This window comes from Pseudomonas sp. MPB03, assembly GCF_046605385.1.
Lineage (GTDB): Bacteria > Pseudomonadota > Gammaproteobacteria > Pseudomonadales > Pseudomonadaceae > Aquipseudomonas > Aquipseudomonas zanjanensis.
Genome location: NZ_CP176770.1, coordinates 2,067,841 through 2,971,217, shown reverse-complemented (window position 1 = coordinate 2,971,217; position 903,377 = coordinate 2,067,841). Strand labels below are relative to the sequence as shown.

Annotated in this window: 828 protein-coding genes, 4 tRNA genes, 1 other RNA gene and 14 pseudogenes (2 of these 847 only partly in view); 404 read left to right on the top strand and 443 right to left on the bottom strand. The window is 60.2% G+C overall.

Going from position 1 to position 903,377, the window contains the following annotated elements; translation table 11 throughout:
- The 4 genes from ACLH0I_RS13370 to ACLH0I_RS13355 form a co-directional block, all read right to left on the bottom strand.
- Nucleotides 1-1,042, bottom strand: the start of a protein-coding gene (locus ACLH0I_RS13370; protein WP_411387319.1) for an SDR family NAD(P)-dependent oxidoreductase. The gene continues 4,334 nt to the left of window position 1, outside the view; the window shows 1,042 of its 5,376 coding nt (coding positions 1-1,042); the start codon lies at nt 1,040-1,042; its stop codon lies off the left edge, out of view.
- Between the two features lie 42 nt (nt 1,043-1,084).
- Nucleotides 1,085-4,117 (bottom strand): AMP-binding protein, encoded by a 3,033-nt coding sequence (locus ACLH0I_RS13365; protein ID WP_411387318.1) that lies wholly within the window; start codon nt 4,115-4,117, stop codon nt 1,085-1,087.
- Between the two features lie 140 nt (nt 4,118-4,257).
- Nucleotides 4,258-5,118: a DMT family transporter gene (locus ACLH0I_RS13360; RefSeq protein ID WP_250961350.1), complete on the bottom strand. Its 861-nt coding sequence runs from the start codon at nt 5,116-5,118 to the stop codon at nt 4,258-4,260.
- 21 nt (nt 5,119-5,139) lie between these two features.
- Entirely contained in the window at nt 5,140-5,454 is a 315-nt protein-coding gene (locus tag ACLH0I_RS13355; RefSeq protein ID WP_250961351.1) for an ArsR/SmtB family transcription factor, read from the bottom strand.
- Between the two features lie 623 nt (nt 5,455-6,077).
- Here ACLH0I_RS13355 and ACLH0I_RS13350 point away from each other — a divergent pair.
- Nucleotides 6,078-6,608 (top strand): AidA/PixA family protein, encoded by a 531-nt coding sequence (locus ACLH0I_RS13350; RefSeq protein ID WP_250961352.1) that lies wholly within the window; start codon nt 6,078-6,080, stop codon nt 6,606-6,608.
- Nucleotides 6,609-6,696: 88 nt separating this feature from the next.
- Here ACLH0I_RS13350 and ACLH0I_RS13345 read toward each other — a convergent pair whose 3' ends face one another.
- The 5 genes from ACLH0I_RS13345 to ACLH0I_RS13325 form a co-directional block, all read right to left on the bottom strand.
- Nucleotides 6,697-6,918 (bottom strand): formate dehydrogenase subunit delta, encoded by a 222-nt coding sequence (locus ACLH0I_RS13345; RefSeq protein WP_186704808.1) that lies wholly within the window; start codon nt 6,916-6,918, stop codon nt 6,697-6,699.
- Complete coding sequence (gene fdhF, locus ACLH0I_RS13340; RefSeq protein WP_411387317.1) at nt 6,915-9,791, bottom strand: formate dehydrogenase subunit alpha; 2,877 nt, start codon at nt 9,789-9,791, stop codon at nt 6,915-6,917. Before fdhF ends, ACLH0I_RS13345 begins: the two co-directional genes overlap by 4 nt.
- Nucleotides 9,788-11,347 (bottom strand): formate dehydrogenase beta subunit, encoded by a 1,560-nt coding sequence (locus ACLH0I_RS13335; RefSeq protein WP_411387316.1) that lies wholly within the window; start codon nt 11,345-11,347, stop codon nt 9,788-9,790. The genes fdhF and ACLH0I_RS13335 overlap by 4 nt, the downstream gene beginning before the upstream one ends.
- The gene (locus ACLH0I_RS13330) at nt 11,341-11,823 is read right to left on the bottom strand and encodes a formate dehydrogenase subunit gamma (protein ID WP_092441683.1); all 483 of its coding nucleotides are present in this window, start codon (nt 11,821-11,823) and stop codon (nt 11,341-11,343) included. The genes ACLH0I_RS13335 and ACLH0I_RS13330 overlap by 7 nt, the downstream gene beginning before the upstream one ends.
- 1,182 nt (nt 11,824-13,005) lie before the next feature.
- On the bottom strand, nt 13,006-13,902 hold the full coding sequence (locus ACLH0I_RS13325; protein WP_411387315.1) for a LysR family transcriptional regulator: 897 nt from the start codon (nt 13,900-13,902) through the stop codon (nt 13,006-13,008).
- Between the two features lie 89 nt (nt 13,903-13,991).
- Here ACLH0I_RS13325 and ACLH0I_RS13320 point away from each other — a divergent pair, with 89 nt between their 5' ends.
- Both ACLH0I_RS13320 and ACLH0I_RS13315 read left to right on the top strand, forming a co-directional pair.
- Nucleotides 13,992-14,474 carry a cyclophilin-like fold protein gene (locus ACLH0I_RS13320; protein ID WP_411387314.1) on the top strand — a complete coding sequence of 161 codons (483 nt, stop codon included), beginning with the start codon at nt 13,992-13,994 and terminating at the stop codon, nt 14,472-14,474.
- Nucleotides 14,475-14,498: 24 nt separating this feature from the next.
- Complete coding sequence (locus ACLH0I_RS13315; RefSeq protein ID WP_411387313.1) at nt 14,499-15,527, top strand: alpha/beta hydrolase; 1,029 nt, start codon at nt 14,499-14,501, stop codon at nt 15,525-15,527.
- A gap of 29 nt (nt 15,528-15,556) precedes the next feature.
- Here the strand turns inward: ACLH0I_RS13315 and ACLH0I_RS13310 are convergent, their stop codons facing one another.
- Nucleotides 15,557-16,291: a helix-turn-helix domain-containing protein gene (locus ACLH0I_RS13310; RefSeq protein WP_411387312.1), complete on the bottom strand. Its 735-nt coding sequence runs from the start codon at nt 16,289-16,291 to the stop codon at nt 15,557-15,559.
- 164 nt (nt 16,292-16,455) lie between these two features.
- Between ACLH0I_RS13310 and ACLH0I_RS13305 the strand changes: the two genes are divergently transcribed.
- The 3 genes from ACLH0I_RS13305 (at nt 16,456) to ACLH0I_RS13295 (ending at nt 18,827) form a co-directional block, all read left to right on the top strand.
- Entirely contained in the window at nt 16,456-17,022 is a 567-nt protein-coding gene (locus tag ACLH0I_RS13305) for a YebB family permuted papain-like enzyme (RefSeq protein WP_411387311.1), read from the top strand.
- Nucleotides 17,019-18,485, top strand: coding sequence for an FAD-binding oxidoreductase (locus ACLH0I_RS13300; RefSeq protein WP_411387310.1), 1,467 nt, complete (start codon nt 17,019-17,021; stop codon nt 18,483-18,485). Before ACLH0I_RS13305 ends, ACLH0I_RS13300 begins: the two co-directional genes overlap by 4 nt.
- A 180-nt stretch (nt 18,486-18,665) precedes the next feature.
- Entirely contained in the window at nt 18,666-18,827 is a 162-nt protein-coding gene (locus tag ACLH0I_RS13295; protein WP_250961364.1) for a DUF2986 domain-containing protein, read from the top strand.
- Nucleotides 18,828-18,833: 6 nt separating this feature from the next.
- Here the strand turns inward: ACLH0I_RS13295 and ACLH0I_RS13290 are convergent, their stop codons facing one another.
- Nucleotides 18,834-19,505, bottom strand: a complete 672-nt coding sequence (locus tag ACLH0I_RS13290; RefSeq protein ID WP_250961365.1) for a DUF998 domain-containing protein — start codon at nt 19,503-19,505, stop codon at nt 18,834-18,836.
- A gap of 221 nt (nt 19,506-19,726) precedes the next feature.
- On the opposite strand from ACLH0I_RS13290, the gene ACLH0I_RS13285 reads away from it, so the two are divergent.
- From ACLH0I_RS13285 to ACLH0I_RS13275, 3 genes are all read left to right on the top strand, one after another.
- Nucleotides 19,727-20,020 carry a hypothetical protein gene (locus tag ACLH0I_RS13285; protein WP_250961366.1) on the top strand — a complete coding sequence of 98 codons (294 nt, stop codon included), beginning with the start codon at nt 19,727-19,729 and terminating at the stop codon, nt 20,018-20,020.
- 43 nt (nt 20,021-20,063) lie between these two features.
- On the top strand, nt 20,064-20,630 hold the full coding sequence (locus ACLH0I_RS13280; RefSeq protein ID WP_411387309.1) for a hypothetical protein: 567 nt from the start codon (nt 20,064-20,066) through the stop codon (nt 20,628-20,630).
- Nucleotides 20,631-20,728: 98 nt separating this feature from the next.
- A complete protein-coding gene (locus tag ACLH0I_RS13275) occupies nt 20,729-22,495 on the top strand; it encodes a S8/S53 family peptidase (protein WP_411387308.1) in 1,767 nt (588 codons plus the stop codon).
- A gap of 9 nt (nt 22,496-22,504) precedes the next feature.
- Here ACLH0I_RS13275 and ACLH0I_RS13270 read toward each other — a convergent pair whose 3' ends face one another.
- From ACLH0I_RS13270 to ACLH0I_RS13245, 6 genes and pseudogenes are all read right to left on the bottom strand, one after another.
- Nucleotides 22,505-23,041, bottom strand: coding sequence for a dihydrofolate reductase family protein (locus tag ACLH0I_RS13270; protein WP_250961369.1), 537 nt, complete (start codon nt 23,039-23,041; stop codon nt 22,505-22,507).
- Nucleotides 23,042-23,184: 143 nt separating this feature from the next.
- Complete coding sequence (locus ACLH0I_RS13265; protein ID WP_411387307.1) at nt 23,185-25,575, bottom strand: TonB-dependent siderophore receptor; 2,391 nt, start codon at nt 25,573-25,575, stop codon at nt 23,185-23,187.
- A gap of 118 nt (nt 25,576-25,693) precedes the next feature.
- Entirely contained in the window at nt 25,694-26,674 is a 981-nt protein-coding gene (locus ACLH0I_RS13260) for a FecR domain-containing protein (protein ID WP_411387306.1), read from the bottom strand.
- On the bottom strand, nt 26,661-27,176 hold the full coding sequence (locus ACLH0I_RS13255) for a sigma-70 family RNA polymerase sigma factor (RefSeq protein ID WP_250961509.1): 516 nt from the start codon (nt 27,174-27,176) through the stop codon (nt 26,661-26,663). The genes ACLH0I_RS13260 and ACLH0I_RS13255 overlap by 14 nt, the downstream gene beginning before the upstream one ends.
- 77 nt (nt 27,177-27,253) lie before the next feature.
- Nucleotides 27,254-27,418, bottom strand: a pseudogene (locus ACLH0I_RS13250) (2,4-dienoyl-CoA reductase); the annotation flags it as partial.
- Between the two features lie 146 nt (nt 27,419-27,564).
- Complete coding sequence (locus tag ACLH0I_RS13245; RefSeq protein WP_411387305.1) at nt 27,565-28,599, bottom strand: aldo/keto reductase; 1,035 nt, start codon at nt 28,597-28,599, stop codon at nt 27,565-27,567.
- 226 nt (nt 28,600-28,825) lie between these two features.
- On the opposite strand from ACLH0I_RS13245, the gene ACLH0I_RS13240 reads away from it, so the two are divergent.
- Nucleotides 28,826-29,623: an alpha/beta fold hydrolase gene (locus tag ACLH0I_RS13240; protein WP_411387304.1), complete on the top strand. Its 798-nt coding sequence runs from the start codon at nt 28,826-28,828 to the stop codon at nt 29,621-29,623.
- Between the two features lie 93 nt (nt 29,624-29,716).
- On the opposite strand, the gene tssI is transcribed toward ACLH0I_RS13240, so the two are convergent.
- Nucleotides 29,717-31,027 (bottom strand): type VI secretion system tip protein TssI/VgrG, encoded by a 1,311-nt coding sequence (gene tssI, locus ACLH0I_RS13235; protein ID WP_411387303.1) that lies wholly within the window; start codon nt 31,025-31,027, stop codon nt 29,717-29,719.
- Between the two features lie 88 nt (nt 31,028-31,115).
- Nucleotides 31,116-32,219: a polyamine ABC transporter substrate-binding protein gene (locus ACLH0I_RS13230; protein ID WP_411387302.1), complete on the bottom strand. Its 1,104-nt coding sequence runs from the start codon at nt 32,217-32,219 to the stop codon at nt 31,116-31,118.
- A 137-nt stretch (nt 32,220-32,356) separates the two neighbouring features.
- Between ACLH0I_RS13230 and ACLH0I_RS13225 the strand changes: the two genes are divergently transcribed.
- Nucleotides 32,357-33,148 carry a helix-turn-helix transcriptional regulator gene (locus tag ACLH0I_RS13225; protein WP_186728678.1) on the top strand — a complete coding sequence of 264 codons (792 nt, stop codon included), beginning with the start codon at nt 32,357-32,359 and terminating at the stop codon, nt 33,146-33,148.
- 18 nt (nt 33,149-33,166) lie between these two features.
- Here the strand turns inward: ACLH0I_RS13225 and argC are convergent, their stop codons facing one another.
- Nucleotides 33,167-34,096, bottom strand: coding sequence for an N-acetyl-gamma-glutamyl-phosphate reductase (argC, locus tag ACLH0I_RS13220; RefSeq protein ID WP_411387301.1), 930 nt, complete (start codon nt 34,094-34,096; stop codon nt 33,167-33,169).
- Between the two features lie 113 nt (nt 34,097-34,209).
- Here argC and ACLH0I_RS13215 point away from each other — a divergent pair, with 113 nt between their 5' ends.
- Together ACLH0I_RS13215 and ACLH0I_RS13210 are read left to right on the top strand one after the other, a co-directional pair.
- Nucleotides 34,210-35,094 carry a LysR family transcriptional regulator gene (locus tag ACLH0I_RS13215; protein WP_411387300.1) on the top strand — a complete coding sequence of 295 codons (885 nt, stop codon included), beginning with the start codon at nt 34,210-34,212 and terminating at the stop codon, nt 35,092-35,094.
- 115 nt (nt 35,095-35,209) lie between these two features.
- Complete coding sequence (locus ACLH0I_RS13210; RefSeq protein ID WP_411387299.1) at nt 35,210-36,169, top strand: hypothetical protein; 960 nt, start codon at nt 35,210-35,212, stop codon at nt 36,167-36,169.
- Between the two features lie 6 nt (nt 36,170-36,175).
- Here the strand turns inward: ACLH0I_RS13210 and ACLH0I_RS13205 are convergent, their stop codons facing one another.
- The 3 genes from ACLH0I_RS13205 to ACLH0I_RS13195 all read right to left on the bottom strand — a co-directional run bounded on the left by ACLH0I_RS13205 (nt 36,176) and on the right by ACLH0I_RS13195 (nt 37,883).
- Nucleotides 36,176-36,502, bottom strand: a complete 327-nt coding sequence (locus ACLH0I_RS13205; protein WP_411387298.1) for an antibiotic biosynthesis monooxygenase family protein — start codon at nt 36,500-36,502, stop codon at nt 36,176-36,178.
- Between the two features lie 41 nt (nt 36,503-36,543).
- The gene (locus ACLH0I_RS13200) at nt 36,544-37,518 is read right to left on the bottom strand and encodes a zinc-dependent alcohol dehydrogenase family protein (RefSeq protein WP_411387297.1); all 975 of its coding nucleotides are present in this window, start codon (nt 37,516-37,518) and stop codon (nt 36,544-36,546) included.
- A gap of 62 nt (nt 37,519-37,580) precedes the next feature.
- A complete protein-coding gene (locus ACLH0I_RS13195; protein ID WP_186704782.1) occupies nt 37,581-37,883 on the bottom strand; it encodes an ArsR/SmtB family transcription factor in 303 nt (100 codons plus the stop codon).
- Nucleotides 37,884-38,053: 170 nt separating this feature from the next.
- Here ACLH0I_RS13195 and ACLH0I_RS13190 point away from each other — a divergent pair, with 170 nt between their 5' ends.
- From ACLH0I_RS13190 to ACLH0I_RS13180, 3 genes are all read left to right on the top strand, one after another.
- Entirely contained in the window at nt 38,054-39,913 is a 1,860-nt protein-coding gene (locus ACLH0I_RS13190) for an ABC transporter ATP-binding protein (RefSeq protein ID WP_411387296.1), read from the top strand.
- A 301-nt stretch (nt 39,914-40,214) separates the two neighbouring features.
- Nucleotides 40,215-40,802 (top strand): DUF805 domain-containing protein, encoded by a 588-nt coding sequence (locus tag ACLH0I_RS13185; RefSeq protein WP_411387295.1) that lies wholly within the window; start codon nt 40,215-40,217, stop codon nt 40,800-40,802.
- A 380-nt stretch (nt 40,803-41,182) separates the two neighbouring features.
- Nucleotides 41,183-41,845, top strand: coding sequence for a hypothetical protein (locus ACLH0I_RS13180; protein WP_411387294.1), 663 nt, complete (start codon nt 41,183-41,185; stop codon nt 41,843-41,845).
- 161 nt (nt 41,846-42,006) lie between these two features.
- On the opposite strand, the gene ACLH0I_RS13175 is transcribed toward ACLH0I_RS13180, so the two are convergent.
- From ACLH0I_RS13175 to ACLH0I_RS13160, 4 genes are all read right to left on the bottom strand, one after another.
- On the bottom strand, nt 42,007-42,393 hold the full coding sequence (locus tag ACLH0I_RS13175) for a hypothetical protein (protein WP_411387293.1): 387 nt from the start codon (nt 42,391-42,393) through the stop codon (nt 42,007-42,009).
- 188 nt (nt 42,394-42,581) lie between these two features.
- Nucleotides 42,582-42,923 (bottom strand): DUF6124 family protein, encoded by a 342-nt coding sequence (locus ACLH0I_RS13170; protein ID WP_411387292.1) that lies wholly within the window; start codon nt 42,921-42,923, stop codon nt 42,582-42,584.
- Between the two features lie 448 nt (nt 42,924-43,371).
- The gene (locus tag ACLH0I_RS13165) at nt 43,372-43,890 is read right to left on the bottom strand and encodes a hypothetical protein (RefSeq protein ID WP_186704772.1); all 519 of its coding nucleotides are present in this window, start codon (nt 43,888-43,890) and stop codon (nt 43,372-43,374) included.
- A 340-nt stretch (nt 43,891-44,230) separates the two neighbouring features.
- Complete coding sequence (locus ACLH0I_RS13160; RefSeq protein WP_411387291.1) at nt 44,231-45,742, bottom strand: FAD-dependent oxidoreductase; 1,512 nt, start codon at nt 45,740-45,742, stop codon at nt 44,231-44,233.
- A gap of 50 nt (nt 45,743-45,792) precedes the next feature.
- Here ACLH0I_RS13160 and ACLH0I_RS13155 point away from each other — a divergent pair, with 50 nt between their 5' ends.
- Nucleotides 45,793-46,287, top strand: a complete 495-nt coding sequence (locus ACLH0I_RS13155; protein WP_411387290.1) for a MarR family winged helix-turn-helix transcriptional regulator — start codon at nt 45,793-45,795, stop codon at nt 46,285-46,287.
- A 66-nt stretch (nt 46,288-46,353) separates the two neighbouring features.
- Here ACLH0I_RS13155 and ACLH0I_RS13150 read toward each other — a convergent pair whose 3' ends face one another.
- The 4 genes from ACLH0I_RS13150 to ACLH0I_RS13135 form a co-directional block, all read right to left on the bottom strand.
- Nucleotides 46,354-46,797, bottom strand: coding sequence for an HIT family protein (locus ACLH0I_RS13150; RefSeq protein ID WP_250961399.1), 444 nt, complete (start codon nt 46,795-46,797; stop codon nt 46,354-46,356).
- Between the two features lie 265 nt (nt 46,798-47,062).
- The gene (locus ACLH0I_RS13145; RefSeq protein ID WP_250961400.1) at nt 47,063-47,464 is read right to left on the bottom strand and encodes a response regulator; all 402 of its coding nucleotides are present in this window, start codon (nt 47,462-47,464) and stop codon (nt 47,063-47,065) included.
- Entirely contained in the window at nt 47,461-49,644 is a 2,184-nt protein-coding gene (locus ACLH0I_RS13140) for a PAS domain S-box protein (protein ID WP_411387289.1), read from the bottom strand. The genes ACLH0I_RS13145 and ACLH0I_RS13140 overlap by 4 nt, the downstream gene beginning before the upstream one ends.
- A gap of 150 nt (nt 49,645-49,794) precedes the next feature.
- A complete protein-coding gene (locus tag ACLH0I_RS13135; RefSeq protein WP_250961402.1) occupies nt 49,795-50,469 on the bottom strand; it encodes a phosphoribosyltransferase in 675 nt (224 codons plus the stop codon).
- 386 nt (nt 50,470-50,855) lie between these two features.
- Between ACLH0I_RS13135 and ACLH0I_RS13130 the strand changes: the two genes are divergently transcribed.
- Nucleotides 50,856-52,562: an amidase gene (locus ACLH0I_RS13130; protein ID WP_411387288.1), complete on the top strand. Its 1,707-nt coding sequence runs from the start codon at nt 50,856-50,858 to the stop codon at nt 52,560-52,562.
- Between the two features lie 147 nt (nt 52,563-52,709).
- Here ACLH0I_RS13130 and ACLH0I_RS13125 read toward each other — a convergent pair whose 3' ends face one another.
- Nucleotides 52,710-53,564: a LysR family transcriptional regulator gene (locus tag ACLH0I_RS13125; protein ID WP_411387287.1), complete on the bottom strand. Its 855-nt coding sequence runs from the start codon at nt 53,562-53,564 to the stop codon at nt 52,710-52,712.
- A 74-nt stretch (nt 53,565-53,638) separates the two neighbouring features.
- Between ACLH0I_RS13125 and ACLH0I_RS13120 the strand changes: the two genes are divergently transcribed.
- A complete protein-coding gene (locus ACLH0I_RS13120; protein WP_411387286.1) occupies nt 53,639-54,583 on the top strand; it encodes a DMT family transporter in 945 nt (314 codons plus the stop codon).
- A gap of 63 nt (nt 54,584-54,646) precedes the next feature.
- Complete coding sequence (locus ACLH0I_RS13115; protein ID WP_411387285.1) at nt 54,647-55,528, top strand: GyrI-like domain-containing protein; 882 nt, start codon at nt 54,647-54,649, stop codon at nt 55,526-55,528.
- A 320-nt stretch (nt 55,529-55,848) separates the two neighbouring features.
- Here the strand turns inward: ACLH0I_RS13115 and ACLH0I_RS13110 are convergent, their stop codons facing one another.
- The 12 genes from ACLH0I_RS13110 to ACLH0I_RS13055 all read right to left on the bottom strand — a co-directional run bounded on the left by ACLH0I_RS13110 (nt 55,849) and on the right by ACLH0I_RS13055 (nt 68,136).
- Complete coding sequence (locus ACLH0I_RS13110; RefSeq protein WP_411387284.1) at nt 55,849-56,241, bottom strand: hypothetical protein; 393 nt, start codon at nt 56,239-56,241, stop codon at nt 55,849-55,851.
- A gap of 10 nt (nt 56,242-56,251) precedes the next feature.
- Nucleotides 56,252-57,484 (bottom strand): SfnB family sulfur acquisition oxidoreductase, encoded by a 1,233-nt coding sequence (locus ACLH0I_RS13105; RefSeq protein WP_411387283.1) that lies wholly within the window; start codon nt 57,482-57,484, stop codon nt 56,252-56,254.
- A 171-nt stretch (nt 57,485-57,655) separates the two neighbouring features.
- On the bottom strand, nt 57,656-58,432 hold the full coding sequence (locus tag ACLH0I_RS13100) for an ABC transporter ATP-binding protein (RefSeq protein ID WP_250961410.1): 777 nt from the start codon (nt 58,430-58,432) through the stop codon (nt 57,656-57,658).
- Nucleotides 58,433-58,485: 53 nt separating this feature from the next.
- Complete coding sequence (locus ACLH0I_RS13095; protein ID WP_411387282.1) at nt 58,486-59,823, bottom strand: ABC transporter substrate-binding protein; 1,338 nt, start codon at nt 59,821-59,823, stop codon at nt 58,486-58,488.
- Nucleotides 59,824-59,926: 103 nt separating this feature from the next.
- Nucleotides 59,927-60,991 (bottom strand): branched-chain amino acid ABC transporter permease, encoded by a 1,065-nt coding sequence (locus tag ACLH0I_RS13090; protein ID WP_411387281.1) that lies wholly within the window; start codon nt 60,989-60,991, stop codon nt 59,927-59,929.
- 4 nt (nt 60,992-60,995) lie between these two features.
- Complete coding sequence (locus ACLH0I_RS13085) at nt 60,996-61,877, bottom strand: branched-chain amino acid ABC transporter permease (RefSeq protein ID WP_411387280.1); 882 nt, start codon at nt 61,875-61,877, stop codon at nt 60,996-60,998.
- Nucleotides 61,874-62,644: an ABC transporter ATP-binding protein gene (locus ACLH0I_RS13080; RefSeq protein WP_411387279.1), complete on the bottom strand. Its 771-nt coding sequence runs from the start codon at nt 62,642-62,644 to the stop codon at nt 61,874-61,876. Before ACLH0I_RS13080 ends, ACLH0I_RS13085 begins: the two co-directional genes overlap by 4 nt.
- Complete coding sequence (locus ACLH0I_RS13075) at nt 62,641-63,603, bottom strand: AMP-binding protein (RefSeq protein WP_411387278.1); 963 nt, start codon at nt 63,601-63,603, stop codon at nt 62,641-62,643. The genes ACLH0I_RS13080 and ACLH0I_RS13075 overlap by 4 nt, the downstream gene beginning before the upstream one ends.
- A 4-nt stretch (nt 63,604-63,607) precedes the next feature.
- Entirely contained in the window at nt 63,608-65,026 is a 1,419-nt protein-coding gene (locus ACLH0I_RS13070) for an LLM class flavin-dependent oxidoreductase (protein ID WP_411387277.1), read from the bottom strand.
- A 216-nt stretch (nt 65,027-65,242) separates the two neighbouring features.
- Nucleotides 65,243-66,031, bottom strand: coding sequence for a creatininase (locus ACLH0I_RS13065; RefSeq protein ID WP_411387276.1), 789 nt, complete (start codon nt 66,029-66,031; stop codon nt 65,243-65,245).
- Between the two features lie 84 nt (nt 66,032-66,115).
- Nucleotides 66,116-66,667, bottom strand: a complete 552-nt coding sequence (locus tag ACLH0I_RS13060) for a VOC family protein (RefSeq protein WP_250961418.1) — start codon at nt 66,665-66,667, stop codon at nt 66,116-66,118.
- Nucleotides 66,668-66,705: 38 nt separating this feature from the next.
- A complete protein-coding gene (locus ACLH0I_RS13055) occupies nt 66,706-68,136 on the bottom strand; it encodes a purine-cytosine permease family protein (RefSeq protein WP_250961419.1) in 1,431 nt (476 codons plus the stop codon).
- Nucleotides 68,137-68,468: 332 nt separating this feature from the next.
- On the opposite strand from ACLH0I_RS13055, the gene ACLH0I_RS13050 reads away from it, so the two are divergent.
- Together ACLH0I_RS13050 and ACLH0I_RS13045 are read left to right on the top strand one after the other, a co-directional pair.
- Complete coding sequence (locus tag ACLH0I_RS13050) at nt 68,469-69,137, top strand: FMN-dependent NADH-azoreductase (protein ID WP_250961420.1); 669 nt, start codon at nt 68,469-68,471, stop codon at nt 69,135-69,137.
- A gap of 38 nt (nt 69,138-69,175) precedes the next feature.
- Complete coding sequence (locus ACLH0I_RS13045; RefSeq protein WP_250961421.1) at nt 69,176-70,576, top strand: amidase family protein; 1,401 nt, start codon at nt 69,176-69,178, stop codon at nt 70,574-70,576.
- Here ACLH0I_RS13045 and ACLH0I_RS13040 read toward each other — a convergent pair.
- Together ACLH0I_RS13040 and ACLH0I_RS13035 are read right to left on the bottom strand one after the other, a co-directional pair.
- A complete protein-coding gene (locus ACLH0I_RS13040) occupies nt 70,521-71,462 on the bottom strand; it encodes a LysR substrate-binding domain-containing protein (protein ID WP_250961422.1) in 942 nt (313 codons plus the stop codon). The two genes, ACLH0I_RS13045 and ACLH0I_RS13040, sit on opposite strands and share 56 nt — an antisense overlap.
- Before the next feature lie 43 nt (nt 71,463-71,505).
- The gene (locus tag ACLH0I_RS13035; protein ID WP_411387275.1) at nt 71,506-72,120 is read right to left on the bottom strand and encodes a DUF1989 domain-containing protein; all 615 of its coding nucleotides are present in this window, start codon (nt 72,118-72,120) and stop codon (nt 71,506-71,508) included.
- Between the two features lie 127 nt (nt 72,121-72,247).
- On the opposite strand from ACLH0I_RS13035, the gene ACLH0I_RS13030 reads away from it, so the two are divergent.
- Nucleotides 72,248-73,117 (top strand): LysR substrate-binding domain-containing protein, encoded by an 870-nt coding sequence (locus ACLH0I_RS13030; protein WP_411387274.1) that lies wholly within the window; start codon nt 72,248-72,250, stop codon nt 73,115-73,117.
- On the opposite strand, the gene ACLH0I_RS13025 is transcribed toward ACLH0I_RS13030, so the two are convergent.
- Both ACLH0I_RS13025 and ACLH0I_RS13020 read right to left on the bottom strand, forming a co-directional pair.
- The gene (locus ACLH0I_RS13025; RefSeq protein ID WP_411387273.1) at nt 73,114-74,184 is read right to left on the bottom strand and encodes a M28 family peptidase; all 1,071 of its coding nucleotides are present in this window, start codon (nt 74,182-74,184) and stop codon (nt 73,114-73,116) included. The two genes, ACLH0I_RS13030 and ACLH0I_RS13025, sit on opposite strands and share 4 nt — an antisense overlap.
- Before the next feature lie 97 nt (nt 74,185-74,281).
- Nucleotides 74,282-76,282, bottom strand: coding sequence for a sigma-54 interaction domain-containing protein (locus ACLH0I_RS13020; RefSeq protein ID WP_411387272.1), 2,001 nt, complete (start codon nt 76,280-76,282; stop codon nt 74,282-74,284).
- A 184-nt stretch (nt 76,283-76,466) separates the two neighbouring features.
- Here ACLH0I_RS13020 and ACLH0I_RS13015 point away from each other — a divergent pair, with 184 nt between their 5' ends.
- The 4 genes from ACLH0I_RS13015 to ACLH0I_RS13000 all read left to right on the top strand — a co-directional run bounded on the left by ACLH0I_RS13015 (nt 76,467) and on the right by ACLH0I_RS13000 (nt 80,738).
- Nucleotides 76,467-77,489, top strand: coding sequence for a Gfo/Idh/MocA family oxidoreductase (locus ACLH0I_RS13015; RefSeq protein WP_411387271.1), 1,023 nt, complete (start codon nt 76,467-76,469; stop codon nt 77,487-77,489).
- The gene (locus ACLH0I_RS13010) at nt 77,486-78,277 is read left to right on the top strand and encodes a TIM barrel protein (protein WP_250961428.1); all 792 of its coding nucleotides are present in this window, start codon (nt 77,486-77,488) and stop codon (nt 78,275-78,277) included. Before ACLH0I_RS13015 ends, ACLH0I_RS13010 begins: the two co-directional genes overlap by 4 nt.
- An 81-nt stretch (nt 78,278-78,358) precedes the next feature.
- Nucleotides 78,359-79,285, top strand: coding sequence for a sugar ABC transporter substrate-binding protein (locus tag ACLH0I_RS13005; RefSeq protein ID WP_411387270.1), 927 nt, complete (start codon nt 78,359-78,361; stop codon nt 79,283-79,285).
- Between the two features lie 235 nt (nt 79,286-79,520).
- Nucleotides 79,521-80,738 (top strand): multidrug effflux MFS transporter, encoded by a 1,218-nt coding sequence (locus ACLH0I_RS13000; RefSeq protein ID WP_411387269.1) that lies wholly within the window; start codon nt 79,521-79,523, stop codon nt 80,736-80,738.
- A gap of 28 nt (nt 80,739-80,766) precedes the next feature.
- Here the strand turns inward: ACLH0I_RS13000 and ACLH0I_RS12995 are convergent, their stop codons facing one another.
- Nucleotides 80,767-81,972 (bottom strand): DSD1 family PLP-dependent enzyme, encoded by a 1,206-nt coding sequence (locus ACLH0I_RS12995; protein ID WP_411387497.1) that lies wholly within the window; start codon nt 81,970-81,972, stop codon nt 80,767-80,769.
- Between the two features lie 396 nt (nt 81,973-82,368).
- Here ACLH0I_RS12995 and ACLH0I_RS12990 point away from each other — a divergent pair, with 396 nt between their 5' ends.
- The gene (locus ACLH0I_RS12990) at nt 82,369-82,857 is read left to right on the top strand and encodes a hypothetical protein (protein WP_411387268.1); all 489 of its coding nucleotides are present in this window, start codon (nt 82,369-82,371) and stop codon (nt 82,855-82,857) included.
- A 142-nt stretch (nt 82,858-82,999) separates the two neighbouring features.
- On the opposite strand, the gene ACLH0I_RS12985 is transcribed toward ACLH0I_RS12990, so the two are convergent.
- From ACLH0I_RS12985 to ACLH0I_RS12955, 7 genes are all read right to left on the bottom strand, one after another.
- Nucleotides 83,000-84,268: a lipase family protein gene (locus ACLH0I_RS12985; RefSeq protein WP_411387267.1), complete on the bottom strand. Its 1,269-nt coding sequence runs from the start codon at nt 84,266-84,268 to the stop codon at nt 83,000-83,002.
- Nucleotides 84,265-85,248, bottom strand: a complete 984-nt coding sequence (locus ACLH0I_RS12980; protein ID WP_250961433.1) for an alpha/beta hydrolase fold domain-containing protein — start codon at nt 85,246-85,248, stop codon at nt 84,265-84,267. Before ACLH0I_RS12980 ends, ACLH0I_RS12985 begins: the two co-directional genes overlap by 4 nt.
- Nucleotides 85,245-85,571, bottom strand: a complete 327-nt coding sequence (locus tag ACLH0I_RS12975) for a DUF4387 family protein (RefSeq protein ID WP_411387266.1) — start codon at nt 85,569-85,571, stop codon at nt 85,245-85,247. The genes ACLH0I_RS12980 and ACLH0I_RS12975 overlap by 4 nt, the downstream gene beginning before the upstream one ends.
- A gap of 1 nt (nt 85,572) precedes the next feature.
- On the bottom strand, nt 85,573-86,940 hold the full coding sequence (locus ACLH0I_RS12970; protein WP_250961435.1) for an acyclic terpene utilization AtuA family protein: 1,368 nt from the start codon (nt 86,938-86,940) through the stop codon (nt 85,573-85,575).
- Nucleotides 86,937-87,965 carry a phosphoglycerate dehydrogenase gene (locus ACLH0I_RS12965; protein WP_411387265.1) on the bottom strand — a complete coding sequence of 343 codons (1,029 nt, stop codon included), beginning with the start codon at nt 87,963-87,965 and terminating at the stop codon, nt 86,937-86,939. The genes ACLH0I_RS12970 and ACLH0I_RS12965 overlap by 4 nt, the downstream gene beginning before the upstream one ends.
- Nucleotides 87,966-87,993: 28 nt before the next feature.
- Nucleotides 87,994-89,391 (bottom strand): OprD family outer membrane porin, encoded by a 1,398-nt coding sequence (locus tag ACLH0I_RS12960; protein ID WP_411387264.1) that lies wholly within the window; start codon nt 89,389-89,391, stop codon nt 87,994-87,996.
- An 84-nt stretch (nt 89,392-89,475) separates the two neighbouring features.
- A complete protein-coding gene (locus ACLH0I_RS12955) occupies nt 89,476-90,765 on the bottom strand; it encodes a CitMHS family transporter (RefSeq protein WP_250961512.1) in 1,290 nt (429 codons plus the stop codon).
- A 261-nt stretch (nt 90,766-91,026) separates the two neighbouring features.
- Here ACLH0I_RS12955 and ACLH0I_RS12950 point away from each other — a divergent pair, with 261 nt between their 5' ends.
- Nucleotides 91,027-92,232: a citrate synthase gene (locus ACLH0I_RS12950; protein WP_250961438.1), complete on the top strand. Its 1,206-nt coding sequence runs from the start codon at nt 91,027-91,029 to the stop codon at nt 92,230-92,232.
- Nucleotides 92,233-92,282: 50 nt separating this feature from the next.
- Here ACLH0I_RS12950 and ACLH0I_RS12945 read toward each other — a convergent pair whose 3' ends face one another.
- From ACLH0I_RS12945 to ACLH0I_RS12935, 3 genes are all read right to left on the bottom strand, one after another.
- The gene (locus tag ACLH0I_RS12945) at nt 92,283-93,656 is read right to left on the bottom strand and encodes an MmgE/PrpD family protein (protein ID WP_411387263.1); all 1,374 of its coding nucleotides are present in this window, start codon (nt 93,654-93,656) and stop codon (nt 92,283-92,285) included.
- Between the two features lie 78 nt (nt 93,657-93,734).
- Nucleotides 93,735-94,043: a DUF4387 domain-containing protein gene (locus ACLH0I_RS12940; protein WP_250961440.1), complete on the bottom strand. Its 309-nt coding sequence runs from the start codon at nt 94,041-94,043 to the stop codon at nt 93,735-93,737.
- Nucleotides 94,040-95,455 (bottom strand): acyclic terpene utilization AtuA family protein, encoded by a 1,416-nt coding sequence (locus ACLH0I_RS12935; protein ID WP_411387262.1) that lies wholly within the window; start codon nt 95,453-95,455, stop codon nt 94,040-94,042. Before ACLH0I_RS12935 ends, ACLH0I_RS12940 begins: the two co-directional genes overlap by 4 nt.
- Nucleotides 95,456-95,746: 291 nt before the next feature.
- Here ACLH0I_RS12935 and ACLH0I_RS12930 point away from each other — a divergent pair, with 291 nt between their 5' ends.
- Nucleotides 95,747-96,673 (top strand): LysR substrate-binding domain-containing protein, encoded by a 927-nt coding sequence (locus ACLH0I_RS12930; protein WP_250961442.1) that lies wholly within the window; start codon nt 95,747-95,749, stop codon nt 96,671-96,673.
- A 36-nt stretch (nt 96,674-96,709) separates the two neighbouring features.
- On the opposite strand, the gene leuD is transcribed toward ACLH0I_RS12930, so the two are convergent.
- From leuD to ACLH0I_RS12905, 5 genes are all read right to left on the bottom strand, one after another.
- On the bottom strand, nt 96,710-97,318 hold the full coding sequence (gene leuD / locus ACLH0I_RS12925; protein WP_122568353.1) for a 3-isopropylmalate dehydratase small subunit: 609 nt from the start codon (nt 97,316-97,318) through the stop codon (nt 96,710-96,712).
- A 3-nt stretch (nt 97,319-97,321) separates the two neighbouring features.
- Nucleotides 97,322-98,743 carry a 3-isopropylmalate dehydratase large subunit gene (gene leuC, locus ACLH0I_RS12920; RefSeq protein WP_122568352.1) on the bottom strand — a complete coding sequence of 474 codons (1,422 nt, stop codon included), beginning with the start codon at nt 98,741-98,743 and terminating at the stop codon, nt 97,322-97,324.
- A gap of 158 nt (nt 98,744-98,901) precedes the next feature.
- Nucleotides 98,902-100,218 carry a hypothetical protein gene (locus ACLH0I_RS12915; RefSeq protein ID WP_354336563.1) on the bottom strand — a complete coding sequence of 439 codons (1,317 nt, stop codon included), beginning with the start codon at nt 100,216-100,218 and terminating at the stop codon, nt 98,902-98,904.
- A 78-nt stretch (nt 100,219-100,296) separates the two neighbouring features.
- Nucleotides 100,297-101,598 carry an NAD(P)/FAD-dependent oxidoreductase gene (locus ACLH0I_RS12910; RefSeq protein ID WP_411387261.1) on the bottom strand — a complete coding sequence of 434 codons (1,302 nt, stop codon included), beginning with the start codon at nt 101,596-101,598 and terminating at the stop codon, nt 100,297-100,299.
- Nucleotides 101,599-101,646: 48 nt separating this feature from the next.
- Nucleotides 101,647-103,086: an APC family permease gene (locus tag ACLH0I_RS12905; RefSeq protein ID WP_240998518.1), complete on the bottom strand. Its 1,440-nt coding sequence runs from the start codon at nt 103,084-103,086 to the stop codon at nt 101,647-101,649.
- Nucleotides 103,087-103,312: 226 nt separating this feature from the next.
- On the opposite strand from ACLH0I_RS12905, the gene feaR reads away from it, so the two are divergent.
- Both feaR and ACLH0I_RS12895 read left to right on the top strand, forming a co-directional pair.
- Entirely contained in the window at nt 103,313-104,278 is a 966-nt protein-coding gene (gene feaR, locus ACLH0I_RS12900; RefSeq protein WP_122568349.1) for a transcriptional regulator FeaR, read from the top strand.
- A gap of 125 nt (nt 104,279-104,403) precedes the next feature.
- Nucleotides 104,404-105,216, top strand: coding sequence for a molybdenum cofactor biosynthesis F family protein (locus tag ACLH0I_RS12895; RefSeq protein WP_122568348.1), 813 nt, complete (start codon nt 104,404-104,406; stop codon nt 105,214-105,216).
- Nucleotides 105,217-105,380: 164 nt separating this feature from the next.
- Here the strand turns inward: ACLH0I_RS12895 and ACLH0I_RS12890 are convergent, their stop codons facing one another.
- Complete coding sequence (locus ACLH0I_RS12890) at nt 105,381-108,443, bottom strand: FAD-binding and (Fe-S)-binding domain-containing protein (protein WP_411387260.1); 3,063 nt, start codon at nt 108,441-108,443, stop codon at nt 105,381-105,383.
- 157 nt (nt 108,444-108,600) lie between these two features.
- Between ACLH0I_RS12890 and ACLH0I_RS12885 the strand changes: the two genes are divergently transcribed.
- Both ACLH0I_RS12885 and ACLH0I_RS12880 read left to right on the top strand, forming a co-directional pair.
- A complete protein-coding gene (locus tag ACLH0I_RS12885; protein WP_411387259.1) occupies nt 108,601-109,503 on the top strand; it encodes a LysR substrate-binding domain-containing protein in 903 nt (300 codons plus the stop codon).
- Nucleotides 109,504-109,884: 381 nt separating this feature from the next.
- Nucleotides 109,885-110,127, top strand: a complete 243-nt coding sequence (locus ACLH0I_RS12880; protein ID WP_411387258.1) for a hypothetical protein — start codon at nt 109,885-109,887, stop codon at nt 110,125-110,127.
- A 30-nt stretch (nt 110,128-110,157) separates the two neighbouring features.
- On the opposite strand, the gene ACLH0I_RS12875 is transcribed toward ACLH0I_RS12880, so the two are convergent.
- The 4 genes from ACLH0I_RS12875 to ACLH0I_RS12860 form a co-directional block, all read right to left on the bottom strand.
- The gene (locus tag ACLH0I_RS12875) at nt 110,158-111,897 is read right to left on the bottom strand and encodes an OPT family oligopeptide transporter (RefSeq protein ID WP_411387257.1); all 1,740 of its coding nucleotides are present in this window, start codon (nt 111,895-111,897) and stop codon (nt 110,158-110,160) included.
- Nucleotides 111,898-112,314: 417 nt separating this feature from the next.
- Entirely contained in the window at nt 112,315-112,722 is a 408-nt protein-coding gene (locus tag ACLH0I_RS12870) for a VOC family protein (RefSeq protein ID WP_250961452.1), read from the bottom strand.
- A gap of 23 nt (nt 112,723-112,745) precedes the next feature.
- On the bottom strand, nt 112,746-113,171 hold the full coding sequence (locus ACLH0I_RS12865; RefSeq protein WP_411387256.1) for a YciI family protein: 426 nt from the start codon (nt 113,169-113,171) through the stop codon (nt 112,746-112,748).
- 129 nt (nt 113,172-113,300) lie between these two features.
- On the bottom strand, nt 113,301-114,320 hold the full coding sequence (locus ACLH0I_RS12860; RefSeq protein WP_250961513.1) for a substrate-binding domain-containing protein: 1,020 nt from the start codon (nt 114,318-114,320) through the stop codon (nt 113,301-113,303).
- Nucleotides 114,321-114,627: 307 nt separating this feature from the next.
- On the opposite strand from ACLH0I_RS12860, the gene ACLH0I_RS12855 reads away from it, so the two are divergent.
- Nucleotides 114,628-115,524, top strand: coding sequence for a LysR substrate-binding domain-containing protein (locus ACLH0I_RS12855; RefSeq protein WP_250961454.1), 897 nt, complete (start codon nt 114,628-114,630; stop codon nt 115,522-115,524).
- Here ACLH0I_RS12855 and ACLH0I_RS12850 read toward each other — a convergent pair.
- Nucleotides 115,518-116,426, bottom strand: a complete 909-nt coding sequence (locus ACLH0I_RS12850) for an MBL fold metallo-hydrolase (protein WP_411387255.1) — start codon at nt 116,424-116,426, stop codon at nt 115,518-115,520. The genes ACLH0I_RS12855 and ACLH0I_RS12850 overlap by 7 nt on opposite strands.
- Before the next feature lie 258 nt (nt 116,427-116,684).
- On the opposite strand from ACLH0I_RS12850, the gene ACLH0I_RS12845 reads away from it, so the two are divergent.
- The 3 genes from ACLH0I_RS12845 to ACLH0I_RS12835 all read left to right on the top strand — a co-directional run bounded on the left by ACLH0I_RS12845 (nt 116,685) and on the right by ACLH0I_RS12835 (nt 119,068).
- Nucleotides 116,685-117,077, top strand: coding sequence for an ester cyclase (locus ACLH0I_RS12845; RefSeq protein WP_250961456.1), 393 nt, complete (start codon nt 116,685-116,687; stop codon nt 117,075-117,077).
- 174 nt (nt 117,078-117,251) lie between these two features.
- Complete coding sequence (locus ACLH0I_RS12840) at nt 117,252-118,502, top strand: MFS transporter (protein WP_411387254.1); 1,251 nt, start codon at nt 117,252-117,254, stop codon at nt 118,500-118,502.
- Between the two features lie 149 nt (nt 118,503-118,651).
- Nucleotides 118,652-119,068, top strand: coding sequence for an ACT domain-containing protein (locus tag ACLH0I_RS12835; RefSeq protein ID WP_250961458.1), 417 nt, complete (start codon nt 118,652-118,654; stop codon nt 119,066-119,068).
- Nucleotides 119,069-119,084: 16 nt separating this feature from the next.
- On the opposite strand, the gene glcC is transcribed toward ACLH0I_RS12835, so the two are convergent.
- Nucleotides 119,085-119,852 carry a transcriptional regulator GlcC gene (gene glcC, locus ACLH0I_RS12830; protein ID WP_250961459.1) on the bottom strand — a complete coding sequence of 256 codons (768 nt, stop codon included), beginning with the start codon at nt 119,850-119,852 and terminating at the stop codon, nt 119,085-119,087.
- Between the two features lie 232 nt (nt 119,853-120,084).
- Here glcC and glcD point away from each other — a divergent pair, with 232 nt between their 5' ends.
- From glcD to glcF, 3 genes are read left to right on the top strand one after another with little or no spacing between them, the layout of a single operon-like run.
- Nucleotides 120,085-121,584: a glycolate oxidase subunit GlcD gene (glcD, locus tag ACLH0I_RS12825; RefSeq protein ID WP_411387253.1), complete on the top strand. Its 1,500-nt coding sequence runs from the start codon at nt 120,085-120,087 to the stop codon at nt 121,582-121,584.
- The gene (gene glcE / locus ACLH0I_RS12820) at nt 121,584-122,648 is read left to right on the top strand and encodes a glycolate oxidase subunit GlcE (protein ID WP_411387252.1); all 1,065 of its coding nucleotides are present in this window, start codon (nt 121,584-121,586) and stop codon (nt 122,646-122,648) included. Before glcD ends, glcE begins: the two co-directional genes overlap by 1 nt.
- A gap of 3 nt (nt 122,649-122,651) precedes the next feature.
- A complete protein-coding gene (gene glcF / locus ACLH0I_RS12815) occupies nt 122,652-123,869 on the top strand; it encodes a glycolate oxidase subunit GlcF (protein WP_411387251.1) in 1,218 nt (405 codons plus the stop codon).
- Between the two features lie 20 nt (nt 123,870-123,889).
- Here glcF and arsJ read toward each other — a convergent pair whose 3' ends face one another.
- The 4 genes from arsJ to ACLH0I_RS12795 form a co-directional block, all read right to left on the bottom strand.
- Entirely contained in the window at nt 123,890-125,110 is a 1,221-nt protein-coding gene (arsJ, locus tag ACLH0I_RS12810; RefSeq protein ID WP_250961463.1) for an organoarsenical effux MFS transporter ArsJ, read from the bottom strand.
- Between the two features lie 9 nt (nt 125,111-125,119).
- Nucleotides 125,120-126,124 carry an ArsJ-associated glyceraldehyde-3-phosphate dehydrogenase gene (locus tag ACLH0I_RS12805; RefSeq protein ID WP_411387250.1) on the bottom strand — a complete coding sequence of 335 codons (1,005 nt, stop codon included), beginning with the start codon at nt 126,122-126,124 and terminating at the stop codon, nt 125,120-125,122.
- Between the two features lie 370 nt (nt 126,125-126,494).
- Nucleotides 126,495-127,124, bottom strand: coding sequence for a LysE family translocator (locus ACLH0I_RS12800; protein WP_411387249.1), 630 nt, complete (start codon nt 127,122-127,124; stop codon nt 126,495-126,497).
- 85 nt (nt 127,125-127,209) lie between these two features.
- Nucleotides 127,210-128,376, bottom strand: a complete 1,167-nt coding sequence (locus ACLH0I_RS12795) for an MFS transporter (protein ID WP_207962718.1) — start codon at nt 128,374-128,376, stop codon at nt 127,210-127,212.
- Between the two features lie 95 nt (nt 128,377-128,471).
- On the opposite strand from ACLH0I_RS12795, the gene ACLH0I_RS12790 reads away from it, so the two are divergent.
- Nucleotides 128,472-129,365 (top strand): LysR family transcriptional regulator, encoded by an 894-nt coding sequence (locus ACLH0I_RS12790; protein WP_186706239.1) that lies wholly within the window; start codon nt 128,472-128,474, stop codon nt 129,363-129,365.
- Nucleotides 129,366-129,377: 12 nt separating this feature from the next.
- Here ACLH0I_RS12790 and ACLH0I_RS12785 read toward each other — a convergent pair whose 3' ends face one another.
- The gene (locus ACLH0I_RS12785) at nt 129,378-129,767 is read right to left on the bottom strand and encodes a MerR family transcriptional regulator (RefSeq protein ID WP_411387248.1); all 390 of its coding nucleotides are present in this window, start codon (nt 129,765-129,767) and stop codon (nt 129,378-129,380) included.
- 43 nt (nt 129,768-129,810) lie between these two features.
- Nucleotides 129,811-130,281, bottom strand: a complete 471-nt coding sequence (locus ACLH0I_RS12780; protein ID WP_250961468.1) for a carboxymuconolactone decarboxylase family protein — start codon at nt 130,279-130,281, stop codon at nt 129,811-129,813.
- Nucleotides 130,282-130,483: 202 nt separating this feature from the next.
- Here ACLH0I_RS12780 and ACLH0I_RS12775 point away from each other — a divergent pair, with 202 nt between their 5' ends.
- From ACLH0I_RS12775 to ACLH0I_RS12765, 3 genes are all read left to right on the top strand, one after another.
- Nucleotides 130,484-131,008, top strand: a complete 525-nt coding sequence (locus tag ACLH0I_RS12775; RefSeq protein WP_411387247.1) for a transporter suffix domain-containing protein — start codon at nt 130,484-130,486, stop codon at nt 131,006-131,008.
- Nucleotides 131,009-131,081: 73 nt separating this feature from the next.
- Nucleotides 131,082-132,212: an HlyD family secretion protein gene (locus tag ACLH0I_RS12770; protein WP_411387246.1), complete on the top strand. Its 1,131-nt coding sequence runs from the start codon at nt 131,082-131,084 to the stop codon at nt 132,210-132,212.
- Nucleotides 132,202-133,257, top strand: a complete 1,056-nt coding sequence (locus tag ACLH0I_RS12765) for a DUF2955 domain-containing protein (protein ID WP_411387245.1) — start codon at nt 132,202-132,204, stop codon at nt 133,255-133,257. The genes ACLH0I_RS12770 and ACLH0I_RS12765 overlap by 11 nt, the downstream gene beginning before the upstream one ends.
- Nucleotides 133,258-133,262: 5 nt before the next feature.
- On the opposite strand, the pseudogene ACLH0I_RS12760 reads toward ACLH0I_RS12765, so the two are convergent.
- The 5 genes and pseudogenes from ACLH0I_RS12760 to ACLH0I_RS12740 all read right to left on the bottom strand — a co-directional run.
- Nucleotides 133,263-133,655, bottom strand: a pseudogene (locus tag ACLH0I_RS12760) (ATP-binding protein); the annotation flags it as partial.
- Between the two features lie 519 nt (nt 133,656-134,174).
- Nucleotides 134,175-134,510 (bottom strand): annotated as a pseudogene (locus tag ACLH0I_RS12755) (response regulator transcription factor); the annotation flags it as partial.
- Nucleotides 134,511-134,723: 213 nt separating this feature from the next.
- Nucleotides 134,724-135,773, bottom strand: a pseudogene (locus ACLH0I_RS12750) (sensor histidine kinase); the annotation flags it as partial.
- 1,289 nt (nt 135,774-137,062) lie between these two features.
- Nucleotides 137,063-138,160 carry an ABC transporter substrate-binding protein gene (locus tag ACLH0I_RS12745; protein WP_411387244.1) on the bottom strand — a complete coding sequence of 366 codons (1,098 nt, stop codon included), beginning with the start codon at nt 138,158-138,160 and terminating at the stop codon, nt 137,063-137,065.
- Nucleotides 138,161-138,439: 279 nt separating this feature from the next.
- Nucleotides 138,440-139,339, bottom strand: coding sequence for a fatty acid desaturase family protein (locus tag ACLH0I_RS12740; RefSeq protein WP_411387243.1), 900 nt, complete (start codon nt 139,337-139,339; stop codon nt 138,440-138,442).
- A gap of 143 nt (nt 139,340-139,482) precedes the next feature.
- Here ACLH0I_RS12740 and ACLH0I_RS12735 point away from each other — a divergent pair, with 143 nt between their 5' ends.
- Nucleotides 139,483-140,505, top strand: coding sequence for an AraC family transcriptional regulator (locus ACLH0I_RS12735; RefSeq protein ID WP_411387242.1), 1,023 nt, complete (start codon nt 139,483-139,485; stop codon nt 140,503-140,505).
- 68 nt (nt 140,506-140,573) lie between these two features.
- Here the strand turns inward: ACLH0I_RS12735 and ACLH0I_RS12730 are convergent, their stop codons facing one another.
- Together ACLH0I_RS12730 and ACLH0I_RS12725 are read right to left on the bottom strand one after the other, a co-directional pair.
- Complete coding sequence (locus ACLH0I_RS12730) at nt 140,574-141,845, bottom strand: OmpP1/FadL family transporter (RefSeq protein WP_411387241.1); 1,272 nt, start codon at nt 141,843-141,845, stop codon at nt 140,574-140,576.
- Between the two features lie 594 nt (nt 141,846-142,439).
- Complete coding sequence (locus ACLH0I_RS12725) at nt 142,440-143,690, bottom strand: MFS transporter (RefSeq protein WP_411387240.1); 1,251 nt, start codon at nt 143,688-143,690, stop codon at nt 142,440-142,442.
- Between the two features lie 102 nt (nt 143,691-143,792).
- Here ACLH0I_RS12725 and ACLH0I_RS12720 point away from each other — a divergent pair, with 102 nt between their 5' ends.
- Nucleotides 143,793-144,773, top strand: coding sequence for a cupin domain-containing protein (locus tag ACLH0I_RS12720; protein ID WP_411387239.1), 981 nt, complete (start codon nt 143,793-143,795; stop codon nt 144,771-144,773).
- 172 nt (nt 144,774-144,945) lie between these two features.
- A complete protein-coding gene (locus tag ACLH0I_RS12715; protein ID WP_250961478.1) occupies nt 144,946-145,350 on the top strand; it encodes a hypothetical protein in 405 nt (134 codons plus the stop codon).
- An 88-nt stretch (nt 145,351-145,438) separates the two neighbouring features.
- Here the strand turns inward: ACLH0I_RS12715 and ACLH0I_RS12710 are convergent, their stop codons facing one another.
- Nucleotides 145,439-146,215: an EAL domain-containing protein gene (locus ACLH0I_RS12710; protein WP_250961479.1), complete on the bottom strand. Its 777-nt coding sequence runs from the start codon at nt 146,213-146,215 to the stop codon at nt 145,439-145,441.
- Nucleotides 146,216-146,534: 319 nt separating this feature from the next.
- Between ACLH0I_RS12710 and ACLH0I_RS12705 the strand changes: the two are divergent.
- The 3 genes and pseudogenes from ACLH0I_RS12705 to ACLH0I_RS12695 form a co-directional block, all read left to right on the top strand.
- Nucleotides 146,535-146,724 (top strand): annotated as a pseudogene (locus ACLH0I_RS12705) (EamA family transporter); the annotation flags it as partial.
- A 98-nt stretch (nt 146,725-146,822) separates the two neighbouring features.
- Nucleotides 146,823-146,939 (top strand): annotated as a pseudogene (locus ACLH0I_RS12700) (IS3 family transposase); the annotation flags it as partial.
- 238 nt (nt 146,940-147,177) lie between these two features.
- Entirely contained in the window at nt 147,178-147,900 is a 723-nt protein-coding gene (locus ACLH0I_RS12695; RefSeq protein ID WP_250961480.1) for a hypothetical protein, read from the top strand.
- Between the two features lie 235 nt (nt 147,901-148,135).
- Here ACLH0I_RS12695 and ACLH0I_RS12690 read toward each other — a convergent pair whose 3' ends face one another.
- Genes ACLH0I_RS12690 through ACLH0I_RS12680 form a run of 3 tightly spaced genes read right to left on the bottom strand, consistent with a single transcriptional unit; the run spans nt 148,136 to nt 150,373 of the window.
- Entirely contained in the window at nt 148,136-148,798 is a 663-nt protein-coding gene (locus tag ACLH0I_RS12690) for an HAD family hydrolase (RefSeq protein ID WP_250961481.1), read from the bottom strand.
- A gap of 24 nt (nt 148,799-148,822) precedes the next feature.
- A complete protein-coding gene (locus ACLH0I_RS12685) occupies nt 148,823-149,194 on the bottom strand; it encodes a RidA family protein (RefSeq protein WP_250961482.1) in 372 nt (123 codons plus the stop codon).
- Between the two features lie 48 nt (nt 149,195-149,242).
- Nucleotides 149,243-150,373 carry an alanine racemase gene (locus tag ACLH0I_RS12680; protein WP_250961483.1) on the bottom strand — a complete coding sequence of 377 codons (1,131 nt, stop codon included), beginning with the start codon at nt 150,371-150,373 and terminating at the stop codon, nt 149,243-149,245.
- A gap of 87 nt (nt 150,374-150,460) precedes the next feature.
- Between ACLH0I_RS12680 and ACLH0I_RS12675 the strand changes: the two genes are divergently transcribed.
- Nucleotides 150,461-151,366 (top strand): LysR family transcriptional regulator, encoded by a 906-nt coding sequence (locus ACLH0I_RS12675; protein WP_411387238.1) that lies wholly within the window; start codon nt 150,461-150,463, stop codon nt 151,364-151,366.
- Nucleotides 151,367-151,579: 213 nt separating this feature from the next.
- Here ACLH0I_RS12675 and ACLH0I_RS12670 read toward each other — a convergent pair whose 3' ends face one another.
- The 4 genes from ACLH0I_RS12670 to ACLH0I_RS12655 are packed head-to-tail and all read right to left on the bottom strand — an operon-like array spanning nt 151,580 to nt 156,629.
- Nucleotides 151,580-153,988: a hypothetical protein gene (locus ACLH0I_RS12670; RefSeq protein WP_411387237.1), complete on the bottom strand. Its 2,409-nt coding sequence runs from the start codon at nt 153,986-153,988 to the stop codon at nt 151,580-151,582.
- Between the two features lie 52 nt (nt 153,989-154,040).
- Nucleotides 154,041-154,790, bottom strand: a complete 750-nt coding sequence (locus ACLH0I_RS12665) for an ABC transporter permease (RefSeq protein WP_411387236.1) — start codon at nt 154,788-154,790, stop codon at nt 154,041-154,043.
- A gap of 7 nt (nt 154,791-154,797) precedes the next feature.
- A complete protein-coding gene (locus ACLH0I_RS12660) occupies nt 154,798-155,799 on the bottom strand; it encodes an ABC transporter substrate-binding protein (protein ID WP_411387235.1) in 1,002 nt (333 codons plus the stop codon).
- The gene (locus ACLH0I_RS12655; RefSeq protein WP_411387234.1) at nt 155,796-156,629 is read right to left on the bottom strand and encodes an ABC transporter ATP-binding protein; all 834 of its coding nucleotides are present in this window, start codon (nt 156,627-156,629) and stop codon (nt 155,796-155,798) included. Before ACLH0I_RS12655 ends, ACLH0I_RS12660 begins: the two co-directional genes overlap by 4 nt.
- 134 nt (nt 156,630-156,763) lie before the next feature.
- Here ACLH0I_RS12655 and ACLH0I_RS12650 point away from each other — a divergent pair, with 134 nt between their 5' ends.
- Nucleotides 156,764-157,507 (top strand): GntR family transcriptional regulator, encoded by a 744-nt coding sequence (locus tag ACLH0I_RS12650; RefSeq protein ID WP_411387233.1) that lies wholly within the window; start codon nt 156,764-156,766, stop codon nt 157,505-157,507.
- Between the two features lie 447 nt (nt 157,508-157,954).
- Here ACLH0I_RS12650 and ACLH0I_RS12645 read toward each other — a convergent pair whose 3' ends face one another.
- The 5 genes from ACLH0I_RS12645 to peaA all read right to left on the bottom strand — a co-directional run bounded on the left by ACLH0I_RS12645 (nt 157,955) and on the right by peaA (nt 164,289).
- On the bottom strand, nt 157,955-159,643 hold the full coding sequence (locus tag ACLH0I_RS12645; RefSeq protein WP_068934536.1) for an AMP-binding protein: 1,689 nt from the start codon (nt 159,641-159,643) through the stop codon (nt 157,955-157,957).
- Between the two features lie 84 nt (nt 159,644-159,727).
- Entirely contained in the window at nt 159,728-160,846 is a 1,119-nt protein-coding gene (gene peaD, locus ACLH0I_RS12640) for a quinohemoprotein amine dehydrogenase subunit beta (protein ID WP_068934534.1), read from the bottom strand.
- Between the two features lie 24 nt (nt 160,847-160,870).
- Nucleotides 160,871-161,194: a quinohemoprotein amine dehydrogenase subunit gamma gene (gene qhpC, locus ACLH0I_RS12635; protein WP_033061173.1), complete on the bottom strand. Its 324-nt coding sequence runs from the start codon at nt 161,192-161,194 to the stop codon at nt 160,871-160,873.
- Nucleotide 161,195: 1 nt separating this feature from the next.
- Nucleotides 161,196-162,626 carry a quinohemoprotein amine dehydrogenase maturation protein gene (peaB, locus tag ACLH0I_RS12630; RefSeq protein ID WP_068934532.1) on the bottom strand — a complete coding sequence of 477 codons (1,431 nt, stop codon included), beginning with the start codon at nt 162,624-162,626 and terminating at the stop codon, nt 161,196-161,198.
- An 82-nt stretch (nt 162,627-162,708) separates the two neighbouring features.
- Entirely contained in the window at nt 162,709-164,289 is a 1,581-nt protein-coding gene (peaA, locus tag ACLH0I_RS12625; protein WP_068934530.1) for a quinohemoprotein amine dehydrogenase subunit alpha, read from the bottom strand.
- Between the two features lie 477 nt (nt 164,290-164,766).
- Between peaA and ACLH0I_RS12620 the strand changes: the two genes are divergently transcribed.
- Nucleotides 164,767-166,257, top strand: coding sequence for an aldehyde dehydrogenase family protein (locus tag ACLH0I_RS12620; protein ID WP_265533871.1), 1,491 nt, complete (start codon nt 164,767-164,769; stop codon nt 166,255-166,257).
- Nucleotides 166,258-166,374: 117 nt separating this feature from the next.
- Here the strand turns inward: ACLH0I_RS12620 and ACLH0I_RS12615 are convergent, their stop codons facing one another.
- From ACLH0I_RS12615 to ACLH0I_RS12595, 5 genes and pseudogenes are all read right to left on the bottom strand, one after another.
- On the bottom strand, nt 166,375-167,670 hold the full coding sequence (locus tag ACLH0I_RS12615; protein WP_122568231.1) for an FAD-dependent monooxygenase: 1,296 nt from the start codon (nt 167,668-167,670) through the stop codon (nt 166,375-166,377).
- On the bottom strand, nt 167,667-168,344 hold the full coding sequence (locus ACLH0I_RS12610) for a S8 family serine peptidase (RefSeq protein WP_122568230.1): 678 nt from the start codon (nt 168,342-168,344) through the stop codon (nt 167,667-167,669). Before ACLH0I_RS12610 ends, ACLH0I_RS12615 begins: the two co-directional genes overlap by 4 nt.
- Entirely contained in the window at nt 168,334-170,052 is a 1,719-nt protein-coding gene (locus ACLH0I_RS12605; protein WP_122568229.1) for an ABC transporter ATP-binding protein, read from the bottom strand. Before ACLH0I_RS12605 ends, ACLH0I_RS12610 begins: the two co-directional genes overlap by 11 nt.
- Nucleotides 170,052-171,956 (bottom strand): sigma-54-dependent Fis family transcriptional regulator, encoded by a 1,905-nt coding sequence (locus ACLH0I_RS12600; protein WP_411387496.1) that lies wholly within the window; start codon nt 171,954-171,956, stop codon nt 170,052-170,054. Before ACLH0I_RS12600 ends, ACLH0I_RS12605 begins: the two co-directional genes overlap by 1 nt.
- Nucleotides 171,957-172,322: 366 nt before the next feature.
- Nucleotides 172,323-172,676: pseudogene (locus ACLH0I_RS12595) on the bottom strand (cyclase family protein); the annotation flags it as partial.
- A 194-nt stretch (nt 172,677-172,870) separates the two neighbouring features.
- On the opposite strand from ACLH0I_RS12595, the gene ACLH0I_RS12590 reads away from it, so the two are divergent.
- Together ACLH0I_RS12590 and ACLH0I_RS12585 are read left to right on the top strand one after the other, a co-directional pair.
- Nucleotides 172,871-173,161, top strand: coding sequence for a type II toxin-antitoxin system ParD family antitoxin (locus ACLH0I_RS12590; RefSeq protein WP_122568228.1), 291 nt, complete (start codon nt 172,871-172,873; stop codon nt 173,159-173,161).
- Between the two features lie 2 nt (nt 173,162-173,163).
- Nucleotides 173,164-173,520, top strand: a complete 357-nt coding sequence (locus ACLH0I_RS12585) for a type II toxin-antitoxin system RelE/ParE family toxin (protein WP_068934520.1) — start codon at nt 173,164-173,166, stop codon at nt 173,518-173,520.
- A gap of 272 nt (nt 173,521-173,792) precedes the next feature.
- Here the strand turns inward: ACLH0I_RS12585 and ACLH0I_RS12580 are convergent, their stop codons facing one another.
- From ACLH0I_RS12580 to ACLH0I_RS12560, 5 genes are all read right to left on the bottom strand, one after another.
- Nucleotides 173,793-174,866 carry a polyamine ABC transporter substrate-binding protein gene (locus ACLH0I_RS12580; RefSeq protein WP_109755298.1) on the bottom strand — a complete coding sequence of 358 codons (1,074 nt, stop codon included), beginning with the start codon at nt 174,864-174,866 and terminating at the stop codon, nt 173,793-173,795.
- Between the two features lie 44 nt (nt 174,867-174,910).
- Nucleotides 174,911-175,252: a cupin domain-containing protein gene (locus ACLH0I_RS12575; RefSeq protein WP_039011379.1), complete on the bottom strand. Its 342-nt coding sequence runs from the start codon at nt 175,250-175,252 to the stop codon at nt 174,911-174,913.
- The gene (locus tag ACLH0I_RS12570) at nt 175,249-176,673 is read right to left on the bottom strand and encodes an NAD(P)/FAD-dependent oxidoreductase (RefSeq protein ID WP_043042110.1); all 1,425 of its coding nucleotides are present in this window, start codon (nt 176,671-176,673) and stop codon (nt 175,249-175,251) included. The genes ACLH0I_RS12575 and ACLH0I_RS12570 overlap by 4 nt, the downstream gene beginning before the upstream one ends.
- 57 nt (nt 176,674-176,730) lie before the next feature.
- Nucleotides 176,731-177,531: a helix-turn-helix domain-containing protein gene (locus tag ACLH0I_RS12565; protein ID WP_043042109.1), complete on the bottom strand. Its 801-nt coding sequence runs from the start codon at nt 177,529-177,531 to the stop codon at nt 176,731-176,733.
- Nucleotides 177,532-177,635: 104 nt separating this feature from the next.
- A complete protein-coding gene (locus ACLH0I_RS12560) occupies nt 177,636-178,451 on the bottom strand; it encodes a DMT family transporter (RefSeq protein WP_411387232.1) in 816 nt (271 codons plus the stop codon).
- Between ACLH0I_RS12560 and ACLH0I_RS12555 the strand changes: the two genes are divergently transcribed.
- From ACLH0I_RS12555 to ACLH0I_RS12530, 6 genes are all read left to right on the top strand, one after another.
- A complete protein-coding gene (locus tag ACLH0I_RS12555; protein WP_411387231.1) occupies nt 178,450-178,650 on the top strand; it encodes a hypothetical protein in 201 nt (66 codons plus the stop codon). The two genes, ACLH0I_RS12560 and ACLH0I_RS12555, sit on opposite strands and share 2 nt — an antisense overlap.
- Before the next feature lie 71 nt (nt 178,651-178,721).
- On the top strand, nt 178,722-179,339 hold the full coding sequence (locus ACLH0I_RS12550; protein ID WP_054069184.1) for a TetR/AcrR family transcriptional regulator: 618 nt from the start codon (nt 178,722-178,724) through the stop codon (nt 179,337-179,339).
- 186 nt (nt 179,340-179,525) lie between these two features.
- On the top strand, nt 179,526-180,833 hold the full coding sequence (gene soxC, locus ACLH0I_RS12545; protein ID WP_411387230.1) for a sulfite dehydrogenase: 1,308 nt from the start codon (nt 179,526-179,528) through the stop codon (nt 180,831-180,833).
- On the top strand, nt 180,820-181,395 hold the full coding sequence (locus ACLH0I_RS12540) for a c-type cytochrome (protein WP_411387229.1): 576 nt from the start codon (nt 180,820-180,822) through the stop codon (nt 181,393-181,395). The genes soxC and ACLH0I_RS12540 overlap by 14 nt, the downstream gene beginning before the upstream one ends.
- A 61-nt stretch (nt 181,396-181,456) precedes the next feature.
- On the top strand, nt 181,457-181,846 hold the full coding sequence (locus tag ACLH0I_RS12535) for a DUF2946 family protein (RefSeq protein ID WP_258632716.1): 390 nt from the start codon (nt 181,457-181,459) through the stop codon (nt 181,844-181,846).
- Nucleotides 181,847-181,918: 72 nt separating this feature from the next.
- Nucleotides 181,919-184,069 carry a TonB-dependent receptor gene (locus ACLH0I_RS12530; protein ID WP_411387228.1) on the top strand — a complete coding sequence of 717 codons (2,151 nt, stop codon included), beginning with the start codon at nt 181,919-181,921 and terminating at the stop codon, nt 184,067-184,069.
- 210 nt (nt 184,070-184,279) lie between these two features.
- On the opposite strand, the gene ACLH0I_RS12525 is transcribed toward ACLH0I_RS12530, so the two are convergent.
- The 4 genes and pseudogenes from ACLH0I_RS12525 to ACLH0I_RS12510 all read right to left on the bottom strand — a co-directional run bounded on the left by ACLH0I_RS12525 (nt 184,280) and on the right by ACLH0I_RS12510 (nt 188,000).
- On the bottom strand, nt 184,280-185,047 hold the full coding sequence (locus ACLH0I_RS12525) for a methyl-accepting chemotaxis protein (protein WP_411387495.1): 768 nt from the start codon (nt 185,045-185,047) through the stop codon (nt 184,280-184,282).
- Nucleotides 185,048-185,143: 96 nt separating this feature from the next.
- Nucleotides 185,144-186,157 (bottom strand): annotated as a pseudogene (locus ACLH0I_RS12520) (cache domain-containing protein); the annotation flags it as partial.
- 247 nt (nt 186,158-186,404) lie between these two features.
- On the bottom strand, nt 186,405-187,640 hold the full coding sequence (locus tag ACLH0I_RS12515; RefSeq protein ID WP_411387227.1) for an NAD(P)/FAD-dependent oxidoreductase: 1,236 nt from the start codon (nt 187,638-187,640) through the stop codon (nt 186,405-186,407).
- 12 nt (nt 187,641-187,652) lie between these two features.
- Nucleotides 187,653-188,000, bottom strand: coding sequence for a RidA family protein (locus ACLH0I_RS12510; protein ID WP_411387226.1), 348 nt, complete (start codon nt 187,998-188,000; stop codon nt 187,653-187,655).
- 462 nt (nt 188,001-188,462) lie between these two features.
- Here ACLH0I_RS12510 and ACLH0I_RS12505 point away from each other — a divergent pair, with 462 nt between their 5' ends.
- The 9 genes from ACLH0I_RS12505 to hutH all read left to right on the top strand — a co-directional run bounded on the left by ACLH0I_RS12505 (nt 188,463) and on the right by hutH (nt 197,547).
- A complete protein-coding gene (locus tag ACLH0I_RS12505; RefSeq protein WP_411387225.1) occupies nt 188,463-188,669 on the top strand; it encodes a hypothetical protein in 207 nt (68 codons plus the stop codon).
- Nucleotides 188,666-189,802 carry an aminotransferase class I/II-fold pyridoxal phosphate-dependent enzyme gene (locus ACLH0I_RS12500; protein ID WP_411387224.1) on the top strand — a complete coding sequence of 379 codons (1,137 nt, stop codon included), beginning with the start codon at nt 188,666-188,668 and terminating at the stop codon, nt 189,800-189,802. The genes ACLH0I_RS12505 and ACLH0I_RS12500 overlap by 4 nt, the downstream gene beginning before the upstream one ends.
- Complete coding sequence (gene hutC / locus ACLH0I_RS12495; RefSeq protein WP_025214428.1) at nt 189,802-190,539, top strand: histidine utilization repressor; 738 nt, start codon at nt 189,802-189,804, stop codon at nt 190,537-190,539. Before ACLH0I_RS12500 ends, hutC begins: the two co-directional genes overlap by 1 nt.
- A gap of 369 nt (nt 190,540-190,908) precedes the next feature.
- The gene (locus ACLH0I_RS12490) at nt 190,909-191,691 is read left to right on the top strand and encodes a transporter substrate-binding domain-containing protein (protein ID WP_025214429.1); all 783 of its coding nucleotides are present in this window, start codon (nt 190,909-190,911) and stop codon (nt 191,689-191,691) included.
- Between the two features lie 55 nt (nt 191,692-191,746).
- A complete protein-coding gene (locus ACLH0I_RS12485; RefSeq protein WP_025214430.1) occupies nt 191,747-192,466 on the top strand; it encodes an ABC transporter permease in 720 nt (239 codons plus the stop codon).
- Nucleotides 192,463-193,173, top strand: a complete 711-nt coding sequence (locus ACLH0I_RS12480; protein ID WP_030141828.1) for an ABC transporter permease — start codon at nt 192,463-192,465, stop codon at nt 193,171-193,173. Before ACLH0I_RS12485 ends, ACLH0I_RS12480 begins: the two co-directional genes overlap by 4 nt.
- A gap of 16 nt (nt 193,174-193,189) precedes the next feature.
- Nucleotides 193,190-193,954 carry an ABC transporter ATP-binding protein gene (locus tag ACLH0I_RS12475; protein ID WP_411387223.1) on the top strand — a complete coding sequence of 255 codons (765 nt, stop codon included), beginning with the start codon at nt 193,190-193,192 and terminating at the stop codon, nt 193,952-193,954.
- A 372-nt stretch (nt 193,955-194,326) separates the two neighbouring features.
- A complete protein-coding gene (gene hutU, locus ACLH0I_RS12470; protein WP_172436063.1) occupies nt 194,327-196,018 on the top strand; it encodes a urocanate hydratase in 1,692 nt (563 codons plus the stop codon).
- Nucleotides 196,015-197,547, top strand: coding sequence for a histidine ammonia-lyase (gene hutH, locus ACLH0I_RS12465; RefSeq protein ID WP_095962580.1), 1,533 nt, complete (start codon nt 196,015-196,017; stop codon nt 197,545-197,547). Before hutU ends, hutH begins: the two co-directional genes overlap by 4 nt.
- 99 nt (nt 197,548-197,646) lie before the next feature.
- On the opposite strand, the gene ACLH0I_RS12460 is transcribed toward hutH, so the two are convergent.
- The 3 genes from ACLH0I_RS12460 to ACLH0I_RS12450 all read right to left on the bottom strand — a co-directional run bounded on the left by ACLH0I_RS12460 (nt 197,647) and on the right by ACLH0I_RS12450 (nt 200,812).
- Nucleotides 197,647-198,573, bottom strand: a complete 927-nt coding sequence (locus ACLH0I_RS12460) for an AEC family transporter (RefSeq protein ID WP_095962579.1) — start codon at nt 198,571-198,573, stop codon at nt 197,647-197,649.
- Nucleotides 198,574-198,756: 183 nt separating this feature from the next.
- Nucleotides 198,757-199,641, bottom strand: a complete 885-nt coding sequence (locus tag ACLH0I_RS12455; RefSeq protein WP_095962578.1) for a LysR family transcriptional regulator — start codon at nt 199,639-199,641, stop codon at nt 198,757-198,759.
- A 160-nt stretch (nt 199,642-199,801) separates the two neighbouring features.
- The gene (locus tag ACLH0I_RS12450) at nt 199,802-200,812 is read right to left on the bottom strand and encodes a GlxA family transcriptional regulator (protein WP_095962577.1); all 1,011 of its coding nucleotides are present in this window, start codon (nt 200,810-200,812) and stop codon (nt 199,802-199,804) included.
- 237 nt (nt 200,813-201,049) lie between these two features.
- On the opposite strand from ACLH0I_RS12450, the gene ACLH0I_RS12445 reads away from it, so the two are divergent.
- Together ACLH0I_RS12445 and ACLH0I_RS12440 are read left to right on the top strand one after the other, a co-directional pair.
- Nucleotides 201,050-201,940, top strand: a complete 891-nt coding sequence (locus ACLH0I_RS12445) for an MBL fold metallo-hydrolase (RefSeq protein WP_095962609.1) — start codon at nt 201,050-201,052, stop codon at nt 201,938-201,940.
- 312 nt (nt 201,941-202,252) lie between these two features.
- A complete protein-coding gene (locus tag ACLH0I_RS12440; protein ID WP_043042093.1) occupies nt 202,253-203,536 on the top strand; it encodes an O-acetylhomoserine aminocarboxypropyltransferase/cysteine synthase family protein in 1,284 nt (427 codons plus the stop codon).
- A gap of 364 nt (nt 203,537-203,900) precedes the next feature.
- Here ACLH0I_RS12440 and ACLH0I_RS12435 read toward each other — a convergent pair.
- The 6 genes from ACLH0I_RS12435 to ACLH0I_RS12410 form a co-directional block, all read right to left on the bottom strand.
- A tRNA-Gly gene (locus ACLH0I_RS12435) sits at nt 203,901-203,976 on the bottom strand.
- A gap of 63 nt (nt 203,977-204,039) precedes the next feature.
- The gene (pgsA, locus tag ACLH0I_RS12430) at nt 204,040-204,600 is read right to left on the bottom strand and encodes a CDP-diacylglycerol--glycerol-3-phosphate 3-phosphatidyltransferase (RefSeq protein ID WP_018608070.1); all 561 of its coding nucleotides are present in this window, start codon (nt 204,598-204,600) and stop codon (nt 204,040-204,042) included.
- A gap of 32 nt (nt 204,601-204,632) precedes the next feature.
- Nucleotides 204,633-206,456, bottom strand: coding sequence for an excinuclease ABC subunit UvrC (gene uvrC, locus ACLH0I_RS12425; RefSeq protein ID WP_411387222.1), 1,824 nt, complete (start codon nt 206,454-206,456; stop codon nt 204,633-204,635).
- A 2-nt stretch (nt 206,457-206,458) separates the two neighbouring features.
- Nucleotides 206,459-207,100 carry a UvrY/SirA/GacA family response regulator transcription factor gene (gene uvrY, locus ACLH0I_RS12420; RefSeq protein WP_003200277.1) on the bottom strand — a complete coding sequence of 214 codons (642 nt, stop codon included), beginning with the start codon at nt 207,098-207,100 and terminating at the stop codon, nt 206,459-206,461.
- Nucleotides 207,101-207,227: 127 nt separating this feature from the next.
- Complete coding sequence (locus ACLH0I_RS12415; RefSeq protein WP_411387221.1) at nt 207,228-207,662, bottom strand: GNAT family N-acetyltransferase; 435 nt, start codon at nt 207,660-207,662, stop codon at nt 207,228-207,230.
- 10 nt (nt 207,663-207,672) lie between these two features.
- Nucleotides 207,673-208,431 carry a carbon-nitrogen hydrolase family protein gene (locus ACLH0I_RS12410; RefSeq protein ID WP_411387220.1) on the bottom strand — a complete coding sequence of 253 codons (759 nt, stop codon included), beginning with the start codon at nt 208,429-208,431 and terminating at the stop codon, nt 207,673-207,675.
- Nucleotides 208,432-209,046: 615 nt separating this feature from the next.
- On the opposite strand from ACLH0I_RS12410, the gene ACLH0I_RS12405 reads away from it, so the two are divergent.
- Nucleotides 209,047-210,120 carry a 3-deoxy-7-phosphoheptulonate synthase gene (locus tag ACLH0I_RS12405; protein ID WP_411387219.1) on the top strand — a complete coding sequence of 358 codons (1,074 nt, stop codon included), beginning with the start codon at nt 209,047-209,049 and terminating at the stop codon, nt 210,118-210,120.
- A 209-nt stretch (nt 210,121-210,329) separates the two neighbouring features.
- On the opposite strand, the gene hcnC is transcribed toward ACLH0I_RS12405, so the two are convergent.
- Genes hcnC through hcnA form a run of 3 tightly spaced genes read right to left on the bottom strand, consistent with a single transcriptional unit; the run spans nt 210,330 to nt 213,311 of the window.
- Complete coding sequence (hcnC, locus tag ACLH0I_RS12400; protein WP_250961655.1) at nt 210,330-211,589, bottom strand: cyanide-forming glycine dehydrogenase subunit HcnC; 1,260 nt, start codon at nt 211,587-211,589, stop codon at nt 210,330-210,332.
- Nucleotides 211,582-212,991: a cyanide-forming glycine dehydrogenase subunit HcnB gene (gene hcnB, locus ACLH0I_RS12395; protein ID WP_411387218.1), complete on the bottom strand. Its 1,410-nt coding sequence runs from the start codon at nt 212,989-212,991 to the stop codon at nt 211,582-211,584. Before hcnB ends, hcnC begins: the two co-directional genes overlap by 8 nt.
- The gene (gene hcnA / locus ACLH0I_RS12390) at nt 212,988-213,311 is read right to left on the bottom strand and encodes a cyanide-forming glycine dehydrogenase subunit HcnA (RefSeq protein ID WP_411387494.1); all 324 of its coding nucleotides are present in this window, start codon (nt 213,309-213,311) and stop codon (nt 212,988-212,990) included. The genes hcnB and hcnA overlap by 4 nt, the downstream gene beginning before the upstream one ends.
- Before the next feature lie 276 nt (nt 213,312-213,587).
- On the opposite strand from hcnA, the gene ACLH0I_RS12385 reads away from it, so the two are divergent.
- Entirely contained in the window at nt 213,588-214,271 is a 684-nt protein-coding gene (locus ACLH0I_RS12385; RefSeq protein ID WP_053122824.1) for a response regulator transcription factor, read from the top strand.
- Entirely contained in the window at nt 214,249-215,634 is a 1,386-nt protein-coding gene (locus tag ACLH0I_RS12380) for a sensor histidine kinase (RefSeq protein WP_207966875.1), read from the top strand. Before ACLH0I_RS12385 ends, ACLH0I_RS12380 begins: the two co-directional genes overlap by 23 nt.
- Before the next feature lie 181 nt (nt 215,635-215,815).
- Here ACLH0I_RS12380 and ACLH0I_RS12375 read toward each other — a convergent pair whose 3' ends face one another.
- The 4 genes from ACLH0I_RS12375 to ACLH0I_RS12360 form a co-directional block, all read right to left on the bottom strand.
- Entirely contained in the window at nt 215,816-216,061 is a 246-nt protein-coding gene (locus tag ACLH0I_RS12375; RefSeq protein ID WP_053185383.1) for a DUF1652 domain-containing protein, read from the bottom strand.
- A 240-nt stretch (nt 216,062-216,301) separates the two neighbouring features.
- Nucleotides 216,302-217,786: a helix-turn-helix transcriptional regulator gene (locus ACLH0I_RS12370; protein WP_411387217.1), complete on the bottom strand. Its 1,485-nt coding sequence runs from the start codon at nt 217,784-217,786 to the stop codon at nt 216,302-216,304.
- A gap of 85 nt (nt 217,787-217,871) precedes the next feature.
- The gene (locus ACLH0I_RS12365) at nt 217,872-219,155 is read right to left on the bottom strand and encodes a Zn-dependent hydrolase (protein ID WP_411387216.1); all 1,284 of its coding nucleotides are present in this window, start codon (nt 219,153-219,155) and stop codon (nt 217,872-217,874) included.
- 150 nt (nt 219,156-219,305) lie between these two features.
- Nucleotides 219,306-220,790: an NCS1 family nucleobase:cation symporter-1 gene (locus tag ACLH0I_RS12360; protein WP_411387215.1), complete on the bottom strand. Its 1,485-nt coding sequence runs from the start codon at nt 220,788-220,790 to the stop codon at nt 219,306-219,308.
- Between the two features lie 607 nt (nt 220,791-221,397).
- On the opposite strand from ACLH0I_RS12360, the gene hydA reads away from it, so the two are divergent.
- The 3 genes from hydA to preA all read left to right on the top strand — a co-directional run bounded on the left by hydA (nt 221,398) and on the right by preA (nt 225,661).
- Entirely contained in the window at nt 221,398-222,837 is a 1,440-nt protein-coding gene (gene hydA, locus ACLH0I_RS12355) for a dihydropyrimidinase (protein ID WP_411387214.1), read from the top strand.
- 181 nt (nt 222,838-223,018) lie between these two features.
- Complete coding sequence (locus ACLH0I_RS12350; RefSeq protein ID WP_411387213.1) at nt 223,019-224,386, top strand: NAD(P)-dependent oxidoreductase; 1,368 nt, start codon at nt 223,019-223,021, stop codon at nt 224,384-224,386.
- Entirely contained in the window at nt 224,387-225,661 is a 1,275-nt protein-coding gene (preA, locus tag ACLH0I_RS12345; RefSeq protein ID WP_411387212.1) for an NAD-dependent dihydropyrimidine dehydrogenase subunit PreA, read from the top strand.
- Nucleotides 225,662-225,804: 143 nt separating this feature from the next.
- Here the strand turns inward: preA and ACLH0I_RS12340 are convergent, their stop codons facing one another.
- Nucleotides 225,805-226,425, bottom strand: a complete 621-nt coding sequence (locus tag ACLH0I_RS12340) for a TetR/AcrR family transcriptional regulator (protein WP_186706163.1) — start codon at nt 226,423-226,425, stop codon at nt 225,805-225,807.
- Nucleotides 226,426-226,655: 230 nt separating this feature from the next.
- On the bottom strand, nt 226,656-227,000 hold the full coding sequence (locus ACLH0I_RS12335; protein ID WP_411387211.1) for a DUF6124 family protein: 345 nt from the start codon (nt 226,998-227,000) through the stop codon (nt 226,656-226,658).
- A gap of 907 nt (nt 227,001-227,907) precedes the next feature.
- Here ACLH0I_RS12335 and ACLH0I_RS12330 point away from each other — a divergent pair.
- The 7 genes from ACLH0I_RS12330 to ACLH0I_RS12300 all read left to right on the top strand — a co-directional run bounded on the left by ACLH0I_RS12330 (nt 227,908) and on the right by ACLH0I_RS12300 (nt 235,000).
- Nucleotides 227,908-229,095 (top strand): OprD family porin, encoded by a 1,188-nt coding sequence (locus tag ACLH0I_RS12330; RefSeq protein WP_411387493.1) that lies wholly within the window; start codon nt 227,908-227,910, stop codon nt 229,093-229,095.
- A gap of 170 nt (nt 229,096-229,265) precedes the next feature.
- Nucleotides 229,266-230,087 (top strand): NAD-dependent epimerase/dehydratase family protein, encoded by an 822-nt coding sequence (locus tag ACLH0I_RS12325; RefSeq protein ID WP_411387210.1) that lies wholly within the window; start codon nt 229,266-229,268, stop codon nt 230,085-230,087.
- Between the two features lie 43 nt (nt 230,088-230,130).
- Complete coding sequence (locus tag ACLH0I_RS12320) at nt 230,131-231,036, top strand: SMP-30/gluconolactonase/LRE family protein (protein WP_411387209.1); 906 nt, start codon at nt 230,131-230,133, stop codon at nt 231,034-231,036.
- A gap of 56 nt (nt 231,037-231,092) precedes the next feature.
- Nucleotides 231,093-232,061, top strand: coding sequence for a TRAP transporter substrate-binding protein (locus tag ACLH0I_RS12315; RefSeq protein WP_411387208.1), 969 nt, complete (start codon nt 231,093-231,095; stop codon nt 232,059-232,061).
- Nucleotides 232,062-232,137: 76 nt separating this feature from the next.
- Nucleotides 232,138-232,665 carry a TRAP transporter small permease gene (locus tag ACLH0I_RS12310; protein WP_186640446.1) on the top strand — a complete coding sequence of 176 codons (528 nt, stop codon included), beginning with the start codon at nt 232,138-232,140 and terminating at the stop codon, nt 232,663-232,665.
- Nucleotides 232,665-233,945 carry a TRAP transporter large permease gene (locus ACLH0I_RS12305; protein ID WP_411387207.1) on the top strand — a complete coding sequence of 427 codons (1,281 nt, stop codon included), beginning with the start codon at nt 232,665-232,667 and terminating at the stop codon, nt 233,943-233,945. The genes ACLH0I_RS12310 and ACLH0I_RS12305 overlap by 1 nt, the downstream gene beginning before the upstream one ends.
- Nucleotides 233,946-234,130: 185 nt before the next feature.
- Entirely contained in the window at nt 234,131-235,000 is an 870-nt protein-coding gene (locus ACLH0I_RS12300; protein WP_411387206.1) for an aldose 1-epimerase, read from the top strand.
- A 176-nt stretch (nt 235,001-235,176) separates the two neighbouring features.
- On the opposite strand, the gene ACLH0I_RS12295 is transcribed toward ACLH0I_RS12300, so the two are convergent.
- Nucleotides 235,177-235,977, bottom strand: a complete 801-nt coding sequence (locus ACLH0I_RS12295; RefSeq protein WP_411387205.1) for a sulfite exporter TauE/SafE family protein — start codon at nt 235,975-235,977, stop codon at nt 235,177-235,179.
- Between the two features lie 138 nt (nt 235,978-236,115).
- On the opposite strand from ACLH0I_RS12295, the gene ACLH0I_RS12290 reads away from it, so the two are divergent.
- A complete protein-coding gene (locus tag ACLH0I_RS12290; RefSeq protein WP_411387204.1) occupies nt 236,116-236,979 on the top strand; it encodes an MBL fold metallo-hydrolase in 864 nt (287 codons plus the stop codon).
- Between the two features lie 257 nt (nt 236,980-237,236).
- On the opposite strand, the gene bkdR is transcribed toward ACLH0I_RS12290, so the two are convergent.
- Nucleotides 237,237-237,725 carry a Bkd operon transcriptional regulator BkdR gene (gene bkdR, locus ACLH0I_RS12285; RefSeq protein ID WP_003202929.1) on the bottom strand — a complete coding sequence of 163 codons (489 nt, stop codon included), beginning with the start codon at nt 237,723-237,725 and terminating at the stop codon, nt 237,237-237,239.
- A gap of 194 nt (nt 237,726-237,919) precedes the next feature.
- Between bkdR and ACLH0I_RS12280 the strand changes: the two genes are divergently transcribed.
- From ACLH0I_RS12280 to ACLH0I_RS12260, 5 genes are all read left to right on the top strand, one after another.
- Nucleotides 237,920-239,155: a 3-methyl-2-oxobutanoate dehydrogenase (2-methylpropanoyl-transferring) subunit alpha gene (locus tag ACLH0I_RS12280; protein ID WP_030141238.1), complete on the top strand. Its 1,236-nt coding sequence runs from the start codon at nt 237,920-237,922 to the stop codon at nt 239,153-239,155.
- A 1-nt stretch (nt 239,156) separates the two neighbouring features.
- Nucleotides 239,157-240,215 (top strand): alpha-ketoacid dehydrogenase subunit beta, encoded by a 1,059-nt coding sequence (locus ACLH0I_RS12275; protein WP_030141237.1) that lies wholly within the window; start codon nt 239,157-239,159, stop codon nt 240,213-240,215.
- Nucleotides 240,216-241,484 (top strand): dihydrolipoamide acetyltransferase family protein, encoded by a 1,269-nt coding sequence (locus tag ACLH0I_RS12270; RefSeq protein WP_411387203.1) that lies wholly within the window; start codon nt 240,216-240,218, stop codon nt 241,482-241,484.
- A 3-nt stretch (nt 241,485-241,487) separates the two neighbouring features.
- Nucleotides 241,488-242,870: a dihydrolipoyl dehydrogenase gene (lpdA, locus tag ACLH0I_RS12265; protein ID WP_411387202.1), complete on the top strand. Its 1,383-nt coding sequence runs from the start codon at nt 241,488-241,490 to the stop codon at nt 242,868-242,870.
- Between the two features lie 281 nt (nt 242,871-243,151).
- On the top strand, nt 243,152-244,171 hold the full coding sequence (locus ACLH0I_RS12260; protein ID WP_186706271.1) for a branched-chain amino acid aminotransferase: 1,020 nt from the start codon (nt 243,152-243,154) through the stop codon (nt 244,169-244,171).
- Nucleotides 244,172-244,373: 202 nt separating this feature from the next.
- Here the strand turns inward: ACLH0I_RS12260 and ACLH0I_RS12255 are convergent, their stop codons facing one another.
- The gene (locus ACLH0I_RS12255) at nt 244,374-245,303 is read right to left on the bottom strand and encodes a DMT family transporter (RefSeq protein ID WP_411387201.1); all 930 of its coding nucleotides are present in this window, start codon (nt 245,301-245,303) and stop codon (nt 244,374-244,376) included.
- Nucleotides 245,304-245,416: 113 nt separating this feature from the next.
- Here ACLH0I_RS12255 and ACLH0I_RS12250 point away from each other — a divergent pair, with 113 nt between their 5' ends.
- Entirely contained in the window at nt 245,417-246,211 is a 795-nt protein-coding gene (locus ACLH0I_RS12250) for a helix-turn-helix domain-containing protein (protein ID WP_411387200.1), read from the top strand.
- A 211-nt stretch (nt 246,212-246,422) separates the two neighbouring features.
- On the opposite strand, the gene ACLH0I_RS12245 is transcribed toward ACLH0I_RS12250, so the two are convergent.
- The gene (locus ACLH0I_RS12245) at nt 246,423-247,178 is read right to left on the bottom strand and encodes an ArsR/SmtB family transcription factor (RefSeq protein ID WP_411387199.1); all 756 of its coding nucleotides are present in this window, start codon (nt 247,176-247,178) and stop codon (nt 246,423-246,425) included.
- Nucleotides 247,179-247,260: 82 nt separating this feature from the next.
- Here ACLH0I_RS12245 and ACLH0I_RS12240 point away from each other — a divergent pair, with 82 nt between their 5' ends.
- Nucleotides 247,261-248,382, top strand: coding sequence for a cytochrome P450 (locus ACLH0I_RS12240; RefSeq protein WP_411387198.1), 1,122 nt, complete (start codon nt 247,261-247,263; stop codon nt 248,380-248,382).
- Between the two features lie 15 nt (nt 248,383-248,397).
- Here ACLH0I_RS12240 and ACLH0I_RS12235 read toward each other — a convergent pair whose 3' ends face one another.
- Nucleotides 248,398-248,739 carry an FKBP-type peptidyl-prolyl cis-trans isomerase gene (locus tag ACLH0I_RS12235; RefSeq protein ID WP_092254046.1) on the bottom strand — a complete coding sequence of 114 codons (342 nt, stop codon included), beginning with the start codon at nt 248,737-248,739 and terminating at the stop codon, nt 248,398-248,400.
- A 144-nt stretch (nt 248,740-248,883) separates the two neighbouring features.
- Between ACLH0I_RS12235 and ACLH0I_RS12230 the strand changes: the two genes are divergently transcribed.
- The gene (locus ACLH0I_RS12230) at nt 248,884-249,945 is read left to right on the top strand and encodes a M4 family metallopeptidase (RefSeq protein ID WP_411387197.1); all 1,062 of its coding nucleotides are present in this window, start codon (nt 248,884-248,886) and stop codon (nt 249,943-249,945) included.
- Nucleotides 249,945-250,268: a protealysin inhibitor emfourin gene (locus ACLH0I_RS12225; RefSeq protein WP_411387196.1), complete on the top strand. Its 324-nt coding sequence runs from the start codon at nt 249,945-249,947 to the stop codon at nt 250,266-250,268. Before ACLH0I_RS12230 ends, ACLH0I_RS12225 begins: the two co-directional genes overlap by 1 nt.
- Here ACLH0I_RS12225 and ACLH0I_RS12220 read toward each other — a convergent pair.
- Nucleotides 250,265-250,573 carry an RcnB family protein gene (locus ACLH0I_RS12220; RefSeq protein WP_411387195.1) on the bottom strand — a complete coding sequence of 103 codons (309 nt, stop codon included), beginning with the start codon at nt 250,571-250,573 and terminating at the stop codon, nt 250,265-250,267. The genes ACLH0I_RS12225 and ACLH0I_RS12220 overlap by 4 nt on opposite strands.
- A gap of 282 nt (nt 250,574-250,855) precedes the next feature.
- Between ACLH0I_RS12220 and ACLH0I_RS12215 the strand changes: the two genes are divergently transcribed.
- On the top strand, nt 250,856-251,956 hold the full coding sequence (locus tag ACLH0I_RS12215) for a DNA alkylation repair protein (RefSeq protein ID WP_411387194.1): 1,101 nt from the start codon (nt 250,856-250,858) through the stop codon (nt 251,954-251,956).
- 7 nt (nt 251,957-251,963) lie between these two features.
- Here the strand turns inward: ACLH0I_RS12215 and ACLH0I_RS12210 are convergent, their stop codons facing one another.
- Complete coding sequence (locus ACLH0I_RS12210) at nt 251,964-254,042, bottom strand: putative bifunctional diguanylate cyclase/phosphodiesterase (protein WP_411387193.1); 2,079 nt, start codon at nt 254,040-254,042, stop codon at nt 251,964-251,966.
- A 602-nt stretch (nt 254,043-254,644) separates the two neighbouring features.
- Here ACLH0I_RS12210 and ACLH0I_RS12205 point away from each other — a divergent pair.
- The gene (locus ACLH0I_RS12205) at nt 254,645-255,286 is read left to right on the top strand and encodes a DUF1345 domain-containing protein (protein ID WP_250965748.1); all 642 of its coding nucleotides are present in this window, start codon (nt 254,645-254,647) and stop codon (nt 255,284-255,286) included.
- Between the two features lie 86 nt (nt 255,287-255,372).
- On the opposite strand, the gene ACLH0I_RS12200 is transcribed toward ACLH0I_RS12205, so the two are convergent.
- The 4 genes from ACLH0I_RS12200 to ACLH0I_RS12185 all read right to left on the bottom strand — a co-directional run bounded on the left by ACLH0I_RS12200 (nt 255,373) and on the right by ACLH0I_RS12185 (nt 260,169).
- On the bottom strand, nt 255,373-256,674 hold the full coding sequence (locus ACLH0I_RS12200) for an ATP-binding protein (protein ID WP_411387192.1): 1,302 nt from the start codon (nt 256,672-256,674) through the stop codon (nt 255,373-255,375).
- Between the two features lie 4 nt (nt 256,675-256,678).
- Entirely contained in the window at nt 256,679-257,380 is a 702-nt protein-coding gene (locus ACLH0I_RS12195) for a response regulator transcription factor (RefSeq protein ID WP_122566285.1), read from the bottom strand.
- A 218-nt stretch (nt 257,381-257,598) separates the two neighbouring features.
- Nucleotides 257,599-258,783, bottom strand: coding sequence for a pyridoxal phosphate-dependent aminotransferase (locus ACLH0I_RS12190; RefSeq protein WP_411387191.1), 1,185 nt, complete (start codon nt 258,781-258,783; stop codon nt 257,599-257,601).
- Nucleotides 258,784-259,032: 249 nt separating this feature from the next.
- On the bottom strand, nt 259,033-260,169 hold the full coding sequence (locus tag ACLH0I_RS12185) for a glycerate kinase (RefSeq protein WP_411387190.1): 1,137 nt from the start codon (nt 260,167-260,169) through the stop codon (nt 259,033-259,035).
- Nucleotides 260,170-260,562: 393 nt separating this feature from the next.
- On the opposite strand from ACLH0I_RS12185, the gene ACLH0I_RS12180 reads away from it, so the two are divergent.
- Together ACLH0I_RS12180 and rarD are read left to right on the top strand one after the other, a co-directional pair.
- Nucleotides 260,563-261,576, top strand: coding sequence for an aldo/keto reductase (locus ACLH0I_RS12180; RefSeq protein WP_250966024.1), 1,014 nt, complete (start codon nt 260,563-260,565; stop codon nt 261,574-261,576).
- Between the two features lie 154 nt (nt 261,577-261,730).
- Nucleotides 261,731-262,615, top strand: coding sequence for an EamA family transporter RarD (gene rarD, locus ACLH0I_RS12175; RefSeq protein WP_250965554.1), 885 nt, complete (start codon nt 261,731-261,733; stop codon nt 262,613-262,615).
- A 186-nt stretch (nt 262,616-262,801) separates the two neighbouring features.
- Here the strand turns inward: rarD and hppD are convergent, their stop codons facing one another.
- Together hppD and ACLH0I_RS12165 are read right to left on the bottom strand one after the other, a co-directional pair.
- Nucleotides 262,802-263,878: a 4-hydroxyphenylpyruvate dioxygenase gene (gene hppD / locus ACLH0I_RS12170; RefSeq protein ID WP_250965553.1), complete on the bottom strand. Its 1,077-nt coding sequence runs from the start codon at nt 263,876-263,878 to the stop codon at nt 262,802-262,804.
- Between the two features lie 250 nt (nt 263,879-264,128).
- The gene (locus ACLH0I_RS12165; RefSeq protein ID WP_411387189.1) at nt 264,129-265,073 is read right to left on the bottom strand and encodes a DMT family transporter; all 945 of its coding nucleotides are present in this window, start codon (nt 265,071-265,073) and stop codon (nt 264,129-264,131) included.
- 279 nt (nt 265,074-265,352) lie between these two features.
- Here ACLH0I_RS12165 and ACLH0I_RS12160 point away from each other — a divergent pair, with 279 nt between their 5' ends.
- The 3 genes and pseudogenes from ACLH0I_RS12160 (at nt 265,353) to ACLH0I_RS12150 (ending at nt 267,084) form a co-directional block, all read left to right on the top strand.
- Nucleotides 265,353-266,216 (top strand): LysR family transcriptional regulator, encoded by an 864-nt coding sequence (locus tag ACLH0I_RS12160; RefSeq protein WP_411387188.1) that lies wholly within the window; start codon nt 265,353-265,355, stop codon nt 266,214-266,216.
- Between the two features lie 42 nt (nt 266,217-266,258).
- A pseudogene (locus ACLH0I_RS12155) lies at nt 266,259-266,495 on the top strand (EAL domain-containing protein); the annotation flags it as partial.
- A 223-nt stretch (nt 266,496-266,718) separates the two neighbouring features.
- Nucleotides 266,719-267,084 (top strand): histone-like nucleoid-structuring protein, MvaT/MvaU family, encoded by a 366-nt coding sequence (locus ACLH0I_RS12150; protein ID WP_072411532.1) that lies wholly within the window; start codon nt 266,719-266,721, stop codon nt 267,082-267,084.
- Between the two features lie 100 nt (nt 267,085-267,184).
- On the opposite strand, the gene ACLH0I_RS12145 is transcribed toward ACLH0I_RS12150, so the two are convergent.
- Complete coding sequence (locus ACLH0I_RS12145) at nt 267,185-267,712, bottom strand: DUF4946 domain-containing protein (RefSeq protein ID WP_411387187.1); 528 nt, start codon at nt 267,710-267,712, stop codon at nt 267,185-267,187.
- A gap of 194 nt (nt 267,713-267,906) precedes the next feature.
- On the opposite strand from ACLH0I_RS12145, the gene gloA reads away from it, so the two are divergent.
- Nucleotides 267,907-268,428, top strand: coding sequence for a lactoylglutathione lyase (gene gloA, locus ACLH0I_RS12140; protein ID WP_186709321.1), 522 nt, complete (start codon nt 267,907-267,909; stop codon nt 268,426-268,428).
- Between the two features lie 417 nt (nt 268,429-268,845).
- Here gloA and ahpF read toward each other — a convergent pair whose 3' ends face one another.
- The 4 genes from ahpF to galU form a co-directional block, all read right to left on the bottom strand.
- Nucleotides 268,846-270,408 (bottom strand): alkyl hydroperoxide reductase subunit F, encoded by a 1,563-nt coding sequence (ahpF, locus tag ACLH0I_RS12135; protein WP_411387186.1) that lies wholly within the window; start codon nt 270,406-270,408, stop codon nt 268,846-268,848.
- A 125-nt stretch (nt 270,409-270,533) separates the two neighbouring features.
- The gene (gene ahpC, locus ACLH0I_RS12130; protein WP_053122943.1) at nt 270,534-271,097 is read right to left on the bottom strand and encodes an alkyl hydroperoxide reductase subunit C; all 564 of its coding nucleotides are present in this window, start codon (nt 271,095-271,097) and stop codon (nt 270,534-270,536) included.
- Nucleotides 271,098-271,380: 283 nt separating this feature from the next.
- Nucleotides 271,381-272,736, bottom strand: coding sequence for a glutathione-disulfide reductase (gorA, locus tag ACLH0I_RS12125; RefSeq protein ID WP_411387185.1), 1,356 nt, complete (start codon nt 272,734-272,736; stop codon nt 271,381-271,383).
- 357 nt (nt 272,737-273,093) lie between these two features.
- A complete protein-coding gene (galU, locus tag ACLH0I_RS12120) occupies nt 273,094-273,933 on the bottom strand; it encodes a UTP--glucose-1-phosphate uridylyltransferase GalU (RefSeq protein WP_003182953.1) in 840 nt (279 codons plus the stop codon).
- 234 nt (nt 273,934-274,167) lie between these two features.
- On the opposite strand from galU, the gene ACLH0I_RS12115 reads away from it, so the two are divergent.
- Both ACLH0I_RS12115 and ACLH0I_RS12110 read left to right on the top strand, forming a co-directional pair.
- The gene (locus tag ACLH0I_RS12115) at nt 274,168-274,380 is read left to right on the top strand and encodes a hypothetical protein (RefSeq protein WP_060741669.1); all 213 of its coding nucleotides are present in this window, start codon (nt 274,168-274,170) and stop codon (nt 274,378-274,380) included.
- Nucleotides 274,381-274,509: 129 nt separating this feature from the next.
- Nucleotides 274,510-274,791, top strand: coding sequence for a hypothetical protein (locus ACLH0I_RS12110; protein WP_186709309.1), 282 nt, complete (start codon nt 274,510-274,512; stop codon nt 274,789-274,791).
- A gap of 13 nt (nt 274,792-274,804) precedes the next feature.
- On the opposite strand, the gene ACLH0I_RS12105 is transcribed toward ACLH0I_RS12110, so the two are convergent.
- Entirely contained in the window at nt 274,805-275,035 is a 231-nt protein-coding gene (locus tag ACLH0I_RS12105) for a hypothetical protein (RefSeq protein ID WP_186709307.1), read from the bottom strand.
- A gap of 110 nt (nt 275,036-275,145) precedes the next feature.
- Nucleotides 275,146-275,496: a hypothetical protein gene (locus ACLH0I_RS12100; protein WP_053122953.1), complete on the bottom strand. Its 351-nt coding sequence runs from the start codon at nt 275,494-275,496 to the stop codon at nt 275,146-275,148.
- A 202-nt stretch (nt 275,497-275,698) separates the two neighbouring features.
- On the opposite strand from ACLH0I_RS12100, the gene ACLH0I_RS12095 reads away from it, so the two are divergent.
- The 5 genes from ACLH0I_RS12095 to ada all read left to right on the top strand — a co-directional run bounded on the left by ACLH0I_RS12095 (nt 275,699) and on the right by ada (nt 279,039).
- On the top strand, nt 275,699-276,001 hold the full coding sequence (locus ACLH0I_RS12095; RefSeq protein WP_003182962.1) for a DUF1883 domain-containing protein: 303 nt from the start codon (nt 275,699-275,701) through the stop codon (nt 275,999-276,001).
- A 28-nt stretch (nt 276,002-276,029) separates the two neighbouring features.
- Nucleotides 276,030-276,200, top strand: coding sequence for a hypothetical protein (locus ACLH0I_RS12090; RefSeq protein WP_250965542.1), 171 nt, complete (start codon nt 276,030-276,032; stop codon nt 276,198-276,200).
- Between the two features lie 292 nt (nt 276,201-276,492).
- The gene (locus ACLH0I_RS12085; RefSeq protein ID WP_411387184.1) at nt 276,493-277,212 is read left to right on the top strand and encodes a 2OG-Fe(II) oxygenase; all 720 of its coding nucleotides are present in this window, start codon (nt 276,493-276,495) and stop codon (nt 277,210-277,212) included.
- Entirely contained in the window at nt 277,199-277,879 is a 681-nt protein-coding gene (alkB, locus tag ACLH0I_RS12080; protein WP_250965540.1) for a DNA oxidative demethylase AlkB, read from the top strand. The genes ACLH0I_RS12085 and alkB overlap by 14 nt, the downstream gene beginning before the upstream one ends.
- 86 nt (nt 277,880-277,965) lie before the next feature.
- A complete protein-coding gene (ada, locus tag ACLH0I_RS12075) occupies nt 277,966-279,039 on the top strand; it encodes a bifunctional DNA-binding transcriptional regulator/O6-methylguanine-DNA methyltransferase Ada (protein WP_411387183.1) in 1,074 nt (357 codons plus the stop codon).
- Here ada and ACLH0I_RS12070 read toward each other — a convergent pair.
- A complete protein-coding gene (locus ACLH0I_RS12070) occupies nt 279,003-279,491 on the bottom strand; it encodes a GyrI-like domain-containing protein (protein ID WP_411387182.1) in 489 nt (162 codons plus the stop codon). The genes ada and ACLH0I_RS12070 overlap by 37 nt on opposite strands.
- A 149-nt stretch (nt 279,492-279,640) precedes the next feature.
- Here ACLH0I_RS12070 and ACLH0I_RS12065 point away from each other — a divergent pair, with 149 nt between their 5' ends.
- The 8 genes from ACLH0I_RS12065 (at nt 279,641) to ACLH0I_RS12030 (ending at nt 286,345) form a co-directional block, all read left to right on the top strand.
- Complete coding sequence (locus ACLH0I_RS12065; protein ID WP_411387181.1) at nt 279,641-280,711, top strand: NAD(P)H-dependent flavin oxidoreductase; 1,071 nt, start codon at nt 279,641-279,643, stop codon at nt 280,709-280,711.
- Nucleotides 280,712-281,190: 479 nt separating this feature from the next.
- Entirely contained in the window at nt 281,191-281,943 is a 753-nt protein-coding gene (modA, locus tag ACLH0I_RS12060; RefSeq protein ID WP_411387180.1) for a molybdate ABC transporter substrate-binding protein, read from the top strand.
- Entirely contained in the window at nt 281,944-282,624 is a 681-nt protein-coding gene (modB, locus tag ACLH0I_RS12055; protein ID WP_186729699.1) for a molybdate ABC transporter permease subunit, read from the top strand. It abuts the gene before it with no gap.
- A 3-nt stretch (nt 282,625-282,627) separates the two neighbouring features.
- Nucleotides 282,628-283,707 carry a molybdenum ABC transporter ATP-binding protein gene (gene modC, locus ACLH0I_RS12050; RefSeq protein ID WP_411387179.1) on the top strand — a complete coding sequence of 360 codons (1,080 nt, stop codon included), beginning with the start codon at nt 282,628-282,630 and terminating at the stop codon, nt 283,705-283,707.
- 206 nt (nt 283,708-283,913) lie between these two features.
- Nucleotides 283,914-284,969: a DNA topoisomerase IB gene (locus ACLH0I_RS12045; protein ID WP_411387178.1), complete on the top strand. Its 1,056-nt coding sequence runs from the start codon at nt 283,914-283,916 to the stop codon at nt 284,967-284,969.
- A gap of 118 nt (nt 284,970-285,087) precedes the next feature.
- Nucleotides 285,088-285,651 carry an ATP-dependent Clp protease proteolytic subunit gene (locus ACLH0I_RS12040; protein ID WP_250965899.1) on the top strand — a complete coding sequence of 188 codons (564 nt, stop codon included), beginning with the start codon at nt 285,088-285,090 and terminating at the stop codon, nt 285,649-285,651.
- A 223-nt stretch (nt 285,652-285,874) separates the two neighbouring features.
- Nucleotides 285,875-286,054: a general stress protein gene (locus ACLH0I_RS12035; protein ID WP_082343568.1), complete on the top strand. Its 180-nt coding sequence runs from the start codon at nt 285,875-285,877 to the stop codon at nt 286,052-286,054.
- 63 nt (nt 286,055-286,117) lie between these two features.
- On the top strand, nt 286,118-286,345 hold the full coding sequence (locus ACLH0I_RS12030; RefSeq protein WP_250965900.1) for a hypothetical protein: 228 nt from the start codon (nt 286,118-286,120) through the stop codon (nt 286,343-286,345).
- Nucleotides 286,346-286,547: 202 nt separating this feature from the next.
- Here ACLH0I_RS12030 and ACLH0I_RS12025 read toward each other — a convergent pair whose 3' ends face one another.
- Together ACLH0I_RS12025 and ACLH0I_RS12020 are read right to left on the bottom strand one after the other, a co-directional pair.
- Nucleotides 286,548-287,303, bottom strand: coding sequence for an OBAP family protein (locus ACLH0I_RS12025; RefSeq protein WP_411387177.1), 756 nt, complete (start codon nt 287,301-287,303; stop codon nt 286,548-286,550).
- A 106-nt stretch (nt 287,304-287,409) separates the two neighbouring features.
- Nucleotides 287,410-287,943, bottom strand: coding sequence for a DUF3087 family protein (locus tag ACLH0I_RS12020; protein ID WP_411387176.1), 534 nt, complete (start codon nt 287,941-287,943; stop codon nt 287,410-287,412).
- 217 nt (nt 287,944-288,160) lie between these two features.
- Here ACLH0I_RS12020 and ppnN point away from each other — a divergent pair, with 217 nt between their 5' ends.
- A complete protein-coding gene (gene ppnN / locus ACLH0I_RS12015; protein WP_053122984.1) occupies nt 288,161-289,534 on the top strand; it encodes a nucleotide 5'-monophosphate nucleosidase PpnN in 1,374 nt (457 codons plus the stop codon).
- A 264-nt stretch (nt 289,535-289,798) separates the two neighbouring features.
- On the opposite strand, the gene ACLH0I_RS12010 is transcribed toward ppnN, so the two are convergent.
- Both ACLH0I_RS12010 and ACLH0I_RS12005 read right to left on the bottom strand, forming a co-directional pair.
- Nucleotides 289,799-290,458: an HAD family hydrolase gene (locus ACLH0I_RS12010; protein WP_411387175.1), complete on the bottom strand. Its 660-nt coding sequence runs from the start codon at nt 290,456-290,458 to the stop codon at nt 289,799-289,801.
- A 171-nt stretch (nt 290,459-290,629) separates the two neighbouring features.
- Nucleotides 290,630-291,976 carry an MATE family efflux transporter gene (locus tag ACLH0I_RS12005; protein WP_411387174.1) on the bottom strand — a complete coding sequence of 449 codons (1,347 nt, stop codon included), beginning with the start codon at nt 291,974-291,976 and terminating at the stop codon, nt 290,630-290,632.
- Between the two features lie 809 nt (nt 291,977-292,785).
- Here ACLH0I_RS12005 and ACLH0I_RS12000 point away from each other — a divergent pair.
- From ACLH0I_RS12000 to ACLH0I_RS11960, 9 genes and pseudogenes are all read left to right on the top strand, one after another.
- Nucleotides 292,786-293,727: pseudogene (locus ACLH0I_RS12000) on the top strand (methyl-accepting chemotaxis protein); the annotation flags it as partial.
- 11 nt (nt 293,728-293,738) lie between these two features.
- Complete coding sequence (locus ACLH0I_RS11995; protein WP_186709275.1) at nt 293,739-294,107, top strand: response regulator; 369 nt, start codon at nt 293,739-293,741, stop codon at nt 294,105-294,107.
- 15 nt (nt 294,108-294,122) lie between these two features.
- The gene (locus tag ACLH0I_RS11990; RefSeq protein ID WP_186709274.1) at nt 294,123-294,407 is read left to right on the top strand and encodes a lipid asymmetry maintenance protein MlaB; all 285 of its coding nucleotides are present in this window, start codon (nt 294,123-294,125) and stop codon (nt 294,405-294,407) included.
- Between the two features lie 36 nt (nt 294,408-294,443).
- Entirely contained in the window at nt 294,444-296,546 is a 2,103-nt protein-coding gene (locus ACLH0I_RS11985) for a chemotaxis protein CheA (RefSeq protein WP_411387173.1), read from the top strand.
- Between the two features lie 34 nt (nt 296,547-296,580).
- Nucleotides 296,581-298,239: a methyl-accepting chemotaxis protein gene (locus ACLH0I_RS11980; protein WP_411387172.1), complete on the top strand. Its 1,659-nt coding sequence runs from the start codon at nt 296,581-296,583 to the stop codon at nt 298,237-298,239.
- A gap of 39 nt (nt 298,240-298,278) precedes the next feature.
- Nucleotides 298,279-298,815 carry a chemotaxis protein CheW gene (locus ACLH0I_RS11975; RefSeq protein WP_186709271.1) on the top strand — a complete coding sequence of 179 codons (537 nt, stop codon included), beginning with the start codon at nt 298,279-298,281 and terminating at the stop codon, nt 298,813-298,815.
- Nucleotides 298,812-299,648, top strand: a complete 837-nt coding sequence (locus tag ACLH0I_RS11970; protein ID WP_411387171.1) for a CheR family methyltransferase — start codon at nt 298,812-298,814, stop codon at nt 299,646-299,648. The genes ACLH0I_RS11975 and ACLH0I_RS11970 overlap by 4 nt, the downstream gene beginning before the upstream one ends.
- A complete protein-coding gene (cheD, locus tag ACLH0I_RS11965) occupies nt 299,645-300,142 on the top strand; it encodes a chemoreceptor glutamine deamidase CheD (RefSeq protein WP_250964943.1) in 498 nt (165 codons plus the stop codon). Before ACLH0I_RS11970 ends, cheD begins: the two co-directional genes overlap by 4 nt.
- Nucleotides 300,143-300,144: 2 nt before the next feature.
- The gene (locus ACLH0I_RS11960) at nt 300,145-301,218 is read left to right on the top strand and encodes a protein-glutamate methylesterase/protein-glutamine glutaminase (protein ID WP_411387170.1); all 1,074 of its coding nucleotides are present in this window, start codon (nt 300,145-300,147) and stop codon (nt 301,216-301,218) included.
- A 12-nt stretch (nt 301,219-301,230) separates the two neighbouring features.
- On the opposite strand, the gene ACLH0I_RS11955 is transcribed toward ACLH0I_RS11960, so the two are convergent.
- Nucleotides 301,231-302,358, bottom strand: a complete 1,128-nt coding sequence (locus ACLH0I_RS11955; RefSeq protein WP_411387169.1) for a mechanosensitive ion channel family protein — start codon at nt 302,356-302,358, stop codon at nt 301,231-301,233.
- A 109-nt stretch (nt 302,359-302,467) separates the two neighbouring features.
- Here ACLH0I_RS11955 and ACLH0I_RS11950 point away from each other — a divergent pair, with 109 nt between their 5' ends.
- Nucleotides 302,468-302,662, top strand: coding sequence for a hypothetical protein (locus ACLH0I_RS11950; RefSeq protein WP_186709262.1), 195 nt, complete (start codon nt 302,468-302,470; stop codon nt 302,660-302,662).
- A 247-nt stretch (nt 302,663-302,909) separates the two neighbouring features.
- Nucleotides 302,910-303,452: a hypothetical protein gene (locus tag ACLH0I_RS11945; RefSeq protein ID WP_186729690.1), complete on the top strand. Its 543-nt coding sequence runs from the start codon at nt 302,910-302,912 to the stop codon at nt 303,450-303,452.
- A 295-nt stretch (nt 303,453-303,747) separates the two neighbouring features.
- Here ACLH0I_RS11945 and ACLH0I_RS11940 read toward each other — a convergent pair whose 3' ends face one another.
- Nucleotides 303,748-304,665, bottom strand: a complete 918-nt coding sequence (locus ACLH0I_RS11940; protein WP_411387168.1) for a DMT family transporter — start codon at nt 304,663-304,665, stop codon at nt 303,748-303,750.
- A 102-nt stretch (nt 304,666-304,767) separates the two neighbouring features.
- On the opposite strand from ACLH0I_RS11940, the gene ACLH0I_RS11935 reads away from it, so the two are divergent.
- Nucleotides 304,768-305,634 carry a LysR family transcriptional regulator gene (locus tag ACLH0I_RS11935; RefSeq protein ID WP_411387167.1) on the top strand — a complete coding sequence of 289 codons (867 nt, stop codon included), beginning with the start codon at nt 304,768-304,770 and terminating at the stop codon, nt 305,632-305,634.
- A 105-nt stretch (nt 305,635-305,739) separates the two neighbouring features.
- Nucleotides 305,740-306,261: an HIT family protein gene (locus ACLH0I_RS11930; RefSeq protein WP_411387166.1), complete on the top strand. Its 522-nt coding sequence runs from the start codon at nt 305,740-305,742 to the stop codon at nt 306,259-306,261.
- On the opposite strand, the gene ACLH0I_RS11925 is transcribed toward ACLH0I_RS11930, so the two are convergent.
- Nucleotides 306,215-306,886, bottom strand: a complete 672-nt coding sequence (locus tag ACLH0I_RS11925; protein WP_411387165.1) for a DUF2268 domain-containing putative Zn-dependent protease — start codon at nt 306,884-306,886, stop codon at nt 306,215-306,217. The genes ACLH0I_RS11930 and ACLH0I_RS11925 overlap by 47 nt on opposite strands.
- Before the next feature lie 288 nt (nt 306,887-307,174).
- On the opposite strand from ACLH0I_RS11925, the gene ACLH0I_RS11920 reads away from it, so the two are divergent.
- From ACLH0I_RS11920 to ACLH0I_RS11910, 3 genes are all read left to right on the top strand, one after another.
- A complete protein-coding gene (locus ACLH0I_RS11920) occupies nt 307,175-307,447 on the top strand; it encodes a hypothetical protein (RefSeq protein ID WP_018601122.1) in 273 nt (90 codons plus the stop codon).
- A 435-nt stretch (nt 307,448-307,882) separates the two neighbouring features.
- The gene (locus ACLH0I_RS11915; protein ID WP_411387164.1) at nt 307,883-308,317 is read left to right on the top strand and encodes a hypothetical protein; all 435 of its coding nucleotides are present in this window, start codon (nt 307,883-307,885) and stop codon (nt 308,315-308,317) included.
- Nucleotides 308,318-308,395: 78 nt separating this feature from the next.
- Nucleotides 308,396-308,578, top strand: coding sequence for a hypothetical protein (locus ACLH0I_RS11910; RefSeq protein ID WP_186709347.1), 183 nt, complete (start codon nt 308,396-308,398; stop codon nt 308,576-308,578).
- Nucleotides 308,579-308,807: 229 nt separating this feature from the next.
- Here the strand turns inward: ACLH0I_RS11910 and ACLH0I_RS11905 are convergent, their stop codons facing one another.
- Nucleotides 308,808-309,599: an NAD(P)H-dependent oxidoreductase gene (locus ACLH0I_RS11905; RefSeq protein ID WP_411387163.1), complete on the bottom strand. Its 792-nt coding sequence runs from the start codon at nt 309,597-309,599 to the stop codon at nt 308,808-308,810.
- Nucleotides 309,600-309,683: 84 nt separating this feature from the next.
- On the opposite strand from ACLH0I_RS11905, the gene ACLH0I_RS11900 reads away from it, so the two are divergent.
- On the top strand, nt 309,684-310,601 hold the full coding sequence (locus ACLH0I_RS11900; RefSeq protein ID WP_411387162.1) for a LysR family transcriptional regulator: 918 nt from the start codon (nt 309,684-309,686) through the stop codon (nt 310,599-310,601).
- Between the two features lie 39 nt (nt 310,602-310,640).
- On the opposite strand, the pseudogene ACLH0I_RS11895 reads toward ACLH0I_RS11900, so the two are convergent.
- Nucleotides 310,641-310,769 (bottom strand): annotated as a pseudogene (locus ACLH0I_RS11895) (LysR family transcriptional regulator); the annotation flags it as partial.
- Nucleotides 310,770-310,855: 86 nt separating this feature from the next.
- On the opposite strand from ACLH0I_RS11895, the gene ACLH0I_RS11890 reads away from it, so the two are divergent.
- Together ACLH0I_RS11890 and ACLH0I_RS11885 are read left to right on the top strand one after the other, a co-directional pair.
- Entirely contained in the window at nt 310,856-311,128 is a 273-nt protein-coding gene (locus ACLH0I_RS11890; protein WP_411387161.1) for a hypothetical protein, read from the top strand.
- Nucleotides 311,129-311,529: 401 nt separating this feature from the next.
- Nucleotides 311,530-311,712 carry a hypothetical protein gene (locus ACLH0I_RS11885; protein WP_411387492.1) on the top strand — a complete coding sequence of 61 codons (183 nt, stop codon included), beginning with the start codon at nt 311,530-311,532 and terminating at the stop codon, nt 311,710-311,712.
- 94 nt (nt 311,713-311,806) lie between these two features.
- Here the strand turns inward: ACLH0I_RS11885 and ACLH0I_RS11880 are convergent, their stop codons facing one another.
- The 5 genes from ACLH0I_RS11880 to ACLH0I_RS11860 form a co-directional block, all read right to left on the bottom strand.
- On the bottom strand, nt 311,807-313,795 hold the full coding sequence (locus ACLH0I_RS11880) for a M10 family metallopeptidase C-terminal domain-containing protein (protein WP_411387160.1): 1,989 nt from the start codon (nt 313,793-313,795) through the stop codon (nt 311,807-311,809).
- Between the two features lie 96 nt (nt 313,796-313,891).
- Nucleotides 313,892-314,941, bottom strand: a complete 1,050-nt coding sequence (locus ACLH0I_RS11875) for a nucleoside hydrolase (RefSeq protein ID WP_411387159.1) — start codon at nt 314,939-314,941, stop codon at nt 313,892-313,894.
- A gap of 203 nt (nt 314,942-315,144) precedes the next feature.
- Nucleotides 315,145-316,230 carry a Rieske 2Fe-2S domain-containing protein gene (locus ACLH0I_RS11870; protein WP_411387158.1) on the bottom strand — a complete coding sequence of 362 codons (1,086 nt, stop codon included), beginning with the start codon at nt 316,228-316,230 and terminating at the stop codon, nt 315,145-315,147.
- Nucleotides 316,215-317,816 (bottom strand): GH3 auxin-responsive promoter family protein, encoded by a 1,602-nt coding sequence (locus ACLH0I_RS11865; RefSeq protein WP_411387157.1) that lies wholly within the window; start codon nt 317,814-317,816, stop codon nt 316,215-316,217. The genes ACLH0I_RS11870 and ACLH0I_RS11865 overlap by 16 nt, the downstream gene beginning before the upstream one ends.
- Nucleotides 317,816-318,745, bottom strand: a complete 930-nt coding sequence (locus ACLH0I_RS11860; protein WP_411387156.1) for a fatty acid desaturase family protein — start codon at nt 318,743-318,745, stop codon at nt 317,816-317,818. Before ACLH0I_RS11860 ends, ACLH0I_RS11865 begins: the two co-directional genes overlap by 1 nt.
- 41 nt (nt 318,746-318,786) lie before the next feature.
- On the opposite strand from ACLH0I_RS11860, the gene ACLH0I_RS11855 reads away from it, so the two are divergent.
- Both ACLH0I_RS11855 and ACLH0I_RS11850 read left to right on the top strand, forming a co-directional pair.
- Nucleotides 318,787-319,713 (top strand): metal-dependent hydrolase, encoded by a 927-nt coding sequence (locus ACLH0I_RS11855; RefSeq protein WP_411387155.1) that lies wholly within the window; start codon nt 318,787-318,789, stop codon nt 319,711-319,713.
- A gap of 164 nt (nt 319,714-319,877) precedes the next feature.
- Entirely contained in the window at nt 319,878-320,636 is a 759-nt protein-coding gene (locus ACLH0I_RS11850) for a hypothetical protein (RefSeq protein WP_411387154.1), read from the top strand.
- Here the strand turns inward: ACLH0I_RS11850 and ACLH0I_RS11845 are convergent.
- Nucleotides 320,624-321,739 (bottom strand): hypothetical protein, encoded by a 1,116-nt coding sequence (locus ACLH0I_RS11845; protein WP_411387153.1) that lies wholly within the window; start codon nt 321,737-321,739, stop codon nt 320,624-320,626. The genes ACLH0I_RS11850 and ACLH0I_RS11845 overlap by 13 nt on opposite strands.
- Nucleotides 321,733-322,458, bottom strand: a complete 726-nt coding sequence (locus ACLH0I_RS11840) for a hypothetical protein (protein ID WP_411387152.1) — start codon at nt 322,456-322,458, stop codon at nt 321,733-321,735. Before ACLH0I_RS11840 ends, ACLH0I_RS11845 begins: the two co-directional genes overlap by 7 nt.
- Nucleotides 322,459-322,565: 107 nt before the next feature.
- Between ACLH0I_RS11840 and ACLH0I_RS11835 the strand changes: the two genes are divergently transcribed.
- Nucleotides 322,566-324,026, top strand: a complete 1,461-nt coding sequence (locus ACLH0I_RS11835; RefSeq protein ID WP_250964458.1) for a fatty acid desaturase — start codon at nt 322,566-322,568, stop codon at nt 324,024-324,026.
- A gap of 230 nt (nt 324,027-324,256) precedes the next feature.
- A complete protein-coding gene (locus ACLH0I_RS11830; RefSeq protein ID WP_411387151.1) occupies nt 324,257-325,567 on the top strand; it encodes a hypothetical protein in 1,311 nt (436 codons plus the stop codon).
- Between the two features lie 387 nt (nt 325,568-325,954).
- Here the strand turns inward: ACLH0I_RS11830 and ACLH0I_RS11825 are convergent, their stop codons facing one another.
- On the bottom strand, nt 325,955-326,701 hold the full coding sequence (locus ACLH0I_RS11825) for a substrate-binding periplasmic protein (protein ID WP_411387150.1): 747 nt from the start codon (nt 326,699-326,701) through the stop codon (nt 325,955-325,957).
- Between the two features lie 216 nt (nt 326,702-326,917).
- Here ACLH0I_RS11825 and ACLH0I_RS11820 point away from each other — a divergent pair, with 216 nt between their 5' ends.
- The 3 genes from ACLH0I_RS11820 to ACLH0I_RS11810 all read left to right on the top strand — a co-directional run bounded on the left by ACLH0I_RS11820 (nt 326,918) and on the right by ACLH0I_RS11810 (nt 329,305).
- Nucleotides 326,918-327,718, top strand: coding sequence for a hypothetical protein (locus ACLH0I_RS11820; RefSeq protein WP_411387149.1), 801 nt, complete (start codon nt 326,918-326,920; stop codon nt 327,716-327,718).
- Between the two features lie 78 nt (nt 327,719-327,796).
- Complete coding sequence (locus tag ACLH0I_RS11815; RefSeq protein ID WP_411387148.1) at nt 327,797-328,027, top strand: hypothetical protein; 231 nt, start codon at nt 327,797-327,799, stop codon at nt 328,025-328,027.
- A gap of 324 nt (nt 328,028-328,351) precedes the next feature.
- Nucleotides 328,352-329,305 (top strand): alpha/beta fold hydrolase, encoded by a 954-nt coding sequence (locus ACLH0I_RS11810; protein WP_411387147.1) that lies wholly within the window; start codon nt 328,352-328,354, stop codon nt 329,303-329,305.
- 193 nt (nt 329,306-329,498) lie between these two features.
- Here the strand turns inward: ACLH0I_RS11810 and ACLH0I_RS11805 are convergent, their stop codons facing one another.
- Together ACLH0I_RS11805 and ACLH0I_RS11800 are read right to left on the bottom strand one after the other, a co-directional pair.
- Entirely contained in the window at nt 329,499-329,891 is a 393-nt protein-coding gene (locus ACLH0I_RS11805) for a GFA family protein (protein ID WP_411387146.1), read from the bottom strand.
- 33 nt (nt 329,892-329,924) lie between these two features.
- Nucleotides 329,925-330,851, bottom strand: a complete 927-nt coding sequence (locus ACLH0I_RS11800; protein ID WP_411387145.1) for a LysR substrate-binding domain-containing protein — start codon at nt 330,849-330,851, stop codon at nt 329,925-329,927.
- 129 nt (nt 330,852-330,980) lie between these two features.
- Between ACLH0I_RS11800 and ACLH0I_RS11795 the strand changes: the two genes are divergently transcribed.
- Nucleotides 330,981-331,382 (top strand): RidA family protein, encoded by a 402-nt coding sequence (locus ACLH0I_RS11795; protein WP_207961599.1) that lies wholly within the window; start codon nt 330,981-330,983, stop codon nt 331,380-331,382.
- 217 nt (nt 331,383-331,599) lie between these two features.
- Here the strand turns inward: ACLH0I_RS11795 and ACLH0I_RS11790 are convergent, their stop codons facing one another.
- The 4 genes from ACLH0I_RS11790 to ACLH0I_RS11775 form a co-directional block, all read right to left on the bottom strand.
- Nucleotides 331,600-332,079, bottom strand: coding sequence for a VOC family protein (locus tag ACLH0I_RS11790; protein WP_411387144.1), 480 nt, complete (start codon nt 332,077-332,079; stop codon nt 331,600-331,602).
- Nucleotides 332,080-332,148: 69 nt separating this feature from the next.
- Entirely contained in the window at nt 332,149-333,450 is a 1,302-nt protein-coding gene (locus ACLH0I_RS11785) for an Nramp family divalent metal transporter (RefSeq protein WP_411387143.1), read from the bottom strand.
- Nucleotides 333,451-333,601: 151 nt separating this feature from the next.
- The gene (locus ACLH0I_RS11780) at nt 333,602-333,838 is read right to left on the bottom strand and encodes a hypothetical protein (RefSeq protein WP_186710719.1); all 237 of its coding nucleotides are present in this window, start codon (nt 333,836-333,838) and stop codon (nt 333,602-333,604) included.
- The gene (locus tag ACLH0I_RS11775) at nt 333,831-334,619 is read right to left on the bottom strand and encodes a VacJ family lipoprotein (RefSeq protein ID WP_411387142.1); all 789 of its coding nucleotides are present in this window, start codon (nt 334,617-334,619) and stop codon (nt 333,831-333,833) included. The genes ACLH0I_RS11780 and ACLH0I_RS11775 overlap by 8 nt, the downstream gene beginning before the upstream one ends.
- A gap of 79 nt (nt 334,620-334,698) precedes the next feature.
- On the opposite strand from ACLH0I_RS11775, the gene ACLH0I_RS11770 reads away from it, so the two are divergent.
- The 5 genes from ACLH0I_RS11770 to kefC all read left to right on the top strand — a co-directional run bounded on the left by ACLH0I_RS11770 (nt 334,699) and on the right by kefC (nt 339,564).
- The gene (locus tag ACLH0I_RS11770; RefSeq protein ID WP_411387141.1) at nt 334,699-334,917 is read left to right on the top strand and encodes a hypothetical protein; all 219 of its coding nucleotides are present in this window, start codon (nt 334,699-334,701) and stop codon (nt 334,915-334,917) included.
- A gap of 41 nt (nt 334,918-334,958) precedes the next feature.
- Entirely contained in the window at nt 334,959-335,669 is a 711-nt protein-coding gene (locus tag ACLH0I_RS11765; protein ID WP_186729669.1) for a response regulator, read from the top strand.
- On the top strand, nt 335,666-337,012 hold the full coding sequence (locus tag ACLH0I_RS11760) for an ATP-binding protein (protein ID WP_411387140.1): 1,347 nt from the start codon (nt 335,666-335,668) through the stop codon (nt 337,010-337,012). Before ACLH0I_RS11765 ends, ACLH0I_RS11760 begins: the two co-directional genes overlap by 4 nt.
- Nucleotides 337,013-337,214: 202 nt before the next feature.
- Nucleotides 337,215-337,736, top strand: coding sequence for a glutathione-regulated potassium-efflux system oxidoreductase KefF (gene kefF, locus ACLH0I_RS11755; RefSeq protein WP_411387139.1), 522 nt, complete (start codon nt 337,215-337,217; stop codon nt 337,734-337,736).
- A gap of 1 nt (nt 337,737) precedes the next feature.
- Nucleotides 337,738-339,564 carry a glutathione-regulated potassium-efflux system protein KefC gene (gene kefC, locus ACLH0I_RS11750; RefSeq protein WP_411387138.1) on the top strand — a complete coding sequence of 609 codons (1,827 nt, stop codon included), beginning with the start codon at nt 337,738-337,740 and terminating at the stop codon, nt 339,562-339,564.
- Nucleotides 339,565-339,570: 6 nt separating this feature from the next.
- Here kefC and ACLH0I_RS11745 read toward each other — a convergent pair whose 3' ends face one another.
- On the bottom strand, nt 339,571-340,539 hold the full coding sequence (locus tag ACLH0I_RS11745) for a GlxA family transcriptional regulator (RefSeq protein ID WP_411387137.1): 969 nt from the start codon (nt 340,537-340,539) through the stop codon (nt 339,571-339,573).
- 91 nt (nt 340,540-340,630) lie between these two features.
- On the opposite strand from ACLH0I_RS11745, the gene ACLH0I_RS11740 reads away from it, so the two are divergent.
- A complete protein-coding gene (locus tag ACLH0I_RS11740) occupies nt 340,631-341,413 on the top strand; it encodes an MBL fold metallo-hydrolase (protein WP_411387136.1) in 783 nt (260 codons plus the stop codon).
- Here ACLH0I_RS11740 and ACLH0I_RS11735 read toward each other — a convergent pair.
- Nucleotides 341,410-342,270 (bottom strand): aldo/keto reductase family oxidoreductase, encoded by an 861-nt coding sequence (locus tag ACLH0I_RS11735; protein ID WP_411387135.1) that lies wholly within the window; start codon nt 342,268-342,270, stop codon nt 341,410-341,412. The two genes, ACLH0I_RS11740 and ACLH0I_RS11735, sit on opposite strands and share 4 nt — an antisense overlap.
- Nucleotides 342,271-342,370: 100 nt before the next feature.
- Between ACLH0I_RS11735 and ACLH0I_RS11730 the strand changes: the two genes are divergently transcribed.
- The 6 genes from ACLH0I_RS11730 (at nt 342,371) to ACLH0I_RS11705 (ending at nt 348,822) form a co-directional block, all read left to right on the top strand.
- Nucleotides 342,371-343,324 carry a LysR family transcriptional regulator gene (locus tag ACLH0I_RS11730; RefSeq protein ID WP_411387134.1) on the top strand — a complete coding sequence of 318 codons (954 nt, stop codon included), beginning with the start codon at nt 342,371-342,373 and terminating at the stop codon, nt 343,322-343,324.
- A 549-nt stretch (nt 343,325-343,873) separates the two neighbouring features.
- The gene (locus ACLH0I_RS11725; RefSeq protein ID WP_411387133.1) at nt 343,874-344,557 is read left to right on the top strand and encodes an SOS response-associated peptidase family protein; all 684 of its coding nucleotides are present in this window, start codon (nt 343,874-343,876) and stop codon (nt 344,555-344,557) included.
- A 17-nt stretch (nt 344,558-344,574) separates the two neighbouring features.
- Nucleotides 344,575-345,456 (top strand): NmrA family NAD(P)-binding protein, encoded by an 882-nt coding sequence (locus ACLH0I_RS11720; protein ID WP_411387132.1) that lies wholly within the window; start codon nt 344,575-344,577, stop codon nt 345,454-345,456.
- Nucleotides 345,457-345,529: 73 nt separating this feature from the next.
- Nucleotides 345,530-345,910 (top strand): RidA family protein, encoded by a 381-nt coding sequence (locus ACLH0I_RS11715; protein ID WP_186729661.1) that lies wholly within the window; start codon nt 345,530-345,532, stop codon nt 345,908-345,910.
- Between the two features lie 537 nt (nt 345,911-346,447).
- On the top strand, nt 346,448-346,783 hold the full coding sequence (locus ACLH0I_RS11710) for a DUF6124 family protein (protein ID WP_250964480.1): 336 nt from the start codon (nt 346,448-346,450) through the stop codon (nt 346,781-346,783).
- Between the two features lie 275 nt (nt 346,784-347,058).
- On the top strand, nt 347,059-348,822 hold the full coding sequence (locus tag ACLH0I_RS11705) for an L-lactate permease (protein WP_411387131.1): 1,764 nt from the start codon (nt 347,059-347,061) through the stop codon (nt 348,820-348,822).
- Between the two features lie 149 nt (nt 348,823-348,971).
- Here ACLH0I_RS11705 and ACLH0I_RS11700 read toward each other — a convergent pair whose 3' ends face one another.
- Complete coding sequence (locus ACLH0I_RS11700; RefSeq protein ID WP_411387130.1) at nt 348,972-349,307, bottom strand: hypothetical protein; 336 nt, start codon at nt 349,305-349,307, stop codon at nt 348,972-348,974.
- A gap of 246 nt (nt 349,308-349,553) precedes the next feature.
- Here ACLH0I_RS11700 and ACLH0I_RS11695 point away from each other — a divergent pair, with 246 nt between their 5' ends.
- Entirely contained in the window at nt 349,554-350,210 is a 657-nt protein-coding gene (locus ACLH0I_RS11695; protein ID WP_411387129.1) for a polysaccharide lyase family 7 protein, read from the top strand.
- 18 nt (nt 350,211-350,228) lie between these two features.
- Here the strand turns inward: ACLH0I_RS11695 and ACLH0I_RS11690 are convergent, their stop codons facing one another.
- The 3 genes from ACLH0I_RS11690 to ACLH0I_RS11680 all read right to left on the bottom strand — a co-directional run bounded on the left by ACLH0I_RS11690 (nt 350,229) and on the right by ACLH0I_RS11680 (nt 353,945).
- The gene (locus ACLH0I_RS11690) at nt 350,229-351,461 is read right to left on the bottom strand and encodes a nucleoside permease (RefSeq protein ID WP_250962964.1); all 1,233 of its coding nucleotides are present in this window, start codon (nt 351,459-351,461) and stop codon (nt 350,229-350,231) included.
- A gap of 232 nt (nt 351,462-351,693) precedes the next feature.
- Nucleotides 351,694-352,806 (bottom strand): sugar phosphate isomerase/epimerase family protein, encoded by a 1,113-nt coding sequence (locus ACLH0I_RS11685; protein WP_411387128.1) that lies wholly within the window; start codon nt 352,804-352,806, stop codon nt 351,694-351,696.
- Nucleotides 352,770-353,945: a Gfo/Idh/MocA family protein gene (locus tag ACLH0I_RS11680; protein WP_411387127.1), complete on the bottom strand. Its 1,176-nt coding sequence runs from the start codon at nt 353,943-353,945 to the stop codon at nt 352,770-352,772. Before ACLH0I_RS11680 ends, ACLH0I_RS11685 begins: the two co-directional genes overlap by 37 nt.
- A 166-nt stretch (nt 353,946-354,111) precedes the next feature.
- Between ACLH0I_RS11680 and ACLH0I_RS11675 the strand changes: the two genes are divergently transcribed.
- The 4 genes from ACLH0I_RS11675 (at nt 354,112) to ACLH0I_RS11660 (ending at nt 358,838) form a co-directional block, all read left to right on the top strand.
- Nucleotides 354,112-355,110, top strand: coding sequence for a LacI family DNA-binding transcriptional regulator (locus ACLH0I_RS11675; RefSeq protein ID WP_411387126.1), 999 nt, complete (start codon nt 354,112-354,114; stop codon nt 355,108-355,110).
- A 285-nt stretch (nt 355,111-355,395) separates the two neighbouring features.
- Nucleotides 355,396-356,349, top strand: a complete 954-nt coding sequence (locus ACLH0I_RS11670) for a TAXI family TRAP transporter solute-binding subunit (protein WP_411387125.1) — start codon at nt 355,396-355,398, stop codon at nt 356,347-356,349.
- Nucleotides 356,350-356,427: 78 nt separating this feature from the next.
- Nucleotides 356,428-358,455 carry a TRAP transporter permease gene (locus tag ACLH0I_RS11665; protein ID WP_411387124.1) on the top strand — a complete coding sequence of 676 codons (2,028 nt, stop codon included), beginning with the start codon at nt 356,428-356,430 and terminating at the stop codon, nt 358,453-358,455.
- Nucleotides 358,452-358,838, top strand: coding sequence for a DUF1850 domain-containing protein (locus ACLH0I_RS11660; protein WP_411387123.1), 387 nt, complete (start codon nt 358,452-358,454; stop codon nt 358,836-358,838). The genes ACLH0I_RS11665 and ACLH0I_RS11660 overlap by 4 nt, the downstream gene beginning before the upstream one ends.
- Nucleotides 358,839-359,077: 239 nt before the next feature.
- Here ACLH0I_RS11660 and ACLH0I_RS11655 read toward each other — a convergent pair whose 3' ends face one another.
- Both ACLH0I_RS11655 and ACLH0I_RS11650 read right to left on the bottom strand, forming a co-directional pair.
- Nucleotides 359,078-360,169, bottom strand: a complete 1,092-nt coding sequence (locus tag ACLH0I_RS11655; RefSeq protein ID WP_411387122.1) for an SMP-30/gluconolactonase/LRE family protein — start codon at nt 360,167-360,169, stop codon at nt 359,078-359,080.
- A 95-nt stretch (nt 360,170-360,264) separates the two neighbouring features.
- Nucleotides 360,265-361,395 (bottom strand): sensor histidine kinase, encoded by a 1,131-nt coding sequence (locus tag ACLH0I_RS11650; RefSeq protein ID WP_411387121.1) that lies wholly within the window; start codon nt 361,393-361,395, stop codon nt 360,265-360,267.
- Between the two features lie 589 nt (nt 361,396-361,984).
- On the opposite strand from ACLH0I_RS11650, the gene ACLH0I_RS11645 reads away from it, so the two are divergent.
- On the top strand, nt 361,985-362,950 hold the full coding sequence (locus ACLH0I_RS11645) for an EamA family transporter (protein ID WP_411387120.1): 966 nt from the start codon (nt 361,985-361,987) through the stop codon (nt 362,948-362,950).
- A 338-nt stretch (nt 362,951-363,288) separates the two neighbouring features.
- On the opposite strand, the gene ACLH0I_RS11640 is transcribed toward ACLH0I_RS11645, so the two are convergent.
- From ACLH0I_RS11640 to ACLH0I_RS11610, 7 genes are all read right to left on the bottom strand, one after another.
- The gene (locus ACLH0I_RS11640) at nt 363,289-363,651 is read right to left on the bottom strand and encodes a Mor transcription activator family protein (protein ID WP_411387119.1); all 363 of its coding nucleotides are present in this window, start codon (nt 363,649-363,651) and stop codon (nt 363,289-363,291) included.
- 31 nt (nt 363,652-363,682) lie between these two features.
- Nucleotides 363,683-364,003 (bottom strand): hypothetical protein, encoded by a 321-nt coding sequence (locus tag ACLH0I_RS11635; protein ID WP_411387118.1) that lies wholly within the window; start codon nt 364,001-364,003, stop codon nt 363,683-363,685.
- A 1-nt stretch (nt 364,004) separates the two neighbouring features.
- Nucleotides 364,005-365,186: an ExeA family protein gene (locus ACLH0I_RS11630; protein WP_411387117.1), complete on the bottom strand. Its 1,182-nt coding sequence runs from the start codon at nt 365,184-365,186 to the stop codon at nt 364,005-364,007.
- Nucleotides 365,186-366,940, bottom strand: coding sequence for an integrase (locus ACLH0I_RS11625; protein ID WP_411387116.1), 1,755 nt, complete (start codon nt 366,938-366,940; stop codon nt 365,186-365,188). The genes ACLH0I_RS11630 and ACLH0I_RS11625 overlap by 1 nt, the downstream gene beginning before the upstream one ends.
- A gap of 3 nt (nt 366,941-366,943) precedes the next feature.
- Nucleotides 366,944-367,870 carry a hypothetical protein gene (locus ACLH0I_RS11620; protein WP_411387115.1) on the bottom strand — a complete coding sequence of 309 codons (927 nt, stop codon included), beginning with the start codon at nt 367,868-367,870 and terminating at the stop codon, nt 366,944-366,946.
- 10 nt (nt 367,871-367,880) lie between these two features.
- A complete protein-coding gene (locus tag ACLH0I_RS11615) occupies nt 367,881-368,183 on the bottom strand; it encodes a helix-turn-helix domain-containing protein (protein ID WP_186642575.1) in 303 nt (100 codons plus the stop codon).
- A gap of 217 nt (nt 368,184-368,400) precedes the next feature.
- A complete protein-coding gene (locus tag ACLH0I_RS11610; protein ID WP_204126644.1) occupies nt 368,401-368,637 on the bottom strand; it encodes a DNA-binding protein in 237 nt (78 codons plus the stop codon).
- A gap of 98 nt (nt 368,638-368,735) precedes the next feature.
- On the opposite strand from ACLH0I_RS11610, the gene ACLH0I_RS11605 reads away from it, so the two are divergent.
- The 5 genes from ACLH0I_RS11605 to ACLH0I_RS11585 all read left to right on the top strand — a co-directional run bounded on the left by ACLH0I_RS11605 (nt 368,736) and on the right by ACLH0I_RS11585 (nt 371,340).
- Nucleotides 368,736-369,179 carry a helix-turn-helix domain-containing protein gene (locus ACLH0I_RS11605; protein ID WP_411387114.1) on the top strand — a complete coding sequence of 148 codons (444 nt, stop codon included), beginning with the start codon at nt 368,736-368,738 and terminating at the stop codon, nt 369,177-369,179.
- Between the two features lie 16 nt (nt 369,180-369,195).
- Nucleotides 369,196-369,681 (top strand): hypothetical protein, encoded by a 486-nt coding sequence (locus ACLH0I_RS11600; protein ID WP_411387113.1) that lies wholly within the window; start codon nt 369,196-369,198, stop codon nt 369,679-369,681.
- Nucleotides 369,682-369,758: 77 nt separating this feature from the next.
- Nucleotides 369,759-370,358, top strand: coding sequence for a hypothetical protein (locus tag ACLH0I_RS11595; RefSeq protein ID WP_411387112.1), 600 nt, complete (start codon nt 369,759-369,761; stop codon nt 370,356-370,358).
- 194 nt (nt 370,359-370,552) lie between these two features.
- Nucleotides 370,553-370,900, top strand: coding sequence for a hypothetical protein (locus ACLH0I_RS11590; protein WP_411387111.1), 348 nt, complete (start codon nt 370,553-370,555; stop codon nt 370,898-370,900).
- Between the two features lie 53 nt (nt 370,901-370,953).
- Nucleotides 370,954-371,340, top strand: coding sequence for a Rap1a/Tai family immunity protein (locus ACLH0I_RS11585; protein WP_411387110.1), 387 nt, complete (start codon nt 370,954-370,956; stop codon nt 371,338-371,340).
- A 72-nt stretch (nt 371,341-371,412) separates the two neighbouring features.
- Here ACLH0I_RS11585 and ACLH0I_RS11580 read toward each other — a convergent pair whose 3' ends face one another.
- Nucleotides 371,413-372,015: a hypothetical protein gene (locus ACLH0I_RS11580; protein WP_411387109.1), complete on the bottom strand. Its 603-nt coding sequence runs from the start codon at nt 372,013-372,015 to the stop codon at nt 371,413-371,415.
- A gap of 236 nt (nt 372,016-372,251) precedes the next feature.
- On the opposite strand from ACLH0I_RS11580, the gene ACLH0I_RS11575 reads away from it, so the two are divergent.
- The 10 genes from ACLH0I_RS11575 (at nt 372,252) to ACLH0I_RS11530 (ending at nt 379,352) form a co-directional block, all read left to right on the top strand.
- Entirely contained in the window at nt 372,252-372,752 is a 501-nt protein-coding gene (locus ACLH0I_RS11575; RefSeq protein WP_411387108.1) for a structural protein, read from the top strand.
- Nucleotides 372,749-372,961: a hypothetical protein gene (locus ACLH0I_RS11570; protein WP_411387107.1), complete on the top strand. Its 213-nt coding sequence runs from the start codon at nt 372,749-372,751 to the stop codon at nt 372,959-372,961. The genes ACLH0I_RS11575 and ACLH0I_RS11570 overlap by 4 nt, the downstream gene beginning before the upstream one ends.
- Nucleotides 372,962-373,267 (top strand): DUF2730 domain-containing protein, encoded by a 306-nt coding sequence (locus ACLH0I_RS11565; RefSeq protein ID WP_305490573.1) that lies wholly within the window; start codon nt 372,962-372,964, stop codon nt 373,265-373,267.
- The gene (locus tag ACLH0I_RS11560; protein ID WP_043042212.1) at nt 373,264-373,557 is read left to right on the top strand and encodes a hypothetical protein; all 294 of its coding nucleotides are present in this window, start codon (nt 373,264-373,266) and stop codon (nt 373,555-373,557) included. Before ACLH0I_RS11565 ends, ACLH0I_RS11560 begins: the two co-directional genes overlap by 4 nt.
- Before the next feature lie 2 nt (nt 373,558-373,559).
- The gene (locus tag ACLH0I_RS11555) at nt 373,560-374,111 is read left to right on the top strand and encodes a phage protein Gp27 family protein (protein WP_043042211.1); all 552 of its coding nucleotides are present in this window, start codon (nt 373,560-373,562) and stop codon (nt 374,109-374,111) included.
- A complete protein-coding gene (locus ACLH0I_RS11550) occupies nt 374,108-375,712 on the top strand; it encodes a hypothetical protein (protein ID WP_411387106.1) in 1,605 nt (534 codons plus the stop codon). The genes ACLH0I_RS11555 and ACLH0I_RS11550 overlap by 4 nt, the downstream gene beginning before the upstream one ends.
- Nucleotides 375,709-377,091 (top strand): DUF935 domain-containing protein, encoded by a 1,383-nt coding sequence (locus ACLH0I_RS11545; RefSeq protein ID WP_411387105.1) that lies wholly within the window; start codon nt 375,709-375,711, stop codon nt 377,089-377,091. Before ACLH0I_RS11550 ends, ACLH0I_RS11545 begins: the two co-directional genes overlap by 4 nt.
- A gap of 1 nt (nt 377,092) precedes the next feature.
- Complete coding sequence (locus tag ACLH0I_RS11540) at nt 377,093-377,893, top strand: phage minor head protein (protein WP_411387104.1); 801 nt, start codon at nt 377,093-377,095, stop codon at nt 377,891-377,893.
- 108 nt (nt 377,894-378,001) lie between these two features.
- Nucleotides 378,002-378,478 (top strand): phage virion morphogenesis protein, encoded by a 477-nt coding sequence (locus ACLH0I_RS11535; protein ID WP_411387103.1) that lies wholly within the window; start codon nt 378,002-378,004, stop codon nt 378,476-378,478.
- Between the two features lie 121 nt (nt 378,479-378,599).
- Nucleotides 378,600-379,352 carry a hypothetical protein gene (locus ACLH0I_RS11530; RefSeq protein ID WP_411387102.1) on the top strand — a complete coding sequence of 251 codons (753 nt, stop codon included), beginning with the start codon at nt 378,600-378,602 and terminating at the stop codon, nt 379,350-379,352.
- 200 nt (nt 379,353-379,552) lie between these two features.
- Here the strand turns inward: ACLH0I_RS11530 and ACLH0I_RS11525 are convergent, their stop codons facing one another.
- Nucleotides 379,553-380,668 (bottom strand): hypothetical protein, encoded by a 1,116-nt coding sequence (locus ACLH0I_RS11525; protein WP_411387101.1) that lies wholly within the window; start codon nt 380,666-380,668, stop codon nt 379,553-379,555.
- An 855-nt stretch (nt 380,669-381,523) separates the two neighbouring features.
- Here ACLH0I_RS11525 and ACLH0I_RS11520 point away from each other — a divergent pair.
- From ACLH0I_RS11520 to ACLH0I_RS11510, 3 genes are all read left to right on the top strand, one after another.
- A complete protein-coding gene (locus tag ACLH0I_RS11520; protein WP_411387100.1) occupies nt 381,524-381,880 on the top strand; it encodes a helix-turn-helix transcriptional regulator in 357 nt (118 codons plus the stop codon).
- Nucleotides 381,852-382,916 (top strand): reverse transcriptase family protein, encoded by a 1,065-nt coding sequence (locus ACLH0I_RS11515; RefSeq protein WP_411387099.1) that lies wholly within the window; start codon nt 381,852-381,854, stop codon nt 382,914-382,916. Before ACLH0I_RS11520 ends, ACLH0I_RS11515 begins: the two co-directional genes overlap by 29 nt.
- Before the next feature lie 234 nt (nt 382,917-383,150).
- Nucleotides 383,151-384,158 (top strand): hypothetical protein, encoded by a 1,008-nt coding sequence (locus tag ACLH0I_RS11510; protein WP_411387098.1) that lies wholly within the window; start codon nt 383,151-383,153, stop codon nt 384,156-384,158.
- A gap of 59 nt (nt 384,159-384,217) precedes the next feature.
- On the opposite strand, the gene ACLH0I_RS11505 is transcribed toward ACLH0I_RS11510, so the two are convergent.
- Nucleotides 384,218-386,560 (bottom strand): P-loop NTPase fold protein, encoded by a 2,343-nt coding sequence (locus tag ACLH0I_RS11505; RefSeq protein WP_411387097.1) that lies wholly within the window; start codon nt 386,558-386,560, stop codon nt 384,218-384,220.
- Between the two features lie 563 nt (nt 386,561-387,123).
- Here ACLH0I_RS11505 and ACLH0I_RS11500 point away from each other — a divergent pair.
- The 9 genes from ACLH0I_RS11500 to ACLH0I_RS11460 all read left to right on the top strand — a co-directional run bounded on the left by ACLH0I_RS11500 (nt 387,124) and on the right by ACLH0I_RS11460 (nt 393,213).
- Nucleotides 387,124-387,948: a phage protease gene (locus ACLH0I_RS11500; RefSeq protein ID WP_411387096.1), complete on the top strand. Its 825-nt coding sequence runs from the start codon at nt 387,124-387,126 to the stop codon at nt 387,946-387,948.
- 8 nt (nt 387,949-387,956) lie between these two features.
- Nucleotides 387,957-388,325, top strand: a complete 369-nt coding sequence (locus ACLH0I_RS11495) for a head decoration protein (RefSeq protein ID WP_411387095.1) — start codon at nt 387,957-387,959, stop codon at nt 388,323-388,325.
- 12 nt (nt 388,326-388,337) lie between these two features.
- Nucleotides 388,338-389,318 carry a major capsid protein gene (locus tag ACLH0I_RS11490; RefSeq protein WP_411387094.1) on the top strand — a complete coding sequence of 327 codons (981 nt, stop codon included), beginning with the start codon at nt 388,338-388,340 and terminating at the stop codon, nt 389,316-389,318.
- A 3-nt stretch (nt 389,319-389,321) separates the two neighbouring features.
- Nucleotides 389,322-389,753 carry a gp436 family protein gene (locus tag ACLH0I_RS11485; RefSeq protein WP_411387093.1) on the top strand — a complete coding sequence of 144 codons (432 nt, stop codon included), beginning with the start codon at nt 389,322-389,324 and terminating at the stop codon, nt 389,751-389,753.
- Complete coding sequence (locus ACLH0I_RS11480) at nt 389,753-390,235, top strand: Gp37 family protein (protein ID WP_411387092.1); 483 nt, start codon at nt 389,753-389,755, stop codon at nt 390,233-390,235. The genes ACLH0I_RS11485 and ACLH0I_RS11480 overlap by 1 nt, the downstream gene beginning before the upstream one ends.
- The gene (locus ACLH0I_RS11475) at nt 390,232-390,474 is read left to right on the top strand and encodes a hypothetical protein (protein ID WP_411387091.1); all 243 of its coding nucleotides are present in this window, start codon (nt 390,232-390,234) and stop codon (nt 390,472-390,474) included. Before ACLH0I_RS11480 ends, ACLH0I_RS11475 begins: the two co-directional genes overlap by 4 nt.
- Nucleotides 390,475-390,477: 3 nt before the next feature.
- Nucleotides 390,478-391,899 (top strand): phage tail sheath subtilisin-like domain-containing protein, encoded by a 1,422-nt coding sequence (locus tag ACLH0I_RS11470; RefSeq protein WP_411387090.1) that lies wholly within the window; start codon nt 390,478-390,480, stop codon nt 391,897-391,899.
- Nucleotides 391,900-392,424: a phage major tail tube protein gene (locus ACLH0I_RS11465; protein WP_411387089.1), complete on the top strand. Its 525-nt coding sequence runs from the start codon at nt 391,900-391,902 to the stop codon at nt 392,422-392,424.
- A gap of 96 nt (nt 392,425-392,520) precedes the next feature.
- Nucleotides 392,521-393,213, top strand: a complete 693-nt coding sequence (locus ACLH0I_RS11460; RefSeq protein WP_411387088.1) for a hypothetical protein — start codon at nt 392,521-392,523, stop codon at nt 393,211-393,213.
- 532 nt (nt 393,214-393,745) lie between these two features.
- Here the strand turns inward: ACLH0I_RS11460 and ACLH0I_RS11455 are convergent.
- The 3 genes from ACLH0I_RS11455 to ACLH0I_RS11445 form a co-directional block, all read right to left on the bottom strand.
- A complete protein-coding gene (locus ACLH0I_RS11455; protein ID WP_411387087.1) occupies nt 393,746-393,913 on the bottom strand; it encodes a hypothetical protein in 168 nt (55 codons plus the stop codon).
- 479 nt (nt 393,914-394,392) lie between these two features.
- On the bottom strand, nt 394,393-394,977 hold the full coding sequence (locus tag ACLH0I_RS11450) for a hypothetical protein (RefSeq protein ID WP_411387086.1): 585 nt from the start codon (nt 394,975-394,977) through the stop codon (nt 394,393-394,395).
- A gap of 58 nt (nt 394,978-395,035) precedes the next feature.
- Nucleotides 395,036-395,542 carry a hypothetical protein gene (locus tag ACLH0I_RS11445; RefSeq protein WP_411387085.1) on the bottom strand — a complete coding sequence of 169 codons (507 nt, stop codon included), beginning with the start codon at nt 395,540-395,542 and terminating at the stop codon, nt 395,036-395,038.
- A gap of 1,089 nt (nt 395,543-396,631) precedes the next feature.
- On the opposite strand from ACLH0I_RS11445, the gene ACLH0I_RS11440 reads away from it, so the two are divergent.
- Nucleotides 396,632-396,997, top strand: coding sequence for a DUF6124 family protein (locus ACLH0I_RS11440; protein WP_411387084.1), 366 nt, complete (start codon nt 396,632-396,634; stop codon nt 396,995-396,997).
- Nucleotides 396,998-397,057: 60 nt separating this feature from the next.
- Here ACLH0I_RS11440 and ACLH0I_RS11435 read toward each other — a convergent pair whose 3' ends face one another.
- Nucleotides 397,058-397,264, bottom strand: coding sequence for a hypothetical protein (locus ACLH0I_RS11435; RefSeq protein WP_411387083.1), 207 nt, complete (start codon nt 397,262-397,264; stop codon nt 397,058-397,060).
- Nucleotides 397,265-397,325: 61 nt separating this feature from the next.
- Nucleotides 397,326-397,619 (bottom strand): hypothetical protein, encoded by a 294-nt coding sequence (locus tag ACLH0I_RS11430; RefSeq protein WP_411387082.1) that lies wholly within the window; start codon nt 397,617-397,619, stop codon nt 397,326-397,328.
- Nucleotides 397,620-397,778: 159 nt separating this feature from the next.
- Between ACLH0I_RS11430 and ACLH0I_RS11425 the strand changes: the two genes are divergently transcribed.
- From ACLH0I_RS11425 to ACLH0I_RS11400, 6 genes are all read left to right on the top strand, one after another.
- Nucleotides 397,779-398,093: a phage tail assembly protein gene (locus ACLH0I_RS11425; protein ID WP_363807249.1), complete on the top strand. Its 315-nt coding sequence runs from the start codon at nt 397,779-397,781 to the stop codon at nt 398,091-398,093.
- Nucleotides 398,094-398,434: 341 nt separating this feature from the next.
- The gene (locus tag ACLH0I_RS11420) at nt 398,435-400,951 is read left to right on the top strand and encodes a phage tail tape measure protein (protein ID WP_411387081.1); all 2,517 of its coding nucleotides are present in this window, start codon (nt 398,435-398,437) and stop codon (nt 400,949-400,951) included.
- A complete protein-coding gene (locus ACLH0I_RS11415) occupies nt 400,951-401,832 on the top strand; it encodes a phage tail protein (protein ID WP_411387080.1) in 882 nt (293 codons plus the stop codon). Before ACLH0I_RS11420 ends, ACLH0I_RS11415 begins: the two co-directional genes overlap by 1 nt.
- Nucleotides 401,832-402,038 carry a tail protein X gene (locus tag ACLH0I_RS11410; RefSeq protein WP_030132023.1) on the top strand — a complete coding sequence of 69 codons (207 nt, stop codon included), beginning with the start codon at nt 401,832-401,834 and terminating at the stop codon, nt 402,036-402,038. Before ACLH0I_RS11415 ends, ACLH0I_RS11410 begins: the two co-directional genes overlap by 1 nt.
- Nucleotides 402,026-403,078, top strand: coding sequence for a phage late control D family protein (locus tag ACLH0I_RS11405; RefSeq protein ID WP_411387079.1), 1,053 nt, complete (start codon nt 402,026-402,028; stop codon nt 403,076-403,078). The genes ACLH0I_RS11410 and ACLH0I_RS11405 overlap by 13 nt, the downstream gene beginning before the upstream one ends.
- On the top strand, nt 403,075-403,608 hold the full coding sequence (locus tag ACLH0I_RS11400) for a phage baseplate assembly protein V (RefSeq protein WP_411387078.1): 534 nt from the start codon (nt 403,075-403,077) through the stop codon (nt 403,606-403,608). Before ACLH0I_RS11405 ends, ACLH0I_RS11400 begins: the two co-directional genes overlap by 4 nt.
- On the opposite strand, the gene ACLH0I_RS11395 is transcribed toward ACLH0I_RS11400, so the two are convergent.
- Nucleotides 403,605-404,507, bottom strand: a complete 903-nt coding sequence (locus tag ACLH0I_RS11395; RefSeq protein ID WP_411387077.1) for a hypothetical protein — start codon at nt 404,505-404,507, stop codon at nt 403,605-403,607. The genes ACLH0I_RS11400 and ACLH0I_RS11395 overlap by 4 nt on opposite strands.
- Before the next feature lie 52 nt (nt 404,508-404,559).
- On the bottom strand, nt 404,560-404,889 hold the full coding sequence (locus ACLH0I_RS11390; protein WP_411387076.1) for a hypothetical protein: 330 nt from the start codon (nt 404,887-404,889) through the stop codon (nt 404,560-404,562).
- A 214-nt stretch (nt 404,890-405,103) separates the two neighbouring features.
- Between ACLH0I_RS11390 and ACLH0I_RS11385 the strand changes: the two genes are divergently transcribed.
- The 8 genes from ACLH0I_RS11385 (at nt 405,104) to ACLH0I_RS11350 (ending at nt 410,718) form a co-directional block, all read left to right on the top strand.
- The gene (locus ACLH0I_RS11385) at nt 405,104-405,481 is read left to right on the top strand and encodes a GPW/gp25 family protein (RefSeq protein ID WP_411387075.1); all 378 of its coding nucleotides are present in this window, start codon (nt 405,104-405,106) and stop codon (nt 405,479-405,481) included.
- Entirely contained in the window at nt 405,465-406,586 is a 1,122-nt protein-coding gene (locus tag ACLH0I_RS11380; RefSeq protein ID WP_411387074.1) for a baseplate J/gp47 family protein, read from the top strand. The genes ACLH0I_RS11385 and ACLH0I_RS11380 overlap by 17 nt, the downstream gene beginning before the upstream one ends.
- Nucleotides 406,579-407,124, top strand: coding sequence for a phage tail protein I (locus tag ACLH0I_RS11375; protein ID WP_411387073.1), 546 nt, complete (start codon nt 406,579-406,581; stop codon nt 407,122-407,124). Before ACLH0I_RS11380 ends, ACLH0I_RS11375 begins: the two co-directional genes overlap by 8 nt.
- Nucleotides 407,124-408,068: a glycine-rich domain-containing protein gene (locus ACLH0I_RS11370; RefSeq protein ID WP_411387072.1), complete on the top strand. Its 945-nt coding sequence runs from the start codon at nt 407,124-407,126 to the stop codon at nt 408,066-408,068. Before ACLH0I_RS11375 ends, ACLH0I_RS11370 begins: the two co-directional genes overlap by 1 nt.
- Nucleotides 408,069-408,073: 5 nt before the next feature.
- Complete coding sequence (locus ACLH0I_RS11365; protein WP_411387071.1) at nt 408,074-408,571, top strand: DUF4376 domain-containing protein; 498 nt, start codon at nt 408,074-408,076, stop codon at nt 408,569-408,571.
- A 2-nt stretch (nt 408,572-408,573) separates the two neighbouring features.
- Nucleotides 408,574-408,774 carry a Com family DNA-binding transcriptional regulator gene (locus tag ACLH0I_RS11360; protein WP_411387070.1) on the top strand — a complete coding sequence of 67 codons (201 nt, stop codon included), beginning with the start codon at nt 408,574-408,576 and terminating at the stop codon, nt 408,772-408,774.
- Nucleotides 408,735-409,586 (top strand): DNA cytosine methyltransferase, encoded by an 852-nt coding sequence (locus tag ACLH0I_RS11355; RefSeq protein ID WP_411387069.1) that lies wholly within the window; start codon nt 408,735-408,737, stop codon nt 409,584-409,586. Before ACLH0I_RS11360 ends, ACLH0I_RS11355 begins: the two co-directional genes overlap by 40 nt.
- A 271-nt stretch (nt 409,587-409,857) precedes the next feature.
- A complete protein-coding gene (locus ACLH0I_RS11350) occupies nt 409,858-410,718 on the top strand; it encodes a CAP domain-containing protein (protein ID WP_411387068.1) in 861 nt (286 codons plus the stop codon).
- A 153-nt stretch (nt 410,719-410,871) separates the two neighbouring features.
- Here ACLH0I_RS11350 and ACLH0I_RS11345 read toward each other — a convergent pair whose 3' ends face one another.
- The 4 genes from ACLH0I_RS11345 to ggt all read right to left on the bottom strand — a co-directional run bounded on the left by ACLH0I_RS11345 (nt 410,872) and on the right by ggt (nt 415,283).
- Nucleotides 410,872-411,504, bottom strand: a complete 633-nt coding sequence (locus tag ACLH0I_RS11345; RefSeq protein ID WP_250962972.1) for a DUF5074 domain-containing protein — start codon at nt 411,502-411,504, stop codon at nt 410,872-410,874.
- A gap of 34 nt (nt 411,505-411,538) precedes the next feature.
- Nucleotides 411,539-412,759, bottom strand: a complete 1,221-nt coding sequence (locus ACLH0I_RS11340) for a helix-turn-helix domain-containing protein (protein WP_411387067.1) — start codon at nt 412,757-412,759, stop codon at nt 411,539-411,541.
- A 226-nt stretch (nt 412,760-412,985) separates the two neighbouring features.
- Nucleotides 412,986-413,519 carry a cysteine hydrolase family protein gene (locus ACLH0I_RS11335; RefSeq protein WP_250962974.1) on the bottom strand — a complete coding sequence of 178 codons (534 nt, stop codon included), beginning with the start codon at nt 413,517-413,519 and terminating at the stop codon, nt 412,986-412,988.
- A gap of 36 nt (nt 413,520-413,555) precedes the next feature.
- Nucleotides 413,556-415,283: a gamma-glutamyltransferase gene (gene ggt, locus ACLH0I_RS11330; protein WP_411387066.1), complete on the bottom strand. Its 1,728-nt coding sequence runs from the start codon at nt 415,281-415,283 to the stop codon at nt 413,556-413,558.
- 163 nt (nt 415,284-415,446) lie between these two features.
- On the opposite strand from ggt, the gene ACLH0I_RS11325 reads away from it, so the two are divergent.
- Entirely contained in the window at nt 415,447-415,878 is a 432-nt protein-coding gene (locus ACLH0I_RS11325) for a GNAT family N-acetyltransferase (protein WP_411387065.1), read from the top strand.
- A 209-nt stretch (nt 415,879-416,087) separates the two neighbouring features.
- Here ACLH0I_RS11325 and ACLH0I_RS11320 read toward each other — a convergent pair whose 3' ends face one another.
- Nucleotides 416,088-416,438, bottom strand: coding sequence for a hypothetical protein (locus tag ACLH0I_RS11320; protein WP_053123142.1), 351 nt, complete (start codon nt 416,436-416,438; stop codon nt 416,088-416,090).
- Nucleotides 416,439-416,573: 135 nt separating this feature from the next.
- Here ACLH0I_RS11320 and ACLH0I_RS11315 point away from each other — a divergent pair, with 135 nt between their 5' ends.
- From ACLH0I_RS11315 to ACLH0I_RS11285, 7 genes are all read left to right on the top strand, one after another.
- Nucleotides 416,574-416,909 carry a DUF6388 family protein gene (locus tag ACLH0I_RS11315; protein WP_411387064.1) on the top strand — a complete coding sequence of 112 codons (336 nt, stop codon included), beginning with the start codon at nt 416,574-416,576 and terminating at the stop codon, nt 416,907-416,909.
- 231 nt (nt 416,910-417,140) lie between these two features.
- On the top strand, nt 417,141-417,533 hold the full coding sequence (gene tusD / locus ACLH0I_RS11310; RefSeq protein WP_053123601.1) for a sulfurtransferase complex subunit TusD: 393 nt from the start codon (nt 417,141-417,143) through the stop codon (nt 417,531-417,533).
- On the top strand, nt 417,533-417,895 hold the full coding sequence (gene tusC, locus ACLH0I_RS11305) for a sulfurtransferase complex subunit TusC (protein WP_250962978.1): 363 nt from the start codon (nt 417,533-417,535) through the stop codon (nt 417,893-417,895). The genes tusD and tusC overlap by 1 nt, the downstream gene beginning before the upstream one ends.
- Nucleotides 417,895-418,188: a sulfurtransferase complex subunit TusB gene (gene tusB, locus ACLH0I_RS11300; RefSeq protein WP_250962979.1), complete on the top strand. Its 294-nt coding sequence runs from the start codon at nt 417,895-417,897 to the stop codon at nt 418,186-418,188. The genes tusC and tusB overlap by 1 nt, the downstream gene beginning before the upstream one ends.
- Nucleotides 418,185-418,520: a TusE/DsrC/DsvC family sulfur relay protein gene (locus tag ACLH0I_RS11295; RefSeq protein ID WP_250962980.1), complete on the top strand. Its 336-nt coding sequence runs from the start codon at nt 418,185-418,187 to the stop codon at nt 418,518-418,520. Before tusB ends, ACLH0I_RS11295 begins: the two co-directional genes overlap by 4 nt.
- Nucleotides 418,517-419,518 carry a glycosyl transferase family protein gene (locus ACLH0I_RS11290; protein WP_411387063.1) on the top strand — a complete coding sequence of 334 codons (1,002 nt, stop codon included), beginning with the start codon at nt 418,517-418,519 and terminating at the stop codon, nt 419,516-419,518. Before ACLH0I_RS11295 ends, ACLH0I_RS11290 begins: the two co-directional genes overlap by 4 nt.
- An 88-nt stretch (nt 419,519-419,606) precedes the next feature.
- Nucleotides 419,607-420,611, top strand: a complete 1,005-nt coding sequence (locus tag ACLH0I_RS11285) for a glutathione S-transferase family protein (protein ID WP_411387062.1) — start codon at nt 419,607-419,609, stop codon at nt 420,609-420,611.
- 138 nt (nt 420,612-420,749) lie between these two features.
- Here the strand turns inward: ACLH0I_RS11285 and cysG are convergent, their stop codons facing one another.
- From cysG to ACLH0I_RS11255, 6 genes are all read right to left on the bottom strand, one after another.
- A complete protein-coding gene (gene cysG, locus ACLH0I_RS11280; protein ID WP_411387061.1) occupies nt 420,750-422,144 on the bottom strand; it encodes a siroheme synthase CysG in 1,395 nt (464 codons plus the stop codon).
- Nucleotides 422,145-423,425, bottom strand: coding sequence for a serine--tRNA ligase (gene serS / locus ACLH0I_RS11275; RefSeq protein WP_053185694.1), 1,281 nt, complete (start codon nt 423,423-423,425; stop codon nt 422,145-422,147).
- 15 nt (nt 423,426-423,440) lie between these two features.
- Nucleotides 423,441-423,815 (bottom strand): fluoride efflux transporter CrcB, encoded by a 375-nt coding sequence (crcB, locus tag ACLH0I_RS11270; RefSeq protein WP_018608522.1) that lies wholly within the window; start codon nt 423,813-423,815, stop codon nt 423,441-423,443.
- On the bottom strand, nt 423,812-425,137 hold the full coding sequence (locus tag ACLH0I_RS11265) for a replication-associated recombination protein A (RefSeq protein ID WP_186710181.1): 1,326 nt from the start codon (nt 425,135-425,137) through the stop codon (nt 423,812-423,814). The genes crcB and ACLH0I_RS11265 overlap by 4 nt, the downstream gene beginning before the upstream one ends.
- A 150-nt stretch (nt 425,138-425,287) precedes the next feature.
- Nucleotides 425,288-425,911 (bottom strand): outer membrane lipoprotein chaperone LolA, encoded by a 624-nt coding sequence (gene lolA, locus ACLH0I_RS11260; RefSeq protein WP_411387060.1) that lies wholly within the window; start codon nt 425,909-425,911, stop codon nt 425,288-425,290.
- A gap of 58 nt (nt 425,912-425,969) precedes the next feature.
- Nucleotides 425,970-428,375: a DNA translocase FtsK gene (locus tag ACLH0I_RS11255; protein WP_411387059.1), complete on the bottom strand. Its 2,406-nt coding sequence runs from the start codon at nt 428,373-428,375 to the stop codon at nt 425,970-425,972.
- A 319-nt stretch (nt 428,376-428,694) separates the two neighbouring features.
- Here ACLH0I_RS11255 and trxB point away from each other — a divergent pair, with 319 nt between their 5' ends.
- From trxB to infA, 4 genes are all read left to right on the top strand, one after another.
- The gene (trxB, locus tag ACLH0I_RS11250) at nt 428,695-429,654 is read left to right on the top strand and encodes a thioredoxin-disulfide reductase (protein ID WP_411387058.1); all 960 of its coding nucleotides are present in this window, start codon (nt 428,695-428,697) and stop codon (nt 429,652-429,654) included.
- Nucleotides 429,655-429,731: 77 nt separating this feature from the next.
- Nucleotides 429,732-430,412, top strand: a complete 681-nt coding sequence (aat, locus tag ACLH0I_RS11245) for a leucyl/phenylalanyl-tRNA--protein transferase (protein ID WP_250962987.1) — start codon at nt 429,732-429,734, stop codon at nt 430,410-430,412.
- A gap of 57 nt (nt 430,413-430,469) precedes the next feature.
- Complete coding sequence (locus ACLH0I_RS11240; RefSeq protein ID WP_186710162.1) at nt 430,470-431,177, top strand: arginyltransferase; 708 nt, start codon at nt 430,470-430,472, stop codon at nt 431,175-431,177.
- Nucleotides 431,178-431,299: 122 nt separating this feature from the next.
- A complete protein-coding gene (gene infA / locus ACLH0I_RS11235) occupies nt 431,300-431,518 on the top strand; it encodes a translation initiation factor IF-1 (RefSeq protein WP_002553999.1) in 219 nt (72 codons plus the stop codon).
- Between the two features lie 285 nt (nt 431,519-431,803).
- Here the strand turns inward: infA and clpA are convergent, their stop codons facing one another.
- Nucleotides 431,804-434,074, bottom strand: a complete 2,271-nt coding sequence (clpA, locus tag ACLH0I_RS11230; RefSeq protein WP_024616766.1) for an ATP-dependent Clp protease ATP-binding subunit ClpA — start codon at nt 434,072-434,074, stop codon at nt 431,804-431,806.
- A 29-nt stretch (nt 434,075-434,103) separates the two neighbouring features.
- Entirely contained in the window at nt 434,104-434,466 is a 363-nt protein-coding gene (gene clpS / locus ACLH0I_RS11225; RefSeq protein ID WP_003180089.1) for an ATP-dependent Clp protease adapter ClpS, read from the bottom strand.
- Between the two features lie 227 nt (nt 434,467-434,693).
- Between clpS and cspD the strand changes: the two genes are divergently transcribed.
- Nucleotides 434,694-434,960 carry a cold shock domain-containing protein CspD gene (gene cspD / locus ACLH0I_RS11220; protein WP_250962989.1) on the top strand — a complete coding sequence of 89 codons (267 nt, stop codon included), beginning with the start codon at nt 434,694-434,696 and terminating at the stop codon, nt 434,958-434,960.
- Nucleotides 434,961-435,040: 80 nt separating this feature from the next.
- Here the strand turns inward: cspD and icd are convergent, their stop codons facing one another.
- Nucleotides 435,041-436,297, bottom strand: coding sequence for an NADP-dependent isocitrate dehydrogenase (icd, locus tag ACLH0I_RS11215; RefSeq protein ID WP_250962990.1), 1,257 nt, complete (start codon nt 436,295-436,297; stop codon nt 435,041-435,043).
- 482 nt (nt 436,298-436,779) lie between these two features.
- Here icd and ACLH0I_RS11210 point away from each other — a divergent pair, with 482 nt between their 5' ends.
- From ACLH0I_RS11210 to ACLH0I_RS11095, 24 genes are all read left to right on the top strand, one after another.
- Nucleotides 436,780-439,005 carry an NADP-dependent isocitrate dehydrogenase gene (locus ACLH0I_RS11210; RefSeq protein WP_411387057.1) on the top strand — a complete coding sequence of 742 codons (2,226 nt, stop codon included), beginning with the start codon at nt 436,780-436,782 and terminating at the stop codon, nt 439,003-439,005.
- Nucleotides 439,006-439,685: 680 nt separating this feature from the next.
- Nucleotides 439,686-440,132 (top strand): NUDIX hydrolase, encoded by a 447-nt coding sequence (locus ACLH0I_RS11205; protein WP_411387056.1) that lies wholly within the window; start codon nt 439,686-439,688, stop codon nt 440,130-440,132.
- A gap of 59 nt (nt 440,133-440,191) precedes the next feature.
- Nucleotides 440,192-441,316, top strand: a complete 1,125-nt coding sequence (gene mnmA / locus ACLH0I_RS11200) for a tRNA 2-thiouridine(34) synthase MnmA (RefSeq protein WP_186709770.1) — start codon at nt 440,192-440,194, stop codon at nt 441,314-441,316.
- Nucleotides 441,313-441,936 carry a high frequency lysogenization protein HflD gene (hflD, locus tag ACLH0I_RS11195; RefSeq protein WP_053123192.1) on the top strand — a complete coding sequence of 208 codons (624 nt, stop codon included), beginning with the start codon at nt 441,313-441,315 and terminating at the stop codon, nt 441,934-441,936. The genes mnmA and hflD overlap by 4 nt, the downstream gene beginning before the upstream one ends.
- Before the next feature lie 254 nt (nt 441,937-442,190).
- Nucleotides 442,191-443,561 carry an adenylosuccinate lyase gene (gene purB / locus ACLH0I_RS11190; RefSeq protein ID WP_411387055.1) on the top strand — a complete coding sequence of 457 codons (1,371 nt, stop codon included), beginning with the start codon at nt 442,191-442,193 and terminating at the stop codon, nt 443,559-443,561.
- Between the two features lie 84 nt (nt 443,562-443,645).
- Nucleotides 443,646-444,812 carry a cupin domain-containing protein gene (locus ACLH0I_RS11185; RefSeq protein ID WP_122568505.1) on the top strand — a complete coding sequence of 389 codons (1,167 nt, stop codon included), beginning with the start codon at nt 443,646-443,648 and terminating at the stop codon, nt 444,810-444,812.
- A complete protein-coding gene (locus ACLH0I_RS11180) occupies nt 444,805-445,230 on the top strand; it encodes a GNAT family N-acetyltransferase (RefSeq protein ID WP_186709768.1) in 426 nt (141 codons plus the stop codon). The genes ACLH0I_RS11185 and ACLH0I_RS11180 overlap by 8 nt, the downstream gene beginning before the upstream one ends.
- Nucleotides 445,231-445,467: 237 nt before the next feature.
- Nucleotides 445,468-446,229, top strand: coding sequence for a secretin N-terminal domain-containing protein (locus tag ACLH0I_RS11175; RefSeq protein WP_186709767.1), 762 nt, complete (start codon nt 445,468-445,470; stop codon nt 446,227-446,229).
- Nucleotides 446,230-446,686: 457 nt separating this feature from the next.
- The gene (gene aceA / locus ACLH0I_RS11170) at nt 446,687-448,012 is read left to right on the top strand and encodes an isocitrate lyase (RefSeq protein WP_014337679.1); all 1,326 of its coding nucleotides are present in this window, start codon (nt 446,687-446,689) and stop codon (nt 448,010-448,012) included.
- A gap of 629 nt (nt 448,013-448,641) precedes the next feature.
- Nucleotides 448,642-449,055 carry an NADH-quinone oxidoreductase subunit A gene (locus tag ACLH0I_RS11165; RefSeq protein ID WP_003203367.1) on the top strand — a complete coding sequence of 138 codons (414 nt, stop codon included), beginning with the start codon at nt 448,642-448,644 and terminating at the stop codon, nt 449,053-449,055.
- A 10-nt stretch (nt 449,056-449,065) separates the two neighbouring features.
- The gene (locus ACLH0I_RS11160; RefSeq protein ID WP_030141322.1) at nt 449,066-449,740 is read left to right on the top strand and encodes a NuoB/complex I 20 kDa subunit family protein; all 675 of its coding nucleotides are present in this window, start codon (nt 449,066-449,068) and stop codon (nt 449,738-449,740) included.
- 72 nt (nt 449,741-449,812) lie between these two features.
- Nucleotides 449,813-451,597, top strand: a complete 1,785-nt coding sequence (nuoC, locus tag ACLH0I_RS11155; RefSeq protein WP_207961474.1) for an NADH-quinone oxidoreductase subunit C/D — start codon at nt 449,813-449,815, stop codon at nt 451,595-451,597.
- Nucleotides 451,598-451,599: 2 nt separating this feature from the next.
- Nucleotides 451,600-452,097 carry an NADH-quinone oxidoreductase subunit NuoE gene (gene nuoE, locus ACLH0I_RS11150; protein ID WP_186709765.1) on the top strand — a complete coding sequence of 166 codons (498 nt, stop codon included), beginning with the start codon at nt 451,600-451,602 and terminating at the stop codon, nt 452,095-452,097.
- Nucleotides 452,094-453,452, top strand: a complete 1,359-nt coding sequence (nuoF, locus tag ACLH0I_RS11145) for an NADH-quinone oxidoreductase subunit NuoF (RefSeq protein ID WP_053123209.1) — start codon at nt 452,094-452,096, stop codon at nt 453,450-453,452. The genes nuoE and nuoF overlap by 4 nt, the downstream gene beginning before the upstream one ends.
- Before the next feature lie 140 nt (nt 453,453-453,592).
- On the top strand, nt 453,593-456,307 hold the full coding sequence (nuoG, locus tag ACLH0I_RS11140; RefSeq protein WP_411387054.1) for an NADH-quinone oxidoreductase subunit NuoG: 2,715 nt from the start codon (nt 453,593-453,595) through the stop codon (nt 456,305-456,307).
- Nucleotides 456,304-457,311, top strand: coding sequence for an NADH-quinone oxidoreductase subunit NuoH (nuoH, locus tag ACLH0I_RS11135; RefSeq protein ID WP_053123213.1), 1,008 nt, complete (start codon nt 456,304-456,306; stop codon nt 457,309-457,311). Before nuoG ends, nuoH begins: the two co-directional genes overlap by 4 nt.
- A gap of 11 nt (nt 457,312-457,322) precedes the next feature.
- On the top strand, nt 457,323-457,871 hold the full coding sequence (nuoI, locus tag ACLH0I_RS11130; protein ID WP_411387053.1) for an NADH-quinone oxidoreductase subunit NuoI: 549 nt from the start codon (nt 457,323-457,325) through the stop codon (nt 457,869-457,871).
- Nucleotides 457,872-457,880: 9 nt separating this feature from the next.
- Nucleotides 457,881-458,381: an NADH-quinone oxidoreductase subunit J gene (gene nuoJ, locus ACLH0I_RS11125; RefSeq protein ID WP_186709763.1), complete on the top strand. Its 501-nt coding sequence runs from the start codon at nt 457,881-457,883 to the stop codon at nt 458,379-458,381.
- Nucleotides 458,382-458,385: 4 nt separating this feature from the next.
- Entirely contained in the window at nt 458,386-458,694 is a 309-nt protein-coding gene (gene nuoK / locus ACLH0I_RS11120; protein ID WP_003180046.1) for an NADH-quinone oxidoreductase subunit NuoK, read from the top strand.
- Nucleotides 458,691-460,544 (top strand): NADH-quinone oxidoreductase subunit L, encoded by a 1,854-nt coding sequence (nuoL, locus tag ACLH0I_RS11115; protein ID WP_186709762.1) that lies wholly within the window; start codon nt 458,691-458,693, stop codon nt 460,542-460,544. Before nuoK ends, nuoL begins: the two co-directional genes overlap by 4 nt.
- Before the next feature lie 39 nt (nt 460,545-460,583).
- Nucleotides 460,584-462,116, top strand: coding sequence for an NADH-quinone oxidoreductase subunit M (gene nuoM / locus ACLH0I_RS11110; RefSeq protein ID WP_411387052.1), 1,533 nt, complete (start codon nt 460,584-460,586; stop codon nt 462,114-462,116).
- Between the two features lie 7 nt (nt 462,117-462,123).
- A complete protein-coding gene (gene nuoN, locus ACLH0I_RS11105; RefSeq protein ID WP_003203388.1) occupies nt 462,124-463,587 on the top strand; it encodes an NADH-quinone oxidoreductase subunit NuoN in 1,464 nt (487 codons plus the stop codon).
- Nucleotides 463,588-463,945: 358 nt separating this feature from the next.
- On the top strand, nt 463,946-464,200 hold the full coding sequence (locus ACLH0I_RS11100) for a CopG family ribbon-helix-helix protein (protein WP_411387051.1): 255 nt from the start codon (nt 463,946-463,948) through the stop codon (nt 464,198-464,200).
- A 290-nt stretch (nt 464,201-464,490) separates the two neighbouring features.
- Nucleotides 464,491-464,967 carry a hemerythrin domain-containing protein gene (locus tag ACLH0I_RS11095; protein WP_053123224.1) on the top strand — a complete coding sequence of 159 codons (477 nt, stop codon included), beginning with the start codon at nt 464,491-464,493 and terminating at the stop codon, nt 464,965-464,967.
- 54 nt (nt 464,968-465,021) lie between these two features.
- Here ACLH0I_RS11095 and ACLH0I_RS11090 read toward each other — a convergent pair whose 3' ends face one another.
- The 7 genes from ACLH0I_RS11090 to ACLH0I_RS11060 all read right to left on the bottom strand — a co-directional run bounded on the left by ACLH0I_RS11090 (nt 465,022) and on the right by ACLH0I_RS11060 (nt 471,822).
- Entirely contained in the window at nt 465,022-465,900 is an 879-nt protein-coding gene (locus ACLH0I_RS11090; RefSeq protein ID WP_411387050.1) for a LysR family transcriptional regulator, read from the bottom strand.
- Between the two features lie 250 nt (nt 465,901-466,150).
- Nucleotides 466,151-466,780, bottom strand: a complete 630-nt coding sequence (gene ycaC, locus ACLH0I_RS11085) for an isochorismate family cysteine hydrolase YcaC (RefSeq protein ID WP_014337664.1) — start codon at nt 466,778-466,780, stop codon at nt 466,151-466,153.
- A 148-nt stretch (nt 466,781-466,928) separates the two neighbouring features.
- Entirely contained in the window at nt 466,929-468,767 is a 1,839-nt protein-coding gene (locus tag ACLH0I_RS11080) for an amidohydrolase (RefSeq protein WP_411387491.1), read from the bottom strand.
- Nucleotides 468,768-468,885: 118 nt separating this feature from the next.
- A complete protein-coding gene (locus tag ACLH0I_RS11075; RefSeq protein ID WP_411387049.1) occupies nt 468,886-469,524 on the bottom strand; it encodes an antibiotic biosynthesis monooxygenase in 639 nt (212 codons plus the stop codon).
- Nucleotides 469,517-469,930, bottom strand: coding sequence for a DoxX family protein (locus tag ACLH0I_RS11070; RefSeq protein WP_411387048.1), 414 nt, complete (start codon nt 469,928-469,930; stop codon nt 469,517-469,519). Before ACLH0I_RS11070 ends, ACLH0I_RS11075 begins: the two co-directional genes overlap by 8 nt.
- Nucleotides 469,927-470,868, bottom strand: coding sequence for a LysR family transcriptional regulator (locus tag ACLH0I_RS11065; protein WP_207961447.1), 942 nt, complete (start codon nt 470,866-470,868; stop codon nt 469,927-469,929). The genes ACLH0I_RS11070 and ACLH0I_RS11065 overlap by 4 nt, the downstream gene beginning before the upstream one ends.
- Before the next feature lie 132 nt (nt 470,869-471,000).
- Nucleotides 471,001-471,822 (bottom strand): alpha/beta fold hydrolase, encoded by an 822-nt coding sequence (locus ACLH0I_RS11060; RefSeq protein WP_411387047.1) that lies wholly within the window; start codon nt 471,820-471,822, stop codon nt 471,001-471,003.
- Nucleotides 471,823-472,179: 357 nt separating this feature from the next.
- Between ACLH0I_RS11060 and ACLH0I_RS11055 the strand changes: the two genes are divergently transcribed.
- Nucleotides 472,180-474,984, top strand: a complete 2,805-nt coding sequence (locus tag ACLH0I_RS11055; RefSeq protein WP_411387046.1) for an ATP-binding protein — start codon at nt 472,180-472,182, stop codon at nt 474,982-474,984.
- On the opposite strand, the gene ACLH0I_RS11050 is transcribed toward ACLH0I_RS11055, so the two are convergent.
- Both ACLH0I_RS11050 and ACLH0I_RS11045 read right to left on the bottom strand, forming a co-directional pair.
- Nucleotides 474,931-476,409 carry an ATP-binding protein gene (locus tag ACLH0I_RS11050; protein ID WP_411387045.1) on the bottom strand — a complete coding sequence of 493 codons (1,479 nt, stop codon included), beginning with the start codon at nt 476,407-476,409 and terminating at the stop codon, nt 474,931-474,933. The genes ACLH0I_RS11055 and ACLH0I_RS11050 overlap by 54 nt on opposite strands.
- Nucleotides 476,410-476,593: 184 nt before the next feature.
- Entirely contained in the window at nt 476,594-477,544 is a 951-nt protein-coding gene (locus tag ACLH0I_RS11045; protein ID WP_411387044.1) for a GlxA family transcriptional regulator, read from the bottom strand.
- A 322-nt stretch (nt 477,545-477,866) separates the two neighbouring features.
- On the opposite strand from ACLH0I_RS11045, the gene ACLH0I_RS11040 reads away from it, so the two are divergent.
- Both ACLH0I_RS11040 and ACLH0I_RS11035 read left to right on the top strand, forming a co-directional pair.
- Nucleotides 477,867-478,589 (top strand): pirin family protein, encoded by a 723-nt coding sequence (locus ACLH0I_RS11040; RefSeq protein ID WP_250963011.1) that lies wholly within the window; start codon nt 477,867-477,869, stop codon nt 478,587-478,589.
- 424 nt (nt 478,590-479,013) lie between these two features.
- Nucleotides 479,014-479,427 (top strand): hypothetical protein, encoded by a 414-nt coding sequence (locus ACLH0I_RS11035; protein ID WP_411387043.1) that lies wholly within the window; start codon nt 479,014-479,016, stop codon nt 479,425-479,427.
- A gap of 117 nt (nt 479,428-479,544) precedes the next feature.
- On the opposite strand, the gene ACLH0I_RS11030 is transcribed toward ACLH0I_RS11035, so the two are convergent.
- The gene (locus ACLH0I_RS11030; protein ID WP_186709725.1) at nt 479,545-480,588 is read right to left on the bottom strand and encodes a GlxA family transcriptional regulator; all 1,044 of its coding nucleotides are present in this window, start codon (nt 480,586-480,588) and stop codon (nt 479,545-479,547) included.
- A 289-nt stretch (nt 480,589-480,877) separates the two neighbouring features.
- Between ACLH0I_RS11030 and ACLH0I_RS11025 the strand changes: the two are divergent.
- Together ACLH0I_RS11025 and ACLH0I_RS11020 are read left to right on the top strand one after the other, a co-directional pair.
- Nucleotides 480,878-481,960, top strand: a pseudogene (locus ACLH0I_RS11025) (cache domain-containing protein); the annotation flags it as partial.
- A 6-nt stretch (nt 481,961-481,966) separates the two neighbouring features.
- Entirely contained in the window at nt 481,967-482,821 is an 855-nt protein-coding gene (locus ACLH0I_RS11020; protein WP_411387490.1) for a methyl-accepting chemotaxis protein, read from the top strand.
- Nucleotides 482,822-483,524: 703 nt separating this feature from the next.
- On the opposite strand, the gene ACLH0I_RS11015 is transcribed toward ACLH0I_RS11020, so the two are convergent.
- The 4 genes from ACLH0I_RS11015 to ACLH0I_RS11000 form a co-directional block, all read right to left on the bottom strand.
- Nucleotides 483,525-484,412, bottom strand: coding sequence for a DMT family transporter (locus ACLH0I_RS11015; RefSeq protein WP_411387042.1), 888 nt, complete (start codon nt 484,410-484,412; stop codon nt 483,525-483,527).
- Nucleotides 484,413-484,509: 97 nt separating this feature from the next.
- A complete protein-coding gene (locus tag ACLH0I_RS11010) occupies nt 484,510-485,403 on the bottom strand; it encodes a dihydrodipicolinate synthase family protein (protein ID WP_411387041.1) in 894 nt (297 codons plus the stop codon).
- Nucleotides 485,404-485,502: 99 nt separating this feature from the next.
- Nucleotides 485,503-486,738 carry an aromatic ring-hydroxylating oxygenase subunit alpha gene (locus tag ACLH0I_RS11005; protein WP_411387040.1) on the bottom strand — a complete coding sequence of 412 codons (1,236 nt, stop codon included), beginning with the start codon at nt 486,736-486,738 and terminating at the stop codon, nt 485,503-485,505.
- A gap of 275 nt (nt 486,739-487,013) precedes the next feature.
- Nucleotides 487,014-487,982 (bottom strand): LysR family transcriptional regulator, encoded by a 969-nt coding sequence (locus tag ACLH0I_RS11000; protein ID WP_250963962.1) that lies wholly within the window; start codon nt 487,980-487,982, stop codon nt 487,014-487,016.
- Nucleotides 487,983-488,315: 333 nt separating this feature from the next.
- Here ACLH0I_RS11000 and proV point away from each other — a divergent pair, with 333 nt between their 5' ends.
- The 8 genes from proV (at nt 488,316) to ACLH0I_RS10960 (ending at nt 498,247) form a co-directional block, all read left to right on the top strand.
- Nucleotides 488,316-489,476 (top strand): glycine betaine/L-proline ABC transporter ATP-binding protein ProV, encoded by a 1,161-nt coding sequence (proV, locus tag ACLH0I_RS10995; protein ID WP_411387039.1) that lies wholly within the window; start codon nt 488,316-488,318, stop codon nt 489,474-489,476.
- Nucleotides 489,477-489,570: 94 nt separating this feature from the next.
- Nucleotides 489,571-490,524: a glycine betaine/L-proline ABC transporter permease ProW gene (proW, locus tag ACLH0I_RS10990; RefSeq protein ID WP_250963964.1), complete on the top strand. Its 954-nt coding sequence runs from the start codon at nt 489,571-489,573 to the stop codon at nt 490,522-490,524.
- A gap of 54 nt (nt 490,525-490,578) precedes the next feature.
- A complete protein-coding gene (proX, locus tag ACLH0I_RS10985) occupies nt 490,579-491,607 on the top strand; it encodes a glycine betaine/L-proline ABC transporter substrate-binding protein ProX (RefSeq protein WP_411387038.1) in 1,029 nt (342 codons plus the stop codon).
- A gap of 316 nt (nt 491,608-491,923) precedes the next feature.
- Complete coding sequence (locus ACLH0I_RS10980; RefSeq protein ID WP_411387037.1) at nt 491,924-493,243, top strand: NAD(P)/FAD-dependent oxidoreductase; 1,320 nt, start codon at nt 491,924-491,926, stop codon at nt 493,241-493,243.
- Nucleotides 493,244-493,374: 131 nt separating this feature from the next.
- Entirely contained in the window at nt 493,375-494,277 is a 903-nt protein-coding gene (locus ACLH0I_RS10975; protein ID WP_250963967.1) for a dihydrodipicolinate synthase family protein, read from the top strand.
- Between the two features lies 1 nt (nt 494,278).
- Entirely contained in the window at nt 494,279-495,769 is a 1,491-nt protein-coding gene (locus ACLH0I_RS10970; RefSeq protein WP_411387036.1) for an aldehyde dehydrogenase, read from the top strand.
- A 164-nt stretch (nt 495,770-495,933) separates the two neighbouring features.
- A complete protein-coding gene (gene dddP / locus ACLH0I_RS10965; protein ID WP_411387035.1) occupies nt 495,934-497,280 on the top strand; it encodes a dimethylsulfonioproprionate lyase DddP in 1,347 nt (448 codons plus the stop codon).
- A 10-nt stretch (nt 497,281-497,290) separates the two neighbouring features.
- The gene (locus tag ACLH0I_RS10960; protein ID WP_411387034.1) at nt 497,291-498,247 is read left to right on the top strand and encodes a GlxA family transcriptional regulator; all 957 of its coding nucleotides are present in this window, start codon (nt 497,291-497,293) and stop codon (nt 498,245-498,247) included.
- A gap of 48 nt (nt 498,248-498,295) precedes the next feature.
- Here ACLH0I_RS10960 and ACLH0I_RS10955 read toward each other — a convergent pair whose 3' ends face one another.
- Nucleotides 498,296-498,796 carry an Lrp/AsnC family transcriptional regulator gene (locus ACLH0I_RS10955; protein WP_250963971.1) on the bottom strand — a complete coding sequence of 167 codons (501 nt, stop codon included), beginning with the start codon at nt 498,794-498,796 and terminating at the stop codon, nt 498,296-498,298.
- A gap of 119 nt (nt 498,797-498,915) precedes the next feature.
- On the opposite strand from ACLH0I_RS10955, the gene ACLH0I_RS10950 reads away from it, so the two are divergent.
- From ACLH0I_RS10950 to ACLH0I_RS10940, 3 genes and pseudogenes are all read left to right on the top strand, one after another.
- Nucleotides 498,916-499,950: a histone deacetylase family protein gene (locus tag ACLH0I_RS10950; RefSeq protein ID WP_411387033.1), complete on the top strand. Its 1,035-nt coding sequence runs from the start codon at nt 498,916-498,918 to the stop codon at nt 499,948-499,950.
- Nucleotides 499,951-499,999: 49 nt separating this feature from the next.
- Nucleotides 500,000-501,051: pseudogene (locus ACLH0I_RS10945) on the top strand (ornithine cyclodeaminase).
- Nucleotides 501,052-501,203: 152 nt separating this feature from the next.
- Complete coding sequence (locus ACLH0I_RS10940) at nt 501,204-502,619, top strand: amino acid permease (protein ID WP_411387032.1); 1,416 nt, start codon at nt 501,204-501,206, stop codon at nt 502,617-502,619.
- A 16-nt stretch (nt 502,620-502,635) separates the two neighbouring features.
- Here the strand turns inward: ACLH0I_RS10940 and ACLH0I_RS10935 are convergent, their stop codons facing one another.
- The 7 genes from ACLH0I_RS10935 to ACLH0I_RS10905 all read right to left on the bottom strand — a co-directional run bounded on the left by ACLH0I_RS10935 (nt 502,636) and on the right by ACLH0I_RS10905 (nt 508,868).
- Nucleotides 502,636-503,625 (bottom strand): isopenicillin N synthase family dioxygenase, encoded by a 990-nt coding sequence (locus ACLH0I_RS10935; RefSeq protein ID WP_411387031.1) that lies wholly within the window; start codon nt 503,623-503,625, stop codon nt 502,636-502,638.
- 268 nt (nt 503,626-503,893) lie between these two features.
- Nucleotides 503,894-504,142 carry a transcriptional regulator gene (locus ACLH0I_RS10930; protein ID WP_250963975.1) on the bottom strand — a complete coding sequence of 83 codons (249 nt, stop codon included), beginning with the start codon at nt 504,140-504,142 and terminating at the stop codon, nt 503,894-503,896.
- A 51-nt stretch (nt 504,143-504,193) separates the two neighbouring features.
- Nucleotides 504,194-504,811: a dimethylsulfonioproprionate lyase family protein gene (locus tag ACLH0I_RS10925; RefSeq protein WP_411387030.1), complete on the bottom strand. Its 618-nt coding sequence runs from the start codon at nt 504,809-504,811 to the stop codon at nt 504,194-504,196.
- A 42-nt stretch (nt 504,812-504,853) separates the two neighbouring features.
- A complete protein-coding gene (locus ACLH0I_RS10920) occupies nt 504,854-505,852 on the bottom strand; it encodes an Ldh family oxidoreductase (RefSeq protein ID WP_411387029.1) in 999 nt (332 codons plus the stop codon).
- An 84-nt stretch (nt 505,853-505,936) separates the two neighbouring features.
- Nucleotides 505,937-506,836, bottom strand: coding sequence for a glycine betaine ABC transporter substrate-binding protein (locus ACLH0I_RS10915; RefSeq protein WP_411387028.1), 900 nt, complete (start codon nt 506,834-506,836; stop codon nt 505,937-505,939).
- A 347-nt stretch (nt 506,837-507,183) separates the two neighbouring features.
- The gene (locus tag ACLH0I_RS10910) at nt 507,184-508,119 is read right to left on the bottom strand and encodes an electron transfer flavoprotein subunit alpha/FixB family protein (protein WP_411387027.1); all 936 of its coding nucleotides are present in this window, start codon (nt 508,117-508,119) and stop codon (nt 507,184-507,186) included.
- A complete protein-coding gene (locus ACLH0I_RS10905; RefSeq protein WP_411387026.1) occupies nt 508,119-508,868 on the bottom strand; it encodes an electron transfer flavoprotein subunit beta/FixA family protein in 750 nt (249 codons plus the stop codon). Before ACLH0I_RS10905 ends, ACLH0I_RS10910 begins: the two co-directional genes overlap by 1 nt.
- Before the next feature lie 211 nt (nt 508,869-509,079).
- Between ACLH0I_RS10905 and ACLH0I_RS10900 the strand changes: the two genes are divergently transcribed.
- The 3 genes from ACLH0I_RS10900 to ACLH0I_RS10890 all read left to right on the top strand — a co-directional run bounded on the left by ACLH0I_RS10900 (nt 509,080) and on the right by ACLH0I_RS10890 (nt 512,987).
- Entirely contained in the window at nt 509,080-511,116 is a 2,037-nt protein-coding gene (locus ACLH0I_RS10900; protein WP_411387025.1) for an FAD-dependent oxidoreductase, read from the top strand.
- Between the two features lie 320 nt (nt 511,117-511,436).
- Nucleotides 511,437-512,561 (top strand): S-(hydroxymethyl)glutathione dehydrogenase/class III alcohol dehydrogenase, encoded by a 1,125-nt coding sequence (locus ACLH0I_RS10895; protein ID WP_411387024.1) that lies wholly within the window; start codon nt 511,437-511,439, stop codon nt 512,559-512,561.
- Nucleotides 512,562-512,603: 42 nt separating this feature from the next.
- Nucleotides 512,604-512,987 carry a VOC family protein gene (locus ACLH0I_RS10890; RefSeq protein WP_186708349.1) on the top strand — a complete coding sequence of 128 codons (384 nt, stop codon included), beginning with the start codon at nt 512,604-512,606 and terminating at the stop codon, nt 512,985-512,987.
- Between the two features lie 203 nt (nt 512,988-513,190).
- Here ACLH0I_RS10890 and ACLH0I_RS10885 read toward each other — a convergent pair whose 3' ends face one another.
- From ACLH0I_RS10885 to tig, 12 genes are all read right to left on the bottom strand, one after another.
- Nucleotides 513,191-513,460 (bottom strand): hypothetical protein, encoded by a 270-nt coding sequence (locus ACLH0I_RS10885; RefSeq protein ID WP_411387023.1) that lies wholly within the window; start codon nt 513,458-513,460, stop codon nt 513,191-513,193.
- 96 nt (nt 513,461-513,556) lie between these two features.
- Entirely contained in the window at nt 513,557-515,668 is a 2,112-nt protein-coding gene (locus ACLH0I_RS10880; RefSeq protein WP_411387022.1) for an ATP-binding protein, read from the bottom strand.
- Nucleotides 515,669-515,941: 273 nt separating this feature from the next.
- Nucleotides 515,942-519,019, bottom strand: coding sequence for an error-prone DNA polymerase (locus tag ACLH0I_RS10875; protein ID WP_411387021.1), 3,078 nt, complete (start codon nt 519,017-519,019; stop codon nt 515,942-515,944).
- A complete protein-coding gene (locus tag ACLH0I_RS10870) occupies nt 519,016-520,437 on the bottom strand; it encodes a Y-family DNA polymerase (RefSeq protein WP_411387020.1) in 1,422 nt (473 codons plus the stop codon). Before ACLH0I_RS10870 ends, ACLH0I_RS10875 begins: the two co-directional genes overlap by 4 nt.
- A 7-nt stretch (nt 520,438-520,444) precedes the next feature.
- Nucleotides 520,445-521,077: a translesion DNA synthesis-associated protein ImuA gene (gene imuA, locus ACLH0I_RS10865; protein WP_250963988.1), complete on the bottom strand. Its 633-nt coding sequence runs from the start codon at nt 521,075-521,077 to the stop codon at nt 520,445-520,447.
- Nucleotides 521,077-521,694 carry a transcriptional repressor LexA gene (gene lexA / locus ACLH0I_RS10860; protein ID WP_250963989.1) on the bottom strand — a complete coding sequence of 206 codons (618 nt, stop codon included), beginning with the start codon at nt 521,692-521,694 and terminating at the stop codon, nt 521,077-521,079. Before lexA (ACLH0I_RS10860) ends, imuA begins: the two co-directional genes overlap by 1 nt.
- A gap of 678 nt (nt 521,695-522,372) precedes the next feature.
- Nucleotides 522,373-524,244 (bottom strand): SurA N-terminal domain-containing protein, encoded by a 1,872-nt coding sequence (locus ACLH0I_RS10855; RefSeq protein WP_186708334.1) that lies wholly within the window; start codon nt 524,242-524,244, stop codon nt 522,373-522,375.
- Between the two features lie 224 nt (nt 524,245-524,468).
- The gene (locus ACLH0I_RS10850) at nt 524,469-524,741 is read right to left on the bottom strand and encodes an HU family DNA-binding protein (RefSeq protein WP_002552737.1); all 273 of its coding nucleotides are present in this window, start codon (nt 524,739-524,741) and stop codon (nt 524,469-524,471) included.
- A gap of 149 nt (nt 524,742-524,890) precedes the next feature.
- Nucleotides 524,891-527,287: an endopeptidase La gene (lon, locus tag ACLH0I_RS10845; RefSeq protein WP_014339302.1), complete on the bottom strand. Its 2,397-nt coding sequence runs from the start codon at nt 527,285-527,287 to the stop codon at nt 524,891-524,893.
- Between the two features lie 161 nt (nt 527,288-527,448).
- Nucleotides 527,449-528,732 (bottom strand): ATP-dependent Clp protease ATP-binding subunit ClpX, encoded by a 1,284-nt coding sequence (clpX, locus tag ACLH0I_RS10840; RefSeq protein ID WP_063322129.1) that lies wholly within the window; start codon nt 528,730-528,732, stop codon nt 527,449-527,451.
- 112 nt (nt 528,733-528,844) lie between these two features.
- Nucleotides 528,845-529,480 (bottom strand): ATP-dependent Clp endopeptidase proteolytic subunit ClpP, encoded by a 636-nt coding sequence (gene clpP / locus ACLH0I_RS10835; protein ID WP_186609760.1) that lies wholly within the window; start codon nt 529,478-529,480, stop codon nt 528,845-528,847.
- 93 nt (nt 529,481-529,573) lie between these two features.
- Nucleotides 529,574-530,884 carry a trigger factor gene (gene tig, locus ACLH0I_RS10830; protein ID WP_122568033.1) on the bottom strand — a complete coding sequence of 437 codons (1,311 nt, stop codon included), beginning with the start codon at nt 530,882-530,884 and terminating at the stop codon, nt 529,574-529,576.
- Nucleotides 530,885-531,148: 264 nt separating this feature from the next.
- Between tig and ACLH0I_RS10825 the strand changes: the two genes are divergently transcribed.
- Nucleotides 531,149-531,298: a hypothetical protein gene (locus tag ACLH0I_RS10825; protein WP_411387019.1), complete on the top strand. Its 150-nt coding sequence runs from the start codon at nt 531,149-531,151 to the stop codon at nt 531,296-531,298.
- Between the two features lie 9 nt (nt 531,299-531,307).
- On the opposite strand, the gene ACLH0I_RS10820 is transcribed toward ACLH0I_RS10825, so the two are convergent.
- From ACLH0I_RS10820 to ACLH0I_RS10810, 3 genes are all read right to left on the bottom strand, one after another.
- A tRNA-Leu gene (locus ACLH0I_RS10820) sits at nt 531,308-531,392 on the bottom strand.
- 58 nt (nt 531,393-531,450) lie between these two features.
- Nucleotides 531,451-531,526, bottom strand: a tRNA-His gene (locus tag ACLH0I_RS10815).
- A gap of 41 nt (nt 531,527-531,567) precedes the next feature.
- Nucleotides 531,568-531,644 (bottom strand) — tRNA-Arg (locus ACLH0I_RS10810).
- 281 nt (nt 531,645-531,925) lie between these two features.
- On the opposite strand from ACLH0I_RS10810, the gene folD reads away from it, so the two are divergent.
- Both folD and pbpG read left to right on the top strand, forming a co-directional pair.
- Nucleotides 531,926-532,780 carry a bifunctional methylenetetrahydrofolate dehydrogenase/methenyltetrahydrofolate cyclohydrolase FolD gene (folD, locus tag ACLH0I_RS10805; protein ID WP_053120836.1) on the top strand — a complete coding sequence of 285 codons (855 nt, stop codon included), beginning with the start codon at nt 531,926-531,928 and terminating at the stop codon, nt 532,778-532,780.
- 340 nt (nt 532,781-533,120) lie between these two features.
- On the top strand, nt 533,121-534,059 hold the full coding sequence (gene pbpG, locus ACLH0I_RS10800; protein ID WP_411387489.1) for a D-alanyl-D-alanine endopeptidase: 939 nt from the start codon (nt 533,121-533,123) through the stop codon (nt 534,057-534,059).
- 374 nt (nt 534,060-534,433) lie between these two features.
- On the opposite strand, the gene ACLH0I_RS10795 is transcribed toward pbpG, so the two are convergent.
- Nucleotides 534,434-534,628, bottom strand: coding sequence for a DUF6021 family protein (locus ACLH0I_RS10795; protein WP_186708331.1), 195 nt, complete (start codon nt 534,626-534,628; stop codon nt 534,434-534,436).
- A 101-nt stretch (nt 534,629-534,729) separates the two neighbouring features.
- The gene (locus ACLH0I_RS10790; RefSeq protein WP_411387018.1) at nt 534,730-535,407 is read right to left on the bottom strand and encodes a peptidase C39 family protein; all 678 of its coding nucleotides are present in this window, start codon (nt 535,405-535,407) and stop codon (nt 534,730-534,732) included.
- 224 nt (nt 535,408-535,631) lie between these two features.
- On the opposite strand from ACLH0I_RS10790, the gene ACLH0I_RS10785 reads away from it, so the two are divergent.
- On the top strand, nt 535,632-535,796 hold the full coding sequence (locus ACLH0I_RS10785; RefSeq protein ID WP_411387017.1) for a hypothetical protein: 165 nt from the start codon (nt 535,632-535,634) through the stop codon (nt 535,794-535,796).
- A gap of 87 nt (nt 535,797-535,883) precedes the next feature.
- Here the strand turns inward: ACLH0I_RS10785 and ACLH0I_RS10780 are convergent, their stop codons facing one another.
- Both ACLH0I_RS10780 and ACLH0I_RS10775 read right to left on the bottom strand, forming a co-directional pair.
- Complete coding sequence (locus tag ACLH0I_RS10780; RefSeq protein ID WP_053120828.1) at nt 535,884-536,633, bottom strand: TerC family protein; 750 nt, start codon at nt 536,631-536,633, stop codon at nt 535,884-535,886.
- 26 nt (nt 536,634-536,659) lie between these two features.
- On the bottom strand, nt 536,660-536,911 hold the full coding sequence (locus tag ACLH0I_RS10775; protein WP_024619156.1) for a hypothetical protein: 252 nt from the start codon (nt 536,909-536,911) through the stop codon (nt 536,660-536,662).
- 138 nt (nt 536,912-537,049) lie between these two features.
- Between ACLH0I_RS10775 and nhaR the strand changes: the two genes are divergently transcribed.
- Nucleotides 537,050-537,946 (top strand): transcriptional activator NhaR, encoded by an 897-nt coding sequence (gene nhaR, locus ACLH0I_RS10770; protein ID WP_092472701.1) that lies wholly within the window; start codon nt 537,050-537,052, stop codon nt 537,944-537,946.
- Here nhaR and ACLH0I_RS10765 read toward each other — a convergent pair.
- Complete coding sequence (locus ACLH0I_RS10765) at nt 537,943-539,103, bottom strand: MFS transporter (protein WP_186708323.1); 1,161 nt, start codon at nt 539,101-539,103, stop codon at nt 537,943-537,945. The genes nhaR and ACLH0I_RS10765 overlap by 4 nt on opposite strands.
- 282 nt (nt 539,104-539,385) lie before the next feature.
- Between ACLH0I_RS10765 and sstT the strand changes: the two genes are divergently transcribed.
- A complete protein-coding gene (gene sstT, locus ACLH0I_RS10760) occupies nt 539,386-540,618 on the top strand; it encodes a serine/threonine transporter SstT (RefSeq protein ID WP_411387016.1) in 1,233 nt (410 codons plus the stop codon).
- A 222-nt stretch (nt 540,619-540,840) separates the two neighbouring features.
- Here sstT and ACLH0I_RS10755 read toward each other — a convergent pair whose 3' ends face one another.
- Nucleotides 540,841-541,350, bottom strand: coding sequence for a DUF1993 family protein (locus ACLH0I_RS10755; RefSeq protein WP_186708319.1), 510 nt, complete (start codon nt 541,348-541,350; stop codon nt 540,841-540,843).
- Nucleotides 541,351-541,480: 130 nt separating this feature from the next.
- Here ACLH0I_RS10755 and ACLH0I_RS10750 point away from each other — a divergent pair, with 130 nt between their 5' ends.
- Nucleotides 541,481-542,128, top strand: a complete 648-nt coding sequence (locus tag ACLH0I_RS10750; protein WP_411387015.1) for a YceH family protein — start codon at nt 541,481-541,483, stop codon at nt 542,126-542,128.
- Between the two features lie 6 nt (nt 542,129-542,134).
- On the opposite strand, the gene ACLH0I_RS10745 is transcribed toward ACLH0I_RS10750, so the two are convergent.
- Complete coding sequence (locus tag ACLH0I_RS10745) at nt 542,135-542,956, bottom strand: shikimate 5-dehydrogenase (protein ID WP_411387014.1); 822 nt, start codon at nt 542,954-542,956, stop codon at nt 542,135-542,137.
- 256 nt (nt 542,957-543,212) lie between these two features.
- Here ACLH0I_RS10745 and ACLH0I_RS10740 point away from each other — a divergent pair, with 256 nt between their 5' ends.
- Nucleotides 543,213-543,563, top strand: coding sequence for a hypothetical protein (locus ACLH0I_RS10740; protein WP_063322141.1), 351 nt, complete (start codon nt 543,213-543,215; stop codon nt 543,561-543,563).
- A 110-nt stretch (nt 543,564-543,673) separates the two neighbouring features.
- Here the strand turns inward: ACLH0I_RS10740 and ACLH0I_RS10735 are convergent, their stop codons facing one another.
- The 5 genes from ACLH0I_RS10735 to ACLH0I_RS10715 all read right to left on the bottom strand — a co-directional run bounded on the left by ACLH0I_RS10735 (nt 543,674) and on the right by ACLH0I_RS10715 (nt 551,461).
- Complete coding sequence (locus tag ACLH0I_RS10735; RefSeq protein ID WP_411387013.1) at nt 543,674-545,194, bottom strand: nucleobase:cation symporter-2 family protein; 1,521 nt, start codon at nt 545,192-545,194, stop codon at nt 543,674-543,676.
- 123 nt (nt 545,195-545,317) lie between these two features.
- Nucleotides 545,318-546,142, bottom strand: coding sequence for an arylamine N-acetyltransferase family protein (locus ACLH0I_RS10730; protein WP_250965650.1), 825 nt, complete (start codon nt 546,140-546,142; stop codon nt 545,318-545,320).
- A gap of 101 nt (nt 546,143-546,243) precedes the next feature.
- Nucleotides 546,244-547,038 carry an exodeoxyribonuclease III gene (xth, locus tag ACLH0I_RS10725; RefSeq protein WP_411387012.1) on the bottom strand — a complete coding sequence of 265 codons (795 nt, stop codon included), beginning with the start codon at nt 547,036-547,038 and terminating at the stop codon, nt 546,244-546,246.
- Between the two features lie 70 nt (nt 547,039-547,108).
- Nucleotides 547,109-549,685: an EAL domain-containing protein gene (locus ACLH0I_RS10720; RefSeq protein WP_411387011.1), complete on the bottom strand. Its 2,577-nt coding sequence runs from the start codon at nt 549,683-549,685 to the stop codon at nt 547,109-547,111.
- A 204-nt stretch (nt 549,686-549,889) separates the two neighbouring features.
- On the bottom strand, nt 549,890-551,461 hold the full coding sequence (locus ACLH0I_RS10715; protein ID WP_411387010.1) for a sensor domain-containing diguanylate cyclase: 1,572 nt from the start codon (nt 551,459-551,461) through the stop codon (nt 549,890-549,892).
- A 277-nt stretch (nt 551,462-551,738) separates the two neighbouring features.
- Between ACLH0I_RS10715 and chrA the strand changes: the two genes are divergently transcribed.
- A complete protein-coding gene (gene chrA, locus ACLH0I_RS10710; RefSeq protein ID WP_411387009.1) occupies nt 551,739-553,097 on the top strand; it encodes a chromate efflux transporter in 1,359 nt (452 codons plus the stop codon).
- Here chrA and arsN2 read toward each other — a convergent pair.
- Entirely contained in the window at nt 553,094-553,525 is a 432-nt protein-coding gene (gene arsN2, locus ACLH0I_RS10705) for an arsenic resistance N-acetyltransferase ArsN2 (RefSeq protein ID WP_250965655.1), read from the bottom strand. The genes chrA and arsN2 overlap by 4 nt on opposite strands.
- Nucleotides 553,526-553,813: 288 nt before the next feature.
- Here arsN2 and ACLH0I_RS10700 point away from each other — a divergent pair, with 288 nt between their 5' ends.
- Complete coding sequence (locus tag ACLH0I_RS10700; protein WP_411387008.1) at nt 553,814-554,302, top strand: hypothetical protein; 489 nt, start codon at nt 553,814-553,816, stop codon at nt 554,300-554,302.
- 139 nt (nt 554,303-554,441) lie between these two features.
- The gene (locus ACLH0I_RS10695; protein ID WP_411387007.1) at nt 554,442-554,600 is read left to right on the top strand and encodes a hypothetical protein; all 159 of its coding nucleotides are present in this window, start codon (nt 554,442-554,444) and stop codon (nt 554,598-554,600) included.
- A gap of 131 nt (nt 554,601-554,731) precedes the next feature.
- On the opposite strand, the gene ACLH0I_RS10690 is transcribed toward ACLH0I_RS10695, so the two are convergent.
- The gene (locus ACLH0I_RS10690) at nt 554,732-555,949 is read right to left on the bottom strand and encodes an MFS transporter (RefSeq protein WP_411387006.1); all 1,218 of its coding nucleotides are present in this window, start codon (nt 555,947-555,949) and stop codon (nt 554,732-554,734) included.
- A 309-nt stretch (nt 555,950-556,258) separates the two neighbouring features.
- Here ACLH0I_RS10690 and ACLH0I_RS10685 point away from each other — a divergent pair, with 309 nt between their 5' ends.
- On the top strand, nt 556,259-557,176 hold the full coding sequence (locus ACLH0I_RS10685) for an AraC family transcriptional regulator (protein WP_411387005.1): 918 nt from the start codon (nt 556,259-556,261) through the stop codon (nt 557,174-557,176).
- 146 nt (nt 557,177-557,322) lie between these two features.
- Here the strand turns inward: ACLH0I_RS10685 and ACLH0I_RS10680 are convergent, their stop codons facing one another.
- Entirely contained in the window at nt 557,323-558,834 is a 1,512-nt protein-coding gene (locus ACLH0I_RS10680; RefSeq protein WP_411387004.1) for an amino acid racemase, read from the bottom strand.
- Between the two features lie 10 nt (nt 558,835-558,844).
- Entirely contained in the window at nt 558,845-560,140 is a 1,296-nt protein-coding gene (locus ACLH0I_RS10675) for a dicarboxylate/amino acid:cation symporter (RefSeq protein WP_411387003.1), read from the bottom strand.
- A 182-nt stretch (nt 560,141-560,322) separates the two neighbouring features.
- Between ACLH0I_RS10675 and ACLH0I_RS10670 the strand changes: the two genes are divergently transcribed.
- On the top strand, nt 560,323-561,270 hold the full coding sequence (locus ACLH0I_RS10670; protein ID WP_411387002.1) for a LysR substrate-binding domain-containing protein: 948 nt from the start codon (nt 560,323-560,325) through the stop codon (nt 561,268-561,270).
- Nucleotides 561,271-561,590: 320 nt separating this feature from the next.
- Here ACLH0I_RS10670 and ACLH0I_RS10665 read toward each other — a convergent pair whose 3' ends face one another.
- Entirely contained in the window at nt 561,591-561,866 is a 276-nt protein-coding gene (locus tag ACLH0I_RS10665; protein ID WP_250965768.1) for a hypothetical protein, read from the bottom strand.
- Nucleotides 561,867-562,540: 674 nt separating this feature from the next.
- Here ACLH0I_RS10665 and ACLH0I_RS10660 point away from each other — a divergent pair.
- Together ACLH0I_RS10660 and ACLH0I_RS10655 are read left to right on the top strand one after the other, a co-directional pair.
- Nucleotides 562,541-562,819: a BrnT family toxin gene (locus tag ACLH0I_RS10660; protein WP_411387001.1), complete on the top strand. Its 279-nt coding sequence runs from the start codon at nt 562,541-562,543 to the stop codon at nt 562,817-562,819.
- Nucleotides 562,820-562,824: 5 nt separating this feature from the next.
- On the top strand, nt 562,825-563,187 hold the full coding sequence (locus ACLH0I_RS10655; RefSeq protein ID WP_250965770.1) for a BrnA antitoxin family protein: 363 nt from the start codon (nt 562,825-562,827) through the stop codon (nt 563,185-563,187).
- A gap of 16 nt (nt 563,188-563,203) precedes the next feature.
- Here the strand turns inward: ACLH0I_RS10655 and ACLH0I_RS10650 are convergent, their stop codons facing one another.
- Together ACLH0I_RS10650 and ACLH0I_RS10645 are read right to left on the bottom strand one after the other, a co-directional pair.
- Complete coding sequence (locus ACLH0I_RS10650; RefSeq protein WP_411387000.1) at nt 563,204-564,082, bottom strand: TIGR03915 family putative DNA repair protein; 879 nt, start codon at nt 564,080-564,082, stop codon at nt 563,204-563,206.
- On the bottom strand, nt 564,073-565,293 hold the full coding sequence (locus ACLH0I_RS10645) for a putative DNA modification/repair radical SAM protein (protein WP_411386999.1): 1,221 nt from the start codon (nt 565,291-565,293) through the stop codon (nt 564,073-564,075). Before ACLH0I_RS10645 ends, ACLH0I_RS10650 begins: the two co-directional genes overlap by 10 nt.
- 141 nt (nt 565,294-565,434) lie before the next feature.
- On the opposite strand from ACLH0I_RS10645, the gene ACLH0I_RS10640 reads away from it, so the two are divergent.
- Together ACLH0I_RS10640 and ACLH0I_RS10635 are read left to right on the top strand one after the other, a co-directional pair.
- Nucleotides 565,435-565,605 carry a YhfG family protein gene (locus ACLH0I_RS10640; RefSeq protein WP_250965773.1) on the top strand — a complete coding sequence of 57 codons (171 nt, stop codon included), beginning with the start codon at nt 565,435-565,437 and terminating at the stop codon, nt 565,603-565,605.
- Nucleotides 565,605-566,204, top strand: a complete 600-nt coding sequence (locus ACLH0I_RS10635) for a putative adenosine monophosphate-protein transferase Fic (protein WP_411386998.1) — start codon at nt 565,605-565,607, stop codon at nt 566,202-566,204. Before ACLH0I_RS10640 ends, ACLH0I_RS10635 begins: the two co-directional genes overlap by 1 nt.
- A 318-nt stretch (nt 566,205-566,522) precedes the next feature.
- Here the strand turns inward: ACLH0I_RS10635 and ACLH0I_RS10630 are convergent, their stop codons facing one another.
- Nucleotides 566,523-566,834: a hypothetical protein gene (locus ACLH0I_RS10630; protein WP_250965774.1), complete on the bottom strand. Its 312-nt coding sequence runs from the start codon at nt 566,832-566,834 to the stop codon at nt 566,523-566,525.
- Between the two features lie 432 nt (nt 566,835-567,266).
- Here ACLH0I_RS10630 and ACLH0I_RS10625 point away from each other — a divergent pair, with 432 nt between their 5' ends.
- On the top strand, nt 567,267-567,707 hold the full coding sequence (locus tag ACLH0I_RS10625; RefSeq protein ID WP_250965775.1) for a hypothetical protein: 441 nt from the start codon (nt 567,267-567,269) through the stop codon (nt 567,705-567,707).
- A gap of 252 nt (nt 567,708-567,959) precedes the next feature.
- Here the strand turns inward: ACLH0I_RS10625 and ACLH0I_RS10620 are convergent, their stop codons facing one another.
- Nucleotides 567,960-568,268: a BrnA antitoxin family protein gene (locus ACLH0I_RS10620; RefSeq protein ID WP_250965776.1), complete on the bottom strand. Its 309-nt coding sequence runs from the start codon at nt 568,266-568,268 to the stop codon at nt 567,960-567,962.
- A gap of 479 nt (nt 568,269-568,747) precedes the next feature.
- On the opposite strand from ACLH0I_RS10620, the gene ACLH0I_RS10615 reads away from it, so the two are divergent.
- The 3 genes from ACLH0I_RS10615 (at nt 568,748) to ACLH0I_RS10605 (ending at nt 571,504) form a co-directional block, all read left to right on the top strand.
- Nucleotides 568,748-568,960, top strand: coding sequence for a hypothetical protein (locus ACLH0I_RS10615; protein WP_411386997.1), 213 nt, complete (start codon nt 568,748-568,750; stop codon nt 568,958-568,960).
- A 687-nt stretch (nt 568,961-569,647) separates the two neighbouring features.
- Nucleotides 569,648-570,553 carry a DUF6236 family protein gene (locus ACLH0I_RS10610; protein WP_411386996.1) on the top strand — a complete coding sequence of 302 codons (906 nt, stop codon included), beginning with the start codon at nt 569,648-569,650 and terminating at the stop codon, nt 570,551-570,553.
- A 72-nt stretch (nt 570,554-570,625) separates the two neighbouring features.
- Nucleotides 570,626-571,504 carry a hypothetical protein gene (locus ACLH0I_RS10605; protein WP_411386995.1) on the top strand — a complete coding sequence of 293 codons (879 nt, stop codon included), beginning with the start codon at nt 570,626-570,628 and terminating at the stop codon, nt 571,502-571,504.
- 48 nt (nt 571,505-571,552) lie between these two features.
- Here the strand turns inward: ACLH0I_RS10605 and umuC are convergent, their stop codons facing one another.
- Nucleotides 571,553-572,830: a translesion error-prone DNA polymerase V subunit UmuC gene (umuC, locus tag ACLH0I_RS10600; protein ID WP_411386994.1), complete on the bottom strand. Its 1,278-nt coding sequence runs from the start codon at nt 572,828-572,830 to the stop codon at nt 571,553-571,555.
- The gene (locus tag ACLH0I_RS10595) at nt 572,823-573,248 is read right to left on the bottom strand and encodes a LexA family protein (protein ID WP_411386993.1); all 426 of its coding nucleotides are present in this window, start codon (nt 573,246-573,248) and stop codon (nt 572,823-572,825) included. The genes umuC and ACLH0I_RS10595 overlap by 8 nt, the downstream gene beginning before the upstream one ends.
- A 99-nt stretch (nt 573,249-573,347) precedes the next feature.
- Between ACLH0I_RS10595 and ACLH0I_RS10590 the strand changes: the two genes are divergently transcribed.
- Entirely contained in the window at nt 573,348-574,049 is a 702-nt protein-coding gene (locus tag ACLH0I_RS10590; RefSeq protein WP_411386992.1) for an SOS response-associated peptidase family protein, read from the top strand.
- Here the strand turns inward: ACLH0I_RS10590 and ACLH0I_RS10585 are convergent.
- The 34 genes from ACLH0I_RS10585 to ACLH0I_RS10420 form a co-directional block, all read right to left on the bottom strand.
- Nucleotides 574,046-574,237, bottom strand: a complete 192-nt coding sequence (locus ACLH0I_RS10585) for a hypothetical protein (protein WP_411386991.1) — start codon at nt 574,235-574,237, stop codon at nt 574,046-574,048. The two genes, ACLH0I_RS10590 and ACLH0I_RS10585, sit on opposite strands and share 4 nt — an antisense overlap.
- 83 nt (nt 574,238-574,320) lie before the next feature.
- Nucleotides 574,321-575,115, bottom strand: coding sequence for a DNA adenine methylase (locus tag ACLH0I_RS10580; RefSeq protein WP_014339627.1), 795 nt, complete (start codon nt 575,113-575,115; stop codon nt 574,321-574,323).
- 149 nt (nt 575,116-575,264) lie between these two features.
- Entirely contained in the window at nt 575,265-575,807 is a 543-nt protein-coding gene (locus ACLH0I_RS10575; protein WP_411386990.1) for a lysis system i-spanin subunit Rz, read from the bottom strand.
- Nucleotides 575,789-576,352, bottom strand: coding sequence for a glycoside hydrolase family 19 protein (locus ACLH0I_RS10570; protein ID WP_411386989.1), 564 nt, complete (start codon nt 576,350-576,352; stop codon nt 575,789-575,791). The genes ACLH0I_RS10575 and ACLH0I_RS10570 overlap by 19 nt, the downstream gene beginning before the upstream one ends.
- A 67-nt stretch (nt 576,353-576,419) precedes the next feature.
- On the bottom strand, nt 576,420-577,466 hold the full coding sequence (locus ACLH0I_RS10565) for a phage late control D family protein (protein ID WP_411386988.1): 1,047 nt from the start codon (nt 577,464-577,466) through the stop codon (nt 576,420-576,422).
- Between the two features lie 63 nt (nt 577,467-577,529).
- Nucleotides 577,530-577,736 (bottom strand): tail protein X, encoded by a 207-nt coding sequence (locus tag ACLH0I_RS10560; protein WP_053124044.1) that lies wholly within the window; start codon nt 577,734-577,736, stop codon nt 577,530-577,532.
- Entirely contained in the window at nt 577,711-578,556 is an 846-nt protein-coding gene (locus tag ACLH0I_RS10555) for a phage tail protein (protein WP_411386987.1), read from the bottom strand. The genes ACLH0I_RS10560 and ACLH0I_RS10555 overlap by 26 nt, the downstream gene beginning before the upstream one ends.
- Nucleotides 578,557-578,565: 9 nt before the next feature.
- Entirely contained in the window at nt 578,566-581,199 is a 2,634-nt protein-coding gene (locus ACLH0I_RS10550) for a phage tail tape measure protein (RefSeq protein WP_411386986.1), read from the bottom strand.
- A gap of 99 nt (nt 581,200-581,298) precedes the next feature.
- Nucleotides 581,299-581,625: a phage tail assembly protein gene (locus ACLH0I_RS10545; protein ID WP_411386985.1), complete on the bottom strand. Its 327-nt coding sequence runs from the start codon at nt 581,623-581,625 to the stop codon at nt 581,299-581,301.
- A gap of 72 nt (nt 581,626-581,697) precedes the next feature.
- Nucleotides 581,698-582,207 carry a phage major tail tube protein gene (locus tag ACLH0I_RS10540; protein ID WP_411386984.1) on the bottom strand — a complete coding sequence of 170 codons (510 nt, stop codon included), beginning with the start codon at nt 582,205-582,207 and terminating at the stop codon, nt 581,698-581,700.
- A gap of 12 nt (nt 582,208-582,219) precedes the next feature.
- Nucleotides 582,220-583,383: a phage tail sheath subtilisin-like domain-containing protein gene (locus tag ACLH0I_RS10535; protein ID WP_411386983.1), complete on the bottom strand. Its 1,164-nt coding sequence runs from the start codon at nt 583,381-583,383 to the stop codon at nt 582,220-582,222.
- An 87-nt stretch (nt 583,384-583,470) separates the two neighbouring features.
- Nucleotides 583,471-583,872, bottom strand: a complete 402-nt coding sequence (locus ACLH0I_RS10530) for a phage tail assembly chaperone (protein WP_411386982.1) — start codon at nt 583,870-583,872, stop codon at nt 583,471-583,473.
- A 5-nt stretch (nt 583,873-583,877) separates the two neighbouring features.
- Complete coding sequence (locus tag ACLH0I_RS10525; RefSeq protein ID WP_411386981.1) at nt 583,878-586,061, bottom strand: phage tail protein; 2,184 nt, start codon at nt 586,059-586,061, stop codon at nt 583,878-583,880.
- Complete coding sequence (locus ACLH0I_RS10520; protein ID WP_411387488.1) at nt 586,058-586,663, bottom strand: phage tail protein I; 606 nt, start codon at nt 586,661-586,663, stop codon at nt 586,058-586,060. Before ACLH0I_RS10520 ends, ACLH0I_RS10525 begins: the two co-directional genes overlap by 4 nt.
- On the bottom strand, nt 586,663-587,544 hold the full coding sequence (locus tag ACLH0I_RS10515; RefSeq protein WP_411386980.1) for a baseplate J/gp47 family protein: 882 nt from the start codon (nt 587,542-587,544) through the stop codon (nt 586,663-586,665). Before ACLH0I_RS10515 ends, ACLH0I_RS10520 begins: the two co-directional genes overlap by 1 nt.
- The gene (locus ACLH0I_RS10510) at nt 587,541-587,867 is read right to left on the bottom strand and encodes a GPW/gp25 family protein (protein ID WP_411386979.1); all 327 of its coding nucleotides are present in this window, start codon (nt 587,865-587,867) and stop codon (nt 587,541-587,543) included. Before ACLH0I_RS10510 ends, ACLH0I_RS10515 begins: the two co-directional genes overlap by 4 nt.
- A 4-nt stretch (nt 587,868-587,871) precedes the next feature.
- A complete protein-coding gene (locus ACLH0I_RS10505; RefSeq protein ID WP_343470299.1) occupies nt 587,872-588,120 on the bottom strand; it encodes a hypothetical protein in 249 nt (82 codons plus the stop codon).
- A gap of 59 nt (nt 588,121-588,179) precedes the next feature.
- The gene (locus ACLH0I_RS10500) at nt 588,180-588,743 is read right to left on the bottom strand and encodes a phage baseplate assembly protein V (RefSeq protein ID WP_411386978.1); all 564 of its coding nucleotides are present in this window, start codon (nt 588,741-588,743) and stop codon (nt 588,180-588,182) included.
- Nucleotides 588,740-589,264, bottom strand: a complete 525-nt coding sequence (locus tag ACLH0I_RS10495) for a hypothetical protein (protein WP_411386977.1) — start codon at nt 589,262-589,264, stop codon at nt 588,740-588,742. The genes ACLH0I_RS10500 and ACLH0I_RS10495 overlap by 4 nt, the downstream gene beginning before the upstream one ends.
- The gene (locus ACLH0I_RS10490) at nt 589,257-589,919 is read right to left on the bottom strand and encodes a hypothetical protein (protein WP_411386976.1); all 663 of its coding nucleotides are present in this window, start codon (nt 589,917-589,919) and stop codon (nt 589,257-589,259) included. The genes ACLH0I_RS10495 and ACLH0I_RS10490 overlap by 8 nt, the downstream gene beginning before the upstream one ends.
- Complete coding sequence (locus ACLH0I_RS10485) at nt 589,916-590,230, bottom strand: hypothetical protein (protein WP_411386975.1); 315 nt, start codon at nt 590,228-590,230, stop codon at nt 589,916-589,918. The genes ACLH0I_RS10490 and ACLH0I_RS10485 overlap by 4 nt, the downstream gene beginning before the upstream one ends.
- A 2-nt stretch (nt 590,231-590,232) precedes the next feature.
- Complete coding sequence (locus tag ACLH0I_RS10480) at nt 590,233-591,228, bottom strand: major capsid protein (protein ID WP_411386974.1); 996 nt, start codon at nt 591,226-591,228, stop codon at nt 590,233-590,235.
- A 63-nt stretch (nt 591,229-591,291) separates the two neighbouring features.
- On the bottom strand, nt 591,292-591,639 hold the full coding sequence (locus ACLH0I_RS10475; protein WP_411386973.1) for a head decoration protein: 348 nt from the start codon (nt 591,637-591,639) through the stop codon (nt 591,292-591,294).
- A gap of 2 nt (nt 591,640-591,641) precedes the next feature.
- On the bottom strand, nt 591,642-592,778 hold the full coding sequence (locus ACLH0I_RS10470) for a head maturation protease, ClpP-related (RefSeq protein ID WP_411386972.1): 1,137 nt from the start codon (nt 592,776-592,778) through the stop codon (nt 591,642-591,644).
- Nucleotides 592,775-594,256 carry a phage portal protein gene (locus tag ACLH0I_RS10465; RefSeq protein WP_411386971.1) on the bottom strand — a complete coding sequence of 494 codons (1,482 nt, stop codon included), beginning with the start codon at nt 594,254-594,256 and terminating at the stop codon, nt 592,775-592,777. Before ACLH0I_RS10465 ends, ACLH0I_RS10470 begins: the two co-directional genes overlap by 4 nt.
- Entirely contained in the window at nt 594,256-594,462 is a 207-nt protein-coding gene (locus tag ACLH0I_RS10460; RefSeq protein WP_411386970.1) for a phage head-tail joining protein, read from the bottom strand. The genes ACLH0I_RS10465 and ACLH0I_RS10460 overlap by 1 nt, the downstream gene beginning before the upstream one ends.
- 1 nt (nt 594,463) lies before the next feature.
- Complete coding sequence (locus ACLH0I_RS10455) at nt 594,464-596,476, bottom strand: phage terminase large subunit family protein (RefSeq protein WP_411386969.1); 2,013 nt, start codon at nt 596,474-596,476, stop codon at nt 594,464-594,466.
- Nucleotides 596,477-596,480: 4 nt separating this feature from the next.
- Nucleotides 596,481-597,083, bottom strand: coding sequence for a hypothetical protein (locus tag ACLH0I_RS10450; RefSeq protein WP_014339653.1), 603 nt, complete (start codon nt 597,081-597,083; stop codon nt 596,481-596,483).
- A gap of 147 nt (nt 597,084-597,230) precedes the next feature.
- Nucleotides 597,231-597,575, bottom strand: a complete 345-nt coding sequence (locus ACLH0I_RS10445; protein ID WP_411386968.1) for a phage holin family protein — start codon at nt 597,573-597,575, stop codon at nt 597,231-597,233.
- A 512-nt stretch (nt 597,576-598,087) separates the two neighbouring features.
- A complete protein-coding gene (locus ACLH0I_RS10440) occupies nt 598,088-598,447 on the bottom strand; it encodes a hypothetical protein (protein WP_181289210.1) in 360 nt (119 codons plus the stop codon).
- Complete coding sequence (locus ACLH0I_RS10435) at nt 598,440-600,659, bottom strand: VapE domain-containing protein (protein WP_411386967.1); 2,220 nt, start codon at nt 600,657-600,659, stop codon at nt 598,440-598,442. The genes ACLH0I_RS10440 and ACLH0I_RS10435 overlap by 8 nt, the downstream gene beginning before the upstream one ends.
- Nucleotides 600,649-600,876, bottom strand: a complete 228-nt coding sequence (locus ACLH0I_RS10430; protein WP_014339657.1) for a TraR/DksA family transcriptional regulator — start codon at nt 600,874-600,876, stop codon at nt 600,649-600,651. The genes ACLH0I_RS10435 and ACLH0I_RS10430 overlap by 11 nt, the downstream gene beginning before the upstream one ends.
- On the bottom strand, nt 600,869-601,387 hold the full coding sequence (locus ACLH0I_RS10425; protein WP_014339658.1) for a phage regulatory CII family protein: 519 nt from the start codon (nt 601,385-601,387) through the stop codon (nt 600,869-600,871). Before ACLH0I_RS10425 ends, ACLH0I_RS10430 begins: the two co-directional genes overlap by 8 nt.
- A 332-nt stretch (nt 601,388-601,719) precedes the next feature.
- On the bottom strand, nt 601,720-601,980 hold the full coding sequence (locus ACLH0I_RS10420; protein WP_411386966.1) for a hypothetical protein: 261 nt from the start codon (nt 601,978-601,980) through the stop codon (nt 601,720-601,722).
- A 79-nt stretch (nt 601,981-602,059) separates the two neighbouring features.
- Here ACLH0I_RS10420 and ACLH0I_RS10415 point away from each other — a divergent pair, with 79 nt between their 5' ends.
- Nucleotides 602,060-602,791, top strand: a complete 732-nt coding sequence (locus ACLH0I_RS10415) for a S24 family peptidase (protein ID WP_411386965.1) — start codon at nt 602,060-602,062, stop codon at nt 602,789-602,791.
- Between the two features lie 14 nt (nt 602,792-602,805).
- Here the strand turns inward: ACLH0I_RS10415 and ACLH0I_RS10410 are convergent, their stop codons facing one another.
- Nucleotides 602,806-603,798 (bottom strand): hypothetical protein, encoded by a 993-nt coding sequence (locus ACLH0I_RS10410; protein ID WP_411386964.1) that lies wholly within the window; start codon nt 603,796-603,798, stop codon nt 602,806-602,808.
- 164 nt (nt 603,799-603,962) lie between these two features.
- Between ACLH0I_RS10410 and ACLH0I_RS10405 the strand changes: the two genes are divergently transcribed.
- The 9 genes from ACLH0I_RS10405 (at nt 603,963) to ACLH0I_RS10365 (ending at nt 608,973) form a co-directional block, all read left to right on the top strand.
- Nucleotides 603,963-604,139: a hypothetical protein gene (locus ACLH0I_RS10405; protein WP_411386963.1), complete on the top strand. Its 177-nt coding sequence runs from the start codon at nt 603,963-603,965 to the stop codon at nt 604,137-604,139.
- Nucleotides 604,136-604,720: a hypothetical protein gene (locus ACLH0I_RS10400; protein WP_411386962.1), complete on the top strand. Its 585-nt coding sequence runs from the start codon at nt 604,136-604,138 to the stop codon at nt 604,718-604,720. Before ACLH0I_RS10405 ends, ACLH0I_RS10400 begins: the two co-directional genes overlap by 4 nt.
- A 10-nt stretch (nt 604,721-604,730) precedes the next feature.
- Nucleotides 604,731-605,015 (top strand): phage antirepressor KilAC domain-containing protein, encoded by a 285-nt coding sequence (locus ACLH0I_RS10395; RefSeq protein WP_411386961.1) that lies wholly within the window; start codon nt 604,731-604,733, stop codon nt 605,013-605,015.
- Between the two features lie 158 nt (nt 605,016-605,173).
- Nucleotides 605,174-605,503, top strand: coding sequence for a pyocin activator PrtN family protein (locus ACLH0I_RS10390; RefSeq protein WP_047227242.1), 330 nt, complete (start codon nt 605,174-605,176; stop codon nt 605,501-605,503).
- 43 nt (nt 605,504-605,546) lie between these two features.
- Nucleotides 605,547-605,963 (top strand): hypothetical protein, encoded by a 417-nt coding sequence (locus ACLH0I_RS10385; RefSeq protein ID WP_181289199.1) that lies wholly within the window; start codon nt 605,547-605,549, stop codon nt 605,961-605,963.
- Nucleotides 605,960-606,181, top strand: coding sequence for a hypothetical protein (locus ACLH0I_RS10380; RefSeq protein WP_411386960.1), 222 nt, complete (start codon nt 605,960-605,962; stop codon nt 606,179-606,181). The genes ACLH0I_RS10385 and ACLH0I_RS10380 overlap by 4 nt, the downstream gene beginning before the upstream one ends.
- Nucleotides 606,178-606,720, top strand: coding sequence for a phosphohydrolase (locus ACLH0I_RS10375; protein WP_411386959.1), 543 nt, complete (start codon nt 606,178-606,180; stop codon nt 606,718-606,720). Before ACLH0I_RS10380 ends, ACLH0I_RS10375 begins: the two co-directional genes overlap by 4 nt.
- A gap of 244 nt (nt 606,721-606,964) precedes the next feature.
- Nucleotides 606,965-608,707 (top strand): DNA cytosine methyltransferase, encoded by a 1,743-nt coding sequence (locus ACLH0I_RS10370; protein WP_411386958.1) that lies wholly within the window; start codon nt 606,965-606,967, stop codon nt 608,705-608,707.
- Nucleotides 608,704-608,973 carry a pyocin activator PrtN family protein gene (locus ACLH0I_RS10365; protein WP_411386957.1) on the top strand — a complete coding sequence of 90 codons (270 nt, stop codon included), beginning with the start codon at nt 608,704-608,706 and terminating at the stop codon, nt 608,971-608,973. Before ACLH0I_RS10370 ends, ACLH0I_RS10365 begins: the two co-directional genes overlap by 4 nt.
- Before the next feature lie 94 nt (nt 608,974-609,067).
- On the opposite strand, the gene ACLH0I_RS10360 is transcribed toward ACLH0I_RS10365, so the two are convergent.
- Entirely contained in the window at nt 609,068-609,343 is a 276-nt protein-coding gene (locus ACLH0I_RS10360; protein WP_411386956.1) for a DUF3892 domain-containing protein, read from the bottom strand.
- An 86-nt stretch (nt 609,344-609,429) separates the two neighbouring features.
- The gene (locus tag ACLH0I_RS10355) at nt 609,430-610,521 is read right to left on the bottom strand and encodes a site-specific integrase (protein WP_411386955.1); all 1,092 of its coding nucleotides are present in this window, start codon (nt 610,519-610,521) and stop codon (nt 609,430-609,432) included.
- Between the two features lie 102 nt (nt 610,522-610,623).
- Here ACLH0I_RS10355 and dusA point away from each other — a divergent pair, with 102 nt between their 5' ends.
- The 4 genes from dusA (at nt 610,624) to tal (ending at nt 616,636) form a co-directional block, all read left to right on the top strand.
- A complete protein-coding gene (gene dusA, locus ACLH0I_RS10350; protein WP_411386954.1) occupies nt 610,624-611,643 on the top strand; it encodes a tRNA dihydrouridine(20/20a) synthase DusA in 1,020 nt (339 codons plus the stop codon).
- A 162-nt stretch (nt 611,644-611,805) separates the two neighbouring features.
- Nucleotides 611,806-613,542, top strand: coding sequence for a DEAD/DEAH box helicase (locus ACLH0I_RS10345; RefSeq protein ID WP_411386953.1), 1,737 nt, complete (start codon nt 611,806-611,808; stop codon nt 613,540-613,542).
- Nucleotides 613,539-615,527 (top strand): UvrD-helicase domain-containing protein, encoded by a 1,989-nt coding sequence (locus tag ACLH0I_RS10340; RefSeq protein ID WP_411386952.1) that lies wholly within the window; start codon nt 613,539-613,541, stop codon nt 615,525-615,527. The genes ACLH0I_RS10345 and ACLH0I_RS10340 overlap by 4 nt, the downstream gene beginning before the upstream one ends.
- Nucleotides 615,528-615,709: 182 nt before the next feature.
- Complete coding sequence (gene tal, locus ACLH0I_RS10335; RefSeq protein WP_186705210.1) at nt 615,710-616,636, top strand: transaldolase; 927 nt, start codon at nt 615,710-615,712, stop codon at nt 616,634-616,636.
- A gap of 218 nt (nt 616,637-616,854) precedes the next feature.
- Here the strand turns inward: tal and rssC are convergent, their stop codons facing one another.
- The 3 genes from rssC to ACLH0I_RS10320 all read right to left on the bottom strand — a co-directional run bounded on the left by rssC (nt 616,855) and on the right by ACLH0I_RS10320 (nt 619,543).
- A complete protein-coding gene (gene rssC, locus ACLH0I_RS10330) occupies nt 616,855-617,337 on the bottom strand; it encodes an anti-sigma factor antagonist RssC (RefSeq protein WP_025212773.1) in 483 nt (160 codons plus the stop codon).
- Nucleotides 617,337-618,518, bottom strand: a complete 1,182-nt coding sequence (rssB, locus tag ACLH0I_RS10325; protein WP_053120765.1) for a two-component system response regulator RssB — start codon at nt 618,516-618,518, stop codon at nt 617,337-617,339. Before rssB ends, rssC begins: the two co-directional genes overlap by 1 nt.
- A 335-nt stretch (nt 618,519-618,853) precedes the next feature.
- The gene (locus ACLH0I_RS10320) at nt 618,854-619,543 is read right to left on the bottom strand and encodes a VacJ family lipoprotein (protein WP_411386951.1); all 690 of its coding nucleotides are present in this window, start codon (nt 619,541-619,543) and stop codon (nt 618,854-618,856) included.
- A gap of 202 nt (nt 619,544-619,745) precedes the next feature.
- Here ACLH0I_RS10320 and ACLH0I_RS10315 point away from each other — a divergent pair, with 202 nt between their 5' ends.
- Nucleotides 619,746-620,366 (top strand): HAD family phosphatase, encoded by a 621-nt coding sequence (locus ACLH0I_RS10315; protein ID WP_411386950.1) that lies wholly within the window; start codon nt 619,746-619,748, stop codon nt 620,364-620,366.
- 108 nt (nt 620,367-620,474) lie between these two features.
- Nucleotides 620,475-620,741: a DUF4404 family protein gene (locus ACLH0I_RS10310; protein ID WP_250965531.1), complete on the top strand. Its 267-nt coding sequence runs from the start codon at nt 620,475-620,477 to the stop codon at nt 620,739-620,741.
- 215 nt (nt 620,742-620,956) lie between these two features.
- Here ACLH0I_RS10310 and queF read toward each other — a convergent pair whose 3' ends face one another.
- Together queF and ACLH0I_RS10300 are read right to left on the bottom strand one after the other, a co-directional pair.
- The gene (gene queF, locus ACLH0I_RS10305; RefSeq protein WP_411386949.1) at nt 620,957-621,787 is read right to left on the bottom strand and encodes an NADPH-dependent 7-cyano-7-deazaguanine reductase QueF; all 831 of its coding nucleotides are present in this window, start codon (nt 621,785-621,787) and stop codon (nt 620,957-620,959) included.
- A 61-nt stretch (nt 621,788-621,848) separates the two neighbouring features.
- Nucleotides 621,849-622,370, bottom strand: a complete 522-nt coding sequence (locus tag ACLH0I_RS10300) for a plastocyanin/azurin family copper-binding protein (RefSeq protein WP_250965529.1) — start codon at nt 622,368-622,370, stop codon at nt 621,849-621,851.
- A gap of 151 nt (nt 622,371-622,521) precedes the next feature.
- Between ACLH0I_RS10300 and ACLH0I_RS10295 the strand changes: the two genes are divergently transcribed.
- Entirely contained in the window at nt 622,522-623,202 is a 681-nt protein-coding gene (locus ACLH0I_RS10295; RefSeq protein ID WP_250965528.1) for a heavy metal response regulator transcription factor, read from the top strand.
- Nucleotides 623,199-624,551 carry a heavy metal sensor histidine kinase gene (locus ACLH0I_RS10290; RefSeq protein WP_411386948.1) on the top strand — a complete coding sequence of 451 codons (1,353 nt, stop codon included), beginning with the start codon at nt 623,199-623,201 and terminating at the stop codon, nt 624,549-624,551. The genes ACLH0I_RS10295 and ACLH0I_RS10290 overlap by 4 nt, the downstream gene beginning before the upstream one ends.
- 201 nt (nt 624,552-624,752) lie before the next feature.
- On the opposite strand, the gene ACLH0I_RS10285 is transcribed toward ACLH0I_RS10290, so the two are convergent.
- The 3 genes from ACLH0I_RS10285 to ACLH0I_RS10275 all read right to left on the bottom strand — a co-directional run bounded on the left by ACLH0I_RS10285 (nt 624,753) and on the right by ACLH0I_RS10275 (nt 628,002).
- The gene (locus tag ACLH0I_RS10285; protein WP_186705218.1) at nt 624,753-625,997 is read right to left on the bottom strand and encodes a lipoprotein-releasing ABC transporter permease subunit; all 1,245 of its coding nucleotides are present in this window, start codon (nt 625,995-625,997) and stop codon (nt 624,753-624,755) included.
- Between the two features lie 63 nt (nt 625,998-626,060).
- A complete protein-coding gene (gene lolD, locus ACLH0I_RS10280) occupies nt 626,061-626,744 on the bottom strand; it encodes a lipoprotein-releasing ABC transporter ATP-binding protein LolD (protein ID WP_162843734.1) in 684 nt (227 codons plus the stop codon).
- A 7-nt stretch (nt 626,745-626,751) separates the two neighbouring features.
- A complete protein-coding gene (locus tag ACLH0I_RS10275; RefSeq protein ID WP_207961301.1) occupies nt 626,752-628,002 on the bottom strand; it encodes a lipoprotein-releasing ABC transporter permease subunit in 1,251 nt (416 codons plus the stop codon).
- A gap of 94 nt (nt 628,003-628,096) precedes the next feature.
- Between ACLH0I_RS10275 and ACLH0I_RS10270 the strand changes: the two genes are divergently transcribed.
- Both ACLH0I_RS10270 and ACLH0I_RS10265 read left to right on the top strand, forming a co-directional pair.
- Complete coding sequence (locus ACLH0I_RS10270; protein WP_207961299.1) at nt 628,097-628,693, top strand: PilZ domain-containing protein; 597 nt, start codon at nt 628,097-628,099, stop codon at nt 628,691-628,693.
- Nucleotides 628,690-629,412 carry a glycerophosphodiester phosphodiesterase gene (locus tag ACLH0I_RS10265; RefSeq protein ID WP_053120741.1) on the top strand — a complete coding sequence of 241 codons (723 nt, stop codon included), beginning with the start codon at nt 628,690-628,692 and terminating at the stop codon, nt 629,410-629,412. The genes ACLH0I_RS10270 and ACLH0I_RS10265 overlap by 4 nt, the downstream gene beginning before the upstream one ends.
- Before the next feature lie 42 nt (nt 629,413-629,454).
- On the opposite strand, the gene sthA is transcribed toward ACLH0I_RS10265, so the two are convergent.
- Together sthA and ACLH0I_RS10255 are read right to left on the bottom strand one after the other, a co-directional pair.
- Nucleotides 629,455-630,849: a Si-specific NAD(P)(+) transhydrogenase gene (gene sthA, locus ACLH0I_RS10260; RefSeq protein ID WP_003183399.1), complete on the bottom strand. Its 1,395-nt coding sequence runs from the start codon at nt 630,847-630,849 to the stop codon at nt 629,455-629,457.
- Between the two features lie 348 nt (nt 630,850-631,197).
- The gene (locus tag ACLH0I_RS10255; RefSeq protein ID WP_411386947.1) at nt 631,198-632,247 is read right to left on the bottom strand and encodes an FAD:protein FMN transferase; all 1,050 of its coding nucleotides are present in this window, start codon (nt 632,245-632,247) and stop codon (nt 631,198-631,200) included.
- Nucleotides 632,248-632,419: 172 nt separating this feature from the next.
- On the opposite strand from ACLH0I_RS10255, the gene ACLH0I_RS10250 reads away from it, so the two are divergent.
- Nucleotides 632,420-633,718 carry an MFS transporter gene (locus ACLH0I_RS10250; protein WP_250962703.1) on the top strand — a complete coding sequence of 433 codons (1,299 nt, stop codon included), beginning with the start codon at nt 632,420-632,422 and terminating at the stop codon, nt 633,716-633,718.
- A gap of 183 nt (nt 633,719-633,901) precedes the next feature.
- Here ACLH0I_RS10250 and ACLH0I_RS10245 read toward each other — a convergent pair whose 3' ends face one another.
- Complete coding sequence (locus ACLH0I_RS10245; protein ID WP_411386946.1) at nt 633,902-635,365, bottom strand: glyceraldehyde-3-phosphate dehydrogenase; 1,464 nt, start codon at nt 635,363-635,365, stop codon at nt 633,902-633,904.
- Between the two features lie 168 nt (nt 635,366-635,533).
- Here ACLH0I_RS10245 and mfd point away from each other — a divergent pair, with 168 nt between their 5' ends.
- Genes mfd through ACLH0I_RS10230 form a run of 3 tightly spaced genes read left to right on the top strand, consistent with a single transcriptional unit; the run spans nt 635,534 to nt 642,265 of the window.
- Nucleotides 635,534-638,983 carry a transcription-repair coupling factor gene (gene mfd, locus ACLH0I_RS10240; RefSeq protein WP_072407814.1) on the top strand — a complete coding sequence of 1,150 codons (3,450 nt, stop codon included), beginning with the start codon at nt 635,534-635,536 and terminating at the stop codon, nt 638,981-638,983.
- Between the two features lie 10 nt (nt 638,984-638,993).
- Nucleotides 638,994-639,560 (top strand): CsiV family protein, encoded by a 567-nt coding sequence (locus ACLH0I_RS10235; protein ID WP_186705225.1) that lies wholly within the window; start codon nt 638,994-638,996, stop codon nt 639,558-639,560.
- An 11-nt stretch (nt 639,561-639,571) separates the two neighbouring features.
- Nucleotides 639,572-642,265, top strand: a complete 2,694-nt coding sequence (locus tag ACLH0I_RS10230; RefSeq protein ID WP_411386945.1) for a DEAD/DEAH box helicase — start codon at nt 639,572-639,574, stop codon at nt 642,263-642,265.
- 180 nt (nt 642,266-642,445) lie between these two features.
- Here ACLH0I_RS10230 and nagZ read toward each other — a convergent pair whose 3' ends face one another.
- Together nagZ and ACLH0I_RS10220 are read right to left on the bottom strand one after the other, a co-directional pair.
- Nucleotides 642,446-643,441, bottom strand: a complete 996-nt coding sequence (nagZ, locus tag ACLH0I_RS10225; RefSeq protein WP_411387487.1) for a beta-N-acetylhexosaminidase — start codon at nt 643,439-643,441, stop codon at nt 642,446-642,448.
- Between the two features lie 184 nt (nt 643,442-643,625).
- On the bottom strand, nt 643,626-644,333 hold the full coding sequence (locus tag ACLH0I_RS10220; RefSeq protein ID WP_013692622.1) for a TetR/AcrR family transcriptional regulator: 708 nt from the start codon (nt 644,331-644,333) through the stop codon (nt 643,626-643,628).
- Nucleotides 644,334-644,575: 242 nt separating this feature from the next.
- Here ACLH0I_RS10220 and lexA (ACLH0I_RS10215) point away from each other — a divergent pair, with 242 nt between their 5' ends.
- Together lexA (ACLH0I_RS10215) and sulA are read left to right on the top strand one after the other, a co-directional pair.
- On the top strand, nt 644,576-645,184 hold the full coding sequence (gene lexA, locus ACLH0I_RS10215; RefSeq protein WP_003199651.1) for a transcriptional repressor LexA: 609 nt from the start codon (nt 644,576-644,578) through the stop codon (nt 645,182-645,184).
- 10 nt (nt 645,185-645,194) lie between these two features.
- Entirely contained in the window at nt 645,195-645,668 is a 474-nt protein-coding gene (gene sulA / locus ACLH0I_RS10210; RefSeq protein ID WP_003199648.1) for an SOS-induced cell division inhibitor SulA, read from the top strand.
- 70 nt (nt 645,669-645,738) lie between these two features.
- Here the strand turns inward: sulA and ACLH0I_RS10205 are convergent, their stop codons facing one another.
- From ACLH0I_RS10205 to ACLH0I_RS10175, 7 genes are all read right to left on the bottom strand, one after another.
- Nucleotides 645,739-645,972, bottom strand: a complete 234-nt coding sequence (locus tag ACLH0I_RS10205; RefSeq protein ID WP_250962697.1) for a hypothetical protein — start codon at nt 645,970-645,972, stop codon at nt 645,739-645,741.
- Between the two features lie 106 nt (nt 645,973-646,078).
- Nucleotides 646,079-646,603, bottom strand: coding sequence for a DUF6586 family protein (locus ACLH0I_RS10200; protein ID WP_186705229.1), 525 nt, complete (start codon nt 646,601-646,603; stop codon nt 646,079-646,081).
- A gap of 214 nt (nt 646,604-646,817) precedes the next feature.
- Complete coding sequence (topA, locus tag ACLH0I_RS10195; protein WP_411386944.1) at nt 646,818-649,430, bottom strand: type I DNA topoisomerase; 2,613 nt, start codon at nt 649,428-649,430, stop codon at nt 646,818-646,820.
- A 115-nt stretch (nt 649,431-649,545) separates the two neighbouring features.
- On the bottom strand, nt 649,546-649,782 hold the full coding sequence (locus tag ACLH0I_RS10190; protein WP_003199644.1) for a DUF1653 domain-containing protein: 237 nt from the start codon (nt 649,780-649,782) through the stop codon (nt 649,546-649,548).
- Nucleotides 649,783-649,890: 108 nt separating this feature from the next.
- Entirely contained in the window at nt 649,891-651,066 is a 1,176-nt protein-coding gene (gene fadA / locus ACLH0I_RS10185) for an acetyl-CoA C-acyltransferase FadA (RefSeq protein WP_053120718.1), read from the bottom strand.
- Nucleotides 651,067-651,097: 31 nt separating this feature from the next.
- Entirely contained in the window at nt 651,098-653,245 is a 2,148-nt protein-coding gene (fadB, locus tag ACLH0I_RS10180) for a fatty acid oxidation complex subunit alpha FadB (RefSeq protein ID WP_411386943.1), read from the bottom strand.
- 612 nt (nt 653,246-653,857) lie between these two features.
- Complete coding sequence (locus ACLH0I_RS10175; protein WP_411386942.1) at nt 653,858-654,295, bottom strand: hypothetical protein; 438 nt, start codon at nt 654,293-654,295, stop codon at nt 653,858-653,860.
- A gap of 101 nt (nt 654,296-654,396) precedes the next feature.
- Here ACLH0I_RS10175 and ACLH0I_RS10170 point away from each other — a divergent pair, with 101 nt between their 5' ends.
- A complete protein-coding gene (locus ACLH0I_RS10170) occupies nt 654,397-654,837 on the top strand; it encodes a universal stress protein (RefSeq protein WP_060738415.1) in 441 nt (146 codons plus the stop codon).
- A gap of 105 nt (nt 654,838-654,942) precedes the next feature.
- Here ACLH0I_RS10170 and ACLH0I_RS10165 read toward each other — a convergent pair whose 3' ends face one another.
- On the bottom strand, nt 654,943-656,859 hold the full coding sequence (locus ACLH0I_RS10165) for an ATP-binding cassette domain-containing protein (protein ID WP_186705233.1): 1,917 nt from the start codon (nt 656,857-656,859) through the stop codon (nt 654,943-654,945).
- A gap of 213 nt (nt 656,860-657,072) precedes the next feature.
- Here ACLH0I_RS10165 and ACLH0I_RS10160 point away from each other — a divergent pair, with 213 nt between their 5' ends.
- Nucleotides 657,073-659,001, top strand: coding sequence for a transglycosylase SLT domain-containing protein (locus ACLH0I_RS10160; protein ID WP_411386941.1), 1,929 nt, complete (start codon nt 657,073-657,075; stop codon nt 658,999-659,001).
- A gap of 207 nt (nt 659,002-659,208) precedes the next feature.
- On the opposite strand, the gene ACLH0I_RS10155 is transcribed toward ACLH0I_RS10160, so the two are convergent.
- Entirely contained in the window at nt 659,209-660,975 is a 1,767-nt protein-coding gene (locus ACLH0I_RS10155; RefSeq protein ID WP_411386940.1) for an ABC transporter transmembrane domain-containing protein, read from the bottom strand.
- A 257-nt stretch (nt 660,976-661,232) separates the two neighbouring features.
- On the opposite strand from ACLH0I_RS10155, the gene ACLH0I_RS10150 reads away from it, so the two are divergent.
- Nucleotides 661,233-661,412: a PA1571 family protein gene (locus tag ACLH0I_RS10150; RefSeq protein WP_186705236.1), complete on the top strand. Its 180-nt coding sequence runs from the start codon at nt 661,233-661,235 to the stop codon at nt 661,410-661,412.
- Nucleotides 661,413-661,672: 260 nt separating this feature from the next.
- Here the strand turns inward: ACLH0I_RS10150 and pdxB are convergent, their stop codons facing one another.
- Entirely contained in the window at nt 661,673-662,815 is a 1,143-nt protein-coding gene (gene pdxB, locus ACLH0I_RS10145; protein WP_411386939.1) for a 4-phosphoerythronate dehydrogenase PdxB, read from the bottom strand.
- A gap of 360 nt (nt 662,816-663,175) precedes the next feature.
- Here pdxB and ACLH0I_RS10140 point away from each other — a divergent pair, with 360 nt between their 5' ends.
- Complete coding sequence (locus ACLH0I_RS10140) at nt 663,176-664,579, top strand: MATE family efflux transporter (RefSeq protein ID WP_411386938.1); 1,404 nt, start codon at nt 663,176-663,178, stop codon at nt 664,577-664,579.
- On the opposite strand, the gene tusA is transcribed toward ACLH0I_RS10140, so the two are convergent.
- Complete coding sequence (gene tusA, locus ACLH0I_RS10135; RefSeq protein ID WP_250962690.1) at nt 664,576-664,827, bottom strand: sulfurtransferase TusA; 252 nt, start codon at nt 664,825-664,827, stop codon at nt 664,576-664,578. The two genes, ACLH0I_RS10140 and tusA, sit on opposite strands and share 4 nt — an antisense overlap.
- A 188-nt stretch (nt 664,828-665,015) precedes the next feature.
- Nucleotides 665,016-666,089, bottom strand: coding sequence for a 23S rRNA (cytidine(2498)-2'-O)-methyltransferase RlmM (rlmM, locus tag ACLH0I_RS10130; protein WP_186728209.1), 1,074 nt, complete (start codon nt 666,087-666,089; stop codon nt 665,016-665,018).
- A gap of 172 nt (nt 666,090-666,261) precedes the next feature.
- Here rlmM and acnA point away from each other — a divergent pair, with 172 nt between their 5' ends.
- From acnA to ACLH0I_RS10115, 3 genes are all read left to right on the top strand, one after another.
- Nucleotides 666,262-669,003 (top strand): aconitate hydratase AcnA, encoded by a 2,742-nt coding sequence (acnA, locus tag ACLH0I_RS10125; RefSeq protein ID WP_411386937.1) that lies wholly within the window; start codon nt 666,262-666,264, stop codon nt 669,001-669,003.
- A 345-nt stretch (nt 669,004-669,348) separates the two neighbouring features.
- On the top strand, nt 669,349-670,137 hold the full coding sequence (locus ACLH0I_RS10120) for a CPBP family intramembrane glutamic endopeptidase (RefSeq protein WP_250962688.1): 789 nt from the start codon (nt 669,349-669,351) through the stop codon (nt 670,135-670,137).
- Nucleotides 670,138-670,214: 77 nt separating this feature from the next.
- Nucleotides 670,215-671,780: a methyl-accepting chemotaxis protein gene (locus ACLH0I_RS10115; protein ID WP_411386936.1), complete on the top strand. Its 1,566-nt coding sequence runs from the start codon at nt 670,215-670,217 to the stop codon at nt 671,778-671,780.
- Nucleotides 671,781-671,941: 161 nt separating this feature from the next.
- On the opposite strand, the gene ACLH0I_RS10110 is transcribed toward ACLH0I_RS10115, so the two are convergent.
- Nucleotides 671,942-672,634 (bottom strand): alpha/beta family hydrolase, encoded by a 693-nt coding sequence (locus ACLH0I_RS10110; RefSeq protein ID WP_411386935.1) that lies wholly within the window; start codon nt 672,632-672,634, stop codon nt 671,942-671,944.
- 96 nt (nt 672,635-672,730) lie between these two features.
- Between ACLH0I_RS10110 and ccoN (ACLH0I_RS10105) the strand changes: the two genes are divergently transcribed.
- The 18 genes from ccoN (ACLH0I_RS10105) to ACLH0I_RS10020 all read left to right on the top strand — a co-directional run bounded on the left by ccoN (ACLH0I_RS10105) (nt 672,731) and on the right by ACLH0I_RS10020 (nt 689,405).
- Nucleotides 672,731-674,155, top strand: a complete 1,425-nt coding sequence (gene ccoN / locus ACLH0I_RS10105; RefSeq protein WP_411386934.1) for a cytochrome-c oxidase, cbb3-type subunit I — start codon at nt 672,731-672,733, stop codon at nt 674,153-674,155.
- A 10-nt stretch (nt 674,156-674,165) separates the two neighbouring features.
- Nucleotides 674,166-674,774 (top strand): cytochrome-c oxidase, cbb3-type subunit II, encoded by a 609-nt coding sequence (gene ccoO, locus ACLH0I_RS10100; RefSeq protein ID WP_411386933.1) that lies wholly within the window; start codon nt 674,166-674,168, stop codon nt 674,772-674,774.
- A gap of 5 nt (nt 674,775-674,779) precedes the next feature.
- Entirely contained in the window at nt 674,780-674,980 is a 201-nt protein-coding gene (locus ACLH0I_RS10095; protein ID WP_186705243.1) for a cbb3-type cytochrome oxidase subunit 3, read from the top strand.
- Nucleotides 674,977-675,930 carry a cytochrome-c oxidase, cbb3-type subunit III gene (ccoP, locus tag ACLH0I_RS10090; RefSeq protein WP_411386932.1) on the top strand — a complete coding sequence of 318 codons (954 nt, stop codon included), beginning with the start codon at nt 674,977-674,979 and terminating at the stop codon, nt 675,928-675,930. The genes ACLH0I_RS10095 and ccoP (ACLH0I_RS10090) overlap by 4 nt, the downstream gene beginning before the upstream one ends.
- Nucleotides 675,931-676,411: 481 nt before the next feature.
- Nucleotides 676,412-677,854, top strand: a complete 1,443-nt coding sequence (ccoN, locus tag ACLH0I_RS10085; RefSeq protein ID WP_053120682.1) for a cytochrome-c oxidase, cbb3-type subunit I — start codon at nt 676,412-676,414, stop codon at nt 677,852-677,854.
- The gene (ccoO, locus tag ACLH0I_RS10080; RefSeq protein WP_072407855.1) at nt 677,854-678,462 is read left to right on the top strand and encodes a cytochrome-c oxidase, cbb3-type subunit II; all 609 of its coding nucleotides are present in this window, start codon (nt 677,854-677,856) and stop codon (nt 678,460-678,462) included. Before ccoN (ACLH0I_RS10085) ends, ccoO (ACLH0I_RS10080) begins: the two co-directional genes overlap by 1 nt.
- A 5-nt stretch (nt 678,463-678,467) precedes the next feature.
- Nucleotides 678,468-678,653 carry a CcoQ/FixQ family Cbb3-type cytochrome c oxidase assembly chaperone gene (locus ACLH0I_RS10075; RefSeq protein ID WP_003183474.1) on the top strand — a complete coding sequence of 62 codons (186 nt, stop codon included), beginning with the start codon at nt 678,468-678,470 and terminating at the stop codon, nt 678,651-678,653.
- Nucleotides 678,650-679,633: a cytochrome-c oxidase, cbb3-type subunit III gene (gene ccoP, locus ACLH0I_RS10070; protein ID WP_186705245.1), complete on the top strand. Its 984-nt coding sequence runs from the start codon at nt 678,650-678,652 to the stop codon at nt 679,631-679,633. Before ACLH0I_RS10075 ends, ccoP (ACLH0I_RS10070) begins: the two co-directional genes overlap by 4 nt.
- Before the next feature lie 152 nt (nt 679,634-679,785).
- The gene (locus tag ACLH0I_RS10065) at nt 679,786-680,040 is read left to right on the top strand and encodes a type II toxin-antitoxin system Phd/YefM family antitoxin (RefSeq protein WP_250962680.1); all 255 of its coding nucleotides are present in this window, start codon (nt 679,786-679,788) and stop codon (nt 680,038-680,040) included.
- On the top strand, nt 680,041-680,463 hold the full coding sequence (locus ACLH0I_RS10060) for a type II toxin-antitoxin system VapC family toxin (RefSeq protein ID WP_411386931.1): 423 nt from the start codon (nt 680,041-680,043) through the stop codon (nt 680,461-680,463).
- A 301-nt stretch (nt 680,464-680,764) separates the two neighbouring features.
- Nucleotides 680,765-682,180: a cytochrome c oxidase accessory protein CcoG gene (ccoG, locus tag ACLH0I_RS10055; protein WP_411386930.1), complete on the top strand. Its 1,416-nt coding sequence runs from the start codon at nt 680,765-680,767 to the stop codon at nt 682,178-682,180.
- Between the two features lie 11 nt (nt 682,181-682,191).
- Nucleotides 682,192-682,731 (top strand): FixH family protein, encoded by a 540-nt coding sequence (locus ACLH0I_RS10050; protein WP_411386929.1) that lies wholly within the window; start codon nt 682,192-682,194, stop codon nt 682,729-682,731.
- A gap of 196 nt (nt 682,732-682,927) precedes the next feature.
- Entirely contained in the window at nt 682,928-685,378 is a 2,451-nt protein-coding gene (locus tag ACLH0I_RS10045; protein ID WP_411386928.1) for a heavy metal translocating P-type ATPase, read from the top strand.
- 24 nt (nt 685,379-685,402) lie between these two features.
- Entirely contained in the window at nt 685,403-685,621 is a 219-nt protein-coding gene (gene ccoS, locus ACLH0I_RS10040; protein ID WP_003183505.1) for a cbb3-type cytochrome oxidase assembly protein CcoS, read from the top strand.
- Nucleotides 685,614-686,297: a sulfite exporter TauE/SafE family protein gene (locus ACLH0I_RS10035; RefSeq protein ID WP_250962674.1), complete on the top strand. Its 684-nt coding sequence runs from the start codon at nt 685,614-685,616 to the stop codon at nt 686,295-686,297. The genes ccoS and ACLH0I_RS10035 overlap by 8 nt, the downstream gene beginning before the upstream one ends.
- Nucleotides 686,298-686,568: 271 nt before the next feature.
- Nucleotides 686,569-687,951 (top strand): oxygen-independent coproporphyrinogen III oxidase, encoded by a 1,383-nt coding sequence (hemN, locus tag ACLH0I_RS10030; protein WP_411386927.1) that lies wholly within the window; start codon nt 686,569-686,571, stop codon nt 687,949-687,951.
- A 94-nt stretch (nt 687,952-688,045) separates the two neighbouring features.
- A complete protein-coding gene (gene fnr / locus ACLH0I_RS10025; RefSeq protein ID WP_053120659.1) occupies nt 688,046-688,780 on the top strand; it encodes a fumarate/nitrate reduction transcriptional regulator Fnr in 735 nt (244 codons plus the stop codon).
- 76 nt (nt 688,781-688,856) lie between these two features.
- Entirely contained in the window at nt 688,857-689,405 is a 549-nt protein-coding gene (locus ACLH0I_RS10020) for an adenine phosphoribosyltransferase (RefSeq protein ID WP_003183509.1), read from the top strand.
- Between the two features lie 127 nt (nt 689,406-689,532).
- Here the strand turns inward: ACLH0I_RS10020 and recR are convergent, their stop codons facing one another.
- The 4 genes from recR to dnaX form a co-directional block, all read right to left on the bottom strand.
- Nucleotides 689,533-690,135: a recombination mediator RecR gene (gene recR / locus ACLH0I_RS10015; protein WP_003183510.1), complete on the bottom strand. Its 603-nt coding sequence runs from the start codon at nt 690,133-690,135 to the stop codon at nt 689,533-689,535.
- Between the two features lie 66 nt (nt 690,136-690,201).
- Nucleotides 690,202-691,230: an NADP-dependent oxidoreductase gene (locus ACLH0I_RS10010; RefSeq protein WP_411386926.1), complete on the bottom strand. Its 1,029-nt coding sequence runs from the start codon at nt 691,228-691,230 to the stop codon at nt 690,202-690,204.
- 287 nt (nt 691,231-691,517) lie between these two features.
- Nucleotides 691,518-691,856 carry a YbaB/EbfC family nucleoid-associated protein gene (locus ACLH0I_RS10005; RefSeq protein ID WP_003183512.1) on the bottom strand — a complete coding sequence of 113 codons (339 nt, stop codon included), beginning with the start codon at nt 691,854-691,856 and terminating at the stop codon, nt 691,518-691,520.
- 64 nt (nt 691,857-691,920) lie between these two features.
- Nucleotides 691,921-693,996 carry a DNA polymerase III subunit gamma/tau gene (dnaX, locus tag ACLH0I_RS10000; RefSeq protein ID WP_250962669.1) on the bottom strand — a complete coding sequence of 692 codons (2,076 nt, stop codon included), beginning with the start codon at nt 693,994-693,996 and terminating at the stop codon, nt 691,921-691,923.
- A gap of 132 nt (nt 693,997-694,128) precedes the next feature.
- Between dnaX and ACLH0I_RS09995 the strand changes: the two genes are divergently transcribed.
- Entirely contained in the window at nt 694,129-694,899 is a 771-nt protein-coding gene (locus tag ACLH0I_RS09995; protein WP_250962668.1) for a substrate-binding periplasmic protein, read from the top strand.
- On the opposite strand, the gene ACLH0I_RS09990 is transcribed toward ACLH0I_RS09995, so the two are convergent.
- Complete coding sequence (locus ACLH0I_RS09990; RefSeq protein WP_411386925.1) at nt 694,845-696,593, bottom strand: putative bifunctional diguanylate cyclase/phosphodiesterase; 1,749 nt, start codon at nt 696,591-696,593, stop codon at nt 694,845-694,847. The genes ACLH0I_RS09995 and ACLH0I_RS09990 overlap by 55 nt on opposite strands.
- Nucleotides 696,594-696,930: 337 nt before the next feature.
- Between ACLH0I_RS09990 and ACLH0I_RS09985 the strand changes: the two genes are divergently transcribed.
- On the top strand, nt 696,931-697,245 hold the full coding sequence (locus tag ACLH0I_RS09985; protein WP_186705257.1) for a helix-turn-helix domain-containing protein: 315 nt from the start codon (nt 696,931-696,933) through the stop codon (nt 697,243-697,245).
- A 184-nt stretch (nt 697,246-697,429) separates the two neighbouring features.
- On the opposite strand, the gene ffs is transcribed toward ACLH0I_RS09985, so the two are convergent.
- The 6 genes from ffs to ACLH0I_RS09955 all read right to left on the bottom strand — a co-directional run bounded on the left by ffs (nt 697,430) and on the right by ACLH0I_RS09955 (nt 707,069).
- Nucleotides 697,430-697,526, bottom strand: an RNA gene (gene ffs / locus ACLH0I_RS09980) — signal recognition particle sRNA small type.
- Nucleotides 697,527-697,876: 350 nt separating this feature from the next.
- On the bottom strand, nt 697,877-699,037 hold the full coding sequence (locus ACLH0I_RS09975) for a putative zinc-binding metallopeptidase (protein WP_411386924.1): 1,161 nt from the start codon (nt 699,035-699,037) through the stop codon (nt 697,877-697,879).
- 267 nt (nt 699,038-699,304) lie between these two features.
- Nucleotides 699,305-701,662 carry an NAD-dependent DNA ligase LigA gene (gene ligA / locus ACLH0I_RS09970; protein WP_411386923.1) on the bottom strand — a complete coding sequence of 786 codons (2,358 nt, stop codon included), beginning with the start codon at nt 701,660-701,662 and terminating at the stop codon, nt 699,305-699,307.
- 153 nt (nt 701,663-701,815) lie between these two features.
- Nucleotides 701,816-702,661, bottom strand: a complete 846-nt coding sequence (gene zipA, locus ACLH0I_RS09965; protein WP_411386922.1) for a cell division protein ZipA — start codon at nt 702,659-702,661, stop codon at nt 701,816-701,818.
- A 258-nt stretch (nt 702,662-702,919) separates the two neighbouring features.
- Nucleotides 702,920-706,408 carry a chromosome segregation protein SMC gene (gene smc / locus ACLH0I_RS09960; protein WP_411386921.1) on the bottom strand — a complete coding sequence of 1,163 codons (3,489 nt, stop codon included), beginning with the start codon at nt 706,406-706,408 and terminating at the stop codon, nt 702,920-702,922.
- A gap of 1 nt (nt 706,409) precedes the next feature.
- Complete coding sequence (locus ACLH0I_RS09955) at nt 706,410-707,069, bottom strand: GntR family transcriptional regulator (protein WP_186705262.1); 660 nt, start codon at nt 707,067-707,069, stop codon at nt 706,410-706,412.
- A gap of 382 nt (nt 707,070-707,451) precedes the next feature.
- On the opposite strand from ACLH0I_RS09955, the gene xdhA reads away from it, so the two are divergent.
- The 4 genes from xdhA to guaD all read left to right on the top strand — a co-directional run bounded on the left by xdhA (nt 707,452) and on the right by guaD (nt 713,584).
- Nucleotides 707,452-708,906 (top strand): xanthine dehydrogenase small subunit, encoded by a 1,455-nt coding sequence (gene xdhA, locus ACLH0I_RS09950; RefSeq protein WP_411386920.1) that lies wholly within the window; start codon nt 707,452-707,454, stop codon nt 708,904-708,906.
- Nucleotides 708,899-711,298, top strand: a complete 2,400-nt coding sequence (gene xdhB, locus ACLH0I_RS09945) for a xanthine dehydrogenase molybdopterin binding subunit (RefSeq protein WP_411386919.1) — start codon at nt 708,899-708,901, stop codon at nt 711,296-711,298. Before xdhA ends, xdhB begins: the two co-directional genes overlap by 8 nt.
- A gap of 124 nt (nt 711,299-711,422) precedes the next feature.
- Nucleotides 711,423-712,259 carry a xanthine dehydrogenase accessory protein XdhC gene (gene xdhC, locus ACLH0I_RS09940; RefSeq protein ID WP_411386918.1) on the top strand — a complete coding sequence of 279 codons (837 nt, stop codon included), beginning with the start codon at nt 711,423-711,425 and terminating at the stop codon, nt 712,257-712,259.
- Between the two features lie 20 nt (nt 712,260-712,279).
- The gene (guaD, locus tag ACLH0I_RS09935; RefSeq protein ID WP_411386917.1) at nt 712,280-713,584 is read left to right on the top strand and encodes a guanine deaminase; all 1,305 of its coding nucleotides are present in this window, start codon (nt 712,280-712,282) and stop codon (nt 713,582-713,584) included.
- Nucleotides 713,585-713,707: 123 nt separating this feature from the next.
- On the opposite strand, the gene ACLH0I_RS09930 is transcribed toward guaD, so the two are convergent.
- Nucleotides 713,708-714,472, bottom strand: coding sequence for a GntR family transcriptional regulator (locus ACLH0I_RS09930; RefSeq protein WP_186705267.1), 765 nt, complete (start codon nt 714,470-714,472; stop codon nt 713,708-713,710).
- A gap of 368 nt (nt 714,473-714,840) precedes the next feature.
- On the opposite strand from ACLH0I_RS09930, the gene ACLH0I_RS09925 reads away from it, so the two are divergent.
- Nucleotides 714,841-716,031, top strand: coding sequence for a benzoate/H(+) symporter BenE family transporter (locus ACLH0I_RS09925; RefSeq protein ID WP_411386916.1), 1,191 nt, complete (start codon nt 714,841-714,843; stop codon nt 716,029-716,031).
- A 158-nt stretch (nt 716,032-716,189) separates the two neighbouring features.
- Here the strand turns inward: ACLH0I_RS09925 and ACLH0I_RS09920 are convergent, their stop codons facing one another.
- The gene (locus ACLH0I_RS09920) at nt 716,190-716,534 is read right to left on the bottom strand and encodes a YggL family protein (RefSeq protein ID WP_411386915.1); all 345 of its coding nucleotides are present in this window, start codon (nt 716,532-716,534) and stop codon (nt 716,190-716,192) included.
- Between the two features lie 233 nt (nt 716,535-716,767).
- On the opposite strand from ACLH0I_RS09920, the gene dacB reads away from it, so the two are divergent.
- Nucleotides 716,768-718,234: a D-alanyl-D-alanine carboxypeptidase/D-alanyl-D-alanine-endopeptidase gene (dacB, locus tag ACLH0I_RS09915; protein ID WP_411386914.1), complete on the top strand. Its 1,467-nt coding sequence runs from the start codon at nt 716,768-716,770 to the stop codon at nt 718,232-718,234.
- A gap of 260 nt (nt 718,235-718,494) precedes the next feature.
- On the opposite strand, the gene ACLH0I_RS09910 is transcribed toward dacB, so the two are convergent.
- Together ACLH0I_RS09910 and rlmKL are read right to left on the bottom strand one after the other, a co-directional pair.
- Nucleotides 718,495-720,879 (bottom strand): diguanylate cyclase, encoded by a 2,385-nt coding sequence (locus ACLH0I_RS09910; RefSeq protein ID WP_411386913.1) that lies wholly within the window; start codon nt 720,877-720,879, stop codon nt 718,495-718,497.
- 141 nt (nt 720,880-721,020) lie between these two features.
- Nucleotides 721,021-723,291, bottom strand: a complete 2,271-nt coding sequence (gene rlmKL, locus ACLH0I_RS09905) for a bifunctional 23S rRNA (guanine(2069)-N(7))-methyltransferase RlmK/23S rRNA (guanine(2445)-N(2))-methyltransferase RlmL (protein WP_411386912.1) — start codon at nt 723,289-723,291, stop codon at nt 721,021-721,023.
- Between the two features lie 532 nt (nt 723,292-723,823).
- Between rlmKL and rmf the strand changes: the two genes are divergently transcribed.
- A complete protein-coding gene (rmf, locus tag ACLH0I_RS09900) occupies nt 723,824-724,039 on the top strand; it encodes a ribosome modulation factor (RefSeq protein ID WP_003223300.1) in 216 nt (71 codons plus the stop codon).
- Between the two features lie 362 nt (nt 724,040-724,401).
- On the opposite strand, the gene ACLH0I_RS09895 is transcribed toward rmf, so the two are convergent.
- Nucleotides 724,402-725,421 carry a quinone-dependent dihydroorotate dehydrogenase gene (locus ACLH0I_RS09895; protein WP_411386911.1) on the bottom strand — a complete coding sequence of 340 codons (1,020 nt, stop codon included), beginning with the start codon at nt 725,419-725,421 and terminating at the stop codon, nt 724,402-724,404.
- Between the two features lie 232 nt (nt 725,422-725,653).
- On the opposite strand from ACLH0I_RS09895, the gene ACLH0I_RS09890 reads away from it, so the two are divergent.
- From ACLH0I_RS09890 to cobA, 8 genes are all read left to right on the top strand, one after another.
- A complete protein-coding gene (locus ACLH0I_RS09890; RefSeq protein WP_411386910.1) occupies nt 725,654-726,865 on the top strand; it encodes a CmpA/NrtA family ABC transporter substrate-binding protein in 1,212 nt (403 codons plus the stop codon).
- 14 nt (nt 726,866-726,879) lie between these two features.
- Complete coding sequence (locus ACLH0I_RS09885; RefSeq protein ID WP_003199539.1) at nt 726,880-727,455, top strand: ANTAR domain-containing response regulator; 576 nt, start codon at nt 726,880-726,882, stop codon at nt 727,453-727,455.
- A 467-nt stretch (nt 727,456-727,922) separates the two neighbouring features.
- The gene (locus tag ACLH0I_RS09880; protein ID WP_053120618.1) at nt 727,923-729,134 is read left to right on the top strand and encodes a nitrate/nitrite transporter; all 1,212 of its coding nucleotides are present in this window, start codon (nt 727,923-727,925) and stop codon (nt 729,132-729,134) included.
- Between the two features lie 9 nt (nt 729,135-729,143).
- Nucleotides 729,144-730,814 carry a protein kinase domain-containing protein gene (locus tag ACLH0I_RS09875; RefSeq protein WP_411386909.1) on the top strand — a complete coding sequence of 557 codons (1,671 nt, stop codon included), beginning with the start codon at nt 729,144-729,146 and terminating at the stop codon, nt 730,812-730,814.
- Nucleotides 730,815-731,235: 421 nt separating this feature from the next.
- Nucleotides 731,236-733,689: a nitrite reductase large subunit NirB gene (gene nirB / locus ACLH0I_RS09870; RefSeq protein WP_186728155.1), complete on the top strand. Its 2,454-nt coding sequence runs from the start codon at nt 731,236-731,238 to the stop codon at nt 733,687-733,689.
- Nucleotides 733,686-734,003, top strand: a complete 318-nt coding sequence (gene nirD / locus ACLH0I_RS09865) for a nitrite reductase small subunit NirD (RefSeq protein WP_411386908.1) — start codon at nt 733,686-733,688, stop codon at nt 734,001-734,003. Before nirB ends, nirD begins: the two co-directional genes overlap by 4 nt.
- Entirely contained in the window at nt 734,003-736,720 is a 2,718-nt protein-coding gene (locus ACLH0I_RS09860) for a molybdopterin-dependent oxidoreductase (RefSeq protein ID WP_411386907.1), read from the top strand. Before nirD ends, ACLH0I_RS09860 begins: the two co-directional genes overlap by 1 nt.
- Nucleotides 736,721-736,730: 10 nt before the next feature.
- Nucleotides 736,731-737,486, top strand: a complete 756-nt coding sequence (gene cobA / locus ACLH0I_RS09855) for a uroporphyrinogen-III C-methyltransferase (protein WP_250965641.1) — start codon at nt 736,731-736,733, stop codon at nt 737,484-737,486.
- Between the two features lie 565 nt (nt 737,487-738,051).
- On the opposite strand, the gene ACLH0I_RS09850 is transcribed toward cobA, so the two are convergent.
- From ACLH0I_RS09850 to ppsA, 8 genes are all read right to left on the bottom strand, one after another.
- Nucleotides 738,052-739,086, bottom strand: a complete 1,035-nt coding sequence (locus ACLH0I_RS09850; RefSeq protein WP_250965642.1) for an OmpA family protein — start codon at nt 739,084-739,086, stop codon at nt 738,052-738,054.
- Between the two features lie 107 nt (nt 739,087-739,193).
- Entirely contained in the window at nt 739,194-739,784 is a 591-nt protein-coding gene (gene sigX / locus ACLH0I_RS09845) for an RNA polymerase sigma factor SigX (protein WP_003183614.1), read from the bottom strand.
- Nucleotides 739,785-739,875: 91 nt separating this feature from the next.
- Nucleotides 739,876-740,700 (bottom strand): mechanosensitive ion channel family protein, encoded by an 825-nt coding sequence (locus tag ACLH0I_RS09840; protein ID WP_003199523.1) that lies wholly within the window; start codon nt 740,698-740,700, stop codon nt 739,876-739,878.
- A 2-nt stretch (nt 740,701-740,702) separates the two neighbouring features.
- Nucleotides 740,703-740,948, bottom strand: coding sequence for a hypothetical protein (locus ACLH0I_RS09835; protein ID WP_014337331.1), 246 nt, complete (start codon nt 740,946-740,948; stop codon nt 740,703-740,705).
- 63 nt (nt 740,949-741,011) lie between these two features.
- The gene (locus tag ACLH0I_RS09830) at nt 741,012-742,007 is read right to left on the bottom strand and encodes a zinc transporter ZntB (RefSeq protein WP_207965836.1); all 996 of its coding nucleotides are present in this window, start codon (nt 742,005-742,007) and stop codon (nt 741,012-741,014) included.
- A 25-nt stretch (nt 742,008-742,032) separates the two neighbouring features.
- The gene (rraA, locus tag ACLH0I_RS09825) at nt 742,033-742,524 is read right to left on the bottom strand and encodes a ribonuclease E activity regulator RraA (RefSeq protein ID WP_207965835.1); all 492 of its coding nucleotides are present in this window, start codon (nt 742,522-742,524) and stop codon (nt 742,033-742,035) included.
- Nucleotides 742,525-742,650: 126 nt separating this feature from the next.
- Complete coding sequence (locus ACLH0I_RS09820; RefSeq protein ID WP_250965644.1) at nt 742,651-743,640, bottom strand: alpha/beta fold hydrolase; 990 nt, start codon at nt 743,638-743,640, stop codon at nt 742,651-742,653.
- A gap of 220 nt (nt 743,641-743,860) precedes the next feature.
- Nucleotides 743,861-746,236: a phosphoenolpyruvate synthase gene (ppsA, locus tag ACLH0I_RS09815; RefSeq protein ID WP_186705308.1), complete on the bottom strand. Its 2,376-nt coding sequence runs from the start codon at nt 746,234-746,236 to the stop codon at nt 743,861-743,863.
- 184 nt (nt 746,237-746,420) lie between these two features.
- On the opposite strand from ppsA, the gene ACLH0I_RS09810 reads away from it, so the two are divergent.
- Nucleotides 746,421-747,239, top strand: coding sequence for a pyruvate, water dikinase regulatory protein (locus tag ACLH0I_RS09810; protein WP_003199510.1), 819 nt, complete (start codon nt 746,421-746,423; stop codon nt 747,237-747,239).
- A gap of 161 nt (nt 747,240-747,400) precedes the next feature.
- Here the strand turns inward: ACLH0I_RS09810 and ACLH0I_RS09805 are convergent, their stop codons facing one another.
- Nucleotides 747,401-748,246, bottom strand: a complete 846-nt coding sequence (locus ACLH0I_RS09805) for a type 1 glutamine amidotransferase domain-containing protein (RefSeq protein WP_411386906.1) — start codon at nt 748,244-748,246, stop codon at nt 747,401-747,403.
- Between the two features lie 103 nt (nt 748,247-748,349).
- Here ACLH0I_RS09805 and ACLH0I_RS09800 point away from each other — a divergent pair, with 103 nt between their 5' ends.
- A complete protein-coding gene (locus ACLH0I_RS09800) occupies nt 748,350-749,246 on the top strand; it encodes a LysR family transcriptional regulator (RefSeq protein ID WP_411386905.1) in 897 nt (298 codons plus the stop codon).
- 189 nt (nt 749,247-749,435) lie between these two features.
- Here the strand turns inward: ACLH0I_RS09800 and ACLH0I_RS09795 are convergent, their stop codons facing one another.
- The 5 genes from ACLH0I_RS09795 to ACLH0I_RS09775 all read right to left on the bottom strand — a co-directional run bounded on the left by ACLH0I_RS09795 (nt 749,436) and on the right by ACLH0I_RS09775 (nt 754,153).
- Entirely contained in the window at nt 749,436-749,663 is a 228-nt protein-coding gene (locus ACLH0I_RS09795) for an MbtH family protein (protein ID WP_063322270.1), read from the bottom strand.
- 84 nt (nt 749,664-749,747) lie between these two features.
- Nucleotides 749,748-751,160: an aspartate aminotransferase family protein gene (locus ACLH0I_RS09790; RefSeq protein WP_186705311.1), complete on the bottom strand. Its 1,413-nt coding sequence runs from the start codon at nt 751,158-751,160 to the stop codon at nt 749,748-749,750.
- A gap of 96 nt (nt 751,161-751,256) precedes the next feature.
- Nucleotides 751,257-751,778, bottom strand: coding sequence for a GNAT family N-acetyltransferase (locus ACLH0I_RS09785; protein WP_250962323.1), 522 nt, complete (start codon nt 751,776-751,778; stop codon nt 751,257-751,259).
- Nucleotides 751,779-752,141: 363 nt separating this feature from the next.
- On the bottom strand, nt 752,142-753,476 hold the full coding sequence (locus tag ACLH0I_RS09780; protein ID WP_250962324.1) for an ATP-binding protein: 1,335 nt from the start codon (nt 753,474-753,476) through the stop codon (nt 752,142-752,144).
- Entirely contained in the window at nt 753,473-754,153 is a 681-nt protein-coding gene (locus ACLH0I_RS09775) for a response regulator (protein ID WP_411386904.1), read from the bottom strand. The genes ACLH0I_RS09780 and ACLH0I_RS09775 overlap by 4 nt, the downstream gene beginning before the upstream one ends.
- 176 nt (nt 754,154-754,329) lie before the next feature.
- Here ACLH0I_RS09775 and dsbD point away from each other — a divergent pair, with 176 nt between their 5' ends.
- From dsbD to dsbG, 3 genes are read left to right on the top strand one after another with little or no spacing between them, the layout of a single operon-like run.
- Complete coding sequence (gene dsbD, locus ACLH0I_RS09770) at nt 754,330-756,057, top strand: protein-disulfide reductase DsbD (RefSeq protein ID WP_411386903.1); 1,728 nt, start codon at nt 754,330-754,332, stop codon at nt 756,055-756,057.
- Entirely contained in the window at nt 756,057-756,926 is an 870-nt protein-coding gene (locus ACLH0I_RS09765; RefSeq protein ID WP_411386902.1) for a TlpA family protein disulfide reductase, read from the top strand. Before dsbD ends, ACLH0I_RS09765 begins: the two co-directional genes overlap by 1 nt.
- On the top strand, nt 756,902-757,669 hold the full coding sequence (dsbG, locus tag ACLH0I_RS09760; RefSeq protein ID WP_411386901.1) for a thiol:disulfide interchange protein DsbG: 768 nt from the start codon (nt 756,902-756,904) through the stop codon (nt 757,667-757,669). Before ACLH0I_RS09765 ends, dsbG begins: the two co-directional genes overlap by 25 nt.
- A gap of 170 nt (nt 757,670-757,839) precedes the next feature.
- Here the strand turns inward: dsbG and ACLH0I_RS09755 are convergent, their stop codons facing one another.
- Both ACLH0I_RS09755 and ACLH0I_RS09750 read right to left on the bottom strand, forming a co-directional pair.
- The gene (locus ACLH0I_RS09755; protein WP_411386900.1) at nt 757,840-758,646 is read right to left on the bottom strand and encodes an alpha/beta fold hydrolase; all 807 of its coding nucleotides are present in this window, start codon (nt 758,644-758,646) and stop codon (nt 757,840-757,842) included.
- 198 nt (nt 758,647-758,844) lie between these two features.
- The gene (locus ACLH0I_RS09750; protein ID WP_411386899.1) at nt 758,845-771,849 is read right to left on the bottom strand and encodes a non-ribosomal peptide synthetase; all 13,005 of its coding nucleotides are present in this window, start codon (nt 771,847-771,849) and stop codon (nt 758,845-758,847) included.
- Nucleotides 771,850-772,130: 281 nt separating this feature from the next.
- Between ACLH0I_RS09750 and ACLH0I_RS09745 the strand changes: the two genes are divergently transcribed.
- Nucleotides 772,131-772,679, top strand: coding sequence for an RNA polymerase factor sigma-70 (locus ACLH0I_RS09745; protein WP_092327046.1), 549 nt, complete (start codon nt 772,131-772,133; stop codon nt 772,677-772,679).
- A gap of 110 nt (nt 772,680-772,789) precedes the next feature.
- Here the strand turns inward: ACLH0I_RS09745 and ACLH0I_RS09740 are convergent, their stop codons facing one another.
- From ACLH0I_RS09740 to ACLH0I_RS09730, 3 genes are all read right to left on the bottom strand, one after another.
- Complete coding sequence (locus ACLH0I_RS09740) at nt 772,790-773,803, bottom strand: GNAT family N-acetyltransferase (RefSeq protein ID WP_250962331.1); 1,014 nt, start codon at nt 773,801-773,803, stop codon at nt 772,790-772,792.
- Between the two features lie 70 nt (nt 773,804-773,873).
- Nucleotides 773,874-774,650 carry a substrate-binding periplasmic protein gene (locus tag ACLH0I_RS09735; RefSeq protein WP_250962384.1) on the bottom strand — a complete coding sequence of 259 codons (777 nt, stop codon included), beginning with the start codon at nt 774,648-774,650 and terminating at the stop codon, nt 773,874-773,876.
- A 114-nt stretch (nt 774,651-774,764) separates the two neighbouring features.
- The gene (locus tag ACLH0I_RS09730) at nt 774,765-775,391 is read right to left on the bottom strand and encodes a TetR/AcrR family transcriptional regulator (RefSeq protein WP_250962332.1); all 627 of its coding nucleotides are present in this window, start codon (nt 775,389-775,391) and stop codon (nt 774,765-774,767) included.
- A gap of 180 nt (nt 775,392-775,571) precedes the next feature.
- Between ACLH0I_RS09730 and ACLH0I_RS09725 the strand changes: the two genes are divergently transcribed.
- The 6 genes from ACLH0I_RS09725 to ACLH0I_RS09700 all read left to right on the top strand — a co-directional run bounded on the left by ACLH0I_RS09725 (nt 775,572) and on the right by ACLH0I_RS09700 (nt 783,426).
- The gene (locus ACLH0I_RS09725; RefSeq protein ID WP_411386898.1) at nt 775,572-777,362 is read left to right on the top strand and encodes an acyclic terpene utilization AtuA family protein; all 1,791 of its coding nucleotides are present in this window, start codon (nt 775,572-775,574) and stop codon (nt 777,360-777,362) included.
- 177 nt (nt 777,363-777,539) lie between these two features.
- On the top strand, nt 777,540-779,156 hold the full coding sequence (gene atuC / locus ACLH0I_RS09720; RefSeq protein WP_411386897.1) for a geranyl-CoA carboxylase subunit beta: 1,617 nt from the start codon (nt 777,540-777,542) through the stop codon (nt 779,154-779,156).
- Between the two features lie 26 nt (nt 779,157-779,182).
- Entirely contained in the window at nt 779,183-780,340 is a 1,158-nt protein-coding gene (gene atuD, locus ACLH0I_RS09715; protein WP_411386896.1) for a citronellyl-CoA dehydrogenase, read from the top strand.
- Nucleotides 780,341-780,472: 132 nt separating this feature from the next.
- Nucleotides 780,473-782,443 (top strand): acetyl/propionyl/methylcrotonyl-CoA carboxylase subunit alpha, encoded by a 1,971-nt coding sequence (locus ACLH0I_RS09710; RefSeq protein WP_411386895.1) that lies wholly within the window; start codon nt 780,473-780,475, stop codon nt 782,441-782,443.
- 62 nt (nt 782,444-782,505) lie between these two features.
- Nucleotides 782,506-783,048, top strand: a complete 543-nt coding sequence (locus tag ACLH0I_RS09705; RefSeq protein ID WP_411386894.1) for an exonuclease domain-containing protein — start codon at nt 782,506-782,508, stop codon at nt 783,046-783,048.
- 93 nt (nt 783,049-783,141) lie between these two features.
- Nucleotides 783,142-783,426 (top strand): pyrimidine/purine nucleoside phosphorylase, encoded by a 285-nt coding sequence (locus ACLH0I_RS09700; protein WP_014337306.1) that lies wholly within the window; start codon nt 783,142-783,144, stop codon nt 783,424-783,426.
- A 231-nt stretch (nt 783,427-783,657) separates the two neighbouring features.
- Here ACLH0I_RS09700 and ACLH0I_RS09695 read toward each other — a convergent pair whose 3' ends face one another.
- Nucleotides 783,658-784,467: an MOSC domain-containing protein gene (locus ACLH0I_RS09695; RefSeq protein WP_250962338.1), complete on the bottom strand. Its 810-nt coding sequence runs from the start codon at nt 784,465-784,467 to the stop codon at nt 783,658-783,660.
- A 71-nt stretch (nt 784,468-784,538) separates the two neighbouring features.
- The gene (locus ACLH0I_RS09690) at nt 784,539-785,462 is read right to left on the bottom strand and encodes a chemotaxis protein CheV (RefSeq protein WP_053120553.1); all 924 of its coding nucleotides are present in this window, start codon (nt 785,460-785,462) and stop codon (nt 784,539-784,541) included.
- Nucleotides 785,463-785,941: 479 nt separating this feature from the next.
- Here ACLH0I_RS09690 and ACLH0I_RS09685 point away from each other — a divergent pair, with 479 nt between their 5' ends.
- The 3 genes from ACLH0I_RS09685 to ACLH0I_RS09675 all read left to right on the top strand — a co-directional run bounded on the left by ACLH0I_RS09685 (nt 785,942) and on the right by ACLH0I_RS09675 (nt 788,179).
- Nucleotides 785,942-786,409 (top strand): hypothetical protein, encoded by a 468-nt coding sequence (locus tag ACLH0I_RS09685; RefSeq protein ID WP_250962339.1) that lies wholly within the window; start codon nt 785,942-785,944, stop codon nt 786,407-786,409.
- A gap of 220 nt (nt 786,410-786,629) precedes the next feature.
- A complete protein-coding gene (locus ACLH0I_RS09680) occupies nt 786,630-787,523 on the top strand; it encodes a sensor histidine kinase (RefSeq protein WP_411387486.1) in 894 nt (297 codons plus the stop codon).
- Entirely contained in the window at nt 787,520-788,179 is a 660-nt protein-coding gene (locus ACLH0I_RS09675) for a response regulator transcription factor (RefSeq protein WP_250962340.1), read from the top strand. Before ACLH0I_RS09680 ends, ACLH0I_RS09675 begins: the two co-directional genes overlap by 4 nt.
- Here ACLH0I_RS09675 and yegS read toward each other — a convergent pair.
- Nucleotides 788,163-789,080, bottom strand: a complete 918-nt coding sequence (gene yegS / locus ACLH0I_RS09670; protein ID WP_411386893.1) for a lipid kinase YegS — start codon at nt 789,078-789,080, stop codon at nt 788,163-788,165. The two genes, ACLH0I_RS09675 and yegS, sit on opposite strands and share 17 nt — an antisense overlap.
- A 315-nt stretch (nt 789,081-789,395) precedes the next feature.
- On the opposite strand from yegS, the gene ACLH0I_RS09665 reads away from it, so the two are divergent.
- A complete protein-coding gene (locus ACLH0I_RS09665; protein ID WP_250962342.1) occupies nt 789,396-789,704 on the top strand; it encodes a hypothetical protein in 309 nt (102 codons plus the stop codon).
- A 59-nt stretch (nt 789,705-789,763) separates the two neighbouring features.
- Here ACLH0I_RS09665 and glp read toward each other — a convergent pair whose 3' ends face one another.
- Nucleotides 789,764-790,951, bottom strand: coding sequence for a gephyrin-like molybdotransferase Glp (gene glp, locus ACLH0I_RS09660; RefSeq protein ID WP_411387485.1), 1,188 nt, complete (start codon nt 790,949-790,951; stop codon nt 789,764-789,766).
- 22 nt (nt 790,952-790,973) lie between these two features.
- A complete protein-coding gene (moaB, locus tag ACLH0I_RS09655) occupies nt 790,974-791,513 on the bottom strand; it encodes a molybdenum cofactor biosynthesis protein B (protein ID WP_250962343.1) in 540 nt (179 codons plus the stop codon).
- 78 nt (nt 791,514-791,591) lie between these two features.
- Between moaB and mobA the strand changes: the two genes are divergently transcribed.
- Complete coding sequence (gene mobA / locus ACLH0I_RS09650) at nt 791,592-792,194, top strand: molybdenum cofactor guanylyltransferase MobA (protein WP_411386892.1); 603 nt, start codon at nt 791,592-791,594, stop codon at nt 792,192-792,194.
- Nucleotides 792,195-792,269: 75 nt separating this feature from the next.
- Nucleotides 792,270-792,491, top strand: coding sequence for a YgdI/YgdR family lipoprotein (locus ACLH0I_RS09645; protein WP_003199454.1), 222 nt, complete (start codon nt 792,270-792,272; stop codon nt 792,489-792,491).
- 386 nt (nt 792,492-792,877) lie between these two features.
- Here the strand turns inward: ACLH0I_RS09645 and ACLH0I_RS09640 are convergent, their stop codons facing one another.
- From ACLH0I_RS09640 to ACLH0I_RS09630, 3 genes are all read right to left on the bottom strand, one after another.
- Nucleotides 792,878-793,768 (bottom strand): pseudouridine synthase, encoded by an 891-nt coding sequence (locus ACLH0I_RS09640; RefSeq protein ID WP_411386891.1) that lies wholly within the window; start codon nt 793,766-793,768, stop codon nt 792,878-792,880.
- Between the two features lie 71 nt (nt 793,769-793,839).
- Complete coding sequence (locus ACLH0I_RS09635; RefSeq protein WP_186705334.1) at nt 793,840-794,160, bottom strand: transcriptional regulator; 321 nt, start codon at nt 794,158-794,160, stop codon at nt 793,840-793,842.
- 91 nt (nt 794,161-794,251) lie between these two features.
- Entirely contained in the window at nt 794,252-794,488 is a 237-nt protein-coding gene (locus ACLH0I_RS09630; RefSeq protein WP_250962347.1) for a glutaredoxin family protein, read from the bottom strand.
- 188 nt (nt 794,489-794,676) lie between these two features.
- Here ACLH0I_RS09630 and ACLH0I_RS09625 point away from each other — a divergent pair, with 188 nt between their 5' ends.
- On the top strand, nt 794,677-796,389 hold the full coding sequence (locus ACLH0I_RS09625; protein WP_411386890.1) for a cation:proton antiporter: 1,713 nt from the start codon (nt 794,677-794,679) through the stop codon (nt 796,387-796,389).
- A gap of 12 nt (nt 796,390-796,401) precedes the next feature.
- On the opposite strand, the gene ACLH0I_RS09620 is transcribed toward ACLH0I_RS09625, so the two are convergent.
- Entirely contained in the window at nt 796,402-797,610 is a 1,209-nt protein-coding gene (locus ACLH0I_RS09620) for an ammonium transporter (RefSeq protein ID WP_411386889.1), read from the bottom strand.
- Nucleotides 797,611-797,940: 330 nt separating this feature from the next.
- Between ACLH0I_RS09620 and ACLH0I_RS09615 the strand changes: the two genes are divergently transcribed.
- The 7 genes from ACLH0I_RS09615 (at nt 797,941) to ACLH0I_RS09585 (ending at nt 808,269) form a co-directional block, all read left to right on the top strand.
- The gene (locus ACLH0I_RS09615; RefSeq protein ID WP_092166820.1) at nt 797,941-798,255 is read left to right on the top strand and encodes a YqjD family protein; all 315 of its coding nucleotides are present in this window, start codon (nt 797,941-797,943) and stop codon (nt 798,253-798,255) included.
- Nucleotides 798,256-798,257: 2 nt separating this feature from the next.
- Nucleotides 798,258-798,647 (top strand): phage holin family protein, encoded by a 390-nt coding sequence (locus ACLH0I_RS09610; RefSeq protein ID WP_411386888.1) that lies wholly within the window; start codon nt 798,258-798,260, stop codon nt 798,645-798,647.
- A complete protein-coding gene (locus tag ACLH0I_RS09605) occupies nt 798,644-798,979 on the top strand; it encodes a hypothetical protein (RefSeq protein ID WP_053120523.1) in 336 nt (111 codons plus the stop codon). The genes ACLH0I_RS09610 and ACLH0I_RS09605 overlap by 4 nt, the downstream gene beginning before the upstream one ends.
- Before the next feature lie 179 nt (nt 798,980-799,158).
- The gene (locus ACLH0I_RS09600) at nt 799,159-800,487 is read left to right on the top strand and encodes a deoxyguanosinetriphosphate triphosphohydrolase (RefSeq protein ID WP_186705338.1); all 1,329 of its coding nucleotides are present in this window, start codon (nt 799,159-799,161) and stop codon (nt 800,485-800,487) included.
- 460 nt (nt 800,488-800,947) lie between these two features.
- The gene (locus tag ACLH0I_RS09595; protein ID WP_186705339.1) at nt 800,948-801,574 is read left to right on the top strand and encodes a response regulator transcription factor; all 627 of its coding nucleotides are present in this window, start codon (nt 800,948-800,950) and stop codon (nt 801,572-801,574) included.
- An 8-nt stretch (nt 801,575-801,582) separates the two neighbouring features.
- Nucleotides 801,583-805,203, top strand: coding sequence for a transporter substrate-binding domain-containing protein (locus ACLH0I_RS09590; protein WP_411386887.1), 3,621 nt, complete (start codon nt 801,583-801,585; stop codon nt 805,201-805,203).
- 117 nt (nt 805,204-805,320) lie between these two features.
- Nucleotides 805,321-808,269, top strand: coding sequence for an HD domain-containing phosphohydrolase (locus ACLH0I_RS09585; RefSeq protein WP_411386886.1), 2,949 nt, complete (start codon nt 805,321-805,323; stop codon nt 808,267-808,269).
- Nucleotides 808,270-808,394: 125 nt separating this feature from the next.
- Here ACLH0I_RS09585 and ACLH0I_RS09580 read toward each other — a convergent pair whose 3' ends face one another.
- Together ACLH0I_RS09580 and ACLH0I_RS09575 are read right to left on the bottom strand one after the other, a co-directional pair.
- A complete protein-coding gene (locus ACLH0I_RS09580; protein WP_411386885.1) occupies nt 808,395-808,877 on the bottom strand; it encodes a GAF domain-containing protein in 483 nt (160 codons plus the stop codon).
- Nucleotides 808,874-809,764 carry an ATP-binding protein gene (locus ACLH0I_RS09575; RefSeq protein WP_250962356.1) on the bottom strand — a complete coding sequence of 297 codons (891 nt, stop codon included), beginning with the start codon at nt 809,762-809,764 and terminating at the stop codon, nt 808,874-808,876. The genes ACLH0I_RS09580 and ACLH0I_RS09575 overlap by 4 nt, the downstream gene beginning before the upstream one ends.
- A gap of 163 nt (nt 809,765-809,927) precedes the next feature.
- Between ACLH0I_RS09575 and ACLH0I_RS09570 the strand changes: the two genes are divergently transcribed.
- Nucleotides 809,928-812,249: a response regulator gene (locus ACLH0I_RS09570; protein WP_411386884.1), complete on the top strand. Its 2,322-nt coding sequence runs from the start codon at nt 809,928-809,930 to the stop codon at nt 812,247-812,249.
- Here ACLH0I_RS09570 and ACLH0I_RS09565 read toward each other — a convergent pair.
- From ACLH0I_RS09565 to msrB, 3 genes are all read right to left on the bottom strand, one after another.
- On the bottom strand, nt 812,233-812,694 hold the full coding sequence (locus ACLH0I_RS09565; RefSeq protein ID WP_072408019.1) for a MarR family winged helix-turn-helix transcriptional regulator: 462 nt from the start codon (nt 812,692-812,694) through the stop codon (nt 812,233-812,235). The two genes, ACLH0I_RS09570 and ACLH0I_RS09565, sit on opposite strands and share 17 nt — an antisense overlap.
- Entirely contained in the window at nt 812,691-813,176 is a 486-nt protein-coding gene (locus ACLH0I_RS09560; RefSeq protein WP_003199416.1) for a glutathione peroxidase, read from the bottom strand. The genes ACLH0I_RS09565 and ACLH0I_RS09560 overlap by 4 nt, the downstream gene beginning before the upstream one ends.
- 257 nt (nt 813,177-813,433) lie before the next feature.
- Nucleotides 813,434-813,826 (bottom strand): peptide-methionine (R)-S-oxide reductase MsrB, encoded by a 393-nt coding sequence (gene msrB / locus ACLH0I_RS09555; RefSeq protein WP_250962357.1) that lies wholly within the window; start codon nt 813,824-813,826, stop codon nt 813,434-813,436.
- 220 nt (nt 813,827-814,046) lie between these two features.
- Between msrB and ACLH0I_RS09550 the strand changes: the two genes are divergently transcribed.
- Together ACLH0I_RS09550 and htpX are read left to right on the top strand one after the other, a co-directional pair.
- Nucleotides 814,047-815,258 (top strand): pyridoxal phosphate-dependent aminotransferase, encoded by a 1,212-nt coding sequence (locus ACLH0I_RS09550; protein WP_018603142.1) that lies wholly within the window; start codon nt 814,047-814,049, stop codon nt 815,256-815,258.
- Between the two features lie 303 nt (nt 815,259-815,561).
- Nucleotides 815,562-816,449, top strand: coding sequence for a protease HtpX (gene htpX, locus ACLH0I_RS09545; RefSeq protein WP_186705346.1), 888 nt, complete (start codon nt 815,562-815,564; stop codon nt 816,447-816,449).
- A gap of 248 nt (nt 816,450-816,697) precedes the next feature.
- On the opposite strand, the gene ACLH0I_RS09540 is transcribed toward htpX, so the two are convergent.
- Nucleotides 816,698-817,351, bottom strand: a complete 654-nt coding sequence (locus ACLH0I_RS09540; protein WP_411386883.1) for a thiopurine S-methyltransferase — start codon at nt 817,349-817,351, stop codon at nt 816,698-816,700.
- A 102-nt stretch (nt 817,352-817,453) separates the two neighbouring features.
- Here ACLH0I_RS09540 and ACLH0I_RS09535 point away from each other — a divergent pair, with 102 nt between their 5' ends.
- Nucleotides 817,454-818,221, top strand: coding sequence for a DODA-type extradiol aromatic ring-opening family dioxygenase (locus ACLH0I_RS09535; protein ID WP_411386882.1), 768 nt, complete (start codon nt 817,454-817,456; stop codon nt 818,219-818,221).
- Nucleotides 818,222-818,416: 195 nt separating this feature from the next.
- On the opposite strand, the gene ACLH0I_RS09530 is transcribed toward ACLH0I_RS09535, so the two are convergent.
- The gene (locus ACLH0I_RS09530) at nt 818,417-820,090 is read right to left on the bottom strand and encodes a DEAD/DEAH box helicase (RefSeq protein WP_014337279.1); all 1,674 of its coding nucleotides are present in this window, start codon (nt 820,088-820,090) and stop codon (nt 818,417-818,419) included.
- A 486-nt stretch (nt 820,091-820,576) separates the two neighbouring features.
- Nucleotides 820,577-821,332 (bottom strand): spermidine synthase, encoded by a 756-nt coding sequence (locus ACLH0I_RS09525; protein WP_186705349.1) that lies wholly within the window; start codon nt 821,330-821,332, stop codon nt 820,577-820,579.
- A 140-nt stretch (nt 821,333-821,472) separates the two neighbouring features.
- Here ACLH0I_RS09525 and ACLH0I_RS09520 point away from each other — a divergent pair, with 140 nt between their 5' ends.
- On the top strand, nt 821,473-822,819 hold the full coding sequence (locus tag ACLH0I_RS09520) for a class II 3-deoxy-7-phosphoheptulonate synthase (protein ID WP_053183144.1): 1,347 nt from the start codon (nt 821,473-821,475) through the stop codon (nt 822,817-822,819).
- A 127-nt stretch (nt 822,820-822,946) separates the two neighbouring features.
- Here ACLH0I_RS09520 and ACLH0I_RS09515 read toward each other — a convergent pair whose 3' ends face one another.
- Nucleotides 822,947-824,176, bottom strand: a complete 1,230-nt coding sequence (locus ACLH0I_RS09515; RefSeq protein ID WP_411386881.1) for a winged helix-turn-helix domain-containing protein — start codon at nt 824,174-824,176, stop codon at nt 822,947-822,949.
- 64 nt (nt 824,177-824,240) lie between these two features.
- Nucleotides 824,241-824,459: a DUF1127 domain-containing protein gene (locus ACLH0I_RS09510; protein ID WP_039588913.1), complete on the bottom strand. Its 219-nt coding sequence runs from the start codon at nt 824,457-824,459 to the stop codon at nt 824,241-824,243.
- Nucleotides 824,460-824,556: 97 nt separating this feature from the next.
- Between ACLH0I_RS09510 and ACLH0I_RS09505 the strand changes: the two genes are divergently transcribed.
- The gene (locus tag ACLH0I_RS09505) at nt 824,557-825,411 is read left to right on the top strand and encodes a LysR substrate-binding domain-containing protein (RefSeq protein ID WP_027912697.1); all 855 of its coding nucleotides are present in this window, start codon (nt 824,557-824,559) and stop codon (nt 825,409-825,411) included.
- Here the strand turns inward: ACLH0I_RS09505 and ACLH0I_RS09500 are convergent.
- Complete coding sequence (locus tag ACLH0I_RS09500) at nt 825,401-826,177, bottom strand: sulfite exporter TauE/SafE family protein (RefSeq protein ID WP_411386880.1); 777 nt, start codon at nt 826,175-826,177, stop codon at nt 825,401-825,403. The genes ACLH0I_RS09505 and ACLH0I_RS09500 overlap by 11 nt on opposite strands.
- A 119-nt stretch (nt 826,178-826,296) precedes the next feature.
- Here ACLH0I_RS09500 and ACLH0I_RS09495 point away from each other — a divergent pair, with 119 nt between their 5' ends.
- The 3 genes from ACLH0I_RS09495 to ACLH0I_RS09485 all read left to right on the top strand — a co-directional run bounded on the left by ACLH0I_RS09495 (nt 826,297) and on the right by ACLH0I_RS09485 (nt 828,746).
- Nucleotides 826,297-826,758: a MarR family winged helix-turn-helix transcriptional regulator gene (locus tag ACLH0I_RS09495; protein ID WP_053120491.1), complete on the top strand. Its 462-nt coding sequence runs from the start codon at nt 826,297-826,299 to the stop codon at nt 826,756-826,758.
- 518 nt (nt 826,759-827,276) lie between these two features.
- On the top strand, nt 827,277-827,696 hold the full coding sequence (locus tag ACLH0I_RS09490; protein WP_186728124.1) for an organic hydroperoxide resistance protein: 420 nt from the start codon (nt 827,277-827,279) through the stop codon (nt 827,694-827,696).
- A gap of 36 nt (nt 827,697-827,732) precedes the next feature.
- Nucleotides 827,733-828,746, top strand: a complete 1,014-nt coding sequence (locus tag ACLH0I_RS09485) for an alpha/beta hydrolase (RefSeq protein ID WP_250962364.1) — start codon at nt 827,733-827,735, stop codon at nt 828,744-828,746.
- 242 nt (nt 828,747-828,988) lie between these two features.
- Here ACLH0I_RS09485 and ACLH0I_RS09480 read toward each other — a convergent pair whose 3' ends face one another.
- Entirely contained in the window at nt 828,989-829,558 is a 570-nt protein-coding gene (locus tag ACLH0I_RS09480; protein WP_003199385.1) for an elongation factor P, read from the bottom strand.
- Nucleotides 829,559-829,606: 48 nt separating this feature from the next.
- Entirely contained in the window at nt 829,607-830,740 is a 1,134-nt protein-coding gene (gene earP / locus ACLH0I_RS09475; RefSeq protein WP_411386879.1) for an elongation factor P maturation arginine rhamnosyltransferase EarP, read from the bottom strand.
- 121 nt (nt 830,741-830,861) lie between these two features.
- Between earP and ACLH0I_RS09470 the strand changes: the two genes are divergently transcribed.
- Together ACLH0I_RS09470 and ACLH0I_RS09465 are read left to right on the top strand one after the other, a co-directional pair.
- On the top strand, nt 830,862-831,248 hold the full coding sequence (locus ACLH0I_RS09470; RefSeq protein ID WP_411386878.1) for a hypothetical protein: 387 nt from the start codon (nt 830,862-830,864) through the stop codon (nt 831,246-831,248).
- A 1-nt stretch (nt 831,249) separates the two neighbouring features.
- Entirely contained in the window at nt 831,250-831,732 is a 483-nt protein-coding gene (locus ACLH0I_RS09465; protein WP_250962367.1) for a GreA/GreB family elongation factor, read from the top strand.
- A gap of 7 nt (nt 831,733-831,739) precedes the next feature.
- Here ACLH0I_RS09465 and cysB read toward each other — a convergent pair whose 3' ends face one another.
- The 4 genes from cysB to ACLH0I_RS09445 all read right to left on the bottom strand — a co-directional run bounded on the left by cysB (nt 831,740) and on the right by ACLH0I_RS09445 (nt 835,302).
- Nucleotides 831,740-832,714 carry an HTH-type transcriptional regulator CysB gene (cysB, locus tag ACLH0I_RS09460; RefSeq protein WP_003199376.1) on the bottom strand — a complete coding sequence of 325 codons (975 nt, stop codon included), beginning with the start codon at nt 832,712-832,714 and terminating at the stop codon, nt 831,740-831,742.
- Between the two features lie 110 nt (nt 832,715-832,824).
- Nucleotides 832,825-833,325, bottom strand: coding sequence for a universal stress protein (locus ACLH0I_RS09455; RefSeq protein WP_250962368.1), 501 nt, complete (start codon nt 833,323-833,325; stop codon nt 832,825-832,827).
- Between the two features lie 96 nt (nt 833,326-833,421).
- Nucleotides 833,422-834,327 carry a 5'-nucleotidase gene (locus ACLH0I_RS09450; RefSeq protein WP_250962369.1) on the bottom strand — a complete coding sequence of 302 codons (906 nt, stop codon included), beginning with the start codon at nt 834,325-834,327 and terminating at the stop codon, nt 833,422-833,424.
- Between the two features lie 21 nt (nt 834,328-834,348).
- Nucleotides 834,349-835,302 (bottom strand): putative 2-dehydropantoate 2-reductase, encoded by a 954-nt coding sequence (locus ACLH0I_RS09445; protein WP_250962370.1) that lies wholly within the window; start codon nt 835,300-835,302, stop codon nt 834,349-834,351.
- 240 nt (nt 835,303-835,542) lie between these two features.
- Between ACLH0I_RS09445 and ACLH0I_RS09440 the strand changes: the two genes are divergently transcribed.
- Complete coding sequence (locus ACLH0I_RS09440) at nt 835,543-836,619, top strand: 3-deoxy-7-phosphoheptulonate synthase (protein WP_003199364.1); 1,077 nt, start codon at nt 835,543-835,545, stop codon at nt 836,617-836,619.
- 148 nt (nt 836,620-836,767) lie between these two features.
- Here ACLH0I_RS09440 and ACLH0I_RS09435 read toward each other — a convergent pair whose 3' ends face one another.
- On the bottom strand, nt 836,768-837,049 hold the full coding sequence (locus tag ACLH0I_RS09435) for a GNAT family N-acetyltransferase (RefSeq protein WP_186705362.1): 282 nt from the start codon (nt 837,047-837,049) through the stop codon (nt 836,768-836,770).
- 634 nt (nt 837,050-837,683) lie between these two features.
- Here ACLH0I_RS09435 and oprI point away from each other — a divergent pair.
- A complete protein-coding gene (gene oprI, locus ACLH0I_RS09430; protein WP_003183784.1) occupies nt 837,684-837,935 on the top strand; it encodes an outer membrane lipoprotei OprI in 252 nt (83 codons plus the stop codon).
- Nucleotides 837,936-838,075: 140 nt separating this feature from the next.
- Here the strand turns inward: oprI and ACLH0I_RS09425 are convergent, their stop codons facing one another.
- The 3 genes from ACLH0I_RS09425 to ACLH0I_RS09415 all read right to left on the bottom strand — a co-directional run bounded on the left by ACLH0I_RS09425 (nt 838,076) and on the right by ACLH0I_RS09415 (nt 840,234).
- Nucleotides 838,076-839,047, bottom strand: a complete 972-nt coding sequence (locus tag ACLH0I_RS09425; protein ID WP_186705363.1) for a L,D-transpeptidase family protein — start codon at nt 839,045-839,047, stop codon at nt 838,076-838,078.
- A 231-nt stretch (nt 839,048-839,278) separates the two neighbouring features.
- Nucleotides 839,279-839,572, bottom strand: coding sequence for a hypothetical protein (locus ACLH0I_RS09420; RefSeq protein ID WP_003199347.1), 294 nt, complete (start codon nt 839,570-839,572; stop codon nt 839,279-839,281).
- A 56-nt stretch (nt 839,573-839,628) separates the two neighbouring features.
- Entirely contained in the window at nt 839,629-840,234 is a 606-nt protein-coding gene (locus ACLH0I_RS09415; RefSeq protein WP_411386877.1) for an arylesterase, read from the bottom strand.
- A gap of 10 nt (nt 840,235-840,244) precedes the next feature.
- Here ACLH0I_RS09415 and ACLH0I_RS09410 point away from each other — a divergent pair, with 10 nt between their 5' ends.
- Genes ACLH0I_RS09410 through greB form a run of 3 tightly spaced genes read left to right on the top strand, consistent with a single transcriptional unit; the run spans nt 840,245 to nt 843,964 of the window.
- Entirely contained in the window at nt 840,245-840,928 is a 684-nt protein-coding gene (locus ACLH0I_RS09410; protein WP_060738553.1) for an ABC transporter ATP-binding protein, read from the top strand.
- On the top strand, nt 840,928-843,432 hold the full coding sequence (locus tag ACLH0I_RS09405; protein ID WP_411386876.1) for an ABC transporter permease: 2,505 nt from the start codon (nt 840,928-840,930) through the stop codon (nt 843,430-843,432). The genes ACLH0I_RS09410 and ACLH0I_RS09405 overlap by 1 nt, the downstream gene beginning before the upstream one ends.
- 34 nt (nt 843,433-843,466) lie before the next feature.
- A complete protein-coding gene (gene greB / locus ACLH0I_RS09400; protein ID WP_003199337.1) occupies nt 843,467-843,964 on the top strand; it encodes a transcription elongation factor GreB in 498 nt (165 codons plus the stop codon).
- A gap of 8 nt (nt 843,965-843,972) precedes the next feature.
- On the opposite strand, the gene ACLH0I_RS09395 is transcribed toward greB, so the two are convergent.
- Entirely contained in the window at nt 843,973-844,281 is a 309-nt protein-coding gene (locus tag ACLH0I_RS09395) for a hypothetical protein (protein ID WP_053120460.1), read from the bottom strand.
- 497 nt (nt 844,282-844,778) lie between these two features.
- Here ACLH0I_RS09395 and ACLH0I_RS09390 point away from each other — a divergent pair, with 497 nt between their 5' ends.
- A complete protein-coding gene (locus ACLH0I_RS09390) occupies nt 844,779-844,976 on the top strand; it encodes a hypothetical protein (RefSeq protein WP_411386875.1) in 198 nt (65 codons plus the stop codon).
- Nucleotides 844,977-845,234: 258 nt separating this feature from the next.
- On the opposite strand, the gene ACLH0I_RS09385 is transcribed toward ACLH0I_RS09390, so the two are convergent.
- Together ACLH0I_RS09385 and ACLH0I_RS09380 are read right to left on the bottom strand one after the other, a co-directional pair.
- Nucleotides 845,235-845,669 carry a DoxX family protein gene (locus ACLH0I_RS09385; protein WP_250962377.1) on the bottom strand — a complete coding sequence of 145 codons (435 nt, stop codon included), beginning with the start codon at nt 845,667-845,669 and terminating at the stop codon, nt 845,235-845,237.
- Between the two features lie 100 nt (nt 845,670-845,769).
- Nucleotides 845,770-847,191, bottom strand: coding sequence for a transglycosylase SLT domain-containing protein (locus ACLH0I_RS09380; RefSeq protein ID WP_411386874.1), 1,422 nt, complete (start codon nt 847,189-847,191; stop codon nt 845,770-845,772).
- A 235-nt stretch (nt 847,192-847,426) separates the two neighbouring features.
- Between ACLH0I_RS09380 and ACLH0I_RS09375 the strand changes: the two genes are divergently transcribed.
- The 3 genes from ACLH0I_RS09375 (at nt 847,427) to ACLH0I_RS09365 (ending at nt 850,675) form a co-directional block, all read left to right on the top strand.
- Complete coding sequence (locus tag ACLH0I_RS09375; protein WP_411386873.1) at nt 847,427-848,233, top strand: TatD family hydrolase; 807 nt, start codon at nt 847,427-847,429, stop codon at nt 848,231-848,233.
- A gap of 247 nt (nt 848,234-848,480) precedes the next feature.
- On the top strand, nt 848,481-849,962 hold the full coding sequence (locus tag ACLH0I_RS09370) for a methyl-accepting chemotaxis protein (protein WP_411386872.1): 1,482 nt from the start codon (nt 848,481-848,483) through the stop codon (nt 849,960-849,962).
- A 338-nt stretch (nt 849,963-850,300) separates the two neighbouring features.
- Nucleotides 850,301-850,675 (top strand): terminase, encoded by a 375-nt coding sequence (locus tag ACLH0I_RS09365; RefSeq protein WP_411386871.1) that lies wholly within the window; start codon nt 850,301-850,303, stop codon nt 850,673-850,675.
- 12 nt (nt 850,676-850,687) lie between these two features.
- On the opposite strand, the gene ACLH0I_RS09360 is transcribed toward ACLH0I_RS09365, so the two are convergent.
- From ACLH0I_RS09360 to ACLH0I_RS09350, 3 genes are all read right to left on the bottom strand, one after another.
- Nucleotides 850,688-851,485, bottom strand: a complete 798-nt coding sequence (locus ACLH0I_RS09360; protein WP_411386870.1) for an acyl-CoA thioesterase — start codon at nt 851,483-851,485, stop codon at nt 850,688-850,690.
- 249 nt (nt 851,486-851,734) lie between these two features.
- Nucleotides 851,735-852,496, bottom strand: coding sequence for a CHAD domain-containing protein (locus ACLH0I_RS09355; RefSeq protein WP_250962382.1), 762 nt, complete (start codon nt 852,494-852,496; stop codon nt 851,735-851,737).
- A 93-nt stretch (nt 852,497-852,589) separates the two neighbouring features.
- On the bottom strand, nt 852,590-852,880 hold the full coding sequence (locus ACLH0I_RS09350) for a hypothetical protein (RefSeq protein ID WP_014337256.1): 291 nt from the start codon (nt 852,878-852,880) through the stop codon (nt 852,590-852,592).
- Between the two features lie 208 nt (nt 852,881-853,088).
- Here ACLH0I_RS09350 and ACLH0I_RS09345 point away from each other — a divergent pair, with 208 nt between their 5' ends.
- Complete coding sequence (locus ACLH0I_RS09345; RefSeq protein ID WP_411386869.1) at nt 853,089-854,126, top strand: patatin-like phospholipase family protein; 1,038 nt, start codon at nt 853,089-853,091, stop codon at nt 854,124-854,126.
- A gap of 122 nt (nt 854,127-854,248) precedes the next feature.
- Here the strand turns inward: ACLH0I_RS09345 and ACLH0I_RS09340 are convergent, their stop codons facing one another.
- The 6 genes from ACLH0I_RS09340 to kdpF form a co-directional block, all read right to left on the bottom strand.
- Nucleotides 854,249-854,947, bottom strand: a complete 699-nt coding sequence (locus ACLH0I_RS09340) for a response regulator (RefSeq protein ID WP_411386868.1) — start codon at nt 854,945-854,947, stop codon at nt 854,249-854,251.
- Between the two features lie 78 nt (nt 854,948-855,025).
- Nucleotides 855,026-857,677: a DUF4118 domain-containing protein gene (locus ACLH0I_RS09335; protein WP_411386867.1), complete on the bottom strand. Its 2,652-nt coding sequence runs from the start codon at nt 857,675-857,677 to the stop codon at nt 855,026-855,028.
- 133 nt (nt 857,678-857,810) lie between these two features.
- Nucleotides 857,811-858,356: a potassium-transporting ATPase subunit KdpC gene (kdpC, locus tag ACLH0I_RS09330; protein WP_250963489.1), complete on the bottom strand. Its 546-nt coding sequence runs from the start codon at nt 858,354-858,356 to the stop codon at nt 857,811-857,813.
- A gap of 113 nt (nt 858,357-858,469) precedes the next feature.
- Complete coding sequence (gene kdpB / locus ACLH0I_RS09325) at nt 858,470-860,524, bottom strand: potassium-transporting ATPase subunit KdpB (RefSeq protein WP_411386866.1); 2,055 nt, start codon at nt 860,522-860,524, stop codon at nt 858,470-858,472.
- A 10-nt stretch (nt 860,525-860,534) separates the two neighbouring features.
- Nucleotides 860,535-862,229 carry a potassium-transporting ATPase subunit KdpA gene (gene kdpA, locus ACLH0I_RS09320; protein WP_411386865.1) on the bottom strand — a complete coding sequence of 565 codons (1,695 nt, stop codon included), beginning with the start codon at nt 862,227-862,229 and terminating at the stop codon, nt 860,535-860,537.
- Nucleotides 862,230-862,237: 8 nt separating this feature from the next.
- Entirely contained in the window at nt 862,238-862,327 is a 90-nt protein-coding gene (gene kdpF / locus ACLH0I_RS09315; RefSeq protein WP_003218754.1) for a K(+)-transporting ATPase subunit F, read from the bottom strand.
- 394 nt (nt 862,328-862,721) lie between these two features.
- On the opposite strand from kdpF, the gene eat reads away from it, so the two are divergent.
- Both eat and ACLH0I_RS09305 read left to right on the top strand, forming a co-directional pair.
- Nucleotides 862,722-864,086, top strand: a complete 1,365-nt coding sequence (eat, locus tag ACLH0I_RS09310) for an ethanolamine permease (RefSeq protein WP_186704738.1) — start codon at nt 862,722-862,724, stop codon at nt 864,084-864,086.
- A 120-nt stretch (nt 864,087-864,206) separates the two neighbouring features.
- Complete coding sequence (locus tag ACLH0I_RS09305) at nt 864,207-864,374, top strand: DUF2897 family protein (protein ID WP_003183831.1); 168 nt, start codon at nt 864,207-864,209, stop codon at nt 864,372-864,374.
- Between the two features lie 182 nt (nt 864,375-864,556).
- On the opposite strand, the gene ACLH0I_RS09300 is transcribed toward ACLH0I_RS09305, so the two are convergent.
- From ACLH0I_RS09300 to ACLH0I_RS09285, 4 genes and pseudogenes are all read right to left on the bottom strand, one after another.
- Nucleotides 864,557-865,408: an urea carboxylase-associated family protein gene (locus ACLH0I_RS09300; protein ID WP_411386864.1), complete on the bottom strand. Its 852-nt coding sequence runs from the start codon at nt 865,406-865,408 to the stop codon at nt 864,557-864,559.
- A 15-nt stretch (nt 865,409-865,423) separates the two neighbouring features.
- Nucleotides 865,424-865,662 (bottom strand): annotated as a pseudogene (locus tag ACLH0I_RS09295) (GntR family transcriptional regulator); the annotation flags it as partial.
- Between the two features lie 528 nt (nt 865,663-866,190).
- Nucleotides 866,191-867,450: a hypothetical protein gene (locus ACLH0I_RS09290; protein ID WP_411386863.1), complete on the bottom strand. Its 1,260-nt coding sequence runs from the start codon at nt 867,448-867,450 to the stop codon at nt 866,191-866,193.
- A 618-nt stretch (nt 867,451-868,068) separates the two neighbouring features.
- Nucleotides 868,069-868,404 carry a ComEA family DNA-binding protein gene (locus tag ACLH0I_RS09285; RefSeq protein WP_411386862.1) on the bottom strand — a complete coding sequence of 112 codons (336 nt, stop codon included), beginning with the start codon at nt 868,402-868,404 and terminating at the stop codon, nt 868,069-868,071.
- 212 nt (nt 868,405-868,616) lie between these two features.
- On the opposite strand from ACLH0I_RS09285, the gene ACLH0I_RS09280 reads away from it, so the two are divergent.
- On the top strand, nt 868,617-869,756 hold the full coding sequence (locus tag ACLH0I_RS09280) for an acyltransferase family protein (RefSeq protein ID WP_411386861.1): 1,140 nt from the start codon (nt 868,617-868,619) through the stop codon (nt 869,754-869,756).
- An 82-nt stretch (nt 869,757-869,838) separates the two neighbouring features.
- Here the strand turns inward: ACLH0I_RS09280 and ACLH0I_RS09275 are convergent, their stop codons facing one another.
- The 27 genes from ACLH0I_RS09275 to mtnA form a co-directional block, all read right to left on the bottom strand.
- Nucleotides 869,839-871,833, bottom strand: coding sequence for a polysaccharide biosynthesis protein (locus ACLH0I_RS09275; RefSeq protein ID WP_411387484.1), 1,995 nt, complete (start codon nt 871,831-871,833; stop codon nt 869,839-869,841).
- Between the two features lie 113 nt (nt 871,834-871,946).
- Nucleotides 871,947-872,963, bottom strand: coding sequence for an MraY family glycosyltransferase (locus ACLH0I_RS09270; protein ID WP_411387483.1), 1,017 nt, complete (start codon nt 872,961-872,963; stop codon nt 871,947-871,949).
- A gap of 4 nt (nt 872,964-872,967) precedes the next feature.
- A complete protein-coding gene (locus ACLH0I_RS09265; RefSeq protein WP_411386860.1) occupies nt 872,968-873,924 on the bottom strand; it encodes an NAD-dependent epimerase/dehydratase family protein in 957 nt (318 codons plus the stop codon).
- Between the two features lie 14 nt (nt 873,925-873,938).
- Nucleotides 873,939-875,159: a glycosyltransferase family 4 protein gene (locus ACLH0I_RS09260; RefSeq protein ID WP_411386859.1), complete on the bottom strand. Its 1,221-nt coding sequence runs from the start codon at nt 875,157-875,159 to the stop codon at nt 873,939-873,941.
- A 9-nt stretch (nt 875,160-875,168) separates the two neighbouring features.
- Nucleotides 875,169-876,284, bottom strand: coding sequence for a glycosyltransferase family 4 protein (locus ACLH0I_RS09255; RefSeq protein WP_411386858.1), 1,116 nt, complete (start codon nt 876,282-876,284; stop codon nt 875,169-875,171).
- Between the two features lie 17 nt (nt 876,285-876,301).
- Nucleotides 876,302-877,435, bottom strand: coding sequence for an N-acetyl sugar amidotransferase (locus tag ACLH0I_RS09250; protein ID WP_411387482.1), 1,134 nt, complete (start codon nt 877,433-877,435; stop codon nt 876,302-876,304).
- A gap of 101 nt (nt 877,436-877,536) precedes the next feature.
- The gene (locus tag ACLH0I_RS09245) at nt 877,537-878,298 is read right to left on the bottom strand and encodes an AglZ/HisF2 family acetamidino modification protein (protein WP_411386857.1); all 762 of its coding nucleotides are present in this window, start codon (nt 878,296-878,298) and stop codon (nt 877,537-877,539) included.
- A complete protein-coding gene (gene hisH, locus ACLH0I_RS09240; RefSeq protein ID WP_411386856.1) occupies nt 878,298-878,906 on the bottom strand; it encodes an imidazole glycerol phosphate synthase subunit HisH in 609 nt (202 codons plus the stop codon). The genes ACLH0I_RS09245 and hisH overlap by 1 nt, the downstream gene beginning before the upstream one ends.
- Nucleotides 878,903-880,138 carry an oligosaccharide flippase family protein gene (locus ACLH0I_RS09235; RefSeq protein WP_411386855.1) on the bottom strand — a complete coding sequence of 412 codons (1,236 nt, stop codon included), beginning with the start codon at nt 880,136-880,138 and terminating at the stop codon, nt 878,903-878,905. Before ACLH0I_RS09235 ends, hisH begins: the two co-directional genes overlap by 4 nt.
- Complete coding sequence (locus tag ACLH0I_RS09230; RefSeq protein ID WP_411386854.1) at nt 880,135-881,451, bottom strand: hypothetical protein; 1,317 nt, start codon at nt 881,449-881,451, stop codon at nt 880,135-880,137. The genes ACLH0I_RS09235 and ACLH0I_RS09230 overlap by 4 nt, the downstream gene beginning before the upstream one ends.
- A gap of 3 nt (nt 881,452-881,454) precedes the next feature.
- Nucleotides 881,455-882,537, bottom strand: coding sequence for a DegT/DnrJ/EryC1/StrS family aminotransferase (locus ACLH0I_RS09225; protein ID WP_411386853.1), 1,083 nt, complete (start codon nt 882,535-882,537; stop codon nt 881,455-881,457).
- A 2-nt stretch (nt 882,538-882,539) separates the two neighbouring features.
- Nucleotides 882,540-883,115 carry a UDP-2-acetamido-3-amino-2,3-dideoxy-D-glucuronate N-acetyltransferase gene (gene wbpD, locus ACLH0I_RS09220; RefSeq protein WP_411386852.1) on the bottom strand — a complete coding sequence of 192 codons (576 nt, stop codon included), beginning with the start codon at nt 883,113-883,115 and terminating at the stop codon, nt 882,540-882,542.
- A complete protein-coding gene (locus tag ACLH0I_RS09215) occupies nt 883,112-884,962 on the bottom strand; it encodes an acyltransferase family protein (RefSeq protein WP_411387481.1) in 1,851 nt (616 codons plus the stop codon). The genes wbpD and ACLH0I_RS09215 overlap by 4 nt, the downstream gene beginning before the upstream one ends.
- A 110-nt stretch (nt 884,963-885,072) precedes the next feature.
- Nucleotides 885,073-886,023, bottom strand: a complete 951-nt coding sequence (wbpB, locus tag ACLH0I_RS09210) for a UDP-N-acetyl-2-amino-2-deoxy-D-glucuronate oxidase (RefSeq protein ID WP_411386851.1) — start codon at nt 886,021-886,023, stop codon at nt 885,073-885,075.
- A gap of 17 nt (nt 886,024-886,040) precedes the next feature.
- On the bottom strand, nt 886,041-887,354 hold the full coding sequence (gene wbpA / locus ACLH0I_RS09205; protein ID WP_411386850.1) for a UDP-N-acetyl-D-glucosamine 6-dehydrogenase: 1,314 nt from the start codon (nt 887,352-887,354) through the stop codon (nt 886,041-886,043).
- Nucleotides 887,355-888,040: 686 nt separating this feature from the next.
- On the bottom strand, nt 888,041-889,096 hold the full coding sequence (locus tag ACLH0I_RS09200; RefSeq protein WP_411386849.1) for an LPS O-antigen chain length determinant protein WzzB: 1,056 nt from the start codon (nt 889,094-889,096) through the stop codon (nt 888,041-888,043).
- 176 nt (nt 889,097-889,272) lie between these two features.
- Nucleotides 889,273-889,497, bottom strand: a complete 225-nt coding sequence (locus tag ACLH0I_RS09195) for a LapA family protein (RefSeq protein WP_411386848.1) — start codon at nt 889,495-889,497, stop codon at nt 889,273-889,275.
- Nucleotides 889,498-889,523: 26 nt separating this feature from the next.
- On the bottom strand, nt 889,524-889,820 hold the full coding sequence (gene ihfB / locus ACLH0I_RS09190; protein ID WP_003199243.1) for an integration host factor subunit beta: 297 nt from the start codon (nt 889,818-889,820) through the stop codon (nt 889,524-889,526).
- 143 nt (nt 889,821-889,963) lie between these two features.
- A complete protein-coding gene (locus ACLH0I_RS09185) occupies nt 889,964-890,242 on the bottom strand; it encodes a hypothetical protein (RefSeq protein WP_411386847.1) in 279 nt (92 codons plus the stop codon).
- A gap of 268 nt (nt 890,243-890,510) precedes the next feature.
- Nucleotides 890,511-892,199: a 30S ribosomal protein S1 gene (gene rpsA / locus ACLH0I_RS09180; RefSeq protein ID WP_186704721.1), complete on the bottom strand. Its 1,689-nt coding sequence runs from the start codon at nt 892,197-892,199 to the stop codon at nt 890,511-890,513.
- 119 nt (nt 892,200-892,318) lie between these two features.
- Nucleotides 892,319-893,008, bottom strand: coding sequence for a (d)CMP kinase (gene cmk / locus ACLH0I_RS09175; RefSeq protein WP_003183882.1), 690 nt, complete (start codon nt 893,006-893,008; stop codon nt 892,319-892,321).
- Complete coding sequence (locus ACLH0I_RS09170) at nt 893,005-895,200, bottom strand: bifunctional prephenate dehydrogenase/3-phosphoshikimate 1-carboxyvinyltransferase (protein ID WP_411387480.1); 2,196 nt, start codon at nt 895,198-895,200, stop codon at nt 893,005-893,007. Before ACLH0I_RS09170 ends, cmk begins: the two co-directional genes overlap by 4 nt.
- A 40-nt stretch (nt 895,201-895,240) precedes the next feature.
- A complete protein-coding gene (gene hisC / locus ACLH0I_RS09165) occupies nt 895,241-896,353 on the bottom strand; it encodes a histidinol-phosphate transaminase (protein WP_411386846.1) in 1,113 nt (370 codons plus the stop codon).
- 13 nt (nt 896,354-896,366) lie between these two features.
- Nucleotides 896,367-897,461, bottom strand: a complete 1,095-nt coding sequence (pheA, locus tag ACLH0I_RS09160; protein WP_003199233.1) for a prephenate dehydratase — start codon at nt 897,459-897,461, stop codon at nt 896,367-896,369.
- The gene (gene serC / locus ACLH0I_RS09155; RefSeq protein ID WP_186704718.1) at nt 897,461-898,546 is read right to left on the bottom strand and encodes a 3-phosphoserine/phosphohydroxythreonine transaminase; all 1,086 of its coding nucleotides are present in this window, start codon (nt 898,544-898,546) and stop codon (nt 897,461-897,463) included. The genes pheA and serC overlap by 1 nt, the downstream gene beginning before the upstream one ends.
- A 279-nt stretch (nt 898,547-898,825) precedes the next feature.
- Complete coding sequence (gyrA, locus tag ACLH0I_RS09150; protein WP_250963512.1) at nt 898,826-901,489, bottom strand: DNA gyrase subunit A; 2,664 nt, start codon at nt 901,487-901,489, stop codon at nt 898,826-898,828.
- Nucleotides 901,490-901,918: 429 nt separating this feature from the next.
- On the bottom strand, nt 901,919-902,995 hold the full coding sequence (mtnA, locus tag ACLH0I_RS09145; RefSeq protein WP_411386845.1) for an S-methyl-5-thioribose-1-phosphate isomerase: 1,077 nt from the start codon (nt 902,993-902,995) through the stop codon (nt 901,919-901,921).
- A 106-nt stretch (nt 902,996-903,101) separates the two neighbouring features.
- On the opposite strand from mtnA, the gene ACLH0I_RS09140 reads away from it, so the two are divergent.
- Nucleotides 903,102-903,377, top strand: the start of a protein-coding gene (locus tag ACLH0I_RS09140; protein ID WP_411386844.1) for a TRZ/ATZ family hydrolase. The gene runs 1,056 nt beyond the window's last position; the window shows 276 of its 1,332 coding nt (coding positions 1-276); its start codon is at nt 903,102-903,104; the stop codon falls past the right edge of the window.

Below are 903,377 nucleotides of genomic sequence, written 5' to 3'. Positions count from 1 at the left end.
CCTGGGCGCCGTGCTGTGCAAACACATCCATCAGCGCTTTGAACTCTATCGGATCGCCTAATGGGGTACCTGTACCATGGGCCTCAACAAAGCCGAGAGTCGCGGCGCTCACCTCCGCATTCTCAAGTGCCCGTTCAATGACTTGGGCTTGCCCTTGGGAACTGGGGGCGGCAAAGCTGACTTTATTGGAACCGTCATTATTGATGGCCGATCCCTTGATAACAGCCTGAATGGGATCACCCGCCTCCAGTGCATCGCTAAGCCTCTTGAGGGTGACCAGTGCCGCGCCACTTCCAAAGACCGTGCCCCGCGCGGCGGAATCGAATGCCCGACAGTGCCCATCTGGCGACTGGATCATCCCCTCTTGGTAGACATAACCCTGGGCATGGGGCACCAGGACGGTCACGCCCCCGGCCAATGCAACGTCGCACTCGCCCAGGAGCAGGCTCTGGCACGCCATATGAATCGAGACCAACGAGGTCGAGCACGCCGTCTGGATGTTCAGGCCGGGGCCCCGCAACCCCAATTTATAAGCGATCCGCGTCGACAGATAATCCTTATCGTTCCCCAGCAGATTCATGAAACCGGCGCTGCTGTCCAGAAAGCCGGTTTCGCTGATGTCCTCCTCCCCCATGACATTGGTGTGAAGGTAATCGTTGTTGCCTGCACCTGCGAACACGCCAATGTTCAAGGCCTCACGGTCCTTGCTGAATCCCGCAGCATCCAACGCCTCCCAGGCACACTCGAGTAACAGTCGATGCTGGGGGTCGGTAATCGCTGCCTCGCGTGCTGACATGTCGAAAAATCCAGCGTCGAACCGGTCGACATTGTTCAGACGGGCCGCCATGGCAACGTAGTCTTCCCGGTTAACCCGTTCAGCCGGCACCCCCGCTTCCAGCAAGGCGCCCAGAGAAATAGCCTCGATGGACTCGTGGCCCGATGTCAGGTTTTCCCAGAATTGCTCGATAGAGTCGGCACCCGGGAATCGGCAAGCCATGGAAATAACGGCAATCTCATTTCCGTGATATCTGATGTCGCTCATCCTGTTCTCTCCGAAATTGAGGGTGACTTAGCCATGCGGCGCCTATAGCTGCTTCTGGCGTTTACGAGCTGCTGATTTAATGGCAGCGCTCCTGCGGCTATTACTGGAAGGAGTCACCAATTTCACGGGCGAGGCGTCATCCAATCCCAGCTTTCTGCTGATCAAGCGCGTTTGCGCGTCGATGCTGTTTTCTTCAAAAAGCTCGGTGACTTGAAGGTTCAAGCCAAAGGCATCGTTCAATGTCCTGGTCAGGTTTACGATGAGCAGAGAGGAGCCTCCCTGGGCAAAAAAACTCCGCCTGGGATGTACCGCAGGGGTCATCAGGATGTCGGTCCATATGCGCGTCAGGCGCTGTTTTACCGACAACGGTTGATCGTCTGCTGGCGGTGGCCCGGGTTGGACGTGAGGCGCCAGCCGCTCAAGCGCCGCGACATCCAGCTTTCCGTTGAACGTGAGGGGGAAACGTTCCAGGAAAACAAAATGGGCGGGGATCATGTATGAGGGAACATGGGTTCGCAGGGAATCCTTGAGTTTCTCGATAACGTCTTGCCGGATGGCGAGATCGTCGCCCCCCTTTGCAAAGACTGGCTCGACCGGCGCACTACCCACCGTGGGGCGAGGCTCAAAAAGGGGATCCCGGCTGTCAGGTGGCCCCACGAATACGTCCATCGTCCCCGCGGGAAGACTATCGCTCCAACGTACCCTGGCTTGACGATGCCGGTTAAAGGCCCAGCGGCGAATGTATTCGGGGTCGCAAGCTTCGTCTGGGATGATTGAGGGCGCGTTTCTGGAAAGCTGGACGTCCAAGCTGATCCTGGCGTTTGGAACACCTGTGAGCACAAACGCCGAAGGGGCGGATGCCAACCATTGACTCAGGTCCTGCTCGTATAGACGCTCCTGTTGATACGCATAGCGTGGGACCGGTTCCAGGGTCGTTCGGTCATCGGAGTCGAGCCTTATGATGACGTCGTAACGATAACGCGTCATTTCATCGCTGCCTTGCCCTGCTCGCAACTCGGTCTCTACGTTGACGATTCGCTCAAGCGTGTAGGCCACTTGCTTGATCTGCAAAGGATCGAGCCACAACTCCCCTTCTCCGATCACGGGAAGCGCACGCTGCAACTTTTTGCGGGTACGACTCGCGGCAGCGGACAAGATATGTTTCAACGATGCGTAGGGAACATCGCCGATCACAATCACGCCGCCTGCTTTGCACAACGCGGATGCTTTCTGAAGCACATCGACGAGGTAATCAATGCCTGGGAAGTACTGGATGACGGAATTCAGAAGCACGACGTCGAAAGGTGCCTCACCCAGCGTATCAAGTTCATGGGCCGCCATTCTTACCAGCGCAAATGAGGCTGTACTGTTATCGGCTGCCTCCAGCCGTCGTCGCGCTGACTCAATCGCCGCTTCAGAAGCATCGCAACCCACATAACGCCGGACACCTCTTTCCAACAGCACGGCGCCAGTCATCCCGATACCACAACCTACATCCAGTACTGAATGGTCTGAGAAAGCCAGGACACGAGAAGCTGTCGCCTGCACCCATTCACGCAAATCGCTGTCCGGGATCGGCTCGCCGGAGAAACTTGAGGTGTAGCCACTTTCGGCGCTGGCGATCTCATTTTTCTGCGCCGTCAGATAAGCCGCCTCCCACACGTCGAGCCACACCCCGGCATCCGCATCGCGCTGCTGCCCCAACGCTTTGTTATCCAGCACGACATAGGCGGCCAGCCTGTGGTCATCCTGAGTGTGTTCCACAAGCGTGACGACCGCCTGGCTGACGAGGTCGCACCTATGGAGGGCGGATTCGACCTCGCCCGGCTCGATGCGGTAACCGTTCAACTTCAGTTGTCGGTCTTTACGTCCAATGAAAACCAAGGAGTTATCGGGCTGCCGTCGAACCCGATCGCCGGTGTAGTAAGCCACTGAGGTACTGCTCGTTGCTTCAGTTGTCTTGAATTTCTCCAGCGTCAGATCGTCCCGATTGAAATAACCGGCACTGACCCCAGGCCCCTCGATCACCAGTTCGAACTCTAAAGGGTCATCTGAGGGACACAACTGAAAATGAGTACCCGGCAATGGCTGGCCTATGGGGACACTTGTGGAAGAACCGGTAAAGTCGTTGGCCTGTAATCTGTGACAGAAAGACCAAATCGTCGTTTCTGTCGGCCCATAAAGGTTCCATGCCGCCCGTGCCGACTGAAAAATTTTCTTGCCCAGCTCGACGGGCAATGTTTCACCGCCACACAACGCTCCGACGGCGCAGGTGCGGGGCCACCCCGCTGCTATCAGCAGTCTCCAGGTAGCTGGGGTGGCTTGAAGCAGCGCACGGTCACATTGGTCGAGTAATTTCGCGATCGCCTGTCCGTCCCTGGCCTGTTGCTCGCTGGCCAGGTACAGCGTTCCGCCTTGAGCCAAGGGCAGGAAAAATTCCAGGATGGAAATATCAAAGCCGTAGGTCGTCGTGGAAACCAGCGCGCCCCATGCCGAAAAATTGATCACCTCATTAATCGCAGATAAAAAATAGGCAAGATTTTCCCGACGGACCATCACCCCCTTGGGAAGACCCGTCGAGCCTGAAGTGAACAACATGTAGGCAAGCGAAACATCGTCGATAGCGGGTTCAAGGGGGAATATCGAATCGCTCCAATCGACGTCCTCGATATCTAAAAAAGCGCCCACCGGCCATCGTGAAAGATCAACGGGTTGGGATTTGATTACGGCATCGAGGTTGGCGAGCGTGGCGATAAGCTCATTACGCTGTAATGGCGAGTCAGGAGGGAGAGGAACAAAGATGGCCCCTATCGACAGGACCGCGGTCAGCGCGACGATCAGGTCAGGTTCCCGGGGCAGGTAGATCCCAATCTTGCTCCCCAATCCAAAGCCTTCGCGGACAAGGTGCTTGGCGAGCGCCTTTCTTCGGCTTGACAGTTCAGCGTAGGTCATCGGCTGCCCACGAGACATGATCGCGATTTTCTCGGGGTACTGATTCGCCCATGTATCGATTCTAGCGACAAGGTCCAGTGAAACGGATGAGTATTTGACGGGGTTTATTGGCGGCTGCATCATTCCAAGAACTCCTTCTACCGTGATCGGTACATAGAACTTAAATGGGTCATGCGCGCAGTACTAAATGACCAGTTGATGCATTTAGCACAACAGTAATAGTCACCCCTTAAAGCGAAGAGTGCCAACTGGACAAATATCGATTACTTGTAACTTAATAAAAACACGCCAACAAGAACAGTGCCAATCCCAACCTTCTGCACCACCGTTGTTATCTCCCTGTAAATCGCGATAGCTAACAACACAGTCACACCGGAGTACACCGAACTGATGGGCGTCACCAGCGATAGATCCCCCATCTTGGAAGCGAATATATAAAACACCCAGCCCGCATTGACCAACAATGAGTGCGCAAAGAAAATCCATCCGCGCCGCTGAGTCACGTCCCCTTTTTCCAGCTTGCCATTCCTGATCAATGCCAACGAAGTAAAAAGAACAGCCTGGGTTAATGCCGAGTAAAAGAAGGCATTCGTGACATCAAGTGTTTTTGCGGAAAAACCAAGTATAAAAAAGGCCACGCCAAAACCGGCCATGGCCAAGATAGCCTGAAGGAAGCCTTGCGAGCCGCCACGCAGTGATCGGAAGATATTGCCGGAGGTCATGACAATACCAACGAAAATAATAGATACGGCAATCCAGGCAGCCGGGGCCAACCTTTCTTGTAGGAAAACGATAGAAAAAAGGATAGTGACCAAGCTATAGGTAGAAGCAATCGGAGAAACCAAGGACAGGTTTCCGACTTCACACCCTCGCATGTAGAAATAATACCCTGATACGTAGGCGGCAGAGCTGCAGGTGATGATCAACACGGCATGGGTGTCGAACCTGAGCTGGCCTGAAATGATCAAATAGCCCCCCAGGAGAGAGGCCACCACAAAGGTAAATAGATTGCGAACCAGCATTGTTTTTGCGGTACCTAACTGGCGAATCATCAGGCTTTGAATAAAGTCTGAAATCCCCCAGCACAACATGACCATCAGCCCGCCAAAAACTCCGCTATCCATGCCGAATAAACTCCATCTCCATCAGACTTGCTGTGTTAACCAAGCCTTGTATTCATCGATTGCTGTTTCATCTCTCGAGTAAAATGCCCATTTGCCAATTTTGTTCACGCGCAAAAAGCCTGCTTGCTTCAATAGATCCAAGTGCCTGCTCACCGTTGGCTGACTCATGCCGAGCTTTTCAGTTATCAGTGTTACGCACACACCGATCAACGCGGGATCACCCGTCACTTGATGAGAGAAGTGCGCGCGGGGCTCCTTAAGCCATTGAAGGATTAGGATTCGAGGTTCACCCGCAAACGCTTTGGATTGTTCTATGTATTTATCGTGTGGATTCATCCTATCCTCATATAGCTAAATGTCAATGCGTTTTTTGGGATTGATTTGAATCATTCGCAATCACCTTATAACTTTAATTCGAGAATTTTCGTTATCACCTGCGGCCGCTGTTATATCGTCCAGCTTATGACGACTTGTCTCACATTCTGCACACCGGGACAGTGTGTCGCTTTTTCGAGTGTTACAAAAGGCATACAGAGATGAATGAGGAAGATCGTGGTGATTCATCAGCAAAGTGCCATCATGCCCTGCAGGCGCTTTAACGCCAAGGAGTGATGAGGTTGTGACGCTTGGATAGTCTGCATGAGCGGTGGGTTATGAACACTTCCCTTGCCACTGCCCTGTTCGTCGGTGAGATCGGAAGCAATCGCCAACAACATCCGTGCGCCTTTGGCTACTGATTCCCTCAGTGAACCGCTCTAATGAGTGATCGACCACGCCAGAGGTAAATCAATGCCTTGGTTGTGTTGCGCTTCGTTCTGCTTCGCCAGCGCCAAGAATTCGAAATTTGACACTACAAAGCCATCACCTATCGTTCCTCTCGAGACCGCACCCAAGGACCGGGTGGCCCGGACGCCTTTGCAGGCGCGGTCGTCACTGTCATTACCTCAAGGAGCAACAACATGTCTGGAGCGACCCAAACCATTGATGTGCTCGTCAACGTCGATGCCGATTACCTGCTAGCCCACCCCAACGACGTAGGCGGTGCGATTGCCATGCTGGTAACCCGCAGCGCCGTCGACAGCCATGCCAACATCACCAGTGGCGAAGGCGAAGGCGGTAACGAGTTGTGGTTCGACGTAAAACCCGGCGACATCATTCGCTGGCGCGCAACCACGCTGTCGCGCAACTTCGACCGCATCGCATTGATCAAAAACGTCGTGATCGGCGACCCTCATCAGGGCGGTGATTACAAGGGCACCATCTCGACCCCGCAAACTTTCAATATCCCCGGCATTCCAGTGCCCTATCTGGACAATGGCGCCCCCGGAGGCATCGCCAAGACCGATGTGACTTATACCGTCTGGCAGTCCACTGCACTGAGCCCGGGAAAGCTCTGGTACCAGATCGTCTTCGTTCTGCTGGACCGTAACCTGAACCAGATCGGCCCGAACAACACCTGGGATCCCTACATCACCGTCAATAATCAATAACTGAAATGCACACAGCCCCGGTCGGTTCCCTTCGTCGTTAACGAGGGCGCCGGCCGGGGCTGTGTGCAGGTTCTACAGCATTTCCTTACTAAGCCGCTTCTGCAAACTCCATCAATGCCGCCAATACCAACGGGTGCAGGACAGCGTCGGGATGTTTCGTTTGCCAGGCCATCAAGTCGCGGCACATGGTCGGCGTCCAGAAGCTCTTGATGTGCTGGTATACACCACGCACCGCCACCGCGTGGTCCGGCTCACTGGCAAAATACTGACCGATCTGGTTGGCCATCTTGATCAGGCTTTCAGAGCTCATCGACGCACCTCCGCTTTCTCGGCATGACGACGTTCCCTCAGCAGGCGCCCTTGTTCATCACTGAACGCCTGGTAACGCTTCTGCCATTCCGAAGGCTGGCTGACCCGCACGATCTCCACCGCCGTGACCTTGTATTCCGGGCAATTGGTGGCCCAGTCGGAGTTGTCGGTGGTGATCACGTTGGCGCCCGATTCCGGGAAGTGGAACGTGGTGTAGACCACGCCCGGTGCCACGCGCTCGGTCACCCTCGCGCGCAGTACCGTTTGCCCGGCACGGCTGCCGATGCCGACCCAGTCTTCGTCGACGATCCCGCGGTTCTCGGCATCGGTTGGATGGATTTCCAGACGGTCCTCCTCGTGCCAGGCGACGTTTTCGGTGCGCCGGGTCTGGGCGCCGACGTTGTATTGGCTGAGGATGCGGCCGGTGGTCAGCAGCAGCGGATAACGGTTGTTGACCTTCTCCTCGGTGGGCACGTAGCCGGTGAGCATGAAGCGGCCCTTGCCGCGCACGAACTGCTCGATGTGCATGGTCGGCGTGCCGTCCGGCGCGGCATCGTTGCACGGCCATTGCAGGCTGCCGTGTCGCTCCAGTTCGGCGTAGCTGACGCGGGAGAACGTCGGCGTCAGGCGGGCGATTTCATCCATGATTTCCGAAGGGTGGTTGTAGTGCATCTTGTAGCCCAGGGCGTCGGCCAGGGCGATGGTGGCTTCCCAGTCGGCCTTGCCGGCCAATGGGTCCATCACCTTGCGAACACGGGAGATGCGGCGTTCGGCGTTGGTAAAGGTGCCGTCCTTCTCGAGGAACGAGCTGCCCGGCAGGAACACGTGGGCGAACTTGGCCGTCTCGTTGAGGAAGATGTCCTGGACGATCACGCATTCCAACGCGGACAGCGCGGCCGTCACATGCTGGGTGTTGGGGTCGCTCTGGGCGATGTCTTCACCTTGGCAATAAAGCGCCTTGAAGGTGCCGTCCAGCGCCGCCTCGAACATGTTCGGGATACGCAGGCCCGGGTCGGGTTGCAAGGTCACGTTCCAGGCTTGCTCGAACTCGGCGCGCACCGCGTCGTTGGAGATGTGCCGATAGCCGGGCAGTTCGTGAGGGAACGAACCCATGTCGCAGGAGCCCTGGACGTTGTTCTGCCCACGCAGCGGGTTCACCCCGACACCTTCGCGACCGATGTTGCCGGTGGCCATGGCCAGGTTGGCAATGCCCATGACCGAGGTACTGCCCTGGCTATGCTCGGTAACGCCGAGGCCGTAATAGATGGCCGCGTTGCCGCCAGTGGCGTAGAGCCGTGCGGCGGCGCGGATCTGCTCGGCAGGCACGCCACACACCGGGCCCAGGACCTCGGGCGAGTTTTCCGGCAGGCTGACGAAATCGCGCCAGCGGGCGAAGTCCGTCGCCTCGCAGCGAGCCTCGACAAAAGGCTGGTCTATCAAGCCTTCAGTGGCAATCACATGGGCCAGCGCGTTGAGCATCGCCACGTTGGTACCCGGACGCAGTTGCAAGTGCAGCTCGGCGCGGGCGTGGGGCGAATCCACCAGGTCGATGCGCCGTGGGTCGATGACGATCAGTCGTGCGCCCTGGCGCAAGCGGCGCTTGAGCTGGGAGCCGAACACCGGGTGCGCATCGGTGGGGTTGGCGCCCATCACCATGATCACGTCGGCCTTCATCACCGAGTCGAAGTTCTGCGTGCCGGCGGACTCGCCCAGGGTCTGCTTGAGGCCGTAACCGGTAGGCGAATGGCAGACACGGGCACAGGTGTCGACGTTGTTGTTGCCGAACGCAGTGCGCACCAGTTTCTGCACCAGGTAGGTTTCTTCGTTGGTGCAGCGGCTGGAGGTGATGCCGCCGATGGAATCGCGCCCGTACTTGAGCTGGATCCGGCGCAGTTCGCTGGCGGCGTAAGTGACCGCCTCGTCCCAGCTGACTTCCTGCCATGGGTCGTTGATGTGCTTGCGGATCATCGGTTTGGTGATGCGATCCGGGTGCGTGGCGTAGCCCCACGCGAAGCGGCCCTTGACGCAGGAATGGCCGTGGTTGGCCTGGCCGTTCTTGTCCGGGACCATGCGCACCAGTTGTTCGCCTTTCATCTCGGCGCGGAACGAACAGCCTACGCCGCAATAGGCGCAGGTGGTAATGACGCTGCGCTCCGGCTGGCCAATCTCCACGACGCTCTTGTCGATCAGGGTCGCCGTCGGACACGCCTGCACGCAGGCGCCACAGGACACGCATTCGGAATCGAGGAAATTGTCACCGCCGGCCGCTTCCACCCGGGAGTCGAAACCGCGCCCGGTGATCGTCAGGGCGAAGGTGCCCTGGATTTCCTCACAGGCGCGTACGCAGCGGCTGCAGACGATGCACTTGCTCGGGTCGTAGTCGAAATACGGGTTGGAAACATCCTTGGCCTCGGCCAAGTGGTTGGCGCCTTCGTAGCCGTAGCGCACTTCGCGCAGGCCCACCTGCCCCGCCACGGTCTGCAACTCGCAGTTGCCATTGGCCGAACAGGTCAGGCAATCCAGCGGGTGGTCGGAAATGTACAACTCCATCACGTTGCGCCGCAGTGTGGCGAGCTTGGAGGTTTGCGTGCGCACCACCATGCCCTCCGTTACCGGCGTGGTGCAGGACGCGGGATAGCCGCGCATGCCGTCGATTTCCACCAGGCACATGCGGCAGGAGCCGAAGGCTTCCAGGCTGTCGGTGGCGCAGAGCTTGGGAATGGTGGTGCCGAGCATGGCTGCGGCGCGCATGACCGAGGTGCCGGCGGCGACGCTGATTTCGCGTCCGTCGATGGTCAGGCTGACCTGCACGTCGCTGTCACGCGCCGGGGTGCCCAGGTCGATATCGGTGCTGGGATCGAAAATGGTGATCATTGGTCAGCCTCCGTGGTCGCCAGACCGAAGTCGGCGGGGAAATGCTTGAGGGCGCTGGCGACAGGGTAGGACGTCATCCCACCGAGGGCACAGAGCGAACCGTATTGCAGGGTGTCGCACAGGTCCTGCAACAGCAGGGCCTGTTCCTGGCGGTCACCGACTTCGGTGCTGGCGATCAAGCGGTCCACCACTTCCACCCCACGGGTGGAGCCGATCCGGCACGGCGTGCACTTGCCGCAGGATTCCTCGGCGCAGAACTGCAAGGCGAACCGGGCCATCTGGGCCATGTCCAGGCTGTCGTCGGCGACCACCACACCACCGTGGCCGAGCATCGCGCCCATGGCGGCGAAGGCTTCGTAGTCCAGCGGCGTATCGAATTGCGAAGGCGGCACCCAGGCGCCCAACGGCCCGCCCACTTGCGCGGCCTTCAGCGGACGACCGCTGGCGGTACCGCCGCCATAACCTTCCACCAACTCCCGCAGGCTCAGGCCGAAAGCCCGCTCCACCAAGCCGCCATGACGGACGTTGCCGGCCAGTTGGAACGGCATCGTGCCCAGGGAACGGCCCATGCCGAAGTCGCGATAGAACTGCGCGCCTTTCTCCAGGATGATCGGCACCGAGGTCAGGGTCAGTACGTTATGCACCAGCGTCGGCAAGCCGAACAGACCTTGCAGCGCCGGCAGCGGCGGCTTGGCGCGCACCGTGCCGCGCTTGCCTTCGAGGGATTCCAGCAGCGCGGTTTCCTCGCCACAGATATAGGCGCCGGCGCCGACCCGCACTTCCAGCTCGAAGGCGCGACCGCTGCCGCTCACGTTCGCGCCCAGGTAACCGGCCTCGCGAGCGATGTGCAGCGCGTCGTTCAGCGTACTGACGGCGTCCGGGTATTCCGAACGCACATAGATGTAGCCCATGGTCGCGCTCACGGCGATGCCGGCGATGATCATGCCTTCGATCAGCAGGAAGGGGTCGCCTTCCATCAGCATGCGGTCGGCGAACGTACCGGAGTCGCCTTCGTCGGCATTGCAGACCACGTACTTCTGCGGCCCCTGCGCATCGCGCACGGTGCGCCACTTGATGCCCGCCGGGAACGCCGCGCCGCCGCGACCGCGCAGGCCGGAATCCAGCACGCTGGCGACCACCTCGGCGCCATCCATCTGGATCGCCCGGGCCAGGCCGAGAAATCCGCCTTGGGCACGATAGTCATCGAGGGACAAGGGCTGGGTGATGCCAGCACGGGCAAACAACAGGCGCTGCTGGCTTTTCAGATAAGGAATGTTCTCCACCAGTCCCAGGGCAGCGGGATGGCTGCCCGGATCATGGGCAAGCGCATCGAGCAGGGCCGGCACGTCTTGGGCCGTGACCGGGCCAAAACCCAAGCGCCCTTCAGGCGTTTCCAACTCAACCAGCGGCTCCAACCAATAGAGGCCACGGGAACTGGTCCGCAACACCTGCAACGGCAACTGTCGACGTTCAGCCTCAACGGTCAACGCAGCCGCGACCTTGTCCGCGCCCACCGCACGGGCCACCGAATCGCGGGGGATACAGAGCGTCAGCATGCGCCCTCCTCCCTGCAGTCATTCACCAACTGACGCAGGCGCTCGGGCGTGATCCGCGCATGCAACTCCCCGTCCAGTTCCAGGGCCGGCGAGCAGACGCAGGCGCCCAGGCAGTAGACCGGCCGCAGGCTGATACTGCCGTCGGCGCTGGTGCCGTGATCGTCCAGCGCCAGTTGCTCGCGCAACTGCGCAGCCAGGGCTTCGGCGCCCATGCTCTTGCAGGACTCGGCCCGGCACAGGCGCAGGGTATGGCGCGCCGGCGGCGTGGTGCGGAAATCGTGGTAGAAACTGATGACCCCGCGCACTTCAGCCAGGCTGAGGTTCAGGGCGTGGGCGATCTCCGGGACGGCGCTGTCGGGGACATACCCGCAGCCTGCCTGGATGGCATGGAGAATGGGCAGCAAGGCACCGGGGGTGTCCTTTTCGCGCGCAAGCACGCTGTGGATCAAAGGCAGGTGAAGCGTCTCATCGGGCATAAACGTACCTCGGCATCTCGAACGACACCGCCGCATAGCGGCAGCCGTCCGGAGTCTTGGCTGCGGCGTCCGGCCCACGTCACGGTAGCGTGGCACATCCGATCGCCATTCTCGCTCTCCGGCCAGGTGTCTTTGGCGCACCTGGTCCGGGGCATCCTCACAGCTTGCCACTCCCGGGGGTTGGCGATTGCACATGGACGACGAAACGTGTTCTAAAAGCGACTTGAGTAGACGAACGATGTCGCCCAGGCCTCATGAGTCCGATTGTAGACACCGAATCAATGGAGGTGACTCTACCGGAGCGCAAAGGTAAAACTATATAGCGAGTATCACGATGCCGCCGATTATCAAGGTATACGGCATGGAGACAATATAGAGATAGCGATCAACATCTGACTAAGGATGTGAAGGTGGGAATCCATAGCAAACCATCGCCGCCGTCACGTCAGATAATAGGCATAAGGAAGTTATCAAAAGGATATGCAATATCAATAGCGCACAAGAGCACTGATTTGTCCTGACATCGGCGACACGAATCTCGCCTACTCAATCAGTGCTCTCCCCCCAACCTTTACCAGGCGCCACTGAAGCCTGAAGTCAAATACCGCCCCCCTTAACAGGCGCCGACCTTTAATATGCCATTGCAATTGCTTAATTTGGACACGTCCTCGGGGGAGAATCTGACTGTTTGGTTCGTGTTGTTTCCTTCCACACGGTACTGTCCTGAATTGGCGCCTGGCGCTAGGTGAGTCCCTATCCCAGCACAACGTTTTTTCAAAGTACACATATTCGTCTGTGGATCGTAAGTTGTCCAATCCAGTCCGCTGCAGCTAGCTCTCGCTGACGACTCGTTCCACGCAGCCTCGCAAGCCGGATCATGACCTGCAGCCTGCGCATGACTATATTGCAATGAAAAAATAACAAACAACGCAATGCACGATTTAGAAATATTCATTTTCTTGCCCCTCCACATATTTTTCGATAGCGAATAGGTTATTAACCACCCTGTCGCCGAGTTGGTATTAAGGTAGAAATCTCGATACGACTTAAATAATGCCCTAACAACAAGATCAACGAACCTGTAAAATCTGACAGTTCTTTAGATTTTTTTGTTTCCAAACACGTTTCACATAATCGTAAAAAACATGCGTGCTCGTGTTTGCCCTGAAAGAACTCATCAGGTCAAAAATCGGCATTGCGCAGCGCATTGGCTACTAGGGTAAACGCAGGCGAAGGCTGCCGTCGGCTAGGATAGTACAAATAGTAGCCTGGAAACGGCGGGCACCAGTCCTCCAGGACGCGAACCAGTCGGCCCGCCTGGAGATGCGGCTCGAATTCCTCTTCGGGCAAGTACGCAACTCCCAATCCCGCCAATGCGGCCTCGACGATGTGAGTCGAGGTGTTGAAGATGAGCTGCCCAGCTACCCGAACGTTGGCCTGCTTGCCGCGCCGCTCGAAATCCCAGACGTAAAGCCCGCCTGAGGTCGGCATGCGCTGGTTGATACAACGATGGCCGAGCAGATCGCGGGGACTTTTGGGGACGGTGCGAGTGGCAAAGTATCCAGGCGACGCCACTGCAGCCATTCGCAATGCAGGGCCTATCGGCACTGCCACCATGTCCTTGTCGATGGTGTCGCCCAAGCGTACCCCCGCATCGAAACGGTCCGCGACGATGTCACGAAATCCGTAGCTGACGTCAAATTCCACGTTGATGTCCGGGTAGTCGTGCAGCAACCCGGTCAGTTTCGGCAGCAAGGTGGTACGCAAGACATGGTCGCCGCACGTAATGCGGACAATCCCGGCGGGCTTGTCGCGCATTTCCGTGAGCATCGCCAGTTCGGCTTCGATCTCATCGAAACGATTTCCGATGGCGTTCAGCAGGCGTTCGCCCGCGACGGTCGGCGAAACGCTGCGGGTGGTCCGCGTAAGCAAGCGGATTTGCAGGCGTGCTTCCAGGCCAGTGATCGACTGGCTCAGCGCCGACTGGGTGACGCCCAATGCGCCGGCAGCCCGGGTGAAGCTGCCCTCCCTCGCCACCGTGACGAAAGACAGCAGATCGTTGAGATTTCTTTTGACCATGGCGAAAGCACTTTTGGCGGATTGATTAGCCTTGCTTATAGCCTCGTTAAGCATTCATTAGCTAGTCGTACCGCTGCCCACCGGTCACCATGAACCCCATGAACAAGAACCGATGGACAACCGCGATGAGGTCAACCCGGCGTTTCTTGCTGCTGGTGATGCTTGTGCTTGGCAGCTACTCAACGATCAACGGTGCCGCGTCGGCATCTTCCACAACGGAGAAAACGGCTATGTGGATGACCGTCGGTGAACAACGCTTCACCATCACCTTGACCGACAGCGCTGCCGCCCAGGCGCTTGTCGGGTTATTGCCGCTGACGCTGGAGATGAGCGACCTCAATCGCAACGAGAAATACGCCACTCTCCCCCAAACGCTACCTGCCAAAGCGAGCAGGCCGGGAACGATCCGCAACGGCGACGTGATGCTGTACGACACGGACACCCTGGTCGTTTTCTACAAGGACTTCGATTCAGCCTACGCATACACGCGCCTAGGCCATATCAACGACACCTCAAGTCTCGCCCAAGCCCTGGGCCCGGGATCAGTGCAAGTGACGTTTACCCACGATTGATAACCCGCATCGACAGGTCCATCCATGAAAAAAATGCTCGTCTTATTAACGCTTTTCGTCACGTCTCTTTCAGCCATAGGAGCCGACATGTCCAACGGCGCAAATAACTTTTATACCAGCGATGACGTGACCGTCCAGAAGGTCAACTTCAAGAACCAATATCAAATGAACGTGGCAGGGAACCTGTTTATTCCGAAAAAACTCAATGGCAAGACCAGAAGCCCGGCGATTGTCGTCGGCCACCCGATGGGTGCGGTCAAGGAGCAGAGCGCCAACCTCTATGCCACGAAAATGGCGGAAAAAGGCTTCGTGACCCTTTCCCTAGACTTGTCGTTCTGGGGCGAAAGCGAGGGGCGGCCGCGTAATGCCGTCTCGCCAGATATCTATGCCGAGGACTTCAGCGCCGCGGTGGACTTTCTCAGCGCCCAGCCTTTCGTCGACAAGGAGCGGATTGGCGCGATCGGCATCTGTGGCAGTGGCAGCTTCGTGATCAGCGCAGCCAAGATCGACCCGCGCATGAAAGCCATCGCTACGGTGAGCATGTACGACATGGGTGGCGTCAATCGCAACGGGTTGAAGCATTCCCAAACGCTCGAACAGCGCCGGGCGATCATCGCCCAAGCCACCCAGCAGCGTAACGTCGAGTTTGCCGGCGGTGAAACGCTCTACACCAGCGGTACGGTGCACCAGTTGGACGCCAACACTCATCCCATCCAACGTGAATTCTATGACTTCTACCGCACCCCCCGCGGCGAGGTCACGCCATCCGGCTCGTCGAAAGACCTGACCACGCACCCGACGCTGACCAGCAATATCAAGTTCATGAACTTCTACCCGCTCAATGACATCGAGACCATTTCACCGCATCCGATGTTGTTCATCGCAGGGGCCGATGCGCACTCCCGGGAATTCAGCGAGCAAGCGTATAAGCTCGCCGGTCAGCCCAAGGAACTGGTCATCATTCCCGGAGCTGGCCATGTCGATCTTTATGATCGGGTCGACCTCATTCCGTTCGATAAGCTGACAACCTTCTTCCAGAGCAATCTGAAGTAATATCTGGCCCAGTCGAGAGACCTATCGATCTACCCCCGCTTAAGCTTCCTGAACGCCTGCGGCTCCCAAACTCGCATCGCCAGCAACAGCGCAGTCCCACGTTTTTCGGACAGCGGCGCGCTCAACGATTCGTTGTGAAGCGCCGCCAGTTTGCTGCGCAACTTGTGGATGTCGACTTGCAACTGGGCGTAAGCAGACTTCGTCAACATGCCATGGGAAAAGTGCAGGGTTTCATCGGGGACGTCGAATCGGCTCGCCATGAAATCCGGCAAACCCTGCCGCAGGAAGAACCCTCGGATAGGACCGTCCGGCAGCCAATCGAAATCCCGCGCGACCAGCAACCTGATGCGATTTCCCGGTTTCAGGTCCGCCAGGCCCATCCGTTCCAACACCAACAAATGCTTGATGCACTCGGCTTTTGACACGCAGTAGGCGGACACGATGTCTTCCAGCGACCAGTGATTCAGCGCACACACCGCCACCAGCAACAGCTTTTCGTTTGAGACCAGTTGCGCTTCCTGTTCCCGTGTCAGCATTTGCAGAGGTGGGGTCGACCGCTCTGCCTCTTGAAGCAATTCCGCCATCGTCAGGCCCAGCAACTCACAAAACTGTGCGAGGCGTTCGACCGTCAAGCGACCACTGGCCAGCAGACGCTTTACGCTGGGCTCCGACAGGTCGAGCGCTAGAGCAACATCGCGATAGGTCATGCCAGCGGCCTTGAGATGCTGTTTCAAAGTGGCGATGAGTTGGGCAATCTGGGTCATAAGTATTGATATCCGATACTGTTGGTATCAGCTTAGCGAATTACCCACGAATAAGTTGCGAATTCCGCCACCCTCTCCCCATGCTTGAAACTTAAAAAAGCCGAGAGGTCAGCATGTTCAGCAAAAACGCAGCACACAATTCTCCAACATCAGGCGCGCCCTCCATGGACGACCTGCAGATTGGCGATATGGTGTTCATCCGGGTCACCGCGCGGCCCTTCCTGGAGGTCGCCAACGCGACGAATTCGTGGACGAATCATGTGGGCGTGGTGGTCGACAACCGCGGCGATGAACCGGTGATTGCGGAAAGCACGTTTCCGTTTTCGCGCACCACCTCGCTCAGCCGATTTCTCAAGCGCTCCGAGCATGAATGCTGCACAGTGGCGAGGCTCACGCGACCTCTCACCGACACGCAACGCGCGGCACTTCAGAACGCCGCGGATCATCGGCTGGGTACGCTCTATGACACGGGCTTCAATATAAGCTCGCGGCGCCAGTTCTGCTCTCGTTTCGTTCGTGAGGTCATCGATGAAGCAACTAATGTTCAGCTCGGTGAAGTGGAGACGTTCGCGACCTTGCTGCAAGATAATGCCAATCCGAACCTGGCGTTCTGGCGGCTGTGGTATTTCGGCCGAATTCCTTGGCAACGTCGTACCGTCACACCGGCCAGTCTGCTTCGAAGTCCGGACGTGCGGGTCATTTTCGATTCCCAACTGAGTGACACCGCATGACCAACGATGTGCAAGCGCTTCCCCCTTCAAGATCGTTGCCCTGCCTCACCCGGCGCAGCGTGCTTCAGGCTGGCACGGCCGGGATTGCCTTCGGCGTGCTGTCCCCCTGGTCGTGCTGGGCAGCCTCTTCGGGCGTCCTGGTTAACGACGTGACACTGCTCAACCCAGTCTGGGTGAATCGTCTGCTGGCGCCGCGCACCACCGATGAGATCCGCCAGGCGCTTGCCCAGTGGACAGGCCCTGTAAGCATCGGGGGTGGCCGCTATAGCATGGGCGGACAGATTGCCAGCGAAGACAGCCTGCACCTCGATATGCGTCAGTTCAATCAGGTCATCCACTATTCGCCTGAGAACAAGGTCATACGCGTGCAATCAGGGATGCGCTGGCGCGACCTCCAGACCGTCATCGACCCGGACGATCTGTCGGTGAAGATCATGCAGAGCTATGCCAACTTCACCGTCGGCGGTGCGCTGTCAGTCAATGCTCATGGGCGTTACGTCGGCGCCGGGCCGATGAGCAACTCGGTACGCGCCCTGCAACTGGTGCTCGCCGACGGTTCCGTCATGGAAGCGTCCCGCACCGTGAATACCGATCTGTTTCACGCGGCCATCGGTGGTTATGGCGCGCTGGGGGTCATTACCGAGATCGAACTGGACCTGGCAACAAACGTCACGATGGAACGCCAGGTCCACCACATGCCGATTGCCGATTACCCCCAGTTCTTCAATGACCAGATCCGCGGAAACGACCAGGCGATCCTGCACAATGCCGATCTGGCGCCGCCCCACTTTGACCAAGCCACCGCCATCACCTGGAGCACCACGAAAAAAGCACTGACCGTCGAGGAACGGCTGGTCGCACCGGGGCAATCGTACACGCTCGATCAGACCATCATGTGGGGCGTGGCCAGACTCCCCGGCGGCCCGTTGATTCGCAAGGATGTGGTCGATCCATTGCGCTACCTCAGCCACCCGGTGGTACGCCGCAACTACGAGGCCAGCAGGGACGTCGCCGCCCTCGGACCGATTGCTACCCGAAACAGCACCTACGCCTTGCAGGAATATTTCGTACCGGTAGCTCACCTCAACGCGTTTGTAATGAAGATGGCCGATCTACTGAAGGCCCATGACGTCGATGCCGTGAACATCTCCATCCGCCACGCGCCACCCGCACCTGACTCGTGTCTGCCCTGGGCCCGGGAGGAAGTCTTTTCATTCGTGCTTTATTACTGGCAATACGTTGGCGTGGCCGACCGCGAAAAGGTCGGCGTATGGACGCGCGAACTGATCGAACTTGCGCTGGCGTTTGGGGGCACCTATTACCTGCCTTATCAGCTGCATGCGACGCGACAACAGTTCGCAAGTGCCTATCCCGGCGCGCAACGGCTGTTCGCACTCAAGGCGCGGTTCGATCCGCAGAAGCGATTCCGGAACAAGCTTTGGGATAAGTATTACGTGGGATAGCGCGGACGACGGGGCCAGTCCACTGAAAATGCGCACCGCGGAAACGGCAATCCGCTTGGAGATCCCGGATGACTCGATCATTGTCGAGCGTCGCGTGAAGCCCGTTGCCAACGTCAGGAAAAATCCTGAGAAAACGCAAAGCTGATACCATCCAAACATCGACACGCCGAGCAGAACAACATGAATCGCCGCAAGAAAATAAACCAGTTGTTAAAGGCTAACGCCAAGAAAGCCAGTGCCAAGTTGGCGCCCAAAAACAAAAATCAATACATCAGCAAAGCCGACCGATTGAAATTGGAGGCTGAAGCCAGTGACGCCCCCATTATTTCCTCGGAAGGCTGAGCCACGTCATTGCCCCCTGAAGCCCTGCGCCCGAACCGCCGCGCCTCGCGGCTTATCTCTGGCATCCTGTAGGGCAACGATGGCCAACGACGCAACCCAGACCACCGAAACCCCGTAGTTGAGCCGCTGGTACAGGCCAAACAAGTGCCCGTCGGCCATTGCCGTCGCCATCAGCATCACCGTTACGATGGCGAGGATTACGCAGATCGCAGAGAACATGGCGAACCTGGACGATAAAAGCAACGACTTGCCAAGGAACGCCCACAGCGCCCCTGCCAGGGTAAGCGAGATGAACATCACCAGCCCCGCAAGGTTGTGGCTCTGTTGCGAGATCGACGGTTCAATCGGCGCACAACCTTGGTCACAGGAAAAATAGCCGGCCGCGAAACTTGCCAAGCCATGGACGAAAATCAGTGCGGCACTCAGCAAGGCCATCCGCGATGCCTTGAACCGTCTCGCCACGCCTGTTGCGAAAAGCACGAACATCACACCCAGCGGAAAGTTGTTCACCCAGGCAGAGAAGCCGTGGGTTGGCGCTCCAACGGCGCCTAGTTGGCTCATGGCTTGATCCAGATGGCTGTAGCCTGGATAGCTTTGCGCAGTCAGTGCGACACCCAAAAGCAGCCAGAACGGAATCAGTATTCCGAAGCCTAGCAAAGCACGATCGATGGTTTTCATGAGATGACATTCCTTGTCGTTGTGATGTGATGTGATGTGATGTGAAATATTGCATTGATCCAAGCGTCCAACCGCTCAATCAAGAACCGGGTGCAGGAAACTGCGAAGGGTCAATAACGTACCGGACATGGCAAGTGATTGCAGGCTCAATCCTTTGAATTCTGGAGAAAACGGATTCTACACAGAATACGCAGTCAATCATTAATCGGGATCGAAACACCATGGATGAACGCCAAACAATCATCAAGAACAAGATCCGCACCATGGTGATCGGTGGCGAATCTGACGAGATCACCTATCGATCAGAGTGGCTCGGTTACCTGCCCTTCCCGGTTTCTCATTGGATTGAACACCAGGGCGAAAGCTTTTCCAGCGACTTACCGTTTGATTGGACCCTCGAAGATCTGGTGAGCCTTGAGCGAATGGGCTTCTTGGAAACACTAGAAGCCTACGAAAACCCGGAGGACCCTTTTGATCGGGATATCCGGTATCGCGTTCATGTGGGATACGTATAACAGTAGACTGGAGAAGATCGACAACCCAAGGAACGGAAAGAAAATGGGCATTCTTGATCGCTTGTTCGGCGGCCGCTTTACCCTGCCGCCACCAGAGGAAACGACTCTCAGCGACGCGGCGATCATGCGGGAGCTGCATCCTTATCGCGCCGAACTGAAGGCGTTTACCCAAGCCCTACTGGCCCGTATACCAGACGCCGAAGGTGCCAGGCTGGTCAGGCGCGTGCTGCGCATTTACGGTTCGGGCCAGGAACCGGCCACCGCGCTGGTGGAAGGCTTGCTGGATGCAGACAGAGGCCAGAAGCTCGAACACTTGGCGTTGCTAGGCGTCGACTGGAAAGGCTTTGATGGTTTCGAGTATCTGGTGCCCTATCTGGTCAGCGCCAGCGGGGTAAAAGAAACTTACCCCTACCGCTATGAGGGCACGCTGCCGATGTCGGAGACGCTGGCCAATTTCGACCGATGGCTCGTGGCATTCGACAAACGCTACCTGCACCTTGACGCTGGTGGCGACGAATATGTCGGGTTCATTGCCGATGTCGACCAGGTCGAAGCCATGATCGAACTCGCACGGCAAGCAGGTGTTGCAGTGCGCCTCGAGAGCTTTTGAACCGGAATGGGTATTCGCTGAATCTCGTTATCCCGCTGAACGAAGCACGCCGCATCACAGTCGGAGCAACAAGACCCTCGGCAAAGAAGCCTGGCCCTATGTTCCTACGATTCACTGCTCTCGCTGCACTGTTCACCTTGGCTGCCGGCACGGCGACCGCTGCCCCGGAACCGCTGCGCCTGGAGAGCCTGAAACGTTGCGGCGACCTGCTGCAGAGCCAGCACCAGGACTGGTGCCTGACAGCGCGCGGGCTGGGTGATGCAACGCCGCAACTGAAGTTGGGAGCAAAGGCGATACCCGCAGACGCGTTCCAGCGTGAAGGGAACCACCTGCGCGTGCGCCTGGACGCCGCCGATTACCAAAGCGGCCCGCTCTGGCTGGAAGACGGCTCACGCACCAGCAATGCCGCCTGGCTGACCTTGCGCAACAGTCACGTGCTGGCCGCCGGGCCGGACGCAGTGGCGAAGAACATGGACGGCCTGACCACCTATGTCGACCTGGTCAGCGTGCTGATCGAGGAAGACCGCGATGGCCGCCAGGAAGCCGAGCGCCTGGCCCACAAGTACGGCGCGAAGGTGGTCGGCAGCATCGCGCCGCTGAACCTGTATCAACTTCGCTTGCCCGCCAAGGACCTGGTGCAGCGCGATGCACTGGTGCTGCGCCTGGGCAGCGAGACCAGCGTGGATGCCGTGGTGATCGAGGAGTCCTCCGCCGAAGAAACCGAGCAGGCCCCAGCCCATCCTGAAGAAACGAAGAAACCCGCCCTGGACTCCGACGAATGGGCCGCGAATCGCTTTCTCGACGCGGTGAACTATTACCAACGGCGAATCCCCGGGCGTCAGCCACCCATCCAGCCGCAACCGGTGCGCATTGGCCTGATCGAGCGGGATGTGGACTTCGACACGACGGATTTCGCGGACGACCTCGGCGCCTGCTCGCCGCCGCGCACTTGCGTCTACGCCCGCGATGCAGACAAACCGGACAACCACGGCACGACCGTCGCCGGCATCCTCGCCGCACGTTGGGATGACAGCGGCAACACCGGTTTTCTCCGTGGGCTGGACAAGGCCAGCGGTGGCTTCGAGATCATTGTCGAACGTAACTCCGATGCCGGCATCACCGCCAACATCGCCGCCTCGGTCAACCTCGTGGAAGACGGCGTGCGCGTGCTCAATTGGAGCTGGGGCATCCACCGCGTCGGCGCCAAAGACATCAAGGGCGATGATGTCGATTCGCTGCTGCGCTCGGGCCTCGCCATGGGCGGTTACGAAGAACTGCTGGAAGAGTTTTTCCTTTGGTTGCGCAAGGCGCATCCCGACGTGATCGTGGTGAACTCCGCCGGCAATGGTTCTTCCTTCTCGGGCAGCGACGAATATCGCCTGCCCTCCTCCTTCATCACAGAGCAATTGCTCGTGGTCGGCGGACACCAGCGCAGCGAGCACGCTGGCGTTGCCGTCGACGACCCGGCCTATGCGGTCAAGCGCAGCTCCTCGAACATCGACATGCGCGTCGACATCACCGCCGCCGCTTGCGCCCACGCCTCGACGACCAGCGCCGGCCAAGACAGCGCCGTGCATTGCGGCACGTCCTACGCCACGCCCATGGTCGCGGGCTTGCTGGCGGCGATGCTGTCCATCAACCCGCAACTGCAACCCGAGCAATTGCGCATGCTATTACGCCGCAGCGCCATGACCATCGGCGAAAACCACGACTTCGAACAGATGGACGGCGAAGACCTCACCGCGCCCATCCTGCCGTCGGAACGCCGCTACCAACTCAACGACAAGGACGTCGGCCGCTCGGCACGGCTGGACATGCAAAAGGCCCTGGATTTGGCGGCGCAAAGCCGTGATCGTGTGCGTTGAACCGACGAGTCATGGGGCCAATCGGTAAGTGGATTGCACCAAGCCCGACGCAAAGCTGCGGCTGGATACGAGTTTCAAATCCACATCCTGCCCAAGCCCGCCAAACAACGGCCGCCCCGAGCCAATCAACACCGGAACGGTGGTAATCACCATATCGGTCACCAAGCCCTCGCGCAGGAACGACTGCACCACCCGCCCGCCATCCACATAGACGCGCTGCACGCCTTGGCTTGCCAGCTCCGTCATCAACGTCTTGGGTGCCAGGTTGGAGAAACGCAGCTTATTCTTCAACGCCTCGGGCACCGGCGAATCGGCCAACTGTTTGGACAGCACCACCACGGGCCGGTCGTAGAACCAGGTGTCGAAGGTCCGTACCTTTTCATAGCTCCCGCGCCCCATCACGATGACATCCTTGTCGGTGATGAAGTCTTGATAGCCGTGGTCCTCGGATGGGTCGTCGCGTTGCAAGAGCCAGTCGATGTCACCGTCGGGCCGAGAAATGAAACCATCCAGGCTGGTGGCGATGAAGACGTGAGCGGTAGGCATTTGAGGCTCCTTTGTTGTGGTGTGTGTCTGATACGCCGCACTTGGCAGGTTTTGGGGCCGCTTCGCGGCCCAGCGGGAGCAAGCTCCCTCGCCACGGGTTTGTCGATTGCCTTAAGTGAACAGCATTGGGCTTACACGCCTGCCTACCAGTTGTAACTGACTTTGGCGGTAATCTCGCGCCCCGGGTTGTAGAAGTTCGCTGTGCCGGAACCGACCACGTGCTGCTCATCCAGCAGGTTGCTGACGTTCACCGCAAGGTCGGTGCCCTTGGCGATCTCGTAGTTGAAGGCGGCGTCGAACAGCGTGGTGCCATCGCTTTTGCCGGAGTTGGCTGCATCGAAGTAATAAGAGCCGACGTAGCGCGCCCCCAAGCCAACGCTGACATCCGTGCCGGGCACGTCGTAATAACTCCAGAGCGAAGCGGAATGCTTGGGTGCCGTGGAGAACTCGTTACCCTTCAGGGAGCTGCCGTCGTACAACGAACCGCGCAGTACCTCGGACTCCATATAGGAGTAGCCACCAATCAGGCTGAGGTTCTGCGTCACCTGCGCCTTGGCCTCCAGGTCGAGGCCACGGGCCCGCGATTCGCCCACCGTCTGTTGCTCAATGATGCCGCTCGGCAGCACCACGGCGATGGTGACGTTTTCCTGGGTCAGGTCATAAACGGCTGCGGAGAACAGTGCGTCCATCCCCATCGGCGCATACTTCACGCCCACTTCGTACTGCGTGCCCGTCTGCGGTGTTACGCCAACCTGAGGCGGCGAGACGGATTCCACCATGCTCACATAGGTGGACACCTCATCGTTGACCATATAGGTCAACGCACCTCGGTAGGAGGTTTCGGAGAAGTTGTCTTTCTCCGTGGATATCAAGCCTTTGCTGGTAAGGTCCATCGAGTCGTTGCGCATACCCGCGGTGACGATGAAACGCTCGTAGAACGATAGGTTCTGCTGAAGAAACACAGCCTTGGTGGTCGCGTCTCGCTTGTTGACGGCATACGGCGTGATTGAGCGTGGAACGCCAGTAAACACGGGATTTGCAATGTCAATCGGGGTGGTCAGGGCGTAGACCGAGCTTTCCTTGGTGGTCGAATCGAGATACTCCACGCCCACCAGGCTGCTGCTGTCGATGTTCTCGAAGCGGGCATCGTATTGCAGCATCAGATTGCCGTTGAACTGGTCGGCCTCACTGTCCGTTCCAAACAGATACCGGTCAACGGTAGTACCGACACGTGCGGCGCTGTCGCTGAGGTAAACGTAGCCAAAATCATCGGTCAATTTGCTGTAGCGCAGATTGCTGCGCAGTACAAAGCCGTTGTCGAAGTCATGGGTGACGTTACCGCTGAGGCTGGTGCGCTCGACATCGTGGAAGTTGTAGCTGGGCTCACCATAGAACTTGCTGCGGTCGTATTCCTTGTCCAGCGGATAGCCGCCACTGTTGGGCGAACTTTCAGTTTTCAGATAGTCCAGAATCACGGTGGCTGACGTGTAATCCGTGGGTGCCCAGGTGAGGCCACCCATCACCAACCGGTTGTCGTCCTGTGAGTGATCGTACTCGCGGTCGCTGTTCTGGCCTTTGGCAGTAAAGCGGCCAGCCAAGGTTTTCTCGTCGTTCAGCGCATCCCCCACATCGATGCCTGTCTCGACATGGTCAAACGACCCGTAGGTCACATAGCCTTGGCCAAACTGCTCGAAGCGCGGTTGTTTGGTCACGAAGTTCACCGAGCCACCCGGGTCCGCGGGGCCAAACAGCGTGGAGTTGGCGCCACGCAAAATCTCGATGCGCTCATAGGCGAATGGATCTTCGCGTACGCCGCGCATCGAACTCAGGGTCAAGCCGTCACGGTAGGTGGTGGCCTGGAAGCCCCGGATCTGGAAATAGTCGTTGCGGTCATCCGTACCATAGAAGTCACTGACCACGCCCGGCGTGTATTGCAGCGCCTCTTCCGTGGTGCTGACGCTGCGTTGCTCCATTTCCTTGTTGGTCACCACCGACACCGATGCCGGTGTATTGAGAATGCTGGTTGCCACCTTGCCGCCAACCCAGAGCTCCTGGGCGACCACCGAGTTGGCGTCGTCGTCGGCACTGACCCTGACCTTGGCGTTGATGATGAGGGGTGCAAGGCGGTAGTCCTCGACGTCCGTTGCGCCGAGCTCCAGCGGGCCGGCGGGCTTTGGTCGAGGGGACAGTAGATAGGCATTCGGGCCTTGCTGTTCGATTTGCAATTCGCTCCCCTGCAGCAACGATGACAGCGCTGTCGATGTATCGAGCGTGCCATTCACGCCAGCAGTGGTGCGGTTCACGACACTCGACGCGTCGAAGGAAAGACTGATGCCAGCCTCCCGCGCAAAACGGTCAAGCGCCGGCGCCAGTGGGCCGGCAGCGATGTTCCACTGCTTGACTTGATTGCTGTGGTCAGCGTTCGAGGTTTGCGCCAGCGATGGCAATGCGTAGCTGCTCACGATCAAACCCAAAATCGCACCGTGCAAGGCACGATTTAATGGACGGCGCTGTGAAACCGGGGACGAACTCATTTTCTCGCTCCAAGAAAGGACATCGGCAGACTGGCCTGTATTCCGGCCTTCCTTAGAGGTCGAACGAGAATGAGAAAGCACCTCATTCTTTTTCAGGTAGCGCAAAGTTCCGATGGGCTCAGGTGGCAGCGGTCACGGTCACCCAATAGCGGGTCCGATAATCAATGTGCAAGCGCAGTGATTGCGCGATCAATGCCAGGACCTGATCGTTGTCGGCGAGCTGGAAGGTGCCGGAAACGCGACGATCCGCGATCTCTTCGGCGCAGCGCAGTACCCCGGGGCGATAACGCGACAGCTCCACGATGAAATCATTGAGGCGCATATTGCTTGCACTGATCACCCCGTCACCCCAGCTCCATAGATCAAGGCCATTGCCTTTGAACGTTCGGGCGCCACTTGATGTGAACAGCAACTGATTGCCTGCCTGGACGCTACGGCTCGCAGGCGTTTGACTGGAGCCAGGGAAAACCGTGACTGATCCTTCCTGAGCCGCGACCAGAGTGCCATCGCCAAGCTCGCGTGCCAGAAAGCGGGAACTCTGGGCGCGCATGATTCCGTCACGGGATTGCACCCAGAACGGTCTCGCTCGAGGCGAGTGTTGATCCGCACCGACATTCACGATGATTTCACCCCGTCGCAGGATGATCAGGCGTCGCTGGGCGTCGAAATCGCTGTCGACGGCACTATCACTATTGAGCTGGATAAGGCTGCCATCATCGAGTTGGAAGCGTCGTTGCTCGCCGGTGTTGCTGTGTTGCTGCGCAAGCATCGCAGGTACGGGTGTGTAGTCCCGACCGAGCCAGGCTGCCGTGCTGACAGTCGCCAATAGGCCCAGTAGCTTCAGGCTTTCGCGCCGCCGCATCCCATCATGGGTGCCATTAAGGGTTTGTCGCGCCAGTTGAGCGGGCACGCCGGCGAATTCATCCCCAAGCGTTTCCACACGCTGCCACGCCAACACATGCTCCGGGCGCTGCCGGAGCCAGTGCTCAAAAGTGCGCTGTGTCTGTTCATCGGCTTGATTGAAGCGAAGGCGCACCAGCCATTGGATCGCCTGCTCGACAATGGCCGGATCCAGCGCCTGCGGCTCACGACTCGACATAACGCAAGCGATAGCAGTGTTGCAGGGCCGTGGCCAGGTCGCGTTCCACCGTCGCGCGGGAAACACCCTGCTTTTCGGCTATTTGCGCGCACGTCAGACCGTCGAGTCGGGCCAATAAAAATGCCTGGCGAACTCTCGGTTTGAGCATACCGAGCATGCGGTCTATGCGCTCGAGCGCATCAAGAATCATCAGCCGGCTTTCTTCCGAGGGCACCTCGTGTTGAGGTAGCAACGCGATGCTTTCCAAGTAGGCACGTTCGAGTTCGCGACGACGATACTGATCAATCATCAGTCCGCGGGCGATACTACTCAAATAGGCGCGGGGTTCGCGCAAGGGGCTGGACTGACGGGACTTGAGCAGGCGTACGAAGGTGTCCTGCGCCAAATCTGCTGCGTTATCGCGACATCCAATGCGTCGGATTAGCCAGCCGTATAACCACGAGTGATGGGTTCGATAGAGCAGCCCTAGATCTGCAGTACCTAGTGTTTCATCGCTGCGCATCGGAATCCCGGCAAGTACATGATTGATAATTAATCGCATTCTACTCAGGCGATAGGCCTTAGGCAAATACGTGGCGCTCAGTGTCCGCTTCTGGGCGAACGCTTCTCCACCCAACCTCGATACTGGCGGGTGCGAAATGCCAGGGCGAGCTGTTGCAGGATCAGCGCGCGCAACGGCGACACGCTCGGGTCGGGCTTTTTAGCCCGACTCAGTTTGTGCAATTGAAACTTCACGACCGCCACGGCCCCCCAATCAACTGTGGGAGCGAGCTTGCTCGCGATGGCGTCGGTACATTCAACATTGATGCAAGCGGCCCCACCGCGATCGCGACCCAGCATGCCCCTCTACCGGTTTGCGGGCAAATGGGCGGACTGCCTGGAAACCCGATTCATCGCACAACCCGGTTCATTGCATCAATGAGGTCTGCCTTGCCGCCAGCAAGCGAAGGCGCTGAAGCAGCCACCTTATCGTGTGGGAACCCAAGGGGCATGGCGCTGGCAGCGTCCAGCTGTGCCAGTTGATCCGCCGTCAGCTGAACTTCGACTGACGCCAGGTTATCGGCCATCTGCTCCGGCGTGCGTGGACCGATGATCGGGAGTGTTCCCTTGGCCAGCACCCAGGCGATTGCGATCTGGCCCGGCGTGTGGCCGGTCTCTTCGGCGATCGCTAACACCGCATCCACCGTCGAGGTCTTGCGCTCGCTGTCCTCATCGTGGATCACCGCCCCCAAACCCTGCGCACGACCGGTTTCCCCTTTGCGGTATTTACCGGTCAGCAAACCACCGCCGAGCGGTGACCATCCGACGGCTCCCAGATTGAAGGCAGCGGCCATCGGCAGGAGTTCGCGTTCAGCCGAGCGCTCCACCAGGCTGTGCTCCAATTGCACCGCCGATATCGCCGACCAACCACGAAGCTCCGCCAGGGTGGCGGCCGTTGCCACGCGCCAAGCCGGGAAGTTCGACAGTCCGCTATAGAGCACTTTGCCAGAGCGGATCAGGTCATCCAGCCCCCGCACAATTTCGTCGATAGGCGTTACGCCATCAGGCATGTGCACCCACAAAAGATCAATGTGATCCGTCTTGAGGCGCTTGAGGCTGGCCTCCACCGAGCTGCGCATGGCTTTGCGGCTGTTGCCGGAGCGCAGGACGCCGGCACCGGGTGAATCACCCAGCGAGAACTTGGTCGCCAGAACCACTTCATCACGCTCGGTCGCCATGAAATCGCCGAGCATGGATTCCGATTGGCCAAATTGATATTGATCGGCCGTATCGATGAAATTGCCCCCTGCTTCCCGGTAACCGTCGTAGATTCTACGGGCCTCGTCCAAGTCGGCCCCGTAGCCCCAGCCTTTACCAAAGTTGCCAGTGCCCAGCGCGAGGGAAGAGACCCGCAAGCCGGTATTGCCGAAAATGCGATAGCGCATGACGGACTCCTTCAGGGCAAGAGGCTTCGGCGACCTGCGCTGGGTTGAGAGTGAATGAGTGCGCATGGAGTCTAGACGGGTTATTGCGGGCTTGCTGTGATGGATTGGCTCGCCTATTGAACCTGACTCAAGAGATTGATAGGGTTGCCTCTCTTTCAAAACGCCCTCCCGGTTCGCCGGGAGGGCGTTTTCGTTTTGGTTCCCCCAACCACAAAGGAACCATGAAATGAAAGCCCCCGTTGAAATCAGTTTCGGAGCTGACGCCACCTTAGGGTATGTGCGGTACGGCAATGGCCCCATTCACGTACTGGTCATGCATGACTGGCTGGGCGACCACTCCAGCTACGATGCCGTCATGCCCTGTCTTGACGGTCGCGCGTTTACCTATGTTTTCGTTGATGTGCGTGGCTACGGACAATCCATTGAATTGGCGGGCGAATTTACGGTAGAGGAGATTTCCTCCGATTGCCTCATGCTCGCCGACCAGCTCGGTTGGACGCGCTTCCACGTAGTCGGCCATTCAATGACCGGGATGATCACGCAACGTATCGCTGCGGATGCCCCGTCTCGCGTCGCAAGCGCGATAGCAGTGTGCCCCGTTTCTGCCGCTGGCAATCGGTTGGGCCCAGAAGCGCTGGCGTTCTTTGCCAGCACGGCAGAAGACGACGAGGCCCTTCGGCGGCTGTTCAAATTCGTGACTGGAGGTCTCTCCGATGGGTGGGTTGATCTCAAGGTCCAACAAAGCCGCGACACAGTCTCACCTGCCTGCCGGGCGAGGTACCTCGAAATGATGGTCACGGCAAATTTCGTCGATGACATTCGAGGCCTTGAAACACCGTATTTGATTATTGTCGGTGACAAGGACCCCGGACTTGATGCCGCGGCTATGGCCAGAACCTTTCTGGCGTGGCATCCGAACGCAGAACTGCATGTTATCTCGAACTGCGGTCATTACCCGATGCAGGAGTGCCCGCCTTATTTCGCAACTGTTATCGAGGGTTTCCTGAAACGCCACACCGGTTGACCTGAATGGCGTAAATCAGGCTGCGTGCGGACATCATCGGGCCCCTGGCCTGGATTGTCCGCAACGGCTCAAGACATAGTTTTTTGGATGTCCTTAACGACAACACAAACAACCGCTGATCACCGGCTGATCAGGATCATTCTCAAGAAATGCAACCACGACTTCCATGCCCGTCCGGGGCGGCCCCATCTCACAACGCCAATCGGACGCCCTCTTCAGCCAACAACGACTTTTGTCGTCAAATCGATCTTCACGATCCCAGGGGAACTCGACCTTGATCCTTGCGAAGCGCCGATCACCCTGGATTTCTTCGTCCTCCAGGGCAATGACTACAGCGGTCTGGTTGCGTAGTACCTGCGGTTTCTTGTGAGCCAACGGCGGACGATAGGACACATTCCATGGAAGCACGATAAAGCGGTTGCGGTAACCCTGATGGAAGTCATCTTCGTTTCCCGTGTTGCCACTGGCGACGTGCTCACTCATTACCTGTGGTTGCCGGCCTTCGTGGACGACCTGGGTCAGTAGCCATGAGGTGTTCCACTCCTGGCGCGGATGGCCTGAGATGTCCAGTACTTGGCCGCTGACTAACCGAGTCTGGTCACTCTGCCCTTCGGCTTGTCGATAAGCCGCGTGGCGGCGTTCCATGGTCCGAAGACGTATCTGCTTGCCGTGCTCATGACCGGTGAAACGCTCCAGCCTGTCATCTGTTTCAATGTCCAACGGTTGTTGCGAGATACGACGGGTGAGCTGTCCCAGACGCAGGTTGATGCGCTTGATCAGTGGCTCGTTGGCCACCCTGTCGCGCGCTTGTCCATAAGCAGTGGGCTGTCCAATCCTGGGGAAAACCGCCTGATCGTCACCAAAGACCAGCACATGGCCTTGAGCACTGTGTTGGAAGTGAAAGTGAATACCCTCTTCTTCACACAAGCGCTGAACAAAGTGCAAGTCCGTTTCGTTGTACTGAGTACAGTATTCACGCTCTGGGTAGGTCGCCCCCAGATGAAACCGATAAGCGTCGCCCACCACACCGTGCTCTTCCAATATCAAGGCCACGATTTTCGGTACCGAGAACTGTTGATAGATCCGCCGGTTGATGCGGTGACGCAAGTAGGACAACTGCGGGACGAGTGCCAGGCTGTAGCGCATCAAGTGCTGACCATGGGCGCTTTGAACGATGTGATAGACCCGTCCATGAATGCCGTTGCCCTTCGCGTCCAAGGCCAGGAAAGCCTCTCGATCGAAGAGGCTTTCAAGCGCCAGGTCAGACCGTTCGCTGACAAAATCCACGCTGAACAGGTAAGGCCTGCTGAGCGCCTCTTCTCCCGTGAACGCGAGCACTTGAAAGTCATGGGCAAAACCGTCGATGGCCAAACTGAAGTGCGTTTGATTGGCTGGGTTGAACATCCGCTGTTCTCTTTTTAAACCTGCTGCTCATCCGACGCCCGCCTATAACCAAGGCACGCAACGAGCAACAGGCGACAATCAAGTCAGGTCACACACCACTCTTCACTTTGGTCCATATCCGCGTGCGGATTCGCTCCAGTTTCAATGGCAGAGGCTCAAGGGGAATAAGTGTCGCGACCGTCTTTTTGTCTGGATAGATCCAAGGATTGTCTCGCAACTTCTGCTCGACAAACTCAGCGGCATCTTTGTTTGCGTTAGGGTACAGCGTGTGATTTGAGGTCTTGGCGATAATTTCTGGTCGCAACATGTAATTGATGAACGCCATGCCTTCCTTGGGATGGGGCGCATCTTTCAGCAGCACCAGATTCTCCGACCAGGACAACGCGCCTTCGCGAGGAAGACTGTAGGAAATCTTGCGTCCGGTGTTAGCCTTTTCGTTGATGGCCTGTGCCGCCAGGGCACCATTGGCCCACCCCACAACAGCACAGATATTGCCGTCTGCCAGGTCGGCGTCGATTCTGGACGAATCGAAATAAAGGACGTAGGGGCGGATTTTCAACAGCAAGGCTTGGGCTTTCTGGTAATCATCCGGGTTCTTGCTGTTGCTAGGGAGTCCAAGGTAATTCAAGGCAATCGAGATGATCTCACTGGGAGAGTCGAGCATTGCCACTCCACACGACTGGAGCTTGCTGATGTTTTCTTCTTTGAAGATCAGATCCCAGCTATTGACCGGCGCATCATTGCCCAATGCCGCTTTGACTTTGTCCACGTCATAACCAATGCCAGTGGTGCCCCACAAATAAGGCACGGCGTAGCGGTTACCTGGATCATTGACTGCGAGCTGAGCGAGGATGTCAGGGTCAATATGTGAAAAGTTACTCAACTGATCACGATCCAGAGGCTGAAGGACGCCCGCTTGGATCAGGCCTGGCAACACGTTGGAGGTCGCCACCACCACGTCATACCCGGTGCGCCCGGCCATGACCTTGCTCTGCATGATCTCAGCGCTGTCGAACGCATCCATGTGCATTCGCGTGCCAGTTTCCTGCTCAAACTCCTTTGGCGTCTCCGGCGCCAGCAACCCGAACCAGTTATAGAGATACATTCCGGGCTCTGCAGCCGCCACGGATGTGCTTATCCCGACACAGAGAAGCGAGGCCGAAAAAAGGGTTCGCAAATGTGACTTTCTCATGCAACATCCTTGTCAAGACGACATGCCCTCATGGCTATCGTAAACCTGGCAGCGAATATACCGGCTGCCACCGAATAGTAAATACCTACGAATACTTACCTTAGACCTGCAACGCCCTAACCCTAAAGGGGTAGAAAATGCCGTTTGACCTTCATAGCCTGGCCTGGCATCGATCGATTGGGAAGCTGATCATGCAGCTGAACCGTCCAGAGTTCTGGAGTTCACTGGTTCGCACATTAAATGAATACGTGCAGATCGATAATTGGGTGGTATTGATTTTCAGCAACCAACAGGTACAGGTCGTCAGTCTTCCCGAAGTGGCCGATGCGGAAGAAGTTGACGCATTCATTCATCGCTACGTGAAAGGTCTTTATTTGCTGGATCCGTTTTATATAGCTAATCGGGAAAACCCACAGAGCGGTTTCTTCCACTTACTGGATATTGCACCGGAATACTTTCTTGAAACCGAGTATTACCACAAGTATTTCGCCCAATACATTTCCATGGACGAAGCACAATACAATGTCCAGCTCGACCCCGACAGAACGTTGTGCCTATCTATTGGCAGCAAAGCCCGTTTCAGCCAAGAACAAATAACCTTGCTCGACATTATCAAACCGTGGGTGACCGCATTGATGCATCAGCGCATGGGGTTTGAAATTGACGTGGAGAAAACGCTGGCTGAGCCACCTCTATGGCCAGAAACGGTCAACCAGCTGGGCACGCAGATAACAGCACGTGAAAGTGATGTCCTCCGTTTACTACTCAGCGGCTTCTCCAACAAAGAAATAGCCGGAAAGCTATCCCTCTCGGCGGAAACCATAAAGGTGCACCGCCGCAACATTTACGCAAAACTGAATATCAAGTCCCAATCCGAGCTGTTTGCTCGATTTTTCATGCCAAGACAGAACGTTCCCGCCACGCATTGAAGTCAGGCATCACACCGATCATGTGCCTGCAAGCATCAAATCCAGATTCTGCACCGCCGCGCCAGCGGCGCCCTTCCCCAGATTGTCAAATACCGCAGCCAGCAAAACCTGCCCGGTCTCATCGTTCTCGAACACCGACAATCGCACATCATCGGTCCCGTTAAGCGCCTGAGGATCAAGGGTGGTCAGTGCTTTGGCTTCCTGCATCGACATCACATGCACATGGCGCGCATCGGCGTAGTGCTGCATCAGACACGTATGCAACTGCACCCCACTCACCCCTGGCGCCAACAATCGGGGCTGCACAGGTAGGGTCAGCACGATCCCCTGCCGAAAGGAGCCGTAGGCCGGCACAAACATCGGCCGTTCCGTCAGACCGCTTTGCTGCTGAATTTCCGGAATATGCTTGTGTGCCAACCCCAGCCCATAGACCTGAAACGCAGACGCCTGGGCTGCGCCCGCGCCCTCATGCTCCTCCACACCGGCTCGTCCTTTTCCGGAATAACCCGACACCGCATGAATGTTCATCGGGTAATCCCTGGGCACCAATCCAGCCTCCAGCAATGGCCGCAGCAGCCCGATCGCCCCCGTTGGATAGCAACCGGGATTGCTGACCCGCCGGGCGGCGGCGATGCGCTGGGTCTGCTGCTGGCTCATTTCCGCAAAACCATAGGTCCAGTCTGGATGGGTACGGTGCGCCGAACTCGCATCGATCACCCGAACAGCGGGGTTTTCGATGGACGCTACTGCGTCGCGCGCGGCCTGGTCGGGCAAGCAGAGAATCGCGATGTCGCAGTGGTTAATGGCCTCGGCGCGACGTTGCGGATCCTTGCGATGTTCGGCGCTCAGCGTGAGCAGCCGCAGATCGCTCCGGTCGCGCAGACGTTGATGGATCTGCAACCCGGTGGTGCCTTGGTCGCCATCGATGAATACAAGGGGACTTGCCATGGCATGCTCTCGAACATTGGAATCAGGGGGTGCAATGTTCAGCCAGGCGCTAAGATAGGAAAAGTTGAATTTATAAACGATGAAATTCAGTTTTTCTGAACAAGGTGCACTTTATGCGGGAAATCAGCCTGGACCGCCTGCGCACGCTGGTGGCGATTGCCGACATGGGGTCGTTCGCCGAAGCGGCCCGTGCGCTGCACTTGGCGCCCCCCACTGTCAGCCTGCATATCGCCGACCTTGAGGCGCGGGTGGGCGGCAAGCTGTTGTCGCGCACCCGGGGGCGCGTTCAGCCATCGGCGATAGGGAACACCCTGGTGGAACGCGCGCGGCGCCTGTTGGCGGATGCGGAACAAGCGCTCGAGGACGTGGAGCGCCAGGTACAGGGGTTGGCCGGGCGTGTGCGGCTCGGCGCCTCCACCGGGGCCATCGCACAGTTGCTGCCGAACGCTTTGGAGATATTGAACCAACGCCACCCCGCGATCGATGTGCAGGTGGCGGTGCTCACTTCCCAGGAAACCTTGAAGAGGCTTGCCGGGGGCTCCTTGGAGATCGGTCTGGTCGCGCTGCCGCAGCCGCCGGTAAAGGGCTTGCGGATCGAGCCGTGGCGACGGGATCCGGTCATGGCCTTCTTGCCGGCTCGCTGGGAATGCCCGGAGGTTGTGACCCCCGACTGGCTGTCCGCGCAACCGCTGATTTTGAATGACACCACCACTCGCCTTTCGCGCTTGACGTCGGAGTGGTTCGCCAGTGATGGACGGCAGCCTGCGCCGCGCATTCAACTGAACTACAACGATGCTATCAAGAGCCTGGTGGCGGCAGGATATGGTGCGACGCTGTTGCCCCATGAAGCCTCCACGCCATTGCCCGACCCGCGGATCGTCATGCGGCCATTGAAGCCCTTGTTGTGGCGTCAACTGGGGATTGCCCACCGCAGTCGAGATATCGAACGGCCTACGCAACATGTGCTCGATGTGTTGTGGGAGTTGAGTGCGGAGTGATTATGTCTGGGCATGAGGTATTCTGCGCGGTGTTAAACACGATCCAGGCCTGCGGCGTGCCAATGCTTGTCACGACCCTTTGATCGATCTGAAGGCGACGCACCAGGAGTTCTGCATGTTGATTGGACATCGATTCGAGCGCACCGCGCAGGATGATCTGCACATCCACTCGCGTAACCTCGTACAAAGCGCATTCGTGCTGCTGGCAGGCGCGCTTGCCTTCATTGCGCCGGTAGTGTTCGCCGTGTTTGTGGTCGCTGACGGAGGCCCCCCTCAGACCGACGTCGATCCACTGTTCTCATTGCTGATTGTGCTGGGACTGCTGCTGATCCCTGCCCTCGGCCTCCTCTTGATGGTGTACACCGGCGTCCGCGAGACCTTGCTGTTATCGCGACGCGAGGGTGAAGGCAAGCGCCGCACCCGAAACTTTTTTGGACGCCGCGAGCGTGTGCATTCGGTCTTCAGAATCGACACGCCCAAATGCCTCGAACTTCGCCGCCGCCAAGAGGCCGAGCCCGCCTACACCCAATTGTGGCTGGTGATGCGCGATGGCACCGAGCACCGCCTGACCACCGACAACGTTCCGGTGGTGCCGGGGAGTAAACCCACCGACGTGTGGCTGCGTGAGCTGGCCGACTATCTGAACGTGGCAGTGCCTACTGAAGTGGTCGTGGGTTCGACGGTGGCTGTGAAGCCAGCCTACAGACCTGCTCCAGCCCCAACCAGCGGCAAGGCGGTGAGGGACGCCAGGCAGCGCAGAACCCAGGAACTCACGCCCTCCCACGAGCCTACCGAAAAACTCGGCACACCCGCACGCGCCCTGCTCCTTCTACTGGGTGTTTTCCTCGCCGTCCTGGAGCTGAGTCACGTCATCACCTTGGTCCCTGCGCTATTTAGCGGGCGACTGCGCGTCGGCGGCGGTCGAACCGGCATGACAACCTTCTACTGGGCCGAACAACCGCTGACCTTTTCATTCCACATGCTGGTGGGCATGGCGGAGGTGTTGATCCTCGGATTCATCGCCTGGGGTTGTCTGCGCACGGCGATCCAGGGCCGGATGCGTTCCAATCCCTGAGGGCGGTCAATTCGGCCACTGCTCGGTCAGAAACGGTGAACAGGAAGCGGCCCCCTCGATGTGGTAGACCCTCGGCTCCTCCGAAAAATATTCCTCTAAGCCCATCATGAACATCCGATGGTCTTCACTCGCTTCGAAACCCGGCGTGTGATCCTCAAGTGACTGCCATCGCACGATCAGGTTGAATTGCTCGGGGGTCTCGATCCCTTGTGCCAGCAAGTGACCGCCGTAACCCTTTGCCCGGGTGAGCAAAGGAGCGACCTCGGCAAATGCACGCCTGAACGTTTCAATGCGTTCTTTGTGAACAGGGAGCAGAGCGATCTCATAAATCATGGTATTCCTCGAAAATGGCTTGAACGGTTAAACGTACGCAATTACGGGATCAGCGAAGGCTCGACCGCTATCGCGATTTTTCCTTGAACACCGTTGTTGGGGCTCTCCAGCCGGGCATGGGCCAGCCCAATGTCGGCAAGCGAATAGACGGCGCCAACGTGTGGCCGCAGCTGACCTCGCGCGACCAATGCGCTCAAGTCATCGAGCTTGCCGCGATTCTGCCTGGTGAAAACGAAGTGGTAACTCGCATTCTTGCCCCAGGCCTGGACAAGGTTTTGTGGCTGCGCAATGTCCACGATCGAGACAACGCGGCCAAGCTGTGCCAGCGCGTCGGGGCTGCGCGACAAGGTATTGCCGCCGATGGTGTCGAACACCACATCCACTCCGCGACCACCCGTTTCCCCCATGATGGCGTCGACGTAGTCCTCCTTTTCATAGTCGATGACCACATCGGCTCCCAGGCTTCGCACGAACCCGGCGTTTGCCTCACGCACGGTCGTGAACACCCTTGCCCCCATGGCTTTTGCCACCTGGATCGCCACATGCCCGACGCCCCCCGCGCCGCCGTGGATCAGAATGCTTTCTCCCACTCTGAGCGCCGCACGCACGATCAATGCTTCCCACACCGTCCCGCCAACCAGGCTCAGGCTTGCCGCCTCGAGATGGCTCAGCGAGGCTGGCTTCTTCCCGATGATGCTTTCGGCGGCAACGTGGTACTCGGCATAGCTGCCTGGCCCGTCAAATATTTGCGGGGTGTACCAGACTTCGTCCCCTGGAGCGAAGGTGGTCACTCCCGGCCCTACCTCTTCGACAACGCCCGATACATCGTGTCCGGTAATGGCCGGCAGTTGCACCAAGTCGGGATAGTCGCCGCGACGAACCTGGTAATCCAACGGATTGATGGAGGTTGCGTGCACTCGGACCAAGACTTGTCCGGCGTGCGGTACGGGCTTGGCCACCTCGCGCAGCTCGAACGATCCCGAGCCGCCGAATGATTTAAGTACCATTGCTTTCATCGTAATTCCTCACATCTATAAAAAGGAATATCGAGATATCTCGATATATTACGGTAAAAAAACTACAATTCTTTCCCTATGACCTCGGCAAGCGCGCTGATGGTTGCTTCATTGCGCTTGTAGTAGGTCCACTGACCGATACGCCGGACTTCGACCAAGCCCACTCGTTGCAGCGTTGCAAGGTAACCAGACACCGTTGACTGCGACAGTCCGATACCTTCTTGAATACTGCTGACGCAGACGCCCACCGTGAGAACGTCACCTTCATCCTGCGGAGGGAAGTTCTTTGCGGGATCCTTCAAGCCTTTCAAGATTTGCAGGCGTGTAGGGTTCGAGAGCGCTTTGAATATTTCGATCAATTCCATGCCCCCGAGAATATCGAGATTTTTCGATATGTCAATACGCTGTTTAGCCCCCTCCCTGCCCCCAACATCCTGGGCGACATGCCAAGAGAGCCATACCCACCACTTCACATAACCCTCAAAGCAGTCTTTAAATGGCAGAATCTCCGTCATTGATCGTTTCGGAGACCACCATGCTTCGCGTATTTGAACAAAGACTCGACCCCTTCCCACCCGACGAAGTCCCCCCGCCACCCAACGGCCTGGCTCGGTTCCTTTGGGCCTGCACCCGGGGCGCCCGCGGTTACATCCTGGCGTTTGCGCTGCTCAGCGCCGGCGTGTCGATCTACGAAGCCTGGCTGTTTTCGTTCCTCGGCCAAGTGGTGGATCTGCTCTCGACCTGGCAAGCCGGGGGTGACGCGGCAGCGCAGGAAAGTCGCGTGCTGTGGGGCATGGGTATCGTCATGGTGGCGAGCGTCGGGCTGGTGGCGCTGCGTACGATGGTGCAGCACCAGATATTGGCGATCAATCTGCCGTTGCGGCTGCGTTGGGACTTCCACCGCCTGATGCTGCGGCAAAGCCTTTCGTTTTTTTCCGATGAGTTTTCCGGCCGGGTCACCACCAAGGTGATGCAGACGGCCCTGGCCGTGCGCGACGTGCTGTTCACCCTGATCGAAATCGCCCCGGGAATCGGCGTGTATTTCATCGCGATCATCGCCTTGGCCGGCGGCTTCGCCCTGAAACTGATGCTGCCGTTCGTGGCCTGGATCGTGCTGTTCGGGCTGGCCATGCTCTACTTCGTGCCCCGCTTGGGCAAAGTCGGACAGGAACAGGCCAATGCCCGCTCGTCGATGACCGGACGGATCTCGGACGCCTACACCAACATCACCACCGTGAAGCTGTTCTCCCATTCCAACCGCGAAGCGCACTTCGCGCGCGCGGCCATGGAGGATTTCAAGCAGACCGGCTTTCGCCAGATGCGCCTGGTCAGTCAGTTCGAAATCGTCAACCAAGCGCTGGTGGTGGGGCTGATCATGGCCGCAGGCGGCTATGCGCTTTGGTTGTGGCACCAGGGCGACGTCGGCGCCGGCGCGGTGGCGGCGATCACCGCCATGGCGTTGCGCATCAATGGCATGTCGCACTGGATCATGTGGCAAATGACCTCGCTGTTCGAGAGCATCGGCACCGTGCAGGATGGCATGGCAACCCTGACCCGCGGCCCCAAGGTGCAGGACACGCCGGACGCGGGGGTGCTGGTGACCTCCGGCGGCGCGGTCACCTTCGACAACGTGAGTTTCAACTACAACGGTGAACGCCAAGTGCTCGATGGCCTGAGCCTGGACATCCGCCCGGGCGAGAAAATTGGCCTGGTGGGCCGCTCCGGCGCCGGCAAATCCACGCTCATCAACTTGCTGCTGCGCTTTTATGATGTCGACAGCGGGCAGATCCGCATCGACGGGCAAGACATATCCCGCGTGACGCAAGACAGCCTGCGCAGCGCCATCGGCATGGTCACCCAGGATACGTCCCTGCTGCACCGCTCCATTCGTGACAACATCGCCTACGGCCGACCCGATGCAACTGACGCACAAATCCGCCGCGCGGCGGCCAATGCCCAGGCCGATGAGTTCATCAGCCAACTGAGCGACCGCCAAGGTCACTCCGGCTACGACACCTTGGTGGGCGAGCGCGGCATCAAGCTGTCGGGCGGCCAGCGCCAGCGCATCGCGATTGCCCGAGTGATGCTCAAGAACGCGCCAATCCTGCTCCTTGACGAGGCGACCAGTGCGCTGGATTCGGAAGTCGAAGTGGCCATCCAGGAAAGCCTCGATGAAATGATGCAGGGGAAAACGGTCATCGCCATTGCTCATCGGCTGTCGACGATTGCGGCGATGGATCGGCTGATTGTCATGGATGACGGGCGGATCATTGAACAGGGTACCCACGCACAATTGCTCGCCAAGAACGGCATCTATGCGCGGCTGTGGCACCATCAGAGTGGTGGGTTTCTGGGTGAGGATCGGTGGGTGACGGAGGCGATGGATCAGGTCTAAGCGTGAAGGGCCTGGGGGGATCTGCAGGTGGGTGCTTTGGGTCGTCAGCTGTCCTTCACAACGGGCAGCTTTCGGCCCAGAAGCCGTCGTTCAGAGTAGGAACATGACCCGCCTTCTTACTAGCGGCTGCATAAGGTGCACTGCGCGCACCCTGCGACAGACCCACACATGCTGTGGTGCATACAGCCCCCCTTACACGATAGCGTCTTTTCTCTTGAGTTTGATGCCGGCCTTCGATTAGATATGAGGCGTAAACGTTGTGACGTGAATAGCACCATCATACATAAGGGAATAGCACTAAATGGCCCGGATAGAACCCGTTTTCGGCAGCATCAGCAGCGAAATCGAAAACCCATACCAACCGGGCGACGCCCAACTGATTGACGACGAGGTTGTCACGTTTTCAAACCCCAAGATTTTGGATTTTTCCGGGCGTATTTCTCTGGCGCGCTTCTGGCTGATTCATGTGCCCTTGGTGCTGGTTCTTCCGTGCATTTTGCTGACGTTCTTTATGGTGGGGTTGCGCCATCAACTGGTGGTTTTGCTGATAGTCGGTGTCACCGTTGTCGTTCCTGCCATCCTGCTCAACGTGTCTCTACTGGTACGCAGGGCACGTGATCTAGGCTGGAGTCCGATGATATGGGGAATTCTCAGCGTAGTCCCTGTTATCGGCTTTGTGATAACGCTTCCGCTCTTCATGCTTCCGGGGCGTAAAGCGATTAATAAATACGGCCCGCCCAATCCACCTCTTTCGACGTCGGTAAAACTACTTACCGCGCTGTTGGTGGTGCTGGTGCTTGTAACTTCAACCGTGCTAGTTGTGTATTTTCCCCAATACCACCCACAGGCACTCTACGAGTGGTTCTTTAATTCATTGGTTCAGGCATAACGTTAGCGTACGCGAAGTCCATGCTTCGCCTCATTGCGCGGCGCCAAGTGCTCAGGTGCCTTTGTAGAGAGCGCTGCGCGCACCACGCGATAGCCCTGCGTACGCCGCGGTGATGTCCATTGGGAAAAGAGAACAGATTTATTTCTCTGCTCTAAACGTCCGTTCTTGGCCGATTGCAGCCCCTCACGACAGGCAGCTATCGGCCAGAAGCGGTCAGTGGATTTAGGGTGCTTGCGCCTCTAGCTGTAGCTTTGTAGGATCCTGCGAGCGCCCGACAATAGCGGTTCACATGAACAGCAGGTCAAGCCTGGAAATCGAGGGCGTTGCTTTAAAATCCAGACTTCGATTGCGGTGCTATCAGATATGGAGATTCTCCTATTTTGAATTATGGACAAGCTGTTGCAGTCGTCGAAGCCTTTCAAGATCTTGCACACAGAATTGACATTGAATTTCCAGAACGCCTCGCAGCACTCATGCGAATAGCGCATACCCCCCCTTCAAAGGCTGCACTGAGTAGCCTTGTAGATTTTCACTGGCTCGATGCAGAAGAAGCAGAACGAGAAATCAATGAGTGGCTTAACCCTGATGACCAGCAAGGTCGAACCTTTCTTCCCTTTGCGGCTACAGGCGGCGGTGAGCCTTACTGCCTGGTTCGATTGGAAAACGGGACTTCGGGGATTGCTCAGGTACTTCATTTTGCTCAGCCATCTCCACTTGCCCATGCAGATATCTCATCGTTCGTGACTAGGGAATACGTACGCGTCGCTACGGACTTATCTTGGCTACCGCCTCGAATGGACTTCAATATCGCACTGAAAAGTGAAGTGGCATTGATCGAAACGGCTTTACTACCCGCAGACTATGCGCTTCTTGAGACCTTGTTTAGTCGACAGTGTGTCGCTATGAATTACCAGGCTGGCCCTCAAGGCATCTCGAAAATTGTCAAAGCCTTCATCTCTCAAGAAGAAGAGGAATCGTTAGCCGCCCGACTACGCCATCCGAACCCAACCGAGTTCGAAGCTCTTCGTGCTTGGATGCGCTAAATGTGTTTCCACTAGGAACCGAGCCATTGCCGGCCAACACTCACCACTTGCCAATATCCGCTTTGGGTTGTTGCCCGTCCCAATAGACAGCAATCGACCAAAAGCATCGTTCGATCCACTACCTTCCAGCCGAAAAGCGAAAACCTCTCGATCTGTGAAAGCTAGTCTCTAAGGGTACGCATTATTTCCTCGACCACCGGCTTCGTGTATTTCTCACTGGGATCAGTTTCCGGTGGGTCGTTACTGCGGAACCATTCACCTTGATCGAATGCCTGGTAAAGCGAGAAAGCGGGCTGAGGCATGTCGTTAGTCATACCTACTTCAACCACAGCATTTATGATCCCGTTCATTACGCCGTTGCAAAAATCATAGAGCAGAGATCCTTGTAGATAGCCTTCCGCAACCGCGACGGACAGCTCGTTCAGCACATCATGCGGTGCAACGGCGAACCTTTCGCAAATGGGGACAAGATCACTCAGCGTTAAACCGTCTGCTTCCGCTTTCACCGACAGTTCCTTAAGTTCGATCTTCGGTATGGCCATGATCATGAGCTTCTTCCGGCTAGGTGCAATAGCGCTTACAGAGTGGCCGCGCTGCCACACGTCAGCTCCATGCTGCAATACGGATTCATGGTCGGTCAACTTCAGCTACAGGCAATGTCCGCTGCGGGTCGGAAGCTGCCCTTCGCTTCCGACCCGATCCATCTTGGGAAAATGGAATCTATTCCATCGAACGCTTACCTAGGGTCGATGACATCCAGCGCCCGGTTTGCCAATAGCAGACCTAGTTCAATCAACTGTTGCAGCCCCAGTGCAACATGCCGTCGAGAATCCTTCAGGTCAAACGCCAAATCGTTGGCCATGGCATTGGCAGAGGCTAACGTTTCGCTGAGGTTGGCCAACAGGCTTTCAGCATCGACGCCCTCCACGACGGTGAATAGCTGGTCCGGAGGTGGCTTCTTGTCAGGCTGGGCGGGTTTGGGGTTCAGATAGGAATCGATGACACGTTCGGCGTTGGCGTCGGCCGCGATGTCCAGGTGCAGCGGTGGAACGGGTGGGTCTGGGATGAGTTTGTCCATATGGACCTCCTAACGTCAGTCGGATCCGCCACTGTTCGCGACTAAACGAAGTGGGGTGGCGGCTGTGCGCAGGTTAGTCGACCGGGACGTTAGGAAACCGGCGCACCCGAAAGTGCCCTGCGCACAGCCACCATAAAATCAGCGAGAAAAACGTAGCCTGACTTCAAGGAGACCTTGCGCCTAACGAGATACCGAGCGACTAAACCCGACCGCTGAATTGGCAGCGGTGGACAAAGACTAGGCACCGAATTCAGCAGGCGCAAGGGACTGGAATTTTCTAGGAAATGTCCTGCAAGTCAATGGGCAATATTCGCTCCGTCGATTCCTACAAACTCGTTTTACCGTTCTACCACCGAAACAGGTTGCAACGTTTGTCCAGCTCTAACGCCCCTTCCAGAGAGGTCACAACGCCTATCGCAATCGCATAAATCCGATCAGGCGTACCGCTTTACTTGATCTCAACCAATCGCACGGCCTGTGACCCGTCCAGGGACAGGTGAATCACGGCGGCTCGGCTTGGGAAATTCGGCGCATCCTCGTCGGTATTCTCCATCACGGGAATGTCGATCAGGGTCTGTTCACCCGTCGGGTCGCTGACCAACTTGGCATCGAGGTTGTCGATGGCCCGCCAGCTGTCGCCACCGATGCGCATCACGTCCAACAGGCTGTAGTGCGGCACGCCCTCTTCGTTCTCTTCGGGCGTGAAGGCGGCCAGGTATTGGCTGTAGTTGTTGCCCATGCCGAAACCCTCGATGGTGAAAACCGCAAGGGTGACCTGGCTGTCCTCGCCGGTGTCCAGGGTCTGCACCAGCGTCGCTTCGGGATAGCCGGTGGCGTAGCTGTCCTTGATGAGCGCGACCAGGCGGCCAATCTGTTCTTCCAGGGCTTTGGGAACGGGTTTCGATTCAGCGGCGTGAGTCAGAGTGCAGGTGAACAACAAGGCAACGGCCAGCAGGCGCAATTTCATGAAAGTGAATGTCCGGGGGTGTCGGGAGGTCAGCGTGCAATGGTAGCGGTTGGCAAGGGATTGGGTAGGAATTGTTGATGGGGTTTGTGCTGGGGTGCACAACCTTATTCGTGAAAGCGGTGGGTCTGTGTGCACTGTTATTGGATGTACTGTCGCCATCGCGAGCAAGCTCGCTCCCACACTTGGACCCGGGACAGCCGCCATTTTCCATCAACCCGACATCCCCTGTGGGAGCGAGCCTGCTCGCGATGGCGGTGGGCCTGCGTGCATCGATGCTGAATGTATCGCTGCGCGCCTGCCCGAACGGCCATTGATTAACGCGGCGTGCCGTAGCCCTTGATCAACCCTCCAACTCTGCGGCGTCCAGCCCTACCCGTGCGAGGTAGTCTTCCAGCGCCTCCCCCGCTCCGGCTGATACGAAGGCACTGATGTACCCGTCGGGACGGACGAGAACCCAATCGCCCATCGCAGGTTGGTAAGCGTCACGAAAATGTCCTTGGTCATCCTGGATATCACCGCCTGGGCCGATGACATGGATGTGCAGCCCGGGGCGAGGTGCTACGGCATCGCGTTCCGCGCCATAACCGAGCAGTGTCCAGTGCGCCCCCCGGAACAGGTCGAACAGCCGTTGCAGTTTACCGGCCGCCCCGCGCATCGGTGCATCCGGCGCACGATCGCCTGCCAATGGGCCGCTGGTACGGTTGGATCGTTCAAGGGCGAGCGTGGATTCGCGATAGCCGATGTCGAGTTGGTGCACTTCGCGCCCACGGCGCATGTCGCCGCGCTGGTGCGCGTCCAGCAGCTTGGTGGCAAGGCCCAGCATCGTCGCAGCGACCGGGCGGCGTTCTTGCTCGTAGCTGTCGAGCAGTGCCGCCGGCGCGCCGTTGATGACCGCCGCCAGTTTCCAACCCAGGTTGTAGGCATCCTGCACGCTGGTATTGAGACCCTGGCCACCCGTGGGTGGGTGGATGTGTGCGGCATCGCCGATGAGAAACGTTCGACCGACGCGGTAATGATCGGTCAACCGCGCGTTCATAGTGTAGGCCGATGCCCAGGACACCGAATGGATATGGATATCATCGCGCCCCGTGCGCTGTGCTACCAGGTCCATCAATGTTTGCGCATCCAGGTCAATGTCCGCGTCGGGGGCTATCGGCGCCTGGATCTGGAAGAGCTGGGTCCCGGCCAACGGGCACAGGAATATCTGGTGCTGCATGTCGCCGTCGCCAAAACGATGCCAGCGGTCCCGCGACAGGCCCGTAGCCGAGACATCGGCCACAATGGCGCGAATGCCCAGCGTCTTGCCTGGGAAGCCGATACCCAGCGCATGCCGGATAAAACTGCGGCCGCCATCGGCCCCGACAAGCCAGCGCACCCGGAGCGTTTCTTCGCCGGCCTTACCGACCAACTGAACGCTGACGCCCTCGGCATCCTGCTCGAACCCCACCAGTTCGCAACCAAACTCCGGCCGATGGCCCAGTTCAAGCAGGCGTTCGCGCATGACCTGTTCCGTCAGCCATTGCGGCACCATCAACGGCGATTGATGAGGTTCCGCTGGCGTGGGCTCGTTTTGCTCGATGCTGACAGCGTCGGTGAAACTGCCATCGTCGCGATATCGACGTTCAGTCGGGTAGACTCCACCCACTGCGACGATTCGGTCGAGGATCCCCATGTCCTCGAATATTTCCTGGGTCCTGGGCTGTATGCCCTTGCCGCGCGAGCCGTTGAACGGCTGGCCTGCCTTTTCGATCAGGCGAAAGGGAACTCCCCTTCTCGCCAACTCGATAGCCATCGCCAGACCGGCCGCGCCCGCGCCGCAAATCAATACCTGGATTTCGAATTGCTCTTTCATGACGACCCCACATATGTGCAGAACGCACATATTTAGACGGAGCCGGAACAGTGTCAATCGAAAATGTGCATAACGCACATATTAATGCCCAATTGCGCGAGCTTCACGGTGCCTTGATGGAAATTGTCGGGGTGATGAACCGACCTCAGCGGGACGAAGCCATGGTTCGGGCGGCCGGAATATCCCTGGATCGCGCCCTGTTTCCGTTGCTGGTCTCGGTGGAGCGGCTTGGCCCTATCGGCGTTGGTGAACTGGCCGATCGCGTCGGGCGCGACTACACCACGGTCAGTCGGCAGGTGACGAAACTCGAAAGCCTGGAGTTGATCGCTCGGGAAAATACCGCCGACCGTCGGGTACGCAAGTCGGTCATTACCGCAAAAGGCAAGGCGATGACCGATCGCATCGACGAGGCACGTGCGCGGATCGGGCGAGCCATTTTCGCCACGTGGGACGAAGCAGATGTAGAGAACCTGGTACGGCTCATGTGCAAGTTTGCCAACGACATCAAGGATGACACGCTGACCGGTGCGCAGGAGCAGGCGTGACGCAGGATGATCGCCCGTTCTGATGCGTGGGGCACGCCCTGTGCCCCGAGAGGATTTTTCCCAGCGTCAGGCCTCTGAGCCGATCCGCGCAACCAAGCGAGCCTGGAGTTTTTCCAGTTCCTCGGGATCGGCCTTGCCCCGGCCATGCACACCCGCGTCTTCACCTTCCCAGCGAGGGATGATGTGCATGTGAATGTGGTAGACCGTCTGCCCGGCCACCGCGCCGTTGAACTGCGCGATCTGGACGCCGTCCGGCTGCAGCTCGTCCACGATGATCCGCGTCAGGCGCTGCACGGCCGACATCATAGCGCCCAGGACTGTGGGCTCGACTTCGAGGATGTTGCGCGCCTGGGAATTCTTGGGGATGACCAGGACATGGCCGCGCGATTGCGGAAAGAGATCCAGGAAGGCCAGCACATCGGCGTCTTCGTAAATCTTGTAGCACGGCGCATCGCCGCGAAGGATCAGCGCAAAGATGTTCTTTGGATCGTAATGACCGTGGAGACTCATGTTCACTCCTTGAATGGTTAGGGCGGTGGGTTGCCGGTAAGAGATTTAGCACAGTCCGAAGACAACGTCTCCCTTGTAGAGGCCTGTTTGAAAGCCAAGGGTTGGGCTTGCTGGCGATGGCGGTGTGAGTCAGTTGGTGATGATTTTGCCTGTGCCATCGCCATCGCGAGCAAGCTCGCTCCCACAGGGGATTTCTGGTTTGATTCAGATCGTGGGCACACCCTAAATCCATTGTGGGAGCGAGCTTGCTCGCGATAGCGGTGGATCAGTTGGCATCAGTGCTGGATGTTACTCCGCCTGCGCGGGCCTCCTTCAACGTTACGGCCATTTTCTGCTGCAATTCATTTTGCGAAAACGGCTTGTGCAACACCGGGCATCCGGCGTATTCGGCCGGCAGCCCGCTCGCGCCGTAGCCGGTGCTGAACAGGAAGGGAATGTGCCGACCGCGAAGAATCTCGGCCACCGGGAACACGCGCTCGCCAGCCAGATTGACGTCCAGGATCGCCAGGTCAACCTGCACCGAGCGGGCGATTTCACAGGCCTTGGCGAGCCGGGCGACGGACGCCACGACCTCGCATTCGAATTCCTCAAGCATCTCTTCGATCAATAGGGCAATGGCGCCTTCGTCCTCGACGACCAGCACCCTGTTTCCAGCCAATGGGGTCATGCCCCAGCCACCCCAATCAGGAACGAAAAGCGACAGCAAACGCCCTGTGGAGCAAAGGTGAGCTCAAAGGTGCCACCCAAGTCGCGCTCAATGCAACGCTTCATCAGGCGCGAACCCAGCCCTTCCCGTTCCGGCGGGGCTACCGCTGGCCCTCCTCGCTCTTGCCAGTCAAGGGTCAACAGCGTTCCGTCCCCTTGGGCTTGCAGCTGCCAGGTGACGGCGAGCGTGCCCGTCTCGACCGACATGGCCCCGTATTTAAGCGCGTTGATCGCCAATTCATTGAGGGTCATCGTCAGGTTGAGCGCCACGCGGGTGCCGACGTCCACGGCAGCCCCCTTGATCACCACACGGCCAGGCTCATGCCCGAAGACCGGCAGCAGCACTTCATGGGCCAGGGTGTCGAGCGGCGTCTGGCCCCAATGCCGTTTGGTCAAGAGATCGTGTGCTCGCGACAAGGCCAACAGCCTCGCCTCGAAACGCCGGTAGCCGTCCTTCGCATCCTCGGCATTGCGCGCGGTCTGGGCCGCCAGGGATTGCACCGTGGCCAGGGTGTTCTTGACCCGGTGATTGAGCTCATCGATCAATGTCTTCTGCCGGTTTTCCGCCTGCTTTCGCTCGGAAATGTCCACCAGCATGTTGATGGCGCCCACCAGGTTTCCATCGGCATCATGCAGAGGCGTGGGAAACGGTGTGAACGGTACACGGCTGCCATCCGGCCGCTCCGCAACCGCCTCGACGCCGCGTATCGGCCGGTTTTCCTTCAGCGCCACCGCCATCGGGCATTGATCGTGGGGCAGCGCGGTTCCGTCGGTATTGAACAGCTTCCAAGTCACGCACCACATCTCGCCCAACTGCGGCGTACGCCCCGACAACTCGATAGCGGCGCGGTTGAAGAACGTGATCCGCCCCTCGGCGTCGGTGGTGTACACCGCGGCCGGCAACGCTTCGAGGAGATTGCGCATGTGCCGTTCGCTTTCGCGGACCTGGTTTTCCATGCGCCGCGCCAGCGTGACGTCCTGCAGCACCCGCACGCCATACCGAAACGTCCCGTTGGCGTCCCTCACCGACGAGCTGTGGATGTCGAGGTAAACCACCTCGCCATCGGGCTTCACCGCGCGCTTGCGCAGCACGTAGTTATCCAGTTCACCGGCCACCTGGCGGGCGTACAACCCGGCATCCTGCGCGATGCAGTCCGGGTGGGTGTAGTCCAGGAAGGTCATCGCCAGGAGTTCGTCCCGCGAGCGGCCCAGCATGTTGCACAGGGCATCGTTCACCCGGAGCAAGCGGCCGTCGATGCCGGCCTCGGCAATGCCAATGGTGGCCGCTTCGTAGGTCGCCGAAAGCCGGTCATCGCTGTCCTGGCGCGCCGCCTCGGCGGCATGGACGCTGCTCCTGTCGATAGTGAAGCAGCGGGTGTTGAAGAGTTTTCCGTTCTCGAACCGGCCGTTCGAGGTGATCGTGACATGCTTGATCGAGCCGTCCTTGGCCCTCAGGCGCGCCGGATAGCTCTCCAGGCGATCGCCACTGCCCAGCTTGGTGAGAATGTCGCCAATAACCGGCTCGTCGACATGAAATTCGGTGATGTGGCGGCCGATGTATTCTTGTGCCGGATAGCCCAGCAGTGCCAGCTCCGCCTTGTTGGCGCGCAGGATGATGCCCTCGCCACTGACGATATGCAGGCCTACCGCGCTGTTCTCGAAAAAGTCTTCCAGGTCGGCACTCTTGCGCCGAAGCTCTTCGGCCATGGCGTGGTGCGCCGAAACGTCCTGGAAGCAATTGATCACCCCTTGAATGACGCCCCGCCGGTCCCTGAGGGCGCGGATGTTCATAAGCGCCACGAATCGCGAGCCATCCGGACGTTGGATGATCACTTCCTGATTGCGCGGCGCAATGCCGGTATCGAGCGCCGAGGCCGTCGGACTGTGCTCGAATGCCAGCGGCGTTCCGTCGGCCAGGAACAATCGATGGGCGCCGCAGAAGCGGTCGCCGTTCTCTCCAAGCGCCGGCGCCCTTCCCCACAGCTCGGCCGCCTCGCTGTTATACCGCACGAGCCACCCCTGGCGATCGCAGAGGTACACCGCACCGGGAATGGCATCCAGCGCATTCGTCCCCATCGCGATCAGGCTTTCGTATTCGCTTGGCGTACAGGCTTCCAAGGGGAGCTCTTCAATGTTCGACATCAGTCATCCTCAAACCCCCTGGCTGCAACGCTCAGGGTCTCAATGGATTCTAGATCGCTATTGAGCGCGCGAGTTCAGGAAACTCTTCAAGGACATCGGCGCCTGTGCCGTACGTCAGCCATGGCATTAATCGACAAGCTCCCGCAGCGGTTATGAACGAGGCCTGCTCCAGGCCCTGTCCAATAGCGCGACCACTGTTTCGTCCGGGGTCTGGCTGAAGTCTTCATACCAATCGCCGACCGAGCGCATCCACTCGGGCATCAACGGACACACAAACTCATCGACCTCACTGCGCAAGGCTTCGGCGGTTTCGACCGGTGCCACTGGAACGGCAACCACGATGGCAAGAGGGTCTTGCAGGCGTACCGCATGGACCGCCGCCATCATTGACGCACCGGTGGCCAAGCCATCATCCACCAGCAGGACCACCTGCTGTTTCAGGTCGACAGGTGGACGGCTGCCGCGATAAAGCGCTTCACGACGCGCCAGTTCCTGCCTTTCCCGCTGCAGCACCGCATCGAAGGCAGCCTGGTCGACGTGATGGGCACACAACGCATCGTCGTTGCGAATCTGGATGGCGCCGCTGGCAATCGCGCCCATCGCCACTTCCGGATGAGACGGCACACCCAGCTTGCGCACCAGCATCAGGTCGAGGGGCAACCCCAGGGCGTCGGCCACCGCCCAGGCGACGGGCACGCCACCCCGGGGCAACGCCAGGACGATCGCATTGCTCCGTCCACGGTACTGGGCCAAGGGTTCTATCAAGCGATGGCCGGCCGCGGCTCGATCGGCATAAGGCGGCGATGCAAAAGACAGGGGATTCATGGTCGGGTCTCCTTGCAAAAACAGACACGTCGTCCGCACAGTCACCCTGTCAGGATACCCGGCACAGGGTGTCCAGCAACGGCTGAGTGATCCAAACTGCCTGCGTCGTCACGCCAATCGACGGACGTGACCGCATCGTCGGCGCCAGCGACTTGGGAATCGCGAGTCATCACGCCTGCCGAAGCCGTTTCTTAACGAGGTCTGACGGAGGAGAAATTTTGGCACGACCGAGAAGAATCCCGTCAAACATGGGCTGCCCTTGTTCGATCTTCCGTAGTACAGTAATCAAAACCCGATAAATATCCACCTTGAGATGACCTGAAGTGCCAGGCCCCAACGTCAATGGACCGCACACCCCGTCATCCTTCTGCCGCGGCGGTAACTGCATGATCGACATCACCGAAGTTTCCATTGCCCAACTGCGCGCCGCGCTGGAATCGGGCCAGACCACGGCGGTAGCGCTTGTCCAGGCCTACCTCGCCAGGATCGATGCCTACGACGGCCCCGACACGCCCACCGCCCTCAACGCGGTGGTGGTGCGCAACCCGGATGCGCTGAAGGAAGCGCAGGCCTCCGATGCCCGCCGGGCCAACGGCCAGACCCTCGGTCCACTCGACGGCATTCCCTATACGGCCAAGGACAGTTATCTGGTCAAGGGCCTCACCGCCGCGTCCGGCAGCCCGGCGTTCAAGGACCTGGTGGCTTATCGCGATGCGTTCACCATCGAACGGCTGCGCGCCGCCGGGGCTATCTGCCTGGGCAAGACCAACATGCCGCCCATGGCCAACGGCGGGATGCAGCGCGGGGTGTATGGCCGGGCGGAAAGCCCGTACAACGGCGACTACCTCACCGCGCCTTTTGCCTCCGGCTCCTCGAACGGTGCGGGCACCGCAACTGCCGCCAGTTTCGCGGCATTCGGCCTGGCTGAAGAAACCTGGTCGAGCGGGCGCGGCCCGGCGTCGAACAACGGCCTGTGCGCCTACACGCCGTCCCGTGGGGTGATTTCGGTGCGGGGCAACTGGCCGTTGACACCGACCATGGACGTCGTCGTGCCCTTCGCCAGGACCATGGCCGACCTGCTCGAAGTGCTGGACGTGGTGGTCGCCGAGGACCCGGACACCCGTGGCGACCTGTGGCGCCTGCAACCCTGGGTGCCGATTCCGAGCGTCGACTCGGTTCGTCCCGCCTCGTATCCGAGCCTTGCCAGCAAACCCGGGGCGCTGGCCGGCGTTCGGTTCGGCGTGCCACGGATGTACATCAACGCCGACCCTGAAGCCGGCACGGCCGAGGCCCCCGGCATCGGCGGCCCGACGGGACAGCGCATCATCACTCGCGCCTCGGTGATCGACCTTTGGGAACAAGCCCGCAAGGCCCTGGAGGCCTGTGGCGCCGAAGTGGTCGAGGTGGATTTCCCACTGGTGTCCAATTGCGAGGGCGATCGTCCCGGCGCGCCGACGGTGTTCACCCGTGGCCTGGTTTCCAAGGAATTCCTGCACCATGAATTGTGGGACTTGTCGGCCTGGGCATTCGATGATTTCCTGCGGGCCAACGGTGATCCACAGTTGAATCGCCTGGCCGACGTCGACGGACCGAAGATCTTCCCCCACGACCCGGGCACCCTGCCCAACCGCGAGGACGACCTGGCCGCCGGCATGGATGAGTACGTGAAGATGGCCCAACGCGGCATCACGCCTTGGGACCAGATCCCGACACTGCCCGACGGGTTGCGGGGGCTCGAAGAAACACGCCGGATCGACCTGGAAGACTGGATGGAACGGCTGGGCCTGGACGCGGTGATCTTCCCGACCGTCGCCGATGTCGGGCCGGCGGACGCAGATATCAATCCGGCCTCTGCCGATATCGCCTGGAGCAATGGGGTCTGGGTCGCCAACGGCAACCTCGCCATCCGTCACCTGGGCGTGCCCACGGTCACCGTGCCGATGGGCGTCATGGCCGACATCGGCATGCCCGTCGGGCTGACATTTGCCGGGCGCGCCTATGATGATTCGAAACTGTTGCGACTGGCATCGGCGTTCGAGTCGATCGGCTCCAAGCGCCTGGTCCCGCCTCGGACCCCGCCGCTGTCGGCTTGAGCCGGTCATTGGGGTTGCTGCGAAGCCCAGCGGGAGCAAGCTCCCTCGCCACAAAAGCAGCGCTCGACTTCATTTTTGAGTACGGGCGCAACACCGTGGCGAGGGAGCTTGCTCCCGCTGGACTGCGCAGCAGTCCCCGGACCGGTTCTACAGCCGGAAATACTGCTGCATGGCACGGGCAAGCAGGTTCACGGCTTCATCATCCTGTGAGGCCTGGCCTCGCATGAACACCACCTCATGCTCCTCGATCACCGGCAGGCCTTCAAGGATCCGCATCGCATCCGTCACCCGCCCACGGTCGATCAGGCTGATCGCCAACCCGGCCTCCACGCAGGCCTTGACGGCCTGGTTGGAGGGGCTTTCCAGGACGATGCGCGTCCTGCGCCCGCCTTGCCTGAGGGTTTCCACCATCGCTTGCCGATAAGGGCATTGCGCCGCATGCACCGCCAGCGGCAACGGCTCCAGCGAGGCCGCCGTCCCGTGGACTGGCCCGACCCAGACCGGCGTGGTGGACACTAGCGCTTGCGTTTCTGCGTTCGCTTGGCCCTTCGGCTGGGTAACCACCGCTGCCTGGAGCTTGCCACGCTGCACCTGGTCACGCAGCGCGTAACTTGGCGCGGTCTTGAGTTCCAGCACGACGTTGGGCCACGCGGTGGCGAAGGTCGGGAGGATGTCGCGGATGACATGGTCGGCATATTCATCCGGCACCCCCAAGGTGATGCGTCCCGCCAAACGGGTGCCATGCAGGTCGGCCAGCACCCGGTCGTGAGTATTGAGCAGCTCCGTCGTCGCCACGAGCAAACGCTTGCCCAACGCGGTGAGGGATACCGATTGATTGTCCCGGTTGAGCAACCGCCCGCCCGCCACCGCTTCCAGCCGCTGAATATGCACGCTAACCGCCGCCGGGCTTTTGTGCAGATGCTCCGCCGCCCCACTGAACTTCCCGATCCGCGCCACCGCATGAAAAGTCCGTATCAAATCGATATCGAGTATGGCCGTCATGATTCAATCTTCGTGAATAACTGATGCATTTCATTTTGATTTATTAGATTAGCCGGGTTCCGTAGCCTGTGGTCATGAACCCGAATAAATCGATGACCTGCACGTCCCGGCCTCGGCCCGCCTGGCATTGGCTGATCCCACTGCCCTTGCTCGAAGCGGCTTTGCTGGTGTCGTGGAGCTCCGGCTTTATTGGCGCGCGCTTTTCCATCGACTACGCGCCGGCACTGCTGGTGGTGTTCTGGCGATGCGTCGTGGTCACGCTCGTCCTGCTGCCCTTCGTCGCCGGGCAACTACGCCGAACCTCACCCGTCGCGCTGTTGAAAAACGCCGGCATCGGCCTCTTGGCGATGGCGGGCTACCTGGGTGGTATCACCCAAGGCATTGCCCTGGGTGTACCGGCGGGCTTGGCCGCGCTGGTCGCCGACCTGCTGCCACTGGGCCTGGCGCTGCTGGCCGCCGGCGTACTCCGGCAACGGCTGCCCTGGCAAGTCTGGGCAGGCCTGCTCATCGGCCTGGTCGGCGTCATGCTGGTGACCCAGGGCGCATTGGCGTGGGGCAACGCACCCTTGTGGGCCTATGGCCTGCCGCTGCTTGGCATGCTCTCGCTCGCCGTCGCGACCCTGTGGCAGAAATACCTGCCCGCCGAACAATCGCTGGGCCTGCTGCCCAACCTGTGGCTGCAGTGTTGCGTGTCGGGCCTGGCCTTCGCCCTGGTAGAGGGCGTCCATGGCAGCCTGGCCCCGCTACCCAGCACCGGCTTTGCACTGAGCGTCTTGTGGACAGCGGGCATTTCGACATTGGGCGGTTACGGGCTCTACTGGCTGTGCCTGCGCCGCACGACCGCCACCCGCGTCGCCAGCGTCCTGTACCTCAGCCCGCCCATTACCATGCTCTGGGCCTGGGCGATGTTCAACGAACCACTTTCCTGGCAGATGGCGGTGGGGATGGCCGTGTCCGGGGTCGGCATCTGGCTGGTCGTGGGTACCGAAGCGCGGCAGGCGGTTTCGAGCTCAAGATAGCAAGATCGGTCGAGCGCATCGGGCTGGTTGGCCTCATGCTGGTGTCCTCTACAGGGAAAGACCATGACCGACACACAAAAGCGCTACCGATCCCGGATGCAGAAAGTGCTCGATTACATCGATCTGCATCTGGATGACTGCCTGGACCTGGATACGTTGAGCGGCGTCGCGGCCTTTTCGAAATACCATTTCCACCGGCAGTTCATGGCGACGTTCAATCTGCCTCTGAATCGCTATGTCCAGCTCGCTCGCCTCAAACGTGCCTCCTACAAACTGGCGTTTCGCGAACATGAAACGATTACAGAGATTGCCATGGGTGCCGGTTACGGTGCGCCTGATGCCTTTGCCCGTGCCTTTCGACAGCGCGTGGGGCAACAACCCTCGAATTTCCGCAAATCGCCCGACTGGCAGCACTGGGGCATTACTTTCACGCCATTGCACAACGCGAGGAACCGTTTCATGCCCACGACTTATCAGCCCAGCGATGTACAGATCCGTAGCGTTCCCGCGACCCCCGTCGCCATCATGGAACACCGAGGCGATCCCGCGATGATCGGCACGACGATCCAACGCTTCATTGCCTGGCGGCGCAGTGTCGGCCTGATCCCACCGATCAGTCCGACGTTCAATGTCTTCCACACCGACCCGCGCGCGACTGCACCGCAAAACTATCGATTGGATCTATGCGCAGGGACGGACCAACCCATCACGCCAAACGGCGAAGCGATCAAGGCCGGCAGTATCCCTGCCGGGCGTTGTGCCGTGCTGCGGGTCGAAGGTGGTGCCGATAACCTTGAGCCTGCCGCACTGTACCTGTACAGGGATTGGCTGCCGGCCAGCGGTGAGGAACCGGGAGATTTCCCGCTCTATTGTCAGCGCATTACGTTCTTTCCGGACGTTGCCGAGAACGAAGCCGTAACCGAGCTCTTTCTGCCGCTCAGGTGATCATAGTCCCACGTCTACAACGAGACGAGCCTGGTGGTCATTCGCCAGTCCCACCTTGATGTCGACAACCCGAAGCCCCCCTTACTGAATACATCTGTGGCGAGGGAGCTTGCTCCCGCTGGGGTGCGAAGCGCCCCCCGGCGCCTGTTGGCCCAAGCAATCTGGCACCCTCGATGGCCGCATGGGGCTGCTACGCAGCCCAGCGGGAGCAAGCTCCCTCGCCACAATGACTCATCCACAATGGCTCGTACCTTAAGCCTCAAGTCCCAAGTCCCAAGCCTCAAGCGAACAGCATTGCCTCCGCCGCCGAACATAGACCTTCACCCAGCCAACCCAATACCTTGCCCATCGGCCAACGCAGCGCCGTTGAGGTAATGGTCGCCAAGCAGCCGACGCTGGGTCAGCAGGGCCGGTTCGGGGCTGTCCGGCAAGGGCCGCGGCAGGCTGCGACCAGCCAGTTCGAAGTAGGCATGGCCGGCCAGGCGCGCGGCCTCGGCGGCGGCCAGGCGAAAGGCGATGGCGGCCGACTGGGACTCGTCGGCGTATTCCAGCAAGGCATCGGCAGCGTCGATGCGGATACGCAAATCGCCGACCGCGGCAATCACCAGGGCTTCATGCCGAGCGCTCTGGGCACGCAGAAAGTCGAGCAGCGCCGCCTCGACATGACGGGCATGGGCCAGGTCGCTACGGCCTTGGGAATGTAAGTTGGACATGGGCAATACCTCAGTTCCAGGAATGACGTTGCGGCTTGATGCCGTTGAGCAGTTGATTGCCGACCAAGTGATATTTCCAGCGCACCGGATCGTGCAGGGTGTGGGTCCGCGCATTGCGCCAGAACCGGTCCAGCCCCTGGCTGGCCGAGACGCTGCGGGTGCCGCCCAACTCCAACAGACGGCTGGATGCCTCCAGGGCAATCTCGGTGGACAGCACCTTGGCCTGGCCGACGATCACCGAGGCTTCTGCCACTCGTTCCTCGCTGGGTTCGGCGACAGCCCGGTCGACTGCGTGCGCCGCGCGCCGCAGAATCGCCTCGGCCGCTTGCAGGCGCCAGGCCAACTCACCGATCAGCGCCTGGCCAAGCGGGTCCTGCCAACCGTGTTGCAGCCCGCTGTCCACCCATGGACGCGCCTGGCGCGCGACGCGCAGGGTTTCGGCGAAGGCGCCACGGGCAATGCCAGTGTCCACCGCAGCCTGGATGATTTGCGAAATCGGGCCGTCGGAGGTGGGTTGCTCATAGGCTTTCCAGGCCGGCACCACGTCGTTCGCCGGCACCCGCACGCCGTCGATACGCACCTGGCCACTGGCGGTGATGCGCTGGCCGAAACCGTCCCAACTGTCGATCACCGTCAGGCCCGCCGCATCCCGTGGGACGAGGGCGATATGGACGTGCCCTTCCTCATCCACGCCGGCAACCGGCACGATGTGGGCGAACAACGCACCGGTGCAGTAGGCCTTCTCGCCGTCGAGTACCGCGGTGTCGCCGTCGAAGCGGATCTGCGTCTGGAAAGTGGTGACGTACTGGCTGCGCGCTTCGGAAAAGGCATTGCCGAAACGATAGCCCTGCAACACCTTGGCGTAGTAACGGCGCTTCTGCTCCTCGCTGCCGGTCAGGCTGAGGTTGCTGAGCACGCCGAAATGGTTCTGCGGCAGTTGGCCGAGAGACGGATCGGCCGCGGAAATGATCGCGATCACTTCGCTGAGGGTGGCATAGGACACTTCGGCGCCACCGTATGCCTTTGGCACGCGGATCGCCCACAGCCCACTGGCGCCAAAGCGCTCCAGCTCCTCCCAAGGCAGCCGCCGCTCGCGGTCGCGCAAGGCCGCCTCCCGGGCGAAATCCAGGGCCAGGCGATGCGCCACTTCAATGGCCTCGGCATCGCTGCGGATGATGTGGGCCGGACTGCGCGGCGCCGGATGGGCCTGCCCAGGCAGATCGAAAGACGGTGAGTCGGTCATGTGCTACTCCATGCATAACGGGTTCATCCAGCGCTAAAGCACAGCCCGTACCAACCTTAAAAACTCTTTACATTCAATGAGTTGATAAATAACCCGGATACACCTGAAAGCCCCGGGAACGACAAACTGTCGAGGGACTGTTGCCCCGCGAACAGTTGCGTCGCATCGTCCTCAGCGAGCCTTGCCACCCAGGTAGAAATGCTGGAGGTCTTCCCGGGCCGCCAGCTCCGTAGCATCGCCCTCGCCCACCACCCGGCCGTTCTCCAGGATGTAGGCGTAGTTGGCATGGCGCAGGGCGACATTGATGTTCTGCTCGGCCACCAGAAAGCTCATGCCCTCTTGGGCATTGAGCTGCGCGACGATGGCGAAAATCTCTTCGACTAGGATCGGCGCCAACCCCATCGAGGGCTCGTCGAGCAGCACCAGTCGAGGCTGGGTCATCAATGCGCGGCCGATGGCAAGCATCTGCTGCTCGCCGCCCGAGGTCAGCCCGGCCTGGGTCTTGCGCTTGGTCTTCAGCCGCGGGAACCAGGCGTAGATGCGCTCCAGATCCTGTTCCAATTCACGGCGCGTCGGCTTGCGCAGGAAGCCGCCGCTGCGCAAGTTGTCCTCGACCGTCAAATGGGCGAACACATGCCGCCCTTCCAGCACATGGACGATGCCCTGGCGCGCCAGCAGATTGGCCGCAACGCCGGCGGTGTCCTGTCCCTGAAAGACAATTCGTCCACGGCTGACCTGCGCCCGATCAGCCTGGACCAGCCCGGAAATGGCCTTGAGCGTGGTGCTCTTGCCCGCCCCGTTGGCGCCGAGCAGGGCGACGATATCGCCTTGGCCGACCCGCAGGGAAACCCCGGCCACGGCGAGGATCGCGCCGTCGTAGATTACTTCGATGTCTTGCACCGCCAGCAACTCGCTGTTTTCGGTGCCGGCAAGGGCCGCAAAGGTCATGGTTTCTTCTCCCTCGGGCGCAGTCGCGCCCGGTTGTGTGTCGCTGTAAATGGCTACTGCGCCGCGCAATCGCGGGCGGTCACGCCTTTCTCTTTTGCGTACTCGGCGGCCTTGGCATCGATCAATGGGCGCAACGTGGCGCGGTCGGCCTGGACCCAGTCGGTGATCAGGTTCCACTGCTGGCCGTCCCATTGCTGCACCTTGGCCGCCCCACCGCCTTCGTGGTCGCTGCAGGACAGGCGCAGCGGCTGCATCAATCCAAGAAAACCGATTTCCTTGAGGCGCGCATCGTTGAGGTCGAGGTGCTCCAGGCCCCAGCGACCTTCCTCACCGTTGAGCGGACGATTGCCGAAATGCTGCTGCGCGGTGCGGATCGCTTCGACGGCGATGGCGGCATTCACCAGGCCGGAGTTGTAGTAGACGCTGCCAAAACTCTTCGGATCCTTGAGGTCGCTCTTGCCGGTGTCGAGGATGTGCTGGCGAATGCGCTGGTGGATCTCGAAGTCGGCGCCGCCCGGATAGGGGGTCAACGCCAGGTACCCCTTGCCCGCCTCGCCGGCCGGCAACACGTCTTCGTTGGAACTGGCCCAGATGTCGCCGACGATGCGCTCCACCGGGTAGCCAAAACGCGCCGCGGTCTTGATCGCCACCGGCGTGGACACGCCCCAGGTCCGCAGGAACACCCAGTCCGGCTGGAGTTGCCGCACCTGGCGCCACTGCCCGGCCTGTTCGTTACCCGGGTCGGCCACCGCGATCTGGATATTCTCGAAGCCGTACTTCTGCGCCAGCAACGCCAGCGGCCCCTGGGTCTCCCGGCCATAGGCGGAGTCGTGGTAGACGGTGGCGATTTTCTTGCCCTTGAGCTTGTCCAGCCCGCCCTCGCGCTCGGCCACGTAGTTGATGAACGCCGAGGCCTCGCTGTAGAAGGTCAGCATGGCCGGGAAGTTGTAGGGAAACACCCGGCCATCGGTGGCTTCGGTACGGCCATAACCGAGGGTGATCAAGGGAATCTTGTCGGCTTCGGCCTTGTCCGCGAGGGCATAGGCGGCCGGCGCGCCATTGGGTTGATAGACCGCCACCGGCGCGCCATCGAGACCATTCTTGAAGCGCTCGTAGCATTCGATGCCCTTCTCCGCCGTCCATTCGGTCTCGCATTCCTGCCAGACCAGCTTGACGCCATTGATCCCACCTTCCACGTCATTGATGTAGCGCAGGTAGTCGATCATTCCGGCCCACACCGGAATACCGCTGGAGGCATAGGCGCCGACCCGATAGGTAGCCAAGGGGAAGAACTGCTCGTTGGTCGCCGCTTGGGCACCCGGTATCAGCGCCGCACAGGCGCCAAGCACCAGGCCGATGGCGGCGAGACGACGTTTGAAGGTTGCATGCATGATGGTTTTCTCGGTTTGAATGCCTGGCCGCGTCATGACGGCCGGCGGTTGGAAACCTCCTTTCCCTGGGTCGGGTCAAGGTTCATTGGGGGTGGGTCGGCGCTCAGAACCGCAGCGGCCAGACCCTGATGCGCTCGCGCAGGTCGTCGAACAGGCGTGCCAGCCCTTCCGGCTCCTTGATCAGGAACCAGATGATCAAGCCACCGAAGAGCACCTTCTGCAGGTTCTGCAGTTGCCCGGCGTCGACGTTGCCGTTGAACAGCCATTGCCCGGCATGGCTGAGCAGGATCGGCACAAGGCTGATGAAGGCAGCACCGATGAAACTGCCGGCGATGCTGCCCATGCCGCCGATAATGATGATGAACAAAATCTGGAACGAGCGATTGATATCGAAGCTCCCGGCGCTGGCCGTCCCCAGGTAGGCGAACGCCCAGAGCGCGCCGGCGATGCCCAGGTAGAAAGAACTGACGGCGAAGGCCATGCGCTTGTCGCGCTCGACGGCAATCCCAATCACCGCCGCCGCGGTGTCCATGTCGCGGATCGCCATCCAGTTGCGGCCGACCTGGCTACGCACCAGGTTGACCGCCACCCAGGTCAACAACACCACGCAACTGAGGGTCAGCAGGTAGCGACCGACCGGGGTGCCCAAGTGATGGCCGAACAGCTCCAGGCGTGGCGCGCTGATGGTGCCGGACGAGGCGTAGTTGTAGAACCAGGGGAACTTGGCGAACACCCACTCCAGGAAGAACTGCGCGGCCAGCGTGGTAACCATCAGGTAGAAACCCTTGATCCGCGAACTGGGGATGCCGAACAGCAGCCCGACCAACCCGGCGATCACCCCGCCGCCGAGCAGCGCCAGTGGCAACGGCAGGCCCGGCACGCGCAGCAACAGGCCGTAGGTGGCGAACGCGCCCACCGCCATGAAGCCGGCGGCGCCGACCGATGTCTGGCCGGTGTAGCCGGTCAGCAGGTTCAGCCCCAGGCCGGCCAACGACAACACCAGGAAAGGAATCAGGATCGCGTTGAGCCAGTAGTCGTTGCCCAGCCACGGCAGCCCGACAAAAGCCACCAGCAGCAACAGCAGCAGCCCCGGTCGCCAGCGGCGGCGCACCAGGGTCAGGGGCGCTTCGTCGAAGCTGGCCGTCAGGCGCGGAACAGTAGCAGTCATGGCGTCATACCCGTTCAATGATCCGGTCGCCGAACAGGCCGGACGGACGGATGTAGAGGAAGATCAAGGCAAGGAAATAGGCGAACCAGGGCGTGATGCCGCCACCAATCAGCGGGCCGATGTACGCCTCGGCGAGGTTCTCGGCGGCGCCGACGATCAGGCCGCCGACGATGGCCCCGCCAATCGAGGTGAAACCTCCGATGATCAGCACCGGCAGTGCCTTGAGCACCACCAGCGAGAGTGAGAACTGCACGCCCTGGCGCGCGCCCCAGAGCAGCCCGGCGACCAGCCCGACCACCCCGGCCACGGCCCAGACGATCTGCCAGATGCGGTTGAGGTTGATGCCCAGCGACAGCGCCGCCCGGGTATCGTCGGCCACGGCGCGCAGGGCCACACCGATGCGAGTCTTGTTGAACAGCAAGGCCAGCACCGCCACCGTCAGCGCCGACACCCCGGCGGCGATCAGGTCGAACTGGCTGATCATGATCTCGCCGACGAACAGCGGGACGTCCTCGATGCCCAGGTCCAGCGCCCGCACCTGGGCGCCCATCAGTCCTTGGGCCAGGCCCTCGATGATGAACGACAGGCCGAGGGTGGCCATGAACAGGGTAATCTGCGAGCGGTTGACCAACGGCCGCAACACCAGGCGCTCGATCAGCAGCGCGCCAACGATCATCACCAACACCGTCAGGAGCAGCGCCAGGGCAAAGGACAGGCCCTGCTCGCGCAAGCTGACGAAGGTCAGCGCGGCGAACAACAGCATGGCGCCCTGGGCAAAATTGAACACGCCGCTGGCCTTGTAGATCAGCACGAAACCGATGGCCACCAACGAATACAAGGTGCCGGCCAGCAACCCGCCGATCAGGGTTTCCAAAAAGAAATTCATGGGCGAGGCGTCCCCAGGTAGGCAGCGATCACATCGGGATTGGCCTGGACCTCGGCCGGCGAGCCGTCGCCGACCTTGCGGCCGTAGTCCAGCACCACCACATGGCTGGACAAGCCCATGACCACTTGGATGTCGTGCTCGATGAGAATCACCGTGGTGCCAAGATCACGATTGATATCGGCGATGAAGCGGCTCATGTCCTGCTTCTCCTCGGCGTTCATGCCGGCCATCGGCTCGTCGAGCAACAGCAGGGTCGGCTGCGCGATCAATGCCCGGCCCAGCTCCACGCGTTTCTGCAGGCCGTAGGCCAGGCTGCCCACGGCGACGTCGCGCCAGGCCTGTAACTCAAGGAACTCCAGCACCTGTTCGGCACGCTCGGCGAAAGCCCGGGCTTCGCGCCGGGCACGTGGCAAACCCAGGGCCTGTTCGAGAAAAAACGTCCGCTGGAAACGCGACAGACCGGTGAGCAGGTTATCCACCACGCTCATTTTCTTGAACAACGCATTGTTCTGGAACGTCCGGCCAATACCGAGCCGGGCCGCCTTCAACGGATGCGGGCGGCGCAACGGTTCGGCGGCGAAGAACAACTGGCCGGCGTCGGCCCTGTAGACCCCGTTGAGGATGTTCAGCAGCGAACTCTTGCCCGCGCCGTTCGGCCCGATCAGCGCGCAGATCTCGCCAAGCTTGACGCTGAACGAAAGGTCGGAAATCGCTTTCACACCCCGGAACGACAGCGACACGTTACGCACCTCCAGCAGCGCACTCATGCCGCTCGCTCCAGGTACTGCTGCAACCGCGCCGAACCTTGCCGCACGGGGTCCGCGTGTGCGCTCGGCACCTCGATCCGACGCAGCCGCCGGAAGCCGAGCAGGTGCCGTACCCGCGCCTTGAGCCAGCGGCGCAGGCCACGTCGCGGATCATCCAGGGTCCATTCGCACAGGCGTCGTCGCCAACTGCCTGCCAGCGGCAGGCGCGCTTCGATTTCCGCCGCCAGCGATTCGACTCGCGTAGCGGACAACAGCAAGGCGGTTGGGGCGATCTCGCGGCGATCGCGGCTGGCTGACTCGCGGGTTTCCGGAAACGCCAAGCCTTCGCCGCCCTCCAGCCAGCGGCTGAACACGTGGGCCAGGCCATCGCGCCATTCGGTGCCTTCATCGACCCACACCACCGGGTCTCCGGCGACCTGGCCCCAGCCCTGGCGCTGAGCTGTGGGTGCCTCGGTGACAAACAGCACCGACAGCGACCGCACCTGCCACAGGCCGCGACTGGCCGCATTGGCCTGGGCCGAATACAGCTGCAGTGGCCACGCCTCGTCCAAGCCGCACTGCAACCAGTGCGACACGTTTTCGCGGCGCTGGACAAAGGCGAACGCGGGACGGGCCAGGCGCAGCTGACGCTGTAGATCCTCACCACGGCTGTCGCGGTCGATCACCACGCTGTGCCCACCCAATTGGCGCGCGGCCAATGCCAGGATCAGCAGGCTGGGCTCGAACTCACCGCTCAGCGCCAGTCGCGCGCCCGGCGCAAAGCCCTGCTGGCGCAAGCCATCGCAGACACGCTCGACCTCGCGCTGCACATCGATCCAACGCCAGGCCTTCCAGATGCCGAGGCGTCGATGGCGCAGGGCGATCTGCGTCGGTCGTTCCCTGGCCCAGCGGTGCAAGGCTGCCAGAGCACTGTCGGTCACGCTGTCGGGCAGCGACGAATTGAGCTCGTAGACACTCATCGGCTTACTCCTCGCCAACCAAGGCCGGCTCAGGGAGGCGGGAGCGCCGGGCCAGGCGATTCAAGTCCCGATAGCCTGCGCCCGGGTGGTTGGCGGGCAGCCGCGGGCCATCGCCGAACAGCTTGTCCCGCAGGGTGCCGGGACGATATTGGGTCTTGTACGCACCGCGCTGTTGCAACTCGGGCACCAGCAGCTCAACCACATCGCGGAAGGTTTCATGGGCCAGGGCGTAGGCCAGGTTGAAGCCGTCCACATCGGTGTCCTCGACCCACGCCTGCAGCTCGTCGGCCACGGTTTGCGCACTGCCAACAATCAATGGGCCGAAGCCGCCAATGCCGACCCAATCGGCCAACTCCTGGACGGTCCACTGCTTGTCCGGGTCGGCGCTGGAAAAGGTTTCCACGGCCGATTGGATAGCGTTGGTATGGATGTGCTTGAGCACCTGGTCGGGTCGGTACTGACCGAAGTCGATGCCGGTCCAGCCGGAGATCAGCGCCAGCGCGCCCTCGTAGCTGCTGTAGGATTTCAGTTCGCGCCATTTGGCCTGCGCCTTGGTGTCGGTCTCATCGACGATCACCGTCTGCAGGTTGAAGATCAGCACCTTGCGCGGATCGCGCCCGGCCTCGGCAGCGCGCTGGCGTATATCGGCCACGGTCTTCTTCAGGATCACCTTGGACGGCGCCGCAACGAACACACATTCGGCATGCCCGGCGGCGAAGTCCTTGCCACGACTCGACGCCCCCGCTTGATAGAGCACCGGCGTGCGCTGCGGCGACGGTTCGCAGAGGTGGATGCCCGGCACCTGGAAGTGCTTGCCCTGGTGACGGATCTCGTGGACCTTGCTCGGGTCGCTGAAAACGCCGCGCTCACGGGCGCGTAGCACCGCACCCTCCTCCCAACTGCCTTCGAACAACTTGTAGAGCACCTCCAGGTATTCGTCGGCGTAGTCATAGCGCGCATCGTGATCGCTGAGTGCCGCCTGCCCGAGGTTCCGCGCCCCGCTGTCGAGATAAGAGGTGACGATGTTCCAACCGATGCGCCCCTTGGTCAGGTGATCCAGCGTGGACAGGCGGCGGGCGAAGGGGTAAGGGTGCTCGAAGGTCAGCGAGGCCGTGAGGCCGAAGCCCAAGTGTTCGGTCACCAGGGCCATCGGCGTGATCAATGCCAGCGGATCGTTGACCGGCACCTGGGTCGCTTGACGGATGGCAGCATCGCCATTGCCACCGAGCACATCGTAGATGCCGATCACATCGGCAATGAAAATACCGTCGAACTTGCCACGCTCCAGCAGCTTGGCCAGGTCGGTCCAATAATCCAGGTCCTTGTACTGCCAGGCGCGGTCCTTGGGATGCCTCCAGAGACCGGGCGACTGGTGACCGACACAGTTCATCTCGAAAGCATTGAAACGAATTTCACGGGGCATGGGGACTCCTGCTCGATAGGCTCGGCACCCTTTCCCGGTGCCTCTCACTGCTCTATCAACACGATTCGTGCCAAGTGATAATTCGTTTATTTACAGGTAGTTAGACTCTCATTCATTCGATGGAAATGCCTGTACGGGGACAGCGTTGTTGATCAACTGTCCGCTGGCGGACAGTGACAGGCGGGAGAACACGTCCACCAAGGTCCGATCAACGCACTAAGCGATCCGGAGACTGGACACCGTGAGCCCGAACTCTGACTGGACCGCCTGGGCAATACCGCTGGTGACGTCGGTCACCAATAGCTTTCCCTTGTCGGCACTGGAACCCAGCGCAGAGGACAGAACACCACTCGCAGGCACCCATTCGATTCGCGTGGGGTACATATCGTAGACCGGGAATTCGGCCGGTCCATGGTCAGGAATCTTGTCCAGGGCAACCATCTCTGGGTAGTAATGCAGCATCATCGAGGTTTCGATGACCGCCGCATGTTCCAAGGCGATTCCCGGAAATCCATTCACAAAGATCTTGTCGAGTGTCTGCGGGTTGACGAACTCCCAGTGCTCCAGGCGCATGACTTCCAGCCCGCTGTCCGGACCGATGTCGCGCATTGCCAGCTCTATGCCCTCGGTCACGAACCACTGGTTTTCATAGTGACCGATCACCAGCACCAGCCGCTTCACACCGTGGCGATGAAACTCACGGATGGCATCCCGAACCATGGCGACCAGGGTTGCACCGTCCACGCTGGTTGTGCCGCAGAAGTGCTGCCCGCCGCCACACTTGGGCTGGGATTTGTAGCCATAGGACAACGTCGGCGCAACGATGCCGCCGATTGCCTTGGCCACGTCTTCGCTGATGGCGCTGGCCAGCAGGGCATCGGTTCCCAGCGGCAAGTGAGGCCCATGCTGCTCCGTTGCGCCGATGGGCAGGAACACCACGGCACCTGATTGCACCCGATGCTCATAATCGACCCAACTGATGTTATCCATCCGAACATTGTTCATGAAGTTGTCCTCCTGAGGTCATTTCAAAGTGGCGAGCACCTCGGCGCATGACAGCCATCAACGCCGAGGTGATGCCCCATGGGCTTATGCGCGCGGCGGGTACCACGACTCTGGCTCCGGATAATCCCAATCGGAAGGAAATGCATAGGTTTCAAACACGGTGGTGGTGTCGGCCTCGGTGCCAAAGAACGCGAAATGATTCACGCCCATCCAGGAACCTGACTGCACGCATTTGAAGCCACGTCGCTCCAGTTCAGCGATGCGGTCTTCAAACGGGATGTTGTTGCAGTCATACGCGACGTGTTGGATGCCTTCGCCATGCTTGTCCAGGAAATCAGCGAAGATCGTCGGCCCGGAAACAGGCTCCATCAATTCCCAGACCATGTTTCCGGATTGCGCAAAGCAGACTTTCAGTACAAAATCGGCCGGCTCACCGCGGTAAGTCTGGTTCTGGGTGTTTTCCGGGCTGAAGGTATAGACGCGCCACGGGCCGATCCCCAGCTTGAGCAAGCCATCCATGGTGCGCTTATGGTCACGCGTCACGATCGCGATTTCCACGACATTGCCCAGGAACGCATCGATCTCGGCACCGCCGCTCAACGCCGCCAATATATTGGTTTGTTCAAGATGAGACATTTGCACAACCTCGCTTAATGAATAACAACATGGGTTTTTTACTTAGCCATGGCCGACGAGTGAATAACCTCGACCTGCCGGGATCGGTGCAACACATAATAAATACCGCCACCGACGGCAAACCCCGCCAACCAAGACAGATCAATACCGCCCAATGCCATTGCAAGAGGACCTTGTAGTGATTTAATGGTGCCGACTTGGAATAACCAGGCCGCCAGTACGCCAGCGGCAAGTGCAAACAAGCCTTTCCAGTTCACGTCCGTGCAGGCACTTTCCAAGTGATGACAATAAAGCGATTGAAGATCGAGCTGACCACGGCGAATCAGGAAAAAATCAACCAGCGTGATACCCGCCCACGGACTGATCCATACCACGAAGAAGACCATCAGGTTCTCGAAGGTATGCACGAACTCACCTGATTGCAGGAACAGATAGAGGATGCACAGCGCGACCACGCCCGAGACGGTTGAAACAACCCAGCGTGGCACTCGCAGATCCAACGATAACGTTGCCAGTGCCGCCGAATAGATGACCACGATGTTAGTGGCCACCGGACCATGTAGCAGCACCAGAAGTACCGGCAACGCCATGGTGCCGAACACCGCGATGATCAGTTGGGCCGGGTCCGAGCCTGCGCCCGCGGAAGCAATGGCAGCGCCAAGAAAGGCCAACCATACGGTAGGCAGGAACATGCCGAGGAATGTCGAGCGAAATACCTGGCCATCGGAGAGTTTGCGCTGGGTGAAGCGGGTGTAATCCGAGGCGTACACCAGCCAGGAGATGCCCCAGCCGATCCCGATCGCCGTCATCAGGCTGCTCATGGCCGACAGTTTGCCAATGCCCTCGACGGTCGAGGCCTGCCACTGGATATCCACCTCAGTGAAGGCGAGCCCGGTCATCACCACCATGATCAGCAGGATCACCGGCATGGTGTAGCGCTCGAAGCATTTGATGGCATTGAAGCCCCAGGCTGCGATACCCACCTGGATGACCATGACGCCCAAGGCGATACCGTACTTGAGCTCCATGCCCCCGCTGATGCCGATCTTTTCCAAGGCCGCCATCGCCAAGTCCAAGACTATCCATGTGTTGGTAGCGACCCAGCCCATCGGCATCAATATCTGCATGAAGGTTGGCAAGTAGGCACCGCGTCGGCCGAAGGCCAGCCGGGAAAGCACCATTTGCGGCACTCCCGTGCGGTGGCCCATGATGCAGATGGCACCGAACAGGGCGGCACCCAACAGGTTGCCGACGATAATCACCAGCAGGGTTTCAATCAGGCTCAAGCCCAGTTGGATACCGATTGCCCCCAGCACCCAATTGATCGGCGCCACATTCGCCCCGGCCCAGATCCAGAACTGGTCCAGCGGTGTGGAAGTACGATGGCTATCGGGCACCGGCTCAATACCCAGCGCATCGTAGTTGGCCTCGTTCGTTAAGTTTCTTTCAGATTCGCGACGCATTGACATTATTATTTTCCTCGCTGACCGGCGACCACGTGAATCGCCCCGAGCCATTAAAGCGAGGTCTGTATTTTTATGTAATTGACGATAACTAAACGACCCTTTAGAAAAATTGCCGGATTAAATTTTTTTCAAGCGTGTCATTCATCCGGGCATGAAATACCCGTTCAATGTCAAAAAAAGGGAAACATTTCAATTCACCCGACAAATAACAATCGCTCGTTGAGTTTTATTTGATCCCCTTCAAAGAAATATCAATAGCCGAAGCAGCGAGGGTCATGGCCAACTTGTTGCAGTCGCTGAAGTCATCCCACTTCAGGATTAACAGGAATCACGAAATGACCACCCTTCTTCATATTGATGCCAGTGCACGCTCCGACCGCTCCCTAAGCCGTAAACTGTCCCAGGCGTTTGTCGAAGCCTGGATCGAACATGATGGCAAGGCGCAAATCATCGCCCGTGACGTTGGGCACAACCCTCCTCCCTTCGTGACCGAAGCCTGGATCGCCGCAGTTTTTACGCCCGAAGAACACATGACGCCAGAAAAGCGCGAGGAAATTCGCCTCTCGGATGAACTGATCGACGAAATCGACCGGGCCGACATCATCGTGATCGGTACGCCGATGTACAACTACGGGATGCCGGCCGCTCTCAAGTCCTGGTTCGACAAAGTGATTCGTATCGGCAAGACTTTCACATTCGACCTCGACCGGGGCGACTACCCGTTGGAACCCATCATGAGCGGCAAGAAGCTGGTCATTTTGTCTTCCCGGGGTGAGTTTGGATTTGGTCCTGGTGGCGTTCGTGAGGCCATGAACCATCTGGACACGCACATTCAAACCTGTGCGCATTACTTGGGCGTGGATGAAACCCATGTCATCTCTATCGATTACCAGGAATTTGGCGACGCTCGCCATGAAGCCTCCATCGCGAACGCGTTCGATGCCGTTCCGGTCCTGGCCAGGCAAATGGTCGAGGCACGGCAAAGCCAGCTGTCTCCGGCTTGATGCCACGTATCGCCGCCAACACCAACGATGGGACAATCATGATCACGATGCTGCAAATTGCCGAGCGCTTGAGACTGGGCCATGCCACGCCGGATGAATTGATCGAGTCTGCATTGACCTCGGCCAATAACTCGAAGCACATATTCATTTCCACACTGGAACAACGCGCCATCAATGACGCTGGTGCATCAACCCAACGGTGGCAGAACGGGACTCAGTTGAGCGCCTTTGACGGTATCCCTTATGCGGTCAAGGACCTGCTGGACGTCGCGGGCAGTCGGACGACCGCCGGCTCCTTTACTCGTGTCAACGCGCCCATGGCGACCAAGGATGCAGCCGTCATCGCAGCCCTCACGGCGCAGGGGATGATCCCGATGGGTAAAACCAATCTCTCCGAGTTCGCCTATTCCGGCCTGGGCCTGAATCCTCATTTTGGAACGCCGGTTTCCGATCCCGCGACCGACGACAGCCGAGTTCCTGGTGGGTCTTCGTCCGGCTCGGCGATTGCGGTTCAACAGGGCATCGTCAGCTGCGCCATCGGCACTGACACCGCAGGCTCGATTCGCATTCCAGCGGCGTTCAATGGCTTGGTTGGCTACAAGGCTTCCACGGGCCGCTACTGCATGGAGGGTGTGCACCCGCTTGCCGTCACGCTGGATAGCTTGGGTTCTTTTGCCCATACCGTGGCCGATTGTGCGACGTTCGATGCGCTGATGCGAGGTTGCGCAAGCGTGGCCCTCCGGGCTGCCAACCTTGCAGATCTGCGCTTTGTGGTCGATGACGGCGTGATGATTGATCCAGCGCTGCAGCCTGCGGTACAGCACAACCTTGTCTCAATGATGGAACGGCTTCGTGAGGCCGGTGCGCGGGTTGAGTATCGAACGATAGCCGCAGTCGCCCATACCCGTGAACTGATTACCCGCTCGGGCTGGTTGGGGGCGATAGAAGCCTGGCGCCTTCTCGGCCCGATCGTGGAAGGTCCACAAGGTGTGCGAATGGACAGGCGCGTGCAGGCTCGCTTGCGCTCGGCCAAGGACATCGACTCTGCCACCGAAGCCAGGATCCGACATCTGCGCATGGAGTTGATGGCTGCAATCGAAAACGAACTCGACGGTGCCATCCTGGTGATGCCGACGGTCAAGCATGTCGCACCGCCGAGGGCGCCATTGGAGGATGACGATGTGCTTTTTGCCGCCGTGAACCTTGAGACCCTGTCACTCACCATGATTGGAAGTCTGCTGGATATGCCGGGCGTGGCAATCCCATCTGGGAGGGACAGTTCCGGGTTTGCCACCTCGACCCTGTTTTCGACAACCCGGGATCACGACGATCACCTACTCAGCGTAGCCCTGGCGGTGGAATCGAGCTTATCCGCCTCAGGTTTCAGGACGTCAGCGCCATTTGACGCCCCGCCATCTCATCAAGCGTATGTTCCCTGAACGATGTTGCCTCGCCCAAAAGCCATTCCCTGAATAACGAAAGGCTATGGCGAGGATTGCAATGACTATCTTCTACCAAGTGGTACGTAAACCCGGCCAAGGCCGGGCCCGCCACCTGTCGAATCCGACCAGAGCGAAGCTCATCGCCAATCAATACATTGCTGCACAGCAAGGGGCCTAATCCGCACTCCATTGCATGCAGCGCAAGCGTTTCCTCGCTGTACCAGGAGGTGCGCAGGTCCCGGGAGGCACCGTGTTCGGCCCGGGCCAGCCAGGCTGACCAAGAGGGAGCTTCGAGAGCCTGGTTCTTCCATTTGAACGCCAGCAGCGGTCGATTATGAAAGTCGTCGATCGTTGCCGTGCGCTCGACTGGGCAGATGCTTTTATCCGCGACGGCGATGTACCGATCCTCGAACAGCACTGGGCCTCGCACACCGGCCTCGACTGGACCATATCGAATCGCCAGGTCAATAGTCTCGGAACGCAAATCCACCAGTTTCTCCGAGGCGTGGATCGACACCAGGATGTTCGGATAGATCTCGTTGAACTTCGCCAGGCGCGGCATGAGCCATCGTTCCGCGAATGCGCGCGTGGTGGACACCTGGATCGCATCGCCCTCCTTTGCCCCATTTATCAGGGCAAAGGCCTGGGCAATCTGGTCGAAGCCGTCCCGCAACAGCGGATAGATGGCTTTGCCCACGGGCGTGAGGGTCACCGTCCGCCCCCGCTCAAGGAGCTTTTGCCCCAACCCGTCCTCCAATTGCCGGACTTGATGACTGACCGCGGCGACTGTCACGGAGAGCTCGTTCGCTGCCACGGAAAAACTCTGGTGGCGTGCAACCGCTTCGAACGCTCGCACCGAATTCAGAGGGGGTATCTTGCGCATGATGGTCTCCTGGCAACCTGGACGGGTATTGCGTGCAGCGGATTCAGAGGATGCAATAGTGAACGTCCCGGGGCTCCATTCCATTTACGGCAGTAATGTCCTGGGGACAAGCAGAGAGCACCACAATTGCATCCATTTCCGCCGTAAGGCACACATACTGCCCAGGCTCACTGACCGGCGCGGCGAACTCGATGCGCCCGTCCCGATGAACCGGCACGTTCATGAACAGGTTCAAGGGACTCGGGGTTTCGGTCGCCACCAGGCCAAGGGCATCCAGGGCCAGGAAGAGGTTTTCATTGCAGCTGTCGTGATGACCAACGACACCCAACTGTACGTAACGCGTCGGATCGCAGGCGGCCACCAGCGTGTCATGCACGCCGGGTGTGGTGTCTTGCGCAAGCGTGAGGATTTTCCGGCGTTTGTTGGTCACGAGACTGTCACCCTTGCACGGGTTCAGCTTCAACCAAAAAGGCCGACTGTGCTCCATCGACATGACTTCGCAGAGATCATCCGGGTTGAACGCCCAGGTGTCGACGACCTGCTTGCCATGGGTGTTGATGAGCTTGAGGGTTTGCCCCCGTTGCAACCGGAGCGCAACACCCCGCCGGGCAGGCAAGCGGACCAGCTCTGTGCTGGGAAGGGTATCTACTGCATTCATGTTCTTGTTTTCCTCGCAAGACAAAGGCCGACGGCCGAGTACCTGCCATCAAGGAAAACACAGCGCAAAACCGCAAACCAATAATATAAAGTGGCCTCGGTATAAGTTGAATTTATAGGGTAGGCCCATGCGAATCCGGCAGCTAGAGTGCTTCAGGACCTTGATGATCCACGGCACGATGACCCGTGCCGCAGAGCTTTTGAACATTTCCCAGCCGGCCATCAGCAGCACCATCGCCAATCTGGAGCATGAGACCGGCCTGAAACTGTTCGTGCGCAAAGGCGGTCGCTTGCAACCCACACCTGAAGCCCGATTATTTTTCGTCGAGGCTGAGCGTGCGCTGGAAGCGGTGGAAAAAACCCATCGCATCGCCAAGGAAATCAGAACAGGAAAACGCGGCCACCTGGCAGTCGCGGCCTATGCCAGCATCTCGATCCATCTGCTGCCACGATTGATGGCCGAGTTCGCGAAAGAGCGCCCAGGGCTGGAACTCAAGATCATCACCCGCAACTCCCAGTCGGTCCGGGAACTGATGACAACGCAGCAATTCGACCTGGCCATCGCCGAATTGCCGCTCGATTACCCGACTTCCAACATGGAGGTAATTTCGTATGAATGCCAATGCATGATGCCGATTGGTCACCCTCTCGCAGCGTTGGACGTGATTACCCCGGCAGACCTGGATGGCGTACCGTTCGTTTCGCTGTTCAAGGGCGATCCTACCTATCAGCAGTTGGCCATGGCTTTTTCGGCTTATGGATCATCTTGGAACGTGGTGGCCGAGACAGAGTTTTTCTCGACAGCCTGCGAACTGGTCGGCGCCGGCCTGGGGGTGGGGATCGTCGATCCGGTGGTCAGCCGGTCCTTCACTCGCCATCTTGTCCTGAAGCCCTTCTCACCAGCGATCAGATACGAAATTGCGCTATTGCTTCCCACACAGGAGGAGCCATCACAGTTGGCGCGAGCATTCATCCACTACCTTAAAGAACACCTTTAAGAGTGCGTCGTACTCATCCCCGAAGGGTCAAGCAGGTACTCAGTGAGTGTCGCCGCACAGGCAACGATGCCTTCATGGAGCACCATTTCAAAGCCATGGGTATTTTCCGTTGGAATGGCGATGCACCCCGCTCGCGCGGCCACTCCCGCACTCATGATCGCACTCGCATCGGAGGCGAAATCGACCAGGAGCGCAACTTGTGGGTGATAGCCCGAGCGCTGTGCAGCCTTGACCAGGGCATCCACGACAGAGCGGGTGTAATAACCCTTTTGATCCCCCGTGTTGATAATCGGGTCTGCCGATAACACCGTTCCGTACTCCTCCAGGACCGGGCCTACCTCGACCGCGATGGTGGTGTCACCCGGCACGCGGGCAGCGGCATAAAGCGCACCGGCGTTGGACTCTTCCTCAAGTGTCGTGCAGACGAACCAGACGTCTTGCTTGAGCGCGTGCCTTTTGTTTTTCAGCTGTTGCGCGGTGGTGATCACGGCCGCCAAGGGCGCCCGGTCATCGAGGAAGTGGGCGGCGACCGTGTCTTTCACCTGGAATGGCCGGCGCCAGTGCCGGCTGAGCACCACGCGCACGCCGGGCCGGATACCGGCGGCGGTCAGCTCATCCTGGGAACAGCGGGTGATGACATGGACATCGCTCCACTGCACCGCCCCTGACAGCACATCCCGCCCCTGGGCGGAGCCGCCGGTGTTGTGCATGGAACCATAAGACAGTACGCCGGGCAGGCATTGGTTATCGCCGAGTATGTCGACCGGACAAACGCCAAAACAGATGGGCTGGGCACCGCCCAGCGCCACGACTTCCAAGTTACCGTCGGGCCTTGTTTTCTTCACGATCATGGCAATTTCATCGAGGTGCGCCATGACCCTGATGGGCTGTGCTTGCGAAGACTCATCCGACGCCTTGATCAGTCCCCGGATGTTGCCGGCCTCGTCGACAACGACCTCATCGCAGTGCTTGCCCAGTTCCCTGAGACATATTTCCCGGACTTCATCTTCCTGCCCGCCGGGGCCGCGGGCCAGAAGCAATTCTTCGAGCAAAGACTGAATACTCATTGGAGGCATCAGACAGGTTCCCGTCACGACCGTTGAACAGCGTAGACCCCACCCGCTTCCCGTCCGTTCAAATCGGTATTCCCTCGGTCATGACAGGTCAATCCAGCCCCGAACGGAACGTTTCGATCTTGAGTCCGAATCGATTCATCTTGTTGTACAAACCACCGCGCGACACGTTCAACCGTTGGGCAGCCAGGCGGATGTTTCCGCGCGTCTCCTTGAGGGCGGCAATGATCGCGTTCATTTCATGGGTGCCCAGGTCCGGCGCCGTCCGCGGTTCTGGCACACTTGCCCAGATCGAGGGTCGCCCGCGCTGCCTGATTTCCAACGCAAGGTCACTCGGCTGGATCAGTTCGGTCATTGCCAGGTTCGTCGCCCGTTCAATGACGTTTTCCAGCTCACGGACATTGCCCGGCCAGTGATAGGCACCCAGCAAATCCAGCGCCGCTGGCGAAACGTCCTGCATCGTCTTGCGCAGCGACCGGGCACAACGCGCGAGAAAATGCCGCGCCAGCAACGGCACATCCTCGCGACGCATCCGCAATGGCGGCACCGTCAGGTTCAGCACGTTGAGCCGGTAGTAAAGGTCCTCGCGAAAAGCCCCCTCGGCCACCGCCTGGCTCAGGTTGCGGTGGGTGGCAGCGATGATGCGCACGTTGACCCGCAGCGATTTTTTCGCACCCACCCGTGTCACCTCACCCTCCTGCAGGACACGCAGCAAGCTGACCTGCGCATCGAAGGACATGTCACCGATTTCGTCGAGGAAGATCGTCCCACCGTCGGCCAGTTCGAACTTGCCGGCCGACCCACCGCGAGCCGACCCGGTGAAAGCGCCTTCGACATGACCGAACAGCTCGCTTTGCACCAGGTCTCGCGGAATCGCGCCGCAATTGACCGCCACGAAAGGCCCGCCACGACGATCGCTGGCGTTATGGATGGCCTGGGCGAACAGCTCCTTGCCCGTGCCGCTCTCGCCGAGGATCAGCGTGGTCGAATCACTGCGACTGGCAATCCGCGCCAAGTGCATTGCATCCTGGATCGCCTGCGAGCGGCCCAGGATGGTTTCAAAGGTGTAGCTGGCCTGGGTGCCGATGATCCGCCGGGTGATTTCCCGGATGCGTCGGTTCTCGCGCAACGAAACGATCCGCCCGCCTTGCGCCAGCGGGCAGACCGACACCAGGCAAGCCAGATGGCTGCGATCGTGCAGTTCAAAGGTGCAGTCCAAGTCACGCACCCCGTCACCGCCCCCGAGCAGGACCGCATCGGTCAATTCGCTCTGCCCCAGGCTCTGGAACGGACTGCCGAGCAGGTCATGGCCGACGCGAAACAACTGTCGGGCGTAATGGTTGAGCGCCTTGATGCAACCGCGCTCATCCAATACCACCAAGCCCTCGTTGAGCACCTCAAGCACGGTCTGTTGTTCTTCCAGCAAGGCCTGCAGGGTCATCTGCCTGGAGACAGCCTCGGCCGCGGCCTGGACGGTGCCCAGCGTATGAAAGTGAAACCAGCCTGGCTCGGCCGTCAAGGTCAACATGCCCAGGGTCCGGCCCTGGCCATCGCGAATAGGCGCGGCGGCGCAATGCATGCGGCGCTGGCGCAGGCCAAGCCCGAAATTCTCCTCGGCCAGCACATACACCAAGCGGTCTTCGACGATTGCCAGCCCGGTGCAATTGGTGCCCTGCACCGACTCCAGCAGTCGACTGCCGATGGGGGTGAGGTCCAGGCCGCAGAAATACAACGTGGTGCCTTCGGCATCGGTCAGGTTGATATGGCCCCTGGGGTTATAGGCGAGCAAACCGCGCATGACTTGCGCCGCCGCCGCGATCAGTTCCCGGTTGGCAGCCAGTGTCGCGGTCAGGTCGGCGGGCGCGACAAAACGGTACGCGCCGTCTTCCGGATCGAGGCCGGCACTGACGCTGCGCAACCAGGATTCCCAGATCACCCGGCGGATCCCGACTGGGCGCTCGGCCTGCCCTTGCCAGCACGCTCGCCAGGCCTCCTCCAGCGCCGTGCCCGGCCCGTCGTTCAACGACGCTGGGCCAAGCGTGGTGAGGTAATCGCGGTCTTCGTCGCTCAATGCTAGGGGTTGCTGATCCATGGTTCGGCCACATGTTCATATTTTCGACATGTCAGTATAGACATGTCATCGACATGAACATTGATTCAAATAAAAACCATTAAATATCAATAAGTTAACTATTGGCACAGCACTTGCTCCCTGCATGAACAGACGAGGACATTCTTGCCGCCGAGTCGTAAAAACAATAAAGGGAGTCATATTCATGAGCACATCCAAGACCCTCCGCCTGGGCCTCATCGGTGCCGGCCGCATGGGCAGTTTCCACGGTCTGACCGCCGCCCGGCACATCCCTGGCGCGTGCCTCGCCGCCATCGCCGACCCTACCCCCGGCCAAGCCGCACGCCTGGCGGCAGAACTGGACGTGCAGAAGGTCTATACCGATCCACAGCAGTTGCTGGATGACCCGGACATCGACGCCGTGCTGATTGCCGCGCCGGCGCGCAGCCATGCCGAGCTGGTGATCAGCGCGGCCCGGGCCGGCAAAAGCGTGTTCTGTGAAAAACCGATGGCCATCACCCTGGACGAAGCGGATCGCGCCATCGCCGCCGCTGCCGATGCACAAGTGACGCTACAAGTCGGCTTCAACCGACGCTTTGCCAAAAGCTTTCGCACCGCTCATCTGGATGTGATGGCCGGCCGGATCGGTACGCCGCAACTGCTGCGCTCACTGACCCGAGACCCGGCCCTGAACAACCCGGCCGCGTCGCCGCAATGGGTGATCTTCCTCGAAACCCTGATCCATGATTTCGATACCCTGCGCTACCTGAACCCGGGCGCCGAGGCGGTTGAAGTCTTTGTGATGGCCGATGCCCTGATCGCCCCCGCCTACAAGGACAAAGGTTTTCTCGACACCGCGGTGGTCACGATCCGCTTCGACAATGGCGCCATCGCCACCGCCGAGGCCAATTTCCAAGCCGTGTATGGCTACGATGTCCGCGGCGAAGTGTTCGGCAGCGCCGGCATGCTGACCATGGGCAACGTCAACGATTCCGACTTGCTGCGGTACCTGGCCAATGGTGTGCAGGCCGACACCCAGCGCATGGACACCGACTTGCTGCGTGATGCCTACGTGGCCGAACTCAATCACTTCGCCAGTTGTGTGCGCAGCGGCGAAAAACCCCTGGCCAGCGGTGAAGATGCCCGGGCAGCACTGGCCATTGCCCGCGCCTGTATCGAGTCCTTCCAACAGGGCAAGACGGTGCGCGTGCAAGGAGCGCTGTCATGAGTTTCATCCCATTCAAACTGGCGATCAGCGCCGAGATGGTCTTCCTCGACCTGCCTTTTACCGAACGGGTCAGACGCATCCACGCGCTGGGCTTCAGCGTCGAGATATGGAACTGGGCGACCAAGGACATCCAGGCCCTCGTGGCGACGGGCGCGGACTTCACCTCTATGACCGGCTACCTGTCGGGCAACCTGACTGACCCCGACGATATCCGACAGTTGCTCGACAGCGCCCAGGAATCCCTGGCCGTCGCCGCTCAATTGGGTTGCCCAAGCCTGAACCTGCACGGCACCGGCCTGGGCGATCAGGGCTTGCCGGTCAAACCCGTGGCCCAGACCACCGGCCGCATGTGGTTGAGCGCCTGCAAGACGCTGGAAAAAATCGCTCGCCTGGGGGAAGACGCGGGCCGGGTGTTCCTGCTGGAAAACCTCAACACCGAGGTCGACCACCCGGGCACGCCTTTCGCCCGCGCAGACGACACCCTGGCGCTGATCGAGGCCGTGGGCAGCCCGCACTTGAAAATGAACCTGGACCTCTATCATGCCCAGATCGGCGAAGGAAACCTGATCGAACTGATCCAGCGCGCCGGCAGCGCCATCGGCGAAATCCAAGTGGCCGACGTCCCGGGGCGCAGGGAGCCCGGCACCGGTGAAATCCACTACCCCGCGATTGCCAGGGCCTTGTTCGGCATGGGATACAGCGGTGTCGTCGGCCTGGAAGGCTGGGCCAGCAGTGACAGCGAGGTCGCGCTCGAGCGTTTCAGGCAGGCCTTCACGCTTGATGGATAAAGCCCCGACGCACTCAACATGTGCGGCAGATTTTCAGTTCTTGGTGACGTTTCAACCCATAACAACAAAAGGATAACCATCATGCGTCGTTGCACACTGCTTTTCGCCACCCTGCTGTTGCTGTTCAGCCAATGGGCCGCCGCCGACTATCGCATCGGCGTCAGCATCGCCAGGGTCGACGACAACTTCATGACCTACGTACGTAACGGCCTGGACGAGGCCGCGAAAAAGGAAAACGTGCAAATCCAGTTCGAAGACGCCCAGGGCGATGTGGTGCGCCAACTCAACCAGGTCCAGGGGTTCATCAACCAGCAAGTGGACGCGGTCATTGTCCTGCCGGTGGACACCTCCGCCACCGCCAACATCACCCGCGCCGCGGTCGATGCGAAGACGCCGCTGGTCTACGTCAACCGTCACCCGGACGAGCGCACCTTGCCCAAAGGCGTCGTCACCGTGGCCTCCAATGACATCGAGGCCGGACAACTGCAAATGCGCTACCTGGCCGAAAAACTCGGCGGCAAGGGCAACCTGGCGATCATCATGGGCGACCTGGCGCAAAACGCTACCCACGACCGCACCGAAGGCGTCAAACAGGTGCTCAAGGATTATCCCGGGATCAAGATCGTCGAGCAGCAAAGTGCCGAGTGGCAGCGCAACAAAGGGATGGATTTGACCAGCAACTGGTTATTGGCCGGGAGTCGTTTCGATGCCATCGTCGCCAACAACGATGAAATGGCCATCGGTGCAGCGATGGCCTTGCAGCAGGCAGGCAAAACCAAGGGCGAGGTTGCGATTGTTGGCATCGACGGCTTGCCGGACGGCCTGGCGGCAATCAAGCGCGGGATGTTGGTCGCCTCGATATTCCAGGACCCCAAGGCCCAGGCGACCAGCGCGGTACAGGCAGCCCTCAAGATGATCAAGGGCGAGCCAGTGGAAACGGACGTCTGGGTGCCCTTCCAGTTGATCAAGCCTGAGCAGTTGGCAGTGTTCGAGCAACATTACAAATAACCTGCGACTTGATACATCGCCATGACGCTGGCAAGGGGGGCAACACACTGCCCCTCATCAGCCCCACCTGCGCATTCCCGATATTTAGCTTGACGATTGAGATGACGATCATCATATTTGAAAAATATTACGATCATCATGTGGATATCAACTCGACGGCGGCTTCGCGAACTGAAGTCGGAGCGTTGGGCATCAGCGTTTTGTCCACGTCAATCACATGCGCAGGAAATGACGTATGCAAGCCCGAACTTCATTGGCGATTGCCGGTACGCAACACACCTCCAGCCAACCGTTGACCGGCAGAATCGTCGCGCTGCTCGCCGGCCTGGCGGCGATCAGCATGCTCTCCACCAACATCATCCTTCCGGCGTTCGCGGCGATCGGTGAAGACCTGGGCGTGACCGCTCGCGAGCTCGGCCTGACGCTGTCCAGCTTCTTCATCACCTTCGCCTTGGGCCAACTGGTGGTCGGGCCACTGGCCGACCGCTACGGACGCCAGAAGCTGGTCCTGGGCGGGCTGTCGGTGTTCGTTGTCGGCACCGTCATCGCCGGCTTTGCCAGCACCCTCGACGTCCTGATCGCCGGACGCGTCGTGCAAGCACTGGGCGTGTGCGCAGCCTCGGTATTGTCGCGGGCCATTGCCCGGGATCTGTTCGAAGGCGAGACGCTCGCCCGCGCCCTGTCGCTGACAATGATCGCCACGGCCGCGGCACCGGGCTTTTCGCCGCTGGCCGGCAGTGTCCTGGCCGTCACGCTCGGCTGGCGTGCCATCTTCATCCTGGTGGGACTGGCCGCTGTTGCACTGGCGTTTTTCTACGTGCGCGACCTGGGGGAAACCCATCCCGCCGATCGCCGCGCACCCCACTCGGCCAGGAGCGTGGTACTCGCCTATTGCCGACTGGCAGTGGATAAGCGCTTCATCCTCCCGGCCCTGTCCATGGGCCTGCTGCTGAGCGGCCTGTTCGCCTCGTTCGCGGCGGCGCCCGCCATCCTGATGCAAGGCCTCGGCCTGACGTCGGTGCAGACCGGTTTGTACTTCGCCTCGACGGTCTTTGTGGTGTTCGCCGCCGGCATGGCGGCGCCGCGCCTGGCCCATCGTCTTGGCGCCCGGATCGTCACGCTGCTGGGCATAACCTGCGCCATGATGGGAGGCGGCCTGCTTCTGGTCGGTCCGACCGAGCCCGGGCTGTGGTGGTATGCCCTTTCGATGGTCACGTTCCTTTGGGGCATGGGCCTGGCCAATCCACTGGGCACGGCCATTACCATGGGCCCTTTCGGCAAGGAAGCCGGGATGGCCTCCGCCCTGCTGGGGTTTCTTTCCATGGGGGCGGCTGCGCTGGCCACCTGGCTGGCCTCGGTCTTGAGCTTCGCGCCGATGACCACGCTGGGTGGGATTCAGGCGACGGCCTGCCTGGTCGCGCTGGTGTTGTTTCTGCTGCGAGGCAAGATTTGATCACGGCCAAACACGTCACAAGCAACGATCAATACACGGGCCAGGTTTCGACAATCTTCCCCCCGCGCACGGCCAGCAAATCGCCAAATTGCAGCAGCACGGATTCGGTCTGGGTTGGCCTTAAAAATACCTGGTCTTCGACATTCAGCCCTACCGTCGGCGAGCCGTTGACCATTTCCTGGTTGGAACTGCGACCGTAGAGCTCGTTACTTTGCAGCCCTGGGGGAGACTCGAACTCGGCCATCCAGTTGCCGCCGTAGATGAAGAATGTCCCGCGCTGATTCGGGTCCCACCAGGAGAACAATCGGGACTTGCCATCCAGGGCGGGGAAATTCACCGGGCCGGTGCTCTTCAACACGGGCGTTGCGATAAAGGCCGCCGGCACATGCTCGGCCAGGGATGGCAGGTCGTAGTGGGTCGGCTTGAGGAACGCCGTTCCCACCGAGACTTCGCTGCTCAAGCGTTCCTGTTCATGCATGCGGTAGCTGGGGCTGCCGGCGGTATTGAGCGTGAGCCCATCATGCCAAAGCGCCGGGAAATGCTCCCGCACGTACTTCACATGACCGTTGTAAATGACCATCACCTGGTCGAACAAGGCCTGGGACGAACCGAGGACCCGGGGCACGCCCATGCCGACAAACGGGTCATACCCCATGAAGCCTGCAAATTCGAGATGCTGCCCATGGGTGCTGATCAGCGTCAGCATCTCGCCGAGCACTGCTTGATCAGACACGCCGCCGCGGTGCAGGCCGACATCCAGCTCGATATTGACCCGCATCCGAATGCCCAGGCCCTGGGCCAATGCCCGGTAATCCATCAGCCGCTGCGGAGTGTCGAGCAGCCATTGCAATTGCCTGGCAGGGTCGAAGGCGCCTTTGTGGGTTTGATAGAACAACTCGGCCGAGCGTACCGGCAGGGGCTTGCCGAGCAAGATGTCAGACTCGGGAAAGGTCAGCGCATCGCGGTTGAGGAACGGCTGGTGAAACGACATCAGCCGCCGGGTATCGGTGCGTTTGGCGATATACGCCAGCAGCCCCGGTGACGGCAGGGATTTTTCCACCAGACGCAAGTGTTTACCGGCACGTTTGACCGATTGCATGACCACATTGATGTTGTGATCGAGCAGGTCGAGGTCAATCAGCATCACGGGCCGCATCGGCCCATGGGTCTTCAACTCCTGATTCAACGCGCGGAAGTAATCGTTGTAGGGACCGCCCCGGTCGCCCGGCCGCAACAGCGCCCCCGCCCCTGCCATCAAGGCCCCCACTCCCGCGGTACCGAGCATAAAGGTTCTACGGTTCATCAGCCCCCCTCCACGTGCGCAATCAGGTGCACGTTACGGCAGCGCTGCGCCATCGTTGAGGTTATGCGGGGCCAGAAAGGGGGCTTTAGCGGCCATGCTTTGCCGATGCCCAAAAGCGGTGCCCTCCTTGGAGAGCGGCAACGACTGGCGCGACGCGTTTATGAGCCCCCGAGCTTTTTCCAAAGATACCCTGATGGCATATTCACCTGCGCAATGGCAAGCTTGCGACCGCAGCCCAGCCGCCAATGCCGCCGTTCATGGCTGATGCCCGTTGCCACTCACCTCGGGTACCCATCGACTTTTATTCAACTGAGCAAGGATGTCCTCATGAAAATTTCTCTTGGTCTCGTCGCCCTGGCCGGGTGCCTGTCCACCGCCCCTGCCTTGGCTGCCACCCCGAGCCACAGCGACCTGTTCAAGGCCCTGGCACAGTGCCAGGCCAGTGCGCAGCAGATCAGCGAATTCAACGGCCTGGTGGACGCCGAGCAAGTGTCACTCGCCAAGGATGAAGCCCATACCCCGTGGGGCGGTGGCGCCTGGCAGGCCACTGCGGCGCTGTCAGTGCACGGCGTGTCGTCGACCACCTTGGTGATGACCGACCGTTTCAGCTTCTTCCTCCAGGCCAAGAGCAGCAGCCCGAAGGCCGATGCAGAAAAACTCGCCAGCGCCCTGAAACTGGAAAAGACCCTGGATACCGACGGCTACGTGGACTACCAGCGCAACCTCGACAACGGCGCGACCCTGCGGGTGGTCTCCACCGAAAACAAGGACAGCGACCTTTATGTGGGTTGCACCTATCAGCAGGACGCTTCCTGAGACCAAGCGGCCTCGACAAAGCCTTCCCTGTCGTAACCCGGATCTAATGTGGGAGCGAGCCTGCTCGCGATGAGGCCTTCCCCGCTGGCTTCATTGCCTGACCCAACGCCATCGCGAGCAGGCTCGCTCCCACAGGGGGATCTCAGTCGTCGTTAAACGACGCTGCTGCATCCCTTTCACCCGGCGGACCGGGCCTTTGCAGTGTGGAACAGTTCGAGCCATGGCCCGGTCCGTCGAGTTGGGCCTCGACGAAGGCAAATGCATCGTCCAATGAACCATGCAGCACCCCGTCATGCCCCAGGCCTTCATACGTCCGCCAGGTGACCGGGTTGCCAGCGGCACACAACGCCGCGGCGACCGCATACTGGCGCACGGGCGTGATCGTTTGATCAGCCAGGCCGGTGGCGATGAATAACGGGAACCCAATCGATGCCTGTGGCATGTCGGTCGAGGGGATGCGCACCGCCTTCAACGCCTCGGGGGAAATGGTCAGAAGCTCGGCAAACGAATCGATCTGCAACGCTTTGGATTTGCGGGCAATGTCGCGGCTGCAGCCCTCCCGGGCAACACTTAGCAGTTCAAGGCCTTTGGTCGTCAGGATGTCCTCTACCCGTGGCCCGTCCTCGCGCAAGCCGCCGGACGCCAATGCCAGGAACAGCGTATTGGACTGGCGCGGCGGCAACGCAATGGGACCATGGGGAAATGTGCTGTTCGGGGCCGTGACTACTGCGCCGCGGATAGCCAACTCCGGCGCATAACCACCGGCCAGGATCGCCGCGCCCAACGCCGCCCCTCCTCCCTGGGATTGCCCGGCCAGAACCATGCGATTGGCAATCAGGCCAGGCCTGATGGAACGCGCAGCGCGAATCGCATCCAGGACAGAGCGTCCCTCGGCCTGCCAGAACGTATAGGGATGCGGCCCTGGCCCTCCCAGGCCTTGGTAATCGGTGGCGACCACCGCGAACCCGCGCGCCAGCCAACGATTGATATACGCCCCATCACGCTCGCGCCATCCAGCCCAGGACGGTGCGCAGGCGTCGGCAATCCCCAGCGTTCCGTGGGCCCAGGCCAGCAACGGCCAGCCTTGCGGCGGTGGCTGCCCAGCCGGCAAGTACAACGCCCCGCTGACCGGAACGAGTCCGGAGTGCCAGCGCTCGTCGGTGGAGCTGTAGAGCAGGCGCAACACCTGCCCGGCGGCGGGCATCTGCGGCGGCACCGCCAGCGTCTCGCTTCGCAGCAGCACACCGGGCAGCGCGGGCATTGCTTCAGGCCAGCGATAAAACGCCGACAGCTCCCTGTCTCCCGCGTCAGGACCGACGGGGAGCGTGCCTGCCGCCGAGGCGTTGGCCGTCATGACGCTGAATATCCCGAGGCAGATCCGCGCAAAATTCGCGATACGGAACAGGTTCATGGGAAGTTCGCCTGAGCGCAAAGTGCCCTGCGCAAAGCGCTGCCCTGCGCACCGATCACATTGCGCACGACCGGCGCCACCTCATTGAATCGGACAAACCCGTGGGTCATGTTCGCAAGCACTTGCAGGTGTGTCGCCACGCCTGCGCGTTCCAACCGATCCGCCAGCTCCCGGTTTTCATCCAGCAACGGGTCCAGTTCGCCCACCAGCAATCGCACGGGTGGCAGGCCGGCCAAGTCAGCGATGATCGGCTGTACCCGCCAGTCATCCTCATCTTCGACCAGGTAACTCGCCCAGTAGGCGCTCATGGTCTCGACCGACAGATTCTGCCCCCCATACCCACCCAGCCTTCGCCAGGAATCGGAGCCCAGGTCGCGCGAGTAACTGCCATAGAACAGCAGCAACTGCCGCAGCCCATCAAACCCTGCATCCCGTAGCGCAACTGCAGCGCCCAAGGCCAGGTTGGCACCTGCCGAATCCCCGCCCAAGGCATAACCGCGCACGGGGGAATCGGTGATTGCCCCGAGCCTGATCACCCGGCTGACGATCGACACCACTTCGTTGAACGCCACCGGAAAACGATATTCCGGCGACAACGCATAGTCGATGGACAGCACCGCCAGGCCACTGTCACGCACCAGTTGGCGCAGCGGTGCATCCCAGCCGGCAAGCGAACCGTGACGGAATCCTCCGCCATGGCAGTAGAACATCAAGCAAGGCGTCTCATCGCCCTCCGGCCAATAGAGCTTGCAGGGCACCGTTCGGCCATCGACAGCAAAACCCAAGGTGCGCTCATAGGACAGCGGCACGCTGCGGCGCGCCGCCCAGGCATCAATCCGTTCCAGTTGCGCCCGGACACGTTGCACGTCCCCCTGGACAACCGGTAGCAGCCCTTGTTCGCGCAGCGTCGTGGCCACGGCCACCAGGTCAGGGTGAACCGGCGGCGGTGAACCCGCCGCCCCGCTTGCAACGCAACTCATGGCCGGGGGTCCTCACCGGTTCCAAGTGCGTCCAGCAGGATGAACGCCCATTGAGCCCCGTGCATGTCTCGGTCCTGCAAGGCGCCCTGAACCACTGGACGCGGCAGGCTGATCTTGATCACGTTCAACGCCTCGATGGGAAAAATGCTGATCGACTGCGCAGGCCTGCGGAACAGCTTGGCAATCGCGGGGGCTTGCAACTTTGGCTCCGCGGCCATCTGCGCGAAGGTGTCCGTGTCCTTGCAGAACACATCGATGGTCAGGGAAAACGGTCCGGCATTCTTGGAGCGGATCTCATAACCCAATGTTTGAAGTGTGTTCATCTCACGCGCCCTCGACTGTCTTGATAGCAAACCGGAAAGGTGCCAACGGATCCGCCACGACCATCACATGACTGAGCACGAACTCATGCACCACGCCCCGGTCCATCGAGGCCGGCGAGAAAGGAAACGCGTGGGTGGGCAGGTCTTTGTCGCCGGGCAACGGAAAGTGCAGCAGGTAAGGATTGAGCAGCGCGACCATGTCCTGGGTGCGCTCGGCGGTCGCCGACGTCGCGATGGCCATGACGCCGATTTCCACGGGCGTGCCCACCCGTGACTCAAGCGATCCCAACGCTGAATCCTTGCCGATGGCGCGGAACTGCAAGTCATAGTCATCGGCGCCGATGCCCAGGTGCTTTTCGATCCGCTGACGCATGACCGAATCCAGATAGGCCAGCCACTCATCGAAGCGCTCGACGTATTCCGGATCCCGGACAATGCTCATGACCACCGATTGGAAGCCGCACGGCGCCGCCCCCTCCAACTTGACGGTGTAGTCTTCGCTTGGCGTCCAGACCGAACCTTCGACTCGCACGGTCTGTTCGTCCAACGCGGTGTAGACCGCCCTCTCCACGTGCAGTACGCCGCCGGGCTCGACGAGTACGTGGGGGTTGCTGTTTTCATACAGCATGTGCGCCATGACCGAACGCGGGGTGAGCCGGGCGCCCTCACCAATGGCCTTGATGGTGAATCCCGTGTCGTCGATCGCGGCCATTACCACCGCGTTGGCGGGCGTGGTCGTGCAGGACGCGCCGCACTCCAGGATCTTTCCGGCATGCCAGGCGGCGCCCTGATGGGCCCCGCGCAGGATGGGCAGCGAAGCCATCACCGCCGTGTCGGTGGAACGCCCTGCCAGGATGATGTCCGCGCCGTCTTCAAGCGCATGAATGAAGGGCTCTACGCCCATCAGCGCGACAATGCGCGAGCAGCGTTCGACCAAGGCATCGTCGATGTGATCGAGTTGCAAGGGTCTGATGCGTCCCTGCGCCAACGCTTGTTTCACCACGCTTGCCGGTTGCTCGCTGTAGACGCTCGCGATGCGCACGGCCTGACCGAGTTCGGCGGCGATTTCCTCGCACAGACCGCGCATCAGGTCGACCCCTGCGTCGGAACCACAGGTGCCGCAACTGCCGATAATCAGCGGGATGCCCAGTTCCGCCCGCGCCTGCATGAACACACGCAACTCGGCCCGCAGTATCGAGGCCGAAGCCTTGGTCGTGCCGGTGCCGAGGTAATGGGGACCAGAGTCGGTAGACCCCGCGTCCATTGCAATCACGTCCGGTCGTTCCAGCAGCGCCTGGTCAAACGCCGCCCGTGGGAAACCGGTGCCAATGGCGCCCGTTGGCGTCAGCACTTTAATCGGGGTATTCATGGATTCTCCTTCAAGTCTGTAGAGCGACGTCCGTCAGCGATGACGCAATGGCCAGGCGGGCTACGCCCCTCCAGTACAGCCACCGCACATTGAGCGGCAATCAGATTGGTACGATTGAGTCCCTCGACCGTGGAGGCGCCGACATGGGGCGTCACGATCACGTTGGGGAGTTGGATGAGTTGTTCAGTCACCGCCGAAAGCACCGGCTCCGACTCGCTTTCGAATACGTCGAGCCCTGCCCCGGCCAACCGGTTTTCCCGCAGGGCCCACAGCAGATCCGCATCCCGCACCAGCCCACCCCTCGCGGTATTGATCAGCACCGCGGAAGGCTTCATCCGCTTCAGCGCACGGCTATCGATCAGCCCATGGGTGTGGCGGTTGAGCGGTGCATGGAGGGTGATGAAATCGCTTTCCTCGAGCAGCGTTTCCAGGTCGACAAAACAACTTCGGGGGATACCCTCGACCTCTGCGTTGTCTGGATGAGGGGTGTAGATCAGCGGCTTGACTTCGAACCCGGACAAGCGCTGCAGTACACCCCGGCCAATCCGGCCCAAGCCGACAACGCCAACGGTCTTGCGGTACAAATCGCCTCCCAAGGGAATCGACCAGTCATTGGCCGACAACCCCAACTGGCAGCGTTTGAGCTGACGGCACACGGCGAGCATCAACGCCACGGTGTGGTCTGCGACGCTGGCGTCGTTGCCGCCGATGGCGATGGTCGCCACCTTCCCTGCCGCCGCCACCGCCGCCGTATCGACCCGCTCGTAGCCCACACCACGACGGGCGATGACTTGCAGGCGCGGGAGCCTACTCAGCAGGCTCGACGTGACATTCGCGTGACCGACGATCCAACCGTCGGCGTCTTCCAGGAGATTGAGCAACTGGCGTTCGCTCAGGTCGCCATCCGCTTGCCCCTGAGCCAGTTGCGCAATAACAACATTACAGCCGTGGCTCTTCAGGAAGTGCACGGTTTTTGCATCGAAAAACCGCTGTGTAACCACTAGGGTGTGGCGAGGTTTAGACATCTCTGGCCTCTCGATATATGTCCGGCAATCAAAATGCGTAATCCAGGTACACCCGGGCTTCCGAGCCAGTCACGACGTTGTCGGGTTGGGCGGACACCAAGGCGACAAAGTCCTGGTCGATTCGGTAATCGATGTAAATCAAACCCACGGAAAGTCCGGCATATTCCTTTTCGTCGAAGCGATAATAAAGACGGTATTCGTTCTGCCGTTCGCGCACGTCGGTGCGTCGGCCACTGAAAGGGTCCGTGGCGTCAAACTCACCTTGCTTGTAAATGGTCATGACTTTAAAACCGTCCAGCGAAGCGCCTAATAACGAATGTCCGCTCAAGTCATATTCGGCGCCTATTTGCCAGGTGCGTTCGCCGTCGTTATTAAAGTCGTTTCCGGAACGTGTCCAGGCGTCCATCTTGCCGTCGACGTTATCGCCATGATCGAAATAGGCGTAGCCCAGTTGTCCGTTGGTCAACTCGGCTTTTGTCTCGGAAAATGAAACGCCCAAGCGAAGCTTATCGAGCAATAAACCCACATTGATGTTCAGCCACGTCGCGTCATCGTCATAAGCGGCCTCGCCGGCCTGCCAATCGCGCTCCCAGATTCGCCCGGCTTTTTCAAATTCATAATATTGAGTGTCCAATACAATGCCGGCTTTATCGCCGAGGGGGGCTTTCAGGGTCAGACCATAACGGGTGTTCTCATTGAAGTCCCGCGATACACCATGGTCATAACCCAGTTCGATGGCCTTCAAATCGTATTTAATGCCGTAGGTGTAAAGGTCCTTTATTTCCTCGCCCGACTGGCTCAGCAGGTGTTCGAAGTCTTCCCGGTCCCGAGGAGACGTGCGGTTGATGTAGGCGGTTTCAAACCCCAACGTACCGGGCAGCGGGCCGATGCCCATCTCGGTGAAGTTCAGGTGGGCCCGGCCTCCTTGATAGGATCCCGGCACAATCCGAGTGTCGAGCGTGACCAACGTCCCCGCATCGAACCGGCCCCGGCCTATTTGCGAATCGGCGTTCCAGCCGTCGCCCTCGTAACGCAACTTGAAATAACCCTGGCCGACTTTTGCAAAGCCACCGTTAGTGCCATCGGTGTCGTCGAACAAATCCCGCCCATTGTCTTTGGAGTCGATCATCGCCACGCCATACAACGAGGCATCAAACCCTACAACGCCGGCCCAGTAACTGGAGTTATAGTCGAGGATCGCACCAACCCCTGTCCCGCCCAACTCGGCGCCGTCCGGAAAACCACCAAAACGATCTTCGATCAAATCGTTGGATATCCGCGTATTGATATACATCGAGCGAAGATAAGCATTCAACTTGCCTTCATGCTGGAACCTGTCGGGATTACTGATGGTTGCCGCAAGACAAACATCAGACACAAACAATGTCGACAGCAACGTCATAGCGACGGCGTTAATCGATTTCATCGACCACCTCATCTATTATTTTTATTTTGACGTGAGCAGACGCGAGCTGGCGTCCTTGAAACTTCGGCGCAGAGAACTAACTGATCAGATAATCGCCCGGGTAATTACCGCCGTGACAATCAGGACAAGGCTGCTGCCTATGGCCCAGAGCAGGCAATAGCGTTGCATATCACCCATGTCGCGCTTGATGATCCCGCTGATGAGATACACCGCGGCGACCAATGGGCTGAGTGCATGGACGGGTTGCCCCAACACCGACGCACGGGCTATATGCATCGGGTCGATACCATACTCGGCCCCCGCCGCCCCCAGTACCGGCAAGATGCCGAAGAAGAACGCGTCGTTGGACAACAGGAAGTTCAGCGGCAAAGCCACCAGTGCGGTAATGATGCCGAAGTATTGTCCGCCGCCGTCGGGAATCAGCTGGACGATTTTCCCCGACATGCCATCGACCATTCCGGTGCCTGACAAAATCCCGGTAAACGCACCTGAAGCGAAGATCAGGGCGATGACCATCAGGACACTTTCAGAATGAGCCGCCACCCGCGCCTTCTGCTCCGACAGGCGTGGATAGTTGATCAGCAGCGCCAGGGAAAAACCCACCATCATCAGCATGGGCAAAGGTGCCAGCCCTGTCGCCATGGCGTACATGAGCCCGGCGGTGAGCGCCAGGTTGATCCAGAACAGCTTCGGCCGCTGCGTTTCGGATTGCACGGTCGGCAAGGCGACCTCCTGCGGTGCAACGTCTTGGTGACCGGGCGTCCAGCCCAAGCGGCGCCGTTCCTTGCGGCCGATCCAGAACGCGACGACGAATGCATAGGCAAGCCCCGCGAACATGGCCGGTACCAGGCCCAGGAACATGTCCGCCACATCGAGATGGAGGGCACTGGCGGCGCGAGCGACCGGCCCTCCCCAGGGAATCAGGTTCACCACGGTATTGGTCAGCAGGAGCATCAACGCCAGAATGAGCGGGTTCATCCCAAGGCGCAGATAGAGCGGCAGGAACGCTGTGGTGACGATCAAGACCGTCGTCGCGCCATCCCCATCGAACGAGATCACAGTGGCCAACAGTGCGGTGCCCAACACAACGCGAAGAGGATCATTGCCGACAAACCGCAGAATCCGCCGTACCGCCGGCTCGAAGAGCCCGGCGTCAAACATGATTGCGAAATACAGGATTGCAAACATCAACATCAGTGCGGTGGGCGCTACTTGCTTGACGCCGCCCATCACCATCCCACCCAGTTCCGGCCCTGCCCCACTGGCCAGCCCGAAAGCAACCGGAATGAGGATGAGTGCCGTCACAGCGGACAGTCGCTTGCTTATGATCAATGCCATAAACGTGACGACCATTGCGAAACCTAACCAAGCCATGCGTTTCACCTTTTCGTTTTTATTGTTATCGACGCCATCAAAAATCAATGTGAACAACTTTTTGCACACTCGAAATCTACATAGGGGGTGAAAGCCTGTAAATCTTGATTTTTTTCGTCAATATTCGCCATTCACCGCGTCGGTTTGGACAAATGACTCAAGACGCAACAGAGAAAAAATTGCTGCTTTGTAGACATTGACGAAATGACCGTATATTTAATAAATATGTACGCCTTTCCAATCAACCTGCTCGGATTCGTCATGCCAGAACAAGAAGACCTCTACCTTTCGGCAGAAGAGGCGGCAGCCCTACTCGGAATCAGCCTGCCAACGCTGTACGCCTACGTCAGCCGCAAAAATATCCGCTCCCTCAAGATCCCGGGCACGCCCAAGCGCCGTTATTGGGCCGAAGACATCCAGCGCCTGGTCAAGCGTCCGGCGGGAGAGAAGCACGCGCCCAAGCGCTCGTCGCCGTCGGACAGCGCCATTACGCTGATCACCGATGATGGCCTGTTTTACCGGGGCCATGACGTCGTCGAGCTCGCTGACCGCGCAACGGTTGAAGACGTCGCCGAGCTGATCTGGCAAGTGCCGTCTGCGTTCGGCACGTCACTGCCCCGTGCACCGAGGGACAGTGTCAAGCTGCTGAACATCTACGAACACATGTCCGCCCAGGAAAAAGCCATCGCGCTTTTCCCATTGGTCCAAAGAGAAAACCCCAAGGCCTTCGACCTTTCCACGGACAGCTACGCGCGTACTGGCGCCGATGTCGTCCGATGGTTTGCCGCCTTGGTGGTGGGCGCCACCGGTCCGAGCACGCAACCCTTGCATGAATTCATCACCCAGGCCTGCGGCGCCCCACCGGCGTACGCCGACCTGATCCGCCGCCTGCTGATCCTCAGTATCGACCATGAGTTGGACCACACCGCCCATAGCGTGCGTGTCGCCGCCACGACCGGCGCCACCCCCTACTACGCGGTCATTGCCGGACTTGCCGCAGCCCGGGGCCACAGAATCGCTTTTGGAAGAAATGAAGCCGCCAGCAGGATGATCGAGGAAATCTGCACCGCTGTAGACCCTGCGCGACCTATATTGCAGCGCTACAGCCAGGACGGCCACATCGTCGGGTTTGGCCCCAATGTGCATGCCATCAACGATCCGCGCGCCAGCAATCTCATGGCGGCGTTGACGGCCGTCTTCGAGGGCGACAGCGAATTCGCAAAACTGCAAAAAGCGTTTGCGGTGGCCTCGGAACTCGTGGCGTACCCACCGGAATTCATCCTGCTGGTGAGCTTCATCGGCCAGAAGTTAGGGCTGCATGGACAGGAAATTTCATTGGCAGGGATCGGTCGCCTGATCGGCTGGATAGCCCATGCCAGCGAGCAATATAACCAGCACCACGACGCCCGTCCTCGCGCTCGTTACGTAGGGACGTTGCCTACGGCGAGCGAGACCGCCCGCCGTTAATCCTCGCTCGGTCGCGCCTCTGGGAAGCGCCCATTGGAGCGACAGACTGGCTATGAAACGGCCATCGCCGCAAACAGCGAGGTGAATTCGGTCTGCTTTTCGAGACCAGCAACGAAGCCGAGCACTTCAGCTTGTGCCGATGCGTCGATATGCGGCATGGCCATGCGCCGGAATTTACGTTCGAAATCGCCATCGGTCATCGGCGTTTCGACTGACCCGGGCCCGGTGATCATCTCACTCACGACTTGCTCGCCGGACATCAGGGTCACGCAGACACGGTTGGCAAGATGCCGCGGGAACAGTGCGGTCAACGCCGGATCCTCGACAACACTGACCTTGTCCATCAAGGCAATCGCCGCCGGGTCGGCAATCTTTTCAGGGCGATACGAATCCACCGTGATGTCGCCATCGAGCAAGGCCCGAGCCACGTTGTAGGGCAGGCTGTGATCTGCTGTTTCCCGGGTCTTCGGCAACCATTTTTCAGGCGTATCGGCCAACACCCGCCGGTTGAATTCAGACGTTGCGATCGTAATGGCGGCGATATCTTCTACGCCATCGATACGCTTGCGGATATCCAGCGCAGCCCAGACGGCGGTGTGCAGCTCGCCATTGGTGGGAAATGTCTTGGTCAACGAGCGCCGTATGGCATAGTCGCCATTGTCCGGCGTACCGAAACGACGGGTATCCAGATCGAACGAACCCGAAACCAGCTTGAAGAACCCCATCTCACCTTCAAACACCGGCGACGGTCCCGTCATGCCATGGCGCGCCAATTGGGCGGCGAAAATGGCGTTGCGCGCGGCGTTCGCGGCGGAGCAGCCCTTCCAGTCGGACAATGCTCCACTGCGCACCTGGCGCATGGCCAAGTGACCACTCACGGCAATGTTGATCGCCTGCTCCGTCTGCGCCACGTCCAGCTTCATCAGGTTGGCAGCCGCCGCAGCCATTGCGACGTTGATGTAATTGACGTGGTCCCAGCCCCGCTTGTTCAAGCTGGCCGCATCCTGCAAACGCATCTGGATTTCATAGGCCAGGACGATGGCCGACATCAGTTCCGCCCCGGTTGCGTTTTCAGCTTGCGCCAGCGCGAGGCAGGCTGGGATGTTGTCACTGGGATGGCCAGGCTCCAGGCCCATATAACCGTCGTTATAGTCAAGGAAACGAACCATCAGGCCATTGGTAAACGCCGCGATTTCCGGGGTCGTTTGCAGGTGCGTGCCGAATACGCTGGATGATTTGGCGCGATTGGCGGCGGCGTAACACACCGCGGCCTTTACCGGGTCAGCTCCGTAGGCACCCAGCACGCACGCCAGGCTGTCGATAAAGCGCTGGCGTACGAGGTGGATGATCGCTTCGGGCAGGTGCTGTTTTCTGAATGCATGGGCATAGCGTGCAAGCCGCATCGCTACGGTCGAGTCCGTCATAAGTACCTCGGGTTGAATAGGTGGACCGGTCCTCGTCCATGAGGCGAACAGATCAAGGCGCGACGCGGTGTCGCCGTCTCAGTCGATGACCACGTCAAGCAAGCGGACGTATTGCTGGCCGGCATGCATGTCACGCTCGACCATGCCGCCTTGTGGCGTTGCACGGGGATAAGAAATCTTGACCATTTCCAGGTCCGGCACTGCAATGCGCTTGACCCGTTCGGGATCGGTGCCGTAGAGCCTGGCAAATTGCGCCGAGGAAAGTGCGGCACAATCGGCATAACGCTCGAAATTTTCGCGGCCACTGAAAAAGATATCGAACGTAATCCAGAACGGCCCCGCTTGTTTGGAACGGACATGCCGGCAAACATCACGCAACTTGATCATTGTGCAAGCTCCTTCATCGCCATTGGCGTGTCCGACAAATCGATCCATTCAAGACGTACCAACGCCATGGGATTCTCAAGTTGCACCACATGGTTCAACTTGAACTCATAAATCTGGCCTCGGGGTATATCCGCCGGTGTAAAGGCGAATCCATACGAAGGTAATTCCTTACCCATGACACTGGGGTAATGAAAGAAGTAAGGATTGCACGCATGGGCAATGGTATTGGCTATTTCCTGAGTCGCAGCAGTGGCAACAAACAACATGCCTATCTCAGTTGGCGGTAATGTTCCGACAGGCGGCTTGACCCCGGTGACACCATTCCATCCATACATCCGCAAGGAAATATGAAACTCACCCAACTCTTCGGCTGGAATGGACTGACGGGCTCTTGTGTAAAGCGCTTCCAGCAGCCGATCGTGAAACCCATCGACATCGTTGAGCACATCCGGGTCCTGGATGCCCACCAACATGATCGTTTGATATAAACCGGCGGCGGCCCCTTCCAACTTCATCGTGTAGGGCATCGTTTCCCAGCGTGAGCCTTCTACCCGAACGGCACGCCCATTCAAATCGGCATAACGCGCCTGGGCAACATTCAAGATACCGCCAGGCTCCACCAACCGGAACGGGTCGCTGTTCTCATACAGCATATGGGCCGAGACGCTATGGGGCGTGCACTGGTTGTCCTGGCTCAACGGCTCCACTTCGAAGCCATTGGCATCAATACTCAGCAAGATCCCCGATCCAAGCGTGGGGTTGACGGCGCACTGCACGCCGCATTCGCCCGTCTTGCCGGCATGCCAGGACGGCCCCCAGGGCGCGCCTTTCCAGATGGGATAACAGGCGATGACGGCGGTGTCGGTCGCGCGGCCGGCCAATATGATATCGGCACCGCCATCCAGGGCGGCGATAAAGGGTTCTACTCCCAATGCCGCGACAATGTGTTCACAGCTGTCCACCGTTGTATCCTCCAGCTCGGCATGAGGCGGGAGCGGTTTGATACGACCTTCGGCATTGAGCTTCTTGATGATGTCCTTGTCTTGCTCACAGTAGATAAGTGCGATTTTCGGCGATACGCCCAACTCCTTGGCGATTTCCAAGGCGATATCACGGGTCCAGTCCAGATTGAGGTCACCGCCCGCTTGCCCAGCGGTCCCCACAATGATCGGTACGCCGGATCGCGCCTGCGCTTTCATTAATATCGTCAGGTCACGCTTTACTGCGCCTCGGTTGTTCTTGGACTTTCCAAGTGCAAGATAGGCCGCGCCGCTATCCGTTGAACCTGCGTCCGTGGCGATTACTTGCGCGCCAGCAGCCAATCCATAAGCAATTTCTTCTTCTCGAACACCCGCCCCCAAAGAACCACAGGGAACGATCACTTTTACGCAACCTTCAAATAACTGCGCCATGACAACCTCTTTCAGATCACTCAGTGCGCCAATAATAATGGCTGCAATTGCGCTGACAAGTGGACAGAATTTATCCATATATCATTAACAAACACACTGTAACTTTGGCACTCCAGGCATAACCCGATTAATATCGCGCCAGAGCGCCAGACCCATTTTTTATTTTCAAGCCGGTGTGTTAAAAACTTGCCTGGGGGGCGCCATCGATGGGCATGTTCATTGCAGCGCATGAACGCTTGGCGCCTACATCGCAAACTGACTCCGACAATTATGATTGGAATAATCCAGACCATGAGACGCAAGCCTCACCCTCGAGAACAATCCCTGTTGCCGGAGGACCTCCGTGTATTCCTCGCCGTGATCCGGAAAAATGGCTTTGGCAATGCTGCCGAGGCCTTGGGGTTTTCCCCGGCCTATGTCAGCAAGCGGATCTCCGTCCTTGAGGCCGCGTTGGGCGCGAAGCTGTTGCATCGCACGACCCGGCGTGTCGCGTTGACCGACGACGGCGAACGTGTCCGCGTCTTCGCAACGCGACTGCTGGGGGATATGGACGACTTCATCAGCGAGTTGACCGACTCGCGCCAACAATTGCAGGGGAGCCTGCACATTTGCAGCTCTTTCGGTTTTGGCCGCAACCACGTCGCGCCCGCGATCGCCGCGCTGTCGCAGTTGTACCCTCGACTGGAGATTCGCCTGGACGTGTTTGATCGCATGGTCGATATCGTCAACGAAGGCTTCGATCTTGAAATCAGGGTGGGTTACGACCTCCCTCAACAACTGCTGGGAAAAAAACTCGTGAGTAACCGCAGGGTGCTCTGTGCAACCCCCGGGTACCTGGAAAAACGTGGCATCCCGACGTCCCTGGATGATCTGGCCCGGCATGATTGCCTGGTGCTCAAGGAGCGTAACAACGCCTTTGGCATCTGGAACCTGACAAAAGACGGCGTTGAAGAGTCCATTCGCGTCAACGGCCCGCTGTCATCGAACAGTGGCGAGATTGTGTTGCGCTGGGCCTTGAGTGGCGCAGGCATCCTTCTGCGCTCCTTGTGGGACGTCAAGCCCCTGCTTGAAAGTGGACAACTGGTCCACGTGCTGCCTGACTATTCCCAGAGCGCCGATGTCTGGGCCATTTACCCGACGCGGGTCAGCCAGTCCGCCAAGCTAAGGGTCTGTATCGAATTCTTCGAAGAGCATTTCAGAACCCTCGCCCTCGCTTGAGCGCCCGGCAGCCGCAGCTGGCAGGCGCTTGGGAACTCAGTTCAGCCACGGATTTTCTGTGTAGTGACGCGCTTCGAAATCACGAATCTGCGCCGCCCGCTGCAAGGTCGCGCCGATAGCGTCCAGCCCCGACAACAACGATTGCTTGCGTAGCGCATCAATGGGGAATTCGATGACCGACCCCTCACTTAGCCAAATCCGCTGGTTCGGCAGATCGACGCTGATGGTCGCGGTGGCCCCATTGTTTACTACGCGAGCCAGTCTTTGTAGCTGCGATTCGCAAAGTTCTATCGCGAGCACGCCGTTACGCTGACAGTTGTCATAGAAGATACCGGCAAAGCTTATCCCGATCAGTGCACGAATCCCCAGTTGCTTGAGCCCCCATACCGCGTGCTCGCGGCTGGAACCACAACCAAAGTTGGGCCCGGTCACCAGGAAACTGGCCCCGCTCCACGCTGGTTGGTTGAGGACGAAGTCTGGATTGAGCTCGCCGGACTCAAGAAAACGCAGATCGAAAAACACACCTTTATCCAAGCCACTTCGATCGATCCCCTTCAAGAACTGCTTGGGCATGATGACGTCGGTATCGATGTTGGAGGCGAGCAAAGGCGCGGCTTTTCCAGTCACGATCTCAAAAGGTTGCATGGCTCAAGCCTCCTCGGCCAATAGGCGTACGTCCGTCAGGCGACCACGGATGGCTGCAGCGGCAACCATCGCCGGGCTCATGAGGTGAGTGCGTGCGCCCGCCCCCTGACGACCTTCAAAATTTCGGTTGGTGCTGGACGCACAACGATCGCCCGGAGCAAGCACGTCATCGTTCATGGCGAGACACATCGAGCATCCGGACTGGCGCCATTCAAAACCGGCCTCGAGGAAGATCCTGGCCAAGCCTTCCTCCTCAGCCTGGGCACGCACCAGAGTTGATCCGGGGACGATCATCGCCCGCACTGTCGAGGCGACTTTCCTGCCCTTCACCACCCGTGCGACGTCACGCAAGTCTTCGATGCGCGCGTTGGTACACGAGCCGATGAAGGCATGGCTGATCTGCACGTCACTCAACGCCATGCCGGCCTCCAGCCCCATGTAGGTCAAGGCGCGCTGCATGCCCTGGCGCAGGATCGGATCGGCGACGGTCGCTGGGTCTGGAACCTTGCCACCCACAGGCGACGCCTGGTCCGGGCTGGTTCCCCAGGTCACCATCGGCTCCAACGCATCCACGTCCACCCGCACTTCCCTGTCGAACAACGCGTCCTCGTCGGTGAAGAGTTCGCGCCACTTTTTTTCGGCGACATCCCAGTGCTCGCCTTGAGGCGCACGCGGCTTGGACTTGAGGTAGTCATAGACCTTTCCATCGGGCGCCATGAAGGCTCCCCGGGCGCCGGCCTCCACTGCCATGTTGCACATGGTCATCCGCGCCTCGACGCTTAATGCGCTGATGACCGGGCCGACGAACTCGATGGCGTACCCGGTCGCGCCTGACGCGCCAATCTTCTCGATCAGCGCCATGATGATGTCCTTCGAGGTGACGCCCATGCCCAGCGTACCGGTGACCGTGACGCGCATGGTTTTCAGGCGCTTGTAGACCAACGTCTGCGTCGCCAGCAAATGCTCGATTTCAGAGGTGCCAATACCAAAACCAAACGCACCCAGGGCGCCATAGGTCGTGGTATGGCTGTCGCCCGCGGCCACCACCATGCCAGGCAGGATAAAGCCTTGCTCCGGCGCGACCACGTGTTCAATCCCCTGGCGCTTGTCCAGCACATCGAAAAGCTCGATGCCGAAGTCCCGACAGTTCTCCTCGAAATATGCGACCTGCAAGGCGCCGCCGGCGTCGGGCATGGCAGCGACACGACTCGGGGTGGTCGGGTTGACATGGTCGACGACCGCCAGCGTGGCCTGAGGGCGCCAGACATCACGCTTCGCCTCGCGAAGCCCGCTGAAGGCTTGAGGGCTGGTGTATTCGTTAGCCACCTGGCGGTCGATGTAGAGCAATACATGCCCTTGATCGTCCAGGGTAGCGACAGTGTGGCTGTCGATGTGTTTCTGGTAGAGGGTACGAGGGCTGTTCATTGCGATGCGCTCTGTTGTGCCGGGTCACGGATGAACAAAGAATATTCGCAATGAAAAACCCTTCAATGGCCCTCAGGTAATGGTATGAAACACGATTCGTGAACAATCAGCGTGTTCAGACACCGAGCTTCCGCCAGCGTCATGCAGTCATCATTGAATTAGAACGCCCACGCCACCAGTACCTGACCATAAAGATTGGCGCGGCTATTGCCCACTTGCGTCCCGCCGCTCGCCGAACTCTGCTTCGGCTTGTAGAGACCGACCAGTGGCATCAGGGTCCAGTGCGGGTCGATCGCCCATTCGGCATAGATATCCGCTTCATCGGCGTCAAGCTGGCCACGGCGAGTATCGAGCGTACGGAACGTGTAGAGCAACATCCCCAGCTTGAGGTCATCGGCGGCGGTGACCTTCAAACCCAGATGCTGCACGGCCGCGTTGCTGTTGAACGGCCCCGCATAGTTGGCCGCGACTTCACCCTGGAACCAGGTGCCCAGCGCCCGGCCGTTTCCATAGAAAAGCGGGTCGTAGCCCTCTGAGAAACGGCTGTAGCGGTAGTTGATCGAAGGCGTGCCGGGCAGGTCGGCAAAGGTCCAGCCGGCCTCCAGGTACCAGGCGTTCTCCCTGGCGTTGTCCTTGTCTTCCCAGGCGTATTCACCCGCCAGGAATAACCCGGCAACACCGGCATTGCCTTGCCCTCGCACGCTATAGAGCTGCATGCCCTTACGGTCGGGAAACAGCATGTCGGCCATGGTCTGGTCAGTGTCGGTGACGTTCAGGTAGGTCAGGCCAAGGGTGCCTTGGGGACTGACATGTTCCAGCGTACCGACCGCCAGTTCCGGACTGGCTTGGGCCGGGTTGTCAGACTTGAGCCACATCAGGTCACCGCGCCAGCCTTGCTGGCCACCCAAGCGCAGCACGGCCGTGCGGTCGAACGCCTTGCGACCGGTCAGGTAGTAAGCCCCGCCTCGATTGGCCTGGCCGTCGAGAAATTCCTTGCCCAAGTTCAGGGCATCGCCACTGACCAGAAAGCCGTCGCCGATCACAATATTTTGCCGGCCGACCGACAGGTCCACGCCATTCTCGCCCAAGGCGCTGAACAGCGTGCCAGAGTGCCAGCCCACGTAGGCATCTTCGATTTTTGTCGTGCGTTCGTCACCAGAGGTCCAACCCGCCGGATCGCCATCGCCAAAGGTCGCGGAGCTGACCCAGTTCAACGAGCCATAGAGTTGCGAACCGGCGTCGAGGGTATGGCGCGCATCAAGGCCGTATTGCAGCACCGCTTCCTGCCAGCGGCTGGAACCCTCACCGCGGGTCCCAGACTGCGAGTAGTTTTCACGGCTGTAGAAGGCACCAGCCAACGCCAGCAGGCGCGCATCGACTTCTGTTGTCCCATTGTTGTAGAGCGGTTGTGCCAGCCCTGGAACAGCGGCGCAGGTGAGCGAAAGCACAACGATTGTTTTTTTATAGGCGTGCATAGGCCGAACTCCGATGTCAGAAAGGAGAAACAGTGGGCGCCGCCAGGCGGCGCTGGTCAGGTCAGGGATAAAGCGGTGTCAGCGGCGACCGTTGCGGTAGCCCGCCAGTTGGTGACTGACTTTTCCGAGTGTGCAGATCAAGTTTCGCCAATGGTCCTTGCCAGGAATACGAGTTCGCGGGATCGCACTCATCACATCCCAATGCCGCGATCCGCTGGTCATCCCGTCGGCAATGACACGGCTGACCACGTGGCTCGGTGTCACGCCGAAGCCCGAGTAACCCTGGACGAAATAAGCGTTATTGCGCCCAGGCAGCGTGCCGATTTGCGGGAACAGGTTGGCGCTGCACTCCATCGGCCCACCCCAGGCCAGGTCGATTTTCACGTGTTCAAGGTACGGAAAAACCTTGAGCATCAGATGGCGGTTCCATACCTTCAAATCGTTGGGGATGTACTCCAGCAGGCGCGTCGCGGAACCAAACAGCAGACGATTTTCATTGGTCACCCGGTAGTACTCGATCACCGGGCGAATATCACTGAACGCCCCACGGATCGGGCTGATCTGCTCGATCAGCGAGGTCGGCAGCGGCTCCGTCACCAACTGAAAGGCGTAGGTGCTGACCATCGTCTTGTGCAGCTCGGGTTCCAAGCGGTCGAGAAATGCGCCGCAGGACCAGAGGATTTTTTTTGCCCGCACCGATCCCTTCGCCGTGCGCAAGGTGATGGTGTCGCCGTAAGTCACTTCAAGCACGGGGGTGTTTTCATAAATGCGCCCTCCCAGTCCCACCAGGGCCTTGGCCGCCCCCAACAGCATGTTCAGCGAGTGGATGTGACCGTTGCCCATATGCTTGAGGGCACAGCTGTACACATCGGAGCCGACGATGTTCCTGACTTCGGCGCCTTCGAGGTAGGCAATCTCATGCTCCGGATTGAGCTGCTTGTATTCCTTTTCCCACACCTGCAGCAGGCGCCCCTGTCGCTTGTTGAAACCCAGGTAGCCGTAGCCATGGCAGAAATCCGCGTCAATCTGGTAACGCTGGATGCGGCTCTGGATGATCGATGCGCCCAGATCGCTGATCTCGAAAATCGCCTTGAGTCCCTCCTCCCCGACGCTTTTGCGAATCTTCTCCAGGTCATGGCCGATCCCGGCCATCACGTGTCCACCATTGCGCCCCGAGCCACCAAAACCCAGGTAGCGGGCCTCCAGCACGACCACGTCCGTCACTCCGCGCTCGGCCAGTTCCAGCGCGGTATTGATGCCGGAGAATCCGCCTCCGATGACCACCACTTCGGCTTCCAGATCCTGCTCCAGATCATCGAATTTCAAATCATATTTGCGGGTAGCCGTGTAATAGGTCGTAGGTGTTTCAACGGACAACATGGGTGTTCCTCTTGGTCAGCGCTTTTATTATTGTCAATACGATGCAGTTCAATGCTGGGATACCGGCGGCAAGGCTGGCACACGGTCCTGGACGACGCGTCGATAGGCATACAGCAGCAGCGAACACGTGAGGATGCCCACGGCGATCAAGACTTCTTTCAAACCGCCATAACCGGCCAGTTCGGCCGAGGCGGCCCCAACCACGACCACCACGGCGGTGAACAGGCTCAACAACCAGGCCACCGCCAGCCAGCCGCGCCCCAGGCGCACCGGACGCGGGTGCAACGGCGCGTCCTTGCGCAGCCAGATAAACCCCGAGAGGGCGAAGAAGATGGCGATCAGATAACCGATATTGGCCGTCACCAGAATCGCCAGGGGCGAAGACAGGAAAAAGATCATTGCCAGGTTCACCACCACCGCCACACTCATGCAACGTCCCGGCACCTGATGCTTGTTGAGCACGCCCAATTGCTTGATGGTCAGCCCTTCCAACGCCGTTCCGTACAGCGCCCGCGAGCCATCGGCCAATGCCGCATTCAGGCCCATGAACAGCCCCACCAACAACGTGGCGACAAAAAAGCTGCTCCAGCCCGAGCCCAGCACGGCGTTAAAAGCGCCGATGTAGAAACCGCTGGGGTTTTCCAGGGCCGCTTGCGGATCCACCAAGCCACCCAAGCCGAAGGCCACCGCGGCAAACACCAACACGGTGTAACCGCCTGAACTCATCAACGCTAGGCGCATATCCCGCTGGCTGCGGTATTCAGGGCCGAAGGCCGCGCACATCTCCGTGCCGTAGGCGCTCCAACTGATCAAGAACAGCCAGACCAACGCGGTGCGCAACGATCCCCAGTTAAACGCCTCTTGCGCCTGCCAGGCCGACTGGAACCGGTCCAGGCTCCAGCCATGGGCCAATAACGGTGCGACCGCCAGCACCAGGATCGGCACCAGCAACAGCGCCCCCATGTATTTGGAAATCGATGCCGCCAAATGGATGCCACGCCGGTTGAATTGCCAGAAGATCAGGATCAAGCCCGCCCCGATCAACTGCGCCAGACCGATGTTGGCCAGGCCGGTGTCGAGGCTCCAGGTCTGCTCGGGAAACCACTGGGCCTGAATCAGCGCGCCGGCGCTGACGCCGATGATGGAAAGCACCGCCGACCAACCCAACCAGTAGCCGAACGCGGCCAAAGGGCCGACCCAGGCACAGCGCTTGCGCCAGCCTTCAGCCGCGATCATCGCGATGCCGCCGGGTTTATCGGGAAACATCGCGCTGACCTCAAGAAAGATCCAGTTCTGACAGGCACCGATGGCGGCCGAACCGACCCAGAGCAACAAGGCCGCGACCGGGCCGAGTGCGCCGAGGGCAAAGCCGAAAGAGGCGAAAATCGAGCCCGACACCGCCATCGACAGCGCGAATGCGTCCGTCCAGCGCAGGGTCTTTTGCAGGTGCGAAGCCGAGGCCTGGGTATTGTTATACGTTGTATCCACGGGAATAGACTCCAGCCGAGTAAGAAGCACACGTCCATTAAGCGCCCCTCTGTACGGGCAAGGACATGGTTCAGAATGTCGTGCACATGTCTGTCACTGCCATGGCTGGGCGGATGCTTGCCTTTTCAACAGGCCTGTTACTAAATGCTTCTATCGCCGGAAACCTGCCGACGGTCGATCCAACCATAAAAACAAAACCGGCGCTCAGCCGGCAGCCGAGGTCACGATGCATAACGCTTGGCAAGCAGAGCCGCTCTACCAGGGCCCCCAGGGGTTCGAAGCCTGGCATCACGACCTTGGCGAAAAATGCGGCACCTTTCATGCAGAACCGCCGGCCGGACCGGGTCTGGCGAGTTTCACCGGCGCGATGAAAAACTTGATCGGCCCCCACCCTGCGCTGGACGGCTCGCGCATCATCAGCAACTGTCAGCACCTGCACCGAGCCCACAGCGACATTCGCGCCGACGACAAGGATTTCTTCTACCTGGTCTTACAAGTGGGTGGCAGTGCATCGATGTGCCAGGCTGACAATAGGGCCCGGCTCGGCAAGGGTGACCTGGTGCTGCTGGACATCACCCAGCCCTGCGATTTTTATTTCGATAGCCTGAGCGACCAGATGTCCCTGATCATTCCCCGTCAGGCGCTGCGGCAACGCCTGGGACAGCGGCAATTGCTGTTCAATCGGCCCTTGGCTGCCAACAGCGCCCTTGGCAGCATGGCCGGCCTGATGACCCAGCGCTTGTTCGACGCCGCCAGCCTTCAACCGGAAGAAACCGCAGCGTTGTTCGACGCCTTGCTGATGCTGTTGCGGCCCGGTGTCAGCGCCGCGCACGACGGTGAGCATTCCAGTGGCCAGGCACAGAAACTCGTCAAGGCAAAAGTCCTGATCGAACGGCATCTGCGCGACAGCGAACTGTCTCCCGAGCGCCTGGCCGAAGCCATCGGCACGTCGGTCAGGAACCTGCACCGGTTGTTCGCCCAACAGCACACCACCATGGGACGCTACATCCTGGAACAGCGGCTGCAACACTGCGCCGAGGCCATCCGTCAGGCTGCCCCTCAGGAAAAAATCACCGCCATTGCCTACGCCTGGGGTTTCAACGACGTCAGCCATTTTTCCAAGGCGTTCAAGGCGCGATTCGGCATTTCTCCTCGCGACTATCGCTATCAGCATTCAGACGAATACAGGTGATCTCGGCGTTGTCGGCAATGTGTCACTCCAGCACAAGCGATGGCACCCTGCGCCAAGACATTGATAGCCCCCCGCTCCTAGCATGAAACCTCAATCGGCACCGGCCGTGAAATCGAGGAAGCGTTGTGAGCTATCAAATTGAACAAGCATTGAAGAACCAGCCTTTCGTGCCAGAAGAACACTGGCCAACCCTGGAAGAAATGGCCGATGGTTTCAATGAATACAAATACCCACCGAGCCCATTCCTGGCTGGAAAAAAAGCCAACCTTCGCTTCGAAAACGGCTGGCTGATCGAGCATCACTTTGTCGATGACACGACGTTGACCTGGACCATCCTCGAGGGCGAAGGCACCGGCGCATCCGAAACGGAAACCTACGAAGCGGTGGAAGTACGGCCCGGCATTTTCTTCGTCGAATTCCTGAAACCCGAACACCAGGAGTCGGCCACGCTGGTGTGGAAATACGAGACCGGCGACGTGCTGGCGGCGGTCTCCGCCTTCTACAATCGTGGGAGTGAAAAACGCACCCGTACCGACTTCGTCACCGCCGTGGTCGATGGCAAGCCCGGTGGTTCGCCCATTCTCCAGGCATCCAGCCTGGTCGGTAAGCGCGTGCTGTACCGCTACAGCGCGGACGATTGGTATGAGCACGTCTATTTCGGCGCGCAAACCATGGCCTGGCACTGCGTGAACGGCGCGGAAAAAGGCATGGCCGATGTCGAGCGTTGCGCTTATTTCGACGTTGCCGATGACCTCTACGTGTTGTTCTGGACCGAAACGATCATGCCCGTGGAATCGGTCATCGTCGTGGATCTCGCGCAAATGCGTTCCATCGGACGCTTCTTTTGCTGGGACCCAAAGCCCGGAAAGCTGATCCACCTGACCTTTGGTTCGAAGGCGACGGTACTGAACGAGACGGCGTACCCTGCTTCATTTTGAACGTACGAATGTGTAGGAGCTGTCGAGCGAAGCGAGGCTGCGATCTTCCCCCTGACACTTGAATTTCAAGCGAAAGATCAAAAGATCAAAAGATCGCAGGCTTCGCCAGCTCCTACAGAGCCCAGCGGGAGCAAGCTCCCTCGCCACGGGTTTGTCACTCGCACCTATCCGCGTTCGAGTGACACCGCTTTCAGTCGCGCCAACAGCACCTGCAATGGATGAAGCACCGCCACACCCTCTTGCCGCTTCACCTGGCTGCGGCAGGAATACCCATCGGCAATCACCCTGCCCGACTGATTGAATTTCTGCAGGAGCGGCTTCCAGGACTGTCCATAGATCGTGTCAGACGTTCCAGCATTTCGCGTTTCATGCCCATAGGTGCCCGACATCCCGCAACAGCCGCTGGCTTGCACTTGAAGCGTCAGGCCCACGCGTTGGAAAATCTTCTGCCATTGCCCGATGCTGCCCGGCTCGTTGGTTTTCTCCGTACAATGCGGCAGAAAGTGATAAGGCTCGCTCGCCTCCACAACTGCATGTTCCGGCAGCGCATCAATCAACCACTCCTGCGCAAGCATCACCTGGGGAGCGTTACCGGTTTCCAGGGTCTTGGCGTACTCCTGTCGATAGACCAGGGTCATCGCCGGGTCGAGTCCCACCAATGGAATCCCGTACTGCTGAAGGCTGAGCAAGGACTGGCCATTGAAGCTGGCAGCCTTCTCAAACGCCTTCAGGAAACCCTGGACCTGAAGCGGTTTGCCATTGGGCGCGTACGGGGCCAGGAAAACCTTGTAGCCCAGTCTCGAAATCAGATCCACCCAGTCAACAAGCAATGGCGTTTCAAAAAAACGGGTAAACGCGTCCTGAACGAGGATGACGCTTTTTTCCCGCTGCTCAGCGCTAAGCGTTTCCAGGCGTGCAGGGGTTGCCACCTCCACGTTCCAGCGCCGGCACACGGCGGCAAAATCCACCAAACTGAGCAGCGGGCTATCGACCATCCCGGCTACTCGTTCGAGCCCCCAGCGGATCGGCCGGGCACTCATCACGAAGTTGTACAGGCGCGGCATTTTGGCGAGATACGGCACCGTGTATTCCAATGAGCCAATCAGGTAGTCCTTGAGAGGACGCAGGTAGCGGCTGTGATAAAGCTCAAGGAAACGCGAGCGGAACTCCGGCACATTCACTTTGACAGGGCATTGGCCCGCGCAGGATTTGCAGGCCAGGCAACCGGTCATCGCTTCGTAGACTTCATGGGAAAAATCCGCCTGGCCCATCTTCCGGGCCAGGCTGTTCACGGCCCGACGCGCAACACCCTGGTTCCTGCCAGCCCCTCGAACCCGATCGCTGGCCGCCAGCACATCGACACCCTGCTCGCCCTGCAACCTCAGCCATTCCCGGATCAGCGAGGCGCGCCCCTTGGGCGAGTGAATGCGATTGCGTGTGGCTTTCCAGGACGGGCACATGGCGTCATCCGGATCGAAGTTGTAGCACGCGCCATTGCCATTGCAATGCACCGCCGTGTCATAGCTTTGCCAGACACGTTCATCAATGGTGCGGTCCAGGGCACCGCGCAGCTCCACTTCGTCGACGCGGGTCAGTCGAGCGTCTGGAACCGTGTCCGGGGTGGCGATCTTGCCTGGGTTGAGTTGGTTGAAGGGATCGAAAGCCGCCTTCAGCGCTTGCAGCGCCGGGTACAAATCGCCGAAGTAATCGGGCACGTATTGCGACCTCAAGCCCTTGCCGTGTTCGCCCCACAACAGCCCGCCATACTGTTGCGTCAAGGCCGCGACCGCATCGGAAATCGGCCGGATCAAGGCGGCCTGGGCGGGATCCTTCATGTCGAGGATCGGGCGCACATGCAGGACGCCGGCGTCGACGTGACCGAACATGCCGTACTGCAAGTCATGGCTATCGAGCAGCGCGCGGAACGCCTGGATGAAGTCCGCCAGGTTTTCAGGCGGAACCGCGGTGTCTTCGACAAAGGGCTGGGGCCTGGCCTCGCCCTTGACGTTACCCAACAAGCCCACGGCACGCTTGCGCATCGCATAGACACGCTTGAGCGCATCGGCGCCAATCGCCAAGGTGTGACCCAAGCGGACAACGGACGTATCGCGTTGCAGGTGCAGGACGAACTCATGAACTTGCTGCTGAACCGCCGCTTCGTCATCCCCGCTGAACTCAATGAGGTTGATCCCCAGCGTCGGCGTATCGGGGTCTTCAGGGAAATACTCGGCGACGCCGTGCCAGACAATGTCCTTCATCGCCAGCATCAGTACCTTTGAATCCACCGTCTCGATCGACAGCGGTTTCATGGTCATCAACGCCTTGGCATCACGCAGGGCGTCCATGAACCCGGCGTAACGCACGTTCACCAGGATGGAATATTTCGGGATGGGCAGGACGTTCAGCTTGGCCTCGACGATGAAGCCCAAGGACCCTTCAGAGCCGCAAAGAACGCTGTTCAGATTGAAACGCCCATTGGGTTCGCGCAGATGGGCCAAGTCATAACCGGTCAGGCAGCGGTTGAGTGTCGGAAAGGTGTCCCTGATCAGCTCGGCGTGAGTATCGGCGATGTCCACCGCGCACGTGTAGACCTCGCCCACCCGATCCTCGCGGTTGAGCAGCGCCGGCAACAGCGCCGCGTCGACCGCTGAGCTGGTGAGACGCTCACCGCCCAGCAATACCGTCGAAAGCTCAAGCACATGATCGCGCGTCTTGCCGTAGGTGCAGCTCCCCTGGCCACTCGCGTCCGTGTTGATCATGCCGCCGATGGTGGCGCGATTCGACGTCGAGAGTTCGGGGGCAAAAAACAAACCGTAGGGCTTGAGCGCTGCGTTCAACTGATCCTTGACCACGCCACTCTGTACCCTGGCCCAGCGCTCCTCGACGTTGATCTCCAGGATGTTGTTCAGGTGGCGGGAAAGGTCGACCACCACGCCGTCGGTGAGCGATTGGCCGTTGGTGCCGGTGCCTCCACCACGTGGCGTGAGCACGACCGCACGGTGCGCGGGGTCGGCGACCAAGCGTGACAGGATCATCACGTCCTGTTCATCCAGGGGAAACACCGCCGCTTGAGGCAGGCGCTGGTAGATGGAATTGTCGGTGGCCAATACCGTCCGGTCGCCATGGTCGCGGGCAATCTCGCCTTGAAACCCCGCCCCTTGGAGCGCGTTTAGAAAAGCGTCATAGGTCGCTTTCTGGGGATCAGGAGGCGATAACCGGGCAATCATGATGTATTCCTACAGGCTGAAAAGCTAATCTATGCATTCACATTACGTATGCTCGGCACGAGACGCATCGAGCAGCCGTACAAGGTTTTCATGATTCTTGCCTTCCTGTACGGTTGGAGCAAACGTAATTCCTGCTGGCTTTGCATGAGCTTTATGAATGAACCCTAGACGCCTGACGCCTTCGATGTCGCTGCTGGTTGCCTTTGAAGCCGCCGCGCGCCACTGCAGTTTCACCAAGGCAGCGGAAGAACTGGCATTGACCCAAAGTGCCGTCAGCCGGCAGGTACAAACCCTGGAGGCGCAACTTGAAATCGAACTCTTCCGCCGCGAAGGCCGAAAGATTGAATTGACCGCCGCTGGCGCGCTGTATCAGCACGAACTGGCGGCCGCGCTGGGACGGATTCGAAGCGCAACGTTGCAGGCCATCTCGTACAAGAACGACAGCGGCCCCTTGAACCTGGCCGTCCTGCCGACCCTCGGTTCCAAATGGCTGCTGCCGCGGATGCATGAGTTCTATGCCAAGCACCCGGACCTGCTGGTGCACATACATTCGCGGATCCTCCGCGAGGACGTCCAATCCTCCACCCACGACATGAACGCAATCATCTGCGCAGGTTCGGGAGAGTGGCCCGGCTACGTTTCACATCAGTTGCTCAGGGAAAAGCTGGTGGTGATTGCCAGCCCGACCGCATTGCCCGAGTACCGGGCCATGTCGCCGGCCAATGTTGCCGAGCATGCCTTGTTGAACGTCGTATCGAGGCCCGGTGTCTGGTCGGATTGGTTTGACCAGCACAACGTCGATCACCGCACCATGCGCTCCGGCCCGAGCTTCGAACTCACCGCCCACCTTATCCAGGCCGTGGCGGCGGGGATCGGGATTGGGCTGGTTCCGCAAATCCTGGTGCAGGATGAACTGAAAAGCGGCGACCTGGTTGCGTTGTTCGAACCGATGGAAAGTGGGCGCAGCTATTACCTGGTCTACGCGACCCGATACCAGCACTTGCCGGCCTTGAAGGCCTTCAGTGCCTGGCTGCTCTCGTTGCCGTTTCCCGATAACTGAGTTCAGCCCTTCAGGGTTCAGGCTGATCCCCTGTGGGAGCGAGCTTGCTCGCGATAGCGGCCTGACAGCCGACCTATCTCTCCGGCCATAACCCCAATCCAACTGTGGGAGCGAGCCTGCTCGCGAAGACGGCCTGACCGCCGACATGCCTCTCCCGCCTACCCTTCCCACCCCGGATGACGCCAACTTATTGGCACAAAACCCAACCAATTAAAAATTTATTAATACAGCGACAAATTCCCGACGCGCGGTACTGATGTGCCATTGCTGGGGACTTGAACCGAAGCTCATCATCCGCAGGCAATCACCGCTAAACGTTTGGGCCGCCGACCTGGGCTACAGGATGTAATCACTCGCATCACGCAATGGAGCAACACCGAGATGATGACTGTCTATTTTGTTGTGATGACGATCTGCAGTGGCTACGAAGGCTGTGTCGATGAACGACAACCAGGGCCAACCTTTGCTTCCAAGGCAATGTGCATGGAGATGGCCAGAGTCATGGCGCCGCGCAAAGGGGTGAAGTTCAAGTGTCGCAAAGAACGTACATGGGTGGCCGATGGGGCACGGCCAGTAGAAGGTTACGACAAAGTTGTCACCACCAAGAGCCTGGGCCAGCCTTAGCATTACGATTTTTCTCGCCGACAACCCTCATCAGGCCCCAAGCATCTGCCACAACGACGCCCCCACCCCGGTAATGCTTTCCCCGGCAATCAACCCCGCCGCCGCGGTGATGGCGAAGCGTTCGGTGAGGCTCGGCCAGCGACAGCTCACCAGCCACGTCAGCACCGCACCGAGGGCCATCATCAAGGACACCGAGGCCGGCAGGACGAAGGCCAGGCCCAGGGCCGCCGTGCTTGGCAGGTAGCGGGCCCGATGCGCCGGCAACAGGCTATCGAGAATCCCCAACGACAAACCGACCAGGCCGCCGATGAAAATCGCCCAGCGAATGCTCGCTGACAATGAATCCAGGCCCAGGGTCAGGGTCTGCGCCACGGCCTTCCAGGTGGCGACCGCCGGGGCCGGCCACTCTTCGGTGAGCAGCATGGTCTGTGGGTCCGGGATCAGCGCCAGGTAGGCCAACACGCCGACGATGCTGCCGATGAAAATCCCCAGGATCTGGGCGATCACCTGCTTGCGCGGCGTGGCGCCAATCGCCCGGCCGACCTTGAAGTCGTTCATCAAATCGGTGCACTGCCCGGCCGAACCACCGGCGGTGTTGGCGCTCATCAGGTTGATCGGCACCTGGCCCGGGGCGACGATGCCAAAGCTCAACTGGGACAACTGCCCAATGGCCCCGATCGGCGGAATGCCCGTGGCGCCGACCACCCGGGCCGCCACCGCCGCCAGGCAGATCGCCAAGGGAATGGTCAGCAAGGCCATCCACGGGTTGATGCCGAACAACAGCACCTGCAGGCTGACCACCAGGATGATCGACAGGGCGAAACCGGCCGCCGGCCCAGGCTTGGGGATCGTCCAGATCGCCCCGCCGCCCGCCTTGGTCGAGCGGTGCAATGCCCACAAGCGAATCGCCAGTGAGGCCAGGGTCGAGCAGACCATCAGGCTCACTCCCGGCCATAACAACCACTCCACCAGCGCCGCGAATTGCGGGCCGCTGCTACCGCTCGGCAACTGCACCAGGCCTTGCTCCAGCAACCACGGCGCCAACCCGCCCCACGCCAGCAAGGCGCCGATCAGCAGGGTCAGGCCCACGCGGATACCGATGATCCCGCCAAACCCCACCAACAGTAGCGAAGGGTCCGCGGTGAACGTCAGGCGTTCCAGTTGAGCGGTCGGGGACCAGCGCGGGATAGCCCACAAGAACGTATCGACCGCCTTGACCAGCCCGGACAGCATCGCGGCGCTGAGCAGCACTTTCAAACGCGTTGCGGCTTCGTGGCCGTGATTGTAGATGTGCAGCAACGTTTCCAGGGTCGCCATGCCTTCGGGAAATTTCAAGGCCTTGTCATTGAGCAGCGAGGGACGCAGGTACCAGGCAATCCAGATCCCCAGGAAACTCACCGAAAAGACCCAGGCCACCATGGGAATAGCCTCCAACTGCTGGCCCGTCAGCAAGGTGTAGGCCGGGATGGGCGCCACCAACCCACCGGAAATGATCGACGCGGCGGCAGAAGCCACGGTCTGGTTGATGTTGCTTTCGTGCAGCGTCCAGGGCAACCGCCCCACCGATCGACTGGCCAAGCCCTGCCAGATGCCATAGCCGATCAGCAAGGCAATGATCGACATGTTGAACGACCAACCGATCTTCAACCCGGCGTAGACATTGGACGGTGTCAGCAGAATACCGAGGACAATCCCCGTACTGACCGCACGCAGGCTGAGCTCGCGTTCGACGACGGCGTTCAAGGGAAAGGTGGATGAGGTTGAGTGCATGCGAAGTCCTTGTCGGCACTGGGGGCAGCCACCAGATTCAGGCTGATCCCCTGATTGATGCGGTTTTACTTAGGGAAAACGATGAACCTGTGGCGAGGGAGCTTGCTCCCGCTTGAGTGCGAAGCGCTCACAAAAAAGGGCCGCTGCGCAGCCCAGCGGGAGCAAGCTCCCTCGCCACGGTTTGTCTACAGCCTAATTGAACAGGCCATACGGATCGCTCCAGCAAACGGGCACAGCCAGGATCACTTGAAGCGGCAACTTAATAAGTGAACGCAGGATCGGCGCAAGGTTCACACGACGGAGGCAAACCCTGGCGAGCGTGCTCGCCAGGATCGTCCATCCAGAGGCAGGAAATGAGGTGTGTCGCGAGCGCTGCCAACGGCCAGGCAACGCATCGCAGCCAAGGCAGTGTCCGACTTATTGCTGGCCCTCGCAGTTGATCATCCAGGCAATCCCGAAACGGTCTTCGAACATGCCAAAGCGTTCCGCCCAGAAGGTCTTCGCCAAGGGCATCTGCACTTGCCCCCCCGCGCTCAGGCCTTTGAACAGCCGCTCGGCCTCCTCCACGCTGTCGACATTGAGGGAAACCGACACCCCTTGCGGCTTGCTATACGGCTGGCCCGGCGGGCAATCGGAGGCCATCAGGCTGAAATGGCCCACGGTCAGGCAGGCGTGCATGATCAGGTCCGGGTCCTTGGGCATGCCGACATCCTCAGGCGCCTCGGCAAAGGACATGGAAAACAGCTCGCCGCCAAGCACGTCCTTGTACAACGCAAAGGCTTCCTTGCAGCGACCGTTGAAAGTCAGGTAAGGGATGATTCTCATGGTGGGTCCTCCTGTCGCCGGCTTCACGATTGACTGGACAGCTGCGCCCGCAAGCGTGCTTCCTGCTCGCGCAACTCGGGGGTGAAGGTTTCGCCGAATTCCTCGAGTTCGAAGATCTGGCGGATTTCGATTTCACTGTCGCTGACCATCGGGTTCGGGCAGCGCTTGACCCAGTCGATGGCCTCCTGCAACGACTGGACCTTGAAGATCCAGAAGCCGGCGATCAGCTCCTTGGTTTCGGCAAAGGGTCCCTCGACAACCGTCCGGTCCTTGCCGGAAAACTGCACGCGTACGCCTTCGACGCTGGGATGCAGGCCCTCACCGGCGAGCATCACCCCGGCCTTGACCAGTTCTTCGTTGTAGGCGCCCATGGCGGCCAGCAGTTCTTCGCTAGGCATTTCTCCGGCTTCCGACTCCGGACTGGCCTTGACGATCACCATAAATCGCATGCTCGTATCTCCTGAGAATGAATGGATCAAGCCGTCGTTGTGGCGGCTCTACGGACTAATCGAATGGCAACGGCCGAAATCGACAGGTCGACGCCATTAATTTTCGATAGGCCGTGAAATCACGTCCGCTCAGGGATTCCATTGGAATCGATAGATGTCTCGATAACCATTGCTTGGGTCGTACAACAGCTTCTTCCCGCCGTCGAAAGCGATATTGTCGGCATTGACCAGGTGAACCGGTGCCACGAAGCCACTCACCGGCTGGCCGGCCATCAGTCGGTTCAACTCATCGATCACCTGCCAGCCATGCACGTTGAGCGGTTCGGCCACGGTGACGGTCTGGTAGTTCTTTTCCTGGATGCGCAAGAACGCCGAAGCACTGCCGTCACCGGCCGACAACAGGCTGATGCCATCGCGAGGTATCGCCGCGCTGGCCAAGGTCGCCACCGCGTAGTCGAAATAGATATCGTTGATGGCCAGCGTGTGGGTCCAGCGCTTGCCATGGCGCTGCAGCAGCTCCGTGGTGATCGCCGGCATTTTCTCGCGACTTTCGGAGATCGCGACATCGCGCACTTCCAGCAGCGAGCAGTCCCGACAGGCCCGAATCACGTTTTCCATGGCCTTGGCTTTCGCCATGGCAATGCTGTACCTGGAGTCGGTCAGGATGACCACGCCGGCTTTTCCGTTTGACTGCGCCACGGCCGCCATGGCCGTGATGCGAGCCACTTCGAGCGGATCGGTGGTGACGTTCATGGCCATCGGTGTACCGTCAATCGCCCCGGGCTTTTCCCCGGCGTGCCAGCCCACCACCGGCACGCCCTTGTCGGCGAAGACGGCCAGCGCCGCCTTGTTTTCAAGGGCATCGGCACCGCACAGAATGAGGCCATCGGGGTTCGCCGCCAGCGCATCGGCAAAGGCCTTTGCACGACCGTCCGGGGACCCGGCGCCATCGAATACCCTCAGCGTCCACCCCATCGCTTTCGCGGCCTCGCGAGCACCTTGGGCAACACCGACAATACCGCCGTTGCGCATATCTTCTGCGACAATGGCAATGCTCTTGCCGCGCTGGGCGCGCGGGCCGGTTTCAGGACCGCTCCAGGGCACGGCGCCGAGGGTGGCCTTGGCAACCATTTCCTGCGCTTGAGCCACCGTCACCGTGGCATCCGTCGCCGCTGGCGGATTCTGGCCGTATCCAGGCGTTGCCGTGAAAAGGCAGAAAACCGTCATTGAAACTGTCTTGAGCAACCGGGACCTGGTCAAACAGGTTCGATCACCACGTGTGGTGCCGGGTCTGGAGCCGATGGCGCGATCATAATGGGTCATGGCGTCTCTTTTTTTATGGAGGCAGTGTTCAGATTCAATGTCCGCAAGGATAGTCGCTTCTGTTGGCATCGGCCCGAAAGGGAAACGGCAAGTTTGTAACATCCCCCCAGCCCCAGTCCTCGCGAGAGATGAGATGGCACTTCCTCCGTTGCACAGTTTCAAGGTATTCGAAAGCGTGGCCCGCTTGGGCAGTCTGGCGGCGGCTGCGGTGGAGCTGCACGTCACCGTCGGCGCGGTGAGCCAGCAAGTCAAAGTCCTGCAGGCCAGCCTCGGCGTGGAGCTGTTCGAAAAGCGCGGCCGGCAATTGGTGTTGACCACCAATGGCCGCCAACTACAAAAGCGCGTGGCCAACGCCATGGGCGAAATCAGCGACGCGGTGGAGGCCTTGCGCAGTGGGAGCGCGGATGAGCCAGTACAGGTCGATATCACCTTGTCCATTCCTCCGGCCGAGGGTGTGGACTGGCTCACCACGCCGCTGCTGCACTTCATGGAAGCCTCCCGCTCGGTGCGGGTGAGAGTGATCACCGCGGCGGGCATGCCGCAAGTGGACTGGCGCCGCGCCGATGTCGCGGTGGTCTATGGCACCCCGCCGTGGCCAGGCTTATGGTGGCGCCTGTTGCACGGCATTCGCATGACACCGGTGTGCAGCCCGCAATACTTGCGCGGCCCACAAGCCATTCACCACGTCGCGGACCTGGCACGGCACCGACTGCTTCACGAAGACGATGGCAGCCAGTGGAAGCAATGGTTGCTCGAGGCCGGCTTCAGCCGTGGCGGGGTCGAGGATATCCATTTCGAAGACTTCGGCATGGTCTTGCAGGCCGCGCGGGACGGTTTTGGCGTGGCGCTGAGCGATGAACTCGTTTCTGCCCGGGACCTCGATGAAGGTCGCCTGGTCCGACCGCTGCCGATTTCGGTGCCGGCGGTGCACAACTACTACGTGGCCTGCTCCGAGGCGACCCGCGAACGCCCGGAAATCCGCGCGTTCATCGATTGGTTGCTGACCACCAGCGGACAGGCTGATCAGTAGCCGTAGCCCCGGCCGTCGTTGAAACGGATGTTGGTGAGGATGCTGATGTCTTTCTCCACCTTGTAAAGCTCGGAGCTCTTGATCAGTTCCGGATCGCTGAAGGCTTCACCCTTGGCGCGCCCGGCCTGGATCTGGGCCATCTTGTCGCGGATCGCCCGCACATCGGCATGGGTCATGGCCGGTACTTGGGTTGGGTCCTCGTCAGCATGGGCGCCATAGATGACGGTCTGCTGGTCGATCACCTTCAGGGTGGCATCCAGCGAGGCGACGTAATCCTTCAAATTGCCCGCCAGCAGCCAGGACGGATATACGTGGTCTCCGGCCAGCAAGATATTGTGCGTCTCGTCGTACAGCGCCACTTCGTCCGGCGTATGGCCCGGCACGCTCATCAGGCGCACCTTGAGACCGCCCAGGTCGATCGTCTCGCCGGGCTGTACCAGCCGCGCCACTTTGAAAGGGGGCACGACCATGTGATCGATGTTGCCCAGGTAGACCGGCTCCGGAACGTGGTAGAGCCCATCCTTGCCCTTGAAGCGACGCGTGAATGGCGTATCCACCAGGTAAATGCTCTGGAAGTTATGCAACCCGCCGAGGTGGTCGAAATGCAGGTGTGAAGGCAACATCGAGAGCGGTTTGTCAGTGATCTCGCGCGCGACTTCAGTGATGTCTTCCTTCTGGTTCGCCCCCGAATCGAACATCAGTGCCTGGTTCGTCCCCACCAGCAGGTAGGAGAAGTTTTTCTGGTAGTAGTGGGGTTCGCCGATGGCGTACAAAAAGTCCGTCAGCTTGTGCACCACAAATGCCGGGCTGGCTGCCTCGGGCACTTCCTGCGCCTGCGTGGCGAAGGGCACGGAGAGCAGCGTGAGGCATGCAAGGGCGAGTTTCTTTACGAGCGTGCGCATGGGGTGCAGACCTTTTTATTCGAGTGGGAGAACGACAGGACAATGCTGTCGTGCCTATCTCACCGCCTGCGGGCCTGCCCATCAATGGACGATTTTTAAAGCGGGACACTTCAAGGCAACTAAAGCATCCGGCATGAGCATTTGAGGAAAATAATGCGTGGCGCGCGCTCGGTGAGCCTGCCGACCTCGCGAAGAGCAGCCCGACGCTGCAGCATGACTATGCTCTGGAAACAGTCACGTAACGGAGAGTCAGTCCCCATGACTTCGAATCTGGCCGATATTTATACCGACTACATTGCCTGCCTGAATGCACAGGATTGGGACAATCTGGGCCTTTTTGTGCATCAGCAAGTGATTCACAACGCGAGACCATTAGGATTGCATGGCTATCGAAGCATGCTGGAAGCGGATTATCGGGACATCCCCGACTTGCGCTTTGAAGTCGAATGCCTGGTGGTCGACCCACCCAAGTTGGCGGCTCGCCTGGTATTCAATTGCACGCCGGCTGGGGAGTTCCTGGGGCTTGCAGTCAATGGCGCACGGATCGCCTTCACGGAAAACGTCTTCTACGCGTTCGAGGACGGCAGGATCCGCGAGGTCTGGTCGATTATCGACAAGCAAGCGATCGAGGCTCAGCTCCCATCCCTGTAGAGGACTGCTCCAGCGCTGCGAGTTGCAACGCCCCGGGCATCTTATCCGTAGGCAACGGCATCGCGGAAAACCAAATCCACGAAGCAATCGCGCTCGACATCCATTATTCGACGCACCCCGAAGTGAGGAACCTGTCGAGCGCATAGCCTGTGAGCCACTCTGGAGGAGATGGCAATGACACGCACCCGTTTTTTTGGAAAAACCGTATTGGCCTGCACGTTCATCCTGGCGATGATCGGTTGGGGGATCGGCTTCTACGGGCCGCCGATCTACATGCAAGCGGTCATGGAGCGCACGGGTTGGCCGATCGCCGAGGTCTCGACCGCCGTGACCGTGCATTTTCTCAGCGGCACGCTAGTCATCGCCAACCTGCCACGCCTTTATGCACGCTTCGGCATACCCACCATCACCCTGCTGGGCAGCATCGTCCTGGGCATCGGTGTGAACACCTGGGCTCAAGCCAACCAGCTCTGGGTGTTGTATGCCGGCGCCGTCTGCTCGGGTATCGGTTGGGTGACATTGGGGGCCGCAGCCGTTAACACTCTGATCGCCCCGTGGTACGTCAAGGAAAGGCCCAAGGCTTTGGGCAAGGCCTACAACGGCGCCAGCCTGGGGGGCGTGATCTTTTCGCCGCTGTGGGTGTGGCTGATCGAGCGCTTCGGCTTTGCCACGGCGGCGCTGGCGATCAGTGTCGTCGCCGTGCTGCTCATCGGCGCCTTCGCCTTCCTGGTCTTCAACAAAAGCCCACAAGGCCTGGGACAGCATCCCGACCACGCAGACCAGCCGGAACTCGTGCCGGCTAGCGCCAGCGCCGCGCCGTGGACCGCCCTGCAGACGCTCAGGTCGGCCAGTTTCCGTAGCCTGGCGGCCGGCATGTCCCTGGGCCTGTTCGCCCAGATCGGCTTGATCGCGCACCTGTATTCGATGCTGGTGGGACGCATGGGCGCCCATGACGCCTCGTTCGCCATGGGCCTGGCCACCGCCAGTGCGATGGGCGGGCGATACGTCGCCGCACGCCTGATGACCCAGGGTATGAACCGCCGGCAGCTGGCCTGTCTCGGGTATGCCATCCAGATGCTGGGCACACTGATGCTTCTGGGCCTGGACCTGCACCCGACGGTGGCCTGGATAGCCGTGGTGCTGATCGGTTCGGGCATTGGCAATGCGACGTCCTTGCCGCCCCTGATTGCCCAGGTCGAATTCAGCCGTGAACACACCGCCAGGGTGATCGCCCTGATGGTTGCGATCAGCCAGGCCACCTATGCCTTCGCCCCAGCCTTATTCGGCCTGTTGCGCACCATCTCCATCGATCCGAATCACGCCATCGTCGCCGTCGTGGCAGCAGCCGTCACCGTGCAGGTGCTCGCCATCGTGTCATTCTATCGGGGCGTATCCGCTCGCCCCTTCAAGAAAGCCGTTTGCTGACCCTATTCCCCCGGGGCGTTGGAGACCTGTACACCGGCATCGAAACCCGTCTCGTATTACTTTTGCTTATCCATCATCAGCACTATGAACAGCACCTGCCGAAAAACTCCTTGAGAATGCCCGCTTATCCATCAATCAGGTGAATCGACATGTCAGGCGAAAAATCGATAGCGAAACTGCTCAGCGGCATGCGCCCCTCACTCAATGAAGGCGATTACGTCTTCTGCTGCGTCGCTGACCCGGACTTGGTCAAAGGCGAAGAGGTGCTTGGCAGCTTCCGCGAAAAAGAAGGCCTGACCGTGATCATCGAACGCAGCAGAGCCTTGGCCTTGGGGCTGGACTTTGACTACGTCGCCGCCTGGATCACCTTGACCGTCCATTCGGCCCTGGATGCCGTGGGCTTGACCGCAGCCTTCGCAACGGCCTTGGGAAATGCCGGCATCAGTTGCAACGTCATCGCGGCTTACTACCACGACCATATCTTCGTGGGGCGGGAAGATGCGCAAAGGGCCATTGAAGTGCTGGAAGCGCTTGCTCGGTCGGGAGGTAGCGACGATTGCCGGTAATCTCCAGAGACTGCACCTACGCCCACCCTTCAAGCCGCAACGTGGCCCGCACCAGGCGTTGTTCTTCGTTTTCGATTTCCTTGAGGTGTTCGCAGATGCTCTGGATGTGGGCGATGGCGGCCTTGCGCGCCTGCTCCGGCAGTCGACCGGTCACGGCGTTGTAGAGCCGGGCGTGTTGGCGGTCGATCTGACGCTTCTGCGGTTCACGGTGGTAGAGGTTGTTGACCGAGGCAAACACTGAAGTGAGCAACAAGTCCGTCAGCGAACGCAAGGTTTGCACCAGCACCGGATTGTGTGAAGCCTCGCAGATCGCCAAGTGAAATGCATGGTCAAGCCGGGCATGGGCGCTGGCCTCCAGGGACCGGTCGTGGGCATCGAGCAAGGCCTCGTAGCTGCGGGTGATAAGGACGAAATCCGCTTCGGTCCCACGCAACGCCGCCAGACGCGCGGACTCGCCCTCCAGCAGGCTGCGGACCTCGAACAAGTCATAAAGCGTGCGTGGCTGTGAGCTGAACAGGTGCATCAGCGGCGAGGCCAAGCCGTGCCCGGACAGGTCGGCCACGAATGAGCCCTTGCCTTGCTCGGTCTTGATGATCCCGCGCGCGCGCAGCAGCTTCAGTCCTTCGCGAAGGGCGGTGCGCGAGACGCCGAGTTTTTCCGTCAACCGCCGCTCCGAGGGCAACAGCTGCCCGGTCTTGAGCACGCCGTCGACGATCAGGCGCTCGATGCGTTCACAGACCACGTCGGCGACCTGCGGGTTACGGCTGGTTTCTGCGCTGTCCATTGAATCTCCAACTGGTATGACCAGCTTCGGAACAGGCTCTACGCCCATCGAACAAAATCAATAAATCATTGTTTATTAAAGAATTTATTCGACCTACAAAAATAACCTGATGAATAAACTGGTTCGACCAGACCAACAGCCCATAGACAGTAGAACGCCCCGGGCCAATGATGCAAGTCAGCCGTATCGGAACAGACCTCAAATAAAAACAACTGAGTGTCGGCCACGAACCATGAACATTCTCTACGATGAACGTGTCGACGGCGTCCTGCCTGACGTCGACAAAAACGCGCTGCTACAGGCCCTGCAAGCCCAGCTGCCGGACCTGGAAATCCTGCATCAGCGCGAAGCACTCAAGCCGTACGAATGCGACGGGCTCTCCGCTTACCGCACCACGCCCATGCTGGTCGTGCTGCCGCGCCACGTCGACGAGGTCCAGGGCGTGCTGCGGCTCTGCCACGAGCGCAACGTGCCTATCGTCGCCCGTGGCGCGGGCACCGGTTTGTCCGGCGGTGCGCTGCCGTTGGAAAAAGGCGTGTTGCTGGTAATGGCGCGTTTCAACAACATCCTGCACATCGACCCCGCCGCCCGTACCGCGCGGGTTCAACCGGGCGTGCGTAACCTGGCGATTTCCCAGGCGGCCGCGCAGTTCGGCTTGTACTACGCGCCGGACCCCTCCTCGCAGATCGCCTGTTCCATCGGCGGCAATGTCGCGGAGAACGCCGGTGGCGTGCATTGCCTCAAGTACGGGCTGACCGTGCACAACCTGCTCAAGGTCGACATCCTCACCGTCGACGGCGAACACCTGACACTGGGCTCCCAGGCCCTCGACTCGCCCGGGTTCGATCTGCTGGCATTGTTCACCGGTTCCGAAGGCATGCTCGGGGTGATCACCGAGGTCACGGTCAAGCTGTTGCCTAAACCGCAAACGGCCAAAGTGCTGCTGGCGGCCTTTGATTGCGTTGAAAAGGCCGGTCGCGCCGTGGGTGACATCATTGCCGCCGGCATCATCCCGGGCGGCCTGGAAATGATGGACAACCTGGCCATTCGCGCCGCCGAAGATTTCATCCATGCCGGCTACCCAGTGGATGCCGAAGCCATCCTGCTGTGTGAACTCGACGGCGTGGAGGCCGACGTCCACGACGACTGCAACCGCGTGCGCCAGGTATTGGAACAGGCCGGCGCCACCGAAGTACGCCAGGCTCGCGATGAGGCCGAGCGCGTGCGTTTCTGGGCCGGACGCAAGAATGCGTTTCCGGCGGTGGGCCGCCTCTCGCCGGATTACTACTGCATGGACGGGACGATCCCGCGCCGGGAGCTGCCCGGTGTGCTGCGCGCCATTGCGGCGTTATCGGCCGAGTATGGCTTGCGGGTGGCCAATGTTTTCCACGCCGGCGACGGCAACATGCATCCGCTGATCCTGTTCGATGCCAATCAACCGGGCGAGCTCGATCGCGCCGAAGCCTTGGGCGGCAAGATTCTCGAATTATGCGTGAAGGTTGGCGGCAGCATCACCGGTGAACACGGTGTCGGCCGCGAGAAGATCAACCAGATGTGCGCGCAGTTCAACAGCGATGAGCTGACCGTGTTCCATGCCGTCAAAGCCGCGTTCGATCCAAGCGGGCTGCTAAACCCCGGCAAGAACATTCCGACGCTGCATCGCTGCGCCGAGTTTGGCGCCATGCACGTTCATATGGGGCAGTTGCCCTTCCCCGACCTGGAGCGTTTCTGATGGGCAGCGCACAGGATTTCGACGACAGCGCAGCGCTGCTGGAACAGGTCAACCAGGCGCTGGAGAACGCCACCCCGCTGCGTATCCAGGGCGCCAACAGCAAGGCATTTCTTGGCCGTAGCGTAACAGGTGAAATACTCGACACCCGCTCGCACCGGGGCATTGTCAGCTACGACCCGACTGAATTGGTGATCACCGCTCGCTGTGGCACGCCATTGGCAGAATTGTCCGAAGTGCTCGACGCGTCGCAGCAGATGCTGCCTTGCGAACCGCCCGCCTTCGGTGAAAACGCCACCGTCGGCGGCATGATTGCCTGCGGCCTCTCAGGGCCACGGCGTCCCTGGTCAGGCTCGGTGCGCGACTTCATCCTCGGCACACGGGTCATCACGGGACAAGGCAAGCACTTGCGCTTCGGCGGCGAGGTCATGAAGAACGTCGCCGGCTACGATCTGTCGCGCTTGATGGCCGGCAGCTACGGCTCGCTTGGCGTGGTGACCGAGGTGTCCCTCAAGGTCCTGCCAAAACCGCGACAGACCTTGAGCATCAGCCTGGAGATGGACGCCGCCCGGGCCTTGTTGCGCCTGGCGGAATGGGGCCAGCAACCGCTGCCGATCAGCGCCGCGTGTCACGATGGCCAGCGCCTGCACCTCAGGCTCGAAGGCGGCGAAGGCTCGGTGACGGCGGCTCATGACCGTTTGGGCGGCGAACGGCTGGATTCTGCGTACTGGCAAGACCTCAACGAACATCGGTTGGGTTTCTTCGATGAGGACCTGCCGCTTTGGCGCCTCTCCCTGCCCCACGACACGCCTCGGCTGCCCCTGCCGGGCGTGCAATTGATCGATTGGGGCGGCGCCCAGCGTTGGCTCAAATCCGCGGCCGAAGCGACCTTCATTCGCTCGGTTGTGGAGAAAGTCGGCGGGCATGCGACCTGCTACACCCCTGGCCTGATCGACAGCCCCTTCCAACCGCTGCCCGACGCCCTGATGCGCTATCACCGGAACTTGAAGCGACAACTCGATCCACGGGGCCTGTTCAACCCTGGGCGCCTGTACGCGGAGCTTTGAACCATGCAGACCACTTTGAGCGACGACGCCCGCCAGCTACCCCGCGCCGAAGAAGCCGAGCGCATTCTGCGCAGTTGCGTACACTGCGGTTTCTGCAATGCCACCTGCCCGACCTATCAACTGCTGGGTGATGAGCTGGATGGCCCACGGGGCCGAATCTACCTGATCAAGCAGGTGCTAGAAGGCAACGAGGTCACGGGCAAAACCCAGCAGCATCTGGATCGTTGCCTGTCCTGCCGCAATTGCGAAACCACCTGTCCTTCCGGCGTCGACTACCATAACTTGCTGGACATCGGCCGGGCGGTGGTCGATGCGGCAGTGCCGCGCCCGCTCGGCCAGCGTCTGTTGCGCGAGGGGTTGCGCGGCGTGCTGCCCAATCCCGGGCTGTTCAAAGCGCTGGTGCGCAGTGGCCAGGTGTTGCGCGCGGTGCTGCCCAGCACGCTGCAAGTCAAGTTGCCGCGCAACGTGCATCCGGCGAAGCCACGACCGACCACCCGTCATGACCGGCAAGTGCTCATGCTTGAAGGCTGCGTGCAACCGAGCCTGTCGCCCAATACCAATGCGGCGGCTGCGCGGGTACTGGATCGGTTGGAAATCAGCGTCACCACGATTGGCGAGGCCGGTTGTTGCGGTGCGTTGGACTATCACCTGAACGCCCAGGCCACCGGCCTCGACCGTGCCCGCCGCAACATCGATGCCTGGTGGCCGCGCATTGAAGGCGGTGCCGAGGCCATCGTGCAAACCGCCAGCGGCTGCGGTGCCTTCATCAAGGAGTATGGTCATCTGCTCAGCAGCGATCCGGCGTATGCCGACAAGGCCGCAAAGGTCAGCGCCCTGGCCAAGGACCTGGTTGAGGTACTGCGCGGCGAACCGCTGGATAAGCTCGGTGTACACGGCGACCAGCGCCTGGCCGTTCACTGCCCCTGCACATTGCAGCATGCGCAAAGACTCGGGGGCGCGGTCGAAACGATCCTGGAAAAGCTTGGGTTCAACCTGGCACCGGTGCCCGACAGCCACCTGTGCTGCGGCTCGGCGGGCACTTATTCACTGACCCAACCCGAACTGGCTCGGCAACTGCGGGACAACAAGCTCAACGCCCTGGAAAGCGGACGCCCCGACGTCATCGTCACCGCCAATATCGGCTGCCAGTCTCACCTCGACGGTGCTGGGCGAACCCCTGTCAGGCACTGGATCGAGCTGGTCGAAGCCGCGCTGCCTTGACCGAAAAAATCGGAGGGGCTTCAAATCGCCTCGGCATGCCTGGGTAATGCCATGGAAATCAGCGCAGCCAGCAATACGAAGGCGCTTGAGATCCACAAGCACGTTTCCAAACCGTACATCTGATAGACCCAGCCGGAGAGTACGGTGCCAATCAGTCGTCCCAGGGCGTTGGACATGTAGTAGAAACCCACGTCCAGCGACACGCCGTCTTCCTTGGCGTAGGACACGATCAGGTAGCTGTGCAGGGACGAATTCACCGCGAACAGCACACCAAAGACCATGAGGCCGCCGAGCAGTACCGTCTGTGGCGACCACCCGGTGTCGAGCCCAAGGGCAATCAAGGCTGGCAGGCCCGCCAGGGCAAGGGCCCACCCAAAGGCTGCACGACCATCCGGCACATGCCCGCTTTTCTTGCCGGTGATGTGGGGGGCGAAGGATTGCACGATGCCGTAGCCCATCACCCAGGCCGCCAGGAAGCCACCGACCTTCCAGAAATCCCAGCCGAATACGTGGCTCAAGTACACCGGCAAGGCCACCACGAACCAGACATCCCGGGCGCCGAACAGGAACATCCGCGCCGCCGAAAGAATGTTGATTGCCCGGCTTTTGGACAAGAGATCCCGAAACTTGGGCTTGGCTTTGGCCTTGCCCAGGTCCTTCTTCAATAACATCAAACTGCTGGCCCAGATCAGCGCCAGGACAGCCGCCATGGCCAGCAACGCACCTTTGAAACCGATCAAGGCCAGCAAGGCGCCGCCAAGAAAGAAGCCGACGCCCTTGAGGGCATTCTTCGAGCCGGTGAGGATCGCCACCCACTTGTAGAGCTTGCCTTGCTGCCCATCGGGGACCAGCAGCTTGATCGAGCTTTTCGCACTCATCTTGTTCAGGTCCTTGGCGATCCCCGACAGCGCCTGGGCCCCCATCACCCAAGGGATGGTCAGCCAGGCCAGCGGAACCGTGAGCATCAACAGCGCCGCGACCTGGAGGCCCAGCCCGATGTTCATGGTCCGGTTCAGACCCAATCGAGCGCCCAGATAACCACCCACCAGGTTGGTGATCACGCCAAAGATTTCGTAGAACAGAAACAACGCGGCAATTTGCAGCGGGCTGTAGCCCAACGCGTGAAAGTGCAGCACCACCAACATGCGCAAGGCGCCGTCGGTGAGGGTGAAGGCCCAGTAGTTGCCCGTCACGAGCAGGTACTGCCGCACTTCCGGAGCGAGGGCTGACAACGCTTTCATGACCGCTCCTTAGTTTGCCAGACCGACCAGCCTGGCCAGCTCGACGGTGCGGTTGGCATAACCCCATTCGTTGTCGTACCAGGCATAGAGTTTGACCTGGGTGTCATTGATGACCATGGTCGACAGCGCATCGATGATCGATGAGCGCGGGTCGGTGCGGTAGTCGATGGATACCAGGGGGCGCTCTTCGAAACCGAGGATATCTTTCAGTTCGTTCTCGGAAGCGTTCTTGAGGAATTGATTAACTTCTTCGACAGTGGTGGCCCGCTCGACTTCAAAAACACAGTCGGTCAGCGAAGCGTTGGCCAGCGGCACGCGCACGGCGTGACCGTTCAGGCGTCCACGCAGCTCCGGGAAGATCTCGGCGATGGCCGTGGCCGAGCCGGTGCTGGTGGGAATCAGGCTCATCCCCGAAGCACGGGCACGACGCAGATCCTTGTGCGGCTGATCGAGGATGCTCTGGGTGTTGGTCAGGTCATGGATGGTGGTAATCGAGCCGTGGCGAATGCCGAGCTTTTCATGGATGACTTTCACCACGGGCGCCAGGCAGTTGGTGGTGCACGAAGCCGCGGTGACGATGCGGTGCAACGCAGGGTCGAACAGGTGCTGGTTGACGCCCATGACCACGTTCAACGCACCGCTCTCCTTCACCGGCGCGCAGACCACTACCCGCTTGACGCCTTGATCCAGGTAGGCCTGCAACACGGCCACGGTTTTCATCTTGCCGCTGGCCTCGATCACCAGGTCGCAGCCTGACCAATCGGTGTCGGCGATCGCTTTGTTGGCCGTGACCTTGATCCGCTTATTGTCGATAACGACGCTGTCGTCTTCGGCGCTGGCTTCATTGTTCCAACGGCCATGCACCGAATCGAAGTTGATCAGGTGCGCATGGGTCGCCGCGTCGCCCGCTGGATCGTTGATCTGCACAAATTCAAACTCTGGCCAGCTCCACGCTGCTCGCAGAGCGAGGCGACCGATCCGACCAAAACCATTGATGCCTACTTTGATAGTCATGTTGTTGTGCTCTGTCTCTGTTGTCCGCGGGGGGTGCCTGGCTCGGGTTGGCGTGGCCATTGCCACTTTCGGCCTATCGTTCGGAGGCGATACCAAGCGACCTAGTTTGCAGAGCACATGGCTGTGCGTCCACGAAATGCTTCGGGTCGGTGAACGCCTGCCCGCGCTGCACCGCCTCGAAGAGCTCGGGGTAGGCCCTGTGGCGAGGGAGCTTGCTCCCGCTGGGTTGCACTGTAGGAGCTGCCGAAGGCTGCGATCTTTTGATCTTTCGCTTGAGATTCAAATGTCTGGGGAAAGATCGCAGCCTCGCTTCGCTCGACAGCTCCTACAGTGCAGCCGAGCGACATCTACTGTCAGTACGGCATTCGGCTCAAGCCGGATTGGAAACAGCCAGCTTGAGCCCAAACGCGACAAAAACACCGCCCGTGAGCCGATCAAGGGCCTTCAGGGCCGCCGGGCGTTTCAGGAAATTGCTCAGTGGCACCGTCGCCGCCACCAGAATGCCGAACCAGGCCAACGTCAACAGCACATGTAACGCCGCAAGGAAGAAGGAGTAACTGGCCACGCTCGCGCCACTCGGGACAAACTGAGGCAGGAACGTGATGTAGAAGACACCTATCTTGGGGTTCAGCAGGTTCGTCAATAAACCGCGGATAAAGGCGTCACGCGCAGACGCGGCCACGCTCTCGCTCCCCTGCCCTTGCAGTGCTGTCCTGGGCCGCAGCAGCAGTTTGACGCCCAACCAGAGGAGATAAGCTGCACCGACAATTTTCAGCGCAAGGTAAGCCCACTCCGAAGCGTGCAACAGGGCCCCGAGCCCCAGTGACACCGCGGCGCCCCACACCAGGCAGCCGAGCACGATACCGAGGGAAGCCATCGCCGCCGAACGTCGACCGCCAGTTGCGGTAGCGCGAAGCACCATGGCGGTGTCCACGCCGGGGGTCACCGTGAGCACTGACGCAGCGGCGATGAAGGCAAGCAGCAGGGATAAGTCGCTCATTGGGATGTCCATGGCAGTCGGCAGCCGGTCTGGCTACCCACTCTAATGAGCCACTTGGAGTCCGGTCAAACGTTCCGTGTATCCATCACACCGCCGCAGCCGCACCCACCCTTGAACGCCAGGCAAAAGCCAACACCATCAACAGCCCCAGGCCGGCCACTGCCGCTCCGGCCAGGGAAATCGCGGGATAACCCAACCCCGCGTTGATCACCGCGCCGCCCAGCGCCGCGCCAATCGCGTTGCCTAAGTTGAAGGCTCCGATATTCACGGCCGAGGCCAGGTTAGGCGCATCCTTGGCGGCTTCCATCACGCGCATTTGCAGGGGCGGCACCAAGGCAAAACTGGCGATGCCCCAGATCAAGATGGCGACCGCTGCTGGCAGCGGCCAGCGCATCAATACGGTGAAGGCCAGCAAGACAAGAATCAGCACGCTCAGCGAAACGATCAAGGTGCGGTCTATCGAGCGATCCGCGGCCTTGCCGCCCCACATATTGCCCAACGTCAGCCCTACTCCGAACAGCACCAGCATGGCGGTGATGAAAGGGGTGGATGCACGAGTCTCGCTGCTCAGGATCGGGGCGATGTAAGTGAAGACGGTGAACATCGCACCTGAGCCAACGACGGTCAGGGCCAACGCTCCCAGCACCGGACCACGGCCCAATACGCGGATCTCAGCCAGCACACCGATGTTTTTCGGCGCAGGCACATTGGGCAGGGCAAACCACAACGCGGCCATCGCCACCACACCCAGGCCGGTAATCCCCCAGAATGCGCTGCGCCAGCCGAACAGTTCGCCAAACCAGGCGGCCAGCGGCACGCCGCCGATGGTCGCGAGGGTCAGGCCCATGAACATGGCCGCGACCGCGCCGGCACGCTTGTCCGGGGCGACCACGCTGGCGGCGACGATGGAACCCACGCCAAAGAACGCACCGTGGTTCAGTGAGGTCACCACCCTGGCGACCATCAGGCTGTAGTAATCGGTCGCCAGCGCTGACATCAGGTTACCCAGGGTGAAAATCGCCATGAGTCCGATCAGTAGATAACGCCGGGGAATCCGCCCGGTGGTCAGGGTCATCAGCGGTGCGCCGAGCAATACGCCAAGGGCGTAAGCACTGACCAACAGGCCCGCGGCGGGAATCGAAACGCCGAGATCGGCAGCGATGCCCGGCAACATGCCCATGGGGGCGAACTCGGTTACGCCGATGCCAAAGGCACCCATGGCGAGTGCGACAAGTGGTGGATTGATACGCATTGGAAGGCTCCTCATCTATGCCGCAGATGCTACGATCCAGCCTTCCCTGGCGGTAGATGGCATTTTTGGCAATCACCTTTGCGTAAGGAGCACAAATGGACTTCAACGGTAGATCAGGTGAAATGGCCATGTTCGTCACGGTGGCGCAGGAAGGCAGCTTGTCGGCCGCCGCACGTGCATTGGGGCTGACCCCGTCGGCGGTCAGTCGCGTCATCGCCCGTACCGAACAACGCCTTGGCACCCGCCTGCTGTTGCGCACCACGCGAGCGATCACCTTCACCGCCGAGGGCGAGGCTTACCTGCGCGGCGCCCGGCGAATCCTCGCCGACATGGCCGAAGTCGAAGAAGCCGTCGCCGACCAGGGCGTGCCCAAGGGCCGTTTGCGGGTCAGCGCCGCCCTGGGTCATGGGCGGCAGACCATCGTTCCTCTGGTGGCAGCCTTCAGCGCCCGTTACCCCAACATCGTTGTCGACCTCACCCTCGGTGATGAAGTGGTCGACATTCTCGGCGGCCAAGCCGACGTGGCGGTACGCTTTGGCCATCTGCCCGACAGCCCACTGACCGCGCGCAAGATCGGCGACACCGGTCAGGTGGTGGTGGCTTCGCCCGAGTATCTAGAGCGCCATGGCACACCCCGGGAACCGGAAGACTTGCTCCGGCACAACTGCCTGCGCTTCAACTTCCGGCGTGCCGAACCCAACTGGCCGTTCACCCGTGACGGCAGAGCGTTTTCCTTGAAGGTCAGCGGCAACATCGAATGCAGCAGTGGTGAGGCGCTGGCACAACTCGCCCGGGTAGGTGCTGGCATTGCGCGAATCGGCGATTTCACCGTGAGCGAGGACCTGCAACGCGGCGACCTGATACCGCTGCTGGAAGAATGGAACCCCGGAGACCGGGAGCCGATCCATGCAGTGTTCGTCGGTGGCTCGGCGATGCCGGCGCGGGTACGCGTGTTCGTAGACTTTCTGCTGGAGCATCATCGGATGTGAACAGCCGCCCTCCTAGAACAGGTGCGAAACATCCTCCCCCGCTTCAAGCCCACGGTAATAATCAATCTTGACCTGCAATGCAGCCACGGCGTTTTGCATGGCAACCACTTCGGCTTGTACCTCCTGCAAATGGCTTTCCAGCATCTGGCGGCGTTGGGCAACCGTGGCATCCCCGGCGCTGCGCAGCTGGGCGAATATCTGCATCTTGCCGATGGTCATGTGAGTGGTGCGTAGACGCAGCAGAAAATCAAGCCACGCCATATCCGTCGGTGCATAGAGCCGTTGCCCGCCGGCCGCTCGGGCGACCGGTGCCAACAGACCTATGCGTTCGTAATAGCGCAGGGTATACGCCGTGAGGCCGGTACGCTTGGCCACCTGATTAATCGTCTGGTAGGCGTTCATAAGCACTGTCCTTGGCCATCGGTGTGGTCATGCAGGGGGCCGTTCACTGGGGACGCGCGGCGATCTTGATGCCTCGTTTGGCGAACACTTCCCGCGCTGCGCTAATGCCATTCAACGCGCTTGGAAAGCCAGCATATACCGCCATCTGGATGATGATTTCAACGATTTCCTCAGGTTGACAACCGACATTCAAGGCTCCCTCTATGTGCACCTTGAGTTGAGGTTGCGCGTTCCCCAACGCGGTGAGGGCCGAGATGGTTGCCAGCTCGCGTGTGCAAAGCGCGACGCCAGACCTGGAAAACACATCACCGTAGGCGAAATCGACTATCCACTCACCCAGCTCAGGCGAAATGTCACTCAGCGAGTTCACCACGGTGTTGCCGGTGGCTCCGGTGATTTTTTCCAGGGTCTCCGTGCCCTTCGCTCGTCGATTATCCGGCTCGGTTGCCGGCGCTACAGTTACGCACGCTGAAAGCACGAGCCCGGTTGCAACGCTAAGTTTTTTAAATGTCATGGCCTGTCTCCTTGTTTAAGCCGCACAACGGAACGGGCCGTTTTGGCGGTGCAACAAGGAGGCTATTGGTTAGAGCGCGCTCTAAGTCAAGCGCCCGGTGCTAGGGGACCGTTGTTAAAAGAACGCGTCAGCAGTCCAGCTGCTAAGCTCAGTTTTGCTCCAGACCCTACCCACAATAATTTCTAGACGAAGGTAAGGCAGCATGACCACGGCTCAGCCCCCGGCAACGTCAAAATCCGCGAAATGGCGCTTCAAGCTAGGCATCGCCATCCTTTGTCTGATGCTCTCGCTGTGGTTGTTGGTGCCGCTGGCAGCGGCTGCGGATGTACCCCGCTCCACCATCGCGGCGATTACCGGCGCACTGTTCATCATCAACAAGGTGTTGTTGCTGCTGGTCATCGCGGTGATGGGCAAGGCGGGTTTCCAGGAGCTCAAGCAACATGTGTTCGGCTACGTGTCGGGCCTTGTGCCCAGCGCCGAGCTGGAGGTCAGCGTTACCCGCCACCGTATTGGCTTGGTGATGTTCTGCTTGCCCTTGGTGTGCTCCTTTCTCGAACCCTATGTCGACGCTTTCGCACCCGGCCTGCGTCCCAATAGCTGGGCATTGCAACTGCTTGGCGATGCACTGTTGGTGAGCAGCTTCTTCGTCCTGGGTGGCAATTTCTGGGAGAAATTGCGCGCGCTGTTTATCCGCACCGCACGGGTCACGACCGCCGACCCGGTCTGAACCAACGCCCGGATCGCCTCCCCCCGGCGCTCTGTCAGCTGTTCTTGAAATGCCATGACTCGCAGGTACCGACATGCCCGGAACACAGAATCCGCCCGTTTCCTTCGAGCCTGAACGCCAGACTGAACCGCCGCCTGAAAAGCCTGGGCCAGCCAATCCACTGCGGCGCATTGCGCTAGGCGTTGCGATTCTGATCGCCGTGCTGTTCACCCTCTCCATCTTCATGGAGCGACGCACGCCCTCGACGTCACAAGCCGTGGTGCAAGCTTATGTGGTCGAAATGGCTGCCGAGGTGGGGGGCCGTGTGACAGAAATCGCGGTGCTCGACAACGCCCGGGTGAAGGCCGGCCAGGTGCTGTTTCGTATCGACCCGCAACCCTACAAGCTTGTCGTCAACGAGGCTGAAGCGCGACTGGAGGAAACCGGCCAAACCTTGGGTGCCAGTACTGCCTCGGTGGATGCCGCCCAGGCACAGCTGGTGTCGGCGCGGGCGCAGCGCGACAACATACGCGAGCAAGCCCGGCGGGTGAATCAATTGGTCGAGCGCGGTGTATTCGCCCCCGCCCGCCAGGATGAATCCAAAGCCTCGCTGAGCTCCGCCGAAGCGGCTGTGAGCAAAGCCCAAGCCGACCTGGAACGGGCGCGCCAGCAACTGGGGCCCAAAGGCAACGACAACCCGCAATTCAAGCAAGCCCTGGCCGCGCTGGAAAAAGCCCGGCTCGATCTGGTGCGTACCGAAGTCATTGCACCCGCCGATGGCGTGATCACCAACCTGCAGCTCGCCATTGGCCAAGTCATCAGCGCTGGCCAACCAGCACTGACCTTCATCGACAGGGGCACGGTATGGGTGTCTGCGGCTTTCAAGGAAAACAGCCTGGAGCATGTGCAGGCTGACGACCCGGCGGAACTGGTGTTCGATGTCTTGCCGGGCCGGGTGTTCAAGGGCCATGTTGAAAGCGTTGGCTGGGGTGTCGCACAACAAGATAGCAGCAACGCCGCACTGCCCTCCGTGCGCAACCAGAGTGGTTGGGTGCGCGACCCGCAACGCTTTCCCGTACGCCTGATCGTGGAGGAACCGCACCCGATCGGCCCACGTTACGGCTCGCAGGTAACCGTGGTGATCTATACCGACGACAACCCCATGACTAACGCGCTGGGGGCATTGATGACACGCCTGGGCGCCTGGCTGAACTATGTCAATTGATGGAGAAGCTGCGCTGGAACAGCTGCGGATCAAACGCCAGGGATTGCGCGTCGCCCTGGCCGCGACCGTGGGCTTGTGCACGGGTCTGGTCCTGGGTGACATCCTGCCCTTTCTCGCGCCCTTGTTTGCCACCCAGTTCCTCTTGGCCAGCCGCCGCGCGCCCGCATTATCCCAGGGGTTGATCACGCTGCTGGTGAGTCTGCTGACCGGCGCGCTGCTGGTGGGTATGACCGGCATGTTCGGTGAGCGGCCTTGGGTGCTCCTGCCGTCGCTGTGGCTGTTTTATTTCGCCTGCTTTACCGCCCAAGGCCGACAACTGGGCGGCGCGGGACCGGCGCTGATGCTAGTGATTGCCATTGTGGTGCCGATGCTCGATACCGTGCAGCGCGATCTGGGCGAGTCCATCGTGCTCGTTCTGGTCAAGGCGGTCAGCCTGGGTTTGCTACTGACCTGGGGCGCCCATGCGCTGCTGCCCGACCCTGCGGGTGAACAGGCCGACCCGCAACGCGCTCAGCCGCGCGAGCTGACGCTGGTGATTCGCCAGGCCATGGCCAGCGCGGCGATTTTGCTGGCCATGATTGCGCTGTGCCTGAGCGATCCACGATTGGCCACAGCGATGGTCGTGCCCATCACGGTGGCCTCGTTGCTCAGCCAGCTCTCTCTGGACATGAGCAGCCGCAGCGCCCTCGGGCTGGTGATGGTCAATCTGCTGGGTGGGGTCGTGGCTTCCTTGGCCTTTACGCTGTTCGAACTGCGGCCGACCTTGTGGCTGGTGGCGCTGATCCTGCTGCTGGTCAGCCTGCTGTTTGCCGGCAAAGCCGCCGTGGGTAACACCGCTGGCAAGGTATTCGGCGCAGGGCTCATGACGTTCCTCATCCTGTTCGGGCTCGGTGTATCACCGTTGCCGACAGAAACGCCCCAGCTGTTTTCCACCCGTATCGCCTACGTGCTGTTTGCGGTTATCTATGCCATTGGCCTGGCCGCGCTGCTGTGGCCCAGCGCGCGCGTGCAGCGGCCCATCGCAGCCACCAGGTCCGGCGGGTAAAACCTTCACTCATGGGTCGCGGACATATCGTCGACCGGCTGGACGTGCCGGTTCGGTGTGCTTCGCTGACTCAGCGAAGCATCAAGAGGAATATCGAGGGTAAAGGTTGCGCCCTGTCCGGCCCCGTCGCTGTGCACGGTCAAGCTGCCACCCATTTCCTGCGCGGCCAGCGCGCAGCTGTGCAGGCCGAAACCGTGACCGTCTTTGCGAGTCGTGAAGCCATGGGAAAAAATACGCTTGAGGTGCTCAGGCTCAATCCCATTGCCGTTGTCGGCCACCGTGATGCGCAATGCTCCGTCAGCGAGGAACGCGCTGAACGTGACGCATGGGCTGCGATCGACCACGCTGTCCAACGCCTGCTTGGCATTGTTGATCAGGTTCACCAGAATCAGCAGCACCCGATGCCGGTCCAACGGCAGCAGGGGCAAGTCGGCAAGGTCCTTGACCACCGTCACCTCCCGGCGCGCCAGTAGTCCCGCACTCATGCGCAAGGCATCGTCGATCAGCGCTGCGACTGGCACTGTCTCGACAATACTGACGGCGACGGCATAGGACTGCTGGGCCGCGACAATGGTTTTGATGTGGTCAATGCCCTTGGTGAGTTGCCCGAGCTCTTCGATGATGCCCTCTTGCTCTTCCGTCACCACCTTTGCCAGCTTGAGCAGGTAATCGGGCAGCATCTTTCCCTTGTGGTCGTTGGTGAGAAAATCGCTCAGGTCATGGACGTGTTCGCTCATCAATTGAGCCACCTTGCCCAGCCCCTGGGCCTTGGAGGAGCGCATCTGACTGCTGACCAGTTCTGCCGATACGTTCACGCTGTTGAGGACATTGCCGACGTTGTGCAGCACAGTCGTGGCGATTTCAGCCATGCCCGCCTGGCGGGATTTTGCATGCAGTTCGGTTTGCACCTGGCTCATGCGTAGCGCCGCGCGCACACGGGCCTTGAGCTCCAGCGGCGAAAAGGGTTTGGCGATGTAGTCATCGGCGCCACTCTCCAGCCCGGAGACGCACGCCTCGCTACCACCGCGGGCGGTCACCAGGATCACGGGTAAATGGGCAAAACCGGCGCTGGCCTTGATCCGTGCTGTCAGGCCAAAGCCGTCAAGCTTCGGCATCATCACGTCCGAAACCACGACATCGATGGCTCGAAGCTGCAGCAGTGCCCAGGCCTGCTCTCCATCCGTTGCGGTGGCGACCGTATAGTCGTCGTGCAACAGTTCGCTGAGATAGCTGAGCATTTCCGGGCTGTCGTCGACCACCAGTACTTTGGATCGCAAGGCATGTTCCGGATGCTGCTCGTCGTCTGTGCCTGGCGTCGATGCCCGGTCGTTGCGACTGCCCTGGCGGCCGTCGTCAAAGCGCAGGTGGCGCTGCTCTATTGTGCTGGTTGTGCTTGGCGACGATCGCTCGTGCATATGGCTGGCTTCGGTCGGCACAGTGTGTTGCTCAGCCCCCAGCGGCAGCCGGACAAAGAAACGCGAACCTCGTCCGGGCTCGCTGTTGACGCCGACTTCGCCCCCCATCAGTTCGGCCAGGTCCTTGACCAGGGCCAGGCCAATGCCTGTGCCGCTGTAATGGCGCGTGGCGGAATTGTCGATCTGGGAAAACCGCTGGAACAGCAGCGGCAGTTTGTCGGGCGCAATGCCAATCCCCGAGTCTTGCACCGCGAGTTCGAATCGCTCGCCATCCATTGGCGTCACGGCCAGGTGCACGGTGCCGCCGGCGGGCGTGAACTTGATGGCATTGCTGACCAGGTTGAGCAGAATCTTCTCGAAGTGTCGGGGATCCAGGAACACCGTGCCGAGCGCGGGATCGATGCTGGCGGTCAACGTGCAGCCCTTGCCCTCGGCCACCATGGCGGCATCCTCGGCCAGCACACCCACCACCGTGTTCAAGTCAATGGGCGTTGGACACAGTTCAAACTTGCCCGCTTCGGCCTTGGAGAAATCGAGGATGTCATTCACCCGGTTCATCAAGCGCAGCGCATTGCGTTGGGCGCGTTCGATTTGCACCCGCCAGTCCACTGGCGGGGTGGTCGCTGCCGAAAGCTGCTCCAGCGGGGCGAGAATGAGGGTCAGCGGAGTGCGCAGTTCGTGGCTGACCGTGGCGACGAAATCGCTCTTTGCCTGGTTAGCGGTCTCGGCCTGGTTGCGCGCCTGAATGAGTTCGACGGCTTGCGCCTCCAGCACTTCGGTTTGTTGGTGCAGCGTGTCGGTCCGTTCGGCGACCATTCTTTCCAAAGAGGCCTGGACTTGCTGTCGTTCGGCCTCGGCCTCGGCCTCCAGCACGCGAATGCGCAGGGCATTCTCCTGGAACACCCGTACGGCGCGGGTCATGATGCCAATCTCGTCGCCGCGTCCGGCGCTGGCGATCTCGGCGTTCAGGTCACCGGCGGCAAGCCGGCGCATGACCGAGGCCAGGGCCACGATGGGCTGCGCGACAAATCGCGACGTGCTCCAGGCGATGGCGCCGGCCAGCAGAATGGCGACGGTGCCCGCAAGTATCGTCGCAAGCATGCTGCGATCATTGTGGATCACGGCGTCGGAGCGCGCTTGGCCTGCGAAGCGCGCCACCAACAGGCCGGCGCTCCGTGCCTCGTTGCGAACCTGATCGCGCGCGCCGCCCAGGGCATTGCTCGCCTGATGGAACCTGGCGAATGCCGCCCGGTAACCGGCAATCTGATCGCTGACCGTCAGGGGCGTAGCCTTGGCCTGCAGCCCCACGGACGAAGGGAGAACCCGAGAGAGGCGGGAAAGCTCGTCCAGAATGGCGCCGACCGAACTGGCGATCTCGGCCGACGGTGACAGGCGGAACGACAAGGTCTGCGCCTCCAGGGTGGCGACACGCTCGGCGAAACGCTTGGACAACGCGGCGGCATTGTGCAGCAAACCGGTGGCTGCCTGAATGTCGCTTGCGTCATGGGCGACCTGCCCCTCCACGTCAGCCAGCATTGTCTCGAGGCGCTCAACCACATCCCCGACGACAGCGAGATGCCGCAAAGCCTCGTCCCCCTGGAGCTTGGGCGCTTCGCCAAGATGCTCGACCGCCCGGCTGGCAGCAGCGAGCGCCGTCGCCAACTGATCCAGGGTCTCTCGCTCCTGTGGCGCCCCCATCAGTTCGCGCAGTTGTTCGACCACGGGCTGGAGTGCCGCGCCGGCACTGCGCGCCGCAGTGGCGGCCGCCCCGTCACCGGTCACCAGCACCCTGGCCACATTGGCGGTGATGATCCGTTCGCCGTTGCGCAGGGTGTCCAGGATGCGATGGGCACTTTCAATATTGCCCGCCTGCGCCGCGTGCTCAACGGCGCGGGACTCGACTCCCTTCAACCCATCGGCGATGCCCTGTTCGACCAAGAGTGTCGCCTCTCGCATCCGGCCGTAGTGGGCTGTCATGTTTTCCGTCTCACCCTCCATGGCCAGGCTCGCCGCCCGCAAGGTGGCGATCGCCGCGGCGAGCCGTTCCAGACTGCCCTTGAGCGATTGCGCCTCGGCCACCGGAATGGCGGAAAGACCGGCGATAGCCGCCGCCACCATGCCTTCGGCCTGGGACAGGCTTTCCTGGTCGCGGGTGGCAATGAAGTTTTCCACCCGTCCGGTGGCCCCGTTGACCGAGGCCAGGATTTCCGCGGAATGGCTGGCGGAATCCACCGCACGTACCATGCCGCGCAGGCCGTAGAGGTTCACCAGCGACACCGCCAGCATCAGGAACACCAGCGCGGCGACCGCCAGGCCAATCCTGACGGCAATGGGCCTGTCTGTGGCGAGTTGGAATGTCACCATGGCCCCTCCCCGCTTCCCGCGCGCCACTACTGTTTGGTAACTTCCGGCAAAGGCGTGGGCGACGCCTTATTGTTGATGGCCGCGTCGATCATTGCCGCGACGGAAGCCTGGCTGTAGAAAGGATTGGCGGCGCCGCCCACCGGCATCGTGGCGAGCCAGGCGTCCAGGTCTTTCCCATCGATACGCACCAACGGCACCTCGACGAACTTAGGCACCTGCTTGCCCGCCAGGATCTGCTGGGCCACCCAGAAACCCACCTGGGAAACGCTCGGAGAAGCGGAGACAGAGACGGTCTCGTAACCATTGGCATCGCGTTCCTGTTTCCACAGGGCGAGTTCATCCTGGCGGTTCCCCATCACGATGATCGGCAATGGACGCCCCGCCGCCTTGAACGCCATGGCCGCGCCATAACCGTCGCCCCCTTGAGTCGCGACGGCATCAATGCCGGGCAGCGACGGCAGCGCCAGCGCCACCTCCTTGCGTGCCACGGAAGCCGTCCAGTTCCCGTACACCGTCTTGGCGAATTTCAGGCCTGGGTAGTCGCCAGCGGCCTTGCGAATGCCGTCGCTGATATTCTTATCGGTGGCATCGCCGGCAATGCCGCGAATCTCCAACAGCGTTCCGTTCCCCTTGAGGCGCTCGGCGATGTAATCGATTTCCACGCGGCCCATGGCAGACCAGTTGTAGTCCACGGTATAGACACAGCTTTCGGTGACCAGGCTGGCCATCACGACCACTACGATGCCGGCGTTGCACGCGTCGCGGATCACCCCATTGAGGGCCGTGTCGGACGCGGCCAGGATAACGATGGCGTTGGTGCCCTTGACGATCAAGTCCTGGATATGGGCCGCTTGTTCCGATGCGGAGTTATTGGCGCTGACCACCGGAGCCTCCCGGATCAAGCCATCCTTCTGCGCCTGGGCCGCGATCTCCTGCCAGTTGCGCACCATGACTTTGCGGAAATCGCTTCCCGCGTAGGAGTTGCTGAAGGCAATGCTATAGCTTGCGGTCGGGCCGCCGGCGATACCGCCCTCGGCCGCTTGGGCTGGAGGGGTGGCAACCATCGCCAGCCCGGCCACGCAGCCGGCGAGGCGCCACACGATTTGGGATACCAAGCCGCTCATTCGGCCACTCCCGAAGAGAACCGAGCAGGAAAAAACAGACACATACAGACTCCTTTCTTGGGCGGCCGACAATTGAAACCAGTACATTGCTGCAGTGGCAATGAGCATAGTCTCAACATGCCCGCTCCGCGCGGCCATGGAGAATTTCAGCCAACTGAGCGATCCATAAGCTCACAGTGGCGGCGGCACCGGGGATTCCCATCTCAACCGGCTCCACGCGGAGCAATTGCCTTACCACCATCCCGCCACGCAGTGGCGAAGAATGTTTCGCAACCCTTGTTACTCCGGACGTCGAGCAGCGTCGACATTGCGTCGACTGAAGGCGCCGATCATCGGTGTACCGTGAGCACGCATGATCGGCTCGATACGGCGATGCAATGCGTGGTAGCGATAGAACGGCACCCGTGGGAACAGGTGATGCACGGAGTGCAGGTTCTGGCCGAGCCAGAACCACTCCAACGGTTTGATCCAGCCGGGCATGATCAGGCTGTTGGTGTTCCGGTAACGCGTGGACTCCTGGTAGGGCACGTGGGGGCGATAGGCGAACCAGTACGCGACGAAGTACCCACCGGCCAAGTAGCCGAACACCAGCAGCACCCAGGTATGTTCTCGCTCAATGAGCGCAATGAGCGCGGCACGCCAGCCGATCGCGAACAGCACCTCTGCAATGTAGGTTGCCTTCACCCGCCGTGGAGCGGTCGGCCAATAGTCGCGGAACAAGAAGGTGTTCTGGACCCACAGGAAACGAAATCCGCACGCCAGGAACGCGAGAAATCCACCGCTCATGCCATTAACGACGTAGTCCGGATCCTTGTCCGGCTGGTTGGTGAAACGATGGTGGGTGAAATGCTCGACCTTGTGAGTAGAGAACGGCACCATCATCAAAGGCGCGACCAGGTACCCACAAAGATCATTGAGCCACTGCAGTCGATGATGAGCACCGTGAATATTGCCGTGCACGGCCTCATGCAGGGGTGTATAGGACATGTAGGTGACAACGGCATAGACCAGTGTTGCAGTTGGCAGGGACAACTGGCCTGTCGCGAACAGATAAAAATCGCCGATAAGCGATGCCCACACCAGTAGCACCAGTGCCATCGTCGGCCAGGCCAGTTCAGTGGTGTATTCGCGTGCCGTGGCCACGGCCTTTTTATTCAGCGCGTCGAGATCCTGATCCATGGTCGTCCTCCCGGGACGTTCTTATTGTTGGTGGGTTGCGCAACCTTAGTCGGTAGTCATGTACCCTTAGTAGGACCTGGGACGCCTATTGCCATGCATTTCTGGCCAGGCCGTATCACACCGTTGTCTTAGAAGTTTTCGGCATGGGCATACCAAAGCACGCGATCTTCAAGCACCCCGTGGCCATCAGTCAGGTGATGGTGAATTTTGCTGCGCGCTATGGCGTCGATGCGCAGACCTGCCTGCTGGGCACCGGCATCATCGAAGCGCAGCTGCGGGACGCGGACGCCCTGATCGCACGCGAGCAGGAGATGCGCCTGATCGAAAACCTGATGCTGGCTTTGCCGGACGTTCCCGCGTTGGGCTTCGAGCTTGGCCTGCGATACAACGTGGCGACTTTCGGCCTTTGGGGGTTTGCGCTGCGAACCAGCCGCAATGTGCGCGAGGCCGTTCAGTGCGCCCTGCGCTACCTGCCGCTGAGCACGGCGTATTGCCGGTTGGAGATATTCTGCGATCAGCATGAGTACGGCACGAGCGTCGACGCCTCAGCGATCCCGCACCACCTGCGGCAATTCCTGCTGGAACGAGACATGGCGACCAGCATTCGCCTGTTCGACGAGCTCGCGTTGTCGGGATTGCGCCTGCTACGGCTCGAATTTCAAGGCAGCCCGCCGGCGCACGCGGACCGAATCGAAGCACTGAGCGGCATCGCGCCGCACTATGGCTGTTCGCGCAACGCCATCGTGCTGCGTCGGCAAGATGCGGAGTTGCCGCTGCCGATGTACGACGCACATCTGGTCCGGTTATTGGAAGAGCAGTGCCGCGCGCAACTGGAGAGACGGCAAGTCGGCGGCGTCACCGGCCAGGTCCGACAACTTCTGTTGGGGGCAACGGGACTGGCGGCTTCCCTTGAAGAGGTTGCCAATCAGCTGGCGATGGCGCCGCGCAGCCTGCATCGCAGGCTGACAGAGGAAGGCACTACTTTGCGCAAACTCGTCGAGGCGGAGCGTAAACAACTCGCCGGGCAACTGTTGGAAAATACCGAGATGAAGCTGGAGGACCTAGCGTTTCAGCTTGGCTACGCGGATGCTACAGCCTTCGCGCGTGCGTTCCGGCGCTGGTTTGGACAGTCGCCGAACGCGTATCGGAAAGTCTCAACGCGGTGAGCGCGCCTAAAAGACCGGGAGGCAACAGGTGCCACCCAGTCGTTCAGTTCCCGTAACGCGGCAGTCCATCAGAAGCGGTAGCTGACCGAAGCACCCAGGCCATTGGCGCTGTTCTGATACTTGGAACGGTAGGCACCCCGGGTCGCTGAGGTGTGGTTGACCTGCACGCTCTCCTCCCGCAGATAAGAATAAGCGACGTCGACCGTGACATCTTCCACCGGTGTCCAGCCAGCACCGAAGCTGATCACCGTGCGGTCACCCGTGGGGATACGCGGTCCGCGATTGGTGTTATTGGCGGGCGACTGGTCGACCGACAAACCTGCGCGAAGCACCCATTGGTTGTTCAACCGATACGCCGCACCGATGGCGTGAGCCCAGGTATCGTGCCAATTCTGCTCTTCGGTAATGGTGCCGAGCGAGCCGCTGAGCAAAGGAGGCAATCCCGAGTTCTCGATGGTCAGTTCCTTGAAGCGACTCCAACGCGTCCAGGTGCTCCCCGCATACAGGGTCCAATCAGCGTTGAGCTGATGAGTCACCGAGAAGTCCACCGATTCCGGGGTATCCACATCCAGCGACGCGTCATAGCTTTCGCCACTGACACCCAGCAAGCTGAAAATTCCATCGGTGACCTTGGTCTTGGCGTCCAAGTGGTAACTGACCTTGGAATGGTAGGTCATCCCCAAACGGGTTCGGTCGGTAGCCTGCACCAGGATCCCGGCGTTGAAACCGAGGGCCGTGTCGTCGCCAGTGCTTTTGAGTTTTCCATCGTTACGACCAGGGCTCAGGGGATTGGGCACCATTCCCGATATTTCACCGCTGATGCGGTTGAGGGTGGGACCGAAGCCAATCGAGACTTTGTCGTTAAAGGCATAGCTGACAGTGGGCTGGAACGTAAGGGTCGTGACCTCGCTTTTGTTGGCGTAATAACGCCCGGCAAAACCGCTGCCATAATCGGTCATCAGGCCGAAAGGAACATAAAAACCAACACCGAACGCCCAGTGCTCATCAATGGGCTTGACGTAGTAACCCATTGGCACCGTGGTCACTGGCACCATATCGCCGTCCTCTTGGCCACCGAAAGTGCTGCTGGTTTGGCTTATGTCGGACTTCGCGAAAAGCATCGCCGCGCCAACGCTCACCTCCTCTCTCTTCAATCGAGACATGCCTGCCGGATTGCCGAAAACGGTGCTCGCATCTTCAGCAGAGGACGAACGACCGGCAAACCCCGATCCCATCCCGCTGATGCTTTGTTCATTAAGAGCGAATCCGCTTGCAAGCACATGAGAAGTTGCGAGCAGAGCGGCGAGGCCCAGTGGGGTCTTGAGCATTATTTTTTTCATTATTAGAACTCTTGAAACAGCAGCTGAGGTGGATGGAGCTCGTGAAGAATTGCTGCAGCAACTGGGCAAAGCTGGTCATATCAACGCTCCCTGAACGGGCTGACAGTGACCCCCGTAGAGGCCTGCCCTGGAAAAACCGGAAGCCTGCCGCGGCGCTGGTTCATGGCGATCTCTCGAGACAGACGCGTCATACTTATTCATGTGACCATTTGTGTCAATAGTCACAACCCGGACAAATAAAGGGGCTGATGCGGCATTGCGCCGGCAGGGTACGCGTTTATCGGAATAGGGCTGCGCAGAAGGGGTTCGGAGGCAATTCAGAAGCGTTGACGACTCAAGACAGCACTGAAAGCGAAGGCGGCGCCCTTGAACACGCATACAAGGTGGTCCTGGTTTTCAGCGCCCTGTTTAAACCCAATCGCCCACGGCGGAAGGTGACATCAAACTGCCTGTACATTTTTTGAGCGCCCGTCAAAACGCGCTGCCTGCCTGGCATCAGCGCGGTTATCCACAGACATACTCACGGATTTCTTGGATAACTAGGTCGCCGTTATCACACCGCTTCTCAGAAATCGGCGTGGCTGAGAAGCAGGATCAGAGGTGCAGCGCGGGCCTGGCCTGGGCATTGCCATGGGCAGAAGGAACCCGGACCCGCAACGCAATCAGCAACGCGGCCAACAGCATCAGTACAGCCGCCGCCACGAATACGCCGACGCTGCCGCCGAGGCTGAACATCGCACCGCCAGCAGCGGCGCCTGTTGCGATGGCCGACTGTACAGATGCCACCACCATGCCACCGGCGCTTTCCGCCTGATCGGGTACCGCGCTGGCGACCCAGTTCGACCATGCCACCGGCACACCACCAAAGGCCAAGCCCCAGATCGCCAACAGCACCGCCTGCCCCGGCACCGAGGCCGGCAACAAAACCAGCGCCAGTGCTGCAACGCCCACCAACGTCGGCATCAACACCAGGGTGGCCAGCGGGCGGCGCTCAAGCAGCCATCCGGTTAACAACGTGCCGCCAAAGTTCGCCACACCGAAACCCAGCAGCATCAGCGACAACCCTTGCGGGCCGATGCCAGTGGTCCCTTCGAGGAACGGCCGGACATAGGTGAACATCGCGAAGTGGCCGCTGTGCACCAGCACACAACCGAACATGCCCATGGCGATGCCCGGGCGCTGCAGCACTTGCAGTACAGTGCGCAGGCGTGCCGGCCGGCGCGGCGCAAGGCGCGGCAGCGTGAACGACTGGAAAGCCAGGGTCACCACGCCGACTGCCGCCGCTGCAAAGAACGCGCTACGCCAGCCGTATAGCCCGCCCAGGTAGCTGCCCAGCGGGACCGCAACCACCGTCCCGACGGCAATGCCGCTGAAAATGATCGAGAGCGCCCGGGGCAACAAAGCACCCGGCACCAAGCGCATCGCCACCGCTGCCGCCATGCTCCAGAACCCGCCTAGGGCGATACCCAGCAAGATACGCATGACCAGCAGCACCGCGAGACTGGAGGAAACGGCGACCAGTAGATTGGAGGCGATCATCAACGTGGAAAAACCCAGCAGCACCCAGCGGCGATCGATACCGCGGGTCAGGCCTGGCACCAGCAGGCCAGCGAACAGTGCGACCACGGCAGTGACCGTTACCGCCTGGCCAGCCAACGCTTCGGACACCCCCAGGTCGGTCGCCATGGGCGTCAACAGGCTGGCCGGAAGGTACTCGGCGGTCAGCAATCCAAACACGCCCATTGCCAACGAAAATACGGCCATCCATGCGGGTGTCGCAGGTTCAACATCCGCCCCGGCGCCGAGATGGCTATCGGATACGGCATTACAAACACAGTCAGTCATTACTCGGGTCTCCCAATCCTCATTGCGACCCGCAGTCTAGGCGTGCAAATCTGGATGATCTATGATCAAGAACCTCTATTTTTTGACTGAAACACCTGAATAATGCCTACCGATCAGTTTGCCCTTTCCTCGGAACTCATCAATGAGCTGTTGCGCGGCATGCGCCTGCGTGGCGTCGAATACCGGCGTATTCAAGCCGGTCCAACCTTCGGCCTGGGCTTCGCTGCCAAACCCGGGCATGCCTGGTTCCACTTCCTGGCGGTCGGCAATGCGGTGCTGCGGATGGAAGACGGGGCAACCTATGCACTGTCTGCTGGAAACGCCGTATTCATCTCCCAGGGTGCAGCCCATCAATTGCTTTCCCATCCGGATGTTCCTGTTCAAGACATCGACCGTCTGGACGGCGCCCCCCTCGGCGATACCGTGAGCGCGGTAGATGCCGGAACCGATGCCAGCCCCACGCCGCCCACCGTTTTGTTCAGTGGCTGCATGGAATTTGAACTGGGCAGCATCCATGGCCTTGGCAGGCTAATGCCGGGCCTGATGCTGATCGATGCCGGCGGCCAGCGTTACCCCGGGCTGGTGCCTATCCTGACCACCATGGAACGCGAGGTCAGCACCGCACGTATCGGCTTCGCGGGCATACTTGCGCGATTGGCCGACGTGGTGGCCGCCATGGTCGTTCGCGGTTGGGTGGAGTGCGCCTGCGGTAATGCCTCTGGCCTGGTCGCCGCATTGCGCGATCCACGCTTGGCCAATGCACTCCTCGCGCTCCATCAACAACCGGGGCGCGACTGGACCGTTGCGCAGCTGGCGGAGCAATGCAATACCTCTCGCTCAGTCTTCGCTGACCGTTTCCAGATGACGATTGGCATGGCCCCGTTGCGCTACGTGACCGAGCTGCGAATGCGGCTGGCGAGCCAGTGGCTGACGCTCGAAAGGCTGCCGATTGAAGAGGTGGCGCAGCGCTTGGGCTATACCTCCCAGGCCGCTTTCAGTCGCGCATTCAAGCGCATTACGGGCAAGACGCCTGGATTGAGTCGTCAGTCGAGGCAGTCCGCTGTTTCCCCGCATCGGAACTAAGGGTGTGAGTGGTATTACATCCCTCAGCGCCTTTGGTAGTAGGCGCTATCGTACCATTGACGCTGTTGCTCAGCCCTCGCAATACTTCCCGCCGCAAAACAAGCCAGTCACAACAACAATAAAAATTACTGCAGGGGTGCCTAGATGCCCCCATAAAACAAGGAGTTGTTAAATGCTTGGCTACTATGCGCCATACAGCAAGGAATACATCACCACCCTGATGATCGTGACCACGCTGTTCTTTGCCTTACCCATCTTCCTCGCCCCGCTCCAATGGGCCCGGCTCATGCGCTGGACCGTCCCCGAACACGAACACCTGGCTATCTATTTCGGCCGTTGCCTCGGCGCGTTCATTCTAGTCGTTGAAATAGCAATGTTGCGTTCGGCCACCACCGGTACCAGTTTCAGTTATGCCTTCGATATTCTTTTCGTGGTCTTCACACTGATGTTTTTCGTGCATGTCTACGGCGCAATAAAAAAGATCCAGCCTATTACCGAAACACTGGAAATTGGTTTCTGGATGATCCTCTTCGTATTCAACATTCTGTTCTACCCCGCCACCAGTATCACGCTGTAAAGCTTCTTCGGACCGCGGCCGGAGGGTGCTTTCGATTCAACTGCAACGAGCGACTCCAGAATGCTGGCCGCTGGAGGGCTTTGACACATCAACCCAAGTCAAAGCATCCCGCCGGAAGATGACCGACCTCGGGTCTTGCATACAAATATCCCTGCATCAGCTCGATCCCCATGCCTAGAAGCGTCGAGCTTTCTTCACGGGTCTCGACACCTTCGGCGATGACCAGGATATCCAAGCGCCTGGCGACCAGGATGATGCCTTCGACGATCGCTTGCTTGGCCAAGTCTCGATCAATGCTTCGGGTCAGTGCCATGTCAATCTTCAGCACCTGCGGCTGGAACATGGCCAGCAGGTTAAGGCCCGAATACCCCGCGCCAAAATCGTCGATGGCGGTAGTGAAACCCTGGCGTTCGTACTCCACGAAAATCGATTTGAGGTGATCAGGATCGACCACCTTCTCGCCTTCGGTCACTTCGAACATGAGTCTTTCTGGCGGGAAATGGGCCAGGCGCGCCGCTTCCAGGGTAGCCCGGATGCACGTCTCCGGCCGGTATACGGCGTTCGGGAGGAAGTTAATGCTCAGCAAGCAATCGGGAATGTCCAGCAGGCCCAGCCTTGCGGCTTCCTCGATGGCTTTCACCCGACAAGCCTGGTCGAATCGGTAGCGGTTGCTGTCGTTCACGAGCCCCAGGATGTAGCCAGCCGATTCACCATTGACGCCTCTGACCAACGCTTCATAAGCAAACGCAGCGTGTGTCCGGACATTGAAAATAGGCTGGAAGGCCATGGTGAAATCGAACCCCAGCGCCTCATGGTTGCGGCATTCGGCGCAGCCGAGCGATTGGAACGGAGGGCTTTTCGTCATGAGCAATATTCCGTGGCGGTCAAGATACATTCCTGCGGTTACCAGGAACTGTAGCCGACACCACCTGAGTCGGCGCGCCGGAAAGAACCGTATAAAGTATCCCCAGCGAATCCCAACGCAGCGCTGAGAGAAACGGCACGCTTGCTATCAGGACCAGGGGAATCGAGCGCAAGAAGTTGCCGGTTGTGGTGGCCAGCGGATCGGCGACAGTTTTGCCAAGCAGTGAGTAGATCCCTCATGCCACCCCCGATAACAGCATCGTGAATGCGCTAACGGGGTCCGGTGCGGCTGCGCCTGGCAGCAGCAGGCTGACCAAGCCATTCAGGTCGGCGTCAGCCCCGGTATTGCTTCGCTGATCATCCAGCTCAGCGTGTTCTTCACCATGGGTTGGGGCGTTACTGTTCAAAGAGAAGCTTCGCGGTGCTCAGCTTCTCGGTGCGCTGCTGGCATTGGTTGGGTTGGGAGGCATCATTTCTATCCAGCAAGGGGAGCACGCGATACTTGGCGTACCACATCTCGATACCGAACTTGATTTCAATTGCGATCATCATTTTGGGATTGGCAGTCGGCCTCTATCGTAAGTCCCCTGGCACAATCAATGCCGCCCCGGCTGCGCAGTCGGGTCAATGAATTGTTCACAGAAAGTCGCAGTGCTGCAGGCAGCCGCAGCATCTTGTCGATCATGCGTGAAGACGGTGAGCAACTGGGTCGGTTCAGGATGCGAGGAAGCTACTCAGTCCGGTGTCGGCGGAGCTGAACCCGAATAATCAATGTGCGGGTCGGCGGTATCAATCGTCTGGAGATCCCCGGCCGCTTCTCGGTGCACTTGCAAAAAAACGCTGGAGCTGACCGTTTAAAAAAAAGTTTCACGTATGCAATCCCGCTGGACCTTCCCTTCCACCCTCATGCTTTTTCATAGGCCGTCGATACCCTGCTAATTCAGACGTTCAAGGAATGACGACATGACCCTTTCAATCAATTCTGTATTTATCCGGCCATCACCCGCTCAGCTGAGCCAAACCAGCCAGCCATTGACCACCAAGACCCTCAATGAAGACTTGCTGAAAACCACGGTCAACATCAATCCGGCGGCAATTTACCATCCAATCAATGAAGCGCCCGCGCCGAGCCCGGAAACGGAATCGATCGAGAGCATGATCGCGCGCACCCAGTCGCCGGATTACCCGCAAATTGCCGAGGGGCACAAAAGCGCCCATCAATCGCTGAAACGCTCTTTCGAAGCGTTCCAATCAGCGTTGGCTTACACCGATCCGGATCTCGCCGACAAGAAATTTGGCTTCACCATCGAAGCGGATGGCAGCCTCAAGGTCCTCGACAGTTCACGCCAGCTCAGCGCTTCCGACATGGATCGTCTGAACGAGCTGCTGAATGAGTCCAGTGAATTGAAAGCGGCAGCGAGCAACTACCGCGACGCCTCCATCGCCCTGGTGGCCGCCGACGCTACGTGGGGTGGCAACTTTACGGGTGGGTACATTCTGAACAAGGACAACTTCGCGAACACCATCGATCTGGGTGCCCTATTCCTTAAAAAAGGGACAACCCCAAACGCAGATACCCTGAACGGCTTCTTCTCCTCCCAGTTGTGGAGCAAGGGCGAGCGGATGACGCATGAAACAGTTACCCAGATGCCCGTAGGCGCCAATAAGGTCGACGTGACGGTTTGACTGGCAAGCTCTTGGAACTCACGCTACTTCACAGCGAGGTCCTCGGACCGCAGCACCCATTACATACACCTTCCTTTGATGGAAGAATTTGTTTTGAAGTGAGAGACAGGAATAATTGAAGCTACGGGCCGCTTGTTCGCGGCATGTTGAAAGTGCTATCCAGCGGAGGCGCCATTGTAAGCACCGCCTCTACCGGGACTGATTTAAAGAATGACGGTAATAAGCAATACCCCGTTTATTCACCGCCCAGGTTTTTAATATCCTCAACCAGGCTATCGAGTGTCGGACGCATGATTAATGGATCAGGCGCACCTGCGGGCGCATCGAGCCCTATCCTGTTGTGCCAGAAAGTTGGCAAGCCGACTTTCTGCGTGCCAAACAGATCGTAAGCTGAGCCCGCTACGAATATGGCGTGAGCGGGCTCGACGCCCGCTATTTGCAGGGCGAGCCTGTAGGGTCGCGCATCGGGCTTGTAGAAGCCGGCCTGTTCAGAAGTGACAATGACGTCAAATGGCACGCCTAGAAGATCCGCTGCGATATGCCCCAACCGCTCCGAACAGTTGGTGACCACCCCGAGTTTGTAGTGCGGCGCCAACTCGGTGAGCACGCGTTTGGCCTCAGGCCAAGGTTGCAACTGCATCCAGCGCGCCTCCAGATTTTGCGCGGCTTCCTTGCCCAGTCCCACACTGATCGCAGCCTCCTCGACCAATGTTTCATAAGGTCGGTAGGCACCACAGCCATAGGTCGCCTTCAAATAAGCCATACGCCAGGTGCGCCCTATTTCATCGGAACCTGCCACGCAGTTCCATAGCGTCCATGAGTCCAGCAGAGCGGTGAGCAAATCGAACAGCACGAGCTTCACAGGAGTTTGCTGAAGATTGTTTTCAATCGAATTCATGACGAGTGCCCTTCTTGAAAGTATTCAAATTTCAGCCACTGCGGATATTTCCACCAAGGCCCCGTGATGGAGTGGACCACACGGAATGATCACCCTTGCGGGACGGTGCGGCCCCATTAGCGTTGCATACGCGAGGTTCACAGTCGGCCAGTCAGCAACATCAACGATGTATATTTGCACGCTGACCAAGTGACTAAGTGAAGCACCCGCTGCCTGAAGCACCGCTTCGACATTTGCCATTGCCTGAATAGCCTGGGCTTCTATTCCATCGGGGAATTCTTGTGCATCAGGTGGAAACGGCAACTGGCCGGAAATAAATAGAAGTTTTCCTGCCATGGCACCGTGTGAATAATGCCCACCGGGCACTGGCAGTTTCTCTGCTGTGATCAAGTTCATTTGCCCCCCTTGATCGTTCAAAGTTGTGTGTTCTGTTGAACGAATTAATTACCAACCCGCGATGCGTGGCCAATAACCCACCCCGCGCCCCTCGCTGAGAACGTGATAACCCGCGTGCTGCGCCGAGGTGGCACAGGCGTGATTCGGCAGGATCCGCAGCAGCGTGCCCAAGGGCAGCAAGTTCGAGGCTTCAAGCTTCCCGGCCCGGGATGAAATGATTCCGTGCTCCTGATTGGTGGCGCTGACGATCAGATCGCCAATGGGCAGGCCCGCGGCGTCACACACGATGCCATAGCCCTGATCGACCGCTTGTTTAGCGGTACCACGATCACGAGAAAGCGCCATCCATCCCGCATCCGTAATGATCCAGCCTTTCTCTATTTGATGACCAATGACAGTGGTCAAAACCGAGACGGCAATATCTTGCACCTGACAAACGCCCAAGCCCGCCATGACCAGATCGAAGAAGGCGAACACACCCGCACGTACTTCTGTCACCCCTGATAAGTTCTCAGTAAAAAGTGCCGTGGGTGTCGAGCCGACACTGATGATCGACAGGTTGAAACCTGCACTTGCCAGCAGTTGGCTGGCCTCGATAATCGCCGCGCGTTCCTGCCGGGCGCTGGCTTCAATTTCCGCAATCGACTGGCTGTCGTAGGACTTGCCGGCGTGGGTCATCAGGCCGCTGACCCTGACGCCTCTGGCGCTCAACAACTGCGCAATTTCCACCAACAGCGGTGATTGCGGGTCGAGACCGGAACGGTGACCGTCGCAATCGATTTCCAGCAGAACATCAAAGACATGACCCGACGTTTTGGCGAACTCGGCCAGTAACCTGGCGGTGTCCAGATTGTCGAGTACCACCTTGAGCTGTACGCCTTTGCCGATCAATGCAGCGGCATGAGCGAACTTGTTAGGCGCAATGCCAACGCCGTACAAGATGTCGGTAAACCCGGCCTCGAAAAAGAAATCTGCCTCCCGCAACGTTGAAACAGTGATAGGGCCGCGCCCGCCTGCAAACAATCGCTCGGTGACTTCCAACGATTTGTTGGTCTTCACATGTGGCCGCAATATCACGTTGAATGCGGCCAGCTTATTGCGCATCCGTTGGATGTTGGCATCGAGTCGATCGCGATCCAGCAATAAGGCGGGGGTTTCGATATGAGTGAATGCTGACATGTGTGGTCTCCTGGAATGGCGCTATTCTAAGCCTCCAGTTTCAGATTAAAATTTAATAATACTTATTCTAATATTCAGTGATTCTTAATGAACGAGACGTTTGATATCCGTTTTCTCTTGGTCATCCGGGAAAGCGAGAGTTTGTTGGCTGCGTCACGCAAGCTGGGCCTGACGCCTTCGGCGGTGACCCAACGACTTCAGCAAATGGAGAAAAAACTGTCGATTCGATTGCTGGATCGGTCAGCCCGGCAACTGCGCTTTACCGATGAGGGCGAGTTCCTATGCCTGCGTGGGGCTGACCTGGTCGAGCAGTTCGATTCCCTGTTGGCTGGTTTGCAAGAGCGGCGCAGCGGCTTCGTCGGCACGTTGAAAATCAATGCACCGTTCGGGTTTGGACGACTGCACGTGGCCCCCGCGGTGGCAGCTTTCCAGCGCCTGCATCCAGACGTAGAGATTCAATTGAGTCTGTCCGAACAGCCTATGGTCGAAGCGACTGACCGGTTTGATGTCGTTATCCATATTGGGGAACTGCGCACCTCCAACCTGGTGGGCCATTCCATTGCACCCAACCGTCGCTACGTATGTGCCTCACCCGACTTCATTGAACAGCACGGTCTGCCGGAACACCCCGACCAGCTGGCTACCCTGCCGTGCATTGCATTGCGGGAAAACAACGAAGACGTCACGCTCTGGCATTTCACCCGTGCGGGAAAAACACACAATGTGCGAATCCGCCCAGCGTTGAGCTGTAACGATGGAAGTGTTATTCGGCAATGGGCTTGCGAAGGGAACGGCATCATCCTGCGTTCTGAATGGGACGTTGCCGACGCTCTGGCGGAGGGAACGTTGGTACGACTACTGCCTGGTTGGAAACTGCCAGAAGCCAATATTGTTGCGCTGACACATCAACGCGAAGGCTTGCCCGCGAGAACGCTCAAATTTTTGCGCTTCCTCCAGGATCAATTCCGGCCACAGCCGCTCTGGCGGCAATAGATCTTGTTCTATTCGAAAAAGGCCCTTTGAAGAATCTTGTTTTAACCAATGCTGACCAGCCGCTTGGGTCGATAGCTGCCATTTGCATCGCTAAGAGCAATGCCCGATGCATAGGAACGATGAATGAAACCAATCAAGATTCAACAAATGCTGCTACCGCCAACACCTGCGGTTTCAATCCGCAGCGCACATCAACCACTTTTTAACCTCTAGCTAATGGGTACTCCGGTCCAATTGCGCATGTACTGGCAACTCCACCTCAAGAAACAGCGCGGACGTCCAGACCCGTGACTGGTCGCGCTGCCGGGCGCAGATGAACAACGGGTGTTCTCGCCCTGCTTCAAGCCCCAACCGCGCCAGCTCAATGTTGCCCTGCAACTCACGGGGCAACGGCGCAGCGGTCATCCGTTCCAGGGACATTTTCAACTCCGCGCCGGGCAAAATTTCGACCACTTGCGATTGCGCCAGCAGTTGTTCGCCGGAGAGTTCCATGACCACCATCGGCGCGTGTACGTAAGGTTGCGGTTCGGACGGGTCACCAACCTTGATGTAGTTGTCGATACGGCTATGGATCTGCAGCGTGGCGCCGGCCAGTTGCGACAGGTCGATTTCGATGCTGTCGGTGTCGCCGTTGGTGTCGGTGCGAAACGCCAGGACTGTTGCGTCCTTGCGCCATACGGTCTGCTCGGGATGATCGAGGCCCAGGGCGCGAAAGCCGTTGATGACTGCGCCGGTGATGCGGATCTCGCCGGTCCAGTAGGCGCCGCGATAACGATCCTTGATCCGTGCCCCTCCGAGACGCAAACGAATGCGATGCGCGCAGAAACCCAGTTCCTGGTGCAGGTTGCGCGACCAGATCAATTGGTCGCCATCGAACAGATCGACCTGTTCCCAACCCGCCTCCCCCAGCAGTCGATAATCCAGGGAGGCATTCGAATCGGCAGTGAAGACTTCACCCATGAAATGCTTGCCCTGACGCAGGCTGGCAAACGAACGCTCGCCGGTCGTGGCGAAGGTGCGGCGGGCGCGCAAGGCCTTGCCGACGCTGGCGCGGTCGAAAGCCTCGGCGACCACGCCGGTCAGCCCGCCACGGGAGCCGAACACCGCCGTGGCCGGAACGCCGCCACCGCAGCGCCCCTGATGTTCATCACTGTTCGCGGCGGCGCCGACCCGATAGCCGCGCTGCAACGCTTCGGCGTAGACCCAATGGAACTGGCCCCAGGCCGAGCCGACCTCGATCAGCCGTTCGAGCTCAGGGTGGTGCCAATCAAGGTTGCAACGGCGTCCGCCGACGTGGGGCATCATCAGGTGGCCTTCGGGATCCTTGGCATAGGCAGCGTACAACTCGTCAACCGGCCAGGCGCCCGGTTTGATGGTGCCGGCAGTGAACTCGTTCCATTCGAAGGAGCGCACCAGCCGGCCCTGATTGTCGAAAGGGAATTCGGGTTTGCGGTCATGCAGGAAGACGACGTTGCGGTCGCCCCCGGCACAGGAGTTACCGCACCATTCGGTGCCGGGATAACACACGAATCGGCCCGGCTCATTGAGTTCATGGATCAGCTTGACCGCCTGGTCCCAACGTTGCTCGGTGATATTGAAGTCATTGGCGGTGTAGCCGAGTACATCGAGCCCGGCGACATCGCGGCCGTAGCTGAGGTTGTACAGGGTGTCGTTGGTGCCCACCGTGTCATCGGAGTGCACATGCAGGTCGGCGTAGAGCGGGCGCAACGCCGTACCGGCCGGGTCGACAGTGACGAAGGCCTGGGCGCCGTCGACAAAAGGTGCCGCCACCTCGGCGGACAGACGCCACTCACCCACGACGCCGAGATCAAGCGCCTCGATACGGGCCGTCGCCCAACCTTCGCAGGCCAGCGTGAACGGCTGTTGACGCTCGCCGCCCTCCGGGTCAACCAGGGTCAAGACACCGTTGAGCGGCAAATTTCGGCAGGTGTTGCCCCACGCATCGTCCACCCGCAACAGGACATCGAACGCCTCGCCGGCGCTGACCAATCGCGGCACGATCAACTGCACGCGCTGCGCCGGCCCCGGCACGATGTCCAGCAAGGGGTCGCCCGGCACCTCGGCAAATTTCGAGCTGCCCAACGGGTCGATGAACAGGCGAAAACGGAAGTCCTTCTCGACGAAACTCTGCACCCGTGTCCCCGCCCCGCCCTGGCGTCGATCACCCAGGCGGATGATGACTTTGTCGCCCGGGTTCAAATAGCCGTCGATGATGTCGATGATGATCGCTTTCTGGAACGGCCGTTCGTGGCCCTTCTGATCGAAGCGCACTTTCAAGTGCTGCACCGTGGCCTGGCTCTGGCCGGGAACCAACTCACCGGCCTGGTATTCGGCGCTGACATAGTTGGGACCGGCCGGGTTCGAGGTCTGGAACAACGCCCAGTCGGAATAGAACTTGAAGGCCAGCTTAAGCCACGCACCGTCGGCCAGGCCGCTGCCACCGACCTCGTAGACCAGGGTGATTTCATCCCACTGCCCGGCGACCAGCGTGTCACGGTCGCAGTGGACGCTGCCCAGGAACGGACGTTTCTTGTTGCGCTCGTACAGGCCTTGCGGGGCGATGTAATGCCCGGCTTCGCGGGGATCGAAAACGTTACTCACATGACACCTCGTGCAGTGGTCCACTAAAGGGTTCGAATACGTAGGACGATGCTTATTGCATGCGCCATTTCTGGTAGTGAAGCTCGATGCGCCGGAACACGAAGCTCTCCATGAGCCAGGCGATCAGGCCGATCACGACGATGCCCAGCAGCACCTGGCTGCTGTTGCCGATCTGTCCGCCGGTGGCGACCATCCAGCCGATGCCTTGCGATGCACCGATCATTTCCGCCGCGACCAGCGCCCGCCAACCTTGGCTGAAGCCGATGCGCAAGGCGGCGGTCACGAACGGCAACGAGGCCGGCAAATAAACATGGGCCAACAGTTGCCCGGCGTTAGCGCCCAAGGTTCGCGCCGCACGGACTTCACCGCCGCGGATGCTTTGCACGCCCTCCTGGATCGTCACCGCCATGGGGAACATCGCGGCAATGAAAATCACCAGCACGATGGAGACATAACCCAGGCCGAAAATAATCATGATCAGCGGCGCCCAGGCAATCGGCGGGATGGCCATGAACAGGCTGTTGAGCGGCGAGATGAAATCGCGAAAGCGCGAGGACAGGCCCGCGGCCGTGCCCAGCAAGACGGCCACGATTACCGCCGCGCAAAAACCACCCAGCTCTTCCAGCACGCTGGCTTGCAGGTGCTGCCACAGCGAACGATCCCCCAACCAGCGCAGCGCCTCGCGGGCAACGTCCCAGGGCTGCGGCAGGATGTAGGTGGGAAAGCGGCTCGCCAGGGCGATCCAGATCAACAACAGGAATGGCAACGACGCCCATCCCCAATTCGGTTTTGGCAAGGACATGACGGACTCAGTGCGCGGATTTTTCCAGGTAGGAGGTATCCACGATCTGTTCGGTCTTGAGCGTGGTGTCGATAAAACCCAGGTCATGGGAGTAATTCATCAGGCGCTGGATGAACTGGATGTCCGAAGCCTGCAAGTCCGCCGACCAGCCCAGCCGAGTCCGCGCTTGGGCGACGATGGCCTCCGGCGTGATGGTCTTGCCGTCAATGCCCTGCACCGCTTCCAGCTTGAAAGCCTCGGCGATGAGCCGGTTCGATTCGACGGGGTGCTCATTGAGGAAGGCGATCGCCTTGCGGTGGGCACGTAGCAGCTTCACCACATCGTCCGGGCGCTCCTGCAAGGTTTTTGGCAAGGCAATCACCACGTACCATGGGTACTTGGGCAGCGCCTGGTTGACGTCCAGCAGGATCCGGCTCGAACCGCGCAGCACCGATTGGCTGACGAAGGGTTCCCAGGAAAATGCCGCATCGACAATGCCGCGTTCCAGGGCGGCGTTCATGTTGCCCGGCGGCATGTCGATGATGTCCAGCTCCTTGTCAGGATCGAGCCCGGCCTTTTCCTTCAGGACGTAACCGCGCAGCAGCACATCCATGCCACTGCCCTTCTTGACCCCGGCGAGCTTTTTCCCCTTGAGCGCTTCCAGCTGGATGATCGGACTCTTGGCGTCGACAATCACCGCGGCCTGACCGTAATTGACCTTCGCCAGGATCCGGCTTTGCAGCCCGCGGGAAAACCACTGGTACACCGGTGGCGTGCCGACATAAGCCACGTCCAGCTCACCGGCGGCCAGCGCCTGCTGGATCACCGGGCCATCGCCCAACGCCTTGAGGTCGACATTCAAGCCCTCGTCACGGTAGTAACCCTGTTTGTCGGCGATCAGCGCCGGGGCGTTGGCCATGGCGAAAACATAGCCCACGCGCAAGGGTTTCGCCTCGCCGGCCACGGCAAATGCGCTGCCCGCCAACGTAGCGGCGGACAAGGTAAGGGCAAGCAGCGAACGTTTGATCATGCTGTCAGCTCAAGTCGAGGGGTGGGGTAAACCGTGGCGTCTCCCGCGTTCATCACCTTGGCGATGCGGGTCATCAGCTCATTGCGGTAATCGAGGAACGCCGGCAGGCGGCGGGTTTTCAGGTTGGTACGCGGACGTGGCAGCTGGATCTCCAGCTCGCTGTGAATACCGCCCGGCGCGATGTTGAGCACAATGACCCGATCGGCGAGGAACACCGCTTCGTCAATGTCGTGGGTGATGAACAGCACCGTCTGGCCCAGTTCGGCCCAGATGCGCAAGGTCTCTTCGTTCATGCTGTTGCGGCTGATGGCATCGAGCGCGGCGAACGGCTCGTCCATCAGCAACACGCTGGGTTCCAGGGCCAGGGTCCGGGCCAGGGAGACGCGCTGTTGCATGCCACCGGAAAGCTGGTGCGGCAGCCGATGCGCCGCGCTCTCCAGACCAACCAGGCGCAGGTACTGCAAGGCCTGTTCGCGCTGCTGCGAGGCGTCGGTGCGGGCGCTCATCCGCAGGCCGAAGCGGACGTTTTCCAACGCGCTCAACCAAGGAAACAATTGCGGCGCCTGGAACACGTAACCCAACTCCGAACGCTCCGGCCGCACCGCTGTCTGGTTGATGGTGATCTGCCCAGCCTGTGGCTGCATGAAACCCGACAGCAAGTTCAACAGCGTGGTTTTCCCGCAGCCGGATGGCCCGAGAATCGCGACGAATTCACCAGGCTTGGCGTTCAGGCTGAACGAGGAAAACACCGCATGCCCATTGGGGTAACGGAAGCTGATATCAGCAACTGTCAGGGCATCGGCTTGCAGCTGCGGAAGGGTTTTGAGCATGGCAAGTGTCGTCAGGTCGTTTACAATGGCAATACCTGACATAATACGTATTAATACAAGTAGTCCCAATAACCTATTTTTATAACCTTAGAAGTGAAGGCGCCCTGCCCCACTCAAGGCCATGGAAGCTGACAGTGTCCACCTCCATTCTTCGCGACAGCAGCACCTCGCTTTACGAACAGATTGCCCATCAACTGCTGGAGGAAATTCAGCGCGGCGATTTCGAACCCAGCGGCAAACTACCGTCCGAGGCGCAGTTGGGCGAACGGTTCGGGGTGAGCCGCGTCACGGTTCGCCTGGCGGTGGGCAAGCTCAGCGACGACGGCGTGGTGGAACGCAAGCAAGGCAAAGGCACCTTCGTCGCCGCCAAACAGGTACGCCACGGCCTGGATGCGTTGCGCAGTTTTCATGAGGCGTTGTTGCTGCAAGGGCTGCAACCGAGCATGCGGGTGCTCAGCCATGCCCTGTTGCCTGTTCCGGAAGCCATGCGGGGTTTGTTTGAAGTGGCAGACGACTGCCTGCTGCTGGAGCGCCTGCACTTCGTCGATGACGAACCCATTGCCCTGGGACGCAGTCACTTACCGGCGGAGTTGGCCAACGTGGCCTGGAGTGAAGTCGAACATCAGCCGATCTATTCCATCCTCGAATCAATCACCGGCCTGGCGGTTATCCGCGCTGACTTGGCGATCCGCGCCCAGGAGGCTGACAAAAGCCTGGCCAATGCGCTGCACGTCAAACGCGGCGCGGCGCTACTGGTCATGGAGCGCACATCCTATTTCGCCGATGGCCGCTGTTGCGACCGCACGACGTTTTACATTCGGCCGGAACGTTATGCCTTTATTCTCAGTGGGGTTTTCAAAACCACTTCAGGTGTGTAGCCGTCGGAACAGCGCACAGGGCGTTGCCCCCCACGCGTTACCGAAGGTGTTAGCTGTATCGGAAACCCAGCCTGATCAGGTGCGTCCACCGGCCAGAACCATTTGAGGGGCCAACGAATTCGCGCCTCTGCATATAAAATTCAGGCACAAAAAAAAGCCACTCATCTGAGTGGCTTTTTTCTGAATCTTGGAGCGGGAAACGAGACTTGTATCTGGCATCCGACTCGTTGAAATTTAAGGGGGTTTCTTTTCTTGCCGGGGCAGGAAAGGCTTGATTCTGGACTTGTTTTTGACGTGCATCAAGGGCTAAGAGGGTGGCCTCGAATCTATGCGACTTTGTTCGATCTATAGCCCATCGGGCGGCAAAGTCCGCATTGGCAGCCGACTCGATGGCCGCTCACAACCGGATCCTGGCGATTAAAGCTGCATGCGGCGAATTGCCAATGACTATAAAAAGTCGCTTTTCGGTGATCCCAATTCCTCTACGCTGATTTCACGCATGCGGAATTTCTGCACCTTGCCGCTGACGGTCATCGGAAAATCGTTAACGAACTTGAAATGGCGCGGCGTCTTGAAGTGAGCGATCCGACCTTTGCAATACTCGCGCAACTCGTCGGCGCTGACCTGGTGCCCCTCATGCAACCTGACCCAAGCTACAATCTCTTCTCCGTAGGCTTTGTCCGGCACACCGATGACCTGCACATCTGCTACCGAAGGATGAGTAAAGAAGAACTCTTCGATTTCGCGCGGATAAACATTCTCGCCGCCCCGAATAATCATGTCCTTATTGCGCCCGATGATCCTCAGGTAACCCTCCTCATCCATGATTGCCAGGTCACCGGTGTGCATCCAGCCTGCGTCGTCGATGGCCTCCGCGGTCGCTTGCGGGTTGTTCCAGTAGCCGAGCATTACGCTGTAGCCTCGGGTACACAGTTCGCCGATCTGACCGCGAGCAACGATCCGGTTTTGCTCATCGACGATCTTGCTTTCCAGATGCGGCTGAGTGCGGCCGACACGGGTGACCCGGTGCTCGATATCGTCGTCCGGGCCGGTCTGGGTGGAGACCGGGCTGGTTTCGGTCATGCCGTAGGCGATCTGCATCTCCTTGAGGTGCAGGTCGTCGATCACTCGCTTCATGACTTCGATCGGGCAGGTGGAGCCGGCCATGATGCCCGTTCGCAGACGGCTCAAGTCCAATAATTGGCGCTCCGGGTGGTCGAGCATGGCAATGAACATCGTCGGCACGCCATACATGCCGGTCGCTTTCTCCTGTGCGGCGGCCCGCAGGGTCTCCAGCGGATCGAAGGCTGCGCTGGGGTAGATCATTGTCGTTCCGTGGGTGACACACCCCAGATTGCCCATGACCATGCCGAAGCAGTGATACAGCGGCACCGGTATCACTAACCTGTCGTGCTCGCTGAGCTTCAGGCTTTCACCGACCATGAAACCGTTATTCAGGATATTGTAGTGACTGAGGGTGGCACCTTTGGGAAATCCAGTGGTACCCGAGGTGTACTGGATGTTGACGGGGTCGTCGAACTGCAGTTGCTCACCGCATTGCCGTAGTTGTTCCGCAGGCACTTGTTCCGCCAGGTCCAACAGGCCCTCCCATGACAACATGCCGTCAGCCGGCGTGTCGCCGAGGCTGATCACGCCCCGCAATTCAGGCAACCGGCCGCTTTCCAGTACGCCGATAGCGCAGCGGTGGAGTTCGGGCAGCAGATCGTGAAGCATCGCGTGGTAGTTGGAAGTCTTGAACGAGTCGGCACAAATCAGCCAGCGACACCCCGATTGCTTGAGCGTGTACTCAAGCTCGGTCAGACGGTAGGCCGGGTTGATGTTCACCAGCACCGCCCCCACCTTGGCGGTTGCGAACTGGGTGATGCACCATTGCGCGCAGTTCGGCGACCAGATGCCTATCCGTTCACCGGCCTTGAGGCCCAGCGCGAGCAACCCTCGGGCGCAACGATCCACCTCCGCGGCCAACTGTGCCCAGGTATAGCGCAGCCCTTGATGCCGTACGACCAACGCTTCGCCATCGGTGAACCGTTCCACCGCTCGATCGAACGCTGCGCCGATGGTCATCGCCAGCAAGGGTGTGGTTTGCGGTCCACTGGTGTAACTGGGAACACTCATATCGATTCTCTCTGTACGATCCAGGTGTGGGCCGGGGGGTTTACCCCGCAGGTGCCCTTGTTGAATGACTTGTCCTCTTTGTTTTTAACGCGTGAATATTTGCGCCGTGGTAATCGCCATGTCACCGCCGGGCAATTTGATGTTGCCGATCTGCTTCAAACTGTCGGCATCGAACACCGCTACGTCGTTGAAGGTACCCGCCAGATAAATCTTGCTGCCGGCCTTGTTGAACGAAATGCAGTAGTAGGAATGATCCAGCGTAGCGGCCTGAAGCAGTTTTTTCTGCTTGATGTCGTACTTGGCCAGCCGGTTGAGCACGCCGAACATCAGGTTCGGGTCTCTGGGCGAACGCATGCCACTGAAGTAGATTTCCGTCAGGGGGCCGAAGTCGGTGGTTTCGGTCTTGCCGGTTTTCAGGTCGATGCTGAACAGCCCATAGAGGTACTCGGCGGTCGCCGGGTCCTGCTTCTTGTCCTTGAATTTCGCTGCGGTGTAGAGCAGCGAAAAATCATGACGGTAGGTCTGCTGGTTCCACACGTAGAGCACATCCGGTGCGCTGTAATTGGCACGTTTCCAATGGCGACTGGGAATCAGCACGTCGAACTTGCCAGTGTTCACGTTGACCTTGTAGACATCCGCTCCCGCCACATACAACGTGCCATCGTCGCCGCTTTGCATGATGGTCAGCTGCCGGGGCGCCGGGAAACTACGAATGGGTTTGGCGTCCATGCCGGCATCGGTGGCGTACACATCAAGCCGAGGTTGCTGCACCTCGTAACGATCGTTGAGCATCAACGTCGGATTGGCGATGGTGAACAGTTCCTTGCCGTCATGGCTGAGGGTAAAGGCGAACATCGACTTCGCTTTCTCACCCGGTTTCTGGGTAATGCTGGCGTGGAAGACCTGCTTGCAGCTGTCCAGCTCAACGCCGTAGACATCCGCGTAGTGGTTGTTCAGCACGTAGGCGGTCTTGCGATCCGGCGACAGCTGCACGGTGCCAGGACCGAAGGCGTCGGGCATTTTGCAGGTCTTGAACAAGCTGTCGGTGGCCAGGTCGATCACGTGCAGGTTGTTCGGATAATTGGTGGTCACCATGTATTCGTGACCGCTTTGGAGCGCGGTGTTTTCATCGGCCAAAACACTGAGCGATATAACGCCCAGGACACCGAACGCGGCCAAGCCGCAGGCTTTGATGCATTGCATGCTGGATTCCTTCTTCATGTCCGGTCACTTGTCTTTCGGAAAGACAGTGCCGAGGTTGCGCCAGTTGTCGTTGGACGCCTGGGCATCCTTGTTCCAGTCCGGGTAGGTGCTCATCATGTCCGGCACCTGGGCCGGCCACCAGCATGGGTCGGAGCAGCCATACAGGTCGGCTTCCATTGGCTGGCACAGCGACGACACGCCGCCAAACGCGTCGATTTCCCAACCTGGATCAGTGGTCGAGGCACAGCCGGCGACGGAGCTCATCGCCACCACTTCTTCGATACGGTTTTCGGCCGCGGCCTGATCGAGCTTCTGGGCTTTGTTGTTGATTGCCTTGAGATGTTTCATATCAGTGAGCCTTGCGCGGAGTGATGTAGCTGCTGATAAACGCAGGGTTGTGAGCCATGATCCGGGTGTAGACCTCGATGCCGAAGTCGACCCAGTCACGCATCAGTTCGCAGTAGTGATAAGTCGGATGGGTCGGGTCGCCGTATCGGGCGTAGCTCTCGTGGTAGCAGCCGCCAGAGCAGAGATTGCGGATCTGGCAGTCTTCGCAACCGGTGTTGGTACGGTCCAGGCGCTGGGACAGGAAATCGTTCAACTCGACCTGTTTCACCCCGCTGTGAACGTTGCCGAACGTCGGCAGGCTCGAACCGGTAAAGCGGTGGCACAGGTTCAATTCGCCCTTGTGATCCACCGCCAGCATCTTCAGGCCCGCCCCGCAAGGCAAAGCCTTTTTGTGGCCTTCATGGATATCGGTGATCAACTGGTGCAGGTTGGAAAAACCGATGTTGCGGTGTTCCAGCGCCGCTTCCAGATAACGCCGACCGAGCTTCTTCATGTTGGCGAACACTTCGATCAGCTCGTCGCTGGACAGGTTGAAGCTACTGATATCGCCGGACGTCACCGGAGCAAAACCGACCTCCGCGAAGCCCAGTTCGTTGAACAAGTGATCCCAGATCGTTTCGACGTCGGTGACGCCAGTGGTCAGGGTTACCCGCGCGCCGACCGGGCGGCTGTTGTAGCGCGACAGCAGCATCTGGGCCTTGCGCCGCACCACGTCATACGTGCCCTGCCCGCCCACGGTGATCCGGTTGCGGTCGTGCACGGTTTTCGGCCCGTCGATACTGACCGAGAGCCCGAAGCGGTGGGCGTTGAGGTAGTCCACGGTGTCTTCGGTGAGCAGCGTGGCGTTGGTGGTCATGACGAATTCGACGAACTTGCCCGCTTCGGCAAAACGCTTTTCACAATAATCGACCATGTACTCGATCAGCTTGCGATTGCTCAGCGGCTCTCCCCCGAAGAACACCACCGTGAAACGCTCTTCATCCGGGGATTCGCGCAGCAGCATTTCTACCGAAGCGACCGCTGTTTCAACGTCCATCTTCTTGCCGGCCGAGGGCTTGTCGAGGTCCTCTTTGTAGCAGTAGGTACAGCTCAGATTGCAGCCCGTGTTGACGTTGAGCACCACGGTATTGATCGCGGTGCGCTCGACGCGTTTGGTACCGATGTCCGGGGTCAGTGGTGAGCCGTCGCTGACCAGTTCCAGGGAGATCAGCTCACGCAGGGTTTCGGTGATTTCTTCTCCGTTGAAGCGTGCGGCCAAGCGTTGGATCAGGTCGTCCGATGAACAGCCGGGACCGCGCAAGGTGTCGATGATGGTGCCCGTCAGCTCATCGCTGGCGAACAGCGAGCTGCTAGGGATGTGGAACAGCATGCGGTCGGCGTCGACATGCACTTCGTGCAAATTGCGTTCGACCAGATTCAAAATAGCGCCCATTGCAAACCTCCTGTGCAAGCCCCGATTCACGAGGTCTGCGGTCATCCCGAAAAGTGTCTGGAACCGCTAAAAAACAGCCAACTTATGGAATGGGTGGATTGTTCCAGCGTTGCACGGTGACGATCATGTGGCCTTCGCCGGTCAGGGACCTCCCTGCGTCGTCGACGGCGGCGATCACCTTGAGATTGCCGGCATTGTTGGTGGACATCTTGCGTTGCGGGTTCGGCCCGGCATCGCCTGGGGTAAACACGCCGGTATCGGCCTGCATGGTGCCGGCAAACTTGACGTCTTCATCCTCTTTGGCGCGGTCATCAAAAGCCTCGACCGACCATTGCGCAGGGAACACGCCGATGCGATAGGGCTTGCCGTCAGCGCCCTTGCCCCAGGCTTCAGCATCGAAACGGCCCTGGACTTTCGGCGTCGAGCCACCGCCCTCGCCGATCCGCGCCACCGAGAATTCGGGCACGACTTTGACTTCAGCGATCCTGCTGTAGACCGACAGCGTCGGGCCTTTCAGCGTGCCGACCGTGACGTTGCGCAGGCCCGGTTGCGCATTGGCAGCCGCCTTGAGTTTGACCCTTATGCGCTCGGGCGTTTGCTCCAGCACTTGGACCACTTCCACGCCTTTGCCAAAGTCAGGTTTGCCAGTGAGACCGCTGCCGACCAGGGTGACTTCGGTTTCTCTGCCCGCCTTCAGATAACCCGGCTGCACCGCCAGCAAACGATTGGAACCCTGCTTGGCGGCGACGAAGTCCAGCCCTCGCTCGTCGTGCTCGGCCTCGAACATCCGACCCTGCATGGCGTTGCCCTGGGCGGCGAATACCTGGCGCATGGTCACGCCATCGATGGACACGTTGCCGCGCCATTCGTAGCCGGTGTAGACAATCGCACTGCCATCGCCGTTGAACAGGGTGCCATCGGCGTACTGACCTTTGACGCTGACCTTGAACGTGTCGCTGCCGTCGGCAGTCACGCTCATGACGCCAGCCAGTTCGCCTTTACCCGGCAGGTGCCCGCTGAAGCTCCAGTCGCCGACCAGCGCCTCGGCTTTCGGCGCGCTGCCCTGCCATGCTTTCCAGGCCGAGTTGTCCAGCGGATAACGCTTGGCCAGCAGCGGCACCATCTCTTTGCGGGCCAGATCGAACCAGTCGCGGTCGCGGGACAGGGCCTGGTACTCGAGGGACGGCCACTGGCCGAGGTGGAAGTTCACCAGGCGCTCCCATTCCTGGGCTGGTCGGCGCTGCAGCGCAACCCGCGCACCGGAGTGGCAACGGCCGCACATCTGGCTGGTCTGGTCGTCGAATTTCTCGACGGTATTGAGCCGTCGTTCCAGCGCATAACGCACACCGTCCGTCTCGCTCGGCGCCAGGCCCTGGGTGTCGGCCAGGTATTTGACCAGGATTCGACGATCGTCATCGCTGATCTGCAACCCGTGCATGACCTGCATCCGGGCAATGCTCATCAGCCAGCCTTCCGGCGTCTTGCGCTGGTGGCTGATACGGCTCAGGGCGTTATCGGCTTCGGGGGTGTGGCAGCCCTGACAGGTTTCCTTGAGGATGGTCTGGGCCTCGCGAGCTGCCAGGCTGTAAGGCGAATGCAGCGCCACACAGGCCGCCACGGCCAGCAGACTGACGCTCAGGCCTGATCGGAGTTTTCTCTTCATCAACGTCGAACCTCGCACGGTGCTTTCTTATTTTTGTGGCTTATCGTTTTTATGGTTTCTGCCGTCGGCGACAGCCCGCTGACGGAGGCAAGAGAAACGTCTGTGATGAGCAATACACGGAGCGTGCCAGCTTAACGACTATCTTATTAATCAATTAGTTACATTGTTATTTTGGCTTTGCAACGCGTCAGAACAAGACCGCCTGCGTCTAATATCGCGACAGCTGTTGCACTCTGAGACAAGCATAGATGTCCTCGGCTGAAACACTTCTTGTCCAGCGATGACGTTGGCGTACAACGGGATCCGCTCGTCGTCTCATGCGTTGTCGCGATTTGCGACAAAACCTGGGTGCCAACCGTCCCGTTTCATCGCTAGAACCCCCGTCAACAAAGGCCCATCCACCCGTTCCTGGTACTTGGCACAGCCATTGCCAACTTGGAGAAGTCCACGTTTCTCAGCACAACAAGAGGTCTCATCATGCCGCTGCCTTATCTGCTCCCCGCCACCTCGGCCTTCGTCCAACGCGCCCCACGCATGCTCATCGGCGGCGACTGGGTCGAGGCCGCCGACGGCCAGACCATGCCCCTGCACAATCCGGCCACCGGCGAAGTGCTGTGCTTGGTGCCAAGGTCCACCCCCGACGATGTCGACCGCGCAGTACTCGCCGCCCGCCAGGCTTTCGACGACTCCGCCTGGACGCGCACCCGCCCTAGGGAGCGGCAGAACCTGTTGTGGAAACTCGCCGACCTGATGCAGCGCGACGCAGAACTGCTGGCGCAACTCGAATGCCTGAACAACGGCAAGAGCGCGGCGGTGGCTCAAGTGATGGACGTGCAACTGTCCATCGACTTCCTGCGCTACATGGCCGGTTGGGCAACCAAGATCGAAGGCTCCAGCGTTGACGTGTCGCTGCCGCTGATGCCCAACGATCAATTCCACAGTTTCATTCGCCGCGAAGCGGTGGGCGTGGTCGGGGCCATCGTCGCCTGGAACTTTCCGCTGCTGCTGGCTTGCTGGAAACTCGGTCCGGCCCTGGCCACCGGTTGCACCGTCGTGCTCAAACCCGCCGACGAAACGCCGCTGACCGCGCTGAAACTCGCTGAGCTGGTGCTGGAAGCCGGTTATCCCGAGGGTGTGTTCAACGTGGTCACCGGCACTGGTATCACGGCGGGCTCCGCCCTGACTCACAATCCATTGGTGGACAAGCTGACGTTCACCGGCTCCACCGCCGTAGGCAAGCAGATCGGCAAGATCGCCATGGAATCCATGACCCGTGTCACCCTGGAATTGGGCGGCAAATCACCGACCATCGTCATGGCCGATGCCGACCTGAAGACCGCTGCCGCGGGTGCCGCCAGTGCGATCTTCTTCAATCAGGGCCAGGTTTGCTGCGCCGGCTCCCGGCTGTATGTGCAGCGCAAGCATTTCGACAATGTGGTGGCGGATATCGCCGACATCGCCAATGCAATGAAGCTCGGTAATGGCCTGGACCCCAGTGTCGAAATGGGCCCGCTGATTTCCGCCCGTCAACAGGAGCGGGTTTATGGCTACATCGAAAAAGGTCGGGAAAGCGGCGCGACCATCGCCTGCGGCGGTGAATCATTCGGGCCGGGGTTCTTCGTCAAACCCACGGTGATTGTCGACGTCGATCAACGGCATTCGCTGGTACAAGAGGAAATTTTCGGCCCGGTGCTGGTGGCGATTCCGTTCGACGACGAGGCCGATGCGTTGCGCATGGCCAATGACAGCCCTTATGGCCTTGGGGCGAGCATCTGGTCGAATGATCTGGCGGCGGTGCACCGGATGATTCCGCGCATCAAGTCAGGTTCGGTGTGGGTCAACTGCCACAGCGCCCTGGACCCGGCGTTGCCGTTTGGGGGCTACAAGATGTCGGGGGTCGGGCGTGAGATGGGGTATGCGGCGATCGAGCATTACACCGAGTTGAAGTCGGTGTTGATCAAGTTGTGATTGGCGGCGTTCTTTAGACCGCTATCGCGAGCAAGCTCGCTCCCACATTGGAATTGTTTTCGACGCAACTGTGAGAGCGAGCTTGCTCACGATAGGCCAACCCAGGCACCCCAAATATCAGGGCTTGAACCCCTGCCCCAGCAACCAGCTCCGAACCATCCTTCCCTGCTCCACTGACAACCCCGTCAACACCCGCTCGACCGGCTCGCTGCGCAACCGCCGCACCAACGGTGCCAATTCCACTCCTTGCACATGCCAGATCCCCAGCGGCTGATCCGCCGTGATCACCACTTCGGCCTCATCCACGAATCCATCCCTGAGCACCGGCGCAGACTCAATCTTCAAAGCGGAAAAATCCGCCGCGGCGTGGGCGACCTCAGCATCCGGCCATTGCCTTCGCGCCTGCCAGAACGGCTGGTCCGGCCAGCGCTGCTCATCGGCATAGAAGTCCCGGCCAATGCGCGCGAAGCGTAAAAACAACTGCTCTACCCGCTGCTGATGAAAACGCTGTGCCAGCAACCTCCGTTCAGGTTTGCGCAACAGCGTGTTGATCACCGTTGGCGCCTGCAACGCCGAAGACAATGACTGAAAGATGCCATTCCCCGACAGCGGATCCACCGCCATGGCGGCGTCGCCCACACGAATCCAATGGTCGCCACAGACCTGCGGACACAAAATCGCCGTGCTGCTTCGGGCATGCAGGTGCAGATCGGTTTGCGGTTCATCCCCGAAAAACGCCTGGGTCAATGTCGACTGCTGGAACCGCTGGCGGCAGTAATCGAGCAACAGCGCCTTGCCCGGCAACTCGGCACTGGCCACGTCCACTGTCCATTGCCAATAGCACTGGCCGTCGGCCCGACGCGCCATCCAGGCCCAGCCGTCCACAAGGCTTTCCACAGCGCTGGCGGTGATACCCGGCGTACCTTGCCAGCGATTGAGCAGACTGACTGTCTCTGGTCCCCGCAGGCCTTTGCCAAGGGCCGGTGCCTGGCGTCCGCGGGCCTCCACCAGGAAATCCGCGAGCAGCGCGTCACGCCCTTGCAGTTCGATTCGATGCCCCGAAGCATGCGACTGCACCGTCAGCACTCGGCCCTCGATCAATTCAACGCCGGCCAGGCGCAAGTCCTCGCGCAAGCCGCGATCGAAGCTCGGGCGATCCAGCAAAAATTCGATGTTCTGAGCATGCTGCTGACCGTTCCAGGACACCTGTCGCTGGGAAGGCTGCGCCGCATCCGTCAATGCTTGATGCAGCCCCGCACCGCGCAGTGCCTCCAGCACCCGCATGGACACCCCTTCGAGCGCCGCAAAGCGCCGCCACTCACTGACCAGCGTGACGGGGTATCCAAGCCGCCGCAACCCCAGGCCCACCGCCGCCCCCGCAGGCCCCGCGCCAAGAATCACAATCGGCTTCATGGGCCGACGCGCCGTTCAGGGCCGTGATAATGGGCGTTTTTTTGCAGCCACTCGACAATCTGTTCGTTGCTCGCCTCGGGATTTTCAACGAGAAAACCCACAATATGCCCGCTCAATGCCGCACAACCGAGGCTCGCACCCGACTGCCCCGGGTAGGTACCGTAAACACACCCGGCAAAATCTGCCTGGGCGCTGTCGAGCCACGACCATTGCTGCTCGGTGCAACGAGCGTCGCCGGTGACCCGCAGCACCTGCGGATAATCCGCCGGGAACACCCCTAAGCCCTGAGCCGGGCTGGACGCACACAATAGAATGCCCTGCGCCACCGCTGCTGCGCAGGCTTCACGCAACAAGCTTCGATCCTGCCGCAAACCGAGGCTCAGATTGATCAACCGCACGTCCTGCGCCACCAGCCAACCGATGGCGGTAGCGATCTGCAAGGCGCTGGTGACGCCACGCTGGTCGAACACCTGGGCGACGCAAAAAACCGCCGCCGGTGCACGCCGGCTGATGGCCTCGATCACCGCACTGCCATGACCTAGCGGATCGTCGCGCAAATCGCTTTCGGCCAGGCCATCCTCCCGCAGCGAGAACCGTCGACCGGCAATCACCCGCACTCGTTGCGCTGCGCAATGACCACTGTCCACCACCCCAATCCGCAGCTCAGGCCTCATGCTGCACCGTTCTTGACGTAAGCACGCCATCCAACAGTTCAAAGCACAAATTGGCATCGGCCAGGGTCGAGGGGCGATGGCTGATCAGGATCCGCGTACGCCCGGCGAACAACCGATCGATGGACGCGATCACTTCGCGCTCGGTGGCTTCGTCGACCGCCGAAGTCGCTTCGTCCAGCACCAGGATCAACGGATCCTGCAACAGCGCCCGGGCGATGGCGATGCGCTGTTTCTGTCCGCCGGATAACTGCTGGCCACGCTCGCCCAAAGGGCTGTCGAGGCCTTCGGGCAGTGACTCGATCAGGCTGTCGAGCTGCGCCAGCCGCGCCACTTCGGCAATCGCTTCGCGACTGGCGTCCGGCACCGCGTAGGCCAGGTTGTCGGCGAGGCTGCCGCGAAACAGCACGATGTCCTGACTGACCACGGCGATCCGCCGACGCAACTGGAACAGGTCCAGTTCCCGCAGATCGACCTCCCCCAGCAAGACCCGACCGGACTGCGGATCGTGGTGCCGCTGCAGCAGATCGATCAGGGTCGACTTACCGACACCAGAGCCGCCGCTCAGGGCGACTTTCAAACCATAGGGAATTCGCGCTTGAATACCACGCAAGGTGGTCGGGCGACCGGGGTGGCTGAAGTGCACGTTGTCGAAACGCAGTTCGCCAGAATCCGGCATCGGCTGCGGCGCAACAGGGGTGAGTACAGTCGGCTCTTCACCGCGCAGTTCCATGACCCGCCCAAGGCTCACGGTCATCCGCTGAATCGCGACGTAGAGCCCAAGCAGGCTCTGGACCGGGCCGACAGCCATGCCCAGATAGGTGGAAAACGCGATCAGCGCGCCCAACTGCCAAGTCCCTTGCACTACCCAGTATCCGCCAATCAAAAACGCACAGGCCCGCGACAACGATGTCAGCGTGCCGGGCACCGCTTGGGTGAAAAACTCAGTGACTTGCAGGCGCAGGAGCTGACTCATATACCCTTGGCCCAACGTCTCCAGCCGCCGCGCCTCGCGCTGTTGCTGACCGGCGGACTGAATGAATTTCATCACCGGCAAGGTCTCGACCATGAACGAGGACATGTCCGCGGAACGCTCGCGCAACTGCCGCACATCGCGCTCGACCTTGCGCCGCATCCAGCGTAGCCAAAGCACGTCGAGTGGAATCAGCACCAAGGCCAGCAGCGACAGCTGCCACGACAGGGTCACCAACATCGCCACGGCAACCACCAGGCCAATCACGCTCGACACCGCCGAGAACAGCGAGTCCACGGCAAAGCGCTGGATCTCCGCGACATCGCCATCCAGACGCGACATCAGATCACCGATACGCCGCTGGCCGTAGAAACCCGGCGAGAGCGTCTGCAGATGCCGATAAAGGTCATCGCGCAGGGCAAACAGAATCCGTCCGGATAATCGCGTGTGCAGGTAACGATTGATGCCCGACAGCGCCGTCCCCAACAACCCGGCGACAATCATCAACCCGGCGATCAGCACCAGCATCGCAAAATTGTGCGCCAACAGGCCGTCGTCGATCAGCAGCTTGGTTAGCCATGGTTGCACCAATACCAGCGACGAGGCGCAGACCGACAGCCCAAGCAACCCGGCAATCGCCAACCGGTGCGGGCGCACGAAGCTGTAGAGCCAGCGCAGCGCCGCTTGCAGGGCCGCGGGGTTCTGGCTGTCGATCAGCCGAACGATCAACCGCAACATCACGAACGCAACAGTTTGAGCTTGCGATACAGGGTCGCGCGGCTGATACCCAGGGCATCGGCGGCGGCCGAGACGTTACCTTGATGCATGTCCAGGGACTGGCGAATCAGTTCCAGCTCATGTTCACGAATACTGCCGCTCTGAGGGCGTTCGCCGGCGCTCAGTTCGTCGAGCATACTGTCGGGCAGATGGTCGAGGGTGAGTAGGGTGTCCCCCGGCTCACGCATGGCCAGCGCGGTGCGCAGGACCATTTCCAGTTGGCGGATATTGCCCGGCCAATGATAACCGCCTAGCAGGCGGGTCAAATCGTCATGCAGGACCACCGTCGGCGCGTCGAGCTTGGCCAGCAAACGATCGACCAGACCATTGAAGTCGTCGCGCTCGCGCAGGGCCGGGAGCATCACGCTGATGCCGTTGACCCGATAGAACAGATCCTCGCGAAAATGTTTGTCTTCCACCAGACGCTTGAGGTCGCGGTGCGTGGCGCAGATCAGGGCAATGTCGATCTCTTGCTCTTCTCCAGCACCCAGCGGCGCGACCTTGCGGTCCTGCAATACCCTGAGTAAACGGGCCTGCAAAGCCAGCGGCATGTCGCCGATTTCATCGAGAAACAACGTACCGCCGTGGGCCTGTTGCAAGCGCCCTACCATGCCGCCCCGACGCGAACCGGTAAAAGCGCCTTCGCGATAGCCAAACAGCTCCGACTCGATCAGGCCTTCGGGGATGGCTGCGCAGTTCACCGCGACAAAAGGTTTGTCGCAGCGCGTTCCAGCCATATGCAACGCTCGGGCAATGACTTCCTTGCCGGTGCCCGTTTCGCCCAGCAGCAACACTGGCAATTCATTGGCCAGGCCTTGGCGGGCCATGCGCAGCGCCCGGGCGTAACGAGCATTGTTGCCAGCCAGGGATTCAAGATCGGGTTGCGGTTTAGCGGTTTTAGTCGGGGTGCGCGATGGCGTGCTGACATTGATCAAGCGCTGCGGCGCGCGCAGGGTTTTGTAGAAAAATTCACCCTTGGCGGTTTGCAGACTGCCGATGCCGCTCTGATGCAAACGCGATAACAGCTGCAGGCCATCGACACCCAGGAACTCTTCACAGCGTCGGCCAACCAGCACCGAACGCTCGGCATGGAGCAACTGGCACGCCTGGGCGCTGACCGCAAGGATCTTTCCGCCGAGACTCACCGCGAGCAAGCCCTGCCAAGGGGATTCAAGATATTGCCGACGGCTGTGGAAGGCGAGGACGATCTGGTCCGGGTAACAAGCGTTGAACACGCGGCTTTCGATCTGGCTGACGGCCATGGTCAGCAACGCGGTGCTGTCGTGAACGCGGCCGAGCGGGCCTTCGCGGGTCAGGTCAAGGACCCCAAGGATGTCGCCCTGCGGGCAATAAATCGGCACCGAGGTGCAGGAGAAATTGGTCAGACGGTCGAGGTAATGTTCGCCGCAATCAATCATCGTTGGCCGGGCTTCCACCAGCGCGGTACCCAGCGCGTTGGTGCCGCGCGCCGCTTCGCTCCAGCAAGCGCCCAGCGTGATGTCTTGCAGCCCGCTCCCTTTGAAACCATCGGTGCGCCCTTCGGCGGCAAGGATGGTAGCGTCGGAATTGGCGAGGATGATGAGCCCTTCCTTGCCCTGGCGTTCGGCCAGATAATCGATGGCCGGCGTCGCCGCATCGATCAACAATCGATTGCTTTCCAACAGCACTTCAAGGCTCGCGTTCGATTCCAGCGCCAGTTCTTGCTTGGCATTGAAATGCACGCCATGGCTGAGACTGCGCCGCCACGACGCATCGATTTCCGCACGCAACACACCATCGGGAACGGTGCCCTCGAGATGCAGTTTTTCCCGGGCCAGGCGGGCTTCGCGATGAAGTTTGGGATGAGTTGTCTTTATCAGCATCAGCAAGCGCTCCGGATCGGTCCGCCCTGCGCCCTTCTGAGTTCAGCGCCTTGTTGCCATCTTTACGTTAACGTCAGGGCATTGGCAAGTGCGTTACGGCATTTCTAATGCTTAGGGGACAACGTGACCATCCATCGCCCGACCAGACGACCAATGGGCTTTCCCTTCAGAAGTAATAGACGACGTTCGTTACGACGACGAACCTATACGAGTAGCTTGTCAGGCCCAAAGCCCCCCCATGCCAGCCCCGATAACAGCATCGTGGCCGCTTTCCGGGTGTCTTTCGAATGGAACGGCCAAGAGTTGATGATCATGAGCCGCGCCATGGAGTAACGTGCGAATCCAGACTTGACCGACATCGCAACAACTCTACCTGTAGATGATCGCCACGGCGCGAACGAAACCTGCCGAGGCATGCTTGATCTTATACGGAAAGCAGGACACCTCGAATCCGTGGTCCGGCAGACTCTCCAGATTCGCCAGCTTTTCCATCTGACCATAACCAATGTCACGACCGGCCTTGTGTCCCTCCCAAATGATCGAGGCATCGCCGCTGGCAAGAAAGCGCTCGCGGGTTGACTTGAAGGGAGCATCCCAACTCCAGGCATCAGTGCCGACCACTCGCACGCCACGTTCGAGCAGGTATAGCGTGGCCTCGCGGCCCATCCCAATGCCGGCATCCAGGTAACCCGGTTGACCGAAGATTGCCCCGGCACGCACGCTTCTGGGCGGATCTGAACCAGGGAAAAAAGTCTTTCGATCATCAATGAACCACCTAAAATCGCTTGGCTACGAGGATTGACTGTAATTAACGAAAATCACCGGATAGAGATCCAAACTCAAACGATGTGTTCGTGGGCAAAATGGCATAATATGCCAATAATCAAAAACCTGTCTGCCCAAAGCTGGAGCTAATTATGGCGACGCGAAACGTTGTGCTCACCCCTCACCAGGAACAGGTTATCCATGACCTGGTGCAGTCCGGCCGTTATCAGAATGCCAGCGAAGTGATGCGAGAAGGTTTGCGTCTATTGGAGCAGCGCGTCGCCGAAGACACCGCCAAAATTGAAGCCCTGCGTCAGGCGACCTCGATCGGCATCATGGACCTTGAATGCGGGCGCTTTACGCGGTTGAACGAAGGGGATTTGGAGCACTACCTCGAGGGCTTGAGTCTGGAGGCAACCCTCCCCGCGAGCGAGAAACACTGAGCATGCCGCAGTATCGGATTTCCAACGCGGCGCGCGCCGATATTGTCGACATCCTCAGGCTCTCCCAGACGCAGTTCGGCGATCAAGCACGCCAGCGCTACCAGGCACTGATCCTCGCGGCGCTGCAAGCGATTGCCAACACGCCTTATCGCGTTGGCAGCCACGACCGCGATAAGCTTGCACCGGGCCTTCGCAGCTATCACCTCGTCTATTCACGCCAGCAGGCCAAACAACTTCATGGAGTGGTCAAAAGTCCGCGACATATCGTGTTCTATCGTGTGGGAGACGGCGACGTGATTGAGATCGTCCGACTCCTCCATGACGCCATGGAGGTGCCGTTGCATCTGCCCAACGATTGACCACAAACACCAAAGGCATAAATCCCAGGCACAAAAAAGCCACTCATCTGAGTGGCTTTTCTGTGAATCTTGGAGCGGGAAACGAGACTCGTATCTGGTGTCCGACTCGTTGAAATTTAAGGGGTTTCTTTTCTAGCCGGAGCAGGAAAAGACTTGATTCTGGACTTGTTTCTAGAGCACATCAAGCGGTCATGGTGCCCGTGTGAGGCATGCTTTCGCACCGCGGACCTGCCGCCGATGATCCGGGCTGCCCGCATCATCGGCGATTGACTTTATTGCCCGTTTTTAACCCGACTCCAGACACGCGTGCGCAGTCGGTCGGTCTCTAACGGCATCGCTTCCAGAACGAAGAGTTTCTTCATCACGCTTTCAGGCGGGTACACCATCGGGTCGTTGAGAATGGCCTTGTCGACCATGCCTTCAGCGGCAGCATTGCCGTTGGCATAGTGCACGTGGTTGCTGATGTCAGCCATGACGTTGGGGTCCAGCAGGTAATTCAGAAACGCGTAACCGGCAGCTTCATTCGGAGCATCGGCGGGCATGGCGACCATGTCGAACCACATGGGTGAGCCTTCCTTGGGGATGGCGTAGGCAATCTGTTGGCCATTGCCGGCCTCATTGGCTCTGGCGGCCGCCTGCATCACGTCGCCAGAGAACCCGACGACCAGACACACGTCTCCCGTTGCAAGATCGCTGGTGTACTTGGAGTTGTGGAAGTAATTCACATAGGGCCGCACTTTGAGCAGCAGCGCCTGGGCCTTCTCGTAGTCGGCCTTGTCCTTGCTGTGATGCCCAAGCCCCAGGTAGTTCAAGGCGATGGGAAGGATCTCGGGGCCGTTGTCGAGCATGGCTACGCCGCATCGGGCGAGTTTTTTCATGTTCTCCGGCTTGAAGATGATGTCCCATGAGTCTATCGGTACATCGCCCAGGACTGCCTTGACCTTGGCGACGTTGTAGCCGATGCCGGTGCTGCCCCACAGGTACGGGAAACCGTATCGGTTGCCCGGATCGTTGGCCTCCAGAACTTTCATCAGCGTCGGGTTGAGGTTCTGCCAGTTCGGCAGCTTGCTACGGTCCAGCGGTTTCAGCGCACCGGCCTTGATCTGCCGGGCCATGAAGTGGTTGGAGGGAAACACCACGTCATACCCGGAACGGCCGGCCATCAGTTTGGCGTCGAGGACCTCGTTGCTGTCGTACACGTCATACTGAGTCGGGTGCCCGGTATGGCTGGTAAAGTTTTGCAGGGTATCTGGGGCAATGTAACTGCTCCAGTTGTAGATCCTGACGGTGTCTGCCGCCTGAGCGGTGGACGCGATCAACAGTAGCGGAACGATCGACTTCAACATACGAGACCTCAACCTTTGTTCTTTACGTTCTGGGTGAAGGCAGTTCAGAAAATCAGCACGTAGCTTTTGCGAACGGTTTCTTGTATATCCCAGACTCCCGTGGTGTTCGCAGGCAACATCAATGCGTCGCCGGCCTGGATATGAAGGACCTCACCGCCATCCGGGGTGAAGGTGCAGCGCCCCTGGATGAAATGGCAGAACTCCTGTTGCACGATCTGGCGCCGCCAGCGGCCGGGGGTGCATTCCCACACGCCGGCTTCGACGCCGTCATCGCGTTCAACGCTTGTCGTGGCAACCTGTGAAACCGGCTCACCCAGCGGTACGCCGACAGCGCTCGATTCCCCGAGAGGCAAGTGTGGGGTGTCGCGAAAATGATCGATCTTCATGGGAACGGCTCCTTGGACTTCATCAATCGTTCCATGCAACCCGCCAGACCCTCGGCCATCCGGCGACGCCAGCGCGGTACATGGAGGTTGGCCAATATCCGATCCTCGTGAACAAAGCTCTGGATAATGGCGTTGTAACCCAGCCAGCGCAGGGGCTCTGGCTCCCAGCGTGGCAACGAGGCCAGCGGACGGTCGGCCCACACCCAAGGCTGGCGTGTCAGTTCGTTGTCCTGACCAAGAATCAGCGCGGCCACGGTGCGACCACCCAGGTTGCTGGCGCCTACGCCTTCGCCGCCATAGCCGCCGGCGAGTGCGATCTTCTGGCGCCGGTCAACCAGCATGTGCGGGTGAAAGCGCCGGGCGACACCCAGGTTGCCGCCCCAGGCATGAGTCAGGCGAACATCGCGCAACATCGGAAATAGCTCGCTGAACAGGTACTGGCGCAACTCACGTTCGGCCTGACTGAGGTTGAAGTCACTGCGCAGGCGACCTCCAAAGCGATAGCCACCTCGGGCACCAAATACCAAGCGGTCATCGCGGCTGCGCTGACCGTAGGTGACTTGTCGGCTGTTTTCGCTGAAAGCCTGGCCACGATTGAGTCCGATTTGGGCCCATACGTCGGCCGAGAGCGGCTCAGTCGCAACGATCAGGCTCTGCGCGGCCAGTTGATATTTGTTCAGCGGGGGCAAGGCACTGGCATACCCCTCGACGGCCGGCACCACCCAATCGGCGCTCACTCGACCGTGCTCGGTTCGAACTTGGCCTGCCGTCCAGTCGAGCACAGCGCTTTGCTCGAAAATGCGCACCCCCATGCGTTCCACGACTTTGGCTAACCCCCGTACCAACCGGGCAGGTTGAAGGGTCGCGCAGTGAGATGAATACAGGGCGCCGTACGCCTGGGCCACATTCAATTGTTCGCGCAAAGCCTGAGGGCTCAGCCAGCGATAATCGTCTTCACCAAGGCCTTGCGCACGGGCGGCAGCGAGTTGTTCGCGCAGGCGCCGTTCTTGCTCGGGATACCGCGCCGCGCAGTACAGCACGCCACCTTTACGCAGTTCGCAATCGATGCTTTCGACATGGCACACCCGCGCCACTTCATCGGGAATTCCGTGCAGCAGTTGATATCCTGCATGACGTTGGGCGGCGGGCAAGGGCCCCAGGAGTCGGTCTTCGCCGAGCAGATTCCCCATCAACCAGCCGCCATTGCGGCCGGAGGCGCCGAAACCGGCAATCTGTGCTTCAACTATGACGATGTCCAGGTGCGGTGCTTGCTGCTTGAGGTAATAGGCCGTCCAAAGGCCGCTGTAGCCGGCACCGATGATCACCACATCGGCTCGCAGATCCTGATGCAACGCCGGACGCGGCGTCAGCGCCTCGTCGACTTGCTCCATCCACAAACTCACACCACCCCAACCAGCCATTACCTGCTCCATCGTTTGATTGCCGACAGAGCTTAATGCGCAGCGAAGGGGCCTGTGTTATCTGCGGGTACGCGCGCAATTGGCCTTCAACCAGGCTTTTGGTGTGCAGCCGGTATGGCAGCGGAAAGCCTTGTAGAACGCAGAGGTGGAATTGAATCCGGCAGCCACTGCGAGGGCATCGATGGGTGCGTTTTCGTCGTAACTGGCGAGGCGTTCAAGGAGGTAGGCCAAGCGAGCCTGAGTCACGTAGCGATAGAAGCTTTGCCCGAGCACTTGATTCAATAGGTAAGACAACTGATTACGGCTGTACCCGGTGGCGCTGGCGATCCGAGCAAGATCCAGGTCAGGGTCCAGGAATGGCTGTTGGCGGGTAAAGTAATCGGCCAAGTCTCGCGCCATGAAACTCAACTGGCGCGCCGAGAGCCCTAGCTTACTGATGGCGGGGGCGCGACGCCCGGCGTGCGGCTCGCCGTCGCGCACGAGTGACGCGTATTCGTTGACACGCAGGATCTGACCCTCACATACGGTGATCGCTTCGCTGGTGCGAAAAACCACCCGCTCGCCACTGCCCTTCAGAGCGGTCTGGTACTGGATGAATGCCGTGCAGCCGTCAGCGCGGATGCGGTCATTGTGCTCAAGATACTCATCGGGATGGCGCGGCAACGTGCCGGTGATGTAGGCGCGCAGCTCGGTCAGCCCCATGCTGCGGTTCTGGAAAAAATCGTTGTATTGCACTTGCGGGTGATAGAGCGCAAGTATCGCCTCCAGGTCGCGGTGCTTCCAGGCCATGTGATAGCGCAGCACCACCTCGAGGGTGAGCTTTGTCTGTTCGGCGGTATCTGACGGGACGAGGAGCATGGGTTGACGGGCCTTATGACTGGGCGGCACCAGTCTAGTCCTTGAGTGGTTGAGCGAACAAACTCAGGCACGCCCAGGCGCACATGATTGAGAGAGCGGAGCCTCTAGCTGCCTGTGGCTCTGCAATGCTTGCCACCCAGCACCAACGCAACGCCGCCCAGTACAGCAATGGATGCCAACACCATCCTTACGCTCAGGCTTTCCCCCAGAAAAACGATGCCCGCCAGCGAAGCCAGGATGGGCACGCTTAGCTGCACCGTCGCGGCTTGAAACGCTGCAAGATAACGCACCGCGACGTACCAGACCGCGTAGCCGACGCCTGACGCCAGCGCACCGGAAAGCACCGCATAAAGTATCCCCTGCGGATCCCAACGCAGCGCTGAGAGAAACGGCACGCTTGCCATCAAGACCAGGGGAATCGAGCGCAAGAAGTTGCCGGTTGTGGTTGCCAAGGGATCGGCGACAGTTTTGCCAAGCAGTGAGTAGATCCCCCATGCCACCCCCGATAACAGCATCGTGAGTGCGCTAACGGGGTCAGGTGCTGCGGCACCTGGAACCAGCAGGCTAACCAAGCCAACAATCGCCAGCACAAACCCAACGACTGCCAACGTGTGCATCCGCTCGCCTTTGAACATGCCGTACAGAACCATGCTCAGCTGAACCGCGCCAAACAGCAGCAATGCCCCCGTCCCGGTCTCCAAATGACGGTACGCGAAGGAAAAAGCGAAGACGTAAACGAACAAGGCAGCGGCCCCCTGCCAACTGCCTTTGCCTATGGTTGAGGTCCGCCTCAAGGCACACAACAGCCATAAAACCGATGCCCCGCTGGCCAGCCGGACCACGCTGAAACTCGCGGCATCGATGTTGGTGTGCTTAAGCGCCAGGCGGCACAGCAGCGAGTTCGCGGCAAAGGCGAGCATGGCGAAACAGATCATCGCGATCAATCTTGCCGAAGCTGACGAGCTGGACGCCTTCGTTACGGAGTTGCTTATTGTCATGGTCGATTCCAATGCCCAGGCAGGCTCTCAGAACGCTCGACGCCACCACGCCCTTGGAAATACGTTAAACGCCTCTGTACCGATCGGTCAATACAACTATCTTCCTGCGACCTTGGGATGAGCTTCTCCCGTCTGTATCCTTCAGCGCGCACGCATGGGTATGATTGAAGCTCAACCGGTTGGAATCGACCCATGGGAAAAAAGAACGCCGTCGTCGCTGCCGAACCTGCTGAAACAAGCACCAAGGAGCGAATACTGAAAATCGCCGCGCAGTTGTTTTCGACGCGCGGGTTTCACGCGACCGGCATGGCTGAGTTGGAAAAAGCCACTGGCCTGGCTCGAGGCGCGCTGTATTACCACATCGGCAGCAAGGAAGAATTGCTGTTCGAAATCACCAGCCGGTATCTGCGGGTGCTCATCGCAGAAGGCACGCCTCTGTGCGAGAGCGATTTGGCTGCGGAAGATAAATTTCGCCAGTTCTCGGCCATCGTGATGCGCACGATTGTCACCCACCTGGCCGAAATGACGGTGTGTTTCCGGGAAGTGTATTCGGTCATTGGCGAGCGCCAGACCGAGTTGCTCGACCTGCACCGACAGTATGAAAAGCTCTGGTCGAATATCCTCAAGGCTGGCGTGAGCGAGGGGACCTTCCGCACATCGGACTCGTTGGCCGTGAAGGCTATCCTTGGTATTCATCACTACAGCTACTTGTGGATCAAACCCGGAGGCCCACGCTCGCCGGAATCCATCGCGACGTTTTTCTGCGACACCCTCCTGCCCGGACTGAAGGTTGAGCCACGCCTGGCTTGACTGTCATCAGCGGCGCTTCAAATGCGCCGCCTCCCTCGACCTCCTCCTCATTCACGTCCCATCACCGATGGTTGTCCTTGCGACTGGACCACGCGCGTTTTTCGTTCTAGGCTGACTACAGACCGACCGATCAGTCTACAGGCTTGCCGTTGGGTCCATCCCGACAAAGAACCAGAGGGAACAACAATGACAAAAAAATCCATGGTCCCCGCCCAGCAAGACACGTCTCAAACAGCTTTGGCTCGCCGGGATTTCTTGATTAAAAGCGGGGCCGTTATCGGTACTGCTGCCTATGCGCTGGGTAATAGCGATCTGGTCACCGCAGAGACGACCAACATCGCCCCGATTGATCCGAGCCAGCCTCTTGAAGTTCCGCAATGGACCCGCAGTCTTGGCGCCCCGACGGCAAGCCCTTATGGCAAACCTTCAACATTCGAAACCAAAGCCGTCAGGAATCTGTATCCCGGCCTGAAGGACACGATGTCCGCCTACAGCACCTCGCCACTTCAGGAACTGGACGGCATCATTACCCCGAACGGCCTGTTCTATGAGCGTCATCACGCAGGCGTCCCACAAATCGATCCGGCGCAACATCGGTTGGCAATTCACGGCCTCACCGAAACTGCCTTGATCTTTACCGTGGACGAGATACGCCAGTTCCCCGCCGTGTCACGAGTGCACTTCATGGAGTGTTCGGGCAATCCATCGTTTCTACCTCCGTGGGGCAAAACCGCCGCCGAGGTCAGTGGCCTGGTGAGTTGCGCTGAATGGACGGGCGTTCCCCTGAAGACCCTGCTGGATGAAGCCGGGCTCAAGCCCCAAGCCAAGTGGATCATTGCCGAAGGGGCGGACGGCGCCGCAATGACGCGCAGCATTCCCATCGAGAAATGCCTGGACGATGTGATGGTGGTCTACAGCCAGAACGGCGAGCGTCTAAGGCCGGAACAGGGCTATCCGCTGCGCCTGTTTGTCCCCGGCTACGAGGGCAATACCCACATCAAATGGCTGCGCCGACTGCATGTCACCGATGCGCCCGCCTACAGCCGGGAAGAAACCGCCAAATACACCGACTTGATGGCCAACGGCAAAGCTCGGAAATTTTCCTTTGTCATGGAATGCAAATCGCTGGTGACCTACCCTTCCGGCACCCAGAAACTGACGCGCAAAGGCCTGCATGAGATGCGTGGCATTGCCTGGAGCGGCCACGGAAAAATCACCCGTGTCGATGTCTCCGTCGACGGCGGCAATAACTGGACGCAAGCCAAATTACAAGAACCCATTCTGACCAAGGCGCTGACTGTCTTCAGGGCGCCTTTCGAATGGAACGGCCAGGAATTGATGATCATGAGCCGCGCCATCGACGAGACCGGCTATGTTCAGCCGATGCTGGAACAGTTGATTGATGAACGTGGCAAGGTCTCTTTCTACCACAACAATTCGGTGCAACCGTGGCGTGTTTCCAGCAATGGGGAGGTGACCAATGGACGGGCTTAAAGGTGGATCGTTTCTCATCGGTTTGCTGTGCGCCTGTGCGCTGACCCATGCCTCGGCACAATCCCAGTACGGTTTGGGCACCAAGGCTACCGAAGCGCAGATCGCCAGTTGGAACATCGACGTGGCACCCGACGGCAAGGCGTTGCCTCCAGGGCGCGCAACGGTGGCTGATGGGGAAAAGGTCTACATGAGCAGCTGCGTCAGCTGTCATGGCGTGAAGCTCGAAGGTGGCATCGGCCCCGCGTTGGCGGGGGGCGCAGGAACGCTGACGACTGACAAACCGCTCAAGACAGTCGGCAGCTATTGGCCCTATGCAACGACGCTTTTCGACTACATCCGAAGAGCCATGCCCTTCCAGGCGCCACAGTCATTGTCCAACGAAAAAGTCTATGCGGTGACCGGCTACATCCTGCACATGAACAAACTGCTGGACGCCAACGCGACCGTGGATGCATCGACCTTGGCGGATGTAAAGATGCCGAATCGAGACGGTTTTTATACCGACGACAGACCGGACAGCAAGGCGGTTGCCTGTATGTCGAACTGTTTAAAAGCTCACTGACGGATCAAAAAATGTAAAATCCGCTCGCCGATAAACCGTTCCTTCTCAACGAGCTTTGCTGATGAAGCTGGCCAGCCGCGAAAAATCGATGATTGCCTGGGTGCTGTACTTCAGCATCCTGTTCGGTTCGTTGCTGTGTGCGATGGGCCATGGACAAATGGCCGGCTTGCGATTGAGCGGTTTGGACGGCGGACTGTTTTGCTCTACTGACGGCGGGGCAATATTCGAGGGCCTGCAGGATGTGCCCGCCCCTTCGCTGCCCGTCGTCGCTGATTGCGTCATTGCGAGCCTGTTCGGTGCGATCCTGCTGGCGGCGTTTTTCGGGCTGCTCGCCCTGCTTGCCGGCGAGCCAGCCAAGCCCTTGCCCGCACAACCGACCCGTTGCCAACCCAGGCAGCGATGGCCCTTGATCAATCCTCGCGCCTCCCCCGCCCTGCTTCCCGCGCTCTGACATCTTCACCACCCGCCGCTGCATCAAGCGCGGCGGGGTGTGTGCTCATCGAATTAAGCCAGGAAGCTCTTCATGTTTCGCTTGACCACTTTAGCGCTGCTCGCGGGCAGCACCTGCGCGTGGGCGCAAGACACTGCCCTGAACTTACCCACCAGTTACATCAATGCCTCGGCCGACCAGCCGAAACCGGCCACCAGCCTGGACCTGGATACCCCCATCGAAAGCGGCTCGCGCCTGAATCTCAGTGCCCGGGAAAATCCCGCCTCTGTAAGCGTGGCCGATCGCAAGACGATGGAACGTATCGGGGCACGCAACTTTCAAGACGCGGCGAACGCTCTGCCTGGGGTTAACGCTTCTGCGCCACCCGGCTGGGGCGGCTATGTGTCGTACCGTGGTTTCAACGGTGCCCAGATCAGCCAGCTGTTCAACGGCATCAATCTGCAATACGGTGGCGCGGCCCGTCCGGTCGGCGCCTGGATTTATGACCGGGTGGAGTTGCTCGGCGGCCCTTCCTCGTTCCTCAACGGCAGCGGTGCCGTGGGGGGCAGCCTGAACGTGATCACCAAGCTTGCCAACCGTGAGGAAGATACCTTCGAGGGCCGAATGAGCTACGGTCGCTACGACACCTGGGAAACCGCGGTCGGCTTCAATAAAGCGCTCAACAGCGGCGATGGCCCGCGCCACTATGCGCGCCTCGACTACAGCCGCACCAGCAGCAACGGCTATATAGATCGCCAGGAGAACGGTGCGGGCAACCTGGCCTTCTCGCTGCTCAGCGACATCAACGACCGACTCTCCCATACGTTGGCGATCGAATACCTGGAAGAGAAGGAAGACAGTCCTTACTGGGGCACGCCGGTATTGCAACCGCTGACCGGCAAGCTGCAGATCGACAAGCGCAACCGCTTCAACAACTACAACGTCGAGGACGGTCGCTACGAGCAGCGCACCCGCTGGATACGCTCGATCACCGACTACCAACTGGACGACAACACCCAGTTGCGCAATACCTTCTACCACTACGATGGCCAGCGCGATTACCGCAACCTTGAGGTCTACCGCTACAACAGCGACAACAGCGCCATCGCCCGCTCCGGCGGTTACCGCCAGCGGCACGACCAGGAGGTCAACGGTGACCGAATCGAGTTGACTCACCAGGCTCAGCTGTTCGGCCTGGCCAGCGATTGGGCGCTGGGCGTGGATTTCAACACCAACCAGCAAACCAACTACCCGTTGTCCAAAGGCGCCTTCGACACCATCGATCCAGATGGCTTCGAGCCGGGCCACTTCCTGGACATTCCGGGGATGGATGCACCGCGCAGTAAAGGTCGCAGCACTTGGACTGATACTTCTTCGGCGTTCGTCGAGAACCGCACGCGCCTGACCGAGCAACTGGCACTGATCACTGCGCTGCGTTATGACCATATCGATTTCGAGGTAGTCGATCATGCGGCGCAGGCCAGGCTCGACAAGCGTTGGGATGCAATCACGGGACGCCTGGGCCTGGTGTACGACCTGACGTCGAATGTCAGCCTTTATACCCAATACAGTACCTCGGCCGAACCGCCGGGAGGGACGCTTACCGGCGCCTCCATTGCCCAGGTGAGCGACTTCGACTTGAGCACCGGTCGCCAATTCGAGGTGGGCAGCAAGTTCGATTTTCTCGACGGTCGCGGCTCGGCCACCGCCGCGGCCTACCGCATCGTGCGCAAGAACATCTCCGTCCCCTCCTCGACGGTGCCCAACACCACCGAACAAGCGGGTCAACAAACCTCCACCGGCATAGAGCTGGCCGCCTCATTCAAGATCACGCCCAAGCTATTGGCGGCCGGTAACTTCAGTTGGGTAAGGGCTGAGTACGACGAGTTCAATGAAACCATCGCAGGTGTTGTGTTCTCGCGCAAAGGCAAGAATCCGGTGAACATTCCCGACCGCGTAGCCAATCTCTGGCTGACCTATGACGTGGCTCCTGACTGGCAGCTCGGGGCCGACGTGCGCTATGTGTCGTCGGTCTACGCCAACACCGCCAATACGACCTGGGTGCCCTCGTACACTGTCTATGGTTTGTCCATGACCCACGATCTGGACAAGCACGTACAGGTCAGCGCGCGCCTGCGCAACCTGACCGACGAGGTCTATGCCCGTTTCATCCACCAGAGCAACACCCAGTATTACGTGGGCGAGCCGCGCAGTCTGGAAATCGCTGTGCAGTGGAAGTACTGACGACCCCGAACGGAATGCAGCACACGGTCTGGCGACCTGACAGGTCTAATCATGATTCGGAGCGCAGGCCTTCCCGCGTTGATCAGCCTGTTTGAATGGCCCGCTGGACGGGACCGCCAGGGACGGCGGCTTTCACTGTTTTTTCTCTGAGCTCAACGCTCATGGGGCTTACCCTCTAATCGACAATTGAGCGTCCATTGTTCGTACGGACTAAAACTTGAAGCGCCCGACCAATCCTTGAAGCTGGCCAGAAATGGCCGTCATTCGCCCCGATCCGGCATGGGCTGAATGCGCGAACTCCTCTACCATCTGCGCATCGGCGTGGATCTGTGCGATGTGCCGATTGATCTCCTCCGCCACTTGATGCTGCTCCTCTGCCGCCGTGGCGATCTGGGTGTTCTGGTCGCGAATCGAGTCCACTGAAGCGCGGATCTTGTCGAAGCTGTCGCGGGCCCGCTGGATCCGCTGCACGCTAGCCTTGGACGCTTGCAGGCTGCCTTGCATCTGCTGGGTGACTTCCTGGGTGCGGCGAGCGAGGTTACCCAGTAGGCTGTCTATTTCGCCGGTAGAGTCGGAGGTGCGACGAGCCAGGGCGCGAACTTCATCCGCGACCACTGCAAAGCCACGCCCTTGATCACCCGCACGGGCGGCTTCGATGGCGGCGTTGAGCGCCAGCAAGTTGGTCTGCTCGGCAATCGAGCGAATGGTGTCGAGAATCGCATTGATGTTATTGCTGTCTTGCTCGAGCAGATGCATGGTCTGGGTCGATACCTGCAGCTCCTCACTGAGCTTAAGCACGCTGCCGGTGGCTTCGCTGATTTGCTTCTGGCCATCGTGCACGTCGCGGTAGCCTTCATCAGCACTCGACGCCGCGGCACTGCAGGAACGTGCGACCTCATTGGCAGTGGCGAGCATTTCATTGAAAGCGGTGCTTACCAATTCCACCGCCTCACGTTGGCGGCCGGCAGCCAGGTTCATGTTATTGGCGACTTCGTTGGTGTCAGCGGCAGCGACTTGCAGATCGGACGACGCATTGCCAATACGCTTCACCAACTGAGCGATCATGCTTAGAAACTGATTGAACCATCCGGCCAGGTTGGCAGTTTCGTCCTTGCCCCGTACTTGGAGTTGACGTGTAAGGTCACCTTCACCTTCGGCAATCTCTTGCAACCCATCAGCCACGCCACGAATCGGGCGCACGATCATGCTGGCAAAACCAGCACCAACGATGGCGAACACCATCGCCAATGCAACAGCGATGGCTGCAATCAACCAGGTCAGGCTCATGGCGTCGGCCATCACTTCATCACGCTTGATCAGGCCAATGAAACGCCATCCCAGGCCATCGGAACTCAGGACGTTGACCATGTATGGCACACCATCGATCTCGACTTGAGTCACCCCATCAGCGCTTTTGGCCAATTCGGCATAGCCGGGTCCTAGCTCACCTAACGGCTTGAAATTGTTTTTGGCATTTGCGGGATCGACCAAGACATTGCCATTGGCCTCGACCAACATCAGGTAACCACTCTTGCCCAACTTGATGGCTTTGACCAATTCAGTCAGTTGCTTGAGCGATACGTCCACGCCAACGACGCCCACCGGGGCGCCGCTCGCGTCATTGATCGTGCGGACCGTGCTGACCAGCACCATGTCATCGGGTGCCCAGTAATACGCGCCCGTCCGTACGGTTGAGCCTCGTGCGGCTTCCATGGCCGCCTTGTACCAAGGTCGCACCCGTGGGTCGTAGCTGGCCATTGTCTGGTCATCGGGCCAACCTGCAAAACCTCCGTCATTGAGTCCAAGGGAAATGGAAGCCGTGGTTGGGTGGGTTTCTGCGAAACTGTCGAATATCACCTGGATCTGTCGATCGACCTTCGTCACAGGCGTTTTCGGGGCGTCAGCGGCCGTATAGTTCTTCAATTCCTGAACGTTGGCGATCCGAGGGTCTTTGGCAAGGTATTCGACGTTTTGGCGGATGCTGTCGAAAAACTGCCGCATCCCGCGGTCAATCTGCCTGATTTCGCGGCCACTGCTATCCAGGAAACCGGCTTGCGCTGCGCTACGCAAGTTCAGTACGACAACCATTGCGACCAATATGACTGGCGCGCAGGCGATAGCGGCAAACGCCCACGTGAGTTTCTGTTTGATGTTCATGAGTATTCCTGGGCAGGCAGATGGAACGTGGGCGCCCATGGGTAAAAGCGCCCGCGGCGAGTGCCGTTAACGTTGCTCACACGACGTGGAAACGAGACAACTCGGTCGTCATTTTTCTTTCAGATAATGCCTGCCCTCCTCTCAAGAGGAGGGACGAGAAGGCCGACGCATCGTCAATTCAGAAACGCCCAGGAGCGAAGGGTGCCGGCTCGACCACTGGTGTTTCTCCCATCATTAATTCCGCAAGCAGCCGGCCACTGACCGGACCTAGCGTAAAACCTTGATGAGCATGGCCGAAGTTGAACCAGAGCCCCTTATGCGACGGCGCGGCACCAATGACCGGTTTCATATCAACGGTACAAGGTCGCGCACCGCTCCATGGCGTCCGCTCAACCTGAGATCCCAATGCCAAGAGTTGTCGGGCCGCGCTTTCGGCCTTCCCTAGCTGCACTGGGGTCAGAGGCGCATCGAGACGGGCGAATTCGGCTCCCGTTGATAGGCGCACACCACGCTTCATCGGCGCCAACATGTAGCCTTGCTCGGTATCAAGCACCGGGCGACTCAAGTTTGCCCCGTCGGCGAAATGGGCGTGATAACCACGCTTGATAAACAACGGGATGCGGTAACCCATGGGCCTCAGCAACTCTTGGGCCCAAGGACCAAGCGCCACGACGACCTGTGATGCTTCGACCGGCCCGGACTCGGTGGAGACTCGCCAGCCGGCTCCCGCTTGGCGCAATGAACGGGCATCGCTGCGTTCAAACTGTCCGCCCTCACGCAAGAAGAGCTCGGCATAGCGTTGCACCAGCTCACCCGGATCAACACAGGTCCAAGGTTGAAGCCAGTGAATCCCCCCAACGAGAGCTTCACCCAAAGCGGGTTCTGCGAGCCTGAGCCCGGCGCCGTCCAACGCTTGCGACAATACACCGTGCGCACTCACACGCTGGGCGCTCTCCATCGCCTTTTCATATTTTTCCGAGGTTCGAAAAGCTTGAATCCAACCTTTGCGCACGATCAGGTGTTGGGCCTCGCTTTGCTCGATCAAATCGGAATGCTCGCTGATTGAATGCTCGACCAAGGTCCGAAAGGCGTCCGCAATAGCTTGGTAATGCCTTGGCGCTGAGTTGGCCCAATACCTGGTCAGCGTAGGCATGTACTCCGGCAGCGCACGCAGATGATAATTGACGCCGATATCGCGCTTGGTCACCACTCTCATCAGGCTCGCCAGGTCCCTTGGGAACCCGTACGGTTCAACGGCCTCGCGCTGGATGATCCCGGCATTACCGTATGACGTCTCGCGCCCGGGCGACCCCTTGTCTACCAAGGTCACCGCACAGCCCCGGCGTTGCAGATGCAGGGCCGTGCTTATACCAACGATGCCGGCACCCAGTACTACTACTTGTTTGTCGTTCACGCTGCCTCCAACTCAAGCACGCTGCTGCGCGATGACACTGATTTCAACCAACGCATCCACCACGAGGCCGGCACAGACGGTAGCGCGAACAGGCAAATTGGTCGTGAAAAACGAAGCATAAATCCTGTTGAACTCGGCGAAGTTACTCCGCTCGGTCAAGTACACCGTGACGCTCACAACGTCATCCAACGACAGTGACTCAGCTTCCAGTGTTTGAGCAATGCGCATCAAGGTCAGGCGCGTTTGTGCCTCGATACCCTCCGGGAAGCTGCCATCCTCATTGAACGGCAACTCTCCAGACAAAAACACGAGACCTTGGCTGTGGCGGACTTTTGAAAAGGGCAGATTGCTAACCGTCATTGTGGTGATTCTCTCTAAGCGGACTTATGAACGCGCCTATAACAGGCGCCATTTTTAGCCATCGACTCGACCGAGCGTGTCACAGCAGATCGGAAATCGGTCTACAAGCCCGATCGATGGGACTGTATATACAGGACTAAGCATTTACCGTGCCTGTTAGACAAGGATCCCCTTCAGACCCCTGATCCGAAGTGGATCGAGCACTGCTTCTGTCCAAAATACTGTCCGCAGAAAGGCCTACCATGCGCTTCCTTTCGACTCATCAACGAGACACCGGAAACACTCCGATGCAACCTTCAGTTACACCCGAACCAATATTCATGTGAGCACCCCCTGGCCTGGAAGGCGTTTACGAGCAGCGATCAACAGAAAAGATAAGGCTTGGCCTGAACATTGCGTTACCTATATATACAGGATCATACAGCAACACCTCCTTGTGGCCCTGCACCTAAGAGGTAATCAATGAAAAAGCTGCACCCGATGACTGCCGCGACTACCGAAGGGATGAGCCTCGCAGGCCGGATCGCCGAACTGGCGACACTCTTCCACTACAGCCTCCCGCGCGAAATCCTTCAAACCGCTGAACAGCCGAGCCCGCAGCGTCCCCTGCGGCACCATCCAGATCGCAATACCTTCCAGCAAAATTCCCGAGAGGTTAGCCTTGTATGAACGCCAACGACCTGACCCTGCTTGCTCGCGCTGAAGTACGCGAATTGGCCAGTTACAACGCCGGCCTCGCCGCTGATGCAGTGCGGAAACGCTTCGGTCTGACACGCGTCGCTAAATTGGGCAGCAATGAAAACCCAATGGGCACCGCCCCCGCCGTCAACGCCGCGACCACCCAAGCCTGCCATGAGATTGCGCTGTACCCCGACTCTGGCTGCCAGGCACTGCGCTCCGCACTCTCGGAAAAACTTGATGTTCCGGAAGATCGCTTCGTGTTCGGCAACGGCTCTGAGGATTTGCTGAGTGTCATCAGTCGAGTGTTTCTGGACCATGATGATGAAGTGGTTACCGTGGCGCCCTCCTTCGGCTTGCATTTCATTTTTCCAGTGGCAGCCGGCGCTCGGGTAATCGGTGTCCCCATGACCGACCAAGGCACTTTTGACGTGGCGGCGATGATTTCCGCCCTTACACCGCATACCCATGTGCTGATGTTTTCCTGCCCCTCCAATCCGGTTGGCTGCACCTTGAGCGCAATCGAATTGAAGCAATTGCTCGATGCATTACCTCCCAAGTGCTTGCTGGTGTTTGACGAAGCCTATTACGAATACGCCCAATGGGAGCCTGAGTACCCAGACTGCCTCGGCTTGATCCAGGCCAGCGGCAAGCCGTTTATCCTGCTTCGAACCTTCTCCAAGGCCTATTCATTGGCAGGTTTACGCATCGGCTATGGCATTGTCAGCGACCCGCTACTGGCCGATTTGATCAATCGCCTGCGCACCCCCTTCAACGTAAACCGAGTGGCCCAAGCCGCTGCGGTCGCCGCGCTGGCCGATGAAAATCATCTGAATGCCGGCCTCTCCCACGTCGCCAGCGAACGCCGACGACTGGAGATCGCACTGCAAGAGCAAGGCATCACAACTGCCCCCTCCATGGCCAACTTCCTCTTTTTCAGCACCCCTTATCCTGCCGAAATCATCAACCAGGCATTACTGCGCGAAGGGGTCATCATCAAGCCTTGGCGCGAAGCGGGATATACTCAGTACTTGCGGGTATCCATAGGAAGCTGTGAGGATAACGATCTTTTCCTCCATTCCTTGGCAAGAGTCCTTGCCGCACAAGAGACACGGACCGACTGATGATCAAAAATGCACCACAAGCGCTCTACCGACGCGCGAAGGAATTTGTGCTGGACCAACTTCGAGCGGGCGTTTGGAAACCTGGCGACCTGATCTACTCAGAGAACCAGTTGGTGCAAGAGCTGGGCATCTCGCGCATGACCGTCAATCGAGCCCTGCGCGAGCTGACCGAAGAAGGTCTATTGGTACGGATTTCAGGTGTTGGAACATTCGTAGCCGAAAGCAAGCCGCAATCGAACCTGTTGCGCATCACCAACATCGCTGACGAGATTCTCGCTCGGGGTCATAGTTACGGCTGTCGCGTCCTGCACCTGGGACGCGAATCCGCATCGATGTCAGTCGCTTCCGCCCTGGGCCTGCCCACGGGCTCTTCGGTTTTTCATCTGGTTTGTGCGCACAGCGAAGAAGACGTGCCAGTGCAGCTTGAGGATCGTTACGTCAATCCCGAGCTGGTGCCAGAGTTCCTGAAACAAAAATTCGGCGAACACCTGCAACCGGCAAAATACCTTTTGCAAGTCATCAAGCCCGACGAAATGGAACATATCGTAGAGGCCTGCCACCCCAGCGCAGAGGAGAGCAAACATCTGCAAATCGATGCAACCGAACCTTGCCTGGCCCTCATACGCCGGACTTGGAGCCAAAACAAAATTGTCACCTTTGTGCGGCTCGTCCACCCCTCCTCCCGCTATCGACTGGGTAGTCGCTTACCCATGAATGCAGCTCACAGAGACGTCTGACTCTTCGACACATCTGCCGTAAAACTTGACCAGCGCCGCTTCCAAAGGGCGTCGGTCGCTTTCTGATTCATACATCACAATAGACCCAGGCCCTACGCCCGTAGTGACCGGAAAAAACGAAACTGCTCACCCCCCTCCCCTCAGCGTTTCCAGCCCTTCTTCCACCCATGCACATCCGAGCAGATAAATGGCTGCTTGATTGGCTATGCCTGTATGTACAAGTATGTATTTACGCGGTAAAGTCGATCCGTCACCTCGACACGCTTAAACCAAAAAATGGGCTCTGTGTACCACTCCCATAGCGACACACACGAGCTCCGTACCGCATCCGTGCGCTCAAGCGCTCTTTGGTCCTTAGGAATAAAAACAATGAAAAAATCTATTTTGACCCTCTCTGTACTGGCGTTGTGTGTGGCTGGCAGCTTTGCCTCGGCCAAGGAGTACAAGGAGTTGCGGTTCGGCGTTGACCCCTCTTATGCCCCTTTCGAGTCCAAAGCTGCCGACGGTAGCCTGGTGGGCTTTGACATCGACTTAGGCAATGCGATTTGTGCTGAATTGAAAGTGAAGTGCAAATGGGTCGAGAGTGATTTTGACGGCATGATTCCCGGCCTGAAAGCCAACAAATTCGACGGCGTGATCTCCGCCATGACCGTGACATCCTCGCGCGAAAAGGTCATCGACTTCTCCGATGAGCTGTTCTCCGTTCCTACCTCCTTCGTTTTCAAGAAAGGCTCCGGCCTGACCGAAGATATCAAGACGCTCGTCGGCAAGACGGTTGGTTATGAGCAAGGCACCACCGAGGAAGCTTATGCAAAGGCCGTACTGAACAAAGCCGGAGTCAAAACCCAAGCCTATGCCAACCAGGATCAGGTCTATTCGGACTTGGTGACTGGCCGTCTCGATGCCTCGATCCAGAATATGTTGCAAGCCGAAATGGGCTTCTTGAAGTCGCCGCAAGGGGCAAATTTTGAGGTAAGTAAAGCAGTCGAGCATGAACTGTTGCCCGCGAAAACCGCGGTAGGTCTCGCCCAAGGCAACGCCGATCTCAAGGCCCTGATAAACAAAGGCATCAAGGCACTGCATGAGGATGGCAGCTATGTAGCCATCCAGAAAAAACACTTTGGTGATCAGAATATCTACAGCGGTAAATAACACGCTGCGCCCATTTTCGGATGGGCGTTTTTCTTGATTGACGAAGGGCTGTCCAATGCTAGAAAACCTATTGCAGACTCTAGGCTTCAGCCTAAAGGGTTTCGGCCCGCTGTTGCTGCAAGGCTCCTGGATGACTGTCAAATTATCCGCACTGTGCTTGTTGCTGAGCGTGGGCCTGGGATTGATCGGTGCCAGCGCGAAACTCTCGAAGTCAGCCTTGCTACGCATCCCTGCGCAAGCCTACACCACGCTTATCCGCGGCGTGCCCGACCTGGTCTTGATGCTGCTGATCTTCTATAGCCTTCAGACGTGGCTGACGAATCTGACCGATGCCTTTGGCTGGGAATATATCGAAATCAATCCGTTCAGCGCAGGGGTCATCACCCTGGGCTTCATCTACGGTGCGTATTTCACCGAAACCTTCCGCGGAGCGATTCTCGCCGTTCCAAAGGGGCAATTAGAAGCAGCCACGGCCTATGGCCTGACCCGCGCCCAACGATTCCGCCTGGTGCTTTTCCCGCAAATGATGCGCTTTGCATTACCGGGCATTGGCAACAACTGGATGGTGATCCTGAAAGCGACCGCACTGGTCTCGATCATTGGTCTGGCTGACTTGGTCAAGGTTGCCCAGGATGCAGGAAAGAGTTCCTATCAACTGTTCTTCTTCCTCGTCCTTGCAGCGTTGATCTATTTGGTTATCACCACCGCGTCAAACTATGTCTTGCGCAGGCTGGAAAGTTTTTACGCCGCAGGAACTCGGGAGGCCGTGCGATGATCGAGCTATTGCAAGAATATTGGAAACCCTTCCTGTACCACGATGGTTATCACATCACGGGCTTGGCGATGACACTATGGCTGCTCAGTGCCTCGCTCTTCTTCGGCTTCTTGATGGCGGTCCCGCTGTCGATTGCCAGGGTATCAAGCAACCTTTTCGTGCGCTGGCCCGTGCAGTTCTATACCTATTTGTTCCGTGGCACGCCTCTGTATATACAGCTACTGATCTGCTACACCGGCATCTACAGCCTCGCTGCGGTGCGCTCCCAACCGCTGCTTGATGCATTCTTTCGCGATGCATTGAACTGCACCATCCTGGCCTTTGCCTTGAACACTTGCGCCTACACCACGGAGATCTTCTCCGGGGCGATTCGCAACATGAATCATGGTGAAGTCGAAGCAGCGAAGGCCTTTGGGCTTCGAGGATGGAAGCTTTACACCTACATCATCATGCCGTCTGCATTGCGTCGCTCACTGCCGAACTACAGCAACGAAGTGATACTGATGCTGCATTCCACCACGGTCGCCTTCACCGCCACGGTACCGGACATCCTCAAGGTTGCCAGAGATGCCAATTCAGCAACATTTCTGACCTTCCAATCGTTCGGCATCGCCGCAGCGATTTACCTCGCTATCACTTTCTCTCTGGTCGGTCTGTTCCGTCTGGCTGAGCGCCGTTGGCTGTCGTTCCTCGGCCCAGCTCATTAATTCAGGGTGCTTGAATATGTACAAACTGACCGTAGAAAACCTGCATAAAAGCTATGGCGACCACGAAGTCCTCAAGGGTGTTTCGCTGAACGCAAAGGCCGGAGACGTCATTAGCCTGATCGGTGCCAGCGGGTCGGGCAAAAGCACCTTTTTGCGCTGTATCAACTTTCTGGAAATCCCTAGCAACGGCGCCATGAGCCTCGACAATCAGCCGATACGCATGATCCATGACCACCACGGCATGCGCGTTGCAAATGCAGATGAACTGCAGCGGCTGCGCACGCGACTGGCGATGGTATTCCAGCATTTCAATCTGTGGAGCCACATGACCGTGCTCGACAACATCACAATGGCCCCTCGCCGAGTGTTGGGGGTCAGCAAGAAGGATGCAGAGGAGCTGGCTCGGCGTTACCTGGACAAGGTTGGTTTACCATCGCGAGTTGCCAATCAATACCCGGCCTTTCTCTCGGGCGGCCAACAGCAGCGCGTCGCGATAGCCCGGGCGCTGGCCATGGAACCGGAAATCATGCTGTTCGACGAACCCACTTCTGCCCTGGATCCTGAACTCGTGGGAGAAGTGCTGAAGGTCATTCAGGGCCTCGCCGAAGAAGGCCGAACCATGATCATGGTGACGCACGAAATGAGCTTCGCTCGTAAGGTATCGAACCAGGTGTTGTTCTTGCACCAAGGGCTCGTAGAAGAGCAAGGGCCGCCTGAGGAAGTGCTGGGGAACCCTAAGAGCGAGCGTTTGCAGCAATTTCTCAGCGGCAATCTGAAATAACCGAAGTGCCTTAAGCCGGCTGGACGCTTACCGCGCCTGAAAAATGTTTTCAGGCGCGCGATTGCGGCCGGAATGGTTCGCCGTTCTGTTGACTAGAAGAGCCCCGTGCGAGAGCAATCCCAGCGCCTTGCTATGGCTCAGCTCATGATCCCTGGCTGAAACTGTCACAGCGCGCCCAGTGCGCAAAGCTTGATGGCAAAACCTGCATCAATGCCATTCGAACGAAAAAACTAATCACGTGAAGATATTCATGCCGACAACAATAGCGGTCAAAAATCTGCTTGATTAAGCTTGTATATACATGATTATATTTACTCGCCCGATGTAGCGAAAACCAACAATAAGCTGCAAGTCATTTCGAGAGGATTACCGGTGAGCAAACCACTCCATTTCCGCAATATCGAAATCCGCGCCCCTCGCGGTAACACGCTGACCGCCAAGAGCTGGCTGACCGAAGCGCCGCTGCGGATGTTGATGAACAACCTCGATCCGGAAGTGGCCGAGAACCCCAAGGAGTTGGTGGTCTACGGTGGCATCGGCCGCGCGGCGCGCAACTGGGAGTGCTACGACAAGATCGTCGAAAGCCTCACCAACCTGAACCACGACGAAACCCTGCTGGTGCAATCCGGCAAGCCGGTGGGCGTGTTCAAGACCCACAGCAACGCCCCGCGCGTCCTGATCGCCAATTCCAACCTGGTGCCGCACTGGGCCAGTTGGGAACACTTCAACGAACTCGACGCCAAGGGCCTGGCCATGTACGGCCAGATGACCGCCGGCAGCTGGATCTACATCGGCAGCCAGGGCATCGTGCAAGGCACCTATGAAACCTTCGTCGAGGCCGGTCGCCAACATTACGATTCCAACCTCAAGGGCCGCTGGGTCCTGACCGCCGGCCTGGGCGGCATGGGCGGTGCGCAACCGTTGGCCGCGACCTTGGCCGGTGCATGCTCGCTGAACATCGAGTGCCAGCAGGTGAGCATCGATTTCCGCCTGAAAACCCGCTACGTCGACGAGCAGGCCAAAGACCTCGACGACGCCCTGGCGCGCATCGAGAAATACACCGCCGAAGGCAAGGCGATTTCCATCGCGCTGTGTGGGAACGCGGCCGAGATCCTGCCGGAAATGGTCCGTCGTGGTGTGCGTCCGGACATGGTCACCGACCAGACCAGCGCCCACGACCCCCTCAACGGCTACCTGCCGGCCGGCTGGACCTGGGACGAATACCGTGCCCGCGCCAAGACCGAGCCCGCCGCCGTGGTGAAGGCCGCCAAGCAATCGATGGCCGTGCACGTCAAAGCCATGTTGGCCTTCCAGAAAATGGGTGTGCCGACCTTCGACTACGGCAACAACATCCGCCAGATGGCCCAGGAAGAAGGCGTCGAGAATGCCTTCGACTTCCCGGGTTTCGTCCCGGCTTACATCCGTCCGCTATTCTGCCGTGGCATCGGCCCGTTCCGCTGGGCGGCGCTGTCGGGTGACCCGCAGGACATCTACAAGACCGACGCCAAGGTCAAGGAACTGATCCCCGACGACGCCCACCTGCACAACTGGCTGGACATGGCCCGCGAGCGCATCAGCTTCCAGGGCTTGCCGGCACGGATCTGCTGGGTTGGCCTGGGCCAGCGCGCCAAGTTGGGCCTGGCGTTCAACGAGATGGTGCGCAGCGGTGAGCTGTCGGCGCCGATCGTCATCGGCCGTGACCACCTCGATTCCGGTTCCGTGGCCAGCCCGAACCGTGAAACCGAATCCATGCAGGACGGTTCCGACGCCGTTTCCGACTGGCCACTGCTCAATGCCCTGCTCAACACCGCCAGTGGTGCGACCTGGGTGTCACTGCACCACGGTGGCGGCGTCGGCATGGGCTTCTCCCAGCATTCGGGCATGGTGATCGTCTGCGACGGCACCGACGAAGCGGCCGAGCGGATTGCCCGCGTGCTGCACAACGACCCGGGCACGGGCGTGATGCGCCATGCCGATGCCGGTTACCAGATCGCCATTGATTGCGCGAAAGAGCAAGGCTTGAACCTGCCAATGATCACTCTTGTTAAAGGAGCCACAGCATGAAAACTCTTAACGTTATCCCAGGCCAACTGAGCCTTGCCCAACTGCGTGACGTTTACCAGCGTCCGGTGAAAATTACCCTCGACCACAGTGCCTCTGCGCAAATTGAAGCCAGTGTCGCTTGCGTGGAACAGATCCTCGCCGAGAATCGCACCGCCTACGGTATCAATACCGGTTTCGGCCTGCTGGCCTCGACCCGTATCGCCAGTGAAGATCTGGAAAATCTGCAACGTTCGCTAGTACTGTCCCACGCCGCTGGTGTGGGTGAGCCGATCAGCGATGCGCTGGTGCGGTTGATCATGGTGCTCAAGGTCAATAGCCTCAGCCGTGGTTTCTCCGGCATACGCCGCGTGGTGATCGATGCTCTGATAGCATTGATCAACGCCGAGGTGTATCCGCATATTCCGTTAAAAGGTTCGGTCGGCGCATCTGGTGACTTGGCACCTTTGGCGCACATGTCCCTCGTGCTGCTGGGAGAAGGCAAAGCCCGTCATAAGGGCGAATGGCTGGAAGCCACCGAAGCACTGAAGGTGGCCGGTTTGGCGCCGTTGACGCTGGCTGCCAAAGAGGGTTTGGCGTTGCTCAACGGTACCCAGGTGTCCACTGCTTATGCTCTGCGCGGTTTGTTCGAGGGCGAAGACCTGTTTGCAGGCGCCTTGGCCATCGGTGCGTTGACGGTCGAAGCTGTCTTGGGCTCCCGCTCGCCGTTTGACGGACGTATCCATGCCGCTCGCGGCCAGAAGGCCCAGATTGATACAGCTACTGCTTATCGCGACCTGCTGGGCCAAAGCAGTGAGGTCGCCGATTCGCACAAAGACTGCGGCAAGGTCCAAGACCCCTACTCTCTACGCTGCCAACCTCAAGTCATGGGCGCATGCCTGACCCAGCTCCGTCAGGCCGCGGAAGTATTAGTCGTCGAAGCGAATGCCGTATCCGATAACCCACTGGTCTTTGCCGTTGAAGGTGACGTGATCTCTGGCGGCAACTTCCATGCCGAGCCAGTGGCCATGGCCGCAGACAATATGGCATTGGCCATTGCTGAAATCGGCTCGCTGAGCGAGCGCCGCATTTCGTTGATGATGGACAAACACATGTCACAACTGCCGCCGTTCCTGGTAGCCAATGGCGGCGTGAACTCGGGCTTCATGATTTCTCAGGTGACAGCAGCAGCGCTGGCCAGCGAGAACAAGGCGCTGGCTCACCCCCATTCCGTAGACAGCCTGCCCACATCCGCCAATCAGGAAGATCACGTATCGATGGCACCCGCCGCCGGCAAACGGTTGTGGGAAATGGCTGAAAACACCCGTGGAATCCTGGCTGTGGAGTGGCTAGCGGCCTGCCAAGGTCTGGACTTGCGTGACGGCTTGAAGACGTCGCCCAAGCTGGAACTGGCCAGGAAGAGCCTGCGAAGCAAAGTGGCCTATTACGAGAAGGATCGCTTCTTCGCGCCGGATATCAATGCGGCCAGTGAATTATTGGCTTCCGGCTGCTTGAACGACTTGGTATTGAACACATTGTTGCCCAGCATCTGATAGATGATATCCGCCATGAACAAATGATGACTGCGTTAGGCACAGCGCTTTATGGGCTGTGCCTAACGCGCGTAGGCGATCGCCTCGAAATACTGACACTCAAATCCACCGGGCCATCACAAGGATGACCGCTGGAAGTGCTAATCCTGCCAGCATGGTCTGGCAAGCGATGATCCCAGCCATAAGGGGGGCGTCTCCCCCTAATTGCCTTGCCATGATGTAGGAGGATGAGGCTGTGGGCAGTGCCTGGAATAGAAGTGCTGCAACCGCGGCCTTTCCTTCAAGTTCGAACAGGTGGCACGCCCAAAGCGTAACCAGTGGCATGATTAGAAACTTGGTCAGCGACGAGTAACCCACCGGGCGAAACCATTGCCTTATGCTTCCGAACTCAAGCGCAGCACCAACGCAGAGCAATCCGAGCGGCAGTGACGCTTGTCCCAAGGCCTTGAGCATCGGCTCAATACCGACAGGCAGTCCCCAGCCCGAGACCTGGACCAATCCGCCGGCGAAGCACGCGAGTATCAGTGGGTTCAATGCCAACTGCTTGAGGACTTTGCTAAATGGCATCCTGCCGGCTGATCCGTACTTCGCGAACACCATTACGCACAGAATGTTCACACTGGGCACTATGGCCGCATTCGCGACCGCTGCCAGGGCTATACCCTGCACACCGAACAAGCCCGCGGCTGCCGACACGCCTACGTAATTATTGAAACGTATTCCCCCCTGAAAAACCGAAGTGAACGCAGCATCGTCCATGGTGATCAGCGACTTCGCGCCCAACAACATTAGCGATACCACCACAGTCGAGAATACGAGCACCGAAACCATGCTTTGATAGGGCACGCCATCAAGGTTCGCGGTCGCCAGTCCGTGAAAGAAAAGAGAAGGCAGCAACACGTAATACGCCAAGCGCTCTGCCTGTGCCCAAAAAGTATCCATCAGAAATTGACGACGCTTGAGCCACGCGCCCAGGACGATCAGTAGTGCGATGGGTAACAAGGCAGTCAACAAGGAAAGGGTCATACGCGTGCCTTGGTTTTTTGTGCCGACGGTTTACATCCCACAATCAGTCGGCTCATCAGCGGCATGCCTACGGTAGGTCCAGTGATCATGGTGCCCTTAAGAACTCACTTGAATGAGGACCACGATAAGAGGTCGGACTCCAAAATAAAAACGTTTTAAACTTCAGCAATCAACAAGTACTACTCATGGTTTGCCGAGCAACGAATGCGCTTTCACCGCGTTCGCCAGGGCCCCTGCCAGTCGCCCAAGCGGACGATCTTCGCGCTCCAGCAATACCACGCGCCTGGTTTTTTGAGGCATGCCGAACGGCTCGACGGCCAGTGTCGTCAGGCTTACGACTTGATGTTCGGAGAGTGGAATGATGGATACGCCCAGCCCGCTTGAGACCATCTGGATAATCGCATCCTGGCTATCCAATTCCATGCTGGTCTGCACGCGCAGCCGCATAGCACGAAGCTCTCGCTCAATGGTACGACCTGCCCAGGCGCGACGATCAAATCGAATGAATGGCTGGCTTTTGAGTAGAAGCTTCAAGTCCTCATGCGCGTGTGATGTTGGCGCGATGATCCAGAACCCTTCCTCGTAAAGTACGGTGCTTGCGAGGCCGTAAGGGTGTGGCTTCACCGGCTCCGTGGTGATCGCAACGTCAAGCTCGCCCGCCTCTACGCGCGTGGCCAACTCAGCGGACATTCCCGACGCAACAGTGATGCGCAGGTGAGGATGCTCAGCACGCATTGCCGACAACGCGAGGGGCAACACGCTCGCCAGCGCTGTATGAATGGCACCGATTCTGAGCCTGCCGCGCAACTCAGTGTCGCCTCCAATCTCGGAGGAGATCCCGTCGTATAAGGCTAGAATTTCTCGCGCGCGCTCAACGGCAATATGGCCTGCATCCGTCAGCACCGGCAACCGTCGTGAGCGGTCAAACAGGAGCGTATTGAAATCCTCCTCCAATGACCGAACATGAAGGCTGACCGCTGATTGGGTCAGGTGCACGGCGTCCGCTGCCCGAACAAAAGAACCGTATTGGGCAATGGCAAGCAGTGTTCGAAGCGCGCGTAATGACATGGCCATTCATCCTGCAAATTGATGGCCGAGCTTACCAGTTGGGCAGGCGCATGGTTTGGATGAAGCCTCGTTCCTGCCTGGTGATGGTCGCGCGCTTTATACCGGAGTGACCGTGGATTTCTAAGAGCGATAATGACTGAAGCTTTGCGGTTTCAGTCATTTAGCTAGACAGTCCGGCAGTGTGCTCACTGTCGCTCGTCTTTCGGACCGGGCTCATGTCACGACAAAACATTCGCCTGTACTCAGACGGCGAGGTGCCGAGCTGAACGCCGAATTGTTGCCTCAAGGATAAGGGGGTGCCAAACCCTGCTTCACCCGCCACACACTCAATGGGCAGGTCAGTCGTTTCCAACAGTTCCTGCGCCCTGACAACGCGCTGGGCATTCAACCATTTAGAGACGGTGCTGCCGGTAGCCTCCCTGAAGCGCCGAGTGAAAGTGCGCCGACTCATCTTTGCCCTGTCCGCCAGGACGTCGAGCGTCAGGTCACTGGACAGATTCATCCGAGCCCATTCCAGTACATCAGACAAATGCGTCTCTCTAGATAGGTGCGGCACAGGATATTCTATGTATTGAGCCTGTCCTCCCTGCCTATGTGGCGGTGTGACCAGCATTTTCGCGGTGCGATTCGCGGCCTCGGCTCCAAGTCGTTCGCGAACCAAATGAAGGCAACAATCAATTGCCGCCACGGTTCCTGCTGACGTCACGATATTCTCAGCGCTGACATAAAGCACTTCTGGCCTGAAACGAACATTTGGGAAGCGTCGCGCAAACTCGTCTCGAGCAGTCCAATGCGTGGTCGCTTCTTTGCCATCAAGTAGCCCGGCATCTCCAAGCACGAATGCGCCTAGACACAACCCAACGATGAGCTTTCCTTCGGAATTGGCGAGTTGAAGCGCTTTCACAAGTTCGGCAGATGCACAAACCGCTTGATCCCCCCACGCAGGGATGATGATCAGGTCAGATGCCGCCATCAATTCCAGGCCCTGAGTGACCTCTAAACCGAGGCCTTGATCGCTTGCCACCATTCCCGGCGTCTCTGCGCAGTATTTGATCTCGTAATGAGGTTCGCCAGGCGCGGACTGAGTTGCCCCCAACACCATCCCGGGTACAGAAAGATGGAACAGGCTTACGCCATCAAAAGCCAAGACAGCAACACGTATGGAATGCATCAGGTAGCCTCGGTTTGGCCCAATGGGCTTGTCGTTACGCTCGCAGGTATCTGGGCGCGCGCCCTCGGTTAAATGCTTGGCAGAGGCTGAATTGAGCTGTCGCCTCCCCCTCTTTCCGTTCTGGAAACGAAAAACTGATTGGCCCGATTATATCGAAATATGTCATTCAGGCCACTGTCAGCCTTGAAAGCATTCAGCAAGAATGAAGCCTTGAGGTACCAACTGGAGACTGAATTCATGAGTTTTAAAACGCTTCGCGTTGCACTAAGCATGGCTTGCGCAGCCGCGACCACGTCGGCATTCGCGGGCACAAATGCCCCAACGGCACCTGACGCGTCCCCTAAAATGGATCTACAGCAAGTTCGTAACGCGACGGCCAAAATCACCTACGGTGAAACGACATTCCTGATCGATCCGATGCTCGCCAAAAAGGGCGCTTACCCGGGATTTGAAAATACCTACCGCAGTAACCTTCGAAATCCATTGGTTGATCTGACCGAGTCACCTTCTGAGGTTATCGCCGGCGTCGACGCAGTGATCGTCACGCACACGCACCTTGATCACTGGGACGACGCCGCGCAAAAAGCCCTACCTAAAGACATCCCTTTATTCACTCAACATGAGGACGATGCGAAGCTGATTCGTTCACAAGGCTTCAAGAATGTGCGCGTCCTGGAAGGCGACGCTGAATTCGGCGGCGTCAGAATTACGAAAACCGGTGGTCAACATGGCACAGATGAAATGTATGCCGTGCCAGCCCTGGCAAAGCCGTTAGGTGAAGCCATGGGGGTGGTCTTTCAAGCGCCAGGCTACAAGACCCTTTACCTTGCCGGTGACACGGTCTGGCGTAAAGAGGTAGACCAGACCATTGAGAAGTATCACCCCGAAGTGATCGTACTGAATGCAGGCAAGGCAATGATGACCGGATATGAGGGGTCGATCATCATGGGTGAGGAAGATGTTCTACGCGCCGCTCAGGCTGCGAAATACGCGAAGATCGTCGCCGTACACATGGATGCAATCAATCACATGTCCCTGACTCGTCAAGAACTGCGCACCTATGTCAAGAAGCACGGTATTGAGAACCGTGTAGCGATTCCGGAAGACGGCGCTTCACTGGAGTTCTGATTTATTGGGCCCCAGTTGACGCTGGTTTACCGACGCAAACAGCTCGACCCAAGAAAATGTCATCACGTTGTTTCCTTACGGGTAACTGATCTCAAGCAGCAGTTGGATGCCCTTGATTCCGGGTGTCGACTAGACTCTAGGGCCCTTCGGGGCCCTTGATTTCAATTGTTTCCCAATAGACAAGGGGGGGCGTAAACCCCTACGGTAGATTTCGACTTACCAGGTCAAAGCGCTCAACGATCGGCATAATCGACTTCGAGAGGATCTTAATGCCGCAAAATCCAGAATAATTTAAAGGGATCAATACCAATCATGAAAGATGCCACCATCGCACTGCACCATGGCTTCACGTCGGACCCGACCACCAAGGCTGTCGCAGTGCCTATCTATCAGAATGTTGCCTTCGAATTCGATAACGCCCAACACGGCGCCGACCTTTTCAACCTGGACGTGCCGGGCAACATTTACACCAGAATCATGAACCCCACCAATGATGTGCTGGAACAAAGGATGGCCGCCCTCGAAGGCGGCGTGGCAGGGCTGGCCGTATCGGCCGGCAGCGCGGCAATCCATTATGCGATCCAAACGTTAACCCGCGCAGGTGACAATATCGTCACCACTCCACAGCTCTATGGCGGCACCTACACTCTCTTCGCACACCTGTTGCCAAGCTTTGGCGTGGATGTGCGTTTTGCCCGAGATGACTCTGCCGAGGCTATCGCCGAACTGATCGACGACAACACCAAGCTGGTGTACTGCGAAAGCATCGGCAACCCGGCGGGTAACATCATTGATCTCGAAGCCTTGGCTGAAGCTGCTCACACCCGCGGCGTACCGCTGATGGTCGATAACACGGTGGCTACGCCTATCCTGTGCAAACCGATTCAGTTTGGGGCGGATATTGTTGTGCATTCCGTGACCAAGTACGTCGGCGGGCATGGCAACTCCCTAGGCGGTGTGATCATCGACAGCGGCAACTTCCCCTGGACCCAATACCCGGAAAAATTTCCCAGCCTCAACCAGCCCGAGCCGGCGTACCATGACGTGATTTATACTGAGAAGTTCGGGCCCGCCGCCTTCATCGCGCGCGCACGCACAGTGCCATTGCGCAACACCGGCGCGGCACTGGCACCCATGAACGCGTTCCTGCTGCTGCAAGGCCTGGAAACGCTCGCGCTGCGCATGGAGCGTCACACCGACAACGCCCTGAAAGTTGCGCAATTCCTGCAGAGCCATGCTGAAGTGGAATGGGTCAGCTACGCCGGCCTCCCGGACCATCCTCATCACGCACTGGCACAAAAATACATGCAGGGTAAACCGTCGGCGATCCTATCGTTTGGTTTGAAGGGCGGCTATGACGCAGGCGTGCGCTTCTATGATGCTCTGCAAATCTTCAAGCGACTGGTCAATATCGGTGACGCCAAGTCTCTTGCCTGCCATCCGGCTTCCACTACCCATCGGCAAATGAACCAGCAGGAACAAGCAAAGGCTGGCGTGAAGCCCGAAATGATTCGTCTGTCGGTAGGAATTGAGGCGATTGAGGACTTGATCGCTGATTTGCACCAAGCCCTGGGGCCAACTCAACGTCGAGGCTAGTCGTCGCCTCGACGATACGCGTTCCTGAGCATCACGAAGGCATCCGAAAATCCGGTTCGAGCGTCCTGACGCTTACGGCCGGATCTGGGTTTCAACTGCAACCTCGTGACAAAGCAATCGAGTGCGGAAATTCGGGAGCATAGCCAGGAAAGTCGTACAACCCAGGTTGAAAGATCAGGCGACGGGAACAGCCATTTACTCAATTTTTGATGAAATCGGGTCGCCTGTAATTGAATCCGGGATGAACTAATCGCGTGGTTTTGAGCAGGCCGATTTTAAGAAATGGTGAACACAAAAAAAGCGACCCTGAGGTCGCTTTTTTTGTGTTTCGATGTAGTTCAGAAGAACTACAAAGAACAATATTTGGAGCGGGAAACGAGACTCGAACTCGCGACCCCGACCTTGGCAAGGTCGTGCTCTACCAACTGAGCTATTCCCGCGTCTTGGTGTGGCGCATTCTATAGATTCAGATTACGCCGTCAACCCTTTGATTCAAAAAAGTTTTATTTCGGCTCCACATCCGTCCGCAGATGCGGCCAGGCGGCGCGCAGGTATTGGACCATCGACCACAGCGTAAGCCCTGCGGAAACCAGCAACAGCGCATAGCCCAACAGCACCCAGAAACTGAAATCCGAAGGGTTGGCCAGCAGGATCACCAGGGCGAGCATCTGCGCGGCGGTTTTCCATTTGCCGAGGTTCGACACCGCGACCTGGGCGCGGGCGCCCAGTTCGGCCATCCATTCACGGAGCGCCGAGACGACGATTTCGCGGCCGATGATCACCGCCGCCGGCAAGGTCAGCCAGAGGTTGCCGTGCTCTTGCACCAGCAGCACCAGGGCCACCGCGACCATCAGCTTGTCGGCCACCGGGTCGAGGAAGGCACCGAACGGCGTGCTCTGCTCCAGCCGCCGGGCCAGGTAACCATCCAGCCAGTCCGTCGCGGCGGCGAAGGCGAAGACCGAGGCGGAGGCCACGTAGCTCCAGTGGTACGGCAAATAGAACAGCAAAATGAAGATCGGAATGAGCAGGACGCGTAGAACGGTAATCAGATTTGGGATATTCATCGGCACAACTGGCTGCGAGGTTGACGGGCATTCTACTCGCTGTGCAGGTTTGCATAAATCGACTCAGCGAGCTTTTTACTGATACCGGGTGCTTTGGCTATCTCCTCGATGCTGGCACGAGACAGTTCCTGCAATCCACCAAAATGTTTCAACAAGTCGCGACGGCGCGTTGGACCGACGCCTGCCACACCTTCCAGTGTAGACGTACGGCGCGTCTTGCCGCGACGGGCACGGTGTCCGGTGATGGCGAAACGGTGGGCTTCGTCGCGGATCTGCTGGATCAGGTGCAGCGCCGGCGAATCGCCCTTGAGGGTGAATTCATGGGCGGCATCGTTGAGATACAAGGTCTCGAAACCGGCCTTGCGCGTCGCGCCCTTGGCCACGCCCAGCAGGATCAGGTCGGGCACCATCAGTTCATTGAGCACATCGCGGGCCATGGACAACTGGCCCTTGCCGCCGTCCACCAGCAAGATGTCCGGCAACTTGCCCTCCCCGTCCTTGAGCTTGCCGAAGCGCCGCATCAACGCCTGGTGCATCGCCGCATAGTCATCGCCCGGCGTGACGCCTTCGATGTTGTAGCGGCGGTAATCGGACTTGATCGGGCCCTCCGGACCAAACACCACGCAGGACGCCACGGTCGCCTCGCCACTGGAATGGCTGATGTCGTAGCACTCCAGTCGCTGGGGCGGCTCGTCCAGGTTGAGGACATCGGCCAGGGCATCGAACCGCGCCGCCACGTGCTGCCGGTTGGCCAGGCGCGCGCCCAAGGCCTGCTCGGCGTTGGTCACGGCCAGTTGCTGCCAACGGGCACGGGTGCCGCGAACGCGATGGCTGATGGTCAGTTCACGACCGCGAAGCTTGTCGATGGCTTCGATCAGGGCCGGGAAATCCTCATGGACCACATTGACGATCAACTCGGCAGGCAAGTCGCGTTCCGGGCTGCTGATGTAGTACTGGCCCAGGAAAGCGGCCATGACCTCGGCCACGTCTTCCTCGATACCCACTTGCGGGAAGAAGTTCTTGCTGCCCAGCACGCGACCGCCCCGCACGCTGATCAAATGCACGCAGGCGCCGCCCGGGTTGATGAACGCGGCGATCACATCCACATCGCCGCTGCCACCTTCCATGCTTTGCTGGTCCTGCACGCGGCGCAGCAGGCCGATCTGATCGCGCAGTTCCGCGGCCCGTTCGAACTCAAGGTTGACCGCCGCCTCCTCCATGGCCGCCGACAGTTCATCGGTCAGCGCATTGCTGCGGCCTTCCAGGAACATCACCGAGTGACGCACGTCCTCGGCGTAGACCTGCGGCTCGACAAACCCCACGCACGGCGCCTTGCAGCGCTTGATCTGGTATTGCAGGCAGGGCCGGGTGCGGTTCTTGTAGTAGCTGTCTTCACACTGGCGAACGAAAAACGTCTTCTGCAACAGGCTGAGGCTTTCACGAATCGCCCCGGCGCTGGGATACGGGCCGAAATAGCGACCCTTGGCCTTTTTCGCGCCCCGATGAATGCTCAGACGCGGAAAGGCCCCATCGGACAAAAACACGTAGGGGTAGGATTTGTCGTCGCGCAGCAGGATGTTGTAAGGCGGGCGCCATTCCTTGATCAGCGTCTGCTCGAGCAGCAGCGCCTCGGTTTCATTGGCGGTGATCGTCGTTTCGATTTGCGCGATGCGCCCCACCAGGGCGGCGGTCTTCGGCGCGAGGCCGGTCTTGCGAAAGTAACTGGCCAGGCGCTTCTTGAGGTTCTTGGCCTTGCCGACGTAAAGCAGGCGCGCCTCACTGTCGAACATGCGGTACACGCCGGGGCGACCGCTGCAAGTGGAGAGGAACGCGCTGGGATCAAACAATTCAGTCATGTTCAGGCGCTGGCATCGACCATGCCGTGGCGCACCGCCAAAAGTGTCAATTCGACGTCACTGCTGATCGAAAGCTTCTCGAAGATACGGTAACGGTAGGTGTTGACGGTCTTAGGCGACAGGCACAGCTTGTCGGAGATGATCTGCACCTTCTGGCAACCGACAATCATCAGGGCAATCTGGATTTCCCGCTCCGACAGTGCGTCGAAGGGCGAATCGTTGGTTGGCTGGAACGACTTGATCGCCAATTGCTGGGCGATTTGCGGGCTGATGTAGCGTTGCCCGGCAAAAACCAGACGAATGGCCTGGACCATCTCGTTCAAGCCAGCGCCCTTGGTGAGGTAGCCCGCCGCGCCCGCCTGCAACAGCCGGGTGGGGAATGGGTCCTCTTCACAGACGGTCACCGCGACCACCTTGATGTCCGGATGACTGCGCAGCAGCTTGCGCGTGGCTTCCAGGCCGCCGATGCCGGGCATCTTGACGTCCATCAGCACCACGTCGGGCTTCAATTCACGCGCCTTGATCAGGGACTCTTCCCCGGATTCAGCCTGGCCAACTACCTGCAGGCCATCGATGTCAGCCAGCATTCGTGTAATGCCCGTACGGACGAGATCATGGTCATCGACCACTAACACCCTAATCAAGCAGACACCTCACGATTTGGTCTTATTTGGGTTGCACGACACCTTAGCAAAAAAGCATCCCGCAGACCTAGCGCAAAGGGACAGATAAAAGTTACAACGCATCTTTATCGGCACGGTATCCGAGGCTTCAAGCACCAGCGTCTCGCTGCATTCTCAGGAAACACTCGTCCTCGCCGACGACCCGCAGGCCCATGCGTTCGTACAACGCCCTGGCCGGATTATCCTTGAATACCGTCAGGCGCAGCGCCGGCCGACGCTCCAGCCCCACCAAGCCCCAAACCTGTCCGATCGCCCAGGTGCCGGCGCCCTGTCCGCGAAACGCCTGGTCAATCTGCAATTCGCGAATGTACAACGCCCGGGCATCACGGCTGAGGCTGACAAACCCCAGCGCCTGGCCTGCCCGGCTGATGATCCAGTTCTGGCGAATGATCCAGGCCAGGTCGAACGCTTCGTCCTGCCAGAGCAAATCATGCCTGAGGTAATAAGCAAGCATGTTGTCGCAGGTCAGTTGCCGGGCGAAGTCGATATCCCCGTTCGTTGCGGCACGCCATTCGAAACTCATCAATACCTCGTTAAAGCACTGCCACCGGCATGACTTGCCCGGCCCAACCGTTGGCATCGCGGCGAACAATCACCAACCACTCGCCCGTGCCCGGTGCTGCCACGAGCAGCGAACCGTCCGGCCCCCAAATGGCGCTGCGGCCAGCCGATTCCCAACCGCCCGTGATGCCGCCATGATTCGCCATCAGCACGGTCATGGCGTGATGCCGGGCATAGCCTTGCAACAACGTCGTATCCGGCACGTAGCCGCCCTCGGTGATCAACACTCCCGCGGCATACAGCGTCGCGCCCTGCCCGGCTGCCGCGGCCGCATGGCTGGCATGGGAAAAATCGGCACACACCGCCAGTGCGATGCGATCCTGCCCCATCGTCAGCATCGAGCCACCATGGCCTGGGGCGAAGGCGACTTCTTCCCCCGGGTGCAGGTGCTGCTTGCTGTACACCCCAAGGGAACCGTCGGCGCCGAGCACCAGCGCGCCGATCAACACCGGGCCGTCCGTCGACAGCCGAATCGGCATGCCCACCACGGTGGTCAGACCGAGCGCTTGCGCCAAATCACGCAGCGGTTGCAGTACGGCATCCTCCGGCAGAACCGCCAGATCTGCCGCCAGGCCACGTTCGTAACCGGTGAGCGACAACTCAGGAAAGACCAGCAACTGCACCCCCTGTTCAGCGGCGGCCTGCATGAAACGCTGATGGCTCGCGAGGTTGGCGCGAGTGTCCCCCGCAATGGAAATCGACTGGGCGGCGGCGAAGGTTGGAACGGTCATGGTTCATCCCTGGAAGGCGGTGCAAACCTGAAGTGTGTCATAAAGCCCTGCGGACTCAAGCCAGGACGAACACTTACATGTCCTCGATAGAATTTTCTGATTGAACCGGCGCCCCGCCCTCTAGTAAGCTCAGGGCCATTCATCGGAGACAGACCATGTTCAACGCCCTCTCACCGCTTAAAATCGCCAGCGCCCCGCGCTCGGTTGCGGCTGCCCGGGCGAACAGCGTTCAAACTCCGGTCAGCTTTTATTTTGGGTATTGGTTTAGCCACTGGCGCGCCTGATACCCAACCGGCGCCCACTTTAAACGGGTCGCCTTCCAGAGTTTTCCAAACCCCCGGTCGGCCTCCCGACCGGGGGTTTTGTTTTTTCGGCTCCAAACATTTTCAGAACCAGACAACTTGAGGATTGAACCATGAACTACGCCACTTATTACCGTTACGACAGTTTTTCCGCCTGGCGATTTACCAGCCACCGTTCGGGACAGCCTGCCGCCTCCGATCGGTCACCTACCGGTGGCAAGCCTCAATTGCGGGCCCATACGGCCAATTGTCGAACACCCCACTAGGACCGGCGCGCGGGAACGAACCCGCCACCCGTCCAGGAAGCCAAATCATGAATTCGTCCGTCTCCGCTTTGCCGCTGTCCACGCTCAATCCTGCCAACGAAGCCCTGACCCTGCGTCTGCCCAGCTCGTTGCAACTCAAGCAGCAATTGCCGCTCAGCACCGCGTTGAGCCACCAAGTGAGCGCCCATCGCCAGGCCATCCGCGCGATCCTCGACGGTGAAGATGCCCGCCTGCTGGTCATCGTCGGCCCCTGCTCGATCCACGATCCGAAATCCGCCCTCGAATACGCCGCCAACCTGGCTCGCCTGGCCCACGAAGTGAGCGACAGCATGCTACTGGTCATGCGCGCCTACGTGGAAAAGCCCCGCACGACCGTCGGTTGGAAAGGCCTGGCCTACGACCCTGGCCTGGACGGCAGCGATGACATGGCCGCCGGCCTGACCTTGTCCCGGGCGCTGATGCGCGACGTACTCCAGTTGGGCCTGCCCGTCGCCACCGAACTGCTGCAACCCATGGCCGCCCATTACTTCGATGACCTGCTCAGTTGGGTCGCCATTGGCGCGCGCACCACCGAATCGCAGATCCACCGGGAAATGGCCAGCGGCCTGGGCATGCCGGTAGGGTTCAAGAACGGCACGGACGGCGGAGTCGGCATCGCCTGCGACGCCATGCGCTCTGCCGCCCACCCCCATCGGCATTTCGGCGTCGACAGCCAGGGGCATCCGGCGATCATCCAGACGCCGGGCAACCCCGACACCCACCTGGTGCTGCGCGGCGGCCATCGTGGGCCGAACTATGACCGCCAGAGCGTCACGCAGATACACCACGACCTGACCCGCCTGAAAATACCGGCGCGCATCATGGTGGATTGCAGCCACGCCAACAGCGGCAAAGACCCGTTGCGCCAGCCCCAGGTGTTCAATGACGTGCTGGAACAACGACTGCAAGGGAACCGTTCACTGATCGGCATGATGCTCGAAAGCCACCTGTTCGAAGGCTGCCAGCCGCTGGGCCCATCGATGCGCTACGGCGTCTCGGTCACCGATGGTTGCCTGGGCTGGGAGTCCACCGAGCAGCTATTGCGTGAGGCTCATCGCAAGCTGCATATAGGCACTGACTGACCTGACGCCATCGCGAGCAAGCTCGCTCCCACAGGACTCTGCGGTGTACCAGGATTTCAGGTACACCACCGCCCCCCCTGTGGGAGCGAGCTTGCTCGCGATAGCGGTATGTCAGGCGACATTGATGTTGACTGATACGACGCCATCGCGAGCAGGCTCGCTCCCACAGTTTTTGTCCCCGGGTGCTGCTGGCTATGTGCAGCGATTGCTCAGGCCAGCTCCACTTCCCTGGGCTTTACCGTCGGCGCCACTTCGAAGCGATCCGCCAGGAACGGCGTGATGTCCAGTGGCAGGGGTTCGTTGTTCACCAGTTTATCCAGCAGCACCCCGGTGATGGCCGAGGTCAGGATGCCGGTGCGAAAATGCCCGCAGGCGTTGAGGTAGCCCGCCACTCCGCGCATCGGCCCCAAGATCGGCAACTCATCGGGCGAACCCGGACGCAGGCCGGCCCAGGTTCGTTTCAGATTGATGTCGATCAACTGCGGGATACAGCGCACCGCGCCTTGCACCAGCCCTTCGATCTCCGGATATGTCGTGGTCACGTCGAAGCCTTTGTCTTCCGTGGTGCTGCCAATCAGGATTTCGCCGTTGTCTTTCTGCGCCACATAGCAGTCGCTGGTGGTCAGGCAGCCGTTGAGGATTTTCGGCATGCGCTCGGTCAGCAGGATCTGGCCCTTGACCGGCTTGACCGGAATCCGCACGCCAGTGGCCTGCTCGCTCAGGTCCGCGGCCCAGGCACCGGCGGCGTTGATCAGGGTTCGGCAGTTGAACGTCCCCGCCTCGGCGGTTTGCACCCCGGTCACCCGCGTGCCGTTGCGCAGCACCTCGGTCACATGGGTGTTGAAGAACAGGTCGACGCCGTTCTGCCGGGCGCCTTCGGTGTAGGCGTCGGCCAGGCGAAACGGACTGACCTGGTGATCGCAGAGAAATTCCAGCGCGCCCAGGGCCTCATGGCTGACATTCGGCTCTGCCGCGCGCAGGGCCGCCTGGTCGAGCCAGCGCACCTGGTCGGCCAGGTGGGGAATGCAGGCGACGATGTGCTCAGCGTACGAACGGTCTTCTTCGTCGTAGATCACGAACTTGAGCCCGGTCTCCTCGAACTTGAAATCCATGCCGTGACGGTCGATCAATTCGCGGTGCAACTGCGGATACATTGCGTTGGACTGCAAGGCGAAATCGAAGAACGACTGGGGCAGGATGTGCGGGGTGCTGGCATCCACCGCCACAGCGGCGCCCTGGGTCTGGCGCTTGCGGTTGGCCGACATCATGCGAAAGAAGATCACCCCGCATCCCAGGCCCACCGACTCACCGATGGCCCACAGCCCACCCGCCGAAGCGCGGGTCGCGTTGCCGGGGCGCTTGGCGTCGATCAAGGCGATCTTCAGGTGTTTGCGCTTGGACAGTTGATAGGCGCACGAAGCCCCGATCACACCACCTCCGGCGATAACTACGTCATAGTCCTTAATCATGGGAAACGGCCTCCGTGGCGACGTTCTGGAACGCTGAAAAGGGAATCGGATCGATGGGAAAACGTGGCCTCAGCCAACCGACGTCGGTGCGACCGGTGGCTTCGCGCAAGCGGTCGCTGCAATAGCCAACGCACATTCGCCCCTGGCAATCGCCCATGCTCACGCGGGTGCGCATCTTCAGGTTGGCCATGTCCTGCACGCCTTGCGCCAGCGCCCGGTCGATGTCGGCGCGGGTGGCGTGTTCGCAGCGGCAGATCACCGTGTCGGCGGCCGGCAAGGCGGTTTGTCCGGCGCCACGCTGGGTGTAGCGATCCACGGCGGCGCGAAAGCGAATGATCCGCTGCAATTGCGCCTGGTAGCGTTCCCGTTGGGCCAGGGCCTCGGACGGATCGAGTACGTTGCGTTGCATCAGGATCGACAGCGCTGCGATGCGCCCACTGAGCATGGCCGCTTCACCGCCACGAATCCCGCCCATGTCGCCGGCCAGGTGAATGTGCGCTTCGCTGCTTTGCTGCCAGGCATCGGACACCGCCCGCAAATAGCCGTCCTCGCTGAAACCGTGCTCCAGGCCCATCTGCTGGCTCAATTGAGTCCGCGGGATAAAGCCGTAGCCGACCGCCAGGGTCTGGGCCGGCACCTGTTCGACGCGTTTGAGGTCGGGTTCCCAGGTCGTGGAGTAAGGCGCAACGGTGACGTGGCTCAACTCGCCCTCGCCGTCAGCCTGTACCACGCCCCAGCCATAGCGCACGGGAATGCGATTGAGCTTGAGGTAGGCCAACATGCTCAGGCCATCGAGGAACAGCTGCGGCTTGTTCAGCAACGCCAGGCTTTCCTTGGCGATCCGGCCGAACGCGCAGGCTTCGAAGACCCCCGCCACCGCCACGCCCGCAGCGTGCAGTTGGCAGGCTACCAGCGGCAGCAACGGGCCGGTGCCGGCGATCACCACCGGGCTTGGCGGCCTGACCACGCCGCTCTTGATCTGCAATTGCAGGCCGCCAAGCATCATCACCCCCGGCAACGTCCAGCCAGGAAACGGCACGCTGCGTTCATGACAACCGGCCGCCAGGACCAAATGGGAATAAACGACCTCCCCCAGACGCTCGTCGGCACCCAGCAGCATCAGCGCCCGGAAGCCTTCGGCGCCGATGACCCGGCTGCTTAATCGCACGTCGATCAAGGCGGCGTGTTGCTGGAATTCACCGTGGAGTTTCTCCAGGGCGTCACTGTAGCGCGACCCCAGGTAGTCGAGGCTGACGCCATCGCGCAGCGGCCCGCGATACACGACGCCACCGAGGCGCGGCGCTTCTTCGAGCAGTGTGCAACGAACCCCGTGGGAGGCCAGCTCGATGGCCGTTGCCATGCCCGCCGGCCCACCGCCGACAATCACCGGATCCAGGCTCATGGCGCCTCCGTCTCGGTGATGCGGTTGACCCGGGTTTCGATCTGCATGCCAGGGCGCACCAGGGTCTGGCAGGCACGGCGCTTGTGGCGACCGTCGATCTTGACCAGGCAGCACTGGCACACACCCATGCCGCAGTAGGCGCCGCTGACCTGGTCGTGGTCGTTGCGGGCGACCTGGCGTTGCCCCAGGGACTGGATGACGGTAAGGACGGTTTCCCCGCGGGCGGCGTTGACGACTTGCCCGTCCAGGCGCACCGTCATGTCGGCGCGGGTCAACGGCTGGATATCGAATGTTCGGCGTAGAACGTCTTGAGGTTGCATCATGCTGCTCTTCCTTGAAGGTTCAGTGAAGTTTCGGCTCCTTGCGGCACACATTCACCGGTTCGCGTCGGCACCCGGCAACAGCGCACCGAAGCGGGGCAACAGACGCGACATGATAGTGCGCACGAAATTCATGTTAGGGATTATTTGTGACCAAGTGTTGATCCAGGCCAGCGAATCGGTGTGCCGGTCCATGAACTTTTTTTCAGGAAGCCGACAGCTGATTTTTGGCAGAATGCTGCGCAATCGCTCCAATTTCTCTACAGGGTACCGCCCATGAACCGCATCCTGACCATCGAAGACGACGCCGTGACCGCTCGTGAAATCGTTGCCGAGCTGACCCGCAACGGCCTGGATGTCGATTGGGTCGACAACGGTCGCGAAGGCCTGGAACGGGCAGTCAGCGGCGACTACGACCTCATCACCCTCGACCGCATGCTGCCCGAACTCGATGGCCTGGTGATTGTCACCACCCTGCGCACCATGGGCGTGGCCACGCCGATCCTGATGATCAGCGCCCTCTCCGATGTGGACGAACGCGTGCGTGGCCTGCGGGCCGGCGGCGACGATTACCTGACCAAGCCGTTCGCCACCGATGAAATGGCCGCCAGGGTCGAAGTGCTGCTGCGGCGCAACAATGGCACCCGCGAGCCGGAAACCGCGCTGCGGGTGGCCGACCTTGAGCTGAACCTGATCAGCCGCGAAGCCAGCCGCAACGGACAACTGCTCAGCCTGCTGCCCACCGAATACAAGCTGCTGGAATTCCTGATGCGCAACAGCGGCCAGATTCTCTCGCGCATGATGATCTTCGAGGAAGTCTGGGGTTATCACTTCGACCCCGGCACCAACCTGATCGACGTCCACATCGGCCGCCTGCGCAAGAAAATCGACCCGCCGGGCCTGGAACCGCTGATTCGCACGGTACGGGGTTCCGGCTATGTCATTGCTGAACCCCGCTAAGGGCTGGCGCTCCTCCAGCAGCCGTCTGCTGGCGCTGTACAGTTCGCTGTTCGTGATCTGGAGCGCGATCCTGATGGGAGTCATGTATTACGAAGTGTTTGGCTACCTCGACAGCCTGGCCAAGCACTCCCTGATGCAACGCCAACACCTGTTCGCGCGGATCCACGGCGACCAACTGGAAGACGCGCTCATGGCCAGCCTGACGCTGGACGAGCGCGGCGTCGATGCCTACGGGCTGTTCGATCCGCAATTGCGCCATTTGAGCGGACCGATCCAGCGGGTGCCCGCCGACCTGCCGCTGGACGGCAAGATCCACATGCTCGGTGGCTGCGTCGACTCCGATCAACCGGGCGTGCCTTCCGACAGCTGCGACGCGGTGGCGACCCGGACCCAGGACGGTCGCTGGCTGGTCCTGGCCCGGGACAACGGCTCGCTGTTCGCCGTGACGCGGATCATCTTGCACGCGTTGTTCTGGGGGGTATCGCTGACGATCCTGCCGGGCATCGCGGGTTGGCACCTGTTGCGCCGCCGACCGCTGCGGCGGATTCGCCAGTTGCAGGCCAGCGCCGAAGCCATCGTCGCCGGCGACCTGACCCATCGCCTGCCATTGTCGAGCCGGCGCGATGAGCTGGACATGCTGGCGGCGATCGTCAATGCCATGCTCGAACGCATCGAACGCTTGATGAACGAGGTCAAGGGTGTATGCGACAACATCGCCCATGACCTGCGCACCCCGTTGACGCGCCTGCGCGCCCAACTTTATCGCATCCAGCAGCAAGCACCGGACGGCTCCGCCGAGGCTTTGCAGATGGACCAGGTGCTCGCCGAGACCGACACCCTGATGGCGCGGTTTCGCGGTTTGTTGAGGATTTCCGAACTGGAGGACCAGCAGCGGCGCTCGGGCTTCGTGCGCCTCGATCCGTTGCAGCTACTGCAAGAACTCCATGATTTTTACCTGCCCCTGGCCGAGGAAGGCGAACTGACCTTCATCCTGGAGGCGCCCGACGCCCTGCCCCTGCTCAACGGCGACCGGGCCTTGCTGTTCGAGGCTGTGTCGAACCTGTTGAGCAATTCCATCAAGTTCACTCCGCCGGGGGGCACCGTGATCCTGCGCGGAGTCGATCAGGGCGACAGCACGCGCATCGAAGTGCTCGACTCCGGCCCGGGCATCCCCGAGGCCGAGCGCAAGGCCGTGTTTCGCCGTTTCTATCGCGCCGAGGGCAGTAGCCAGCACGGCGGATTCGGCCTGGGTTTGTCGATCGTCGCGGCGATCGTCAATCTGCATGGGTTCACGTTGGAAGTGGGCAGCAGCGAGCACGGCGGCGCGCGGTTGGTGCTCGATTGCCGGGCGACGTTGTTGTAAACACAGGGCTGGAGCAGCCCCTGTGGCGAGGGAGCTTGCTCCCGCTCGGCTGCGAAGCAGTCGCAAAACCGATGGATAGGGTTTGGCTTGCGTGTGCATCCGACAGATATTGGGGCCGCTGCGCGGCCCAGCGGGAGCAAGCTCCCTCGCCACTGGGTGTGGTGTGCCAAATCTTTAGTTATCAGGGCTCACTGCGATGCGGCGGGGTGTTTTGCAGCTCGTAGCGCAGCTCATCGATCAACTTGGCGATGCTCTCTTCCGAGCGGACGCTGTCGACACTCATGCCGCTTACCACCAGGTCCACCTCACCGCTTTCACGGTGATACAGGCGCACGGTGAGGGTGCCATCGCCATTGAGGCTGCATTCGCAGGCCAAGGGCGTAAAGCTTTCTTCAAGGCGGGCACGCAAGGGGGCCAGATGGGTCATACGATGCACCTCAGCCCCGGGGGCGCAAATGAACGGTAGACAGCTCCGACCTCCTGGTCCGCATAGACATCCTGTCGCTCACGTATGGGGTTCGTTCATAGCACATTGAGGAGTATTCCTTGAGTGTTTCGTGGGGGACGCGGCATCACGGAGGATGTCGCACACTCACAGCCTAAGGAACAGCCCCCCCTTGCAAAACCTGAATTTGCACCAGCACACCCGGTGCATTTGCACTGGCTATCATGGTGCCTTCATTCGCCATTCATTGGCGAACAAACCCCGCTCCCGCGCCCAGACAATCGCCTCGCTGCGGCTATGGACATCCAGTTTCGAATACAGTGTAGCCACATGATTGCGCACCGTATTAGGCGCAAGCTTCAGGCGCGCGGCGATTTCCTTGTCGGCCAGCCCCTCACAAATGAGCCCCAGCACATCACGCTCACGGGCCGTCAGCTCGGTGAAGGATGCGCTGGGCACTTGGGCATTGATGCTCTTCACGTTGGCCAGCTTTTCAATCAGGGTCCGGCTGAACCAGGACGCGTCCTTCATCACCTCCTCGATCGCCGCCACCAGTTCCAGTTCCGAGCGCTTGCGTTCGGTGATGTTCATCAGCACCAGCAAGTAGCAGGGCTTGTCCTGGATGAGCACCGTGTCGGCAGCGACCTCACAATCGATCAGTTCGCCGCCTTTCTTGTGCACCTTGACGTCGATGCTCGAGACAGCGGCGGCCTTTTCCAGCCGGGCAAACAGCGCGACGCTGGCGGCCTTGTCGAGGAAGCCGATTTCCTCCACGGTTTTGCCCAACAGCTCTTCGCTGGCGTAGCCAGTGGTCTGGAGAAACGCTTCGTTGATCTCCAGCAGCTGTTGTTCGGCGCTGCACACCAGCGTGGGCACGGGTGACAGGCGGAACGACTTGGCAAAGCGCTCCTCGCTCTGGCGCAACGCCGTCTCTGCCTTGCGGCGCGGCTCCATGTCCATGAAGGAAAACAGCATGCAGTCTTCGTCATGCAGGTCCAGGGGCTGGCCGGCGACGATCACCTGCTTGCTGGTGCCATCGGGCAACTTCAACTCAGCCTGCATTTGCGGAATGGTCGCGCCCTGCCCCAGGCGCTCGATGGCCAGGTCACGCTTCTCGGCGGCTTCGAGCACATCCAGTTCGTACACCGAACGCCCGATCACCTGGTCGCGGCTATAGCCGGTCATCTCCAGGAACCCCGGGTTGACCTTGATGTAGCGCAGGTCGCTGAGACGACAGATCACCGCCGGCGCCGGGTTGGCCCCGAAGGTCTTTTCGAAACGCTGCTCGGCGCTGGCCCATTCGGTGGCATCGCTGAGGATCAGCACGAGCAGTTCCGGCTCACCATTACGGTCGGCCAGCACCATGCTGCGAATCCGATGCACCCAGGTGCGATCCGGGTCGGCCTTGGGCGTAACCTCCACCAGCACATCGCTGAACTCATCGCCACGGGCCACCCGGGCGATGGGGTAGTTGTCGTCGGTCAACGGATGGTTGTTGCGGTAACGCAACTGAAAACGCCGGGCGTATTGCCGGGCCGTGGTGCCCAGCTCATTGAGGTCCTCGACGCCGTGCATGGCCAACGCTGCGGCGTTGGCCCAGGCAATGGTCTGGTCGACCTCGATCAACATCACCCCGTCGGACAGCCCGGCAATGATCTGCAGCAATTGACGACGGTTGGTATCGGTGGTCGGGACTTGCTGATTCATTGGGTCTCCATGTGGTCAGTAGGTTTCAAGCATGGATGCGCTGAAAGTTACGACCACATGGCTTTGCAATAGTGCATCGGCCCCCTCACGCCGCCATGCGTCCTTCGGCAATCGCCTGGGAGGCGGCCAGCATCGCTCGCAGCAGCACTGCGCAACCGGCGGCGAGGTCGTCCGGGGCGGCGTTTTCGATTTCGTTGTGGCTGATGCCACCTTCGCAGGGCACGAAGATCATTCCGGCCGGGCCCAGTTCGGCAAGGAAGATCGCGTCATGGCCGGCACCGCTGACGATGTCCAGGTGGGATAGGCCCAGCCCTTGGGCAGCACTGCGGACGGCGTCGACGCAGCCTTGGTCGAAATACAGCGGCGGGAAGTCGGCGGTGGGTTTCAAATCGAAGGTCAGGCCGTGTTGCCGGCAGGTGTCTTCGATCACCTGCTTGACCTCGGCGATCATCGAATCCAGGCGCGCCGGTTCCAGGTGACGGAAATCCAGGGTCATGCGCACCTCGCCGGGAATGACGTTACGCGACCCCGGATAGGCTTGCAGGCAACCGACCGTGCCGCAGGCATGGGGTTGATGGCCGAGGGCGGCGCGGTTGACGGCGCCGACGATGAGCGAGGCGCCCACCAGGGCGTCCTTGCGCAGGTGCATCGGGGTCGGGCCAGCGTGGGCCTCGACACCACGCAAGGTCAGGTCGAACCACTTCTGCCCCAGGGCACCCATCACCACGCCGATGGTCGTGCCCTCATCCTCGAGGATCGGCCCCTGCTCGATGTGCGCCTCGAAGTACGCCCCCACCGGATGCCCGCTGACCTTGCGCGGGCCGGCATAGCCGATGGCGTTGAGCGCCTGGCCCACACTGATGCCTTCGGCGTCGGTCTTGGCGAGGGTTTCTTCGAGGGTGAATTTCTCGGCGAACACCCCGGAGCCCATCATGCACGGGGCGAAGCGCGAGCCTTCTTCGTTGGTCCAGACCACCACCTCCAACGGTGCTTCGGTTTCAATGTTCAGGTCATTGAGGGTGCGCAGCACTTCCAGCCCGGATAGCACGCCAAAGCAGCCATCGAACTTGCCGCCGGTGGGTTGGGTGTCGATGTGGCTGCCGGTCATCACCGGTGGCAGGTTCGGATTGCGCCCCGGGCGGCGGGCGAAGATATTGCCCACCCCATCGATGCTGACGGTGCAGCCCGCCGCCTGGGTCCATTGCACGAACAGGTCGCGAGCTTGGCGGTCAAGGTCGGTCAGGGCCAGCCGGCACACGCCGCCCTTGACCGTGGCGCCGAGCTGGGCCAGGTCCATGAGCGATTGCCACAGGCGGTCGCGGTTGATGTGCTGATGGGTGGATTGCAGGACGTCGAGGGCTGCGTTCATGGGGATCTCCTTCAGGCAGTTATCTCATTTCGACGCGGTCCAGTGTGGGAGCGGGCTTGCTCGCGAATGCGGTGTATCAGTCAGCATTGATGTTGATTGACGCACCGCATTCGCGAGCAAGCCCGCTCCCACAGGCACCGCATTCATCTGCTATTGCAGAGGTGATTTGGCGACCGCCGGGCTGGCCCCTTGCATGCTGCACAACCCGTAATAAATCACCCCACCCAGCGCCGAGCCGGTGAACCAGCCATAGCTGTAGAACCAACTGAACGCATCGCTGCCCAGGGACAGCAGCGTCAGCACCACCGGCACGCCAAAGGCGATGAAGCCGTTCCAGTTCCAGGCAGGGTAAACGTCGTCGCGGTACAACCCGGCCAGGTCCAGTTGCTGTTTCTTGATCAGGAAATAATCCACCACCATGATCCCGGCAATCGGCCCCAGCAGGCTCGAATAGCCCAGCAGCCAATTGGAATAGACCGACTCGAGGCTGACCTCGGACACGATCAGGCCGAGTTTCTTCAACAGCTCATGGGCCATCAGCGCCAACCCCACCAATCCGGTGAGCATCACCGCCTTGGTGCGGCCGATCAGTTTCGGCGCCAGGTTCTGGAAATCGTTGGTGGGCGAGACGATGTTGGCGGCGGTGTTGGTCGAGAGCGTGGCGACGATGATCAGCACCATGGCCAGCGCCACCCACACCGGGCTCTGGATGTGCCCGATCAACGTCACCGGGTCGGAGACGGTCACCCCCACCAATTTCTCCGAGGCGGCGGTCATGACCACACCGAGGGAGGCGAACAGGAACATGGTCAACGGCAGGCCGATGATCTGCCCGACGATCTGGTCTTTCTGGCTCTTGGCATATCGACTGAAGTCCGGAATGTTCAACGACAGGGTGGCCCAGAAGCCGACCATGGCCGTCAGCCCGGCAAGAAAATAGCTCGTCACCCCGGCACCTTCGGGACGCTTGGCCGGAACCGCCATCAGTTCAGTCAACGAGACATTGGGCAACGCCCACACCAACAGCCCCACCCCCACCAGTACCAGCAATGGCGCAGACAAGGTTTCCAGCCACTTGATCGACTCGGCACCGCGCAACACCACCCACAGGTTGATGACCCAGAACACCATGAAGCCGATCACTTCGCCGGTGCCGCCCAGGCTCTTCCAGCCTTCGAACACCGAGCCGAGAAACAAGTGGATCGCCAACCCGCCGAACATCGTCTGGATGCCGAACCAACCGCACGCCACCAGGGCGCGGATCAGGCACGGCACGTTGGAGCCAATCACGCCGAAGGACGAGCGCAACAGCACCGGAAACGGAATGCCGTACTTGGTCCCGGCGAAGGCGTTCAGGGTCAGGGGGATCAGCACAATGATGTTGGCGAACAGGATCGCCAGCAGCGCCTCGCCCACCGTCAAACCGAAATAAGCGGTGAGCACGCCGCCGAGGGTATAGGTCGGCACGCAGATCGCCATGCCCACCCACAGTGCGGTGATGTGCCATTTGTTCCAGGTTCGCTCGTGCACCTTGGTCGGCGCGATGTCGTGGTTATAACGGGGGCTGTCGAGGACGTCGCTGCCGGCTTCAAGCTCGAATAGTCCGTCGCGCTCGGTCACTGTTGATCTGGTCATGTCCGCTCCACTGTTTTCATTATTTTTGCTCATCGACTGGCGATGGCCGGAGTACTTGCACGCGTGCTATCCACCGTCCCGCCAAGCCACGACAGCACTCAATAACCGTGCCGAATAAGGCGTCGAGCTGACCGGACGATCGATATAACCCTTTCAACCTTTTGATGTTTAACGTTTTAAAGCCAAGTGAATACCTTGTTCCACTGCCGGCTTGTCGACATAGAGGCTAGATGACCTTCACGCCCTGTCGAGTGGGAGATTCAAAGTGGTGCACCCCGAAACAACGCGAGGTGTCTGGCCCGCACTTCCAACACTTTCAAGCCGCTGATTTACCATGACAAATCTCGCTCAAATAACGATCCTGTCAAGTGCGTCAAAATGGTGAGCAGGCTCACCATTTTGGTGATTATTTAAGTTAACCCTTAAATTTCAATGAGTTAATTAACACATAAGCTTATAAAAAATAATCTTGCTCATTTCAATAACTCCAGCTAGCGTCTAATCCTGACAGTCGTGACAAGAATATAAACCGGCACGACTTTACCCACCGTGATGGATAAAACATAAAGAACCGACAACAGTCGGTCATGCCTGCGAGGAATTCGGAATGTCTCTGTTGATCCGTGGCGCCACCGTTATTACCCATGATGAAAGTTATCGCGCCGATGTGTTTTGCGCCGACGGCGTGATCCAGGCCATTGGTGACAACCTGGATGTTCCGGCGGCTGTCGAAGTGCTCGATGGCAGCGGTCAATACCTGATGCCCGGCGGCATTGATCCCCATACCCATATGCAATTGCCGTTCATGGGCACGGTCGCCAGTGAAGATTTCTTCAGCGGCACGGCGGCGGGCCTCGCCGGGGGCACCACCTCGATCATCGACTTCGTGATTCCCAACCCCCAGCAGTCACTGATGGAAGCCTTTCATCAATGGCGCGGCTGGGCCGAGAAAAGCGCCAGCGACTACGGCTTCCACGTGGCAATCACCTGGTGGAGCGAACAGGTCCGCGAAGAAATGGCCGAGCTGGTCAGCCATCACGGCGTGAACAGCTTCAAGCATTTCATGGCCTACAAGAACGCGATCATGGCCGCCGATGACACCTTGGTGGCGAGCTTCGAGCGTTGCCTGGAATTGGGCGCGGTGCCCACCGTGCATGCCGAGAACGGCGAACTGGTCTATCACCTGCAACGCAAGCTGCTGGCCCAAGGCATCACCGGCCCCGAAGCCCACCCACTGTCGCGACCCTCGCAAGTGGAAGGCGAAGCCGCGAGCCGCGCCATCCGCATCGCCGAAACCCTGGGCACGCCGCTGTACCTGGTGCACGTGTCCACCCAGGAAGCCCTGGACGAAATCACCTACGCCCGCAGCAAGGGCCAGCCGGTCTACGGTGAAGTCCTGGCCGGGCACTTGCTGCTGGACGACAGCGTTTATCGCCACCCGGACTGGCAGACCGCCGCCGGCTACGTGATGAGTCCACCCTTCCGCCCACGGGGGCATCAGGAAGCACTCTGGCGTGGCCTGCAGTCCGGCAACCTGCACACCACCGCCACCGACCATTGCTGCTTCTGTGCCGAACAGAAAGCCGCCGGACGTGACGACTTCAGCAAGATCCCCAACGGCACCGCCGGGATCGAAGACCGCATGGCGGTGCTCTGGGACGAGGGGGTCAACAGCGGCAAATTGTCGATGCAGGACTTCGTCGCCCTCACCTCCACCAACACCGCGAAAATCTTCAACCTCTACCCACGCAAGGGCGCGATCCGCGTCGGTGCCGACGCCGACCTGGTGCTCTGGGATCCCCAGGGCAGCCGCACGATTTCCGCCAAGACCCACCACCAGCAAGTGGACTTCAACATCTTCGAAGGCAAGACCGTACGCGGCGTGCCCAGCCACACCATCAGCCAGGGTCGGCTGGTGTGGGCCGACGGCGACCTGCGGGCCGAGCGCGGCGCGGGGCGCTACATCGAACGGCCGGCGTATCCGGCGGTGTTCGATTTGCTGAGCAAGCGGGCTGAGTTGAACAAGCCGGTTGCCGTGGAGCGTTGAACCCAGGCCTGCAGCCTATCGCGAGCAAGCTCGCTCCCACAGGGGATCTGCTGTGAACGTGGATTTTGCATTCACCCAAAATCCAGTGTGGGAGCGAGCTCGCTCGCGATGAGGCCAGCCCAAACACCAAAAATACACTGCCCACCAGAGGCAGCACCTCAAACACCGTGAGGCCCATTCCATGATCCAGCCCTTGAGTCATCTCCCCCATTCCCAGGAAGACCCGGCCACCCTCGCCGCCCGCTTCAGCGACCTGGCGCCGCCCCTCAACGCGCGCCAGGCCCACCTGGAGGCGTCCCGCTGCCTGTATTGCTACGACGCACCTTGTGTGAACGCCTGTCCGAGCGAGATCGATATTCCTTCGTTCATTCGCAACATCCACCAAGACAACGTCCAAGGCGCGGCGCAGACAATTCTCTCGGCCAATATCCTCGGCGGCAGTTGCGCCCGGGTTTGCCCCACCGAGGTCCTGTGCCAACAGGCCTGCGTGCGCAACAACGCCCATGAATGCGCCCCGGTATTGATCGGCTCGTTGCAACGCTACGCAGTGGACAACGCCCACTTCAGCGCGCACCCGTTCCAACGGGCCGCCGCCACCGGCAAGCGCATCGCCGTGGTTGGCGCCGGGCCCGCGGGGTTGTCGTGTGCGCACCGCAGTGCGATGCACGGCCATGACGTGGTGATTTTCGAAGCCCGGGACAAAGCCGGCGGCCTCAACGAATACGGGATCGCCAAGTACAAACTGGTGGACGATTACGCCCAACGGGAGCTGGACTTCCTGCTGGAGATTGGCGGCATCGAAATCCGCCACGGCCAGAAGCTCGGCGAGCACCTGAGCCTGAGCGACCTGCACCAGCAATTCGACGCGGTGTTCCTCGGCCTCGGCCTGGCCGCCAGCAAACAACTGGGCCTGAGCGACGAACAAGCCCCGGGGCTGCTGGCCGCCACCGAGTACATTCGCGAACTGCGCCAAGCCGATGACCTCAGTCAGTTGCCCCTGGCCGACCGTTGCATCGTCCTCGGCGCCGGCAACACCGCCATCGACATGGCCGTGCAAATGGCTCGCCTCGGCGCCCGGGACGTCAACCTGGTCTACCGTCGTGGCCTTGAAGACATGGGCGCGACCTTGCATGAACAAGACATCGCCAAGGCCAACCAGGTGCGCCTGCTGACCTGGGCCCAACCGCAACAGGTGTTGCTCGATGACGCCGGGCAGGTGCGCGGCATGCGCTTTTCCCGTACCCACCTGGAAAACGGCCGACTGGTCATCGGCGCCGAGACCTTCGACCTGCCCGCCGACGCCATCTTCAAAGCCATCGGCCAGGCCTTCGACGACAACGCGCTGGTGGACCCGCTGGCTCGGGAACTCAAGCGCCAGGACGGGCGGATCCTGGTGGACGAACACCTGCGCACCAGCGTTCCCGGGGTCTACGCCGGTGGCGATTGCACCAGCCTCGACCAGGACCTCACCGTGCAGGCCGTGCAGCACGGCAAACTCGCCGCCGAGGCGATCAACGCTCAACTGATGCTTAACGTGGAGGCTGCGTAAATGGCCGATCTGTCGATTGTCTTCGCCGGCATCAAAGCCCCCAACCCGTTCTGGCTGGCCTCCGCGCCACCCACCGACAAGGCCTACAACGTCGTCCGCGCCTTCGAGGCCGGCTGGGGTGGCGTGGTCTGGAAAACCCTCGGTGAGGACCCGGCGGCGGTGAATGTGTCCTCGCGCTATTCGGCCCACTACGGCGCCAATCGGGAGGTCTTGGGCATCAACAACATCGAGCTGATCACCGACCGTTCCCTGGAGATCAACCTGCGGGAAATCACCCAGGTGAAAAAGGACTGGCCGGATCGGGCGTTGATCGTGTCGCTGATGGTGCCCTGCGTCGAAGAGTCCTGGAAGAACATCCTGCCCCTGGTGGAAGCCACCGGCGCCGACGGCATCGAGTTGAACTTCGGTTGCCCCCACGGCATGCCGGAACGGGGCATGGGCGCGGCGGTCGGCCAGGTGCCGGAGTACGTCGAGCAAGTGACCCGCTGGTGCAAGACTTATTGCTCGCTGCCAGTCATCGTCAAGCTCACACCGAACATCACCGACATCCGCGTCGCCGCCCGCGCGGCCCATCGCGGCGGGGCGGATGCGGTGTCGTTGATCAACACCATCAACTCCATCACCAGCGTCGACCTGGACCGCATGGTCGCCCTGCCCAGCGTCGGCAGCCAGAGCACCCACGGCGGTTACTGCGGCTCGGCGGTCAAGCCCATTGCGCTGAACATGGTCGCTGAAATTGCCCGCGACCCGCAGACCCACGGCCTGCCCATCTGCGGCATCGGCGGCATCGGCAGCTGGCGCGACGCTGCCGAATTCATTGCCCTGGGCAGCGGCGCGGTGCAGGTCTGCACGGCGGCGATGCTGCATGGGTTTCGCATCGTCGAAGAGATGAAGGACGGCCTGTCACGTTGGATGGACAGCCAGGGCCACGCCAACCTGCAAGCGTTCTCCGGCCGTGCGGTGGGCAACACCACCGACTGGAAGTACCTGGACATCAACTACCAGGTCATCGCCAAGATCGACCAGCAAGCGTGCATCGGTTGCGGGCGCTGCCACATCGCCTGCGAAGACACCTCGCACCAGGCCATCGCCAGCCTCAAGCAGGCGGACGGCACCCGTGTGTATGAGGTGATCGATGAGGAATGCGTGGGCTGCAACCTGTGCCAGATCACCTGCCCGGTGCAGGACTGCATCGAAATGGTGACGGTGGACACCGGCAAGCCGTTTTTGGATTGGAATCATGATCCGAGGAATCCCTACCATGTAACGGCTTGAGGACTGCGGTGTCTGGACGGGCGCCATCGCGAGCAAGCTCGCTCCCACATTGAATTTATGGTGAACACAAATTTTGTGTTCACCACCGATCCCTGTGGGAGCGAGCTTGCTCGCGATGAGGCCATCAGCCCCAGCACAAAGCCTCAAGGCTCCAACCCAATCCCCCGCAATATCACACTGGTCACCGTCTGCACCGCCCGCTCGAACTGCATGTCCGACAGCGCTTGATGGTCATTGAGAATATTGATCTGATGATCGAAGTCGGCGTAGTGCTGGGTCGAAGCCCAGATCATGTAGAGCAGGCTTGAAGGCTCCACCGGCAGGATGCGTTTATCCTCCACCCACTGGCGAATTTTCGCTTCCTTCATCTTGGCCCAGTCATAGAGGCTGGCGTCCAGCGCTTCGCCCAGGGTCGGGGCGCCGTGGATGATTTCGTTGGCCCAGACTTTAGAGCCGTAGGGCCGGCTGCGGGAGTGGTTCATCTTGGCGCGGATGTAACTGCTGAGCACCACCCGCGGGTCGTCGAACATTTCGAAGCACAAGGCGTCCTGTTTCCAGACTTCCAGCAGGTCGAACAGCACGGCGCTGTACAGTTCGCTCTTGGTGCTGAAGTAGTAATGCAGGTTGGAACGCGGCAACTGCACTTCGGCGGCGATGTCGGCCATGGCGGTGCTGCCAAAACCTTTCTCGGCGAAGACCTTCTCGGCGGCCAACAGGATTTTCTCGACGTTACTGCGACGAATCTCGATCTTGTGATTGCCCATGAGGGCTCCCTGGCAACAGCGTTGGTCAAGACTAGCATTCACCCACTCTTGAAAACACCGATGCCGCTTGTGGGAAAGCTTTTGTGGCGAGGGAGCTTGCTCCCGCTCGGCTGCGCAGCAGTCGTAAAACCGGCTGGCGCGCTATCCCTGGAAAACCGCGTCAGTCCATTTTGGGGCTGCTGCGCAGCCCAGCGGGAGCAAGCTCCCTCGCCACAAAAGCGGGTTTTGCGTTATGTCGACTGGCGGGGTTCGACGTTATCCAGCGCGCGGTTCGCCAGCATTGCGCTCAGTTCGATCAGTTGCTGGATGCCCAGGGCAATGTGGCGCCTCGAGCCTTTCAGGTCGAAGGCCAGGTCATTGACCATGGCGTTGGCCGAGGCCAGGTTTTCGCTGAGGTTGGCGAGCAGGGTTTCGGTGTCGACGCCTTTGACCACGGTGAACAGTTGGCCGGGATCGGCCTCGGGTTTGCTGGGTTTGGGCTTGAGGTAGGAGTCGAGGATGCGGTCGGCGGCTTCGTCGAACGCTTTTGAGTTGGATGGATCTGTATCCGGTGGGTTGGGGGTTACTTTGAACATGGTTGAAGCTCCGATGCATTTAAAAGGGAGCCAACACCCTTTCGCTACCAAACGAATTAGGGTGGCGGCCATACGAAGGTTGGTAGACCGGGCATCGGAGCCGGCGCCTCCGAAGAGGCCCTGCGCATGGCCACCAAAAAGCGAAGTGCATGATCGCACTTGCAAGAGATGACGCTATGCACCGACACCAGGGCTACCAAACCCGATCGCTGATTCAATCAGCGACCCGGAAACGATAAAACCCTGGCCCAAGGCGCACAAGCCGGCGGATTCTGGCGCAGTTGTAGGCAACGGCGCAAGACAACGTAGCCCAATCCCGAACAATCCTACGTCTGGATAAACACAGGCCTGTTTGGACTGGAAACAGGGTTCACAACACACCTCTGTGGCGAGGGAGCTTGCTCCCGCTGGGTGGCGAAGCCGCCCCAAAAATTTCTGCGTTGAAACAAAAAACCGGGGCCTGCTTCGCAGTCCAGCGGGAGCAAGCTCCCTCGCCACAAGAGCCCGCTTCAGCCTTCCGGTCGCCTACATTCGACTAATGTCTTAGACCAGTCATCGCACAACCAAGCCCCCTCACCGCTATTCTCAAACCCCGTATCCACTCGGTGCCACCGCTTTCGTTCCTGGCCTGCGCCAGCGACAGCCATTGCACTGCCTCATTTTGAAGCACACCCCAGTTGGATAATTCCGATAATGGCCAGTTGACAACGAGCAGCCGCTTCCAAATAATCACCGCCATGTTGTACGACGACGTATGACAAATAAAAACAACAAAAAAGTAGGGAGCGCCATAGTGAGCACACGTGTCCGTTTTTCGCCCAACCATCGTCCAAACCGCCGTACCCTTCTGAGCTCCAGCCCCGCCCTGGTCCTGCTCGGTTGCAGCAGCCTTGCCGCATTTCTGCCGATGACCGCCAGCGCCGAAGGCTTCGTCGATGACGCCAAGGCCACGTTGAACCTGCGCAACTTCTACATCAACCGCAACTTCACCAACCCGAACAACGCCCAAGGCAAAGCCGAAGAATGGACCCAGAGCTTCATTCTCGACGCCAAGTCCGGTTTCACCCAAGGCACCGTCGGCTTCGGCGTGGACGTGCTGGGGATGTACTCGGTCAAGCTCGACGGCGGTCGTGGTACTGCGAACACGTCCTTGTTGCCTATTCATGACGACGGTCGCCCGGCCGACGATTACGGTCGCCTCGGCGTGGCCCTCAAGGCCAAGGTCTCGAAGACTGAGCTGAAGGTCGGCGAATGGATGCCGGTGTTGCCGATCCTGCGTTCCGACGACGGTCGTTCCCTGCCCCAGACTTTCCGTGGCGGCCAGGTCACCTCCACCGAAATCAACGGCCTGAGCCTCTACGGCGGCCAGTTCCGTGGCAACAGCCCGCGCAACGACGCGAGCATGGAAGACATGTCGATGAACGGCCGCGGCGCGTTCACCTCCGACCGTTTCAACTTCGGTGGCGGCGAATACGCCTTCAATGAAAAACGCACCCAGGTCGGCGTCTGGTACGCGGAACTGTCCGACATCTACCAACAGCAATATTTCAACCTGACCCACAGCCAGCCCATGGGCGACTGGACCTTGGGCGCCAACCTTGGCTACTTCACCGGTAAGGAAAACGGCAGCGCGTTGGCCGGCGACCTGGACAACAAAACCGCGTTCGCCATGCTCTCGGCCAAATACGGCGGCAATACCTTCTACGTCGGCCTGCAGAAAGTCGGCGGCGACGACGCCTGGATGCGCGTCAACGGCACCAGCGGCGGCACCCTGGCGAACGACAGTTACAACTCCAGCTACGACAACGCCAAGGAAAAATCCTGGCAAGTGCGCCACGACTTCAACTTCGCCGCTGTCGGCGTGCCGGGCCTGACCCTGATGAACCGCTACATCAGCGGCGACAACGTGCACACCGCCACCGTCGACGACGGCAAGGAATGGGGCCGTGAAAGTGAACTGGCCTACACCGTGCAGAGCGGTGTGCTGAAGAGCCTCAACGTGAAATGGCGTAACTCGTCGCTTCGTCGTGACTTCAGCACCAACGAATTCGACGAAAACCGAATCATCTTCAACTACCCGATCTCGCTGCTGTAACACGGGATATTGCCATGGGCGCATCCCATGGCAACCTGCGGCAGGGACGCCGATCCAGAGCGGTTCGTCGATCAAACGTTGACAAGGTAGCGGAAGGATAAGGATATTTCCTCTCGGTCGTACGACAACTTATAACAACTGTACCTCTCACTGTTTGCTCAGGTAATGCCATGACCACGACACAGATTCGCCACCCCTTCAATCGCCTGCTCTTGACCGGCGCCGCCGGCGGCCTTGGCAAAGTCTTGCGCGAACGCCTCAAGCCTTACGCCCGCCACATTCGCCTGTCGGACATCGCCAACATGGCCCCGGCCATCGACGAAAGCGAAGAAGTGGTGCCCTGCGACCTGTCGGATAAACAGGCCGTGCACCAGTTGGTGGAAGGCGTCGACGCCATCCTGCATTTCGGTGGTGTCTCGGTGGAGCGCCCGTTCGAAGAGATCCTTGGCGCCAACATCAGTGGCGTGTTCCACATTTATGAAGCGGCGCGCAAGCACGGCGTCAAGCGGGTGATTTTCGCCAGCTCCAACCATGTCATCGGCTTCTACAAGCAGGACGAGGCCCTCGACGCCCATTGCCTTCGCCGTCCGGATGGCTACTACGGCCTGTCCAAGTCCTACGGCGAAGACATGGCCAGTTTCTATTTCGATCGCTACGGCATCGAGACCGTGAGCATCCGCATCGGCTCGTCGTTCCCGGAGCCGCAGAACCGCCGGATGATGAGCACCTGGCTGAGCTTCGACGACCTCACCCAACTGATCGAATGCTCGCTCTACACGCCGAAGGTCGGCCACACCGTGGTCTACGGCGTGTCCGCCAACCGCGATGTCTGGTGGGACAACAGCCACGCCGCGCACCTGGGCTACCAGCCCAAGGACACGTCCGAAATTTTCCGCGACAAGGTCGAAGCGCAGCCGATGCCGGCCGCCGATGATCCGGCCAGGATCTACCAGGGTGGCGCCTTTGTCGCAGCCGGCCCGTTCGACGACTGATTCGTCTGTTGTTCATGGGATACGAACGAACCAAGGAATCACCATGCAAGCCGAATTGATTGTCGATGCACGCAATGCTGTCGGGGAAAGCCCGGTGTGGGTCCCCGAGGAAAACTCGCTGTACTGGGTGAACATCCCCAACGGCGGCCTGCAACGCTGGAACGCCAGCACTGGAAAAATCCAAGGCTGGGAAGCCCCCGAGATGCTCGCCTGTATTGCCCGCCACCAGGACGGTGGCTGGATCGCGGGTATGGAAAGCGGTTTCTTTCGCCTGCACCCCCATGACGACGGCAGCCTGGACAGCGAACTCTGTGCAAGCGTCGAACACAGCCGCACCGACATGCGCCTCAACGATGGCCGTTGCGACCGCCAGGGCCGTTTCTGGGCCGGCAGCATGGTACTGAACATGGGCGCCAACGCCGATGAAGGCCGGATGTACCGTTATGACGCCGGGCAACGCAGCCCGGTGGAGGCGCAACTGAGCGGGTTCATCGTGCCCAACGGGCTAGGTTTCAGCCCCGACGGCCGGACGATGTACCTCTCCGATTCCCACCCGCTGATCCAGCAGATCTGGGCCTTCGACTACGACATCGACAGCGGCACCCCGTCCAACCGCCGCCTGTTCGTCGACATGATGCCCCTGGCCGGCCGCCCGGATGGCGCGGCGGTGGACGCCGACGGTTGCTACTGGATCTGCGCCAACGACGCCGGGCTGATTCACCGTTTCACCCCGGACGGACGTCTCGACCGTTCGCTGGAAGTGCCGGTGAAAAAACCGACCATGTGCGCCTTTGGCGGCAGCCAGCTGGACACCCTCTTCGTCACCTCGATCCGTCCGGGCGACGACAACGATCCGCAGTCCCTGGCCGGTGGCGTGTTCGCCCTCAACCCCGGCGTCAAGGGCCTGGCTGAACCTGCTTTCGGAGGACGGAAACACTCCGCGAATTGATCTGCTTTGCCGCTTCACATCGATAGACATAAAAACAACAACACTGGAGATTGACCATGAATTTCAAACGCACACTTCTGATCGCGGCCTTGCCCCTGGCCTTCCTGGCCCAGGCGGCAAATGCCCTCACCCTCAAGATCGCCGACATTCATCCCGCCGGCTACCCGACCGTGGTTGCCGAGCAATCCATGGGCGAAGCCTTGGAAAAGGCGAGCAACGGCGAATTGAAGTTCAAGTATTTCCCGGGTGGCGTACTGGGCTCTGAAAAAGAAGTCATCGAGCAGATGCAAGCCGGCGCGATCCAGATGTCCCGCGTCAGCCTGGGCATCGTCGGCCCTGTGGTGCCGGACGTGAACGTCTTCAACATGCCGTTCATCTTCCGCGACCAGGCCCACATGCGCGCCGTCATCGACGGTGAAGTCGGCGATGCAATCCTCGACCGCATCACCAACTCCGAGTTCGGCCTGGTAGCCCTGGCCTGGATGGATGGCGGCACGCGCAACCTCTACACCAAGAAGCCGGTGCGCAAGATCGAAGACCTCAAGGGCATGAAGATTCGCGTCCAAGGCAACCCGATGTTCATCGAGACTTTCAACGCCATGGGCGCCAACGGCATCGCCATGGACACCGGCGAGATCTTCAGCGCCTTGCAGACCGGCGTGATCGATGGCGCGGAAAACAACCCGCCGACCATGCTCGAGCACAACCACTTCCAGAACGCCAAGTTCTACAGCCTGACCGGCCACCTGATCCTGCCTGAGCCAATCGTGATGTCGAAAATCACCTGGAACAAGCTCACCCCAGAGCAGCAGGACATGGTGAAAAAAGCCGCCAAGGCTGCCCAGGCTGAAGAGCGCGTGCTGTGGGACAAGAAGTCCGCCGCCAGTGAAGAAAAACTCAAGGCCGCCGGCGTCGAGTTCATCACCGTCGACAAGAAACCCTTCTATGACGCCACTGCGCCGATCCGGGCCAAATACGGTGCGCCGTACGCCGACCTGATCAAGCGTATCGAAGCCGTTAAGTAAGGTCTCTCAAACTGTACTCATGAAAAGGCTGGGCGCGCCTGCGGTTAAAAGGCGCGCCCGGTTACGGTGGAACCCGATGAAGAATTTGCTGCTGCGTATCAACGACACGATTTACATGACTTGCATCTGGGTGGCCGGCCTTTCTGTCCTCGCCGTTGCGCTGATGATTCCGTGGGGGGTGTTCGCCCGCTACGTACTCGGTACTGGCTCAAGTTGGCCGGAGCCCACCGCCATCTTGCTGATGATCGTATTTACCTTCATCGGTGCCGCTGCCAGCTACCGCTCCGGCTCGCACATGGCCGTGGACATGGTCACCAGCCGCATGCCCCCGCACTGGCAAACCTTGGCTTCGGTTTTCACCCAGCTATTGATGGCGGCGGTGTGCATTTTCATGACCGTCTGGGGCACCAAGCTGTGCATGACCACCTGGAATCAATTCATGAGCGCCATCCCCACCCTGCGCGTCGGCATTACCTACATGCCGATCCCGATCGGTGGTTTCCTGACGTTGATTTTTGTCCTGGAAAAACTCTTGCTGGGTGATCAAAGCAAGCGTCGGGTCGTGCAGTTCGACCTGGTTGAAGAAAACGAAGGTGCCGCTTAATGGACGCTCTGATTCTGCTGGGCAGTTTTTTGCTGTTGATCCTGATCGGCATGCCGGTCGCCTATGCGTTGGGCGCTGCCGCCCTGATCGGGGCGTGGTGGATCGATATTCCGTTCCAGGCCATGATGATCCAGGTAACGGGCGGGGTGAACAAATTCTCGCTGCTGGCCATTCCCTTTTTCGTCCTGGCCGGTGCGATCATGGCCGAAGGCGGCATGTCCCGCCGCTTGGTGGCCTTCGCCAGTGTGCTGGTAGGCTTCGTGCGCGGTGGCCTGTCCCTGGTCAACCTCGTGGCCTCGAGTTTCTTTGGCGCGATCTCCGGTTCCTCGGTGGCCGATACCGCCTCGGTCGGCTCCGTGCTGATCCCGGAAATGACACGCCGGGGCTACCCGCGTGAATACGCCACCGCCGTCACCGTCAGTGGTTCGGTACAAGCGCTGCTGACACCGCCAAGCCATAACGCGGTGCTGTATTCGCTCGCCGCCGGCGGCACCGTCTCCATCGGTTCGCTGTTCATGGCCGGCATCGTCCCCGGCATCATGATGAACCTCTGCCTGATGGCGCTGTGCCTGGTTTTCGCGAAAAAGCGCAATTACCCCAAGGGCGAAGTCATTCCGCTCAAACAAGCGCTGAAGATCTGCAAGGAAGCCATGTGGGGCATGATGACCCTGTTCATCATCCTTGGCGGCATTCTCTCGGGTGTGTTCACCGCCACCGAATCGGCCGCCATCGCCGTGGTGTGGGCGTTCTTCGTGACCATGTGCATCTATCGCGACTACAAGTGGAGCGAGTTGCCGAAACTGATGCACCGTACGGTACGCACCATCTCCATCGTGATGATCCTGATCGGCTTCGCCGCCAGCTTCGGCTACATCATGACGCTGATGGAAATCCCGGCGAAGATCACCACCGCGTTCCTGACCCTGTCGGACAACCGCTACGTGATCCTGATGTGCATCAACGTGATGTTGCTGCTGTTGGGGACCGTGATGGACATGGCGCCGCTGATCCTGATCCTGACGCCGATCCTGATGCCAGTGATCGTCGGCATCGGCGTGGACCCGGTGCAGTTCGGCATGATCATGCTGGTGAACCTGGGTATCGGCCTGATCACGCCACCGGTGGGCGCAGTGTTGTTCGTCGGTTCCGCCATCGGCAAGGTCAGCATCGAAAGCACGGTCAAGGCCCTGCTGCCGTTCTACGCCATGCTGTTCGTGGTGTTGATGCTGGTGACCTACGTGCCTGCCATTTCGCTGTGGTTGCCGCATTTGGTGTTGTAACAGAAAACAATAGGTCCCCTTGTGGCGAGGGGATTTATCCCCGCTGGGCTGCGCAGCGGCCCTTAAGGTCTGGATCTCGGTACATCAGACAGATCGAGATTGCTGGTTTTGGGGCTGCTTTGCAGCCCAGCGGGGATAAATCCCCTCGCCACAACAGCTCTTTCACCTTGTTAAACAAGGCCACCATGACGCAGCCCCTTCTCTACCTCGAAGACGAACTGACCCGCCTGACCCTGGCCCCGCACCTGGGCGCCAGCCTCGTTGAATGGACATTGCGCAGCAGCGGCGCTCCCCTGCTACGCCCGCCCGCGCCGCACGCACTGGAAAACGGCCTGCCAGGCAAACTCGGCTGCTTCCCGTTGATCCCGTGGTCGAACCGGATCGCCCAAGGCGGTTTCGATTGCCCCGGCGGCTGGCTCGCCCTGGAAGCCAACAGCCCCAACGATCCGTTTCCGATCCATGGCAGTGCCTGGCAGCAACCGTGGCAAGTGACTGAGCACAGCGCCCAGGAAGCCTTGTTGCAACTCGACAGCCAAACCCCATTTGCCTATTGCGCCAGCCTGCGGATCCGCTTGAGTGGCGGCCAGTTGCAAATGGCGTTGCATGTGACACATATGGCCGAACAGGCCGCCTGGCACGGGCTGGGTTTGCATCCGTATTTCCCGCGCACAACCGGTACTCGCCTGCAAACCGGTGCCAGCGAAGTCTGGATGTGCGACGCCGCGAAACTGCCAACGGAACTGAGGGGCGTTCCCTCGGAGTGGGATTTCCAGCAGTCCCGGTTACTGCCGGACACCCTTGTCGACAACGGCTTCGGTGGCTGGGATGGGCAGTGCCTGATCCAACAACCGGACCTGGGTTATGAACTGGAATGCCGTGCCAGCGGCAGCGATTATTTCCTGCTGTACTGTCCAGTCGGTTTGGATTTCTTCTGCATCGAACCGGTCAGTCATCCGGTCAATGCCCATCACCTGCCAGGACGGCCAGGGTTGCGTTTGCTTGAGCAAGGGCAATCGGTGGCGTTGGGGTTTTCGATGCAGTGCCGAGCGTTGTAAACATCACGCGTTCCCTGTGGTCAGGCGGATCACATCGCCCCCTGTGGCGAGGGAGCTTGCTCCCGCTCGGCTGCGAAGCAGACGCCGTGGGTCAAGACCGTATGGGCCTGCTTCGCAGTCCAGCGGGAGCAAGCTCCCTCGCCACAAAGGCAATGTGCAATCCTGATTCGTCGTCGCTAAGCCCGCACCAGCATGAACACCGCCACCGTCAGGCACACCCCGGCAAACCCCACCTGCAACGCCCGGGCCGGGACCTGGGCCGACAATCGCCGCCCGAGCACCATCCCAACGATACTCGCCGCAATGAACACCGCACCGACCCGGTCGATGCTCACGCCGGCATGAAACGCGCCCACCACGCCAATCAGCGAAATCAGGCTGATGACCATCAAGGACGTCGCGACGATCCCGCGCATCTGCACGTCAGTCAGTTGCTTGAACGCCGGCACGATCAGGAAGCCGCCGCCCACGCCCAGCAACCCCGAGACCATGCCTGTCACTGCCCCCAATGCCGACAGCGTAGCGGTGCAGCGGGCGGTCCAGGCCAGGCGCCCGGTCTGGCGGTCGAGCATGCAATTCTTCTGGCCCCAAATGGCGGCACCGTGATCGCTGGGCCCCGCTTGCGGCGTTTCCCGGCGCAACATGCGCGCCGCCACCAGCACCATCAACAGGCTGAACAGGATCATCAAGATTTTTTCCGAAAGCTGGTGGGCAAGGTAGATACCCAGCGGCGAGAACACCGCGCCCAGCAGCGCAATCAGCAATGCCGCTCGATAGCGCACCAGCCCATGGCGCAGCCCATCGATGGCCCCCACCGCCGCCGCGCTGCCCACCGCGAACAGCGCCACCGGCGCGGCCTGGGTCATGCTCCAACCCAGTCCCAACACCAATGCTGGCACCGCCAGGATGCCGCCGCCCGCGCCCGTCAGGCCAAGGACCAGGCCCATGACCACACCAAAAAAACTTGCCAGTAACATTCAGGTTCTCTCAAGCCGCGCACACCTGTTGGCAGGTGCGATCGCATTTGCAGGACGCCTTGGCCCTCACTAAGCTGCGGACCATAAGTTGTAAACCTCAAGCGTAGCAACCGCTTCTTCCCGCACAGGTCCGCTGTCATGCCCGCGCAGATCCAAAGTTTTCTCGACCCCGCCTCCAAGACCTTTACTTACGTCGTGTACGAACACGACGGCGGGCACTGCGCGGTGGTGGATCCGGTGCTGGACTATGACCCGGCTTCGGGCCGTAGCGGCACCGAACAGGCCAATCGGGTGATCGCGTTCGTGCGCGAACATCGGTTGACGGTGCAATGGCTGCTGGAAACCCACGCCCACGCCGATCACCTGTCCGCCGCGCCTTATCTGCGTCGGGAACTGGGCGGCAAGATTGCCATTGGCGAGTCCATCGGCCAGGTGCAGAACGTGTTCAAGGCCCTGTTCAACCTGGAGCCGCAATTCGCCGTCGACGGTTCGCAATTCGACCACCTGTTCGCGGCCGACGAATCCTTCCTGATCGGCAACCTCAAGGCCACCGCGCTGCACGTGCCCGGCCACACCCCGGCGGACATGGCCTATCTGATCGATGGCGATGTGATCCTGGTGGGCGACACGCTGTTCATGCCCGACGTGGGCACTGCCCGTTGCGACTTCCCCGGCGGCAATGCCCATCAGCTCTACGCCTCGATCCGCAAGTTGCTGGCCTTTCCTGCCGGGGTGCGCCTGTATGTCTGTCATGACTATCCACCGGAAGAGCGCGAGCCCCACTGCGTGAGTACCGTGGGTGAACAGCGCCAGCACAACATCCATGTTCGCGACGGCATCGATGAAGCTTCGTTCGTGACCATGCGTACCCAGCGCGACAAGACGCTGGGCATGCCGACGCTGCTGTTGCCGGCGATCCAGGTGAATGTGCGGGCGGGACACCTGCCGCCGGCCGAGGGCAATGGCGTGACTTATCTGAAGATTCCGATCAACCAGCTCTAAGGTCGCCACCTATCCAATGTGGGAGCGAGCCTGCTCGCGATAGCGGTGGGTCTGCTTACATCAGAGCTGAATATGCCGACGCCTTCGCGAGCGGGCTCGCTCCCACAGGGTTCAGCGGTGATCGCAGAACTCGACCAACAGTACAATCCGGTGTGGGAGCGAGCTTGCTCGCGATGGCGGTGGGTCAGGCAACAATGAGCCGTCAGAAATCCACAACTCCCCTGTAGGAGCTGCCGAAGGCTGCGATCCTTTGATGTTCAGGTACCCAAGGTCAACCCATTGGCCGGCAACGGTAGCGCGGTCTTGTAGCGCACCTGCTTGAGGGCAAAGCTGGAGCGGATGTTCGCCACGCCCGGGACCTTGGTCAAAAAGTCCATCATGAACCGCTCCAACGACTGGATCGTCGGCACCAGCACGCGAATCAGGTAATCCGGATCGCCGGCCATCAGGTAGCACTCCATCACCTCCGGCCGGTCGGAAATCGCTTCCTCAAAGTGCTGCAGCGCCTCTTCCACCTGTTTCTCCAGGCTCACATGGATAAACACGTTGACGTGCAACCCCAACAAGTCGGCATCCAGCAGCGTGACCTGCTCGCGGATCACCCCCAGCTCTTCCATGGCCCGCACGCGATTGAAGCACGGCGTGGGGGACAGGTTGACCGAGCGGGCGAGATCGGCGTTGGTGATGCGGGCGTTTTCCTGAAGGCTGTTCAGAATGCCGATGTCGGTGCGATCCAATTTACGCATGAGACAAATAGTCCTGTTTTTTATCGTTGTGCAGATTTTTTATCTGCAAATGATCTGAACAGCAAGCGAACAGAGAAAAATATTCTTCTTCGTCGAGCCTATGATTGTTGTAGGACAATTTCCCACCTACCCAGGGAAATTCGTCAGCTAGCGCGCCCACTACAAGAAATTCACAAGATCGAGCGTAGAAAGCCATGAACCCAGCGTATGAACCGCTACGCCTGCACGTTCCCGAACCCTCGGGCCGTCCCGGCTGCAAGACCGACTTCTCCTACCTGCATCTGTCCGATGCCGGCACGGTGCGCAAACCTCCCATCGACGTCGAACCCGCCGACACCGCCGACCTGGCCCGCAGCCTGATCCGCGTGCTCGATGACCAAGGCAATGCCCTGGGCGATTGGGCCGCGGACATCCCCGTCGAGATCCTGCGCAAAGGCATGCGTGCCATGCTCAAGACGCGCATCTACGACAACCGCATGGTGGTCGCCCAGCGCCAGAAAAAGATGTCGTTCTACATGCAGAGCCTTGGCGAAGAAGCCATCGGCAGCGCCCAGGCCCTGGCGTTGAACATCGACGACATGTGCTTCCCCACCTACCGCCAGCAAAGCATCCTGATGGCCCGCGAAGTGCCGCTGGTGGACCTGATCTGCCAACTGCTGTCCAACGAGCGCGATCCGCTCAAGGGCCGGCAGTTGCCGATCATGTACTCAGTCAAGGACGCCGGTTTTTTCACCATTTCCGGCAACCTCGCCACGCAATTCATCCAGGGCGTGGGCTGGGGCATGGCCTCGGCGATCAAGGGCGACACCAAGATCGCCTCGGCCTGGATCGGTGACGGCGCCACCGCCGAATCGGACTTCCACACCGCCCTCACCTTCGCCCACGTCTACCGCGCGCCGGTGATCCTCAACGTGGTCAACAACCAGTGGGCGATTTCCACCTTCCAGGCCATTGCCGGCGGTGAAGCCACCACTTTCGCCGGACGCGGCGTCGGTTGCGGCATCGCCTCCCTGCGTGTCGATGGCAACGATTTCATGGCGGTCTACGCCGCCTCGCGCTGGGCCGCCGAACGCGCCCGCCGCAACCTCGGCCCGGCGCTGATCGAATGGGTCACCTACCGCGCCGGCCCGCACTCCACCTCCGACGATCCCTCCAAGTACCGCCCCGCCGACGATTGGAGCCACTTCCCGCTGGGCGATCCGATTGCCCGCCTCAAGCAGCACATGGTGAAGATCGGCCAGTGGTCCGAAGAGGAACATGCCGCCGTCACCGCCGAGCTCGAAGCCGAAGTGATCGCCGCGCAGAAGGAAGCCGAGCAGTACGGCACCCTCGCCGGCGGGCAGATTCCAAGCGCCGCGACCATGTTCGAAGACGTCTACAAAGAGATGCCGGAGCACTTGAAGCGCCAGCGTCAGCAGTTGGGGATCTGACATGAACGATCACAACAACAATATTGCGTTGGACACCGCCATGACCACTACCACCATGACCATGATCCAGGCCCTGCGCTCGGCCATGGACGTGATGCTCGAGCGCGACGACAACGTCGTGGTGTTCGGCCAGGACGTCGGTTACTTCGGCGGCGTGTTCCGCTGCACCGAAGGCCTGCAGAACAAGTACGGCACTTCGCGGGTATTCGACGCACCGATTTCCGAAAGCGGCATCGTCGGCGTGGCGGTGGGCATGGGCGCCTATGGGCTGCGGCCGGTGGCCGAAATCCAGTTTGCCGACTACGTCTACCCGGCGTCGGACCAGATCATTTCCGAAGCGGCGCGCCTGCGCTATCGCTCGGCCGGCGAATTCACCGCACCGATGACCCTGCGCATGCCTTGCGGCGGCGGCATCTATGGCGGCCAGACCCACAGCCAGAGCATCGAGGCGATGTTCACCCAGGTCTGCGGCCTGCGCACCGTGATGCCGTCCAACCCCTACGACGCCAAGGGCCTGTTGATCGCGTCCATCGAAAACGATGACCCGGTGATCTTCCTCGAACCCAAGCGCCTGTATAACGGCCCGTTCGACGGCCACCACGACCGTCCGGTAACACCATGGTCCAAGCATCCGCAGGCACAAGTGCCGGACGGTTACTACACCGTGCCGCTGGACGTCGCCGCCATCACCCGTCCGGGCAAGGACGTGACCATCCTCACCTACGGCACCACGGTCTACGTTTCCCAGGTCGCCGCCGAGGAGACCGGCATCGACGCCGAAGTCATCGACCTGCGCAGCCTCTGGCCGCTGGACCTGGAGACCATCGTCAAGTCGGTGAAGAAAACCGGCCGCTGCGTGGTGGTCCACGAAGCCACCCGCACCTGCGGTTTCGGCGCCGAGCTGGTGTCGTTGGTGCAAGAACATTGCTTCCACCACCTGGAAGCGCCCATCGAGCGTGTCACCGGTTGGGACACCCCCTACCCGCACGCGCAGGAATGGGCGTATTTCCCTGGGCCGTCCCGTGTGGGCGCGGCGTTGAAACGGGTCATGGAGGTCTGAATGGGCACGCACGTTATCAAGATGCCGGACATCGGCGAAGGCATCGCGGAAGTTGAACTGTCGGTGTGGCACGTCAAGGTCGGCGACATGGTGGTCGAAGACCAGGTGCTGGCCGATGTCATGACCGACAAGGCGATGGTCGACATCCCTTCGCCGGTGCATGGCCGGGTCATCGCCTTGGGTGGCGAGCCCGGTGAAGTCATGGCGGTGGGCAGCGAACTGATCCGCATTGAAGTCGAAGGTGCGGGTAACTTGAAAGAATCGGCGCAACCGGCTCCAGTAGCGGCGGCTGTACAGGCGCCAACGCCAGCGCCAGTGGCCACGCCTGAACCGGTGGTGGAAAAAGCCGCCGCGCCACGCTGCGCCCCGCAAGCGCCTGTGGCCCGCGACCCAGAAGAGCGTCCATTGGCCTCGCCGGCCGTGCGCAAACACGCGCTGGACCTGGGCATCCAGCTGCGCCTGGTCCAGGGCAGCGGCCCTGCCGGGCGAATCCTGCATGAAGACTTGGAAGCCTATCTGGCCCAGGGTTCATCGCCACAAGCCAAGGGCGGCTCGGGTTATGCCGAACGCCACGACGAGCAGCAGATCCCGGTGATCGGCATGCGCCGCAAGATCGCCCAGCGCATGCAGGAAGCGACCCAACGGGCCGCGCACTTCAGCTACGTCGAGGAAATCGATGTCACCGCATTGGAGGAGCTGCGGGTTCACCTGAATGATAAGCACGGCGCCAGTCGCGGCAAGCTGACCTTGCTGCCGTTCCTGGTCCGCGCCCTGGTCGTGGCCCTGCGGGACTTTCCGCAGATGAACGCCCGCTACGACGACGAGGCCCAGGTCATCCATCGCTCCGGTGCGGTGCATGTCGGTGTTGCCACCCAGAGCGACGTCGGCCTGATGGTGCCGGTGGTGCGTCACGCCGAAGCTCGCAGCCTGTGGGACAGCGCGGCGGAAATCTCGCGCCTGGCCACGGCCGCCCGCAATGGCAAGGCCAGTCGCGATGAACTGTCCGGCTCCACCATCACCCTGACCAGCCTTGGCGCGTTGGGCGGCATCGTCAGCACGCCGGTGCTGAACCTGCCGGAAGTGGCGATTGTCGGCGTGAACAAAATCGTCGAGCGGCCCATGGTGATCAAGGGCCAGATCGTGATTCGCAAGATGATGAACCTCTCCAGTTCCTTCGATCACCGGGTGGTCGACGGCATGGACGCGGCGCAATTCATCCAGGCCCTGCGTGGCTTGCTCGAACAACCTGCCACTTTATTTGTGGAGTAAGCCATGCAAACTCTGAACACCAAGCTGCTGATCATCGGCGGCGGCCCGGGCGGTTACGTAGCGGCAATCCGCGCCGGCCAACTGGGCATCGAAACGATCCTGGTGGAAGGCCAGGCACTGGGCGGTACCTGCCTGAATATCGGCTGCATCCCGTCCAAGGCGTTGATCCATGTGGCCGAGCAGTTCCACCAGACCCGGCATCACAGCCGGGGCTCAGCCTTGGGCATCACGGTTTCGGCGCCATCGCTGGACATCGGCAAAAGCGTGGAATGGAAGGACGGTATCGTCGATCGCCTGACCACCGGCGTCGCCGCGTTGCTGAAGAAGCACAAGGTCCAGGTCATTCACGGCTGGGCCAAGGTCATCGATGGCAAGACTGTCGAGGTCGGTGATACCCGCATCCAGTGCGAACATCTGCTGCTGGCCACCGGCTCGAAAAGCGTCAACCTGCCGATGCTGCCCGTGGGCGGGCCGATCATTTCCTCCACCGAAGCCCTTGCCCCCACCTCAGTGCCCAAGCACCTGGTGGTGGTCGGCGGTGGCTACATCGGCCTGGAGCTGGGCATCGCCTATCGCAAGCTCGGCGCCGAGGTCAGCGTGGTCGAGGCCCAGGAGCGCATCCTGCCGGCCTACGACGGCGAGCTGACGCAACCGGTGCACGAGGCGCTCAAGCAATTGGGCGTGAAGCTGTACCTCAAGCACAGCGTCGAAGGTTTCGACGCCCAGGCCAGCACCTTGCAAGTGCGTGATCCCAATGGCGACACGTTGAACCTGGACACCGACCGGGTGCTGGTGGCGGTTGGGCGCAAACCCAACACCCAGGGCTGGAACCTCGAAGCGCTGAACCTGGCGATGAACGGTGCGGCGGTGAAGATCGACAGCCGTTGCCAGACCAGCATGCGCCATGTCTGGGCCATCGGCGACCTGAGCGGCGAACCAATGCTCGCCCACCGGGCCATGGCCCAAGGCGAGATGGTCGCCGAGCTGATCGCCGGCCAGCACCGGGAGTTCAACCCGACGGCCATCGCGGCGGTGTGCTTCACCGACCCGGAACTGGTCGTGGTGGGCAAGACGCCGGACGAGGCCAAGGCTGCCGGCCTGGATTGCATCGTGTCGAGCTTCCCGTTCGCCGCCAACGGCCGGGCCATGACCCTGGAATCGAAAAGCGGTTTCGTCCGCGTCGTGGCGCGCCGGGACAATCACCTGATCGTCGGCTGGCAAGCGGTTGGCGTGGGCGTGTCGGAGCTGTCCACCGCATTCGGCCAATCCTTGGAAATGGGTGCGCGCCTGGAGGACATCGCCGGCACCATTCATGCCCATCCAACGCTGGGCGAGGCCGTGCAGGAAGCGGCGTTGCGGGCGTTGGGGCATGCGTTGCATCTGTAGGCTTGCGCTGCACCCGTGGCGAGGGAGCTTGCTCCCGCTGGGCTGCGAAGCGGCCCTAATCCAAGCGACGGGATTATCCAGTCACATCGCGTTCACCGGGTTACGACTGCTTCGCAGCCGAGCGGGAGCAAGCTCCCTCGCCACGGGGAGTCGTCAGCAAATATCTCCTGCTCCTTATCGCGCAGGCTGCGAAACACCCCCGGAATGAAGTATTGTTGTCCCCATTCAAAACGTCAGAAGCCTTGAACCGTTTCGACGGTTGTCAGGAAATAGAGGGTGTCATGGGTAACGAGAGCATCAATTGGGACAAACTGGGCTTTGACTACATCAAGACCGACAAGCGCTACTTGTCGCACTGGCGCGATGGCGCCTGGGACACAGGCACCCTGACCGAAGACAACGTGCTGCACATCAGCGAGGGCTCCACTGCCCTGCACTACGGTCAGCAGTGCTTCGAAGGCCTGAAGGCCTATCGTTGCAAGGACGGTTCGATCAACCTGTTCCGCCCGGACCAGAACGCCGCCCGCATGCAACGCAGCTGCGCCCGCCTGCTGATGCCGCACGTCGACACCGAGCAGTTCGTCGAAGCCTGCAAGCAAGTGGTCCGCGCCAACGAGCGCTTCATCCCGCCTTACGGCACCGGCGGCGCGCTGTACCTGCGCCCGTTCGTGATCGGCGTGGGTGACAACATCGGCGTGCGCACCGCACCCGAGTTCATCTTCTCGATCTTCTGCATCCCGGTCGGCGCCTACTTCAAGGGCGGCCTGACCCCGCACAACTTCCTGATCTCCAGCTTCGACCGTGCCGCCCCACAAGGCACCGGTGCGGCCAAGGTCGGTGGCAACTACGCCGCCAGCCTGATGCCCGGCTCCCAGGCCAAGAAGGCCAGTTTCGCCGACTGCATCTACCTGGATCCGCTGACCCACTCGAAAATCGAGGAAGTCGGCTCGGCCAACTTCTTCGGCATCACACACGACAACAAATTCATCACCCCCAACTCCCCTTCGGTCCTGCCGGGCATCACCCGCCTGTCACTGATCGAACTGGCCAAATCGCGCCTGGGCCTGGAAGTGATCGAAGGCGACGTGTTCATCGACAAGCTGGCGGACTTCAAGGAAGCCGGCGCCTGCGGTACCGCTGCGGTGATCACGCCGATTGGCGGCATCAGCTACAAGGACAAGCTGCACGTGTTCCACAGCGAAACCGAAGTCGGCCCGATCACCCAGAAGCTCTACAAAGAGCTGACCGGCGTGCAGACCGGCGACGTGGAAGCGCCGGCGGGTTGGATCGTCAAGGTCTGATCCAACGCTTTTGTGGCGAGGGAGCTTGCTCCCGCTGGGCTGCGCAGCAGACCCAAGATCTTGCGGTCGCTGCGCAACCGAGCGGGAGCAAGCTCCCTCGCCACAGTGACCACATCTGACTCAGTGATGAGACAGTTCAGTAACAAAAAGCCCACGCCTGTTCTTGCAGGGGTGGGCTTTTTTTACACTTCACTTCGCTCAGTTACTCCCGCCGCAAAACCGGCCATCGTCCCCAACGCTGGCGAAACCATCCGTAACCACTGACCAGCAGGATCCCGCCGAGCACCATCACCGCGCCAACGATAAAGTTCGGCTCCAGCGGCTCATCCAGCAACCAGACGCCAAATCCGACGCCGTACAGCGGCGTCATGAACGACAGCACCCCCAGTTGCGAAGCCAGGTAACGGCGTAGCAGGGAGAACCAGACCAGGAAACTGGCGAAGGACACCAGCAACACCTGGAACGCCATGCTGGCGATGAGTTGTGGCGTGGGATTGATCGTCGTTTGCCCCAGCACCGTCGACACTCCGATCAACAGCACCCCGGCGCCCACCAGTTGATACAGCAGCGTCTGGCTGGCCGGCACGTCGGTCAGCCGCGAACAGCGAACCGTCACCGTGGTTGCGCCCCACAGCGCCCCCGCCAGCAAGCCCATGCCGTCGCCAAGCAATGAGCTGCCGTTCGCTGCGCCCGAGCCGCCACTGAAGGCCACCACGACCCCGCCGAATGCAACGGCGATGCCCAACCATTGCGCCGGTTTGAGACGCTCGCTCGGCAGTTTCCAGTGCAAGCCGAGGGCGGCGAACATCGGTGCGGTGTAGAGGAAAATCACCATATGCGAAGCCGTCGTATGGCGCAGGCCTTCGCCCACCAATACGAACTCCAAGGCAAACAACAACCCCACCAACAGGCCGGGGCGCCAGCTGCCATCGGTCAGGGACAGACGCTCACCGCGGGCCAGCACCAACAGCCAGACCAGTACCGCGGCGATGGCCGAGCGCACGCCCAGTTGCAGCATCGGCGCCATGTCGGCGGCGCCGGCCTTGATCGCGACTTGCTGGAAACCCCAAATGGCACAGAGGCCGGTCATCAGGGCGCAGACCTGGCCATCCAGGGCGCGGCGAGTGGTCATGGGAAAGGTCCTTTGGGCAGAAATAACAGATGAAAGGATTGTCTGCCTGACACCTTTGCTGGATATAGTGATTACCCGACAAGCCATCCCGGTAATCCGCCATTGCGGTCGATATGCAGCCTCCAGCCCAACACCTGAAGATCCCTCCGTTCGACGCGGCCCTGCCCTCGCCGATTTTCTTCCGTATCGGCTGCATGCCGGCCCACGCCACTTACCCGCGGCACCGGCATGCCTGGGGTGAGTTCGTCTATTCCTACAGTGGGGTGATGGAAATCGAGATCGCCCAGCACCATTACCTGGCGCCACCGCAGTACGGCATCTGGCTGCCGCCGGACATGGAACACGTGGGCTTCAATCGGCATGAGGCCTGTCATTGTTCGTTGTACCTGGCGGCCGAACTCTGCGGTGCGCTGCCGGCCGTACCCTGCGCGCTGACCTTAAGCCCGCTGATCCGCGCATTGCTGGAAGAACTGCGCAACGACCCACCGAGCCAACCGCAGACGCCCGAGCAGCAGCGCTTGTTGCAGGTGCTGGTGGACAAGCTGACGCAAGCGCCCCATGTCGGCAGTTACTTGCCTTTCTCGGATGATCCACTGCTGGGGCCCGTATTGCGGGCCCTGGAGGCGAACCCCAGCGACCCGCGTTCCTTGCCGCAACTGGCCCGCGCCGCCAACACCACCGAGCGCACACTGATGCGCCGGGCCCAACGGGACCTGGGCATGTCCTTGGTGGAATGGCGCCAGCGCCTGAAAGTCATCGAGGCCCTGGCCCTGCTCGAACGCGGCCAGAGCGTGGAAACCATCGGCCTGGACCTGGGCTACAGCAGCGCCTCGGCATTCATCAGCATGTTCCGCAAAATGATGGGCACCACGCCGGATGAATATCGGCGCAGGCACATGGCTGGATGACGAGGGTGGTGCTGGAATGGCTATCGCGAGCAAGCTCGCTCCCACAGGGGATTTGGGGTGGTCACGGGTCTTGTATTCAGCGCAGATCCATTGTGGGAGCGAGCCTGCTCGCGAAAGCGGTGGGTCAGTTTGCACGGAGGTTGGATGTGAAGGCCCCTTCGCGAGCAAGCTCGCTCCCACAGGGGATTTGGGGTGGTCATGGGTCTTGTGTTCAGCGCAGATCCATTGTGGGAGCGAGCTTGCTCGCGATAGCGCCAGTGGGTTTGGCGTCGATTTCGGCATTGATCCCAAACCGCGACGCCATTTCCCTGCGACCACTGGCCGTCACCCCCAGCGCCCGGCTGTCCAAATCCTGGGTCACCCATTTGCGCTTGATCGCCACTTGCAGCAACGCCGCGCCCAAGGCTCCCCCCAGGTGCGGGCGGCGCATGCTCCAGTCCAGGCAGGGGCAGGCGAATCGGCGGCGTTGCGTGGCCAGGCGCTGGACATCGATACCCAATCCGTCGAACACCGCTTCGCCGGATTCACTCAGCCGATAACCCTCGCCCTCCACCTCCACCAACCACCCCATCTCGAACATGCGATCGTGCAGGCGCACCGCCAAGGTGCCGGCCATGTGGTCGTAGCAGGTGCGGGCAAATTGCAGGCGATCCGGCGTGCGCGGCGTGAAGGTCGGCGCGGCGCTCTGGCCGATCACCATCAGCGCCTCCAGTGCCTGGGCTACGCGCGGGTCCGCCAAACTGTAATAACGATGCCGCCCCTGGACATGCAGGCGCACCAGGGCCATCTGCTTGAGTTTCGCCAGATGGGCGCTGGCGGTTGAAGCGCTGACCTCGGCGATGCTCGCCAACTCGGTACTGGTGCGGGCATGGCCGTCCATCAGCGCACAGAGCATTCGGGTGCGGGCCGGCTCGGCGATGGCCGCGGCCACCTGGGACACGCCCAGATCATGCTGTTCTGCGTTCATATTTCGCTCCCTGACGAATCAAGCCATGCATCGACTGGAGATAGTAGCAACACTTTCTTCCTCACGAACAAGGCAGCGCTTCATGGACCCGATCACCGCCGCGACGCATCCCGACCCTTACCCTTTCTACGCCACCCTGCGCGCCGCCGGCGGGCTGGCCTTCGACCCCGGGCTGAACCTGTGGATCGCCAGCAGCGCCGAAGCAGTGTGTGCAGCCTTGCATCATCCCGATTGCCATGTGCGCCCGGCCCACGAGCCCGTGCCCAAGGCCATCGCCGGGGGGCCGGCCGGCCGCGTGTTCGGCCACCTGATGCGCATGAATGAAGGCGAACGCCAGCGGTGCCCGAGGGCGGCGATTGCGCAGGGGTTGCAGGACATCGCCCCCCGACAGGTCGAAGCACTGGTCAGGGCCCGCTTGCTCCGGGACGGCGCCGAAGGCCTGCATCAGGCCCAGTTCATCGGGCCGGTCAGCGTGGTCGCGGCGTTGCTGGGTTTCAACCCGACGGACAGTCACCTGATCAGCGAATTGACGGGGAGCTTCGTCGCCTGCCTGTCGCCCCTGAGCCAGGCGCCGCAACTGGACGCAGCGCACCGGGCCAGCGAGCAACTGGCCAGGTTGTTCGAGGAACGGATCGAGGCGCAGGACAACCCTTTGTTGACGCACATTGATCAAGGCTTCGACGGCACGGCGCCGGACAGCAAGATCGCCAACCTGATCGGCTTGCTCTCGCAAACGTACGAAGCCACGGCTGGCCTGATCGGCAACGCGCTGCTGGCGCTGATCGACGACCCGGCGTTACGCCAGGCACTGCGGGACGATCCGGCACAAGTCGGCCCGTTGCTGGCCGAAGTCCAGCGTTTCGACCCGCCCGTGCAGAACACCCGCCGCTTCGTCGCCGCTCCTTGCGAAATCCTCGGCAGCGCCTTGAACCCCGGCGAAACGATCCTGGTGCTGCTGGCCTCGGCCAACCGCGATCCGCAGCTCAACCCACGACCGGACACGCTGTTGCTCGACCGACCGAACCGCCGCAGTTTCAGCTTCGGCAGCGGGCGTCATGAATGTCCGGGCCAAACCCTGGCCATGGGCATCGCCCACGCCACCCTGGCGGTACTTCTGGAAAGCGAACCCGGATTGGAGCAGTTGACCTGGCGCTACCGTCCCTCGGTCAACGGACGCACCCCAGCGTTCAGCGAGCGATCCTGACCCGCTCCACTCCCCTCAATCATCCCGGGTCAGGACTTCCAGTAACTCGATTTCGAAAATGAGGTTGGCGTTGGGCTTGATATGGGCGCCCATGGACCGCTCACCGTAGGCCAGGTGCGCCGGCACCAGCAGCTTGCGCTTGCCGCCGACTTGCATGCCCATCAGGCCCAGGTCCCAGCCCTTGATGACACGGCCGGTGCCAATCACGCATTGGAAAGGTTTGCCGCGACTGTAGGACGAATCGAATTCGGTGCCGTCTTCGAGGGTGCCGCGGTATTGGGTGGTGATCAGCGCACCTTTGACTACGCTTTTGCCGTCGCCCTGTTGCAGGTCGATGATTTGCAGTTCTTCATTCATGGCGTATCCCTCGTGTGATCCAGGCGCGGGGTTTTCGCAGAAATCAGGGCCCATGGCAAACGTTGTCTGCCATGGCCAGGGAACCGCAACGGCCTCTTCGGTTCACATGGGTATCGACCCTGCATTTCAGATAAGGATTTTCTGATGATCGACTCTCGCCCGCTCCACGGTTTCATTCCGCCGTACATCCTCAACCGCATCATTGCCCATGGCTCCGAACAGCAACGTTCCAGCGCCCTCGGCACCTTGACTCACGTGCGCAACCTGCGGCACAACCCTGGCCCGCCCAGCCACCCGCCCGTCGCGGCCGCGCTGCCCAAGCCCGGCAAGGCCGGACACCCGCAACGCAGCGTGCACGACGCCCAGAACCGCATGGAACTGCCCGGCCAGCCGGTACGCCTGGAAGGCCAGCCGGCCAGTGGCGACCCGGCCGTGGACGAAGCCTACGATGCCCTCGGCGCCACCTATGATTTTTTCTGGAAGGTCCTGGGGCGCGACTCCATCGACAACAAAGGCTTCGCCCTGGTGGGCAGCGTGCATTATGGCCAGGGCTATGAAAACGCCTTCTGGAACGGCGCGCAGATGGTATTCGGCGACGGCGACGGCGAAATCTTCCAGCGCTTCACCCGCTCCCTCGACGTGGTGGCCCACGAACTGGCCCATGGCGTCACCGAAAGCGAAGCCGGGTTGATCTACGCCAACCAGTCCGGTGCGCTGAACGAGTCCATCTCCGACGTGTTCGGTGTGCTGGTCAAGCAATTCGTGCTCGAACAGACCGCCGACCAAGCCGACTGGCTGATCGGCGCCGACCTGCTCACCGACAAGATCAACGGCGACGGCCTGCGCAGCATGTCCAACCCCGGCACCGCCTACGACGACCCGTTGCTGGGCAAGGACCCGCAACCGGCGCACATGCGCGAGTTCGTGATTACCCGCGAAGACAACGGTGGCGTGCACATCAACTCTGGCATTCCCAACCGGGCCTTTTATCTGGCCGCGACCACGCTGGGCGGATTTGCCTGGGAAAAGGCCGGCCGGATCTGGTATGAAACCTTGTGCGACCGAAGACTGGCCAATGACGCGTCCTTCAGCGCCTTCGCCCGCCTGACTGTCGAGCACGCCCGCCAGCGCTTCGGCACGCGGGAAGTGCAAGCGGTGCAGAACGGCTGGGCCCAGGTCGGCGTCGACCTGACACAGGAGAGCTGATGAAAACCCTTCCAGACCTCGACGACAAGGCCGTGGTACGGCTGTCGCGCCAGGGCGGCGTGGCCGCCATCCCTGCGCGGACCCGGCCACGGGAAATCGAGTTCGCCCAGTGCGACCTCGACCAGCGCACCCGCATCTGCTCGGTCCTGGAGGGCTGCCTGCCGCTGACCTCCTCCACGCCCGGGCGCGGGGACCAGCGTTTTTTCCAGATCGAGGTGCGTTATCGCGCCAACGATCAGGACGACGAGATGGTGCTGCAGGTGCCCGAGGACCGGGCACCTGGCGAGTTGGTGCATTTGTGGGACAAAGGTGAAGTGCTTTAACGGGTGGCCGGAACGATCTTGACGATGGCGCCGGACACGGTTTCGATCAACAAGTACTTGTCGTCGATCTGCACCCATTGCTGGTCGTTTGTCGGCTGCTCGAGTGCCTTCTGCTTCCAGTCTTTCACGGCCCTGTCCGCACGCTGGTAGTCCGCCGGTACCCGGTCGTTCTCCACCAGCCTGCGGCCATTGCTCGGCGAATGCTCCAGGGCGTCACCGGTTTTCTCGACCGCTTGCGCAACAGGCCCAAAGGCGGTGAGGCCAGCGATCAGGAACAGGCGGGCGATCAGGGTGGGTTGGCGCATAGAAAAACTCCAAATTATTCAAAAGACTAGAATCTGGGACTGCGCGGGCGGCGAATCATTCCGTTTACTGTTGCTTCTGAAGGCCCCCTTCCCCTGTGGCGAGGGAGCTTGCTCCCGCTGGGTTGCGCAGCGGCCCCAATCCAGGCAACGCGTTCATCCAGTGATACCGCATTCACCGGGTTTGCGACTGCTGCGCAGTCGAGCGGGAGCAAGCTCCCTCGCCACGGTTGCGCATGGCATAGTGGCAAGCCTGAACGACAACACCCGCCGGACGGACCCACCATGAGCACCACCACCTCTTCCCCTGCCCTCAAGGAAATCTTCAACAACGCCCGCCTGGAGCACATCGCCGGCGAAATGCGCGGGGTGTACCCAGCCTTCGACGCCAAGGCGTTCTTGCACATGGCCAACGATGGGCTGGCCGATTTGTCGGTGATGCAGCGCATGGCCCGGGTCAGTGAGTGCCTGCACGCGGTGCTGCCCCTCGATTACGAGACGTCGCTGGAGGTGCTGCGCGCCCTGGCCCCGCGCCTGAACAGCATGTTCGTCAGCATGTTCCTGCCGCATTACGTGGCATCCTACGGCCGGCATCGCTTCGACGTGTCGTTGGACGCGCTCAAGTATTTCACCCGGTTCGGCTCGTCGGAGTTCGCCGTGCGCCACTTCCTGCGGGACGACCTGGAACGCACCCTCAAAGTCATGCACGACTGGGCGCTGGACGCCAACGAGCACGTGCGCCGCCTCGCCAGCGAAGGCAGCCGGCCACGCCTGCCGTGGTCGTTTCACTTGGAGCCGATCCAGGCCAACCCCGACCTCGCCGCCGCGATCCTCGACACGCTCAAGGCCGACGACAGCCTTTATGTACGCAAATCCGTGGCCAACCACCTCAACGACGTCACCAAGCAGCATCCCGACTGGGTGCTGGACCAGATCGAAGGCTGGCCACTGCAAGACCGTCACACGGCGTGGATCGCCCGGCATGCGCTGCGTAGCTTGATCAAGCAAGGCAACCCCAGGGCACTGGGGGTGATCGGCGCCGGCGGCAAGGCGCAGGTCCAGGTGTTGGATTTGCAGGTGACGCCAGCGGTGATTCGACTGGGGGAACAGGTCACGCTGTCCTTCACCGTGCAATCAACCCTCGAACAGAGCCAGCGCCTGGTGATCGACTACGCCGTCGACTACGTGAAGGCCTCGGGCGGCACTTCGGCCAAAGTCTTCAAGCTCAAGACCTTCGACCTGCCCGCCCAGGGTCGCGTCAACCTTAGCCGTTCCCAATACATTCGCGAGCTGACCACCCGCAAACACTACGCGGGCCGGCATGCCGTGCACCTGCTGGTCAACGGCGAGCGACTGGGTAGCACGGCGTTCGATATCGTTCCCTGAGGGCGTCTCAGACCACCGCCAGGCGTTTGGCCTGGCGAATCTCCTGCAGGAAACGCTCGGCCGGCAGCGGATGGCCCAACAGGTAACCTTGCAGCGAATCGCAGCCCAGCTGGGTCAGGAAGTCTTGCTGCACATCGGTCTCCACGCCTTCGGCGACGATCCGCAGGCCCAGGGCCTGGCCGAGGGCGACGATGGCCGAGACGATGGCCGCGTCATCGCTGTCGTGCTCCAGGTCGCGCACGAAGCCGCGGTCGATCTTCAGCTCGTTGGCCGGCAGGCGCTTGAGGTACATCAGGCTCGAATAGCCGGTGCCAAAGTCGTCGATGGACAGATCCACGCCCATGTCCGACAGCTGTTGCAGCACCGTCATGCTTGCGTCCGCATCGCTCATGGCGGTGGTTTCGGTGATTTCCAGGGTCAGGCTGTTGGCCGGCAGCTTATGCGTCTCCAACGCCTTGGCCACGCTCTGCACCAAACCGGTGTGGCAGAACTGCAAGGCCGAGAGGTTCACCGCGATGCGCCAGTCGGTATAACCGAGCACGTACCATTCGCGCATCTGCCGACAGGCCTCGTTCAAGACCCATTCGCCGATGGGGATGATCAAGCCGGTCTTTTCCGCCAGGTCGATGAACGTGTCGGGCATCAACAGGCCCTGGGTCGGGTGGGTCCAGCGCAACAAGGCCTCGGCCCCGACCGGACGGCCATTGGCCGCATCGAACTTGGGCTGGTAATGCAGGCTGAACTGCCGCTGTTCGACGGCCGTGCGCAAATCTTGCAGCAACTGCAATTGCTTGCGGGCGTTGCTGTTCATCGAGGCGTCGAAAAAGCTGTAGCCGTTCTTGCCGGCGCCCTTGGCGTGATACATCGCCGCGTCGGCGTTCATCAACAGTTCTTCGGCGCTCTGGCCATTGCCAGGGTAAACGGCGATGCCGACGCTGGCGGATATCTGCAAGTCATGCTCAGAAACCCGGAACGTGCGCCCGATCAGGCCAACCTGACGGGCTGCCAGGCGCAGGGCATCGTCGGGCTCGGCCAGTTGCACCAATAGCACGAACTCGTCACCGCCGATCCGCGCCAGGGTGTCCTGGCTACGCAGGTCTTCGCGCAGGCGCAGGGCCACGTCCCGCAGCAACAGATCGCCCATGTGGTGACCAAAGGCGTCGTTGACCGGCTTGAAACCGTCGAGGTCGATGAACATCAAGGCGAAGCAACCGCCCTGCTCTTGCACCCGATGCATGGCCTGGTCGATCCGATCGGCCAGCAGCACACGGTTGGGCAGTCCGGTGAGGGGGTCGTGCAGGGCCAACTGGGTCAGTTCCCGGTTGGCCTGGGTCAGGGACTGGGCCAGCTCGGCGGTGCGGGCTTCCAGGCGCGCATCGAGAATCGAGGTCAGCAGGGCAATGGCCAATACCGCCAGGGTGGTGATCAATACCAGATTGTCCAGGCCCTTGCCGCTCAAGCCATCCAGCGAGCCGCAAAAGCTGCCCTCGCTGAAGCGCGCCCCCGCCATGCCGGTGTAGTGCATGCCAACGATGGCGATGCCCATGATCACCGCGGCGCCCGCCCGTGCCAGACGCACGTGGGGGGTGTTCTGGCGCAGGCGAAAGGCAATCCACAGCGCCGCGGCAGACGCGCCGACGGCGATCACCAACGAAGCGGCGAACAGCGTCGGGTCATAATCGATGCCCGGCTGCATCCGCAGCGCGGCCATGCCGGTGTAATGCATGGCGCTGATCCCGGCGCCCATGATCAGCGCCCCGAAAGCCAGCTGCCACGCCGGCAATCGCGGCTGGCTGACCAGCCACAAGGCAAACCCGCTGGAAAGAATCGCGGTGAGCAGCGACAGCGCAGTGATCGGTACGTCGTAGCCAAGCTCGATCGGCAAGGTGAACGCCAGCATGCCGATGAAGTGCATGGACCAGATGCCCACCCCCATCGCCAGCGCGCCCCCGGTTATCCACAAATGCGCGGCGCGCCCCTTGGCGGTCGCGATACGCCCGGCCAGGTCCAGCGCGGTGTAGGAAGCCAGCACGGCAACAAACAAGGAAATCGAAACAAGGGCGGGGGAATAACTGCCGATGAGCATGGTTTTTTCTCGTAACAGGAGAACCGGACGGCTTCCATGCCCGGTGGGCCGGCGATTGTACTGAATCGTGGCTGGGACGCACGAACCAAATGTCAAAAAGCCATCAAACCTGGAACATTTTCGACGAAAGACACTACGCCTGGCAGGGAGAATATTTTTTATGGGCTGCCAGCTCAGCATGGATCCACTGTAGGAGCGGGCTTGCCAGGGGTTGACGGTGGGTCGGCTTGCAGGGATGTCGGCTGTGAAGGCCCTTTCGCGAGCAGGCTCGCTCCCACAGGGTTATCCCGCTAGCCATAGGTCATATTGCAAATCCATTGTGGGAGCGAGCTTGCTCGCGATAGCGGTGGGTCAGCTTGCATAGATGTTGGATGTGCTGGCCTCTTCGCGAGCAAGCTCGCTCCCACAGGGTTAACCGGCTAGCTATCAGTCATGCGTCCATCGCAAATCCATTGTGGGAGCATCGATAAGGATGGCTCGTTGGCGGCGGCGATCCGGCGGATGCAGGAAGCGGGTGTGCAATTGATCGAGTCGAGCGCGATAGACCGCCGGTCCTTGGCCTGATGGCTCATACTAGATTCTTTTCCGAACAGTGAGCCTCCATGCCCCTCCTCGCCCGCACCCACCCGCGTCTTTCCAGCGCCACGGTCCTTGGCCTGGCGGTGGGAATCCTGGTTCCCGTGGACTCGATCATCAGCAAGGTCCTGATCGGTTGGAATGCCGGGGTCTGGACCTACCTGGTGCTGATGTTCTGGCTGACCGTGCGGGCCAAGGCGCCGGATGTGAAGCGCATCGCCGAAATCGAAGATGAAAATGCCGGGCTGGTGCTGCTGATGGTCTGCGTCGCGGCATTGGCCAGCCTGGCGACCATCACCTTCGAGCTGGCGGGCAGCCGCGACCTGCAAGCCGCCGGCAAGCTGTTGCATTACGGCTTCACGGCGATGACCGTGACCGGTTCATGGTTGCTGATCGGGGTGATTTTCAGCGTTCACTACGCGCGGTTGTATTACACCTGGGAAGGCAAGGAGCCGGCGCTGCGGTTTGCCGAAGGGCTGACCACGCCCAACTATTGGGATTTCCTCTACTTCTCTTTCACCATCGGCGTGGCGGTGCAGACCTCGGATGTGGGGGTTGCCACGCGGCAGTTGCGCAAGATCGTGTTGGCGCAATCGTTGATCGGGTTTGTGTTCAACACGGCGATCCTGGGGTTTTCGATCAATATTGCGGCGGGGTTGTTTGGGTGAGGCGCATTGGGGCCGCTTGGCGGCCCAGCGGGAGCAAGCTCCCTCGCCACAGGGTCAGCGTCGGGCAATAGACCGCGCGGCGAACCTCAGGACGGTGTCGGCAACCACAGTTTGAAGCGCGCCCCGCCCAGTGGCGAAGCCTCGACAGTCAACGTGCCGCCCTGGGCTTCCAGGGCCCGGCGGCTGATGGCCAGGCCAAGGCCAAAGCCGCCCGTGGCGCGGTCGCGGCTGCGGTCCAGGCGATAGAACGGTTCGAACACGCGCTCGCACTCGCTGTCGGGAATGCCGATGCCGTCGTCGTCGACCCAGATCTCACAGCCTTGGTCACCGACCAGCACACCGACCTGAATGCGCTTTTCGCAATACCGCATGGCATTGCGCAGCAGGTTCTGCAACGCTCGAGCGGTCAGGCGCGGGTCCAGCACGAAACGCTCCAACGCCCCGTGCAACAGCACGTCGATGACCACGTCCGGCGCCGCCAGGTCCTCGTCGACGCTGCCCAGGATGCTGTCGATGAATTCGTCCAGCGCCACGTCGACCCGTTCGGGCAGGCGCTGCGGGTTTTGCAAACGGCTGTAGGAGAGCAGTTCCAGCACCAACTCATCGAGTTCGCGAATGTGCGCCACCAACCCTTGCAGGCGCTCGCGGCTGGGCGCCGGCAGGTCATCGGACAGCGCCAGGGCCAGGCCGAAATCGAGCCGCGTCAGGGGCGTGCGCAATTCGTGGGACACGGCGTTGAGCAAGTCCCGCTGTTGGTTGAGCAGATTCTCGATGTCCCCCGCCATCGTGTCGAACACATGGGCCAGGCTGCCAATGTTCGAACTGGAAGCGATGTGCGTACGCTCATCCAAATGACCTTTACCGAAACGCTCGGCGGTTCGCCTGAGGCGTTCCAGGTCACGCCAGTGCGGCCGCAACCAGAGCAACAGGCAGGCCAGCATCGTCGCGCCGATCAACACGTTGATGCTCCAGTACAACCAACTGACATCGGCCGGGTCCGGCGGCACGACCATCTTCACCGCCGTGCGCTCGTCCAGCGGCGCCGCCGCCAGGGTTCGCCAGGCCCAGTCGCCGAGGCGTACCACGTTCTCGCCGCGCTTGAGACGCGCCTGCTCATCGGCGCTGAAGCCCTCGTCATCGACCGCGGCCAGTTCGATGCGCAGCGGCTCGAACTCCTTGTCCATCTGCGCCGCCAGCGCCGGCCACTGCTCGCTGGGCACGGCGCGGAACTGCTTGACCATCAGGGTTTGCAGGCCCCGGGAATAATCGAGGTTGTAGGTCAGGAAACGCTCCTGGAACAGGCGGATCACCAGCTCCGGCATCAGGTAGATCGCCGCGCTGTAGGAGACGATGGTGACCAGGTACAGGCGAATCAGCAGCTTCCACATCGGCTCAGCATTCCCACTCGGAACGACTGAACAGATAACCCTTGCCCCACACGGTCTTGATCTTGCGGGCTTCGTCGGCGTTGTCGTCGAACTTGCGCCGCAGCTTGGAAATCGCCACGTCCACCGAACGGTCGGTGCCGTTGAATTCGATGCCCCGCAGGCGTTGCAGGATCTGGTCGCGGCTCAGCACTTCGCCGGAATGCCGGGCCAGCACCACCAGCAGGTTGTATTCGCCACTGGACAACTCCACCGGCTGCCCGCGCCAGGTCACGGTGCGCTCGGAGAGATCGATGCACAGGTTGCCCATGAGGATGCGGTCGTTGGCCGTCTGCGGCTCGGTGAGGCTGCTGCGGCGCAACAAGGTGCGCACCCGCGCCAGCAACACCCGGGGCTCGCAAGGCTTGGTGACGTAGTCGTCGGCGCCCATTTCCAGGCCCAGGACCTGGTCGTGGCTGTCATCCCGGGCGGTGAGCATCAGGATCGGCAAAGTCGCCGAGTCGGCCCGCAGCAGGCGGCAGACCTGCAAGCCGTCCAGCCCCGGCAGCATCAAGTCGAGGATCACCAGGTCCGGCGGGTCGACCCGCGCCCGCTCACGCACATGATCGCCACGGCTGAGCACGCTGACCTGATAGCCGTTGCGTTCCAGGTAACTGGCGATCAGTTCGGAGAGTGCGGTGTCGTCTTCGACCAGGAGGATGTTGGGCATGGGTGTTTCCAGGAAAAGTACTGTGGCGCCTGGCAGGGCCTCATCGCGAGCAAGCTCGCTCCCACAGGGGCTTCGGTACGACACAAAACCCTGTGGGAGCGAGCTTGCTCGCGATGGCGATATCGCCGGCGCAGAAAATCTCAAGCTGCCAAGGATATACGCCCCCGCTCATCCACGAGCAAAACCCTTACACAATTTCACACAGCCTCTACAAAACTTTACCGCTGGGCCCGTAGCAGGTCCGCCGCACACGAGGCAATCCGCTGGCATGCATCCGCCAGTTTCAGCTGATCGACCACCAGCCCGATGCGGATATGCCCCGCCGCACTGGGCCCAAACGCCTCGCCGGCCAATACCGACACGCCGTGATCGTCCAACAGGCGCTCGGCAAACGCCTGAGCATCGAGGCCCGTCTGGCGGATGTCGACCATCACGAACATGCCACCATCGGGCCGCACCGGCTTGAGCCCCGGGCAATCGTCGAGCATGGCGCACACCAGGTCCCGGCGCTGGCGATATTCTTCATGCATCTGCGCGACTTCCGGCAACGCTTGCTCCAGGGCAACCTGCGCTGCACGCTGCACGAAGTCCGGCAGGCCGAACAGCATGCACAACGACAGGTTCGCCAGATGGTCAGTGAGGGCTTCGGGGCCAACGACCCAGCCGATCCGCCAACCGGTCATGGCGTGGGATTTGGACAGGCTGTTGATCGTCGCGGTGCGCTCGGCCATGCCCGGCAGGCTGGCCGGACTGATGTGTTCGCCGTCGTAGAGCAGGTCGCTGTAGACCTCGTCACTGATCAGCCACAGGTCATGTTCAATGCACAACCGCGCCAATGCTTGCCAAGTAGACATCGGCAGGCTGGCGCCGGATGGGTTGTTCGGGCTGTTGAGCAGCATCGCCCGGGTACGCGGGGTCACAAGACGGGCAACGTCCGCCGGCTCGACCCGAAAACCGTTCTCCGGGCGGACCGCCACCGGCAGCACTTTCGCGCCGCAGGCACCGAACACCGCTTCGTAGGTGACATACATCGGCTCGGCGACGATGACTTCGTCGCCAGGGTTGAGCAGGCATTGCGCGACCGCATACACCGCGCATTGGGCGCCCGGCAGCACGACGACGTGTTCGGCCCCTACCGGCTGGCCGCAGCGCAAGCGATGACGCCGGGCGATGCTGGCCCGCAAGGTGTGCAAGCCGCGGATGTCCGAATAGTGGGTCTCACCGGCCCGCAGGCTGCCCACGGCGGCCTCGACAATGGCGCGCGGGGTGTCGAAGTCCGGATCGCCCACTGACAGCAACAACACATCCATACCCTGTTCGCGCATGGCCAGCGCCCGATCGTGAATCTGCCAGGCGGCGGCACCCTCGCCGGTGATGCGTTGGGTCAAAGCTGAGAAGCGCATGTATCTCTCCTGATTGCGCGATATCCAGCCTCAACCCTATCTCAAATCACACACCACGCCACCCTCGCAGCGCTTTTGTGGCGAGGGAGCTTGCTCCCGCTGGGGCGCGAAGCGGCCCTGAAACCATTCACTTCAATGCATCTGGTCGGCACTTCCATTTGGGGCCGCTTCGCCCGAAGCGTCGGACCGGCCCAGCGGGAGCAAGCTCCCTCGCCACAGGTTCACCCAGCTCTCAAGTGCCTATCGAGCTTACCGCGCGGCCACCCGCCAAAGCCGAGCAATGTCCCGGGCGCGCTCGCTCAGCAGGCGCGGGGCGTCGGTGCAGGCTTCTTGCAGGGTCATCGGCCCGCTGGCCAGGGCGAAGGCGGCGTCGATGCCATGTTCATACAGGGCCTGGTAGCCCTCCCCCAGCGAGCCGGCAATGACCACCACCGGTACGCCATGTTGGCGGGCGATGCGGGCCACGCCGAAAGGGGTTTTGCCGCGCAGGGTCTGGGCATCGAAACGGCCTTCGCCGGTAATCACCAGGTCGGCGCCGCTGACCGCTTCGGCCAGCCCGGTCAACTGGGCGACGACGTCCACCCCGGTACGAAACTGCGCCCCCAGGAACGCCTTGGCCGCGAAGCCCAGGCCACCGGCCGCGCCGCTGCCCGGCTCGTCGCGCACATCCTTGGTCAACGCCCGGGCGCACTGTTCGGCGAAATGCCCAAGGGCCTGGTCCAGCGCCTGCACTTGCTGGGCAGTGGCGCCCTTCTGCGGACCGAAAACCACAGACGCGCCATGGGGGCCGCACAACGGGTTATCGACATCGGCGGCAATCTCGAAGCTGACCTGGGCGAGGCGCGGATCGAGGTCGCTCAGGTCGATGCGCGACAGGCTCGCCAAGGCCAGGCCTCCGGGTGGAAGGGGTTGGCTTTGCTCATCCAGCAATGCCACGCCCAGGGCCTGCATCGCACCGGCACCGCCGTCGTTGGTGGCACTGCCGCCAATCGCCAGGATCACCCGCCCGGCGCCTGCATCGAGGGCCGCGCGAATCAGCTCGCCAGTGCCGTAGGTGCTGCTGGAACAGGCATCGCGTTGCCCCGGCGGCACCCATTGCAAACCGCTGGCCTCGGCCATCTCGATGATCGCGGTGCGGCTCTCGGCCAACCAGCCCCAGCGCGCTTCGACGGCGACACCCAACGGACCGCGGACCCGGGTGCGGCGCCACTCACCGTGACAGGCCGCCAACACCGACTCCACCGTCCCCTCCCCGCCGTCCGCCATCGGGCATTTGATCAACTGCGCATCCGGCCAGACCTCGGCCAGCCCCAGGGCGATGGCATCGGCGACGCCCTGGGCGCTGAGGCTGTCCTTGAACGAGTCGGGGGCGATGATTATTTTCATATTATTCTCCGGTTCCGATGCTCTGCATGCTGGCAGCTGACCGCAGCCGTGACGCCGGTCCGCCGCACAAAAGACACCAGGCATTATTGTTCAAGATTACAAAAAACGGTTTTCCAGGGAAATTCAGGTTGAAGCGGCCGGCCTCATCGCGAGCAAGCTCGCTCCCACATGGGCCTGCGTAAACTCAGGATCTGCATATAACACCGACCCACTGTGGGAGCGAGCTTGCTCGCGATGGCGGTGAACCAGTCGATACAAATGCTGGCTGACTTGACGCTATCGTGAGCAAGCTCGCGCCCACAGTTGATGGGTGAGGGGTTGAGAAATCGGTTGGATCCACGCGGCGGTTCTGGTATTTGATTGGACCTTTCCCATGGATAAAAGGATCTTGTCATGAGCTACCGCACGCTAGGCCATTCCGGGTTGCAAGTCTCGACGTTGACCCTGGGCACGATGATGTTCGGCGAACAGACCAGCACCGAGGATTCGCTGCGGATCATCGACAAGGCCTGGGACCAGGGCATCAATTTCATCGACACCGCGGACGTCTACACCAACGGTCGCTCCGAGGAAATCGTCGGCGAGGCCATCGCCAGTCGCCGCCAGGAGTGGGTATTGGCCACCAAGGTCGGTTTCGGCCCGCCGGACGGCGTGCCCAACCGCAGCGGCCTGAGCCGCAAGCATCTGTTCAATGGCATCGAGGCCAGCCTGACGCGCCTGGGCACCGATTACCTGGACATCTATTACCTGCACCGCGAAGACCACAACACCCCGCTGCACGTGACCGTGTCGGCCATTGGCGACTTGATTCGCCAAGGCAAGATCCGCTACTGGGGCCTGTCGAACTACCGTGGCTGGCGCATCGCCGAAGTGATACGGATCGCCGACAGCCTGGGCATCGACCGGCCGGTGATCAGCCAACCGCTGTACAACATCGTCAACCGCCAGGCGGAAACCGAGCAGATCACCGCGGCCCAGAACTACGGCCTCGGCGTGGTGCCGTTCAGCCCCCTGGCCCGTGGCGTGCTCAGCGGCAAGTACGCGCCGGACGTGGCGCCGGACGCCAACAGCCGTGCCGGTCGCCAGGACAAACGCATCCTGGAAACCGAATGGCGGGTCGAATCCCTGCGCATTGCCCAGCAAATCCTGCAGTACACCCAGGGCCGAGGCGTGGGCATCGTCGAGTTCGCCATCGCCTGGGTGCTGAACAACAGCGCCGTGACCTCGGCCATCGTCGGACCGCGCACCGAGGAACAATGGGATTCGTACATCAAGGCGCAAGCAGTGAAGATCAGCGCGGAAGATGAAGCCTTCATCGACTCGCTGGTGACGCCGGGGCATGCTTCGACGCCGGGGTTCAATGATGTGGGGCATTTCGTGCCGGGGCGCGTGCCGCGTACGTCTTAACATTCACGGACATCGTGGCGAGGGAGCTTGCTCCCGCTCGGCTGCGCAGCGGCCGCTCTTTTCCGGGGGCCGCTGCGCGACCCAGCGGGAGCAAGCTCCCTCGCCACATGTACCCTCACCATCGGTTTTCCAGCCCCCATAATAAGAGGCCTCAGTGTCCAAAGGCATCGCTCTATCGGTCTCGGCCTCTGTGCTGTTCGCCGTCATGTATTACTACACCTCGTTGCTCACGCCACTGACCGGCCTGGAGATTTTCGGTTGGCGGATGTTGTTGACGATGCCGTGCATGACCGCGTTCATGTTGATCTCCCGTGAATGGAAGCTCGTTTCGGATCTTGTTGCACGCTTGATCACCACACCGCGCCTGCTGCTGGGCGCGATAGCGTCATCGGCCTTGATGGGCGCACAGCTGTGGCTGTTCATGTGGGCGCCACTCAACGGCTACAGCCTGGACGTGTCGCTGGGGTACTTCCTGTTGCCGCTGTCGATGGTCCTGACCGGGCGGCTCGTCTATGGCGAGCGCCTTTCCTATCTGCAGAAAGTCGCGGTGTTCTTCGCCACCCTCGGCGTGTTCAACGAGTTGTACCAAGTGGGTGGGTTTTCCTGGGCAACCTTGCTGGTGGTGATCGGCTATCCGATCTATTTCATCCTGCGCAAACGCATCAAGACCGACAACCTCGGCGGGCTCTGGCTGGACATGACATTGATGCTGCCATTGGCACTCTGGTTCGTGCAGAGCGGTGAACAGGGCTTCGGCGTCTTCGATCAGTACCCGTGGCTGTCGCTGCTGATCCCGATTCTGGGTGTCATCAGTGCTTCGGCGCTGGTGTCCTACATCGTCGCCAGCCGTCTGCTGCCATTCAGCCTGTTCGGCTTGTTGAGCTATGTGGAACCGGTGTTGCTGCTGGGGGTTGCGCTGCTGCTGGGGGAAAGCATCAAGGCCGAGGAATGGCTGACCTATATCCCCATTTGGATGGCGGTGGCGGTACTGGTGTTCGAAGGATTCAAGCACTTGGTACGGCAGCGGCGCCGAACTTGACGTCACCGCCAAACCCTGTGGGAGCGAGCCTGCTCGCGATAGCGGTGGGCCAGTTTACATCCATGTTGAATGTGCCGCCGTCATCGCGAGCAGGCTCGCTCCCACAGTTGTACTTTGTATGGGTACGGGCAATAAAAAACCCGCCTAGCATCACAGCCGGGCGGGCTTTTTTTCATGGGTCAGGCCTTACTCGGTCGCCAGCACGCCACGACGCACCTGATCACGCTCGATCGACTCGAACAGCGCCTTGAAGTTGCCTTCGCCAAAACCATCGTCGCCCTTGCGCTGGATGAACTCGAAGAACACCGGCCCCATCAGGGTTTCCGAGAAGATCTGCAGCAGCAGGCGCTTATCACCCTGCTCGGAAGCACCGTCCAGCAGGATGCCTCGCGATTGCAGTTCATCCACCGGTTCGCCGTGGTTCGGCAGGCGGCCTTCGAGCATTTCGTAGTAAGTGTCCGGCGGCGCGGTCATGAAGCGCATGCCGATGCTTTTCAACTGGTCCCAGGTCTTGATCAGGTCATCGGTGAGGAAGGCCACGTGCTGTATGCCTTCGCCGTTGAACTGCATCAGGAACTCTTCGATCTGCCCGGCGCCCTTGGACGATTCTTCGTTCAACGGGATGCGGATCATGCCATCCGGCGCGGTCATGGCCTTGGAGGTCAGGCCGGTGTATTCGCCCTTGATGTCGAAGTAGCGGATCTCACGGAAGTTGAACAATTTCTCGTAGAAACCGGCCCAGTAGGCCATGCGCCCGCGGTAAACGTTGTGGGTCAGGTGGTCGATGATCTTCAGGCCCGCCCCCACCGGGTTGCGATCAACGCCCTCGATGAACACGAAGTCGATGTCATAGATCGAGCTGCCTTCGCCAAAACGGTCGATCAGGTACAGCGGCGCGCCGCCGATGCCCTTGATGGCCGGCAGGTTCAGCTCCATCGGGCCGGTCTCGATGTGGATCGGCTGGGCGCCGAGTTCCAGGGCGCGCTTGTAGGCCAGCTGCGAATCCTTGACCCGGAACGCCATGCCGCACACCGACGGGCCGTGCTCGGCAGCGAAGTACGAAGCAACGCTGTGGGGTTCGTTGTTGAGGATCAGGTTGATCGCGCCCTGGCGATACAGGTGCACGTTCTTGGACCGGTGGGTGGCCACCTTGGTGAAGCCCATGATCTCGAAGATCGGCTCCAGGGTGTTGGGGGTCGGGGATGCGAACTCAATGAATTCGAAGCCCATCAGGCCCATGGGGTTTTCGTATAGATCTGCCATGTCGGCGCCTCATCATGCGGTCAATTAACAAAAAAACGTTAGTTGCAGGCAATGCTGAGGGCACGGGGCGGCGCGCAGGAAATGCCACGAACGCTGCGGGCGAGGAAATCGCCGTAGATCAGTTGAAACCCAAGTATCTTCATTGTCGACCCAAGGCTCTTGCGGGCGAGGCTTCTGCTGCCAGAAGACGTTATTCTTATATGCGTAAATCGATTCTACACAGCGTAACCGAATTTGTCCGCCTCCTGTATCAAATCGCCTTTTCCTTCGACCGCGCAAGGGGTTTGTTGCACAGGAAGATGCCCGCCAGGATCACGGCCCCACCGACACACATCAACGCCGTGAGCCGTTCGTCCAGCAGCAGCGCACCCAGCAGCACCGCCGTCAGCGGATTGAGCGCGATGAATACACCGGAGCGGGTCGCGCCGATCCGACGAATGCCGTCGTACCAGGCGATATAAGCCAGGGCCGAGCCCAGCACGCCGAGGTACAACAGGCTCAACCATTGCTCCACGTCCAGCCCGCGCAGGGTCTCGAGACGAATCTCACCCGCCGCCGCGCAGGCCAGCCACAACATCAGCGTGCCCAGCAGAATCGACCAGGTCACGGTCTGCAAGGGGCCGAGGCTTTCGTTGAGTTTTTTCGAAAACAGCGAATAGATCCCCCAGCCCAGCACACAGCCAAAAATCAGCAGGTCGCCGATCCAGGCCTGCGCCGCGCCTTGTAACAAGGACGGATCACGACTGACGATCACCAATCCCGCCCCGCCGATGCACAGCACGATGCCGGCCACTTTCAAGCGGCTCAGCCGTTCCTTGAACAGCCACCAGGACGCCAGCCCGATCACCGCCGGATTCAACGCCACGATCAGCGAAGCCCGTGATGCATTGATGTATTGCAAGCCGTAGAAGAAACACAGGTTATAGAAAAAGATCCCGAAGAACCCCAGCGCAGCCAGCTGCAGCCCTTGCTTCGCACTGGGCCGGACCAGCGGAATTCCGGCCAACCCTAGAAACATCAGCAGCGCGATGCTGGCCAGCAGGAAACGCAGGCTGGCGGCAAACATTGGTGCCAGGGCATCGGAAAGGATCCTGCCGGCCACGAAGGTTCCGCCCCAGATCATGGTGACCATGGCGAGCTTCAGGTAGACCGGCAGGTCCGAGGGGGTTGGGACGGCTTGTTCGAGGGTTTTCATGGTTCCACCACATTGAAATGAGACGAATGACCTGTGGCGAGGGAGCTTGCTCCCGCTGGGCCCTGTAGGAGCAGTCGAGTGCAACGAGGCTGCGATCTTTCCCCAGACACTTGAATCCCAAGCGAAAGATCAAAAGATCGCAGGCTTCGCCAGCTCCTGCACAGTCCACGGGAGCAAGCTCCCTCGCCACGGAAAAGCGCCTGGGCCACGGTTCCGTGGACGGTTGGGATGCCGTATTGTTCGGCTCATGTTCGATCATCGTAAAATGAGCAATCACTCATGACCCTTACTCAACTCGAAATCTTCTCCCTGGTCGCCGAGCTGCGTGGTTTCACCGCTGCGGCCACGCGCTTGGGTATTGGTCAATCCGCGGTGTCCCACGCCATCAAATCCCTGGAACAAGAGCTGGGCGTGGAATTGCTCAGGCGGCATCAGTCGGTGGTGGAGCTCAGCGATATTGGCCAGCAATTGCTGCTGCGGGCCCGGGCCATGCTCGGGCTGGCGAACACCTTGCGCCAGGAAGCCGCTGATGCCCGGGGCATGCGCCGGGGCACGTTGCGCATCGGCTCGTTCGGGCCGACGTCATCGATGAAACTGCTGCCCGGAATCCTGCGGCGCTATCGAGCCTTGCACCCCGGCATCGAAGTGCACATCGATGAAGGGCCCGACAGGCAGGTGGTCCAATGGTTGGACGAACGGCGGATCGATGTCGGTTTCGTGGTGCTGCCCGAGGAGCGTTTCGATACGTACATGCTCATGGAAGATCAGATGGTCGCCTTGCTGCCCACCGCACACCCCCTCGCCGCCCAGGCCAGCCTAAGCCTTGCGGACCTGTGCAACGACCCCTTCGTGCTCACCGAGGCGGGATCGTCGGAGCTGGTCACGCGCCTGTTCAATGCCGCCCGGCTGACACCGAACGTGCGTTTGCGTTGCTCGCAATTGCTCAGCACCCTGGATGTTGTCAGGCGTGGCGAGGCGGTAAGCGTGGTGTCCGAAGGGTCATTGCCAGATGACAAGAACCCTGGTTACGTCACCAGGCCCTTGTCGCCCCGGGTGCCGCGCCAGATCGGCCTGGCGGTATTGGACAGCCGCCAGGCCTCGCCCGCCACCCTGGCGTTTATCGAACTGGCCCGGCAGTCATGAGCCCGGCATCAAACCTGGGGGAGCCTGGCATTGAACCTGTGGGAGCAAAGCTTGCTCGCGATGATCGGTGCCGACGCCCTGTCGCGCCACCTCCTTGATAGCATCATCGAACTGTCGGGCAAGTTGGACTTGGACAGGGTGGCCGAGGGCGTCGAAACCGTCGAACAACGCGACTACCTGAGCACAAATGGGGTGAACTTTCTGCAGGGTTATCTATTTGGTCGCCCCATTAGCGGGCAGGCATTCGCTGAGGCGTTGACCGGCACTAATGGCAGTTAACTGCCGTCGATCTATTGACGACGACCTGCCCATTGATAAAACGTTTGCTGTTGTTACATAACGAAAAAGTTACGATTTACACTTTCCGGATTAACTACTACAATTTTTCTACCTGTGCCACATAACAGGAGAGAGTCATTAACACCGAGTCGCTTCAAGGCGCTTGGCTTATAGCTTTGTTTGCGGTTGGTATCAGCCAAATATTTTGATTGGAGTAATCATTTTGTCCAGACTCGCTGAATTTCGTGCAGCCGAAAAGGCCCTTCAAGAACAGCTCAAGCAGCTGGAATCACTGAAGAACGATGCCGGGCTCAAGAAGGAAATCGAATTCGAGGAAAAGCTCCAGGGACTGATGAAAACCTACGGCAAGAACCTGCGCGACATCGTCGCGATCCTCGACCCGAACCCGTCCAAGGCAAGCCTGCAGTCGACCAAGCCTACCAAGACCCGTCGTGCGCGCGTGGTGAAGGTTTACCAGAACCCCCACACCGGTGAGTTGATCGAGACCAAGGGCGGCAATCACCGCGGCCTGAAAGCCTGGAAAGAACAATACGGTGCAGCGACTGTTGATTCCTGGTTGCGGGGTTGACAGTGCGTTGACAGCCCAAGCCAAAAAGCCCTGAATATTCAGGGCTTTTTTATGGACTAAACTTTAGGGTTAACCCCTTTGGGGTATTACGTTGAAGGCATCATAGTTTCAAACTGTTTCGCACCGACTGTATTTCATCCTGGCTTTCAACAAACGCCTGCGCCTGCCCGGCATAGGACAGCACATAAGCCTTGCCCTCATTTAGTGCCGCAACGAGTGCCTGAGACAATACATGTCGTCCGTTTTGCGTGATCGTGCAAGTGGTTTCCAATGCAGTTACGCCACCCAACATGGAGGCATGCACCTTAGTGCACACACTTTGATAACCGCCCTGGAAAAAATCCTTCTGGATTGATTTGCGCATTTCCAGCAACACGCCTTGCAAGTTGACCTGGTGATCGGGGGCGACGGGGGTCGTGGTCAGTTCCAAGACCATCACGGCATTGCCTGCCGGATCACTCTTGGTGGCCCGTTGGCGCAGGGTTCCCGGGGCTGCCGAGGACAATGCCTCTGCCGGCAGCGGTTCGACGACCCAGCCCCGGGGCCAGGTAATTTGCGGTTCGGACGCCTGGACGCCGCCGACGCTCACTAGCAGCAGGACAAACAGCGAAAGGAACGGTCGAATCATTGCATTGGCACTCAAGAACGAAGCGTGAAGTCTGAAGGCCGAGGCAGAACCAGGCAATAGCCACGGGCGGTTTGGCGGCGCCACGTCCCTTGCGTATCATGGGCGCAGCTGCAAGGAAGCCGTTGACGCAAGCCCAGGAACCGTCGCGACCACGCTTGCGACGCCGTTTGCCCCACTTTTTCTCCGGAGGGCCCATGAGCCTGCACGAACTCAATACTTTCCCTGGCGTCACCGCCCAACCTGACGCCGCCACGGCCCAGTTCGTCTTCAACCACACCATGCTGCGCGTCAAGGACATCACCCAGTCCCTGGATTTCTACACCCGCGTGCTAGGTTTCTCGCTGGTGGAAAAGCGCGACTTCCCGGAAGCCGAATTCAGCCTGTATTTCCTGGCGTTGGTGGACAAGCACCAGATCCCGGCGGACGCGGCAGCGCGTACCGAATGGATGAAGTCGATCCCTGGCATCCTGGAACTGACCCACAACCACGGCACCGAAAGCGACCCGGCGTTCGCCTACCATAACGGCAACACCGACCCTCGCGGCTTCGGCCATATCTGCATCTCGGTACCGGACGTCGTCGCAGCCTGCGAGCGCTTCGAAGCATTGGGCTGCAACTTCCAGAAGCGCCTGAGCGACGGTCGCATGAAAAGCCTGGCCTTCATCAAGGACCCGGATGGCTACTGGGTCGAGATCATCCAGCCTGCGCCGTTGTAAATCCACAGCAGGATCACAAGTTCTACAACCACATCAGCCCCCTTGTGGGAGCCAATGCTGTTCACTTGAGGCAATCGACAAACCCGTGGCGAGGGAGCTTGCTCCCGCTGGGCCGCGAAGCGGCCCCAAAACCTGCCATGTGCGGCGTATCAGACACACCGCCCCCGCCGGTTTACGACTGCTTCGCAGCCGAGCGGGAGCAAGCTCCCTCACCACAGGGTCAGCATTTTTCTTAAGTGAACGGCATTACCTTGTGGGAGCGAGCTTGCTCGCGATGGCGGTCTGTCTGGCACATCAATATTGAATGGGCTGCAGCTATCGCGAGCAAGCTCGCTCCCACAGGAGAATGCGTGATTCGAATAAAAAACCCCATGAGCCAATGGCTCATGGGGTTTTGTGTTTTCCGCTATCGGTTGTTCAGGCCGGCGCGGAGGTGCGGATCAGGTGATCGAAGGCACTCAGGGAAGCCTTGGCGCCCTCGCCCACGGCGATCACGATCTGCTTGTACGGCACGGTGGTCACGTCACCGGCGGCGAACACGCCAGGGATCGAGGTTTCGCCACGGGCATCGACGATGATCTCGCCACGGGGTGACAACTCAACGGTGCCCTTGAGCCAATCGGTGTTAGGCAACAGGCCGATCTGCACGAAGATCCCCTCCAGCGCCACGTCGCGCACTTCACCGCTCGGACGATCCTTGTAGCGCAAGCCGTTGACCTTCTGGCCATCACCCGTCACTTCGGTGGTCTGGGCGTTGGTGATCACCGTCACGTTCGGCAGGCTGTGCAGCTTGCGCTGCAACACCGCGTCGGCACGTAATTGCACATCGAACTCCAGCAAGGTGACGTGGGCGACGATACCGGCCAGGTCGATCGCCGCTTCGACGCCGGAGTTACCGCCGCCAATCACCGCCACGCGCTTGCCCTTGAACAGCGGGCCGTCGCAGTGCGGGCAGTATGCCACGCCCTTGTTGCGGTATTGCTGCTCGCCCGGCACGTTCATTTCGCGCCAGCGGGCACCGGTCGCCAGGATCACGGTCTTGGCCTTGAGGCTCGCACCGCTGGCGAACTTGATTTCATGCAGCCCGCCGTCCTTGCCCGGCACCAGGCCGTCGGCACGTTGCAGGTTCATGATGTCCACGTCGTACTGCTTGACGTGCTCTTCCAGGGCGACGGCCAGTTTCGGCCCTTCGGTTTCCTGGACCGAGATGAAGTTCTCGATGGCCATGGTGTCCAGCACCTGGCCACCGAAACGTTCGGCCGCCACACCGGTGCGAATGCCTTTACGGGCCGCGTAGATCGCCGCCGAAGCGCCGGCCGGGCCACCGCCGACCACCAGCATATCAAAGGCGTCCTTGGCGCTGATTTTCTCGGCCTGGCGTTCGATACCGCTGGTATCGATCTTGGCGAGAATCTCTTCCAGGCCCATGCGGCCCTGGCCAAAGTTCACGCCGTTCAGGTAAATGCTGGGCACAGCCATGATCTGGCGCTCATCGACTTCGGCCTGGAACAGCGCGCCGTCGATGGCGACGTGGCGAATGTTCGGGTTCAGCACCGCCATCAAGTTCAGCGCCTGGACCACGTCCGGGCAGTTCTGGCACGACAGCGAGAAATACGTCTCGAAGTTGAACTCGCCCTTGAGCGAGCGGATCTGTTCGATGACTTCGACACTGGCCTTCGACGGGTGGCCACCGACTTGCAGCAGGGCCAGCACCAGCGAAGTGAATTCATGCCCCATGGGAATGCCGGCGAAACGCAGGCTGATATCGGCTCCCGGGCGGTTCAACGAAAACGAAGGCTTGCGCGCATCGGTGCCGTTGTCGAGCAAAGTAATCTGGTGGGAAAGACTGGCAACGTCTTGGAGTAACGCGAGCATTTCCTGGGATTTCGCACCGTCGTCGAGGGAGGCGACGATCTCGATCGGCTGGGTGACCCGTTCCAGGTATGACTTCAACTGAGCTTTAAGATTGGCGTCCAACATACGGGCGATTTCCATTTTTTTGAATTTCAGAAAAAACAACGCCCGAGCGAATCTCGCCCGGGCGTTTTGTGGGGCGAAGCGGCTTACTTGATTAAGAGCGGATCGCCCTCGGATGACTCACAGGTTTAGATCTTGCCGACCAGGTCCAGGGACGGAGCCAGGGTGGCCTCGCCTTCTTTCCACTTGGCTGGGCAGACTTCGCCTGGGTGAGCGGCAACGTACTGAGCGGCCTTGATCTTGCGCAGCAGCTCGGAAGCGTCACGGCCTACACCGCCGTCGTTGATTTCAACGATCTTGATCTGGCCTTCCGGGTTGATCACGAAAGTACCGCGGTCAGCCAGGCCGACTTCTTCGATCAGCACGTCGAAGTTGCGGGAGATGACGTGGGTCGGGTCGCCGATCATGGTGTACTGGATCTTGCCGATGGCTGGCGAAGTGTTGTGCCAGGCCGCGTGGGCAAAGTGAGTGTCGGTGGAAACGCTGTAGATCTCGACGCCCAGTTTCTGGAATTCGGCGTAGTTATCGGCCAGGTCTTCCAGTTCGGTTGGGCAGACGAAGGTGAAGTCAGCCGGGTAGAAGAACACGACAGACCACTTGCCTTTCAGGTCGGCGTCCGACACTTCGACGAAAGCGCCGTTTTTGAAAGCGGTGGCGTTGAACGGTTTGACTTGGCTGTTGATGATAGGCATCGATGTTTCTCCGTCAGGGGTTGAAAAGTTGATGGAGAGGATCTTACCCACTCATCTCCAGGCTGGCTCATTGGCAAACCTGATGCGAATGATTGGTTTTGGCTATCAGGAATCTATATAGATAGAAGAAATCTGTAGGGCCGTGTAGGAGCTGTCGAGTGCAACGAGGCTGCGATCTTTTGATCTTGATCTTTCGCTTGGGACTCAAGCGTTTGGGGAAAGATCGCAGCCTCGTTGCACTCGACAGCTCCTACATAGCTTCTATGCAGCGTATAAAGCTGCGTCAGGCGACGGGGGTACGCATCGTCACGAATTCTTCGGCGGCAGTTGGGTGCACGCCGATGGTTTCGTCGAAGTCGCGCTTGGTGGCGCCGGCCTTGAGGGCGATGGCCAAGCCTTGGACGATTTCCCCGGCGTCCGGTCCAACCATGTGGCAGCCCAAGACTTTATCGGTATTGGCATCGACGACCAGTTTCATCAAGGTGCGTTCCTGGCAGTCGGTGAGGGTCAGCTTCATCGGCCGGAAACGGCTTTCAAAAATTTGTACCTCATGCCCCTCCTCCCGGGCCTGCTCTTCGGTCAGGCCCACCGTGCCGATGTTCGGCACGCTGAACACGGCGGTGGGGATCATCCGGTAATCCACCAGGCGATACTGCTCGGGCTTGAACAGCCGCCGTGCCACCGCCATGCCTTCGGCCAGGGCCACGGGCGTAAGCTGCACACGGCCGATCACATCGCCAATGGCCAGGATCGACGGTTCAGTGGTCTCGTATTTTTCGTTGACCTGCACGAAGCCTTTTTCGTCCAGCTTGACGCCCGTGTTTTCCAGCCCAAGGTTGTCCAGCATCGGCCGTCGGCCCGTGGCGTAGAACACACAATCGGTCGACAGCGTGCGACCGTCCTTGAGCGTCACCTTGAGGCTGCCGTCCGCTTCTTTATCGATGCTCTGGATGTCGGCGTTGAATTGCAGATCCAGGCCACGACGTTGCAGCTCTTCAGCCAGATGCTTGCGCACGGCGCCGTCGAAGCCACGCAGGAACAAGTCACCGCGATAGAGCAAGGACGTCTGCGCGCCCATGCCATGGAAAATCCCGGCGAATTCAACGGCAATGTAGCCGCCGCCCACCACCAGCATGCGCTTGGGCAACGTCTTGAGGAAAAACGCCTCGTTGGAACTGATGGCATGCTCGCGACCTGGAATGTCAGGGATTACCGGCCAGCCGCCCGTGGCGATCATGATGTGTTCGGCGGTGTAGCGCTGGCCGTTGATCTCGACTTCGTGCGGGCCGCTGATCCTGGCGTGGCCTTCATGCAACGTCACGCCACTGTTGACCAGCAGGTTACGGTAGATACCGTTGAGGCGATTGATCTCGCGGTCCTTGTTGGCGATCAACGTGGCCCAGTCGAAACTCGCCTCGCCCGCCGTCCAGCCATAGGCCGATGCCTGCTCGAAGTCCTCGGCGTAATGCGCGCCGTAGACCAGCAGCTTTTTCGGCACGCAGCCCACGTTCACGCAGGTCCCGCCCAGGTAGCGGCTTTCCGCCACGGCCACCTTGGCCCCGAAACCGGCGGCGAACCGCGCAGCCCGCACGCCACCGGAACCGGCGCCAATCACATACAAGTCAAAATCGTAGGCCATCTTCTATCTCCTTCGGCAGGTCACCAGCATACCTGCTGTTTTCGCCAGAGGCAGCGTTGCGATGGTTATGGGGCGGAAAATGGAAAAGCCAGTTGGGTTGGATCGAATGGGCAACCTAAGCGCAATTTCTGTGGGAGCGAGCTTGCTCGCGATAGCGTCGGCACATTCGGCACCGATGCAAGCTGACCCACCGCCATCGCGAGCAAGCTCGCTCCCACAGTAGTTTTGGGTGGTCTCAGGATTTTCATACCTCACAGGGTTTTGTTTGTGGGATTGAGGCGTTGCGAGATTTTTCCCCAAGCAAAAAAAAACGCCCCGAACCATTCGGGGCGTTTTTTCAAGGCGTGGCGCGGGCTATCAGTAAGCCTTGCCCGTCTTGTAGAAGTTCTCGAAGCAGAAGTTGGTCGCGTCGATGTAGCCTTCGGCGCCACCGCAGTCAAAACGCTTGCCCTTGAACTTGTAGGCCATGACGCAGCCGTTCTGGGCCTGTTTCATCAGGGCGTCGGTGATCTGGATTTCGCCGCCCTTGCCTGGCTCGGTCTGTTCGATCAGGTCGAAGATGTCCGGGGTCAGGATGTAGCGACCGATGATCGCCAGGTTCGACGGTGCGTCTTCAGGCTTTGGTTTTTCAACCATGCTGTGGACGCGGTAGATGTCGTCGCGGATCATTTCGCCGGCGATCACGCCGTACTTGTTGGTTTCTTGCGGATCGACTTCCTGGATCGCCACGATGGAGCAGCGGAACTGCTTGTACAGCTTGACCATCTGGGTCAGGACGCCGTCGCCTTCGAGGTTGACGCACAGGTCGTCCGCCAGGACCACGGCGAACGGTTCGTCACCGATCAGTGGGCGACCGGTCAGGATCGCGTGGCCCAGGCCTTTCATTTCGGTCTGGCGGGTGTAGGAGAACGAGCACTCATCCAGCAATTTGCGGATGCCGACCAGGTACTTTTCCTTGTCGGTGCCTTTGATCTGGTTTTCCAGCTCGTAGCTGATGTCGAAATGGTCTTCCAGGGCGCGCTTGCCACGGCCAGTCACGATGGAGATTTCAGTCAGACCCGCATCAAGGGCTTCTTCGACGCCGTACTGGATCAGTGGCTTGTTCACCACCGGCAGCATTTCTTTGGGCATGGCTTTAGTCGCTGGCAGGAAGCGAGTACCGTAACCGGCTGCTGGGAACAAGCATTTCTTGATCATATAAGTCCTTGAAAAGGCGGTGTGTACGAGTTTCGGCGCAGTCTAATCAGGCGACGGGCACCTTACAATGCCCGCACTGGCCAACCGGTGCCATCATAGAGAAATAAAAAACGGCGGATAGTTCAATCGCCTTTCGTTTCGATGGCTGCAGCGGTCCACTGTACGCCAGTGAGCGCTGTTTGCGAGCATTTGACGTATCATGGCGGCCTTGATCACGCCAACTGAGGCAGCTAGATGTCGGCAAGAAACGCAAACGGTTATTCGGTCAGCCAGGGCAAGGACGGCCAGTGGTGGATTATCAACTACCACGGCGAGCAGGTCGCCGGTCCCTTGCCCAGCAAGGCCATGGCAGTGGAAGTGGCTGCGGTATTCCAGGACGAACGCGCGGCTCCAGCGACAAAAGAACGCGAAAGCGCCCCCGCCCGCAGCCCCCGCCGCAAGAAATGAGCCGCAGGAAATAAACAGACGAGCCTCTAGTAAATGCCATCCGCGCATCGAACGAGGCTTGTTTAGCTGTACCGCAATGGCCATTCGCTATAACCTCGCCATTGCCCTTCCCTCCTCGATGACGATCCCATGAAAACACTTCTGGCGCTGTTTACAGTCCTGGCCCTGGCGGGCTGTGCCTCGGCCGAAAAAACCTATCTCGATAATGGTGAGCAAGGCTTGGCGATCGACTGTTCGGGCGAGGCCAATTCCTGGGCGACTTGCTATGAAAAGGCCGATGCGTCCTGTGCCGGCACTGGCTACCGCATCGTCGGCACCGACGGCACGCCCCAGGCCAAGGACAGCGAGAAGACCCTGGGCGTCGACGTCGGCAACTTCAGCAGCCGCAGTGTCGTGGTGGTCTGCAAATAAGTTTGCAAAGAAATCAGATGTGGATCTCGGCGAACTTGATGCCCAGCCCACGTATGGTCTCGACCAGGTCATCGAGCTGGCTGAAGGACTCGACTTCGTCCTGCTCATCCACCAGGAAAAAACTGCGCCCGGCGCTTTTCTTGAAGAACACGATCCATTCGCCCGGGCTCGCCGGGTTCTGGATCACGTGGGTAGCAAAGATAAGGCCTTCCGCATGGCGCTCGCGCACCTGCTCGCGTTTCATCGAGTGACTCCATGAATGACAATGCCGCCAACGTTGACCGTGGCGGCATTTTTTGTCGAGGGACAGCAGTTTATCCGATGGCCGGTCCGCTCGTCAGGCGCTGACGGTGTTCAGCCGGAAATGCAGGCGTTGGCTGCATCCTGCACGTCGCCCGGACGCACGGGCACGTTGGACATGCTTTCGTGCAACTTGATGCTGCTACCACTGGAACGCTCGTCAATGTCGAACACTGCCGCTGGCAGGGTCGACAGTTTGCCCGGGACGATCAGCCGCACGCCGTTCTTGTGCGGCTCCATCTGCAGCGAACCACGGCTGCTGGCCAGCTTGTCGGCCACGCACTTGGCATATTCGTGGGGTTTCTTTCCGGAGATGACGCTCATGGTGGGGGGCGTCTGGTTGATGTCCGATACCGATGCACATCCACTCATGGCCAATGCCAACACCCACACGCTGCGCTTCATATGTTTCCTCCAATAAAGATGCTCCGACAGTGCAAACACCGTTTTGCTCCGGTGCCGCACCGCTTTTTTTTCCCGCTACCTGCGATAAATGAACAAAGCCTGGCGCGCGGGCCGGATATTAACACTCGGGGCTGATAAACTGCGCCTCATTGCCCCTTGCTATCGTTTTGATTTTGTAGAAAAAGCCCTTCTGGAGGCGCCCATGAAATTCATTCACCAGCGCGAGCACCTGAACGAAGACGACATTGTCGTCATCGAATGCTCGCAGATGTGCAACATCCGTTTGATGAACGACGCCAACTTCCGCAGCTTCAAGAACGGCGGCCGGCACACGTATCACGGCGGCGCGTTCGACACCTTCCCGGCCAGGATCACGGCGCCGAGCACCGGTTTCTGGAACATCACCATCGACACCGTCAACCGCCGTGCAATCAGCGTCACGCGCAAGCCGACCCTGACCCACAAGATCAAGATCATCCGGCGCTCCAGCTCGAAACTGAGCTGAACATCGCCCTTTCAAGAAAGGCAAAACCGTGGCCCAGACGACCAAATACGTCATCAAGTACAAGCTCAACAACGAGCGCCGTTTCGAATTCGCGCAACTGGAAACCGGCACCGAGGAAGAAGCCCTGGCCGCGTTGCAAAAGCTGCACGGCGAGACCGACGATGTGATCAGCGAGGTCAAGGTCAGCAAGGCGCTGTAATGGCTCATCCTGATTGATTTTTGTAGCCACTGGGTGGGCACGATGCTTTTGTGGCGAAGGAGCTTGCTCCCGCTCGGCTCTGTAGGAGCTGTCGAGTGCAACGAGGCTGCGATCTTTCCCCGGACATTTGAGTCTCAAGCGAAAGATCAAGATCAAGATCAAGATCAAAAGATCGCAGGCTTCGCCAGCTCCTACAGAGCCCACAGGGATGGCTGCGCACCGCAAGAATCGGAGTGCCCGGCAACGCCGCACTGCGCAGACTGAACAGTCCTTTCCAACAAGGATTGCCATCATGCCCCCTACGCTTTCCCTGCCCCAACACCTCGTCAACCTGGACTGGCCCACCCTGGAGCACAGTCTCGACCAGGACGGCTGTGCAATCATTCGCAACCTGCTGCCGCCATCGCAATGCCGGCAACTGAGTGGTTTGTACGCCGAACCCAGCCTTTTCCGTTCACGGGTGATCATGGCCCGCCATGGATTCGGGCGCGGTGAGTATCAGTATTTTCGCTATCCGCTACCGGACCTCATCCAACAGCTGCGTCAGTCGCTGTACCCCATGCTGGTGCCGCTGGCGAACCGCTGGAATGAATCCATGGGCCTGGACGTGCGCTACCCCCACAAACACACCGACTTTATCCAGCGCTGCCACGCCGCCGGACAATCGCGCCCCACACCGTTGTTGCTGCAATACGGCCCGCAGGACTACAACTGCCTGCACCAGGATCTGTACGGCGAGCAGGTGTTCCCCTTGCAGGTCGCGATCCTGCTGTCGGAACCGGGCCGGGAGTTTACCGGTGGCGAGTTTGTCCTCACCGAACAACGCCCGCGCATGCAGTCGCGGCCCCTGGTCATGGATCTGAAACAGGGCGATGCGCTGGTGTTTGCTGTGCACCAGCGGCCGGTCAAAGGCGTTCGCGGTTATTATCGGGTGAACATGCGCCATGGCGTCAGCCGCGTGCACAGTGGCAGACGGCACACCCTGGGAATCATTTTTCATGATGCGCAATAACGACACACCGATCACCTTGGACCTGTTCGCCGAGCAGGCGCCCACCCCGCCCGGCCAGGTAGAGCAAGTCGGCCAGCAAGCGTTCGTGCTGCGCGGGTTTGCCCTGCCCTGGCTCGAGCGCTTGCTGCCGGTGCTGGAGAGCGTCTTGCAAGCTGCGCCGTTCCGGCAGATGGTCACGCCCGGCGGCTTTACCATGTCGGTGGCCTTGAGCAGTTGCGGCGCGCTGGGCTGGACCACCGACCGCAGCGGCTATCGCTACACCGCCCATGACCCACAGACCGGCCGCCCCTGGCCCGACATGCCGGCGGTGTTTCGCGAACTGGCCCAGGCTGCCGCCCGCCAGGCGGGGTTCGAGGCGTTCGAGCCCGACGCCTGCCTGATCAACCGCTATGTGCCCGGCGCGCGAATGTCGCTGCACCAGGACAAGAACGAGCGCTCCCTCGACGCCCCCATCGTCTCGATGTCCCTGGGCTTGCCGGCGGTGTTCCAGTTCGGCGGCTTCGCGCGCAGCGACAAAAGCCTGCGCATCCCGCTGTTCCATGGCGACATCGTGGTCTGGGGCGGCGTGGACCGCTTGCGTTACCACGGCGTGCTGCCGCTCAAGGAAGGACAACACCCGCGCCTGGGCGCCCAGCGGATCAACCTGACGTTTCGCACCGCCGGGTGAAGGTGCAGAATTCGACCGCAAGACCCGGAGTGTCGCCCTCTCGCAGGCTGGCTAATGTAGCCAAAACGGGCCAATGGATAACGACCATGAACAGCACTTCAAACAATCTCGCCGCTGAACAGGATCCTCGCTGGGCCGCCGTGCTCGCCCGCGATCCGCGCGCCGACGGAACATTTGTCTATGGCGTGAAAACCACCGGCATCTACTGCCACCCCAGCAGCCTGTCGCGCCTGCCCAACCCGCGCAACGTCGAATTCTTCGACACGCCGGAACAGGCCCAGGCCGCCGGCTACCGGCCCAGCAAGCGCGTGGCTCGGGACCAGACCCAGGTCGCCGCCCAACAAGCGGCCCGGGTCGCGGCGGCCTGCCGGCAGATCGAGGCCGCCGAGGCACTGCCCGGCCTGAATGAACTGGCAGACAGCGCCGGCTTGAGTCCCTTCCATTTTCATCGGGTCTTCAAGGCCGTCACCGGCTTGACCCCAAAGGGTTACGCCGCCGCCCACCGCTCACGCAAGGTCCGCGAACGCCTGGCCGATGGCGGCACCATCACCGAGGCGTTGTACGACGCCGGTTTCAATTCCAACAGCCGTTTCTATGAGGCGGCCGACAAGGTGTTGGGCATGAAGCCCGCCGACTACCGCGCCGCCGGGCAGAATACCGACATCCGTTTCGCCGTCGGCCAGTGCTCCCTCGGGGCGATCCTGGTGGCGCAAAGCGAGCGTGGCGTATGCGCGATCCTGCTGGGCGACGATCCGGATACGCTGGTGCGCGACCTGCAGGACAAATTCCGCCGGGCCAACCTCATCGGTGCCGACCGGGAGTTCGAGCAGTTGATCGCCCAAGTGGTGGGCTTCATCGAAGCTCCCGCCTTGGGCCTGGACCTGCCCTTGGACCTGCGCGGCACCGCCTTCCAGGAGCGAGTCTGGCAAGCGTTGCGGGACATCCCCGCCGGCAGCACCGCCAGCTACGCCGAGATCGCCCAGCGCATCGGCATGCCCAAGGCCGTGCGCGCCGTGGCCCAGGCCTGTGGCGCCAACAGCCTGGCGGTGGCGATTCCTTGCCACCGGGTGGTGCGCAGCGACGGCAACCTGTCGGGCTATCGCTGGGGCGTGGAGCGCAAGCGTCAATTGCTGGCGCTGGAACGCTCGTCCGGGGATTGAATGCCGATGTAGATCGCCACGGATTCGGGGCCGCTGTAGACCTCGAAATCGCTGGTGAAACGGCGCAGCGTCTGCGGGTTATCGGCGAAGTACGCCCAGATCAAGCCCCAGGTCTGGATCACGCAATCGGGCATCGGTCCCTTGGCCGAAAACACCAGGTAATCCCCGCCCTCGATGTCCACGGCGGGGTAGCCTGCGCTGGTGGCATCCACCTGCACCCCGGCCGTTACGTCGAAGTGGCCGGTGGCGTCGGACTCGTAATTGGAATAGACACCGTAGACGAACGACTCCGACTGCCGGGCCGGAATCGTGTCGAACAACCCTTCGGTGAAGAATTGTTGCCACATCGGGCCGATCCTCGCCGTGTCGGGATGCTGCTCGTCGGTGTTGCGGGTGCGCACCTGCAAACCGGCCACGGTGAAGGGTTCGACAGTCTTGAGTTTCACATCCATGGGTCAGGCTCCTTGATGTATGAAGCCCGCATGGTAACTCTCACGGCGTCGGGATCAAGCGGCGAGCACTCGATTGAAAAACTCGACTGGCCGTCGCCGGCCCACACCTGTTAAAAACGCTGTTTCCTTCTGCCGTCGGAGACCCGTACATGAGCCAGTGGCCAGACACTCGCATTCTTGACTTGCTCGGCATCGAGCTGCCCATCATCCAAGGGCCGTTGGCCGGGGTGACCGGGCCGGCCATGGTGGTCGCGACCTGCAATGCCGGCGGGTTGGGTTCGATGCCGGCGGCGATGCTCGATGTCGAACAACTGCGCCAGGCGCTGACGACCATCCGCGAGCAGACCGACAAACCATTCAATGTGAATTTTTTCTCTCACCAGCCACCGGCCTTCGACGAACAACGGGCCGAGGCCTGGAAGCAACGGCTCAAGCCGTACTACGAGGAATTGGGCGTCGACTTCGACGCACCGACGCCGGTGTCCAACCGCACGCCTTTCGATGATGCAGCCTGCCGGGTGCTGGAGGAGATGCGTCCCAAGGTGGTGAGTTTCCATTTCGGTCTGCCGGAAAAATCCCTGCTGGACCGGGTCAAGGCCACCGGGGCGAAAATCCTTTCTTCGGCCACCACCGTCGAGGAAGCCATCTGGCTTGAACAGCACGGTTGCGACGCGATCATCGCCATGGGTTATGAAGCCGGGGGGCATCGTGGAATGTTCCTCAGCGACGACCTCAACACCCAGGTTGGGCTGTTTGCCTTGTTGCCGCAGGTGGTGGATGCGGTGAAGGTGCCAGTGATCGCCACCGGTGGCATCGGCGATGCGCGGGGGATTGTCGCGGCGTTCGCCCTCGGTGCCTCGGCGGTGCAATTGGGCAGCGCCTATCTGTTCACGCCCGAGGCGAAGATCAGCGCGTCCCATCACCGGGCGTTGCGCACAGCGAAGGAAAGCCAGACCGCGGTCACCAACCTGTTCACCGGCCGTCCGGCCCGGGGCATCGTCAACCGGGTGATGCGCGAAGTGGGCCCGATGAGTCCGCTGGCCCCAGCGTTCCCCCTGGCCGGCGGCGCGTTGATGCCGCTGCGGGCCAAGGGCGAAGCAGACTTCAGCAACCTCTGGGCCGGCCAGGCCTTCCCTCTGGGCCGCGAGTTGTCGGCGGCCGAGTTGACGCGGCGGTTGGCCGAGGAGGCATTGGCCCGACTCCACAGGGCGAATGTCTGATCGAGCGCTATCGCGAGCAAGCTCGCTCCCACAGGGGATAGGGGGCAACCGGCAAATCTGGACACACCACCGGACCTGTGGGAGCCGAGCTTGCTCGCGATAGCGGTAGCACATTCAACAGGGATGCAAGCTGATCCACCGCCATCGCGAGCAGGCTCGCTCCCACAGGGAAAAGGGGGCAACCGGGAAATCTGGATACACCGCCGGACCTGTGGGAGCAGAGCTTGCTCGCGATAGCGGTAGCACATTCAACAGGGATGCAAGCTGATCCACCGCCATCGCGAGCAAGCTCGGCTCCCACAGGGTTCGGCGGTGAACGTGAATCCGGCTTCCACCCCAGGCCTCGTGTGGGAGCGAGCCTGCTCGCGATGGGGCCAGCCCTGGCACCCTCACCACCCCAGGCAAAATGCCGCGTTCCGTTTGTCGGCCATTCGCTATATATTCCGGTATATAGCGAACCCACCCTCGGAGCCTCACCCATGCGCCTCACCTGCTTCGCGCCGTTGCTGTTGATCCCCTTCATGACGATTGGTGCCGTCCAGGCCGCCGAGGTGCAGGTGGCGGTCGCTGCCAATTTCACCGCGCCGATCCAGGCCATCGCCGCCGATTTCGAAAAAGACACCGGGCATAAACTGGTCGCAGCGTACGGCGCCACCGGGCAGTTCTACACGCAGATCAAGAACGGCGCGCCGTTCGAAGTGTTCCTCGCCGCCGACGACACCACCCCGGCCAGGCTCGAAAGCGAAGGCGACACCGTCAAGGGCTCGCGTTTCACCTACGCCATCGGCACCCTGGCGCTGTGGTCGGCCAAGGCCGGTTATGTCGACAACAAGGGCCAGGTCCTCCAGCACGCCGATTTCCAACACCTGTCCATCGCCAACCCGAAAACCGCTCCCTATGGCCTGGCCGCGACCCAGGTGCTGGACAAGCTCGGCTTGACCGCCCAGGTCAAAGGCAAACTGGTCGAAGGCCAGAACATCACCCAGGCCTATCAGTTCGTCTCCACCGGTAACGCTGAACTGGGCTTCGTCGCCTTGTCCCAGGTGTACAAGGACGGCAAGGTAACGGGCGGCTCGGCGTGGATCGTCCCGGCGGACCTGCACGATCCGATCAAACAGGACGCGGTGATCCTCGACAAAGGCCGGGACAACCCCGCCGCCGCCGCCCTGGTGGATTACCTTAAAGGCCCGAAAGCCGCCGCCATCATCCAGACCTACGGTTACCAACGCTAAATGCCCCTGACCAGCGCCGATTACGCCGCCATCTGGCTGACCCTGAAACTGGCGTCATTGACTACGGTGATCCTGCTGCTCATCGGCACGCCCATCGCATTGTGGCTGTCGCGCACCCGCTCCTGGCTGCGCGGGCCGGTGGGTGCGGTGGTGGCATTGCCCTTGGTGCTGCCGCCCACGGTGATCGGCTTCTATCTGTTGCTGGCGTTGGGGCCGAACGGCTGGATCGGCCAGTTCACCCAAGCCCTCGGGTTGGGCACCCTCACCTTCAGTTTCACCGGGTTGGTGATCGGCTCGGTGATCTATTCCATGCCGTTTGTGGTGCAGCCGTTGCAGAACGCCTTCGCCGCCATCGGCAGTCGCCCCTTGGAAGTCGCCGCCACTTTGCGGGCCGGGCCCTGGGACACGTTTTTCAGCGTCATCCTGCCCCTGGCCCGCCCCGGTTTCATCACCGCGGCGATCCTCGGTTTCGCCCACACCGTTGGCGAATTCGGCGTGGTGCTGATGATCGGCGGCAACATCCCGGAGAAAACCCGGGTGGTGTCAGTGCAGATCTACGACCATGTCGAAGCCCTGGAATATGCCCAGGCCCACTGGCTGGCGGCGGCGATGCTGGTGTTTTCATTCCTCGTGCTGCTGGCGCTGTACTCCAGCCGCCGAGCCCGCGCTGGCTGGAGCTGATCGATGATTCACGCGCGTTTGCAACTCGACCATGGGGCGTTTTCCCTGGACCTGGATGTGCAACTGCCGGGCCGTGGCGTGACAGCCTTGTATGGGCCTTCCGGTTCCGGCAAGACCACCTGCCTGCGCTGCATTGCCGGATTGGAACGGCCGGCCCAGGGGTTTATCGAAGTCAATGGCCACGTGTGGCAGGACAGTGAGCGCGGTGTGTTCGTGCCGCCCCACAAGCGTCCCGTGGGGTACGTGTTCCAGGAGGCGAGCCTGTTTGCCCATCTGTCGGTGCGGGCCAACCTGGCATTCGGCCTCAAGCGCATTGCACCGGCACAACGGCGGGTGGACATGGACCAGGCCACCGACCTGCTGGGCATCGGGCACTTGCTCGATCGGCAGCCGCACAACCTCTCCGGCGGCGAACGCCAACGGGTGGGCATCGCCCGCGCCTTGCTCACCAGCCCGCGACTGTTGCTGATGGATGAGCCGCTGGCGGCCCTCGACACCCGACGTAAAAACGAGATACTGCCTTATCTGCAACGGCTCCACGATGAGCTGGACATCCCGGTGCTGTACGTCAGCCATTCCCAGGACGAAGTGGCGCGCCTGGCCGATCACATCGTGCTGCTCGACGCTGGTCGCGCCCAGGCCAGCGGCCCCATCGGCGAAACCCTGGCCCGGCTCGACCTGCCATTGGCCCTGGGGGATGACGCCGGAGTGGTGATCGAAGGCAAGGTCAGCGGCTATGACCCGGCGTATCAATTGCTGACCTTGAATCTGCCCGACAGCCAACTGAACGTCCGCGTGGCCCACACCTCATTGGCCCTCGGCCAATCGCTGCGTTTCAAGGTCCAGGCCCGGGATGTCAGCCTCAGCCTGGCGAACGATGCCCAGACCAGTATTCTCAACCGCTTGCCGGCCACCGTGATCAGCGAACAGGCCGCCGACAACGCCGCCCATGTGCTGATCCGCCTGGAAGCGGCCGGCACCCCGCTGCTGGCGCGCATTACTCGCTACTCCCGCGACCAGTTGAAGCTGCACCCTGGGCAGGTGTTGTGGGCACAGATCAAGGCGGTGGCGGTGTTGGCTTAGGGTATCGAGCCACACCACTCTATTGTGGGAGCGGGCTTGCTCGCGAAGGCGACGGCACATTCAATACTTTTGCTGGCTGACCCACCGCTTTCGCGAGCAAGCCCGCTCCCACAGGTTTGGGGGGACCTTAAAATCTTGGCACGACCAGAACAGCCTGCGGTCAATGAATTCACAGGCCACCGGATTCGTTGCCAAGGACTTTTTTCATGCCCGACACCCTGCCGCCGGATGCACTGCCGGCCGACCTGCATTATGTCGATGACACGGCCCCGGGCATCACCCGCAAGAAGCTCCGGGGCAAATTCTGTTATTTCGACCCGCAGGGCCAGCGCATCACCGACGCCGCCGAGATCCAGCGCATCAACGCCCTGGCGGTGCCGCCGGCCTACACCGATGTCTGGATTTGCACCGACCCCCGTGGTCATCTCCAGGCCACCGGGCGCGATGCCCGCGGGCGCAAGCAGTATCGCTACCATGCGCGCTGGCGTGAGGTGCGCGATGCGGACAAGTATTCGCGGATGCTGGAGTTCGGACGCGCCCTGCCGCGCTTGCGCAAACGCCTGGAAGAAATCCTCGCCACGCCCGGCTTCAGCCGCGACAAAGTGCTGGCCACGGTCATCACCCTGCTGGACGTGACCCTGATCCGCGTCGGCAACCCCCAATACGCTCGCGCCAATCGCTCCTACGGCCTGACCACCCTGCGCAACAAACATGTCGAGGTCAACGGCAGCGCCATCGCCTTCCAGTTCCGTGGCAAGAGCGGCGTCGAGCACCAGATCACCGTGAAAGACCGGCGCCTGGCGCGGATCATCAAGCGCTGCCAGGAGATCCCCGGGCAGAACCTGTTCCAGTACCTGGACGAACATGGCGAGCGCCACTCCATCAGCTCCTCGGATATCAACGCCTACCTCAAGACGCTGACCGGCGCCGATTTCACCGCCAAGGACTACCGCACCTGGGCCGGCAGCGCAGCGGCGCTGGCCGGGCTGCGAGCGCTGCATTGGGAAACCGAGACCGAAGCCAAGAAACACGTCACCGAGATGGTCAGGCAGGTCTCCCGACAACTGGGCAACACGCCGACCGTCTGTCGTAAATGCTACATCCACCCCGCAGTGGTGGAAGGTTTCCTGCTCGGTGCCCTGAAGGCCTTGCCCAAACCCCGGGCCCGCAAAGGCCTCAGCGAAGAAGAAGCCGGACTGGCGCTATTCTTGAAGCGTATGACCCAAACGGCCGAGGCCTGCGAACAGGCGCAATCGGGTTAACGCAATGGACCCGCGGCGAGTCAAGGAGGTGGAACATCGGCAGACAACCGGACTCCCAACTGTAGGGCACGACCACTGCGCAGGTATTCAAAAAGGGTGAAATCGACAGGAGTTTCAGATGTCCGAACACATCGTCCATTTTCATTGCCAGATCGACCAGGGAACCACGGAACGCTTTCGCGACAACTGCCTGGAGGCCATCGAGCAAGGCGCCGACTCACTGATGCTCAACCTCTCCACCGTCGGCGGCAGCACCAACTTCGGTTTTACGCTGTATACCTTCATCAAGTCCCTTCCGGTGCCGGTGCGTGCAGTCAACGCCGGCAATATCGAGTCGATGGGCATCGTCATGTTCCTGGCCGCCAGCGACCGCACCACCACCCCGCATTCGCGCTTCCTGATTCATCCGATGAACTGGTATTTCGGCCAGAAATCCGTGGACCATTCACGCTTGCGCGAGTACCTGTCCAGCCTGGACAACGACGTGGCGCGGTACGTGGAGATCTACGTCAAGGAAACCGCCGGAGCGGCGACCCAATTGGATATCTTCAAGTGCCTGTGCGCCGAGGAACGAGTGATTCCGGCCGAGAATTCCCTGGCCTTTGGCATCGCCCACCGGGTCGAACAAGTAGTGTTCCCTGCGGAAGCCAAGCATTGGAAAGTCAGCGGCGGTGAAGATTAAACAATGGCATTGACAAATAACATGTTCGTTGGCTTTTCAATTAAAAGCGGCAATCTTGTACAACTTCAAAGCGAAGCGGCTGTATAACTTTTTCCCTATGCTTAACAAGCTGGTTACCGTTCGTCGCCAACGAAACGTTTTCTTTAAACTTCCCTCGGGAATTTCCTTTCACAGTTAGGCGAGGCAGTTTTTGCTCGCTTTAACCAAAATGAGGATTCTCAAAATGGCTAACACCGGAAACAAGAACCCAGGTAATTTCGCAAATGATCGTGAGAAAGCTTCGGAAGCCGGCAAGAAAGGCGGACACGCTTCGGGCGGCAATTTTGCAAATGACCGGGAAAAAGCCTCTGAAGCCGGCCGCAAAGGTGGCGAACGCAGCCATGGCGGCGGCAGGAAATCGTAACCTGGAAAACCGTCGGGGCGCAGTACTGCTGCGCCCTGGCGCTTAACCGCACCGAGGCCGCCCATGAGCAACCAGGATCGATTCATTATCAGTTTCATCAGCAACAACCAACCTGACAATCGTGTGGTGCAGGCAAGCACCGAGACATTGAGTGCCGACGAAGCCGAAGCACTCTTGAGGACGACGTTCAGTGAACTCAAGGATGTTGAACTCAGCGATGTCCAAGTTCAGAAAAAAACCCGGCCCAACGAAGAAGAACATGGTGTGCCGGGGCATTTCAAACAACCGTAGTTCAAACTAACTGCGCGGCGTCCTATCCCGCTTTATTACTTCGAACACTTCGTGGCGAGGGAGCTTGCTCCCGCTGGGCTGCAAAGCAGCCCCCCTCTATTGCTCAACTCGGTCAGTGATACGCCTGAGGGTTAATGGGGCTCTGCGCAGCCCAGCGGGAGCAAGCTCCCTCGCCACAAAAAAGCGGAATTTCGACAACCTTTTAATGGGTGTGATCCCCAGTCGGATCCTTGATTTGCCACACCTGCCCTTTCTGCCAGGCGTCCGCCCCGGGATCGATCGCCGGCGCTTCAATACCCGCTCGGGCCCGCTTTTTCGCTTCGCTGTCGATGCCCATCCGACCGTCCCGCTCGCGTACCAGCCGGGAGTTGATCTGCCCATCGGCCGTGAACCCCATCATCAACTGAGGCACTCCGTAAGGCAGTGCGTTGCCCTGTTCGGTGTGCCAGGTGTGCCAGGTCTTGCCATAGGTGCTGACCAGGTTTTCCATCAGCCGGGTTTCCGCGGCCTGGGGGATCCCCGGTGCGATCAATTGCCCGGATTTCACCTCGTGCACATGGCTGTGCCACAGCTGTTTTTCACTGGCTGGCAACCCTTCGAACAAACGCTTGCTGATGATGTACTCGACGCCCATCAGCTTGGCGCTGGCGGTGTTGCCGTCGAAGATCGCGCACTGAAAGACTTCCTCGTTCAGCGCTGTGCAGTAGTGATGCGCTTCCATCTGGCCGGACATCCGCCCGTTATAGAAATGAAAACCATCGAGGTAGGTGTCCAGGGCCCGCAACGGCGGTTTGTCCTGCATGAGCCGCGCCCCGGTTTCCAGCGTCGCAGTGGTCGGGGTCTTCGCAGCGCCCGGCGCATCGACGGGCGAGCCGCTCGTGCCGCCCGCGCAACCGGTCAATCCCAAAGCCGACGCCCAAAGCAGTGTCCAGGCGCCATAAACGCTTCGATCTAGCATGTCATCTCTCCTTTTCATGACTGTTCATGAGAAAGACAGTGCCGGGGGCGGGTTTGATTTTCCTGGCGGCCTACCGACGAATGGCGCGCCTCGGCGACTTCTGGGATCAACCGGCGCTATGGATTTGCTTCACCGTCTCGATCCAGCTCGGGTCCAGGCGCGACTGTTCAGGGTCCAGGCCCAGCGCCTGCATCTTGGCCAGATGCGCGTCGGCCTCTCGCGCCAGGGAACCCTGGGCGCTGGAGTTGGCGTCCAGCTGATGCATCTGCGCCAGCCCCAGGTGATAGAAGCGCAGCAGCTTCATGGCGGCGGGGTCCTGGGCCTGCACACCGGCCGTCACCTGGTGCATGACGTTGGTGATTTTCATCAGGCTGCGCTTGAGTTGCCAGCCGTACACCGCGGCGGCCATCCACGGCTGCGACCAGAAATACTGGCGCATCAGCACCGCCATCGCCAACACGGCGACAATCACTCCGCCCAGGTTGAAGCGAAAGTTATCGCCTCCGGGCGTACCCAACAGCATCACGGCCAGGTTGGACAGCAACATCGCCAGGGCCAGGAACACCACCGCGATGATCAGGGTGCTGCGGCGGGTCTGCCTGCGGTAGGTGTCGCCATTCCACGGTTTGATCTCGAACATCGTGGCGCAATTTCCTTGTACGGCATCAAAAGAGTCACGCATTATCGCCTGCCCGGTCGATTTAGCTATGCTGGGGCTCATTTTGTATCGCTACCGACTTGCCGGGCGAGAATCGAAGTCCATGGCGATGGCGCAAGGATCGTGCGATCTTTCGGTGTGGACGTTTTTTTCAAGATGCCGTCGTTGTGTGCATGGCATCGTTTTCAAGGAAAGCTGAATGACTCAAAGACATGTAATCAACGCTTCGGTAAGCCCAAAAGGCAGCCTGGAAACCTTGTCCCAGCGCGAAGTGCAACAACTGAGCGAAGCCGGCTCCGGCAGCATCTACGACCTCTTCCGCCAGTGCGCCCTGGCCATCCTCAATACCGGCGCCCATGTCGATAACGCCAAGACCATCCTGGAAGCCTACAAGGACTTCGAGATCCGCATCCACCAGCAGGACCGGGGCGTGCGCCTGGAGCTGCTGAACGCGCCAGCCGACGCCTTCGTCGACGGCGAGATGATCGCCAGCACCCGCGAGATGCTGTTCAGCGCCTTGCGCGACATCGTCTACACCGAGAACGAGCTGGACAGCCAGCGCATCGACCTCAGCTCGTCCCAGGGCATCAGCGACTACGTGTTCCACCTGCTGCGCAACGCCCGCACCCTGCGCCCGGGTGTCGAGCCGAAAATTGTCGTGTGCTGGGGCGGCCATTCGATCAATACCGAAGAATACAAATACACCAAGAAAGTCGGCCACGAACTGGGCCTGCGCAGCCTGGACATCTGCACCGGCTGCGGCCCGGGCGTGATGAAAGGCCCGATGAAAGGCGCCACCATCGCCCACGCCAAGCAGCGCATCCATGGCGGGCGCTACCTGGGCCTGACGGAGCCGGGCATCATCGCCGCCGAGGCACCGAACCCGATCGTCAATGAGCTGGTGATCCTGCCGGACATCGAGAAACGCCTGGAAGCCTTCGTGCGGGTCGGCCACGGCATCATCATCTTCCCGGGCGGCGCCGGCACGGCGGAAGAGTTCCTCTACCTGCTGGGCATCCTGATGCACCCGGCCAACCAGGACCTGCCCTTCCCAGTGGTGCTCACCGGGCCGAAAAGCGCCGCGCCGTACCTCGACCAATTGCACGCGTTTGTCGGTGCCACCCTGGGCGAGGCGGCGCAGAAGCACTATCAGATCATCATCGACGACCCGGCCGAAGTGGCCCGGCAGATGACCCAGGGGCTCAAGGAGGTCAAGCAATTCCGCCGCGAACGCAACGACGCCTTCCACTTCAACTGGCTGCTGAAGATCGACGAGGGCTTCCAGCGCCCGTTCGACCCGACCCACGCCAACATGGCCAGCCTGGGCCTGAGCCGCGACCTGCCGGCCCACGAACTGGCCGCCAATCTGCGCCGGGCGTTTTCGGGGATCGTGGCTGGTAACGTCAAGGACAAGGGCATCCGCCTGATCGAGGAACACGGCCCTTACGAAATCCACGGCGATCCCGCCATCATGGAACCCCTCGACCGCCTGCTCCAGGCCTTCGTCGCCCAGCACCGCATGAAACTGCCGGGCGGCGCGGCGTATGTGCCGTGCTATCGCGTGGTGACCTGATCTATCCAAGCAGCGCAGATCCCATGTGGGAGCGAGCTTGCTCGCGAAGGCGTCGGCACATCCAACATCGATGCAGGCTGACCCACCGCTATCGCGAGCAAGCTCGCTCCCACAGGGGGATTTGTGGGGGCTGCGATGCCTGTGGGCGACTCAAAAAACTGTGGGAGCGAGCTTGCTCGCGAAGGCGTCGGCACATTCAGCACTGATGCAAGCTGACCCACCGCTATCGCGAGCAAGCTCGCTCCCACAGGGGATCAGCTGTGGTTACAGAATCCGCATCAGCCCGGCGTCATCCACTTCAAGGCCTAGCCCGAGGTAATCCTTGATCTGCGGATGAAGGGTCACCACTGGGTGCGTGTGCGTTGCCGTCACCACCAGGACGTCAGCCCCGGCGGCCTCGCCTGCCCGGATCCCGGCCTCGGCGTCTTCAAAGACCAGGCACTCCTGGGGCGCCACGTGCAGGCGTTCGGCAGCCAGGCGATAGCAGGTAGGGTTGGGCTTGCCGTCGCTGACGTCTTCGGCGGTGACCATCACGGCGGGACGGGGGATGCCCGCCGCTTCCATGCGACGCAAGGCCAACGCCATGGGCGCGGAGGTGACGATTGCCCAGCGCTCCGGCGGCAGGCTTTCCAGGAACGCCAGCGCACCGGGCACTTGCACCACCCCTTCGACGTCTTCGATTTCTTCCTGGGTAATCTGCTCGGCCTGCGCCTCGGCATCCACTCCCGGCAGGTGCTGGCGGGCAATGGTGTCGATGGCGCGCACGCCATGGATGGTCGGCAGGAACGTCGCCACGTCCACGCCATGGCTCAGGGCCCAGCGTGTCCAGATCCGTTCGGCGGCGGCGATGGAATTGAGCAGCGTGCCGTCCATGTCGAACAGGAAGGCGCGGTAGGCGATGTTGGAGCGCAGAGTGACAGGCATCGGATCCTCAATGATGAAGGGGCGCATGACGGCCACTGTAACATCGTCATGCCCCTGGACCGTTGTGGGAGCGAGCTTGCTCGCGATAGCGGTGGGTCAGCTTGCATCGATGCTGAATGTGCCGACGCATCGCGAGCAAGCTCGCTCCCACAGGGTCCGGTGCTGGATCGGCTACACCAACCGCTCGATCGGCTGATGCTGCCACACCCGCTTGTAGTACAGCGTCTGCAACAGCAGCATGCTCAGGTAAGCCACCGGAAACGCCATCCACACCCCTTGCAGCCCGAAGCGGGCGTCCAGCAGATACGCCGCCGGCACTTGCACGGCGACGATGCAGAAGATCGAAATGGCGACCGGCGCCAGCACCGTGCCGCTGGCGCGCATGATGCCGCCAACGATTGCCTGGAAACCGAACACCAGCAAGCTCCAAAGCATGATATGCAGCAGGTGTTCGGCCTGGATCCGCGCCGCCGGGTCAGTGATGAACAGCCCCAACAGCCAGTGGGACAACAGGTAGCCCAGCAGCACCAGCCCACCGGTGAGCCAGAGGTTGATCGCCAGCCCCGTGCGCAGGATCGGCCCCAGGCGCTCCAGGCGTCCGGCACCGATGGCCTGGGCGCCGAGGATCGAGGCGGTGATGGCAATCGACAGCGCCGGAAACTGCACGTAGTTGACGATCTGCGTCACCGCGCCGTAGGCCGCCGTGGCCTCGGAACCGTGGCGATTGACCAGCGCGAGGATCACCAACTCTGACAACGAGATCACCACCATCTGCAACCCTGTGGGCAGGCCAATGCGCAGCACTTTGCCAAGGATGTCCTTGTCCAGGCGCATCGCCGCGAACAACGCACGGTCCGGCGCCAGGGCATGCTCGCGACGATTCAGGCGCCACGCCAGCATCAGCATCGCCGACGTCGTCCCCACCAGCCCCGCCCATGCCGCGCTCTGGATGCCCATCTGGGGCAAACCCAGCCAGCCGCGAATCAACGCCGGCGTGAGCAGCAGCCCGACACTGGTGGACACCAGCAGCGCCAACATCGGTGACACCGTATCGCTCACCCCGCGCAGCAGTTGGGTGAACAGCACGAATACCAGCAACATCGGCAAGATCCACAGCATGACCCGGGCATAGGAAACGGCGTCCTCCAGCACATCGGCCGGCGTGCCGAGCCCCTGCAACGCCTCCCGCGCAAAGACACTGCCAAGCACCGCCGCCGCCAGGCCGATGATCGCCCCCAGCAATAAGGTCGCCCCGGCAATCGCCTTCACCTTGCCGGTTTCGCCGGCGCCATAGGCCTGCCCGATCAACACCCCGGCCCCCGCGCCCAGGCCGATCACCAACGCGATAAAGAAAAACACGATGGGAAACATGCCCGACACCGCTGCCAACGCCTGGGTCCCCAGCATCTGGCCGATGTAGATGCTGTTGAGCGTGCCGGACATGGACTGCAGGAAGTTGGACAGGACCATGGGAAGCAGGAACAGGAGATAGGTTTTCCAGAGAGGCTGGGTGGGCATGGGAGCTCTGATGGCAGGTTTGAAAATCCGGGTGCCGGTAATTTAGCTCAATCCATACAACTCGTTTCAGAAGATTCGGCGCAGGCGGCTCTTATGGCTCTTGTGGCTCTTGTGGCTCTGTGGCTCTTGTGGCTCTGTAGCTCTTGTGGCGAGGGAGCTTGCTCCCGCTGGGCTGCGCAGCGGCCCCGAAACCTGGACACGCCGTGTATCAGGCTGACCTCGCCAGCCGCTTTTGGGACCGCTTCGCGCTCCAGCGGGAGCAAGCTCCCTCGCCACAAAGGCCCCTTAAGCCATCTCCCTCGCCACAAAAGCCCCTCTGCGCGTACTTCCCGCCACGCGACTTATACCTTCGTCGGGGCCATTCGACATTTCCCAGACTGCGTCTAATCTGAAGGCACAGTGCCACGTACTGGGTAGGCCAATGCCTACCGCAATACCGGAATCGGACAGCCGGTCTTAAAGTCCGAGTAAGGGTCGCAGATAACCAGTTATTCGCAAATAACCTGTTAGCAACACTGTTCAAGGACCGAACCATGACGTCGTATTCTCACGGTCATTCCCTTTCCCAACCACAACCGCGCATCCTCTGGAGTGCCGTGCTGGTGGCCATTGCCGCGAGCGTTGGCGTGCTCGCGCTCAATGGCGCGAGTGCATCGAACATCGGCTTGAGCGTGGCGATCCTGGCCTTGGGCACCGGGGTTGGCGTGTGGGCTGCACGCTCGCAACGCCAGCAGTTCGACAGCGCCCTCGCCGCCGCCATGGCCGACCACGACCTGCAAGGCAGCGAGCACCAGGCTCATAAAACCCACGCACAATTCAACGAAGTCATTCTCGGTGCCATGCCGATCTGGGCCAAGCAAGTCGAAAGCTCCCGGCAGCAGACCGAAACCGCGATCGTCTCCCTGACCAGCCGCTTCACCGGCATTTCGTCACGCCTGGAAGACACCGTGCAAGCCTCGCAACTGGCCGCCGGTGAACTGGCCGGCCAGAGCAACGGCGGTGCCGTGCAGGTGCTGGCCCAGAGCGAAGGCGAACTGGTCAAGGTCATCGATTCCCTGAAGGCCACCCAGGCCAGCCGCGACGAAACCCTGGCCCAGGTGCGCAACCTGACGGCTTATACCGGCGAGCTGCGGACCATGGCCGCCGACGTCGCGGCGATTGCCGCGCAGACCAACCTGCTGGCCCTCAACGCCGCCATTGAAGCCGCCCGTGCCGGCGAAGCCGGGCGTGGCTTTGCCGTGGTGGCCGACGCCGTGCGCAGTCTTTCGAGCAAGTCCAGCGAGACCGGCCAGCAGATGTCGGCCAAGGTCGACATCATCAACACCGCCATCACCCAACTGGTCCATGCCGCGTCCAGCGGTGCCGACCAGGACAGCCATTCCGTCAGCGCCTCCGAGCAGAGCATCCAGCAGGTGCTGGAGCGCTTCAAGAGTGTCACTGGCCGGCTGGCCGACTCGGCCGACATGCTGCAACGGGAAAGCTTCGGCATCCGCGATGAACTCACCGAGGTGCTGGTCAGCCTGCAATTCCAGGACCGGGTCAGCCAGATCCTCAGCCACGTGCGCGACAACATCGAGGACCTGCATGTGCACTTGCAGCAGGCCAGTCAGTCGCCCGAACAGGCTGTTTCCATCGACGCCCGCCAATGGCTGGCGCGCATGGAAACCACTTACGCCACCGACGAGCAACGCCGCAATCACCACGGCGACTCGAGCGCGCAACAGACTTCACAGGAAATAACCTTCTTTTAGGAGAGCCGTTCATGGCTAAAAGTGTATTGGTTGTCGACGACTCCGCGAGCGTTCGGCAGGTGGTCGGCATCGCGTTGAAAAGTGCCGGCTATGACGTGATCGAAGCCAGCGATGGCAGGGACGCCCTGGGCAAGCTCAACGGCCAGAAAGTGCACCTGATCATCAGCGACGTGAACATGCCCAACATGGACGGCATCACCTTCGTCAAGGAGGTCAAGAAGCTGGCCAGCTACAAGTTCACGCCGATCATCATGCTCACCACCGAATCCCAGGAATCGAAGAAACAGGAAGGCCAGGCCGCTGGGGCCAAAGCCTGGGTGGTCAAGCCGTTCCAGCCGGCGCAGATGCTGGCGGCGGTCTCCAAGCTGATTCTTCCTTGATGGCCGGAGGCTTAGATGCCGTTGCACTACGAAACAACCGATGACACCGCCCAGGTGCACATCGACGGCGAGCTGACGATCTACACCGCGGCCGAACTGGCCGCGCAATGGTTGCCGCACCTGGGCGCAACACCGCGGATGGCCCTGGATCTGTCGCAGATCACCGAGATGGACGGCGCCGGTCTGCAACTGCTGTTGATGGTACAGCGCGAGGCCTCCAGGGCCGGGACTCAACTGAGCCTGACCGGCCAAAGCAAGGCCGTCACGGAAACACTTGCCCTGTGCAACCTGGTTGCCTAGGACTGCAATACGTCGGACACGACAAAGGATATGAGCGTGAGCATCAATCTCGATCAGGCACAACAGACCTTCATCGTCGAGGCACGGGAACAATTGCAGGCGATGGAAGAGTCGCTGCTGCACCTGGAAACCGACCCTGGTGACGATGACGCCATTGGCGCGATCTTCCGGGCGGCCCACACGATCAAGGGCTCGGCCGGGCTGTTCGGCCTGGAACCGATCGTCAGTTTCACCCACATCGTCGAAGACGTGCTCGATCGCCTGCGCAACGGCAGCGTCGAGGTGGACGCCGGCCTGATCGCGGTGCTGCTCAAGTCCAGCGATCACATGCTGGAACTGATCAACGTGGCCGCCAACCAGGGCGGAACGCTGCCGCCGCCGGCCCTGCAACGGGAAGTGGAGCTGTGCCAGATCCTGCAGGAGTACCAGGCGCCCTCGCCCGCCGCGGCCCCGACGCCAGCCCCTGAAACCAGCCCCAGCGAACCCGGCGAAACGCGCCTCTGGCACATCTCCCTGCGCTTCGGCCAGGACGTGTTCCGCAACGGCATGGACCCGCTGTCGTTCCTGCGCTACCTGCAAACCCTGGGTGAAATCGTCGACATCGCCACCCTGACCGACGCTCTGCCCGCCGCCGACGCCTGGGACGCCGAGTCCTGCTACCTGGGCTTCGACATCGCGTTTCGCTCGGCCGCCAGTCACGGCGCGATCAACGAAGTGTTCGACTTCGTCCGGGAAGACTGCGAAATCGACATCGTTGCCATCGATGACGCCGCCGCGCCACAGGGAAACACTGGCCTGGTCACGACCTCGCCGGAGCCGCCCGAGGAAAACACCGCGTTGGTCGCCACCGGCGAATTGCTCGGCGACCAGCGCAAGACCCCGCGCATGCCCGCCCAGATCGCCACCGACAAACAGCCGGTGACCAGCGACAGCAAGGGCAAGGACGGCACCTACGTGCGGGTCAATGCCGACAAGCTCGACGAGTTGATCAACCTGGTGGGCGAACTGGTCATCGCCAGCGCCGGTGCGAGCCTGCTGGCCCGCACCTGCCACAACGACCCGTTGCAGGAAGCCACCTCGTCCGTCTCCGGGCTGGTGGAAGAAATCCTCGACGGCGCCCTGCGCCTGCGCATGATCCCCATCGGCGAAACCTTCAACCGCTTCCGTCGGGTGGTGCGCGATGTCAGCCAGGAGCTGGGCAAGGACATCGACCTGATCATCAGCGGCGCCGAGACCGAGCTGGACAAGACCGTGGTGGAAAAAATCGGCGACCCGCTCATGCACCTGCTGCGCAACGCCATGGACCACGGCATTGAAACCGCCGAGGCCCGCCTGGCCGCCGGCAAACCGGCCAAGGGGCACCTGCACCTCAATGCGTACCACGACTCCGGCAGCATCGTGCTGGAAATCGCCGACGACGGCGCCGGCCTGAACCGTGACCGGATCCTGGAAAAAGCCCAGGAACGTGGCCTGGTGCCCCAGGGTGCCAGCCCCACCGACCAGGAAATCTACAACCTGATTTTCGAACCCGGCTTCTCCACCGCCCAGGCCGTGACCAACCTGTCGGGGCGTGGCGTGGGCATGGACGTGGTCAAGCGCAACATCACCCTGCTGCGCGGCACCGTCGACCTCGACAGCCAAACCGGCAAGGGCACCGTGGTGCGCATCCGCCTGCCGCTGACCCTGGCGATCATCAATGGATTCCTGGTGGGCATCGGTCAGTCGACTTATGTCATTCCGCTGGACATGGTCCAGGAATGCATCGAACTGAGCGAAGACGATGGGCTTGCCAGCCGCGAACAAGGCTACCTCGACCTGCGTGGCGAGGTGCTGCCCCTGGTCTACCTGCGCGATCACTTCAACCATGAAGGCCCGCCCGCACGTCGGCAGAACGTGGTGGTGGTGCGCTACGCCGAACTCAAGGCCGGGCTGGTGGTGGATGACTTGCTGGGTGAATTCCAGACCGTGATCAAGCCGCTGGGCAAGCTGTTTGGCGCCCTTCGCGGCATCAGCGGCTCGACCATCCTGGGCAGTGGCGCCGTAGCGTTGATTCTCGACGTACCGGCCCTGCTCACCCAGATCGCCCAGGCCGAAAACCGCTTCAACCCGACTCAATTACAACAAGCCAACGCTCGCTGACGCTTTTAGCAACTCCATGGAGAGGTACTTCCCAATGAAATGGTTCTACGACCTTAGAATCGCCACCAAACTGATCACTTCATTTCTTGTGGTGCTGGCGCTGACCGCCGTCATGGGGGTGTTCTCGATCATTCAACTGGGCCAGGTGAACCACACCGCCCTCGACATCCGTGAAAACTGGATGCCGTCCATGCGCGCCGCCTCGGGCATGCGCTTCTATGCGGCGAGCTATCGCCTCAAGGAAAACCGCCATATTGTCGCCGACTCCGAGCAAGAGCGAATCACCCTCGAGCAAGAAGCCGAGGAAGCCAAGAAGGCCTTCGACACGCGCCTGGACACTTACGAAAAATTGCTCTCCAGCGCTGAAGATCGGCAGGTATTCGACACCACCCGCAACGACTGGGCTGCTTATCTGGCGGTCAGCAAAGACCTCCTCGCATTGTCGCGGCAGAACCTGGCCGAGCAGGCCAATGCGATGCTCAAGGGCGAGTCCAAGCGTCGGTTCGACCTGGTGACCGGCGACCTGCAAAAACTGGTCGAGCTCAACGCGGCTGGCGCTGATGTCGCCAGTGCACACGGCACCAAGCTGTATGAAAACGCACGCCTGTCGATCATCGCCGTGCTGGTTGCCGCCCTGCTGGTGGGCCTGGGCCTGGCGCTGTTCATCTCGCGCATCATCTCCCGTCCGTTGAAACAGGCGGCGGTTGTCGCCGAACAATTGGCCGAAGGCAACCTGAACGCAAAAATCGAAGGCGGCTCCAAGGACGAAACCGGCATGGTGCTCAACGCCATGCAGAACATGGTCGGCAAGCTCTCGCACATCATCGGCGAAGTGCGTAACGCCGCGGACAACCTGGCCAGCGCCTCCGAAGAAGTCAGCGCCACCGCGCAGTCGATGAGCCAGGCCACCAGCGAACAGGCGGCCAGCGTCGAGGAAACCAGTGCCTCCATCGAGCAGATGAGCGCCAGCATCAACCAGAACACCGAGAACGCCAAGGTGACTGACGGCATGGCCAGCAAGGCCGCCAAGGAAGCCACCGACGGCGGCGAGTCCGTGCAGCAGACCGTGGTGGCGATGAAGAAAATCGCCCAGCGCATCAGCATCATCGACGACATCGCCTACCAGACCAACCTGTTGGCGCTCAACGCCGCCATCGAAGCCGCCCGTGCCGGCGAACACGGCAAAGGCTTCGCAGTGGTCGCCGCCGAAGTGCGCAAGCTGGCCGAACGCAGCCAGGTGGCTGCCCAGGAAATCGGCGAGCTGTCCTCCAGCAGCGTCGACATGGCAGAAAAAGCCGGGAACCTGCTCAACGAGATGGTCCCCTCCATCAACAAGACCTCGGACCTGGTGCAGGAAATCAGCGCCGCCTCCGAAGAACAGGCTGCCGGCGTGGCGCAGATCAACACCGCCATGACCCAGCTCAACCAGGTGACCCAACAAAACGCCTCCAGCAGCGAAGAACTGGCCGCCACCGCCGAGGAAATGAGCAGCCAGGCCGAACAACTGCAACAGGCCATGAGTTTCTTCACCTTGGACACGCCGCCCAAATCCGCCGTCCAGGTCGCTCGGATCGACAACCCCCCCGGCCCGTCCAGCCGCAAACCGGCCCGGACGCCGGCACCGGTCATGCCCAAGGCATTTGCCTACAACATGGCCAGCGCCCCGGACGAATCCGAGTTCACCCGGTTCTGATGGCCCGGTTCCACAGGCTTGCTTAAAGGAGAAAAGGCAATGGGCGCCATCGCGACCACACGTCAAACCGCCCTCGCGGTCGAGGAAGAAGCGCAATACCTGACGTTCATGCTCGGCACGGAGATGTTTGCGATCGGCATCCTGTGCATCAAGGAAATCATCGAATACGGCAACCTCACCGTGGTGCCGATGATGCCGGCCTTCGTGCGCGGGGTGATCAACCTGCGGGGCGCGGTGGTGCCGGTGGTGGATTTGTCGGCCCGTTTCGGCCGGCCGAATTCGGCAATCAGCCGGCGTTCGTGCGTGGTGATCATCGAAGCGTCCAGCGCCGACGGCCTCGCCCAGGACATCGGCTTGCTGGTGGACACGGTGTCGGCGGTGCTGGAAATCCCGGCCTCGCAGATCGAGCCGCCACCGAGCTTCGGTGCGAAGATCCGTGCCGACTTCATCAGTGGCATGGCCAAGGTCGATGGCAAGTTCGTCATCGTGCTGGAGGTGGACCGCGTACTGTCCATCGACGAAATGTCCCAACTCGCCGAAGCCAGCCCGAACGCGCTGGAAGTGGATGCCCCGTGAACGCCGATACCTGCAAGGAACGCACGCTGAACGCTCAGGCGCTCACCGACCGAGAGTTCGGCCAGTTCCAGTCCTGGCTGTACCAAGCCGCGGGCATCAGCTTGTCCGAGGCCAAGAAAGCCCTGGTGGCCGGGCGTTTGTTCAAGCGCCTCAAGCACTATGGGCTGGACAGCTACGGCGAGTATTTCAAGTTGATCATGAACGGCCAGCGCACCGATGAATTGCAGGTGGCGCTGGACCTGCTGACGACCAACGAGACCTACTTTTTCCGCGAGCCCAAGCATTTCGACTTCCTGCGCCAACACGTACTGCCCCACGCCACGCCCGGCAAGACCTTCCGCTTGTGGAGCGCGGCCAGCTCATCGGGGGAAGAACCCTACAGCCTGGCCATGACCCTCGCCGAAGGGCTGGGCACCACGCCTTGGGAAGTCATCGGTTCGGACATCAGCAGCCAGGTGCTGGCCAAGGCGCGCTCCGGGCACTACCCGATGGAACGCGCCCGCACCCTGCCCCAGCCGTTGCTGGTGAAATACTGCCTCAAGGGCACCGGCAGCCAGCAAGGCACGTTCCTCATCGACCGGGCGTTGCGCAACCGGGTCAACTTCATCCAGGTCAACCTCAACGACACCTTGCCGGAGCTGGGGGAGTTCGACGTGATCTTCCTGCGCAACGTCATGATCTATTTCGACCAACCCACCAAAAGCAAAGTGGTTGCCCGCCTGCTGCCGCGGCTCAAGCCCGGCGGCTATTTCATCGTCAGCCACTCGGAAAGCCTCAACGGTGTGTCCGATGCGTTGAAACTGGTGGCGCCCTCGATCTACCGCAAACCATGAGCGCCGCCATCAGGGACGTAGCCGAGGTGTACCTGGCGCCGGGGGAATTCCGCTTCGCCACCTGTCCGACCCGCCTGCGCACGATCCTCGGTTCTTGCGTGGCGATCACGCTGTGGCATCCCGAGCGCCGGATCGGCGGCATGTGCCACTTCATGTTGCCCAGTCGGGTGCGCTGCTCCACCGCACTGAACGGCCTCTACGCCGACGAGGCCATCGAACTGTTCATCCTCCAGGCCCGGGCGCACCACACCGACCCCGAGGATTACCAACTCAAGCTGTTCGGCGGCGGCGAGATGTTCCCCGAGCTGCAGCGCCATGTGCCCTACGGCGATGTGGCGCGGCTGAACGTCAACGCCGCGCTGGAAATGGCCGCCCTCTATCGCCTCGACCTGATCGCCCAGGACATGGGCAGCACCGGCCACCGCAGCATCATCTTCGACCTGTGCAGTGGCGATGTGTGGGTCAGGCACCAACCCATAAGGACCCGGCACTGACCATGTCAAAAAAGATCAATGTACTGCTGGTGGATGACTCTGCCGTGGTTCGCCAGGTGTTGCTGGCGATCCTCAGCGACACGCCGGACATCCACGTCATGGGCGCGGCGTCCGACCCGATTTTCGCCATGGACAAACTGGCCAAGGAATGGCCCGACGTGATCGTGCTGGACGTGGAAATGCCGCGCATGGACGGCATCACCTTCCTGAAAAAAATCATGAGCGAGCGGCCCACGCCCGTGGTGATCTGCTCGTCCCTGACGCCCCGGGGTGCGGAAACCACCTTGCAAGCGATGGCGGCTGGCGCGGTGGAAATCATCACCAAGCCCACCACCGGGCTGAAAAACTTTCTGTTGGAATCAGCGCCGGAACTGGTCTCGGCGATCCGCGCCGCGGCCCAGGTCAACGTGCGCAACCTGGGCAAGCGCCCGGCCCCGGCGGCGTTGACGCCAGCGACCAAACTCACGGCAGACGCCATGCTGCCCGCCGCCAACGGCCACGCCATGGCGCAGACCACCGAACGCATCGTCGCCCTGGGCACCTCCACCGGTGGCACCCAGGCCCTGGAAGCGGTGCTCACCGCCCTGCCCCGGGTGTGCCCAGGCATCGTCATCGTCCAGCACATGCCGGAAAAATTCACCGCTTCGTTCGCGGCCCGGCTCAACAGCCTGTGCCAGATCGAAGTGCGCGAAGCCCGCAACAACGACCGCATCCATCCGGGCCTGGCGCTCATCGCCCCGGGCGGCAAACACATGATGGTGACCCGCAGTGGCGCGTTCTATCACGTGCAAGTGGTGGACGGCCCGCTGGTCAACCGCCATCGGCCCTCGGTGGATGTGCTGTTTCGCTCCGTGGCCAAGTTCGCCGGCCGCAACGCTACCGGCATCATCATGACCGGCATGGGCGACGACGGCGCCCGCGGCCTGAAGGAAATGCTCGACGCCGGCGCCAGCACCGTGGCCCAGGACGAAGCCAGCTGCGTGGTCTTCGGCATGCCCAAGGAAGCGATCAAGCTCAATGCCGCGCAACGGGTGATGGGGTTACAGGAGATTGCCCAGGTAATCTTGCATCGATAGCCAGGGAGTGAATCAAGCATGCCCGGCACGCGACGAACGCTGTGTGACCGGGCGCAGCGCCGCAGACTCGGGCAATGAAGCGACATGGACCATGCGTGACGGGAACGCAAACTGCGTGTCGAGCGCTGCAACCGCTTCCATTATCGCCAGGTTGATCCGTTGCTGGACGTCCATGTAGACGTTGTAACTGGCGTCCAGAACGATATACACCGTCTCGAATTCCAGGGCGCTCTCGCCAAAACTTCTGAAATGACACCGGTCGAACCGGGCTTTGTCTTCATTCCTGATGATCGCTTCAACCCGTTGCGTGATCTGCCTGATCTGTTCGGTGGAGCACTCATAAGTCAGGCGAAACTCGAAGACGATCCGACGCTCCTGCAGCCGCTTGTAGTTCTGGATCGTGCTGCCGATCATATCGGCGTTGGCCATGACGATTTGCTCGCCCCCCAGGCTTCGTATCCGGGTGGTTTTCAGGCCAACGTGCTCCACCGTACCGGCGAGCGAACCCACCACGATGAAGTCGCCCACCTCGAATGGCTTGTCAACGGCGATCGACAGCGAGGCGAACACATCGCCAAGAATATTCTGCACCGCCAGTGCCACAGCGATACCACCCACGCCGAGGCTCGCCACGAAGGCCGTGATATTAACGCCAACGTTCGAGAGCATCGCGAGCAAGATCACCGCCCACAGGAGCACCCGTGCGCCCCAGAGGCTCAGGGTCGCCAAGGCACTTGCCTGGAATGTCCCGTTCGCACCATGGACCGAGAAATAGCGATGCAGCAACAGCGCCAACGCTCGGTTCGTCCATAAGCCGACCTGCAACGCCGCCACCACGAACCAAAGGCTGCTGACGCGACTGAGCCAACGTTCAGGCAAATCAAGGATGCCTATACCGACCAGAATCGACGCCAATAACAGCAGCGTGTTACTGGTCGCTGAGAGCACTTGGCTGGCAATGTAGCTGAGATGACCATTGCCCGCCTTCGCCCTCGCCTGGATTCTCCTGAACACAAACCGGATCGCGGTTTTCGCAAGCACGTAGCTGAGCACAGCCGCACAACATGCAAAGATCCAGCTAGCCAGTGAAATACCTAGAATCATGTACCCCGTGAAAAACGCCTCGAAACCCTCAATCATCGCCCCACCCTTGGAGTCCTGCGGCTACGCATGAGTGATGGAGCCGCGCCAGGTCAAACGCCGCTTGATCCCTTGCGCAAATCAAGTGGCCTGTTGGGGATTAGTCGTTATGGGCACCGCAGTGTTCAATGAAATCGTCACGTCGTCGCCAGGAAAAAGCGCCAACCACCTTGCCTATACCGGCGAAATCGTCGCCAGTACGCCGATCAAAAGCGTCAGTGCCAAAAACCCACCTAAAAAAATCGCCATCTTCGCCATGAGCACTCCTGAATCAAGAAATTGCAGTACACGGGCCGTCCGATAGGCCAACGGGTGGTTATTCTGGGGTGGGGACTGGCCGCGTTACAGAGGCACCTGAGGCAGGAAAGTACGGATCAGACGCGCACCCCAGGCCAGCACAGGGCTTGCTCAATGCGATTAACCCGAGACTGGGCCGCCGCGCACGACCGCAAACTCAAGCAGGTAAATCGCTAACGGTCCTCGATCACGGCTATGATTGCCGCTCGCCCTTCTGACAGGCGATGTCGCAGGCCACCCTCAAGGATCCAGGTATGACTTTTCTGCCGTCACGCACCACCCTCTTCGTCTCCAGCCTCCTGCTCAGCTCCCTGTGCTTTGCCGAAGGCGAGCCAACCGACGGCAGCCTCATCAAGGACTCGACCAAGGCCGCCGTTTCAACGTTCATTACCGCCGGCAAGAACCTGCTGGGCGGCGTCAGCGAAGGTGTGCTCGATGGCCGCGAATCAGCCCAAGGCACCGATGGCGCCGCGATCATTTCCTCCGGCGAACAAATGAAAGACCGCATCGCCGTTGAAGTGTTAAAGCTCGAACCCAGCGACGAAAACGTCAGCATTACCCTCGGTTTCAAGAACAGCACCGACACCCAACTGCGCGTGGTCAACCTCGGCCAGACCGGCGTGCTGCTGGCCATTGACCAGGCGGGCTACTCCAACCGCCTCACCGGCCTGGACAACCCGGACGAAGTCACCATCCCGCCGAAGACCGCCGTGCGCCAGAAGTTCGTGTTCGAAGGCATGAACGAGGCGGTCAGCACGGTGCGGATGTGGGGGGAGGATTACCCGGTCAAGAAGTAATGCCGCAGGGTGTTTGGCAAGCGTGCCTGGTTCTCGCCATGTGCACGCTAACGGCTTGCGAGTACGGCTCAGAGCCGGACCCGCTAAAAACCGCCCTGCTCGACGCGCCGCCTGAGCTCGTTTTCAAGGGCCCGCCACCACTGGGGGAACCTACCGCACGACCGATGGCCGAGGATGGAAAAAGTTGTAGCCATAACACACCCTGTGGCGAGGGAGCTTGCTCCCGCTGGGCTGCGCAGCAGCCCCAAAAAAAGCCGCTACAACATCCCCTTCATTGTCTAAACCCACGACAGCATCAACCGACTTTTGCCCCACTCCCCGGCTCAAGCCTCAACGCCACCACACTCATCAACACAATCACCGCCCCCACAATAACCATCACTGAGGGGCGCTCAGCCAGCACCAAAGAAGCCATCAACATCGCCGTGGGCGGTATCAGGTAAAGCGCCATGGAAGCGCGGCTCACGTTGCTGTGCGCCAACACGTAAGCCCAAGCAAGGTACGCCAACGCACTGGGAAAAATACCGAGAACCAACACCGCCAGATTCACCGAAGCCGAAGCCTGTCGCCCCGCGCTCAACACCCCCGGCGCAAAAATGAACAACAGAATCGTGCCCGACCAAACGGTGTAGCAAACCACGGTCAAACCGTCATAACGATGGGCATGGCGCTTCTGCAAAGCGAAATACACACTCCAGGACAGCGCCGCCAACAGGATCAATAGCCCATGGGCGTCCATGTCACCCAAGCCGCGATCCCCCGCGACCACCACGCCTGCGCCAAGCAAGCCGCACAGCACACAGCCCCATTGCCAACCACTGACCCTGTCCTTGAAGACAAAATGCGCCAGCAACGTGCTGAACAACGGCGTGGACTGGGCCAGCACACTGGCCGCCCCGGCGCTGACGCCCCGCTGGCCGTAATTGAGGGCGATGTGGTGCAAGCTGACGGCAAAGAAACCCAACACCGCCAGCAACGGCAAATCCCTGAGACGTGGCCAGGAAATACCCTTCACCATCGCAACGAAGCCCATGAACACTGACGCGATGAGAAAACGCACCAACGCCAGTTGACCCGGCTCATAAGCCTGCAAGCCAATGCGAATGCCAATCGGCGAATAGGCCCAGCAAACGATCACCAACAGCGTCGCCAGGAAAACCTTCACATCGGTTTTGCCGGAGGAACCTTCAACCCGCGCAAAACGCGTTTCCATCTAGAGTTCCTGCTCACTGGCCGATTTGCCTCGAAGTATCGAAACCACCCCACCTCAGCACAAGTGACTTAAACTCAGCCCACCATTCACTTTTGGTGAGCTATGGAACTGTCCCAACTGCGCATGCTCAAGACGGTCTGCGACACCGGCAGCATCGCCCGCGCCGCCGAAGTGCTGCACTGCGTGCCGTCCAACATCACCGCACGCCTGAAGGCCCTGGAACGGGAACTCGGCACGCCGATGTTTTTCCGCGAAGGCCGCGGGCTGCGGGTCAGCCCGGCGGGCGAAGTGTTCCTGGAGTACGCGACCAAAATCCTGAGCCTGACGGAAGAGGCCCGCCGCGCAGTCGCCCCCACCCGCGCCCCGAGTGGCCCACTGCGCATCGGCGCAATCGAGTCCAGCGCCACGGGCCGCCTGCCCCAGCTGCTCGCCAAATACCACGCGCAGTATCCGGACGTTTCACTGGAACTGAGCACCGGCACCTGGGCGCAGCTGCTGGACGATATCCAGCATCACCGGCTCGACGGCGTGATCGTCGCGGTGGACATCGAACGGCCTGGACTCAAGCGAGCCGTAATGTACCGCGAAGACCTGATGCTCATCGCCTCCGAGTCCCACGGCCCGCTGCGCAGCGCCGCCGATCTGCAAGGCAAGGCGATCTTCATGTGGCCCACGGGCTGTCCGTACCGCTTGGCGCTGGAGCAGTGGCTGTTGCGTCATGACCAAGTGCAACCGATCACCAGCATCGCCAGTTATGGCGCCATCGTTGGCTGTGTCAGCGCGGGTGCCGGCGTGTCGCTGGTGCCCCGAGGGATCTATGAGCAATACCGCCAAGGGGCGGGTTGGACAGGGTATGAATTTCCGGAGTTGACGGGGATCGATAACCTTTTCTACTGGCATGAAAACGCTGGGAGGCATCCTGCCAGGGAAGCATTTTTGACGATGCTGCAAACGGAGTTCGAAGGCTAGTTGCAGCACTGCCCCTTGTGGCGAGGGAGCTTGCTCCCGCTGGGCTGCGCAGCAGCCCCCGATCATCCTGATAAACGAAGATCCCAACATCAGCAGGAGTCAGCTTTGGAAATAGCACCCCACTTCATCCTCCACGAAACCACCCACTGGCTAGTCAACCACCACCTGGCCTCCGCCCTACCCGGCTACCTCATGCTCGGCTCCAAGCACCACGTTAACTCACTGGCCCAATTGCCCGAACCCGCACTCGCGGAGCTGGGCGGCCTGATGGCAAACATCCAGAGCGTTCTTGAAACACAACTGAACCCCAAATGGCTGTACATCAGCCGCTTCGGCCACGATCCCCGCTATCCCATCCACTTCCATTTCATCCCGGTGTACGACTGGGTCGAGGCACTGTTCTGGAAAGATGCGCGGTACAGGCTGCTGGAAACCTTTGGGGCTCAAGAAAACGCACAGACATTGACCGATGGCGCAGAGCTGACGTTGTTCATCTGGCGTGAGTTTGGCGAGAGCCCTACGCCGCCAGTGATCCAAGGGCCCTCTATCAACCAGGTAATTGAAAAGTTGCGGCAAGCATTCAGGACTCAGCCAACACCAAACCTTCCTCCAGCGCGCTGGCCATGATGTCTGCTGCAGATGCGTTGACCCAGGTCGAAATATCAGTTTCGCCCCTCGACGCAAGCCAACGTCCGACCATTTGATAGCCCAACGAGTAACCGAGCCATTTGGGTTTGTCGCCAAAACCAAAGAACCACTCGTTGTGATCGTAATATCGTGATTCGAGAATTTGCAGCCCAACCGGTGAGCGCAATAGATCGGCAGATGCGATGGCATGCTCCCAAGGCTCCGGATCAGTACCAAGCACATGCCGAACAAACTGACCGGCAAGCCCTTCGCTGACCAAAGCCTCGCCTAACGTCCAACCATAACCAGGACCGCCCATGCGCAGGCAATGGTGAACCTCATGAACAACATGCCGACGCAGTGCGCCGGTGCGTAGGCTGGAAAAGAAACTCGGATTGTCGGGATCAAGGGTCATGGTAAACATGGAACTGCGATACGCCCGTCCTACCAGACCCATTTCCGGAATGGTTTCGCCCGGTAGCCGCTGAATCAGGACATCGAGGCGCGGTGGAGGCATCAGGCGAGCAATGGCTTCGTAGGCGGCGTCAAACTCATCAACCAGTTCGTGGCGAAACTCGGCCAGACTTCCCGAGGCCTCTAGCCAGTGCAGCGTCCATTTCTCCATGTCCCTTCTCCTTGATTAATCAAAGCATCTGGCTCGATGACTCCAGGCCGCTCGCGACGGTAGATCCCCCGCCGGGCAACTGTCCAGTGTCGATCAGGTTTGACTGCGCCTCTGTCTGCCCGGTTATCTCTGGCAAAAAACTGTCTCGATTCCTACAAGGCTCTCGGAAGTAGGTGTCTTGCTCGTCGTGTTCGGTGAAATCTATAGTCATTCCCATCGCCGAATAGGGTGATCAGGTTTGGCGACCTGCGTATCGGATCAGCCCTTTAAATTAATTGGAGCAATCCCATGCAAAGATACACACCCATCACCGGCATCGACTGCACTCCCGCTTCCCTGCTCATCGACACTCAAGCCCCGCTTGACGTACTACACGCCACAGCTGATTACCGCATCCGTGTGGTGACTCAGGTGCTGGAGAACATTGCGTTTCGTTCTGAGATCACCAGCGATACGGTGGTGCTTTCGGACTTTGCACAGCTTTTGGTGATTCCGTTGCGGGATGGGTGCGATTTGCTGGAGGTGATTGGTCGGCGGCTTCAGGCGCAGGTTGAAAGCTGATGGAGCTTAGGGCGTTTAAAAAGCGCCCTTTCTCACCCTCGGCTCGGTCAGCGGTTGCGATAAAACAGATCAAAGCAGGTATTAAGAGAGGCGCACGATCCTGGACATGTGGAGAGGTGAATGACATGAGCGATAAATTCACCCCTGAGGGTATTCCTATCCTCAATCTCAACACTACGAATACTACTCGTTATGAGGCGTCGCGTTTTCTCGATAGCCCGGACGTTATAGCGACTTATTTAGCTGAAAGTATAAAACCGATAATTTCGAGAGCCTCATTCATGCTTTGGCTGAAATCGCAAAAGAAAAGACGTAAATAAGCCCCAAGGAATCGCCGCGGGCTTCGTAGATACTAGAGCTATCACCGCCTAACCGCCCCTTGATAGTCGTGGTCTGGCCCCGATTTCTCGCGCAGGGTGCTTAAGGAACTGGTTTATGAGCGACAATCTACCGAGCATTACAGAAAAACAGGCCTTCGTGTTCGAAGCGGCTATGCAAGCGGGCGTGGCACATCTCCCATGCAACTTGGAAGCACAAAGACTGCCAGGGCAAACCGAGGTGGACGAAAGCCAGCACTCGCGACCCATTCTGCTGACCGGGCAAGAAGAAAGGGAGCCACCGCACCGGGATCTAATTGGTGCCTACTTCCGGCACCTCAGGCGCATTTTTCCGACCTACAACACCGATGCCAAGCTGGCGACGCTGTTGGGGCTGTCATCGGATCGCCGGGCGTGTCCCGCAAGAGATAACTCCGGTCTTGGCCTTGGCATAGCGAGAAGGATGCGCGACGCGCAATTGGTCGCGGCATTGAACCGTCAAGAGTTCGAATGGTTATACTGGGATCAGGAAAGCTTGCGATATGTACCTTAGAGGTCACCGCATGGATCTCAGGGCAGCGCACAAAGCGCGACTTGACCCGAAAGGATGAACACCATGCAGGAATTCAATATGAGCGGCGCAGAGCTGGAAAAGGTCCACGTCGAAATCGCTAAGTTGATGGCCGAGACGAAGAAGCTCAACGCCGAAGCCGGGAAAATGACTCGCGAAACTTTCTGGTATCCAGTCGCGGTCGCCACCGGTTTGATCGGCACGGTGGCTACTGTCACCACGCTGCTGATCAAGTTCATCTAACCGGACAGGCCCCCGGCTCGGCAAAGACGATGTCCAAATTACGATACCCGAAGTGGTCCCCTACCACCAAAAAGGGACGGATACATTTAAAAGCAATTAAATCCGTCCCCTTTCTCGTTCTGACCTCCAGGAATGATCAATCCTGAGGCGCACAACCCGGCTACCAGCACCCTTGGGCTCAAGCCTACAGCTACGCGCCAAGTCGCGCGCTAGGCCAGCGCGTTTCACCTCAAACCCTCTCCCCGTCACTGATATGAATACCAAGATCACAACGACCAACTGCAAGATGCGATTTAAGCGTCAACGCCGGAATTTCATAATCGCCATGATTCTGGCGCCGAAATGGCAGAGGTTGATCACTAAAAAGCGTATCCAAGCGAGCGGCATAAGCCGTGCAAATGGATTGGAATCGGGCGGCGTCCATCTTGCTGGTCTTATAGATTGGGAAGGCCGGCATGACCGAGAAGCCAGGGTAGAAAAGCACCCCATGCTGGATGGGAAATAGCAGGTCATCCAACGCGCCGTTCACCCCTCGGCCACTGTAGTGGGATTCCCAACCGCCCATGGTGACCACCAACATGGCACGCTTGCCTGTCATGCTGCCTTCGCCGTAGCGATCGCCCCAGTGGCTTTCGCTATGTTCGCCGACACCATAGGCAAACCCGTAAGCGTAGACGCGTTCGATCCAGCCCTTGAGAATCGCGGGCATCGAGAACCACCACAGCGGAAATTGAAAGATGACGGCATCGGCCCAGAGCAATTTGGCCTGCTCTGCCTGGATGTCCGCCGGTTGGCTGCCAGCGGCAAATACACGCTGGGATTCAAGTGCCGGGTTGAAAGGCGTTTCTGCGTCATAACCTGGGGCGTCGTCCGGATCGAGGGATGCTTTCCACCCCATGCCGTAGAGATCTGAGACTTTGACCTCGTGGCCTGCTGTTTCCAGGTGAGTGATCGCAAAATCCTTGAGCGCGCCATTGAGCGAACGAGGTTCGGGGTGGGCGTAGATCAGCAGTATGTTCATGAGGGCTCCGCGTTGAGTTTGTCCCTCAGCGTAAGCATGCATCCGCTATGATAGAAATGAATTCCCGAAACACATGGTATTTGCATGCACAATAGCTTGCGCCGTCTGGATCTTAATTTGCTGGTCACATTGGATGCCTTGTTGGCCGAGCAAAATGTGACGCGGGCGGCGCGCTTGCTCAATCTCGCGCAGCCGACCGTCAGCCTGCAATTGGGCAGGCTGAGAGATCTGCTTGATGATCCGCTTTTGCTGCCTGGCCCCCGAGGGATGTCGCCCACCGAGCGAGCTCGCGAGTTGCAGGGGCCCCTGCGTGACGCGTTGGCCGCGCTGGAAAGCGCACTGAGTCCTGTTGCCGCTTTTGAACCCGGACGGTCCCATCAAACGTGGAAGATCGCCGCCAGTGATTATGCGACGACTGCCTTGATCTGGCCGTCGCTCTCGCGGCTCAGGCGCTTGGCCCCGTATACGCGGTTGGCGCTTATGAATAAACCGACTGGCGACTATGCCAAGGATCTGGAGAACGGCCTTATCGATCTGGCGCTGCACACCCGCGATGAAGCGCCCCCCAAGTTGCGTCAGCGCTCCTTGATTCATGAACGCTATGTGCTGGCCGCGCGGCGCGGCCATCCCGCGCTGGTAACCAAGCTGTCGCTCAAAGCGTTCTGCGCCCTTGAACATGCCATCATGTCACCTGATGGCGCCGGCTTCGTTGGCAGTACCGATCACGCGCTGGCAGCTGAAGGTCTGGAACGGCGAGTGGTATTGTCCGTGTCCAATTTCAACTCGCTGGTCTCAGCATTGGTGCACAGCGATTTGGTTGCGGTGGTGCCGGAAAGCCTGGTGAAACATGAGCCAGCGCTTCACGTCCAGCCACCTCCCCTCGCCATTCCCGGGTTTGAAATGCTGATGTTATGGCCCGAGCGACTGCATCGCGATCCTGCCCATATGTGGCTGCGCGAGCTTATTGCTTCGACGTTGGAAACAACCAGCGCGCAGAAATGAATGGACCGGGAGGCACACATTCAAACCATGCTATTCGGAGGGAACGATGGCCAGCCGCCCATGGCCAAAGGCCGCGCTGCCCCGCAAGCGGCCTCTGGGTACGCCCTGGTCGGCGATGGCTTCTACGACCTCGGCCATGTCGGCCAAGATACGCCGAGCGCCGCGCAGAACGTTTCAAAATATCAATGTGGCTGATTTCTGGTCACTTTGACGATAGAGTCGACCCGTAGAACTGAACATCGTAGGAGGTCGTGATGGCCAAAAAACCTAAGATCGCAGCCGCGAAAGCCCATACCGCCGAGCCAGTGAAAAATCTCGCCGCCAAACCAAAGACTGCTTCCAAAGCGAAGGCTCCCCGAGCAAAGGCCGTTGCTTCAAAGCGAATGCACAATTCTCATTCTGACGTGGCGGAACGAATGATGCAGTTAGCTCAATTCCTTTCACAGGATCCTGAAGAAGCCAAGGTGTTTGCTAAAAAGACGGGGGTCTACACTAATTCGGGCGAGCTTACGGCTGCGTATCGATAATGTGTCAAAACCTCCCGTCATTTGTTTTGGGCTTTCATGGATGTGATCGAGATGTTTATCCGGGGACAAGCTTTCGGAAAAAACTCATATACAAATCTGCATCCGTGAAATCAGCTGCATCAAAGGTTACTTTCGGCCACTGAACGATGACGGCAGTCTGTATCAAGTATAAAAAGCCAAAGCAAATAGACCCGTCCCCTTTTCTATACTGTTGGGGCTGTCATCGGATCGCCGGGTTAGGGCTTTATGAACGGCAGCAAGGCCCCGCCCAGTGGCGTTTGGCGGCGCTTCCTGGTGCTCACCGGACGTGTCCCGCAAGAGATAGACCGCATGGGTCTCATGGGCAGCGCACAAAGCGCGACTTGTGACCCGAAAGGATGAACACCATGCAGGAATTCAATATGAGCGGCGCAGAGCTGGAAGAAGTCCACGTCGAAATCGCTAAGTTGATGGCCGAGACGAAGAAGCTCAACACCGAAGCCGGGAAAATGACTCGCGAAACCTTCTGGTATCCAGTCGCGATCGCCACCGGCATGATCGGCACGGTGGCCACCGTCACCACGCTGCTGATCAAGTTCATCTAACCGGACAAGCCCCGCAGAAGCGGACCTTCTATCATCGAACCTCCATGAAAATCATAGAGCAGTACAGTCCGCTCCCCTTTTCCAGATTTGCGTTTTACACCCAGAAGTTATCAGCCACTCCGACCAATTGAACGGCCTCCTCCCCCAACGGCTCGGCAAAGACGACATCCAAATTACGATACCCGGAATAATCCCCCACCAAGCTCAACTCGAACCGAGCCCCATCCGCGTCGGCTTCGTAGCTCTTCAAATAAGTCAGGTCCTTGGCTTCATTAAAAACCACGTCCAACGTGCCGTCGTAACCATTTCCCAACCGAGTAAAGCCCAAGGCGGACACATCGATCGTGTCTTCCCCCACGGTATAGTCCATCAGGCGATCCGTGTGATTTTCGGTGGCGGTACGGTAGCTGTCGCTCAGCAAGTCGAAGCGAAACACATCGTTATTACCGCCGCCCGCCAATAGATCTCGGCCCTCTCCGCCCACCAATACATCATTCCCTAACGCGCCATACAGGCGATCATCGCCCGCGCGCCCTTCGATGATTTCGCCTCGGGCGTTGCCTTGTAGATGATCGGCCCCTTCGGTGCCCGTCAACCTGGGTTGCTGAAACAGAAGGTTGGCTTCATTCAGCGCTTGCCCCAGGTTACCGTCGAAGACCAATTCGAAACGTTCGCCATCCGCGTTGACCTCGAAACTTTTCAGGTAGGTCCGCGTCCCGCTTTCATTGACGCGTATTGCCAGGGTTCCGTCATGTCCATCACCCAGCCCGAGGAAGCCCAGGGACGAGAGATCGATCGTGTCGGTGTTGGGGTCGAAGTCGGTGATTCGGTCGCTATGGGCCGCGGTTGCGGTTCGGTAACTGTCGGTGACTGACTCATAACGGAACGTATCGGCCCCGGCGCCGCCCGTCAGCAGGTCGCGACCTTGCTGGCCATCGAGCAGATCGTTACCGGCCCCGCCAAAGATTGCATCGTCGAACGAGGCGGTACCTAGCAAGTAGTCGTCATCGCGGCCACCGTCAAGGTGGTGATAACCGTCGTCGGGATTGCCAAAGCTGTGGTCCAGGCTGCCGTCGGGGTTCAACTGAACCAACGCGGCCAGATAACCGTCCGCGCTCGTACCTTGGCTTCCCCCGATCAATAGCTTGCCGTCGGCCAGCACGATCATGTCGGCGACGGCGAAAGGAGCGCTTTCCGAGCCCCAACGTACCTGCCCCTGGTCACCGAAATCGGTGTCGAGTGAGCCGTCGACGTTGAGTCGAATGACGGTCGCTACACCGCCCGAGGCGCCCGCCAGGAGGATTTTGCCGTCATCCTGGATGACGAGGGCGTTTGCGTGAACATCCAGGGCCAGGCTGCCGCCGTTTGCAAAGCTGCTGTCCAGCGTGCCGTCCGGGTTGAGGCGGGTCAGGGTCGCTTGCCCCGTGACTAAAACCTTCCCGTCTGCCTGCAGCGAAACGTCGAGCGTGCGGCTGGGGTGAATGCCGACGGACGCTGGCAGATGCAGGACCCCAGACTCGCCGAAAGACGAGAGCAAGGTCCCCGTCGCGTCGAAGCGGGCGATGTAAATCTCCCCGGAGGGATACCCAGCGCTTGCGAAAAAGCTGCCGTCGCGTTGCACGGAGAACGACGCTTGCTGGCCAAGATCTTCATTCCAATAGAAAGGCACTGTCGCGGTGCCGCCGTTGCCGAAACTCTTATCGAGGCTGCCGTCAGCCAAGTTACGACTGATGCCCGACACCCAGGCATCGCCTACTTTCACGTAGCGCGTCACCAGGTAACCGCCTCCCGGCTGCACGGCCGCATTACCGCCGTCCTCGATATCGAGCGCCACCGGGAGAAGGGATTTACCGTCTCCACTGAAGTTGCGGTCCAGGCTGCCGTCGGCATTGAACCGGACCAGGCTACCGGTGAAGCCTGAATCCTCTTCGCCGCCGAGCCCCAGGCGACTATAAGCGCCAAGCCAGAGAGTACCGTCCGGATCGACCGCGATACCGCCGATTTTGTCCGAGCCCCATAAAGTTGTGGCGACCATGCCCGTGTTCCGCACAGCTGAAGCGGCGGGCGAAATGATCTGAGTCATGTCGATGCCTCCGATAGCTATTGTCGCCAAAGACAATAGACACGGCTCAGTCAGGTTGCCACTTTACAAGACGAAGGGAGATTCTTGGACGGCCTACTACTCTGCTATCGATGTCGTGGCCTCGGCCGACTTCCCGGCAATAGTGCCCAGGTAAAGCGACAAGACGAACCCAGGTGACGTTCCCAGGGCAATGTCGACCGGAGCGCCAGCGTCATCCGGAATCAACTGCCCGCTCGTATCCTGTTCTTCGTTCAGCGCTTGCTCGACCCGCAGGCCATATCGGATAAATTGAAGAAACCCAGGGTCGGTTATCGCGATGGCCGCCAACGGGTCCCAAAAATACAGATAAGCGCCGATACCGGGGGCGATGGTCGAGCTTTGCAGCACGTTTGTGAGGAATTGAGCAACCGGGTTGTGAATGCTGGAGAGTGCTCGCAAGAAATCCCGATCGATGCGGATCTGGTTACAAGCATTCAGCGCAACCAATTGCACTGGAACCCCGCCATCAAAAACATATTGGGTAGCAAGCGGGTCCAGGAAGATGTTCCACTCTGCGACCTTATTGGTGTAGTAGGGAGCGTCGCCCAGGGTGTCGATAATATTGCCGCCCGCGCCGGGCTGGACGTACTGCGGCAACAAATTGCCTCCCATCATCACGATGCGATCGATTTTGCTGCGCAACAAGTCTTGTAACGCGTGATCGGTTTGAGCCTGCTGAAACAAATGCCCCCAGGTCGTGCCGCCACCGATCATCAATACGGTAAATGTATGATCGGCGTTCTTCAGTGTATCCATTAAGAACGCGACCGCATCGGTCCGCGTGGGGTTCAGGTTTGTCCGTGGAAACGACGCGTCGTAATGTTGATCCGCTGCCTGGCGTGTTTCGAAGGGAAAGGTATTGCTGTACACCATGGGCCGCTGAAAGCCAGCGACAACGGGGATGCGCTCGATCTCCGGGTCATCGAACACGGTGAGAAAGTTGCTGATGTTTTCAACGCCGTGACTCAAGTGAACAGCGCCCACCCCTGTCACGGTGATGCCTTCGACCTTGACCGCAGGATGCTTCAGCAAATACGAGATCGCCATGTAGTCGTCGAAATCGACATCGGTATCGATAAGCAGGTGCGTGAGAGATTGTGCTGACATAGTGCTAGCCTCCTGGCCAATGAAGAATTCACGTCCGATATAGGTCTTCCGTCAGCGGTCGCCTCCCGCCGCAGGTACCGAGGTAACAGTAGCATCGCCCAAGATAAACGCCTGTTTATCGTCTCGCGATCCGGCCCGGCCAAGTGGCTGGGGATTTAGCTGGTCCTGATTCAGGTTTATGCCTCGTATTTTTGTCGACGCCATCAAAGCTCAAACCGTATCCGGCTCTCACGACGCTGTGCCGGCGGTAAATCCTCTCCTAGCCTAACCGCCGCCAGTAACTGCTCGACACCGACATGTATGGCATCCGCTTGCACATTGGATGGTTTGAAATCCGGCGCGTTATCAAGGCCTTGTCGGTGTGCTTGAATGATCTTCACGTCTTGGCGAATGACGATGCGGGTGTACAGATGGATGAACGGACGCAACCCTCGAAGGACCCAGCGGGGCAGTTGGAAGCGGTAGGCGATGTAGGTATAGACGCGCGACTGACGTGAATCGATTGGGGTAATTTGACTGATGATCAAAAAAGCCGAGCGCTCGCCCCACTGGTAGTCACAGCGCGTGACGTTGGGCGCAAAAAAACGGTCGGTGTGAACCAGCGGCTCGCCGTCGGGATTACTCAGCCAGTTCATCACACCAATCTTGTCGCCGTCGTCGTGATAGGTCACTTCAATGCTCCGCGCTTTACAGGCGAGCGTGGCGTCCATCGAACGACCCGTGCTGGATCTGAAGATGCCCTCGTGTACGAAGACGGTATGGGGCACGTCCATGAAGTTCTGCACCAGGCTGCCGACGTCGGCGTCAAAGGTATTGATCATGAAGTAGGTCTGCCAGCGCTTGTCGGCGTAAGCCGGCAGCCTGAATAGCGGCTTGGCCTGTGGGTCACCCGCACCGGTGTATACCCAGACCAAGCCATCGAGTTCCTGCACGGCAAAATGGCGTTGTTTATAGCGATATTCGCCTGATGTCGATGAACACTGTTTAGCGCCGAGACTGGGGATGTGGACCACTTGCCCTTGGGCATCGTAGCGCCAGCCATGGTAGGGACAGACAAGGCAATCATCGGAAACCTTGCCGGCGGACAGTCGGGTTCCCCGATGCACGCATTGGTCCAGCAACGCCGCTACCTGCCCATCACGCTGACGAAAAAGCACCAGGTTCAGGCCGAGGATTCTTGCCCGGTAAGGTTTGTTCTTGCGCAGTTCTTTCTGGGCGCAAGCCACATACCATTGTTCGAGGGTTCCATCGCAAGGCGCTTCAAGATGGGTATTCAAAGATGCCGACATGAGCTTTCCGTTAGCGCGAGAATGGCCTCGGCTGTCTCAAGCCGATTGATCAATGGACGAGGTTTGACGTCACCGGCGCGGATACCGCTTAACTCCGCCGCCTGTTGAAGTACTTGGGCCAACACATCAGCGCTGCCTTTAAGCAAGCGAACCCGAAGCGGCCCCAACTGCCCAAGTCGGCGTGCCTGGTTGTAATGAAAGGCGTTGGACAGTTCCGATTCGACCGCCAGGGCCAATGCGCCTGCATCCAGGTCGTCAGAGGTCGCAACCAGCGCGAGGTAATGCGGTGGCGTAGCCGAGGCGTTGGGGATCAGGCAAGCAGCCCCTGCCGTGGTGATGCAACGGTCAAAAATGCTTTGCACGATGTGCTCATCAAGCTTTTCTCCGACCAGATCACTGGTCACCGTCGTACGCCCCACAAACTCTACACGCGGAGTAGCCCCCAGCATGCCGACGACTCGGACTCGGTCCCCCAATGCGTAGCGATACAAGCCGCCACCGGTTGTCAGCAGGACTTGCGCGCTTTCGCCCAGGCGCAGGGAGTGGGCATTGCGTAGCGAACCGTCTTCGCAGACAAACTCAAGATAATGGCTGCCAATCGCCAAGGGACACCCCGGCTCATCACCGAATGGCACGCTGACCACTCCTTCGGTGGCAAACAGACCTTTGGGTAACCATTGCGCCTGGGGGAAGCGCGCCGCCAATGGCCTGTAGTAGTTGCGGCTGGGGCCATCCATCCAGCAACTGACGGCTGCCAGCCGTGGCCATAACTCAGTGCAGACACCTTGGGCTCGCGCACGGCGCAACGCAGACCTGCGGGCGGCGGGTAGCGCATCGTCCAGCCAAGCAAACGTCTGCTCGTGCTCAGCGGTTCCACCACCGAACACTGGCTGCAACAAACTGGTCAAGAACGTAGGACTCCAGACACTGATAAAACTCAAATCAGCGTCTGCCACCAACGCCAGGAGCGTCTGCCTACGCCAGTTGGACAGATCACCGGCAAACGCTGGAATCAACAACGTTCCGGCCAGTCCCGCAATGCTGCTGCCCTTCAGGTATTCCAGATCACTGGCTGAACCAACGGGAATACCATTAGGGCCCATCACCGGTACTTGCAAGGGGGGTGACATTGACCAGTAGCCTGAGCCATGACTGATCCCCGGGACTTGACGGTACATATCCGCAAGCCAGACGCCTAGGGCACTGTGCATTTCAGACAGGAAGTCGCGGGTATAAGGAATCGCTTTGTGCAGCGCACTGCTACCGCTCGTACGCTCGAAGAACAGCGGCGGCCGGGAAGTCAGAATCGATTCCGATTCAGTTTGAGCTCGCTCTATCCAGGGATGCAGTTGTGAGTAGGCATGAATCGGGACGTTGTCGCGAAACTGCGCTGAATCAGCGAGACCCGCAAAGTTGTGGGCACGCCCGAACGCACAATCACTGTTGGCCTTCAGCAATCGTTGCAATAGCCGCTCTTGCGCCAATTCTGGCTGCTCAAGTTGCTCGTGCCATTGATCAAGCAGGGGTTGCGCGCTTTCTATAAAGCGCTCCCACAGCGTGCGCTTGACGCCATTGTCGGCACTCATCAAAAGTAGGTCTTGGCGAGTTGCGTCAGGTCATCCGGTAGACGCTGGGGTGGCAAGAAAACCTGGAGCCAGCCAAACCACAATGGCCGGGTTTCCTTCAGGTTCGATGCCCGGTGCATCTGCTGCCAATGCAGTTGTGATTGTCGATGATGGGTGAGGTTGTAGTTAAAGTTCAGAAAGGCCCAACGGACCAGGCGCGGCGCCCTCATGTTGTAGGCCCCCTCAACCACGTCCAACGGCGTGCGCATGTGGTAGACCCACTGCAGCGAAGACCAGGAAAAAGCAAAGGCGATGTAGGTCAACAGGACGACATGCCCTTTCCACCCCAACACTGTCCCGACCGATAACCACAGCGCGACACTGGCGATCACCTCCAGCCGGATACGGCTGAAATCGCTTTTGGAAAAGTCCTTGAAGGCGGCCGCATAGGTGTTGACCTCGGCGGTTTGCGACCACCGGCCAGTGATACGCGCCGGCAGTAACGGCAACAAAAGACTGCCAATAAATGCCGCGAGCCAGATACCGCCCAGAATCGCGAAATAGTATTCGACTCGCTTGCGCAGCAACGACTCGTCTGCGCTGGCAAAATCAGCCAGTTCCGCTCGGGTGCGATTACGCGTGTGGTGCCCAAGATGGTTGATATGGATGAGCGTAGCCGACGCGCCAAACAGGGTCGAAGCCCACCACATCACGAAGTAATTCAGCTTGCTCTTACTATGGGCCAGCCCATGAAAGGCCTCGTGCATCATCGAAAAGACCCCTTGCATGACCAGGCAAAAAGGAATCAGCACAAGCCACTTGAACCACCCCGCATCCGTGGATGACAACCACGTCAGCGTCGCCCCCCAAACGAATGTCTGCAGCATCAATACACACAGATTGGCCAAGTCGTAACGACGAGAGGGTGAAGTATCACCGGAACTGCGCATAAGAGGCCCCATGGAAAGTCGGATATCCATTTACACGATCAATGACAAAAGAGATAGCCTGTCGTTTTTTCAGGGCCGCACCGTCGATGATGTCGTATCTCAAAGGCCTTTTATCCTGGCGTCCGGCGGCAAAAGCCCCCGCCGCAAATATTTCCCGCCGCAACGTACGCTTTGCCCTCGATGAGCGTATTCCCCGTTATTGGTACCGTGACTGGCCCCACGTCACGCGTTTTTTTGATGGCCTGTCGATCATGTTTCCACTCGGCGAAAAGCTGTTCATTGATAGCGTCACGCATTTTCGTACCGAGATAGAAACAGAGGGATCGCTTTGCGACGCGGTTGAAGCGTTTGTTTATCAGGAGGCCTCGCATATTCGCGAGCACAGGCTGTATAACCAGCGACTCGCGGCACAAGGCGCGCCGGTTGAGGCGCTGGAAAAACTGCTGCTGCGCCGACAGGAAGTTGGCAATCGATTGTCGCCAGCGACTCGCCTGGCCATGGCCGCCAGCCTGGAACATTTCACTGCCATTCTCTCCGACCAACTCTTGCGAAATCCCGCTGTTCTCAACGGTGCCGATTCGACGATGGCCATGCTATGGCGCTGGCATGCCATAGAAGAAACCGAACACAAGGCCGTCGCCTACGACGTGTTGTGTCTGGTTGTGCGTCGTCCACTTTGGCGATACCTGATGCGGTGCGGGATCATGCTGGTAATGACCGCGTACTTCGCAGTCGATCTGCTGTATTTCATCTACCAACTTGCAGGCACTGATGGGCAACGCCGTAACTGGCGAGGGTGGGCGCGCTTGCAGTGGTGGCTGTTTGTAAATCCTGGCCCACTGACCCGGGCATTTGCGAGCTGGCTGGCCTGGTTCATTCCTGGCTTTCACCCCAATAAGCTCGACAACAGTGCAGCCCTGGAAACGGCTCGTCTCAGGCTGGATGAATACGCTGGGCCCACGCCGTGAGGCCCCCCTTGTCGGGAAAAAAAACCTGGGTGCCAGAAGGTTTTGACGAATGGCCGCTTCATTTTCCAGCCACGCAATGGGCGAGACCCGCTGCACACCTTGATTGGACAGAGCCATTTATCGCATGCTGGCATGACCCCGCGCCACGTCTTCCTCGAAGTACGTTGGTAGTACTGGTTGCCGGACTGTTTTCCGAATGGTTGCCACGTTGTTTTCAAGATTGCGCCCAGACGCTACGGCGCTCGAACTATCAGGTCCTGCGCATGCCCGTGCGCTCTTCCCGTGGGGTGATGGCTCAAGGAACGTCTATCGACAAGGTACTGACTGCCGAACTCCAGCCAGGCCAGCGATTCGTTGTGTTGGCTCACAGCAAGGGGGGGCTCGATGCGCTTGCGGCAATCTCACGGAACAGCGTCTTGAGTGAGGCGTGTGACGGCGTTGCGTTGGTGCAACCTCCGGCAGGCCCGTCGACGGTGATGGATGAGGTGCTGGGTTGCAGCACGCACCAACCGGCCCAACGATATCCTTTGGATCGCATTCGTCGAGTGTTTGCCAGAATGCCCTGGGTGGCCGATGGCGCACGAGACATCAGCCGCCTGCGCGACCCGCACATTGCTCACCTGCTCGACCATCTGGCCGCTGACCTGCATTGCGCGCATGTCGTCAGTTGGACCTGCGCGCCCTGCTCTGCTCTTGACACGCATCACGCACGCCTCAATGCGCTGCGACCCGGCTGGGCGCATGACGGTCAGTTTTACCTCGACCATCAACGACTCGATGGCATGCCGCAGATTTGCCTGCCGCACCTCGATCACGGCCAGCCTGTCTTGGGCGGTGGTGGATTTGATACAACCCGTTTTTGGTTGGCGCTGTTGAATGTCCTGCACGAGACCAAGCCCGGCCTGGGCTATCAGACGAGATAGATCTCAAACCCCGGAATACGCGCCGCCTCCATCGGTGCCAACGCTGACGCACCGCCGATGCAGGGCGCCGTATACAGGTCCATGGGGATGGCGACGCTACGATAACGGCTCATGGCGGCCCAAAGCGGATCATCGTCATACAAGCACATCTGCATCAACGCGTACTGACCGCGAACGCGCACCCACGCGGCATCCAGCAGTGCAGCGAAAATGTGCGGGTTTCGCTGCCGCACCTGTAAATGCGTCAGGTAGATGTCCCGCAGCGCCTCGCCAGGTGCAGCAATGGCAGGGCGCCCCAAGACTGGCGCGCAGGCGTTGAAAGCCAGGCGAAGTGCCTGGTGTGCCATGGGCAGTTTTTCCAGCACCACCCGCTTGATACGCCCGGCATCCCAAGGGGCGACACAACCGAGCACATTGTTACGGGTGTCCAAGGCCAGGAGAAATGACTCGATTCCGAAGTCCGGCCAGGTTTCCAGGCGTCGCGAGAACTGCGCTTCACTGAAGACGCAACCAAAGGGCTGGCCTGTCGACTCGCGATCGAGAAATGCCCGCAGTGCATCCGTATGGGCCGGCTGGGCTCGAACGATGCGGACGTTTTCCGGCGTTCTTGGCGCGCGACTCCACCCCCGCTGACCATATACGGAGACGTTGCTATAGCCGCGCCAGTGCGAAAGCATGAGCGGATTGGCTCGCCGCCCACCCAGAAGCGAGTGAACTGCGAGCCTGTTGCCGCGAATGACACAGCAATAAGCGTGCAGAGCACCGGTTTCACGGGCCAACGCTTCGAGCCGCACTTTGACCTCAGCCATCCACGACTTCGACAGGCGTCTGTCGGGCACCAGCCGCAGATCCCCCAGATAGGCCACAGGCTCGATACCGCCATTAAGGTAGCCATCGCGGACCACCAGGCTGGCGATGCCTTTGAGTTCCCCCACCTCGCTTTCGGCTATCCAGGTTCGATGGTCCGTGGCGTGACAATGATGCAGCGCGAAATAGTCCGGCCCACGGTCAAACCGCATCGGCAAACCACCCTGCATCGCCCGCTGCGCCTGAAAGTCGAGTAATTTCAGGTTGTCCGCGGCGCTTGCCTGGCGAATCAGCATGGCGATGGTTGAGCGCCAGCAAACAAGCGCAGCACCATCGGCCGAAAATTATTGGGGTGCAGCTCGCACAAACAGACCAACTCATCGCCCGATGCGTAAAGAGGGTTTCTTTCCAGAAAATACACTACGTTTGCCAGACGCAGGTGAGCCGCTGGAACCTGCGCCAATTCCGCGGTCAGCCGACCTTGTGGAACCTTGAAGGACAGAACGCCCGTTTTCGGATCATAGGCCTCACCAAAACGATCGATTGCCAAGTGATCCATCAGTGCCTGAACGCCAGGATTTGTCATCGTCCCGGCTCGGGGCGAATAGTTCAAAGCCATGGCGCCCAAATAACGGTAGGTCCGGTGACCCTTGCAGATCAGAAACCAATAGAGGGGGGTTTCAGACTGCTCCTGCCAGATGTCCCCCGCCAGTCGCATCCAGGCGAAAGCCAATTGCTGGCTTCCCCAGTGTTCACGATCAATGATTGTATCGCCCGAAAAAATCACCCTGATCGGTTTGCCGGCCCAGGTTTTTTCATACAGTTTGAGCGTGGTAAATCCGACGATTATTTCACCCGCATCCCGTAAAACGATGCAGTGGGTCTTTTCCTTGAAATCCTGATCGAACCTTACTCGCGAGGTGTCGGAGTAGGACGCAGAATAAATCTCGAACATCCGATCAATTTCATTCAGATGCAGATGGGCGCATTCAACGGAGGTTGCACTCAAACTCATGGAGACCTTCAGCATCGCAAGCAAGGGGGATGGATATTGGCCAGATCAATCGGCCAATGCAACGTAGACTTCCACTCGCCCTCCTCGTTTACCCAGGCGCCTTGATCATGTCATCCACTGTCGAACACCGTCCTGTCAATGCCTCAAGGGTGACCCGTCCCGTCAGTTGGCTGCTGGTTTATACCGTTGTGACAGGCATCCTGTATTTTCTCGTCACGCATTTCCCGATGGGGCCGGTACGGATTATTCAGCCCGGCGCTATCGATGCGCACATTGCGCAACTGCCTTACACACTGCCCTTGTACCTTAGCTATTTATTGATCATGCCCGCGCTCGTGTTTCTAGGGCGTCACCGCGACTGGCTGCTACCGGCTTTTTTTGCGGCGGCCCTGGCCTCTGGAACCTGCCTGGTGAGCCACCTGTTCTGGCCCACCGTTATAGAGCGTCCGGATAGCACGTCGCAGTGGCTGGCGTGGTTCTACAGCGTTGACTCACCGCTGGCGGCGTCACCCAGCGGGCATGTTGCATTACCGGTGGCCATCAGCGTTGTGCTGGGTTATCTGCGTGTCCGCCAGGCAGGGATCTTCGCGCTATGGAGCCTGATGCTGGCAATCACCGTGTTGACGACCGGCCAGCATGTACTGCTCGATGTGGTCTATGGGGCAGCCATTGGCGCAGCAGCGGGTTTGACGACAATAGCGCTGAATCGCCTGAAGGTGGATTTGCGCACCTTGGGGGCCATCCTGCTTGAGTGGTTGTGCATCATCGTGACGTTGCGCATTGCGCTGTATGTTTCGGACTGGCGTATGTATTGCCTGGCTTTTGTCATTATTGCCGCGCGCCAACATGCATTGTTCATTCTGTACCACGACGCGACTCACTATCACCTGACGCGTCATCGCGGTATCAATGACTTTTTGATCAACGTGGCCATCGGTGTCCCGGGTACGGTGCCCATTGAATTTTATAGACCACTGCACCTTGAGCATCATCAGCACACGGGATCAACGAAAGATCCGGAGCGGCGCTTTCTTTATCACCGCCAGCCATGGAATTTCCGACCGCTGTCCGGGAGCTTATTGCTCAGGCAATTGCTGGGGGATCTGTTCCTTATTAACACGCTGCGTAACCTGCGCGCTTACAGAGATGCGGGCGGGGTTTCACCGAAGATGACACGACCCATTGCTGCTGCGGGCACTATCTGGCTCGCCCTCTTATCTGTCATCGCCTGGCAAACCAGCGCCCAGACCATGATGCTTATCGTGCTGTTATGGTTTTTGCCACTCGCCACCTTGGGAACGCTGCTACAGAAAATCCGTAGCATCGCCGAACACAGTGGTGGACCTGGCGTAACCCCAGGCTGGCAGCAATGGACTTACGCCTGGAAAGTGAGATGTGCAGGCAGGTTTTTCATTTGGCCTTATCACATCAATCTGCACTTGCATCATCATCGCAACGCCAACCATCCATGGCATGCGCTTCCAGGCCTGGTGGAGGCCGACGAGCGTTTGATGGATTCGCGTACGCTTCTTTCCCTGCTCTGGTCTGCGGCGAAGCAAAAAAGCTAATTCCGCCCTCTTTCCGAACCGCGTGAGACATGTGTTATCTGAGTCATTCTTGAAACACTTCTTTATTTAACACACCCTTCACAACGTACTTCAGTAGCAGCCCCTCAAGCCACCAATCCCCTTTTGATAAAAAATACACAAAGCGGCTTTACGTCGAAAAAATCTAAACTATGCTGCACCCAACAAGCAAACAATAAAATAAAAAAGCACACAAGGAGTGATCAATTATTATGCGCAGCCTATTCGCGAACGCAACGATATTATCGCTAATTACACTCTGCTCAGCTTGCGCCATCAGCAATCAGGGAGCTGTTGATTACCGATATAATAGACCCGGCACCCACCAAGGAAGTCTAAACCCAAAATACATTCGCTCTGAAGCCGCAGCGAATCTGATTAGCGCCGGCGACCCGATCACCGTTTCATTGAAGCAAGTTTTCATAAAAGACTTTATAGAATATAGAAGCCTGTTGCGGGTAGTTAGAAACGAACCAACGACCGGGGACATTGCAATCGTTTCCAGCACCTGCGAGGACCCTTGCAATAGAAAGTTTGGAAGCGACGGAATAAAAAACTCCAAGGTTATTTTTTATAGCAATGACGTGCGTCGCGGGCAGTTTCTCAACTTATCAAATCTCCATGGTGTTTTCGGCCCAATAACTTATGGCGGAAACCCTCTGAAACTTGACTTCTATATAATAGAGTTAGATACCGACGGCACCCAATTAAGAAATCTGGCCGCAAACCTTGCCGGGCTCGGCGAAACTTTTTATCCTCCTGCACATCCAGCCACGGCGATCCTTTCATCTTTAGCTGAGGTTTTTATCAAGGATGATCAAGATGACAATATATTTACTTTTTCATTTGACTTGAAAAGCCCGACCGATGAAAAACCTACCGCAAACCCAAGCTCTGCCGCTATTGAGGCCGGAAATTATGTTCTGATAAGAAGCGAAGATCGCACCAAACAAATCCCTTGGTCATCCCTAGCTTACAATGATGCCACAGGAAGAGTTGTCAACTCACGCTGCGCTCTAATGCTCGAACCTGCTGACGATTGCTTCTATACAGATAACTCATATATGGTCATTGAGGTGAGCAAAGCAAAAAACGCGGTAAATAATGATGCTCAGCAGATAATTTTTTCCGCACTGAAATCAAGTATCGCGGCAACTGGACCAAGCCTTTTAAACAATCAATTGACTGCAGAAAAAATGCAGGAAATCAGGAATAGTTTAGAAAGCACCGAGATTCGCGGCCGCGCTGTACACACCCTTAAAACAATCAAGGACAGCCTGCCAGACTCCCAGGAAAGAAAGCTTGCCACCCTGAACTTAGCTTCAATGTGGTTTGATGAAAGCAAAGTGACACTTCCTTCAGACACGTCCATGGTAGCTATCCAGGCTGACGATCTATTAGGGCGGTGCACGGGGTTGTCAACCGAGGACGCACTTTTATATCAAGACGCGATTCGAACCAGGAAAGTGGCAAACAAAGCGGCATTTGTTAACACGCTCGTAGAATGTTCATTCAGCAAATAGAGCGCTTACCATGATATAGCTTCACCCAGGCTAGGCGACTCTGGTGCAAACCTCGCGTTGTTGAAGGGAGTAGACACCCTCGATGCATCCAATGCTGATACGAGCTTCAGCTTCATAGGACACTCATATTACGGAAGTAAGTCGATACTGAGTGACATGGACGATATTTTTCAAAAAAACAAATCAAGCCTGATAATCGTTTTGATCCAGAGCCCGTAGGTAAACCAGCTCCCACTGGACATTCCGTTAACCCCAGTGTCGTTGCTGCTGGCTCATTGCAGCGCAACAGGTCGGCAATCGTCGTTTCACCGGCGCTGGCCGGCCTGATTGCTGCAGAGCGTGAAATGAGTGAAGGCTTGCGGACCGGCTTTCGCCGGTTCCGCGCGTTCATTGTCCTCCCGCGCCCTCATACCGCCGCTGAATCCGCTCCAATTCCCCCGAACGCCGCAACTGCTCCAACGCCCGGGACCACGCCGCCACCACTTCATCCTCACTGTCGGGACTGAAGGCGATGTACAGCGATGAGCGATACAGTTCGATAGGAATCCGTCGCAAGGTGCCCGGGGCGATATCCAGTTGACGGCTGTAATAAGCCACGCCCGCATCAGTGTCGCCAACAATGATCTGGGTGCGACCGGCAAGCAGCATGCGGTAGAGCAGCTTGCTCTCGGTGGCGCTTTTGTCCAGGTTGTTGAAGCCCAGTGACTGCAGCATCTGAGGGACCAGGCCGGCGTGGCGCGTGGTGATCTGCGAGGCGTTAAGGAGTTGTTCCAGGGTGTCCAGCGGCGGCGCATTGGCCAGTTGATAAGGGTGGATGGACTCTTCCACGATCGGCCCGACCCATTTGAACTGCGATTCGCGTTCCGGCGTGCGAAACATGGAATACATGATGGTCTTGGGACGGTGCTTGAGTATCTGGCTGGTGCGCATGCTGGGCTGCAGCAGCACTTCGAAATCATCTCCGGTCAGCGCCATGATGGCCCGGACGATCTCGGTGGTCATGCCGGTGAGCCGGTTGTTTTCCTGGTAGTTGTACGGCGCCCATTCTTCGGTGACGATTTGATACTGCTCAGCCCTGGCAACCGTGCCGAGCAATAGGCAAAACAACGCTGCAGCCGGTATCGAATGTCTCACGCGTACTCCCTGTGGACCGTTCGGTGTTCGTGCATGGGTGGGCCTGATTCACGAAGGCAAGGTAAGCATAGACCCAAACACTTGCCCGGCAGTTGACGCAGTCCACATTCCGCCCCTTAGCAGCCACTGGCGCTTGGTGTAGGATCAGCGCGAACCGGATATCGGCCAACGTGCACGGCGTCTCCCTTTCGCCCTCCTCCTTGTGACCCAGCCCACATGAACCCAATCGATCCCCTGTCGTTGCAACGCATCATCAGCGCCCATGGCGATTTCGAAGGCGCGGCGTATTTCGATGTGGAGGAAAGCCTTGCCCATGAAGTGTTTCCAGACCGCATCGTGTTCCAGACCAACTACCTGGATTACCGCAGCTATGATGTCGATCTTGCCGAAGGCAGCGTGCGTGTGCGCAAGACGCGGCTGGACAATTACCTGCGCGGCCATAAGGCCCAGGTGATCGAGGATGACATGGATGACGAGGATTGGGACGAGCTGGGCAGCCTGTGGCAGCGCTTGAGCCACGACCTGGACACCCAGGGGCAAGGGCCGCAGCCCGATCTGGCCGATACCCTGGCTGACCTGTTCGATAGCCTGTTCGACGAGGCTCACGCGCAAGCACTTATTCAGAACCTGCCGGCGCCTACCGGGCAGTGGGATTGGGCCTGGACGCAAGTCGAGTCAGCGCTCACCGAGACCAATCAATTGGCCGGGTTCGAATGGAAGGAATGGTCGTCCTGCGGCGTCGATGCGGTCAATGCCTTGGCCCCATTGCGGCAGCTGGACATTGAAATTCCGACGCCCGAGCGTAAAACCATCGAGGCGGTCAACCGCGCCGACGATTGGGAACGCGCGCTCCTGCACTACTTCAATGGGCAGCTGGAAACCCATGATTTGAAGTTGCTGGCCATCGGCACGCACTTCGATGAATACCAAGCCTTCGCCTGCCTGCCCATGAATGGCCTGGGCCTGGTCACTGCCCTGGAGATCATGGGCAGGCTGGGCATCGTCTACAAATATTAAGCGACTGGCGCCCGGTGTTTTTGGCCGCTTTTACAAGCCCATAGAGGGCTACCCTCCTTTGAGCCTTGAAGTGACGACATGACAAACTGCGAACACTGCGGCTACCTCCTCCTTGACGACACCGCTGTTTGCCCGCGATGCGCCGGGGAGATGACGTTCCCGGTGGAGCCCCTCGCGCCGGGGGCTCCGTCGAAAGGGCTGAAAATTCTTAAATGGGTGCTTATCAGCATCGTGGTCGCGGTGCTGGCGGCCGTAGCGGTGGTCGTGTGGATCATTAATTCGTTGGGGCCGATGCCTTCGTTTGGTTGAGGGCGATTTCAGGGCGCTTGAACAATACATTGTGGCGAGGGAGCTTGCTCCCGCTCGGCGGCGCAGCCGTCGCACATCGGCCAATGAAATACACCAGGAAGACTCGCGTCGCTCCGTTTGGGGCGGCTGCGCCACCCAGCGGGAGCAAGCTCCCTCGCCACGAACGAGTCACGGCAACCGAAGCGCAACGCAGCTATCCGATTTTCCCATAGTTGCTATCGATGCCCACGCCGTTCTCGTCATCGGCCTCTCTCTCTAATCTGCCCACCAACGCGATCGATGACGATCGCCGCAGATCAAACCGACCTTATGGAGAGAGACACGATGAACACCTTCAACCGCACCCTGGCTGTCGCGACCCTGGCCTTGGCCACCCTCAACGCCGAAGCCGCGTCGCCGGTCCAGGCCGCTGCCAGCGCATCCGCTGTCGGCAGCGTGGTCCAGTCCGCCAGCTACATCACCACCCAGGATGGCGTGCAGCTGTACTACAAGGACTGGGGCCCGCGTGATGGCCAGGTCGTGACGTTCAGCCACGGCTGGCCGCTGGACTCCGACAGCTGGGAAGGCCAGATGATGTTCCTCGCCTCGAAAGGCTATCGGGTGATTGCCCACGACCGTCGCGGTCACGGTCGCTCCAGCCAGCCTTGGGAAGGCAACGACATGGACCACTACGCCGACGACCTGGCGGCGGTGATTGAAGCACTGGACCTCAAGAACGTGACGCTGGTGGGCTTCTCGACGGGGGGCGGTGAAGTGGCGCGGTATATCGGTCGCCACGGTACCGCCCGGGTGAAAAAAGCCGTGCTGGTTTCTTCGGTGCCACCGCTGATGCTCAAGACAGAAACCAACCCTGGTGGCTTGCCTATCGAAGTGTTCGACGGCCTGCGCAAGGCGTCCCTGGAGAACCGCTCGCAGCTGTACCTGGACATCGCCTCGGGCCCGTTCTACGGCTACAACCGCAAGGGCGCCAAGCCGTCCCAGGGACTGATCCAATCGTTCTGGGTGCAGGGTATGCAGGGTGGCAGCAAGAATACCTATGACTCGATCGCGGCCTTCTCGGCGACAGATTTCCGCGGCGATTTGAAGAAGTTCGACGTGCCGACCTTGGTCATCCATGGCGATGACGATCAGATCGTGCCGATCGACGCAGCAGGCCGGGCCTCGGCGGCGCTGATCAAAGGCGCTCGACTGATCGTCTACCCTGGCGCACCGCACGGCTTGACCGAAACCCACAAGGACCGGTTGAACCAGGATCTGCTGACGTTCCTCAAGGAATAAAAGCGCAGATTCCTTGTGGGAGCGGGCTTGCTCGCGAAGGCGTCGGATCAGTCAGCATTGAAGTTGACTGGCCTACCGCTATCGCGAGCAAGCTCGCTCCCACAGGGGTTTGGTTGTGAATCCGGCATTGAGCACACCACCGACCAAACTGTGGGAGCGAGCTTGCTCGCGATAGCGGTGGAACACATTGCCTCTATTCCTCAGACCGCCCCGTACCCTCACGATCCTGCTCATAACATCGGGTAAGCGCAAACGCCGGCAACCAGGACTCACGGCGCACGGTCCAGCTTTCGTAGGTGGGCATCAGTTGATCGGGCGCGTCCAGGGTCCCCAGGTGCACTTCGATTTCGTCGCCCGAGCGGGCAAACAGCGACGAGCCACAGCGTGGACAGAAAAATCGTCCGGCGTAATCCCGGGTTTCACCCTCGATCGTCACCGCCTCCTGGGGAAACACGGCTGCCGCGTAGAACAAGGCCCCGTGATGCTTGCGGCAATCGAGGCAGTGACAAAGACCAACACGATACGGGCGCCCCAAGGCTTCAAGTCGAACGTTACCGCACAGGCAGCCACCGGTGAATCGGTCCATGGTGTATCTCCTCTACAACTGGACAGCCAAATTTCACGAAACAGATCGATCAATAATAGGCGCATGCTGCGCCATCAGCTCCACGACCCAATCGATGAACACCCGCAACTTGGCGCTGATATGCCGGTTCGGGGGATAGGCCAGATAAAGCGGCATCGGCTCCAGCTGCCAGTCTTCGAACAGCGGCACCAATTCCCCTTGCGCCTGGTGACGCCGGGACATGTACTCGGGCAGCCAGAGCACGCCCAGCCCCGCCAGCCCGGCCGCGAGGTAGGCGTTGCCGTCGTCGATGGCCAACGCGTAGCGCCCTTTGACGTGAAGCAGTTCACCGTTACGGCGCATGGCGTAGGGCAAGGATTTGCCGGTGCGCGCCCACAGGAAACCGACGGTGCGATGGTGCGAGTCTTCCAGTTCGCGAGGGTGTGCGGGCGGGCCAAACCGTGCCAGGTAACTCGGGGCGGCGAAGACGCCAAGGGCCAGGTCGCCAACGCGTCGGGCGATCAGCGACTGATCCCGCAACTCACCGCCGCGCACCACGCAATCGACGTTTTCATCAAGCATGTCGACGAGGCGATCGCTGACGCCCATGTCAATCTGGATGTCCGGGTATCGCGCGTAGAACGCCGGCAAGGCGGGTATCAGGATCATCGCCGCCAGCGGACTCGGCACGTCCACCCGCAGTCGCCCGCGAGGTAACGCCTGGGCGCCGGACACGCTGGTCTCGGCATCGTCCATGTCGGCCAGCAACCGGATCACCCGCTCGTAATAAGCCGCGCCGTCGGCGGTGACATTGACCTTGCGTGTGGTGCGGTTGAGCAGCTTGACCCGCAACCGTGCCTCGAGCTGCTGCACCAGTTGGGTCACGGTGGTCTTGCTCATGTGCAGGGTTTCTGCCGCCTTGGTAAAGCTGCCCGCCTCCACGACTCGCACGAACGCTTGCATCGCATCAAAACGGTCCATTTCTGCCCCGGCATGGTTCGATTGTTTGGGATTAACAAACAGTGAACACCAAGGTTGCTCGTTTATCGCCCGGATACAAGCCCCTAGAGTGAGTTCATCGTTTGGAACCACTTTTTGAAGGAGGTATTCATGACACAGCGTGATGTGGTTTTTCCGCCTGGACGCCAGGCACTGTATGAGCGCAATCGCTATTCGCCGGCGATTCGTTCCAATGGTTTCCTGTTCGTCTCCGGGCAAGTCGGCAGCACCGCCGACGGTTCGCCAGAGCCCGACCTGGAGGCTCAGGTCCGGCTGGCGTTCAACAACCTGAAGGCGATCCTCGCCGCGGCCGATTGCAGCTTTGACGATGTGGTGGACGTGACAGTGTTCATGGTCGACCCCGAGTCGATCTTCGAACGGGTCTGGAGCGTCGTGCCCGAATTCTGGGGCAACGCGCCGCATCCGACACTGACGGCGGTGGGGGTGACGTGGCTGTATGGTTTTCAGTTCGAGATCAAGGTGATTGCCAGGGTGCCTGAGGCTACCCTGTAGGTCAGCTTGCATGGTGTTGGCTGTGCCGCCGTCATCGCGAGCAGGCTCGCTCCCACAGGGGATGTGGGCAGGCCGAGAAATCGAAGACACCACAACACAACTGTGGGAGCGGGCTTGCTCGCGAAGGCGTCGGACCAGTCAGCATTGAGGTTGACTGACCCACCGCCTTCGCGAGCAAGCCCGCTCCCACAAGAAAATAATGGTGATGATTCGACAGCTAGCCTTTCACCGCCGCTTCAATTGCGGCAATGTCGATCTTGGTCATGGTCATCATCGCTTCGAAGGCCCGCTTGGCCACGGCTTTGTCAGGACTGCCGACCGCTTCAAGCAACACCCGTGGGCTGATCTGCCACGACAAACCCCATTTGTCCTTGCACCAGCCACAGGCGCTTGCCTGGCCGCCGTTGTCGATGATGGCGTTCCACAAACGGTCCGTTTCGGCCTGGTCTTCAGTTGTAATCTGGAATGAAAAGGCCTCGTTGTGCTTGAACACCGGCCCGCCGTTGAGGCCGACGCAAGGAATACCGATCACCGTGAAATCGACGGTGATCACATCGCCCTCCTTGCCCGACGGATAATCACTTGGGGCATGGTAGACAGCGTTCACCGCACTGTCGGGAAAGGTTTTTGCGTAGAACTGCGCAGCTTCCTCGGCGTTGCCGTCGTACCAGAGGCAGATCCTGTTTTTATCGTTCATTCCGCTTCTCCGAAAGGGACTGGACGATAAAGTCTAGCAGTCCCCCCGAAAGTTGCAGATGGCCGGGCCTCAGGTAAACAGATCGACCCCCAACTGGAACGCGACCCACAATGCCAGGCCTGTGGCAAACAGCAGCGCGATATTCTCGAACAGGTTGTTGCGGTACTCCTTGCCCAGCAAGGACTTCTGGTTGGACATGATCAAAAGGCCCAGGGAAATCACTGGCAAGCCGACAATGTTCAGCGCGTTGACGCCGATGGTCAGCGTGACGAAGTCCGGCATGCCCGGCAGCGACCAGATCAGTGGCGTCACCAGAATGAACAACATGAACCATTTGTGCATCGGGTCGCGGTGGAACTCTTTGCCGTAACGCTCCCGGCGCTCGGGGCGCACATGCTGGAAGGCGTCGGTGATGAGCATCGGGAACGCCGTGGTCTTGCCCGAAATGCTGGCGAACAGCGTGGCGAACACACCCACGAAGAATACGTACCAACCGATCGGACCAAAGAATATTTCCAGGGCCTTGCCCAGGTCGCCCAGGGTTTTGACCTCGATGCCGTTGGGTCGCAGGATTTCCGCGCCGACGATCCAGATGGCCAGGTTGATGATGATCCCGACAAACACCGCAAACAGCAGGTCGTTGCGCTGGATACGCTTGTGTTCGGGTCCTACCCAGCCCTTCTGGCGCATCACATACGGATGAACGAAGTTAGCGATGGAACCGGCCACTGCGCCGATCACCGAGACGGCCACCAACAGCGCGCCATGCACGCCTTCATCGGGCGGAATGCTGAAGCCGATAGTGCCTTTGACGATGCCGGCGACATCCGGGCCGGACATCACCGCCAGCGCCAGGAACGCCAGCGTCATGATCGCCAGCAGCCCTTTCATCACGCCTTCGATCATCGAATAGATATTGCGCCCGACGAGCATCCACACCGCCAATACCACCGCCACCGAACACAGCAGCGGGTAGTCAATCTTGAGCAGCATGGCCAGGGCCTCACCGGCCCCCTTGATCATGTAGGCATTCATCAGATGCCCCATGAGCAGCGCATACACCAGCAGGAACCAGGCGAAAAACGGATTGAGCTGGGCATACCCCTGCAGGATGGTCATGCCCTGGTTATTGCAGAGCTGGAAGCGCGCGATGATGTTGACGATCAGGTAGCGCAGCAGCAGAGAGACCGCCAGCACCCACATCATCGCGTAGCCGTAGTTTGCGCCGGCCACGGATGACGTGATGAGGTCGCCAGCACCCAGCCAGGAAAGAACGGCGATGATGCCGGGGCCGAGAAGCTTCAGCAGGCGTACGAAACGGCCTTGCACGGGTGCCGCAGCTTGTTCCTCAGCGGTAGGAATGCTCGTCATGGGTGAATCTCCGTTTATTTTTTTTGTAAGAAACGGCCACAGTCGAACATATTAGATACGACGTCGTACAACCATTATTAATCCGTAATTATGTATAAATATTTCACGGCATTTGCTCCGAAATGCCGCTGTATTAAGCAGCAGATTGCCACTAACCCCTCATCTGCTCGCCGTTATCGATCATCCAGCGCACTATCGCCGCCAACGGCACCCGATGCTGCCGAAGGGCGCACCAACCGAGACGTTGATGGCGATACAGCTCGACATAATGGTTGAGCAGCACGTGGCTACCGTCCTCGGCCAACCGCAGTTCCACCTCACGGCAATGCAATGCATCCGGCTGGAGCAAACGCATTCGCCGATGCAAGACCAACGCCTCGTTACTCATCAGCGGCCCCTCCCTCTTGGCATTGCCGATTGTCCTCCACCACCGACCCCAACTTGCCCTGGGCGACAAGATCGGCACGCCGTTGCGCCGTGGCGTCGCGAAGGGCCGCGTAGTAGTCCGCTTCGGTCTGCAATTGATCGGTGGTTGGCAACGCCTCGGCACGGCCATCGACAAGGCCGCCGACGGTGTTGATCGTGCCCAGGGTCTCGACCGTGCTGCTGTTGTCGCCGAACGGGTCGACGGCAAAACTCAGCACTTTGCCCGTCGCATCCCGCAGGTTGGCGCTGCCCAGCAGTGGCAGTTCCAGGATGGGCCCAGGGGCGAGGTTCCAGACGCCGAAGGTCTGGCCGAAATCGGCCTTGTGGCGCTCGATGCCCAGCTTGCCCGACACGTCGATCAGCCCGACGATGCCCGCCGTGGAGTTGATGACGAAACGGCCCAGTGTGTTGACCGAGCGCTGGGCGTTGCCTTGCAGCAGGTCGTTGATGAACACCTTGGGCTCGCCGAAGTTCGCCACGAAGTTGTGCACGCCGGCCTGGAACATCTCCGGCAGCTTGCGATAACCACGGGCCACCGGTGCCAGTGCGTAGTCATCCACGGTTCGGTTGAAGGCGAAGATGCCACGGTTGACGGGTTCGGCGGGATCGTAAACGGTGTAGGTCGCGCTTTCACACGAGCCTGGTTTTGCGGCTGGCGTGCTGGAGCAACCACTGGCGAGTGCCGCCAATACAACCACGACGGTGGAGCGAACGAACAACGGAACGGGCTGGGTGATCGGCATACGGGGTGATCTCGGCGAGGATTGGGATGCTGCGTAGGCCGGTCAAAAAGCCAAACACCACCCTCTGTGGCGAGGGAGCTTGCTCCCGCTGGGGCGCGAAGCGGCCCTAAAAAGCGGTGAGCGCTTCGCACTCAAGCGGGAGCAAGCTCCCTCGCCACGGGTTCAGCGTTGGCTGGCTGTTCAACTGACCGACATCAAGGCCATCCTGCCGCCGTTTTTTTGCCCGCAGATTTCCATAATATTGCCCGCCGGCAACTTTGTTTCCGGGTTGAAATATATGACGCAGGCCCTGGATTGACCCTAGTATTCCCCCTGTATTCATTACCCTGCGTGCCCACCGTGAGCCATTTACTACTGGTGGACGATGACCTCGAAGTCCTCGCCCTCTTGCGCAAATTCCTCGAACAACATGGCTATAGCGTGGACGTGGCCGCCGACGGCAATGCCCTGTGGCAAGCGGTGGAACGCCAAGTGCCGGACCTGATCATCCTCGACGTCATGTTGCCGGGGGACAACGGCCTGGTGCTGTGCCAACGGCTGCGGGCCGAGCACACGGTCGGCATCATCATGCTCACCGCCATGGGTGAATTGAGCGACCGCGTCGTCGGCCTGGAGCTGGGAGCGGACGATTACCTGACCAAGCCGTTCGACGCCCGGGAATTGTTGGCCCGGGTGCGTGCCGTGCTGCGGCGCACCGGTGAAGCCAGGGCCACGTTGAACGACTCATCCCGGCCAATCCTGGAATTCGAAAACTGGCAGCTGGACGTCACCCGCCGCGAATTGCGCTCACCGGACAAGGTCATGATCCCGCTGTCCAGCGGCGAGTTCGAATTGCTGCTGGTGTTTGCCGAACACCCTCGCCGGGTGCTGACGCGCCAGCAGTTGCTGGACCTGGCCCGTGGCGAAACCTTCGAGGCGTTCGATCGCAGCATCGACGTCCAGGTCAGCCGCCTGCGACGCAAGTTGGAAACCGACATCCCCGGCGCCTCGATGATTCGCACCGTGCGCAACAGCGGCTATCTGTTCAGCCCCCATGTGGTGAAGCGATGAAGCGCTCGCGCCCGGGCATTCATCGACCAAGGGACACGGTGGCGCGGTGGATCGCCCTGACCACCATGATCGCCATGCTGACCCTGCTCGCCCTCAACGAACTGTTCAGCCTGCTGGCCGGTGCCTGGGCGCGCCCTCCCCTGATGGAAACCGGCCTGATGGAAAGGGCCGCCACCATCACCCGCATCATCGACTCCGTCGCCCCCGAACAACGGGCGGCGATTGCCAAGGCCGCGAGCAACCCGGCATTCAACACGCAATGGCTACATCGCCATGAGGAGGCCCGGCTACCGCTGATCGATGACCCAGAATTCAGCTCAGGTTCGGCGCTCCTGCGCCAGCAATTGGGCCGACCGGACGCCAGGATCGAAGCCTACGAACCGGCCGACTGGCCGGCCAACCAAGCGGATGCGCGCTACGCGGTGATCATCGAGCTGGCCGACCATTCCTGGGTGATTTTCTCCGTGCCGTCGCGCAGTTGGGGGCTGGGAGAATGGGCGCGCAACCTGATCATCATCGCGCTGATCCTGCTCTCGACGTTTATCGTCGCGCTGATCGCCACCCGGCACTTGGCCGCACCGCTGGAACGCTTTGCCGAAGGTGCGCGGCGCTTTGGCGTCGACCACCAGGCGCCGCCGATTCCGGTGATCGGCCCCCACGAAATCCGCCAGGCGATCCTCGCGTTCAACGCCATGCAGGCCCAGCTCAAGCACTTCCTGCAGGACCGCACGCAGATGCTCGCGGCCATCTCCCATGACTTGCGCGCACCGTTGACCCGCATGCGCCTGCGCGGGGAGTTCATCGAGGATGCCGAGCAGCAATCGCGCCTGTTCCGGGACGTGGATGAAATGCAGGCGATGGTCAATTCCGCCCTGGAGTTTTTCCGCGACGATGCCCGGCTGGAACATGCCACCGCGTTCGACCTGGCCGAACTGCTGCACACCATCGTCGATGACCTCAAGGACGCCGGCACCGAGGTCGCATTCGAAGGCGCCCAGCGCTTCGTGTACGTCGGCCGGCCCATCGGCATCAAGCGTGCCTTGGTCAACCTGATCGACAACGCGATCAAGTATGGCGGCGAGCCGACGGTTCGGCTCCAAGCCGACGCCCACCGGGTGGACATTCGCATCCTCGACCGTGGGCCGGGCATCGATGCCCAGCACCTTGAGCAGGTCTTCACGCCATTCTTTCGCATCGAAGGCTCGCGCAACAAGCACACCGGCGGCGTCGGGCTGGGCCTGTCGGCGGCCCGGGCGACGGTACTGGAGCATGGCGGGACACTGACCCTGAGGAATCGCAAGGGTGGCGGGTTGGAGGCCAGGGTCTCGCTGCCGCTTGGCTGAAGTGTCCCGATGTATCGATCCGCGCTAAACAATCAGCGCCTTCCTCGGTAGGATGTCGGGCCTTTCCGGCCTGGATCCTGCCTGGGAAGGCGCTCTTGTTTGTATCGCTCGGCGCCAAGTGTTTGTATCGCTCGGCTCCATGTGCCATCGCTCGCGCTCACGACAGACAAGAATCGACGGAGCCAAACCAAGGAATTCACCGATGATTCTTATCATTTATGCGCACCCCTACCCCGACAAATCGCGGGTCAACCAGCAGATGCTCAAGCGGGTATCCAGCAATCCGGACGTGGTCATACGTTCGCTGTATGCGCTTTATCCCAACTTCGATATCGACGTTGAGGCGGAACAACATGCCGTGGAGCAAGCGGAGCTGGTCGTCCTCCAGCACCCGATGTACTGGTACAGCACCCCGCCGCTGCTGAAACTGTGGATCGACAAAGTCTTCACCCACGGCTGGGCCTATGGCAAAGGCGCCACGGCGCTCAAGGACAAGCGGTTGCTGTGGGCCGTGACCACGGGTGGCGAACAGGATCATTTCCAGATCGGCGCCTACCCAGGTTTTGCAGCGTTGGCCCAACCCCTCCACGCCACGGCCATTTATTGCGGCATGCGCTGGCTGGAACCCGTTGCGGTGCATGGTGCGTATGCCGCCGACTCCGAGGCCCAACGCGCCCAAATCGAACATTACGGCGAACGCCTGGCCGCCTGGAAGGAAGATTGAGATGGAGACGCACAGCCTGATTGAAATGCTGATCTACCTGGCCTCGGCGACGCTGATCGTACCGATTGCCGTTCGGTTCGGCCTGGGCCCGGTGCTGGGTTACCTGCTGGCCGGGTGCATCATCGGCCCGTGGGGGCTGAAGCTGATTACCGATGTAAAGGCGATCCTGGAGTTCGCTGAAATCGGCGTGGTGCTGATGCTGTTCATCATCGGCCTTGAGCTCGATCCCAAGCGGCTCTGGGCCCTGCGCCGGATGGTCTTCGGCGGCGGCGCCTTGCAGATGCTGGCCTGCGGCGGCGCGATCGCAACGTTCTGCGCGGCCCTGGGCCTGAACTGGACGGCGGCACTGCTGGTCGGCCTGACCCTGAGCCTGTCCTCCACGGCCATCGCCATGCAGGCCATGAGCGAACGCAACCTGACCGCCACCGCCGTCGGCCGCAGCAGTTTTGCCGTGCTGCTGTTCCAGGACATCGCGGCCATTCCCCTGGTGGCGATGATTCCGTTGTTGTCGGCCCACGGCGACACGCCATCGGGCACCGGATTGTTGCTGTCGATTGGCAAAATCGTCGCCGCCATCGCCATCGTCGTGCTGCTGGGGCGCTACGTGACGCGACCGCTGCTGCGCTTCGCCGCACGCTCAGGCTTGCGCGAGATTTTCAGTGCCGTCGCACTTTTCCTGGTGTTCGGCTTCGGCTTCCTGCTGGAGGAAGCCGGCTTGTCGATGGCCATGGGCGCGTTCCTCGCCGGCGTGCTGCTGGCAAGTTCCGAATACCGCCATGCCCTGGAGAGCGACATCGAGCCGTTCAAGGGCCTGCTGCTGGGGCTGTTTTTCATCGGTGTCGGCATGTCGATCGATTTCGGCACGCTGATCAACGCACCGCTGAAAGTCATCACCCTGACCCTGGGCTTCATCCTGATCAAATTGCTGATGATCAAGACCATCAGCCGCTTCTTGAATGTCCCCGCCGGCCAGCGCTCCTGGCAAGCGGTGTTGCTGGGCCAGGGCAGCGAATTCGCCTTCGTGGTGTTCGGTGCCGCAACACTGGCCGGGATCCTGACCGACCAATGGGGCAAGAGCCTGACCCTGGCGGTGGCGTTGTCCATGTGCCTGACGCCTCTGCTGATCCTGCTGCTGGATCGCTTCGAGTCCGTCACCCAGAAAAACAAGCGCGAATCCGACCTCGTCGACCAGCAGAATCCCCGCGTGATCATTGCCGGCTTCGGCCGCTTCGGGCAGATCGCCGGACGCCTGTTGATGTCCTGTGGCGTCGATGTGGTGGTTCTGGATCACGACCCTGACAACATCGAGACGCTGCGCAAATTCGGCGTGAAAGTCTTTTATGGCGATGCCACGCGCCTCGACTTGCTGCACGCAGCCGGCGCGGCCCAAGCGGTGGTCTTGATCAACGCCATCGACAACCAGGAAGACAACCTGACGCTGACCCGACTGGCCCAGGAGCACTTCCCGGCATTGCAGTTGATCGTGCGGGCGCGGGACATGGGCCACCTCATCATCCTGCGGCAGATGGGCGTGGAGGCGGCCGAGCGGGAGACCTTCGAGAGCGCGCTGTCCTTAGGTCGCAGTGCGCTGGAGCGCATGGGCGTCGGGGCTTACGAAGCGCGTGAGCGAGCGGATCAATTCCGCCGATTGAACCTCAAGATGCTGGAGGAAATCGTCGCCCAGCCGGAAGACGACCTCAAGTTCCGACATGACGCCTACCGCCGCGCCAACGCGCTGCTCACGGAGATGTTCAACGAAGACCGTGCCCACCCCGTGGACAACTGGCCGGAACACCATCGCAACGAAACCGACAAGACGCCGGGCTGACCGACGTCACACACGCCCGAACTTGCGCCGGTATGCCATCGGCGTCAGCCCGGTCAGCGCCTTGAACATGCGCTGCAAGTTGGAGCTGCTGCTGAAACCCAGCTCGGCACCGATGCTGGCCAGGGGCAGCGAGGTCAACGTCAGGCGCTCGCTGACCTGGTTCAACTTGATACGCCGGGCGTAGGCCGCGACAGCCTGCCCCGTTTCACGGCTGACCTTGCGCGCCAAGGTGCGCTCGGACACCGCCAGCGCGCTTGCCAGGGCCTGCACGGTAATCCCCTCGGCCGGCATCTGCTCGATCAATCCATGCAACTGCCGCAGCCATCCGCTGGGTTGCTCGATCAGCGTGCTGCCCTGGAACGCCGCATGGGGAATGGCCGGGCGCGGTAGCACCATGAGCCGGGTAATGTCGCGCAGCACATCACTGCTGACGCTGCGCTCGATGAGTTGTTCGGCGATGGGCAGGTAGCCGTTCACCCCGGACGCGGTCGCCGTGCGCCCGTTGAACACGCAGTTCTGCTCACTTTGCCAAAGGACTTTTCGATACTGCTGCTGCATCGCTTGCGCCAGCCACCAGGTCACCGTCGCGCCCTGCCCGTCCAAGCGGCCGCTGGCGGCTAGCAGGCAGACGCCGGTGCAATAGGACCAGAGCTGCAGTGCTCGGGCTTGCTTCGACAAAGCGCTCAAAAGGGCTGTTTGCTCGGTCAGGACGGCATTCACCTGCTCGGCCGATTCGGCCCAGAAACCGGGAACCAGGACCGCATCCAGCTCGGTGCTGCCCAGGGCCGCGTCCGCGTGCAAGGTCACGCCATGGGCGCACAGCACCGGCCCGGCCTGCAACGCGATGTAGCGTGCCTCGAACAGCGCCCGCCCTCGCCTGCGGTTGGCCGCGTGCAGCAGATCGGCAAAGGCGAACAGGCCGGCGGGCATGCAGCCGGGAAACAGGAGCAGACCGATTCGGAGTTTTTGGGTCATGGCATGAAACGAATCAAAGATGTCAGATCCGGCCATTATGCACACGGGACCGGATCGGCACCATGAAGCGCTCGCTCAATAGGAACGCCTCATGAACATCCAGCAGATCCGTAACGCCACGATCCTTCTTGAATTCGGCCCCTATCGCGTGCTCGTCGACCCGATGCTGGCGGACAAGGGCACGCTCCCACCGCTTCGACTGTTTGGTGCCAACCAGCGCAATCCGCTGGTAGCGCTTCCGGCATCAACAGCGAAGGACCTGGAGACGGTCACGCACTGCCTGATCACCCACTGCCAGAAAGGCCATTTCGATCATCTGGATCGCGCGGCCAAGCGCTGGCTGAGGGAAAGACAGATCCCGGTCATCTGCACACCCCATGACGCCCCGTACCTGGCCAAGCGTGGCTTGAACGTCCAGCCACTTGCCCAGGCACATGATCAACCCAACCCCTTCCTGGGCGGCACCATTCGCTCCGTGAGATGCACCCATGGGCTGGGTTTGGTGGGCAAGTTGATGGAACACGGCGTCGGCTACCTGATCGAGTTGCCCGGCGAACCGAGTGTCTACCTCACCGGCGACACCGTGCTCACCCCCACCGTGCGCGAATTCGTCTTGCGCCACCAGCCGCAGGTCAGCGTGGTGCCGGCAGGCGGGGCACGGTTCGATATCGGCGGCGACATCATCATGGGCATCGACGAGACGCTGGAACTCACCCGTCTGAGCCGTGGGACCGTGGTGGCCAATCACCTGGAAGCGATCAGCCATTGCCCGACGACCCGCAAGGCCTTGGCCGACGCCGCCGCACTGGCCGGTGTCGCAAGCCGGTTGTTGATACCGGAGGATGGCGAGACGCTGGTGTTCCAGGCGGCCTAGATTGCATCCAGCTCGGCGAGCAGTTGCGCAGGAATCGTCAGCTCACTCGCCGAGAGGTTTTCCCGCAGGTGCGCCACGGACGAGGTGCCGGGGATCAACAGGATATTCGGCGCACGTTGCAGCAACCACGCCAGGGCCACGCACAGCGGTGACGCCTGCAAGCGCGCCGCCACGCTGGACAGGGTTTCCGATTGCAGTGGCGTAAACCCACCCAGCGGGAAGAATGGCACGTAGGCGATGCCCTGCCGGCCCAGGTCGGCGATGAGTTGTTCGTCGTCGCGATGGGTCAGGTTGTAGTGGTTCTGCACGCAGACCACCTTCGCAATGCCTTGGGCCTCCCTGACCTGTGCCGCCGTGACGTTGCTCAGGCCCAAGTGGCGGATCAGGCCTTGGCGCTGCAGCTCGGCCAGTGCCGTGAAGGATGCCTCGATGGAGTCTTCGGTGGGCGAATGCAGATCGCCCCACACCCGCAGGTTGACCACGTCCAGGACCTCCACGTCGAGGTTGCGCAGATTATCGTGGACCGCACGGGTCAATTCGGCGGGGCTGTGGGCCGGGTTCCAGGACGCGTCGTTACCGCGCACGGCACCGACCTTGGTGACGATGACCAAGTCCTGGGCGTAAGGGTGCAGCGCTTCACGGATCAACCGGTTGGTGACATGGGGCCCATAGAAATCGGCGGTGTCGACGTGGTTGACCCCACTCGCCAACGCTTCGCGCAGCACGGCGACGGCGGCGGCCGGATCTTTCGGCGGGCCGAAGACCTGGGGCCCCGCCAACTGCATCGCGCCATAGCCCATGCGATTGACCGTGCGCTCGCCCAATAAAAAGTTGCCCGCCTTGTCTGCAATGTTCATCTCGTAGCCCTCGGATCGATGTGAGTGGGCCGACTATAGGCGTTGACCATTCCCGTGATAATCAGGTGCAATCAGCACGGGTTGTACGGTGGAGAGAACAATGGCGACGGATATTCAAGGCTTGCTGGCCTTCGTGGCGGTGGTCAATGCGAAGGGCTTTCGTGAAGGCGCGCGGTTGAGCGGCAAGTCCGCGTCGAGCCTCAGCGATGCCGTACGGCGGATGGAAAGCCGGCTCGGCGTGCGCCTGCTCAACCGCACCACCCGCAGCGTGGTGCCGACCGAGGCCGGCGCCCGGTTGATGGAACGCATCGTGCCGGCCCTGGGCGAAGTCGAGGCGGCGATGGACGTGGTCAACGATTTTCGCGACCGGCCATCGGGCACCCTCAGGCTGAACGTTCCCGTCAGCGCCGCCCGGCTGGTGTTGCCGGCGATTATCACGCCGTTCCTGAAAAGCTACCCCGACATCCGCCTGGAAGTGGTCACCGAAGAGAGTTTCGTCGACATGCTGGCCGCTGGCTGTGACGCGGGGATTCGCTACGACGAACGCCTGGAGCAAGACATGATCGCCATCCCCATCGGCCCACGGTTCCAGCGCTTCGCCACGGCCGCGGCCCCGGCGTACCTCGACGCCCGGGGCCGCCCCGAACATCCACGGGACCTGCTGGGGCACGCCTGCCTGACGGGCAAGTTTCCCAGCGGCGCCCTGCCCTTGTGGGAATACGAACGTGACGGCGAGACCGTGAGCGTCGACCCGAGCGGCCCGTTGATCGTGCGCATCGGCGGCGCCATGGACCTGGCGGTGCAGGCGGCGGTGGATGGGCTGGGCATTGTCCACCTGTTCGAGGACTGGCTACGGCCCCACCTGGACAGCGGCGCCCTCGAACCGTTGCTCGAACCCTGGTGGCAGCGCTTCACCGGGCCGTTCCTCTACTACCCTGGGCGGCGCTACTTGCCTTCGCCGTTGAGGGCGTTTATAGACTTCATCCATGCACAACGCCGTGGGAGCGAGCTTGCTCGCGAAGGCGCCAGCACAGCCAACCTCCCCGCAAGCTGACACACCGCTATCGCGAGCAAGCTCGCTCCCACAGGGGTTCGGCGGTGTAGCTGAAAATCCTGACCCACCACAACTCCATTGTGGGAGCGAGCTTGCTCGCGAAGGCGCCAGCACATTCAGCATTGATGCAAGCTGATCCACCGCTTTCGCGAGCAAGCCCGCTCCCACAGGGGATAGGCGGTGTAGCTGAAAATCCTGACCCACCACAACTCCACTGTGGGAGCGAGCCTGCTCGCGAAGACGCCGACACATTCAGCATTGGTGCAAGCTGATCCACCGCTTTCGCGAGCAGGCTCGCTCCCACAGGGGCTCGGCGGTGTAGCTGAGAATCCTGACCCACCACAACTCCACTGTGGGAGCGAGCTTGCTCGCGATGGCGTCAGTGCATCCACCCCAATTGCCCGCTCGTCTCCCCGCCGCGAGGATTTTCGAACCAAGCATTTCGCCACGGGTTCGGACCTACATGACACCGCTGAAAGCCACGGCAACCACGGTTTGAACGGCGGGTACATCAAGGCTTCTTTGCGTTTCACTGCCGGAGTTTTCGCTATGTGTGACGGTCTGGTTCAACACGTTTCTTCAAAAGATTCCCTGGCGTATTTCGCCCAGCGAGACACCTCCGGCAGCCGTTTCGGTACATCCGTCACGCCCCTGGACCTGTACGAGACAACGCCGCCCAAGGCTCAGGAGCGGCACAGCCTGGTCAAGCCCAATATGCAGGTCAGCGCCATTCGCCGTCGCGGCGGGCACTTGGAATGCATTAAGGTTCGCTGGGGCTGGTCGCCGATCTGGTCGGTGGGAACCATGCCCCCGCTGACGCACCTGCCCTTGCACCTGGTCATGCGTTCCAAGGTCTTCGATCCCATCAAGCATGAAGGCCGCGTACTGGTCGCCGTGGAGGGCTGGTATGAGTCGCAAGCACCCGCCTCGCCGTCACAGGCGCCACGCCTCGCCTACCTGACCACTCGGCAATCGGCGCCGATCTTCCTGGCCGCCTTGGCCCAGGCCAGCGAGACCTCGTTTGGTTGTGACGGCTTGGCCCTGGTGACCTATGGCGACATCGCCAACCAGCAACAACGAGTCCTGGCCTTCAGCGCCGACGACGCTCTCGACTGGCTGGAGCCCGATCTGGGATGGGAACAGGCACAACAACTGGTCGCACGCTTGAACGGCACGCAACCGCCCCTTGAACCGGGGCAAACCATCCAACGTCCGGCCCAGGGCGGCCTTTGATTCCAGGAGATGAAGCCATGTACGTGATCATGGGCGCCACCGGCCACGTTGGATCGGCCACGGCCCGGGCCTTGCTGGCGCCAGGGCATGCCGTGATGGTCATGACCCGCAATGCCAACCACGCCGCTGAATGGCACGCCAGGGGCGCTCAAATCGTCGAAGCCGATGCTGAAAATGTCGAGTCATTGCGTGCCGCCTTTCGGCTCGGGCGCAGGGCTTTCATTCTCAACCCGCCCGCCGCGCCCAGTACCGATACCGACGCGGTGGAACGGCGCACGGTCGCCAACATCCTCGCGGCCCTCGACGGCTCGGGCCTGGAGAAAATCGTCGTGCAATCCACCGCCGGCGCCCAGCCCGGTGAGCGCATCGGCGATCTCAGCGTCTTGTGGGAATTGGAAGAAGGCGTGCGCAATCAGTCGATCCCGGCGGCGATCAATCGCGGGGCTTACTACATGAGTAACTGGGACGGCCTGCTCGAGACCGTCCGCGAGACCGGCAAGCTGCCCACGCTGTTCCCCGCCGACCTGGCGTTTCCCATGGTGGCGCCCCGGGACTTGGGCGAGGTCGCCGCCGCGCGCTTGCTTTCGCCGATTGACGACGTTGGCGTGCGTCATGTGCAAGGGCCTCGCCTGTATTCGCCCAATGATGTGGCACAGGCGTTTTCCCAGGCGCTCGGCCGGCCGGTCGAGGTACAGGTGATACCCAGGGACCAATGGGAAAGCCATTTCCGGAGCCTCGGCTTCAGCCCCGCTGCGGCGCAATCCTATACGCGCATGAGCGCCGTCAGCCTCGACAGCGGCTTCGAGGTGGGCGACGACGCGGCCCTGCACGGCACCACGACGCTGGAGGCCTACATCCAGGCGCTGGTGCAAAACCATGGCCCGGAAACGCACGGCTAAAGGAATGCAGGAACGGCGCGGCAATGGACGGTAAACTGCGGCGGTCCTTTTTCTTTCCTGCATGAGGCTTTGCATGAGCAACCCAGACATCACGTTTATTCCAGATCCGGATGCCGATTCGATTTCCTCCGACGTCGCCGGCTTCGGCGGCCTGCTGGTTTCCACGCAAATCCCCACCCGCGCCGACGGCAGCCTGGAACTGGGCGACATCACGCTGCAGAGCGAATGCACACTGCAAGCCCTCAAGACCGCCTTGGAGGGTGCCGGCAGTTCCATGGACCGGGTGTTGCACCTGACCATCTACCTGACCGACATGGCCGATCGCGCCGCGTTCAACGAGGTCTACAAACGCTTCTTCGCCAAACCCTGGCCGGTTCGCGCCGCCGTGGGCGTGGCATCGTTGGCGGTCGAGGGGATGAAGGTGGAAGTGACGGCGATGGCGGCGAAGGGCTAACGAGCACACCGCTCTGTTGGCCTGAGTCAGCGCTTTTGTGGCGAGGGAGCTTGCTCCCGCTGGGTGGCGAAGCCGCCCCAAAATTTCTGCATTGAGCAAAAAAACGTGGGCCTGCTGCGCAGTCCAGCGGGAGCAAGCTCCCTCGCCACAAGGGTTGTGTTGTTAGTCTTATTTCCGCTCCAAACAAGCCTGCGTTTATTCAGATGTAGGAACGTTCGGGTTCAGGCTACGTCGTCTTGCGCCGTTACCTACAACTACGCCAGAATCCGCCGGCTTGTGCGCCTGGAGGTCGGGCTTTATCGTTTCCCCGTCGCTGATAAATCAGCGATCGGGTTTGGTAGCCCGTCCTCTACATGACGCACGGCTCACTTTTTTGCAGGCGCGTTTCAGCATTTGCATTCAATGGTGGCCATGCGTAGGGCGCCCTCGGGCGCGCCGGTGTTCATGTGGACCGGTCTACCAACCTGCGTATGGCCGCCACCCTTCGTTTGGTAGCGAGGGTGATGGCTCCGTCAAACTTCCACATGAGCCTCAACTATGTTCAAAGTAACGCCCAACCCACCGGACACCGATCCATCCAATTCAAAAGCATTCGACAAAGCCGCCGACCGCATCCTCGATTCCTACCTCAAGCCCAAACCCAGCAAACCCGAGGCCGATCCCGGCCAGCTGTTCACCGTTGCCCCCGGCATCGACACCGAAACCCTGCTCGCCAACCTCAGCGAAAACCTGGCCTCGGCCAATGCCATGGTCAGTGACCTGGCCTTCGACCTGAAAGGCTCAAGACGCCACATTGCCCTGGGTATCCAGCAATTGATCGAACTGAGCGCAATGCTGGCGAACCGTGCGCTGGATAACGTCGAAGCACGCTAGCCAATCCACCCCTTGAAACTGGCCTCTGAGGAACAGCGCCCAGAGGCCAGCGCGAACCCGCTTTTGTGGCGAGGGAGCTTGCTCCCGCTGGACTGCGCAGCAGGCCCAGGTTCATTGTTTCAACACAAATTCTTGGGGCGGCTTCGCCACCCAGCGGGAGCAAGCTCCCTCGCCACAGGGGTTTGCCTGGCAATCGCTTAACAAATCCCCGCCTATACTTCTCTGCCAATCCCCCCGGGGCCTGCACTTCCAACAATAAAAAGCAGAGGTGGAACATGGTCTGGCAACAAGTCTACGATCCCTTCGGTAATGCGGTGCTGTCGACGCTCCTGGCGGCGGTTCCGGTGGTGGTGATGCTGGCGTCCCTGGCGTTCTTTCATGTCAAGGCGCACCTGGCGGCGTTGTACGCCCTGGCCTCGGCCTTGCTGATCGCGATCTTCGCCTTCGGCATGCCCGCCGACATGGCCGGTTCGGCGGCGTTGTATGGCGCGGCCAACGGCCTGCTGCCCATCGGCTGGATTGTCCTCAACATCATTTTCCTGCACCGGCTGACCACCGAAAACGGTTCGTTCAAGGTCCTGCAGGACTCCCTCGCGCGCATCACCGACGACCGGCGCCTGCAACTGCTGCTGATCGCCTTTTGTTTTGGCGCGTTCTTCGAAGGCGCGGCGGGCTTCGGCACGCCGGTGGCGGTGACCGGTGCGATCCTGATCGGGCTGGGGTTTTCTCCCTTGGCCGCCTCGGGCCTGGCACTGATCGCCAACACCGCGCCGGTGGCGTTCGGCGCCCTCGGCACGCCCATCATCACCCTGGCCAAAGTCACCGGGCTGGATGAAATGGAATTGTCGATGATGGTCGGTCGGCAGTTGCCGTTTTTCTCGGTGCTGGTGCCGTTCTGGTTGATCTGGGCCTTCGCCGGGTGGCGCAAGATGCTGGAGGTCTGGCCGGCGATCCTGGTGGCCGGCGTCAGCTTCGCCATCCCGCAGTTCCTGGTGTCCAACTACCACGGGCCGATGCTGGTGGATGTCATCGCCGCGTTGATTTCCATGGCCTGCCTCACCGGTTTCCTCAAGGTCTGGAAGCCAGCCACGGTGCATACGTCCGCGGCGTTGACGGGGCGCCACGATGACTCCAAGATCGACGCGAGCGAGCAGCAGCAACCGGTCACCACCGGCGCTTTCGGCAGCGACAACCGCCCCGCCGTGCTGCGTGCCTGGATGCCCTGGATCATCCTCACGGTATTCGTCTTCGCCTGGGGCACCCAGGGCTTCAAGAATCTGTTCGACACCCGCCCGGCACTGGACCCGCAAACCCAATCGGCCAAGCTCGACCCCCAAGGCAAGCCGATGCGCGAGGCCAACCCGATCTTCTCGCCACTGGTGACCTTCGGCACCATCCACCAGCAGATCGAAAAAGTCCCGCCCGTGGTCCCGCAGCCGAAAACCGAGGAAGCGGTCTACAAGTTCAACTGGTTCACCGCCACGGGCAGCGGCATCTTCCTGGCGGCGATTCTCGGTGGCTTGCTGATGGGCTACTCCATCCCGCAACTGGTGCGCCACTACCTGCGCACGCTGTGGGTGGTGCGCTACTCGCTGATCACCATCGTGGCGATGTTGGCGCTGGGGTTCCTCACGCGTTATTCAGGCCTGGACGCGACCATGGGCCTGGCTTTCGCCGCCACGGGCATTTTCTATCCGATGTTCGGCACCCTGCTGGGCTGGCTCGGCGTGGCGCTGACCGGTTCGGACACGGCGTCCAACGTGTTGTTCGGCGGTTTGCAACGGGTGACGGCGGAACAGTTGGGCATTAGCCCGGTGCTGATGGCCGCGGCCAACAGTTCTGGTGGGGTGATGGGCAAAATGGTCGACGCCCAGTCGATCGTGGTCGCCTCCACCGCGACACGTTGGTACGGCCACGAAGGCGAAATCCTGCGCTACGTGTTTTTCCACTCGGTGGTCTTGGCGATCCTGGTGGGCGGGCTGGTGACGTTGCAGGCGTATGTCGAGCCGTTCACGCATATGGTGGTGGGCGGACGCTGACAGAGGATCGGGCATGATCGGGCTGTTGTGGCGAGGGAGCTTGCTCCCGCTCGGTTGCGCAGCGACCGCAAAAAACGGGGCCGCTGCGCGCCCCAGCGGGAGCAAGCTCCCTCGCCACGGGTAAGCACGCTTACCTTTAACGCTTGGTGTTACTGAACGCTTTTCAGCTTGACCACATCACCGGACACCGAGGTGGTGTAGCCGGTCAGGACCCAGGCCCAGAACCAGTTTTCCTGGACTTGGGTGTTGATCATGGCGTCGCCGCCCTTGGCCTTGATCGCGGCGTTCTGGGCGCGCACGAAACGGTTGTTCTGCTGGATCGGGATCAGACCGAACAGCAGCAGGCCGGTGGCCTTGGCTTCACTGTGGCCGACAACGGTGTATTGGGTGCTGTCGTATTGCTGGGTTTTCATCGGGGTGCCGGTGCAACCCGCCAGGGCCAGGCCGAACAGTGCGCACGCAACAACTTTGCTGAGGTGATTCATTTGACGCTCCATGGGAAGACGCCCGGGATCCGTCTCTCGGGCGGCGCGTACTCTAACCGATCAGTAATAAATTGACACACCATAATCCGCCCAATTCAGTGCCCGTAAGGCTCATCGCAGAGCCATCCGTCAGGTGCGCCTCCAGCGAAACAGACCCTCGTCGATAACATGAAAACTACGCCACGGAAGGCCGTTCTTTGTCTTGACGGCCGCCAGGTAACGGCCGCTCCCGTTGGAGGTTTTCATATGATTGACGTGACTGTCTGGAGCGTAACCCTGCCGGTGCAAACGCCGGCGCAGGTCGTGGCGACCAAAGCCATGCCGACCTTGAAGAACAAGTATTTCGACAATAACGGCCAGAGGATCATCTTCTGGGCGCCCGTGACCGGCTCCCATACCGGTAACAGCCAATACCCGCGTTCCGAACTGCGGGAAACCAGCCGGGACGGGAAACACCTCAACTGGCGCTACAACAGCGGCATCAACACCCTCAAGGGCGAGCTGTCGGTGAACCAGGTGCCTTCCGAAGGCCGTGTGGTGGTGGCGCAGATTCACGCCAAGGATGCGCCGACGCCCTTGTTGAAACTGGTGTACCGCTACGAAAAGGGCATCGGCAATATCGACGTGGAATACCGGTTCAAGCCCAAGGACAAGAAAAGCCCGGTGATCTACACCGTGCCCAAGGTGCCGTTGAACAAATCCTTCTCGTATACGTTGCAAATGGACAAGCAAGGCCAGCTCTCGGTGCTGATCGGCAAGAGCGGTAAACAGGTGAAGTTGGACAAGTCCTGGCAAGGCTACAACTTCTATTTCAAGGCCGGCGTCTACACCTTGGATAACAAGGGCTATTCCAATGAAGGCGGGAAAGTGACCTACACCAAACTGAGCGCCAGTCACAAATGACTGGCGCCCAGCCCTGCTTCAGGCCTTTGATGGCGCAGCGATTGCCTGCTGGCCACGGAAGGTAAACACAAAGCCGACCAACACCAGCAGCGCAAAACCGGCCGGGAACAGCCAGATGCTCTGCCAGTCATGCCCACCGGCCACGACAAAGTGATCGGTCACCTGCCCCGCCACCCAGAAACCGATCAGCATCCCCACACCATAAGTCGCCAAGGTAATCAGGCCCTGGGCCGAGCTGCGGAAGCGCTCCGGTGCCTTGGCGTCGGTGTAGATCTGCCCCGAGACAAAAAAGAAGTCGTAGCAGATGCCGTGCAGGGCAATGCCGGTGAACAGCATGAACGCCAGGTCGCCGTTATTGCCGTAGGCAAACAATACGTAGCGCAACGCCCACGCCAGCATGCCCACCAGCAGCGCCAGCTTGATGCCGAAGCGCTGGATGAACAGCGGCAACAGCAGCATGAACAACACTTCCGAGACCTGCCCGATGGCCATCTTCGCCGTGGGGTTGGTCATGCCGGTTTCGGCCAGGAACGGGTTGGCATTCTGGTAATAGAACGCCAAGGGAATGCAGATCAGGATCGAGGCGATGAAAAACACCAGGTAACTGCGATCCTTCAACAGCCCCAACGCATCCAGCCCCAGCAGTTGCTTGACGCCGCCAGCGCTGGCCTGTTCCTTGAGCGGTGCCGTGGCCGGCAGCGTGAAGCTGTAGAGCCCGAGGACCAGGGATGCGATGGCGGCCATCAGGAACGTATTGCGCAAGCCGCCAGCCGCGATCGCATCGCGCGAATCCCAGGCGAACACGAAGCTGATTACCACGCCGGCGACGATCCAGCCAATGGTGCCCCACACCCGGATGCGAGAGAACTCCAGCGCCGGGTCGCGCATCTGCCGGAACGCCACGGAATTGACCAGGGCCAGCGTTGGCATGTAGACCACCATGTACACCAGCACATACGGGTAGAACACGCTGAAATCCGCCGCCGAATACAGCTGATACAGCAACACCGCGCCGAGCAGGTGCAGCACCGCCAGGATCCGTTCGGCGTTGAAGAAGCGGTCGGCGATCAGGCCAATGACGAACGGCGCAATGATCGCCCCCCACGATTGCGTGGAGAAGGCCATGCCGATCTGCCCACCGCTGGCGCCCAGGGTGCTGGAGAGAAAGGTGCCGAGGGTGACGAACCAGCCGCCCCAGATAAAGAATTGCAGGAACATCATCACGCTCAGGCGTGCATTCATCGTGGTCATGACAGTCACCGTTTTATTGTTTTTCTTGTGAAAATGAAAAGCTTGCACAGCGCTTGTGGCTTGCTTTTTATGGCCTGCTTTTGTGGCGAGGGAGCTTGCTCCCGCTCGGCTGCGAAGCAGTCGTAAAACCTCCTGACGCGGTGTTCCTGGAAAACCGCGCCAGCCTGTTTGGGGCCGCTTCGCAGCCCAGCGGGAGCAAGCTCCCTCGCCACGGGGGGTTTGCTTTGGGCGGCTATCTAAGCAAACCCAACAACCGCCGATTGGAGTCCTCATCCGCCGTGACGCTGGCGAAATCGTCGAACGCCTTGCCGGTCTTGCTGATCATGTGCCGCTGGATGAACGCCGCCCCTTCAGCAGCCCCCTGTTGCGAATCCTTCAGGCAACATTCCCATTCCAGGACCGCCCAACCGCTGAAATCGTATTGGGTCAGCTTGCTGAAGATCGATTTGAAATCGATCTGGCCGTCACCCAATGAACGGAACCGCCCGGGGCGATCGACCCAGCCCTGGTAACCGCCGTACACGCCGGAACGGGCATCGGGGCGGAACTCGGCGTCCTTGACGTGAAACATGCGGATGCGTTCGTGGTAGCGATCGATGAAGCCCAGGTAGTCCATCTGTTGCAACAGCAGATGGCTGGGGTCGTAGAGAATCGCCGCCCGTGGGTGATGATCCACCGCCTCCAGGAAGCGCTCGAACGAGGCCCCGTCGTGGAGGTCTTCGCCGGGGTGGATTTCGTAGCACAGGTCCACCCCCGCCGCGTCGAAGCAATCGAGAATCGGCAACCAGCGCCGGGCCAGTTCGGCAAAGCCCTGCTCCACCAAACCCGCCGGGCGTTGCGGCCACGGATAGACATAGGGCCACAACAGCGCACCGGAAAACGTCGCATGGGCCTTCAGGCCGAGACGCTGGCTGGCGCGGGCGGCCAGCTTGAGTTGCTCGATTGCCCACTCGGTCCGCGCTTGGGGCTGGCCACGCACATGGGCCGGGGCGAAGTCATCGAACAGCGCGTCGAACGCCGGGTGCACCGCCACCAATTGGCCTTGCAGGTGCGTCGATAACTCGCTGATCGCCACACCGGCCTGGGCACAGGTGGTCCTGAGTTCATCGCAATAGTCCTGGCACTCGGCGGCCCGGGCCAGGTCGATGTATTGCGTGCCCGAGGTCGGCACTTGAATGGCTTTGTAGCCTTGCGAAGCGGCCCACTGGGCAATGTTGGCCAGGGTGTCGAACGGGGCCTCGGCGGACATGAACTGCGCCAGGAAAATGCCTGGGCCGCGCAAGCCGCTCGGTGTTGGGTCGGGGGTATTCACAACAAGGATGCTCCAGTTTGCACGGTGGTCCATTTCGCCTCGCCGCGGTGGTTGAGGATCGCGGCCTCGATGAACGCCATGCCCCGCAAACCGGTCTCGATGCCGGGTACGCCTGGGGCGTCAGGGCCTTCGGCATGGCTGCGAATGGCCTGGGCGAAATCGCCATAGAGGTTGGCCATGGCTTCCAGGTAACCCTCGGGATGCCCGGCCGGCAGACGCATGCGACGTTGAGCCGCCTCGCACAGCCACGGCTGGCCGACACCGCTGCGCAGGATGCGCAAGGGTTGGTCGAAGGCGCGATGGATCAGGCTCGCCGGTTCTTCCTGGCGCCACTCCAAGGCGCCCTTGTCGCCGTAGACGCGAATCTTCAGCGGGTTCTCTTCGCCGGTGCAGACTTGGCTGGCGATCAACACACCGCTGGCACCGCCCGCCATCTTGAACAGCATCGCCGCGTCGTCGTCCAACTGCCGGCCCGGAACGTGCGTGCCCAACGCCACGCACAGCTGCTGGATGGGTTGGTCGGCGACGAACTCGGCCAGGGAAAACGCATGGGTGCCGATGTCACCGATGCACCCGCCCAGGCCGGACTGCGAGGGGTCGTCACGCCACTCAGCCTGTTTGTTGCCCTGGGCGGCGACATCCTGGCTGAGCCAGCCTTGGGGATATTCGACCAGCACTTTGCGCACCGCGCCGATCACACCCGAACGCACCATGTCCCGGGCCTGCCACACCATGGGGTAGCCCAGGTAGGTGTGGGCCAGGCCGTAGAGGCAACGGCTGCCTTGCAGCACTTGCTTGAGGGCGAGCAACTCCTTGAGGTCCAGGGCGGCGGGCTTCTCGCTGAACACATGAAAACCGGCTTTCAAGGCCTGGCTGGCAATGGGTGCGTGAAGGTGATTGGGCGTGACGATCACCAGCAGTTCCATGCGCTGGTCAAGCGGCAGCAGCGCTTCGGTGTCGAGCATCTGCTGCCAGTCGTGGTAGCAACGCGACGCCGTCAGGCCCAGGGCCGCGCCGGTTTGCCGGGTGTTGTGAGGGTCGCGGCTAAACGCGCCGCACACCAGCTCGAAACCGCCATCCAGGCCCGCCGCCTGACGATGGGCCTGGCCGATGAACGCGCCCTCTCCACCGCCGACGAAGCCCATTCTTATTTTCGGTGCTACAGGATTCATCGCGATTCTCTTCCTGTCAGGATGATGATGTAACCGGTTACATCATGGCGGAAATCTAGGCTCAGTTTCCCTCCGTGTCAAACCCAACGGGTTCACACCTGAACATTTGTCAGGCGCCCAACCTGCGGTAAGCTCCCCCACCGTACCCCTGTTCCCCGAGGTGATTTTGTCCAACATTCGTGAAGTGGCCCGGCTGGCGGGTGTTTCAGTGGCCACGGTGTCCAGAACGCTGAAATCCCCCGAGCGGGTGCTTCCCGAGACCCGGGACAAGGTCAACGCGGCCGTGGAACAGGCCGGCTACCGGCCCAACCTGATGGCGGTGCAGTTTCGCTCCCGTCGCACCGGCAACCTGGTGATCCTGGTGCCGGCTATCGCCAACACGTTTTTCGCCCGGGTCATCAGTGGCGCGCAGCAGGCCGCGCAGGCGGCGGGTTACCGATTGCTGCTATGCGACACCCAGGGCCGGGTGGAGGTCGAGCGGGAGTTCGCCGCCCTGGTCTATGCCCACCAGGCGGACGGGGTGATCCAGTTGCGCGCCAGCGATCCTTACGAATCGATGCCCACAGGCGCTGAAAGCCTGCCGCTGGTCAACGCCTGTGAAGTGGTCAAGGGTGCACCCTACCCGACCATCAGCCTCGACAACCGCGCCGCCGCCCAGGCCATGACCGAGCATCTGATCGGCCTCGGCCACCGGCGCATCGGCATCATCAAGGGCCCGCGCAGCAGCCCGCTGACCCTGGACCGCGTGGCCGGATATCAAGATGCCCTGGGCCAGGCCGGCATCGCCGTCGACCCCAGCCTGATTTGCCATGGCGACTTCACCTTGAAGGCCGGTGACGACGGTGCCGGCGCGATGCTGGCGTTGGCCGACCGCCCCAGCGCGCTGTTCTGTGAAAACGACGAAATGGCCATCGGCGCGCTCAGGCGCATCAAGCACATGGGCCTGCGAGTGCCCGAGGATATTTCCCTGGTGGGCTTTGACGACATCCCGTTCGCCGCCTACTGCGACCCGCCCCTGACCACCATTTCCCAGCCTGCCGAAGCGTTTGGTCAAAAGGCGGTGCAGATGCTGATTGCCTTGATCGAGAAGAAGCCGATTGCCGAACGGCATGTGGTGTTGCCGTTTAAATTGACGGTACGTGGCAGTACAGCGCCCCTGGCGTGACCAGGAACCTGTGGCGAGGGAGCTTGCTCCCGCTGGGGCGCGCCCTGTAGGAGCTGTGTAGGAGCTGACGAGTGCAACGAGGCTGCGATCTTTCCCAAGACACTTGAGTCTCAAGCGAAAGATCAAAATCAAAAGATCGCAGGCTTCGCCAGCTCCTACAGAGCCCAGCGGGAGCAAGCTCCCTCGCCACAAAAAGCCTTTACGGTGCCTCGACTCGCCTCCGCCCCCGTTTGAACTACAGTGGAAGGACTCTGCATAAAGCCATAACAAGACGGAGAGTTCCCCATGCGAGTCAACAAGCGCTTCACCCTCCTGGCCGCCGCGGCAACCTTGGTGGTCACCACCACCGCTCATGCGGCTCCCCCGGTGTTTATCAACATCCTGACCGGAGGCACCAGCGGTGTGTATTACCCGATCGGGGTCGGGCTTTCACAGATCTACAGCAGCGGCATCGAAGGTTCCAAGACGTCGGTCCAGGCCACCAAGGCGTCGGTGGAAAACCTGAACCTGCTGCAAGCCGGGCGCGGTGAGTTGGCGCTGGCCTTGGGCGACTCGGTGGCCGACGCGAAAAACGGCGTGGAGGATGCCGGCTTCAAGGCACCGCTGACCAAGCTGCGGGCGATTGCCGGCGCGTACCCCAATTACATCCAGATCGTTGCCAGCGAGGAATCGGGGATCAAGACCCTGGCGGACCTCAAGGGCAAGACCGTTTCCGTGGGCGCGGCGAAATCCGGCACCGAGCTCAACGCCCGGGCGATCTTCAAGGCGGCGGGGCTGACCTACAACGACATGAAGGTCCAGTACCTGCCGTTCGCCGAATCGGTCGACCTGATCAAGAACCGGCAACTGGACGCCACCCTGCAATCCTCCGGCCTGGGCATGGCGGCCATTCGTGACCTGGCGTCGACGATGAAGTTGAATTACGTGTCGATTCCCACCGACGTGGTACAGAAAATCGGCAACCCGGCCTATCAGGGCGCGATGATCCCCGCCAACACCTACGATGGCCAGGCCGAGGCCGTGCCCACCGTGGCCATCACCAATATTCTGGTGACCCGCGCGGACGTCCCGGACGAAGTGGCCTATCAGATGACCAAGCTGCTGTTCGACAACCTCGCCCGCCTGGGCACTTCCCATTCGGCGGCCAAGGACATCAACCTGAAAAACGCCGCGAAAAACCTGCCCATCGCGCTCCACCCCGGTGCCGAGCGCTACTACAAGGAAGTGGGCGCGCTATAGCCCCTGGCCTGCAACGGCGCACGCCGCCGTTGCAGCATTGCGTTCCACCTCCGCACGTCGACAACAGGCAGGCATTTCATGAGTGAAGACCAGCACGGCATCGCCACGGACCCGCGGGACTGGCCCAAGACGCTGTTCTACGTGGCGTTGCTGTTTTCCATCTTTCAAATCATCACGGCAGCCTTTTCACCGGTTTCCAGCATTGTGCTGCGGGCGGTGCATGTGGGCTTTCTGCTGTGGGTGGTGTTCCTCAGCTACCCCGCCCATGGCAAGCAACGACCCTGGCAACCCCTGGCCTGGGCGTTGGGCCTGGCGGGAATGGCAACGGCGCTCTATCAATGGGTGTTCGAGGCCGACCTGATCCAGCGTTCCGGCGACCTGACGACTGCCGACATGGTCATCGGGGTCATCCTGATCGTGCTGGTGTTCGAGGCGGCGCGGCGGGTGATGGGCATTGCCTTGCCGATCATCTGCGGCCTGTTCCTGGCCTATGGCCTGTTCGGCGAACACCTGCCAGGCGACCTGGCCCATCGCGGCTACGGTGTCGATCAACTGGTCAATCAATTGTCCTTCGGCACCGAAGGGCTCTACGGCACGCCGACCTATGTGTCGGCCACCTACATTTTCCTGTTCATCCTGTTTGGCGCCTTCCTGGAAAAGGCCGGCATGATCAAGCTGTTCACCGATTTCGCCATGGGCCTGTTCGGTCACAAGCTGGGCGGTCCGGCAAAGGTGTCGGTGGTGTCGTCGGCGCTGATGGGCACCATCACCGGCTCGGGCATCGCCAACGTGGTGACGACCGGGCAGTTCACCATTCCGCTGATGAAACGCTTTGGCTACAAGGCGGCGTTTGCCGGCGGCGTGGAAGCGACGTCGAGCATGGGCAGCCAGATCATGCCACCCGTGATGGGCGCGGTGGCGTTCATCATGGCCGAGACCATCAACGTGCCGTTCGTGGAAATCGCCAAGGCTGCGCTGATACCGGCGTGCCTGTATTTCGGCTCGGTATTTTGGATGGTTCACCTGGAAGCCAAGCGCTCCGACCTCAAGGGCCTGCCCAAGGACCAATGCCCCAGCGCGTGGGGCGCGGTCAAGGAGAGCTGGTTCCTGCTGATCCCGCTGGGGGTGCTGGTCTATCTGCTGTTTTCCGGACGCACGCCGCTGTTCTCCGGCATGGTCGGGCTGGCGCTGACGGCCATCGTGATTCTCGGTTCGGCGATCATTCTCAAAGTCTCGAGCTACGCCTTGCGCTGCGCCTTCTGGGTCGCGCTGGGCATACTCTGCGTCGGATTCTTCAGGATGGGCATCGGCATCGTGTTTGCGGTGATCGGCCTGCTGGTGGTGGCGTGCTGGTTCATGCAAGGCACGCGGGAAACCCTGGTCATCTGCCTGCACGCCTTGGTGGACGGTGCCCGCCACGCCGTTCCGGTGGGGATCGCCTGCGCCTTGGTCGGCACCATCATCGCCGTGGTGTCGCTGACGGGCGTGGCGTCCACCTTCGCCGGTTACATCCTGGCGATCGGCAAGGACAATCTGTTCCTGTCGCTGCTGTTGACCATGCTCACCTGCCTGGTACTGGGCATGGGTATCCCGACCATTCCCAACTACATCATCACCAGTTCCATCGCCGCGCCGGCCCTGCTGGAACTGGGCGTGCCGCTGATCGTGTCGCACATGTTCGTGTTCTATTTCGGCATCCTCGCCGACCTGACGCCACCGGTGGCACTGGCGTGTTTCGCCGCCGCGCCCATTGCCCGGGAAAGTGGCCTGAAGATCAGCTTCTGGGCGGTGCGCATCGCCCTCGCCGGTTTCGTCATCCCGTTCATGACGGTCTATAACCCGGCCTTGATGCTCCAGGGCGACAACCTGTGGATGACCGCGTACATGCTGGTCAAGACGTTGTTGGCCATCGGGCTCTGGGGGATGGCCTCCACCGGTTATATGCAACAGAAAATGCCGGTGTGGGAACGCCTGATGTGCTTCGCCGCTGGCGCGTTACTGGTGGTTGCCATGCCCCTGACCGATGAGATTGGCTTCGTGCTCGGTGGGCTGCTGATCTTCCAGCATGTTTGGCGCGCGCGACGTAGCGGACGGGCCTTGACGTGATCGGGCTGTGCCTGGGCCTGTCCGGCGTGGTCTGGGCCCAGCTTGCCGTGACCGATTTCACCCTGGCGTGGAACCACACCATCGAGAAGATCCGCTGGGAGGAAGACTATCGCGTCAGTGAGCAGGGCCTGGTTCTGGGTGAGGCCAGGGTCAAGGGCAACGGCGCGGGCATGGAGATTCCCGACAATGCCCGGCTGGAAAATGGCAGTTGGCACTATCAGCGCCAGGTGCCGCCCCTACAACCGCTGAAACTGGGGCGCACGCCCCAGGCCGGTGATTATCAATTGTGTTTCGACGGGGGTTGTCGGCCGATGAGTCATTGGTTGGGGCCGCCTACGGCGGGCCAGCCGACGGTGGAGCTGTGGAGTTGCGGACAGTCCTGAGCCCATCAGAAAACACCTGAGAAAAAGTAGACATCTGTGGCGAGGGAGCTTGCTCCCGCTGGGCTGCGCCTGTAGGAACTGTCGAGCGGAGCGAGGCTGCGATCTTTCCACTGACAATTAAGTCAAAAGCGAAAGATCAAGATCAAAAGATCGCAGGCTTCGCCAGCTCCTACAGAGCCCAGCGGGAGCAAGCTCCCTCGCCACAGAGACCATCACGCCATCGAAGATGGATGCTTCAATCAGGCAAACGTCGCCCCTCGGGTATTCACGAACAGCGAATACAACGAATGGCTGCCGGCCATGAACAACCGATTGCCTTCCCGGCCGCCGAAGCAGACGTTAGGGCATCGCTCCGGCAGCGAGATGTGCCCGATGGCCTTGCCTTCGGGGTTGAACACCCGCACGCCGTCGAGTTTTTCCAGGTCGGCCTTGGGGTCGCCATTGCCGCCCCAACCGCACCAGAGGTTGCCGCTTTCATCGCACTTGATGCCGTCGATCGCTGCGTAATCCAGGCCTTCGATGTGCTTGCGCCGCTCGCCCAGGGTGCCGTCGGCCTTGACCGCGATGGCCCAGACCAAGCGGTTGGGCTTGGCGCGGCCCTCGACCACATAGAGGGTTTTCTCGTCCGGGGAGAAACACAACCCGTTCGGCCCCGCCAGGTCGTCGATCACCCGACTGACCTTGCTGGTTTCGCCGTCGATGCGGTACACCGCGTGGGGTTGGACCGGGGTGACTTTGTGCCCTTCGTAGTTGTTGCCGGTCTGGAACGGTGGGTCGGTGAACCAGACCGAACCGTCCCGCTTGCAGACGATGTCGTTGGGCGAGTTGAAAGGCTTGCCCTCGAAACTGTCCGCCAGCACGGTGAGGGTGCCGTTGTGTTCGGTGCGAGTGATACGCCGGCCTTCGCTGGCGGTGGTGGAGCCTTCGCACACCAGCAGTCGCCCCTGGCGATCTCGGCACATGCCGTTGGAGAAATTGGAGTTTTCCCGGTACACCGACAGGCCACCGGTGACTTCATCCCAGCGCACGATGCGGTTGTTGGGGATGTCACTGACCAGCAAGTAACGCCCGTCACCGACCCACACCGGCCCTTCCGCCCAACGCAGGCCGCTGGCGAGCTTCTCCACGCTGGCGTTGAAGATGCGCAAGTCCATGAAGCTGGGATCAAGGATGTTGATCAGCGGGTCCGGGTAACGCTGGCTCAAGGGCTCGGCCTGGGCGAGCCCCGGCAGGTTGCCGAGGGTTGCGGCGGCGGCCGAGACCACCAGGGATTTTTTCAGGAAGACCCGGCGGCCTTGATCGGCGGCGGTTGCAGATTGCGAAGCATCCATCGTGCGTCTCCGTTAATTATTATTGGACGGGACGACAGTTTTACTCCGTGATAAGACATCGTACAAGTAGATGAAGCGGCTCACCTGGACAACTCTCAGTCCGGGTGCAGCGGTATGCGCACGGTGAAGGTCGTGCCGACTCGTGCCTTCGAATGCACCTCGATGGTGCCCTGATGGGCCGATACGATTGCCGAGGCGATGTGCAGGCCCAGCCCGAGCCCGGCCGTGGAACCATATTGCGCTTCACCGCTGCGCAGATTTCGGACCATCGGATTGAAGATGCTGGCGATGGCCTCTTTCTCGATAGGCTTGCCCTGGTTGTTGATCGCGATCACTGCCATATCCCGTTCAACGCTCAACGAAACGGTAATCGGCGTGCCTTCGGTGCCATGCTGGACAGCGTTGCCGATCAGGTTGGCGAACACCTGCTCCATACGGGCCGGATCGAACAGCCCCTCCAGGGCACCGGTCGTTTCAAAGAGGATTTCGCTTTCCGGATGATAGGCCCGCGCCTCCTCCACCATGCCTTCGCAAGCGGCCACCAGATCACCGTTGAAACGCTGCACCGGAATGCCCGAGCCGAGTTGGGTACGGGTGAAATCCAGCAGATCGCCGACGATCTTGTTGGCCCGCTTGACGCTGGTGTAGATGCGCGACGTGATCTTGGTGGCTTTGGCGGGCAGGTCCCCGGCCCGTAGCAGCACTTCGGAACTCAGCAGGATCGCGCCCAAGGGGCTGCGCAGGTCATGCCCAAGAATCCCCAGGAAGATGTTGCGCGACGCATCCACCGCTGCCGAATAACTGACCACGGACTCGGCCAAGGCCTGGTCCACGGCCTCGTTGAATCGAATCAGATCGTCCATGACCTGCTTGTGATCCAGTTGCATGTGCGGCATCCAGAGCATGAGCACGCTGGTGCGCAGGGCCCGGTATTCGGAAACCATTTGCTCCACGGTAAAACCCGAAGACTGGCGGATGACCGCATGGGTTTCGGCGGCGGTTTCGGCCTCGGTCGCCGGCGCTTCCCCGTGGGACTTGGCAATCGCCTCCTTGCGCGTTTGGGAAGTGCGCAGGTCAGCGGCGATGGTGCGCAGCATCTGCTCGGCATGGTCGCGCAGGGCCACGGAATCCATGCCAATGGACGCGGGGGTGATGGTTTTGGCGAAGTCTTCCCACGCCTGAAGAATCGGCTCGATGTTGTCGAGGATGAAATCGGCCAGGCGCATGAGTTTTCCCGCAAGAAGGCAATGCTGTAGACGACACAGCGGCCTGATGGTTGTACAGCAAAGCGCTGGGCAATGTGCGTAATGCTGTTCACCAAGCCGTTATGGGAGCGGGCTTGCTCGCGAAGAGGCCAGCACATCCAACACCTTCATTGACTGAACCACCGCTATCGCGAGCAAGCTCGCTCCCACACTGGATTTTCAACAGACACAAAACTCATGCCCACCCAGTCCCCCTTTGGGAGCGAGCTTGCTCGCGAAGAGGCCGGTACATCCAACATCTTCATTGACTGAACCACCGCTATCCCGAGCAAGCTCGCTCCCACACTGGATTTTCAACAGACACAAAACTCATGCCCACCCAGTCCCCCCTGTGGGAGCGAGCTTGCTCGCGAAGAGGCCAGCAAGCCCAGCATCCATGTGACTGAACCACCGCTATCGCGACCGCCCCCATGCAACCGAGCGCACAGGCCCGCCGATCTTGTCCCTTGCACCCCATGAGATAAAAACCTTAGAGTTGTACGACAACCTATAACTTAAAATAACCGATCCGGGGCCTTTTGCCTTGGCGGTCGCCTTCGAGACATCTGCCATGACCCGCTCCACCGCCACACCTGCTATCCCCACACCGTTACCCCGCCACCTCGCCGTACTGGTCCTGCTGTGCATGGGCTGCGCCTTCGCCGGCAACCACGTCGCCGCCCGGGCCGCGTTCGATGACGGTGCCGGGGTGTTGCTGGCGATCCTTTTGCGTTCGGGCGGGACGCTGCTGGTGCTGGCGGCGATGGTGCTCTGGCAACGGCAGAGTCTGCGCTTGTCGCCCGGTGCGTGGCGTTGGCAATTGACCCTGGGGCTGTTGATCGGCGCCCAGAGCCTGTGCCTGTACTCCGCTGTGGCGCGGGTGCCGGTGGCGTTGGCCTTGTTGGTGGGCAACGTGTTTCCGATCCTGCTGGCCTTGCTGACCTGGGCGTTGGGTGGCCCCCGCCCGACGGCGCGCACCGCCGCGTTGATGGGTATGATCCTGGTGGGGCTGGTGTTCGTGCTGGAAGTGCCGGCGCGGTTGTCGTCCGGGCAGGACGTTGGTCCGCAATGGCTGCTCGGGGTGGGCCTGGCCTTCTGCGCCGCGTGTGTGTTCGCCTGTGCGCTGTGGATCACTGATCACAAGTTGTCCCAGGTGCGCGGCTCAGTCCGCAGCCTGCTGACGATTTTCATCGTGTTCAGCAGCGTCAACCTCGCCGGCCTGACCGGTGCCCTGCCCGGCGGCTTCGACCTGCCAGCCAGCAGCACCGGCTGGTTTGCCCTGGCAACCTTGGTGGTGCTCTATGGCACCGGGTTCATCGTGCTGTTCATTTCCGTACCCCGGCTGGACATGCCGCGCAACGCCCCGGTGATGAACATCGAACCGCTGGCGACGCTGCTGATCGGTTGGCTGGTGCTGGACCAGATGCTCAACCCGGGCCAGATCCTGGGCGGCGCGATTGTGGTGACAGGCATCGTGTTGCTGACCTATCGCAAGGTTGAGCGGGCCAAGGCGCCGGTGGCTGAACCGACAAATTGAATTGACCGAACCGATTGTGGCGAGGGAGCTTGCTCCCGCTCGGCCGGGCTGGCGTTCCAGCGCGAAGCGGTCGCCAATGCCTTGGGCCTGCTTCGCAGGCCAGCGGGAGCGAGCTCCCTCGCCACAAAGGTGTTCAGTCAGCGCTACAGCGTATGCCCCGCCATGGGTCCAGACAGACCCACACGGACCTGAAAATTAAGTCTTCGCCCTGCGTGTTCAGGGTTGAGATAAATCCTACCGCATAAGCGAGATAAATCCGGGCTATTCCGGGCTAGGCTGGCACAAACTGGGACAGCCTATGCAATACCGTTGCAACCAGTGCAATGAAAACGCCCCGCTCAGTCATCGACTGGCGGGGCGAACATATCGACCTGGCGGCGCGCAATTTCATCCTTTCGAACCGCCTTAACGATCTTATAGATCCACTGAAGCGACACCCCCCACTTGCGCGCCAGGTCGCTTTGATTGGTGCCGTTGAACTCCTCGTAGATCTGCCGATCCCGTCGGCTCAGCTTGCCCGCCAGCCCCATGGGGAAATAGACATTCTGCCCACCCCAATGCGCCGCCATCCGATCGGCGACCTCATTGGCCACATGGCGAGCGGCCTCATCATCCATCGACACCAACTCGCCAAGCGCAGCCGCAACGTGTTCGGTCAGATCCACCAGCAGTTCCGGCCCCTTGCTTCGGAAGTCACTCATATAGCAGTCACCGCAGCATCAAGGGCCAGATTCATTGCTCCTGCTCCTTCACTGGCGTGAACCAAGCCACATCGACGCCCCGAACGGTCACGGTGTTACAGGTCAGAGGTCCCGCAGGCGAATAGCGAATCCCCCGCAATTGAGATCCAAATCGGCGCATGAACAGCCCAAGACTGTCCTGCTCGATAAAGATCCTATTGTCCAAGAACACCAAAAGCATGATCGAAACCCCAGCTTCACGGATGTCACGAGTCAACTCATTGAAGGCGGCCAGTTGCGCCGGAAACGCCTCCGTCAAAATACTCAACGGCTTGATCGGCGCTGCATCCCTCACCAAATCCAGAGAATCCATCTCAAACCCCCTTAACAACATCGGCGGTCACCTTAGGCACCCCCAACTGAGCAGCCAAGTTCATCGCCGCAATCACCAAATTGCCAATCGCCAATGGATAAAGCAGCGAAACAGTCCCATCACGCCCCCCATAGCGAGTCGGCTGAGACAACCGCGCCGCAATCGCCTCAATGGCACTCTTATCAATAACGTCCCCCAGCACCTTGCCCACCCGATCAAAGCGGAACGTCAAAAACTCCCCCAAACGCGAATGCCCAACCGGCATCAGCTTGACCCGCTCACAGCGCTGCACCACCTCACGCACATCCGCGTTGCGCTCACTCAATTTTACCCCCAGCTCGGGCTGGCCGATCATGATGATGCTCACCAACTTAGTGAACCCGATCTCCAACTCCAGGATGCGCTTAAGGTGCTTCAACGTCGGCACCGGCAAACTGTGCGCCTCCTCAAGAACCAGGCAATGGCGATACCCAGCCGCATGCGATTCCTTCAACGCCTTATGGACCTGAGCGAAACGCGCCTCAGGACTACTTTTGGGCTTCGATAGCGGTGCAACAGCCGCCATCATCGACTCGGCGATATGCGTGCTCTTCAATGACTTGCCCTTAGCGTCGTTATCCTCGGAAGCCAACACATATGGTTCAATGATCATCACGGGATCGTTGTTCTCGGCAATGCGGTTCACCAGATCCCGGCGAAGCGTACTTTTGCCGGCCCCCGATTCCCCCTCAACCGCCAGAAACCCACCGTGCCGGGCCGTCTGATACATCGCCTCACGCACATAACGAATCTCCGGGCTCACCCACATATCCTGCGCACACTGCAACTCATCAAACGGATCACGAAACAAACCAAACGCCTTGCGAGTGGCTGGTTGCAGTACTTGTTTGGGCAATAACATCGATTCCTCCTCCCCGGACGGCCCCCGCACAAGGGCCGAACCTGCCGTATTCGCGTACGGCCGATCCACTTCATCAAAAGCATTAGCAATAGCGGCATCATTGACGCCGGACTCCGCCAAGAACCCCCGAATGCGCCCCCGCAAAACCTCACCATCAAGACGGCGAGGCCAAAGGTTGTGGTTCACCAACTGCGCAATCGTTGCGCTACTCAAGCTCAGCGACTGGGCCAACGCCGCCTGAGGCCGCCCCACATCCTGCAAAATCCTTTTCAGTTTCAACATCACTCAACTCCAATCGAATGGCGCATGACCTCAGCGGGCCGTTTCAACTCAGCCTCAACCGCCTCAATCTGTTCTTGGGGAACCCCCTCCGGAAACCGCGTCAGCAACCAACCAAACGTCTGAGCCGACCACAGATTGCCCAAACGCGGGCGCAGAAGCTTCGCCGCCTCAACATGACTCAGCGGGGCAATCTCAACAGTGGGAGCATTAAAATCCAGGTGCGTACCACGCCGCGGCAGATAAGCCGGCAACACGGTGTCATTGACATGTTTATGCGGATCGATCAGCCCACCAAACGGCACGGCCTTCGATTTGCGGGCGGCCTGCGCATCGGCCTGATTGCTCGTGCCCGTCGCAATCTGCTCCAACACCTTGCGCGACACCTGGGCCGGCGTCTCAGCGTGGCGCTTATACCGCTCACCGAGCATCGCAGCCGACTCGGCAAACCCAAACGCATCCACCCCGACGCGCTCAATCACGTGATAGCACTCACGCCCGTCATCGCCCACCAGCACCGCAATCGCCGAGTCCTTATCGCGCCAGCAATTGCGAGTGATCAGCAACTGATCACCCACCATCACATCCGGCACTGAACTCACATCAAACTGCGAGCCCCGAAACGAAACCCTCAGCAAATTGCTCACCTTGCGGTTCTCCGGCGTACTCACCGCCAGCTCCCGGCACACCTCAACACTGGGCGCCAGGCGCAACTGCTCCGGCCTAATCAACTGCCAAACGCCATACCGGGTACGCCGCGTGCGGGTATGAATCGACGTCCCATTGAAATACCGCATCCACTGACCGGCCCAGGCATTGATCTGCTCCAGACTCGTGGCAGCCTGAAACTTCAGCGCGCTCTCAAACTCACGCTCGACAATATTGTGGGCCTGCTCAACCTGACCCTTGGCCCGCGCATTACCGGGCCTGTGAATCATCAAATCAACCGACAGAACACGGCAAAGATTGCGAAAAATACCACTCGTCATCGCCGCCCCAGGGTCCGTCATCAACACCCAAGGCACCCCATGAAAAGGGTCCGACTCACTGCGCTTCTGCATCGCATTAATCAACACGCTGCACAGATTCTCAGCCGACTCAGCCCCCAACACATACTCCACATACAGCGTGCCGCTCGTATGATCGGTAATCACATACCGCCACAGCCGCTGGCGTTCGATCTTCTTCAGGTTCGCAGGCTTGCCGTCGTAAAACTCGGCCTTATTCATCACCCGAGCGCCATCATCGGCCAGATAAAATTGCGTCGAGATCGAAGCATCAATCTGCCAAACATGATTGGGATGCTGACTCGCCAACGACACCGCCGGCGCGTCCTGCAAAAGTTGTTCGGGATGCAACTTATAAGCGCGCAACGCCCGACTAATCGCACTGCGACTCAACGGTCGAAACTCCCCCGTAGCCTCATCCAACCGGCCAGCCATCACCAAGTTATTGCTGCGCAAGCGCTCGACGGCTCGCTCAATCGTCGACAACTGCTTATTGTTCGCCCGGATGGACTCCAACAACACCGCCGAAATCAACCGCGCTTCCTCAAGCGGCAACGCACTGCAACCCGCATCACTGCGCCGCTTACGCGGCTTCGCCAAACGCACCGCCTTCAACTGGCGTTGCAGAGTAGAAATCGACACCCCTAACGCCAGCGCCCCAGCTTCGTAAATAGCCGTACGCTCACCGTGCATAGCCGCATCAGCCCGCCGTGCGACCTGCATCAACTGCTCAATGTGTACCGGATTCATCAATCAGGCCTCCGCAGTCGTCATCCAGGCCGCGCCATCCGCCTGATCAAGCAAATTGAACTCACTGCGAACTGTCCCCAGCGTGATCTCCAATTGCCGAATCAAACCGGCTTTAAAGACACGGTGATCCTCACCACCGACACCTAACGCCTCTAACTTCGCAAACCCCTCGCGCAGCGGTCCCAACACATTGGCCTCGGCCTCATAAGCGATCGCCGATACTTCCGCACGCAAAGCCTTCGCCGCTTCATCGGCAGGCATCGCCTGAATCCGCTTGCGAGTCAGCTCCAACTCCCGCCGAGCCTTATCCAACTCACCAGTCTTCTTCGCCATCACCTCGCTTTGCGCGGCATAATCGGCCTTCGCCTCATCAAGTCGCCGGCCCAGCGTCTCTTTCTCCTTGGTGTGCTTAGCAATCATCTCCTCAGCCAGATCAACAAACGCCTCCTTATCGCCAGCTTTCGCCACCTCAACCAGCGCCGCCTGCTGGTCCTGCGGCAATCGCCGATACTGGCGCAACTCGCGATAACCAATCCCCATCCGCGACATCGAATCCAGCGCCTCCTCACCGAAGGCCCGCAGGTTCGCAACATCCCGATCCACCTGATCAACCGAACGTCCCAGCAACCCACAAAACTCATCCCACGTACCGCTCAACGTCCCCGCACCGTGCGGGCTTTTGCGCCCGGCCAAGCCTCGATACAGCTTGTTCTCCTTCACAAACGCCAACTTCGACGTCCGCACCGTGCGGGAAAACGCCTCAAATACCCCGGCCATTTGCGCCTGGCCCAGCAACTGATTCACCGTGTCGCACTCTTCGCTGTGCGAGGCCTGCAGCGCAGCCATCGCATTCTGATCAGCCGTCAACATCACCCCATCCAACACAGGCAACGCCAGTGCCTCCGCGGGTATGCTCTTGCTCCGTGCCATACAACCCTCCTTAAACAATCGACCCAGCGGCAATACGCTGATTGATTTCCTGCATGCGGCCCGTCAAACGAGCCATGTGCTCGGCATGCGCCTGCGCGATCTGCAACACCCCCACCGAGTGGGCAAAGCGGCCGTTATCCAGCTTCACCGCTAAACCTTCCTCAATCAGTGTTTGCATCGCTCGCGTGATATTGCTGGGACTGTCCTGCGTCAGATGGGCCAACTCCGCATTACTCAACCCCGTCACCGTGTGGCCCTTCAACGCCTTCAGCGCACGCAAAACACGTGCGGCCGCCGACACCGAACGATTCATAACCTCGCCTCCGGCATAAACAATTCAGGTAAATTGACGACCTCAACCCCCTTGGTCCCGACTCGTCGTGGGGCCCGGTAGGTGTTGAAAACAACAAAAAAGGTGTGAATTGGTGGCTTTTTTGTAGGAAGTTTCTTTTTTTGCCCTGCGTACCCACGCGGCCTAGGTTTTAAAGCGGTAGATTCCAAATTACCGATATGATTTTTCATCACGAGCCTCACGCCACAAAACGGTTGAGCTCAAGGGCCGCCGCCGGATCAGTACAAATTTCTCCGGCCTTAAGACCTAATTTGATCGCGATCTGATGGGCCTGACCCCGTACACATTTTTTGCGCCCACCCAACACCTCGAACACCAGGTTGGGTGAGAAACGATTCGCGATTGCCCATTGGGTAATCGAGATACCTTTGGCCTTAAGCTCAGCTCGGGCCTGATCTGCTGTACGTAGCTCCATGGGTTCACTCCGGGGGGCTAATGGCGCCACTTGGGTGCCGACTAAATTGCCGTTCGTGGTCGGACGGTGTGAAATGATGATGGAACCAATTGGTTCCCATGAAAAGGCTTTTTGGCAACCGAATGGTTTCTTTTTGTGAGCGGCTGCGCGCCGAACGAACGCGACTTGGCCTCAACCAGACCGACTTCGCAGCACTGGCCGGCGTGACGAAAAAAACGCAGATGCTCTACGAAGCAGGCGAACGCGTGCCTGATGCCAACTACATGACCGCCATCACCAAAGCGGGCGTAGACATGTACTTCATCATCACAGGGCAAAAAATCGCCGCCACGCCGCCGGCCACGGCCTGGACGCCCATCGATGGTGAAAAGCTCTGCCGAATCATCGAAATGCTAGAGGCCGCCGCCAAACAAGCCGGTCGGCGCTGGCCGGCCAAAAAATTGGCCGAAGTGGCCGCCGAGATCTACAACGCGCTGGGTGAAGATCAAGGGTTTGATCAACCACGCGTTGAGCGAATATTGAAGTTGGTAGTGAATCGCTAAATAGCAAAGGAGTTCTATGCGAAGAGAGGACGAGGCCCTGGTTAACAATCTGTCAGCCAGGCTTTCTGAGGAAATCGAAAATCTCCCCAGGGATGGAAAAAATCGCGAACTCACCATCAAGATCAAGGGCAACCGGGGGCACATCAACCTCGGCCATCAAATCTTTGACATAAAGACCGCCAAAGCGCCCCCGCCAGAAGGCAGTGACCGCGCACGAAAGTGTCCGCAATGTCACCACTGCACCTGGCGCTACACGCAACTGTGCATGCACTGCGACTACAACCTGCACCGCCACGACAAAGTTGCTGAGCAGGAAAAAGAACGGGCACGCCAAGAGCGCCACAATCTCAAGGTGCTAAAAATTGCAGTCTGCTGCGCGGGCATTACCGCGCTAAGCGTTATCGTCATGGAATTCCTGCCCGAAACGCCAAAAGCCTTGGCCCTAGGCCTGACAGGCGTCCTTGGTTTCCTCACACTCATGATTATGAGGACACACAAATAGAACGCTGGTGGACAGCACTGTAGTTGCCAGCTTTTAACGGTCAGGGACGACCAACGACACTTTAAAAGGAGGTTTCAATGACCGAGAAAAAACGCAGCACGCCTTGGAATGATCGGCCAACCGCCGAAAAAATTGCACTGATCGTCGGCTGGTTAATCATCGCAAGCCTCATGGCTTACGCATTCCTGCCGAACAAACCCGAACCGGGCGCGCCCTCATTAGGCAGCGAATCTGAAGCGCTTCCCTCCGCAGCCCAACACAACCGCGCCAGTGCACAGGCCTTGAGCAGTGCAACCCGCTTCCTATCGCAACTGGATAGCGCAATGGCCGAAGGTATGTACATATTGAAGGCCAACCAGCTGCCTGAACTGGCCGCCCACAGCCAACTATTCAAATCATTGCTTGAAGAGGGCTACGCGCAATTTGGCCGCTCCGTATTTCAACCCTTGGGTCGGTGCAGCTCGGCGGCTGTCTTTGCCAACAGCTGGTGGCAGGCCCAAGTGACTGCCGTTCACCAAGGAGGTACTGAGACGATTCCCGGCGCGATCCAAAGCCACTTGGATGAGTACACACTCAACCGAGCTGACTGCCTGCAAAGCGCGGCCCCCTCAGCCGACACCGCTACGTCAACCATCGACAAAACACGGCCGATTGGTCAGCGCACTTATCAGCGATGACCTGCTGAGAGCAACGCGTCGATGCAGGTGGCGACAAGCAGAAATCGCCAAAAGCTGCCTGTTGATGGAATAATGGCAAATAGATGGCTACGCTTACTTGACTGCCGGAGGATGACCTCGACTTCAATAATCGCCACGCCAAGCCTAAGTGGCAGGTGCGAATTGCAATTTTCAACCCTAATCAAGATCGGCCGATGCAAAACACTTTGAAAACTTTGGCTTACTTACCGATGCTTTGGGCCACATTAGCCAGCGCAACGTCACCATGCACAGGTGATGGATGCGTCGACGAAGCATCGGCTTCCCTTATTGCACCCTATGATTTTTTCGAAGCCAAGTGCTCTTCGGTGAATCCTGGTATGCGGGAGCGATACTCTGCGGTGGCCGCCCACCTCCTACAGGATGCGGACGCAGACACCCTCAAAAAACTGCGGGCTTCGCAAGCCTACGCTCGTGTATTCGCCAAGATAGAGTCGAAGGCGAACTCATTAAGCTCAGATGAGCTTGGCAATGCTTGTGAGAATTTTTCGAAAGAAAACTAAGGCCCAGAAAAAAATAGCAAAAAACGAATCCAACCAGAACAATGAGCATCGATATGTCGAAACAGCTATTCACGTTCCTTCTTATGGGAACCCTGTCTACCTCTGCTCTAGCCCTCCAAGAGCCCGCACAGCAGACGCTCAAGTACGATGGCAATGAACTACTTCGCGCATGCCACGAGTGGAGCAGTTCGGATGCATCCCGAAGAGACCCGTTCCAGGCCGGCTACTGCGTTGGTACCATACTTAGCGCGAAGAGCACGATATCCGCTTTGCAACAGGCTCAATTGATGAAACCATTCGTGTGCGTTCCCAAGGGTATTATTAACAGCGAGTTGATTAAGTTGGTGATGCTGCGCCTGGAAGACGATGAGCAGTTGCGCCAGATGAATCAAAACGTGGCTGTCGCCAGTGCGCTATCGGATGCCTACCCTTGCCGATAGGACAGCGCCCTTTGGGGGGCATGATTTGCCCTGGCATCCCACATGTGAGGGCGCAGCCCTACCTGTTTTGTCTCACTCATAATTTGCGGGAGCGGCTTCCAGATATGCGTGGAGTTGCGATAAGAACTTGCAATGGCCCTTGATTTTAGCCAGCTCCGTCATCAGCAGATCAATCCGGAAAACCATCAGCTTAGCGTTGCCACCTTCCAGCGCAATACCATCGCGTTTTTTTGCGTCTGGCGCGCTTCTCGAGAGAGCCACTAGATGCTTCCCATCCGAGTACCGTTTAACGACCCAGTGCGAGAATGTGTGTCGGAACATTCTGTGCATCTCAAACGTCTCCACCGCGGAGATGATGCCGGCCTTGTCGATATTCAGGGCGGTCTCACGAGCTTCTTTTTTTGTGTGGAGCAAGACGTCGGTATCGTTCAGTGAGTATGCCGAATCACTTGTAGTACCAAGCCGATGCTCTTGAAGCATAGCGATGAGCCCACGGCACAATGCGTCTGCCATGCAGTACATCTGGATAAGATCGCCGATCAGGGCGAGATCCTCCTTACCGACGCCCAACAGGAGTCGTGGCAACTCACGAGTACTTTCAGCGCCCTCCAGTAGACGCATAATCTCGCGCATCTCTTCATCGACCGACCCAACCATCGAGTTGTCAGCTTCCATTTTTTTTGACCTCGTAATGTCGGAGCTAGCGGATAGACCTAGGCGGCTGTTGTGCCATGGCTACGTACTCGGGTGCTGGTTTGCGCAGCTTACCTCAACAGAATCTCTTGTTGTCTGCTCGGCTAACCATCTCCTTAAACCCGATTAAAAGCCCCTCCAGCCCACGCCGCCCACCATAACAGCGTGAGCACATCCAGCGCCCCAACCCCCAAGGCGCCACGACTGGAGGCAACCCCATGCGACCCCAACACCCCCGCGGCATCCGCAACTACAACCCCGGCAACATCCGCCACGCCCAAGGCATCCGCTGGCAAGGCGCAGCCCCGTTCCAGACCGATAGCCAATTCACCCAATTCATCAACCCACGCTGGGGCATCCGCGCCATCGCCCGCGTTCTCATCACCTACCAAGACAAACGCCGCGCCGCCGACGGCAGCCCCATCGACACCGTGCGCGAAATCATCGAACGCTGGGCGCCCCCCTCAGAAAACAACACCGACGCCTACGTCATCAGCGTCGCGCGCGCCCTGGGCCTGGACCCCGACGTAGCCAGCGTCGACGTCTACGACTTCGAAATCATGCGCGCCCTGGTCACCGTCATCATCCGCCACGAAAACGGCGCGGGTCCCTTACCAGGCGGCCGCTGGTACGGCGACACCATCATCGCCGACGGCCTATTACTGGCAGGCATTGAGCGCGGTATTGCCCACGGCCAGTTCAAAGGGCCGACAGCATGAGACTGATCACCGACTGGCGCCACAGCTACAAGCTCTACAGCCTCCAAATCACCTTGGTCATCGTCCTGGTAGCGTTCGCCCAACTGGAACTATTGCCGCTCTGGCAACCCCAGCTGTCACCCAACGCCTACGCCACCCTCAACAGCGCACTGGCCGTCCTCCTGTTCGTCGCACGCCTGATCAAACAAGGCCCAGACCCGGAGCGTTGAATGAACCTGAACGAACTCAACTTCGGCTTCCAAACCGTCCAGTGGCTGGTCCTCACCGTACTCGCCCTCTATACCTGGATAACCAAACGCCAAACCGCCAGCACCCAAGAACTGCTCGAACTGCGCACCCGCATCGTCGCGCTCGAAGAACACGTCCGGCACCTGCCAGACCCGTCGGCCATCACCGACCTCCTGGGCGACATGAAAGCCATCCGTGCCGAACTCTCCGGCGTCAAAGACGCCCTCAGCCCCTTGGCCCGGTCGCTGGACCGCATCAACGACTACCTGCTGCGAGAAAAAACATGACCCCCTACGCCGACTACCTGCGCCACGACATGCGCCTGGTCATCCTGCGGCTCCTGGTTGAAATGCCTGGCTACCGCGCCAACAGCTCCGTCCTCAACACCGCCCTCGACAACTTCGGCCACACCGCCAGCCGCGACCAAGTCAAAACCGAACTGCACTGGCTCACCGAACAGGGCGCCGTCACCCTGGCCGACATCGGCCCGGTACTGGTCGCCACCCTCACCGAACGCGGCCAAGACATCGCCGCCGGCCGCGCCCGCGTGCCCGGCATCAAACGCCCGGGAGCCTGACCATGGTTGGCAAATCCTCCATCAACCGCCTGCCGCCCATCGTCAAGGCCTACATACAAAAGCTCTTGCGCGAGGACCGTCTGACCCTCGACGACATGCTCGCCGACATCCACCGGCGCTTCCCCAACGAAAAGCCCCCCAGCCGCAGCGCCCTGGGCCGCTTCAAAGTCGGCTTCGACGAACTCATCGACAAAGCCCGCCAGCAGCGCGAAATGGCCGAAGCCTTTGTCGGCGCCTTCGGCGAAGACGCCACCGACAAAACCGGCGCCTTACTCGTCGAAGCCATCTCGACCCTGACCTACCAAGCCGCCATGGGCGCCCACGAAAAAGACGACGTCACCGTCGCAGAAGTCTCCGCGCTGGCCCGCGCCGCCAAAGCCACCATGGAAGCCCGCACCCTCAGCGTCAAAGAGCGTCAAGCCATCGAAAAAGCCACACGCGAACGCCTGCTCCAAGAGCAAGCCGCCGAACTCGACAACGCCGTCAAAGCCCAGGGCATGACCGAAGACCAAGCCCTGTTCTGGCGCCAGAAGTTCCTCGGCGTCAAACCATGAAGCCGTCCTCCAGCACACTGCGCGTCATCGAATGGGACGAGTTGCCGCCCAGCGTCCGTCAGATCCCCGAGGGCTACAACCCGCTGGCCGAAGGCATTCTCATGGTCCACCAATCCCAATGGCTGGCCATCGACGCCCACATCAAGCTCTGTGAAAAAGGCCGCCGCACCGGCATCACCTTCGCCGAAGCACTGGACAGCGTCATCACCGCCGCCTCGCAAAAAGTGGCCGGCGGCATGGACTGCTTCTACATCGGAGACACCAAAGAAAAGGGCCTGGAATTCATCGGTTACTGCGCCAAATTCAGCCGCGTCATCGCCGAAGCGCAGGCCTCCGGCGTCAGCCAAATAGAAGAATTCCTCTTCCAAGACCAAGACAACACCGGCAACACCCGCCACATCAACGCCTACCGCATTCGCTACGCTTCAGGCTTCAAAATCGTTGCGCTCTCCAGCAACCCGGCCGGCGTACGCGGCCTGCAGGGCAAAGTCATCATCGACGAGGCCGCCTTTCACCGTGACGTCTCGGCCGTGCTCGACGCCGCCACCGCGCTGCTCATCTGGGGCGGTCGCATCGTCATCATCAGCACCCACAACGGCAAAGCCAACGCCTTCAACCAAATGGTCAGCGACATCCGCGACCAGCGCTACGGCAGCAGCGCCCAGGTCTTTCGCGCTACCTTCGACGACGCCGTCGCCAACGGCCTGTTTGAACGGGTCTGCTTCATGGCCGGCAAGCTCGCCACGGCCCAAGACAAAGAAGCCTGGTACAAACAAATCCGCAACGCCTACGGCCCGCGCAAAGCACAGATGCGCGAAGAACTCGACGCCATCCCCCGCGACGGCAACGGCGTCTGCATCCCCGGCGTCTGGATCGAAGAAGCCATGCGCCCCGGTCGCAGCGTCCTACGCCTGGCCCTGGACGACGACTTCACCCAACAGCCGGTCTACCGGCGCGAGGCCTACGTCGACGACTGGATCGAGCGCTACCTGGCGCCGCTACTGCAACCGCTCAACCCCGAGCACCGCCACTTCCTCGGCATGGACTACGCCCGGCACCGCGACTTCTCCATCATCTGCCCGATGTCCGTTGACCAAGCACGGCATCGCGACGTCCCGTTTGTGGTGGAAATGCACAAAGTGCCCACCCGGCAACAACAGCAAATCCTGTTCTACATCCTGCGCCGGCTGCCGCGTTTCGTCGGCGCGGCCCTGGACGCCACCGGCAGCGGCGAAACACTCGCCGAAGACACCGCCGACGCGTTCGGCCACAACCGCATCCAACAAGTCAAAATCACCCGCGCCTGGTACGGCGCCTGGATGCCCAAATTCGTTCAACTGTTCGAAGACGCGACCCTCACGCTGCCCAAAGACGACTCCCTGCACCAAGACATTCGTGCCATCGAAACCGTCGACGGCATCCCCATGATCGTCAAAGCCCGCAAACAAGACCTCAAAGACCCCGACCTCTACCGTCACGGCGACTTTGCCGGCGCCGGCGTGCTGGCCAACTTCGCCACGCTGGAGGTCGCCAGTGGCCCGGTCACCGTCAAATCACGCCGCCCACGCCAGGGCCAACGCCTCACTCAGGGGTACGCATGAACACAACCGGTGTATGGGTCAGCCCCACCGAATTCATGAGCTTTGCAGAGACCAAGCGCGGGCCCTCGCTCAAACAGCACATAGCCACCCGCGGCCGCGCACAGGCCAGCGACTTCACCAGCCACTTGCCCAACCCCGACCCTATCCTCAAAGCCCAGGGTAAAGACATCGCCATCTACCGCGACCTGCGCAGCTCAGCCTTGGTCGGCGGCAACATCCGCCGCCGCAAGGCTGCGGTCCTGTCCCTGGAGCGAGGCCTGCAACGTGAACAAACCAGCCGCAACGTTGAGCGCTTCGTCACCGATTGGCTCGCCGACCTCGACCTGGACCGCATCATCCGCGAAATGCTCGACGCCCCCTTGTTCGGCTACCAGCCCATCGAACTGCTATGGCAGCCGTTGGGCAGGCACTGGGTACCGCAAGACCTGCTCGGCAAGCCGGCTGAATGGTTCTTCTACGACAAAGACAACGCGCTGCGCTTCCGCGCCAAAGACGCCGGCCCAGACGGCGAGCTCTGCGACCCGCAGCGCTTCATCGTGGCCCGCCAAGACGCGACCTACGCCAACCCCTACGGTTTCCCAGACCTGAGCATGTGCTTCTGGCCGGCCACCTTCATGAAAGGCGGCCTCAAGTTCTGGGTTCAATTCACCGAAAAGTACGGCAGCCCCTGGGTCATCGGCCAACACCCACGCGGCGCCACCGACGGCGAAACCGAACTGCTGCTCGACAGCCTCGAAGCCATGGTCCAAGACGCCGTCGCCGCCATCCCCGACGACGCCAGCGTGCAAATCATCGAAGCCGCCGGCAAAGCCGGCAGCGCCGACGTCTACCGCCAACTGCTCGAATACTGCCGCAGCGAAATCAACGTCGCCATGCTCGGGCAAAACCAGACCACCGAAAAAGACACCAACCACGCCAGCGCCACCGCCGGTGCCGAAGTCACCCAAGACATCCGCGACGGTGACGCCGCTATTGTCGCCAGCGCGCTCAACGCCTGCATTCGCCACGTCGTAGACCTCAACTTCGGCCCACACGTCGTCGCACCGCACTATGCGCTGTGGCAACAAGAAGAAATCGACAAATCCCTCGCCCAGCGCGACAAAGCCCTGACCGAGTCCGGCGTAAGGTTCACCAACGCCTACTGGCAGCGCACCTACAACCTGCAAAACGGTGACCTACAACAAGCACCGATCCAAGGGGACAAACCCGCATTCGCCGAAACCACACAACACCGGGCGCCGGATCAAGCCGCCCTTGATCAAGCCATCGACAGCCTGCCATCCGAGCCCTTAAACCAACTCACTGAAAACCTCGCCAACCTCATGTTCATGGCCGACACCTGGGGCCGCCTAAGCGCATCCGCAGACCGGGAAGACTGACATGGCCAGCCCCGCAAAGCAGCTCGACCCTGCGGACCTAAAGATCATCTTCGGCCTCGAACCCGCCAACGCCATCGCCTACCTGAAAGCCAAGGGCTACACCATCACCTGGCATTGGCAAGACATCCTCGACCAGGCCCACGACCACGCGTTCACTGTCGCTAAAGCCATGCGCCTGGACCTGCTCACCGACATCCGCGCCGCCCTCGAAACCGCGCTCCAACAGGGCCAAACCCTCCAGCAGTTCACCGCCAACCTCAAACCCGTCCTACAAGCCCAAGGCTGGTGGGGCCGGCAAGTCATCGTAGACAGCCAAGGCACCGCCGAAACCGTCCAGCTGGGTAGCCCGCGTCGGCTCAAAACCATCTACCAGACCAACCTGCAAAGCGCCTACATGGCTGGCCGCAAAGCCGCCATGGAACAAACCACCGAGACCCACCCGTACTGGATGTACATCGCCGTCCTCGACGGCAAAACCCGCAGCAGCCACCGCGCCATGCACGGCCAAGTCTTCCGCCACGACGACCCCATCTGGTCAACCATCTTCCCGCCCAACGGATTTAACTGCCGCTGCCGCGTCATCGCGCTGAGCGAAGCCGCCGTCAAACGCCGCGGGCTCACCGTAGTCTCCAGCCAGGGGAAGACCTTCACCGAAACCGTCGAGACCGGCACCGACAAACGCACCGGGGAAATCAGAACAGCAACCGTGGGAGGCATCCGAATCACCAACGCCCAAGGCCACAGCATCACATTCCGCACGGACCCAGGCTTCAACCACGCCCCCGGCACCGGCCTGAATTAATGCGCCCCCCGTGGCGAGGGAGCTTGCTCCCGCTGGGCTGCACAGCAGCCCCAACCCAGCCCAACCAATACTTCCTGGCCCACCACAAACCAATATGGAAGGCACCCCATGTTCATCATCGAACTAGACCATCAACACCTGCAGCAGACCCTAAGCAAAGTGGAGCAGACCATCGGCGACCTAACGCCACTCATGCACAGCCTGGCCGGCGAGCTAGCCAGCCAAACCGAAGAAAACTTCGAACATGAGGGCCGCCCCCAGTGGCCTGAGCTTTCCGACGTCACCACTGGACGCCGAGCCGAAATCGGCCACTGGCCTGGAAAAATCCTGCAAGTCAGCGCTGCTGGGCTGGCTGCCTCGATCGCCATCCAAGCGACAGACAGCACGGCGCTGGTGGGTAGCAACAAGCCCTATGCGGCAATGATGCAGTTCGGTGGGGATCAAGCTGATTTTCCGCAGCTGTGGGGTGATATCCCGGGCCGGCCGTACTTGCCCATGGATGCTGAAGGCAACCTGCAGCCTGAAGCTGAAAGGGCCATTCTCGACTTGGTTTTGGCTCATTTGGAAGAAGCAGCACGTTTCTAGGGGGCGCATCCATCGCACGGCCTGACAACGGAACGGAAAAAAAAATATTCCTCGCCGTTGCGCTTCGCTTTTTCTCGGCTAGTATCAAAATGACATCGCGCACCCAGATTAAGGAAAATCGATGAACACACTTATCGGGCTTATCGGGCTTAGCTTCATTCTGAGCGGTTGCGCAAGTGGTACAGCTGACCAGCCGACAAAGATCATCGTAAATCCTTCTCCTATCTGGCCTTGGGATCAAAAGGATGATGACGATAACGATAAAAATGACAATAGAGTTCCTCTCAACGGTTGTCGTAATAATTACTGCAGTGACAACGACATGTTCGCAGCGATGCTTGCGACAGGCACGTACTGCAGGCAGGTCAGCAATTATTATGAGAACGGCGGGAACATCAACTCGGGCACCCGGTTAGCTGTCAAAGTGCTTGGCGTTCTGGCGGGAAGCGTCTTTGGTATTACCGCAGGTGGATCGGCAGCAAAGGCTTGGTCAGGTTTATCGGGCGCAACCAATGGCATTCAGGCCGATTTGAGCGACAACGCATCCGCCCGCTCAAATCGAGCACGAATCGTTAGCAAAATCCTGGCGGATTATAACGTGGAGGTAAAGGCGTTACTCAGCGACAAGGACCCCACAGTGCAGGTGCGGCGGCAGATTGTATGGGCATCTATTAATACATCGAATCGTTGCGCGACTGAAGCTGAGATAGAACCTGAAAATGCGGCTAAAAAAGTAGAGGCTCAGGTCGCAGAAATCAAGAAAACGATTCAGGACAGCAAAGACTCCCAGGCAGCAGCAGCAGCACCACCACCAGCACCAGCACCAGCACCAGCACCAGCACCAGCACAGCCTATACCCAAACCTGCACAGTAATATCCTAGGCCGGTCGTACGCTACCGCGTAAGGTGTGTTTGACGTAATCGTGACGAGGAACTTGCTCCCGCTTGAGTGTGAAGCTCTCATAAAGCAGAGCTGTTGCGCTGCGGGTGGAAGCAAACCCCTTCGCCACGGATCACTCTATCCCCTCAAGTAAATCTTATTCTGTCTCAGCAAAGGAGCTTTCCCAGTAAAACTTATTTACCGTCGGATGGACCATCTCCAGCCGCCGGTTTAGGTTTCGAGTCGAACAAGCCTTTAAACTTGTCTAGCGAAGCGTGAACCGAGTTCATAGACTCAATCATATAGTTAAAATCATTATTCATATTTTCCTTATGTCCGGGCCACATCACGTCCTCTTTGATCACCTCGAGGACCCGATTGAGTTTTTCCGATACTTCGCCCCCCTCAGGCACCATCTCTTTAACGGCGTAATAAGAAAGCATATATCGATCATATACGGACTTAACGCGCAGGCACGCCAGTGATGCATCCATGTAATGCCGGTACTGTTTAAGGAACCAGGCAGCCAGAAATTCACATACCAAGAACACAACGGAGCTAGCGACCATCCCTATATACATGACAGTATCGCTAGGCTGGCCAATCTTCGCCCAAGCCTGCCAAGCCACAATAGCTACCACATAATAAAGAATCCCACCAAATAAGAATAATAAACCCCTATCAAGAAGGTTTGATCCTTTTTCTTCAGTAAGAGAGATATGCTTATCTAGGCTTTCAACCACACTGCATACATATACTTCAAACGCGGTACCTAAAACCCTCTCACGCTCTACAGCTTTATACTCGGCAGACGCTTCCTTTATCTCTTCCTTTACAAGCTCCAACGTGTCATTTATTTCGGTTGAATCTAGCGTCAACGGCAATCCCAACCGATCAATGACTCCTTTGGCAAATGAACTTATTGTTAATTTGTTAAATGATCCTGCAGAGACATTGGATTCCTTTCTTGCCTTTCGATCAATCGCAACAAATGAGGAGCCCACGATGCGCTCGACAGTTTTTACAATCGTACCAAACACGGCAAATCCGAATAAAATAATGCAGAGCGTTCCTGAAATGTTAGCTTGCAACACATTGAATAGGGTGGGGGCAGTAAAAGATACAACCCCATACAAGCCCACCAAAATTATCCCGTACCCTACAACCAAGGCAAAGAAATCATGAAGACCCGTGCGCTTTACTGGCGAGGTGGGAGGCCTTCTTTCTTCAGGCTTGTTATTATCTTTCTTACGTCCATCGCTCCCTGGCACTTCGTCTTTATTGCTTTTTATATTTTCCTTTACACCCATGTTTGCCTCTACGCAACTATGTTTTATGTAATGTTCTTAACAGACGTTTAACCCCTGCAATTGCGATGTCGATCTGAATGAGCAAAAAGCAAGCGAGGCCGCACAGCATTCTTCGGGTCGCCAATGCAATATCTTACCAGTAGTAGCTCAATGCTATCAGTCTTTTTTGAAGGGCATGTCTCGTTCAAATTGAGAGCGTTGCAAAACCGGCCACTGAGGCCTAGCTTCAGTCATTAGCCAGACCACCAATAGCTCGACACTGATGACAGCTATCGTCCTAGGTGGAGGCGATGTCCGGATCATGCCGATTGGCGAAACCGTGGGATGACTCCCCCGTTCTCTGTCACCAGTGAAGTCACCGTAGGAAATTTATGGCATGGAAAGCCAAAAATATTTTCGCTTTAAGCGAATTTATTTTGACTTTTGGCGAAGCGAGACGTAGCCTGCATCTGCGGTATGGAGATTCTCTCGCTGTTGTTGGGGCTTCGGCCCAGTGGAGGCTTGCCTCTAAACCCTTTCCCAAGCGATTCGCCACCCGGCTGCACAGGGATCCGGATACGCGGGGATACTGCTTTCGTGCGAGACGAAAGCAGGTGCTCAGAAGGGGGGAAATGCGTTGCTTGCTCCAATTTTCAATCCGGTTACATGCGAGACCCTTTCAATTTCTGAGAGGGGTAACTGGAATACAAATATGAAAATTGACAAACCCGCCAAGCGACGTCCGGCTGTTAGAACACGAAAAATGGTTAAGTGGTTGAAGCTGATGATGTGCGCTGTACGTTGGATCGGGGTTCTGTTTGCTCTGATCGACAAGCACTGGCCCAAACTCCTGGAGCACCTTCGTGAGATTTTCTAATGCCTAACCCCCGCTGTTGTCACTTCACTAATGAGGATGCAGTGATGCTAAACCAAGCATTACGCCTAATTCGAACTTACCACGACCTATCCCAGACAGAGTTGTGCAAGGAACTGGGTGTATCTAACTCTCACCTTTCCGAGTTGGAGTCAGGCAAAAAGCAGCCGACTATCGAGCTGCTAGAAAAATACAGCAGATATTTCGACATCCCATTGTCGTCTATACTATTTTTCTCTGAAAATCTTGACACACCTAAGCCTTCGGACAAACTGCGGACAGGTGTAGCAAAAAAAGTAATTCATCTCCTCGAATGGATTGAAAATAGAAATGAGGCTAAAGTGCGCAAAAAAGGTTAAGCAAGAAAAAAAGTCTTATGACATATCGCAAAGCGCTTTATACAAGACCTCCTCAAAGTCAAAACTAGCAGCTATTTACTCCCTTAGCGTTTCTCAACTTCTGAATAGCATAGGTAACTACAAGCGCTTTGAAATGACGCCAAAAGCAGATCCATTTAACACTGGAAAGCAACCAAAGTCGCGCTGGGTTCAAAAGCCAAAAGGGAAGCTGTTAGCCATTCATGAGCGTACTCTGAAGTTATTACGATGCGTTCAAGTTCCTGAGTATATGCAATCTGCTTTAAAAGGCACTTCTTACAAAAGAAATGCCGAGTCCCACTTGGCCGGGCGCATGGTGGCAACGCTTGATATCAGCAGTTTTTTTCGCTCAACCACAAAGTCGCAAGTTTTCAACTTTTTCAGAGAGCAGCTTGAGTGCCCAGGTGACATTGCAAAAATTTATGCGGATCTTGTTACCTGCGATGACTGCATACCGACAGGAAGCCCGCTTAGCCCACTTCTTTCTTATTATGCGAACAAGCCATTATTTGACGAATTGAGTGTGATGGCGAAAAGTTTAGATTTAAATTTCACATGCTACGTTGATGATCTTGCATTTTCGGGAAATCATATAAAGCTAAATTTTCTATGGAAGATCGAAAAAATAATAAAAAAATACGGACATTCTACCGCATCAAAGAAAACAAAAATTTTCGGTCCTGATACTCCTAAACACATTACAGGTACTGTGATTGAAAATGGGGTGTTGAAGGTTCCTAATGTCAGATTCAGAAAGATCAGACTAATAAAATCCGCACTCGCGGGGAAAGGAAACAGCTTCGGCTTTAGCGAGAGTCAATTGAAATACAAATTAGGTGGGCTGCTAGGTGAGGCAGCGTATCTTGACAGCGATTTCAAGTCATTGGCCGATGAATACAACAGAAAAATTAGAGAGCTAAATCTAGCTGCGCTCGGGAATGGAGAGGCATATCGATCACTCCCCAATCCTTCAGAGGTTGCTGATGAAAGCTTCATTCCTCCGTGGAGAACAGAATAATAATTATTACACTCAGCACAGTACAGCTACCGTAAGACCCCCTATCGAGTCAGCTGAAGGAGTTGCGTCAACAGATAACACCCTTCAGATTTTTCGTTACCGAGTAACGATTGCTCTCAAGATCAACCAAATTTCGCCGAAATATAGAGGTACAAGACGACCGGCCTCTATGACGACAACAAACTGGATAGCTCGGCGATGTACGCAAACGGGCCCGACAAGGAGAGTTACTCAGTGCTAGACCTCATATACATCGTGGATGAACCAACCACATCCGCCCGAGCGCAATGCGGTAGCGACGGTTCGTCAGTAAATTTCACAATGCCCGGTCGGGACGACAATCTCAGCGGCATGCTAAATGCGAATCTTGCGGGCGTTGCAGGTGCTACGGTGCTTGCAGCCGGTGCGAGGTTTTTCGCTGGTCCGCTGCTGCCTACCGCTTTGGTAGCCTCCGCATTATTTAGCGTTCCAAGCTTGCTTTCTTCTTATACGAAGGAACGCAGCGCGAAAGGCGAAGACCTAGACGCGGCGAAATTGGAGGAATCACGTGTGCTCGCCGCATACATAGCGCACCATTCGCTATCACGCAGCCAAGCCAAAGCTCAAGGCTATTGCTTTCAACCTGGGCACCCAGTCGTGGGCAAGGCATACAGGAGGCACCCTCTGACGGACTATCCGAATCCAGACAATGGGAATCTCTACATCCCCAGTGATAGCTACGATGCAATTTTGTTGGAAGAGCGAGAGTCAGAGCTGATCAAACTACTGGTCCATCTAGGCGCGACCAAAATCACGATTACCAAGAAAGCGTCAGACAAAACGCGCAACGGTGTGACCGCTGGGTTATCCGCTCAAGCCGGCTCAATGGGCGGCGGTGACATCAAGTTTGCAGGCAACGCCGAGCGTGACGTGAATACGCTTGATACGCGTGAATTCTCGCTGACCGGCCGACCATGGAAGGCAGACAGCAAGGTCGAACGCGAGAGCTTTTTTTGGTTGTCATATGAACCATCTTGGAAAGCAGTAGTATTCGCCCGCGAAAACGGCGGCTGCCTAACTGCGTCTTTGGAAATCAAAGAAAGTACTTCATTTTCATCGGACAAGAATTTGGAGCTTTCGATCAAAGCACAAATGACCGAGATAGGAGGTCAGGCGGGAATATCAAACAGTGGCAACGAGGAAAAAACGTACTTAGTTAGGGCAGAGTTCGCCCCCGTACAGCGTAATAGGGACGAGCTCTAGGTGCTCCTTCGTCAATGTTCTGCTACGACCTGTCAGCCACACAGCTGCCGCCCACCCTGTCATGAGAGGTGAAAAAGGTCGCCTTCCTTTATCCCAAGCCATATTTCCAGATGCTCGTGCAGGGTTTTCAAGGCTAGCGCGTGTTCAGGAAAGTCGGTGGGTTTTATCGCCTCGCATCGGTCCTTTGCCACCTGGATACCGATCAGGTCTTCGATCACATCCTTGCTGAACATGTGGTACGTTCGGCCGACTCGGTCTCCTAGGGTATGGCTTGTGCCGGTACTCATCATGCGCGTTGCCATTCTTGCAAAGCCCTCGTCGGTCTCGATGGCACCCGACATCCAATTGCGTGGCTCGGTAAGGGAGCCGGTATAACTTTTCCATCGGTAGAGTTGGGTAACGATATCTGGTTCAGCAATCATCGCGTCCCTGTCAGAGGCGCGATTTCTGATCAGTTGTAACCAAACGGCTTTCATTGCCTCAACGGTATCGAGATCAAGCGCAGGATTGAAGCTTTCCGCCTTATCTTCTTTTTGAGCCGCAGGATCGTTCAAGTGGATCAATATCGCAGCAACGGACAGAGCTTTGGTCTGGCGGAACGCTTCGAGTGCTAGATCACCTCGTACATTTTCCGGGATTCGCTTCAAGAACCATGAAATTGCTCGCCATGCCGAAACCCAAGGCGAATTGAAGGGATCGCCGCCTACGCCTGCGAGCTTCTGTGCAATGTTAAACATCCCTGGAAGCAAAGTGGCAGCGTTATCAACAGGAAGGCGTTCGACGGACTCGTCGAATCTAGCTACAAGTGAGGGTAACAGCTCCTCTGCCTCTAGATTTGCGATAGCGGCAGTTAGTTCGTCCTCCGTTGCCGTTGCGTCAAGGAACTCAACAAAGCGACGTTCAGACATTTCTCCTAGTGCAGTCTGAAGTTCGAAGTAGCGGGGGAAGAAGCGCGGTGAGCAAGCCCGCTTCGTTGTCAGCCAATTGAGACGAAAATCCTCAGCATAATTCGGACCGCCAAACGCCCATTCAAGAGGTGGGAACAGTTCGGTGATCGTCTCCCTGGCGATTTTGCGACGCGCCTCTGGTACCACCTCAAGGAGGCGCTCGGCTGCGGCTCTTTGCGTATCCTCTTGGCCATCACTTCGAAAGCGACGCTCTTGAAGGACCAGTGTCCTTTCTCGGAATAGAGCTTCGTGTAGATCCGCCTCAAAAACTCGCAGAGCTTCAAGAACCAAAAAATCGACAATATTCACTTCGAACACGTCGCCAGATACATGCAAGGGCATGTGCACTGCCACAGATAAGATTAGCCGACGAGCATCTCGGACGTTGCGTAGACGCGGTTGGATGCAGCCCACGAAAGCGTTGCCCCAGCGTGTCTCTGAGAACCCATTGGCCTCAGTCGCATAGCGGCCGACCAACAGGGAAAGTTCCTCTCCAAAAATCCTATGTACAACCGTCACAGGGACGGCGGGTAGATCGAAATTTGTTTGCACAATTTTTTCGAGAAAAGCTCGCCCGTCGCCGTCCGCGACCGGATCGAGCGCTCTCTCTACGATGCTGGGTTGGAAGAGCAGCACGAAGACTATGTTGGGCAAGTTTGCGTTGGCCTTCACTTGCCGAAGTAGTACCCGAATCTGCTCGGGCTCGAGTCTATCAATATCGTCGACGAAAACGATTAACGGACGGGGGAGCTCTCGTAAACGGCGGTCGAGAGCCTCGCGTACCTTGTCGAGTGGTTCCCCACTGCGATCACGTCCGTAATGCAAGAGTAGACGTCCGATCAGGGATGTGGCTACGGCCAGACCGGCAAGTGCAGCCGCGACCTTAGCAGCGGTAGGAAGATCGAAACCAATGGCCGAAGCAATGAAAAGCACTGAAGCATTCGTCAGCACTGACGAGATCATTTGGCTAGAACTGCTAGCCTTTTTAAGCGGGGCGCTGGCCCCCGTCAGGATCGCGCCGTAGCGCCGCAGAGCTTCGGCGCGCTTGAGCGCGGCCTTCGAATGCTCCCCTCCAAGTTGATCCGCTATTTGGCTGAAGAGAGCACGGGAAATTGCGTCGCCGTCCCCCCATTGCCATGGATTGAAGTCTAGCCAGTCCGAACCACTGCCTCTTTCCGTAAGTCGCTCAGTCACTAGGTTCTTCAAGGAGGATTTGCCAAAACCCCAACCACCGCGGATTGCGAACACTCTTCCTTCACGCAAGCTGAGTTCTGAGAGCACCGTAGCTATGCGGCTCGCAAAGTCGGCCCTTCTAAGGCGATCCTCCGACTTCGTACGAATCGGACTTTCCGATCCGATTTCATCTACAGATAGACCAGCCGTGATGGGACTGATTTTGGGCTTCGCTCCGCGACAGGAAAACCATGTTGAGAAGCGGATGAATAGCCCGTTCATAATGCTGATACTCGCAGGGAATTTTCGTTCGATCAAAGTGCCAAAATTGGAATGACAGCCGAGTGGCTGGATAGCCAGTTCGCGATAAAGCGGTCAGTAGGGCAGATTATGGTCAAATACTGGCTTAAAGCCAGTAAACAACTAAGAAATTTTAGGTAAGCCCTCGCCATAGAAATAACAGCTCTTCTCCGGAGAGAATTCCACGAACCGTAGCATTGCCCCGTCCTAAGAAGGCGAACCTTGACCCCAGTAGTTAGTTTCGTAAACGCCCGTGCCAGACGCGAGGAACAGCCTAGGTCATACCGATTCACAGTGAAGCGAAAAATCCGATGTAAACGCTTTATAAACCCGGTCAGCCCCATTGCGAATCATTGAGTCTCCCCTCATCCGGCCAACCCTCACCAATCGAACTCCACGTTAAACCTGCCGATTTCCTATCTCGAACGTTTTGTACTCCCCCAGAACCTCGCCTGAGTTGGCTCACCAACCCTTTAAATCCGATTAAAAGCCCCATTTCCATCCGGCGCCCAAGCTCTGCACATCATCACAACGCAGCGCCCACCATGACCCCACTCCACATCTTCAAACCCGGCACCCACACCGCCCAATGCGGCACCACCTACAACTTCACCGAAGCCGACCTGGCCGCCACCGTCGCCGCCTACAACCCATCGCTTCACGAAGCCCCCCTGGTCATAGGCCACCCACAACACGACGCTCCTGCCGCCGGCTGGGTCAAATCCCTGTCCGCCACCACCCATGGCCTCATCGCCGAACCCCAACAAATCGACGCGTCCTTCGCCGAGCAAATCGCCAAGGGCAGCTACAAGAAAATCTCCGCCTCCTTCTACCACCCAACCGCCGCCAACAACCCCGTGCCCGGCGTCTACTACCTGCGCCACGTCGGCTTCCTCGGCGCCCAACCGCCAGCCGTCAAAGGCCTGCGTCCCATCGAACTGGCCGAAGGTGAACCCGGCGTCATCGAATTCAGCGAAGGCGGCCTACAGCCCACGTCCTGCGCCACTGCATTAGAAGCAGAAAACAAACGCCTCAAAGCCGAACTCGCCCAACGCGACAACGCTGCCCAAAAAAACCTCCACAGCGCCAGCGTCGCCTACGCCGAACAACTGGTCGCCGCCGGCATGAAGCCGCTGCACGCCGCAGTCGTCATCGCCGCCCTCGACGCCGTGCAATCTGCCGCCACCCCCTTGGAATTCGGCGAAGGCGACCAACGCCAGCCACTAAGCGCAGGCCTCAAGACCCTCTTCAAAGACCTGACCAACCCCGTCAGCTTCACCGAAGTCGCCACAAAGGCCCGCACCGGCCAACCCGATGCAGCACCCACCAATCCTCTACTCGCCGATGCCGCAGCCCGCGCCCAACGCTAGGAACCCCCATGGCCACCTTTAACCAACCCAAAGACCTGGGCGACTTACTGTTGCTCCAAGTCAGCCCCGGCTGGACCAAAAGCAACGTCACCTTACTCGCCGGCACCGACTACCCACTCGGTCAAGTGATCGCCAAAGTCGCCGGCAAATACCAAGCCCTCGATCCCGCCGGCAACGGCGCCGCCAAAAAAGCCGCCGCCGTCCTGGCCGAGCACGTCGACGCCACAGCCGGCGATCAACCGGGCGTGGTCATCGCCCGCGGCGCAGTCCTCGCCATAGCGCACCTGGTCTGGCCCGCCGGCATCACACCCGCCCAGCAAGCCGTCGCCCTCGACGAACTCAATGCCCTGGGCATCGTCGCCCGCGTAACCCTCTAACCGGAGCCCACCATGAACCTGCCAGACCTATTCAGCGTCGCCAACCTCACCGCCGCCGTGAACAAACTCCCGGCCATCCCCGGCAAGGTTGGCGCCATGGGCCTGTTCGACGAGAAAGGCGTCACCAGCACCAGCGTCGTCATCGACGAACGCGAAGGCCGCTTGGTGCTCGTGCCCAACACCTCACGCAACGACGACCCGGCGCCGCTCGAAGGCCGCAAACGCAAGCGCCGTACCTTCGAAACCCTGCATCTGCCGGTCAGCAGCTCAATCCTGCCCAGCCAGCTACAAGGCATCGCCGCCTTCGGCCAGGAAAGCGCCACCGCGCCCGTCGTCACCGTCGTCAACGACCACCTGCAAGAACTCAAAAACAGCATTGAAGCCACCCGCGAATTCCAACGTGTCGGCGCACTGCGCGGCCAACTGCTGGATGCCGACGGCTCGCTGCTCTTCAACCTGTTTGAAGAGTTCGACGTCAAACAAAAGAAGGTCACCGTCGCCCTCAGTAACCCAGACACCAACGTGCGCAAAGCCTGCCTGGACGCCAAGCGCCACGCCGAATCCAAACTCGGCGGCGTCATGGTCACCGGCTTTCGGGCCTTCTGCGGGCCGGACTGGTTCGATGCCTTCACCGACCACGCCAAGGTCAAAGAAGCCTTCGCCCACTACCAGGCCGCCCAAGATCGTCTCGGTGGTGACATGCGCTCGGGCTTCACCTTTGGCGGCATCGAGTACATCGAATACGACGTCACCGTCAGCGGCCAGCGCTTCATCCCGGCCGACATCGCTCAGGTCTTTCCCGTCGCCCGCGGAGTGTTCCGCCTGTTCAACGCCCCGGCCAACTACAACGAGACCGTCAACACCCTGGGCCAGGCTTTCTACAGCAAAGCCGAGCCGCGCAAGATGGGCAAAGGCTGGGACCTGGAAGCCCAAGCCAACCCCTTGGCCATGTGCTTGTTTCCCGAAGCCCTCGTCGAACTGAAGGCGGGCTGAGCCATGCGCTACTGCACCCGCGCCGACCTCGGCAACGCCATTCCGCTGATGACGCTCACTCAGCTGTCCAACGACGACCCGGCCGCCACCGCACCCAACGAAAGCGTCATCGACGACGGTGTGCGCCAGGCCGAAGAACTGGTCGACGGTTACCTACGCGGTCGCTATCAACTGCCGCTCGACCCAGTGCCCACCGTCCTGCGCGATGCCGTGGTCTACCTGGCACGCCATTGGCTCTACCAACGCCGCCCCGAGGGCGCCTTGCCAGACGCCGTCAAAGACAGCCGCAAAGACACCCTCAAACTGTTGGAGAACATCCGCGACGGCGTCATCACCCTAGGCACGCCCACCGGCCTGGCCGTGCCAGAGCCGGGTGAGATCCGCGTGCGCGCTCGCCCTCAACAATTCGACGCCCAACAGTGGGACCGCTATTAATGACGCCGGCCAAAACCCAAACCGAACAGCTGCTCGACGCCATGCTCGCCCGGCTACAAGCCGACCTCGGCAACGAACTGATGATCGAGCTGTTCCCCGAAAATCCGTTGCAATATCGGCTCAACCATCCCCGCGGCGCCGTCTTGCTCGCCTACGGCAAATCCACGTTTGGCCAGTCAGAAAGCACCGACGCCTGCTTCCAAGCGCGTCACCTGGTGCTGCGCCTCACGTTGGTGTTCCGCCAACTCAATGGCAAAGACGGCGTTGTCAGCCACCTTGACCGCATCCGCGCCTGCCTCACCGGCTGGTACCCACCGCACGCTAACCAGGCCTGCCGTCCCGTCTCCGAACACTTTATCGGGCATCACAACGGCCTCTGGCAGTACGCCCAGGACTTCGCCGCCGGCATCCCACACCTGCAAACTCAGGACCACGAAAGCGGGCCAAAACTGACCTCCGTCCAGCTTCAGGAGCACCCATGAAACTCACCACCTACCGCTACGCCGGGCCACCCAGTTGCGCCTCTCTACGCGTAGGCAAAACCGGCGAACGTCTCGAAGTCCTCCTGCACCCCGGCCAACCGGTCAGCATGCCCGCCGACCACGAATACACCCGCGTCTTACTGGCTCTCAAACACCTGCATCCACTACACGCTAACCCTCTGCCAACGGGCTTACCCGTAAAGGCAGCAGCACAATCAATAGCCGCCGCTAAGGAATAACCCATGCCCGCCAACTACCTACACGGCATCGAAACCACCGAAGTCGAGCGCGGCCCCAGGTCCATCCGCGTGGTCAAATCCGCCGTCATCGCCGTAATCGGCACGGCGCCCACCGGCCCCATCAACGAACTGACCCTATGCCTTAACGACATCCACGCCGCACAGTTCGGCCCGCACATCACAGGCTTCTCCATCCCCGAAGCCCTGCAAGGCATCTTCGACTTCGGCGCCGGCACTGTACTGGTCGTCAACGTGCTCGATCCCGCCATCCACAGCACCACAGTGGCCGAGCAAGACGAACAATTCACCAGCAGCGATCAACTGCTACTGGAACACGGCGCACTGCAAACGCTGGAAATAAAATCCGCTGACGGGTTGGTCACCTACTTAGAGGGCACTGACTACAGCACAGACAGGCTGATGGGACACATCCGCCGCTTACCGGCGGGCGCCATCGCCGCCAATGCCCAGATCAAAGTGGACTACACCCACGCCGATCCCAGCAAAGTCACCGCGACGGACATCATCGGTGCTGTCAACGCCGCAGGGCGGCGTACCGGCCTAAAAGCCTTCCAAGACAGCTATAACCAACTGGGCTTCTTTCCCAAAATCTTCATTGCCCCGGGCTTCAGCACCTTGAAAGAAGTGACCGCCGAGCTGGGCGCCTCGGCCGGCCAGGTCGGCGGCATCGCCTACATCGACGCGCCCATCGGCACCACCGTACAACAGGTACTGGCCGGGCGCGGGCCAGCGGGCGCCATCAACTTCAACACCAGCAGCGACCGTGTTCGGTTGTGCTACCCGCACATCAAAGTCCACGACGCCGCCAATGGCGAACGCCTGCAACCGTTGTCGATCCGCGCCGCAGGCCTGCGCGCCAAAGTTGATAACGACCACGGTTACTGGTGGAGCAGTTCCAATCAGGAACTGATCGGCGTCATCGGCCTAGAGCGACCACTAACCGCCCGGGTCGATGACTCACACAGCGAAGTCAACCTGCTCAACGAAATCGGCATCACCACCGTCTTCAACGCCTTCGGCACCGGCCTGCGCCTGTGGGGCAACCGCACCGCGGCCTGGCCCAGCGTCACCCACATGCGCAACTTCGAAAACGTGCGCCGTACCAAAGACGTTGTCGACGAATCCATCCGCTACAGCGCGCTGCAGTTCGTCGACCAACCACTCACCACCTCGCTCATCACCAGCATCACCGAAAGCGTCAACTTGTTCCTGCGCAAACTTATCGGCGACGGCGCCTTGCTCGGCGGCGAATGCTGGTACGACCCGGCCCGCAACCCTCAAACCGAACTGGAACAAGGCCACGCACTGTTCAACTACAAACTCACCGTACCGCCGCCCTTTGAACGCGGCACCTTCGAAACCGAAATCACCGGGCAATATCTGGTCAACTTGGGAGCTGCATAAATGGCAGGCTTTACCGCGCACCGTATTTCCAATGCCAACGTCTATCTCGATGGCACCAGCTTCTTTGGCAAGTGCGAAGAGATCGACCTGGGCAGCATCAAAACTGTGTCGAGCGACTTTCAGGGGCTGGGCATGGTTGGCCTGATCGAGTTGCCGGATGGCATTGATAAGCTGGAAGGCAAAATCACATGGAACAGCTTGTACTTCGAGGCGGCCAAGAAGCTGGTCACGCCGTTCAAGAGCGTGCAGTTGCAATGCCGTTCCAACGTACAGGTGTTCAACAACGGAGGGCTGGTCAATGAGATACCGCTGGTCACGACCATGACCATTACCGGTAAGGAGTATCAGTTGGGCACGCACAAACCGCGTGACCCGACCAAATATGAGACGCCGTTTTCGGCGACCTACGTGCGGCAGATGATCAATGGGGATGAGGTGGTGTTGCTGGACTATCTGGCGAATATTTTTCGGGTGGGCGGAGAAGATCAGTTGATCAAGTACCGAAAAAATATAGGGCAAGCTTAAATTACGTCGCTGTGCGGGGGGTGGAAGTAAGTGGCTCACGAAGCCGGGACGTCAGCCGATATTGAGCGTGAATTTCTTAAAATAGGATAATCACTGATGGCTGATTTGACGTGGTCGCAGACGCTCGCGGTTTCACTGCTCACTGCTGCTATAACCCTTGCAGGCACGAGCTGCCAACAAGCTCGCCAGGATGAGCGAGCGGACAGAGCAAAATTTTTGGATGGCGCCCAAGTCACGGCTCAAGAAACCAGCCGTCTGTTGTATGACGGCTACAATGCGCTGGATAAGTTATTAAAAGAAACGGATCAGAAAGGCTGGGGGGAGTTCTCTAAAGGGCCGTGGCATGAATACATGCAATTCCAACGCGGTTGGCGTCAGCACCTGATCGCCGAACATTTTAAGCTATCGCGTTACTTTGGCAAAAATATGGCAGATGAGCTAGTCCATATCGATGAAATCGACATTCACCCTGTGAACAATCTTTCCTCCCCTAATCCATGCTCGCCACCAGGAGACGAAAAAAATTATGATATAGAAAAACTCTCCGGCCAGATCGAATGTTATGCCCGACTTGCAACATTAAAACAAGATGTCATTAATCAGGACATTGAAGACAGAAAGGCCGGAGAGCTATTCGACGCAATACAATCTAAGAGTGGCACCGAACAATATGCCCGGGATCTGCTTCAGCACTATGATAAATCTACGGTTAGCTATCTTAGAAGGCTGGATGCAACGCTAACAGAGCTAGGTGTTACGAAAGTAACTGTCGTGCCTAGCGATTCTTAATATAAAACCTCCTAGGGCAGCTGGACAAGTCCTCGCAATCGGTAGTAAGAGCGGTGACTTACCTGCAGGCTCTGATTGAACGCCTTTCCAAGCAGAATGGAGGGGCGTAACCGAACCAGACGTGCCTGCTTCCACCTACCTAAAATCATTCTGGCTGAGCCAATCCGGACTAAATGCCTTCAAAAGGTTTACCTCTGGCCAGAAATAATGGCAATATAATACTCATCAAGGACTGATAGTAGAGGCGAGAAACCCGTGATGATTGGCCCAAAATTACAAAACGATTTTCTCATAAGATCGCTGGGTTTAAAGAAAGAAGTAGACCTTTTCCGAGCTTTTATTAGCGCCTTTAATGCACTGGGAACTGATGCGCTCGCGAAAGAGTATCATGGTAACCGATATCAAGTTACGTTTAACGAACGTCGGGGTGCTGGACGGGCGGTCCCTCGCTGCGAATTATGTGATGTAATGATCATCAATTATCCGATAAGTGATCCTGGCGCCGCCCGAATTACTTTCAATCAAGCAAAAGTCACGGATAACGTGCTGCGATGTCATCAAGCCTTTTCAACGGCAGCTCCTTATAGTTTTCGTGCAAACCTGGAACAATGGGATTTGCTTTCCAATCGCCCATATATAAGCTCTGCGTCAAGATTTTTTTACCCACCGTCCAATCTGCTTTCTGGTGCGCTTCTTTCATCTGTAGGTACATTTGGAGTCTTTTACCCAGTCGGCACAAGTTTTGACTTTGCATATTTGGTGGCAGACGGTCTCACTCCGCTCCATAACAATGCCAGCCCATCCGGGACGCTTCTATGGAGAGCTCCATTACTGCAAATTCGTGTTGTTGGAACCCATGACGAAATGACAGGAACGTGCTGTCTGCATCAATTTGGGGACGCGTTGGAACAAAACCTCATTGGTACACCTATCTCAACGCTTCTATCGGGTTCATCCGGGCAGGGGGCGGCTCAGATGCGTGCTTGGCTTAGGGAGGTTTTATTGTCGCTTCAGCGAGAACACCCAGACTCTTCGCTGCCGGAAGAACTCTTGAACGGCCTCCAGTTGGGCCAAGAAGAGGAGCAGGACACTACAGGGAAACGTCCACAGTCCCTATCACTTCCTCGGGCCATAGTATTGACTAGGACGCGTGGCCGCGACATGGACAAAGAGACGGGCCTATTCCACCGGTGAGGTTGGCCTACCGCCTTTATAGTGCTCTCTTAGTTCTTCGTTTCCAGAGAGCACCTCCATCATGATCTGCAACATGAGGAGGGGGCCAGGTGTGATCTGGTCGGGATTGACATTTCGCCCATCAAAATCTGGATCAGTTTCGATCTCGACATTAATAACCCACCAGACCTCGACCTTCCGCATCAAGCTCATGATTTCCTGCATTTTTTCCGAAAGCGCGAGATCTTTTCCGACCAACACGATCTCAGGCATCTCATGAGCTAACGAGTTGCGTAGTTGTTTGAGTCGCTCAAAGTCTTCAATATCATCCTGATCAATCGCCCCTATATTCTTCAGCCATATTAATGATGCATATAGGGGGCTTTTACTAAGCTTTAGAACTTTAAGGTCGTATTCTGGGGATGTGGCTATTTCGCCAGCAGTAAAATCGATGCAATAAAAATCCTTTAAACGACGAACGATGGAGTCCTTCAGCATTTCAAAGGCTGTTATGTAAAGCGATATAGCAATCAATCGCTCCTGCATCACCGCAGGTGTCAGTAGATTCTCCCATTGCTGCTCAATGCTCATATCGTCGTCCTGATGGAATTGCTACAAGTGTTCGGCGCATCCGAGCAGGGGGTGATCACTACTGACGCAGCCAGCGCTGCGAACTAATCGCTATGAACTGCCTAATCCCTAACGAGCCACGCTCATTCCGGGCTTTTGACCCCGGCTTAGTCAGGGCAGTAACCACCGCATCACGACTGGCCTCGTACATAGCAAAAGCGTCGAAATCAGAGTCAAGCAACACCAACAGCACCGTGTCGAAGGGTTGCGCCAAATCAATAGAACCCAATCGGCCGGATATCTTGGCCTGAGTCACCACGCACCGGCCTTTGATCTGGATATGTACAGGGCCGCCGTTTCTGATTTCGGTGGCGTCGTAACCGGCCTTTCTGGCGCAATGTAGATCCAGGCCAAGCTTGGTCGCGGCTTCGTATTCAGCCACCTCACCGGTAATACCTAACGGCTTGCCCGTTAACCGGTAGTAGCGTCGAGCAAGTACTTTCGCATCGCGTAAGACTTCAAATATCTCAGCATTGATGGGATCGACGCTGGCTTGGATGTCATTCGTAACTGGGAGCTGAGCCAAATCTGAGCCTCATTACGCTAGACACCGGGACGCTGAAGATTAGCAGCCATTTAGCGGTGAGTCCGTTCGCAATGTTGAGGACGATACCTTTTAGGGGTAGGAGTCTTTCAAAGGGCTACAACCCCCAGCGCCATTACCTACAACCACCACAGAATCCCCTGGCAGCACTTCCACAGCTCCACCGGTATCTTATCCCTCGTCACCGCTCGCGGTGACCGGGCAGAGCGGCCTGCAGTAGTACTTAAGGTGCCTCTGATGAAGGAACAGGTCGCTCCGCCCGATGTTGATGGCGCTGTACGCCGGGCCCCCTGGGCACTCCGGCATTGCAAATCCCCGGTCCACACCGGCGTACAGTGCCATCTTTTTAGCCGCCAGAGCTTTATGGTAGCTATGCGGGGTTCAACCCACTGCATTGAGCGCGATCTTTCAGCCGGTGACCTCGTACAGCTGCCTCCCTCCGCCAAGCATCTTCAAAGCCCATCAAAAGCGGTCGAGGGCTGAAGCCAGTCGCCCAAAACAATCGCCTCCAACCTCAAGCCTTCGGCCGAGAATGCACGTTGTTGCTGCGGTCAGATGTAGGCAAATTCCTCAAAGCATCCGCCAGCGTATTATCTACGGCAGAATCTCGTTTAATATCGATGAGCCCGAAGCGCCCCATAAGACGCTGTATTTACAACAATACAGTCCCAGGAAGTAACAAAGAAAAGTCGCCCCGTTTAATTGCCGTAAACATATCCAGCGCGACACGTTTAAATACACTCCACATTACGCCCTAAAGGCTACGAGACCTTGCGTCCTTACTTACGCATGCGTCAGAATCCGCTGGCTTGTGCGCTTTGCCCCGGGCCTCTATCGTTGACCTGCCACTGCCCATCAGTGGTCGGGTTTAGTCGCCCATCAGGTTTGGTAAGGTGCTTGAGCACCGTTCAGTCAGGTCATTTATATGCCTGCACTAAATGGTGGTTGTGCGCAGGGCGTCCTCGGGCGCGCCGGGTTTTACCAATTCCTACCGGTCGACTAACCTGCGTACAGCCGCCACCCTTCTTTTAGTCGAGAACGGTTGCAGCTCCAATGTAGGAATTGTTAACTATGTTCAAAGTAACCCCCAACCCCCCGGATATCGATTCGGTACTCTACGGCGACTCTCTCGACCCCGAAAGGTTGAAAGAGGCGGCAGACCGCGCGCTCAAGCATTACCTGAACCCCGGGGCAACGAAAACGCAGATACAGCCCCGCAAGCCCAGCACGATCTTCACCATCGACGCAGCGGTGGATGACGAAACGTTGCTCGTTGAGGCGTGCGAATCCTTGGCATCCGCCAGCGTGTTGGTCAGCGACCTCACCGATTTGACGGACGGCCCAAGACGCCAAACGATGCTGGTGCTGCAACGGGTCATCATGTTGGGTGAGTTAGCGGTCAATCGAGTACTGGATAACCACAGGCTACCTGGGTAGTCGCCAGGTAATGTTGCGGGGGCGCCGCAAGCGCCCTCACAACAAAACAGACAGCAAGAACTACAAGGTCTCTTGCTTCTTCTGTTCAGCAACGCGGCCAATGTAAGCACGCAGGTGAACCCTCGCGGCACTGACTGGGCTAAGCCCACGAAGCTCGGTGGAGCGTTGGCTTCCGTCAGGCAGCGATACCGTCAAGGTGTCATTGAACACGCTGTACAGAGCGGTATGCTGCACGCCGTCAATTTCAAGTGTGATTTCGTCTTCCATCCGGTCTCCGATCGTGGCAAGGGTGAACCATTCCCGCCGCGACGGGAATGATCGCCGGTCATCAACGCATGTTCAGGCAGGCGGGCAGGCTATCGAACACTTCCAGGCCGTGGCCGGTTACCACGTATTCCGAGTTCCCTCGGATAAGCTCTTCATCTTTGAGCCACCGAACGCAGTCGTTTAGGAATAACTCCTCAGGCGTTTCAACATAATACCCCTCGTGAGGATCCAGACGGCCTTTCGGAAAGCCGAAATCCTCCGCGCCCAAGCCAATAGGCGTAGGACAAGCATCGATTAGTTTGCTCATTATCTGAGCGATCAAATCATTAAATTTTTCTTTGTTCGACTCACTCATAACTCCATTTCTCCTTGTGTAGCGGGTCTGGTTACCGTCTTCCAAAGCAGCCTGAATCCTCTCTTTAAATCCGATTAAAAGCCAGTATCCACTCGCACCGTCATCATCAGGGCTCAACCAAAGAGCAACCGATCTCACCGATCGACCTGGAGCAAAACGATGGCCGATGCACTGACCTTTACCCTCAATTTCCCGTTCACCAGCGCCAGCGGCGAGCAGATATCGACGCTGCCCATCAAACGCCTCAAACGCAAAGACATCACTGCAGCGCAAGCAGTGACCAAAGACGAAGGCGCCATGGAAGATCAACTGGTGGCCAAGATGCTGGGCATCACCCTGGAAGATCTGGGCGAATTCGACATCGCCGACTCCCGGCTAGCCACCGAGGTGTTGCGGGAAATGGCAGCCGCACGTGACCTTGCTGCACTCCTGGGACGAAGCGTTGTTGCTGGTGCTCAGGATGCAGCCCTCTGAGATCGCCCAGCTCGACTTGGTGGAGTACTGGCGCTGGGTAGAGGTGTGTCAGCGTGAGATCGATCGCCGGCTCGAACTGACCGAAAAAACCAGTGGCTGATCAGCGTCACAACACCCACCACCAGCCCCGCCAGCAACGCGCCGCCCGCCGCCAAAGGGGCAGCGGCCAAGGCCAGCAGCGGCAGCCCAAAACAGAACGCCAACACCGCCGCCCACAACGGAAAATGCACCAGGCACAGCCAGGCAAGCCAGACCACACCGGCGCCGAGGGCCAGTGCGTAAACGATGTGGGCGGTGCGTAGCGCGATTTTTTCTAACATGCCCAAAGCGTAGCAAGATCGATGGCGAATGAAGTCCTATTGGGGTTAAAAATCGGCGGGGTTGTTTCAGGCAGTTTCAACGCGGCCTTCGGCACAGCCAAATCCACCGTGCAGCAGCTCGGGCGGGCCACTGATGGCCTTGCGGTTAAGCAGCAGGCCGTCGGTAATGCGCTATCGGCGTCCTTGGCACGTGGCGGCACCGGTCTTGTGCAGTTGCGCCGCCAGTACGATGCGCTGGGCAACACCATCGACCAACTCAAAGCCAAGCAAGACCGCCTCACCGCCAGCATCGAGCGCGGTGCAGCCCTCAAGAACCAACGGCGTGAGCTACGTGGCCAGGCCATGGAGGTCATCGGTACCGGCGTAGCGTTGGGCGCCCCCGTGCTGCGGTCATTCAATACCGCCGTCGATTTCCAGGACCAGACCCGCGACATCGCCATCACCGGCGGCTTCAACCCGGCGCAAGAGCAGCGCCTGAGCCTGGCGATGCGTGGCGCGGCGCTCAGGTGGAACCAGACCCAAACCGAGGTCGCCAACGGCACCGCCATCCTCATCGCAGGCGGCATCGACAGCCTGAAAGAGCTCACCGCGTACGCCCCGGTCATGGCTAAAGCCGCCACCGCCACCCGCGCCAGCATGAAAGACTTGGGTTCGGTCGCCATCGCGCTCAACGACAACTTGGGCATTGGCGCCGCGGGCCTTGAACGCTCCATGAACATGCTGGCCTTTGCCGGTAAAAGCGGCCAGTTCGAACTGGCCGACATGGCCAAGTGGCTGCCACAGCTCACGCCCCAATTCGCAGCCTTGGGCATTACCGGCGAGCGCGCCGTGGCAGAGATCGGCGCCTCCTTGCAGATCGCCCGTCGCGGTGCCGGCAGCAACGATGAAGCCGCCAACAACTACAAGAACTTCCTCTCAAAAATCACTGCGCCAGAAACGCTCAAGGCCTTTGAAAAAGTCGGCATCGATCTCAAGGGCAGCATGAAAAACCTGGTCAGCGAAGGCCTGTCCCCGGCACAGGCCATGCTCAACATCCTCACCGCGCACTTGGGCAAAAAGGCCCCGACCGCGGCGGCCGAGTACGGTAAGGCGCTGGACATCAAGGATGAGCAAGAACGGGCCATGGCCCTGGCTCGGCTCGACGAAGCGTATAAGCTCGGCGCCTTGTTCGCCGACCAACAGGTGTTGTCCTTTGTTCGGCCGGCATTGGCGAATCAAAAGGATCTGGCCAGCATCGAACAAGGCAGCAAAAACGCCGCCGACCAAGGCGTGCTGGATCGGGACTGGGCCAAGCGCATGGGCAGCTCCAAAGAGCAATTGAAAGAGCTGCGCAATAACCTGACCGATGTAGGCCTTTCGGTCGGCAGCGCGCTGCTGCCCGCCATCGTCGACGTCAGCCGCGCCGTGGTGCCGCTCATGCGTTCGTTCTCGGCTTGGGCAGAGCAGCACCCGGACGTCATTCGCGGCGTGGTCGGCCTGGTCGGTGGTTTGTTGCTCGGCAAACTGGCCTTTATCGGCGTGGCCTATGGCGCCCACCTGGTCATGGCGCCGTTCGTGGCCCTGACCACCACCGTCACCACGCTGTCCGCCAAGTGGGCGATGTTTCGCGCAATGTGGCAGATGGGTAAGTTCACGCCGCTCATCACAGGATTACGCCGTTCCGGCGCGGGCCTGCTCAAGGTCGCCCGTGGTGCGCTGCACCTGGGCAAGATGCTGGGCGGTACGTTGTGGGTCGGATTGAAGCTCGCCGGGCAAGCCGTCCTTTGGCTCGGCCGTGCCCTGATGCTCAACCCCATTGGGTTGGCGATCACCGGCATCGCCCTGGCGGCCTACTTGATCTATCGCCATTGGGCACCGATCAAAACCTTCTTTACCGGCCTCTGGAGCGAAGTCCGCGCAGGCTTCGACGGCGGCCTGTCTGGCATTCTCGCGGTACTGCTCAACTTCTCACCACTGGGGTTGTTTTACCGGGCCTTCGCCGGCGTGATGAACTACTTCGGCATTGAGCTACCGGGCACGTTCACCGAATTCGGCAGCCTGCTCGTCACGGGGCTGGTCAACGGCATCAGCAACATGGCCGGCGCCCTTAAAGACAGCGTCGTGGGCATAGGCGTATCCGTTAAAGATTGGTTCACCGAAACCCTGGGCATTGAGTCGCCCAGCCGGGTCTTCATCGGTTACGGCGCCAACATCAGCGAAGGCGCGGCCCTGGGCATCAAGGCCCAGTCGGGGTTGGTCCGGCAGGCGGCGTTGAGCATGGCTGCACAAAGCACGGTCGACATGGCGCCGCCCAATCCGGCGCAGGTGACCCGGGCCAGCATGCTAGGCGCCGCTGGCGCGAAGTCCGCCGCCTCTGAGTCCGTGGGGCCCATGACCTTCCATTTCTCGCCCCAAATCAACGTGCCCAGCGGTGCCGGCATGGAGCAAATCAACCAGGGCTTACACGCCACTTATGCCGAATGGGTGCGGTTAATGGAGCGCTATTTACACGACAAACGCCGCCACAGCTACGGCCCCGCCAATGAGGTCACCGCCTAATGTTTGCCATCTTGGGCGATATCGAATTCACCGTTGCGGGCGGCATCAGCGGCATAGAACACAGCGGCTCGGCCGACTGGGCCGAACATGCGCGCATCCAAGGCAAGCCGTTACTGGAATGGATGGGTGAAGGCCTGGATGAATACCACCTGATCATTGAATTGCACCCGCTACTCGGCGACCCCGAGGAGCGTCTACGAGCGTTGCGTTTAGCCAAAAGCCAACACCAGCCGTTGGCGTTCGTCATGGGCAGCGGTGAATACCTGGGGGCCTATGTCATCAGCAACATCAGCCACACACTGCGGCGCACCACGGCCATCGGGCAGGTCAAAGCCGCCACCGTGCAACTCAGCCTGAAGGAATACGCCGGCGCCTTCACGCGCAAAGCCCTGCGCCCCGGCTTACTTAACGACGCCCTTAGCGGTACGTCAGCCGCCACCATCGGCTCGCCGGGTTTGATCTCTCACATGAAGCCATCGCCCAGCGTCCTGCAAAAAGTGGTCGCTCATGCGAAAACCGCCGCCACGGTGCTCAAGGCAGGCCAAAACCTTTACCACACGATCCAGAGCCGTAACACCACCCTGATTCTGGAACAGGTCCCGCAGTTACTCGGTAAAACAGCCCAGGCCATTGAGCCGCTGCAAGGGTTAGCCACTGCCGCAGGACTGCTTCACAACGGCGCCGATTTATCGCGCCTGGGCGAACAGGTGCTTGGCAATGTCATGGGCGCACGCGCCAGCCTGAACCCCGTGGACCTGAGCAACCTCGTCGAGCGTTTTGCTGCATCCCGAGAAGCCCTCGACCAAGCCGTCAGCCAAATGGACGATGCCAACACTCGACTGGCGACCTTGGCCGCACAAATCTTGACTCGGAGGGGCTGATGTTCATTGCCCATATCACCACCGAAGGCGAACGCTGGGACCAACTGGCCTGGCGGTATTACGGCGACGCTCACCGTTATTTACCCATCGTCCAGGCCAACCCCCACGTTCCTATCAGCGCCACATTGCCGGCGGGGCTGACACTTGCCATCCCCGTATTGCAACCACTGCCCACCACAGAAGACCTCCCGCCATGGATGCGATGATTCCCCAGCAGGTGCCACAGGCGCGCTTTGTGCTGACCTATCAGCAGCGCAACATCACCCGTAACGTCAGCCAACACTTGCTGTCTTTGTCCTACACCGATTTCCTCACCGGCAAAGCCGACAGCTTGGCCGTCGAGTTGGAAGACACCCAAGGCAAATGGCGCGATCAATGGTACCCAGGCCACGGCGACAGCTTGGCACTGTCCATTGGCTGGGAAGGCCAGCCCCTGCGCGCCCTCGGCCGTTTCGAGATCGACGAACTCGAACTCAACTGCCCACCCTCGACCATCACGCTGCATGGCTTGGCCACCGGCATCAAAGCGGCGCTACGCACCACCCACCATCACGCCTACGAAAACACCACGCTGGCCGTCATCGCCCAGCAGATCGCCACGCGCCAAGGCTTACAGCTGATCGGCAACATCCAACCGATCCCCCTCGACCGTATAACCCAGCAAGACGCCGACCTGACCTTCCTGCGCAATCTGGCTGCCGAATATGACTATGCCTTCAAGATCAACGGCCAGCGCATGGTCTTCCATGCCATCAGCGAACTGACCAACATCGCGCCAGTCGCCACGCTGATACTCCAGGACTTAAGCCATGTGAACCTGCGCGACCAAATAAAGGACGTCCCCCAAGCCATCGAGCTCAAACACCAAGACCCCACCAACAAACAACTGATCACCTACAAAATCGAGAACGGCGAAACCGTCGCCGCGCCCAGCAGCCTCAGCAAAACCACTACCAGCGGCGACACCCGAAAAAGCCGCAAACGCAGCGCCTCAACCGAAGCGTCCAAAGCCAGAGCCAACGCCGAACGGGCCAAAGCCAACCGCGAACGCACCACCGGCAGCTGGACGGCCATGGGCCAACCCAACCTGGTCAGCGGCAACGTCATCGTCCTGGCCGCAGCCGGCCAACTCGGCGGCCACTACCTCATCACCTCATCCCACCACCGCATCATCCGTACCGGCGGCTACACCGTCGACAAACACGTCTGCCGCGTCCGCACACCCCACCAAGAGCCAACCCCATGAGCATCGAACTGGCCTACGGCGAAGTCAGCGCCATCGACTATCTAAGCTGCCGCATCCGCGTCCGCCTGGACGACCGCGACGGCCTGCAGACCTATTGGCTCAACATTCCCCAGCGCAACACCCAAGGCACAAAGCGCCGCCCACTTATGCCCGAACTGGGTGAACAGGTCGCGGTGTTGCTGGATGCGGATGGGGTGGACGGCGTTTACCTGGGCGGCATTTATTCAACTGCCGAACCGCCGCCGGTTGCGGATGAAGACACCGATTTTGTGCGGTTTAGTGATGGGACGGTTTCGATGTATGACCGCAAGGCTGGGGTGATGGGGCTGGAGTGTGTAGGGGCTTTGATTGTGAAGTGTGGGCGGAATATCACAGTTGAAGCGAGTGAGCCGTTGGTCGTGAAGGCGCCTTCGGCGACATTGGACATCCTGCAGGTCACCTTGAATGGTGACCTGCAGGTGAACGGGGGCATTGAGGCTACGGGAACGGTTATGGATATGAGTGGTAACTCAAATAACCATAAGCATTAAAGGCCAGGGCCTCCGCCGCTAAAGTTCTGCAATTTATTTTTCTTGAGGGCAGAGCTAGAATCGTTTTTCGTTTTGGTAAGAGTCATCGAAAGATCTGTGCCACTGCCAATGCGCTTGAAGAACTTTATGTCTTTTTCCATAGTGTCCACTGACCCCTGCCAAGCACCTGCGGGCCCCAGAGCAGAAAGGTCAAAATCCGTATCCACCAAAGCTTGAAGCATTTGGGGGTATCGTCTGTAGTAGAAATCCCATGCGGTTAAAAATTTAACTCGCACAGTCGGGACAGCATGCGATCGCATCAAAGTATGAATGTCTTTTAAGAAACGGACCTGATAAGGGACGTTTGTAGCGTAGTCCTCACCCGGCATTTTGAGATCAATTGGGTAGGTCCCGGCGGACCATTTGTTCAGTTTTTCAAGGCCCCGATTTAGGTAAACGAAATGGAAATTTGAGCTAAACGGTGCGGTTCGAAAAAATTGGTTGTACTTCTGACACTCCGAACTCATGAAGAGCCCCAACGATGGAATTTCCTTCTCTGCAAGGTAAGCAGTGATGAGGGCACCACCAAAGAAGCATTCCACGTAGCTCAGCTGATAGTGATTGAAGTCACCTTGCACCAAAACCGCTCTGAAGAAAATGTCCTGTCCTGTTAGTCTATGGTGCAGGTCCTCCGCAAATTCCGTGAGCTGCCATACATAGTCTCGCCGTTCAGTGTCAGAGCCCGCATCTTCCTTGTTGTAAACCAGAATGGTGTCAGAAAAGACGATGGTGCTGAAGCTTGCCTGTCTGTGTGCGTTTAGCGTATTCAGAATGGAGTAAACCCGAGCTACCTTCCTAGGCTCATTGAGGGTCATTTCCTTGAAGCCGAGGATGTCGATGTACAGAAGAAATTTGTTCATTCCTTGACCTTTTGTGTGTTCAAGAGCTGATGCAGATGGCAGCTATGAAAAATTATTCATCACTTGTAGCAGCAGGGGTGACAGTCTTGAACTTTGCTGAGCCGCGGCCCTGATGCTCCGATAAAGGCTCGTCACAGTGCCTTAGAACCTCCCCGGTTAGCGGGTCGGTCACAGTTTCCAAATAGCGGTCATTGTCTTTGTCCAGAACTCGCTCCTTGTTCACATACCGGCCCAAACGGACGCTAAGCTCTTGGCCCGACTTAAGATGGAACCTGAGCTTCTTTTTCCCAGACAGACTCGGTTGCTTAAGCTTCGCATCAACCATCTCGACGACGGGCGAAACCACGGTGTCTGAAATCTCAAATTGAATGGTTTGGCTCATCGAACCACATTCAGGACAAGGGGCTCGGTCTGACGCACTCGAATGTTGATTCAGTTTCGTTCCACAGGCGCTACACATAACACTTTCGGAATCTACTGGCATTTTGCTTTCCTTTTCGATTGGCTCCGATATTAATCTGAAAATCGTAGCTTCTGCCTCTTATCTTTAAATGTGATTAAAAGCTGTCCTTTCCTCATTCGCCCACCATGGGCTCATGACGAAGCCCATTCTCCACACCAGTATTACCGCCGCTCACTGGCAGCCCGCCCTCGGAACTTCCGGCGAAGTGGTTGAGGGCCTGCGAGACATCGACCAAGCCATCCGCATCATCCTCTACACGCCCAAAGGCAGCGACCCCCACCGCCCAGAATTTGGCAGCAACCTGCACCTATACCTCGATTGGCCCACTAACCGCGTCACACCGCACCTGGTGCGCGAAGCTGTCGACGCGATTCGCCAATGGGAACCCCGCGTCTCGGTAGTCCAGGTGCAAATCCAGATCCACGCGGCGCAGATCACCGTTCGCGTGCAATGGCGCGTAGCCGGTGAAATACAGCAGTTGACCGAGGTCCCTTATGCGCGAGTTGCCTAAACCCGAATTCATCAAAATAGACCCCGCCGCGCTGGAAGCTCAGCTAATCGCCCGTTATGAACAGAAGTCGCGCAAAACCTTGTACCCCGCCCAAATCGAACGGCTGTACATCGACCAGATAGCCTACGCGGTGTCCCGGTTGCAGATGAGCATCCAGCATGCCGGCGAACAACTGCTGGTGCGATTCGCCCGTGGCCCGATCCTCGACTATCTCGGTGAGCTGGTCGCCACGCCTAGGTTGCTGGCCCAGGCCGCCCGCTGCACCGTACGCTTCACCATGCCTGCAGTCGTAACGCAGCCGCTACTGATCCCAATCGGCACTCGGGTCAGCACCCAAGATGCCAAGCTCACTTTCATCACTGATCGAGACGTAGTGATGGCTGTCGGTCAAAGCCAAGTCACCGTCACCGCAACCAGCACGACCGTCGGCGAACAAGGCAACGGCTGGACCGCCGGACAGATCAGCGTCCTCGGCAACTCACCAGCACCGGGCCTGACCGCAAGCAACACGACGGTCACCGCCCACGGCGCCGAAGATGAAAACGATGAACGCTACCGCGAGCGCATCATCTTGGCCCCCGAAGCCTTTAGTAACGCGGGCAGCCGCGCAGCCTATCGTTACCACACCCTGGCGGTGCACCAATCCATCGTCGATGTCGCCGTGCAGGGCCCAGACGAAGGTCAGCCAGACGGCCACGTCGCACTGTTCCCACTCACCACCTCGGGCTTGCCAACAGACGATCTACTCCAACGCATCGAGAACCAGATCAGCGGCGAAAAACTCCGCCCCCTATGCGACACGGTCAGCGCGCTGTCACCCGTCGAGGTCGCCTATCAAATCAAGGCAAACATCACGTTTTATGCCCATGCCGACCGAAGCGTCGCCATGGCTACCGCGAAGGCTGCTGCCCAGGCCTATGCCGACGAATGCCGCGCCAACCTCGGCCGAGATTTAGTGCCTGAACAGCTCACCGCATTGCTTCAAGTCACCGGCGTATACCGCGCTCATCTATTGCTGCCGGCAGTCCCACAGGAATTGCAGGGTAATGAGTGGGCAAACTGCTCAGAGATACAACTGATCGACGCCGGGGTGGCACATGACTGACCACCCACTGCCGCCGCCATTGGCCGGCGACGAACGTTTCATGCTGCTGTGTGAGCTGCTTACCCAAACCTTGGATGAGCTCGACCTCAACGTGATGTTGGTCTACTTGATCGATCTGGTGAAACCCTCGCTGCTCCCGATCCTGGCCGACCAATTCTCACTGCTAGACGAAGCCGCCTGGCAACTGGCCGAGTCCGAAGAAGCCAAACGCAAGTTGATTAAAGGTGCCGGTGAACTGCACCGTTTCAAAGGCACGCCTTGGGCCATCCGCGAAGTCATCCGCCTATTGGGCTTCGGCGAAGTCATCCTTTTGGAAGGAATACACGCACAGCCAACCAGTGAGCCTTCCACCTGGCCGCTGTACCGGGTCGTTCTAAAACGCGTCATCACCAACGATCAAGCGGTGCTTGTGCGCCGCTTACTTCTTTCGGTCGCCCCAGCGCGCTGTCGCCTGGTGTCGCTCGACTATCAATCCGTCGCCATCCGCTACAACGCAGTCGCGCGCTACGACGGCCAATACAACCATGGGAGCAGCTAATGGCCGATTTACCCGAGTCCCAGGAATGGGCCCCAGGTGTCTACCAACTCGAAACCTCCGATCCCGTACTCGGCGGGCCGGACGGCGTATCGAATCAACAAGCCAAGCAATTGGCGAATCGAACGAGCTGGTTAAAGAAGAAGATAGAGTCTTTCCTCGACGGCTCAGGCATTACCTTTGCGAGCCAGCAGGAAGCAGAACAAGGGGTTGAGACCAACAAGCCCATGAACGCTCTCCGAGTGTTCCAAGCGATCGGCGCCAAAGTCGTTCAGGCGACGACGGGTACGCCAGGCATTGCGCGGATTGCAACTTCCACCATGGTCAGAGCCGGCACCGACAACCGCGCAATCGTGACACCTAAGATGCTCGCGGCGATGCTCCCGTTCCGGGGGCGGCAGGTCTATAAAGTGCCGGGGGTCTACACCTGGGAAGTACCCTCTGGGGTTACCAAAGTGTGGGTGGAAGTCATCGGTGCCGGTGGCGGCGGTGCGCGATCTACAACACCTCCAGGTCCCTCAGGCGGGGCCGGTGGAGGATTAGCCCGAAAGTTTTATGATGTCGGTGACAAAGCCTCAGTGATCGTCACTGTAGGCGCGGGCGGTATTGGCGCTTTAGTTGATGGGGGCGCGGGCACCTCTGGTGGCACTTCATCATTTGGCACTGCTATAGCGGCGATGGGCGGCGGGGGTGGTGTTATTGACGGCAAAGCACCCTACGGTGGGAGAGGTTTAGGAGGAGACGAGAATCATAGCATCGGAACAGCGGGTCACTCCTCCGGCACCGCCAGTAATAATAGCTTCCATGGGGGCGCAGGCGGGGGCGGTGAATCAACCTCTACTGCAGATGACAGCCGTAAGCCGATGACGCCGGGGCAAGGAGGCGGAGGACGCATCGTCAGCTCCGCCCCTGACGGCGCAGATGGACAGGTAACAATTCAATGGTGACGAGCATGTGGGCCCGCATAGAAAACGCGACAGTTGCAGAGATGACAAGTATCGACCCGCAGGACCGGTTCCCCCCGTCACTAAACTGGATAGCATGTCCTGACGACACACAGCCAGGCATGCAGTATGCGGATGGATTATTTACTGTAAAACCAAAAACGCCAATCGACCTTGCCGCACAAATTGCCAGTCGGCGCTACCAACACGAAACAGCAGGCATCACCGCAAACAGCGTGAATATCGATACCAGCCGAGACAGCCAAGCGTTAATCACCGCTGCGGCGTTATCTGCCGTTATGGACCCCACTTACGTGTGCGTTTGGAAAGCACTAAACGGTCCGGTCACGCTAACGGCAGCTCAGATAATCGAAATCGCCACCGCCGTACGAGCGCATGTCCAGGTCTGCTTTGATCGGGAATGTCAGCTACTGACGGCATTAACCGAGGGAACCTACACAGTCGACATGCTTGACCACGGCTGGCCGGCGGCCCAAGAGGCATAACCATGCAGGAAATTCGCTGTGGCGAGTGCCACCGCAAACTCGCCACCGTCCGCAGCTTCACAGAACTACAAATCAAGTGCCCACGCTGTCGGACACTCAATCACCTGAAGGCCCCGAGCCTCCTATCCGAATGCCCTGAGCATCTGCCCAAAAAAGAGCAGACATGCCCCAGCCCACCATTGGAAGCCTGTTCGCAGGCATAGGAGGTTTTGATGTCGGATTCGAAAACGCAGGCTACCGAACCGCCTGGCAAGTGGAACTCAACCCCACCAACCGGGCTGTCCTTGCCGATCGATTTCCTCACGCCACCCAGTTCGAAGACGTCCGCCACTGCGGCGTCCACAACCTCAGCCCCGTCAACGTCCTCACCGCCGGATTCCCCTGCCAAGACATCAGCATCGCCGGCTCAAGACCCAACAACAAAGACACCCGAGGCCTGCGCGGCCAACGAAGCGGCCTGTTCTGGGAAGTCATACGAATCCTCAAAGAGACACAACCTCGCTGGGTGGTGCTTGAGAATGTCGTTAACCTGCTCGCTATCAACGATAGCCAAGACTTTGAAACAGTCATCGGGGCCCTTGCGCAATGCGGGTATGTGGGATGCTGGCGAGTGCTTAATGCTCAATATTTCGGAGTCCCCCAGCAACGTCGTCGCATATTCCTGGTCGCAGGTCATCGACGAATGCCCCCCATCGAGCTGCTGGCTGACGCCGCGCCAGTGGAAGCAATACCTCCAGCGTCTGGCAAGATCCCGTGGCCACGGCCCGCGGATGCATGGGCTGCCAATACTCTATTGGCAAACAAAGCCGGCTCACAAATCGCTATGGGCTGTACAACTTTCATCGCTCACCCGAACCGATGGCATCAGATGGCTGAGCGGCAGCGAACGTCTGAAGATGATGGGCTTTGCCTCGGACTGGATGCGGCCAACCTTGCAGAGGCTTTCGCTGCCGGAAACGCCGTCGTTACGCAAATCGCGCAATGGATTGCCGAAAAGCTAATCAGGGCAGGCTAACAACCAAGGCAGCGGGGATATCGTCCCCGCTGCCAACCCCCACCTCAACTTCCGAAATTCCCTTGCACCACACGCAAAAAACCTAAACCCTATTTACCTCGCCCCAGCGCCCGGACTTTTCGCGCTCGGCATCACCTGCGGAAACTTGTTCCCGAACCCACAGTCCTACCCCAGCCGTGAAAACCTCGCCGACCTGCAGCGACGAATTTTCCAACTGATCGGCGCCGAGCCTGGCGCTAACGCAACTCCCCCTTCTTGAGCCGTTCGCCCCATGCGCCACCCTGTTCGCTCTTGCCGTTTCGTTTCGCTGTGCCTGCTTGCCCTGTTTCCCTTACTCACCAGCCCCGCCCAGGCCCGCGGCGAAAGGCAGCTGGTGGAAGCCATCAACGACTTCCGTAGCCAGTCCCGCCGTTGTGAATGGCGCACGGTGCGGGCGGCGCAGCCGCTGGTGCTGCGTTCGAGCCTGGGCTTGCCGATCGGTTTTCGCGGCGGTCTGCGGGATACCTTGAAAGGCGCCGGCTATCAAGCCCAGGCCGTGCGCAGCATTCGCCTGACCGATGCGCGGGACGCCGAAGAAGCCTTTGAAATGCTGGCCGATGAACATTGCGCAGCGCTGCTGGACAACCAGTACGCCGATGTCGGCGTCAATCGGGTCGGGGATGAATGGCGCGTCGTGCTGGCGCAGCCCATGGGCGGCACGCGGATGAGCGATGCGGGGGCGTCGGACAAGACGCTGCTGGCCCAGGTCAATGCCGCCAGGGCCAAGCCCCGGTTGTGCGGGCGCCAGCGCTTCGCGGCGACTCGGCCGCTGAGCTGGAACGCCGCCTTGGGCACGGCGGCCCAGGGCCACAGCCAGTCGATGGCCCGGGAGAATTATTTCGCCCATCGCGACCCGGACGGACGCTCCACCTCCGATCGGGCCAAGAGCGCCGGTTTTCGCGGACGTAAATTAGGTGAGAACATCGCCGCCGGCCAACGCTCACCAAGCCAGGCCCTGCACGATTGGCTCGCCAGCCCCGGACATTGCGCCAACCTGATGAACCCGATGTTCACCCAAATGGGCGCAGCCTCCGCCCGCGATTCACGCAGCGATGCGGGGGTGTATTGGACGATGGTGCTTGGCGCGCCGTGAAACATTACTCCCAGCGCTGAACCATCCGCTGTGGTGGCGAGGGAGCTTGCTCCCGCTGGACTGCGAAGCAGGCCCCAAGGCATTGGCGACCGCTTCGCGGTCGAGCGGGAGCAAGCTCCCTCGCCACAAGGGCTACGGCGAATCGGCTAGCGCTCACACAGGCCGACGCACCGCCCGCACCTTGCCACTGCCTCCGCCACCACAGAAAAACCTATCCGCGCCGTCAGACTCCAACCCCGACACACCGATCCCTGGCGGCATCGTCACGCTTTCCAGCACTTGCGCCGTTTGCGGATCGATCCGCCGCAAGTCGCTCTCGTCGTTTTCCCAGGTGCCATGCCACAGTTCGCCATCGACCCAGGTCACGCCCGTGACGAAGCGGTTGGATTCAATGGTGCGCAGGACCCGGCCGTCGGCGGGGTCGATCTGCAGGATCTTGCGCGCCTTGTACTGACCGACCCAGAGCGAGCCTTCGGCCCACGCCAGGCCGGAATCATCACCGCTGTTGGGGGCCGGAATCGTGGCCAGGACCTGGCCGGTGCGCGGGTCGATCTTGCGGATGCTGTCACCGGCGATCTGGAACAAATGCTCACCGTCGAACGCCGTACCCGCGTTCGCCGGGACATCGAGCGCATGCACGGTCTGGCCGCTGGCGGGGTCGAGGGCGTGCAGCTTCTCGCCTGAAGCGAACCAGACGCGCTCGCCATCATGGCTGACGCCGTGCACGCAGTCGACGCCCGGGAACGGGCCGTATTCACGCAGGATCTGTGCTTCTGAACGTTTCATCTCACTCACCTCATCGGTAGGGGTTGAGTGCATCCTAGCCATCGGATGGCAGTGCCGTGAGTAACAATACCGTCGCGAATCCCGGCATCGACGGCGCCATCCAACGCCGGGCCCTGGCGCGCCCGAACGACTGCGCCTTGCCGGCGGCGGCCAGTGTTTCCAGGGCCCGCTGCACGCTGCGCTGGCTGATGTCCAGGGCCAGCGCCAACGCCGACGTGGACCAGGCTTCGCCATCGGCCAATAGCGCCAGCACTGCCCCGTAGGGTTCCTCGACGGGGCGCGCGAGCACCACGACCTCCTCAGCCTGCCGCGGCACCAGAGTAAAACCGCGCGGGGTGGCCTTCACCTCCGCCAACGGGCGAAGCATCGCCCGCAACCGCCCCATCTCGACCCGCAGCCGGACGCGATGGGACTCATCCGTCAGCTTCAAGCCAAAGCCCTGGGTCATGAGTGCTTCCCTCGACACGTCGCCGGGCCATGCGTGCGCCAACGCCCGCGCCAGGGCGAACAACACCGGGCGCCGAGCCAGGTCGACCTGAATGCCAGCGCCACTGATTCCATAGCGGCACGCGTCCACCACCAGCGCCGACCCGGCCAACAGGGCTTGCACCTCTTCCAGCACGAGCAGGCGCTCTTCGCCCCGGGCGATCAGGCGCGCGGCGGGCGTACTCAGCAGTTGCCAGGCGCTTTCGATTTCGGCGCCCAGCGCACCGATTCCCGCTTGCTGAGCGGCGTGCCCGGCTCGTTCCAAGGCGGCGCGGGCGGTTTGCATTTGCAGACGCCGCATGGCGATCCCTGCGGCCACCAACTCGCAAGCCGCCCGTGATGCCAAGGGCAGCCAGGCAAGATCCAGATCGACCAGTTTGAGCTCGGCCTCGTCGAGTCGACCGATCAACAGCAGGCGGCGGATTTTGATCGTGTGGGCATGGGCGACGTTCGCTCGGTCGCCGTGGGTTTCGAGCACAGCCCGCGCGGCGTCGAGGCGTTTCATTGGCCATGCCAGGTCACGGGACGCCAGGGCGATTTCACCTTCGGCGATCACACAACGCGCCCGTGCCACGGCTTCCTGGGGCCCGAAGGCCGCGCCGGCCCGACGCATCAGGGCCCGGGCCTTGGCCAGATCGCCCAACTGCGCCATGGCGATGCCGCGAAGCGCGAGGGCTGGGGCATCGTTGCGCAAGGCGATGCGATTGAGCGCGGCCACGGGGTCTCCCGCTGCCAGTGCGCGCGCTGCCGTGGTGATCTCGTGATCCATGAACGATGACCTGTGTGGCGAGGTAGCTTGCTCCCGCTGGGCTGCGTGTAGGAGCTGCCGAGTGTAACGAGGCTGCGATCTTGTTCCAGACGATTGAGTTTTGAGCGAAAGATCAAAAGATCGCAGCCTTCGGCAGCTCCTACGCACAGGCCAGCGGGAGCAAGCTCCCTCGCCACAAATGCGTGCCCCAACCCAAACCAGCCGCAGCCCAAGCAATGGGTATCGGCTATAAGCGAATGTCAGCCGCCGCCACCACATCGATCCGCGACACCGCGCTGCTCAGCCGCCCCAGTCGGTTGTTGTGGTTGGCGATGATCTGCTCGGCCGCCATGCTGCCATTGTCCACGGTGGAGTGGGCGTCGGCCGCCAGGACCACGTCGTACCCCAGGGCATGGGCCTGGCGCACGGTGGCATTGATGCAACAATCGGTTTGCAACCCGCAGATCACCAGGCGGTCGATGCCCCGGGCCTGCAACAGCGGTTGCAGGTCGGTCTGGTAGAAGGCGTCGGGGGTGGTCTTGCGCACCCGCAGGTCATCCGCCGCGGTCAACAGGTCGGCGGTCAGTTGCCAGCCGGCAGCGCCATAGGCCAGCGCGCCCTCCAGTTCTTCATGCTGGATCAGGATCACTGTCCGGCCGACAGCCCGGGTCCTGGCACTGAGGTCGTTGATGGTCTGGAGGATGCGCTGGCGGTCGAAGCACTCTTCTTCGCCGCTGCACAGCGCCTCCTGGACATCGATGATCAGCAATGCGGTGTTCATATTTCCCTCTTCTGACGGTATCGGAGCCGCGCTCCCTCAATAACCCAACGACAGCCCGGTGTTGCGACGGGGATCGTTGGCGCCATAGAAGCGGTTCTTGCCCACGGGCTTGCCGTCCAATGACGGCGCGCCCACCAGGATAGCGGCAATGTGGTTGGGGTCCTGCGGACCGGCAAACTTGTGCCCCCAGCTTTCCAGCAACTTCTGGGTATCCGGGCTGGCCGCGAAGGTCTCCAGGTTGGTTTCCTCCGGCATCCACTGTTGATGGAAACGCGGCGCGTCGACCGCCTCCTGGAGGTTCATGCCGTAGTCGATCACGTTGAGGATGGTCAGCAACGTCGCGGTGATGATGCGGCTGCCGCCCGGGGTACCCACCACCATGACCGTCTTGCCGTCCTTGGTGACGATGGTCGGGCTCATGGATGACAACGGCGCCTTGCCCGGCGCGATGGCGTTGGCCTCGCCCTGCACCAGGCCATACATGTTGGGCACACCGACCTTGGCGGTGAAGTCGTCCATCTCATCGTTGAGGATCACCCCGGTCTTGCTGGCCATGACACCGGCACCGAACCAGTCGTTCAAGGTGTAGGTGACTGAAACGGCGTTGCCCCACTTGTCGACGATGGAGTAATGGGTGGTGTTGCTGCCCTCATGGGGTGCTACGCCGGGCTTGATCTTCTGCGAGTCGCCGGCCTTTTGCGGCTCGATCGCGGCCCGCAGCTTGGCGGCGTAGTTTTTATCCAGCAGATGGTCGATGGGGTTCTCCACGAAGTCCGGGTCACCCAGGTAGCTGTTGCGGTCCACGTAGGCGTGGCGCATGGCTTCGATCTGGTAGTGCATGCCCTGGGCCGAATGGAACCGCAGTTCCTTCATCGGATAGCCGTCGAGGATGTTCATGATCTGGCACAGCACCACTCCGCCGGAACTGGGCGGCGGCGCCGAGATGATGTGGTAGCCGCGATAGTCGCATTCCACCGGGGCCAGCTCGCGGGTCCTGTATTTGTCCAGGTCGGCCTGGGTGATGATGCCTTTGTTGGCCTGGCTGGAAGTGACCAGGGCATCGGCGACCCAGCCTTTGTAGAAACCATCGGCACCTTCGGCGGAGATTTCCCGCAAGGTCTTGGCGAGGTCCTTTTGCACCAGCTTCTGGCCGACCTGCATGGGCTCGCCGTTGTGCAGGAAGATCGCACCGGAGTCACGCATGTCTTTCTTGAACACCTCGGTGGCGGTTTCCAGCAGATCGACATCGCCCTGCTCCAGGGTGAAGCCCTCCTCGGCGAACTGGATGGCCGGGGCGATCAGTTCAGCCCGGGGCTTGCTGCCGTACTTGCTCAACGCCAGTTCCATGCCGGACACGGTGCCGGGCACACCCACTGCCAGGTGGCCGCGGGTGCTGAGTTCGGGCACGACGTTGCCGTCCTTGTCCAAGTACATGTTCGCTGTGGCGGCCAAGGGGGCTTTTTCGCGGAAATCCAGGAACGTCTTGCGGCCATCGGCCAGTTGCAGGGTCATGAAACCGCCCCCGCCCAGGTTGCCCGCCGCCGGATACACCACCGCCAGGGCATAGCCCACCGCCACCGCCGCATCCACGGCATTGCCGCCGTTCTTGAGCACGTCGACCCCGACATGGGTCGCCAGGTGCTGGGCGGTGACCACCATGCCGTTTTCGGCGGCCACTGGCGCCTGGGAGGCGGCGTACGTCGATAAACAACCGAGGGTCAACGACGTAGCGATAAGGGTCCGGGCTAAGGATTCGAACTTCATGAGTCGGCCTCTTCTTGTTTTAGAAAGTCGGGGAACGCATCAAGCAGCTAGCTAGTATGGCTCGGTTTGCGTAATGCGCCTGTTTCCAAGTCGACCGGATGACGCCAAGGCAGCCTTTGGGATAGGCTCCTGCGCTTCATCTGACTGCATAGGGACATCGCCGATGACGCTACGAATCGAACGCACGGACACACCCACCGACGAAGAACGCCAGGCCATCCTCGCGCCGCTGCGCGCCTATAACACGGCCAAGACCGGCGGGACGGTGCCGGAACTGGTGGCTTGGCTGGTGCGGGATGAACAGGGGGAGATTGTCGGTGGGCTGTACGGCCGAGTGTTTTTTAGCTGGCTGTACATCGAATTGCTGGTCGTGCCGGAACAGGCCCGGGGCCAGGGCACCGGCTCGACCCTGATGCAGCTGGCCGAAGAATTGGCCCGGGAGAAGAACTGCGTGGGGATCTGGCTGGACACCTTCGACTTCCAGGCGCCGGCGTTCTACCGCAAACACGGCTTCACGGAAATCGGCCAGATCGACGACTACCCGCCGGGCCACCAGCACTTCTTCTTCCAGAAGCGCCTGACTGCCTCTGACTGAAACCCAATACCTGTGGTGGAAGGCAATCGTTCGGCCACCCCCGACCAGTGTGGGAGCGAGCTTGCTCGCGATAGCGATCTAACAGTCAATATTCCTGTTGCCTGAACCACCGCCATCGCGAGCAAGCTCGCTCCCACAGGGGTCCTGCGGCGGATGACCTCGTGTGGGAGCGAGCCTGCTCGCGATGGCAGGCACCTCGGTCTATCGGCTTAAAGACAAGTCGCCAACGCCGCCAACCGGCGCTTGGCCACGAAGTCGTCTTGCTTGGCGTAATAACTCAACTCGGTGCCCGTCGCCCCGGCGTGCAAATCGACAAACGATTCGGCAGAGCGAGTATAGACCGTCGAGCCGCCCTTCTTGCCCGGTTGCAGGTAAGCGCCGGCATCGACACCGAATACTGCCTCGTCCTGCCAGGAAAACTGCACGCACTGGGCCACGACCTGTTCGGGTTTGTCCGAAGTCAGGGTCTTGTAAGGGGCCTGGGTCCGGGCTTCGTTCATCGCCGAACCCGCGCAGCCGGCCAGCAAGGTGGCGGCCAGGGCCACGGTCAACATTCGCATTGCGTTCACTCATCGAGAAAAAAAACGGACTGTAGCACTGCGGCCCCAGCCATCGTGCTGCTTTACTGAAATTTACCCGCGACAGCGAACACCGATTCACGCACTCTGTCGCGCCCTGTCCCCCAAGGAGTAACCATGGCGACAACCGAACAGCAACACGAACGGGCCTTGGAACGGTTTCTCGATGAGCGCCCCGAACTGCGCCACGAACTGGACCACCTCAACCCGCTGCTGGCCCAAGCCAAGGGCGAGACCGCCACGCAGTACCGCGCCGAGCGCTTGCATGAAGCGTTCGAAGCCGAGGCCGAGCGCCTGGGGCTGTTTGCCTGGGAACTGACCCTGAAACTGACCGCCGCCTCGCCCGAGGACTACCAGGCCCAGCGCCTGGAGGTGCATAAGGAAGTGGCGGAAATGGCAGGGATGGAATGGGCCGAGTATTGCGAGCTCAATGGCCTAAAGGCCAAGCACTGAACCCTTGTGGCGAGGGAGCTTGCTCCCGCTGGCCTGCGCAGCAGGCCTAAAAAAAGCAACTCATTCAACCTGACACACTGCGTTGCCAGATCCAGGGGCTGCTGCGCAGCCCAGCGGGAGCAAGCTCCCTCGCCACAGGGTTAACTCCCAAAAAATCTCACCCTTCCCTGGCAATCGCCCCACCGCCCATAAAGCTTTATCATGGCCGCAGTTTTGCTGATCGGATTTGTCATGAAGTTCGCCATCGCGCTGTTTTCCGCCGCCCATGCGCCCTCCTCGCGCCGTGCCTTGCTGTTTGCCCAGGCGGCGCTGGCGGGTGGGCATGAGATCGTGCGGCTGTTTTTCTATCAGGACGGCGTCTACAACGCCTGTGCCAGTGTCGTCACGCCCCAGGACGAGCAGGACCTGCCCCAGCAGTGGCGCGCCTTTGTCAGCGACAACCGGCTCGACGGCGTGGTCTGCATCGCCGCGGCGTTGCGCCGTGGTGTGTTGAACGAGGAAGAGGCCCAGCGCTACCAGCGCTCGGCGGCCAGTGTCGAAGCGCCCTGGGCCTTGTCCGGGCTGGGCCAGTTGCACGACGCAATCCAGGACGCCGACCGCTTGATCTGTTTTGGAGGCGCGTGATGGCCAAGTCTTTATTGCTGATCAGCCGACAGGCCCCGTGGTCCGGCCCTGGTGCCCGCGAAGCGCTGGACATCGTCCTCGCCGGCGGGGCGTTCGACCTGCCCATCGGCCTGCTGTTTCTCGATGACGGTGTGTTCCAGCTCAGCGCCGGCCAAAACGCCAAGGCCGTCCAGCAAAAGGACCTGAGCGCCAACCTGCAGGCCCTGCCGATGTTCGGTGTCGACGACCTGTTTCTCTGCGCCGACAGCGCCGCCGAACGCGGCGTTGCTAACGATGCCCTGGCGCTGGGCGAGGTGAAAGTACTGGGTGCAGCGGACATCGCCGCGCTCATCGACCGCTACGACCAGGTGATCACCCTCTGATGTCGACTTTGCATGTGTTGTCTCATTCGCCCTTCGGCGACAACCGCCTCGCCAGTTGCCTGCGGGTACTGGGCAATCAGGATGCGCTGCTGTTGTGTGGCGACGCGACGTACGCGTTGCAACCGGGCAGCCCACCGTTTGACGTGCTGCAGGCTGCGGGCGTGAGCCTGTTCGTGCTCGCCGAAGACTTACAGGCCCGCGCCCTGGACACGCCAGACTGGGCCGAAGCCATCAACTACTCAGGTTTCGTCGAGCTGTCGATCGAGCACGACAAGGTCAACACCTGGCTATGAACACGCTGAACGTGGGCGGTCGCGCCATCGCATTGGACAAGGACGGCTACCTGGCCGACCTGGACGACTGGTCGGCCGAAGTCGCCACCGCCCTGGCCACCGCCGAAGACATCGACTTGAGCCCCGAACACTGGGAAATCCTCGAACTGCTGCGCGGCTTCTACAACGAATTCCAACTCTCCCCCGCGACCCGGCCGCTGATCAAATACACGGCGCTGAAACTGGGGGCGGACAAAGGTAACAGCCTGCACCTGAACCGATTGTTCAAAGGCACTCCCGCCAAACTCGCCGCCAAGCTGGCGGGCCTGCCCAAACCGACGAATTGCTTATGACCGACTTCCCAGCGCTGACCCTTGAAACCCCGGCCGAACACCCATTCGCCCAGTTCGTGCGCATTCTTGGCAAAGGCAAGCGCGGCGCCCGCAACCTGACCCGCGAAGAAGCCCGCGAAGCCATGGGCCTGGTCCTCGATGAAAAAGTCGAGGACACCCAACTGGGCGCCTTCCTGATGCTGCTGCGGCACAAGGAAGAAAGCGCCGAGGAAATGGCCGGCTTCACCGAAGCCCTGCGTGAGCGCCTGGTGGTTCCGGCGTTGACGGTGGACCTCGACTGGCCGACCTACGCCGGCAAGAAGCGCCATTTGCCGTGGTACCTGCTGGCGGCCAAATGCCTGGGGCAGAACGGCGTGCGGATTTTCATGCACGGCGGCGGCGCTCACACCGCCGGGCGGCTCTACACCGAACAATTGCTGGGCTTGCTGCGGATCCCGCTGTGCCGGGACTGGCAACAGGTCGGCAGCGCGCTGGACAACGGCGGCCTGGCCTTCATGCCGCTGGTGGACTGGGCGCCGCAAATGCAGCGCATGATCGACCTGCGCAACACCCTGGGCCTGCGCTCGCCGATCCATTCCCTGGCGCGGATCCTCAATCCGCTGGCGGCTCGTTGCGGCTTGCAAAGTATCTTCCACCCGGGCTACCAGGCCGTGCATCGCGATGCCAGCGGCTTGCTCGGTGATACCGCCATCGTGATCAAGGGCGACGGCGGCGAGATCGAGATCAACCCCGACGCCGACAGCCACCTGTACGGCACCACCGGCGGCGCCAGTTGGGACGAAGAATGGCCGCGACTGGCCGAGCAGCGCCACGTCAAACCCGAACGCCTCGACCCTGAGCACTTGAAGGCAATCTGGCGCGGTGACGTCGAGGACAGCTACCCGCAACTGGCGCTGATCGCCACCATGGCGTTGGCGCTACGCGGCCTGGGCGACACACGCGACGAAGCGTTCGACAAGGCCCGGCGATATTGGGATGCCCGGGACAGATCGATTTAATCGATCATCAACGCCCAACCTTTGCGCTTTTTGTTCGAACCTATCGGAATAGACTCGTCTCCAATGATTATTGAGCGAGGACATTCAGATGGGTTTGTTGGTCGAGGGCCGCTGGCAGGACCAGTGGTATGAAAGCAAGGACGGCAGTTTCCAGCGCGAGCAGGCGCAACGCCGCAATTGGGTGACCGCCGACGGCAGCGCCGGCCCTTCCGGCGTGAGCGGCTTCGCCGCCGAGGCCGGGCGCTACCATTTGTATGTCTCCCTGGCCTGCCCCTGGGCCCACCGCACGCTGATCTTTCGCAAGCTCAAGGGCCTGGAAAACCTGATCGATGTCTCGGTGGTCAGCTACCTGATGCTGGAGAACGGCTGGACCTTCGACCAGGCCCACGGCTCCACGGGTGACAAACTCGACGATCTGCAATTCCTTCATCAGCGCTACACCGCCGACACGCCGGACTACACCGGCCGCGTCACCGTGCCGGCCCTTTGGGACAAACAGCAACAACGCATCGTCAGCAACGAATCGGCGGAAATCATCCGCATGTTCAACAGTGCCTTCGACGGCTTGACCGGCAACGACCTGGACCTGTATCCCGAACACCTGCGCGGCGAGATCGATGCGTTGAACGAGCGCATCTATCCGGCGGTGAACAATGGCGTCTACCGGGCCGGATTCGCCACGACCCAAGCGGCGTACGAAGAAGCCTTCGACCGATTATTTGCCGAGCTGGATTGGCTGGAAACGTTGCTGGCAAACCGTCGTTACCTGGCGGGCGAATACCTGACCGAGGCCGATATCCGGCTCTTCACCACGATGATCCGCTTCGACGCGGTGTACTTCGGCCACTTCAAATGCAACCTGCGGCGCATCGCCGATTACCCGAACCTGTCGAACTGGCTGCGGGAGCTGTACCAATGGCCGGGGATTGCCGAAACCGTGGATTTCACCCATATCCAGGGCCATTACTACGGCAGCCACAAGACCATCAATCCCAATGGGATCGTGCCCAAGGGGCCGAAGCAGGACTTTACCGTCGCCCATGATCGGGAGCGGTTGAGTGGGAAAGGGATTTGGCGTGGGACCCGGGACTGATCCTGATTCTTTGTGGCAGATGAGGACCCTTTCGCGAGCAAGCCCGCTCCCACATTGGATCGGCGTACGCCTCAATTCTTCGGCTGAACGCGATCAAATGTGGGAGCGGGCTTGCTCGCGAAGGGCGCGACGCGGTCTTCAGACCTGCCCCTGAGCCCCTTCGAACCAGGCCAACTTCTCGCGCAACTGCACCACTTCCCCAACAATCACCAACGTCGGCGCATGCACCTCATGCTCGGCCACCAGCCTTGGCAAATCCGCCAACGTGCCGGTAAAAACCCGTTGGTTGGACGTCGTACCCTGCTGGATCAACGCCGCCGGCGTGTCCGCCGCACGGCCGTGCTTGATCAGCTCGTTGCAGATCATCGGCAAGCCAACCAAACCCATGTAGAACACCAGCGTCTGCGCCGGGGACACCAGGTCGGCCCACGGCAGGTCGCTGGTGCCGTCCTTGAGATGGCCGGTGATGAAACGCACCGACTGGGCGTAGTCGCGATGGGTCAGCGGGATCCCCGCGTAGGCCGCGCAACCACTGGCGGCAGTGATGCCCGGGACGACCTGGAACGGGATGCCATGGGCCGCCAGTTCCTCGATCTCTTCCCCACCACGGCCGAAAATGAACGGATCGCCGCCCTTCAACCGCACCACACGCTTGCCCTGGCGGGCCAGGTCGACCAATTGCTGGTTGATCTGGTCCTGGGGCACGGCGTGGTCGGCGCGGCGCTTGCCGACGTAGATGCGCTCGGCGTCACGCCGGCACAGTTCCAGGATCGCCGGGGCCACCAGGCGGTCGTACAACACCACGTCCGCCTGCTGCATCAGGCGCAAGGCGCGGAAGGTCAGCAGGTCCGGATCACCCGGCCCGGCCCCCACCAGATAGACTTCGCCCGGCGCGTTCGGCGCCTGGCCGTCGATCTTTTCCCGCAGCAAGCGCTCGGCCTCGCCGCCCTGCCCGGCCAATTGGCGGTCGGCGATGGGGCCTTGGAACACTTCTTCCCAGAACGCCCGGCGCTGCTGGACATCGGGGAACAAACCTTTGACCTGATTGCGGAAACGCGCCGCCAACCCCGCCAATTGCCCGTAAGTCGAAGGAATCCAGGTTTCCAGCTTGGCCCGGATCAGCCGCGCCAGCACCGGCGCATCGCCGCCACTGGACACCGCTATCACTAATGGGGAGCGGTCGACGATGGCCGGAAAGATCACGCTGCACAGGGCCGGCGCGTCCACCACGTTGACCGGCACGCAACGCTTATGAGCGTCGGCCGAAACCTGGGCATTGAGCGGTTCGTCGTCGGTGGCGGCAATGATCAGCACGCAACCGTCCAGATCCGTCTCCAGGTAACCGCGCTGGAGACACTCGCCGCCGCTGCCACTGACCAGTTCCCGCAACTGCGGTTCGATGTCGGGTGCGACCACCCGCAGCAACGCGCCGGCATCGGCCAGCAGGCGGGACTTGCGCAAGGCAATTTCCCCGCCGCCGACCACCAGCACGCGGCTGCCGCGCAGGTTGTGGAACAGTGGCAGATAGTCCATTTAGCCGATGACCTCGATGCCGCCCATGTAGGGTTTCAACACCTCGGGCACCCGAATCGAACCGTCGGCCTGCTGGTAGTTTTCCAGCACGGCCACCAGGGTACGCCCCACCGCCAGGCCGGAGCCGTTGAGGGTGTGGACCAGTTCCGGCTTGCCGGTTTCCGGGTTGCGGAAGCGCGCCTGCATGCGGCGGGCCTGGAAGTCGCCACAGTTGGAGCACGACGAAATCTCACGGTACTTGTCCTGGCTCGGGATCCAGACTTCCAGGTCGTAGGTCTTCACCGCGCTGAAGCCCATGTCGCCGGTGCACAGCGCCAGGGTGCGATACGGCAGTTCCAGCAGTTGCAGGACTTTCTCGGCGTTGGCGGTCAGGCTTTCCAGGGCTTCCATGGACTTCGAAGGCTCGACGACCTGGACCATCTCGACCTTGTCGAACTGGTGCTGGCGGATCATGCCACGGGTGTCGCGGCCCGACGCCCCGGCTTCGCTGCGGAAGCACGGCGTATGGGCCACGAACTTGATCGGCAGTTGCTTGGCGTCGACGATCTCGCCAGCGACGATGTTGGTCAACGAGACTTCGGCGGTCGGGATCAGGTACAGGTCGGCCTCGCCGTCGCGGCTGATCTTGAACAGGTCTTCCTCGAACTTCGGCAACTGGCCGGTGCCTTGCAGCGCCGGGGCCTGGACCAGGTACGGCGTGTAGGCTTCCTCGTAGCCGTGCTCGGTCACGTGCAGGTTGATCATGAACTGTGCCAGGGCCCGATGCAGACGGGCAATCGGCCCGCGCAGCAAGGCGAAACGCGCGCCCGACAGCTTGGCGGCGGTTTCGAAGTCGAGCCAGCCGAACTTCTCGCCCAACGCCACGTGGTCCTGCACCGGGAAATCGAAGGTGGTCGGCGTGCCCCAACGGCGCACTTCGACGTTGCCGTCTTCGTCTTCACCGACCGGCACCGATTCGTGAGGCAGGTTCGGGATGCCCAGCAGGATCGAATCCAGCTCGGTCTGGATCGCGTCCAGCTCGACCTTGCCCGCGCTCAATTCGCCCGCCATGCGCTCGACATCGGCCATCAGCGGCGCGATGTCTTCGCCACGCTGCTTGGCCTGGCCGATGGACTTGGAGCGCGCGTTACGTTCAGCCTGCAGGGCTTCGGTGCGGGTCTGGACGGTCTTGCGCTGTTCTTCCAGCGCTTCGATGCGCGCGACGTCCAGGGCAAAGCCACGGGAAGCCAGGCGGTCCGCTACGTCCTGGAGGTTGCTACGTAACAGTTTGGAATCGAGCATGTCGGTCTCTCGTTATCAAAGTTTGGTCAAGGACAGGCCGGCCCAGGTGGCGAGCAGCCCGCCGAATACGCTGATGGCCGCGTAGCCCAGGGCCAGCGGCACCTGCCCGCTTTCCAGCAGGCGCACCGTATCCAGTGAAAAGGATGAAAAAGTTGTCAGGCCGCCGAGAAAGCCAACCATCAGCCCGGCCCGTACCTCGATGGGCACTTCCGGGCGAATCAAAAACAGACCGTATAGAACGCCAATCAGCAGACAGCCCACGATATTAACGGCCAGCGTCGCGGTATAGAAGTGCCGCGGCCAATTTGCGTTGATCCAGTTGCCCGTGGCGAAACGCAACAAGGTGCCGGCAACGCCGCCAGCGGAAACGGCCAGTATCAAGGGGATCAAGGTTTTCTCCGCTGCCGTGGACTCAGGCGATCCAGTTGCGCCAGGTGGTTGAGCTTCTCGCCGATCTTCAGTTCAAGGCCCCGGGGCACCGGCTGGTAGAAGCGCTGGGGGTCGAGTTCATCGGGAAAATAGTCTTCGCCAGCCGCATAGGCGTCCGGCTCGTCATGGGCGTAACGGTATTCATCGCCATAGCCCAACTGCTTCATGAGCTTGGTTGGCGCGTTGCGCAGGTGCAGCGGCACTTCGAGGGAGCCGTGCTCGGTAGCGCTGCGCATCGCGGCCTTGAAGCCCATGTACACGGCGTTGCTCTTCGGCGCGCAGGCCAGGTAGGTGATGGCCTGGGCCACGGCGAGTTCGCCTTCCGGGCTGCCGAGGCGCTCTTGCACGTCCCAGGCCGCCAGGCACAGGCTCAGGGCCCGCGGGTCGGCATTGCCGATGTCTTCGCTGGCCATGCGCACCACGCGACGGGCCAGGTACAGCGGATCGCAACCGCCGTCGATCATGCGCGCAAACCAGTACAGAGCACCGTCAGGATTGGAGCCGCGTACCGATTTGTGCAGCGCCGAAATCTGGTCGTAGAACGCCTCGCCGCCTTTGTCGAAACGCCGGCGGGTATCGCCCAGCAGGCTTTGCAACAGCTCGACGCCAATCTCGCTGTCGTCTTCGGCCAGGTCCGAGGCGTTTTCCAACAGATTGAGCAAGCGTCGACCGTCGCCATCGGCGGCCGAAAACAGGATCTGGAAGCCTTCATCGCTGAGGCTCAAATGCCGCTTGCCCAGGCCGCGCTCCTCGGTCAGCGCCCGATGCACCAGCTTGCGCATCGCCGTTTCGTCGAGGCTCTTGAGCACATAGACCCGCGCCCGCGACAGCAAGGCGTTGTTGAGTTCGAACGAGGGGTTTTCGGTGGTGGCACCGATGAAAATCAGCGTGCCGTCTTCGACGTAGGGCAGGAACGCGTCCTGCTGGGACTTGTTGAACCGGTGCACTTCGTCGACGAACAGGATCGTGCGCTTGCCGTACTGCCCGGCCTGCTGCTTGGCGACTTCCACCGCCTGGCGGATTTCCTTGACCCCGGCCAGCACCGCCGACACCGTTTCGAAGTGCGCGTCCGAGACTTCCGCCAGCAGCCGCGCCAAGGTGGTCTTGCCCACGCCCGGCGGGCCCCAGAAGATCATCGAGTGCAGGGCGCCCTGCTCCAGGGCCTCGCGCAGAGGCTTGCCGCGGGCGAGCACATGTTCCTGGCCGACGTACTCATCCAGGTTGGTCGCGCGCAGGCGGGCGGCCAATGGCTGGGCAATCGGGGCGCTTCGAAACAGGTCCATGATTACTACAAAACCTCCGCTGGGTCCTGTTGCCGAGATTCCTTGTGGGAGCGGGCTTGCTCGCGAAAGCGGTGTTTCAGTTAACAATAATGTCGATTGATACACCGCATTCGCGAGCAAGCCCGCTCCCACATACAAGGTTCCGGCAGGTTATTCCTGGATCACATCGGCACCCTTGGGGATGTCGAACTTGAACTTGGACGCGGCAATCGGCTCATTGGCCTTGACCCCGGTGAACAGGATATTGGTGCGCTGGCCGACACTGTCGATCAACTGCATGTCGTTGACCAGGCCATTGCGGAACGACAGGCGCAGGCTGTCGAACAGGCTGTCCTTGGTCTTGGGCTTGAGGGTGAAGTCAATCACGCCACCGGCCTCCTTGGAGGTGATGTCGAAGCTCTGGCTGATCTCGGAAATGTCACCGGAGAGCAACAGCGCCGGGGTCTGGGTCAGGCGCTGGTCGAGGGTCTTGATGGTGACCTGTTCCAGGTCCGGGTCCCACAGGGAGACTTTCTTGCCATCGGAGACCATCAGCTGTTCGGCTGGCGCATCGGTGTGCCAGTAGAACAGGCCCGGGCGCTGCAGGGCCATGTCGCCGGCGGTTTCCTGCAACTGGGTGCCGCCGCCATCGAGGGTCAGCTGGGAGAAACGTGCGGTCAGGGTCTGGGAGCCGCCCAGCAACTGGGTCAGGCGAGCCACGTCCTTTTCGCCGGCGTGGGCCGAGAAAGTAGACAAGGCCAGTACGGGCAACAGCAGCATGCGAATCAGGCGCATGGGAGTCCTCATGAAGTCGTGGGGGTTCGGGCGGCGCTTCAGCAGGCCGCCCGGGTCATTAGTCGCGCATCGGGCCCGGCGCCAGTACTTCGCGCGAACCGTTGGTGTTCATGGCCGTCACCACCCCGGCCATTTCCATGGCTTCGATCATGCGGGCGGCGCGGTTGTAGCCAATCTTCAGCTTGCGCTGTACGGCGGAAATCGAGGCCCGACGGCTTTCCAGGACGAACTGCACCGCTTCGTCATAGAGCGCATCGGTTTCAGCATCGTCGTCACCGCCGCCACTGCTGCCTTCGAAACCGCTGCCGGCTTCCTCGACACCGTTGAGGATGTCGTCGTTGTATTCAGGGGCGCCGCGCAACTTCCAGGCTTCCACCACGCGGTGCACTTCGTCGTCGGACACGAACGCGCCGTGCACACGGATCGGCAGGCTGGTGCCGGGCGGCATGTAGAGCATGTCACCGTGACCCAGCAATTGCTCGGCGCCACCCTGGTCGATGATGGTCCGCGAGTCGATCTTGCTCGACACCTGGAACGCCATGCGGGTCGGGATGTTGGCCTTGATCAGGCCGGTGATCACGTCCACCGACGGCCGCTGCGTGGCGAGGATCAGGTGGATACCGGCCGCACGGGCCTTCTGGGCGATACGGGCGATCAGCTCTTCGACCTTCTTGCCGACGATCATCATCATGTCGGCGAATTCGTCCACCACCACCACGATGGTCGGCAGCTTGTGCAGCAGCGGCGCTTCGTCGTGGATGCTCTCGCGGTTATACAGCGGGTCAGTCAATGGCGTACCGGCGTCTTCGGCCTCCTTGACCTTGGCGTTGAAGCCCGAAAGGTTGCGCACGCCCATCTTCGCCATCAGCTTGTAGCGGCGCTCCATCTCGGCGACGCTCCAGCGCAAGGCGTTGGCGGCGTCCTTCATGTCGGTGACCACCGGGCACAGCAGGTGCGGAATGCCTTCGTAGATCGACAATTCGAGCATTTTCGGGTCGATCATAATCAGCTTGGCGTCTTCCGGGCCGGACTTGAACAGGATCGACAGGATCATCGCGTTCACCCCCACCGACTTACCGGAACCGGTGGTACCGGCCACCAGCAGGTGGGGCATCTTCGCCAGGTCGGTGATGACCGGCTTGCCGCCGATGTCGTGGCCCAGGGCCAGGGTGACCGGCGACTTGTGGTTGTCATACTCAGGCGTCGACAGCACTTCGGAGAAGCGCACGATCTGCCGGTCTTCGTTGGGAATCTCGATGCCCACGGTGGTCTTGCCGGGAATCACTTCCACCACCCGCACGCTGGTCACGGCCAGGGAACGCGCCAGGTCCTTCGCCAGGTTGGCGATGCGGCTGACCTTCACGCCAGCGGCCGGCTGGATTTCGTAACGGGTAATCACCGGGCCCGGGTGGATCGAGTCCACCGAGACCTCCACGCCGAACTCCTTGAGCTTGATCTCCAGCAAGTGGCCGACGGCCGCCAGGGATTCGGGGGAATAATTGAGCTGCTTCTTCTCGGCCGGGTCGAGGATCGAGATCGGCGGCAAGGTGCCTTCCACCGCGCTGTCGACGAACAGCGGCGCCTGTTTCTCTTTCTGCACGCGCTTGCTCTGCTCCGGCGGCTTGGGCGGGGCCATGGTAATGACCGGCGGCACCTGTTTTTCGCGCTCGGACATGTGCTTGCTCAACGCCTGCTCACGCTCGATCAGGCGTTCCTTGACCTTGGCCTGCTCGCGTTTGTCCGGTGTGGTCGGGGCCACCACGTCGTGGACGCGGTCGTCGACTTCACGCAGTTGCGCCACCAGTTGCTTGCGCTCGGTGCGCGCCGCCCACCAGCGGTTGACGGCACCCTGGATCAGTTCGATCAGGTCGAGGGTGATCTTGCCGGTGACGTCCATGACCTTGAACCAGGACAGGTCGGTGAACACCGTCAGGCCGAACAGGAACAGGGCAATGAACAACAACGTGCTGCCCTGGATGTTCAGGGCGTTCCTGGCCAGGTCGCCGAGGCTTTCCCCCAGGGCACCGCCCGCCCCGGCCGGCAAGCCGGTGGGCGCATGGAAATGGATATGGGCCAGCGCGGCTCCCGACAGCACCAGGAACACCAGGCCGATCAGGCGCCAGGAGAACAGCCAGCCGCTCCACTGCCACGGCTCATGGCGCTGACGGAAGATCTGGTAGGCCTTGATCGCCAGCAGCAGCGGGAAAATGTAGGCGAAATAGCCCAGCACCATGAACAGGATGTCGGCGCTGTAGGAGCCGGCCGGACCGCCGAAATTCTGCACATCGTCGATCTTGCTGTTATGGCTCCAGCCCGGATCGTCCTTGCCGTAGGTCAGCAAGGCCATCATCAGGAACAGGCACAGGGCGCCGATGGCGATCAACGCACCTTCCTTGAGCCGGTAGTGCAATTGCTGGCGCCAGAGCGGAACGACTGGTTTGGGTGCTGCGGTGGATTTCTTCAAAACGCTTCTTTTCCTGCGCCAACGGCGCGTCCATCTGTTGAATGACTATAAAAAACTGCCCATGACGAGCAGGTAAAAAAGTGAATGTGCACAACCGGTACTACTTTTACCACTGTGAGGTGCATCCAGAAAACTGCCGGTGCGGCGGAAAATTTTGATCTTTGGGTCATCCTGCGTTCAAAACCCATGCATTGTACGGGTTTGTCGACGCCAAGGCATTGGCCGCGCGCTGGGTAGCAGCATAGCCGGACTCAAGGTGCACACGCGTCAATTGGACCATGCATTCTCTTTTGTGACAAAGGCTTATGAGGTGTTTTTTATGAGCGAAGTGAAGCATTCCCGCCTGATCATTCTCGGTTCCGGCCCTGCGGGGTACAGCGCTGCTGTCTATGCCGCCCGCGCCAACCTCAAACCCGTTGTCATAACCGGCATACAGGCCGGTGGCCAGCTCACCACCACCGTGGAAGTCGACAACTGGCCCGGCGATGTCGAAGGCCTGACCGGCCCGGTGCTGATGGAGCGCATGCAACGGCACGCCGAGCGTTTCGACACGCAGATCGTCTACGACCATGTCCACACCGCCAAGTTGCAGCAGCGCCCGTTCGAATTGATCGGCGACAGCGGCACCTATACCTGTGATGCGCTGATCATTGCCACCGGCGCCTCGGCCCAGTACCTGGGACTGCCCTCGGAAGAAAGCTTCGCCGGCAAAGGGGTTTCCGCCTGTGCGACCTGCGATGGCTTTTTCTATCGCAACCAGGTGGTGGCGGTGGTTGGTGGCGGCAATACCGCGGTCGAGGAAGCCCTGTACCTGTCGAACATCGCCCGAGAAGTGCACCTGGTCCACCGCCGCGACAAGCTGCGCGCCGAGAAAATCCTCCAGGACAAACTCTTCGAAAAGGCCAGCAGCGGCAATATCAAACTGCACTGGAACCAGAACCTGGATGAAGTCCTGGGTGACGCCAGCGGCGTGACCGGCGCGCGCCTGCGACACAGCGAGAGCGGCGAAACCAGCACCCTGTCCCTGGCCGGGGTGTTCATTGCCATCGGCCACAAACCCAACACCGATCTGTTCCAGGGCCAGTTGGCGATGCGCGACGGCTACCTGCTCGTGCGCGGCGGCAGCGAAGGCAACGCCACCGCGACCGATATCGAAGGCGTATTCGCCGCTGGCGACGTGGCCGACCATGTCTATCGCCAGGCGATTACCTCCGCCGGCGCCGGTTGCATGGCCGCGCTCGACGCGGAGAAGTATCTCGATGACATCCCGACCGTTTGACGGTTAACCTTCCCGGCGGGTGCTCGTGACGGGCGAGCCCCGTCACCCCGCCCTCCCCTTCTACAAGCCGGACACCCATGCTGACTTGGTTACAACGCAACAGTTTCGAATTTCCGCCACTGGCAAAAGCCATGCGCGATCCCAACGGGTTATTGGCCGCCGGTGGCGACCTGTCGGCCGACCGGCTGATCCAGGCCTATCGCCACGGCTGCTTCCCCTGGTTTTCCGAGGGACAACCGATCCTGTGGTGGTCGCCAGACCCACGCACGGTGTTATTTCCCGACGAACTGCACATCTCCCGCAGCCTGGGCAAGCTGTTGCGCAAGCAGCGCTATGACGTGACGTTCGACCAGGATTTTGCCGCGGTTATCCAGGCCTGCGCCGCGCCACGGGACTACGCCGACGGCACCTGGATCACCGAGGCCATGCAAACCGCTTATCTGGAACTGCATCGGCGCGGTTTCGCCCATTCGGTGGAAGTCTGGGACCAAGGGGCGTTGGTGGGCGGCCTGTATGGCTTGGCCATGGGCCAGCTATTTTTTGGCGAATCCATGTTCAGCCGAGCCGACAATGCGTCGAAATTCGGCTTCGCCATGTTGGTCCAACACCTCAAGGCCGCCGGTTTCGTGCTGATCGACTGTCAGATGCCCACCGAGCACCTGCACAGCCTCGGCGCCCGCTCGATCCCGCGCACGCGGTTCGCCGAGTATCTGGAGGCGCACCTGGACCAACCCAACCGTGCGACCTGGGTTTGCTGAGCGACATCCGCGCTCCTGGCTTACAATTAGATTTAAAGCTCATCCGAGGGTTGATTCATGACCGAGTTGGCGCGTTTGAAGTTCTATGCCACTCAGCCCCACTCTTGCAGTTACCTGCCGGAGGAGCAGGCCACGACGCTGTTCCTCGATCCTAGCCAGCCCATGGATGTGCATGTCTACGCAGACCTGTCGGAAATGGGCTTTCGTCGTAGCGGCGACCACCTTTACCGGCCCCACTGCCAACATTGCAACGCCTGCGTCCCGGCGCGCATTCCGGTGGCGCAGTTTTTGCCCAATCGCCAGCAGAAGCGCATTTTCAAGCGCAACGCCGACCTTCAGGTCCGCCCGGCCAAGCCGCAGTTCACCGAAGAATACTTCGACCTGTACCAACGCTACATCGAACAACGCCATGCCGATGGCGACATGTACCCACCCAGCCGGGATCAGTTCTCGACCTTCCTGGTGCGTGACCTGCCGTTTTCCCGCTTTTATGAATTCCGCCTCGAGGGGCGACTGGTCGCCATCGCTGTCACCGACCTGCTACCCAACGGCCTTTCAGCGGTGTACACCTTCTATGAGCCCGAAGAGGAACGGCGCAGCCTGGGGCGCTTTGCCATTCTCTGGCAAATCAACGAAGCGCGGCGCCTGGGGCTGGAAGCGGTGTACTTGGGCTACTGGATCAAGAACTGCAAGAAAATGAACTACAAGACCCAATATCGGCCTATCGAATTGCTGGTTAACCAGCGGTGGGTTGTCCTGAGTTAGCCCCCTTCGGCTTAAAAGCTAGAACCCCTTGGCTTGAACCCCCTTTTTCGGGCACAATGCACGCCGCTTTTGCCTGGCGCAGTTGCACCGGGCCATTCACTGGATACCGAGGGCTTTACTGCATGTCGAAAGAAGACAGCTTCGAAATGGAAGGCACTGTCGTCGACACCCTGCCCAACACCATGTTTCGTGTGGAGTTGGAAAATGGGCACGTCGTAACCGCGCATATCTCCGGCAAGATGCGCAAGAACTACATTCGTATTCTTACCGGTGACAAAGTGCGCGTCGAGCTGACGCCCTATGACTTGAGCAAAGGGCGCATCACTTACCGCGCTCGCTAACAAGTCAATACAAGACGCCCGGCTGATGCCGGGCGTTTTTGTTTGCCTGGGATTTGCCCCAATCGTCAGAAACACACGCCCCCCCCCTGTGGGAGCGAGCTTGCTCGCGAAGGCGGCGGCACAAGCACCGTTGATGCAAGCTGCCCCACCGCTATCGCGAGCAAGCTCGCTCCCACAGGGATTGATGAAACGCAATCTTGTTCCATGCCCACAGCAGCGCCTGGTGTAGGCATGGAACAGCAAAAAGGCGCCTTTCGGCGCCTTTTGCTTTATTGCAGCTAACGATCAGGCCATTTCAGCCGTGGTTTCGAAGTCGAAGGTCAGCTCGCCGTCCTTGATGTCGATGTGAACCACACCGCCATGCTCGGCCAGCTCGCCAAAGAGGATCTCCTCCGCCAGCGGACGCTTGATCTTGTCCTGGATCAAGCGAGCCATTGGCCGCGCGCCCATCGTCACGTCGTAACCACCTTCCGCCAGCCAGCTGCGGGCCGCGTCGGTGACCTCCAGCAACACACGCTTGTCTTCGAGCTGGGCCTGAAGTTCGGTAAGGAACTTGTCCACCACGCTCTTGATGACTTCATGGCTGAGGCGACCGAACTGGATAATGGTGTCCAGGCGGTTGCGGAACTCAGGCGTGAAGCTCTTCTTGATCACTTCCATCGCATCGGACGAGTGGTCCTGATGGGTGAAACCGATCGAGGCGCGAGCCGCGGTTTCGGCACCAGCGTTCGTGGTCATGATGACGATCACGTTACGGAAGTCCGCCTTGCGCCCGTTGTTATCGGTCAGCGTACCGTGGTCCATGACCTGCAGGAGCAGGTTGAAGACTTCCGGATGCGCCTTCTCGATTTCGTCGAGCAACAATACGCAGTGCGGTTGCTTGGTGATGGCTTCGGTCAACAGGCCGCCCTGGTCGAAACCGACATAACCCGGAGGCGCACCGATCAGACGCGATACGGTGTGGCGCTCCATGTACTCGGACATGTCGAAGCGCACCAACTCAATGCCCATCGCCTTGGCCAGCTGCCGTGCCGCCTCGGTCTTGCCGACACCGGTAGGACCGGCGAACAGGAACGAGCCGACCGGCTTGTCCGGCGACTTGAGACCGGCACGGGACAGCTTGATGGCGGTCGACAGCGAGTCGATGGCCGCATCTTGGCCGAACACCGTCAGCTTCAGGTCACGCTCCAGGTTACGCAGCAGTTCCTTGTCGGAACTGGTGACGTGCTTGGGCGGAATACGCGCGATTTTCGCGACGATGTCCTCGACCTGTGGCACTTCGATGCGCTTGACCCGTTTCTCCACGGGCTGCAGGCGCTGGTAGGCACCCGCCTCGTCGATGACGTCGATGGCCTTGTCCGGCATGTGCCGGTCATTGATGTAGCGCGAGGCCAGTTCAGCCGCCGCGCGCAGGGCTTCATCGCTGTATTCGATGTTGTGGTGCAGCTCGAAACGCCCCTTCAGGCCGCGCAGGATGCCAATGGTGTCTTCCACCGAAGGCTCCGACACATCGACCTTCTGGAAACGCCGGGCCAGGGCACGGTCTTTCTCGAAGATCCCGCGGAACTCCTGGAACGTGGTCGAGCCGATGCAACGGATATCACCCGACGACAACAGCGGCTTGAGCAAGTTGGACGCATCCATGACCCCGCCCGACGCCGCCCCGGCACCAATAATGGTGTGGATTTCGTCGATGAACAGGATCGCCTGCGGACGTTTTTTCAGTTCGCCGAGCAACGCCTTGAAGCGCTTCTCGAAATCGCCGCGGTATTTGGTACCGGCCAGCAAGGCACCCAGGTCGAGGGAATACACCACGCTGTTGGCCAGCAGGTCCGGCACCTGGTTGTCGACGATGCGCTTGGCCAGGCCTTCGGCAATCGCGGTCTTGCCCACGCCAGCCTCGCCCACCAGCAACGGGTTGTTCTTGCGACGCCGGGCCAGGATCTGGGCCACGCGCTCGACTTCCGCCTCGCGCCCGACCAGCGGATCGATACGTCCCTGGCGCGCCAGTTCGTTCAGGTTGCTGGCATAGGCATCCAACGGGTTGCCTGAAGAAGAAGACTCACCGCCCTCGTCGTCCTGCATATCCTGTTCACCCTCGGAATGATCGCCATGCCCCGGCACCTTGGAGATGCCATGGGCGATGTAGTTGACGACATCGATACGCGCAACGCTCTGCTGCTTGAGCAGGAACACCGCCTGGCTTTCCTGCTCGCTGAAAATCGCAACCAGTACGTTGGCGCCGGTGACTTCACGCTTGCCCGAGCTCTGTACATGAAAGACAGCACGTTGCAGGACACGCTGGAAGCCCAGGGTTGGCTGGGTTTCGCGATCCTCGTCATGAACGGGGATCAATGGCGTGGTGGAGTCGATGAACTCCTGCAGATCATGCTTGAGTTTATCGAGGTTCGCGCCGCAGGCACGCAAAACGGTGGCGGCAGCCTCGTTATCCAATAGGGCCAGCAGCAGGTGTTCGACGGTCATGAATTCATGACGCTTCGAACGAGCCTCCTTGAAGGCAAGATTGAGGGTGACTTCGAGCTCGCGGTTTAACATAGCTTCACCTCATACCCAAGTGGTCGGCGTTAACCGTCCTTCTCGATTTCACAGAGTAGCGGATGCTGGCTTTCCCGGGCGTACTGGTTGACCTGCATGGCCTTAGTCTCGGCGATGTCGCGGGTAAACACTCCACATACTGCCCGTCCCTCTGTATGGACGGCCAGCATGACCTTGGTCGCCAGCTCCCGATTCAGGTTAAAAAACACCTCGAGCACTTCGACGACGAAATCCATCGGTGTGTAGTCATCGTTGAACAAAACCACCTTGTACATCGGTGGCGCCTGTAATGCGGGCTTTGCTTCCTGAACAGCAATGCCTGCGGAATCGTCGTCGTGTAGATCCGGGCGATCCTGATTGAATGTTAGTCGAATCTGGCTGACTGCATGCATGGAAAGAAAGGTTCGTTTAGTTGGCGAATACAGTGATGGGGGCGCTTGTGGGCGATTTCAACCACGACCACCGGAGCCACCTTGACTATCGGGAAATCGGTGTTACAACCAATAGAGCCCATCGTGGGTTAAAAAGGTCCGTGGAATCTATCCTGTTAACAAGATTAGCCTGCGGATGGACTGGATGATACTCCAGTGATGGAGTGCGTTGCAGAGGGAAATGGGTTATGTCGGGCGTGAAGGGTAAGGTGAAATGGTTCAATAATGCCAAGGGCTACGGTTTCATTCTTGAGGAAGGCAGGGATGAAGACCTGTTCGCCCATTATTCGGCGATCCAGATGGACGGTTACAAGACCCTGAAGGCCGGGCAATCCGTGACGTTCGAGATCATCCAGGGCCCCAAGGGCCTGCATGCGGTCAAAATTCAAGCTGCCGCTGTCGAAGGCGCACCCGCCCCTGTCGAAGTGAGTCGCAGGGTCACCGAACCCCATTGACCGGCAGTCGCCACACCACCTAAATAAAAATGCCCGGCTCGATCACTCGAGCCGGGCATTCGCGCTGAGGGCCGATTCGCTTACATGTGCGAAATCAGGGCCTCGCCGAAGCCCGAGGACGACACCAGCTTGGCACCCTCCATCAAGCGTTCGAAGTCATAGGTCACGGTCTTGGCCGAAATCGCGCCATTGGTGCCCTTGATGATCAGGTCGGCCGCTTCGGTCCAACCCATGTGACGCAGCATCATTTCCGCCGACAGGATCAGCGAACCCGGATTGACCTGGTCCTTGCCAGCGTACTTGGGCGCGGTACCGTGGGTGGCCTCGAACATCGCCACGGTGTCGGACAGGTTGGCGCCCGGCGCGATACCGATACCGCCCACTTCCGCCGCCAGGGCGTCGGACAGGTAGTCACCGTTCAGGTTCAGGGTGGCGATCACGTCATATTCAGCCGGACGCAACAGGATCTGCTGCAACATCGCATCGGCGATGGCGTCCTTGACGATGACGTTCTTGCCAGTGCGCGGGTTCTTGAACTGCATCCACGGCCCACCGTCGAGCAGGGTCGCGCCGAATTCCTCGGCCGCCACTTCGTAGGCCCACTCCTTGAAGGCACCTTCGGTGAACTTCATGATGTTGCCTTTGTGCACGATGGTCAGCGAATCGCGATCGTTATCGACCACATATTGCAGGGCCTTGCGAGCCAGGCGCTTGGTGCCCTGCTTGGAAACCGGCTTGACGCCGATGCCGCAATCCTCATCGAAGCGGATCTTGGTCACGCCCATTTCTTCTTTCAGGAACTTGATGACCTTGGTGGCCTCGGCCGAACCGGCCTTCCACTCGATGCCCGCGTAGATGTCCTCGGAGTTCTCCCGGAAGATCGTCATGTCCACGTCGCCAGGCTTCTTGACCGGGCTTGGCACACCTTCGAACCAGCGCACCGGGCGCAGGCACACATACAGGTCGAGCTGCTGGCGCAGCGCTACGTTCAACGAACGGATACCGCCACCGACCGGCGTGGTCAGCGGGCCCTTGATGGACACCACGTAGTCCTTGACCGCATCCAGGGTTTCCTGGGGCAGCCAGGTGTCCTGGTCGTAGACCTGGGTCGCTTTCTCACCGGCATAGACTTCCATCCAGGAAATCTTGCGCTTGCCGCCATAGGCCTTCTGAACCGCAGCGTCCACAACCTTGATCATGACCGGACTGATATCGACACCAATGCCGTCGCCTTCGATGAAGGGGATGATCGGGTTGTCGGGAACATTAAGAGAATGGTCTGCATTGACGGTGATTTTGTCACCGACGGCTGGAACCTGAATCTTTTGATACCCCATGCTGAACTCCATTGCTTGGATTGAACATCTGGCTGCGTTCGAGCGTACCCCAGTTGAATCGGCACGCAAACCCTACGTTAGGCCCATCCATGGCAAAGCCTTGCACTTCGCCGTGTACAAGCCTGAAAACCAAGGGAAAAGCGCCAAACATGAGCATAGTCCGCCCCAGGAGTACTGCGACGTTTAGACCAATGGACGTGTACGGAAGTCTATGAACCATCGGCAGATCGCCAGCTACCTATGTATAATGCCGCCGCTGACCACAGGGTCACGACGGCTGACGGCTCTATTACGAGACTTTCCGCCATTTTGAAAGCCGGACCGTTACCGCGGCCCGACCGCTTGACGCTCGACTGATGCACCCAACATCACCGCGAAGAAACCTCGACATTCGGCTCACGGATGACTTTGAACGAACGCGCTTACCCGGCGCCCCTCGAGTTTCTGCGCATGCTTTAGCAAAGAAGAGAGTTAATCCGAATATGCCCACCCGCTCGAAGATCATCTATACCTTCACCGACGAAGCGCCTGCCCTCGCCACCTATTCGCTGTTGCCGATCGTCGAAGCCTTTACCGCTTCGGCCGATATCGCCGTGGAAACCCGCGATATCTCCCTCGCAGGGCGCATCCTGGCCAGCTTCCCCGAGCAACTGGGTGACAAAGCCGTAGCCGACCACCTCGCCGAACTGGGCGACCTGGCCGTTACGCCTGAAGCCAACATCATCAAGCTGCCGAACATCAGCGCCTCGGTGCCGCAACTGCAGGCCGCGATCAAGGAATTGCAGGCCCAGGGCTACGCACTGCCGGACTACCCGGAAACCGTGACCACTGATGCCGAGAAAGACGCGCGCGCCCGTTACGACAAGGTCAAGGGCAGCGCCGTGAACCCGGTCCTGCGCGAAGGCAACTCCGACCGTCGCGCGCCGCTGTCGGTCAAGAACTATGCCCGCAAGCACCCGCACAAGATGGGCGCCTGGGCCGCGGACTCCAAGTCCCACGTAGCCCACATGAGCACCGGCGATTTCTACGGCAGCGAAAAAGCCGCCCTGATCGACGCCGCCGGCAGCGTGAAAATCGAGCTGATCGCCCAGGACGGCACTGCCACTGTCCTGAAGGAAAAGACCACCGTACAAGCCGGTGAGATCCTCGATTGCGCCGTGATGAGCAAAAACGCCCTGCGCGAGTTCATCGCCGCCGAAATCGAAGACGCCAAGCAAAAAGGCGTGCTGCTGTCGGTCCACCTCAAGGCCACCATGATGAAGGTCTCCGACCCGATCATGTTCGGCCAGATCGTGGCCGAGTTCTATAAAGACGCCCTGGCCAAGCACGCGCAAGTGCTGGAGCAGATCGGCTTCAACCTGAACAACGGCATCGGCGACCTGTACGCCCGCATCAAGGCCCTGCCGGCCGAACAGCAGGCGCAGATCGAAGCCGACATCCAGGCGGTCTACGCGGCGCGCCCATCCCTGGCGATGGTCAACTCCGACAAAGGCATCACCAACCTGCACGTGCCGAGCGACGTCATCGTCGACGCCTCGATGCCGGCCATGATCCGTGACTCCGGCAAGATGTGGGGCACCGACGGCCAGCTGCACGACACCAAGGCCGTGATCCCGGATCGCTGCTACGCCACCATCTACCAGGCGGTGATCGAAGACTGCAAGCAACACGGCGCCTTCGACCCAACCACCATGGGCAGCGTGCCGAACGTCGGCCTGATGGCCAAGAAAGCCGAAGAGTACGGCTCCCACGACAAGACCTTCCAGATCAAGGTCGCCGGCGTGGTGCGTGTTTCGGACAACAACGGTCAGACCCTGCTGGAGCAGAACGTCGAGGCTGGCGATATCTTCCGCATGTGCCAGACCAAGGACGCGCCGATCCAGGATTGGGTCAAGCTGGCCGTCAACCGTGCCCGCGCCAGCAGCACCCCGGCGATCTTCTGGCTGGACCCGATGCGCGCCCACGATGGCGTGGTCATCGAGAAGGTCCAGGCCTACCTGAAGGACCACGACACCAGCGGCCTGGACATCCGCATCATGTCGCCTGTCGACGCGATGAAGTTCACCCTGGGCCGCACCCGCGAAGGCAAGGACACCATTTCGGTGACCGGCAACGTGCTGCGCGACTACCTGACCGACCTGTTCCCGATCATGGAACTGGGCACCAGCGCCAAGATGCTGTCCATCGTGCCGCTGATGAACGGCGGTGGCCTGTTCGAAACCGGCGCCGGCGGTTCGGCACCCAAGCACGTTCAGCAGTTGCTGGAAGAGAACTTCCTGCGCTGGGATTCCCTGGGCGAGTTCCTGGCCCTGGCCGCGTCCCTCGAACACCTGGGCGTGACCTACAACAACCCGAAAGCCCTGGTGCTGGCCAAGACCCTCGACCAGGCTACCGGCGAGTTCCTGGACCGCAACAAGTCGCCTTCGCGCAAGGTCGGCGGCATCGACAACCGCGGCAGCCACTTCTACCTGACCCTGTTCTGGGCCCAGGCACTGGCCGCCCAGGATGACGACGCAGCCCTCAAGGCCCAGTTCGCTTCCCTGGCCAAGACATTGACCGACAATGAAGAAAAGATCGTTGCCGAACTCAATGCCGTGCAAGGCAAGCCCGTGGACATCGGCGGTTACTACTCCGCCAACCCGGAACTGACCAGCAAGGCCATGCGCCCGAGCAACACCTTCAACGCGGCGATTGCTGCGCTGGTGTAAGGTTGTAAGGAAGCACCACGAACCCCGGCCTTGTGCCGGGGTTTGTGTTTCTGGCACACCCTATTTCCCCTGACAATAGATTCCCCTGTGGGAGCGAGCTTGCTCGCGATTGCGATGTAGCATTCAACATTGATGTTGACTGACCCACCGCTATCGCGAGCAAGCTCGCTCCCACAGTTGGATTGGGATACAGCCGCCAGAAACAGGTCGACTGTCAGGCCGCCTTCGCGAGCAGGCTCGCTCCCACAGTTGGATTGAAGTAGAGCCGCCAGAGACAGGCCGGCTGTCAGGCCGCCTCGCTTTTGATTTTGATCTTGATCTTGATCTTGATCTCGGACGCCCCATTAACCACGATGGCCGAACGCAGGCATTGCGCAGTGGGCAACCCGGCATGGATGCCGGGTTAGCCGCGCCGGGCCATGGATGGCCCTTCGCGGCGGCCCACGGAGCAATGCCGGAGTGAGGGCATGCCGAGCCTAGGCGAGGCACCGAGTGGTGGGGCAGGAGCGTTTTGCTTACTTTTGCGCTTTTCAAAAGTGAGCCGCCGTCAGGGCGGAACCCTAAGTGGCCGTTACCGCAGGAATGGATATGTACTCAATCAACAAGGTCAGCTCTCAGGGCCACCATCGCAAGCAAGCCCACAGCGGCCCACACTCCAATCCGAGAAACGGAAGAACCTTATGAACTGGCACCCCCACATCACCGTCGCCACCATCGTCGAAGACCACGGCCGCTTCCTGATGGTGGAAGAGTCCAAGGGCGGACGCGCAGTACTCAACCAGCCCGCCGGCCACCTGGACCCCAACGAAACCCTGATCGAAGCCGCCGTGCGCGAAACCCTCGAAGAAACCGGCTGGGACGTCGAGCCCACCAGCGTCACCGGCATCTACCTCTACACCGCCCCGAGCAACGGCGTGACCTACCAACGGGTCTGCTTCGCCGCCAAAGCCCTGAAACACCATCCCGAATACCAACTGGACGACGGCATCCTCGGCGCCAGATGGCTCACCCGCGACGAACTGCTCGCACAGCGCGACCACTGGCGCAGCGAGCTGATCATCCGTTGCATCGACGATTACCTGGCCGGCCATCGCCATAGCCTGGAGCTTATCCGCCCTTCTCTTTAGCCTTGCGCGCCCGGGCCTGATAGAATCGCGTCCTTTTTCAAGACACTCATTGAATTCCTATGCGTGATCCAGCCTCTTCGAACACTCCCAAGCAACGCGTCATAGTCGGCATGTCCGGCGGCGTGGACTCTTCCGTTTCCGCCCTTCTGCTGATCGAGCAGGGTTACGAGGTGGAAGGCCTGTTCATGAAGAACTGGGAAGAAGACGACGGAACCGAATACTGCACCGCCATGGACGACCTGGCGGACGCCCAGGCCGTGTGCGACAAGATTGGCATCAAGCTGCACACCGCCAACTTCGCCGCCGAGTACTGGGACAATGTGTTCGAGCACTTCCTGGCCGAATACAAGGCCGGCCGCACGCCGAACCCGGACATCCTCTGCAACCGCGAAATCAAGTTCAAGGCGTTCCTCGACTACGCCATGATGCTCGGCGCCGACTTGATCGCTACCGGCCACTACGTACGTCGCCGCGACATCGACGGCCGCACCGAACTGCTCAAGGGCCTGGACCCGAACAAGGACCAGAGCTACTTCCTGCATGCCGTCGGCGGCGAGCAGATCGCCAAGACCCTGTTCCCGGTGGGCGAACTGGAAAAGCCCGAAGTACGCGCAATTGCGGAGAAACATGACCTGGCCACGGCCAAGAAGAAAGATTCCACTGGGATCTGCTTCATTGGCGAGCGTCGTTTCAGCGATTTCCTCAAGCAATACCTGCCGGCCCAACCGGGCGAGATCAAGACCACCGAAGGCGAGGTCATCGGCCGTCACCATGGCCTGATGTACCACACCATCGGCCAGCGCCAAGGCCTGGGCATCGGCGGGTTGAAAGACGCCGGCGAAGAGCCGTGGTACGTGCTGGTCAAGGACTTGGAACACAACGAGCTGATCGTCGGCCAGGGCAACGACCATCCGTGGCTGTTTTCCCGCGCCCTGCTCGCCTCCGACATCTATTGGGTCAACCCGATCGACCTCAGCGAACCACGCCGCCTGACGGCCAAGGTTCGCTACCGCCAGAGCGACCAGCCCTGCACCCTGGAAAAAACCGCCACGGGCTACCGTGCCACCTTCGATGACCCGCAGCGGGCGGTCACGCCTGGCCAGTCCGTGGTGTTCTACGACGGCGACGTCTGCCTGGGCGGCGGCGTGATCGAAGTCGCGCAACCCTGGAGCAGCCAGGCATGACCCCTATCCAGGAACAACTGACGGCATTGGGCGGTGTGTTTCTCGCCGCCGTGCTGGTGGACCGGATCGCCAAGACCGGCCAGGCCTCCGAAGCAGGCGTGGCCTGCATGTTGGGCAGCCTGCTGGTTCGCGACCCCAAGGACACCCTGGAGGTCTACGGCGGCGACGACTTGAACCTGCGTGAAGGTTACCGTGCACTGATTGGCGCCCTGGAGCGCGACCCCAGCGCCCTGCAACGCGAACCGCTGCGCTATGCCCTGTCGATGCTGGGCCTTGAGCGCCAGTTGGCCAAGCGCGACGACCTGCTGGAGACCATCGGCAAACGCTTGCCGCAGATCCAGTCCCAGGTCGAACACTTCGGCCCGGCTCACGAAAACGTCGTCGCGGCCTGCGGCTCGCTGTACCAGGACACCTTGAGCACTTTGCGCCAGCGCATCCAGGTGCATGGCGACATGCGCAACCTGCAGCAACCGAGCAATGCCTCGAAGATCCGCGCCCTGCTCCTGGCCGGGATCCGCTCGGCACGGCTGTGGCGGCAGTTGGGTGGCCATCGCTGGCAACTGGTGATCAGCCGACGCAAATTGCTGAAAGAGCTTTACCCGTTGATGCGCAACGAATAAGTCGCCTTTGTGGCGAGGGAGCTTGCTCCCGCTGGGCTGCAACGCAGCCCCCTGAGCCCGGCGGATCTAGCGGGCGGCTTGGATTCAGGGCCGCTTCGCGCCCCAGCGGGAGCAAGCTCCCTCGCCACAGGTGATCAATAGCTTTAGTTTTATCTTGTTACGCGTAGCACGCCGGTCAGTTGGCGACGGACCGGCGCTGGTTTTCATGTATGATACGCGCCCCATTTCGTTGCCCGACTGTCCGAGAACACCCCATGCAGCTCTCTTCGCTCACTGCGGTTTCCCCTGTTGACGGCCGCTACGCCGGCAAAACCCAGGCCCTGCGCCCGATTTTCAGCGAGTACGGCCTGATCCGTGCCCGCGTCCTGGTTGAAGTGCGCTGGCTCCAGCGCCTGGCCGCTCACCCTGCCATCCCTGAAGTCCCGGCGTTTTCCGCCGAAGCCAACGCGGTGTTGAACGCCCTGGCGGAAAACTTTGTGCTGGAGCACGCCGAGCGCGTCAAAGAGATCGAGCGCACCACCAACCACGACGTCAAGGCCATCGAATACCTGCTCAAGGAGCAGGCGGCCAAGCTGCCGGAACTGGCCAACGTCAGCGAGTTCATCCACTTCGCCTGCACCAGCGAGGACATCAACAACCTGTCCCACGCCCTGATGCTGCGAGAGGGTCGTGATGAGGTGATGCTGCCGCTGATGCGCCAGACCGCCCAGGCCATCCGCGAGCTGGCGATCCGCTTCGCCGACGTGCCGATGCTGTCGCGCACCCACGGTCAACCGGCTTCGCCGACCACCCTGGGCAAGGAACTGGCGAACGTGGTCTACCGCCTGGAGCGCCAGATCGCCCAAGTGGCCGCCGTGCCGCTGCTGGGCAAGATCAACGGCGCCGTGGGCAACTACAACGCCCACCTGTCGGCCTACCCGGACATCGACTGGGAAGCCAACGCCCGCGCCTTCATCGAAGACGAACTGGGCCTGAGCTTCAACCCGTACACCACCCAGATCGAACCGCACGACTACATCGCCGAGCTGTTCGATGCGATCGCACGCTTCAACACCATCCTGATCGACTTCGACCGTGACATCTGGGGCTACATCTCCCTGGGTTACTTCAAGCAGCGCACCATCGCTGGCGAAATCGGTTCTTCGACCATGCCGCACAAGGTCAACCCGATCGACTTCGAAAACTCCGAAGGCAACCTGGGCATCGCCAACGCACTGTTCCAGCATTTGGCGAGCAAACTGCCGATCTCCCGCTGGCAGCGCGATCTGACCGACTCCACCGTGCTGCGCAACCTGGGCGTGGGTTTTGCCCACAGCGTCATTGCCTATGAAGCCAGCCTCAAGGGCATCAGCAAGCTGGAACTGAACGAGCAGAAGATCGCCGCCGACCTGGACGCTTGCTGGGAAGTCCTGGCCGAACCGATCCAGACCGTGATGCGTCGCTACAACATCGAAAACCCGTATGAAAAGCTGAAAGAACTGACCCGTGGCAAGGGCATCAGCCCTGAAGCGCTGCAGACTTTCATCGATGGCCTGGACATGCCTGCCGAAGCCAAGGCCGAGCTGAAGAAGCTCACGCCAGCCAGCTACATCGGCAACGCGGCGGCACAAGCCAAGCGCATCTGATCCATCGCTTTACCTTTGAGACGCCCGGCCGCGCCGGGCGTTTTTATTCGCGTCTGAAAAGTATATTTTTTCAATAGGTTACACATGAATCCTGATATTCCTCTGCAACTCCTGGGCGGCATCACGGCACGGGAGTTCCTGCGCGACTACTGGCAGAAAAAACCCCTGCTGATCCGTCAGGCGATTCCTGACTTCCAAAGCCCGATCGATGCCGACGAATTGGCCGGCCTGGCCCTGGAAGAAGAAGTCGAATCGCGCCTGGTGATCGAGCACGGCGAGCGCCCCTGGGAATTGCGTCGCGGCCCGTTCGCCGAAGACGAATTCAGCAAGCTGCCGGAGCGCGAGTGGACCCTGCTGGTGCAGGCGGTGGATCAGTTCGTACCGGAAGTCAGCGAACTGCTGGAAAACTTCCGCTTCCTGCCGAGCTGGCGCATCGACGACGTGATGATCAGCTTTGCCGCCCCGGGTGGCAGCGTGGGTCCGCATTTCGATAACTATGACGTGTTCCTGTTGCAGGGCCATGGCCAGCGCAACTGGAAAATCGGCCAGATGTGCGACTCCGAAAGCCCACTGCTGCAACACGCCGACCTGCGCATCCTCGCCGACTTCGAAGCCACTGACGAGTGGGTCCTGGAACCCGGTGACATGCTCTACCTGCCGCCGCGCCTGGCCCACTGCGGCGTGGCCGTGGACGACTGCATGACCTACTCGGTGGGTTTCCGTGCGCCGAGCGCCGCTGAAGTGCTGACCCACTTCACCGACTTCTTGAGCCAGTTCCTGCCGGACGAAGAGCGCTACACCGACGCCGACGCCCGCCCGGTGGCCGACCCGCACCAGATCCAGCACGACGCCCTCGACCGCCTCAAGGGTCTGCTGGCCGAGCATATGAGCGACGAGCGCCTGCTGCTGACCTGGTTCGGCCAGTTCATGACCGAGCCACGCTACCCGGAGCTGGTGGTGGGCCCGGAACTGGAAGAAGACGACCTGCTGGCCAGCCTGGAACAAGGCGCCGTGATCATCCGCAACCCGAGCGCACGCCTGGCCTGGTCGGAAGTCGACGATGACCTGCTGCTGTTCGCCAGCGGCCAAAGCCGCTACCTGCCGGGCAAGCTGCGTGAACTGCTGAAAATGATCTGCGCCGCCGACGCCCTGCACATCGAAAACCTCGGCCCATGGTTGGCCGACGAAGACGGTCGCGGCCTGGTCTGCGAGTTGGTCAAGCAAGGCAGCCTGGGGTTCGCCGATGAATAAAATTCACGTTCGTGTCGCAGACTGGCAAAAGGATAACGCCGAGATCCGGCGCATTCGTGAGACCGTGTTCATTGCCGAACAATCCGTACCACCCGAACTGGAATGGGATTCGGATGATCAGGACGCCGTACATTTCCTGGCCTTCGAAGGCGACTTCCCCATCGGCACCGCGCGCCTGCTGACCGATGGCCATATCGGCCGGGTCTCGGTCCTCAAGGACTGGCGCGGCCTGAAGGTGGGCGATGCGCTGATGCACGCCGTGATCGCCGAAGCCGAGAAGCGTGGGCTCCAGCAACAGATGCTCAGCGCCCAGGTGCACGCCACGCCGTTCTATGAGCGGCTGGGGTTTGCGGTGGTCAGCGAGGAGTTCCTGGAGGCCGGGATTCCTCATGTGGACATGGTGCGGCGCTCGGCCTGAAACCGCGGCGCGGCCATCGCGAGCAAGCTCGCTCCCACAGGGGACCAGTGGTGAACATATAATTTGTGTCCCCCACCCCATGTGGGAGCGAGCTTGCTCGCGATGAGGTCCTAAAGCCATCCAAAAACGCCCCGCCATCCACCGATGCCGGGGCGTTTTGCCGTCTACCATTCAACTTGCCCCACCCGAGGCCGACAAACTGGCAATATCAGGCCTTTGCCTCACGGAGAAATGGACATGCTTCTACGTACCCTGCTGACCCTCCTGCTGCTGGGTGGCAGCCTGTCAGCCATGGCCGACACGCAAATCGTGCCGCTGAACTACCGCACCAGCGCCGACCTGTTGCCGGTGGCACAGAACTTCATCGGCAAGGACGGCCAGGTCAGCGCCTACGGCAACCAACTGATCGTCAATGCCGAGCCCGGCAAGATTGAAGAACTCCGGCAATTCCTCGCCCAACTGGACACCGCGCCCAAGCGCCTGCTGATCACCGTCGATACCAACGAAAACAACCTGCAGGGCGACCAGGGTTATTCCATCAACGGCGCCGCGCCCAGCCAGACCCGCATCATCAACCGCAGCACCGCCAGCCGTGACGGCGGCGTGCAGCAGGTGCAAGCCAGCGAAGGCCAGCCGGCGCTGATCCAGGTCGGCCAGAGCGTACCGTTCACCAGCAGCCAGACCGACAACTACGGCCGCCTGCAAAGCCAGACCGAATACCGTAACGTCACCCAGGGTTTCTATGTCACCGCCAGCGTCACTGGTGAAACCGTTCACCTGAGCATCAGTACCAACCGTGACCGCATGAGCCAGGAACGTCCCGATGTAGTGAACGTTCAGAGTACCGACACAACGGTCAGCGGACGCCTGGGCGAATGGATCACCCTGGCCGGGGTGAATCGCCAGACCCAGGCCGACAAACAGGGCCTGACCCGCAGCTACTCGACCCAGGGACGCGACGACATGATTTTGCGGGTCAAGGTCGATACCCTGAACTGAAGCACCAAAAACTGACTGATGAGTCGTATTAGACCAAAGATGTAGTGCCACAAAAAAAGCACTACAAAACGTTTGACGAGCCAAAAAACCGAAGGCATGATGGCCTCGCTCCCGCTAATCAGGGGCCCTGGCAAGGGCCTTCGGGTCGACGCTTGCAACTACCCTGCGAGCCGATTCGTGTCTGTACCGCCCACAAGGTGTGTTTGACGAGGTTGCGACTGGAACGAAGTTGTCCCGAGGGACGGAAGCGTAACTAGGTAACCCGGCATCACTCTGAGTTCGTATGAAAGGCCCACGACGCCCGAATGCGCCCGCAGTTCGCCCCTACCTGCTCACTTTCCCCTCGAGCCCATCGTTCATCCCGTCGCCACCTCGCCTGAACCGACTTGTACGCCAGCCCCCTGGTCGGCAGGAGCAGGAATTTTCCACCAAGACCTATGCGACGAGGTTTATCTCCATGGCACTGACACGCGAACAGCAAATTGCAGCCCTTGAAAAAGACTGGGCTGAAAACCCGCGCTGGAAAGGCGTGAAGCGCAATTATTCCGCTGCTGACGTCGTCCGTCTGCGTGGCTCGGTTCAACCTGAGCACACCTTTGCGAAGATGGGCGCGGAGAAGCTCTGGAACCTGGTCACCCAGGGCGCCAAGCCAGCCTTCCGTCCCGAGAAAGATTTCGTCAACTGCATGGGCGCCCTGACCGGCGGCCAGGCCGTACAGCAAGTCAAGGCCGGCATCCAGGCGATCTACCTGTCGGGCTGGCAAGTGGCCGCGGACAACAACTCCGCCGAGTCGATGTACCCCGACCAGTCGCTTTACCCAGTGGACTCGGTTCCAACCGTGGTCAAGCGCATCAACAACTCGTTCCGTCGCGCCGACCAGATCCAGTGGAAAGCCGGCAAGAACCCGGGCGACGAAGGCTACATCGACTACTTCGCACCGATCGTGGCTGACGCTGAAGCCGGTTTCGGTGGCGTCCTGAACGCCTACGAGCTGATGAAGAGCATGATCGAGGCAGGCGCCGCTGGCGTTCACTTCGAAGACCAACTGGCTTCGGTGAAGAAATGCGGCCACATGGGTGGCAAGGTCCTGGTGCCGACCCAGGAAGCCGTGCAGAAGCTGACCGCCGCCCGCCTGGCCGCCGACGTTGCCGGTGTACCGACCATCATCCTGGCCCGTACCGACGCCAACGCCGCCGACCTGCTGACCTCGGACTGCGACCCGTACGACCAGCCGTTCGTGACCGGCACCCGTACCCAGGAAGGCTTCTACAAAGTGCGCGCCGGTCTCGACCAGGCCATCGCCCGCGGCCTGGCCTATGCGCCGTACGCCGACCTGATCTGGTGCGAAACCGCCAAGCCGGACCTGGACGAAGCCCGTCGCTTCGCCGAAGCGATCAAGAAGGAATACCCGGACCAACTGCTGTCGTACAACTGCTCGCCTTCCTTCAACTGGAAGAAAAACCTGGACGACGCGACCATCGCCAAGTTCCAGCGCGAACTGTCCGCCATGGGCTACAAGCACCAGTTCATCACCCTGGCCGGCATTCACAACATGTGGCACAGCATGTTCAACCTGGCGCACGACTACGCCCGCAACGACATGACTGCCTACGTGAAGCTGCAAGAGCAGGAGTTCGCTGACGCCGCCAAGGGCTACACCTTCGTGGCTCACCAGCAGGAAGTGGGCACCGGCTACTTCGACGACATGACCACCGTGATCCAGGGCGGCACTTCGTCGGTGACCGCACTGACCGGCTCCACCGAAGAAGAACAGTTCCACTGATCCATGAGCTAAATGGCCCTTGCGGACCGAATAAAAGCTAACCGCAAAGCCGACGATCTGACGCCCCGACTGGTTCGGGGCTTTTTTTTGCCTATGCTTCGCAGACCGCCCCCATCCTCTGTGGGAGCGAGCTTGCTCGCGATAGCGCCAGACCCGTTGAAATGCAGATGACTGACACACCGCTATCGCGAGCAAGCTCGCTCCCACAGGAAATGAGCCGATACGCAGAAAAATTGATCGAACGCAGTATCAGGCAGTCTGAAAAAGAGTAAAACGGCCGGCGCTGACAACTGCAGTTAACGAGCATGTAAGAAAAGTTCTCAGCCACTGCGTCGCAGTATTGATCAAAAGCCACGCCAAACAATAATAATTATCATTTAGCTGGAGCTTTCCTTGTTACAACCTGCACGAAATATAATTGCTGAATAACGGGTCAATGCCCGCCCCGCCGGGGCTGCGGGGTCATGGAGGCGCGCTATGTCCTTATTCCAATAAATAATTTCGCTATAGGAATTTTACTTGCCCGGTGTTTAGCCATAAAATCACCGCGATTGATTGCTGCGACATATCGTCACTGCGTTATTTCATTCAAGCTCAGAGACCTTTGCTCTCTGTTAAGGATTTCCAGCATGTCCGAAGCGACAGGACTCATGGCCCACAATTGGGGCTTTGCCATTTTCCTTCTGGGCGTTGTTGGCCTGTGTGCTTTCATGCTCGGCGTGTCGAGCCTGCTTGGGTCAAAAGCCTGGGGCCGCAGCAAAAATGAACCGTTCGAGTCCGGCATGCTACCTACCGGTGGCGCCCGCTTGCGGCTCTCAGCCAAATTCTATCTGGTCGCGATGCTGTTCGTGATCTTCGATATCGAAGCCCTCTTTCTCTTTGCATGGTCTGTGTCCGTCCGCGAAAGCGGCTGGACCGGATTCGTCGAAGCTCTCGTTTTCATAGCAATTCTGTTGGCAGGTCTTGTCTACCTTTACCGGGTGGGGGCACTTGATTGGGCTCCGGAAGCTCGGCGCAAGCGGCAAGCGAAGCTGAAACAATGAGGCTTTGGCAATGCAATACAATCTCACCAGGATCGACCCCGATGCTCCTAACGAGCAGTATCCGATTGGCAAGCGGGAAACCGTCGCCGATCCGTTAGAAGATCAAGTCCACAAGAACATCTTCATGGGCAAGCTCGAAGACGTGCTGAACAGCACGGTCAACTGGGGTCGCAAGAACTCCCTGTGGCCGTACAACTTCGGCCTTTCGTGCTGCTACGTGGAAATGACCACCGCCTTCACGGCGCCCCACGACATCGCGCGCTTTGGCGCCGAGGTGATCCGGGCATCGCCGCGCCAGGCGGATTTCATGGTTATCGCCGGGACCTGCTTCATCAAGATGGCGCCGATCATCCAGCGTCTCTACGAGCAAATGCTCGAACCCAAGTGGGTCATCTCCATGGGTTCGTGCGCCAACTCCGGTGGCATGTACGACATCTATTCCGTCGTTCAAGGCGTGGACAAATTCCTGCCCGTGGACGTCTACGTGCCTGGCTGCCCACCTCGCCCTGAAGCGTTCCTGCAAGGCTTGATGCTGTTGCAGGAGTCGATTGGCCAGGAGCGTCGCCCACTGTCCTGGGTCGTTGGCGATCAAGGCGTCTATCGCGCCGAGATGCCGTCGCAAAAGGAACAGCGCCGCGAACAGCGTATCGCAGTCACCAACCTGCGCAGCCCCGACGAAGTCTGATCCAGCTCTGCTCTGTACAAGAAACGAGAACCTGGCTTCATTCTTTACGTTGACCGAAAGCGATAAATAACCATGACTACAGGCAGTGCTCTGTACATCCCGCCTTACAAGGCAGACGACCAGGATGTGGTCGTCGAACTGAACAACCGTTTTGGCCCCGAGGCGTTCACCGCCCAGCCGACCCGCACCGGCATGCCGGTGCTTTGGGTTGCCCGCGCCAAACTCGTCGAAGTCCTGACCTTCCTGCGCAACCTGCCCAAGCCGTACGTCATGCTCTATGACCTGCACGGCGTAGACGAGCGCCTGCGCACCAAGCGTCAAGGGCTGCCCGACGGCGTCGACTTCACCGTGTTCTATCACTTGATGTCGATCGAGCGTAATAGTGACGTAATGATCAAGGTCGCCTTGTCCGAGAGCGACCTCAGCGTGCCGACCGTGACCGGCATCTGGCCGAACGCCAACTGGTACGAGCGTGAAGTGTGGGACATGTACGGGATCGATTTCCCCGGCCACCCGCACCTGACCCGCATCATGATGCCGCCGACCTGGGAAGGTCACCCGCTGCGCAAGGACTTCCCGGCCCGTGCCACCGAGTTCGACCCGTTCAGCCTGTCCCTGGCCAAGCAACAGCTCGAGGAAGAAGCCGCACGCTTCAAGCCTGAAGACTGGGGCATGAAGCGTTCGGGCGCCAACGAGGACTACATGTTCCTCAACCTGGGCCCGAACCACCCTTCGGCCCACGGTGCCTTCCGCATCATCCTGCAGCTGGACGGCGAAGAGATCGTCGACTGCGTCCCGGACATCGGCTACCACCACCGTGGCGCCGAGAAAATGGCCGAGCGCCAGTCCTGGCACAGCTTCATCCCGTACACCGACCGTATCGACTACCTCGGCGGCGTGATGAACAACCTGCCGTACGTGCTCTCGGTGGAGAAACTCGCCGGGATCAAGGTTCCGGAGAAGGTCGACGTCATTCGCATCATGATGGCCGAGTTCTTCCGCATCACCAGCCACCTGCTGTTCCTGGGCACCTACATCCAGGACGTCGGCGCGATGACCCCGGTGTTCTTCACCTTCACCGACCGCCAGCGCGCGTACACGGTGATCGAAGCCATCACCGGTTTCCGCCTGCACCCGGCCTGGTACCGCATCGGTGGCGTGGCCCACGACCTGCCCCGCGGCTGGGAGAAACTGGTCAAGGACTTCGTCGAGTGGATGCCCAAGCGCCTGGACGAATACACCAAGGCAGCCCTGCAGAACAGCATCCTCAAGGGTCGTACCATCGGCGTCGCCGCCTACAACACCAAGGAGGCCCTGGAATGGGGCGTCACCGGTGCTGGCCTGCGTTCCACCGGTTGCGACTTCGACCTGCGCAAGGCGCGTCCGTATTCCGGCTACGAGAACTTCGAGTTCGAAGTACCGCTGGCGGCCAACGGTGACGCCTACGACCGCTGCATGGTCCGCGTCGAGGAAATGCGCCAGAGCATCAAGATCATCGACCAGTGCCTGCGCAACATGCCGGAAGGCCCGTACAAGGCGGATCACCCGCTGACCACGCCGCCGCCAAAAGAGCGCACGCTGCAACACATCGAGACCCTGATCACGCACTTCCTGCAGGTTTCGTGGGGCCCGGTCATGCCGGCCAACGAATCCTTCCAGATGATCGAAGCGACCAAGGGCATCAACAGTTATTACCTGACGAGCGATGGCGGCACCATGAGCTACCGCACCCGGATTCGTACCCCAAGCTACCCGCACCTGCAGCAGATCCCTTCGGTGATCAAAGGCAGCATGGTCGCGGACTTGATCGCGTACCTGGGTAGTATCGATTTCGTTATGGCCGACGTGGACCGCTAAGCATGAACAGCACGCTTATCCAGACTGACCGTTTCGCCCTGAGCGAAACCGAGCGCTCGGCCATCGAGCACGAGCTGCATCACTACGAAGACCCGCGCGCGGCGTCGATCGAAGCCCTGAAGATCGTCCAGAAGGAACGTGGCTGGGTGCCTGATGGCGCGCTCTACGCCATCGGCGAGATCCTCGGCATCCCGGCCAGCGACGTCGAGGGCGTAGCCACCTTCTACAGCCAGATTTTCCGCCAGCCAGTGGGCCGTCACATCATTCGTGTCTGCGACAGCATGGTCTGCTACATCGGCGGCCACGAATCGGTGGTCGGCGAGATCCAGAGCAAGCTGGGCATCGGCCTGGGCCAGACCACCGCCGACGGCCGCTTCACGCTGCTGCCGGTGTGCTGCCTGGGCAACTGCGACAAGGCACCGGCGTTGATGATCGACGACGACACCTTCGGTGACGTCAAGCCTGACGGCGTCGCCAAACTGCTGGAGGGCTACGTATGACCCTGACTTCCTTCGGGCCCGCCAACCGCATCCAGCGTTCGGCCGAAACCCATCCCCTGACCTGGCGTCTGCGTGACGACGGCGAAGCGGTGTGGCTGGACGAATACCAGGCCAAGAACGGCTACGCCGCCGCGCGCAAGGCGTTCGCCGACATGGCCGGCGACGACATCGTCCAGACCGTGAAAGACGCCGGCCTCAAGGGCCGTGGTGGCGCGGGCTTCCCCACCGGGGTGAAGTGGGGCCTGATGCCCAAGGACGAATCCATCAACATCCGCTACCTGCTGTGCAACGCGGATGAAATGGAACCCAACACCTGGAAGGACCGCATGCTGATGGAGCAACTGCCCCATCTGCTGATCGAAGGCATGCTGATCAGCGCCCGTGCGCTGAAGACCTACCGTGGCTACATCTTCCTGCGCGGCGAGTACACCACCGCCGCCAAGCACCTGAACCGTGCCGTGGAAGAAGCCAAGGCCGCCGGCCTGTTGGGCAAGAACATCCTGGGCAGCGGCTTCGACTTCGAGTTGTTCGTCCACACCGGTGCCGGGCGCTACATCTGCGGTGAAGAAACCGCGCTGATCAACTCCCTGGAAGGCCGCCGCGCCAACCCACGCTCCAAGCCGCCCTTCCCTGCCGCCGTCGGCGTGTGGGGCAAGCCGACCTGCGTGAACAACGTCGAGACCCTGTGCAACGTGCCGGCGATCATCGCCGACGGCGTGGACTGGTACAAATCCCTGGCCCGCGACGGCAGCGAAGACATGGGCACCAAGCTCATGGGCTTCTCCGGCAAGGTCAAGAACCCTGGCCTGTGGGAGTTGCCATTCGGCGTCACCGGTCGCGAGCTGTTCGAGGACTACGCCGGCGGCATGCGCGACGGCTACACGCTCAAGTGCTGGCAGCCTGGCGGCGCCGGCACCGGCTTCCTGTTGCCGGAGCACCTGGACGCGCAAATGTACGCCGGCGGTATCGCCAAGGTCGGCACCCGCATGGGCACCGGCCTGGCCATGGCGGTGGACGACAGCGTCAACATGGTCTCGCTGCTGCGTAACATGGAGCAGTTCTTCGCGCGCGAATCCTGCGGTTTCTGCACCCCTTGCCGCGATGGCCTGCCCTGGAGCGTCAAGCTGCTGATGGCCATCGAGAACGGCGAAGGCCAGCCCGGCGACATCGAGACCCTGCTGGGTCTGGTGGGTTTCCTCGGCCCAGGCAAGACCTTCTGTGCTCACGCACCGGGTGCCGTGGAGCCGTTGGGCAGCGCGATCAAATACTTCCGCCCTGAATTCGAGGCCGGCATCGCGCCAACCCGCGCGGGCGACCTCAATCAGGTGGTCACGCCGACCATGGTCGGCGCGTAACGACGCTTTAGAAGGCGCAGGGTCCGTGCCCTGCGCCTTTCGTCCGATGACGCCTTTTACCAGGCTGTTTGGATTCGGACGAACGACAAGATTCCATTAGCCACGCCCGCTGACACCGGGCCAACGAAGAACTTTGAACCATGGCCACTATCCACGTAGACGGCAAAGAGCTCGAAGTCGATGGCGCAGACAACCTGTTACAGGCATGTCTGTCGCTGGGCCTCGACATCCCTTATTTCTGCTGGCACCCCGCCCTTGGCAGCGTTGGCGCTTGTCGCCAGTGCGCAGTCAAGCAGTACACCGACGAAAACGACAAGCGTGGTCGGATCGTCATGTCCTGCATGACCCCTGCCACCGACGGCAGCTGGATCTCCATCGACGATGAAGAAGCGAAAGTGTTTCGCGCCAGCGTCGTCGAATGGCTGATGACCAACCACCCTCACGACTGCCCGGTCTGTGAGGAAGGCGGCCACTGCCACCTGCAAGACATGACCGTGATGACCGGCCACAACGAGCGCCGTTATCGCTTCACCAAGCGCACCCACCAGAACCAGCAACTGGGCCCGTTCATCTCCCACGAGATGAACCGCTGCATCGCCTGCTACCGTTGCGTGCGTTTCTACAAGGACTACGCCGGCGGCACCGACCTGGGCGTGTTCGGCGCCCACGACAACGTGTACTTCGGTCGCGTTGAAGACGGCACCCTGGAAAGCGAATTCTCCGGCAACCTCACCGAGGTCTGCCCCACCGGCGTGTTCACCGACAAGACCCACTCCGAGCGCTACAACCGCAAGTGGGACATGCAGTTCTCGCCGAGCATCTGCCATGGCTGCTCCAGCGGTTGCAACATTTCCCCGGGCGAACGCTACGGCGAATTGCGTCGCATCGAAAACCGCTACAACGGCTCGGTCAACCAGTACTTCCTGTGCGACCGTGGCCGTTTCGGCTACGGCTATGTCAATCGCAAGGATCGCCCACGCCAGCCGCTGCTGGCGGGCGGCGCCACGCTGAGCCTGGACGAAGCCCTGGACAAGGCCGCCGAGCTGCTGCGCGGTCGCAACATTGTCGGCATCGGTTCGCCTCGCGCCAGCCTGGAAAGCAACCACGCCCTGCGTGAGCTGGTCGGCGCCGAGCACTTCTACAGCGGCATCGAAGCCGGCGAGCTGGAACGCATCCGCCTGGTGCTGCAAGTGCTCAAGGACAGCCCGCTGCCCGTGCCGACGATGCGCGACATCGAAGACCACGACGCGGTATTCGTTCTTGGCGAAGACCTGACCCAGACCGCCGCCCGCATGGCCTTGGCCCTGCGCCAGTCGGTCAAGGGCAAGGCCGAGGACATGGCCGACGCCATGCGCGTGCAGCCATGGCTCGACGCCGCCGTGAAGAACATCGGCCAGGACGCGCTGAACCCACTGTTCATCGCCAGCCTCGCTGAAACCAAGCTCGACGACGTGGCCGAAGAATGCGTCCACGCCGCCCCGGACGACCTGGCTCGCATCGGTTTCGCCGTGGCCCACGCCCTGGACGCCAGCGCCCCGGCCGTCGACGGCCTTGACAGCGAAGCGGCCGCCCTCGCCCAACGCATCGCCGACGCCCTGCTGGCGGCCAAGCGCCCCTTGATCATCGCTGGCACCTCCCTGGGTTCCAAGGCGCTGATCGAAGCCGCCGCCAACATCGCCAAGGCCTTGAAGCTGCGGGAGAAGAACGGCTCCATCAGCCTGATCGTGCCGGAAGCCAACAGCCTCGGCCTGGCCATGCTCGGTGGCGAATCCGTCGATGCAGCCCTGCAAGCCGTGATCGACGGCAACGCCGACGCCATCGTCGTGCTGGAGAACGATCTGTTCACCCGCACCGACAAGGCCAAGGTCGATGCCGCGTTGAACGCCGCCAAGGTTGTGATCGTCGCCGACCATCAGAAAACCGCCACCACCGACCGCGCCCACCTGGTGCTGCCGGCGGCGAGCTTTGCCGAAGGCGACGGTACGCTGGTCAGTCAGGAAGGTCGCGCCCAGCGCTTCTTCCAGGTGTTCGACCCGACTTACCTGGACGCCAGCATCCTGGTCCACGAAGGCTGGCGCTGGCTGCATGCCCTGCGCGCCACCCTGCTGGACCAGCCGATCGACTGGACGCAACTGGACCACGTCACCGCCGCCGTCGCGTCGAGCAGCCCGCAACTGGCGCGCATCGTCGATGCCGCGCCATCGGCCGCGTTCCGCATCAAGGGCCTGAAGCTGGCCCGCGAACCGCTGCGCTACTCCGGTCGCACGGCGATGCGCGCCAACATCAGTGTCCACGAACCCCGCACGTCCCAGGACAAGGACACCGCGTTCTCGTTCTCCATGGAAGGTTACTCGGGCTCCGCCGAACCGCGCTCGCAAGTGCCGTTCGCCTGGTCGCCGGGCTGGAACTCGCCGCAAGCCTGGAACAAGTTCCAGGACGAAGTCGGTGGTCACCTGCGTGCCGGTGACCCGGGCACCCGCCTGATCGAAAGCCAGGGCGATGGCCTGGGCTGGTTCGCCGCCGTTCCGCGTGCCTTCAACCCGGCACCGGGCACCTGGCAGGTCGTGCCGTTCCATCACTTGTTCGGCAGCGAAGAGAACTCTTCCAAAGCCGCACCGGTGCAGGAACGCATCCCCGCCGCCTACGTGTCGCTCGCCAAGTCGGAAGCCGATCGCCTGGGCGTCAACGACGGTGCGCTGCTGAGCCTGAACGTGGCCGGCCAGACCCTGCGTCTGCCGCTGCGCATCAATGAAGAACTGGGCGCCGGCCTGGTGGCCCTGCCGGCTGGCCTGGCGGGTATTCCACCGGCGATTTTCGGCAAGACTGTCGACGGTCTGCAGGAGGCAGCGCAATGAGCTGGTTCACCCCTGAAGTGATCGCTGTGATCCTGACGGTCCTCAAGGCCATCGTGATCCTGCTGGCCGTGGTGGTTTGCGGCGCGTTGCTGAGCTTCGTCGAACGTCGCCTGCTGGGCTGGTGGCAGGACCGCTACGGTCCGAACCGCGTCGGCCCGTTCGGCATGTTCCAGATCGCCGCCGACATGATCAAGATGTTCTTCAAGGAAGACTGGACACCACCGTTTGCCGACAAGGTGATCTTCACCCTGGCACCGATCGTGGCCATGAGCGCCTTGCTGATCGCCTTCGCGATCATCCCGATCACCCCGACTTGGGGCGTGGCGGACCTGAACATCGGCCTGCTGTTCTTCTTCGCCATGGCCGGCCTGTCGGTGTACGCGGTGCTGTTCGCCGGCTGGTCGAGCAACAACAAGTTCGCCCTGCTGGGCAGCCTGCGGGCCTCGGCCCAGACCGTGTCCTACGAAGTGTTCATGGGCCTGGCGCTCATGGGCATCGTGATCCAGGCCGGCTCGTTCAACATGCGCGACATCGTCGAGTACCAGGCCCAGAACCTGTGGTTCATCATTCCGCAGTTCTTCGGTTTCTGTACCTTCTTCATCGCTGGCGTGGCCGTGACTCACCGTCACCCCTTCGACCAGCCGGAAGCGGAGCAGGAACTGGCCGACGGTTACCACATTGAATATGCCGGCATGAAGTGGGGCATGTTCTTCGTCGGTGAATACATCGGCATCATCCTGATCTCGGCACTGCTGGTAACGCTGTTCTTCGGTGGCTGGCACGGTCCGTTCGGCATCCTGCCGCAACTGTCCTTCGTCTGGTTCGCCCTGAAGACCGCGTTCTTCATCATGCTGTTCGTCCTGCTACGCGCCTCGATCCCGCGCCCACGCTACGACCAGGTGATGGACTTCAGCTGGAAATTCTGCCTGCCGCTGACCCTGATCAACATGCTGGTGACCGCTGCGATCGTTTTGATGAACGCGCCTGCGGCCGCGGTTCAGTGAGGATTTGACCCATGTTCAAATATATTGGCGACATCGTTAAGGGTACCGGTACCCAACTGCGGAGCCTGGTCATGATCTTCGGCCATGGCTTTCGCAAACGCGACACCCTGCAATACCCGGAAGAGGCGGTCTATCTGGCGCCCCGCTACCGTGGCCGCATCGTCCTGACCCGCGACCCCGACGGCGAAGAGCGCTGCGTGGCCTGCAACCTGTGCGCCGTGGCGTGCCCGGTGGGTTGCATCTCGCTGCAGAAAGCTGAAACCGAAGACGGTCGCTGGTACCCGGACTTCTTCCGCATCAACTTCTCGCGCTGCATTTTCTGCGGCCTCTGCGAGGAAGCGTGCCCGACCACCGCGATCCAGCTCACGCCGGATTTCGAAATGGCCGAGTTCAAACGTCAGGACCTGGTGTACGAGAAAGAAGATCTGCTGATTTCCGGTCCCGGTAAAAACCCTGATTACAACTTCTATCGTGTTGCAGGTATGGCCATTGCCGGTAAGCCAAAAGGCGCCGCGCAGAACGAAGCCGAACCGATCAACGTGAAGAGCTTGCTGCCTTAAGGAAGAAAGATGGAATTCGCTTTCTATTTCGCATCGGGTATCGCGGTGGTGTCCACGCTTCGTGTGGTCACCAACACCAACCCCGTGCACGCCCTGCTCTACCTGATCATTTCGCTGATCGCCGTGGCCATGACCTTCTTCGCCCTCGGCGCGCCGTTCGCCGGTGCCCTGGAAGTGATCGCCTACGCCGGCGCCATCATGGTGCTGTTCGTGTTCGTGGTGATGATGCTCAACCTCGGCCCGGCCGCGGTCCAGCAGGAACGCGCCTGGCTCAAGCCCGGCATCTGGGCGGGACCGGTGATCCTGTCCGCCCTGCTGCTGGGTGAACTGCTGTATGTGCTGTTCGCTCACCAGAGCGGCCAGGCCATCGGCCACACCACCGTAGACGCCAAGGCCGTGGGCATCAGCCTGTTCGGCCCGTACCTGCTGGTGGTCGAACTCGCCTCGATGCTGCTGCTTGCCGCAGCCGTCACGGCGTTCCATTTGGGCCGTAACGAGGCGAAGGAGTAATCACATGCCTGCTATCCCTCTCGAACATGGCTTGGCGGTTGCCGGCATCCTGTTCTGCCTCGGTCTGGTCGGCCTGATGGTCCGCCGCAACATCCTGTTCGTGCTGATGAGCCTGGAGGTCATGATGAATGCCTCCGCCCTGGCCTTCATCGTCGCGGGCGCTCGCTGGGCGCAACCGGATGGACAGATCATGTTCATCCTGGTGATCAGCCTGGCAGCCGCCGAGGCCAGCATCGGCCTGGCGATCCTGTTGCAGCTGTATCGCCGCTTCCACACTCTCGATATTGACGCTGCCAGCGAGATGCGCGGATGAACCTTCTCTTCCTGACTTTCATATTTCCTCTTGTCGGTTTCCTGCTGTTGTCGTTCTCCCGTGGACGCTGGTCGGAAAACCTGTCGGCGCTGGTGGGCGTGGGTTCCATCGGCCTGTCCGCCATCGTCACGGCCTACGTGATCTGGCAATTCAACGTCGCCCCACCGGAAGGTGGCCGTTACGTGCAGGTGCTGTGGCAATGGATGGCGGTGGAAGGCTTCACGCCAAACTTCGCCCTGTACCTGGACGGCCTGTCGGTGACCATGCTCGGCGTGGTGGTCGGCGTGGGTTTCCTGATCCACCTGTTCGCCTCCTGGTACATGCGCGGTGAAGCCGGTTACTCGCGCTTCTTCGCCTACACCAACCTGTTCATCGCCAGCATGCTGTTCCTGGTGCTCGGCGATAACCTGTTGTTCCTGTACTTCGGCTGGGAAGGCGTGGGCCTGTGCTCGTACCTGTTGATCGGTTTCTACTACAGCAACCGCAACAACGGCAACGCCGCGCTCAAGGCGTTCATCGTCACCCGCATCGGCGACGTGTTCATGGCCATCGGCCTGTTCATCCTGTTCCAGCAACTGGGTACGCTGAACATCCAGGAACTGCTGGTCAAGGCACCCGAGCACTTCAAGGTCGGTGACTTCTGGATCGTCCTGGCGACCCTGATGCTGCTGGGCGGCGCTGTCGGTAAATCCGCGCAACTGCCGCTGCAAACCTGGTTGGCGGACGCGATGGCCGGCCCTACCCCGGTCTCGGCACTGATCCACGCCGCGACCATGGTGACCGCCGGTGTCTACCTGATCGCCCGTACCCACGGCCTGTTCGCCCTGGCGCCGGACATCCTGCACCTGGTCGGCATCGTCGGCGGTGTGACCCTGGTGCTGGCCGGTTTTGCCGCCCTGGTGCAGACCGACATCAAGCGCATCCTCGCCTACTCGACCATGAGCCAGATCGGCTACATGTTCCTGGCCCTGGGCGTCGGTGCCTGGGAAGGCGCGATCTTCCACCTGATGACCCACGCCTTCTTCAAGGCGCTGCTGTTCCTTGCCTCCGGTGCGGTGATCGTTGCCTGCCACCACGAGCAGAACATCTTCAAGATGGGCGGCCTGTGGAAGAAACTGCCGTTGGCCTACGCCAGCTTCATCGTCGGCGGCGCGGCCCTGGCGGCCCTGCCACTGGTCACCGCCGGTTTCTACTCCAAGGACGAGATCCTCTGGGAAGCGTTCGCCAGCGGTAACCAGGGTCTGCTCTACGCGGGCCTGGTGGGTGCGTTCATGACCTCGCTGTACACCTTCCGCCTGATCTTCATCGCGTTCCACGGTGAAGCCAAGACCGAAGCCCACGCCGGCCACGGCATTGCCCACTGGCTGCCGCTGTCGGTGCTGATCGTGCTGTCGACCTTCGTCGGCGCCATGATCACCCCACCGCTGGCCGATGTGCTGCCGCAAAGCGTCGGCCATGCCGGCGGCGAAGCCAAGCACAGCCTGGAAATCGCCTCCGGCGCCATCGCCCTGGCGGGTATCCTGCTGGCTGCCCTGCTGTTCCTCGGCAAGCGTCGCTTCGTCACGGCAATCGCCAACAGCGGCATCGGGCGTTTCCTTTCGGCCTGGTGGTTCGCCGCCTGGGGCTTCGACTGGATCTACGACAAACTGTTCGTCAAGCCATACCTTGCGATCAGCCACATTCTGCGCAAAGACCCGCTCGACCAGACCATTGGCCTGATCCCGCGCATGGCCAAGGGCGGCCACACTGCCCTGAGCCGTACCGAGACCGGTCAACTGCGTTGGTATGCGGCTTCCATGGCGGCTGGCGCCGTGCTGGTTATCGGCGCCATCGTGCTGGTAGCGGTCTGATATGAACCTTGCGAACTTGCGAAAGGAAACGAGCCCGTCATGATTCTGCCCTGGCTAATCCTGATCCCCTTCATCGGCGGCCTGCTGTGCTGGATCGCGGAGCGCTCCAGCTCCACGCTCCCGCGCTGGATTGCGCTGCTGACCATGTCCCTGGAACTCGCGCTCGGCCTCTGGCTGTGGGCGACCGGCGACTATTCATTTGCACCGGCCCCTGGCGCCGATCCAACCTGGGCGCTTGAGTTCAAGCACGCCTGGATCGCGCGCTTCGGCATCAGCGTGCACCTGGCCCTCGACGGCCTGTCGTTGCTGATGATCCTGCTGACCGGCCTGCTGGGTATCCTCTCGGTGCTCTGCTCCTGGAAAGAGATCCAGCGTCACGTCGGTTTCTTCCACCTGAACCTGATGTGGATCCTGGGCGGCGTCGTCGGCGTGTTCCTGGCGCTGGACCTGTTCATGTTCTTCTTCTTCTGGGAAATGATGCTGGTGCCGATGTACTTCCTCATCGCGCTCTGGGGTCACAGTTCTTCGGACGGCAAGAAAACCCGGATCTACGCGGCGACCAAGTTCTTCATCTTCACCCAGGCTTCCGGCCTGATCATGTTGGTGGCGATCCTTGGCCTGGTCCTGGTGAACTTCAACAACACCGGCGTGATTACCTTCAACTACGCCGACCTGTTGAAAGTGCAGATGTCCAAGACCACCGAGTACGTGCTGATGCTCGGCTTCTTCATCGCCTTCGCGGTGAAGCTGCCGGTGGTGCCGTTCCACTCCTGGCTGCCGGACGCCCACGCCCAGGCGCCGACCGCAGGTTCCGTGGACCTGGCGGGTATCCTGCTGAAGACGGCGGCCTACGGCCTGTTGCGCTTCGCCCTGCCGCTGTTCCCCAATGCCTCGGCCGAGTTCGCGCCGATTGCCATGACCCTGGGCCTGATCGGGATTTTCTACGGTGCGTTCCTGGCGTTCGCCCAGAGCGACATCAAGCGCCTGATCGCCTTCTCCAGCGTTTCGCACATGGGCTTCGTGCTGATCGGGATCTACTCCGGCAGCCAACTGGCCCTGCAAGGCGCGGTGATCCAGATGCTCGCCCACGGCCTGTCGGCCGCGGCGCTGTTTATCCTCAGCGGTCAGTTGTACGAGCGCCTGCACACCCGGGACATGCGTGAGATGGGCGGCATCTGGTCGCGCATCGCCTACCTGCCGGCCATCAGCCTGTTCTTCGCGGCCGCTTCCCTGGGCCTGCCGGGTACCGGCAACTTCGTCGGCGAGTTCCTGATCCTGATCGGCTCGTTCGTCAGTGCCCCATGGATCACGGCGATTGCCACCTCCGGCCTGGTGTTCGGTTCGGTCTACTCGCTGATCATGATCCACCGCGCCTACTTCGGTCCGGCCAAGTCGGATGAAGTGTTGCGTGGCATGGACGGTCGCGAACTGATCATGGTGCTCGGCCTTGCGGTGCTGCTGGTTTACCTCGGCGTCTACCCGCAACCGTTCCTCGACACCTCTGCCGCCACGATGCATGGCGTGCAGCAGTGGCTCGGCACCGCCTTCTCTCAACTCGCTTCGGCCCGGTAAGAGCGCTATGGAATTCACGATTCAACACTTTATCGCGCTTGCGCCGCTGTTGATCACCAGCGCCACGATCATCGTGGTGATGCTGGCGATCGCCTGGCGGCGCAATCACTCACAGACCTTCCTGCTGTCGGTGGCGGGGCTGAACCTGGCCTTGCTGTCGATCTTGCCGGCCTTGAAAGTCGCGCCACTGGCGGTCACGCCGCTGATCCAGATCGACAGCTTCGCCTGCCTCTACATGGCGTTGATCCTGGTCGCCACCCTGGCCTGCGTCACCCTCGCCCACGCCTACCTCGGCGATGGCGGTTCGGGTTACCCGGGCAACCGCGAAGAACTGTACCTGCTGATCCTGATGGCCGCCGCCGGTGGCCTGGTCCTGGTCAGCGCGCAGCACCTGGCCAGCCTGTTCATCGGCCTGGAACTGCTGTCGGTACCGGTCTACGGCCTGGTGGCCTACGCCTTCTTCAACAAGCGCTCCCTGGAAGCCGGCATCAAGTACATGGTGTTGTCGGCGGCCGGCTCCGCGTTCCTGTTGTTCGGCATGGCCCTGCTCTACGCCGAAGCCGGCACCCTGAGCTTCGTCGGCATCGGCCAGGCCCTGGCCGCCACCGGCCTGCCTAGCCCGATCGCGCAACTGGGCCTGGGCATGATGCTGATCGGCCTGGCGTTCAAGCTGTCGCTGGTCCCGTTCCACCTCTGGACCCCGGACGTCTACGAAGGCGCCCCGGCGCCCGTGGCGGCGTTCCTTGCCACTGCGTCGAAAGTGGCGGTGTTCGCAGTGATGGTGCGGTTGTTCCAGATCTCGCCAGTGGCCAGCAGCGGTGTGCTGAGCAACGTGCTGACCATCATCGCCATCGCGTCGATCCTGTTCGGTAACCTGCTGGCACTGACCCAGAGCAACCTCAAGCGTCTGCTGGGTTACTCGTCCATCGCCCACTTCGGCTACCTGCTGATCGCCCTGATCGCCAGCAAGGGCCTGGCCGTGGAAGCCATCGGCGTGTACCTGGTCACCTACGTGATCACCAGCCTCGGCGCCTTCGGCGTGATCACCCTGATGTCCTCGCCGTACAACGGCCGCGACGCCGACGCCTTGTACGAATACCGCGGCCTGTTCTGGCGCCGTCCGTACCTGACCGCCGTGCTGACCGTGATGATGCTGTCCCTGGCCGGCATCCCGCTGACCGCCGGCTTCATCGGCAAGTTCTACATCATCGCCACCGGCGTCGAGGCCCACCAATGGTGGCTGGTCGGCTCCCTGGTGCTGGGCAGTGCCATCGGCGTGTTCTACTACCTGCGCGTCATGGTCACCCTGTACCTGATGGAACCGAACCTGCGTCGCCACGATGCCGAGTTGCACTGGGAACAAAAGGCAGGCGGCGTGATGCTGCTGGCCATCGCCGTATTGGCATTCTTCCTGGGTGTGTACCCGCAGCCGTTGCTGACGTTGGTTCAGCAGGCTGGGTTGACGGGTTGATTGCCTGAGCGTCACCGAACAAAAATGCCCGTTTCGAGAGATGCGGGCATTTTTTTTGAGCAGGATTCGAGTGATCAAAAACCGTGGCGAGGGAGCTTGCTCCCGCTAGGCTGCGCAGCAGCCTCGATCAGCTCAACACGGACCATCGGGTAAACGATCGTTACGACTGCTACGCAGCCGAGCGGGAGCAAGCTCCCTCGCCATGGGTTGGTGTTTTTTCTGAAAGTGAGACGGTTTCTTATTACATCTGATAGTTTGCCGCAGAGAATATCGACAACAATCATCTACGATCATCCTTCAGAAGCGACTGCCTCAGAAGACAGGGCGTGTACCGTCAACTGCAATAGAGAAATCCGCCATGACAGCCACCACGAAAACCCGGTCGGTTACAGCTCACGTCCCGGTGCACCTGGCCGAAAAAGTCGACTTGATGGCCGAACGCCTCGGGCGCTCCAAGGATTGGATCGTTAAACAAGCGCTATCTGCCTGGATAAACCAGGAAGAGGAACACAGTCTCCTGACTCATGAGGCCTTGGCCGATGTTGACACTGGCCGAGTGATTGACCACCAGGCAGTTCAGGCTTGGGCCGATAGTCTCAACGGGGATCGATAACTTCGGCTCGACCAACCTGACTGCCAAAGCGCAGTGGCCTTTCCATTTGGTGATCGGCTGAGATGTATGTCGATTCGAACGCGCCGTGGCAGGCCATCAGCGCAAACTGCAACGCATTTTCCCCCCGGCTCATGCAGCTTGCACGACGCTGAAAATCAAGAACGCTTCAACCCATTGTTTTTAAAGCGTTTTAAAACCCGTCTCGGCTGGCACAGCTCATGCAATTCAGCTCTTACGCGGCGTCGGCGCTCGAAGCCTGCCCGCATCCGTGAATTGCCGAGGAGCTTCCCATGAATGCCATCGATCTGTTGAAAGCCGACCATGAGCGCGTCAAAGCCATCTTGACTCAACTGAGCGAGTCGACCGAGCGCGCTGTGAAAAAACGCACCGACCTGTTGGCGAAACTGGAAATGGAAATTTCCATCCACACTCGCCTGGAAGAAGAAATTCTTTATCCGGCGTTCAAGCAAGCCGGTGGCAAGGACGAGGCTGAAATGTACTACGAGGCCAAGGAAGAACACCGCACCGTCGACTCGTTGGTGCTGCCGGACCTGAAAACCACCGATCCAACCCAGCCGGAATTCGCCGGTCGGGTGAAAGTGGTCAAGGAACTGCTTGAGCACCACATCGAAGAAGAAGAAAAGGAAATGTTCCCCCACGCGAAAAAACTGCTGGGTAAGGCCAAGCTGGACGCCTTGGGCGCGGAAATGGAAACCATGAAAGCGCAGTACAAAAAAGAACTGAGCAGCGCCAACCTCGCCGCCTGATCAAAGCGCCAGATGCTTCAGCCGTCATGTGGCGGCTGAATGCGTTGCGCCGCTTTATTGCATTTGTTCGCGCAAGAATTCCACCAACGCCTGCACTGGGCGTGCACTTTGCCGATGCTGGGGATACACCGCCGAGAGCGCCAGCGGTTCGGTCTCGAAGCCTTCCAGGACCTTGATCAGCCGACCATCCCTCAAGGCATCGCCGAGGATGAAAGCGGGCAGATAGGTGATGCCCATGCCGGCAATGGCCGCGTCCCTGAGTAAATCACCGTTATTGGCGCGCATGCGCCCCGTGACCTCCAGCGTCAATGGTTTGCCCGCCCCCGCGAAACGCCACTGCACCTGACGGCTGTGACCGTAGGGCAGGCAGTCATGGTTGCGCAGGTCCTCAGGCCGCGCGGGTGTGCCTTTTTGCGCCAGGTAGGTGGGGCTGGCGCAATACACCCGTTCGATGGTCGCGATGCGCCGGGCAATCAGGGTCGAATCCTCCAGCACGCCGATGCGCAGCGCCAGGTCATAGCCCTCCCCCAGCAGATCCACCGAACGGTCGCTCAGGTCCACCTCGACGCTGACGCCCGAATAGCGTTGCAGGAACAGCGGCAACAGGCTGCCCAGGTGCGCCACAGCGAAAGACAGCGGTGCGCTGAGGCGAATCGTGCCGCGGGGCTCGCTGGTCTGGCCGCTGATGCCCTGCTCCACTTGTTCGACGTCATTGAGCAGGCGCAGCGCCGCTTCGTAGTAACGCTGGCCCAACGGGGTGACGTCCAGCCGGCGGGTCGAGCGATTGAGCAGGCGCACGCCCAGGCGCTGCTCCAGTGCCATGAGCTTGCGGCTGACGAACTGCTTGGACAGCCCGAGCTTGTCCGCGGCGGCGGTAAAACTGCCTGACTCCATGACCTGGGCAAAGATGCGCATTTCTTCGAAGGGGTTCATTGTCATTCCTGGGGTGGACAGTCAGGGAGATGAGTTGGGCATTGTGGGTGGTGTAAAGCAGGTTGGAAAGGTGTTGGATGGGCTGACGCCATCGCGAGCAAGCTCGCTCCCACAGTGATTACAGAACCTGAATACACCTCAAACCCTGTGGGAGCGAGCTTGCTCGCGATAGCGGTGGTTCGGTTTGCAAGGGTTTAATGCCCTGCACAAAAACGCCCGCACAAGGCGGGCGTCATACAACATGAACCGCTTACTTGGCCGTCAGCGCCGAGTAGCTGTTCATCAGGTTGCGGTAGTTCGGAATGCGCTGGGACAGCAGGTTGCCCAGGCCTTCGATGTCGTTGCGCCAGTCGCGGTGCAGCTCACAGGCCACCGAGAACCAGTTCATCATCTGCGCGCCGGCGGCCGTCATGCGCACCCAGGCGGCTTGTTGCACGGTTTCGTTGAAGGTACCCGAAGCGTCGGTGACGACGAACACGTCGAAGCCTTCAGCCAGAGCCGATAAGGTCGGGAATGCCACGCAGACGTCGGTGACCACGCCGGCGATGATCAGTTGCTTGCGGCCGGTGGCCTTGATTGCCTTGACGAAATCTTCGTTGTCCCAGGCGTTGATCTGGCCTGGACGCGGGATGTACGGCGCGTCCGGGAACATTTCCTTGAGTTCCGGCACGATCGGGCCGTTGGGGCCTTGTTCGAAGCTGGTGGTCAGGATGGTCGGCAGTTCAAAGAACTTCGCCAGGTCGGCCAAGGCCAACACGTTGTTCTTGAACTCGTTGGGCGAGAAGTCTTGGACCAGGGAAATCAGACCGGTCTGGTGATCGACCAGCAGGACGACCGCGTCGTCTTTGTTCAGACGGTTGTAGGCGGGAACGTTGCTCATGGGGTGACTCCTTTGGGATGGATGTATTGAAAGCCAATGTGGGAGCGAGCCTGCTCGCGATGACGGTGTGTCAGCTTGCGGCGATGTCGGATGTGCCGACGCCTTCGCGAGCAGGCTCGCTCCCACAAGGGGAGAATCGGTGTGTTAGTCAAAAGGCAAAGCAGGAACAGCCAAATGCGCCCCAGAAACCCTGGAAATCGCTGACCGGGACGTTCGACAATCGCGCCCGTTCATGGCTGTGGGAATGCACCGTGCACGGCCCGCTGCACTGGTGGACCTGGGCCTGCAACGGTGACGTCGGGCGCCAGTGCCCCGGGACCTTGACCACGGGCGACCAGTCCGGCAGCACCGGGACGCTGGCTGGGCCGAGTTTTTCGAAGTCGCCAGCGGCGTACACCACTTTGCCGTCCACTACGGTCAGCACCGACTCGATCCACTTGATGGCTTCTTCCTCGACGCTGAAGAAGTCCGCGCTCAGGGCCGCCAGGTCCGCCAGTTGGCCGACCTTGATCTGGCCTTTCTTGCCCTGCTCCGACGAGAACCAGGCACTGCCGTGGGTGAACAACTCCAGCGCGGTCAGGCGCGGCAAGCCCTCTTCGTGCAACGACAGGCCGCCGACGGTGCGGCCGCTGACCATCCAGTACAACGAAGTCCACGGGTTGTAGCTCGACACGCGGGTGGCGTCGGTGCCGGCGCCCACCGGCACGCCTTCGGCGAGCATGCGCTTGATCGGCGGCGTGGCTTCGGCGGCCTTGGCGCCGTAGCGATCCACGAAGTATTCGCCCTGGAAGGCCATGCGGTCCTGGATCGCAATACCACCGCCCAGTGCCCGCACACGCTCGATGTTTTTCGGCGTGATGGTTTCGGCGTGGTCGAAGAACCACGGCAGGCCATTGAACGGAATGTCGCGATTGACCTTCTCGAACACGTCGAGCATGCGGCTGATGGATTCGTCGTAGGTGGCGTGCAGGCGGAACGGCCAGCGCTGCTCCACCAGGTGACGCACCACCGGCTCCAGGTCCTGCTCCATGCCCGGCGGCAGATCCGGGCGCGGTTCGAGGAAGTCTTCGAAGTCCGCCGCCGAGAACACCAACATCTCCCCGGCGCCGTTGTGCCGCAGGAAATCGTCGCCCTGGTGCAGCTTGACGCTGCTGGTCCAGTTCTTGAAATCGGTGAGTTCTTCCTTGGGCTTCTGGGTGAACAGGTTGTAGGCAATGCGCACCGTCAACTGCTGCTCGCGGGCCAACTGCTCGATGACCTCGTAGTCGTCCGGGTAGTTCTGGTAGCCGCCGCCGGCGTCGATGGCGCTGGTCAGGCCCAGGCGATTGAGTTCGCGCATGAACTGGCGGGTGGAGTTGACCTGGTATTCCAGCGGCAACTTCGGCCCTTTCGCCAGCGTCGAGTACAGGATCATCGCGTTGGGCCGCGCCACCAGCATGCCGGTGGGCTCGCCCTTGCTGTCGCGTACGATCTCGCCACCCGGCGGGTTCGGCGTGTCGCGGGTGTAGCCGGCGACACGCAGCGCGGCGCGGTTGAGCAAGGCGCGGTCATACAGGTGCAACACGAACACGGGCGTATCGGGGGCGGCCTGGTTGAGTTCTTCCAGGGTCGGCATGCGCTTTTCGGCGAACTGGAATTCGTTCCAGCCGCCCACCACGCGAACCCATTGCGGCGTTGGCGTGCGGTCGGCCTGGTCCTTGAGCATGCGCAAGGCATCGGCCAACGACGGCACGCCTTCCCAACGCAGCTCCAGATTGTAGTTCAAGCCACCCCGTATCAGGTGCAGGTGCGAGTCGTTGAGACCGGGAATGACGGTGCGGCCCTTGAGGTCGATGACCTGGGTACCGCTGCCGCGCAGGGCCATGGCCTCGGCGTCGGTGCCCACGGCGACGAAGCGGCCCTGGCTGATAGCGACCGCACTGGCGCGGGGCTTCTCGCGATCGACGGTGTGGAATTGGCCATTGAACAGAATCAGGTCGGCGTTCATCGGATTTCCTTGTGAAGAGGAAGAAGCAAGGGACAGGCGTGGCCAGAAGGCCGCCGCCGCGCTGAGCAAGGACCCGGCGGCGAGCAATTGGCGGCGCAGCGGATCGGTTGGGTCGTCCTTATTGGCCATGACCGGGCTCCAAGTGTTCGTGGGTTGTGGAAGCTTCCAGCCACGGCGCGAACAGCCGGGTCGCCAGCGGCATGCACACGTACACCACCGAGAGCACGATGGTCACGGTGATCAAAAACGTGGCGACCACGTAGTTGGACAGAAAGGCATTGAGTTGCAGCAACGGGCCCCAGAGCAACGGCACCAGCAAGGTGTGCGGCAGGATGACCAGCAGCGTCACCACCGATTGCTTCCAGCGCGGCGGTGGCGTGGCGGCATCGGCCAACGGGGCGAACCAGAATTCCTTATGGGAACCGACCTCGATCTGATCACCGTCGGCCAACAGTGGCGCAGCCTCGGCCACCAATTCACGCCGCTCGGGGGAGTCCAGCCAGCGCTGCATGGCCTCGGTGGAGCGAAAACGCAGCACGCAGGTAAACAATGACAATCCGTCCTGCTTGCCCCGCACAACGTCGACGCCCAGATGGCCCGGCCACTGGCCGGCCACGGTGACGATGCGCCGCAACCAGGCCTCATAGGCATCGTTCTGCCCGGCTTTGATTCGGTGCTTGACCACCAAGGTGACGATCTCATCGAAACCGGGTACCGCCGGGCTCGCGGTTGATTCGAGGGTTTGGGACTCAGGCATGACGCAGCACTCCATCAAAACGCGCGTTCAGCGCCAGGCGTCCAGGGCCGGCAATGAACACGCTGGTAAATACAATCAACAGCAACCAGCCAAACTGGCCTTCTTCCAGGCTCCACTGCGGGTGCACCACCAGCAGCGCCACGGCCAGCAGGAACAGGATCGGCAGGCACGCCAGGCGCACCAGCACACCGGCCATGATCAACAGCGGACACAGCACCTCGGCGAAAATCGCCAGGACCAGGGTCGGCGCGGCGCCGAGGTGGAACGGGTCTTCGATGCGGGTCAGCTCGGCGTTGTAGTTCAAGAGCTTCGGCAAGCCATGAACCCACAGCAAAAACAACCCGCCGCTCAGGCGCAGGAACAACAAGCCCAAGTCCTGCAACGGGCGCTCATCGGTCAGGTTCATCGGTGGGCTCCGTCCGCGGCCGCAGCGGCCGGCAGTGGTTGCGACATGTGGCTGGCGATGCGCGAACGCAGCCAGCGTTCGGCCGGGTCGTTGTCATGCACGCCGCTCCAGACCATCGACAGTTCGGCGGCGTTGATCTCGAACGGCGGGTCCTCGGCGCGCAACGCGCAGCCTTCCACCAGTGCGCAGGCGGCGTAATCGGGCACGGTGGCGATCAGCTCGGTACCCGCCAACAATGCTCGCAGCCCGCTGAATTGCGGCACCGCCAGCACCACTTTGCGGCTCCGGCCGATGCGGGCCAGGTCCAAGTCGATGTTGCCGCTCAGGTCGCCCGAAAACGAAACCATGGCGTGGGGCCGCGAGCAGTATTCGTCCAGGGTCAGCGGCCCCGGGCGCTTGTCGCCGCGCAAGACCTTGCAGGGAATGTCTCGCAGTTTCTTACGCTTGGCATTGGCCGGCAGGTCGGTGGTGTAGCTGACGCCGACGCTGATTTCACCACTGGCCAGCAGCGAGGACATCAGCAGGAAATTGGCCCGGCGCACCACCACGATGATCCCCGGCGCTTCTTCGCGCAGTTGGCTCAGCAGCGGAGGAAACAGGCCGAATTCGGCATCGTCGGACAGACCGATGCGAAACACGTCGCAACTGGTGGACGGATCGAACGCCTTGGCCCGGCTGACCGCGCCGGAGATGGTGTCCATGGCCGGTTGCAGCTCTCGCAGGATCGCCAGGGCCCGCGGCGTCGGTTCCATGCCGCGACCGTGACGGATCAGCAACGGATCGTCGAACAGATCCCGCAACCGCCCCAGCGCCGCACTCACCGCCGGCTGGCCCATGAACAGCTTTTCGGCGACGCGGGTCAGGTTTTTCTCGAACATCAGCGCCTCGAAGATCACCAGCAGGTTCATGTCGAGACGGCGTAAATCGTTGCGGTTCATGGGGGTTGTTCCTGTTGAATGCCAAACCTGTGGGAGCGAGCTTGCTCGCGATAGCGGTGGGTCAGCTTGCATCGATGTTGAATGTAATGACGCCATCGCGAGCAAGCTCGCTCCCACAGGTGTGTGGTTTGATCAACCCTGGATGAACGCCAACAGGTCCGCGTTCAAGCGGTCCTTGTGGGTATCGGTCAGGCCATGGGGCGCGCCCGGGTAGACCAGCAACTGCGCGTTCTTGAGCAACTGGGCAGCGGCAATGCCGGCCGCTTCGATGGGGACCATCTGATCGTCATCGCCGTGCACCACCAAGGTCGGCACGTCGATGTTGCGCAGGTCTTCGGAAAGATCGGTCTCCGAGAACGCCTTGATGCAGTCGTAAGTGTTCTTGTGGCCGGCCTGCATGCCTTGCATCCAGAACCAGTCGATCATGCCTTGGGAGACCTTGGCGCCCGGGCGGTTGGCGCCGAAAAACGCGCTGGCCACGTCTTTGTATAGCTGAGAACGGTCGGCCAGGGAGGCTTGGCGGAAACCGTCGAACACTTCGACCGGCAAGCCACCAGGGTTGGCCGCGGTCCTGAGCATCAACGGCGTCACCGCCGAGATCAGGCCGAGCTTGGCGACGCGGGCCGCGCCATGGCGGCCGATGTAGCGCGCCACTTCACCACCGCCCGTGGAGAAGCCGATCAACACCGCGTCTTTCAAGTCCAGCCGTTCGATCAGCTCAGCCAGGTCATCGGCGTAGGTGTCCATGTCGTTGCCGTCCCAGGGTTGGCTGGAGCGCCCGTGTCCACGGCGGTCGTGGGCGATCACCCGGTAGCCGTTGGACGCCAGGAACATCATCTGCCCTTCCCAACTGTCCGAGTTCAGCGGCCAGCCGTGGCTCAAGACCACCGGTTGGCCAGTGCCCCAATCCTTGTAGTAAATCTCGGTGCCGTCGCGGGTGATGAAGGTGCTCATGACAGGGTTCCTTGAGGTGGGTGGATCGCTTCATGGTCCGGCCGTAGGGGACGTTTGCGTGAGTTAAACGTTGTTAATTTTTTCGGAACGGCGGTGTTAAAAACCCGCTTTTGTGGCGAGGGAGCTTGCTCCCGCTGGGCTGCGCAGCAGCCCCAGAACTGTCACCTCGGAGTGTCAGATTGGTTGGGAGGTGGGGCCTTTGGGGCCGCTTCGCGGCCCAGCGGGAGCAAGCTCCCTCGCCACAGGTTCGGCGTCTGGAAGGCCGGGAGTAGAGCCTGCGCCGTTGCGCTTGAAGCCAAACCTGAGGAATATGCTCGGGTAAAGCCCGGGCATCGGGACCAGAACATTGAGAGCACCATGAGCCACTACCTCAGCCTGCCCGTCGAACAGACGGTGCACTTCGGCCCTTACCGGGTCCATCCGCGCCAGCGCCTGGTGCTGGAGGGCGAGCAACCGTTGCGCCTGGGGCGGCGGGCCGTGGAGATCCTGCTGGTGTTGCTCGAACACGCTGGCGAGGTGGTGAGCAAGCAGCAACTGATCGCCCGGGTCTGGCCCAGAAGCGTGGTGGAAGACACCAACCTGCGCGTACACGTCGCAGCCCTGCGCAAGGCCCTCGGGGACGGCCAGGCCGGGCAGCGCTACATCGTCACCGTGGCGCAGCGCGGCTACAGCTTCGTCGCGCCGCTGGCTTTCGAATCCCTTGACCCATTGGCGCGCATCCCCCATCCGTCCCTGGCGCGCAACCTGCCACTGCAGCGCACGCGCCTGATCGGCCGCCAGGCCCTGGTGGAAAACCTGGTGGCCCAGCTGCCGCGAAAACGCTTCATTACCCTGGTCGGCACCGGCGGCATCGGCAAGACCACCGTTGCCCTGCGGGTCGCTGAACGGCTGATCGGCCATTACCGTGACGGCACCCACCTGCTGGACCTGGCGTCGCTCAACGACGCGGCCATGATCGCTCCCAACCTCTGTGCGTTGCTCGACCTGCCCCTGCAGGACGGCGATCCGCTGGACACCCTCGCCCGACAGCTCAAGGAACGGCATCTGTTGCTGGTGCTCGACAACTGCGAGCACCTGATCGACGCCATCGCCCAGCTCAGCGAAACCTTGCTACGTGGTGCGCCTCACCTGCACATCCTGGCCACCAGCCGCGAAGGCCTGCGCGCCGAAGGTGAACACATGCAGCGCCTGGACGCCCTGGCGTTCCCGCCCCGTGAAATGCCCATCGAGGGTTATCCCGCCCTGGAGTACCCGGCACTGCAACTGTTTGCCGAGCGTGCGATGGCCAGCCGTGACGACTTCGAACTGACCGACCGCGAGGTGCCGTTGGTGATCGACATCTGCCAGCGTCTGGACGGCATTCCCCTGGCCATCGAGCTGGCCGCCGGACAACTTGGCCGCTTCACCCTGGAGGCGCTTCACCGACACCTGCAAGACAGCGTCGCCCTGCTCCACAACGACACCGGCGCCGCACCGCGCCAGCAGACCCTGCGCGCCACGCTGGACTGGAGCTTCGCGCTGCTCACGGCCTGCGAGCAGACCTGCCTGCGGCGGCTGGCGGTGTTCATGGGCAGTTTCAACCTGGCCTCGGCCGCGGCAGTGATCGTCGGCCAGCATGTCGCACCCGAACAGGTGCTGGTATCGATCAGCCAGTTGGTCGCCAAGTCATTGCTCAACGTCGAGATCGGCGATGAAGAGGTGCGCTATCGCCTGCTGGACACCACCCGCCGCTATGCCTTGGAAAAACTCGCCGAAGCCGGGGAACTGACGGCCAGCCAGGAACGCCACGCCGAACGCTGCCTGGCGCTCATGGGACAAGCGGAAAGCGATTGGGAAAACACCCCCACCCGATTGTGGATCGCCCGCTACGCCGACTATCGCGATGACATCCGCGCCGCGCTCGACCGAGGCCTGGGCCCGCAGGGTTCTCACGCCGTGGCGATTCGCCTGACTGCTCGCACCCTGCCCCTCTGGCAGGAACTGTCGCTGCTCAAGGAACACGGCCTCTACGTCAACCGGGCGCTGAACTTGCTGCGGGCCAGCCCCAATCCCTGCCCACGCTTGACCCTGGCCCTGGAACTGGCCCACGCCAGTTTCAACTACCACACCGAGGGCGGTACGCCGGCCACCGTGCGGGCCTTCGCCACCGCCCGGCAGTTGGCCCGGCAATGCCAGGACCTGGCCGGCGAGCTGCGGGCCGTGTCCGGGCAAATGACCGTCGACCTCAGCTGCGGCCGCTACCAACAGGCCTTGGACCACAGCCTGGATTTCGATCGGTTGGGTTTGCAGGGCGACCCGACCCTGTCCTTGAGCGCTCTACGCCTGCGGGTGCTGGCACTGCATTTCACCGGTGACCAGGGCGCGGCGCGGCATGAAGCCGAGCAAGTGATCCAGCGCCTGGCCCAGAGCGGCCACCTCAGCCGCTTCAGTCACGGCTTCGGCGTGCAATACGACCAGAGCGTGGCGGCGCTGACGATTCTGGCGCGGATCCTCTGGCTACAAGGTTTTGCCGAGAAAGCCCGGCGCACCGCCAACCTGGCGTTGCAGATCGCCCTGCAGATCAATCACGGCATTTCGATCTGCTACACCCTGGCACTCACCGGTTGCGTGATCGCCCACTACAACGGCGATCATTCAACCACGCGGGAAAGGCTCGATCTGTTGAAGCAGCAGGCGAAGAAACATTCGGTGATGCTGTTCCATGACTGGGCCTGCCATTACGCCTGCGTATTGGATGGTGAGACGCTGGAGACGAGTGCGACAAACGGGCTGATCCAGGACATCGTCGTCACCCTGCGTCCTGAGTTGGTCAGCCCGGCGCAACTGGAACGGGCCCGCACGGGTACTGCGGGCTGGTGTTCGGCGGAGATCCTGCGGGCCGGCGCCGAAACCTTGCTGGCGCGGAACGAGCCGTCCCTGGAGGAAACCGCCGAAGCGCAACTGCTGGACGCCATGGCCGTGGCCCGTCGTCATCAAGCCCTGGCCTGGGAACTGCGCAGCGCGACCTCCCTGGCCCGCTTGTGGCAACGTCAAGGGCAGGTGCATGCCGCGCAGGAACTGCTCGGGCCGGTCTACCGCCGCTTCAGCGAGGGCTTCGACACTCCCGATCTATTGGAAGCCGACGCGCTGCTCCAAACGCTGACTCGCCGGTTGGGGCCGTGAACGCCGCGCCCCCCAGGCACCTTGCAGTACGTAACGCCGATGGAACACAGGCCACTGACCACTGCGCCGCAGTTTGTCCATGGCGTAGGCGCGAGTGGTGTGCAGCAGTCGAAATCGCCCGCCCTCAGCCAACGGCTCGACCATCAGCAGTGACACGCTCGCCAACCGCAACAGCAACCTGGGCACCTGCCCGACATTCAGTTCAGCGCAACTGATCACGGCCTGCGCCGCCTTGAGCGTAAACGGTCCCTCGAACACCGCCAGGCGCTGGAACGCGGTTCGTTCGTCAGCGCTCAAACGCTCGACACTCGAATCCAGCACCGCCTCCAGGCTACGATGCCGGGCCACTGCGGTACGCCGCCCATGGCTCAAGAGGGACAAACCGTAGTCCAACTGTTCGAGCACCCCAGCCACCCCCAAGGCGTCGACCTGGGCCGCCGCCAATTCCAGTGCCAGCGGCAAGCCGTCCAGGCGCTGGCAAATCTGGGCGAGGATCAGCCAGTCGCGGCCATGGGGCTTGAAATCCTGCTGCCGGGCGCCTACCCGCTCAATCAGCAACTGCACCGCCGGGCATGCCACGATCTGGTGCTCCGGCTCGAGGGGCGACGCCACGGTCAGGCCCGGCAGTGGCACGATTCTTTCGCCCGACAGCTCCAGCGGTTCGCGGCTGCTGCACAACAGCGCCACCCCCGGTGCCGTCACAGCCAACGCCTGGGCCAGTTCCCGACAGGCGCCGAGCACCTGCTCGCAGCCATCGAGCACCAGCAACATCCGGCAGGATTCCAGGCGCCGGCCTAAAGCCCCATGCGCCAGGCCCAGCGCGCCGGCCACCTGAGCCGTCACCTGCGAGGGCTCGCTGATGGCGGCCAGGTCAACGAACCAGGCACCGTCGTCAAAATGTTCAAGCAACAGCTGCGCCGCCCGCAACACCACGGTAGTCTTGCCGACCCCGCCCGGGCCGGTCACGGTGGTCAAGGCTTGACGAGGCACTTGCGCCAACAACCGTCCCAGGATCCTGTCGCGGCCGACCACCGGGCTCAAGCGCGTGGGCAAGTTGTGTCGCTCGGCTGGGGGACCGAACGGCGTCTCGATGTCCTCGTGAACCGCCAGGCAATAGCCTTGTCGTGGATGGTTGAGGATATAGCGCGCGCCGTCCCGCCCGTCGCCGAAGGCCCGCCGCAGCGCCGCAATGTGCACCCGCAGGTTGATGTCTTCCACGACGCTGTCAGGCCAGACGTGGGCGATGAGGGTTTGCTTACTGACATAACGGCCGGCGTGCTCCACCAGCACCTGCAGAACATCCAGGGCGCGACCACCCAATGCGAGTGGCTGGCCGTCACGGGTGACCAGCCGCTGCTGCCGGTAGAAGGCAAACGGACCGAAGCTCACCGCCGGCTCGCTGTCGGGTTTGACGAAACTGTTCATGGGCGATCCAGCGCCGGAAAACCGGTGCGGGCGTCAGCGTGCGGATCACCGAACACGTCTGCCCTGGGCTCCTGCGCATCCTTTCCAAGGGGTTCGCCGTTATCTTGGCAGGCGCACGCCACAGGACAATGCTGGCACAGGGAGCACCACGGACATCACGGTGCCTTGGACGGACACCGACGGCTCAACTGAACTGCTGACGATATTGCACCGGGGTCAGGCCGAGCTTTTCACCAAACAGAAAACGCATGTGCCGCACACTGCCGAAGCCGCTGCGAAACGCCACGGTCTTGAGTGGCAGGTCAGTGGTTTCCAATAACTGACGCGCCCGGTCGATGCGTGCGCCTTGCAGGAACTCCATGGGCGTCATCTTCACTTCCCGGGCAAAGACCCGGGCGAAATGCCGCGCACTCATGGCGGCCAGCGCGGCCATGCGTTCGATGGTGAAGGGCTCTTCCAGGTGCTCCATCACATGATTCTGCACCCGGGTGATGGCCGATTCCTGTGTCGACACCGCCGCCACCGAGGGACTGAACTGCGCCTGCCCACCCTGGCGTTTCATCACCACCAGCAACACCTTGGCCACGTCCAACGCGACTTTGCGGCCATGGTCCTGGGCGACGATGGACAGGGCCAGGTCGATCCCGGCGGTGACGCCGCCCGAGGTAATCAGGCGCCGGTCCTGCAGGAAGATCTTGTCGGTTTCCACCAAGGCCTCGGGGAAACGCTGGACCAGGCGTTCGGTGTAATGCCAATGGGTAGTGACGCGATAACCGTCGAGCAAGCCCGCCTCACCGAGCACAAAGGCGCCGGTGCAGATGGAACCGTAGCGCGTCGCCCGTTGCGCCGCGGCGCGCAGCCAGGTGTGCAGCCCCGGATGCTGGTCGTTATAGGCCCCCGGCCCGCCCGGCACCAACAACACGTCATAGGCCGCCCAGGCTTGGTCGATATGGATATCGGCCTGCACCGCCACGCCGTTGGATGCGCGCAACGGCCCGCGCTCGGTCCCCAGGGTCAGCAGTTGATAACGCTGGTTCGTGTCGAGGTAACGATTGGCGATGGAAAACACCTCCAGCGGCCCGGCCATGTCGAGCAGCAAGAAATCCGGGAACAGCACCATTGCAACGGTTTTCATTAAAAAGACGCCAAAAAAATCCAGAAACTGTAAATGCCCCTGTGGGAGCGAGCTTGCTCGCGATAGCGGAGTATCAGCCACATGAGTATTGGCTGACCTGACGCCATCGCGAGCAAGCTCGCTCCCACAGGTTTTGTGTAGCGTCAAAGCTTCAGCATTATGTCGAAGCGAAGCATCCGCCGGTAGGCATTCTCGATTGTCCACTCAAAACGGACAGTCTTTCGTTTTCCACCTGCTTATTGAATATCTCGGCAACCATTAACCTTCTTCTGAACCCGGCGAACGGCCCCAGCCGCCGCCCAAGACATCAGGAGAATTCATCATGCTGACCCTTCGCAAAGCTTCGGACCGCGGCATTGCTCGCCACGGCTGGCTGACCTCGTTCCACACCTTCTCGTTCGCCAGCTACCGCAACCTCAACGAACAGGGCTTCTCCGACCTGCTGGTTATCAACGACGACCGGGTCGCCGCCGCCAAGGGTTTCGGCCAGCATCCGCACCGGGACATGGAGATCTTTTCCTATGTGCTCGAAGGGGCGCTGGAACACAAGGACACCCTGGGCACGGGCTCGGTCATTCGCCCCGGTGACGTGCAGTTGATGAGCGCTGGCAGCGGCGTGGCCCACAGCGAGTTCAACCACAGCGCGGACGAGCAGGTGCACTTCCTGCAGATCTGGATCGTGCCCGACGTCAGCGGTGCCACACCCCGCTATCAACAGGAGCACTTCAGCCGCGAGCAGAAACTGGGACGCCTGCAATTGATCATCTCCCCGGATGGCGCCGACGGCTCGCTCCAGGTGCGCCAGGACGCGCGGGTCTACGCCGGGTTGTTCGATGGCGAGCAACGCGCCACCCTGACCCTGGCAGCGGATCGTTATGCCTACGTGCATGTCGCCCGGGGCGCTGTCGAGCTTAACGGCGTGCAATTACAGGAAGGGGATGGCGTGCGGGTGCGCGAGGAGCAGGCCCTGACCTTGAGCCATGGCCAGGATGCCGAGGTGCTGGTGTTCGATCTGCGGCCGCAGGAACTGCCGCAGATGCCGTGAAGCACCGTGGGAGAACTGCCACAGATGACATGGATCAACCTCTAACCCCTGTGGGAGCGAGCTTGCTCGCGATGGCGGAGTGTCAGTCACATGAGTATCAACTGACCTGACGCCATCGCGGGCAAGCTCGCTCCCACAATGCACCTCAGACGAAAAACGTCTAAAAAAAGTCAGCCGATGGGTCAAATTCAGGCTTTGATCTAGTGGAGCTACAGCACGCCTCGGACAGCATCATCGTCTAATCTGAACGCGCTCGTCTGTTGCCACGAGGTACGTCGACCTATAAAGTTCCCGAAAATATTTCGTTTCTGACCGACGGTCATTAATACTGCCCAAAGCAAATTGACCCAACGCTAGAGCCTAGGCAAAATGATTTCACTTTGCCACTAATTCTCTCCTGACTTGCTTATTCACGGAAGAAAGCATGAAAACCGCCATATCCTTCGCTTTAATCTCGATTGCGTGCAGTGCGACCGCGGACGTCCAGAACATCAAATACCTATACGATGATTCGGATGCCGTGTACTCCATCGTCTCGTCTGTCGACAGCGGTTCAGCCATCCAGGCCACCGTGCAGAGAAAGGGCACTTACTTCACCAACTACACGAAACTGGAACTCGACTGTGCCAGCCGCAATGTACGGCACATGGGCATGTACAACAGTCTCGCAGGGGTGGAGGAAGCCGAGTTCGACCAGATGCAAGGACGAATCATCGACGGCTCGATCGCCGACGAAGTCGGCAAGACGCTGTGCAAGGAGACGACCTTGACCGCATCGCAAGCCGCTCCGCAAACCGAAGACCTGCCTACCGAAACACAAACCGACGATAACAGCTGATTTGTGTCGGTGACGCGGGAGCTGTGTGGGAGCAAGGCTTGCTCCACCTGGCTCCCGCACAGCTCCGGCAACGCCCTCTCCCCGCCCTAGATATTCATCTCTGATCAACCAGCGCCTTCATCGCAAGGCTTGCTTGCGCTCCGATTTCGAACGGTAGCTGCCAGGCGGTACACCGAAGAAATCCCGAAAACGACGCTGGAAGTGCGGCGAACTGACGAAACCTGTCGCCACGGCGATTTCGGTCACGGACCGATTGGTCTGCTGGATGAGTTGGCGCGCGCGCGTCAGGCGCAGCTCCAGGTAATAACGTGTAGGGGTCGCACCGAGAAAACTGCAGAAACGCCGCTCCAACTGGCGCTTGGAAATCTTTACGCACGCCGCCAGCTCATCGATGGTCAAGGGCTCTTCTACGTTCTGCCACATCAGTTCCAACGCCAACTTGAGGCTTTCCGGCAGCGTCGGGTCGGTCTCGACAAAAACCGGCGGCAGGTCTGTCGCATCCTCGCCGGACTCATCGCAACGCAGGATTTCCTCGATAGCCCCCACCAACATCGCCCCGCCCGTCTGGCGGATCAACTGGAGCATCATGCGCAGCGAACTGTTGGCACCCGCGCAACTGACCCGCTCCCGGTCAACCACATAGGCTCGATTGGACACCTTCACATGGGGGAACACCTCCGCCATCATGGCGCGGCTTTCGGGGTGAACAGCGCACTCGAAACCATCCAGCAGATTGGCATCCGCCACAAAGAAGGCACCGTTCCACAGCCCGCCCAGGATCGCCCCGGACGTTGCATTGGCCCGCAGCTTGCGGCGCAGCAAGGGATGGCCTTGCAACTTCACGCGAAAGCCCCCGGCAACGATCAGCACATCCTGGTTTTCCGGTATCTGCGCCAGTTCGATGTCCGTCGAGATGACAATGCCCAGGTCGCTCGTCACCTGCCCACCCGACACCCCCACCGTCAGCACCTCGTAGAGGGGCATGTCGCTCATCAGGTTGGCGGTCACCAGCGCGTCCACGGCGCCGGTGAAAGACATCATCGAGAAGTTGTCCATCAATACAAACGCGACGCGGATCGGCGCCTGGCTGGCGGGTGCCGATCCAAGTGGCCGATAAGCCATGTTCTTGTTTTTGAGTACGCTCTCGAATGCGCTTGGCATAGGGCCTCGTTAGTACATTAAAGATGAGGATTGGCTGCACGTGGGTGCCCTGCCGCAGGGCGAAGGCGCAGGACAGACCACGTTATCTTCCAGGCAAGTCAAGCCGGCTGCATTCGCACCTGCGCCGTCTACCGGTCGGCCCGCGCCAAAAAAGGCGAGCCTCAAGTGCCTACGACTTTGGTCGATACACTGGCAGTAGGCATGGGCGCTTTTCCCTTCCAGAGACTCGCAACGCCAACCACAGCTGTTTCCGCCGTCCCAACACTTAAAATATTCCGCGGGAGAAGTCATGAATATCAAACAGAAGCTGACATGGGCGTTCGCGACCATCGCCTGCCTTCCCGTTATCCTGGTGGCGGTGCTTGTCGTACTGAACCTGCGCGACGCTGCGAAAGCCAACTTCCTGGACAGCAGCGGCCGAGAAATCCGCCAGATCGACAACGGCATGAAGCAGTTCTTCGATGGCATCAGCCAGAACGTCGAATACTTCGCCAAGGATCCACGGATCGTCGCAGCCAAGGATCTGAAAAACTACGCCGGTGCCGACGCCGCACAAATCCCGCTTACCGAGAACAACAAACAGCTTCTGGAGATCTTCGACCGATTCGCCAAGAGTCACCCGACGACCGCCTACCTTTCCCTGGGCCTGGCCGACGGCGGGTATGCCAGTTGGCCTGACGACCCCAAAATCTCCAACTACGACCCACGGGTGCGTCCATGGTACAAGGCGGCCATCGCCGCGCCGGGTACCACCGTGCGCACCGACGCTTATTATTGGGCGCCGGATGATGTGTCGTTGATCGGCATCGTGCACACGGTTTCCGATGCCGCCGGCAAGCTGGTGGGCGTGGTCGGCCTGGACGTGTCGCTCAAGCAACTGACCGAATTGGTGAAGAACATCAAGCTGGGCGACAGTGGCTACCTGATGCTGGTGGAAGCCAACGGCAACGTCCTGGTGGACGCCGCCGATGCCAAGCACAACTTCAAGCCGCTGGCCGACTTGGGCCCCAACTATGCCGAACTGGCCAAAAGCAGCGATGGCGTGACCCAGATCGAGATCGACGGCGTGCCCTACATGGCCAACGTGGTCAGTTCCAAAGGGTTGGGCTGGCGCTTCATTGGCCTGATCAAGCGCGATGAAGTGATGGCCGAGGCTTCGAGCCTGACTTGGCTGATCGCCGTCATCGCCGCCGCGCTGGCCGTGGTCTTCGCTGTGGTGGGCGCCAGTTTCGCCAGCGTCATCGTGCGGCCGATTCGCGGCGTAGCCAACGGCCTGCAGGAAATCGCCGAGGGTGAAGGCGACCTCACCCGTAAACTCTCGGTGCAAGGCAAGGACGAAACGGCCACCCTGGCGGGCTGGTTCAACCAATTCCTGGGCATGATCGCGCAACTGATGCAGCGCATCGGCAGCGCCTCTTCCGACTTGCAGACCGCCGCAGCCGATACCAGCCACGTGGCCCAGAACATGAACGACGCCGCCGGGCGCCAACGCCAGGCCGTGGAATTGGTGAGCACCGCGTTCAACGAAATGGTCGCCACCGCCAACGAAGTGGCCCGCTCGTGCAGCCAGGCCGCCACCAGTGCGGACGAGGGCTATCGCGATGTACATGATGGCCAGCATCATATCGGCGAAGCCACGGGCAGCGTGCTGAAACTGAGCGAGGACCTGCAGCAGTCGACCCAGACCATGCAGGCGCTGGAACAGGACAGCAAGAACATCAACACCATCCTCGACACCATTCGTTCCATCGCCGAGCAGACCAACCTGCTGGCCCTCAACGCCGCCATCGAGGCCGCGCGCGCCGGTGACCAGGGTCGCGGCTTTGCGGTGGTAGCCGATGAGGTACGGGCCCTGGCCCGCCGCACCGCCGACTCCACCGGCGAGATCGACAGCCTGCTGGGCAACCTCGCACGGCGCACCCAGGAAGTGACCCAGCAGATGCAAAGCAGCCTGCAGGTGTCACACACCAGCGTCGAGCGCATCCAGCAGGCGCGGGACAGCTTCGACAAGATCCGCAACTCGGTGGACTCGATTCGCGACCAGAACACGCAGATCGCCACGGCTGCAGAGCAACAGCACCAGGTCGCCGAGGACATCAACCGGCACATCGCGCAGATTCATGCCGATGCGCAGCTGGTTGAAGAGTTTGCTCACACGGCGCAGACCGGCTCGGGGCGCTTGACGGATATTTCCGGACAGCTCAAGGGGTTGGTGGGACGCTTCAAGTTCTAAACCGGGCTTACGTCCACTGAAGATCAAATGTGGCGGCGGTTTGCTCGCGAAGGCGTTGTCACAGCCAATGAATAGGCTGGATGTGCCGGCCTCTTCGCGAGCAAGCTCGCTCCCACAGTGGACTTGAGCTGTACGCAATGTCTGTGTTCACCACAAAACCCTGTGGGAGCCGAGCTTGCTCGCGATGGCGGCGGTACATCCAGCATCCCAGTGACAGGCACACCGCTTTCGCGAGCAAGCTCGCTCCCACAGTGGACTTGTGGTGTCAGCAATGTCTGCATTCACCACAAAACCCTGTGGGAGCCGAGCTTGCTCGCGATGGCGGCGGTACATCCAGCATCCCAGTGACAGGCATACCGCTTTCGCGAGCAAGCTCGCTCCCACAGTGGACTTGTGGTGTCAGCGATATCTGCATTCACCACAAAAACCTGTGGGAGCCGAGCTTGCTCGCGATGGCGGCGGTACATCCAGCATCCCAGTGACAGGCATACCGCTTTCGCGAGCAAGCTCGCTCCCACAATGGACTTGTGGTGTCAGCGATATCTGCATTCACCACAAAACCCTGTGGGAGCCGAGCTTGCTCGCGATGGCGGTGGGACATCCAGCATCCCAGTGACAGGCATACCGCTTTCGCGAGCAAGCTCGCTCCCACAGTGGATTTGAGCGGTACGCATGTCTGTGTTGCTCGGTATCTGCCAGGCCACTAACCTTTCGCCTTGATCGCATACATGCCACCGGCAATCACCAGACACGCCCCCACCACCGTCCAGGTGTCTGGCAGTTCGCCGAATACCAACAGGCCAATCAGCGTGGCAAACACCAGCAGCGTGTAGTTGAACGGCTGGAGCGTGGCCGCGGTTGCATACTTCAGCGCCTGGAGAAATAACAGCTGGGCCACCACGCCTGTCGTGGACAGTACCGCAATCAGGCCCCATTGCGTCGGGCTCGGCGCCACCCATCCAGGAAGACCTACCGAAGTGATGGTGATCGCGCCGAAGAAGCCCATGTACAGCATGTTCGTGGCGAACGAATCATGCTGGCTGATCCGACGCGTCAGCACGCTGAAAACCGCGAATCCCAAGGCAGACGCCAGCGGAATCAGCGCTACAAGTTCGAAGACACCAGTGCCAGGCCGAAGGATGACCAGCGTCCCCGCGAAGCCCACGGCGGCGGCAACCCATCGACGCACGCCGATGAACTCACCCAGGAACACCCCAGCCAACGCCAGTGTCATCAAAGGGAACACCGCATACAGGGCATGCATCTCCGCCAGTCCCAAATAGCGCAGCCCCCATCCAAACAGCACGATTTCACCCACCCCGACCAATGCACGGATGACCTGCAGGCAAGGATGGCGGCTTCGGCACGCGGTCCGCAGGCTGCCCTGATAGACGCTATAACCGACAGCAAAAGCCAGGAACGCCCAATAGCGCACCATCACCAACTGCGCGACGGGAAGGTCTTTGACCAGCACCTTGGTGATCCCATCCTGGCTGGCAAACACCAGCATGGAGAGCAGGCACAGGAGAATGCCGAACTGGGGCCTGGGAACGTCATAAGCTCGTGCAGCGCTGTCCGACTGATTGCTCATGGATCATTCCATCTGGAGGGAAATTGTTGCTTCGTGACGCCAGGCATCATCCATGCCCCGGCACGCCATTCGCGTCATCGTAAGCCGGGCCCGGTTGTCAGGCGAGCTCAGACTCGAGCGCGATCAACGGCGCAAGGGCAACCTTGAGCACATCGATTTTATCGGCGGACAAACGCGCCAAGGGCCGACGCGGATTCCCCGCCCCATAACCAGTGATCTCGGCAGCGGCGTAGACCGACTGCACATAGTCACCCTGCCAGATCAACGACATCACCGGCTCGATCGACCGCCAAACCTCCCGGGCACGTGCCCAGTCCTGTTTCATGGCAGCCTCCACCACGGCAACGCAAGCGCGCGGGGCCATGTTCGCCCCGCCCCAGATCAAGCCCGCGGCACCGGCGAAGAGCGCGTAGGGTACCAGCGCGTCGGCGCCATTCATCGTCGGCAGCCCCGTGCGGATCAGCGAGGCTTGGGCGGCAAGGTCACCACTGCTGTCCTTGACCGAGACGAAGTGGGGTATCTCGCTCAGCCGGCGAAACAGCGACGGGGTCACTTCTACGCCCACCGCCTGGGGCACGTTGTAGCCTATGATCGGCAACCCGGCCTCCGACACCGTCGAGTAGAAATCGACGATGCCCTGGTCGTCGGTCGGGCCTTCGAAAAACGGTGGCAACACCATGACGCCGTCGGCGCCACATTCAACGGCATGACGGGTGCGCTGCACCACTTCGTCCGCCAACAAGGCAGAGGTTTGCACAATAACGCGAGCACGCCCCTTGAGGACCTTGGCGCCGAAGGCCACCAGTTGTCGGGACTCTTCCTGGCTCAGGTAGACATGCATGCCAGTCCCCGAGCTCAGGACAAAACCCTGGACGCCAGCAGCCAGATAGCGCTCGAGCAACGTCTCGAAGCGTGGATAGTCAATCTTGCCTTGGGCATCGAACGGCGTGGTCACGGCCAGGTTGAGGCCGGAAAAAGCGAATGCGGACATTGGGTCGTGCCCCCTTTCTTGTTTCCTGATCGGACGCACCCACAGCCCTTCCCGGGCTGTTTGCACGCAGTAGTGGCAACACATATCGTCTCAGGAAAATCAGCTCACCGATTCAAGTGGAATCTGGGCCTGGAGGCGCGTCAGCATGGTTTCGCAGTACCAATCATCGAACTGGCACACGCCATTTTCCGCAATGTCCGAAAAGGGTCCCGGCTCGTAAGTCGGCGAGGTCACACCGGCCTGCGTGCCTTCTACCAAACGACGGTCTTGATCGTTGGTGGCCAGCCAGACCTTCGTCAGCCGGTCAATCTCATAGTCCACACCTTCAACGGCAGTATTGGGCACCAGCCATTTGGTCGTCACCAGCGTTTCGCCGGGGCCGATCGGAAGCACCCGGAAGCTCAAGGCGTGATCGCCGAGAAAGTGGTTCCAGGTAGACGGATAGTTAAAGTAGAGCAAGGCGCCAATATCCGGCTCGCCGCTTTTATCCAAGCGTCCCGCCACGGCAGGTTTACCGTCCATGGTGTAACTCACGGCGCCTGCGGACAGTGGAATGCGCGTCATACGAAAACGGCCATTCGGATCCATGACCAGCTTGCTGGGCATACCCGCGGTTTCGCAGCGATTCCAGTGGGCGGTCAGTTCTGGATCATCTTCGCCCCCGACCCCGGCCACCGAAAGGTTCTCGACAAAAGAATTCATCAACTCGGGATGCGTACCGTCACAGTGGAAACACTCGCGGTTGTTTTCAAATACGAGCTTCCAGTTACCCTTTTCGATGAGGTTTGACTCGAAAGCCACCTTGCAGTTATCGAGGAAATGGGGGGCGATGAAAGGGCTTACAGAGTGCCTGAAACTTTCGAACTCAGGCGCCTCGTCAGCGACGCAGACATAAATATAGGTATGAACAATTTCACAATGAACAGCTTTCAGGTTGTATTGAGACCTGTCGAAATCGGCGCCCATATTACCGGCAAACAAAAGATTGCCATCCAGTTCAAACGTCCACTTATGATAAGGGCAGACGAGTTTCGCGACTTTACCCTGGGCGTGTTCGCAAACTTTAGAACCACGATGACGACAGGCATTATGAAAAGCCCGGACCTGGCCAATTTTATCCCTGATGATCAAGACAGGATAGTCGCCGATTTGCAGCGTCAAGTATTGCCCGGGCTTTTCAAGCTCGAAAGTATGCCCCGCAAAGATCCAATCCTTGTGCCAAATCTGCTCAAGATCCTGACGAAAAACCTCAGGTTCAATATACAGTTCACGGGGAAGCGCGTGGCGCGCCTTACGTTTTTCAATCAGGCCGATCACGGATGCCTTGGTATTCATTATTATCCTCTTCACATCAACCTGACGGTTAATGGCAAGTACGCCCAGAAAACGGTGTCATGGCCAACGGATCCTGCGCGCTGGAATGTCCAACGCCGCCGTTGAATTAATATTTTTCAACCATGTTTAACACGAAGGGTACGGTAGCCTGCCCAGCCGGCAAAACTACATTTTCGTCGTTCAACTGATAACTTAGCGTTATGACCCAGCGAATCCAGAAAATACCGTGCCGACCATCGCTACCGACCGAGAAGACTTGAAGGAAGCGGGGGAATTTATACGCTCCACCTGGAAAATTTCGAAAGGATCCAGTCGCGCACTCTCCGGCAGGCATCTTCGTATTCAGTCCGTTCATTGCAGGCCACGTAATGAAGGCTGTTTCGAAGCGTCACTTGATGCTCGACAGGGCGAACGAGCTGCCCTCGCTCGACCATTGCCCCGACCAGCTGGTTCCAGCCCAGTGCGACGCCTTGATGGGTCAGGACCATGTTCATGATCAGGTTGTAATCATTGGCATGAAAAATAGGCGGACAGTCGGAAGGACGCTCATCGATATCAACGTTCAGAAAGGCCAGCCATACCCCCCAATCCACATGTTCAGCCACGCCCGACCGTCCATAGGGACTCAGGTTGAGCAGCGAAGAATCGCGCACCCCTTCCAGCGAGGTCAGTTCGGGATGCGCGTCCAAAAACGCTGGAGAGCAAACAGGATAAATAATATCGTGGCACAACTGATAACTCTTGTACCCGTCTCCCACTTTGCGAATTTTTGAAATGATGATGTCCGGCTCTACGCCCGGCTCCATATTCACAAAGTTCTGAGTGGTAATCAGGTTAAACTCAATATCCGGGTTAGTCGCACGAAACTCCGGAAGATGCTCTGACAGCCACAATGCAGAAAAGGCCGGTGAGCAACAAACCGTCAGGATATGTTTCTGCGTCGGCGCGGTACGAATCCTTTCAGCCGCCTGTGCGATATTAACGAAGGACAGTTGCGCCGCCTCGAAAAAAATCTTTCCCTCGGCGGTTAGTTCTACCGTGCGCCCGGCACGCATGAACAGTTGAGCGCCCAACGAGTCCTCCAGTTCTCGAATCTGCCGACTGATCGCGGCTTGCGATACGCACAGCGCCTCCGCTGCCCGCGTGAAGCTTTCATATTTAGCGGCGGCGACAAATGCTCTGACAGCCCGAAGGGAAGGCATTCTAAGCAGCAATGTATCAGGGTCTACGTGTCTGCTGAGCATGGTAAGCCCTCATCCTCCTGTCATCCGCGGAAGCGGCGGAGCCTAACTCAATAGCCTAGCCCAGGCCATACCAACGCGTCGTGATTGGGCCAAGGCGGTCGTTTCGGCGGGTCTGGATAACGTTAGGTTATCCATAAAGCCCTGTAAATGTTGTTGGATTTAAAACCAGGATACTTATAGATTGAAAAAAAGCCCGAGCCCAAGGGCAAACAATAAAAAACAGGTACATGTCATGCGCAGATCCATCTTTTATTCCTGCCCGCCTAAATTACCAACGTTCGAATTCAATTTGATTTCGTGCGCTTGTAGCGTTACACGCAAAGGAGGGACGCAATGACGAGTTCAGACGAAATCATTTCTGTTAAGAACGTTTTTAAAATATTTGGCGCACAACCTGAAACGGCGATGAAAATGCTCGACGCCGGGGCAAGCAAAAAAGAAGTCTTTGAAAAAACAGGCCAAGTCATCGGTGTTTTCGACGCCAGCTTTGCCGTCAAGCGTGGCGAGATCTTTGTGATCATGGGGCTCTCAGGTTCTGGGAAGTCGACGATGGTGCGATTGTTCAACCGCCTTATCGAGCCCACGTCAGGCAGTATTTATCTTAACGGGCGCGAAATTACCGGGCTGGCTGATAAAGCCCTTCTGGATGTCCGTCGCAAAGAGATGGGCATGGTGTTCCAGTCCTTTGCCTTGATGCCGCACATGAGCGTTCTGGAAAACACCGCCTTTGGCCTGGAGATTTCCGGCATCAGTGAAAAGGAACGGCATAGCCGCGCCAGGGAAGCCCTCAGCCAGGTCGGTCTTGCCGGACAGGAGCACAGCTATCCGCATCAACTTTCCGGCGGCATGCAACAACGGGTAGGCCTGGCCCGTGCGCTGGCCAACGACCCGACCATCCTGCTGATGGACGAAGCCTTTTCCGCCCTGGACCCGCTTATCCGCAGCGAGATGCAGGGAGAACTCATTCGCCTGCAAGCCGAGCAGAAGCGGACCATCATCTTCATTTCCCACGACATCGAGGAAGCCGTCCGCATCGGTCACCGGATCGCGATCATGGAGGGCGGCCAGGTGGTACAGATCGGCACGCCTCAAGAGCTGATCAGTCAACCGGCCAATGACTATGTGCGCACGTTCTTCAAAGGCTTCGACAGCTCCCGGATCCTCAAGGCAGGCGACGTGGCCAGGCTCGATCCGGAATGGGTTCGCAAGCTGAACGGCCAAGCGCCACAGTTCAAGGCCGGCCTCCCGTTCGGTTACTTGATCGATGAAGGCGGGCAATTGCTCGGGGTCGTGGATATCGATACCAGCGGCGCAGGTGGCAGCACGCATTACACCCAGCACCAACAGCATCCCGTCTTTACCGATACCCCCCTGCACGAAGTACTGGAAATCGCAGCCAACCTGCCCTACCCGGTCCCTGTACTCGACCGTTCGGGCGCCCTCACCGGGACGCTATCAAAGAGCGAGTTACTGCAAACGCTGAGCCGCCATTAATCCAGGCGCGCCCCTCTACGCTGGCGCGTCCCTGACCTGAAGTACCTGCGGCCTTCATAACGCCGCTGCGGTGATGATGAAGAGGTAAACCCTGATGTCCGAGTTCAGTTTTCTCGACCCGTTTCAAGTCCTCACTATTCCATTGGGTGACTGGGTGGAAAGCACCCTGAATTTCCTGGTACACAACTTTCGCGATGTGTTCCGCGCCATCCGCTGGCCGATTGACCAGGTACTGAACGGCGTCGAGTACACGTTGCAGAGCATCCCACCCAGCATCGGGATCATTCTGTCTTCCTTGCTGGGATGGCAGCTGGCCGGTAAACGCATGGCTTTGCTGTGTTTTGTGACGCTCACCCTGCTGGGCCTTATCGGTGTCTGGTCCGAGTCGATGACCACCTTGGCGCTGGTACTGACTTCAGTCTTCTTTTGCGCCTTGCTAGGGATACCCCTGGGTATTCTCTGCGCCCGTAGCGACAACCTGGAAAGAATCTTGCGGCCCGTACTCGATGCCATGCAGACATTGCCGGCGTTCGTTTACCTGGTCCCTGTCGTCATGCTGTTCGGCATCGGCAACGTGCCGGGCATCCTTGTCACCATTGTCTTCGCCCTCCCCCCTCTGGTGCGCCTGACGAACCTGGGCATCCGCCAGGTCCCGGAGGACAAGATAGAAGCGGCCCGCGCGTTCGGCTGCACGCCGCGGCAGATGCTGACCCGCGTCCAGTTGCCCCTGGCGACGCCCACCATCATGGCTGGACTCAACCAGACCCTGATGCTCTCGCTGTCGATGGTGGTCATCGCGTCGATGATCTCGGTGGGCGGCCTTGGCCAAATGGTCCTGCGCGGCATCGGTCGCCTGGACATGGGCTTGGCCACGGTCGGCGGGACTGGCCTGGTGCTGCTCGCCATCTTCCTTGACCGACTGACCCAGGCCATGGGCGCTCGCACCGGGGCCGACCCGAGCCTGCGCTGGTATCACACCGGTCCTGTCGGCTTTGTTCTGCGCTTGTTCGGGGCGAAACAACCGGTGGGAAGGAGCAAGACAGCTTAAACCCCCGTATTCGATCTGCCGCACACGAAGATAAAACCAAAAAGGTACGCGAAGATGTCTGAATTCAAGCTTTCCCGCAGCATTCTCAATTGCGCTACAGCCCTCGCCATAGCGGCGATGTCGCTTTACGCAAACGCCTCGGCCAACCAACCGGGCGACGGTGTAAAAATCACCCCCATCTTCCCTTCTATCGCAGAGGAACGATTCCGCGGTGAAGTGGCCATGGAAGGTCTTCGAGAGCTGGGTTACAAGGTGCAGGAACCCAAGGAGACCGAGTACGGGGTCATGATGATGGCCCTGGGCAGTGGTGATGCGGACTTTACGGTGCACTTGTGGGACAAATTGCACGATAAGTTCTATCAGCAGGCCGGGGGCGATAAGACCATGGTCAAGGCGGGCGACATCATGCCCGGCGTACTCCAAGGTTATTTGATCGACAAAAAGACCGCCGACGCCCATGGCATCAAATACATCACCGACCTGAAAAAACCGGAAATCGCCAAACTGTTCGACACCAACGGCGACGGAAAGGCGGACATGACGGGATGCAATCCTGGCTGGGGCTGCGAGTTGGTCATCGCGCACCACATGAAGGCCTACGGCCTCGAAAAGACGGTCACCGTCAACCAGGGTTCTTATTTCGCACTGATGGCGGACACCATCACTCGTTATAAGGAAGGGCAGCCGATTCTGTACTTCACCTGGGTCCCACAGTGGATCGCCACTGTCTTGGTCGAAGACAAGGACGTGGTGTGGCTGGAAGTACCGAAAACCGACTTGCCTGATGGCAACAATACTGTCGACACCATGTACAAGGGCAAGAACCTTGGCTTTGCGGTAGACAAAGTCCAGGCCGTGCTGAACAAAGACTTCGCCGAGAAAAACCCGGCGGCCTTGAAGTTCCTTTCGGTGATGCAAATTACCACGGCTGACGAAAGCGCCCAGAACTTGAAAATGCAAGAAGGTGAGAAAAAGCCAGCGGATATCCGCCGTCACGCCAAGGAGTGGGTGGCAGCCCATCGCCAGCAATTTGATGCATGGTTGCAAACCGCTCGCGCTGCGGCGACACAAACGAAAAATTAATACAGATAAGAGGCGGGACAAGTCGATGACTGCCCCGCCCCTTTAATGACGTTCCGTTCCACGTAGAATTTAATCAGTAAAAGCCAACCGAAAGGCCCGTTTCGATTACTTATAACGGAGGATTATCTGTTTCCTCTATTAAATGTTGTTGGATATCAAGCAATCACCAGAATAAATTTGGCGCTGGCCCTACAGCCAATTAAAACTGCAAAAAACTTAACCGTTACGGCCGTTAAATACTCAGTTCACTTGAAGTTACCAAACAGCTTTTTTTGCATGACTGGCATCGGATCGGTTGAATGAACAGGATCTTGAAATGTTAAAAGTATCTTCATTGCCTGCCGATGATCAATCTTGCGGGTGGTACCACTTGAGCAAGGGGCGCCAGATCAAGCCCGCCCATCAAGGCCATGGCAGTGCCCGTTGGGTGATTGTCGGTGCCGGCTTCACCGGCCTTGCCGCCGCCCGGCAGCTCGCGACTCACTTCCCCGACGATCAGATCGTGTTGATTGACGCCCAGGAAGTGGGCTTTGGCACTTCCGGTCGTAATGCAGGGTTCGCTATCGACCTGCCCCATGACATCGCTGCCGAGGACTACATCGGCGATATCGCCACGGCGAAAACCACACTGAAACTTAACCTGAGTGGCCTGAATTATTTAAAAGAGTTGGTTGAACGCCACGGCATCGATTGCCAAATGAAGCATTGCGGCAAATACCAGGCAGCCGTTGAGCCACGGGGCATCGCCGTCCTGGAGGCCTACCGTCGCGGACTCGATAAACTCGATCAGCCCTACCAGATGATCGAGGCCAGCGAACTGCCCGAACATATCGGCACGCATTTCTACCGCAAGGCGTTATTTACGCCAGGGACGTCTTTGCTTCAGCCTTCGGCGCTGGTCAAAGGCTTGGCCGACAGCCTTCCCAGCAACGTGACGCTATACGAAAACACCGCGATCACCCATGTGGAATACGGCACCAAGACAGTACTCACGCACGCCGCGGGTTCAATTACCGCGGACAAACTGATCCTGACCAATAATGCCTTTGGCATGAGTTTCGGCTTCCTGAAGGGCCGCATGCTGCCGGTGTTCACCTACGCCAGCCTGACCCGCCCCATGACCGAGCAAGAACAGGCTCGCCTCGGTGGCCGGCCTTATTGGGGCGTCATTCCTGCGGATCCATTCGGTACTACGGTACGTCGCACACCGGATAACCGTCTTCTGATCCGTAATAGTTTCAGCTTCAACCCGGACGGCCGCAGCGATGCAAAATACTTGAAACGTTTTGTCGCCAGGCACCAGGCCTCTTTCGAACAACGCTTTCCCATGCTGCCTGAAATGAACTTCGACTATACCTGGGGCGGCGCACTGGCTCTTTCACGTAACCATATGGGTTATTTCGGCGAACTTTCACCCAACGTCTATGGAGCTCTGTGCTGCAACGGATTAGGTGTTACCCGCGGGACGGCGACCGGCAAACTCTTGGCGGATTGGCTGGCTGGAGAACAATCCGAGCTCATTGATTTTGTCTTGAAATCACCCGGCCCCTGCCCTAACCCACCCGCGCCGCTGGTTTCAGCGGGCGTCAATATAAGTTTGCGCTGGGGGCAATACCGCGCTGGTAAAGAAAGTTAATCATATCGAAGAAACTTGAAGACGTTGGAGCTGCTCGCTCGATCTTCTGCGAGCGGTTCTCTTGGTTAAAAAGGCTGCGCTGACTGGCTAGCGCCGCTTGATAGGCATTGACACTAACTGGAGCGAGATCAATGAAGTTTGAAGGCATTTACACACCGGCCGTTACGCCGCTGACCTCTGACGGCAGTATCGATAAGACCGCCTTCGCCGAAGTCCTGGAGTATCTGGTCGACTCCAAGGTCCACGGCATCATTATAGGCGGCTCGACTGGCGAATATTACGCACACACCGCCCAGGAGCGTTTCGACCTGGCCGCCCAGGCCAAGGACGTATTGCGCGGGCGTCTGCCACTGATCGTCGGTACCGGCGCCATCCGCACCGAAGACTCGGTCGCCTACGCCGAAGCGGCGAAGGCCATCAAGGCCGATGCGTTGTTGGTGGGCTCGCCACCCTATGCACTGCCGACGCAAAAAGAGATCGCCCTGCATGTCAAGGCGGTGGACCGCGCCGCCGGTCTGCCCATCATGCTTTACAACTATCCAGGCCGCATGGGCGTGAGCATGGGCGAGGAGTTCTTCGACGAAGTCAGCGATGTGAAAAACATCGTCGCCATCAAGGAAAGCTCCGGTGACATGGCGCAGATGCACCGTCTGGCCTGCAAGTACCCGCACATCGCCCTGTCATGCGGGTGGGACGATCAAGCCCTGGAGTTTTTCGCCTGGGGCGCCCGCAGTTGGGTGTGTGCCGGTTCCAACTTCATTCCCCGCGAGCACGTCGCGTTGTACGAGGCCTGCGTGGTGGAAAAGGACTTCGACAAAGGCCGACGCATCATGGCGGCGATGATGCCGCTGATGGACTTCCTGGAGGGCGGAAAATTTGTCCAGTCCATCAAGTACGGCTGTGAACTGAACGGCTTGCGCACCGGTGGCCTGCGCGCCCCTCTGCATGGCCTGGACCTTGAGGAAAAGCAGGCCCTGCAAGGCGTCGTCACCGAGCTCAAGCGCAACATCGCGCAGATCACTGGAGGTGTCTGAAATGGCTGATTTACTGAGCAAAGAACAGTACGCGGCCATCGCCGCCCAGTTGAAATTTCCTACCCAAGCGTTCATCAACGGCGAGTTCCGTGATGCCCTCTCTGGAAAAACCTTCATCACGACGAACCCGGCCACGGGTGAGCAGCTTGCAGAGATCGCGGCGTGCGATACCCGTGACGTCGACGTTGCCGTGGCGGCCGCCAAGCAAGCCTTCGAGGATGGTCGTTGGCATAAGCTGTCACCCGGCGCACGTAAGCAGGTGCTCCTGCGTTTCGCCCAATTGCTGGAAGACAACGCCCACGAACTCGCCGTGCTGGAAAGCCTGGACAGTGGCAAGCCTGTCAGCGAATGCCAGAACGTCGATGTGCCCGACACGATCCATACCTTGCGCTGGCATGCGGAGTTGATCGACAAGGTGTACGACAGTACCGCGCCGACCGGCCACGGTGCGGTCACCCTGGTGGTGCGCGAAGCGATCGGCGTCGTCGGCCTGGTCCTGCCGTGGAACTTCCCACTGTTGATGCTGGCCTGGAAGATCGGCCCGTCCTTGGCCGCAGGCTGTTCCATCGTGGTCAAGCCGGCCAAGGAAACCACCCTGACCGCGCTGCGTGTGGCCGAGCTGGCCCATCAGGCCGGTATTCCGCCAGGCGTGTTCAACATCACCCCGGGTGGCGGCCGGGAGGCTGGCGAGCCAATCGGTCGACACATGGATGTAGCGATGGTCAGCTTCACCGGTTCGACCGACACGGGCCGGTTGTTCCTCAAGTACGCGTCCGAGTCGAACCTCAAGCGCGTGGTGCTGGAACTGGGGGGTAAAAACCCCGCCGTGGTGATGAATGACTGCGAAGACCTCGATCAGGTTGCCCAGTATGTGACGGCCGGCGCTTTCTGGAACATGGGCGAGAACTGCTCGGCTTCCTCGCGGCTGATTGTCCATAAAGACGTCAAGGATGAGCTGCTGCAACTGATCGGCAAGCATCTGCGCGATTGGAAAATGGGTGACCCGCTGGATCCTGAAAATCGCCTCGGCGCCATGATCAGCAAAACCCATTTCGACAAAGTCCGTTCTTATCTGGAATACGCAGCCGAGCACAAACTCAATGTGATGCAAGGGGGCGAGACCGAGTCCGGCGTGTTCGTGCAGCCGACCATCATCGATGGCGTCGAACGTGACAGTCGCCTGTTTATCGAGGAGATCTTCGGACCGGTCCTGAGCGTGACCAGCTTCAGCACGATCGACGAAGCCATCGAGCTGGCCAACGACACGGTCTACGGCCTCGCGGCCTCCGCCTATACCGGCAGCCTGCGCAATGCCTTGCGCCTGTCGCGGGAAATTCGTGCGGGCGTGGTCACGGTCAACTGCTTCGGCGAAGGCGACGCCTCCACGCCGTTCGGCGGCTACAAGGAGTCTGGCTTTGGGGGTCGCGACAAATCGGTCTGGGCACACGACCAGTACACCGAGCTGAAGACCATCTGGATTGATGCTTCATAACCTGTTCGAGATCGCGATTTTGTGGCGGCTGTACTGGCCTCATCGCGAGCAAGCTCGCTCCCACATTCCTCCGGCGTACACATGACCCTGTGGGAGCGAGCTCGCTCGCGATGAGGCCGGCACAGCTGGCAATACCTCAAGCAGACTGAACACTGGACGCCATCATGAAGACTTCACCTTTTTCGATTCCAGCCAATGCTCGGCGCATCGACCCCGCCAGGCAGCGTGCAACCGCCTTAAAAAAAGATGGCTCCGTCAATGACAACGACCGCGTCGAAATAGGCCCCACTCCCCTGGCGTTCGCGGAGTGGGAGCGTTTGGGCCTGGAACCGCCCCATTTGCCCACCCTGCGCAAGTACCGGCTGCAACGAATTGTCGATCAACTGGTCGCCCGTGACCTGGGCGGCATTCTGTTATTCGATCCGCTGAATATTCGCTACGCGACCGACACCACCAACATGCAGCTGTGGACGACCCATAACCCCGCACGGGCCTGCTTCGTCGCCGCCAGTGGGCACGTCGTGTTGTGGGACTTCCATGGCTGCGATCACCTTTCCGCCCATTTGCCGCTGGTTACAGAATTGCGCAGCGGCGCGTCTTTTTTCTTTTTCGAGACCGGCGAGCACACGGATCGACACGCCAGGCATTTCGCCGCGCAAATCGACGAGTTGCTGCGCCAGCACGCCGGGGCCAACCGACGCCTGGCGGTAGACCGAATCGAAGTCGCCGGCGTACGCGCATTGGATGCCCTGGCCATCGAGATTTGCAGCGGCCAGGAAGTCACCGAATTCGCGCGCATGATCAAAGGCCCGGATGAAATCAAGGCGATGCGCTGCGCGGTGGCCGCGTGCGAAGCCTCAGTGGCCGAAATGCACCAGGCAATGCGCGCCGGTGCGACCGAAAACGACGTCTGGGCCGCCCTGCATTCGGGCAATATCCGCCGTGGTGGCGAATGGATCGAGACGCGCATCCTCAGTTCCGGTCCTCGCACCAACCCCTGGTTCCAGGAGTCTGGCCCACGGGTGTTGAGCGACCGCGACCTGTTGTCGTTCGACACCGATCTGATCGGCACCTACGGCATGTGCGTGGACATGTCCCGCAGTTGGATTTGTGGAGGACTGGAACCTACGGCCGAACAGAAACGCCTGTATCGAATTGCCCATGACCATATCGTCCATAACACCGAGTTGATCAAGCCGGGCGTGCGCTTCACGGAACTGACCGCCAAGGCCCATCGGCTGCCCGAGTCCTGCCGCGCTCAACGCTATGGTGTGCTTTATCACGGCGTCGGCCTGTGCGACGAATACCCGAGCATTCGCTATCCAGAGGACCTGGAGTCCTACGGATACGAGGGCGAGCTGCAAGCGGGGATGGCCCTGTGTGTCGAGGCGTATGTGGGTGAAGTGGGTGGCCGCGATGGCATCAAGTTGGAGAACCAATTACTGGTCACTGAAACCGGCTATGAGTTGTTGACGCATTACCCCTTCGACGACAGCTTTCTACACATATGAAGCTTGATTGATGAGCCATTTAACTGAAGGCCATAAACCATCAAGCATCGGTTTTCTCTTGCTTGAGAACTTTTCCCTGACGTGCTTCACGCAATGCCTGGACGTGCTCGTGACGGCCAATCTGATCCGGCCAGGCTCGGTAAAAATTCATACATTCAGTCGAAACGACTCCGAAGTCATCAGCGACCTGGCCATCCCCATCAGGCCGGATACCCCCCTGACGGACATCAGGATCGCCGCCCTGGATCTGATGATTGTCTGCGGGGGGTTGCGCACGCCTAGAGTCGTGCCTGATGGATTGGTGAAACTATTGAACAAACTCGCCAGCATGCCCATCGCGCTCGGAGGGCTATGGAATGGCGCCTGGTATCTGGGCAAGGCCGGGCTGCTGGATGGCTACCGCTGTGCCATTCACGCAGAACAACGGATCGCGTTATCCGAATTTTCGCCCAACACGAACGTCACGTTGGACGCCGTGGTATTCGATCGAGACCGGCTCACGGCGGCGAGCCCCGCGGGCGCTTTTCAAATGATGATGAAGTGGCTTTACAAAGCGCTTGATCAGAACGTCGCGAACGCAGTTTTTGACCTGTTGGATCATGACCAATCCAGGTTTCGGACTTCAGTACAGGTTCAAGACGGCAAGGTCAGCGCCCCGCTACGAGAAATCATCACCTTGATGGAGAGTAACCTGGAAGAACCGCTGGGCCCGGATCAACTCGCCGAGTGTGTTCAATTATCAAGACGTCAGGTGCAACGTCTTTTCCAGGAACAATTGGGCGTCCCTCCCCAGCGCTATTACCTGGAACTGCGACTTAAAGGCGCCCAACACCTGATACAGAATTCACGCTTGGCAATCATCGATGTTTCGATTGCCTGCGGCTTTGTCTCAACCCCACACTTCAGTAAATGCTACAGCTCCTTTTTTGGATACCCGCCGTCGAGGGAACGTCGCCACGAATTATGAGGGCTGCGAAGCTGGGCCTAGGGTAAGGACGAGGCACACGTCTCCCATTCAGTGCCTAATCGGTTTGGGGATCGCAATCCGGTTACTGGACTTTACCTCGCGCAAAGCCAGACTCGACTGAATCGAGGCAATACCGACCTGACGCCTGAGCACCTGCTCGATAAAGTCGCTGTAGCTATCAAGATCCTCCGCCAGCACTTGCAGCACGTAATCGGCGTCCCCGGTGATCTTGTGGCAGGACAGCACCTGCGGCAGTTGCGCAATCACCGCCTCGAAGGCATCCGGTGCGTGATCGGCGTGGGTGGAAAAGCGGATGTGCACGAAAGCCATGATGTCCAGCCCGAGCATTCTTCGGTCAAGGTTTGCCTGATAGCCCTTTATCACCCCCGCCTCTTCCATTCGTTTGCGCCGTCGCCAGCAAGGCGTAAGGCTCAATGAGAGTCGCTCGCTGAGTTCAGCGTTGGAAATACTCGCGTCCTCTTGCAATAACTCAAGAATCGCCAGATCGGTCTCGTCGAGGCTGATGCGTTTGGATAGATTTTTCTTCAATTTGGTATTCCTGAGTCAAAGCGCCCGATTAATCTAGCAAAGCACGAAAACAAAGCAAAGAAATCGCCTCAATACCAGAACAGAATATTTGCACTGGCTTAAATTGACGGATGCGCAGAATGTTTACAGTTTTCAGTGATTCCCACCGTTTGCACCACGGCACCGAATTGAAAGACGGCGTGCTCAAGCCGTCGTTCGAACAACCCAGTCGGGCCGACACCGTTCACCACCGCGTCAAGCAGGTAGGTCTTGGCCAGATCGTCGAACCGCGTATGTTTGACCGATCGTGTTACGTCAACGCGCACAGTGAGCGCTACGTCAGTTTTCTGGAAAGCGCCTGGACACAATGGTGTGCGACAGGACGTACGCATGACGCCTTGCCACTGGTATGGCCGGTGCGTGATCTGGCCAATGAACACGTACCCACTTTCATCGACGGCAAGCTCGGCTTTTATGCAATGGATGCCGGCTCACCGATTACCGCCACCACGTGGCAAGCGGCAAAAACCAGCGCCGATATCGCCCTGACAGGCCTGGCACTGATCGATGAAGGTCACGACAGTGCCTTTGCCCTTTGTCGTCCGCCGGGCCACCACGCGGCACGTGAATACATGGGGGGTTATTGCTATCTCAACAACGCGGCCATTGCTGCACAACAGGCCATCACCCAAGGCGCCAGACGTGTCGCGGTACTGGACGTCGATTTCCATCATGGCAATGGCACCCAGAATATTTTCTACGAGCGAAGTGACGTCATGTTCGTGTCGCTGCACGGCGAACCGACCGTGTCCTATCCGTACTACTCGGGCTTCAGCCACGAGGTCGGCGCCAGCCATGGCGAAGGCTACAACCTCAACTACCCCTTGCCGAAGAACACTACCTGGGAAAGCTACCGCAACGCCCTGCTCCATGCCTGTAAAAAGCTCCAGCAATTCGCGCCCGAAGTGTTGGTGATATCACTGGGCGTCGACACGTTCAAAGACGACCCCATCAGCCACTTTCTGTTGGAAAGCGATGATTTCATCGGGATTGGCGAGCTGATTGCGAGCGTTGGCTGCCCCACCCTCTTCGTGATGGAAGGGGGCTATATGGTCGATGAAATCGGCATCAATGCGGTGAACGTACTGCATGGTTTCGAGAGCAAACGCGCTTGAGAATCCCCCCGCCCTACAGCGTTTCATGACTGGATTGGAGAATAAGAACATGACTCTTTTTATTGATGTCGATGATGCCGCACGCCTGTTTGCCAAGGTCGGTATCCGCCGGGCGATCAGTGAAATGGCGGCGTACATCGAAGCGGACTACCTACGCTGGACGCAATTTGATAAATCGCCGCGCACGGCCAATCATTCTGCGGACGGTGTGATCGAGTTGATGCCTACCGACGACGGCCAGCAGTATTCATTCAAGTACGTGAATGGCCATCCGGACAATGGCCAGAGAAACTTGCTGACGGTCATGGCCTTCGGCCTGCTGGCCGATGTTCAAAGTGGCTATCCAATCCTGCTCAGTGAACTGACACTGACAACCGCTGTACGCACCGCAGCCACCTCGGCATTGGTTGCGCGATCGCTTGCCCGTGCAGGTACAAGCTCTATGGCGATCATCGGCAATGGCGCCCAGAGTGAGTTTCAAGCGCTGGCTTTCCATGAAATGTTGGGCATCGATGAAATCCGAATCTTCGATATCGATCGCGACGCGTCACACAAGTTGAAGCACAACCTGGCGGCCTTTCCCACGATCAAAGTGACGCTGGCCAACTCCGTACAGGAGGCGGTCAGGGGTGCACACATTGTCACCACCGTCACTGCCGACAAAACCTACGCAACCATTCTGACGCCCGAGATGATTGAGCCCGGCATGCATATCAACGCCGTCGGCGGTGACTGCCCGGGCAAAACCGAACTGCACGCCGACATCCTGCGTAATGCCCGAGTCATCGTCGAGTTCGAACCGCAAACACGGATTGAAGGTGACATCCAGCAACTGGAAGCCGATTCACCCGTCGTTGAGTTTTTCCGGATTGTGCAAGGTGAAGTTCAGGGACGCGAGAGCGACGAACAGGTCACGGTATTCGACTCGGTGGGCTTTGCCCTGGAGGACTTTTCGTCACTTCGCTATCTGCACGCATGGCGCAGGAGCATCAAGCCGGCAAGCCTATTCACCTGGTGCCAAAGCCCGAGAACATAAAAAACCTTTACCAGTTGATTGATCAACCGCCGGCCAAAGCCGAGCGATTGCGCGCAGCCAATTGACCCAATGGTGACGCCCCGAGACCGTGTATCAAGGGGCCCCTCACCGTCCAGACAGACACACCGCCGTCGCTAGCCATTGCGTCTCCAACAACAACGCTAGACGTCCACCTTTCTGCCAAAACTCAAAAAACATAAGATCAAGAGGTTTTGAAATGAAATCGAGTTCATCAGAGCTGGTTGAACAGCCTGCGCTGCAGCGCACCCTCAGCAATCACCACATTCAGTTAATGGCCATGGGAGGGGCCATTGGAACAGGCCTGTTCATGGGCTCCGGAAAGATCATTGCACTCTCCGGCACGTCGATCATCCTCATCTATATGATCATCGGGTTGTTCGTTTACTTCGTCATGCGCGCCATGGGCGAAATGCTACTTTCCAATCTGAATTTCAAAACCTTTGCGGATTTCGCCGGCGCCTACCTGGGCCCTCGCGCAGCATTTTTTCTCGGCTGGTCTTACTGGCTGAGCTGGAGCGTTGCAGTGATAGGCGATGCCGTAGTGGTCGGCGGTTTTTTTCAATACTGGTTCCCCGGTCTACCTGCCTGGATACCGGCCATAGGGATGTTGGCGACACTGTTCGCCTTGAACGTGCTGACGGTCCGGCTGTTTGGTGAAGTCGAATTCTGGTTCGCAATCATCAAGATCATCGCCGTCGTGACCCTGATTGGCGTCAGTATTGTAATGATTGCCAGTTCCTTCGCTTCCCCCAGTGGCGTCACCGCATCCCTGAATCATCTGGTGGACAAGCAGGCTGCGTTTCCAAACGGCTTACTCGGCTTCTTCGCCGGTTTTCAGATGGCTATTTTCTCATTCGCGGGCACCGAGCTGATCGGCACCGCGGCGGCAGAGACCCGATCTCCGGAGAAGACCCTGCCCAAGGCAATCAACTCCATCCCGCTGCGAATCATCTTGTTCTACGTACTCGCATTGAGCTGCATTATTGCCGTGACATCCTGGCAACAGGTTTCGCCGGTCAAGAGTCCCTTTGTAGAACTTTTTCTGGTGGCAGGCTTCCCCGCAGCGGCTGGCATCGTCAACTTCGTGGTACTGACATCCGCCGCGTCCTCGGCAAACAGTGGCGTATTCTCGTCCAGCCGCATGCTTTTCGGGCTGGCCAACCAAGACAACGCTCCTGGCATTTTCCGGCGACTATCGGGCAATAGCGTACCGCTGCTGAGCCTGGTGTTTACCATGCTGTTGGTGCTGGCAGGTGTACTCGTGCTGTTCATCGTACCGGAGGTCATGACAGCGTTCACCATCGTCTCTACCGTGTCGGCGATCCTGGTTATTTTCACTTGGTCAACCATCCTCGCGTCTTACATTGCCTATCGCAAAAAATGCCCTGAGCTTCATATGAAATCTGCCTACAAGATGCCCGGTGGGGTGCCGATGGCCTGGATCTCATTGGCATTCTTGGGTTTTGTGCTGGGCCTGTTGGCATTGAGACCTGACACCCGTATTGCCTTGATGGTCATGCCAGGGTGGTTTGTATGGCTGGCAATTGCCTACCCGTTGACCCACCTTCGCAAGCCCAAATGTGCAGTTGAGTCGGCGAGTCAACTCGGTTGAGTCAAGGGCACTATCGTTACACGGCCTCGACAGCCTGCAAGTGTGTGTAGCTGGCGGCAAAGCGACTGTACTTGTGTTGACCGCAGGTATAAGGCGCGTATTTCGCCGGGTTATCGGCACTGATGCACGTGGCGACGGTCTCGACCGTCGCCTCGAAGTCCAAGTCAATGAAGAAAGGAATGGAATACCGTTCGACACCGCTGGTGTTGATGACGCGGTGCATGGTCGATGTATAGCGATCGTTCGTCAGGGTTTGCACCAGATCACCAATGTTGACAATGAACGTATCTTCCACCGGTGGCGCGCTTACCCATTCGCCCGCACGATTGCGTACTTGCAAGCCACCGACCTTGTCCTGGAAAAGAATCGTCAGGAAGCCATAGTCCGTGTGTGCGCCGATCCCGATTTCCTTTTGTGAAATGTCGCCACTCTGCGAGGGGTAATGCAACAAGCGCTGGATGGTGATCGGTTTGCGTTGCAGTTTTTCAAAGTAGTCCGCCGGCAGATCCAGGCTCAGCGCAATGGCGCTGATGAGCTTACGCGCCAGGTCAAGCATTGCACGGTGGTAGGCCTCGCAGACCTCGGAAAATTGCGCCGGCTCCGCTGGCATCAGGTTCGCCCCGAAGAACGGGGACACTTCATCATCGTGGGCACCGTAGTCGAAGCACTCCTTGAAATCCCGGGTGTTTTCCGGATCGACGTTTTCCGCGTACATGGGAATGTAGCCACGAAGCGTAGGACCTGAATTGATGACGTTCAGCTTATTCTTTTTATCAAAAGGCATGGCGAAGAAGCCTTTCGTCTGGGCGTACATCGCGTCGATCAAGGCACGAGAAACGCCATGATTCCTGATATAGAAAAAACCAACTTTCTCGCAAGTTTCGCCGATCTGGCGCGAGACTGTTTGTGGGTCGCTCCCATCGAGTAACGGCGCAATATCAATAAAAGGGATTTCTTCGAATGTGGTCTGTTTGCTTGCAAGCCGGGTATCGGTCAGCTGAATCATCGGTGAACCTCAACAAGAGCGCCGTATTTTAATTATCCTGAAGCGAGTTGCAGCGTCGGGACCAAGAGCGTTGATCTTGATCGCTTATGCTGAAGTTATTGTTCAGGATTGAATCGGCACTCACAAACCACTTTTCATTCAATGCTCATGAGAAAAAATCAATCATGAGAACAAGGCTATATTTCGATGCCCTGTGCATGGCATTGAATGGTGGTCACCGTCAGGTTTCGTCAACCATCATACGACTTGGCGGATCCAAGGTACCTCATCAAGTTAATTCATCAGCGTTGCAATCCTTGCACTGCCGACGTGCGATGCTGTGGCGCCGCGTGTCTTTTTCTAAAAGCTCGACCGCCATGAACGCTTCGATACCCGCCCCACCTTCAACTCTTTCAATAAAACTCAGAATGGCCTTTTTCATGAACCAATGGGCGGTGCGATCCAACTTAGCCGACGCGGACTTCAGCCTGGCCCGCGTCTCTTCGTCCAACTTGATGCCCTGCGTGGTCACCGCCATCTCTCTTCCTCTCAATCATTACCCGAGTTCATCGTTTCTTATAACGAGGCATTAGTGCATCAAGCCCCACAGGGCCAGAAGTGGAACATCCCTCGACTTCATTGCATGGACACAGGAGGGCGGGTTGAAAACCAAACCTCCCGCGCCAGGACTCCACCACCCCACCTCCTCCCGATACCACTCGCCCGGCGACAGGACGAGATAGAACTCGGCAGGCGGGTGTTGGTGATAGGGGTAACAGGTCTCGGGCAGCATGAGCGCCAACCCCAAGGTCAGGGTGGAACATTCCAATAACCCTCCGGGGCCGGCGATCATCCCGTGGCGATGCCGCTCCACGAAAGCGCTGTCCTGGTCGGCCCGGGCCTGGCGATTCATCCAGGTGAGATGGGGCAAGAGCGTGCCTAACGCCTCCCGTATCGACAGCAGGCCATCATCGGTCCTGGGCGCAGCTTCGAGTGCCTCGGATAAGTGGGACGCCAAAAAGCCTGGCAGTGCATTTGAAGCTTGCGTAGCCGTCCTGATCGTCCATTGGGCCGCCTTCAGAGACGCGACATGCGCTTGCGCCTCATCGCAGCCGCTGCCCGACAGGATGTTTTGAAGCGAACACCTGAGCGAGTCGCCGCTGCGGAGCATGTCCTGACCCCACGCTGGATTTTCAGTGCTATTCATCATCGTTTCGATCCCATTTCCCGAGCGACGTATCGGAGCGGCTTACAGACAACTCAGTTGTTCCAGCAGGTCAACGGGAACACTGATTCCATGATTCTGCGCGGTGACCGTTGAATGTTGCCGTTCCCATCCCGGCCTGTGGACGCCCATCTGCGCCAGGCGGGTCAGTTGACTTGAGAGCCGCAGCTCGAATCCCGTCGAAAAGAAATCCGGCGCCAGCAGCTGGACCAACAGGCCACAGCCAGGCGTCTGGTTTCCCTGGTTGAAGTCCGGCGCATCCAGCGACCAGTTGGCGCCTGTGAGCCCCGCCGCCAGCACCTCGACCATGAGCATCAGGTTGGCCCCACGGTGACCGCCAAAAGGCAGCAGCGCACCGCCCAGTGCCGCCAGGGCATTACGTGTGCCGTTGCCCTCCTGGTCCACCGCCCAACCTTCGGGAATATCATTGCCCGTCGAAGCGGCGTGGGCGATGTTCACGAATGCCGCAGCACTGCTGGCCTGGTCGAACAGCAAGGGAATGCCATCGGCCGAGGGCGCGGCAAACGAGAGCGGGTTGGTCGAGTAGGTCTTGCCCTTGGCGCCAGGAACGGCCACCAGCGCCGGTCCGTTTGCGACCGCCAAGGCAATCAGCCCGGCCTGGGCAAACCGCAGCGTGTAGTCGCCCAACTCACCGCTGGTAAAACTGTTGCACTGGCTCAACGTGGCCATGCCATTGGTGTGCGCGGCATGGCACAGCGAATCGAAACAGCGATCGACACCCAACTGGGCAATTCCGCCTTGGGCATCGGATTTGAAGATCATCGCGCCGGCGCGGGAGATACTTGGCTCGGCACGTGGATCGATGCGTCCGGAGGAAAAGCCCGACAAGTAATCGGCAAGATGCCGGAACCCCACGGCCTGGTTACCGCGCGCTTGTGCAGCCACGGTGGCGTGGGCCAATGAAAGGGCAACCGCGGCTGAGCAGCCCTTCGCTGCGCAGAGGTGCTTCACCCAGCCGACCGCTTCATCCAGGGTAAAGCGACGGTAAGCGGTGGTCTTCAAGGGGATCGCCTGAATGTTCGTTCGATGCAGCCGATGCCCCTCACAAGGGCATCGGACGGCAACACAACTATTGGATGACGGCCATTACTGAGCCGGTGTCGCGGAAGCGGTCTGGCTGCCGAACATCGCCTCGAAGCGCGGCTTGTTGGCGGCGTAATACTCCGCAACGACCTTGTCCGCCGAACTGTCACGAGCGGTCGCCATCAACTTCTCGAGGTCGGCCTTTGGGATCTTGAAGTTGGCGAAGAACCGGGCGACATCGGGATGTTCGGCGCTGAAGCCTTTGCGAGCCACCGCATGGATCTGCTCGGCGCCCCCGAAAATCTGCTTCGGATCGTCCAGGTAGCGCAGCGGCCACTTGGCGAACATCCAGTGCGGGCTCCAGGCGTTGATCAAGGCCCATTTGTCACGCTTGAGGTTGCGATCCAGCTCGCTCAACATGCCGGACTCCGAAGAGGCGACCATCTTGTAGCCCTCAAGCTTGTATTCCTTGATGGCCTTTTCCGTGAGTTTGTATTGGCCATTGCCCACTTCCGAAGTCAGGATCTTGCCGCCGAGTTTTTCCCGTACTTCAGGCTTGTTCAGGTCTTCTACACTGGCAATCTCGCTGGTGGGAATGGACGTTGGCACGGCCATGCCGATCCGACCTTCATACAGCACGCCAAGGTCTTCGAGCTTGTCCTGGTATTTGTCGTAGAACGCCTTGTGGGTGCTCGGCAGCCAGACCATCGGGATCAGGTCGATATTGCCGTTGGCCAAGGCCTGGAACTGAATGCCAATATCGGCGAGCACCAATTTGACCGGTTGCTTCAGGTGGTCGCGCAATGCGGTATCCGCCAGCTTTACGGCAATTTCCGTATCCGACCAATTCACCCATCCGATGCGGATAGGCGTGGGTTCCTCGGCGTGGGTCATCAGGCTGCTGGCGGCCATCGCCAGGCCGGCAAACCAGCCGATACACGTCTTACTGGACAACGTCATCATGGTGCATCTCCGCGTACTGTATTAATAGTTATTGGCAGGGCAGCAGAAGAATTAACGTTCCCTCATCAGAGCAGAGTGCCATCACCCTGCTCAAGGGATTTAATGTTATGCATGGATAAGTTTTAGTTATGGGAACAGCTCATGTATTTCGGTCGCTCGGCCCTCCTCCGCCCTTTGGCGAAACTCTTTTGGTAATGCAGATTCCCTTAAGATTGTCGACAGACCGTGGCGAGGGAGCTTGCTCCCGCTGGGCTGCGTAGCAGCCCTTTTGTGAGCGCTGCGCACTGGAGCGCCAGCCCGGTCAAGCGGGAGCAAGCTCCCTCGCCACGGGTTCAGCGTTTTGCCACTCACAACGCTTTTTCGAGTGCCGGCAATGCTTCGAACAGATCCGCCACTAACATGTAATCCGCCACTTGGGCGATGGGTGCTTCAGCGTCCTGGTTGATCGCGACGATGACTTTTGAACCACTCATTCCCGCCAGATGTTGAATGGCGCCACTGATGCCCGCCGCGATGTAAAGCTCTGGCGCGACGATTTTCCCGGTCTGCCCGACCTGCAAATCGTTGGGGGCAAAACCCGAATCCACCGCGGCACGGGAGGCCCCGACGGCGCCGCCAAGCTTGTCCGCCACTCGCTCGATCAGGGCGAAATTTTCTTTACTCTGCATCCCGCGACCACCGGACACGACGACACGGGCGCTCGACAAATCCGGCCGTTCGCTGGCCGTCAGTTGTTCGCTCACGAAACGCACATTGCTTGCGCTTTGCCCGCCCTCCACCGCCACCACTTCACAGTGATGTTCATGGGACAGGGCTTGGGCAAACGCCGAGGCGCGGACCGTGAGCAACTTGATCGGATCGAGGGACTGCACGGTGGCGATGGCATTGCCGGCATAAATGGGCCGCTGGAAGGTGTCCGCCGAAACAATGTGGGTGACGTCGGACAGCATGCCGACATCCAGGCTGGCCGCGACCCGTGGCAGCACATTGCGCCCCATGCTGCTGGCATCGGCAACGACATGCGTATACCCATCGGCCACCAGCGAAGTGATCAGTGGCTGGACATTTTCCGCCAGGGCATGTTCGAACATCGCCCCGTGTGCGAGCAGCACCCGGTCCAGGCCCTGGGCCAGTGCTGCCTGTTGCGCCACTGCCGACGCATCCGCCCCGCCCATCACCAGCAAATCCGTCTTGGCGCCCAACGCCAGGGCGGCGGTCACGGCACTCCATGTCCCTGACGTCAGTTGACCTGCACTGTGCTCGGCGATCACCAATGTGCGCATCAAATCACCCCCGCAACGTTCTTCAATTTATCCACCAGCTCGGCCACCGAACCGACGTTGATCCCGGCTTTGCGCACCGCCGGCGGCACTACGCCTAATAATCGAGCGTGTTCCTTCACGCTCGCGCCCAAGGTGTCGGCGGCAATGATTTCAAGCGGTTTTTTCTTGGCTTTCATGATGTTCGGCAACGACGCATAGCGCGGTTGGTTGAGGCGCAAGTCGCAGGTCACCACGGCCGGCATGGCGAGGGCGACCACCTGGCTGCCCCCGTCGACTTCACGTTCGACGACCCATTGCCCGTCGACCTGATTGACGGCCGAGGCGTAAGTGGCCTGGCCGCTGCCGATCAACTGCGCGACCATTTGCCCGACCTGGTTGTTCTCCTGGTCGATCGCCTGTTTGCCAAACAGGATCAATTGCGGCTGTTCCTGATCGATTACTTTGCTCAGGTACTTGGCGACGTTGAGCGGTTCGAGTAGCCCATTCGTCTCGACCAGCAACGCCCGGTCCGCACCGAGTGCCAAGGCCGTGCGCAGTTGTTCCTGCGCCGCCGACGTGCCCACCGAGACCACCACCACTTCGGATGCCAGCCCCTTCTCCTTGAGGCGAATCGCCTCTTCCACAGCGATCTCGCAGAACGGGTTCAAGGCCATCTTCACGCCATTGAGTTCGACGTCTGAACCGTCGGCTTTTACCCGGACTTTCACATTCGGATCGATAGCGCGCTTTACCGCAACGAGCACTTTCATGGTTCTTCCCATAGCCCCCTTGCACTGTGGATCGATGCGAGATGGCCGGCCGCACGAGCCGGACCACCCCTGTTTCGACTGGATGGTAATCCTGGTTTTTCCGCCACGCAAGAAAAATGTACACCTGTGTCCTAATCGTTGACACACATGAACATTCGACATACCGTTATGTCAAACCAAGCCTGATGTTCTGTTCCCGGAGCGCAACACCATGTCCAGCGATCCTCTGCTGCAGCCCTATAAGATCAAACACCTGACCCTCAAGAACCGGATCATGACCACCTCCCATGAGCCGGCTTATCCTGTCGACGGCATGCCGAAGGATTTGTACCGCGCCTATCACGTCGAACGGGCCAAGGCTGGCGTGGCACTGACCATGACGGCGGGCTCCGCCGCTGTTTCCCGTGACAGCCCGCCGGTGTTCAACAACGTGCTGGCGTACAAGGACGAAGTGGTCAAATGGATGAAGGACCTGACTGACGAATGCCACGAACACGGCGCGGCAGTGATGATCCAACTGACTCACCTGGGCCGGCGCACGCGCTGGGACAAGGCTGACTGGCTGCCGGTCGTCTCGCCGTCCCATCGCCGCGAAGCGTCCCACCGGGCCTTCCCGAAAAAACTGGAAGACTGGGACATCGACCGGATCATCAAGGATTACGTGGACGCCGCCGAACGCATGAAGGCCGCCGGTCTTGATGGCCTGGAACTGCAGGCCTACGGGCACCTCATGGATCAGTTCTGGTCGCCGCTGACCAACGATCTCGACGGGCCCTACGGCGGCTCGCTGGAAAACCGGATGCGCTTCACCTTCGACATCCTGCGTGGCATTCGCCAGCGTTGTGGCGAAGATTTCCTGCTCGGGGTGCGCTACACCGGCGATGAAGACCTGCCCGGCGGCTTCGGTGCCAGCGACGGCCTGCAGATCTCCCACATGCTCAAGGACAGTGGGCTGGTGGACTTCCTCAACGTGGTGCGCGGGCACATCGATACCGATGCTGGCCTCACCGACGTGATCCCCATCCAGGGCATGCGCAATTCACCGCACCTGGATTTTGCTGGCGAGATTCGCTCGGCCACCGGTTTCCCGACGTTCCACGCAGCGAAGATTCCGGACGTCGCCACGGCGCGGCACGCCATCGCCTCCGGCAAGGTGGACATGATCGGCATGACCCGCGCGCACATGACCGACCCGCACATCGTGCGCAAGATCATTGAAAAACGCGAAGAAGAGATTCGCCCCTGCGTCGGCGCCAACTATTGCCTGGATCGCATCTACCAGGGCGGTGCCGCCTACTGCATCCACAACGCTGCCACCGGCCGCGAAACCACCATGCCCCATGAGATCCCGAAGGCGTCGGTCAAGCGCAAAGTGGTGGTGATCGGCACCGGCCCGGCGGGCCTGGAAGCGGCGCGGGTGGCTGGCGAACGCGGTCATGACGTCACGGTGTTCGAAGTGGCGGATCAGCCCGGTGGACAGATCCGCTTGACCGCCCAGAGCGAGCGGCGGCGCGAGATGATCAGTATCATCGATTGGCGCATGGCGCAATGCGAACGGCTGGGGGTGAAGTTCCATTTCAACACCTGGGCCGAAACCGAGACCGTGATGGCCGAGGCGCCGGACGTGGTGATCGTCGCCACGGGCGGCTTGCCCCATACCGAGGTGCTCAAGCACGGCAATGAACTGGTGGTGTCGACCTGGGACATCATTTCCGGCGACGTCAAACCCGGCCAGAACGTGCTGATCTTCGACGACGCGGGCGACCACGCGGCGCTACAGGCGGCCGAGGTCATCGCCAACAGCGGTGCGAAACTGGAAATCGTCACGCCGGATCGGTCGTTTTCGCCGGAGGTGATGGCGATGAACCTGGTGCCGTACATGCGCAGCCTGCAAGACCTGAACGTCACCTTCACAGTGACCTATCGGGTCGATTCCGTAGAGAGGCGCGACGGTCAACTGATCGCCAACTTCGGAAGCGACTACGGCCAGGTGCACAAACAGCGCGTGGTCGATCAGGTGGTGGTCAACCATGGCACCCTGCCCCTGGACGACCTGTACTTCGAACTGCGCCCGCATTCGAGCAACAACGGCGCGGTCGAACAGCACAACCTGATCGCCGGGAAAACCCAGGACATCGTGACCAACCCTGAAGGTCGCTTCCAGCTGTTCCGGATCGGCGACGCAGTGTCGGCACGTAATACCCACGCGGCGATCTACGATGCGTTGCGGTTGGTGAAAGACATTTGAAGTCATGCCCCTGATCTTGTGGATCAGGGCCATTTCTCCACTCAACCCGTGATGCTGCTCACTTAAGCAATTCGGTAACCCCGTGGCGAGGGAGCTTGCTCCCGCTGGGTTCTGTAGGGGCTGGCGAAGCCTGCGATCTTTTGATCTTGATCTTGATCTCTCGCTTGAGATTCAAGTGGCTGGGGAAAGATCGCAGCCTCGTTCCACTCGACAGCTCCTACACAGCTCCTACCAGCTCAGGCCGAGCGGGAGCAAGCTCACTCGCCACAGGTTCATCGTTTCTCAAGTAGATAGCGCTGCAACTAACACGAGGCTTTTCCATGTCAGTACAGACCTTGAAATCAAGGGCTGCGGTCGCATTCGCACCCAACGAACCGTTGCGGTTGGTCACCATCGATGTGGCACCACCCAAGGCCGGTGAGGTCCGGGTACGCATCGTCGCCACCGGGGTTTGCCACACCGACGCCTTCACCCTCTCGGGCAGCGATCCCGAAGGCATTTTCCCCACCGTGCTGGGGCATGAAGGCGGTGGTGTGGTCGAGTCCATCGGCGAAGGCGTGACCTCGCTGCAAGTCGGCGACCACGTGATCCCGCTCTATACCGCGGAATGCCGGCAATGCAAATTCTGCCTCTCGGGCAAGACCAACCTCTGCCAGGCCGTCAGGGCCACCCAAGGCAAAGGCTTGATGCCCGACGGCACTTCGCGCTTCTCTTACGAAGGCCAGCCACTGTTCCATTACATGGGCTGCTCGACCTTTTCCGAATACACGGTGCTGCCGGAAATTTCCTTGGCGAAGATATCCAAGGACGCACCATTGGAGCAGGTTTGCCTGCTCGGCTGCGGAGTGACCACGGGGATTGGCGCGGTCCTCAACACGGCGAAAGTCGAAGCCGGTGCCAGCGTGGCGATCTTCGGGTTGGGGGGGATCGGCCTGGCCGCGATCATTGGCGCCAAGATGGCCAACGCCGGGCGCATCCTGGCCATCGACATCAACCCAGCCAAGCGCGATGTCGCCCTGTCGTTGGGCGCGACGGACTTCATCAATCCCAAGGAGGATGACCGGCCGATCCAGGACGTCATCGTCGAACTCACCGACGGTGGCGTGGATTACTCCTTCGAATGCGTCGGCAACGTGCAATTGATGCGCGCAGCGCTGGAGTGCTGCCATAAGGGCTGGGGCGAGTCGATCATCATCGGTGTGGCCGGCGCCGGCCAGGAAATCAGCACCCGCCCGTTCCAGCTCGTCACCGGTCGGGTGTGGCGCGGCAGTGCCTTCGGCGGCGTGAAAGGCCGCACCGAACTACCCAGTTATGTGGAGAAGACCAGTCGCGGGGAGATCCCGCTGGAAACCTTCATCACCCACAACATGCCCCTGGAAGCGATCAACGAAGCCTTCGAGTTGATGCACACCGGGCAGAGCATTCGTACCGTCATTCATTTCTGAAATCCGCTCGTAAACCCAATGACCCAAAGAAAGGAAACCAAGATGTCCGTTTTTACCCATGTCACCGTCGGCACCAACAACCTGGCAAAAGCACGCGCATTTTATGACGCCACCCTGAAAGAGATCGGCCTCAAGCGTGTCGCCGACCTCAACGAGGCCGGCTCCATCTGGGGCGTCGACAAGCCGTCGTTTTTTGTCCTCAACCCGGCCAACGGCAGTGCGGCCACCATCGGCAACGGCGTCACGGTGAGCTTCGAAGCGCCGAACCGCGCGGCGGTCCAGGCGTTCCATACGGCCGCCCTGGCAAACGGCGGCGTTTGCGAAGGCCTGCCAGGCCCGCGTGGCTGGGCGGACAACGCCTTCGCCGCTTATGCCCGGGACCTGGATGGCAACAAGCTGGCGGTGTATTGCTTCAAGGCTGAATAAACGCAGGCAGCACCACCGCTATCGCGAGCAAGCTCGCTCCCACAGGGATCGTGGGTGTTCATGAATCTCATGTTCATCACAGGAGTCTTGGGTGTTCATGAGTTTTCATTCACCACAAGACCACTGTGGGAGCGAGCTTGCTCGCGATGGCGGCGGCACAGTCAACATCGAGCCCAACCTGCCTCACGCGTTTGGCGACCAACCTAGCCCCCATCGGTATCGATATCGGCATCCGTGCTGTCACCGGATTTCGGCCGGTCCGGATCAGGCTTGAAGCCGGGGCTGAAGGTGTTGTCATTGTCCTGGTGGTGCTGCTTCTGATCGACCTCAGTGGCGGCGCTATCAGCCTGGTCCGTTCCGGCAGGACTGACTGGCTCGGCATCAGACGCTTTGCCCGGAACCTGGGGGTCGATGGCCGGATCATTACGCGCAGACGGCGTCTGTGGCTGGGTGTTTGCGGGATCGTCGTTCATAGGCACCTCGTTCATGGCAGGGCCGGATGGTTGACCGGTCTTGAACATTCGAAGGTGACGCAACGGCTTCGGTTCCATTTGTTTAAAACGCAGCGATCAACCGCCCAACACACTCCTGATCATCCGGGCCAATGCGTCCGGGCCGTAGGGTTTGCTCAACAAATGGGTGTCGGGGCTCAATTGATGGTTTCGGGAGATGATGTCCCGGGTATGGCCCGAGGTGAACAGCACCGGGACCGGCGGGCTCTGCACCTTGGCCCAGGCGGCCAGGTCGGAACTCTTGATCAGGCCAGGCATGACCACGTCGGTGAAAATCAGGTCCACCGCGGTGCCGTCCAGCAGCAGTTTCATCGCCTCATCGCCGTTGGCGGCCGTGAGGGTCCGATAGCCTGACTGCTCCAGCAGGTCCACCGACGCACTGCGCACCTCGTCGTTGTCCTCCACCACCAGAATCGTCTCCTGCCGTCCGGACTGAAGCGCGTCGTGTTGCTCGGTTTCCCCTACTTCGGGCGCAAGGCTTCGAGGGAAATACATCCGCACCCGCGTGCCTTCACCCAGGTCGCTGGAAATCTCGATATGGCCGCCACTCTGCTTGACGAACCCGAACACCATGCTCAATCCAAGCCCAGTGCCCTGGCCATCGGTCTTGGTGGTAAAAAACGGTTCGAACACTTGCTGCAGGACATCGGGCGGCATGCCGGCACCGCAATCGATCACCGACAGTCGGACATAGTCGCCGGCCGGGATTCCCTTGCCGGCGCAGAACGCTTCATCGAGCACGATGTTCTCGCCGAGCAGGCGGATGGTGCCCTCGCCGCCCATGGCGTCACGGGCATTGATCGCCAGGTTCAACAGGGCATTTTCCAGTTGGTTGCGATCGACATGGATGCACCATGGCGCCTGGGGCAGGCTCACTTCAATCCGGATGGTTTCGCCCAGGGCCCGTTGCATCAACTCACCCATGCCCTCATAGATGCGCCGAGGGTTGTAGACCGCCGGTGACAAGGGCTGGCGCCGGGCAAATGCCAGCAACTGCGAGGACAGCTTGGCCCCCCGCTCCACGGCTTCGATGGAGGCACTGACACGCCGTTGCACATTGGCATTGTCTCGTTCGTGGCGTGCCAGTAAATGCAGGTTGCCGGCGATCACCTGCAGCAAGTTGTTGAAGTCATGGGCCACGCCACCGGTGAGGCCGCCAATGGCCTCGAGCTTCTGCGACTGGCGCAACTGCTCTTCCGCTGCCAGCCGCGCCTGCACCTCGTTGGCAACGCGCTGCTCCAAGTCGCGGGTGAACTTGAGCAGCGACGCTTCGGCCGTCTTGCGCTCATCGATATCAATCAGCACCCCCGGAAAACGCAGGGGCTTGCCCGCCCCATCGAACTCACATCGACCGCTGGCCAGCACCCAGCGATAGTTGCCGTCCAGGCGGCGAACCCGATATTCAGCGCTGTAAGACACGCCGGTGCGCACGGTCAGTTCGACCCGCTGGTTGACCTCTTCAAGATCGTCCGGGTGGATACCCTGGCGGGCAATTTCGATGGGCAATGCCTCCAGCGAACAGTCGGGTGGGTAGTTGAAAGTACGGGCGAAACGCTCATCGCCCGATAACGTGTCGGCCTGGATGTCCCAGACGAACGACCCCAGCAAGGGCCCGGCCGAGAGCGCCAGCTGGATGCGTTCATTGACCGCGCGGTAACTGCGTTCGGCCGCTTGCCGGGCGCGCTCGGTCAATACGTGCTCGGTGGTTTCCACCACAATCGCCAACACCCCCGCCGGAGATTGGTCGTCATCGGGCACCGGGCTGTAGTAGAGGTCCATCCACACGTCTTCAGGCTTGCCATCGCGTAGCAGGACCAGCTCTTTACTGCGGTAGGACAAAGTGCCGCCGGCCAGGCAGACGTCCAGGACATGGCGATTGAATTCAGCGACCTCCGGCCAGCCCAACTCCACCGCGCACCCCAGCAGGTAGGGATGGCGGCCGCCAGCGAACTCGGCGTATGCATCGTTGTAGATCATGAAGCCCTGGCGGCCCCACAACATCACCATCGGCAGGGGCGAAGCCAACAACAATTGGACAGCGCTGCGCAAGCTGGCGGACCAGTGCTCGATGGCGCCCAACTCGGTTCGGCTCCAATCGAACGCCCGGATACGCCCGGCCATCTCACCGCCCCACCCAGGGCACCCGTGATTCTGGGATAGAAACTGCATGGTCGACTCTGAGCCTCAAAATACCTGCAGGGAATCGGCATACACAAATCCCTTGCGATCAGAGCTTCGAGCGTCGGGTTGGCGTTTGGTTTCATGCTGACCGGTTTGCGCACGATCCCTGTGGCGAGGGAGCTTGCTCCCGCTGGGCTGCAAAGCAGCCCCAAAAAAGGCTGACGCAATCCTTCAGGCACACCGGGCCGGCTGGTTTACGACGGCTGCGCCGCCGAGCGGGAGCAAGCTCCCTCGCCACAGGGTTGTGGTGTTATAGCAACCTCAGCGGAAATCGCGGCTTTGCACCTGGATACCCGCCAACAATTCAGTCAGGTCGCTCAAGCGCCCGGCGATCAAGTGGCGGACCTCGCCGACGCTTTCCCAGCGCCCGTCGACCCTGAGCAATTGCGAGCCCACCAGGGTCTTGCGCTGGCGCTCGGCCAGGTCGCGCCAGACCACCACGTTGAGGTTGCCGAATTCATCTTCCAGGGTGACGAAGGTCACGCCGCTGGCCGTGCCTGGGCGTTGGCGGCCGGTGACCAGCCCGGCGACGCTGACGTTGCGGCCATGCTCCACGTCCTGCAATTCCCGTGAACTGCGGCAGCGCCGGGCGCCCAGTTCGGAACGCAGCAGGGCCAGCGGATGAGGGCCAAGTGTCGTGCCCAGCGTGGCGTAATCGGCAAACAGGTTTTCCCCCAGCGTGGGTTCGGGCAGGGTCACGGGCGGTTCTTCCTGGCTGGGCAAACCGGCGAAAAGGCCCAGTTGCTTCTGCACCCCGGCCACTTCCCAGCGAGCCCGATGGCGATCCCCGGCCAAGCCCTGCAAGGCCCCCGCGTCCGCCAGTTGCGCCTGGGCCCGGGCATCGAGTTGCGCGCGTTCACCCAAGTCGGCCACGTCGCTGAAGGGCCGCTGCCGGCGCGCCGCTTCGATACGGCGGGCATCCTCTTCGCGAAACCCCTTGACCAGGCGCAGCCCCATGCGGATCGCCGGTTGCCGGCCGTCCATGGGCTCGAGGCTGCACTCCCAATCGCTGGCGCGCACATCCACCGGGCGGATCGACAGTTGATGCCGGCGGGCATCCTGGAGGATCTGGTCCGGGCTGTAGAACCCCATCGGCCAACTGTTGATCAAGGCACAGGCAAACGCCGCCGGTTCGTGGCATTTGAGCCAGCTGCTGGCGTAGGTCAGCAAGGCGAAACTGGCAGCGTGGGATTCGGGAAAACCGTAATTGCCGAAGCCTTTGATCTGTTCGAAGATTTGCGCGGCGAATTCAGCGGTGTAGCCATTGTTCTTCATCCCCTGCGCCAGGCGTTCCCGATGGGGCTCCAACCCACCGTGACGTTTCCAGGCAGCCATGGAGCGCCGTAATTGGTCGGCTTCGCCCGGGGTGTAGTCGGCCGCGACGATGGCGATCTGCATGACCTGCTCCTGGAACAAGGGAACACCCAGGGTGCGGTCAAGCACTGCTTTCAGCGCCTCAGAGGGATACGTCACCTCTTCTTCTTTATTTCTGCGCCGCAGATACGGGTGCACCATCCCTCCCTGGATCGGCCCGGGCCGCACGATCGCCACTTCGATGACCAAATCGTAGAACCTCTCGGGTCTCAGCCGAGGCAACATCGACATCTGCGCCCGGGATTCGATCTGGAAGACACCGATGGTGTCGGCTCGCGAGATCATCTGGTAGGTCGCCGGATCTTCCTGGGGCAACGACGCCAAGGCATAACGCTGCCCCCGGTACTGCTCGATCAGGTCGAAACAACGCCGAATCGCGCTGAGCATGCCCAAGGCCAGGATATCCACCTTGAGCAGCCCGACCGCGTCCAGGTCGTCCTTGTCCCACTGGATGATGGTGCGCTCGGCCATGGCCGCGTTTTCCACCGGCACCAGGGTGTCCAGGGGCTGTTCGGAAATCACGAAGCCGCCAGGGTGCTGGGATAAGTGCCGGGGGAAACCGATCAATTGCTGGGTCAGGCCCAAGACCCGGCGCAACACCGGGCTGTCCGGGTCGAAGCCGCCTTCACGCAAGCGCTCCACCGGCGGCGCCTCGTCGCTCCAACGGCCGCAGCAATCGGCCAGGGCATTGACCTGGTCCGGCGGCAGGCCCAGGGCCTTGGCCACATCGCGCACCGCCCCGGCGCCGTGGTAACTGCTGACCACCGCCGTCAAGGCCGCACGATGACGACCGTAGCGCTGGAACACGTACTGCAGCACTTCCTCGCGACGGTCGTGTTCGAAGTCGACGTCGATGTCCGGCGGCTCGTTGCGCTCCCGGGACAGGAAACGCTCGAACAACAGGCTGGTGAGACTGGGGTCGATTTCGGTAATGCGCAAGGCGTAGCACACCGCCGAGTTGGCCGCCGAACCGCGCCCCTGGCAGAGGATATGGCGACTGCGGGCAAAGCTGACAATGTCCTGCACGGTGAGGAAATAGCTGTCATAGCCCAATTCGGCGATCAGGCTCAACTCCTTGTCGATCTGTGCCCGCACCTTGTCTGTCACGCCATCCTTCCACCGCTCGTGCATGCCCCGCTCGGTCAGTTCCCGCAGCCAGGACGCAGGATCATGCCCCTCGGGCACCAGCTCACGCGGATATTCATAGCGCAGTTGGCCAAGGTCGAAGGTGCAGCGCCGGGCGATGGCCAGGGTTTCATCGAGCAAGGCCCGCGGGTAGAGCTCGGCCAGATCCTTGCGGCTGCGCAAGTGGCGCTCGCCGTTGGGGTGCAGGCGCTGGCCGGCCTCGGCCACCGTGACGTGGTGGCGGATGGCGGTCATGGTGTCCTGCAAGGCACGACGGCCGCGCACATGCATGTGCACATCGCCGCTGGCCACGGCCGGAAGATCCAAGCGTTCGGCCAGTGCCAGGCAGTCCGCCAGCCGTCGGCGGTCGTCCTGTCCACAATGCAACTGGACCGTCAGCCACAAGCGCCCGGCAAAGATCGGCTGGAGCCAACGCCCGTGCTCCTCGGCGTCCTTGCCCTCGGCGACCCACAACGCCAGCAGCCCCGGCAAGGGCTCGTCGAAGTCCTCCCGCACGATGCGATAGTGGCCCTTCTCGCTGCGGCGACGGGCGCGGGTGATCAACCGGCACAAGGCTTGATAGCCGTCCAGGTTTTCCACCAGCAGCACCAGTTTCGGACCGTTCTCGACCTGGATTTCGCTGCCGACAATCAATTGCAGCGCCAACTCCTTGGCCGCCTGCCAGGCCCGGACGATCCCGGCCAGGGTGCATTCATCGGTGATCGCCAAGGCCTGATAGCCCTGCTGCTTGGCGCGACGGCACAACTCCAGGGCACTGGAGGCGCCGCGCTGGAAACTGAAGTTCGACAGGCAATGCAGCTCGGCATATTCAACGCTCATGCGAACCAGCCCTGCAGCCACAGCGGCCCGCCCTCGCCCACCGGTCGATAGGCCCAGCCCCGTTGTCCGCTGCGGGTTTCGATCAGGTAATAGTCGCGGCGCACATCCGCGCCGTCCCACCAACCGGTCTCGATGCGCTCGGGCCCCATGAGGATCTGTGCCTGGCCTTGCGGCAAAGCCTGGGGTTCATCCAACAGCCAGCCGGGACGCTGCACGCCCTCGAGCGCCGGACAAACCTGGGAACGGGGTTGGGCCGTCATCTGCCAGGCGCACTCAGGCCGATGGTCGTCGCGAAACCCCAAGCCTTGCACGGCATCATCCCCCAGGCGGGCCCGCAGCCGTTCCCGCAGTTGCTCCCAGGGCAATGACTGTTGCGGGCGCTCGTCAAACAGCTCCAGGCGCTGGGGCACGAAACTCGGCAGGTCTTCGGCACACAAGCGAAAACCCCGCACCGGGGCCTCGACCTGGACTTGTTCCAAGCGACCGCGGGCCAGTTCGAAGAGCATCGCCGGGTCGCGTTCGGCGCTGAGCAGGCCGACCTTGATCACCGTATCCGGCAACCCGGCGTGTTCCAGGTGCAAGTCGAAGCGCTGCACGCCGCTGTCGCGTCCGCAGAGGAAGGCCGACAGGTCACCGGTCAGGCGGCGCAACGGGAACAGCAGCGCCTGATGGGATTGCACGTCATAGTTGAGTTCGATGCGCACGTCGAAACGGTCGGGCGGCAGGTAGAACGACAGCGCCAGGGTGCGGCTGCCCGTCAACGCGTCGAGGTGCTTGAGCACCTGGGCCTCGAAACGCCGAGCCAGGGTCTGTCGGGGCAAGGCCTGGACCTGGCTCAGGCGGCGCAGGCCCATGCGCGACAGCGCCGTGGCGACGTCGGGCTCCAGGCCAATTCGTTCCACGGGCATGTGGCCCAGGCAGTGCTGCAAGGTCTCGGCATCGGGCACCACCAGGGCGTCATAGGCATTGGCCAGCACCCGCGCCGCCACCGGGTTGGGGGCGGCGACGATGCGATGACGAAAGCCCAGCTCGTTCAGCTCGGCTCGCAAGCGCGCCTCGAACACCGGCCAAGGCCCGAACAGGCCCAGGCTCGACTCGATCTCGAACAGCAGGGTACGCGGGTAATGTACGCTGACCTGGGAGCTGAAACGGTAGGCCCAGGCCGCCAGGAACTGTTGCCAATACTCGATCTGCGCCGCGTCGTACTCGGCGGTGGCAAAGCCTTTGCTCAAGGCCTGGGCGGCTGTCATGGTCTGGCCGGGACGCAAGCCCAGGGCCCGTGCCGGCGCGTTCACCGCTTGCAGGATCCGGCGCTGGGCCGGGCCGGTCAGCAAGGCCAGGGGCTGGTCGGGATCGGGGCGCTGACGCAGCGCGGCGTCCAGCGCCAATTGCGGGAAAAGAATACAGACCCAGCGCATCGCAACCTCAATGCCCGGTTTGTGGGGCGAGCGTGGCAAAGGCAATCGGCGCCGAACGGGCCAGCCCGCCCCGGCACTTGAGCACGCGCAATTGCGCCGGCCGGGTATCGATGGCGATGCGCAAGGCCGCCGGCGACGGGTTGATAGCCTCCTGGATCGGGCGCCAGGCGAATGCCAGGGTCTGGCCGGTTTCCGCCGCCACTTGCAAGCGGCGCAAGGCCCGGTCGTCCGCTTGGCGGGGCCAGCACAGCACCGCGCCACAACTGCCCGACCGCAGGCATTGTTCGGTGGCCCAGAGGGCCTCACGCTCATCGGCACGGATGATCGACAACTGACGTAGGTCGATGCCGGCGTTCTGCCAAGCCTGGGGATAAGGCACGAATGGCGGCGCCACCAACACAATCCGCTCCCCCGCCGCCGCCAGCCGCGCCAGGGTCGGCCAAACCAATTGCAACTCGCCCACGCCCGGCGCGGCGATGAGCAATTCCGTTAATGCCGCTTCCGGCCAGCCGCCACTGGGCAACGCCGCGTCCAGTGCGTCATGGCCAGTGGGTTGCGGGCTGGCAGCCGGCGGCGCGGGCCGGCCCTTCCAGACCTGGCCGCCATTGAACAGCGTGTCCAGCGCAACGACAGCGCCCATCAGCCTTGCCTCACCAGTCCACAGAACACCCCTTCTATCGCCAGGTCCTGGTCGGCCTCGACGATGATCGGCTGGTAGGCCGGGTTGCGCGGCAGCAAACGCACCCGCTCGCCGGTGCGCTCGAAGCGCTTGATGGTGACTTCACCGTCCAGGCGCGCCACGACGATCTGGCCGTTGGCAGCCTGCGGCGTACGCTGCACGCCCACCAGGTCACCGTCGAGAATGCCGTCCTCGATCATCGAATCGCCCTGGACCCGCAGCAGGTAATCCGGCGCCTTGGTGAAAATCGCCGGGTCCAGCATCAGGCGACTGTGGACCTCGGCATCGGCGCCAATCGGCAGGCCGGCAGCCACTCGCCCCAGCACCGGCACGTCAAGCAGTTCGGGCCGCGACGGCTGGTTCAGCAAGCGAATGCCCCGGGCCTGGTGCGGATTGACTTCGATGAAACCAGCCTCGGTCAACGCCAGCACATGCTTGCGCGCCACGCTGCGAGAGGCAAAACCGAATGCCTCGCTGATTTCAGCGAGGCTTGGAGGCTGACCCTGATCGGCGATGCGTTCGCGGATAAACGTCAGGATGGCGGTGCGGCGGGGAGTGAGAGTCGTCATGGAGTACATTTGTACTCTTCCGGGGTTTTCCTGACAAGCGCCGCCAGTCAGTTCACACCGCAATACCCTGTGGGAGCGAGCTTGCTCGCGAAGGCATCAGCACATTCAACACCCAGGCAAGCTGACCCACCGCCATCGCGAGCAAGCTCGCTCCCACAATGGGATCGAAGTACGACTGTCAGAGCAGGTCGGTTGAAAGACCGTCTTCGCGAGCAGGCTCGCTCCCACAGGGGGAACGCGGTCTCACCAAGAACCAGGTCGGCTATCAGGCCGCCTCGCTTTTGCTTTTGCTTTTGCTTTTGATCTTGAGGCCCCGTTAACCACGCTGGCCGAACGCAGGCATTGTGGAGTGGGCATCCCGGCATGGATGCCGGGATAGCCGCGCTGGGCCATGGATGGCCCTTCGCGGCGGGCCCACGGAGCAATGCCGGAGAGAGGGCATGCCGAGCCTAGGCGAGGCACCGAGTGGTGGGGCAAGCCTTTTTTGCTTACTTTTTTTGGCGTTTGAAAAAAAGTGAGCCGCCGTCAGGGCGGAACCCTAAGTGGCCGTTACCGCAGCAACGGATATACACACAAAACCCGCCCCCTCTCAAAAAACCAAAAAAAAACGACGCTTCCCATTTCTGCAGAAGCGCCGTTTCTCTAAATGAGCAGCATTACAACCAAGTTTGAAAAAGCATCAAGCAATCAGAAACGCTTGATATCCGCCTGACTCTCCAACTGCTTGCGGTACGCCGCAAAGTCCTGCTGACCCACGCGGGACGCGAGGTAGCGGCGATATTGCGCCTTCTCTTCGTCAGTCGGTGCCGCCGCTTCGTTTACACCGTTCAGACGCACGACCACCAGGCTGCCGTCAGGCAAGGTCACGCTGCTGAAAGTCGGCTTGTCCTTGGACTCAGGCTTGGGCATGCGGAACAGTGCTTGCAGCACCGCCGGGTCGATGCCTTCCTGGTTGCGGGTGACCGCCTCGGTGGCTTTCCAGCCCTGGCCGTCCACCGGTTTGTCCAGCGGCGTCTTGCCATCACGCAGGCTGGCGATCAACTCGTCGGCGCGGGTCTTGGCCGCTGCGCTGGCGTGTTCCTTGGTCAATTGAGCACGAATAGGGCCAGCCACTTTTTCCAGCGGCAGTTGCTCAGGCTTGCGGTGCTCCTTGGCACGCAGCACCACGACGGTTTCCGGGTCCAGCTCGATGGCGGTGCTGTTGGCACCCTCCTCCAGCACCTCCGGGCTGAACGCCGCAGTCACCACCGCGCGATTGGCCGCAATGCCTTCGCCGCCTTCACGACCGAACGGGGCCGATGTGTGGACGGTCAGCTTCAGGTCCTGGGCCGGTTGCGCCAGGTCGGACGCTTCGAACGAGGCATCTTCCAATTGCTTGGTCGCCTCCACGAAACGCTGCTCCACCTGCTGGGTCTTCAGATCGCGGGTCAGTTTGTCCTTGAGGCTGGCAAAGCTCGGCACTTCAGGTGCTTCGACACCCAGCAGCTTGATCAGGTGCAGACCGAAGTCGGTGCGCACCGGTGCCGAGACCTGATCCTTGTTCAAGGCGTACAAGGCCTTTTCGAACTCCGGATCGTAGACGCCTGGGCCGGCATAGCCGAGATCGCCGCCGTTGTTCGCCGAACCCGGATCCTGGGAAAACTCCTTCGCCAGGGCTTCAAACGATTCGCCTTTGGCCAGGCGAGCCTGGACCTCTTCGATCTTCGCCTTGGCCTGGGCTTCGGTGACCTTGTCGTTCACTTCGATCAGGATGTGCGCAGCCCGACGTTGCTCGGACAGATTGGCGATTTCTTTCTGGTAAGCCGCTTGCAGGTCTTCGTCCTTGACGCTGACCTGATCGAAGAAAGAGGCTTTCTTCAGCTCGAGGTAATCGATGACCACCTGGTCAGGCGTCATGAATTCCTTGGCGTGTTGGTCGTAGTAAGCCTTGACCTCATCATCGGTCAGCTTCACCGACGCCGGATCGGCCTTGATGTCCAAGGTGGCGAAATCACGGGTCTGCTTTTCCAAGCGGGCGAATGCCAGCACCTGGGCATCGGTGACGAAACCGCTGCCTGCCAGGCCGGCGCGCAACTGACCGATCAGCATTTCCTGAGCCAGCATCTGGCGGAATTGCATACGGCTGTAACCCAGCTGGCGGATCACTTGATCGAAACGCTCGGCGCTGAATTTGCCATCGACCTGGAACTCAGGCGTTTGCAGGACCACTTGATCGAGCGCAGCTTCGGAGAAAGCGAATTTCGCATCGTGTGCGCCTTGCAGCAGCAACTTGCGATCGATCAGGCCCTTGAGTGCCGAATCGCGCAGCATTTTTTCGTCCAGCAGGGAGGCGTCGAAATCCTTGCCCAACTGTTGCATGAGCTGACGGCGTTGCATGTCGACCGCTTGGCTCAGCTCGTTCTGGCTGATCTCTTCGCCGTTGACCTTGGCCGCCTCATTGGTGTTCGAGGTGGCTTGAAAAATGGCTTCGAAACCGGTCAACGCCATCAATGCGACGATGATCCCGATGATGGTCTTGGCAATCCAGCCTTGTGAATTGTCCCTGATATTCTGCAGCATGCGTCCCCCAGAAACGGTTGAACTTCAAATTTAGGCAACCGTGGAGCGTGGGTAGAATCCGGATAGAAGAAAGGCGCATCCGAGGATGCGCCTTCTCGTAACTGGCGGAGCGGACCGGGCTCGAACCTGCAAGCCCTGGCGTGCCAGACCGGTAGCAACCGGTCGTATTACCGCTCCGCTGCCAAGCCAGGCATGACCCCGACCCGGATAAACTCAACGAAACCTTAGTTAACGGCTTCTTTCAGTGCTTTACCAGCTTTGAAGCCTGGTTTTTTGGCAGCAGCGATTTCCAGCGTCTTACCGGTCTGCGGGTTGCGACCGATACGAGCAGGACGATCGGTCACGGAGAAGGTGCCGAAACCAACCAGAACAACGGAGTCGCCAGCCTTGAGAGCGCCAGTGACGGATTCGATTACAGCGTCCAGCGCACGGCCAGCAGCAGCTTTCGGGATATCAGCGGATGCAGCGATAGCATCAATCAGTTCCGACTTGTTCACTCTAAGTCCCCTTATATCTATTTGAGATGATTCTAAGTTTTTTTGGTGAAAGCAAAAACGAGTGCTGAATGGCCTGCAGACACTTAAGAGCCGCTTTATAACAAGGGCTCTAAAAAACTGTCAAGGAAGGCCCCCCAGGCAAATGCGTATTAATGCGTGCTAATTCTTTCCTTAGAGTCAGACTCTCGCTTTTCTTCCTTCGCGACAATCTCCGGAGCCACATCCGGCAAGGGCTCCGGCGCGTATTGCAGCGCAATTTGCAGGACCTCGTCAATCCATTTAACCGGTTTGATCTGAAGATCTTGCTTGATGTTGTCAGGAATTTCCTTCAGATCGCGGACATTCTCTTCGGGAATGATCACGATCTTGATCCCGCCACGGTGTGCCGCCAGCAGTTTTTCCTTCAATCCACCAATCGCCAGCACTTGACCGCGCAGCGTGATTTCACCCGTCATGGCCACGTCGGCGCGCACCGGAATACCGGTCAAGGCCGAGACCAGGGCCGTGCACATGCCTACACCCGCGCTTGGGCCGTCCTTGGGCGTAGCCCCTTCAGGCATGTGGATGTGCGTGTCGCGCTTCTCATGGAAGTCCAGGGGAATGCCCAGGCTCCGGGCGCGACTGCGAACCACCGTCAGTGCCGCAGTGATCGACTCGACCATCACGTCGCCCAGGGAACCGGTCTTGATCAGTTGCCCCTTGCCGGGTACCACGGCCGCTTCGATGGTCAGCAACTCGCCACCGACCTGAGTCCACGCCAGGCCAGTCACCTGGCCGATCTGGTCCTGCTGCTCGGCCAAGCCGTAGCGGAACTTGCGCACGCCCAGGAAATGCTCCAGCAGGTCCGCAGTGACCTTGACCGCGAAGCGTTTTTCCAGCGCATGTTCCTTGACCGCCTTGCGGCAAACCTTGGCAATCTGCCGCTCCAGGCCACGCACACCGGCTTCGCGGGTGTAGTAGCGGATGATGTCGCGAATCGCTTCCTCGTCGAATTCCAGTTCGCCTTTTTTCAGGCCATTGGCCTGGATCTGCTTGGGCGAAAGGTACTTCACCGCGATGTTGATCTTCTCGTCCTCGGTGTAGCCCGGCAGACGAATCACCTCCATCCGGTCCAGCAATGCTGGCGGAATGTTCATGGAGTTGGAGGTGCAGAGGAACATCACGTCCGACAGGTCGTAGTCGACCTCCAGGTAGTGATCGTTGAAGTTGTGGTTCTGCTCCGGATCGAGCACTTCGAGCAATGCAGAGGCGGGATCGCCGCGCATGTCGCTGCCCATCTTGTCGATTTCGTCCAGAAGGAACAGCGGATTGCGCACGCCGACCTTTGTCATCTTTTGAATCAATCTTCCCGGCATCGAACCGATGTAGGTACGGCGATGACCACGAATTTCCGCCTCGTCACGCACGCCACCCAGGGCCATGCGCACGAATTTACGGTTGGTCGCGTGGGCAATCGACTCCGCCAGGGAGGTTTTACCCACCCCGGGAGGACCGACCAGGCACAGGACCGGACCGCGAATCTTCTTCACGCGCTTCTGCACGGCGAGGTATTCAAGGATGCGTTCCTTGACCTCTTCCAGGCCGTAATGGTCGGCATCGAGGATGTCTTCGGCCCGTGCCAGGTCCAGACGCACCTTGCTCTGGGCTTTCCACGGCACCTGGACCAGCCAGTCGATGTAGGAGCGCACCACGGTGGCTTCGGCAGACATCGGCGACATTTGCTTGAGCTTGTTCAGTTCAGCCTGGGCCTTGGCCAAGGCATCCTTGGGCAAGCCGGCGGCATCGATGCGCTTTTTCAGCTCTTCGATTTCGTTGTGGCCTTCATCGCCATCACCCAGCTCTTTCTGAATGGCCTTCATCTGCTCATTCAGGTAGTACTCGCGCTGGCTGCGCTCCATCTGCTTCTTGACGCGACCGCGAATGCGTTTCTCGACCTGCAACAGATCGATTTCGCCATCGAGCAATGCGAGCACGTGTTCGACACGGGCCGACAGATCGATGATCTCGAGAATTTCCTGCTTCTGCTCGATCTTGAGGGCCATGTGGGCCGCCATCGTATCAACCAGTCGTCCAGGCTCGTCGATGCTGTTAAGCGACGACAGGACCTCTGCAGGCACCTTCTTGCCCAATTGCACGTATTGTTCGAACTGTGACAGCAGGCTACGGACAAACACCTCTGATTCACGCTCGGGCGCATCGACTTCTTCGATCAGCGACACTTCGGCCCGGCAGTGGCCGTCCACTTCGCTGAAACGCTCGACAGTACCGCGCTGCTCGCCTTCGACCAGGACCTTGACGGTGCCATCGGGCAACTTGAGCAACTGCAGAACCGTTGCAATCGTACCTACGCGATAAAGTGCGTCTTCGCCGGGATCATCGTCGGCTGGATTTCTCTGAGCCAGCAGCAGAATCTGCTTGTCACCCGTCATCGCAGCCTCAAGGGCTTCGATGGACTTCTCGCGCCCCACGAACAGCGGGATAACCATGTGCGGATACACCACGACATCGCGCAATGGCAGGAGAGGCAATTCGATGGTTGTCTTCATGATTTCGCCTCTACGGCGGCCCTAGGGCCGGAAACAGATGGAAGTAAGCTTGAAACCAAGATGGGGGCAGCCTTGAAAAAAAACAAGCGCTAAGACACGTCTAAAACGCGCTAAAAGCAAAGGGGCCCGAAGGCCCCTTCTTTATTCCGGCAGCGGGACGCTTAAGCGTCCGGTGCGGCCTTGGCAGCCGGCTCATTGTTTTCATAGATATACAATGGCTTGGACTTGCCTTCTATAACGCTTTCGTCGATCACGACTTTACTCACCTCGGACTGCGAGGGGATTTCATACATCGTGTCGAGCAATACGCCTTCGAGAATCGAGCGCAACCCACGGGCACCGGTCTTACGCTCCAGGGCACGTTTGGCGACCGATTTCAGCGCGTCGGAACGGAACTCCAGGTCTACACCTTCCATTTCGAACAGCTTGGCATACTGCTTGGTCAGGGCGTTCTTCGGCTCGGTCAGAATCTGCATCAACGCCGCTTCATCCAACTCATCCAGCGTTGCCAGGACCGGCAGACGACCGACGAATTCCGGGATCAGACCGAACTTGACCAAATCGTCAGGCTCGACTTCACGCAGGGACTCACCCACCTTCTTGCCTTCTTCCTTGCTGCGCACTTCGGCGTTGAAACCAATGCCGCCGCGGGTGGAACGGTTCTGAATAACCTTTTCAAGGCCGGAGAACGCACCGCCGCAGATGAACAGGATGTTACGGGTATCAACTTGCAGGAATTCCTGCTGCGGATGCTTGCGACCACCTTGGGGTGGAACGGAAGCGACCGTGCCTTCGATCAACTTGAGCAAGGCCTGCTGCACGCCTTCACCGGAAACGTCCCGGGTGATGGACGGGTTGTCGGACTTGCGGGAAATCTTGTCGATTTCATCGATGTAGACAATGCCCATCTGGGCCTTTTCCACATCGTAGTCGCACTTCTGCAACAACTTCTGAATGATGTTCTCGACGTCTTCACCGACATAACCCGCCTCGGTGAGGGTGGTTGCATCGGCGATGGTGAACGGAACGTTCAGCAAGCGGGCCAGGGTTTCGGCAAGCAGGGTCTTACCCGAGCCTGTCGGGCCGATCAGCAAGATGTTGCTCTTGCCGAGTTCGACCTCGTCATTCTTCTTGTCACGCTGGTTCAGGCGCTTGTAGTGGTTGTACACCGCTACGGCCAGTACCTTTTTCGCACGTTCCTGACCAATCACATACTGATCAAGGATGCCGCTGATTTCTTTAGGCGAAGGCAATTTATGCGCGCTGCTCTCGGCCTGGGCTTCCTGCACCTCCTCGCGGATGATGTCATTGCACAGGTCGACGCACTCGTCGCAAATGAAGACCGAGGGGCCGGCAATCAATTTGCGTACTTCATGCTGGCTTTTGCCACAGAAGGAGCAATAAAGCAGTTTGCCGTTGTCCTCGCCGTTGCGGGTGTCAGTCATTCGATCGATCCAAATCCGATAGGCTTGCAACACAAGATGAAGGCAATTGCGGGCTTTTTCAAGCCCGCAGGTGATCGGACCTGCCGATCAACCTCATTTTGAGCTGCTTATTTTAAGCGGGGCGCTGGCTGATCACTTCATCGATCAGACCATATTCACGTGCGGCTTCAGCGCTCATGAAATTGTCGCGATTGGTATCGCGCTCGATTTCTTCAAGCGTGCGCCCGCTGTGCTTGGCCATCAAGGTGTTGAGGCGCTCGCGGATGAAGAGGATTTCCTTGGCATGGATTTCGATATCCGATGCCTGGCCCTGGAAACCGCCCAGTGGCTGGTGAATCATCACGCGCGAGTTCGGCAGGCAATAACGCTTGCCATGGGCACCAGCAGTCAGCAAAAACGCGCCCATGCTGCACGCCTGACCGATACAGGTCGTCGAAACGTTAGGCTTGATGAACTGCATGGTGTCGTAGATCGACATGCCCGCCGTCACCGAACCGCCCGGGGAGTTGATATAGAGATGGATGTCTTTGTCCGGGTTTTCGGCTTCAAGGAACAACAGTTGCGCACAGATCAGGTTGGCCATGTAGTCCTCTACCGGGCCCACCAGAAAGATGACGCGTTCCTTGAGCAGACGCGAGTAGATGTCATAGGCACGTTCGCCACGGGCGGACTGCTCGATAACCATCGGGACCAGGCCGCCTGCGGCCTGGATGTCAGAGCTCTGCTGATAAAAAGAATTGCGGGACATGTCTCGCAGTCACTCCCAAATAGTTATGTCTTGAATACGCATAAGCCAGCACGAAGGCTGGCTTATGGGTGTTTATTTCTTACCGCAGAACCATCAATCGGCTTGTGGAGCTTCCACCGGCTTGACCGCTTCTTCGTAAGAGACCGCTTTATCGGTCACGCTAGCTTTCTGCAGAACAGTATCCACAACTTGTTCTTCCAGCACAACCGAACGGACTTCGTTCAGTTGCTGGTCGTTCTTGTAGTACCAGGACACGACTTGCTCAGGTTCCTGGTAGGCCGAGGCCATTTCCTGGATCAGCTCGCGAACACGGGCTTCGTCAGGCTTGAGTTCGAACTGCTTGACCACTTCGGCGACGATCAGGCCCAGCACGACGCGGCGCTTGGCTTGCTCTTCGAACAGCTCGGCAGGCAGTTGGTCCGGCTTGATGTTGCCGCCGAACTGCTGAACAGCCTGCACGCGCAGACGGTTCACTTCGTTGTCCAGCAGGGCCTTTGGCACTTCGATCGGATTGGAAGCCAGCAGACCGTCCATGACCTGGTTCTTGACCTTGGACTTGATGGCTTGGCGCAGTTCACGCTCCATGTTCTTGCGAACTTCGGCGCGGAAACCTTCCAGACCGGTTTCCTTGATGCCGAACTGGGCGAAGAATTCTTCGTTCAGCTCAGGCAGTTTCGGCTCGGAAACGCTGTTGACGGTCACGGTGAACTCGGCGGCTTTGCCAGCCAGGTCCAGGTTCTGGTAGTCCTCAGGGAAGGTCACGTTCAGCACGCGCTCTTCACCGGCCTTGGCGCCAACCAGGCCATCTTCGAAGCCAGGGATCATGCGACCGGAGCCCAGTACCAGCTGGGTAGCCTTGGCGGAACCGCCAGCGAACACTTCACCGTCGACCTTGCCGACGAAATCGATGTTCAGTTGGTCTTCGTTCTGGGCAGCACGCTCGGTCACTTCGAAACGGGTGTTCTGCTTGCGCAGGATGTCCAGCATCTTGTCCAGGTCGGCATCCGACACGTCGGCGCTCAGGCGCTCGACGGCGATGGATTCGAAACCGGCAACCGTGAACTCAGGGAACACTTCGAAAGTAGCGACGAATTCCAGGTCCTTGCCTTTTTCCAGCACTTTAGGCTCGACGGACGGAGCGCCGGCCGGGTTCAGCTTCTGCTCGACGACCGCTTCGTAGAACGAAGACTGGATCACGTCGCCCACGGCTTCCTGACGCGCATCAGCTTCGTAACGCTGACGGATCACGCTCATTGGCACTTTGCCTGGGCGGAAACCTGGGATTTTGGCCTTTTGGGCAGTCTGCTGCAGACGCTTGTTGACCTGAGTCTCGATGCGCTCAGCCGGCACGGTGATGCTCATGCGGCGCTCAAGAGCAGAAGTATTTTCAACAGAAACTTGCATGGATATTCCTCGTTGCACAGACGTTGGCCGGGCGTTTCCGACCCCAGAATCAAGGGCATGCATTCTAGTAGGTCAAACTCAAGAAGTCACCCTACTGAAAACGCGCTGGAAACAGGCGCCGGATTTAGGACGGGACAAACGGTCATGCCCCGCCCGGATTGCAAATACAGTCGATTCAGTCCAGGGCTCTGCGCCAACGCTTCTATATATAGAAGCGGCTTGTCCGATCGCGCAGCGCCCCGCCCCACAAGGAGACCGACGGGCATGCTACGCATCATCACGAAACATATTCGCGACAAACCGTCCGCTGCGCTCAACCGCAAAAAACAGCGCCGACGCCAGACACAGAACCACCGAAAACAAAAACGGCGCAGCCCTTTTCAGGTACTGCGCCGTTTTCTGCTATTTAAATAGCGACTTGTATGGTGCGGACGGAGAGACTCGAACTCTCACACCTTGCGGCGCTGGAACCTAAATCCAGTGTGTCTACCAATTCCACCACATCCGCGTATCAAGCTTTTAAAGCAAAGGCGCCAGATTGTTAGATCTGGCGCCTTTCTAGAATATGGGGTGGACGATGGGGATCGAACCCACGACAACGGGAGTCACAATCCCGTGCTCTACCAACTGAGCTACGCCCACCATATTGCCTTGTTGCCTTACTTGTGCCAAAGCTGCCTAATTGGCGCACCCGGCAGGACTCGAACCTGCGACCATCCGCTTAGAAGGCGGATGCTCTATCCAGCTGAGCTACGGGCGCCTTTTTAATCTGTATTCTTGGACGATTACAAACTAAGTGCTTTCAGTTTTGCCGAGTTGAAACAACCAACTCCGCTCGACCTTCTTAACCAGTGCTAGGCTGTGCCCGACAAGTGCGACGAATGTTATAGACGGCCTGATAGGTCGTCAACTCTTTTTTAAAAAAAATTCATTTAATTAAAGGGGTTAGGGGAATTTGCAGACCAAGCGCCTTTGCCCTCACGCCCCGGCGTGCGAGAATGCGCTCTCTTTTTTTCCCCTCTCGATGGTTAACCACGCGCAATGACTGCACAACTTATCGACGGCAAATCGATCGCCGCCAGCCTGCGCCAGCAGATCGCCCAACGAGTCACCGAGCGCCGCCAGCAAGGCCTGCGCACGCCCGGCCTTGCGGTGATCCTGGTCGGCAGCGATCCTGCCTCTCAGGTTTATGTCTCGCACAAGCGTAAAGACTGTGAAGAGGTCGGCTTCCTTTCCCAGGCCTACGACCTGCCTTCCGAAACCACCCAGCAAGCGTTGGCCGATCTGATCGATCGCCTGAACGACGATCCGAACATCGACGGTGTTCTGCTCCAGTTGCCGCTGCCTGAACACCTCGACGCCTCCAAGCTGCTGGAGCGTATCCGTCCAGACAAAGACGTCGACGGCTTCCATCCTTATAACGTCGGCCGCCTGGCCCAGCGTATCCCACTGCTTCGCCCCTGCACCCCCAAGGGCATCATGACCTTGCTGGAAAGCACTGGCGTGGACCTGTATGGCCTTGATGCCGTGGTGGTGGGTGCGTCCAACATCGTTGGTCGCCCGATGGCCATGGAGTTGCTGCTGGCCGGCTGCACCGTGACCGTGACCCATCGCTTCACCAAGGACCTGGCCGGCCATGTCGGCCGTGCCGACCTGGTGGTAGTGGCCGCCGGCAAACCCGGCCTGGTCAGGGGTGAGTGGATCAAGGAGGGCGCCATCGTCATCGACGTGGGCATCAATCGCCAGGACGACGGCAAGCTGGTGGGCGACGTGGTCTACGAGACCGCCCTGCCCCGCGCTGGCTGGATCACCCCGGTACCTGGCGGCGTAGGCCCGATGACCCGCGCCTGCCTGCTGGAAAACACGTTGTACGCGGCCGAAACACTGCACAGCTGATAGCCCTCGACAAAGCCCCTGTGGGAGCGAGCTTGCTCGCGATAGCGGTAGACCGGCCAACCTCCAGGTTGACTGACACACCGTTATCGCGAGCAAGCTCGCTCCCACAAGTGTTTCTGGTGATTGGGATTTAGCCGCCAGGTGTCGGTCGCTTGCATGGCTCGCGCAAACTACGAATTTTTCAGATTCGATTCGCCAGAATCCCCCTTCATTAAACTTTATTTATTCACAACCCCTGGCGGTACAGGCATATAGCGCTGCTGTCGCCCATACTCCTAGAATGCGACGTTTTTTTAAGTCGTTGCTCAACGGCACCTTCAACTCCATCGAGTCTACTCGCGTGAAAATCCATCTTTCGATCATCAGCCTGTTCATCGCTTTCGCAGGCAGCTTTATCACGCAAAACGTCGTTGCACAGGAAACCATCGCGCCCCCTCGGGACACGACCAAGCTACAAGTCGCCTCGGGCAGCGCGATGTTGCTGGACTTGCAGACGGATAAAGTCGTCTATTCGAGCAACCCCGACGTGGTGGTGCCGATCGCTTCGGTGACCAAGTTGATGACCGGTCTGATCGTGCTGGATGCCAAACAGAACCTGGATGAATACATCTCCATCACCATCGCCAACACTCCGGAGATGAAGGGGGTGTTTTCGCGGGTCAAGCTCAACAGCGAACTGTCACGCCGGGACGTTTTGCTGATCGCCCTGATGTCTTCGGAAAACCGCGCCGCCGCCAGCCTCGCCCACCACTATCCGGGCGGCTATGCGGCGTTCATTGCCGCCATGAACGCCAAGGCCAAGGCGCTGGGCATGACCAGCACGCATTACGTCGAGCCGACGGGCCTGTCGATCAACAACGTCTCCACTGCCAGGGACCTGACCAAGTTGCTGATCGCCGCCCGCAAGTACCCGCTCCTGAGCGAATTGAGTACGACCAAGGAAAAGACCGTTACCTTCCGCAAACCGGTGTATAGCCTGGGGTTTCGCAATACCGACCATTTGGTTCACAAGGCCAACTGGGATATCCAGTTGACCAAGACCGGCTTTACCAACCAAGCCGGCCACTGCCTGGTGCTGGTAACGAAGATGGGCAATCGCCCGATGGCGCTGGTGATCCTCGACGCCTTTGGCAAGTACACGCACTTCGCCGATGCCAGCCGGATTCGTAGCTGGGTGGAAACCGGAAAAAGCGCCGCCGTGCCGGCGGTGGCCCTGCAATACAAGGCCGCCAAGAATCTCAAGAGCCGCCAGAGTGGGGTGGTGGAAGCCTCCAAGTAATCCACGAATCAAAAAAGCTCCGATTCGTCGTAATGCCAACCTCATCGCGAGCAAGCTCGCTCCCACAGATGATCTTGGGTGTTCACAAGTTTTGTGTTCACTGAAGGCCCATTGTGGGAGCGGTGCACATGAATTTTGTGCCTGCTGAAGATCCAATGTGGGAGCGAGCTTGCTCGCGATAGCGGTGGCTCAGCCACATAGATGCCGGCATGTGCCCCGCTCTTGCTCTTGCTTTGGATCCTGATCTGGACGCTCTTCCAAAAGTGACCCGCTTTAAGAGCGGAACCGCCAGTAGCCGTTACCGCAGAAACGGATCTACACACCAAACTACGCGTCCATGAACAGCATTACCCAACTCGCTGGGACCTTTTAATCTATGGCTTCAAGTCACCCAGCGGATCATAAGGCTCAGGCTTTCGCTCATCCTTCTTATCCAGCGGCGCCTTGGCCGGCCCGACCGGATCGACCTGGGGATCCTCAAGGTCCGGCGAGTCCGGATCGAACCCCAAATCATCACCACTGGAATGCTCGGATGAATGTGGCCCCGTAGGTGTTTTCGACTGTGCCATGCGTGCCTCCTCCTATCACGGTCGGAAAAATGCCCAACCCTGACGATAAGAGCCCCAGCCCTGCCAGGTCGTGCCCGGCAAGTGACGAACGGGATGAACGATCAATGGGCGGCGCTGAGCGCCTTGGTGGCCCGCGCCGCCGCTTGCTCCTGCCCTGCCCCGGCCAGATCGGCCGCCGCTTTCAACCAACGCTGTGAGTCGACATTGGCCGGAAGCTGCGTGGGGCGCTGAACCAGCACCGCCCAGCCACCCGCGCTCTGGAAGGCCGACTCGAAGGCACTGAAACTCATCAACTGCCGACGATTCATGCCTGCACGCAACAACACCGTCTGCTTCTGGCGATTGTAGCCGGCAAGAATCCCATACCGAGGCGCGGCCCAAAACGCCGAACCATCGACATAGCGCACCAGCACCGGATAACCCGCCGCGACCTGCTCCAACAGCGCGGGCAGCTTGGCGTCGAGGGGATACACCAGCAGCCCGTACTCGCGCGCCAGTGTTTGCATATTTTTCTGCAAATGGGCTTCGCCACCGGGTAGGTGCAGGGGTTTTTCCAACAGACCTGGAGTGATCACGGTGCCTTGCAACGTCAGCAAGGCGGCCAGGGATTGCGGGGCGCCCTGGTGCATTTCGCCACGATAGAACGGCACGCTGTTGAGTTCTACCCGTTCGGGCAGGCGCTGGATCTGCGGCGATACGCTGCCCGCGCAACCCGCCAGGGCGACGAGGCAGGACACCGCCAGTACCAATGATCGAAACGATGGAATGACTGGCGACATGATGACTCTCTTGTTCAGGTACCCGGCATCCGGGCCAGGCGTGGGTCGACGATCATAAGGTGCGCACAGCCCTGGGTATAGCCATAACAATCGTTTTAAAAGGGCGATAGAACGAACCGATCCATACCCCAGCGCCATACATCGACAAGCTGCAACACTTGAGCGACTAGACTGTCCATTGTACTGGGTGCGTTATCCCGAACCGGGGATAGAAGGAGGCACAAATGAGCCTGACGACGACAATCCTGATGCTGATATTCGGCTGGCTGAGCGTAGCCACGGCCATGCTGTGGGGGGTGCTTCGAATCGCTCGACGCCACCATCACGCGCCACCTGCGCCATCGGGAAAAACCGCCAAACCTGCCCGGCACCACGCCGCCGCGCACTGACCCATCACCTTCAAACCCATCGTTCTCAAATCCAAAAAAAAAGCCACCCGGGCCTGGACCCGGGTGGCTTCTGCCTGCTGCCTGGAATCAGGCGTTGTCGGGCAGCGCCTTTTCCTTGGCCCTGCGGGACAACATGTTCAACACCTCGATCGCCGCCGAGAACGCCATGGCCGCATAGATATAGCCTTTCGGTACATGGGCGCCGAAACCTTCAGCGATCAGCGTCATGCCGATCATGATCAGGAAGCCCAGGGCCAGCATGACCACCGTCGGGTTGTCATTGATGAACTTGGCGAGCGGTTCGGCCGCCAGCAGCATCACCAGCACCGATACGACGACGGCGATGATCATGATCGGCAAATGCTCGGTCATACCCACGGCAGTGATGATGCTGTCGATGGAGAACACCAGGTCCAACATCAGGATCTGACCGATGGCCGCGGCAAAGCCCAGGGTCACACCGGACGTGGCCGACTTGGGATCATTCGGCGCCGGGTCCATGCTGTGGTGGATTTCAGTGGTCGCTTTCCACAGCAGGAACAGGCCGCCGGCGATCAGGATCATGTCTTTCCAGGAGAACGCCTGGCCGAGGATTTCGATGACCGGTTCGGTCAACTGCACAATAAAGGCAATCGTGCTCAACAGGCCCAAGCGCAGGATCAGCGCCATGCCGATACCGATCCGCCGCGCCTTGGCACGATGCTGTTCGGGCAGCTTGTTGGTCAGAATCGAAATGAAGATCAGGTTATCGATGCCAAGCACGATTTCCATCACGACCAGAGTCGCCAGGGCGATCCACGCGGTGGGGCTGGCGGCGAGCTGTAAAAGATAATCCATGGGTCAGTCCTGACTGATGTGACGCGTTAGATGGTTTTGGTAGGGGTTTGTGTTTCGTCAGCTTCGTCCGCTGGCTCTTTCTTCGGGCTGATCAAGCCGCCGGTGGCTTCGCTGATCGCCTGTTCGGCGGCCTTATGGGTATCGTCGATGGCCTGCTTGGCGGTTTCCGCAGCCTGCCCCATTAACTGCTGGGCACTTTTTTCAGCCTGTTCACAGCCCGCCAGTGTCGTTGCCGACATCACCAACAGGGCTGCAAGCCCCAGGGATTTATAGGTCATGGAATAAATGCCTCTTGAAGAATAGAAGGAGCTCGAAAGTGGCCCACCAATGGCCAGGCATTCTAGAGAGACGAATACTTCAGGAAAATTCGTATTTTCAGCGGTTATACTTCGGTTTTTACGAAGCAATGTGAACCCATGCTCAATTATCGACAACTGCATTACTTTTGGGTCGTGGCGAAAACCGGCAGCATCGTGCGGGCGTGCGAGCAGTTGAACCTGACCCCACAGACTATCAGCGGGCAGATTTCCCTGTTCGAGCAAACCTATAACATCAAATTGTTTCGTCGTGTCGGGCGGCAGTTGGAACTGACCGAAGCCGGCCGCCAGACACTGCCCTACGCCGAACACATGTTCCAGTTGGGCGGTGAGCTGGAATTGATGCTGAGGGCCCAGCCCAACGAGCAGCAAACCCTGTTCCGGGTCGGAGTGGCGGATGTGGTGCCCAAGTCCATCGTCTATCGGCTGTTGGCGCCGACCATGGAGTTGAGTGAGCCGCTGCGCATCACCTGTCGCGAGGACAAGCTCGAACGGCTGCTGGCGGACCTGGCGATCCAGCGCCTGGACCTGGTGATTTCCGACAGCCCGATGCCAACCCACCTGGACATCAAGGGCTACAGCCAGAAACTGGGGGAATGCGGGATCAGTTTTTTTGCCACCGCCGCGCTGGCCGAACGCTACGGGCAGGATTTCCCCCATGGCCTCAATGACGCTCCGCTGCTGATTCCCGGGCCGGAAACCGTGGTGCGCAGCCGCTTGCAACGCTGGTTCGCCGAGCAACAGATCCAACCGCGCATCGTCGGCGAGTTCGACGACAGCGCCTTGATGCAGGCCTTTGGTCAATCAGGCAGTGGGATTTTCATCGGCCCGAGCGTGATCGCCGAAGAGGTCAAGCGTCAGTACGGCGTAGAAGTGATCGGCCAGACCGATGCGGTGAGTGAATCCTTCTACGCCATTTCGGTGGAACGCAAGGTCAGCCATCCTGGCATCGTTGCGATTGCCGAAGGCGCCCGTCGCGAGTTGTTCAGCGCTTAGCTATCCAGGCAAGTCGCGCGGGGCTTGAAAGTCATCAGGAGCAACGCCAGCAGAATCGAGACGAAGATGAACCCGGCGGCCGCGAACCCGACACTGCCCAAGCCCAGGGTATCGATGACCCGGCCACCGATCATCGCCCCCAGGCCAATCCCCAGGTTGGCCCCGGCGATGTTCAACGAGGCGGCAAACGCCGGGGCCTGCGGGGCTGCCTTCATCAACCGCACATGGCTGACCAGGAACAACGCGGCCTGGGTCACGCCCCAGATGCCCATCGCCGCCGCCAGCGCGAGGGGTGAATGGATGCTTGGGACCAACGCCACCATGCCGCCGATCAGGAACAGGCAGAACACCATCGACGCGATCAGCGGATGCCGGTCCACCGCACGGCCGCCCAAGGAGTTGCCCAACAGCCCGACGGCGCCGAAGCCCATCAGGCACCAGCCCACCAGGGTGCCATCGAATCCGGCGAGGCGTTCGAGGATATCCGCCAGATAGGTGTAGGCGGTGAACATGCCGCTGAACACCAGGATCGACAACAGCACGTGCCCTTGCATCAACGGGCTGCGCAGGATCTTCAATTGCGAACGGAAGCTCACCTGATGCTGGTGCAAGTTGGTTTTCGGCAAATAAATAAACAGCAACAAGGCCTTGGCGAAGGCAATGACCGCCAGGATCGCGAAGGCACTGCGCCAGCCAAACGCATCGGCGATCAACGTGCCCACTGGAATGCCGAACACGGTGGCACAGACGATGCCGAAGCCGATCCGGGCGATAGCCCGCCCGGCCAGTTGCGGCCCGACAATGTCCACCGCCGTTTCACTGGCCAGCGCCCAGAACACAGGCAAGCCCAGGGCCGGGATCAATCGGGCAAGGGCCATTACCCAAATGTTGGGGGCAAAGGTGGCCAGCAGGTTGGCCAGGCCGAACATCACCAGCACGCTGATAAACAGCTTGCGCCGCTCGAAGCGGGCGAACCAGGCCGTGAGGAACGGCCCGAACGCCGCCACCGTAAACGCGAACAACGTCACCAGCAGCCCGGCCTGGGGAATGCTGACGTGCAGGTCGCGAGCGATGGAGGGCAACAGGCCGACGATGACGAATTCCGTGGTCAGCACGGTGAAACCGGCGGCCGACAGCAGGAAGATGGGTAGCAACATGTAGAACTCCAGCAAAACGACGACACCAGCGTTAGCCCTGGGGCCCGCTGGCGGAAAAAAAGTGAGAGTGACAAAGCCTAACAGAATGCGCGCGTCATACAAACGCTCGGCATGGCCCGGATAAGGGTGACGGACTGTCACAGGTCCGTCAGATTTTTCACCGGCTGTGCTAAAGTCCGCGGCCTGCAAACGCCGTACTTTCTCTCGGTCCGCTCATGTGGCCTGCCCGCTTGTTGCCCTGATCTGTCGACCGTTGAACACAATAAAATCAGAGATGCCGCTATGACAGCTTCGTCCGTTACCCCTTTGCAACGCCTTAAACGCACCAGCCTGGTGACGCAAATCATCATTGGCCTGATCGCCGGTATTGTCCTGGCATGGCTGGCGCCCGACCTGGCCAAGTCCACCGCCTTCATCGGCAAGGTCTTCGTGTCCGCGCTCAAGGCCGTGGCACCGATCCTGGTGTTCGTGCTGGTCATGGCGTCGATTGCCAACCACAAGCACGGCCAGGAAACCCATATCCGCCCCATCCTGTTCCTCTACCTGCTGGGCACGTTCGCCGCGGCGGTGGTCGCGGTGGTCGCCAGTACGCTGTTTCCGTCCAGCCTGGTGCTATCGACCCAAGACGTCGCAGTCACCGCGCCCGGTGGCATCAGCGAAGTGCTGCAAAGCCTGTTGCTGAGCGTGGTGGATAACCCGGTCCGGGCACTGATGGACGGTAACTTCATCGGTATCCTGGCCTGGGCCATCGGCATGGGCATCGCCATTCGCCATGCTGGCCAGACCACGCGCACCGTGCTCGAAGACCTGTCCAACGGCGTGACCGTGATCGTGCGCCTGGTGATCCGCTTCGCCCCGCTGGGGATCTTCGGGCTGGTGGCCTCGACCCTGGCCACGTCCGGCTTCGGCGCCCTGCTCGGCTACCTGCACCTGCTCACTGTGCTGATCGGTTGCATGCTGTTCGTGGCGTTGGTGGTCAACCCACTCATCGTGCTCTGGAAGCTGCGTCGCAACCCTTACCCGCTGGTGTTCACCTGCCTGCGCGAGAGTGGCATCACAGCGTTTTTCACCCGCAGCTCGGCGGCGAATATCCCGGTGAACCTGGAACTGAGCAAACGCCTGGGCCTGCACGAAGACACCTATTCGGTGTCGATCCCACTGGGCGCGACCATCAACATGGCCGGCGCTGCCATCACCATCACCGTACTGACCCTGGCCGCCGTACATACCTTGGGTATTGCAGTTGACCTGCCAACAGCCGTGCTGCTGAGCGTTGTCGCCGCCATTTGCGCCTGCGGTGCGTCCGGGGTGGCCGGCGGTTCGCTGTTGCTGATTCCCCTGGCGTGCAGCCTGTTTGGCATTCCCAGTGAGATCGCCATGCAAGTGGTCGCTGTGGGTTTCATCATCGGTGTCCTGCAGGACTCGGCGGAAACGGCGTTGAACTCGTCGACGGATGTGCTGTTCACGGCGGCGGCGTGCCTGGGTGAGGAAGCGAAGCTGGCGCGTACGGCGTAATCAGGAAGGAACTGAATCTTGCGGTGTCGGTGCTGCCCTCATCGCGAGCAGGCTCGCTCCCACAGTGGATCTGTGTCAGCCGCAAAACCTTGTGGGAGCGAGCCTGCTCGCGATAGCGCCAGATCGCTCACCTCCAATTAGCATGCTTAACCACCTAGACTGCAGCCACAAAAAAGCCCGGGAACGGCCCAAACCGTCCCGGGCTTTTTCATGCCGGCGGGGTTAGAACGCGCCCATGTAGTCACGCTTGCCCACTTCCACGCCATTGTGGCGCAGCAATGCGTAGGTGGTGGTGACATGGAAGAAGAACTGCGGCAGGCCGTAGGTCAGCAGGTAGTTCTGGCCACTGAAGCGTTTCTCCTTCGGCGTCCCCGGACGGGTAACGATTTCGATGCCTTCCTTGCCATCGATCTGCGCAGGGGCGATGCCATCGATAAAGGCCAATACCTTGGCGATCAGGGCTTGCAGCTCGGCGAACGTGGTCTCGCTGTCGTCATATTTCGGCACTTCAATCTCGGCCAGGCGCGCGGACACACCCTTGGCGAAATCCACCGCGATCTGCACCTGGCGCACCAGCGGGAACATGTCCGGGTACAGGCGGGCTTGCAGGAAAGCGTTCGGGTCGATGTTTTTCGCGGTGGCGTGGGCTTCGGCCTTGTTCAGAACGTCGCTCAACGCGTTGAGCATCTGCTTGAAAACCGGGACGGAAGCGGCGTACAGGGAAATAGTCATGGCAATCTCATGCAGGTGGCAGGAAAGAATGAATCAAACGGCAGCGATTATAGCCACGGCTGGTTGCACGGCTTGTCTTTTATTGCGCAAGGATTAGGCTAGGCGGCTTCCACAGCATAGGGAACGCGCGATGAGCATCGAAGAACAACAGCAGGCTGAAGAACCACGGCTCAATAGCACGGAAATCCGCATCCTCGGCGCGCTGGTCGAGAAACAGGCCACCAACCCCGAGACCTACCCGCTGACCCTCAACGCCCTGGTACTGGCCTGCAACCAGAAAACCAGCCGCGAACCGGTGATGAACCTCAACCCCGGCCAGGTCGGCCAGAGCCTGCGGGCGCTGGAAGGTCGCGGTTTTACCAAACTGGTGATGGGCAGCCGCGCCGACCGCTGGGAACATCGGGTCGACAAAGCCCTGGAGCTGGTGCCGGCCCAAGTGGTCCTGATGGGCTTGCTGTTCCTGCGTGGCCCGCAAACGGTCAATGAGTTGCTGACCCGCAGCGGACGGATGCACGATTTTGAAGACGCCGAGCAAGTGGTGCACCAGCTCGAACGCCTGATCTCCCGGGGACTGGCGCTGCTGGTGCCACGCCAGGCCGGCCAGCGCGAGGACCGCTATGTGCACGCCATGGGCGATCCGGCGGACATCGAAGCGATTCTCGCCGCCCGCCAGCATCCGGTGGAGCGTGGCGCGGGCGGCGGTGTCTCGCTGGAGCGCATCGAAGAGCTCGAAGCGCGGATCGCCGCACTGGAAGAACGCCTGGCGCGGCTGGAATAGCAGCGCCTACGCGGACCGGGCGAAAGCGACGGCTTTTTCGAATTGCTCCAGGTTGGGCCGCACGCCGGTGTACAGCACGAATTGCTCCAGGGCCTGGATAGCAATGACTTCCAACCCGGTGATGACCCGTTTGCCTTCGGCCCGGGCGCGCACGATCAGGGGCGTTTCCGATGGGATCGCCACCACGTCGAACACGGTCTCGGCGGCGGCGATGGTCTCGGGCTCGAACGCCAACTGGTCGGCTTCCGGGCCGCCGGTCATGCCGATCGGCGTGACGTTGATCAGCATCTGCGGCCGTCGCGCACCCAGTTCAGCTTGCCATTCATACCCCAGGGATTCGGCCAAGGCTCGCCCTGCGGCTTCATTGCGGGCGACGATCAGCCCGTTTCTGTAGCCACCATCGCGCAAGGCACTGGCCACCGCCTTGGCCATGCCGCCGCTGCCGCGCAGGGCAAAGGTCGAGTCCTTGGGCACGGCGTGGCTTTGCAACAATTGGGCAATGGCAATGTAGTCGGTGTTGTAGGCCTTCAGATGACCGTTGGTATTGACGATGGTGTTAATCGACTGGATCGCGGCAGCGGAAGGGTCCAACTCGTCCACCAGGGCGATGCAGGCTTCCTTGAACGGCATCGACACGCCGCAGCCACGAATACCCAAGGCACGGATACCGCCCACCGCGCCAGGCAGGTCCTGGCTGCTGAACGCCTTGTAATAGAAGTTCAGGCCCAGTTGCTCATACAAATGGTTATGAAAGCGCAGGCCAAAGTTTCCGGGACGCCCCGAGAGCGACATGCACAGCTGGGTGTCTTTGTTGGGGTTGATCTGCATGCGTGTCTCCTTGCATTCACTTTCGGACAAACGGAACGCCGCCCCGAAAGATCTATTGGATGATGATACCGCCAGGTCCGGCCAGATCCAGGCTGCTGGATGACGCAGCGCGGTAAAAAAAGCGCTACAGACCTTACACAATATTTACCCAACGGCGGCGCAAATCCTGAGAAAATCGCTGTCATAGCAGTATCCCCGCGATGCTCATCGGGTCTGTAGCAGACCACAGGCGCCGGGGCCGAAACGAGGAACAGCCATGAATCGTAGACTTCCCATCATCGCCCTGCTCATGGGGGCACTCGCGGTCACCGGCCAGGCATCCGCCCACGGTCGTGGTGGTTGGGAGGGGCCCGCCGTGTTTGGTGCCATCGTCGGTTCGGCCATTGTCGGCTCGGCCATCATCAACCGTGATCGTCCGGTGTATGTGCAGCAACCGGTCTACGTGCAACCGCAACCGGTCTACTACCAGGCACCACCGCCGGTCTATTACCAACCGCAGCCGGTGTATGTAGAGCGGCCAATCTACTATCGCCCGGCACCGGTGTATTACGGGCCACCACGGGGCTACTACTATGGCCCACCCCGGGGTCATTACGGCCGTTGGTAACCCGCCTCCGAGTAACACAAAAAAGCCTGTGATCATTGATCACAGGCTTTTTCATGTCCGCTGGATAAACCATGTGGGGAGGGAGCTTGCTCCCTCGCCACAGGGCTTTGTCAGACGTGCTCGCTGCTTTTCAGTCGGGTCGGCCCATGTTCCGCCGGTTCGTGAACAGGCTCTGCCACCACGGGAATCTCGTTGCCGTCACAATCATGCAGCTTGCCGTCGCTGAAATAATCGCCTTCGCGCAGCGCCGCCAAGTCCTGATAGCGCAACACCCGCTCGGTGCCGGCGGCGAAGACTGACTGCTGGTCGGAATTGCCCGTGGTGAAGTGGTTGAACGCCAGGTTCAGCATGATCGCCATGATCGCCGAAGAACTGATGCCCGAATGGAAGATGGTCGCGAACCAGCTCGGGAAATGATCGTAGAAGTTCGGTGCGGCGATGGGAATCATGCCGAAGCCGATAGAAGTGGCGACGATGATCAGGTTGACGTTGTTGCGGTAGTCGACTTTCGACAGGGTGCGAATGCCACTGGCCGCCACCGTGCCAAACAATACGATGCCGGCACCGCCCAGCACCGAAGTCGGCACCGCGGCGATCACACGGCCCATGAACGGCAGCAGGCCGAGTACTACCAGGAATACCCCGCCGGTTGCCACCACGAAACGGCTCTTGATCCCGGTGACGGCCACCAGCCCGACGTTCTGGGCGAAGGCACTCTGGGTGAAGGAACCGAAGATCGGCGCGATCATGCTCGACAGCATGTCGGCCCGCAGACCATTGCCCAGGCGCCTCGAATCGACCTTGGTGTCGATGATCTCGCCCACCGCCAGGATGTCGGCGGAGGTTTCCACCAAGGTCACCATGATCACAATGCACATCGACAGGATCGCGGCGATATGGAACGTCGGCATGCCGAAATGGAACGGTGTCGGGAAACCGAACATCGGGCCTTGGCTGACCGACGAAAAGTCCGCCATGCCGAGGAACACCGCGATGACCGTACCAATGACCATCGCCAACAGAATCGACAACCGCGAGATGGTTGCGCTGCCCATCTTGCTCAGCAGCAGTACCAGCACCAGGGTCACCGCGGCCAAGCCAATGTTGGCCATGCTGCCGAAATCGGCGGCGTGGCTGTTGCCGCCCATCGCCCAACGCGCCGCCACCGGCATCAAGGTCAAGCCGATGGTGGTAATCACAATGCCCGTGACCAGTGGCGGAAAGAACCGGGTGATGCGAGAAAACACCGGAGTGATCAGCAAACCAATCAGGGACGCTGCGATCACCGCGCCGAGGATGGCTTGAAAGCCCCCCTCCCCGCCACTGCCGACAATCGCCACCATGGTCGCGACGCCCGAAAACGATACGCCCTGCACCAAGGGCAGTTGGCAGCCGAAAAACGGCAGGCCGAGGGTTTGCAGCAAGGTGGCCAGGCCTCCCGCGAACAACGACGCGGCAATCAACAGACCGATGTCCGCCGGCGAAAGCCCGGCCGCCTGGCCGATGATCAACGGCACGGCGACGATGCCACCGTACATGGTCAACACATGTTGCAGGCCATAAGCCATATTCGCGCCGACGCCGAGGTTTTCGTCCTCGGGCCGTGGGAGTGAAACATGGGGCGTTTTCATGGTTCGGGGATTCCCTGTTTTTTGTTATGGGCACACTGTATTCAAAACTCAGGACAAATGTCCATAGAGTTGTATACAACTTGTTGCATGCCCATCAGGAACAGCGCCCCGACCCAGCGCTTTTTATGACTGCAGCAACCCCACCACTGCGGGCCGCAACAGCTCGCGCGGCGGTACGCGCAGGCTGAATTCCTGCTCCAGCAAATCGATCAACTCATCGGCATCAAGGATCACGCGCCGTTCACTCTCCTGCCCTATCCGGTGTACGGCATAGCTGTTGCCGTTGAGGGTCTTGCGCAACCCGTCGCCGGTGCGGGCCACCATCAACCGGCCCATGAACGGCGACTCAGGGTGATTGCAGACGTACCAATTGCCGACGGTGTAGTCGATGTCTTCCTGGCGCTGCAGGTCGAACAGGTACATCGGTCGCCATTCGTCGGCGACGTTGGCGCGCAACAAGTAACCGTCCGCGTGGGTCTCGATGCGGTACGGCTCATGGGGCGTGACCTGGGTCTCACGACTATCGAGCAACAGCGGCGCGGTGGGCACCATGCCGCCAAAGCCGACGTCGGTGATGTAGCGCACACCCTCGATCGTCACCAGGCTCAGCCGATGGGTCCGGGCGGTCCAGGCGCCCTCAGGCGCATTCATCACCACGCGCCCGGTGATGCCGTGAGCGTCGTAACCCAGTGCTTGCAACAGCGCCAGGAACAGCTGGTTGAGTTCATAGCAATAGCCACCGCGCCCCTCTTCGAAAACCTTGCGCTCGACCGATTCAAGGTCGATGGGCACGGGCTGACGCAGCAACGTCGACAGGGTTTCAAAGGGGAATTCAGCGGTATGGCGCCATTGCAGCTGACGCAAGGTGTCGAGGGTCGGCGCCGGTGGTGCGTCGAAACCCAGGCGCCGCAGATAGCGAGCCGTATCGCTCAGTTGGGGATGACTCATGAGGGTGTCCTTTTCCGGGGTCGGCGCAGCGCTCACAAGCGCACTGCTATTGGGCGCCAGGTATAAGGCATTCCCCTCACAGAGACAACAATCGCCCCCGGTCAGCGCCGTTTACGCGAAGCCAGCCGGATCCAGGTGGGTGCATGGTCGCTGGGGTGGGGCTGGTTCCGGACCCAGGCGTCCACGCCCGCCTCGCTCAGGTAGGCGCTGGCGGCCGGGTTGAGCAACAGGTGATCGATGCGCAGCCCCGAGTTCTTTTGCCAGTGTTGGCGAAAATAATCCCAGAAGGTGTAGATCCGCTCCTCCGGATACAGGTGGCGCAGCGAATCGGTCCAGCCCTGGTCCAACAAGCGCTGGTAGCATTCCCGGCTTTCGGGCTGCAACAGCGCATCCTTGAGCCAGGAGCGCGGGTTGTAGATGTCCATGTCGGTGGGCACCACATTGTAGTCACCGGCCAGCACTACGGGATGATCACTGGCCTGCAACCCTTGGGCATAGTCGATCAGCCGTTCGAACCAGGCCAGCTTGTAGTCAAACTTGGGACCCGGTTGCGGATTGCCGTTGGGCAAGTAAAGGCACCCTACCAGCACGCCATGCACCGCCGCCTCCAGATAGCGACTGTGACTGTCGTCGTCCCCGCCGGGCAAGCCTCGGCGGCTCTCCAATGGCTGCGCACCGCGGGCCAGGATCGCGACACCGTTCCACGACGCCTGCCCGTGCCAGATCGCCCCATACCCCACCGACTCCAGCTCCGCCGCCGGGAAATCCTTGTCCGCCGCCTTGAGCTCCTGCAAACAGGCAATGTCGGGTTTCTCCCGCTCCAGCCATTCCAGCAGGTTGGGCAGACGGGCCCGGATGCCATTGATGTTGAAGGTTGCGATCCGCAGTTTTTTCATAGGCCCCTTACTCGAAATGCCACGTTACTGGCTGTGACCGTCAACCCGTCGCGGTGGTTGCAACGAGTCTTCAAGAGCCGGTTTTCGGTAAGGCCCGACCGTTCTCCAGCAACTGTGCAAAGGCCTGTTTATCGATCGGTCGGCTGAGGAAATAGCCTTGTACCTCGTGGCATTGGTCCGAGCCCAATGAACCGAGCTGGGCCAGGGTTTCCACGCCTTCGGCAGTGACCGTCAGCCCCATGGCCTTGCCCAGGTTGATGATCGCCTGCACCACGGCGCGGTCGTTGCTGCTGTTGCTCATGGAGGCGATGAAACGCTTGTCGATCTTGATGCCGTCGAATGGATAGGTGCGCAGGTAACCCAAGGACGAGTAACCAGTACCGAAGTCATCCATGTTCAAGCGCACGCCCAGTTCCTTCAGGGCATTCATGACCTGCAGGGCGCCATCGACGTCGTTGAGCATCACGTTTTCAGTGATTTCGAGCTCCAGGCGACTCGCCGGGAAACGGGTTTCGATCAACACCTGTCGCACATCCTCCACCACGTCGCTGCGCTCGAACTGCGCTGGCGACAGGTTGACCGACACCATCAATTCCCCCGGCCAGGTCAGTGCGGTTTCGCAGGCCTCACGCAACACCCAACGAGACAGCGGGACAATCAGGTCGGTTTGCTCGGCCAACGGAATAAAGGCATCGGGGCCCAACAAGCCTTGCGTCGGATGCTGCCAGCGAACCAATGCCTCGACCGCCACGATCTCCCGACCATCGACGGTGTAGCGCGGCTGGAAATGCAGGACGAATTCATTTTTCTTCACGGCCTGCCGCAGGTCGCTTTCCAGTTGGCGACGGTGCTGGATCTGATCGTTCATTTGCGAGGCGAAATAGCACCAGGTTTTCTTGCCCTCGGACTTGGCCTGGTACAAGGCAATGTCGGCGCAGCGGATCAGTTCACCGGGCACGTAACCCTGACGGCGACTGACGGCGATACCGATGCTGGCACCGATGTGCAGCGAATGGGTTTCGTAGAGAATCGGTTGCTGCAAGCTGTCGATCAACCGCTCACAGAATCGATCGATTTCCGTGGTGTGCTCCATGCCGTTGAGCACCACCACGAACTCGTCGCCCCCCAGCCGCGCCACCAGGTCTTGCTCGCGGGTGCTGTCGCGCAGCCGCTGAGCCACTTCCAGCAACACCGCGTCGCCGGCCGGGTGGCCAAGGGAATCGTTGATCGGTTTGAAGTTGTCCAAGTCCACCATCAACAACGTCAGGGGGGCGGCATGTTCCTTGGCCACCAGCGCATCATCCAGGTACCGCGCCAGCTTGTTGCGGTTCGGCAAGCCGGTCAGCGCATCGTGCATCGACAGATGCTGGACCTGGGCATGGGCCGCCACTTCATCGGTGATGTCACTGGCCGTACCGCGATAGCCCACCACTTCGGTCTTGGTGTAGATCGGGCGTGCCGACACGCGACAGAAACGCAATTGCCCGGAATGATCGCGGTAGGAGCAGCGCAAGTTGCTGGTGCTCTGCTCCTCCGTCAGCTTGCCCAGCCAAAGGGCGATTGGCGTGGTGTCGCAATACAGCAGTTGCTCGATGTCCTGCCCCAGCCATTGCTGGTCGGAAAACCCGGTAACCGTATTGAAACGCGCCGACAGATACGTGATGCGCTGCTGACCGTCGATTTCCCAGATCCAGTCGGAAGCCGCCTCGGCCACGGCCCGGAAGCGCTCCTCGCTGGCCTCAAGGGCGTGCGCGGACCTTTCCAGGCTGTCGTAACTGGCGTCCACATGCCGTGCCGTGCGCAACGCATAACGAAAGAAGTAAGCGGTCAGCAGGGCCAGGATCAACAGCGCGGCCCCCAATGGCGGCACCAGGGACCAGAGCAATTGCTGGCCCGGACGCTCGAGTCGGGACACCAGGCTGTAGCCGGTACTGTCCAGCGGCACGGCCGGCTGGCCGGGCTCGAGCTCGGTGTCTTTCTTGAGATTCAAGTCGGTGAGGCCATAACTCTTGCCCATCTTGCGCAGCTTGACGGGGGTCAGTTGGTCGACGAACAGCAACACCGAGGTTCCTTTGGCCTCGACCTGGGGCCTTTCGTCGTTGGGCAGGATCACCGACGCCGTGACGACGGCCGGCCAGCCCTCGAACAATGTGTAGCGGATCGTCGACATCGTCAGATCGGGCTGTGCCTGGAGTTGCTCCACCAGCTCGGCCAGCGGAGTGTCCATATAAACCGAGGCGTCATCCTGGACATTGCGTCCACGCACCACGGCATATTTGGTGCGTTGCCGATCGATGACAAACACGCCTTCGTATTCGTCATTGGTAAACAGGGTCTTGCCCATGTTCTGTTCGGCGTAGGCCCACTGCACATTGACTTCACCGTTGAGGTGGTCATAAGCCGTGGTCCAATAGGCATAACTGGCAATGTAGTTTTTCGATGCGGTGATGCGATTCTCGAGGGCGCGCTCGATATAGAAATGCGTCTTGCGCACGTCCTCCGCGTCCAGCTTTTGCGCGATGTTGAACAGCGCAGCGATCGCCACCAGGACGCCCAGGACAAACAGTCCCGCGACGGCCACGACCAGGCGACGAGTAATGGGGGTGTGACGTGCGGTGCCTGAAGGGGTATCGGCAGTGGAATCCATTGACCTGCTCCTATCCTGTCAACGCTGGCCTCGGTGCCTGGAAAAATGAGGACCGGGGCCAGTCGTTCGTAACCTTAGCAGCCACTGCTCGATCCGTTGGCGAGCCCACGATGTTTTGCGAAAGAGCCTACACGCTGCTGGAGACCCGCCCGCGCGATGCCTGAATAGTTGACCGTGGCAGGCTGCCGATGATTCCAACCGATCTCAACGATCCGAGCGCGCCAAGCTGTCGAACCCGCCTTCGGTCGATAACACCGCCACCCGGTTGCGGCCGCTGTGCTTGGCCTGGTAAAGCGCCGCATCGGCGCGCTGGATGAAGACTTCGATGCTGTCCAGGCTGCTGGGCACAAAGGCATAACAGCCCAGGCTCACCGTGAGGTAGCCGGTCGGGGAGCCGGAATGGGTGATGTGCTTGTCGATGACAGTGCGCCGGATTTGCTCGGCCAACGCCATGGCCCCCGAAAGATTGGTGTCAGGCAACAGCACGGCAAACTCTTCGCCGCCATACCTTACCGCCAGGTCGGCCTTGCGATGGCAACAACTCTTGAGCACCTTGGCGACTTCCGCCAGGCAATGATCCCCGGCCACGTGCCCATAGGCGTCGTTGTAGTGCTTGAAAAAATCGATGTCGAGCATGATCAGGCTCAAGGGGCTGCGCTGACGGGCGCCCCGGCCGAACTCGATATCCAGGGCCCGCTCGAACAACCGCCGGTTCGCCAGCCCGGTGAGGCTGTCGTGAGTAGCAATCAGTGCCAAGGCTTCCTGGGCCTTGCGCAAATCCGCTTCGATCTTTTCGCTGTTGCGGACCTGGCGCACGAATACCCAGCCGAACAAGCAGATGCCCAGGACCACCAAGCCCACGATGAGGCTGGATTGGAAAGCCCGGTCATGCCAGCCCGCGAGAATCGATTCTTCGGACATCGCGGCGGTGACCACCAGCGGATAAGCCTGCAAATGTTGGTGCCCATACAACCGGATGACGCCGTCGATGGCTGAGCGGATGGTCGCATCGCCAGACATCCCGCCGGTCAGGGCATGGTTGTAGATATGCTCCTCGTCCAATGGGCGGCCGATCCGCGCCTCATCGAAGGGGCGACGGGCCAACAGTGTCCCGTCAGACAAAGCCAGGGCCATCTCGCCTTGCTCATCCAGGCTGAAGCTTTTAAAGAACCGGTCGAAATAGGACATCTTGATGCCGGCCATCAACACGCCCTGGAAGTTGCCGTCTTTATCATTCAGGCGCCGGGAAACCGGAATGATCCAGTCGCCGTTTTGCCGACTGCGGACCGCCGGGCCGATATGGGCGATCAGGGAAGCATTCTGTTGATGGAAAGCGAAATACTCTCGATCCGCCACCCCTGCCCCCCTGTGCAGGTAGTCGAAGGAGGTGGTGATCCACTGACCGTGCTTGTCGAACAGGAACAGCCCATGCAACTGCTCGAGCGATTGCACGCGGCGGGCGAGGGTTTGTTGCAAGCGTGGCAATACCGCAGGGCCGAACCCATCGATCTGGATCCAGTCCGCCAGGCTGGCCAAAACCAGATCGGCCTGGAGGAAGGTGTCCTGGGCCTGCTGGGCCATGGCCCGGGTAAGGGTGGCCGAGGCGATGCGGGCCGACTCCAGGTCGTGGCGACGGGACTGCTCCAACTGCAGGAAAAGCAAACCGCACAGGCACAGGCACACCGCCGCGATAAACGTCACCGCGGCCTTGAGCAACGGCAGGCGTTTCAGGGCGCCGGCAGGGGTATGGAAAGGGTCGTAAATGGAGATAGGCAAGCGAGTTCCTGGAGAGGGTAAAAGCATGAGCAAATTCGCCCATAACCCTTAATATTCGTGAGCTTAGCCTACCGCTTGTGAGGCGGCAATTTGCCTGTGTAACTGAGCCGATGGGTGGCTTGAGTGGATCCAAAACACCGCCCGTCAGCTAACTGAAATGCGCATTCCTGAATGAAGAAGTACCCGTGTCTACAAGCAAACCTTCCTGGGGGCTATCTAAATCGCGTAACGCCCCATAACGTATGGGCGCCTTCGACTTTTAAGTGCCCCGCTGCCCATGAGCAAATCGACCCGAACCAATGACGAACAGCCCCTGACCCAACCCGACGCCGTCAGCCTGCGGGAGGCTTTCTGGTTCTGGCTCAAACTGGGCTTCATCAGTTTCGGCGGCCCTGCGGGGCAGATCTCGATCATGCACCAGGAACTGGTGGAACGTCGGCGCTGGATTTCCGAACGGCGCTTCCTGCATGCCCTCAATTACTGCATGTTGCTGCCGGGGCCCGAAGCCCAGCAACTGGCGACCTACCTGGGCTGGTTGATGCACCGAAGTTGGGGTGGCGTGGTCGCCGGGGCGTTGTTCGTACTGCCTTCACTGTTCATTCTCATCGCGTTGTCGTGGTTGTACATCGCCTTCGGTGAAGTGCCGGTGGTGGCAGGTATTTTCTATGGCATCAAGCCGGCCGTGACGGCCATCGTGGTGCATGCCGCCCACCGGATCGGCTCCCGCGCGCTCAAGAACAATTGGCTGTGGGCGATCGCGGCGGCATCGTTCACGGCGATCTTTGCCTTTGATCTCCCCTTCCCGTTGATCGTACTGGGTGCGGCTGCCGTTGGTTATTTCGGCGGTCGCTGGGCACCGGATAAATTCAGCCTGGGCGGCCACGCTACCCAGCACAAGTCCTTCGGCCCCGCCTTGATCGACGACGACACGCCAACCCCGGACCACGCCCGGTTCAGCGCTACCAGGTTGGCCCGGCTGGTCGTCGTCGGCGCGCTGTTGTGGGTCGTGCCAATGGGCCTGCTGACCGTGTTGTTTGGCTGGGACGGCACATTGACGCAAATGGCCTGGTTCTTTACCAAGGCCGCATTGTTGACCTTCGGTGGCGCCTATGCGGTTTTGCCCTACGTCTACCAAGGCGCCGTCGGACACTTCGGCTGGCTGACCCCGACACAAATGATCGACGGCCTGGCCCTGGGCGAAACCACCCCTGGGCCGCTGATCATGGTCGTGGCCTTCGTCGGTTTCGTCGGCGGCTACGTGATGCAGGTGTTCGGCCCCGAACAGGCCTTTCTCGCCGGGGCCGTCGCGGCCACGCTGGTGACCTGGTTCACCTTCCTGCCCTCGTTCCTGTTCATCCTGGCCGGCGGCCCGCTGGTGGAATCGACCCACAACGCATTGAAATTCACCGCGCCGCTGACGGCGATTACCGCAGCGGTGGTCGGAGTGATCCTTAACCTGGCGTGCTTCTTCGGTTACCACGTGCTCTGGCCCAACGGTTTTGCAGGGGCCCTGGACTGGCCATCGGCAATCATTGCAATTGCCGCGGCCGTGGCGCTGTTTCGCTACAAGCGCGGGGTGATCCAGGTCTTGCTGGCGTGCGGCCTGGCCGGGCTGGCGGTGCATTTGCTGCGCTAGACGAGGCGCTTGCTCAGGTACGTCGCCGAAGCCGGGCACAAGGTCTTGAACTGGGCCGTTGCGCTGATCGAAGCGGGCGCCAGCGAGCGGTCCCCCGGCTGATAGCCCTGGCCGGTAAAAAACGCGGCGGCGCTCTCGGTCAGCAGGTGAAGCCGGTCTGCCCCCTCGCGTTTTGCAAACGCTTCAATAGCGGCCAGCACCGCCGCACCAGTGCCCTTGCCTCGCAGTCCCTCAAGCACAACCAGCGAGCGCAGCAACCGCTCGGCCCCCTCTCCTTCTATGCCGGCAAACGCCACTTCAACGCCTTGGTGGCTGAAGCTGAAGAACTGTCGGCCAGGATACGTCAGGTCGTCCACGGGTAGGCCGGCCAAGCTAAGCGCATCGCGCAGTGGTTCCAGATGGTTATTGCTTAGAGCTGTCATACGCATGGCTTGGGCTCGCTCCTATTTATTGGTTATCCTCTAATTTGGCCAACCGACAGGGTGAATAGGAGGATGGAATTCCAATAACATGTCCCACCGTCAGGCACTGGAGATAACCGTGAGCATTTTTTTCGATGAGCTGATGGAAAGCGTGCAACAGATGGACGAACTCGTCCACGCTAAGCAGCTACCGTCACCACCACCTTCCGGCAACCCACCACCTCATGACCCAGCGCAAACGAACACCCCAGCCCATCAGCTAAGCTCAACCTATCATCACGACAGGGAATCGACATGAGCAAGGCAGACGAGCTAGCGGCCAAACTAAGGAAAACCCAGCAGACCCGCGCGGATACCGACAACTGTGCCGACCTGGCGATCGAGCACTGGCCCGCCCAGGTCTACGAACTGTATCGCCAGATCGAAATCTGGCTGGCGCCCGTGTGCGAGGCCGGCCTGGATATCCGGCGCAATCCCACCCACGTATTTGAAAGTCATTCCAGCGGTTCGACGTACAACTACGCGATCGATCAACTGGTGATCGAAGGCAATCATCGCCGCATTTCATTCGACCCGATTGCGCGTTTTTCGCCCCAGGGCGAGGGCTGCATTGAAGTCCATATGAAGGGGCAGGAACACTGCATCGTGCGCTCGCTCGGCGAGCATGGCGAATCGCTTTGGCATATCCAAGCCCTGCGATCGGCCGGGCAACCGCGTCCTGATCCTATCATTCTGGACGAAGACGCCTTGCTCTCGCTGATAGAAGAAGGCCTCGGCCTTTAACGCAAATGGGCGACTCTTGAGGTCGCCCTTTTTCATGGGGGATGAACTAGCCCTGCGGCGCAGATTCGCGTGTTGGATCTGCCCCGGGCACTGGTAGCGTCAGTTCCATCGCCGGCCTTCCTACAAGAGCGTTCAAGGCATGGTCGATTTCGTCCACCGCGCCTTGGGCGTACCGGGCATCCGCCCAACTCCAGTACGGATCGGATATCAGCCCGCCCACGGCGTGTGCGCACAATTCATCGCTGCTGATGCCCATCTTCCCGGCAGCAGCGATCACAGCCATCAGGGCTTGTTCTAATTGGGAAATTCGCTCGGTAGTCACAATCAACCAACATGCTGGATAAACAGACCCCGAGCATAACAAGCCATCAATGTGCCACCAAGCTCAGGCGCCCAACGGTCACCCTCTCCTGGCTTACAGGACTGGCCTCAATCCGCCGCGCCATAAGAGGCCGTATCCGAAATCGATGAAGGCTCTCGGACCGCTGAACGAGCAGCCAGCACCGTCAGCACAGCGGCCATCCCCAACACGGCCGCACTGGTTTCGAACGTCGCGCGATAGCCACTCAGATCAAACAGAACGCCACCCACGGTCGCGCCCCCGGCGATGGCAAGTTGGACGATCGCCACCATCAGGCCGCCGCCCGCTTCGGCATCTTCCGGCAGCGTTCGCGAAAGCCAGGTCCACCAGCCGACGGGCGCAGCCGTGGCCGCCAGGCCCCAAAGGCCGAGCAAGAGGGTCGTGACCGTCACCGACCCGCCGAACCCCACCAGGGCAATGGCAATCGCGGCCATCAGCAGAGGAATGACGATGAGCGTCCGATAGAGGTTGTTTTTCAAGCAGGCGCCGATCAGGAAAGTGCCCAGCAGCCCCGCCACACCGATCACCAGCAGCATGAAGGACAGCGTGGATACGCTCACTTGTGTCACCGACTCGAGGAACGGTCGCAGGTAGGTGAACAGCATGAACTGGCCCATGAAAAACGTGCTGACCGCCAGCATCCCCAGCGCGACCGGTGTCCGGGCCATCAACTTGAAGGCGTTGGTACTGCCCCGCTTCCCCTGCGTAGGCATGGCGGGCAGGCGTAACAGCAGCCAGACCAGGGCGATGCCAGCAACAGGCACGATGCAGAAAAACGCGCCACGCCAGCCAATAATCGCCCCGAGGAAACTGCCCAGCGGCGCCGCGACCACCGTCGCCAAGGCGTTGCCGCCGTTGACGATGGCCAGCGCTTGCGGGACGTTATCTTCCGGCACGAGCCGCATGGCCGTGGCCGCCGACAACGACCAGAAGCCGCCAATCGCCACGCCGATCAACGCACGTCCGACCATGAATACCGCGTAGTTTGGCGCGAACGCCACCACGGTACCTGAAACGATCATCAGCAAGGTCAGCCCCAGCAGGAGCCATTTGCGGTCGACCCGGGCGGCAATCGAGGCGATGAAGAGGCTGGTGACCAGGGCAAAGGCGCCAGAGACGGCAATGCCTTGACCGGCCTGCCCTTCGCTGACCTGAAGATCCGCCGCCACCGGCGTCAGCAAGCTGACCGGCATGAACTCCGAAGCCACCAGCACGAACGCGGCGAGGGCCATGGCAAATACCGCGCCCCAGGCGGGCGGGTCTTGTGGCAATGATTTATCGCTCATTGAATGACAATCCTGTATTTCTTGATGAACCTGTGGGAGCGAGCTTGCTCGCGATGACGACGGCACATTCACCCTCCCGTCCCAGGCAGACCGCTATCGCGAGCAAGCTCGCTCCCACCGTCTCGAATGGCGGCGTTTACCTATTTCGTGCCTGCTATCTTCATCGTCCAGATCAATGTGCAGGTAGTGCATACCGATGAGATTCTTGCCTGATCCTGGGAGTTGTTCCCGCGCATATAGGCAACGCTTCGCTTAGCGCGTTAATGTCCTGCCTATAGCGATTGAGCCGAGACGACACCCGGAGCCGACATGGCCACCCAACGCAGATCCATACAAGAAACATTGACCGCCATCATCGACGACTGGACCCCACACCCGGGCGACGTCGAAACGCCCATCCCCGGCCTCGCCTTCTTCCGACGTGAGGCCCCGGCACCGCCGGTGATTTGCATGATCGAGCCGAGCATCGTGCTGGTGACCCAAGGCGTGAAGCAGGTATGGATCGGTGGCGAGGCGTATGGCTACGACCCCGGGCGATTCCTCATGACCTCGCTGGACATCCCGGCCAATTCCGAAGTGCTTCAGGCAAGCCCCGAACAACCCTGCCTGGGTCTGGTCCTGAAGCTCGACTTGCGCATGGTGGCCGACCTGATCGCCCAAGGCAGCCTGTCGCCCCCGCGTGATCGAGCGGTCGGGATTGGCGCGGGCATCGGCACCGTGACGCCCGACCTTTTGGCGCCGTTCGCACGCCTGCTGGCGTTGTTGGAAGAACCCGAAGCGATCCCCATACTGGCACCGTTGATCCAGCGCGAGATTCACTACCGTCTGCTGCTCAGCGACCAGGCCGCGCGGCTACGGCAGATCGCCTCGGTCGATAGCCAGGGCTACCGGATCGCCAAGGCCATCGACTGGTTGAAACTCAACTACACCGAGCCCGTGCGCGTAGACGACCTCGCGGCGCGGGTGCAAATGAGCGCGCCGACGTTTCACCACCACTTCCGCCAGCTCACGGCGATGAGCCCGCTGCAATACCAGAAGTGGCTGCGGTTGAACGAAGCAAAACGCTTGATGCTCAACGAGCACGTGGACGTGGCGAGCGCGGCCTTCAAAGTGGGTTATGAAAGCCCTTCCCAGTTCAGCCGCGAATATGCCCGCTTGTTTGGTGCACCGCCCAAGCGAGACATCGCGGCGTTGCGCGGGCTAGGCAATCACACCAAGGCGGTTTGATTAATCCGGGCTTGATCCGTTGTGGCTTGATCCATTGTGGCGAGGGAGCTTGCTCCCGCTGGGCTGCGTAGCGGCCCGCTTTTTTGTGAGCGCTTCGCACTCAAGCGGGAGCAAGCTCCCTCGCCACAAGGGCCAACTTTCACCCGTCAAATCGCGGCAACATGCTCCAGGCTGTTCAAGACATTAGGCTTGCCAGCCTCCTGCGCCAACGCCACACACTTCAACGCCAGGATCATCGTCGGATCAACAAGCGCCACCCTATGCCCGTTGATCTCGAACGCCTCGCAATGCCCCAGCACCAGCGGCAACTCCGTGCACCCCAGGATCAGCACGCCCGCGCCCAACTCACACAAATGCTCGGTCGCCAGTAGCAACTGCTCCTTGCAAAGGCCTTGCGTGAAGCCGGCCTTGATACCCCGCCGTCCGTAGATAGCGTCCATGACCATCGCCTGATAATCGACACCGGGCGTGAGGACCTGGAGCCCGGCATGGCGCGCCGCCTGGTGATAGACCTGGCTCTGCACCGTACCGGACGTCGCCAGCAGGCCAATCGCCTGGCCCGAACCATAGGTGCGCGCAATCCACTCCACCGTCTCGCTCAACATGTTCACGATGGGCACCCTCAAGTGCGCCTGGATGCGCTCGACGAAGGCATGGGCGGTGTTGCAGGGAATCGCGATGGCGTTGGCGCCGGCGCTTTCAAGACGTTTGCAGGTGGCATACATCGCCATCGTCGGATCGGACTCGTCCCGCAGCAGGCTGGCCGTCCGATCCGGTATCTGCGGGTTTTGCTCGACCACCATCTTGATGTGGTCCTGGTCCCTTCCCGCCGGCGTGTTGGCCACCACCTTGGCCATGAAATCCACCGTGGCAGCAGGCCCGACGCCGCCCACGATGCCCAGCTTGAACGGTGGGCGCCTGGGCTGCTGGTCTAGCGTCGCGAAGTCGGCGTAGATCTCATTGATATCCAGCACGGTAATCCCGCGACGCTGCAAGTCGGCACACACCAGGGACAGCTCGGTCATGCCAGGCAGGATCACCGTCGCCCCCTGGGCCTGCAACGACAGGCACGCCTGGTAGACCGCTTCAAGCGGCGCGCCCTCGAGGTGACCGTCCTTGATGCCGTTGAGACCGTACATCGCCTCCATCAACTTCGCTTGAGTGTCTGCGTCGGGGTAAACAATCTGGAAGTCTTTGGCAAAATGTCGCTCGAACAAGCCGCAATGGCGCACGAAGTCGGAGGCGATCACCCCCAACGTCGTCCGGGGCGACACCGTATGGCGGACGTGCCGGGTCAAGGCCGCCATCATGTCCAGCACCGGAATGCCCAGTTCCTCCTCGATTTCAGCACGAAAGGTATGGCTGGCGAAGCACGGAAGCATCACCGCATCGAAGCCACTGTCCTCGAACGACTTGCACACTTGGAACACATAGAACTTGCGCGACGTCATGCTCGCGCCCTGGTCCAGCGGCAGCAGCACGTCCTTGAAGGGGTGCTGCTCGAACAGGAAATGGTAGCGCCCCTGATCCTCGAGCACCGCCCGGGACTTGACCAACTTGTAGAACAGATCGCCACCGGCCAGTGACCCAAGCCCGCCAACGATACCCAACTTGCGCACCACACTAACCTTGCGACTCGACTTCGCTTTAGCCTTCATGAATGTCTCCTCAAGCCACCGGCACCGGCTCGGATCGCGACCGAATAGGAGCATGTACATCCTCGTCCTCGTCGGCTTCTTCGGGGGGTTCGGACTTGGCGACCACCGCCGTGGCAATGCTGTTACCCACCACGTTGGTGGCGGTGCGGGCCATGTCGAGGAACTGGTCGATGCCGATGATCAACAGCAACCCCGCCTCGGGCAGATTGAACATCGGCAACGTGGCCGCGACCACGACCACCGAAGCCCGGGCGACACCGGCCATGCCCTTGCTGGTGATCATCAACGTCAGGAGAATCAGCATTTGTTGAGTGAAACTCAAATCGATGTTGTAGGCCTGGGCGATGAACAGGATGGCGAACGCCTGGTACATCATCGAACCGTCGAGGTTGAACGAATAACCCAACGGCAGCACGAAGCTGGACACGCGTTTTGGCGCGCCAAACTTCTCCAGCGCCTCGATGGTTTTCGGGTAGGCGGACTCGCTGCTGGCAGTGGAAAAGGCCAGGAGAATCGGTTCGCGAATGAGCTTGCCAAGGTGGAAAACCGAGCGGCCAAGGAACAGGTAGCCAGCACCGAACAGCAACACCCAAAGGATCAAGATCCCCAAATAAAACTCGGCAATCAACTTGCCGTAATCCACCAGCAACCCAAGCCCCTGAGTCGTAATGGCCGAGGCGATGGCGGCAAACACCCCAATCGGCGCGAAGGCCATCACGTAGTCGGTGATCTTGAACATCACCTTCGCCAACTCCTCGATGGAGTCGGTGATCCGGGTGTGGCCCGCCCGCTTCACGCCCGCCAATGCAAAGCCGAAGAACAGCGAAAACACCACGATCTGCAGGATCTCGTTGTTGGCCATCGCTTCGGCAATGCTGCGGGGAAACACGTGGCCTATGAACGCCTTGAGACTGAAGTCACCGGTATTGACCGGCACGACCACAGCCGCATGCTGGGCCACGTCCATGTTCAGCCCGGCACCGGGTTGGAACAGGTTGACCAGCCCCATTCCGATCAACAGCGAGACGACCGAGGCGGTGACAAACCAGGCCATCGCCCGCGCCCCGATCCTGCCGACGGAACGGGAATTGCCCATGCTGGCGATACCGCCCACCAGCGTTGCGAAGACCAGGGGCGCGATGATCATCTTGATCATGCGCAGGAAAATATCCGTGACCATCGAGAAGTAACTGGCGATCTCTTTGGCACTTTGCTCGCTCCCTGCGAAATGGTGACACGCCCAACCGACCAGCACGCCCAGGGCAATGCCCATTGCAATACGACGTGGGAGCTTATTCTTCTTCACGGTGCTGTCCTCAAGTAGTTCTTGGAGTTTTTTACTTGGCAGAATCGATTCTAAGGAGCGGACTCAAGAGGATGATGAGTAATCCAGCTAGCCCCATGCGCTTTTGGAATAGTTAGCGAAAGGCCGCGCTATGCCGGGAGATCGCGCAGTAAAATCGTGCTCTCACCGCGGGAGTTCTCGATATGCAACTCAAATGGCTGGACGATCTTCTGGCGATTGGCGAATGGAAAAACTTCTCCCGCGCGGCCGAGGTACGTTGCGTGACGCAATCGGCCTTGTCCCGGCGTATCCGTTCACTGGAGGAATGGGTGGGGGTCAAGTTGGTGGACCGGGGCACTTACCCTGTCCAGCTCACTCCCGCGGGGGTCACCTTCTGCGATGAAAGCCGAGAGGCGCTCGCCGGGTTATTGAGGTTGCGCTCGACCCTGCGGGACGTGGAACGCATGCCCGGACGCTCGATCCAGATCACCGCCGGCCACAGCCTGTCGATGACCTTCCTGCCCAAGTGGCTTTCGCAGTTCCAGCCACACAACGAACAGTTCAACGCCCGGGTGGTGGCCGCCAATATTCATGATGCCGTCATTGCACTGGAGGAAGGCAGTTGCGACTTGATGATGGTCTACCACCACTCGCTCGCCCCCATCCTGCTGGACCCCGAGCGGTTCGGCAGCCTGGTGCTCGGCCACGATGCGTTCATCCCCCTGTGCGCGCCCAACCGCAAGGGCGAACCGCTGTTCCGCCTGCCCGGCCGCGCCGGCAAACCGGTGCCCTACCTGGCGTACACGGCAACGACGTTCCTCGGTCGCGTCGCCGACATCGTCATCAACAACGGCCCTGAACCGATCGCGCTGGAGCGCTGTTATGAAGCGGACATGGCGATGCTACTGATGCGCATGGCCATCGAGGGCTACGGCGTGGCCTGGTTGCCGCAGAGTGCGGTGGCCGACGAGTTGGAGCGCGGGCTGTTGGTGCGGGCCGGTGGCGAACAATGGAGCACGCGATTGGAGATTCGCTCGTACTGTGCGCTTGCCAATCGCAACCCGACGATGCGCAAGCTGTGGAAAACGTTGGAAGGGGCTTCGTTGCAGCGGCCGGGCAGCGCGCCCTCTGCGCCCACGGAGGCGAATTGATCAACGTTACTCAAGCACTGCTCACAAGTTTTACTGTGGGGGCGAGCTTGCTCGCGATGACGGCAGCACATCCAGCCACTCATCAACTGACCCACCGCTATCGCGAGCAAGCTCGCTCCCACAGTGGATTTAGGGTGTACGCACTGTCTGTGAACACCCCGGAAAAAACTGTGGGAGCGAGCCTGCTCGCGAAGACGGCAGCACATCCAACCTCTCTACCAACTGACCTACCGCTATCGCGAGCAAGCCCGCTCCCACAAATCGCTGGCTGCAAAGGATGGTGAGTCAGGCAGGTGACCTTAAGAGATCACCCACTTCCATTACGACGCCAAAATCTGCGCCTGCAACCGCCGCCCAATCACATCCAGCAAATCACACCCGTCACGCAGGGGAATCGCTAGCACTTGGGCGAAATCATGGAGTACCACCGCATCCGTACTGATGTCGGAACGCATGGCGAGGTTTTCCAGTAACTGGGTGACAGCGGCAATGCGGTAAGCGGCGGTGTCGTGCAGCACGTCCAGCGGCGCTTCTGTGTCGATCAAGAGCGCGTGGAAATTGTTTTCGATACCGGTGATGGGCATGTAGCGGGACATGAGGGGTTACTCCTGCGGGGATGGGAGGTCAGTGGCGGATTGGGATGCCGCTGGCAAAGGGAGCGAATCCGGGATCGAGCTTCGGATATTTAGCAGGAGATGTTCGTGGGTGACGCTAGACGAAAGCCACCTTGGATTGGTTGTGGTTTTCGGAGGGTTGGGGGTGAGCTTTTTCATTTGGCTAACTTCCTGAGTAAGAGAAATATCTGCCAGCATCACTTCCACACGATGGGTGGCAGCTGTACGCGGGTGTGGAAGACCGGCACTCAGGAACCCGGCGCGCCCTAGGACGCCCCGCGTACAGCCGCCGTAATTTAACAGCAGACATAAGAAAAGTGCCTGCTTTAAATTTTGCGGCGCTACGCGCCTCTGAGTCAGGGCTTCCACACCCTGCCGCTGAATTTGCAGCGACGGAGAGAACTTAGCGCATGGGGTGATCGGGTGGATAGTCAGCGGAGAGCGACGCGTCTTGAGGGAAATTTCCGATGGGGGTGTCCGGCGTTGGACTCAGTAGTTCAGTTGATGGGACGCAAGAATGATTTCGATACGAATGAGCGCGCAACGCCATAAGCGAGAGCTGAGGTTTCATCGTATGGTTGAACGCACCCGTACTGCCCGCAAGCCAAACGAAAGGGCTGACACAGGGTCTTTTTTATACATATAGAATATGCATAATGACAACATTCAGAATTCAATATGATCCAGCAAAAAACGTCGCGAACAAGAAAAAACACAAGGTGAGTTTGGCTGATGCCGAAGCTGTGTTTTATGACGAAATGGCTCTTGAGCGAGAGGATAATGATCACGATGAAAAACGGTGGATTATCATGGGGCAAGACGCCTGCGGTCGTGTACTCGTCGTTGCATACACCTACCGTGAGCCAAATTTCGTTCGCCTTATCAGCGCACGACTAGCCTCCAAAAAAGAACTGCGTCAGTACCTAGGAGGTTGAACCTCATGAAAGAAGAATACGATTTCAGCACAGCCAAGCGTGGGGCGGTTGCCAGCAGCAAAGGCAAAACCCGCATAACCATCATGCTTGATGATGACGTCATCGAGGCCGCTCGCGAACGCGCCGAAAGTGCTGGTACTGGATATCAGACCATCATCAACAATTTACTGCGTCAGGCTCTGGTATCTGAAACTGCCCACAATCTGGCACCGGCAGCCCAAAAGCGAACCCGAACAGTCAAACCCTATGCAAACGGCATTACCCGGTCCGATGTGAAGGATCTGGAAAAGCGACTAGCCGCTATGACTGAAGAGCTGCACAAGATGGTGGACGCATCTAAGCCCGGTAAAGCCAAAGCATCGGTATGAACTGAGAAGATCCGATTTACTCAGGGGCAAGGCACTGTCTTAACTCAGTGCCTTCACCCAGACCGACAATAATCCGCTTGCCCATTTTCTCCCCCACCTCCAGCGCCTGCCCATCCCGCTGCTTCCCCCGCCGCGCCAACCCCACCAGTCGAGGAATCAACTCCCCCTCCGGCAAGTGCCGCCAGAATCGCCCCGGCATGTGCTGACTCAGCGCCTGGGGATTGAGCCGCGCCGGGTTGAAGATGTGCTTGTAATAAGTTCGCCACAGCTCCGCGCCGGGATCCTCGGCGTGACGTGCCCAATGCTGCCATTGCTCGGGGCAACGACGCTGGTAATCCAATGACTGCCCATCAAAACGGATGCCGTCGCGCGGCGTTGCGATCAGCCAGCGTTGCTGCCCCAGTCGCTCGGCAAAATGGCCGCTGGCGCTTTCGAGGATGTCGTGGGCGGGCTGATGAAAAGCGACCAGATCCAACTGCAGTTGCTTGGCCAATGGCTGCGGCAAGGGAATAAAGCGCACGAAGGCATGCAGGTGATGAGCCTCGCGTTGCACCTGCTTGATCCGCCGCTGCAATTCACTGCCCAGGCGGTCACCGGCGAGCATGGCCGTGCGGTCGCCGTGGGCAACCCGCCAAAGCACTTCGTACAACAGACTCCAGCGTTGTTCGCCCTGGTAGCGGCTAGCCTGTTCGAGCTGAGTCAGCAAGGCCGCAGGGACCCGCGTACGGAACGGGCCCGGCCCTTGGGGCAGCGCTGCCGGCACGGCCAACAGATCGGCCATCGGACCTTGGGCCCAGGTGACATCGCTCGGGTCGATACCGTGGCCGAGGAGCGTTCGGGCCTGATCGCGCCACGTGGAGAAATCATCCTCACAATCCAGGGCAATCACGACCAAAGCCCCATCTGCTCTGGCCGCTGGGGGTCGCGCAACCGCGCCCGTAGCAGACCGCTGCGCACCTGGGCGTCGGCAGGCCGGTAATCGCTGGTCACAATGAACGGTCGCGCCTTTTCCAGCACGCACCGCAACTGCACCAGGTCGTCATAACGCACCCGCCGCTCCCGGCGCAGCGCAACCAGACGTTGCACGCTACGCAGGCCAATCCCCGGAATACGTGCCAGCAATTCGGGTTCGGCGCGGTTGATATCCAGCGGGAACACCTCACGATTGGCCAGCGCCCAGGCCAACTTGGGGTCGATGTCCAAATCCAGGTTACGGGTTTCACTCAAAAGCTCCCCCGCCTTGTAACCGTAACCGCGCATGAGAAAGTCGGCCTGATACAGCCGATGCTCCCGCAACAACGGCGGTGCCGCCAGGGGCACGCTGGCGGGGCTGTCGGGAATCGGGCTGAACGCTGAATAGTAAACCCGTCGTAAACCGTACCCCTGGTAGAGCGACTCGGCGTTGCTCAGGATGGCGTGATCATCAGTGGCATCCGCCCCCACAATCACCTGCGTGCTCTGCCCGGCCGGGGCGAAACGCGGCGCTCGCGGCTCGCCGACTACCGCCTGTTGCCCCTGATGGATGGTGCCCATGGCCTGGCGAATGGTCGTCAATTGCTTCTCTGGCGCCAGGCGCTTGAGGCTGACATCGGAGGACAACTCGATATTCACGCTCAAGCGATCAGCCAACCGCCCCGCTTCCTCGATCAACAGCGGATCGGCATCGGGAATAGTCTTGAGGTGGATATAGCCACGAAACTGGTGCTCCTCCCGCAACAACCGCGCCACCCGTATCAACTGCTCCATGGTGTAATCGGCCGAACGAATGATGCCGGAACTCAAAAACAGCCCACTGATGCAGTTGCGACGATAAAAATCCAAGGTCAGCCGCACCACCTCCTCCGGCGTAAAACGCGCCCTCGGCACGTTGCTGGAACGACGGTTGACGCAATACTGGCAGTCGTACAGGCAAAAATTGGTCAGCAACACCTTCAGCAAAGAAACGCAACGTCCGTCCGGCGTATAGCTGTGGCAAATGCCCATGCCATCGGTGGCCCCCAGCCCCTCACGACCACGGGAGCTACGCTTGGGGGCACCGCTGCTGGCGCAGGAAGCGTCATATTTGGCAGCGTCGGCAAGAATGCCGAGCTTGGCGATCAATTGCATGGAACGCTCTCGAATACTGGATATAAATACAGTATTTTGAGGCGCGCCGAGATGCAAGCGCCGTTGGTCATTTCCGCGACATAGGCCATGCCAACGGGATGGGCTATAATTCGCCCATCAACGCGATTTGAGGTCCAGCCCATGGGCAATGTCAGCCTTGAAACCAAAAAGGCCTACGCCGCGAGAACACGTAGATCCAACTACGCGGCCAGCCTCCGTCTGGAAGGTTTCAAAACGACCTTCGCCGACGGCGAACACAAAATGCCAACGCGTGAAGAGGTCTTGAAGGCCTTCACCCAGACCAGAACCTGATGCCTGATAAATATGGAGTCGGTGAAGACGCTTATTGCTATCCCGGCTCCACGGTCCTACGCAACAAACTCGATATCCGTGACGAACCGACCCTAAGCGAAGCCGAACAACAGCTCTCGGCCATCGCAGCGGACAACGTCGAATTCGGCCCTCCTCCCTACAGCCTGGCCTACCTTCAAAACATTCATCGAATTCTCTTTTCGGACTTGTTCGAATGGGCTGGAGAGTTGCGCACCGTTGGCATGTCCAAACAAGCCACCCGCTTTTGCCAACCTGAGTACATGGAGAAGGAAGCCAATAAAATCTTTGCCAACATGGCCGAGGCAAACTGGTTCGAGGGCATGGAGCGGACTGAGCTGATCGTCGCTGTGGCAGAGGCTTATTCCGACATCAACGTCGTACACCCCTTCCGCGAAGGCAATGGCCGTGCGCAGCGGATTCTGTTTGAACACCTGATCATGAACGCCGGGTTTGAAATCAGTTGGTGGGGGATTGAGAAGGACGAGTGGATCTACGCCAATATCGCGGCTTACAACTGCGTCATGGGGCCTATGGAGTTGGTGTTCGAGAAGTGCATTGGCAAGACCATTCAGCCATAAAACGTGACGTCTACTCCGGATAGACGCTCGTCCAATCCCTCGTCCGATCCAGACAATTCTATGCCCCACGTACTGTAATCCCCTCGCGCCGCTTCAGCGTAGTCACGATGATGGGTATAGCAACTTCTCAAAGCCTCGGCGAACCTAACTATCCCGCTAAACCACATCGATTCGTAGCAATTTTTAAGCAACCACTACCTTGTCCAGCCTGCTGCTATGCTTAGGTCTTCTCGAACGGAGTATATCGTACGGAAACCGGTACGAGATTTACTTCAATTCGCCCTGCCCCGTAGAGCAGTTATTTCAAGGATGGCATGCTCAAGCCAGCTCAATAGACCATGAGCCCCGCTTTTCCTGGTTACCGTAACGCTGGAACCACCTACCGTCGTAGAAGCCACTTCCTTCCTGCTGCAGTGTCGCGGTATAGAGATAGTCCTCCTCCTCAATCTCTTGCCGTATTTCGAACTGCCCCTCAGCAACTTGTCGAGCGTGATAGGTCACACGGCTACCAAACTCGTCGACATACTCGATGATCATTGCTTCCTCGCGTACCACCACCTGACAGGGATTAAGCTTTTCGCGATCAACACCATCGGTAGTGTGGTACATGCGTGAATCTGGAAAAATCATAACGAATTCCTATTTTTATGGTTTGCTTGGCACCAACCACTTTATCCTCAATCCATACACACGGCATCGCTGGTTAACCCGCCGAGGGGTTTGATCAGATGAGCTACTGCCTCCCGGTCACGGCTCAAGCTAGCCCCCATCACATCTTCAAAGCTTGGAAAAACAACCGCGCCAATGAGGACACCTGGACAGCCTTCAACTGGGGAGGCATGGAGTCGCATTAAGTAAAGAGCGGCACCGCCGATATACGCTTCAGCGCAGCGTTCGTGAGGAGGGAAAAGGGAATGAGGCGGCCCACCAGGCTCGCCGCGCTTTGTACACGAAACACGGACCTTGGCCCGACTCGCAGGACGATACTGCAGATTCAGTGACCACCCCTAATGTTGACACATAGGAGGTAGTCGCTCTTTTCACATGAGCGAGTAACGAAGCATGAAAACTCTCAATAAAATTTTGATCTTAACGCTCCTTACCCAAGTCGCGGCATGCGTAAGCAAGCCTTCAAGTGCGTACGATAGTGGATGGACTGAAAATACCAACGAGGACGCCTACAGCAGTTGCGGGCGCTACCGATGGGATAATAAGTTCAAGGAACCTTCGGTATTACAAAATCTTGTTGCGTCAGGCGCCCTCTCCAGCTCACAAGCACAGCGAGCGGAGAAGCAGGACGTACGCGTCGGTGATCCAGAATGCCTAGCCTATGCGGCCTATGGTTTGAATCGAGCCAAAATTGGGTTTCAGAGAAATGAAAAAGGTCAGGTCACTGAAAAAACTGCCACCTACCTTTGCTTCAACAGTGCGCCGGCCTGCTCAGGTATCCGTGTTCATTTCGCCGATGGAAAAGTCTCCCGTATCAGCACGGTGAGTGAGTAATCCATTCTGTCGCTCATGAACAGCGGGGCATCGAAGCATTGATAGGCTTCGTGCATATGCCTGACAAGCCGCCAATGCGATCAGGCCCACGGTCGACGGCATCGCTGATGCCGATAACTCATTGAGCCTGCACGGTCACGTTAGGAAAAAAGGGGACGGATTTATTATCCCGTTACCGAAACAAAGCTAATCAGCAAGCAGCAAAAAGCCGCCTCATCGGCGACTAATTATCTTGCGAATAATATCTGGTGACTAAGCCTTCAGTTCTTCTGGTGTATGCGTCTTGAGCCAATCGGCCAAAGCGGCGTTCATCCGTGTTTGCCAGCCCGGGCCAGAAGCTCTGAATCTCTCCAGCACGTCAGCATCGAAACGAACATTGACGTGCTCTTTAGTGGTTACCGACTTGGGTCGACCACGCTTTGGCTTGAGCATTTCCTTTGCCTGGGCTTTGCCAAACAATCCAACAAGCACCTCGCTGGCTGGTTTGGCCTTGGCAAAGTCTTCGGTCGACCATTCGGGATTTGCCGTATCGACCCTCTCAGGACTGGGTTTCTTGGTCATAATTTTTGACCTCCCGTTTGTTGGCTTTTCGAAAGCTGATGACGTGCAAACGGAAGTCCACGTTCTTCGACGTTGCGAGCGTCTTTGGCTGGGTCATAGGTAAGCTGCATGCAATTATCGTAGCCACATTAAAATCGCCAATACAAGGTGCGCGTTGAAACGCTGACCGAGCATGCGCCCTGTCTGGTTGTATCAAAGATTGAGTGGCCAGGCTTGAGAGCCCGGCAAGTACCCGACAAGCATCCCTGATAAACTGCGGCCATTCGCCCCAATGACTCAGATTCCCAATGTCCCTACAAACTGCCCCACTGTCCCGCCGCTTCTCCGTCGCCCCCATGATGGATTGGACCTAGCCCTCCAAAAAAGCCCCGTCTACCTTGCTCACAAGATGTTCATCCGCGCTACCTGTAGCAATTTCTAAGCAAGCGCCAAGTGGTTAGACCGCTGCTATGCTTTGCTTTTTCGACGAGGTAGCGCACATGGCAGGGGAATACTCACTCACGGATTTGCTTGAACGAATGTACGAGAATCAGCTCGCATTGGAAGCGGCGCTTATGGAACTGGCGCTCCAAAGCGAAAAACAAGGATCGACAGAGGTTGGCGATAACGTACGTGGCGCTTTATTCGTGATCGGTGAAAATGCTGGCCACATCAAGCAGGGTCTAGCGAAGCTACGAACCAAAGATATCTAGGTGAGCACACGCCGATTGTGCTGGAGTATATGGCGGAATTTGGGGGTGGAGCCCGTATTTACTGGCTTTAACGCCCGCCTCGGCGGACTTGCATAGATGCATAAGGGGCATTGAATGGCATGGTTTGGCGTCCGGTTTGCCCCATTTTTGCCCCATTGTCTGATCAAAGGCTTGAGCCTGTGTTGCGTGCGCTATGACACTGGTACGCAAGGCGGGGACTGTTGGGGGTACGGGATTCGCTTCGTTAGGCTGCCCGAAAGATAACAAAATAGACGACTCTGTTAGCACCGCACGCTGCCCCTGCGGGACATGTGGTCGGCTTGGTATCGGAGCACCGTTTTTACTAGCTACAACACCCGCCCTGTCCTCCTTACATAGATACCCAATAGACACTGGGCTGCATCGTTCGGCGTAAGGCTTGCCCCATTTTTTCCCAAGATCATCATCGGCACGAGCTAGTCCGATGAAATTGGACATAGCTCTAATCCAAAGTGCTAGCCAGATTGACAGCGTTGAACAATGAGCCTCAAACAGCGCTTCATAATCTTGGCGGTGACGGCAAGGTGAGTTCCGCTCGCTGACTCGATGGAGCTATGCCTATGCCGCACCCCAAACACTGTACTATGCTGAATTGCGCCACCTAGCGTCAGAGCTCTACGTCACATCACATAATTTTAGGAGGTTTTCATGGGCGAATCAAAGTACCGAAAACAGAATGACTCAAACTATGGGAAGCCAGTAAAACTCCGAGGTTTAATTTTATCCTTGCCTATGCGAGCAGACAGCGATGTTGTTGAGCTAATCCAAGATTTCTTAGATCCACAAGAACTACGCTCCTCTCTTATGTATTGGGATAGGCTAGCATGGCCGGAATCCAACGTCATCACATCTCCAACGTATGCTGATATTGAGTATTTAAAATCAGCAGGCGTACTTCAGCGACCGAAATTCAATTTTGTAGGTAAGGGAAACTTCGGCGACGTCCTTTTAGGCCTACAAAATGCGGTTTTCTCACATTATGAAAAAAACTCCCCTGGAGTATGGTCCCTATGTGAAGGATTAAATTCTGTTCAAAATAAAGCCACTATAGGAACCGAGCCGGGAGCATTGATAAAATTACTAAATGCCGTCCCTGTGCCATCGGAGGATGTTCCTCTGGCAGAAATATTGGAATTCAAATCCAAAAGACGAGATGAGCTATTAGCATTCAGAGAACACTTTGAGCAACTGATTGAACGCATCACCCGGCATAGCACTCCAGACGACGAACTACACCGAGTGGTTCAAGAGGTTGATACAGCCTGTAGCAACCTGGTCCAGACAACCAGAGAATGGCAATTCCCGGTAAAACTCAGCAACACACAGGCATCGATTAATTTCAACATTACAAAAGCAGTCAATGCAGCTGCTACAGCTTATAAGGGGCTAGAACTAACTCCCCTCGCCTTATCAACCACGGCCACCGCTGTAGCCGTCGGTGGTGCAGCAGTTTTGAGTCAAATTGAATTCAAGCCAGGGCTTTCATACAAGGGGATAAAACGTCCAAAATCCCCATACAGTTATGCCTACCACATCCAGCGAGACTTAACCTAAAACTTCACACCCCCAAACTATTGCGGCGAACGAGCCAAGACCATAAATAATAGATATAGCAAAGGTTCTAAAATGCCTAATCACATTGCGAAAAACACACTCAAACCAAAGTTTCCATGGACATTAGTAAAAGCTGTAAACTCACTACTATTCCTGTCAGGAGTGGTCTGCATTAGCGTTGGCAGCTATCATCTAGTCCAAAACAGTATTGCAACAGCTGGCACCGGACTTGGGGCAGGTCTAGTACTTCTTTTTGCCGCCACGATTGAGCGCTTCGAATCACTCAAAGGAATGAGCATGGAAGTTACCACAAGAAAATTGGATGCTAAAATCTTAGAGGCTGACAATGCTGTCCGAGAGCTTAAAGAACTTGCAGAGATTTTTGGTTACAACATGTCACTAACTGCTGCAAAAATAGGCAGACCCAATGCTCACTTTACATTTATCGAGGGACTCGATCTAACAAACAAAATCCGTGAAAATCTAACCCATCTTAAGTGCGACAGAAACTCTATTTCACACGCACTATATCCATGGGTTCGCACGACAATGTTCGATCTCGGAAAACACTTACTACAACCCATAAACGACGAAATTCACAAAAGGCTCCACCACATCATTACCGATATAAATAACACCCCACAACCAGTCGACAAGGCCAATGAAAAATACAATGAATTGTATAAAACGATGCGAATTCTTGCAGACTATTGCCAGCCAGGACTACAGACCCACCTATTAGACATCTCCCAAATAAAAGGGGAAGCATCCAAATACATCCTACTAACGCCAATACTAAGCGAAGATGAGAAAAAACGTTTTCACGATGAGTTTATTAGCTGGAATGAAGAGATTGATTATTTCCTAAGCAACAGTGAAATTAGAACCCCTGATCGTTGGTCCTTACTTTTTGAACAGCAATCGAAGCGAGAAACTAACCCACCCAGTTAAAAATCAACGATATTATGAAAAGGCCAGCAATTCTTCATGAGTACTGAGTCATGAGCATGACACACGCCAAAGCTGATCTAATCGCGTAGTGTAGCTTTGACTCATCATTTCTCGACGCATTCCCCATTCGGGATTGATTGGCACACTAGCCGAGCGCAACGTACCCCTTCCCCACCTTTCGTTGATTTTATCCAGTACCGCCATCAGATTCATCGCCTCGGCGGACTGAGAGGTGGCAAACAGATCGTCGGTGTACTCCCCCTTTTGACAGAGATTCATCAACAGCACCTCAGCCTTGCTGTACTTGAAGCCAGGCCGAAACACGCGGTCGAGCGCCTCCACCGCCGCCCTGGTCAGCAACCGGACGTCGTCGGTGGGGTACGGCATATCAATAAGAACACCATTGGCGTACTTCGCCTCCTCCGGGTTGAACATGCCGGTGCGGATGCTGACGCGAATCTTCTTGCACAGCGACTTCTGTGCCCTGAGCTTTTCCGAAGCTCGCATCATGTACGTAGCCACCGCTTCCTTGATCGGTGCCAGTTCCGTGAGACGCTTACCGAACATCCGACTACAACAGATCTCCTGCTTCGGCGGATCCGGCTCATCCAGTTCCAGGCAAGGCGTGCCGGCCAACTCCCGGGCAGTCTTCTCGATCACCACGCTGAATTTCTTCCGTAGCGTCCACGGGTCGGCCTTCGCCAGGTCCATCGCGGTCTTGATACCCATGGCATCCAGATGAAGTTTCATCTTGCGACCGACTCCCCAGACTTCGGACACATCGGTGTTGCGCAGCACCCAGTCACGCTTGAACGGATCGCAGATATCGACCACGCCGCCCGTTTGCACTTGGAGCCGCTTGGCCGTGTGATTCGCCAGCTTCGCCAGGGTTTTCGTGTGAGCGATCCCTACCCCAACCGGGATGCCGGTGCAGCGCAGCACGTGGCCGCGGATCTTGCGGCCAAGGGCATCCCGGCCGTCGATGCCGGTCAGATCTGCGAAGGCTTCGTCAATGCTGTACACCTCGACTGCGGGCACCATCGATTCAATGAGGGTCATGACGCGCTCGCTCATGTCCCCATAGAGCGCGTAATTCGAGGAGAACGGGACGATGCCGTGTTTCTGCAGCTTCTGCTTGATCTGAAAATACGGCTCGCCCATTTTCACGTAGGGCTTGGCGTCGTAGCTGCGAGCGATCACACAGCCGTCGTTGTTGCTCAGTACCACAATGGGCACGCGGGCCAGGTCCGGGCGGAACACTCTTTCGCAACTGGCGTAGAAGCTGTTGCAGTCGATCAGGGCGAAAACGGGCTGTGCTTTAGACATGGCTGCGCACGCTGCAGGTGATGACGCCCCAGATGACCAGCTCGTCGCCCTCGAGCACGTACCTCGGTGGGTACTTTGGGTTCTCCGAAAGGAGAATCACCTCCTTCCCACGAATGCAAAGGCGTTTGCACACGGGCTCATTGTTCAGCAGCGCTACGACGATGTGACCATGCACAGGTTCCATCGCACGATCCACAACGGCTAGGTCCCCTTCAAAGATTCCAGCGCCCTGCATGCTCTCCCCGGCGATAGAGACCAGGTAGACATGAGGGGCGCGAATGTTCAGAACCTCATCCAATGAGATGTGCGCTTCGATGTGGTCCGCCGCCGGGGATGGAAACCCGGCGGGTACACGAAACGAACACAGGGGCAGCTTCAAGCCACCCTCAGCAATAGGGCCTAGAATTGAAAAGCTCATGACGCACCGATCCAAAAATACTGTACGAACATACAGTTAACTTTGTACAAGGTTCGCGGTCAATTTTGTATAGGAAAAATCTGACAGGCGGGACAGCTCATGTGCGGGAGATTCGTGCAGTACGAGGGGATGGCGGTGTTTATGGAGGAGCTTGGTCCTCAGCTGCCATTGTTCGGCGGGTACGACGCGGAGCCGATCAGTCGGTACAACGTGGCTCCGACGACCCGTGTGCAGATCCTGCACAGCACAGAGGCAGGTGTTCATATCACGCCAGTGAGGTGGGGATGGGCGCCCTTTTGGGCGAAGGGGAAACGTCCGGACCCGATCAATGCAAGGATCGAGACCGTTACGACGGGGAAGTTTTTCAAACAGCTTTGGCCGGCCGGGCGCGCACTGGTGCCCAGCGAGGGATGGTATGAGTGGGTCAAAGACCCAAATGATCCAAAGAAAAAACAACCCTATTTCATCCGATTGAAGGATCAGAAGCCGATGTTTTTCGGGGCGCTCGCACAGGCCCGTCCAGGTCTGGACGAGCAAGACGGTGACGGTTTTGTAATCATTACCGCGTCATGCGACCAAGGTATGGTAGATATCCATGATCGCAGGCCGTTGGTGTTGTCACCCGAGCAAGCGCGGGAGTGGCTTGACCCGGATCTTAGCCCAGGGCAAGCAGAGGAAATTGCAAGAGACCGTTCCCGACCGGAAGCCGATTTCGAATGGTATGCCGTGGGCAAAGAGGTGGGAAACGTCAAAAACCAGGGAGCACAGTTGTTGCTCCCCTGGAGTCCAGAAGAAAACTAAGCCTGACTACGTTGATCCAGAAGTCGGGCCGCCTCTGGGAATCCCACCCAGCGTGCGTTCTGGTCCAACCCTCGCCCAGCCAGCACCACGCCGGCCCAGTGATTCAGATCCACCTCCCCGCGTGCCACCGCCGCCAGCAGCTCGGAGGGGAAGATGTTCAAGTATTTATCAGCGGTTTCGGTTTCCATGATCTTGGCCCTTCGTTTGCGTGACCACAGTAACGCTCCAGCGTAATCACATAGCAAGCGGATCAGATCGAGCGCGACAACCATTAGAACAGCCCTCCCAACGCCGCCGGCTCCCAGTTCATGATCACTAGTTCACCGCTGACCTCTGCCTTGCCCTGACGTTGGTTCGTGTTGCTGTACCTAATGTCCAGCGTCTCAAAGTGAAAGCCCTCGAACACACGTCGAATGTCCGGGTGGTCGTTGATGCTGACCATTACCTTGCCCTTGCAGCGACGCATGAAGTCAGCCATCCGCTCGTAATTCTCGAACGGGAAGTCCACGCCATATCCAGCGGTCTGCCAGTACGGCGGGTCCATGTAGTGGAACGTATGAGCGCGGTCATAGCGCTCAGCACAATCAAGCCAGGGGAGATTTTCGACGTAGGTGCCGGACAGTCGCTGCCACGCGGCCGAGAGGTTTTCCTCGATCCGCAGCAGGTTGATGGCCGGGCCAGTGGTCGCGGTGCCGAACGTCTGCCCGGTGACCTTGCCGGCAAAGGCATGGTGCTGCAGGTAGAAGAACCGGGCGGCGCGCTGGATGTCGGTGAGGGTTTCAGGGCGGGTCATTTTCTGCCACTCGAATACCTGGCGGGAGCTGAGCGCCCATTTGAACTGGCGCACGAATTCTTCCAGATGGTTCTGCACGACGCGATAGAGCGTCACCAGGTCGCCGTTGATATCGTTCAGGACTTCAACGGGAGCGGCCTGGGGTCGCATGAAGTAAAGCGCGGCACCGCCGGCAAAGACTTCGACATAGCATTCGTGAGGCGGAAAAAGCGGAATGAGGCGGTCGGCTAGGCGGCGCTTGCCGCCCATCCAAGGGATGATGGGTGAACTCATTGAAAGCAAGACCTTTACTGTATGGATAAACAGGTGCTAGGCTCGCCGCGCTTTGTGCACGGAGCAGGAGCCTTGGCTGGACTTGCAGGGACATCTGCAGGGACGGCGACCGGGTCGGATGTTGGCGCATCCGGCTCGGTCGCTCCTTTTCACTTCGGTGTTGAAACTTCTTTGGCGTAGGCCTGGCAGGCCGCCAGGGCTATCAGCCCCCGGTCGCCGGCATCGGTGATGCCGATAATTCGTTGAGCATGTGCCGGGTCAAGTCGGGCGCGTGTGGCTCCATGAACCACGCCGCCGGCGCTGGTGGCGGCTGGCACTGCACAGCCGTTGGCGGTATCGGTGGCGTCGAGTAGGACTGACAGCCGGACATCAGCAGTAGCGAGGCGATCACGCAGGCGATCCTGATCACGTTGGGCATCGGTTAGGGCTCGATAGTGGGTTTGGTCTTTGGCTGCTAGCCGCTGTTCCAGGGCCAGGCGCTTGTCTTGCTCGGTACGCTGCAGCGCGGCCGAGGCCAGGGTTATTTGGTTGAGGGTTTCGGTGTGGAGCCGGGCTTGTTTTTCCAGCTGCTGACCGTATCGCCAGCCCTGGACCGTCCAGGCGATGACCGCCGAAGTGGCGACCAGAGCGAACAGCAGAAGCCCGGCGGCCAGCACGCGGTATTGCAGCGGGATCAGGTCGACGAGACGCATAGCACCGCCCTCGCCCGTTCCCACAGCTGCAGGCGATCCTGCAGGCCATTGAGCCCGCCATTGATTTTCCGGGTGATCATTTCGAACTCATTACGATCAGCCAGCACGTTCAGTTCCCTGACCCACCAGAACCATGCAGCCGACTCGGCCGCCCATTGGGGTAGCTCCAGCAGTTCAGGCGTGCGCAACAGGCGCTCGTCGCCGAACAGCGCCAAGCTGCAGCGCAGGTAGTTGTTGCGCCCCGTCACCTGGATCAAGCCGCGACCGCGATAGCGCTGGCCATCTCCGTCGGGCTCGGAGGTGTTGCCGAGTTTCGAAGCCAGCGAACCGGTGTCGTATTTGCTGAGGTACTGATCGCCGCCCAGCTCCCGCACGTACTGCAGTTGGCCGGACTCATGCCCAACCTGGGCCAGGAATGCCGCCTGCCGCTTGGGTGTGTCGATCTGACGGTGGGCCATGGCGGCGTTCAGGGCAGAAACAAAAACGCCCGCTTGGCGGCGGGCGTTGGGCATGATCCGTTGTAGTTGCTGCTCGGTGAGTGGCATGGGGGCTCCAAAAAAATCCCGCTCGATGGCGGGTTGCGGTGGTGTTTGAGGGTGGTGCTTGACGCGTCTAAAGCTGGACGACCTTGACCGGCTTAGCTTCCTTCTTCTTTTTCTTACCTTTGGCATTGGCCTTGCCCTTCTTGCCGCCGTTGCACTCGACGGTGGTGGTCCAGCCACTGGAGGTGAACAGTTGCTCCACCGCCTCAGCCAGGTATTCACCATCAAGCCCGGGCTTGATCCCCTGGACGATGATGGACCGTTCGGCAAACACATCGGTACGCCCGGCCATTTCCAGGCGAACCCCGGCGCTGCTGCGATTGAAGGCGGCCAAGCGTGCCTTCGCGGCCTGCTCGGCGGCTGGCTTGTTGGGGTAGATATGCCGGTCGGTATGGACCGCTGGCAGGCCGTTCGGCAGGTCGTCGTTGTTCAGCTCGACCACCTTGAGCGCGCCGGACTTTTTGTCCTGGTGCTTGGTGCGTACCGCCTTTTGCGTATTGCGGTCGCCGAGACGGAATTGATAGCGGCTCAAATCAGCCCGCCTCAGAACCACAGGGCTCAGGTTCTTACCGCTCGCGGTCTGGCCACCTTGCCGAGGCATGACCAACAGCTTGCCGTCGGCCAGCTTAGCCGTGCAGTCATATTGTTTAGCAAGGCGGGTGATGAAGTTGTAATCCGACTCGTTGAGCTGGTCGACTCGAGGCACCTTGGTTTGCACCGGGCACACCGGCTGCCAACCATTGCGGGCTGCCACGTCGCGGACAATATGCTGCAGGGGCACGTTTTCCCAAGACCCACTGCGCACGGTCTTGCCGCTGCCGCGCATGTCACTGGCTTTACCTCGAATCACCAACGTATCAGGCGGTCCCGACAACTCGATCTCATCGACGGTGTAGCGCCCCAGGCGGGTCAGGGCCTGGCCGGTATATCCCAGGTAAACCTCGATACCCGCCCCCCGCGTGGGCAGCGCAACCGCTTGATCACGATCATCGATCCGCAACTCGAAGTCGTCCGAATCCATACCCGGCTTATCCGAGGTGCGCAGACTCAACAACCGGTCATTGATCAACGCGGTGATGTCCTTGCCGTCCGCAACGATGCGAAAGGTCGGCTTCATGGTGATACTCCAGAAACAAGAAGCCCCGCACAGGGCGGGGCTTTTGAGGTATGACGGTGCTGTTTAATCCCACAGCTGGATATCCTCCAGCGTCTGCGCTGGCAGATCCGGCAGCAGGATAATCACACCAGCGCGAAACGGTTGAGGCTCATCGGCCAGGCCTTGATTGGCGGCAAGCACGGCCTCCACCGTGCCATTCAGATGGCCGTAATAGTGATGACAGACGGTGTCCAACAGATCCCCGTCAGACGTTCTGCAGGTCGTCGCCATAGCTCACAAACTCCAGTGAAAAGGATTGCTTACGCGGAATGCCACCCGCGAGCAGGTTGCTTTGATCTTCCTCGATGCTGAGCAGGCACCAGGTGCCGAGCACTTCGCCGTAGCCGGTGGTCAGGTTCACTGGCTGCAGGCGCCGTCCGATTGAGCGCAAAGTATCCAGCTGTTTGAGGCCACCTTTGAAGCCCGGAAAAATCGCGCCTTTGAGGCTGATCTTGTCCTCTCCCTGGCCGACCGCCTGCTGGGCGATGCTGCGTGTCAGACGCTCCTGGCCTGCCCAACGAAACGACGTCTGCCGACGTAGCTCCTCGAACGCCGCCGTATCCAGGTTGAAGTAATACGGCTGCGCGTTCGGCTCCAGGGGCTGCATGATCAGCAGGTGCGGGAACGGCTTCACTGCCTCGGCCGCTGGTGTCAGCTGTGGTGCAAATGACCCCGTGGGCATGATGTTGCTCAGTGATGGGCTCACCTGGCCGGCGATGCGATTAATCGCTGCCCCCGCCTTGCCTGCCTGTTCCTTGAGCGAACCCAGCCGCTCTTGGACTTGGCCGGCAGCGGTGACGGCTTGGTTGTACTTGGCCGCCACCTGGCCCACGGTGGACTGCGCCGCGTTGATTGCCCGCATGGTCCGTTGCATCTTGGCGCCGATGGCAGGCCCAATGAAGGGCACCCCCTCCAGCTCCGAGGCGGCGCCCGTCATGTCGCTGATTGCGCCATTAAGCGGGCCCAGCATGCCGTCGAGACTGGTACGGCCAGCCTCCCCCGCTGCGAGCAGTGATTTGAACACCGATTGCAGTTGCTCCATGTAGGCCATGGCACCTCCTTAAACGTGAGGGGCATCGAACAACTGATTCGACGCTTGACGGGCGGCCACTTCCCGGGAGAAGGACTCCATTAACTGGCGCAATTGCGGCTCCAACTCGCGGACCAACTGCGCCGGGTCTTTTACATCGCCTTGCACGACGATGGAGACTTGCGGCGCAAAGCTGAAAGCCTGCTCAACTTTTGGCGGCACAGGCGGCGTCGGCTCCACCACCTTCGCGACCTCGGGCGGCTTGGTCGGCGCGTCAGTAGAGGCCGCTGGCTTGTCGGCCTTTGCGTCCTCAGCCTTGTCATCACTGCCAAACCAAGACTTGCCCAAGAAGCCACCGATACTCTCGCCACCCAGACCGCCCAAAGCGGCACCAATTAATCCCCCAATGGCGGTGCCAACGATCGGCACCACCGAGCCGATAGCGGCACCGGCAGCACCACCCGCAAGCGCGCCCGCAAGACCGCCAGCCGCGCTGCCGTACCCTTCGGCTTTCTCATCCTGCGTTGTAGCGTTGAGTGCGGTGTCCAGGGCACCCACTCCCGCATCAAGCACCGATCCACCTGGGAGACGTTTGGAAAGGCGCGTTACCCCTCTTATCGACTTCACCGTCTGACCGAGCGAACCGCTAGGGACGGCCTCTGCCACGGCAGCCAAAGGGAGAGCAGCCACCGCTGCGGCCTTGGGTAAGGCGGACACTGCAGACGCTTTGGGCAAGGATGGCATTGCCGGTGGAGTCACTGCAGGAGCGCTCGGTGCACGAACCATCATCCGCTTGCGCGGCATAGATCCCATACCAGCACGACGACCACGGCGGCCACGTTGACGCTTGCGCGCAGCGCCTCCAGGATCCGTCCCCGGGCCGCTGGAACTGGCCCTGCCGATAGCATCCGCATTGACGACAAAGACCCGCTGCGGCTCGCTGCCAGCGTCCGAGCTCCCTCCCATGAGTTTGCCGAGCACACCCAGGCCCTTGTCCACCGTTTTGATACCGGTTTTCGGAGCCTTGGCAGCGGCGTCACCCAAGGCGCCCGCGCCTCGTTCCATCGCTCGACCACGCGATATGTTGTAGAGCCCCTTGCCAATCTTCACCGCGCTGGCAGCCGTCTTGAGGGCCAACAGGCCGGTGGTGATAGCAGCAATGCCAAGCACCACCGGTTGCGAGCCATCCGAAAGCTTGGTCAGCCCACGCACAATTGAGGTCAGGCCCTGGGCGACCGCATCGGTCGCCGGGCGGATGGCGTCCCCCACGCTGCGCATGCCATCGCTAACCGCCTGGCCCAGCTCGTCCCACATTTGTTTCGACGTTTCGCGCCGCTCGGCCAGGTTCTTATCGAGGATCCCGCCAGAAGATTGCGAGTCCTTTTTCAGCTGCTCGTACAACTCCTTGTTTTGCGAGTAGGCCGTGAGCGCTGCCTTGACCTGCATGTCGGCGAACAGGTCACCGGTACGCAGGGATTTTTCCAGCGCATCGAGCGCCGCCTTGGCCTTCTCCGGATCTGTCTCCTTGCTGATCTTGGCCTGGGCCTCGGCCATCTTCGCGGCTTTCGCCGGGTCGGTGGCCTGGATGTATTTCATCGCCAGGGCGAAGCTGGATTCCAGGGTCGACATGCCCTTCTGAATGCCAGTGTTCAGAGAGCCTTGATAGTCAATGCCGGCGTCCTTGTACGCCTTGACCACGTCGCCCGAACCGATTTTCTCCATCCAGTTTTTCAGGTTGTTGGCCGCTTCGTCCGAGCCGCCGGCCGTTTTCATCTGGACTTGAAGCATCGCGCCCAAGGAGCTGACCGCTTCCATGCCGGTGCTACCGTTTTTCTCCATGCTCGCCAGCAGTTGAGGGAACCACCGGGCCATGTCGCTGGCCTCGAAGCTCCCCGCCTGTCCCTGATAGGCGATGGCCTCCAGGGCCTGCTGCATCACCTTGGGATCGTTGATCTTGGCGTTCTGCTGCAGCGCCATGATCATGCTGGCCGTGTCGACGCCGGACGCGCCCTGGCCAATGGCAAACTTCGCCGCCGTCGGTGCGTAGGCCATGGCCTGTTTAAGGTCCATGCCGGCTCCGACCAGCTGGTTCACCAGGTCCGCCACGTCGTTACGGGCCATGCCGGTATCGCGAGAGGTCTGGATTACGGTCTGGCTAAGCTGTGTTTCTTGCGGCTTATTGACCACATCCGCCTTGATCGCGATGTCGCGGATGATCGCCTGATAATCCGCGCTGACCTTGGTCGGAATCGCTGCAAGGCCGGTGGCGACAACACCTTGACCAATGCTCGACGTGAGCCCTTTCTTGCCGGCGTCGAGCTGCTTGTGACCTTTGAGCTGCAGATCGGCGGCTTTAGCTGCACGGCCCAGGCGCTGGTACTCCTGCCCCAGCCTGCCCACCTCAACGCCCTGCTTGCGCAGGGCATCAAGGTTGCCGTTAAGCTTGCGCAACAGGCCATCCGCCGAAGCGGCGCCGGTGTCGTGAGCCCGCTTCCATTCATCGCGCAGGCGGATGGTTTCGCCAATGGTGCTCTTGAGCACCTTGGCCTTGCTGCCTTTTTCCTCCAGCTTTTTGATGTGGCCATCAACCGTGCGGAAGGCAGACGCCATCGTCGAGCTGACGGCGCCGCCAATCACCAGCGATAACGCCAGTTTGCTAGCCATCGTCTACTCCTTGTTCAGTCTGAGAGCCACCAGACCATGTCGGAGAACGGCATGGCCAGGATTTCAGCGGCGGAAAAGTTCAGCTCAGTGGCTAAGCGCTTAGCGAGTTGTTTTTGCACTTTCTGGTTGAAGCTCATCATCGTGCACCAGGCGAAAATAGCCGGCCTGCAAGCGATTGAGGTCCTTCACAAATAGCCCGTCTAAATCCTTGATTCCGATCTCAGCCAGCGACGTATACAGGTACTCATCCTGTTTTTCTTCGTCCGAGGGGAACGCCTCTCGAGCGTTGCGAAGGTCGCGCACAGTCGGGGCTCGCAAACTCAACGTATCAACGCGCACCCCGTTGGCTTCGCTTGGTACGCTCAGCTTCACAGTCACGCGGTCAGCCGTCAGAGTCATCCAGCTTGGGATTTTGGTGTAGCTCATAATGTTATGTCCTTAAAAATAAGCAGGAAGCCGCCGCCCAGGCGAGGCACTGGGCGGACGGACAAAAGGAAATTAGAGGCCCAAAGCGGAACGCTGGGCGGCGAGTTGGTCAACGCCGTTGATCACTCGGCGCATGCCGATGGGGTCGATCTCGTAGACGGTTCGGCCGTCCACTTCGAGCTTGTAGTACGTCAGCCCGATGGAGTGCTTGATCTCGGCTTTATCGCCCGGCTTCCAGTCGCCCATGTCGACCTCTTTCAACGTGCCGCGCAGGGTGACGATGACCGGCGTGACCTTACCTTTGAGCCCTTTGTAGGCCCCCCGGAACGTACCGTTGAACGCCGTGCCGTCCGCCAAGCCGAAGAACTTCAACGACTCACGGCGCACGCCCGTGGTGGTGAAGTTCGCCTCCTGTTTTTCCATGCCCATGTCCAGCTCGACCGGCGCGTCCATGCCGCCACCGCGATGCTCTTCCATCTTGAGCGTGAGCTTGGGCAAAGTCAGGCTCGGCACGTCGCCCTGAAAGCTGACGCCATCGACGAACAAGTTCAGGTTCGCCAGGGTTTCGGGAATCATTGCCATTGAGGTCGCTCCTTAAGCGGCGGTGTCGAGGACTTCGGTCAGCCATTGGTTGGTGACCTCTACGCGGAAGTTGGGGTTTTCTGCCGGCGGAACGTCGGTGAAGCGGATGTTCCAATACACCTTGCCCTGCTCCAGCTGGCTGGCCGTGTTCAGCTCCGGGTCGGCATACACCTCGAAGTTGATGATTGCGCCTTGGGCTTTCAGGTCGCGCATGAACGCCTGCAGACCTTCGGTCACGTCCTTGATGTAAGTCGCGGTGATGGAGCGGTCGACCGCCCATTTGTGGCCGTAGAGGATCGCGTCCATGACGATGTCCATCGTCCGTACGCGAGTAACGAACGCCCACTTCGGATCGCTCGACAGCGTGCGGTTGCCCCACAGGCGGAAGCCGTCATCACGGATGATCGTGGTGATGTTGGCGTTGTTGAGCAGGTTGGCCCGGCAGGTTTCGTCACCGTCCAGAAACTCGATGGACCGCGTGGTACCGGTGATGCCGACAAATTCTTTGTTCGAGGGCGAAGCCCAAAAGCCGTATTCGCTGTCGGTCCAGGCAAACAAGCCAGCCACCCAGGCAGAGCCCGGCGCGTCAACCGTGGCGTCCGCCGTGGTATCCCAATACTGCACGCCTGGATCAACCAGATACGCCCGCTTGGCGCCGAAGTTTTCGGCGTAGGCCATCACTGCCTCATCGGTAGTATTCGGGCCATCGAGGATGGCGAGCCCTCGCAACTTGTCGGCCAACGCGACCAACGCGGTACCGACAGCCTGTGTCGCGCTGTGCTTGGGAGTCACCAACAGCCGCGGCTGCGCGTTGAACCGACTCTTGCCGTCCAGCAGCGCTTGCAGGCCGGTACGCTTGCCGTCAGCCAGAACGCCGCCGATGATTGCCGAAGTCTGTGCAGCCGGATCGGCCAACTGGGCAACACCACAGGCGACGATTACCGCCTTGGCCCGGGTGTAGATGGCCTTGCAGGCTTTGGTAATCGCCGAGTCGGCGCCGAAGGCAGCCACCGCCTCACGCTCATTGGTGATCACCACCAGGTCATTCGGCTGCGCGCTGTAGGCCGGCGCCGGTACAAAGGTGTCAACCAGTCCAATGATCGAGGACGAAGGCAACGCGATGACACGAGCGCCGGTGTCGACGTTCGTGGTGGTAACGCCGTGAAAGAAGCTCATAGGTTCTCCAGATACGGAAAAGCCCCGCAATGCGGGGCCTTGTTTGTGGTGAAGCGGAAAAGAAAACGCCCCGTCGGTGCGGAGCGTTTATAGGGTTTGTTCAGCGATCCAGGGCGGTGCCACAGGACGGTATTGGCTGTCAGGGAAGTGCTCGGACTGAGGCCAGTCTCGAAGAGACAACCGATACCCCAGCAGTTCGGCAAACTGTTCCGTTGTCAGCGTGGTCTCTTGAGCCAGACCCTGCTCATCGCGGTGACGAGTCACTAGCCATTCATTGTTTTGCAACTCAGCGTTACGCCATACCCGCTCAGCTTCGGCCTGTTCGGCGATAGGAATGGGCGGAGGGGGCGAAAACTCATCCCCTTCTAAAGTCCATCCTGGCCGGGTATCAGTAGGACAGGCTTGCCATACCAAATCGGGATGGAAGCGCTCAGTTGGATCAACATCAGTGGTTTCGACCACCGCTCCGTTTTCTATTCTTGCCCACATGCCGATCACCACTGAATGATTACGTTGCCGGCGGCACCTGCACCACCGTTGTAGCCGAAGGTCGCACCTGAACCACCACCTCCAGGCCCAAGACCTGTATTACCTGCGACCGCCCCCTGCGTGGATCGACTACCGGGACCACCACCCGACCCACCGTATGGTCCATAGCTGGGCTGTCCAGCCCCAAGTGACGTGTTGAAATCCCCCCCGGTGCCGAGCCCACCACTCCCTGGACCATTTGCATAACCGGACGAGGCGTTACCAAAGCCCCCGGCCCCGCCAGTAGCAGATAGATAGGTCCCAAAAGAAGACGTTGCACCGGTTTCGCCAACACCCGAATCTACGGTAGCGCCAGCGCCGCCAGCCCCAACGGTTACCGTGACACTGGACACGCCTGAGAGATCAACCAGCTCTTGTGCCAAACCACCGCCACCACCGCCACCTGAGCCTGCCCCGGAGACGCCTGCGCGACCGCCGCCGCCGCCACCCCCGATGACCGTAACCCAAGCCTTTTTCACGCCAACAGGCACCCCCCAGGTGAATACACCTGCGGTTTTAAATACTTGGGTACCGCGAAAAGGCGCTTGCTCACTGGTGATGCCGAACTGCCAAGGCGTCCATTCCCCAGCGTTCTGCATAGCACGCGAGGCAAATACCGGCGTCTGGCCGCTTCCTAAGCCGCCAGTGATTCGCTGTACCAGGTAGTTGTTGCTCATATAGCCTTCAACAACGACGCTGTAACGAGCCGACGGCGACCAGCCGGGTGGGATGTTTACTAAGCCGGCCATGGGAGTGAGATAATTACCGGGAATCAGGTAATTATTCATATCAACCTCAGTGCTCAAGATACCGCGACCAGCCCCGAAGGCGCCGACCGGCATAAGGACGCCGGCTGTAACATCGGTCGGATTTGCCTGCCGTTTTATTGCGGCAGAAAAATATGCTGAATACTCCAGCGAAACGCTGCCGCCAATCAACCGCCACAGCGAGCCGATACGAATAAATTCAGCGGTATCACCTTGAGCCATGGCGATGTTGCCGACGAAGTTAACGGCATCGATCGAATCACCTGCGGCTGCCTTTACCGTTACCGTGCCCATGCCGCACAGGATTTTGACAACCGCCCCTCGCGGAATTGTCCCGCCAGTTGGGAGAGTGGCGATCATTGCCCCAGCGCCAGCAAACGCAGCCACCTTGCCAATGTCAGCAGCGGTTAGCGTCGCCGTCGCCGCGTAGTTGGTGTAATCCCCATATTCGAGCCCCATCCTCTTTACAAACTCGGAAGTGGCCAGCGCCTTCGTATTATCAAACTGAGGCGGCGTGTTTGCCGTTGGGTTCACCAACGCCGGGGAATTGATGGTTGCAAACCCTTGGGTGATGTTCTGAAAGGTCAGCGACGTGGTTCCAAGGACAATCGCCCCGTCCGTTACCAACTGCCAGCGAGTGTCGGCCAGCGTAGCGCCTTGCTCGACGGACAGAATCATCGCCGAGGTGACTTCAGCATTACTGTCAGCATCCGGCGCGCGCTGCCAAGCCGCTATGCCGACAATGTAGATGCCATTGTCCTTGGAGGCCGCTTGATTCTTCACCAGCACCCGGTCACCTGCGAGCAGGCTGATGCCGTCAATGGTCTGAAGTCCAGTCAACGCGATATTGGCCGTAGTCGCTACGCGCACTGACTGCTTGTTGTCGAGCTTGTACAGTTCTTCCTGAATGCGCCTTTCGACAAACTCCCGCGTTGCCAACACAACCGATGGGTCAATTTTGAGTGTGATATTGCCCGTGCTGCTGACGATGAAATTCATCCGCACGACCTGTGTCCGACCCGAGCCCTGTGGCAATAGCGGCTTAAAACTCGGTGCGCAATTCGCGACCGCCACCAGATCTCCATCAGCATCATACAAGCCGAGTTCGCGGATCCAGTATCCGCCCTCGTCAGACGGGATCACTTGCTCGGCGACAATTACCGCCGGGTTGACTGGGTCAATAAAAAGCTGATTCAGCGGCCGACGGCGCCATTCGTTGATAAGCGACGTTTGCGTCGCGCTTGGAATCGGGTCGGTGCCGTTGGCATCACCCACGCCCATCTCAGTAAGTTTCCAGGGAACGCCAAGGGCATCGGCGTTCGCCTGTTTCGCCGCTCCCACGTTCGTGAGAATGGCGAAAAATTGCGAGGTCTGATCAATCATTGGTAAACGTCCAAAATGTCTATGGTGTGTTCGCGGCCTACCACGCCGAAGGATCCGGTGACTTCAATGTCACGCATGGTTGGCGGGTACACGTCGATTTCGTCGCCCTCGTACAGGACAACACCGATATTTAATTTGCCTCGAGTTTCGAGACTGATCGCCAACCCGGTCATGTGGCGACTGACTGGCCTGGCGTCATCGATCAGCCACGTCAGTTCCTGATAGGTCTCTTCGCTGATGCCCTCATCGGAAACACCGATCTTCAAGGCGAACGTTCCAGGCACACCCATAGGTTGAGTCTTGAACCATTCCACTACTTCAATGAGGTAGCCGAACGGCTCCACCACCCGGCGCAAAGCGCCGATGGTGCCCTTATGGGCATGGACGTAGAACGAAGAGCGGATCACCGAGCGCTTGACCTCTTCGGGCCACGCCTCGTCCCAACGGTCCACGGACCAGGCCCAAGCCAATTGGTAAAGCAGGTGCGCCGGGCAGGTGTCCGGGTTGTAAAGCGTCTTAAGCGGCACCTCTGTCACTTCGTAAGTAGCCACCTCAATGGCTCGTTCGAACTGAGTACTGTTGAGGGGAAGCAAGCTTTTCATCAGCCACCCCGCGTGATGGTAAAGCCCGAGCACCACGCCGCTTGGGCCTTGGTTGGCTTGATGTCCTTCCATCCGGGGATCTCCACGCGGGCCACCCCACTGACGTGGACCTGCGCATCAATCGCCGACCGGGCCACCTCAACGCCTAAGCGGCGTCGTGGATTGATCCAGGCTTGCAAGCGCGCCTTGCACTCCGCCAGCGCTGCCTCGTTTTCCGGGCCATTACCGGCCATGTACACCACGGCATCGATTCGATAAGCCAGGATCTCGGCGCCCTGCACCGTCAGCCGGTCAGCAACCGGCCGCCGGTCATCATCGCTAAGGTAGGTTTCGACCTCGGCCAATAGCTCGGGGCTGGCCGTGCCATCGCCGTCAAGCGACAATACAGTGACCACCACCTCAGCAGGCGCCGGGCTTTCGGCCGTGGCATCTGCCACCAGGCCCGAGGCGTTCCGTGCGTGTAAGATGTAACTGTTTCGGGGGCCGGCAGTGGTAAGCCCTTCGTATACCAGTTGGATCCGCTCGCGCAGGGCGTCGTCCTCCTCCATCACCGCCGACACGGGCGGAACGGCGGAAAGATCCTCGGCTTGAACAACCAAGCGTCTGAGCCCTACGTTGCCTGCCAGATGATCAAGGTCGGCCCGTTTTGCAAAAGCCAGCAGCAAGGCTTTACCGGCATCGTTGACCCGCGCCCGGTTCTGCATGCGTCGATAAGCACCCAGTTCCAGCAGCTTCGTCACCGGATCGCTTTCAAGATGTGCCGTCCAGTTATCGCCCATGTATTCGCGAAACGCCGCCAACTCTTCTTGGTACAGTTCCTCAAAATCCAGGCTTTCCAACACCTGCGGCGCCGGCAACGCCGAAAGGTCGATAGTGCTCATGCGTTCACCTCCAGCACCACGCCATCGCCAATATATGAGCCCGTCAGTTGCAGGGTGATTTGTCCATCCACCACCGCAACGACCCGGACACGCTCAAGCTTTAAACGGGGCTCCCAACGCCCTAGGGCACGAGCGACCTCGGCCTGTACCGCGCTTTTCCAGCCCTCGTTAACTGGCAGATCGACATAGCGACGCATCTGGCTGCCGTACTCTGGCCGCATGCGGCGGCTACCGACAGGCGTGCTCAGAATGTCCTCAATGGACTGCCGCAAATGCGCCTGGCCGGACAGCGGCTGCCCCGTGCGACGGTCCACTCCGATCATGTGATCACTCCGCCAGCTGTTGCATATCCGGGTGTGCCTTGAGGAAGGCGTACTGATCATCGCCGCCGGCTGTAACCTGGCCGGCAATGACCGGCAAGGTGCTGCCGTCTGGCATGATCAGCGTGCGTGAGGTGTACCGGGTGTCGCGGAACACTCGCGCCGGTCCGATGGGCGCCGGCGACTCTGTTTGGACTGGCTCAGGCAACGCCGCGACGGCAGTTGGCCGCTCGGTGTCTGTTCGCGTTTTGCTCATTTGGGTAGCTCCAGAAATGCGAAAGCCCGCACGTGGCGGGCTGTGGATAAATGTCTGAGTCAGTGTTTGTGGTTCGGCGTGTTGCCAGTGGTATCGATGATTTTGCCGCCGCCGTTGATGTCGCCCGTGACCCGTAACGGGCCGTTGATCTGCACATTGCCGGTCAAGGTGATATCGCCTGCCGTGGCGTTGATCTCGCTGTCCGTTACGACCACTTCGGTTCCGCCGACCTTGATGGTCACGGTACCGCTTGGCACGGTGATGGTGTAGGTGCTGGCCTGCCAGTCATAGACCAGCGAGCCACCATCATCGAAACGCCACACCTCGACATGGTCTCGGTTGTCCGGCGGTGCCCCGGCATCCCCATACAAACCGGGGATAAATGTGCCCTGCGCCACATCGCCGCTGGCACTTACCAGAGTTCCCTGCTCGCCCATGCTGGGCGCTCGCCAATGACGGGCTTTGCCGGCGGCGATGCTGTGCCAACGCACCCAAGCACTGACCCAGTCCCCATCCGACACCCGACATGCGGGCGGCGAAGCGGTCAGGTCCAGCGCGACCACATAACAATCCTTAACCAGGCCGGCCAGCATGCGGTCATGCTGCGCACTGGCGTAGCTCATGCCATTTCCTCCGGTGGCTGATAGCTTCCTTCGCTGCCAGGCCCCGTGTCAGGGCTGAAGCCCCAGAGCAAGGTACCCGGTGGCTGATTCGGCCACGGCCACTCTTCTACACCCAGGTAAATAGCCTGGGTCCATTCAACGACCCAGACCGCATAGCCGTCCAATTCGGGGCGAGTCCAGTCTTGGGCTGCCCGAACAAACTCGGCGGGCTCGACCTCCAGCCCCCATGTCTGGATACGCAACAGCACGGCCATTTGTGCGGCGGCGAATGCCGCTTTCTGCTGGCACTCGACATCCTCACCGCCAACGATAAAGCGCACCTCCAAGCGCGCAACCAGCGCCGTCTCCCCTGTACCGGGATCTCGGCCGGGCTCCAGCTCGACCAACTCAATCACCGCAGCAGGCAAGTCGATGTGATCGGCCATATAGGGCATGGTCCGCACGCAGGCCAATCCTGGGATAGCTTGGTCGATACGAGCCTCAACGGCCTGATACAAAAGCTCAAGATTGAAGTCAGACACGGGCAGATCCTCGCAGATACTTCTGCAGTTCAAAGTTCAGCTCCTGCTCCAGGATCTCAAGCAAGCGTTGATGCGCCCGCTTGGTCCATGACTCGAAGTGCGGCCGGACGTCTTCCAGGGATATCTTGGCCTTGGCGAGTGGAAAGCGACTGTCGTTCTCCGAGATCCAGCCTGAGCTTGCCCCGCCACCGCCAGACACCTCACTGTCGGGGTAGTCGCTGGCCTTGAAGTGCTTGCTCGCGGTTCGAATCCAGATATCGGGCCGGCTGCCGTAGACCTTCTTGAAAAACGCTCCTTCATATCGACGGCCCGCTACCGAAACACCTGACCGTGATTGGCGTGGTCGACCCGCACGGCTGGCCTCAATCGCATTGATGCCGAACCACAGCTTGCCTTGCCCGTTGCCGGACAGCGGGTAGGCCCGCAGGCGCTGCCGGACAGCAGACACCGCGATGCGCTCCTGCCGGCTGACGGTGCGGGCAATGTGAGTTCGCAGCCACCGCAACGTTTTATTGATGGCCCGGCGCTGTGCAGCTAAGGAAGCCTTGGGCACCAGCGCAGCGAAGTCAGCAAACGCTTTCAGATCCGACCGATCAGCCTGCAGCGTGATCATGCCGCTGCTGGCTGACTGCTTGACGTAGCTGCCGACGCTCATGGGGATTTCCTCAGCACCAGAGTCACCAAGCCATCGCCTCCTGGCTCCGGCCTGACGATGATGTAATTACCACCGCCGTCATGCACCGGCAGGTCGACCACGACCGCCTGCCGCTCACTGATGCCCTTGGCGTCTGCCACGCGGATGACCAGGTGCGGCTCGCGAAGGCCGGTGTTAATCCGGCCAAGTTTGGGTTGCAACCAAGGAGCGGAGAACATACCCAGGACTGGTCGGCCTTCGATCAGCACCGGGTCGCCAAGGACATCGAATACCGTATTATCCAGATCGCTGATCAGCTCACGAAAGCTCATGATTAGAGCGTCAGGTGAATAACGGCGCGTGGCCGAGTGCAGATGTGCAGCGGGTTGGATTGCGCCTCGCCCGCAATCCCCTTGCCGAACGGAAGCGGCTCCAGCTTGCTGTAGTACGGCAGCCCCTGGGTGTTGACAGTCTCCATGTAATCGGCCGGCGCATAGGCTGACAGAAACATCTCCGAAACACCCTCCGGCACCAGGCGAGCTTCGTCATCTGGGATGAAGGCGATGCCACCGACCTTGCCCCGATAGCGCTCCCAGGAAATCCCACCGAACTCGAAAGCTTCACGGCCATCGCCCCGCAAGGCCGCTGCCTGTTGACTGCCCTCATAGGTTTTAACTACAGACTGATGGGCGATCAGCTTTTTCCAGAAAGTCTTGCCGCAGAACGCTCGCGAGGATGTAGTGGTTACGTTACCCAGCGCGTCCTCTTGCATGTCCAGCGCTTCCACACACTGCACCTGCACGTTGGTTTCAGGGTCGTTAAGCCCCATCGGCAGGGTCTGTCGCTGGACACCGAATCGATCATAGATATCCAACAATACCGTCGTGCCGTCGGCATCGAGCACCTTGCCATTCAAAGCCCCCATTCGATGGAACTCGTGGGTGGCGTCCAACTGTCGTCGTGCCTTGTCCAGACGCTTGTTGACGACGTCCTGCACCGCCTGCAGCTCGGTCTGGGTACCGAAGGCGCGAATGCCTTGAATTTCGTCAGCCTTGATGGTGAAACGTTCAGGCAAGTGGATGGTGTTGAAGGGCAACAGCACGCGCTTGCTGCCGTTGACAACCAGGCCAGAGGTACCACGTTCACCCGCTGGCACCAGGGCCAGCTTGTCACCGTCCTTCTCGATTTGAACGGTCAGGGTTGTCACACCTTCCTCCTCAAACAGACCGAGGCTGGCAAGACGACCCGGGACAAACTCTTGCTCGTTGATGGCAGCGGTCAAAGCGGCCACTCCAAAAGCATCATCTTCAAAAATGGCGATGTCAGCCATGTGCGTACTCCAGAAAGTAAAAAGCCCGCTCATGGCGGGATCGGAAAGAAAGAGCTGTGAGCGTTAACGAACGATGATGAAGTGCGCAGCCAGGTCCTTTTCAGCAGCCAGGTCCAACCCCGTCAGCAGGCTTTCGCTGACCTCGGCCAGGCGCACCACAGCGCGGCCGCGACGACTGACGTCGGACTCGCCAAGCGAGGCGTAGAGGATGCATACCGCGTTCTCGCTGCCGTCTTCTGCAACGGGGTTGTAAGGTGCGAACTCGCCCGTAGCGGTCACGATCCCCAGCACCTGTCCCGCAATCAGAGCGGGCCCCGCCACGACGTTGATTGCTTCGCGAGAGATCTTTCCCGCACCTTCAGACAGCAGAAACTCACCGGCGTGAACCGGTTCGCGATGGATATTGCTCATGATCATGCTCCTTTGCGGGCGGCCTGCCGGCGGGCAGACCAGATGCTGCTGGGATTAGGCAGCTGTGCTTTGATTTTCGGTGGCTCGTCCTCACCGAGCGGGAGACTGTTGTCGATCTCGAAGCCTTTGCCGCTGCCCACCAACTTGTCGAACAGCCGCGCTCGAACCGAGGCGGCATCCAGACCGGCCGCGACATACTCGGCGCTGAACTCAGGCAGTCGTGCGGCAACGCACAGATCGTTTACGGCTTTGGCACGGGCCACGCCAGCCAGGACGATGGCCTCGCTTTCCAGCTTGGTCGAGTTGATCAACGGCTCAATCAGGTTGCTGATGCCGTCCGCCGTACAACGCTGGGTGATCATCAAGGCCAGCTTGGCCGAGTTCGCCACAGGAGGCTCCTGGGGCAGATCAGTAGGTTCAGGCTCCAGCTCGATATCCGGCTCAGGTGGCTCGTCCAGTTGGGCAAGCAATTCAGCCGGGGCATGCTGGTAACGCTGCAGCACGGCGCCCTGCCCCAAACACGCCTTGACCTTCACCCCATCGCCCACCTCATCGGCCAGCCCCAGGGCCACCGCTTCGTTGGCAGTCAGCCAGGTTTCCGCCGCCACCAGACGCCGAAGCTCGGCTTCGTCGATGTCCGGCGCCTTGGCCTTGTAGGCCGCGATGATCGCCTCCATGGTTTGATCTAGGACGTCGGCCACCTTGCGGAAGTCTTCAGCGTCCCCTGCCGCATAGGTCCATGGGTTGTGGATCATCAGCATGGCGTTGGAGGCAATGACCACGCGGTGCGCACCGCAGACCGCGACACTGGCCGCGCTGGCCGCCAGGGCATCGACACGGCCGGTGCAACGCTCGCCCAAGCGGGACAACGCGTTGTGCATCGCCAGACCATCGAACAAATCGCCGCCAATGCTGTTGAATGCGGCGATAACCGGCGAAACGCCGTCGTCCATGGCGCGCAGATCCTGCACGAACTGATTTGCCGTGATGCCCCAGGTACCGATCTCGCCGTAGACGAACACCTCGATAATCCGCTCCTCGGCTTCGCCGCTATCCTGCATGGCGTACCAGGTCTTGTCCTGGACGTTCACCCGCTGGCCGGCTCTGTTGTAAATGCGCGGAAGCGCTGGTTTGCTCATGATTGCTCCTTGTCGTCAGTAACCTCGACGGCTTCGTGCGTGTTGTAGTTGAGGCCCAGCGCCTGGGCTCTAGCGTTGTCGGCTGCGTTTTCCGCGTCGACGGTTTCGGCGTCGTAACCGGTGCGGGTGACCATTTCGCTGCGTGAGGCGAAGCCGGCTTGTACTTCCATACGGCGGGCCTGCACATCCTGGACGGGCTGGATGTAGGCCCAGCCTTGCGGCACCCAGCGTGTGCGCAGGTATTCGCGGCGCCGTTTGGCGTAGTCGTCCAGCACCAAGGCGCCGGACAGGACCGCCATGTCCATCCAGGCGGCACGGATCGGGCGGCAGAGCTGGTGCACATAAACGCCAAACTGAAGCTGTTCCAGGCGGCGCCGGAACTCGTTCAACACGACGCGCAACGCCCGGTCATTCACTTCACGCATGTCACCAGTGAGGATCTCGTATGGCGTGCCGGTGCCCGCAGCTGCGGCCATCAGTTGTTGACGCATGAAGTCGGGGTAGTTGTTGCCTGCGTCCGGTGGCTTGGAGAACTCAACCTCCTCACCCGGCCCCAGCTCCTGCATGGTGCCGGGCTCCAGCGCGACCATGGGCGTGAATCCGTCACGGTCAAAGCTCAGCGGCTCACCGGTGACAGGATCCCTTGGCACGGGGCCAGACTCCGGCGCCGGGCGGCTGATGAATCCGGCAAAGAGGTTTGCTACTTCCTGCCGGAACAGCACTGCGTCGTCATAGTTATCCAGGCTACGCAGGCGCTTGAGTACGGGAGACAGGCGCGGTACACCGCGCAATTGCCCCGGCTCCACCGGTTCGAAGATGTGCAGCACCTGCGATGCCGGCACCCGTACCAGCTGGTTGTAACCAGCGTTCAGCGATACGCCGTCGCGGGGGTGCGACAGGTACATCCAGTAGGCCACCCGCTTGCCCTCCGGATTGAACTCGATGCCAGCACGAATGGCGTTGCCGGTGCGCGTGGTCTCGAATTTGTCGTGGGGCACAAACTCCGGCGCGAGGATCTGCACCTGGAGCGGCACCGCCAGCCCCTCGTCCAGGCGGCGGGGTCGTAAGCGGACAAAGCATTCGCCGGAAGTCTCGACGGTGCGAGCGACCAGCGCCTGCTGCCCATAGAAGTCGGTGTGCTCATCGACGTCCGACTCGTCCACCCAGTCATCCCATAGCAGCTGCAGCAGCTTGCGAAGCGCGTTATCTTCGGTGTTCGGCCTGGGTGTGATGCCCGTGCCGATCAAGTTACTGACGCGTTTGTCGATGACGTTAAAGGCATACGGGTCGTTGCGCACCGCCGCCCGTGACCGGCCGCGCAGGTTGCGCAGTGCCGGTGTGTTGATGCTGTTGATTCCGTTGTCGGGCGCATCCCAGCCAGTGGAACGGCGACCCTCTCCGGCGCCTTCGTAACTGGCCTTGATGTTCGACGGCAACAAGAATCCGCTACGGCTGAGCGTCGGATAGTGTCGGGCCATCAGACTCCTTTGCCTCCGTGATAAAGCCGGACTACGCGGGAGCGCGGCCCGGCCGCGTTGACCAGAGAGGTGCGGATCTCGTCGCGGGCCTTGATCAGCTCGTCGACGGTTCGGTACTCCACGGTTCGGTCGGTGTAGCGCACGACTTTCTCACCGCGTGCGATGGCCGCCTCAATTACGTCGAGGTGCTTCTGTGTAAAGGACATATCAGCGTCTCTTCAGATAGCCGCTGGTGGAACTGCGGCGTTGAGGGGGTGGTGCAGCGGGTCGTGGTTGAGCCGTTTGGGCGACGGATTGTGGTGTCGGCTGTGGCAAGGCCGCCGGAACCGGCTGAGTGACTCGTTCGCCCTGCACGGGCTTGATGCCCAGCGCGTCATCGAACAACCCAGATTGCGCCAGGGCCTGACGGACCCGCTCCCAGTCATGCTCCTTGTAGCGGTTGATACCCAGGTAATGCGCCATGGCGAGGCAGTACACCATCAGGTCGAGGGCTTCGTTGCGCTCGGCCTTGCCCTTGACCCATTCGATGCGCTTGTGGCCCCGCACATACCGGGCGACCTTACGTTCAGCTACGCACTGCGCGAAGAAGTCGTCCGGCAGGTCACTGGCAAAGTGCAACGCGCCCGGGCCTGACTCGAATGGATAGCGGTTGTAGATCCAGTCTTTCGCCGTGTCGGTACCGACAAACCACAGTTCGGCGCCGTTGCGTTCTGTCTGGCCTTTCCAGGTCACGTCCACCATGGATGGCCGCTGGGCAATTACCGGCTTGCCGGGCTTGCTCGCGCCCTTGATGGCGAACACGTTTCTCCAGCGTCGTGCGCGGCAGAACTGATAAACCTCGTCGGTGTGATGGCCGCCGGAGTCGACAGCCGTTGCCAGAATGCCCAGGCCGACACCACACGGATGCCGGTACTTGGCCTTGAGCAACTCGTCCAGCGCCGCCCAGGTGCGATCATCTGCCGGGTCGCCCGCAACGATCTGGTAGTCAATGACCCAGCGCTCCATGCCGACGCCCCAGCCCATCGCCATGAACTCCAGGCGGTTGGCCTGGACGTCAACGGCGCCGGTGATCATGAGCACACCGGCCGGCATCGAGCCGAGGGTGAAGTTCTCCAGGCGTGCCCGGTGCTTCAGGGTATCGGCCTTGGTTTGCTCCTGGGCGCTGTCCCAGACCTTCGCCAAACGGGTGTTGTAGAACACCTGCATCGGTTCAAGGTCGCCCTTGGCCTGGGCTTTCTTGGCCTTTTCGAACTGCTTGGCGAGGGACTTCCAGTCCATCCAGCCGAGCGGTGAATACAAGGCGTTGAGGGTAAACCCCACCGTCTCACCGTCCCCCTCGGCATGGGCGCGCCATTCGCCTTTGGCGAGCATCTCGGCCTTGTGGTATTCCTCGATCAGCACGTCACAATCAGGGCCTGCGCACTGATAGTGCACCACGCTAAAATCCCGCGAGTAGTGCAGGCGTTCCCATTCCAGGGTCTGCATGTGGCCGCAGGTCGGGCACGGCACGTAGTAGTGCCGCTGGTCACTGCCCTCGAACAAGTCGGAGATCCGCGAGGCGCCCTTGATGGTTGGGGAACTGGAGAAGTAGAACTTCGCATTGCGACCGAACGTACTGCCCCGCGTTTCCGCCAGCTCGATGGGGTCGCCCTCCTCGCCGATGTCCACTTCCCAACGGTCAATCTCGTCGCCGTAGACGTAGCGCGCCGACAGCTCCGAAAGGTTGGCCGCCGAGCCGGCTGTGGTGACGTACAGCGACCCGCCTTCGAACTCCTTGGTGTCCATGGTGTTGCGCGAGTCTCGCGAGCGGCTGGAGGCCACCCGTTCGCGCAGGACCGGCGTGGCCTTAATGGTCTTGCCAATCCGCGAAGAGACCCGCTTCGCCAAGCCCAGACTCGGCAGCAACGTCAGGATGTTCGACGGAGCCATGTGGATAAGGCCGCCGATCCAGTTCAAGGCGATCTGGGTTTTCATCAACTGCGAGGCGACCATGGTCACCACGCGTTTGCAGGGGTGCGCCGGTGACAAACAACGCATGGGTTCGCGGGCATACGGTGTACGCGACGTGCGGTACTGGCCGGGCTCGGCGGCGCCGGTGTCACGCGGGATGCGCATGTATTCGTCGGCCCATACATCGATCCAGACATCCGGGTCGGGACGCAGCCCACGGAAATACGCCTCGCGGTACACCTCTGCACCGTCAGGAATTTCCGTGGGCATAGGCTCAACTCGTGTTCAGGGCGTGTTCAAGGTCCGCCGAGGACAGGCGCTCCGCGTCCTCCAGCGTGCGGCGCAACGCCGCCGTCAGGTGCTTTTCGATTTCCCAGGGGTCGGTCATCACCGCCAGCTCTGGCGCCAACTGTGGCGGCATGCCGAACAGCTGATCGCGCAGGAGGCGGCCAGCGTTGTAGGCACCCAATTTCACAGCGGGTAATGCGACCAGCGACCCCTTGGCTTTGTGCAGCTCGATTTCCGCGAGCTGGGCCAGGTTGTGCTCGCGCAGAGCGCGGGCTTTCTGGAAGTCGGGGAGCTGCCCCGCAGGGGTGTTCGCGGGCGGCGGCGCAGCCGTGCAAGTCGGCTCAACCGAGGTTGAAAGCTGGCCGTACACATCACGCTGAATCCGGTCCTGCTGGTGACGCTCGGCGACGGCGGCTTTGCTCGGGTCGGCAGTGTCGCGAATCAACGCTTCACTGGCCTGAACATCAACTTGTTTGCCGTCGGCACTGAGCACCAGCCGGTTGTTGTTTTTCAACCAGGTGATGTAACTCGGTGCCCTGCCGATCCGGGCCGCGAAGGCGCTCTTCGACAGGTACTGTGGTTCTGTCATGAGCCCTCCTTTCAACGGCTTTTCAATGCAGACCTTTCAATTTCAATGGGTTGAATTTCAGTAAGCTGGCAACCCTTCCACTAACGCTTTCCCGCGGGTTTGCGACCCCGTACCCCAGGGAAAACGGCAGGGTCCCCGGCGTCAAAATCATCCCTGCCCGCCACCGGCCGGCGGTGCCTCTGCTACACCCAGCCGCTTGGCGGCCCAGCGTTCGTAAAGGCCGATGGCGACATCGGCGCCGGCCATCGCGGTGATGCTGCCCAGACTGCCCGCTGTCCAGAGCGACATGCCGGCGGCGATCATCAGCATCATCGCCGACACCCCGCAGACAACGCAGGCACCGGACCGCAGTGCCAGGCGCCTCAACAGCGCCCAGCCCCGCGCCCCATCCTTGTCGGCCCGCCACATCTCCCCCGATACGCCGCCGACCAGGGCCAGAAGAATTACTAACCAGATCGGCATTTCTGCCAGTGCTTGCTGCTCGCTCGTCATTGCCCCGCCCCTTAAACGCAAAAACCCGGCGCAAGGGCCGGGTTAGGTGTGTGGTGCCTGCCGCTTTATGCGGTCGCACCTATCGAAGATGAGTACTTTTTACAGGTCGATTCCGGTGGCAGCAAGCCCGTTTTAATGCCACCCGGTGAATGTCTGGTGAACGCCTAGGCAATGTCGGCGAATATCTTTATTTCGGCTTCCAGCGCCTGGGGCGCTGTCCTTCCTGTCCCACTATCTCTGATCGAAGTAGGACAGCTACAGGCGCCTAGAATCGGGGCCTGCCCCACTGTCCTACTTTATTTTCTCTTCTCTCCCGTAAAGAGAAAAAGCTAAGAGCACGCGTGCGCGCCATGGGCGCGTATGCGCTCCCGCTACGCTCACACATGGGCGGGACGTGCTGGAAGGTTGGACAGTAGGACAGCTCAACAACAGCGCGGCCCGCGCTTGTCCAACTGCATCGAACAGCAGTGGGACAAGGCGAGCCGGTAGGACAGCCTCGGACGCAAACGGGGTCAAGCAGCAACTCCCATCAGCAGCCAATAGATGCACAAGTGCGCGTCATGCAGACGCTGGTAGTAGGTGTCGCGCCCGCAGCCGCAGTGGGCATACTTCAAGCGCATGTCGCTGTCCTGGTTGCAGTAGTGCTCTCGCACGATTTGCACATGCAGAGGATCGAGATGTTTGGTCACGATCAGCTCGATATCAAGCGAACCTTCCAGCGGCGCACGGAACGCCCGCCGGCCTCGAATCAATTGCCCATTGCTCTCCATCATCATGGCAACCATGTTCCCACCGGCGAGCCCGCCGGCACTCAGGCCGCAATGCAGATCCTCGGCCCATTTACGCAGCCGCGCATCGATCTCCTTAATCATCGAAACATGGCTCCTCGACCGGCTGCACTTTCAGGTTCGATGCCCTGCCCCAATCTTGTGGCTTCTTGTATCCCCATGGCCGGACGCCACTCTTAGGCAACGCGGGTAGCCGGACCTTGCGCCAACCCAACCGGTGCATGATCGCACCGACCCGCATCTGTTCTGGTTTGCCCCAGTGACCGAAGTCCAGCTTCAAAGCCCCCAGCAGAATGTCGGTGCCGGTTGCAGTCTCGCCAAGCTGGGACTCTTCGAGCCAGGCCAGGATCGGGCCTTCCCACTCATCCACCACGAAGCGCTCTTCCTGCGCCTCGGCGAACAGCGGCGCCTCCTCCCGGTTAACCCACCAGATATCGCCAGACTGATAGCAAAACATCGCCTCGGCCCACAGCTCGTCACGGATCTCGCGCAACTGGTCCAGATCCACCTTGGTACAAGCCACCGGCCAATACCGCCGGTTTCCCGTGGCATCCTTCAGGTATTCATCCTGGTTCGTCGTACCCACGAAAACACACTGGCGTGGCACGTCCATCGTTCTGCGGCCATAGCTCTCGCGGTAAGTGTCCGTCGAGGCCGAGAAGAACTGCTTCGCCTTGGTGGACTCGGCCTTGTTGAAACTGTCCAGCTCACCCAGCTCAACGATCCACTTGCCGCGAATCGCCTGAAACCCATCCTTGTCGCCCAAGGCGAAGGGGGTATCCATAAACCAGGCACCACCCAGCACCGACATGGCCGTGGATTTACCGGCGCCCTGTGCGCCTTCGAGGATCATCACTGAGTCAGCCTTGCAGCCCGGCTGCATCACACGGCCGACCGCCGACACCATCCAGCGCTTACCGACCTTGGAGCTGTAATCCGTCGGGGCCACACCCATGATGTCTGTCAACCAAGTGTCGAGCCGAGGTACCCGATCCCACTCCAGGCCATTGAGGTAATCGCGTACAGGGTGAAAGGCATGGTCATGGGCAACAACACTGACAGCCTCGATAACGCTGCTCGCCTTGACCCGCAGGTTGTATTGTTGCGCGAGCCACTTCATGACCAGCATGTCATCAATGTCAGCCCAATCGCCGACACCGCCGCCATACGGGGCAGCACGCAGCTTGACGATCTTGGAGCTGAACGCACTGAAGCCAATCACACCGGCCCAGCGTTCGTCGTTGCCCAGGATCAGCTCGACGTTTTGCATGTGCGCGATCAACATGCCGTTTTCTGTGCGGGCCAACAGGTCTTTCCAGCCACCCGCTGCAGGTGGCTTGACCACCGCCAGAACTTGGCGGCGCACCGCCTCCAATCCTTCAGCACAGTGCAGGTCGTTGAAGTCGGTCCACTTGTTCTCTCGTTCACCCGAAAAGATCGGGGCAACTACCTGGCCGCCAACAACCGTGGCCGCGTTGTTGGCCTTTTCTTCACCTGGGTTCCAGGGCTCGCCATTTGGGCGCTTGGTTTTCCAGTCATCATCCCGGCAGATGATTAGTGGACGCCCCGGGAACCGCTCGCGCATCGCCTTGGCGACCATCATCAGGTTGCCCGCATCAAAGGCAATGGCGACCGTCAACGAGGTCGCCATGTGCAGGCTTGCACCGGTGGCGTAGCCCTCACACACCAACACTGGCTCGCCCGGTTCAGGGTGCGGACCAATGAGATGGAAAGCACCCTCCTTCGCCATCCCATAGGGCCAGTAAGACTTGTCGCGGCCAGTGTCCTCTTGCTTCTCGGGGAATATCACTTGTAACCCGACGATCTGGTCCCGAGCGTTTTGCATGGGCACCAAAACCGCGCCGGAGCGCGGGGCATAACGAACGCCTAGGCCTACGATCTGCTTTCGATCCAGATAGGCGCTACGGCCCTTCTCGGGCATCCGCTTGAATAAACCAGCAGCACGGTTAGCCGCTCGACGGGCAGCGTTGGCAGCCTTCTCGGCGGCCTTGCGCTTGGCCTCCTCCTGACGGGCGCGCATGACTTCACGCTCTTCAGGCGTCATCCGGCCGGGCTTCACCTTGATCTTTTGCGTTTCCCCTGTACGCCAGTCGCCGAACGCACCGAAGATCAAAGTTTCGCCTTTCTCGGTGTGGTGCTCGTGGAGAACGTACCAGCCGTTTTTCTCTTTGCCCTTATCCAAGGCGGTCTTGCACCGAGTCAGCTTGCCGTAAAGCAGTGGCTGCGCGGGCTCCAGACCGAAGTCCGCAAATTGATTCAGCACGTCATCGAGCATGACGAGCCTCCCGCATCTCATCAATGGACTGACAGTTCACACATTGCGTGCAGCCCTGCTGGGCCAGTCGCCGCGCCTCGGGGATCGGATCGTCACAGCTTTCACAGAACAACAACGAATGGCCAGGCAACGCCGGCTTGAACGCACTGCGCGCAGCAAGCGCCTGATCAATGCGCTCCTGCACCAAGTCATTGGCAAAATCAGCTATATCAGCCACGGCCGTCACCCCGAGTTGTCTGGTTGACGTACGTGGCGCGATTGAACAAGCCCAGCAGCCCCTGAATACCTCGAAACACCTGCAGGCGGATCGCTGCCAACTCGTGATCACTGACCACCCCATCGCCAATGCTCTTGGCCCAGGTGTCGGCCAGATCGGCCACCTGCCGAAAATACTCGGCAAGACCGATGGTCAGGGTTTCGGGCATGTCAGTGGTGTACACCTCAGACAGCTCATGCCAGATCGTATCTCCGACCAAGGCATGCACCGCATCCAGAATGCGCCTGTCCTTTGTCAGCTCAAGGATCTCGCCGAACTCTTGAATGTTCACCGAGTGACTAGGGTGCGTGGGGGACAGCTTGTGCTGCAGCGTGGTGGGGTTTCGGCCGGTGGTGGCGGCAATTGCAGCGGCACCGCCAGGGTAGTCCCGAGCGGCATGGTAAAGCGCCAGATCGAGCGGCAGGACTTCCCGCTGTGCTCGTTCGACGCAACTCAGAGCGATTCGGCTCATGGCATTAATCCTAATAAGTTGCCAGTGCCGCGCGACATGCAGTGGTGATACATTTGCCGCGTGGCTTGAAAGGGCCCAGACGCCGGCTAGATCTTCGGGATCAACACCGGCACCGTGCCGGGGCAAGCAATCCGTTGCTCACCCCTGGCGCAACAGCTGCCCAATCTGTGGTGGAAAAGGCAGCAACACCAAGGCTTCCGAGCCTTGGGAAAGCGCGATAAAGGGAGGTGGTTTGCATGTGGTGTGCCCGCCTACCTTTATCGCGACCCGACAGCGCTGTGGTGGTGCGTGTCGGGAGGAACTGGGCGACCTTTGGGTCGCCTTTTTTCTAATTACGCTGCAGCTTTTTGCGGAGCCGAAGCGTTCAACAGCCAAGCAGCTTGGAACGCGTTGCCTTTCTGCTTCGCAGCAGTGGCCAACAGCTCCGCGTATTGGGTTTCACCTGTGTAATCCGTACGCGGCAGGCATGCAGCCTGACGCCATTTGTTCAATGCTTGGTAGCTTCTATTGCATACCTTCGCGGCGGCCCCGATGCCGCCTACGGCTTCAAACGCGAACGCAATTGCGCTCGGAAAATCCGCGGGGTCCAACATGACAGCCTCCATTTATCAACTCGCGGTTGATGTTATAGATCAACTGACTATTGCGCAACCTTTGTGAGACTCTCAACTCATGGTTGATAAAAATTCTCTTCGTTCAGCTTTTAGCGAACGCTTACACGAGGCACTTGATGATTCCGGCGTTCGCCGCCGGGGGCGAGGTGTGGATGTTCATCGCAATCTGAAAAGCTATGGCGTCTTTAAAACTACGCAAGCGATCAGCAAATGGCTGAATGGCGAAGCGATGCCCGAGGTAGACAGCGTGGCCGCCCTTTGCTCATGGCTGAAGGTACGTCGCGAATGGCTGGAGTATGGCGTCCTGCCGAAAGAGAAAACTGGGGGAAGCCAAGTAGACCAAGACCTAGTTTTTAATGGCAACAATGTAAGCGAGATCAACCAGCGATTTGGCAAGGTACCGCTGATTTCTTGGGTTCAAGCAGGAGCTTGGTGCGAGGCTGTTTCAAATCTGGAACCCTACGATGCCGATACCTGGCTGTCATGCCCTGTTTCAATTAGCAGCCAAGGATATGCTTTAAAAGTATTAGGCGACTCAATGACTAATCCAGGCCCAGGTCGTAGCTATCCAACAGGCTGTATTATTTTCGTAGACCCGGAAGCTGAAACCAAAACTGGAGACCGTGTCATTGCAAGGCTACCAAGGACTAATGAAGCCACTTTTAAGATTTTAGTGGAAGATGCAGGAAAACAATTCCTTAGACCTATAAACCCCCAGTACCCAATTATAGAAATCACAGAAGAAACCCACATTTGCGGAAAGGTTGTGGGCTCATTTATTCCTGAATGATCTTTATAAACCCTTTAAGAATTTAACTCCCCTGTATGAATAATCATCGTCCGAGCTATGGGCAAGGCATTCAACACATCTCTTTGCCTAGCAGTTAATTTAATTTTATCCTCCATAATAATTACAAAGTGCACTTCTGCCGCTTTATTTGTAATCCCCTCATATCGTTTTGCCACACTACTTAAATGCACACCAAGAAGTTTAGCCCACGAAATAAAGTTTTGTGCAGATCGTATATATTTCAACTCAAAAAGCACATCAGGATATTGAGCATTATTAGTGATTAGCCCATCCAACTGAACCGAAGCACCATTAGTGCTAACGATTTTTACCCCTCGCTCAATACCCTTACCATAAAGCTTTTCCAACCTATCTAACGCTTTCGTCTCCAGCTCATAGATTCGTTTGACTGAAGCAGACAAGCTTGATTCGAGGTCAAAACCAGACTCTTTTTCATTCGAAAGCTCACCTGAAATTGGAACATCAATGGGGACCTTTCCAATATCACGTTCATCAGCTACGGGAGGAGCACCGTCTTGCTCACTACCAGTCGTATCCTGACCTTTTGTTGGTCCCCCCTCCGCATGCAAATCGTCTTTAGCGGGAGAATCGTCCTGAGCAGGATCAGGCATGCATGGATCTGCTAAAGGAGCAGCGGATACTGTAGAAGCTTGCGTGACTTCGGCAGCTATATTTCTAAGCTTAACGTCCGTAGATAGAACCTCTTTGCGATAATCGAAATACTCTTTGTTCCCTCGCACTATCGCAGCCAGGTTTTGTAAGAACTCAAGTTCAGTAACAGCGGTCGCAATGACGAATATAGCTACAAAGTAAGTAGTAACATGGTTAGAAAAAATGGCCAAAGCACATATAAATGTTATTGCAAGAATCCGTAGTAGGTGCGTTCTTAGATTGGCACATAACGACAGCAATCCTGCAAGAACAGCAACGACTGCTAATCCACCCCCAATAAACTCCAGAAAGGTCGCAGGTAAGAATTTTTCCATGTGAATGATTTAGTCCATTTAGACGGTTTTGGGGATGAGACTAAAATGCCATCACCAACAGAAATAAGATAGTACTCGGAAAAATATCAATCGACAGTTGTTGACACAAATCAACCATTGGTTGATATTTGCCCCACTCTTCCACCACAGAGCGAGGCAAAACCATGCACACCACAGCATCCCTGCACGTCCATCCGGCCGTTGCCGACCTATCCCGCATCTTCGAAGTAAGGCGCCTGGCCCGCATCTACGGCTGCACCTTCATTCCGTCTAGACCCAAGCAACCCGCCCGTACCGCACCGACTTCCTTCGATCCAAACGATGGAGGCCGGGCAGCATGAGCAAATACCTGATCGACAACCGCACACTGACATTGCTCAGCGCCCAGGTGAACCTGAGCGGGACTTTCAATCACACCCTTCGGCGACTGTATCGACGCGACGTGTTGGCGTTTCGGCTGAAAGTTGAACGCAACAAGACCGACAGCACCTTCACCGTTGAGCTGGGCTCAGAGCGTCACACGCTGACCGTGCCCAACACCAAAAAAACACACCTGAAGCTCGCCGACTTCATTGAGGAGGTCGTCAACGGCCCCTCAGACCTGACGGGCGAACCCCAGCCGAAACGACATGCTGAACGCGACTACGGCGCTTTCAGTAGCCAGCAGCGGGAGCAGGTTTACAGACTGGTTTCCACAGGCGGATTTGTCGACCTGGACCTGGGCTTTGAACTGCCGATCCGGCTCGCCGTGCACCGCACACGTACACGCTCGGGCATCACCGTAGTCATGAGCATCGGCGTTAAAAGCCCTCGTACCAAGTGCTTCACCGTGTACGGCACCGACGCTGAGATGTACGAGCAGGTTTGCGAATCCATCCACCACCTGGCTGCGCTGGCGACACCCGCCGCGCACGCAGCATAGGAGGGCTGACATGGAGCGCAATCTCGAAAAGACCGCCAAGCACTTTGGCCTGACCCGCCCCACCCTGATCAAGCTCATGCGTGAGAAGGGTCTGCTCACCGACCGCAACCTGCCGGCGTTCCCCGTCCGCGACCGTGAATACCTTCGGGTCAAGGACAGCAACTGGTACCACGACACGCTGGGCATGCAGTACAGCCAATCGACACGCATCCGGCAGGCCGGCATCCCCTGGCTAGCAGAGCAACTGGGCCTCGACCTTCCTGCCATCCCGGCAGACAACCGTGACGTGGCCTAGGGAGTACGCCCGCCAGATCATTGCCCTACGCACCCGAGAGGAGCGCAACGCCGCGCTCCTTGAGGTGCCGGAGCATCTGCGCGAGCTGACCAAACGCCATTGCCTCAATGCCTGGAATCACCCGGCCCGAAACAAACGCATGGAGAGCCCAAAGCCTCATGACTAGCCAGCCTCAAAACCCGCTGCGCCTGATGCCAGCACCGGAGACGGCCACCGTCGAGCTGCTGTATCGCACCTTCGGCGACGTGCTTATCCCCCTCGAAAAGCTGCGCGTGCAGTACTTCCGCAACCTCAACGAGCAGTCGTTTGCAGCTGAAATCACCAGCGGCCGCATTCAACTGCCCGTGACCACGCTGGACAGCAGCCGCAAAGCACCGAAGTACGCGCACATCCGCCACGTCGCGGCACTGATAGACATCCAGGCCTACAAGGCCGACGAAGTCCACGCGAAGGCCCAGGCCGACGCAACCGAAGAAGTCCAACCGTAACGGCTGCCACCACCAGCCACCTACACCACCAGGAGCACACCACATGACTGCAATTCAAATCTGCGCATTGATCGGCCTGATAGTCGGCGCGGCCCTCATCTACTGGACCGGCTACCGAGGCGGGCTAATTGACGGCCGCGTCGAAGGAGTCGAAGAGGGCACGAACGACGAACGCGCCGCCAACGCAAAAACCATTCGTGAGCTGGAGGCATCCCTTCAATTCATCCGCGCCGATCACAAGCACCTCGCAGCCCATGCGAAGCGGCTGAGAGAAAGCCAAGCCTTCGGCCCTCAAGAGCGCCAAACGCTTATGCAGATCGCCGAAAAACTGAGGCTGGCCTCAGACACCTTCCGCGCCATGAGTTCGAAGGCCCAGGCACAGCAGGCGCTCGACCTGCGCGAAAAAGCGCTGGGCATGGCCGCTCTGCTGGATCAGGCCAAAGTGGAGGATGCAGCATGAGCCGTCATAGCCCGATGCTACGCCTCTCACCTCAAGATGCCGGCGTGCTGCACCAGCAACACGCCAAAGCCACCGCCGAACTGCGCGAAGTGACTCGATTCCGCAAAGAGTTCGACCGGCAGCTGTCGAAGCTGATCGGCTACGACGCCCTGCGCAAGTTGCACAAGGACACCCAGAACGTCCTGCTGCTCGCCGACCTGGTCAAGGAGGCAGCATGAACTGGATCTTCACGCATACCGGCAAACGCTTTGACCTGTTCGAGCCGGACGCCGACATGATCGACCCAAGGGATATTGCTCACTCGCTGGCTCACCTGTGCCGCTTCAACGGCCACACCCGCGAGTTCTATAGCGTGGCCCAGCATAGTTGCTTGGTTGCAGATCTGGTGCCGGCCGAGCACAAACTCGCCGCCCTCCTCCACGACGCCACCGAGGCTTATCTGGGCGACATGACCCGGCCACTCAAGGAGTGGATGCCTTATTACCGTGGCTTCGAGGACGTCATATGGGGGCGCGTTTGTGAGCGCTTTGGCTTGGAGATTGACCTCCCCTCAAGCGTACATCAAGCCGACCTAATCGCCCTGGCCACCGAACGCCGCGACCTGATACCACCCGACCCGGCCACCTGGGATTGCCTTGTCGGCATCGAACCCGCGCCCGAACGCATCCGGCCGTGGTCACCCACCGAAGCCCGGCTCACCTACCACCAGCGCCTGATGGACCAACTCGCTATAGAACATCGGAGGAAAGCGGCATGAAGCAGGAACAGAACAACACCCAACTCCAGGCCGCTTTGCTCCGCAGCGCTAGCAGGGTCGACGCGCCTGTAAAAAATAGTCTCTGCTGCGCAGCAGCAGGCATTACTGCTCTTCCCAGCAGCACCACCGAGGCGCTTATACCCCACGAAAAGCTGCGCGGGGCAGCGCACACTGAAGCAACGCTAATCGCTCAGGAACGCCCGCTCGCGCAGCCTGTGGTGGGGTATACGCATGGAGGCTGGGTATGACCGCCTTTTCCCAAACCCCAATAAGCACTGCCGTCATCACCCAATTTGGCCTCGACCTCACGGGCAAAATCCGCGTCGATCTGTTTGCCGGTGGCGGCGGCGCAACCATGGGCCAGGAAATGGCCACGGGCAAAGCCGTCGATATCGCGATCAACCACAACCCCAAAGCCATTAGCATGCACAAGCGCAACCACCCAGGCGCAGAGCATTACATCTCGGACGTCTATGAGGTGTGTCCCCGAAAAGCGACACGAGGCCGCCCCGTCGCACACCTACACGCAAGCCCCGAATGCACCCATCACAGCCTTGCCGCCGGAGGTCAACCACGCAGCAGTGCCAGCCGCTCCCTGTCGTGGGTCACCGTCAAGTGGGCCGGACAGGTCAAACCCGACCTCATCACTATGGAAAACGTCTGGCAGATCCTGCAATGGGGCCCCTTGATTGCTAAGCGATGCAAAACCACCGGTCGGGTGATTCGCCGCGATGGGAGCGTGGCCGCACCAGGCGAGCGCGTTCCAGTTCAGGATCAATACCTAGTGCCTGATCCAAAACGTAAGGGCAAGACCTGGCGCCGCTTCCTGCAGATTCTCAAGAACATGGGTTATGACATTCTGCATGGAAAGCTAAAGGCCTGTGATTTTGGCGCCGCTACCACACGTGAACGCCTTTACATGGTCGCTCGATGCGATGGCAAGCCCCTGTATTGGCCGGAGCCGACCCATTTCAAGACACCCGCAAAGGGCCAAAAAGCCTGGCGCAACGCAGCCAGCATCATCGACTGGTCTATCCCCTGCCCGAGCATCTTCCTGACTAAAGAAGAAGGCCGTGCCGCTGGTGTTCGCCGGCCATTGGCAGACAAGACCATGGAGCGCGTGCGCAAAGGTGCTCGCCGCTATGTGGTCGATCATGCCGACCCGTTCATCGTAAGCGTCAACCACTCAGGCAACGACATTGCACGATGCCAGTCCGTGCAAGATCCAACTAAGACCATCACCGGAGCGCATGGCTTCGCCCTGGTGACGCCACAAGTCGCGCCTTTCCTCACAGAGCACGCCAATGCAACGTCCCAGCGCACCATGCCCGCAGATGCGCCGCTGGGGACCATCTGTGCACAGGTCAAGGGCGGGCACTTTGCGCTCGCCGTGGCCTACATCGCACAACACAATGGTGGCTTCAACGAAACGCTGGGGCGGCACCCAGATCAACCACTGACAGCGATAACCACTACGGGCAGCCAACAGCAGTTGGTGACCGCCAACCTGCTGACCCTGCGCAAGAACTGTGTGGGCAGCGCGATGGATGAGCCGATCTCAACTATCTGTGCCGGTGCAGAACATCACGCGCTGCTCGAGTACACACTCGCACCAGACGTGGAAGAAGGCGCTCTACGCGTTGCCGCTTTCCTGATGGGGTACTACGGCACCGATAACATCTACGACCTGCGCGACCCGGCCGCCACGATCACCACACGGGATCGGCTAGCCCTGGTTACCGTGGTGATCAAAGGAACACCGTACGTCATCGTCGACATTGGCATGCGCATGCTGACGCCCCGGGAACTTTACCGAGCCCAGGGCTTCCCGGACAACTACGTGATTGACCATGGCCACGACGGCAAGAAGTTCAGCAAAAAAGACCAGGTACTCATGGTAGGGAACTCTGTCTCCCCCTGGCCGATGATGGCACTGATCAACGCAAATGCGGCTCAAGAAGACGAGCTCATGAGGGAGGCGGCATGAACACTCTCTTCTTACTAATGGCCCAATATGAAGGGCAAGCTGTCATTCCCCTTGATCGGGTATGCGCTGATTACATGCATTTGACGGTCGAGAAGTTCAAGCGAAAACAACTGGATGGGGAGATAGATATTCCAGTCGTACGTTTGGGGGCAAACTCTCAGAAAGCTGCGCTTGGCATTCACTTGAAGGATCTGGCGGACTACATTGATCGGCAGCGTGAAAAAGCCATGAGGGAACATAATCAGCTAATGGGTAGAGCAGCTTGAATTAGCCGTTACTACAGCAGAAAGTACGCGCCTTCTAGCATGGCAGGACATTTCATTCTAGAAGGCGCTTGCTGCATGCAGTCAAAATAAAGCCTTAAAAAACCTTAAGATTTCTTAGGTTATCGCGAGCCGTTGAGTTGGGGTCCGCACGAAGGAACTCACCATCAAATACCTCGACCTCAGCGCCGGTATGCCAGTCACCATTGTGTAAGTAGCGAGTTTTGAACGAAATACCGGACTCGATCAAATGTGCAGCCAACGCACGGGCAATTACATAATAGTCCTTAGTTAGATGTTTTCGAATTTTTACCGATTCAATATGTTCTTTCTTACTGTCTAAGCGAATAGCGGTGATGTAGTACTGCTTCATGGGGACGCTCCGATTTTTTTCCTGCTGACGGAAGATGGGGACTGGATCCAATTTTTCAAGTGTCTACGGAAAAAATCGGTGCGACCTCAAGCCATAACCTTCTTCATCCAAGGCCAATCTTGGTATCGATCCTGTCGCCCACGTAAATGGGTGTATCTCCGCAAAGAGTTCCAGTCCCTATGACCTGAAACACTCGAAACTCTCGGAATATCCCAGTCCATCTCAAACAACCGACTCACCCCTTCATGCCGGAGGTCATGAAAATGAAGGTCTTCTATCCCCAGTAACGGGCAAGCCCTGGTGAAAGAAGCTGATACCGATTTACCGTTGAAGGGGAAAATCTCTGGCTCCACTTTGGGCATTGAATTCAGGATCGCCCATGCCTCATCAGGCAAGTGGCACCAGACGTCGTTACCTAGCTTCTGACCAGGATTCTTCATGTCTCGAACCAGCACCGCCTGCCTGGATTCGTCGAGATCCTCCCAGCGTATCCGCGTGATTTCCTCCTGCCGGCGTGTCGAAAAGAGTGCGAAAGCGATTATTTTCGGCATAGGAATCGAGTTATTACCCCGAGTCTGCATGTCGAAGAAATGCTTCATCAGCTTGTCCAACTCATCAAGAGTAGGCCGGCGATTACGCTCTTTGCTCTTGGCGACCATTCCGAGCTTACGCAATACCTTTCGAGCGTCAGTCATGGCAAGCGGATCTATCTGATACCCCCACGCCGGCCTAGCGACCGAAAGGACCGCTCCAAGGTGCGATAGATCATTCCCGACCGTCTGCGCCTGGACACCGCCTCCCTCTTTGCTCATCCGCCATTGAGCAAACTCCACCAGCTTCTGGCTATTCAGCGCTGAATCATCGACCTCGCCCAGCCACGTCTCCTTGATCGCCGTCAGGGTTGCTCGCTTAGTCTTCCCCAGCGGTCTGACCTTCTCGTACTCGTCCAGGTACTGATCGATCATCTTCTTGATCGTCACACCCTTCCGGTTCGCACGCTCGATAGCACCTGGCGCGGCCAGCTCCGTCTCCCGTCGCTTGATCCATGCCTGAGCCACCTGCTTCCGGTCGAAGGTTTGGCTTTCCTGATAAACTGTCTTCCCGTCCCGATTAATCCGTATCTGCGCCGTGTAGGCCGTCGAATTGTCCTTGCGCTTGCGTGATGTGATCGTGCCCATATCCAGTTGCTACATTGCCGAGACCGGTTGCTACAATGTAGCAACCGCTTTCCAAAAACAAGGAAAAATGGGTAAAAACCGCTGTATAAAAGATCAGTATCAATGAATTTAGAAAAACCTAAAGCGCCCGTAAACACTGCATCATCCCGCCAAGAGCTGTCCCGCCGCTTCAGCGTTGCGCCGATGATGGATTGGACCGACGCCCACTGTCGCTACTTCCTACGCATCCTCTCCAAGCACGCCCTGCTCTACACCGAGATGGTCACCACCGGCGCCCTGCTCAACGGCGACCACGAACGCTTCCTGCGCCACCACCCATCCGAACACCCCCTAGCCCTGCAACTAGGCGGCAGCGTCCCGACCGACCTCGCCGCCTGCGCCCGCATGGCCCAGGAGCACGGCTACGACGAGGTTAACCTCAACGTCGGCTGCCCCAGCGACCGGGTGCAGAACAACATGATCGGCGCCTGTCTGATGGGTCATCCGGACTTGGTGGGCGATTGTGTAAAGGCCATGCGCGATGCGGTGTCGATTCCGGTGACGGTCAAGCACCGCATCGGGATCAATGGGCGGGACAGTTACGAGCAGTTGTGTGAGTTTGTCGGGACAGTACGCGAGGCAGGTTGCACGAGTTTTACCGTGCATGCGCGGATTGCGATTCTGGAGGGGCTGTCGCCGAAGGAGAACCGTGACATCCCGCCGCTGCGTTATGACGTGGCCGCGCGGTTGAAGGCGGATTTTCCGGAGTTGGAGATTGTGCTCAACGGCGGAATCAAGACGCTGGAAGCCTGCCACGAGCATCTGCAGACCTTCGACGGCGTGATGCTGGGACGCGAGGCTTATCACAACCCGTATCTGCTGGCCGAAGTGGATCAGCAGTTGTTCGGCAGCACTGCGCCGATCATCTCTCGGGCCGAGGCGCTGGCGCAGTTGCGGCCTTATATCGCCGATCACTTGGCCGCGGGTGGGGCGATGCATCACATCACCCGTCACGTGTTGGGGCTGGGCACCGGCTTTCCGGGGGCACGGCGGTTTCGGCAGTTGTTGTCGGTGGACATTCACAAAACCAAGGATCCGTTGGCGTTGCTGGATCAGGCGGGGCAGTTGCTGGAGGGGCGCTGACACGCGCAAGTTGACGCAAACGCGCTTGGTTGGAAATACGTAACTTGCATTTAACCCAGCACTCGCCTCCAAAAGGGTCGATTGGATCCACAATACTCGCACCTTGCTCCAACAGTATGTAAAACTGTTGTGCCATCACGGATCACAAGGACGAGTATCCCCATGCAAGGGCAACATCCGCTTATTGAAAAGCTTTTTGAATTCGTCCATGCCGAGCGCGATGCGAACCTTCATCAACTCCTGCAAACCTGGCAGCGCCCGTTACATCAGAAGCTTGAAAAGGGCCTGACCCAAGGCTTCACGCATCTTGAAAAAGCCGACAAGGCTACTTGTCTTTGGGCGTATCTCGATGACAGCGAATCGCGCTTTCGTGAAGGGGACATGCTGCGCTTGCACTTGGGCGATCCGTCCACAGGGTTGTTATGCGCCCGAATGACGTTTGAACGTGAAGAGGACGGCCGTTGGTTACTGAGCGAGAAACTGGCCAATACAGTCTGGGACAACTATCAGGACGGACCTTGCTACGCCGACATGGACGCGTTGGACCTGACGCCTCGCTATGAAAAGACCTTGGAAGATATCGCCGATTCGATCAATGCCGATAACATCATTGTCCCGTTGCTCGGCGATGCGCCGGTTATCACATTCAACGACGCAGATCTGGATTACGCCGAAAGGTTCGCCATCAAGAACAAGTGTAACGAGCATCAGGCCCGGGCCGTTGCCATGGCTTTTGCCGCCGAGCAGATTGCTTGCATTCAAGGCCCGCCAGGGACAGGCAAGACCCGTGCCCTGGCGCTTATCGCCCAATTGCTGGTAGAGCGTCACGAGCGGGTGTTCGTCACCTCCCATACGCACATGGCTATCAATAATGCCCTGGCAAAGATTGCCGAGCGAAAAATCCCAACCGTGAAGATTGGTGGTCGCCGGGATGATCTAAGCAAAACCGTTGACTGGGCAAAAACACCTGCCGACTGGGAAAATCTACCAGCGGACGGAAGTGGCTATGTCATTGGCGCGACACCCTTCGCCACCTGCAGCCAGCTGGAGCATTTCAAATTCGACACGGTGATCTTTGACGAAGCCAGTCAGATTACCCTCCCCCTCGCGCTAATGGCCATGCGCAAAGGTAAGCGGTTTATCTTCATCGGAGACCAGAAACAGCTGCCGCCGGTGCTGTTGTCCCAGTCGGTTCTTTCTGGCGAATCGATGTCGATATTCGGTCGTCTCACCTCCCAAACTGCCGACCATACGGTGATGCTCGAAGAAACCTATCGGATGAACCAATGGCTGACCGAATGGCCGAGCAAAAACTATTACAAAGGCAAATTACGGGCTGCAGGCCCTAACAAGGAGCGGCGTTTCAATTACGTTGGTGCAGAGGCCCCTATGAACTGCGTATTTGATCCAGACGCAAGCGCCGTGTTTATTCCCACCACAGACAGAACAGCCAAGACCCGCAACTATCGCGATGCCCAGCATGTACTGGAACTCTGTAAGACCGCCCAGACCATGGGCCTTGCCCTGTCTGATATCGGCATCGTCACGCCTTACCGAGCCCAGGGCCGGGCGATTCGAACGCTGTTGGCGCGTAGTTTCGGGCGCGAGATCGCCAGCACCGTTGTGGCGGACACTGTTGAGCGCATGCAGGGTCAGGAACGTGAACTGATCATCGTCTCGTTGGCCAGTGGCGATGAGGAGTTCATTGGCGCTGTGGCGGAGTTTTTCTTCCAGCCCGAGCGATTGAACGTATCCATCACCCGGGCAATGACTAAATTGATCATCATCGGGCCTGAACTGAGCCAAGGAATTGAATGCAGCAACAGCATCACGCAGCAATGGGCCAATGACTATTTGAACCTGATCAGTCGATGCCGCAAAGTGGTGCTCACCCCATGACGCTATTTATCCCTGAATGGCAACGCAGCACTGGCGCGCATGTCCACGTCAAACGGGTGTTGCGCAAGCTGGACGACCACCATGTCGTTCGCCAGTGCCTCCCTCGAGAGGCCTGGGCGCCGGACTTTTTCCTTCAGCACGCACAACATCAATGGCTGGCCATGGTGCTGTGTGAACTCTCTTTTGAAACATTGGACCCTGATCAACTGTTCGCGGCTACCGGACAGCAGGCTTTCAAGGAGTTGCTCTCGCGCCTGGAAGCAACCGAGCCCGACGGGATGCCGACCGGGCAGCGGCTCGGCAGGCTGATCGTCATGTGGAACTGCACACCCGACCAGACCAAGCGGCTGTGGCTGCACTACTCAACGCCTGATGGCCCGCGGCTGATGTCGAAAAACACTTTTATCGAACATGGCCACGAACAACTGCCCAAGTTGCTTAACTCACTGAGCCATGAGGCCAGCGACACGCTCATGGGGCACTACTTTCCAGAGGCGGAAATACCCGCGATATGTACGACGCGCCGGCATTTCTCACGGGATAACTCGGCAAAGACCACTCGATACTTTCTGGACTCACAACAAGAGTGGGCCAGTAAGCTGGATCTGGAACTGCCTGAAGAACAAACGCAAACCTTGAATGATTTTTCGGTGCGTCTGGTCAACGGCGTGGCGGGTAGCGGCAAAACATTGATCGCCGCTAACCGGGCGTTGATCCTGGCAAAGAAATTTCCCGATCAGAAGATATTGATGCTGATCCACAATGTCCCGGTGGTTAAAGACCTCAAGCATCGCTTGAAGAAGGCCAGCCCGGGAGATCTACCGCGCAACCTGACAATCATGACCGCGCTGGCCTGGATACGGCAGCAATGGGTGAATCATTTTGAGCCGCAACCAGAGATGGCATCCCCTATCAAGGTTACAAGCCAGATCGCCCATTATCGAAAAGCCTTTCCGGACCTGAAGCCCGGCGATCAACAACTTCTGGATGAGTTCGACTTCATCAATGAATCACTGATCTGCGACGAGCATGACTATTTGGTTGCTGAGCGCGCAGGCCAAGGGTTTGCCTTGCGTAAGGAAGAACGGGTGCAGGTGTGGTCGCTCTACGGGCAAGTCAATGACGCGCTGAGCAAACAAGGCGCTCGCTTATGGAGTTCATTGTCTCGGGATTTATGTCTCACGAAGCTCGACAAGCTAGATAAATACCAGCACATCCTGGTAGACGAAGCTCAATTCTTTGCGCCGACCTGGTTTCAGCTGGTCAAGAGCACCTTGACCGACTCCGAGGGCAGCCTGTTCTTATGTGCCGACCCCAACCAGGGCTTTTTGAAAAGCCGACTCAGTTGGAAGCGTGTCGGCTTGGATGTGGCGGGTAAAACAAAGAAACTTCACCACTCCTATCGAACCACTCAAGCCATATTACGGGCTGCCGGCCTTGTCCTGGCCGAATTCACCCAAACCGACCCGGACGATTATCTGCAACCTGATTTCGACGGCATGGATGAAGGCGTTGCCCCGCTGTTGATCCGATCAGAGACTCCCCAGGATGCGGTCATACAGACCTATAACGAAATAGAGGGCTACCTGGAAACCCAGCAGATCAATCTATCGAATATGCTGGTTCTGTATGGACGAGACACCAACAAGAAACTCCTGTTCAAGGCGTTGAGCAAGCGATTCGGTTCGCGCAAAGTCTGGGATTTGAACAGCATGGAGTCAGTACACGTGGACGCAGATAACCTACGTGTTTCCAGCCTGGATACTGCTACCGGACTTGAAGCCAGCATCGTGTTTCTGCTGGGCCTGGAAAAACTCATGAAGGAAACGGCCCAGGCCGGAGTGCTTTCGGCCCAGGAGCGTGAACAAAACTCGCGCAAGCTCTATATGGCAATGACCAGGGCCGGCCAGCGACTGATCCTGATCTCGACGGCGCATCTGCCGGAAGGCATTGCAGGCTTGTTCCTGAACGCACAGCAGCCATGACCGTCAGGCAGTGATGTTGAACCTGCGGGCGGTTTTGGCATCGTATCTACCGATACCGCCCCGGCCTTTCAAACAGCCGTTTTCAGGTTGTTGCCGCCGGGGCCCGTCGATACCTCTTCACGCCCTTGAGTGGCTGCCGGCCCTCGGGTAATGTCAACAGACCCATAGGACAGAGCACGCTCATGACTTCCAAGCTGGAACAACTCAAACAGTTCACTACCGTCGTGGCCGATACTGGCGACTTCGAAGCCATCGCCCGCGTCAAACCCGTCGACGCCACCACCAACCCTTCCCTGCTGCTCAAGGCGTCGGCCATTCATGGCTATGCCGAGCAACTGAATGCCTGCGTGGCGGACTGCAAGGGCGATGTGGGCCTGGCCAGCGACCGTTTTGCCGTGGCGGTCGGGCAAGAAATCCTGAAAGTGATTCCAGGGCGTATTTCCACTGAAGTGGATGCGCGCCTGTCGTTCGACACCGAGGCCATGTTGAAGCGTGCGCATCGTCTGATCGACCTGTACGAAAAGGCCGGTATTGGCCGCGAGCGCGTGCTGATCAAGATCGCCTCCACCTGGGAAGGCATTCGCGCGGCCGAGCAGCTGGAGCGTGAAGGCATCCAGTGCAACCTGACCCTGCTGTTCTCCTTCGCCCAGGCCGCCGCCTGTGCCGATGCCGGGGTGTTCCTGATTTCGCCGTTCGTGGGCCGTATCTACGACTGGTACAAGAAAGCCAACGGCAACGATTACACCGGCGCGGATGACCCGGGCGTGCAGTCGGTGACGCGTATCTACAACTACTACAAGGCCAATGACTACAAGACCGTGGTCATGGGCGCGAGCTTCCGCAACCTCAACCAGATCGAGCAATTGGCCGGTTGCGACCGCTTGACCGTCAGCCCGGACCTGCTGGAAAAACTCGCCGCCGACGAAGGCAAGCTGGAGCGCAAGCTGGCACCGGGGCAAGCCGGGGAAGCGCGCTTGATCCTCAACGAAGCGCAGTTCCGCTGGTTGTCCAACGAGGACGCCATGGCGACCGAGAAACTGGCTGAAGGCATTCGTCAGTTTGCCCGGGATCAGGAGAAGCTGGAGGCGTTGCTGCAAGCCAAGCTTTGAGCTGATTCAACTGGCACGCAAAAAGGGCGAACCTGGGTGGGTTCGCCCTTTTTTATGCGGTTTGGCCTAGGGGATGTGGTGGATTGATAAATGCCATCGCGAGCAGGCTCGCTCCCACAGGAGATTGAAGGCAGATCCAAATGGTGTGGTCGATGCAAGACACTGTGGGAGCGAGCTTGCTCGCGAAAGCGTCAGTTCGATCTACACAAGCCCAAGGCTCAAGGCCGCTCCAACGCATTCACCAGATCATGAAACGCTTCACGATTGGAGTCGTTGAGCCCCATGAGAATCTTGTGGGCTTCGAGCACCTTGATCCGCACTTCCTCTTCGGACTGGTCCTGGTCAGGCAGGTCGTCCAGGCATTCCGGGCACGGCACAGGGTCGCCCACGATGTTGAACACCTGGTCGAAGCCCATCGATTGCAGCAGACGGGTAATGTCGTTGTGGGTGGTGACGACGGTCGGCAGCAGGCCGACCTTTTGCCGCGACAGGATCGACAGCTTGGCCAACAGGCCCAACGTGGTGCTGTCGATGCTGCGGGTTTCGGTCAGGTCGATCACGATGGCGCTGAAGTTCAGCGCGGTGAAGATCCGCTCAATAGTCGCATCCAGCGCCGAACACAGGGTAAGGCGCACTTCACCGACAAACTTCAGGACGAAGGTGCCATCCTGCTCGGCGAACTGGATTCTACCGGTACTCATCAAAGGTTCCTGCTCAACACTAACAGGGCGATATCATCCGGCATCTCCCCGAGCGTGGCTAATCCAAACACTTGACGCAAGCCTTCCAGGCTGCCGCCCGCTGCACTCACCCGTTCAGGCAAGGCCGCTTCTTTCTCTTTGAGTGTAGGTTCTGTCAAAAGGTCCAAAATGCCATCAGACATCAGCGTCAGGCTGAAGGTCGGCGGCAATTCAAGCACATGGTCTTCGTAGGTGGCCTCGTTGAACAGGCCCACCGGCAAACCACGCCCTTCCAGGTAACGAACACTGTCTGGCGTATACAACACAGGCAAAGGCAGGTGACCGCCGATGCTATAGGTCAACAAACCAGTCTCCTCGTCGATGACTCCACCGACCATTGTGACGTGTTTGCCCAGCTTACAACTGATCAGGCCTCGGTTGATATGCCCAAGGACTTCCGAAGGCTTGAACTCTGGCAGCGTGCCGTTGCGCTTGGACTCGAACAACAGCCGCGTGGTCATGAACTTCAACAGCACCGTCACGAAGGCCGAAGACGCACCATGGCCGGAAACATCCGCCAGGTAGAACGCCACTCGGCGCTCGTCAACGCGAAAATAGTCCACGAAATCGCCCGACAGGTATAACGACGGGATGATCTGGTGAGCAAAGCGGAAATCGTCGACGGTCCAAGGGCTGACCGGCAGCATGTTCATCTGCACTTGGCGCCCGGCGTTCTGGTCTTCCTGCAACAGGTTCAGGCTGGCTTCCAGCTCGCGGTTGGCGGTTTCCAGCTTCTCGCGGTAGCGTTGGTTCTCCACCAACAGGCGCGAACGGTCCAAGGCCCGGCGCACCGAATGCTCGAGCACGGCAAGGTCTTCAAGGGGCTTGATCAGGTAATCCGCCGCGCCCAGGCGCAATGCCTCGACCGCGTCGTTCATCACGCCCGCGCCCGACACCACGATCACCGGCGTCTGCGAGGAGATCTCGGTGACTTGGCGAATGAGTTCGAGTCCGCCCATCTGCGGCATGCGCAAGTCGCAGATGACCAGGTCGGGCTTGTCTTGCTCGAATACCTGAAGACCCTGTTGGCCATTGCTGGCCTGCAGGACGCTGAAACCACTGTCTTCCAAGTAGGCTGCGAGACTGGCTCGCACCACTTCGTCATCGTCGATTATCAGCAGCGTGGCACTGGTTTTTGGCATGTGGGCAAACGGCGCCAGAATTAGGTTGGCGTAGCGGGCTGGGCGGTCTGGCCTGGCACGCACTACTGGATTCGCTTTCTAGCCTCTCTGTCGTACCGGTTTCAGGCGATTGCCCTACACACGATTACATCAGAGGTGCCCTTCTAAGGCGCAGACGGTACTCCCATCCGCGGGGCGTTTCAAGCTCATGCAGATAGCCGCTTGCCGTCTTTATTTGTCAAAGCACAGAGAGTTATAAGAACCGAGCGAAGCGTAACTCAATGGAAGGATCAAACCCGCCCCGAAAGCACAGAAGGCGGCCTTATGGGCCGCCTTCGTGGTTTTACAGGACGAAATTAAAAGTCGTCTTCGACCTGCCCATCCTTGACCTTGAATTCACGGTTTTGCAGGTAGGCGTTGCGGATGAAGACATATTTGTCGCCACTCACCATTTTCTCGGCCGACAACAGGCTGGCGCGGGTGTCGACGATGTTCAGGCCCCAGATGGAGTTACGCACCGAAACGTTATCGATATAGCGATACGGGGCGGTGTAGTTATCCACCAGCTTGGCCGGCGCATCTCGCAGGGTGCTTGGCCCCATCAGCGGCAACATGACATACGGCCCACTGCCCACGCCCCAGTAGCCGAGGGTCTGGCCGAAATCTTCATCGCTGCGCTGCAGGCCCATCTGGGTCCCCACGTCAAAGAAGCCCAGCAAGCCGAAGGTGGTGTTGAAGATCAATCGGGCGGTGTCGACCCCGGCAGCAGCCGGCTTGGCCTGCAGCACGTTGTTGGCCAGGTTGCCCACGTCACCGATGTTGCGGAACATATTGTGGATGCCGTCTTCGAGGAACTGCGGCGTCACGTATTGATATCCCTGGGCCAGTGGCTTGAGCGCATAGGTATCAAGGGTGTCGTTGAAGGTGAAGATGGGCCGGTTGACGCTTTCCCAAGGATCGTCTTCCGTAGCGGCCTGGGCGGCGAACGGAACCAGCAGGACGCAGGCGGAAAGACACAGCTGAGCTAGACGATGGCTCCAGCGCATAGGGGAAAACTCCTTGGATTATTCAGGCAAGGGCGCCGAGCCCAGGCGGTAAGCTGGCTAGTATAAGACGGAACGCGAGGATAGGCAGCACCGAAAAAACACGCCGGCCGTAGGATGTTTCCGCTATTGGCGCCCTTCACTTCACTGTCACTGGACTGTCATCCGCGCACTTTAGGCTGCTGGTTATTTCAAGGACGTTCCCATGCCCCGCACCGAAGCCCTGCCCCTTCCTGCCCCCAGCCTCACCGCTGTACTGTTTGGCCTGAGCGGGTGCCTGGTAGATTTCGGGGCGCGCATTCGTCAGCCAGGGGCAGCGCCAGCGGATCACGCCCAGCCGACACCCGGCGCGCTGGAAAGCCTGCAAAGCTTGCAGCATCTGAACATCCCCTGCGCCTGGCTCGATGAATTGCCTCCGGCCACCAGTCATAGCCTCGCGGCCGCATTGCCTACGTCCATCAAAGCACCGCAACTTCCTGCAACAAATTATCCATGGCCGGCTCCGCACGCCTGCTGGCAAGCCCTGATGGCGCTGAATGTCCAGCAGTTGGACGGCTGCGTGTTGGTCAGCGGCGAACCCCGATTGTTGCAATCTGGGCTCAATGCAGGTTTGTGGACCATCGGACTGGCCTCCTGCGGCTCTTTGTGTGGCCTGGCGCCCGCCGAGTGGCAGGCATTGAGCCAACAGGCGCGGGAAGCCAAACGCGCCAAGGCCACCGTGCAGTTGTTCAGCCTGGGGGTGCACTCAGTGATCGATCACTTGGGCGAACTCGAGACTTGCCTGGCCGATATCTGTCTGCGTCGCATTAAAGGCGAGAAGCCCTGACCGGGATCATGCAGGGCGCGTGAGTGTGGATTACTCTTAAGGCAGGCCATGGACTTTTGCCGCTGCGTCGCGGTCCATGGTGTGCCTATCAATAAAGGGAGTACGCCAATGCCTGCCCGCCGCGAATTGCAAGACCAACTGAATGCCCTGCGCGAGCAATTGGACCAGAACCCACCGCTGTCTGAACCAGAGCGCGAAAGCCTGCATCAACTAATGGCTCAGATCGAAGCTGAGATCCAATTGGAAAACCAGCTTCAGGACAACAACCTGGTCGACGGCGTGAACCTGGCCGTAGAGCGTTTTGAGGTTGACCACCCAGGTATCGCCAGCACGTTGCGCAACATCATGTTGACCTTGGGCAACATGGGAATCTGAATGCCGGATGCCAAAAAGCCCTGCTAACGCTAGCAGGGCTTTTTAGTTCCAACGACCTGAAATGCAATCCCCTGTGGGAGCGAGCTTGCTCCGGGCGGCGATCCGACGATAGCGATGTGTCAGCCAATCTCACTATTGAATGTGCCGGACTCATCGCGAGCAAGCTCGCTCCCACAAGAGCTCACCTCCACAAGAACCCACTGCCACAAGAAAAGTTATTGGCGGACCAGGCGATGGTTCGGCAGTTGAACGGCTTCAGTACTGCGATACGGGTTGATATCCAGCCCGCCACGGCGCACATACCGCGCATACACCGTCAATTTCTCCGGCTTGAGCAACCGCTGCAGGTCAAGAAAGATCCGCTCCACGCATTGCTCATGGAAATCCGAATGCTGGCGGAAGCTGACGATGTAGGCCAGCAGGCTGGCCGGGTCCAGGGCCGCGCCGCGATATTCCACCGCCACGCTGCCCCAGTCTGGCTGGCTGGTCACCGGGCAGTTGGACTTGAGCAAATGACTGTGCAGGCTTTGCTCGACGATGCGCGAAGCATCGCAACGCAGCAGTTCCGGGCGCGGGTGCGCGTAGGAATCGACACTGATGTCCAAGTCGTCGATGCACGTACCGGGCAGCGCCACGATGCCTTCGCTTTCCACATCCTTGAGACTGCGGATCCGTACACCCACTGGCTTGCCGGCAGCCGCCGAAAGGTCTTTGCGCAGCGTCGCTTCCAGGCTCGCGGTATCGGCGAACGGGGTCTGGTTCAACGAATTGAGGTACAGCTTGAAGGATTTGGATTCGATGATATTCGGCGAATCCGCCGGGATCGCGAATTCCCCGATGGCCACCACCGGCTTTCCGGACGGCAACAGCCAGGACAGCTCGAAACAGTTCCAGAAATCCACGCCCTTGTACGGCAGGGTCTCGGCCGTCAGGCCCAGTTCCGCCCATTTCGCGGTGCGCGGGATCGGGAACAGCAGTGACGGCGTGTACGTGGCGATGTATTCGCTGGATTTGCCCAGCGGCGAATGTTCGGCTGCGGGATGCATGACGGAAACCTGACTGAAGAATCAGTGGATTCTACCAGCCTTTGCCGCCGCCTTTGAGTGCTTACTGACTGACTGTCAGGTCGCCCTTCATCCCGGCCTGGTAGTGGCCAGGAATATTGCACGCAAACTCCAGGCGCGTGGCCTTGCTGAAGGTCCAGGTCAGCTCGCCGGTCTTGCCCGGCTCCACTAGCACGCTGTTGGGATCATCGTGGCGCATGCTCGCCTGGTCGTGGCCCATGGCGGCGTGATCCATCCCTGGCTTCATCGCGGTCGGCAGCAACTGGCCGCTCTGCTGCATCTTGAGCATTTCCTGTTGATGGTCGGCGTGCATGGCTGCGTTGCCCAGGTTGAATTCGTGGAGCAACTGGCCTTTGTTGACCAGCACGAACCGAACGGTCTCGCCGGCCTTGATATCCAGGGCTCCGGGATAGAACGTCATGTCACCCATCACCACCTCGATGCTGCGACTGGCCTTGGTCGCCGGTGCAGGCTGGCCGAAATCATAATGCCCCGGCGATGCCCACGACGGCGTACTGAGGGCCAGCGCGCAAGCGGCCAGGATCAAGCGTTTTCCCATCAACATGTCCATACTCCAAGCAGGTTCGGCATGTGGGAAACTCTATCGTTGCAGGCCTGCCAATCGGCTTACAGCTCGATTACAACTTTGTCAGGTTGCGCCACGAACCCACCCGCCACGGTATAACGCCCTCGTCCCAACCTGCCTCGAGCCGCCCATGAAATTGCTGATCGTCGAAGACCAAACCAAAACCGGCCAATACCTGCGCCAGGGCCTCGGCGAAGCCGGGTTCAACGCCGACCTGGTGGCCGACGGCATCACTGGCCAGCAACTGGCCTTGAGCGGTGAATACGCCTTGCTGATCCTCGACGTGATGCTGCCCGGCCGTGATGGCTGGCAAATCCTCCAAGCGGTCCGTGGGGCCGGCCTGGATACCCCGGTGCTGTTTCTCACCGCGCGGGATGCGGTGCAGGACCGGGTCCACGGCCTGGAGCTGGGCGCCGATGATTATCTGGTCAAGCCCTTTGCCTTTTCCGAGTTGCTGGCGCGAGTGCGGAGCCTGTTGCGTCGAGGCAACTCGACACAACAGGAAACCAGCCTGCAACTGGCGGACTTGCGCCTGGACCTGATCCGCCGCCGCGTCGAACGCAGCGGCCGGCGCATCGACCTCACCGCCAAGGAGTTCGCGTTGCTGGAAATGCTTCTGCGCCGCCAGGGTGAAGTGCTGCCCAAATCGCTGATCGCCTCCCAGGTCTGGGACATGAATTTCGACAGCGATACCAACGTCATCGAAGTCGCCATCCGGCGACTGCGCATCAAGATCGATGATGAGTTCCCCAATAAGCTCATCCACACCGTGCGGGGCATGGGCTATGTGCTTGAAGAGCGCAGCCTGTGAGGGGCCGGTGGTCGCTGAGCAGCCGCCTGGCGCTGCTGTTCGCCGCCTGCACGGCGGTGGTGTCGTTGTTCGCCGGGGTCTTGTTCAGCCGGGGCAGCGAGGCGCACTTCATCGAGCTGGACCAGCAACTGCTCGAAGGCAAGTTGATCGGCCTGCGCCGGGCCCTGCAAGACCTTAACGCCGAGCAGACCCAAAGCCGTCTGGAAGATGAACTGAGCCGTCAGGCCGACCTGGCGTTGCGCATCAAGGGTAGTGACGGGGTGCGCTGGTACGACAGCTCGATCCGGATCCCGGCGCAATTGCCGGAGCGCCCCGGCCTGTCGACCCTCAGCGATGCCGACAACGATTATCGAGTGTTGAACGCGCCGCTGTACCCCGACCGAACCGATTCACCGCAACTGACCTTGCTGCTGGATATCACGCATCACCAGCACTTCCTGCAGCGCATGCAACGGCTGATCTGGCTGACCGTCGGCCTCTCGGCCCTGGCCACCGCCCTGCTCGGTGCCTGGGCCGCCCGGCGCGCCTTGCGGCCGTTGCGACGCATGGGCGCCATAGCCGGCAATGTCTCGGCCCGCTCCCTCAACGCCCGGCTGCCCGAAGAGCAAATGCCCGCCGAACTGGCGGAATTGGCCCACAGCATCAACGCCATGCTCGGACGCCTCGACGACGCGTTTCAACGGCTCTCCGCGTTCTCCGCCGACATCGCCCACGAATTGCGCACACCGCTGTCGAACCTGCTGACCCACACCCAAGTCACCCTCACCCGCGAGCGCGCCCTTGAGGATTACCGCGAGGCGTTGCACAGCAATCTCGAAGAACTGCAATGGATGTCGCAACTGGTCAACGACATGCTGTACCTGGCCAAGGCCGACCACGGCCTGCTGGCGCTCCATCGCGAACCGCTGCAATTGGCCGAGGAAGTGGACATGTTGCTGGATTTCTTCGCGCTCCTGGCCGAAGACGCTAACGTACGCCTGAGTCGCGACGGCGAGAGCCTGATCCAGGGTGATCGCAACATGCTACGTCGAGCCCTTTCCAACCTGCTGGACAACGCCCTGCGCTTCACCCCGGTTGACGGCGAAGTGCGGGTGAGGATGGTCGATGGGGCTCAAGGGGTGAGCGTAAGCGTGGAAAACAGTGGCGAGGGAATTCCAGCGGATTTGCTGCCGCGCCTGTTCGACCGTTTCTACCGCGCCGACCCGGCTCGCCAGGAAGGCAGCAGCGAACACGCGGGGCTTGGACTGGCCATCACCCGCTCGATCATCCGCGCCCATGGCGGGCAAATCCGTTGTGAATCGGCCGATGGCTGGACGCGGTTTCTTATCGAACTGCCGAAGGGTAATTAAGGCCGAATCAAGTCCCTGTGGCGAGGGAGCTTGCTCCCGCTGGGCTGCGCAGCAGCCCAAAATGCTGCGCACGCATGCGCGGAACTTCCGTTTTTTTGGGAGCGCTTCGCGCTCCAGCGGGAGCAAGCTCCCTCGCCACAAGAGCAATCGTCACTTGCCAGTGGGCTTGCAGTGAGTCAGCAAACCCACTGTTGCAGGGCCTCAGGAATACCGCAACGCCTGCGCCGGTTCGATCTTCGCCGCGCGCCACGCCGGGTACACGGTGGCGAGGAAGCTCAGGATGAACCCGGCCGAGCAGATCAGCACCACGTCCCCACGCTGCAGTTCCGACGGCAAGTTGCTGACGAAGTACACGTCGGAACTGAAGATGTGCTGGCCGCTGACCCGCTCCAGCCAACCCACCAGCGCACTGACGTTCAACGCCGCGATCACGCCCAGCACGCCACCGATCAGCGTGCCGACGACGCCGATCACCGTGCCCTGGACCATGAAGATCGCCATGATCTGCCGCGGCGTGGCGCCGATGGTGCGCAGGATCGCGATGTCCGCGCCCTTGTCGTTTACCACCATGATCAGGGTCGCGATGATGTTGAACGCCGCCACCGCGACGATCATCAGCAACAGCAGGCCAATCATGGTTTTTTCCATTTTCATGGCGCTGAACAGGCTGCCCTGGGTGTGGGTCCAGTCGTCAGACTTGTAACTCGCACCAAGACCGGCAGCGATGTCACCGGAGACCTTCGGCGCCGCGTACAGGTCTTTCACCGCCAGGCGCACGCTTTGCACCTGGTTCGGCTGCCAATGCTGCATCTGCGCGGCATCGGCCAGGTGAATCAGCGCCATGGAGCCGTCCAGCTCCGCGCCGACCTTGAACACACCCACGACATTCAAGCGCTGCATCCGCGGGGTGATGCCGCCCGGCGCGGTGCTGACTTCCGGCACGATGAGGGTCAGTTTATCGCCCACGTTCAGGCGAAAGCGCCGAGCCGTGATCTCACCGATCACCACGCCAAACTCGCCCGGTTTCAAGGCATCGAGACGCCCTTGGACGATATGCTGGGCAACGATGGACACCTTGCCTTCCTGGGCCGGATCGATGCCGCTGATCTGGATCGGCTGCATCGAACCCTTATGGCTCAGCATCCCTTCCATCTCGGTAAACGGCACGGCCGCCGTGACTGCGGGATTTTTCAGCGCCGCGGCGGCCACCGGCTGCCAGTCGTCGATCGGGTTGACGCCGACGATGGTGGCGTGGGGCACCATGCCGAGGATGCGCGAGCTCATTTCGCGCTGGAAGCCGTTCATCACCGACAACACCACGATCATCGCCAGCACGCCCAGGGCGAGGCCGATCATCGAGGTCATGGAGATGAACGAAACAAAGCGATTGCGGCGCTTGGCGCGGGTATAGCGCGTGCCGATGAAAATCGATAACGGTCTGAACATTCGCTGGGCACCGTATGCAAATAAAAGACCCGGCACTTGCAGCAAGTACCGGGTTTCGGTCGGTCAGATGGGGGTCAGGCAACCTTCCTGCAAATGCAGGACGCGGTCCATCTGGCGGGCCAGGTTCATGTCGTGGGTCACCACCAGGAACGCCGTACGCATCGAGGTGCTGAGTTCCAGCATCAAGTCCTGGATGCCTTGGGCGGTGTGGGAGTCGAGGTTGCCGGTCGGCTCGTCGAGCATCACCAAGCCAGGCTTGTTGACCAGGGCCCGGGCAATCGCCACGCGCTGGCGCTCGCCACCGGACAGTTCGGCTGGCTTGTGCTCCAGGCGATGCCCCAACCCTACCCGTTCCAGCAACGCCGTGGCGCGCTGACGAGCCTCGGGAATTGCCGTGCGGCCGATCAACAGCGGCATGCAGACGTTTTCCAGCGCGGTGAACTCGGGCAGCAGGTGGTGGAACTGGTAGACAAAGCCCAGGGACCGGTTGCGCAGCAGGCCACGGGCCTTCTCATTCAGCGCCGAAAGCTCTTCGCCGGCCAGCCAGACACTGCCAGCGGTCGGCGTATCCAGCCCGCCCAGCAGGTTGAGCAAGGTACTTTTGCCCGACCCGGAGGTGCCGACAATCGCCACGCGCTCGCCTGGATGCAACTCCAGTTGCAGGCCCGACAACACCACCACCGACTCTGGGCCTTCCTCGTAGGATTTGCCCAGGTTGCGGCAGCTCAAGATTGCTTTTTCACTCATGCCCGACTCACTCATAACGTAACGCCTCCGCAGGCTGGGTGCGCGCGGCACGCCAGGCAGGATACAGGGTGGCGAGGAAACTCAGGACCAACGCGGCGCCGCAGACCATCAACACGTCATCGGACTGCAGCTGCGATGGCAGGTAGTCGATGAAGTACACGTCGGCGTTGAGGAACTTGTGCCCGATCAGCCCTTCGAGGCCGGCGATCGCCGCGCTGACATTCAGCGCGGCGAACATGCCGACCAAAGCGCCGACGAACGTGCCGATGACGCCGATGACGGTGCCCTGGACCATGAAGATCCGCATGATCTGCCCCGGCGTGGCACCGAGGGTACGCAGGATGGCGATGTCGCCCTTCTTGTCGTTCACCACCATCACCAGCGTGGAGATGATGTTGAACGCCGCCACGGCGACGATCAGCAACAGCAGCAGGCCGATCATGGCTTTCTCCATGCGGATCGCCTGGTACAGGTTGCCGTGGGTGCGCGTCCAGTCCCGGGCGTAGTAGCGGTCTTCGCCAAGCTGCTGGGCGATGGTCCAGGCCACTCGAGGGGCCTGGAACAGGTCGTCGAACTTCAAGCGCAGGCCCTGGACCTGATCCGGCTTCCAGCGATGCAGGCGGGCGAGATCCTGGAGATTGGTCACGCCGAGGTAGCCATCGAGCTCGCCAGCACCCACATGGAAAATGCCGACCACGGTAAAGCGCTTCATGCGCGGGAACATGCCGCCCGGCGTCACGGTGACTTCCGGCGCAACGAACGTCAGCTTGTCGCCGATGGCCACGCCGAGCTTCGCCGCGGCCTTGTCGCCGATGACGATGCCGAAGCTGCCCGGCGCCAGGTCGTCGAGTTTGCCCTGCTTCATGAAGTTGTCGATGATCGACACCTGCCGTTCCAACCCGGGATCGATGCCGTTGAGCAGGACCTTGGACACCTTGCCGTCGTTGGTCAGCAGCCCCTGCATCTGGGTGAAGGGCGCCACGGCCAGCACCTGCGGGTTCTGCTTGACCTTGGCGGCCAGGCTCGGCCAGTCGCTGATGGCTTCGCCGGTTTCGAGGGTCGCGTGGGGCACCATGCCCAGCACGCGGGTGCGCATCTCATGATCGAAGCCGTTCATCACCGACAGTACGACAATCATCACGACCACGCCGAGGGCGAGACCGATGATGGAGGTCAGGGAAATGAACGATACAAAATGATTGCGACGCTTTGCACGGGTATAACGCGTGCCGATAAATACGAAGAGAGGTCTGAACATGTCGGGGCTTGTTCGGAGGGAAAAGGAACGTCCTTGTGGCGGGGGTCACAAACCAGCTTTACACTCAGACCACCGCCGCTACCATGGGTTCGCCATGTCGACATTAGATGAAGAAGATCGCCGCGAATACTACCGTATCGAGGACACGATCGCACTGGAAATTCGGCCCCTGTCCATTCCTGAAGCTGCTGGCCAGGAAGTGTTGCAGGATGCTTCTCCATTGTTCAATCTGCTCAGCGAACTGCACCTGAGCGAATTCGAGTCGCAACACCTGCTGCGTCAGATCAGCGAGCGCGAACGCAGCATCGCGGCGTACCTCAAGGCGATGAACAAACGCATCGACCTGCTCAGCCAGGTCATTGCCTTGACGGTGCTCGGCGAAATCGGTGAACCGCAGCCAGTGATCATTTCCGAAGGCGGCATCGACTTCCAATACCCCACCCCCATCGCCGTCGGCGCGCACCTGTCGATCAAGCTGGTGCTGATGCCCCAGGCCCTCGGCTTGCTGCTGCGGGCGCGGGTCACGCACTGCGACCCCAAGGGCGACGGCTACGACGTGGGCACCGAGTTCGAACGCCCGACCGACGCCCAGCGCCAGTTGCTGGCCCGCTACATCCTGCAGAAACAGGCGCAAGAACGGCGCCTGGCCCGGGAACTGAACGAATCAGGTATCAATAAGGAAGAACCGTGACCCTCATTTATGGCCACCGCGGCGCCAAGGGCGAAGCGCCGGAAAACACCCTGACCGGTTTTCAGGAGTGCCTCAAGCACGGCGTACGCCGTTGCGAGCTGGACCTGCATCTTTCAATGGACGGCGAGTTGATGGTGATCCACGACCCGACCCTCAAGCGCACCACCGACCGGCGCGGCAAGGTGGTGGAGCATTCCGCCGCAGAGCTGGTGACCTACGATGCGCGCAAGGGTGGCCCGGGCTGGATCAAGCCGTGCCCGATCCCGCGCTTGGAGGAGCTGTTCGAGCAATGTGATTTCGAGCATTGGCAACTGGAGGTCAAGAGCGCTTCACGCACCCGCGCCGCCGCCACCGTGCTGGGCATCCGCGAAATGGCCCAGCGTTTCGGGCTGCTGGACAAGATCACCATCACTTCCAGTTCCCGGGAAGTGCTCAAGGCGGCCCTGGACCTGACCCCGGACATTTCCCGTGGACTGGTGGCCGAATACGCCTGGCTCGACCCGTTGAAGGTCGCCCAGAGCTACGGCTGCGAGATTCTGGCGCTGAACTGGACCCTGTGCACGCCGGAACGCCTGGCCAAGGCGCAGCGCCAGGGGCTGCATGTGTCGGTGTGGACCGTCAATGAGCCCGCGCTCATGCGCAGGCTCGCCGACTTTGGCGCTGACAGCCTGATTACAGACTTTCCCGGTTTGGCCACTGCCACCCTCGAGAATTGCTGAAATCGGTCTCCCCGGCCGGCTCAGGCCACCGGCCGGAGCCGCTCAAAAAAGCCGGTTGAGCCCGTCGTAGGCGGCTACCCGATAGGCTTCGGCCATGGTCGGGTAGTTGAACGTGGTGTTGACGAAGTACTTCAGCGTGTTCAGTTCGCCCGGCTGGTTCATGATCGCCTGGCCGATGTGCACGATCTCCGATGCCTGGTAGCCGAAGCAGTGCACGCCGAGCACTTCCAGGGTCTCGCGGTGGAACAGGATCTTCAGCATGCCTTGCGGCTCGCCGGCGATCTGCGCACGCGCCATGCTCTTGAAGAATGCCTTGCCCACCTCGTACGGCACCTTGGCCTGGGTCAGCTCCTGCTCGTTCTTGCCGATCGAGCTGATCTCCGGAATGGTGTAGATGCCGGTCGGCACGTCGTTGACGAAGCGCCAGCTGCCGTTGTCGACAATACTGCCGGCGGCCGAACGACCCTGGTCGTGAGCGGCACTGGCCAGGCTCGGCCAGCCGATCACGTCACCGGCACCGTAGATGTTCGGCACGCAGGTGCGGTAGTTCTCGTCGACTTCGATCTGGCCACGGCTGTTGACCTTCACGCCGATGTTTTCCAGGCCCAGGGTGTCGGTATTGCCGGTACGGCCGTTACACCAGAGCAAGGCGTCGGCCTTGATCTTCTTGCCAGACTTGAGATGCAGGATGACGCCATTGTCGACGCCTTCGACGCGGTCGTAGTCTTCGTTGTGGCGCACGGTGATGTTGTTGTTGCTGAAGTGATAGCTCAGGGCCTGGGAGATTTCCGAGTCCAGGAAGCTCAGCAACTGGCCGCGGTTGTCCACCAGTTCCACCAGCACACCCAGGCCGCTGAAGATCGAGGCATATTCGCAACCGATCACGCCGGCACCGTAGACGATGAGCTTACGCGGGGTGTGGCCCAGGCTCAGGATGGTGTCGCTATCGTAGATCCGCGCATGGTTGAAATCGATGTCGGCCGGGCGATACGGGCGCGAACCGGTGGCGATGATGATGTGCTTGGCCACCAGCTTCTCGACCACGCCGTTGCCACAGACCACTTCGACCGTCTGCTCATCGGCAAAGCTGCCGGTGCCGAAGAACACGTCCACGCGGTTGCGGGCGTAGTAGCCGGTACGCGAGGCCACTTGCTTGGAGATGACCTTCTCGGCGCTCTTGAGCACGTCCGGGAAGGAGAACCAGCGCGGTTCGCCGATGGCCCGGAACATCGGGTTGGTGTTGAACTGCATGATCTGCCGGACCGAGTGACGCAAGGCCTTGGACGGGATGGTACCCAAGTGGGTGCAGTTGCCGCCGACCTGCCGACGGCTGTCGACCATCGCCACCTTGCGCCCTGCCTTGGCGGCGTTCATTGCCGCGCCTTCCCCCGCCGGGCCGGAGCCCAGTACCACCACGTCGTAGTTGTAGACAGCCATGCGTACTCCTCAGAACAGGCCGCGATGCCACGCTTGGCATCCACGGCTAAATCATGCCGGCCGGCGGCATGAAGGAACAATTTTAGGCCGGTTCACGCGCCCGGCCACAGTCTATAGAAGCGTCAACGCCGCGCACATTACCCCTTGGTCGCGTCGTAGGCTAGTTTTGCCTGCGCTATTTCGCCACAGGTAGGCTTTCAAAACGCTGTCAGCGTTCACTTAAGATTTGCCCAAATCATCGTGGCGAGGGAGCTTGCTCCCGCTGGGCTGCGCAGCGGCCCCCTTTTGTGAGCGCTTCGCACTCAAGCGGGAGCAAGCTCCTTCGCCACGGTAATCCCGCTTCAGTGGTCATTGGTTTTTTCCACGGGTCATCCGTTCAAAGATGTCGTTGGTGCGGCTGACGAAACGCTCCCCATCCCGCAGCACGAAAAATACCCCGATGTGATTTTTTTCGGCATAGTCCCAACCCCGTTCAGGACCGAGAATCAGCAACAGCGTCGATAGTCCATCGGCCATCATCGCCGAAGGATGAATCACCGTGACGGACGCCAGGTTGTGTAGGACCGGCGCACCAGTACGCCCATCAAAGGTGTGGGAATAACGCTGGCCGCCCTGCTCGAAATATTTACGGTAGTCACCCGAGGTGGAAACCCCGTAGCCGTTGACCTCGATGATACGCTCAGCCACTTGCCGGTCATCCCGAGGCTCTTCCAGGGCAATGCGCCAGGCCGAACCATCAGGCTTACGCCCGACAGCCTTGAGTTCACCGGTGGCTTCGGCCAGGTAACTGTCGATGCCCAAGGCCTGGAGCCTGGCGGCGATGCGGTCGACGGCATGACCGGCGGCGATACTGTTGAAGTCGACCTCTACCGCCGCATCCTTGCACAACCGATCACCCTCAATGCGCAGATGGTCGTGGCCAACGCGCTGGCGCACCTCGGCCAGCGCCTCGGCGCTCGGCACTTGCTCTGTGCGGGACTGAGGACCGAAGCCCCACAGGTTCAACAGTGGCTCCACCGTCAGGTCGAAGGAGCCATCGCTTTGGACCGACCATTGCTCGCCCACGCGGATCAATGCCAGGACCGGGCCAGGCATGACCTGGCAACTGTTGGCGGGCAGCGCATTGAAGCGCTCGACGTCCGAGTCGCTGCGATAGGTCGAGAATTGCCGATCCACTTCGGCCAGGATGTTTTCCACCTCGGCCTGCACCGTTTTCGGACCGGGCCCGGCGGGATGCCTGACGTACTGGATGGAATAGTGACTGCCCATGGTCGGGCCGTCGAAGCGCTCCAAGGTGTCGCCACCGCCGCAACCGGACAACACGCCGGCCAGCACCACAAGGCCTATCCATCGTCCAGTTAACAAATCTTCATCTCTCCTCAAAACCGCGCCCGCCATTATGGGCTACGGCGCGAACAAAAAGCCTGTGGGAGCGAGCTTGGTCCGGGCGGCGATCCGACGATAGCGGCGGAACGTTCGGCACCAAGGTGGCTGACACATAGCCATCGCGAGCAAGCTCGCTCCCACAGGTCCTGCGTTTCCAAAAAAATGTGAAAGTGAGTACCTACCCATGTCTTCCAACACGAGCAACGGCAAGGCGATTTTTCGCGTTGTCAGCGGCAACTTCCTGGAGATGTTCGACTTCATGGTCTATGGCTTCTACGCCACGGCCATCGCCAAGACGTTCTTCCCCGCCGACAGTGCGTTTGCCTCGCTGATGCTGTCCCTGGCCACGTTCGGTGCCGGGTTCCTGATGCGCCCCCTGGGAGCGATTTTTCTCGGTGCCTACATCGACCGCCATGGCCGTCGCAAAGGCTTGATCATCACCCTAGTGCTGATGGCCATGGGCACCATACTGATCGCCTGCGTGCCGGGCTACGCCGTCCTCGGCGTGGCGGCGCCCTTGCTGGTGCTGCTCGGCCGCTTGCTGCAAGGTTTCTCCGCCGGCGTGGAACTGGGTGGCGTGTCGGTTTACCTGGCGGAAATCTCCACGCCGGGGCGCAAGGGCTTCTTTGTCAGTTGGCAATCGGCCAGCCAACAGGCCGCCGTGGTGTTTGCCGGTCTGCTGGGGGTTGGCCTCAATCACTGGTTGAGTCCCCAGGAGATGGGGGATTGGGGCTGGCGCGTACCGTTCCTGGTGGGTTGCATGATTGTCCCGGCAATCTTCATGATCCGTCGCTCGCTGGAGGAAACGCCCGAGTTCCAGGCAAGAAAACATCGCCCTACCCTGTCGGAAATCGTCCGCTCAATCGGTCAGAATTTCGGCATCGTCCTGGCCGGCATGGCGTTGGTGGTGATGACCACCGTGTCGTTCTACCTGATCACCGCCTACACACCGACCTTTGGCAAGGCCGAGTTGAACCTGTCGGACCTGGACGCGCTGCTGGTCACGGTGTGCATCGGCTTGTCGAATTTTTTCTGGCTGCCAGTGATGGGGGCGTTTTCCGACAAGATCGGACGCAAACCCCTGCTGCTCGGTGCGACTGTCCTGGCGATCCTGACCGCTTATCCGGCCCTGTCCTGGCTGGTGGCGAACCCCAGTTTCAGCCATTTGCTGATCGTCGAGCTGTGGCTGTCGTTCCTATATGGATCCTACAACGGTGCAATGGTCGTCGCCTTGACGGAAATCATGCCGGTCGAGGTGCGCACCACCGGGTTCTCCCTGGCCTACAGCCTGGCGACGGCAACGTTCGGCGGGTTTACCCCGGCAGCCTGTACCTACCTGATCCATGTGCTCGACAACAAGGCCGCACCGGGGATATGGCTCACTGGGGCGGCAGTGCTGGGGCTGATTGCCACCCTGGTACTGTTCAAGGGTAATCGGCATGAACTGCGCACGGCGCAGGCTTCCGTAGTGGGCGGCGCCTGATAAATCGTCATCGCGAGCAAGCTCGCTCCCACAGTTGACCGAGTTGTTGCTGATGTATGCGGTCCAATGTGGGAGCGAGCTTGCTCCGGGCGGCGATCCGACGATGAGGCCAGCCCAGGCACCACAAACTCCAGACAAAAAAACGCCCCGACAAGTCGGGGCGTTTCCACAAGCGGCTAACGCTTAGCGCGGGAACGCTGGCGGGTTTACCCCGGCCATGTCTTCCATCACGCGAACCACCTGGCAGCTGTAACCGAATTCGTTGTCGTACCAGACGTACAACACAACGCGGTTATCTTGGCTGATGGTGGCTTCAGCATCCACCACACCGGCGTGGCGCGAGCCCACGAAGTCGGTGGACACCACTTCCTGGGAATTGACGAAGTCGATCTGCTTGTGCAGCTCGGAGTGCAGCGCCATATAGCGCAAGTACTCGTTCATCTCTTCACGGGTGGCGGCTGTCTCAAGGTTCAGGTTGAGAATGGCCATCGACACGTTCGGCGTCGGCACGCGGATCGCGTTGCCGGTCAGCTTGCCGGCCAGTTCAGGCAGGGCCTTGGCGGCGGCGGTGGCGGCACCGGTCTCGGTGATGACCATGTTCAGCGCTGCGCTGCGGCCACGGCGATCGCCCTTGTGGAAGTTGTCGATCAGGTTCTGGTCGTTGGTGTACGAGTGAACCGTTTCGACGTGACCGTTGACGATGCCAAACTTGTCGTTCACGGCCTTGAGCACCGGCACGATGGCGTTGGTGGTGCAAGAAGCGGCGGAGACGATCTTGTCGTCAGCAGTGATTTCGCCGTGGTTGATGCCGTGAACGATGTTCTTCAGCTTGCCCTTGCCAGGCGCGGTCAGGACAACGCGGTCGACACCCGGGCAGGCCAAGTGCTGGCCCAGGCCGTCGGCGTCACGCCATACGCCGGTGTTGTCCACCAGCAGTGCGTCCTTGATGCCGTACTGGGTGTAATCCACCTCGGTCGGGTTCTTCGCGTAGATCACCTGGATCAGGTTACCGTTGGCGGTGATGGTGTTGTTTTCTTCGTCGATGGTGATGGTGCCATTGAACGAACCATGGACCGAATCGCGACGCAGCAGGCTGGCGCGCTTGGTCAGGTCGTTCTCGGCGCCCTTGCGCACCACGATGGCCCGCAGGCGCAGGCCGTCGCCACCACCGGTTTTTTCGATCAGGATGCGCGCCAGCAGACGGCCGATACGACCGAAGCCGTACAGGACCACGTCAGTGCCTTTGCGAGCCGAAACGTTCTGCTGGCCAACCACATCAGCCATCTCTTCACGCACGAATTGCTCGGCGCTGCGGCCATTGCCTTCGTTGCGGAATTTGAATGCCAACTTGCCCAGGTCCACCGAAGCCGCGCCGAGCTTGAGCTCGCTCATGGCCTTGAGCAGGGGGAATGTTTCGTGGACGGAGAGTTCGCTGTCGTCGGAAGAACGGTGGCGCGCAAAGCGGTGGGCTTTGAGGATCGCGATGACAGACTGGTTGATCAGGCTGCGGCCATAGATCGAGCTCACCACGTTGTTATTGCGGTAGAGCTGACCGATGAGAGGGATCATCGCTTCGGCGAGCGCTTCACGATCAATCCATTCACCAAGACACTGGTCGGGCTTCTGAGTCACGGTAACCTTCCACATGTAGGGGCTGAAAAAAGGGGCTACATTATGCCGCCGAGTCATCGGCGGAGCAATGCGCGCCCGTCGCGCCGTGGTTTTCCTGCCTGCCTGGGTAGTCTGCGACTGACAGCAGCCCCCTTCCCCCGCTACAATTGTCGACTTTGTCGCAATGCTGGAGCTCAATCTTCCGTGCCCGTTCTGCGTCTTCCGCTTCTCCCTGCCGCGGCAGGTAAACAGCACTGGGGCAACCTGCCCGGTGCCGCCCTGAGCCTGGCCATCGCCGAGGCTGCCAGCGCTGCAAAGCGTTTCACCCTGCTATTGACCGCCGACAGCCAAAGCGCCGAACGGCTGGAACAGGAGCTGAGTTTCTTCGCGCCGGATTTGCCGGTCTTGCATTTTCCGGACTGGGAAACGCTGCCCTACGACCTGTTTTCACCGCACCAGGACATCATTTCCCAGCGAATCGCCAGTCTTTATCGGCTGCCGGAGCTCAGTCATGGCGTTTTGGTAGTGCCGATCACCACAGCCCTACATCGCCTGGCCCCGACCCAATTTCTGCTCGGCAGCAGCCTGGTGCTGGACATCGGCCAGAAGCTCGACGTCGAGCAAATGCGCACCCGCCTCGAGGCCAGTGGCTATCGGTGCGTCGACACGGTGTATGAACACGGCGAGTTCGCGGTGCGCGGCGCCTTGATCGATCTGTTCCCGATGGGCAGCAAACTGCCGTATCGCATCGACCTGTTCGATGACGAAATCGAGACGCTGCGCACCTTCGACCCGGAAAACCAGCGCTCCATCGACAAGGTTCAGTCGATCCGCCTGTTGCCGGCCAAGGAATTCCCGTTGCAGAAAGACGCCGTGACCCGCTTCAAGGCGCGCTTTCGCGAACGCTTCGATGTGGATTTCCGCCGTTGCCCGATCTTCCAGGACCTGAGCAGCGGGATCACGCCCGCCGGTATCGAGTACTACCTGCCGCTGTTTTTCGAAGAAACCTCCACCCTGTTCGATTACTTGCCCCAGGACACCCAGGTGTTTTCCCTGCCGGGCATCGAGCAAGCGGCGGAAAATTTCTGGAACGATGTGCGCAACCGCTACGAAGAGCGTCGCGTCGATCCGTCCCGGCCTCTATTGCCGCCAGCCGAGTTGTTCCTGCCGGTAGAAGATTGTTTTGCCCGTCTCAAGAGTTGGCCGCGCGTGGTGGCGAGCCAGCAGGACGTGGAAACCGGCGTCGGCCGTGAGCGCTTCCCGGCCAAGGCATTGCCGGACCTGGCCATCGAAGCCAAGGCCACGCAACCGCTGGCGGCGCTGGCGGGTTTTCTCGATGCATTCCCCGGCCGCGTACTGTTCACCGCCGAATCCGCGGGACGTCGCGAAGTGCTGCTGGAACTGCTCGAACGTTTGAAGCTGCGACCGAAGACTGTCGACAGCTGGCCGGACTTCGTCGCCGGCAAGGATCGCCTGGCGATCACCATCGCGCCGCTGAACGACGGCCTGGTTCTGGATGACCCGGCCCTGGCACTGGTGGCCGAAAGTCCGTTGTTCGGCCAGCGGGTCATGCAGCGCCGCCGTCGCGAGAAACGTGCCGACGCCGCCAACGACGCCGTCATCAAGAACCTCACCGAGCTGCGTGAAGGCGCGCCGGTGGTACACATCGATCACGGCGTGGGTCGCTACCTGGGCCTGGCGACACTGGAAATCGACAACCAGGCCGCCGAGTTCCTGACCCTTGAGTACGCCGAGGGCGCCAAGCTCTACGTGCCAGTGGCGAACCTGCACCTGATCGCTCGCTACACCGGCAGCGACGATGCCCTGGCCCCGCTGCATCGCCTGGGCTCGGAAACCTGGCAGAAAGCCAAGCGCAAGGCGGCCGAACAGGTGCGCGACGTCGCTGCCGAACTGCTGGACATCTACGCCCGTCGCGCGGCTCGCGAGGGCTACGCCTTCGCCGATCCGAAAGCCGACTACGAAACCTTCAGTGCCGGCTTCCCCTTCGAAGAAACCGTCGACCAACAGACCACCATCGAAGCCGTGCGCGCCGACATGCTCGCCCCCAAGCCCATGGATCGACTGGTGTGTGGCGACGTGGGCTTCGGCAAGACCGAAGTGGCGATGCGCGCCGCCTTCATTGCCGTGCATGGCGGCAAACAGGTGGCGATCCTGGTCCCGACCACCCTGCTGGCCCAGCAGCACTACAACAGTTTCCGCGACCGCTTCGCCGACTGGCCAGTGACCGTGGAAGTGATGAGTCGCTTCAAATCCACCAAGGAAGTGAACGCCGCCGTGGCCGACCTGGCCGAGGGCAAGATCGACATCGTCATCGGCACGCACAAGCTGCTGCAGGACGATGTGAAGATCAAGAACCTGGGGCTGGTGATCATCGACGAAGAGCATCGTTTTGGCGTGCGCCAGAAGGAACAGCTCAAGGCCCTGCGCAGCGAAGTCGACATCCTGACCCTGACCGCCACGCCAATCCCGCGCACGTTGAACATGGCGGTGTCGGGCATGCGCGACCTGTCGATCATCGCCACGCCGCCGGCCCGGCGCCTGTCGGTGCGCACCTTTGTCATGGAGCAGAACAAAAGCACGGTCAAGGAAGCCCTGTTGCGTGAGCTGCTGCGCGGCGGCCAGGTCTATTACCTGCACAATGACGTGAAGACCATCGAGAAATGTGCCGCCGACCTGGCCGAGCTGGTGCCGGAAGCGCGCATCGGCATCGGCCACGGGCAGATGCGCGAGCGTGAACTCGAACAGGTGATGAGCGACTTCTACCACAAGCGCTTCAACGTGCTGATCGCCTCGACCATCATCGAGACCGGCATCGACGTGCCGAGCGCCAACACCATCATCATCGAGCGCGCCGACAAATTCGGCCTGGCCCAACTGCACCAGTTGCGCGGCCGGGTCGGTCGCAGCCACCACCAGGCCTATGCCTACCTGTTGACGCCACCGCGCCAACAAATCACCCCGGATGCGGAAAAACGCCTGGAAGCCATCGCCAACACCCAGGACCTCGGCGCCGGCTTCGTGCTGGCCACCAACGACCTGGAAATCCGTGGCGCCGGCGAATTGCTCGGCGACGGCCAGAGCGGCCAGATCCAGGCCGTCGGCTTCACGCTGTACATGGAGATGCTCGAACGCGCGGTCAAGTCGATCCGCAAGGGCGAGCAGCCGAACCTCGACCAACCCCTGGGCGGCGGGCCGGAAATCAACCTGCGAGTACCGGCACTGATCCCGGAAGACTACCTGCCGGACGTCCACGCACGGCTGATCCTCTACAAACGCATCGCCTCGGCCAGCGACGAGGAAGGCCTCAAGGACCTGCAAGTGGAGATGATCGACCGCTTCGGCCTGCTGCCGGAACCGACCAAGAACCTGGTGCGCACCACGTTGCTCAAGCTTAAGGCCGAGCAACTGGGCATCAAGAAAGTCGATGGCGGCCCCAATGGCGGCCGGATCGAGTTCGAGGCCCAGACGCCGGTCGACCCACTGGTGCTGATCAAGTTGATCCAGGGCCAGCCCAAACGCTACAAGTTCGAAGGCGCCACGATGTTCAAGTTCATGGTGCCCATGGAACGCGCGGAAGAGCGTTTCAATACCGTAGAGGCGCTGTTCGAGCGCCTCACTCCGACCACTGCTTGAAGGACGCCCCATGCGCCTGTTTCGCTCATTGACCTTGTTGTTGACCCTGGTCGCTCCCCTGGCGTTCGCCGACGACCTGTATCAGGTTGAAATGATCCTGGTACGCCAGAACGCCGAGCCGGCGATTGTCAGCCGTGCCGCACCGGAAGACTGGGACGCCGGCGCGCAACGCCTGGGCGCGGACAGCCAGCGCACGCCGGCCTTGGGCAACGTCGTCGAGAAACTCACCGCCAGCGGCCAATACACCGTATTGATGCACAAGGCCTGGCAGCAGACCCTCGGCGAACAGGGCCGAAAAGTCGCCATCAGCGACGGTACTGAACAGTTTGGCCAGTTTCCCATCGAGGGTACTCTGGAACTGAAACTGGGGCGCTTCACCGACGTGGATGCCGATTTCTGGGTCAACCAGATCGACGCCAATGGCCTGGTCACCGCCAGCGAGCGCCTCAAACAGCAGAGCCATACCAAGAATGGCCAACTGAACTTCCTCGACAACGGTCACCTCGGCCTGTTGATCAAGATCACTTCGCTGACTGCGCCCGCACCTCGGCAGGCACCTGAAGTCATTCCGGACTGATTGGCGCGCCTATGCCCTCGCCCCTGAGCAAACCCCTGGCACCCTCCTGGGTCAATCGATTCAAGGAACAGAGCCTGGAGCGTGGGCGCCGTTACGCGCTGGAAAACCGCGTCAGGATCGTCGAGGCTGGCGATAGCACCATCATCGCCAGTTGCGAAGGCTCTGGCGGCAGCGTCTACCGTCAGACCATTCGCCTTAAAGAGTCAGCCAAGGGCACGCTGATTCTGCTCGAAGCCGCGTGCTCATGCCCGGTGCGCATCAACTGCAAGCACTGCGCGGCCGTGTTGCTGCAAGTCCAGGAAACCCTGGCCTACCCGGCCGCCGAAAAGGACGCCCACCTGCTGGAGAAACTCCAGGCGGTGCTGGACAACCGCAGCCCCAAGGCCCCGCCACAAGTGCTGGTGGACAACGTGCAGCCGGTGCCGCGCCTGTGGCTGGCCAGTATCGAGTTCAGCGCCTTCGAGCCACGCAACGGCAAGATGCAGCGCTACATCCAGCACCGCGCCGCCCTGTCCTTCAGTTATCTGGATGAATACGTCAGCGGCCAGCGCAACACCGACGTGCTGATTCGCCAGGAAACCCAGACGTTGCGGATAAAACGCCACACCGATGTGGAACAGTCCTACCGCGAACAACTACGAATCCTCGGCTTCAAGGTCGCGACCCGACAAAGCAAGGCCCTGCCGGAAAGCGCCGGCGAACTGTACGAAATGGTCAACGACAGCGCCTGGCTGACCTTCACCCTCAACGACCTGCCGAAACTACGCACCCAGGGCTGGGAGTTGCAGATCGACGAGGACTTCGGCTTTGACCTGACGGCGGTGGACGAGTGGTATGCCACGGTCGAGGAAACGCCGGAGCGGGACTGGTTCGACCTGGAGCTGGGGATCATCGTCAACGGCGAGCGCCTGAGCCTGCTGCCGATCCTGTTGAACCTGATGCGCTCGCACATCGAATTGTTCAATCCCGAACGCCTGGCCCGGCGCCGGGACGATGAGCTGATCCTGGTCAACCTGCCCAACCGCCCGAACTCGGAGTTCGGCCCGCAGCAAGTGGCCCTGCCCTATGGCCGGCTGAAACCGGTGCTGGCGACCCTGGGCGAGTTTTACCTGCAAGAGCCCGGCACCACCAAACTGCGCCTCAACAGCGCGGACGCCTTGCGCCTGAACCCGCTGCAGGACATGCCGCTGACCTGGGAAGGTGGCGAACACATTCGCGGCCTGGCCCAACGCCTGCGGGACATCAAGGATTACACCGCCACCGCTCCAGAGGGCCTGAACGCAACGCTGCGGCCTTATCAACTCGAAGGCCTGAGCTGGATGCAGTCGCTACGACAGCTGGAAGTCGGCGGCATCCTCGCGGACGACATGGGCCTGGGCAAAACCCTACAGACCCTGGCGCACATTCTGAGTGAAAAAAATGCCGGGCGCCTCGACCGTCCGTGCATGGTAGTGATGCCGACCAGCCTGATTCCCAACTGGCTCGACGAAGCGTCCCACTTCACGCCGCAGCTCAAGGTCCTGGCGCTTTACGGTGCGGGACGCAAAAAACATTTCGAACGGCTGGTGGATTACGACCTGATCCTCACCACTTATGCCCTGCTCCCCAAGGATGTCGAGCGCCTGAAAGCGCAGCCACTTCACGTACTGATCCTCGATGAAGCCCAGTACATCAAGAACCCCACCAGCAAAGCCGCCCAGGCCGCCCGGGAGCTCAACGCCCGCCAGCGGCTGTGCCTGTCCGGTACGCCGCTGGAAAATCACCTGGGCGAATTGTGGTCGCTGTTTCACTTCCTGTTGCCGGGCTGGCTCGGGGACGTCAAGAGTTTCAACCGCGATTACCGTGTACCGATCGAAAAGCGCGGCAGCGATGTACGACTGCAGCACCTCAACGGTCGGATAAAACCCTTCCTGCTGCGCAGGACCAAGGAACAAGTGGCGACGGAGTTGCCACCCAAGACCGAGATCATCCATTGGGTCGAACTCAGCGACGCCCAGCGGGACGTCTACGAAACCATGCGCCTGGCGATGGACAAGAAAGTCCGCGACGAGATCACCCGCAAAGGCGTGGCTCGCAGCCAGATCATCATCCTCGAAGCACTGCTCAAGCTGCGCCAGGTGTGCTGCGACCTGCGCCTGATCAACGACGCCACCCTGCCCGCCCGAGGCAGCACCTCGGGCAAGCTCGACAGCCTGATGGAAATGCTCGAAGAGTTGTTTGAAGAAGGGCGCCGGGTACTGCTGTTTTCGCAGTTCACGTCCATGCTGGCGCTGATTGAGGATGAACTGAAGAAACGCGGCGTCGACTACGCCATCCTGACCGGCCAGACCCGGGATCGACGCACGCCCGTCAAGGAGTTCCAGAGTGGCAAGCGTCAGATCTTTCTGATCAGCCTGAAGGCCGGTGGTGTGGGCCTGAACCTGACCGAGGCCGACACCGTGATTCACTACGACCCGTGGTGGAACCCGGCCACCGAAAACCAGGCCACCGACCGTGCCTACCGCATCGGCCAGGAAAAACCGGTGTTCGTCTACAAGCTGATAGCCCGAGGCACGGTGGAAGAGAAGATCCAACTGCTGCAAAAGGAAAAATCCGACCTCGCCGCTGGCGTGCTGGATGGACGCGTGGCCGGCGATTGGAAATTGCAGAGCGACGATATCGAGGCGCTGTTCGCGCCGCTGCCGGACAAGCTCGAGAAGCGCTGACACTCCCTCAACTCATCCTGGGTGTCCATGAGTCTGGTGTTCACCGCAGAGCCACCGTGGGAGCGAGCTTGCTCGCGATAGCAGTGGTTCAGCCGGCCTAGATGCTGACTGTGTTGCCGTCATCGCGAGCAGGCTCGCTCCCACAGGGGGGTGTTGCAATGTTCACACAACCAGAATCCCCTACATCAGCTGCGCAGCTCTCAGCGCGCCGAGCGCCGCCAGCCAGCGTGGGTCCTGGCGGTATTCCGTGGAGGCACAGGCCTGGCCGCGCATGCGGGCGATCCGCGCCGAAGGCTTGACCTTCAGGCGTTGGGCAGCGCTCAGGGCCAGCTCCGCGGCGGCGCGATCGTTACACACCAGGCCCATGTCGCAGCCCGCCGTCAAGGCCGCCTCGATACGACTGGCGGCATCACCGACCACATGAGCCCCGGCCATCGACAAATCATCGCTGAAGATCACACCGTCAAACTGCAACTCGCCGCGCAGGATGTCCTGCAACCAACGGCGAGAAAAACCAGCTGGATTGGCGTCAACCTGCGGGTAGATGACGTGGGCCGGCATGACCGCGGCCAGTTGCTTGCTCAGCTTGGCGAACGGTACCAGGTCGTTGGCGCGAATCTGTTCCAGGCTGCGCTCATCGTTCGGGATCGCCACATGGGAATCAGCCTCGGCCCAACCATGACCCGGGAAGTGCTTGCCAGTGGCCCCCATCCCGGCGGCGCTCATGCCACGGATGAAGGCACCGGCCAGCAACGCTGCGCGTTCGGGGTCACCTTCGAAGGCACGACTGCCGACGACGGCGCTGCGCTGGTAATCGAGGTCCAGCACCGGCGCAAAACTCAGGTCGAGACCCACCGCCAGCACTTCGGTGGCCATGATCCAGCCGCACTGCTCGGCCAGGTATTCGGCGTTCGGGTTGTCGGCTATCGCCCGCATGGCCGGCAACCGCACAAATCCTTGGCGCAACCGTTGAACACGGCCGCCTTCCTGGTCCACCGCCAATAGAAGGTCGGGACGGATGGCGCGGATCGACGCACTCAATTCGCGCACCTGACGTGGATGCTCGATATTGCGGGCAAAAATGATCAGGCCGCCTACCTCGGGCTGGCGCAACAGGTGGCGATCTTCGGCCGTCAGCCAGGTACCGGCGACGTCCACCATCAACGAGCCTTGCAGGCCAGCAGTCATAGCATTTCCTTAATAACGATGAACCCGTGCGGTGACACAGACACGACCACACCGCCAGGCCCAAGGCCCGACAGGTCGCGGTCATGCAATAAAGAATGGAACGGGTTCGAAACGAGAGTCGACATGGGCGGCTAGCTTAGCGGATGTAGGCAGCCCGCGCCCACCCGTGCGCTCAAGCCTTGGCCAGCGCTGGCGTCGATTTGCTGCGTGGACGCAGTTGCGCGGCCGCCATGGCCTCATCGGTGACGCCACTTTCGGCACGCATGCCGGCTGCCAAGAACGGCACCATCAGGCGCATCACCTGCTCGATCGAGGTGTTCACGCCAAAATCGGTTTCAGCGATGGCCCGCAGCGCTTTGATACCGGACATGCTGAACGCGGCGGCGCCGAGCATGAAGTGCACCCGCCAGAACAGCTCGATGGGCGGAATGCGCGGCGCGGCTTCGTTGACCAGCAGCATGTAGCGACGAAAGACCTTGCCGTACATGTCTTCCAAGTAACGCCGCAGGTGGCCCTGGCTTTGGCTGAACGCAAGGCCCAACAGGCGCATGAAAATGGACAGATCGTTACCGCTGCGCGGTTGCACGACGAGGGCTTGTTCGACCAGGATTTCCAGCAGTTCTTCCAGGGTTGGCTTGACGTCGGGCTTGGCCTGGCGCCGCTCCAGTTCACGATCGAGGCTGAGGCAGAAAGGCCCGAGGAACCGCGAGAAAACCGCCTGGATCAACGCTTTTTTCGAGCCGAAGTGATAATTCACCGCCGCCAGGTTCACCCCGGCCTTGCTGGTGATCAGACGCAACGAGGTTTCGGCGAAACCTTTTTCCGCGAACAACTGCTCGGCAGCATCGAGAATGCGTTCAACGGTTTCCGACTGGGCCATGGTTACTCCGCCTGACAAACACTTGTTTGAAACATACGTTTCAGCCTAGGGGGTTGTCAAGCCTGCCGGGGCGTTTTGCGAACGGTCGGTCACGTATTTAACCACACCTTTTCACAGGTGGTAGCCCTGCCCCAACCAACAAGCCGAACGACCGTCCAGCGGCCCGCGAAAAAAGGAGGATTGCCAAGCGGCGTCCACTGTATATAATCCCAGTCACTGTATAAAAAGACAGAGCGATCAATATGCTAAAGCTGACGCCACGCCAAGCAGAGATTCTGGCCTTCATCAAACGCTGCCTCGAAGACAACGGCTACCCGCCGACCCGCGCGGAAATCGCCCAGGAACTGGGTTTCAAGTCGCCCAACGCGGCTGAAGAACACCTCAAGGCGCTGGCGCGCAAGGGCGCGATCGAAATGACCCCGGGCGCATCCCGTGGCATTCGCATCCCTGGCTTCGAAGCCAAGGCCGACGAAACCACCCTGCCGATCATTGGCCGGGTCGCGGCAGGCGCACCGATCCTCGCCCAGCAGCATGTCGAGGAATCCTGCAACATCAACCCTTCGTTCTTCCATCCACGGGCCGATTACCTGCTTCGTGTACACGGCATGAGCATGAAGGACATCGGTATCTTCGACGGTGACCTCCTGGCCGTCCACACCACCCGCGAAGCCCGCAATGGCCAGATCGTGGTGGCGCGAATCGGCGACGAGGTGACCGTCAAGCGCTTCAAGCGCGACGGCAGCAAGGTCTGGCTCATTGCCGAGAACCCGGAGTTCGCCCCCATCGAAGTGAACCTGAAAGACCAGGACCTGGTCATCGAAGGCTTGAGCGTCGGCGTCATTCGCCGCTAAAGGAGGCTTTATGCAGTTCCCTCACACACCACAACACACACAACTTCCGCTGTTCGAGGCATTCATGGCCCAACCGCTGGTTCCAGTCCTGAAAGAGGTCATCGAGTCGCCCTGGGGCGTCGAACCCGAGGCTTTCAGCGAACTGTCGTTACGTGGTGCGGCCGGAAACTGCCTGAACCTGCTGGCGCCGATTCTGCGAGAACTCAGCCAGGACCAGGATGCTCGCTGGTTGACGCTGATCGCGCCACCGGCCAGCGTTACCCAGGCCTGGCTGCGGGATGCCGGCCTGAACCGTGAACGCATCCTGTTGTTACAGCCACGGGGCACCCAAAGCGCCCAACAGTTGACCTGCGAAGCCTTGCGCCTGGGCCGTAGCCACACCGTGGTCAGTTGGCTCAACCCATTGACCGCGACCGCACGGCAACAGTTGATCAGCGCCGCCCGCACCGGGGACGCACAAAGCCTGAATATTCGATTGGGCTAAGACAAACGCGGGGCTTCTCCAAGACAGAGAAGCCGGTCAGTCACATTATTCAAAAAGCCGACAGGCGGGATTAATGAAGGACCCGCGGCCCCTCATCCTTGTTGAATTCGCCTTCAACCAGGCGACCGGCCATCTGGACGCCCACGCTCAACATCGCCTTGGCGACTTCGACGTGCTGGCCTTGGAGGAACACCTTGGCATCTTCGGAGAAGTTCAGGGTAACCAGAGAACCCTCGTCCTCGGCCCTGCGCAGCTCGATGCGGCCATCAGGAAGTTCGACAATTTCTAGAAAGGACGTAGGCATAAAAGTCTGTTCTCCACGAAAGGCGAGGATTATATAGTCATCGGCCAGGCTCCGCTCGGGATCTTGACCAAGCGTTATCAATGGACGTAAAGGGCCGAAGGGAAACTCAGCACTCGTTCAACCCTTCACGAAAGCGTATCGCCAAGCTCTTGAGGTTCTGGCGCCAGCTCTCCAGCTCTTCCCGGCTCAGCTCCTGCTCGGGATCCTGCTCGTCCAGATTGACCGCCACGATCAACGGCTGGGTCACGTCCCCCTTGGGCTTGCGCGGGGCTCGTGGCGGCTCGAACAGCGCCGCATGGGCCGCCAACAGCTTTGCCAGCCAGGTTTCCGGGTTGTGTGCCAGCTCGACCATTTCGGCCATTTCCGGGATGGCGATGGTTTCCAGCACTTCGCGGGTCAACAGCAGCTCGGCCCGCGGCGCATTCGCTTGTGGCAGGCGATAGAAACCCGCGATTTCATGGCATAACCCCAACAACGCACCGTATAGGTGAAACAGCGCGGACTCACGCCCTGCCTGGAGCAGCGCCGGGGAATTCATCGCACGCCCGTCTTCGGCCCGGGTGAGCGCTTCGAGCGACAGACCGGCGAAATAGATTTTCTGATTGGTGCGGGTATAGAGTTCGTGGGCCATGGCGGCATCTCCCCAACGAAATGAAAGCTTCACGCAAGTGCGACAGTGTCGTGGATCAACCAAGGCCACTGCAAGCCAAAAACAAAAAGGCCACATGAAAACCTATGGTTGTCATGTGGCCTTTTTGTTCAGTCGGGCCCTATCGAGGATGGCTGTGCCGCCCAGCGGGAGCAAGCTCCATCGCCATGGGGGTCTCGCCTAAACAGGCGTTCAATCAACGCTTGTCTTCAACCGTCCACTTACCGCCGTCGTAATAGGCCTTCCAGCCGGTCGGCTTGCCATCGACTTCGGTCTGCACGTACTGCTCCTTGGTCTTGCGGCTGTAGCGAATGACCGCCGGACGCCCTTCCGGATCCTTCTGCGGTGCTTCACAGAGGAAATGGTACTTCGGATCGATCTCGTCCTTGTGCGGCACGATCTCCATCACCAATGGCGCACGGGTCTCGCGGTTTTTCGGGAACTGGCTGGCTGCCAGGAAAAGGCCGGAGGCGCCGTCACGCAGGATGTAGGTGTCGTTGACCTTCTCGCATTTGAGCTCAGGCATCTTCACCGGGTCCATCTTCGGCGGCGCCGCGTCACCGCTCTTGAGCAGTTTGCGGGTGTTCTTGCAGGTCGGGTTGGTGCAACCGAAGAACTTGCCGAAACGGCCGGTCTTGAGCTGCATCTCGCTGCCACACTTGTCGCATTCCAGGCTCGGGCCTTCGTAGCCCTTGATGCGATAAGTGCCCTCTTCAATCTCGTATCCGGCACAGTCCGGGTTGTTACCGCAGATGTGCAGCTTGCGCTTTTCATCCAGCAGGTAGGCATCCATCGCCGTGCTGCAGATCGGGCAGCGATGCTTGCCGCGCAGTACCAGGGATTCCGACTCGCCCTCGTCGTCCGCAGCGATTTCGTCGCCCGGCACCAGGTTGACGGTAGCCTTGCAGCGCTCCTTGGGCGGCAGGCTGTAGCCCGAGCAACCGAGAAACACGCCAGTCGAGGCGGTACGGATTTGCATCGGACGCCCGCAGGTCAGGCACGGGATGTCGGTCATGACCGGCTGGTTGGCGCGCATGCCGCTGTCAGGGCTTTCGGCTACTTCGAGTTTTTTCTTGAAGTCGCCATAGAATTCGTCGAGGACATTTTTCCAGTCCCGTTCGCCCTGAGCCACGTCGTCGAGGTTTTCTTCCATGCCGGCGGTGAAGCCGTAGTCCATCAGGTTCGAGAAGCTCTCGGACAGACGTTCGGTGACGATGTCCCCCATCTTTTCCGAATAGAAACGACGGTTGTGCAGCGCCACATAACCGCGGTCCTGGATGGTGGAAATGATCGCGGCATAGGTCGAAGGACGGCCGATGCCGCGTTTTTCCATTTCCTTGACCAGGCTGGCTTCGGAGTAACGGGCCGGCGGCTTGGTGAAGTGCTGGGTCGGATCGAGCTTGATCAGCTTCATCACGTCGCCCTGGGCCATGTCCGGCAGGACATCGTCATCCCCAGGCTTGGTGATCTGCGGCATGACGCGGGTGTAGCCGTCGAACTTCAGGATGCGCCCCTTGGCGCGCAGCTCGAAGTCGCCAGCACCGACGCTGACCGTGGTGGACAGGTATTGCGCCGGCAGCATCTGGCAGGCCAGGAACTGGCGCCAGATCAGCTCGTAGAGACGCTCGGCATCGCGCTCCATGCCCGACAGCTTGCTTGGCTCGGTGTTGGCATCGGACGGACGAATCGCTTCGTGAGCCTCCTGTGCGCCTTCCTTGCTGCTGTAGACGTTCGGCGTGTCCGGCAGGTACTTCTTGCCGAACTCGCTTTCTATATAAGTGCGCGCCATCGCCACGGCATCGGCCGACAGGTTCGTCGAGTCGGTACGCATGTAAGTGATGTAGCCGGCTTCGTACAAACGCTGGGCCATCATCATGGTTTTCTTCACGCCAAAGCCCAGGCGATTGCTCGCGGCCTGTTGCAGCGTGGAAGTGATGAACGGCGCGGACGGCTTGCTGCTGGTCGGCTTGTCCTCGCGCTTGACGATGCTGTAGCTGGACGCCTTGAGCTTCTCCAGCGCCGCCATGGCCTGGGCTTCATTGAGCGGCTTGAAGGCTTCACCCTTCTCGCGGGCCACGTCGAAGCGCACAGTCGCGCCTTTGGCAGTGCCGAGGTCGGCGTGGATTTCCCAGTACTCTTCAGGGATGAACGCCCGGATTTCCCGCTCGCGCTCCACCACCAGCTTCACGGCGACCGACTGCACGCGACCAGCCGACAGGCCGCGGGCGATCTTGGCCCACAGCAGCGGCGAAACCATGTAGCCCACCACACGGTCGAGGAAACGCCGCGCCTGTTGGGCGTTGACCCGATCGATATCCAGCTCGCCCGGCTGGGAGAAGGCTTCCCGGATGGCCTTCTTGGTGATTTCGTTGAACACCACGCGCTTGTAGCGGCTGTCATCCCCACCAATGGCTTCGCGCAGGTGCCAGGCAATGGCTTCCCCTTCGCGGTCCAAGTCCGTCGCGAGATAGATGGTGTCGGCATCCTTGGCGAGCCGACGCAGTTCTTCGATGACCTTTTCCTTGCCTGGGAGGATCTCGTACTTGGCTTTCCAGCCGTGTTCCGGATCGACCCCCATGCGTGAGACCAGCTGCTTGCGCGCCTTGTCTTTCGGCGACAGCGCCGGCGCTTCACCGGCAGCAGCCTTGCCGCGCTTGGCGGCTGGCTCCTTACTGGCGCTAGCCGAACCGCTGGTGGGCAGGTCTCGGATATGGCCGATACTCGACTTCACCACGTATTGGTTGCCCAGATACTTGTTGATGGTCTTGGCCTTAGCCGGGGATTCCACAATGACCAGCGATTTGCCCATGGATCAGAAAATTCCTGAATTCTAAAAAGTGAAAGGCGGTTGGCGCCTGACGCGGCACCGCTATATATAGTGGCTGCAAGGTGAGGTCAAGCGCAGGGTTGCCCGCATGCCGGCCTCAAGGCTTGGAAAAAATGCTCTCCTCGGCCTGCACCAAAGCAAAGCGTGGCACCTGTTCGCCGTCAACCTCGACGGACTCCTCGAACATGCTCAAGGGACGCACCCAAAAGCCGTAATCGCCATACAGGGCTTGATAGAAGACCACTTCTTCCTCGGTCTCGGAATGCCGCGCAATGCTGAATACGCGGTACTGAGGACCTTTGTAATGCTGGTAGAGCCCAGGTTGTATCGGCATGCTTTGGCCCTCACTCAAATCTTTTCAAAATAAAAACAAATCTTTGTCTACTAACCCCGAAAAAACAAAAACCGGGGCACTTGGCCCCGGCTTCCATCGACGCAACGCTTAGACGCGTTCGAAGACAGTGGCGATGCCTTGGCCGAGGCCAATGCACATGGTCGAGACACCGAAGGTGCCGCCATTCTGCTTCATGACGTTGAGCAGCGTGCCGGAGATACGCGCACCGGAGCAACCGAACGGATGACCCAGGGCGATCGCACCGCCGTGCAGGTTAACCTTCTCGTTCATCTTGTCGAGCACTTTCAAATCTTTCAGCACCGGCAGGGCCTGTGCGGCGAAAGCTTCGTTGAGCTCGAAGAAGTCGATATCGGCGATACTCAGGCCTGCACGCTTCAAGGCTTTCTGCGTGGCCGGTACTGGACCATAGCCCATGATCGCCGGGTCCACACCCGCCACGGCCATCGAACGAATCACTGCCATCGGCTGGATACCCAGGTCCTGGGCACGCTGGGCCGACATCACGATCATGCACGAGGCACCGTCGGTGATCTGCGATGAAGTGCCAGCTGTCACGGTGCCACCCTTCGGATTGAAGGCCGGCTTCAGGGCCGCCAGGCTTTCCAGGGTGGTTTCCGGACGAATGGTTTCGTCGTAGTCGAACAGCTTCAGGAAGCCATTCTCGTCATAGCCCTGCATCGGGATGATCTCGTCCTTGAACTTGCCTTCCACGGTCGCCTTGTGGGCGAGCTGGTGGGAACGCACGCCAAAGGCGTCCTGCTGTTCGCGGCTGATGCCGTGCATCTTGCCCAGCATTTCCGCAGTCAGGCCCATCATGCCCGAGGCCTTGGCCGCGTACAGCGACATGTGCGGGTTCGGATCGACGCCGTGCATCATGCTCACGTGGCCCATGTGCTCGACACCACCGACGACGAACACATCGCCGTTGCCGGTCATGATCGCCTGGGCGGCGGTGTGCAGCGCGCTCATGGACGAACCACACAGGCGACTGACGGTCTGGCCGGCCGCGGTGTGAGGAATCTGGGTCATCAGCGAGGCCATGCGGGCGATGTTCCAGCCCTGCTCCAGGGTCTGGTTCACACAGCCCCAGATCACGTCTTCGACTTCGTTGGGGTCGACCTTGACGTTGCGCTCCAGCAGCTTGCTGATCAGGTGCGCCGACATGTCTTCGGCGCGGGTGTTGCGGTGCATGCCGCCCTTGGAGCGGCCCATCGGCGTACGACCGAAGTCGACGATCACGACGTCTCTAGGATTCAAGCTCATAAAATGTTCTCTCGCTCTAGTCGTTGGGCGCTTAACCGAAGAAGCGTTGGCCGTTCTTGGCCATTTCACGCAGCTTCGCGGTCGGGTGGTACAGCGCGCCCAGATCAGCGTACTGGTCAGCCAGGGCAACGAACTCGGCCACACCGATCGAATCGATGTAACGCAGCGCACCGCCACGGAATGGAGGGAAACCGATACCGTAGACCAGACCCATGTCGGCTTCGGCGGCGGTTTCGACAATGCCGTCTTCCAGGCAACGCACGGTTTCGAGGCACAGCGGGATCATCATCCAGTTGATGATGTCCTCGTCGGTGACGTCGCGCTGCTCGTAGACGATCGGCTTGAGCACTTCCAGCACCGACGCATCGGCGACTTTCTTCTGCTTGCCGCGCTTGTCGGTCTCGTAGGCGTAGAAGCCCTTGCCATTCTTCTGGCCCAGGCGCTTGGCTTCGTAGAGCACGTCGACAGCCGAACGACGGTCGTCTTTCATGCGGTCCGGGAAGCCTTCAGCCATGACGTCGCGACCGTGGTGGCCGGTGTCGATGCCGACCACGTCCATCAGGTACGCCGGGCCCATCGGCCAGCCGAATTTTTCCATGATCTTGTCGATGCGCACGAAGTCCACACCGGCGCTGACCAGCTTGGCGAAACCGCCGAAGTATGGGAACAGCACGCGGTTGACCAGGAAACCCGGGCAATCGTTGACGACGATCGGGTTCTTGCCCATTTTCTTGGCGTAGGCCACGGTGGTGGCAACAGCCAGCTCACTGGACTTCTCGCCACGGATCACTTCCACCAGCGGCATCATGTGCACCGGGTTGAAGAAGTGCATGCCGACGAAGTTCTCCGGACGCTTGAGGGCCTTGGCCAGCAGCGAGATGGAGATGGTCGAGGTGTTCGAGGCGAGGATGGTGTCCTCCTTGACCTTGTCTTCGACTTCAGCCAGTACCGCCTGCTTGACCTTCGGGTTCTCGACAACCGCTTCGACCACCAGGTCGACATGGCCGAAATCGCCATAGGACAGCGTCGGACGAATGCCGTTGAGCACTTCGGCCATCTTCGCGGCGGTCATGCGCCCCTTGTCGACGCGACCGACCAGCAGCTTGGCGGCTTCGGCCAGGCCCTGCTCGATCCCGTGTTCGTTGATGTCCTTCATCAGGATCGGCGTGCCCTTGGACGCCGACTGGTAGGCGATGCCGCCGCCCATGATGCCGGCGCCGAGCACGGCGGCCTGCTTCACGTCACGGGCGATTTCGTCGTAGGCCTTGGCCTTTTTCTTCAGTTCCTGGTCGTTGAGGAACAGGCCGATCAGGCTTTGCGCAGCCGAGGTCTTGGCCAGCTTGACGAAGCCGGCGGCCTCGACTTCCAAGGCCTTGTCGCGACCGAAGCTTGCGGCTTTCTGGATAGTCTTGATCGCTTCGACCGGCGCCGGGTAGTTCGGGCCAGCTTGACCGGCCACGAAACCCTTGGCGGTTTCGAAGGCCATCATTTGTTCGATGGCGTTGAGCTTGAGCTTTTCCAGCTTCGGCTGGCGCTTGGCCTTGTAGTCGAACTCGCCGCTGATGGCGCGCTTGATGGTTTCAAGGGCCGCTTCCTGGAGCTTGCCAGGTTCGACCACCGCATCCACGGCGCCGACTTTCAGTGCGTCTTCGGCACGGTTTTCCTTGCCGGCGGCAATCCACTCGATGGCATTGTCGGCACCGATCAGGCGCGGCAGGCGCACGGTACCGCCGAAGCCCGGGTAGATACCCAGCTTGACTTCCGGCAGGCCGATCTTGGCCGTGGTGGCCATGACGCGGTAATCCGCCGCCAGGCACATCTCCAGGCCGCCACCCAGGGCGATGCCGTTGATGGCCGCGACGGTCGGTACGTTGAGGTCTTCGAAGTCGCTGAAAATACGGTTGGCTTCGAGGTTGCCAGCGATCAGTTCGGCATCGGGCAGCTTGAAGTTGTCGACGAATTCGGTGATGTCGGCACCGACGATGAACACGTCCTTGCCGCTGCTGACGATCACACCCTTGATCGAAGCATCTGCCTTGATAGTGTCTACGGCCTGACGCAATTCATTCAGGGTTAGACGGTTGAACTTGTTGACGGACTCACCCTTGAGGTCGAATTTCAGTTCGACGATGCCACTTTCAAGAGCCTTAACCGTGATGGCTTTACCTTCGTAAATCATCAACTGATCTCCACGATATGGAAGCTGAACAGTACACGTTGGACGCTGGCCACTGGTTCGACACTGACGTTACCGTCGATGCTACGCCAATCCGCCAGGCACACCCGTCAACGCGATAGTCGGGGTCTGTAGGAGCGTTCTGAAAATACAAACGCTCAATTCATACGCCCGTTTGATTTGGGTACGTCACCTTCACGGAATTTCCGACAATTGTCAATCGCCCTAAACACGGGCGAGAACGCGACTTTACGGTCATTTCCGTACCGTACGGATCCGCAACACGGCGCCGCATGTGCAGCTATTCATAGGATCAATCATTAGAAAAATCGCCCTAATTCCAGACATATCGGGTCCAGCCGACTACGCTGTCGGGAGCGCGATTGAAATTTCAGGAACGAAGGGCGCTGCGAACGCACGCCCCGACACGAGATGGATTACCGGCCTGCCTGGCCAACCGCCCGATGAAACTGTCGGGCTTTTTTATGCCAGTAGGAGCTGCCGAAGGCTCGGGCCGCGTTCGGACGATCTTTTGATCTTTCACTTGAGACCCAATGGCCAGGGCAAAGATCGCAGCCTCGCTTCGCTCGACAGCTCCTACGCAGCCAAAGTCGCTCAGGCCAGCGCCTTGAGCGTGCTGGCAATGTCTTGCAAAACACTGGCTTCGCCTTTTTCGCCCCAGTACACCGCAATCATTTGCCGGTCGGCTTCGACTTTGTAGACGTTGGCCGGCAATTTTTCGAAATGATTGAGCAAGGACTCATCCTGGCAGACTTCCCGCCACTGATTGGCCCAGACGCCCGGTGCCGTTTGCCAATAGCTCCAACAGGCCGGCTGGTTGCCTCGCCGAGGCCGATAGTACTGGGCACAGGGGTTTGGCGGCTGCTGGCCGAGCCAGTGCGGCCACTCCTGTGGCGCCAGTTGCATGGCCAGGCCCAGGCGTCGCGCTTCCATGCGCAGGGCCATGCGACCGCTCTGTACACGGGACGGACGCAACCATGCCAATGGACTTAACACCACCAACAGGATTGACAGCACTATCCAGACCGTCATATTCGTACTCCCCGATTCTGATGAGCCATTGACCCAGGTCGCCGTCAATGCGCTTGAAACCAGCCATACTTACCGTATCGCAATTCTCTGGAGTGCCTTCCATGTACTACAACCACGTTCTGGTCGCCGTTGACCTCACTGAAGAATGCGATCCGGTCGTCAAGCGCGCCCTCGCCCTTTGCGAAGGCCGAGACACCCAGCTGTCGCTGGTGCATATCGTCGAACCAATGGCCATGGCCTTCGGCGGCGACGTGCCGATGGACCTTTCCCAGTTGCAGCAGCAGCAATTCGACCAGGCCAAGGAACGCCTTGACCGACTGATCGTGAAATACCCGGCCCTGAAGAAGGAGTTCAGCCACTTGACCTACGGCCAGCCACGCCAGGAGATCCATCACCTGGCCAAGGAACAGGGTTGCGACCTGATTGTCGTCGGCAGCCATGGTCGCCATGGCCTGGCGTTGCTGCTGGGCTCGACTGCCAACGATGTGCTGCATGGCGCGCCTTGCGATGTGCTGGCGGTGCACTTGGTCAAGCGCACATAAACCCAGACCCTGACCTTGTGGGAGCGAGCTTGCTCCCACAGGGATTGCGGCTCAAATAGAAATCCCGGCACTCATGACTGAATGCCGGGATTTTTTAGCACGAGATCAAGCGTCCAGCTCGGCCCAGCGCTCGACCAATGCATCCAGCTCGGCCTGCAGTTGTTCCAACTGCGCGATAACCTTGGCGGTTTCGGCAGCAGGCCGCTGGTAGAACCCGGCGTCGGCCATTTCGGCTTCCACCGCGGCGATCTGCTGCTCCTTCGCATCGATATCGCCCGGCAGAGCCTCCAGCTCGCGCTGCAGTTTGTAGCTGAGCTTTTTCTTCGCGGGGGCCGGAGCTGCGGCGGCAACCGGCGCGGGCTCGGCCTTGACCACCGCCGAATTCAGGTCGGCCTTGCCGGACTTGCTCTCGGTGACCCCAAGCAGACGCGGCGAGCCGCCCTGGCGCAGCCAGTCCTGATAACCACCGACGTATTCACGCACCAGGCCTTCGCCTTCGAACACCAGGGTGCTGGTGACCACGTTGTCGAGGAATGCCCGGTCGTGACTGACCATCAGGACGGTGCCGTTGAAGGTCAACAGCACTTCTTCCAGCAACTCCAGGGTTTCCACGTCCAGGTCGTTGGTCGGTTCGTCGAGCACCAGCAGGTTCGCTGGCTTGCTGAACAGCTTGGCCAGCAACAGACGGGCGCGCTCACCGCCCGACAGCGCCTTGACCGGCGTACGGGCACGCTGTGGACTGAACAGGAAATCGCCGAGGTAGCTCAACACGTGACGGCTCTGGCCATCGATGTCGATGAAATCGCGGCCTTCGGCCACGTTGTCGATCACGGTCTTTTCCAGGTCCAGCTGATGACGCAACTGGTCGAAGTAGGCAACGTCGATCTTCGTACCCTCCTCCACCTTGCCATTGGTCGGCACCAGGCCGCCAAGCATCAGCTTGAGCAAAGTCGTCTTGCCGGTGCCGTTGGCCCCTAGCAAGCCGATGCGATCGCCACGCTGCAGGACCATGGAGAAGTCCTTGATCAGGAACGGGCCGCCAGGGTGGGCGAAGCTCACGTTCTCAAGGACCATCACCTGCTTGCCGGACTTGTCGGCAGTATCCAACTGGATATTGGCCTTGCCGGTACGTTCACGGCGCTCGCTGCGCTCAACGCGCAAGGCCTTGAGGGCCCGCACTCGGCCTTCGTTGCGGGTGCGACGAGCCTTGATGCCCTGGCGAATCCAGACTTCTTCCTGGGCCAGTTTCTTATCGAACAGGGCATTGGCGGTTTCTTCCGCCGCCAGCGCCGCTTCCTTGTGCACCAGGAAGCTGGCGTAGTCGCCGTTCCAATCGATCAGGCCGCCGCGGTCCAGTTCAAGGATGCGCGTCGCCAGGTTCTGCAGGAAGGAACGGTCGTGGGTGATGAACAGCACCGCCCCCTGGAAGTCCTTCAGGGCTTCTTCAAGCCAGGCGATGGCGCCGATGTCCAGGTGGTTGGTCGGTTCGTCGAGCAGCAGCAGGTCGGGCTCGGAGACCAGGGCCTGGGCCAGCAGGACGCGGCGACGCCAACCGCCGGACAACTCGGCGAGGGTCTTGTCGGCCGGCAATTGCAGGCGGCTCAGGGTGCTGTCGACCAGTTGCTGCAGACGCCAGCCGTCGCGGGCCTCGAGGTCGTGCTGCACGTGCATCAACTTGTCCAGGTCGGCGTCGGTGACGATGTTCTGGCTCAGATGGTGATACTCGGCCAACAGCGCGCCGACACCGTCCAGGCCTTCGGCAACCACGTCGAACACGGTCCGCTCGTCGGCCACCGGCAATTCCTGGGGCAATTCGCCGATCTTCAGGCCCGGCGCACGCCAGACCGAGCCGTCGTCAGGCTTTTGATCGCCCTTGACCAGCTTCATCATGCTGGACTTGCCAGTGCCGTTGCGGCCGATGATGCACACCCGCTCACCACGGGCGATCTGCCAGGACACCTTGTCCAACAACGGCATAGCGCCGAAAGCAAGGGACACATCGCTGAATTTGAGCAGGGTCATGAGCTTCTCCAAAAACCGGGCGCGCATTCTACCTGAGATGAGGCCTCAAGGGTCCGCCAATTTCGCCACTGAAGCACTCTGCACGACAAATGTTGCGAACTTGCACCGACAGCCCTGCAAAGCTTTCGCCGGCTGCTGGCAAAAGGCTAAGCTACAGACAGTTACCCTGGGTTAACCCTTGGGCTTGTCATGTTTTTTCTGCCCGGACGTCTCATGCGCAGTCGCCTTTTCAGTGTTTTATCGTGTCTTTTTGTATGTGCCACTGCCGTTCAATCCGCTCAGGCGGTGGATATTTCCACTCAGCGCCAGTATTACAACGAGGCCAAGCGGGCCTTGGCCAAGGGTGATTCCGGCCCTTACTTTCGCTACAGCCAGGCCTTGCGCGATTACCCGCTGGAGCCGTACCTGGCCTACGACGAACTGACCGCTCGCCTCAAGAGCGCCAGCAACGCCGAAATCGAAAAATTCCTCGCCGAGCACGGTGACCTGCCCCAGGCCAACTGGATGAAACTGCGTTGGTTACGCTGGCTGGCCGAGCGCGGCGATTGGGCGACCTTCGTCAAGTATTACGACCCCAAGCTCAACTTCACCGAACTGGACTGCCTCAACGCTCAGTACCAACTCAGCCATGGCCTTAAGGCCGAAGGCTATGCCAATGCCGAAAAGCTCTGGCTCACCGGCAAGTCACAGCCCCAGGCCTGCGACGCGTTGTTCGGCCTATGGGCATCCCAAGGCCAGTTGACCGAGCAGAAACGCTGGGAGCGCACCAAGTTGGCTGCCCAGGCGCGCAATTATCCGCTGGCCAACAGCCTGGTCAGCGGCCTGACCACCCTCGCCCCCCGTGGCAAGTTGCTGGTGGACGTGGCGCAGAAACCTGAGCTGCTCAACCAACCCTCGCGTTTCAGCCCGGCCGATGAACCGATGTCCGATATCGTCAGCCTCGGCCTGCGTCGCCTGGCCCGCCAGGATCCGGAAAAAGCCATGACGCTGCTGGATGGCTACGCCAGCACCATGCATTTTTCCCGGGATGAAAAAGTCGCGATTGCCCGGGAAATCGGCTTGACCCTGGCCAAGCGCTTCGACAGCCGCGCCTTGGACGTGATGACCAAATACGACCCGGAACTGCGCGACGACACCGTTTCGGAGTGGCGCTTGCGCCTGCTGCTGCGCCTGGCCCGTTGGGACGATGCCTACCAACTGACCCGCCGCCTGCCCGAGTCGCTGGCCAGCACCAACCGCTGGCGCTACTGGCAAGCCCGTACGCTGGAGCTGGCGCAGCCGCAAAACCCCGAGGCCCTGGCGCTCTACAAGCACCTGGCCCGTGAGCGGGACTTCTATGGGTTCCTGGCCGCCGACCGCTCCCAGTCGCCGTATTCCCTCGTCAACAAGCCACTGGTGATGAGCCAGGCGCTGATCAATAAGGTGCGCAACACACCGGGCGTGCGCCGGGCGCTGGAGTTTCATGCCCGTGGGGACATCGTGGACGGACGCCGCGAGTGGTATCACGTCAGCCGGCATTTCAACCGGGACGAAATGGTCGCCCAGGCGAAACTGGCCTATGACCTGAAATGGTATTTCCCGGCCATTCGCACCATCAGCCAGGCCAAGTACTGGGACGACCTGGACATCCGTTTCCCGATGGCCCACCGCGACACCCTGGTGCGCGAAGCCAAGGTGCGTGGCCTGCATTCGAGCTGGGTGTTCGCAATCACTCGCCAGGAAAGCGCCTTCATGGACGACGCCCGCTCCAGCGTCGGCGCCGCCGGTCTGATGCAACTGATGCCTGGCACCGCCAAGGAAACCGCGCGCAAGTTCAGCATTCCCCTGGCCTCCCCTCAACAAGTGTTGAACCCGGACAAGAACATCCAGTTGGGCGCGGCCTACCTGAGCCAGGTTCACAGCCAGTTCAACGGCAACCGAGTCCTCGCCTCGGCGGCCTACAACGCCGGCCCCGGTCGCGTGCGCCAATGGTTGCGCGGTGCCGATCACCTGAGCTTCGACGTCTGGGTGGAAAGTATTCCATTCGACGAAACCCGCCAATACGTGCAGAACGTGTTGTCATATTCGGTGATCTACGGCCAGAAGCTCAACTCACCGCAACCGCTGGTGGACTGGCATGAGCGGTATTTCGATGATCAGTGAGTATTAGCGCAAGCTGTTACTGAGAAGAAAAAATGCCCGCCACGAAAGAGGCGGGCATTTTTTTTGCTCGGTTACTGGGTCGGTTGATGATCTCTGTGGGAGCGAGCTTGCTCGCGATGACGGCGGCCGCTCGACATCGATGCAAGCTGGCTCACCGCTATCGCGAGCAAGCTCGCTCCCACAGGGGGATTCATGTAGACGCCATATTTACTCGGTTGCCAACCCCACATTGAACTGCAACGCCGCCAACCGCGCATACAGCGCATTGCTGGCAACCAGCTCCTGATGAGTGCCCACAGCAACCACCTTACCCTGGTCCATCACCGCGATCCGGTCGGCGTTTTTCACCGTGGCCAGGCGATGGGCAATGACCAGGGTGGTGCGGTTTTTCATCAAGCTCGGCAAGGCTTGCTGGATAAGGTGTTCGCTTTGCGCATCGAGGGCGCTGGTGGCTTCGTCCAGCAGCAGGATCGGTGCGTCCACCAGCAAGGCGCGGGCGATGGCCAGGCGTTGGCACTGGCCGCCGGACAAGCCCAGGCCGCCGTCGCCCAGGTGAGTCTGGTAGCCATCAGGCATTTTTTCGATGAAGTCATGGGCATGGGCGATCTGCGCCGCCTCGCGCACCTGCTCGGGCGTCGCCTGGGGATTGCCGTAACGAATGTTCTCTTCGACCGTGCCGAAAAACAGCGCCGGATTCTGTGAAACCAAGGCAAAGTGCCGGCGCAGGTCCAGCGGATCGAGTTGGGTCAACGGCACGTCGTCGATCAGGATCTGCCCTTGCACCGGATCATAGAAACGCAACAGCAAGTCGTAGACAGTCGACTTGCCCGCACCGGAAGGCCCGACAAGGGCCAGGGTCTCGCCGGCCTTGACGCTCAGGTCGAGACCGTCGACCGCATAACTGTCCGGCCGGGACGGATAGGAAAAACGCACGCCTTCAAGGCGCAGATCGCCGCGGACCCGCACCGGCAAGGTCACCAGGCCCGTGGCCGGCGGCTGGATGATGTTCTCCGAACGCAGCAGCTCGGCTATACGCTCTGCCGCACCGGCCGCCCGCTGCAACTCGCCGATCACTTCGCTCAGGGTCCCGAAGGCACTGCCGACGATCAGGCTGTAGAACACGAACGCCGCCAGCTCGCCACCGGAAATCCGCCCGGCGATCACATCCATGCCACCGACCCAGAGCATCACCCCCACGGCCCCCAGCACGAGCACGATCACCAAGGTGATCAGCCAGGCCCGCTGGGCGATGCGCTTGCGAGCGGTGTCGAAGGCCTGCTCCACCGTCACGGAAAAACGTTGTTCGTCCTGGACCTGATGGTTGTAGGCCTGCACGGTCTTGATCTGGCCGAGGGTTTCGGAGACATAGCTGCCGACGTCGGCAACACGGTCCTGGCTCTCACGTGACAAGCTGCGCACTCGTCGACCGAAGATCAGGATGGGCGCCAATACCAGCGGCAAGGCAATCACCACGATGCTGGTCAGCTTGGGATTAGTGATAAACAGCAACACGATACCGCCCACCACCATCAGGGCGTTGCGCAAAAACAACGACAGCGACGAACCGATCACCGATTGCAGCAACGTCGTGTCAGTGGTCAGCCGTGACTGGATTTCCGAACTGCGGTTGTTTTCGTAAAAGCCTGGGTGCAAGTACACCAGATGGTTGAAGACCTGCCGCCGGATATCGGCCACCACCCGCTCACCGATCCAGGACACCCAGTAAAAACGTGCAAACGTACCGATCGCCAGCCCCACCACCAGCACCATGAACAGGCCGATGGATTGATTGAGCAAGTGTGGCGAGCGGGTCATGAAGCCCTGGTCCACCAGCAAGCGGATGCCTTGGCCCATGGACAAGGTAATGCCGGCGGTAACAATCAAGGCCAGCAACGCGCCGGCGACTTGTTTGCGATAAGGGGCGATGAAGCCGCTGGCCAGGCGTATGGCACGGCGATGTCGGGAAGAAAGCATCAAAGGCGTCCGATAATGCAGCGGGAAAAGGCCGGCCCGCGCGGTCGAAACGCAGCGGAACCAGGTTGAATCAGAATGAGTCAGGTTAAATATGACCACCACGACTAGCAGCTAGATGTTATCGGTCTAAAGTCTGGCTGGAAACGCAACCGTATTTCTGATTGAGTGGAGGTGTCGCCATGAACCTACAAGGAGTGTCATGGCTCGGTCACCTGGCGACATTAAAGTAGGCACACAACCTGATGAGGAGACAGGCCATGTCCTTGCAACACAGCAGCGACGACAAGATTCAAGTAATCCGCACGCAACCGGACCAGTCTCTGGGCTGCTCGTTCATCGATGAACAAGGGCGCGAAGTACCGATCACCGAAGACATGATCCGCAAAGCCTGCGGCGAGCTGGAAAAACGACTGGTCAAGCCTGCCGAACAAAAGTGATACAGCCCGTCTCGATTGAACCCGACCTTGATGTCGGGTTTTTTATGCCGGTTGATTTTGCAGGCTTCTGTGACCAGGCTCTTGTGGCGAGGGAGCTTGCTCCCGTTGGGCGGTGTAGGAGCTGGCGAAGCCTGCGATCCTTTGATCTTTTACTTGGAACTCAAGCGGCCGATGAAAAGATCGCAGCCTCGCTTCGCTCGACAGCTCCTACAGCGCAGCCGAGCGGGAGCAAGCTCCCTCGCCACAAGAACGCACCGCCCTTAAAGGGTGGTGGCACCCAGCGCAGTCACGATCTGTTGCAAGGCCGCCGACGACCCTTCGATACGCACCTTCAAGCTATCGATTTCCCGGCGTGGCGGGTAGTGCTTGCGCAAGGCATCGAACGCACTGCGTTGCTCGTCGACGGTGCCCACCAGGCTGCGACGGAAGTTCGCATCGTCGCCACGGGGGTCGTACACGCTCCGGCACAGCGCCGCCAAGGCCCAGGCCGGGTCGGCTTCGGCGTCCAGGATGATGCCCCCCAGCCACGGCCGAGGCAACAGGTCGCTGAGGCGGACTTCAACCGGCTGTTCCAGGAACGCGCATAAAGCCTGGTAGATCTGGGCCGTGCCACGCTGGCGGCCATCAAGACTGTACCCGGCAATGTGCGGGGTGGCGATCACGCATAAGTCTGCCAGGTCCACGTCCACGGTGGGCTCCTGCTCCCAGACATCCAGCACCGCTTGCAGGTCTTCGCGCTCCAACAACACCTCGCGCAACGCGGCATTGTCGATCACCGGACCGCGGGCCGCATTGATCAGCCAGGTGCCGGGCTTGAGCTGGTTCAGGCGCGCTTCGTCGAACAGGTGCCAGGTCGGTTGCTCGCCGTCGCGGGTCAACGGGGTGTGCAGGCTGATCACATCGCACTGCTCGATGATCTGTTCCAGGCTCACATAATCGCCGCCCTCAACGGCCTGACGCGGCGGATCGCAGACCTTGACGGTCCAGCCCAGGCCCTTGAGCAGTTCGATCAACCGCCCGCCCACCTGCCCTGCGCCGACCACGCCGAAGGTCCGCTGCGCGAGCGCCACGCCTTCGATTTCCGCCAGGGTCATCAGGCTGCCCAGCACGTAGTCCACCACGCCACGGGCGTTGCAACCGGGTGCGCTGGCCCAGTGGATACCGGCCTCGGCCAGATAATCCAGGTCCAGGTGATCGGTGCCGATAGTGCATGTGCCGACGAAGCGTACCTTGCTACCCTCCAGCAGCGCCCGATTGACCTGGCTGACCGAACGCACCAGCAGCACATCGGCTTGCTCGACCATCGTCCGGTCGATTCCCCGGCCCGGTACCCGGCGGATTTCGCCGAGCCCTTGGAAAAACGCATCAAGCAGGGGGATGTTTTCGTCGGCGACGATCAGCATGGCAGAGCTCCTTTGGCGGGAGGGGCAGTGTAGGCGTTCCTCGCCTCGATGGGCCAGTCCTTGCCTCAGTGAACTAAATTGTGGCGAGGGAGCTTGCTCCCGCTCGGCTGCGTAGGAGCTGGCGAAGCCTGCGATCTTTTGTTCTTTCGCTTGATACTCAACTGACCTAGGAAAGATCGCAGCCTCGCTTCGCTCGACAGCTCCTACAGCGCAGTCGAGCGGGAGCAAGCTCCCTCGCCACAACAGCATCCGCACGACTGAGAAAGCGATTACAAATCCACAACACAGCTTTTTTCCTGACCACAGCGTCAAGGCGTAGAATTCGCCGCCTTGCGCTAATTTCTCTCGGACGCTTCGCCTGTGAATCCTGTCATCGACTCTCCTGCCACCCTTTCCCGCCCGGCCCGGGTGCGTCTGGAATTCAAGACCCTGCTGGCCTTGGCCGTGCCGATCATGGTGGCGCAACTGGCAACCACCGCCATGGGCTTTGTCGACGCGGTGATGGCCGGTCGGGTCGGCCCACGGGACTTGGCGGCAGTAGCCCTGGGCAACTCGATCTGGGTACCGGTGTTCCTGCTGATGACCGGCACGTTGCTGGCGACCACGCCAAAAGTGGCCCAGCGCTTCGGTGCCGGCACGTTCGACGAAATCGGGCCGCTGGTGCGCCAGGCACTGTGGCTGGCGCTGGTTGTGGGGTTGCTCGCGACCCTGGCGCTGTTCAGCGCCGAACCAATCCTGCACATCATGAAGGTCGATCCCGAATTGATCGGCCCCTGCATGGAATACCTGCGCGGCATCGGCACGGGCCTGCCGGCCGTGGCGCTGTATCACGTGCTGCGCTGCTTCAGCGATGGCCTGGGCCGCACGCGACCGGCAATGGTGCTGGGGCTGTGCGGGCTGGCATTGAACATTCCGCTCAATTACATCTTCATCTACGGGCACCTGGGCGTACCCGCCATGGGCGGCGTCGGTTGCGGCTGGGCCACGGCCATCGTGATGTGGTTCATGGCCCTGGGCATGGCCGGTTGGGCCCGTTGGGCACCGGCCTATCAGTCGAGTCGGTTGTTCAGCCGTTTCGACTGGCCGCAATGGACAGTGATCAAGCGCCTGCTGGGCATCGGCCTGCCGATTGGCATCGCGGTGTTCGCCGAGTCGAGTATTTTCGCGGTGATCGCGCTGCTGATCGGCAGCCTCGGGGCCACGGTGGTTGCCGGGCACCAGATCGCGCTGAACTTCAGCTCCCTGGTGTTCATGATCCCCTACTCCCTGGGTATGGCTGTCACGGTGCGGGTCGGCCAGGCCTTGGGCCGTCGCCAGCCCCGTGAAGCGCGCTTTGCCGCCGGGGTGGGCATGGGCACGGCCCTGGCGTACGCCTGCCTGTCGGCGAGCCTGATGTTCGCACTGCGCGGGCCTATCGCGGCGATCTATACCGCCGACCCGGTGGTGATCGAAGTGGCGTCGATGCTGATCGTCTACGCGGCGCTGTTCCAGTTTTCCGATGCGATCCAGGTCACGGCGGCAGGCGCGTTGCGCGGCTACCAGGACACCCGGGTGACGATGATCCTGACCCTGTTCGCCTATTGGGGCATCGGCCTGCCGGTGGGCTACGCGCTGGGCCTGACCGACTGGCTCGGCGCGGCCAGCGGCCCGAGCGGGTTGTGGCAAGGCCTGATCGTAGGCCTGAGCTGCGCGGCGCTGATGTTGTCGATCCGCCTGACACGCAGCGCGCGCAAGCAGATCCGCGTCAGCCGCTCGACGGACTAAGCGAGCTTCTTGCGGATCCAGTAGAGGTAGGTGCCAGCCGCTTCCTGCTGGGCCACCAGTTCGTGATCCAGGAACACGCAAAACTTGGGGATGTCGCGGCGAGTCGAGGGATCGGTGGCGATGACTTTCAACAGGCCACCGGGGGCCAGGTCACGGATGTGCTGGTGCAGCATCATCACCGGTTCCGGGCAATTGAGGCCCGTGGCATCCAGTGTGCCGTCGACCGGCGTGTCGTTCATTTCACTCATGTTCTACTCCTGAAACTGGCCGGTATTGTCGCGCAATGCCGGCGTTCAGTCACCTCTGGCTTAACGCCGCACCCTGTGGGAGCGAGCTTGCTCGCGATAGCGGTGGGTCAGCTTGCATCAATGTTGAATGTGCCGACGCCATCGCGAGCAAGCTCGCTCCCACAGGGGATCTCACAGTCCTTAGGGGATTAGCGGGACTTCGGCTTTTTGGTATCCAGCCGCCGCAGATGGCACGTCACTTCCTCGCGGTCGTGGTACAGCTGCTTGCAACCGATCTCGACCTGGATACCCCGGGCCTTGAAACCCTCGGCAATGCGCTCGAGCAGGCGTTTCACCTCGGCATAACGCTGTTTCATAGGCAGCTTGAGGTTGACCACAGCCTCGCGGCAATGCCCTTCGCCAATCCACTCCTCCAGCATCGCCGCGTTGCGCGCGGGCTTTTCGACGATGTCGCAGACCATCCAATCCACCGGCTGCTTGGGCTTGAACGTGAAGCCGTCCGCCATCAAGTGCTGCACCAGGCCGGTATCCATCAGGCTTTCGGCCATCGGGCCGTTGTCGATGGCCGTCACCAGCATGCCGCGGTTGACCAGTTGCCAGGTCCAGCCGCCCGGCGCGGCGCCGAGGTCCACGCCCGTCATGTCACTGTGCAGGCGCTCGTCCCACTGGTCCCGGGGGATGAAATGGTGCCAGGCTTCTTCGAGCTTGAGGGTGGAGCGGCTTGGCGCCTCCCGGGGGAACTTGAGGCGCGGGATGCCCATCGGCCACATTGCCGAGTTATCCGCGTCCGCCAGGCCCAGGAAGACTTCACGGCCACTCTTGAAGGTCAGCAGCAGGCGCGGCTTGCGCGGATCGTCCACCAACTTGCCGGCCCCGCTCAACGCCTTGCGCAGCGGGCCTTCGAATTTCTTGCAGAAGTTCGACAGTTCCTTGCCGTCATTGGTGTCGACCACCTCCAGCCACAAGCTGCCACAGACCGGGAAGCCGCTCATGTGGGCCAGGATGACGCTGATACGGTCGGTTTCCGGCAAGTCAATGAACGTGCCCCGCGCCCACTGGCGCGGGAAAATCAGCTCGGCAAAACGCTGCCCACGCATCAGCCGTTCGGCGCCGTCCTCTTGCGTGCAGACAAATTCGGCGCAGGCGCTGGCCGGCTTGGCCTTGGCATAGCCGGCCACGTTGAGCCGAGCCGCATGTTCGGCGATCTCGGAACAGACCTCGCCTTCGAAGCCCGGCCGGCAGTGCATAAAAAGCGTGTTCATTGAAACTCCGTAGCAAAGCCTGTCACGAAAACCGCCGCATGATAGCGGAGTTCGGAACCGCGAACCTTGCAATAGAGTCCAGTGATTAGTCATACGCTTAAAACAGGGCTAGGTTAAAGGCTCTGTCCGTTCCGTCAGTCCGTAGCCGTGCGGACTCAAAGGAGTGATTTCAATGCCGTCCCTCGATAGCCTGAAAACCCTTAAAACACTGCAAGTCGACGCCAGGACCTACCACTATTTCAGCCTGCCGGATGCCGCCCGAAGCCTGGGCGACCTCGACAAACTGCCCATGTCCTTGAAGGTGCTGCTGGAAAACCTGCTGCGCTGGGAAGATGAAAAAACCGTCACCGGCGCCGACCTCAAGGCCCTGGCCGGTTGGCTCAAGGAGCGCCGCTCCGACCGCGAGATCCAATACCGCCCCGCACGGGTGCTGATGCAAGATTTCACCGGCGTGCCCGCCGTAGTCGACCTGGCCGCCATGCGCGCCGCTGTGGAAAAGGCCGGCGGCGACCCCCAGCGGATCAACCCGCTGTCCCCCGTGGACTTGGTGATCGACCACTCGGTGATGGTGGACAAGTTCGCCAGCAGCCAGGCGTTCGAGCAGAACGTCGACATCGAAATGCAGCGCAACGGCGAACGCTACGCCTTCCTGCGCTGGGGCCAGAGCGCCTTCGACAACTTCAGCGTGGTGCCGCCGGGCACCGGCATCTGTCACCAGGTCAACCTCGAATACCTGGGGCGCACCGTGTGGACCAAAGAAGAGGACGGCCGCATCTACGCCTTCCCGGACACCCTGGTGGGCACCGACTCCCACACCACCATGATCAATGGCCTCGGCGTACTGGGCTGGGGCGTCGGGGGGATCGAGGCGGAAGCAGCGATGCTGGGTCAACCGGTGTCGATGCTGATTCCCGAAGTCGTTGGCTTCAAACTCGTCGGCAAGCTGCGCGAAGGCATCACCGCCACCGACCTGGTGCTGACCGTCACGCAGATGCTGCGCAAGAAAGGCGTGGTGGGCAAATTCGTCGAGTTCTATGGCGACGGTCTGGCCGACCTGCCCTTGGCCGACCGCGCCACCATCGCCAACATGGCCCCAGAATACGGCGCCACCTGCGGGTTCTTCCCGGTGGACGAGGTGACCCTGGACTACCTGCGCCTGTCCGGGCGTCCGGCTGACACCGTGAAGCTGGTGGAGGCCTATTGCAAGGCCCAGGGCCTGTGGCGTCTGCCCGGCCAGGAACCGGTGTTCACCGACACGCTGGAACTGGACATGGGCAGCGTCGAGGCCAGCCTCGCCGGCCCTAAACGCCCTCAGGACCGGGTCTCGCTGCCGAATGTCGGCCAGGCCTTCAGCGACTTCCTGGGGTTGCAGGTCAAACCCACCAGTAAGGAAGAAGGCCGCCTGGAAAGTGAAGGCGGCGGTGGCGTCGCGGTGGGCAACGCCGACCAGGTAGGCGAAGCCGAGTACGAATACGAAGGCCACACCCATCGCCTGAAAAACGGCGCGGTGGTGATTGCTGCGATCACCTCGTGCACCAACACCTCCAACCCCAGCGTCATGATGGCCGCCGGGCTGCTGGCGAAAAAAGCCGTGGAAAAAGGCTTGGTTCGCAAGCCTTGGGTCAAGAGCTCCCTGGCGCCGGGCTCCAAGGTGGTCACCGATTACTACAACGCGGCCGGCCTGACCGAATACTTGGATAAACTCGGTTTCGACCTGGTGGGCTATGGTTGCACCACCTGCATCGGCAACTCCGGGCCGTTGCCGGACCCCATCGAAAAAGCCATTCAGAAAGCCGATCTCACCGTGGCCTCGGTCTTGTCGGGCAACCGCAACTTCGAAGGTCGAGTGCATCCACTGGTGAAGACCAACTGGCTGGCCTCACCGCCATTGGTGGTCGCCTATGCCCTGGCCGGCACGGTGCGCATCGACATCAGTAGCGAGCCGCTGGGCAACGACCGGGACGGCAAACCGGTGTACCTGCGGGACATCTGGCCCAGCAGCCAGGAAGTCGCCGCCGCCGTGGCCCAGGTCAACACCAGCATGTTCCACAAGGAATACGCCGCCGTGTTTGCCGGTGACGAGCAATGGCAGGCCATCGAGGTGCCGCAAGCGGCCACCTATGTCTGGCAGGACGACTCGACCTATATCCAGCATCCACCGTTCTTCGACGACATCGGCGGGCCGCCACCGGCGGTCAGGAACGTCGAGGGCGCCCGAGTGCTGGCCCTGCTGGGGGACTCGGTGACCACCGACCACATCTCCCCGGCCGGTAACATCAAGGCCGACAGCCCGGCCGGTCGCTACCTGCGCGAACAGGGCGTGGAGCCACGGGACTTCAACTCCTACGGTTCACGGCGTGGCAACCATCAGGTGATGATGCGCGGCACCTTCGCCAACATCCGCATCCGCAACGAAATGCTCGACGGCGAAGAAGGCGGCAATACGATCTACATTCCCAATGGCGAACGCATGCCGATCTACGACGCCGCCATGCTGTACCAGGCCGCGGGCACACCGCTGGTGGTGATAGCCGGCCAGGAATATGGCACCGGTTCGAGCCGGGACTGGGCGGCCAAGGGCACCAACCTGCTGGGGGTCAAGGCGGTGATCGCAGAGAGTTTCGAGCGCATCCATCGCTCCAACCTGGTGGGCATGGGCGTGCTGCCGTTGCAGTTCAAGCTCGACCAGAACCGCAAGAGCCTGAACCTCACGGGCAAGGAAACCCTGGACATCCTCGGCCTCAATGACGTCGAACTGACGCCGCGCATGAACCTGCCCTTGGTCATCACCCGGGAGGATGGCAGCCAGGAGCGAATCGAAGTGTTGTGTCGGATCGATACCTTGAATGAAGTGGAATATTTCAAGGCCGGCGGGATTCTTCACTATGTCTTGCGACAATTGATTGCTGCTTGAAAAAACCGCCTCCATGGCGAATACAAGCCTGGACAAGGACCTGTGGGAGCGAGCTTGCTCGCGATAGGGGCAGTTCAGTCAACATTGATGTTGGCTGATCCACCGCCATCGCGAGCAAGCTCGCTCCCACAGGTTTTATAACTGACTGACTGCTATTTAACAGGCACTGTTTTTGGATCAGCCCGCCTATAATCCCGCCAGCACCCACACAACCGCGCCAGCCAACCGCCAGCCCTTCCTGCGCATGAATCTGCATGGACACAAATGTGCTCTTTGCGCGACACAGTGGCGTCGAAGACCCGACGGCCGCCCTCGCCCAGAGTTCTCCCGCTAAAAGGATGTTGTATGCCCGCTCTATCCTGGCTTCACCTGGCCCTTCTTTCCACCGGCTATGGCTTGGCGCTGCTCTACGGCCAGTTGGCCTGGACCGCGGTCATCTCGGTGGCGCTGCTGCTGTTCGCCGGGTATGCGGTTCGCCAGCAACAAACACCGGTTGGCCAGTTTCTCGGGCATGCGCTGTTCATTGTCATGGCCCTGGCATTGGCCCTGCACTGGATGCCTGGCTTCTTCAACGGCCGGGCCATCGCACCCCAGCGTTTGACTGATGACGCCGTGCCGTTTGCCATGTACCTGAACCAGGACAAGCCGCTGATCGGTTTCTGGCTATTGCTGGCCTGCCCCTGGATCGTCGGCCGGCGCTCACTGCGCCTGTCCGTCCAGGCCACGGCGCTGGGCCTGGGGCTGAGCGCGGTGCTGGCCCTCGGCGGGGCCGTGCTGCTGGGCATGGTCCATTGGGCGCCGAAGTGGCCGGATCACGCTTGGTTGTGGACCGCTAATAATCTTTTATTGGTCACGATCGTGGAGGAAGCGCTGTTTCGTGGCTACATTCAGGGGGGCTTGAGTCGACGCTTCAAACATCTGGCCCAGGGCGACAACCTGGCGCTGCTCCTGGCCTCGCTGCTGTTCGGCCTGGTGCACGCCGGCGCGGGCTGGCAATGGGTGCTGTTGTCAGGCCTGGCGGGCGTCGGTTACGGCCTGGCGTATCGTTTTGGTGGCCTGGGCGCGGCGGTCGCCACGCATTTTCTGCTCAACCTGCTTCATTTCGCCCTCTTTACCTACCCGATGCTGGCGTGATAGCGACAGGCAAAAATAACTTCAACTAAAACCTGACAACGCCGACAACCTTTCAAAGCCTTGCGGATCTACACACCATGCGTAACAACCAACCCGTCACACAACGCGAAAGGACCTTCCCGGCCCAGCAACGATTGATTTCCACCACCGACACCAAAGGTGTGATCACTTACTGCAACGATGCTTTCGTTGAAGTCAGCGGGTATTCGAAGGAAGAACTGATTCGTGCGCCGCACAATCTCGTGCGCCATCCCGATGTCCCCTCCGCCGTGTTCGCGCACATGTGGGGCACACTGAAACAAGGCTTGCCATGGATGGGCATCGTCAAGAATCGCTGCAAGAACGGTGACCATTACTGGGTCAACGCCTATGTCACGCCCGTGTTCGAGGGCAATCAGGTGGTCGGCTACGAGTCGGTGCGGGTCAAGCCCACCGCTGAGCAGATCGGCCGCGCCGAAGCCCTCTATCAACGCATCAACCAGGGCAAGTCCGCAGTGCCGGGCAGCGACAAGTGGTTGCCGATACTGCAGGACTGGCTGCCGTTCATCCTGGTCAGCCAGCTGGGCTTCGTCGTCGGCGCGTTTCTGAATTCTTCCTGGGGCTTTGCCCTGGCCGCCCTGCTGTCGGTGCCCTTGGGGCTGATGGGACTGCAATGGCAGCAACGCGGGATCAAGCGCCTCCTGCGCCTGGCTGAACAAACCACCTCCGACCCGCTGATCGCCCGGATGTACACCGACAGCCGCGGCGTCCAGGCACGCCTGGAGATGTCGATCCTCAGCCAGCAAGCGCGCCTGAAAACCTGCCTGACCCGCCTGCAGGACACCGCCGAGCACCTCAACGACCAGGCTCGCCAGTCCAATACCCTGGCCCACGACAGCTCCAGCGGCCTGGAACGTCAGCGGGTGGAGACCGAACAGGTCGCCACGGCCGTCAACCAGATGGCAGCAACGACCCAGGAGGTCGCCAGCCACGTGCAGCGCACCGCCGATGCCACCCAGGAAGCCAATCGCCTGACCAGCCGCGGCCGCGACATCGCCGGGGAAACCCGCGATGCCATCGAGCGGCTATCGGTGGTGGTGGGTGAGACCGGTCAAACCGTCACCCAACTGGCCAAGGACAGCGACGAGATCGGTGGCGTGGTCGACGTGATCAAAGGCATCGCCGACCAGACCAACCTGCTAGCCCTCAACGCGGCCATCGAAGCGGCCCGTGCCGGCGAGATGGGCCGCGGCTTTGCCGTGGTGGCCGACGAGGTAAGGCAACTGGCGCAACGCACCAGCGAATCCACCGGGCAGATCCACGCGCTGATCGCCAAGCTCCAGCAGACCGCCACCAACGCCGTGCAAACCATGGACGCCGGCCACCGCCAGGCCGAAGAAGGCGTGGCGCGGGTCATGGAAGCGGACCAGGCGCTGGTGGGCATCAGCGAAGCCGTGGCGCATATCACGGACATGACCACCCAGATCGCCGCCGCCACCGAGGAACAAAGCTCAGTGGCCGAGGAGATCAGCCGCAACATCAGCAATATCTCGGAACTGGCCGACCAGACTTCGGGACAGGCCCACAGCTCAGCGCTGCTCAGCGAAGAGCTGACCCGCACGGCCAATACGCAGTATTCGTTGGTGGAGCGGTTCAACCGCTGACTTCGATTGGCAAACTAAAAACCCGGACAGTGAAAGCTTCCGGGTTTTTTGTTGCCTGGGCAGCCGCTATCGCGAGCAAGCTCGCTCCCACAGGGTGTTGTGAACGCCGCAAATCCCGTGTGGGAGCGAGCTTGCTCGTGACGAGGCCATGACAGGCAACATCAATCGCGAGACAGGAACCCGGCCACTTCTCGCGCCGCCGTCTCCAAATGCTGCTCATGACTGAACCCCGATACCTTCAGCGGCTTGAGGTCATGATCCCCCGCCACCAACCACAACACCTCGATGCTCGGTGACAAGGCGTAGCCCTGCACCGCCTCCCGATTACCCAACGCATCCCGCTCGCCCTGGACGATCAAGGTGCGGGTCTTCAATGCCGCCAAGTGCTCGACCCGCGGTCTCTCCGGCTTGCCCACCGCGTAGAAGGGATAGCCCAGGCATACCAGCGCATCGGCGCCCAGCTCATCGGCCAGCAGGCTCGCCATGCGCCCCCCCATGGACTTGCCGCCAATGGCCAGCCGCCCAGCGACATAAGGCCGCACCTTGACGTACACCTCTCGCCAGCATTCGAGCAGCTTGGGCGCTGGGTTCGGTGGACGCTTGCCGCCATCCTGACGCCGCTGGGCCATGTAGGGAAACTCGAAGCGCAACACGTTGACGCCTTGTGCGGCAAGGCGTGCGGCCATTTCCTCCATGAAGCCGCTGTCCATCGGCGCTCCGGCACCGTGGGCCAGGATCAGGGTCGGTGGTTCGGCGCACACCCCGGGCCGCGCGGCCGTCCACAACCAGCCATGTTGCTCCACGCACCGCGCCCATTGATCCCCGTCAATACTGGCCTTGTGCTGTTTGTCCATGCTTGCCTCGCTTTTAGTCTGCCTATAACTCCAGGCGAAGAACGCCGCACTGCCTTGCGCAGGCGCTCACTTCGGCTGAACCGTGGATGGGGAACCATGAACACTTCTATCAGTACCGCCTACAACTACAAGGTGGTCCGCCAATTCGCCATTATGACGGTGGTGTGGGGCATCGTCGGCATGGGGCTCGGGGTTTTTCTCGCGGCCCAATTGGTCTGGCCACAGCTCAACTTCGATTTGCCCTGGACCAGCTTCGGCCGCCTGCGCCCGCTGCACACCAACGCGGTGATCTTCGCCTTCGGCGGCTGCGCGTTGTTTGCCAGTTCGTTCTACTCGGTGCAACGCACCTGCCAGACCCAGCTGTTTGCGCCGAAAATCGCCGCGTTCTGCTTCTGGGGCTGGCAACTGGTGATCCTGCTGGCGGCCATCAGCCTGCCGCTGGGCTACACCAGTTCCAAGGAGTACGCCGAGCTGGAATGGCCGATCGACATCCTGATCACCGTCGTCTGGGTCGCCTACGCCATCGTGTTCTTCGGCACCGTGGCCAAGCGCAACACCAAGCACATCTATGTCGGTAACTGGTTCTTCGGCGGATTCATCCTGACCGTGGCGATCCTGCACATCGTCAACAACCTGGAACTGCCGGTGAGCTGGACCAAGTCCTACTCGGTGTACGCCGGGGCCACGGACGCGATGGTGCAATGGTGGTACGGGCACAACGCCGTAGGCTTTTTCCTCACTGCAGGCTTCCTGGGGATGATGTATTACTTCGTGCCGAAGCAGGCCGAACGCCCGGTGTATTCCTATCGCCTGTCCATCGTCCACTTCTGGGCGCTGATCACCCTGTACATCTGGGCCGGCCCGCACCACCTGCACTACACCGCCCTGCCGGATTGGGCACAGTCCCTGGGCATGGTGATGTCGCTGATCCTGCTGGCACCGAGCTGGGGCGGCATGATCAACGGCATGATGACCCTCTCCGGCGCCTGGCATAAGTTGCGCAGCGACCCGATCCTGCGGTTCCTGGTGGTGTCCCTGGCGTTCTACGGCATGTCGACCTTCGAAGGTCCGATGATGGCGATCAAGACCGTCAACGCCCTCTCCCACTACACCGACTGGACCATCGGCCACGTGCATGCCGGCGCGCTCGGCTGGGTGGCGATGATTTCCATCGGCGCGCTGTACCACATGATCCCGAAAGTCTTCGGCCGGCCACAGATGCACAGCATCGGCCTGATCAACGCGCACTTCTGGCTCGCGACCATCGGCACCGTGCTCTACATCGCCTCGATGTGGGTCAACGGCATCGCCCAGGGCCTGATGTGGCGGGCGGTGAACGAGGACGGCACGCTCACCTATTCCTTCGTCGAAACCCTGGTGGCCAGCCACCCAGGCTTCGTCGTGCGGTTGGCGGGCGGGGCGATCTTCCTCATCGGCATGCTGCTGATGGCCTACAACACCTGGCGCACCGTGCGGGCCTACCAGCCTGCCGAAGCCGCCGCTGCCGCGCAGATGGCCTGAGGAGTCCGCCATGAAACACGAAACAATCGAAAAAAACGTCGGCCTGCTGATGCTGCTGATGGTCCTGGCCGTGAGCATTGGCGGCCTGACCCAGATCGTGCCGCTGTTCTTCCAGGACGTGACCAACAAGCCGGTGGACGGCATGAAGCCCTACACCGCCCTGCAACTGGAAGGCCGCGACATCTACATCCGTGAAGGCTGCGTCGGCTGCCACTCGCAGATGATCCGTCCGTTCCGCGCCGAGACCGAGCGCTACGGCCACTACTCCGTCGCTGGCGAAAGTGTCTGGGATCACCCGTTCCTGTGGGGTTCCAAGCGTACCGGGCCGGACCTGGCACGGGTCGGCGCGCGCTACTCCGATGATTGGCACCGCGCCCACTTGTACAACCCGCGCAACGTCGTGCCGGAGTCGAAAATGCCGGCCTACCCCTGGCTGGTGGCCCAGGCAGTGGACAGCAGCCACACCGAAGGCAAGCTGCGCGCCATGCGCACCCTCGGCGTGCCGTACACCGACGACGACATCGCAGGCAGCGTGGCCTTGCTCAAGGGCAAGACCGAAATGGACGCGCTGGTGGCCTACCTGCAAGTGCTCGGCACTGCCATCAAGAGCAAGAGGTGAGCCTGATGTTCTTTGAAATGAGCACTGGAATGATCCGTGGGCTGGGCACCGTCGTGGTGTTCATCGCCTTCATCGGCCTGATCCTGTGGGTGTTCAGCAGCAAGCGCGGACCGGAGTTCGCCCAGGCGCGCCTGCTGCCGTTCGCCGACGAGCCACCCGCCGATCTCACCCCCCAAGACCCTGCGACAAGGAGTACCCGGCCATGACCACCTTCTGGAGTACGTGGATCTGCGTACTGACCCTCGGCAGCCTCATCGGCCTGACCTGGCTGCTGATCGGCACCCGCAAGGGCGAGACCAAGGGCAGCGTCGACCAGACCATGGGCCACAGCTTCGACGGCATCGAGGAATACGACAACCCACTGCCGCAGTGGTGGTTCCTGTTGTTCGCCGGCACCCTGGTGTTTTCCGTCGGTTACCTGGTTCTCTACCCAGGCCTGGGCAACTGGAAAGGCATCTTGCCCGGGTACGAGAACGGCTGGACCGGCGCCCATGAATGGGAAAAGGAAATGGCCAAGGCCGACGCCAAGTTCGGGCCGATCTTCGCCAAGTTCGCTGCCATGCCCGTGGAAGAAGTCGCCAAGGACCCACAGGCCTTGAAGATGGGTGGCCGCCTGTTCGCCTCCAACTGCTCGGTCTGCCACGGCTCGGACGCCAAGGGTGCCTTCGGCTTCCCGAACCTGGCCGACAGCAACTGGCGCTGGGGCGGCGCCGCCGAGACCATCAAGGCGACCATCATGGGCGGGCGCATGGCGGCGATGCCGGCCTGGGGCGAAGTGCTGGGGGAGTCCGGGGTCAAGAACGTGGCCGCCTATGTTCGCCACGACCTGGCCGGCCTGCCTTTGCCGGCGGACAGCGGTGCCGACCTGCAAGCCGGCCAGCAGGCCTTCAACACCACCTGCGTTGCCTGCCACGGCGCCAACGGCCAGGGCACCGAAGCCATGGGGGCGCCGAACCTGACGCAACCGGCCGGCTTCATCTACGGCACCAGCCTGACCCAGTTGCAGCAGACCATTCGCCACGGACGCCAAGGCCACATGCCGGCACAGAATGAGTTGCTGGGCAATGACAAGGTGCAACTGCTCGCGGCTTACGTCTACAGCCTGTCCCAGGGTGTCGGCACCGAGCGCCTGCAAGCGGAACACAAAAGCGAATAAATCCTGACCACACGAACAGCCGCATTCATCTGGATGCGGCTGTTCCGTGCCCCTGCGCGACTCATTGTCGCACCCTCCCATGGTCTTTCTTTCGGTTCCCCTGAATCAGGTCTAAGCTTGCCTTTGCGTGCGCTGGCGACTGCCGGTTTCAGGTCGATCCGACCCGATGCGTTCGACAATCGTTCGACAAAAAGGCCGCAAAGGCAGGTGAATACCGGCTGTTGCGACAGTTGCCTGGCATCACCCGAACGCCGTGTTCGAACACACCCCGTTACAACCGACCTGACCCCCTCGCCTCTTTCCTTCGTTGCGACATTTTGCCGAGGGCCAATTTTGTCCCTACACCGAACATGGAAAGGCCGCAGAATCAGCTTTGGAAAGCATTGACCCAGGTCATGGCGCGTTGCAATGACCCCCCGCTTTCTCCATACTTGCGACCGATTTTTATCCTAATAAAACACCCAAACCGTGGAACCTTAGAATGAGCACAGCAATCAGTCCGACTGCTTATAACTATAAGGTAGTCCGCCAGTTCGCCATCATGACGGTGGTCTGGGGGATCCTTGGCATGGGGCTCGGTGTCTTCATCGCCTCGCAACTGGTCTGGCCGGAGTTGAACTTCGATCTGCCATGGACGACATTTGGACGCCTGCGCCCGCTGCACACCAACCTGGTGATCTTCGCCTTCGGTGGTTGTGCGTTGTTTGCCACTTCTTACTACGTCGTGCAGCGAACCTGCCAAACGCGACTGATTTCCGACAGCCTCGCCGCCTTCACCTTCTGGGGTTGGCAAGCGGTGATCGTCGGCGCGATCGTGACCTTGCCAATGGGTTTCACCACTACCAAGGAATACGCGGAACTGGAATGGCCCCTGGCTATCCTGCTGGCGATCGTCTGGGTGACCTACGGTTTGGTGTTCTTCGGCACCATCGTCAAGCGCAAGACCAAGCACATCTACGTCGGTAACTGGTTCTACGGTGCCTTCATCGTCGTGACCGCCATGCTGCACATCGTCAACCACGCCTCCCTGCCGGTCAGCTTCTTCAAGTCGTACTCGGCCTACTCGGGTGCGACCGACGCGATGATCCAGTGGTGGTACGGCCACAACGCCGTGGGGTTCTTCCTGACCACCGGCTTCTTGGGGATGATGTACTACTTCGTGCCGAAACAGGCCGAGCGTCCGATCTATTCCTATCGCCTGTCCATCGTCCACTTCTGGGCGCTGATCACCCTGTACATCTGGGCCGGCCCGCACCACCTGCACTACACCGCACTGCCAGACTGGGCACAATCCCTGGGCATGGCGATGTCGATCATCCTGCTGGCGCCAAGCTGGGGCGGCATGATCAACGGCATGATGACCCTGTCGGGTGCCTGGCATAAATTGCGCACCGACCCGATCCTGCGCTTCCTGGTGGTATCCCTGGCGTTCTACGGCATGTCGACCTTCGAAGGCCCGATGATGGCCATCAAGACCGTCAACTCCCTGAGCCACTACACCGACTGGACCATCGGCCACGTACACGCCGGTGCACTCGGTTGGGTTGCGATGATTTCCATCGGCGCCATCTACCACATGATCCCGAAACTGTTCGGTCGTGCGCAGATGCACAGCACCGGCCTGATCAACGCGCACTTCTGGCTCGCGACCATCGGCACCGTGCTCTACATCGCCTCGATGTGGGTCAACGGCATCACCCAAGGCCTGATGTGGCGTGCGATCAACGACGACGGCACCCTGACCTATTCGTTCGTCGAAGCGCTGCAAGCCAGCCACCCTGGCTTCATCGTGCGTGCCCTGGGCGGCGCGTTCTTCGCCAGCGGCATGCTGTTCATGGCCTACAACGTGTACCGCACCGTTCGTGCCTCTGACCCGGCTGAAGCTGAAGCCGCCGCCAAGATCGCCGTAGTTGGAGCTCACTGATGAAGCACGAAGCAGTAGAGAAGAATATCGGCCTGCTGGCCTTCTTCATGGTCATCGCCGTGAGCATCGGCGGCCTGACCCAGATCGTTCCGCTGTTCTTCCAGGACGTGACCAACAAGCCGGTCGAAGGCATGAAGCCGCGTACCGCCCTTGAACTGGAAGGTCGTGACATCTATATCGCCAACGGCTGTGTCGGCTGCCACTCGCAGATGATCCGTCCGTTCCGCGCCGAGACCGAACGCTACGGCCACTATTCCGTTGCCGGCGAAAGCGTCTGGGACCACCCGTTCCTGTGGGGTTCCAAGCGTACCGGCCCGGACTTGGCCCGCGTTGGCGGCCGCTACTCCGACGACTGGCAGCGTGCGCACTTGTACAACCCGCGCAACGTGGTGCCTGAGTCGAAAATGCCGGCCTACCCGTTCCTCGTAGAAAACAAGCTCGACGGCAAAGACACCGCCAAGAAAATGGAAGTCCTGCGTGCCTTGGGCGTGCCTTACACCGACGAAGACATCGCCGGTGCCAGGGATGCCGTCAAGGGCAAGACTGAAATGGACGCGCTGGTGGCCTATCTGCAAGGCCTGGGCACCATCATCAAAAGCAAACGGTGATTTAGATGGATATCGGGATGATTCGTGGCCTGGGCACCGTCGTCGTGATGGTGGCCTTCATCGGTCTGGCGCTGTGGGTGTTCAGCCCCAAGCGCAAGTCGGAGTTTGACGACGCGACCTTGCTGCCGTTCGCGGATGATCCCGAAGCCATCAAGCACGTCGAGCAAGCTTCTAGGAGTAACAAAGAATGACTACATTCTGGAGTCTGTACGTCACAGTCCTCAGCCTGGGAACGATCTTCGCCCTGACCTGGCTGCTGCTGTCGACCCGCAAGGGCCAGCGCAGCGAAGCCACCGAAGAGACGGTTGGCCACTCCTTCGACGGGATCGAGGAGTACGACAACCCGCTGCCGAAATGGTGGTTCATGCTGTTCGTGGGCACCATCATTTTCGCCCTCGGTTACCTGGTGCTCTACCCTGGCCTGGGCAACTGGAAAGGCCTGCTGCCAGGCTATAACTACCTGGACACCGAAAAGCAGACCGCCTTCGCCAACGGCCAGACCGGCTGGACAGGCGTTCATGAGTGGGAAAAGGAAATGGCGCGCTCGGACGCCAAGTTCGGTCCGATCTTCGCCAAGTTCGCCTCCATGCCGATCGAAGAAGTCGCCAAGGACCCGCAAGCCCTGAAGATGGGTGGCCGCCTGTTCGCCTCCAACTGCTCGGTTTGCCACGGTTCCGACGCCAAGGGTGCCTACGGTTTCCCGAACCTGACCGACGCCGACTGGCGCTGGGGCGGTGAGCCGGAAACCATCAAGACCACCATCATGGGCGGCCGTCACGCCGTGATGCCGGGCTGGGCTGCCGTGGTGGGCGAACAAGGCGTGGCCGATGTGGCCGCCTACCTGGTGACCGGCCTGCACGGTCGCAAGCTGCCCGAAGGCGCCAAGGCCGATCCGGCCAACGGCCAGAAACTGTTCGCGGCCAACTGCGTGGCCTGCCACGGTCCTGCCGGCAAGGGCACGCCCGCCATGGGCGCACCTGACCTGACGCATCCAGCGGGGTTCATCTACGGTTCGAGCTTCGCTCAACTGCAGCAGACCATCCGCTACGGTCGCCAGGGCCAGATGCCGGCCCAGGCCGACCTGCAAGGCAACGACAAGGTCCACCTGCTGGCGGCCTATGTCTACAGCCTGTCTCACGGCGAAAAGGCTCCGGCCGCTGACGCCCAGTAAGACAAGTCGCTGATACACGAAAGGCCCCGCCAATCCGATTGGCGGGGCCTTTTTGTTACAGCAGAAAAAACCTGGGCAAAGCTGTTGCGCTTGCGGCCTATCCATACCAGTAGTAACGTGCCTACATTCGAACTAAACATGAGGGCACGCCCATGTCCATAACCACCCTCTCCAGCCGTGAATTCAACCACGACACAAGTGGTGCCAAAAAAGCCACCCGCGAGGGGCCGGTGATCATCACCGACCGTGGCAAGCCGGCCCATGTGCTGCTAAGCATTGAGGAGTACCAGAAACTGACCGGCCTCGGCACCAGCATTGTCGAGTTGCTGGTCATGCCCGATGCGCCGGACATCGACTTCGAGACCGAGCGCGCCGTCATCACGCCTCGCTCGGTGGACCTGTCCTGAATGTTTCTACTCGATACCAATGTTATTTCCGAACTGCGCAAATCCCAGGCAGACAAGAACGTCCAGGCCTGGGCGCGCAGCGTTCCCGCGCCCAGCCTGTACGTATCGGCGATTACCGTATTGGAGCTGGAAACCGGTGTACTGCGCTTCGAACGCAAGGACCCGACGCAAGGCAGCCGCTTGCGGGCCTGGCTGGATGATCATGTGCTGCCGGCCTTTGCTGGCAGGATCCTGGCCGTGGACCGTGCCGTCGCGCTGCGCTGCGCTCGTCTGCATGTGCCTGACCGCAGCAATGAATGTGATGCATTGATCGCTGCGACCGCGCTGGTCCATGGGTTGACCGTGGTGACCCGCAACGTGAGTGATTTCCAGAGCTGCGGCGTGGCGCTGCTCAATCCGTGGTCACCCGTCCCAGGCGCGTGAGACGGCATGCGCTCCCACTGGGGGGTTGTAGGAGCTGCCGAAGGCTGCGATCTTTTGATCTTTCATTTGATGGGGAAAGATCGCAGCCTCGCTTCGCTCGGCAGCTCCTACAATAGTCAATTGATCTGGATCATGACTTGTTACATCCGCTACACCATTCGACCCAGACGCCCAACGCGACCAAAGGTCGCACCCTTGAGCCAGAGCGACAGGCGTATCATTGCGCCACTGCAACACCCTTTCTGACCGAGGTCGGCACGTACTGGCCCCGGCACTTTTCCACTGCCGTGGGATGCAATTGATGAGCAACCAGATTCCGGTACATGACGTTACCCCGCCTGCCAAGGACGCTAACAAAAGCGTCGACCTGTATGCCTCTCGGGAAAAAATCTACACCCGCGCCTTCACCGGCCTGTTTCGCAACCTGCGGATGGTGGGCGGAGCGCTCCTGTTCCTGCTGTATTTCGGTACGGTCTGGTTGAACTGGGGCGGCCATCAGGCCGTCTGGTGGAACCTGCCGGAACGCAAATTCTTCATTTTCGGGGCGACGTTCTGGCCCCAGGATTTCATCCTGCTTTCCGGGATGCTGATCATTGCCGCGTTTGGCCTGTTCTTCATCACGGTCTATGCCGGACGGGTGTGGTGCGGCTATACCTGTCCACAAAGCGTGTGGACCTGGATCTTCATGTGGTGCGAAAAAGTCACCGAAGGTGACCGCAACCAGCGCATCAAGCTCGACAAGGCGCCCATGGGTGCCAACAAATTCCTGCGCAAGTTCGCCAAGCACAGCCTGTGGCTGCTGATCGGTTTCGTCACCGGTGTGACCTTCGTCGGTTACTTCACGCCGATCCGCGAACTGGTGTTCGAGTTCTTTACCGGCCAGGCCGATGGCTGGTCGTATTTCTGGATCGGCTTCTTCACTCTCGCCACCTACGGCAACGCCGGCTGGCTGCGTGAACAGGTGTGCATCTATATGTGCCCTTACGCGCGTTTCCAAAGCGTGATGTTCGACAAGGACACCTTGATCGTGTCCTACGACCCGCGTCGTGGTGAAAGCCGTGGCCCGCGCAAGAAGGGCGTGGACTACAAGGCCCTGGGTCTTGGCGACTGCATCGACTGCACCATGTGCGTCCAGGTCTGCCCCACCGGCATCGACATCCGCGACGGCCTGCAGGTCGAGTGCATCGGCTGCGCGGCCTGCATCGACGCCTGCGACAACATCATGGACAAAATGGATTATCCCCGCGGCCTGATCAGCTACACCACCGAACACAACCTCTCGGGGCAGAAAACCAATAAACTGCGCCCACGCCTGATCGGTTATGCGCTGGTGTTGCTGACGATGATCAGCCTGCTGGCGGCGGCGTTCTTCATGCGCTCGCTGGTGGGGTTCGATGTCAGCAAGGATCGCGTGCTGTACCGCGAAAACGCCGAAGGCCGGATCGAGAACGTCTACAGCCTGAAGATCATGAACAAAGACCAACGCGACCATACGTACATCCTGGACGCCGTTGGCCTGCCCGACCTCAAGCTGCAAGGTCGCCGGGAAATCAAGGTCGCGGCCGGCGAGATCTACAGCCAGCCGGTCGAGCTGTCCAGCGCACCGGAACAACTGCCATCGAGCGCCAACGAGGTGACGTTCATCCTCAAGGACGCCGATGACGAAAGCGTACATATCGAAGCCAAGAGCCGGTTCATCGGCCCACAAACTCGTTGAGAGAAATGAACATGCCTGCAGCAACTGCCACCAGCCCTTGGTACAAGCACCTCTGGCCGTGGATCATCATTGCGATCCTGAGCTGTTCGGTGACACTGAGCCTGACGATGGTGACCATTGCGGTGAACAACCCCGACAACTTGGTCAATGACAACTATTACGAAGCCGGCAAGGGCATCAACCGCTCGCTGGAGCGCGAATTGCTGGCCCAGACCCTGCAACTGCATGCCAATGTGCAACTGGATGACGTGACCGGCGAAGTCAACCTGCGCCTGAACGGCGACAGCCGTCCCCAGACCCTGGAACTGAGCCTGATCTCGCCGACCCAACCGGAGAAGGACCGCAAGATCGTCCTGACCCGCAACGACAGTGAGCCGGGGCGCTACGTCGGCCAGTTGACGGACAAGATCGAAGGCCGGCGCTTTGTCGAATTGCTGGGGATGGAGCACGACAAGACCTGGCGCCTGTTCGAAGAAGAGCAGATCAACCACGACCAGGCCATCCTGCTGGGCGATGAACCGCTGCAAGGCGCTGAAGACCTGAAAAAATAAGCTGCTGTTGTGGCGAGGGAGCTTGCTCCCGCTGGGCTGCGAAGCGGCCCTGAAGCCTGAGTCCCGGCGCTATCAGGCTCCATCGTGTCGGCTGCTTTGGGCCTGCTACGCAGGCCAGCGGGAGCAAGCTCCCTCGCCACAAAAAGCGCCCTCACTTGTAGCAAGCTCCTTCCACAAAGGCCTTCATGCGATACCCATGACCACTCCACAGCCCTGCTACCACTGCGCCCTGCCCGTTCCCCCCGGCAGTCGCTTCACCGCCGTTGTCCTCGGTGAAACCCGCGAGCTGTGCTGCCCGGGCTGCCAGGCGGTGGCCGAAGCCATTGTCGCCGGCGGCCTGGAAAGTTATTACCAGCATCGCAGTGAAGCATCGGCCAATCCTGAAACCTTGCCCGTCCAGTTGACCGATGAACTGGCGCTGTACGATCGCCCTGACGTACAGCAATCATTCGTGCGCCATGAAGGCGAACTGGCCGAAACCACCCTGTTGATGGAAGGCATCAGTTGCGCCGCCTGCGGCTGGTTGATCGAAAAACAGCTGCGCAGCCTGCCGGCCGTGGCCGAGGCGCGGTTGAACCTGTCCAACCATCGCCTGCATGTGCGCTGGGCCGATGCCCAATTGCCGCTGAGCACGCTGCTCGCCGAATTGCGCCAGATCGGCTACGTAGCGCACCCGTACCAGGCCGACCAGGCCTGTGAACAACTCGCCGCACAAAACCGCCTGGCCCTGCGCCAATTGGGCGTGGCCGGCCTGTTGTGGTTCCAGGCGATGATGGCGACCATGGCCACCTGGCCGGAATTCAACATCGACCTGAGCCCGGAGATGCACACCATCCTGCGCTGGGTCGCCCTGTTTCTCACCACGCCCATCGTCTTCTACAGCTGTGCGCCGTTCTTCAAAGGTGCCATGCGCGACCTGCGCACCCGCCACCTGACCATGGACGTTTCGGTGTCCCTGGCCATCGGCAGCGCCTACATAGCGGGTATCTGGACATCGATCACCGGCGTCGGCGAGTTGTACTTCGATGCCGTGGGCATGTTCGCCCTGTTCCTGCTGGCCGGCCGTTACCTGGAGCGCCGGGCCCGGGAGCGCACGGCGGCCGCCACCGCCCAGCTGGTCAATCTGTTGCCGGCCTCGTGCCTGCGCCTGGCGGATGACGGCCAGAGCGAACGTATCCTGCTCAACGAATTGCGCACCGGCGACCGGGTGCTGGTACATCCCGGGGCGGTCCTGCCGGCCGATGGCAAGATCCTTGAGGGTCAATCCAGCATCGACGAATCGCTGCTGACCGGTGAATACCTGCCACAGCCTCGGCAAGTGGGCGATGCGGTCACCGCGGGCACGCTGAATGTCGAAGGCGCCTTGACCGTCGAAGTGCTGGCCCTCGGGCAAGACACCCGGCTGTCGGCCATCGTGCGTCTGCTGGAGCGGGCCCAGGCCGAAAAACCGCGACTGGCGGAAATCGCCGATCGCGCCGCCCAATGGTTCCTGTTGTTCTCCCTGGTCGCGGCTGCGGCTATCGGCTTGCTGTGGTGGCAACTGGACGCCTCGCGGGCCTTCTGGATCGTCCTGGCGATGCTGGTCGCTACCTGCCCCTGCGCGTTGTCCCTCGCCACGCCGACCGCCCTGACTGCGGCCACCGGCACCTTGCACAAACTTGGCCTGCTGCTGACGCGCGGCCATGTGCTGGAGGGCCTGAATCAGATCGACACGGTGATTTTCGACAAGACCGGCACCCTCACCGAAGGCCGCTTGGCCTTGCGCGCCATTCGGCCACTGGCGGGCCTCGACAGCGATCAGTGCCTGGGCTTGGCCGCGGCCTTGGAAAACCGCTCGGAACACCCCATCGCCCGGGCGTTTGGCCGCGCGCCGTTGGCCGCCGAGCAGGTGCACAGCACCCCGGGGCTGGGGCTGGAAGGCCAAGTGGCGGAACAGCGCCTGCGCATCGGCCAGCCCGGTTTTGTCTGCGAGCTGAGTGACGCCCCCGTACCGCAAATGCCGGAGGAAGCCGGGCAATGGCTGTTGCTAGGCGATGAGATCGGGCCGCTGGCCTGGTTCGTCCTCGATGACCGCTTGCGCGTCGATGCCCCGGCCCTGTTGGCGGCCTGCAAGGCACGAGGCTGGCGAACGCTGCTGCTGTCGGGCGACAGCTCACCGATGGTCGCCAGTGTCGCGGCCGAGCTGGGCATCGATGAGGCCCGCGGCGGCCTGCGTCCAGACGACAAGCTGGCGGTGTTGCAGCAGCTACACCAACAAGGCCGCAAGGTGTTGATGCTCGGCGATGGCGTGAACGATGTGCCGGTCCTGGCGGCGGCGGACATCAGTGTCGCCATGGGCTCGGCCACCGACCTGGCCAAGACCAGTGCCGACGCCGTGCTGCTGTCCAACCGCCTCGAGGCCCTGGTCCACGCCTTCAGCCTGGCCCGACGCACGCGCCGGGTGATCGTCGAGAACCTGATGTGGGCAGGGCTGTACAATGGCCTCATGTTGCCGTTCGCCGCCCTCGGCTGGATTACGCCGGTGTGGGCCGCGGTCGGCATGTCCATCAGTTCGTTGACCGTGGTGTTGAATGCCTTGAGGCTGACCCGCCAACCGAAGGCGCAGGTGTTCGCCGCCACGCCCGATACCCGTCCGCTGCCGGCCTGAGCCGCGCGGACATGGAGTTCCGACATGCCAGCTCTCTACGTGATGATTCCGGCCGCGCTGCTGATCGTGGCCATCGCCGTGTACATTTTTTTCTGGGCCGTGGACAGCGGCCAGTACGACGATCTCGACGGCCCGGCCCACAGCATTCTGTTCGACGACCAGGACCCGAACCACAAGGCAGCGGTGGACGAAGCCAGTGGCGAGGCCCGCAAGCCGGACGACAAGGCCCCGCCCCATGCTTGACCTGGCGCCATTGCTGGTATCGGCGGTCATTCTTGGCCTGCTCGGTGGCGGCCATTGCCTGGGCATGTGCGGTGGCCTGATGGGCGCCCTCACCCTGGCGATCCCCAAGGAACAGCGCAGTCGGCGCTTTCGGTTACTGCTGGCGTACAACCTGGGGCGGATCCTGAGCTACGCCACCGCTGGGCTGCTGATCGGCCTGGCGGGATGGGCCGTGTCCAACAGCCCGGCCGCGATGATCATGCGGGTGCTCGCCGGCTTGCTGTTGATCGCCATGGGCCTGTACCTGGCGGGCTGGTGGAGCGGCCTGACCCGCATCGAAAGCGTGGGGCGTGGCTTGTGGCGGCACATCCAACCCGTCGCCAACCGCTTGCTGCCGGTGTCGAGCCTGCCCCGGGCCTTGCTGCTCGGCGCCCTGTGGGGCTGGCTGCCGTGCGGGTTGGTCTACAGCACCCTGCTCTGGTCCGCCAGCCAGGGCAATGCCTTGGACAGTGCCTTGCTGATGCTTGCCTTCGGCCTGGGCACCTGGCCGGTGCTGCTCGCCACCGGCCTGGCCGCCGAGCGCATCACCGCCCTGTTGCGCAAACGCAGCGTGCGGATGACCGGCGGGTTGTTGGTGATGGTCTTTGGCCTCTGGACACTGCCGGGGCCGCATCAGCATTGGCTCATGGGGCATTGATGATGTCAGTCCAGACAACTCAAAACCCTGTGGCGAGGGAGCTTGCTCCCGCTGGCCTGCGAAGCAGGCCCCAACACTCCTCAGGTAGAACGCATTAGCTGATATTGCGACTGCTGCGCAGCCGAGCGGGAGCAAGCTCCCTCGCCACGGTTTTTGAGTTGTCTGGACTAACATCATCGACAGCTCCGATGCGCCGTTGACGCAAATCAAAACAGCCTCGCCCACAGCCCCCTAGACTCGCCCCATGCCAGCCTATCCGGGGAACACCCGCATGCTCGACGCCATCCGTTGGGACTCAGACCTGATCCGCCGCTACGACCTGGCGGGACCACGCTACACCTCATACCCGACTGCGGCGCAGTTCGGCGGCCAGGTGGGCACCTTCGACCTGCTCCATGCCCTGCGTGACAGCCGCAAGGCCCGGCGGCCGCTGTCGCTGTATGTGCACGTACCGTTCTGCGCAAACATTTGCTACTACTGCGCCTGCAACAAGGTCATTACCAAGGACCGGGGCCGCGCCCACGCCTACCTCCAACGCCTGGAACAGGAAGTCCAGCTGATCGGCTGCCACCTGGACCCGACCCAGCGCGTCGAACAATTGCACTTTGGCGGCGGCACCCCGACGTTCCTCAGCCATGACGAACTGCGGCAATTGATGGCCTCGTTGCGCAAGCACCTGAACCTGCTGGACGACGATTCCGGCGACTACAGCATCGAGATCGATCCCCGGGAAGCCGATTGGTCGACCATGGGCTTGTTGCGTGAACTGGGTTTCAATCGGGTCAGCATCGGCCTGCAAGACCTGGACCCGGCCGTGCAACGCGCCGTCAATCGCCTGCAAAGCCTGGAAGAAACCCGCGCGGTGGTCGAGGCTGCCCGGACCTTGCAGTTCCGTTCGATCAACATCGACCTGATCTACGGGCTGCCCAAGCAGACTCCGGACAATTTCGCCCGCACCGTCGAAGAAGTGATCCACTTGCAACCGGACCGCCTCTCGGTGTTCAACTACGCCCACCTGCCGGAACGCTTCATGCCGCAGCGGCGCATCAACAGCCAGGACTTGCCAAACCCGGAGCAGAAGCTGGCGATGCTGCAAGGCACCATCGAACAGTTGACCGCCGCCGGCTACCGCTACGTCGGCATGGACCACTTCGCCCTGCCCGACGACGAGCTGGCCATCGCTCAGGAAGAGGCCACGTTGCAGCGCAATTTCCAGGGCTACACCACCCATGGCCATTGCGACCTGATCGGCCTCGGCGTGTCCGCCATCAGCCAGATCGGCGACCTGTACTGCCAGAACAGCAGTGACCTGAACCATTACCAGAACACCCTCGCCGACGGGCAACTGGCAACCAGTCGAGGACTGACCTGCACGGCCGACGATCGGTTGCGACGTGCGGTGATCCAGCAATTGATCTGCCATTTCCACCTGGCGTTCGCGGACATAGAGCACCGTTTCAATGTCGATTTTCGCGGTTACTTCGCGCCGCTGTGGCCGCAATTGCAGGCCATGGCCGAGGATGGGCTGATCGAGTTGGATGACACCCACATCCGGGTATTACCTGCTGGGCGCCTGCTGGTGCGATCCGTGTGCATGGTGTTCGATGCCTATTTGGAACAGCACAATCGCCAACGTTTCTCCCGGGTCATTTGAGCGCGACAATTTGACGAGTCAACCGCACTGGCCGGAGCGTCTGCTCTGGGGTACCCTTACGCCTTATGTGTGATTTCCCACAAGGATTTAAGAAATGTCCGAGCCAGTCAAACTGCGCGCCCACAACCAGGCCCATTGCAAGGATTGCAGCCTGGCCCCCCTCTGCCTTCCACTTTCGTTGAATCTGGAGGACATGGACGCGCTGGACGACATCGTCAAACGAGGCCGCCCGTTGAAAAAAGGTGAATTCCTGTTTCGCCAGGGCGACGCGTTCGATTCCGTCTATGCCGTGCGCTCGGGCGCCTTGAAAACCTTCAACTTGAGCGACGGCGGCGAAGAACAGCTCACCGGTTTCCACTTGCCCAGCGAACTGGTGGGCCTGTCGGGCATGGACACCGAGACCCATCCGGTCTCGGCCCAGGCGCTGGAAACCACCTCGGTGTGCGAAATCCCCTTCGATCGCCTGGACGAGCTGGCCATACAGCTGCCGCAACTGCGTCGCCAGTTGATGCGAGTCATGAGCCGGGAAATCCGTGACGATCAGCAGATGATGTTGCTGCTCTCGAAAAAAACCGCCGACGAGCGGATCGCCACGTTCCTGGTCAACCTCTCGGCACGCTTCCGCGCCCGCGGGTTCTCGGCCAACCAGTTCCGCCTGAGCATGTCGCGCAACGAAATCGGCAACTACCTGGGCCTGGCGGTGGAAACCGTGTCCCGGGTATTCACGCGTTTCCAGCAGAACGAGCTGATTGCCGCCGAAGGCAAGGAAATTCACATTCTCGACCCGATCCAGCTCTGCGCCCTGGCTGGCGGCTCGATCGACGGCTGATGAACCTGCGCGGCTGAGGGATTGGCCTCGCCGCGCTATACTGCCGCGTTTGCAGCCCTGCCAGGACACCTCGACGATGGTCTTTGACTCCTTCGACATCAAATCCCTGATCCGCCCCGTGATCGACTTCCCCAAGCCCGGCGTGATCTTTCGCGACATTACCCCACTGTTCCAATCCCCGACCGCCCTGCGCCTGGTCATGGACAGCTTTGCCCACCGCTATGTCGAGGCTGAGTTCACTCACATTGGCGCAATGGATGCTCGCGGCTTCCTGATCGGCTCGATCCTGGCCTATCAGTTGAACAAGCCACTGGTGTTGTTCCGCAAACAAGGCAAGCTGCCGGCCGACGTGCTGGCCGAGGGTTACCAGACCGAATACGGTGAAGCCTTCCTTGAAGTGCACGCCGACAGCCTGTGCGAAGGTGATTCAGTGGTGATGTTCGATGACCTGATCGCCACCGGCGGCACGCTGATCGCCGCCGCCAACCTGATCCGCCGCATGGGCGCCAAAGTCCACGAAGCCGCGGCGATCATTGACCTGCCGGAACTGCTCGGCTCCCAGCGTCTGGAAGACATGGGGATCCCGACGTTCTGCCTGACGCAGTTTTCCCTTAGCGAGAAATAATGGTCGAGTAAGCCTCCTGTGGGAGCGAGCTTGCTCGCGATAGCGATGGATCAGCCAATATCTATGCTGGCTGACACACTGTTATCGCGAGCAAGCTCGCTCCCACAGGGGTTATATGTTGTGGCTGTTACAAGGCGATCGGCTTACGCCCCGCAAACGAATGCGCCAGCGTCCCGCCGTCCACCAATTCCAGCTCCCCACCCAGCGGCACGCCGTGGGCGATACGGGAGGCGACCAAGCCTTTGTTGCTCAGCAATTGGGCGATGTAGTGGGCGGTGGCTTCGCCTTCGACCGTCGGATTCGTGGCGAGGATGACTTCCGTGAACGTGCCCGCCTCTTCGATCCGCGCGATCAACTGTGGGATGCCAATGGCTTCAGGCCCCAAGCCATCGAGCGGAGACAAATGGCCCTTGAGCACGAAATAACGGCCACGGAAACCGGTCTGCTCCACCGCATACACATCCATCGGCCCCTCCACCACGCAGAGCAGGCTGTCGTCGCGACGCGGGTCGGCACATTGCGGGCAGAGGTCGTCTTCGGTGAGGGTGCGGCATAAACGGCAATGCCCTACGCCCTCCATGGCCTGGCTCAGGGCCTGGGCCAAGCGTGAACCGCCACTGCGATCACGCTCAAGCAATTGCAACGCCATGCGCTGGGCAGTTTTCTGACCTACACCCGGCAACGTTCGCAGGGCATCGATCAGTTGGCGAATCAAAGGGCTGAAGCTCATGGAGGAAATGTCCGACATAACAACGAGACGCGGTTTATACCCGCGCCTCCGATTAGCGTCAAATACTCAATCCTGCGCGACCCGCACCACCAACTTGCCGAAGTTGCGCCCTTCCAACAGGCCGATAAACGCCTGTGGCGCATTTTCCAGGCCGTCGACCACGTCCTCGCGGAACTTGACCTTGCCATCGCGCACCCAAGGCGCCATGGCACTGACGAACTCCGGCTGACGGTCACCGTAGTCGTCAAACACAATAAACCCCTGGATCCGCACGCGCTTGGTCAGCAAGGTGCGCTGCAGTTGCGGCAAACGATCCGGACCACTCGGCGCCTGATGATCGTTATAGGACGCGATCAGGCCACAAAGCGGGATTCGTGCCTTGGCGTTGAGCAACGGCACGACGGCATCGAAGACCTTGCCGCCGACGTTTTCGTAATAAATGTCGATGCCCTTGTCACAGGCCCGCGCCAATTCCTCGGCAAAATTGGCGCTCTTGTGATCGACACAGGCATCAAAGCCCAGCTCGTCGACCACGTACTCGCATTTCTCGCTGCCGCCCGCGACGCCGACCACCCGCAGGCCCTTGATTTTTGCCACCTGGCCGACCACCGAGCCCACGGCACCCGAGGCTGCCGCGACCACCAGGGTTTCCCCGGCCTTGGGCTGGCCAATGTCCATCAGCCCCATGTAGGCGGTCAGGCCCGGCATGCCCAACACCCCCAGGGCCATCGACGGACTGGGTAGCCCGGAAGGAATGGGCATCACGTTGCGCCCGTCACTGATGCTGTGGGTTTGCCAACCCGTAGCGCCAACCACCAAATCGCCCTCATGGAATTTCGGGTGCGTCGAACGCTCCACGCGGCTGACAGCGCCGCCGGTCATCACCTCATCGATTTCCACCGGAGCAGCGTAGGAAGGCGCATCACTCATGCGCCCGCGCATGTAGGGGTCCAAGGACAGGAACAACGTCTTGAGCAGGATCTGTCCCTCTGCCAGATCCGGCAGTGTCACATGTTCAAGACGAAAATTTTCAGGGGTGGGCGCACCTTGGGGACGGGAGGCCAGGACAATGCGCTGGTTGGAAATCGATGACATGGAGGCGTCTCCTTGTTCGTTGAGCGGACACGTATAGGAAGCAGACCATTGCCGAGGGGGCGGCGTTCGATGTTTGTTCGGTTGGACCGCAGTGACCGCATCGCGAGCAAGCTCGCTCCCACAGTGGACTGTGGTGAATACAAGATTTGTGCTCACTCATGAACCCTGTGGGAGCGAGCTTGCTCGCGATAGCGGCCTGACATCCACCGAAGTATTTGGACCAGAAACAAAAATGCCAGGCGCGATGCCTGGCATTGTGTGTAGCCCATCCCGACCGGGATGGCGAATCAGAACGGCAGTTTCATGCCCGGCGGCAATTGCATGCCTGCCGTCATGCCGGACATCTTGTCCTGGCTGTTGGCTTCGATCTTGCGCACCGCGTCATTGACGGCGGCGGCGAACAGGGCTTCGAGCATTTCCTTGTCGTCTTCGCTCAGGCCTTCGACCACGCTTGGGTCGATGCTGACGCGCTTGATGTCATGGCGACCGGTCATGACCACGGTCACCATGTCGCCGCCGGACTTGCCGGTGACTTCGGCGTTGGCCAGTTCTTCCTGCATCTTGGCCATCTTTTCCTGCATCTGCTGTGCCTGCTTCATCAGGCCGGCCATGCCACCTTTCATCATGGGAATCACCTCGAAAGTACTTGGATAAACAACGCACCCGGCCCGTTCGGCCCGGCGCCTTCAGTTATGAGCCCTGGGTGACCGGGGCCTCGACAGGTTCGATAGTATCGTGACGGACCACGGCGCCGAACTGTTGCATCATCTGCTGGATGAATGGATCGCCGTGGATCGACTCCTCGGCTTCGCGCTGACGGTCGGCACGACGGCGGGACGCGGCCTGGGCCGGGGTCTCCTGCTCGGGCTTGATCAGCTCGATGGTCAACGTCAGGTTACGCTGGTGGTACTGGTTCAGCGCATCGTTGAGGCGACGCTGCTGGGTCGCGTTGAACAGTGCACTGTGTGCCGGATCCAGGTGCAGCAGCCAGTGGTCGCCTTCCACCGCCATCAGCGTGCAGTTGGCGGCGATGCTGCCGGTCATGCCGCTGATCGGCAATTTAGGGAACAGTTCCAGCCATTGCAGGGCCAGGCCTGTGGCTGGCATCGCCGCCGGTTCGGGCTCGGGCTCCGGGGCCGGTTCAGCGGCGTGCTCGCTGGCCAGGTCATCCAGATAGCTATAGGCCGAATCCATGTCCGGCTCGATGTAGTCCTCGTCCAGCGGCGGCTCGTCGTCCAGGTCGATGCCCGGCGTGGCGACATCGACATCGGCCACCGTCGGCTCGGGCACCGGCGCGGCCACCCACTCTGGCGCATCGGGCACCACGCTGTCGGGCGTTGGCAGCGGCATTGGCGGCAACTCAGGCTGCTCGGCAACGGTTTCCAATACGGGCTCGACGACCGGCTGCTGGACAACTTCCGGCTCGACCGGGTCATTCCACGGCAGGTCGATGACTTCTTCAACAACGGGCTCGGGCAGCGCCTCGACGACCGGTTCGGGTTCCGGCTCAGGCGTCGCGACAACAGGCGCCGGCATCGGCTGGGCGACAGGCACCACCGCGGCCGGAGCCGAAGCCACTGCCGGCGCAACGACAGGCGCGGCAGCCACTGGCTTGGCGGAATCAGCTGTGGCTTGGCTGATCCCCACTGGCTTTAGCGCTTGCCTCGGCGCATCCGCCGTGTCGGCTGGCCGGAACGCCAGCATTCGCAACAGGACCATTTCGAAGCCGCCGCGCGGATCCGGCGCCAGGGGCAGATCGCGCCGGCCGATCAAGCCCATCTGGTAATAGAACTGCACGTCTTCGGCCGGCAGCGCCTGGGCCAGGGCCAATACGCGGTCACGGTCGCCGTGGCCGTTGTCGACGCCTTCAGGCAGGGCCTGGGCGATGGCGACACGGTGCAGCACGTTGAGGATTTCCGAGAGCACGCCATTCCAGTCCGGGCCCTGCTCGGCCAGGTGACGCACCGCCTCGAGCAGCGCCTTGGCATCGCCTTCGATCAGCGCATGCAAGACGTCATAGACCTGGCCATGGTCGAGGGTGCCGAGCATGGCCCGGACATCGGCGGCCATGACCTTGCCTTCACCGAAGGCGATGGCCTGGTCGGTCAGGCTCATGGCGTCACGCATCGAACCATCGGCGGCGCGGCCCAGCAGCCACAGCGCATCGTCTTCGAACGGGACGTTCTCGACACCCAATACGTGGGTCAGGTGCTCGACCACCCTTTCCGGCGTCATGTTCTTCAGGGAGAACTGCAGGCACCGCGAGAGAATCGTTGCAGGAAGTTTCTGCGGATCGGTGGTCGCCAGGATGAACTTGACGTAGGGCGGCGGTTCTTCAAGGGTCTTGAGCAGCGCATTGAAGGAATGGCTGGAGAGCATGTGCACTTCGTCGATCAGGTAGACCTTGAAGCGCCCACGGCTCGGCGCGTACTGCACGTTGTCGAGCAGTTCGCGGGTGTCCTCGACCTTGGTGCGGCTGGCGGCGTCGATCTCGATCAGGTCGACGAAGCGGCCCTCATCGATTTCCCGGCAGACCGAACACTCGCCGCAAGGCGTCGAGGTGATGCCGGTTTCACAGTTCAGGCACTTGGCGATGATCCGCGCGATGGTGGTCTTGCCCACGCCCCGGGTCCCGGTGAACAGGTAGGCATGGTGCAACCGCTGGCTGTCCAAGGCATTGATCAGAGCCTTGAGCACATGGGTCTGGCCGACCATTTCGCGGAACGAGCGCGGACGCCATTTACGTGCAAGAACCTGATAACTCATCGAAAACCGTCGCAACGAAGGAACATAAGCGGCTAATGCTAGCGGAGCAGGGGCGAAATTGCATCCGGTGTGCTCGTCTAATCTGACTAAGCTTGGGTTGTCGACGCGGTTTTACACAGTCAGGGAGAGTTTATGCGCTCAGCCATGGGGGCTTTGCTGTTGTTGGGTACCGGTTGTTTCGCCGAAGAAGTCCCTTTGCGTTTCGCCATTACCGACGGCTGGGCAATGCCCATGGTACAGATCGAACGAGGCCGCCCGATCCAGGGCATCCTTCCCGATATCATGACCAGCCTGGCGACCCAAGTGGGAAGGCCGGCGCAATTCCACGTCCTGTCCCGCGCCCGGCTCGACGCTGCCATGAAACACGGCGAAATCGATATACGTTGCTATGTCAGCCCTGACTGGGTGAAGGACAATGGCGATTATCTGTGGAGCATCCCGTTGTTTTTCCAGCGCGACCTGCTCGTCGCCCCGACCAGCGCACCGGCGACGGTCACGCCAGCAACGCTTTCGCACCAAGCCATCGGCACCGTGCTCGGCTATAGCTACCCGACCCTGCAACCCTTGTTCGACACCGGTCAACTGCACCGCGACGATGCCCGTAGCCAGGAACAAGTGCTGGCGAAACTGCTGGCCGGGCGTTATCGCTATGGGGTCACCAACCAATGGGCGCTGGACTGGTTCAATCAACGGCATGCCGCTGATCGCCAGCTCCATGAGGTGACTGTCCTGCAGGAACAGCAGTTGAGCTGTTACGTGCGCAACGATCCGGACATTCCCGCACAACGCATTCTGAGGACATTGCTGAACATGAAAACGTCCGGGGAAATCGACGCGATCATCCAGCTTTACACCGGCCGCAGTGAAACATCGCGGGGCAGGAGCGAGGTGCCTTCGCCCTGATCGCCGGGCCGCTGTTGCCATTGGGACGGCGGAATGAACCCCTGAACCCAGTCGGGTAGCTGTTCGGGCGGCATGGGCCGGGCGATGAAATAACCTTGTGCCACCTCGCAGCCCAGGCTCAGCAGCAGTTGGCCGTGCTCCAGGCTGTCCAGCCCCTCGGCGACCACCTCGCGACCAAAGGCCCGGGCCAGGCCGATCACCGCTTCAGTCAGCGCCAGGTCGTCGCGGTCATCAAGGATGTCGCGGACAAAGGTCTTGTCGATCTTGATGGTTTGCGTGCGCAGGTGCTTGAGGTCGTTGAGCGAGCAGTAGCCCGTGCCAAAACCACCCAGGGAAAAACCCACGCCCAGCGCCTGGCATGCCTGGAGGCAGGCGCTGACGTGGGCCAGGTTCTCCACGGCGACGGACTCGACAATCTGCAGGTCCAACAGCCGTGGCGGCACCGCCGGGTGCCGCTCCAACACCTGCCGCAGCCGCTCGACAAAATCCGCCCGCTGGAAATGCCGTGCCGAGATATTGATGCTCACCGGCCAGCCTTGCCCCACTTGCTGCCATTGCTGCAGCTGGGTCAAGACCTGTTCCATGACCCACTCGCCGATCTCGACGATCAGGTCAGTCTCCTCCACCAAGGGCAGGAACTCCCGAGGCGGCACCAGGCCACGTTGCGGATGCTTCCAGCGCAGCAACGCCTCCAGGCCGACCACGGTGCCATGGCGCATGTTGACCTTGGGCTGGAAATGCAGCCGCAGCTCGTTATCGGCCAGTGCCTGGCGGACCCGCTCGACGGTCTGGTAAGTGGCCCGTACCTCCTTGTCCCGGGACACATCGAACAGGTGAAAACGATTGCGCCCGCTTTGCTTGACCACATACATCGCCTGGTCGGCGTGACGCAGCAGGGTCTCGGCGTCTTCGTTGTCCCACGGGAACAGCGTGACGCCAATACTGGCGAAGACCTTGATGTCCTTGCCATCAATGCCATACGGCATGGAGACGGCGATCAACACCCGGTTCAACGCGGCATGCAACTCCTCCATTCCACGCACATGGCGCAGCACCAGTACGAACTCGTCCCCGCCCAGCCGCGCCACCACGTCCTCGCCACGCACGATGCTGCGCAGGCGCCTGGCAACCTCCACCAGCAGCCGATCACCGCTGGCATGGCCATAGCCGTCGTTGACGGCCTTGAAACCATCGAGATCGAGCATGCACACCGCCAGGGGCAGGTTCTCCGTGCGGGAAAATTCCAGGGCCTGATCCAGCAGGTCCGACAGATAAGTTCGATTGGGCAGTCCGGTCAGCACATCGTGACCGACCCGCCATTGCAGCGAATGCAGCAAGCGACGCTTTTCACTGACGTCGAAGCGAATCGCCAGGTAGCGCTCGATTTGCCCGGTTTCATCGTCGATCACCGGCACCAGGGTGGTGTCGACCCAATGCAGCGTGCCGTCCTTGGCCCGGTTGCAGATTTCCCCTTTCCAGACCTGCCCCAAGGCAATGGTGCGCCACATGGCGCTGAAGAACTCGCCGGGGTGCTGAGCGGAATTGAGTAGGCGATGGTTCGCGCCCAGCAACTCATCGCGCCGGTAACCAAAAAGGCTGCAAAATTGATCGTTGACGTAAGTGATGCGCCCGCTCAGATCGGTCTCGGAAAAAATCGCGGCGGCGTCAACGGCCCTGCGGTACTTCTTATCCATCGAAGCAGTCATCCATGAGTCAGGCTCATTTGTCGCGCGCGGTTGCACCGCCTTCAAGACAGGCGAAAATCAACTAGGCTCAAACACTTTGAGGAAGCTGGAGCGCGGGCCCTGGCGGCGCCCAGGGAGGGCTCAGCCCTTGCCTTGTATCGTGGCAAGAAACACAAGGCCCGGTCTTTGCACACCCCTCGGCTTCGCAAAGCGGGTCACCAAATACCCGTGCCAAAGGCCGATTCTACGAAACACATCACACTTTGCAAAGCAAGGTGATGGATCACGCGGTTGCCTAATGCGAAAATCTATCGTTAAGTTCTTGATTCTAAATGGGAATTAAGCGATGCAAATTTCAAGTTTGGGTCCGGCCATCAGACGCTACCGCAAAGTAGCGGGGCTTACTCAGGCTGAACTTGGCGAAAAAACCGGTTTTGACCCTAAAACCATCAGCCGCTTCGAAACCGGCACCTACACCCCCAGCGTCGAAGCCTTGTTCCTGCTTGCCAATGTGCTGGATGTGCAACTGAAGGCTTTTTTTGCCGACATGACCGATGAAGACGAACAGCGGGCGTACCTGTTCGGTGTCATACACAAAGCCACCCCGAAGGATCTTGGAAAGCTGATTGCGGCGGTCGACCAGGCCTTGTCCAAGCCTTGATGCAATGGAAGAGAAGCCTGGCCTGTCGATGCGAGACAGGCCAGGCTTCTCTTTGACACTCACTTGCCCTGTCCAGCAAAAACCTGGACAGCAGAAAGCACCGATCAGTATCGATCAGTGAAACAAAAAGAAATTTTGAATTTGGCAAACCTTGCGAACGAAGGCTTGGGCGTTATGGAGGCAACCCCACCAGCCACACCCCGGCACACAATGTTCCCGCTGTGGCTGCTTCCTTCCGGATCTGACCAGGTTCACGGGTAATCGTTGCGGGGGGACCGATGGGGTCACCATAACGACGCCCGCCTGACGGCGAGCCGCGCCATTGTACCTATCTGGCAAGAAGTTACAACCGTTCGTGTCGGATTAAAAACTGAAGGCGTTCAAGCACTTGCCATGGGAGCAAAGCTTGCTCGCGATGACGTTGGCACATCGGGCATGGATGCAAGTTGATCCACCGCTTTCGCGAGCAGGCTCGCTCCCACGGGGTTCTGTGCCTGACGCAGGAGCTGTGGACAGCCGAGAGCCAGTGTGGGAGCGAGCTTGCTCGCGAAGGCGTCGGTACATTCGGCATCGATACAAGCTGACCGGTCGCTATCGCGAGCAAGCTCGCTCCCACAGGGGATCTGTGCCTCTACAACAGCACCTCATCCGCCCGACCGCCCTCCTCCTGGATCACCAGATGGATGAAGTGCAGCTTGGTAATGACGGCGGCCGGTACGACGAACGGGTAGAAGTCCGGTTGGCCCATGCTGCGGGACAGTTCGTTGAGCATGCCGGCCAGTTCGATCCAGGCGTTGACGAACGAAAGGAAAGCCGCGCCGCCTGCATGTTCGGCGTCGTACAAGGTCTCGGGCGGGAACGGCTGGTAGTCGAAATCCATCTCCCGAGCACTCATGCCAAAGCCCAGGGCAGTATCCACCGCGTCCATCATGTGCAGGTAATGGGCCCAGGTTTCCGCCCAGTCCTCCCATGGGTGCATGGTGGCGTAGGCACTGACGTAGCGGCTTTGCCAATCCAGCGGCGCACCTTGCTGGTAATGCCGCTCCAAGGCGTCGGCATAGTTGGCGCGCTCGTCGCCGAACAGTTCGCGAAAAGCCTCGAGCCAGTGACTGTTGGCAATCAGCCGGTCCCAGTAGTAGTGCCCCACCTCATGGCGAAAATGCCCGAGCAAGGTGCGATACGGTTCGTGCATTTGCTGGCGCACATGCTCGCGATGGGCATCGTCCGCCTCCTTGATGTCGAGGGTGATCAATCCGCTGGCGTGACCCGTGGTCGGCGGCGTGCCATCTGGGTCGACGCCGATGAAATCGAACGCCAGGCCGATGTCTTCATTGACGGTTTTCGGGATGACCGGCAAGCCGAAGGTGATCAGTTGCGCGACCAGTCGACGCTTGGCGGTCTCGACCTTGCGCCAACGTTCAGGATTTTCCGGAATCGACAGGTCAGGAATGGTGCGATTCAGGCTACAGGCGATGCACAGGGTATCGTGGCCATTGTCCGGCAGCAGCCAATTGCAGGCCGCCGGGGTGTCGAGGTTGGCGCAACGGCGGAACAGCCCCGCGTGCGGATCGGCATCCAGCGTCCAGGTGTCGGGTTGCTCACCGGGTTGCAGGGAGGACAGGCGGCTCCGCTCAGGTTGATAACCCAGCGCCGCCAGACAGGCCAGGCACTGGCTGTTGCGAAAGAACAATGACTGGCCGCAGCGGCACGGCCAGACCTTGCTGTTACGTGACCGATCACCCAGGAACGGCGCGGCGATGCGTGAGCTCAGTTGTTCGAAGAAGCGGTACATGGCGATCTCTCCCTGGAGCCTGCAAGACTAGATCACCTTACGCTCATGATCGTTCCAACGCGTTGCGTCATAGCGCCGATCAACCGTGGCGAGGGAGCTTGCTCCCGCTCGGCTCTGTAGGAGCTGGCGAAGCCTGCGATCTTTTGATCTTGATCTTTCGCTCACGACTCAATGGGCAGTGGAAAGATCGCAGCCTCGTTGCACTCGTCAGCTCCTACAGTACAGCCCAGCGGGAGCAAGCTCCCTCGCCACAAAAGCCGATCACCCTCAGACCGTGATGCCATGGCCCGCCAGGAAATCGACAAAGGCTTGTTCGTCGAGCACCTTGAGACCCAGCTCATTGGCCTTGGTCAACTTCGAACCAGCACCCGGCCCGGCCACCACGCAGTGGGTTTTCGCCGACACGGACCCCGCGACCTTCGCCCCCAGGCTCTCCAACTTATCCTTGGCGACGTCACGGCTCATCAGTTCCAGCGAACCGGTCAGCACCCAGGTGTGACCTGCCTCGGGCAAGCCTTCGACGACCTTCTTCTCGCTCTGCCAGTGCATGCCAAAGTCGCGCAACTGCTGCTCCGCCGCTTCGGCCTGCTGACGGTTGGCGGCGATGGCAAAGAACTCGCGCACGGCATTGGCCTGTTTTTCCGGCAGGGCCTGGCGCATGTCCAGCCAGTCGGCGTTCATCACCGCGTCGAGCGAGCCGAACTTGTCCGCCAGCTTCTGCGCCCCGCCCGGCCCCACCGAGGGAATGTGCAACTTGTCGAGAAAGCCGCCCAGGGTCGTACTGGCGGAGAATTCGGCGCCCAACTCGCCCTGGTCCTGAATCTCCAGGCCATGGCGCAACAGGTCCTTGATCACCTGGCGGTTGTGCGGGTCTTCGAAGAAGCTGTGGATCTCGTGGGCGACTTCCAGGCCGACATCAGGCAAGTACGTGAGCACTTGGGGCAACGCCGCCTGCACGCGCTCCAGCGAACCGAGGGAGCGGGCCAGGACCTTGGCGGTCTCCTCGCCCACGTCCGGGATGCCCAGGGCATAGATGAAACGCGCCAGGCTCGGCTGCTTGCTGTCGACGATGGCGGCCAGCAGGTTCTTGCTCGACAGTTCGGCGAAGCCTTCCAGGTCGACCACCTGCTCGAAGGTCAGCGCATACAGGTCGGCAGGCGATCCCACCAGGCCCTCATCCACCAGTTGCTCGACGCTCTTCTCGCCCAAGCCTTCGATGTCCATGGCCCGACGCGAGACGAAATGGATGATCGCCTGCTTGAGCTGCGCGCCACAGGCCAGGCGACCGACGCAGCGGTAAACCGCGCCTTCGCTGACGGTTTCGCGGCCCTTGCTGCGCTTGATCAGCTGCGTGCGCTCGACGTGGGAGCCGCAGACCGGGCATTGCTGGGGCACTTCCACCCGGCGGGCGTTTTCCGGACGGCGCTCGGTGACGACCTGAACCACCTGCGGGATCACGTCCCCGGCACGGCGGATGATCACCGTATCGCCGATCATCACGCCCAGGCGCGCCACTTCGTCCATGTTGTGCAACGTCGCGTTGGCCACGGTTACGCCGGCGACTTTCACCGGCTTGAGACGGGCCACCGGAGTCACCGCGCCGGTACGGCCGACCTGGAACTCGACGTCCAGCAACTCGGTGAGTTCTTCGGTGGCGGGAAACTTGTGGGCAATGGCCCAGCGCGGTTCCCGGGCACGGAAACCAAGCTCGCGCTGGGAAGCGATGCTGTTGACCTTGAACACGACACCGTCGATCTCATAGGGCAACGCGTTGCGCCGCTCGCCGATGTCACGGTAGTAATCCAGGCATTCGTCGACGCCGTGGGCCAGCTTCAACTCACGACTGATGGGCATGCCCCACGCCTTGAGTTGCTTGAGGTTGCCAATATGGGTGTCGGCGATGTCCGCCGTCACCTGGCCAATGCCATAGCAACAGAACTCAAGGGGACGGTTGGCCGTGATCCTGGAGTCAAGCTGACGCAGGCTGCCGGCCGCCGCGTTGCGCGGGTTGGCAAACGTCTTGCCGCCCGCCTCCAGTTGCGTGGCGTTGAGGCGCTCGAAGCCGGCCTTGGACATGTACACCTCGCCGCGCACTTCCAGCAGCGGCGGCCAGCCACTGCCCTGCAACTTGAGGGGAATGTTGCGCACGGTGCGTACGTTGACGCTGATGTCCTCGCCCGTGGTGCCGTCACCGCGGGTGGCGCCGCGCACCAGCATGCCGTCCTGGTACAACAGGCTGACCGCCAGGCCATCGAGCTTCGGTTCGCAGCTGTACTCCACTGCCGCGCCACCGCCCAGCAAATCGCCCATGGGCAGGTCGAGGCCTTCCGTCACCCGGCGGTCGAATTCGCGCAGGGTAGTTTCGTCGAAAGCGTTGCCCAGGCTGAGCATCGGGATCTCGTGACGCACCTGGCTGAACGCCGACAGCGCCACGCTGCCGACCCGCTGGGTCGGGGAATCGCTGGTGACAAGTGAAGGGTGCTGCTCTTCCAGGGCCTTGAGTTCGTGGAACAGGCGGTCGTACTCGGCGTCCGGAATGGTGGGTTCGTCGAGGACGTGGTAGCGGTAGTTGTGCTGATCCAGCTCGGTGCGAAGCTCTAGGATGCGGGTTTCGACGGCGTTCATGGGTGTTCTCTCATAAAGCAAAAGAGCAGCCTGGGCTGCTCATTCTTTTTAAACCTTTTGGGGGGCTTCGCCCCCAGCGGGAGCAAGCTCCCTCGCCACAAAAGCTCTCCTGCCACAAAAAGCTCTCTGGTCAGGGAGAGCCTGTGTCATTGATCAGCGCTTCTGGGTCAGCGCCCGGCGCTCGAATTCGACGATGCGCTGGCGGTAGTGCTCGATGGTCTGGGCGGTCAGCACGCTGCGCTGGTCGTCCTTCAGTTCGCCGTTGAGCTCCTGGGACAACTTGCGAGCGGCGGCCACCATCACGTCGAATGCCTGCTTGGGATGACGCGGGCCCGGCAGGCCAAGGAAGAAGCTCACCGCCGGCGTGCTGAAATGATCGATGTCGTCGAGGTCGAACACGCCAGGCTTGACCGCGTTGGCCATGGAGAACAGCACCTCGCCGTTACCGGCCATGCTTTCGTGACGGTGGAAAATGTCCATTTCGCCAAAACGCAGGCCGCTTTCGAGGATGTTCTGTAGCAACGCCGGGCCCTTGAAGCCGGCCGGGTCGCGGCAGATCACGCTGATCACCAGCACTTCTTCAGCCTGGGCCTGGTCCTTGTCGCCGCTCGGGGCCTTGTTTTCGTCCGGGAAGTCGCCGTCGCGACTGCTGAAGCTCGGCCCGCCATCCAGGTCGAGGTTCAGGTTCAAATCACCCTGGGACGGCTCGCTGTTGCGCTTGCCACGCTTGGAACCCGACTCCCGTGGCTCACGGGCAGGCGCGCTCATCGACGGCAAGTCATGCTCGTCCAGCTGCGGCTCCTTGTGGGCGTCCAGCACCCGCGGCGGCCCCAGCAGCTCGGCGCTATCATCCTCATCGGGCAGGTTCGACAGGCTGCGATCCAGGCGAAACTTCAGTTTCCCCTTGCCGCCGCGCATGCGACGCCAGCCGTCGAAAAGAATACCGGCAATGACAATGATGCCGATGACGATCAGCCACTCGCGCAGACCGATTTCCATGTAATCCCGTGCCTCTATAAAAATGCTGAAAAATAAGGGGCTTAGCTATTTGCAAACCGCTTTAAAACGTGGCGCCAACTCTATGTTCTGAATGGCGTTTTGCCCACGCATACGAAAAATTGACATTAAACTAGCACGACCAAAGATAACTTTACACCGTCTGTCGCATAGGCTTGTGCCCAATCTGTGAATTGAACATCAGCCCCAGGGGTAAAAAATACCTGCAGCGTTCGAAGGTGAAGCCCTACAAGCCGTTGTTCAGGCATCCACCATGGCCATGGCCTCCTCCACATCCACCGCCACCAGTCGCGAACAGCCCGGCTCGTGCATCGTCACCCCCATCAACTGATCGGCCATTTCCATGGCGATCTTGTTGTGGGTGATGTAGATGAACTGCACCGTTTCAGACATTTCTTTCACCAGCCGTGCGTAACGGCCTACGTTGGCGTCGTCCAGCGGCGCGTCGACCTCGTCGAGCATGCAGAACGGCGCCGGGTTCAATTTGAAGATGGCAAAGACCAGGGCCAGCGCGGTCAGCGCCTTTTCGCCACCGGAGAGCAAATGGATGGTGCTGTTCTTCTTGCCAGGAGGACGCGCCATGATTGTCACCCCTGTATCGAGTAAATCTTCGCCCGTCAGTTCCAAGTAGGCGCTGCCGCCACCGAAAACTTTTGGAAAAAGGGCCTGCAAACCGCCGTTGATCTGATCAAAGGTATCCTTGAAGCGGTTGCGGGTTTCCTTGTCGATCTTGCGGATGACGTTTTCCAGGGTCTCCAGCGCCTCCACCAGGTCGTCGTTCTGAGCGTCCAGGTAGCGCTTGCGCTCGGACTGCTGCTGGTACTCGTCGATGGCCGCCAGGTTGATGGCCCCCAGGCGCTGGATGCGCTGGGCAATGCGCTCCAACTCCTCCTCGGCGTCCTTCTCGTTCGCCCCGGCCACCAGGGTAGCGAGCACGCCGTCGAGGTCGTAGCCGTCTTCCAGCAACTGGTCCTGCAAGGCTTTGCGCCGCACCGTCAGGGCTTGCCATTCCATGCGCTGCTGTTCCATCTGGCCACGGATCAGTTGCGATTGCTGCTCGGCCTGGCTGCGGCGCTTTTCGGCGTCGCGCAGTTCACGGTCGGCGTCCTCCAAGGCGATTTGCGCGGTCTTGAGCTCCTCGTCGACACTCATGCGCTTGTCGAGCAACTCTTCAAGCTTGAGGCGCAGCTCTTCCAGCGGCGCTTCGCCCTCCTCCAGATTGAGGCTCAACTGCTCGCGTTTTTCGGTCAGGCGTTCGGACTGCATTTCCAGCCGTTCCAAGGCCTGGCGCGTGGAATCGTGCTGGGCTCTGAGCGAGCCCAGGCGCACCGCCAATTGATGGGCGTGGTCCTTGTGCTGGCGTGCTTCCTGGCGCACCCGGTCCAGGCGCTCGCGCAAGCTGTCACGCTGGGCCAGCAACAGTTCGCGCTGCTCGGTGTCCAGCGCCATGGCATCGAGGGCTTCTTGCAATTGCAAGCGCGCTTCGCCGATCTGCTCGTGCTCTAACGCCCGCTGCTCACCCAGCTCGGCGATTTCTTCTTCCAGGCGGGTGCGGCGCAGCGCCAGTTGCTCGACCTTGGCCTTGCCGGCCGACAACTGCGCCTTGAGCTCGCCTTGCTGGCGCGCTTCATCCTGCAATAGCCGCCGCAGATGTTCGCGGCCGTTTTCCTGTTGACGCTGTTGCGCCCGCAGGTTTTGCAATTCGGTTTCCAGGGCTTCGACGCTGGCTTCGCGCTCTTCGCGCTCGGCGCCCAGGCGTTGGATTTCCTGGCCGCGGGCGAGCATGCCGCTCTCGGCTTCGCTGGCCCGGCGCACCCGCAGGAAATGCCGGCCAACCCAATACCCGTCACGACTGATCAAACTTTCGCCGGCTGCCAATTGTCCACGCAGGGCCAAGGCCTGCTCAAGGCTGTCCACTGGCTTGACCTGCCCGAGCCAGGGCGACAGGTCGACCTGGGCCTCGACCTTATCGAGCAAGCTGCCGGGAATTCGCACGCCATCGCCGGCCGGGCTGAGCAGACGCAGATCGCCTTGAGTAAAGCCCGACAGGTCGAAGCCAGCGAAATCATCCACCAGCACCGCTTGCAGGTCGGCGCCGAGCACGGTTTCCACCGCCAGTTCCCAGCCAGCATCGACCTTCAGGCCCTCGGCCAGTCGTGGGCGCTCGGCCAACTGCTGGTCGCGCAGCCATTCAGCCGTACCCGTGCCTGGGTCCAGCGCCGCTTGCTGCAAGGCCTCCAGCGAGGCCAGCCGCCCATTGAGCCGCTGCAATTCGCCCTGGGCCTGTTGCTGGTTCTGCAAAGCCAGTTGCAAGGCTTGGCGCAGTTGTTCAAGGCGCTCGACCTGGGCATCTTCGCTGGCCTGCAGGTCTTCGAGGGTGGCTTCGCTGGTCGCCAGTTGCTCGCTCAGTTCCAGAATCGCGGCGTCTTCCGGATCCGCGGCGAGCAAGGCGCGCTCTTCGGACAGGCGGCGCTGGCGTTCGGCCAGGCGCTCCATGCTGGTTTCCAACTGCTGGATGCGCGACTGTTGGACTTCTGCCTGGCGCCGTGGCTCGGCCGACGTCAGGTTGAAACTGTCCCACTGCTCTTGCCAGCCATGCATGGTCAGCTCGGCTTCTTCCAGGGCTGCGGCGGCCTCTTCAGCGGCGGCGCTGGTGATTTCCTGCTCCGGCGTCAGCCTGTCCAGCTCTTCGCCGAGGGTCAACAGCAGCGTGCGGTCATGACCCAGGTGCGATTCGGTTTCCAGGCGCGCCCGCTCGGCTTCCTTCAAGTCGTCCTGCAACTGCCGCAGCCGCTGCTGACCATGCTGGATGCTCTGCTCGACCCGGGCGATGTCGCCCCCCACGGAATAGAAGCGCCCTTGCACCAGATTGAAGCGCTCGGACAAGTCATGGTGGCCGTCGCGCAGCCGCTCGATGGCCGCGTCAGCGTTGCGCTGCTCGGCCACCAAAGCTTCGAAGCTGATTTCCTGGTTGCCAATGATCGCTTCGCGCTGGCCGACCTGCTCGTTCAGCGCCTGCCAGCGCAAAGCCGACAGTTGGGCCTTGAGCTGGCGCTCCTCGCCCTTGTATTCCTGGTACTTCTTCGCGGCCTCGGCCTGACGGTGCAGACGTTCGAGCTGGCGTTCGAGTTCTTCGCGCAGGTCGGTCAGGCGCGCCAGGTTTTCGTGGGTGCGACGAATGCGGTTTTCGGTCTCGCGCCGGCGCTCCTTGTATTTGGAAATGCCGGCGGCCTCTTCGATGAAGTTGCGCAGGTCTTCGGGCTTGGCCTCGATCAGCTTGGAGATCATCCCCTGCTCGATGATCGAGTAGCTGCGCGGGCCCAGGCCGGTGCCAAGGAAAATATCGGTGATGTCCCGGCGACGGCACTTGGCGCCGTTGAGGAAATAGCTGTTCTGGCTGTCGCGGGTCACTTTGCGACGAATGGAGATTTCCGCATAGGCCGCGTACTCGCCCACCAGGGTGCCGTCGGAGTTATCGAACACCAGCTCGATGCTGGCCTGGCTCACCGGCTTGCGACTGGTGGAGCCGTTGAAGATGACGTCGGTCATCGACTCGCCGCGCAGGTTCTTGGCCGAGCTTTCGCCCATCACCCAGCGCACGGCGTCGATGATGTTCGACTTGCCGCAACCATTGGGCCCGACCACCGCCGCCATGTTACTGGGGAAGTTCACCGTGGTCGGGTCGACGAAGGATTTGAACCCCGCCAACTTGATGCACTTGAGCCGCACGTCAGGCCGCCGTCAGGGCAGAAACCACCAGGTCGCAACTGCGCTGGGCGTAGGCCGTGAGCACGATGCGGATCTGCGGCAAATCACGGGCCAGCACCGCGGCGAGCAGGCGCTGGAACAGGTCGAGGAACTCACTCATTTCCGCCTTGCGCTGGTCCAGGGCCAGGAAATAGGCACGGCTCATGGCCGGTTGCAGGTTCTCGACGGTTTCCTGCAAATACGGATTGTTGGCAAAGGGATAGGCGGCGCGCATCACGCTGAAGCTTTCATCGACGAAGGTGCGGATGTCCTGGCGCGCGTAGGCGTCGTTGAGACGCTGCTGGATCGCGACGAACGGCGCCATGTCGGCCTGTTCTTTCCAGCCATGGGCCACGGCGTTGCCCAGCAGGATGTACAGCTCGCTCATCAGGGTGCAGAGGCTGCGCACCTTGTGCTCGGTGAGTTCGGTGACGTGGGCGCCACGGCGCGGCAGGATCGCGATCAAATGGCGTCGCTCCAGGATCAGCAAGGCCTCGCGGACCGAGCCGCGGCTGACGTTGAGCGCCAGCGTGACCTTCTGCTCCTGGATGCGCTCTCCCGGTTTCATTTCGCCGCGAATGATGCGTTCGGCGAGGTGATGGGCGATTTGCTCGGCGAGGCTGTCCGGGGCCTTGAACGTCATGGTTGTCCTTCAAACTCTTCGATTTGCACAAGCGGCGCAGTGTAGCGCACTCGGTACGTCATGGCGCAGGGCCTGCAGCGGGTTTTTGGCACGATATAAGCAAAAAAACCGGGCTCTCATCCTGGAACAGAATCTGTGGGAGAACCTGTGGGAGCCGAGCTTGCTCGCGATAGCGGTCTGTCAGCTTGCATCCATACTGAATGTACCGCCGTCATCGCGAGCAAGCTCGGCTCCCACAGGGTTCCAACGTGTCCATAAAGCGTTGTTCATCGACCAGATGGATTTTCTTGACCCTTAAGTCAGAAAATCGTTGACCGAAAAGTCAGACCTGATAAATTCAGGCCCACGTCGAAACAACAATAATGAGTCTGCGAGGCCTTCCGTGATCCAGTTTTTACTCAACCAGGAACTCCGTAGCGAGCACGCCCTGGACCCGAACCTGACCGTGCTCAACTACTTGCGCGAACACGTTGGTAAACCAGGCACCAAAGAAGGCTGCGCCAGCGGCGACTGTGGCGCGTGTACCGTGGTGGTGGGCGAATTGGAAACGGACGCCAATGGCCGCGAACGCATTCGCTACCGCAGCCTCAACGCGTGCCTGACCTTCGTCTCTTCCCTGCACGGCAAGCAACTGATCAGCGTCGAGGACCTCAAGGACCAGGGCCAATTGCACAGCGTTCAGCAAGCGATGGTCGATTGCCACGGTTCGCAATGCGGTTTCTGCACACCGGGCTTCGTCATGTCGCTGTTCGCCCTGCAGAAGAACAGCGAGCAAGCCGACGCCCACCAGGCCCACGAAGCCCTGGCCGGCAACCTGTGCCGTTGCACCGGCTATCGGCCGATCCTGGCCGCCGCCGCGCAGGCCTGCTGCGGCAAGCAGCCCGACCAGTTCGACGCCCGCGAGGCCGAGACCATCGCCCGCCTCAAAGCCATCGCCCCCACCGAGACCGGTGAACTCAACAGCGGCGACAAACGCTGCCTGGTGCCGCTGACCGTGGCCGACCTGGCCGATCTCTACGACGCCTATCCCCAGGCGCGCCTGCTGGCCGGCGGTACGGACCTGGCCCTGGAAGTCACACAGTTTCATCGCACCCTGCCGGTGATGATCTACGTGGGCAACGTCGCCGAACTCAAGCGCATCGAGCGTTTCGACGACCGCCTGGAGATCGGCGCCGCCACCGCGCTCTCCGATTGCTACGAGGCCCTGAAAGCCGAATACCCGGATTTCGGCGAACTGTTGCAACGCTTCGCCTCGCTGCAGATCCGCAACCAGGGCACCTTGGGCGGCAACATCGGCAACGCCTCGCCTATTGGTGACTCGCCGCCCCTGTTGATCGCCCTCGGCGCGCAGATCGTGCTGTGCAAGGGCCAGGTCCGCCGCACCCTGGCCCTGGAAGACTACTTCATCGATTACCGGGTCACTGCCCGCCAGGAAAGCGAATTCATCGAAAAGATCATCGTGCCGCGGGCCAATGCCGAACAGGCGTTCCGTGCCTACAAGGTGTCCAAGCGCCTGGACGATGATATTTCCGCGGTGTGCGCGGCGTTCAACCTGCGCATCGACAACGGTGTGGTCCGCGACGCCCGCGTGGCCTTCGGCGGCATGGCCGCCACACCGAAACGTGCCAAGCATTGTGAAGCCGCATTGATCGGCGCGCCGTGGACCGACAGCACCGTCGAACGCGCCTGCGCCGTCCTGGCCGAGGACTTCACGCCGTTGTCGGACTTCCGCGCCAGCAAGGAATACCGCCTGCTCAGCGCCCGCAACCTGTTGCGCAAATACTTCATCGAACTGCAAACGCCGCACATCGAGACTCGGGTGACCGCTTATGTCTAACCATCACGCCGTAGAGAAGACCCAAGCCGAACTGGCCGAGCTGTTCGCCCGCGACCTCACCACTGGCGTGGGCCGTAGCGTCAAGCACGACAGCGCCGCCAAGCACGTGTCCGGCGAGGCGCAGTACATCGATGATCGCCTCGAATTCCCGAACCAGTTGCACGTCTATGCCCGGCTGTCGGACCGCGCCCACGCCCGGATCATCCGCATCGATACCGCGCCGTGCTACGCCTTTGACGGCGTGCGCATCGCCATCACCCACGCAGACATTCCAGGCCTGAAGGACATTGGCCCACTGCTGCCCGGCGATCCGCTGCTGGCCATTGATGATGTGCAGTTCGTCGGCCAACCGGTGCTGGCTGTTGCGGCCAAGGACCTTGAGACCGCTCGCAAGGCAGCGATGGCCGCCATCATCGAATACGAAGACCTGGAGCCGGTACTGGACGTGGTCGAAGCCCTGCGCAAGCGGCACTTCGTGCTGGACAGCCACACCCACCAGCGCGGCGATTCGGCCACGGCGCTGGCGAGCGCCGAGCATCGTATCCAGGGCTCGCTGCACATCGGCGGCCAGGAACATTTTTACCTGGAAACCCAGATTTCCTCGGTGATGCCCACCGAAGACGGCGGCATGATCGTCTACTGCTCGACCCAGAACCCCACCGAAGTGCAGAAACTGGTGGCCGAAGTACTCGGCGTGTCGATGAACAAGGTCGTGGTGGACATGCGCCGCATGGGCGGCGGCTTTGGCGGCAAGGAAACCCAGGCCGCCAGCCCGGCGTGCCTGTGCGCCGTCATCGCGCACCTCACCGGGCAGCCGACCAAGATGCGCCTGCCTCGGGTCGAAGACATGCTGATGACCGGCAAGCGCCATCCCTTCTATATCGAATACGACGTCGGCTTCGACAGCCGCGGGCGCTTGCACGGCATCGCCCTGGAACTGGCCGGCAACTGCGGCTGCTCGCCGGACCTGTCGGCCTCCATCGTCGACCGGGCGATGTTCCACGCCGACAACGCCTACTACTTGGGCGATGCGACCATCAACGGCCACCGCTGCAAGACCAACACCGCGTCGAACACTGCCTACCGGGGGTTCGGCGGGCCGCAGGGCATGGTCGCCATCGAAGAAGTGATGGACGCCATCGCCCGGCACCTGGGGCTCGATCCGCTGGCGGTGCGCAAGGCCAACTACTACGGCAAGACCGAACGCAACGTCACCCACTACTACCAGACCGTCGAGCACAACATGCTCGAGGAAATGACCGCCGAGCTTGAAGAAAGCAGCCAGTACGCCGAACGCCGTGAAGCGATCCGTCGCTACAACGCAGGCAGCCCGATCCTCAAGAAGGGCCTGGCGCTGACGCCCGTGAAGTTCGGCATTTCGTTCACCGCCAGTTTCCTCAACCAGGCCGGCGCCTTGATCCACGTCTACACCGACGGCAGCATCCACCTCAACCACGGCGGCACCGAGATGGGCCAGGGCCTGAATACCAAGGTCGCCCAGGTGGTGGCCGAGGTGTTCCAGGTGGAAATGGACCGCGTGCAGATCACCGCGACCAACACCGACAAGGTGCCGAACACCTCGCCCACCGCCGCTTCCAGTGGCGCTGACCTGAATGGCAAGGCGGCGCAGAATGCCGCCGAAATCATCAAGCGGCGCCTGGTGGAATTTGCCGCGCGGCAATACAAGGTCAGCGAAGAAGACGTGGAATTCCACAACGGCCATGTGCGGGTGCGCGATCACATCCTGACCTTCGAAGCGTTGGTACAGCAGGCGTATTTCGCCCAGGTCTCACTGTCCAGCACCGGCTTCTACAAGACCCCGAAAATCTACTACGACCGCAGCCAGGCCCGTGGCCGGCCGTTCTACTACTACGCCTATGGCGCGGCGTGTGCCGAGGTGATCGTCGATACTCTCACCGGCGAGTACAAGATGCTGCGCACCGACATCCTCCACGATGTCGGCGCCTCGCTGAACCCAGCCATCGACATCGGCCAGGTCGAGGGCGGTTTCATCCAGGGCATGGGCTGGCTGACCATGGAAGAGCTGGTGTGGAATGACAAGGGCAAGCTGGTGACCAATGGCCCGGCCAGCTACAAGATCCCCGCCGTGGCGGACATGCCACTGGACCTGCGGGTCAAGCTGGTGGAAAACCGCAAGAACCCTGAAGACACGGTGTTCCATTCCAAGGCCGTGGGTGAGCCGCCGTTCATGCTCGGCATCGCCGCGTGGTGCGCCATCAAGGACGCCGTGGCGAGCCTGGGGGATTACCGGCAGCAACCGAACATCGATGCCCCGGCGACGCCGGAGCGGGTGCTGTGGGGGTGTGAGCAGATGCGGCAGTTGAAGACTGTTAGGCCTGCGGAAGCCGGGGCTGAGTTGGCTCCGCTTTAGACCGCGGCGCGGCCAATCGCGAGCAAGCTCGCTCCCACATTGGGTCAGTGTTCACAAATCCCCTGTGGGAGCGAGCTTGCTCGCGATAAGGCCGCCACAGACAACAGAGATGTCGAGGTGAATTATGTACAACTGGATCAGCGCCCTCGCCGACCTGCAAACCCGCGGCGAACCCTGCGTGCTGGTGACGATCATCGAAGAGCTCGGCTCCACCCCGCGCAACGCCGGTTCGAAGATGGTCATCAGCGCCAGCCAGACGTTCGACACCATCGGTGGCGGGCACCTGGAATACAAGGCCATGGAGATCGCTCGGCAAATGCTCGCCAGCGGCCAGCAGAACACCCATCTGGAGCGTTTCAGCCTTGGTGCGAGCCTGGGCCAGTGCTGCGGTGGCGTCACCGTGTTGCTGTTCGAACCCATGGGCCAGGTCCAGGCGCAGATCGCCGTGTTCGGCGCCGGCCATGTCGGCCGCGCCCTGGTGCCGCTGCTGGCGAGCCTGCCCTGCAAGGTGCGCTGGATCGACTCGCGAGAAGCGGAGTTCCCCGAACACTTGCCCCATGGCGTGCGCAAGATTGTGGCCGAAGAGCCATTGGATGAAGTCGATGAATTGCCCGCCGGCAGCTACTGCATCGTCATGACCCACAACCATCAGCTCGACCTGGAACTGAGCGCCGCGATCCTCAAGCGCAACGACTTTGCCTACTTCGGCCTGATCGGTTCGAAGACCAAGCGCGTCAAGTTCGAACATCGCCTGCGTGATCGCGGTTTCGATAGCAATACCCTGCAACGCATACGTTGCCCGATGGGTATCGGCGAAGTCAAAGGCAAGTTGCCTGTGGAAATCGCCATCTCCATCGCCGGCGAAATCATCGCCACCTATAACGCGGATTTCGGCCAGCACACCTCGCGCGCCGAACCCATTGCCAAGTTGCTGCCAGCTTCGCGCCGCAGCCAGCGTTAATCCCTTTATCGAGACAGACCATGCCCCTGACACGCAAAGCCTACCGCGCCGCCCTCCTCCACAGCCTCGCCGACCCGGCCGAAGTGGGTATCGAAGCGTCCTATGAATATTTCGAAGACGGCCTGCTGGTGGTGGAAAACGGCCAGATCAGCGCCATCGGCCACGCCCATGACCTGTTGCCGACCCTGGCGGCGGACATCGACATCGCCCATTACCCGGACGCACTGATCACGCCAGGTTTGATCGACACCCACATCCACCTGCCGCAAACCGGCATGGTCGGCGCCTATGGCGAGCAATTGCTGGATTGGCTCAACACCTACACCTTCCCCTGCGAAAGCCAGTTCGCCGACAAGGCCCACGCCGATGCGGTGGCGGATATCTTCGTCAAGGAGTTGCTGCGCAACGGCACCACCACCGCGCTGGTGTTCGGCAGCGTGCACCCACAATCGGTGAATTCGTTTTTTGAAGTAGCCGAAAAACTTGATCTGCGGATGATCGCCGGCAAAGTGATGATGGACCGTAACGCCCCGGACTATCTGGTCGACACCGCCGAATCCAGCTACACCGAGAGCAAGGCGCTGATCGAGCGCTGGCACGGCAAGGGCCGGTTGCACTACGCCGTGACCCCGCGCTTCGCTCCCACCAGCACCCCGGAACAACTGACCCTGGCCGGTCAATTGCTGGGGGAATACCCCGACTTGTACATGCAGACCCACATCAGCGAGAACCTGCAGGAAGTGCAGTGGGTCAAGGAGCTGTTCCCGGAGCGCAAGGGCTACCTGGACGTCTACGATCACTACCAACTGCTTGGCGAGCGTTCGGTGTTCGCCCATGGCGTGCATTTATGCGATGACGAATGCGCGCGGCTGGCCGAGGCCGGGTCGGCCATCGCTTTCTGCCCGACCTCGAACTTTTTCCTCGGCAGCGGCCTGTTCAACCTGCCCATGGCCGAGAAGCACAAGGTGAACGTCGGGTTGGGCACCGACGTAGGTGGCGGCACCAGTTTTTCGCTGCTCCACACCCTGAACGAAGCCTACAAGGTGATGCAGCTGCAGGGCGCGCGGCTGAGCCCGTTCAAGTCGCTGTACCTGGCCACCCTCGGCGGCGCGCGGGCCCTGCGCCTGGAGGACAAGATCGGCACGTTGCAACCGGGGACGGACGCGGACTTCCTGGTGCTGGACTACAACGCCACGCCGCTGCTGAGCTATCGCCTCAAGCAGGCCAAGGACATTGCCGAACGGTTGTTCGTGTTGATGACGCTGGGGGATGACCGGACGGTGGCGCAGACTTATGCGGCCGGCAGGTTGGTGCATCAGCGCTAGGTTGTATTGCCTGCCAGGACGCTATCGCGAGCAAGCTCGCTCCCACAGTGGATTTGTGGTGTACACATACCCCCTGTGGGAGCGAGCTTGCTCGCGATCGGCGGTATGACTGACTCAAATCCCTCAGAGCTTGGCCGTCGACCGCCCCGGCTTCTTGCTCTGCAACAAATGCGAAAACACCGCGTGCAGGTCATCCGACGCGCTTTCTTCGTCGAGGTTGAGCTTGCTGTCGATGTGGTCCATGTGATGCATCATCAGGTCCACGGCCAGCGTCGCATCGCGGGCCTCGATGGCGTCGATCAACTGGGTGTGTTCATCGTAGGAACAGTGGGACCGGTTGCCGCTTTCGTACTGGGCGATGATCAACGAGGTCTGGGACACGAGGCTGCGCTGGAAGCTGATCAGCGGGGCATTCTTTGCCGCTTCGGCCAGCTTGAGGTGGAACTCGCCCGACAAACGGATGCCAGCGCCACGGTCGCCCCGGGAAAAACTGTCGCGCTCGTCGCTGACCATCTGCCGCAGCTCAGCCAGTTGTTCGGCCGTGGCGTGCTGCACCGCCAGTTCGGTGATCGCCCTTTCCACCAGGCGCCGGGCCATGAACACCTGGCGGGCCTCTTCGACACTCGGGCTCGCCACCACGGCACCGCGATTGGGCCGCAGCAACACCACGCCTTCGTGGGCCAGGCGGGACAAGGCCCGGCGGATGATCGTGCGGCTGACTCCGAAAATCTCCCCCAGCGCCTCTTCGCTCAATTTGGTCCCGGGCGCCAGGCGTTGTTCGAGGATGGCCTCGAAGATGTGCGCATAGACAATATCGTCCTGGGTTCCGCTGCGGCCGGTTTTACCAGCTCGCGGTTGTTTCTTGAGGGGCTGCAACTGTTCGTTCATGGGCACTCGAGTCGGGAGAACTGCGGCGAATTGACCGTGACTGTAATACGGCACAGCGGGTCGCTGGCAAGTATCGCGTAAAAAACAGCTCGATTGTACACAACCTCTGATGGCAACACGACTGTACGGCTGTTTGCGGGCATGGCTGTATTGCAATCGATGATGGGGTTGAGTTTAGGCTTAAACCTCGGTTTTGTGGCGAGGGAGCTTGCTCCCGCTGGATTGCGAAGCAATCCCCCCGCATTCGTTCAGACCTCCAACAGGATGCATGACGACCGCTCCGCGGCCGAGCGGGAGCAAGCTCCCTCGCCACAAAAGCAATGGCTCGCCCGAGTCCAGACAATCTATAACAAGGACCACCGCCCACCATGACCGAAGTCACGACCACGCCACTTCGTCCATTGGCCGACACCTCGCCTTCGGCCATCGTCGCCGGGTTCATCGCGATGATGACCGGCTACACCAGTTCCCTGGTGCTGATGTTCCAGGCCGGACAGGCGGCGGGACTGACCAGCGGGCAGATTTCCTCGTGGATCTGGGCGATCTCCATCGGCATGGCGGTGTGCTCCATCGGGCTGTCGCTGCGCTATCGCACGCCGATCACCATCGCCTGGTCGACACCCGGCGCCGCGCTGCTAATCACCAGCCTGGGCGGCGTGAGTTATGGCGAGGCCATCGGCGCCTATATAACCTGCGCGGTGCTGGTGACGATCTGCGGCCTGACCGGCAGTTTCGAGCGCCTGGTCAAGCGCATTCCGGCCTCGCTGGCGGCGGCGTTGCTGGCGGGGATTCTGTTCAAGATCGGCAGCGAGATCTTCGTCGCCACCCAGCATCGCACCGGCCTGGTTCTGGGGATGTTCTTTACTTACCTGATCGTCAAGCGCCTGTCGCCGCGCTACGCGGTGCTCGCGGCGCTGCTGATCGGCACAGCGCTTTCCGGCCTGCTGGGGTTACTGGACTTCAGCGGCTTTGCCCTGGAAGTCGCGACGCCGGTCTGGACCACGCCGCACTTTTCCTTGGCAGCCACCATCAGCATCGGCATTCCGCTGTTCGTGGTGGCGATGACCTCGCAGAACATGCCCGGCATCGCCGTGTTGCGGGCCGACGGCTACAACGTGCCGGCTTCGCCGCTGATCACCAGCACCGGCATCGCCTCGCTGCTGCTGGCACCGTTCGGCTCCCATGGCATCAACCTGGCGGCCATCAGCGCGGCCATCTGCACCGGGCCCCACGCCCACGAAGATCGCAACAAGCGCTACACGGCGGCGGTCTGGTGCGGGATTTTCTACGGAATTGCCGGGGTGTTCGGCGCGACGCTGGCGGCATTGTTCGCGGCGCTGCCCAAGGAACTGGTGTTGTCCATCGCGGCCCTGGCACTGTTCGGCTCGATCATCAATGGCCTGAGCATCGCCATGAGCGAAGTGAAGGAGCGGGAAGCGGCGCTGATCACCTTCATGGTCACGGCGTCGGGGCTGACGCTGTTCTCCATCGGTTCGGCGTTCTGGGGGATTGTGGCGGGGGTGTTGACGTTGCTGATCCTGAACTGGCGCAACAATTGAAAGCATCGCGAGCAAGCTCGCTCCCACAGGGGATGTGTGTCGTTCACATCACCCCTGTGGGAGCGAGCTTGCTCGCGATAGCGGCCTGAAGGGCAACAGCGACCCAACAGACAGACACAAAAAAACCGGCACCCAAAAGGGCTGCCGGTTTCTGACCATCAAGCGACCGGATTGATCGGCTTTTCCGGGTACCACACGTCCAGCAACGGGCTGACTTCAACGCTGGTCAGCTCAGGACGGGCCTTGAGCCAGGCTTCAACGGCAGCGCGCTGCTCTTCGGTGACCGAGCCACGCTTCTGCAGGCAAACCAGACCGTAGTCGTCACCGCCGACGTAGCCCAGGCCATTGGCTTCCATGGCTTGTTTCAGGAACGCCTCGAGGAAAGCGTCAATAGCCTCATCGGCCAGATCTTCCTTGAAATCCAGGTTCAGTTCGAAACCCAGCTCTTGAAATTCATCCACGCACAGCTTTTTGCGCAGACGCTGGGAACGGTTAGTCGCCATTGGAACAATCCTCATAAGTAATAACGGCCGGCACTTTACCAGTTTGGTGCGTCGATTGCCCGACTCATCGGGCAAGTCCGTTAACCGTTGGTAAAAAAATACCGCTTCGCTGGGCTTGGGCACGGCACATGCCGTTGCGCCTTGGGGCATAATGCCGACACTTTCATGCCCGTTGAGGACGTTCATTTTCATGTCCTCGTATTTTCCCCCTCGCCTGTAGGGTTTTATTTCAAATGATCAAATCTTTGCGTCCATTGCTTCTGGCCAGCCTTCTTCTTCCCCTGGCCCTCCCTGTCACCGCCCACGCTGCCACGATCAACACCGCCCTGTCGCCCAACGTACAAAAGGCCCTCAAGGCCAGCAAACTGCAGAACGACGCCCTGTCCCTGGTGCTGGTGCCGCTCAACGGCCCCGGCACGCCAACCCTGTACAACGCAGATGTTTCGGTCAATCCGGCATCCACCATGAAACTGGTGACCACCTATGCGGCCCTGGAGATGCTCGGTCCCAATCATCAGTGGAAAACCGAGTTCTACACCGACGGCACCCTGAGCGGCGGGATCCTCAACGGCAACTTGTACCTCAAGGGCGGCGGCGATCCCAAGCTGAACATGGAAAAACTCTGGCTGCTGATGCGCGATCTGCGGGCCAACGGCGTCCAGCAGGTCACCGGTGACCTGGTGCTGGACCGCAGTTTCTTCATCCAGCCGCAACTGCCCGAGTTCAACGACGACGGCAACGACGAAAACAAACCCTTCCTGGTCAAGCCCGACTCGCTGCTGGTCAACCTCAAGGCCCTGCGCTTCGTCGCTCGCAATGATGGCGGCCGGGTGCTGGTGTCGGTTGAGCCGCCGATTGCCAGCATTCGCATCGAAAACGTGGTCAAGGCCGTCAACGGCAAGCAATGTGCCGGCGGCGTTCGCTACAACCCCGTCGCCCAGGCCGATGGCAGCATGACCGTCACTGTCAGCGGCCAACTCGGTGAAGGTTGCAGCTCCCAGACCTACCTGTCGCTGCTCGATCATGCCACCTACACCGCTGGCGCGGTGCGGGCCATCTGGAAGGAATTGGGCGGCAGCATCCAGGGCCAGGACCGCCTGGCCACGACCCCGGGCAACGCCAAGGTATTGGCCCGGGCGTTCTCCCCGGACCTGGCAGAGATCATCCGCGACATCAATAAATACAGTAACAACACCATGGCCCAGCAACTGTTCCTGAGCCTGGGCGCACAATTTCGCAACGAAGCCGACGGTGACGACGCGAAGGCTGCGCAACGGGTGGTACGCCAGTGGCTGGCGAAGAAAGGCATCACCGCACCGCACCTGGTGATGGAGAACGGCTCGGGCCTGTCCCGCGCCGAACGGGTCAGCGCGCGGGAAATGGCTGCGATGCTGCAAGCCGCCTGGCGCAGCCCGTATTCGGCGGAGTTCATCAGTTCGATGCCGATTGCCGGCACCGACGGCACCATGCGCAAACGCCTGAAGACCACCGCCATGGCCGGCGAAGCCCACGTCAAGACCGGGACCCTGAACACCGTCCGCGCCATCGCTGGCTACAGCCGCGACATCAACGGCAACACTTGGGCAGTGGTGGCGATCCTCAACGATCCAAAGCCATGGGGCGCTTCGTCGGTGCTGGACCAGGTGCTGCTGGACCTGTACCGCCAGCCGAAATTGCCACAGACGGCTTCGGTGCTCTAACCCAGCACATACCCAATGTGGGAGCGAGCCTGCTCGCGAATGCGGTATGTCATTCAACATCGATGTTGCTGACCGACCGAATCGCGAGCAGGCTCGCTCCTACAGTGAATCGGGCCATACACAAATCTTGTGCCCACTGAAGATCAACTGTGGGAGCGGGCTTGCTCGCGAAGGCGGTACAACATTCAACCATTGTGTTGACTGACATGCCGCCTTCGCGAGCAAGCCCGCTCCCACACTTTGACCTCAATATCCCCTGGCTATCCCAACTGCGTCTCGACCCGATCCCGCCCGGCCTGCTTGGCCGCGTACACGCCTGAGTCGGCCCTGAGCAGTAACGCATCGGCGCCCTCCCCGGCGCGCCAGGTGGCGATGCCGAAGCTGGCGGTGACCACCCCGACATCGTCGATGGGCCCAGCCCGCAAGCCTTCCCAAAGCCCCAGCGCCAGGGAATATGCGCTGTCACTGTCGGTGTCCGGGCACAGCACCACGAACTCTTCCCCACCCAACCGGCAGAACACATCGGTACGGCGCAACCGTTGGACGATGCGCTGGCAGACCGCCTGCAACACCCGGTCGCCCACCGCATGGCCGTGCTGGTCGTTGATGCGCTTGAAGTGATCGATGTCGAGCATGATGACCGCCAGCCCACCGGAACCGCGCTCGACCCGGGCCATTTCCGAGGTCAAGCGTTCCTGGAAATACCGGCGGTTGCGAATGCCGGTCAGGGCGTCGGTCACGGACAAGGCCCGCAGCTCTTCTTCCACACGCTTGAGGTCGGAGATATCCGAGATATAGCCGTGCCACAACACCCCGCCGCCAGGCAGCTCCTCGGGGGTGGCCTCGCCGCGCACCCAGCGCAGCCCGCGCAAGGGTAATTGCACCCGGTACTCTTCCCGCCATGGGCTCAAGGTATTGGCCGAAGCACGGATCGAAGCTCGGACGCGCGTACTGTCCAACGGATGAATACGCGAGAAAATCGCCTCGGCGTTCTGCACCAGTACATCGGGTTCCAATTCATAGATGTCGCGGATACCGTCGCTGGCATAAATCACGCTGAAGCGACCATTGAAATCCATCCTGAACTGGTAGATACCCCCAGGCACATGAGCGCTGAGCTTTTTCAGCAACAGGTCGCGGGCCGCCAGGGCTTCGTGGACGCGCTTGCGTTCGGTGATGTCGATGCAGATCGCCAGGTGCCCGACCCATAGCCCCTGCTCATCGAGCATCGGCGTGGCCAGCATGTTCACGGTCAGGTGACTGCCATCGCGGCGCACCAGGGTCCATTCCCGCGCCTGCTGCCCACCCTGCTCGCCGCCCTCGAGCAGCATCGCATGGCAGGTCGGAATGGGTTTACCAAAGCGCGCGGCAAGCTGAGCGGCCCGAGCCTGGAGTTCGCGCGGCACATGCAGGCTCTCCAGGGTCATGCTTTGCAGCACGTCGCAGCTCGGGTAGCCGAGCATCTGCTCGGCGCCAGCATTGAAAGTGGTGATGACGCCGCGCAGGTCGGTGGCAATGATCGCCACCTGGGTCGCGGCATCCAGCACACCGCGCAACTGGCCGTGGGTACCGCGCAACTCCTGCTCCCGGGCACGCAGTTCACCGGTGCGTTGTTCCACCAGCGCCAAGGCTCGCTGCCGCTGGCTGACCAGCACATAGAGCAAGGCACTGAGCAGCAGGCTGAGCAGACCACCGAGTATCACTATGCTCGTGACCGAAGAATGATTGGTCGACAGGAACACCCGGCTGGGCCGCAACTCCACCCGGTAGTCGCGATCGGCCAGGCGTAGCAGGCGCGTCGCCGACAACTCGCTCTGGCCCGGCGGGTTTGGGGATTCGAACAGCGCCTCCCCCCCGTTTTCGCTAGACAGGTCCACGACACGCATCGACAGATTGTCGTGACCGGGCGCGGGCAGTCCGTCGCCCGCCAACTGACGCATGCTGATGGCCGCCATCACGTACCCGAACGGTTCGCTGGCCGATTCCCGTATAACCGGCGCGACCAGCAGCACCCCGCGAGTGAACATCGGGTCGGCCCCCATAAAATCCAGGGGTTGCGAGGCCGCCACCCCGCCACGCTGACGCGACCGCTCGACAGTGGCACGGCGCAAGGGCTCGGAAAACAGGTCCAGGCCCAGTGGGGGCCCGTAGGCGCTCCGACTATGAATGTAGAGCACCGGAACGTACTCGTCCCGTTCGGCGGCCAGTTGCAGGCCGCCGTGGCCGTCCGGCTCGCGAATCATGAATTGAGCCCCACCGTCGGCCTGCGCCTGCCGTTCGAACGCTTGCCGCTCGTCCCGAAGGACCCTGGGCGCCCAGGCGAAGGCCCGGGTACGACGCATCAGCGAGTCGGCGTAGCCATGGAACTCATTGCTGGCTACCGCTTCGGAGTTGGCAAAAAAACGCCCGAGGCTGTCGAGAAACTGCTCCTGGTCCTGGAACTGTTCCTCGATGCGGCTGAAGCGCTCCTCGACTTGCAACTCGAAGCGCTCGCGCAATTGCCGATTGAACAGGTCCATCATCGCCCAGCTCAGCACGCCGCTCAGGCAGGTACCGGCCAGCAGCACCAGCGAAGCCACCAGCCAGGCCGAAACGTCTTCGCGGATAAAGCCCAGGATTCTGGGGCGCACCTGATGCAATGCCATAAATACAACTCGCAAAGGTACCAGGCATAGGCACAGCCCCGGACACAGCCTAAGTTATAGCTATTCGCCATCACTTTGACCAGTCCCCAATGAGGCTAGAAGCCTTGGACTACAAGGCTCAGTGGATCCAATCGATCTCCTTCAACGCGCCATGATCTTCCAAGCGCGGTGGATCTTGCCGTTGCGGGCGAAATCCGGATCGATGGTCTTGGCAGTGATCTCTTCCACTGCATAGCGCTCGCCGAGGTTGTCCTCGAGCTGGAACTTGCGGAAGTTGTTGGAAAAATACAGCACGCCGCCCGGCGCCAGGCGCGCCATGGCCAGGTCCAGCAACTGGACGTGGTCGCGCTGCACATCGAACACACCTTCCATGCGCTTGGAGTTGGAGAAGGTCGGCGGGTCGATGAAGATCAGGTCGTACTCGTCACGACTGGCTTCCAGCCAGGCCATCACGTCGCCCTGCTCCAGGCGGTTCTTGTCGGAAAAACCATTGAGCGACAGGTTGCGTCGCGCCCAATCCAGGTAGGTTTTCGACAAGTCGACACTGGTGGTGCTCCGGGCACCGCCCTTGGCGGCGTGGACGCTGGCAGTCGCGGTGTAGCAGAACAGGTTGAGGAAACGCTTGCCGGCCGCCTCTTTCTGGATCCGCAGGCGCATCGGCCGATGGTCGAGAAACAGCCCGGTGTCCAGGTAATCGGTGAGGTTGACCAGCAGCTTCACGCCGCCTTCGTTGACCTCGGTGAACTTACCCTGGGCGCTCTGGCGCTCGTACTGCTTGGTGCCGCTCTGACGCTCGCGGCGCTTGATCACCACGCGACTCTTGTCCACGTTCAGCGCCTGGGGAATGGCCGCCAAGGCATCGAACAACCGGGCCGAGGCTTTTTCCGGGTCGATGGACTTCGGCGCGACGTATTCCTGTACGTGCACCCAGTCGTGGTAGAGGTCGATGGCCATGGAGTATTCCGGCATGTCGGCGTCGTAGACCCGGTAGCAATCCACACCTTCACGCTTGGCCCACTTACTCAGCGTCTTGAGGTTTTTTTGCAGGCGATTGGCGAACATCTGCCCGCCTTCGCTCAACCGCGCCTGCTCGATCACAGGGGCTGGCGCCGGCGCCGGCTTGATCGGGTTGCCGTTCTTGTTGTACTGGCGCTCTTGTGGCACTTCAGGGGTTTGATCATAGGCGGCCTGTTCACGCTCGGCCTGGCGCTGTTCCGGGGTGCGACGCTCGCCGGTGACGAACTGGTCCGGCAACACCTTGATCAGCAGCAACTTGCACGGCAAGGCGCCGTTCCAGAACGAATACTGCTTGTGGCTGCGAATGCCCATGCGCTTGCCCAGGTCCGGCGCGCCGGTGAACACCGCTGCCTCCCAGTTCAGGCACGCCTGGCGCAGGCGCTCGCCGAGGTTCTGGTAGAGGTAAAGCAGACTGGCTTCGTCACCCAGGCGCTCGCCGTACGGCGGGTTGCAGATCACCAGGCCCTTCTGGTTCTGGTCCGGGCGCGGCTCGAAGGTGGCGACTTCGCCTTGATAGATCTTGATCCACTCGCTCAGGCCCGCACGCTCGACGTTATTGCGGCCCGGCTGGATCAGCCGCGGGTCGGCTTCGTAGCCACGAATCCACAACGGTGGCTTGGCCAGCCCGGCGGCGGCGCGCTCGGAGGCTTCTTCGTGGAGTTTCTTCCACAACGCCGGCACGTGGCCGAGCCAGGCGGTGAAGCCCCACTGCTGGCGACGCAGGTTCGGTGCCATATCGGCGGCGATCATGCCGGCTTCCACCAGGAACGTGCCGACACCGCACATCGGGTCGGCCAGCGCCCCGCCTTCAGCGGCAATGCGCGGCCAACCGGCGCGGATCAGGATCGCGGCGGCGAGGTTTTCCTTCAGCGGCGCGGCGCCCTGCTGCAGGCGATAACCGCGCTGGTGCAGGCTGTGGCCGGAAAGGTCGAGGGAAAGGATCGCTTCGCCGCGGTCCAGGCGCAGGTGGATACGCAGGTCCGGGTTGAGCTTGTCGATGGACGGCCGCTCACCCGATGGCGTGCGCAGCTTGTCGACGATGGCATCCTTGACCTTCAAGGCACCGAAGTGAGTATTGTCGATGCCCGAGCCATGGCCGCTGAACTCAACCGCCAGGGTGCCATCGGCCAGCATATGGTCTTGCCAGTCGACGTCCAGCACGCCGTGATAGAGGTCTTCGGCGTCCTTCATCGGGAAGCGCTTGAGTACCAGCAACACGCGGTTGGCCAGGCGCGACCAAAGGCACAGGCGATAGGCCGTTTCCATGTCGGCCATGCCGCGCACGGCCGAAGTGTGCTCGCGCGCCTCTTCAAGGCCAAGCCCGACGGCTTCCTCGATCAGCAGGCCTTCGAGGCCCTTGGGGCAAGTGAGGAAGAGTTCGAAACGATCGGACATGGGATTTCCAGAGCCTTTGGCTAAGTGGACCGGGCAACGCATTGCCGGGCCGGGTTCAATCAGGTGCTTTTCTCAAGAGCACCCGCGTGGCACGAAAGTGTGCCGTGCCGCCCTCGCCGCTCAGGTTAAAAGAGCTTAGATGCGAAGGCAGATAAAAAATTCTGTGCAACAAATTGTGAAAAACTCGACCCTTTCGTCGAATAGTACCCGAGTGCAACGGGTGGACATTCTCATTCGAGAAAGGGCAGCCCCTGTTGGCGCAGGGCCGATCATACAGGGGTCTTGCTCAAAAGCGGTCAACGAACATCAAGTTACTTATCGCCCTAACATCTTTATTGTTACGTGCTTATGACAAAACGATCATTCCATCCCTGTGACGCTTTGGTTAGAACTCAACACAGGTTGACGTCGCAACGGCGTCAACACCTCGGCTCGTCACGCCGGCAACGAGCCACCAACGGCAGAATGATTCTGCCCCGGCCTCGATAGAGGTCGACGCTAAGCAACAGTCAACAAGTGAGGGCAACACCCTATGAGAAGACTTAAGCGTGATCCGTTGGAAAGAGCATTTTTGCGTGGTTACCAATATGGCGTTGGTGGTAAATCCCGTGAGCTTTGCCCCTTTACTCTACCGTCGGTACGTCAAGCCTGGATCAATGGCTGGCGAGAAGGACGCGGCGACAACTGGGACGGTATGACCGGCACTGCGGGTATCCACAGACTCAACGAACTTCACGCCGTCGGCTGACACAGGGCTTATTACTCAAGAACTCGACAATTTGACATCCCAATCGATTTAACCACGCACGTCCCATCCGGGCGGCGGGCTACGGCCCAGGGGGCTCCTTCGAGGAGCCCTTTTTAATGCCTGGGTTTCATAGGCACTTACGAATGCCTGAGCTGTGAACATTATTGTGGCGAGGGAGCTTGCTCCCGCTGGGCTGCGCCCTGTAGGAGCTGACGAGTGCAACGAGGCTGCGATCTTGCTCCAGACAGTTGAGTCGAGAGCGAACGACCAAGATCAAAAGATCGCAGGCTACGCCAGCTCCTACAGAGTCCAGCGGGAGCAAGCTCCCTCGCCACGATCAGCGCCGAACTTTAATCCTCGGTTCACCCCAACGCCGCAATCGCATCCACCGACTCACGAATCAACGCCGGCCCCTTGTAGATGAAGCCCGAGTAAACCTGCACCAGGCTCGCCCCGGCGGTGATCTTCTCGGCGGCGTGCCGGCCTTCGGTGATCCCGCCCGCCGCAATGATCGGCAAGCGCCCCGCCAATTCAGCGGCCAGCACCTTCACCGTGTGGGTGCTCTTGTCACGCACTGGCGCGCCCGACAAGCCACCCGCCTCGTCACCGTGCTCCAGCCCTTCGACGCCTTCGCGTCCCAGGGTCGTGTTGGTGGCGATCACTGCGTCCATACCCGTCTCGATCAGGGCCTGGGCTACCTGGGCGGTCTCCTCGTCGGTCATGTCCGGGGCGATCTTGATCGCCAGGGGCACGTGCCGGCCGTGGGTCAACGCCAGTTCCGCGCGACGTTGGGCCAGGTCGGCCAGCAGTTGCTTGAGGGAATCACCGAATTGCAGGCTGCGCAGCCCCGGGGTGTTGGGGGAGCTGACGTTGACGGTCACGTAGCTGGCGTGGGCGTAGACCTTGTCCAGGCAGATCAGGTAGTCGTCGACGGCGCGCTCCACCGGCGTGTCGAAATTCTTGCCGATGTTGATGCCCAGCACGCCCTTGTACTTGGCCGCGGCCACACGGGCCAGCAGGTGATCGACGCCCAGGTTGTTGAAGCCCATGCGGTTGATGATCGCCTCGGCTTGTGGCAGGCGGAACAACCGTGGCTTGGGGTTGCCCGGCTGCGGACGCGGCGTGACGGTGCCGATTTCCACAAAGCCGAAACCCAACTGCGCAAAGCCGTCGATGGCCGCGCCATTCTTGTCCAGGCCCGCCGCCAACCCGACCGGGTTGGGAAACGCCAGGCCCATGACCGTCACCGGCACTTTCGCCGGCGCCTTGCACAGCAAACCGTTGAGGCCCAAACGCCCGCCCGCGCCGATCAAGTCCAGGGACAGGTCGTGGGAGGTTTCCGGGGAAAGTTTGAACAACAGCTGACGGGCCAGGGTGTACATGGGCGGCTTTGACTCGGGCGAAGAAATGAGGCGGCGATTATAGCCGGGCAACGGCGGCTCAAGCGAGGCGCCCGCACAAAACCATAGCGCTGGCATATGCCTTGCACCCTTTTGGCCATCAGCGCCCATGCCAGCGACGGAATGAGTGCCACACTGTTTTAAGGGACAACGGCGTCGTCGTCCGGTCTCCTGGGCCCGGACACGGCGCTTTTTCATGTGGAAGGTGATAGTGATGAATGAAGTTCCAGCCAACCCCCTGGCCTGGGTCAACGGTAGCGATGCCCCGGAAAAGAGCGCGGTCAACCTCGGCTTCATGGCCTTGAGCGACTGTGCCCCAGTGGTGGTCGCTGCCACCCAGGGCTTCGCCCAACCCTACGGCTTGACCCTGAATCTCAAGCGCCAGGCGTCCTGGGCCAACCTGCGGGACAAGCTGGTCAGCGGTGAAATCGATGCCGCCCACAGCCTGTATGGCCTGGTCTATGCGGTGCACCTGGGCATTGGCGGGGTCGCACCGACCGACATGGCGGTGCTGATGGGGCTGAACCAGAACGGCCAGAGCATCAACCTGTCCCATGGCTTGCAGGCCCAAGGCGTGACCAGTCCTGAAGCACTGGAACGGCACGTGCACCAAACTCGCCCGAAACTGACCTTCGCCCAGACGTTCCCCACCGGCACCCACGCCATGTGGCTCTATTATTGGCTTGCGGCCCAGGGCATCCATCCTCTATCCGATGTCGACAGCGTCGTGGTACCGCCGCCGCAAATGATCGCGCACCTGCAAGCCGGGCGCATCGACGGGTTTTGCGTCGGCGAGCCCTGGTGCGCCAGCGCGGTGAAACAGAACCTTGGCTTTACCCTGGCGACCACCCAGACCATCTGGCCCGACCACCCGGAAAAAGTCCTGGGCTGCACCCGTGCGTTCGTCGAGCAATACCCCAATACCGCCCGGGCGTTGGTGATGGCCATTCTCGAAGCCAGCCGTTTCATCGAACAAAGCAGCGAAAACCGTCGCAGCACCGCGCAACTGTTGAGCGCACCGGAATACCTCGACGCCCCGCTGGACTGCATCGAGCCGCGCCTGCTGGGCATCTATGCCGACGGCTTGGGCAACAGCTGGCAGGATCCCCACGCGATGCGCTTCCATGGCAACGGCGAGGTGAACCTGCCGTACCTGTCCGACGGCATGTGGTTCATGACCCAGTTCCGTCGCTGGGGCTTGCTGCGCGAAGACCCGGATTACCTGGCCGTGGCCCGGGACGTTCAGCAACTCACGTTGTACCGTGAAGCCTGTGGGGCGCTGGACATTGCGTCCCCGAGCCAGGACATGCGCAGCAGCCAACTGATCGACGGCACCACCTGGGACGGCTCGGACCCGGCCGGGTACGCCCGCAGCTTCAAACTGCACGCCTTGAGCGATGCGGCTCCCCTTCTCGCCAGCCGCTGACAGGAGCCACGACCATGCTGCGTATCCTGCTGATCAACGACACCGCGAAAAAAGTCGGCCGCCTCAAGGCTGCCCTGATTGAAGCCGGCTTCGAAGTGATCGACGAATCCGGCCTGACCATCGACCTGCCGGCGCGCGTCGAAACGGTGCGTCCGGACGTAATCCTGATCGATACCGAGTCACCCGGACGCGATGTGATGGAGCAAGTGGTGCTGGTCAGTCGCGACCAGCCACGCCCGATCGTCATGTTTACCGACGAGCACGACCCCAATGTGATGCGCCAGGCGATCAAGTCGGGCGTCAGCGCCTACATCGTCGAAGGCATCCACGCCGCGCGCCTGCAACCGATCCTCGACGTGGCCATGGCCCGCTTCGAAAGCGACCAGGCCCTGCGCGCCCAACTCCTGGCCCGGGACCAGCAACTGGCCGAACGCAAGCGCATCGAACTGGCCAAGGGCATGCTGATGAAGATGAAGGAATGCAACGAGGAGCAGGCCTACACCCTGATGCGCCGCCAGGCCATGAGCCGCCAGCAGAAGCTGATACAGGTGGCGGAGCAGATCATTGCCATGAACGAGTTGCTCGGCTGAAAGCCTTGTAGCGCAGGGCCTGCCGCCATCGCGAGCGAGCTCGCTCCCACAGGTCCGAGCACACCTCAGGTCCCTGTGGGAGCGGGCTTGCTCGCGAAAGCGGTCTTACTTCCAACATTGATATCGACTGACCCACCGTCTTCGCGAGCAAGCCCGCTCCCACAGGGTTTACGGGGTGAGCACGACATTGGCGGACAACCACAATCCCTGTGGGAGCGAGCCTGCTCGCGATAGCCCTCACACCAGTCCCTCCTGTTGGCACAGATCTCGCTTAAACAACCCCACAGGTAACCAACGGCGGTTGCCCCACCTACGACAAAGACGTCGCACACCCTCCTTGCCTCTCTGGCGATCCGGGTTGCGGCGTTTTTTTGTTTTGGCCCTTCGGGGCCGGTGGTGCGACCACAGGCGGCGCACTGCTCCAAGCACTGACTCATTTCTCGAGACTTTTACAGCTGAGGTGCGCGATGAATTCAAGCTTCTGGAAATCCGGCCACACCCCGACACTGTTCGCGGCCTTTCTTTATTTCGACCTGAGCTTCATGGTCTGGTACCTGCTCGGGCCACTGGCGGTACAGATCTCCGCCGACCTGCACCTGACCACTCAGCAACGCGGCCTGATGGTGGCGACACCGATCCTGGCTGGCGCCGTGCTGCGCCTGTTCATGGGCCTACTGGCCGACCGGATTTCACCCAAGACCGCCGGCATGGTTGGCCAGGTGATCGTGATCGGTGCGCTGTTCTGCGCCTGGAAACTGGGCATCCACAGTTACGAACAAGCCCTGCTGCTGGGCCTGTTCCTCGGTGTGGCCGGCGCTTCGTTCGCCGTCGCCCTGCCCCTGGCCTCCCAGTGGTATCCGCCGCAACACCAGGGCAAGGCCATGGGCATCGCCGGGGCTGGCAACTCGGGCACCGTGCTCGCCGCGTTGATCGCACCGGTCATGGCCGTAGCCTTCGGCTGGACCAACGTGTTCGGCTTCGCGCTGATCCCGCTGGTGCTGACGCTGGTCCTCTTCGCCTGGCTGGCCAAGAATGCCCCTGAGCGACCAAAAGCCAAATCCATGGCCGACTACCTCAAGGCCCTGGGCGACCGTGACAGCTGGTGGTTCATGTTCTTCTACAGCGTGACCTTCGGCGGCTTCATCGGCCTGGCCAGCGCCCTGCCCGGCTACTTCAACGACCAATATGGCCTGAGCCCCGTCACCGCCGGCTACTACACCGCTGCCTGCGTCTTCGGTGGCAGCCTGATGCGCCCCTTGGGCGGCGCCCTGGCGGACCGTTTTGGCGGCATCCGCACTTTGCTCGGCATGTACACCGTAGCGGCCGTCTGCATCGCCGCGGTGGGCTTCAACCTGCCGAGTTCCTATGCGGCCCTGGCCCTGTTCGTTTGCACCATGCTCGGCTTGGGTGCGGGCAACGGCGCGGTGTTCCAACTGGTGCCACAACGCTTCCGTCGCGAAATCGGCGTGATGACCGGGCTGATCGGCATGGCCGGCGGCATCGGTGGTTTCGCCCTGGCGGCGGGCATGGGCGCGATCAAGCAAAGCACCGGCAGCTATCAACTGGCGCTGTGGTTGTTCGCCAGCCTCGGTGTCCTGGCCTGGTTCGGCCTGTATGGCGTCAAGCGTCGCTGGAGAACCACTTGGGGGTCGGCAGCCGTCACCGCTGCTCGGGTATAACCTGCAACCATGAGCCTGCAATTGAGTTTTGCCGAGGCCAGCGCCATCGGCCCGCGGGAAGAAAACCAGGACGCCCTGCGCCTGGTCACCCCCGCCCCGGCCCTGGCTGCCAGCAAGGGTTACCTGTTCGCCATCGCCGACGGCGTGAGCCAATGCGCCGATGGTGGGCTGGCCGCCCGTTCGACCTTGCAGGCCCTGGCCCTGGACTACTATTCCACGCCGCAAACCTGGGGCGTGGCCCAGGCGCTGGACCGGCTGTTGCTGGCCCAGAACCGCTGGCTGCAGGCCAACGGCGGCGGGCAACCGCTGCTCACCACCGTGAGCGCCCTGGTCCTGCGGGGCCGGCGCTTCACCTTGGCCCACGTCGGCGATTGCCGGGTCTACCGCTGGCATGCCGATCACCTGCAACGGGTCAGCGAAGATCACGTCTGGGAACAGCAGGGCATGCAGCATGTACTCAAGCGGGCCCTGGGGCTGGATCAGCACCTGATCCTCGACTTTCTCGATGGTGAACTGCGCACCGACGAAACCTTCGTGTTGCTCAGCGACGGCGTCTGGGCGGTCTTGGGGGACACGGCCATCGCCGGCATCCTTCGCGACCAACCCGACCTGCACCTCGCTGCGCAGACGCTGGTCAACGCCGCGCACCTGGCCGGTAGCCAGGACAATGCCAGTGCGTTGTTGGTGCGGGTCGATGCCCTCGGCGAAGCCAGCATTGGCGATGCCTTGATCCAGCTGCAGCAATGGCCCTTGCCGCCGGCGCTGAAACCGGGCCAGGTATTCGAGGGCTGGCAGATCGAAAGCCTGCTCGGCCAGAGCCAGCAATCATTGCTTTACCGGGTGCACGACGGCCAAGGCCAACCTTGGCTGCTGAAAACCTTGCCCGTGCAGCTACGTGACGACAGCCGGGCCGGTCAGGCCTTGCTCTCGGAGGAATGGTTTCTCAAACGCGTCGCCGGACGGCAGTTTCCCGAAGTCCATGGGGTGCCCCAGCGTCAGCATTTGTACTACGTGATGCGTGAATATCCGGGCGCGACCCTGGCCGAGGTGTTCAACCAGGGCGGTCCGCTGCTCCTGGCCCAATGGCAGGACCTGGCGCAACGGCTGGTGCGGGCGGTGGGCCTGTTGCATCGACGGCAGATCTACCACCGCGACATCAAGCCGGAAAACCTGCACCTGGGCGACGACGGGGAATTGCGCTTGCTGGATTTCGGCCTGGCGTATTGCCCGGGCTTGTCCGAGGACCAGGCCAACGTGCTGCCCGGCACACCCAGCTACATTGCTCCGGAAGCCTTCGGCGGCACCGCGCCCACTGCGCAACAGGATTTGTACGCCGTCGGCGTGACCTTGTATTTCCTGTTGACCGGGCATTATCCCTACGGCGAGATCGAAGCCTTCCAGCGCCCGCGCTTTGGGGTGCCGGTCAGTGCCAGCCGCTATCGGCCGGACTTGGCCGAATGGCTCGGGCAAAGCCTGGAACGGGCCGTCGCGGCAGACCCGGGCCAGCGCTTTGAAACCGCCGAGGAATGGCTGTTGCTGCTGGAGCAGGGCGAACGCCGCAGCTTGAGTGTAAGGCCCCGGCCATTGCTGGAAAGAGAGCCGCTGAAGGTCTGGCGGACGTTGGCGCTGGTGTCATTGGTGGTGAATGTTGTGCTGTTGTTTCTGGTGTTTCACTCATGACCGTGGCGAGGGAGCTTGCTCCCGCTCGAGCGCGCAGCGGTCGCCTTTTTTGGGTCTGCTTCGCAGCCCAGCGGGAGCAAGCTCCCTCGCCACAAAAGCTTTTTCGCCAATCCCTTCACGCTCCATTACCGGGCAACACGCTTTGATTCGGTGCAATAAATCCCCCCCCAATCCGCTCAACCAGCCCGCTGCTCAATAAATCCGCGCCTTCGCGCCACTTGGCACAACCACTGCATTACCTACCCCACCATACATAAAGCAACGCCTCCAACGATGAAGGCGGTGCTTCCCGAGAGAACGGGACCAGGACAAAGGCGTCCTCGCTAGCTTGCTAGCGGGACGCCTTTTTTTGTTTTCGTAAAAATTGCCGAGCCAGTCCGATCGCCGTGATGAACCGGACATGAGCTTGCGGAGAACCCTGATGAAAAAACTCAAACTGGTGATGATCGGCAACGGCATGGCCGGGGTTCGCACCCTCGAGGAACTGCTCAAGCTGAGCAACGAGCTGTACGACATCACGGTGTTCGGCGCCGAGCCCCACACCAACTACAACCGCATTCTGCTTTCGCCGGTGCTGGCCGGTGAGCAGACGTTCGAAGAGATCGTGCTCAACGACCTGAGCTGGTACCTGGACAACAACATCAAGCTGCTGCTCAACCGCAAAGTGGTGGAGATTGACCGGGTCAAGCGCCGCGTCATCGCCGAAGACGGCAGCGAAGCCGAATACGACCGCCTGCTGATCGCCACCGGTTCCACACCGTTCATCTTGCCGATCCCCGGCAACACCCTTGAAGGCGTGATTGGTTACCGCGACATCGCCGACACCCAGGCGATGATCGACACCGCCAAGACCCACAAGCACGCCGTGGTCATCGGCGGCGGCCTGCTGGGCCTGGAAGCGGCCAACGGCTTGAAGCTTCGGGGCATGGACGTGACCGTCGTCCACATCGGTGAATGGCTGTTGGAACGGCAACTGGACAAGACCAGCGGCCAACTGCTGCAAACCGCCCTGGAAAGCCGTGGCCTGAAATTCCGCCTCAGCGAACAGACCCAGGCCCTGCACGACGCCGGCAACGGCCGGGTCGGCTCGGTCCAGTTCAAGAACGGCGACATCATTCCCGCCGACCTGGTGGTGATGGCCGCCGGCATCCGTCCCAATACCGAACTGGCGGAAAAATCCGGCATCCCCTGCAACCGCGGGATCCTGGTCAATGACACGATGCAGACCTATGACCCGCGCATCTACGCCATCGGTGAGTGCGCCAGCCACCGCGGCACCGCCTACGGCCTGGTGGCGCCGCTGTTCGAACAGGCCAAGGTCTGCGCCAACCACCTCGCGCAACTGGGCTTCGCCACTTACAAGGGTTCGGTCACATCGACCAAGTTGAAAGTCACCGGCATCGACCTGTTTTCCGCCGGCGACTTCATGGGCGGCGAAGGCACCGAGACCATCACCCTTTCCGACCCGATCGGCGGCGTCTACAAGAAACTGGTGATCAAGGATGACGTGCTGGTGGGTGCCTGCCTGTACGGCGATACCGCGGACGGCGGCTGGTATTTCCGGCAGATTCGTGAGAATCACGGCATCAGCGAGATCCGCGATCACCTCATGTTCGGGGAAAACGCACTTGGCGATGTAGGACACCAAGGCCAGGACAAAGCCATGAGCATGGCCGACACCGCCGAAGTCTGCGGCTGCAACGGCGTGTGCAAGGGCACCATCGTCAAGGCGATCCAGGAGCACGGGCTGTTCAGCGTCGATGACGTGAAAAAACACACCAAGGCCGCCAGTTCCTGCGGCTCTTGCGCCGGCCTGGTGGAACAGATCCTGATCAACACCGTGGGCGGCGCGGCGGACGTCAAGCCAAAAAGCGAAAAAGCCATCTGCGGTTGCAGCGACCTCAACCACGGCCAGATCCGCCAGGCGATCCGCGACCAGCACCTGCTGACCATCGCCGGCACCATGAGCTACCTGAACTGGCGCACCCCGAACGGCTGCGCCACCTGCCGCCCGGCGTTGAACTACTACCTGATATCCACCTGGCCCGGCGAAGCCCACGACGACCCACAGTCGCGCCTGATCAACGAACGCGCCCACGCCAACATCCAGAAAGACGGCACCTACTCGGTGGTCCCACGGATGTGGGGCGGCGTGACCAACCCCTCCGAGCTGCGGCGCATTGCCGACGTCGCCGATAAATACAACGTGCCGATGGTCAAGGTCACCGGCGGCCAACGCATCGACTTGCTGGGCATCAAGAAACAAGACTTGCCCGGCGTCTGGAAAGACCTCGACATGCCGTCCGGCCATGCCTACGGCAAATCCATCCGCACCGTGAAGACTTGCGTGGGCAGCGAGTTCTGCCGCTTCGGCACGCAGAACTCCACCCAGTTGGGCATCGAGCTGGAACACGACCTGTTCAATATGTGGTCGCCGCACAAGGTGAAGCTGGCAGTCTCCGGTTGCCCACGCAACTGCTCGGAAGCCGGGATCAAGGACGTCGGCATTATCGGCGTCGATTCCGGCTGGGAGATGTACATCGGCGGCAACGGTGGGATCAAGACCGAAGTCGCAGAGTTTTTCGTCAAGCTCAAGACCGCCGAGGAGGTGCGTGAATACAACGGCGCCTTCCTGCAGCTGTACCGCGAGGAAGCCTTCTACCTCGAACGCACCGTGCATTACATGCAGCGGGTCGGCATGGAGCACATCAAGAAAGCCGTGCTGGAAGACCCCGAGCGGCGCAAGGCCCTTCACGAACGCCTGAAGTTTTCCCTGTCGCTGGAACAGGACCCTTGGAAACAACGCCTGGAACAGCCTCAGTTGAAGAAAGAGTTCGAAGTCATCCCCGTGAAGAACCTGGAGGTGCCGGCATGAACTGGCTGGATATCTGCGCACTGGAAGAGATCAATATCCTCGGTTCGCGCATCATCAATGGCCCCAAAGGCGATATCGCGATTTTTCGTACCAGCGACGATGAAGTGTTCGCCCTCGATGACCGTTGCCCGCACAAGGGTGGCCCGCTGTCCCAAGGGTTGGTCTACGGCAAGCGCGTGGCCTGCCCGCTGCACAACTGGCAGATCGACCTGGAAACCGGTCTGGCCCAAGCCCCGGACGTGGGCTGCGCCCATCATCATTCGGCCCGGGTCGAAGACGGCCGGGTGCAACTGGCCCTGCGGGACGCAAGCTGATGAACCGCCAGATCACTGCCTCGACCTGCTGTTATTGCGGGGTCGGCTGCGGCGTGCTGATCGAGCATGACGGCGAGCGCATTCTCGGCGTCAGCGGCGATCCCGCCCACCCGGCCAACTTCGGCAAACTGTGCAGCAAGGGTTCGACCCTGCACCTGACCGGCGACCTCGCCGCCCGCGCCCTGTACCCGGAGCTGCGCCTGGGCAAAGGCCTGGCCCGGGCCCGCACCGGCTGGAACAGCGCCCTGGATCACGCCGCCAGCGTCTTCGCCGACACCATCGCCGAGCACGGCCCCGACAGCGTGGCGTTCTACATCTCCGGCCAGCTGTTGACCGAGGACTACTACGCCTTCAACAAACTCGCCCGGGCGTTGGTGGGTACCAACAATATCGACAGCAATTCGCGGCTGTGCATGTCCTCTGCCGTGGTGGGCTACAAGCGCAGCCTCGGTGCCGACGCCCCACCCTGCAGCTACGAAGACCTGGAGTTGAGCGACTGCGTGATGATCGTCGGCAGTAACATGGCCTACGCCCATCCCATCCTGTTTCGCCGCCTCGAAGAGGCAAAATCCCGCCGGCCGCAGATGAAAATCATCGTCATCGACCCCCGGCGCACCGACACCTGCGACCTGGCGGACCTGCACCTGGCGATCTTGCCGGGCACCGATGTCGCCTTGTTCCATGGGATTTTGCACCTGCTGCTGTGGGAAGACTGGGTCGACCGCGCCTTCATCAAGGCCCATACCGAAGGTCTGGCGGACCTGAAGAACCTGGTCCGCGACTACACCCCGGCGATGGTCGCCCAGTTGTGCGGCATCAGCGTCGAACAACTGCACCAGTGCGCCGAATGGGTCGGCACGTCGCCGAGCTTCCTGTCGTTGTGGTGCATGGGCCTGAACCAGTCCACCGCCGGCAGCGCCAAAAACAGCGCACTGATCAACCTCCACCTGGCCACCGGACAAATCGGCCGGCCGGGGGCGGGCCCGTTCTCGCTGACCGGCCAACCCAACGCCATGGGCGGACGGGAAACCGGCAGCCTGTCGAACCTGCTGCCGGGCCATCGTGAAGCCGCCAACCCGGAACATCGTGCCGAGGTCGCCCGTTATTGGGGTGTGGAGCAATTGCCCGCCACCACCGGCCTGAGCGCCATCGAGCTGTTCGAGCAGGTGCGCAGCGGCAAGATCAAGGCCTTGTGGATCGCCTGCACCAACCCGGCCCAGTCAATGCCCGACCAGACGGCGGTACGTGAGGCCCTGCAAGCCTGCCCGTTCGTGGTATTGCAGGAAGCCTTCCGCACCACCGAGACCGCCACGTTTGCCGATCTACTGTTGCCGGCGGCCAGTTGGGGCGAGAAAGAAGGTTCGGTGACCAACTCCGAGCGGCGTATTTCCCACGTCCGCCGGGCCATCGACGCACCCGGTGAAGCGCGTCCGGACTGGGCAATCACCGTGGATTTCGCACAACGCCTGGAGAAACGCCTGCGCCCGGGCCAACCCAGCCTGTTCGTCTTCGACACCCCGGCCCAGCTGTTCGACGAGTACAAACAGCTGACCCGTGGCCGCGACCTGGACTTGTCCGGCATCAGCCATGCCCTGATCGACCGCCTCGGCCCCCAGCAATGGCCCTTCCCGGAAGGCGCCACGGTTGGGACGGCGCGACTGTACGTGGACGGGATTTTCCCGACCGACAGCGGCCGGGCGCACTTCGTGGCCGATCCCTATCGCGCCGCCAAGGAACTGCGTGACGCCCGCTACCCATTGACGCTCAACACCGGCCGCTTGCGGGACCAGTGGCACGGCATGAGCCGGACCGGCACCGCTGCGCAGTTGTTTGGCCATGTGAACGAAGCCGTGCTCAGCCTGCACCCCGACGAACTTCTCCGGCATCGCTTGCAAGCGGGCGACCTGGTCAACCTCAAGAGCCGTCGCGGCAGCGTGATCGTGGCCGTGGACAGCGACGACAGCGTGCGCCCCGGCCAGGCGTTCCTGCCCATGCATTGGGGCGATCGGTTCCTCAAGGGCGGCGTGAATACCCTGACTCAACCGGCCTTCGACCCCTTGTCGAAACAACCGGAACTCAAGCACAGCGGCGTGCGCCTGGAACCGGTGAACCTGCCTTGGCAGCTTTTCGCTTTGATCGAAGGCGATGTTCAACAGCATCTGGAGGCCCTGCGTCCCCTGTGCGAGGCGTTTTCCTACGTCAGCCTGAGCCTGACCGGCCGCGAACGTCCCGCACTGCTGATTCGCGCTGCCAGCGCCATCGCGCCTGAACCGCAACTGCTCCAGGCCATCGACGAGCAATTGGGCCTGATCGACGGGCCGGTGCTGGCCTACGACGACCCGCGTCGCTCCATCGGTAAACGAGTGCGCATCGAAAACGGTCGCATCACCGCCATTCGCCTGGCCGGTGAAACCCTGGCCCGGCATTGGCTGCAGAACCTGTGGCTGGAAGGCCGTGCCGATGAACAACTGCGGCGCTGGCTGCTGGCGCCGTTGAGCGCGCCGCCGGGCAATGTTGGCGCCACAACGGGTGGCAGCAAAACGCTGTGCAACTGCATGAACGTCAGCCAGCGCGCGGTCTGCGCCGGCATCGAGCGTGGCCTGGACTTGCAGGGGCTCAAACAGGAACTGGGCTGTGGCACGCAATGCGGCTCCTGCGTACCGGAAATCAAGCGCCTGCTGGTTGCCACCGCGCAACCACTGGCGGCTATCTCGTGAGGAAAACACTATGAACGCAAAAGTCTGGCTGGTGGGTGCAGGTCCCGGTGACCCTGAATTACTGACCCTCAAAGCCGTGCGCGCCTTGGGCGAGGCCGACGTGGTGTTGATCGACGACCTGGTCAATGCCGCGGTGCTGGAGCATTGCCCCGCTGCACGCATCATTGCCGTGGGCAAGCGCGGCGGCTGCCGCTCCACCCCCCAGGCTTTCATTCATCGATTGATGCTGCGTTATGCCCGCCAGGGCAAATGCGTGGTGCGCCTCAAGGGCGGCGACCCGTGCATCTTCGGCCGCGGCGGTGAAGAGGCACAGTGGCTGCGCGAGCATGGCGTCGAGGTGGAAATGGTCAACGGCATCACCGCCGGCCTCGCGGGGGCGACCCAATGCGACATTCCACTGACCCTGCGCGGGATTGCCCGGGGCGTGACCCTGGTCACGGCCCACACCCAGGACGGCAGCAGCCTGAACTGGCAAGCCCTGGCCCAAAGCGGGACCACTTTGGTGGTGTACATGGGCGTGGCGAAGCTGAGCGAGATCCGCGAGCAACTGCTGGCCGGCGGCTTGGCGGCGGACACGCCCGTGGCCATGATCGAAAACGCCTCCCTGCCCCACCAGCGTGACTGCCGCAGCGACCTGGCCTCGATGGAGGCCGCTGCCAGCGCCTTCCAGCTCAAGAGCCCGGCGATCCTGGTAATTGGCGCCGTGGCCGAAGCAGCCGAACTGGCCGCCTCACCGCCGGCTTTGGCCCAGGTTTGCGCCCTCTAGCAGACACCCCAAAACCTGTGGGAGCGAGCTTGCTCGCGATGACGGTGGTTCAGTTAGACATACATTGACTGACACACCGCCATCGCGAGCAAGCTTTGCTCCCACAGATCTGATGGGTGTACGACCGAAAGAGCCAGGTCGGCTATCGGGCCGCCTCGGCCCGGCTTTTGATCTGGAGGCCCCGTTAACCACGCTGGCCGAACGCAGGCATTGTGGAGTGGGCATCCCGGCATGGATGCCGGGATAGCCGCGCTGGGCCATGGATGGCCCTTCGCGGCGGGCCCACGGAGCAATGCCGGAGTGAGGGCACACCGAGCCTTAGCGAGGTGCCGAGTGGTGGGGCAAGCCTTTTTTGCTTACTTTTTTTGGCGTTTGAAAAAAAGTGAGCCGCCGTAAGGGCGGAACCCTAAGTAGCCGTTACCGCAGCAACGGATATGTACCCGATCAAGCCATCAGACCGCCATCGCGAGCAAGCTCCCACAGGTCTTGTGTTCCACCCATCTCCATAAATCGCAGGCAAAGAAAAGCCCGGCCGAGGCCGGGCTTTTCCAAAGCTGTAGGCTAATTACTTAGCTTGAGCTTCAACCTGCGCTTCTACGCGACGGTTAACTGCACGACCAGCGTCAGTGGCGTTGTCGGCAACTGGGCGGGATTCGCCGTAGCCAACAGACTGAACGCGGGACGATTCAACACCGTACTGGTTGGTCAGAACGTTCTTAACGGCGCTTGCACGACGCTCAGACAGCTTCTGGTTGTAAGCGTCAGGACCGACGGAGTCAGTGTGACCTTCAACAGTAGTGGTGGTGGATGGGTACTGCTTCATGAAATCAGCCAGGTTCTTGATGTCGCCATAGCTGTTTTCTTTAACGACCGACTTGTCGAAGTCGAACTTGACGTCCAGCTCAACACGAACGACTTCAGCAACAGCTGGGCAGCCATCAGCGTCAACAGTTACGTTGGCTGGGGTGTCAGGGCACTTGTCGACGTTGTCGCACACGCCATCGTTGTCGCTGTCGGAGCAGACTTCAGCAGGTGCTGGAACTGGAGCAGCAGCTGGCTTGGAGCCGCCACCGAAGTTCACACCGATACCAACGCTAGGAGCCCACTCGGTGTCGCCCTGGTCGATGTTGTACTGAGCTTCAACGCCAGCACGGGCGTAGAAGTTGTCAGTGAAATACAGCTTGGCGCCGCCACCAACGTTGGCGAAGGTAGAACGGTTACGACCGTTGCTGCCATTCTGGTCGATGCTCTGGTCGGAGAAACCGGCCGAAACATAAGGACGCAGCATGTCGCCTGGGTTGTTGAAGTGGTACAGAGCGTCCAGAGCGGTGTTCGCGCCCTTAACGTTAGTGCCGTCTTCGGTACGTGCGTTGTGCACTTCGTCGTAGGCCAGACGCAGTTCAACGTCGTCGGTCAGGAAGTAACCAACCGAACCGCCGAACAGGTTGCCGTTGTTCTTGAAATCACGAGCGCTGTCGAACATTTCTTTCTTGGCGAAGCCTTCGATTTCAACTGCGCCTTGGCCTTGTGCCAGAGCGCCGAACGAAGTGGCAGCAATCAAAGAACCAATGGCAAAGCCCAAGGTGTTTTTCAGTTTCATCCGTTAAATCCCCATCTGGTGATTGTGAAGCAGTCCCGCAAACCGGGGGACAACTCGGCGGCAAGTCTATCAGAACTTGCCTACACGTAAGAGATATTTGCGCCGAACTAAGTTTCAGCAATGCCTGCAAATTTCTCACGCAATTTGTCAAGAGCGCGCTTGTAACGCATTTTTGTCGCGCTCAAACCCATATGCATTATGTCTGCGATCTCCTGAAATTCCAGCTCTGCGACAAATCGTAGCACCAGAATTTCCCGGTCGATCGGGTTTACATAGACCAGCCAGCGATCGAGTCCACCCTTTTCCTCGGGCTTGGGCGCCTTATCTTCCGACGCTTCCTCGAGAGGGTCCAGGCTCAACGCGTCCATCAAGCGACGCTTTCGCCGTTCCTTGCGATACTGCGTGATGCATTCGTTGTACGTGATGCTATAAAGCCATGTCTTGAACTTCGATTTCCCCTCGAAGTTCTTCAGGCCATACAGCACCTTCAACATCACCTCCTGACAGACATCGTCAGCATCACGATCGTTCCCGAGATAGCGCGCACAAACGTTAAATAAAGTTCTCTGGTAACGACGCATCAACTCTTCATAGGCGCGTGTTACGTGAAACAGCTCCGTATGCGCGCGCGCGACCAACTCCTCATCGGAGAGATCACGGGGGTCGTAGCGCGTGGATAGCGATTGGGGTTTGTTCAAAACAAGTCGGGCCGACAGTCTAGGTCAATGTGCGCCGCAGCCTGGGCTAGCAGGCATTTCGCGGCGGCATACATTAGCAGGATTTGCCGGGTTAGCGGCTACTCACATGCTGTTCCAGCAAGATCCGATTGGAAAGCGACACCAGTTCGCCCTCCTCGGTCAGCAATGTGGTTTTCACCGTGCCGATCTCTTCGATCTGGCCTTCGACCTCGCCAACACGCACTTGTTGCCCAACCTCATACAATTCACGCACATAGATTCCCGCAAGAATCTGACCGGCGATCTCCCGGCTTCCCAATCCCATTGCCAGCGCAACCGCCAGACCAACGGTTATCAATACAATCACGATCACATGGTTGAGCAGGTCAGTCTTGACCTCCAACTGGCTGATCGCCACCGAAATACTGATGATAATCACCAGGCCCTGGGCGATACGCCCCACGCCAGCGGCATAATCCAGCCCGACGCCTTCGGCCGCACCGCGCACCAGCCCATTGGCCAGTTGCGCCAGCAGGACACCGACCAGCAACACCAGCGCGGCACCAAAAACCTTCGGCAAATACAATGCAAGCATATCGAGCGTAGCCGAAACTCGCTCAAGGCCAAGGGATTCTGCTGCGGAAACCAGGAAAATCAGCAATACGAACCAGTACACGATCTTGCCGACCAGGGTCGAGATCGGCACTTGGATGCCGCCACGGGACAGCAGCTTGGTCAGGCCGGTGCCGCCCATCAGGCGATCGAGACCCAGCTTGGCGAGCAGCTTGGACAGCAGCGTGTCCAGCAACTTGGCCACGACAAAACCCAGCAACAGCACCACCAGCGCACCGAAGAGGTTCGGGATGAAGTTAGCTACCTTGGTCCACAACGCAGTCATTGCCGTGACGAGGCTCTGGGTCCAGAGATCAAGTTCCATATTCAATCAGCCTTATCAGCGGTGCGAGTAACAGGTTTACGGCGGGAAACCGGCGAGACATGGGCCGATCCATTATTCAGGGCGATCATCAGCGCGGGCAACCAGCGGCCCAGCAAGCTGAACAGATCGCCCGCGCCGACCTGGCGGTTGGCGGTTTTCAGTACACGCCCCAAGCATGCGTCGTCGTCCCGGCTGGACGGCGAAGCCTTGAGCATGTCGCGCAAAGACTGTTCAAACGGATCGTGCATACGCACCTCTCGTGATGTCTGTGGAAGACGCGATCACATTTCGTCGGGTCACATGAAACCCCATCACACCCAGCGCAAACGGCGGAACAACCACCACTGCCCCGTCGCGACGCAGATCATCAGCAGGCACGCGACCATGAAACCGTAGGGGCTTTCGGAAAACGGAATGCCGCCGACGTTGATGCCTAAAAGGCCGGTGAGAAAACTCATCGGCAGGAAAATCCCGGTGATGATGCCGAAGCGGTACATGGTCCGGTTCATGCGCACCGACAGGCGCCGGTCTTCGGCCTCCAGCACAAGCCCCACGCGCTCTCGGGTCAATTCCAGCTCTTCGAGATAACGGGTCAGGCTGTTGTTCAATTCGTTCCAATAGTCGCCATCGTCCTCGACGAACCAGGGCAACTTGATCCTCGACATCTGGCCGAAGATATCTCGCTGTGGCGCCAGGAATCGCTTGAGTCCGGCAGCCCTTCGACGGATGTGCAAAATGGCGTCATGCTCGGGGGCATACCGTTCGTCGGCGTCGAGTTTTTCTTCCTCGCCATCGACGATTTCCGAGAGGCAAGTGACCAGGTCCTGCACCTTGTCGGTGAGGTATTGCGCCATATAAAGGATGAGTTCGGAAGCGTTCTCGGGCCCCTTGCCCTCGGCCAGTTGCGCCAACAGTTCATCGGTGGCGCGCAACGGCCGCAGGCGCAGGGAGATCACTCGCTGGGCAGACGCGAAGATCCGTACCGAGACCATGTCTTCAGGCTCGGCGCCCGGGTTGAGGTTGATCCCGCGCAGGAACAGCAGCAGTTCGGCGTTGGGCAACGGCAACAACCGCGGCCGGGTGTTCTCTTCCAGCAGCAGGTCGCAGTTGAATTCGCTCAGGCCGCTGGATTTGCGCAGCCAGGTGTGGGTTTGCGGATGACTGCGATCCCAGTGCAGCCACAGGCTTTCGTGGGCCTGCAGCTGCAAATCGTCGAGTTCGGTCCGGGCTATGGAACGCGCGCCGCCTTTACCGTCCAGCACCAGGGCATGCACCAGCCCCCATTGCGCGTTTTCTTCCTCGAACATCCTCATCCCTTATGGCTGCGGTGCTTTATTCAGGCATCTTCAGTGGGCTTGGCGAAACGATCACGCCGTTGTTGTCGGCATAGACATACTCGCCCGGGCGGAACGTCACGCCAGCAAAGGTCACTGCTATATTGAGCTCGCCGACACCACGCCGGTCGGTCTTCATCGGATGGCTGGCCAGGGCCTGGACCCCGAGGTCGGTCTGGGCAATGACGTCGACGTCGCGGATGCAGCCATAGATCACCAGGCCTTCCCAGCCATTCTTAGCCGCTTTCTCGGCCAACATGTCACCCAGCAGGGCCCGGCGCAGCGACCCGCCGCCATCCACAACCAGCACTTTACCCTTGCCATCGAGTTCAACCTGCTCCTTGACCCGCGAGTTGTCCTCGAAGCACTTGATGGTCACGATTTCGCCGCCGAAGGAATCGCGGCCACCGAAATTGCTGAACATCGGCTCCAACACCTGCACCAGGTCCGGGTAGGCGTCGCACAGGTCGGGCGTGAGGTAATGGTTCATCGAACAACTCCTGAAAGGCTGGAACGTCAGATTGAATGTGCAACCGTTTGTGACCGGAACCGCTTGAAGCGTCATATCTTAGCCGCAAGCAGACCAGAGCGAAATGCCCTTGTCAGAGCCTTCGCCTCAAACCGCCTCGGCCAACTGCGGCTGTTCACCCAGCAAGGGCGCCTGCTGATCCTCGAGCCAACGAGCCACCAGCGGCCAGACCTCAAGGCGGGCGGCCTTGCTGACCAGCATCTCGACGTGACCGAAATCGTCAGTGAAACCCTGTCCCCGACCCAGGCAGACAAACTGCTTGTGCGTGGAACCGATCTGGTCGAAGAGTTTGCGGCACGCCCAAGTCGGGTCCTGGTGATCGCCGGCGGCACTCACCGCCAGCACCGGCAACTGGACATCGGCCAAGCCGGCCCACCAGTTCTTCTCGGCATCGCCGAAACGCCCGAACAGGCCGTACCAGCGCATGCTTTCCAGGGCCAGGCCAATGGGCTCGTCCTCGGGGCCGCGCTTGAGCCTTGAACCGGACAACTGGGCAAAGCGCTTGAGGATGAAGCGGCCGCTCCATTCCACCGGCGGGATCTTCAGCGGCCAGTAGGTGCGGCTGACCTGGGTGCCAAAAAATGCCGCCGACGCCACCGCGGGCTCGCCCAGGTAGTGGCCGCCCAAGGCTGCCGCCAGGGTAATGCCCCCCAGGGAATGACCGATCCAATGGGGCACTTGTCCGCTCTGCTCACGCACGAAGGCGCCGATGGCCGGCAGGTCGTAACGGGCGTAGTCAGCCACCCGATTGTGGCGATAACCCTGGTTACGCTGGGATAAGCCATGGCCGCGCATTTCGGGAATCCAGACATCGAATCCCAGGCGCGTCAGGTACGCGCCCAGGCCGAGGCCTTTGGGCGAATACCAGAAACGCCGATTGGAAAAACTGCCGTGCAACAAAATCACCGGGACACCACGGGTTTCGCCGGGATCAGCCATGCCCAGCCGCGTGACGGCCAGTTCGACGCTGGCGTCCGGGCTGTTGCCGGGTTTCAAGCGATAGACGTCTTCGCTCAGATCACCGCGCCGCTCGGCGCTGATCAGGGCGACAGGAAAGAGGTTGCTGCTGCTTTGCATAATCTTCTTGCACAAAAAAGGGCGGCTTCCTTGTGGAGCCCGCCCTACTTCAATCAAAAGGGGCCAATGAACTGATCACCGGAAAACTGTGGGAGCGAGCTTGCTCGCGATTGCGGTGGGTCAGCAAAATTAATATCGGCTGACACTCCGCCATCGCGAGCAAGCTCGCTCCCACAAGGATTTACCCGGCCGACATTATCGGCGCGGCCCCTTCACTCGATCAGACCGCCGCCTGACCCTCGGCCAGGAAGAACCAGGTTTCCAGCACGGAGTCCGGGTTCAACGAAACGCTTTCGATGCCCTGCTCCATCAGCCATTTGGCCAGGTCCGGGTGGTCCGAAGGGCCCTGGCCGCAGATGCCGATGTACTTGCCAGCCTTGTTGCAGGCGGCAATGGCATTGGCCAGCAGCTTCTTGACCGCCGGGTTCCGCTCGTCGAACAGGTGGGCGATGATCCCGGAATCGCGGTCCAGGCCCAGGGTCAGCTGGGTCAGGTCGTTGGAACCGATGGAGAAACCGTCGAAGAACTCAAGGAATTCTTCAGCCAGGATGGCGTTGGACGGCAGCTCGCACATCATGATCACGCGCAGGCCATTGTCGCCACGGGCCAGGCCGTTTTCCGCCAGCAGGTCAACCACCTGGCTCGCTTCGCCCAGGGTCCGCACGAACGGCACCATGATCTCGACGTTGGTCAGGCCCATCTCGTTGCGCACGCGCTTGAGGGCGCGGCATTCGAGTTCAAAGCAATCGCGGAACGATTCGCTGATGTAGCGCGACGCACCCCGGAAGCCCAGCATCGGGTTCTCTTCTTCCGGCTCGTAGAGCTTGCCGCCGATCAGGTTGGCGTATTCGTTGGACTTGAAGTCCGACAGGCGCACGATGACCTTCTTCGGCCAGAACGCCGCCGCCAGGGTGCTGATGCCTTCCACCAGCTTCTCGACGTAGAAACCGACCGGATCGTCGTAGCCGGCAATGCGCTTGTCGACGCTGTCCTTGATGTCCTGGGGCAGGCCGTCGTAGTTCAGCAGCGCCTTGGGGTGCACGCCGATCATGCGGTTGATGATGAACTCCAGGCGGGCCAGGCCCACGCCGGCGTTCGGCAACTGCGCGAAGTCAAAGGCACGATCCGGGTTGCCGACGTTCATCATGATCTTGAACGGCAGCTCCGGCATGGCGTCCACGGAGTTCTTCTTGATGTCGAAGCCCAGTTCGCCCTCGAAGATGTAGCCGGTGTCGCCTTCGGCGCAGGAAACAGTCACGCCCTGGCCGTCCTTGAGCAGTTGGGTGGCGTTGCCGCAACCGACCACTGCCGGGATTCCCAGTTCACGGGCAATGATTGCCGCGTGGCAGGTACGCCCGCCGCGGTTGGTGACGATGGCGCTGGCGCGCTTCATCACCGGTTCCCAGTCCGGGTCGGTCATGTCGGATACCAATACGTCGCCGGCCTGGACCTTGTCCATCTCCGAGACGTCCTTGATGATCCGCACCTTGCCCGCGCCGATGCGCTGGCCGATGGCCCGGCCTTCCACCAGCACGGTGCCGGTTTCCTTGAGCAAGTAGCGCTCCATGACGTTGGCCTGGGTGCGGCTCTTCACGGTTTCCGGACGGGCCTGCACGATGTACAGCTTGCCGTCGTCACCGTCCTTGGCCCACTCGATGTCCATCGGGCACTTGTAGTGCTGCTCGATGATCATCGCCTGCTTGGCCAGCTCGCTGACTTCAGCGTCGGTCAGGCAGAAACGCGCGCGCTCGGCCTTGTCCACGTCGACGGTCTTCACCGAGCGACCGGCCTTGGCTTCGTCGCCGTAGATCATCTTGATGGCCTTGCTGCCCAGGTTGCGGCGCAGGATGGCCGGGCGACCGGCTTGCAGCGTGCCTTTGTGAACGTAGAACTCATCCGGGTTCACCGCGCCTTGCACGACGGTTTCACCCAGGCCGTAGGCGCCGGTGATGAACACCACGTCACGGAAGCCCGACTCGGTGTCGAGGGTGAACATCACGCCGGCGGTGCCGGTTTCGGAGCGGACCATGCGCTGCACACCGGCGGAGAGGGCGACCAATTTGTGGTCGAAGCCCTGGTGCACGCGGTAGGAAATGGCACGGTCGTTGAAAAGGGAGGCGAAGACTTCCTTGGCGGCGCGGATGACGTTTTCCACGCCACGGATGTTCAGGAAGGTTTCCTGCTGGCCGGCGAAGGAGGCATCCGGGAGGTCTTCGGCGGTGGCCGAGGAACGCACGGCGACGGCGATGTCAGGATTGCCTTCGGACAGCTTGGCGAAAGCGGTGCGGATCTCGGCGTTCAGTTTCTCGGGGAATTCGGCTTCCATGATCCATTGGCGGATCTGGGCACCGGTCTTGGCCAGGGCATTGACGTCGTCGACGTCCAGGGCATCGAGCGCATCGTGGATCTGCTTGTTCAGGCCGCTCAGTTCCAGGAAATCACGATAAGCCTGGGCGGTCGTGGCGAAGCCACCTGGCACCGATACGCCGGCACCGGCGAGGTTGCTGATCATCTCGCCCAGGGATGCGTTCTTGCCCCCCACATGCTCCACATCATGGACGCCGAGCTTATCGAGGGAAACTACGTACTCTACCAAGGTGATCTCTCCACTAACTGTGTTGGAAAAGCTCAAGGCACCGGCGGCTCCAGGGGAGCGCTTGCCGGCGATATGGCCTGGACCTGGAAAATAAGTGAGAATGCGGGCCAATGGTGGCCGGCAAATCGCGCCTATCATATCCAAGAATCGTCACTAGCTCACTAGCTTAAGGCCCAAGGCGCAAATGAAACGATCTGCTTTCTTTATCTCCGACGGCACCGGCATCACGGCCGAAACGCTAGGCCAAAGCCTGTTGGCACAGTTCGAAAACATTACCTTCGCCAAATTCATACGTCCGTACATCGACAGCGTCGACAAGGCGCGGGCCATGGTACAGCAAATCAATAAAGCCGCCGAAACCGACGGTTTCCGCCCGATCATCTTCGATACCATCGTCAATCAGGACATCCGTGAGATTCTCGCAACGTCCAATGGTTTCATGATCGACATTTTTTCCACCTTCCTGGCGCCCTTGGAACAGGAACTGAGCGAGCATTCTTCCTACTCGGTCGGCAAGTCCCATTCCATTGGCCACAACTCCAACTACATGGAGCGGATCGAGGCGGTCAACTTCGCGCTGGACAACGATGACGGCGCCCGCACGCATTATTACGACAAGGCCGACCTGATCCTAGTGGGTGTGTCGCGTTGTGGTAAGACACCGACGTGCCTGTACATGGCGATGCAATTTGGCATCCGCGCGGCCAACTATCCATTGACGGAAGACGACATGGAGCGCCTGCAACTGCCCAGCGCCCTGCGCGCCCACCAGCACAAGCTGTTCGGCCTGACCATCGACCCGGACCGCCTCACCGCGATCCGCAACGAGCGCAAGCCCAACAGTCGTTATTCAAGCTACGCCCAGTGCGAGTTCGAAGTGCGCGAGGTGGAAAACCTGTTCCGGCGGGAGAACATTCCCCATATCAACTCCACGCATTTTTCCGTGGAAGAGATTTCGGCGAAGATCCTGGTGGAGAAAGGGGTGGAGCGGCGGTTCAAGTAAACCCGCTACACCACTAAAACCTGTGGGAAAACCCTGTGGGAGCGAGCTTGCTCGCGATAGCGGAGTGTCAGCCAACACCAATGCTGCTGACGAGCCGCAATCGCGAGCAAGCTCGCTCCCACAAGGGAATCGCCCACAGGGGAATCCGTGGTGTTCCTGGATCAGTGTTTCAACCGCTCGACCAACACCTTCCCCACTTCCAGCGCCGACGCCGGGTTCTGGCCGGTGATCAACTCACGATCCATGACCACATGGGACGTCCAGGGTGATGTGTTGCTGCTGTATTGGCCGCCCGCCTGCTCCAACGCATTCTGCGGGTAGAATTTCATGCTCCCGCCACCTAGCAGCCCCTTGGCCAATTCTTCCTCCTGATTGCTGATCACCGTCATCTTGTACCCGGCATAGATCCAGCCGGCCTTGGCCGAGGCCTGGCCTTTGGCCGCCAACTGGCCAACGAAGCCCTGGGCATCGGTCATGGTCGACAGCAACGCGATCGGGCCATGGCAGACCAGCGCGGTGGCCTTGCCCTTGCCATGAAAATGCGTCAGCACCCGCCCCAGCGGCGCGCTCGTGAGCAAATCCTGCATCGGCGCATGTCCGCCCGGGATGTACAGGGCATCGAACCGGTCCAGGCCGATCTGCTCGACAAGGGCCAGGCTGATCACCGGTGAGTCCTTGGCCGACGTGATCTTCAACTGCGCCAACAACGCCTGGTAACGCTCCAGCTCCGCCGAGTCATTGTTGAAATACATCTTGTCCACCGAGGAAAGGTCCAGCGTCGGCACCTTGCCCTCGGGCGTTGCGAACGTTACCTGGTGACCCGCCTCCAGCAAGAGTTTCACCGGTTGCAGCAATTCGTTGAGGTAGAACCCGGTGGAGAAGACCTGGCCATTTTTCAGGTCCAGATGATCGGCGTCCGACAGGACCACCAGCACGTTATCGGCATGGGCCGCGACGCTGATGCCCGCCAGAACGACAGACGTTGCCAAGGTAGTGAGCTTTTTCATGATGACTCCAGGACGCTTCGATAAAAGATGCGCTCACTGTATTGATGCGCTTACCGGCGATAAACTGGCTTCCCGGAACATCACTTGGCCCCTGGAGGCAACAATGCCCCGTCGATTCGATCATCTGGCCGACGTGGAAGCCTTCGTCACGGCCGTGGAAAAAGGCACCCTCAGCGCCGGCGCCGTGGCGCTGGGAACCACGCCTTCGGTCCTGAGCCGCGCCATCTCCCGCCTCGAAGCCCGGCTCGGCGTGCAGTTGTTGCGTCGTACGACCCGGCGGCTGAACCTGACCGATGCCGGCACGTTGTACCTGGAACAGTCGCGCTCGGCCTTTGCCCTGATTGACGATGCGGAGCGGCGAATCCAAGGCCAGGACGGCGTCCTGACCGGTCGCGTGCGCCTGAGCGTGCCGACCACCTACGGCCATTACCGCCTGCCGTCGCTGCTGTCGCGTTTCGTCCAGGCTTTTCCACAGGTTCGGGTCGAGCTGAGCATTACCAACCGCAATGTCGACCTGGTGGCCGAGGGGTATGACCTGGCGATCCGTCTCGGGCCATTGCCGGACAGCGGGCTGGTCGGCCGCAAGCTCGAAGACGCCCGCCTTTGCCTGGTGGCCGCGCCGCACTACCTGGCACGCGCCGGAACGCCCCGGCACGTCGATGAACTGGCGGCCCACGCCTGCCTGCCCTTCGTGATGCCCAGCAGCGGACGCATCGCACCTTGGCTATTTCGCGAAAACCAGCAAGATCGGGAATGGCTGCCGGCGGGCAATGTCCAGGTGTCCGACGATGTATTGGGCATCGTGTCCCTGGCCCAGGCCGGGATGGGAATCTGCCAGACCTATGAATTCATCGTCCGGGAGCGAATCGAGCGCGGGGAACTGGTGGTGTTGCTGGAAGACGTTGGCGGGCGTAGCCGACCGTTTTCAATCATCTATCCGCCCCATCGGCAATTGCCGGCGGCGGCACGGGCGTTGATTGATTTTCTGATTGGGCAATAGCTATAACACCGACCGGACCCTGTGGGAGCGAGCTTGCTCGCGATGGCGGAGTGTCAGCAGCATCGATATTGCTGATCCGCCGCCATCGCGAGCAAGCTCGCTCCCACAGGGGGTCTGGTGTGACTGCAGGATTTGCATTCCCCCGCAGCCCTCCTGTGGAAAGCTTCCTTGCTGCTACAGGTTCTGGATTCAGTGGGCCGCAGCCGCCTGCTCTTCCATCTTCTTGCGCAGGCTCAGCGGGCGCATGTCGGTCCAGACTTCTTCGATGTAGGCCAGGCATTCCTTCTTGAACCCGCTCTTGCCAACGGTGCGCCAGCCCTCGGGCACGGCCTTATAGTCTGGCCAGATCGAATACTGTTCTTCGTGGTTGACCACGACCTGAAAGACGATGTCCTCGCGGTCGAATACTGAAGTCATGGGTGTCTCTCCATCTATGCTCGAGGTTCGCTGCATCACATGCGCAGCCAGGATATGAAAGGAACGTATAGGGTCGGGTGAAAATTAACGATCGGTGATCGCCGCCTGCAGGGCTCGCCCGAAAATTTCGGCGACCCGGTCGATTTCCGCCCGGGTGATGATCAACGGTGGCAGGAACCGCACCACGCTACCCTGCCGACCGCCCAGTTCCAGGATCAGCCCGCGCTTGAGGCATTCGCGTTGCAGGCGTGGCGCCAGCTGTGCGTGTACCGGCGGATGGCCCAGGGCGTCCCGCTTACCCGCCGGATCAACCAGTTCAACGCCAAGCATCAGCCCGCGACCGCGGATATCGCCCAGTTGCGGGAAGTCCCGCTGGAGGATGTGCAGGTGCTCGCTCAAGCGTTCGCCCATGGCCGCGGCATGGGCCGGCAGGTCGTGCTCTTGCAGGTAGCGCATCACTGCGGAACCGGCGGCCATGGCCATCTGGTTGCCGCGAAAGGTGCCGGCGTGAGCGCCGGGCAGCCAGGTGTCGAGCCAATCGCGGTAAACCACCACCGCCAGCGGCAGGCTGCCGCCGATGGCCTTGGACAGCACGACCACGTCGGGGATGATCCCGGCATGTTCGAAGGCAAACATTTTGCCGGTACGGCCGAAGCCGCTCTGGATTTCGTCGACGATCAACGCCACCCCGGCCTGTTCCGTGATTCGCCGCAAGCCGCGCAGCCAGTCCAGGTCGGCGGGAATGACGCCGCCCTCACCCTGCACCACCTCGACGATGACCGCCGCTGGCAATTGCACGCCTGCCTCCGGGTCGTGCAGCAGGTTTTCCAGGTAATGCAGATTGGCCTTGACGCCCTCGGCACCGCCCAGCCCGAACGGGCAGCGGTAATCATAGGGATACGGCATGAACTGCACGCCATTGCTGAGCAAGGCGCCCAAGGGCTTCTTCGGTCCCAGGCTGCCCATCAGGCTCAATGCGCCCTGGCTCATGCCGTGGTAACCGCCCTGGAACGACAGCACGGTGCTGCGTCCGGTGGCGGTGCGCACCAGTTTGAGGGCAGCTTCCACCGCGTCGGTCCCGGTGGGGCCGCAGAATTGGATCTTCGCCTCGGCAGCCAGCGGCGCCGGCAACAGGCCGAACAGATCCTGGACGAACCGGTCCTTGACCGGCGTGGTCAGGTCCAGGGTGTGCAACGGCAACTCATCGGCCAACACCTGCTGGATCGCTTCGATCACCACCGGGTGGTTATGCCCCAGCGCCAGCGTGCCGGCCCCGGCCAGGCAATCGATGAAGGTGCGGCCTTCGACGTCCTCGACGTACAACCCCTTGGCGCGCTTGAGGGCCAGGGGAATCCGCCGTGGATAGCTGCGGGCATTGGACTCCTGCCGACTCTGGCGAGCCAGCAGTGGCGATTCATTGAACTGGTAGAGCGTCTCGGCCGGCACGGGGCTGACCCGCGCCGGCTGTGCTTCGATAAGGCTGTTGGCGACTGACATCTCTCGACCCCGCAATAGGTAGTGACCCAAACGGCACACCGGGCAGGTGCGCATCCGGTCGGGGCGCACATGCAGGTTTCCTGTTGTGGAAACGCATCAGCCACGGGGGGATTTACTCTCGGACAACACTTTCGCCGTCGGCGCGATCAGTGGCTTGTGCATCGCGATGGCCTTGACCCCGCCAAGGGCAAAGGCCTCGGCGCTTTGCTCGAAGCCCAGGTGTCGATAGAAGGCCTGGCTGGAACGGGTGCTATTGAGGCGCACCCGGGCCACCCCGCGTCCGCGCAGCCAGGTCTCGATGTCTCCCACCAGCGCCTGGCCGACACCCCGGCGGAAGGATTCTGGTTGCACGTAGCAGAAGGCGATCCGGCCACTGGCCGTGGCCATGGCGACACCCGCCGGGCGACCCTGCAAACGTGCCAGGGTCAGGCGCAACCGTGGGTCGATCAGCCAGGGGCGAATATGCGCGAGGGTGTTGTGGCGCACCCAGGCGGCCACGACAGTGGGATCGTTGCGGTGTTCAGCGGCACACCCGACCCGGATGGAACGCTCGGCGATCCGGCTGATGATGCCGGCATCGCTGGGCGTGGCCGTGCAGATTTCAATGAAGGTATCCATGGCGCGGTTTTCCTCAGTCCTTGAGTCGAGCTGAAAAAAACATAGACCTGGATAACGCCAGTGCGCCAATGCCAGGTCGTTACAGCAGATGTACAACAACCACGCCGGGGTATTACCAATACGCTTGGGGCTCAGCCTGAAACACTGTGGCGAGGGAGCTTGCTCCCGCTGGGCTGCGCCTGTAGGAGCTGTGTAGGAGCTGACGAGTGCAACGAGGCTGCGATCTTGTCCAAGACAGTTAGGCCTCAAGCGAAAGATCAAGATCAAGATCAAGATCAAGATCAAGATCAAGATCAAAAGATCGCAGGCTTCGCCAGCTCCTACAGATCCAGCGGGAGCAAGCTCCCTCGCCACGCAAATCACCTACTTAACAACGGTTGCCTGCACCGGCATCGTCAATTCGACCCGCAACCCATCCGGGCGGCTGTCGAAATGCAGGCCACAGCCGCAACGCTGGACGATGGCCTGGACGATCGCCAGCCCCAGTCCGCAGCCGGTGCTCTGGCCGTTGCGCCAGAAGCGCTGGGTCAGGTGCTGGATGTCGTCGGCGGCGATGCCGGGGCCATGGTCGCGGACTTGGAAGCGCACGCGCTGGCCGATCATTTCCAGGCTCAGTTCCACATCGGTATCGTCCGGGGTATGGCGCAGGGCGTTATCCAGCAGATTGCGCAGGGCGGCGATAGAGAGCACCGCCGGCATCTGCACGGGTGCGTCGGACAGCCCTGGGGCCAGGTGTAGCTTGATGCGCCGGGACTCACTGCCGGCAGAGTCCTGGATCGCCAACCGCGCGACCTGCTCGGCGTTGCAGTGCACGCCATCGTCGAATGACAGGCTGCCTTCGACCCGCGCCAGCAACAACAACTGTTCAAGGGTGCGGTGCAAGCGGTCGGCGCCCTCTTCGGCCCGGGCCAGGGACTGGTCGCGGGCAACCCCTTCGGTCATGCGCGCCACTTGCAGGTGCGTCTTGATGGCGGTCAATGGGCTGCGCAGTTCGTGAGCGGCGTCGCCGGTCAGTCGTCGCTCGCGCTCGATGGCCTTGCCGATGCGCTGGAACAATTGGTTCTGGGTTTCCAGCAACGGCTGCAACTCGCTGGGCAGCGGATGGATCTGCAAGGGCTCCAGGGAATCGGCATTGCGCCGCATCAGCGCATCGCGCATGCGATTGAGCGGTGCCAGGCCCTGGCCGATGCCCAGCCACAACAGGCACAGGCAACCGAGCAGCGCCACCCCCACCGGCACCGAGGCGGCCAGTAATACCGACATGTTCAGGGCTTCGCGTTCGATCTGGCGGTCGGCGGTGGTGATGCGCAAGTCGCCCTGGGCCAGGGTGAAGCTGCGCCACGGCGTACCATCGATCATCTGGTCGTGGAAGCCCATCTTCTCGGCTTCTAGGACCTGTTCCGGGGTGCCGTGGCTGCGGGCCAGGATCTCGCCGCGCAAGGAGCTGACCTGACAGGCCATGCCGCCGGGAATGCTCAGTTGCTCGGCGCTGATATGCGTGCCGTCACCCTTCGTCGGCAAGGGCGGCAGTTGCTCCAGCAACCCGGCCACCATCCGCGCCGAAGCCACCAGGCGCTGGTCGAGGGAAAACATCATCTGGTTGCGCAGGTCGCTGAGCATCCACGCCGCGGCCAGGGCCCAGATCAGGGCGAAGGCCGCGCCGAGGGTCAGGCTCAGGCGCAGTCGCAGGCTCATCACTTGGACGACTCTCCGCCTTCGGCCGGCCCCAGGCGATAACCCAGGCCGCGCACGGTCTCGACAATACCGTTACCCAATTTACGCCGCAGGTGATGGATATGGACGTTGAGGGCGTTGCTTTCCAGTTCGTCGTTGAACCCGTAGACGCTGTCCTTGAGTTGCTCGCTGGACAGCACCCGGCCACGACTGTGCAGCAGTGCCTGCAACAGCGACTGCTCGCGCCGGGACAGATCCACCGGCTGGCCGTCGAGGGTGGTTTCCCGACTGCTGGGGTCGTAGGTCAGGCGACCGTGCTCGATCAGGTTGACGCTGCGCCCCGCCACGCGCCGCAGCAACGTGTGCAGGCGCGCCGCAAGTTCGCGCAGGTCGAAGGGCTTGAGCAGATAGTCGTCGGCGCCGGCCTGCAAGCCGTCGACCCGGTCGGTCACCGAGTCGCGGGCGGTGAGGATCAGCACCGGCGTCTCCAGCCCCTGCTGGCGCAATTGCTTGAGCAGCTTGAGACCATCTTCATCGGGCAATCCCAGGTCAAGCACCATGACATCGAACTCCGCCACGCCGACCATCGCCCGCGCCGCCGATGCGGTGGCGACGTGCTCGACCGTCAGGCCCTGCGCCGTGAGGCCGGCAACGATCCCGCTGGCAATCAACTCATCGTCTTCGCACACCAGTACATGCATGGTAAGCCCCGTGGAAAAAGGTACATTAGGCCGCCGGCCGATTAAGCCGACATTATGCGACGAGTCCGGCCAACATGGGCGATCATTGCTGCCTGCCGGTCGCCGCCGGGTTAATCGACGGTTAATCGCCAGCCGCCATTGTCCTCGTCACTTGTTCCGTTCTAAGGCTTTTATCCATGCGTCGATTGTTTTTGTTGTGGCTGTTCCTGATCTCGGGCTTGGCCCAGGCCGCCAATCCCTTCGAAACCAAACCCGATTTCCTGCCGGTGGAAAAGGCGTTCGCGTTGACTTCCGAACGTCTGGACTCCGGTGAAACACAGCTGTTCTGGCAGATCGCCGACGGCTACTACCTGTATCAGCAGCGCCTCAAGTTCGATGGGCTCAGCGAGGCCCAGAAACCGAAACTGCCGGAGGGCGAGGCTCACAGCGACGAGTTTTTCGGCGACCAGCAAGTCTATCGCCAGGCGCTGGAACTGAAGATACCCGCCGGTGCCACGGGCAAGATCAAGGTCGGTTTCCAGGGCTGCGCCGACGCCGGCCTGTGCTATCCGCCCCAGACGCAAATGGTAGACCTGGGCGGCAGCCCGTCGCTGGCAAACACTGGCGAGGCGCAGGATCAGGCGCTGGCCAGCGGCTTGCAACAGCGCGCGTTGGGCTGGAGCCTGCTGGTGTTTTTTGGCCTTGGGCTGTTGTTGGCGTTTACGCCTTGCTCGCTGCCGATGCTGCCGATCCTGGCGGGATTGGTGGTGGGCAGCGGCGCCGGCCCTCGGCGCGGCCTGGCATTGGCCGGCAGCTACGTGCTCAGCATGGCGCTGGTGTACGCCGCCATGGGCGTGCTCGCCGCGCTGCTGGGGGCGAATCTGCAGGCCTTGCTGCAGCAGCCGTGGTTGCTGGGTACCTTCGCGGCAATCTTCGTTGTATTGGCCCTGCCGATGTTTGGCTTCTTCGAACTGCAACTCCCGGCCGCCCTGCGTGACCGCTTGGAAAACGCCGGCCGTCAGCGCCGCGGTGGCAGCCTGGTGGGCGCTGGCGTTCTCGGGGCGCTGTCCGGCCTGTTGGTGGGGCCTTGCATGACCGCGCCACTGGCCGGCGCGCTGTTGTATATCGCCCAGAGCGGCAATGCGCTACACGGTGGCCTGATCCTGTTCACCATGGGCGTCGGCATGGGCCTGCCACTGCTGTTGCTGGTGACCGTCGGCAACCGTTTCCTGCCCAAGCCCGGTGCCTGGATGAACCTGCTCAAGGGCGTGTTCGGCTTCTTGTTCCTGGGTACCGCGTTGCTCATGATCCGTCCGGTCATCGATGGCTCACTGTGGATCGGACTCTGGGGCGCGCTGCTGGTGATAGCCGCCTATTGCGCCTGGCGCCAGACCCAAGGGTTCGGGCGCGCGCCCTATCTGTGGGGCAGCGTATCGCTGCTGTTCGGGTTGTGGGGCAGCCTGCTGGTGGTCGGGGCGGCGGGAGGCAGCGACGACCTGTTCAAGCCGCTGGAGGTCTACAGCGGTGCCCGGGGCAATGCGACTGCCGACGCCCACGACGCCTTCATCACCGTCAGCGAGCCCGCCGCCCTGCAACGGGAACTGGACAGCGCCAAGGCCCAAGGCCAATGGGTACTGCTGGACTACTACGCCGATTGGTGCGTGTCGTGCAAAATCATCGAGAAACAGGTGTTTGGCCGCGCCGAAGTCATGACCGCGCTTAAAGACGTACGCCTGCTGCGCCTTGATGTCACTGCCGACAACGCCGCCAGCCGAGCGCTGCTCCAGCGCTATCAGGTGCCGGGCCCGCCAAGCCTGCTGTGGATCGGAGCCGACGGAGAGGAACGCCGCGGCCAGCGCATCACGGGCGAGATCGATGCCAAAGGTTTCCTGGAACGTTGGAACCTGACCCGGGACGCAGGCTGATGCTGACCTTTACCCTGGGCACCTTCGCCATCGCTATCCATCACCTCCTGTTGATCAGCGCGTTGGCATTGGCGACGTTCATCGGCTGGCGAGTAGCCAAGCGCGGTGGCGAGAACCCCGAATCGGTGCTATTCGCGCTGTTTCTCCTCGGGCTGCTCGCCGCGCGGACAGGTTTTGTCGTGGCCTACTGGAGCCACTATCGGGACGACCTGTGGCAAATCATCGATCTGCGCGATGGCGGTTTCCTTGCATGGCCGGGGATCCTGGTGCTGCTGGCCGCGGCGCTGCTTTGGGCGCGGCGCCGACCAGCCCTGCGTCGGCCATTGGGCTTTGGTGTCGGCAGCGGCCTGCTGTTCTGGCTGGTGGCGACGATGTCGTTGACCATCTATGACCAGGGCACGCGGCTGCCGGAGATCGAGCTACGCAACGCCGACGGCCAGACGGTCAAACTCACCGACTATCAGGGTGGGCCTCTGGTGGTCAATCTCTGGGCCACCTGGTGCCCGCCCTGCCGGCGCGAGATGCCGGTGCTGGAAGCCGCCCAACAGGAACGCCCGGACCTGACATTCCTGTTCGTCAACCAGGCCGAAGGCATGCACAGCGTCAGTACCTACCTCGCCACCCAGGGCCTGAGCCTGCACAATGTGCTGTTCGATGGCAGTGGCCGTCTCGCCCAGGCCGTCGGGTCAATGGCCTTGCCGACGACGCTGTTCTACGGCGCCGACGGCCGCCTGCTCGGCAGTCACTTGGGTGAACTGTCGGAAGCGAGCCTGGCCCGCGCCCTGGAAAACTTCGAAACGCCGGATCCGACCTCGGCGAACCCACTCCCTACAAGGAAACTGCCATGCCCCGCCTCCGCCACCTGCTGACCCTGGCTTTCGCCGGCGCGTTGCTGCAGGCACCGCTGCTTCACGCCGAAGACTTGCCAGCGGCCATCAAGAAGATCGAAGCCAAGGGCGCGAAGATCGTCGGCACCTTCGAAGCACCGGACGGCCTGCGCGGCTACGCGGCGCAATACCAGAACCGCGGGATGGCGCTGTACCTGACGCCGGACGGCAAACACGTTCTGCTGGGCAACCTGTACGACGCCGACGGCAAGGACTTGAGCGCCGAACCGCTGCAAAAACTGGTCTACGCCCCGATGGCCAAGGAAATCTGGGCAAAAATGGAAGCCAGCAACTGGATCGCCGACGGCAACAAGGACGCACCGCGCACGGTGTATCTGTTCAGCGATCCGAACTGCCCGTACTGCAACATGTTCTGGGAACAGGCCCGGCCTTGGGTCAAGGCTGGCAAGGTGCAGTTGCGCCACATCATGGTGGGCATCATTCGCGAAGACAGCCCGGGTAAATCCGCTGCCTTGCTGGCCGCCAAGGACCCGGAAAAAACCCTGGCCGAGCATGAAAAGGCCGGCAAGGGCAGCCCACTCAAACCGCTCAAGGACATCCCAGCCGCCATCCAGGCCAAACTGGACGCCAACCAGCAGTTGATGGACGAACTGGAACTGTCTTCCACCCCGGCGATTTTCTACCTGGATGAAAAAGGCGACCTGCAACAGCAGCAAGGCGCGCCGTCGCCGGACAAGCTGGTGAAGATTCTCGGGCCGAAGTGACGAGCCTCACTGCAGACCCCTTGTGGGAGCGAGCTTGCTCGCGATAGAGGCAGATCAGTCAGCATTGATATGACAGACACACCGCAATCGCGAGCAAGCTCGCTCCCACAGTAGATTGGCATTGGTTACGAAATCCCTGAGGGAGCAAGCCTGCTCGCGATGGGGATAGTTCAGCGACGCAGGAACTCCAGCAACGCCTCTGTCACGAATTCCGGATTCTCCAGGTTGGAAATATGTCCAGCCTCGGGAATCAGCACATGAGAGCAACCAATCAGCTCGGCCATTTCCAACGCCTCGGACGGTGGACGCGGCTTGTCCTGGTCGCCGCACATCACCAGCGTGCGCTTGGCGTCCAGTTCATGCAGGCGCGGCAGGATGTCGTCCCGGCCAAAAATGATCCGCCCCAGCGGCACGATGCTGTCGCGCAGGCGCTCGGTCGGCAACGCGGCCAAGGTGGCGCGGAACCGCTGGTAGAGCGCTGACTGCGGATCGATACCCGGCCGGAAGAAGATCGGCACGACGATGTCCAGCAACGGCTCGGGGATACTGCCGCTGGCTTCGATCTTGTCGAACAGCGAGAAGTAGTAAAGCCGGGTCGGCTCAGGCTCGACACCGACGTAGGTGTCCATCAATACCAGCGACTGCACGCGCCCGGGCGCCGCCAGTGCCAGCCGCGCGCCCCACATCCCGCCCACTGAAAGCCCGACCAGGTTGAAGCAGTCAATATTTAGGTTATCCATCAATGCCAGCGTCTGGCGGGCCAGGTCGTCCAGGGAAGACATGCCTTCTGGCAAGCGTCCGGACTGGCCGTGGCCCCACAAGTCCAATGCGATGACCCGGTAATGCCGGGACAACACCTCGATCTGCGGCGCCCACATGCTGTGATCCCACAGATAGCTGCTGCCCAGCAGCACCACCGGGCCTTGGCCCTGGTCCAGATAATGGAGCGGTTGTCCGTCGATCATTGCAAAGGGCATCGGTGACCTCCTTGTTTGAGTCTGGAAAAAAGCCCTGGGGAGACTGAGCCGCCAGGCGCGAGGCGTCAACCTTGGGTTTTTTGCTGTTTGTGCCACCGCCATCGCGAGCAAGCTCGCTCCCACAGGGTTTTGTGATCGACGCAAATCCCATGTGGGAGCGAGCTTGCTCGCGATGAGGACATCAAAGACAGCGCAAAACTACATGCCTTCCAACTCCGCCATCAGGTCATTCAACCGATCCACCTTCTCCTCGGTCATCTCACTGGCCGCCAGCCCGTCGATGTACTCGGCCAGTTCCTGCACCGTGCTGCACTCGAACATTGCCCGCAGTGGCACATTGCGTTGCAGGGCCTTTTGCACCCGTGAGGCGATTTGCGTCGCCAGCAAGGAATGGCCGCCCAGTTCGAAGAAGTTGTCCTTCACCCCTACCCGCTCGACTTTCAGCACCTGGGCCCAGATGTCGGCCAGGGTCTGTTCCAGCTCATTGCCGGGGGCCCGGTAGTCCTGGCTGTGCAACTGGCCGATCTCCAGGGCAGGCAAGGCCTTGCGGTCCAGTTTGCCGTTGGCGTTGAGGGGCAGGCGGTCGAGCCACAGCCAGTGCAGCGGCACCATGTATTCGGGCAGTTCGGTCCGCAGGCGCTGCTTGATACGCTCCAGGCGTTCGGCGGGTTTCAGCGCCGAGTCGGTGGCCACGAGGTAGCCCACCAGATGTTTGCCATTGGCCCCATCCTGCACGCCCACCGCGCCATCGCGCACTTCCGGCTGTTCATGCAACCGAGCCTCGATTTCCCCCAGCTCGATGCGGTAGCCGCGGATCTTCACCTGATGGTCGATGCGCCCGACGTATTCCAAGACCCCGTCGCTGCGCCGCCGCGCCAAGTCGCCGGTGCGGTACAGCCGTTCCCCCGGCGCCCCGAACGGGTTCGGCACGAACACCGGGGCAGTGCGCAACGGATCGCTGACATAACCACGCCCGACCCCGGTGCCCGCCACGCACAACTCGCCCACCGCGCCCAGCGGCACCAGGTCCAGCGCGCCGTCGAGCAAATACAAACGGTTGTTGTCGGTGGGCGTGCCAATCGGCAAGTAAGTGCCGCGGGTCGACGCCTGATCGACGCGGAAGAACGCTACGTCGTCGGAGCATTCCGCCGGGCCGTAGGCGTTGACAAGGCCGATGTCCGGGTAGCGCAACAACCACTGGTGAGCCAGTTCCGGCGGCATCGCTTCGCCGGTGGGCAGCATCCAGCGCAGGCCGTCCAGACTGATGCGTTCCTGGGCGAGCATGCCCTGGATCAGCGACGGCACGCTTTCCAGCACGGTAATGCCCTGCTGTTGCACATGCCCTAGCAGCCCTTGCGGATCGTGGGCGATGGCGTTGGGCACGATGTCGACCCGGGCGCCGAACAACGGCGCGGCGAGGAACTGCCAGACCGAAATATCGAAGCTCTGGGAAGCCGTCTGGGCAATCACATCCGCCTCGCTCAGCGCCAAGTAAGGCACTTTGCTCAGTTGGTTGTTGAGCATGCCCCGTTGTTCCACCATCACGCCCTTGGGCAGGCCGGTGGAGCCGGAGGTGTAGATCACGTAGGCGAGGTTGTCCGGCCCGCTGTAGACGCCAGGGTTTTGCGGGGAAAAGTCGCCGGCCTGGACGCTTTCCCACACCAGCAGCTTCGGCCGCCCGGAGCAGGCGAACTCATCCAACAAGGCCTGTGCCTGGGCCTGGCAGGCCTGGGTGCAGACCAGCAACGGCGTGCGGCTCAATTCGATGATGCGGCTCAGGCGCTGGCTTGGCAGGCCGGGATCCAGCGGCAGGTAACCGGCACCGGCCTTGAAGCTGCCGATGATCATGCCCAGCAACTCGGCATCTCGTTCGGCCAGCAGCGCCACCGGTTGATCCAGGCCGACACCGGCCGCAATCAGGGCGTGACCGAGGCGGTTGCTGCGGGCATTCAACTCGGCGTAGCTGTAGGTCGCGTCCGGGCAACTGACCGCCGGGCGTTGCGGATGGGCCGCGACCCGCGCCTCGAACAACTCGACGTAGCTCTGCTCCAGCGGATAAGCATGCTCGCTCTGGTTGCAGCCTTCGATCAGGAAAGCCTGTTCTTCGGCACCGATCAGCGGCAGCTCGCTCATATCGCCGTGCAAGCCCTCCATCAGCGCCAGCAGCAGCCGCTTGAACTCGCCCAGCAGGCCTTGGACGGTGCTTTCATCGAAGTAGCGCTGGTCGTACGAAAGGTGCAGCCCCAGGTCGTCTCCCGGGTAGCAGACCGCCGTCAGCGGGAAGTTGGTGTGGGTACGACCCGAGTCTGAAGTGGCGTTGAGGCTTTGGGCGCGGTCCAGCACCGAAACCTCCACCGGCGCGTTCTCGAACACGAACAAGCTGTCGAACAATGGCTGGCCCTTGGGCAGTTCGCTGACTTCCTGGATGCTCACCAACGGCAAGTATTCGTACTCGCGCAGTTGCATGTTGCGGTCCAGCAGATCGCTGAGCCACTGGCGCACGCTGCTGCGCTGATGAACCTCGGGCATCTGCACGCGCAAGGCGATGCTGTTGATGAACAGTCCCACGGTGCGTTGCATCTGCGGCAGCTCCACCGGGCGCCCGGCCACGGTGACCCCGAACAACACGTCGCGGTCGCCGCTGACCCGGCGCAGTACCAGGGCCCATGCCGCCTGGGCGAAGGTGTTGACCGTCAGTTGATGGGCCTGGGCCAGCTCCCGCAGCCGCGCACCGTCCCGAACGTCGAGGCGGGTGTAGCAGTCGCCGACGATCATGCCGCCGCTGTCACCGGCGTGCTCGCGCAGGAACGGCCGGTCGCCAGGGATCGGCGTGGTCCGCTCGAAACCTTGCAGGTTGTCCTTCCACCACTGCCGGGCTTCGTCCAGGCTCTGGTGCTGCAGCCAGCCGATGTAGTCGCGATAGCGCGGCGGCACGGCCAACTGCGGTTCGCGTTGTTCACCCAGGGCGGTGTAGACCTCGAAGAAGTCGTCCATCAGCAGCGAACGGCACCAGGCATCGATGAGGATGTGGTGATTGCTCATCATGAACCAGTAGCGTGCCGCGCCGACCCGGATCAGCCGCAAGTGGAACGGGGCCTGGTTCAACAGATCGAAACCGGCCTCGCGCTCATCCTTGAGCAGGGCCTGGAGCTTGGCTTCCTGGGCGTCTTCGGCCACCTCGGTCCAGTCGAGATAGTCCACTGGCGTGCGGCCGGGCTTGTGGATGATTTGCAGCATGTCTTCGCCAACGTTCCAGCAGAACGAGGCGCGCAAGGCTTCGTGGCGAGCGATGACCGCCTGCCAGGCCTGGGCGAAACGCTGCGGGTCCAGTTCGCTGTTGATGCGGTAGCGATCCTGCATGTAGTACAGGCCAGTGCCCGGCTCCAGCAGGGTATGCAGCAGCATGCCTTCCTGCATCGGCGTCAACGGGTAGACGTCTTCGATCTGCGCGGCCGGCACAGGCAGGCTGTCGAGCTGGCCCTGGGTCAGCTTCGCCAGGGGGAAGTCCGAAGGCGTCAGGCCGCCCGCCTCGTCCGTCAGGCAGTGTTCGATCAGGCGTTGCAACTCATCGAGGTAGGCCTCGGCCAGCGTGGCAATGGTCTCGGGCTCATGACGTTCGGCACTGAAGGTCCAACGCAACACCAGCTCGCCGCCGCTGACCTGGCTGTCGACGCTCAGCTCATTGGGCAGCGGCGCGGCGGGATCATGGATCGCTCCCAGCGGCGCATCCAGCGGCTGGAACAGCGCCTCCTGGCCCAAGGTCTGGTCGAGCTGGCCCAGGTAGTTGAAGGTGATCGCCGCGTGCGACAGGCCGGCCATCGCCTCGCGAGTCGCCGCGTCCGCCAGGTAGCGCAGCACACCATAACCGAGGCCCTTGTGGGGCACCGCGCGCAGCTGCTCCTTGATAGCCTTGATCGAGCCGCTGACGCTTTCGCTCGCGGGAGTCAGGCGCACGGGGTAGACGCTGGTGAGCCAACCCACGGTGCGGGTCAGGTCGAGGTCGTCGAACAGCGCTTCGCGGCCGTGGCCTTCGAGCTGGACCAGGGCCGAATCATGGCCGCTCCATCGGCACAACACTCGAGCCAGCGCCGTGAGCAGCAGGTCATTGACCTGGGTGCGGTAGGCGCTCGGCGCCTGTTGCAGCAGCTGCCGGGTGCGCTCGGCGTCCAGGCGCACGCTGACGGTTTGCCCGTGACGCTCCTGGCCTCCACCCTCGGGGTTCGTGCACGGCAGCGCGACGTGCGCACCGCTCAACTGCGCTTGCCACCAACCGAGTTCTTCGCGCAGGGATTCGCTGCCGGCGTAAGCCTGCAAACGCGCAGTCCAGTCACGCAACGGGCTGGTCTTGGCCGGCAATTGCGCCTCTTGCCCGGCGACGAGCTGGCGGTAGACGGTTTGCAGGTCGTCCATCAGCACCCGCCACGACACACCGTCCACCACCAGGTGATGGATGACGATCAGCAACCGTTGCCGGCCATCCGGCGTTTGCGCCAACACGGCATGCAGCAACGGCCCGGTGGCTAGATTGAAACGGCTCTGCGCCTGGGCAAACAACGCTTCGCACGCTTGCGCGGTGTCCACGGATACCTGCTGCAACAGCACGGCGTCAGACAGCGGCTGGTGCTCGGCGCGCCAGTGCCCGGCGGTTTCGCCGAAGACCAGGCGCAAGGCATCGTGGTGCTGGAAGATCGCGTGCAGGGCCTGTTCCAGCGGTTGCGGGTCCAGGGCCGTGGTCGGTTCCAGCAGCAACGCCTGGTTCCAGTGATGCCGGTTGGGCATCGGGCGGTCGAAGAACCAATGCTGGATCGGCGTCAACCCGGACTCACCCTGCACCAGGCCCTGTTCGGCGTGCACCTGCTGGCTGCGCGTGGCAACGGCGGCCAGGGTCTGTACGGTCTGGTGCTGGAACAAGTCCCGGGGCGTGAAATGAATGCCCTGCTGCCGGGCGCGGCTGACCACCTGGATCGACAGGATCGAATCGCCGCCCAGTTCGAAGAAGTTATCGTTGAGGCCCACCTGCGTCACGTTCAGCACGTCGCACCAGATCGCCGCCAGGGTCTGCTCCAGGGCATTGCTCGGCGCCACGTAGTGTTGGCGATTGAGCTCAGGATCGGGCAGCGGCAAGGCGCGGCGGTCGAGCTTGCCGTTGGCGGTCAGCGGCATGCTCGCCAGCAGGATCAGGTGCGTGGGCACCATGTAGTCCGGCAGTTGGGCCTTGAGATGGTTCTTCAAGGCGTCGCGCAGGGTCGCTTGTTGCTCGCCGTCCTGGCTGGCGATGTCGCTCACCAGGTAGCCGGCCAGTTGCTTGCCGCCCGGCAGGTCGAGAGCCAGGACCACGGCCTCGCGCACCGTCTCATGTTCCAGCAGGCGGGTTTCGATTTCCCCCAGCTCGATGCGGAAACCACGGATTTTCACCTGATGGTCGATCCGTCCCAAATACTCCACCAGACCGTCGGCACGCTGGCGCACCAGGTCGCCGGTGCGATACAAGCGTCCGCCTTCGGAGGCGAACGGGTCGGCGACGAAACGCTCGGCGGTCATGCCCGGACGCTGGTGATAACCCTGGGCCAGGCCAGCACCGCCGACGTACAACTCACCCGTGGCACCTGGCGGCACCAACGCCAGGTCAGCGTCGAGGATGTAGGCCACCCGGGCACCGATCACGCTGCCAATCGGCACACTGGCCGCGCCCTCCTCCAATTGCTCGGGGGCCAGGCTCGCCAGCGGCATGACCACGGTTTCGGTCGGACCGTAGGCGTTGAAGAACAGGCTCGGGCTGAACGCTGCGCGAATGCGCTGCAAATGCTCGCCGGTCAGGGCTTCGCCGCCGGTGATGCACATGCGCACCGGCAAGGTCTGCCCTTGGGTCGCCAACCACTGCGCCAACTGACTGCCATAGCTGGGGGTGAAGCCGAGAATGTTGATGCGATGCTGGCGAATCAGCTCGCAGATCTCCTCGGCGTCCCACTGGCCTTGGGCACGCAGCACTACTTGGGCACCACTGAGCAACGGCACCAACAGGCGTTCGGTGGCGGCGTCGAAGTTGATGGAATAGAAATGCAGCTCGCAATCGTCCGGGCGCATGCCAAAGCGCTGGATCACCGCCTGGCAATGCATGGCGATTTCACCGTGGGACACCACCACGCCCTTGGGCTTGCCGGTGGAGCCGGAGGTGTAGATCAGGTACGCCTGGTGTTGCGGCAGGTTGATCAACGGCAGCGGGTGGTCCGGGTAGTGGGCCAAGGCCGCCGAGTCGTCTTCCAGGCACCAGCAGCCCACGCCCTCGGGCAAAGCACCCAGGGCCTGGAGCATAGCCCGATCGCTGAGCAACAGGCTGATGCCGCTGTCTTCGACCATGTAGTGCAGGCGATCCAGCGGGTATTCCGGATCCAGCGGCACGTAGGCACCGCCGGCCTTGAGGATCGCCAGCAGGCCGACGACCATTTCCAGCGAACGCTCCAGGGCCAGGCCGACCCGCACCTGTGGTCCGACGCCTCGCTCGCGCAAGTGCCAGGCCAGGCGATTGGCGCGGCTGTCCAGTTGCGCATACGTCAGGGTCTGCCCGGCGAAGGTCAGGGCCGGCGCATCGGGACGCGCCCGGGCCTGTTCGTCGAACAGTCCGTGGATGCATTGGTCGAGGCGATGCTCACCGGGCTCGACGCCCAGGCTGTCGAGCAATTGTTGCTGCTCGCCAGCCTCCAGCAACGGCAGCTCGCTCAACCGGCGGGCCGGATCGACCAGCAACGCTTCCAGCAGGTTACGCCAGTGCCCGGCCATGCGCGCGATGCGCGGCTCGTCGAACAGGTCGGTGCTGTAGGTCAGGCAGCAATCCAGGCGCTGGTCCAGATCCGTGACTTCCAGGTTGAGGTCGAACTTGGTGGCCCGGGCGTCGTTGACCAGGTATTCGACGCTCATGCCGGCCAGCGTGCGGCTCTGTTGGAACTCCCAGCGCTGCACGTTGCACATCACTTGGAACAGCGGGTTGTAGGCCGCACTGCGCGGTGGTTGCAGGGCTTCCACCAGATGATCGAACGGCAAGTCCTGATGGGACTGGCCTTCGATGACGGTATGGCGGACCTGTTCGAACAACTCGCCCACCGACATTTGCCCGTCGAGTTGGCAACGCAGCACTTGGGTATTGAGGAACGCACCGATCAGCCCTTCGCTTTCCGGACGGATACGGTTGGCCACCGGCGCGCCGATGCGCAGGTCGGTCTGCCCGCTGTAGCGGTAAAGCAGCACCGCCAGGGCGGCGGTCATGGTCATGAACAGGGTCAGGCCCTGTTGCGCATTGAAGGCGCGGACCCGCGCCGCCAGTTCATCGCTCAGATCGAAACGGAACAATTCGCCGCGATGACTCTGCACGGACGGACGCGGGCGGTCGCCGGGCAGTTCCAGCAGCGGGTGTTCGCGGCCCAGTTGCGCGGTCCAGTAATCCAGCTGCCGCTGACGCTCGCCGGACTCCAGCCACTGGCGCTGCCAGACGCTGTAGTCCAGGTATTGCACCGGCAAGGGCTCGAGCGGCGACTCGCGGTCGTCGACAAAGGCTTCGTACAACGCGCTCAGTTCCCGGGCGAAAATGTCCATCGCCCAGCCTTCGGTGACGATGTGGTGCAGCGTCAGGACAAAGTAATGTTCATGCTCGGCGGTCTTGACCAGGCAGGCCCGTAGCAGCGGCCCGGTTTCCAGGTCGAATGGCTGGTGGGCCTCGCTGTCCGCCAGTTGCTGCACCCGCTGCTGGCGCGTGTCGGCGGCCAGTGTCGAGAAGTCCTTCCAGTCCATGCGCAGGCCCGTCTCGTTGTGCACCTGTTGGCGGGCCACGCCGTCGACGCTCGGGAACGTGGTGCGCAGGGTTTCGTGACGCAGGATCAATGCCTGCAAGGCCGCCTCGAAGCGCCCGACATCCAGTACCCCGCGCAAGCGCGCCATGCCGCCGACGTTGTAGGCCGGGCTGTCCGGCTCCATTTGCCAGAGGAACCACATGCGCTGCTGGGAATACGACAGCGGCACCGGTTGACTGCGGTCGACCTGCTCGATGGCTGGCTGGCGGTTGGTCTGGCCGCTGGCCTGGATCAAGCGCACCTGTTCGGCGAAGGCTCCCAATTCACTGGCCTCGAACAGCGCCCGCAACGGCAGTTCCACGTCACAGGCCTGGCGAGTGCGGGAAATGATCTGGGTCGCCAGCAGCGAATGGCCGCCGAGGGCAAAGAAATCGTCCCGCAGGCCGATACGCGCCAGTCCCAGCACATCGCGCCAGATGCCGGCGATTTGCTGTTCGAGGGCGCTGACCGGCTCGACGTGCTCGCGCACCTGCCAGTGCGGTTCGGGCAAGGCGCGACGGTCGAGCTTGCCGCTCGGGCTCAAGGGCATGGTGTCCAGGCGCAGCAGTTGGGCCGGCACCATGTAGTCCGGCAGCTCGGCGGCCAGGGCGGCCTTGAGTCGACTATTCAACTCGTCCTGACCTTGAGCGACATCCGGCGCGGTGTAATAGCCGATCAGTTGCGGGCCGGCCGAGGTGTCGCGCACCAGCACCGCCACTTGGGCGACGCCGTCCTGGGCCAGCAGGCACGCTTCGATTTCCTGCGGCTCGACCCGGAAGCCGCGCAGCTTGACCTGCTGGTCGAGGCGGCCGAGGTATTCGATCACACCGTCGGCGCTCCAACGGGCGCGGTCGCCAGTCCGGTACAACCGCGCCCCGGCCGGGCCCAAGGGGTCGGCGACGAAACGCTCGGCGCTCAGGCCCGGACGTCCGAGGTAACCCCGGGCCAGGCCCAGGCCGCCGATGCACAGCTCGCCCGGGACACCGGCCGGCACCGGATTGAGGTTGCTGTCGAGCACCCGGCACAGGACGTTGCCCAAGGGACGGCCGATGGGCGAGCGCTCGCCATCGGCTTCGGTGCACTGCCAATGGGTGACGTTGATGGCGGTTTCGGTCGGGCCGTAGCGGTTGTGCAACTGCACCGACGGCAGTTGCGCCAACACCCGATTGCGCAACTCGGCCGACAAGGCTTCGCCGCCGGAAAACAGCCGGCGCAGGCTGGTGCAGCGGGCACTCAGGGGCTCATCGATAAACAGGCTGAGCAACGGCGGCACGAAGTGCAGCGTGGTGACGCCAAACTGCCGCACCAACTGGGCGATGCGGTGCGGGTCACGGTGTTCGCCGGGGCCGGCCAGCACCAGTTGGCTGCCCGTGATCAGCGGCCAGAAGCATTCCCAGACCGACACGTCGAAACTGATGGGGGCCTTTTGCATCAGCACATCGCTGGCCTCCAGCCCGTAGGTCGCTTGCATCCATTGCAGCCGCTCGGCCAGGGCCGCGTGGGTGTTGCCGACGCCTTTGGGCTGACCGGTGGAACCGGAGGTGTAGATCACGTAGGCCAGGTGATCGCCGTGCAGGTGCAGGCCCGGCGGGTTGCTCGGCCATTGCTCCAGGTGCAGGGCGTCCATGGCGATGACACTGACGCCGTCGCAGGCTGGCAAATGCTCCAGCAACGCGGTTTGGGTCAGCAGCAGATCGACGCCACTGTCGTGGAGCATGTAGGCCAGGCGTTCGGCCGGGTAATCCGCATCCAGCGGCACGTAGGCGCCGCCGGCCTTGATGATGGCCAGCACACCGATGAGCAACTGCGGCGAACGCTCGGCGGCAATCGCCACGCAGACATCCGGGCCAACGCCCTTGTCCCGCAGGTAATGGGCCAAGCGATTGGCCTGGGCGTGCAGCTCGGCATAATCGAGTTGACCGCCGTCCCAGCGCAACGCGATCCGTTGTGGCGTGCAACGGGCCTGCTCGTTCAGCAGCTCCGGCAGCCATTGACTGGCCGGCGCGCACGGGGCCGCGCTCCATTGCTGCTGTTGGCGGTGCTCATCGGCGGTCAACAGCGGCACGTCGCCAATGGCTTGCTGCGGATCGGCACAGACCGCCCGCAACAGGTTGCAGTAGTGCTCCGCCAGGCGGGCGATGGTCGTCGCCTCGAACAATTCGTCGGCGTAGTCGAACGACAGGGTCAAGCGACCGTTGCGATCTTCTTCGCTGTGCAGTTGCAGATCGAACTTGGCTTCGCGGCTGTGCCACGGCAACTCTTCGGCGAGCAGCCCCGGCAGGCGTCGCAAGGCGCTCAGGTCACGTTGCTGGTGGTTGAACATCACTTGGAACAGGCCGTGCTCGCGCGCCTCGGGAAACGCTTCGAGCAGTTGTTCGAACGGCAGGTCCTGGTGAGCCTGGGCACCCAGCGTGGCTTCGCGGGCCTGGGCCAGCAGCGCGGCGAACGATTGCCGGGAATCGACCTGCCCACGCAGGACCTGGGTGTTGATGAAGAAGCCAATTAACCCCTGGGTTTCCAGGCGCGGACGGTTGGCGTTGGGTACACCGATGCGCAAGTCGGATTGCCCGGTGTAACGCTGCAACAGCGCCTGGAAGGCGGCCAGCAACAGCATGAACGGCGTCGCGTCATGGGCCAGGGCCACTTGGCGCAGGGCCTCGCCGAGGTCCTTGTCCAGGCGCAAACTGTGCCGCGCGGCGCTGCGTTGGCGTTGAGCGCTGCGTGGATGATCCGTGCCCAACATCAGGGCCGAGTGCTCAGCGCCCAGTTGCTGCTTCCAATAGCTCAGTTGACGCTCGGCCTCGCCCTCGGCCAGCCACTGGCGCTGCCAACTGCCGTAGTCGGCGTACTGCAAGGGCAATGGCGCAAGCTCGGCGACCTGCCCTTGGGAAGCGGCGGCGTACAAGCGGGAGAACTCTTCGATCAACACATTCATCGACCAACCGTCGGCGATGACGTGGTGCAGCGTCACCAGCAGTTGATGGTCATCCTCGTCGAGGCGCAGCAGGGTGACCCGCAGCAACGGTCCCTTCTCCAGATCGAACCGCGTGGCCGCCTCGTCTTCTCGAACCTGTCGCACCCGGGCTGCGTGCGAGTCGGCAGGCAGGTCGCCAAGGTCGATGACATGCAGCTCGAACTCGCCGGCCGGATCGACTTGTTGCAGGGCCACGCCATCGCGCTCCAGGAACCGTGTGCGCAGGGATTCATGACGCTCGATCAGTCGCTGGAAGCTGGCGCGCAAGGCGTCTTCGTCCAACTCGCCGCGCAGGTGCAAGCCACCGGGAATGTTGTAGGCGCGGCTCGTCGGGTCGAGCTGCCAGGTGATCCATAAACGGTTCTGCGCCAGGGATTGCGGCAGTGGCGCGTGGCGCGGCAACGCGCTGATGGCGCCCCGGGCCTGGCCGCCGTCCTGCTGCTGGTTCGCCACCGCTGCCGCGAACGCGGCCAGGGTCGGGGCTTCGAACAGCAGGCGCAGGTTGAGCGCCAGTCCGAGGGTTTCACTCAATCGCGCAATCACCTGGGTGGCAGCGATGGAGTTGCCACCCAGCAGGAAAAAATGATCATCAGCCTGGACTTGCTCGACCTGTAGCTGCTCTCGCCAGACCTGGCCGATGAGGGTTTGCAATTCGCAGGACTGCGCGGACTCATCCGCCACGGTGACTTCGGTTGACGGGGTTACTTCGGCTGAGGGGAACTGGGCATAACTGTCCAAGCTGCCGTCGGCCAATCGGGTGCGGCAGGCCGAGCGCTGCAACTTGCCGCTGGAGGTCTTGGGCAACGCGCCGGGATTGAGCAGCACCACCACGCTTGGGGCTTGCTGGCAGGCCTCGGCCACCGCCTGGCGAATGAGCTTGATCAGGGCTTCCGGCGGCAGGATTTTCTGCACGCTGCGGCTGATTTCCGCGGCGATGCCGATGCCTTCCTCCCCCCCGTCGTTGACCGAGAACGCCGCCACCCGGCCCTTGCGCACCACCTCCACTTCACGCTCGATGGTTTGCTCGATGTCCTGGGGATAAAGGTTGTGCCCGCGCACGATCAGCAAGTCTTTCAGGCGCCCGGTGATGAACAGTTCACCGCCGCGCAGGAATCCCAGGTCACCGGTGCGCAGCCAGGTCCGGCCGTCGTGCTGGACAAAGGTCTTCGTGCTGGCTTCAGGGTTGCGCCAATAGCCCAGGGCGATGCTCGGCCCGGCGGCCCAGACTTCACCGACCTGATTGTCGGCCAATGGCTGCAACGTCGCCGGCTCGACGACCAGCACCGCGTGCCCGGGCTGACTGACACCACAACTCATCACCGCGCTGCCCTGCCCCGGCTCGACCCGGTTTTGCGCCAGTGCCGCCTCAACCACCCGCAGCGAAGGAATGCCATGGTGGCGTGGCGTGCCGGCGACGAACAAGGTCGCTTCGGCCAGGCCGTAGGAGGCCATGAAATTATCTGGCGTGAAGCCGCACGGGGCGAACTTCTCGGCAAATCGTTCCAGGGTGTCGAGGCGAATCGGCTCGGAGCCGGAATAGGCCACGCGCCAGCCGCTCAGGTCGAGACGCTGCAGGGCTGAATCACTGACCCGCTCGCTGCATAACCGGTAGGCGAAATCCGGACCACCGCTGATGGTGCCGCCGTATTCGCTGATCGCTTCGAGCCAACGCAGGGGGCGGGCCAGGAAATAAGCCGGGGACATCAATACACAGGGAACGCCACTGAACACTGGCTGCAACAGGCCGCCAATCAGGCCCATGTCGTGGTACAGCGGCAGCCAACTGACGATCACATCGTCGGGGTTCAGGTCGATGCCGAAGCCATGGCGGATCAGCAATTCGTTGGCCACCAGGTTGCCGTGGCTGACCTGCACGCCCTTGGGCAATGCAGTGGAACCGGAGGTGTATTGCAGGAAGGCAATGTCATCGTCCTGCAGCATCGGCATCCGCCATTGTCCGGCGCGGGCCGGGTCGAGGGTATCGACGCACACTACCGGTGGCGCCGATTCGATGGCTTGCAGCGGTTCGCGCAGGTCGCTGCTGGTGAGCAGCAGGCGCGGTTCGGCGTCCTTGAGGATCGACAACAGTCGCTCTTGATGGTGGCGACGAGTGGATTCCGGCGGATAGGCCGGCACGGCAATCACCCCGGCGTAGAGACAGCCAAAGAACGCTGCGACGTAATCCGGGCCACTGGGGAACAGCAGCACCACGCGATCGCCCAGCGCCGCGTCGGCCTGCAAGGCGCTGGCGATGGTCCGGGCGCGCAGGTCCAGGTCGCGATAACTCAACACCACACCCTGCCCAGGGGTGTCGGCAAGGAAGCGCAGGGCCACCCGGTCCGGCGTCAGCGCGGCACGGCGCTGGAGGGCATGAGCCAGGGTGCTGGGGAGTTCGAACGCGTCGGTCATGGGGGTTTCCTGCCTGAATTCGGCTTGCAAGTTGTCCCCCATGGAACGGATAGCGGCGGCAAATAATTAGTCGGGCAGCTGACTCACCAAGGCCTGCCGCGAAGCATCCGACAGCCAGGCGCCGCGGCAATGGGTCGCGGCGCCGAGACTGGACTTTATCGCATCAATAATTCTTCTTCTCAATTGACAATCATTATCATTAAGCCTAATTTGGCGCTCGATGTGTAGGACGGGTCCGGCATCCGGACGTCCCGCTAACTTTTTGCAGCAAGGTGAATTCCATGACGGAACAAGTATCCACAAGCAGGTGCGACTCACCGTTACTCCAGGCGTTCGTCGATAACCGACTGATCCTGGTCAAGATCGCGGCGCGCATTACCGGCTGCCGGTCCCGCGCGGAAGATGTGGTGCAGGACGCTTTTTTCCGGCTGCAATCGGCGCCACAAATCACCTCCTCGTTCAAGGCACAGCTCAGTTACCTGTTTCAGATCGTGCGCAACCTGGCGATCGACCACTACCGCAAGCAGGCGCTGGAACAGCGATACTCGGGGCCGGAAGAGGAAGGGTTGAACGTGGTGATCCAGGGTGCTTCGCCAGAAACCTCCCATATCAACTTCTCCACGCTGGAGCACATCGCCGACGCGCTGACCGAACTGCCCAGCCGCACCCGCTATGCCTTCGAGATGTACCGCCTGCACGGCGTGCCGCAGAAGGACATCGCCAAGGAACTGGGCGTCTCGCCGACCCTGGTGAACTTCATGATCCGCGACGCGCTGGTGCATTGCCGCAAGGTGTCGGGGGTTCGCGGGGATACGTTCGCCCGGCGGTAACTTGCGGTGGTTTTGCCGGCCTCATCGCGAGCAAGCTCGCTCCCACAATTCTGGCAATCACTGAAGATCCACTGTGGGAGCGAGCTTGCTCGCGATGAGGCCATAAGGTTTCACATCAACCCACACCGATCAAAGAACCGCTCACGCCCCAGGATCATCAGCGCCGCGCGCTTGTGGGGAAAATCGAATTCCTTCTCGCAATGAAAGCACTGGTCATGCAAGTGCCCGATCATCCGCGCATTGTCGGCCCGGGGCTCGGCGACCACGCGCTGGGTGCGCGGGTCGTCCAGGAACAGGTAGTGCACCAGCGCCGACAGCCAGCTCGCCACCTTGTGCGGCCCGCGGTGCTGCTCTTCGCCCACCAGCATATGGATGCCGCGGTCGTAGTGGTCGGCCTCATAGAACGGCGCGATCCGATCCTCCTTGGCCCAATAGGCTTCGAAGTAAGCGAACGGCTGGTCATCGAAGCAACCGATCAGGGTCAAGACCCGCGGATCGGCCTGCAGCTTGCCCAGGTACTCGCGATGCTGTTCCAGGCTGCCCTCCTCCTGCCAGAAACTCGCCACCCGCGGGCTGTTCTGCCAGCGGTTGAAACGTTCCAGGTCCTGCTCGATTTCCAGGGTGCGCAAGGACACCCAGGCCCCCAGCCGCGCATCGAAACGTCGGTACACCTCACCGCGCGGCTTGATCGGCCGGCGTGGATGGCGACGACCATCGGTGATAACCATCTGTTGCGGGTAACTGCCGCTGAACGACTCCCCCAGCCAAGGCTGCGGCAATTGCCAGAACAGCGTGCGCTCGCAACGGTATTCACCGGCACGTTCGGTGCCCGTCAGTAAACCGCTGAGCAAGGCTTCGCCAGGGCGCTCGTCGAGGTGCCAGGTCAGGCGCTGGCACTCGGGATCGCGGGCAAACAGCCAATAGCAGGCTGCCCACAACGCCGGGCCCATCGGACGGTCGTTGATTTCCTGTAAATGCACATGCAACTCGGGACCGCGCACCAGGCGCAGCCGGATCAGCGGCGCGCCTTCGAGCATCAGGCTCAGGTGGCGTTCGGTTTCATCGGCGCCGAGGCGACGACCGCCGGGCAAGGGCAGCGTCGTCGGGTGGTTGAGGTTGGACATGGGAGCGACTCGCGTATTCGTCGGTAGTCAACGTGGGACGTGAGCCGGGAAGGGAAATTTAGTGTCACCGTCAATGGGAATGCGTGGGCACCAGCTGGATCTGGTAGGGCTGGAAAATCTTCAGCAGTTGACCGTTGTCCCGCAGCTTTTGCAGCAACTGTGCGAACGCTTCGCTGGAAATGGGCGCTTGCGGGCGGAGCAACGCGTAATGGTGGTAAACCTGATCGATGCGTTCGGACACCAGCAATTGCGGGCCGACTTCCGGATTGCGCAACACGTAATCGTTGAGGTACGAACGGGTCACCAGGGCGATATCCGCCCGCCCGCGCAACACCATCAGCAGGTTGCTGTCATGGGAATACGTCAGCGTGGCGTTGTATTGGCCGGCGAGGAACTTGGGGTCGGGGTTGAATTCGGCAAAGGCGTAGTGGTAACCGCTGAACAACGCCAGGCGCTTGCCCCTGAGGTCGGCGAAATAACTTTGCTGGCGATCCGGCTGGCGCTGGGCGACGAAGACCTCCGCATCTTCCAGGCCCATGTCCACGGCAGTGTGTGGCACATCCTGCCAACCCCATTCGGGGTTCTCGAAAATCGCCATGTCGACCCGGCCTTGCTTGAAATCGTTGAAGCGGCGCGGGATCGACGTCGGCACCAGTACGAACTGATAGTCGCTTTGCGACTGGTTCAAGGCCTCCACCATCTGCGGCAGCAGGCCGGTGTCGGCGCCGTTCTCGGGACGAACGGTATAGGGCGGAAAATGCGCCGCGCCGATCCGCACCTGTTGCGCCGCCTCGATCGGCAACGCCAGGAAAGCGGCCAAAGCAGCCAGTAGCACACGCGAGGTCATCCCCATCGGCAAAAACGTCAAGATAACCCACTCCCCAAAAGTCCCGTCACTACAATCAAGCTAGGCGGTTTCAGCCGCTTAGCCAGCCACACGGCCCTTCAAAGCACCGTTCGATTATTGTTTTTCTTCAAGCACCAGGATCAGGGCCTGCTCGGCCAGTTCATCGAGACTCAAGTTGCCTTCGGCGCGAAACCAAGTGGTGGTCCAGGACAACGCCCCCGTGAGGAACCGTCGAGTAATGGACACGTCCCCGCGAATATACCCGTCCTCCTTGGCCTGGCCCAGAACCTCCAGCCACAAGTCTTCATAAATATCACGCAGGGCCAGTACCTGCTGCTGTCCGTCATCCGAAAGCGAACGCCATTCATAGACCAGCACCGCCATGGCCTCGCCCGTGCCGCCCATGATCGACTGCAATTCGCAGCGGATCAGCGCCAGCACCCGCCCGCGCACGCCGTCGGCCTCGGCCAGGGCGGCGCGCATCAGCGCAGTGTTGTAGCGGATGGTTTCTTCCATCACCGCCCGCAGGATTTCATCCTTGCTTTTGAAATGGTGAAAGATGCTGCCCGACTGGATGCCCACGGCACTGGCCAGGTCGCGCACCGTGGTGCGCTCGAAGCCCTTGTTGCGAAACAGGTGGGCGGCGGTCTGGAGCAGTTTGCCGCGAGCACTGTCAGGGTCGGTCAGTTGCCCGCTGTCGACCAGCTCACGCATCACGTCCAAGGCTTTTTGCTCGTCCACCCATTCTCTCCTACAGTCGATCAACCAACGCGCCGCCATTGCCCGTCGAACCATCGGTGGCGCGGGCAATTTAAGCCGAGCGAGGCAACCAAGCAAGCGCTCGGCCACAAGTACGGGACAGCGTTTACAAACCAAGCGCTTGCTTGGTAGTCTCGAACCACCTTTGCCGGAGGGAACGCCATGCCAAAAACGATCCGTATCGGTTGCGCCAGTGCCTTTTGGGGCGATACCTGCACCGCGGCGGCGCAACTGATCGAGGGCGGGAAGCTGGATTACCTGGTGTTCGACTATCTGGCCGAAGTGACGATGTCGGTCATGGCCGGGGCGCGCTTGAAGGACCCGTCGAGCGGCTATGCCACGGACTTCATCGAGGTCCTCACCCCGCTGCTCAAGCGATTGCATGACGACCGGATCCGCGTCATCAGCAACGCCGGCGGGGTCAATCCCCAGGCCTGTGCGAGGGCCTTGCAAGCCGCCTGTGATCAGGCCGGCGTAGCGCTGAAAATCGCCGTGCTGCTGGGCGATGACCTGCAACCGCAAGGCGAATGGCTCGCCGCCCAAGGCATCCGCGAGATGTCCAGCGGCGAGCCCCTGCCGCCCGCGTGCGTGTCCATCAATGCCTACCTCGGCGCGCCCGGTATCGTCGAAGCGTTGCGCCTGGGCGCCGATGTGGTGATCACCGGGCGAGTGGTGGACAGCGCCGTGGTCAGCGCCGCCCTGGTGCATGAGTTCGGCTGGGCTTGGGACGATTACGACCGATTGGCCCAGGCCGCGCTGGCGGGGCATCTCATCGAGTGCGGCGCCCAGTGCACCGGCGGAAATTTCACCGACTGGCAGCAAGTGCCGGATTTCGAGCACATTGGCTTCCCCATCGTCGAAGCCAGCGCCGACGGCCAATTTATCGTCACCAAGCCTGAAGGCAGCGGTGGACTGGTCACGCCGCTGACCGTCGGCGAGCAGTTGCTCTACGAAATCGGCGACCCGCAAGGTTACCTGCTGCCGGACGTGATCTGTGATTTCAGCCAGGTCAGGTTGACCCAGCAGGGCAAGCACGCCGTGCGCGTCCACGGGGCCAAGGGGCTGCCGCCCAGCGACCGGTACAAGGTCTGCACCACCTGGTTGGACGGCTGGCGCTGCACCGCCACGTGCCTGATCGCCGGCATCGATGCCGTGGCCAAGGCTGAACGGGTCAGCCAGGCGATCATCGCCAAGACCTCGCAGCTATTGCGCCAGCGTGGCTGGGCGCCCTTCAGCGAAGTGAACATCGAACTGCTGGGCAGCGAAGCCACTTACGGCCCACATGGCCAGCGCCGGGACAGCCGTGAGGTGGTCATCAAACTGGCGGTGCGACACCCGGACAAACAACCGTTGGTGCTGTTTTCCAGGGAAATCGCCCAAGCCGCCACCGGCATGGCGCCGGGACTGACCGGCCTGGTCGGTGGCCGGCCGACGGTGTCGCCGTTGATTCGCCTTTTCTCGTTCCTGATCGACAAAGCCACTTGCCGGCTCGACATCGAGTTCGACGGCCAGCGCCACCCGTGTCCCCTGCCCGCCCTCGAACCGCTGGACATCACCGGCCTGCCGGTCGCCCCGGACCTGCCCAAACCCCAGGGCCGGGCCGACGCCAGCGTGCCGCTGATCAAACTGGCGGTGGCGCGCTCCGGCGACAAGGGCAACCACAGCAACATTGGCGTGATTGCCCGCGAGCCCGAATACCTGCCCTGGATCGCCGAAGCGCTGACCCCGGAGGTGATGGTCGACTGGATGAGCCACGTGCTCGACCCGCAGTTGGGCCGGGTCGAACGCTGGTACCTGCCGGGCACCCACAGTTTGAATTTCCTGCTGGAAAACGCCCTCGGTGGCGGCGGTGTCGCCAGCCTGCGCATCGACCCCCAGGGCAAGGCGTTCGCCCAGCAATTGCTGGAGATTCAGATACCGGTGCCGCAACACGTTGCCGATCAGGTCGGCTAAGGACGGTCGCCATGGCAAATGAACGATCTGCAGCACCTGTGAAACCTGTGGCGAGGGAGCTTGCTCCCGCTGGGTTGCGCAGCGACCCCGGCTTTTGCGATTGCTGCGCAATCGAGCGGGAGCAAGCTCCCTCGCCACAGGGTTTGGCGCTAATCCGTTCCAACACGAGGAGTCTGCATGCCGGTCATCGAATCGCACCTGGATCCCCACAGCGCTGACTTCGCGCGCCATTACACGGCGATGCGGGCCGGCGTCGAACAACTGCGCCAGCTCGAACAGGCCGTGGTGGAGAAAGCGGCACAGGCCCAGGGCAAATTCGAACGGCGCGGCCAACTGTTGCCGCGCCAACGCCTGAACCTGCTGCTGGACCCCGGCGCGCCGTTTCTTGAGCTGGCGAGCCTGGCCGGCTACAAACTCCATGACGACAAGGATGGCAGCCAGGCCGGCGGCGGCCTGATCGCCGGGATCGGCTACGTGTCCGGGACGCGGGTGCTGGTGGTGGTCAACAACAGCGCGATCAAGGGTGGCACGATTTCCCCCAGCGGCTTGCTCAAGACCCTGCGCCTGCAACAGATCGCCATGGAAAACAAACTGCCGGTCATCACCCTGGCCGAAAGTGGCGGCGCCAATCTCAATTACGCCGCGCAGATTTTCGTCGAAGGCGCGCGCTGCTTCGCCAATCAGGCACGTATGTCGGCCATGGGCCTGCCGCAGATCACCGTGGTGCATGGCTCCGCCACGGCCGGCGGAGCCTATCAGCCGGGTTTGTCGGACTACGTGGTGGTGGTGCGCGATAAGGCGCGGTTGTTCCTGGCCGGGCCGCCGTTGCTCAAGGCCGCGACCGGCGAAGTGGCCAGCGAAGAAGAACTGGGCGGTGCGCTGATGCACGCGCAGGTGGCCGGCACCGCCGAATACCTGGCCGAGAACGATGCCGATGGCGTACGCCTGGCCCGGGAAATCCTCAGCCTGCTGCCCTGGGATGCACAACTGCCGTCACAACCCGAACGAACCTGGACCGAGCCGCTCTACCCCGCCGACGAATTATTGGGACTGGTGCCCGACGACCCGAAGAAGCCTTATGACGTGCGGGAAATCATCGCCCGCATCGCCGACGGCTCGAACTTCCTGGCTTTCAAAAGCGAATTCGACGCCCAGACGATTTGCGGCCACCTGCACATCCGCGGCCATGCCTGTGGCCTGATCGGCAACAACGGACCGATCACGCCCCAGGGCGCCAGCAAGGCCGCGCAGTTCATCCAATTGTGCGACCAGAGCCGCACGCCCTTGCTGTTCTTGCACAACACCACCGGATTCATGGTCGGCACCGAGTCCGAGCGACAAGGGGTGATCAAGCACGGGGCCAAGATGATACAGGCCGTGGCCAATGCCCGGGTGCCCAAGCTGACCGTCGTCGTAGGCGGCTCCTACGGCGCCGGCAACTACGCTATGTGCGGCCGCGGGCTTGATCCGCGCTTCATCTTCGCCTGGCCCAACAGCCACACCGCCGTGATGGGCGGCGCCCAGGCCGGCAAGGTCCTGCGGATGATCACCGAGGCCACGCAACTCAAGAACGGCCTGAGCCCCGACCCGAAGATGCTGGACCTGCTCGAGCACACCACCGCGCAGAAACTCGACAGCCAATCCACCGCCCTCTACGGCAGCGCCAGCCTGTGGGATGACGGGCTCATCGACCCGCGCGACACCCGCACATTGCTGGGCTACCTGCTGGACATCTGTCACGAGGCCGAACAGCGGCCATTGCAAGCCAACAGCTTTGGCGTGGCCCGTTTCTGAGCGCTGACTCCAGGAGAACAACAACAATGATCTTCACCCAAGAACATGAAGCACTGCGGCGCACCGTTCGCCAATTTGTCGACCGCGACATCAACCCCTACGTCGACGAATGGGAACGCGCTGGACGTTTCCCCATCCACGGGATTTTTCGCAAGGCCGGCGAGCTGGGCCTGCTGGGCATTTCCAAGCCGACGGCATTCGGCGGCATGGGCCTGGACTACAGCTATTCGATCGTCGCGGCCGAGGAGTTCGGCACCATTCATTGCGGCGGCGTGCCGATGTCCATTGGCGTGCAGACCGACATGTGCACCCCCGCCCTGGCCCGATTCGGCTCCGATGAGTTGCGTGACGCATTCCTGCGCCCGGCCATTCGCGGTGAACAGGTGGGCTGCATCGGGGTTTCGGAAGTCGGCGCCGGTTCCGACGTCGCCGGGCTCAAGACCACCGCGCGCAAGGACGGCGACGACTACGTCATCAACGGCGGCAAGATGTGGATCACCAATGCGCCGAGCGCCGATTTCATTTGCCTGCTGGCCAACACTTCGGACGACAAGCCCCACGTCAACAAATCGCTGATCATGGTGCCGATGGACAGCCCCGGCATCAGCCTCGGCCAGCACCTGGACAAGCTCGGCATGCGCAGCTCGGAAACCGCCCAGGTGTTTTTCGACGACGTGCGCGTGCCACAACGCAACCGCATTGGCCAGGAAGGCGCCGGGTTCATGATGCAGATGCTGCAATTCCAGGAAGAACGGCTGTTCGGCGCGGCCAACATGCTCAAGGGCCTGGAACAGTGCATCGACAGCACCATCGCGTACTGCAAGGAACGCAAGACCTTCGGCACGGCCCTGATCGATAACCAGGTGATCCACTTTCGCCTGGCGGAACTGGCCAGCGAGATCGAATGCCTGCGGGCGCTGGTCTACCAGGCCACCGAGCAGTACATCCACGGCCAGGACGTCACGCGGCTGGCGTCCATGGCCAAGCTCAAGGCCGGGCGCCTGGCCCGGGAAACCACCGACAGTTGCCTGCAATATTGGGGCGGCATGGGTTTCATGTGGGACAACCCGGTCGCCCGGGCCTATCGCGACGTACGGCTGGTGTCCATCGGCGCCGGTGCGGACGAGATCATGCTGGGCATCATCTGCAAGCTCATGGGGATTTTGCCGGGGAAGAACAAGTGAGCGGTTGGCCTGGCAGGCCGCCATCGCGAGCAAGCTCGCTCCCACATTGGATCGCATTCGCCCTCCCCCTGTGGGAGCGAGCTTGCTCGCGATGAGGCCCTGACAGCCACCACAAAAACCAGGAATGCTTCCATGCCCACCTTCAGTAAAATCCTCATCGCCAACCGCGGCGAAATCGCCTGTCGCATCCAACGCACCGCCCAGGCCCTGGGCTACCGCACGGTGGCGGTGTTCAGCGAGGCCGACGCCGATGCGCTGCACGTGCGCATGGCCGATGAAGCCGTGCTGATCGGCCCGGCCCCGGTGCAACAGTCCTACCTCAATTCCTTGGCCATGCTCGACGCAGCCCGACGCAGCGGCGCCGACGCGATCCATCCCGGCTACGGCTTTCTTTCGGAAAATGCGGGGTTCGCCCAAGCCTGCGAAGAAGCCGGCATGGTTTTCATCGGCCCCAGCCCCCAGGCCATCGACCTGATGGGCAGCAAGCGCCGCGCGAAAATCGCCATGCTCGCAGCCAATGTTCCCTGCATCGCCGGTTACCAGGGCGCGGCCCAGGACGACGACACGCTGCTACGCGAAGCCGAGCGCATCGGCTACCCACTGATGATCAAGGCCAGTGCCGGTGGCGGCGGTCGCGGCATGCGCCTGGTCCAGCGCGCCGAAGACATGCTGGAGCAATTGCGCAGTGCACGCTCGGAAGCCTTGCACGGTTTTGGCAGCGACGAGTTGATCCTCGAACAGGCGTTGATCGATCCACGGCATGTGGAAGTGCAGATATTCGGCGACCATCACGGTCAACTGATCCACCTGGGGGAACGGGACTGCTCGATTCAGCGGCGCCACCAGAAAATCATCGAAGAGGCGCCCTGCCCGGTCATGACCGCCGACCTGCGCCGGGCCATGGGCGAGGCGGCACTCAAAGCAGGGCGTGCTGTGAATTACGTCGGTGCCGGGACCGTGGAATTCCTGCTCGCGACGGACGGTCGATTTTACTTTCTGGAGATGAACACACGCTTGCAGGTCGAACACCCCGTCACCGAGTTGATCACTGGCCTGGACCTGGTAGCCTGGCAGTTGGATGTCGCCGCCGGCAAGCCGTTGCCCTTGCGCCAGGATCAAGTGATGTTTAGCGGCCATGCCCTGCAAGTGCGGCTGTACGCCGAGGACCCGGCGACGGATTTCCTGCCCCAGACCGGGCGGTTGATCGGCTGGGCGCCGCCGATACAGGACGGCGTGCGGATCGACCACGGCCTACTGCAAGGCCAGGTCATCACGCCATTCTACGATTCGATGCTGGGCAAACTCATCGTCCACGGCGCCACCCGCGAAGACGCCCGGCGCAAATTGCTCCGGGCGGTGGAAGATTGCGTGCTGCTGGGCGTCCAGAGCAACCAGCGCTTGCTCGCCGGCTTGCTGGCGCACCCACGCTTCATCGACGGCGACTTCGGTACCGGTTTCATCGGCCAGCACTTTGCCAATCATCCCGCACTACTGCCCATTGAGCCCTCCACCGAACAACTGGCCATCGCCACGGCGGCGTTTTATCAGGCCTCGCAGGCACGGCATGCACCCGGCCTGGGCGGGTGGCGCAACAGCGTCGGCATGGCGCGGCATTTTCGGATTGGCGTCGGGGAGCGCGACTGGACGCTGAGCCTTGAGGCCGAAACCGACGGGACATTGAACATCCGCAGTGCCGAACGCCTGGTCGAACTGAGGCTGCTCGACGTTGACGCCAATGGCGCGTCGCTGATGATCGATGGGATTCGCCAGCGCCAGGCCTGGCGCCTCGATGGCCACGACCTCTGGCTGTCCACCCGCCCCGGCGGCCTGCACCTGCAAGACCGGACCCTGGCTCCGGTCGCCGCCAAGGCCACCACCAGCGACGGAACGCTCAAGGCGCCCATGGACGGCGCCATTGTCGAGTTGCTGGTCAGCGAAGGCAGCCCGGTGCGCCAGGGCCAACTGCTGATGGTGCTCGAAGCGATGAAAATGGAGCATCCACTCATGGCCGGCGTCGACGGCGTGGTCAGGCAATTGCAGGTAAAGCGCGGTGACCAAGTGAAAAACCGTCAGGTTTTGTTGCGTGTCGAAACAGCCCACTAGTCGGATGCCCGGGGTTTGACTACGCTCAAACCCATCAGCACGCCGATACCGGGAACCCTGCGATGCCTCACTGGCTGGTGATTGATCTGGAGGCCACCACCGATGAGGGTGGCTGGCCGGTAACCGAAATGGAAATTATCGAAATCGGCGCCACACTGGTGAATCGTGACGGCCGCGAAGTGGATCATTTCCAGCGCTTCGTGCGGCCCCTGAGACGCCCGCTGCTCACGCCGTTCTGCCGCGAACTGACCCATATTACCCAGGCCAATATCGACAGCGCCGAGCCCTTGACCGAAGTCTGGCCGGCGTTCGAGCGCTGGCTGGCGCCGTATCATCCGAAGCTGGAAAGCTGGGTCAGTTGGGGCGACTACGACCGCAAGCAACTGCTGCAGGAATGGCAGCACCAGCAGTTACACAGTGTCCTCGGCCAAGTGCCGCACATGAACCTCAAGCAACGTTTCGCCAAGACCCGTCGGCTGGAACGACCGCTGGGGCTCAATGGCGCACTGCAACTGGCGGGCCTGCAATTCTGCGGTCAACAGCACCGAGCCCTGGAAGATGCCCGCAATACCGCGCGGTTGTTGCCCTTGGTGCTGCCGGGTTGAGCGGTGTCCGCCACCCGGCGCGGCAGATGACGAATGTTGCAGCCTTGTGCATACTGGCCGGCCTTTTTCAGCCCCTTTTTCGAGGAATCGCCCATGTTCAAAGTCAACGAGTACTTCGACGGCACCGTCAAGTCGATCGCTTTTGGCACTGCCGAAGGCCCAGCGACCATCGGCGTCATGGCTCCGGGCGAATATGAGTTCGGCACGGCCCAACGGGAAATCATGCACGTCGTCTCCGGTGCCCTGACCGTGAAGCTGCCCGACAGCACCGACTGGGAAACCTTCGAGGCCGGCAGCCAGTTCAATGTACCGGCCAACAGCAAGTTCCAGCTCAAAGTGGCTGTCGACACTGCCTATCTGTGTGAGTACCGCGGCTAAGCCGACGAACCACCAGAGATGCTCCCCTTTTGGGGACATGGTTAACCCTGTGGCGAGGGAGCTTGCTCCCGCTGGACGCGCCAGCGTCCCCTACGATGTGATGACTGAAATGCGGGGGCCGCTTCGCAGCCCAGCGGGAGCAAGCTCCCTCGCCACAAAAGCTAAAGCGGTTGCGTGATAAACAAAAATGCCCGTGTCCAATGACACGGGCATTTTTATTCACGGATCTTTTTACTCAAGCACCTCGACCGGCATGCCGACTTCAAGCCGACCGTTGCTGTCGTTGACGAGGTTCTGGCCGAACATCGCGCCGTCCGGTGTCGAACGGTATTGCTGCAGCGTGGCAAAGGGTTCGCGATTCGGATCGCGCTCGCCGGTTTGCGGATCGACCGTGGTCATGATGCACCGCGAGCAAGGCTTGACCAGCCGGAACTCCACCTCGCCGATACGAATGCGCTTCCACCCGTCCTCGGCAAACGCTTCGCTGCCCTCGACCACCAGGTTGGGACGAAAGCGCAACATGTCCAGCGAACGACCGACCCGACTCGACAGGTCCTGCAACGAGGCCTGGCCAATCAGCAACAAGGGGAAACCATCGGCAAAGGCGACCTTGTCGTCGTCCTTGCCATAACCGGCTGCGGTGGTGCGCGCCAGCTCCACCGGCACATGCACCAGCCGCGTAGGGTTGCCGATGAATTCACTGACCCAGGCCGCGGCCTCGTCACCGGCGTCCGGCACACGCAAGGTGTCACGCCAGATGATCACACCGCGCCGCTGCTCTTCCTGGGCAGGTGGCAACGACACGTCGATGGCACCATGGCCAGGCGCACTGAGCGTCAGGCCCCCCGCCTCGTTCCACAAGGCCGAAAGCTGGCTCATCTTCGCCACGGCGCGCTGGGTCAGGAATCGCCCCGTGCCCTCGTCCACCAGCATCCAGCGCCGATCGCCGTCCAGCCCGAGCTTGTCCAGGCCGATTTCCGACAGGGGCTGGCCCTTGCCGGACTTCAACGGATACCGATACAGCGCGCTCAGCCGCAACATGCTCAACTTCCCCGGGGGCAAAAAAATGCCACCTTATACGAGCCGGCCATTGAAGCAAACCACCATCGGTTTCAGTCGAGCATCAACCGCTGGCGCACGACATCGACCAGCTTGTCCGGCTGGAATTTGGAGAGAAAGTTGTCGCAGCCGACCTTCTTGACCATCGAGTCGTTGAAGCTGCCCGACAGCGAGGTGTGCAGAACGACATAGAGTCCGCGCAAGCGCGGGTCGTTACGGATTTCGGTGGTCAGGCGGTAGCCGTCCATTTCCGGCATTTCCGCGTCGGTGAAGATCATCAGCAATTTATCGGTCATGACCTCGCCGGTATCGGCCCAGGCCTTGAGCATGTTCAGCGCCTTCAGGCCGTCGCTGGCAATGTGCATTTTCACGCCCAGTTGACCCAAGGTGTCGCGCAGTTGCGAGAGCGCCACATTGGAGTCGTCCACCAGCAACACTTCGCGACCACGGGCACGTTCCAGCACCGGATCTTCGAGTTTGTCACGGGAGACCTTGGCGTTGTACGGCACGATTTCGGCCAGGACTTTTTCCACGTCGATGATTTCCACCAGCTGATCGTCCACCTTGCTGATGGCCGTCAGGTAGTGCTCGCGGCCGGCACTGGTCGGCGGCGGCAGGATGGCTTCCCAGTTCATGTTGACGATGCGATCGACGCCGCCCACCAGGAATGCCTGCACCGAACGGTTGTATTCGGTCACGATAATGGTGCTGTTGGCGCCCGGCACCAACGGGCGCATGCCAATGGCCTGGGACAGGTCGATCACCGGCAGCGTCTGGCCGCGCAGATTGACCACACCGCACACGAACGGGTGACGTTGCGGCATCAACGTCAGCTTCGGCAGTTGCAGCACTTCCTGGACCTTGAACACGTTAATGGCGAACAGCTGTCGACCCGCCAGGCGAAACATGAGAATTTCCAGGCGATTCTCACCCACCAATTGGGTTCGTTGATCTACTGTGTCGAGAATGCCGGCCATCGGTGACTCCTGGGCTTGTTCGGATGAATCCAATAAAACAGCTATCGGCGGCACGAGCCGAATCTTGACCCCAGATAAAATACAGCGTGGGGAATTGATATCACATTAACATCATGCTTTACTGGCTTCACGATTTCATTCCCCGTTTTTCCCGCTGCGCGACTCCGGTTTGCGCACTAAGTTCCCCTGCCTAAGGGATTCCCCTAGGCACAATCAGGTCCAACCTGATATTCCCGCTTTCCAATAGCCATTAATGTGACGCCATTCTCATTGCTGAACGGAGTCAGGCTTTTGTGCGCGACCACAGGACATCGGACCTGCTGCCTTTCGGCCGATCCCATCCGTGCAATCGTTTGCGAACTCGCCTTCGCGCAACGGCGCGGGCGTGTCGTCGTGCGTCCGCCCGCGGTCGTCCTTGAGATCCAGCCGTTCGCCATACGCGGTTTCCTTTCGCCTGACATGATGTTGTGGAGATAAGCATGCCGAACGATCGCAGAAACTGGAATCAACGTCTTCCCGAATTTCTGATCGAGGCCGAGACGCTGCTGGCCAAGTCGGAGGAATGCCTGAGCCATCTGCAATTGATCAACAACGACAAGGACGCCATCGATTGCATGCTCAGCACCTTGCTGAAGCTGTCGAACAAAGCCAATGCCCTGGCGCTGGAAGCCGTTTCGGAGTTTTCCATGCATATCCATGGTTTGCTCAGCCACGCGCAAAACATGGAATTACATGATCAGGCCCTGGAAGCCTTGAAGGATTGCTTCACCCTGATGGCCTGGCAATTGGAGCTGGTCGATCACACCACCGGCCAGTTGGGCCTGGACAGCAGCGAGCAGACCTCCTTGATTGAGGCATTCGCTTTCCAGGTAGGCCAAAGTCCCGGCCAGGCATTGGCCGCGTCACGTCCGTTGGCGTTGGTGTCCTACCCCCAGAAACAAGCCTGACCTGATGGCAATTAGCCTGCGCTTTAGCCCGTTCACGGCACCATGCCGAGCGCGACCCGCGATAGGCGAAGTGGTACTATCTCCTGCGTCAGCCACTTCAAGACGGCGCCGTAAAAGTCGCCGACCGAAGCCGTCTTCGACCTGATACGTTTACCCGACCTGGCCTGTCAGATGCGCTGACCGGCCTGCCCGCAGCGAACATTCATTGGCTCCATCCGCTATGCACGCCAGCCTCAAGTCATTTATCACCTGGCCTCCTTCCCGAGATAACGCCCGTCGCTTCACATTACTATTGTGCATCTGCTCGACCCTCGGCTGCCTGCTGGCCTACCTGTACGCCCACACGGTGCCGCTGGGCCTGCTGGCCCTGAACGTCGCGGCCTTGAGCTGTGTCTGGATCCACCATCGATTGTCGCGCAAATCCATCAAGTTCCAGCCCCAGGAGCTGGCCGACCGACTGCTGGAGGTCCAGGAGAATGAGCGCCATCGGCTCAGCCGTGAATTGCACGACGACATTGGCCAGTTGCTGACCGCGGCGAAACTGCAAGGCGAATGGCTCAAGCGGCGGATACCGGAAGAATTGCAAGACCAGTGCGCACTCCTGTGCGAGACCCTGGACGAAACCCTCAACAAGGTCCGTAATGTATCGGCGATCCTCAATCCGCGGGAACTGACCAGTCTCGGGCTTGAAGCCAGTCTGCGGGCGCATCTGCTCAAGACCCTGGCCAACGCCCCGGTGAAGTGGAGCCTCGATTGCCAGCAGCGCATGACGGGCATCCCGGAGGAGATGTCGGTGGCGGTGTTCCGGATCACCCAGGAAGCGGTCACCAATATCTTGCGCCATGCCCGGGCGACCAATCTGCTGGTACGCCTGCAACGCTTGCCCGACGGCCTGACCCTGCTGATCAGCGACGATGGCCTGGGTTTTGCGCCCGCCAGCCACCCCGCTCGCGAAGGTCAGCGGGGCATGGCCGGCATGTCGGAGCGGGTCGAACAATTAGGCGGCACCCTCAAGGTCATCAGCGAGGCCGGCAAAGGCACGCACATCGAAGCACGCTTTCCCTGGGCGCCGCGTGCCCTGGAACGAGCCAGTAAGAATAAGGTTCTCCTTTGATTTGTAATTTGCTTCTGGTAGATGACCACTCCCTGATCAGGGCCGGCGTACGAGCCCTGGTCATGGATATCCCAGGTTATGCCGTGATCGGCGAAGCCAATGACGGCACGCATTTGGTGGCGTTGGTAGAGCGACTGAACCCCGACATCGTGCTGCTGGACATTTCCATGAAGGACACCAGTGGCCTGGACGCGTTGCAGCAGCTCAAGCGGGTGCGCCCCCACAGCAAGGTGCTCATCCTGTCGATGCATACGGATCCGGCGCTGATCATGCAGGCGCTGGAATACGGAGCCCATGGCTATCTGCTCAAGGACACCACCGCCACTGAGCTGAAACACGCCCTGGAGGCGCTGCGCAACAACGAACGCTACCTGAGCCCGGCCATTGCCCATACCGTGATCAACCAGGCGCTGACCCGTGTCCAGAAACATCAGCCGGACCCAGCCCAGACCCATAACCTGACCGCACGCCAATTGGAGATCCTGCGGCTGATCGTGCGCGGCAAGTCCACCCGGGAAATCGCCAACGGCCTGAACCTGAGCATCAAGACCGTGGAAACCCACCGGGCGCAAGTCATGAAGCGCCTACAGATCCATGACGTGGCCGGCCTTGTGCTGTTCGCGGTGCGCGAGCAAATCATCAGCCTGGACGATTGAGCGCCGTCGCGCCGCCCAACAGCGGCGAATCGGACGGCAGGTGCAGCCGCAACGCCTTTGGGCGGACAGTGAAGCGCAGGGTATCGACCTGCAACGGCTCGCCATCGAGATTGATGTCCAGGCCTTGCGCGACCTTGATCTCCACCCAGGGCAAACGCGCGCGGACAAACATGTTGTCGATGCCCAGGCCGCCCGCGAGCAAGTCCTTCAAGGTACTGACCACTTCCTGGGGCGCCGGCAGGATGCTGATGTCCAGCAACCCATCATCCGCCAACGCCTCCGGGCACAGCACATGGCCTCCCCCCGCCTGCCGGCCGTTACCGATGCCCAGCGCGAGCAAATCGCCCTGCCAGTGGAAATCGGGCCCCTGCAGCTCACCATAGGCGGCACTCAGCTCACTGAATCGCGACAGGCCCGTGAACAGATAGGCAGCGCCGCCCAGGACCTTCTTGAGGTCCTCGGAGGTGTTCGCCGTCACCTGGCTGCCGAAACCACCGGTGGCCATGTTCAGGAAAATCCGCCCGCCGACTTCGCCCACGTCAACGGCCCGCGGCGCAACGGCCAATAAATCCATGGCTTGCGCAGGTTCCAACGGCACACCGGCCGCCCGGGCGAAATCGTTGGCCGTGCCCAGCGGCAACAGGACCAGGCTGGCATCGCTGGACTTGTGAGCGATCGCCTCGGCGATATCACGCAAGGTCCCATCACCGCCGCCAGCGATCAGTCGCGTATATCCGGCAGCCAGCGCTTCATCGACCCAGCGCTGGGCATCACCGGCTTCCCAGGTCAACCGTACCGCCAGGTCCCAGCCCTGCTCGCGCTTGAGCATCACGGCCGAGCGAACCTCTTCGTTGAGCGCTTGCTTGCCATGCAAAATCAACAGCGCCTTGCCTTTGCTCATCGTGGTCTCCGTCATTGGAAGGTTCAGGCATGAGACCGCTCATTCGAGCGAAAAAGCCCAGTGCACCCCATTATTTTAAAAGCGCAGGACGGCTCGTCCGATCAACATGCCCTGATTCGAAGAGTTTTCTTACAGGGTCTGGCGAATCAGCTCAATTGACCCTCCAGCGGTATTGAGACACCTTGGGTTCATGTTTTGCTGGATCGCTTAAACCTCATCACACAAGGAAGCATGCTCCCATGGATGGATACGCCACGGCCCGCAGGGGCCGGATCACTCGCTCGAACCGTTATGGCCAAGGGGATGGACCGTCCCATGCATAACCGTGAATACAAGCTGTCTACCCGGCAGCTCGCGTCCTTTGGAAGCGGGCAGGCCGATACTCGAAACGAATGCAAAAGTTGCAGTAATCCCGTTGGAGGAATTGATTTGGAACCGCGCGTCGTTGAACTGGAAACCCACCTCAAATACATCCGCAAAGACATGGATGAAATTCGTACCGACGTCAAGGTGATCCGCCACAGGCTGGCCTATTCGGCCGGCGCCGCGGCGGTGGTGCTCGGCCTGCTGGGCTGGGTCGCCAACAATCGATTCGATCAGCTGGTGATGCTGCTCACGCGATAAGGTGAGGCGCGCAACGGCCCGAGCGTCCCACTCGGGCCGGAGAACACCTGGTAGGCATGCTAGCCCAGGACTTCGCTCAAGGGGATGAAGCCCACTTCGTCACCCTCCACCAGCATCTGTCCCTCAAGCACTTCGACCAATCCTTCGGCCCAGGCCGCGCTGCGCAGGACCCCCGAGCTCTGATTCCGGTAGATGACCGCTCGACCATTCTCCATGCGGCCTCGCAGGTATTCTCGGCGACTGCCCGCCTTCGGCCAGGCGAAACCGGCCGGCACCTTGAACTTGAGCGGCGTCACCGACTGCACGCCTTGGCGTCTCAACAGGTAAGGCCTTGCCAGCAGTGCGAACGTCACGAGGGTCGACGCGGGATTTCCAGGCAGGCCTATGACCGGCACGCCACGGTAATGCCCGAACGTCAGCGGCTTACCTGGCTTGATGGCGAGCTTCCACAATGCCAGCTCACCGTCCTCACGCAAGGCGATGCCGAGGAAGTCCGCTTCCCCCACCGAGACACCACCGGTGGACAGGATCAGATCGACATCCGACAACTGCGCCAAGCGCTCGCGGGTGGCCGGCAAATCGTCGGGCAGGATACCGGCATCAAGCACCTCACAACCCAGGCGTTGTAGCCAACCACACAGCAGCACGCGGTTACTGTTATAGATCTGACCAGGCCCCAGTGCCTGGCCGGGCTCGACCAGCTCATCACCCGTGGACAGAACGGCGACGCGGACCTTGCGCACCACGTCCAGCGATGCACAGCCCAAGGATGCCGCCAAGCCCAGCTCGATCGGCCCCAGGCGAGTGCCGGCAGAGAGGACCTGCTCGCCAACGGTGGTCTCCTGTCCTTGAGGACGAATGTTCTGTCCACTGACCATGGGCTCGGTAAACCGCACCCGCTGGTCGCTTTCGACCACGGCGTTTTCCTGCATCTCGACGCAATCAGCGCCGGCAGGAACTGGCGCCCCCGTGAAGATCCGCGCGCACGTGCCAGCGGCCAGCGGCTCCGGCGCCTGCCCGGCAAAAATCCGCTGGCTGACCACCAACGGCTCGCCGCTCCAGTCCGCCAGCCGCAAGGCATAACCGTCCATGGCGCTGTTGGGCCATGGCGGCAAGTCAAGGGTCGATATCAGGTCCTCGGCCAGCACTCGCCCTGATGCTTCGGCCAAAGGCAAACGCTCGCGTTGGACAATCGGTGTGCTCTCCGCCATCTCGAGCAGCCGCGCCAAGGCTATCTCAACGGCCATCAAGGCGCCGGCCTTGCCCGGTTTACCCACGGGATTCACAAGGGGCTGCCTGTTTCAAATGAGCCACAAAGTTACATGGCCGATGCCGCACATCCAATTGTTCGGCCAGGATCCCATCCCATCCGGTACGCACCGCGTTGGTCGACCCTGGCAGGCAACATACCAGCGTGCCATTGGCCAGGCCGGCCAGCGCACGGGACTGCACAGTGGAAGTGCCGATGTCGGCCACGGATATCTGCCGGAACAACTCGCCAAAGCCATCGACCTGCTTGTCCAGCAGGCACGTGACGGCTTCCGGCGTGCTGTCACGCCCCGTGAAACCGGTGCCGCCGGTGATCAGCACGACTTGCACCACGTCCTCGGCAATCCAGGTCGCGACTTGTGCCCGGATCTTGTACAAATCATCTTTGAGCAGGACCCGTGCCGCCAGGTTGTGACCCGCCTCCGTGAGCCGATCGACGAAGACCTGCCCGGACGTATCGGTTTCCAGGGTACGGGTGTCACTGACTGTCAGCACCGCGATATTGAGCGGCACGAAAGGTACATCAGCCTTGGCTTTCATAGGCTCGTCCAGTTGTGAAGGAAACAGCCCGGTGTTATATCACAGCGCTTCATTTTTTCGCCCGTGCGGAGACACGCCATGACCTCGGAAACGCCACTGCCATCCTGCTCCATTCTGCTCCTGGCGGGCGGGCGCGGACAACGCATGGGCGGCCAGGACAAAGGGCTGGTGCAATGGCAAGGCGAACCGCTGATTGCCCATCTTCATCGCCAGACCCGCGACATGAGCGATGACCTGATCATTTCCTGCAACCGCAATGCGCAACGTTATGCGCCGTATGCCGATCAGTTGGTGCATGATGAGGAAGGCGATTTTCCCGGGCCATTGGCGGGCATCCGCGCAGGTCTCAAGGCCGCGAGACACCCGTATCTACTGGTGCTGCCATGCGACGTGCCGCAAATCGACGCAAGCCTGCTCGACAATATGCGCAGGACGGCCAGCTTGCACCCCGACCAACCGTTGATGGTGCGCCACGGCGAGCATTGGGAACCGCTGCTGTGCGTCATCCCGTTGACCCTGGCAGCACGCTTCGAACAAGCCTGGAGCGAAGGCGAACGCAGCCCCGGCCGCATCATGCGCGCGCTGCACGCCGTTGCCTTGCAATGCCCTCCCGACGATCCGCGGCTGGCCAATCTGAACACCCCGGAACTACTGGCTCGACATAAAGGCGTGTCAGATTGACACTAGCCAGGAACTTGCGCGCGATGTATACGTCTGAAGGTCAGTAACTTGAAGAATCCATTTCGGAGAAACACCATGACACAACGGACCCTCGCCACGTTCATGCTCGCCCTGGGCCTCGCCACCCTTGCCGGGTGCGCTTCGCCAACGGTGATCACCTTGAATGACGGTCGCGAAATCCAGGCCGTCGATACCCCACATTACGATGAAGAAAGCGGTTTCTACGAATTCGAACAACTGGATGGCAAGCAGACTCGCGTGAACAAGGATCAGGTTCGTACCGTTAAGGATTTGTAATCTGTAACGCTGCTGCCCGATGTTGCTAAAAACCGGCGCTTCCTGAAGAGGGAAGCGCCGGTTTTTTTTGGGGCTTGGTTTTGGGTTCTGGGATAGCCGACCTGGCTCTTGGTGAGACCGTGTTTCCCCTGCGGGAGCGGGCTTGCTCGCGAAAGCGGTGTGTCAGTTTGCGGTGACGTTGGACGGGGCCGGCCTCTTCGCGAGCAAGCTCGCTCCCACAGGTTTGGCGGTGCACATGGGCTTTGGGCCTGCTGAAGATCCAATGTGGGAGCGAGCTTGCTCGCGATAGCGGTGGTTCGGCCACATAGAAACCAGCATGTGCCCTGCTCTTGCTCTCCTAACGAAAAAATCAAAACCTCACACAGTGATAGCGGGTTCTAAACCAACTACCACCGCAACGAAATACCACTCTCGAACACCCGCTCCCGACCAGTAACCGGATCAACAAAACGCAACCCCTGAGCCAGCAATTTCAAAGGATTGGCATAATCATCCTCAACATCCCGAAGCACATCCGGATAAAACGGATCATTGCAGATCCCCGCCCCAAGGGCATTCATGTGAACCCGCAATTGATGCTTCTTACCCGTAACCGGATACAAGCCATAACGCCAAAACTCACCATTCCTTTCCAACACTTCAATGGCCGTTTCGGTATTGGGCTCACCCTGCCCTTCCTGCATCCGGAAGAACGGTTCGCCATCAATCATCCGGCTTTTATGCACCAGGGGAAAGTTCAACCCAGGCAACGCACGGGCAATGGCTTGGTAGCGTTTCTCGATTCGCCGTGTCGGGAACAATGACTGATACGCCGAACGGGTTTGCGGGTTGGCCGAAAACAACACCAGCCCGGCCGTATGCCGATCGATGCGGTGCAGGGGCACCAGATGCGGATTGTCCAGCCGCCGGATCAACCGTCGCAACAAGGTTTGCTCAACATACTCGCCCGCCGGAGTGACGGGCAGGAAATGCGGTTTGTCTGCCACCACCAGGTGCTCGTCGGCGTACAGGATCGACTCCACCACCGGGATCGGTTTCTCGTCGGGTACTTCCCGGAAGTAGTGGATGCGCAAGCCTTCGCGGTACGGCAAGTCGACAGGGATCGCCTTGCCCTCCCCATCCAATACCCGGCCCCGGGCGATCCGGTCCAGCCACTGTTCACGACTGATGGCGCTGAAATGCTCGCACAGGCATTCCAGCACCGTCGGCCAGGAACCGGGCGGCAGGTACAACGTACTGGCCTGATGATGAGCGGCGGAAAACGATGAACCGGACATTAAAAACTCTTGGATATTTGGCATGCCGGCATTATCCGACAGTCGCCCCAGCCAGCCCAGCGATGATTGCTTTACGCCGTGGCCGACGTCGGTTTTGCCGCCGCTTCGGTGAACTCTTTCAACCAGCGCAGTACGTCCACCGCCTCCCAGCGACCCGGATCGTAGAGCGCGTACAGCAAGCCCTGGTAACCCACCACATCCAATTGCTTGTGATAGCCGGCGCGCTGGAACAACGCTTCGATCTCCGCGAAGCAGGTATTGAAATGCAGTTTATTGAAGGGTGTCTTGCCTTCGGTCACCAAGCCATCCAGGCGAAGCTCCAGGACCGCCTCATGCACAACGTCCGCGGACATCCTGTTTACGCTGGCTTTCAGTTGTTCGACATTGACCAAGGGGTGCACTCCAGATAGCTGTATGGGCATACAGTAACCGAAGCGCGATATTTTCGCCAACCACAGTGTCAGGAACTGACGAACGAGCCGTTCAACGGAGGAATGCCACGATCTGTTCGGTATCGAAGGGCCAGTCCAGCTCGGCACCGGTATCCAGCCTGCGCAGCACTGGAATACGCAGCCCATAGTCCTCCACCCAGTCTTCACGTTCTGAAATGTCCACCAATTCCACCAACAATCCATGTTCAACCAAAGGCATCAGCTCAGCTTCGGCGACTTCGCAAAGATGGCACCCCAGGGTACCGAACAATTGGCATTCAGGAGGCATGGCGGGTAGACCCAAAAAAGATAGACGGTCATTCTAGGCCCGCCTCGGAAAACCGTCGAGTCGCTGGCTCGCCTCAGGGTGTTTCGGTAAAACGCTGATGCAAATCACTGAACGCAAATGCTTTTCCAGCGACGCTTGTCACGTTTTCCCTTCTACGCTGTGCGTTGTACCTTGAAACGGAGTTCCCCTTGTTTGCCAACCTGCTGATCATCCTCGCCTCGTCCCTGGTGGTCATCGCCCTGTTCAGGCGGCTGCGCCTGCCTCCCGTACTGGGTTATCTCTGTGTCGGGTTGGCGGTGGGGCCTACCGCGCTGGACTGGGTCAACGACAGCGAAGAATTGCCAGACCTTGCCGAGCTTGGGGTGGTATTCCTGCTGTTCTCGTTGGGCCTGGAATTTTCCCTGTCGAAAATGCTCGAACTGCGCCGGGTCGTGTTCGGCCTGGGCAGTCTGCAGGTGCTGTGCTCGGGCGCGCTGCTGGCGGGATTGCTGGCTGTGTGCGGCGCGCCAGCGATCGCCGCGTTGCTGCTCGGGGCCGGGCTGGCCTTGTCCTCCACCGCCATTGTCAGCAAGGAGTTGACCAGCCTGGGCGAGATCTTCAGCAGCCACGGCCAGAACGCCATCGGTGTGTTGTTATTCCAGGACGTTGTCGCAGTGCTGCTGTTGACCCTGGTGCCAGTCTTCGCCGGCAGCAGCGAGCACCCGTGGTATTGGGCGCTGCCCCTGACCCTGGGCAAGACCCTGGTGTTGTTTGGCGGCCTGCTGCTGGCCAGCCGATTGCTGCTGCCACGGCTTTTCCATGAAGTGGCGGCGTCCCGGTCCGCGGAACTGTTCGTGCTGCTGGCCCTGGTGATCGTGCTGCTGACAGCATGGCTGACCCACCTGCTCGGATTATCGCCGGCCCTGGGCGCCTTCCTGGCGGGGATGCTGCTGGGGGAAAGCCACTACCGACATCAGATCGAGGCCGATATACGCCCGTTCCGTGACATCCTGCTGGGGCTGTTTTTCGTCAGCATCGGCATGCTGATCGATCTGCAGCTGTTTCTCGATGACGGCCTGTCGATCCTGGGATTGACCCTCGGCTTGATGCTCATCAAGGGCTGCGTGGTCGCCGTCCTGGTGAAATGGCGCGGCAGCGACGGTGAAACCGCCTGGCGCAGCGGCCTGGCCCTGGCCCAGGGCGGCGAATTCTGTTTTGCCTTGATGGCGCTGATGCAGCAGAACCGACTCATGCCCGCCGACATCAGCGGCCTGCTGCTGGCTGCGACGTTCTGCTCGATGCTGCTGACCCCGTTACTGCTGCGCGCGGCGCCACGCATCGCCGCACGCCTGCACCGCAAACCCAACGAAGAGGCACAACTGGACCAGATCAGCGCACTCAATGCCGGGTTGTCGAATCATGTGGTGATTTGCGGCTACGGACGCGTCGGCCAGTCCATCGGACGCTTCCTGCGTCGCGAAAGCCAGGCGTTCGTCGCCCTGGATGACGACCCTGTGATCATCCAGGAAGCCACCGTCGGGGAGAACTGCGTGCATTATGGCGATTCGCGACGAGGGGACCTGCTCGCCGCCGTTGGCTTGAACCGCGCCCGGCTGCTGGTGATCGCGGTGGACAAGACCGACATCGCCATCACCGTGCTCCAGGCGGCCCGACGGATCAACCAACAGGTGCCGATTCTGGTGCGCACCCGTGACGACAGCCAACTGGCCGAGTTGCAGGCGGCCGGGGCCAGCGAAGTGGTCCCGGAACTGTTGGAATCGAGCCTGATGCTGGCCTCCCACGCCTTGATCATGCTCGGCCTGCCTGAACAGCAGGTCCGGCATCACGTGGATCAGGTCCGCCACGACCGCTACCGCCTGCTCCACGGTTTTTATCCCGGCAATCAGGACAAGGAGCCCTAGCAGCCTGTGTGGTTAATCCTGGCTGACCGCGCCGATCTTGTGAATCGACAGGTCGGCGCCGTAATACTCTTCTTCCTGGGTCAGGCGCAGCCCCAGCACAACCTTGATGGCGCCATAGACCGCGAACCCGCCGGCCAGGGCGATGACCACGCCCAAAGCCGTGCCGATCAACTGGCTGATCAGGCTGACCCCACCCAGGCCGCCCAAGGCACTCTGGCCAAAGACACCGCAGGCAATGCCACCCCAGACACCGCACAGCCCGTGCAGCGGCCAGACGCCGAGCACATCGTCGATCTTCCATTTGCCCTGGGCTGCCGTGAAGCACCAGACAAACAAGGCACCGGCAATGGCACCGGTGGCCAGCGCCCCCACCGGGTGCATCAGGTCGGAACCGGCGCAGACGGCCACGAGCCCGGCCAGCGGGCCGTTGTGCAGGAAACCTGGGTCATTGCGCCCGACAATCAATGCCGCCACGGTACCGCCCACCATCGCCATCAGCGAATTGATCGCGACCAGCCCGCTTACCCCTGGCAAGGTCTGGGCACTCATCACGTTGAAGCCGAACCAGCCGACAATCAGGATCCACGAGCCCAGGGCCAGGAATGGAATGCTCGAAGGCGCGAACGCCACCAGGCGACCGTCCCGGTAGCGGCCATTACGCGGGCCGAGCAAGAGCACGGCGGCCAGCGCCAGCCAGCCACCCATGGCATGCACCACCACGGAACCGGCGAAGTCATGGAAACTGGCGCCGAACCGGGCTTGCAGCCAGGCCTGCAGGCCGAAATTGCCGTTCCAGACCAAACCTTCGAAAAACGGATAGACAAACGCCACGATCAGCACCGTGGCGCACAACTGCGGGGCGAACCGCGCGCGCTCGGCAATACCGCCGGAAATGATGGCCGGGATCGCCGCAGCAAAGGTCAGCAGGAAGAAGAACTTCACCAGGCTATAGCCATGGTCGGTGCTGAGCACCGCGGCCGGTTGCAGGAACGTCACGCCGTAGGAAATCCAATAGCCGACAAAGAAATAGGCCAGGGTCGAGACCGCAAAATCGCTGAGGATTTTCGACAGCGCATTGACCTGGTTCTTTTGCCGGACCGTTCCCACTTCAAGGAACGCGAAGCCGGCATGCATGGCCAGGACCATGACCGCGCCGAGCAGGATGAACAGCGTGTTGGAGCTGTGGACCAGACTGTCCACGGCACTTTGCATATTTTCCATGGTGTTGGCAGACCTGAAAAAGTTGAAAAAAGCACCAAGCCGGTTCGCTCACCTCACAAACGCACCAAGTTGAAACGGGGTAATGACCGAATGTAGGCCGGTGAACCGCTTTGGTGCGCCAGAATTGGCAAAACGAAGCCCCGCTTCGCGGGTTTTAATTATTTGGGTTAAGGTTTTGCGGGCTTGCGCCCAGCTTCAGCGCACTGGCACGGGCTGACGCACCAGTACATGGCGCAAGCCTGAGCAAAAGTTGTACCAGCCACTTGCACTGAACCTTCCGGCAAGGCTCATACTCGAACGCTTCAGACGTCACTTACGGAGATTCACCCCATGGCCAGAACCCAGGCAAAGACTGCTCAAGAAATCCTGATGGAAGACTTCCAGACGCTGGTCAGCGACACGGAGCGCTTGCTCGATCACACCGCGACGCTGGCAGGCGATCAAGCCGATGCACTACGCAGCCAGATCCACGAAACCCTCCTGCGCGCCCGCGAAACACTCAAGCTGACCGAAGATTCCATGCGCGAACGCGGCCAGGCTGCGGTAGTCGCCACCGAGGAATACGTACAGGCCAACCCTTGGCAATCGGTGGGCATCGCCGCGGGCGTTGGTTTTCTGATTGGTCTGTTGGCAACACGGCGCTGATCATGGGTATCGACGAATCCGGCTCGTCCGAAGCGGGCACACAACCTACAGCGCGCCGACTGGGCGCGGCGTTTCTCGGCTTGCTGCACAGTCACGTCGAATTGTTCGGCATTGAACTGCAGGAACAGAAGGCACGCACCGTCAGCCTCCTGCTGTTCGCCGGCCTTGCGCTGGTATTCGGCTTGCTGCTGTTGGTCGGGCTTTCGGCGCTGGTGCTGATCCTGGTGTGGGACACCTATCGTCTGTCGGGCATTATCGGCCTGTGTCTGTTTTACCTGCTGGCGGCCCTGTTTTGCGGTCTGCGGCTCAAGGCAGCGATCTACGACGAGTCCTCTCCTTTCAACGCCACCCTCGAAGAACTGGCCAATGACCGGGAGCGCCTGCTGCCATGAGCCTGCCTGACATCCCCCAAGCCCGGACACGACAGGAAATGCGCAAGGCACTGGTGCGCCTGCGCATGGAAATGCATCGCCAGGAAATCCGGCAAGAGACGCGCCAGTTGTTGCAGCCCTTGCATCGGGTCCGCGGCTTGACGCAAAGCTGGCACGAAGGCTTCGGCATCAAGCATGCGCCACTGTGGGGCGTGGCGGCGGTGTCCCTGCTGGGCTTTCTCACCGGCAAACGTACCCGCCGTGGTGGTGGCGGTGGCGTAACAGGCTTGATCCGCCTGGCAACCACATTGCTGCCGCTGATCAAGCTGGCCAAGACCCTGCGCAAACCCTGAATACCTACACCTGTGGCGAGGGAGCACTCACAAGATTTGGCCTGCTTCGCAGTCCAGCGGGAGCAAGCTCCCTCGCCACAAAGGGTATGTATCCAGCCTGTGCAGGCCTATAGGCCTTGCAGGCCGCCCCACGAACCGGGAAGCTAGGGCATCGACCTCATCGAACGGAGCAACCGGCCTTGGATTGGCATACCCTGCTGACTCGCGAACGTCTCGGAAAACCGCTGCACAGCCCACAAGAGCTGGGCCGTAGTCCCTTCCACAAGGACCACGACCGCATCATCTTTTCCGGTGCCTTCCGCCGCCTCGGGCGCAAGACGCAAGTGCATCCGGTGTCCAGCAACGACCACATCCATACGCGCCTGACCCATTCCCTGGAAGTCAGTTGCGTCGGGCGTTCCCTGGGCATGCGTGTGGGCGAAACCATCCGCAACGCCCTGCCCGACTGGTGCGAGCCCAGCGACCTGGGCATGGTGGTGCAATCGGCTTGCCTGGCCCACGACATTGGCAACCCGCCGTTCGGTCATTCCGGCGAAGACGCCATTCGCTATTGGTTCCAGCAGGCCGCCGGGCGTGGCTGGCTCGATGCCATGAGCGAAGCCGAGCGCAACGACTTCCTCAACTTCGAAGGCAACGCCCAGGGCTTCCGCGTCCTTACCCAACTTGAATACCATCAGTTCGACGGCGGAACCCGGCTGACCTATGCCACCCTCGGCACTTACCTGAAATACCCCTGGACCGCCCGTCACGCCGACTCCCTGGGCTACAAGAAGCATAAGTTCGGTTGCTACCAGAGCGAACTGCCACTGTTGGAACAGATTGCCCACAAGCTCGGCTTGCCACAGATCGAGGATCAACGCTGGGCACGGCATCCCTTGGTGTATCTGATGGAGGCCGCCGATGACATCTGCTACGCGCTGATCGACCTGGAAGACGGCGTGGAAATGGACCTCCTGGAATACCCCCAGGTGGAATCGCTGCTCCTGGACCTGGTGGGCGACGATCTTCCGGACACCTACCGGCAGCTCGGGCCGCAGGACTCTCGGCGGCGCAAGCTGGCGATCCTGCGGGGCAAGGCCATCGAACACCTGACCAACGCCGCCGCCCGGGCGTTTGTCGAGCAGCAGGAAGCGTTGCTGGCCGGCACGCTGCCAGGAGACCTGGTGGAACATATGCACGGCCCGGCAAAACGTTGCGTGTTGAATGCCAAGGACATGGCACGGCGGAAAATCTTCCAGGACAAGCGCAAGACCCTGCATGAAATCGGTGCCTACACCACGTTGGAAATCCTGCTCAACGGCTTTTGCGGCGCCGCCCTCGAACAGCACGGCGGGCGCACGCCTTCGTTCAAGAATCGACGCATCCTCGACCTGCTGGGGAACAATGCGCCGGATCCCAACGGCCCTTTGCATGGTGCGTTCTTGCGCATGATCGATTTCATCGCCGGCATGACTGACAGCTACGCCAGCGAGATGGCCCAGGAGATGACGGGCCGTACGCGTCAATAAAAGGCGTGGAGTCGACGGTGTGCGGCACCTGGCACAAAACCTGTGGGAGCGAGCTTGCTCGCGATGGCGGTAGATCTGTGCTCATCGATGCAGGATGTGCCACCGTCATCGCGAGCAAGCTCGCTCCCACGGGAATGGCGGTGAATGTGAATTTTGTAGCGCTGCGCCACAGGAAGTTGGAACTAGATAAATAAATGTATGGCTTACACACACCTTGATTTAAACGCTTCCTTTGTTTGCGCAAAAAACACAATCAAAGAAATATTCCTTCACACATTGCCAACACCTACCCGTCTTTATTGTCATCCACCTACTAAAAAACCGTTTACGTCGTAATATCTTGCCTCTTTTTTTGTAGGAAACTTCTGAAATTGAAGTTGCATGCCTGTCTCTTCGTACGGCCCTGGCTATAAGTGGGCTAAGGTGCGCGCTTTATTCAAGTTCGCAGGGTAATTTATTCATGAACTCCGTTTTCATTGTCGACGATCATCCGGTCATTCGCCTCGCCGTTCGCATGCTCCTGGAACATGAAGGTTATAAGGTCGTAGGAGAAACTGACAACGGCGTCGACGCGATGCAAATGGTGCGCGAGTGCATGCCAGACCTGGTTATCCTGGACATCAGCATCCCCAAACTCGACGGGCTGGAAATCCTGTCACGCTTCAACGCCATGACCACGCCGCTCAAGACGTTGGTGCTCACGGCACAATCGCCGACGCTCTTCGGGATCCGATGCATGCAATCCGGTGCCTCTGGTTACGTTTGTAAGCAGGAAGACCTCAGCGAACTCGTCAGTGCGATCAAAGCGGTATTGTCCGGCTACAACTATTTTCCCAGCCAGGCGCTGAACCCGGTACGCCCGGATGATCCACGCAGTGTAGAGCTGGACCTTTTCAAAAGCGTCAACGATCGGGAACTGATGGTGTTGCAACTTTTCGCCCAGGGCCGTACCAACAAGGAAATAGCCAAGGGGATGTTTCTCAGCAATAAAACCGTCAGCACTTATAAAAAACGTCTGATGCAGAAACTCAAGGTCAAGTCCCTGGTCGAGCTGATTGAAATGGCGAAGCGCAACGCGCTGGTGTGAGAAACAGCATGCTCAGACGCATAACCGAATGTCTCTTGCTGATCAGCGTAGCGTTGTACGCAGGAGCGCTCGCGGCGACGCCAGAGACGCCCGGGCAATACACGCTGCTGGGTCGGTCGTCCACGGTTCAGGCCGAGATCAAGCTCGATGACGTTCACCGCGCCTGGCTAAAAGACCGACAGGAATTGGTCCTGGGAACCTCCGCACCGGATTATCCGCCCTTCGATCTCTCCGCCAGTGGACGCGACTACGAAGGCCTGACCGCCGACTATGCCAACCTCGTCGCCAAGGCCACCGGCCGGCCCATCAGCGTCCTGCGCTTCGCTTCCCGTGAGGCCGCCATGGCGGCTCTCAAGAACGGGCACATCGATATGCTTGGCACCGCCAACGGTTTCGAAGCCCGCGATCCCGACATTGTGTTATCGACGCCATACGCGGTGGACCAACCCGTGCTCGTCACCCGAACGAATGAAAGCCGATCCCTGAATGAAGACCTCAAGGGGTTGCGGCTGAGCATGGTCTATCACTACCTGCCGCTGCGGGAAATCGAAAAACTCTACCCCAAGGCGATCATCACCACCTACCCGTCCTACCAGAACGCCATCAATGCCGTCGCCTTTGGCCAGGCCGATGTATTTCTCGGCGATACCCTGTCCACCCACTACATGATCAGCAAGGGCTACCTGAGCAATATCCGCATGGCCAGCTTCGGCAAGCATGAAACCTATGGATTCGGTTTCGCCGTACGCCGTGGCGATACCCGCTTGCTGGAAATCATCAACACCATACTGAACCAGGTCCCCATTGCCGAGCAGGCGGCCATCTCCAAACGCTGGAGTGCGGGCAGCGACCTGTACCTCACCGATCACCGGGTACAACTGACTGACCGCGAGCAACGTTGGCTGGACAGGCATCCGGTGGTCCGGGTGGTGGTGAACGAAACCTCCGCCCCCTTCACCTTCTTCGATTCGGACGGCGATTTTCGCGGCATCAGTGCCGACCTGCTTGAACTGATCCGGTTGCGCACCGGCTTGCGCCTGGACATCCAGCGCCGCCAGAACGACAGTGAGATGATCGCTGCCGTCCTGAACGATCAAGCCGACATGATCGCCGCACTGTTGCCCAGCAGTGAACGGCAACGCCAGTTGAAATTCAGCCGCCCCTACATCGACAGCGCGTTCGTCCTGCTGACCCGCAAACAGTCCGACACCCCCACGACACTCGACCAGTTCGGCCAAGCCAGCCTGGCGATCGCCAAAGGCAACCCCGTCATTGACTGGCTACGCAGCCAGTACCCGAATATCCGGATCATCGAAACGGACGGCTCCGTGCGCGCCGTGGAAATGCTCGCCCATGGCCAGGTCGACGGCGGCGTGCACTCGCAGGTGATGGCCAACTACTTTATCGCCTCCCATGCGTGGCGGGACAGGTTGCAAATCAGCAGCACGGTGGGCACCCAGCAAGCCCTGTTCGCGCTGGCCACCGCCAGACACGCCAGCGAGTTGAACGCCATCCTCGACAAGGCCCTGACCAGCATCGACCCTGACGAACTGGGCGTCATCAACAACCGCTGGCGCGGTTACGTCTCGCCCTCGGAACACACCTGGCGCACCTATAACCGCCTGTTCTTCCAGGTCGTCGCGGGGGTTGGCCTGTTGCTTCTGCTGTCCCTGGCCTGGAACGCCTACATGCGGCGCCAGATCAGGCAACGTCAACGGGCGGAACTGGCCCTCAACGATCAACTGGAATTCATGCACGCACTGCTCAACGGCACCCCGCACCCCATCTACGTGAGGGATCGCAACGGTATCCTGCAAAGCTGCAACGACAGTTACCTGGAAGCGTTCAACGCCAGGCGTGAAGACGTCATCGGCAAGGACTCGATGCCAGGCTCCATGAGCAACGCCTTCGAAGCGCAGGAGTACCAGGCGGACTACCAACGCGTCATGGCCGAAGGCAGCGCCCTGATCGTCGACCGCCCCCTGCACATCGGCGACCGGAAGCTGACGATCTATCACTGGATCCTCCCCTACCGAAACTCCGCCGCCGAAGTGCAAGGCATCATCGGCGGCTGGATCGACATCAGTGAACGACGGCAGTTATTCGAGGAATTGCGCGCGTCCAAGCAACGGGCCGATGACGCGAACCGCGCCAAAAGCACGTTCCTCGCCACCATGAGCCATGAAATCCGCACCCCTATGAACGCGGTGATCGGCATGCTCGAGCTGGCCCTGAAACACGCCGACAAGGGCCACCTGGACCGCTCGACCATCGAAGTCGCGTACGAGTCGGCGTCCGGCATGCTCGAGCTGATCGGCGATATCCTCGACATCGCTCGTATCGAATCCGGCCACCTGAGCCTGGCCCCCGAACGCGTCAATCTAAGGGCCCTGCTGCAATCGGTCATACGGGTCTTCGAGGGCGTGGCCCGACAAAAAAACCTGGTGTTGTCGTTGCAGTTCGACGCCGCCGAGGGAAACCCTGACGTGTCGATAGACCCCTTGCGATTCAAGCAGGTGCTGTCGAACCTGATCAGCAATGCCCTTAAATTTACCGAGCAGGGCCAGGTCGTGGTCAAGGTCCGGCTATCGCCAACCGAGCGGGACGACGTCCTGGACATGCACCTGGAAGTCAACGACAGCGGCATCGGCATCGGCCCGGCCGACCTGCATCGATTGTTCGAGCCTTTTGCCCAGGTCGATAACAGCAGCCGGATGGCCCGCAAAGGCGCGGGACTGGGGCTGGTGATCAGTCGCAACCTGTGCCAGATGATGGGCGGCAACCTCCATATGAGCAGCCAACCCGGCGTCGGCACCCAGGTCCAGGTCCGGCTGCAACTCACCGTCCTGTCAACGGCGCCGGTCAGCGCGCCACTGGAACCGATCATCGAAACGGCACAGGCCATCTTGAACGTCCTGATCGTGGACGATCACCCGGCCAACCGCCTGCTGATGTCCCAGCAATTGGAATACCTCGGCCATCACTACCAGGTCGCCCACGATGGCGCCCACGGGCTCGAGGTTTGGCAAAAAGGCGATTTCGATCTGGTCATTGCCGATTGCAACATGCCCATCATGAGCGGCTACGAACTGGCCCGGTCGATTCGTCGCGAGGAGTCCGAACAGCGACGGGCGCCCTGCACCGTCCTGGGGTTCACCGCCAATGCCCAGCCGGAGGAAAAACAACGCTGCCTGGACGCCGGAATGGATGATTGCCTGTTCAAACCGATCAGCCTGAGCGCCCTGAGCCAGTGGATCAAGACCGTCAAACCGGTCGACCATCCAGCGGTTTTCTCCCTCCACAGCCTCCAGGCGTTGACCGGCGGCGACCCTTCGTCGAACCGGCGCCTGCTGGCTGAGTTACTCAGCAGCAGCCGCGCGGATCGCCAGGAGTTGCTCGACGTCGCCCGGGGAGCGAACCGGCAAGCGCTGACCGAAACGGCGCACAAGATCAAAGGCGTCGCCCGCATCGTCCAGGCGACCTCTTTGATCCAGCGGTGCGAGGCGCTGGAACAGGCGTGTCATCAGGCACAGGCACCTGAACGCATCAGCGACTGTATCGATGCCCTCGACCGCGCCATGACCGAACTGGAACGGGCCTTGGAAACGGAAATCGCCAAGGCAAAATAACCCAGTGTTTACTATGCTATTCGCTCAGCAGTGCGTACCTGGGGGGTTCTCGATCGGTTTCCCTTGCACGCGGAAACACCCATCGAGAACGCCCCCTGCCCCCATGGAGTGACTGCAATGCCCAGCGCACCGCGTCCGGACAAACGCCGGTTCCCCCTGCACGTCCATATCAGCGTGATGTTTACCCTGCTTTTGTTGTTGACCGGGGTGGTGCTGGGTATTTTCAACTACCGACAAACCACGCAAATCATCCTCTCCAGCAGCGAAAAACTGTTCAACCGCATTGAGCAGGATGTGCGCCTGGACCTGTATGACACCTACGAACCCATCCGCCACCTGTTGAGCCTGTTGGCCGATTACCCGGCGACGCGCACGCCGCAGATGGCGCAACGCCTGGCCCTGCTCGCACCCTTCAGCCAGGCACTGCGGGACAACCCGAACCTGGCGTCGTTGTACCTGGGCGATCAGCGTGGCAATTTCCTGATGGTTCGGCCATTGCGCACCGCAGCCCTGAGAACCGCCCTGCAGGCACCCGCCGAGGCGGCCTATCAAGTCTGGACCGTCGAGCGAGCCTCCGAGCAAGGCCCGGTCCATTCCCAGTCGCTGTTCTACGACGAGACCCTGACGCTTATCGAGCGCCGGGACATCGCCGACGAAACCTACGATCCGCGCAGTCGGGGCTGGTTTCGCAGCGCCGCCGACAGCACCGAGCAGATCACCACCGAACCCTACGTTTTTTTCTCCACCCACAATGTCGGCACCACCCTGGCTCGGCGTAGCGGCGAGCAGGCGGTCATCGGCGCCGACCTGACCCTGGCGGCCCTGTCCCAGACCCTGGCCAAGCACAAGGTCACCACCGGCACCGAAATCGTCCTGCTCGACCCCAAGGGCAACGCCGTGGGTTATCCCGACAGCGACCGGCTGCTCGCCGACGCCCAGTCCGCGCGCCTGATCAAGGCCCGCGACCTCAGCCCGGCCATCGCCGCCGTCCTCGATGACAACGCTGACACGACCCGCCTGGAAGCGGCTGGACGCCAGTGGATCGTTTCCCGCAGCCACATGCAGGAAGGCGGGCCCCAAGGCCTGGAACTGGCGTTGCTGGTGCCTGAAGACGAGCTGCTGGACAACGCTTATCGCATGCGCTGGCAAGGCGCGCTCATCACCCTCGCCACCCTGCTGCTGTGCCTGCCCCTGGGCTGGTTGACGTCGAGGATCCTGGTCAAGCCGTTGCGCGAACTGGTGCAGGAAGCCGACGCCATTCGCAGCTTCGATTTCAACTACCCGGTGTCACGCCGCTCCCCGGTGCTGGAGGTCGACCAGTTGAGCGTCTCGATGGCGCGCATGAAAGAGACCCTGGCAAGTTTCTTTGAAATCACCGCCAGCCTGCGCGCCGAAACACGCTTCATCCCACTGCTGGAGCGGGTGTTGTTCGAAACCGTAAAAATCGGCCAGGCCCAGGCCGGCCTGATCTACCTGCGCGAGAACGACGACAATCGGCTCAAGCCCTACGGGCTGGTGATCGATGGCACGCCCAGGGACCTCGAAACCTTCAAGCTGCGCAGTCTTGAGTTGCAGGCGGGCGACAGCCCGCAATGGCTCCGGCAACTGGCCGTCTCGGACAATCTGGTGACCTCCCTGGGCTTCGAGCAGGCCGCCGACCTGCAGGGCATCCTGCGGGCACTGGACTCGCCTCGGGCCCACCTGATTGGTATCCGCCTGCGCAATCGTCACCAGGAAACCGTCGGCGTGTTGGTGTTGCTGATCACCGACAGCGGCACCGAAGCCGACCTGGAAAAACTCCAGCCCGACCGCATCGCCTTCCTCCAGGCCGTGTCCGGCGCCGCCACCGTGAGCATCGAGGGCCAGCGCCTGCAAGCCAAGCAAAAACAACTGCTGGACGCTTTTATCCAACTGCTGGCTGGCGCGATCGATGCCAAGAGTCCCTACACCGGTGGCCATTGCCAGCGGGTGCCGGTCCTGACCCTGATGCTCGCCCAGGCCGCCGCCGCCAGCCAGGCGCCGGCATTCGACGCCTATCGGCCCACAGAGGATGAATGGGAGGCCCTGCACATCGCTGCCTGGCTGCACGACTGCGGCAAGGTCACCACCCCTGAATACGTCGTCGACAAAGCCACCAAACTGGAAACCCTGCACGACCGGATCCACGAAATACGCACCCGCTTCGAAGTGCTCAAGCGCGACGCCTGGATCGATTACTGGCGGGCCGTGGCAAACGGTGGCGAGTCGTCATCCCTGGCGCAACAGCGTGACGCGACGTTGACCGCCCTGGATGACGACTTTGCTTTCGTCGCGCGCTGCAACCTGGGCTCCGAAGCCATGGCCGAGGCCGACCTGCAACGCTTGCAACACATCGCGCAACGCCCATGGACCCGGACCCTCGATGATCGCCTGGGGGTTTCCTGGGAAGAGAACCGGCGCCAGGCCCGCACGCCCAAGCCGACGCTACCGGTCACCGAGCCGCTGTTGGCGGACAAGCCCGAGCACCTGTTCGAGCGCCACGCGGCCGAACTGATCCCGGCAGACAACCCGTGGGGTTTCCAGCTCGATGTGCCGGCCTGGAAATACAACCGCGGCGAGCTCTACAACCTGAGCATCATGCGTGGCACGCTGACCCGCGAGGAGCGCTACGTCATCAACCATCACATGGTGCAGACGATCCTGATGCTCAGCCAGCTGCCCTTTCCCAGCCACCTGAACAATGTGGCGGAGATCGCCGGCGGTCATCACGAGAAGATGGACGGCAGCGGTTATCCCAAGCGCCTCAAACGCGAGGAAATGAGCCTGCCGGCACGCATGATGGCGATTGCCGACATCTTCGAAGCACTGACAGCGGCCGACCGCCCCTACAAGAAAGCAAAGAAGCTGAGCGAGGCCCTGGGCATCATGGCCACCATGTGCCGTGACGCCCATATCGATCCCGAACTGTTCGGGCTGTTCATCGAGGAAAAGATCTACCTGAGCTACGCCGAGCAGTTCCTCGACCCGCACCAGATCGATGAAGTCGACCCCGACAGCCTGCTGGCCAAGGCCGGGCTGAAGGCATGAAAGCAATCCCTGTAGGAGCTGCCGAGCGAAGCGAGGCTGCGATCTTTCCCCTGACACTTGAATCTCAAGCGAACAATCAAAGGATCAAAAGATCGCAGGCTTCGCCAGCTCCTACTGGACGTGGGTCAGCAATCCGTCAGGCGCAGGAAGATCGCAGCCAACGCTTCAATGCCGGCCTGATCATGCTCGCTGAAACGCGACAATTTCGGGCTATCCAGGTCGAGCACGCCGATCAGGCGCCCGTCCTTGACCAGCGGCACCACCAGCTCGCTGTTCGACGCACTGTCGCAGGCGATGTGCCCAGGGAAGGCATGGACATCTTCGACGCGCTGGGTCTGCCGGGTCGCTGCCGCCGTGCCGCAGACGCCGCGGCCAAAGGGAATACGCACGCAGGCGATCTGGCCCTGGAACGGCCCCAGGACCAGTTCTTCATTGCGATTGAGGTAAAAACCAGCCCAGTTCAGGTCTTCCAGTTGCGTGAACAGAAAGGCCGAGAACTGCGCGGCATTGGCGATGAAATCACGCTCATCGGCCAGCAAGGATTCCAGCTGTGCCGATAACAAGCCGTAGCCATCGAGGCCTTCTCCAGCAGCGTTCAAATCGATCATGCCTTGTGCTCCAACAATTTCAGGCCGACCCAGTAACGGGCAAACTGATAAGCGCAACGTCCGTTGCGGTTGCCGCGACCGGTTGCCCAGCGCACGGCCTGTATCTCCAGGGCTTCATCGCGCTCCCAGGCCAGCCCGGCCTTGGCCGCCAGTTCGCCGATCCAGTGTTCCACGACGTCGAGGAAATGCTCCTGGGTAAACGGATAAAACGACAGCCACAAACCAAAGCGGTCGGACAAGGCGATCTTGTCCTCCACTGCTTCGCTGGGGTGAAGTTCGCCGTCGACCCGCTTCCAGTTCTCGTTGTCGCTTTCCTTTTCCGGCACCAGGTGACGACGGTTGGACGTGGCATACAGCAGCACGTTGTCCGGCGCCTGTTCCAGCGAACCATCCAACACGCTCTTGAGCACGCGGTAATCGCCTTCGCCGGACTCGAACGACAAGTCATCGCAGAACAACACGAAGCGCTGTGGCAGTTTCGCAACCTGCTCGACCACCCGGGGCAAGTCGGCCAGGTGATCGCGTTCGATCTCGATCAACCGCAGGCCATGCTGGGCATGTTCGGCCAACAGGGCGCGCACCAGGGACGATTTGCCGGTGCCACGCGAGCCCCAGAGCAAGGCATGGTTGGCGGGCATGCCATCAATGAACTGCCGCGTGTTGCGCCCCAGTTGTTCGACCTGGCGATCCACGCCGATCAGGTCCGACAGGCGCATGTCGAGGCTGACTTGCAGCGGCAGCAGGTAGCCGCTGCGCCCGTCCCGCTGCCAGCGGGCGGCCAGGGTCTGGGACCAGTCGATGGTGGGCCGGGGCGCCGGCAGCAACGGCTCGATCCGGGCCAGCACGGCATCGGCGCGCTCAAGAAAAGCATTCAATCGCGAGTCCACGTCTTCTCCTCGGACAGGTTCACAGTAATGATGGCGCTCCAGCAACGAAACGCCGTATCCAATGGCGGGTCTACTTCACACAAAACCAACCGGTTGCACCGGTATTCAGAGATGATCAGCTATGCTTGACCGGCGAAGGGAAACGTAAGTGGTTCATCACTCCATGGACATCCGATTCACCCAACGGCTTTCCTATAAGCAGGCCCGCCTGACCGTCCTGGTGGGCTTCGTGCTGGGCACTTTGCTCAGCCTGATGCAGATCGGCATCGATTATGCCAGCGAAGACGCGTCGATCAACCGTGAAATCCTGTCGTTGCTGGAAATCAGCCACAACCCGGCCTCGCGCATCGCCTACAACATCGACGCCGAACTCGCCCAGGAGCTGTCCATGGGCCTGTTGCGCTCACCGGCCATCATCGGGGCCGAGCTGATCGACAACAACAATACCGTGCTGGCCAGCGTCAAGCGGCCCGAGCTGCAAAGCAGCTACCGGTTCATCAGCGACTTCCTGTTCGGCGCCCAGCGTCAGTTCGAGGACCGGCTCTACCTGGATCATTTGCCCGGCGAATCCCTGGGCATACTGCGACTGGACGTCGACACCTATGCGTTCGGCAGCCGTTTCCTGCGCCGCGCCGAGGTCACCTTGCTCAACGGTTTCGCCCGCAGCCTGATCCTGACCGGGCTGCTGCTGGCGCTGTTCTACGTGATGCTGACCAAGCCCCTGGTGCGGGTCATTCGCGAGTTGAGCAGCCGCGATCCAAGCAGCAACGAACAGAACCGCCTGGAATGCCCTTCCGGCCACCAGTCCGATGAAATCGGCGTGCTGGTGTCCGTCGCCAACCAGCAGTTCGAAAATATCTCCACGGAAATTCAACAACGGCGCACGGCCGAAAATCGCCTCACTGAATACCTGGCGCAGCTGGAGAACATCGTCTCGGCACGCACCGCCGAACTCAAGGCCATCAACGCCCGCCTCAGCCAGTCCAACGAGGAATTGGAGGTAGCCCGGCGCACGGCCCTGGACATGGCCGAAGCCCGCTCCGTGTTCCTCGCCAACATGAGCCATGAGATCCGCACGCCGCTCAACGGCCTGCTGGGGATGATCGCCCTGTCCCTGGACGGTCCCCTGACGGCCGAGCAACAGCAGCAGCTCTCGATTGCCCATGACTCGGGCAAGGTACTGGTCGAACTGCTCAACGACATCCTTGACCTGTCGAAATTCGACGCCGGTCAACTGGAACTCGAACGCATCCCGTTCGACCTCGGCGCCCTGGTGGAGGACACCGCCAACCTGCTTTCCCAGAACGCGGCCCCCAGTGTCGAACTGGCTTGCCTGATCGAGCCGCAGTTCCCGGCACAAGTCATCGGCGACCCGACCCGGGTGCGCCAGATCGTCAGCAACCTGCTGTCCAACGCATTGAAGTTCACGCGCTTTGGCCGGGTCGACGTCAAGTTGAGCCATTACGAAGGCGGCGTGCGAATCGAAGTCTGCGACACCGGTATCGGTATTCCCCAGGAGGCCCAAGCGCGGATCCTGCAACCGTTCACCCAGGCCGGGGCCGGGATTACCCGTCAGTTTGGCGGCACCGGGCTGGGCCTGGCATTGACCTACAACCTCTGCGAAGCCATGCAGGGCCGATTGACGATCAGTTCCGAAGCCGGCTTCGGCAGTCAGTTCTGTGCAGAGCTGCCGCTGCCCTGCCATCTTCCGGCAACGCCGGTCGAACCGCTGCACGGCAATGTCGTCGCCATCACCGCCAGCAGCAGCGGCCTGGCCGAGTTGCTAGGCATGCTACTGCCGGGATGGGGCCTGGATTATGTGCGGCGCTCCATCGATGACGGGCTGCTGGGGCTCAAGCCTGACGTGCTGATCACTGACTGCCCGGAGTGCCTGTTCAACCTGCGACCGACCTTTGATGCGCCGATCCTGCTGGTGACCGCCTATGGCAGCTTCATGCCCAGCGAAGAAGCGGCTGCCCTCGCACCGCTGATACAACAGGCCCGACCATTGGCACGCCATGCGCTGTACCAGATCCTGCGACGCGCCATGCAAAACGAGGCGACCATCATCAACGAGGCACAGATCGAAACCCTGGTGCCGTCCAGGCGCGGACAGGTATTGCTGGTGGAGGACAATCCGGTTAACCAACTGGTGGCCAAGGGCATGTTGGTCAAGTTGGGCTGTGAAGTCACCGTCGCGGCCCACGGCGTCGAAGCCCTGGATCAACTGGAACAGCGGGTGTTCGACCTGGTGTTGATGGACTGCAACATGCCAGTGATGGACGGTTACGAAGCCAGCCGGCAGATTCGCCGCAGCGGGCGCTGGTCGGACCTGCCGATCGTTGCACTGACGGCCAACGCGATGCCCGAGGAACGTGAGCGCTGCCGGGCGGCCGGCATGAACGATTACCTGTCCAAGCCGTTCCGCCGCGAAGAACTGGCGGCCGTGCTGGACCAGTGGGTGCCCACTACGTCAGCGCTTTGATCTGGCCCAGCAAATGATCGAGACCGTCTCGCAACGCGCCCAGGCGGTCCAGATCGACACCGCTGTCGCACAACAGGCGGGCCTTGAGCGGGCCGACCTGCTCGCGCAAGGCCCGCCCCGCAGCCGACAGGCTCAAGTGCACCTCCCGCTCGTCCCGGGCTGAACGCTGGCGCTGGACCAGGTCCAACTGCTCCAGGCGCTTGAGCAGCGGCGTCAGCGTGCCGGAATCCAGCAGCAAACGCTCACCCAGGGCCTTGACCGTCGGCTGTGGTGGGGCCGTGTCCTGCCACTCCCACAACACCAGCATCGCCAGGTATTGCGGATAGGTCAGGCCAAGTTGATCGAGCATCGGCTTGTAGCCACGGATCACCGCACGGGAAGCGGCGTACAGCTTGAAGCACAACTGGCTGTCGAGCTTCAACGAATCGGCTGACAGATCATTCATTTGAGCAGTGCTTCGATCTCGCCGGTCAGGTCCTGGGGTTTGGTGGTCGGGGCAAAACGCTTGACCACCTGACCGTCCTTGCCGATCAGGAACTTGGTGAAATTCCACTTGATGCCTTTGGACCCCAGCACGCCAGGGGCTCGCTGCTTAAGCTGGACGAACAGCGGATGGGCGTTGGCACCGTTGACTTCGATTTTCTTGAACAGGGGAAAACTCACGCCGAAATTCAGTTCGCAGAACTCGGTGATCGCCCCTTCATTGCCCGGCTCTTGCTTGCCGAACTGGTTGCAGGGAAAGCCCAGCACCACCAGGCCTTGGTCCTTGTAGGTCTGCCACAACGCCTCCAGCCCTTTGTACTGCGGGGTAAATCCGCACTGGCTGGCCGTGTTGACCACCAGCACAGCCTTGCCGGCGAAATCAGCGAGGGTCTTTTGCTCACCCTTGATGGTGGTGCACGGGATGCTCAGCAGGTTGTCGCTCATGGCAAGACTCCGGATTGGAAGAAGAGGACGAAGAAGATAGCGAGCAATTAAATTGTATGCAATCTAATTGTTCGCCCCACGGCCTTGAGAACCTACGGGACTCTGTGGCGAGGGAGCTTGCTCCCGCTCGGCGGCGCAGCCGTCGTAAACCGGCCGACACGGTCTTTCTGAAAAATCGCGCCAAGCCGTTTTGGGGCGGCTGCGCCACCCAGCGGGAGCAAGCTCCCTCGCCACAGGGGAGTTGTGATGAACAGTCCCTAGCGAGGGACCAGGTCCAGGCACACCGAATTGATGCAGTACCGCAGCCCCGTAGGCGGCGGGCCGTCGGGGAAGACATGGCCCAGGTGGGCATCGCATTGGGCGCAGACCACCTCGGTGCGGATCATGCCGTGGCTGGCGTCCCTTACCTCTACCACCGCGCTGCCTTCGATCGGCGCGTAGAAACTCGGCCAGCCACAGCCCGAATCGAATTTGGTCTGCGAATCGAACAACGGCTCGTTGCAGCAGATGCAGTGGTACACACCGTCAGTCTTGGTGGCGTTGTATTTGCCGGAGAACGGCCGCTCGGTGCCCTTCAACCGACAGACGTTGTACTGCTCCGGGTCGAGCATGGCGCGCCATTCTTCAAGGGTTTTCTGCAACTTTTCCATCGTCCTACCTCGGCAATTGAAAAAGCCCGATCCGACGCTTTTCCGCAGATCGGGCGGCACGTATGATTGCGCCTCGTCAGACGCCAGTCTGGCAGTCACGTCATGCGCATTCAAACGGATTGTGGCGCCTATACCGCGTCAGGCCTGGGCACAGACGCAGGATCCCCAGTACGGTAGTTCACACGCCGCCTGGATCGTTCATTTTCGGGAACACATCGCCATGCAGGTCAGCAAATCGAACAAGCTCGCCAACGTCTGCTACGACATTCGCGGCCCGGTGCTCAAGCACGCCAAACGCCTGGAAGAGGAAGGCCATCGCATCCTCAAGCTGAACATCGGCAACCCGGCGCCCTTTGGTTTCGAAGCGCCCGATGAAATCCTCCAGGACGTCATCCGCAACCTGCCGACCGCCCAGGGCTACAGCGACTCCAAGGGCCTGTTCAGCGCGCGCAAGGCCGTGATGCAGTATTACCAGCAAAAGCAGGTCGAAGGGATCGGCATCGAGGACATCTACCTGGGCAACGGCGTGTCCGAGCTGATCGTGATGTCCATGCAGGCCCTGCTCAACAACGGCGACGAAGTACTGGTGCCGGCACCGGACTATCCGCTGTGGACCGCTGCCGTGAGTCTGTCCGGCGGCAACCCGGTGCATTACCTGTGCGACGAACAGGCCAACTGGTTCCCCGACCTGGCGGACATCAAGGCCAAGATCACGCCCAATACCAAGGCATTGGTGATCATCAACCCGAACAACCCGACCGGCGCCGTGTATTCCAGGGAAGTGTTGCTGGGCATGCTGGAACTGGCCCGCCAGCACAACCTGGTGGTGTTCTCCGACGAGATCTACGACAAGATCCTCTACGACGATGCCGTGCACGTGTGCACCGCATCCCTGGCGCCGGACCTGCTGTGCCTGACCTTCAACGGCCTGTCCAAATCCTATCGGGTTGCCGGTTTCCGCTCCGGCTGGATCGCCATCTCCGGGCCCAAGCACCATGCCCAGAGCTACATCGAAGGCATCGACATGCTGGCCAACATGCGCCTGTGTGCCAACGTGCCGAGCCAGCACGCGATCCAGACGGCACTGGGCGGCTACCAAAGCATCAACGACCTGGTCCTGCCCCAGGGCCGGCTGCTGGAACAACGCAATCGCACCTGGGAATTGCTCAACGACATTCCCGGCGTCAGTTGTGTCAAGCCCATGGGCGCGCTGTATGCCTTCCCACGGATCGACCCGAAGGTCTGCCCGATCCACAACGATGAAAAATTCGTCCTCGACCTGCTGCTGTCCGAGAAGCTGCTGGTGGTCCAGGGTACGGCATTCAACTGGCCGTGGCCGGACCACTTCCGCGTCGTGACCCTGCCGCGAGTCGATGACCTCGACCAGGCCATTGGCCGGATCGGCAACTTCCTCAAGTCCTACCGTCAATAAGCCGGACTGCGTGCGAGGCGTCCTCACCTCGCACGCTGTTTGATTCAGCAACATATCCGTTCGGGCCGGTTTCGTCGGGCCTTCTACACTCGGTGCAGGACGGCCAACGTGCAGCGGGGCTCAACGTTCACGGGGCGCAGGCAGCGCATTTCTTTTCCCTTGTCACTTTCAGAAAAGTCTTTCAAACATTTAGGACGGCTGTAGGACACAGTTTGAAATAGTCGGCGAGTTGAATAGCCTGCGGCAGCACCTTATATACCCCGCATAACGCTACATCTTTAGCATGAGGAGATTTTCACAACCATGATGCGCATCCTGCTGTTCTTGGCCACTAACCTGGCGGTCGTGCTGATTGCCAGCATCACCCTGAGCCTCTTCGGCTTCAACGGGTTCATGGCGGCCAATGGGGTTGACCTCAACCTCACTCAGCTGCTGATCTTCTGTGCGGTGTTCGGTTTCGCCGGTTCCCTGTTCTCGCTGTTCATCTCCAAGTGGATGGCGAAGATGAGCACCGGCACCCAGATCATCAGCCAGCCGCGCACGCGTCACGAACAATGGCTGTTGCAGACAGTCGAGCAGTTGTCCCGCGAAGCCGGTATCAAGATGCCGGAAGTCGGTATCTTCCCGGCCTACGAGGCCAACGCCTTCGCCACCGGCTGGAATAAGAACGACGCCCTGGTCGCCGTCAGCCAAGGTTTGCTCGAGCGGTTCTCGCCCGATGAAGTCAAGGCCGTGCTGGCCCACGAGATCGGCCACGTCGCCAACGGCGACATGGTGACCCTGGCGTTGATCCAGGGCGTGGTGAACACCTTCGTGATGTTCTTCGCCCGGATCATCGGTAACTTCGTCGACAAGGTGATCTTCAAGAACGAAGAAGGCCAGGGCATCGCCTACTACGTGGCGACCATCTTCGCCGAGCTGGTACTGGGCATCCTCGCCAGCGCCATCGTCATGTGGTTCTCGCGCAAACGCGAGTTCCGCGCCGACGACGCCGGTGCACGCCTGGCCGGCACCAGCGCCATGATCGGCGCCCTGCAGCGCCTGCGCGCCGAGCAAGGCCTGCCGGTGCACATGCCCGATACCCTGAATGCCTTTGGCATCAACGGTGGCATCAAGCAGGGCCTGGCTCGCATGTTCATGAGCCACCCGCCGCTGGAAGAGCGTATTGACGCACTGCGTCGTCGGGGCTGACAGGTTCGAGCGTACTGCTGTTCACTTAAAAAAACGGCGATTCTCCAGAAATGGGAAACGCCGTTTTTTTGGGTTTTACGCAGCCATTCCGGCCTTTTCTGGTCTGGTGATCATGTGTTGTTGATCAGGCCCCCATCGCGAGCAAGCTCGCTCCCACAGGGGAACTTGGGTAACCACAGGTTTTGTGTTCACAACCCATCCAATGTGGGAGCGAGCTTGCTCGCGATGGGGCCGCCTCAACCGACACATCAACGGCTGGAAATCCAATACACCCGCTCATCCAGCCGCTTCACACCCGCCTGCAAGAACTTCCAGCTCTCCCCCAACACATCCTGCTCCTGCAAGACCTCCAGCCGCCAGGCACCTCCCAGCAGCCGCTGCACCTCATCATCTCCCACGGAAAACGGTGGGCCAGGCATTTCATCCTGGTTGTAATCCAAGGTAATCAACAAGCCGACGCCGTCGGGCAAAATCTTCTGCAGATGGGCCGCGTACCGTGCCCGCATCGGCACCGGCAAGGCGATCAACGCGGCGCGGTCGTACAGCCCCGTGCAATCGGCAACATCCTGCGGGCCCAGGGCAAAGAAATCACCGCAGCGAATCTCGATATCACCGGCACGGAACACCCTGAAAACCCCCTCTTCGCTCACCACCGGCTCAAGCTGATGCTCAAGGAAAAAATCAGTGGCGGCTTTCTCCGACAGTTCCACGCCCAATACCGAATATCCTTGATGAGCGAGCCACAACAGATCCAGGCTCTTCCCACACAGCGGCACCAGCACCCGACTGCCCCGGGCCAATCCCAGTTGCGGCCAGAACCGTTGCAGGTAGGGGTTCACCTCCGGCAAGTGAAAACCGATCTGGTTCGATGACCAGCGCTTGTGCCAAAACTCGGGCTCCATGATTCACTCCAAAAAATCGATCAAAACGGGTTAAAACTTATATTAGATTTAGATCATAGACCTGACGGAAGATGACCCATCTTAACGCTCAGGAGTCCGTTCATGCTGCCCAGCCTGTTTATCTCCCATGGCTCACCGATGCTCGCCCTGGAGCCCGGCGCCAGCGGCCCGGCGCTGGCCAGCCTTGCCGCTCAATTGCCCAAGCCCAAGGCCATCGTCATCGTCTCCGCCCACTGGGAAAGCAATGACCTGCTGGTCAGCGCCAACCCGCAACCGCGTACCTGGCACGACTTCGGTGGTTTTCCACCGGCGCTGTATGAAGTGCAATACCCCGCGCCAGGCAATCCTCAACTGGCGACGCGAGTAGCAGACATGCTCAACACAGCCCACCTGCCGGCCCGCCTCGACCCTCAACGGCCCTCCGACCATGGCGTCTGGGTGCCATTGTCGTTGATGTACCCCGACGCCGACATTCCGGTGGTACAGGTTTCCCTGCCTAGTCGCCAGGGGCCAGTGTTACAGACCCAGGTGGGCCAGGCCTTGGCGAGCCTGCGCCACGAAGGCGTCTTGCTGATCGGCTCCGGCAGCATCACCCATAACCTGCGCGACCTGGACTGGAATGCCGGCCCTGACAGTATCGAGCCCTGGGCCAAGGCCTTTCGCGATTGGATGGTCGAGCAACTGACGGCCAACGACGAAACCGCGTTGCACGACTACCGCCGCCAGGCGCCCAATGCCGTGCGCAGCCATCCCAGCGACGAGCACTTGCTGCCGCTGTATTTTGCCCGGGGTGCGGGTGGGAAATTCAGTGTTGCCCATGGGGGGTTCACCATGGGGACGCTGGGGATGGACATTTATCGGTTCGACTGATTGACCGAGTCGCTTCCATCGCGAGCAAGCTCGCTCCCACAGGGGATTTGTGAGCACCGAAAATTCATTGTGGGAGCGAGCTTGCTCGCGATGGCGCCCACGCCACCTTCCTGAAGGAACACCAAACGACAGGCGAAAAAAATCCCCGAACCAGTCGGGGATTCTTCATGTTCGATCAATCAGCCCGAGAGCCGATCAATCTTCGCGGTAGCGACGCAGCTTGAGCTGCTTGCCAGCCACGCGGGTGTCTTTCAACTTGGTCAGCAACTTCTCCAGACCATCTTCCGGCAGCTCTACCAGGCTGAAGCTGTCACGCACCTGGATGCGACCGATCGCTTCGCGGGCCAGGCCACCTTCGTTGAGGATGGCACCCAGCAGGTTCTTGGCGGCGATGCCGTCACGGGCACCCAGCGCAGTACGGCAGCGCGCACGACCTTCGGCCAGCGGGATCGGTGCACGACGCTCGCGATCACCACGGTCCGGACGATCACCGGTGCGCTCAGGACGATCGCCACGCGGTGCGTTGTTCGGCACCAGGGGACGTTCTTTCTCGATTGCAGCCAGGTTCAGCGCTTGGCCATTGGTGGCCTTGCGCAGCAGTGCTGCGGCCAGGGCGCGTGGGGTGCAACCGATGTCGGCGGTCAGGCGATCAAGCAGATCACCGTGGGTCGATTCGGCGTCAGCCACCAGTGGCGACAGGCTGTTGGTCAGTTTCTTGATGCGGGCATCGAGAACGGCCTGGGCGTCCGGCAGGCGAACTTCAGCCACCTTCTGGCCAGTCACACGCTCGATCACTTGCAGCATGCGGCGCTCACGCGGGGTGACCAGCAGCAGCGCACGGCCTTCGCGACCGGCACGGCCGGTACGGCCGATACGGTGAACGTAGGACTCAGGATCGTACGGCATGTCCACGTTGAATACGTGGGTGATGCGCGGAACGTCCAGGCCACGGGCCGCGACGTCGGTCGCCACAACGATGTCCAGGCGGCCATCCTTGAGGGAGTCGATCACGCGCTCACGCTGGTTCTGGGCAATGTCACCGTTCAGCGCGGCGGCTTTGTAGCCTTTGGCTTCCAGGGCGCTGGCCAGGTCCAGGGTCGCTTGCTTGGTGCGTACGAACATGATCAGGGCGTCGAAGTCTTCCACTTCCAGCAAGCTGAGGACGGCGGACGTCTTCTGGTCAGCGTGAACCAGCAGGTGAGCCTGTTCGATCGCGGTGACGGTCTGGGTCTTGGTCTGGATCTTCACGTGTTGCGGATCGCGCAGGTGGCGCTCGGCAATGGCACGGATCGATTGCGGCAGGGTGGCCGAGAACAATACGGTCTGGCGAGTCGCTGGCAGGGCCTTGAAGATGACTTCCAGGTCATCCATGAAGCCCAGCTTGAGCATTTCGTCGGCTTCGTCGAGAACCAGGTGGTTCACGGTAGCCAGGACTTTTTCGTCACGACGCAGGTGGTCGCACAGACGACCCGGGGTGGCGACAACGATTTGCGCGCCGTTACGGATGGCTTTCAGTTGTGGGCCCATCGGGGCGCCGCCGTAAACGGCCACAACGGTAACGCCAGGCATTTGCTTGGAGTAGGTTTCGAAAGCGGTTGCTACTTGCAGCGCCAACTCACGGGTTGGCGCCAGGATCAGGGCTTGCGGTTCGCGCTTGGCAGGATCGATGCGATGCAGGATCGGCAGGGCGAACGCAGCGGTTTTACCCGTACCGGTTTGCGCCTGGCCAATCATGTCGTGGCCGGCCATGATGATCGGGATCGATTGCTGCTGAATCGCCGAAGGTTCTTCGTAGCCGGTCGCAGTGACGGCAGCAAGAATGTTCGGGTTGAGATTAAAAGCGGCGAAGCCGCCGGTTTCCTGGGTCATGGGTCTGCCTCTAAGTGCATCCGCAAAGACCCATGCTCCAAAGCTGCGCATGCCGTGTTGAGACTCAAGAGTCGCCCTGGCTGCTTTGTCGGCGGGGATTTGCGAAAACGAATGAATGGAAAAAGAACGTCGTGGAAGCATCCGTTGTGCGGACATGCAACCGAAGCTGACTTCGGAGAATTGCGCTACCTTGACGCGGCCCGGCTAAAGGCCGGCGCGCACTATACCGGAATTCGCCCAAAAAGGGAGCTTTTTTTATTGCCAAACCCCGCTATGGGGCTTGCTGTCCCAGGCCCGGGGACAGCCGGCTAAAACGGTTCACCTCCAGACGCCTCCGCCCTTGTGGCGAGGGAGCTTGCTCCCGCTGGGTCGCGAAGCGGCCCCCTTCAATTTCAGAGATCAACCCAGGCGTCTGCTTGGCAGCCGAGCGGGAGCAAGTTCCCTGGCCACAGGGGAACTCACCGGCCATAGGATTCCTGGCTTTGATCAGGTCGCCGGGCGAATGGCCTTGATCAACGACTGCAACGAATAGCCCAATCGCGGCGCCAACCCTTCGGCCCTGGCCACCAGCCCTTGCATATCCAGTTCCTGATCCAGGTCCGCCGGCACGATCAGGATCACGTTGCCCTCTTTCACCGGCAGCTCCCAATAATGCCGGTGGTACAAACCACGCAACAGCGCCGCGCCCAACGGCTTGCCGTCGTCGGTAGCCCATTGGTTGATCACCAGCCAGCCGCCGGGGTTGAGGCGTTTCTGGCAGTTTTCCAGGAACCGCCAGGCCAAGTGCCCGACGCCTGGGCCGACATCGGTGTAGAGGTCGACGAAGATCAGGTCCGCCGGCTCCGCCGTTTCAAGCAATTCCAAGGCATCGCCAACGCGGATATACAGTCGCGGATCGTCGTCCAGCCCCAGGTATTCGATGGCCAGGCGCGGCACATCGGGGCGCAGCTCAATGGCTTCGACATCTTCCAGCGGCAGGAACTTGAGGCAGGCCTGGGTCAGCGTACCGGCGCCGAGCCCCAGGAACAGCGCACTTTCCGGCTGCTCGTGACACAACGCACCGATGAGCATGGCGCGGGTGTAGTCGTATTCAAGCCAGCTGGGATCGGCCGTGAACACGCAGCTCTGCTCGATGGCATCGCCAAACTCGAGAAACCGGTAATCGGCCACTTCGAATACGCGGATCATGCCGAACTCGTCGTGCACCTCGGCGAGCAAATGCTCGACGCGCTCCTCAGTCATGTCATCTCCTGATGTTGCCGGCGGGTAGGGGCCTGCGCATTCGGGGCAAAGGCGCGATTGTCCGCGAAGCAAGCGGAACAGGTCACGCACTAATTTGCTGATAACATGAGCGCCCGAGCGTAAACCACCTAGAGATCATGATGAGCCAACCCTGGAGCCCTGACAGCTGGCGCGCCCTGCCGATCCAGCAGCAACCCCGCTACCCCGACGCCGCGCACCTGTTGCAGGTGGAGCAGACCCTGGCCAGTTATCCGCCACTGGTGTTTGCCGGTGAAGCCCGGGAGTTGCGCCGTCAGTTCGCCGAGGTGACCCAGGGCCGGGCGTTCCTGCTGCAAGGCGGCGACTGCGCCGAAAGCTTCGCCGAATTCTCGGCGGCCAAGATCCGCGACACCTTCAAGGTGCTGCTGCAGATGGCGATCGTCATGACGTTTGCCGCCGGTTGCCCGGTGGTCAAGGTCGGGCGGATGGCCGGGCAGTTCGCCAAGCCGCGCTCGGCCAACGACGAAACCATCGACGGCGTGACCCTGCCGGCCTATCGCGGCGACATCGTCAACGGCATCGGTTTCGACGAAAAAAGCCGCGTCCCGGACCCGGAGCGGTTGTTGCAGTCCTATCACCAGTCCACCGCCACCTTGAACCTGCTGCGGGCGTTCGCCCAGGGCGGTTTTGCCGATTTGCACCAAGTACACAAGTGGAACCTGGATTTCATCGCCAATTCAGCCCTGGCGGAAAAATACAGCCACTTGGCCGACCGCATCGACGAAACCCTGGCATTCATGCGTGCCTGCGGCATGGACAGCTCGCCGCAACTGCGCGAAACCAGTTTCTTCACCGCCCACGAAGCACTGCTGCTCAACTACGAAGAAGCCTTCGTGCGCCGTGACAGCCTGACCAACGATTATTACGACTGCTCCGCCCACATGCTGTGGATCGGCGACCGTACCCGTCAGTTGGACGGCGCCCATGTCGAATTCCTGCGCGGGGTGAACAATCCGATCGGGGTCAAGGTCGGCCCGAGCATGGACCCGGACGACCTGATCCGCCTGATTGACGTGCTCAATCCGGACAACGACCCCGGCCGGCTGAACCTGATCGCCCGGATGGGCGCCAACAAGGTCGGCGAACACTTGCCGCCACTGTTGCGCGCCGTGCAGCGTGAAGGCAAGCAGGTGCTGTGGAGCTCCGACCCGATGCACGGCAATACCATCAAGGCCAGCAGTGGCTACAAGACCCGGGACTTCGCGCAGATCCTCGGTGAAGTGAAGCAGTTCTTCCAGGTCCACGAAGCCGAAGGCACCTACGCCGGCGGGATTCACATCGAAATGACCGGGCAAAACGTCACCGAATGCATCGGCGGCGCGCGGCCGATTACCGAAGACGGGCTGTCAGACCGCTACCACACCCACTGCGACCCGCGGATGAATGCCGATCAGTCGCTGGAACTGGCGTTTTTGATTGCCGAGACGTTGAAACAGGTTCGGCGCTAGGTTCTTCTTCGGCGGTTAGACTGCTATCGCGAGCAAGCTCGCTCCCACATGGGATCGGCGGTGAACACAAGACTTGTGGTCACCCGAGATCCCTTGTGGGAGCGAGCTTGCTCGCGATGACGCCCGCTCAGTCACCATCAATCTGTGCCAATGCCACCGCCAACCGCACCCCACCCTCTCGCCGGCAATTGAGCTGAACCCGCTCCAGCCCCAACCACCGGGCCATGCGCCACAGGCTCAGTGCAAGAGCCTGCATCCCCTCCTCGTCCAGCCCCGGCGCCTCCTCGTGCACGGCATGCACCGCCAACTGTCCCAAGGCCCGCTCCGCCCGCAGATCGACCCGGGCGGCAATTCGTTCGTTGTGCAGAAATGGCAGGACGTAATAGCCATACACCCGCTTTTGCACCGGTGTGTAGATCTCCAACCGATAGCGAAAGTCGAACAACCGCTCGGTACGACCGCGCTCCCAGACCAGCGAATCGAACGGCGACAGCAAGGCACTGGCGGCAACTTTGCGAGGGATTTTCACCGCGGGTCGGCACCAGGCCGGTTGCTTCCAGCCTTGCACCTGGCAGCGCAGCAGTTCCCCAGCCTCCTCCAACTCGGCCAGGCGCCCGCGACTGTCGGCCGGGTCGAGGCGAAAGTAGTCGCGCAAGTCTTTCTCGGTCGCGATGCCCAGGGCTTCGGCGGCATGTACCAGCAAGGCGCGCTGGGCCTGGGCTTCGTCCGGCAGCGGTTGCTGCAGGATCGAAGCCGGCAATACCCGTTCGGGTAAGTCATAGAGCCGCTCGAACCCACGCCGCCCGGCTACCGTGACTTCGCCTGCCGCGAACAACCATTCCAACGCATGCTTCTCAGCGCTCCAGTCCCACCACGGCCCGGCCTTTTCCTGGCGTGTGGACAGACTGCCTGCGCCAAGAGCGCCCTGCTCCTGGACCGCCGCCAGGACGCGGCGGATGACATCCTGGCGTTCCTGGCCGAAACGCGCCAATTGCTGGTAGATCCCTTCGCCACCCGACGCCCGATTCATGCGCCAGCGCATCAGCGGATACATCGACATCGGCAATAGCGAGGCCTCATGGCCCCAGTATTCGAACAGCGTGCGACGTCGGCCCTGGCTCCAGGCAGCTTGATCGAGCAAATCGCGATTGTAGTGACCGAGGCGAGAAAACAGCGGGAGGTAATGCGAGCGCACCAACGCATTGACGGAGTCGATCTGCAGGACGCCGAGGCGTTCGATCAGGCGGTTGAGGCGCGAGGGTTGCACCGAAGCTGGCGACGACCGCCCATCGAATCCTTGGGCGGCCAACGCCAGACGCCGGGCCTGTTTGAGGGTAAAGGACACAGTCGCGGGCATGTAGATCTCCTTGTCTGCTCGCAACCTACCTCACCAATAAGGGGTTTGTGTAGGAAAGGATGGCTCATTTGTGCATTGGGTCATCCCAGAATGGCCGAACCACTTCCTGCTCTACATCGGCACGACTCACGCCAATGTCCTTGAGCGCCTCGTCGCTCATGCCGGCCAGCAACTCACGTTCGTGGTGCAATTCGTACCAGCGACTAACCTTATGCAGCAGAGCACTGACCGAGAAGCCGTGGGAGAGTTTGTCTATCAGTAGATAACCTTTTTGACCTTTCATCGTGATGTCCTCCGTTGGGGATGGCTCAAGTCTCGCGCTAACGCTAAGATCAATCCAACGAATGTTTCTTATGCAATACATCTCGGAGATTGATCAATTGTCGAGTTACCCGAGCATCGATACGGAAGTGCTGCGCACCTTTGTCGCCATCGCCGACCAGGGCGGTTTCACCCGGGCCGGGGAATTGGTCAATCGCACTCAGTCTGCCGTGAGCATGCAGATGAAGCGGCTGGAAGAAGACGTGTTGCAGCGACGACTGTTCGAGCGTGACGGGCGCCAGGTCAAGCTCACCGCCGAAGGCCAGGTGCTGCTGGGTTATGCCCGGCGGATCCTCAAGCTGCACAGCGAGGTGTTCAATACCCTGCGCGAACCGCACATGGTCGGTACGGTGCGCATCGGCACGCCGGACGATTACGTGATGCGCTTCCTGCCAGGCATCCTGCAACGCTTCGCCCAGTTCTACCCTTTGATCGAAATCGAAGTGCACTGCGAATCGTCCAAGCAGTTACTGCTGCGCCAGGACCTGGACCTGTCCATCGTCACCCGTAAACCGGGGGACGAGATCGGCCAGTTGCTACGCAAGGAGCGCTTTGTCTGGGCCGAAGCCGCCTGTTTCAACGTCCACGAACAAACACCGCTGCCGCTGGCGATGTTCAACAGCGATTGTTTCTGCCGGCAATGGGCGTGCAACGCATTGGATGCCATGGGCCGCGATTATCGCGTGGCGTACAACAGCTCGAGCCTGTCGGCGCTCATGGCGGTGGTGGGGGCCGGCCTGGCAATCACGGCGCAGCTGGAAAGCCTGCTGACCCCGGACATGCGCGTACTCGGCGAGGCCGAAGACCTGCCGGAACTGCCCGAGGCCAGCATCATGTTGATCCGCAACCTGCACAACCCGTCGCCGATCACCGAGTGCCTGGCCGAACACATCGTCGAAGGTTTCAAACTTTAAAGGCGAGCAGCACCGCGCACAGCACCAGGAAACCGCAGAACAGCCCGCGCAACAGCCGCTCCGGCAGCGCGTGGGCGACTTTCACTCCCCAACTGATGCTCAGCAGGCCACCGATGGCCAGCGGCAGGCCGATGCTCCAGTCCACTTCGTGGTGAAACGCATACGTGGCGAGGGTCACGCCAGTACTGGGCAAGGCCAGCGCCAGGGACAAGCCTTGGGCAACCACCTGGGTGGTGCCAAAAATGCTGGTCAGGATCGGCGTGGCGACCACGGCCCCACCGACACCGAACAGACCGCCCATGGTGCCGGATGCGGCCCCCAGCACGGCGAGCCATGGCCAGCCATGACGCATCTGCGCCGATGCCGGTGCAGTGGCGGCGAACATGCGGACCAGATTGTAGAGAGCCAGCGCGATGAGGAACGCTACGAAACCGATCCGCATGCGGTCCGCGTCGATCCCCACGGCCCAGATCGAGCCGAGCCAGGCAAAGCAGAAACCCATGGAAGCCAACGGCAGGACATGGCGCAACTCGATGCGATTGCGCTGGTGATAGCGCCACAACGCAAGCATGACGTTGGGCACCACCATGACCAGCGCCGTACCTTGGGCCAGTTGCTGGTCGAGGCCGAACCAGACGCCCAGTACCGGAATGGCAATCAGGCCGCCACCGATCCCGAACAATCCTCCCAAGGTGCCCAAAACGGCACCAAACAGCAAAAACTGCACAAATTCGAACAAGACGATTCCCCTTTCCTTAGGGCGCATATCCTACGCAGTCGGCGGCAGCGGGGAAACGGGACATCTGATCAGGTCGTCAGAATTATCTGGCGCATTAAAGATTTGCCCGCTAGATTCATAACGATCACTGATTTGAAGGTTTGGCCATGAACACCCTGCGCGACACCCCCGAAGCCTGCGAAGCCCTGCTGCTCGACAACCAGGTCTGCTTCGCCCTGCACTCCACGTCACTGCTGATGACCAAAGTCTATAAACCGCTGCTACAGGCCTTGGGCCTGACCTACCCGCAATACTTGGCGATGATGGTGCTGTGGGAAAAGGACGGATTGACCGTCGGTGAAATCAGCACACGCTTGCTGACCGACCCCGGCTCGTTGACGCCATTGCTCAAGCGCCTGGAGGCCGAAGGCCTGTTGAGCCGCACCCGCAGCCGTGAGGACGAACGCGTGGTGATTGTCGAACTCACCGAACAGGGCCGTGCCCTGCGGGAAAAAGCCCTCGACATCCCCCAATGCATCCTCGCCGCCAGCGGCCAGACCCTGGAGCAGCTGAAGAAGCTACAGCTTGACCTGCAGGCGCTGCGCGGGCATTTGCAAGACAGCCTCTAAAAACACCGCTAACCCCCTGTGGGAGCGAGCTTGCTCGCGAAAGCGGCGGCACATTCAACATCCGCTGTTCAGATCCACCGCTATCGCGAGCAAGCTCGCTCCCACAGGGGTTTTGTGTCGGACATGAATTTTGTGTTCACCGCAGATCCAATGTGGGAGCGAGCCTGCTCGCGAAAGCGGCGGCATATCCAACATCCTCTGTGCGGATCCACCGCTATCGCGAGCAAGCTCCCACAGGGGTTTTGTGTCGGACATGAATTTTGTGTTCACCGCAGATCCAGTGTGGGAGCAAGCTTGCTCGCGATAGCGGCAGCCCTGTCTACCCTGCCCTCCTCAAAAAATTTTTACGCTCAATAATCGCTCTAGCTAAAGGCTTTCAGACTTTTTCAGATCGCCAATTCCATCTCGCCTCGAAAATTTATCTTGCGCACAAAATATTAGCGTTATACATTATCTCCACACCTACTTAGCGCGCAAACATTTAGCGCAAATACCTACCCAGAAACGAGGCGATCATCATGCAAACTCTCTACACCGCAATCGCAACTTCCACTGGCGGCCGTGACGGTCGTGCGATCTCCAGCGACAACATCCTCGACGTCAAACTCGCCACACCCAAGGAGCTCGGCGGTGCAGGCGGTGCGGCTACCAACCCTGAGCAGCTGTTCGCCGCCGGCTATTCGGCCTGCTTCATCGGCGCCTTGAAATTCGTGGCTGGCCAAAGCAAACGCAAGATCCCGGACGACGCCTCGATCACCGCCCATGTCGGTATTGGCCAGATCCCCGGCGGTTTCGGCCTCGACATCGACCTGCACATCAGCCTGCCGGGCCTGGACCAAGCCGACGCACAAAGCCTGGTGGACGCGGCTCACCAAGTCTGCCCGTACTCCAACGCCACCCGCGGCAACGTCGATGTGCGCCTGCATGTCGCCGTCTGACCATAGCCCCCTGGACCCGAACTTAAGGAGATACACATGAACACGCTCAGCAAAGTCTTGACCGGTACTCTTCTCGCCCTCAGCGTCAGCAGCGCCTTCGCCGACGGCATCGTCGAACACAACACCCAGGCGTTTCTCGACGCTCTGAATGCCGGCACCGGCAAGCCCTTGGAGCAACTGTCGCCCAAGGACGCCCGCGCCGTATTGGTGGGTGCCCAGGCGGGAGTCAAACTGACCTTGCCCAAGGCCGATGTCAGCGAGAAGACCATCCAGGTCGATGGCCAGCCGATCAGCCTGACCATCGTTCGCCCAGCCGGGGTCAAGGGTGAGTTGCCCGTGTTCATGTTCTTCCACGGTGGTGGCTGGGTATTGGGCGACTTCCCGACCCATGAACGACTGGTTCGGGATCTGGTGGCGGGTTCGGGTGCTGTCGCGGTATTCGTCAACTACACGCCCTCACCCGAGGCGCATTATCCAGTGGCGATCAACCAGGCCTATGCGGCGACGAAGTGGGTCGCCGAGCATGGCAAGCAAATCAATGTCGATGGCAAGCGCCTGGCCGTGGTGGGCAACAGCGTCGGCGGCAACATGGCGGCGGTCGTAGCCTTGATGGCGAAGGACAAAGGCACACCGGCGATCCGCTTCCAGGCATTGCTGTGGCCGGTGACCGACGCCAGCTTCGAGACGGCGTCCTACAACCAATTCGCCGAAGGACACTTCCTCAGCAAAAACATGATGAAGTGGTTCTGGGACAACTACACCACCGATGCCGGGCAACGCGGCGAGATCTATGCCTCGCCATTGCGGGCAACCACCGCGCAACTCAAGGGCCTGCCGCCCGCGCTGGTACAGACCGCCGAGGCTGACGTGTTGCGCGACGAAGGTGAAGCGTACGCTCGCAAGCTGGACGCGGCCGGTGTCCCGGTCACAGCTGTACGGTACAACGGCATGATCCACGACTATGGCTTGCTCAACGTGGTCAGCCAGGTGCCGGCGGTGCGTTCGGCGATGTTGCAGGTGTCCGAAGAGCTCAAGCAGCACTTGAAGTAATTGCACGCCGAAGCTGAAGTGACTGCACGCCGAAGCTTTTGTGGCGAGGGAGCTTGCTCCCGCTCGGCTGCGCAGCAGTCGTCATCGGGTCAATGCGGTATGACTGAATGACCGAGTTGCCTGGGTTGGGGCTGCTACGCAGCCCAGCGGGAGCAAGCTCCCTCGCCACAGGGGCCGGGTCGAAATAAAGATATAAAAAAGCCCGACTCAATGGTCGGGCTTTTTTATACAGAAGGCTTCGCTTATTTAGCGCGGCCTTTGTAGGAACCGCCTTCGCGGGTATCGATCTCGATCATGTCGCCGATTTCGATGAAGTCAGCAACCGACAGCTCGGTGCCGTTCTTCAGTTTGGCAGGCTTCATCACCTTGCCGGACGTGTCACCGCGAGCGGAGCCTTCGGTGTAGTCAACCTGACGCACGATGGTGGTCGGCAGCTCTACGGAAACCAGGCGCTCTTCGAAGAACACGGCTTCGCAGACGTCGGTCATGCCTTCTTCGATGAACGGCAGAACGCTTTCGATGTCTTCGGCGTTCAGCTCGTACATGGTGTAGTCAGTGGTATCCATGAACGTGTAGGTGTCGCCGCTGATGAAGGACAGGGTCGCTTCCTTGCGGTCGAGGATCACGTCGTCCAGTTTGTCGTCGGCGCTGTAGACGATCTCGGTCTTGTAACCGGTCAGCAGGTTCTTCAGCTTGGTCTTCATGATCGCGCTGTTACGACCCGACTTGGTGAACTCAGCTTTCTGAACCAGCCAAGGATCGTTTTCGAGACGGATCACGGTCCCGGGTTTCAGTTCTTTACCAGTTTTCATTGCGAATATCCGAATTTGGATGGGATTTACAAAAATCTAGGCCGCGTATCATATCCAATTTACATAAAACTTCACCAGCGCTGCGGCAAGATCGGGTCGCGAGGCCTGTTCCAGACACCACGCCTGGGCGTGTTCGAGCAGTTCCGGCTGCTGTTCACGGCTGGCTTTCCAATGTTCGGCCATGTCCTGGCCGGCATTCCAGGCCCGCCACAGACCACTGGTCGCTTTTTGCGCGGCAGGCGAAAGCCCCTGATTGTAGAGGGTGAGAAACGCCTCGAGCTTTTCCAGGTGGACGTCCTCTTCCTGCTGGTAGATATGCCACAGCAGCGGCCGGCCGGCCCATTGGGCGCGCACGAAGGAGTCTTCGCCGCGCACGGCATTGAAATCACAGCACCACAACAAATGGTCGTACTGGTCCTGGCGGACGAACGGCAGCACCTGCACCGTCAGCGCGCCGCGTCGATGCAGCGCACCGGCCTTCAGGCCTTGGACACCGAGCCAACGCTCGACATCGCCCAACACCCGCCCTTCGGGAACCAGCACATGGAACGCCTGGGCATCGGTTGCCATTGCGTCAAACCAGCTCGCCAAACCTGCGTTTTCATAGGCAAACAGCGAGACCAGGCAAGTCTCCGGCGCCCGCTCGACGCCCAATCCCTGGAGGAAAATACGTTGAGCCTCGGCATCCTGCTGGAATTGCCGACGACGCTCCAGCAAACCGGCCTCACGCAGCAAGCCACCGGTTCCCTCCCGAAAGCCTGGAAAAAAGAAGTATTTCTGCACGTGCTTGTATTTGACCGACGGCAAGCCGTGGCAACCGATCACCCAGTCCTCGGCGCTCAGATAATCGAGGTTCATCCACAAGGGCGCGGTCGGGCGCTCGGCCATCGCCTCCATGTAGGCACTCGGCAACTGGCAGGCAAAAGCGGCGATCACCACCTCGGCGGCCTCGGTAGCCGGCCAGTCCGCAGGCCAGTGGCGCACCTGTACGCCCTGCTGCCATTGCTCGGACAGGGTGATATCGATTTCCGGACACAGCCGCTCGAAGGCGCGTAGATCGTCAACCCAGAGCCGCACCGCACATTGGTGCTCGGCCACCAATTGCCGAGCCAGGCGCCAAGTGACACCGATGTCGCCATAGTTATCGACGACGGTGCAAAAAATATCCCAGCGCACAGCCATTCTCGACTCCCTGTGACAAAGGCCTGATTGTCCCGAATAAACCGATCGCGCAGAAGAGCCGACGGCGATTAATCTTCATGCGACAATCACCGCCTGCCCATGCCCCTGCCAGGAAGCAGCCATGCCCGATCACTCTCCAGCCCCACGTCTCAGCGCTTTGAAATTGACTGTTAGTATTGCCTTGGGCCTATGGTTGGGGTTTCTCGCCATCGTCCTGACCGGCTGGCTGCTGTCAAAGTTCCTGTTCGACGAACAACTGGCGCCCGTGGCCGCCGCCGTCCATCAATTGGCGCAACCGCCGGCGCTGCAGCCGGCCCCGGAACCGCCCGCCCCCATGTTCGAGCAGTACCAGCAGAACCTGCAAAGGAACGAGCAGCGCCAGGCGCTCGATCAGGCCAGGAGCAATCCGCGCAACCTGTCCAACCCCAAGTGTCAGTTCTGGTTGCAGCAGGACCAGAATGCTCCCAGTGAAAAAAGCCGCGCCAATGTCCTGCAATTCTGCGAATGATATGAACAAACAGACCGTCCACCAGTTGATCCTCGACAAGCTCAAGATTGATCTGGACATCGCCGAACGCGCTGCGCAAACCGCCTACGAAACCGCGACCCACGAAGAAAACATCGCCGAGAACAAATACGACACCCTGGGCCTCGAGGCGTCCTACCTCGCCGCCGGACAAGCCAGGCGCGTGGAAGAAATCCGCCAGGCCCTAACCCTCTGCCAGAACCTGGCGTTGAGGCCCTATGACGAGGAGCGCGGCATTCAGGTCGGCACGTTGATCGGCCTGGAAGATGAGGACGGTCGCCAGCAATGGCTCTTCCTGGGGCCCGATGCGGCAGGCTTGAAGGTTTCGCTGGTGGGCCAGCCGATCACCGTCATCACCCCTCGCTCACCGCTGGGCCGAGGCCTGCTGGGAAAGACCGAAGGAGATGAAGTGGAGATCGTCGTCGCGGGCGCCCGGCAACAGTTCGCTGTCACCGAGGCGATCTAGAAGGGCCTTAGTGCACCGGCAGCTCGACACCGTCGAACAACTCTTCGAGTTCCTGCTTGTTGTGGCACTGGATGGCCTTGGCCATGACTTCACGGGTCAGGTGCGGCGCGAATTTCTCGATGAAATCGCACATGAAACCCCGCAGGAACGTGCCACGACGGAAACCGATCTTGGTCACGCTGGATTCGAACAACTCGCTGGCGTCCAGTACTACCAGGTCACTGTCGAGCTTGGTATCGACGGCCATCTTCGCGACGATGCCCACGCCCAGGCCCAGGCGAACGTAAGTCTTGATCACGTCGGCGTCGGCGGCGGTGAACACCACTTTTGGCGTCAGGCCACGGTGGCTGAAGGCTTCGTCGAGTTTGGAACGACCGGTGAAACCGAATACATAGGTCACGATCGGGTATTCGGCCAGGGCTTCGAGGGTGAGCTTCGGCAGCTTGGTCAACGGATGGCCCTGGGGCACGACCACGCAGCGGTTCCAGCGGTAGCACGGCATCATCACCAGGTCACCGAACAACTCCAGGGCCTCGGTGGCAATGGCGAAATCCACCGTGCCGTCGGCCGCCATCTCGGCGATCTGCATCGGCGACCCCTGGTGCATGTGCAGCGCCACGTCGGGGTATTGCTTGATGAAATTGCTGATCACCGGCGGCAGCGCATAACGAGCCTGGGTGTGGGTGGTGGCGATCGAGAGGGTGCCTTTTTTCTCGTTGGAGAATTCCTGGGCGATCTGCTTGATGCTCTCGACCTTGCGCAGGATCTCGCCTGCCGTGGTGATGATGCGCTCACCCGCCGGGGTCACGCGGGTCAAGTGCTTGCCGCTGCGGGCGAAGACTTCGACGCCCAGTTCATCTTCCAACAGGCGGATCTGCTTGCTGATGCCGGGTTGCGACGTGTAGAGGCTTTGGGCAGTAGCGGAAACGTTGAGGTCGTGGTGCGCCACTTCCCAGATGTAGCGCAGTTGTTGAAGCTTCATATGTATCCCTCAAAGCAGTTGGACGCCACGGGCATCAGCGACGGTATATAACTATATGGAAGGTCACGACAATAAATCTAGAACTTTTTATAAAACGCCATCATTTAGCCTCAGGCCTCGCCCTGGCGTCGGCGCTGCACCAGGGGGACCAGGTAGACCGGCACCCGGGATAACTGCAATACCCGCGCAGCGGTCCTGCCCAAGGGGGTTTCACCGCTCGCTCCTTGGCAATGACTGCCCACGATCAACAAATCCACGGAGAGTTTCGCAGCCTGCTCCAGGATGACCTGGGAAGGATCGCCCTGGTACACCCTGACCGATTTGATCAGTTTCAAGTCCTGTTGCCCGTCCCCCAACTCCTCGCGGAAATTGTCGAGCACCCGCTGTTCGATATTGGCCATCACCGTACTCAGACCTTGGCGATGGAATTCGTTCAGCGCGTGCTCGTCGAGATAGCTTTGCAACACCGATTCGGCGAACAGCCCCATCGGTTCTACCGCATGCACCACATACAACTCGGCTTCAAACGTCCGTGCCAGCGCCAAGGCATGCTGCATCACATAAGGGGCGTAGAGACCCAGGTCTGTGGCGTACAGCATCGAACGAATCATGTGACCTCCTCGAGTGCCAGAATGGCGGAGATTGATTCAGCTTAGCAGCGCCTTGGAGACTGCGACGTGCGGCCTGACGTCCCGGCCCCGAGGTCGTCAGGGCTTTATTTCGTTACTGATGCCATGGGGCACGTGACCGGTGGCGACCACCTCCCGAGCCAGTTCGCAATGGCCTGTCTGGTCATCGAAAAACACATCGGCGGCGAAGGCCTCCAGAAAGGCCGATTTGGTCAGGCCGCCGAGAAACAACGACTCATCCAGACGGATGTCCCATTCACGCAACGTCCGGATGACCCGCTCGTGGGCCGGTGCCGAACGGGCCGTCACCAGCGCCGTGCGGATGGGGCAGGCGTCCTCGGGAAACTCGCGTTGCAGCGCATTGAGTGCCGCCAGGAAGCCCTTGAACGGCCCGCCCCGCAGTGGCTCGCGGGCGGCCTGTCGCTCGCTGGCCTGGAATGCTTCCAGACCACCGGTCTGATAGACACGCTCCGACTCATCGGAAAACAGCACGGCATCGCCGTCGAAGGCTATGCGCAATTCCCCGCTGGCGGCGCGACTGGCCCCACCCGACAGGATGGTCGCCGCGGCAAAGCCGGCGTCCAGGGCGCTGCGCACGTCTTCAGCGTGAGTGGACAGAAACAGATCGCAGCCGAAAGCCTTGAGGTACGGGTAAGGGCTACGGCCGCCGACGAAGGCCGCGCGTGAAATCGCCAGCCCATAGTGATGAATCGAGTTGAACACCCGAAGGCCGGTGTCGGCACTGTTGCGCGAGACCAGGATCACCTCGACCCGGGCACGCCCCAGGTGCTCGTTGAGGTCCAGCAGTTTCTGCACGAGGGCGAACGCGTCGCCAGGAGCCAGGACTTCGTCTTCATGCTCGATCTGATATTGCCGATAGGCCTCGACGCCACTCGCCAGGTACACCTTGTGGCTTTCCCTCAGGTCGAACAGCGCCCGCGACGAAATCGCCAGCACCAATTTGTCGTCGATGTTGTTTGCCATGCCGCTCCCCCTTTCGCCCGCTCAGCGGTTGTTCCGATCCATGAAGGCCAACGCCTGATACAAGGCTTCGATTTTCGGCAGCTCACACCCTGCCGCTTTCGCCGCCGCCAATGGCCGGCCATAGATCGCGTCCAGTTCCAGCGCACGCTTGTGGGAATAATCGTGGTACATGCTCGGCCAATAGTCGGGCATCTTCTCGGTCATCGCGAACAGGTACTCGGCATAACCCGGCGCGATCTGATGCCCGCAGGCTTGGGCACCGCGAACCACCTCCCCCATCAGTGCCTGGATCAATTCGCGGCTATGGTCGTTGGCCATCAACGGCGTGGTACTGGCGCCCAGCAGAACCGAAAGGCCGTTGTACGGCACATTCCACACCAGTTTCTGCCAGCGGGCCTGTTGCAGGCCAGGCATGGCCTGGGCCTCGATACCGGCGCTGCGGAACATCGTCGTCGCTTCTTCGACGATCGCCATGCGTTGCGCCTGATCGACACAAGGGCCGCTGTGATAACCGACGTTGACCGCGCCAAGTGCCTGGTGGGCGACGACGCCAGGGCCGACGCGATGCACGCAGATCAGGCACAGGCCACCCAGCAGGTGCAACGAATCGGGCAGCAACGGCCGAAGATCGTCCTCGACATCGAGGCCGTTCTGCAGCAGCAGGACTTTGGCCCCATCAGCGGCCGCCTGGGCAATGGCCGGGGCCAGGTCGGCATTGCTGGTGGTCTTGGCGCCGACCAGTAGCCAGTCGCAGGGCGGCATGTCGGCTGCCGAGGGATAGGCCTGGACCGGGTGGAGGGCCAGCGCACCGTGGACCGCGCTGTCGATCCGCAAACCGGCTTCGGCCACGGCGGCAAATTCGCTGCGCAACAGGAAGTGCACGTCAAAACCGGCACGCGCCAGCATCACCCCGTAGAACCCGCCAATCGCCCCGGTGCCGATCATTCCGATCCGTGGTTTAGCGCCTGCCTGCATCGTCGCAACTCCCCTGGTAAAAAGCCTGTGCACATCATTACACAGGACCAGCTCCCCGTGGCGACGGCACTTTCCGGCGCAGGGCCGATTGGCGCCCGGCGCAATTAAACCGGGCCCAGCCCATTGTCGAGCAGCCTCGTAACGCGATAAGGTTCGGCTCCCCGACGCGCTTAAAATCCGCTGTGCACCGCCGCGCGGGGATCGCTGGCGGCCGGCACCCGTGACCTGACGAGTAACACGATGGCTGATTTACCGATCAATGACCTTAACGTCGCCTCCAACGAGACCCTCATCACGCCTGACCAGCTCAAGCGCGATATCCCCCTGAGCGACGCTGCCCTGCGCACCGTGACCAAGGGCCGGGAAGTCATTCGCAACATCCTGGACGGCACCGACCATCGCCTGTTCGTGGTCATCGGCCCCTGCTCGATCCACGACATCAAGGCCGCCCACGAATACGCCGAGCGCCTGAAGGTGCTGGCCGCGGAAGTGTCCGACACCTTGTACCTGGTCATGCGCGTGTATTTCGAGAAGCCTCGAACCACCGTCGGCTGGAAAGGCCTGATCAACGACCCGTACCTGGATGACTCCTTCAAGATCCAGGACGGCCTGCACATCGGTCGCCAATTGCTGCTGGACCTGGCGGAAATGGGCCTGCCCACCGCCACCGAAGCCCTCGACCCGATCTCGCCGCAGTACCTGCAGGACTTGATCAGCTGGTCGGCCATCGGCGCGCGCACCACCGAATCCCAGACCCACCGCGAAATGGCCTCCGGCCTGTCGTCGGCGGTAGGCTTCAAGAACGGCACCGACGGTGGCCTCACCGTGGCGATCAACGCCTTGCAATCGGTTTCCAGCCCGCATCGTTTCCTGGGCATCAACCAGGAAGGTGGCGTGTCGATCGTCACCACCAAGGGCAACGCCTACGGTCACGTGGTGCTGCGCGGTGGCAACGGCAAGCCGAACTACGATTCGGTCAGCGTTGCCCTGTGCGAGCAGGCACTGAACAAAGCCAAGATCAAGCCGAACATCATGGTCGATTGCAGCCACGCCAACTCCAACAAGGACCCGGCGCTGCAACCACTGGTGATGGAGAACGTGGCCAACCAGATCCTGGAAGGCAACCAGTCGATTATCGGCCTGATGGTCGAAAGCCATTTGAACTGGGGCTGCCAGGCTATTCCGAAAGACCTTGCCGACTTGCAATACGGCGTCTCCATCACCGATGCCTGCATCGACTGGAGCGCGACCGAGAACACCCTGCGCAGCATGCATGCCAAGCTCAAGGATGTATTGCCTAAGCGGCAGCGTGGCTAAAGGATCGCAGCCTCGTTGCACTCGACAGCTCCTACACGGCTCCTACGCCGGTATGTAGGAGCTGGCGAAGCCTGCGATCCTTTGCTCCACCAGAAATAAAAAACGCCGGGCTTCTCAGCCCGGCGTTTTTTATTGGGAATCCGTTTTCTCAGAGCTTCGCCGCGTGCCGCTGGTGACGCTCCATGTAGCGCTCCACGTAGGAGCAGGACGGGATCACCGTGTAGCCCATTTCTTCAGCGTACTTCAGCGCCTCTTCGGTCAACTTCGCTGCAATCCCCCTGCCGCGCAGTGCGTTGGGCACGAAGGTACGATAGATGTCCAGGGTCTGCTTGCCCAGGTCCATGTAGGTCAGATAGGCACGATGACCGTCCACATTGGTCTCGAACTGATGACCAGCCTGGTCATGGTGGATGGTAACCGCCTCGCTCATCACTACTCCTCGCGGGTCTGAATGCCGACCCCTACCTTACCGATGTTTTTCCGGCGAAGGAACCTCTACGCCACCCCGTGCCTTCCCGGTCACCGAGCGCCAAAACCGATCCGCCCAAACCCGAGCACGTCGTGAATAGTAGGCACCAATGACGCAAATGCTCAAGGCACGGCTGTCATCGAAGGGGTGAACCTGGTCGGGTTTATCGATTGAGCGCCATCGTCGCGCTGTAGTCGGTCACGGTGCAATAGCTGAACATCGCCAGTTGTTGAGTCTTGAGACGAGCGCGCGTAGTTAAAGTCACCGCCAATACCAATAAAGATGCCCGGAGCGCTGCACAAAAAATGTACAAAAGTGTAGGTGAATCAATAAACAACGACGTTAGCGAGGGCTGCGAGAGTTCACCCAGCCACGGAACTTTCTTTCGTCGACGCGCTCCGGGCAAGGGCTTTGGTCTGTATATTTTTTAAACAACCCCCAGAAAAGTTGCTCGAAAAAGAATCACCGCCTACAATTTTTTTGCTTCTTGCGCTACGTCAGTTTACTTACTACAAGTAATGGGTAGTATGTACGCCGGCTAACTCCTCAGTCTGGGGAGACAGTCACTAATAGAAAGTCCTTGAAGGGGAAACCGATGAACAACGTTCTGAAATTCTCTGCTCTGGCCCTGGCCGCAGTTCTGGCTACCGGTTGCAGCAGCGCATCGAAAGAAACCGAAGCACGTCTGACCGCTACCGAAGACGCAGCAGCTCGCTCCCAGGCTCGTGCAGACGAAGCTTACCGTAAAGCTGATGAAGCTCTGGCTGCTGCTCAAAAAGCACAACAGACTGCTGACGAAGCTAACGAGCGTGCTCTGCGCATGCTGGAAAAAGCTAGCCGCAAGTAATAGTCCTTCGGGATTGTTATCGAGCCGACCCATTCTTGGGTCGGCTTTTTTTTTGGCTTCAAGAGCTATTGACTGGTGTTTTACCAGGCGATAAAAAACCCGCCGACATCGCGAAACGTCGGCGGGTTGCTTTCGGGTTTTTACTGCTGCAGGTCGATCGGCGCGCTCGAAACCATCGGTGCCGAGGTATTTGGAACTGCGATTTCCACTGGCAGGCCATCTTCGGCCGCTACCACGTCCCGTACCACGTCCCAGTTCATGCGCAGGTTGCTGGTGATGTCTTCGCGCTTGAGCATCGCGTTGATGACGGCGGTGTGCTTGTCCACCACCGACGGGTTGCCCTTGTCGTCCAACGGTGTATGCGCTTCCAGGTACACCTTGCCGCCGCTCAAGCCCAGCTTGTAGGGGTCGTTGATGATCCGCACCGACGTACCCACCGGCACCATGCCGGCCATCTCCAGTACGTTGTTGTTGAACATCCGGAAGCAACCGTGACTGGTCCGCATGCCGATGCCGAACTTCTTGTTCGAACCGTGGATCAGGTAGCCCGGGGTGCCCAGGGTGAACTTGAAAGGACCCAGCGGGTTATCAGGGCCGGCAGGCACGACATTCGGCAACGGGTCGCCGTCGGCGGCGTGTTCGGCCTTGATCGACGCGGGTGGAGTCCAGGTCGGGTTCGGGGTCTTGGCGATGATACTGGTGTGGGCGATTGGCGAGCCCCAGCCCTCACGGCCAATCCCCAGCGGGAAGGTATAGACCACGTTCCGCCCCTTGGGGAAATAGTAGAGACGGTACTCGGCCAGGTTGATCACGATGCCCTCGCGCGGGCCCGGCGGCAGGATGAAGCGAGTGGGCAACACGATCTCGGTACCAGTGCCCGGCAACCAGGGATCAACCCCCGGGTTGGCAGCGACCATCTCGCTGTAGCCCAGGTCATAGGCGGTGCCCAGGTCGGCGAAGGTGTCTTCGTATTTGGCCTTGATGACCTGCACCTGGCCGATGATGTCTTCACCCGGCGGTGGCAGGGGCAGCTCCAGGGCGGCAACGGGGCCCGCCATACACAGGGCGGCAAGAGACAGGCAGCGGGCGACGGCAGGCAAGCGCGGCAACATCCGGGAAATCCTTCGCAGATCGAACTGGGGTATGAAAACGGCGATTGTACACTGCCACCTGTTATTTCGGGGAGAGCGCTACAGGGGCGTCCGATGCGCAGCATGTCCGGGAACTGGAATGAAGTCCTGTGGGAGCGAGCTTGCTCGCGATAGCGGCACGTCTGCTTGCATTAATATTGAATGTGCCGCCGCCATCGCGAGCAAGCTCGCTCCCACACTGGAACAGGGGGATTAAAGTTCGAACCGCAGCTCCGGCCAGATCGGCGAGGTGCCGCGCTTCTGGGATTCAAGGATCGCCCGGCACAGCGAGCACAGGCGATGATCCTGGAAAATCTTGCGGTCCACGCTCGACCAGCGCGGCTGGGCCGGCAGCAGGCTGCCGCAGAGGGTCCGGTCGGCCGAGCCACCGAGTTCCAACTGCCGGGTCACCAGGTGCACCCGTACTTCCTGGCAGGCGAACAGGTCCAACTGCTCGTCAGGCTCGATCAGTTGGTAGGCAAACAGGGACCAGGCGGGACGCGGCATCGGGGGCTCCAAATCGGGGGCGCCACATTAGCCGAAAGCCCGCCGGTAGAAAAGCGTCAAAGCAGCGGTTTCAGCGTCGGCCAGACATTTTCCAGCAACTTGCCCTGGGCCGCGACGGACGGGTGCAATCCGTCACTCTGCATCATGGTCGGGATGCCACCGACATCCTTGAGGAAAAACGGCACCAGCGGGACGTTCTTCTCCTCGGCCAGGGTGCTGTAGACCCGAGCGAAGGCATCGGTGTAGCGCCGTCCGTAGTTGGGCGGCAATTGCATACCCAGCAAAAGTACCTTCGCACCGCTGGCGCGGGCGCTGTCGATCATCGCTGCAAGGTTTTGTTGCAATTGTGTTGGCGGTTGTCCACGCAAGCCATCGTTGCCGCCCAGTTCCAGGATCACCAGGTCCGGTTTATGGGCTGCAAGCAGCGCCGGCAGCCGCGCCTGGCCTCCGGCGCTGGTGTCGCCGCTGATGGAGGCATTGACCACTTTATCGTCAAAACCCTCGGCCTTGAGCCGTTGTTCGAGCAACGACACCCACCCCTGCCGGGTATCCAGGCCGAAAGCCGCGCTGATACTATCGCCAACGATCAGGACTGTACCCGCCGCTGCGTTCTGGACCATGCACATCAAGGCCAGGCCGGCACTCAAAAACCACACACGCATCGGATTCTCCATGGGCTCAAGCATTCTCACCGCGACGGACCTTAGCAAAGTGGTCGCCAGCGCGGAAGGTGAACTGACCATCCTGCATGAACTCAGCCTGGAACTGAACAAGGGCGACAGCCTGGCCATCGTCGGCGCGTCCGGTTCCGGCAAATCCACCCTCCTGGGCCTGCTGGCCGGCCTCGACCTGCCCAGCAGCGGCGAGGTCACGCTCGCCGGGCAGGCCCTCAGCGCGCTGGATGAAGACCAGCGGGCGCGGATCCGCGCCGAGCATGTCGGTTTCGTCTTCCAGTCATTCCAGTTGCTCGACAGCCTCAATGCACTGGAAAACGTCATGTTGCCGCTGGAGCTGGACGGCCGCAAGGATGCCCGCGAACGCGCCACGCAACTGTTGCAGCGCGTCGGCCTGGGCCAGCGCCTGACCCATTCGCCGCGCCAGCTCTCCGGTGGCGAACAGCAACGAGTGGCGATTGCCCGCGCCTTTGCCGCCGAGCCCGACGTGCTGTTTGCCGACGAACCCACCGGCAACCTCGACAGCCACACTGGCGAGCGCATCAGCGACCTGCTGTTCGAACTGAACAAGGAACGCGGTACGACTTTGGTGCTGGTCACCCATGATGAACGCCTGGCCCATCGCTGCCGGCGCCTGATCCGACTTGAAGCCGGCGAGATGGTCGCCCCCCTGGAGCCTTGATGGCACGTCTGCCGCTGTTGCGCCTGTTCAGCCTCGCTGTCCGTCAATTGCTTCGCGATGCCCGCGCCGGTGAGTTGCGGGTGTTGTTCTTCGCCCTGTTGGTGGCGGTGGCGGCGAGCACCGCCATCGGCTACTTCGGTGCCCGCCTCAACGGCGCGATGATGATGCGCGCTACCGAATTCCTCGGTGCCGACCTGCTGCTCGAAGGCAGCTCGCCGGCCCGCCCGGAGCAGATCCGCAGCGGCACCGAATTGGGCCTGGAACATGCCCGGGTGGTGGAGTTCTCCAGTGTCGTGGCCACCGACAATGGCATCCAGCTGTCCAGCGTCAAGGCGGCCGATGACCGCTACCCATTGCGCGGCGAGCTGAAAAGCACCCCTGCCCCGTTCGCGCCGGAAGAAACCGGCGGACGTCCGAACCCTGGCGAGGCCTGGGTCGAGGCGCGGCTGCTGACGGCACTGGACCTGAAGATCGGCGACAGCATCGACATCGGCAACCAGACCCTGCGCCTGGCCCGGGTGCTGACCTATGAACCGGATCGCGCCGGCAACTTCTACAGCCTCACCCCGCGGGTACTGATCAACCTCAAGGACCTGGAGGCCACCGGCGTGGTGCAACCGGGCAGCCGTGTCAGCTATCGTGACCTGTGGCGCGGCCCGGCACCGGCCCTGCAAACCTACCGCGACCTGGTCAAGCCTGGCCTTGAACCCAACCAGCGCCTGCAGGATGCCCGCGACGGCAACCGCCAGATCGGCGGCGCCCTGGGCAAGGCCGAGCGCTACCTGAACATGGCCAGCCTGGTGGCGGTGCTGCTGTCCGGTGTGGCCGTCGCGCTTTCGGCCAACCGCTTCGCCACCCGACGCTTCGACGCCAGCGCGCTGCTGCGCTGCCTGGGCCTGTCCCGCCGGGAAACCATGGTGCTGTTCAGCCTGCAATTGACGGTGTTGGGCCTGCTCGCCAGCATCAGCGGTGCCCTGCTCGGCTGGGTCGCCCAATTGGGCCTGTTCGCCCTGCTGCATGACCTGCTGCCTACCACCGTTCCGCCCGGCGGCCTGCTGCCGGCGATCGCTGGTATCGGTACCGGGCTGGTGGCGTTGGCAGGGTTCGCCTTGCCGCCACTGGCTGCGCTGGGGCGAGTGCCGCCGCTGCGTGTGCTGCGCCGGGACATGCTGCCAATCCCCTCCAGCTCCTGGGTGATCTACGGTGCCGCACTGGGCGCCCTGGGCCTGATCATGTGGCGCCTGAGCCTGGACCTGGTGCTGACCTTCGCCCTGTTGGGCGGTGGTGTCATTGCCGCGCTGGTCCTCGGCGGCCTCTTGTTGCTGTTGCTCCAGAGCCTGCGTCGCCTGCTGGCCCGCGCCGCCCTGCCCTGGCGGCTGGGCCTCGGCCAATTGCTGCGTCATCCCTTGGCGGCAGCCGGCCAGGCCCTGGCGTTCGGCCTGATCCTGTTGTCGATGGCGTTGATCGCGCTGCTGCGCGGCGAGTTGCTGGACACCTGGCAAAACCAGTTGCCCAAGAATGCGCCGAACTATTTCGCCCTCAACATCCTGCCCAACGACAAGCAAGCCTTCACCGACAAGCTGCTGGAATTGTCCGCGCAATCGGCCCCGCTCTACCCCGTGGTACCCGGGCGCCTGATCAGCATCAATGGCGAACCGGCCACGGAGTTCGTCACCAAGGATTCGGCGGGGGACCGGGCACTGCAACGCGACCTGAGCCTGACCTGGGCCGCGGACCTGCCGGCGGACAACGTCGTCACCGCCGGGACCTGGTGGCCGCAGCAGCCACCGGACGATGTCCCGGGGGTTTCGGTGGAAGGCAAAGTGGCCGAAAACCTCAAGATCAAGCTGGGCGATCGCCTGGTCTTCAGCGTGGGGGGCGTCAACCGTGAGGCGAAGGTCACCAGCCTGCGGCAAATCAACTGGGACAATTTCCAGCCCAACTTCTTCATGATCTTCCAGCCCGGCACATTGAAGGACCTGCCGGCGACCTACCTCACCAGCTTCTACCTGGCGGCGGGTCACGACCAACAGATCGTCGACCTGTCCCGGGCCTTCCCGGCGGTGACGATCCTGCAAGTCGAAGCCCTGCTCGAACAACTGCGCAGCATCCTGGCCCAGGTGACCCTGGCCGTGGAGTACGTGCTGTTGTTCGTGCTGGCAGCGGGGATGGCGGTGCTGTTCTCCGGCCTGCAGGCCACCCTCGACGAGCGGATTCGCCAAGGCGCGTTGTTGCGCGCACTGGGCGCCGAACGGCCCCTGCTGGTCAAGGCCCGACGCATCGAATTCGGCCTGTTGGGGGCGGTCAGCGGCCTGCTGGCGGCCCTGGGCTCGGAGCTGGTGAGCCTGGTGCTTTACCGGTACGCCTTCGACCTGCCCTGGCACCCGCATCCATGGCTGTTGGTATTACCGCTGTTGGGGGCCTTGTTGATTGGCGCGGCCGGGGTGTTTGGCACCCGTCGGGCGCTCAACGCCAGCCCGCTGACAGTATTGCGCGAGGGTTGATAGACTCCCGGCTTCGCTATCACAAGAAGTTGCCATGAGCCGTTATCGCCCACCCCGCACCGCCGGCACTGCGCTGATCACCCCCGAGGGTGAAGCGCGGATGCGCGCCGAATTCCATGAGCTGTGGCATGTGCGCCGTCCCCAGGTGACCCAGGCAGTCAGCGAGGCTGCGGCCCAGGGCGATCGCTCGGAAAATGCCGAATACACCTACGGCAAGAAAATGCTGCGGGAAATCGACAGTCGCGTGCGCTTCCTCACCAAGCGCCTCGAGGCGCTCAAAGTGGTCAGTGAAAAACCCAGCGATCCAAACAAGGTTTATTTCGGCGCCTGGGTCACGGTCGAAGATGAGGACGGCAAGGAATCACGCTATCGCATTGTTGGTCCGGACGAGCTGGATCTGAAACAGAACCTGATCAGCATTGACTCGCCGTTGGCCCGGGCACTGATCGGCAAGGCCTTGGACGCGGAGGTCAGCGTCCAGACACCCACAGGCGAGAAACGGGTTTATATCGTCGACATCGCGTATCCGTGACTCTCAACTCAGCGGCGCGTGATCAAGCCCTGCCGTGCGACACGGGTCAATTGCCGGATCATTTCAGGAGCATCTTCTGCGCTGGGGGATTGGATGACAGCCAGGTCGAAGCTGTCATTGGCAAAACGTGCCAGTGACTCACCGTCTTCGACGAATTGGATCAGGAAAGCAGCAGGCCCGTGGTTGCGACGTGGCCAGCCGTCAAGGTAACGCAAGAGTGTTGGCTGGTGGGTGCCGCCCAGGAGGATTTTCGGGTTGCGCTGCACTAGGTTCGCCGTGATCGGCGCAAGACGTACAAGGGGACTGGGTGCGTTCATCGTGTCGTGTCTCTGCCTCAAAAGTCTGCATGGCAGGTGAGAGGCAACACCGAACCAGCGCTTTAGCGGTATTTCGAAGCCGTGTTTTTCTGGCTTCTATCGGCGACTGGATGAGTCACCTGGCGCCCCGCAAGTAGCTGTTTAAATCGGCGCATGAGCGGCATCCTAGAGAAGCTGACTGGTCAGTGTCAAGAATCACTTCCCATAAAAAAGACCCGTGCAAGACGGTAATGCTGTGTTCTGATTATCTGTTCAGAGGGGCGTGGGTTGGTGTGTATATCCGTTTTTGGCGTAACGACGGCTTATGGTTCCGCTCTTACAGCGGGTCACTTTTGGAAGAGCGCCAAAAGTAACCAAAAACGCTTTGCCCCACCACTCGGCACCTCGCCTAGGCTCGGTGTGCCCTCACTCCGGCATTGCTCCGTGGGCCGCCGCGAAGGGCCATCCATGGCCCAGCGCGGCTACCTCGGCATCCATGCCGAGGTGCCCACTGCGCAATGCCTGCGTTCGGCCATCGTGGTTTAACGGGGCGTCCAGATCAAGATCAAGATCAAGATCAAGATCAAGATCAAGATCAAGATCAAGATCCAAAGCAAGAGCAAGAGCAAGAGCAAGAGCAAGAGCAAGAGCAAGAGCAAGAGCAAGAGCAAGAGCAAGAGCAAGAGCGGGGCATATGCCGGCATTTATGTGGCTGATCCTCCGCTATCGCGAGCAAGCTCGCTCCCACACTGGATCTCCAGTGAACACAAAATTCATGTCCGACACAGAACCACTGTGGGAGCGAGCTTGCTCGCGATGAGGCCTGCACACCCAACATCTTCGCCGACTGAGGCACTGCCTTCGCGAGCAGGCTCGCTCCCACAGGAAAAACGCTTCCCATTTCTGAAGAAGCGCCGTTTTTCCTAAGTGAACAGCATTACGTACAAGACGGGCCTCGAATTCAAATCGAGCAATCAACCCGCAATGGCACGATCGACCGACAGCTTGCCCGCCCCTTCGATCAACACGGCAATACTGCCTCCCAGCAACGCCAGGGCAAACTCATAACCGTTGTTGGCCATGAACAAGCCGTTACCAATGTGCACCGAGAAAATCGCCACCAGCGACACAAACGCCAGGCCCAACGCCGCAGGACGGGCCAGCAGACCGATGATCAACGCCAGGCCGGCAAAAAACTCCGTGCCGCCCGCCAGTGTCGCCATCACATAGCCCGGGGTCAGGCCGATGCTTTCCATCCACTGCGCCGTGCCTGCCAGGCCGTAGCCACCGAACAGACCGAAGAGTTTCTGCGAACCGTGGGCGGCAAAGATGACGCCGACGACGATGCGCAGCACAGTCAAGCCGTAGCCGGCGCGGGTGAACAGAACTTTGTTGATGAACGTGCTCATAAGGTCATTCCTTGGGGTAGTGGGGAGTTGGCCGCTATATTAATCAATAAAATTCATGTTAAAAGCGGAAATAATCCGTGATACCAATCAGTTTATTCGATCATTTACGCAATGCAACCTTTTGCTCCTTCGGTTCCAAGGACTCCCGTTCACGATCAAACGCCAGGTAGTACTTATTCACACTATTAACATAGCTGACGGCGCCCATTCCCACCTGCTCCATGGCGATGCGCTCGACTTGGAAAAACCATTGGTTGGGGTTCAGTCCCCGCCGCCGAGCCTCGGCGCGCATACCTTGGACGCGCTCGGGGCCCATGTTGTAGGCCGCCAGGACGAAGGCCATGCGTTCGCGCTCGTTGAGCTTGGGGCTGGCGAAGAACTTGCGGCGGATGAGGGCCAGGTATTTGGCGCCGGCTTGCACATTGGCGTCCAGGTTCTGGATGTTATCGACCCCGACCCGCTGGGCCGCCGCCGGGGTGATCTGCATCAGGCCGGTGGGGCCTGAGCCGCTGCGGGCGTTGGGTTGCAGGGCGGATTCCTTGAAGGCCAGGGCCGCCAGGTTGAGCCAGTCCATGCCCTGGGCGTCGGCATGTTTTTGCAGCACCGGGCGCAGCTTTTCCAGGCGCTGGCGATTGGCCCTGGCCAACGGATAGTGGACTTGGTACAAACGCCGATAGATACGCAGGAATGCCGCGTCTTGATTAGAGGGCACCTTGTAGGTCACCAGGAATCGATCGATGCTCGCCCGCAGCATGGCGGCGTCACGGCGAACGAACCAGTATTCGTCACCCGGCTTGCCAATCAGCACCTGACGGTCGAAGCGCAGCTTGGGCAGGATCTTGCCCCAGCGCTCGGCGATGGGCTGCTCGACGATGGTCAAATGGAAAATCCCACCCTGAACCATCTCCAGGACATCCTCCACAGCCAGGGAGGGATCGACCCATTCGATCTTCACCGGCGGCAGCTTGAGCAGCGCCAGTTTCTGGTTGATCTGGCTCACGGCGTCCCCCGCCGCACTGCCGTTGGGCAGGGCCAGGGTCTTGCCGGACAGTTGCTCCACGCGCGTGTAGCGCTTCTCTCCCTTGATGCCCACCAGCAGCAAAGGCACGTCGGTACGGATCGGATTGCTGGCACTGACGGCATGGCCGGCCTGGGGCTCAAGCAACTCACCCGGCGCGACGAGGTCGCCCTCCCCACGCTGCAAGGCACCGAGCAATTGGTCCTTGGCCTTGGGGATGATCTTGAGGGTGATTTCCTGGCCATCCAGGGCGTGGCCATTGAGGTATTGCTCGAAAGCGCGCAGCCGGTGGTATTCGACGCCAATGGGTTGGCCCTGGACTTCACCGGAGCTGTTGCGACTCTGATTGACCAGCACCTTCAACACTCGGCTGCTACGGATCTGCGCCAAGTCGCGCACCGTGCCCGGCGCCACCGCCTGCACCGGGCCAGGCAGCCGCGCTTCGGCCGGCATCGGCAACAGCAGCGAACAACACAACAGTAGCAACACCTGGGGACGTGTCATCCACTCTCCGGAAGGAATACCGCCGACCGCCTCCCTTGAAAAACGAGGCTGAGTCGACAGAAACAGAGCGCCTGAGACGCCGAAAAAGTGCGGAAGACTGGCACAGCGATGGTTTTTATACCACCCAATGTGTCTCGCGGCCTTAACAGACAGCCTCAACTCGTTGTAGTTCTTGGTTTTTCTTATAAATCTACAGCTCTGATATGCTTTCCGGCCTTTGGGCCGAGGTAGCACCATGCAACTCATCGATATCGGCGTCAACCTGACCAACCCCAGTTTCGCCGACAAACACCAGGCGGTACTTGAGCGCGCCTATGAATCCGCGGTCTGCCAATTGGTCCTGACCGGCACCAGCCTCGAGGGCAGCGAACAGGCCCTGGAACTGTGCCAACAGCTCGACGACACCGGGCAGCGGCTGTTTTCCACCGCTGGCATTCACCCCCACAGCGCCAGCGAGTGGACCGCCGACAGCGCCCGGCACCTCAAGGACCTGCTGATGCACAGCCGCGTGCGTGCGGTGGGCGAATGCGGGCTGGATTTCAACCGGGACTTCTCTCCTCGGCCCCAGCAGGAAAAAGTCTTGGAGGAGCACCTCGCCCTGGCAGTCCAGTTGCAACTGCCGGTCTTCCTCCATGAGCGCGACGCCGACCAGCGCTTGCTGGACATCCTCCGGGATTTTCGCGATCAGTTGCCGGCGGCCGTGGTGCATTGCTTCACCGGTGAAAAAAAGGCGCTGTTCAGCTACCTCGACCTGGACCTGCACATCGGCATCACGGGCTGGATTTGCGACGAACGCCGGGGCACGCACCTGCACCCATTAGTGCGTGAAATACCCCGCGGTCGGCTGATGCTTGAAAGCGACGCGCCCTACCTGCTGCCCCGCACGCTGCGGCCCAAACCCAAGAACGGGCGCAACGAGCCGGCCTACCTGACGGAAGTCCTGCGCGAAGTGGCCTTGCACAGGGGCGAAACCCAGGAAGACCTGGCCGACCACAGCACCGCCTGCGCCCGGGCATTTTTTGGGTTGCCCACTCTTTCCTGACGTCTACACATCCCTGTGGGAGCGAGCTTGCTCGCGATAGCGGCGGATCAGCTTGCATACAGGCTGACTGACACACCGCTATCGCGAGCAAGCTCGCTCCCACAAGGGTAATTTGTTGCCTGTCGGCCCGCATCAAAACCGCGGAATCCGCATTGCCTGTTGACCCACATCAAAACCCAGCCTCTTGAGCAGCGGCACAATAATGGCACCTTGCCAATGCTGTTTCCGCTATCAGAGAAAACCTTCCATGGGTGCCTGGCTTAGCAATATCTCGTTGAAATACAAATTCTGGGCGGTCAATGCAGTCGCCTTTATCACCACGTTGCTGCTGGTGCTCTACGCCGTGCACCTGGAACAGCAAGCCCGCAACCACGCGGCCCAGGCGAACGCACGGGCCCAGGCACAGGTGCTCGACGCCTGGCCTACTGGACAACCCGTGCCCAAAGCCAACAACCTTTTGGCATTCCAGCGCGGGCAGATCCCGATGTTCAATGAGCAACCGTTGCCTTCGCTGGTGCAGGTCGAGGGCTGGGTCGAATTCGATGCCGGGCCGCTGTTGGGCGACAACCCGCTGCTGGGTGCCCAGGTGATTCGTCGAGGTGACGGCCAGCAACTCGCGGTGTTAGCCCATGGTGCAAGCCTGAGCCAAGTGTTCGGTGAACGCTTCAGCCAATACGCCGTGGCGGTGTTCGTGTTGATGCTGGCGATGTTGGGCGCGTCGCAACTGTTGATCCGCTTTTTGCTCAGCCAGCTCAATACGCTCAAGGATGTGATGCTGCACGTGGAAAAAACCGGCGACTTGTCCGCCCGTGTGCCCTTGGCCTGCAAGGATGAAGTGGGCCAGATGGCGGCGGCATTCAATGCCATGCAAGCCGGTTATCAACGGGTGGTTGATACCGTTGCCAGCACCGCCCGGCAGTTGGACAGTGGTGCGGCGCGCCTGGCGTCGAGCATGAACGAGGTACGCCACGGCATGCTCGGCCAGCAAAGCGAAACCGATCAGGCGGCCACGGCGATCAACGAAATGTCCGCCACGGTTTATCACATCGCCCAGCACGCCGGCGCCACCCGCGACCTGTCGAAAACCGCCGACACCCTGGCCGGCAATGGCCACGAAGTGGTTGGCCGGGTGCAGCAGTCGATCACCGGGTTGTCTTCGGGCGTGCAGCAGACCGCCGAGATGATCCAACGCTTGGCCGAAGACAGCCAGAAGATCAACGGCGTGGTCAATGTGATCCACAGCATCGCCGAACAAACCAATCTGCTGGCCCTGAACGCGGCCATCGAAGCAGCGCGGGCTGGGGAAATGGGCAGGGGGTTTGCCGTGGTGGCCGACGAGGTGCGCAATCTGGCCAAGCGGGTCCAGACGTCCACGGATGAAATCACCACCATGGTCTCGGCCCTGCAAGCCGGAACCCGGGACGCGGTGGACTTCATGCAGGAGAGTTCGCTCAAGGCCGATGACTGCGTACAACAGGCCCGCGAGGCCGGCGATGCGTTGGCGCAGATCACCGCAGCGGTGGCACAGATGCGCGAGAGCAATACCCAGATTGCTGTCGCGGCCGAGCAGCAAAGCCACGTTGCCGAAGAAATGAACCGGGCGGTGGTGAGCATTCGCGACGTGACCGAAAACACCGTGCGCCAGACCGTGGATTCAGCCACCACCAGTGACGAACTGGCAACGTTGGCGGGAGAGTTGAGCAAGGCGATCGGACAGCTGAAACTGTAGAAACTGGCTTGCCTGTGGCTTCTGTGGCGAGGGAGCTTGCTCCCGCTGGGGCGCCCGTAGGAGCTGTCGAGTGCAACGAGGCTGCGATCTTTCCCCAGACACTTGAATCTCAAGCGAAAGATCAAAAGATCAAAAGATCGCAGGCTTCGCCAGCTCCTACAGAGCCCAGCGGGAGCAAGCTCCCTCGCCACAACAGCGGTTCCTTGCCACAAAGCAGCTCCTTGCCACAACAGCAAAACTGTATGGCCACCTATCGCTTCGATAGCCAACCGCCATTCGCCGCACCGCCCGCCCGGACCTATCCTTGGGTTATTCGGTTTCGTTCGAGGAATAGCATCATGGGCAAACGTCACCCCAACCTTCCGGCCTGGCAATGGCGCGCCTACCCCGACAATCATCGCCATCCCACCAACCTGGTGTTGCACCTGATTGCCGTGCCGCTGTTCATCATCGCATTTCTGCTGATTGTGTCGGGGGTATTCAGCTTGAGCCTGGGCGATGTCGCCATCGGTGTCATCGGCCTACTCGCGGCACTGGGTTTGCAGCGCCACGGCCACAGCCTGGAGGCCCAGGCCTCCGAACCGTTCAGCGACCGCAAGGATGCGGTCTCACGCCTGTTGGTGGAGCAGTTCCTGACTTTTCCGCGGTTCTTTCTCGGTGGTGGCTGGTGGCGCGCCTGGCGTGATCGCCACCGTCACAACCGCAAGCCTTAACTGAGGAAAGCGTTAACCAAAGATCGTTACGGCCTGCCGGCTCAGGGCGATCAAGCGGCCATCGGCGCTCCAGAACTTCGCGGCGACATGGCCGTAGCCGTCCTGGGCATGCTCGATCTCAGCCAGGTATTTGCACCAGTCCAGCGTCGTGAGCTCCAGCAACGGCTGGACGAACTCGATGGTCCAGGTGAGCGTACTGCCGGGGGCCATTTGCGAGAGGTGCGGCAGCAACGCCGGCGGCCAGGCGTCCACCAAGGCCAGGATATGGCTTTCGTTAAGCGGCTCCTCCTGCACATCACCGCGCAAGCGCACCCAGCCGCCCATGCTTCGGGATTTATTGCCGCTGAACGGCAAGCCGCCGACGCTCCAACGCATCGCCAGGTGCCGCATGAATTCCGGGGTCATGCCCTTGACGTAAGGCAGTTCCTGGCATTGCTCCACACTTTTGAAATCCGGCGCGGGGTCGGCCTGCACCGCCACCACGGATGAGCGCGAAGCGCCAAAGCTGCCTTGCACCACGGTCACCACCTGGCCGTTCTGCACCGCCCGCCCCAACACTTGGCTCACCGCCTTGCCTTCACGCAACACATCGACTTCAAAACTCACCGGCACGTCGGGCTCGACCGGGCCGACGAAGGTGATCGCCAGCGAACGCACCGGGCGATCCGCCGGTACTCGGGCACGCATCGCCTCATATTGCAGCGCCGCCACCAACCCGCCAAAACTGGCCCGGCCCTGGCCCCATTCTGGCGCGATGGTCACCGCGCCTGGCTGCCGGCGCACGGCATCGATCAACTCGGAAAAGCGCATGACGACCTCGAAAACAGGGGAAAAGGATGAAGGCATCTTAACCAGCCCGGACGGGCGGCACAGGGCTCATTCCGGCCAAAGAGGCTGACAGAAAAGCCGCCGTTTTTGAATTTCCCATAAATCTACTGTGGGAGCGAGCTTGCTCGCGATAGCGGTGTACCAGTCAATCATTACGCAAGCTGACACACCGCTATCGCGAGCAAGCTCGCTCCCACAAAAGGAAAGTCCCATAGGGGGAATACGGTGGGTTCAGGACTTTCCGAAGCAACTCGCGATCAACTTGTCGAGCACCTTGTCGGACTTGGCCTCGGCCTTTTCCATCGTGGCGTGCCAGGTCGGTACGCAAGCGTGCAGATCGGTTTCTTCCTTGGCCCTGGCCAGCCATTGCCAGCAATCATGCCAGTCGCCCAGCGCGCCCTGGGCGGATTTGAGTCGGGGCATGGCCGCTTCGGGCAGGCGGTCGAGCTCAGGGTAAGCTTCGATGGCGTAGCGCACACGCTTGATCAACAAGCGCAAACGGTGGCGGTCATGGGCCGGATCGCGCAGGGCTTCGTCGAGTTTCTTCCATTGCTTGTCCAGGCGCTTTTCGATGCGTTTGCGCAAGCCCTTCAGCAACCCCTCACGCTGGGCGGCGCGAATGAAGCGCGGGAACGCATCGAGGATCATCAACAACTGGGCCAGCTCGACACTGGCGGCCACGGCGGGATAGGCATCGGCCATTTGCACCTGGCGTCGCCGCGCCGCCGCGATCTGGCCGTGTTGCTCAAGGTAAGCCGCCAACACTTCGCGGTCGCGCAGGGGGGTGGTCAACGTACCGACCGCCGAAGCCGCCGTTTCCAGTTGTTCGACGCCAGGCAATCCACGCAGCGGACGCAACAAGCTGCGCAAACGGCGTACCGTCGTGCGCAGGTCATGCAGGGCTTCGCTGTCGGTGTGGGCATTCAAGCGGGCCTGACAGGCCAGCAGGCGGACTTCCAGGCCCAGTATGCGGGCCACCAGCCGATCGATCATTGGGCGTACTCCGTACGCAGCTTCAAGTCGGGAGCCTCAAGCCGCAAGTAAGGAGCGCGTCGCACGTTCCTTACTTATAACTTGCAGCTGTTTTTATCGTCCCGCGCGGGATTCGCGGATGTAGAAACGCGCCTTCTCGGCTTTCTTGGCGCAGCCTTCGAACGCTTCGAATTGCTGCTGGGTCTTGGCGCCAGTCAGCAGGGACAAGGCCTTGGAGTAGCTGACGGTGCCGGCAAAACCTTCGGCCTTGGCCAGGTCCAGTTCACGCCAGGCGCTGTCGAGTTGGCTGCCACAGCTGTCACGGTAAGCGGTTTTGCCTGCGCAACCAGCCAGGGCCAGAACCATCAGGGAAGCCACCAGGGGCAGGCAGATCCGGGCTTTCATCGATTACACCTCAAGTCAGGAAAACAGTCGTGCTGGTAAGACGGTCGCACCGGCAAAAAGTGCCAAGGCCCGACCGGGTAAATTCCAGTGTGGGAAAGAATACGCAAATGCCGCGCTGGCGTATCAAATAACGACGCGTGCGCCACAATGATTGAGCCGAGCCGTCGATGAGTGCATTGTTGAAGCCTGTTCGACAAGAGGCCGGGTCATGACAAAACGTGTCGCATTGGTATTGGGTTCGGGTGGAGCCCGGGGCTATGCCCATATCGGGGTGATCGAAGAAATCGAACGACGCGGCTATGACATCGCCTGCATCGCCGGTTGTTCCATGGGCGCTGTCGTCGGCGGGATCTATGCCGCGGGCAAGCTCAAGGATTACCGCGACTGGATCGAAAGCCTCGACTACCTGGATGTCCTGCGGCTGGTGGACGTCAGCTTTCGCCTGGGGGCGATTCGCGGTGAGAAAGTGTTCGGGCAGATCCACAAGATCGTCGGCGACATCAATATCGAGGACCTGCGCATTCCCTACACCGCCGTGGCCACCGACCTGACCAACCAGCAGGAGATCTGGTTCCAGGAAGGTTGCCTGCACCAGGCAATGCGCGCCTCGGCAGCGATTCCCAGCCTGTTCACGCCGGTGATGCAAGGCAATCGTATGCTGGTCGATGGCGGCCTGCTCAATCCGTTGCCGATCGTGCCGGTGGTGTCGAGCCACTGCGACCTGATCATCGCCGTCAACCTCAACGCCACCAACCAGAAACAGTATCGATTACCGGTGATTCCGCGCCCCGCCGCGTTCAGGCGTCGCTTCGACACCCTGGTCAGCTCACTGGGTTCGCGCCTGCCGTTTCGCCGCAAGCAGGCCGAACAACTGTTGCTGCTGGAGCAGGAAGCCTTGAAGGCCGAGGCCGCCGACATCAACCCATGGATCGACTCGGTCGAGCCCGAAGGCCAACAGCCGGCTGCCGCGCCGGAGAACGAAGGCGCGCCGAAATCCGCCACCGGTTCATTCATCATCGATAACGTCGGCCCGGCCTCGTTGCTGGACTTGATCAACCAGAGTTTCGAAGTGATGCAGACCTCCCTGGCCCAGTACAAGATCGCCGGTTACCCGCCGGATGTGCTGATCAACGTGCCGAAGCGGGTGTGCCGGTTTTTCGAGTTCTACAAGGCGCCGGAATTGATCGCCCTGGGGCGGGAGATTGCCAGCGATACCCTGGATCGGTATGAGCGTGAGCAGAACTAGGGATTTGCGGTGGCTGTGCGGGCCTCATCGCGAGCAAGCTCGCTCCCACATTGGATCTGCGGTGGACACTGCCCCTGTGGAGCGAGCTTGCTCGCGATGGCCACAGCCCAGACAACACAGAACTAAAGCCCACCCTCCCCCAACAACCGATACCCCACCCCCGCCTCGGTCACGATGAACCGCGGCCGGGTCGGGTCGTCGGCCAGCTTCTGGCGCAGGTGACCGACCACGATCCGCAGGTAGTGACTGTCTTCGGTGTGGGTCGGGCCCCAGATGTCCTTGAGCAGTTGTTGCTGGGTGATGACCCGCCCCGGATGCCGCGCCAGTTGCGCCAGGACGGCGTACTCCTTGCGGGTCAAGGCCACTTCGGTGTCGTCCAGCAGCACCCGTCGATAGGCCAGGTCCACCGTCAGCGGTCCGAACTTCAGCGCAGCCTCCTGGGGCTCGCCGGTCGGGGCCTGGCGCAACAGGGCGCGAATACGGGCGAGGAACTCCTGGATGCCGAACGGCTTGGTCACGTAATCGTTGGCGCCGTTGTCCAGCGCCTCGACTTTTTGCGCTTCGCTGGCCCGCACCGAGAGCACCAGCACCGGCACCGTCGACCATTGGCGAAACTCGCGCAACACCTGCTGGCCGTCCATGTCCGGCAGGCCCAGGTCGAGCACCAGCAAGTCGGGCTTGTTCAGCGCCGCTTGGGCCAGCCCTTCGGCGCCGGTGCCGGCTTCCAGCACCTTGTAGCCTTGGGAGCTCAGGCTGATGCGCAGGAATTTGCGGATCTGCGGTTCGTCATCGATGACCAAAAGGGTCGCGGTCTGGCTCATGGGGCTCGTTCATTGCAATCAAATGGAAAGGCTAGCAGGTCGCAAGCTGCGGGTAGCAAAAGAGTATCTCAGCCGGGCTCAAGCTTCATCGTCCATGCCTGGTTGCGCCTGCAACGGCAGGTGCAACGTGATGCAGGTGCCGCGTCCGTCGAGACCTTCGGCCACACTGATTCGCCCGCCGTGGGCGCCGACCATGCCCTGACAGATCGCCAGCCCCAACCCCGTGCCCTGCCCGCCCCGATCACCGCGCGCGGCGGTATAGAACATGTCGAAGATTTTCTCCCGTTCCTCTTCAGGAATCCCGGGCCCTTCATCGGCCACGGCAAAAAACACCTCGCTGTCGGTCGCCCCGGCGCTCAGCAACAGGCGTCCTTGAGCCGGCGAGAAGCGCGCCGCGTTCTCCAGCACGTTCACCAGCGCCTGCTCGATCAATGCTGCATGGACATGCAATAAGGGAAGTTCGGCAGGCACCTCGATACTCAGCGTCAGCGGCGCCAACACCGCCCGCAAGCGGCTCAGCGCGCTGCCGACGATATCAGCCGGCGCAACCCAGTCCCGCGCCAGTTTCAGGGCACCGTGGCCGAGGCGGGTCATGTCCAGCAGGTTCTGGATGTAGCGATCCAGCCGCTCGGCCTCATCGCGGGTGCCTTCCAGCAGCTCGCGACGATCGGCCAGCGGGATCGCCTCACCCAGCGCCAGCAGGCTGTCGATGCTGCCGCGCATGGCGGTCAGCGGTGTGCGCAGGTCGTGGGACACTGAAGCCAGCAAGGCGCTGCGCAGTTGTTCGGTTTCACCATGCAGACGCGCCGCCTCCAGGTCCTGGGCCAGTTGCGCCCGCGCCAGCGCCTGGGCCAAGGGCTGACTGAGGGCCGCCAGCAAACGGCGGCGCTGGCCACTCAACGGCTTGCCTTCTTTCGGGCATACACCCAGCAATGCCAGCGGCCCGCCTTCCGCCGATAATGGCCACCACCACCAACGCCCGGAAGGCAGTGTCCCGGTGCCGGCGCCAGCCGGCTGGTCGTGCTGCCAGGACCAGTCGGCCGCCGCCCGTTCGGCCTCGGTGAAGGTCAACGGCTCACCACTTTCGGCCTTCCAACCGCCCTGGCCATCGCGATTGAGCAGGCACAGTTGCAAGTCGTGCCAATCGTTGAAGTGCTGCACGGCGGCGCTGATCACCGCCTGGCGGTCGGTGGCGGCCGTGAGTTTGCGGGACAGGTCGAGCAGCTCGCCGGTTTCCTGTTGGGTATCGCGCAAGGCCTGCAACTGGCGACGCTGGCGAGCGGCAAGATTGCCGGTCAGGGCCGCCATGAGCAGGAAAAACACCAGCGTCAGCACGTCTTCTTCGCGCTGGATGGTCAGGGAAAAGTTCGGCGGGATGAACAAGAAGTCATAAGCCAGGAACGACAGCGCCGCGCAGGCCAGCGCCGGGCCGAGACTGCTGCGCACCGCCACCAGCAAGACCGCCATCAGGAACACCAGGGAGATATTGGGCAACGCCAGCAACCCCGAGATACCCCAGGCCAATGCGCTGGCCGCCGCGGTCGCCAGCAACGCCAGTACATAATCGAACCCGGTCTGGACGGCGCTGGAACGCACGCGGGCAGGACGCGGTTGCTCATCGCTGTCCAACACGTTGATCTCCAGCCCCCGGGCATCGCGCAGCAGGCGCGAAGCGAGGCCGCCGCCAAACAGGCGTCGGCGCAGACGTGGCCGGGACTGGCCCACCAGCACCAGCGTGGCGCGCCGTTCAGTGGCATGCTGGATCAGCGTCCTGGCCACCTCGCCGGCCCGCAGCAACACGACCTCGCCACCAAGACGTTCAGCCAGTTGCTGGGCGTTCTGCAAACGCTGGCGCGAGAGTTCGTCACGGGCACTGCCGTTGTCCACATGCACCAGGCTCCACGGCAGATGCCGACGCTGGGCGACGCGGCTGGCATGGCGCACCAGGCGTTCAGCCTGCACGTCACCGTCCACACCTACCAGCAAGCGTCCGCGCACCGCCGGCGCGGCCTGGCCCAGTTGTCGATAACCCTGGGCCAAGTCATTGTCGACCTGGGCGGCGGCCGTCTGCATCGCCAGCTCACGCAACGCGGTGAGGTTGGTCTGGGAGAAAAACGCATCGATCGCCGCCCGAGCCTGCTCCGGCACGTAGACCTTGCCATCGCGCAGGCGCTCCAGCAGCTCACGTGGCGGCAGGTCAATCAGCAGCAGTTCATCGGCTTCCTGCAGGACCCAGTCCGGCAACGTCTCGCGCACCTGCACGCCGGTGATGCCGCGTACCTGGTCGTTGAGGCTTTCCAGATGCTGGACATTGACGGTGGTGTAGACATCGATGCCCGCCGCGAGCAGGTCCTGAATGTCCTGCCAGCGTTTGGCATGGCGGCTGCCGGGCGCGTTGCTGTGGGCCAGTTCGTCCACCAGGACCAAGGGCGGCCGGGCGGCGAGCAGACCGTCGAGGTCCATTTCCTCGAGCATCACACCGCGATATTCCGAACGCACCAACGGCTGCTGTACCAGGCCGCCGAGCAGCGCTTCGGTTTCGCTGCGACCGTGGGTCTCCACCACCCCGGCCATGACCCTCACGCCTTGGCGCAATTGGCTGTGGGCCGCTTGCAGCATGGCGTAGGTCTTGCCCACACCCGGGGCCGCGCCCAGGAAGACCTTGAGCCGGCCACGGCCGTTGCGGGGCAGATTGGCTAACAGTGCGTCGGCGCGGCCGGAGTCGCTCATGTTGGGGATTCTCATCTTTCGAATAGGTCAGTCACCCTGTGGGAGCGAGCTTGCTCGCGATAGCGACAGGTCAGCCGACATCGATGGCGACTGATACACCCTCATCGCGAGCAAGCTCGCTCCCCACAGGTTCCTACAGTTTTTCCAGGGCCAGGTTCAGCGCCAGCACATTCACCACAGGCGGTCCCACCAAGGGTTGCTCGGTGTTGGCATCGAGCAATGGCTGCAACGTCGAGATCGGCAGGTTGCGCGCCGCGGCGACACGCGCCAGTTGATAGGCAATCGCCGCCGGAGGCAAGTGCGGATCCAGCCCGCTGGCGGAGGTGGTCAACAGCGCCAGCGGCACCGGGCCCTGACCGGGCACCTGGAGCTTGCCGGCGGCATCGATCACCCGTGTGGCCAGGGCCGGGTTGCTCGGGGAGAAGTTGCTGGCACCGCTGGCGACCGTGGCGAAGGCACCGGCCGATGGCCGTGGATGAAACCAGGCATCACCGGTGAAATCCTGGGCGATCAGCGTAGAGCCTCGGACCTTGCCGGCGGCGTCGACGACCAGGCTGCCGTTGGCCTGGGCGGGAAACGCGACTTGCGCCACGCCGGTGACTACCAGCGGGTAAGCGACACCGGTGATCAGGCTCATCAGTAATAACAGGCTCAAGGCCGGGCGAATCAGAGTGGACATCTCAAAACCCTCGAATAAGAAAACAGCTGATTTGCAGGCACATCCATTTGTGGCGAGGGAGCAAGCTCCCTCGCCACAAAAGCTTCTCCTGTCACAACAACCAAGCATCAGGCTCAAACCAGCCCCAACGCCGTCAGCAACATATCGATCGCCTTGATCCCCACGAACGGCACCACGATCCCGCCCAGGCCATAGATCAACAGATTGCGCCGCAACAACGCCGCCGCGCTTGCCGCTTGCACGCGCACGCCGCGCAGGGCCAGGGGGATGAGCACGACGATGATCAAGGCGTTGAAGACAATCGCCGACAAAATCGCGCTCTGCGGGCTGCTCAGGTGCATCACGTTCAACACACCGAGCTGTGGATAAATCGAGGCGAACAGTGCCGGCAGGATCGCGAAGTACTTGGCGATGTCGTTGGCGATGGAAAAGGTGGTCAACGCCCCACGGGTCACCAGCAACTCCTTGCCGATCTGCACCACGTCCAGCAGTTTGGTCGGGTCGCTGTCGAGATCGACCATGTTGGCCGCCTCCCGAGCGGCCTGGGTACCGTCGTTCATCGCCATGCCGACATCGGCCTGGGCCAGGGCCGGGGCGTCGTTGGCACCGTCGCCGCACATGGCCACCAGCCGACCGTCATTTTGTTCGTGACGGATACGCGCCAGCTTCTTCTCCGGCGTAGCCTCCGCCAACACATCATCGACACCCGCCTCGGCGGCAATCGCCGCGGCAGTCAGCGGGTTATCGCCGGTGACCATCACCGTGCGGATCCCCAGCTTGCGCAACTCGGCGAAACGCTCGCGGATGCCCGGCTTGACCACGTCCTTGAGATGGATGGCTCCCAGCAACCTGCCGTCCATGCACACCAGCAGCGGCGTGCCGCCACTCTGGGCGATCTTGTCGACCTCCCGCGCCAGTGCCGACGGCAACTCATTGCGTGCAAGGCCGATGAAATCCAGCAAGGAATCCACGGCGCCCTTGCGGTAGATGCGGCCCTGATAGTCGACCCCGGACAAACGGGTTTCAGCACTGAACGGCACAGCCGTCAGCGCTTCGATGCCAGGCTCGGGCTGTGGTTGCAAACCGCGCAGGTACTCGACGATGGACTTGCCCTCCGCCGTGTCATCGGCCAACGAGGCGAACAGCGCGCCTTCGGCCAGTTCCTTGGCAGTCACACCGGGGGCGGCATAGACCGCCGTGCAGCGACGATTGCCAAAAGTGATGGTGCCGGTCTTGTCCAGCATCAACACATGCACATCCCCCGCCGCCTCGACCGCGCGGCCGGATTTGGCAATCACATTCAGGCGCACCAAGCGGTCCATCCCGGCGATGCCGATGGCCGACAGCAACCCGCCGATGGTGGTGGGAATCAAGGTGACCAGCAGGGCCACCAGAAACACCAGCGGCAGGCTGGCGTTGGCGAAATGGGCGAACGGCTGCAGCGTCACCACCACCAGCAGGAAGATCAGCGTCAGGCCGATCAACAGGATGTCCAGCGCCACCTCGTTCGGCGTTTTCTGGCGCTTGGCACCTTCCACCAAAGCGATCATGCGGTCCAGGGTGGACTCACCAGGATTGCTGGTGATGCGTATTAGCAGCCAGTCGGAGACCAGTCGCGTATTGCCGGTGACGGCCGAGCGATCGCCGCCGGATTCGCGGATGACCGGCGCCGATTCGCCAGTGATCGCCGCCTCATTGACCGCGGCGATGCCTTCGATCACTTCACCGTCGCCGGGGATCATGTCGCCGGCCTCGACGCGCACCACATCGCCTTTGCGCAGACGGGTGGCGGGGATGATTTCAAAACCGCTGGCGGTCTGGCGACGGGCATTGAGGCCTTCGCTGCCGGCCTTCAAGCTGTCGGCCCGGGCCTTGCCCCGCCCTTCGGCCAAGGCTTCGGCGAAGTTGGCGAACAGCACCGTGAACCACAACCACAGCGCAATTTGCGCGGCGACGAAGGTCGGCACGGCGCTGTCAGGAATGAAGCACAACACGGTGGTGAGGATCGCGGTCAGCTCCACCACCAGCATCACCGGTGCACGGTGCAACTGGCGAGGATCGAGCTTGACGAAGGCTTGCAACAACGCCGGGCGCCAGAGGGCCGACAGGTGAGTCTTGGGTTGCTCCGGCGCCTTGGCGGCGATGGTTTTGCTCATTGGCATATTCATCATCAAGTCCTCAGAAGCCCATGCTCAGGTGCTCGGCAATCGGCCCCAGCGCCAGGGTCGGCAGGAAGGTCAAGCCGCCGACCAGCAGGATGGTCACGGTCAACAGGGTCACGAACAGCGGGCCGTGGGTGGGAAAGCTGTTCTGGCCAATCGGCGCGGTCTTCTTCAAGGCCAGGCTGCCGGCCAACGCCAGCACCGGCAGGATGTAGCCGAACCGACCGATCAGCATGCCCAGGCCCAGCATCAGGTTGTGGAAGGGTGTATTGGCACCGAACCCGGCGAATGCCGAACCGTTGTTCGCCCCCGCCGAGGTGTAGGCGTACAACAACTGGCTGAAACCATGGGCGCCAGGGTTGCTTACCGCCGCGGCCGGCCCGGGCAGGCTGGCGGCGACAGCACCCAGCACCAGCACGCTGACGGGCATCACCAGCAGCGTTGCGACCAACAGTTGCACCTCTCGGGCGCCCAGCTTCTTGCCCAGGTATTCCGGGGTGCGACCGATCATCAAGCCGGCCAGGAACACCGCGATCAGCACGTTCAACAGCATCCCGTAGAGCCCGGCCCCGACGCCGCCGAAGATCACCTCGCCGACCATCATGTTCACCAGCGACACCATGCCACTGAGCGGGTTGAGGCTGTCGTGCATGCCATTGACCGAGCCGTTGGACGCAGCCGTGGTGGTCACCGACCACAGCACGGTGGCGGTGGTGCCGAAGCGGGTTTCCTTGCCTTCCAGCGGTGCGGTTTGTTCGACGGCCGCGTTGTCCAGGGCCGGGTTGGGCTGGTATTCGGCCCACAGTGACGTCGCGCCGCCGATCAAGAACAGGGCCAACATGCAGGCGATGATCGCGCGGCTCTGGCGCAAATCCTTGACGTAATGACCGAAGGTGAACACCAGCGCGGCGGGAATCAGGATGATTGAAGCGACTTCGAACAGGTTGCTCCAGGCCGTCGGGTTTTCGAAAGGGTGCGCCGAGTTGACGCCGAAGAAACCGCCGCCGTTGGTGCCCAGTTGCTTGATCGCGATCTGGCTGGCGGCCGGCCCCAGCGGGATGACCTGGTCGGCACCCTGCAGCGTGAGCCCATGCACATAGTGGGCGAAGGTCTGCGGCACGCCCTGCCAGACCAGGAATAACGCCAGCAGCAGGCACAGCGGCAACAGTCCGTAGAGGGTGGCGCGGGTCATGTCGACCCAGAAGTTACCCAGCGTCATGGCGGACTTGCGCCCGATGCCGCGACACAGCGCCACCAGCACAGCCAGGCCGGTGGCGGCGCTGACAAAGTTCTGCACGGTCAGGCCGACCATCTGGCTCAAGTAGCTCAGGGACGCTTCACCGCTGTAGGACTGCCAGTTGGTGTTGGTCATGAAGCTCACGGCCGTGTTGAAGGCCTGGGTCCACTCCATGCCGGGCAGTTGCTCGGTATTGAGGGGTAAATATCCCTGCAGCAGCAGAATCGCAAACAGCAAGACAAAACCCGCCAGGTTGAACGCGAGCAAGGCCAGGGTGTATTTCTGCCAGCTCTGCTCAACGGTGGCGTCGACACCGGCCAGGCGATAGCAAGCGCGCTCCACCGGGCCGAGAATCGGCGAAAGCCACGTGCGCTGGCCTTCCATCACTCGGTAATAAAACCGCCCCAGGAACGGCGCCGGAACCAGCACCAGGGCGAAAAAGGCGAGGATCAGCCCGAAGTCATAACCGTGCATAACCGCTCCTAGTTCCGATCGGCGCGCAACAGCGCAACCAGCAGATAAATGAACAGCGCCACTGCCAGCAGCAGCGACACCCCGTCCAGAACACTCATGGGATTTCTCCGTGGTACGGCGTCGTGCCGTGTGGGGAGTGATTGTCTGCAGGGAGGCTGTAAAGGAGCGAGATCGAGAAAGGGATTGGGGGATAAAGAATCTGTAAAAAATACTGGCTGGGCTGGCCTCATCGCGAGCAAGCTCGCTCCCACAGGAATTCTCAGTGGACGCGGATTCTGTATTCACAACAGAACCATTGTGGGAGCGAGCTTGCTCGCGATAAGGCCAGCCCTGGCACCAACGCTCTGAACTGGGGCACAAAACCAAGCCATCCGGCAGCGAACATCCCCGATACGACACGATTTCACCCATTACGACTGCCCCCGCCAGCCTGGCACGCCCGCTGCACAGCCCCTCCCCAGCGCTTTTGCTATGGATCGAGGGGAGCCACCGATGAACACACAACTCAAACCCACCCTGGGCACCCTGCATTTATGGGGCATTGCCGTCGGCCTGGTGATTTCCGGCGAGTATTTCGGCTGGAGCTACGGCTGGGGCGTGGCCGGGACACTGGGCTTCCTGGTGACCTCCTTCATGGTGGCGGCCATGTACACCTGCTTCATTTTCAGTTTCACCGAACTGACCACCGCCATTCCCCATGCCGGCGGGCCGTTTGCCTACAGCCGTCGCGCCTTCGGCGAGAAAGGCGGATTGATTGCCGGGCTGGCAACACTGATCGAATTCGTCTTCGCCCCACCAGCGATTGCCCTGGCCATCGGCGCCTACCTGAACGTGCAGTTCCCGGCGCTGGACCCGAAACACGCCGCCGTCGGCGCTTATATCGTGTTCATGGGCCTGAACATCCTCGGGGTCAAACTGGCCGCAACGTTCGAGTTGGTGGTCTGCGTACTGGCTGTGGCCGAACTGCTGGTGTTCATGGGCGTCGTCGCCCCGGCGTTCAGTTTCAGCAGCTTCGCCCTCAACGGCTGGGCCGGCTCAGATGTGTTCGGCGCACCGGCCATCGCTGGCATGTTCGCCGCGATTCCTTTCGCCATCTGGTTCTTCCTGGCCATCGAAGGCGCGGCCATGGCCGCCGAAGAAGCCAAGGACCCGAAACGCACGATTCCCAAGGCCTACATCAGCGGCATCCTGACCCTGGTGTTCCTGGCGATGGGCGTCATGTTCATGGCCGGCGGCGTCGGCGACTGGCGTACCCTGTCGAACATCAACGATCCCCTGCCCCAAGCCATGAAAACCGTGGTCGGCGAAAGCTCCGGCTGGCTGCACATGCTGGTGTGGATCGGCCTGTTCGGCCTGGTGGCGAGTTTCCACGGCATCATCCTCGGCTACTCACGGCAGTTCTTCGCCCTGGCCCGCGCCGGCTACCTGCCCGCCTCCCTGGCCAAACTGTCACGCTTCCAGACCCCACACCGGGCCATCATCGCCGGCGGACTGATCGGCATTGCCGCGATCTACAGCGACGGCCTGATCAACCTCGGCGGCATGACCCTCACCGCCGCGATGATCACCATGGCCGTGTTCGGTGCCATCGTCATGTACATCATGAGCATGCTCAGCCTGTTCAAGCTGCGCAAAACCGAACCCAACCTGGAACGTACTTTCCGCGCACCGGGCTACCCAATCGTGCCGGGGATCGCCTTGGTGCTGGCGGTGGTGTGCCTGGTGGCGATGGCCTGGTTCAACGCGCTGATCGGGCTGATCTTCCTTGGCTTCATGGCGGTGGGCTTTGTCTACTTCGTCCTCACCGCACAACTGCGTGCGGATGCTCCCGCCGACGCGATGCTGACCGGGCTGTGAGGTGAAGCCGGCCGAACGGGCGTAGTATTGAACCACTGCGAACAACATTCGCTCATAAGTGGTAAGTGCGATGGATTGGCGAAACGTTCGTCTGTCCATCGCGCCCTCAAGGAGAGCCCTATGCCCTGGTATGCCTGGTTGATTCTGATTGTCGCAATCGGCTCGATCGTGGGAGGCCTGATGATGCTGCGCGACACCGCCAACAAAGTCGAACTCACGGACGAACAGCGCAAGCGTGTTGCCGAGCGCAATGCGGAAATGGATGCGAAGGAAGCCAAGGATCGTTGATTACCTGGCTTACCCAGACTTTTGTGGCGAGGGAGCTTGCTCCCGCTGGGCCGCGAAGCGGCCCTAACCCTGCTGGCGCGGAGTGTCAGGCTAATCGAGTTTTGGCCGTTGGGGCTGCTGCGCAGCCCAGCGGGAGCAAGCTCCCTCGCCACACAAGCAGGCACCCGATAGCAAACGCGGTGCTATTTTTCCCAATCCGCCTTGGCAATATGCAAGCCATGCAGCCCCTTGTACGCGGCCCGCTCAGGCTGGCTCCAGCCCTCCAGCAATGAATCCTCCAACCGATAGATCTCCACACCCAGCGGACGGCAGACGCTGAGAGGATCCTGCGCCTCCGGCCCCCACATCGCCAGCGACAGGTCACCACCCGGGCAGGTGGACAAGGCACACAACAAATCGATCTCGGCAAAAAACTCCAGGTAATCCCCCTTCTGCGCCGGACAGGCCTTCATGAAGTACATATCGTCATGATTGAGCCCTGTGCACTGGAAAATATTCAGCACGTCATGCACATCGAACTCCGTCAGGCCATGGGGCAACACCGCACGGGTCAGGTTCGAATGGCAGTGATGATGGAAATCCTCCCCGGTCAGCATCTTGTTCACATACGGATCACAGCGCGTACCCAGCAGGTCATGGAGTCGTCCACCATGCTCATCGATGCCGTAGCCAGCCAGGCTGTCGTCGGTGATGGTGACCAACGGCCGCAGGAATGGCAGGTTCGACCACAACCGATCATGGGTGCTGACATGAGCGCCCTGAAGCTGACGGGTGCGCGCCGCCCACAGGCGCTCCCGCGGGTCATGGGCATTCCAGACGTTGAAGTCCCCCACTTGCGGCCCTACTGGGGTGGTGACGCGGAACACATGACCTGCGGGCACGTGCCAAGCGCGGCCGGTGCGGATGGGTACTTCGAACTGCTCGATCAGGGTGCGTTTGTCCTGCTCGGTGCGGATACGGTCGTAGAAGGGTTTGTCCACCTGCAGGGCTGAACCTTTGCTGACTTGGTAGGCGGCTGGGTAGTCTTTGTGCATGGCGCGGGTCCTTGATCAGGGGTGATGGGTGGGAGCCAGCATCTGCAAAAGCAGTTGCTCGGAATCATCGAGATAAAGGCTCATCGCTTCGTGAGCCGCCAGCTTGTCACCTTCGGCCAGCCAATCATGGATGCGTCGGTCACGGGCCAGCCACGGCGCCTGGAAACGCGCCTCATCGGGTGCGGAGCTAAACACCAGTCGCAGTTGTGCGATCACATTAGTGAAGAACTCAGCAACGGACTGCGCATCATCCCTTTGTCGCGCATGCACCAGGTCAACCCTTCCTGGCCGAGGCGGTGTAGCGCTTCGCGGATGGTGTTCGAGGTAAGCGCTCCCCTCCCAACCTAGTCGAGCTTGAGGAACATATCGATGCACAGCCTCGCCTTGCGTCCTCTTACAAACAGCTTGATCGTCCTTCCTGCCGCATTATGTCGATGAGTAAGAAACCGCCTCAACCATGCCGGATGCACAGAATTTAGCACCGTTACCTCGCGGCTACGAGCCAGGGTGAGGCGCAGAGGACAGTAGGATTCCAAAGAAGTAAATTAAGGCTCTGCTGACCATGCCGACGAGAATGTAACGAGGTACTCAGCGGGGTACACCAATGATGTTTGGATTATATGAAGATGGGCGCAACCTGGGGCCGGTGGCCGTTTGTCAATAATATTCAGGTGCACAAGCCCAAGCCCAAAAAGGCACCTTTCGATTACTTTTACAGAGCGCCCAGACGAAGTTTTAGCATTGAATATCACTACAGTAATGTCAGAACGCAAATATTCTTGCTATGCCCCCGGCATGATGAAGAGTTCGCCCGAAAAGTCTCTAGTGGTTCTGATCAACGGATTCCTCAGCGCAACAATCAGGGACTGATTGTTGACCCTTACTAACATCGGAGAAGCGAATTTCCCACTCTTAACCAGTTCGACCACATGTCCTGTCGTTAGGTCTTTCCTGACCAATCCGCCATCAACAGGGGAAAAAACAGCGAAGAGTCCATCGTCTGTAATTGCCGATCCGCCAGCGTAAGTATGGACCGCCACGTCAGCAATTTCTCTATTAGAGAGGCATTGCCGATTCTCCACATCAACCAGAATAACTCTGCTGAGCCCGACATGCCGGCCTTCATCCATTTGGGTGTAGGACACCGACAACACGCTTTCAGAAACCCACTTGCTCTCAAATGGAACAGTGTCCGCCAATGCGCAGCCTCCAAGTTCGATAGGTATCTCGAGTTTTGTTTGAAAAGCATCGCCAGTAATTAGCACCGTCAGACCTTGATGACGTTTCGCCGCGGCTGAGTATATAGCGTATGTCATCGCGCAACGGCCATTGACCGAAGTTGACAATGCCGTTGAATATGGAAAAGTGCCTGGGCCAATACCTGCTATCAGTATCGGGTTGCTCCAAGTATCACCACCATCTTCCGAAGTCCTTGCCACGACTTTACGCCACTCACCTGCTGAATACTGCCCAACACGCTCTTGTAGCGTATGCATAAGAACGATTTTTCCGTCCGGCAGCGCTGCCAACGAAACATAGGTCGAGCGTCCACCATCGATTATACGAACCTTACCCCACTCTCCAATTGTTCCTGGGTGCGATGTGCGAGCGAAGAACAACGGCGAAGAATGGTTGCTGAAACAAGCAATCACATGACCGGCATATTTCCCTGAAGGAATTCTTAATAGCGACGGGGAACCGTGGTCGCTAGCCCCTTCGAAAGTATGTAACTTGGCTGTCTTATTAACAAGCAATCGCTCACTGACGTCAGATACCAGCACATCACCGGTTGAGCTGATATAACCAATACAGAACCCCCCAACGACTTCAGCGACAGCCGGGCGATTGTACCAAAGACTGTATGCGTTACTGATATTCAGTGGTCGATTCGGCATATAACGCCGAATTAAAGGAACTGAAGTGAACGCTGCAACAACCCCTGCCGATATCAGAAAGCTCCTACGGTTCATCAAAACAACTCGCCTGCTTGAAAAGGGTTGGATTATGACACCGTAAACGCCGCAAGCCACGGATTTGCTCATACCATTATTTCCACCACTTCAGGGACGGAGGCGTGGCATACCTCTACCCCGCCCATAGGCTGTATCCGTCCGGCCACCTCAGCTTCCTGACGCAACCTCCGAAGGCCTTGCTGTCCTAATTTAAGTGGACACCATTTCTGGCCCAACAAGCGGATTTTTCACGCACCCTCAGCCGTACCTAAGCAAATCTTTTAAAGACAAGGTCATCCAGAAGTGGCCGAGCCCGGCACCTCTATCGCAAGCATCGCCTTGGGCTACGGGCCTCAATCCCAATTTGGAACCGGATATACGCCGCCGAATAGGGCAAAAAAAGCGGTACCCGTGATGGATGAGTTGCATGCCTGGATGGTCGACCAGCGCAATATCGAGCACAACGGTTCGGCCATTGGCAAAGTCTGGTCATAGCTTGAAACGCTGGACGGGGCTGTGCCTATTGCTACGCAGCGGGCAAGCGCGATTGCAGCGCTACCGCCGCATAGGTGGCGTCCGGCTTAATCGTACGAGACGGTTTGCTCGTACGCTTAGGCGCTTCCAGAACTCATTCAAAACTCGCACCCGCCAGACGGCAAAAAGGCCAGTCAATTCGACCGGCCTTCTCAATCACAAACTCAATTCAATTCAATTCAATTCCAACTTATCAAGGTTCCTGTCGAGAATCGCCTTACCGATCCCCTTGACCTCCAGCAACTCCTCGACCGAAGAGAACGGCCCATTACTCTCCCGATAAGCAACAATCGCCTCGGCCTTGCCCTTGCCTATCCCTGACAGCTCGCGCTGCAACGTTGCAGCATCCGCCCGGTTTAAATCCACCTTGGCGCCCTGCGTTTTGGCGGGCTGCTCCACCGTGTGAGGCGTAACGACGGACTCATGCTTGGCCGCTGGGGCGGCGATAGCCGCGACTGAGGCACTGGTCAGAAGGGCAAAAATCAAAGAGTATAAGTAACCTGTACGCATAAATGACGCTCCATGACATCGTAAGAGAGAAGCAGCTTTCCCGAAGCTGCCTCTCAAACTTAGGCCATGAAGACAGCTTGTCAAAAGTCAGAATGTTACAGAAAGCGTAAAAAAAAGCGCCAGTCCACCGAAGTGAATTCATAATCGGCGGGATCCATGACTCCGGATATCGGGGCAACGAACCCGAAGCCTCTGGAAACGGGCCGTGGCGGTTGCACGCATCAGGACCATACGGCAAACTTGCCGCGCTTTTAATTTTGGGGAAAATGATGAGTTTAAAGATAAAGGGACTTGACGGTCTGCGAGGTATTTCGGTGCTACTTGTTATCATGTCCCATGCGGTCATCTGGCCTGTCATAGGGGTCACGAACCCCGCCTTACTGTCAGTTTTGAGTCCTCATGTGGGTGTTAGTATTTTTTTTGTTCTATCTGGCTTCCTGATAACTTTTTTGCTTATTAGAGAAAAAGAAGCAACTGGAAAAATTGACATCTTTTCCTTTATCAAACGACGAGCCCTGCGAATATTTCCACTCTATTATCTGGCCATTCTTTTCTTGGCTATCATGGATGTCACAGGCAAAGCCGGGATAACGAATTGTATTTACCCTTATGCATTGACATACACCATAAACTTTGTTCCAAAAGCGTGCGCTTTTTCTGCGATGTCACACTTCTGGTCTCTGTCCGTAGAAGAGCACTTTTATTTGTTCTGGCCAATTATTTTTGCTTTTGGCAAACGAACCGCCATCGCAACGATTTCGCTGCTAGTCTTTGGTTGCCTTTATTTCGGAACCAGTCTTTATGAACCTACAACACTCTACTATTTAGGCAGATGGACATTCCCGGCAATGCTGCCAATTCTGGTCGGCTGCCTGGTTGCCTTTGTTTGCAACGTTGATCATATCAAGAAGACTTTCTCCAGCCCTACCATATCTGGAATATTGTTAATCTCGATAGTGGCTGGACTCACTGCGCCGGCATTTATAAAATCGGAAACTGCCTGGCTTGTCTCAGTAGGGGCCTTAGTTTTATACATTTATCACAATCAAGAATCCTTGCTAGTCAAGTTGCTCGAACTCAAACCTTTAGTAGCCGTCGGAATCATTAGCTACGGTTTGTATGTATGGCAAGGCGTCTTTACGGGTAACGGCACTTATCGAACAGGACACGTGTTTCCACCCAGCGTGGATATCGGCGTATGGCTGACCTTTGTAGTCGCACCACTAAGTTATTTATTCTTTGAAAAACCGTTATTGAAACTAAAGAAAAAATATTCTTGGCAGGAGAAAAAGTCTCAAGACGATAAGATTTTCAGCGCGGAAAAATTAACTACTGCAACAAAGCCGGATTAACGGTTTCGTTTCAACCAGTTAGCCCAGCTGACAGCTTAACGACGCCTAGGGCCTGATGTCAGGCCCGGGCATATGCACTTCGTCAAGGTTCAAGACGACGCTGCTGATAGATCCAGTCGACGATCTCCCCGTCTGGGGCGTATCCACTGACAGTGTCACGTAGCAACTGACGGACTCTCGCGTAGTCATCATGCTCGATGGCAGCCAGCAGTTCAGTCAATCTCGCCTTAAGCACATCCCACGACAGATAGTCCTCGTTGGCACTCATGATCATCGGATGGGGGGTTGCGACGACGTTATCGCCAATCAGCAACTCTTCGTAAAGCTTCTCGCCAGGGCGCAGGCCTGTGAATTCGATTGAGATATCGCCGTGAGGATTCTTCTCCGAACGAACACTCAAGCCGGACAAGTGAATCATTTTTTCCGCCAGCTCTACAATTTTCACCGGCTCGCCCATGTCCAAAACAAACACATCCCCCCCCAGCCCCATCGAGCCCGCCTGAATGACAAGCTGAGCGGCCTCTGGGATTGTCATGAAGTAACGTGTGATCTTGGGATGGGTGACAGTTAGCGGTCCACCTGATTTGATCTGCTTATGAAACAGCGGGATAACCGAACCGGATGATCCCAGCACATTGCCGAAACGGACCATCGTAAAACGGGTCTTATTGACACGAGATACATTGGCCTTGTCGCCGAACAACACTGGCGCCAGTTCACGACTAAGCGCTTGCAGGGTCAGCTCAGCAAGGCGCTTGGTACTGCCCATCACATTGGTCGGACGCACAGCCTTGTCCGTCGAAATCAATACAAAATTCGATACACCTGCCTGAAGCGCCGCCTGCGCAGTGTTCAACGTCCCGACCACATTATTTAGAACGCCTTCGGCGATATTATGCTCCACCATCGGCACATGCTTATAAGCGGCGGCGTGATAGACCGTGTCGACATTCCATGTCTTCATCACGTCCAGCAACTTGTCTTGATCCCGCACTGACCCAAGGATCGGTAATAATCGAACCGACAGCGACTCACGAGCGATTCGAGGCTCAAGTTCGGACAAAATGCTATAGAGATTGAATTCGCTATGCTCGAATAACAGTAACGTAGTTGGCTTGAGCGCGAGGATCTGCCTGCAAAGTTCGGAGCCGATCGAACCTCCCGCCCCTGTCACTAAAACCGACTGCCCCGAGACACAATGCTCAAGCAAATCAGCCTGAGCAGGGACCGGATCACGCCCTAGGAGATCGGCGATATCGACTTCCTGGATGTCGTCGACCTTTACCCGACCACTGGCCAAGTCCATGAATCCGGGGACGCTACGTACATGCAGCGGAAAACCTTCGAGCAGCGTCAATATCTCCCGACGGCGTCCTCGAGACGAAGACGGAACGGCAAGCAAAATCTCTTGCGCGCCAGTGGTATCGATCATTTTTTGAATGTGTTTAGGTTGATAGACCTGCAACCCGGCAATGACTCTATCGGCGATGCTTCTGTCATCATCAATGAACGCGACCGGCCGCATCACTCGCCCCATGCGCAATGCCGCAACGAGTTGGTTACCTGCGGCTCCGGCACCATAAATAGCGACCTTCGGCAGGCCATCATCACGACTGGTAAACGGTACATGTTGGGCTGCGGTAAACCAGTCCCCCAGAAAATACTGCCGCATCACCAGGCGCAACCCGCCAATCATGATCAGGCTCAGCCACCAGTAGTTGAAAATGATAGAGCGAGGCACTACGGTCTTATGATTGCTGTACCAATACACCACAAGAGCCAGCAGCAAGGCCGAAAGACTGACCGCCTTGCAAATGGTGATCAGCGCGTCGTTACCGAAATAACGCATGACCGCGCGGTACATGCCAAAGCGGATGAAAATCGGTATGGCAATCAACGGAGCGGAGGCAAAAAGCCAAAGATGCGTTTCGATCGGGCTGGCCAAAGCCTCGACGCCGAGCCGTACGACGAATGCCAGCCATAAGGCAACCCAGACCAAAACGACATCAGTGGCCACTTGGATAGCGCGCTTGTGGCGTCTCGGCAGCCCCAGTAGGATTGTTCTTAATTTGTCCATAAACCCTTCACGCACCTTGGCCAGCTCCTAAACTAATCCATTTTCGATACACACAGTTACATCTTCGTTCGTTGGACAACCGACGAACAAAAAACGCGAACCCTACAGCGAAATCAGGCCTTCTCAAGCTCACCGGCATGAAACCGGATTGCCAGTACCAGCAGTGGCACGTAAGCCAATATTAACGCCAATGCTCCATCCATGTTCCACAACACGACACAAGCTGCCAAAGGCAGCAGCCAGAACAGATTGATTGCCGTCACCGCCAACGTAACCGGCAAGTGGCGGCCATAATGACGGGAAGCGAACTGATAGGCGTGACTGCGATGAGCCTCGTAGACCTTATCGCCGCGCAGCAGGCGCCGTAACAATGTTGCGGTTGCATCGACAATAAAGACTCCCAGCAAAATCAGCCAGACCCAAAGCAGCTTGGGTGAACTCCAGGCCGCCTGCAGCGATAGCAACCCCAGGATAATGCCAAGAAATCCACTCCCCGCGTCGCCCATGAAGATACGGGCAGGAGGAAAATTCCAGTACAGGAACCCCGCTACTGCCATCGCAAGTACCAACGGAGCCAAAATCAGGTTTTCAAAACCTCCCAACCAATAGAGCAGACAGGCTCCAAGGCAAGCACAAATCGCCTCGACGCTGGCGATTCCATCGATGCCATCCATGAAATTATAAAGGTTGAGCATCCAAACCAGATAAATCGCCGCGAGCACATGCCCGAGCCAGCCCAAATCCAATACAAAACCAAACATCTCCAGCGCAGGCAAGCCACCCAGCCAAAAAAGAGCCCAGCAAGCACCGAGGAAATGTCCTAGTAATCTCCAGCGTGCAGCGATGTGGCCGTGGTCGTCGAGAAAGCCCAAAAGCGCTATGCCTGCTCCAGCCCCCAACAAAGCCCAGGTAAATGTCCAACTGAGCCCCCCAAGAAAGGCCAGGATTGGCAACACTGCTAGAAACCCCAAGACGATGGCCACGCCCCCACCGCGAGGCGTTGGAACCGAATGAGAACTTCGGGCGTTCGGAACATCCATCAGGCTTCGGGTCAGGGCATAACGTCGCAAGCCGCTGGTTAAGGCCAATGAAACAAAAAACACAATACCCACTACAAAAGAAATTGCCATGAATTCAAACTCGACCTTTTTTTGATGAAAGGGCCATGTAATCCACTCCAGCCTTGAATAACGCTTCAGTTGTTCCAAGCGGGGGGGTCCAGTCAAGTAGCTGATGCGCCTTGCGGGAATCAATAACCAAGGAGCCAAATAATTGGGAGAACATATTTTCTTTTCCCAATAGTTTTGCTCCCAAACGGATGGCTCCTACAGGCACATAAATCAAGCGGGCTGTACGTCCCATGCCGCTGGCAACAGAACGTACAATATCTGCTGTAGAGACATCCGTCCCATCGGAAATCAAGAACAGCTCCCCGGCCGCAGCAGGATGCTTAATGCAATGCGCGATAAAATCTATGAGATTATCTAGCGCAATCATGCTGCGTTGATTATTGGCTGCCAAGAAAGGAAGTGGCATACCGAGCTGAACAATCTTTAGCAAGCGGTGAAAATTTCCAGGAGCATTTCCACCATAGACCAAGGGTGGACGGATAATGACAAGCTCCATGGAGGAGTTCTTGACCAGTTCCTTCAAAGCCTCTTCGGCTTCAAACTTTGAAAGCGCATACGGTGTACTTGGGTTATTTCCACTCAACTCCGAAATTTTTGAATCCGTTGTCTCAGTAGCACTGACGCCGATCGAGCTGACAAATATAAATCTCCTGACACCGCTACGCATTGCCTCTTTCGCCAAGCGAAGCGTCGCGTCCACATTTGCACGCCTGAAAGCCGAAAGAGGATCCTTTTCCTTGTCGTTCAGAATATGCGCTCGTCCTGCGAGATGTACGATTGTCTCCACATCAACACACGCTTCGGCTAAAGAGTCATTTTCAAGATCCAGGCAAACGTAGTCAAAATCCTGTGATGGAGGAATAGAACTCCGACCTACACCCTTTACGACATGACCTTGTGCACTCAAAATTTCACAAAGCAAACCGCCTATATAACCTGACGCTCCGGTAACCAACAGCATGCGAAATACCTTAATTAAATTTCCAGAATCCGCCGAGACAGAGACGCATACTCAAAATTAGCCTCTAAGAAACGTCGACCTTTCACGCCCATCTCTTTCAAAAGATTTTTATCAAGCAACAGCATCTCTTTGAATGTCTCTGCAAGCTGCTCAGGCTGACCAGGAATTAAGGACATACCGCAACCGGATTCTTTTACCGGATCATTAAAAGCGTTATACGAAGCAACGACAGGAACACTGGCAGCCATATAATCATACAGCTTGTTCAAGCTTACACCGAATCTATAAATAGGCAGGTCGTGCATCACGAAAAAACCAGCGTCTACAAGTGAAAGAGCTTGCTGGATTTGCGCTTTATCAACCTGCGAGTAAAACAGAACGAAGTCAAAACCAAGCTCTTTGCAGCGAGTTCGTAACTCGGCGTCTTGCTCTCCCTTACCAACTATGATGAATTTTACCGCTACGCCATCCGGAATTTCAAAAAAACGTAAAGCATCTAAAAATAAGTGCATTGCGTTGGGCTCACCCAAGGCCCCAGCATAAAAAAACAAGAAATCACCCTGAGACTTAAAGCGCCTTAAATCCGTCAATAAACAAGAGTTTGTAGAGTTCATAACGGAGTAAGCATCAGTAAGCGAGAAGCCATTAGGAACGTATCTAAATTTCTCAGGTTTCATTCCTCGAGATACCATATGCTGCTGGGCACCAGGCAATAAGGAAATAACTGTATCAGCTGAAAAATATGCAAAACGTTCAATAAGCGATAAAACGAGGACAACAGGATGAAATTTATTAAATCCGGCGATCTCCTTCAAGCTCAAGGGCCAGATATCCCGAACCTCGAAAGAAATTTTCGCCCTGAAAAATTTTGCGCAAATAAAAGCAGCCGGATAGCCGAAAGGGTGTGCAGAAGAGTATATAATGTGGTGTGGCTTTCTTTTTAGTCCCAAGCGTATTAAAGAAAAGAAAAGAACAAAACCAAAACACACCATGGACAAGAATCTACCGATACCATTGCCCCTGTATCTCATACTCCTTACAAAATTATATGAAATTCCTTCAATGAGTTCACGTCCCGATTTTCTTACCTCACCATCCATCAGATGATGATAGCTAGGCGTAACTATCTCAACGTTGTTCCCCTGAGCCTTCCATTCGCTTGCAAAATAAAAGGAACGCCAATAGCGCCCGACACCAGGACCACCAGCATAAGGATTAATGTACCAAATATTCATATCCGAACCTTAAAGTCCAGACTGAAAAGTGGAATAGAGGCTCAGTAGTTTTCTTTCTTCAACCCCCCAGTTGTAACGACTCAAGACAGCGGCTCTACCATTCGCCCCCATCTCAGAAGCAATGGAGGGATTCGATACAATATAATCAATAGCTTCTGCTATTTTATTTGGATCAAGCGGATCCACACATACTCCACATTCACTACTCTCGATGATTTCTCTCCATAATGGGAAGTCTGAAGCGATCACCGGTAAACCAGCGCACATATACTCAAACATCTTGACAGGCAAAGCATCTAAGTAATTAACAACAGGATGCAAAGTTACCAGTCCTGCCGACGAATGGGCTAGAGTATTTGCTATCAAATCTCTGTCTAGCCACCCCAGTTCTTCTACGCGCTCCCAACCAGAAAGCGACTTAGCTTTTAACTCAACATCCTTCTCGGAGAACTTCCCCCCCAATAGCAGGCTCACATCACTCTTGACAAACTCCATCGAAGAAACGATTTCATATATGCCCCTTATGACAGAAATCCCTCCCACGTAGCATATTTTCTTCCCGTCCCTAACAGAGGAAGTTGAATCAACAAACGAAAACTCGCTTAAAATAGGAAAATTATTTACCGAAACTGACAACGGGTTGATTTTTAAAAATTTCTCTTCGATGAACGGCGTAGCCGCTACAATTGCATTAAACTTTCTGCAAGCCCACCGCTCATAAAAATCAAATAATTTTGAGACTACTTTAGCGAGCGTTTTGTTAAGATAAGGCTTCGCCAACAACTGAGATGGGACATCTTCATGCGAATCAAAGATTACAACCTTACCAGCTTTTTTAAGTTTTATCCCACAAGGTATCAGTTCCGGATCATGTATATGATAAATGGCCGCATCTTCAAGCAGCGCGGCCTTAAATACTTTCCTGGTCGTAAAAAACACTCGATCTAACCGACCTGAAGCCCTACCAACATCAACAATTTTTATATTTTTCTTAGTTTCCCTACCCTTACCATCTGCCACAACAAGAATGACCTCATAGCCAGCAGCTTCGAGTGAGCAGCATTCCTTGTGGAAAATTCGCATGTCATCGCGAGGATGAGCAGATGTAAGATGAGCAACTTTCATATCGATCCCTTAAGCTTTTACGAATAAACAGCGATTTTTTTCCCAGTGACTTTCTGAATAAATTGTTGCGCTTTTTTGGTGCCTCGCTGTAGTCCGCCCCAGTTTTTAAATTTGGTAAAATCTTGGATTGGCGCTGCCATGAGCTCATCAAATTGGCTTCGTGTAACTCGCATTTTTTTACAAAAATACTCTATATCAACCTCAAGCTCATGAGGGTCATAAAGAGATTCTTCTAATTTCGCCAATGCCTCTTCCCGCGAGAGTTGCGCGGAAAGAATCATACTGGAATAGTGTAGCTTGCGCTTATCGTATCCAAATTTAGTAGGAAGATAGTAGTTCTGGAACAGCTTGGTAAAAATAGACTCTCCATGCTTACGAGCATATGAGCGGTAACCTATCGTTTCCTGAAGATATATTTCCGCTTCTTTTTTATTGTAATCCATGAAATTCAATGGTCTTACTGTCCGCATTCCTTTAATAAAAGGATACCAAAAATAGTAATCAAAAAAACTGATGGTTTTATAGTCTCGCAGAGGCTTCGAGCCGTACTTTTTGTGAATATCCTTTAAATTAATGGCGTCCATTGCACTTCCATGCCAAGAATCAGGAAACACCGCCTCAGTCGCTAAGTTACCGCCGCTTAGAATGTATTTAATACCATTCTTCACTGCAAAGTGATACATACTGGAAAAAAAGGCATGGTCTTGGGGAACATCTTGATTGGCCACTGCTGCCTTCATGTAGGAGAGCTGCAAGTCGCGCATCTCCTCCCAATTAATCACATGGGTATGAAGATCGTATCCGCAATATTTAATAATTTTTTCGATATTGCTAACTGCAAGCTCGCTATTCCAACCTGCATCGACATGCACTACTAATGGCCGCAGCCCGAAGTCCTTAATTTTTACAGCCAAGTAAGAACTGTCAACTCCACCGCTCAACCCGATAATGCAATCGTATTCCTTTCCAGCCCCTTCCTTTTTTATCTTATCAATAATACTTTGCAATCGAGTATTTCCATCGACGCCAGTAAATAATTGAAGAGACTGTACCTCATCAAATTTATGACAGTGATTGCAAACGCCATGCTCGTCAAATCTGATATTCGCGTCAGTCTCATCCATCACACAGCGTGAACATGTTTTATACACAATCTGCCCTCTCGAATTCATTACAATACCTCCTGCTTTCGAATTAATCATGGCAGCGCATGGACAAACTCCACATGCGCGCCAAGATCAAGAAAAGCAAGTTATTTATTCCCGGACAACGAATTATTAAGATCCGGATAACTTATCAAAACTGCCTTATGTTTTCCGTGAAAGACGAAAAAACTTCCTGCCGCGACCGCGGACACACCCGCTTGTTCAAAGGGCTCGTTAAGGTCGGCTATCGAACCCGCGCCACCGCATGCGACGACAGGTATATGAACGCCAGCAACAACCGACTTGATGAGCGGTATGTCATATCCTTGCATAGTTCCATCACGATCTATGGAGTTTAGGAATATTTCCCCGGCTCCAGCGTCCTCGACCCTTTTGGCCCATTCGACTGGCGAGACCTTGGTATCTTTCGTGCCTGATTGGGAATAGACCGAATAACGGCCCAACAAGCTTTTTTTACAATCGATAGAACAGACGACACTTTGAGACCCGAATTGATCAGCTATTTTCCGAAGAAGTTCGACATCGGCCAAAGCCGCAGTATTCAAAGCTATTTTTTCAACACCCAAAGCAAAAACCCGCTGTGCATGCTCAAGCGTACGAATACCGCCACCGTAGCAAATAGGCATGAAACACTCACCGGCTACCTCGGCTAACAGTTCATAGTCCGGCTCACGACCTAATGTAGACGCCTCTATATCAAGCAGAACCAGCTCATCAACTTCTTTTTCATTGAAAATGCGAATAGCATTAATCGGGTCGCCCACATATTTCGGAGCCTTAAATTTCACCGTTTTAACCAGCCCCCTGTCTTTTAACAGCAAGCATGGAATTACGCGTTTTCTCTGCATCAGATCAACTCGACGAAATTCTTGAAAAGCTGCATGCCGAAGCGATGACTCTTTTCCGGATGGAACTGAAAACCGAAAATATTATCCTTGGCAACCGCAGCCGTAAATTTCTGTCCATAATCGGCCGTCAAAAGCGTATCGCGCTCATTATCGGGACACATATAATAGCCATGGACAAAATAATAGCGACTTTCATCTGTTAGACCCTGCACCAATGGATGCTCATAATTACATGAGACATGACTCCACCCCATGTGAGGCACTTTTCGTTCCGGACGCTTCTCAAAACGCTTGATATCCATATCGATCCAGCCTAACCCTGGCTCGATACCTTCCTCAGAACGACGCCCTAGCATCTGCGACCCTAAGCATACTCCCATCACAGGTTTACGAGCGACAAGCACCTGTTGATTAAGTACATCTATGAGGCCGCTCTCACGCAAGGTTTTCATTCCGGCATCAAACGCGCCTACGCCGGGCAAAATCAGCTTTTCTGCGTTTACAATATCATCGATGAGGTTGGAAGCCTTGGCCTTCGCCCCAACTCGCTTCAACATATTCAGTACCGAGGCTATATTCCCCACACCATAATCGACCACTACAATCATGAGGAAACTCCCTTAGCACAACGATATGACATCGCAAAATAAATAACATACATTATGGCATAGCTTGCCGAGTACCACCACAGGGCTTCCAGCACCCCACCCGCGAGCAGAAAGCATGCCGCCGTGATGCCCAGCAATCCTAATTGCCAAATCAGATCCAATCCTTGTCGTTGAGCGATATAAATAGTGTAACTAAGGGGGCTCACGACAAAACGCATATAGAACATTGGAATAAGCAGAATTGCATATCGCCCCGACTCAGTCCATTCAGCACCAAAGACAAACATGAATGCCCACTCCCCCAACCACCAGAACAAAACAAATGGGGGCAAGGCCAATAGAGCCAAGACAATGAAGGTGCGCAAGAAGATGGTCCGGCAAGATCCCGTAACTCTATAATCTCGAGCTGCTTGTTCTTTGAATACATCCAGGACTGAAGTAGCTAGCAGTGTAATGGGTGCCCCCATCATTTTTATTGTTAATGCAAACCAACCTGCAGCCTCCGCGCCGAACCGGGAAGCTATCAAGATGACTGGCAACTGGCTGGCGACAGTGTTGGTAAGATCAGCGGGCAGGGAAAACTTTGGAAAGTCTCTATACCTAAAAGCCACCGTCCTTACTGAGCGAGTGCTTTCATCCCAACATGACTTTAACCAAGAGCGATCAAACCAGAAAAATACCAATAAGGTAGCCAATAGCACGCCAATCGTTTGGCCGTAGACTAGCCCACTTACGCCCAGTGCGAAGTAACCAGCCAGCACCTGTGCCACCGCGATAGCACCCGCCAGAGCGACTCTGGCAATGCCAAGCTTGTTGAAGGCCTGTTGAAAAGCCAATAACGAAAGCAGCCCTTTATTTGCGCCCATCCCAAAAACGACAAAAGCCAAGACGAAGGAATAACTCTTGACTATAGAAGGAACTTGCTCAAAAAAAGAACTCGCTATTGCGACCAAAACCGTAGCTATAATTGACAGCGCGACGGTTATAAGTAAAACCAGCTTAATGATTGGCTTTGAATCATCATTCGTATTACCGCTGAATAATGCCAACTCATAACGCCCCGTGACCACAACAGCCATTATCGTAGCGAATGAAAGCCAAACGTTGAAAGAGCCCAGCTCTCCTGGAGAATACAGCCTTACCAGAAGCAACATAACGCCCAAGGATATCACTTGGGCCCCTAAGGTCCCGATGAGCACGCTGCGTACCCGAGAAAAAAAGTTACTCTTCAAGCTAATGCCCTCGTCTGCCCCGTTGGTTCTCTAGAGAAAGCCATCAACACGAGAAGCAGAAGCATGAAAGAGATACCTGACCCTAACAAAACCGTTGGCAATGACTGCTCAACAATTTTTGTTACAAAGAGCAGCGCAACGGGCATCGCAATAAACATGGAGCGCTTCATGTAAAGAAGATTCAGCAGCATAACAATCGCACCGACTATGAATGCTTCGATTACCACAGCCATGTAACCCAGCCTCAAATACGCCACTGCAAAAAAATTGACGTTAGCATTAGTTTCCGTATTACTATAAATATACTCGCCAATTCGAAATGTAATCGGCTCACTTTTGCTAAAACCTGACAAAAGACCTATAGCCGTATCGCTATAATTATTAATTCCGTACGAATCATAAAACAGCTCCGCCGCGCCTAGCATTGTGGAAGGCACGGTATACGCTCGCCTAATCAGGTAGTCATTCAGGTAGGAATACCCCATAATCTCGAATTCGAGAAAACCTGCAATCAACAAGCCTATTGCACCGAACAACAACCAAGAAACATTAACTTTCCCATAATACCTAAAATAGGTCATCAAAACATAGACCAAAGCCAAAACAACAAAGGGGTACTTCTGTCCAAACGCCCCCCATAAAACCAGAACGTTAATCACCCCTAGCCAAAAAAAGAAATTGGATTTCTTGTAGACCCCCCAGGCAAATAAAACGGGAAAAAACGCCTGTGTTCCTATCGATGCAATATAACCTTCCATAGATCCCGCTGCAAAAACATCACGGGCGATTGAACGACGCAGATATTGCCCAGAAAAATCGATAGAAAAAAACGATACACTTTTGAGCAAAACAAACACTAGAACGAGGATATTAATCACTGAAACAGCAAATAGATATCTCTCACCACTACTGGACTGACCGCCGTCACGGCGAAATCTAATCTTATTAATAAGCGCAATAAGAACAACGCCTATTAAAACAGACAAGCACAACCCAGAGAATGGACTAGCCGCTGGGTAAAATGTATTTGCCCCGTTCAATACAAGCGCATGAGGCACGACAACCAAAAACAGCAATGCTACGACAATATCCCCAGGCTTACTTATACTTGAGCCGCATAAAAGAGAGCTTCCAACGGCTAACAGAAACAAGTAAACAACCTGGAGGCCATCCAAGCTTTTCTGGGCGGCCCCCATATAGTCATACAACAAGTACAGATAATTATTATTCATCCATAGAAGCAGGACAAAATATATAAAGAAGTACATTCCATTCAAAAAAGTTGCCTTGTCAACTTTTAAAGAAATATACATAGCTTAACCAGCTACCGCAGCGCAGATCGTTGCCACAGCCTCGTCATCCAGATAAGGATGCATTGGTAAACTCATGACCTGTTCTGCGACGCGGTCCCCCACAGGCAACTGGACGCTTGCATCGGCCACAGCAGGCTGTTTGTTCAGGGGAATAGGGTAATGAACAGCCGTCGGAATTCCCTGCTTCTTTAGCTTCTCTTGTATCTGGTCACGCCCATCAACGAGAATGGTATATTGAGCATAGGCACTGGTGTTCCACTCTTCGACATAAGGGATTGTCTTTATCCCCAAGGCTTTGAGTGACTCACCATACAAACTTGCAATACGTTGGCGCTGTTCAAGCTCCTCCTCAAAAACTTCAAGTTTAGGCAGGAGAATTGCCGCTTGCAGCGTATCCAGGCGACTATTAACTCCCACGCGCACATGATGATAGCGGCGGTCCTGTCCGTGTCGCGCGATCTGGCGCAGTACTTTGGCCAGTTCGTCGTCATTGGTAAACATCGCACCACCGTCCCCATAACATCCCAGCGGTTTGCTTGGAAAGAAACTGGTGCACGCTATTGTAGTGAGGTTGCAAGAGCGTTTCCCTTTGTAGGTAGCGCCGAAGCTTTGTGCTGCGTCTTCGATTACTGGGATTGAATATTTAGCGGCAATCGCATTAATCGCATCGTAGTCTGCACATTGCCCGTATAGAGAAACCGGAATGATAGCTTTCGTACGCGGGGTAATTGCTGCTTCCAGCTTTTGCGGGTCAAGATTATATGTCCGTGGATCAATATCCACATACACTGGTTTTGCACCGAGCAAGGCAACTGTCTCGGCGGTCGCAATATAGGTGAAACCTGGTGTTATGACTTCGTCACCTGGCCCAATTCCCAGCGCCATTTGAGCGATTTGCAAGGCATCGGTGCCGTTGGCGCAAGTTATGCAATGTTTAGCGCCAACAAACTGAGCAAGTTTTTCCTCGAGTTCCGCTACCTCTGGGCCGAGAATGTACTGGCCGTGGCTCAAGACACGCTGGATACCGGCATCGATCTTGTCCTTGATACGTGCTTGCTGGCTTTTCAGGTCAATGAATTCAATCATGCTCAGGCATCCGTCTTGTTCAAAAGTTTTCCGTTCAGCACGTAGCGTGCCCCCGTATGCGAGCAGAAGGCCTCGCCCTGCTCGTTCAACTGCAGTTGCTCGCCAAATTCGCTCATCCAGCCAATCTGCCGTGCGGGCACACCCACCATCAATGCGTAGGCCGGTACATCCTTGTTGATGACCGCGCCGGCACCGACGAAAGCATATTCACCAATGGTAACGCCGCAGACGATGGTGCAATTGGCGCCAAGCGTCGCGCCCTTTTTTACCAGCGTATCGAGGTACTGGTCCTTGCGCTCGATCAGCGAACGCGGATTATAGACATTGGTGAAAACCATGCTGGGACCACAGAACACGCCTTCTTCCAGCGTGACATTGTCGTAGACCGACACATTGTTCTGGATCTTGCAGCGGTCGCCGATCACGACCTTGTTGCCCACAAATACATTCTGCCCGAGCGAAACGCCGGCACCAATGCGGGCGCCCCCGCAAACATGGACAAAGTGCCAGACACGGGAGTTTTCACCGATCTGCGCGCCCTCATCGACGATCGCGCTTGGGTGCTGATAATAATTCATGGCGTCAGACTCACATTAGACTGAGGTTGATCGAAAGCACGCTGCAGTGGCTCGGCAGCATAGTGCCCATAACGACGTGCACCTACCTCGTTAAGGTGGTGGCTGTCACGGTAGATGAGCAAGCCTTGCTGATAAGGCGCAGCGGCAAAGAAGCTGCTATTGGAAAAGTCCAGGAAACGCACGCCCGGCGTGCGGTCGACAATAGCCTGAACTTGCTGGTTGGCAACCTGCCACTCACGATTGAATGTCAATGGCGCCGGCAGGCCAAGCTCGGTAAAGCGCCTTACCCGCTGCACGTCTGTTTCAAACATGGGTACCTGAGCAAGCACCACGATGTGTTTATGGGCTCCTGCAGTATCGACGAGAAACTCAGCAAACGCCTTGGCGAATGCTTGGCTCTGCATCTGGTACTGCCACATGCCCGCGATGATCACCCGCTCCACCTTCGGCAACTCACGAACCACGGCCTCGATCTGCGCACGGCAAGGTTTTTGCGCCCAGGTTGGCAGGCGTTCAATGTCGAAGCCGGGGATAGGCACGCAACTGCTGGCAGTGAGCACACGATAAGCAACGCCCTGCTCTTCGCCCACCTGGTCGAAGAAGTAGTTCAGTTGGGCAGCATGGCTATCGCCAATTACCAGGACGGACACTTCGGCATCCGCCTTGCCTCGCTTGCACGCGCCCACTTGGGTGCCATGGCAGATAAGCTCTGGAGCAGCATAACGTGTGAGTTCCACAGGCAACGGAGCGACCAGCGAGGCGTTGACACGTTGCCCACCCCACGCCACCAGCACGACAACAGCACCGGCTGCAGCCCACTTGGGCAACTGGCGCATCATGCCGGAAGCGTTTCTGGCGGGTGTTTCGACCAAGCGATAGGACAGCCATGCTAGCAGTACAGAGCTGGCCACGAAAATCAGCAACCATGCAGCCGTCAGCTCGTACTGCCCCGTGTAATAGCGAATGAACGCCAGCACCGGCCAATGCCACAGGTACAACGAATAGGAAATGCCACCGATCCAGACCATCGGCCGAGTGGCCAGCAACGCACTGACCGGACCACGCCGGGCGGCGATGAGCAGCCCTGCCGCGACACAAGGCAAGATGGACCAGAAGCCTGGGAAGTGTTGCTTATCGATAGCCAGCACTGCCCAAGCCAGCAGGATTGCGCCCAGCCCACCGAACACGCTTGCAAGTAACATGGGCAGCTCGCGCTGGCGCATCAGCAAGGCAACGATGGCACCGACCATGAATTCGGGAATCCGTGCCGACAGGGCAAAGTACATCCCCTCTTGCGATTCGCCCAGTCCACGGTAGCCGCTCCAGCCAAACAGACTGGCGGCGAGCAAGGCAAACGTTATGAGACGCCACTGCTTTGGCAAGCAAATGATCAGCACCGGGAAGAACAGATAGAACTGCATCTCGATGGCCAATGACCAAGTATGCAGAAGCGGCAACTCATGGGCCCGCGGCGCAAAATAACTGCCGAAGCCAGAAAAGTACTGGTTGCTGGTAAACAGTGCCGAGGACTTCAGGCTGTCGAGGAAAAATGCAAAGTCATCAGGCAGAAACAGGAGCGCGGACAGCGCGCACACCACCACCAGCATGACGAAATACGCCGGCAGAATGCGCTTGATGCGGCTGGCATAGAATGAAACGAGATCGACCTTGTCGCTTCGCTCGGTCAACAATGCCGTTATGATGAAGCCAGAGATGACAAAAAAGATGTCGACGCCAACATAGCCGGCTTTCAGCCAGCCACTATTGGCGTGATAAAGCATGACCGCCAGCACCGCAATTGCACGCAAGCCCTGAACATCGAGACGAATGCTGCGCACGCGGCGCATCGCACCCGCTTCGTTTGGCTTGTTGAAATTATCGTTCGACACGCTGGCTTGCGATCCTGCTTGGGAAACTTGAAACGGGTGGCGCAAGACCACCCGTGTTGTCTCGCCGCTCAGCGAGAAAGGGCTTGGACGAACGGATGCGCTTCGTTGTCCGCTGCCACGACGATGGCAGCACTGCGAATGGTGTTGACCGTCTCCACGCAGTGGCGAGCATCCTCGATGCCATAACCACGCCCAGCCAGGATTTCCTCGTAGCTGGTGGTGTGCAGGTCAGTGAAACCTTCGGAGAACTCCATTTCCTCACCGTTGACGGTAATCGAGCGGTAAGTCGGCTTCTTGCCCTTTACCGATTCCGGCAGGTCGTTGGCGTCGACCGACAAGAACCAGCGTACGCGTGCTTTCTCGTACTCCAGGTAACCGGCCGCCTTGTGTTCGGAAGTGAAGTGCACAACGTTACGCTGCAGCTTGCCGAAGATGAAATGCAGCATGTCGTAGAAGTGCACGCCGATGTTGGTGGCGACGCCGAAGGACTTGCGCGGATCACCTTTCCAGCTTTGCAGGTACCACTTGCCGCGGGAAGTGATGTAGGTCAGGTCGACTTCATACTTATGGGGGTTGTTCTCGCGGGCAACCTTGTCCTTCAAGGCAATGATTGCCTGGTGATGGCGCAGTTGCAGGATGTTGAACAGGCGCTTGCCGGTTTCCTGCTCGATCAGGGCCAACTGGTCCAACTGCTGCGGGGTCGGAACCAGCGGTTTTTCGCAGATCACGTCACAGCCCATGCGCAGACCGGCGGCAATGTGCGGCTGGTGCAGGTAGTTAGGCGAGCAGATCGACACGTAATCCAAGGCGGTCGCTGGGTCGCGCTTGAGGCTGTGGGCGTGATCAAGGAAGAACTCGAACTCGGTAAAGAATTCGCTTTGCGGTGAAATGCTGTCGATGATGCCTACCGAGTCATTGATGTCATAAGCGGACACCAATGTATTACCAGTATCCTTGATGGCGCGCATATGGCGTGGGGCGATATATCCGGCGGCACCAATTAGAGCAAAACGTTTCATCCAGAACTCTCCTGTCATCAAGCTTTGATAATATTCGATTGAGGGGCGCGATATTTACCACGACTATCGATGATCAGTTGAGCATGTTGACTGATAAGCTCATAGTCGAACCTATCGTGGTCGGTGGCCAGGATAACAGCATCATAAGCCTTTAGGACTTCAGCGGTCAGAGGCTCACTGGAAAGGTCAAAGTGGTGCTCACGCATCTTCGGAAACTTCAGGACGTGGGGGTCGGAATATCCTACGACACCTCCTTTGGCCTCGATCAACTCCATGATTTCAACAGAAGGTGACTCACGCATATCATCTACGTTCTTCTTGTAGGCGATACCAAGTACCAGAACTTTACTGCCTTTCAAAGGCTTGCCGCGCTCATTCAGACCGTCCATCAGTTTGTTCAGCACGTACTCTGGCATAGCTTGGTTGACTTCACCCGAAAGCTCGATAAACCGTGTGTGCAAACCATACTCACGGGCTTTCCAAGTCAGATAGAACGGGTCGATTGGAATGCAGTGACCACCAAGACCAGGGCCCGGATAGTAGGCAGTGAAGCCGAAGGGCTTGGTTGCAGCGGCGTCGACGACTTCGAAAATATCAATGCCCATGCGGTCTGCGACCACTTTCATTTCATTCACCAAGCCGATATTGACCGCACGGTGGATATTTTCCAGCAGCTTGGTCATTTCAGCAGCTTTGGTAGAACTAACCTGTACCACTTGGTCAATCGCATGCTCATAGAGAGCGACACCGACCTCAAGGCACTCCGGCGTATGCCCGCCGATTACCTTTGGAATGGTACGGGTCTCAAAGTTCGGATTGCCCGGATCTTCGCGCTCCGGAGAGTAAACCAGGAAGATGTTCTCACCCACACGCAACCCTTTCTCCTGGACACGCGGCAGCAACTCTTCTTCTGTGGTGCCCGGGTAAGTCGTACTTTCAAGCGAAACGATCTGGCCCGCCCTTAGATAGGGTTTTATCGCATCAGTCGTGTTTATCACGAAGCTCATATCGGGTTCGCGATATTTATTCAACGGTGTGGGTACACAGAGAATCAGCGCATCACATTCAGGCACACGTGTAAAATCGGTAGTGGCTTCAAATCCGCTTTGGCAAGCGACTTCGATTTTCTCGCTCGGAATGTGTTCAATGTAACTTTTCCCCGAGTTCAGCAGCTCAACCTTTGAACTATCGATATCGAGACCAATGACTTTAAATCCAATCGCATTATAACGCAGCATCAAAGGCAGGCCGACGTATCCAAGACCGACGATACCGATGACGGCCTCTTTTGCTTTAAATTTGGCGACGCTCGCCTGCTTTATGCTCGACATCCAACTCTCCATTTAACTTGTCAAAATTATCTAATTCATCAGGGCTATGAATCAGGCCTGAATCTGCCTGACCCCTACCATTGCAAACCCGCTAAACCTGCGTCTCAGCCCGACGGACCGGTACTGGGGCGCATCCACCTCAGCTTTTCTATCGCGAGGCAAAAAAAACCGTCAAGGGACAGCACGATCCGGCACCAACCGCCGCCCCTACAGATGTCTCACCATGCTCTGATTCACAAGACATCTACAGAACTTATTGATAGCGGCCGCTGAGCGACAGGACCACCCGCCCCCTCGCAAACCGCCATTATGCCTGTTGTGCAGCAAAATGGCTTTCTTGGATTGCACTTTACTGATCTCCGGCAAGCTTTTTCAGGGTTTGCTTCCGTTAGCTAGCTTGCCTTTTTTTGCCATCATTACGACATCTGAGCTCTTAAGCCCCCCCATCTAGCGGCCCTGATGAATACAGCAGACGGGGCTTCGGCACACCTACTACCGCATCATATTTCATACTCAACCTTCAACTCTGCTCCAGATCAGGACCCCGACTTCCATTAACTTTCTCATATCAGCAAAAAGCCCGGCTTCACGAAGATAATCCTCACAAAGACGGGCTTAAGTAATCATTTGGAGGCGCCACTCTAAAAGCGCTGCGGAAACATTCTAGAATCGAGAAATCAACCCTCTCAATCCTGTATTTGTTGCTCCTTACTCCGAACAATCGCAAATCGAATTAACGCTATGAAACCACCCAACGCCCCGCCAGCAAGAATACCCAGCAGCAAAATCATAGCTTTTCTTGGCTTAATTGGGCTTTGCGGCACCTCGACACTACCATCTTGTCGATAAACCGAAATGCTTTCTGGATCAATATTCAACTTACGGTAAAAATTGTATCGCATTTGGAGTGAACGCAAATCCGATATGAAGGCGTCATCAGAAGCTCTTGACTCCAGCGCTTTCACTTCCGCAGCCAAGGCTTTGCTGCCTCGCTGGTAATCCATTTTATTACCCGTTTCTACTGTTATATCAACGGCTGCCGTGGAGTTTATACTCGGACTGGTAAGACCAATTGCTTCCGCGATCTTCAATGCTTCGCGCAACTGCTGGATCCGATCCTCACGTATTCGCTGTGCAGTCTCGCGCAAACTGACAATACGCTGTTCCAGATTACGCGCCCTTACTGCAGCCTCAGCCGTAACGTTCTTGATCAGCTCTGACTCAGCCGCCTCACTGGCACGCGCCACATAAGCCTTCGCCCACTCCGTAGCTCGAACGGGATCCTTACCCTGGACCGTCACCGAATAGCGGTCTGGCGTATCTTTACCAGCCCCCTTTATCACCAGCTCTCGAGAGAAACGCTCATACAAGCGGTCAAGCGCACCCTTTCGCTCGGACTCATCAAGTGAAGGAAGATAAACCTCATTGAAAAATGTCTGACGAAGAGATTCACCTTGTAGATTTCGGGCAAATACGTCATAGACATGCTTGATGGAATAAGGATCGAGCTCAGTGCTTTTCCCTCGACCATAGTTCAACTCAGCAATACCGTTCTGAGTAGGAGGCATGATGAAAAGCTGGGCTTGATAGATCGGTTTACTGAGGAACGCATAAGCAGCTGCACCCACGGTAACCAACAAGGTGACCGCAAGGATCAACCACTTTTGCCCCCAGAGCCCGCGCGCAAGCGCAATCAGATCGATCTCATTGGCGCCTGGGGTTTCAATACGATTATTTTGCATGGCTGACCCCGACTCCCTTTTTTGGCATTGCGCCTACAGACACATCGAACTCACTAAAAGGCAAGACGGGCACAGCGACAAACTGAATCAACTTAATTTTGAACAAAACGCACCCAAAGTCAGAAAAAAATGTTGGCCGTGATCCTTACACCAAGACTACTGGGCTCACATATCCATTATTTCGGCCGTCTACGCATACCTAGAAGCCACGCAAGCGACGGCCCGACTATCATACCAGCGAGCAACGCCAGAATCACCAAAACTGAAACAGGAAGTTGCGGGGCTGACCAGCCCAGAAACAGCAGTGTGACCGGCTGGTTGTTTTCAAGCACAAACAGGACGATAGCTGAGGCCACGAGCAGCGCAAGTACGACAAGGGCCAGGCGTTTAAAGTTCCGCATGAGAACTCCTTTGTCTTAGCGCTCCGTCAGAGCTCATCCCCCTCCTCCTCATTCACCCGATCCCTAAGCTCTTTGCCTGGCTTGAAATGAGGAACAAATTTTCCATCAAGGCTGACGGACTGGCCGGTCTTTGGATTGCGACCTACCCGCGGGGCGCGGTAATGCAGGGAAAAGCTGCCGAAACCACGGATTTCAATACGATCACCCGTAGCCAGGCACTGGGACATTTGTTCAAGCATGGTCTTGATGGCCAGCTCCACATCCTTGGATGAGAGTAGCCCTTGATGGGTGACAATTCGTTCGATCAACTCCGACTTCGTCATATTTTTCCCTTCTTTTTCAAGCAGCTAGGAAAATCGCTTGAAAAGGTTTTAGCATGACCAGAGGGATTTGAACAGCCCAAGTATTGACATTCTTCTTTGCTCCCTTGCCGCTTCTTTCCATGCAGGCCAGGAGCTTTCTCAAACTATCTACAGATGACCAACATCGTGCGAGTCAGATAGCCAGCAGGATTAAAACCAAAGGGGTATTGATCGTTATCCTTCGCGTCGTCGGATCGGGTAATGACCTTGTAGCCTGCACCCTTGCACTCTCTTGCGGCTCTCTTATGGCACTTCTCCCAGCCAGAGCCCAACCCTGAGCAGTCGACCTCGATACCACTGACACCACGCACTGCGTGGGTCTTGGCACTCGTAGCGCAACCTGCCAAGGCCAATATTGCGAATATCAGGATGTACCTGTTCATTCATCTCCTTAAATATCCATCACTCGACTGGGTGGTGCCTGATCTGGCGCTATCGCGAGCAGGCTCGCTCCCACATTGCTCAGGGGGAACCATGACATCTGTGGTCCAACCTTGATAGATGGCTGATACGCTTAAAGAAAGAGACAGCTGGGCTTGGAGGTTGGTTTCGCGACTGGAGAAAGATCGCAGCCTTCGGCAGCTCCTACAAGGTAATCGCAGGCACAAAAAAGGGCGACCGAAGTCGCCCTTTTTCATGGTCTGACAGAACTTAGTTCTGTTTTTCCATCTGTGCACGCAGCAGGTCGCCCAGAGTGGTAGGACCAGGAGCATCAGTAGCTGGCTTCTCGCGCAAGCTCTGGATTGCTTCTTTCTCTTCAGCATCGTCTTTCGACTTGATGGAGAGCTGGATTACGCGGCTCTTGCGGTCAACGCTGATGATCTTGGCTTCTACTTCTTCGCCTTCTTTCAGAACGTTGCGCGCGTCTTCAACGCGGTCACGGCTGATTTCGGAGGCTTTCAGAGTCGCTTCGATATCGTCGGCCAGAGTGATGATGGCGCCTTTGGCGTCAACTTCTTTCACGATGCCCTTAACGATTGCGCCTTTGTCGTTCTCTTGAACGTACTCGGAGAACGGATCGCTTTCCAGTTGCTTGATACCCAGGGAGATACGCTCGCGCTCTGGGTCAACCGACAGGATAACGGTGTCCAGCTCGTCGCCCTTCTTGAAACGGCGTACGGCTTCTTCGCCCACTTCGTTCCAGGAGATGTCGGACAGGTGAACCAGGCCGTCGATGCCGCCGTCCAGACCAATGAAGATACCGAAATCGGTGATCGACTTGATGGTGCCGGAGATTTTATCGCCCTTGTTGAACTGGCCAGAGAAGTCTTCCCATGGGTTGGACTTGCACTGCTTGATGCCGAGGGAGATACGACGACGCTCTTCGTCGATGTCCAGAACCATGACTTCCACTTCGTCGCCGACTTGTACGACTTTCGAAGGGTGGATGTTCTTGTTGGTCCAGTCCATTTCGGAAACGTGTACCAGGCCTTCAACGCCTTCTTCCAGCTCAGCGAAGCAGCCGTAGTCGGTGAGGTTGGTAACACGAGCGGTGACGCGGGTGCCTTCTGGGTAACGGGCTTTGATAGCGACCCATGGATCTTCACCCAGTTGCTTGAGGCCCAGGGAAACACGATTGCGCTCGCGATCGTACTTCAGAACCTTGACATCGATCTCGTCGCCAACGTTGACGATTTCCGAAGGATGCTTGATACGCTTCCAGGCCATGTCGGTGATGTGCAGCAGGCCATCGACGCCACCCAGATCGACGAATGCGCCGTAATCGGTGAGGTTCTTGACGATACCCTTGACCTGTTGGCCTTCCTGCAGCGATTCCAGCAGAGCTTCACGCTCGGCGGAGTTCTCGGCTTCCAGGACACTGCGACGGGAAACGACAACGTTGTTGCGCTTCTGGTCCAGCTTGATGACCTTGAATTCCAGCTCTTTGCCTTCCAGGTGCGTGGTGTCGCGCACTGGACGGACGTCAACCAGGGAACCTGGCAGGAACGCACGGATGCCGTTAACGTCGACAGTGAAGCCGCCTTTAACCTTACCGTTGATAACGCCCTTGACCACTTCCTCAGCTGCGAAGGCCGCTTCCAGAACGATCCAGCATTCAGCGCGCTTGGCTTTTTCACGGGACAGCTTGGTTTCACCAAAGCCATCTTCAACCGAGTCCAGCGCAACGTGAACTTCGTCACCGACGTTGATGTTCAGTTCGCCAGCGTCGTTGTAGAACTGCTCAAGCGGGATCAGCGCTTCAGACTTCAGACCAGCGTGAACGGTTACCCAGCGAGCCTGGTAATCGATATCAACGATAACGCCGGTGATGATGGAGCCTGCCTGAAGGTTCAGGGTTTTCAAGCTTTCTTCAAAGAGTTCCGCAAAGCTTTCGCTCATTTTAATTCCTGTTGATTAGGGCGAAGTAAACGCCCATCTCCACACCCCAGACGGTGTGGGTTAGTTTCATATAAAAGAAGCGCCGCAGGACTATGACTGGTCCCCTGCGGAGCTTCCTGTCACCCGGCGATATCGCGAAGCGCGATCTCGCTCATGATGCGTTGCAACACCTGATCAATGGACAACTCCGTGGAATCCAGCTGTATCGCATCGGCCGCCGGCTTTAGCGGGGCTACTGCGCGCTGGGTGTCACGCTCATCGCGTGCACGGATCTCATCTAGCAGACTCGACAGACTAACATCCTCGCCTTTGCCCTTCAACTGCAAATATCGGCGGCGCGCCCGTTCCTCGGCGCTGGCCGTCAGGAAAATCTTCAGCGGCGCATCGGGGAACACCACCGTGCCCATGTCGCGACCATCGGCCACCAGCCCCGGCGGCTCCTGGAATGCGCGCTGGCGTTGCAGCAAGGCTTCGCGCACCGCCGGCAGCGCGGCGACCTGGGAGGCTCCGGCGCCCACGCTTTCGGTACGGATGACGTCGCTGACTTCGTCGCCTTCCAGAATAATGCGCTGGAGCTGGCCGTCGGTCGCCGCGATGAATTGCACGTCCAGATGAGCGGCCAGCGCCTTGAGCAATTCCTCGTTGGTCAGGTCGACGCCATGGTTGGCGGCGGCGAACGCCAACAGACGGTACAAGGCGCCCGAATCGAGCAGGTTCCAGCCCAACTGCCTGGCCAGGATCCCGGCGACGGTGCCCTTGCCCGAACCGCTTGGGCCATCGATGGTGATGACCGGTGCCTTGATGTTCACGACTGTGCCTCTTGTGCTACTCGGATACCGACCTGCGCGCACAGCGCCAGGAAGTTCGGGAACGACGTCGCGACGTTGGCGCAGTCATGGATGCGAATCGGCGCACTGGCGCGCAAAGACGCAACACTGAAGGCCATGGCGATGCGGTGATCACCGTGACCATGGACTTCGCCGCCGCCGATCTGGCCGCCGTCGATAATGATGCCATCCGGGGTTGGCTGGCACTTGACGCCCAGGGCGAGCAAGCCGTCAGCCATCACCTGGATGCGATCCGATTCCTTGACCCGCAGCTCTTCGGCGCCCGTCAGCACGGTACGCCCTTCTGCACAGGCGGCCGCCACGAACAGCACCGGGAACTCGTCGATGGCCAGTGGAACCAGCGCCTCCGGAATCTCGATACCCTTGAGTTTAGCCGCTCGTACGCGCAGGTCAGCCACCGGTTCGCCACCCACTTCACGCTGGTTTTCCAAGGTGATGTCGGCGCCCATCAGGCGCAGGATGTCGATCACGCCGGTACGGGTCGGGTTGATGCCAACGTGCTCCAGAACCAGGTCGGAGCCTTCGGCGATCGAGGCGGCCACCAGGAAGAACGCCGACGACGAGATATCGCCCGGCACTTCGATGTGGGTCGCGGCCAGCTTGCTGCCAGACTCGACGGACGCCGTGGCGCCATCGACCGTGACCGGGTAGCCGAAGCCGCGCAGCATGCGCTCGGTGTGGTCGCGGGTCGGGGCCGGCTCGGTGACGGTGGTCTTGCCTTCGGCGTAGAGACCCGCCAGCAGCAGGCAGGATTTCACCTGGGCGCTGGCCATTGGCATGGTGTAGGTCAAGCCCTTGAGCTTGTTGCCACCACGAATGATCATCGGCGGACGACCCTCGGCGGCCGTCTCGATGACCGCGCCCATTTCCCGCAACGGGTTGGCCACGCGATTCATCGGACGCTTGGACAGCGACGCATCACCGGTCAGGGTGCTGTCGAAATCCTGGGCCGCCAGCAGGCCGGACAACAGGCGCATCGAGGTTCCGGAGTTACCCAGGTAGATCGGCCCCGGAGCAGGCTTGAGGCCGTGCAGGCCGACACCATGGATGGTCACGCGACCGTGGTGCGGGCCTTCGATGACCACGCCCATGTCGCGAAACGCTTGCAGCGTCGCCAGGGCGTCTTCGCCCTCGAGGAAGCCTTCCACTTCGGTTACGCCTTCGGCCAGGGAGCCGAGCATGATCGAGCGGTGGGAAATCGATTTATCGCCCGGTACACGAATACGCCCACTCAGGGAGCCACCAGGTTGTGCCAGGAAAATCAGATCGTTGGAGTTCATAGCGTCCACATAGGCCCGACGGGCCAGGATTTTACTGAAATGCTCGCGGGCCACCCTGGCGCGTGTGAAAACGCCCAGCAATTGGTGCCCGTCCCCTGCATCGACCGCGTCGCGCAAGGCGTCGAGATCGCTGCGAAATGTATCGAGTGTGCGCAAGACAGCTTCGCGGTTGGCGAGGAAGATGTCGTGCCACATGACCGGGTCGCTTCCGGCGATTCTCGTGAAATCGCGGAAACCGCCGGCAGCGTAACGGAAGATCTCAAGATTTTCATTGCGTTTGGCCAATGAATCCACCAGGCCGAACGCCAACAGGTGCGGCAAATGGCTCGTGGCCGCCAACACTTCATCGTGACGCTCGACCTGCATGTGCTCGACATCGGCGCCCAATTCGCGCCACAAACGGTCCACTACGGCGAGCGCGGCAGGGTCCGTCTGGTCCAGGGGCGTGAGGATCACTTTGTGACGACGAAACAGTTCGGCGTTGGAGGCTTCCACCCCGCTCTGCTCGGAACCGGCAATCGGATGACCGGGCACGAAACGCGCCGGCATCCCACCGAAAGCCTCGGTGGCTGCACGCACCACGTTGCCCTTGGCACTGCCGACGTCGGTCAGGATCGCTTGCCCCAGGTTCATGGTTGCCAGGCGCGCCAGCAATTTTTCCATGGCCAGGATCGGCACCGCCAGCTGGATCACATCCGCGCCTTGGCATGCGATTGCCAAGTCATCTTCGCAGCGATCAACCACGCCCAACTCCACGGCCAGCCTGCGCGACTGCGGATCCAGGTCGACACCGACCACTTCACGGCACAAGCCGCTTTCACGCAAGCCCTTGGCAAACGAGCCGCCGATCAAGCCCAGGCCGACCACCACCAGGCGATCGATCATAGAAACAGCAGGTTGCAGCGAAGTGACATCAACCACGAACCAGGACCTTGCTCAACGCCTCGAGGAAACGGCTGTTTTCCGCCGGCAGGCCAATGGTGATGCGCAGATGGTTCGGCATGCCGTAATTGGCCACCGGACGCACGATCACACCTTCGCGCAACAGCCCCTGGTACACCGGCGCGGCGACGCGCCCCAGGTCGACACAGATGAAGTTGCCTTTCGAGGGAATCCAACCCAGGCCCAGTTCACGCAGGCCTGCCTCCAACTGCTCCATGCCGGCCGCGTTCAGGCGACGGCTTTCAGCCAGGTAGGCTTCATCCTGCAAGGCCGCACAGGCGGCGGCCAGGGCAAAGCTGTTGACGTTGAACGGCTGGCGCACGCGGTTCAGCACATCGGCCACCACGGCAGTGGACAGGCCGTAGCCGACCCGCAGCGAGGCCAAGCCGTAGGCTTTGGAGAACGTACGCGATACCAGCAGGTTCGGGTAGGCCGCGAGGAAGTCCAGGCCATCGGGCAAATCGCTGCCTTCGGCGTATTCGATGTAGGCCTCGTCCAGCACCACCAGCACGTGGGCGGGCACGTCCTGGAGGAAGTCATCCAAGGCCTGGGCATCGAACCAGGTGCCAGTCGGGTTGTTCGGGTTAGCGATGAAGACCACTCGGGTATTGGCGTCGATGGCCGCCAACATGGCCAGCAGGTCGTGCCCCCACTCCTTGGCCGGAACCACATGGGCATCCGCGCCGACGGCCTGGGTGGCGATCGGGTAGACCGCGAACGCGTGCTCGCTGAATACAGCGTTGAGACCTGGCGCCAGATACGCCCGCGCCACCAACTCAAGAATGTCGTTGGAGCCGTTGCCCAGGGTCACCTGGTTCAGCTCGACACCGCAACGCTCGGCCAGCAGGCTTTTCAACGCAAAGCCATTGCCATCGGGGTAACGGGTCAGCTCGGCCAGTTCGTCGCGGATTGCCGCCAGCGCCTTGGGGCTCGCGCCCAGCGGGTTTTCGTTGCTCGCCAACTTGACGATGCTGGCCGGATCCAGGTCCAGCTCGCGGGCCAGTTCGTCCACGGGTTTGCCCGGAACGTAAGGCGAGAGTTGTTGCACGCCTGGCTGAGCCAGAGCGAGGAAGTTGCCACTCATTTGCTATCCGCCCTTAAAGAACTGCCTTGGGGTAGGAACCCAGCACCTTGAGTGCCACTGCTTCCTGACTGATTTTTTCCAGCACACCTTTTACCAGCGGATCGCGGTGATGGCCGACAAAATCGATGAAGAACACGTAGGTCCATTTACCGCTACGCGACGGACGGGTCTCGATCCGCGTCAGGTCGATACCGTTGTCGTGGAACGGCACCAGCAGCTCATGGAGCGCGCCCGGCTTGTTGCTCATGGAGACGATGATCGATGTCTTGTCGTCGCCGGTCGGCGGCACTTCCTGGCTACCGATCATCAGGAACCGCGTGGAGTTGTCCGGACGATCCTCGATTTTCTCGGCCAGGCGAGTCAGCCCGTAGAGGCCGGCCGCCATGTCGCCGGCAATCGCCGCCGAGTTCCACTCGCCCTTGACCCGCTTGGCCGCCTCGGCGTTGCTCGAGACCGCCACGCGCTCGACGTTCGGGTAATGAGCGTCCAGCCACTTGCGGCACTGGGCCAACGACTGGGCGTGGGAATAGATCCGGCTGATGCTGTCGGTCTTGGTGTTCTCGCCCACCAGCAGGTGATGGTGGATACGCAGCTCGACTTCACCGCAGATCACCATGTCGTGCTCGAGGAAGCTGTCCAGCGTGTGGTTGACCGCACCTTCGGTGGAGTTCTCCACCGGCACCACGCCAAAATTCACCGCGCCGGCGGCGACTTCACGGAACACTTCATCGATGGCCGCCATCGGCTTGCTGATCACCGCGTGACCGAAGTGCTTCATGGCCGCAGCCTGGGTGAACGTGCCTTCCGGCCCCAGGTAGGCGACTTTCAGCGGCTGCTCGAGGGCCAGGCACGAGGACATGATTTCGCGGAACAAGCGCGCCATCTCTTCGTTGCCCAGCGGCCCCTTGTTGCGCTCCATGACACGCTTGAGCACCTGGGCTTCACGCTCGGGGCGATAGAACACCGGCACTTCGCCTTCAGCCAGGGAGGCCATCTTCACCCGGGCGACTTCCTGGGCGCAGCGCGCGCGCTCGCTGATCAGTTCCAGGACCTTTTCATCCAGGGCGTCGATGCGCAGGCGCAGCGCCTTGAGTTCTTGCTCAGACATCAGCCATGTTCCTTCTCGAACTCTGCCATGTAGGCGATCAGCGCATTGACGGCGTTGATGTCGACGGCGTTGTAGATGGAGGCGCGCATGCCACCGACCGAACGGTGGCCCTTGAGGTTCAGCAGGCCGCGTTCGTCGGCACCGGCCAGGAACGGTTTGTCGAGACGGTCGTCGGCCAGGCGGAACGGCACGTTCATCCATGAGCGATCGGTCTTGTTGATCGGGTTGCTGTAGAGGCCGCTGGCGTCGATGAAGTCATACAGCGTGCGCTGCTTCACTTCGTTGAGCTTGCCGATGGCTTCGACACCGCCCTGCTCCTTCAGCCATTCGAACACCAGCCCGGACAGGTACCAGGCCAGGGTCGGCGGGGTGTTGTACATCGAGCCGTTGTCGGCCGCGACCTTGTAGTTGAGCATGGTCGGGCACAGGGAACGGGCACGCCCCAGCAGGTCTTCGCGAATGATGGCGACCAGGATGCCGCTTGGGCCGATGTTCTTCTGGGCACCGGCGTAGATCATGCCGAAACGGGAGATATCCACAGGGCGCGAGAGAATGTCCGAAGACATGTCGGCCACTAATGGCACGTCGCCAGTTTCCGGGATCCAGTTGAATTCCAGGCCGCCAATGGTTTCGTTCGGCGCGTAGTGAACATAGGCCGCGTCCTTGGACAGCTTCCACTCGTTCTGGCCGGGAATGGCGAAATAGTCGTAGGGCTTGGCGGTGGCCGCCACGTTGACGTGACCGTAGCGCGACGCTTCTTCGATGGCTTTCTGCGACCAGATGCCGGTGTCGATATAGTCGGCGCTGCCGTTTTCCGGCAACAGGTTCAACGGGATCTGGGCGAACTGCTGGCTGGCGCCGCCCTGCAGGAACAGCACCTTGTAGTTGGACGGGATGTTCAGCAGATCACGCAGGTCCTGCTCGGCCTTGGTGGCAATGGACACGAACTCATCGCTGCGATGGCTCATCTCCATGACCGACAGGCCCTTGCCGTGCCAGTCGAGGAGTTCACCCTGGGCACGCTTCAGGACCGCTTCAGGAAGCGCCGCCGGGCCGGCACAGAAGTTATAGGCTCTCTTGCTCACATCCAATCTCGCTCTGATCTGGTGGTCACTAAATCTTTTGATCTATACACAACTCCACTGTGGGAGCGAGCTTGCTCGCGATAGCGGCACAACAGTCAACGTTGATGTTGAATGCCAGTCCGTCATCGCGAGCAAGCTCGCTCCCACAGGGGCCGTTCACTCAAGGTATGAAACCTCAGGAGAGCAGCATTACCCCGGTAGGGCATGTGCAGTGTCGCAAATTTTCAAACAGAACAAACAACAAGGGGGCGAATCTTCATCCGCCCCCTGCGTGTCCGCTTAGTCCTGCGGTTCTTCTTCGTCTGCGGCAGCGTCAAGCGGTTGGTCGCCGACAGCATCGTCGACATCGGCGCCGAGGGTGCCGTCGAGCGCCACGCCGTCTTCGCCTTCCAGCTCCTCGCCTTCGACTTCCGACGGCTCCTGGACCCGCTCGAGCCCGACCAGCGTTTCGTCGCTGGCCAGCTTGATCAGCGTCACGCCCTGGGTGTTACGACCCAGGCTCGAGACTTCGTCGACCCGCGTACGCACCAGCGTGCCCTGGTCGGAAATCAACATGATCTCCTCGCCGTCGAGCACCTGCACGGCGCCGACCAGGCGACCGTTACGCTCGTTGCTGACCATGGCGATCACGCCCTGGCCGCCACGCTTGTACTCGGGGAACTCGCTGATGGCCGTGCGCTTGCCATAACCACGGGCCGAAGCGGTGAGGATCTGGCTGCCTTCTTCAGGGATCAGCATGGAAATCAGCTTCTGCCCTTCCGGCAGGCGCATACCACGGACACCGCGGGCGGTACGGCCCATGGCGCGAACGTCGGATTCCTTGAAGCGGGTAACCTTGCCGCCGTCGGAGAACAGCATGACCTCACGCTCGCCGTCGGTGATGGCGGCGGAAATCAGCACGTCGCCTTCGTCCAGCTCCAGGGCGATCAAGCCGACGCTGCGCTGGCGGCTGAAGGATTCCAGCGGGGTCTTCTTCACGGTGCCGTTGGCGGTGGCCATGAAGATGTAGTGACCTTCGGTGTATTCCTCCACCGGCAGCATGGTGGTGATGTATTCACCCTCGTCCAGCGGCAACAGGTTGACCAGCGGACGGCCGCGGGCAGCACGGGATGCTTCCGGGATCTCGTAGGTCTTGAGCCAGTACACCTTGCCTTTGCTGGAGAACAGCAACAGCGTGGTGTGGCTGTTGGCGACCAACAGGTGAGCGATGTAATCCTCGTCCTTGACACCGGTCGCCGACTTGCCTTTGCCACCGCGACGCTGGGCCTGGTAGGCGGCCAGCGGCTGGGTCTTGGCGTAGCCGCCGTGGGAGATGGTCACCACGCGCTCTTCTTCCGGGATCATGTCACCCAGGGTCAGGTCCAGGCGCGCATCGAGGATCTCGGTGCGGCGCACGTCGCCATATTCGGCGCGGATCACTTCCAGTTCTTCGCGGATCACTTCCATCAGGCGCGTGGCGCTGTTGAGGATGCGGATCAGCTCGCCGATCTGGTTGAGGATCTCCTGGTACTCGGCCAGCAGCTTCTCGTGCTCCAGGCCGGTCAGGCGGTGCAGGCGCAGTTCCAGGATGGCTTGCGCCTGTTCCGGGGACAGGAAGTACTTGCCTTCGCGCAGGCCGTATTGCGGATCGAGGTTTTCCGGACGGCACGAATCGGCGCCGGCGCGCTCGACCATGGCCACCACCGCGGAGGACTCCCAAGGGGTGCTGATCAGCGCCTCCTTGGCTTCCGACGGCGTTGGCGAGGCCTTGATCAAGGCGATCACCGGGTCGATGTTCGACAGGGCAACGGCCTGGCCTTCGAGAATGTGACCCCGCTCGCGAGCCTTGCGCAGTTCGAACACCGTGCGACGGGTCACCACTTCGCGACGGTGACGTACGAAGGCTTCCAGCAGGTCCTTGAGGTTCAGGATCCGCGGACGACCGTCGATCAGCGCAACGATGTTGATGCCGAACACGCTTTGCAGCTGGGTCTGGGCGTAGAGGTTGTTGAGGATCACCTCAGGCACTTCGCCACGGCGCAGCTCGATCACGACGCGCATGCCGTCCTTGTCGGACTCGTCACGCAGCTCGGTGATGCCTTCGAGCTTCTTCTCTTTCACCAGCTCGGCGATCTTCTCGATCAGGCGGGCCTTGTTCAGCTGGTATGGCAGTTCGGTGATAACGATCTGCTGGCGACCACCGACCTTGTCGATGTCCTCGACCGTCGAGCGGGCGCGCATGTAAATGCGGCCACGGCCGGTGCGGTAGGCTTCGATGATACCGGCGCGACCGTTGATGATCGCGGCGGTCGGGAAGTCCGGACCCGGGATGTATTGCATCAGCTCATCGACGGTCAGCTCGGGATTGTCGATGAGGGCCAGGCAACCGTCGATGACTTCACCGAGGTTGTGCGGTGGGATGTTGGTCGCCATGCCCACGGCGATACCGCTGGAGCCGTTGACGAGCAGGTTCGGGATACGGGTCGGCATGACCGCCGGGATCATTTCGGTGCCGTCGTAGTTCGGCACCCAGTCCACGGTTTCCTTGTGCAGGTCGGCCAGCAGCTCGTGGGCCAGCTTGGTCATGCGCACTTCGGTGTATCGCATGGCCGCGGCGTTGTCGCCGTCCACGGAACCGAAGTTGCCCTGGCCGTCTACCAGCAGGTAGCGCAGGGAGAATGGCTGCGCCATACGAACGATGGTGTCGTACACGGCAGTGTCGCCGTGGGGGTGATACTTACCGATCACGTCGCCGACGACACGGGCGGATTTCTTGTACGGCTTGTTGAAGTCGTTGCCCAGCTCGCTCATCGCGAACAGCACGCGCCGGTGCACGGGCTTCAAGCCATCGCGCGCATCCGGCAGCGCCCGCCCGACGATTACGCTCATCGCGTAGTCGAGGTAGGACTGTTTCAGCTCGTCTTCGATATTGACCGGGAGGATTTCTTTGGCCAGTTCGCCCATGAGAAGCCTGATTCCTTTTTCTGGTGAAACCTCGTCACATCCAGATGGGACGAACGAAGCTCGCCGCTGCAGAACAAGTGCCGTGCAGCGACTTACGACAAATCAACGAGTTATGCCATGGATCTGCGCAGTAAAGACCACCTCGCGAGGCGGCCTTGGAAACCGCCGGATGTTATCACAAGAGCCGCCACGCACCTATCCCCCAGATGCGCATGGTGCGTAGTTAGTTGACCGGTGACAGGCTGATATGGGATCAGAGGGGCTTAGAAGCGCAACGAATGAAGATTTATGGCTGGATTCCGACTCATTTGTTGACTTTTCAGACCTCATCGCGAGCAAGCTCGCCCCCACAGGAATTTTGTGAACACCGAAAATCCAGTGTGGGAGCGAGCTTGCTCGCGATGGCGGCCGATCAAACCCTGGAAATCCTCAGTGCAGCCGCTTGCGGCACATCAATTGCGCCAGCTTGGCAGTGTCCGGACGCTCGATGATGCCCTTCTCGGTCACAATCACATCGATCAAATCCGCCGGCGTGACATCGAATACCGGGTTGAAGGCGTCAATATCCGCGCCGAGCCCCTTGCCGCCGACTTCCAGCAGTTCGCGCCTGTCGCGCTCTTCCATTGGAATGTCATCACCGCTGGCCAGGCTCAGGTCGACGATCGAACTCGGCGCCACCACCATGAAGCGCACGCCATGGTGCATGGCACAGACGGCCAACTGATAAGTGCCGATCTTGTTCGCCACGTCGCCATTGGCGGCGATGCAATCGGCACCGACAATCACCCAAGTCACCCCTTTGGTCTTCATGATGTGGGCAGCGGCGGAGTCGGCATTGAGAGTCACCGGGATGCCTTCACGAGCCAATTCCCACGCCGTCAGGCGCGAGCCTTGCAGCCACGGCCGGGTTTCGTCGGCATAGACACGCTCCACCATGCCCTCGATATAGGCACCCCGGATGACCCCCAAGGCCGTGCCGAAACCGCCGGTGGCCAGGGCGCCGGTGTTGCAGTGGGTGAGGATGGCCTGGGCGTTGCCCTGGTGCTTGCGGATCAGGTCGACACCCAGCTGGGCCATGGTCAGGTTGGCTTCGCGATCACTCTCGTGGATGGCGATGGCCTCGGCCTCGAGCACCGCCAGTGGCTCGGCATGCCCTTTCAAGCGCCCCAGCCGGTCACGCATCCGATCCAGCGCCCAGAACAGGTTCGCCGCCGTCGGCCGGGCCTCGGTCAGCAAGGCAAAATCGGCCTCCAGCGCCGCCTGCCAATCGCCGCCCTCGGCCATCCTGGCCCGTGCCGCCAGCACAACGCCATACGCCGCGCTGATGCCGATGACCGGCGCGCCGCGCACGACCATCGCGCCAATGGCCTCGGCCACGTCGGCGACACGGGTGCAGGCGATCCAGTTCTCCTCGAACGGCAGGCTACGCTGGTCCAGCAGGTACAGGACGCCATCACGCCAATCGATGGCCTTCACCTTCTCCGCAGCCAATAGTCGATCGCGCATCCTTCACCCCGTACTCATGAACAAAAGCCGCCGATTATAGCGATCCCTCCGCGAAGACGCTCGGGTATACTTCGCCATCCTTTATACCCCATGGAACCGTTCCACGATGCCCAAGCCTGCCGTTGCGCTCGACTTATTATTGCTGCCGACCTGGTTGGTGCCTGTCGAACCCGCCGGTGTTGTGCTCAAGGATCATGGCCTGGGCATCCGCGACGGTTGCATCGTGTTCATCGGCCCACGGGCAGAAGCCCTGAAATGTGACGCCACCGAGGTCCGTGAGCTACCCGGCATGCTGCTCAGCCCCGGCCTGATCAACGCCCACGGCCACGCGGCCATGACCTTGTTCCGTGGCTTGGCCGACGACCTGCCCTTGATGACCTGG

What these genes read in the sequence shown, in the direction of transcription:
- ACLH0I_RS11720 (WP_411387132.1), top strand. Translation starts at nt 344,575, where the DNA reads ATGTACGTGATCATGGGCGCCACCGGCCACGTTGGATCGGCCACGGCC.
- ACLH0I_RS12295 (WP_411387205.1), bottom strand. Translation starts at nt 235,977, where the DNA reads ATGTTACTGGCAAGTTTTTTTGGTGTGGTCATGGGCCTGGTCCTTGGC.
- ACLH0I_RS10720 (WP_411387011.1), bottom strand. Translation starts at nt 549,685, where the DNA reads ATGGATTCCACTGCCGATACCCCTTCAGGCACCGCACGTCACACCCCC.
- ACLH0I_RS13045 (WP_250961421.1), top strand. Translation starts at nt 69,176, where the DNA reads ATGATCACGATGCTGCAAATTGCCGAGCGCTTGAGACTGGGCCATGCC.
- ACLH0I_RS11460 (WP_411387088.1), top strand. Translation starts at nt 392,521, where the DNA reads ATGGCTGATTTGACGTGGTCGCAGACGCTCGCGGTTTCACTGCTCACT.
- ACLH0I_RS09985 (WP_186705257.1), top strand. Translation starts at nt 696,931, where the DNA reads ATGCAAATTTCAAGTTTGGGTCCGGCCATCAGACGCTACCGCAAAGTA.
- hutH (WP_095962580.1), top strand. Translation starts at nt 196,015, where the DNA reads ATGAAAACTCTTAACGTTATCCCAGGCCAACTGAGCCTTGCCCAACTG.
- preA (WP_411387212.1), top strand. Translation starts at nt 224,387, where the DNA reads ATGGCCGATCTGTCGATTGTCTTCGCCGGCATCAAAGCCCCCAACCCG.
- ACLH0I_RS10910 (WP_411387027.1), bottom strand. Translation starts at nt 508,119, where the DNA reads ATGCGCACATTGGTGATCGCCGAGCACAGTGCAGGTCAACTGACGTCA.
- ACLH0I_RS12745 (WP_411387244.1), bottom strand. Translation starts at nt 138,160, where the DNA reads ATGAGCGGCTTGGTATCCCAAATCGTGTGGCGCCTCGCCGGCTGCGTG.
- ACLH0I_RS10610 (WP_411386996.1), top strand. Translation starts at nt 569,648, where the DNA reads ATGGGCGAATCAAAGTACCGAAAACAGAATGACTCAAACTATGGGAAG.
- atuC (WP_411386897.1), top strand. Translation starts at nt 777,540, where the DNA reads ATGCCGGTCATCGAATCGCACCTGGATCCCCACAGCGCTGACTTCGCG.
- ACLH0I_RS10595 (WP_411386993.1), bottom strand. Translation starts at nt 573,248, where the DNA reads ATGAGCTTTTCAATTCTAGGCCCTATTGCTGAGGGTGGCTTGAAGCTG.
- ACLH0I_RS11440 (WP_411387084.1), top strand. Translation starts at nt 396,632, where the DNA reads ATGTTCAAAGTAACCCCCAACCCCCCGGATATCGATTCGGTACTCTAC.
- ACLH0I_RS10115 (WP_411386936.1), top strand. Translation starts at nt 670,215, where the DNA reads ATGCGTAACAACCAACCCGTCACACAACGCGAAAGGACCTTCCCGGCC.
- ACLH0I_RS12975 (WP_411387266.1), bottom strand. Translation starts at nt 85,571, where the DNA reads ATGAACACACTTCAAACATTGGGTTATGAGATCCGCTCCAAGAATGCC.
- ACLH0I_RS11455 (WP_411387087.1), bottom strand. Translation starts at nt 393,913, where the DNA reads ATGAAAGAAGCGCACCAGAAAGCAGATTGGACGGTGGGTAAAAAAATC.
- ACLH0I_RS09500 (WP_411386880.1), bottom strand. Translation starts at nt 826,177, where the DNA reads ATGCGCCCTAAGGAAAGGGGAATCGTCTTGTTCGAATTTGTGCAGTTT.
- ACLH0I_RS12185 (WP_411387190.1), bottom strand. Translation starts at nt 260,169, where the DNA reads ATGAAAATAATCATCGCCCCCGACTCGTTCAAGGACAGCCTCAGCGCC.
- earP (WP_411386879.1), bottom strand. Translation starts at nt 830,740, where the DNA reads ATGGCTGTGCGCTGGGATATTTTTTGCACCGTCGTCGATAACTATGGC.
- ACLH0I_RS10825 (WP_411387019.1), top strand. Translation starts at nt 531,149, where the DNA reads ATGCTACGCATCATCACGAAACATATTCGCGACAAACCGTCCGCTGCG.
- ACLH0I_RS10285 (WP_186705218.1), bottom strand. Translation starts at nt 625,997, where the DNA reads ATGTTCAGACCGTTATCGATTTTCATCGGCACGCGCTATACCCGCGCC.
- ACLH0I_RS10370 (WP_411386958.1), top strand. Translation starts at nt 606,965, where the DNA reads ATGACCGCCTTTTCCCAAACCCCAATAAGCACTGCCGTCATCACCCAA.
- ACLH0I_RS12455 (WP_095962578.1), bottom strand. Translation starts at nt 199,641, where the DNA reads ATGTCATTACGCGCGCTTCGAACACTGCTTGCCATTGCCCAATACGGT.
- ACLH0I_RS13225 (WP_186728678.1), top strand. Translation starts at nt 32,357, where the DNA reads ATGCCGTTTGACCTTCATAGCCTGGCCTGGCATCGATCGATTGGGAAG.
- ACLH0I_RS11070 (WP_411387048.1), bottom strand. Translation starts at nt 469,930, where the DNA reads ATGAACCTGACCGATGAGCGCCCGTTGCAGGACTTGGGCTTGTTGTTC.
- ACLH0I_RS11955 (WP_411387169.1), bottom strand. Translation starts at nt 302,358, where the DNA reads ATGATTGAGGGTTTCGAGGCGTTTTTCACGGGGTACATGATTCTAGGT.
- ACLH0I_RS11325 (WP_411387065.1), top strand. Translation starts at nt 415,447, where the DNA reads ATGACGCTACGAATCGAACGCACGGACACACCCACCGACGAAGAACGC.
- ACLH0I_RS11290 (WP_411387063.1), top strand. Translation starts at nt 418,517, where the DNA reads ATGACCGACTTCCCAGCGCTGACCCTTGAAACCCCGGCCGAACACCCA.
- ACLH0I_RS12485 (WP_025214430.1), top strand. Translation starts at nt 191,747, where the DNA reads ATGCTAGAAAACCTATTGCAGACTCTAGGCTTCAGCCTAAAGGGTTTC.
- ACLH0I_RS10450 (WP_014339653.1), bottom strand. Translation starts at nt 597,083, where the DNA reads ATGACAGAACCACAGTACCTGTCGAAGAGCGCCTTCGCGGCCCGGATC.
- ACLH0I_RS09680 (WP_411387486.1), top strand. Translation starts at nt 786,630, where the DNA reads ATGCACGCCAGCCTCAAGTCATTTATCACCTGGCCTCCTTCCCGAGAT.
- ACLH0I_RS11485 (WP_411387093.1), top strand. Translation starts at nt 389,322, where the DNA reads ATGCGCTACTGCACCCGCGCCGACCTCGGCAACGCCATTCCGCTGATG.
- ACLH0I_RS10560 (WP_053124044.1), bottom strand. Translation starts at nt 577,736, where the DNA reads ATGGCGACGACCTGCAGAACGTCTGACGGGGATCTGTTGGACACCGTC.
- dacB (WP_411386914.1), top strand. Translation starts at nt 716,768, where the DNA reads ATGATCAAATCTTTGCGTCCATTGCTTCTGGCCAGCCTTCTTCTTCCC.
- clpX (WP_063322129.1), bottom strand. Translation starts at nt 528,732, where the DNA reads ATGACTGACACCCGCAACGGCGAGGACAACGGCAAACTGCTTTATTGC.
- ACLH0I_RS12100 (WP_053122953.1), bottom strand. Translation starts at nt 275,496, where the DNA reads ATGAAGCGCAGCGTGTGGGTGTTGGCATTGGCCATGAGTGGATGTGCA.
- ACLH0I_RS09565 (WP_072408019.1), bottom strand. Translation starts at nt 812,694, where the DNA reads ATGAATGATCTGTCAGCCGATTCGTTGAAGCTCGACAGCCAGTTGTGC.
- ACLH0I_RS09850 (WP_250965642.1), bottom strand. Translation starts at nt 739,086, where the DNA reads ATGAAACTGAAAAACACCTTGGGCTTTGCCATTGGTTCTTTGATTGCT.
- ACLH0I_RS09880 (WP_053120618.1), top strand. Translation starts at nt 727,923, where the DNA reads ATGAATTCAAGCTTCTGGAAATCCGGCCACACCCCGACACTGTTCGCG.
- ACLH0I_RS13205 (WP_411387298.1), bottom strand. Translation starts at nt 36,502, where the DNA reads ATGATTTATGAGATCGCTCTGCTCCCTGTTCACAAAGAACGCATTGAA.
- ACLH0I_RS10550 (WP_411386986.1), bottom strand. Translation starts at nt 581,199, where the DNA reads ATGGCTAGCAAACTGGCGTTATCGCTGGTGATTGGCGGCGCCGTCAGC.
- ACLH0I_RS09810 (WP_003199510.1), top strand. Translation starts at nt 746,421, where the DNA reads ATGAAACGATCTGCTTTCTTTATCTCCGACGGCACCGGCATCACGGCC.
- ACLH0I_RS11780 (WP_186710719.1), bottom strand. Translation starts at nt 333,838, where the DNA reads ATGAGTAACGAGGCGTTGGTCTTGCATCGGCGAATGCGTTTGCTCCAG.
- ACLH0I_RS09455 (WP_250962368.1), bottom strand. Translation starts at nt 833,325, where the DNA reads ATGATTCGTTCGATGCTGTACGCCACAGACCTGGGTCTCTACGCCCCT.
- ACLH0I_RS11745 (WP_411387137.1), bottom strand. Translation starts at nt 340,539, where the DNA reads ATGACCCAAAAACTCCGAATCGGTCTGCTCCTGTTTCCCGGCTGCATG.
- feaR (WP_122568349.1), top strand. Translation starts at nt 103,313, where the DNA reads ATGCATAACGCTTGGCAAGCAGAGCCGCTCTACCAGGGCCCCCAGGGG.
- ACLH0I_RS10545 (WP_411386985.1), bottom strand. Translation starts at nt 581,625, where the DNA reads ATGAGCTACACCAAAATCCCAAGCTGGATGACTCTGACGGCTGACCGC.
- ACLH0I_RS12870 (WP_250961452.1), bottom strand. Translation starts at nt 112,722, where the DNA reads ATGAGAATCATCCCTTACCTGACTTTCAACGGTCGCTGCAAGGAAGCC.
- ACLH0I_RS12165 (WP_411387189.1), bottom strand. Translation starts at nt 265,073, where the DNA reads ATGAAAACCCTCGAACAAGCCGTCCCAACCCCCTCGGACCTGCCGGTC.
- ACLH0I_RS11340 (WP_411387067.1), bottom strand. Translation starts at nt 412,759, where the DNA reads ATGGATCACGAGATCACCACGGCAGCGCGCGCACTGGCAGCGGGAGAC.
- ACLH0I_RS10065 (WP_250962680.1), top strand. Translation starts at nt 679,786, where the DNA reads ATGTCCATAACCACCCTCTCCAGCCGTGAATTCAACCACGACACAAGT.
- ccoN (WP_053120682.1), top strand. Translation starts at nt 676,412, where the DNA reads ATGAGCACAGCAATCAGTCCGACTGCTTATAACTATAAGGTAGTCCGC.
- ACLH0I_RS11050 (WP_411387045.1), bottom strand. Translation starts at nt 476,409, where the DNA reads ATGAACAGTTTCGTCAAACCCGACAGCGAGCCGGCGGTGAGCTTCGGT.
- ACLH0I_RS11010 (WP_411387041.1), bottom strand. Translation starts at nt 485,403, where the DNA reads ATGTCCGCATTCGCTTTTTCCGGCCTCAACCTGGCCGTGACCACGCCG.
- ACLH0I_RS09640 (WP_411386891.1), bottom strand. Translation starts at nt 793,768, where the DNA reads ATGTCCGGTTCATCGTTTTCCGCCGCTCATCATCAGGCCAGTACGTTG.
- ACLH0I_RS12890 (WP_411387260.1), bottom strand. Translation starts at nt 108,443, where the DNA reads ATGATTGCCCGGTTATCGCCTCCTGATCCCCAGAAAGCGACCTATGAC.
- ACLH0I_RS12275 (WP_030141237.1), top strand. Translation starts at nt 239,157, where the DNA reads ATGAACGATCACAACAACAATATTGCGTTGGACACCGCCATGACCACT.
- ACLH0I_RS13055 (WP_250961419.1), bottom strand. Translation starts at nt 68,136, where the DNA reads ATGTCAATGCGTCGCGAATCTGAAAGAAACTTAACGAACGAGGCCAAC.
- ACLH0I_RS09560 (WP_003199416.1), bottom strand. Translation starts at nt 813,176, where the DNA reads ATGAGCGACAACCTGCTGAGCATCCCGTGCACCACCATCAAGGGTGAG.
- ACLH0I_RS09930 (WP_186705267.1), bottom strand. Translation starts at nt 714,472, where the DNA reads ATGAACGAACAGTTGCAGCCCCTCAAGAAACAACCGCGAGCTGGTAAA.
- ACLH0I_RS11725 (WP_411387133.1), top strand. Translation starts at nt 343,874, where the DNA reads ATGTGTGACGGTCTGGTTCAACACGTTTCTTCAAAAGATTCCCTGGCG.
- ACLH0I_RS11500 (WP_411387096.1), top strand. Translation starts at nt 387,124, where the DNA reads ATGACCCCACTCCACATCTTCAAACCCGGCACCCACACCGCCCAATGC.
- ACLH0I_RS10530 (WP_411386982.1), bottom strand. Translation starts at nt 583,872, where the DNA reads ATGTGGGCAAGAATAGAAAACGGAGCGGTGGTCGAAACCACTGATGTT.
- ACLH0I_RS11520 (WP_411387100.1), top strand. Translation starts at nt 381,524, where the DNA reads ATGCCTAACCCCCGCTGTTGTCACTTCACTAATGAGGATGCAGTGATG.
- ACLH0I_RS10445 (WP_411386968.1), bottom strand. Translation starts at nt 597,575, where the DNA reads ATGACGAGCGAGCAGCAAGCACTGGCAGAAATGCCGATCTGGTTAGTA.
- ACLH0I_RS12865 (WP_411387256.1), bottom strand. Translation starts at nt 113,171, where the DNA reads ATGCGATTTATGGTGATCGTCAAGGCCAGTCCGGAGTCGGAAGCCGGA.
- ACLH0I_RS12575 (WP_039011379.1), bottom strand. Translation starts at nt 175,252, where the DNA reads ATGAAGATCGATCATTTTCGCGACACCCCACACTTGCCTCTCGGGGAA.
- ACLH0I_RS09820 (WP_250965644.1), bottom strand. Translation starts at nt 743,640, where the DNA reads ATGCAAAGCAGCAGCAACCTCTTTCCTGTCGCCCTGATCAGCGCCGAG.
- ACLH0I_RS09995 (WP_250962668.1), top strand. Translation starts at nt 694,129, where the DNA reads ATGCGCTCAGCCATGGGGGCTTTGCTGTTGTTGGGTACCGGTTGTTTC.
- ACLH0I_RS09485 (WP_250962364.1), top strand. Translation starts at nt 827,733, where the DNA reads ATGAACACGCTCAGCAAAGTCTTGACCGGTACTCTTCTCGCCCTCAGC.
- ACLH0I_RS12105 (WP_186709307.1), bottom strand. Translation starts at nt 275,035, where the DNA reads ATGAAACGCGAGCAGGTGCGCGAGCGCCATGCGGAAGGCCTTATCTTT.
- nuoH (WP_053123213.1), top strand. Translation starts at nt 456,304, where the DNA reads ATGAGCTGGTTCACCCCTGAAGTGATCGCTGTGATCCTGACGGTCCTC.
- ACLH0I_RS09755 (WP_411386900.1), bottom strand. Translation starts at nt 758,646, where the DNA reads ATGCCCTTTGCAATGATCGACGGACAACCGCTCCATTATCTGGACCAG.
- ACLH0I_RS10480 (WP_411386974.1), bottom strand. Translation starts at nt 591,228, where the DNA reads ATGGCTGACATCGCCATTTTTGAAGATGATGCTTTTGGAGTGGCCGCT.
- ACLH0I_RS09390 (WP_411386875.1), top strand. Translation starts at nt 844,779, where the DNA reads ATGCCTGCGTTCGGCCATCGTGGTTTAACGGGGCGTCCAGATCAAGAT.
- ACLH0I_RS11615 (WP_186642575.1), bottom strand. Translation starts at nt 368,183, where the DNA reads ATGAATCGTTCGGTGTCGGCGGCCGCACGTGTTTTGCGTGCGCTGAAG.
- ACLH0I_RS10160 (WP_411386941.1), top strand. Translation starts at nt 657,073, where the DNA reads ATGCGCAGTCGCCTTTTCAGTGTTTTATCGTGTCTTTTTGTATGTGCC.
- recR (WP_003183510.1), bottom strand. Translation starts at nt 690,135, where the DNA reads ATGAGCTTCAGCCCTTTGATTCGCCAACTGATCGATGCCCTGCGAACG.
- ACLH0I_RS09955 (WP_186705262.1), bottom strand. Translation starts at nt 707,069, where the DNA reads ATGACGTTCAAGGCCCCGGACAGCCTCGCCGAGCAAATCGCCCATCAC.
- ACLH0I_RS10255 (WP_411386947.1), bottom strand. Translation starts at nt 632,247, where the DNA reads ATGGCGGGCGCGGTTTTGAGGAGAGATGAAGATTTGTTAACTGGACGA.
- ACLH0I_RS10405 (WP_411386963.1), top strand. Translation starts at nt 603,963, where the DNA reads ATGCACACCACAGCATCCCTGCACGTCCATCCGGCCGTTGCCGACCTA.
- ACLH0I_RS09335 (WP_411386867.1), bottom strand. Translation starts at nt 857,677, where the DNA reads ATGAGCGACTCCGGCCGCGCCGACGCACTGTTAGCCAATCTGCCCCGC.
- ACLH0I_RS12460 (WP_095962579.1), bottom strand. Translation starts at nt 198,573, where the DNA reads ATGACCCTTTCCTTGTTGACTGCCTTGTTACCCATCGCACTACTGATC.
- ACLH0I_RS11995 (WP_186709275.1), top strand. Translation starts at nt 293,739, where the DNA reads ATGGCTAAAAGTGTATTGGTTGTCGACGACTCCGCGAGCGTTCGGCAG.
- ACLH0I_RS12560 (WP_411387232.1), bottom strand. Translation starts at nt 178,451, where the DNA reads ATGCTCGCCTTTGCCGCGAACTCGCTGCTGTGCCGCCTGGCGCTTAAG.
- ACLH0I_RS11425 (WP_363807249.1), top strand. Translation starts at nt 397,779, where the DNA reads ATGGCCGATGCACTGACCTTTACCCTCAATTTCCCGTTCACCAGCGCC.
- ACLH0I_RS13305 (WP_411387311.1), top strand. Translation starts at nt 16,456, where the DNA reads ATGGACGACCTGCAGATTGGCGATATGGTGTTCATCCGGGTCACCGCG.
- ACLH0I_RS11700 (WP_411387130.1), bottom strand. Translation starts at nt 349,307, where the DNA reads ATGAATCACCTCAGCAAAGTTGTTGCGTGCGCACTGTTCGGCCTGGCC.
- ACLH0I_RS13335 (WP_411387316.1), bottom strand. Translation starts at nt 11,347, where the DNA reads ATGCTGACGCTCTGTATCCCCCGCGATTCGGTGGCCCGTGCGGTGGGC.
- nuoN (WP_003203388.1), top strand. Translation starts at nt 462,124, where the DNA reads ATGGAATTCACGATTCAACACTTTATCGCGCTTGCGCCGCTGTTGATC.
- ACLH0I_RS09925 (WP_411386916.1), top strand. Translation starts at nt 714,841, where the DNA reads ATGACCGAAGTCACGACCACGCCACTTCGTCCATTGGCCGACACCTCG.
- ACLH0I_RS13210 (WP_411387299.1), top strand. Translation starts at nt 35,210, where the DNA reads ATGTTGATTGGACATCGATTCGAGCGCACCGCGCAGGATGATCTGCAC.
- ACLH0I_RS12230 (WP_411387197.1), top strand. Translation starts at nt 248,884, where the DNA reads ATGATCGACTCTCGCCCGCTCCACGGTTTCATTCCGCCGTACATCCTC.
- ACLH0I_RS09395 (WP_053120460.1), bottom strand. Translation starts at nt 844,281, where the DNA reads ATGAACGCACCCAGTCCCCTTGTACGTCTTGCGCCGATCACGGCGAAC.
- ACLH0I_RS12095 (WP_003182962.1), top strand. Translation starts at nt 275,699, where the DNA reads ATGAAATTCATTCACCAGCGCGAGCACCTGAACGAAGACGACATTGTC.
- ACLH0I_RS13230 (WP_411387302.1), bottom strand. Translation starts at nt 32,219, where the DNA reads ATGAGAAAGTCACATTTGCGAACCCTTTTTTCGGCCTCGCTTCTCTGT.
- qhpC (WP_033061173.1), bottom strand. Translation starts at nt 161,194, where the DNA reads ATGAAACATCTCAAGGCAATCAACAACAAAGCCCAGAAGCTCGATCAG.
- ACLH0I_RS10680 (WP_411387004.1), bottom strand. Translation starts at nt 558,834, where the DNA reads ATGAAGGCTAAAGCGAAGTCGAGTCGCAAGGTTAGTGTGGTGCGCAAG.
- ACLH0I_RS11530 (WP_411387102.1), top strand. Translation starts at nt 378,600, where the DNA reads ATGAACACACTTATCGGGCTTATCGGGCTTAGCTTCATTCTGAGCGGT.
- ACLH0I_RS12915 (WP_354336563.1), bottom strand. Translation starts at nt 100,218, where the DNA reads ATGCACGCCTATAAAAAAACAATCGTTGTGCTTTCGCTCACCTGCGCC.
- ACLH0I_RS09495 (WP_053120491.1), top strand. Translation starts at nt 826,297, where the DNA reads ATGAACACCCTGCGCGACACCCCCGAAGCCTGCGAAGCCCTGCTGCTC.
- nhaR (WP_092472701.1), top strand. Translation starts at nt 537,050, where the DNA reads ATGCTCAATTATCGACAACTGCATTACTTTTGGGTCGTGGCGAAAACC.
- ACLH0I_RS12410 (WP_411387220.1), bottom strand. Translation starts at nt 208,431, where the DNA reads ATGACCGTTCCAACCTTCGCCGCCGCCCAGTCGATTTCCATTGCGGGG.
- ACLH0I_RS12500 (WP_411387224.1), top strand. Translation starts at nt 188,666, where the DNA reads ATGAACGCCAACGACCTGACCCTGCTTGCTCGCGCTGAAGTACGCGAA.
- ACLH0I_RS11430 (WP_411387082.1), bottom strand. Translation starts at nt 397,619, where the DNA reads ATGAGTGAGTCGAACAAAGAAAAATTTAATGATTTGATCGCTCAGATA.
- ACLH0I_RS11665 (WP_411387124.1), top strand. Translation starts at nt 356,428, where the DNA reads ATGAGTGAAGACCAGCACGGCATCGCCACGGACCCGCGGGACTGGCCC.
- ACLH0I_RS10355 (WP_411386955.1), bottom strand. Translation starts at nt 610,521, where the DNA reads ATGGGCACGATCACATCACGCAAGCGCAAGGACAATTCGACGGCCTAC.
- ACLH0I_RS12180 (WP_250966024.1), top strand. Translation starts at nt 260,563, where the DNA reads ATGAGCTACCGCACGCTAGGCCATTCCGGGTTGCAAGTCTCGACGTTG.
- ACLH0I_RS11590 (WP_411387111.1), top strand. Translation starts at nt 370,553, where the DNA reads ATGCAAAACACTTTGAAAACTTTGGCTTACTTACCGATGCTTTGGGCC.
- ACLH0I_RS11865 (WP_411387157.1), bottom strand. Translation starts at nt 317,816, where the DNA reads ATGAGTGCCGACAATGGCGTCAAGCGCACGCTGTGGGAGCGCTTTATA.
- ACLH0I_RS09795 (WP_063322270.1), bottom strand. Translation starts at nt 749,663, where the DNA reads ATGACTTCAGTATTCGACCGCGAGGACATCGTCTTTCAGGTCGTGGTC.
- ACLH0I_RS11100 (WP_411387051.1), top strand. Translation starts at nt 463,946, where the DNA reads ATGACAGCCACCACGAAAACCCGGTCGGTTACAGCTCACGTCCCGGTG.
- ACLH0I_RS10110 (WP_411386935.1), bottom strand. Translation starts at nt 672,634, where the DNA reads ATGGACAAACAGCACAAGGCCAGTATTGACGGGGATCAATGGGCGCGG.
- ACLH0I_RS11515 (WP_411387099.1), top strand. Translation starts at nt 381,852, where the DNA reads ATGAGGCTAAAGTGCGCAAAAAAGGTTAAGCAAGAAAAAAAGTCTTAT.
- ACLH0I_RS11915 (WP_411387164.1), top strand. Translation starts at nt 307,883, where the DNA reads ATGAGCGACAATCTACCGAGCATTACAGAAAAACAGGCCTTCGTGTTC.
- ACLH0I_RS09365 (WP_411386871.1), top strand. Translation starts at nt 850,301, where the DNA reads ATGGGCAAACGTCACCCCAACCTTCCGGCCTGGCAATGGCGCGCCTAC.
- ACLH0I_RS11175 (WP_186709767.1), top strand. Translation starts at nt 445,468, where the DNA reads ATGCTTCTACGTACCCTGCTGACCCTCCTGCTGCTGGGTGGCAGCCTG.
- ACLH0I_RS10380 (WP_411386960.1), top strand. Translation starts at nt 605,960, where the DNA reads ATGAGCCGTCATAGCCCGATGCTACGCCTCTCACCTCAAGATGCCGGC.
- xdhC (WP_411386918.1), top strand. Translation starts at nt 711,423, where the DNA reads ATGTACAACTGGATCAGCGCCCTCGCCGACCTGCAAACCCGCGGCGAA.
- ACLH0I_RS09490 (WP_186728124.1), top strand. Translation starts at nt 827,277, where the DNA reads ATGCAAACTCTCTACACCGCAATCGCAACTTCCACTGGCGGCCGTGAC.
- ACLH0I_RS10485 (WP_411386975.1), bottom strand. Translation starts at nt 590,230, where the DNA reads ATGAGCTTTCGTGAGCTGATCAGCGATCTGGATAATACGGTATTCGAT.
- ACLH0I_RS09585 (WP_411386886.1), top strand. Translation starts at nt 805,321, where the DNA reads ATGCCCAGCGCACCGCGTCCGGACAAACGCCGGTTCCCCCTGCACGTC.
- ACLH0I_RS10930 (WP_250963975.1), bottom strand. Translation starts at nt 504,142, where the DNA reads ATGGCGGTGACCACGCAGGGCATCAAGTTGGACGAAGAGACGCGGGCC.
- ACLH0I_RS09380 (WP_411386874.1), bottom strand. Translation starts at nt 847,191, where the DNA reads ATGACACGTCCCCAGGTGTTGCTACTGTTGTGTTGTTCGCTGCTGTTG.
- ACLH0I_RS12655 (WP_411387234.1), bottom strand. Translation starts at nt 156,629, where the DNA reads ATGCTCAAAACCCTTCCGCAGCTGCAAGCCGATGCCCTGACAGTTGCT.
- kdpA (WP_411386865.1), bottom strand. Translation starts at nt 862,229, where the DNA reads ATGCACGGTTATGACTTCGGGCTGATCCTCGCCTTTTTCGCCCTGGTG.
- ACLH0I_RS12535 (WP_258632716.1), top strand. Translation starts at nt 181,457, where the DNA reads ATGAAGCTGGCCAGCCGCGAAAAATCGATGATTGCCTGGGTGCTGTAC.
- ACLH0I_RS10915 (WP_411387028.1), bottom strand. Translation starts at nt 506,836, where the DNA reads ATGATGACGTTGTCCAGTAAGACGTGTATCGGCTGGTTTGCCGGCCTG.
- ACLH0I_RS10900 (WP_411387025.1), top strand. Translation starts at nt 509,080, where the DNA reads ATGTCCAGCGATCCTCTGCTGCAGCCCTATAAGATCAAACACCTGACC.
- ACLH0I_RS13200 (WP_411387297.1), bottom strand. Translation starts at nt 37,518, where the DNA reads ATGAAAGCAATGGTACTTAAATCATTCGGCGGCTCGGGATCGTTCGAG.
- ACLH0I_RS11035 (WP_411387043.1), top strand. Translation starts at nt 479,014, where the DNA reads ATGAAAACCGCCATATCCTTCGCTTTAATCTCGATTGCGTGCAGTGCG.
- ACLH0I_RS11315 (WP_411387064.1), top strand. Translation starts at nt 416,574, where the DNA reads ATGGCGACAACCGAACAGCAACACGAACGGGCCTTGGAACGGTTTCTC.
- ahpF (WP_411387186.1), bottom strand. Translation starts at nt 270,408, where the DNA reads ATGTTGGACGCCAATCTTAAAGCTCAGTTGAAGTCATACCTGGAACGG.
- ACLH0I_RS11705 (WP_411387131.1), top strand. Translation starts at nt 347,059, where the DNA reads ATGGTCTGGCAACAAGTCTACGATCCCTTCGGTAATGCGGTGCTGTCG.
- ACLH0I_RS13080 (WP_411387279.1), bottom strand. Translation starts at nt 62,644, where the DNA reads ATGAGTGCGCTGCTGGAGGTGCGTAACGTGTCGCTGTCGTTCCGGGGT.
- ACLH0I_RS13365 (WP_411387318.1), bottom strand. Translation starts at nt 4,117, where the DNA reads ATGATGCAGCCGCCAATAAACCCCGTCAAATACTCATCCGTTTCACTG.
- rlmM (WP_186728209.1), bottom strand. Translation starts at nt 666,089, where the DNA reads ATGAACACGCTTTTTATGCACTGCCGGCCGGGCTTCGAAGGCGAGGTC.
- ACLH0I_RS13260 (WP_411387306.1), bottom strand. Translation starts at nt 26,674, where the DNA reads ATGTCGAGTCGTGAGCCGCAGGCGCTGGATCCGGCCATTGTCGAGCAG.
- ACLH0I_RS11380 (WP_411387074.1), top strand. Translation starts at nt 405,465, where the DNA reads ATGCGCGAGTTGCCTAAACCCGAATTCATCAAAATAGACCCCGCCGCG.
- ACLH0I_RS13000 (WP_411387269.1), top strand. Translation starts at nt 79,521, where the DNA reads ATGCAAGCCCGAACTTCATTGGCGATTGCCGGTACGCAACACACCTCC.
- ACLH0I_RS12250 (WP_411387200.1), top strand. Translation starts at nt 245,417, where the DNA reads ATGCAGCCTCCAGCCCAACACCTGAAGATCCCTCCGTTCGACGCGGCC.
- ligA (WP_411386923.1), bottom strand. Translation starts at nt 701,662, where the DNA reads ATGAACGCCGTCGAAACCCGCATCCTAGAGCTTCGCACCGAGCTGGAT.
- nuoJ (WP_186709763.1), top strand. Translation starts at nt 457,881, where the DNA reads ATGGAATTCGCTTTCTATTTCGCATCGGGTATCGCGGTGGTGTCCACG.
- ACLH0I_RS09830 (WP_207965836.1), bottom strand. Translation starts at nt 742,007, where the DNA reads ATGTTCGAGGAAGAAAACGCGCAATGGGGGCTGGTGCATGCCCTGGTG.
- ACLH0I_RS13085 (WP_411387280.1), bottom strand. Translation starts at nt 61,877, where the DNA reads ATGAATTTCTTTTTGGAAACCCTGATCGGCGGGTTGCTGGCCGGCACC.
- lon (WP_014339302.1), bottom strand. Translation starts at nt 527,287, where the DNA reads ATGAAGACAACCATCGAATTGCCTCTCCTGCCATTGCGCGATGTCGTG.
- ACLH0I_RS12115 (WP_060741669.1), top strand. Translation starts at nt 274,168, where the DNA reads ATGTCGGCAAGAAACGCAAACGGTTATTCGGTCAGCCAGGGCAAGGAC.
- ACLH0I_RS10320 (WP_411386951.1), bottom strand. Translation starts at nt 619,543, where the DNA reads ATGCGCTGGAGCCATCGTCTAGCTCAGCTGTGTCTTTCCGCCTGCGTC.
- ACLH0I_RS13065 (WP_411387276.1), bottom strand. Translation starts at nt 66,031, where the DNA reads ATGAACAATGTTCGGATGGATAACATCAGTTGGGTCGATTATGAGCAT.
- ACLH0I_RS11555 (WP_043042211.1), top strand. Translation starts at nt 373,560, where the DNA reads ATGGTTGGCAAATCCTCCATCAACCGCCTGCCGCCCATCGTCAAGGCC.
- ACLH0I_RS10970 (WP_411387036.1), top strand. Translation starts at nt 494,279, where the DNA reads ATGGCTGATTTACTGAGCAAAGAACAGTACGCGGCCATCGCCGCCCAG.
- uvrC (WP_411387222.1), bottom strand. Translation starts at nt 206,456, where the DNA reads ATGACTGAATTGTTTGATCCCAGCGCGTTCCTCTCCACTTGCAGCGGT.
- hutC (WP_025214428.1), top strand. Translation starts at nt 189,802, where the DNA reads ATGATCAAAAATGCACCACAAGCGCTCTACCGACGCGCGAAGGAATTT.
- ACLH0I_RS09690 (WP_053120553.1), bottom strand. Translation starts at nt 785,462, where the DNA reads ATGGCCGGCATTCTCGACACAGTAGATCAACGAACCCAATTGGTGGGT.
- ACLH0I_RS12665 (WP_411387236.1), bottom strand. Translation starts at nt 154,790, where the DNA reads ATGTCCTTGCCAAAACCGAATTGGGGATGGGCGTCGTTGCCATTCCTG.
- leuC (WP_122568352.1), bottom strand. Translation starts at nt 98,743, where the DNA reads ATGAACAGCCCTCGTACCCTCTACCAGAAACACATCGACAGCCACACT.
- ACLH0I_RS11415 (WP_411387080.1), top strand. Translation starts at nt 400,951, where the DNA reads ATGTTTGCCATCTTGGGCGATATCGAATTCACCGTTGCGGGCGGCATC.
- ACLH0I_RS10685 (WP_411387005.1), top strand. Translation starts at nt 556,259, where the DNA reads ATGGCCACCCAACGCAGATCCATACAAGAAACATTGACCGCCATCATC.
- ACLH0I_RS11065 (WP_207961447.1), bottom strand. Translation starts at nt 470,868, where the DNA reads ATGAACCGCAACGATTTACGCCGTCTCGACATGAACCTGCTGGTGATC.
- modC (WP_411387179.1), top strand. Translation starts at nt 282,628, where the DNA reads ATGATTCACGCGCGTTTGCAACTCGACCATGGGGCGTTTTCCCTGGAC.
- ACLH0I_RS12615 (WP_122568231.1), bottom strand. Translation starts at nt 167,670, where the DNA reads ATGAAGCCGATTGTGATTCTTGGCGCGGGGCCTGCGGGGGCGGCGGTG.
- ACLH0I_RS09185 (WP_411386847.1), bottom strand. Translation starts at nt 890,242, where the DNA reads ATGAACAGGTACATCCTGATATTCGCAATATTGGCCTTGGCAGGTTGC.
- ACLH0I_RS11450 (WP_411387086.1), bottom strand. Translation starts at nt 394,977, where the DNA reads ATGAGCATTGAGCAGCAATGGGAGAATCTACTGACACCTGCGGTGATG.
- arsJ (WP_250961463.1), bottom strand. Translation starts at nt 125,110, where the DNA reads ATGAAAGCGTTGTCAGCCCTCGCTCCGGAAGTGCGGCAGTACCTGCTC.
- ACLH0I_RS10220 (WP_013692622.1), bottom strand. Translation starts at nt 644,333, where the DNA reads ATGGCCCAGTCGGAAACCGTTGAACGCATTCTCGATGCTGCCGAGCAG.
- pheA (WP_003199233.1), bottom strand. Translation starts at nt 897,461, where the DNA reads ATGTCTGAGCAAGAACTCAAGGCGCTGCGCCTGCGCATCGACGCCCTG.
- ACLH0I_RS10235 (WP_186705225.1), top strand. Translation starts at nt 638,994, where the DNA reads ATGCGCCTGTTTCGCTCATTGACCTTGTTGTTGACCCTGGTCGCTCCC.
- ACLH0I_RS12220 (WP_411387195.1), bottom strand. Translation starts at nt 250,573, where the DNA reads ATGCGCCAACCCACCCTGATCGCCCGCCTGTTCCTGATCGCTGGCCTC.
- ACLH0I_RS10475 (WP_411386973.1), bottom strand. Translation starts at nt 591,639, where the DNA reads ATGAGCAATATCCATCGCGAACCGGTTCACGCCGGTGAGTTTCTGCTG.
- ACLH0I_RS12330 (WP_411387493.1), top strand. Translation starts at nt 227,908, where the DNA reads ATGACCGCCAGCGCCGAAGGCTTCGTCGATGACGCCAAGGCCACGTTG.
- ccoN (WP_411386934.1), top strand. Translation starts at nt 672,731, where the DNA reads ATGAACACTTCTATCAGTACCGCCTACAACTACAAGGTGGTCCGCCAA.
- hppD (WP_250965553.1), bottom strand. Translation starts at nt 263,878, where the DNA reads ATGGCAGATCTATACGAAAACCCCATGGGCCTGATGGGCTTCGAATTC.
- ACLH0I_RS11435 (WP_411387083.1), bottom strand. Translation starts at nt 397,264, where the DNA reads ATGGAAGACGAAATCACACTTGAAATTGACGGCGTGCAGCATACCGCT.
- ACLH0I_RS12255 (WP_411387201.1), bottom strand. Translation starts at nt 245,303, where the DNA reads ATGACCACTCGCCGCGCCCTGGATGGCCAGGTCTGCGCCCTGATGACC.
- umuC (WP_411386994.1), bottom strand. Translation starts at nt 572,830, where the DNA reads ATGTCTAAAGCACAGCCCGTTTTCGCCCTGATCGACTGCAACAGCTTC.
- ACLH0I_RS13255 (WP_250961509.1), bottom strand. Translation starts at nt 27,176, where the DNA reads ATGCGCAGCGATGAAACACTAGGTACTGCAGATCTAGGGCTGCTCTAT.
- ccoG (WP_411386930.1), top strand. Translation starts at nt 680,765, where the DNA reads ATGAGCAACCAGATTCCGGTACATGACGTTACCCCGCCTGCCAAGGAC.
- ACLH0I_RS10415 (WP_411386965.1), top strand. Translation starts at nt 602,060, where the DNA reads ATGGTTGATAAAAATTCTCTTCGTTCAGCTTTTAGCGAACGCTTACAC.
- ACLH0I_RS10940 (WP_411387032.1), top strand. Translation starts at nt 501,204, where the DNA reads ATGAAATCGAGTTCATCAGAGCTGGTTGAACAGCCTGCGCTGCAGCGC.
- ACLH0I_RS13310 (WP_411387312.1), bottom strand. Translation starts at nt 16,291, where the DNA reads ATGACCCAGATTGCCCAACTCATCGCCACTTTGAAACAGCATCTCAAG.
- ACLH0I_RS11385 (WP_411387075.1), top strand. Translation starts at nt 405,104, where the DNA reads ATGACGAAGCCCATTCTCCACACCAGTATTACCGCCGCTCACTGGCAG.
- ACLH0I_RS11390 (WP_411387076.1), bottom strand. Translation starts at nt 404,889, where the DNA reads ATGAGCCAAACCATTCAATTTGAGATTTCAGACACCGTGGTTTCGCCC.
- ACLH0I_RS10510 (WP_411386979.1), bottom strand. Translation starts at nt 587,867, where the DNA reads ATGATCGGAGTGGACCGTCGCACGGGGCAGCCGCTGTCCGGCCAGGCG.
- ACLH0I_RS10635 (WP_411386998.1), top strand. Translation starts at nt 565,605, where the DNA reads ATGCCTGATAAATATGGAGTCGGTGAAGACGCTTATTGCTATCCCGGC.
- sstT (WP_411387016.1), top strand. Translation starts at nt 539,386, where the DNA reads ATGACAGCTTCGTCCGTTACCCCTTTGCAACGCCTTAAACGCACCAGC.
- ACLH0I_RS11490 (WP_411387094.1), top strand. Translation starts at nt 388,338, where the DNA reads ATGAACCTGCCAGACCTATTCAGCGTCGCCAACCTCACCGCCGCCGTG.
- peaA (WP_068934530.1), bottom strand. Translation starts at nt 164,289, where the DNA reads ATGAAGAGAAAACTCCGATCAGGCCTGAGCGTCAGTCTGCTGGCCGTG.
- ACLH0I_RS09300 (WP_411386864.1), bottom strand. Translation starts at nt 865,408, where the DNA reads ATGCACAAAGACTACCCAGCCGCCTACCAAGTCAGCAAAGGTTCAGCC.
- ccoS (WP_003183505.1), top strand. Translation starts at nt 685,403, where the DNA reads ATGCCAGCTCTCTACGTGATGATTCCGGCCGCGCTGCTGATCGTGGCC.
- ACLH0I_RS10425 (WP_014339658.1), bottom strand. Translation starts at nt 601,387, where the DNA reads ATGAGCCGAATCGCTCTGAGTTGCGTCGAACGAGCACAGCGGGAAGTC.
- rmf (WP_003223300.1), top strand. Translation starts at nt 723,824, where the DNA reads ATGAGAAGACTTAAGCGTGATCCGTTGGAAAGAGCATTTTTGCGTGGT.
- ACLH0I_RS12660 (WP_411387235.1), bottom strand. Translation starts at nt 155,799, where the DNA reads ATGATCAAACGTTCGCTGCTTGCCCTTACCTTGTCCGCCGCTACGTTG.
- ACLH0I_RS13300 (WP_411387310.1), top strand. Translation starts at nt 17,019, where the DNA reads ATGACCAACGATGTGCAAGCGCTTCCCCCTTCAAGATCGTTGCCCTGC.
- ACLH0I_RS10385 (WP_181289199.1), top strand. Translation starts at nt 605,547, where the DNA reads ATGACTGCAATTCAAATCTGCGCATTGATCGGCCTGATAGTCGGCGCG.
- ACLH0I_RS11845 (WP_411387153.1), bottom strand. Translation starts at nt 321,739, where the DNA reads ATGCTGATTCGCCAGGCAAGCGCCGCGGACAACCTGAAATTACTCGAC.
- ACLH0I_RS10120 (WP_250962688.1), top strand. Translation starts at nt 669,349, where the DNA reads ATGCCCGCTCTATCCTGGCTTCACCTGGCCCTTCTTTCCACCGGCTAT.
- glcD (WP_411387253.1), top strand. Translation starts at nt 120,085, where the DNA reads ATGAACATTCTCTACGATGAACGTGTCGACGGCGTCCTGCCTGACGTC.
- ACLH0I_RS12160 (WP_411387188.1), top strand. Translation starts at nt 265,353, where the DNA reads ATGACCCTTACTCAACTCGAAATCTTCTCCCTGGTCGCCGAGCTGCGT.
- ACLH0I_RS09875 (WP_411386909.1), top strand. Translation starts at nt 729,144, where the DNA reads ATGAGCCTGCAATTGAGTTTTGCCGAGGCCAGCGCCATCGGCCCGCGG.
- ccoO (WP_072407855.1), top strand. Translation starts at nt 677,854, where the DNA reads ATGAAGCACGAAGCAGTAGAGAAGAATATCGGCCTGCTGGCCTTCTTC.
- ACLH0I_RS12880 (WP_411387258.1), top strand. Translation starts at nt 109,885, where the DNA reads ATGATGACTGTCTATTTTGTTGTGATGACGATCTGCAGTGGCTACGAA.
- ACLH0I_RS11775 (WP_411387142.1), bottom strand. Translation starts at nt 334,619, where the DNA reads ATGCCGATCACCCAGCCCGTTCCGTTGTTCGTTCGCTCCACCGTCGTG.
- ACLH0I_RS09890 (WP_411386910.1), top strand. Translation starts at nt 725,654, where the DNA reads ATGAATGAAGTTCCAGCCAACCCCCTGGCCTGGGTCAACGGTAGCGAT.
- ACLH0I_RS10735 (WP_411387013.1), bottom strand. Translation starts at nt 545,194, where the DNA reads ATGAAAACGCCCCATGTTTCACTCCCACGGCCCGAGGACGAAAACCTC.
- ACLH0I_RS09535 (WP_411386882.1), top strand. Translation starts at nt 817,454, where the DNA reads ATGCTGCCCAGCCTGTTTATCTCCCATGGCTCACCGATGCTCGCCCTG.
- peaB (WP_068934532.1), bottom strand. Translation starts at nt 162,626, where the DNA reads ATGGGCGCTATTTTGAATCTGGTCGAACGCAATTTGCACGAAGTGCAT.
- ACLH0I_RS13040 (WP_250961422.1), bottom strand. Translation starts at nt 71,462, where the DNA reads ATGCGCAAGATACCCCCTCTGAATTCGGTGCGAGCGTTCGAAGCGGTT.
- ACLH0I_RS13100 (WP_250961410.1), bottom strand. Translation starts at nt 58,432, where the DNA reads ATGACCTTTGCGGCCCTTGCCGGCACCGAAAACAGCGAGTTGCTGGCG.
- chrA (WP_411387009.1), top strand. Translation starts at nt 551,739, where the DNA reads ATGAGCAAATCGACCCGAACCAATGACGAACAGCCCCTGACCCAACCC.
- ACLH0I_RS12040 (WP_250965899.1), top strand. Translation starts at nt 285,088, where the DNA reads ATGTCCGAACACATCGTCCATTTTCATTGCCAGATCGACCAGGGAACC.
- ACLH0I_RS12385 (WP_053122824.1), top strand. Translation starts at nt 213,588, where the DNA reads ATGAACCGCATCCTGACCATCGAAGACGACGCCGTGACCGCTCGTGAA.
- ACLH0I_RS12710 (WP_250961479.1), bottom strand. Translation starts at nt 146,215, where the DNA reads ATGACGAAAAGCCCTCCGTTCCAATCGCTCGGCTGCGCCGAATGCCGC.
- ACLH0I_RS10630 (WP_250965774.1), bottom strand. Translation starts at nt 566,834, where the DNA reads ATGATTTTTCCAGATTCACGCATGTACCACACTACCGATGGTGTTGAT.
- ACLH0I_RS12540 (WP_411387229.1), top strand. Translation starts at nt 180,820, where the DNA reads ATGGACGGGCTTAAAGGTGGATCGTTTCTCATCGGTTTGCTGTGCGCC.
- ACLH0I_RS10790 (WP_411387018.1), bottom strand. Translation starts at nt 535,407, where the DNA reads ATGTCGCCAGTCATTCCATCGTTTCGATCATTGGTACTGGCGGTGTCC.
- sthA (WP_003183399.1), bottom strand. Translation starts at nt 630,849, where the DNA reads ATGGCTGTCTACAACTACGACGTGGTGGTACTGGGCTCCGGCCCGGCG.
- ACLH0I_RS09290 (WP_411386863.1), bottom strand. Translation starts at nt 867,450, where the DNA reads ATGAGCAAATCCGTGGCTTGCGGCGTTTACGGTGTCATAATCCAACCC.
- mobA (WP_411386892.1), top strand. Translation starts at nt 791,592, where the DNA reads ATGACCTCGGAAACGCCACTGCCATCCTGCTCCATTCTGCTCCTGGCG.
- dusA (WP_411386954.1), top strand. Translation starts at nt 610,624, where the DNA reads ATGAATTTAGAAAAACCTAAAGCGCCCGTAAACACTGCATCATCCCGC.
- ACLH0I_RS13150 (WP_250961399.1), bottom strand. Translation starts at nt 46,797, where the DNA reads ATGAGTCTCCACGGTCATTACGATCCAAAGAACATCTTTGCGCTGATC.
- htpX (WP_186705346.1), top strand. Translation starts at nt 815,562, where the DNA reads ATGATGCGCATCCTGCTGTTCTTGGCCACTAACCTGGCGGTCGTGCTG.
- ACLH0I_RS11680 (WP_411387127.1), bottom strand. Translation starts at nt 353,945, where the DNA reads ATGAATCCTGTAGCACCGAAAATAAGAATGGGCTTCGTCGGCGGTGGA.
- ACLH0I_RS10880 (WP_411387022.1), bottom strand. Translation starts at nt 515,668, where the DNA reads ATGCAGTTTCTATCCCAGAATCACGGGTGCCCTGGGTGGGGCGGTGAG.
- peaD (WP_068934534.1), bottom strand. Translation starts at nt 160,846, where the DNA reads ATGCAATGCATCAAAGCCTGCGGCTTGGCCGCGTTCGGTGTCCTGGGC.
- ACLH0I_RS09425 (WP_186705363.1), bottom strand. Translation starts at nt 839,047, where the DNA reads ATGTTGCCGCGCTTGCCTGCCGTCGCCCGCTGCCTGTCTCTTGCCGCC.
- ACLH0I_RS13345 (WP_186704808.1), bottom strand. Translation starts at nt 6,918, where the DNA reads ATGAGCTCTGAAAGCCTGATCAAGATGGCCAACCAGATCGGTCAGTAT.
- ACLH0I_RS09230 (WP_411386854.1), bottom strand. Translation starts at nt 881,451, where the DNA reads ATGTATATTTCTTTAAAAGTTGACAAGGCAACTTTTTTGAATGGAATG.
- ACLH0I_RS12805 (WP_411387250.1), bottom strand. Translation starts at nt 126,124, where the DNA reads ATGACTATCAAAGTAGGCATCAATGGTTTTGGTCGGATCGGTCGCCTC.
- fadA (WP_053120718.1), bottom strand. Translation starts at nt 651,066, where the DNA reads ATGAGCTTGAATCCTAGAGACGTCGTGATCGTCGACTTCGGTCGTACG.
- ACLH0I_RS11285 (WP_411387062.1), top strand. Translation starts at nt 419,607, where the DNA reads ATGGGTTTGTTGGTCGAGGGCCGCTGGCAGGACCAGTGGTATGAAAGC.
- ACLH0I_RS12800 (WP_411387249.1), bottom strand. Translation starts at nt 127,124, where the DNA reads ATGAGCGACTTATCCCTGCTGCTTGCCTTCATCGCCGCTGCGTCAGTG.
- clpP (WP_186609760.1), bottom strand. Translation starts at nt 529,480, where the DNA reads ATGTCCCGCAATTCTTTTTATCAGCAGAGCTCTGACATCCAGGCCGCA.
- ACLH0I_RS12270 (WP_411387203.1), top strand. Translation starts at nt 240,216, where the DNA reads ATGGGCACGCACGTTATCAAGATGCCGGACATCGGCGAAGGCATCGCG.
- ACLH0I_RS12740 (WP_411387243.1), bottom strand. Translation starts at nt 139,339, where the DNA reads ATGGATCAGGATCTCGACGCGCTGAATAAAAAGGCCGTGGCCACGGCA.
- ACLH0I_RS11020 (WP_411387490.1), top strand. Translation starts at nt 481,967, where the DNA reads ATGATCGCGCAACTGATGCAGCGCATCGGCAGCGCCTCTTCCGACTTG.
- ACLH0I_RS11625 (WP_411387116.1), bottom strand. Translation starts at nt 366,940, where the DNA reads ATGAATCCGGTACACATTGAGCAGTTGATGCAGGTCGCACGGCGGGCT.
- proX (WP_411387038.1), top strand. Translation starts at nt 490,579, where the DNA reads ATGTCTGAATTCAAGCTTTCCCGCAGCATTCTCAATTGCGCTACAGCC.
- kdpC (WP_250963489.1), bottom strand. Translation starts at nt 858,356, where the DNA reads ATGTCCACTCTGATTCGCCCGGCCTTGAGCCTGTTATTACTGATGAGC.
- ACLH0I_RS11670 (WP_411387125.1), top strand. Translation starts at nt 355,396, where the DNA reads ATGCGAGTCAACAAGCGCTTCACCCTCCTGGCCGCCGCGGCAACCTTG.
- ACLH0I_RS12070 (WP_411387182.1), bottom strand. Translation starts at nt 279,491, where the DNA reads ATGGATGTGAAACTCAAGACTGTCGAACCCTTCACCGTGGCCGGTTTG.
- ACLH0I_RS13130 (WP_411387288.1), top strand. Translation starts at nt 50,856, where the DNA reads ATGATCGACATCACCGAAGTTTCCATTGCCCAACTGCGCGCCGCGCTG.
- ACLH0I_RS10665 (WP_250965768.1), bottom strand. Translation starts at nt 561,866, where the DNA reads ATGTCCCGCTACATGCCCATCACCGGTATCGAAAACAATTTCCACGCG.
- ACLH0I_RS13285 (WP_250961366.1), top strand. Translation starts at nt 19,727, where the DNA reads ATGGATGAACGCCAAACAATCATCAAGAACAAGATCCGCACCATGGTG.
- ACLH0I_RS12325 (WP_411387210.1), top strand. Translation starts at nt 229,266, where the DNA reads ATGACCACGACACAGATTCGCCACCCCTTCAATCGCCTGCTCTTGACC.
- ACLH0I_RS11365 (WP_411387071.1), top strand. Translation starts at nt 408,074, where the DNA reads ATGTGGGCCCGCATAGAAAACGCGACAGTTGCAGAGATGACAAGTATC.
- ACLH0I_RS11320 (WP_053123142.1), bottom strand. Translation starts at nt 416,438, where the DNA reads ATGCGAATGTTGACCGTGGCCCTGGCCGCCACCTTGCTGGCCGGCTGC.
- ACLH0I_RS11815 (WP_411387148.1), top strand. Translation starts at nt 327,797, where the DNA reads ATGACAAACTGCGAACACTGCGGCTACCTCCTCCTTGACGACACCGCT.
- ACLH0I_RS12290 (WP_411387204.1), top strand. Translation starts at nt 236,116, where the DNA reads ATGCCCGCGCAGATCCAAAGTTTTCTCGACCCCGCCTCCAAGACCTTT.
- modB (WP_186729699.1), top strand. Translation starts at nt 281,944, where the DNA reads ATGCCCCTGACCAGCGCCGATTACGCCGCCATCTGGCTGACCCTGAAA.
- ACLH0I_RS12200 (WP_411387192.1), bottom strand. Translation starts at nt 256,674, where the DNA reads ATGTGGAAGCTGCTGATTCGCCTGTACCTGGTCACCATCGTCTCCTAC.
- cysG (WP_411387061.1), bottom strand. Translation starts at nt 422,144, where the DNA reads ATGGACTATCTGCCACTGTTCCACAACCTGCGCGGCAGCCGCGTGCTG.
- ACLH0I_RS11760 (WP_411387140.1), top strand. Translation starts at nt 335,666, where the DNA reads ATGAAGCGCTCGCGCCCGGGCATTCATCGACCAAGGGACACGGTGGCG.
- bkdR (WP_003202929.1), bottom strand. Translation starts at nt 237,725, where the DNA reads ATGCGTAAATTGGATCGCACCGACATCGGCATTCTGAACAGCCTTCAG.
- cobA (WP_250965641.1), top strand. Translation starts at nt 736,731, where the DNA reads ATGAACGCAAAAGTCTGGCTGGTGGGTGCAGGTCCCGGTGACCCTGAA.
- glp (WP_411387485.1), bottom strand. Translation starts at nt 790,951, where the DNA reads ATGGCCGTTGAGATAGCCTTGGCGCGGCTGCTCGAGATGGCGGAGAGC.
- ACLH0I_RS11080 (WP_411387491.1), bottom strand. Translation starts at nt 468,767, where the DNA reads ATGAACGCCGACCTGATTCTGTTCAATGGCCAATTCCACACCGTCGAT.
- ACLH0I_RS13350 (WP_250961352.1), top strand. Translation starts at nt 6,078, where the DNA reads ATGTCTGGAGCGACCCAAACCATTGATGTGCTCGTCAACGTCGATGCC.
- ACLH0I_RS12570 (WP_043042110.1), bottom strand. Translation starts at nt 176,673, where the DNA reads ATGGCTGGTTGGGGTGGTGTGAGTTTGTGGATGGAGCAAGTCGACGAG.
- ACLH0I_RS09895 (WP_411386911.1), bottom strand. Translation starts at nt 725,421, where the DNA reads ATGTACACCCTGGCCCGTCAGCTGTTGTTCAAACTTTCCCCGGAAACC.
- ACLH0I_RS13320 (WP_411387314.1), top strand. Translation starts at nt 13,992, where the DNA reads ATGAACCCCATGAACAAGAACCGATGGACAACCGCGATGAGGTCAACC.
- ACLH0I_RS11690 (WP_250962964.1), bottom strand. Translation starts at nt 351,461, where the DNA reads ATGACCACGATGAATGCACGCCTGAGCGTGATGATGTTCCTGCAATTC.
- ACLH0I_RS13265 (WP_411387307.1), bottom strand. Translation starts at nt 25,575, where the DNA reads ATGAGTTCGTCCCCGGTTTCACAGCGCCGTCCATTAAATCGTGCCTTG.
- ACLH0I_RS10340 (WP_411386952.1), top strand. Translation starts at nt 613,539, where the DNA reads ATGACGCTATTTATCCCTGAATGGCAACGCAGCACTGGCGCGCATGTC.
- ACLH0I_RS12320 (WP_411387209.1), top strand. Translation starts at nt 230,131, where the DNA reads ATGCAAGCCGAATTGATTGTCGATGCACGCAATGCTGTCGGGGAAAGC.
- ACLH0I_RS11860 (WP_411387156.1), bottom strand. Translation starts at nt 318,745, where the DNA reads ATGCGCAGTTCCGGTGATACTTCACCCTCTCGTCGTTACGACTTGGCC.
- ACLH0I_RS12020 (WP_411387176.1), bottom strand. Translation starts at nt 287,943, where the DNA reads ATGTTCGAGATCAAACCGTGGAATGGCGACACCTACCGCAGGCAGACC.
- ACLH0I_RS13160 (WP_411387291.1), bottom strand. Translation starts at nt 45,742, where the DNA reads ATGAAAGAGCAATTCGAAATCCAGGTATTGATTTGCGGCGCGGGCGCG.
- ACLH0I_RS11055 (WP_411387046.1), top strand. Translation starts at nt 472,180, where the DNA reads ATGAGCCACTACCTCAGCCTGCCCGTCGAACAGACGGTGCACTTCGGC.
- ACLH0I_RS11900 (WP_411387162.1), top strand. Translation starts at nt 309,684, where the DNA reads ATGCACAATAGCTTGCGCCGTCTGGATCTTAATTTGCTGGTCACATTG.
- ACLH0I_RS13275 (WP_411387308.1), top strand. Translation starts at nt 20,729, where the DNA reads ATGTTCCTACGATTCACTGCTCTCGCTGCACTGTTCACCTTGGCTGCC.
- ACLH0I_RS10980 (WP_411387037.1), top strand. Translation starts at nt 491,924, where the DNA reads ATGTTAAAAGTATCTTCATTGCCTGCCGATGATCAATCTTGCGGGTGG.
- fadB (WP_411386943.1), bottom strand. Translation starts at nt 653,245, where the DNA reads ATGATTTACGAAGGTAAAGCCATCACGGTTAAGGCTCTTGAAAGTGGC.
- ACLH0I_RS10750 (WP_411387015.1), top strand. Translation starts at nt 541,481, where the DNA reads ATGAGCATCGAAGAACAACAGCAGGCTGAAGAACCACGGCTCAATAGC.
- ACLH0I_RS12695 (WP_250961480.1), top strand. Translation starts at nt 147,178, where the DNA reads ATGACCCTTTCAATCAATTCTGTATTTATCCGGCCATCACCCGCTCAG.
- ACLH0I_RS12675 (WP_411387238.1), top strand. Translation starts at nt 150,461, where the DNA reads ATGAACGAGACGTTTGATATCCGTTTTCTCTTGGTCATCCGGGAAAGC.
- soxC (WP_411387230.1), top strand. Translation starts at nt 179,526, where the DNA reads ATGACAAAAAAATCCATGGTCCCCGCCCAGCAAGACACGTCTCAAACA.
- ACLH0I_RS10095 (WP_186705243.1), top strand. Translation starts at nt 674,780, where the DNA reads ATGTTCTTTGAAATGAGCACTGGAATGATCCGTGGGCTGGGCACCGTC.
- ACLH0I_RS09345 (WP_411386869.1), top strand. Translation starts at nt 853,089, where the DNA reads ATGACAAAACGTGTCGCATTGGTATTGGGTTCGGGTGGAGCCCGGGGC.
- ACLH0I_RS12885 (WP_411387259.1), top strand. Translation starts at nt 108,601, where the DNA reads ATGAACCCTAGACGCCTGACGCCTTCGATGTCGCTGCTGGTTGCCTTT.
- guaD (WP_411386917.1), top strand. Translation starts at nt 712,280, where the DNA reads ATGCCCCTGACACGCAAAGCCTACCGCGCCGCCCTCCTCCACAGCCTC.
- ACLH0I_RS10660 (WP_411387001.1), top strand. Translation starts at nt 562,541, where the DNA reads ATGACAACATTCAGAATTCAATATGATCCAGCAAAAAACGTCGCGAAC.
- ACLH0I_RS10410 (WP_411386964.1), bottom strand. Translation starts at nt 603,798, where the DNA reads ATGGAAAAATTCTTACCTGCGACCTTTCTGGAGTTTATTGGGGGTGGA.
- ACLH0I_RS11620 (WP_411387115.1), bottom strand. Translation starts at nt 367,870, where the DNA reads ATGGCACGGAGCAAGAGCATACCCGCGGAGGCACTGGCGTTGCCTGTG.
- ACLH0I_RS12950 (WP_250961438.1), top strand. Translation starts at nt 91,027, where the DNA reads ATGCCAGAACAAGAAGACCTCTACCTTTCGGCAGAAGAGGCGGCAGCC.
- ACLH0I_RS09740 (WP_250962331.1), bottom strand. Translation starts at nt 773,803, where the DNA reads ATGTCCAACCTCAACCACCCGACGACGCTGCCCTTGCCCGGCGGTCGT.
- tssI (WP_411387303.1), bottom strand. Translation starts at nt 31,027, where the DNA reads ATGTTCAACCCAGCCAATCAAACGCACTTCAGTTTGGCCATCGACGGT.
- ACLH0I_RS11910 (WP_186709347.1), top strand. Translation starts at nt 308,396, where the DNA reads ATGAGCGGCGCAGAGCTGGAAAAGGTCCACGTCGAAATCGCTAAGTTG.
- xth (WP_411387012.1), bottom strand. Translation starts at nt 547,038, where the DNA reads ATGAAAAAACTGCGGATCGCAACCTTCAACATCAATGGCATCCGGGCC.
- gloA (WP_186709321.1), top strand. Translation starts at nt 267,907, where the DNA reads ATGAGCCTGCACGAACTCAATACTTTCCCTGGCGTCACCGCCCAACCT.
- ACLH0I_RS13215 (WP_411387300.1), top strand. Translation starts at nt 34,210, where the DNA reads ATGCGGGAAATCAGCCTGGACCGCCTGCGCACGCTGGTGGCGATTGCC.
- cysB (WP_003199376.1), bottom strand. Translation starts at nt 832,714, where the DNA reads ATGAAGCTTCAACAACTGCGCTACATCTGGGAAGTGGCGCACCACGAC.
- ACLH0I_RS12065 (WP_411387181.1), top strand. Translation starts at nt 279,641, where the DNA reads ATGAGCCAGTGGCCAGACACTCGCATTCTTGACTTGCTCGGCATCGAG.
- ACLH0I_RS12145 (WP_411387187.1), bottom strand. Translation starts at nt 267,712, where the DNA reads ATGATTCGACCGTTCCTTTCGCTGTTTGTCCTGCTGCTAGTGAGCGTC.
- ACLH0I_RS13330 (WP_092441683.1), bottom strand. Translation starts at nt 11,823, where the DNA reads ATGCCCGATGAGACGCTTCACCTGCCTTTGATCCACAGCGTGCTTGCG.
- nuoF (WP_053123209.1), top strand. Translation starts at nt 452,094, where the DNA reads ATGACCCTGACTTCCTTCGGGCCCGCCAACCGCATCCAGCGTTCGGCC.
- ACLH0I_RS12990 (WP_411387268.1), top strand. Translation starts at nt 82,369, where the DNA reads ATGAAAATTTCTCTTGGTCTCGTCGCCCTGGCCGGGTGCCTGTCCACC.
- ACLH0I_RS10300 (WP_250965529.1), bottom strand. Translation starts at nt 622,370, where the DNA reads ATGTTGATGGGAAAACGCTTGATCCTGGCCGCTTGCGCGCTGGCCCTC.
- ACLH0I_RS10535 (WP_411386983.1), bottom strand. Translation starts at nt 583,383, where the DNA reads ATGAGCTTCTTTCACGGCGTTACCACCACGAACGTCGACACCGGCGCT.
- ACLH0I_RS12970 (WP_250961435.1), bottom strand. Translation starts at nt 86,940, where the DNA reads ATGAATACCCCGATTAAAGTGCTGACGCCAACGGGCGCCATTGGCACC.
- ACLH0I_RS11920 (WP_018601122.1), top strand. Translation starts at nt 307,175, where the DNA reads ATGCAAAGATACACACCCATCACCGGCATCGACTGCACTCCCGCTTCC.
- ACLH0I_RS12960 (WP_411387264.1), bottom strand. Translation starts at nt 89,391, where the DNA reads ATGAAATCGATTAACGCCGTCGCTATGACGTTGCTGTCGACATTGTTT.
- nuoC (WP_207961474.1), top strand. Translation starts at nt 449,813, where the DNA reads ATGACTACAGGCAGTGCTCTGTACATCCCGCCTTACAAGGCAGACGAC.
- ACLH0I_RS11045 (WP_411387044.1), bottom strand. Translation starts at nt 477,544, where the DNA reads ATGAAAACCGTTGCAATGGTGCTGTTCCCGGATTTCTTGCTGCTCGAC.
- rpsA (WP_186704721.1), bottom strand. Translation starts at nt 892,199, where the DNA reads ATGAGCGAAAGCTTTGCGGAACTCTTTGAAGAAAGCTTGAAAACCCTG.
- ACLH0I_RS13105 (WP_411387283.1), bottom strand. Translation starts at nt 57,484, where the DNA reads ATGACCGACTCACCGTCTTTCGATCTGCCTGGGCAGGCCCATCCGGCG.
- ACLH0I_RS10785 (WP_411387017.1), top strand. Translation starts at nt 535,632, where the DNA reads ATGAGCCTGACGACGACAATCCTGATGCTGATATTCGGCTGGCTGAGC.
- gyrA (WP_250963512.1), bottom strand. Translation starts at nt 901,489, where the DNA reads ATGGGCGAACTGGCCAAAGAAATCCTCCCGGTCAATATCGAAGACGAG.
- ACLH0I_RS09885 (WP_003199539.1), top strand. Translation starts at nt 726,880, where the DNA reads ATGCTGCGTATCCTGCTGATCAACGACACCGCGAAAAAAGTCGGCCGC.
- ACLH0I_RS09705 (WP_411386894.1), top strand. Translation starts at nt 782,506, where the DNA reads ATGCCTCACTGGCTGGTGATTGATCTGGAGGCCACCACCGATGAGGGT.
- ACLH0I_RS12335 (WP_411387211.1), bottom strand. Translation starts at nt 227,000, where the DNA reads ATGTTCAAAGTAACCCCCAACCCACCGGATACAGATCCATCCAACTCA.
- ACLH0I_RS12235 (WP_092254046.1), bottom strand. Translation starts at nt 248,739, where the DNA reads ATGAATGAAGAACTGCAAATCATCGACCTGCAACAGGGCGACGGCAAA.
- ACLH0I_RS13015 (WP_411387271.1), top strand. Translation starts at nt 76,467, where the DNA reads ATGAGCACATCCAAGACCCTCCGCCTGGGCCTCATCGGTGCCGGCCGC.
- dnaX (WP_250962669.1), bottom strand. Translation starts at nt 693,996, where the DNA reads ATGAGTTATCAGGTTCTTGCACGTAAATGGCGTCCGCGCTCGTTCCGC.
- ACLH0I_RS11015 (WP_411387042.1), bottom strand. Translation starts at nt 484,412, where the DNA reads ATGAGCAATCAGTCGGACAGCGCTGCACGAGCTTATGACGTTCCCAGG.
- ACLH0I_RS10460 (WP_411386970.1), bottom strand. Translation starts at nt 594,462, where the DNA reads ATGTCCTTTACACAGAAGCACCTCGACGTAATTGAGGCGGCCATCGCA.
- ACLH0I_RS12555 (WP_411387231.1), top strand. Translation starts at nt 178,450, where the DNA reads ATGGCGAAACAGATCATCGCGATCAATCTTGCCGAAGCTGACGAGCTG.
- ACLH0I_RS11465 (WP_411387089.1), top strand. Translation starts at nt 391,900, where the DNA reads ATGGCAGGCTTTACCGCGCACCGTATTTCCAATGCCAACGTCTATCTC.
- ACLH0I_RS12585 (WP_068934520.1), top strand. Translation starts at nt 173,164, where the DNA reads ATGCCGCAGTATCGGATTTCCAACGCGGCGCGCGCCGATATTGTCGAC.
- ACLH0I_RS12770 (WP_411387246.1), top strand. Translation starts at nt 131,082, where the DNA reads ATGCCCGGAACACAGAATCCGCCCGTTTCCTTCGAGCCTGAACGCCAG.
- arsN2 (WP_250965655.1), bottom strand. Translation starts at nt 553,525, where the DNA reads ATGCGTATGACAGCTCTAAGCAATAACCATCTGGAACCACTGCGCGAT.
- ACLH0I_RS13175 (WP_411387293.1), bottom strand. Translation starts at nt 42,393, where the DNA reads ATGATCATGGCCATACCGAAGATCGAACTTAAGGAACTGTCGGTGAAA.
- ACLH0I_RS12780 (WP_250961468.1), bottom strand. Translation starts at nt 130,281, where the DNA reads ATGACATTTAAAAAACTTAGCGTTGCAACCGGGCTCGTGCTTTCAGCG.
- ACLH0I_RS12490 (WP_025214429.1), top strand. Translation starts at nt 190,909, where the DNA reads ATGAAAAAATCTATTTTGACCCTCTCTGTACTGGCGTTGTGTGTGGCT.
- ACLH0I_RS09610 (WP_411386888.1), top strand. Translation starts at nt 798,258, where the DNA reads ATGGGTATCGACGAATCCGGCTCGTCCGAAGCGGGCACACAACCTACA.
- mnmA (WP_186709770.1), top strand. Translation starts at nt 440,192, where the DNA reads ATGCGTGATCCAGCCTCTTCGAACACTCCCAAGCAACGCGTCATAGTC.
- ACLH0I_RS12035 (WP_082343568.1), top strand. Translation starts at nt 285,875, where the DNA reads ATGGCTAACACCGGAAACAAGAACCCAGGTAATTTCGCAAATGATCGT.
- ACLH0I_RS11645 (WP_411387120.1), top strand. Translation starts at nt 361,985, where the DNA reads ATGACCCGCTCCACCGCCACACCTGCTATCCCCACACCGTTACCCCGC.
- ACLH0I_RS09265 (WP_411386860.1), bottom strand. Translation starts at nt 873,924, where the DNA reads ATGCTGTTGGTTACCGGAGCGTCAGGTTATATAGGCGGTTTGCTTTGT.
- ACLH0I_RS12450 (WP_095962577.1), bottom strand. Translation starts at nt 200,812, where the DNA reads ATGCATTCCATACGTGTTGCTGTCTTGGCTTTTGATGGCGTAAGCCTG.
- nirD (WP_411386908.1), top strand. Translation starts at nt 733,686, where the DNA reads ATGAACTGGCTGGATATCTGCGCACTGGAAGAGATCAATATCCTCGGT.
- ACLH0I_RS10490 (WP_411386976.1), bottom strand. Translation starts at nt 589,919, where the DNA reads ATGAGCGTCGGCAGCTACGTCAAGCAGTCAGCCAGCAGCGGCATGATC.
- ACLH0I_RS11830 (WP_411387151.1), top strand. Translation starts at nt 324,257, where the DNA reads ATGCGCAGCCTATTCGCGAACGCAACGATATTATCGCTAATTACACTC.
- ACLH0I_RS11835 (WP_250964458.1), top strand. Translation starts at nt 322,566, where the DNA reads ATGTCATCCACTGTCGAACACCGTCCTGTCAATGCCTCAAGGGTGACC.
- ACLH0I_RS09550 (WP_018603142.1), top strand. Translation starts at nt 814,047, where the DNA reads ATGCAGGTCAGCAAATCGAACAAGCTCGCCAACGTCTGCTACGACATT.
- ACLH0I_RS10575 (WP_411386990.1), bottom strand. Translation starts at nt 575,807, where the DNA reads ATGCGTCTCGTCGACCTGATCCCGCTGCAATACCGCGTGCTGGCCGCC.
- ACLH0I_RS10315 (WP_411386950.1), top strand. Translation starts at nt 619,746, where the DNA reads ATGCCCCGCACCGAAGCCCTGCCCCTTCCTGCCCCCAGCCTCACCGCT.
- ACLH0I_RS10275 (WP_207961301.1), bottom strand. Translation starts at nt 628,002, where the DNA reads ATGTTCAGACCTCTCTTCGTATTTATCGGCACGCGTTATACCCGTGCA.
- msrB (WP_250962357.1), bottom strand. Translation starts at nt 813,826, where the DNA reads ATGGAAAAGTTGCAGAAAACCCTTGAAGAATGGCGCGCCATGCTCGAC.
- ACLH0I_RS11040 (WP_250963011.1), top strand. Translation starts at nt 477,867, where the DNA reads ATGCTGACCCTTCGCAAAGCTTCGGACCGCGGCATTGCTCGCCACGGC.
- wbpB (WP_411386851.1), bottom strand. Translation starts at nt 886,023, where the DNA reads ATGAAACGTTTTGCTCTAATTGGTGCCGCCGGATATATCGCCCCACGC.
- ACLH0I_RS10655 (WP_250965770.1), top strand. Translation starts at nt 562,825, where the DNA reads ATGAAAGAAGAATACGATTTCAGCACAGCCAAGCGTGGGGCGGTTGCC.
- ACLH0I_RS09580 (WP_411386885.1), bottom strand. Translation starts at nt 808,877, where the DNA reads ATGATCGATTTGAACGCTGCTGGAGAAGGCCTCGATGGCTACGGCTTG.
- ACLH0I_RS13270 (WP_250961369.1), bottom strand. Translation starts at nt 23,041, where the DNA reads ATGCCTACCGCTCACGTCTTCATCGCCACCAGCCTGGATGGTTTCATT.
- ACLH0I_RS11805 (WP_411387146.1), bottom strand. Translation starts at nt 329,891, where the DNA reads ATGGACCGATTCACCGGTGGCTGCCTGTGCGGTAACGTTCGACTTGAA.
- xdhB (WP_411386919.1), top strand. Translation starts at nt 708,899, where the DNA reads ATGTCTAACCATCACGCCGTAGAGAAGACCCAAGCCGAACTGGCCGAG.
- oprI (WP_003183784.1), top strand. Translation starts at nt 837,684, where the DNA reads ATGAACAACGTTCTGAAATTCTCTGCTCTGGCCCTGGCCGCAGTTCTG.
- ACLH0I_RS09665 (WP_250962342.1), top strand. Translation starts at nt 789,396, where the DNA reads ATGCATAACCGTGAATACAAGCTGTCTACCCGGCAGCTCGCGTCCTTT.
- ACLH0I_RS13060 (WP_250961418.1), bottom strand. Translation starts at nt 66,667, where the DNA reads ATGTCTCATCTTGAACAAACCAATATATTGGCGGCGTTGAGCGGCGGT.
- ACLH0I_RS11090 (WP_411387050.1), bottom strand. Translation starts at nt 465,900, where the DNA reads ATGAACCCCTTCGAAGAAATGCGCATCTTTGCCCAGGTCATGGAGTCA.
- ACLH0I_RS12440 (WP_043042093.1), top strand. Translation starts at nt 202,253, where the DNA reads ATGAAAGATGCCACCATCGCACTGCACCATGGCTTCACGTCGGACCCG.
- atuD (WP_411386896.1), top strand. Translation starts at nt 779,183, where the DNA reads ATGATCTTCACCCAAGAACATGAAGCACTGCGGCGCACCGTTCGCCAA.
- ACLH0I_RS12205 (WP_250965748.1), top strand. Translation starts at nt 254,645, where the DNA reads ATGCCCCTCCTCGCCCGCACCCACCCGCGTCTTTCCAGCGCCACGGTC.
- rssC (WP_025212773.1), bottom strand. Translation starts at nt 617,337, where the DNA reads ATGAGTACCGGTAGAATCCAGTTCGCCGAGCAGGATGGCACCTTCGTC.
- ACLH0I_RS09525 (WP_186705349.1), bottom strand. Translation starts at nt 821,332, where the DNA reads ATGACTGAGGAGCGCGTCGAGCATTTGCTCGCCGAGGTGCACGACGAG.
- wbpA (WP_411386850.1), bottom strand. Translation starts at nt 887,354, where the DNA reads ATGTCGAGCATAAAGCAGGCGAGCGTCGCCAAATTTAAAGCAAAAGAG.
- ACLH0I_RS10540 (WP_411386984.1), bottom strand. Translation starts at nt 582,207, where the DNA reads ATGGCAATGATTCCCGAAACCCTGGCGAACCTGAACTTGTTCGTCGAT.
- ACLH0I_RS10580 (WP_014339627.1), bottom strand. Translation starts at nt 575,115, where the DNA reads ATGAGTTCACCCATCATCCCTTGGATGGGCGGCAAGCGCCGCCTAGCC.
- ACLH0I_RS11925 (WP_411387165.1), bottom strand. Translation starts at nt 306,886, where the DNA reads ATGGAGAAATGGACGCTGCACTGGCTAGAGGCCTCGGGAAGTCTGGCC.
- ACLH0I_RS12360 (WP_411387215.1), bottom strand. Translation starts at nt 220,790, where the DNA reads ATGACCAGATCAACAGTGACCGAGCGCGACGGACTATTCGAGCTTGAA.
- ACLH0I_RS12240 (WP_411387198.1), top strand. Translation starts at nt 247,261, where the DNA reads ATGGACCCGATCACCGCCGCGACGCATCCCGACCCTTACCCTTTCTAC.
- ACLH0I_RS09445 (WP_250962370.1), bottom strand. Translation starts at nt 835,302, where the DNA reads ATGCAGGCAGGCGCTAAACCACGGATCGGAATGATCGGCACCGGGGCG.
- dsbD (WP_411386903.1), top strand. Translation starts at nt 754,330, where the DNA reads ATGCGTCGATTGTTTTTGTTGTGGCTGTTCCTGATCTCGGGCTTGGCC.
- leuD (WP_122568353.1), bottom strand. Translation starts at nt 97,318, where the DNA reads ATGCAACCTTTTGAGATCGTGACTGGAAAAGCCGCGCCTTTGCTCGCC.
- ACLH0I_RS10870 (WP_411387020.1), bottom strand. Translation starts at nt 520,437, where the DNA reads ATGCGCTGGGTCTGTATTCTTTTCCCGCAATTGGCGCTGGACGCCGCG.
- ACLH0I_RS11795 (WP_207961599.1), top strand. Translation starts at nt 330,981, where the DNA reads ATGACACAGCGTGATGTGGTTTTTCCGCCTGGACGCCAGGCACTGTAT.
- ACLH0I_RS09785 (WP_250962323.1), bottom strand. Translation starts at nt 751,778, where the DNA reads ATGGATACCTTCATTGAAATCTGCACGGCCACGCCCAGCGATGCCGGC.
- ACLH0I_RS09685 (WP_250962339.1), top strand. Translation starts at nt 785,942, where the DNA reads ATGCCGAACGATCGCAGAAACTGGAATCAACGTCTTCCCGAATTTCTG.
- ACLH0I_RS12005 (WP_411387174.1), bottom strand. Translation starts at nt 291,976, where the DNA reads ATGCCCACCCAGCCTCTCTGGAAAACCTATCTCCTGTTCCTGCTTCCC.
- ACLH0I_RS12610 (WP_122568230.1), bottom strand. Translation starts at nt 168,344, where the DNA reads ATGAGGCCTGAGCTGCGGATTGGGGTGGTGGACAGTGGTCATTGCGCA.
- tusD (WP_053123601.1), top strand. Translation starts at nt 417,141, where the DNA reads ATGAAGTTCGCCATCGCGCTGTTTTCCGCCGCCCATGCGCCCTCCTCG.
- ACLH0I_RS13360 (WP_250961350.1), bottom strand. Translation starts at nt 5,118, where the DNA reads ATGGATAGCGGAGTTTTTGGCGGGCTGATGGTCATGTTGTGCTGGGGG.
- ACLH0I_RS12225 (WP_411387196.1), top strand. Translation starts at nt 249,945, where the DNA reads ATGAAAACCCTTCCAGACCTCGACGACAAGGCCGTGGTACGGCTGTCG.
- ACLH0I_RS12025 (WP_411387177.1), bottom strand. Translation starts at nt 287,303, where the DNA reads ATGCTAGATCGAAGCGTTTATGGCGCCTGGACACTGCTTTGGGCGTCG.
- ACLH0I_RS10875 (WP_411387021.1), bottom strand. Translation starts at nt 519,019, where the DNA reads ATGAGCGTTGAATATGCCGAGCTGCATTGCCTGTCGAACTTCAGTTTC.
- ACLH0I_RS10645 (WP_411386999.1), bottom strand. Translation starts at nt 565,293, where the DNA reads ATGCAATTGATCGCCAAGCTCGGCATTCTTGCCGACGCTGCCAAATAT.
- hcnC (WP_250961655.1), bottom strand. Translation starts at nt 211,589, where the DNA reads ATGATTAAGGACTATGACGTAGTTATCGCCGGAGGTGGTGTGATCGGG.
- lexA (WP_003199651.1), top strand. Translation starts at nt 644,576, where the DNA reads ATGCTAAAGCTGACGCCACGCCAAGCAGAGATTCTGGCCTTCATCAAA.
- ACLH0I_RS10050 (WP_411386929.1), top strand. Translation starts at nt 682,192, where the DNA reads ATGCCTGCAGCAACTGCCACCAGCCCTTGGTACAAGCACCTCTGGCCG.
- ACLH0I_RS11480 (WP_411387092.1), top strand. Translation starts at nt 389,753, where the DNA reads ATGACGCCGGCCAAAACCCAAACCGAACAGCTGCTCGACGCCATGCTC.
- ACLH0I_RS11565 (WP_305490573.1), top strand. Translation starts at nt 372,962, where the DNA reads ATGAACCTGAACGAACTCAACTTCGGCTTCCAAACCGTCCAGTGGCTG.
- ACLH0I_RS10045 (WP_411386928.1), top strand. Translation starts at nt 682,928, where the DNA reads ATGACCACTCCACAGCCCTGCTACCACTGCGCCCTGCCCGTTCCCCCC.
- ACLH0I_RS09260 (WP_411386859.1), bottom strand. Translation starts at nt 875,159, where the DNA reads ATGAATATTTGGTACATTAATCCTTATGCTGGTGGTCCTGGTGTCGGG.
- ACLH0I_RS10440 (WP_181289210.1), bottom strand. Translation starts at nt 598,447, where the DNA reads ATGATTAAGGAGATCGATGCGCGGCTGCGTAAATGGGCCGAGGATCTG.
- ACLH0I_RS12280 (WP_030141238.1), top strand. Translation starts at nt 237,920, where the DNA reads ATGAACCCAGCGTATGAACCGCTACGCCTGCACGTTCCCGAACCCTCG.
- ACLH0I_RS09410 (WP_060738553.1), top strand. Translation starts at nt 840,245, where the DNA reads ATGGGCTCAAGCATTCTCACCGCGACGGACCTTAGCAAAGTGGTCGCC.
- ACLH0I_RS10795 (WP_186708331.1), bottom strand. Translation starts at nt 534,628, where the DNA reads ATGGCACAGTCGAAAACACCTACGGGGCCACATTCATCCGAGCATTCC.
- ACLH0I_RS09275 (WP_411387484.1), bottom strand. Translation starts at nt 871,833, where the DNA reads ATGGACAAATTAAGAACAATCCTACTGGGGCTGCCGAGACGCCACAAG.
- ACLH0I_RS10740 (WP_063322141.1), top strand. Translation starts at nt 543,213, where the DNA reads ATGAATCGTAGACTTCCCATCATCGCCCTGCTCATGGGGGCACTCGCG.
- ACLH0I_RS13245 (WP_411387305.1), bottom strand. Translation starts at nt 28,599, where the DNA reads ATGCGCTATCGCATTTTCGGCAATACCGGCTTGCGGGTCTCTTCCCTC.
- ACLH0I_RS11655 (WP_411387122.1), bottom strand. Translation starts at nt 360,169, where the DNA reads ATGGATGCTTCGCAATCTGCAACCGCCGCCGATCAAGGCCGCCGGGTC.
- ACLH0I_RS13140 (WP_411387289.1), bottom strand. Translation starts at nt 49,644, where the DNA reads ATGTCGAACATTGAAGAGCTCCCCTTGGAAGCCTGTACGCCAAGCGAA.
- icd (WP_250962990.1), bottom strand. Translation starts at nt 436,297, where the DNA reads ATGGGGTATCAAAAGATTCAGGTTCCAGCCGTCGGTGACAAAATCACC.
- kefF (WP_411387139.1), top strand. Translation starts at nt 337,215, where the DNA reads ATGATTCTTATCATTTATGCGCACCCCTACCCCGACAAATCGCGGGTC.
- kdpF (WP_003218754.1), bottom strand. Translation starts at nt 862,327, where the DNA reads ATGAGTGTTCTGGACGGGGTGTCGCTGCTGCTGGCAGTGGCGCTGTTC.
- ACLH0I_RS12340 (WP_186706163.1), bottom strand. Translation starts at nt 226,425, where the DNA reads ATGGGCAATCACAAGATCGAGATTCGTCGCAGTAACGTCGAGAAAATC.
- ycaC (WP_014337664.1), bottom strand. Translation starts at nt 466,780, where the DNA reads ATGAGCAACGTTCCCGCCTACAACCGTCTGAACAAAGACGACGCGGTC.
- ACLH0I_RS11875 (WP_411387159.1), bottom strand. Translation starts at nt 314,941, where the DNA reads ATGTCAGCACAATCTCTCACGCACCTGCTTATCGATACCGATGTCGAT.
- ACLH0I_RS11095 (WP_053123224.1), top strand. Translation starts at nt 464,491, where the DNA reads ATGAATGCCATCGATCTGTTGAAAGCCGACCATGAGCGCGTCAAAGCC.
- ACLH0I_RS11575 (WP_411387108.1), top strand. Translation starts at nt 372,252, where the DNA reads ATGCGACCCCAACACCCCCGCGGCATCCGCAACTACAACCCCGGCAAC.
- ACLH0I_RS10700 (WP_411387008.1), top strand. Translation starts at nt 553,814, where the DNA reads ATGAGCAAGGCAGACGAGCTAGCGGCCAAACTAAGGAAAACCCAGCAG.
- ACLH0I_RS11885 (WP_411387492.1), top strand. Translation starts at nt 311,530, where the DNA reads ATGAGCGGCGCAGAGCTGGAAGAAGTCCACGTCGAAATCGCTAAGTTG.
- ACLH0I_RS13125 (WP_411387287.1), bottom strand. Translation starts at nt 53,564, where the DNA reads ATGACGGCCATACTCGATATCGATTTGATACGGACTTTTCATGCGGTG.
- ACLH0I_RS11535 (WP_411387103.1), top strand. Translation starts at nt 378,002, where the DNA reads ATGTTCATCATCGAACTAGACCATCAACACCTGCAGCAGACCCTAAGC.
- ACLH0I_RS12850 (WP_411387255.1), bottom strand. Translation starts at nt 116,426, where the DNA reads ATGCGCACGCTCGTAAAGAAACTCGCCCTTGCATGCCTCACGCTGCTC.
- hcnA (WP_411387494.1), bottom strand. Translation starts at nt 213,311, where the DNA reads ATGCAACCTCAAGACGTTCTACGCCGAACATTCGATATCCAGCCGTTG.
- ACLH0I_RS13025 (WP_411387273.1), bottom strand. Translation starts at nt 74,184, where the DNA reads ATGAGTATTCAGTCTTTGCTCGAAGAATTGCTTCTGGCCCGCGGCCCC.
- ACLH0I_RS13010 (WP_250961428.1), top strand. Translation starts at nt 77,486, where the DNA reads ATGAGTTTCATCCCATTCAAACTGGCGATCAGCGCCGAGATGGTCTTC.
- ACLH0I_RS09765 (WP_411386902.1), top strand. Translation starts at nt 756,057, where the DNA reads ATGCTGACCTTTACCCTGGGCACCTTCGCCATCGCTATCCATCACCTC.
- ACLH0I_RS12300 (WP_411387206.1), top strand. Translation starts at nt 234,131, where the DNA reads ATGACGCAGCCCCTTCTCTACCTCGAAGACGAACTGACCCGCCTGACC.
- ACLH0I_RS11935 (WP_411387167.1), top strand. Translation starts at nt 304,768, where the DNA reads ATGGAACTGTCCCAACTGCGCATGCTCAAGACGGTCTGCGACACCGGC.
- ahpC (WP_053122943.1), bottom strand. Translation starts at nt 271,097, where the DNA reads ATGCCTATCATCAACAGCCAAGTCAAACCGTTCAACGCCACCGCTTTC.
- ACLH0I_RS10170 (WP_060738415.1), top strand. Translation starts at nt 654,397, where the DNA reads ATGTACTACAACCACGTTCTGGTCGCCGTTGACCTCACTGAAGAATGC.
- ACLH0I_RS09975 (WP_411386924.1), bottom strand. Translation starts at nt 699,037, where the DNA reads ATGTACCGCTTCTTCGAACAACTGAGCTCACGCATCGCCGCGCCGTTC.
- ACLH0I_RS10360 (WP_411386956.1), bottom strand. Translation starts at nt 609,343, where the DNA reads ATGAAGCAGTACTACATCACCGCTATTCGCTTAGACAGTAAGAAAGAA.
- ACLH0I_RS13115 (WP_411387285.1), top strand. Translation starts at nt 54,647, where the DNA reads ATGACCGACACACAAAAGCGCTACCGATCCCGGATGCAGAAAGTGCTC.
- ACLH0I_RS10975 (WP_250963967.1), top strand. Translation starts at nt 493,375, where the DNA reads ATGAAGTTTGAAGGCATTTACACACCGGCCGTTACGCCGCTGACCTCT.
- galU (WP_003182953.1), bottom strand. Translation starts at nt 273,933, where the DNA reads ATGATCAAGAAATGCTTGTTCCCAGCAGCCGGTTACGGTACTCGCTTC.
- ACLH0I_RS13195 (WP_186704782.1), bottom strand. Translation starts at nt 37,883, where the DNA reads ATGGAATTGATCGAAATATTCAAAGCGCTCTCGAACCCTACACGCCTG.
- ACLH0I_RS12835 (WP_250961458.1), top strand. Translation starts at nt 118,652, where the DNA reads ATGTCAGGCGAAAAATCGATAGCGAAACTGCTCAGCGGCATGCGCCCC.
- ACLH0I_RS12550 (WP_054069184.1), top strand. Translation starts at nt 178,722, where the DNA reads ATGGGAAAAAAGAACGCCGTCGTCGCTGCCGAACCTGCTGAAACAAGC.
- ACLH0I_RS10615 (WP_411386997.1), top strand. Translation starts at nt 568,748, where the DNA reads ATGGCAGGGGAATACTCACTCACGGATTTGCTTGAACGAATGTACGAG.
- ACLH0I_RS11740 (WP_411387136.1), top strand. Translation starts at nt 340,631, where the DNA reads ATGAACATCCAGCAGATCCGTAACGCCACGATCCTTCTTGAATTCGGC.
- ACLH0I_RS10500 (WP_411386978.1), bottom strand. Translation starts at nt 588,743, where the DNA reads ATGAGCTACGCCAGTGCGCAGCATGACCGCATGCTGGCCGGCCTGGTT.
- ACLH0I_RS09615 (WP_092166820.1), top strand. Translation starts at nt 797,941, where the DNA reads ATGGCCAGAACCCAGGCAAAGACTGCTCAAGAAATCCTGATGGAAGAC.
- ACLH0I_RS12195 (WP_122566285.1), bottom strand. Translation starts at nt 257,380, where the DNA reads ATGCCCAACATCCTCCTGGTCGAAGACGACACCGCACTCTCCGAACTG.
- ACLH0I_RS11715 (WP_186729661.1), top strand. Translation starts at nt 345,530, where the DNA reads ATGAGCAACCCAGACATCACGTTTATTCCAGATCCGGATGCCGATTCG.
- ACLH0I_RS10505 (WP_343470299.1), bottom strand. Translation starts at nt 588,120, where the DNA reads ATGAGCAAAACGCGAACAGACACCGAGCGGCCAACTGCCGTCGCGGCG.
- ACLH0I_RS11950 (WP_186709262.1), top strand. Translation starts at nt 302,468, where the DNA reads ATGGGCACCGCAGTGTTCAATGAAATCGTCACGTCGTCGCCAGGAAAA.
- hemN (WP_411386927.1), top strand. Translation starts at nt 686,569, where the DNA reads ATGCTCGACGCCATCCGTTGGGACTCAGACCTGATCCGCCGCTACGAC.
- ACLH0I_RS11410 (WP_030132023.1), top strand. Translation starts at nt 401,832, where the DNA reads ATGTTCATTGCCCATATCACCACCGAAGGCGAACGCTGGGACCAACTG.
- ACLH0I_RS12645 (WP_068934536.1), bottom strand. Translation starts at nt 159,643, where the DNA reads ATGAGTGTTCCCAGTTACACCAGTGGACCGCAAACCACACCCTTGCTG.
- ACLH0I_RS09370 (WP_411386872.1), top strand. Translation starts at nt 848,481, where the DNA reads ATGGGTGCCTGGCTTAGCAATATCTCGTTGAAATACAAATTCTGGGCG.
- ACLH0I_RS12790 (WP_186706239.1), top strand. Translation starts at nt 128,472, where the DNA reads ATGGACTTCAACGGTAGATCAGGTGAAATGGCCATGTTCGTCACGGTG.
- ACLH0I_RS13135 (WP_250961402.1), bottom strand. Translation starts at nt 50,469, where the DNA reads ATGAATCCCCTGTCTTTTGCATCGCCGCCTTATGCCGATCGAGCCGCG.
- ACLH0I_RS09920 (WP_411386915.1), bottom strand. Translation starts at nt 716,534, where the DNA reads ATGGCGACTAACCGTTCCCAGCGTCTGCGCAAAAAGCTGTGCGTGGAT.
- lexA (WP_250963989.1), bottom strand. Translation starts at nt 521,694, where the DNA reads ATGTACTCCATGACGACTCTCACTCCCCGCCGCACCGCCATCCTGACG.
- ACLH0I_RS12365 (WP_411387216.1), bottom strand. Translation starts at nt 219,155, where the DNA reads ATGAACGCAGCCCTCGACGTCCTGCAATCCACCCATCAGCACATCAAC.
- lolD (WP_162843734.1), bottom strand. Translation starts at nt 626,744, where the DNA reads ATGAGTGAAAAAGCAATCTTGAGCTGCCGCAACCTGGGCAAATCCTAC.
- ACLH0I_RS13325 (WP_411387315.1), bottom strand. Translation starts at nt 13,902, where the DNA reads ATGGTCAAAAGAAATCTCAACGATCTGCTGTCTTTCGTCACGGTGGCG.
- ACLH0I_RS11710 (WP_250964480.1), top strand. Translation starts at nt 346,448, where the DNA reads ATGTTCAAAGTAACGCCCAACCCACCGGACACCGATCCATCCAATTCA.
- ACLH0I_RS10250 (WP_250962703.1), top strand. Translation starts at nt 632,420, where the DNA reads ATGTCTTCCAACACGAGCAACGGCAAGGCGATTTTTCGCGTTGTCAGC.
- ACLH0I_RS11635 (WP_411387118.1), bottom strand. Translation starts at nt 364,003, where the DNA reads ATGGATTCTCTGGATTTGGTGAGGGATGCAGCGCCGATCAAGCCGTTG.
- lolA (WP_411387060.1), bottom strand. Translation starts at nt 425,911, where the DNA reads ATGCGCCTGATTCGCATGCTGCTGTTGCCCGTACTGGCCTTGTCTACT.
- ACLH0I_RS09710 (WP_411386895.1), top strand. Translation starts at nt 780,473, where the DNA reads ATGCCCACCTTCAGTAAAATCCTCATCGCCAACCGCGGCGAAATCGCC.
- tig (WP_122568033.1), bottom strand. Translation starts at nt 530,884, where the DNA reads ATGCAAGTTTCTGTTGAAAATACTTCTGCTCTTGAGCGCCGCATGAGC.
- ACLH0I_RS11265 (WP_186710181.1), bottom strand. Translation starts at nt 425,137, where the DNA reads ATGGACCTGTTTCGAAGCGCCCCGATTGCCCAGCCATTGGCCGCCCGC.
- ACLH0I_RS10270 (WP_207961299.1), top strand. Translation starts at nt 628,097, where the DNA reads ATGTCGACATTAGATGAAGAAGATCGCCGCGAATACTACCGTATCGAG.
- ACLH0I_RS11730 (WP_411387134.1), top strand. Translation starts at nt 342,371, where the DNA reads ATGGCGACGGATATTCAAGGCTTGCTGGCCTTCGTGGCGGTGGTCAAT.
- ACLH0I_RS09225 (WP_411386853.1), bottom strand. Translation starts at nt 882,537, where the DNA reads ATGATTGAATTCATTGACCTGAAAAGCCAGCAAGCACGTATCAAGGAC.
- ACLH0I_RS09745 (WP_092327046.1), top strand. Translation starts at nt 772,131, where the DNA reads ATGACGGAACAAGTATCCACAAGCAGGTGCGACTCACCGTTACTCCAG.
- yegS (WP_411386893.1), bottom strand. Translation starts at nt 789,080, where the DNA reads ATGAGCAAAGGCAAGGCGCTGTTGATTTTGCATGGCAAGCAAGCGCTC.
- ACLH0I_RS12680 (WP_250961483.1), bottom strand. Translation starts at nt 150,373, where the DNA reads ATGTCAGCATTCACTCATATCGAAACCCCCGCCTTATTGCTGGATCGC.
- ACLH0I_RS13090 (WP_411387281.1), bottom strand. Translation starts at nt 60,991, where the DNA reads ATGACTGCTACTGTTCCGCGCCTGACGGCCAGCTTCGACGAAGCGCCC.
- ACLH0I_RS11180 (WP_186709768.1), top strand. Translation starts at nt 444,805, where the DNA reads ATGAATAAAATTCACGTTCGTGTCGCAGACTGGCAAAAGGATAACGCC.
- glcC (WP_250961459.1), bottom strand. Translation starts at nt 119,852, where the DNA reads ATGGACAGCGCAGAAACCAGCCGTAACCCGCAGGTCGCCGACGTGGTC.
- ACLH0I_RS10375 (WP_411386959.1), top strand. Translation starts at nt 606,178, where the DNA reads ATGAACTGGATCTTCACGCATACCGGCAAACGCTTTGACCTGTTCGAG.
- ACLH0I_RS11400 (WP_411387078.1), top strand. Translation starts at nt 403,075, where the DNA reads ATGAGCATCGAACTGGCCTACGGCGAAGTCAGCGCCATCGACTATCTA.
- ACLH0I_RS11420 (WP_411387081.1), top strand. Translation starts at nt 398,435, where the DNA reads ATGGCGAATGAAGTCCTATTGGGGTTAAAAATCGGCGGGGTTGTTTCA.
- dddP (WP_411387035.1), top strand. Translation starts at nt 495,934, where the DNA reads ATGAAGACTTCACCTTTTTCGATTCCAGCCAATGCTCGGCGCATCGAC.
- ACLH0I_RS10345 (WP_411386953.1), top strand. Translation starts at nt 611,806, where the DNA reads ATGCAAGGGCAACATCCGCTTATTGAAAAGCTTTTTGAATTCGTCCAT.
- ACLH0I_RS12940 (WP_250961440.1), bottom strand. Translation starts at nt 94,043, where the DNA reads ATGATCAAGTTGCGTGATGTTTGCCGGCATGTCCGTTCCAAACAAGCG.
- ACLH0I_RS09415 (WP_411386877.1), bottom strand. Translation starts at nt 840,234, where the DNA reads ATGCGTGTGTGGTTTTTGAGTGCCGGCCTGGCCTTGATGTGCATGGTC.
- ACLH0I_RS09510 (WP_039588913.1), bottom strand. Translation starts at nt 824,459, where the DNA reads ATGAAAGGTCAAAAAGGTTATCTACTGATAGACAAACTCTCCCACGGC.
- hisH (WP_411386856.1), bottom strand. Translation starts at nt 878,906, where the DNA reads ATGATTGTAGTGGTCGATTATGGTGTGGGGAATATAGCCTCGGTACTG.
- ACLH0I_RS10555 (WP_411386987.1), bottom strand. Translation starts at nt 578,556, where the DNA reads ATGGCCTACATGGAGCAACTGCAATCGGTGTTCAAATCACTGCTCGCA.
- ACLH0I_RS11735 (WP_411387135.1), bottom strand. Translation starts at nt 342,270, where the DNA reads ATGAACATTGCAGACAAGGCGGGCAACTTTTTATTGGGCGAGCGCACG.
- ACLH0I_RS11495 (WP_411387095.1), top strand. Translation starts at nt 387,957, where the DNA reads ATGGCCACCTTTAACCAACCCAAAGACCTGGGCGACTTACTGTTGCTC.
- tusB (WP_250962979.1), top strand. Translation starts at nt 417,895, where the DNA reads ATGTCGACTTTGCATGTGTTGTCTCATTCGCCCTTCGGCGACAACCGC.
- ACLH0I_RS11060 (WP_411387047.1), bottom strand. Translation starts at nt 471,822, where the DNA reads ATGAGCACCTTCATCACCCGCGACGGCACCGAGATTTACTACAAGGAT.
- ACLH0I_RS10150 (WP_186705236.1), top strand. Translation starts at nt 661,233, where the DNA reads ATGTCCTTGCAACACAGCAGCGACGACAAGATTCAAGTAATCCGCACG.
- ccoP (WP_411386932.1), top strand. Translation starts at nt 674,977, where the DNA reads ATGACCACCTTCTGGAGTACGTGGATCTGCGTACTGACCCTCGGCAGC.
- rraA (WP_207965835.1), bottom strand. Translation starts at nt 742,524, where the DNA reads ATGAACCATTACCTCACGCCCGACCTGTGCGACGCCTACCCGGACCTG.
- ACLH0I_RS09420 (WP_003199347.1), bottom strand. Translation starts at nt 839,572, where the DNA reads ATGCCGCGTCCCGCCTGGTCCCTGTTTGCCTACCAACTGATCGAGCCT.
- ACLH0I_RS09570 (WP_411386884.1), top strand. Translation starts at nt 809,928, where the DNA reads ATGGACATCCGATTCACCCAACGGCTTTCCTATAAGCAGGCCCGCCTG.
- ACLH0I_RS11975 (WP_186709271.1), top strand. Translation starts at nt 298,279, where the DNA reads ATGGGCGCCATCGCGACCACACGTCAAACCGCCCTCGCGGTCGAGGAA.
- dsbG (WP_411386901.1), top strand. Translation starts at nt 756,902, where the DNA reads ATGCCCCGCCTCCGCCACCTGCTGACCCTGGCTTTCGCCGGCGCGTTG.
- ACLH0I_RS11940 (WP_411387168.1), bottom strand. Translation starts at nt 304,665, where the DNA reads ATGGAAACGCGTTTTGCGCGGGTTGAAGGTTCCTCCGGCAAAACCGAT.
- ACLH0I_RS11210 (WP_411387057.1), top strand. Translation starts at nt 436,780, where the DNA reads ATGCCCACCCGCTCGAAGATCATCTATACCTTCACCGACGAAGCGCCT.
- ACLH0I_RS12480 (WP_030141828.1), top strand. Translation starts at nt 192,463, where the DNA reads ATGATCGAGCTATTGCAAGAATATTGGAAACCCTTCCTGTACCACGAT.
- ACLH0I_RS12045 (WP_411387178.1), top strand. Translation starts at nt 283,914, where the DNA reads ATGCCCGACACCCTGCCGCCGGATGCACTGCCGGCCGACCTGCATTAT.
- ACLH0I_RS11890 (WP_411387161.1), top strand. Translation starts at nt 310,856, where the DNA reads ATGGCCAAAAAACCTAAGATCGCAGCCGCGAAAGCCCATACCGCCGAG.
- ACLH0I_RS12965 (WP_411387265.1), bottom strand. Translation starts at nt 87,965, where the DNA reads ATGTCTAAACCTCGCCACACCCTAGTGGTTACACAGCGGTTTTTCGAT.
- ACLH0I_RS10310 (WP_250965531.1), top strand. Translation starts at nt 620,475, where the DNA reads ATGCCTGCCCGCCGCGAATTGCAAGACCAACTGAATGCCCTGCGCGAG.
- ACLH0I_RS09620 (WP_411386889.1), bottom strand. Translation starts at nt 797,610, where the DNA reads ATGGAAAATATGCAAAGTGCCGTGGACAGTCTGGTCCACAGCTCCAAC.
- ACLH0I_RS10625 (WP_250965775.1), top strand. Translation starts at nt 567,267, where the DNA reads ATGAAAACTCTCAATAAAATTTTGATCTTAACGCTCCTTACCCAAGTC.
- acnA (WP_411386937.1), top strand. Translation starts at nt 666,262, where the DNA reads ATGCCGTCCCTCGATAGCCTGAAAACCCTTAAAACACTGCAAGTCGAC.
- ACLH0I_RS11505 (WP_411387097.1), bottom strand. Translation starts at nt 386,560, where the DNA reads ATGAACGGGCTATTCATCCGCTTCTCAACATGGTTTTCCTGTCGCGGA.
- tal (WP_186705210.1), top strand. Translation starts at nt 615,710, where the DNA reads ATGACTTCCAAGCTGGAACAACTCAAACAGTTCACTACCGTCGTGGCC.
- ACLH0I_RS10295 (WP_250965528.1), top strand. Translation starts at nt 622,522, where the DNA reads ATGAAATTGCTGATCGTCGAAGACCAAACCAAAACCGGCCAATACCTG.
- ACLH0I_RS10745 (WP_411387014.1), bottom strand. Translation starts at nt 542,956, where the DNA reads ATGCAGATCAACCCCAACAAAGACACCCAGCTGTGCATGTCGCTCTCG.
- nirB (WP_186728155.1), top strand. Translation starts at nt 731,236, where the DNA reads ATGAAAAAACTCAAACTGGTGATGATCGGCAACGGCATGGCCGGGGTT.
- ACLH0I_RS13110 (WP_411387284.1), bottom strand. Translation starts at nt 56,241, where the DNA reads ATGTCCAACTTACATTCCCAAGGCCGTAGCGACCTGGCCCATGCCCGT.
- ACLH0I_RS09340 (WP_411386868.1), bottom strand. Translation starts at nt 854,947, where the DNA reads ATGAGCCAGACCGCGACCCTTTTGGTCATCGATGACGAACCGCAGATC.
- ACLH0I_RS10565 (WP_411386988.1), bottom strand. Translation starts at nt 577,466, where the DNA reads ATGAAGCCGACCTTTCGCATCGTTGCGGACGGCAAGGACATCACCGCG.
- ACLH0I_RS11685 (WP_411387128.1), bottom strand. Translation starts at nt 352,806, where the DNA reads ATGGACCACCGTGCAAACTGGAGCATCCTTGTTGTGAATACCCCCGAC.
- ACLH0I_RS11610 (WP_204126644.1), bottom strand. Translation starts at nt 368,637, where the DNA reads ATGGAGCTACGTACAGCAGATCAGGCCCGAGCTGAGCTTAAGGCCAAA.
- ACLH0I_RS12530 (WP_411387228.1), top strand. Translation starts at nt 181,919, where the DNA reads ATGTTTCGCTTGACCACTTTAGCGCTGCTCGCGGGCAGCACCTGCGCG.
- ACLH0I_RS09530 (WP_014337279.1), bottom strand. Translation starts at nt 820,090, where the DNA reads ATGACCCAGGAAACCGGCGGCTTCGCCGCTTTTAATCTCAACCCGAAC.
- ACLH0I_RS10925 (WP_411387030.1), bottom strand. Translation starts at nt 504,811, where the DNA reads ATGAATAGCACTGAAAATCCAGCGTGGGGTCAGGACATGCTCCGCAGC.
- ACLH0I_RS12445 (WP_095962609.1), top strand. Translation starts at nt 201,050, where the DNA reads ATGAGTTTTAAAACGCTTCGCGTTGCACTAAGCATGGCTTGCGCAGCC.
- kefC (WP_411387138.1), top strand. Translation starts at nt 337,738, where the DNA reads ATGGAGACGCACAGCCTGATTGAAATGCTGATCTACCTGGCCTCGGCG.
- ACLH0I_RS11185 (WP_122568505.1), top strand. Translation starts at nt 443,646, where the DNA reads ATGAATCCTGATATTCCTCTGCAACTCCTGGGCGGCATCACGGCACGG.
- ACLH0I_RS11980 (WP_411387172.1), top strand. Translation starts at nt 296,581, where the DNA reads ATGAAATGGTTCTACGACCTTAGAATCGCCACCAAACTGATCACTTCA.
- ACLH0I_RS13035 (WP_411387275.1), bottom strand. Translation starts at nt 72,120, where the DNA reads ATGAATGCAGTAGATACCCTTCCCAGCACAGAGCTGGTCCGCTTGCCT.
- ACLH0I_RS11990 (WP_186709274.1), top strand. Translation starts at nt 294,123, where the DNA reads ATGCCGTTGCACTACGAAACAACCGATGACACCGCCCAGGTGCACATC.
- fnr (WP_053120659.1), top strand. Translation starts at nt 688,046, where the DNA reads ATGTCCGAGCCAGTCAAACTGCGCGCCCACAACCAGGCCCATTGCAAG.
- ACLH0I_RS09860 (WP_411386907.1), top strand. Translation starts at nt 734,003, where the DNA reads ATGAACCGCCAGATCACTGCCTCGACCTGCTGTTATTGCGGGGTCGGC.
- ACLH0I_RS11295 (WP_250962980.1), top strand. Translation starts at nt 418,185, where the DNA reads ATGAACACGCTGAACGTGGGCGGTCGCGCCATCGCATTGGACAAGGAC.
- ACLH0I_RS10035 (WP_250962674.1), top strand. Translation starts at nt 685,614, where the DNA reads ATGCTTGACCTGGCGCCATTGCTGGTATCGGCGGTCATTCTTGGCCTG.
- ACLH0I_RS13355 (WP_250961351.1), bottom strand. Translation starts at nt 5,454, where the DNA reads ATGAATCCACACGATAAATACATAGAACAATCCAAAGCGTTTGCGGGT.
- ACLH0I_RS11540 (WP_411387104.1), top strand. Translation starts at nt 377,093, where the DNA reads ATGGCCAGCCCCGCAAAGCAGCTCGACCCTGCGGACCTAAAGATCATC.
- purB (WP_411387055.1), top strand. Translation starts at nt 442,191, where the DNA reads ATGCAGCTCTCTTCGCTCACTGCGGTTTCCCCTGTTGACGGCCGCTAC.
- ACLH0I_RS10590 (WP_411386992.1), top strand. Translation starts at nt 573,348, where the DNA reads ATGTGCGGGAGATTCGTGCAGTACGAGGGGATGGCGGTGTTTATGGAG.
- ACLH0I_RS09305 (WP_003183831.1), top strand. Translation starts at nt 864,207, where the DNA reads ATGCCCTGGTATGCCTGGTTGATTCTGATTGTCGCAATCGGCTCGATC.
- ACLH0I_RS12930 (WP_250961442.1), top strand. Translation starts at nt 95,747, where the DNA reads ATGAGACGCAAGCCTCACCCTCGAGAACAATCCCTGTTGCCGGAGGAC.
- ACLH0I_RS10570 (WP_411386989.1), bottom strand. Translation starts at nt 576,352, where the DNA reads ATGCCACTCACCGAGCAGCAACTACAACGGATCATGCCCAACGCCCGC.
- argC (WP_411387301.1), bottom strand. Translation starts at nt 34,096, where the DNA reads ATGGCAAGTCCCCTTGTATTCATCGATGGCGACCAAGGCACCACCGGG.
- ACLH0I_RS10620 (WP_250965776.1), bottom strand. Translation starts at nt 568,268, where the DNA reads ATGACCAAGAAACCCAGTCCTGAGAGGGTCGATACGGCAAATCCCGAA.
- ACLH0I_RS12405 (WP_411387219.1), top strand. Translation starts at nt 209,047, where the DNA reads ATGAATTCGTCCGTCTCCGCTTTGCCGCTGTCCACGCTCAATCCTGCC.
- ACLH0I_RS13190 (WP_411387296.1), top strand. Translation starts at nt 38,054, where the DNA reads ATGCTTCGCGTATTTGAACAAAGACTCGACCCCTTCCCACCCGACGAA.
- ACLH0I_RS09405 (WP_411386876.1), top strand. Translation starts at nt 840,928, where the DNA reads ATGGCACGTCTGCCGCTGTTGCGCCTGTTCAGCCTCGCTGTCCGTCAA.
- ACLH0I_RS10060 (WP_411386931.1), top strand. Translation starts at nt 680,041, where the DNA reads ATGTTTCTACTCGATACCAATGTTATTTCCGAACTGCGCAAATCCCAG.
- ACLH0I_RS11905 (WP_411387163.1), bottom strand. Translation starts at nt 309,599, where the DNA reads ATGAACATACTGCTGATCTACGCCCACCCCGAACCTCGTTCGCTCAAT.
- ACLH0I_RS11790 (WP_411387144.1), bottom strand. Translation starts at nt 332,079, where the DNA reads ATGAACGATAAAAACAGGATCTGCCTCTGGTACGACGGCAACGCCGAG.
- ihfB (WP_003199243.1), bottom strand. Translation starts at nt 889,820, where the DNA reads ATGACGAAGTCGGAGTTGATCGAACGAATTGTCACCCATCAAGGGCTA.
- ACLH0I_RS10245 (WP_411386946.1), bottom strand. Translation starts at nt 635,365, where the DNA reads ATGTGGAAGGTTACCGTGACTCAGAAGCCCGACCAGTGTCTTGGTGAA.
- ACLH0I_RS10755 (WP_186708319.1), bottom strand. Translation starts at nt 541,350, where the DNA reads ATGACTATTTCCCTGTACGCCGCTTCCGTCCCGGTTTTCAAGCAGATG.
- ACLH0I_RS09200 (WP_411386849.1), bottom strand. Translation starts at nt 889,096, where the DNA reads ATGCAAAATAATCGTATTGAAACCCCAGGCGCCAATGAGATCGATCTG.
- ACLH0I_RS10670 (WP_411387002.1), top strand. Translation starts at nt 560,323, where the DNA reads ATGCAACTCAAATGGCTGGACGATCTTCTGGCGATTGGCGAATGGAAA.
- ACLH0I_RS10730 (WP_250965650.1), bottom strand. Translation starts at nt 546,142, where the DNA reads ATGAGTCATCCCCAACTGAGCGATACGGCTCGCTATCTGCGGCGCCTG.
- ACLH0I_RS11880 (WP_411387160.1), bottom strand. Translation starts at nt 313,795, where the DNA reads ATGACTCAGATCATTTCGCCCGCCGCTTCAGCTGTGCGGAACACGGGC.
- ACLH0I_RS13020 (WP_411387272.1), bottom strand. Translation starts at nt 76,282, where the DNA reads ATGGATCAGCAACCCCTAGCATTGAGCGACGAAGACCGCGATTACCTC.
- ACLH0I_RS12735 (WP_411387242.1), top strand. Translation starts at nt 139,483, where the DNA reads ATGGGCATACCAAAGCACGCGATCTTCAAGCACCCCGTGGCCATCAGT.
- mtnA (WP_411386845.1), bottom strand. Translation starts at nt 902,995, where the DNA reads ATGCGCGATCGACTATTGGCTGCGGAGAAGGTGAAGGCCATCGATTGG.
- ACLH0I_RS13145 (WP_250961400.1), bottom strand. Translation starts at nt 47,464, where the DNA reads ATGACCCCATTGGCTGGAAACAGGGTGCTGGTCGTCGAGGACGAAGGC.
- ACLH0I_RS13070 (WP_411387277.1), bottom strand. Translation starts at nt 65,026, where the DNA reads ATGCCCCGTGAAATTCGTTTCAATGCTTTCGAGATGAACTGTGTCGGT.
- folD (WP_053120836.1), top strand. Translation starts at nt 531,926, where the DNA reads ATGACTGCACAACTTATCGACGGCAAATCGATCGCCGCCAGCCTGCGC.
- ACLH0I_RS09590 (WP_411386887.1), top strand. Translation starts at nt 801,583, where the DNA reads ATGCTCAGACGCATAACCGAATGTCTCTTGCTGATCAGCGTAGCGTTG.
- imuA (WP_250963988.1), bottom strand. Translation starts at nt 521,077, where the DNA reads ATGGGCGCTGTCGTTGCGCTGGACACGCTGTTCAATGGCGGCCAGGTC.
- greB (WP_003199337.1), top strand. Translation starts at nt 843,467, where the DNA reads ATGAGCCGTTATCGCCCACCCCGCACCGCCGGCACTGCGCTGATCACC.
- ACLH0I_RS12590 (WP_122568228.1), top strand. Translation starts at nt 172,871, where the DNA reads ATGGCGACGCGAAACGTTGTGCTCACCCCTCACCAGGAACAGGTTATC.
- ACLH0I_RS11600 (WP_411387113.1), top strand. Translation starts at nt 369,196, where the DNA reads ATGCGAAGAGAGGACGAGGCCCTGGTTAACAATCTGTCAGCCAGGCTT.
- eat (WP_186704738.1), top strand. Translation starts at nt 862,722, where the DNA reads ATGAACACACAACTCAAACCCACCCTGGGCACCCTGCATTTATGGGGC.
- gorA (WP_411387185.1), bottom strand. Translation starts at nt 272,736, where the DNA reads ATGGCCTACGATTTTGACTTGTATGTGATTGGCGCCGGTTCCGGTGGC.
- ACLH0I_RS10190 (WP_003199644.1), bottom strand. Translation starts at nt 649,782, where the DNA reads ATGCCGATACAACCTGGGCTCTACCAGCATTACAAAGGTCCTCAGTAC.
- ACLH0I_RS09435 (WP_186705362.1), bottom strand. Translation starts at nt 837,049, where the DNA reads ATGAGCGAGGCGGTTACCATCCACCATGACCAGGCTGGTCATCAGTTC.
- ACLH0I_RS10165 (WP_186705233.1), bottom strand. Translation starts at nt 656,859, where the DNA reads ATGACCCTGCTCAAATTCAGCGATGTGTCCCTTGCTTTCGGCGCTATG.
- ACLH0I_RS10155 (WP_411386940.1), bottom strand. Translation starts at nt 660,975, where the DNA reads ATGCTTTCTTCCCGACATCGCCGTGCCATACGCCTGGCCAGCGGCTTC.
- ACLH0I_RS11405 (WP_411387079.1), top strand. Translation starts at nt 402,026, where the DNA reads ATGGATGCGATGATTCCCCAGCAGGTGCCACAGGCGCGCTTTGTGCTG.
- glcF (WP_411387251.1), top strand. Translation starts at nt 122,652, where the DNA reads ATGCAGACCACTTTGAGCGACGACGCCCGCCAGCTACCCCGCGCCGAA.
- nuoM (WP_411387052.1), top strand. Translation starts at nt 460,584, where the DNA reads ATGATTCTGCCCTGGCTAATCCTGATCCCCTTCATCGGCGGCCTGCTG.
- ACLH0I_RS12260 (WP_186706271.1), top strand. Translation starts at nt 243,152, where the DNA reads ATGGGTAACGAGAGCATCAATTGGGACAAACTGGGCTTTGACTACATC.
- ACLH0I_RS10895 (WP_411387024.1), top strand. Translation starts at nt 511,437, where the DNA reads ATGTCAGTACAGACCTTGAAATCAAGGGCTGCGGTCGCATTCGCACCC.
- ACLH0I_RS13095 (WP_411387282.1), bottom strand. Translation starts at nt 59,823, where the DNA reads ATGCATGCAACCTTCAAACGTCGTCTCGCCGCCATCGGCCTGGTGCTT.
- ACLH0I_RS13240 (WP_411387304.1), top strand. Translation starts at nt 28,826, where the DNA reads ATGAAAGCCCCCGTTGAAATCAGTTTCGGAGCTGACGCCACCTTAGGG.
- ACLH0I_RS12350 (WP_411387213.1), top strand. Translation starts at nt 223,019, where the DNA reads ATGATCCAGCCCTTGAGTCATCTCCCCCATTCCCAGGAAGACCCGGCC.
- ACLH0I_RS11545 (WP_411387105.1), top strand. Translation starts at nt 375,709, where the DNA reads ATGAACACAACCGGTGTATGGGTCAGCCCCACCGAATTCATGAGCTTT.
- hcnB (WP_411387218.1), bottom strand. Translation starts at nt 212,991, where the DNA reads ATGAGCCTGGATCCGGTGATTGTCGGCGGTGGGCCGGCGGGCATGGCA.
- ACLH0I_RS12685 (WP_250961482.1), bottom strand. Translation starts at nt 149,194, where the DNA reads ATGAACTTGATCACAGCAGAGAAACTGCCAGTGCCCGGTGGGCATTAT.
- ACLH0I_RS10205 (WP_250962697.1), bottom strand. Translation starts at nt 645,972, where the DNA reads ATGCCTACGTCCTTTCTAGAAATTGTCGAACTTCCTGATGGCCGCATC.
- ACLH0I_RS13170 (WP_411387292.1), bottom strand. Translation starts at nt 42,923, where the DNA reads ATGGACAAACTCATCCCAGACCCACCCGTTCCACCGCTGCACCTGGAC.
- ACLH0I_RS10365 (WP_411386957.1), top strand. Translation starts at nt 608,704, where the DNA reads ATGAACACTCTCTTCTTACTAATGGCCCAATATGAAGGGCAAGCTGTC.
- ACLH0I_RS10200 (WP_186705229.1), bottom strand. Translation starts at nt 646,603, where the DNA reads ATGGCCCACGAACTCTATACCCGCACCAATCAGAAAATCTATTTCGCC.
- alkB (WP_250965540.1), top strand. Translation starts at nt 277,199, where the DNA reads ATGATGCGCAATAACGACACACCGATCACCTTGGACCTGTTCGCCGAG.
- ACLH0I_RS11585 (WP_411387110.1), top strand. Translation starts at nt 370,954, where the DNA reads ATGTCGAAACAGCTATTCACGTTCCTTCTTATGGGAACCCTGTCTACC.
- ACLH0I_RS09450 (WP_250962369.1), bottom strand. Translation starts at nt 834,327, where the DNA reads ATGGCAAACAACATCGACGACAAATTGGTGCTGGCGATTTCGTCGCGG.
- hydA (WP_411387214.1), top strand. Translation starts at nt 221,398, where the DNA reads ATGTCTCTGTTGATCCGTGGCGCCACCGTTATTACCCATGATGAAAGT.
- ACLH0I_RS12510 (WP_411387226.1), bottom strand. Translation starts at nt 188,000, where the DNA reads ATGACGGTTAGCAATCTGCCCTTTTCAAAAGTCCGCCACAGCCAAGGT.
- ggt (WP_411387066.1), bottom strand. Translation starts at nt 415,283, where the DNA reads ATGAAGTTCGAATCCTTAGCCCGGACCCTTATCGCTACGTCGTTGACC.
- ccoO (WP_411386933.1), top strand. Translation starts at nt 674,166, where the DNA reads ATGAAACACGAAACAATCGAAAAAAACGTCGGCCTGCTGATGCTGCTG.
- nuoK (WP_003180046.1), top strand. Translation starts at nt 458,386, where the DNA reads ATGCCTGCTATCCCTCTCGAACATGGCTTGGCGGTTGCCGGCATCCTG.
- ACLH0I_RS09440 (WP_003199364.1), top strand. Translation starts at nt 835,543, where the DNA reads ATGGCTGATTTACCGATCAATGACCTTAACGTCGCCTCCAACGAGACC.
- ACLH0I_RS11395 (WP_411387077.1), bottom strand. Translation starts at nt 404,507, where the DNA reads ATGAACAAATTTCTTCTGTACATCGACATCCTCGGCTTCAAGGAAATG.
- ACLH0I_RS09695 (WP_250962338.1), bottom strand. Translation starts at nt 784,467, where the DNA reads ATGTTGCGGCTGAGCGCGCTGTATCGGTATCCGTTGAAGTCCGGCAAG.
- ACLH0I_RS09595 (WP_186705339.1), top strand. Translation starts at nt 800,948, where the DNA reads ATGAACTCCGTTTTCATTGTCGACGATCATCCGGTCATTCGCCTCGCC.
- ACLH0I_RS12565 (WP_043042109.1), bottom strand. Translation starts at nt 177,531, where the DNA reads ATGCTCCTCGTCCCGTCAGATACCGCCGAACAGACAAAGCTCACCCTC.
- ACLH0I_RS12985 (WP_411387267.1), bottom strand. Translation starts at nt 84,268, where the DNA reads ATGAACCTGTTCCGTATCGCGAATTTTGCGCGGATCTGCCTCGGGATA.
- ACLH0I_RS09800 (WP_411386905.1), top strand. Translation starts at nt 748,350, where the DNA reads ATGCCCCGTCGATTCGATCATCTGGCCGACGTGGAAGCCTTCGTCACG.
- ACLH0I_RS12580 (WP_109755298.1), bottom strand. Translation starts at nt 174,866, where the DNA reads ATGTTGAAGTCGATCGTTCCGCTACTGTTGATCGCGTCCACCGCTCAG.
- ACLH0I_RS10400 (WP_411386962.1), top strand. Translation starts at nt 604,136, where the DNA reads ATGAGCAAATACCTGATCGACAACCGCACACTGACATTGCTCAGCGCC.
- zipA (WP_411386922.1), bottom strand. Translation starts at nt 702,661, where the DNA reads ATGGAAATCGGTCTGCGCGAGTGGCTGATCGTCATCGGCATCATTGTC.
- ACLH0I_RS12475 (WP_411387223.1), top strand. Translation starts at nt 193,190, where the DNA reads ATGTACAAACTGACCGTAGAAAACCTGCATAAAAGCTATGGCGACCAC.
- ACLH0I_RS09645 (WP_003199454.1), top strand. Translation starts at nt 792,270, where the DNA reads ATGACACAACGGACCCTCGCCACGTTCATGCTCGCCCTGGGCCTCGCC.
- ACLH0I_RS13050 (WP_250961420.1), top strand. Translation starts at nt 68,469, where the DNA reads ATGACCACCCTTCTTCATATTGATGCCAGTGCACGCTCCGACCGCTCC.
- ACLH0I_RS11570 (WP_411387107.1), top strand. Translation starts at nt 372,749, where the DNA reads ATGAGACTGATCACCGACTGGCGCCACAGCTACAAGCTCTACAGCCTC.
- ACLH0I_RS10395 (WP_411386961.1), top strand. Translation starts at nt 604,731, where the DNA reads ATGGAGCGCAATCTCGAAAAGACCGCCAAGCACTTTGGCCTGACCCGC.
- ACLH0I_RS11640 (WP_411387119.1), bottom strand. Translation starts at nt 363,651, where the DNA reads ATGAGTGACTTCCGAAGCAAGGGGCCGGAACTGCTGGTGGATCTGACC.
- ACLH0I_RS13030 (WP_411387274.1), top strand. Translation starts at nt 72,248, where the DNA reads ATGCGAATCCGGCAGCTAGAGTGCTTCAGGACCTTGATGATCCACGGC.
- ACLH0I_RS12190 (WP_411387191.1), bottom strand. Translation starts at nt 258,783, where the DNA reads ATGCGCTTCTCAGCTTTGACCCAACGCATCACCGGCGAGGGTGCCGCC.
- ACLH0I_RS09540 (WP_411386883.1), bottom strand. Translation starts at nt 817,351, where the DNA reads ATGGAGCCCGAGTTTTGGCACAAGCGCTGGTCATCGAACCAGATCGGT.
- ACLH0I_RS11960 (WP_411387170.1), top strand. Translation starts at nt 300,145, where the DNA reads ATGTCAAAAAAGATCAATGTACTGCTGGTGGATGACTCTGCCGTGGTT.
- infA (WP_002553999.1), top strand. Translation starts at nt 431,300, where the DNA reads ATGTCGAAAGAAGACAGCTTCGAAATGGAAGGCACTGTCGTCGACACC.
- ACLH0I_RS09520 (WP_053183144.1), top strand. Translation starts at nt 821,473, where the DNA reads ATGAGCCAACCCTGGAGCCCTGACAGCTGGCGCGCCCTGCCGATCCAG.
- ACLH0I_RS09385 (WP_250962377.1), bottom strand. Translation starts at nt 845,669, where the DNA reads ATGAGCACGTTCATCAACAAAGTTCTGTTCACCCGCGCCGGCTACGGC.
- ACLH0I_RS10640 (WP_250965773.1), top strand. Translation starts at nt 565,435, where the DNA reads ATGGGCAATGTCAGCCTTGAAACCAAAAAGGCCTACGCCGCGAGAACA.
- ACLH0I_RS11840 (WP_411387152.1), bottom strand. Translation starts at nt 322,458, where the DNA reads ATGAGTTTGAGTGCAACCTCCGTTGAATGCGCCCATCTGCATCTGAAT.
- pdxB (WP_411386939.1), bottom strand. Translation starts at nt 662,815, where the DNA reads ATGCTGATCGTCGCCGACGAAAACATCCCCCTGCTTGATGCGTTTTTC.
- ACLH0I_RS11370 (WP_411387072.1), top strand. Translation starts at nt 407,124, where the DNA reads ATGGCCGATTTACCCGAGTCCCAGGAATGGGCCCCAGGTGTCTACCAA.
- ACLH0I_RS12215 (WP_411387194.1), top strand. Translation starts at nt 250,856, where the DNA reads ATGAGCACCACCACCTCTTCCCCTGCCCTCAAGGAAATCTTCAACAAC.
- ACLH0I_RS11580 (WP_411387109.1), bottom strand. Translation starts at nt 372,015, where the DNA reads ATGGAAGCTGACAACTCGATGGTTGGGTCGGTCGATGAAGAGATGCGC.
- ACLH0I_RS10695 (WP_411387007.1), top strand. Translation starts at nt 554,442, where the DNA reads ATGGTCGATTTCGTCCACCGCGCCTTGGGCGTACCGGGCATCCGCCCA.
- ACLH0I_RS12525 (WP_411387495.1), bottom strand. Translation starts at nt 185,047, where the DNA reads ATGAACCTGGCTGCCGGCCGCCAACGTGAGGCGGTGGAATTGGTAAGC.
- ACLH0I_RS13165 (WP_186704772.1), bottom strand. Translation starts at nt 43,890, where the DNA reads ATGAAATTGCGCCTGCTGGCCGTTGCCTTGTTGTTCACCTGCACTCTG.
- lpdA (WP_411387202.1), top strand. Translation starts at nt 241,488, where the DNA reads ATGCAAACTCTGAACACCAAGCTGCTGATCATCGGCGGCGGCCCGGGC.
- modA (WP_411387180.1), top strand. Translation starts at nt 281,191, where the DNA reads ATGCGCCTCACCTGCTTCGCGCCGTTGCTGTTGATCCCCTTCATGACG.
- ACLH0I_RS12315 (WP_411387208.1), top strand. Translation starts at nt 231,093, where the DNA reads ATGAATTTCAAACGCACACTTCTGATCGCGGCCTTGCCCCTGGCCTTC.
- ACLH0I_RS12785 (WP_411387248.1), bottom strand. Translation starts at nt 129,767, where the DNA reads ATGAACGCCTACCAGACGATTAATCAGGTGGCCAAGCGTACCGGCCTC.
- ACLH0I_RS13075 (WP_411387278.1), bottom strand. Translation starts at nt 63,603, where the DNA reads ATGAGTGTCTACGAGCTCAATTCGTCGCTGCCCGACAGCGTGACCGAC.
- ACLH0I_RS09245 (WP_411386857.1), bottom strand. Translation starts at nt 878,298, where the DNA reads ATGCAGAGAAAACGCGTAATTCCATGCTTGCTGTTAAAAGACAGGGGG.
- ACLH0I_RS09375 (WP_411386873.1), top strand. Translation starts at nt 847,427, where the DNA reads ATGCAACTCATCGATATCGGCGTCAACCTGACCAACCCCAGTTTCGCC.
- aat (WP_250962987.1), top strand. Translation starts at nt 429,732, where the DNA reads ATGCTGACTTGGTTACAACGCAACAGTTTCGAATTTCCGCCACTGGCA.
- ACLH0I_RS10515 (WP_411386980.1), bottom strand. Translation starts at nt 587,544, where the DNA reads ATGAGCACTATCGACCTTTCGGCGTTGCCGGCGCCGCAGGTGTTGGAA.
- ACLH0I_RS12720 (WP_411387239.1), top strand. Translation starts at nt 143,793, where the DNA reads ATGCCTACCGATCAGTTTGCCCTTTCCTCGGAACTCATCAATGAGCTG.
- ACLH0I_RS10775 (WP_024619156.1), bottom strand. Translation starts at nt 536,911, where the DNA reads ATGACCTATAAATCCCTGGGGCTTGCAGCCCTGTTGGTGATGTCGGCA.
- glcE (WP_411387252.1), top strand. Translation starts at nt 121,584, where the DNA reads ATGGGCAGCGCACAGGATTTCGACGACAGCGCAGCGCTGCTGGAACAG.
- ACLH0I_RS09725 (WP_411386898.1), top strand. Translation starts at nt 775,572, where the DNA reads ATGCCAAAAACGATCCGTATCGGTTGCGCCAGTGCCTTTTGGGGCGAT.
- ACLH0I_RS12110 (WP_186709309.1), top strand. Translation starts at nt 274,510, where the DNA reads ATGAAAACACTTCTGGCGCTGTTTACAGTCCTGGCCCTGGCGGGCTGT.
- ACLH0I_RS09735 (WP_250962384.1), bottom strand. Translation starts at nt 774,650, where the DNA reads ATGACCTCGCGTGTGCTACTGGCTGCTTTGGCCGCTTTCCTGGCGTTG.
- tusC (WP_250962978.1), top strand. Translation starts at nt 417,533, where the DNA reads ATGGCCAAGTCTTTATTGCTGATCAGCCGACAGGCCCCGTGGTCCGGC.
- ACLH0I_RS11240 (WP_186710162.1), top strand. Translation starts at nt 430,470, where the DNA reads ATGACCGAGTTGGCGCGTTTGAAGTTCTATGCCACTCAGCCCCACTCT.
- ACLH0I_RS11165 (WP_003203367.1), top strand. Translation starts at nt 448,642, where the DNA reads ATGTCCGAAGCGACAGGACTCATGGCCCACAATTGGGGCTTTGCCATT.
- wbpD (WP_411386852.1), bottom strand. Translation starts at nt 883,115, where the DNA reads ATGAATTATTATCAGCACCCAAGCGCGATCGTCGATGAGGGCGCGCAG.
- topA (WP_411386944.1), bottom strand. Translation starts at nt 649,430, where the DNA reads ATGGGCAAATCGCTGGTCATTGTGGAATCCCCGGCTAAGGCCAAGACC.
- ACLH0I_RS11005 (WP_411387040.1), bottom strand. Translation starts at nt 486,738, where the DNA reads ATGAATACCAAGGCATCCGTGATCGGCCTGATTGAAAAACGTAAGGCG.
- ACLH0I_RS09515 (WP_411386881.1), bottom strand. Translation starts at nt 824,176, where the DNA reads ATGCCCGCGACTGTGTCCTTTACCCTCAAACAGGCCCGGCGTCTGGCG.
- ACLH0I_RS09215 (WP_411387481.1), bottom strand. Translation starts at nt 884,962, where the DNA reads ATGCGCCGCGTGCGCAGCATTCGTCTCGATGTTCAGGGCTTGCGTGCA.
- clpA (WP_024616766.1), bottom strand. Translation starts at nt 434,074, where the DNA reads ATGTTAAACCGCGAGCTCGAAGTCACCCTCAATCTTGCCTTCAAGGAG.
- proV (WP_411387039.1), top strand. Translation starts at nt 488,316, where the DNA reads ATGACGAGTTCAGACGAAATCATTTCTGTTAAGAACGTTTTTAAAATA.
- ACLH0I_RS10905 (WP_411387026.1), bottom strand. Translation starts at nt 508,868, where the DNA reads ATGAAAGTGCTCGTTGCGGTAAAGCGCGCTATCGATCCGAATGTGAAA.
- ACLH0I_RS12505 (WP_411387225.1), top strand. Translation starts at nt 188,463, where the DNA reads ATGAAAAAGCTGCACCCGATGACTGCCGCGACTACCGAAGGGATGAGC.
- ACLH0I_RS10585 (WP_411386991.1), bottom strand. Translation starts at nt 574,237, where the DNA reads ATGGAAACCGAAACCGCTGATAAATACTTGAACATCTTCCCCTCCGAG.
- ACLH0I_RS11550 (WP_411387106.1), top strand. Translation starts at nt 374,108, where the DNA reads ATGAAGCCGTCCTCCAGCACACTGCGCGTCATCGAATGGGACGAGTTG.
- ACLH0I_RS09480 (WP_003199385.1), bottom strand. Translation starts at nt 829,558, where the DNA reads ATGAAAACTGGTAAAGAACTGAAACCCGGGACCGTGATCCGTCTCGAA.
- ACLH0I_RS13315 (WP_411387313.1), top strand. Translation starts at nt 14,499, where the DNA reads ATGAAAAAAATGCTCGTCTTATTAACGCTTTTCGTCACGTCTCTTTCA.
- ACLH0I_RS11075 (WP_411387049.1), bottom strand. Translation starts at nt 469,524, where the DNA reads ATGCCTGAGTCCCAAACCCTCGAATCAACCGCGAGCCCGGCGGTACCC.
- nuoL (WP_186709762.1), top strand. Translation starts at nt 458,691, where the DNA reads ATGAACCTTCTCTTCCTGACTTTCATATTTCCTCTTGTCGGTTTCCTG.
- queF (WP_411386949.1), bottom strand. Translation starts at nt 621,787, where the DNA reads ATGCATCCCGCAGCCGAACATTCGCCGCTGGGCAAATCCAGCGAATAC.
- ACLH0I_RS09775 (WP_411386904.1), bottom strand. Translation starts at nt 754,153, where the DNA reads ATGCATGTACTGGTGTGCGAAGACGATGAGTTGATTGCCAGCGGGATC.
- ACLH0I_RS10690 (WP_411387006.1), bottom strand. Translation starts at nt 555,949, where the DNA reads ATGAGCGATAAATCATTGCCACAAGACCCGCCCGCCTGGGGCGCGGTA.
- ACLH0I_RS11475 (WP_411387091.1), top strand. Translation starts at nt 390,232, where the DNA reads ATGAAACTCACCACCTACCGCTACGCCGGGCCACCCAGTTGCGCCTCT.
- ada (WP_411387183.1), top strand. Translation starts at nt 277,966, where the DNA reads ATGAACAGCACTTCAAACAATCTCGCCGCTGAACAGGATCCTCGCTGG.
- ACLH0I_RS11595 (WP_411387112.1), top strand. Translation starts at nt 369,759, where the DNA reads ATGACCGAGAAAAAACGCAGCACGCCTTGGAATGATCGGCCAACCGCC.
- moaB (WP_250962343.1), bottom strand. Translation starts at nt 791,513, where the DNA reads ATGAAAGCCAAGGCTGATGTACCTTTCGTGCCGCTCAATATCGCGGTG.
- ACLH0I_RS09750 (WP_411386899.1), bottom strand. Translation starts at nt 771,849, where the DNA reads ATGACCGACGCGTTCGAACTCCCCAGCACCCTGGCTCATGCCCTCCAG.
- ACLH0I_RS12310 (WP_186640446.1), top strand. Translation starts at nt 232,138, where the DNA reads ATGAAGAATTTGCTGCTGCGTATCAACGACACGATTTACATGACTTGC.
- ACLH0I_RS13185 (WP_411387295.1), top strand. Translation starts at nt 40,215, where the DNA reads ATGGCCCGGATAGAACCCGTTTTCGGCAGCATCAGCAGCGAAATCGAA.
- ACLH0I_RS12775 (WP_411387247.1), top strand. Translation starts at nt 130,484, where the DNA reads ATGACCACGGCTCAGCCCCCGGCAACGTCAAAATCCGCGAAATGGCGC.
- aceA (WP_014337679.1), top strand. Translation starts at nt 446,687, where the DNA reads ATGGCACTGACACGCGAACAGCAAATTGCAGCCCTTGAAAAAGACTGG.
- ACLH0I_RS11525 (WP_411387101.1), bottom strand. Translation starts at nt 380,668, where the DNA reads ATGGGTGTAAAGGAAAATATAAAAAGCAATAAAGACGAAGTGCCAGGG.
- ACLH0I_RS11820 (WP_411387149.1), top strand. Translation starts at nt 326,918, where the DNA reads ATGAACCCAATCGATCCCCTGTCGTTGCAACGCATCATCAGCGCCCAT.
- ACLH0I_RS12765 (WP_411387245.1), top strand. Translation starts at nt 132,202, where the DNA reads ATGTCAATTGATGGAGAAGCTGCGCTGGAACAGCTGCGGATCAAACGC.
- ACLH0I_RS12875 (WP_411387257.1), bottom strand. Translation starts at nt 111,897, where the DNA reads ATGCACTCAACCTCATCCACCTTTCCCTTGAACGCCGTCGTCGAACGC.
- ACLH0I_RS11630 (WP_411387117.1), bottom strand. Translation starts at nt 365,186, where the DNA reads ATGTTGAAACTGAAAAGGATTTTGCAGGATGTGGGGCGGCCTCAGGCG.
- cspD (WP_250962989.1), top strand. Translation starts at nt 434,694, where the DNA reads ATGTCGGGCGTGAAGGGTAAGGTGAAATGGTTCAATAATGCCAAGGGC.
- ACLH0I_RS13280 (WP_411387309.1), top strand. Translation starts at nt 20,064, where the DNA reads ATGGGCATTCTTGATCGCTTGTTCGGCGGCCGCTTTACCCTGCCGCCA.
- ACLH0I_RS11360 (WP_411387070.1), top strand. Translation starts at nt 408,574, where the DNA reads ATGCAGGAAATTCGCTGTGGCGAGTGCCACCGCAAACTCGCCACCGTC.
- ppnN (WP_053122984.1), top strand. Translation starts at nt 288,161, where the DNA reads ATGACTCAAAGACATGTAATCAACGCTTCGGTAAGCCCAAAAGGCAGC.
- kdpB (WP_411386866.1), bottom strand. Translation starts at nt 860,524, where the DNA reads ATGAATATGCCAATGAGCAAAACCATCGCCGCCAAGGCGCCGGAGCAA.
- ACLH0I_RS10020 (WP_003183509.1), top strand. Translation starts at nt 688,857, where the DNA reads ATGGTCTTTGACTCCTTCGACATCAAATCCCTGATCCGCCCCGTGATC.
- ACLH0I_RS11355 (WP_411387069.1), top strand. Translation starts at nt 408,735, where the DNA reads ATGCCCCAGCCCACCATTGGAAGCCTGTTCGCAGGCATAGGAGGTTTT.
- ACLH0I_RS10890 (WP_186708349.1), top strand. Translation starts at nt 512,604, where the DNA reads ATGTCCGTTTTTACCCATGTCACCGTCGGCACCAACAACCTGGCAAAA.
- ACLH0I_RS12910 (WP_411387261.1), bottom strand. Translation starts at nt 101,598, where the DNA reads ATGTTGTCCGTTGAAACACCTACGACCTATTACACGGCTACCCGCAAA.
- ACLH0I_RS12305 (WP_411387207.1), top strand. Translation starts at nt 232,665, where the DNA reads ATGGACGCTCTGATTCTGCTGGGCAGTTTTTTGCTGTTGATCCTGATC.
- ACLH0I_RS11030 (WP_186709725.1), bottom strand. Translation starts at nt 480,588, where the DNA reads ATGCCAAGCGCATTCGAGAGCGTACTCAAAAACAAGAACATGGCTTAT.
- ACLH0I_RS10470 (WP_411386972.1), bottom strand. Translation starts at nt 592,778, where the DNA reads ATGAGCAAACCAGCGCTTCCGCGCATTTACAACAGAGCCGGCCAGCGG.
- ACLH0I_RS09355 (WP_250962382.1), bottom strand. Translation starts at nt 852,496, where the DNA reads ATGATCGATCGGCTGGTGGCCCGCATACTGGGCCTGGAAGTCCGCCTG.
- nuoI (WP_411387053.1), top strand. Translation starts at nt 457,323, where the DNA reads ATGTTCAAATATATTGGCGACATCGTTAAGGGTACCGGTACCCAACTG.
- ACLH0I_RS11335 (WP_250962974.1), bottom strand. Translation starts at nt 413,519, where the DNA reads ATGAACACCGCATTGCTGATCATCGATGTCCAGGAGGCGCTGTGCAGC.
- ACLH0I_RS10175 (WP_411386942.1), bottom strand. Translation starts at nt 654,295, where the DNA reads ATGACGGTCTGGATAGTGCTGTCAATCCTGTTGGTGGTGTTAAGTCCA.
- ACLH0I_RS12245 (WP_411387199.1), bottom strand. Translation starts at nt 247,178, where the DNA reads ATGAACGCAGAACAGCATGATCTGGGCGTGTCCCAGGTGGCCGCGGCC.
- ACLH0I_RS10465 (WP_411386971.1), bottom strand. Translation starts at nt 594,256, where the DNA reads ATGGCCCGACACTATCCGACGCTCAGCCGTAGCGGATTCTTGTTGCCG.
- ACLH0I_RS11855 (WP_411387155.1), top strand. Translation starts at nt 318,787, where the DNA reads ATGACAAAAGAGATAGCCTGTCGTTTTTTCAGGGCCGCACCGTCGATG.
- ACLH0I_RS11160 (WP_030141322.1), top strand. Translation starts at nt 449,066, where the DNA reads ATGCAATACAATCTCACCAGGATCGACCCCGATGCTCCTAACGAGCAG.
- ACLH0I_RS10520 (WP_411387488.1), bottom strand. Translation starts at nt 586,663, where the DNA reads ATGAAAAGCTTGCTTCCCCTCAACAGTACTCAGTTCGAACGAGCCATT.
- ACLH0I_RS12840 (WP_411387254.1), top strand. Translation starts at nt 117,252, where the DNA reads ATGACACGCACCCGTTTTTTTGGAAAAACCGTATTGGCCTGCACGTTC.
- ACLH0I_RS12380 (WP_207966875.1), top strand. Translation starts at nt 214,249, where the DNA reads ATGTCATTGCTGAACCCCGCTAAGGGCTGGCGCTCCTCCAGCAGCCGT.
- ACLH0I_RS11350 (WP_411387068.1), top strand. Translation starts at nt 409,858, where the DNA reads ATGCGCCACCCTGTTCGCTCTTGCCGTTTCGTTTCGCTGTGCCTGCTT.
- ACLH0I_RS12605 (WP_122568229.1), bottom strand. Translation starts at nt 170,052, where the DNA reads ATGTTGCGGTTGATCGTTCGGCTGATCGACAGCCAGAACCCCGCGGCC.
- trxB (WP_411387058.1), top strand. Translation starts at nt 428,695, where the DNA reads ATGAGCGAAGTGAAGCATTCCCGCCTGATCATTCTCGGTTCCGGCCCT.
- ACLH0I_RS13120 (WP_411387286.1), top strand. Translation starts at nt 53,639, where the DNA reads ATGAACCCGAATAAATCGATGACCTGCACGTCCCGGCCTCGGCCCGCC.
- ACLH0I_RS09700 (WP_014337306.1), top strand. Translation starts at nt 783,142, where the DNA reads ATGTTCAAAGTCAACGAGTACTTCGACGGCACCGTCAAGTCGATCGCT.
- ACLH0I_RS11810 (WP_411387147.1), top strand. Translation starts at nt 328,352, where the DNA reads ATGAACACCTTCAACCGCACCCTGGCTGTCGCGACCCTGGCCTTGGCC.
- ACLH0I_RS13005 (WP_411387270.1), top strand. Translation starts at nt 78,359, where the DNA reads ATGCGTCGTTGCACACTGCTTTTCGCCACCCTGCTGTTGCTGTTCAGC.
- ACLH0I_RS10525 (WP_411386981.1), bottom strand. Translation starts at nt 586,061, where the DNA reads ATGATTGATCAGACCTCGCAATTTTTCGCCATTCTCACGAACGTGGGA.
- ACLH0I_RS11560 (WP_043042212.1), top strand. Translation starts at nt 373,264, where the DNA reads ATGACCCCCTACGCCGACTACCTGCGCCACGACATGCGCCTGGTCATC.
- pgsA (WP_018608070.1), bottom strand. Translation starts at nt 204,600, where the DNA reads ATGAATATCCCAAATCTGATTACCGTTCTACGCGTCCTGCTCATTCCG.
- ACLH0I_RS12935 (WP_411387262.1), bottom strand. Translation starts at nt 95,455, where the DNA reads ATGGCGCAGTTATTTGAAGGTTGCGTAAAAGTGATCGTTCCCTGTGGT.
- ACLH0I_RS09470 (WP_411386878.1), top strand. Translation starts at nt 830,862, where the DNA reads ATGCCCGATCACTCTCCAGCCCCACGTCTCAGCGCTTTGAAATTGACT.
- ACLH0I_RS13290 (WP_250961365.1), bottom strand. Translation starts at nt 19,505, where the DNA reads ATGAAAACCATCGATCGTGCTTTGCTAGGCTTCGGAATACTGATTCCG.
- ACLH0I_RS12415 (WP_411387221.1), bottom strand. Translation starts at nt 207,662, where the DNA reads ATGAGTTTCGAATGGCGTGCCGCAACGAACGGGGATATCGACTTCGCC.
- ACLH0I_RS12375 (WP_053185383.1), bottom strand. Translation starts at nt 216,061, where the DNA reads ATGACCCATCTGGCCCCCTTGCGTGCCCGCCTTGAAGAAAGCTTTACG.
- proW (WP_250963964.1), top strand. Translation starts at nt 489,571, where the DNA reads ATGTCCGAGTTCAGTTTTCTCGACCCGTTTCAAGTCCTCACTATTCCA.
- ACLH0I_RS09465 (WP_250962367.1), top strand. Translation starts at nt 831,250, where the DNA reads ATGAACAAACAGACCGTCCACCAGTTGATCCTCGACAAGCTCAAGATT.
- ACLH0I_RS12945 (WP_411387263.1), bottom strand. Translation starts at nt 93,656, where the DNA reads ATGACGGACTCGACCGTAGCGATGCGGCTTGCACGCTATGCCCATGCA.
- ACLH0I_RS12725 (WP_411387240.1), bottom strand. Translation starts at nt 143,690, where the DNA reads ATGACTGACTGTGTTTGTAATGCCGTATCCGATAGCCATCTCGGCGCC.
- ACLH0I_RS10765 (WP_186708323.1), bottom strand. Translation starts at nt 539,103, where the DNA reads ATGTTGCTACCCATCTTCCTGCTGTCGGCCGCCGGTTTCACCGTGCTG.
- ACLH0I_RS11695 (WP_411387129.1), top strand. Translation starts at nt 349,554, where the DNA reads ATGATTGACGTGACTGTCTGGAGCGTAACCCTGCCGGTGCAAACGCCG.
- ACLH0I_RS10005 (WP_003183512.1), bottom strand. Translation starts at nt 691,856, where the DNA reads ATGATGAAAGGTGGCATGGCCGGCCTGATGAAGCAGGCACAGCAGATG.
- ACLH0I_RS09270 (WP_411387483.1), bottom strand. Translation starts at nt 872,963, where the DNA reads ATGGCAATTTCTTTTGTAGTGGGTATTGTGTTTTTTGTTTCATTGGCC.
- ACLH0I_RS09350 (WP_014337256.1), bottom strand. Translation starts at nt 852,880, where the DNA reads ATGAAAGCCCGGATCTGCCTGCCCCTGGTGGCTTCCCTGATGGTTCTG.
- ACLH0I_RS09195 (WP_411386848.1), bottom strand. Translation starts at nt 889,497, where the DNA reads ATGCGGAACTTTAAACGCCTGGCCCTTGTCGTACTTGCGCTGCTCGTG.
- ACLH0I_RS12010 (WP_411387175.1), bottom strand. Translation starts at nt 290,458, where the DNA reads ATGCCTGTCACTCTGCGCTCCAACATCGCCTACCGCGCCTTCCTGTTC.
- nuoG (WP_411387054.1), top strand. Translation starts at nt 453,593, where the DNA reads ATGGCCACTATCCACGTAGACGGCAAAGAGCTCGAAGTCGATGGCGCA.
- ACLH0I_RS11870 (WP_411387158.1), bottom strand. Translation starts at nt 316,230, where the DNA reads ATGTCGGCATCTTTGAATACCCATCTTGAAGCGCCTTGCGATGGAACC.
- ACLH0I_RS12690 (WP_250961481.1), bottom strand. Translation starts at nt 148,798, where the DNA reads ATGAATTCGATTGAAAACAATCTTCAGCAAACTCCTGTGAAGCTCGTG.
- ACLH0I_RS11945 (WP_186729690.1), top strand. Translation starts at nt 302,910, where the DNA reads ATGACTTTTCTGCCGTCACGCACCACCCTCTTCGTCTCCAGCCTCCTG.
- ccoP (WP_186705245.1), top strand. Translation starts at nt 678,650, where the DNA reads ATGACTACATTCTGGAGTCTGTACGTCACAGTCCTCAGCCTGGGAACG.
- rssB (WP_053120765.1), bottom strand. Translation starts at nt 618,518, where the DNA reads ATGCCAAAAACCAGTGCCACGCTGCTGATAATCGACGATGACGAAGTG.
- ACLH0I_RS12210 (WP_411387193.1), bottom strand. Translation starts at nt 254,042, where the DNA reads ATGCTCATCGGCAGTTATTCCCCCGCCCTTGTTTCGATTTCCTTGTTT.
- ACLH0I_RS12030 (WP_250965900.1), top strand. Translation starts at nt 286,118, where the DNA reads ATGAGCAACCAGGATCGATTCATTATCAGTTTCATCAGCAACAACCAA.
- ACLH0I_RS10010 (WP_411386926.1), bottom strand. Translation starts at nt 691,230, where the DNA reads ATGTCATCGATTTCCAACCAGCGCATTGTCCTGGCCTCCCGTCCCCAA.
- ACLH0I_RS11605 (WP_411387114.1), top strand. Translation starts at nt 368,736, where the DNA reads ATGAAAAGGCTTTTTGGCAACCGAATGGTTTCTTTTTGTGAGCGGCTG.
- ACLH0I_RS11650 (WP_411387121.1), bottom strand. Translation starts at nt 361,395, where the DNA reads ATGCGCCTGGCCGATTTCATCCTCGACAACATCGAGCCGATTCTTCAG.
- ACLH0I_RS12370 (WP_411387217.1), bottom strand. Translation starts at nt 217,786, where the DNA reads ATGAATCAGCAAGTCCCGACCACCGATACCAACCGTCGTCAATTGCTG.
- ACLH0I_RS09790 (WP_186705311.1), bottom strand. Translation starts at nt 751,160, where the DNA reads ATGTCAGTCGCCAACAGCCTTATCGAAGCACAGCCGGCGCGGGTCAGC.
- clpS (WP_003180089.1), bottom strand. Translation starts at nt 434,466, where the DNA reads ATGCATGCAGTCAGCCAGATTCGACTAACATTCAATCAGGATCGCCCG.
- ACLH0I_RS09605 (WP_053120523.1), top strand. Translation starts at nt 798,644, where the DNA reads ATGAGCCTGCCTGACATCCCCCAAGCCCGGACACGACAGGAAATGCGC.
- ACLH0I_RS09840 (WP_003199523.1), bottom strand. Translation starts at nt 740,700, where the DNA reads ATGGAACTTGATCTCTGGACCCAGAGCCTCGTCACGGCAATGACTGCG.
- ACLH0I_RS11000 (WP_250963962.1), bottom strand. Translation starts at nt 487,982, where the DNA reads ATGCTCAGCAGACACGTAGACCCTGATACATTGCTGCTTAGAATGCCT.
- hflD (WP_053123192.1), top strand. Translation starts at nt 441,313, where the DNA reads ATGACCCCTATCCAGGAACAACTGACGGCATTGGGCGGTGTGTTTCTC.
- ACLH0I_RS11800 (WP_411387145.1), bottom strand. Translation starts at nt 330,851, where the DNA reads ATGGACCGTTTTGATGCGATGCAAGCGTTCGTGCGAGTCGTGGAGGCG.
- ACLH0I_RS10855 (WP_186708334.1), bottom strand. Translation starts at nt 524,244, where the DNA reads ATGCTGCAGAATATCAGGGACAATTCACAAGGCTGGATTGCCAAGACC.
- ACLH0I_RS11375 (WP_411387073.1), top strand. Translation starts at nt 406,579, where the DNA reads ATGACTGACCACCCACTGCCGCCGCCATTGGCCGGCGACGAACGTTTC.
- hisC (WP_411386846.1), bottom strand. Translation starts at nt 896,353, where the DNA reads ATGAGTGGCAACTTCCTCGCTCTGGCTCAGCCAGGCGTGCAACAACTC.
- ACLH0I_RS11205 (WP_411387056.1), top strand. Translation starts at nt 439,686, where the DNA reads ATGAACTGGCACCCCCACATCACCGTCGCCACCATCGTCGAAGACCAC.
- ACLH0I_RS10935 (WP_411387031.1), bottom strand. Translation starts at nt 503,625, where the DNA reads ATGATTCAGCTGACCGATACCCGGCTTGCAAGCAAACAGACCACATTC.
- ACLH0I_RS09805 (WP_411386906.1), bottom strand. Translation starts at nt 748,246, where the DNA reads ATGAAAAAGCTCACTACCTTGGCAACGTCTGTCGTTCTGGCGGGCATC.
- ACLH0I_RS10420 (WP_411386966.1), bottom strand. Translation starts at nt 601,980, where the DNA reads ATGTTGGACCCCGCGGATTTTCCGAGCGCAATTGCGTTCGCGTTTGAA.
- sulA (WP_003199648.1), top strand. Translation starts at nt 645,195, where the DNA reads ATGCAGTTCCCTCACACACCACAACACACACAACTTCCGCTGTTCGAG.
- nuoE (WP_186709765.1), top strand. Translation starts at nt 451,600, where the DNA reads ATGAACAGCACGCTTATCCAGACTGACCGTTTCGCCCTGAGCGAAACC.
- ACLH0I_RS10605 (WP_411386995.1), top strand. Translation starts at nt 570,626, where the DNA reads ATGCCTAATCACATTGCGAAAAACACACTCAAACCAAAGTTTCCATGG.
- fdhF (WP_411387317.1), bottom strand. Translation starts at nt 9,791, where the DNA reads ATGATCACCATTTTCGATCCCAGCACCGATATCGACCTGGGCACCCCG.
- ACLH0I_RS09835 (WP_014337331.1), bottom strand. Translation starts at nt 740,948, where the DNA reads ATGCACGATCCGTTTGAACAGTCTTTGCGCGACATGCTCAAGGCTTCG.
- ACLH0I_RS10075 (WP_003183474.1), top strand. Translation starts at nt 678,468, where the DNA reads ATGGATATCGGGATGATTCGTGGCCTGGGCACCGTCGTCGTGATGGTG.
- serS (WP_053185694.1), bottom strand. Translation starts at nt 423,425, where the DNA reads ATGCTCGATTCCAAACTGTTACGTAGCAACCTCCAGGACGTAGCGGAC.
- ACLH0I_RS12845 (WP_250961456.1), top strand. Translation starts at nt 116,685, where the DNA reads ATGACTTCGAATCTGGCCGATATTTATACCGACTACATTGCCTGCCTG.
- tusA (WP_250962690.1), bottom strand. Translation starts at nt 664,827, where the DNA reads ATGAGTGAAATGAACGACACGCCGGTCGACGGCACACTGGATGCCACG.
- rlmKL (WP_411386912.1), bottom strand. Translation starts at nt 723,291, where the DNA reads ATGTCCGATCGTTTCGAACTCTTCCTCACTTGCCCCAAGGGCCTCGAA.
- ACLH0I_RS09990 (WP_411386925.1), bottom strand. Translation starts at nt 696,593, where the DNA reads ATGGATAAGAAGTACCGCAGGGCCGTTGACGCCGCCGCGATTTTTTCC.
- ACLH0I_RS10960 (WP_411387034.1), top strand. Translation starts at nt 497,291, where the DNA reads ATGAGCCATTTAACTGAAGGCCATAAACCATCAAGCATCGGTTTTCTC.
- ACLH0I_RS11785 (WP_411387143.1), bottom strand. Translation starts at nt 333,450, where the DNA reads ATGACGAGCATTCCTACCGCTGAGGAACAAGCTGCGGCACCCGTGCAA.
- ACLH0I_RS09630 (WP_250962347.1), bottom strand. Translation starts at nt 794,488, where the DNA reads ATGCCTCCTGAATGCCAATTGTTCGGTACCCTGGGGTGCCATCTTTGC.
- ACLH0I_RS10780 (WP_053120828.1), bottom strand. Translation starts at nt 536,633, where the DNA reads ATGGATTATCTTTTACAGCTCGCCGCCAGCCCCACCGCGTGGATCGCC.
- ACLH0I_RS10230 (WP_411386945.1), top strand. Translation starts at nt 639,572, where the DNA reads ATGCCCTCGCCCCTGAGCAAACCCCTGGCACCCTCCTGGGTCAATCGA.
- ACLH0I_RS11470 (WP_411387090.1), top strand. Translation starts at nt 390,478, where the DNA reads ATGCCCGCCAACTACCTACACGGCATCGAAACCACCGAAGTCGAGCGC.
- ACLH0I_RS10950 (WP_411387033.1), top strand. Translation starts at nt 498,916, where the DNA reads ATGTTTACAGTTTTCAGTGATTCCCACCGTTTGCACCACGGCACCGAA.
- ACLH0I_RS12955 (WP_250961512.1), bottom strand. Translation starts at nt 90,765, where the DNA reads ATGGCTTGGTTAGGTTTCGCAATGGTCGTCACGTTTATGGCATTGATC.
- ACLH0I_RS13295 (WP_250961364.1), top strand. Translation starts at nt 18,666, where the DNA reads ATGAATCGCCGCAAGAAAATAAACCAGTTGTTAAAGGCTAACGCCAAG.
- ACLH0I_RS11345 (WP_250962972.1), bottom strand. Translation starts at nt 411,504, where the DNA reads ATGAAACGTTCAGAAGCACAGATCCTGCGTGAATACGGCCCGTTCCCG.
- ACLH0I_RS12620 (WP_265533871.1), top strand. Translation starts at nt 164,767, where the DNA reads ATGCCGCTGCCTTATCTGCTCCCCGCCACCTCGGCCTTCGTCCAACGC.
- ACLH0I_RS09255 (WP_411386858.1), bottom strand. Translation starts at nt 876,284, where the DNA reads ATGAAAGTTGCTCATCTTACATCTGCTCATCCTCGCGATGACATGCGA.
- ACLH0I_RS10885 (WP_411387023.1), bottom strand. Translation starts at nt 513,460, where the DNA reads ATGAACGACGATCCCGCAAACACCCAGCCACAGACGCCGTCTGCGCGT.
- cheD (WP_250964943.1), top strand. Translation starts at nt 299,645, where the DNA reads ATGAGCGCCGCCATCAGGGACGTAGCCGAGGTGTACCTGGCGCCGGGG.
- ACLH0I_RS12855 (WP_250961454.1), top strand. Translation starts at nt 114,628, where the DNA reads ATGGCACTTCCTCCGTTGCACAGTTTCAAGGTATTCGAAAGCGTGGCC.
- ACLH0I_RS09285 (WP_411386862.1), bottom strand. Translation starts at nt 868,404, where the DNA reads ATGCGTACAGGTTACTTATACTCTTTGATTTTTGCCCTTCTGACCAGT.
- ACLH0I_RS10455 (WP_411386969.1), bottom strand. Translation starts at nt 596,476, where the DNA reads ATGCCCACGGAAATTCCTGACGGTGCAGAGGTGTACCGCGAGGCGTAT.
- ACLH0I_RS10390 (WP_047227242.1), top strand. Translation starts at nt 605,174, where the DNA reads ATGACTAGCCAGCCTCAAAACCCGCTGCGCCTGATGCCAGCACCGGAG.
- ACLH0I_RS12085 (WP_411387184.1), top strand. Translation starts at nt 276,493, where the DNA reads ATGCCCCCTACGCTTTCCCTGCCCCAACACCTCGTCAACCTGGACTGG.
- ACLH0I_RS09910 (WP_411386913.1), bottom strand. Translation starts at nt 720,879, where the DNA reads ATGGCATTGCATCAGGTGCGCCCCAGAATCCTGGGCTTTATCCGCGAA.
- ACLH0I_RS10435 (WP_411386967.1), bottom strand. Translation starts at nt 600,659, where the DNA reads ATGCTCGATGACGTGCTGAATCAATTTGCGGACTTCGGTCTGGAGCCC.
- ACLH0I_RS12980 (WP_250961433.1), bottom strand. Translation starts at nt 85,248, where the DNA reads ATGAGTTGCGTTGCAAGCGGGGCGGCGGGTTCACCGCCGCCGGTTCAC.
- ACLH0I_RS09360 (WP_411386870.1), bottom strand. Translation starts at nt 851,485, where the DNA reads ATGCGCTTTTCCGAGTTGATCGATGCCGTGCGCCGGCAGCCAGGCGCG.
- ACLH0I_RS12730 (WP_411387241.1), bottom strand. Translation starts at nt 141,845, where the DNA reads ATGAAAAAAATAATGCTCAAGACCCCACTGGGCCTCGCCGCTCTGCTC.
- ACLH0I_RS12795 (WP_207962718.1), bottom strand. Translation starts at nt 128,376, where the DNA reads ATGCGTATCAATCCACCACTTGTCGCACTCGCCATGGGTGCCTTTGGC.
- ACLH0I_RS12715 (WP_250961478.1), top strand. Translation starts at nt 144,946, where the DNA reads ATGCTTGGCTACTATGCGCCATACAGCAAGGAATACATCACCACCCTG.